Origin of the sequence: Mucilaginibacter xinganensis, from assembly GCF_002257585.1 — a bacterium.
In the GTDB taxonomy this organism is placed as follows: domain Bacteria; phylum Bacteroidota; class Bacteroidia; order Sphingobacteriales; family Sphingobacteriaceae; genus Mucilaginibacter; species Mucilaginibacter xinganensis.
The window spans coordinates 3,626,234-4,548,979 of the sequence record NZ_CP022743.1 but is presented as its reverse complement, the minus strand read 5'-3'; the positions used below and the strand labels follow the sequence as shown (position 1 = coordinate 4,548,979).

At 42.5% G+C, this 922,746-nt stretch carries 791 protein-coding genes, 6 tRNA genes, 3 rRNA genes, 1 pseudogene and 2 riboswitches (2 of these 803 only partly in view); of the genes and pseudogenes, 431 read left to right on the top strand and 370 right to left on the bottom strand.

Features of this window, described 5'->3' with window-relative positions; translation table 11 throughout:
- From MuYL_RS19910 to MuYL_RS19900, 3 genes are all read right to left on the bottom strand, one after another.
- Positions 1-494, bottom strand: the beginning of a protein-coding gene (locus tag MuYL_RS19910; RefSeq protein ID WP_094572229.1) for a hybrid sensor histidine kinase/response regulator. It extends 3,760 nt beyond the left edge of the window; 494 of the gene's 4,254 nt are visible here — the first part of the coding sequence; the start codon lies at positions 492-494; the stop codon falls past the left edge of the window.
- A 165-nt stretch (positions 495-659) separates the two neighbouring features.
- Positions 660-1,949, bottom strand: a complete 1,290-nt coding sequence (locus MuYL_RS19905; RefSeq protein ID WP_245845645.1) for an MFS transporter — start codon at positions 1,947-1,949, stop codon at positions 660-662.
- Positions 1,950-2,098: 149 nt separating this feature from the next.
- Positions 2,099-3,481, bottom strand: a complete 1,383-nt coding sequence (locus tag MuYL_RS19900; protein ID WP_094572228.1) for a M20/M25/M40 family metallo-hydrolase — start codon at positions 3,479-3,481, stop codon at positions 2,099-2,101.
- 233 nt (positions 3,482-3,714) lie between these two features.
- Here MuYL_RS19900 and MuYL_RS19895 point away from each other — a divergent pair, with 233 nt between their 5' ends.
- Positions 3,715-3,900 (top strand): bacteriocin, encoded by a 186-nt coding sequence (locus tag MuYL_RS19895; protein WP_094572227.1) that lies wholly within the window; start codon positions 3,715-3,717, stop codon positions 3,898-3,900.
- Between the two features lie 141 nt (positions 3,901-4,041).
- On the opposite strand, the gene recG is transcribed toward MuYL_RS19895, so the two are convergent.
- The 4 genes from recG to MuYL_RS19880 all read right to left on the bottom strand — a co-directional run bounded on the left by recG (position 4,042) and on the right by MuYL_RS19880 (position 8,352).
- Positions 4,042-6,150 (bottom strand): ATP-dependent DNA helicase RecG, encoded by a 2,109-nt coding sequence (gene recG, locus MuYL_RS19890; RefSeq protein ID WP_094572226.1) that lies wholly within the window; start codon positions 6,148-6,150, stop codon positions 4,042-4,044.
- A 97-nt stretch (positions 6,151-6,247) separates the two neighbouring features.
- Entirely contained in the window at positions 6,248-6,625 is a 378-nt protein-coding gene (locus MuYL_RS19885; protein ID WP_094572225.1) for a RidA family protein, read from the bottom strand.
- A 56-nt stretch (positions 6,626-6,681) separates the two neighbouring features.
- Complete coding sequence (locus MuYL_RS23815; RefSeq protein ID WP_317043857.1) at positions 6,682-6,825, bottom strand: DUF6728 family protein; 144 nt, start codon at positions 6,823-6,825, stop codon at positions 6,682-6,684.
- A 168-nt stretch (positions 6,826-6,993) separates the two neighbouring features.
- Positions 6,994-8,352 carry an OmpA family protein gene (locus MuYL_RS19880; protein WP_094572224.1) on the bottom strand — a complete coding sequence of 453 codons (1,359 nt, stop codon included), beginning with the start codon at positions 8,350-8,352 and terminating at the stop codon, positions 6,994-6,996.
- 148 nt (positions 8,353-8,500) lie between these two features.
- Between MuYL_RS19880 and MuYL_RS19875 the strand changes: the two genes are divergently transcribed.
- Positions 8,501-9,787 (top strand): aminopeptidase P N-terminal domain-containing protein, encoded by a 1,287-nt coding sequence (locus MuYL_RS19875; RefSeq protein ID WP_094572223.1) that lies wholly within the window; start codon positions 8,501-8,503, stop codon positions 9,785-9,787.
- A 28-nt stretch (positions 9,788-9,815) separates the two neighbouring features.
- On the opposite strand, the gene meaB is transcribed toward MuYL_RS19875, so the two are convergent.
- Positions 9,816-10,715, bottom strand: a complete 900-nt coding sequence (gene meaB, locus MuYL_RS19870) for a methylmalonyl Co-A mutase-associated GTPase MeaB (protein ID WP_094572222.1) — start codon at positions 10,713-10,715, stop codon at positions 9,816-9,818.
- A 264-nt stretch (positions 10,716-10,979) separates the two neighbouring features.
- On the opposite strand from meaB, the gene MuYL_RS19865 reads away from it, so the two are divergent.
- Positions 10,980-12,032: a glycosyltransferase family 4 protein gene (locus MuYL_RS19865; RefSeq protein ID WP_094572221.1), complete on the top strand. Its 1,053-nt coding sequence runs from the start codon at positions 10,980-10,982 to the stop codon at positions 12,030-12,032.
- Positions 12,033-12,064: 32 nt separating this feature from the next.
- On the top strand, positions 12,065-13,018 hold the full coding sequence (locus MuYL_RS19860) for a hypothetical protein (protein WP_094572220.1): 954 nt from the start codon (positions 12,065-12,067) through the stop codon (positions 13,016-13,018).
- Here the strand turns inward: MuYL_RS19860 and MuYL_RS19855 are convergent.
- Entirely contained in the window at positions 13,015-13,758 is a 744-nt protein-coding gene (locus MuYL_RS19855) for a glycosyltransferase family 2 protein (protein WP_245845642.1), read from the bottom strand. The genes MuYL_RS19860 and MuYL_RS19855 overlap by 4 nt on opposite strands.
- A gap of 180 nt (positions 13,759-13,938) precedes the next feature.
- Between MuYL_RS19855 and MuYL_RS19850 the strand changes: the two genes are divergently transcribed.
- The 5 genes from MuYL_RS19850 (at position 13,939) to MuYL_RS19830 (ending at position 19,890) form a co-directional block, all read left to right on the top strand.
- On the top strand, positions 13,939-14,982 hold the full coding sequence (locus MuYL_RS19850; RefSeq protein WP_157740992.1) for a glycosyltransferase family 9 protein: 1,044 nt from the start codon (positions 13,939-13,941) through the stop codon (positions 14,980-14,982).
- 44 nt (positions 14,983-15,026) lie between these two features.
- Positions 15,027-16,856, top strand: a complete 1,830-nt coding sequence (locus MuYL_RS19845; RefSeq protein ID WP_094572218.1) for an ABC transporter ATP-binding protein — start codon at positions 15,027-15,029, stop codon at positions 16,854-16,856.
- A gap of 219 nt (positions 16,857-17,075) precedes the next feature.
- On the top strand, positions 17,076-17,672 hold the full coding sequence (locus MuYL_RS19840; RefSeq protein ID WP_157740990.1) for a hypothetical protein: 597 nt from the start codon (positions 17,076-17,078) through the stop codon (positions 17,670-17,672).
- Positions 17,673-17,794: 122 nt separating this feature from the next.
- A complete protein-coding gene (locus tag MuYL_RS19835; protein WP_094572216.1) occupies positions 17,795-18,760 on the top strand; it encodes a nucleotide-diphospho-sugar transferase in 966 nt (321 codons plus the stop codon).
- Between the two features lie 170 nt (positions 18,761-18,930).
- A complete protein-coding gene (locus MuYL_RS19830; protein ID WP_094572215.1) occupies positions 18,931-19,890 on the top strand; it encodes a nucleotide-diphospho-sugar transferase in 960 nt (319 codons plus the stop codon).
- Between the two features lie 79 nt (positions 19,891-19,969).
- On the opposite strand, the gene MuYL_RS19825 is transcribed toward MuYL_RS19830, so the two are convergent.
- Positions 19,970-20,632, bottom strand: coding sequence for a porin family protein (locus tag MuYL_RS19825; RefSeq protein ID WP_094572214.1), 663 nt, complete (start codon positions 20,630-20,632; stop codon positions 19,970-19,972).
- 115 nt (positions 20,633-20,747) lie between these two features.
- On the opposite strand from MuYL_RS19825, the gene MuYL_RS19820 reads away from it, so the two are divergent.
- The 14 genes from MuYL_RS19820 (at position 20,748) to MuYL_RS19755 (ending at position 35,062) form a co-directional block, all read left to right on the top strand.
- The gene (locus tag MuYL_RS19820; RefSeq protein ID WP_094572213.1) at positions 20,748-22,472 is read left to right on the top strand and encodes a glycoside hydrolase family 3 protein; all 1,725 of its coding nucleotides are present in this window, start codon (positions 20,748-20,750) and stop codon (positions 22,470-22,472) included.
- Between the two features lie 40 nt (positions 22,473-22,512).
- A complete protein-coding gene (locus tag MuYL_RS19815; RefSeq protein WP_094572212.1) occupies positions 22,513-23,043 on the top strand; it encodes a DinB family protein in 531 nt (176 codons plus the stop codon).
- 255 nt (positions 23,044-23,298) lie between these two features.
- Positions 23,299-24,153: a UDP-2,3-diacylglucosamine diphosphatase gene (locus MuYL_RS19810; RefSeq protein ID WP_094572211.1), complete on the top strand. Its 855-nt coding sequence runs from the start codon at positions 23,299-23,301 to the stop codon at positions 24,151-24,153.
- Positions 24,154-24,275: 122 nt separating this feature from the next.
- Positions 24,276-25,259, top strand: a complete 984-nt coding sequence (locus MuYL_RS19805) for a glycosyltransferase family protein (RefSeq protein WP_094572210.1) — start codon at positions 24,276-24,278, stop codon at positions 25,257-25,259.
- Positions 25,260-25,362: 103 nt separating this feature from the next.
- Entirely contained in the window at positions 25,363-26,352 is a 990-nt protein-coding gene (locus MuYL_RS19800) for a DUF6427 family protein (protein ID WP_094572209.1), read from the top strand.
- An 88-nt stretch (positions 26,353-26,440) separates the two neighbouring features.
- Positions 26,441-27,133: a phosphoribosylformylglycinamidine synthase subunit PurQ gene (gene purQ / locus MuYL_RS19795; RefSeq protein ID WP_094572208.1), complete on the top strand. Its 693-nt coding sequence runs from the start codon at positions 26,441-26,443 to the stop codon at positions 27,131-27,133.
- A gap of 77 nt (positions 27,134-27,210) precedes the next feature.
- Entirely contained in the window at positions 27,211-27,957 is a 747-nt protein-coding gene (locus MuYL_RS19790) for a type III pantothenate kinase (RefSeq protein WP_094572207.1), read from the top strand.
- Positions 27,950-29,278 carry a hypothetical protein gene (locus tag MuYL_RS19785; RefSeq protein WP_094572206.1) on the top strand — a complete coding sequence of 443 codons (1,329 nt, stop codon included), beginning with the start codon at positions 27,950-27,952 and terminating at the stop codon, positions 29,276-29,278. Before MuYL_RS19790 ends, MuYL_RS19785 begins: the two co-directional genes overlap by 8 nt.
- A gap of 176 nt (positions 29,279-29,454) precedes the next feature.
- Positions 29,455-30,036 (top strand): LPS export ABC transporter periplasmic protein LptC, encoded by a 582-nt coding sequence (gene lptC / locus MuYL_RS19780; RefSeq protein ID WP_094572205.1) that lies wholly within the window; start codon positions 29,455-29,457, stop codon positions 30,034-30,036.
- A 229-nt stretch (positions 30,037-30,265) separates the two neighbouring features.
- Positions 30,266-32,374: a peptidylprolyl isomerase gene (locus tag MuYL_RS19775; RefSeq protein ID WP_094572204.1), complete on the top strand. Its 2,109-nt coding sequence runs from the start codon at positions 30,266-30,268 to the stop codon at positions 32,372-32,374.
- Positions 32,375-32,441: 67 nt separating this feature from the next.
- Positions 32,442-32,957, top strand: coding sequence for a DUF2480 family protein (locus MuYL_RS19770; protein WP_094572203.1), 516 nt, complete (start codon positions 32,442-32,444; stop codon positions 32,955-32,957).
- Positions 32,958-33,092: 135 nt separating this feature from the next.
- Positions 33,093-33,869 (top strand): DUF3108 domain-containing protein, encoded by a 777-nt coding sequence (locus MuYL_RS19765; protein WP_094572202.1) that lies wholly within the window; start codon positions 33,093-33,095, stop codon positions 33,867-33,869.
- Between the two features lie 2 nt (positions 33,870-33,871).
- On the top strand, positions 33,872-34,435 hold the full coding sequence (locus MuYL_RS19760; RefSeq protein WP_094572201.1) for a DUF3109 family protein: 564 nt from the start codon (positions 33,872-33,874) through the stop codon (positions 34,433-34,435).
- Between the two features lie 87 nt (positions 34,436-34,522).
- Entirely contained in the window at positions 34,523-35,062 is a 540-nt protein-coding gene (locus MuYL_RS19755; protein WP_094572200.1) for a hypothetical protein, read from the top strand.
- Positions 35,063-35,071: 9 nt separating this feature from the next.
- Here MuYL_RS19755 and MuYL_RS19750 read toward each other — a convergent pair whose 3' ends face one another.
- The 3 genes from MuYL_RS19750 to upp all read right to left on the bottom strand — a co-directional run bounded on the left by MuYL_RS19750 (position 35,072) and on the right by upp (position 37,235).
- On the bottom strand, positions 35,072-35,740 hold the full coding sequence (locus MuYL_RS19750; protein WP_094572199.1) for an NAD-dependent epimerase/dehydratase family protein: 669 nt from the start codon (positions 35,738-35,740) through the stop codon (positions 35,072-35,074).
- Positions 35,741-35,744: 4 nt separating this feature from the next.
- On the bottom strand, positions 35,745-36,461 hold the full coding sequence (locus MuYL_RS19745) for a YjjG family noncanonical pyrimidine nucleotidase (protein ID WP_094572198.1): 717 nt from the start codon (positions 36,459-36,461) through the stop codon (positions 35,745-35,747).
- A gap of 129 nt (positions 36,462-36,590) precedes the next feature.
- Positions 36,591-37,235 (bottom strand): uracil phosphoribosyltransferase, encoded by a 645-nt coding sequence (upp, locus tag MuYL_RS19740; protein WP_094572197.1) that lies wholly within the window; start codon positions 37,233-37,235, stop codon positions 36,591-36,593.
- 223 nt (positions 37,236-37,458) lie between these two features.
- On the opposite strand from upp, the gene uvrB reads away from it, so the two are divergent.
- The 4 genes from uvrB to MuYL_RS19720 all read left to right on the top strand — a co-directional run bounded on the left by uvrB (position 37,459) and on the right by MuYL_RS19720 (position 42,858).
- Positions 37,459-39,483, top strand: a complete 2,025-nt coding sequence (gene uvrB / locus MuYL_RS19735) for an excinuclease ABC subunit UvrB (RefSeq protein WP_094572196.1) — start codon at positions 37,459-37,461, stop codon at positions 39,481-39,483.
- Positions 39,484-39,671: 188 nt separating this feature from the next.
- Complete coding sequence (locus tag MuYL_RS19730) at positions 39,672-39,929, top strand: DUF4834 domain-containing protein (RefSeq protein WP_157740988.1); 258 nt, start codon at positions 39,672-39,674, stop codon at positions 39,927-39,929.
- A 3-nt stretch (positions 39,930-39,932) separates the two neighbouring features.
- Positions 39,933-40,211 (top strand): hypothetical protein, encoded by a 279-nt coding sequence (locus MuYL_RS19725; protein WP_094572194.1) that lies wholly within the window; start codon positions 39,933-39,935, stop codon positions 40,209-40,211.
- A gap of 94 nt (positions 40,212-40,305) precedes the next feature.
- A complete protein-coding gene (locus tag MuYL_RS19720; protein ID WP_245845636.1) occupies positions 40,306-42,858 on the top strand; it encodes a YfhO family protein in 2,553 nt (850 codons plus the stop codon).
- Between the two features lie 75 nt (positions 42,859-42,933).
- Here the strand turns inward: MuYL_RS19720 and MuYL_RS19715 are convergent, their stop codons facing one another.
- The gene (locus tag MuYL_RS19715) at positions 42,934-43,689 is read right to left on the bottom strand and encodes a glycosyltransferase family 2 protein (protein ID WP_094572193.1); all 756 of its coding nucleotides are present in this window, start codon (positions 43,687-43,689) and stop codon (positions 42,934-42,936) included.
- Entirely contained in the window at positions 43,689-44,957 is a 1,269-nt protein-coding gene (locus MuYL_RS19710) for a glycosyltransferase (RefSeq protein ID WP_094572192.1), read from the bottom strand. Before MuYL_RS19710 ends, MuYL_RS19715 begins: the two co-directional genes overlap by 1 nt.
- A 183-nt stretch (positions 44,958-45,140) precedes the next feature.
- Between MuYL_RS19710 and MuYL_RS23775 the strand changes: the two genes are divergently transcribed.
- Together MuYL_RS23775 and MuYL_RS19700 are read left to right on the top strand one after the other, a co-directional pair.
- On the top strand, positions 45,141-45,644 hold the full coding sequence (locus tag MuYL_RS23775; RefSeq protein ID WP_094572191.1) for a serine acetyltransferase: 504 nt from the start codon (positions 45,141-45,143) through the stop codon (positions 45,642-45,644).
- Between the two features lie 38 nt (positions 45,645-45,682).
- Positions 45,683-46,429 (top strand): class I SAM-dependent methyltransferase, encoded by a 747-nt coding sequence (locus MuYL_RS19700; protein ID WP_094572190.1) that lies wholly within the window; start codon positions 45,683-45,685, stop codon positions 46,427-46,429.
- A 118-nt stretch (positions 46,430-46,547) separates the two neighbouring features.
- Here the strand turns inward: MuYL_RS19700 and metK are convergent, their stop codons facing one another.
- Positions 46,548-47,798, bottom strand: coding sequence for a methionine adenosyltransferase (metK, locus tag MuYL_RS19695; RefSeq protein ID WP_094572189.1), 1,251 nt, complete (start codon positions 47,796-47,798; stop codon positions 46,548-46,550).
- A gap of 269 nt (positions 47,799-48,067) precedes the next feature.
- Between metK and MuYL_RS19690 the strand changes: the two genes are divergently transcribed.
- The 10 genes from MuYL_RS19690 (at position 48,068) to MuYL_RS19645 (ending at position 57,927) form a co-directional block, all read left to right on the top strand.
- Positions 48,068-48,952, top strand: coding sequence for a diacylglycerol/lipid kinase family protein (locus MuYL_RS19690; RefSeq protein WP_094572188.1), 885 nt, complete (start codon positions 48,068-48,070; stop codon positions 48,950-48,952).
- 41 nt (positions 48,953-48,993) lie between these two features.
- Entirely contained in the window at positions 48,994-49,329 is a 336-nt protein-coding gene (locus MuYL_RS19685) for a translation initiation factor (protein WP_094572187.1), read from the top strand.
- 363 nt (positions 49,330-49,692) lie between these two features.
- Positions 49,693-51,306 (top strand): phosphoenolpyruvate carboxykinase (ATP), encoded by a 1,614-nt coding sequence (gene pckA, locus MuYL_RS19680; RefSeq protein WP_094572186.1) that lies wholly within the window; start codon positions 49,693-49,695, stop codon positions 51,304-51,306.
- A 579-nt stretch (positions 51,307-51,885) separates the two neighbouring features.
- Positions 51,886-52,719: a MotA/TolQ/ExbB proton channel family protein gene (locus MuYL_RS19675; protein ID WP_094572185.1), complete on the top strand. Its 834-nt coding sequence runs from the start codon at positions 51,886-51,888 to the stop codon at positions 52,717-52,719.
- Between the two features lie 95 nt (positions 52,720-52,814).
- The gene (locus MuYL_RS19670; RefSeq protein ID WP_094572184.1) at positions 52,815-53,435 is read left to right on the top strand and encodes an ExbD/TolR family protein; all 621 of its coding nucleotides are present in this window, start codon (positions 52,815-52,817) and stop codon (positions 53,433-53,435) included.
- A gap of 6 nt (positions 53,436-53,441) precedes the next feature.
- Positions 53,442-53,981: an ExbD/TolR family protein gene (locus tag MuYL_RS19665; protein ID WP_094572183.1), complete on the top strand. Its 540-nt coding sequence runs from the start codon at positions 53,442-53,444 to the stop codon at positions 53,979-53,981.
- A gap of 47 nt (positions 53,982-54,028) precedes the next feature.
- Positions 54,029-54,844 (top strand): energy transducer TonB, encoded by an 816-nt coding sequence (locus tag MuYL_RS19660; protein ID WP_094572182.1) that lies wholly within the window; start codon positions 54,029-54,031, stop codon positions 54,842-54,844.
- A gap of 7 nt (positions 54,845-54,851) precedes the next feature.
- On the top strand, positions 54,852-55,079 hold the full coding sequence (locus MuYL_RS19655) for a hypothetical protein (RefSeq protein WP_094572181.1): 228 nt from the start codon (positions 54,852-54,854) through the stop codon (positions 55,077-55,079).
- The gene (locus MuYL_RS19650) at positions 55,069-55,977 is read left to right on the top strand and encodes a PstS family phosphate ABC transporter substrate-binding protein (protein WP_094572180.1); all 909 of its coding nucleotides are present in this window, start codon (positions 55,069-55,071) and stop codon (positions 55,975-55,977) included. Before MuYL_RS19655 ends, MuYL_RS19650 begins: the two co-directional genes overlap by 11 nt.
- Before the next feature lie 213 nt (positions 55,978-56,190).
- Positions 56,191-57,927, top strand: a complete 1,737-nt coding sequence (locus tag MuYL_RS19645; RefSeq protein ID WP_094572179.1) for a tetratricopeptide repeat protein — start codon at positions 56,191-56,193, stop codon at positions 57,925-57,927.
- A gap of 119 nt (positions 57,928-58,046) precedes the next feature.
- On the opposite strand, the gene MuYL_RS23330 is transcribed toward MuYL_RS19645, so the two are convergent.
- Complete coding sequence (locus MuYL_RS23330) at positions 58,047-58,223, bottom strand: bacteriocin-like protein (protein WP_157740982.1); 177 nt, start codon at positions 58,221-58,223, stop codon at positions 58,047-58,049.
- A gap of 456 nt (positions 58,224-58,679) precedes the next feature.
- Between MuYL_RS23330 and MuYL_RS19640 the strand changes: the two genes are divergently transcribed.
- From MuYL_RS19640 to MuYL_RS19540, 20 genes are all read left to right on the top strand, one after another.
- A complete protein-coding gene (locus MuYL_RS19640) occupies positions 58,680-59,051 on the top strand; it encodes an NADH-quinone oxidoreductase subunit A (protein WP_094572178.1) in 372 nt (123 codons plus the stop codon).
- 318 nt (positions 59,052-59,369) lie between these two features.
- Complete coding sequence (locus MuYL_RS19635) at positions 59,370-59,912, top strand: NADH-quinone oxidoreductase subunit B (RefSeq protein WP_094572177.1); 543 nt, start codon at positions 59,370-59,372, stop codon at positions 59,910-59,912.
- Positions 59,912-60,415: an NADH-quinone oxidoreductase subunit C gene (locus tag MuYL_RS19630; protein WP_094572176.1), complete on the top strand. Its 504-nt coding sequence runs from the start codon at positions 59,912-59,914 to the stop codon at positions 60,413-60,415. Before MuYL_RS19635 ends, MuYL_RS19630 begins: the two co-directional genes overlap by 1 nt.
- 5 nt (positions 60,416-60,420) lie before the next feature.
- A complete protein-coding gene (locus MuYL_RS19625) occupies positions 60,421-61,632 on the top strand; it encodes an NADH-quinone oxidoreductase subunit D (RefSeq protein WP_094572175.1) in 1,212 nt (403 codons plus the stop codon).
- Complete coding sequence (locus MuYL_RS19620) at positions 61,625-62,149, top strand: NADH-quinone oxidoreductase subunit NuoE family protein (RefSeq protein ID WP_094572174.1); 525 nt, start codon at positions 61,625-61,627, stop codon at positions 62,147-62,149. Before MuYL_RS19625 ends, MuYL_RS19620 begins: the two co-directional genes overlap by 8 nt.
- A gap of 190 nt (positions 62,150-62,339) precedes the next feature.
- Positions 62,340-63,704: an NADH-quinone oxidoreductase subunit NuoF gene (gene nuoF / locus MuYL_RS19610; RefSeq protein WP_094572172.1), complete on the top strand. Its 1,365-nt coding sequence runs from the start codon at positions 62,340-62,342 to the stop codon at positions 63,702-63,704.
- 105 nt (positions 63,705-63,809) lie between these two features.
- Entirely contained in the window at positions 63,810-64,811 is a 1,002-nt protein-coding gene (locus MuYL_RS19605; protein ID WP_094572171.1) for a 2Fe-2S iron-sulfur cluster-binding protein, read from the top strand.
- On the top strand, positions 64,811-65,842 hold the full coding sequence (gene nuoH / locus MuYL_RS19600) for an NADH-quinone oxidoreductase subunit NuoH (protein WP_094572170.1): 1,032 nt from the start codon (positions 64,811-64,813) through the stop codon (positions 65,840-65,842). The genes MuYL_RS19605 and nuoH overlap by 1 nt, the downstream gene beginning before the upstream one ends.
- Positions 65,843-65,852: 10 nt before the next feature.
- Positions 65,853-66,350, top strand: coding sequence for a NuoI/complex I 23 kDa subunit family protein (locus MuYL_RS19595; protein WP_094572169.1), 498 nt, complete (start codon positions 65,853-65,855; stop codon positions 66,348-66,350).
- A gap of 62 nt (positions 66,351-66,412) precedes the next feature.
- Positions 66,413-66,910, top strand: coding sequence for an NADH-quinone oxidoreductase subunit J family protein (locus MuYL_RS19590; RefSeq protein WP_094572168.1), 498 nt, complete (start codon positions 66,413-66,415; stop codon positions 66,908-66,910).
- On the top strand, positions 66,910-67,239 hold the full coding sequence (nuoK, locus tag MuYL_RS19585) for an NADH-quinone oxidoreductase subunit NuoK (protein WP_094572167.1): 330 nt from the start codon (positions 66,910-66,912) through the stop codon (positions 67,237-67,239). The genes MuYL_RS19590 and nuoK overlap by 1 nt, the downstream gene beginning before the upstream one ends.
- Positions 67,240-67,342: 103 nt before the next feature.
- On the top strand, positions 67,343-69,247 hold the full coding sequence (nuoL, locus tag MuYL_RS19580) for an NADH-quinone oxidoreductase subunit L (protein WP_094572166.1): 1,905 nt from the start codon (positions 67,343-67,345) through the stop codon (positions 69,245-69,247).
- 26 nt (positions 69,248-69,273) lie between these two features.
- Entirely contained in the window at positions 69,274-70,737 is a 1,464-nt protein-coding gene (locus MuYL_RS19575; RefSeq protein WP_094572165.1) for a complex I subunit 4 family protein, read from the top strand.
- Positions 70,737-72,122: an NADH-quinone oxidoreductase subunit N gene (locus tag MuYL_RS19570; protein ID WP_094572164.1), complete on the top strand. Its 1,386-nt coding sequence runs from the start codon at positions 70,737-70,739 to the stop codon at positions 72,120-72,122. The genes MuYL_RS19575 and MuYL_RS19570 overlap by 1 nt, the downstream gene beginning before the upstream one ends.
- 225 nt (positions 72,123-72,347) lie before the next feature.
- Complete coding sequence (locus MuYL_RS19565; protein WP_094572163.1) at positions 72,348-72,995, top strand: DedA family protein; 648 nt, start codon at positions 72,348-72,350, stop codon at positions 72,993-72,995.
- A gap of 9 nt (positions 72,996-73,004) precedes the next feature.
- Complete coding sequence (locus tag MuYL_RS19560) at positions 73,005-73,550, top strand: inorganic diphosphatase (RefSeq protein WP_094572162.1); 546 nt, start codon at positions 73,005-73,007, stop codon at positions 73,548-73,550.
- Between the two features lie 7 nt (positions 73,551-73,557).
- A complete protein-coding gene (locus tag MuYL_RS19555; protein ID WP_094572161.1) occupies positions 73,558-74,895 on the top strand; it encodes a hemolysin family protein in 1,338 nt (445 codons plus the stop codon).
- A gap of 74 nt (positions 74,896-74,969) precedes the next feature.
- A complete protein-coding gene (locus MuYL_RS19550; protein ID WP_094572160.1) occupies positions 74,970-75,683 on the top strand; it encodes a 16S rRNA (uracil(1498)-N(3))-methyltransferase in 714 nt (237 codons plus the stop codon).
- 35 nt (positions 75,684-75,718) lie between these two features.
- Positions 75,719-76,381 (top strand): DUF4159 domain-containing protein, encoded by a 663-nt coding sequence (locus tag MuYL_RS19545; RefSeq protein ID WP_094572159.1) that lies wholly within the window; start codon positions 75,719-75,721, stop codon positions 76,379-76,381.
- 84 nt (positions 76,382-76,465) lie between these two features.
- Positions 76,466-76,963, top strand: a complete 498-nt coding sequence (locus MuYL_RS19540; RefSeq protein ID WP_094572158.1) for a biotin/lipoyl-containing protein — start codon at positions 76,466-76,468, stop codon at positions 76,961-76,963.
- Between the two features lie 76 nt (positions 76,964-77,039).
- Here MuYL_RS19540 and MuYL_RS19535 read toward each other — a convergent pair whose 3' ends face one another.
- Positions 77,040-78,731, bottom strand: a complete 1,692-nt coding sequence (locus MuYL_RS19535) for an SUMF1/EgtB/PvdO family nonheme iron enzyme (RefSeq protein ID WP_094572157.1) — start codon at positions 78,729-78,731, stop codon at positions 77,040-77,042.
- Positions 78,732-78,963: 232 nt separating this feature from the next.
- Here MuYL_RS19535 and porV point away from each other — a divergent pair, with 232 nt between their 5' ends.
- Both porV and ispF read left to right on the top strand, forming a co-directional pair.
- Positions 78,964-80,154 (top strand): type IX secretion system outer membrane channel protein PorV, encoded by a 1,191-nt coding sequence (gene porV, locus MuYL_RS19530; protein ID WP_094572156.1) that lies wholly within the window; start codon positions 78,964-78,966, stop codon positions 80,152-80,154.
- Complete coding sequence (ispF, locus tag MuYL_RS19525; RefSeq protein ID WP_094572155.1) at positions 80,154-80,636, top strand: 2-C-methyl-D-erythritol 2,4-cyclodiphosphate synthase; 483 nt, start codon at positions 80,154-80,156, stop codon at positions 80,634-80,636. Before porV ends, ispF begins: the two co-directional genes overlap by 1 nt.
- Positions 80,637-80,844: 208 nt before the next feature.
- Here ispF and MuYL_RS19520 read toward each other — a convergent pair whose 3' ends face one another.
- The 7 genes from MuYL_RS19520 to MuYL_RS19490 form a co-directional block, all read right to left on the bottom strand.
- Positions 80,845-84,219: a glycosyltransferase gene (locus MuYL_RS19520; protein ID WP_094572154.1), complete on the bottom strand. Its 3,375-nt coding sequence runs from the start codon at positions 84,217-84,219 to the stop codon at positions 80,845-80,847.
- A 54-nt stretch (positions 84,220-84,273) separates the two neighbouring features.
- A complete protein-coding gene (locus MuYL_RS19515; RefSeq protein WP_094572153.1) occupies positions 84,274-84,435 on the bottom strand; it encodes a FeoB-associated Cys-rich membrane protein in 162 nt (53 codons plus the stop codon).
- A 181-nt stretch (positions 84,436-84,616) separates the two neighbouring features.
- Positions 84,617-85,810: a hypothetical protein gene (locus tag MuYL_RS19510; protein WP_094572152.1), complete on the bottom strand. Its 1,194-nt coding sequence runs from the start codon at positions 85,808-85,810 to the stop codon at positions 84,617-84,619.
- A 60-nt stretch (positions 85,811-85,870) separates the two neighbouring features.
- Positions 85,871-86,707, bottom strand: coding sequence for a glutamine amidotransferase-related protein (locus MuYL_RS19505; RefSeq protein ID WP_094572151.1), 837 nt, complete (start codon positions 86,705-86,707; stop codon positions 85,871-85,873).
- A 5-nt stretch (positions 86,708-86,712) separates the two neighbouring features.
- Positions 86,713-87,810 carry a carboxylate-amine ligase gene (locus MuYL_RS19500; protein WP_094572150.1) on the bottom strand — a complete coding sequence of 366 codons (1,098 nt, stop codon included), beginning with the start codon at positions 87,808-87,810 and terminating at the stop codon, positions 86,713-86,715.
- Positions 87,811-87,838: 28 nt separating this feature from the next.
- The gene (locus MuYL_RS19495) at positions 87,839-88,912 is read right to left on the bottom strand and encodes an ATP-grasp domain-containing protein (protein ID WP_094572149.1); all 1,074 of its coding nucleotides are present in this window, start codon (positions 88,910-88,912) and stop codon (positions 87,839-87,841) included.
- Positions 88,913-88,987: 75 nt separating this feature from the next.
- The gene (locus tag MuYL_RS19490; protein WP_094573036.1) at positions 88,988-89,695 is read right to left on the bottom strand and encodes an esterase family protein; all 708 of its coding nucleotides are present in this window, start codon (positions 89,693-89,695) and stop codon (positions 88,988-88,990) included.
- Between the two features lie 268 nt (positions 89,696-89,963).
- Here MuYL_RS19490 and MuYL_RS19485 point away from each other — a divergent pair, with 268 nt between their 5' ends.
- From MuYL_RS19485 to MuYL_RS19475, 3 genes are all read left to right on the top strand, one after another.
- Complete coding sequence (locus tag MuYL_RS19485; RefSeq protein WP_094572148.1) at positions 89,964-90,779, top strand: alpha/beta hydrolase; 816 nt, start codon at positions 89,964-89,966, stop codon at positions 90,777-90,779.
- A gap of 42 nt (positions 90,780-90,821) precedes the next feature.
- A complete protein-coding gene (locus MuYL_RS19480; RefSeq protein ID WP_094572147.1) occupies positions 90,822-91,382 on the top strand; it encodes an NUDIX domain-containing protein in 561 nt (186 codons plus the stop codon).
- 89 nt (positions 91,383-91,471) lie between these two features.
- Positions 91,472-92,221, top strand: a complete 750-nt coding sequence (locus MuYL_RS19475) for a lysophospholipid acyltransferase family protein (RefSeq protein WP_094572146.1) — start codon at positions 91,472-91,474, stop codon at positions 92,219-92,221.
- Between the two features lie 50 nt (positions 92,222-92,271).
- On the opposite strand, the gene MuYL_RS19470 is transcribed toward MuYL_RS19475, so the two are convergent.
- Together MuYL_RS19470 and MuYL_RS19465 are read right to left on the bottom strand one after the other, a co-directional pair.
- Entirely contained in the window at positions 92,272-93,003 is a 732-nt protein-coding gene (locus MuYL_RS19470; protein ID WP_094572145.1) for a LytR/AlgR family response regulator transcription factor, read from the bottom strand.
- A 1-nt stretch (position 93,004) separates the two neighbouring features.
- Positions 93,005-94,018, bottom strand: a complete 1,014-nt coding sequence (locus tag MuYL_RS19465; RefSeq protein WP_094572144.1) for a sensor histidine kinase — start codon at positions 94,016-94,018, stop codon at positions 93,005-93,007.
- Between the two features lie 201 nt (positions 94,019-94,219).
- On the opposite strand from MuYL_RS19465, the gene MuYL_RS19460 reads away from it, so the two are divergent.
- Genes MuYL_RS19460 through MuYL_RS19450 form a run of 3 tightly spaced genes read left to right on the top strand, consistent with a single transcriptional unit; the run spans position 94,220 to position 96,141 of the window.
- On the top strand, positions 94,220-94,423 hold the full coding sequence (locus MuYL_RS19460) for a hypothetical protein (RefSeq protein ID WP_094572143.1): 204 nt from the start codon (positions 94,220-94,222) through the stop codon (positions 94,421-94,423).
- Positions 94,417-95,316: an ABC transporter ATP-binding protein gene (locus MuYL_RS19455; RefSeq protein WP_094572142.1), complete on the top strand. Its 900-nt coding sequence runs from the start codon at positions 94,417-94,419 to the stop codon at positions 95,314-95,316. Before MuYL_RS19460 ends, MuYL_RS19455 begins: the two co-directional genes overlap by 7 nt.
- 6 nt (positions 95,317-95,322) lie before the next feature.
- The gene (locus MuYL_RS19450) at positions 95,323-96,141 is read left to right on the top strand and encodes an ABC transporter permease (protein WP_245845633.1); all 819 of its coding nucleotides are present in this window, start codon (positions 95,323-95,325) and stop codon (positions 96,139-96,141) included.
- A gap of 104 nt (positions 96,142-96,245) precedes the next feature.
- On the opposite strand, the gene MuYL_RS19445 is transcribed toward MuYL_RS19450, so the two are convergent.
- Complete coding sequence (locus MuYL_RS19445; RefSeq protein ID WP_094572140.1) at positions 96,246-97,598, bottom strand: M28 family metallopeptidase; 1,353 nt, start codon at positions 97,596-97,598, stop codon at positions 96,246-96,248.
- Between the two features lie 35 nt (positions 97,599-97,633).
- Entirely contained in the window at positions 97,634-100,798 is a 3,165-nt protein-coding gene (locus MuYL_RS19440; protein ID WP_094572139.1) for an ATP-dependent helicase, read from the bottom strand.
- Positions 100,799-101,029: 231 nt separating this feature from the next.
- Here MuYL_RS19440 and gmd point away from each other — a divergent pair, with 231 nt between their 5' ends.
- Complete coding sequence (gene gmd, locus MuYL_RS19435; RefSeq protein ID WP_094572138.1) at positions 101,030-102,166, top strand: GDP-mannose 4,6-dehydratase; 1,137 nt, start codon at positions 101,030-101,032, stop codon at positions 102,164-102,166.
- A 6-nt stretch (positions 102,167-102,172) separates the two neighbouring features.
- Positions 102,173-103,783: a gliding motility protein RemB gene (locus MuYL_RS19430; RefSeq protein ID WP_245845631.1), complete on the top strand. Its 1,611-nt coding sequence runs from the start codon at positions 102,173-102,175 to the stop codon at positions 103,781-103,783.
- An 84-nt stretch (positions 103,784-103,867) separates the two neighbouring features.
- Here the strand turns inward: MuYL_RS19430 and dxs are convergent, their stop codons facing one another.
- Both dxs and MuYL_RS19420 read right to left on the bottom strand, forming a co-directional pair.
- Positions 103,868-105,796, bottom strand: coding sequence for a 1-deoxy-D-xylulose-5-phosphate synthase (gene dxs, locus MuYL_RS19425; RefSeq protein WP_094572137.1), 1,929 nt, complete (start codon positions 105,794-105,796; stop codon positions 103,868-103,870).
- A 164-nt stretch (positions 105,797-105,960) separates the two neighbouring features.
- A complete protein-coding gene (locus MuYL_RS19420; RefSeq protein ID WP_094572136.1) occupies positions 105,961-106,773 on the bottom strand; it encodes a hypothetical protein in 813 nt (270 codons plus the stop codon).
- A gap of 181 nt (positions 106,774-106,954) precedes the next feature.
- Here MuYL_RS19420 and MuYL_RS19415 point away from each other — a divergent pair, with 181 nt between their 5' ends.
- The 3 genes from MuYL_RS19415 (at position 106,955) to MuYL_RS19405 (ending at position 109,666) form a co-directional block, all read left to right on the top strand.
- Entirely contained in the window at positions 106,955-107,713 is a 759-nt protein-coding gene (locus MuYL_RS19415; RefSeq protein ID WP_094572135.1) for a segregation and condensation protein A, read from the top strand.
- Positions 107,714-107,830: 117 nt separating this feature from the next.
- Positions 107,831-109,123 carry a serine hydroxymethyltransferase gene (gene glyA, locus MuYL_RS19410; protein WP_094572134.1) on the top strand — a complete coding sequence of 431 codons (1,293 nt, stop codon included), beginning with the start codon at positions 107,831-107,833 and terminating at the stop codon, positions 109,121-109,123.
- Between the two features lie 150 nt (positions 109,124-109,273).
- A complete protein-coding gene (locus tag MuYL_RS19405; RefSeq protein ID WP_157740980.1) occupies positions 109,274-109,666 on the top strand; it encodes a response regulator in 393 nt (130 codons plus the stop codon).
- Between the two features lie 37 nt (positions 109,667-109,703).
- Here the strand turns inward: MuYL_RS19405 and MuYL_RS19400 are convergent, their stop codons facing one another.
- From MuYL_RS19400 to MuYL_RS19345, 12 genes are all read right to left on the bottom strand, one after another.
- Complete coding sequence (locus tag MuYL_RS19400; RefSeq protein ID WP_094572132.1) at positions 109,704-110,402, bottom strand: ComF family protein; 699 nt, start codon at positions 110,400-110,402, stop codon at positions 109,704-109,706.
- A gap of 86 nt (positions 110,403-110,488) precedes the next feature.
- Positions 110,489-111,889 (bottom strand): lytic transglycosylase domain-containing protein, encoded by a 1,401-nt coding sequence (locus MuYL_RS19395; protein WP_094572131.1) that lies wholly within the window; start codon positions 111,887-111,889, stop codon positions 110,489-110,491.
- Between the two features lie 56 nt (positions 111,890-111,945).
- Entirely contained in the window at positions 111,946-113,370 is a 1,425-nt protein-coding gene (gene gatA, locus MuYL_RS19390) for an Asp-tRNA(Asn)/Glu-tRNA(Gln) amidotransferase subunit GatA (protein WP_094572130.1), read from the bottom strand.
- A 111-nt stretch (positions 113,371-113,481) separates the two neighbouring features.
- Positions 113,482-113,676, bottom strand: coding sequence for a twin-arginine translocase TatA/TatE family subunit (tatA, locus tag MuYL_RS19385; protein WP_094572129.1), 195 nt, complete (start codon positions 113,674-113,676; stop codon positions 113,482-113,484).
- A gap of 35 nt (positions 113,677-113,711) precedes the next feature.
- Positions 113,712-114,194: a Sec-independent protein translocase subunit TatA/TatB gene (locus MuYL_RS19380; RefSeq protein ID WP_094572128.1), complete on the bottom strand. Its 483-nt coding sequence runs from the start codon at positions 114,192-114,194 to the stop codon at positions 113,712-113,714.
- Positions 114,195-114,248: 54 nt separating this feature from the next.
- Complete coding sequence (locus MuYL_RS19375; protein ID WP_094572127.1) at positions 114,249-115,553, bottom strand: murein hydrolase activator EnvC family protein; 1,305 nt, start codon at positions 115,551-115,553, stop codon at positions 114,249-114,251.
- Between the two features lie 14 nt (positions 115,554-115,567).
- Positions 115,568-116,407: a DUF4292 domain-containing protein gene (locus MuYL_RS19370; protein WP_094572126.1), complete on the bottom strand. Its 840-nt coding sequence runs from the start codon at positions 116,405-116,407 to the stop codon at positions 115,568-115,570.
- Complete coding sequence (locus tag MuYL_RS19365; protein WP_094572125.1) at positions 116,385-118,166, bottom strand: tetratricopeptide repeat protein; 1,782 nt, start codon at positions 118,164-118,166, stop codon at positions 116,385-116,387. The genes MuYL_RS19370 and MuYL_RS19365 overlap by 23 nt, the downstream gene beginning before the upstream one ends.
- A 50-nt stretch (positions 118,167-118,216) precedes the next feature.
- On the bottom strand, positions 118,217-118,648 hold the full coding sequence (gene dut, locus MuYL_RS19360) for a dUTP diphosphatase (RefSeq protein WP_094572124.1): 432 nt from the start codon (positions 118,646-118,648) through the stop codon (positions 118,217-118,219).
- Positions 118,645-120,150, bottom strand: a complete 1,506-nt coding sequence (locus tag MuYL_RS19355) for a lipopolysaccharide biosynthesis protein (protein ID WP_170309771.1) — start codon at positions 120,148-120,150, stop codon at positions 118,645-118,647. Before MuYL_RS19355 ends, dut begins: the two co-directional genes overlap by 4 nt.
- Positions 120,151-120,183: 33 nt before the next feature.
- The gene (locus tag MuYL_RS19350) at positions 120,184-120,462 is read right to left on the bottom strand and encodes an acylphosphatase (RefSeq protein WP_094572123.1); all 279 of its coding nucleotides are present in this window, start codon (positions 120,460-120,462) and stop codon (positions 120,184-120,186) included.
- A 119-nt stretch (positions 120,463-120,581) separates the two neighbouring features.
- Positions 120,582-121,757: an amidohydrolase family protein gene (locus tag MuYL_RS19345; protein ID WP_094572122.1), complete on the bottom strand. Its 1,176-nt coding sequence runs from the start codon at positions 121,755-121,757 to the stop codon at positions 120,582-120,584.
- Positions 121,758-121,895: 138 nt separating this feature from the next.
- Here MuYL_RS19345 and rlmN point away from each other — a divergent pair, with 138 nt between their 5' ends.
- The 5 genes from rlmN to MuYL_RS19320 all read left to right on the top strand — a co-directional run bounded on the left by rlmN (position 121,896) and on the right by MuYL_RS19320 (position 133,815).
- Positions 121,896-122,954 (top strand): 23S rRNA (adenine(2503)-C(2))-methyltransferase RlmN, encoded by a 1,059-nt coding sequence (gene rlmN / locus MuYL_RS19340; protein WP_394338971.1) that lies wholly within the window; start codon positions 121,896-121,898, stop codon positions 122,952-122,954.
- A gap of 225 nt (positions 122,955-123,179) precedes the next feature.
- Entirely contained in the window at positions 123,180-125,474 is a 2,295-nt protein-coding gene (locus tag MuYL_RS19335) for an NADP-dependent malic enzyme (RefSeq protein ID WP_094572121.1), read from the top strand.
- Between the two features lie 215 nt (positions 125,475-125,689).
- Complete coding sequence (gene ruvA, locus MuYL_RS19330) at positions 125,690-126,271, top strand: Holliday junction branch migration protein RuvA (RefSeq protein WP_094572120.1); 582 nt, start codon at positions 125,690-125,692, stop codon at positions 126,269-126,271.
- Between the two features lie 24 nt (positions 126,272-126,295).
- Entirely contained in the window at positions 126,296-133,345 is a 7,050-nt protein-coding gene (gene sov, locus MuYL_RS19325; RefSeq protein ID WP_094572119.1) for a T9SS outer membrane translocon Sov/SprA, read from the top strand.
- Positions 133,346-133,410: 65 nt separating this feature from the next.
- Positions 133,411-133,815, top strand: a complete 405-nt coding sequence (locus tag MuYL_RS19320) for a hypothetical protein (RefSeq protein ID WP_094572118.1) — start codon at positions 133,411-133,413, stop codon at positions 133,813-133,815.
- 85 nt (positions 133,816-133,900) lie between these two features.
- Here the strand turns inward: MuYL_RS19320 and MuYL_RS19315 are convergent, their stop codons facing one another.
- From MuYL_RS19315 to MuYL_RS19305, 3 genes are all read right to left on the bottom strand, one after another.
- Entirely contained in the window at positions 133,901-134,605 is a 705-nt protein-coding gene (locus MuYL_RS19315; protein ID WP_094572117.1) for a head GIN domain-containing protein, read from the bottom strand.
- Positions 134,606-134,795: 190 nt separating this feature from the next.
- Positions 134,796-136,613 carry a hypothetical protein gene (locus MuYL_RS19310; RefSeq protein WP_094572116.1) on the bottom strand — a complete coding sequence of 606 codons (1,818 nt, stop codon included), beginning with the start codon at positions 136,611-136,613 and terminating at the stop codon, positions 134,796-134,798.
- Positions 136,613-138,475 (bottom strand): hypothetical protein, encoded by a 1,863-nt coding sequence (locus tag MuYL_RS19305; protein ID WP_094572115.1) that lies wholly within the window; start codon positions 138,473-138,475, stop codon positions 136,613-136,615. Before MuYL_RS19305 ends, MuYL_RS19310 begins: the two co-directional genes overlap by 1 nt.
- Positions 138,476-138,726: 251 nt before the next feature.
- On the opposite strand from MuYL_RS19305, the gene MuYL_RS19300 reads away from it, so the two are divergent.
- The 8 genes from MuYL_RS19300 (at position 138,727) to MuYL_RS19265 (ending at position 147,975) form a co-directional block, all read left to right on the top strand.
- Entirely contained in the window at positions 138,727-140,256 is a 1,530-nt protein-coding gene (locus MuYL_RS19300) for a MiaB/RimO family radical SAM methylthiotransferase (RefSeq protein ID WP_094572114.1), read from the top strand.
- A gap of 94 nt (positions 140,257-140,350) precedes the next feature.
- Positions 140,351-141,595 (top strand): sigma-54 interaction domain-containing protein, encoded by a 1,245-nt coding sequence (locus MuYL_RS19295; RefSeq protein ID WP_094572113.1) that lies wholly within the window; start codon positions 140,351-140,353, stop codon positions 141,593-141,595.
- 4 nt (positions 141,596-141,599) lie between these two features.
- Positions 141,600-142,127, top strand: a complete 528-nt coding sequence (locus MuYL_RS19290) for an LptE family protein (protein WP_094572112.1) — start codon at positions 141,600-141,602, stop codon at positions 142,125-142,127.
- 19 nt (positions 142,128-142,146) lie between these two features.
- Positions 142,147-144,153, top strand: coding sequence for a hypothetical protein (locus MuYL_RS19285; protein WP_094572111.1), 2,007 nt, complete (start codon positions 142,147-142,149; stop codon positions 144,151-144,153).
- An 11-nt stretch (positions 144,154-144,164) separates the two neighbouring features.
- Positions 144,165-144,509: a preprotein translocase subunit SecG gene (gene secG / locus MuYL_RS19280; protein ID WP_094572110.1), complete on the top strand. Its 345-nt coding sequence runs from the start codon at positions 144,165-144,167 to the stop codon at positions 144,507-144,509.
- A gap of 253 nt (positions 144,510-144,762) precedes the next feature.
- Entirely contained in the window at positions 144,763-145,038 is a 276-nt protein-coding gene (locus tag MuYL_RS19275) for a co-chaperone GroES (RefSeq protein WP_094572109.1), read from the top strand.
- 101 nt (positions 145,039-145,139) lie between these two features.
- Positions 145,140-146,774, top strand: coding sequence for a chaperonin GroEL (gene groL, locus MuYL_RS19270; protein ID WP_094572108.1), 1,635 nt, complete (start codon positions 145,140-145,142; stop codon positions 146,772-146,774).
- 547 nt (positions 146,775-147,321) lie between these two features.
- Positions 147,322-147,975, top strand: coding sequence for a mechanosensitive ion channel family protein (locus MuYL_RS19265; RefSeq protein ID WP_245845626.1), 654 nt, complete (start codon positions 147,322-147,324; stop codon positions 147,973-147,975).
- A gap of 2 nt (positions 147,976-147,977) precedes the next feature.
- Here MuYL_RS19265 and MuYL_RS19260 read toward each other — a convergent pair whose 3' ends face one another.
- The 6 genes from MuYL_RS19260 to MuYL_RS19235 form a co-directional block, all read right to left on the bottom strand.
- The gene (locus MuYL_RS19260; protein ID WP_094572106.1) at positions 147,978-149,324 is read right to left on the bottom strand and encodes a DUF58 domain-containing protein; all 1,347 of its coding nucleotides are present in this window, start codon (positions 149,322-149,324) and stop codon (positions 147,978-147,980) included.
- A gap of 72 nt (positions 149,325-149,396) precedes the next feature.
- Positions 149,397-150,374 (bottom strand): AAA family ATPase, encoded by a 978-nt coding sequence (locus tag MuYL_RS19255; RefSeq protein ID WP_094572105.1) that lies wholly within the window; start codon positions 150,372-150,374, stop codon positions 149,397-149,399.
- Between the two features lie 2 nt (positions 150,375-150,376).
- Positions 150,377-151,555, bottom strand: a complete 1,179-nt coding sequence (locus tag MuYL_RS19250; RefSeq protein WP_094572104.1) for a DUF4350 domain-containing protein — start codon at positions 151,553-151,555, stop codon at positions 150,377-150,379.
- Entirely contained in the window at positions 151,552-152,280 is a 729-nt protein-coding gene (locus tag MuYL_RS19245) for a DUF4129 domain-containing protein (protein WP_094572103.1), read from the bottom strand. Before MuYL_RS19245 ends, MuYL_RS19250 begins: the two co-directional genes overlap by 4 nt.
- A 3-nt stretch (positions 152,281-152,283) precedes the next feature.
- Positions 152,284-153,156 carry a hypothetical protein gene (locus MuYL_RS19240; RefSeq protein WP_094572102.1) on the bottom strand — a complete coding sequence of 291 codons (873 nt, stop codon included), beginning with the start codon at positions 153,154-153,156 and terminating at the stop codon, positions 152,284-152,286.
- Positions 153,140-154,117 (bottom strand): stage II sporulation protein M, encoded by a 978-nt coding sequence (locus MuYL_RS19235; protein WP_094572101.1) that lies wholly within the window; start codon positions 154,115-154,117, stop codon positions 153,140-153,142. The genes MuYL_RS19240 and MuYL_RS19235 overlap by 17 nt, the downstream gene beginning before the upstream one ends.
- An 86-nt stretch (positions 154,118-154,203) precedes the next feature.
- Here MuYL_RS19235 and MuYL_RS19230 point away from each other — a divergent pair, with 86 nt between their 5' ends.
- The gene (locus MuYL_RS19230; protein ID WP_094572100.1) at positions 154,204-154,926 is read left to right on the top strand and encodes an RDD family protein; all 723 of its coding nucleotides are present in this window, start codon (positions 154,204-154,206) and stop codon (positions 154,924-154,926) included.
- On the opposite strand, the gene MuYL_RS19225 is transcribed toward MuYL_RS19230, so the two are convergent.
- Positions 154,908-155,273, bottom strand: coding sequence for a DUF2752 domain-containing protein (locus MuYL_RS19225; RefSeq protein ID WP_094572099.1), 366 nt, complete (start codon positions 155,271-155,273; stop codon positions 154,908-154,910). The genes MuYL_RS19230 and MuYL_RS19225 overlap by 19 nt on opposite strands.
- Positions 155,273-155,749: a DUF5684 domain-containing protein gene (locus MuYL_RS19220; protein ID WP_094572098.1), complete on the bottom strand. Its 477-nt coding sequence runs from the start codon at positions 155,747-155,749 to the stop codon at positions 155,273-155,275. Before MuYL_RS19220 ends, MuYL_RS19225 begins: the two co-directional genes overlap by 1 nt.
- Positions 155,750-155,868: 119 nt before the next feature.
- Between MuYL_RS19220 and MuYL_RS19215 the strand changes: the two genes are divergently transcribed.
- The 3 genes from MuYL_RS19215 (at position 155,869) to MuYL_RS19205 (ending at position 159,167) form a co-directional block, all read left to right on the top strand.
- Positions 155,869-157,296 (top strand): L-serine ammonia-lyase, encoded by a 1,428-nt coding sequence (locus MuYL_RS19215; protein WP_094572097.1) that lies wholly within the window; start codon positions 155,869-155,871, stop codon positions 157,294-157,296.
- A gap of 115 nt (positions 157,297-157,411) precedes the next feature.
- Positions 157,412-158,725: an aminotransferase class V-fold PLP-dependent enzyme gene (locus MuYL_RS19210; RefSeq protein WP_094572096.1), complete on the top strand. Its 1,314-nt coding sequence runs from the start codon at positions 157,412-157,414 to the stop codon at positions 158,723-158,725.
- A complete protein-coding gene (locus tag MuYL_RS19205; protein ID WP_094573032.1) occupies positions 158,712-159,167 on the top strand; it encodes a VOC family protein in 456 nt (151 codons plus the stop codon). The genes MuYL_RS19210 and MuYL_RS19205 overlap by 14 nt, the downstream gene beginning before the upstream one ends.
- A 13-nt stretch (positions 159,168-159,180) precedes the next feature.
- Here MuYL_RS19205 and MuYL_RS19200 read toward each other — a convergent pair whose 3' ends face one another.
- Genes MuYL_RS19200 through MuYL_RS19190 form a run of 3 tightly spaced genes read right to left on the bottom strand, consistent with a single transcriptional unit; the run spans position 159,181 to position 161,280 of the window.
- Entirely contained in the window at positions 159,181-159,909 is a 729-nt protein-coding gene (locus tag MuYL_RS19200) for an SGNH/GDSL hydrolase family protein (protein ID WP_094572095.1), read from the bottom strand.
- The gene (gene lipB / locus MuYL_RS19195) at positions 159,906-160,631 is read right to left on the bottom strand and encodes a lipoyl(octanoyl) transferase LipB (protein WP_094572094.1); all 726 of its coding nucleotides are present in this window, start codon (positions 160,629-160,631) and stop codon (positions 159,906-159,908) included. The genes MuYL_RS19200 and lipB overlap by 4 nt, the downstream gene beginning before the upstream one ends.
- Positions 160,632-160,644: 13 nt before the next feature.
- Positions 160,645-161,280 carry a 4'-phosphopantetheinyl transferase family protein gene (locus MuYL_RS19190; RefSeq protein WP_094572093.1) on the bottom strand — a complete coding sequence of 212 codons (636 nt, stop codon included), beginning with the start codon at positions 161,278-161,280 and terminating at the stop codon, positions 160,645-160,647.
- A 99-nt stretch (positions 161,281-161,379) separates the two neighbouring features.
- Here MuYL_RS19190 and MuYL_RS19185 point away from each other — a divergent pair, with 99 nt between their 5' ends.
- From MuYL_RS19185 to MuYL_RS19160, 5 genes are all read left to right on the top strand, one after another.
- Positions 161,380-162,225, top strand: a complete 846-nt coding sequence (locus tag MuYL_RS19185) for a phytanoyl-CoA dioxygenase family protein (RefSeq protein WP_094572092.1) — start codon at positions 161,380-161,382, stop codon at positions 162,223-162,225.
- A gap of 122 nt (positions 162,226-162,347) precedes the next feature.
- Entirely contained in the window at positions 162,348-163,541 is a 1,194-nt protein-coding gene (locus tag MuYL_RS19180; RefSeq protein ID WP_094572091.1) for a Gfo/Idh/MocA family protein, read from the top strand.
- A gap of 176 nt (positions 163,542-163,717) precedes the next feature.
- The gene (dcd, locus tag MuYL_RS19175) at positions 163,718-164,254 is read left to right on the top strand and encodes a dCTP deaminase (RefSeq protein WP_094572090.1); all 537 of its coding nucleotides are present in this window, start codon (positions 163,718-163,720) and stop codon (positions 164,252-164,254) included.
- A gap of 797 nt (positions 164,255-165,051) precedes the next feature.
- Complete coding sequence (locus tag MuYL_RS19165) at positions 165,052-168,693, top strand: carboxypeptidase regulatory-like domain-containing protein (protein WP_094572088.1); 3,642 nt, start codon at positions 165,052-165,054, stop codon at positions 168,691-168,693.
- A 62-nt stretch (positions 168,694-168,755) separates the two neighbouring features.
- Positions 168,756-172,331, top strand: coding sequence for a carboxypeptidase regulatory-like domain-containing protein (locus MuYL_RS19160; protein ID WP_094572087.1), 3,576 nt, complete (start codon positions 168,756-168,758; stop codon positions 172,329-172,331).
- Between the two features lie 56 nt (positions 172,332-172,387).
- Here MuYL_RS19160 and MuYL_RS19155 read toward each other — a convergent pair whose 3' ends face one another.
- A complete protein-coding gene (locus tag MuYL_RS19155; protein ID WP_094572086.1) occupies positions 172,388-173,512 on the bottom strand; it encodes a carboxypeptidase-like regulatory domain-containing protein in 1,125 nt (374 codons plus the stop codon).
- A gap of 203 nt (positions 173,513-173,715) precedes the next feature.
- Between MuYL_RS19155 and MuYL_RS19150 the strand changes: the two genes are divergently transcribed.
- Positions 173,716-174,108, top strand: a complete 393-nt coding sequence (locus MuYL_RS19150; protein WP_094572085.1) for a hypothetical protein — start codon at positions 173,716-173,718, stop codon at positions 174,106-174,108.
- Positions 174,109-174,237: 129 nt separating this feature from the next.
- On the opposite strand, the gene MuYL_RS19145 is transcribed toward MuYL_RS19150, so the two are convergent.
- The gene (locus tag MuYL_RS19145) at positions 174,238-175,050 is read right to left on the bottom strand and encodes an enoyl-ACP reductase FabI (RefSeq protein ID WP_094572084.1); all 813 of its coding nucleotides are present in this window, start codon (positions 175,048-175,050) and stop codon (positions 174,238-174,240) included.
- Between the two features lie 397 nt (positions 175,051-175,447).
- On the opposite strand from MuYL_RS19145, the gene MuYL_RS19140 reads away from it, so the two are divergent.
- Both MuYL_RS19140 and MuYL_RS19135 read left to right on the top strand, forming a co-directional pair.
- The gene (locus MuYL_RS19140; RefSeq protein WP_094572083.1) at positions 175,448-175,918 is read left to right on the top strand and encodes an RNA polymerase sigma factor; all 471 of its coding nucleotides are present in this window, start codon (positions 175,448-175,450) and stop codon (positions 175,916-175,918) included.
- Entirely contained in the window at positions 175,908-176,498 is a 591-nt protein-coding gene (locus tag MuYL_RS19135) for a hypothetical protein (protein WP_094572082.1), read from the top strand. The genes MuYL_RS19140 and MuYL_RS19135 overlap by 11 nt, the downstream gene beginning before the upstream one ends.
- A 330-nt stretch (positions 176,499-176,828) precedes the next feature.
- Here MuYL_RS19135 and recN read toward each other — a convergent pair whose 3' ends face one another.
- The 10 genes from recN to MuYL_RS19085 all read right to left on the bottom strand — a co-directional run bounded on the left by recN (position 176,829) and on the right by MuYL_RS19085 (position 187,741).
- A complete protein-coding gene (recN, locus tag MuYL_RS19130; RefSeq protein ID WP_094572081.1) occupies positions 176,829-178,505 on the bottom strand; it encodes a DNA repair protein RecN in 1,677 nt (558 codons plus the stop codon).
- 221 nt (positions 178,506-178,726) lie between these two features.
- Entirely contained in the window at positions 178,727-180,373 is a 1,647-nt protein-coding gene (locus MuYL_RS19125) for a M56 family metallopeptidase (protein ID WP_262493690.1), read from the bottom strand.
- 33 nt (positions 180,374-180,406) lie between these two features.
- Positions 180,407-180,802, bottom strand: a complete 396-nt coding sequence (locus tag MuYL_RS19120) for a hypothetical protein (protein ID WP_094572079.1) — start codon at positions 180,800-180,802, stop codon at positions 180,407-180,409.
- A 32-nt stretch (positions 180,803-180,834) separates the two neighbouring features.
- Positions 180,835-182,844: a M56 family metallopeptidase gene (locus tag MuYL_RS19115; protein WP_094572078.1), complete on the bottom strand. Its 2,010-nt coding sequence runs from the start codon at positions 182,842-182,844 to the stop codon at positions 180,835-180,837.
- A 103-nt stretch (positions 182,845-182,947) separates the two neighbouring features.
- Positions 182,948-183,319, bottom strand: a complete 372-nt coding sequence (locus MuYL_RS19110) for a BlaI/MecI/CopY family transcriptional regulator (protein WP_094572077.1) — start codon at positions 183,317-183,319, stop codon at positions 182,948-182,950.
- Between the two features lie 203 nt (positions 183,320-183,522).
- On the bottom strand, positions 183,523-184,416 hold the full coding sequence (porD, locus tag MuYL_RS19105) for a type IX secretion system protein PorD (RefSeq protein ID WP_094572076.1): 894 nt from the start codon (positions 184,414-184,416) through the stop codon (positions 183,523-183,525).
- Positions 184,413-185,612: a bifunctional phosphopantothenoylcysteine decarboxylase/phosphopantothenate--cysteine ligase CoaBC gene (gene coaBC / locus MuYL_RS19100; protein ID WP_094572075.1), complete on the bottom strand. Its 1,200-nt coding sequence runs from the start codon at positions 185,610-185,612 to the stop codon at positions 184,413-184,415. Before coaBC ends, porD begins: the two co-directional genes overlap by 4 nt.
- Positions 185,613-185,719: 107 nt before the next feature.
- Entirely contained in the window at positions 185,720-186,058 is a 339-nt protein-coding gene (locus tag MuYL_RS19095; protein ID WP_094572074.1) for a DNA-directed RNA polymerase subunit omega, read from the bottom strand.
- Positions 186,059-186,064: 6 nt separating this feature from the next.
- The gene (locus MuYL_RS19090) at positions 186,065-186,994 is read right to left on the bottom strand and encodes an outer membrane protein assembly factor BamD (protein ID WP_094572073.1); all 930 of its coding nucleotides are present in this window, start codon (positions 186,992-186,994) and stop codon (positions 186,065-186,067) included.
- Positions 186,995-187,204: 210 nt separating this feature from the next.
- On the bottom strand, positions 187,205-187,741 hold the full coding sequence (locus MuYL_RS19085) for a DUF1572 family protein (RefSeq protein WP_094572072.1): 537 nt from the start codon (positions 187,739-187,741) through the stop codon (positions 187,205-187,207).
- Between the two features lie 741 nt (positions 187,742-188,482).
- Between MuYL_RS19085 and MuYL_RS19075 the strand changes: the two genes are divergently transcribed.
- The 6 genes from MuYL_RS19075 (at position 188,483) to MuYL_RS23325 (ending at position 194,391) form a co-directional block, all read left to right on the top strand.
- Positions 188,483-190,004, top strand: a 16S ribosomal RNA gene (locus MuYL_RS19075).
- Positions 190,005-190,313: 309 nt separating this feature from the next.
- Positions 190,314-190,388, top strand: a tRNA-Ile gene (locus tag MuYL_RS19070).
- A 100-nt stretch (positions 190,389-190,488) separates the two neighbouring features.
- Positions 190,489-190,562: transfer RNA gene (locus MuYL_RS19065), tRNA-Ala, on the top strand.
- 260 nt (positions 190,563-190,822) lie between these two features.
- A 23S ribosomal RNA gene (locus MuYL_RS19060) occupies positions 190,823-193,701 on the top strand.
- A gap of 213 nt (positions 193,702-193,914) precedes the next feature.
- A 5S ribosomal RNA gene (gene rrf, locus MuYL_RS19055) occupies positions 193,915-194,026 on the top strand.
- The 16S, 23S and 5S rRNA genes sit together here with 2 tRNA genes alongside, the layout of an rRNA operon.
- A gap of 188 nt (positions 194,027-194,214) precedes the next feature.
- Positions 194,215-194,391, top strand: coding sequence for a lmo0937 family membrane protein (locus tag MuYL_RS23325; RefSeq protein WP_157740978.1), 177 nt, complete (start codon positions 194,215-194,217; stop codon positions 194,389-194,391).
- Between the two features lie 248 nt (positions 194,392-194,639).
- Here the strand turns inward: MuYL_RS23325 and MuYL_RS19050 are convergent, their stop codons facing one another.
- The 5 genes from MuYL_RS19050 to MuYL_RS19030 form a co-directional block, all read right to left on the bottom strand.
- On the bottom strand, positions 194,640-195,023 hold the full coding sequence (locus tag MuYL_RS19050) for a hypothetical protein (protein ID WP_094572070.1): 384 nt from the start codon (positions 195,021-195,023) through the stop codon (positions 194,640-194,642).
- A gap of 282 nt (positions 195,024-195,305) precedes the next feature.
- Positions 195,306-196,871: a hypothetical protein gene (locus MuYL_RS19045; RefSeq protein WP_094572069.1), complete on the bottom strand. Its 1,566-nt coding sequence runs from the start codon at positions 196,869-196,871 to the stop codon at positions 195,306-195,308.
- Positions 196,868-198,706, bottom strand: coding sequence for a glycosyltransferase family 2 protein (locus tag MuYL_RS19040; RefSeq protein WP_094572068.1), 1,839 nt, complete (start codon positions 198,704-198,706; stop codon positions 196,868-196,870). Before MuYL_RS19040 ends, MuYL_RS19045 begins: the two co-directional genes overlap by 4 nt.
- A 100-nt stretch (positions 198,707-198,806) precedes the next feature.
- Positions 198,807-200,888, bottom strand: coding sequence for a cellulose biosynthesis cyclic di-GMP-binding regulatory protein BcsB (locus tag MuYL_RS19035; RefSeq protein ID WP_094572067.1), 2,082 nt, complete (start codon positions 200,886-200,888; stop codon positions 198,807-198,809).
- Between the two features lie 11 nt (positions 200,889-200,899).
- The gene (locus MuYL_RS19030; protein ID WP_094572066.1) at positions 200,900-202,246 is read right to left on the bottom strand and encodes a sensor histidine kinase; all 1,347 of its coding nucleotides are present in this window, start codon (positions 202,244-202,246) and stop codon (positions 200,900-200,902) included.
- A 153-nt stretch (positions 202,247-202,399) separates the two neighbouring features.
- Between MuYL_RS19030 and MuYL_RS19025 the strand changes: the two genes are divergently transcribed.
- Both MuYL_RS19025 and MuYL_RS19020 read left to right on the top strand, forming a co-directional pair.
- Positions 202,400-203,485 (top strand): glycoside hydrolase family 5 protein, encoded by a 1,086-nt coding sequence (locus tag MuYL_RS19025; RefSeq protein WP_157740976.1) that lies wholly within the window; start codon positions 202,400-202,402, stop codon positions 203,483-203,485.
- Between the two features lie 50 nt (positions 203,486-203,535).
- Positions 203,536-204,516 (top strand): acyl-ACP desaturase, encoded by a 981-nt coding sequence (locus MuYL_RS19020; RefSeq protein ID WP_094572064.1) that lies wholly within the window; start codon positions 203,536-203,538, stop codon positions 204,514-204,516.
- Positions 204,517-204,626: 110 nt separating this feature from the next.
- Here the strand turns inward: MuYL_RS19020 and MuYL_RS19015 are convergent, their stop codons facing one another.
- Complete coding sequence (locus MuYL_RS19015) at positions 204,627-204,878, bottom strand: hypothetical protein (RefSeq protein WP_094572063.1); 252 nt, start codon at positions 204,876-204,878, stop codon at positions 204,627-204,629.
- A 201-nt stretch (positions 204,879-205,079) separates the two neighbouring features.
- On the opposite strand from MuYL_RS19015, the gene MuYL_RS19010 reads away from it, so the two are divergent.
- Positions 205,080-206,102 (top strand): aldo/keto reductase, encoded by a 1,023-nt coding sequence (locus MuYL_RS19010; RefSeq protein WP_094572062.1) that lies wholly within the window; start codon positions 205,080-205,082, stop codon positions 206,100-206,102.
- A gap of 348 nt (positions 206,103-206,450) precedes the next feature.
- On the opposite strand, the gene MuYL_RS19005 is transcribed toward MuYL_RS19010, so the two are convergent.
- Positions 206,451-208,991, bottom strand: coding sequence for an ATP-dependent Clp protease ATP-binding subunit (locus tag MuYL_RS19005; RefSeq protein WP_094572061.1), 2,541 nt, complete (start codon positions 208,989-208,991; stop codon positions 206,451-206,453).
- Positions 208,992-209,364: 373 nt separating this feature from the next.
- Positions 209,365-210,933: a carboxylesterase/lipase family protein gene (locus MuYL_RS19000; RefSeq protein ID WP_094572060.1), complete on the bottom strand. Its 1,569-nt coding sequence runs from the start codon at positions 210,931-210,933 to the stop codon at positions 209,365-209,367.
- A 248-nt stretch (positions 210,934-211,181) separates the two neighbouring features.
- Here MuYL_RS19000 and MuYL_RS18990 point away from each other — a divergent pair, with 248 nt between their 5' ends.
- Complete coding sequence (locus MuYL_RS18990) at positions 211,182-213,098, top strand: beta-N-acetylhexosaminidase (RefSeq protein WP_094572058.1); 1,917 nt, start codon at positions 211,182-211,184, stop codon at positions 213,096-213,098.
- Between the two features lie 115 nt (positions 213,099-213,213).
- Entirely contained in the window at positions 213,214-214,515 is a 1,302-nt protein-coding gene (locus tag MuYL_RS18985; RefSeq protein ID WP_094572057.1) for a hypothetical protein, read from the top strand.
- A gap of 62 nt (positions 214,516-214,577) precedes the next feature.
- Here MuYL_RS18985 and MuYL_RS18980 read toward each other — a convergent pair whose 3' ends face one another.
- The 3 genes from MuYL_RS18980 to MuYL_RS18970 all read right to left on the bottom strand — a co-directional run bounded on the left by MuYL_RS18980 (position 214,578) and on the right by MuYL_RS18970 (position 216,146).
- Positions 214,578-215,327, bottom strand: coding sequence for a hypothetical protein (locus tag MuYL_RS18980; RefSeq protein ID WP_157740974.1), 750 nt, complete (start codon positions 215,325-215,327; stop codon positions 214,578-214,580).
- A 269-nt stretch (positions 215,328-215,596) separates the two neighbouring features.
- Entirely contained in the window at positions 215,597-215,872 is a 276-nt protein-coding gene (locus MuYL_RS18975; protein ID WP_094572055.1) for a hypothetical protein, read from the bottom strand.
- A 64-nt stretch (positions 215,873-215,936) separates the two neighbouring features.
- Positions 215,937-216,146 carry a hypothetical protein gene (locus MuYL_RS18970; protein WP_094572054.1) on the bottom strand — a complete coding sequence of 70 codons (210 nt, stop codon included), beginning with the start codon at positions 216,144-216,146 and terminating at the stop codon, positions 215,937-215,939.
- Positions 216,147-216,356: 210 nt separating this feature from the next.
- On the opposite strand from MuYL_RS18970, the gene MuYL_RS18965 reads away from it, so the two are divergent.
- From MuYL_RS18965 to MuYL_RS18925, 9 genes are all read left to right on the top strand, one after another.
- On the top strand, positions 216,357-217,235 hold the full coding sequence (locus MuYL_RS18965; protein ID WP_094572053.1) for a hypothetical protein: 879 nt from the start codon (positions 216,357-216,359) through the stop codon (positions 217,233-217,235).
- A 253-nt stretch (positions 217,236-217,488) separates the two neighbouring features.
- Positions 217,489-217,932, top strand: a complete 444-nt coding sequence (locus MuYL_RS18960) for a hypothetical protein (protein WP_157740972.1) — start codon at positions 217,489-217,491, stop codon at positions 217,930-217,932.
- Positions 217,905-218,690 (top strand): sensor histidine kinase, encoded by a 786-nt coding sequence (locus tag MuYL_RS18955; protein ID WP_094572051.1) that lies wholly within the window; start codon positions 217,905-217,907, stop codon positions 218,688-218,690. The genes MuYL_RS18960 and MuYL_RS18955 overlap by 28 nt, the downstream gene beginning before the upstream one ends.
- A gap of 1 nt (position 218,691) precedes the next feature.
- Positions 218,692-219,330 (top strand): response regulator transcription factor, encoded by a 639-nt coding sequence (locus tag MuYL_RS18950; protein ID WP_094572050.1) that lies wholly within the window; start codon positions 218,692-218,694, stop codon positions 219,328-219,330.
- A 135-nt stretch (positions 219,331-219,465) separates the two neighbouring features.
- Positions 219,466-220,686, top strand: coding sequence for an acyltransferase family protein (locus tag MuYL_RS18945; protein WP_094572049.1), 1,221 nt, complete (start codon positions 219,466-219,468; stop codon positions 220,684-220,686).
- Between the two features lie 31 nt (positions 220,687-220,717).
- Entirely contained in the window at positions 220,718-221,560 is an 843-nt protein-coding gene (locus MuYL_RS18940; protein ID WP_094572048.1) for a hypothetical protein, read from the top strand.
- 2 nt (positions 221,561-221,562) lie between these two features.
- Positions 221,563-222,894 (top strand): acetylxylan esterase, encoded by a 1,332-nt coding sequence (locus tag MuYL_RS18935; RefSeq protein WP_094572047.1) that lies wholly within the window; start codon positions 221,563-221,565, stop codon positions 222,892-222,894.
- A gap of 243 nt (positions 222,895-223,137) precedes the next feature.
- On the top strand, positions 223,138-224,448 hold the full coding sequence (locus tag MuYL_RS18930; protein ID WP_157740970.1) for an acetylxylan esterase: 1,311 nt from the start codon (positions 223,138-223,140) through the stop codon (positions 224,446-224,448).
- 15 nt (positions 224,449-224,463) lie between these two features.
- A complete protein-coding gene (locus MuYL_RS18925) occupies positions 224,464-225,324 on the top strand; it encodes a hypothetical protein (protein ID WP_094572045.1) in 861 nt (286 codons plus the stop codon).
- Between the two features lie 79 nt (positions 225,325-225,403).
- On the opposite strand, the gene MuYL_RS18920 is transcribed toward MuYL_RS18925, so the two are convergent.
- The 4 genes from MuYL_RS18920 to MuYL_RS18905 form a co-directional block, all read right to left on the bottom strand.
- Positions 225,404-225,874 carry an SRPBCC family protein gene (locus MuYL_RS18920; protein WP_094572044.1) on the bottom strand — a complete coding sequence of 157 codons (471 nt, stop codon included), beginning with the start codon at positions 225,872-225,874 and terminating at the stop codon, positions 225,404-225,406.
- 110 nt (positions 225,875-225,984) lie between these two features.
- The gene (locus MuYL_RS18915; protein ID WP_094572043.1) at positions 225,985-226,449 is read right to left on the bottom strand and encodes a GNAT family N-acetyltransferase; all 465 of its coding nucleotides are present in this window, start codon (positions 226,447-226,449) and stop codon (positions 225,985-225,987) included.
- Positions 226,450-226,463: 14 nt separating this feature from the next.
- Complete coding sequence (locus MuYL_RS18910; RefSeq protein WP_094572042.1) at positions 226,464-227,303, bottom strand: sulfurtransferase; 840 nt, start codon at positions 227,301-227,303, stop codon at positions 226,464-226,466.
- 56 nt (positions 227,304-227,359) lie between these two features.
- The gene (locus tag MuYL_RS18905; RefSeq protein WP_094572041.1) at positions 227,360-227,833 is read right to left on the bottom strand and encodes a ribonuclease H-like YkuK family protein; all 474 of its coding nucleotides are present in this window, start codon (positions 227,831-227,833) and stop codon (positions 227,360-227,362) included.
- Between the two features lie 335 nt (positions 227,834-228,168).
- Between MuYL_RS18905 and MuYL_RS18900 the strand changes: the two genes are divergently transcribed.
- On the top strand, positions 228,169-230,217 hold the full coding sequence (locus tag MuYL_RS18900; protein ID WP_094572040.1) for a M13 family metallopeptidase: 2,049 nt from the start codon (positions 228,169-228,171) through the stop codon (positions 230,215-230,217).
- Positions 230,218-230,365: 148 nt separating this feature from the next.
- Positions 230,366-232,342 carry a glycoside hydrolase family 97 protein gene (locus tag MuYL_RS18895; RefSeq protein ID WP_094572039.1) on the top strand — a complete coding sequence of 659 codons (1,977 nt, stop codon included), beginning with the start codon at positions 230,366-230,368 and terminating at the stop codon, positions 232,340-232,342.
- Positions 232,343-232,401: 59 nt separating this feature from the next.
- On the opposite strand, the gene MuYL_RS18890 is transcribed toward MuYL_RS18895, so the two are convergent.
- Both MuYL_RS18890 and ettA read right to left on the bottom strand, forming a co-directional pair.
- Complete coding sequence (locus MuYL_RS18890; protein ID WP_094572038.1) at positions 232,402-232,965, bottom strand: hypothetical protein; 564 nt, start codon at positions 232,963-232,965, stop codon at positions 232,402-232,404.
- Positions 232,966-233,093: 128 nt separating this feature from the next.
- Positions 233,094-234,776: an energy-dependent translational throttle protein EttA gene (gene ettA, locus MuYL_RS18885; RefSeq protein ID WP_094572037.1), complete on the bottom strand. Its 1,683-nt coding sequence runs from the start codon at positions 234,774-234,776 to the stop codon at positions 233,094-233,096.
- A 244-nt stretch (positions 234,777-235,020) separates the two neighbouring features.
- On the opposite strand from ettA, the gene MuYL_RS18880 reads away from it, so the two are divergent.
- Positions 235,021-236,412, top strand: coding sequence for a Gfo/Idh/MocA family protein (locus MuYL_RS18880; protein WP_094572036.1), 1,392 nt, complete (start codon positions 235,021-235,023; stop codon positions 236,410-236,412).
- Between the two features lie 513 nt (positions 236,413-236,925).
- Complete coding sequence (locus tag MuYL_RS18875; RefSeq protein WP_094572035.1) at positions 236,926-240,663, top strand: S8 family serine peptidase; 3,738 nt, start codon at positions 236,926-236,928, stop codon at positions 240,661-240,663.
- Positions 240,664-240,751: 88 nt separating this feature from the next.
- Here the strand turns inward: MuYL_RS18875 and MuYL_RS18870 are convergent, their stop codons facing one another.
- Positions 240,752-241,246, bottom strand: coding sequence for a hypothetical protein (locus MuYL_RS18870; protein WP_094572034.1), 495 nt, complete (start codon positions 241,244-241,246; stop codon positions 240,752-240,754).
- A 303-nt stretch (positions 241,247-241,549) separates the two neighbouring features.
- Between MuYL_RS18870 and ggt the strand changes: the two genes are divergently transcribed.
- The 5 genes from ggt (at position 241,550) to MuYL_RS18845 (ending at position 247,797) form a co-directional block, all read left to right on the top strand.
- Entirely contained in the window at positions 241,550-243,256 is a 1,707-nt protein-coding gene (ggt, locus tag MuYL_RS18865; RefSeq protein ID WP_094572033.1) for a gamma-glutamyltransferase, read from the top strand.
- 132 nt (positions 243,257-243,388) lie between these two features.
- Positions 243,389-243,826, top strand: coding sequence for a MarR family winged helix-turn-helix transcriptional regulator (locus MuYL_RS18860; RefSeq protein ID WP_170309792.1), 438 nt, complete (start codon positions 243,389-243,391; stop codon positions 243,824-243,826).
- A 13-nt stretch (positions 243,827-243,839) separates the two neighbouring features.
- Entirely contained in the window at positions 243,840-245,996 is a 2,157-nt protein-coding gene (locus tag MuYL_RS18855) for a glycoside hydrolase family 31 protein (RefSeq protein ID WP_094572031.1), read from the top strand.
- Positions 245,997-246,253: 257 nt separating this feature from the next.
- On the top strand, positions 246,254-246,760 hold the full coding sequence (locus tag MuYL_RS18850; protein WP_157740968.1) for an FKBP-type peptidyl-prolyl cis-trans isomerase: 507 nt from the start codon (positions 246,254-246,256) through the stop codon (positions 246,758-246,760).
- A gap of 83 nt (positions 246,761-246,843) precedes the next feature.
- Entirely contained in the window at positions 246,844-247,797 is a 954-nt protein-coding gene (locus MuYL_RS18845) for an FKBP-type peptidyl-prolyl cis-trans isomerase (protein WP_094572029.1), read from the top strand.
- Here MuYL_RS18845 and MuYL_RS18840 read toward each other — a convergent pair whose 3' ends face one another.
- The 9 genes from MuYL_RS18840 to MuYL_RS18800 form a co-directional block, all read right to left on the bottom strand.
- The gene (locus MuYL_RS18840) at positions 247,798-249,111 is read right to left on the bottom strand and encodes a cryptochrome/photolyase family protein (protein ID WP_094572028.1); all 1,314 of its coding nucleotides are present in this window, start codon (positions 249,109-249,111) and stop codon (positions 247,798-247,800) included.
- The gene (locus tag MuYL_RS18835; protein WP_094572027.1) at positions 249,104-250,009 is read right to left on the bottom strand and encodes a TIGR01777 family oxidoreductase; all 906 of its coding nucleotides are present in this window, start codon (positions 250,007-250,009) and stop codon (positions 249,104-249,106) included. Before MuYL_RS18835 ends, MuYL_RS18840 begins: the two co-directional genes overlap by 8 nt.
- Positions 250,010-250,138: 129 nt before the next feature.
- Positions 250,139-250,450 (bottom strand): Dabb family protein, encoded by a 312-nt coding sequence (locus tag MuYL_RS18830; protein WP_094572026.1) that lies wholly within the window; start codon positions 250,448-250,450, stop codon positions 250,139-250,141.
- Between the two features lie 14 nt (positions 250,451-250,464).
- The gene (locus MuYL_RS18825) at positions 250,465-251,370 is read right to left on the bottom strand and encodes a leucine-rich repeat domain-containing protein (protein ID WP_094572025.1); all 906 of its coding nucleotides are present in this window, start codon (positions 251,368-251,370) and stop codon (positions 250,465-250,467) included.
- A 69-nt stretch (positions 251,371-251,439) separates the two neighbouring features.
- A complete protein-coding gene (locus MuYL_RS18820) occupies positions 251,440-252,891 on the bottom strand; it encodes an SDR family oxidoreductase (protein ID WP_094572024.1) in 1,452 nt (483 codons plus the stop codon).
- 40 nt (positions 252,892-252,931) lie between these two features.
- Positions 252,932-253,339: a DUF6855 family protein gene (locus MuYL_RS18815; protein WP_094572023.1), complete on the bottom strand. Its 408-nt coding sequence runs from the start codon at positions 253,337-253,339 to the stop codon at positions 252,932-252,934.
- Between the two features lie 100 nt (positions 253,340-253,439).
- Entirely contained in the window at positions 253,440-254,768 is a 1,329-nt protein-coding gene (locus MuYL_RS18810) for an ABC1 kinase family protein (RefSeq protein ID WP_094572022.1), read from the bottom strand.
- The gene (locus tag MuYL_RS18805; RefSeq protein ID WP_094572021.1) at positions 254,761-255,444 is read right to left on the bottom strand and encodes an HAD family hydrolase; all 684 of its coding nucleotides are present in this window, start codon (positions 255,442-255,444) and stop codon (positions 254,761-254,763) included. Before MuYL_RS18805 ends, MuYL_RS18810 begins: the two co-directional genes overlap by 8 nt.
- Positions 255,431-256,093, bottom strand: a complete 663-nt coding sequence (locus tag MuYL_RS18800; RefSeq protein ID WP_094572020.1) for a TetR family transcriptional regulator C-terminal domain-containing protein — start codon at positions 256,091-256,093, stop codon at positions 255,431-255,433. The genes MuYL_RS18805 and MuYL_RS18800 overlap by 14 nt, the downstream gene beginning before the upstream one ends.
- A gap of 264 nt (positions 256,094-256,357) precedes the next feature.
- Here MuYL_RS18800 and MuYL_RS18795 point away from each other — a divergent pair, with 264 nt between their 5' ends.
- From MuYL_RS18795 to MuYL_RS23900, 5 genes are all read left to right on the top strand, one after another.
- Positions 256,358-257,668, top strand: coding sequence for a DASH family cryptochrome (locus MuYL_RS18795; RefSeq protein ID WP_094572019.1), 1,311 nt, complete (start codon positions 256,358-256,360; stop codon positions 257,666-257,668).
- 297 nt (positions 257,669-257,965) lie between these two features.
- Complete coding sequence (locus tag MuYL_RS18790; RefSeq protein WP_094572018.1) at positions 257,966-260,773, top strand: 2-oxoglutarate dehydrogenase E1 component; 2,808 nt, start codon at positions 257,966-257,968, stop codon at positions 260,771-260,773.
- Between the two features lie 178 nt (positions 260,774-260,951).
- Complete coding sequence (odhB, locus tag MuYL_RS18785; protein ID WP_094572017.1) at positions 260,952-262,553, top strand: 2-oxoglutarate dehydrogenase complex dihydrolipoyllysine-residue succinyltransferase; 1,602 nt, start codon at positions 260,952-260,954, stop codon at positions 262,551-262,553.
- Positions 262,554-262,626: 73 nt separating this feature from the next.
- Positions 262,627-262,800 carry a hypothetical protein gene (locus tag MuYL_RS18780; protein WP_157740966.1) on the top strand — a complete coding sequence of 58 codons (174 nt, stop codon included), beginning with the start codon at positions 262,627-262,629 and terminating at the stop codon, positions 262,798-262,800.
- Positions 262,801-262,978: 178 nt separating this feature from the next.
- Positions 262,979-263,158, top strand: coding sequence for a PIN domain-containing protein (locus MuYL_RS23900; protein WP_094572015.1), 180 nt, complete (start codon positions 262,979-262,981; stop codon positions 263,156-263,158).
- 63 nt (positions 263,159-263,221) lie between these two features.
- On the opposite strand, the gene MuYL_RS18770 is transcribed toward MuYL_RS23900, so the two are convergent.
- Positions 263,222-263,677 carry a DinB family protein gene (locus MuYL_RS18770; protein ID WP_094572014.1) on the bottom strand — a complete coding sequence of 152 codons (456 nt, stop codon included), beginning with the start codon at positions 263,675-263,677 and terminating at the stop codon, positions 263,222-263,224.
- Between the two features lie 114 nt (positions 263,678-263,791).
- Here MuYL_RS18770 and MuYL_RS18765 point away from each other — a divergent pair, with 114 nt between their 5' ends.
- Both MuYL_RS18765 and MuYL_RS18760 read left to right on the top strand, forming a co-directional pair.
- Positions 263,792-265,510: an ArnT family glycosyltransferase gene (locus MuYL_RS18765; protein WP_094572013.1), complete on the top strand. Its 1,719-nt coding sequence runs from the start codon at positions 263,792-263,794 to the stop codon at positions 265,508-265,510.
- 11 nt (positions 265,511-265,521) lie between these two features.
- Positions 265,522-266,547, top strand: a complete 1,026-nt coding sequence (locus MuYL_RS18760) for a hypothetical protein (protein ID WP_094572012.1) — start codon at positions 265,522-265,524, stop codon at positions 266,545-266,547.
- Positions 266,548-266,658: 111 nt separating this feature from the next.
- Here MuYL_RS18760 and MuYL_RS18755 read toward each other — a convergent pair whose 3' ends face one another.
- Positions 266,659-267,603: a TIGR01212 family radical SAM protein gene (locus MuYL_RS18755; RefSeq protein ID WP_094572011.1), complete on the bottom strand. Its 945-nt coding sequence runs from the start codon at positions 267,601-267,603 to the stop codon at positions 266,659-266,661.
- A 230-nt stretch (positions 267,604-267,833) separates the two neighbouring features.
- Between MuYL_RS18755 and MuYL_RS18750 the strand changes: the two genes are divergently transcribed.
- The 4 genes from MuYL_RS18750 to MuYL_RS23470 all read left to right on the top strand — a co-directional run bounded on the left by MuYL_RS18750 (position 267,834) and on the right by MuYL_RS23470 (position 273,260).
- Positions 267,834-268,328 (top strand): VOC family protein, encoded by a 495-nt coding sequence (locus MuYL_RS18750; protein ID WP_245845619.1) that lies wholly within the window; start codon positions 267,834-267,836, stop codon positions 268,326-268,328.
- 161 nt (positions 268,329-268,489) lie between these two features.
- On the top strand, positions 268,490-272,455 hold the full coding sequence (locus MuYL_RS23660) for a methylmalonyl-CoA mutase family protein (protein WP_094572010.1): 3,966 nt from the start codon (positions 268,490-268,492) through the stop codon (positions 272,453-272,455).
- Between the two features lie 60 nt (positions 272,456-272,515).
- A complete protein-coding gene (locus MuYL_RS18740) occupies positions 272,516-273,103 on the top strand; it encodes a zeta toxin family protein (protein ID WP_094572009.1) in 588 nt (195 codons plus the stop codon).
- Positions 273,084-273,260 (top strand): hypothetical protein, encoded by a 177-nt coding sequence (locus MuYL_RS23470; protein WP_170309770.1) that lies wholly within the window; start codon positions 273,084-273,086, stop codon positions 273,258-273,260. Before MuYL_RS18740 ends, MuYL_RS23470 begins: the two co-directional genes overlap by 20 nt.
- A gap of 48 nt (positions 273,261-273,308) precedes the next feature.
- Here MuYL_RS23470 and MuYL_RS18735 read toward each other — a convergent pair whose 3' ends face one another.
- The 3 genes from MuYL_RS18735 to MuYL_RS18725 all read right to left on the bottom strand — a co-directional run bounded on the left by MuYL_RS18735 (position 273,309) and on the right by MuYL_RS18725 (position 276,284).
- Positions 273,309-275,081 (bottom strand): DUF885 domain-containing protein, encoded by a 1,773-nt coding sequence (locus MuYL_RS18735; protein ID WP_094572008.1) that lies wholly within the window; start codon positions 275,079-275,081, stop codon positions 273,309-273,311.
- A 320-nt stretch (positions 275,082-275,401) separates the two neighbouring features.
- On the bottom strand, positions 275,402-275,980 hold the full coding sequence (locus tag MuYL_RS18730; RefSeq protein WP_094572007.1) for a thioredoxin family protein: 579 nt from the start codon (positions 275,978-275,980) through the stop codon (positions 275,402-275,404).
- Positions 275,981-276,005: 25 nt separating this feature from the next.
- Positions 276,006-276,284, bottom strand: coding sequence for a hypothetical protein (locus MuYL_RS18725; RefSeq protein ID WP_094572006.1), 279 nt, complete (start codon positions 276,282-276,284; stop codon positions 276,006-276,008).
- Between the two features lie 201 nt (positions 276,285-276,485).
- Between MuYL_RS18725 and mraZ the strand changes: the two genes are divergently transcribed.
- The 17 genes from mraZ (at position 276,486) to MuYL_RS18645 (ending at position 296,195) form a co-directional block, all read left to right on the top strand.
- Positions 276,486-276,950, top strand: a complete 465-nt coding sequence (gene mraZ, locus MuYL_RS18720; protein ID WP_094572005.1) for a division/cell wall cluster transcriptional repressor MraZ — start codon at positions 276,486-276,488, stop codon at positions 276,948-276,950.
- Positions 276,947-277,849 (top strand): 16S rRNA (cytosine(1402)-N(4))-methyltransferase RsmH, encoded by a 903-nt coding sequence (gene rsmH, locus MuYL_RS18715; RefSeq protein WP_094572004.1) that lies wholly within the window; start codon positions 276,947-276,949, stop codon positions 277,847-277,849. Before mraZ ends, rsmH begins: the two co-directional genes overlap by 4 nt.
- Positions 277,846-278,259 carry an FtsL-like putative cell division protein gene (locus MuYL_RS18710; RefSeq protein WP_094572003.1) on the top strand — a complete coding sequence of 138 codons (414 nt, stop codon included), beginning with the start codon at positions 277,846-277,848 and terminating at the stop codon, positions 278,257-278,259. The genes rsmH and MuYL_RS18710 overlap by 4 nt, the downstream gene beginning before the upstream one ends.
- The gene (locus tag MuYL_RS18705) at positions 278,249-280,363 is read left to right on the top strand and encodes a penicillin-binding protein (RefSeq protein WP_094572002.1); all 2,115 of its coding nucleotides are present in this window, start codon (positions 278,249-278,251) and stop codon (positions 280,361-280,363) included. The genes MuYL_RS18710 and MuYL_RS18705 overlap by 11 nt, the downstream gene beginning before the upstream one ends.
- Positions 280,360-281,820 (top strand): UDP-N-acetylmuramoyl-L-alanyl-D-glutamate--2,6-diaminopimelate ligase, encoded by a 1,461-nt coding sequence (locus MuYL_RS18700; RefSeq protein ID WP_094572001.1) that lies wholly within the window; start codon positions 280,360-280,362, stop codon positions 281,818-281,820. Before MuYL_RS18705 ends, MuYL_RS18700 begins: the two co-directional genes overlap by 4 nt.
- A gap of 78 nt (positions 281,821-281,898) precedes the next feature.
- Positions 281,899-283,140, top strand: coding sequence for a phospho-N-acetylmuramoyl-pentapeptide-transferase (gene mraY, locus MuYL_RS18695; protein ID WP_094572000.1), 1,242 nt, complete (start codon positions 281,899-281,901; stop codon positions 283,138-283,140).
- Positions 283,141-283,198: 58 nt separating this feature from the next.
- The gene (murD, locus tag MuYL_RS18690) at positions 283,199-284,560 is read left to right on the top strand and encodes a UDP-N-acetylmuramoyl-L-alanine--D-glutamate ligase (protein ID WP_394338970.1); all 1,362 of its coding nucleotides are present in this window, start codon (positions 283,199-283,201) and stop codon (positions 284,558-284,560) included.
- A 73-nt stretch (positions 284,561-284,633) separates the two neighbouring features.
- Complete coding sequence (locus MuYL_RS18685; RefSeq protein ID WP_094571999.1) at positions 284,634-285,788, top strand: FtsW/RodA/SpoVE family cell cycle protein; 1,155 nt, start codon at positions 284,634-284,636, stop codon at positions 285,786-285,788.
- A gap of 90 nt (positions 285,789-285,878) precedes the next feature.
- Positions 285,879-286,982 (top strand): undecaprenyldiphospho-muramoylpentapeptide beta-N-acetylglucosaminyltransferase, encoded by a 1,104-nt coding sequence (gene murG / locus MuYL_RS18680; protein ID WP_094571998.1) that lies wholly within the window; start codon positions 285,879-285,881, stop codon positions 286,980-286,982.
- An 86-nt stretch (positions 286,983-287,068) separates the two neighbouring features.
- On the top strand, positions 287,069-288,424 hold the full coding sequence (gene murC, locus MuYL_RS18675) for a UDP-N-acetylmuramate--L-alanine ligase (protein ID WP_094571997.1): 1,356 nt from the start codon (positions 287,069-287,071) through the stop codon (positions 288,422-288,424).
- Positions 288,417-289,274, top strand: coding sequence for a cell division protein FtsQ/DivIB (locus MuYL_RS18670; protein WP_094571996.1), 858 nt, complete (start codon positions 288,417-288,419; stop codon positions 289,272-289,274). Before murC ends, MuYL_RS18670 begins: the two co-directional genes overlap by 8 nt.
- 1 nt (position 289,275) lies before the next feature.
- Complete coding sequence (gene ftsA / locus MuYL_RS18665; RefSeq protein ID WP_094571995.1) at positions 289,276-290,619, top strand: cell division protein FtsA; 1,344 nt, start codon at positions 289,276-289,278, stop codon at positions 290,617-290,619.
- Between the two features lie 222 nt (positions 290,620-290,841).
- Positions 290,842-292,437: a cell division protein FtsZ gene (gene ftsZ / locus MuYL_RS18660; RefSeq protein WP_094571994.1), complete on the top strand. Its 1,596-nt coding sequence runs from the start codon at positions 290,842-290,844 to the stop codon at positions 292,435-292,437.
- A gap of 310 nt (positions 292,438-292,747) precedes the next feature.
- Entirely contained in the window at positions 292,748-293,992 is a 1,245-nt protein-coding gene (locus tag MuYL_RS18655; protein ID WP_094573029.1) for an aminotransferase class I/II-fold pyridoxal phosphate-dependent enzyme, read from the top strand.
- A gap of 28 nt (positions 293,993-294,020) precedes the next feature.
- Entirely contained in the window at positions 294,021-294,152 is a 132-nt protein-coding gene (locus MuYL_RS23770) for a hypothetical protein (protein ID WP_262493646.1), read from the top strand.
- A 113-nt stretch (positions 294,153-294,265) separates the two neighbouring features.
- On the top strand, positions 294,266-295,681 hold the full coding sequence (locus MuYL_RS18650; RefSeq protein WP_094571993.1) for a glycoside hydrolase family 125 protein: 1,416 nt from the start codon (positions 294,266-294,268) through the stop codon (positions 295,679-295,681).
- A gap of 337 nt (positions 295,682-296,018) precedes the next feature.
- Positions 296,019-296,195: a histone H1 gene (locus MuYL_RS18645; RefSeq protein WP_094571992.1), complete on the top strand. Its 177-nt coding sequence runs from the start codon at positions 296,019-296,021 to the stop codon at positions 296,193-296,195.
- A gap of 92 nt (positions 296,196-296,287) precedes the next feature.
- Here the strand turns inward: MuYL_RS18645 and dapA are convergent, their stop codons facing one another.
- From dapA to MuYL_RS18610, 6 genes are all read right to left on the bottom strand, one after another.
- A complete protein-coding gene (dapA, locus tag MuYL_RS18640; RefSeq protein ID WP_094571991.1) occupies positions 296,288-297,172 on the bottom strand; it encodes a 4-hydroxy-tetrahydrodipicolinate synthase in 885 nt (294 codons plus the stop codon).
- Positions 297,173-297,282: 110 nt separating this feature from the next.
- Positions 297,283-298,404, bottom strand: coding sequence for a chromate efflux transporter (chrA, locus tag MuYL_RS18635; RefSeq protein WP_094571990.1), 1,122 nt, complete (start codon positions 298,402-298,404; stop codon positions 297,283-297,285).
- A gap of 168 nt (positions 298,405-298,572) precedes the next feature.
- Positions 298,573-299,079, bottom strand: coding sequence for a hypothetical protein (locus MuYL_RS18630; protein WP_094571989.1), 507 nt, complete (start codon positions 299,077-299,079; stop codon positions 298,573-298,575).
- A 242-nt stretch (positions 299,080-299,321) separates the two neighbouring features.
- Positions 299,322-301,775, bottom strand: a complete 2,454-nt coding sequence (locus MuYL_RS18620) for a DUF5686 and carboxypeptidase regulatory-like domain-containing protein (RefSeq protein ID WP_094571987.1) — start codon at positions 301,773-301,775, stop codon at positions 299,322-299,324.
- A gap of 738 nt (positions 301,776-302,513) precedes the next feature.
- Entirely contained in the window at positions 302,514-303,299 is a 786-nt protein-coding gene (locus MuYL_RS18615) for a class I SAM-dependent methyltransferase (RefSeq protein ID WP_094571986.1), read from the bottom strand.
- A 164-nt stretch (positions 303,300-303,463) separates the two neighbouring features.
- Positions 303,464-304,234 carry an alpha/beta fold hydrolase gene (locus MuYL_RS18610; RefSeq protein ID WP_094571985.1) on the bottom strand — a complete coding sequence of 257 codons (771 nt, stop codon included), beginning with the start codon at positions 304,232-304,234 and terminating at the stop codon, positions 303,464-303,466.
- 136 nt (positions 304,235-304,370) lie between these two features.
- Between MuYL_RS18610 and MuYL_RS18605 the strand changes: the two genes are divergently transcribed.
- The 3 genes from MuYL_RS18605 (at position 304,371) to MuYL_RS18595 (ending at position 307,475) form a co-directional block, all read left to right on the top strand.
- The gene (locus MuYL_RS18605) at positions 304,371-305,258 is read left to right on the top strand and encodes a helix-turn-helix domain-containing protein (protein WP_094571984.1); all 888 of its coding nucleotides are present in this window, start codon (positions 304,371-304,373) and stop codon (positions 305,256-305,258) included.
- A 66-nt stretch (positions 305,259-305,324) separates the two neighbouring features.
- Entirely contained in the window at positions 305,325-306,062 is a 738-nt protein-coding gene (locus MuYL_RS18600; protein WP_094571983.1) for an SDR family oxidoreductase, read from the top strand.
- Between the two features lie 117 nt (positions 306,063-306,179).
- Positions 306,180-307,475, top strand: coding sequence for an Ig-like domain-containing protein (locus MuYL_RS18595; RefSeq protein ID WP_094571982.1), 1,296 nt, complete (start codon positions 306,180-306,182; stop codon positions 307,473-307,475).
- 52 nt (positions 307,476-307,527) lie between these two features.
- Here the strand turns inward: MuYL_RS18595 and ligA are convergent, their stop codons facing one another.
- On the bottom strand, positions 307,528-309,549 hold the full coding sequence (ligA, locus tag MuYL_RS18590; protein ID WP_094571981.1) for an NAD-dependent DNA ligase LigA: 2,022 nt from the start codon (positions 309,547-309,549) through the stop codon (positions 307,528-307,530).
- A 133-nt stretch (positions 309,550-309,682) separates the two neighbouring features.
- Between ligA and MuYL_RS18585 the strand changes: the two genes are divergently transcribed.
- Positions 309,683-309,988: a YXWGXW repeat-containing protein gene (locus MuYL_RS18585; protein WP_157740964.1), complete on the top strand. Its 306-nt coding sequence runs from the start codon at positions 309,683-309,685 to the stop codon at positions 309,986-309,988.
- 78 nt (positions 309,989-310,066) lie between these two features.
- Here MuYL_RS18585 and MuYL_RS18580 read toward each other — a convergent pair whose 3' ends face one another.
- Positions 310,067-310,987, bottom strand: coding sequence for a DUF6263 family protein (locus MuYL_RS18580; RefSeq protein WP_094571980.1), 921 nt, complete (start codon positions 310,985-310,987; stop codon positions 310,067-310,069).
- Positions 310,988-311,127: 140 nt separating this feature from the next.
- On the opposite strand from MuYL_RS18580, the gene MuYL_RS18575 reads away from it, so the two are divergent.
- The gene (locus MuYL_RS18575) at positions 311,128-311,319 is read left to right on the top strand and encodes a hypothetical protein (protein ID WP_094571979.1); all 192 of its coding nucleotides are present in this window, start codon (positions 311,128-311,130) and stop codon (positions 311,317-311,319) included.
- A 438-nt stretch (positions 311,320-311,757) separates the two neighbouring features.
- Here MuYL_RS18575 and MuYL_RS18570 read toward each other — a convergent pair whose 3' ends face one another.
- The gene (locus MuYL_RS18570) at positions 311,758-313,539 is read right to left on the bottom strand and encodes a DUF885 domain-containing protein (protein ID WP_245845616.1); all 1,782 of its coding nucleotides are present in this window, start codon (positions 313,537-313,539) and stop codon (positions 311,758-311,760) included.
- Between the two features lie 197 nt (positions 313,540-313,736).
- On the opposite strand from MuYL_RS18570, the gene MuYL_RS18565 reads away from it, so the two are divergent.
- Positions 313,737-314,213 carry a DinB family protein gene (locus MuYL_RS18565; protein WP_094571977.1) on the top strand — a complete coding sequence of 159 codons (477 nt, stop codon included), beginning with the start codon at positions 313,737-313,739 and terminating at the stop codon, positions 314,211-314,213.
- Positions 314,214-314,231: 18 nt separating this feature from the next.
- Here the strand turns inward: MuYL_RS18565 and MuYL_RS18560 are convergent, their stop codons facing one another.
- Positions 314,232-315,521: a serine aminopeptidase domain-containing protein gene (locus MuYL_RS18560; protein WP_094571976.1), complete on the bottom strand. Its 1,290-nt coding sequence runs from the start codon at positions 315,519-315,521 to the stop codon at positions 314,232-314,234.
- 193 nt (positions 315,522-315,714) lie between these two features.
- A complete protein-coding gene (locus tag MuYL_RS18555; protein WP_094571975.1) occupies positions 315,715-317,952 on the bottom strand; it encodes an alpha-N-acetylglucosaminidase in 2,238 nt (745 codons plus the stop codon).
- A gap of 200 nt (positions 317,953-318,152) precedes the next feature.
- On the opposite strand from MuYL_RS18555, the gene MuYL_RS18550 reads away from it, so the two are divergent.
- Positions 318,153-318,530 carry a hypothetical protein gene (locus tag MuYL_RS18550; protein ID WP_094573027.1) on the top strand — a complete coding sequence of 126 codons (378 nt, stop codon included), beginning with the start codon at positions 318,153-318,155 and terminating at the stop codon, positions 318,528-318,530.
- 50 nt (positions 318,531-318,580) lie between these two features.
- Here MuYL_RS18550 and MuYL_RS18545 read toward each other — a convergent pair whose 3' ends face one another.
- On the bottom strand, positions 318,581-318,964 hold the full coding sequence (locus MuYL_RS18545) for a DUF3037 domain-containing protein (RefSeq protein ID WP_094571974.1): 384 nt from the start codon (positions 318,962-318,964) through the stop codon (positions 318,581-318,583).
- On the bottom strand, positions 318,942-319,739 hold the full coding sequence (locus MuYL_RS18540) for a HipA family kinase (RefSeq protein WP_094571973.1): 798 nt from the start codon (positions 319,737-319,739) through the stop codon (positions 318,942-318,944). Before MuYL_RS18540 ends, MuYL_RS18545 begins: the two co-directional genes overlap by 23 nt.
- A gap of 331 nt (positions 319,740-320,070) precedes the next feature.
- Here MuYL_RS18540 and MuYL_RS18535 point away from each other — a divergent pair, with 331 nt between their 5' ends.
- Positions 320,071-322,515, top strand: a complete 2,445-nt coding sequence (locus MuYL_RS18535; protein ID WP_094571972.1) for an outer membrane beta-barrel protein — start codon at positions 320,071-320,073, stop codon at positions 322,513-322,515.
- Between the two features lie 14 nt (positions 322,516-322,529).
- On the opposite strand, the gene MuYL_RS18530 is transcribed toward MuYL_RS18535, so the two are convergent.
- The gene (locus tag MuYL_RS18530) at positions 322,530-322,907 is read right to left on the bottom strand and encodes a DUF1634 domain-containing protein (protein WP_094571971.1); all 378 of its coding nucleotides are present in this window, start codon (positions 322,905-322,907) and stop codon (positions 322,530-322,532) included.
- A 98-nt stretch (positions 322,908-323,005) separates the two neighbouring features.
- Positions 323,006-323,842, bottom strand: coding sequence for a sulfite exporter TauE/SafE family protein (locus MuYL_RS18525; RefSeq protein WP_094571970.1), 837 nt, complete (start codon positions 323,840-323,842; stop codon positions 323,006-323,008).
- Positions 323,843-324,033: 191 nt separating this feature from the next.
- On the opposite strand from MuYL_RS18525, the gene MuYL_RS18520 reads away from it, so the two are divergent.
- Positions 324,034-325,875: a UbiD family decarboxylase gene (locus tag MuYL_RS18520; protein WP_094571969.1), complete on the top strand. Its 1,842-nt coding sequence runs from the start codon at positions 324,034-324,036 to the stop codon at positions 325,873-325,875.
- Between the two features lie 27 nt (positions 325,876-325,902).
- The gene (locus tag MuYL_RS18515) at positions 325,903-326,610 is read left to right on the top strand and encodes a hypothetical protein (RefSeq protein WP_094571968.1); all 708 of its coding nucleotides are present in this window, start codon (positions 325,903-325,905) and stop codon (positions 326,608-326,610) included.
- A 57-nt stretch (positions 326,611-326,667) separates the two neighbouring features.
- On the opposite strand, the gene MuYL_RS18510 is transcribed toward MuYL_RS18515, so the two are convergent.
- Complete coding sequence (locus tag MuYL_RS18510; RefSeq protein ID WP_094571967.1) at positions 326,668-327,417, bottom strand: hypothetical protein; 750 nt, start codon at positions 327,415-327,417, stop codon at positions 326,668-326,670.
- A gap of 311 nt (positions 327,418-327,728) precedes the next feature.
- On the opposite strand from MuYL_RS18510, the gene MuYL_RS18505 reads away from it, so the two are divergent.
- The 4 genes from MuYL_RS18505 (at position 327,729) to MuYL_RS18490 (ending at position 333,138) form a co-directional block, all read left to right on the top strand.
- Positions 327,729-328,763, top strand: coding sequence for a sensor histidine kinase (locus tag MuYL_RS18505; RefSeq protein WP_157740962.1), 1,035 nt, complete (start codon positions 327,729-327,731; stop codon positions 328,761-328,763).
- Positions 328,760-329,476 carry a LytR/AlgR family response regulator transcription factor gene (locus tag MuYL_RS18500; RefSeq protein ID WP_245845613.1) on the top strand — a complete coding sequence of 239 codons (717 nt, stop codon included), beginning with the start codon at positions 328,760-328,762 and terminating at the stop codon, positions 329,474-329,476. The genes MuYL_RS18505 and MuYL_RS18500 overlap by 4 nt, the downstream gene beginning before the upstream one ends.
- A 102-nt stretch (positions 329,477-329,578) precedes the next feature.
- Positions 329,579-332,344, top strand: a complete 2,766-nt coding sequence (locus MuYL_RS18495; RefSeq protein WP_094571964.1) for a TonB-dependent receptor — start codon at positions 329,579-329,581, stop codon at positions 332,342-332,344.
- On the top strand, positions 332,335-333,138 hold the full coding sequence (locus MuYL_RS18490; protein WP_094571963.1) for a DUF4249 family protein: 804 nt from the start codon (positions 332,335-332,337) through the stop codon (positions 333,136-333,138). The genes MuYL_RS18495 and MuYL_RS18490 overlap by 10 nt, the downstream gene beginning before the upstream one ends.
- 8 nt (positions 333,139-333,146) lie before the next feature.
- On the opposite strand, the gene MuYL_RS18485 is transcribed toward MuYL_RS18490, so the two are convergent.
- A complete protein-coding gene (locus MuYL_RS18485) occupies positions 333,147-333,518 on the bottom strand; it encodes an iron chaperone (protein WP_094571962.1) in 372 nt (123 codons plus the stop codon).
- 67 nt (positions 333,519-333,585) lie between these two features.
- Positions 333,586-334,455, bottom strand: coding sequence for a PfkB family carbohydrate kinase (locus tag MuYL_RS18480; RefSeq protein WP_094571961.1), 870 nt, complete (start codon positions 334,453-334,455; stop codon positions 333,586-333,588).
- A 216-nt stretch (positions 334,456-334,671) separates the two neighbouring features.
- Between MuYL_RS18480 and MuYL_RS18475 the strand changes: the two genes are divergently transcribed.
- The 3 genes from MuYL_RS18475 to MuYL_RS18465 all read left to right on the top strand — a co-directional run bounded on the left by MuYL_RS18475 (position 334,672) and on the right by MuYL_RS18465 (position 336,519).
- On the top strand, positions 334,672-335,193 hold the full coding sequence (locus tag MuYL_RS18475; protein ID WP_094573026.1) for an REP-associated tyrosine transposase: 522 nt from the start codon (positions 334,672-334,674) through the stop codon (positions 335,191-335,193).
- Between the two features lie 128 nt (positions 335,194-335,321).
- Entirely contained in the window at positions 335,322-335,864 is a 543-nt protein-coding gene (locus MuYL_RS18470) for a hypothetical protein (protein ID WP_094571960.1), read from the top strand.
- Positions 335,865-335,997: 133 nt separating this feature from the next.
- A complete protein-coding gene (locus MuYL_RS18465) occupies positions 335,998-336,519 on the top strand; it encodes an REP-associated tyrosine transposase (protein ID WP_094571959.1) in 522 nt (173 codons plus the stop codon).
- 90 nt (positions 336,520-336,609) lie between these two features.
- Here MuYL_RS18465 and MuYL_RS18460 read toward each other — a convergent pair whose 3' ends face one another.
- The 4 genes from MuYL_RS18460 to MuYL_RS18445 all read right to left on the bottom strand — a co-directional run bounded on the left by MuYL_RS18460 (position 336,610) and on the right by MuYL_RS18445 (position 340,801).
- Positions 336,610-337,062, bottom strand: a complete 453-nt coding sequence (locus MuYL_RS18460) for a hypothetical protein (protein ID WP_094571958.1) — start codon at positions 337,060-337,062, stop codon at positions 336,610-336,612.
- A gap of 151 nt (positions 337,063-337,213) precedes the next feature.
- Positions 337,214-338,182 carry a transglutaminase family protein gene (locus MuYL_RS18455; RefSeq protein WP_094571957.1) on the bottom strand — a complete coding sequence of 323 codons (969 nt, stop codon included), beginning with the start codon at positions 338,180-338,182 and terminating at the stop codon, positions 337,214-337,216.
- A 94-nt stretch (positions 338,183-338,276) separates the two neighbouring features.
- The gene (locus MuYL_RS18450) at positions 338,277-339,212 is read right to left on the bottom strand and encodes an alpha-E domain-containing protein (protein ID WP_094571956.1); all 936 of its coding nucleotides are present in this window, start codon (positions 339,210-339,212) and stop codon (positions 338,277-338,279) included.
- Positions 339,213-339,352: 140 nt separating this feature from the next.
- Positions 339,353-340,801, bottom strand: coding sequence for a circularly permuted type 2 ATP-grasp protein (locus tag MuYL_RS18445; RefSeq protein ID WP_094573025.1), 1,449 nt, complete (start codon positions 340,799-340,801; stop codon positions 339,353-339,355).
- Between the two features lie 392 nt (positions 340,802-341,193).
- Between MuYL_RS18445 and MuYL_RS18440 the strand changes: the two genes are divergently transcribed.
- Positions 341,194-341,742 carry a hypothetical protein gene (locus MuYL_RS18440; protein WP_094571955.1) on the top strand — a complete coding sequence of 183 codons (549 nt, stop codon included), beginning with the start codon at positions 341,194-341,196 and terminating at the stop codon, positions 341,740-341,742.
- Between the two features lie 81 nt (positions 341,743-341,823).
- On the opposite strand, the gene MuYL_RS18435 is transcribed toward MuYL_RS18440, so the two are convergent.
- The 11 genes from MuYL_RS18435 to MuYL_RS18385 form a co-directional block, all read right to left on the bottom strand.
- Positions 341,824-342,240: a hypothetical protein gene (locus tag MuYL_RS18435; RefSeq protein WP_157740960.1), complete on the bottom strand. Its 417-nt coding sequence runs from the start codon at positions 342,238-342,240 to the stop codon at positions 341,824-341,826.
- Between the two features lie 754 nt (positions 342,241-342,994).
- On the bottom strand, positions 342,995-344,077 hold the full coding sequence (locus MuYL_RS18430) for a hypothetical protein (protein WP_094571953.1): 1,083 nt from the start codon (positions 344,075-344,077) through the stop codon (positions 342,995-342,997).
- 311 nt (positions 344,078-344,388) lie between these two features.
- Positions 344,389-345,132, bottom strand: a complete 744-nt coding sequence (locus MuYL_RS18425; RefSeq protein WP_094571952.1) for a hypothetical protein — start codon at positions 345,130-345,132, stop codon at positions 344,389-344,391.
- A complete protein-coding gene (locus MuYL_RS18420) occupies positions 345,125-345,847 on the bottom strand; it encodes a hypothetical protein (RefSeq protein WP_094571951.1) in 723 nt (240 codons plus the stop codon). Before MuYL_RS18420 ends, MuYL_RS18425 begins: the two co-directional genes overlap by 8 nt.
- Entirely contained in the window at positions 345,828-347,180 is a 1,353-nt protein-coding gene (gene dgt, locus MuYL_RS18415; protein WP_094571950.1) for a dGTP triphosphohydrolase, read from the bottom strand. Before dgt ends, MuYL_RS18420 begins: the two co-directional genes overlap by 20 nt.
- A gap of 147 nt (positions 347,181-347,327) precedes the next feature.
- Positions 347,328-348,542 (bottom strand): hypothetical protein, encoded by a 1,215-nt coding sequence (locus MuYL_RS18410; protein WP_094571949.1) that lies wholly within the window; start codon positions 348,540-348,542, stop codon positions 347,328-347,330.
- A 192-nt stretch (positions 348,543-348,734) separates the two neighbouring features.
- The gene (locus tag MuYL_RS18405) at positions 348,735-350,714 is read right to left on the bottom strand and encodes an AAA family ATPase (RefSeq protein ID WP_094571948.1); all 1,980 of its coding nucleotides are present in this window, start codon (positions 350,712-350,714) and stop codon (positions 348,735-348,737) included.
- 414 nt (positions 350,715-351,128) lie between these two features.
- Positions 351,129-353,678: an outer membrane beta-barrel family protein gene (locus tag MuYL_RS18400; protein ID WP_157740958.1), complete on the bottom strand. Its 2,550-nt coding sequence runs from the start codon at positions 353,676-353,678 to the stop codon at positions 351,129-351,131.
- Between the two features lie 164 nt (positions 353,679-353,842).
- A complete protein-coding gene (locus MuYL_RS18395; protein ID WP_157740956.1) occupies positions 353,843-354,331 on the bottom strand; it encodes a TlpA family protein disulfide reductase in 489 nt (162 codons plus the stop codon).
- Positions 354,332-354,374: 43 nt separating this feature from the next.
- On the bottom strand, positions 354,375-355,391 hold the full coding sequence (locus MuYL_RS18390) for a Gfo/Idh/MocA family oxidoreductase (RefSeq protein WP_094571945.1): 1,017 nt from the start codon (positions 355,389-355,391) through the stop codon (positions 354,375-354,377).
- Between the two features lie 33 nt (positions 355,392-355,424).
- Positions 355,425-357,860, bottom strand: a complete 2,436-nt coding sequence (locus MuYL_RS18385) for a zinc-dependent metalloprotease (RefSeq protein WP_094571944.1) — start codon at positions 357,858-357,860, stop codon at positions 355,425-355,427.
- A gap of 187 nt (positions 357,861-358,047) precedes the next feature.
- Here MuYL_RS18385 and MuYL_RS18380 point away from each other — a divergent pair, with 187 nt between their 5' ends.
- Positions 358,048-358,467 (top strand): response regulator, encoded by a 420-nt coding sequence (locus tag MuYL_RS18380; RefSeq protein WP_094571943.1) that lies wholly within the window; start codon positions 358,048-358,050, stop codon positions 358,465-358,467.
- Here the strand turns inward: MuYL_RS18380 and MuYL_RS18375 are convergent.
- Positions 358,464-359,234, bottom strand: coding sequence for an MBL fold metallo-hydrolase (locus MuYL_RS18375; protein ID WP_094571942.1), 771 nt, complete (start codon positions 359,232-359,234; stop codon positions 358,464-358,466). The two genes, MuYL_RS18380 and MuYL_RS18375, sit on opposite strands and share 4 nt — an antisense overlap.
- Before the next feature lie 226 nt (positions 359,235-359,460).
- Here MuYL_RS18375 and recJ point away from each other — a divergent pair, with 226 nt between their 5' ends.
- From recJ to MuYL_RS18355, 4 genes are all read left to right on the top strand, one after another.
- Positions 359,461-361,164 carry a single-stranded-DNA-specific exonuclease RecJ gene (gene recJ / locus MuYL_RS18370; protein ID WP_094571941.1) on the top strand — a complete coding sequence of 568 codons (1,704 nt, stop codon included), beginning with the start codon at positions 359,461-359,463 and terminating at the stop codon, positions 361,162-361,164.
- Between the two features lie 118 nt (positions 361,165-361,282).
- Complete coding sequence (gene lptB, locus MuYL_RS18365; protein WP_094571940.1) at positions 361,283-362,059, top strand: LPS export ABC transporter ATP-binding protein; 777 nt, start codon at positions 361,283-361,285, stop codon at positions 362,057-362,059.
- A gap of 134 nt (positions 362,060-362,193) precedes the next feature.
- Complete coding sequence (locus MuYL_RS18360; protein ID WP_094571939.1) at positions 362,194-363,714, top strand: GH3 auxin-responsive promoter family protein; 1,521 nt, start codon at positions 362,194-362,196, stop codon at positions 363,712-363,714.
- Between the two features lie 126 nt (positions 363,715-363,840).
- Positions 363,841-364,266 carry a transposase gene (locus tag MuYL_RS18355; protein ID WP_211710311.1) on the top strand — a complete coding sequence of 142 codons (426 nt, stop codon included), beginning with the start codon at positions 363,841-363,843 and terminating at the stop codon, positions 364,264-364,266.
- Between the two features lie 198 nt (positions 364,267-364,464).
- Here MuYL_RS18355 and MuYL_RS18350 read toward each other — a convergent pair whose 3' ends face one another.
- On the bottom strand, positions 364,465-364,950 hold the full coding sequence (locus MuYL_RS18350) for a hypothetical protein (RefSeq protein WP_094571938.1): 486 nt from the start codon (positions 364,948-364,950) through the stop codon (positions 364,465-364,467).
- Between the two features lie 157 nt (positions 364,951-365,107).
- Between MuYL_RS18350 and MuYL_RS18345 the strand changes: the two genes are divergently transcribed.
- Together MuYL_RS18345 and MuYL_RS18340 are read left to right on the top strand one after the other, a co-directional pair.
- A complete protein-coding gene (locus tag MuYL_RS18345) occupies positions 365,108-365,509 on the top strand; it encodes a hypothetical protein (RefSeq protein ID WP_094571937.1) in 402 nt (133 codons plus the stop codon).
- 15 nt (positions 365,510-365,524) lie between these two features.
- Complete coding sequence (locus tag MuYL_RS18340; protein ID WP_094571936.1) at positions 365,525-365,932, top strand: hypothetical protein; 408 nt, start codon at positions 365,525-365,527, stop codon at positions 365,930-365,932.
- Positions 365,933-365,944: 12 nt separating this feature from the next.
- Here MuYL_RS18340 and folP read toward each other — a convergent pair whose 3' ends face one another.
- The gene (folP, locus tag MuYL_RS18335) at positions 365,945-366,796 is read right to left on the bottom strand and encodes a dihydropteroate synthase (RefSeq protein ID WP_094571935.1); all 852 of its coding nucleotides are present in this window, start codon (positions 366,794-366,796) and stop codon (positions 365,945-365,947) included.
- Positions 366,797-366,877: 81 nt separating this feature from the next.
- Between folP and MuYL_RS18330 the strand changes: the two genes are divergently transcribed.
- From MuYL_RS18330 to MuYL_RS18320, 3 genes are read left to right on the top strand one after another with little or no spacing between them, the layout of a single operon-like run.
- A complete protein-coding gene (locus tag MuYL_RS18330; protein ID WP_094573024.1) occupies positions 366,878-368,041 on the top strand; it encodes a BT_3928 family protein in 1,164 nt (387 codons plus the stop codon).
- 5 nt (positions 368,042-368,046) lie between these two features.
- The gene (locus tag MuYL_RS18325; protein WP_094571934.1) at positions 368,047-369,105 is read left to right on the top strand and encodes an ABC transporter permease; all 1,059 of its coding nucleotides are present in this window, start codon (positions 368,047-368,049) and stop codon (positions 369,103-369,105) included.
- 38 nt (positions 369,106-369,143) lie between these two features.
- A complete protein-coding gene (locus MuYL_RS18320) occupies positions 369,144-369,695 on the top strand; it encodes a shikimate kinase (protein ID WP_094573023.1) in 552 nt (183 codons plus the stop codon).
- Between the two features lie 281 nt (positions 369,696-369,976).
- Here the strand turns inward: MuYL_RS18320 and MuYL_RS18310 are convergent, their stop codons facing one another.
- From MuYL_RS18310 to MuYL_RS18270, 9 genes are all read right to left on the bottom strand, one after another.
- The gene (locus MuYL_RS18310; RefSeq protein ID WP_094571932.1) at positions 369,977-370,213 is read right to left on the bottom strand and encodes a hypothetical protein; all 237 of its coding nucleotides are present in this window, start codon (positions 370,211-370,213) and stop codon (positions 369,977-369,979) included.
- Positions 370,214-370,240: 27 nt separating this feature from the next.
- A complete protein-coding gene (locus MuYL_RS18305) occupies positions 370,241-370,750 on the bottom strand; it encodes a phosphoribosyltransferase family protein (protein ID WP_094571931.1) in 510 nt (169 codons plus the stop codon).
- Between the two features lie 117 nt (positions 370,751-370,867).
- A complete protein-coding gene (locus MuYL_RS18300; protein WP_094573022.1) occupies positions 370,868-371,266 on the bottom strand; it encodes a hypothetical protein in 399 nt (132 codons plus the stop codon).
- 135 nt (positions 371,267-371,401) lie between these two features.
- Positions 371,402-372,805 (bottom strand): 23S rRNA (uracil(1939)-C(5))-methyltransferase RlmD, encoded by a 1,404-nt coding sequence (gene rlmD, locus MuYL_RS18295; protein ID WP_094571930.1) that lies wholly within the window; start codon positions 372,803-372,805, stop codon positions 371,402-371,404.
- A gap of 661 nt (positions 372,806-373,466) precedes the next feature.
- The gene (locus MuYL_RS18290) at positions 373,467-373,916 is read right to left on the bottom strand and encodes a hypothetical protein (protein ID WP_094571929.1); all 450 of its coding nucleotides are present in this window, start codon (positions 373,914-373,916) and stop codon (positions 373,467-373,469) included.
- Positions 373,917-373,982: 66 nt separating this feature from the next.
- On the bottom strand, positions 373,983-375,332 hold the full coding sequence (gene creD, locus MuYL_RS18285; protein WP_094571928.1) for a cell envelope integrity protein CreD: 1,350 nt from the start codon (positions 375,330-375,332) through the stop codon (positions 373,983-373,985).
- 56 nt (positions 375,333-375,388) lie between these two features.
- The gene (locus MuYL_RS18280; RefSeq protein ID WP_094571927.1) at positions 375,389-375,601 is read right to left on the bottom strand and encodes a hypothetical protein; all 213 of its coding nucleotides are present in this window, start codon (positions 375,599-375,601) and stop codon (positions 375,389-375,391) included.
- Positions 375,602-375,626: 25 nt separating this feature from the next.
- On the bottom strand, positions 375,627-375,932 hold the full coding sequence (locus tag MuYL_RS18275; protein WP_211710185.1) for a winged helix-turn-helix domain-containing protein: 306 nt from the start codon (positions 375,930-375,932) through the stop codon (positions 375,627-375,629).
- On the bottom strand, positions 375,929-376,576 hold the full coding sequence (locus tag MuYL_RS18270; protein WP_094571926.1) for a hypothetical protein: 648 nt from the start codon (positions 376,574-376,576) through the stop codon (positions 375,929-375,931). The genes MuYL_RS18275 and MuYL_RS18270 overlap by 4 nt, the downstream gene beginning before the upstream one ends.
- Positions 376,577-377,061: 485 nt before the next feature.
- Here MuYL_RS18270 and MuYL_RS18265 point away from each other — a divergent pair, with 485 nt between their 5' ends.
- Positions 377,062-379,134, top strand: a complete 2,073-nt coding sequence (locus MuYL_RS18265; protein WP_170309768.1) for an NHL domain-containing protein — start codon at positions 377,062-377,064, stop codon at positions 379,132-379,134.
- 88 nt (positions 379,135-379,222) lie between these two features.
- On the opposite strand, the gene MuYL_RS18260 is transcribed toward MuYL_RS18265, so the two are convergent.
- The 6 genes from MuYL_RS18260 to kbl all read right to left on the bottom strand — a co-directional run bounded on the left by MuYL_RS18260 (position 379,223) and on the right by kbl (position 383,272).
- Positions 379,223-379,804 (bottom strand): TetR/AcrR family transcriptional regulator, encoded by a 582-nt coding sequence (locus tag MuYL_RS18260; protein WP_094571924.1) that lies wholly within the window; start codon positions 379,802-379,804, stop codon positions 379,223-379,225.
- Positions 379,805-379,896: 92 nt separating this feature from the next.
- Positions 379,897-380,310, bottom strand: a complete 414-nt coding sequence (locus MuYL_RS18255) for a Rieske (2Fe-2S) protein (RefSeq protein WP_094571923.1) — start codon at positions 380,308-380,310, stop codon at positions 379,897-379,899.
- Between the two features lies 1 nt (position 380,311).
- Positions 380,312-381,346 (bottom strand): phenylalanine--tRNA ligase subunit alpha, encoded by a 1,035-nt coding sequence (pheS, locus tag MuYL_RS18250; protein ID WP_170309767.1) that lies wholly within the window; start codon positions 381,344-381,346, stop codon positions 380,312-380,314.
- A complete protein-coding gene (locus tag MuYL_RS18245) occupies positions 381,346-381,765 on the bottom strand; it encodes a type II toxin-antitoxin system VapC family toxin (protein WP_094571921.1) in 420 nt (139 codons plus the stop codon). Before MuYL_RS18245 ends, pheS begins: the two co-directional genes overlap by 1 nt.
- Positions 381,755-382,039, bottom strand: coding sequence for a DUF6364 family protein (locus MuYL_RS18240; protein WP_094571920.1), 285 nt, complete (start codon positions 382,037-382,039; stop codon positions 381,755-381,757). The genes MuYL_RS18245 and MuYL_RS18240 overlap by 11 nt, the downstream gene beginning before the upstream one ends.
- Before the next feature lie 42 nt (positions 382,040-382,081).
- Positions 382,082-383,272 (bottom strand): glycine C-acetyltransferase, encoded by a 1,191-nt coding sequence (kbl, locus tag MuYL_RS18235; RefSeq protein WP_094571919.1) that lies wholly within the window; start codon positions 383,270-383,272, stop codon positions 382,082-382,084.
- Between the two features lie 209 nt (positions 383,273-383,481).
- On the opposite strand from kbl, the gene trhO reads away from it, so the two are divergent.
- The 9 genes from trhO to MuYL_RS18190 all read left to right on the top strand — a co-directional run bounded on the left by trhO (position 383,482) and on the right by MuYL_RS18190 (position 399,151).
- Positions 383,482-384,441, top strand: coding sequence for an oxygen-dependent tRNA uridine(34) hydroxylase TrhO (trhO, locus tag MuYL_RS18230; protein WP_094571918.1), 960 nt, complete (start codon positions 383,482-383,484; stop codon positions 384,439-384,441).
- A gap of 82 nt (positions 384,442-384,523) precedes the next feature.
- On the top strand, positions 384,524-387,412 hold the full coding sequence (locus MuYL_RS18225) for a triple tyrosine motif-containing protein (RefSeq protein ID WP_094571917.1): 2,889 nt from the start codon (positions 384,524-384,526) through the stop codon (positions 387,410-387,412).
- Positions 387,413-387,678: 266 nt separating this feature from the next.
- Positions 387,679-390,723 (top strand): SusC/RagA family TonB-linked outer membrane protein, encoded by a 3,045-nt coding sequence (locus MuYL_RS18220; RefSeq protein WP_094571916.1) that lies wholly within the window; start codon positions 387,679-387,681, stop codon positions 390,721-390,723.
- A gap of 11 nt (positions 390,724-390,734) precedes the next feature.
- Positions 390,735-392,216 (top strand): RagB/SusD family nutrient uptake outer membrane protein, encoded by a 1,482-nt coding sequence (locus tag MuYL_RS18215; RefSeq protein ID WP_094571915.1) that lies wholly within the window; start codon positions 390,735-390,737, stop codon positions 392,214-392,216.
- 21 nt (positions 392,217-392,237) lie between these two features.
- Positions 392,238-393,110, top strand: a complete 873-nt coding sequence (locus tag MuYL_RS18210; RefSeq protein ID WP_094571914.1) for a LamG domain-containing protein — start codon at positions 392,238-392,240, stop codon at positions 393,108-393,110.
- Between the two features lie 80 nt (positions 393,111-393,190).
- Positions 393,191-394,864 carry a glucoamylase family protein gene (locus tag MuYL_RS18205; protein ID WP_094571913.1) on the top strand — a complete coding sequence of 558 codons (1,674 nt, stop codon included), beginning with the start codon at positions 393,191-393,193 and terminating at the stop codon, positions 394,862-394,864.
- A 114-nt stretch (positions 394,865-394,978) separates the two neighbouring features.
- A complete protein-coding gene (locus tag MuYL_RS18200) occupies positions 394,979-396,319 on the top strand; it encodes a glucoamylase family protein (RefSeq protein ID WP_094571912.1) in 1,341 nt (446 codons plus the stop codon).
- A gap of 140 nt (positions 396,320-396,459) precedes the next feature.
- The gene (locus MuYL_RS18195) at positions 396,460-398,208 is read left to right on the top strand and encodes a family 43 glycosylhydrolase (RefSeq protein WP_094571911.1); all 1,749 of its coding nucleotides are present in this window, start codon (positions 396,460-396,462) and stop codon (positions 398,206-398,208) included.
- A 145-nt stretch (positions 398,209-398,353) separates the two neighbouring features.
- Positions 398,354-399,151, top strand: a complete 798-nt coding sequence (locus MuYL_RS18190; RefSeq protein ID WP_094571910.1) for a carboxylesterase family protein — start codon at positions 398,354-398,356, stop codon at positions 399,149-399,151.
- 61 nt (positions 399,152-399,212) lie between these two features.
- On the opposite strand, the gene MuYL_RS18185 is transcribed toward MuYL_RS18190, so the two are convergent.
- From MuYL_RS18185 to MuYL_RS18170, 4 genes are all read right to left on the bottom strand, one after another.
- Entirely contained in the window at positions 399,213-399,977 is a 765-nt protein-coding gene (locus tag MuYL_RS18185; protein ID WP_094571909.1) for a hypothetical protein, read from the bottom strand.
- 12 nt (positions 399,978-399,989) lie between these two features.
- Positions 399,990-400,205 (bottom strand): DUF2442 domain-containing protein, encoded by a 216-nt coding sequence (locus MuYL_RS18180; protein WP_094571908.1) that lies wholly within the window; start codon positions 400,203-400,205, stop codon positions 399,990-399,992.
- Positions 400,206-400,345: 140 nt separating this feature from the next.
- Positions 400,346-401,071 carry a YebC/PmpR family DNA-binding transcriptional regulator gene (locus tag MuYL_RS18175; protein WP_094571907.1) on the bottom strand — a complete coding sequence of 242 codons (726 nt, stop codon included), beginning with the start codon at positions 401,069-401,071 and terminating at the stop codon, positions 400,346-400,348.
- Between the two features lie 135 nt (positions 401,072-401,206).
- On the bottom strand, positions 401,207-402,157 hold the full coding sequence (locus tag MuYL_RS18170; protein ID WP_094571906.1) for an NAD-dependent epimerase/dehydratase family protein: 951 nt from the start codon (positions 402,155-402,157) through the stop codon (positions 401,207-401,209).
- Positions 402,158-402,407: 250 nt separating this feature from the next.
- Between MuYL_RS18170 and MuYL_RS18165 the strand changes: the two genes are divergently transcribed.
- The 3 genes from MuYL_RS18165 (at position 402,408) to MuYL_RS18155 (ending at position 405,238) form a co-directional block, all read left to right on the top strand.
- On the top strand, positions 402,408-403,418 hold the full coding sequence (locus MuYL_RS18165; RefSeq protein WP_094571905.1) for an aspartate-semialdehyde dehydrogenase: 1,011 nt from the start codon (positions 402,408-402,410) through the stop codon (positions 403,416-403,418).
- Between the two features lie 169 nt (positions 403,419-403,587).
- A complete protein-coding gene (locus MuYL_RS18160; protein WP_094571904.1) occupies positions 403,588-404,487 on the top strand; it encodes a LysR substrate-binding domain-containing protein in 900 nt (299 codons plus the stop codon).
- 229 nt (positions 404,488-404,716) lie between these two features.
- The gene (locus MuYL_RS18155; protein WP_170309766.1) at positions 404,717-405,238 is read left to right on the top strand and encodes a type 1 glutamine amidotransferase domain-containing protein; all 522 of its coding nucleotides are present in this window, start codon (positions 404,717-404,719) and stop codon (positions 405,236-405,238) included.
- 78 nt (positions 405,239-405,316) lie between these two features.
- Here the strand turns inward: MuYL_RS18155 and MuYL_RS18150 are convergent, their stop codons facing one another.
- The 4 genes from MuYL_RS18150 to pyrR all read right to left on the bottom strand — a co-directional run bounded on the left by MuYL_RS18150 (position 405,317) and on the right by pyrR (position 408,994).
- Complete coding sequence (locus tag MuYL_RS18150; RefSeq protein ID WP_094571903.1) at positions 405,317-406,738, bottom strand: serine hydrolase domain-containing protein; 1,422 nt, start codon at positions 406,736-406,738, stop codon at positions 405,317-405,319.
- A 38-nt stretch (positions 406,739-406,776) separates the two neighbouring features.
- On the bottom strand, positions 406,777-407,292 hold the full coding sequence (locus MuYL_RS18145; RefSeq protein WP_094571902.1) for a hypothetical protein: 516 nt from the start codon (positions 407,290-407,292) through the stop codon (positions 406,777-406,779).
- An 18-nt stretch (positions 407,293-407,310) separates the two neighbouring features.
- Positions 407,311-408,237 carry an aspartate carbamoyltransferase catalytic subunit gene (locus MuYL_RS18140; RefSeq protein WP_094571901.1) on the bottom strand — a complete coding sequence of 309 codons (927 nt, stop codon included), beginning with the start codon at positions 408,235-408,237 and terminating at the stop codon, positions 407,311-407,313.
- A gap of 214 nt (positions 408,238-408,451) precedes the next feature.
- On the bottom strand, positions 408,452-408,994 hold the full coding sequence (gene pyrR, locus MuYL_RS18135) for a bifunctional pyr operon transcriptional regulator/uracil phosphoribosyltransferase PyrR (RefSeq protein ID WP_094571900.1): 543 nt from the start codon (positions 408,992-408,994) through the stop codon (positions 408,452-408,454).
- A 176-nt stretch (positions 408,995-409,170) separates the two neighbouring features.
- On the opposite strand from pyrR, the gene MuYL_RS18130 reads away from it, so the two are divergent.
- On the top strand, positions 409,171-410,787 hold the full coding sequence (locus MuYL_RS18130) for an aminopeptidase P family protein (protein ID WP_211710184.1): 1,617 nt from the start codon (positions 409,171-409,173) through the stop codon (positions 410,785-410,787).
- Between the two features lie 102 nt (positions 410,788-410,889).
- Here MuYL_RS18130 and dacB read toward each other — a convergent pair whose 3' ends face one another.
- The gene (dacB, locus tag MuYL_RS18125) at positions 410,890-412,302 is read right to left on the bottom strand and encodes a D-alanyl-D-alanine carboxypeptidase/D-alanyl-D-alanine endopeptidase (RefSeq protein WP_094571899.1); all 1,413 of its coding nucleotides are present in this window, start codon (positions 412,300-412,302) and stop codon (positions 410,890-410,892) included.
- Complete coding sequence (locus tag MuYL_RS18120) at positions 412,274-413,722, bottom strand: APC family permease (RefSeq protein ID WP_094571898.1); 1,449 nt, start codon at positions 413,720-413,722, stop codon at positions 412,274-412,276. The genes dacB and MuYL_RS18120 overlap by 29 nt, the downstream gene beginning before the upstream one ends.
- Positions 413,723-413,866: 144 nt before the next feature.
- On the opposite strand from MuYL_RS18120, the gene MuYL_RS18115 reads away from it, so the two are divergent.
- Positions 413,867-416,107, top strand: coding sequence for a sodium-translocating pyrophosphatase (locus tag MuYL_RS18115; RefSeq protein WP_094571897.1), 2,241 nt, complete (start codon positions 413,867-413,869; stop codon positions 416,105-416,107).
- A gap of 194 nt (positions 416,108-416,301) precedes the next feature.
- On the opposite strand, the gene MuYL_RS18110 is transcribed toward MuYL_RS18115, so the two are convergent.
- Positions 416,302-417,585, bottom strand: a complete 1,284-nt coding sequence (locus MuYL_RS18110; RefSeq protein WP_094571896.1) for an amidohydrolase family protein — start codon at positions 417,583-417,585, stop codon at positions 416,302-416,304.
- 218 nt (positions 417,586-417,803) lie between these two features.
- Here MuYL_RS18110 and MuYL_RS18105 point away from each other — a divergent pair, with 218 nt between their 5' ends.
- From MuYL_RS18105 to MuYL_RS18095, 3 genes are all read left to right on the top strand, one after another.
- On the top strand, positions 417,804-419,327 hold the full coding sequence (locus MuYL_RS18105) for an amino acid permease (protein ID WP_094571895.1): 1,524 nt from the start codon (positions 417,804-417,806) through the stop codon (positions 419,325-419,327).
- Positions 419,328-419,562: 235 nt separating this feature from the next.
- Positions 419,563-420,726 carry an MFS transporter gene (locus MuYL_RS18100; protein WP_094571894.1) on the top strand — a complete coding sequence of 388 codons (1,164 nt, stop codon included), beginning with the start codon at positions 419,563-419,565 and terminating at the stop codon, positions 420,724-420,726.
- A gap of 12 nt (positions 420,727-420,738) precedes the next feature.
- Entirely contained in the window at positions 420,739-421,308 is a 570-nt protein-coding gene (locus tag MuYL_RS18095) for a MarC family protein (protein ID WP_094571893.1), read from the top strand.
- Positions 421,309-421,353: 45 nt separating this feature from the next.
- On the opposite strand, the gene MuYL_RS18090 is transcribed toward MuYL_RS18095, so the two are convergent.
- The 4 genes from MuYL_RS18090 to guaA form a co-directional block, all read right to left on the bottom strand.
- Positions 421,354-421,578: a hypothetical protein gene (locus tag MuYL_RS18090; protein ID WP_094571892.1), complete on the bottom strand. Its 225-nt coding sequence runs from the start codon at positions 421,576-421,578 to the stop codon at positions 421,354-421,356.
- Between the two features lie 92 nt (positions 421,579-421,670).
- Complete coding sequence (locus MuYL_RS18085; RefSeq protein ID WP_094571891.1) at positions 421,671-422,834, bottom strand: RsmB/NOP family class I SAM-dependent RNA methyltransferase; 1,164 nt, start codon at positions 422,832-422,834, stop codon at positions 421,671-421,673.
- Positions 422,831-424,081 (bottom strand): ABC transporter substrate-binding protein, encoded by a 1,251-nt coding sequence (locus MuYL_RS18080; RefSeq protein WP_157740954.1) that lies wholly within the window; start codon positions 424,079-424,081, stop codon positions 422,831-422,833. The genes MuYL_RS18085 and MuYL_RS18080 overlap by 4 nt, the downstream gene beginning before the upstream one ends.
- Positions 424,038-425,567 carry a glutamine-hydrolyzing GMP synthase gene (guaA, locus tag MuYL_RS18075; protein WP_094571889.1) on the bottom strand — a complete coding sequence of 510 codons (1,530 nt, stop codon included), beginning with the start codon at positions 425,565-425,567 and terminating at the stop codon, positions 424,038-424,040. The genes MuYL_RS18080 and guaA overlap by 44 nt, the downstream gene beginning before the upstream one ends.
- A 550-nt stretch (positions 425,568-426,117) precedes the next feature.
- On the opposite strand from guaA, the gene MuYL_RS18070 reads away from it, so the two are divergent.
- From MuYL_RS18070 to MuYL_RS18065, 3 genes are all read left to right on the top strand, one after another.
- Positions 426,118-426,903: an Abi-alpha family protein gene (locus tag MuYL_RS18070; RefSeq protein ID WP_094571888.1), complete on the top strand. Its 786-nt coding sequence runs from the start codon at positions 426,118-426,120 to the stop codon at positions 426,901-426,903.
- A gap of 265 nt (positions 426,904-427,168) precedes the next feature.
- A complete protein-coding gene (locus MuYL_RS23320; RefSeq protein ID WP_157740952.1) occupies positions 427,169-427,330 on the top strand; it encodes a VOC family protein in 162 nt (53 codons plus the stop codon).
- Positions 427,331-427,341: 11 nt separating this feature from the next.
- Positions 427,342-427,872: a GNAT family N-acetyltransferase gene (locus tag MuYL_RS18065; protein ID WP_094571887.1), complete on the top strand. Its 531-nt coding sequence runs from the start codon at positions 427,342-427,344 to the stop codon at positions 427,870-427,872.
- Between the two features lie 50 nt (positions 427,873-427,922).
- Here the strand turns inward: MuYL_RS18065 and MuYL_RS18060 are convergent, their stop codons facing one another.
- Positions 427,923-428,537, bottom strand: a complete 615-nt coding sequence (locus MuYL_RS18060) for a porin family protein (RefSeq protein ID WP_094571886.1) — start codon at positions 428,535-428,537, stop codon at positions 427,923-427,925.
- A gap of 172 nt (positions 428,538-428,709) precedes the next feature.
- Between MuYL_RS18060 and MuYL_RS18055 the strand changes: the two genes are divergently transcribed.
- Positions 428,710-429,303 (top strand): tetratricopeptide repeat protein, encoded by a 594-nt coding sequence (locus tag MuYL_RS18055; RefSeq protein ID WP_094571885.1) that lies wholly within the window; start codon positions 428,710-428,712, stop codon positions 429,301-429,303.
- A gap of 10 nt (positions 429,304-429,313) precedes the next feature.
- Here MuYL_RS18055 and MuYL_RS18050 read toward each other — a convergent pair whose 3' ends face one another.
- A complete protein-coding gene (locus MuYL_RS18050; RefSeq protein WP_094571884.1) occupies positions 429,314-430,423 on the bottom strand; it encodes an AI-2E family transporter in 1,110 nt (369 codons plus the stop codon).
- 107 nt (positions 430,424-430,530) lie between these two features.
- Here MuYL_RS18050 and MuYL_RS23895 point away from each other — a divergent pair.
- Positions 430,531-430,596: pseudogene (locus MuYL_RS23895) on the top strand (hypothetical protein); the annotation flags it as partial.
- A gap of 132 nt (positions 430,597-430,728) precedes the next feature.
- Here the strand turns inward: MuYL_RS23895 and MuYL_RS18045 are convergent.
- The 3 genes from MuYL_RS18045 to MuYL_RS18035 all read right to left on the bottom strand — a co-directional run bounded on the left by MuYL_RS18045 (position 430,729) and on the right by MuYL_RS18035 (position 438,117).
- Positions 430,729-433,146, bottom strand: coding sequence for an ABC transporter permease (locus tag MuYL_RS18045; protein ID WP_094573019.1), 2,418 nt, complete (start codon positions 433,144-433,146; stop codon positions 430,729-430,731).
- An 86-nt stretch (positions 433,147-433,232) separates the two neighbouring features.
- Positions 433,233-435,602 (bottom strand): ABC transporter permease, encoded by a 2,370-nt coding sequence (locus tag MuYL_RS18040; protein ID WP_094571883.1) that lies wholly within the window; start codon positions 435,600-435,602, stop codon positions 433,233-433,235.
- Positions 435,603-435,687: 85 nt separating this feature from the next.
- Positions 435,688-438,117 (bottom strand): ABC transporter permease, encoded by a 2,430-nt coding sequence (locus MuYL_RS18035; protein WP_094571882.1) that lies wholly within the window; start codon positions 438,115-438,117, stop codon positions 435,688-435,690.
- A 278-nt stretch (positions 438,118-438,395) separates the two neighbouring features.
- Here MuYL_RS18035 and MuYL_RS18030 point away from each other — a divergent pair, with 278 nt between their 5' ends.
- The 6 genes from MuYL_RS18030 to MuYL_RS18005 all read left to right on the top strand — a co-directional run bounded on the left by MuYL_RS18030 (position 438,396) and on the right by MuYL_RS18005 (position 444,214).
- Entirely contained in the window at positions 438,396-439,304 is a 909-nt protein-coding gene (locus MuYL_RS18030) for a serine hydrolase (RefSeq protein ID WP_094571881.1), read from the top strand.
- Positions 439,305-439,445: 141 nt separating this feature from the next.
- Positions 439,446-440,258: an alpha/beta fold hydrolase gene (locus tag MuYL_RS18025; protein ID WP_094571880.1), complete on the top strand. Its 813-nt coding sequence runs from the start codon at positions 439,446-439,448 to the stop codon at positions 440,256-440,258.
- Positions 440,259-440,344: 86 nt separating this feature from the next.
- Positions 440,345-441,556, top strand: a complete 1,212-nt coding sequence (locus MuYL_RS18020) for a BamA/TamA family outer membrane protein (protein WP_094571879.1) — start codon at positions 440,345-440,347, stop codon at positions 441,554-441,556.
- A gap of 84 nt (positions 441,557-441,640) precedes the next feature.
- Positions 441,641-442,855: a BamA/TamA family outer membrane protein gene (locus MuYL_RS18015; protein WP_094571878.1), complete on the top strand. Its 1,215-nt coding sequence runs from the start codon at positions 441,641-441,643 to the stop codon at positions 442,853-442,855.
- A 129-nt stretch (positions 442,856-442,984) separates the two neighbouring features.
- Complete coding sequence (locus MuYL_RS18010) at positions 442,985-443,341, top strand: response regulator (RefSeq protein WP_094571877.1); 357 nt, start codon at positions 442,985-442,987, stop codon at positions 443,339-443,341.
- A gap of 507 nt (positions 443,342-443,848) precedes the next feature.
- Positions 443,849-444,214: a response regulator gene (locus MuYL_RS18005; protein WP_094571876.1), complete on the top strand. Its 366-nt coding sequence runs from the start codon at positions 443,849-443,851 to the stop codon at positions 444,212-444,214.
- Between the two features lie 29 nt (positions 444,215-444,243).
- Here MuYL_RS18005 and MuYL_RS18000 read toward each other — a convergent pair whose 3' ends face one another.
- Positions 444,244-445,335 carry a hypothetical protein gene (locus tag MuYL_RS18000; protein WP_094571875.1) on the bottom strand — a complete coding sequence of 364 codons (1,092 nt, stop codon included), beginning with the start codon at positions 445,333-445,335 and terminating at the stop codon, positions 444,244-444,246.
- A 250-nt stretch (positions 445,336-445,585) separates the two neighbouring features.
- Here MuYL_RS18000 and MuYL_RS17995 point away from each other — a divergent pair, with 250 nt between their 5' ends.
- From MuYL_RS17995 to MuYL_RS17955, 9 genes are all read left to right on the top strand, one after another.
- Positions 445,586-448,669 (top strand): tetratricopeptide repeat protein, encoded by a 3,084-nt coding sequence (locus MuYL_RS17995; RefSeq protein ID WP_094571874.1) that lies wholly within the window; start codon positions 445,586-445,588, stop codon positions 448,667-448,669.
- Between the two features lie 2 nt (positions 448,670-448,671).
- A complete protein-coding gene (locus tag MuYL_RS17990; RefSeq protein WP_211710183.1) occupies positions 448,672-450,519 on the top strand; it encodes a porin family protein in 1,848 nt (615 codons plus the stop codon).
- Between the two features lie 60 nt (positions 450,520-450,579).
- On the top strand, positions 450,580-451,665 hold the full coding sequence (locus MuYL_RS17985; protein WP_094571872.1) for an HU domain-containing protein: 1,086 nt from the start codon (positions 450,580-450,582) through the stop codon (positions 451,663-451,665).
- Position 451,666: 1 nt separating this feature from the next.
- Positions 451,667-452,380: a MotA/TolQ/ExbB proton channel family protein gene (locus MuYL_RS17980; protein ID WP_094571871.1), complete on the top strand. Its 714-nt coding sequence runs from the start codon at positions 451,667-451,669 to the stop codon at positions 452,378-452,380.
- On the top strand, positions 452,377-452,775 hold the full coding sequence (locus MuYL_RS17975) for an ExbD/TolR family protein (RefSeq protein ID WP_094571870.1): 399 nt from the start codon (positions 452,377-452,379) through the stop codon (positions 452,773-452,775). Before MuYL_RS17980 ends, MuYL_RS17975 begins: the two co-directional genes overlap by 4 nt.
- Before the next feature lie 91 nt (positions 452,776-452,866).
- Positions 452,867-453,670: a TonB family protein gene (locus tag MuYL_RS17970; RefSeq protein ID WP_094571869.1), complete on the top strand. Its 804-nt coding sequence runs from the start codon at positions 452,867-452,869 to the stop codon at positions 453,668-453,670.
- Positions 453,671-453,755: 85 nt separating this feature from the next.
- On the top strand, positions 453,756-455,111 hold the full coding sequence (locus MuYL_RS17965) for a bifunctional folylpolyglutamate synthase/dihydrofolate synthase (protein WP_245845610.1): 1,356 nt from the start codon (positions 453,756-453,758) through the stop codon (positions 455,109-455,111).
- Between the two features lie 108 nt (positions 455,112-455,219).
- Positions 455,220-456,209 (top strand): L-glyceraldehyde 3-phosphate reductase, encoded by a 990-nt coding sequence (mgrA, locus tag MuYL_RS17960; protein WP_094571868.1) that lies wholly within the window; start codon positions 455,220-455,222, stop codon positions 456,207-456,209.
- A gap of 86 nt (positions 456,210-456,295) precedes the next feature.
- Positions 456,296-457,276, top strand: coding sequence for a Gfo/Idh/MocA family protein (locus tag MuYL_RS17955; protein WP_094571867.1), 981 nt, complete (start codon positions 456,296-456,298; stop codon positions 457,274-457,276).
- 317 nt (positions 457,277-457,593) lie between these two features.
- Here MuYL_RS17955 and MuYL_RS17945 read toward each other — a convergent pair whose 3' ends face one another.
- Positions 457,594-458,367: a hypothetical protein gene (locus MuYL_RS17945; protein ID WP_094571865.1), complete on the bottom strand. Its 774-nt coding sequence runs from the start codon at positions 458,365-458,367 to the stop codon at positions 457,594-457,596.
- Positions 458,368-458,424: 57 nt separating this feature from the next.
- Entirely contained in the window at positions 458,425-459,156 is a 732-nt protein-coding gene (locus MuYL_RS17940) for a hypothetical protein (RefSeq protein ID WP_094571864.1), read from the bottom strand.
- Positions 459,157-459,416: 260 nt separating this feature from the next.
- On the opposite strand from MuYL_RS17940, the gene MuYL_RS17935 reads away from it, so the two are divergent.
- The 4 genes from MuYL_RS17935 to MuYL_RS17920 all read left to right on the top strand — a co-directional run bounded on the left by MuYL_RS17935 (position 459,417) and on the right by MuYL_RS17920 (position 464,373).
- Entirely contained in the window at positions 459,417-460,187 is a 771-nt protein-coding gene (locus MuYL_RS17935) for a Type 1 glutamine amidotransferase-like domain-containing protein (protein ID WP_211710182.1), read from the top strand.
- Between the two features lie 184 nt (positions 460,188-460,371).
- Entirely contained in the window at positions 460,372-461,493 is a 1,122-nt protein-coding gene (gene lpxK, locus MuYL_RS17930) for a tetraacyldisaccharide 4'-kinase (protein WP_094571863.1), read from the top strand.
- Positions 461,456-462,271: a purine-nucleoside phosphorylase gene (locus MuYL_RS17925; protein ID WP_094571862.1), complete on the top strand. Its 816-nt coding sequence runs from the start codon at positions 461,456-461,458 to the stop codon at positions 462,269-462,271. The genes lpxK and MuYL_RS17925 overlap by 38 nt, the downstream gene beginning before the upstream one ends.
- Positions 462,271-464,373 carry a putative porin gene (locus MuYL_RS17920; RefSeq protein WP_094571861.1) on the top strand — a complete coding sequence of 701 codons (2,103 nt, stop codon included), beginning with the start codon at positions 462,271-462,273 and terminating at the stop codon, positions 464,371-464,373. Before MuYL_RS17925 ends, MuYL_RS17920 begins: the two co-directional genes overlap by 1 nt.
- Positions 464,374-464,586: 213 nt before the next feature.
- Here the strand turns inward: MuYL_RS17920 and MuYL_RS17915 are convergent, their stop codons facing one another.
- Complete coding sequence (locus tag MuYL_RS17915; RefSeq protein ID WP_094571860.1) at positions 464,587-465,768, bottom strand: asparagine synthetase B; 1,182 nt, start codon at positions 465,766-465,768, stop codon at positions 464,587-464,589.
- A 295-nt stretch (positions 465,769-466,063) separates the two neighbouring features.
- On the opposite strand from MuYL_RS17915, the gene MuYL_RS17910 reads away from it, so the two are divergent.
- The gene (locus MuYL_RS17910) at positions 466,064-466,501 is read left to right on the top strand and encodes a peptidylprolyl isomerase (protein WP_094573016.1); all 438 of its coding nucleotides are present in this window, start codon (positions 466,064-466,066) and stop codon (positions 466,499-466,501) included.
- A 71-nt stretch (positions 466,502-466,572) separates the two neighbouring features.
- Entirely contained in the window at positions 466,573-467,082 is a 510-nt protein-coding gene (locus MuYL_RS17905; protein WP_094571859.1) for a DUF5606 family protein, read from the top strand.
- Between the two features lie 94 nt (positions 467,083-467,176).
- Here MuYL_RS17905 and MuYL_RS17900 read toward each other — a convergent pair whose 3' ends face one another.
- The 3 genes from MuYL_RS17900 to rlmH all read right to left on the bottom strand — a co-directional run bounded on the left by MuYL_RS17900 (position 467,177) and on the right by rlmH (position 469,703).
- Positions 467,177-468,097 (bottom strand): cation diffusion facilitator family transporter, encoded by a 921-nt coding sequence (locus tag MuYL_RS17900; RefSeq protein ID WP_094571858.1) that lies wholly within the window; start codon positions 468,095-468,097, stop codon positions 467,177-467,179.
- Positions 468,098-468,185: 88 nt separating this feature from the next.
- Complete coding sequence (locus MuYL_RS17895) at positions 468,186-469,112, bottom strand: aspartyl/asparaginyl beta-hydroxylase domain-containing protein (RefSeq protein WP_094571857.1); 927 nt, start codon at positions 469,110-469,112, stop codon at positions 468,186-468,188.
- A gap of 117 nt (positions 469,113-469,229) precedes the next feature.
- Positions 469,230-469,703 carry a 23S rRNA (pseudouridine(1915)-N(3))-methyltransferase RlmH gene (rlmH, locus tag MuYL_RS17890; protein WP_094571856.1) on the bottom strand — a complete coding sequence of 158 codons (474 nt, stop codon included), beginning with the start codon at positions 469,701-469,703 and terminating at the stop codon, positions 469,230-469,232.
- A 158-nt stretch (positions 469,704-469,861) separates the two neighbouring features.
- Here rlmH and MuYL_RS17885 point away from each other — a divergent pair, with 158 nt between their 5' ends.
- A complete protein-coding gene (locus MuYL_RS17885; RefSeq protein ID WP_094571855.1) occupies positions 469,862-471,670 on the top strand; it encodes a MutS-related protein in 1,809 nt (602 codons plus the stop codon).
- 411 nt (positions 471,671-472,081) lie between these two features.
- Here the strand turns inward: MuYL_RS17885 and MuYL_RS17880 are convergent, their stop codons facing one another.
- From MuYL_RS17880 to fabG, 3 genes are all read right to left on the bottom strand, one after another.
- The gene (locus tag MuYL_RS17880) at positions 472,082-474,574 is read right to left on the bottom strand and encodes a TonB-dependent receptor domain-containing protein (protein ID WP_094571854.1); all 2,493 of its coding nucleotides are present in this window, start codon (positions 474,572-474,574) and stop codon (positions 472,082-472,084) included.
- A 161-nt stretch (positions 474,575-474,735) separates the two neighbouring features.
- Positions 474,736-476,865 carry a hypothetical protein gene (locus tag MuYL_RS17875; RefSeq protein ID WP_094571853.1) on the bottom strand — a complete coding sequence of 710 codons (2,130 nt, stop codon included), beginning with the start codon at positions 476,863-476,865 and terminating at the stop codon, positions 474,736-474,738.
- A gap of 101 nt (positions 476,866-476,966) precedes the next feature.
- Positions 476,967-477,710 carry a 3-oxoacyl-[acyl-carrier-protein] reductase gene (gene fabG / locus MuYL_RS17870; protein WP_094571852.1) on the bottom strand — a complete coding sequence of 248 codons (744 nt, stop codon included), beginning with the start codon at positions 477,708-477,710 and terminating at the stop codon, positions 476,967-476,969.
- Between the two features lie 1,118 nt (positions 477,711-478,828).
- Positions 478,829-479,029, top strand: a riboswitch (cobalamin riboswitch).
- 162 nt (positions 479,030-479,191) lie between these two features.
- Here fabG and metE point away from each other — a divergent pair.
- Positions 479,192-481,498 carry a 5-methyltetrahydropteroyltriglutamate--homocysteine S-methyltransferase gene (metE, locus tag MuYL_RS17860; RefSeq protein WP_094573015.1) on the top strand — a complete coding sequence of 769 codons (2,307 nt, stop codon included), beginning with the start codon at positions 479,192-479,194 and terminating at the stop codon, positions 481,496-481,498.
- Between the two features lie 51 nt (positions 481,499-481,549).
- Positions 481,550-481,936: an acyl-CoA thioesterase gene (locus MuYL_RS17855; protein ID WP_094573014.1), complete on the top strand. Its 387-nt coding sequence runs from the start codon at positions 481,550-481,552 to the stop codon at positions 481,934-481,936.
- Positions 481,937-481,938: 2 nt separating this feature from the next.
- Here MuYL_RS17855 and MuYL_RS17850 read toward each other — a convergent pair whose 3' ends face one another.
- The 5 genes from MuYL_RS17850 to sucD form a co-directional block, all read right to left on the bottom strand.
- A complete protein-coding gene (locus MuYL_RS17850; protein ID WP_094571850.1) occupies positions 481,939-482,151 on the bottom strand; it encodes a cysteine-rich CWC family protein in 213 nt (70 codons plus the stop codon).
- 164 nt (positions 482,152-482,315) lie between these two features.
- Positions 482,316-484,688, bottom strand: a complete 2,373-nt coding sequence (locus tag MuYL_RS17845) for a ribonucleoside-diphosphate reductase subunit alpha (protein ID WP_094571849.1) — start codon at positions 484,686-484,688, stop codon at positions 482,316-482,318.
- Positions 484,689-484,818: 130 nt separating this feature from the next.
- A complete protein-coding gene (locus MuYL_RS17840) occupies positions 484,819-485,790 on the bottom strand; it encodes a ribonucleoside-diphosphate reductase small subunit (RefSeq protein ID WP_094571848.1) in 972 nt (323 codons plus the stop codon).
- Positions 485,791-486,232: 442 nt separating this feature from the next.
- Positions 486,233-486,598, bottom strand: coding sequence for a methionine-R-sulfoxide reductase (locus MuYL_RS17835; RefSeq protein WP_094571847.1), 366 nt, complete (start codon positions 486,596-486,598; stop codon positions 486,233-486,235).
- A 320-nt stretch (positions 486,599-486,918) separates the two neighbouring features.
- Positions 486,919-487,797, bottom strand: coding sequence for a succinate--CoA ligase subunit alpha (sucD, locus tag MuYL_RS17830; RefSeq protein WP_094571846.1), 879 nt, complete (start codon positions 487,795-487,797; stop codon positions 486,919-486,921).
- A gap of 189 nt (positions 487,798-487,986) precedes the next feature.
- Here sucD and MuYL_RS17825 point away from each other — a divergent pair, with 189 nt between their 5' ends.
- The gene (locus tag MuYL_RS17825) at positions 487,987-488,991 is read left to right on the top strand and encodes a hypothetical protein (RefSeq protein ID WP_094571845.1); all 1,005 of its coding nucleotides are present in this window, start codon (positions 487,987-487,989) and stop codon (positions 488,989-488,991) included.
- Positions 488,992-489,136: 145 nt separating this feature from the next.
- On the opposite strand, the gene dctA is transcribed toward MuYL_RS17825, so the two are convergent.
- The 4 genes from dctA to MuYL_RS17805 all read right to left on the bottom strand — a co-directional run bounded on the left by dctA (position 489,137) and on the right by MuYL_RS17805 (position 493,248).
- The gene (gene dctA / locus MuYL_RS17820) at positions 489,137-490,387 is read right to left on the bottom strand and encodes a C4-dicarboxylate transporter DctA (protein WP_094571844.1); all 1,251 of its coding nucleotides are present in this window, start codon (positions 490,385-490,387) and stop codon (positions 489,137-489,139) included.
- A 113-nt stretch (positions 490,388-490,500) separates the two neighbouring features.
- Positions 490,501-491,283, bottom strand: coding sequence for a hypothetical protein (locus tag MuYL_RS17815; protein ID WP_094571843.1), 783 nt, complete (start codon positions 491,281-491,283; stop codon positions 490,501-490,503).
- A gap of 318 nt (positions 491,284-491,601) precedes the next feature.
- Positions 491,602-492,378: a hypothetical protein gene (locus MuYL_RS17810; protein WP_157740950.1), complete on the bottom strand. Its 777-nt coding sequence runs from the start codon at positions 492,376-492,378 to the stop codon at positions 491,602-491,604.
- Between the two features lie 81 nt (positions 492,379-492,459).
- Positions 492,460-493,248, bottom strand: a complete 789-nt coding sequence (locus tag MuYL_RS17805) for a hypothetical protein (RefSeq protein WP_094571841.1) — start codon at positions 493,246-493,248, stop codon at positions 492,460-492,462.
- A gap of 289 nt (positions 493,249-493,537) precedes the next feature.
- Between MuYL_RS17805 and leuS the strand changes: the two genes are divergently transcribed.
- Positions 493,538-496,342 carry a leucine--tRNA ligase gene (gene leuS, locus MuYL_RS17800; RefSeq protein WP_094571840.1) on the top strand — a complete coding sequence of 935 codons (2,805 nt, stop codon included), beginning with the start codon at positions 493,538-493,540 and terminating at the stop codon, positions 496,340-496,342.
- 154 nt (positions 496,343-496,496) lie between these two features.
- Complete coding sequence (locus MuYL_RS17795; protein WP_170309765.1) at positions 496,497-497,654, top strand: acyltransferase family protein; 1,158 nt, start codon at positions 496,497-496,499, stop codon at positions 497,652-497,654.
- Positions 497,655-497,700: 46 nt separating this feature from the next.
- Here the strand turns inward: MuYL_RS17795 and MuYL_RS17790 are convergent, their stop codons facing one another.
- The 3 genes from MuYL_RS17790 to lspA all read right to left on the bottom strand — a co-directional run bounded on the left by MuYL_RS17790 (position 497,701) and on the right by lspA (position 500,203).
- A complete protein-coding gene (locus MuYL_RS17790) occupies positions 497,701-498,003 on the bottom strand; it encodes an FtsB family cell division protein (RefSeq protein ID WP_094573013.1) in 303 nt (100 codons plus the stop codon).
- A 174-nt stretch (positions 498,004-498,177) separates the two neighbouring features.
- Positions 498,178-499,494, bottom strand: coding sequence for a DEAD/DEAH box helicase (locus MuYL_RS17785; protein ID WP_094571838.1), 1,317 nt, complete (start codon positions 499,492-499,494; stop codon positions 498,178-498,180).
- Between the two features lie 181 nt (positions 499,495-499,675).
- Entirely contained in the window at positions 499,676-500,203 is a 528-nt protein-coding gene (gene lspA / locus MuYL_RS17780) for a signal peptidase II (RefSeq protein ID WP_094571837.1), read from the bottom strand.
- Between the two features lie 184 nt (positions 500,204-500,387).
- On the opposite strand from lspA, the gene MuYL_RS17775 reads away from it, so the two are divergent.
- Positions 500,388-502,538 carry a S9 family peptidase gene (locus tag MuYL_RS17775; protein WP_094571836.1) on the top strand — a complete coding sequence of 717 codons (2,151 nt, stop codon included), beginning with the start codon at positions 500,388-500,390 and terminating at the stop codon, positions 502,536-502,538.
- A gap of 94 nt (positions 502,539-502,632) precedes the next feature.
- On the opposite strand, the gene eno is transcribed toward MuYL_RS17775, so the two are convergent.
- A complete protein-coding gene (gene eno, locus MuYL_RS17770) occupies positions 502,633-503,931 on the bottom strand; it encodes a phosphopyruvate hydratase (RefSeq protein ID WP_094571835.1) in 1,299 nt (432 codons plus the stop codon).
- Positions 503,932-504,220: 289 nt separating this feature from the next.
- Here eno and MuYL_RS17765 point away from each other — a divergent pair, with 289 nt between their 5' ends.
- On the top strand, positions 504,221-505,396 hold the full coding sequence (locus tag MuYL_RS17765; RefSeq protein WP_094571834.1) for a peroxiredoxin family protein: 1,176 nt from the start codon (positions 504,221-504,223) through the stop codon (positions 505,394-505,396).
- Positions 505,397-505,458: 62 nt separating this feature from the next.
- Here MuYL_RS17765 and MuYL_RS17760 read toward each other — a convergent pair whose 3' ends face one another.
- Positions 505,459-506,559 carry an ABC transporter permease gene (locus tag MuYL_RS17760; RefSeq protein ID WP_094571833.1) on the bottom strand — a complete coding sequence of 367 codons (1,101 nt, stop codon included), beginning with the start codon at positions 506,557-506,559 and terminating at the stop codon, positions 505,459-505,461.
- A 123-nt stretch (positions 506,560-506,682) separates the two neighbouring features.
- Positions 506,683-507,447: an ABC transporter ATP-binding protein gene (locus MuYL_RS17755; protein ID WP_094571832.1), complete on the bottom strand. Its 765-nt coding sequence runs from the start codon at positions 507,445-507,447 to the stop codon at positions 506,683-506,685.
- Between the two features lie 438 nt (positions 507,448-507,885).
- On the opposite strand from MuYL_RS17755, the gene MuYL_RS17750 reads away from it, so the two are divergent.
- Positions 507,886-508,431, top strand: coding sequence for a hypothetical protein (locus MuYL_RS17750; RefSeq protein WP_157740948.1), 546 nt, complete (start codon positions 507,886-507,888; stop codon positions 508,429-508,431).
- A gap of 64 nt (positions 508,432-508,495) precedes the next feature.
- Here the strand turns inward: MuYL_RS17750 and MuYL_RS17745 are convergent, their stop codons facing one another.
- The 3 genes from MuYL_RS17745 to carA form a co-directional block, all read right to left on the bottom strand.
- Positions 508,496-508,867 carry a DUF6686 family protein gene (locus MuYL_RS17745; RefSeq protein ID WP_094571830.1) on the bottom strand — a complete coding sequence of 124 codons (372 nt, stop codon included), beginning with the start codon at positions 508,865-508,867 and terminating at the stop codon, positions 508,496-508,498.
- 34 nt (positions 508,868-508,901) lie between these two features.
- Entirely contained in the window at positions 508,902-509,822 is a 921-nt protein-coding gene (locus MuYL_RS17740) for a DUF6607 family protein (RefSeq protein ID WP_094571829.1), read from the bottom strand.
- A 233-nt stretch (positions 509,823-510,055) separates the two neighbouring features.
- Complete coding sequence (gene carA / locus MuYL_RS17735) at positions 510,056-511,156, bottom strand: glutamine-hydrolyzing carbamoyl-phosphate synthase small subunit (protein ID WP_094571828.1); 1,101 nt, start codon at positions 511,154-511,156, stop codon at positions 510,056-510,058.
- A gap of 320 nt (positions 511,157-511,476) precedes the next feature.
- Between carA and panB the strand changes: the two genes are divergently transcribed.
- Positions 511,477-512,292, top strand: a complete 816-nt coding sequence (gene panB / locus MuYL_RS17730; protein ID WP_094571827.1) for a 3-methyl-2-oxobutanoate hydroxymethyltransferase — start codon at positions 511,477-511,479, stop codon at positions 512,290-512,292.
- 216 nt (positions 512,293-512,508) lie between these two features.
- Positions 512,509-513,237: an RluA family pseudouridine synthase gene (locus MuYL_RS17725; protein WP_094571826.1), complete on the top strand. Its 729-nt coding sequence runs from the start codon at positions 512,509-512,511 to the stop codon at positions 513,235-513,237.
- Positions 513,238-513,260: 23 nt separating this feature from the next.
- On the opposite strand, the gene yiaK is transcribed toward MuYL_RS17725, so the two are convergent.
- On the bottom strand, positions 513,261-514,250 hold the full coding sequence (gene yiaK / locus MuYL_RS17720; RefSeq protein WP_094571825.1) for a 3-dehydro-L-gulonate 2-dehydrogenase: 990 nt from the start codon (positions 514,248-514,250) through the stop codon (positions 513,261-513,263).
- A 180-nt stretch (positions 514,251-514,430) separates the two neighbouring features.
- On the opposite strand from yiaK, the gene MuYL_RS17715 reads away from it, so the two are divergent.
- The 8 genes from MuYL_RS17715 to rodA all read left to right on the top strand — a co-directional run bounded on the left by MuYL_RS17715 (position 514,431) and on the right by rodA (position 523,293).
- Positions 514,431-514,925 (top strand): hypothetical protein, encoded by a 495-nt coding sequence (locus tag MuYL_RS17715; RefSeq protein ID WP_094571824.1) that lies wholly within the window; start codon positions 514,431-514,433, stop codon positions 514,923-514,925.
- A 202-nt stretch (positions 514,926-515,127) separates the two neighbouring features.
- Positions 515,128-515,706 carry a phosphoribosylglycinamide formyltransferase gene (purN, locus tag MuYL_RS17710; protein WP_094571823.1) on the top strand — a complete coding sequence of 193 codons (579 nt, stop codon included), beginning with the start codon at positions 515,128-515,130 and terminating at the stop codon, positions 515,704-515,706.
- A gap of 225 nt (positions 515,707-515,931) precedes the next feature.
- Positions 515,932-517,458, top strand: a complete 1,527-nt coding sequence (gene purH, locus MuYL_RS17705) for a bifunctional phosphoribosylaminoimidazolecarboxamide formyltransferase/IMP cyclohydrolase (protein WP_094571822.1) — start codon at positions 515,932-515,934, stop codon at positions 517,456-517,458.
- A 103-nt stretch (positions 517,459-517,561) separates the two neighbouring features.
- Positions 517,562-518,584 carry a rod shape-determining protein gene (locus tag MuYL_RS17700; protein ID WP_094571821.1) on the top strand — a complete coding sequence of 341 codons (1,023 nt, stop codon included), beginning with the start codon at positions 517,562-517,564 and terminating at the stop codon, positions 518,582-518,584.
- A 106-nt stretch (positions 518,585-518,690) separates the two neighbouring features.
- Positions 518,691-519,524 (top strand): rod shape-determining protein MreC, encoded by an 834-nt coding sequence (mreC, locus tag MuYL_RS17695; RefSeq protein ID WP_094571820.1) that lies wholly within the window; start codon positions 518,691-518,693, stop codon positions 519,522-519,524.
- A complete protein-coding gene (locus MuYL_RS17690; RefSeq protein WP_094571819.1) occupies positions 519,517-520,035 on the top strand; it encodes a rod shape-determining protein MreD in 519 nt (172 codons plus the stop codon). Before mreC ends, MuYL_RS17690 begins: the two co-directional genes overlap by 8 nt.
- The gene (mrdA, locus tag MuYL_RS17685) at positions 520,032-522,038 is read left to right on the top strand and encodes a penicillin-binding protein 2 (protein ID WP_094571818.1); all 2,007 of its coding nucleotides are present in this window, start codon (positions 520,032-520,034) and stop codon (positions 522,036-522,038) included. The genes MuYL_RS17690 and mrdA overlap by 4 nt, the downstream gene beginning before the upstream one ends.
- Positions 522,031-523,293 (top strand): rod shape-determining protein RodA, encoded by a 1,263-nt coding sequence (rodA, locus tag MuYL_RS17680; RefSeq protein WP_094573012.1) that lies wholly within the window; start codon positions 522,031-522,033, stop codon positions 523,291-523,293. The genes mrdA and rodA overlap by 8 nt, the downstream gene beginning before the upstream one ends.
- Positions 523,294-523,339: 46 nt before the next feature.
- Here the strand turns inward: rodA and MuYL_RS17675 are convergent, their stop codons facing one another.
- Positions 523,340-524,413, bottom strand: a complete 1,074-nt coding sequence (locus MuYL_RS17675; protein ID WP_094571817.1) for a hypothetical protein — start codon at positions 524,411-524,413, stop codon at positions 523,340-523,342.
- A 195-nt stretch (positions 524,414-524,608) separates the two neighbouring features.
- Between MuYL_RS17675 and MuYL_RS17670 the strand changes: the two genes are divergently transcribed.
- Complete coding sequence (locus MuYL_RS17670; RefSeq protein ID WP_394338969.1) at positions 524,609-525,187, top strand: thymidine kinase; 579 nt, start codon at positions 524,609-524,611, stop codon at positions 525,185-525,187.
- Between the two features lie 73 nt (positions 525,188-525,260).
- On the opposite strand, the gene MuYL_RS17665 is transcribed toward MuYL_RS17670, so the two are convergent.
- Entirely contained in the window at positions 525,261-525,560 is a 300-nt protein-coding gene (locus MuYL_RS17665; RefSeq protein ID WP_094571815.1) for a hypothetical protein, read from the bottom strand.
- Complete coding sequence (locus tag MuYL_RS23315; protein ID WP_157740946.1) at positions 525,542-525,712, bottom strand: hypothetical protein; 171 nt, start codon at positions 525,710-525,712, stop codon at positions 525,542-525,544. The genes MuYL_RS17665 and MuYL_RS23315 overlap by 19 nt, the downstream gene beginning before the upstream one ends.
- 188 nt (positions 525,713-525,900) lie before the next feature.
- Here MuYL_RS23315 and MuYL_RS17660 point away from each other — a divergent pair, with 188 nt between their 5' ends.
- The 3 genes from MuYL_RS17660 (at position 525,901) to MuYL_RS17650 (ending at position 530,837) form a co-directional block, all read left to right on the top strand.
- Positions 525,901-526,269: a response regulator gene (locus tag MuYL_RS17660; RefSeq protein WP_094571814.1), complete on the top strand. Its 369-nt coding sequence runs from the start codon at positions 525,901-525,903 to the stop codon at positions 526,267-526,269.
- An 82-nt stretch (positions 526,270-526,351) separates the two neighbouring features.
- A complete protein-coding gene (locus MuYL_RS17655) occupies positions 526,352-528,265 on the top strand; it encodes an alpha-amylase family glycosyl hydrolase (protein WP_094571813.1) in 1,914 nt (637 codons plus the stop codon).
- Between the two features lie 778 nt (positions 528,266-529,043).
- The gene (locus MuYL_RS17650) at positions 529,044-530,837 is read left to right on the top strand and encodes a DUF885 family protein (RefSeq protein WP_094571812.1); all 1,794 of its coding nucleotides are present in this window, start codon (positions 529,044-529,046) and stop codon (positions 530,835-530,837) included.
- A 243-nt stretch (positions 530,838-531,080) separates the two neighbouring features.
- On the opposite strand, the gene MuYL_RS17645 is transcribed toward MuYL_RS17650, so the two are convergent.
- Entirely contained in the window at positions 531,081-531,779 is a 699-nt protein-coding gene (locus MuYL_RS17645; protein WP_094571811.1) for a hypothetical protein, read from the bottom strand.
- A 104-nt stretch (positions 531,780-531,883) separates the two neighbouring features.
- Between MuYL_RS17645 and MuYL_RS23310 the strand changes: the two genes are divergently transcribed.
- Positions 531,884-532,054, top strand: a complete 171-nt coding sequence (locus MuYL_RS23310; protein WP_157740944.1) for a hypothetical protein — start codon at positions 531,884-531,886, stop codon at positions 532,052-532,054.
- A gap of 105 nt (positions 532,055-532,159) precedes the next feature.
- On the opposite strand, the gene MuYL_RS17640 is transcribed toward MuYL_RS23310, so the two are convergent.
- Positions 532,160-534,025: an ATP-binding protein gene (locus MuYL_RS17640; protein ID WP_094571810.1), complete on the bottom strand. Its 1,866-nt coding sequence runs from the start codon at positions 534,023-534,025 to the stop codon at positions 532,160-532,162.
- A gap of 432 nt (positions 534,026-534,457) precedes the next feature.
- Between MuYL_RS17640 and MuYL_RS17635 the strand changes: the two genes are divergently transcribed.
- Both MuYL_RS17635 and MuYL_RS17625 read left to right on the top strand, forming a co-directional pair.
- Positions 534,458-535,528: an AAA family ATPase gene (locus MuYL_RS17635; protein WP_094571809.1), complete on the top strand. Its 1,071-nt coding sequence runs from the start codon at positions 534,458-534,460 to the stop codon at positions 535,526-535,528.
- A gap of 131 nt (positions 535,529-535,659) precedes the next feature.
- Positions 535,660-536,604: a DUF6371 domain-containing protein gene (locus MuYL_RS17625; protein WP_157740942.1), complete on the top strand. Its 945-nt coding sequence runs from the start codon at positions 535,660-535,662 to the stop codon at positions 536,602-536,604.
- 226 nt (positions 536,605-536,830) lie between these two features.
- Here MuYL_RS17625 and MuYL_RS17620 read toward each other — a convergent pair whose 3' ends face one another.
- From MuYL_RS17620 to MuYL_RS17580, 9 genes are all read right to left on the bottom strand, one after another.
- Positions 536,831-537,343 (bottom strand): hypothetical protein, encoded by a 513-nt coding sequence (locus tag MuYL_RS17620; RefSeq protein ID WP_094571806.1) that lies wholly within the window; start codon positions 537,341-537,343, stop codon positions 536,831-536,833.
- Positions 537,344-537,595: 252 nt separating this feature from the next.
- Positions 537,596-540,007: a glycoside hydrolase family 127 protein gene (locus MuYL_RS17615; protein WP_094571805.1), complete on the bottom strand. Its 2,412-nt coding sequence runs from the start codon at positions 540,005-540,007 to the stop codon at positions 537,596-537,598.
- A 153-nt stretch (positions 540,008-540,160) separates the two neighbouring features.
- On the bottom strand, positions 540,161-540,490 hold the full coding sequence (locus tag MuYL_RS17610; RefSeq protein WP_157740940.1) for a hypothetical protein: 330 nt from the start codon (positions 540,488-540,490) through the stop codon (positions 540,161-540,163).
- A gap of 181 nt (positions 540,491-540,671) precedes the next feature.
- The gene (locus tag MuYL_RS17605) at positions 540,672-541,079 is read right to left on the bottom strand and encodes a DUF983 domain-containing protein (protein ID WP_094571803.1); all 408 of its coding nucleotides are present in this window, start codon (positions 541,077-541,079) and stop codon (positions 540,672-540,674) included.
- The gene (locus MuYL_RS17600) at positions 541,072-541,956 is read right to left on the bottom strand and encodes a helix-turn-helix domain-containing protein (protein WP_094571802.1); all 885 of its coding nucleotides are present in this window, start codon (positions 541,954-541,956) and stop codon (positions 541,072-541,074) included. The genes MuYL_RS17605 and MuYL_RS17600 overlap by 8 nt, the downstream gene beginning before the upstream one ends.
- A gap of 106 nt (positions 541,957-542,062) precedes the next feature.
- Entirely contained in the window at positions 542,063-543,883 is a 1,821-nt protein-coding gene (locus MuYL_RS17595) for an ATP-binding protein (protein ID WP_094571801.1), read from the bottom strand.
- A 26-nt stretch (positions 543,884-543,909) separates the two neighbouring features.
- Positions 543,910-544,338, bottom strand: a complete 429-nt coding sequence (locus tag MuYL_RS17590; RefSeq protein WP_157740938.1) for a VOC family protein — start codon at positions 544,336-544,338, stop codon at positions 543,910-543,912.
- 158 nt (positions 544,339-544,496) lie between these two features.
- A complete protein-coding gene (locus MuYL_RS17585) occupies positions 544,497-544,730 on the bottom strand; it encodes a hypothetical protein (protein WP_094571799.1) in 234 nt (77 codons plus the stop codon).
- 119 nt (positions 544,731-544,849) lie between these two features.
- On the bottom strand, positions 544,850-548,494 hold the full coding sequence (locus tag MuYL_RS17580) for a T9SS type B sorting domain-containing protein (protein WP_094571798.1): 3,645 nt from the start codon (positions 548,492-548,494) through the stop codon (positions 544,850-544,852).
- A 145-nt stretch (positions 548,495-548,639) separates the two neighbouring features.
- Here MuYL_RS17580 and MuYL_RS17575 point away from each other — a divergent pair, with 145 nt between their 5' ends.
- Positions 548,640-549,302: a Pr6Pr family membrane protein gene (locus MuYL_RS17575; protein WP_094571797.1), complete on the top strand. Its 663-nt coding sequence runs from the start codon at positions 548,640-548,642 to the stop codon at positions 549,300-549,302.
- Positions 549,303-549,648: 346 nt separating this feature from the next.
- Here the strand turns inward: MuYL_RS17575 and MuYL_RS17570 are convergent, their stop codons facing one another.
- The 3 genes from MuYL_RS17570 to MuYL_RS17560 all read right to left on the bottom strand — a co-directional run bounded on the left by MuYL_RS17570 (position 549,649) and on the right by MuYL_RS17560 (position 553,170).
- Positions 549,649-550,506, bottom strand: coding sequence for a glycoside hydrolase family 16 protein (locus MuYL_RS17570; RefSeq protein ID WP_094571796.1), 858 nt, complete (start codon positions 550,504-550,506; stop codon positions 549,649-549,651).
- Positions 550,507-550,598: 92 nt separating this feature from the next.
- Positions 550,599-552,791 (bottom strand): alpha-galactosidase, encoded by a 2,193-nt coding sequence (locus MuYL_RS17565; RefSeq protein WP_094573011.1) that lies wholly within the window; start codon positions 552,789-552,791, stop codon positions 550,599-550,601.
- A 7-nt stretch (positions 552,792-552,798) separates the two neighbouring features.
- A complete protein-coding gene (locus MuYL_RS17560; protein ID WP_094571795.1) occupies positions 552,799-553,170 on the bottom strand; it encodes a chorismate mutase in 372 nt (123 codons plus the stop codon).
- A gap of 295 nt (positions 553,171-553,465) precedes the next feature.
- Between MuYL_RS17560 and MuYL_RS23305 the strand changes: the two genes are divergently transcribed.
- Positions 553,466-553,618, top strand: coding sequence for a hypothetical protein (locus tag MuYL_RS23305; RefSeq protein ID WP_157740936.1), 153 nt, complete (start codon positions 553,466-553,468; stop codon positions 553,616-553,618).
- A gap of 565 nt (positions 553,619-554,183) precedes the next feature.
- On the opposite strand, the gene MuYL_RS17550 is transcribed toward MuYL_RS23305, so the two are convergent.
- Entirely contained in the window at positions 554,184-556,019 is a 1,836-nt protein-coding gene (locus tag MuYL_RS17550) for an ABC transporter ATP-binding protein (protein ID WP_245845608.1), read from the bottom strand.
- 238 nt (positions 556,020-556,257) lie between these two features.
- On the opposite strand from MuYL_RS17550, the gene MuYL_RS17545 reads away from it, so the two are divergent.
- The 6 genes from MuYL_RS17545 (at position 556,258) to MuYL_RS17520 (ending at position 561,847) form a co-directional block, all read left to right on the top strand.
- Entirely contained in the window at positions 556,258-556,581 is a 324-nt protein-coding gene (locus MuYL_RS17545) for a DUF3784 domain-containing protein (RefSeq protein WP_094571793.1), read from the top strand.
- A 122-nt stretch (positions 556,582-556,703) separates the two neighbouring features.
- Complete coding sequence (locus tag MuYL_RS17540) at positions 556,704-557,348, top strand: HAD family hydrolase (protein ID WP_094571792.1); 645 nt, start codon at positions 556,704-556,706, stop codon at positions 557,346-557,348.
- 103 nt (positions 557,349-557,451) lie between these two features.
- Complete coding sequence (locus tag MuYL_RS17535; protein WP_094571791.1) at positions 557,452-558,564, top strand: Gfo/Idh/MocA family protein; 1,113 nt, start codon at positions 557,452-557,454, stop codon at positions 558,562-558,564.
- 142 nt (positions 558,565-558,706) lie between these two features.
- Entirely contained in the window at positions 558,707-559,993 is a 1,287-nt protein-coding gene (locus MuYL_RS17530; protein ID WP_094571790.1) for a DUF2851 family protein, read from the top strand.
- Between the two features lies 1 nt (position 559,994).
- Positions 559,995-560,216, top strand: a complete 222-nt coding sequence (locus MuYL_RS17525; protein WP_094571789.1) for a PspC domain-containing protein — start codon at positions 559,995-559,997, stop codon at positions 560,214-560,216.
- 341 nt (positions 560,217-560,557) lie between these two features.
- Positions 560,558-561,847 carry a BamA/TamA family outer membrane protein gene (locus MuYL_RS17520; protein WP_157740934.1) on the top strand — a complete coding sequence of 430 codons (1,290 nt, stop codon included), beginning with the start codon at positions 560,558-560,560 and terminating at the stop codon, positions 561,845-561,847.
- 3 nt (positions 561,848-561,850) lie between these two features.
- On the opposite strand, the gene MuYL_RS17515 is transcribed toward MuYL_RS17520, so the two are convergent.
- From MuYL_RS17515 to MuYL_RS17495, 5 genes are all read right to left on the bottom strand, one after another.
- Positions 561,851-563,839, bottom strand: coding sequence for a glycoside hydrolase family 97 protein (locus MuYL_RS17515; protein ID WP_094573009.1), 1,989 nt, complete (start codon positions 563,837-563,839; stop codon positions 561,851-561,853).
- A gap of 189 nt (positions 563,840-564,028) precedes the next feature.
- Positions 564,029-564,388: a DUF1493 family protein gene (locus tag MuYL_RS17510; protein WP_094571787.1), complete on the bottom strand. Its 360-nt coding sequence runs from the start codon at positions 564,386-564,388 to the stop codon at positions 564,029-564,031.
- A gap of 268 nt (positions 564,389-564,656) precedes the next feature.
- Complete coding sequence (locus tag MuYL_RS17505; protein WP_094571786.1) at positions 564,657-565,166, bottom strand: GNAT family N-acetyltransferase; 510 nt, start codon at positions 565,164-565,166, stop codon at positions 564,657-564,659.
- A 128-nt stretch (positions 565,167-565,294) separates the two neighbouring features.
- Complete coding sequence (locus MuYL_RS17500) at positions 565,295-565,630, bottom strand: cupin domain-containing protein (protein WP_094571785.1); 336 nt, start codon at positions 565,628-565,630, stop codon at positions 565,295-565,297.
- 6 nt (positions 565,631-565,636) lie between these two features.
- Complete coding sequence (locus tag MuYL_RS17495; RefSeq protein WP_094571784.1) at positions 565,637-566,809, bottom strand: GAF domain-containing sensor histidine kinase; 1,173 nt, start codon at positions 566,807-566,809, stop codon at positions 565,637-565,639.
- 245 nt (positions 566,810-567,054) lie between these two features.
- Here MuYL_RS17495 and MuYL_RS17490 point away from each other — a divergent pair, with 245 nt between their 5' ends.
- The 8 genes from MuYL_RS17490 to MuYL_RS17455 all read left to right on the top strand — a co-directional run bounded on the left by MuYL_RS17490 (position 567,055) and on the right by MuYL_RS17455 (position 575,694).
- Positions 567,055-567,963: a DnaJ C-terminal domain-containing protein gene (locus MuYL_RS17490; RefSeq protein WP_094571783.1), complete on the top strand. Its 909-nt coding sequence runs from the start codon at positions 567,055-567,057 to the stop codon at positions 567,961-567,963.
- 68 nt (positions 567,964-568,031) lie between these two features.
- Complete coding sequence (locus MuYL_RS17485) at positions 568,032-568,307, top strand: chaperone modulator CbpM (RefSeq protein ID WP_094571782.1); 276 nt, start codon at positions 568,032-568,034, stop codon at positions 568,305-568,307.
- A gap of 150 nt (positions 568,308-568,457) precedes the next feature.
- A complete protein-coding gene (locus MuYL_RS17480) occupies positions 568,458-569,690 on the top strand; it encodes an acyltransferase family protein (RefSeq protein ID WP_211710181.1) in 1,233 nt (410 codons plus the stop codon).
- 17 nt (positions 569,691-569,707) lie between these two features.
- Positions 569,708-570,757 (top strand): sensor histidine kinase, encoded by a 1,050-nt coding sequence (locus MuYL_RS17475; protein WP_094571781.1) that lies wholly within the window; start codon positions 569,708-569,710, stop codon positions 570,755-570,757.
- A complete protein-coding gene (locus tag MuYL_RS17470; protein ID WP_094571780.1) occupies positions 570,750-571,442 on the top strand; it encodes a LytR/AlgR family response regulator transcription factor in 693 nt (230 codons plus the stop codon). The genes MuYL_RS17475 and MuYL_RS17470 overlap by 8 nt, the downstream gene beginning before the upstream one ends.
- 98 nt (positions 571,443-571,540) lie before the next feature.
- Complete coding sequence (locus tag MuYL_RS17465) at positions 571,541-572,875, top strand: MutS-related protein (protein ID WP_094571779.1); 1,335 nt, start codon at positions 571,541-571,543, stop codon at positions 572,873-572,875.
- 151 nt (positions 572,876-573,026) lie between these two features.
- Positions 573,027-573,797 carry an enoyl-CoA hydratase/isomerase family protein gene (locus tag MuYL_RS17460; protein WP_094571778.1) on the top strand — a complete coding sequence of 257 codons (771 nt, stop codon included), beginning with the start codon at positions 573,027-573,029 and terminating at the stop codon, positions 573,795-573,797.
- 214 nt (positions 573,798-574,011) lie between these two features.
- Positions 574,012-575,694 carry a MutS-related protein gene (locus tag MuYL_RS17455; protein WP_094571777.1) on the top strand — a complete coding sequence of 561 codons (1,683 nt, stop codon included), beginning with the start codon at positions 574,012-574,014 and terminating at the stop codon, positions 575,692-575,694.
- Positions 575,695-575,789: 95 nt separating this feature from the next.
- Here MuYL_RS17455 and MuYL_RS17450 read toward each other — a convergent pair whose 3' ends face one another.
- The 5 genes from MuYL_RS17450 to MuYL_RS17430 all read right to left on the bottom strand — a co-directional run bounded on the left by MuYL_RS17450 (position 575,790) and on the right by MuYL_RS17430 (position 580,998).
- Positions 575,790-577,460, bottom strand: coding sequence for a PAS domain-containing sensor histidine kinase (locus tag MuYL_RS17450; RefSeq protein WP_094571776.1), 1,671 nt, complete (start codon positions 577,458-577,460; stop codon positions 575,790-575,792).
- A gap of 1 nt (position 577,461) precedes the next feature.
- The gene (locus MuYL_RS17445) at positions 577,462-577,788 is read right to left on the bottom strand and encodes a circadian clock KaiB family protein (RefSeq protein WP_094571775.1); all 327 of its coding nucleotides are present in this window, start codon (positions 577,786-577,788) and stop codon (positions 577,462-577,464) included.
- The gene (locus tag MuYL_RS17440; RefSeq protein WP_094571774.1) at positions 577,788-578,087 is read right to left on the bottom strand and encodes a circadian clock KaiB family protein; all 300 of its coding nucleotides are present in this window, start codon (positions 578,085-578,087) and stop codon (positions 577,788-577,790) included. The genes MuYL_RS17445 and MuYL_RS17440 overlap by 1 nt, the downstream gene beginning before the upstream one ends.
- Positions 578,087-579,832 carry a circadian clock protein KaiC gene (kaiC, locus tag MuYL_RS17435; protein WP_094571773.1) on the bottom strand — a complete coding sequence of 582 codons (1,746 nt, stop codon included), beginning with the start codon at positions 579,830-579,832 and terminating at the stop codon, positions 578,087-578,089. The genes MuYL_RS17440 and kaiC overlap by 1 nt, the downstream gene beginning before the upstream one ends.
- Before the next feature lie 272 nt (positions 579,833-580,104).
- Complete coding sequence (locus MuYL_RS17430) at positions 580,105-580,998, bottom strand: DUF3078 domain-containing protein (RefSeq protein WP_094571772.1); 894 nt, start codon at positions 580,996-580,998, stop codon at positions 580,105-580,107.
- Positions 580,999-581,282: 284 nt separating this feature from the next.
- Between MuYL_RS17430 and MuYL_RS17425 the strand changes: the two genes are divergently transcribed.
- From MuYL_RS17425 to MuYL_RS17410, 4 genes are all read left to right on the top strand, one after another.
- Positions 581,283-582,656 carry a ferritin-like domain-containing protein gene (locus tag MuYL_RS17425; RefSeq protein ID WP_094571771.1) on the top strand — a complete coding sequence of 458 codons (1,374 nt, stop codon included), beginning with the start codon at positions 581,283-581,285 and terminating at the stop codon, positions 582,654-582,656.
- Positions 582,657-582,706: 50 nt separating this feature from the next.
- Positions 582,707-583,306 carry a hypothetical protein gene (locus tag MuYL_RS17420; RefSeq protein ID WP_094571770.1) on the top strand — a complete coding sequence of 200 codons (600 nt, stop codon included), beginning with the start codon at positions 582,707-582,709 and terminating at the stop codon, positions 583,304-583,306.
- Positions 583,307-583,427: 121 nt separating this feature from the next.
- Positions 583,428-584,372: an MNIO family bufferin maturase gene (bufB, locus tag MuYL_RS17415; protein ID WP_094571769.1), complete on the top strand. Its 945-nt coding sequence runs from the start codon at positions 583,428-583,430 to the stop codon at positions 584,370-584,372.
- Between the two features lie 28 nt (positions 584,373-584,400).
- On the top strand, positions 584,401-585,225 hold the full coding sequence (locus MuYL_RS17410) for an HvfC/BufC N-terminal domain-containing protein (protein WP_094571768.1): 825 nt from the start codon (positions 584,401-584,403) through the stop codon (positions 585,223-585,225).
- Positions 585,226-585,230: 5 nt separating this feature from the next.
- On the opposite strand, the gene MuYL_RS17405 is transcribed toward MuYL_RS17410, so the two are convergent.
- The 6 genes from MuYL_RS17405 to MuYL_RS17380 form a co-directional block, all read right to left on the bottom strand.
- Entirely contained in the window at positions 585,231-586,580 is a 1,350-nt protein-coding gene (locus tag MuYL_RS17405; RefSeq protein ID WP_094571767.1) for an NRAMP family divalent metal transporter, read from the bottom strand.
- 31 nt (positions 586,581-586,611) lie between these two features.
- Positions 586,612-587,244: an HAD family hydrolase gene (locus MuYL_RS17400; protein ID WP_094571766.1), complete on the bottom strand. Its 633-nt coding sequence runs from the start codon at positions 587,242-587,244 to the stop codon at positions 586,612-586,614.
- A gap of 17 nt (positions 587,245-587,261) precedes the next feature.
- Positions 587,262-587,723 (bottom strand): GNAT family N-acetyltransferase, encoded by a 462-nt coding sequence (locus tag MuYL_RS17395; RefSeq protein WP_094571765.1) that lies wholly within the window; start codon positions 587,721-587,723, stop codon positions 587,262-587,264.
- A gap of 9 nt (positions 587,724-587,732) precedes the next feature.
- Positions 587,733-588,083 (bottom strand): DUF1801 domain-containing protein, encoded by a 351-nt coding sequence (locus MuYL_RS17390; RefSeq protein ID WP_094571764.1) that lies wholly within the window; start codon positions 588,081-588,083, stop codon positions 587,733-587,735.
- Between the two features lies 1 nt (position 588,084).
- Positions 588,085-589,299, bottom strand: coding sequence for an ROK family transcriptional regulator (locus MuYL_RS17385; RefSeq protein ID WP_245845606.1), 1,215 nt, complete (start codon positions 589,297-589,299; stop codon positions 588,085-588,087).
- Positions 589,300-589,767: 468 nt separating this feature from the next.
- Positions 589,768-592,164 (bottom strand): glycoside hydrolase family 3 N-terminal domain-containing protein, encoded by a 2,397-nt coding sequence (locus MuYL_RS17380; RefSeq protein ID WP_094571763.1) that lies wholly within the window; start codon positions 592,162-592,164, stop codon positions 589,768-589,770.
- Positions 592,165-592,194: 30 nt separating this feature from the next.
- Between MuYL_RS17380 and MuYL_RS17375 the strand changes: the two genes are divergently transcribed.
- Entirely contained in the window at positions 592,195-592,827 is a 633-nt protein-coding gene (locus MuYL_RS17375) for a DUF2147 domain-containing protein (protein WP_245845605.1), read from the top strand.
- A 65-nt stretch (positions 592,828-592,892) separates the two neighbouring features.
- Here MuYL_RS17375 and MuYL_RS17370 read toward each other — a convergent pair whose 3' ends face one another.
- On the bottom strand, positions 592,893-593,471 hold the full coding sequence (locus tag MuYL_RS17370) for a YceI family protein (RefSeq protein WP_094573005.1): 579 nt from the start codon (positions 593,469-593,471) through the stop codon (positions 592,893-592,895).
- Between the two features lie 226 nt (positions 593,472-593,697).
- On the opposite strand from MuYL_RS17370, the gene MuYL_RS17365 reads away from it, so the two are divergent.
- Together MuYL_RS17365 and MuYL_RS17360 are read left to right on the top strand one after the other, a co-directional pair.
- A complete protein-coding gene (locus MuYL_RS17365; protein ID WP_094573004.1) occupies positions 593,698-594,699 on the top strand; it encodes an aldo/keto reductase in 1,002 nt (333 codons plus the stop codon).
- Positions 594,700-594,830: 131 nt separating this feature from the next.
- Complete coding sequence (locus MuYL_RS17360) at positions 594,831-595,094, top strand: hypothetical protein (RefSeq protein WP_094571762.1); 264 nt, start codon at positions 594,831-594,833, stop codon at positions 595,092-595,094.
- Between the two features lie 202 nt (positions 595,095-595,296).
- On the opposite strand, the gene MuYL_RS17355 is transcribed toward MuYL_RS17360, so the two are convergent.
- Together MuYL_RS17355 and MuYL_RS17350 are read right to left on the bottom strand one after the other, a co-directional pair.
- Positions 595,297-596,112: an alpha/beta fold hydrolase gene (locus MuYL_RS17355; RefSeq protein WP_094571761.1), complete on the bottom strand. Its 816-nt coding sequence runs from the start codon at positions 596,110-596,112 to the stop codon at positions 595,297-595,299.
- Positions 596,109-596,741, bottom strand: coding sequence for a hypothetical protein (locus MuYL_RS17350; protein ID WP_094571760.1), 633 nt, complete (start codon positions 596,739-596,741; stop codon positions 596,109-596,111). The genes MuYL_RS17355 and MuYL_RS17350 overlap by 4 nt, the downstream gene beginning before the upstream one ends.
- Positions 596,742-596,925: 184 nt before the next feature.
- Here MuYL_RS17350 and MuYL_RS17345 point away from each other — a divergent pair, with 184 nt between their 5' ends.
- Positions 596,926-598,227, top strand: a complete 1,302-nt coding sequence (locus tag MuYL_RS17345) for an MFS transporter (protein WP_094571759.1) — start codon at positions 596,926-596,928, stop codon at positions 598,225-598,227.
- Here MuYL_RS17345 and MuYL_RS17340 read toward each other — a convergent pair.
- The gene (locus MuYL_RS17340; RefSeq protein ID WP_094571758.1) at positions 598,224-598,895 is read right to left on the bottom strand and encodes a basic secretory protein-like protein; all 672 of its coding nucleotides are present in this window, start codon (positions 598,893-598,895) and stop codon (positions 598,224-598,226) included. The genes MuYL_RS17345 and MuYL_RS17340 overlap by 4 nt on opposite strands.
- 176 nt (positions 598,896-599,071) lie before the next feature.
- Between MuYL_RS17340 and MuYL_RS17335 the strand changes: the two genes are divergently transcribed.
- The 4 genes from MuYL_RS17335 to MuYL_RS17320 all read left to right on the top strand — a co-directional run bounded on the left by MuYL_RS17335 (position 599,072) and on the right by MuYL_RS17320 (position 602,562).
- A complete protein-coding gene (locus tag MuYL_RS17335; protein ID WP_094571757.1) occupies positions 599,072-600,136 on the top strand; it encodes a M20 family metallo-hydrolase in 1,065 nt (354 codons plus the stop codon).
- Between the two features lie 67 nt (positions 600,137-600,203).
- Positions 600,204-601,538, top strand: a complete 1,335-nt coding sequence (gene argH / locus MuYL_RS17330; RefSeq protein WP_094573003.1) for an argininosuccinate lyase — start codon at positions 600,204-600,206, stop codon at positions 601,536-601,538.
- Positions 601,539-601,593: 55 nt separating this feature from the next.
- Entirely contained in the window at positions 601,594-601,791 is a 198-nt protein-coding gene (locus tag MuYL_RS17325; RefSeq protein ID WP_094571756.1) for a YwbE family protein, read from the top strand.
- An 81-nt stretch (positions 601,792-601,872) separates the two neighbouring features.
- Positions 601,873-602,562 (top strand): DUF1345 domain-containing protein, encoded by a 690-nt coding sequence (locus MuYL_RS17320; protein WP_094571755.1) that lies wholly within the window; start codon positions 601,873-601,875, stop codon positions 602,560-602,562.
- Between the two features lie 21 nt (positions 602,563-602,583).
- Here MuYL_RS17320 and MuYL_RS17315 read toward each other — a convergent pair whose 3' ends face one another.
- Positions 602,584-603,507: a DUF72 domain-containing protein gene (locus tag MuYL_RS17315; RefSeq protein ID WP_094571754.1), complete on the bottom strand. Its 924-nt coding sequence runs from the start codon at positions 603,505-603,507 to the stop codon at positions 602,584-602,586.
- A gap of 170 nt (positions 603,508-603,677) precedes the next feature.
- Positions 603,678-605,300, bottom strand: a complete 1,623-nt coding sequence (locus MuYL_RS17310; RefSeq protein WP_094571753.1) for an amidase — start codon at positions 605,298-605,300, stop codon at positions 603,678-603,680.
- A 178-nt stretch (positions 605,301-605,478) separates the two neighbouring features.
- Here MuYL_RS17310 and MuYL_RS17305 point away from each other — a divergent pair, with 178 nt between their 5' ends.
- From MuYL_RS17305 to MuYL_RS17265, 8 genes are all read left to right on the top strand, one after another.
- Positions 605,479-605,742: an autorepressor SdpR family transcription factor gene (locus MuYL_RS17305; RefSeq protein WP_094571752.1), complete on the top strand. Its 264-nt coding sequence runs from the start codon at positions 605,479-605,481 to the stop codon at positions 605,740-605,742.
- 6 nt (positions 605,743-605,748) lie between these two features.
- Positions 605,749-606,414, top strand: a complete 666-nt coding sequence (locus tag MuYL_RS17300; protein WP_094571751.1) for an SdpI family protein — start codon at positions 605,749-605,751, stop codon at positions 606,412-606,414.
- Complete coding sequence (locus tag MuYL_RS17295) at positions 606,411-607,847, top strand: alpha/beta hydrolase family protein (protein ID WP_094571750.1); 1,437 nt, start codon at positions 606,411-606,413, stop codon at positions 607,845-607,847. Before MuYL_RS17300 ends, MuYL_RS17295 begins: the two co-directional genes overlap by 4 nt.
- A 165-nt stretch (positions 607,848-608,012) precedes the next feature.
- Positions 608,013-608,903 carry a class A beta-lactamase, subclass A2 gene (gene bla, locus MuYL_RS17290; RefSeq protein WP_094571749.1) on the top strand — a complete coding sequence of 297 codons (891 nt, stop codon included), beginning with the start codon at positions 608,013-608,015 and terminating at the stop codon, positions 608,901-608,903.
- Positions 608,904-609,179: 276 nt separating this feature from the next.
- Positions 609,180-611,024 (top strand): CocE/NonD family hydrolase, encoded by a 1,845-nt coding sequence (locus MuYL_RS17280; protein WP_094571747.1) that lies wholly within the window; start codon positions 609,180-609,182, stop codon positions 611,022-611,024.
- Positions 611,025-611,058: 34 nt separating this feature from the next.
- The gene (locus tag MuYL_RS17275; protein ID WP_094571746.1) at positions 611,059-612,939 is read left to right on the top strand and encodes a CocE/NonD family hydrolase; all 1,881 of its coding nucleotides are present in this window, start codon (positions 611,059-611,061) and stop codon (positions 612,937-612,939) included.
- 569 nt (positions 612,940-613,508) lie between these two features.
- A complete protein-coding gene (locus MuYL_RS17270) occupies positions 613,509-615,983 on the top strand; it encodes a TonB-dependent receptor (RefSeq protein WP_094571745.1) in 2,475 nt (824 codons plus the stop codon).
- A 2-nt stretch (positions 615,984-615,985) separates the two neighbouring features.
- Positions 615,986-617,149, top strand: a complete 1,164-nt coding sequence (locus tag MuYL_RS17265; protein ID WP_094571744.1) for a PepSY-associated TM helix domain-containing protein — start codon at positions 615,986-615,988, stop codon at positions 617,147-617,149.
- A gap of 8 nt (positions 617,150-617,157) precedes the next feature.
- Here the strand turns inward: MuYL_RS17265 and MuYL_RS17260 are convergent, their stop codons facing one another.
- The 3 genes from MuYL_RS17260 to MuYL_RS17250 all read right to left on the bottom strand — a co-directional run bounded on the left by MuYL_RS17260 (position 617,158) and on the right by MuYL_RS17250 (position 619,253).
- The gene (locus tag MuYL_RS17260) at positions 617,158-618,408 is read right to left on the bottom strand and encodes a DUF2130 domain-containing protein (protein ID WP_170309763.1); all 1,251 of its coding nucleotides are present in this window, start codon (positions 618,406-618,408) and stop codon (positions 617,158-617,160) included.
- Positions 618,409-618,586: 178 nt separating this feature from the next.
- A complete protein-coding gene (locus tag MuYL_RS17255) occupies positions 618,587-618,940 on the bottom strand; it encodes a VOC family protein (protein WP_094571743.1) in 354 nt (117 codons plus the stop codon).
- Complete coding sequence (locus MuYL_RS17250; protein WP_094571742.1) at positions 618,927-619,253, bottom strand: ArsR/SmtB family transcription factor; 327 nt, start codon at positions 619,251-619,253, stop codon at positions 618,927-618,929. The genes MuYL_RS17255 and MuYL_RS17250 overlap by 14 nt, the downstream gene beginning before the upstream one ends.
- Before the next feature lie 202 nt (positions 619,254-619,455).
- Between MuYL_RS17250 and MuYL_RS17245 the strand changes: the two genes are divergently transcribed.
- The 10 genes from MuYL_RS17245 (at position 619,456) to MuYL_RS17200 (ending at position 634,247) form a co-directional block, all read left to right on the top strand.
- Entirely contained in the window at positions 619,456-620,046 is a 591-nt protein-coding gene (locus MuYL_RS17245; RefSeq protein WP_094571741.1) for a DUF6624 domain-containing protein, read from the top strand.
- Positions 620,047-620,254: 208 nt separating this feature from the next.
- A complete protein-coding gene (locus tag MuYL_RS17240; protein ID WP_094571740.1) occupies positions 620,255-622,111 on the top strand; it encodes a glycoside hydrolase family 13 protein in 1,857 nt (618 codons plus the stop codon).
- Between the two features lie 124 nt (positions 622,112-622,235).
- Positions 622,236-622,886 (top strand): beta-phosphoglucomutase, encoded by a 651-nt coding sequence (gene pgmB, locus MuYL_RS17235; RefSeq protein WP_094571739.1) that lies wholly within the window; start codon positions 622,236-622,238, stop codon positions 622,884-622,886.
- A 136-nt stretch (positions 622,887-623,022) separates the two neighbouring features.
- Positions 623,023-625,332: a glycoside hydrolase family 65 protein gene (locus MuYL_RS17230; RefSeq protein ID WP_094571738.1), complete on the top strand. Its 2,310-nt coding sequence runs from the start codon at positions 623,023-623,025 to the stop codon at positions 625,330-625,332.
- Between the two features lie 113 nt (positions 625,333-625,445).
- Entirely contained in the window at positions 625,446-627,167 is a 1,722-nt protein-coding gene (locus MuYL_RS17225) for an alpha-amylase family protein (RefSeq protein WP_245845597.1), read from the top strand.
- A 120-nt stretch (positions 627,168-627,287) separates the two neighbouring features.
- Positions 627,288-628,655 (top strand): MFS transporter, encoded by a 1,368-nt coding sequence (locus tag MuYL_RS17220; protein WP_211710179.1) that lies wholly within the window; start codon positions 627,288-627,290, stop codon positions 628,653-628,655.
- 164 nt (positions 628,656-628,819) lie between these two features.
- On the top strand, positions 628,820-631,276 hold the full coding sequence (locus MuYL_RS17215) for a glycoside hydrolase family 31 protein (RefSeq protein ID WP_094571736.1): 2,457 nt from the start codon (positions 628,820-628,822) through the stop codon (positions 631,274-631,276).
- Positions 631,277-631,454: 178 nt separating this feature from the next.
- Positions 631,455-633,584, top strand: a complete 2,130-nt coding sequence (gene glgB, locus MuYL_RS17210; protein ID WP_094573000.1) for a 1,4-alpha-glucan branching protein GlgB — start codon at positions 631,455-631,457, stop codon at positions 633,582-633,584.
- Positions 633,585-633,677: 93 nt separating this feature from the next.
- Positions 633,678-633,896 (top strand): hypothetical protein, encoded by a 219-nt coding sequence (locus MuYL_RS17205; protein WP_094571735.1) that lies wholly within the window; start codon positions 633,678-633,680, stop codon positions 633,894-633,896.
- A 159-nt stretch (positions 633,897-634,055) separates the two neighbouring features.
- A complete protein-coding gene (locus MuYL_RS17200; RefSeq protein ID WP_094571734.1) occupies positions 634,056-634,247 on the top strand; it encodes a hypothetical protein in 192 nt (63 codons plus the stop codon).
- A gap of 3 nt (positions 634,248-634,250) precedes the next feature.
- Here the strand turns inward: MuYL_RS17200 and MuYL_RS17195 are convergent, their stop codons facing one another.
- The 5 genes from MuYL_RS17195 to pfkA form a co-directional block, all read right to left on the bottom strand.
- Positions 634,251-636,722, bottom strand: coding sequence for a glycoside hydrolase family 95 protein (locus tag MuYL_RS17195; RefSeq protein WP_094571733.1), 2,472 nt, complete (start codon positions 636,720-636,722; stop codon positions 634,251-634,253).
- Positions 636,723-636,887: 165 nt separating this feature from the next.
- Entirely contained in the window at positions 636,888-637,382 is a 495-nt protein-coding gene (locus MuYL_RS17190; RefSeq protein WP_094571732.1) for a gamma-glutamylcyclotransferase family protein, read from the bottom strand.
- 210 nt (positions 637,383-637,592) lie between these two features.
- Positions 637,593-638,588: a type I glyceraldehyde-3-phosphate dehydrogenase gene (gene gap / locus MuYL_RS17185; RefSeq protein WP_094571731.1), complete on the bottom strand. Its 996-nt coding sequence runs from the start codon at positions 638,586-638,588 to the stop codon at positions 637,593-637,595.
- Between the two features lie 5 nt (positions 638,589-638,593).
- Positions 638,594-639,442 (bottom strand): hypothetical protein, encoded by an 849-nt coding sequence (locus MuYL_RS17180; protein WP_094571730.1) that lies wholly within the window; start codon positions 639,440-639,442, stop codon positions 638,594-638,596.
- Positions 639,443-639,446: 4 nt separating this feature from the next.
- Complete coding sequence (gene pfkA, locus MuYL_RS17175) at positions 639,447-640,433, bottom strand: 6-phosphofructokinase (RefSeq protein ID WP_094571729.1); 987 nt, start codon at positions 640,431-640,433, stop codon at positions 639,447-639,449.
- A gap of 122 nt (positions 640,434-640,555) precedes the next feature.
- Here pfkA and MuYL_RS17170 point away from each other — a divergent pair, with 122 nt between their 5' ends.
- Positions 640,556-641,257 carry an NUDIX hydrolase gene (locus MuYL_RS17170; protein WP_094571728.1) on the top strand — a complete coding sequence of 234 codons (702 nt, stop codon included), beginning with the start codon at positions 640,556-640,558 and terminating at the stop codon, positions 641,255-641,257.
- Positions 641,258-641,407: 150 nt separating this feature from the next.
- Here MuYL_RS17170 and MuYL_RS17165 read toward each other — a convergent pair whose 3' ends face one another.
- Positions 641,408-642,265: an N-acetylglucosamine kinase gene (locus MuYL_RS17165; protein WP_094571727.1), complete on the bottom strand. Its 858-nt coding sequence runs from the start codon at positions 642,263-642,265 to the stop codon at positions 641,408-641,410.
- A 501-nt stretch (positions 642,266-642,766) separates the two neighbouring features.
- Here MuYL_RS17165 and MuYL_RS17160 point away from each other — a divergent pair.
- Together MuYL_RS17160 and MuYL_RS17155 are read left to right on the top strand one after the other, a co-directional pair.
- A tRNA-Arg gene (locus tag MuYL_RS17160) sits at positions 642,767-642,840 on the top strand.
- A gap of 637 nt (positions 642,841-643,477) precedes the next feature.
- A complete protein-coding gene (locus tag MuYL_RS17155; protein WP_157740932.1) occupies positions 643,478-645,400 on the top strand; it encodes a gliding motility-associated C-terminal domain-containing protein in 1,923 nt (640 codons plus the stop codon).
- A gap of 9 nt (positions 645,401-645,409) precedes the next feature.
- Here MuYL_RS17155 and MuYL_RS17150 read toward each other — a convergent pair whose 3' ends face one another.
- Complete coding sequence (locus MuYL_RS17150) at positions 645,410-645,754, bottom strand: hypothetical protein (RefSeq protein WP_157740929.1); 345 nt, start codon at positions 645,752-645,754, stop codon at positions 645,410-645,412.
- A 393-nt stretch (positions 645,755-646,147) separates the two neighbouring features.
- Here MuYL_RS17150 and MuYL_RS17145 point away from each other — a divergent pair, with 393 nt between their 5' ends.
- A complete protein-coding gene (locus tag MuYL_RS17145) occupies positions 646,148-647,188 on the top strand; it encodes an AI-2E family transporter (RefSeq protein WP_094571724.1) in 1,041 nt (346 codons plus the stop codon).
- Positions 647,189-647,200: 12 nt separating this feature from the next.
- Here MuYL_RS17145 and MuYL_RS17140 read toward each other — a convergent pair whose 3' ends face one another.
- The 4 genes from MuYL_RS17140 to MuYL_RS17125 all read right to left on the bottom strand — a co-directional run bounded on the left by MuYL_RS17140 (position 647,201) and on the right by MuYL_RS17125 (position 650,528).
- Positions 647,201-647,434, bottom strand: a complete 234-nt coding sequence (locus MuYL_RS17140) for a hypothetical protein (RefSeq protein ID WP_094571723.1) — start codon at positions 647,432-647,434, stop codon at positions 647,201-647,203.
- A gap of 109 nt (positions 647,435-647,543) precedes the next feature.
- A complete protein-coding gene (gene glgP / locus MuYL_RS17135; RefSeq protein ID WP_094571722.1) occupies positions 647,544-649,196 on the bottom strand; it encodes an alpha-glucan family phosphorylase in 1,653 nt (550 codons plus the stop codon).
- A 113-nt stretch (positions 649,197-649,309) separates the two neighbouring features.
- Positions 649,310-650,092, bottom strand: coding sequence for an FkbM family methyltransferase (locus MuYL_RS17130; RefSeq protein WP_094571721.1), 783 nt, complete (start codon positions 650,090-650,092; stop codon positions 649,310-649,312).
- Positions 650,093-650,309: 217 nt separating this feature from the next.
- Positions 650,310-650,528, bottom strand: a complete 219-nt coding sequence (locus tag MuYL_RS17125; protein ID WP_094571720.1) for a hypothetical protein — start codon at positions 650,526-650,528, stop codon at positions 650,310-650,312.
- Between the two features lie 159 nt (positions 650,529-650,687).
- On the opposite strand from MuYL_RS17125, the gene MuYL_RS17120 reads away from it, so the two are divergent.
- Entirely contained in the window at positions 650,688-651,020 is a 333-nt protein-coding gene (locus MuYL_RS17120) for a hypothetical protein (protein WP_094571719.1), read from the top strand.
- A gap of 22 nt (positions 651,021-651,042) precedes the next feature.
- Here MuYL_RS17120 and MuYL_RS17115 read toward each other — a convergent pair whose 3' ends face one another.
- The 6 genes from MuYL_RS17115 to MuYL_RS17090 form a co-directional block, all read right to left on the bottom strand.
- Complete coding sequence (locus tag MuYL_RS17115; RefSeq protein ID WP_094571718.1) at positions 651,043-651,789, bottom strand: ABC transporter permease; 747 nt, start codon at positions 651,787-651,789, stop codon at positions 651,043-651,045.
- A 22-nt stretch (positions 651,790-651,811) separates the two neighbouring features.
- The gene (locus tag MuYL_RS17110) at positions 651,812-652,591 is read right to left on the bottom strand and encodes an ABC transporter ATP-binding protein (protein ID WP_094571717.1); all 780 of its coding nucleotides are present in this window, start codon (positions 652,589-652,591) and stop codon (positions 651,812-651,814) included.
- Between the two features lie 29 nt (positions 652,592-652,620).
- Positions 652,621-652,899, bottom strand: coding sequence for a DUF4342 domain-containing protein (locus MuYL_RS17105; RefSeq protein ID WP_094571716.1), 279 nt, complete (start codon positions 652,897-652,899; stop codon positions 652,621-652,623).
- 153 nt (positions 652,900-653,052) lie between these two features.
- Positions 653,053-653,991, bottom strand: a complete 939-nt coding sequence (locus MuYL_RS17100) for a D-2-hydroxyacid dehydrogenase family protein (RefSeq protein ID WP_094571715.1) — start codon at positions 653,989-653,991, stop codon at positions 653,053-653,055.
- A gap of 57 nt (positions 653,992-654,048) precedes the next feature.
- Entirely contained in the window at positions 654,049-654,966 is a 918-nt protein-coding gene (gene fmt / locus MuYL_RS17095) for a methionyl-tRNA formyltransferase (protein ID WP_211710177.1), read from the bottom strand.
- 175 nt (positions 654,967-655,141) lie between these two features.
- Positions 655,142-656,371, bottom strand: coding sequence for an exo-beta-N-acetylmuramidase NamZ family protein (locus MuYL_RS17090; protein WP_211710175.1), 1,230 nt, complete (start codon positions 656,369-656,371; stop codon positions 655,142-655,144).
- A gap of 86 nt (positions 656,372-656,457) precedes the next feature.
- Between MuYL_RS17090 and MuYL_RS17085 the strand changes: the two genes are divergently transcribed.
- On the top strand, positions 656,458-657,678 hold the full coding sequence (locus tag MuYL_RS17085) for an ABC transporter permease (RefSeq protein ID WP_094571714.1): 1,221 nt from the start codon (positions 656,458-656,460) through the stop codon (positions 657,676-657,678).
- A gap of 43 nt (positions 657,679-657,721) precedes the next feature.
- Here the strand turns inward: MuYL_RS17085 and MuYL_RS17080 are convergent, their stop codons facing one another.
- The 5 genes from MuYL_RS17080 to mazG form a co-directional block, all read right to left on the bottom strand.
- Positions 657,722-658,441 carry an outer membrane beta-barrel protein gene (locus MuYL_RS17080; protein ID WP_094571713.1) on the bottom strand — a complete coding sequence of 240 codons (720 nt, stop codon included), beginning with the start codon at positions 658,439-658,441 and terminating at the stop codon, positions 657,722-657,724.
- Positions 658,438-659,778 (bottom strand): hypothetical protein, encoded by a 1,341-nt coding sequence (locus MuYL_RS17075; protein ID WP_094571712.1) that lies wholly within the window; start codon positions 659,776-659,778, stop codon positions 658,438-658,440. The genes MuYL_RS17080 and MuYL_RS17075 overlap by 4 nt, the downstream gene beginning before the upstream one ends.
- On the bottom strand, positions 659,759-660,325 hold the full coding sequence (locus MuYL_RS17070) for an RNA polymerase sigma factor (RefSeq protein ID WP_094571711.1): 567 nt from the start codon (positions 660,323-660,325) through the stop codon (positions 659,759-659,761). Before MuYL_RS17070 ends, MuYL_RS17075 begins: the two co-directional genes overlap by 20 nt.
- Before the next feature lie 138 nt (positions 660,326-660,463).
- Complete coding sequence (locus MuYL_RS17065; protein ID WP_157740927.1) at positions 660,464-660,907, bottom strand: hypothetical protein; 444 nt, start codon at positions 660,905-660,907, stop codon at positions 660,464-660,466.
- Between the two features lie 60 nt (positions 660,908-660,967).
- Positions 660,968-661,771 carry a nucleoside triphosphate pyrophosphohydrolase gene (mazG, locus tag MuYL_RS17060; protein WP_094571709.1) on the bottom strand — a complete coding sequence of 268 codons (804 nt, stop codon included), beginning with the start codon at positions 661,769-661,771 and terminating at the stop codon, positions 660,968-660,970.
- Positions 661,772-661,917: 146 nt separating this feature from the next.
- Here mazG and MuYL_RS17055 point away from each other — a divergent pair, with 146 nt between their 5' ends.
- Together MuYL_RS17055 and MuYL_RS17050 are read left to right on the top strand one after the other, a co-directional pair.
- A complete protein-coding gene (locus MuYL_RS17055; RefSeq protein ID WP_245845594.1) occupies positions 661,918-662,676 on the top strand; it encodes an ankyrin repeat domain-containing protein in 759 nt (252 codons plus the stop codon).
- A 125-nt stretch (positions 662,677-662,801) separates the two neighbouring features.
- Positions 662,802-663,626, top strand: a complete 825-nt coding sequence (locus MuYL_RS17050) for a hypothetical protein (protein ID WP_094571708.1) — start codon at positions 662,802-662,804, stop codon at positions 663,624-663,626.
- Positions 663,627-663,649: 23 nt separating this feature from the next.
- On the opposite strand, the gene mnmD is transcribed toward MuYL_RS17050, so the two are convergent.
- From mnmD to MuYL_RS17035, 3 genes are all read right to left on the bottom strand, one after another.
- Positions 663,650-664,348, bottom strand: a complete 699-nt coding sequence (mnmD, locus tag MuYL_RS17045; RefSeq protein ID WP_094571707.1) for a tRNA (5-methylaminomethyl-2-thiouridine)(34)-methyltransferase MnmD — start codon at positions 664,346-664,348, stop codon at positions 663,650-663,652.
- A gap of 16 nt (positions 664,349-664,364) precedes the next feature.
- Positions 664,365-665,708, bottom strand: a complete 1,344-nt coding sequence (locus tag MuYL_RS17040; RefSeq protein ID WP_094571706.1) for an MBL fold metallo-hydrolase — start codon at positions 665,706-665,708, stop codon at positions 664,365-664,367.
- Positions 665,709-665,904: 196 nt separating this feature from the next.
- Positions 665,905-666,264, bottom strand: a complete 360-nt coding sequence (locus MuYL_RS17035; RefSeq protein ID WP_094571705.1) for a hypothetical protein — start codon at positions 666,262-666,264, stop codon at positions 665,905-665,907.
- 139 nt (positions 666,265-666,403) lie between these two features.
- Between MuYL_RS17035 and MuYL_RS17030 the strand changes: the two genes are divergently transcribed.
- Positions 666,404-666,736 (top strand): single-stranded DNA-binding protein, encoded by a 333-nt coding sequence (locus tag MuYL_RS17030; RefSeq protein ID WP_094571704.1) that lies wholly within the window; start codon positions 666,404-666,406, stop codon positions 666,734-666,736.
- Positions 666,737-666,873: 137 nt separating this feature from the next.
- Here the strand turns inward: MuYL_RS17030 and MuYL_RS17025 are convergent, their stop codons facing one another.
- The 5 genes from MuYL_RS17025 to MuYL_RS17005 form a co-directional block, all read right to left on the bottom strand.
- A complete protein-coding gene (locus MuYL_RS17025; protein ID WP_094571703.1) occupies positions 666,874-668,310 on the bottom strand; it encodes a PAS domain S-box protein in 1,437 nt (478 codons plus the stop codon).
- 93 nt (positions 668,311-668,403) lie between these two features.
- The gene (locus MuYL_RS17020; protein ID WP_094571702.1) at positions 668,404-669,108 is read right to left on the bottom strand and encodes an SDR family NAD(P)-dependent oxidoreductase; all 705 of its coding nucleotides are present in this window, start codon (positions 669,106-669,108) and stop codon (positions 668,404-668,406) included.
- 38 nt (positions 669,109-669,146) lie between these two features.
- Positions 669,147-670,922 (bottom strand): aromatic amino acid hydroxylase, encoded by a 1,776-nt coding sequence (locus MuYL_RS17015; RefSeq protein WP_094571701.1) that lies wholly within the window; start codon positions 670,920-670,922, stop codon positions 669,147-669,149.
- Positions 670,923-671,075: 153 nt separating this feature from the next.
- Positions 671,076-672,077, bottom strand: coding sequence for a lysylphosphatidylglycerol synthase transmembrane domain-containing protein (locus MuYL_RS17010; RefSeq protein ID WP_094571700.1), 1,002 nt, complete (start codon positions 672,075-672,077; stop codon positions 671,076-671,078).
- A gap of 78 nt (positions 672,078-672,155) precedes the next feature.
- Positions 672,156-672,578 carry a DUF1003 domain-containing protein gene (locus MuYL_RS17005; RefSeq protein ID WP_094571699.1) on the bottom strand — a complete coding sequence of 141 codons (423 nt, stop codon included), beginning with the start codon at positions 672,576-672,578 and terminating at the stop codon, positions 672,156-672,158.
- A gap of 203 nt (positions 672,579-672,781) precedes the next feature.
- Between MuYL_RS17005 and MuYL_RS17000 the strand changes: the two genes are divergently transcribed.
- Positions 672,782-673,825: an ABC transporter ATP-binding protein gene (locus MuYL_RS17000; protein ID WP_157740925.1), complete on the top strand. Its 1,044-nt coding sequence runs from the start codon at positions 672,782-672,784 to the stop codon at positions 673,823-673,825.
- 110 nt (positions 673,826-673,935) lie between these two features.
- Here the strand turns inward: MuYL_RS17000 and MuYL_RS16995 are convergent, their stop codons facing one another.
- The 3 genes from MuYL_RS16995 to MuYL_RS23300 all read right to left on the bottom strand — a co-directional run bounded on the left by MuYL_RS16995 (position 673,936) and on the right by MuYL_RS23300 (position 675,732).
- A complete protein-coding gene (locus tag MuYL_RS16995) occupies positions 673,936-674,889 on the bottom strand; it encodes an EamA family transporter (RefSeq protein WP_094571697.1) in 954 nt (317 codons plus the stop codon).
- A gap of 4 nt (positions 674,890-674,893) precedes the next feature.
- Positions 674,894-675,376, bottom strand: coding sequence for an Lrp/AsnC family transcriptional regulator (locus MuYL_RS16990; RefSeq protein ID WP_094571696.1), 483 nt, complete (start codon positions 675,374-675,376; stop codon positions 674,894-674,896).
- A 131-nt stretch (positions 675,377-675,507) separates the two neighbouring features.
- Positions 675,508-675,732: a hypothetical protein gene (locus MuYL_RS23300; RefSeq protein ID WP_157740923.1), complete on the bottom strand. Its 225-nt coding sequence runs from the start codon at positions 675,730-675,732 to the stop codon at positions 675,508-675,510.
- A 118-nt stretch (positions 675,733-675,850) separates the two neighbouring features.
- Between MuYL_RS23300 and MuYL_RS16985 the strand changes: the two genes are divergently transcribed.
- The gene (locus MuYL_RS16985; protein ID WP_094571695.1) at positions 675,851-677,380 is read left to right on the top strand and encodes a carboxylesterase/lipase family protein; all 1,530 of its coding nucleotides are present in this window, start codon (positions 675,851-675,853) and stop codon (positions 677,378-677,380) included.
- A gap of 21 nt (positions 677,381-677,401) precedes the next feature.
- On the opposite strand, the gene MuYL_RS16980 is transcribed toward MuYL_RS16985, so the two are convergent.
- The 5 genes from MuYL_RS16980 to MuYL_RS16960 form a co-directional block, all read right to left on the bottom strand.
- Entirely contained in the window at positions 677,402-678,673 is a 1,272-nt protein-coding gene (locus MuYL_RS16980; RefSeq protein WP_094571694.1) for a metallophosphoesterase, read from the bottom strand.
- 163 nt (positions 678,674-678,836) lie between these two features.
- Positions 678,837-679,469, bottom strand: coding sequence for a Crp/Fnr family transcriptional regulator (locus MuYL_RS16975; protein ID WP_094571693.1), 633 nt, complete (start codon positions 679,467-679,469; stop codon positions 678,837-678,839).
- A gap of 159 nt (positions 679,470-679,628) precedes the next feature.
- Positions 679,629-679,958 carry a hypothetical protein gene (locus MuYL_RS16970; RefSeq protein WP_094571692.1) on the bottom strand — a complete coding sequence of 110 codons (330 nt, stop codon included), beginning with the start codon at positions 679,956-679,958 and terminating at the stop codon, positions 679,629-679,631.
- A gap of 159 nt (positions 679,959-680,117) precedes the next feature.
- Complete coding sequence (locus MuYL_RS16965) at positions 680,118-681,245, bottom strand: acyltransferase family protein (RefSeq protein WP_094571691.1); 1,128 nt, start codon at positions 681,243-681,245, stop codon at positions 680,118-680,120.
- Positions 681,246-681,443: 198 nt separating this feature from the next.
- Positions 681,444-681,725 (bottom strand): DUF6958 family protein, encoded by a 282-nt coding sequence (locus MuYL_RS16960; RefSeq protein ID WP_094571690.1) that lies wholly within the window; start codon positions 681,723-681,725, stop codon positions 681,444-681,446.
- Positions 681,726-681,859: 134 nt separating this feature from the next.
- On the opposite strand from MuYL_RS16960, the gene MuYL_RS16955 reads away from it, so the two are divergent.
- From MuYL_RS16955 to MuYL_RS16945, 3 genes are all read left to right on the top strand, one after another.
- Positions 681,860-682,159, top strand: a complete 300-nt coding sequence (locus MuYL_RS16955; RefSeq protein ID WP_094571689.1) for an ArsR/SmtB family transcription factor — start codon at positions 681,860-681,862, stop codon at positions 682,157-682,159.
- A 15-nt stretch (positions 682,160-682,174) separates the two neighbouring features.
- On the top strand, positions 682,175-683,281 hold the full coding sequence (locus tag MuYL_RS16950; protein ID WP_094571688.1) for an NADH:flavin oxidoreductase: 1,107 nt from the start codon (positions 682,175-682,177) through the stop codon (positions 683,279-683,281).
- 235 nt (positions 683,282-683,516) lie between these two features.
- Positions 683,517-684,083: a cupin domain-containing protein gene (locus tag MuYL_RS16945; RefSeq protein WP_094571687.1), complete on the top strand. Its 567-nt coding sequence runs from the start codon at positions 683,517-683,519 to the stop codon at positions 684,081-684,083.
- A 305-nt stretch (positions 684,084-684,388) separates the two neighbouring features.
- On the opposite strand, the gene MuYL_RS16940 is transcribed toward MuYL_RS16945, so the two are convergent.
- From MuYL_RS16940 to MuYL_RS16905, 8 genes are all read right to left on the bottom strand, one after another.
- Positions 684,389-685,666 (bottom strand): YdcF family protein, encoded by a 1,278-nt coding sequence (locus MuYL_RS16940; protein ID WP_094571686.1) that lies wholly within the window; start codon positions 685,664-685,666, stop codon positions 684,389-684,391.
- 66 nt (positions 685,667-685,732) lie between these two features.
- Positions 685,733-687,265 carry a RagB/SusD family nutrient uptake outer membrane protein gene (locus MuYL_RS16935; RefSeq protein WP_094571685.1) on the bottom strand — a complete coding sequence of 511 codons (1,533 nt, stop codon included), beginning with the start codon at positions 687,263-687,265 and terminating at the stop codon, positions 685,733-685,735.
- A 23-nt stretch (positions 687,266-687,288) separates the two neighbouring features.
- Entirely contained in the window at positions 687,289-690,954 is a 3,666-nt protein-coding gene (locus MuYL_RS16930) for a SusC/RagA family TonB-linked outer membrane protein (protein WP_094572996.1), read from the bottom strand.
- Positions 690,955-691,062: 108 nt separating this feature from the next.
- Positions 691,063-692,037, bottom strand: coding sequence for a FecR family protein (locus MuYL_RS16925; RefSeq protein WP_170309762.1), 975 nt, complete (start codon positions 692,035-692,037; stop codon positions 691,063-691,065).
- An 87-nt stretch (positions 692,038-692,124) separates the two neighbouring features.
- Complete coding sequence (locus MuYL_RS16920) at positions 692,125-692,730, bottom strand: RNA polymerase sigma factor (protein WP_094571683.1); 606 nt, start codon at positions 692,728-692,730, stop codon at positions 692,125-692,127.
- A 95-nt stretch (positions 692,731-692,825) separates the two neighbouring features.
- On the bottom strand, positions 692,826-693,695 hold the full coding sequence (locus MuYL_RS16915) for a hypothetical protein (protein ID WP_094571682.1): 870 nt from the start codon (positions 693,693-693,695) through the stop codon (positions 692,826-692,828).
- Between the two features lie 514 nt (positions 693,696-694,209).
- Positions 694,210-694,282: transfer RNA gene (locus MuYL_RS16910), tRNA-Met, on the bottom strand.
- 97 nt (positions 694,283-694,379) lie between these two features.
- Positions 694,380-694,452, bottom strand: a tRNA-Met gene (locus MuYL_RS16905).
- A 144-nt stretch (positions 694,453-694,596) separates the two neighbouring features.
- On the opposite strand from MuYL_RS16905, the gene era reads away from it, so the two are divergent.
- Positions 694,597-695,472 carry a GTPase Era gene (gene era, locus MuYL_RS16900; protein WP_094571681.1) on the top strand — a complete coding sequence of 292 codons (876 nt, stop codon included), beginning with the start codon at positions 694,597-694,599 and terminating at the stop codon, positions 695,470-695,472.
- A 142-nt stretch (positions 695,473-695,614) separates the two neighbouring features.
- Positions 695,615-696,916, top strand: coding sequence for a ribosome biogenesis GTPase Der (gene der / locus MuYL_RS16895; protein ID WP_094571680.1), 1,302 nt, complete (start codon positions 695,615-695,617; stop codon positions 696,914-696,916).
- A 56-nt stretch (positions 696,917-696,972) separates the two neighbouring features.
- On the opposite strand, the gene MuYL_RS16890 is transcribed toward der, so the two are convergent.
- The gene (locus MuYL_RS16890) at positions 696,973-698,535 is read right to left on the bottom strand and encodes a S41 family peptidase (RefSeq protein ID WP_157740921.1); all 1,563 of its coding nucleotides are present in this window, start codon (positions 698,533-698,535) and stop codon (positions 696,973-696,975) included.
- A 174-nt stretch (positions 698,536-698,709) separates the two neighbouring features.
- Between MuYL_RS16890 and murQ the strand changes: the two genes are divergently transcribed.
- The 3 genes from murQ (at position 698,710) to MuYL_RS16875 (ending at position 701,041) form a co-directional block, all read left to right on the top strand.
- Positions 698,710-699,516 (top strand): N-acetylmuramic acid 6-phosphate etherase, encoded by an 807-nt coding sequence (gene murQ, locus MuYL_RS16885; RefSeq protein ID WP_094571678.1) that lies wholly within the window; start codon positions 698,710-698,712, stop codon positions 699,514-699,516.
- A gap of 82 nt (positions 699,517-699,598) precedes the next feature.
- A complete protein-coding gene (locus MuYL_RS16880; RefSeq protein WP_094571677.1) occupies positions 699,599-700,165 on the top strand; it encodes a hypothetical protein in 567 nt (188 codons plus the stop codon).
- 144 nt (positions 700,166-700,309) lie between these two features.
- Complete coding sequence (locus MuYL_RS16875; protein ID WP_094571676.1) at positions 700,310-701,041, top strand: Bax inhibitor-1/YccA family protein; 732 nt, start codon at positions 700,310-700,312, stop codon at positions 701,039-701,041.
- 219 nt (positions 701,042-701,260) lie between these two features.
- Here the strand turns inward: MuYL_RS16875 and MuYL_RS16870 are convergent, their stop codons facing one another.
- The gene (locus MuYL_RS16870) at positions 701,261-701,968 is read right to left on the bottom strand and encodes a LytR/AlgR family response regulator transcription factor (protein ID WP_094571675.1); all 708 of its coding nucleotides are present in this window, start codon (positions 701,966-701,968) and stop codon (positions 701,261-701,263) included.
- Positions 701,947-703,047 carry a sensor histidine kinase gene (locus tag MuYL_RS16865; RefSeq protein ID WP_094571674.1) on the bottom strand — a complete coding sequence of 367 codons (1,101 nt, stop codon included), beginning with the start codon at positions 703,045-703,047 and terminating at the stop codon, positions 701,947-701,949. Before MuYL_RS16865 ends, MuYL_RS16870 begins: the two co-directional genes overlap by 22 nt.
- Before the next feature lie 220 nt (positions 703,048-703,267).
- Between MuYL_RS16865 and MuYL_RS16860 the strand changes: the two genes are divergently transcribed.
- From MuYL_RS16860 to metF, 3 genes are all read left to right on the top strand, one after another.
- A complete protein-coding gene (locus MuYL_RS16860; RefSeq protein WP_094571673.1) occupies positions 703,268-705,079 on the top strand; it encodes a TlpA family protein disulfide reductase in 1,812 nt (603 codons plus the stop codon).
- Positions 705,080-705,200: 121 nt separating this feature from the next.
- Positions 705,201-705,308: riboswitch (SAM riboswitch) on the top strand.
- Positions 705,309-705,461: 153 nt separating this feature from the next.
- Complete coding sequence (gene metH, locus MuYL_RS16855; protein WP_094572995.1) at positions 705,462-709,151, top strand: methionine synthase; 3,690 nt, start codon at positions 705,462-705,464, stop codon at positions 709,149-709,151.
- A gap of 130 nt (positions 709,152-709,281) precedes the next feature.
- A complete protein-coding gene (gene metF, locus MuYL_RS16850; protein WP_094571672.1) occupies positions 709,282-710,238 on the top strand; it encodes a methylenetetrahydrofolate reductase [NAD(P)H] in 957 nt (318 codons plus the stop codon).
- A gap of 102 nt (positions 710,239-710,340) precedes the next feature.
- On the opposite strand, the gene MuYL_RS16845 is transcribed toward metF, so the two are convergent.
- Positions 710,341-712,419, bottom strand: a complete 2,079-nt coding sequence (locus tag MuYL_RS16845; RefSeq protein ID WP_094571671.1) for a M13 family metallopeptidase — start codon at positions 712,417-712,419, stop codon at positions 710,341-710,343.
- 319 nt (positions 712,420-712,738) lie between these two features.
- On the opposite strand from MuYL_RS16845, the gene MuYL_RS16840 reads away from it, so the two are divergent.
- Together MuYL_RS16840 and MuYL_RS16835 are read left to right on the top strand one after the other, a co-directional pair.
- Positions 712,739-715,408 (top strand): valine--tRNA ligase, encoded by a 2,670-nt coding sequence (locus MuYL_RS16840; protein ID WP_094571670.1) that lies wholly within the window; start codon positions 712,739-712,741, stop codon positions 715,406-715,408.
- A gap of 110 nt (positions 715,409-715,518) precedes the next feature.
- Positions 715,519-717,336 carry an ATP-binding protein gene (locus MuYL_RS16835; RefSeq protein WP_094571669.1) on the top strand — a complete coding sequence of 606 codons (1,818 nt, stop codon included), beginning with the start codon at positions 715,519-715,521 and terminating at the stop codon, positions 717,334-717,336.
- Here MuYL_RS16835 and MuYL_RS16830 read toward each other — a convergent pair.
- Positions 717,321-717,779: a type I restriction enzyme HsdR N-terminal domain-containing protein gene (locus MuYL_RS16830; RefSeq protein WP_094571668.1), complete on the bottom strand. Its 459-nt coding sequence runs from the start codon at positions 717,777-717,779 to the stop codon at positions 717,321-717,323. The two genes, MuYL_RS16835 and MuYL_RS16830, sit on opposite strands and share 16 nt — an antisense overlap.
- A gap of 163 nt (positions 717,780-717,942) precedes the next feature.
- Here MuYL_RS16830 and holA point away from each other — a divergent pair, with 163 nt between their 5' ends.
- Positions 717,943-718,965 (top strand): DNA polymerase III subunit delta, encoded by a 1,023-nt coding sequence (holA, locus tag MuYL_RS16825; protein ID WP_094571667.1) that lies wholly within the window; start codon positions 717,943-717,945, stop codon positions 718,963-718,965.
- A 143-nt stretch (positions 718,966-719,108) separates the two neighbouring features.
- Positions 719,109-719,573, top strand: a complete 465-nt coding sequence (locus MuYL_RS16820) for a DUF6252 family protein (protein WP_094571666.1) — start codon at positions 719,109-719,111, stop codon at positions 719,571-719,573.
- Between the two features lie 107 nt (positions 719,574-719,680).
- Here the strand turns inward: MuYL_RS16820 and MuYL_RS16815 are convergent, their stop codons facing one another.
- Genes MuYL_RS16815 through MuYL_RS16805 form a run of 3 tightly spaced genes read right to left on the bottom strand, consistent with a single transcriptional unit; the run spans position 719,681 to position 721,000 of the window.
- The gene (locus tag MuYL_RS16815; protein ID WP_094571665.1) at positions 719,681-720,103 is read right to left on the bottom strand and encodes a hypothetical protein; all 423 of its coding nucleotides are present in this window, start codon (positions 720,101-720,103) and stop codon (positions 719,681-719,683) included.
- Between the two features lie 27 nt (positions 720,104-720,130).
- The gene (locus tag MuYL_RS16810; protein WP_094571664.1) at positions 720,131-720,556 is read right to left on the bottom strand and encodes a hypothetical protein; all 426 of its coding nucleotides are present in this window, start codon (positions 720,554-720,556) and stop codon (positions 720,131-720,133) included.
- Positions 720,557-720,610: 54 nt separating this feature from the next.
- Positions 720,611-721,000 carry a hypothetical protein gene (locus MuYL_RS16805; protein WP_094571663.1) on the bottom strand — a complete coding sequence of 130 codons (390 nt, stop codon included), beginning with the start codon at positions 720,998-721,000 and terminating at the stop codon, positions 720,611-720,613.
- 403 nt (positions 721,001-721,403) lie between these two features.
- On the opposite strand from MuYL_RS16805, the gene MuYL_RS16800 reads away from it, so the two are divergent.
- Positions 721,404-722,546: a GAF domain-containing protein gene (locus tag MuYL_RS16800; RefSeq protein ID WP_094571662.1), complete on the top strand. Its 1,143-nt coding sequence runs from the start codon at positions 721,404-721,406 to the stop codon at positions 722,544-722,546.
- Between the two features lie 147 nt (positions 722,547-722,693).
- On the opposite strand, the gene MuYL_RS16795 is transcribed toward MuYL_RS16800, so the two are convergent.
- A complete protein-coding gene (locus MuYL_RS16795; protein ID WP_094571661.1) occupies positions 722,694-723,107 on the bottom strand; it encodes a helix-turn-helix domain-containing protein in 414 nt (137 codons plus the stop codon).
- Positions 723,108-723,478: 371 nt separating this feature from the next.
- Between MuYL_RS16795 and MuYL_RS16790 the strand changes: the two genes are divergently transcribed.
- From MuYL_RS16790 to MuYL_RS16775, 4 genes are read left to right on the top strand one after another with little or no spacing between them, the layout of a single operon-like run.
- Positions 723,479-725,185 carry an FAD/NAD(P)-binding protein gene (locus tag MuYL_RS16790; RefSeq protein ID WP_094572994.1) on the top strand — a complete coding sequence of 569 codons (1,707 nt, stop codon included), beginning with the start codon at positions 723,479-723,481 and terminating at the stop codon, positions 725,183-725,185.
- Entirely contained in the window at positions 725,182-725,739 is a 558-nt protein-coding gene (locus tag MuYL_RS16785; RefSeq protein WP_094571660.1) for a DUF1543 domain-containing protein, read from the top strand. The genes MuYL_RS16790 and MuYL_RS16785 overlap by 4 nt, the downstream gene beginning before the upstream one ends.
- Complete coding sequence (locus MuYL_RS16780) at positions 725,736-726,278, top strand: hypothetical protein (protein WP_094571659.1); 543 nt, start codon at positions 725,736-725,738, stop codon at positions 726,276-726,278. The genes MuYL_RS16785 and MuYL_RS16780 overlap by 4 nt, the downstream gene beginning before the upstream one ends.
- Before the next feature lie 30 nt (positions 726,279-726,308).
- Positions 726,309-727,376: a hypothetical protein gene (locus MuYL_RS16775; protein ID WP_094571658.1), complete on the top strand. Its 1,068-nt coding sequence runs from the start codon at positions 726,309-726,311 to the stop codon at positions 727,374-727,376.
- A 93-nt stretch (positions 727,377-727,469) separates the two neighbouring features.
- Here the strand turns inward: MuYL_RS16775 and MuYL_RS16770 are convergent, their stop codons facing one another.
- Positions 727,470-728,486, bottom strand: coding sequence for a 2-hydroxyacid dehydrogenase (locus tag MuYL_RS16770; protein WP_094571657.1), 1,017 nt, complete (start codon positions 728,484-728,486; stop codon positions 727,470-727,472).
- 280 nt (positions 728,487-728,766) lie between these two features.
- Positions 728,767-729,651: an ice-binding family protein gene (locus tag MuYL_RS16765; RefSeq protein ID WP_094571656.1), complete on the bottom strand. Its 885-nt coding sequence runs from the start codon at positions 729,649-729,651 to the stop codon at positions 728,767-728,769.
- A gap of 402 nt (positions 729,652-730,053) precedes the next feature.
- On the opposite strand from MuYL_RS16765, the gene MuYL_RS16755 reads away from it, so the two are divergent.
- Positions 730,054-731,706 carry an alpha-L-rhamnosidase-related protein gene (locus MuYL_RS16755; protein ID WP_094571654.1) on the top strand — a complete coding sequence of 551 codons (1,653 nt, stop codon included), beginning with the start codon at positions 730,054-730,056 and terminating at the stop codon, positions 731,704-731,706.
- A gap of 55 nt (positions 731,707-731,761) precedes the next feature.
- Here MuYL_RS16755 and MuYL_RS16750 read toward each other — a convergent pair whose 3' ends face one another.
- Positions 731,762-733,594, bottom strand: coding sequence for a PAS domain-containing protein (locus MuYL_RS16750; RefSeq protein ID WP_094571653.1), 1,833 nt, complete (start codon positions 733,592-733,594; stop codon positions 731,762-731,764).
- A 365-nt stretch (positions 733,595-733,959) separates the two neighbouring features.
- On the opposite strand from MuYL_RS16750, the gene MuYL_RS16740 reads away from it, so the two are divergent.
- Positions 733,960-734,403 carry a DoxX family protein gene (locus MuYL_RS16740; RefSeq protein ID WP_094571651.1) on the top strand — a complete coding sequence of 148 codons (444 nt, stop codon included), beginning with the start codon at positions 733,960-733,962 and terminating at the stop codon, positions 734,401-734,403.
- 104 nt (positions 734,404-734,507) lie between these two features.
- Here the strand turns inward: MuYL_RS16740 and MuYL_RS16735 are convergent, their stop codons facing one another.
- Positions 734,508-735,032 carry a hypothetical protein gene (locus MuYL_RS16735; RefSeq protein ID WP_094571650.1) on the bottom strand — a complete coding sequence of 175 codons (525 nt, stop codon included), beginning with the start codon at positions 735,030-735,032 and terminating at the stop codon, positions 734,508-734,510.
- Between the two features lie 249 nt (positions 735,033-735,281).
- On the opposite strand from MuYL_RS16735, the gene MuYL_RS16725 reads away from it, so the two are divergent.
- The gene (locus tag MuYL_RS16725) at positions 735,282-736,529 is read left to right on the top strand and encodes a helix-turn-helix domain-containing protein (protein ID WP_094571648.1); all 1,248 of its coding nucleotides are present in this window, start codon (positions 735,282-735,284) and stop codon (positions 736,527-736,529) included.
- A 62-nt stretch (positions 736,530-736,591) separates the two neighbouring features.
- Here MuYL_RS16725 and MuYL_RS16720 read toward each other — a convergent pair whose 3' ends face one another.
- Both MuYL_RS16720 and MuYL_RS16715 read right to left on the bottom strand, forming a co-directional pair.
- Positions 736,592-736,954, bottom strand: a complete 363-nt coding sequence (locus MuYL_RS16720) for a hypothetical protein (RefSeq protein ID WP_094571647.1) — start codon at positions 736,952-736,954, stop codon at positions 736,592-736,594.
- Complete coding sequence (locus MuYL_RS16715; protein WP_094571646.1) at positions 736,951-737,457, bottom strand: DoxX family protein; 507 nt, start codon at positions 737,455-737,457, stop codon at positions 736,951-736,953. The genes MuYL_RS16720 and MuYL_RS16715 overlap by 4 nt, the downstream gene beginning before the upstream one ends.
- Before the next feature lie 538 nt (positions 737,458-737,995).
- Between MuYL_RS16715 and MuYL_RS16710 the strand changes: the two genes are divergently transcribed.
- The 4 genes from MuYL_RS16710 (at position 737,996) to MuYL_RS16695 (ending at position 742,961) form a co-directional block, all read left to right on the top strand.
- Positions 737,996-738,868, top strand: a complete 873-nt coding sequence (locus tag MuYL_RS16710; RefSeq protein WP_094571645.1) for an SDR family NAD(P)-dependent oxidoreductase — start codon at positions 737,996-737,998, stop codon at positions 738,866-738,868.
- A gap of 72 nt (positions 738,869-738,940) precedes the next feature.
- Positions 738,941-739,864: a helix-turn-helix domain-containing protein gene (locus MuYL_RS16705; protein ID WP_094571644.1), complete on the top strand. Its 924-nt coding sequence runs from the start codon at positions 738,941-738,943 to the stop codon at positions 739,862-739,864.
- A 1-nt stretch (position 739,865) separates the two neighbouring features.
- Positions 739,866-740,429: a dihydrofolate reductase family protein gene (locus MuYL_RS16700; protein ID WP_211710173.1), complete on the top strand. Its 564-nt coding sequence runs from the start codon at positions 739,866-739,868 to the stop codon at positions 740,427-740,429.
- Between the two features lie 111 nt (positions 740,430-740,540).
- Positions 740,541-742,961: a M1 family metallopeptidase gene (locus MuYL_RS16695; protein ID WP_094571643.1), complete on the top strand. Its 2,421-nt coding sequence runs from the start codon at positions 740,541-740,543 to the stop codon at positions 742,959-742,961.
- A 26-nt stretch (positions 742,962-742,987) separates the two neighbouring features.
- Here the strand turns inward: MuYL_RS16695 and MuYL_RS16690 are convergent, their stop codons facing one another.
- Positions 742,988-744,979: an HRDC domain-containing protein gene (locus MuYL_RS16690; RefSeq protein ID WP_094571642.1), complete on the bottom strand. Its 1,992-nt coding sequence runs from the start codon at positions 744,977-744,979 to the stop codon at positions 742,988-742,990.
- Positions 744,980-745,130: 151 nt separating this feature from the next.
- Here MuYL_RS16690 and MuYL_RS23295 point away from each other — a divergent pair, with 151 nt between their 5' ends.
- Both MuYL_RS23295 and MuYL_RS16685 read left to right on the top strand, forming a co-directional pair.
- A complete protein-coding gene (locus tag MuYL_RS23295) occupies positions 745,131-745,301 on the top strand; it encodes a hypothetical protein (protein WP_157740919.1) in 171 nt (56 codons plus the stop codon).
- A 42-nt stretch (positions 745,302-745,343) separates the two neighbouring features.
- Complete coding sequence (locus tag MuYL_RS16685; protein ID WP_094571641.1) at positions 745,344-746,162, top strand: universal stress protein; 819 nt, start codon at positions 745,344-745,346, stop codon at positions 746,160-746,162.
- A gap of 232 nt (positions 746,163-746,394) precedes the next feature.
- On the opposite strand, the gene MuYL_RS23290 is transcribed toward MuYL_RS16685, so the two are convergent.
- From MuYL_RS23290 to MuYL_RS16675, 3 genes are read right to left on the bottom strand one after another with little or no spacing between them, the layout of a single operon-like run.
- Positions 746,395-746,553: a hypothetical protein gene (locus MuYL_RS23290; protein WP_157740917.1), complete on the bottom strand. Its 159-nt coding sequence runs from the start codon at positions 746,551-746,553 to the stop codon at positions 746,395-746,397.
- A gap of 19 nt (positions 746,554-746,572) precedes the next feature.
- Positions 746,573-747,613 (bottom strand): helix-turn-helix transcriptional regulator, encoded by a 1,041-nt coding sequence (locus MuYL_RS16680; protein ID WP_094571640.1) that lies wholly within the window; start codon positions 747,611-747,613, stop codon positions 746,573-746,575.
- A 45-nt stretch (positions 747,614-747,658) separates the two neighbouring features.
- Positions 747,659-747,979 (bottom strand): hypothetical protein, encoded by a 321-nt coding sequence (locus tag MuYL_RS16675; protein WP_094571639.1) that lies wholly within the window; start codon positions 747,977-747,979, stop codon positions 747,659-747,661.
- Positions 747,980-748,184: 205 nt separating this feature from the next.
- Between MuYL_RS16675 and MuYL_RS16670 the strand changes: the two genes are divergently transcribed.
- Complete coding sequence (locus MuYL_RS16670; protein ID WP_094571638.1) at positions 748,185-749,639, top strand: RtcB family protein; 1,455 nt, start codon at positions 748,185-748,187, stop codon at positions 749,637-749,639.
- A gap of 439 nt (positions 749,640-750,078) precedes the next feature.
- On the opposite strand, the gene MuYL_RS16665 is transcribed toward MuYL_RS16670, so the two are convergent.
- Positions 750,079-752,841, bottom strand: a complete 2,763-nt coding sequence (locus tag MuYL_RS16665; RefSeq protein WP_094571637.1) for a P-loop NTPase fold protein — start codon at positions 752,839-752,841, stop codon at positions 750,079-750,081.
- Positions 752,842-753,126: 285 nt separating this feature from the next.
- On the opposite strand from MuYL_RS16665, the gene MuYL_RS16660 reads away from it, so the two are divergent.
- From MuYL_RS16660 to MuYL_RS16650, 3 genes are all read left to right on the top strand, one after another.
- On the top strand, positions 753,127-754,710 hold the full coding sequence (locus MuYL_RS16660) for a TROVE domain-containing protein (protein ID WP_094571636.1): 1,584 nt from the start codon (positions 753,127-753,129) through the stop codon (positions 754,708-754,710).
- Positions 754,711-755,485: 775 nt separating this feature from the next.
- Positions 755,486-756,055: a Crp/Fnr family transcriptional regulator gene (locus tag MuYL_RS16655; protein WP_094571635.1), complete on the top strand. Its 570-nt coding sequence runs from the start codon at positions 755,486-755,488 to the stop codon at positions 756,053-756,055.
- Positions 756,056-756,132: 77 nt separating this feature from the next.
- Positions 756,133-756,996, top strand: coding sequence for an SDR family oxidoreductase (locus tag MuYL_RS16650; RefSeq protein ID WP_094571634.1), 864 nt, complete (start codon positions 756,133-756,135; stop codon positions 756,994-756,996).
- Between the two features lie 670 nt (positions 756,997-757,666).
- Here the strand turns inward: MuYL_RS16650 and MuYL_RS16640 are convergent.
- The 7 genes from MuYL_RS16640 to MuYL_RS16610 all read right to left on the bottom strand — a co-directional run bounded on the left by MuYL_RS16640 (position 757,667) and on the right by MuYL_RS16610 (position 769,565).
- Positions 757,667-758,827 (bottom strand): hypothetical protein, encoded by a 1,161-nt coding sequence (locus MuYL_RS16640; protein ID WP_094571632.1) that lies wholly within the window; start codon positions 758,825-758,827, stop codon positions 757,667-757,669.
- Between the two features lie 476 nt (positions 758,828-759,303).
- On the bottom strand, positions 759,304-760,509 hold the full coding sequence (locus tag MuYL_RS16635) for a glycosyltransferase WbsX family protein (RefSeq protein WP_211710171.1): 1,206 nt from the start codon (positions 760,507-760,509) through the stop codon (positions 759,304-759,306).
- A 184-nt stretch (positions 760,510-760,693) separates the two neighbouring features.
- Positions 760,694-762,490 carry a RagB/SusD family nutrient uptake outer membrane protein gene (locus MuYL_RS16630; RefSeq protein WP_094571631.1) on the bottom strand — a complete coding sequence of 599 codons (1,797 nt, stop codon included), beginning with the start codon at positions 762,488-762,490 and terminating at the stop codon, positions 760,694-760,696.
- 11 nt (positions 762,491-762,501) lie between these two features.
- A complete protein-coding gene (locus tag MuYL_RS16625) occupies positions 762,502-765,807 on the bottom strand; it encodes a TonB-dependent receptor (RefSeq protein ID WP_157740915.1) in 3,306 nt (1,101 codons plus the stop codon).
- A gap of 197 nt (positions 765,808-766,004) precedes the next feature.
- Positions 766,005-767,153 carry a FecR family protein gene (locus MuYL_RS16620; RefSeq protein ID WP_157740913.1) on the bottom strand — a complete coding sequence of 383 codons (1,149 nt, stop codon included), beginning with the start codon at positions 767,151-767,153 and terminating at the stop codon, positions 766,005-766,007.
- Between the two features lie 216 nt (positions 767,154-767,369).
- Complete coding sequence (locus MuYL_RS16615; RefSeq protein WP_094571628.1) at positions 767,370-767,960, bottom strand: RNA polymerase sigma factor; 591 nt, start codon at positions 767,958-767,960, stop codon at positions 767,370-767,372.
- 513 nt (positions 767,961-768,473) lie between these two features.
- Positions 768,474-769,565: an MBL fold metallo-hydrolase gene (locus MuYL_RS16610; protein ID WP_094571627.1), complete on the bottom strand. Its 1,092-nt coding sequence runs from the start codon at positions 769,563-769,565 to the stop codon at positions 768,474-768,476.
- 336 nt (positions 769,566-769,901) lie between these two features.
- Between MuYL_RS16610 and MuYL_RS16605 the strand changes: the two genes are divergently transcribed.
- On the top strand, positions 769,902-771,410 hold the full coding sequence (locus tag MuYL_RS16605) for an alkaline phosphatase family protein (protein ID WP_094571626.1): 1,509 nt from the start codon (positions 769,902-769,904) through the stop codon (positions 771,408-771,410).
- 456 nt (positions 771,411-771,866) lie between these two features.
- Here the strand turns inward: MuYL_RS16605 and MuYL_RS16600 are convergent, their stop codons facing one another.
- A complete protein-coding gene (locus tag MuYL_RS16600; protein ID WP_170309761.1) occupies positions 771,867-774,284 on the bottom strand; it encodes a TonB dependent receptor in 2,418 nt (805 codons plus the stop codon).
- Between the two features lie 290 nt (positions 774,285-774,574).
- Between MuYL_RS16600 and MuYL_RS16595 the strand changes: the two genes are divergently transcribed.
- Positions 774,575-775,645, top strand: a complete 1,071-nt coding sequence (locus MuYL_RS16595; protein WP_211710169.1) for a sensor histidine kinase — start codon at positions 774,575-774,577, stop codon at positions 775,643-775,645.
- On the top strand, positions 775,642-776,355 hold the full coding sequence (locus tag MuYL_RS16590) for a LytR/AlgR family response regulator transcription factor (RefSeq protein WP_094571623.1): 714 nt from the start codon (positions 775,642-775,644) through the stop codon (positions 776,353-776,355). The genes MuYL_RS16595 and MuYL_RS16590 overlap by 4 nt, the downstream gene beginning before the upstream one ends.
- A gap of 241 nt (positions 776,356-776,596) precedes the next feature.
- On the opposite strand, the gene MuYL_RS16585 is transcribed toward MuYL_RS16590, so the two are convergent.
- From MuYL_RS16585 to MuYL_RS16570, 3 genes are all read right to left on the bottom strand, one after another.
- Positions 776,597-777,670: a hypothetical protein gene (locus tag MuYL_RS16585; protein ID WP_094571622.1), complete on the bottom strand. Its 1,074-nt coding sequence runs from the start codon at positions 777,668-777,670 to the stop codon at positions 776,597-776,599.
- A 686-nt stretch (positions 777,671-778,356) separates the two neighbouring features.
- Positions 778,357-778,434 (bottom strand) — tRNA-Val (locus MuYL_RS16575).
- A 236-nt stretch (positions 778,435-778,670) separates the two neighbouring features.
- Positions 778,671-778,982: a hypothetical protein gene (locus tag MuYL_RS16570; RefSeq protein WP_094571621.1), complete on the bottom strand. Its 312-nt coding sequence runs from the start codon at positions 778,980-778,982 to the stop codon at positions 778,671-778,673.
- A 605-nt stretch (positions 778,983-779,587) separates the two neighbouring features.
- Between MuYL_RS16570 and MuYL_RS16565 the strand changes: the two genes are divergently transcribed.
- Together MuYL_RS16565 and MuYL_RS16560 are read left to right on the top strand one after the other, a co-directional pair.
- Positions 779,588-780,274: a ferritin-like domain-containing protein gene (locus MuYL_RS16565; RefSeq protein ID WP_094571620.1), complete on the top strand. Its 687-nt coding sequence runs from the start codon at positions 779,588-779,590 to the stop codon at positions 780,272-780,274.
- A gap of 11 nt (positions 780,275-780,285) precedes the next feature.
- Positions 780,286-781,119 carry a ferritin-like domain-containing protein gene (locus MuYL_RS16560; RefSeq protein WP_094571619.1) on the top strand — a complete coding sequence of 278 codons (834 nt, stop codon included), beginning with the start codon at positions 780,286-780,288 and terminating at the stop codon, positions 781,117-781,119.
- A gap of 50 nt (positions 781,120-781,169) precedes the next feature.
- Here the strand turns inward: MuYL_RS16560 and MuYL_RS16555 are convergent, their stop codons facing one another.
- Together MuYL_RS16555 and MuYL_RS23285 are read right to left on the bottom strand one after the other, a co-directional pair.
- The gene (locus MuYL_RS16555; protein ID WP_094571618.1) at positions 781,170-781,637 is read right to left on the bottom strand and encodes a thioredoxin family protein; all 468 of its coding nucleotides are present in this window, start codon (positions 781,635-781,637) and stop codon (positions 781,170-781,172) included.
- A gap of 87 nt (positions 781,638-781,724) precedes the next feature.
- Entirely contained in the window at positions 781,725-783,239 is a 1,515-nt protein-coding gene (locus MuYL_RS23285; RefSeq protein ID WP_157740911.1) for a DUF6600 domain-containing protein, read from the bottom strand.
- A 188-nt stretch (positions 783,240-783,427) separates the two neighbouring features.
- Between MuYL_RS23285 and MuYL_RS16540 the strand changes: the two genes are divergently transcribed.
- From MuYL_RS16540 to MuYL_RS16525, 4 genes are all read left to right on the top strand, one after another.
- Complete coding sequence (locus MuYL_RS16540; protein ID WP_094571616.1) at positions 783,428-784,384, top strand: isopenicillin N synthase family dioxygenase; 957 nt, start codon at positions 783,428-783,430, stop codon at positions 784,382-784,384.
- 159 nt (positions 784,385-784,543) lie between these two features.
- Positions 784,544-786,007: a cysteine--tRNA ligase gene (cysS, locus tag MuYL_RS16535; protein ID WP_094571615.1), complete on the top strand. Its 1,464-nt coding sequence runs from the start codon at positions 784,544-784,546 to the stop codon at positions 786,005-786,007.
- A 107-nt stretch (positions 786,008-786,114) separates the two neighbouring features.
- A complete protein-coding gene (locus MuYL_RS16530; RefSeq protein WP_094571614.1) occupies positions 786,115-786,987 on the top strand; it encodes a hypothetical protein in 873 nt (290 codons plus the stop codon).
- A 179-nt stretch (positions 786,988-787,166) separates the two neighbouring features.
- Positions 787,167-787,361, top strand: coding sequence for a hypothetical protein (locus MuYL_RS16525; RefSeq protein WP_157740909.1), 195 nt, complete (start codon positions 787,167-787,169; stop codon positions 787,359-787,361).
- Here MuYL_RS16525 and MuYL_RS16520 read toward each other — a convergent pair.
- Complete coding sequence (locus tag MuYL_RS16520; protein WP_094571612.1) at positions 787,346-788,035, bottom strand: TapB family protein; 690 nt, start codon at positions 788,033-788,035, stop codon at positions 787,346-787,348. The genes MuYL_RS16525 and MuYL_RS16520 overlap by 16 nt on opposite strands.
- A gap of 260 nt (positions 788,036-788,295) precedes the next feature.
- Here MuYL_RS16520 and MuYL_RS16515 point away from each other — a divergent pair, with 260 nt between their 5' ends.
- The 4 genes from MuYL_RS16515 (at position 788,296) to MuYL_RS16500 (ending at position 793,739) form a co-directional block, all read left to right on the top strand.
- Positions 788,296-791,346 (top strand): glycosyltransferase family 117 protein, encoded by a 3,051-nt coding sequence (locus tag MuYL_RS16515; RefSeq protein ID WP_245845592.1) that lies wholly within the window; start codon positions 788,296-788,298, stop codon positions 791,344-791,346.
- A 100-nt stretch (positions 791,347-791,446) separates the two neighbouring features.
- Positions 791,447-791,983 (top strand): hypothetical protein, encoded by a 537-nt coding sequence (locus MuYL_RS16510; protein WP_094571611.1) that lies wholly within the window; start codon positions 791,447-791,449, stop codon positions 791,981-791,983.
- 109 nt (positions 791,984-792,092) lie between these two features.
- Entirely contained in the window at positions 792,093-793,145 is a 1,053-nt protein-coding gene (locus tag MuYL_RS16505) for a type III polyketide synthase (protein ID WP_094571610.1), read from the top strand.
- 99 nt (positions 793,146-793,244) lie between these two features.
- Positions 793,245-793,739, top strand: a complete 495-nt coding sequence (locus tag MuYL_RS16500; RefSeq protein WP_094571609.1) for an isoprenylcysteine carboxyl methyltransferase family protein — start codon at positions 793,245-793,247, stop codon at positions 793,737-793,739.
- Between the two features lie 64 nt (positions 793,740-793,803).
- Here the strand turns inward: MuYL_RS16500 and MuYL_RS16495 are convergent, their stop codons facing one another.
- Positions 793,804-795,213 carry an alpha-L-fucosidase gene (locus MuYL_RS16495; RefSeq protein ID WP_094571608.1) on the bottom strand — a complete coding sequence of 470 codons (1,410 nt, stop codon included), beginning with the start codon at positions 795,211-795,213 and terminating at the stop codon, positions 793,804-793,806.
- 105 nt (positions 795,214-795,318) lie between these two features.
- Here MuYL_RS16495 and MuYL_RS16490 point away from each other — a divergent pair, with 105 nt between their 5' ends.
- From MuYL_RS16490 to MuYL_RS16475, 4 genes are all read left to right on the top strand, one after another.
- Positions 795,319-795,846 carry a hypothetical protein gene (locus tag MuYL_RS16490; RefSeq protein WP_094571607.1) on the top strand — a complete coding sequence of 176 codons (528 nt, stop codon included), beginning with the start codon at positions 795,319-795,321 and terminating at the stop codon, positions 795,844-795,846.
- A gap of 192 nt (positions 795,847-796,038) precedes the next feature.
- On the top strand, positions 796,039-797,349 hold the full coding sequence (locus MuYL_RS16485) for an aspartate kinase (protein ID WP_094571606.1): 1,311 nt from the start codon (positions 796,039-796,041) through the stop codon (positions 797,347-797,349).
- A 103-nt stretch (positions 797,350-797,452) separates the two neighbouring features.
- Complete coding sequence (lysA, locus tag MuYL_RS16480) at positions 797,453-798,619, top strand: diaminopimelate decarboxylase (protein ID WP_094571605.1); 1,167 nt, start codon at positions 797,453-797,455, stop codon at positions 798,617-798,619.
- Between the two features lie 28 nt (positions 798,620-798,647).
- Positions 798,648-799,364, top strand: coding sequence for an SDR family NAD(P)-dependent oxidoreductase (locus tag MuYL_RS16475; protein WP_094571604.1), 717 nt, complete (start codon positions 798,648-798,650; stop codon positions 799,362-799,364).
- A 72-nt stretch (positions 799,365-799,436) separates the two neighbouring features.
- Here the strand turns inward: MuYL_RS16475 and MuYL_RS16470 are convergent, their stop codons facing one another.
- A complete protein-coding gene (locus MuYL_RS16470; protein WP_094571603.1) occupies positions 799,437-800,204 on the bottom strand; it encodes a hypothetical protein in 768 nt (255 codons plus the stop codon).
- Positions 800,205-800,319: 115 nt separating this feature from the next.
- Positions 800,320-800,973 (bottom strand): HAD family hydrolase, encoded by a 654-nt coding sequence (locus MuYL_RS16465; RefSeq protein WP_094571602.1) that lies wholly within the window; start codon positions 800,971-800,973, stop codon positions 800,320-800,322.
- Positions 800,974-801,341: 368 nt separating this feature from the next.
- Between MuYL_RS16465 and MuYL_RS16460 the strand changes: the two genes are divergently transcribed.
- A complete protein-coding gene (locus MuYL_RS16460) occupies positions 801,342-801,536 on the top strand; it encodes a cold-shock protein (protein ID WP_073404972.1) in 195 nt (64 codons plus the stop codon).
- Positions 801,537-801,755: 219 nt separating this feature from the next.
- Complete coding sequence (locus MuYL_RS16455) at positions 801,756-802,142, top strand: YtxH domain-containing protein (RefSeq protein WP_094571601.1); 387 nt, start codon at positions 801,756-801,758, stop codon at positions 802,140-802,142.
- 94 nt (positions 802,143-802,236) lie between these two features.
- Here MuYL_RS16455 and MuYL_RS16450 read toward each other — a convergent pair whose 3' ends face one another.
- Complete coding sequence (locus tag MuYL_RS16450) at positions 802,237-804,114, bottom strand: M1 family metallopeptidase (protein WP_094571600.1); 1,878 nt, start codon at positions 804,112-804,114, stop codon at positions 802,237-802,239.
- Positions 804,115-804,471: 357 nt separating this feature from the next.
- On the opposite strand from MuYL_RS16450, the gene MuYL_RS16440 reads away from it, so the two are divergent.
- Positions 804,472-805,419: a Smr/MutS family protein gene (locus tag MuYL_RS16440; protein ID WP_094571598.1), complete on the top strand. Its 948-nt coding sequence runs from the start codon at positions 804,472-804,474 to the stop codon at positions 805,417-805,419.
- Positions 805,420-805,556: 137 nt separating this feature from the next.
- Positions 805,557-808,556, top strand: coding sequence for a glycoside hydrolase domain-containing protein (locus MuYL_RS16435; RefSeq protein WP_094571597.1), 3,000 nt, complete (start codon positions 805,557-805,559; stop codon positions 808,554-808,556).
- A gap of 218 nt (positions 808,557-808,774) precedes the next feature.
- On the opposite strand, the gene MuYL_RS16430 is transcribed toward MuYL_RS16435, so the two are convergent.
- Together MuYL_RS16430 and MuYL_RS16425 are read right to left on the bottom strand one after the other, a co-directional pair.
- Positions 808,775-810,106 (bottom strand): DUF3472 domain-containing protein, encoded by a 1,332-nt coding sequence (locus tag MuYL_RS16430; protein ID WP_170309760.1) that lies wholly within the window; start codon positions 810,104-810,106, stop codon positions 808,775-808,777.
- Positions 810,107-810,229: 123 nt separating this feature from the next.
- A complete protein-coding gene (locus MuYL_RS16425; RefSeq protein WP_094571595.1) occupies positions 810,230-810,412 on the bottom strand; it encodes a hypothetical protein in 183 nt (60 codons plus the stop codon).
- A gap of 201 nt (positions 810,413-810,613) precedes the next feature.
- Between MuYL_RS16425 and MuYL_RS16420 the strand changes: the two genes are divergently transcribed.
- From MuYL_RS16420 to MuYL_RS16405, 4 genes are all read left to right on the top strand, one after another.
- The gene (locus MuYL_RS16420) at positions 810,614-811,162 is read left to right on the top strand and encodes a carboxymuconolactone decarboxylase family protein (protein WP_094571594.1); all 549 of its coding nucleotides are present in this window, start codon (positions 810,614-810,616) and stop codon (positions 811,160-811,162) included.
- Between the two features lie 86 nt (positions 811,163-811,248).
- Positions 811,249-811,662 carry a nuclear transport factor 2 family protein gene (locus MuYL_RS16415; protein ID WP_094571593.1) on the top strand — a complete coding sequence of 138 codons (414 nt, stop codon included), beginning with the start codon at positions 811,249-811,251 and terminating at the stop codon, positions 811,660-811,662.
- 98 nt (positions 811,663-811,760) lie between these two features.
- Positions 811,761-812,378: a pyridoxamine 5'-phosphate oxidase family protein gene (locus MuYL_RS16410; RefSeq protein WP_094571592.1), complete on the top strand. Its 618-nt coding sequence runs from the start codon at positions 811,761-811,763 to the stop codon at positions 812,376-812,378.
- A 62-nt stretch (positions 812,379-812,440) separates the two neighbouring features.
- A complete protein-coding gene (locus MuYL_RS16405) occupies positions 812,441-813,328 on the top strand; it encodes a helix-turn-helix domain-containing protein (RefSeq protein ID WP_094571591.1) in 888 nt (295 codons plus the stop codon).
- Between the two features lie 4 nt (positions 813,329-813,332).
- Here MuYL_RS16405 and MuYL_RS16400 read toward each other — a convergent pair whose 3' ends face one another.
- Positions 813,333-814,667 carry a sensor histidine kinase gene (locus MuYL_RS16400; protein WP_094571590.1) on the bottom strand — a complete coding sequence of 445 codons (1,335 nt, stop codon included), beginning with the start codon at positions 814,665-814,667 and terminating at the stop codon, positions 813,333-813,335.
- Between the two features lie 318 nt (positions 814,668-814,985).
- Here MuYL_RS16400 and MuYL_RS16395 point away from each other — a divergent pair, with 318 nt between their 5' ends.
- The 6 genes from MuYL_RS16395 (at position 814,986) to MuYL_RS16370 (ending at position 823,188) form a co-directional block, all read left to right on the top strand.
- Positions 814,986-815,777, top strand: a complete 792-nt coding sequence (locus tag MuYL_RS16395; RefSeq protein WP_094571589.1) for a polysaccharide deacetylase family protein — start codon at positions 814,986-814,988, stop codon at positions 815,775-815,777.
- A gap of 20 nt (positions 815,778-815,797) precedes the next feature.
- Positions 815,798-816,331, top strand: coding sequence for a dual specificity protein phosphatase family protein (locus MuYL_RS16390; RefSeq protein WP_094571588.1), 534 nt, complete (start codon positions 815,798-815,800; stop codon positions 816,329-816,331).
- A 137-nt stretch (positions 816,332-816,468) separates the two neighbouring features.
- Entirely contained in the window at positions 816,469-817,518 is a 1,050-nt protein-coding gene (locus MuYL_RS16385; RefSeq protein WP_157740907.1) for an acyltransferase, read from the top strand.
- Positions 817,519-817,603: 85 nt separating this feature from the next.
- Positions 817,604-819,232: an ArnT family glycosyltransferase gene (locus MuYL_RS16380; protein ID WP_094571586.1), complete on the top strand. Its 1,629-nt coding sequence runs from the start codon at positions 817,604-817,606 to the stop codon at positions 819,230-819,232.
- Positions 819,233-819,305: 73 nt separating this feature from the next.
- Positions 819,306-821,090: a beta-N-acetylhexosaminidase gene (locus MuYL_RS16375; RefSeq protein ID WP_211710166.1), complete on the top strand. Its 1,785-nt coding sequence runs from the start codon at positions 819,306-819,308 to the stop codon at positions 821,088-821,090.
- 187 nt (positions 821,091-821,277) lie between these two features.
- The gene (locus tag MuYL_RS16370; protein WP_094571584.1) at positions 821,278-823,188 is read left to right on the top strand and encodes a glycoside hydrolase; all 1,911 of its coding nucleotides are present in this window, start codon (positions 821,278-821,280) and stop codon (positions 823,186-823,188) included.
- Positions 823,189-823,265: 77 nt separating this feature from the next.
- Here the strand turns inward: MuYL_RS16370 and MuYL_RS16365 are convergent, their stop codons facing one another.
- A complete protein-coding gene (locus MuYL_RS16365; protein WP_094571583.1) occupies positions 823,266-823,817 on the bottom strand; it encodes a ferritin in 552 nt (183 codons plus the stop codon).
- 109 nt (positions 823,818-823,926) lie between these two features.
- Entirely contained in the window at positions 823,927-824,268 is a 342-nt protein-coding gene (locus MuYL_RS16360) for a hypothetical protein (RefSeq protein ID WP_094571582.1), read from the bottom strand.
- A gap of 511 nt (positions 824,269-824,779) precedes the next feature.
- Between MuYL_RS16360 and MuYL_RS16350 the strand changes: the two genes are divergently transcribed.
- Positions 824,780-825,166, top strand: coding sequence for a VOC family protein (locus tag MuYL_RS16350; RefSeq protein WP_094571581.1), 387 nt, complete (start codon positions 824,780-824,782; stop codon positions 825,164-825,166).
- Positions 825,167-825,368: 202 nt separating this feature from the next.
- Here MuYL_RS16350 and MuYL_RS16345 read toward each other — a convergent pair whose 3' ends face one another.
- The 4 genes from MuYL_RS16345 to MuYL_RS16330 form a co-directional block, all read right to left on the bottom strand.
- Positions 825,369-826,844 (bottom strand): SusD/RagB family nutrient-binding outer membrane lipoprotein, encoded by a 1,476-nt coding sequence (locus MuYL_RS16345; protein ID WP_094571580.1) that lies wholly within the window; start codon positions 826,842-826,844, stop codon positions 825,369-825,371.
- A 21-nt stretch (positions 826,845-826,865) separates the two neighbouring features.
- A complete protein-coding gene (locus MuYL_RS16340) occupies positions 826,866-830,354 on the bottom strand; it encodes a SusC/RagA family TonB-linked outer membrane protein (protein WP_094571579.1) in 3,489 nt (1,162 codons plus the stop codon).
- 166 nt (positions 830,355-830,520) lie between these two features.
- Positions 830,521-831,630 carry a FecR family protein gene (locus tag MuYL_RS16335; protein WP_094571578.1) on the bottom strand — a complete coding sequence of 370 codons (1,110 nt, stop codon included), beginning with the start codon at positions 831,628-831,630 and terminating at the stop codon, positions 830,521-830,523.
- A gap of 51 nt (positions 831,631-831,681) precedes the next feature.
- The gene (locus MuYL_RS16330; protein ID WP_157740905.1) at positions 831,682-832,326 is read right to left on the bottom strand and encodes an RNA polymerase sigma-70 factor; all 645 of its coding nucleotides are present in this window, start codon (positions 832,324-832,326) and stop codon (positions 831,682-831,684) included.
- A gap of 237 nt (positions 832,327-832,563) precedes the next feature.
- Here MuYL_RS16330 and MuYL_RS16325 point away from each other — a divergent pair, with 237 nt between their 5' ends.
- Positions 832,564-834,006 (top strand): alpha-L-fucosidase, encoded by a 1,443-nt coding sequence (locus MuYL_RS16325; protein ID WP_094572990.1) that lies wholly within the window; start codon positions 832,564-832,566, stop codon positions 834,004-834,006.
- Positions 834,007-834,157: 151 nt separating this feature from the next.
- Here MuYL_RS16325 and MuYL_RS16320 read toward each other — a convergent pair whose 3' ends face one another.
- The 3 genes from MuYL_RS16320 to MuYL_RS16310 all read right to left on the bottom strand — a co-directional run bounded on the left by MuYL_RS16320 (position 834,158) and on the right by MuYL_RS16310 (position 836,624).
- Complete coding sequence (locus tag MuYL_RS16320; RefSeq protein ID WP_245845590.1) at positions 834,158-834,940, bottom strand: copper homeostasis protein CutC; 783 nt, start codon at positions 834,938-834,940, stop codon at positions 834,158-834,160.
- 149 nt (positions 834,941-835,089) lie between these two features.
- Positions 835,090-836,097 carry a N(4)-(beta-N-acetylglucosaminyl)-L-asparaginase gene (locus MuYL_RS16315; RefSeq protein WP_094571576.1) on the bottom strand — a complete coding sequence of 336 codons (1,008 nt, stop codon included), beginning with the start codon at positions 836,095-836,097 and terminating at the stop codon, positions 835,090-835,092.
- 101 nt (positions 836,098-836,198) lie between these two features.
- Positions 836,199-836,624: a putative signal transducing protein gene (locus tag MuYL_RS16310; protein WP_094571575.1), complete on the bottom strand. Its 426-nt coding sequence runs from the start codon at positions 836,622-836,624 to the stop codon at positions 836,199-836,201.
- Positions 836,625-836,682: 58 nt separating this feature from the next.
- Here MuYL_RS16310 and MuYL_RS16305 point away from each other — a divergent pair, with 58 nt between their 5' ends.
- From MuYL_RS16305 to MuYL_RS16265, 10 genes are all read left to right on the top strand, one after another.
- Entirely contained in the window at positions 836,683-837,645 is a 963-nt protein-coding gene (locus tag MuYL_RS16305) for a helix-turn-helix transcriptional regulator (RefSeq protein ID WP_094571574.1), read from the top strand.
- A 49-nt stretch (positions 837,646-837,694) separates the two neighbouring features.
- Positions 837,695-838,042 (top strand): DoxX family protein, encoded by a 348-nt coding sequence (locus tag MuYL_RS16300; RefSeq protein ID WP_094571573.1) that lies wholly within the window; start codon positions 837,695-837,697, stop codon positions 838,040-838,042.
- 1 nt (position 838,043) lies between these two features.
- Positions 838,044-838,490 (top strand): EVE domain-containing protein, encoded by a 447-nt coding sequence (locus tag MuYL_RS16295; protein WP_094571572.1) that lies wholly within the window; start codon positions 838,044-838,046, stop codon positions 838,488-838,490.
- Between the two features lie 27 nt (positions 838,491-838,517).
- Entirely contained in the window at positions 838,518-838,943 is a 426-nt protein-coding gene (locus MuYL_RS16290) for an SRPBCC family protein (protein ID WP_094571571.1), read from the top strand.
- A 147-nt stretch (positions 838,944-839,090) separates the two neighbouring features.
- Complete coding sequence (locus tag MuYL_RS16285) at positions 839,091-839,309, top strand: hypothetical protein (protein WP_094571570.1); 219 nt, start codon at positions 839,091-839,093, stop codon at positions 839,307-839,309.
- 141 nt (positions 839,310-839,450) lie between these two features.
- On the top strand, positions 839,451-839,912 hold the full coding sequence (locus tag MuYL_RS16280; protein WP_094571569.1) for a hypothetical protein: 462 nt from the start codon (positions 839,451-839,453) through the stop codon (positions 839,910-839,912).
- Positions 839,913-840,211: 299 nt separating this feature from the next.
- On the top strand, positions 840,212-841,105 hold the full coding sequence (locus tag MuYL_RS16275; protein WP_094571568.1) for a DDE-type integrase/transposase/recombinase: 894 nt from the start codon (positions 840,212-840,214) through the stop codon (positions 841,103-841,105).
- Between the two features lie 18 nt (positions 841,106-841,123).
- Positions 841,124-841,321: a hypothetical protein gene (locus MuYL_RS23280; RefSeq protein ID WP_157740903.1), complete on the top strand. Its 198-nt coding sequence runs from the start codon at positions 841,124-841,126 to the stop codon at positions 841,319-841,321.
- Between the two features lie 38 nt (positions 841,322-841,359).
- Complete coding sequence (locus MuYL_RS16270) at positions 841,360-841,893, top strand: hypothetical protein (RefSeq protein ID WP_094571567.1); 534 nt, start codon at positions 841,360-841,362, stop codon at positions 841,891-841,893.
- Between the two features lie 46 nt (positions 841,894-841,939).
- On the top strand, positions 841,940-842,404 hold the full coding sequence (locus tag MuYL_RS16265) for a GyrI-like domain-containing protein (protein WP_094571566.1): 465 nt from the start codon (positions 841,940-841,942) through the stop codon (positions 842,402-842,404).
- Positions 842,405-842,542: 138 nt separating this feature from the next.
- On the opposite strand, the gene MuYL_RS16260 is transcribed toward MuYL_RS16265, so the two are convergent.
- Both MuYL_RS16260 and MuYL_RS16255 read right to left on the bottom strand, forming a co-directional pair.
- A complete protein-coding gene (locus tag MuYL_RS16260) occupies positions 842,543-843,877 on the bottom strand; it encodes a dihydroorotase (RefSeq protein WP_094571565.1) in 1,335 nt (444 codons plus the stop codon).
- 153 nt (positions 843,878-844,030) lie between these two features.
- Entirely contained in the window at positions 844,031-844,672 is a 642-nt protein-coding gene (locus MuYL_RS16255; RefSeq protein ID WP_094571564.1) for an outer membrane beta-barrel protein, read from the bottom strand.
- A 238-nt stretch (positions 844,673-844,910) separates the two neighbouring features.
- Here MuYL_RS16255 and MuYL_RS16250 point away from each other — a divergent pair, with 238 nt between their 5' ends.
- The 8 genes from MuYL_RS16250 to MuYL_RS16215 all read left to right on the top strand — a co-directional run bounded on the left by MuYL_RS16250 (position 844,911) and on the right by MuYL_RS16215 (position 854,347).
- Complete coding sequence (locus MuYL_RS16250) at positions 844,911-846,257, top strand: DEAD/DEAH box helicase (protein ID WP_094571563.1); 1,347 nt, start codon at positions 844,911-844,913, stop codon at positions 846,255-846,257.
- A gap of 7 nt (positions 846,258-846,264) precedes the next feature.
- A complete protein-coding gene (locus MuYL_RS16245; protein ID WP_094571562.1) occupies positions 846,265-846,531 on the top strand; it encodes a hypothetical protein in 267 nt (88 codons plus the stop codon).
- A gap of 9 nt (positions 846,532-846,540) precedes the next feature.
- On the top strand, positions 846,541-846,873 hold the full coding sequence (gldC, locus tag MuYL_RS16240; protein WP_094571561.1) for a gliding motility protein GldC: 333 nt from the start codon (positions 846,541-846,543) through the stop codon (positions 846,871-846,873).
- Between the two features lie 3 nt (positions 846,874-846,876).
- Entirely contained in the window at positions 846,877-847,311 is a 435-nt protein-coding gene (locus tag MuYL_RS16235; RefSeq protein ID WP_094571560.1) for a hypothetical protein, read from the top strand.
- Between the two features lie 199 nt (positions 847,312-847,510).
- The gene (locus tag MuYL_RS16230; RefSeq protein ID WP_094571559.1) at positions 847,511-850,957 is read left to right on the top strand and encodes a response regulator; all 3,447 of its coding nucleotides are present in this window, start codon (positions 847,511-847,513) and stop codon (positions 850,955-850,957) included.
- 2 nt (positions 850,958-850,959) lie between these two features.
- Entirely contained in the window at positions 850,960-851,790 is an 831-nt protein-coding gene (locus tag MuYL_RS16225; protein WP_094571558.1) for a CheR family methyltransferase, read from the top strand.
- Positions 851,780-852,367, top strand: a complete 588-nt coding sequence (locus MuYL_RS16220) for a chemotaxis protein CheB (RefSeq protein ID WP_317043853.1) — start codon at positions 851,780-851,782, stop codon at positions 852,365-852,367. The genes MuYL_RS16225 and MuYL_RS16220 overlap by 11 nt, the downstream gene beginning before the upstream one ends.
- Before the next feature lie 18 nt (positions 852,368-852,385).
- Complete coding sequence (locus MuYL_RS16215) at positions 852,386-854,347, top strand: response regulator (RefSeq protein ID WP_094571556.1); 1,962 nt, start codon at positions 852,386-852,388, stop codon at positions 854,345-854,347.
- Here the strand turns inward: MuYL_RS16215 and MuYL_RS16210 are convergent.
- Positions 854,315-854,800, bottom strand: a complete 486-nt coding sequence (locus MuYL_RS16210) for a methylated-DNA--[protein]-cysteine S-methyltransferase (protein WP_094571555.1) — start codon at positions 854,798-854,800, stop codon at positions 854,315-854,317. The genes MuYL_RS16215 and MuYL_RS16210 overlap by 33 nt on opposite strands.
- A 111-nt stretch (positions 854,801-854,911) precedes the next feature.
- Between MuYL_RS16210 and MuYL_RS16205 the strand changes: the two genes are divergently transcribed.
- The 9 genes from MuYL_RS16205 (at position 854,912) to MuYL_RS16165 (ending at position 865,096) form a co-directional block, all read left to right on the top strand.
- On the top strand, positions 854,912-855,595 hold the full coding sequence (locus MuYL_RS16205; RefSeq protein WP_094572988.1) for a heme exporter protein CcmB: 684 nt from the start codon (positions 854,912-854,914) through the stop codon (positions 855,593-855,595).
- A 175-nt stretch (positions 855,596-855,770) separates the two neighbouring features.
- Positions 855,771-856,919 carry a carboxypeptidase-like regulatory domain-containing protein gene (locus tag MuYL_RS16200; protein WP_157740899.1) on the top strand — a complete coding sequence of 383 codons (1,149 nt, stop codon included), beginning with the start codon at positions 855,771-855,773 and terminating at the stop codon, positions 856,917-856,919.
- A gap of 152 nt (positions 856,920-857,071) precedes the next feature.
- Positions 857,072-857,746 (top strand): cytochrome c biogenesis protein, encoded by a 675-nt coding sequence (gene ccsA, locus MuYL_RS16195; protein WP_394338968.1) that lies wholly within the window; start codon positions 857,072-857,074, stop codon positions 857,744-857,746.
- Between the two features lies 1 nt (position 857,747).
- Positions 857,748-857,954, top strand: a complete 207-nt coding sequence (locus MuYL_RS16190) for a CcmD family protein (protein WP_094571553.1) — start codon at positions 857,748-857,750, stop codon at positions 857,952-857,954.
- A 152-nt stretch (positions 857,955-858,106) separates the two neighbouring features.
- Positions 858,107-859,543 carry a Glu/Leu/Phe/Val family dehydrogenase gene (locus MuYL_RS16185; RefSeq protein WP_094571552.1) on the top strand — a complete coding sequence of 479 codons (1,437 nt, stop codon included), beginning with the start codon at positions 858,107-858,109 and terminating at the stop codon, positions 859,541-859,543.
- 138 nt (positions 859,544-859,681) lie between these two features.
- Positions 859,682-861,358: a gliding motility-associated C-terminal domain-containing protein gene (locus MuYL_RS16180; RefSeq protein ID WP_094571551.1), complete on the top strand. Its 1,677-nt coding sequence runs from the start codon at positions 859,682-859,684 to the stop codon at positions 861,356-861,358.
- A 101-nt stretch (positions 861,359-861,459) separates the two neighbouring features.
- The gene (locus MuYL_RS16175; protein ID WP_094571550.1) at positions 861,460-861,870 is read left to right on the top strand and encodes a cytochrome c maturation protein CcmE domain-containing protein; all 411 of its coding nucleotides are present in this window, start codon (positions 861,460-861,462) and stop codon (positions 861,868-861,870) included.
- A gap of 9 nt (positions 861,871-861,879) precedes the next feature.
- Positions 861,880-864,360 carry a cytochrome c biogenesis protein CcsA gene (ccsA, locus tag MuYL_RS16170; protein ID WP_094571549.1) on the top strand — a complete coding sequence of 827 codons (2,481 nt, stop codon included), beginning with the start codon at positions 861,880-861,882 and terminating at the stop codon, positions 864,358-864,360.
- Between the two features lie 10 nt (positions 864,361-864,370).
- Positions 864,371-865,096 (top strand): phytanoyl-CoA dioxygenase family protein, encoded by a 726-nt coding sequence (locus MuYL_RS16165; protein WP_094571548.1) that lies wholly within the window; start codon positions 864,371-864,373, stop codon positions 865,094-865,096.
- A gap of 74 nt (positions 865,097-865,170) precedes the next feature.
- On the opposite strand, the gene MuYL_RS16160 is transcribed toward MuYL_RS16165, so the two are convergent.
- Positions 865,171-866,094 carry an alpha/beta fold hydrolase gene (locus MuYL_RS16160; RefSeq protein WP_157740897.1) on the bottom strand — a complete coding sequence of 308 codons (924 nt, stop codon included), beginning with the start codon at positions 866,092-866,094 and terminating at the stop codon, positions 865,171-865,173.
- A gap of 70 nt (positions 866,095-866,164) precedes the next feature.
- Between MuYL_RS16160 and MuYL_RS16155 the strand changes: the two genes are divergently transcribed.
- The 5 genes from MuYL_RS16155 to MuYL_RS16135 all read left to right on the top strand — a co-directional run bounded on the left by MuYL_RS16155 (position 866,165) and on the right by MuYL_RS16135 (position 868,892).
- On the top strand, positions 866,165-866,965 hold the full coding sequence (locus tag MuYL_RS16155) for a Rossmann-like and DUF2520 domain-containing protein (protein WP_157740895.1): 801 nt from the start codon (positions 866,165-866,167) through the stop codon (positions 866,963-866,965).
- A 19-nt stretch (positions 866,966-866,984) separates the two neighbouring features.
- Positions 866,985-867,317: a 2Fe-2S iron-sulfur cluster-binding protein gene (locus tag MuYL_RS16150; RefSeq protein ID WP_094572986.1), complete on the top strand. Its 333-nt coding sequence runs from the start codon at positions 866,985-866,987 to the stop codon at positions 867,315-867,317.
- 61 nt (positions 867,318-867,378) lie between these two features.
- Positions 867,379-867,621, top strand: coding sequence for a Fe-S cluster assembly protein IscX (gene iscX / locus MuYL_RS16145; protein WP_094571545.1), 243 nt, complete (start codon positions 867,379-867,381; stop codon positions 867,619-867,621).
- Positions 867,622-867,706: 85 nt separating this feature from the next.
- Positions 867,707-868,228 (top strand): KdsC family phosphatase, encoded by a 522-nt coding sequence (locus MuYL_RS16140; protein ID WP_094571544.1) that lies wholly within the window; start codon positions 867,707-867,709, stop codon positions 868,226-868,228.
- 100 nt (positions 868,229-868,328) lie between these two features.
- Positions 868,329-868,892, top strand: coding sequence for a Maf family protein (locus MuYL_RS16135; protein WP_094571543.1), 564 nt, complete (start codon positions 868,329-868,331; stop codon positions 868,890-868,892).
- Between the two features lie 31 nt (positions 868,893-868,923).
- On the opposite strand, the gene MuYL_RS16130 is transcribed toward MuYL_RS16135, so the two are convergent.
- From MuYL_RS16130 to MuYL_RS16115, 4 genes are all read right to left on the bottom strand, one after another.
- On the bottom strand, positions 868,924-870,924 hold the full coding sequence (locus tag MuYL_RS16130) for a M1 family metallopeptidase (protein ID WP_094571542.1): 2,001 nt from the start codon (positions 870,922-870,924) through the stop codon (positions 868,924-868,926).
- A gap of 75 nt (positions 870,925-870,999) precedes the next feature.
- The gene (locus MuYL_RS16125; RefSeq protein WP_094571541.1) at positions 871,000-871,926 is read right to left on the bottom strand and encodes a Ppx/GppA phosphatase family protein; all 927 of its coding nucleotides are present in this window, start codon (positions 871,924-871,926) and stop codon (positions 871,000-871,002) included.
- Positions 871,927-872,036: 110 nt separating this feature from the next.
- The gene (locus MuYL_RS16120) at positions 872,037-873,287 is read right to left on the bottom strand and encodes an ABC transporter permease (RefSeq protein WP_094571540.1); all 1,251 of its coding nucleotides are present in this window, start codon (positions 873,285-873,287) and stop codon (positions 872,037-872,039) included.
- Positions 873,288-873,290: 3 nt separating this feature from the next.
- Positions 873,291-874,199, bottom strand: coding sequence for an ABC transporter ATP-binding protein (locus MuYL_RS16115; RefSeq protein WP_094571539.1), 909 nt, complete (start codon positions 874,197-874,199; stop codon positions 873,291-873,293).
- A 746-nt stretch (positions 874,200-874,945) separates the two neighbouring features.
- On the opposite strand from MuYL_RS16115, the gene MuYL_RS16110 reads away from it, so the two are divergent.
- Positions 874,946-878,179, top strand: a complete 3,234-nt coding sequence (locus MuYL_RS16110) for a SusC/RagA family TonB-linked outer membrane protein (protein WP_094571538.1) — start codon at positions 874,946-874,948, stop codon at positions 878,177-878,179.
- A gap of 21 nt (positions 878,180-878,200) precedes the next feature.
- Positions 878,201-879,835 (top strand): RagB/SusD family nutrient uptake outer membrane protein, encoded by a 1,635-nt coding sequence (locus MuYL_RS16105; RefSeq protein ID WP_094571537.1) that lies wholly within the window; start codon positions 878,201-878,203, stop codon positions 879,833-879,835.
- Positions 879,836-880,122: 287 nt separating this feature from the next.
- On the opposite strand, the gene MuYL_RS16100 is transcribed toward MuYL_RS16105, so the two are convergent.
- From MuYL_RS16100 to MuYL_RS16090, 3 genes are all read right to left on the bottom strand, one after another.
- On the bottom strand, positions 880,123-881,019 hold the full coding sequence (locus MuYL_RS16100; RefSeq protein ID WP_094571536.1) for a sterol desaturase family protein: 897 nt from the start codon (positions 881,017-881,019) through the stop codon (positions 880,123-880,125).
- 85 nt (positions 881,020-881,104) lie between these two features.
- Positions 881,105-882,163, bottom strand: coding sequence for a 3-dehydroquinate synthase (gene aroB, locus MuYL_RS16095; protein ID WP_094571535.1), 1,059 nt, complete (start codon positions 882,161-882,163; stop codon positions 881,105-881,107).
- Between the two features lie 2 nt (positions 882,164-882,165).
- Positions 882,166-882,372, bottom strand: coding sequence for an RNA-binding S4 domain-containing protein (locus tag MuYL_RS16090; RefSeq protein ID WP_094571534.1), 207 nt, complete (start codon positions 882,370-882,372; stop codon positions 882,166-882,168).
- A gap of 151 nt (positions 882,373-882,523) precedes the next feature.
- On the opposite strand from MuYL_RS16090, the gene MuYL_RS16085 reads away from it, so the two are divergent.
- On the top strand, positions 882,524-883,708 hold the full coding sequence (locus tag MuYL_RS16085; protein ID WP_094571533.1) for a proline dehydrogenase family protein: 1,185 nt from the start codon (positions 882,524-882,526) through the stop codon (positions 883,706-883,708).
- 33 nt (positions 883,709-883,741) lie between these two features.
- Here the strand turns inward: MuYL_RS16085 and MuYL_RS16080 are convergent, their stop codons facing one another.
- Positions 883,742-884,986, bottom strand: a complete 1,245-nt coding sequence (locus MuYL_RS16080) for an arsenic transporter (RefSeq protein WP_094571532.1) — start codon at positions 884,984-884,986, stop codon at positions 883,742-883,744.
- Between the two features lie 187 nt (positions 884,987-885,173).
- On the opposite strand from MuYL_RS16080, the gene MuYL_RS16075 reads away from it, so the two are divergent.
- Positions 885,174-885,416, top strand: a complete 243-nt coding sequence (locus tag MuYL_RS16075) for a hypothetical protein (RefSeq protein WP_094571531.1) — start codon at positions 885,174-885,176, stop codon at positions 885,414-885,416.
- 92 nt (positions 885,417-885,508) lie between these two features.
- Complete coding sequence (locus MuYL_RS16070; protein ID WP_094571530.1) at positions 885,509-887,332, top strand: DNA topoisomerase 3; 1,824 nt, start codon at positions 885,509-885,511, stop codon at positions 887,330-887,332.
- A gap of 7 nt (positions 887,333-887,339) precedes the next feature.
- On the opposite strand, the gene MuYL_RS16065 is transcribed toward MuYL_RS16070, so the two are convergent.
- Together MuYL_RS16065 and MuYL_RS16060 are read right to left on the bottom strand one after the other, a co-directional pair.
- Positions 887,340-888,203, bottom strand: a complete 864-nt coding sequence (locus MuYL_RS16065) for a universal stress protein (protein WP_094571529.1) — start codon at positions 888,201-888,203, stop codon at positions 887,340-887,342.
- Positions 888,204-888,326: 123 nt separating this feature from the next.
- A complete protein-coding gene (locus MuYL_RS16060) occupies positions 888,327-889,091 on the bottom strand; it encodes a patatin-like phospholipase family protein (RefSeq protein ID WP_094571528.1) in 765 nt (254 codons plus the stop codon).
- A 142-nt stretch (positions 889,092-889,233) separates the two neighbouring features.
- Between MuYL_RS16060 and MuYL_RS16055 the strand changes: the two genes are divergently transcribed.
- The 5 genes from MuYL_RS16055 (at position 889,234) to MuYL_RS16035 (ending at position 897,662) form a co-directional block, all read left to right on the top strand.
- Entirely contained in the window at positions 889,234-890,874 is a 1,641-nt protein-coding gene (locus MuYL_RS16055; protein ID WP_094572985.1) for a L,D-transpeptidase family protein, read from the top strand.
- 195 nt (positions 890,875-891,069) lie between these two features.
- Positions 891,070-891,624 (top strand): HdeD family acid-resistance protein, encoded by a 555-nt coding sequence (locus MuYL_RS16050; RefSeq protein WP_094571527.1) that lies wholly within the window; start codon positions 891,070-891,072, stop codon positions 891,622-891,624.
- A 52-nt stretch (positions 891,625-891,676) separates the two neighbouring features.
- Positions 891,677-892,063, top strand: coding sequence for a hypothetical protein (locus tag MuYL_RS16045; protein WP_094571526.1), 387 nt, complete (start codon positions 891,677-891,679; stop codon positions 892,061-892,063).
- Positions 892,064-892,165: 102 nt separating this feature from the next.
- On the top strand, positions 892,166-896,524 hold the full coding sequence (locus tag MuYL_RS16040) for a CusA/CzcA family heavy metal efflux RND transporter (protein WP_094571525.1): 4,359 nt from the start codon (positions 892,166-892,168) through the stop codon (positions 896,522-896,524).
- 4 nt (positions 896,525-896,528) lie between these two features.
- Positions 896,529-897,662 carry an efflux RND transporter periplasmic adaptor subunit gene (locus MuYL_RS16035; RefSeq protein ID WP_094572984.1) on the top strand — a complete coding sequence of 378 codons (1,134 nt, stop codon included), beginning with the start codon at positions 896,529-896,531 and terminating at the stop codon, positions 897,660-897,662.
- A gap of 95 nt (positions 897,663-897,757) precedes the next feature.
- Here MuYL_RS16035 and smpB read toward each other — a convergent pair whose 3' ends face one another.
- From smpB to MuYL_RS16020, 3 genes are all read right to left on the bottom strand, one after another.
- A complete protein-coding gene (gene smpB / locus MuYL_RS16030; RefSeq protein WP_094571524.1) occupies positions 897,758-898,207 on the bottom strand; it encodes an SsrA-binding protein SmpB in 450 nt (149 codons plus the stop codon).
- Between the two features lie 91 nt (positions 898,208-898,298).
- The gene (locus MuYL_RS16025) at positions 898,299-900,188 is read right to left on the bottom strand and encodes an Nramp family divalent metal transporter (RefSeq protein WP_094571523.1); all 1,890 of its coding nucleotides are present in this window, start codon (positions 900,186-900,188) and stop codon (positions 898,299-898,301) included.
- On the bottom strand, positions 900,185-900,835 hold the full coding sequence (locus MuYL_RS16020; protein ID WP_094571522.1) for a metal-dependent transcriptional regulator: 651 nt from the start codon (positions 900,833-900,835) through the stop codon (positions 900,185-900,187). Before MuYL_RS16020 ends, MuYL_RS16025 begins: the two co-directional genes overlap by 4 nt.
- A gap of 127 nt (positions 900,836-900,962) precedes the next feature.
- On the opposite strand from MuYL_RS16020, the gene MuYL_RS16015 reads away from it, so the two are divergent.
- Positions 900,963-901,433 (top strand): Lrp/AsnC family transcriptional regulator, encoded by a 471-nt coding sequence (locus MuYL_RS16015; protein ID WP_067059219.1) that lies wholly within the window; start codon positions 900,963-900,965, stop codon positions 901,431-901,433.
- A 79-nt stretch (positions 901,434-901,512) separates the two neighbouring features.
- Here MuYL_RS16015 and ung read toward each other — a convergent pair whose 3' ends face one another.
- The gene (gene ung, locus MuYL_RS16010) at positions 901,513-902,190 is read right to left on the bottom strand and encodes a uracil-DNA glycosylase (protein ID WP_094571521.1); all 678 of its coding nucleotides are present in this window, start codon (positions 902,188-902,190) and stop codon (positions 901,513-901,515) included.
- 74 nt (positions 902,191-902,264) lie between these two features.
- Here ung and MuYL_RS16005 point away from each other — a divergent pair, with 74 nt between their 5' ends.
- The gene (locus MuYL_RS16005; protein WP_094571520.1) at positions 902,265-902,813 is read left to right on the top strand and encodes a hypothetical protein; all 549 of its coding nucleotides are present in this window, start codon (positions 902,265-902,267) and stop codon (positions 902,811-902,813) included.
- 48 nt (positions 902,814-902,861) lie between these two features.
- Here the strand turns inward: MuYL_RS16005 and MuYL_RS16000 are convergent, their stop codons facing one another.
- Positions 902,862-903,074, bottom strand: coding sequence for a hypothetical protein (locus MuYL_RS16000; protein WP_094571519.1), 213 nt, complete (start codon positions 903,072-903,074; stop codon positions 902,862-902,864).
- A 198-nt stretch (positions 903,075-903,272) separates the two neighbouring features.
- Here MuYL_RS16000 and MuYL_RS15995 point away from each other — a divergent pair, with 198 nt between their 5' ends.
- Positions 903,273-905,240 carry a sialate O-acetylesterase gene (locus MuYL_RS15995; protein WP_094571518.1) on the top strand — a complete coding sequence of 656 codons (1,968 nt, stop codon included), beginning with the start codon at positions 903,273-903,275 and terminating at the stop codon, positions 905,238-905,240.
- 84 nt (positions 905,241-905,324) lie between these two features.
- On the opposite strand, the gene MuYL_RS15990 is transcribed toward MuYL_RS15995, so the two are convergent.
- The 3 genes from MuYL_RS15990 to MuYL_RS15980 form a co-directional block, all read right to left on the bottom strand.
- A complete protein-coding gene (locus tag MuYL_RS15990) occupies positions 905,325-905,651 on the bottom strand; it encodes a HesB/IscA family protein (RefSeq protein WP_094571517.1) in 327 nt (108 codons plus the stop codon).
- A gap of 87 nt (positions 905,652-905,738) precedes the next feature.
- Complete coding sequence (gene iscU, locus MuYL_RS15985; protein WP_073401315.1) at positions 905,739-906,152, bottom strand: Fe-S cluster assembly scaffold IscU; 414 nt, start codon at positions 906,150-906,152, stop codon at positions 905,739-905,741.
- Between the two features lie 116 nt (positions 906,153-906,268).
- A complete protein-coding gene (locus MuYL_RS15980; protein ID WP_094571516.1) occupies positions 906,269-907,480 on the bottom strand; it encodes an IscS subfamily cysteine desulfurase in 1,212 nt (403 codons plus the stop codon).
- A 104-nt stretch (positions 907,481-907,584) separates the two neighbouring features.
- Here MuYL_RS15980 and mce point away from each other — a divergent pair, with 104 nt between their 5' ends.
- The 9 genes from mce to MuYL_RS15935 all read left to right on the top strand — a co-directional run bounded on the left by mce (position 907,585) and on the right by MuYL_RS15935 (position 915,537).
- Complete coding sequence (mce, locus tag MuYL_RS15975) at positions 907,585-907,986, top strand: methylmalonyl-CoA epimerase (RefSeq protein WP_094571515.1); 402 nt, start codon at positions 907,585-907,587, stop codon at positions 907,984-907,986.
- 460 nt (positions 907,987-908,446) lie between these two features.
- Complete coding sequence (locus MuYL_RS15970; RefSeq protein ID WP_094571514.1) at positions 908,447-909,874, top strand: right-handed parallel beta-helix repeat-containing protein; 1,428 nt, start codon at positions 908,447-908,449, stop codon at positions 909,872-909,874.
- 103 nt (positions 909,875-909,977) lie between these two features.
- Positions 909,978-910,226, top strand: a complete 249-nt coding sequence (locus tag MuYL_RS15965; protein WP_073401307.1) for a type B 50S ribosomal protein L31 — start codon at positions 909,978-909,980, stop codon at positions 910,224-910,226.
- 68 nt (positions 910,227-910,294) lie between these two features.
- Positions 910,295-911,479 carry a putative sugar nucleotidyl transferase gene (locus MuYL_RS15960; RefSeq protein ID WP_094571513.1) on the top strand — a complete coding sequence of 395 codons (1,185 nt, stop codon included), beginning with the start codon at positions 910,295-910,297 and terminating at the stop codon, positions 911,477-911,479.
- 116 nt (positions 911,480-911,595) lie between these two features.
- On the top strand, positions 911,596-912,360 hold the full coding sequence (tpiA, locus tag MuYL_RS15955) for a triose-phosphate isomerase (RefSeq protein ID WP_094571512.1): 765 nt from the start codon (positions 911,596-911,598) through the stop codon (positions 912,358-912,360).
- Between the two features lie 95 nt (positions 912,361-912,455).
- Positions 912,456-912,923 (top strand): hypothetical protein, encoded by a 468-nt coding sequence (locus tag MuYL_RS15950; RefSeq protein ID WP_094571511.1) that lies wholly within the window; start codon positions 912,456-912,458, stop codon positions 912,921-912,923.
- Between the two features lie 49 nt (positions 912,924-912,972).
- Positions 912,973-913,809, top strand: a complete 837-nt coding sequence (prmA, locus tag MuYL_RS15945; protein ID WP_094571510.1) for a 50S ribosomal protein L11 methyltransferase — start codon at positions 912,973-912,975, stop codon at positions 913,807-913,809.
- Between the two features lie 344 nt (positions 913,810-914,153).
- Entirely contained in the window at positions 914,154-914,996 is an 843-nt protein-coding gene (locus MuYL_RS15940; RefSeq protein ID WP_094571509.1) for a universal stress protein, read from the top strand.
- A 199-nt stretch (positions 914,997-915,195) separates the two neighbouring features.
- Entirely contained in the window at positions 915,196-915,537 is a 342-nt protein-coding gene (locus tag MuYL_RS15935; RefSeq protein ID WP_094571508.1) for a helix-turn-helix domain-containing protein, read from the top strand.
- A 120-nt stretch (positions 915,538-915,657) separates the two neighbouring features.
- On the opposite strand, the gene MuYL_RS15930 is transcribed toward MuYL_RS15935, so the two are convergent.
- The 8 genes from MuYL_RS15930 to MuYL_RS23275 all read right to left on the bottom strand — a co-directional run bounded on the left by MuYL_RS15930 (position 915,658) and on the right by MuYL_RS23275 (position 921,685).
- The gene (locus MuYL_RS15930) at positions 915,658-916,779 is read right to left on the bottom strand and encodes an N-acetyltransferase (RefSeq protein ID WP_094572983.1); all 1,122 of its coding nucleotides are present in this window, start codon (positions 916,777-916,779) and stop codon (positions 915,658-915,660) included.
- Positions 916,780-916,869: 90 nt separating this feature from the next.
- Entirely contained in the window at positions 916,870-917,058 is a 189-nt protein-coding gene (locus MuYL_RS15925) for a hypothetical protein (protein WP_094572982.1), read from the bottom strand.
- 168 nt (positions 917,059-917,226) lie between these two features.
- Complete coding sequence (scpB, locus tag MuYL_RS15920) at positions 917,227-917,787, bottom strand: SMC-Scp complex subunit ScpB (protein WP_094571507.1); 561 nt, start codon at positions 917,785-917,787, stop codon at positions 917,227-917,229.
- A gap of 178 nt (positions 917,788-917,965) precedes the next feature.
- On the bottom strand, positions 917,966-919,090 hold the full coding sequence (locus MuYL_RS15915; RefSeq protein WP_094571506.1) for a CofH family radical SAM protein: 1,125 nt from the start codon (positions 919,088-919,090) through the stop codon (positions 917,966-917,968).
- Between the two features lie 125 nt (positions 919,091-919,215).
- A complete protein-coding gene (locus MuYL_RS15910) occupies positions 919,216-920,718 on the bottom strand; it encodes an ATP-binding cassette domain-containing protein (protein ID WP_094571505.1) in 1,503 nt (500 codons plus the stop codon).
- A gap of 141 nt (positions 920,719-920,859) precedes the next feature.
- Positions 920,860-921,084 (bottom strand): hypothetical protein, encoded by a 225-nt coding sequence (locus tag MuYL_RS15905; protein ID WP_094571504.1) that lies wholly within the window; start codon positions 921,082-921,084, stop codon positions 920,860-920,862.
- A gap of 140 nt (positions 921,085-921,224) precedes the next feature.
- Positions 921,225-921,422 carry a hypothetical protein gene (locus tag MuYL_RS15900; protein ID WP_094571503.1) on the bottom strand — a complete coding sequence of 66 codons (198 nt, stop codon included), beginning with the start codon at positions 921,420-921,422 and terminating at the stop codon, positions 921,225-921,227.
- A 95-nt stretch (positions 921,423-921,517) separates the two neighbouring features.
- Positions 921,518-921,685: a hypothetical protein gene (locus MuYL_RS23275; protein ID WP_157740893.1), complete on the bottom strand. Its 168-nt coding sequence runs from the start codon at positions 921,683-921,685 to the stop codon at positions 921,518-921,520.
- Positions 921,686-921,891: 206 nt separating this feature from the next.
- Here MuYL_RS23275 and MuYL_RS15895 point away from each other — a divergent pair, with 206 nt between their 5' ends.
- On the top strand, positions 921,892-922,461 hold the full coding sequence (locus MuYL_RS15895; RefSeq protein WP_094571502.1) for an RNA polymerase sigma factor: 570 nt from the start codon (positions 921,892-921,894) through the stop codon (positions 922,459-922,461).
- 13 nt (positions 922,462-922,474) lie between these two features.
- Positions 922,475-922,746 carry the start of a S1C family serine protease gene (locus MuYL_RS15890; RefSeq protein ID WP_094571501.1) on the top strand. It continues 829 nt past the right edge of the window, so only the first 272 of its 1,101 coding nucleotides appear in the window; the start codon lies at positions 922,475-922,477; its stop codon lies beyond the right edge, outside the window.

Sequence of the window (922,746 nt, the reverse complement as noted above, 5' to 3'; positions counted from 1 at the left end):
TCAAAGAGATTTAGACCCGAGTATGTACCAATCCAAATGTTGCCTTTACTATCCTGGTATATGGCGTTTATGTCGGGATTTGAAAGGGTAGTGTCGTCCTCTTTATTGGGAACAAAATTAGTGAATGTGTTTAGGCTGCGGTTGTAAATACTTAACCCTTCACTGCTCCCTACCAATATATTGCCTATTTTATCCTCGAAGATTTTACTGATATTACTTGAAGGCAGCGAACCGGGGGTGTTTTTATCATGCCGGTAAATAGTAAAGCTGTAGCCATCGAAACGATTTAGCCCATCGTCTGTGGCGAACCACATAAAGCCCAAACGATCCTTTAATATGCATTTCACATTGCTTTGTGATAGTCCGTCTCCAATAGATAAAGTAGAAAATTTTACAATTTTATTTTGAGAAAATGATATACCAGTGAATGCTACTAATATTCCCGACAGTAATGCCAGTCGTAAAAAACAAGACTTTAGGTAAGAATACAACATTTACGGTTTTGCTTAAAGGAGATGGTCGTGAGAAACGCCACTTATAGGTATGATGCGCTAACCTGATATTTCCTGATTGTAACTTTAACGTTAATTTCTAAGAAAGGTTTTGGAATCAAAAGAAAACGGAAATGTTAAAGCGCTATAAATATGCATTTAAGCTATTTAATCGGTGGTGTGTACTTCGGGCGTTTGGATCTCGCTTAACGATAACGGGATCAGTTTTTTTGTTTTGAGAAAAGTAATAGAGACAATAGCCAGCGTCATCGTTCCACCAAAAATAACGGAAGTAACGGTGCCTAATAATTTTGCTGCAGTGCCCGATTCAAAGGCACCAATCTCATTAGAGGAGCCAATGAACATTGAGTTAACTGCGGATACTCTGCCACGCATATGATCGGGCGTTAACAATTGCATAATGGTACCCCTGATGATAACGCTAATACTATCAAAAGCTCCCTCTGTAAACAGGAATATCAGTGATAAATAAAAACTGCGCGAAAGCCCGAAACATATAATGGATAAACCAAACCCTGTAACCGCAATCAGCAGGTTACGCCATGGCTTTCCCATTGGAGAGAATCGTGCCATTGCCAGCATCGTTAACACTGCACCTAACGATGATGTAGCGCGCATTATTCCCAATCCCTGAGAACCTACCTTTAAAATGTCATTTGCGAAAACAGGCAGTAGGGCGACAGCACCCCCGAAAAATACGGAAAACAAGTCGAGGCTCATGGCCCAAATCAGCATTTTACTGTTAAAAACAAAATTCAGGCCTTCTTTAAGGCTTGTCCAGATATCTTCTTTTGGGATAAATACCGGTGGATACGATCGCAAAAGGTAAATAAGAATAATTGAAAGCAGCAGAAATGCAATTATAACGCCGAAAGCTATCGTTATACCGTAAAATCCGTAAATCAAACCGCCTGCCGCTGGCCCCAGTATGGAAGCAATCTGCCAGCTGGAGCTGCTCCAAGTGCTTCCGTTTGGGTAAAGTTCTTTGGGAATACTTTGCGCATATATGGTAAAGGTTGCCGGACCATAAAAAGCACGGGCCAAACCATTTAAAAATATCATGAAATATATAATAGGGATTATCCAACCTTTATGCAGGTAGGGGCTCATGCTTTTCATGGTAACAACAAATATTACTATCGAAGCAAAAAATACCAGGGAGGATATAGTAAGCAGCATTTTCCGTTTTTCAGATTTATCTGCAACGTAGCCGCCATACATAGCAATGCCAATAGCCGGCACCGCTTCGCAAAGGCCAACCAAACCTAATGCAAAGGCACTTTTTGTAAGCTGATAAATGTAAAAGCCAATAATTACAGCCTGCATCTGGTACGCGAATGTGAAGAAAAAACGCATGCCAAGGTAGGAGCGGAAGTCTTTATAGCGTAATGCTGCAAATGAATCGGGTTTGTGGATACTATCGCCTTCTTCTGACACTAATGATTTTTTTTGTGATGCGGTAAAATTACTATTTACGGGCTAAAAACAAAGCAGCCGCACTAAATTTAAAAAACCTGGTGCGGCTACGCCGTTTAAAATTACCTTGAGTTAACAAACTAAGGTGTATTATTACTCTTTTGACCTGATTAAATACCCTGCGTATCTATAAGGTAAATCAGTGAAGCCATTGACGCTGCCCCTAATTCAAGCTCACGTTTATTTACGTTTTCAAAAACATCATTTGGGGTGTGATGCACATCAAAGTAGCGTTGTGAATCGGGCAGGTAACCAATTAGTACTACGCCTTTTTGTTTTTCATTTAATGGGCCAATATCACTGCCGCCGCCACCTGCCGCAAGTGTACCCGAGCCGTAAGGCGCCAGTAATTTACCCCATTTGGCGTTGATGTTCTGAAGCCGGCCGGCAGATACGCCCTGGAAAGTAAATCCCCTGGGTGTAAAACCACCAAGGTCTGATTCTATCGCCGCAATGTGTTCTTCTTTATTCTCTGTGGCAAGTTCAGCATATTTAATGCCGCCCCTGTCACCGTTCTCTTCATTTATAAAAAACACCGCCCGGATGGAGTTTTTGGGTTTATATCCCAAAACTTTAAGCAGGCGCAATGCTTCAACAGACTGCACAATTCCGGTACCATCGTCATGTGCTCCTTCTGCCAGGTCCCATGAGTCAAGGTGGCCACCAACAGTAATAAACTTATTAGGGTTTTCAGACCCCTTCATTTCACCTACCACATTAAAGGAAGGTGCATCAGGCAACGTTTGGCAGTTTTGCTTAAAATAGAATTTAACCGCAGGCAGCGAACGCATCTTCAGCATGGTACTTAATTTGTTAGCATCAACGGTAGAAATAGCGGCCGCCGGGATATTGGCGCCATCTTTTACAACAGCTGTTGCACCCGTATGGGGAAAGTTATCGAGGCTTTCCGTTAATGAGCGCACAATTACACCCACCGCTCCGTATTTTGCTGCCGCCGCCGGCCCTGCATTACGTTGATCGCCTGCTGTTCCATAGGCCCAAAGTGTTTCAATAAATTTGGGATCAAAAGGGCGGTTAAAGAATACGATCTTTCCTTTTATTGCATCTTTCCCAAGGGTTTCCAGTTCTTTTAAGCTGTGGACCTCAATTACAGGCGCTGTTATGCCATTTTTGGGTGTAGCTACTGACATACCGAGGGCAGCAATATGTACGCTGATCTTTTTGTCGCCTTTAATAATTATTCCTTCTTCTTTAGCGCCACGCACCCAGTGCGGAACCATTACGGGCTGTAAAAAAACCCGGTCGAAGCCGTAGCTTTCCATTAACTTTTTACCCCACTCAACTGCTTTTTGCGCATTTGCCGAGCCGCTCAGGCGCTGTCCGATGTTTTTGCATAGGTAATGCAGGTTGCTGTAGGATTGTCCGTTAACCAACTCCTCATCATAGATTTTTCGGATCATGAGGGAATCCTGGGCTTTTAATACACTGCCGGTAAAAATAAGAGCAGTAAGAAGGGTAAATTTTATTTTCATTGTTGATCAGTTATGCAGTAAAGATAAAAAATATGAGGGTATAGTCGGAATGGATTTTAAGTACTTAAAAATACATTCTCTACTGTTGGGGGTTGTTGTATTATCGATACAGTTAATAACTAAAATGAAAGACTTTTTTCAATGGCTTGATACAAAAGGATTTATTTATTAAATAATATTTGCAATTAATAAATATATACCTAAATTTAACTATAAACTAAACCAATAAAATTATGAAAAAGGAAGAAAAATCATTAGGCAAACTCAGCCTGAAAAAGGAACTAACCAAAAATGAATTAAAGCAAATTGTAGGCGGTTTAAGCGGATATACCAGCTGTACAGGCGGAATTTACCAAATTGGTTGTGCCCCAGCCTATTGTAGCGCTGCCGGACATGGGTCTTTCCTTGGATGCTCTTAGTTTTTTACGCAACAACCAAACGGGCTGATTGCGAATTTTGAATTGAAAAACCCTCCTGTTGCAGCGAGGGTTTTTCAATATTATAACACTTTGTTTTTGTTTAACCTCTTGCCCTTGTTAAAAATTGTGAGCGCGTACTCCTTATGAGATTTTATCCCAGGTTAGCCCGTCCTGCTTTGTCTTAAACGAGCTATGGAGAATCAGGTTTTCTGGTGATGCCAGTTGCGGATCTTTCTCAAAAATACTTTCAACGCATTTACGCACTTTTATCAATAACTCCTGATCGGTAACCAGGTTGGCTACTTTTAAATCAAGTACCCCGCTTTGCTGGGTACCTTCTATATTCCCCGGGCCGCGTAATTGAAGGTCGGTTTCAGCTATTTCAAAACCATTGTTTGTTTTAACCATGGTATTAAGCCTTATTTTTCCGTCGTGGCTCAACTTATGGCTGCTCATTAAGATACAGAACGATTGCTCCGCACCCCTGCCTACACGCCCTCTTAACTGGTGTAATTGTGAAAGGCCGAAGCGCTCTGCATTTTCTATGATCATTACTGAAGCGTTAGGGATATTAACGCCAACCTCAATTACGGTGGTAGCAACCATTATTTGCGTTTCGCCCTTTATAAAGCGGTTCATCTCAAATTGCTTTTCGGCAGCTTTCAATTTTCCGTGTACTATACTGATACGGTATTGGGGTAGCGGAAATTCATGTGCCATTACCTCAATACCATCCATCAAGTTTTTAAGGTCAAGTTTTTCACTTTCCTGTATCAGGGGGTAAACTATGTAAACCTGCCTGCCTTTTGCAATTTCGCGTTTCATAAACCCAAACATCGCAAGTCGTTGATTTTCATAGTAATGCACTGTTTGTATCGGCTTTCTGCCGGCCGGTAGTTCATCGATTACAGAAATATCAAGGTCTCCATACAAGGTCATAGCCAGCGTACGCGGAATTGGTGTGGCAGTCATAACCAAAATATGAGGGGGGATAGTATTTTTACGCCACAATTTTGCCCTTTGTTCTACACCAAAACGGTGTTGTTCATCAATTACTACAAAGCCAAGATTTTTGTATTGTACCTTATCTTCAATAAGCGCATGGGTACCTATCAATATTTTAAGCTGTCCGCTCTCCAGCTTTTGATGCAAAACATTTCTGTCTTTTTGTTTGGTTGATCCTGTTAGTAAACCCACTTCAATAAAATCATCGCCAACAAGTTCCTTAATAGTTTGGTAATGCTGGTTGGCCAAAATTTCGGTGGGGGCCATAATACAGGTTTGAAAGCCATTGTCAATGGCAATCAGCATACTCATTAAAGCAACAACGGTTTTACCGCTGCCCACATCGCCCTGCAAAAGGCGATTCATTTGTACACCTCGCTGTGTATCCAGCCTTATCTCCTTTAAAACGCGTTTTTGTGCATTTGTTAAAGGGAAAGGGAGCTTATGGTGATAAAACGCATTAAAAATCTCGCCAATAGTATCAAATATATTGCCTTTGAATTTTTGGGTATGCAATAACTTGTTCTTTAAAAGTTTGAGCTGTAAAAAAAATAATTCTTCAAACTTTAATCTGTACTGAGCTTCGTTAAGCTTTGTGGAATTATCGGGAAAATGAATGTTTTTATAAGCCTCTGCCCGCCCGGTAAGTTTAAACTGGTTGATGATATATAGCGGGAGGTTTTCGTGAATATCATGCAGTTGCTGCTCTAATAGTGCGGCAACCAGCTTCATTATCCCTTTACTGTCCAGCGAAAATTGTTTTAGTTTTTCAGTTGAATTGTATGCAGGTTGAAGCGTTAAATTTCCTTTACGCTGCTGTACTTCAGTGCTGTACAATTCCATTTCGGGGTGCGCCATCTGGACCTTTCCGTTAAAGAACGTAGGTTTGCCAAAAAGCACATACACTTTTCCGGGAATCAGGGTTTTTTCTATCCATTTAACTCCCTGGAACCATACCAGCTCAATTAAGCCGGTATCATCCTGTGCCTGTGCGACCAACCGGCTGCTGCGTTTCTCTCCTATTATTTCTTTGTGCGTTAAACGCGCAAGCACCTGCACGTAGGGAAGATCGGGTTGGATATCCCTGATTTTATAGAACCGCGTGCGGTCAATATACTTATAAGGGAAATAATTTAAAAGGTCACTAAAATTGAATACCTGCAGTTCTTTTTTCAAGATCTCTGCACGATGAAGGCCCACGCCTTTTAAATATTCAATAGGAGTTTCAAATACCTTGGTATTCAATTAGTGATGGATTAAATAAATTCAATGATATGCTAATCTGGAGGTTTGAAAATTGAAAAATAGCAGCAGGGCCTTTATTTTTAAATTTTCAATTCAGTTACTTTAACGCCGTAACCGTTATTTCAACGTTAACGCCTTTAGGTAGCCCTGATACCTGTACCGTTTCGCGCGCTGGAAACGCTTCTTTAAAATAGGTTCCGTACACTTCATTAACCTGGGCAAAGTTTTGCATATCTGTTAAAAATATACTTGTTTTAACAACATGGCCAAAATCAATCCCGGCTTCTGCCAAAATGGTTTTGATGTTTTCCATTACCTGTTTAGTTTCAGCTTTAATATCTCCGGTTATCAACTGGCCGGTGGCTGGGTCCAGAGGGATCTGGCCTGAAAGAAATACAAAACCTCCGGCAGCAACGGCCTGGCTGTAAGGGCCTATAGGAGCGGGGGCATTATCAGTGTTAATTACAGTTTTCATGAGAGCGGGTTATTTATTAAAGCAGATGATTTTGCGAGTTTTAAAGTTTAAAATATCTATTTTTTTAAGATGAATATTTTAATCAGCGTCCAGATTATGCCAAGTAAAAACATAATTATAGCAATGGCATTAATGGTATGCATTACCTTAAGGTTAAAGCTTGTAGGCCTGGTGGGATCTTTTTTTCTAAAGAAATACATAAAACAAATATAGCGAAGCTTCAGGCTGAAATCAAAAAGCAGAAACTAAAAAAAGCGAAATGGGGGAAGGATTAGCCCCTGAGGCGAAGAAATTAGTTTCAGAAAGGGTTAAATGTAAAAAGGCTTCCCGAATCCGGGAAGCCTTTTAGTATAATTTTGTTATTAAAATTATTTGTGGAATTCAACACGACGGTTTGCAACACGTCCTTCTTCTGTTGAGTTGTCAGCTATTGGATGAGTTTCACCAAATCCTTTAACTTTAATGCGTTTTGCATCAACACCTGAGTTAACTAAGTAAGTTTTTACAGAGTTAGCACGGTCTTTAGATAAACGCAGGTTGTGAGCTGCAGTACCTTCAGATGAAGCGTAACCAGCTAAAGTAAGTGTGCTTGAGTTAGTCCTCATGTCAGCAGATGTAGCATCTAATACTGGGTATGAAGAAGTTTTCAATACTGAGCTGTCAAATTCAAACTGAATGTTTGAGTAAGCAACAGCAGTTGCAGCAGCAGCCTTAGCGCTATCTGGTTTAGGGAATACAATTGGGCAACCAGCACCATCAACAACGCTTCCGGCAGGAGTGTTAGGGCATTTGTCAAATTGATCAGCAACACCATCACCGTCAGAATCTTTCTTCAGGTCATTAACTGCAGTTTCAACATTTGTAACACGGCCTTTTAAAGCTTCAACTTCCTGACGTAATGCTGCATCATATAATTCATCATACATCATAGCAACAGGGTTTACCCACTCTAAGTTTTGTTTTGATTTTGGACCGAAAGTGTACTCTAAACCACCGTAAGTGTAAGCGTAGTGGTTAAAGGTATCGTAAGTGTTGAAACCAGAGAAGTTATAACCTTTAACAAAAGTTACAGTGTAACCTAAGTTTAAAGCTAACGCATCAGTAAGTTTGAATTTAACACCTACGCCAACCGGAGCTGCTAATTCTTTAATAGTGTTAGTTTGGATAAATCCTGCTTCAGGAGCTGTAGCACCTGGAGTTACAGCGTAAGCTGGTTTGTAGAAATCTAAACCAAGACCAGCAGAACCGTAAAAGTTTACAGCATTTGCACGGTGTAAAAAGCTAACGCTTCCGAAATTAACAACACCGCTTAATGAAACCTGGTTGAATTTGGTTTCGAAATAAGAAGCACCAAATTTGGTAGCAGTTGATCCTGAGTTACCTTGACCAGCAACGTCATCACCTTTAACTTTACCGCCGTAGTAATCTAACTGCAAGCTGAAAGCATGTGATAATTGTTGCCTTAAAGTTGCTCCGTAACCTAAAGCCGCTTTAAAGTGGTTGGTTGAGTTGTTAAGGAAAGGAACAAGGCCTGATGTTACACCAGCGTTAATTCCGATACTGAATGTGTTGTACTGACCAATACCACCAAATACTTTGGCAGTAGAAGCAGTGTCAGACATTTTCATAGTTTTCATTTTAGCGGTGTCCTGAGCCGAAGCTAAGCCAACTGCCATCAAGGAAACAAATGATAAGACGACTGTTTTCTTTAATGTAGAATAGTTCATAGTTTTAAGATTAAACGATTTTAATTGTGATTTTTTTCAAAAATAGTAATTATGTTTGATTTTGTATCCAAACACCGTTCCAAATTTTATAATTATTATACAAATAAAGGAAAAAAAATGTTTTTTTTAAATTCATAAATATTTTAAGATGAAATATCTTCCTATTAATAATGAGGTGTTTGTACATAATAGAAAAAATTTCGTTTCGCGATTAAAGCCCTGTTCTATAGCTATTTTCAATTCTAATGATGAATTTCCAAGAAGCGGGGACCAAAGTTTTCTTTTTAAACAAAATCCTGATTTTTTTTACCTGACCGGTATAGACCAGGAGCAGAGTGTCCTGGTTTTATTCCCAGAGTGTCCTAATCCACTATACAAAGAAGTACTATTTTTAAGACAAACTAACGAACATATCGCAATTTGGGAGGGCCATAAATATACTAAAGAAGAAGGTAAAATTACTTCCGGTATTAAAAGCATTTACTGGTTAAGTGAATTTGACGCGGTATTGCAGGCAATAATTAATTATGCTGAGTATATTTATATAAATACAAATGAAAACGACAGGTATAGCCATGCGGTGCCTTACCGGGATATCAGGTTCCTTGACTCATTGCGTGCAAAATACCCGCTGCACAAGTATGAACGCTCAGCACTGATCCTGCGTGATCTTCGGGCTGTTAAATCGGCCACAGAAATAGAACTGACAAAAAAAGCTTGTAATATTACCCGGGATGCGTTCATACGTGTACTTGAATTTACAAAACCAGGCGTTACTGAGTATGAAATTGAAGCTGAAATAACTCATGAGTTTTTAAGGCAACGTGCTACGGGCAACGCTTACAATCCTATCATTGCCTCAGGCAAAAATGCCATTGTGCTTCATTACGTGGATAATAACCAGGTTTGCAAAGACGGGGATGTAATCCTTTTTGATTTTGGTGCCGAATATGCCAACTATAATGCAGACATGAGCCGGTCTGTACCCGTAAACGGTCGCTTTACCAAACGCCAGCGCGACGTTTATAATGCCGTTTTACGGGTTATGCGTTCCGCCACAAAAATGATTGTTGCCGGCACTGTTTTAAACGAATACCATGAAGAGGTGGGAAAAATAATGACAGATGAACTGATCGGCCTGGGATTGTTAACCAAACATGATATTGCGAAGCAAAATCCTGATGTTCCCGTTTATAAAAGGTACTTTATGCATGGTACGTCGCATCACCTGGGTTTGGATGTACATGATTTTGCCAGCCGTTATAAGCCTTTTGAAGTGGGAAATATTTTAACCTGCGAGCCGGGCATTTATATAGCAGAAGAAGGACTGGGTATAAGGATAGAGAATAATATATTAATAACTGCCGAGGGTAATGTTGATTTAATGGCTGATATACCTGTTGAAGCGGCTCATATTGAGGATATAATGAACTAGCGTACCTTGCCGCAAACAGGGGATGGCATTATTCAGTATTATGGGTCAGCGGACCTATAAACTCATACAAATTAAATTTCGGATCTTTCAAAGCTTTGGCAATTGCTTGCTGAAGCTTTTTTTTATCTACATCAGCCATGCGCTTTTGCTGAATTAGCTGGTAAGCTTTTTCGGCAAGCAAAAGTTCTTTGCGGGCGTTCTTTATTTCAGATCTTGATTGGATAAATTGGATCACCTGGTCAATTCCCTCGTTTTTTGATGCAACGGTTTTAAACACCGGGAGTTGGGTTTCTTTATTGCTTTGGATCTTTTTTAAATTATTTACAAAAAAATCAGCATCCGGCCGGTCGCTTTTATTCACTATAAAAGCATCTGCAATTTCCATTAGTCCTGATTTTATGTTTTGGATCTCATCACCGCTTTCGGGCACTAAAACCAATAAAGTGATATCTGCAAGCCCTGCGATCTCAATTTCTGACTGCCCGACACCAACCGTCTCTACGAGTATATAATCAAACCCGGATGCCCTCAAAACATCTGTCATTTCAATCGTTTTGGCAGAGAGGCCGCCAAGGGATCCGCGCGTGGCCAGCGAACGGATAAATACATCGGGATGGTTAAAGTGGGGAGCCATCCGGATCCTGTCGCCAAGCAGCGAACCAAAATTAAAAGGTGAAGTTGGATCAATAGCCAATACCGCTATTTTTTTACTATCAGCAATTAACCCGCTGATGAGTGCGTTTACCAATGTGCTTTTACCTGCTCCCGGGGGGCCGGTAATGCCAATAACAGGCGCGTTTTTTGTAAATGACAAACTTTTTAAAAGTTCGCCGGTACCCTGCAAATCGTTTTCAACAATAGTTAAGGCTCGGGCAACCGAACGGAAATCAGTAAAATGCGGTTTAATATTAGTTGTAGCGCTCTGCATTTTATAATCGTTATAAAGGAACAAAAATATAATGTATTTAGCGTAATACAGTTTGATTAGGTTGATTAAGTGAATAGTTGATTAGGTTTTTAATAATTAATAGCTAAATGGTCTGGTCAATCAAGTTAATTATATGAAATTAGTAGATTGGATGGATTAAGTTTGAAATAGACTTTGAAGTTATTCCAGGCAACTTAATCTAACTAATGAGCCTAATCGATTAACCAGAAAGTTATATTTGTGGCTTTTGGTAACTTTTAAAGCATGAAGAAATCTGTTTTAGTCACTTTTGATTCTATGAAGTACCCTAACTCGGGTTTCTTTTCATTTGGTAAAAGTTTAGGCGAGGCGTTATTAAGTGAAAATAACGATCGTTTCGATTTTACATTTTATGTTCATAAAAGATCTACGTATGTTTTTATGGGTAAAGTAGCCCTGGTTTATTTATCCAAGCTGCACAAGTTAATTTTTCCGGGGAAAAGCAACTATCAACTGGTTCACTTTACTGATCAGTATTGCAGGTTGAGGCCGCAAAAGGCAAGCGGCAAAAAAATACTGACTATACACGATATTAACCCCATCCACGAAAAGAGAAAATCGGAAAGAAAGATTGCAAAACATATAGAGAAACTAAGACGCTATATTGCCGCGTGCGATAAAGTGGTGACCATATCAAACTTTGTGGCTGATGATATTTTAAATTATTTCCCGGAAGCAAAAGATAAGTTAAGTGTTATTTATAATGGCGCGGATAAACTTTATGTTCCGGAGGATCATGTTCCCGCCTATCTGCCCCAAAAGGTTTTTTTATTCACCATCGGCTTTATATCTGCCAAAAAGAACTTTCACGTACTGCCCGCGTTGCTGCGGGGTAATGATTACGAATTGGTGATATCGGGGGTAGAAACACCTTATAAAGATAAAATAATGGAAGAGGCACAAAAGCATGGCGTTGCTGATAGGGTTAAAATTACAGGTACCATAAGCGAGTTTGACAAAGCATGGTATTATAAAAATTGCGAGGCCTTTGTTTTTCCTTCGCTTGCGGAAGGTTTTGGGTTGCCGGTTATTGAGGCCATGCATTTTGGCAAACCGGTATTTTTATCGACACATACCTCATTACCTGAAATTGGTGGCGACGCTGCATTTTACTTCGAAAACTTTGAGCCCAACCACATGCAGCAGGTTTTAAGGCATGGGTTAAAGGAATTTCATAAAAAAAATTTGGCTGAACGCTCAATAAGACATGCGGAGCAATTCGACTGGGAGAGTACAGCGCGACAATACCTGCAATTATATGGTGAATGCTTAAGTTAATATTGAAGTTTCCGGCCAACCAATAGAAAATTATGTTTAAAAAAAGAAATAAGTTAAGTAAGTTGTGGTTAAAATATACTGACAAGCCAGCATATACAACCTATAAATGGGATTTAGCAAATTACAACGATGTACAGCAGACCAATTTTTTATTAGGAAGCAAAAAGTTAAACAGCATTGATAAAATAAAGGCTGTTGCTGATAATACAGGTAAATTAAATTTAATGCATAGCGGGAACGCCGGGGATATCATATACGCGTTACCATCAATAAAGAAAATATACGAAATAACCGGCGTACCGATTAATCTGTACCTGAAGTTAAATCAGTTGTCAAAGATCGAAGCTTTTAGATCACATCCCCTGGGCAACGTTATGTTAAACCAAAAAATGGCAGAAATGCTCTTCCCTTTAATTCGTAGCCAGGAATATATTGCCGGTGTGGAAGTATATACAAACCAGGTTATTGACATTGATCTTGATTATTTCAGGTCGGGGTTTATTCCCATGAATACCGGAAACATAGCTCGCTGGTGCGGATACATTACAGGGGTAAGTCCGGATTTGTGGAAAAAATGGCTTAATGTGCAAGCAGATCAAAGCTATTCAGAGAGTATTGTTATAGCCCGCAGCGGCCGCTATCATAACGAAACTATTGATTATTCATTTATCAATCAATATAACAACCTGAAATTTATAGGGGTTAAAAGTGAGTACGATGATATTAAACGATGTTTACCTAAAATAGAGTGGATTGAAATTGAAAACTTTATGCAAATGGCCCAAACAATAGCAGGCTGTAAATTTTTTATAGGCAACCAGTCTTTTCCGTACGCAATAGCCGAAGCTTTAAAGGTACCGCGAATACTGGAGGTTGCTTTTGATGTAATAAATGTCGTTCCAGAAGGAGAAAACGGGCATGATTTCTTTTTACAGGATCATTTTGAATGGCTTGTAAAAAGCTTAAATGGCAGTAATGTTAATTAAGCCCTTGGATTATGCCTGTGTTTAAATTTGTATACTTTATAACGGAGCCAGATTTTTAAACCAAAATACTTTAATATCATCGCTGACTTGTCTTTTTGAAAAGGTTTATCTACTTGTGTGCCTGATAAGCCCGTATGGTTAAAGTTTGCAAGCGTATAATCTTTGTAAAGAAAATGGAAATTTTTATCAGCATATAGCTCAAGAGTAAGCGCAAAATCAGCCGAAATTTTGTACAGTATGTTATACTTGTATTTATCAAATACTTGTTTGGGATAAATCATAGCCTGGTGATAGGCTCCAAATTTTGCAAATCTGTATTTATTTAAATAGCCGGCCCGTTTTTTACCTTCAGCAAATACGTTGGCGTAATAAATAGCCGATGGATCATCAAGTTCAGCAACCATCTGCGAAAATTCAGGTAAGAGTTCATCATCGGCACCTATAAAATATACCCATTCGCCTTTAATGTATTTTAAAGCTTTGTTCATAGCGTCGTACACGCCGTTATCTTTTTCACTTATCCAAGTGTTTATGCGGTTTGCATTTTCCTCCAATATTCTTATAGTGCCATCGGTACTTTTCCCGTCAATTACAATAATGTCTATAGCGGGGTATGGCTGTGCGTAAATGCTATTGAGGCAGTTTTGCAAAAATTTAGCTGCATTATAGGTAACAATAACTACAGATATGCGCCGCATGCCAATGCCTGCTGTTAAACTTTTGCCTTCGTGGTTAATCATTTTATGATACTTATATTTGCCGCTTAAAAGTATTGATAAATCAAGTTATCGATATCTCCTGCAAAGGAATGAATAATGGATATTAAGAACCGAAATTTATTTAGGATAAATCGCATTTTTTTTCTCAGGCTGCCATGGTTATTCAGATTTTTTTCAAAATTTCGAAAACCTCAAAAGCGGTTGCTCATTATTAAAACCGACGCCATAGGTGATTACGTACTATTCAGGAATTTTATTGAGGCTGTTAAAACATCTGCTTTATACAATAATCACAAGGTTGATTTATTGGGGAATGTTTTATGGCAGGACCTGGCTGTTAATTACGATGCTGCTTTTGTGGACGAATTTATCTTCTTAAAAGCCAACGACTATTACAATTCTCCCCTGGAAACTTTGAAACTAGCGTGGCGGTTATTTAAAAAGAATTATTCGGTTGTGTTACAGCCAACTTATTCCCGCACCTTGATAAATGATTCATTTGCTGCGCTCACCGGTTCGCGCCAAATCATAGGGTTTGAGGGCGATAGTGTCAGCATTCCGACGCGGTACAAAAACAAAACGGATAAATTTTACAAAGAGCGTTTGATATTGCCCCAAAGCATCCGCTTTGAGTTTGATCGGTCGAAATTCTTCTTTGAAAGCGTTTTAGGTGAAGTGATCAGCATAAAAATACTATCGATTCCCACTGAAAAGAACGCTAACAACGGGATTGTTATTTTTCCGGGAGCAGGGATCTTTAAACGGAGCTGGCAAAAGGAGCGTTTCCTGGCCCTGATTAAACGGATAAAACAGCATACTGATGCGCAAATTTATTTAGCAGGCGGCCATGGCGATGTGGGGACAGGAAATTTCATTGAAGAAAACCTCCCTGAACAAGGAATCAATAATTTAATCGGTAAAACTTCGTTACCTCAACTGATTGATCTTATTGGCGGGGCGGCGTTAGTTATTGCTAATGAAACCAGCGCTGTCCATATTGCTGTTGCTACAAAAACGCCATCGGTTTGTATCCTTGGCGGCGGGCATTTTGAACGCTTTGCACCTTACCCGGCCTATTTTGAAACCGGGCCCGTTTGTGTTTATCAGAAAATGGAATGTTTTTATTGTAACTGGAATTGTATCTACTTAACAACGGAAACGGAGCCTTACCCGTGTATTGAAAAAGTGAGTTTTGAAAATGTTTGGCAGGCCATACTGCCATTAATACAGCAATATGGTAATTAATTAATTACTGTTAGATTTGCACCTTTATATATTATAATCCTTTAATGAAGACATATTTCCGGCTGCTGTCATTTGCCAAACCAATTGAAAAGTTTGCCATTCCATACATCCTGTTCACTTTATTGTATGTTCTTTTCAGTTCAATGGTTTACCCGTTGCTGATCCCGCTTATGAATACGCTGTTTATAACAGATACCTGTAAAACAGCGGCGACTGAAGTAGTTCAACAACCTGGGTTTCTTGACATCACAGGGTGGTTTAAGTACTACATGAGCTCTTTTATTCAGAGTCAGGGCCCTTGGGGGGCATTGAAGTTTATTTGTACAGTTATTATTATTACCATGGTTTTGGGTAACCTGTTCCGTTACCTTGGTGCCCGCACGATGGAAAACCTGCGCTTACATACTCTATTGAACCTGCGCCGCTCGGTTTTTAACAACGTAATGGATATGCATCTGGGTTATTTTAATAACCAGCGTAAGGGCGATATTATTTCAAAAATAGCCTCTGATGTTCAGGTGGTACAGTTTTCAGTGACTGCTACGTTACAGGTTATTTTCAAAGACCCATTTCAAATGATCGTGTTCCTGGTTTTGCTTTTTAAAATTTCCGTCAGTCTCACGCTCGGTTCACTTTTAGTGGTGCCTGTTTCTGCATTTATCATTTCAAAAATCGTAAAAAAGCTAAAAGCCCAGGCAGTAGCTGCCCAGCAAACTTACGGTAATATGATCAGTTATCTTGATGAATCATTACAGGGCATCCGGATAATTAAGGCTTTTAACGCCACTGATTTCATTAAAAAGCGTTTTAACGATGAGAATACAAAATATTCCAGGATCTTGAGGTCTATGGCTAAACGCCAGCAATCGGCATCCCCGGTTTCTGAAACGCTTGCCATCATCATGATATCGTGCATTGTGCTTTATGGCGGCTTTTTAATTTTGAACAAACGATCAGATTTAAGCGGCGGCCAGTTCATTGCCTATATAGCTATTTTTTCGCAGCTGATGCGCCCGGCAAAATCTATTTCAGATTCATTCAGCAACATCCATTCGGGTATTGCGGCAGGTGAGCGGGTGCTTGCGTTAATTGACGAAAAACCTGCTATTAAAGATGCTCCAAATGCGGCAACACTTACAGGGTTTAACAAAAGTATTGAGTTTAAAAATGTGTCGTTCGCTTATGGCGACAGGCAGATCCTTAATAATATTAACCTGACTATCCCTAAAGGGAAGACCGTCGCGCTGGTTGGGCCATCTGGCGGCGGAAAATCGACCCTGATGGACCTGGTGCCGCATTTTATAGAGCCTCAATCGGGCGAAATCTTAATTGATGGACAAAATATAAATAATTTTACGGCCCAGTCGTTGCGGAACTTGCTTGGGGTAGTTAATCAGGAATCAATTTTATTTAACGATTCTATTTTTAACAACATAGCCTTTGGCAAAACCAATGTTACCCTTGAGCAGGTTAAAGAAGCTGCTAAAATAGCCAATGCACACAATTTTATTATTGAAACCGAAAATGGTTATGAAACCAACATCGGCGACCGCGGTACCAAGCTATCAGGCGGACAGCGGCAACGCATTTGCATAGCGCGTGCGGTTTTAAATAACCCTCCGGTTTTGCTGCTTGATGAGGCTACCTCAGCACTTGACACCGAATCGGAAAAATTGGTCCAGGATGCTTTAAACAACCTGATGAAGAACAGGACTTCATTAATTATTGCGCATCGGTTAAGCACTATACAGAATGCCGATATTATTATTGTGCTTGAAAATGGCTTTATTGTGGAACAGGGTAATCACTTGCAACTCATTGAAAACAATGGATTGTACCGTAAGTTGATTGATATGCAAACTTTTGCAGGGTAACCACATTAAAGCTATAACCTAAATATTGTTTCAGGAAGCAATTAATTGCCGTATTTAACGTTACTAGTTAGGTACTTTGCTTTTTAGTAAAATAGCTGGCCTGTTGTTATTTATTTAACATACGGAAGAGCGAAGTCTTACGCATCAATTAAAAACTACGAATTATGGGAAAAGAAAATAAAACCAGGAAGGTTACATCATGGGTTGTTATAGACTTTTATGCCACACTTAATAATTACTACTGCTAATATTCAGGATTCATACGAAAGCAGGAAAGAACAGTACATCGAATCAATCGAAGCTTGTTTAAAATATCGTCACTTTTTCCATTCCTATACCATTTTGGAGTGCGTATCAGAAAAGGAAGACTATCTTAATAAATACAATACAGTTTACAGCACCGAGGGAAATGTACATGCCAACAAAGGCTTAAATGAAATGAAACATTTACGGTCTTTTTTAAACCAAGCGGGTTTCGACGATCATCAGCCAATTATAAAGCTATCCGGGAAATACCTTGTTGAAGACGACTACTTCTTTAAAAGTGTACAAGCCCTTTGGAAGAAATATGATAGTATTTTCAAAAATGATAATGACGTTTTTGAAGGAAAAGGTTACCATACTTTTTTTTACTATATGAAGAAGGGGTTGTTTATAAATACGATTGACAGTATCGACTTTTCGGCCGGTAACGACCGCCCAATTGAATGGGACTTAAAGGATTATTTACTGGTAAATGAAAAACATATTGAGATCGACAGGTTAGGTGTGCTTGCCCGTCAGGGAACAAATTCCGAGAAAATATTTCGCTGTTAGCTGTTGTAGCGTAAAATGATTTATTGTAACAATTTTCTTTCAAACTGCTATGCATTCAGATTGTTACGTTATCAATAAAATATTCTTGTGATGTTTGAGTTTTAAGCAGTAAACGCGATAATATGGGTCAATTTGATACTTTTCCTTACCAAACAAACTCAGCCGTTTTATTTGTTATTTTTAACCGGCCGGATACCACTAAGCTGGTATTTGATCAGATAAGGGCGGCGAGGCCTAAACGTTTATATATAGCCGCTGATGGTCCGCGTTCAGATAATCCAAATGATGGGTTGCTATGCAAAAAGGCAAGGGATATTGTTAAAAATGTAGATTGGGACTGCGAGGTACAAACCCGTTACAGTGAAACTAATATAGGTTGTAAGAAAGGGGTTTCGGCAGCGGTAACCTGGTTTTTTAATAACGAGGAAGAAGGGATCATATTAGAAGATGATTGCTTGCCGGCAAACAGTTTTTTTAAATTTTGCGATACGCTTTTAAATAAATACAGAAACGATACACGCGTTAGGCATATTACGGGCTGTAATTTACAGCAAGGAAAAAAATGGGGCGATGCAAGCTATTATTTTTCAAACAGGACCCACGTTTGGGGTTGGGCCAGCTGGAGGAGGGTTTGGAATGATTACGATTTGAATTTAGAGAAATATGATCAAAGTGAGATAACCGAACTTTTTCAAAATATTTATGAAGACCCGCTTGTAGCGGAAAGCTGGGCGCAAATTTTTGAGGATGTGAAAGCTGACAAAATTAATTCATGGGCGTATCCGCTTGATTTTGCCAATTTTTTCAATAATGGCCTTGTAATTATTCCAAATCAAAACCTGATCTCCAATATTGGTTTTAGCGCCGGCGCTACTAATACCACTGAAGAAGGCAATATATACGCAAACCTCCCACTATCGGAAATTGATGAAATTATAGATCCTGTTTTAATGCTACCTGAAAAAAGAGCCGACCTTTGTATTATAAACAGGGATTTTAACATAGATCAAAGACGTCGGAAGCAGAATTCAGTAAACCGAAAAGTTAAGAAATGGCTGGGCGCGGTGTTTCGTAATGCAGCTTTATAACGGAGTAATAAAAAAGAAAATCCTAATTTTTTCGGCAATACAAGTAGCATATTTGCGTTTTACAACGTAATGCTATTAACTATTGGGCAATTGATGTGGATATCTGTTTAAAAATATAACAAACTTATTGGCATAAAAAAGCTCATGAAATAGTTTTAACAACTTATAACATGACAGCTACCTCTGATTTCATTCAAACAAGATCACCTGTATTATTTATAATATTTAACAGACCGGATACTACGGCGCAAGTTTTTAATCAAATAAAAAAAGCTAAACCAAAGCGGCTGTACATAGCAGGGGATGGTGCGCGAAATGAAAGGCCCGGAGAAACCCAATTATGTGAGGCGGCCAGGAATGTGGTAAACGAAATTGATTGGGAATGTGATGTTAAAACGCGTTTTCAGGATGTAAACCTTGGTTGTAAGGATGGAGTTTCTACCGCCATAAGCTGGTTTTTTGAGCATGAAGAAGAGGGCATAATATTAGAAGATGATTGCCTGCCCGCTGATAGTTTTTTTAGCTTTTGCGACAACCTGCTGGAAAAATATCGATATGATACCAGGGTAAGGCACATAACTGGCTGTAATTTACAGCAAGGAAAAAAATGGGGCGATGCAAGTTACTATTTTTCAAATATTACGCATGTTTGGGGCTGGGCTGGCTGGAGGCGCGTTTGGAAGGATTATGATAAAGATCTTAAGCGGTTTGACGAAAGTAGCCTGCGTTATGAAATTGGTAAAATATTTCAGGATAGTTTTATCCTGGATAGCCTGGAACAAATTTTTAAGGAGTTAAAAGCTGGGAAAATTGATACTTGGGATTATCAGCTGGGTTTTTTGAATTACCTTAACAATGGGCTGTGTATAATACCTAATGTCAACCTGATTTCTAATTTAGGTTTCGGGACCGGTTCAACGCACACAGTTAATACCGATAGCCCGTATGCGAATTTACCGGTGGGGAGCCTCACAAAAATTGTTCATCCGCGATATTTTTTACCGGAAAAACAAGCCGATCTTTTCACACTGTCGCATGATTTTAATATTGAAGAACGGGAAAGAAGACATAACCTGTTAAGAAGAAAAGTTAAAAGATGGGTAAAAGAAAAATTGATGACCAATGAGTGAAACCGGTGACAGGTGCACCTTTAAATAAAAAATCCCGACACCGGGATTTTTTATTTAAACACAACTTTTATTGATTATCTTATTGAAACTTAAACCCTATGCCCAACTGGAAAACCTCATTGCGGTAGCCGGGAAGAAAGTAGGCATTGTCATCAGTTTGCTGAAAATCAATGGTGTACCTGGCGCGTAATTCAACACTTGGGTTTATGTCAAAACCAACGCCTATTACGCCATCCAAAACCGTTCTGTCATTAGTGGTGCTATAATGATCGCGGGCGGTAACGTCAAAGCCATTGTCATAAGTGTTTGTGGTTGATATAGGAAATGAAACCTGTGGGCCAACTACAAAGTTAAAGTTTGGCGAAAGCCTGAATTTTGCCAACAAGGGTACGTCAATAAAGTTAGCGCGCTGGGTAAAATTGCCGTCGTTGGTTTGTGCTGAATAGCCTTTTTGCGAAAATAAAACCTCCGGTGCAAAAGACACAGGGTAAATAATAGGCACATCTAAAGTCAAGCCCACATGAAAAGCAGTAATTCCTGCGGTTGAATAATCGGTATTATAAGAGTCAACTGCATCAGCAAAATTGAAACCACCGGCAATGCCCACCCTAACCCGGTAAAAATCGTTCGACTGGCTGCGCGGAGCTGAACGCCTTACCGCACGGCGATGACCGTAATAGCCCTGAGCACTTACTGAACCTGCCACCAGCAGGAGTATAGCAAAAGAGAGAATTTTTTTCATAGCGTGTTTTGTTTAATTATACCTGATAGATTGAAAAACAATACAAAGGTTTATTCATTGTTGTTTTTTTTATGGCGCAGGTTAATAAAAAAACATATTTCAACTACATTTGGTAATGATACTTTGTCCACTTCGCTTAAAATGCGCATTGATAACTTTGGTTTGTTTTATTTCGATAAATGCATTCGCGCAAAAGGAAAGCTATATCCAATCGTTACAGCACCAAAATCAATGGGTTGATTCTGTATATAAAAAACTAAGCAAGAAGAAGAAGATAGCGCAGTTGTTTTTTGTACGTGCGCATACCAACCTGGGCCAGGCTTATGAGGACTCTGTTGCAAAAGTGGTTAAAAAAGAGCAGGTGGGTGGCCTTGTCTTTTTCCAGGGTGGCCCTGTACGGCAGGCCAGTTTGATAAATCGTTACCAGAAAATTGCGAAAGTGCCTTTACTGATAGCTATGGACGGCGAATGGGGTGCCGGCATGAGGCTCGATTCAACCATATCATATCCCTACCAGATGACACTGGGAGCTATTCAGGATAATACGCTGATTTATAAAATGGGGCAGCAGATAGCTTATGATTTTAAACGCCTGGGGATGCAAATGAATTTTGGCCCTGATATGGATGTTAACAATAACCCCAATAACCCGGTTATCAACTACCGTTCATTTGGGGATAACAAATACAACGTTGCGACAAAGGGTATTGCTTATTTTAAAGGGATGCAGGATGCCGGCCTTTTAACAACCGCCAAACATTTTCCGGGTCACGGCGACACCAATACTGATTCACACCTTGACCTGCCGTTGTTGCCTTTTACCCGGCTTCGGCTCGATTCGCTGGAAGGATACCCTTTTCGCGAGGCAATAAATGCTGGCATCAGCGGCGTTATGATTGCCCACATGGACATCCCGGCTTTAGATACAACCAAAAATTTACCGTCCACTTTGTCCAGGCCAATTGTGACAGGTGTTTTAAAAGACTCATTGAGATTTAAGGGTCTTGTAGTTTCAGACGCGATGGAAATGAAAGCAGTACAAAAATATTTTCCGGACGGCGAAGCGGACGTGAGGGCTTTTTTGGCTGGCAATGACATTATTGAGCTGTCAGAAAACTCGAAAAGAGCTATAAAAAAAATAAAAAAGGCGATCAGGAAAGGCGAAATTTCTAAAGAAGAGTTTAAGGAACGCGTAAAAAAAGTTTTGGCTGCCAAATATTGGGCCGGGCTAAACAATTACACGGAAACCAGCCTGGGTACCTTAACTGATGATTTAAACCGGCCGGAAGCAACCAGTCTGGTTCAGCAGTTAAGTGATGCTGCAATAACCCTTGTTAAAGGTAGTGCCTCACTATTAAAAATGGACCCGCTATTAAAAACAGCTGTAGTAGGTGTGGGGGTAACGCAAATAACTGTTTTTCAGAAAGAATTGGCGAAAAAATACGAGAATAATAGCTTGTTTACCATCAATAAAAATGCTTCACCTGCCGAATTAAATGCGCTTTTGATCACGCTTAAGGGATATGATCAGGTTTATTTAAGTGTAAATGACACCCGGCTGCGCCCCGCGAGTAAATTGGATTACACGGCTGATGTTAAACAGTTCATAAGTAATGTGGCGGCGCATAACAATTCGGTAATTACTGTTTTTGCCAATGCCTACACCATTGCAGATTTGCCTGGTATTGAAAATTGCAGCGCATTAATTGCCTGTTACCAATTGACAGATGCCCTGCAGCAGTCGGCAGCGAAAGCCATCACCGGGCAGTTGGTGCCGACCGGCAGGTTGCCCGTAAGCATAAATAAAGATTTTTTAACAGGGATGCGGGGAAGCTTGTAAGCATATCCGGTGCACATAAAAAAATTATACCTTTATTACCATGAATATTGCCAAAGAGCGCAGCGCGATTGACAAAGCATTAGATGATTACCGCGCTAAGCTGGATACCATCTCTGATGAGCTTTTTACCAAAAATCCGGAGGACGGAGGATGGTCATATGCGGAGGTGTATTCACATATACTGAAGGCTACCCTCGGTTCATCAATTGCATTGGAGCGCTGCACGCACAGTAACTGCGAGCCAACTAAAAAAGGATTAACATTACTTGGGTGTTATATGATGTTGATGGGCAGCTTTCCGCCCGTTAGGGTGAAAATGTCTGAAGCGTTAGCTGCTAAGATGCCAGCCGAAAAGATCAGTAAGGAAGATGCCAGGAATTTAATTGTGAAGTGCCGTAAGCGTATTGATGATACAGCGCCTTTGATAAAAGATTCATCACCAAATTTTCGGAGTAAACACCCGCGGCTTGGCATGCTCACGGCCGGACAATGGTTTAAATTTATTCGTATTCACCTGTACCATCATTTAAAACAATTGGGGCGTATTGAAAATAAATTTCCTGCAATGTGAAACCTTTTACATTTAACGCAGTCTTAACAATTAAATAATCTGTTTTGCCGTTATTTGTAAAAATTGTAGAAGATGCATTTTGAGTTAGCTTATATGGTTGTGGGAAGCTTACTATTTTTAGTAGTAGTATTTTACCTGAGCCCTTTTGAACTAAAAGTTAATGACGACGACGAAGAAGAGTAATTGTTGTCAGTACAACGCTCTTATATTTTGCCGGTATAACATACCGGATGGAAAAACAGCCCCCCAATTTTAATGGCAAAACGCGAAGTTGATATTGTTGTTATATCTGACGTGCACTTAGGCACGTATGGATGCCACGCCAAAGAATTGCTCAAATACCTGAAGAGCATAAAGCCGAAGATGCTTATTTTGAACGGCGATATTATTGATATATGGCAGTTCAGTAAATCATACTGGCCAGAAACCCACATGAAGGTGGTTCGCCGCATCCTAAAGTTTGTAACCGAAGGCATCCCTGTTTATTATTTAACCGGCAACCATGATGAAATGCTGCGCAAGTTTGCTGATTTCAACATGGGGTCGTTCCAATTGCTGAATAAAGTGGTGTTAAATATAGATGGCGAAAAAGCATGGATCTTTCATGGTGATGTTTTTGATGTGACTATGCAGCATTCCAAATGGCTGGCAAAGTTAGGCGCGGTAGGATATGACACACTAATATTGATCAATAGCTTTACCAACTGGCTGCTTACTGCAATAGGCAGGCCGAAAATGAGCTTTTCGCAAAAAATTAAGGCCCGGTTTAAAGAGGCTGTGAAATTTATTAACCAGTTTGAACAAACTGCTGCCGATCTGGCTGTCGAAAAAGGCTACCAGTATGTAATTTGCGGCCACATCCATCATGCCGAAATAAGGAAAATGGAAGCGACAGAAAAAACGGGCTCTGTGCTTTATCTCAACTCGGGCGATTGGGTTGAGAGCCTCACCGCACTGGAATACAACAATAAGAACTGGACCATATTTAAATATGAGCCCGCCGATTTTAACGGCGATGCTGACGAAGAAGATAAAACGGATGCGGAAGACCTGGACGCCCGCCTTGACGTGAGGATTTTATTGGAAAGATTTAAAATGGAACAGGATTGATTATTTAGTTGCAAAGTTGTAACGTTGTAAAGTTGCAATGTTGTTAGCTGCTACAATATAGGGATGATCATTTTCGCCATAAGCCTCACAACATTTCAACCTCATAACGCTTCACCATCTACATGAAAATACTTTTCGGAATACAGGGAACGGGGAACGGCCACATAAGCCGTGCACGTGAAATTGTGCCTTTGTTGCAACACTATGGCGAAGTTGATCTGCTGGTGAGTGGCACCGAGGCCGAGGTGACGCTGGCCCAACCCCTTAAATATAAATTTCACGGTTTTAGCTTTGTGTTTGGAACCAATGGCGGTGTTGACAACTGGGCCACATTTAAGCTGATGAATTTACCCCGCCTTTGGCGCGACATCCGTAGCCTGCCTTTAAAACAGTACGACCTTATAATAAATGATTTTGAACCAGTGAGTGCCTGGGCCTGCAAACTGCAAAAAATACCATCGGTATCATTAAGCCACCAATGCTCATTTGTTTCGCCTAAAACACCGAGGCCTGCCAAACGGAGTTATGCGGAATGGTTGCTTAAATACTATTCCCCAACTACCCACCATATTGGGTTTCACTTTGAGCGGTATGATGACTTTATACATACGCCTGTTATCCGCAGTGAGATCCGCAATCTGAAAACCTCAAATTTAGGGCATTACACTGTTTATCTGCCTGCCTATGATGATAAACTGCTAACCCGGGAACTGGGTAAGACCAATAAAAACTGGCAAATTTTTTCCAAACGACAGAAGACACATTATAAAAAAGGCAATGTGGAGATCTTCCCGGTAAACAACCAGGATTTTAATAATAGCCTGGCCAGTTGCGAAGGCTTATTAACAGGTGGCGGCTTTGAAGGACCTGCCGAAGCACTGTTTTTGCAGAAAAAGGTGCTGATGATTCCTATGAAAGGGCAGTATGAACAGCAATGCAATGCCATTGCGGCAGCAAGGCTTGGTGTGCCGGTAATTCATGAAATTGACGACCAGTTTGTTTACCGGGTAAATAACTGGATAAATGATGATAAAAAGGTAGTTGTTGATTTTCCTGACGAAACTGCTCAGATAGTGGAAAATATGGTAAAAAAATACGCAAGATAATCCCCTCCTGCAGCCTTTACGGCGTCATTTATAATAAAAGTGACCTTTTTGAAACTTTTGTTGGCACATTTGTGCTAATTTCGCAGCGCAAACAAAGGCTTTAATGATCAGTTTTTTTAAAGCGCTCAATCCGCTTAATATTTTATGGCTTGCAGTTATCCTGTTCATTTCACGGATAGGTTTTATACTTGTATCTCAGGATAAAACAACGTTTGCCTTTGCCGAACCCGTTGCCAGGCTGCTGATCTCGCCGGGAAATTTTCTTAACCCCGGCTCAACAGGCACCAACATATTACTTGCAGGCATAGTGGTATTTGCCCAGGCATTGTTGCTGAACCATTTGGTTAATCATCATAATTTACTTGGGAAGCCTACCTTTTTACCGGCTTTAATGTATATTACTTTATCAGGTTTATTTACACCTTTTTTGGTGCTGAGCCCACCGTTGCTATGTAATTTTTTGATTATATGGATGCTGTTTAAGTTATTCAGCTTTTATAAAAGCAACGATGCCAAGTCTGCTGCGTTCGATTTGGGAATGATGATAGCTATCGGCACAATTATATATCTGCCTTTTATATACTTTTTTTTGGCGTTGTGTGTGGCCCTCATCATTTTCAGGCCACTGAACTGGCGCGAAATTTTAGCTGGTGTTGTTGGATATGTAACCATATTCTTTTTTCTTGCGGTGTATTATTATATGAACGAAAGTCTGGGGCAGTTTTACAGCATCTGGCTTCCGCTCGGAACAAAGTTTCCTGATAGCATAAATATTCATTATTACAGCTTCCTCGTGCTGGTGCCAGTGGTAGTAATACTTTCGCTTTGTTTTGTTAAGCTGCAGCAAAATTTTTTTAAAAGTTATGTGCAGATCCGGAAGTCGTTTCAGTTGTTGTTTGTTGTTTTTTTAATTGCATCCTTGTCGTTTTATGTAAAAACACCTTTTAATTTGAATCACTTTTTATTGTGTGCAGTGCCTTGCTCGGTATTTTTTTCGTATTATTTTCTGTATGCTAAAAACAAATGGTTTTATGAATCACTGTATTTATTGCTGCTAATCAGCATTATCTATTTTCAGTTTAACAAATTTTAACTTTTATATTCGTTCAAATCACGGCTGTTATCTTAGTTTTGTATCATAATTATCATGAATTGATGATAGCCATTTAAATATCAGATTAATGAAGTTTGGAGTAGTTGTATTTCCGGGGTCTAATTGTGATGAAGATATCATCTACGTATTAGAGAAAATTATGGGCCAGCAAGTGGTTCGTTTATGGCACAAAGATCACGACCTGCAGGGCGCTGAGTTTATTGTGTTGCCAGGTGGGTTTTCTTTTGGCGATTACCTTCGTTCAGGAGCAATAGCGCGCTTTTCGCCTATTATGAACGAAGTAATTCAGTTTGCCGCAAAAGGCGGATACGTATTAGGGATTTGCAATGGCTTCCAGGTTTTAACCGAAGCGGGCTTGTTACATGGTGCATTGCTACATAATGAGAACCGTAAGTTTATTTGCCGTAACATTTATATGAAGGCGCAAACCAACAACTCATTAGTTACCTCACAGATAGATCTGGAAAGGGCGTTAAAAATACCTATCGCACATGGGGAAGGCAATTACTTTGCTGAAGAAGATGTTTTAAAATCACTATACGATAATGACCTGGTGATTTTTAAATATTGCGATGAATCAGGCCTGATCACTCCTGAAGCTAATCCTAATGGTTCATTGGATAACATAGCCGGTATTACAAATATAAACCGCAACGTGTTTGGCTTTATGCCGCACCCTGAGCGGGCAGCGGATGCTTTGGTGGCCAATGAGGACGGACTTGCCATTTTTGAATCAATATTATCACTCGTTAAAGCTTAATTGGTCTGGCGTTGTAAACTCATTGTTTTTAGTCGTGTTGACTGGAACTTAGAAGTTAAAGCTAAAGACTTAGGATAATGGAAGCAGCACTTGTTATTGATATCGGCAATACATACACAAAGATTGCGGTTTTTAAGCATAACCAAATGCTCCTTAATGAGCAATACCTGCAGCTGGTACCTGCTATCATAAATAATATCCTGGATAATTATCCCGTTGCCAGGGCTATAATTTCATCGGTAAAAAAAGATAGCCAGGAGTGGCAAGGGCTATTAGCGGCAAAAGTGCCGTTAATATATTTTAATGCAGGGATGACGAGCGGAATAACCAACCATTATTTAACCCCGCAAACGCTGGGGCTCGACAGGTTGGCAGCGGTGATAGGCGCTTATTACTTATACCCCGGTAAAAGCAATATAGTAATTGATGGTGGCACCTGTATAACTTATGATTGGGTTGACGACGGAGGGAATTATTTTGGCGGCAGTATATCACCGGGGTTAAATATGCGTTATAAGGCATTAAATAATTATACAGCCGGTTTACCGTTAATTAGCGCCGATGAAAATTTTGCCGCCGCAAGCGGAAACAATACCACATCGGCCATATTATCTGGGGTGCAAAACGGAATAAAATATGAATTGGAAGGCTTTATTGAAAGCTACAAAAATAACGGGAAAGAGATGAATGTTATACTTAGCGGGGGCGATAGTATTTTTTTTGATACCCTGTTAAAAAATAGCATCTTTGCCCCCTATATAAAAATCGAGCCTTACTTGGTTCTAAAAGGATTAAACGCAGCCATACAAACTAATAATGATTAAATATACCAGGTTTTTTATAATAATTTTACTTGCTGTTTCTGCAGTCGGAGCAAAGGCTCAATCAACGGCCACTACCAGTTCACCTTACTCCAGATATGGATTAGGGGATATCGATCCTTCGTTGTTACCTCAAAGCAGGGGGATGGGCGGTATTGCTACTGCAATTAATAAAATTAACAACTATAATACTATAAACGTACAAAACCCGGCATCATACGGCTTTATAAATTATACCACTTTTGATGTAGGTTTATACGGAAATATAGTTAGCCTGGGCCAAACCGGGCAAACAAGTGTGAGCAATGCCAACTTCAGGCTCAGCCATATTAACTTTGCTGTTCCGGTGAGCAGACGTTCTGCTTTAAGTTTTGGTTTAATGCCTTATAGCGAAATGGGGTACAACTACAAGCAATCCGAAAGCAGTCTTCATTCTGGCCTGCCAACAGACACCAACACTGTGAATTATTTGTATAAAGGCGATGGCGGTTTATCAAAAGCTTACTTTGGCTACGGTATTGGCCTTACCAAACATTTTTACGTGGGCGGTAACATATCTTACATATTCGGTAATTTAGTACAAACCAGTTCAACTGAAATTCCGAAACTATATGGCGTTTTAAACTCAAGGATAGAGCAAAGCAACAGTATAGGCGGTTTAAATTATGATTTAGGTTTGCAATACTCGTTTGATTTTGAGAATGATACCAAACACCTTACCTTAGGCTACTCAACCTCAACAGGTAACAGCATAAACAGTACAGCTTCATACATCGTAAGCCAGTATACTTATGATAGCAGCGGAAATCAAAATACCCCTGCCGACTCCGTAGTGAACCGGCAGAGTGCTAAGAGCAAAATAAAATTACCGCAAATTAATCACTTCGGGATATCATACCAATACGATAACCATTACCTGGTTGGTGCAGATTTTACCATGGGCAACTGGAGCAACCTTACCATTGGTGGTACCAATGCCGGTTTTCAAAACAGCAAAACTTTTAACATAGGTGGCCAGTACACACCAAATAATAATGCGTTACGTAATTATTTTGCAAGGGTTGATTATCGCTTAGGCTTTATTTATGATCAAACCTATCTTAACCTAAACAATACCAATATTAACAGGTATGCTGTAACTTTTGGTTTAGGCTTGCCGCTGGCACCATCGCAAACGCTTACAACTTTTTACAAGATCAACCTCTCGGCCGAAGTGGGTAAACGCGGTACGGTTGATAACGGCCTTGTTAAAGAAAACTACGTTAACATTCACTTAGGCTTTACGCTTAACGATAAGTGGTTCCAGAAATATAAGTTCCAATAAGTCGTTATTCTATCAGATTCCGGAAACCAGGAATCAGCACCATGAAAATTGGTTGATCAGGGGAAAAGAAATGAAAAACATCTATTCTAATAAAGAATTAACCGGTTTGCATTTCTTTTATCCTGATTTTTACGTTTTTGCGCACCACTTTTCCCCTGCACCTGATTTACATAGCTATGAATAATTGGCCGGTTAAGTTATCACACCTGTTTTTGCCCGCACTGTTTATATGCATGCTGATGGTAAGCGCTTGCGAAAATTCGTTGAACGATATCCAGAAAATAGCATCCAAAGAAGAAAATAGACCTATATCCCGATCCACCGGAGTTGACGTAATTTATAGCGACTCGGCAAAGGTAAAAGCGCACATGACGGCTCCTTTAATGATAGAGTTTAACGATACTCCAAAACCCTATAAGGAAATGCCAAAGGGTGTTAAAATTATTTTTTATGATGCAGATTTAAAAGAATCGGGTAATATTGTTTCGGATTATGCCGTTCAGCGCGACAAAGAAAATATAATAGAATTCCGTAAAAATGTGGTAGCCACCAATGCGCAGGGCCAGATCTTTAAATCAGAAGAACTGATCTATGACATGAATACAAAAAAAATGTATTCAACAAAAGCGGTTGAAATCTTATCGCCCGGGGGCGATGTGGTGGATGGGGTTGGTTTTGACAGTAATGAATCTTTTTATCCATGGCATATTAAACAAACAACAGCAGTGTGGCATGTTAACGAGAAAGAAGTGCAGTAAGCAGAACTTTTGATTTTTCACCAACAGTGTTTTTTAACAGATGCAAGAACGGTTTGCCGTTCGGGAATTTCGGGTTTGATTTAAAATCGGAAATTTAAAAGCGGGTTATTTGGGGATATACTTTAAGGTTTTTTTTATAATTAAATACACAAAAAATTGTGTTATAGAATTTTACTAAAAATTGTATCTTGCGCCCTCTTTTGAGAATATAAAATAATTTTACAGGTATATGGGTATTATGGGTTTTTTGCGGGAACGAATGGGGAAGATTCTCGCATTTTTTATTGGATTGGCACTGCTTGCGTTTATTGTAGGCGAGGTTGTGAGGTCGGGTGGTTCATTTTTTAGAGATGACCGGAACCTGCTGGGCGAAGTGGGCGGCGAAAAAGTTGCTTATGACGAGTACAACAAAAGGTATGAACAAAATACCGCGCAGTTTAAACAGCAGTCTGGCCAGGCTAACTTAACACCGCAAATAGTTGCATACGTACAGGAAAATACCTGGAATACTGTAATAAGCCAGATGATCCTGAACAAGGAAGTTGATAAGCTGGGTTTAGTTGTAGGCGATGATGAAACAAAATCAATGATCAGTGGAAATAATCCGGATCAGCAGATAGTGCAGGCATTTGGCAACCCGCAAACAGGCAAGGTTGACATGAATAAGCTTAATACTTTCTTAACTAATCTAAATGCTTCAAAAGCAGATGATCCGTTAAGGCAGCAATGGCGTGATTTTACCACGCAGCTAATTGAAAGCAAGTTAAGCCAAAAGTATGTTGCTATTGTAACAAATGGCTTATACGTTAATTCGCTTGATGCCAAGGATGACTACACGGCTAAAAACAAGTTGGCAAACTTTAAATATGTATCACTGGATTACGCTTCAGTACCTGATAATAAAATAACAGTTACTGATGCTGATTACCAAAGCTACTATGACGAACACAAAACTGAGTTTAAAGCGGCACAGGAATTAAGAACATTTAATTATGTAAGCTTTAACGCATCGCCGTCAAAAGCTGATTCAGCTGCAATTAAACAACAGGCTGAGAAAGTAGCGACAGAGTTCAAAGCATCTTCAAACGATTCACTTTTTGTTCAGATCAATTCTGAAACAAAAATGCCGTTGGTTTATTTACACAAAGGACGCCTTGAACCAAAGCTGGACTCAGTAATGTTTAACGCATCTAAAGGATTTATGTATGGTCCGTACCTTTCAGGTTCGAGCTATAAAATTGCAAAGCTGGTTGATACCCGTGTAGAACCGGATTCAGTAAAAGCGCGTCACATTCTTATTGACGACAAATCAATAGGCCTGGATAAAGCAATGGCTAAAGCCGATTCACTTAAAAAACTGATTGAAGGCGGCAAATCATTTGCTGATCTTGCAAACTTGTATTCGGTTGATAAAAACTCTGCTGTAAAAGGCGGTGATTTGGGAACTTTTGGCCGCGGCGCTATGATCCCTGTTTTTGATGACGCTGTGTTTGAAGCTAAAAAAGGCGACCTGAAAATTGTAGCATCACAGTTTGGCGTTCACCTCTTCCAGGTTGAAGATCAAAAAGGATCATCAAAAGTAGTGAAGGTTGCGCTAGTTGACGTGCCATTGAAGTCAAGCAGTGCTACACAAACTGCAGCTTACAGCAAAGCCCAGGCCTTTTTAGGCACCTTAACAAAAGAGAATTTTGACGCGACAGCCAAAAAAGAAGGTTTGCAATTAAAAACCGCAAGCGACGTAACAGGCATAGCAGCGTCTTTCCCAGGTGTTGAAAGTGGACGTGACATTGTTAAATGGGCATTCGGAGCAGAAAAGGGTGATTTTTCTGACAAGGTTTACATAACCGGCGACCAGTACATTGTTGCGCATTTAACTGAAGTTAAACCTAAAGGCCAGCTATCGCTTGATGCTGTAAAAAAACAGATAGAGTCGCTTGTTAAGAATAAAGTTAAGGGAAAACAGCTGGTTGATAAACTACAGGGAGCATTAAACGGCTCATCAACAATTGACCAGGTTGCGCAAAAAGCAGGCAGTAAAGTTGTTCCGTTACAGAATATTGTTTTTGCCAACCCTGTAATTCCAGGTTCATCGGCTGAGTATAAAGTTATAGGCACGGTATTCGGTTCACAGCCAAATAAACTATCAAAACCAGTTGAAGGTCAGCAGGGTGTATTTGTATTTAGTGTTGATAGTTTCATCAATCCGGCAGCGCTTACCAACGCAGTAAGAGAGAAGGATCAGCTGGGTCAGGCGCTGTTACAGCGTGCAGAGCCGCAATTATTTGATGCCCTGAAAGATAAGGCGAATGTAAAAGATTACAGAGCTAAGTTTTTATAGTAACTTTTAAAGTAATTTTGTATCCGGGATAGCGTTATGCTATTCCCGGATTTTTTGTTTTAACACCATGGAAATACAAGAGAACATAATAAATAAGGTTGCCCAAAGCGGTTTGGTTACTTTGGATCCTGCTGCGTTTTATCCCGAAGGGGAAAGGGTTGTGTACGATATAAAGGATAACCTTTTTATGGAGCTTATATTGAAGGAAAAGGATTTCAGGGAGTTTGTAAAAGGGCACGATTGGACGCAGTATGAAGGCAAATATGTTGCAGTAACCTGTACCGCCGATGCCATTGTACCAGCCTGGGCCTATATGCTGCTGGCCAACCGACTTGCCCCGTACGCCAAAGAGGTTGTATTTGGCGATGCCGACGTGCTTGAAACCGTTTTATTTGTTAAAAGCATAGCTGGTATGGATGTGGAATTATACCGCGACCAGCGGATTGTTATAAAGGGATGCGGCGATACGCCGGTACCCGTTTCGGCTTATGTGGAACTAACAAAGAAGCTTACCCCGGTAGTAAAAAGCCTGATGTTCGGTGAGCCGTGTTCCACCGTTCCTATCTATAAAAAAAGAGATTAAATGATATTTATAAGAGGAATTATTACCCGTCAATTGACATTTTGCATTATTTAGAGTCAGAGTCGTAATTGATAATTAAAACAAAACAAAATTTTGGACTTTAGACTTAAAGATTTCAACCTGCAAAAAGCAAAAATGAAGAAATATTTCCTGATCATTATTCTTATTGCTATTAGCTGCTCAAAATCCTTTAGCCAGGATATGAATTACCTTGGTGAGCCATCATTTAAGGTTGGTGAGGAACTGAGCTACAAACTTAAATATGGTTTCTTTACTGCCGCCGAAGCCCATATCAAGGTTATGGAAAGCGATAAGAAGTTTGGTGATTCAGCTTTTCACATCGTAGCGGACGCTAAAACGGCCGGCACTTTCGATATTTTTTACAAGGTACGGAACAGGTACGAAACCTATGTTGACAAAAAAACACTGCAGCCTTATTTTTATACCGAGAACCGGAAGGAAGCCAGCTACCGGCATTCGGATAACGTGACCTATGATCATAACACTGATAAGATAACAGCAGACAAAGGCGTATTCCCGATGAAAGGAAAAGTTTTTGACTTTTTATCGGCGTATTATTTTGCACGTAGTGTTGATATATCAAAACTTAAAATAGGAGATAAGTTTACTTTACAATATTTTTTGGAGGACGGGATTCATTCAATGGAGATAACCTATGCCGGTAAGGAAAAGATGGATTGTTCGGTGGGGACCTTTAATTGTTTAAAATTTAATCCCACAATTATTCCCGGGCGCGTATTTAGAAAAAGCAGTAAGCTATATTTGTGGATCACTGATGATAAGAACAGGATCCCGGTTAAGGCGCATGTTGAATTGGTGGTAGGTAGTATAACAATGGATTTAACAGGCGTTAAGAGTTTAAAATACCCGTTAAATCCTCTAAAGCAATAATAATGATAGAGGTTGGCCATGTTTTAGTGCATGAAGATGTAGTAAAAGAGAATTTTGTTTGTAATTTAAATAAGTGTAAGGGCGCATGTTGCCTTGAAGGCGATAGTGGTGCGCCGCTCAATGCTGATGAGTTGGATATTTTGGATGAGATTTATCCGAAAGTTAAACCGTTTATGAATGCCAAAGGGATTGCTACGGTTGAAAAGGTTGGCACGTATGTTACAGACTTTGAAGGCGATTACACCACACCCTGTGTTGATGTAAATAAGGAGTGTGCTTATGTGATATTTGAAAACGGGATCACCAAGTGCGCCATTGAAAAAGCTTACGAGCAGGGTGCTATTGAATGGAAAAAACCCATCAGTTGTCATTTATATCCCATTCGTATTACCAGGTACCCGGAGTTTGACGCTTTAAATTACGACAGGTGGAGCATTTGCAGCCCTGCATGCGCCTTTGGCAATGAATTGAAGGTAAGGGTTCATGAGTTTTTAAAAGCCCCGCTCATCCGTAAATACGGAGCGGAGTGGTACCAGGAGCTGGAAGACCAGGTTGCCGGGATGTAACAGCTTTCTGATGTTATTTTTTGAATCTTCTGTTGAAATTTCTAAGTATTTCTCTTGAAAAGTATGATATTTAGAAAAACTTAAAAATTGGAAATTCCTTATAACGGTCGCGCAATAATTGTTGAAAATTTTGACGGAATAGAAATAGTTGTACCCTCAAAGAAAAACACCTTCCTTATCGTATTCCTGGGGTTTTGGCTTTGCGGATGGGTTTTGGGAGAGATATTTGGCTTGCGTAGCGTCAGTTCAGACCTGTTTTCATTAGTGTGGATTTGCGGATGGACACTTGGCGGAGCAATGGCGCTAAGGGCATATTACTGGATGATGTTTGGTAAAGAGATTATAACTGTGGGGCAGGGAACCCTCACTATTGATAAACGTGGTGCATTATTAAGCAAGCCCAAAGTCTATGATTTAAGGGAATCAAAAAACTTTCGGGTTTACGAGGAATTTGAACCAGTCGGGCCGTTTGGCAACAGGAACTCCAGGGGGTTATTAAACCTCGGCGACAGTGGTACAATTAAATTCGACTACGGTTTAGAAACTGTAAAATTTGCTGATTCGATGTATGAAGCAGAGGCCAATTTTATATTAAAGAAATTACGTGATAAAAAGTATATCAGTTAGTAACTCATCTCACCGGTGTGCAGCAGTTTTAATATCCTTAACTTCTAAAATGGCTCTCGGATAGCCTAATAGCGTAACGTTTATCATTGCCTGTCCCAGTTCGGCAAGGGTGCTTACCATATTCGGCAGGATCACACGGAAAAGGGGATATAGCCAGGTGATATATTTATAATATGGCAATACGTTTTTTAACCCTTTTGTAGGGTGCATATAACCGGGGCGGAAATTAAATACCTGCTTAAATGGCAGCTTCATTAAATCATTTTCGGTTTTTCCTTTTACCCTTGCCCACATTATGCTGCCTTTCCCGGTGCTGTCGGTGCCGATGCCCGACACGTAACAGAACACCACCTCCGGGTTTAACCTGCTTAACGTCTCGGCAACGTGCATGGTTAGCGTATAGGTCATTTTATAATATTCCGGCTCTTTCATCCCAACTGACGAAACCCCAAGGCAAAAGTAACAGGCGTTGTACCCCTTAAGCTGCGCTTCAATTGCAGAAAGATCAAAAAAGTCAGCATGGATGATCTCCTTAAGTTTAGGGTGCACTACACCGCAGGGCTTCCGGTTGATCACCAAAACTTCAGTTACCCGCGGATGCAGCAGGCACTCGTGTAATACGCCCTCGCCCACCATGCCGGTAGCGCCGGTAACTATTACTTTTATGTTTTGATCCATAATTTTATAACAATAAAGTTAACTCTTTTAAATGAGTAACCTGTAAAGGCACATCATTGGGTTTCGGCGCACTAAACGGGTTAAAATAAATGGCATCCATTCCGAAATTTAAAGCGCCGTAAATATCGGCTTCCAGGCTGTCGCCAATCATTATACTTTCATGCTTTTCAGCTCCGGCTAAATCAAGCGCATGCCGGAAAATTGCGGGGTCAGGCTTATTAACACCGATAATTTCAGAGATAATTATATTGTTAAAATAGGGACCGATATTGGTATTGCCAATCTTTAACTCAGACGCTTCTTTAAAACCGTTGGAGATCAGGTGGAGTGTGTATTTATTCTGCAGGTATTGCAGTGTTTCGTGCGCGTGCGGGAAAAGGTTGGTTTTTGTAGGGCATAGCTTTACGTAATCGTCCTCAAACGCTACAGGCAAAGCATCGGGCGGCACGCCCAACTCAATAAATGTTCTTTTGAAGCGGGTTTCACGCAGTTCTGTTTTGGTGATCTTTCCGGTATGGTACTCCGCCCAAAGCTCATGGTTATTGCGGGTATAAGTTTCAATAAACAACGTTGCATCCGGCAGGCCTATCTCGTGAAGCCGATAGATCTCATACAATTCATGAAGGGTTTCTTCGGCATTTTTATCGAAATCCCAAATAGTATGATCAAGATCGAAAAAGATGTGTTTATATATTTTGACTTCGAAAATTGAATTTTGCATTGCTGATTGATTTGTAGTGCATCCAAAGTTAGGTATAAATCAATTGGCACTTTAATAGCATAGCTGTACTTGCACAATTATGACGTAGCGAAAACCAGAAATCGAAATTTCGACAGCCGAAATTATTTATTACACTTTCTCTCCGAACGCCAGATCGCCCGCATCTCCCAACCCGGGTACGATGTACGCTTTGCTGGTCATCTCCTCATCAATGGCACACACCCAGAGTTTCGCCTTTGGTAAATTAGCGCGTACATGCACAATGCCTTCGGTGCTGGCAATAACGGCAGCAATATGAAGCTCTTTAATGTTATACTGTGCCATTAATTCTTTGCAAACCTGCACGGTGGTTTGCCCGGTAGCCAGCATGGTATCACACAAAATGAGCGTTTTTCCATCCAGGTCGGGGGTGGAGATATGATCAACGTTTATAACAAAATTGCCGTTCTTTTTTACCTTGCGATAAGCGGTTACAAATGCAGAAGGTGCATCATCAAAATAATTGACAAAGCCCTGGTGAAATGGCAGCCCCGCGCGTAAAATGCCACACAGCACCGGCTGTTCGGTTATTGTATTTATTTCCGCTATGCCAAGTGGTGTTTGTACTTCGCCGGCGGCATAGGTTAGTGTTTTGCTGATCTCGTAAGCTAGGATGCTGCCGAGTTTTTCGAGGTTCCGCCTGAAACGGGCCTTGTCCTGCTGGATAATGACGTCGCGCAGCTCGGCCAGGAACTGGTTGCCGATGGTGTTGGTTTTGTTCAGGATAAAGATCATGGGCGGGAGCAATTAGTTAGTTAATCACTGTATAAAATTAAGGAAAATTAATTCTACAATCGCTGTTGACATAACGTTGTCACTATACAGTGGTTACTTTGTTTTTCAGGATAACAAAACACAGTGAATACTTGTTAAACCAATTGTGAAAGAATTATCCTGTGTCAATAAATAACTAATCTGTAATCAACCAGCTGCTAATTAACTAACTTTGTATAACACTATGGATTTCAAGATAACTTCTCAATATAAACCTACCGGCGACCAGCCCGAAGCCATAAGGCAGCTGGTTGAAGGTGTTAATAATGGTGACCCTTTTCAAACGCTGCTTGGTGTTACCGGCTCGGGCAAAACATTTACGGTAGCTAATGTTATTGCGCAAACGCAAAAGCCGACTTTGATACTGAGCCATAATAAAACGCTTGCCGCACAGCTTTATGGTGAATTTAAGCAGTTTTTTCCGGAGAATGCGGTAAATTATTTTGTATCTTATTACGACTATTACCAGCCGGAGGCATTTATCCCCACCACCAATACTTATATCGAAAAAGACCTGCAAATTAACGAGGAGATAGAGAAGTTGCGTTTGCGAACCACGTCGGCACTCATGTCGGGCCGGAGGGATGTAATAGTGGTTTCTTCTATATCGTGCATTTACGGTATGGGTAACCCGGAAGATTTTAAGGAATCGGTTTTTAAGTTTGCTGTAGGCACCCGCATTAGCAGGAACGCTTTTTTACACCGTTTAGTAGAGATCCTGTATTCACGTACCACGGCCGATTTTAAGCGCGGGACGTTCAGGGTTAAGGGCGATACCGTGGATATTTTCCCCGCTTACCTTGACTATGCCTACCGGATCTCTTTTTTTGGAGATGATATTGAAGAGTTAACCAGCTTTGACGTAAGCACGGGAAAGACAGTTGAAAAAATGACCCATATGGTTGTGTACCCGGCAAATCTTTATGTTGCCCCGCGTGAGCGCTTTACACAATCCATCTGGGCGATACAGGAAGAACTGGAAACGCGCAAAAAGCAGTTTATAGGTGATGGTCGTTTTTTAGAGGCCAAGCGCCTGGAAGAAAGGGTTAACTATGATTTGGAGATGATCCGTGAGTTGGGCTATTGCTCGGGCATTGAAAATTATTCCCGCTTTTTTGATGGCCGGCAGCCGGGTGCAAGACCTTTCTGTTTACTGGATTATTTCCCAGATGATTACCTGATGGTAATTGACGAAAGCCATGTTACTGTGCCGCAGATCAGAGCCATGTATGGCGGTGACAGATCGCGGAAGATCTCGCTGGTTGATTATGGGTTCCGCCTGCCCGCAGCGCTGGATAACCGCCCGCTGAATTTCCAGGAATTTGAAAAGCTGGCTCCACAAACATTGTATGTAAGTGCCACTCCGGCAGATTTTGAGCTGGAGAAATCTGGCGGAGTGGTAGTTGAACAGGTTATTCGTCCAACAGGGTTGCTTGACCCGGTAATTGATGTGCGCCCGGTAATTAACCAGGTTGATGATTTGCTGGAAGAGGTAGATAAGACTATAAAAATGGGCGACCGCGTGCTGGTGACTACGCTCACCAAACGCATGAGCGAGGAGCTGGCAAAATATATGGACAGGCTCGGCATTAAATGCCGCTACATCCATTCTGAAGTTAAAACGCTGGAGCGGGTTGAAATACTTCGCGGGTTGCGCCTGGGCGAGTTTGACGTATTGATTGGAATTAACCTGTTAAGGGAAGGGCTCGACTTGCCCGAAGTATCACTGGTGGCCATTTTGGATGCTGACAAAGAGGGCTTTTTGCGATCGGAGAAATCGTTGATCCAAACCATAGGCCGCGCCGCGCGTAATGACAGGGGACGGGTGATTATGTATGCCGATAAAATCACAGATTCGATGCAGATCACAATGGATGAAACGAGCCGTCGGCGCGACATCCAGATAGCCTACAACACCAAACATGGCATAACGCCTACTACCATCGGTAAATCCCGCGAGGAGATAATGGAACAAACGTCGGTAATGGACTTTAAGGGTGGTGTTCAAAAAGCTTACGTGGAAGCTGACATGGTTTCACTCGCCGCCGATCCTATTGTTGCCTATATGACCAAACCAGATCTGAAGAAGTCGATAGAAAATACCAAGAAGGAAATGCTTGCCGCTGCAAAAAATATGGATTTTTTACTGGCGGCAAAATTACGCGACGAAATGTTTGCTCTGGAAAAAATGATGGACGAGAAGTTTTAATTTGAAGAATTTTGATTTGGTGATTTGGAAATTTGAAAAATGCCAGGTGAATATACGGGTGTTTGAAATAATTGAGGATTGAGATTTGTAATCTTCAAATCATCAAATCAAAATCATATCAAATCAAAATCATATCAAAACAATTTTGCCGTTATAATATTATATTTGTAGGCTTAATTTTAATAATTATGTTATTTAGGTTATTAGATTTTCTGTTAATTGCTATAGTTGTTCTGTACGTTATAAAAATGATTGCACGTTTTATACTGCCAATGCTGTTTCAAAGTGTTATAAGCAAAGCGCAGCAGCAACAAAACCATCGGCAAAATTACCAGGACATACCCAAACCTGACGCAAAAGTTACGGTGGATTATATTCCTGGGGGTCAAAAAAATAAGGTGCCCGACACGGAAGGTGAGTTTATTGATTACGAAGAAATTAAATAATTAATGATAACCGACGAAGTATTTAAACGCAGGCGGCAGCATAATAATACCCCTGAATCTATCCTGCTGATCATCGCTAACTTTATTGTTGTTGCGGCGGCTGATACTTTGTTTTCCAATCATCACCATTTACATTGGTTTTTTTGGGTTATTATAGCGGGGTTAGTGCTTTATAACATTCTTACAATCCGTAAAAATTACGAGGCATTTGATAAGACCGATAAAATAGCCTACGCCATAAGCATCCCCGTGCTCATTCTACTTGTAATTGTTTTGCAGTAATAACGCCTCCCAATAAATCAGCAACATATAATTTACTTTCTCATACTAATTTCTATTTTTGAGGAATTAATATTATTCCTTTTAAAAAATTTAGATGAACAATTGGTTTAAGCGCAACGGTATTCACTTTTTAGTAGGTGCAATTTTCTTCGTAATATGCTTTATTTATTTTACGCCGGCATTCCAGGGTAAAACATTAGGACAGGTTGATGTAACCGGCGCCCAATCCACCCAAAAAGAAATTAATGATTACCGCGATAAAGGGATCACTATTTTGTGGACCAACCAGATTTTCGGCGGGATGCCGGTTTTCCAGATCTGGGCACCTTATCCGGATAACATCACCACGCATGTTGTATCGGCCTTAAAAACAATTTTCCCTAACCCAATTGACACCGTACTGCTGCTGTTATTTGGCACGTATTTTTTGTTTATAGTTTTAAAACTGAACCCCTGGCTTGCTGCTGCGGGCGCTTTTGCTTTTTCATTTTCATCTTACAATATTATCCTGCTGGTAGCGGGGCACTCCAACCAGGCCTTTGCCATAGCTTTTTTTGCGCCTTTAATAGCAAGTATTTTATTAACGCTGCGGGGTAAATATTTTACCGGCGGTGCGTTAACAGCTCTTTTTATGGCCATGGAAATAAGGGCCAACCATATTCAAATGACGTATTACCTGTTGTTTGCATTGGTGATACTTATAGGTATTGAACTTTACCATGCTGTAAAAGCAAAAAATACCCAGCCGTTTTTTAAAGCATTGGCTTACCTGGCAGGTGCCGGGTTAATTGCAGTAGCTATAAACGCTTCTTTGCTTTGGAGTACTGCTGAGTATGCCAAAGACAGCTACCGCGGTAAATCAAACTTAACCCAAAACACTAAAGAGCCAAGTAACGGCCTTGATAAAACTTATGCTTACCAGTACAGTCAGGGTGTTGCTGAATGCTTTACATTTTTAATACCCAATGCTTACGGCGGTGCAACTTACAATGATCTGCTGGATCAAAATTCAGCAACTGCCAAAGTATTTATTGATAAAGGACTTCCTGCGGACCAGGCAGGAACCTATGCACAACAAATTTCAAACAGTTTCCCGGGATTGTTTACCTATTGGGGCGAAAAATCATCAACCAGCGGACCTTTCTATTTTGGCGCCGTAATTTGCTTCCTCTTCATCTTCGGGTTGCTGATTGTGAAAAGCAGGCTGAAATGGTGGATTCTTGGAACAGTTATCTTAACCTTGTTGCTTTCATTCGGTGGTAATTGGCCGTATGTTTCCGATATTTTCTTTAACTATTTCCCGCTTTATAATAAGTTCCGTACGGTTGAGTCAATAATAGCTGTAACCAGCATTTGTTTCCCGATACTGGCTTTTTTAGCGGTGCAGGAGATAATCAACAGTACAGACAAACAGGCTGTATTGAAAAAGTTGATGCTCACGCTATATATTGTGGGTGGTATTATTGTTGTACTAATCGCGTTGCCAACAGTTATTTTTAGCTTTAAGCCTGCTAATTTTCAGCAGGGGATCACTTACCTTACCCAGGCACTTAAAGGCGATACCGCAATGGCGAATACCGTAGCAAATGCAATTGTTGCCGACAGGATAAGTCTTGAACGTGCCGACGCTATCCGGTCGTTGATATTTATTGTATTAACATTTGGAATTGTATGGGCATTCATTAAACAGAAATTGAGCGTTACTTTATTGTCATTGGCTTTATTTGGCCTGATAGTAGTTGACATGTGGCAGGTTGATAAACGCTACTTAAAAGAGGCTAATTTTACCGACAAACAAGATAACCAGGTGAAACCGCGGGAAGTGGATAATTTTATATCCAGGGATACCGACCCTGATTTCAGGGTGTTTGACGCTACACAGCTTCAGAATTTAAAACAGGATACTTTTAATCCTTTTTTCCATAAGTCGATAGGTGGCTATTCGGCCGCACGCTTAAAAAGGTATGACGAATTAATGGATGGCCAGATCATGCAAAATCCACCAAATCATGATGTGCTGGATATGCTGAATACCAAATACGTTATTACTGCTGATAAATCACAAAATGTGACAATGGTGTCCAATGCATCTGCCTGCGGACATGCCTGGTTTGTGAAGAGCGTGAAATATGCAAAAAATGCCGACCAGGAAATGCAGGCCATCAGCAGCTTCTCTCCAAAGGATGAAGCCATTGTTGATCAGCGTTATAAATCATCTATTGATGAAAAACAATTAAATGCGGATACCAGTGGAAGTATTAAACTGGTGAGTTATAACCCGGACCATTTAGTGTATCAAAGCGGTGCTACAAGTTCAAAAATTGCGGTATTTTCCGAAATATACTACGAAAAAGGCTGGAAAATGCTAATAGACGGTGTTGAAAAGCCATACTTTCGCGCTGACTATGTTTTACGTGCCGCGCAAATCCCGGTAGGGAACCACAAAGTAGAGTTTGTTTTCCACCCGGCATCATATTATACCGGCGAGAAGATCTCGCTTGCAGGTTCGTTGTTCCTGATACTGGCATTAGGCGGTGCGGCTTATGCCGGCGTTAAAAAAATGAAGGAAGAGGAGCCGGGAAAAGAAACACATCAGCCAAAAAAAACAGAGCCGGTGACTAAAAAATCGCCTGCAAAGAAAGCCTAAAACATTTTTATATAAATAAAAGATAGCGGTGAGTTTTAGGATTCGCCGCTATTTTTGTTTTATCTCCAACCACCATCAATCGTTCGTCCGCTTGTTCTTTAACCAATACCAGCCAAGGTTAAAAGAAATCACAAAGTGGTTTAATATGGTAGGGATGAAGCCATAATATTCCTTCATGATGCTGAACCGTTCCTGCAGGCTTTGACGGTGTTTGGTTTTTGACATGCCCCCCACCAGGTATTTGGCAACGTAACTGTTTACATTTATTATAGTTTTAGCTTTTTTCGCTGTGCGGATGATCCAATCAATGTCGGCGCTGAGCTCGTATTTATGGTTGTAGGGTTCCGTTAATGACCGCCGGATGTAAATAGCCTGGTGACTTATGCTCATGCCGTATTTAAAATCGCGCCAGGTAAATTGTTTCGGCACTTTATGCCGGCGCTGACCCAGGCTTTCACCGCTGTTGCTGATCATTTCAGTTTCACCGTAATAAATGTCGGCATCTGGATACGCAGCAAATACTTTTTCAACGGTACTGCTTTCGTAAAACTCATCGCCCGAGTTCATGAAAATCACGTAATCGCCGGTAGCAATTGCAAGTCCTTTGTTCATTGCATCGTAAATACCCTCATCCTTTTCACTGATTAGTTTTGCAACCCGGCTGCCGTATTGCTCAATAAGTTCAAGTGTTCCGTCAGTTGATTTGCCGTCAATAAGGATGTATTCAATATTCGGGTAAGTTTGATTAAGGACCGATAGCATAGTACGCTCAATATGGCTCACATTATTGTAAACAATGGTAATTACAGATAATGAGGGTTCAAAAGCCATTATTTATTTAATATATTTTGGTAAACAGCCATGTATTGTTCCGCAACTATTTCATTGGTAAAAGTAGTCAGTACCTTATTACGCGCGTTTTCGGCAAGGGCGTTGTGATTTCCGGTACCAAACACGTAATGAATTCCCGCGGCAAAGTCATCTGCTGATTTAAATTCAGCGAGATAACCGTTTTGTAAATGCTCCACCATGTCTGGAATGCCGCCCGTATTAAAGGCCACAACAGGCGTTGCGCAGGCCATGGCTTCCATAACGGTATTTGGTAGATTATCTTCTATCGCTGGCGAAACAAACACGTCAGCAAGGCTGTAGAGCTCTGCAAGGTCGGCTTGTGAACTGATTGTCCCCACCTCATAGACTTTAAAGGGGAACAGACTGGTGTCAAAAGCCTTATTCTTGCCAAAAATTACAATTTCAATATCGTCGGTACCGGTGTAATTATCTTTAAAGTTGCTGAGAGCATCAACAAGGTAAGAGATGCCTTTACGCCGGTCCATAATATTGGCTGCGCCAAACAGGATTATTTTTGCCTTTTGACTAATGTTCCATTTAGCCCTTGCCGCTGTTTTGTTCATCGGGTAAAACAGCGAAGTATCTATAGGATTTGGAATAGCCAGGATGCGAAAGCCATTTAGCAGGTTACTTGTTCGTGCAACACCAGCCAGCCAGTTGCTGCAGGTTACGAAAGTAATATTGTTAGCAGCTTTAAGCATTTCATTTTTACGCAGCCACCCGGCGTGCGAAAGGTCATCATCGCCGGCATCACGAAGCATCCAGCAGTTGCCGCACTGGCTGATAAAATTTTCACACTCGCCCGCGTAATGGCAACCGCCGGTGAAGGCCCACATATCATGCAGCGTCCAAACAACGGGCTTGCCTGTTTTTAAAATTTGTTGCAGGTTTTTTATAGAAAGATAGCCGGAGTTTGTCCAGTGCAGGTGCAAGATATCGGCGTTTGCAATGTCGGTTTCGTTGCTAATATCCGTTCCGGTGTCGGCGATTGAAAAAGCAAATCTTACTGATTTGTCTTTAGCCCTGAACCAGATGAAAGGCAGCCGTTCGTAAAAAAAATTAAATTTCGCCTTAAGCCTGGTAGTAAAACTATGGGCAATAGTGTCCACTAGCGGCTCGCTGGTCTTTTTTTCCGTTACCAATAATTTCACGTCAACCTGCTGTAATTGCAGCGCCTTTAATAACCGCATGCAGGCCGCAGGTGCACCACCCCCGGCATCAGCTGTATTTATTAAAGTTACTTTCATGTGGTGGCGCTATTTATCGCAGCAATTATAACAATTCTAAAATGAAAACTTTACTTTTGAAAGGCTCAAATACACAGCCCGGCCTAAATCCTCTGCAAAGGGGAGGACTTTAAATACATTTGGTTAAGTTTGGGCTTAATTTAGGTATCGGCCTCAATCAAATAAAAAACGAAAGCTGCACGAATGATTTTTTTTGCTTATTTATTCCAGGATTGGAGTGCCAACAGGCAAAATTTTAAAGCGCAATTGGTTTTGTTTATGTTCCGTTTGGTGCAGGCCTTTAACCGCTATACCATCACAAAAATTATCTTCTTTCCCTACTTTATGCTTTACCGCTTTATTGTGGAATGGAATTTGGGAATTGAACTGCCTCGCAAATTAACCATAGGCAAAGGCTTGTCGCTTTACCACGGGCAGGCTTTGGTAGTTAATAAGGACACTGTAATAGGTGAAAACTGTGTTTTGCGGAACAGCACCACCATTGGGCACAAGAAACTTGCAGATGGTACGCATAGCCGCTGCCCCAGGATTGGTAATAATGTGGATATTGGCGCTAATGTTTGTATTATTGGCGATGTTACAATTGGTGATAATGTGATAATAGGCGCCGGCGCAGTGGTAATAAAAGATGTGCCTGCTAATAGTGTGGCTGTTGGTAACCCAGCGAGAATATTGGAGAAGAAATAGATAAAAGGGATAAAAGCCGTTTAAGGAATATTTTATTAATGGAACAAAATTTAACCGACCGTTCGTTCTGGAAAGCCTTTTGGGAATCACGCAACGGGCTGATATTTTATATAAAACCTAACTATGTTTTTGGTAACATACTGGCCGGGCTTATTAAACAAAAAGGTGTAAAAAATGCTATTGAGCTGGGAGGCTTTCCCGGGTACTATGCTACTTATCTTAAAAAGTATGAGCACCTTGACACTACTTTATTTGATTACTACATTCACCAGGATCTTATTAACCAATTGCTGGAGAAGAACGGTCTTAAACCCGGCGATATCAATATCATCGAAGCTGATCTTTTTAAATACAAGACCGAAAAGCTGTATGATTTGGTACTTAGCTTTGGATTGATAGAGCACTTCAACAACACCAAAGCCATTATTGAAACCCACCTGCAGTTTTTAAAACCGGGTGGCGTATTGTTTATAACGCTGCCAAATTTTAAAGCAATTAACGGTTGGGTGCAGCGCAAGTTTGATAAGGAGAATTACGATAAGCACAACATCAATAGCATGGATTTGCAGCTTTTGAAAGACAGTTGCGGTAAGTTGGGCCTGAAAGAAATTGAAGTTTATTATCATGGACGCTTTACTGTATGGCTTGAAAATAAAGCAGAACGTACATTGCTCACAAAAGCATTGGTTAAAGCTATTTGGGTAGCAGGTAAGGCCTTTACCAGGATTATTCCTGTTGAAAGCAAAGCCCTTTCACCATATATCGTAGTAAAAGCGGTAAAATAGAAGTTCTGCATTTGGTTTAAACTCCTTAGCCGTGATAATCCTACTGCCTGGATTTAAACAAAAACAGCGCCCGGGTTTCCGAACGCTGTTAACGTATTTGTTTCAAAACACACCGGTTTTATAAACCGAAGGCTGCTTTTACTTTATCAACGTAATCTAATTTTTCCCAGGTAAACAATTCAACTTCGCGTTTTATTTCTTTACCATCGTGGCCTATAAATGATTTGGTTACCACTTCATTAGGGCGGCCAAAGTGACCATAGGCAGCAGTTTCGCTATAGATAGGGTTGCGCAGTTTAAAGCGGGTTTCAATAGCATAAGGGGTCATGTTAAATATGCTTTCTACTTTTTTAGCGATCTCGCCGTCGTGCAGCCCAACTTTGCCAGTTCCGTAAGTGTTTACGTAAATCCCCATTGGCTGTGCAACGCCGATAGCGTATGATACCTGCACCAATACCTCATCGGCCACGCCGGCAGCAACCAGGTTTTTTGCGATGTGACGGGTAGCGTAAGCTGCAGAGCGGTCAACCTTTGAAGGATCTTTGCCAGAGAAGGCACCACCACCGTGTGCGCCTTTGCCGCCGTAGGTGTCAACAATAATTTTACGGCCTGTTAAGCCGGTATCGCCATGCGGGCCACCAATAACAAACTTGCCGGTAGGGTTAATGTGATATTTAATAGCATCACCAAAAAAGTGAGCATATTTTGGATATTTTGCCTTTACGCGAGGGATCAGCGTACTGATGATATCGCTGCTGATTTTTTCAAGCATTGCTTTTTCTTCATCAAAATCATCGTGCTGGGTTGAAATTACAATAGCATCAATCCTAACGGGCTGGTTATTGTCATCATACTCTAGCGTAACCTGCGATTTTGCATCAGGGCGAAGATATTTAATGTCGGTATTTTCGCGGCGGATGGCAGCCAATTCTATTAACAAAGCATGGGCAATATCCAATGCAAGTGGCATGTAATTGTCGGTTTCTTTAGTTGCATAGCCAAACATCATCCCCTGGTCGCCGGCACCTTGTTCTTCCTTGGCGGTGCGGTCAACACCCTGGTTAATGTCCGGTGATTGTTCATGGATGGCTGAAAGCACACCACATGAACTGCCATCAAACATATATTCGCCTTTGGTATAGCCTATTTTATTGATCACCTCGCGCGCAATTTTTTGCACATCGAGATATGCTTTTGATTTTACTTCGCCGGCTAAAAAAACCTGGCCGGTTGTTACAAGGGTTTCGCAGGCAACCTTCGACTCAGGGTCGAAAGCTAAAAAATGATCTATCAAAGCGTCCGAGATCTGGTCGGCAACTTTATCCGGGTGTCCTTCTGATACGGATTCTGAAGTGAATAAATATGACATAAATCTTTTAAATGGTATTTTAAATTAAAACCGTCCGGTGCGCAAAATATTGGTGTTTAGCCATATTTTTTCCGGTAACAATGTAAATACGAAAGAGTAGCTTTAAAGGATTGAAGTAAAAAGAAGCAGGGTTTTAGCACTTTTTTACGTGGTTGCAATCCGGCCTGGTTAAATGAGGCATTAAATCAGTCCACTTTCAGGCAGCTAAATTAAAACAATTTTTACAAAGCCGAAAATAGATTTACTTTTGCCGGAGAAATCATATTTAGTTGGAACGGAAAGCGTTATTTATCATAAACCCCATATCTGGCGGCAAAAAAAAGGACGGCGTTCCGGAACTCATCGAGAAACACCTTGATACTAATTTATTTAGGCCGGTAATTGTTTTTAGCGACGGCGTATCTCACGCCCGGCAAATAGCTAAAGAAGCGGTAGATAAATTTGACCTTATTGTGGCTGTTGGCGGTGATGGTACGGTGAACGAAGTGGCATCTGCAATTGTAGGAAGTAATACCACGCTTGGTATAGTTCCGTTCGGGTCAGGTAATGGCTTATCTCGGTTCCTGGGTATCCCCATGGATGCTCAAAAAGCTATTGAAACGCTGGGTACAGGCAACGCAATTACCATTGATTCCGGCAAACTTAACGGCCAGCCATTTTTTAATATGGCCGGGATGGGTTTTGACGCCCACATCAGCGAAGTTTTTTCACATACCAAAAAACGCGGTTTCTTTTCCTATATAAAAACATCTATACAGGAAGTAGCTAAATATAAGCCGCAGACCTATCATATCGAAATAGACGGTAAAACCTATGAGCGGGAAGCTTTTATGCTCAGCTTTGCCAACTCATCGCAATATGGTAACGACGCGCACATTTCGCCCAATGCGTCAGTGCAGGACGGTTTGCTGGATGTATGTGTGATCAAAAGGTTTCCCTTGTGGCGCTTTGTGGAGCTAAGCATCAGGATGATGACCAAAACAACCGATAGCTCCAGGTATGTAGAAATCATTAAAGGCAAGCACATTAACGTTAAACGCAATAGCCCGGGCCCATTACACCTTGACGGCGAACCGCAAATGGGTGGTGCTGATGCCGAAATTGTGCTGGTGCCGAACTCATTAAAGGTTATTGCGGGAAGTACTTTTAAATAAGTTCGCAGGAAGCGACAACTCTCTGCGGTAAAATAAAAATCATGGCAAAAAAGAATTTTACAGGCGTAGTGTATTCAACCGACCCGGATTTTCAATACCAGGAGGATGGGAGCGGGCCCGGCGAAACATTACCGCCGCAACAGCAAAATCTGAAAATTTACCTTGAGCGTAAGGGCGGCAGCAAATTGGTTACCCGTATAACAGGTTTTGTTGGCCCCGATACTGAGCTTGAAAGTATAGGCAAAAAGTTAAAATCAAAATGTGGTGTTGGAGGCTCGGTAAAAGAGGGCGAGATCCTGATCCAGGGTGATTTTAGGGATAAGGTTTTAACGCTATTAACTACCGATGGTTATAAAGCAAAAAAGGCTGGGGGATAGGTACAGGAATTAGTATTTTATTGATTAGAGATTAGATAATATCGTTGCAAATTTTCTGTATAAGCGCAAGAAAGGCCTTGATCATAAGGCAGCGCTACCCAATCAATCTTAAAACCGCGAATCTACTTGTTACGCGAATAGCGTGTATGTGATATTTTCCTACAATGGCCGAAAAATTCAATATTTACGCCCTGTAAATCTTACACTTAGTGTATTGAATTATAAAAGATTATTTTGTTTAACTAATTGATAATAAAATATTTATATATTGTGTAAAAGGTACATTATGTAAATAAGTATCTTTATTTTCTTGTTTCTGCCGTAGTAAAAGCAGTAATTTTGCTGCAACCAATTTTACTATTAATGAGAAAAAATACTACCAATGTACCTGACCTGAGCTATTTACAGCTTGATGGGGCTATGACTGTTTTTTACCAGTTAAATACTGCTGAACTTGTTGGTGCAGCGTTAAAAAGAAACGAGGGCGTCTTGGCCGATACGGGCGCGCTTGCTATTGACACCGGTGAATTTACAGGCAGGTCGCCAAAGGATCGTTTTATAGTGGAGGACGATATTACCCGTGATACCGTTTGGTGGGGAAAGGTGAATTTTAAATTTGATGCGGAAAAATTTGATGCACTATTGCAAAAGGTTACGGGTTATCTTTCGCAAGGTGAAATCTTTGTTCGCGACTGTTGCGCATGTGCCAATGAGAAGTATTACATCGATATCCGGGTGGTGACGGAAACTGCCTATCAAAATTTGTTTGCTCACCATTTATTTTTGCGGCCTGAAGTGCCCGACGCCACTTTGGTGCCCGGTTGGACCATTATTGCCGCACCCGGTTTTAAGGCCGACCCGGAAGTTGATGGCACGCTGAGGCACAATTTTTCGATCATCAACTTTACGAAAAAGATTATTCTTATCGGGGGTACCGCCTATACAGGCGAGATTAAGAAGGGCATCTTTTCGGTTTTGAACTTTATATTACCTCATGAAAAAAAGGTACTCTCCATGCATTGTTCTGCTAATATAGGTGCAAAAGGCGATACCGCTATATTTTTCGGTTTATCAGGCACCGGTAAAACTACACTTTCTGCTGATCCGGAGCGTAACCTGATTGGCGATGATGAACACGGCTGGTGCGATGATACGATATTTAACTTTGAAGGCGGCTGTTACGCTAAATGTATTGATCTTACCGCTGAAAAGGAACCCCAGATATTTAATGCCATTAAATTTGGTGCATTGTTAGAGAATATTAATTTTATAAAACGTACCCGTACCGTTGATTTTTCAAACATCGGTAAAACGGAAAATACCCGTGTTGCATATCCTTTATATTACATTAGCAATGCAGTGATTCCGTCTACGGGGCATCTGCCAAAAAATATTTTCTTCTTAACCGCAGACGCTTTTGGTATCCTGCCTCCAGTATCAAAGTTAACGGTCGAACAAGCTATGTATCACTTCATTTCGGGCTACACCGCAAAGGTTGCAGGTACAGAAGCAGGTATAACTGAGCCTAAAGCCACCTTTTCGGCATGTTTCGGGGAAGCATTTCTGCCGCTAAATCCCGTAAATTATGCTGAACTACTGGGCAATAAAATAAAAAAGCATAACGTTAAAGTATGGTTAATAAATACGGGCTGGACAGGGGGTGCTTACGGAACGGGGAAAAGAATGCAGCTAAAATACACAAGGGCCATGATCTCGGCTGCGTTAAGTGGCGAACTGGATAATGTTAAATATACAGTTCACCCTGTATTTAACCTGCAAATGCCGCAGAGCTGCCCAAATGTGCCGGACAACCTGCTAAACCCAAGTAATACTTGGGCCGATGCCGAAATTTACAATGAAAAGGCAAATGACCTGGCGATAGCATTCATTAAAAATTTTAGACGTTATGCCCCTTTTTGCAAATCTGAGATTATTAATGCTGCTCCAAAAGTTACCGAATCTACCCTGGTAACATGAATTTTATAAACAGCGTAATTACTTAGGGTTTGAGAATAAAATACGGTATAAATGCTTCGCGCATTAAGCTGTCTTTTGCAGAAATGTGCGGTGAGATATTAACAATGACCGATTTGAGAAATCAGGGATTAATACTATCAATTACAGATGGTTATATGATTAAAAAGACCGATGGATAAAGTCACCATGTGATTTAATACAGACATTTAAACCTCCGGATAGGCTAATCAAATAAATTTGTTTTTAACCTAAGGTTTTAGTTATATTTACGCTCACAAAGCAAAATAACCGGCTTCATTAGTGCGGGTAACATAATTTTTATAAATTATTGTTTGCTATTATTAAAAAAAATGGGTTTTATTGCAAAATATTATTTGTACAAAACACAATTTTTAGTTTTCACCGTTATGTATAGCACCAATTGTGCATAACAGATGAAGCGTAGATTAAAATTTTGTAAAGAATACCTAAAAATATTTTTTTAATTCATTTAAATTCTATTTTTGTTATTCACTTTTTATATTGCATTTAACAAACTTATATTCATAAACTAAAAACTAAAACTAAAAACAAAAAGTAATGGCAAACGCACCAACAAAACCAACTAGCCCTGTTAAAAAAGAAAGCTCATCCTCAGGCATGTTTGCAACTTTAACTATTCCGGTATGTATCGGGGTTGCAATTTTAATTTACATATTTATACTGGGTGCTCCGAGTAATTATGCTGACGGCGATGTTGAAAAAGGTATTCCGACCGGTTTATTTGGAACCATACACAGAGGCGGTAATTTAGTACCTGTTATCATGTCGTATTTATTAATGGTAATTGTATTTTCTATCGAGCGTTTAGTTGTTATTGGAAAAGCTTCCGGAACAGGTAACGTTGACGTATTTGTAAGAAAAGTACAGACTGCCCTTAACGCAGGTAATATTTCAGGTGCAGAAAGCGAGTGTGACAAACAAAAAGGTTCTGTTGCTAACGTAATTAAATCCGGTTTAAAAAAATACCGCGAGATGGAGTCTGATGACAACCTAACAGTTGAGCAGAAATCATTAGCTATCCAAAAAGATATTGAAGAAGCAACCGCTTTGGAAATGCCTATGCTGGAGCAAAACTTAACTATCATTGCTACTTTGGTATCTATCGGTACATTAACAGGTCTGTTAGGTACAGTATTCGGTATGATCAAAGCCTTCGGCGAATTAGCTGCTGCAGGTGCAACTAACCAAACTGCCTTATCTGCATCTATCTCTGAAGCGTTGGTAAACACTGCGTTGGGTATCAGTACATCAGCACTTTCAATTGTAATGTACAACGTATTTACGTCTAAAATTGATAAATTGACTTACGCAATTGACGAAACTGGTTTCAGCATCGTTCAAACATTTGCGGCATCACACAAAAATAAGTAATCAACACGCTGTTGCTTAGTTTTTACCCCGGTTATCAACGATAGCCGGGGATAGTATAATCAATTTATACATTTTACATTAAAAAATAAAAAATTATGCCCAGAGTAAAAGTTGCCAGGAAAAGCACTGCAATTGATATGACAGCCATGTGTGATGTGGCGTTCCTGTTGCTTACCTTTTTCATATTAACGGCAAAACCAAAAGTTGAAGACCCATCAAAGGCAGAAGTGCCTGCTTCTTCAAAGGAAGTAACCATACCGGAGGATAACGTTTTGATGATCTCTATCGGTCAGCAAAATAAGATCTTCTTATCATTCAGTGGTAACGACGTGCGTACAGAAACCTTAAAAGCAATGGGAGAAAAGTACAATGTACCTTTTACACCTGCTGAAATAAATAAGTTTGCTAACACGGAGATATTTGGTGTTCCGATGAACCAGATGAAGCAATTTTTAAGCTTGCCAAGCGGTGAACTTAAATCTTTTGATCAAAAAGGTATTCCTGCCGACACTACTAATAACAGCGAGTTATCAAACTGGATCCTTAATGCCCGTAAGGCTGACAGGGGCCTTCATGGTAAGGATTACAACATTGCTATAAAAGGTGACAGGAACGAAAAGTATCCGGCTGTTAGTACGGTTATTAACATATTAGGACAGCAAAAACTTTTTAAGTTTGATTTAATTACGACGCTTAGAGCGGCACCTAAAAAATAAAATAAAATGGCAGAATTAGATACCTCCGGCGGGGGTAAACATAAAGGTGGCAAGGTAAGGAGCAAAAAGGCATCTACACGGGTCGATTTAACGGCTATGGTGGATCTTGCGTTTTTATTGATCACTTTCTTTATGCTTACTACTACGCTTAATAAGCCAAAGGCAATGAATTTGGCCATGCCTGACAATAGTATAAAGACAAGTCAGTTGCCTGTACCTGAATCACGTACAATGACTATTTTACTGGGTAGCCATAATAAAGTAGCATGGTTTATGGGTGAGCCGGGAAAAACGGCCCCTACAGTTGATAGCTACGGGCCAAATGGTTTACGCAAAGCTTTGATTGAAAATGGTAAGGCAGTGGCTGCTTCGCATCCCGGGCCCGATGGTTACATGATAGTTGTTATTAAACCCAGCGAATCATCAACATACGAAAACCTGGTTTCGGCGCTTGATGAGATGAGTATTACCGCTATCAAATCGTATGCTATTGTGAAAATTCTACCCGTTGAATTGGATGCTTTGAAATCACAGAATTTACTGTAGCAATATTGAAATTGCTAAGACGTTAATTAATATTAAAGCCAAAAAAAATGTTTGGATCAAAATTAGACATATTAAACCAGGAATGGATTGATGTTGTTTTTTCAGGTCGTAATAAGGCATACGGCGCTTATGAATTAAGGAAGGGTAACGGTAAAAATACCGGTAAGGCTCTTTTAATAGGCGTAGTAGTGTTTGTTGTAGCGATATCTGCAAATACCATCATTGACATGATCTCTGGATTTATCCCTAAGGGAAAAGAGAAAATAAAGATCACCAACGTGGTGCTTTCGCCGCCGCCGCCGGATTTGAAGAAACCACCTCCGCCACCTCCGCCTGAACCACCGAAACCAAAAGTGGATCAGGTTAAGTTTCCACCTATGGTAGTGAAACCGGATATCGAGGTGAAGGAAAAACCACCAACCATTGAAGAATTGAAAGTGGCCGATCCCGGACAGAAAAACCTTAAGGGGGATAAAAACGCTGCCGTAGTTATTGATGAACCGGTGGGTACTTCTGATCAGAAAGTGACGGAAGAAGATCCTAATAAGATCTTTACCTCGGTTGAGAAAGTTCCGGAATTTCCGGGCGGTATGGCGGGATTTGGTAAATATCTTGGTAAAAATATCCATTATCCTGCTGTAGCAAGAGAGAACGGAACCCAGGGTAGGGTTATAGTGAGCTTTGTTTGCGAGCGCGACGGTTCATTAACCGATATACATGTTGTACGTGGCATTGGTGATGGTTGCGATGAGGAAGCAATTCGCGTAATTAAAGCCTCACCAAAATGGTCTCCTGGTATTCAGAACGGGCGCCCTGTTCGTGTTGCATACAGTGTGCCTATTTCATTCGCACTTTCAGAATAAGGATTCAATGTTATTCAATAATAACGAGCAAAAATCGCCCGCAAGGCGGTTTTTGCTTATTTTAGGAGCAGTGGGCTTTGTTTGCGTGACCGCTTTAGGTCTCATGGTTATTTTTTGGGATGCCATGCTGCCGAATATCTCAAAAGGACAGCGGATAACATTCGGGCTTATTTTACTCGCTTATGCGGTGCTGCGGTTTTCCAGATTGTTAAAAAAGAAGCCTGATGAAGTATAGTTTAAATGTAATATGTATCAGCACTGCTTTGCTTGTTCTTTTTGGAAGCTGTAAGCAAAGTCCCAAAAAGGTTGCGGGTGTTGACCGTTCAACCATTTTTGTGGTAGATGAATCGTTTAAACCTATTGTTGATCAGGAACTTTATGTTTTTGGCGCGTTATACAAAGACGGCCATCCCAAAGTTATTTACGCCCCGGAGAATAACGCTGTAAATCTTTTATTTTCCGACAGTGTGCGGGTTTTGATAATAGCACGCGAAATGAACGCCGAAGAGAATAGGGCGCTTGCGGCAAAAAATATAAAGCCGATTGTAAACCGTTTTGCTATTGATGCTGTAACGCTGATTGTAAACCAGTCCTCCACTGATACTACTATTACCATGAGCGATATAAAAAAAATGCTTAATGGTAATACTAAAACCGACAAAGACATCGTTTTTGATAACCCTAACTCCGGTTTGGTACGTTACCTGAAAGAGCTTTCGGGCAATAAGGATTTTAAACAGAAAAATATTTATTCGCTTAAATCAAATAAGGAAGTCATAAAATATGTTAGCGAACATCCAAATGCCATCGGCATTACCGGGTTTAGCTGGCTTAACGACCCGGAGGCTGATTACGCGGAGGCTGTTAAAAAAGTTAAAATAGTATCGGTGAAAGACGACAGCAAAAAAACTTCATCCTACTATGTGCCATCTCAGCAAACTATTGCGTTAAAACAATACCCGCTTACAAGAAACCTGTACATATTGAATTTTTCGGGTAAAATGGGTTTAGGTATGGAATTTGCTGCGTTTATTGCCGGTGACAGGGGACAAAGGATAATTTTAAAATCCGGCCTGTTGCCAGATGAAATACCCGGAAGGGAAGTAAATATTGTATCAAAAATTGCGCATTAATATAAAGTTGTTTAAACTTATACATGTAGTTTTAGTCAAAAAATTATATTATTGCAATCGCTATTTGTAACAAACTAACAAAATGATACACTTTAGGTGCAGCATTTAAATAACTAAATAAATTATTAATCCGGTGGGATGTTTTAAGGGCGATTTTTTTAACCAACTAATCAAGCTTTAACCTCACTGTCTTTAAAAAACAATTTACTAAAGATGAAAATGATCAGTAAAATAGCCGGCGCAGGGCTGGGTTTGATGTTTTTAGGATCGTCGGTTTTTGCACAGAGTTTAGCCGATGCCAAAAAGGCTATTGATGCGGAGCAGTATCAGAAAGCAAAGGCGATGCTTAAAAACCTGACTACCACACAGGCCGATAAGGATGAGAACTATTTTTACCTGGGTTGGGTATATTTAAAACAGGACTATGCCGATTCGGCAAAAGCTGTATTCAACAAGGGCCTTGCGGTAAATGCAAAATCGCCGTTAAATATGGTTGGAATAGGTGCCGTCGCGCATGTTGAAAAAGACAACGCCACTGCAACTTCCAATTTTAACCAGGCAATAACCCTGGCAGGAAAAAACAGCAAGCCTTATTTATATGCAGGCTTAGCTTACTTATTACCGGTGAACGGGAGCAGCATGGGGCCAAATGGTTCGAAAATTTCTGCAGCTGATGCAGATGCTGCGATAACTGTTTTAACAAAAGGTAAGGCAGTAAATCCTAAAGATGCTGAAGTATTAATTGCCTTGGGTGATGCTTATCGCTCACAATTAAAAAGCACCGACGCTTATACACAATATAGTACTGCGCTTGCAATTGATCCGAAATCAGCTGCGGCGAACGTAGCGGAAGGCGTTTTATGGAAATATGCTGAAAACTACGAAGATTCGCAAAAGCAATTCCAGGCAGCATTAGCCATCGACCCTAACTATGGTCCGGCCTATCGCGAGATGGCCGAATTAGATGTACGCTGGGCAACAAAAGATGCTGCCAGTTACGACGCAAAAAACAAAGAAGCTGTCGAGAATTATAAAAAGTATGTAAGCTTAACCGACTATTCGGTAGAATCGCAAATGCGTTACGCTGACTTTTTGCTAAAGGCAAAAGATTATGTTACGTTGCAAAAAGTAGCTTCAGATCTTACCGCTTCTGCTAAAAGCAACCTAAGGGTTTACCGCTATTTGGGTTATGCGGCATTTGAAAATAAAGATTATCCGGCTGCAGAGGGTGCATTAACCAAATGGATCAACGAAGCTGATAAAAAGCGCTTGCTTCCTAACGATTATTTGTACCTGGGAAAAACCCAGCTGCAGGAGAAAAAGGATTCGTTAGGGGTACAAAATTTACGTAAAGCTTTAACACTTGATACCTCTCAAGTTGATATATATGGGGACATAGCCAAATCTTTATATGCATCAGGTAAATATATTGAAGCAGCTGAGGCTTATGGGGTGTTTGTTAATAAATCAAGGCAGGCCAAACTTCTTGATCACTTTAATGAAGGGTTTAGCTATTTCCAGGCCTACAAAAGCCAGTTAATTAAACAACAAACAGATAAGACTTTAAAGCCTGATTCAACGCTTCTGGCTAAAGCTGACACTGCTATGTCCTATGTTGAACGTAAATTGGGAAGTAGTCCAAATGCCCAAATTTTATATTATCATGCCACCGTTAAAAATTTCGAAGATGGTGACAGGAATAATATTAAAGGGTACGCAAAACCACTGTTTGAGCAATATATTCAATTGGTAACATCAAAAGGTGCACCTGATGATAAAACGAAGCCATTGTTAGCTGAAGCTTATGTATATTTAGGGAGCTACGCTGAATATAAAGAAAAGGATGCAACGAAGGCACTAGATCTTTATACCAAGGCAAAGGAAATGGATCCTACTAACGCCCAGGTGGTATATTACTTCCAGAAAAAAGCTGGCGGTAAGAGCAAGTAAATAATTAAAAAAAAGAAATAAAGCCTCCTGATTTATCAGGAGGCTTTATTATTGTTCACTGGGTCAACCTATTTTAGGACGATTCAACGGGAACACCATTAAGAAGTATATGCTCTTATTTAAGCTTCTAAGCAATAGCTTTGTGCAGGGCTATCTCCAAAGTCAAGCGTAACACAACTGCATACTGTGCCACATTCAGAATCTGAACTACAAGATTTCCCTGAACACACTGGATGTTTATCACCCCCTAAAACATTTTTCATTTCAGCTCTACTGAGTTTTTTTAAATTTTCCATAAATTTTAATTTGTTTGTTTTTTGCCTGGTAACGTCCAGGTATTGTGGCATGTATCACCAAAGTGCATGCTCCTTTTTTGAAAGTACCAGTATCTATTTATTCAATCAGTTATTTGTAATATGAAATGGAGGTAGAATAAGGACAAATAGCTATTAAAAGCAGTTAAAATATTACACATGCCTTTTTAAAAAATTGGCTGTCCTAACTGGTGAAAATCGTTTATTATTAATATTTGCCGGATGAAAGTCTTGATAGTAGAGGATGGGTGCATAGGATTAGGCTTTAATTACATAAAGATATTAATTTTAAGCTAATAGCATTTAATAATAAATTGTATTAATTATGTAACCATTAAAATGCTCTTGTTTTCGTATGGTTAATATACTTGAACTGGTTATTTAACTAATGGTTGTCAGGAGGCTTTTTTATTATAATCCCATTTGTATATTTGCAGCATGGAAGTACAAAGTTTGCCCGTTAATTATTTGCCCATCATTTTTCAAATGCTGGTAGCTTTAGGTTTTGTGGTTACCACTATGTTTGTAACCCATAAAATTGGCCCTAAGCGGGCTACCAAAGACAAGCTTACGCCGTTTGAATCGGGTATTGAGGTTATTGGTAATGCCCGTACCCCAATCTCCATTAAATACTTCCTGGTGGCCATCCTTTTTGTGCTGTTTGATGTGGAAGTTATTTTTATGTATCCGTGGGCAGTTAACTTCAGAGAGCTCGGCAAAGATGGTATGATAGAGATGTTTATTTTTATGGGTACCCTGTTACTTGGCTTTTTTTATGTGATAAAAAAAGGCGCATTAGACTGGGATTAGACCTCTCACCCGTTCTCTCCAAAGGAGACGGTTGTGAATAGTAAAGATGTTAGACCAACAAAAGCAAAAGTCTCCTCCTTTAGAAAGATTTAGATGAAGATTTGACAAGTTGTGTTTAGAACGATTCTAAATATAATCCGCTTATTGCATAGTGTATCTCTTACATTATAAATTGTTGTAAATTTGTAATGTTTATAGTTTAACTGTAAGTGTCTTTAATTCTTAAGTCGGCTTAAACGTTGCATAAGTAGCTTGGAGCCGGCTGATCTGCTAAAGACTTTTCAACTCATTAAGGATGGGTTTTGTATCAAATAGATCATGAGTGATATTCAAATAGTTGATGCCCCCGCAGGCGTAGAAGGAGCAGGTTTTTTTGCTACCTCGCTTGACAAAGCCATAGGTTTAGCGCGCGCAAATTCATTATGGCCGTTGCCATTTGCTACCTCATGCTGCGGTATAGAGTTTATGGCCACTATGGCTTCCCACTATGATCTTTCAAGATTTGGGGCCGAGCGCTTAAGTTTTTCGCCACGCCAGGCCGATCTTTTGATGGTTATGGGAACCATAGCAAAAAAAATGGGACCAGTTTTAAGGCAGGTTTATTTACAAATGGCCGAGCCCCGCTGGGTTATTGCAGTAGGTGCCTGTGCATCAAGCGGAGGTATTTTTGATACTTATTCTGTTTTACAGGGTATCGACGAGATTATCCCGGTTGACGTTTATGTACCAGGCTGCCCGCCGCGCCCTGAAGCTATCATCGATGGCTTTATAAATATTCAAAAACTGGTAAAAACCGAGACCCTGCGCCGCAGAAATGAGCCGCAATACCAAAAACTATTAGCTTCATACGGAATACAATAATGGGTAAATTTTCAAACGAAGAGCTTTTAAAAAAGATCAGCGATCAGTTTAGCGACCAGGTCTCCGTTATAGGCGAGCCTTTCGGTTTACTAACCCTTGAAACCGGCAGAGAGCAGATTATTGATGTGTTGGCTTTCTTAAAAAATGATCCTACCCTGCAGTTTATATTTTTAACAGATATTACCGCTATACATTACCCTGAACAGGAAAAGCAAATTGGTGTTATTTATCATTTGCATAGCCTTGTTAACAATGTGCGCGTACGCATTAAGGTGTTTTTGGCTGATGGTGACGTGCACATCCCTACTGCCACCACTTTATGGAATGGCGCTAACTGGATGGAACGTGAGACCTATGATTTTTTCGGTGTGCTGTTTGACGGCCACCCTGACTTGCGCAGGATATTAAATGTTGACGATATGACGGCTTTCCCGATGCGAAAAGAATTCCCGCTGGAAGACCCCAACCGCGTTGATAAGAAAGATTACTTTTTTGGAAGATAACAGAGATGCAGAACCATCCGGTATATACAGATAACGATCCGCAAAATGAGCTGTCGACCCTTAACTTGGGGCCAACACACCCGGCAACACATGGTGTGTTCCAGAATGTGCTGCAGCTTGACGGCGAAAGAATTGTAAGCGGAGTTTCAACTATAGGCTACATACATCGCGCCTTCGAGAAAATTGCCGAACACAGGCCGTTTTACCAGATAACCCCGCTCACAGACAGGCTGAATTACTGCTCATCGCCTATTAACAATATGGGCTGGCACATGACGGTAGAAAAGCTTTTAGGTATTGAAACCCCTAAACGTGTGGATTACCTTCGGGTAATAGTAATGGAACTTGCCCGCATCAGCGACCACATCATCTGCAATGGTGTACTTGGTGTTGATACAGGTGCATTCACCGGTTTTCTTTATATGATGGAACACCGGGAGGCGATCTATGAAATTTATGAAGAGGTTTGCGGTTCGCGCCTTACCACAAATATTGGCCGCATAGGTGGCTTTGAACGTAACTTTAATGCCATAGCTTTTGGCAAACTGCGTAAATTTTTAAAAGATTTCCCGGTTACCCTGAAAGAATTTGAATCATTATTTAACCGTAACCGCATATTTGTTGACCGTACAAAAGATGTTGCAGCTGTTACTGCCGAAGAGGCGTTAAGCTACAGCTGGACCGGCCCTTTACTGCGTGCTGCAGGGGTTGATTACGATGTAAGGGCGATGAACCCATACTCATCATACGAAGAGTTTGATTTTGAAGTACCTGTTGGCACCAACGGCGACGTTTACAACCGCTTTTTGGTTCGTAACGAAGAAATGTGGCAAAGCCTGCGCATAATTGAACAGGCTTTGGTGAAACTGGAAAAAGAACCAGCAGATATTTTCCATGCCGATGTTCCTGAATTTTATCTGCCTCCGAAAGAGGAAGTTTATAATAACATGGAAGCTTTGATCTATCACTTTAAAATAGTGATGGGCGAGGTTCCTACCCCAACAACCGAGGTATATCATTCTGTTGAGGGTGCAAACGGCGAATTAGGCTTTTACCTGGTAAATGATGGCGGACGATCGCCTTACCGCCTGCATTTCCGCCGGCCAAGTTTTATCAATTACCAGATGTATGCGCCGATGAGCCGGGGTATGTTATTATCTGATGCGATTATTAACATGAGTAGTTTAAACGTTATAGCCGGAGAGTTAGATGCTTAGAGTTGAAGAAACACAAACGACGGTTGAATTTTCGCCGGAGCTTATAGCTAAGTTTGATGATATAGTGAGCCGTTATCCCGCGGGAAAACAAAAGTCTGCCTTGCTGCCTATTTTACATTTAGTGCAGGCGGAGTTTGGCTGGTTAAGTTCCAAAGCAATGGATAAAGTAGCTGATTACCTGAAGATACAGGATATCGAAGTGTATGAGGTGGCCACATTTTACAGCATGTACTTTATGCGCCCCTTGGGCAAATATGTACTGGAGGTTTGCCGTACAGGCCCGTGCGAAATTGTTGGCGCGGGTAAAATAATGGATTACATTGAGCAAAAGCTGGGTGTTAAGGAAGGTGAAGTTACTGCCGACGGCCTGTTTAGCTGGCGTGGTGTTGAATGCCTTGCTGCATGCGGTTACGGTCCTGTTTTACAGATAGGCCCTGAATATACTTTTTATGAGAACCTAACCAACGAGTCGGTTGACAAGTTGATTGCAGATTTAAAAGTAAAAGGCAATAATTAAAATGCACGGGAAATCTTTAATCATATCAGATTCATTGTTTGCCATCACTGTTACAACAATAAGCTACAGTAACGATGGTTTCAATAAAAATCCGGTGTTTTTAAATCTCCTGGTGGTTGTAGCTTTTGCAAGCTGCATTATTAGACACATTAACTATTATAAGCTGACCAAAAAGATATATTAAGCAGCAATGGCACGTAAATTACTCTTAACACATATAAATGTACCGGGCATCAATACTTTTGATGTTTACCGTTCAAAAGGTGGTTATGCTTCGGTTGAAAAGGCTTTGAAAACCATGTCGCCAGACGAGATTGTTGAAGAAGTTAAGAAATCGGGCTTGCGCGGCCGTGGTGGCGCAGGTTTTCCTACCGGGATGAAGTGGAGTTTTCTTGCAAAACCCGAAGGTGTTGCCCGCTACCTTGTTTGCAACGCTGACGAATCGGAACCCGGAACATTTAAAGACCGTTACCTGATGACTAACATCCCTCACTTATTAATAGAGGGGATGATTGTTGCAAGCTTTGCTTTAGGCGCTAAAACTTCATACATCTATGTTCGGGGCGAAATGATGCCGCAGATCAGGATTCTGGAACGTGCTATTGCAGAAGCAAAAAACGCAGGCTTTTTAGGAAAAAATATTTTAGGCACAGGATACGACCTGGAGCTTTACGTGCAACCAGGTGGTGGTGCTTATATCTGCGGTGAAGAAACAGCCCTGCTTGAATCATTGGAAGGTAAACGCGGTAACCCCCGCATTAAACCTCCATTCCCGGCCATCGCTGGTTTGTATGGCTGCCCGACGGTTGTAAATAACGTTGAATCAATCGCTGCTGTAGTGCCCATTATTAATGAAGGTGGCGAAGAGTATGCAAAAATAGGGCTCGGTCGCAGTACCGGCACCAAGCTTATCTCTGCTGGTGGTAATGTGAAAAACCCCGGTGTTTATGAAATTGACCTTGGTTTGCCTGTTGAAGAGTTTTTATATTCTGACGAGTTTTGCGGTGGTATTGCCAACGGCAAAAGATTAAAGGCTGTAGTGGCTGGCGGTTCATCAGTCCCTATTCTTCCGGCTAACCTTTTCCTTAAAACTATTAATAACGAGCCGCGCCTGATGAGCTATGAATCATTATCTGACGGTGGTTTTGTTAGCGGAACCATGTTAGGCTCTGGCGGATTCATCGCTTATGATGAGGACCAGTGCATCGTGCGTAATACCTGGAATTTTACCCGTTTTTATCACCACGAAAGCTGTGGACAATGTTCTCCTTGCCGTGAGGGTACCGGTTGGATGGAAAAAGTATTGCACCGCCTGGAACATGGCCATGGTAAAATGAGCGACATGGACCTGCTGGTTGATGTATCTAAAAAAATTGAGGGTAATACAATTTGCCCGCTTGGTGACGCGGCTGCATGGCCGGTTGCCAGTGCGATCCGCCATTTTAGGGACGAGTTTGAATGGCATGTTACCAATGGTGCTGAAGCGGTAACCAGAAATTTTGGACTGGCACATTACGCTGATCCGTTACCGAAGAAGGAAGAGACAGTAGCTTAAACTCCTGTTTGCTGTTGAGGGAAAGAAAGCAGTCAAAAACTGAACAGATAAATTTCTGTAGTTAAAGATTGAAAAGAGAATTAGATAATATTTGACTAATATAGAATGTCAGTTAAAGTAACCATAGACGGAATCCCCGTTGAAGTAGAACCGGGAACAACTATCCTGAATGCCGCAAGGCAGATAGGGGGCGATATTGTTCCGCCTGCTATGTGCTATTATTCAAAACTGGAAGGTAGTGGCGGTAAATGCCGTACTTGTTTGGTTAAGGTAAGCAAAGGGTCTGAAAAAGATCCGCGCCCTATGCCAAAGCTGGTAGCATCATGCCGTACTACAGTAATGGATGGCATGGAGGTGCAAAATATAACCTCGCCCGAAGTTATTGAGGCACGTAAAGGTATTGTAGAGATCCTGTTACTTAACCACCCGCTTGATTGCCCTGTTTGCGACCAGGCTGGCGAATGCGATCTGCAAAATCTTGGCTATGAGCACGGCGCAGCCAAAACCCGTTATGAATTTGACCGCCGTACATTCGAAAAAATAGATATTGGCGATAAGATCCAGCTGCACATGACCCGCTGTATCCTGTGTTATCGCTGTGTTTTTACAGCAGATCAGATCACAGATCATCGCATTCATGGCATCCTGAACAGGGGAGATCACTCAGAGATATCCACATACATAACCGCTGCTGTTGATAATGATTTTTCAGGGAATGTAATTGATGTATGCCCGGTAGGGGCATTAACTGATAAAACTTTCCGTTTTAAAAATCGCGTTTGGTTTACCAAGCCTGTTGATGCACACCGTGATTGCGACCACGAAAAATGTAATGGCAAGGTAACGCTATGGTACAAAGGCGAGGAAGTGTTACGTGTTACGGCACGTAAGGACAAATATGGCGAGGTAGAGGAATTTATATGTAATACCTGCCGTTTTGATAAAAAACAAACTTCTGATTGGGTAATTGAAGGGCCGCGTAAAATTTCGCATCATTCAGTAATCAGCTCCAATCATTACGAATTTAAGCCATTGCCCGTGGTTAAAACCAACCCGGTACTAATGGAAGCCAATAAAGAACAATTTGAACGAGATACACGCTTATAATGGGACTAGCAGACATAGCAATTAAATTTGCACTGATAATAATTATATTTTTGATCAGCCTGGTTATTGCCATGTATTCCACCTATGCTGAACGCAAAATTGCGGCTTTTTTCCAGGACAGGATAGGCCCTAACCGCGCCGGGCCGTGGGGTATTTTACAACCACTTGCAGATGGTGGCAAAATGTTTTTAAAAGAAGAGATTATCCCAACCAATGCCAGTCCTTTCTTATTCATAGCGGGGCCATCGCTGGCTATTCTTACCGCCTGTATAGGCTCGGCAGTTATCCCTTGGGGTCAAACCATTATTATCGGTACGCACGTTGTGCCATTGCAGGTTACTGATATTAATGTGGGGATACTTTATATTTTTGGCGTAGTGTCCTTAGGTGTGTATGGCGTAATGATAGGCGGCTGGGCATCAAACAACAAATATTCACTGTTGGGCGCTATCCGCGCAGCATCACAGAATATCAGTTATGAAATTTCAATGGGCCTTTCTATCATCGCTTTATTGATGGTAACCGGCACGTTAAGCCTGAAAGAAATTGCAGAACAGCAGCACGGGTGGCACTGGAATGTGCTCTACCAGCCGGTAGGCTTCCTGTTATTCATCATATGCGCCTTTGCCGAAACTAACCGTACGCCTTTTGATTTGCCTGAGTGCGAAACGGAACTGGTGGGAGGGTATCATACCGAGTACTCTTCTATGAAATTGGGTTTTTACCTTTTTGCGGAGTACATCAACATGTTTATTTCGTCGGCAGTGATGGCTACCCTGTATTGGGGTGGTTATAACTACCCGGGTATGGATTGGGTGCTTGCACACACAGGGCCAACCATCGCTCCGTTGCTAGGGGTAGTGGTAATGTTTGCCAAGGTGTTTTTATTTATCTTCTTCTTTATGTGGGTGCGCTGGACTATTCCGCGTTTCCGTTATGATCAGTTGATGGACCTCGGCTGGAAGATTTTGATACCACTGGCTATAGCCAATATAATTGTTACAGGAGTTTGGATTACATTTATCAAATAAAGGGATACCGATGGAATCGTTAAGTAATAGACGTAAAGTAATTGAATCAAAGCCGCTCAATTTTTTGGAGCGTGCCTACCTGCCTGCCATTGCACAGGGCCTTGCAATTACCATGAAACACTTTTTCAGAAAGCCCGTAACAATTAGCTATCCTGAAGAAAAACGGGAGTTTTCTGAAAATTTCCGCGGGATGCACTCGCTTAAACGCGACGAAAACGGTAAAGAACGCTGCACCGCATGTGGCCTTTGCGCGTTATCATGCCCTGCGGAAGCGATCACCATGATTGCTGCTGAACGCCAGAAAGGTGAGGAGCACTTATATCGCGAAGAAAAATATGCTGCCGTTTATGAAATAAATATGCTGCGTTGCATTTTTTGTGGCCTTTGTGAAGAAGCCTGCCCTAAGGAAGCCATATATTTAGATGGCGATATTGTGCCGGCTGATTATTTAAGGAAAGATTTTATTTACGGTAAAGACAAATTAGTAGAAGCTCCCTTAAATCAATAAAGAAGTTTTATACCTTTGCCCAGCTCTTTTAAAATGGGTAAAGGTATTTTGAAATATAAACCATGAGTACATTTTACTTCATCGCATTTCTGTCTGTATTTTTTTCAATACTGGTAATTACTGCAAAAAATCCTGTACATAGTATTTTATACCTTATACTCACATTTTTTACTTTTACCATTCACTACATTTTAATGAATGCCCAGTTTTTGGCTATAGTTAATTTTATAGTGTATATGGGTGCTATCCTGGTGTTGTTTCTATATACGCTAATGCTCATCAACCTGAATAAAGAGTCAGAACCGCGCAAGTCAAACCTGGTTAAAATAGCAGGATTTATTGGAGGCGCCTGTTTTTTAATTACTATCGTTGCTGCTTTAAAAGCATGGGGCGGTTCGCACCCCGTAGTATTAACTAACTCTAACTTGGGTTTAGTAAAGAACTTAGGAAAAATACTGTTTAACGAATATTTGCTGCCATTTGAAGTTTCGTCGATATTGCTGTTGTCAGCAATGGTGGGCGCGGTTTTACTGGCAACTAAAGACCCCAAAACTGCCTGATGGAAACACTAACAAATACTATACAGGGCGTGCCGCTTAATCACTACATTTTGCTATGTTCTGTCATTTTTTCGATAGGGGTTATCGGTGTATTGATCCGCCGCAATGCTATCGTGATCTTCATGTCGGTTGAGCTGATGCTGAATTCCGTAAACCTGCTTTTAACTGCTTTTTCTGTTTACAGAGGCGATGCAACAGGACAGGTTTTCGTGTTTTTTATTATGGCGCTGGCTGCAGCTGAAGTAGCGGTCGGTTTGGCCATTATTGTAATGATCTATCGTAATACAAACTCGGTGGATATTAACGTACTGAACAGGTTAAAGTGGTAAGAGAATCTCTGAAGTCGGATTTTCGATTTCGGGTTTAAATAAAACTAAAAAATAAAAACACCCCATTCTTCCTTTAGGGAGTTAGGGGGCTGAGCATTATACTATGGACAAATACATCTGGCTTATTCCTGTTTTACCGTTAGCCGGTTTTATTATTAACGGCATTGGCCGTAATACATTGCCAAAAGCTGTTATCGGCTTTATTGGCAGTTTAATGGTATTGCTTTCTTTCGGTTTAAGCGTAGGTTTGTTTTTACAGGTTAATGCAACCGGCAAACCCATCAATGCAGATATCTTCAACTGGTTCTCAGCAGGCAACGTGAAAATCTCATTTTCATTCCTGGTTGATCAGCTAAGCTCATTAATGCTGTTGATTATAACTGGCGTTGGCTTTCTAATTCACGTTTATTCAGCAGGTTATATGAAAGAGGATGCCGGATACGGTAAATTCTTTGCTTATCTTAACCTGTTTATTTTCTTTATGCTTTTGCTGGTAATGGGGTCAAATTACCTTATTATGTTCATTGGCTGGGAAGGTGTAGGGCTTTGCTCATACTTACTGATCGGTTTCTGGTACACCAACCCTGATTATGCCGATGCAGCAAAAAAAGCATTCATTATGAACCGTATCGGCGATCTTGGTTTCATCATTGCCATATTTATTATCATGATCATATTTGGAAGCGCCAACTTTGCCGACATTTTTAAGCTTGCCGGAACTAAGGAATATGCTGCTGCTCCATATACAATAATCACCATCCTGTTGTTTGTGGGTGCGGTAGGTAAATCGGCACAGTTGCCGTTATTTACCTGGTTGCCGGATGCGATGGCAGGCCCCACACCGGTATCCGCGCTTATTCATGCTGCAACAATGGTTACCGCCGGCGTTTACATGATAGCCCGTTCTAACATCTTGTTTACCCTTGCGCCGGTTACCATGCACATTATAGCGGTTGTTGGCTTAACAACAGCAGTTATAGCAGCACTTATCGCGTTAACACAAACAGATATAAAAAAGGTACTTGCGTACTCAACCGTATCACAGTTGGGATATATGTTTTTAGGTTTAGGCGTTGGTGCTTACACCGGGGCGTTCTTCCACGTTTTAACGCACGCATTTTTTAAAGCTTTGTTATTCCTGGGTGCAGGTTCTGTAATTCACGCGGTAAGCGGTGAACAGGATATGCGTAACATGGGTGGTTTAAGCGGTAAGCTTAAAATTACTTTCATCACAATGATGATTGGTACGCTGGCTATTTCAGGAATCCCGCCTTTTGCAGGTTTCTTTTCAAAAGACGAAATTTTAGCTCATACTTTTATGCACAGCACTCCTATGTATATTATAGGTGTTATCACTGCCATGTTCACTGCTTTTTATATGTTCCGGATGATGTACCTTACCTTTTTTGGTAAGTTTCGCGGTACGCATGAACAGGAACATCATTTACATGAGTCTCCATCATCAATGACAATCCCGCTGGTAATATTGGCGATACTTTCGATCGTTGGGGGCTTTATCGGCGTTCCTGAAGTATTGGGCGGACATCACTGGCTGGAACATTTCCTGGCACCGGTTTTCCAAAAATCGACCTTACTGCTGGTAACGCCTGAATTATCAAAAAGTACAGAAATTACCTTAATGTGCATATCTGTTGGTGCAGCATTGCTGGCTATATTGTATGCATACGTTAAATATATCAAAAATGCGCACGTGCCTGTTAAGGATACCGAGGAACGCCCGGCGCTGGTTGATATCTCTTACCACAAGTTTTATATAGATGAGTTATATGATGCTATCATTCGCAAGCCGCTTGATGCATTATCAGTGTTCTTCTATAAAGTGGTTGACAAGATGGGGATTGACGGTTTTGTTAATGGCTTAGGTAAAGGATCAATTGAAGCCAGCAAAGGCTTGCGTTTGCTGCAAACTGGTAATGTTGGGTTCTACATATTTATGATGGTAGCAGGTATCATCTCTATATTAATGTATATTTTAATTAAAGCATAAAGAACGATTAGCGTTTACAACATAAAATGACGGTTAGTATTTTAATTTTTTTACCGGTAATTGCGGCCCTTGCTGTTTTATTGTTTAAAAACGGTGCAGCTAAACATGCGGCGTTAACTTTTGCTGTTGCCGAGCTGGCGATAGCGCTGTTTTTCTTGTCAGGTTTCGTACCTAACGCCAATGTTCAGTTTGGTGTTGATTTACCCTGGATCCCTAAATTAGGTATTTACTTTACGGCAGGTATTGATGGTATCAGCATGATGATGGTGTTATTGACAACCGTACTAGTGCCCCTGATTATTTTATCAACCTATAAACATGAGTATAAAAATGCCGGTGCATTTTATGCTTTGATCTTATTTATGCAGGCCGGCTTGCTGGTAGTATTCACTGCGTTAGACGGGTTTTTATTTTATGTAGGGTGGGAAGCTGCGCTAATCCCTATTTACTTTATCTGTTCATTATGGGGCGGCGAAAACCGCATTCGGATCACACTGAAATTTTTCATCTACACTTTTTCAGGTTCTTTGTTTATGCTGCTGGGTATCATTTACCTTTACCTGCATACACCTGCAAAAACCTACGATATTTTTGAGTTTTATAAATTAGGGCTCGATGCACATCAGCAGGTGTATGTGTTCTGGGCATTCTTCCTTGCCTTCGCTATTAAAATGCCTTTGTTTCCATTGCATACCTGGCAACCCGATACTTATACCGAGGCGCCATCAGCTGGTAGCATGCTGCTGTCAGGGATTATGCTTAAAATGGGTATTTACGGCGTTATCCGCTGGATGATCCCAAATGCGCCCCTTGGCTTTTTTGAGTGGCAAAGCATGTGTATTATGTTAGCTGTTATAGGTATTGGTTATGCCTCTATAATTGCATTTAAACAAAACGATGGTAAGCGATTGGTTGCTTACTCATCAATAGCGCACGTTGGCCTTATAGCGGCAGGTATCTTTGTATGGACGATAGAAGGCTTACAGGGCGCTATGATCCAGATGCTGAGTCACGGTATCAACGTTATCGGGATGTTTTTTATCTGGGATATCATCAGCAGGCGTTTAGGAACCAGGACCATCAGCGATTTAGGCGGTATTGCAAAAAATGCACCAAAATTTTCAATCGCGTTTTTAATTATAGTGCTTGGTACAGTGGCCCTGCCATTAACCAACGGGTTTGTAGGCGAGTTTTTATTACTCAGCAGCGTTTTCCAATGGAACATCTGGATGGTTAGCGCCGCCGGCTTAACTATGATATTTGGCGCCGTTTATATGCTGCGCATGTACAAAAAGGTGATGTACGGCCCAACCAATGAGCTTACTGCTAGGTTTACGGACATAAGCGGTTCAGAAACGCTGGTGCTTTCTATCATTTGCGCTTTAATTATAATTATGGGGGTTTATCCGCAGCCGCTTCTTCATATCTCCGAGGCATCGGTAACCCACTTGTTTAATGTAGTGAACCCTAAATTTCCGCAACTAAAATAATGAGTACTTTAATTATCATATCAGTTTTACCGTTAGTGCTTTTGTATTTAGGCCTGTACAAAGCTCAGAAAGCTCTGTTGCCGGTTGCTATAGCAGGTTTGCTGGCTGCTTTGGGGTTTGCGTTTTCACAATGGAACAGCAGCGCTGTGCCCATTTATCACAACATGATGTTGTTTGATAATTTTTCCATAGCATTTTCAGCTCTTACCATTATATCAACTATCCTGATTATATTTTTATCAAGGGGTTATTTTGAGCGGATCAGCAGCCATGTTGCCGAATACTATGCTATTATTCTTTTCTCGCTTGCAGGTATCATCGTTATGGTTTCTTTCTATAACTTAACTATGTTGTTTATCGGGATCGAAATCATGTCGGTAAGCTTATACATCCTGGCAGGTATCAAAAAGAGTGATTTCGCATCAAACGAAGCTGCTTTAAAATATTTCCTGATGGGCGCCTTTTCAACAGGCATTCTCTTGTTCGGGATAGCCCTTATTTATGGAGCGTCAGGCTCATTTAGTCTTGAGGTTATCCGTAACTGGGTGTTAGATCATCCACATGCTAACGATATAACACCAATGTTTTATACCGGCGTGCTGCTTATCATCTGCGGGCTTTGCTTTAAAGTTGGCGCAGCGCCTTTTCATTTCTGGACACCAGACGTTTACGAAGGCTCGCCAACGTTGATTACCGCATTTATGTCAACCGTAGTAAAAACAGCAGGCTTCGCTGCATTTTTGCGGCTGTTCTCCTCATGCTTTGCACCGCTGTCAGACTTTTGGGTGCCGGTACTACTCGTAATCACCATTGTAACATTGTTTATAGGCAATATAACGGCGCTTTATCAGCAAAGCTTTAAACGTATGTTAGCCTTCTCCAGTATTTCACATGCAGGTTACCTTTTGTTCGCTATAGTAGGTTTAGGCGCTAGCTCTGCAAGCTCTGTGTTGGTTTATGCGACAGCTTATTCAATTGCATCAATTATCGCATTTGGGGCGTTGATATTGGTGCGGCAACAATCGGGCAGCGATAACTTTGAGAGCTTTAATGGCCTTGCAAAAAAGAATCCATTTCTTGCTCTGGTATTAACGATAGCTATGCTTTCATTAGCGGGAATCCCGTTGACCGCAGGGTTTATCGGTAAGTTCTATATGTTCTCATCTGCGTTAAGTCAATACCATGTTTGGCTGGTTGTGTTAGCAGTTGTAAATGCTATCATCAGTATTTTCTACTACTTCAGGGTAATTGTGGCTATGTATTTTCGTGATGCCGAACGTACTGAGCTTAATATCCCTGTTTACTATAAATTGGTGCTTGGTTTTTCTGCTATAGTAACCATCGTTATCGGTATTTATCCTGCCTTTGTTTCACAGTTAATTTAAGCCGTTAAAAGGGAGTTTATAATCCGTTTTAAATAGTTCGAAAGAAAATTGTATCCATTGTGAAATCATTATTTCGCAATGGATATCTTTTTTTTGATCAACTTGTGTCTTCCGGAACAGTTCATCAGCAACTGCTGATCTGAAATACAATCTGTATTCAGAAGGAGCTTTGTAACATGCGAATTACAAATGTCGTTTAATATTCGTAACTTTACGATATAGTAAATGGACAATTTTTGGGATCATCTTCAAACTTTAACGGATGCTCAATCCATCATAAGCTTAGGTTTTTACTTTTTGCTTATTGTTGTATTTGCAGAAACCGGCCTGTTTTTTGGTTTTTTTTTACCGGGCGACTATCTCCTGTTCATGTCTGGCCTGTTATGCTCTGCCGGAAAGCTCAATGTATCCATCTATACACTTGTTTTATCGCTTATAGCAGCCGGTGTTTTAGGTAATTATACAGGTTACTGGTTTGGTTACCGGGCTGGGCCCAAACTGTTCAGTAAAAGCAATTCTATCTTTTTTAAACAACGTTATGTTAAGCTTGCCGAAGACTTTTACCTAAAATATGGAGGTATGGCATTGGTTTTAGGTAGATTTTTCCCAATAATTAGAACTTTTGCACCTATCTTTGCAGGTGTTGTTAAAGTTGACCTGCGAAAATTTACTTTTTATAACATTATCGGCAGCTTTGGCTGGGTATGTACCTTTACTTTAGCAGGGTATTTCCTGGGAAGAAAGTATCCGCAGATAAAGGATTATATGGAGTATATTATTATTGGTTTGATAATAATTACAACAATTCCGCTTGTTATTACTTTTATAAGACAAGTTGTAACCAACAAGCGACGTGTTAAAGAGTTAAAATAAAATAAATAAATGAGTACACTACATCCATGGCACCAGCTCTCACCTGGTGATAATGTTCCTGAAATTGTTAACGCTATTATTGAAATTCCAAAAGGTTCAAAGGCTAAATATGAAATTGATAAAGAGTCTGGACTATTAAAGCTCGACCGTGTTTTGTTTTCGTCGGTTATGTATCCTGCAAATTATGGTTTCATCCCTCAAACCTATTGTGATGACCATGATCCGCTTGATATTCTTGTCCTTTGCTCTATTGATGTTTTCCCAATGTCAATAATAGAAGCTAAGGTAGTTGGCGTTATGCACATGGTTGACAATGGCGAGCAGGATGATAAAATCATAGCGGTAGCTAAGAATGATATGTCGGTAAATTACATCAATGACCTTGCTGAATTGCCGCCACATGCAATGACTGAGATCGTCCGCTTTTTTAAAGACTACAAAAAGCTTGAAGATAAAAATGTAACCATTGAACATTTACTTGGTGTGCGGTATGCGCATAAAGTTATAAATGAGAGTTTGGAATTGTATAAGTCTACTTTTCCAGTGTACCAATAATTAATATATGGGCCCCGAGTCTGACATAAACGGTTTATATATATTACTTACCTTTTTCCTGGTGTTGCTTAACGGCTTTTTTGTAGCTGCTGAATTTGCTATGGTAAGAGTTCGCGGTTCGCAGATTGAGCTTAAAGCTAAATCCGGCAGCAAAATAGCAAAGCTTACGCGCAGTATTATGGGAAACCTTGATGGTTACCTTGCTGCAACACAATTGGGGATCACCATAGCCTCTTTAGCGCTGGGTGTAATAGGCGAAGGCGTATTTACCAATGTTGTTTTATACTTATTTAAGCTTTGCGGCTTCGAAATAACGTCGCACCTCATTATCAATCTAAGCCATGTGCTTGCATTTGTATTTATAACTTTTATAAGTATAATTTTCGGTGAACTTGCTCCTAAAACTTTAGCAATACAACGGTCGATGCGTACAGCATTGGCTGTTTCGGCACCTTTACGGGTGTTCTTTATTATATTCAGGCCAATTATTTCGGTTTTAAATTATTTATCCAATTTAATTCTAAGGGCTATTGGTATAAACCCCGTACAGGGAGAAGCACACCACAGTTCAGAAGAGCTGCAATATTTGCTGGAACAGGGCAAGGAAACCGGGGCTTTGGATTCAAACGAGCACGAACTGATCCAAAACGTATTTGATTTTAACGAACGCGTAGTTAAAAATATAATGGTGCCCCGTACAAAGATCTCGGGTGTTGACATTAATACCGAGCAGCATGAGCTGGTTCAGATAATCATTACTGAAGGTTATTCGCGCATGCCTGTTTATGATGACGTTATTGATAAGATAGTAGGTATTGTGCACGCCAAGGATATTTTGCCTTTGCTTGCTCGTAATGAGGAAATTGTTTTAAAGAACATTATTCGGAAGCCATACTTTATTCCCGAAACTAAAAAGATCAACGATTTGATGGCGGAGCTGCAGCAAAAGCGCATCCAGATAGCCATTGTATCTGATGAGTTTGGCGGTACGGCAGGAATGGTTACTCTGGAAGATATCGTTGAAGAATTGGTGGGTGAGATCCAGGATGAGTACGATGAAGAAAAGCCAATTGTTGAAAAGGTAAACGATAGAGAGTTTATTGTGAATGCACTTGCGCCCATATATGATGTAAACGAGTATCTGCCGCATGATTTGCCCGAAGATGGCGACTTTGATACTGTATCCGGCTGGTTGGGAGATATCTTTGGAAAGATCCCCGACGTGGGCGAACAAAAGGAATCAAACGGGTATAACATCACGGTACTTAAAAAGTCTGACCAATATATTGAGGCTGTTAAGCTTGAATTGTTGATAAATGAAGAAGATACTGTAGATTTACATTAAAGGGGCCTTTGAAATATAACAATCATTGTTGATTATTGCTTTCAGCTTTATACGTTCGGCTTTAGCTTTCACCCATGCAGCTTTTTTACACACCAGATATCAATCCCACGCATCCGCAATATTTTCTTAACGAGGAGGAAAGCAAGCATGCCATTAGGGTGATGCGGCTTGAGAAAGGCGATGTGGTAAAATTGGTTGACGGAAGGGGCGGCCTTTACGCTGCCAGTATTTTAGATGCCCATCCCAAAAGAACCATTCTTCAAATAAACTCGGTTATCCCGGAATTTAATAAGCGTAATCATTATTTGCATATAGCCATTGCCCCCACCAAAAATATAGAGCGTACCGAGTGGTTTTTAGAAAAGGCTACCGAGATAGGAATAGATGAGGTTTCGCTATTTATCTGCCAGCGTTCGGAACGTAAGGAGGCGAAGGTGGAGCGGCTTAACAAAATAATCACATCAGCAATAAAACAATCTATAAAAGCATACCACCCGATCTTGAACGAACCGGTTACCTTTAACCAGTTGTTAGCAAAGCCATTTAACGGACAGAAGTTTATTGCCCATTGTGATAAAGGCGAAAAAATGAGTCTCAAAAGCGGGTTATCAGCTAACGGCAGTTATTTGATATTAATAGGCCCGGAAGGAGATTTTACGCCTGCTGAAATTAACGAAGCTTTAAATAATAATTTTAAAGCCATAACATTAGGTGAAAGTAGGTTAAGAACAGAGACGGCCGCGTTGGAAGCTTGTTTTGAGGTTAATTTTTTAAATAGGCTGGGGTGATCGAAAGGAGTTGCAAATTAGTATTAAAAGTAAATATGAAAAAGGTTGTTAAACTGGCCGTTTCACTTATGTTGCTGGTAACCATCAGCAGTTTTAACGTGCCTACCTACAAAATGGCGAAGCTTAAATACAATGGCGGCGGCGATTGGTATGGCGATCGCACAGCCTTACCCAACCTCATCAAATTCTGCAATGATAATTTAAAAACCAATTTTCAGCAGGAAGACGAAGTGGTTGAAGCCGGCAGCGCGGAAATCTTTAATTACCCTTTTATTTTTATGACCGGCCATGGGAATATTATTTTTTCAGACCAGGATGTGCGCAACCTAAGGAAGTACTTAACCGGTGGTGGCTTTTTACATATCGATGATAACTACGGGCTCGATCAATTTATCCGCCCGCAAATGAAAAAGGTTTTCCCCGAGCTTGATTTTGTAGAGTTGCCGCTTAATCACCCCATATATCATCAAAAGTTCCCTTTCCCTAATGGCTTGCCAAAAATACACGAACACGATGGAAAAAGAGCCCAGGGTTTCGGGTTGATTTACAAAGGCAGGCTGGTTTGCTTTTATACCTATGAATGCGATTTAGGCAACGGATGGGAAGATTATGGCACCTACGCTAATGACACACAGGAAAATCGCGTAAAGGCTCTTAAAATGGGCGCCAACATGATCCAGTATGTATTAACCCAATAGCTCCCTTCTCATTGGGCAAAGTGTCGCTCACTTATGGTTTTTTATAAATAATCTCCTATCTTATCCTCCCAAATAAAAAGCAATATGCTCAAGGTAAAAGCTAACCGTAAATACAACTACGATATAGAAAAGAAAGGGGATGAGGTATTTATAAATGGCGGAAAGATTGTGGCTGATATCCGGCAACTGAATCCTTTGTCATTTCATGTCATCAATGAACTTAAATCCTACAATGTTGAAGTGGTAAGCTTTAGTGAAGCTGAGAAGACTGCGGAAATTAAAGTAAATAATAACACTTATATCCTTGCTTCAAAAGATCAGTTCGATATACTGCTTGACCAATTGGGATTAAGCAACCTAAACGCCGCCCAAATTAGCGAGGTGAAAGCCCCTATGCCCGGGATGGTATTAAAAGTATTTGTTAACGAAGGCACGGAAATTAAAAAGGGAGATAATTTGTTTGTGCTTGAGGCGATGAAAATGGAGAACATCATCAAAGCAGGTGCCGATGCGGTAGTTAAAACTGTTAAAATAAAACCAGGAGATAAAGTAGAAAAAGGACAGGTGTTATTACTTTTCTGATTGGTATTCAAATTACTATATAAAAAAAATGCGCTCCGTTTAGAAGCGCATTTTTTTTATATAGTTCCTTCTTAAATTACCTTGTTGCCTTATACGGCTTTGGCTTTTTAATGCTGTAGTGTGGTTTGCCTTCCGGATGGATCTCAGGTGCGCCAACCAAAGTCATAGCGCAACGGAAGCCAACCTCGGCGCTTGCATCATCCTCGTTCATAAAACGGCGTGTTGCCGGGTTTAACCAAAAAGCCATATCATTCCATGATCCGCCTTTATATACTTTGGAATGGTCGTTCACCAGCGTGGTTTTTCCATATAATACAGTGTTCACGGTGTCGTTATAACCCCTGTAATCTGCGTTATAAGGTTTGCCTGCCAGGTCATTCTTTGCGCCAGGTGCGGCAGAAGCTGTGGTAGAAGGAGCAGCTCCGGGAACTGTTGCACCAGGTGCTGCATTCGGATCTGTTCCTCCTGTACCTTGTGCCTGCTGCATTGCAACCAACTCACTATATTTCATCTTTTTGTTTGACTTTGACGGGTCCTTGATAGGGCGGCCATATTTATCTTTAGCATAAAGCCCTTTTGTAGCATCGGCAAGACGCTTATTAGTAAACTCATTACCGCGGAAAGGGTTAAAATCATCAAACTCTTCAAATGAAGTTTGGCGATAGGTGTCCTGTACCCACTCATTCACGTTTCCGGCCATATTATATAAGCCAAAATCATTTGGCGGAAATCCTCTAACCGGTGCGGTAATATCAGCCTTATCATTCAGGTATCCGCCAACACCGGCATTATCACCGGCGCCGCGTTTAAAGTTGGCCAGTATCATACCACGGGTTGATCTTTTTGCAGACCTAACGCCTAAGCCGTTCCATGGATATACTTTACCATCGTCAATGTTTTCAAACTGGGTATTGCCTATCAAAGCTAAAGCGGCATATTCCCATTCAGCTTCAGATGGTAAACGGTAGCCTTGTTTCAAAATACCATCTTCCAAACGCACGGGCCTTACAGATTTGCCGCCGCCTTTTCCGTTTGCGCCCGCTGCAGGTTTTGCATTAGGGCTAAGGTCGGGCAGCATTTTTTTACCATCAACTCCGGCACCTCTTATCTGGCCGTTCAAATATACATCAGTATTAAATGGTTCTTTATTGGCAGGTGCAGGGGTTGCATTTTTACCTTTTCCTGTGCCTCCAAGATCTTTCCATGCTACCAGGTTTCCGCGCTCACGTAAAATATTTTCGTTGGTTCGGTCAGTTCTCCACTGGCAATAATCCTGTGCCTGGTCCCAGGTAACACCTACCACAGGGTAGTCCTGGAAGGCAGGGTGTCTTAAATAGTTATCAACATAGGGCTCATTATAGGATAGGGGTTTGCGCCAAACCAATGTGTCGGGAAGTGCATTGTAATACAATTCACGATCCTGCGGATAGGTAATGCTTATCCAGTGAAGGTAGTCCAGCCAGTCCTGGTTGGCAACTTCAGTCTCATCCATGTAAAAAGAAGGAATAGTTACCCGGCGCCGTACATTATTATAATCATAAGTAACATCCTGATCTGCACTTCCACCCACCACAAAAGTACCGCCTTCAATTGGGATAAGCCCGGGGCCTGGCGAGGGGTGTGTTTGCCTGAATCGCTCATAACCACCATTTGTTTTGTCGTTATAGGCCATTCCGGTTTTTTCAGATTGCTGATGTTTACTGCAGCTGCTCAACATCGCGCCTGCGCCCAACAGTATAATTGCAGTTTTAGTAAAGAGTACTTTCATGTTCTTACAGTTAATATAAAGGGTAAATTTAAAACATTTTGCCTGAAATGCTAATTAATTGCCCCTATTCTTTAAAAGAAATTAAAACTTTATAAGCTGTTAAACGAAGAACCTGCGTTACTGGTTACAATATCAATAAATATTTCGGTGGAAAACTAATTTAGATACTTATACGTAATAGGCATCATTTAGCATATATTTATTACCTTAAATAAAAGGGTGAATTTAGCAGATGAAGTTTTTATACAGCAAAGCCATTATTATTTGTACTTCGGTTTTACTCCCGGGGGTTGCGCTATCGCAAAGCTCGGGAACCAGCACCAATGGTTCAAACTACTCAACCGCCATTCCAACTGCGGTGCCTTTTTTAAATATTACGCCTGATTCGCGTTCCGGTGCAATGGGTGACGCCGGCGTAGCCTTAACGCCCGATGTGAATGCCAATTACTGGAACCCGGCTAAACTGGCTTATTTGGAAAATAATGATAATGTTTCTTTATCGTATAGCCCCTGGCTGCGGCAACTTGTGCCGGATATCAGCTTATCCTATTTAAGTTACGCTCATAAAATAGATGACCGTAATACAATTGGTGCTTCGCTTCGCTACTTTAACTACGGCACCATTCAGCTTACGGATAATAACCAGAATAACCAGGGCACCTATACGCCTAACGAATTTTTTGTAAGTACATCCTTCGCCCGCAAGTTTGGTGAAACACTTTCATTAGGTTTAACTGCCGGATTTGTGCACTCCAATTTATCAAACGCCTACTTTGCAACGGGTGCTGGCCAGCAGGCTAAAGCAGGTAATGCATTGTCTGCCGGGGTATCATTATATTATAATCAACCGATGCAGGAATTTGGTACCGATGGTGTTTTTGCCTTCGGTGCAAACATATCAAACATAGGCACCAAGATCAGTTATAGCGATGCAGGGCCCAAATATTTTTTGCCGGCTAACTTGAAATTGGGAGTAGCCAATACCATCAATCTCGATGATTATAATCAAATAACAATTACTGTTGATTTAAATAAACTTTTGGTGCCAACCCCACCAATAAGGGATGCCGATGGCAATATTATTAAGGGTAAAGACGACAATGTATCTGTGCCCGCAGGAATCTTTGGCTCGTTTGCTGACGCGCCCGGAGGTTTTCATGAAGAATTACAGGAAATTACCATATCTCCTGGTTTTGAATATTGGTATAACCAGCTGTTTGCGGTAAGAGCAGGATATTTTTATCAAAATGCCAACAAAGGTGGGGCACATTACTTAACCGCCGGGATTGGTTTAAAATACGAAAGCTACACTTTTGATTTTTCATACCTTGCCGCAAGCCAGCAAAACAGCCCTTTAGCCAACACTTTACGTTTTACCCTGTCGGCAAGCTTTGGCGGCGATAAAAATGCGCGCAAAAGATAATGGGGAAGATTAGGGTAGGATTTGGTTTTGATGTGCATCAGTTAAAAGAACAGCATCCATTTGTTTTAGGCGGCGTTAACCTCGATCACCATGCCGGGGCCTTTGGCCATTCAGATGCAGATGTTTTATTACACGCTATTTGTGATGCATTGCTGGGGGCTGCAAACCTCCGCGATATCGGTTATCATTTTTCAAATAAGGATGACAGGTGGAAGGGGATAAGCAGCCTGATACTGCTGCAGCATGTGATGAAACTATTAAGGGAAAAGGGTTGGGAAGTAAACAATATTGATGCAATGGTATGCCTCGAAGCTCCAAAAATAAACCCGCATATCCCTGTTATGCAGGCTAATATTGCCGAAACGGCCGGGATTGATGCTGATGATATCTCAATTAAAGCCACCACCAATGAGCAGTTAGGCTTTATTGGCCGCGAAGAAGGTATTGTTGCTTATGCGGTATGTCTTATAGAGAAACATTAACCGTAGGCCTATTTCTGCTATTAGGCGGAATAACAGTTATTTGTACTTTTTTTTCGCGTAAGTAATTGCGACAAAAAAATAGTAGTGGCGTTTGCCAAATCAACAAACTAGGATAAAACGTACTTGTCTTTGCCAGAACTTCAAATTTACAATGCCTGCTCAGGCCTGTGATTAAAATGGGGATATTTTTACTTTTGATGTACAGCCTTTAATGCTCCACGGGAACGTCCTTCTTAATAATTACACTCCCGGTACGTTTTAATGCACCCCACCCGCTAAGTTCGCCTTTTAGTGCTTTACGGATAGATTTGAAAAGGACGTAGTACATCAACTGGCGCCATATAAACCGTTGGGGAATAATGTAAACCAGCTTTTTGTAATCTTCTTTTTCCATCCGGAAAGCAATAATGGCTACTAAGAAATCTATCACTACAAAAGCAACATAAAAGATCAGGATCTTGCCTGGCTTATCACTAAATAATCCAAAGATCATCATCAGGTCGGCCAATGGCGAAAACAGCGGTAAAACTATCTGGAAAAGGAGTATGTTAGGCATCCCCACCATCCCGAAATATTTGTATTTTTTATTAAAGAGTGCGTCTTTGTTTTTCCAAAAACTTTGTATTACGCCAAAGCTCCAGCGGAAACGCTGCTTTAGCAAGCCATTAAGCGTTTCAGGCGCCTCTGTGTAGGCAATTGCTTCCGCGCAGTTTTTAACGATGTATCCCTGCTTTAAAATGCGCATAGTAAGGTCGCAGTCTTCAGCGAGGGTATCATACGTAAATCCGCCCGCCGTAGATATGGCCGACTTGCGAAACGCGCCTATAGCACCCGGCACCACAGTGATACTGTTGATAAGGTCAAAGGCACGGCGGTCCATATTCTGGGATGTAATATACTCTATCGACTGCCAGCGGGTAATCATGTTATTTTCGTTGCCGACCTTTACTGTACCGGCAACTGCACCAATTTCGTCATCAGTAAAATAGGTCATTAAATGATATATGGCGTCATTTTTTAGCTGGGTATCTGCATCAATACACACTACAAATTCATATTGCGCATGGCTTATGCCAAAGTTTAACGCTGAGGCCTTGCCGCCATTGGGCTTTGTTAATACTTTTACTAAAGGGTGCCCGCCATAAGTCTCATTAACCATTTCAAAGGTTTTATCCTTAGACCCATCATCAACAAAAATTATTTCAAATATATTATAGTTTGTTTTCAGCAGGCTTTGGATAGTTGTTATCGCAGTAACTTCCTCATTATAGCCCGGAACAATTATGCTTACCGGTGGCAGGGTTGTTATATCAGCAACAGCCCGATTTATTTTTTTATCCTCGGTATATTGCCTTACCGCCAATATACCGATCAGTACTACCCGGCCCACGGCAAGGAAAATAGCTGAAAGAAACAGGTACAGCAAGAACCAGTTACCATAAAAATAAAATTGGATAAGCAGGTTGTACAATGAACCCAATACACCCGAATTTGCATCATCTTTTATGGGCGGCATCAGGTCATCCTTGGTTTTACCCAAAACATCCGCTATAGTAGTAAACTTATAGCCGTGACTTTTGAAAAAATGAATGATCTCCGGTAAAGCCTTAACAGTTTCTTCGCGGGTATCGCCGCCTGCATCGTGCAGCAGCAGCATGGATCCATTATCTTTCTGCCTTATGGTACGCGCAATAATACTGTCGGCTGTTACACCCGGCTGCCAGTCCCAGGGATCAATTGATTCGCCAATATTAATATAGCTTTGCTTGCGGCTTTCCGCTACCGGAATAACTTCAGCCAATGTTTGCGGCTCGGCATCTGCATTAAAAGGAGGCCTGAATAGTATGGTACTTCTGCCCGTTACTGATTCAATCAACTTACGTGTAGCATTCAGCTCAAGGTTTACTCTTGATATGCTAACAGTAGAGATATCCGGATGAAAAAAAGTATGATTCCCAATTTCGTAACCTTCTTCAAATTCCCGGCGAAGAATAGGGATATTCTTTTCAGCCATTGATCCTACAACAAAAAAAGCTGCAGGTACATGTTCGCGCCTTAAAATATCCAGTATGCGGGGGGTAAAATCAGGGTCGGGGCCATCATCAAATGTTAAAACAATTTTACCGGGCGCGTAACCATATTTTTTTATTACATATTTGGTTGGCAACTTAATATAGTTTTGGTTGGTTATAACAAAATTTGTTGTATCCATCCGCACATCAATTTGTCCGGGTGTTGGCGTAGTTATCAAGTCAAGCACTTCCCCGTCGCCGTCATAATTTATCTTGTTATTTAAACCTACGGAGGTTAAACGCTTAACGTCTATCCCTGTTTTTTTCAGGGAGTCGGTCGATAGGTTCTTTTGAAAGAATGTCCATAACCGGGGGTCTTCAGATCCTAATCGCCATAAGGCAACCCCACCGGTAGCCCAGTCATCAGCCTGGCGGATAATGTTGAAGTTGGTAGCGGCATCAGTAAAATACACAGTGTGATCCAGGCTATCGGCGTCAAGATAGGTGTAATGCAGGTTTGCCGACATCGGATCGAAGATGATCTTGCTGCTGTTCTCCTGCGCAATGCTTATCGCCTGTTGGTATCCCATCGCTTTTCCTACACTGCTCTCCGGCCAGTCATAAGCCCCGCCTGCCACCGTCAATATTACTTTTTCACTCGGAATGCGGGAACAAACATCGTCCAGTATTTTTTCAACCCAATGCTGGTTTGAAAGATCGCCCGCGTTGCTGTTTTCATTATGCTGATCAATAGCCATCACGAACAAAAAGTCATTTACATGCTGAAGGCGTTCCAGGTTAAATTGTTCATCATCCGGAATCACGTTTTGCGTTACTAAAAGGCCGGCAGGATGTAAGATTGCGTAAAGATCATTTTCAAATGCAATATAATTTTTGCTGTTGCGGTCTTTTATCTCGTCAAAATCAAGGTTAACACCCTGGAATTTATATTTTTGTAATTGCCGTACAATACTTTGTATAAAGCCAACCCTAAGTTTTTTGTCTTTTATAATTCTTTCAACGTCTTTACTGTCATACCCGCCACTCGCATTATTAATGTTGACGTAGTTAGACAACGTCATTAAAACAGGCTTTTTATATTTTTTATTAAGATTGATGAGCCCCGTGTCAATATTGGCAACAATGGTATCGGTTTTAGGCTTTATGAAAAAGCCTTCACTCACAATCATATCCAGTTTGCCAATGTGTTCAACTAAAGAATTATAAGCCTGGGCTTCCCAAGGTCTGTAAAATGCTGCGTTTATTCGGTCTTTATTATTGGGGCGCTTTAACTGGTGTAAATGACGAGCTATGGCCAGCTTTTGGATCTGGCTTTTATCAATTTTAAAATCCTTGAATTTTTTTGACCTTTTTAACTGGTCAAGCTCTTCCTTTGTTAGTTTTTTAGGAGCCGGGTTTAAGTTTGGTAAACTTGGATATTGTTTTGATGTTATCGTTATTGCTGCTGCTACTACGCTGGCCACCAAAACAATTATGATAACACGGCTGAGCCATTTAAAACGGATCCATCTACTCGGGGTATCAGTTTGGAAAACCTGTTTATTGGACATTGAAGTTTTTTAAATAAAATAGAATTTTACTCTTTAAGTATATAAATGGTATATTTATTTGCCTGATTTGCCTGGCTCAATAGCCGAAAAATCGACACCGCATTTGCAGTTGCCGCCACAGCTCTTTTTAGTGAACAGGTTTTTATAAATAAGTCTGCCAACGTAAAAAACTGCCGCTGCAAATAGTATCGCTATTATTACTATCTGGATATTCATGTCACAAATTTACTACAATTTATATATATACGAACAGACAACTTTAATAGTATTTGGTTTAATGTTAGGGATCAGAGACCGGAGGGTTAGAAATTAGTTAGGAATATAATAACGGAACGCTGTAGGAATTTGATTTTTTTAGACAGTAATTGAAAGCAACTGATCTCCGGTCTCTAATAAGCTAACGTCCCATAAAGGCTACTGTGCCACCTACCCAGTCAAAATCCTTGTTATAACGTACACCGATCATTTTTCCCCGGCTCAGGCGGGCAAGGTTAATGGCAAGTGTCGGTTTTTTATCGCCATTTGGCCAAAGGTAAAGCAATCTTACCTCAACCTTTACGCCGCCATCCGGCGCCTGTACTACGGGTTCATAATTTACCTTTTGCTGCAGTACCCAGTTCTCCGGATCTTTTATATTTCGAATGTCATTTTGTGACACATCAATAATTACTCCCTGCCCCGCAAATGAAAACAAAGGTTTTAGCACGTAATTTTCCAGGTCGGCGGGAATCTCATTTATCTGATTAAGGAACTGTGTTTTTGGAATATAATCGCCTTTTAAAAAAGGCATGGTAAATTTGCTTACGCGATAAAACCAGTTGGGATGCGTTATCCACTCAATGTCAAGCGGCTGCCTGATATCTACAACTTTATCAAAGATATGCGGATCGGCTGCTATTTCATCAAATATTAACCGGTTATAAATCCGTTTAATGAGTGTTTTTTTATCGTTAGCCCTGTAAAAAAGCTGGTCGCCGTCCCGCTCCAGGTCGGCTAGCGATACCACCGGAGTCCCGATAAGCTTTTGCGTAAGATAAAAATCGACTGAAGTTTTTTGTTCGGGGGCGTTTACGTCCATCAGCACAACCTCTTCCGGATGTTGGTCACCTATTATGGTTTTTTTCAGCAGATTTATATAAGAATGCTTGTCAAGCCCGCTGAAAAAAACGGTTTGATCATCGGCTATCTCAAAGTTATCCCTGTATTTATCAGCCAGGGTTACCTGAAAACCATATAAAGAAGGGAAGCCCTGTAACTCTATCAATTTTGGAATAATATTTCCTGCCTCATCCTTACAAACCCCAAAATCCAGCGCAATAAAATGAGGGTGATCGTTTTCATTGGCGACTCTCCATTTTTCCGGAATAGATCTTTCCGTCAGTTCCTTAAAGTTGGGCTGCAGAATGGTATCTACGATAGCGTTGCCTGCAGCAATCAGTTTATCACGAAAGTCATCTGTTAAAAAAACAGGGGTTTCTGCTACTCTAAAAGCGATGGACCCGCGCAATCCAGCATCCAGGTCCTTCAAAAACTTTTCGTACCTTTCTTGGGTGAAATTGGCGTTGTAGGGTTGTCTTTGAGATGAATTCATATTAGAATAATATTGTCAGACCACCCCATCTGCTTGCACTGATGACCTGTAGTATATGGTTTATGCCTCCTGTAAACTCAGTATGGCCTGGTCTAAAAAATTCGGGATCATCGTGTTTTGTGTATGTGTTATTTTGTCCGGATCTTCCAGCCGCTCCAACATTTCATTATACTTATCAATGCCGTGCTCACTCACCACCTCATTCTTCTTTTCTTCTTTCAGCAATAATGATTTTACACCTTTGGCATCTGCTTCGGGGTGAAACTGTGTTGAAAAAAAGTATTCGCTAAAGCGGATCGCCATCATGGCCCTTGGCAGGTCAACATAGGGCCTTTCCTTTTCTATAGCCTGCAGTTGCATACCCAGTTCTATAAAACGTTTTTCATCCGGGTTAATCACCTGCCAAAGCCTGGAATCCACCGAGTAAAAGGGATCGGCCAGATTTTCAAAAACCAGCTCATCCAAGGCCGCCCCGGTTTTATGAATGGGCAGCACACCAAATGACGGAGATTTCCGCATATTAATGTCGCCCAGCTGGTACTTGCGGCACAAGAGCTGAAATGAATGGCAAACAAAGAATCCGTATTTTTTTTGAGCGGTGTTTGAAAGGTTATGATCTTCCAATTTATCAAGTAATTGAAAGTATTTCTTCTCCCATTCGGTGCCTTCGCTGTCTATCGGGCTGCCCGGGCCGCCGCTTGAAATATAAATGTCAAAATTTGTTGATGGCATTTCTACTTTCTTGCGAACGTCAAATACCTCGTAGCTGAGGTTAAGCTCGTTTTTTACCTTGTATCTGTCTAATATCTCTCGGAAACCTCGCATGCCCTCATTAGCTATCCCGTCATACAGGTCAAGAATGGCAACTTTAATTTCCGGTTTTTGTGCTTGTATCATCTTTCCTAAATTCCTTTTAACGTTTGTGATGTAATATAGTCAACCACATCCACAAAGTTATTATTTTGCTGATAAACGGCCAATTGCCTGTCGGCACCCGTGCCGTGCTCCAGTATTTTGTGTACATATTGAAGGTCTTCGCGGCAGCCAAGATCATCTACCACATCGTCCACAAAATCCAGCAGTTCCAGTATTAAGCTTCGGGTATTTACTTCCATCTCTTTACCAAAATCGATCATTTTGCCGTCAATACCGTAACGGGCTGCGCGCCATTTATTTTCATTAATAAGCGCCCGGTTATAATTGATAAACGACATGTTTTGCTGGCGCAGCTTATACAATTTGGCACACAATGCCTGAAAAAGCGCCACAAAGGTCATTGTTTCATCAATCAGCATCGGGCAATCGCAAATTCGGAACTCAATGGTTTCAAAAAATGGGTGCACGCGAATATCCCACCAGATTTTCTTGGCATTATCAATGCAGTTGGTTTTTACCAGCAGCTTAATATAGCTATCATATTCCTCAATACTGCTGAAATAGTCAGGAATTCCCGTTCGTGGAAACTTATCAAATACTTTGGTGCGGAACGATTTAAAACCAGTATTGCGCCCTTCCCAAAAAGGTGAGTTGGTTGACAAGGCATACACATGCGGCAAAAAGTACCGCACCTGGTTGGCGATATGAATAGCCATGTTGCGCGACTGGATGCCTACATGCACATGTAACCCGAAAATAAGGTTCGAGCGCGCGGCCTCCTGCATCTCATCGACAATTTCAAAATACCTCGGGTGATCCGTGATCAGCTGGTGCTGCCAATGCGAAAACGGATGTGTGCCGGCTGCTCCTATGCGTAAGCCAATGTCACCGGCAAGCTGTGCAACGGTGCCGCGCAGCTTGCCAACTTCCTTGCGTGCCTCGTCGGTGTTGTGGCAAATGTGTGTGCCCACCTCCACTACAGCCTGGTGCATTTCGGCCTTTACCTGGTCTTCATGGATCTTTTGGGCACTATCGACAATTTTTTGCTCGTGCGATTTTAGCTCCCTGCTTACAGGGTCAATCACCATGAATTCTTCTTCAACACCTAAGGTAAATTCGTTCATTTTATTTAGCCTTTATAATTGGTTGGTTTTACTTTTTTACAGCCTTTTTAGGCTTTGCAACATTTTTATCCGCCGCAATATCATGGTCAATAGTACCGGCGCTTGCTTCTTTTTTATCCGCTTTTCTTTCTACTTTCTTCTCTGATGATAAAAGGTGTTCTTTAGCTGCCCCGGTTCTCACAAACTCGCCCCAGGTTAGGTTATCCTGGTCGTCTTTTTGTTTTTTTGCGCGTTCAATAGCGTAGTCGGCGGCGGTTTCAACTACCCAGTCAAAATTGTCCTGCCCAACGCTGGTTACTTCGGCGTCCGGTGCCGGGTTACAAAAGTCAATAGCGTAAGGCACCCCATCACGAATGGCAAACTCAACGGTGTTAAAATCATACCCCAGGTATTTGTTGAGTTTGATCACATAGTTTTTAACGGTATCCAAAAGTTTTTTGGCTGCAGGTGCCTTGCCATGCTCGTACCTTAAATGGTGCGGGTTACGCGGTTCATATTGCATAATGCGTACATGTTTGCCTCCAATGCAATAACAGCGAAAATAATCCTCAAAAATAATTTCCTCCTGCAGCATCATCACATACTGTTTGGTTTTATTATAGTTATCCCAGAGCTCATCAAGGTTGTTAATCTGGTAAACTTCTTTCCAGCCGCCACCGTCAAAAGGTTTCATATAAGCAGGGAACCCTACGTATTTAAAGATGCCTTCCCAGTCAAGCGGGTAAGCCAGGTTCCTAAATGATTGATCTGTGGTGTCGTCAGGCAGTTCTTTGGATGGCAATATTACAGTTTTTGGTACCGGCACGCCAATTTTAACTGCAAGCGCGTTGTTAAAGAATTTTTCATCAGCGCTCCACCAAAACGGGTTGTTAATTACGGCAGCGCCGCAAATAGCAGCATTTTTTAGCATGGCCCGGTAAAAAGGCACGTCCTGCGAAATGCGGTCAACAATTACTGCATAATCTAATGGTTCGGCCTGCATTACCTTATCAATGCGTACAAATTCAGCACTTATATTTTTTTCGCCTTTTTCATTTATGCGGTCAACAAATGCCTGCGGAAATGATCGTTCCTGTCCGAATAAGATTCCTATTTTTTTCATGGTAGTATGTTTATCTGATTCTTAATCCTAATTTCTTGTATTCTTATATCGTCGCTGCACAACCTCTAATCTCTATTATCTTATCGTAGATAAATAATGCGGAAACATTTCCTTCCACACCGGCCAGTCATGACTGGCATTTGGCCGTACATCCAACCAATGGTTAATATGTTTTTGGCTCATAATGTTTGACAGCCATTCATTATCTCCTTTACAAATGTCATTATCGGCTGTTCCTAAAATAATATTCATGTGCCAAAGTTCGGCACGGTTGCTTCCAGGTAAAAAATCTACCGGGTTATTGTAAAATACATTGTCGTCATAGTATCCACCGGTAAACTGCCGCATATCAAAAGCGCCGCTCATACTAAACAGGTTGCCTACCTTTTCGGGATGTTTTAAAGCGAAATTCGCGGCATGGTATCCACCGAAACTGCAACCAGCCGTTGCTACTTTATTTACACCGGTTTCGTACATAGCCCAGGGGGCTAGTTCATCATAAAGCATTTTATCGTACCATGCATAATTTTTTGCCCTTTCTGCCGGATGCACCCCTTTGTTGTACCAGGTAAGCCAGTCCAAACTATCGGGGCAGTATATTTTTACAAGGCCCTCATCAATAAACCAGCGCACGCTTTCAATCAACCCCTCGTCTTTGTTTTGATAATATTTTCCCTGCGACGTCGGGAACAGGATAACAGGATAGCCGCGGTCGCCAAATACCAGCATTTCAAGTTCGGTGTTTAAGTTTGGCGAATACCAGCGGTGATATTTTTCTATCAAAGCGTTAGGTTTTATTTGTGATTGTAAGATAACTTGTTTGTTTGAAAACAACAAGAGTTTAATTGGAAGCTTTTAAAAATGAGGTAATCTGGCCTCGGATAATTCCTTCCAAAAGAGAGAGAACGTAAAGAAGATTTTTGGGGACGCTCCCCATTTGGAGACGGCAGGGCAAGATGCTTTTTATCAAATCAATCTCATCAAATCGGCAAATTTTGAGATTATTAAATGATAAGCGTATTTTTGCGGCCTTAATTAATTTTACATAAAGATGTACGCGAGCTGGCACGAGATGGAGATAACTATCATTGAAAATAATATAACTATAAAATCTGATGTGCTGAAGCGCGATGTGGCATGTACACTGCTGATTCCGGAGGATAATGATATAACGGAACCCCTTAACCTACTGTTACTGAACGACGGACAGGAGGCTGAGAGCCTTCAGCTGAGAGATGCCCTTGAAGATTTAATGAGCACCAACAGGATAAAACCCGTTTTGGTAGTGGCTATCCACGCGGGTATTGATCGGTTGCAGGAATACGGTACAGCCGGCAGACCCGATTTTAAAAAACGCGGCGCCAAAGCAGCTTTATATACCGAATTTATTAAAACAGAGTTGCTGCCTGCTATTGCAAAATTAACAGGTATCGAAAAATTCAATTCAACTGCTTATGCAGGTTTTTCTTTAGGGGGATTGTCTGCCCTTGATATTGCCTGGAACAATCCCGAACTGTTCGATAAAGCGGGAGTTTTTTCCGGTTCATTTTGGTGGAGAAGTAAGGATATTACCAAAGGTTACACCGAAAGTGATCGTATTATGCACAGCATCATCAGGGATACTATTATAAAGCCCAACTTAAAGATCTGGCTGCAAACTGGCACCAAAGATGAAACCAGCGACCGCAATAAAAATGGCATTATCGACTCAATTGACGATACCGTTGACCTGATAAAAGAACTGGAATATAAGGGGTTTAACCGCCCGGCAGATGTTCAGTATCTGGAAATGGTTGGTGGCAGCCACAACACTGATACCTGGGCCAAAGCCATGCCTAAATTTTTAATCTGGGCGTTTGGAAGATAACAGCAGACTGTGCTATTTAATATGATTTAACCCCTTAAACTAATGCAATACCCCGAAGATAACCCCTGGCAAATAACTGCCGATAAACCTGTTTATGATAATCCGTGGATAAAGGTAACCGAATACGACGTTATCAACCCTTCGGGTAATGTAGGTATTTACGGTAAGGTACATTTTAAAAATGTTGCCATTGGTATATTACCGCTGGATGAAGAAGGTAATACTTATCTTGTTGGACAATTTCGTTTTACATTAGGTCAATATAGCTGGGAAATGCCCGAAGGCGGTGGCCCTAAAGGTTCTGACCCTTTAGATTCAGCAAAACGGGAATTGCTGGAAGAAACAGGGCTTAAAGCAGGAAAATGGACTGAGCTTCAGCGGCTGCATTTATCAAATTCAGTAAGCGATGAATTTGGCATTATTTATCTTGCCCAAAATCTGGAACAGTTTGATGCAGACCCGGAAGATACCGAACAACTTGTTGTCAAGAAGGTACCTTTCAGCGAAGTATATCAAATGGTATGTAATGGCACCATAACGGATTCACTTACCGTAGCAGCAGTTTTAAAAGTGCAGCTGCTGATAGCGGAAGGCGGCTTATAAAGCCGGAGTTATTGTGAAGGTAATTGTAGTTAAAAACAAGGTAAGACCTAATCAACCATTCAACCGAAAATTATAACTTTGCTGCCTGTATGAGAAAGCTTTTCGGATATATTTTATCGCCGCTTACAGTTATCGGTTTTTTCCTGGCATTGCTTATTTTTCACCCTTTGCAATGGATCGCTTATCGCTTTTTTGGCTATTCAGCTCATAAAAAGGTGGTTGATTTTTTAAACCTATGCCTCTTTAGCACATTTTACTTAACAGGTAACAGGGTAGTATTTATAAATAAGCAAAACCTGCCAATTGGCCGGCCAATTATATTTATTGCCAACCACCAAAGCCTGGCCGATATTCCCCCACTTATTTATTACCTCCGGAAATACCATGCTAAATTCATCTCAAAAATTGAACTGACAAAGGGCATTCCGTCCATTTCCTATAATTTAAAATACGGCGGCGGTGCAAACATTGATCGTAATGATTCGCGCCAATCCATTGCTGAAATAGTTAAACTGGCTAACCGGATGAAAGAGAATAAATGGTCAACCGTTATTTTTCCTGAAGGTACGCGTTCAAAAAACGGAATGGTGAAGCCGTTCCAGGTGGGCGGCATAGCAACGATCCTTAAAAAATGCCCCGAAGCATTGTTAGTTCCCATAGCAATTAACAATTCATGGAAATTAACGCAGTATGGCTTTTATCCGCTAAATACCTTTACGAAAGCAACGTGGGAGGTACTTGAACCGATAGAACCGGCAGGTAAGCTTCCTGAAGATGTGGTTAAAGAAGCGGAGAATAGGATAAAGGAAGCGCTCGGCCAGAATCACCTAACCTCCTAAAGGGGAAAGTCTGGCGCAGATTGTTAAAAAGTTCCCCTTAAGGGCGGGGCCTAGATATTCTTCCCGTCAACTATTTTAAAAAATTCTTCTCTGTAAGTATCCCCAACCGGGATCACCTTGTCGCCTATAAAGATGCGGCTGCGCTCAATACTGTCTATCTTGTTAATGGATACGATGTATGATTTATGCACCCTTATAAAGTGTTTTTCAGGCAGCGCATCTTCCATTTTCTTCATATTTTGAAGCGTAATAATCCGTTCCGCAGGAGTGAAAATAGAGATATAGTCTTTCAAACCTTCAATAAAAAGAATGTCATTAAGATAAACCTTCTGAATTTTATGTTCGGTTTTAACAAATATGAAGTCGCTTAGCAAATCCTGTTGTTTTTGCTGCGTAGCCTGGTCTGGCTGCGCCGGTGCCGCTGCGGGCTGCAATACGCCCTGTGCTTTTTGAACTGATTTAAAAAAGCGGTCGAATGCTATTGGTTTAAGCAGGTAATCAATTACATCCAGCTCATAACCTTCAAGTGCATATTGCGGGTAGGCGGTAGTTAAAATAACTTTTGCCTTACCATTGGCTATACGTAAAAACTGGATCCCTGTAAGCTCAGGCATTTGCACGTCTAAAAAAACCAGGTCAACCAGTTTTTCCTGTACTAAAGTGAGTGCTTCAATAGGGTTTGTTGTGGCCTTAACCAATTGCAAAAATGGAATCTTTGAAATATAGTCTTCCAGTATATGCAAAGCCAAAGGCTCGTCATCAACAATAAGGCATCTGATCATTTTATAAAACTAAAGATAATTCAACTGTATAGGTATCGGTTTCGTCTTTTATATCCAAATTATATTTATTTGGATAAAGCAAATTTAGCCGTCGTTTAACATTATTCAAACCAATTCCGCCTGAGGCATCGCGGTTATTATGATGTTTTTTATTTTGAATATAAAAATGCAAATGCTCCTCGTCAACATCAATCAGCAGGCGAATGGGGGTTAACGGATCATTTGCTACCCCATGCTTAAACGCATTTTCAATAAACGCAATCAATAACAACGGTACTATTTGCTGGTTCCCGATAACGCCTTCAACTTTATAATCAATATAAGCTTTGTTGCTGAAACGAATTTTTTGAAGGTCGATATAGTTTTGCAGGTATTGAAGTTCTTTAGCCAGGTCAACCTTATTGTCATTACACTCGTAAAGCATATAACGCATAATTTCTGATAGCTTCAGAATAGCCTCCGGTGTGGTTGCCGACCGTTGATAGGCCAGCGAATAAATACTGTTTAATGAATTAAATAAAAAGTGAGGGTTGATCTGCGATTTAAGGAAAGACAGCTCAGCACTGAGGCGCTGATTTTCCAGATCGCGCTGGATGCGCTCATTTAAAAACCAGTCGATCGCAAATTTTAATGCGGTACTGAGGAATAAGAAGAAAACGCTGGTAAACAATGTTCCTAAAAAATACTGAACAAAGCTTATCATATGCCCCTTACTATGCACTAATATGAAAGGTTTGAAAATAAGCCCTACTCCATATTTTCCAAGCCCGAATAATATGACAAGGATAACAACTGTTATAATGTAAATGCCGTACTGCTTTTTATGGAAAAACCTGGGCAGAAGTATAAGGTAGTTGATATAAAACAGGCTGATATTAATTGCTGAATACAATATAAATACCACCAGGATCTCCTTCATAGAGATCTTTTGGTCAAGCTGGGCTACAAAGATCAAAAACGAGATCATGATCACCCAAAAAAATAAGTGCCAAAAAACTTGCCAGCGGCTTTTCATCTCAACTAAATTAATATTTACAGCGGGCTAAAGTACTTATATTATATATAGTAAATGCTTTTGTCGATCAACGGGGCAAAATATCCGACCAACAGTTAGTTTGGCTAATAGGGCGTTCATCTATAATTCCTGTGTGTTGGTCTAAATGTTTTTAGCGGGTCAAATATTTGACATTTCTTTGTATCATCAAAAGCAATCACAATGAAAACGCTCATCAAAAATTCCAATCCGTTTATATTATTACTGGTTCCGGTATTTTTTGCCCTAATAATGGGTGTAAGTTACCAGTTTCAACAGAAAAGAGAATCTATTGTTGGCACTACTGTTCATGCTACTTCCCTTTTTTATAAAAGTGTTGGTTTAGTTAAAACTGTATGCGCAGTAGTTAAAGAAAAAGTATGGTAATTAATACCAATAACCTAACCTTTACGTTTGGCGATCAAACGGTTGTCAAATCATTATCCTTACAAGTTCCTGAAGGAAGCATTTATGGTTTCCTTGGCCCAAACGGCGCCGGAAAAACCACGACAATAAAATTGTTGCTCAACCTGCTTAAAACGCAGGAAGGCAGCATTCATGTTTTTGATCTCGAACTGGAGAGTAACCGCATAAAAATTCTTTCCCAGATCGGTTCCCTAATAGAGCAACCTGCAATTTACCTTCATTTAAGCGGCAAAGAAAACCTGCTCAACAGGGCATTGTTATTACAGATCCCTGAAAAGCGGGTTGATGAAATGCTGGCATTGGTACATCTGCAGGATGCCGCCCATAAAAAAGCCGGCCAGTACTCATTGGGTATGAAACAGCGCCTGGGCATTGCGCTGGCCTTACTTTCTGATCCTAAATTGCTGATACTCGACGAACCCACCAACGGGCTCGACCCCAACGGGATCATCGAGATTCGTGAGCTTTTAATGAAACTTACCGGCGAGTATAAAAAAACCGTATTTATATCAAGCCATTTATTAGCCGAAATTCAACGCATGGCTACCCATGTTGGCATAATTAACCACGGCGAACTGATGTTCCAGGGTAGTATTCATGAGTTGGAAGCGCTTAGTAAGCCTTCGGTTCAAATAGAAACTGACCGCACGGTTGATGCCGCTAACTTTTTAAAGAAAAACAACATCGACGTGGCAGAGGTTAACGATCACTACTTGTATGTTCCATATACATCGAAAGAAAATATGGGTGGGATCAATACGCTGCTCAACCAAAACGGCTACACCGTTTATAGCATCAACAAGCAACAACAGGACCTGGAGAAATTATTTTTAGCCATTACCCAAAACGCTTAAGCCATTATGAAAGGATTTATACTCTCGTTCAGGTCTGAATTTTATAAAACGCGTAAAACAATGGGCTTTTGGAGCGCTGTTTTACTGCCGCTGCTGCTTTGTCTGCTGCTTTTCGTAGGCTTTTTTGTAAAAGCCGATCATATGGTAAATACGCCTCCCATGATCTTGTGGTTTCAGTTTGCCGGCGCCATATTAGGTATCATGGGCTTATTGCTATTACCCATGCTTATTATTTTTATTGCCTACTCTGTAAATAATGTTGAGCATAAGGCAGATACCTGGAAAACATTATTCAGCCTTCCTATTCCCAAACTGTCGGTTTATGCGGCCAAATACTTTTATGCTTTTTTCCTTATATTCTTTTGTTTGTCTTTATTTGTGCTGTTCACCCTTGGTTTTGGTAACTTATTGAGCTTGCTAAAGCCCCAGCTGAAATTTAATGAATACAATATCGCGGATATCCTGACACAGATTTACTTTAAGTTTTTCCTGGCTTCATTAGGCATTCTTTCCATACAGTTTTTATTGAGCCTTTTATTCAGCGATTTTTTAAAGCCGATGGGGATTGGCTTTGTGTGCACCATAACAGGCAGCATCTTAGCAACAAATAACTGGGAGTATGCTTACTTATTTCCCTACTCACACCCCATGATGGCCATGCGCGCTTTATCGCAGGGGCAAGGCAAAGGCGGCAACCATCCGTCGCCAATAAACCCACACCTCACGATAGACCTGTTCACGAAAGATACCGGTGTAAGTCTTATTATAGCAGTGGTGGTTTTTATTGCCGGATATTTTATTGTGCTAAAAAAGAGTGTGAAATAAGGGTTAATTGATTAGAGATTAGAGGCTGGAGATTATGGGAGAATGCAGAATTTGCCAATCTCCTTCATCTTTTTTACTAATCTCTAACCTCTGGTCTCTAATCACTATCTAATTGGCTTCGGATACACCGGCAAACTCTCATGCCCTTTTTCATCAACAGATTGCACGGCGAAAAAGTAATTGTCTTTTGAGTAGTTGAGTGTTAAGCCTGTACCTTCCACATAAAATTTCTTTTCCCAGAAAGGGCTGGTGGTTTCACGCATCAGCACGTAATAGCCTGTGGGTTTTTTGCTTGCTTTCGGCGCTTCCCATTTTAACGTCGTTTCGTTGGTCAGGTCGCTGGTGACTACGCCAACATTTTGCGGCTCTGCAGCGGCAAAGGCCAGGTTAGCCAGCACGGATAAATTCATGCGGGCCACTTTTTGCACATAGTTAAAATCCACAAAGTCGGGCAGATCACCGTAATCAACACCTTTTTCGGTGCGGATATCCTGGTGCTGGCGGTGAAAGTCTTCATTCATTTCCGTAAACCTTACCGCGGTAAAACCCTGCTGTAAAAAAGGAACATGGTCGCCGCCGCGCAAAAAGCGGTCACGGCGATAAATCAGTTTCACATCAAGCTGGTCAACGTAACGCTCTGCTGTTTCCTTTACATACCGGGCCAGCTCGCGCGATGGGCTGTCATTCTCACCCCCCAAAGCTATTAAACTTCTTATTGCCCGTTCATCACCGGCTGCGGTTGACGGTACACCTTCACTAAACACCCGTACGCTGCGGTTATCTTTTAAATCATTTTCCATACCATGGGTATTGCCAACAATATCGTTATTCAGCATGGCGTCAACATTCCATTTTTCGGCTTTTGCGCGTTTGGCAACATTGGTTGACCCATATAAACCCTGCTCTTCACCCACCACACACATAAATATAATGGTTGACGGGAACGACCACCTGCTCATCACCCTTGCCAGTTCCATAGATACTGCTGATCCTGATGCATCGTCATTCGCGCCTGGCTCAACCGAGTTGGCATTCATCACGTCGTTTATCCTCGAATCGTAATGGCCGGAAACAATATAAACCCGGGTATCATTTGGGTCAGTGCCTTTTAATGTTGCTAGTATATTTTTAAGGTGGACAGGTTTGTCAACCCGCTCACCCTTAGGCTGAGTAAAAGTATCAAACTGTACGGTCATCCTCCCTTGCGATTCGGCGGCATATTTTTCCATTTCCGCCTTTATCCAATTGCGCGCTGCACCACTGCCTTCGGTTTTGCTGGTAGTATCGCTCAGCGTATGGCGGCTTTTAAAACTTACCAGTTTGCGAATATTCGCTTCAATATTTTTGGCTGACACCTCATCAACCATTTGTTTTATTGCCGCATCCTGCTTGATAATAGTTTGTGCCGATGCCTGAAAAATGAAAAATACAGGAATAATAAGTAATAGTTTTTTCATAAATGATCGTTATATCTTGCCTTAATATGTGTGTTTTAATCTGCGTTTTCTTCCTGCATAATGTTCCCGACCTGTTTAAAGTTGCTTTTCACAAAATGGCACCAGTCACATTCTTTTTTACCGCAGCCGGTATTAAAATCATGGGCCATTATTTTTTGATAAACCGTGGTGATTTGTTCCGTCACCGTATCAGTATCTGCCGGAGCAATTACAATTTTCTCCTTATGGTATTCCCCTTCACTAACGGGTTCAACAAATTCAAATAAGGTGCTAACCACTTCCCAGTCAAGCGAATGCTCGTTGTCTATCAGTATTTTATAAAAAACAGCCTGGCGCCAATAATCGCCACCATTGGGTGCCTCGTCGTCCGGACGCGAGAATTTATCCTTGGCATATTTTAATTTACCTGTTTTATAGTCAACCACCGTTACTTGTTTGCCGTTAAACTCTACCTTATCCAGGTTACCTTTTATGGGTACGCCTCCAACTTCAACATTTTTAATGCTTCGCTCGGTAACCGCATTTTTGTTCCAGATGGTTATATTTTGATTGTAGTACGGGGGGAGGATCTTTTCGCCGTAATCCAGCCGAAGCTTAAACTCTTCTTTGGTGAATGAGTCGCGGTTGCGGTACATATACCAGCGAAACTCCTTCATGAAGTCATCAGTAAGGGGGAATTCATTCCCATCATTCTTCAGGTTCCGGAATACTTTGTTAAGCGCCCAGTGCACCGCCTGCCCAAAAGTGGCTGACGGGCTTTTGCCCGAGGGCACCCGGATTAAACACTGAAAATAAAATTTCAGCGGGCAGTCCAGATAATTGCTCAAATGCGTTACTGAAAGTGTGTAATCCTGTAATAACTGGTTGATATAATTTCTGTCCAGCAATTCAACCTTTGGCTTGTCGGCCTCGCTAAATTGCAGTGCTGTAAACGCAATCATATCGTCAGCACTTACATTCGGGTAGTGTACCGGCAGATCGGTATCTGCCAGGATTTCCCCTACAAATTGCGACGCCTCCTGGTCCTTGCCGTTTTTATCTTTATTGGCAAAGGAAATAAAAAGGTGCTGTTTTGCACGGGTAAGGGCCACATAAAACAACCGGCGTGATTCTTCTTTTTGGGCAATATCGTCGTCGGTGGCCTGTGTTAAAGTATCCGGGTAACTAAATCCGTAATTTCGCCCCTTTCCATCCCAGATCTTTTTGGTACAGCCTATTAAAAAAACATGTTCAAATTCAAGTCCTTTTGACCCGTGCGCGGTTAAAAAATTGATGCCGTTTTCCGAAAATATAACCTGGTTTAGCGCCAGCCTGATCTTGTTTTCCTTCATAAGGTCAATGATGGCTACCAGGTCAGCAAGTTTTATTTCGGGATTTTTGCGGCTTTCATCCTTTAAAAAGTCAAAGAAATTGGTAAGCACCTGCATATACCAGCCCTTGTCAGGCTGCTGCATAATGTATTTAAGAATCCCCATTTTGGCTATCAGTTGTTGAAAAAGCTGTTGCAGCGTATTGCTGGCCGAGTAGGTTAACAGGTAGTCGATATCGCTTACCAGGAATTTCATCCGGTGATTTTTGGCTTCATCAAACAAGCCGGTTTGTACTGGTACCTTGATCTCGCTGATGTATCGCCTGAGTGAAGTTTTGGGCTCGTTGTTTTTTGAAGTCGTAAAATTTTCTTTTGAAACGGCCACGCTGGCCTTTGCAATTTCTATAGGCGGAATGTCGAAAAAATCATAATGCATTATTTCAAACAACAGTTCATCCCCGCTGTAGGGCGAGTCCAGCTCCATGGCCAGATAGCGCAAAATATTGATGATCTTTTCGCCAAACGGCAAAGTGAAAATATCAATTTTACGTTTGGTGTTTACGGCGATATTTTGCGTATCCAGGTATTGTATCAGTTCTTCAACCTGGCTGTGGTTGCGGTAAATAACGGCAATTTCACCTGGTTCGGTGCCATTGTCAAGCAACTGTTTGATTTTTGCCGCAATATCAACCAGTTCCTTGCCAGGGTTTTCATATTCGTTTATAAAAGGCGTTACGGCCAGTTCATTAAACCGGGGGTGCGCAGCTTTAAGATTTTTATCTAATGCAAGCTGGGCGGTTAAACGTTCACGGTTGTTGTTGATCAGTGCTTTCGAGATATCCAGGATCTGCTGGTTAGAGCGGTAGTTGTGTTTTAAAACTACGGTTTGCAGCGTGTTTACATAATCATTGGCAAAATCAAGAATGTTCTTCATGTTTGCCCCCTGGAACTTAAAGATCGATTGGTCATCGTCGCCCACCACAAATACGTTTGGCGTATCCCAATAATTCAAAATATACTTTAAAAGTTCGTTTTGTGAGCCGCTGGTATCCTGGAACTCATCCACAAGGATGTACTGGTAACGTTCCTGGTAGCGGCGCAACAGTTCTTCATTTTCGCGGAAGGCTTTAAGTACCCAAATGATCATGTCATCATAATCATAACGGCCCTTATCTTTCATTTTTTTATCAAAGTTGCGGTACTCGCTTACGCCAGCCAGCAACTTCTTCATCAGGTCGTGTGCCTTGTCAATATCCTTTTGTTTGGGATCGCCTATTTTTATGCCGGCTTTTGCATTTGCCCGTTTATAAATAAATTCCTCGCGGTTGGGTAGGTCTTCAAGGTATTTATTAACTGCCTTCTCAATAGTGGCCTCGTCCCAGCCTTCGCTTTTCATGGTCGAGAAAAGGTTTTTTAACCGCGGCGCTTCAAAATAGATTTCTCCTGTAAAGCGCTTTAATAAATGATCGTTTGAAAATTCATCAACCAGTTCCCTGAAAAGCATAGCCGACTCAAGGTCAGACAGGGCCTCCATATTTAGTTTGCCAAAATAGTCCAGGTTCTCCTGGATGATCTCGTTACAAAAAGCGTGAAATGTATAAATATTTACCCTGTAGGCGTCGGGTCCTATAAAATCAAAAAGCCTTTTACGCATGGCAACAGCACCGGCGTCGGTATAAGTAAGGCACAAAATTTCGTGGGCATTGGCGTCCGTTTCGGTAAGTATTTTACCTATGCGGGCAGCCAGGATCTGCGTTTTACCGGTACCCGGCCCGGCAATTACCAAAACAGGCCCGTCCATTTTATTAACGGCAGCCAATTGTTCAGGGTTAAGCTGGGCCAACGCCTGCTGGAATTTTTCGTTGTATTTATTGGGGGTAGATGGAACCATTGTAAAAGTAAAGATAACAAAAGGTTAGGCGAGATGGAAAGGATGAGTGCGATTGTATCAACCTTGTTGTGCGAATATAACCCTGAACGGGATTAATTTAATGAGCTGGGCTCTAAATCTGGATAAGTCCTTATTAACAAAAAAAGTCAGTCCTCATCAGTTCCAAATACCCACATTTACAATTAAATTGGATAATATTGTAACTATTAATATATCACAAAGTATTTTTCAATGAAAGTTGCTTTAATTACCGGCGTTACCGGGCAGGATGGTGCTTATTTAGCAGAGTTTTTGCTGAAAAAAGGCTACGAGGTACATGGCGTTAAAAGAAGGGCGTCATTATTTAACACAGACCGGATTGATCACTTATACCACGATCCACATGAGCCTAATGTGAAATTTACCCTTCATTATGGCGACCTTACCGATTCAACTAACCTGATCAGGCTGATACAGGAAACACAGCCCGACGAGATTTACAACCTGGCCGCGCAAAGCCATGTTAAGGTAAGTTTCGATACCCCGGAATACACCGCCAATGCCGATGGTATCGGCACTTTAAGGATTTTGGAAGCCGTAAGGTTATTAGGGCTCGAAAAAAAGACCCGTATTTACCAGGCTTCAACTTCTGAACTGTATGGCCTGGTACAAGCTGTGCCGCAAAGTGAAACTACACCCTTTTACCCGCGGTCGCCTTATGCCGTTGCAAAATTATATGGCTACTGGATAATTGTAAACTATCGTGAGGCTTATAAAATGTTTGCTTGTAACGGCATCCTTTTCAACCACGAAAGTCCTGTACGCGGCGAAACATTTGTTACCCGAAAAATTACCCGTGCAGCATCTAAAATAGCTATGGGTCTGCAGGATTGCCTGTATGTAGGCAACCTTTCTGCCCAGCGTGACTGGGGCCATGCCAAAGACTACATTGAAGCCATGTGGCTGATGTTACAGCAGGATGTGCCCGAAGATTTTGTTATTGCTACCGGTGTTACCACAACAGTTAGGGAGTTTATAAAAATGGCTTTCAACGAGCTGGGAATAGAAATTGAATTTAGCGGGAAGGACGAAAACGAGCGTGGCGTGATCATTGATTATGATCAGCAAAAAGTACAGGAACTAGGCCTTAATGCCGATGCTTTAAAATTTGGTCAAACGGTAGTTAAGGTCGATTCAAAATATTTCAGGCCTACAGAAGTGGATCTTTTGATTGGCGATGCAAGTAAAGCAAGGGAAAAATTAGGATGGATTCCTAAATATGATCTGCAGGCGCTGGTGAGTGATATGGTGCAATCTGACTTGCACCTTGTAAAAAAAGATGATTATTTAAAAAAAGGTGGATTTAAAACTCTCAATTATTTCGAGTAAAGCTCTATGATAAAAAAAATATTTGCAGCTGTGTTATTGCTGTCATCTGTAGTTGTAGTTCGGGCACAGTCGGTTTACCTTCCTTATTCATACCAGTTTTACCAAAAGCTTGATGCTGATGTTTACTCAACAAAAACACGGCAGCACAGTGCACTCCGGCCTTTTTTTGCTGATGATTCTTTATTAAAGCGGCACTTTGATTCATTAATGAATTATGGATCAGATGGTAAACAGCATAGTCTGCTTTACAAAAAGCTTTTTAATGAACATTTAATAGATTTTAAGGGGCAGAACTCAACCTTTTACGCCGATCTTTTGCCTGATTTTAGTATTGGCAGGGATTTTTCAGGCAAGTTAACTACAAATACTACGTCGCTCGGTTTACAGATTGGAGGTACGGTTGGCAATAAATTTTATTACAACATATCCGGGTATCAAAACAGTGCGGTAGTGCCCGAATATCTCTCAACTTATATCAACCAAACAGGTATTGTGCCGGGCCAGGCTTATGCTAAAACCTATCGCAACAACGGCTATGACTGGGAGTATATTACTGCAACAGCATCCTACACACCCATAAAATTCTTAAATATTTCTGCCGGGCGCGATAAAACATTTATAGGCGACGGCTACCGGTCATTATTATTGTCAGACGCTGCTTCACCATACCCGTTTTTTAAATTAACAGCAACATTGGGTAATGTACGGTATATGGCTATGTGGGCGGGCTTTAACGATCCGGTTGACCTGGATGCGGTTGGAAAGGACCGGAAAAAGGGAGGGGTTTTTCATTATTTGGATTGGAACGTAAGCAACCGGTTTTCTATCGGATTTTTTGATGCTGTAATTTGGTACAGCAAAGATGAAGCAGGCAACTCACGTCCATTTGACGTTACTTACATAAACCCCATAATATTTTTAAGGCCCGTAGAAGCATTAAACGGATCACCGGATAATGCATTAATTGGCCTTACCAGTAAGTACAAGATAACGGATGGTATAACTGCCTATGGGCAATTTGCATTGGACGAGTTTGAATCGTCGAGCTTTTTTTCAAACGGCGGCAGTTACCGAAATAAATACAGCTGGCAACTTGGATTCAGAGGGGCTGATCTTTTTAACGTAAAAGGACTTAACTGGCTGCTTGAGAACAATAATTCAAAACCGTACACTTATTCAGAAACCAGCCCGATCATAAGCTACACGGAAAACGGGGAAATGCTGGCGCATCCGTGGGGAGCTAATTTCAGGGAAGTGGTTGGCTTGTTGAATTACTCGTTTAAAAGATTCGATTTTTCCGGCGAGTTTGATTATGGGCACTATGGGCTGGATGTTAACGGATTAAATTATGGGAAAGATGCTTTTCAAAACTATAACAACAAGGCTAAAGCTAACGGTAACTACATAGGGCAGGGGCTTACTACCAATATGGTTTACGTTGAGGCAAAAGCGGGCTACCTGCTTAATCCTAAATATAATTTACGTATTGAACTTGGCGGCATTTTACGGAATGAAAAAAATAGCCAGTTTACAGATAAAACCTCAATGGTAACGTTAGGCCTCCGCAGCTCGTTCCGCAGTTTGTATAACGATCTGGCAAGTTATAAATCACGCTAAGCATTTAAAAAATAGTTAGCGGGCTATAGTCGATTGATTGTAGCCGTATTCAGCAGGTGATGCCTTTTAGTCCTGCTGCTCCTTTTATGAAGCTATAATATGTTTGTTCTGCTTCATACCCATGTTTTTCACCTGCATGGTTATGCTTTGCGCGTCGTAACCACATTCAGCCCACAGTTCCGGTTGTTCGCCATGTTCTATGATCTGGTCCGGGATGCCTAAACGCACTACTTCACAGTTATATTTATTATCAGCCATAAATTCAAGCACAGCGCTGCCCATCCCGCCTTCAAGGCATCCATCTTCAACAGTAATGACTTTATTGAATTTTTGGAACACTTCATGTAATAAAGCCTGATCCAAAGGTTTTACAAAGCGCAGATCGTAGTGTGCCGGGTAATAGCCTTCATCATTTAATTCGGCAGTTGCTTTTACAGCTTCATTACCAATGGTACCTATAGACAGGATGGCAATTTCTTCACCATCACATATTTTACGCCCTTTACCAACTTTAATAGCTTTTAACGGGCGTTGCCAGTCAACCATAACACCGTTACCGCGTGGGTATCGTATCACAAACGGCCCCATGTCATCATGCTGGGCAGTAAACATCAGGTTACGTAACTCTTCTTCGTTCATCGGTGCCGACACCGTCATGTTTGGTATGCAGCGCATAAAAGCAATATCATAAGCACCATGATGTGTTGGGCCGTCTGCACCGGCTAAACCTGCCCTGTCAAGGCAAAATACTACGTTAAGGTTTTGTATAGCTACATCATGTATCACCTGGTCATAAGCCCTTTGCATAAAGCTGGAGTAGATGTTGCAAAAAGGGATCAACCCCTGCGAAGCCAGGCCTGCCGAAAATGTTACCGCATGCTGTTCAGCAATGCCCACGTCAAAGGCGCGGTTAGGCATAGCTTTCATCATGAGGTTTAACGAACAACCAGAAGGCATAGCAGGTGTTATACCCATTATCTTAGGGTTTTGCTCGGCAAGCTCAATAATGGTGTGCCCAAACACATCCTGGTATTTTGGCGGCTGTGGTTTATCTGATTTTGATTTTTTTATTTCGCCTGTGATTTTATCAAACAAGCCGGGAGCGTGCCATTTGGTTTGGTCTTTTTCTGCCAAAGCATATCCCTTGCCTTTCACGGTAACGCAATGTAAAAGTTTGGGGCCGGGAATATCCCGCAGGTCACGTAACACTTTAACCAGGTGTTCTACATCATGCCCGTCAATAGGGCCAAAATACCTGAATTTAAGTGCTTCAAAAAAGTTGCTCTTTTTAAGGAGCGTGCCTTTGATGCTCTTTTCAAGTTTCTGGGCTATTTTAAAAGCATCGGGTCCAATGGCTGAGATCTTTGCAAGCACACTTGCTATATCATCCCTGAAACGATTATAAGGTTTTGATGTAGTAATATCAGTTAAATATTCCTTCAAAGCCCCAACGTTCGGGTCTATGGACATGTTGTTATCATTCAATATTACCAGCAGGTTGGAGTTTTCTATCCCCGCGTGGTTCAATGCTTCAAATGCCATCCCCGCTGTCATTGAACCATCGCCTATTACGGCCACGTGTTGCCGGTCCGTCTCGCCTTTATATTGCGACGCTACTGCCATGCCCAGGGCGGCAGATATTGATGTTGACGAATGGCCAACGCCAAAGGTGTCAAAAATACTTTCTGAACGTTTTGGGAAACCGCTTATGCCTCCATGTACCCTGTTGGTATGGAAGCTATCTCTGCGGCCGGTTAATATTTTATGGCCATAAGCCTGGTGGCCAACATCCCACACCAACTGGTCGTACGGTGTGTTTAACACATATTGGAGTGCAACGGTTAACTCAACCACCCCTAAGCTGGCTGCAAAGTGGCCGCCATTTACCGAAACAACGTCAATAATATATTGGCGCAACTCCTGGCAAACCTGCTTCAGTTCGTCCTCTTTAAGCTGTTTTAAATCTGCTGGGGTATTTATTTTTTGAAGTAAATTGCCTGCTGGTACCTGCATTTAAGTCCTTAGATATTTAACATACAAAGTACGGCAATTTATTGTAAATTAAATGATAAAGTTTTTGAATAATTAATAAATATTATCCGGGCGACCTTCACAAAACACATAACCTGTATTCCTATACCATAATTAACGAGCCAATATTAAGCAGGCCTTTTCAATTAGAGAACAGTAACAGACCGTGTTAGCAGGTCAACGAGGTAGGTCTTGCTTTGCCCGTTTATATTCAGGCTCGCTTTGTGATTTCCTAAAAATGTGATTGTGCCTGATGTGTTTACTTCGGTTACAACTGTTTCGCCGAAATGCATATAACTGGTTGTACTTGTAAATTCGGCTGCGCCGGTAATAATATCGGCTTTGCCATCTGAAAAGTCAACCTTAAGCCCGTTTAATTTATAACTATTGAAATTATAATCATATCCTACAGAAAAACCATCGCGGTAAATAAGGTTGTTTGTGGCAGATGTTATGCTGCCGTTTGTTGAAACTACCTTATAGGTAGTATCCAAAGCCTGCACCGCATAATCCTGAGTTGATATGAAACTGTTTTTAAATAACCCGGATGTTGCTAATGTAACCAAACTATCGCGTACCATATAGCCATCGGGCCTGCCGGTAGTGCAAGTGTTAACAAATTTAAAATTACCGATAAACGTTTTAGCAGTATCGCCGGCTTTTATTTTATTGTTGTAGCTGGTATCAATTGTGAAGCCACATAGCGGAACTTTCCTGAATAGAACCTGCCCTTTATGGTTTGTGGTTATGTTTGACTGGGTTTTTAACCCGTCGTTTATGTTGGTACCGCCGTACTCGCCTGTTAATCCCTGCATCAGGTTTAAAGCTATCTGTTTGCTAACGGCACTGTAATCCGTTGCCGGTACTGGAGCAGGGTTGTTTACGGATTTTTTACAGGATAAAAAATAGAAAGCGATAGCAGTAGTAAAGAGTAAAAAGCGGGTACAGCTTAATTTCATGTTAGTATTATCGTAAATTGGATAAGTGGTTGCTGCCGGGGATAACCCTTCGCCACAGCCAGCACTTATACTCCGCCGGGAATTTTTTTGTTGCTCTTTTTAGATTTATTTTTATCGATGACGCTGCATTACAACAATTTCAAGCTTTACAACTCTTAAAAATTAGTCTATTTTTGATGCAATGACGGCCGAAGAAAATTTTGAAATAAAATTGCCCCAGTTTGAGGGCCCCTTCGACCTGTTACTGTTTTTTATTGAACGGGACGAGCTGGAGATTCATGATATTCCCATTGCCAGGATCACCGATGATTTTTTAAACTACATTCACCAAATGACCAGCCTTAACATGGAGCTGGCCAGCGAGTTTATTATTGTAGCTGCTTCACTAATGCGTATTAAAGCTAAAATGCTGCTGCCCCGATACGACGCAGATGCAGAAGGCAACGAGGCTGACACCAAAGAGGATCTGATACGCAAGCTGATAGAATATAAAAAGTTTAAAGAGATTTGCGAGACGCTTCATCCGCTGGAAAACGAGCGGTTTATGCAGGAAAAGCGCGGAAATATAAAATTCGATATTGAGCAAACCGAGGCTATAGTGCAGCCCGGCGAGGAGCTATCCGAACTTAACCTTTACAAACTGATGCTGGTTTACGGCCGGCTGGTAAAAAGATACCAAACTCGCAGCGAAGAAGTTACACATACAGTAGTGCAATATCCCTATACTATAGAACAACAGAAAAAAGCCATCGGCGATTTGCTGCGGATCAACAAGATGATGGATTTTAAAGCCATTGCGGGCAACTCTGAAAATAAGGTGCATTTTGTATATAATTTTTTAGCTGTGCTGGAGATGCTGCAGCAGGAATTGATTGATATTAAGGTAGGGCTGGGGTATAATAATTTCTGGATCTCGGCAAAGCCGGAGATTGAAGGTTAGTGACTCAGATTAAGTTTCAGCGCAGTATTGGCCTTTGATATTGAGTGTTAAAAACCTGATCTCTAACCCCCAATCTCTAATCTCTTTTTCCTAACTTAGCGGCGTTTAATAATCACAATGAAAAGAGATAAATTAATTTTTAAACTGTTAGATGAGGAGCAAGAGCGCCAGGAAGAAGGCATCGAGCTAATTGCATCTGAAAATTTTGTAAGCAGGCAGGTTATGGAAGCTGCCGGATCTGTAGCTACCAATAAATACGCAGAGGGCTTACCCGGTAAGCGTTATTATGGTGGTTGCCAGGTGGTTGATGAAATTGAAACAATAGCTATTGAACGGGCTAAACAATTGTTTAACGCCGAATGGGCAAACGTACAACCGCACTCTGGTGCACAGGCAAATGCAGCAGTTATGCTGGCAGTTTTACAGCCGGGCGATAAAATTTTAGGCTTTGATTTGTCTCATGGTGGTCACTTAACCCATGGTTCGCCGGTAAATTTTTCAGGTAAATTATATGAGCCTCATTTTTATGGGGTTAAAAAAGAAACGGGTTTAGTTGATTACGATCTGCTAAAAAAGGTTGCGTTAGAACAAAAACCAAAATTGATCATTTGTGGAGCTTCGGCTTACTCACGTGATTGGGATTATGAATTCATTCGTAAAGTGGCTGATGAAGTTGGTGCCCTGGTATTGGCTGATATCTCTCACCCGGCAGGCCTTATAGCACGTGGTTTATTGAACGATCCGCTTCCGCATTGCCATATTGTTACTACAACAACTCACAAAACGCTACGTGGCCCGCGTGGCGGTATGATCCTTTTAGGGAAGGATTTTGAAAACCCATGGGGACTTAAAACACCAAAAGGGGAGATCAGGATGATGTCTTCTTTATTGGATATGGCAGTTTTCCCAGGTACCCAGGGTGGTCCGCTGGAACACATCATTGCTGCTAAGGCTATAGCCTTTGGCGAAGCTTTGAGCGACGATTATATGAGGTACATTGTACAGGTAAAGAAAAATGGCGCAGCAATGGCAAAGGCGCTTACCCAAAGGGGATACGAAATTGTGTCGGGCGGTACTGATAACCACCTGATCTTAATAGACCTGCGTAATAAAAATATTACCGGGAAAGCTGCGGAAAATGCTCTGGTCGCCGCTGATATTACCGTGAATAAAAACATGGTGCCTTATGATGATAAGTCGCCGTTTGTTACTTCTGGTATCCGTGTTGGAACAGCTGCAATTTCGACCCGCGGGATGAAAGAAAAGCAAATGGAAGATATTGTTGAATTGATAGACAATGTCATCAGCGATCCTGAAAATGAGGAAAACTTAAAAAAGGTTCGTAAAAAAGTGCACAAGCTGATGCATGATTATCCGCTTTATCGTACAAAACACACTGAAATAGACTAAGTTACTTCCTCATGCCTAAGTGCTGCCCCGGTGCTTAGGTATGCAATGTTAACTAATAGAGAATTTTGCTGTATTTATGATAATAATCATAACCTTTTACGTGTTGTAACGTATAAAGCACATGATTCACAAATACTAAATTTGAAAAAATTGGAAAATGAATTAAATGTAAATGTGCTGGTTGTAGATGATAACAATATCAACAGGCTTTTATTAAATAAGGTGTTAACCAAATGGGGTGCCCATGCTGATTTTGCGGAAAATGGTCTGCAGGCCGTTGAGAAAATCACAAATAACCATAACTATGATGTTGTTTTGATGGATGTTTATATGCCTGAAATGGGGGGCATTGAAGCTACACAGTTGATCCGCTCAAAACAGGAAGCATATTTTCAGCAACTTCCTATCATCGCCCTCACCGCATCAATGCTAAGCAGCGAAAGAAATGAAATAGAGGATGCCGGAATGAATGACTTCATCCTGAAACCATTTGAGCCCAAAAGCCTGTTCGAAAAGTTAAGCGCTTACCAGAAAGTTAAATAGGGGTAACTGAACCGCGCCAACCACCGAGTTTAAATTTCTACTCCGCATAAGCAATTGTTGCAATACTAAGCTTTAATCCTTCAATTTTAAGAAGTTGTTGGCCGCAGGCCTCCAGTGTTGATCCGGTAGTGATGACATCATCAACCAGCAAAATATGTTTGTTTTTTAGCTTTTCGGGATTTTTTATCTCGAAAACATCCTGCATATTCTCAAACCTGGCAAAACGCGATTTGTGGGTTTGCGTTAATGTTGCTTTTGCCCTTATCAAATTATTTTCTTCAACAACGGCGTTTAGTTTTGGTGCCAGGCCGTAGGCGAAGCACGCGCTTTGGTTATAGCCACGCTGTTTTAAGCGTTTTGTATGCAGTGGAACGGGAATTATAAAATCGACTGTATTAAAAACTTCTGTTTTTGCTAATTGCCCCGCAGCTATGCTTCCAAGCAGGTTGCCTATTTGCTGCATCCCGTTATATTTAAACTGGTGCATCAGATTTTGGATCTTGCCGCCTTTGGTGAAATAAAAAAGTGCGAAGGCTGCAGTTGTATTTATTTTCCCCCAAAACTGGCGGGCAACTATATTGTCGGACTGTAAGTGGAAATTTGTATAAGGTAGATTATAATGACAATCGGTGCAGATCAAATACTCGTTAGCAACCAGGCTTTCACGGCAGGCAGCACAAAGTTCCGGAAAAAGCAGTGATACAAAATCGGCCAGGTAACTGCGTTGCAATTTCATACCTCAATCTACAAAAACAGGATATAACCACCAAGTATCAGAAAAAAATAAATCAGATCCCTGTATTTTATCTTGCTTTTTTTGCTTTACCCTTTGTTGATCTTAATCATCATTCCCGGTTGTAAACTTCCCTTTTTTAGACCGTTCAATTCTCTGATCTTTTCAACGGATGCGTCGAATTTTGAAGCTATTCCACTAAGCGTGTCTCCGCTTTTTACTTTGTAGGTAACATAATTACGGCTGCTTTTTGTTACTTGCTTTTCTTCTGGTTCATCGGCAGATTCTTTTACTTTAAGCCTTTGCCCAACTTGGGCCTTGTTGCTGTGTAAATGGTTCCAAACTTTAAGGTCCTGTATTTCTACCCCGAAATTATCAGCAATATCTCTTAGTGTTTCGCCCCTTCGTACCTTATGGTATGAGGGTGTATGTTCAACTTTAACTTCGTGGTATGTAGCATATACTGGCTGTGGTGCCGGTCCTTGAAGGGCTGAATTGTTCAACGTTTCATACAGTGCAGCATATTGCGCTTTGTCTATCTGCGGAATGATCATCCGGCGGGGCGCTTTAGCTGTGCCGTTTATAATCTGCCTTTTATACGAAGGATTTAAAATGGTTAGCTGGGCAAGATCAAGCTTCAGCGATTGCGCAACGGCGCTTAAAGGCAGGTATTTGTTGACTAAAATGGTATCAGTTTTTAAAGCGAAACTGCATGCTTGCGGCACAATATTATGTTTATTAGCATAATTCATTAAATACGCCACTGCTATGAATGCAGGCACGTAGCCACGCGTTTCATTGGGGAGGTACTGGCGAACAGACCAGAAATCAGTAGCGCCACCTGCTTTTTCAATAGCGCGCTCCACATTGCTTTTACCGCAATTATAGGACGCGATGGCCAAAAGCCAGTCGCCAAACTCCTGGTAAGCATCTTTTAAGTAGGCTGCCGCTGCGTAACTTGCCTGTATAGGGTCGCGGCGTTCATCTACATAGTCATCCATGTTTAAACCATAAAGCTTTGCAGTGGTAAACATAAACTGCCATGGCCCGGTAGCACCCACCCTTGATACCGCGTAAGGGTCAAGCTTTGATTCAACAATAGATAAATATTTTATTTCATCAGGAATCCCTGCATCATGAAAAGCCTTTTCATAAATAGGGAAGTAATATTTTGTTAAACCCAACACACGGCCCATTTCATCGCGGTTTCGCATGTAAATGTCAATATAACTTGCTACGTATTCGTTGTAATCAAGCGGAATGTCTTTTTTGATTGAATCTAACCGGCGCTTGTAAATGTTGCTTTGGCTGGTTAAAGGTGCAGGCTGGTTGACTACCGGAACAATGATGGTGTCTGCTGGTATTTTCTTATAGTCATGAATCAGTCTTGAATTTTGCGGTAAAGCAGTTGAAGCAAAGAAAGAGCGAGATGTCGCCTTAACTAATTGTAATGACAGTAAACAGAAGATCAGCGTAAGTGTTCTCTTCATTCTTTAGGATTTAACTTAGCGAAATAATCAGGATATTTTACTAATATATAAACTTTCTATAGTTCAAGGAAATATTTAGAAAAATTTAATAACTCCTGTTCATCAAAATGTTTGGTCAGCAGTTGTAATCCTAACGGTAATCCTCTGCTATTATTGCCCGCAGGTAATGAAATAGCAGGTGCTCCTGTTAATGAGGCCTGCACAGTAAAAATATCTGAAAGGTACGTTACAACCGGATCTTTTTCCTGCTTACCTATGGCAAAAGCCGGTTCGGGAGCTGTAGGTACCAAAATAAAATCATACTCCTGCAAAATTGCATCCGTTTTCTCCCTTATCAGGCGGCGAACTTTTTGCGCTTTTGCGAAATAGGCGTCATAATAGCCTGCACTAAGTACAAAAGTGCCCAGCATTATACGGCGTTTAACCTCTTTGCCGAACCCTTCGGAGCGTGATTTTTTATAGGTTGACGACAGATCGGTGGCTGCGGGACTACGATAGCCGTAATGTACGCCATCATAGCGGGAAAGATTTGAAGATGCTTCGGCCATAGCCAGCACATAATAGGTCGGCACCATGTAATCCAGATGATCAAAGGCTATGGGTTTCACTGTATGGCCTTCGGCGCGCAACTTTTCGATATAAGTTACCAGCGTGTTCTTAACGTCAGCATCAACGCCGGGGCTCGACAAGGCTTCCTGCAAATAGGCTATCTTTTTTTTACCGGGAGCCTTGATGTTTTTGCTGAATTCCGCAACTTCATTATTCGCCAAAGTGCCGTCATACTCATCAGGTCCTGCCATAACTTCAAGTAAAAGCGCCGCGTCCTCTACTGATCGTGTGATTGGGCCAACCTGATCAAACGAGGAAGCGTAAGCAATTATACCATGCCTTGAAATACGTCCGTATGTTGGCTTTAAGCCAACCAGTCCGCAAAAAGCGGCCGGCTGCCTAACGGAGCCGCCGGTATCTGTACCAATTGCAGCGTGACACATATTTGCCTGCACAGCAACCGCCGAGCCACCTGATGAACCGCCGGAAACCCTGGTTTCGTCGGCAAAGTTTTTTACGTGGCCAAAATATGAATTTTCATTAGCGGCACCCATCGCAAATTCATCGCAATTGCAGCGGCCAATTATAACCGCGTCTTCTGCCAGTAAGCGCTCAACAATGGTTGACGTATAAACCGAAGTAAAATCTTTTAAAATTTTAGAGGAGGCACTCACTTTGTGCCCTTTGTAGCAAATGTTATCTTTTATTGCAATAACCATACCGGCCAGTTTGCCGGCGATTCCTTGCTTAATTCGGGCGTCTATCTTTTTTGCTTCTTCAAGGGCTTCAGCCGCAAATACTTCGTTGAAAGCATTTAAGCGCGCGTTTTCTGTAATGTTGCCGATATAACCTTCTACCAGTTTTAGGACCGTAATTTTTCCAATTGCAATCTCATTCTTTATCTCGTTTAACGAGGTATAAGACTTAGTCATGGGGCTAAAATAAAAAACTTATCCGTTGAATGTATAAATAATCAACAGATAAGTTTATAAATATAAAACATTAAAAGAGCCACTGCCGGATTTGCCGGCCTGGTTTACAACTTAAACTTTTGGTTTTTCTTCAGTATTGGTTGTTGACCCTGAAGTTGTTGTGCTGCTTTCGCCGTTTTGTGCATCCTTGAATTCTTTCATGCCTTTACCTAAACCTTTCATTAGTTCAGGAATTTTTTTACCGCCAAACAGTATTAAAATTGCAATGATGATCAGAATAATTTCTGGTGCGCCTAATCCACCCATGATTTTGTTTGTTTAATTATGATTTAATATTCTTATTATGTGTTTTTTGTTGTTCCGGATGATTCGTGTTGCGGTTCAGCCGGATGTTGTATTGCATCTTCGTGGCTCACTGTAGCATCAATTTCGCCAGCAGCCGGTCTCTTGTGCAAATCAATAGGCGTTTCGGAAACAGGATGTTCTACAGCCGAAAAATAACTGTCGCTCACCGGTATTGTATTTTCAACCGGGGCAAAACCTTCAGGATGCGCGGGGAGTTCACCCTTTGCTGTTTCTTCCTGAATTTTTGTAGCTTCTTCGGTTAAACGGGTCTCTTCCCTTTTTTCTTCGTAGCTATTTATCTGGTTGTTTATCTCGCGTTTAACGCCCTCTGAAGCATCTTTAAAATCACGGATGCCTTTCCCTAGTCCACGTGCAATTTCAGGTAGTTTCTCACCGCCAAAAAGTAACAGCGCAGCAAATACAATAAGTATCATTTCGGATGAACCGATATTCAAAAATCCCAATACTAAATTATGCATACGGATTATAATTAGCCTGCAAATATAGGCAATTTAAAATTTATAAAATTAAAACTAATTTGGCGCCAGCCATATTTTCGGATTAACAGGGTTTGTTCCCTTATATAACGAAAAACTTACAATAGCGTCACCAGTTGATGAATCAGTAGCTACCGTTCCTATAACCTGTTTGGTTGTTACCTTTTGCCCTGCTCTAACCGTTACAGATTTAAGGTTGGAGTATGCGGTAAAATATTCACCATGTTTAATTACCACCAGGTATGTGCCACTTACATCTTTAACATTTGAAACTTCACCCTGGAATACCGCCCTAACCGAAGCCCCTGCGTTTGTCTTAATATCCCATCCCAGGCTTTCATTTTTTATCCGGGTTTCATCATAGTAAATTCCAAAGCCCTGCTTAACACTTCCGTTAGCAACCGGCCATGGCAATGATCCACGATTGTCCAAAAAGTCGCTTGATAACTTGGCGGCTTCCGGTGTTGCATTTAAAACCTCGCTGTTTGACGAGTTTTTGTTGATCGTTCTCACTTTAGGGGTAGCTACTTCCCTGTTTTCGGCTTTAGCTTTTGCGGCAGCCGCAGCAGCGGCCCTGGCGGCAGCTCTGGCTTCTTCTTCGGCCTTGCGCCTTGCTTCTTCAATTTCCCGGCGAATGGTAGCTGCAATTTCTTTGTTTTTCTTTGCTATTTTTTTCTGAATGTCCTGTTGCTGTTGTTTCAGTAACCCCTCGTGCTTTGAAAGATCAGCAACAACCTGCACCTGTGCGTTTTTTTCGTCTCCCAGCGTCTTTTTTTCTTTTTCCTGATCTACAAGCAGGTTGTTTTTCTCCTTTTTGTTTTTATCCAGTTCGTTTATTTTAACATGCAGTTCAGTTTGTGTTTCCTGGATATAGTTGGCTTGCCGTTCACGGTAAGTACCTATCTGCTGTAAGTATTTTAAACGTTTATAAGCCTGGTTAAAGTCTTTGGAAGCAAAAATAAACATCAGCTTATTATAAGCGCTCTGGTTACGGTAAGTGAACAAAACCATCGCTGCGTACTCCTTCTTTAACTGGTCTAGCTGACTTTGCAGGTTACGAACAGAATGATTGCTTTCCGAGATCTGGTTATCCAGGTTGCGAACCTCAGAATTGATATTACTGATCTTTTGTTCCCGGATGTTAATTTGCTGTTTTAATAAATTAAGCTGTTTTAAAGTAGTCTTTTTATTGCTGGCAGTCTCTTGGTATTCGCGGTTAAGCTGTTCCAGTTGCTGTGTCAATGCTTCACGCTGGCGTTTTAAATCGGCACTGGTTTGTGCATGTACGCTAAACGCAGCAAAAACTAAAACTAAAAAAAATACTGCTTTAAAAATTCTCATTCTTTATAATATTATTACTCCGCTTGTTGATACCTGGAAGGGATGCTAAACGGATATTCAAGCGGCTGATCATAGTCTGCTTTTGTATAATGCAAATTAAGCTGTATTTTTTTATCTTTTACTACCGATGCCATATCTATTTGCGATGGCATTATCCTGTTTGTAGCCTGTATAAAAGCACTGTTAGTTACCAGTAAGGTTTGTGCCGCAGCCGGATTACCCAAATTGGTTTGGGTAGCTTTCATATCCGGGCCTAAAATTAGTTTATAAACAACGTCGTTTAAGTTACCTGTCAAAGTAGTGCTTCCCGCCGCCGAAACTAAATTGGAATTTTCCGTTAGCAATTCAGGTATGGCGTTACCGATTAGTAATGATTCAAGTGTTTTATAATTAACCTGCTTGCCTGCAAATTTATTAATGTAGCTAAAAGGTTTGCGCACATACAAGCTTTGAAGCCGGTTTACCAGCAGTATACTGTCAGGCGTAATCAACGCCCTTGCAACTTCAATACCCGCAATGGCAGTAACCGACACCCATATCTTATGATCGCGCTGGATCCGGATATTAAGCGTAACGTCATTGCTGCTGCCGCTAATATCAAGTTTGGTTTTAGCCTTGCCCGAAAATGTGTTGAAATTGGTTTGTTTAGTTTTAATAATAGCCAATGTAGCTCCCTTGGTATTAACTGGCTTTGCAACCACGGCACTATCAACCGCTACCCTTTTTACCAAAACCTGTTTACGGCTTTTACAGCTAAAAACAAGCAGCAAGCCGCAAATTGCTATCAATTTTATATAAACCGCCAGTCTATGGCTTTTCGTATATAAAATATTATTCAATGTATTTCTTTCCATTTATTTTTTGTTCCAATAGCGGCGACTTATCGCCTTTTTCCTTAGCTTTTTTCCAGTTCTCTACTGCCTCGTCCACATTACCCAGGTAAAACAATATATCTCCGTAATGTTCTATTTTTCCGCCGCTTTTATTGGCATCATCAGCTAATGCTTTGTCTATCCATACTTTAGCGCCCTTGAAATCTTTTTGTTTAAACAAGATCCAGGCATAAGTATCTTCAAACGAAGCATTTTTTGCCTGCAATTCGTTTGAATGTTTTGACATTTTTTCTGCCTTGTCAAGGTACTCACCTCTTAATGACAAATAATAGGCATAGTTATTTAGTGTAAAAGCGTTGTCTGGATTATAGGTTAAAGCTTTGTCATAAGCTTCATCCGAGCTTTTGTTATCTTTCAGATCGTGATAACAATCGCCAATTGCCGAATAACTTTGTGAAAGTAGGTCCTTATCCTGAAGTTCTAATGAAGTTGCATTTTTTAGGTAATCCAGCGCCTTTTTATACTCCTTCTTCTGCATCCGGGCCACGCCAACCAGGTAATTCATCCATGCCTGGTTTGGAAACAGCGAAAGTGAGTTTTCCCCATCTTTTATGGCGGCATCAATATCATTATCACCCAAATCAATGCGTACCAACTGTTCCTGTACATCATAAACCTGGCTGTTTAGGGTTACAGATTTTTGATACATTGTCTTTGCGTCTTTAAGTTTTTCGTTTTGCAGCAGCATATCGCCATATATTGCAAAAGCTTTGGCATCGGCAGGGTGAGCAATAGTAAGTATGCGGCTCAACTCAAGCGCGCTGGCCCTGGCATTAGGGTCAGGAAACCGGGGCAGATAACCCAAAACAATTTTTATTTTTTGTTCAATATCCAGTTCGGGAATAGCGAATGCAAGCGTAAGCTGTTTATAGCTAGCTTCAATATCTTTTTTATCACGGTAACTATCGGCAAGGGCCAAATGCACCAGGCCGCTGTTCGGCTTTATCTTTTCAGCAGTTTGTAAAACTTTAAGGGCCTTATCTGAAAAATTATTTGAACTGTATAACTGCGCCAGGAACAGATAATATTTTATTTGGTTAGGATCCGTGGCAATCATTTGCTCCAACTGTTTTGCCGCCAGTTCAACTTTGCCTTGTTTAAGGTATATTTTTTGCCTGTTAGCCAACAGATCATCCGTGGGCCCGCTTAACTCTTCAATTTTATCATAAACTTTTAAAGCATCGTCGTAGCGGTTTTGATAATAAAATGCGTTCGCTTTATCGTAGTAATAATCAGTTTTGTCCGGGTTGATCCTTATGAGCTCATTAAACACATTTTCAAGCTTATCAATGCTATTGTTCTTTTCGTAGCATTCGGCCAAAGCATTCCAGTACCATTCGTTATCAGGGTTAACCGTTACCGCCTTTTCAAGTAGCATCTGGGCTTCGGCATAATTGCTTTTTGATTTTTTTATGAGAGCCAGTTCGTACAACGAGGCATCATTTGCAGGGTCTATCCGGGTAACCTTTTCGAAAAGCTCGGAAGCAAGTGTGTTGTTTTCAATAGTTTTTGCAGACAGGGCCGAGAAGAAGATCTGCTTTACCATTGCGCTGTCGGTATAGGTCATCGGTTTTGCGGCAACAATCACTATTTTTTTATCCTGACCACATGCTTTTTGAGTGAGAAATAAGCAGCAGGACACAAGTATCAAGCTAGCGCAGGTAAGCTGCAACTTATTGCTATTACCGGTATTTTTTTCGCTTGCTTGTATGTTGCTCATTTCCAATCTTATTCTTTTTTGGTTGCTGACTATAAAAACCTTGATCTTAATTAAACGCCTGTATGTCCGTAGCCGCCTGCTCCCCTCGCGGTTTCGTTTAAAACTTCAACGGTGTCCCAGCTCACTTTCTCGTGGCGGGCAACCACCATTTGTGCTATCCTGTCGCCGGTGTTTATCTCAAACGGTTGATCGGAAAAATTAATAAGCAGCACTTTAATTTCGCCCCGATAATCAGCATCAATGGTACCCGGTGAGTTAACTATTCCTATTCCATGCTTAAACGCAAGCCCGCTGCGCGGACGGATCTGCGCCTCAAATCCTTCTGGTAATTCAATAGATAACCCTGTTGGGACTAATTTACGCTCCATTGGTTTAAGCGTAATAATTTCCTCCAGGTCGGCACGCAGGTCCATACCGGCGGCATGAAGCGTCTCGTACGCCGGTAAACTGTTCTTTGATCTGTTTATTATTTTGATGTTCATCGCTTGCTAAAAATAGCTTTTAATTCTTTTCCTTCTGCAATGTAAGCGCCGGTTACAAACAATAATAACAGGGCGTTACCTGCAAATATATTACGTTTAAATACACAGAAAGATAAATAAACGAATACAACTGAAATAATAATATAACTTATGTTCTTTTTTAAGTTATATGGAATAGGGTAATTTTTCTGGCCCCATAAGTAAGATAATATCATCATGGTTGCGTAGGCTGTTAATGAGATCCAGGCTGACGCCATATAACCATAGTCGGGGATGAATATTAAGTTTAATACAATGGTAAGGATAGCCCCCACGCCGGATATATAAAGACCGTATTTAGTTTGGTCAGATAGTTTATACCATACGGAAAGATTCATATAAATACCCAAACTTACATATCCAAAAAGCAATATGGGCACTACCCGTAACCCTGACCAATACAAAGCTGTTTGGGTAGTATCCTTTCCTTTTATAAAATATTTAAGCAAATCAATATTAGCTACCAGCGCCACAAATATTAAGCAAACTGCTATAACAAAGTAGTTCATTATACGGGCATATGTCTGGCTGGCATTCTTATTATTGGCGTGACTAAAGAAGAATGGCTCTGCGCCTAGTCTAAAGGCATTAACAAATATGCTAAGGAATATAGATATTTTGGCGCAAGCTACATAAATGCCTACCTGGGTAGCACTTTCTTTTACAGGGAGCAATTTGCCTAACAATATTTTATCCAGGTTTTCATTAATAAGGAATGAAAAATTAGCGATGAGAACAGGCCAGCTGTAAAGTAACATCTCGGCGAATAAGGCCCGGCTAAACTTAGGCCTCAGTTGTGCCAACTCAGGCAGTAACATCAATAATGTTGCTATGCTGGCAATAAGGTTTGACAAAAATACATAGCCAAGCCAGCCCTTTTTAAACCATGGCGTAATTAAGGCAGTGCCGGGCAAATTATGGCTGACTACATAAGGTAACACATAAATAAACGCGAGGTTAAGCCCGACAAAAATTATGATGTTTAATAATTTGATTTTACCATAATGGCCCGGGCGTCCATCTGCCCTTATTTTAGCAAAAGGAATTACACAGAGCGCATCAATTACCAAAATCCCAATAAAATACCTGGTGTATTGCACATATTCGGTAAAAGGTGTGTTAGGATCAATCTGAATCCAGCCGGTAATTAAACCACTTAACGGAAAAGTAATTAAAAGGAAAACTACTGATACCGCAAGTATAGCACCGAAAGCGTTGTTATATACAACATCTTTATCGCCAGATTTTTTATTAAGGTACCTGAAAAAAGTGGTTTCCATCCCAAACGCGAGCAATGCGTTAAGCATAGAAGCATAGCTGTACATGTTGCCGAATATGCCATACACTTTGGTAGAATATGCGCGGGTGTAAACCGGCGTAAGGAAAAAGTTAAGTACCCTGCCGGCTATGGTACTTAAACCATATAAGGCTGTTTGACCGGCAAATTTTTTAGCTGTTGACAATACTTAAAGGATATTAATTTTAAAAAGCAATTGTTAGCGGCTCTTTTTTACAATCTCAAAATTACGATAGTTTTTCAGTTCACCTTCATTGGTTTCAATGGAGGTTATTGTTGCATGCTCAGAGCCTTCATTGCACCACTCCAGAAACATTTCGAGCGAAAGGCTATCACCTTCAGCTTCTATAGTAACATCGCCGTTAAGTTCATTTTTTACAAAGCCTTTTACGCTAAGCTGGTCGGCAACGGCTTTTGCCGCCGCCCGCAACGAAACGCCTTGTACAGTGCCTTTTATAATTATATCGAGGTGTTTCATTTTGGTTGTGCTGAGTTGTAAGGGATAAATTAGTTTAAGATTGCAAAGTTAATAAGATTTGCTTTGCCCCTATGGATAAGTTTCGGGAACTATCAAACGTTACAACAATTACGGGTTCGCTAAGCTAATTTCTTTACCTTGGTTTCCGGTGTTATTTTCTGCCCGTCGAGGCCGGTTATCAGATTTAAGCCAGGAGTTTTGCCGGGCTCAATGGTGCCTTTTTCGTCATCAATGCCTAAATATTTTGCACCGTTAAGGGTTCCCCATTCTATTAATTGTTTTGTTGTTATGGATGGGAATTTTTCTTGTATGGTACGCATTTCACTTAAAATACACAACTTATTGTTTGACGCAAGGCTATCAGTACCAAGTGTAATATCATATCCCTGCCCTATAAACAGTTCTATTTTAGGTAAAACACCCTCAATATAAAGATTTGCATTAGGGCAAAAACAGAAATGAACTTTTTGGTCGAACCGTTTTAGGAAATAGATATCTTTTAAGTTGGTGCAGGTGTTGTGTACCAGCAAAATGTCCTGCCTGGTAGTAAGCAAAGGCAATATAGACTGTAGCGAATTACGGGCCTGCGGCTTAAAATAGGAAATGTCTATGCCGAAACGTGCGTACAGTTCATTAAAACTACCCAGTTTATACCTGTAAAACTTGTTTTCGTCTTCGCACTCCTGGTTATGAATACTGATTAGATTATGGCCGTTATCGCAATGCTTTTGGATCAGCCTAAATAGCTCCTTTGATACCGAGTAGGGAGCATGTGGTGTTATGGAGCAGGGCTGTGGTTTAAATTCATTAAGCAGTGAAAGAGCATTGTTAAATACTTCGGTGGCCCTGTCAGGCAAAAAGCCAAATGTTTCAATAAAACTATGATAGTATAATTTGCTATTTGCCTTAACGGGGATTGTGCTATTGGTATTTGAAATATCGCCCACGGCTACAATACCGTTCTCATGCATCTCTAAATCGGCTTGTTCAGCCGCTTCCAGCACCCTGGCATGATCAGCCCCCCGGCTTTTTTGAATATCAATAATAAAATTAACCAGCCCTGTACGGCGGTCAATTTTTCCCTTTAAATGGGAGAGTTCTACATGGCAATGTGTGTTAACAAACCCGGGACATATGATACCACTAACCTGTTCAACAGGGGCATTAAATGTTTCCGGTAATAAATTAGGATCAATAACGGATATTATTTTCCCAAAGTCATCAACAGTCACTATTCCATTTTTAATTGGATCGGCACAAACAGGATAAACGTAATCGGCTTTAAAACTTTTCATTCAAGTATTGCTAACACTTCTCGCATTTATTAAACTAATCCAACCACAATTAATTACATTAACTTTTAGTTATTGTTTTTTAAATATAAAGGAAGTTAATAAAAAAAAGATATTTTTTTTATTTTGTACCTTTGCACCGTGATTGATACAAAAGAAAAAATAGATATCCGAAGCCTTGATCTGCAAGCTTTACAGGAACATTTTGTCCAAATGGACGAAAAAGGGTTCAGAGCAAAGCAGGTTTATGAATGGCTTTGGAAAAAATCTTGCTTTTCTTTCGACGAGATGAGTAATATTTCAAAAGAACTTCGCGCCAAACTTAATGAGAATTTTATTATCAACAACGTTAAAATTCATAATTCACAGTTTAGCGCAGATAAAACTATAAAAAATTCTTTTATTTTACACGATACTCATTTAATTGAAGGTGTTCTGATCCCTACTCTCGGGCGAATGACTGCATGTGTATCATCACAGGTAGGGTGCAGTTTAACCTGTAAATTTTGTGCGACGGGTTACATGGAGCGTAAACGCAACCTAAATCCGGATGAAATTTATGACCAGGTTGTTTTAATTGATAAGCAGGCAAGAGAAAACTATGGCATCCCGCTATCGAATATTGTGTACATGGGCATGGGCGAACCCCTGCTGAATTACAAGAATGTACTGGAGTCGGTTGAAAAGATAACTTCGGAAGAAGGGCTTAACATGGCGGCAAAAAGAATAACCGTTTCAACAGCAGGAATCGCTAAGATGATCAAGAAGCTGGGCGACGATCAGGTGAAATTTAACCTTGCCCTGTCATTACACGCAGCCAATGATGCCAAGCGGAACACGATAATGCCTATTAATGAGCAAAATTCGCTAAAAGCATTGGCCGAGGCTTTGAAGTATTATTATGCTAAAACCAAAAACCCGGTTACTTACGAATATATTATTTTTGATGGTTTTAATGACAATATTGAAGATGCTGCCGAATTGGCGCAATTTTGCAGGCACCTCCCATGTAAGGTAAATATTATTGAATATAACCCCATTTCGATGGCTGCATTTATTAATGCCGGCGAAGATAAGGTTGAGGCTTTTGCCGACTACCTGAAAAAACAAGGTGTTAATACACATTTACGCCGTAGCCGGGGTAAAGATATTGATGCTGCTTGCGGACAGTTGGCTATAAAGGAAGAGGCGAAGGCTTAAGACACCAGGAATTTTTAAGAAAGATATAATGTGAGGTGTTTTGCGAAAGTGGAGCACCTTTTTTGATTCCGAGAACCGGGACAATTGATTGTAAAACGATTTAGGATACAATTATTTTTTTTTTATTTAACTAATCGCCAATCTCCTTAAATAGCCTCAAAATCGAACTTTCGAAACCCTAAATCAAAATAATCCTTACTTTTGCACTCCAGTAACTGAGAGAAGATGAACAAACCCACCCGTAACCAGGATGCGTTAAACTACCATTCAAAAGGCCGTCCCGGAAAAATACAGGTAATACCTACCAAGCCCACCAATTCACAACGCGATTTAAGTATGGCTTACTCGCCGGGCGTTGCAGAACCATGTTTACGTATCGCAGATAACGTTGATGACGTTTATAAATACACCGCAAAGGGTAACCTGGTTGGTGTAATTACAAACGGGACAGCAGTGCTCGGGTTGGGCAATATTGGCCCTGAAGCAAGCAAGCCGGTTATGGAAGGTAAGGGTTTATTGTTTAAAATTTATGCCGATATTGATGTTTTTGACCTTGAAGTTAACGCCAAAACTGTTGATGAATTTGTAAGCATTGTAAAAGCCCTTGAGCCTACTTTTGGCGGGATAAACCTGGAAGATATTTCTGCCCCCACCTGTTTTGAAATTGAACGCCGGTTAAAAGCGGAAATGAAGATCCCGGTGATGCACGATGACCAGCATGGCACGGCAATCATATCCGGTGCGGCATTGATCAACGCCTGCGAGATTCAGGGCAAAAAGCTCGACAAAATAAAAATGGTGGTGAATGGCGCCGGTGCCGCGGCTGTTTCCTGCTCAAAAATGTACCTGGCACTTGGGGTCAAAAAAGAAAACCTGGTGATGTTTGATGTGAACGGTTTAATTACCCCCGTCCGAACTGATCTGGATGATATAAGGCTTGAATTTGCCACCACCCGTAAAGATGCTAAGACACTCGCAGAGGCAATGAAAGATGCTGATGTATTTGTTGGATTGTCTGCAGGGAATGTGGTTACACCGGATATGCTGAAGTCAATGGCGAAAAATCCTGTTGTTTTTGCAATGGCTAATCCTACTCCGGAAATAGCTTATGACCTTGCCGTAAACGCGCGCAAGGATATAATAATGGCTACCGGCCGGTCTGATTTTCCGAACCAGGTAAACAATGTTTTAGGGTTCCCGTATATTTTCAGGGGGGCGCTGGATGTGCGCGCTACTGCCATTAACGAGGAGATGAAGATAGCTGCGGTTAAGGCGATAGCTGACATGGCAAAAAAGCCAATTCCCGAGGCTGTTAACCTGGCCTATAACACAACTAACCTTAAATTCGGTAGGGATTATATTATCCCAAAACCGATGGACCCGCGGTTAATTACCGAGGTGTCTTCAGCCGTTGCAAGGGCTGCTATGGAGTCGGGTGTTGCCCGTAAAGCCATCACAGATTGGGATGCCTATACGGAAGAACTAAGGTCGCGGATAGGGATCAATGATAAGCTGTTGCGTAACCTTACCAATAAAGCCAAGTCAAACCCTAAACGCATAGTTTTCGCTGAAGCGGATACCTATAAAATTTTAAGGGCTGCCCAAATAGTAAAAGAAGAAGGTATAGCCACGCCTATCCTGCTTGGTAATGTCAGCAAGATTAGGCAGATAATGAAAGAGTACGATATAGAGTTGGGCGATGTTCAAATTATCGATCCGTTAGAGAACTGTGAGCGGATGGATGAATATGCTGAATATCTGTACAACAAAAGGCGGCGCAAAGGGGTATCGGTTTATGAGTCGAAGAAGCTAATGCACGACCGTAATTATTACGGTGCGTGTATGGTGCAGTTTGGCGAGGCCGATGCTTTAATCTCGGGGCTGACTAAGGATTATGTTACCACCATTAAACCTGCCCTGCAAGTGATAGGTACCGGCGATGGCGTTAGCCGTGTAGCGGGTATGTACATGATGATTACAAAAAAGGGGCCCGTATTTTTTGGTGATACTACCGTAAACGTAAACCCGTCAACACAGGACCTGGTAGACATTACTGTGCTGATTGAAAGATCAGTGAGGAAATTTAATATCGACCCGAGGGTGGCTATTCTTTCCTACTCGAATTTTGGGTCCAATCACGGGCCGATTCCGGAGAAAACTATGGATGCTGTTCGCATTTTACATGAAAAATACCCCAATATGATAGTTGATGGGGATATGCAGGCTAATTTTGCTTTAAATGCTGAACTGCTTGCCGATAACTTTCCTTTTTCAACCCTGAATGGCAAGCCTGCGAATACGCTGATATTTCCAAACCTCGAGTCGGGTAACATTGCGTACAAATTATTGCAGGAAATTGGCGGTGCCGAAGCTGTTGGTCCTATATTACTCGGACTGAAAAAGCCAGTGCACGTATTGCAGTTGGGAAGCTCGGTTCGGGAAATCGTGAACATGATTACCATTGCGGTGGTTGATGCCCAGGAAAAAGGAGATGAAGAGGTGAAAAGCAAAAAAAAATAACCGCCGGAAAATAAAGTATTGCAAAAGGTATTAAATGAGCGCTTTAAGCCGCCCTTTTGATATCGGTTGTTCCTTGCTCGATTTTTTTAAAACTTAAGCCTTTTACTTTTTACCTTTACGATAAATTGTTTAAAGAAATAAACCTTATTCTGTCAAAAACCTGTTACCTTTCACCTTTCATTTTTTAATTGAAAAATGGAACTATCTGATAAATTATGTACGCCTATATTGACGGTAAATTAGTTTTTAAAAGCGCTGCTTTTGTGGTGATTGATGCAGGTGGGGTAGGCTATCACATCAATATTTCACTGAATACTTATTCAAAAATTGGAAGCGGCGAGCGCTGCAAGCTTTTTACCTGGTTGCATGTAAAGGAAGATAGCCATACTTTGTATGGTTTTGTTGATGAAGGTGAGCGGCGTTTGTTCCTGCATCTTATCTCTATTTCAGGCATCGGGCCCAATACGGGCCGGATGATGTTGTCATCAATTACGCCGGAGGAAATCCGGGATGCGATCATATCCGGTAATGTTGCATTGATCCAGCGCATAAAAGGGATCGGCCCGAAATCAGCGCAGCGGGTTATCCTTGAACTACAGGATAAGTTGCGTAAAGAGGGTTCAGATACGTTAAGTACAGTGCCTTTAAATAAAACAGTACGCGAAGAAGCGTTGTCTGCGCTGGTTATGCTGGGTTTTGTCCGAAATTCAGTTGAAAAGGTACTAGATAATGAAATAAGCAAAAATAATGATTTAACTGTCGAACAGTTGATTAAATCTGCCCTAAAAGCTTTATAATTACGTTAATTTTTTACTTGAGCCTTGATTAGAACCTTTACTCGCAAAGCTGCTGTATTTATATCATTTATTTCTGCATTTTGCGGGGCTGGAAATGCGTTTGCCCAGACATCTCCCGGCACAAAAAAGGATTCTGTAAAGGTTCAGATCCCCGGTAAGATCACCGAGTCGAAAAATTACCGCTTGCGTGAGGGTGCGCTCATCAACGACCCCATAAATCTTGTACGTACTTTTGAGTATGACGCCGTAACCAACAGGTACATAATGTATGAGCGCGTAGGCAACTTATTATACCGTCCGCCGCAGTACCTTACTTTTAATGAGTATTTACGGTATAAGGAAAAGGAGAACAGGCGTGATTATTTTAAAAAGCTTTCAGATAATTACGCTTATGAATCGCAGCAGCCCGGTTTTATCCCTCCGATAAAACTCAGGAGCCAGACGTTTAACCAGATCTTCGGCGGATCGACCATTGATATAAGGCCGCAGGGATCTGCCGAGGCTATTATGTCAGGCCAGATCAATAAAAACGAAAATCCACTTTATAACACCAAGCAGCGCACCCAATTTAATTTTAATTTCGACCAAAAGATCCAGCTAAACGTAACCGGGAGCATTGGCGATAAATTAAAAATCACTACCAATTACAATACCGATGCACAGTTTCAGTTTGAGAACCAGATAAAGCTTGATTATACAGGCAAGCCTGACGAGATCATTCAAAAAATTGAAGCAGGTACCGTAAGCATGCCATTAAATACTACGCTTATTACCGGGAGCCAGGCACTTTTTGGGGTGAAAACAAAGCTGAAATTCGGCAGGCTCGATATAACGACCATCTTGTCGCAGCAGCGGTCGCAGTCAAAAACAATCACCATCACCAATGGTGCACAGCAAGGACAGTTTAAATTTACCCCTGCTGACTACGAAGCAAACAGGCACTTCTTTTTATCGCAGTTCTTTAGAAATAACTACAATAAGGCGCTTTCAAATATTCCAATCATCTCATCAAATGTAAATATTACCAAAATTGAGGTTTGGACCACCAATCGTACCAACAATACCACCGACTCACGCGACGTACTGGCCCTGATGGACCTCGGCGAAAACAAGCCATATAACACAACATTGATACATGGAGGTCCTGCGTATTCGGGCTTACCGGCGGGTTTCAAAGGCCCCGGCTTTCCGCAGCAGTCAAATAACCTTTTGGCTAATTTACCGGCGTCGACACGATTAACAAATGATCCGCAGAATACCATAGGCAGCTATTTCAAAACAACAGGAGGATCAGACAACTACACCAAACTTACCTATGCCCGTAAATTAACAGCTAAGGAATTTACGCTTCATCCGCAGCTGGGTTACATTTCGCTGAATTATCCTTTAAATAATGATGAGGTGCTGGCGGTTGCTTATCAATATACTTATAACGGGGTACAATACCAGGTAGGGGAGTTTTCGAGCGATGTGCCTGTCGATCCGAATAATCCCAAGGTGTTATATGTAAAACTGCTGAAAAATCAGCTGTTGAAAACCAGTTTGCCTACGTGGAAGCTGATGATGAAAAATATTTATTCATTAAACTCTTTCCAGGTTAGCCCTAAGGATTTTAAGCTTACGGTAACGCGGCTGGATGATAAGTCAGGTATCGAAAAAACCATTATGGAAGAGGGGCAGAATACCAAAAGTAAACTTTGGCTGCAGCTTACGGATCTTGATAACCTCGATCAGCAACAAAATAAACAGCCCGACGGCTACTTTGACTTTTTAGAGGGTATAACGATTGATTCGCAAAACGGAAAGATCATTTTCCCGGAACTGGAACCGTTTGGGTCAGATCTGGCTAAACAGTTCACTGCGTCAGAATCGGACCTGGCCAAGCGCTATGTTTACCAACAATTATATGACTCAACAAAAACCATAGCGCAGCAGTTTTTTCCGCAGCTTAACCGCTATTTGATAAAGGGTACCTATACGGCAACCGGTGGATCAGAATACCAGTTAAACGCCGTAAATATTCCCCAGGGATCAGTAGTAGTTAATGCAGGCACGTTAAAACTTGCCGAAGGAACGGATTATACCATTGACTATGGTGCAGGAAGGATCCGCATTCTGAACACCGCACTACTTTCATCCGGGCAGCCAATTACGGTTAAGGTTGAAAATAATGAGTTGTTTGGCGTGCAACAGAAATCGCTGTTTGGATCCCGGTTTGATTACAAGGTAAATGATAACCTGGCAATAGGGGCAACCATAATGCACCTTACCGAACAACCAATCACTCAAAACGAGATTATTGGTGAGGAGTCTATATCAAATACCATTTACGGGTTTGACGTAAATTATAATGCCAATTCAAGGTTGTTGACCAGGCTGGTTGATAAAATTCCTTTTATACATACTAAAGCCCCATCGTCCATAAGTTTCAACGGTGAGTTTGCGCAATTGTTACCAGGCAGTCCTTCTGTACTGAACTTTGCCGGATCAAAGAACGGGACATCATACCTGGATGATTTTGAAAATAGTCAATCGGTAATTGACGTAAAAAGTGCAAATAGCTGGCAGATTTCGGGCACGCCGCAGTTGTTCCCCGAGTCGCAGTCATTTAACGACCTTAGATATGGTTATAACCGGGCAAGGCTGGCGTTTTATAATATTGACCCCATTTTTTATACTGGCAGCAACATCCCGGTTAGCCGCAATGAACTGTCAAACCATTATGTAAGGCAGGTGCTTCAAAACGAAGTGTATCCATTTAAGCAAACGCCAAGCGGGCAGCCATTAAATATAGCCACTCTTGATTTAGCTTTCTATCCAACGGTAAGGGGGCCGTACAATTTTACAACAACCGGTCTTAATGCTGATGGTACGCTGCTTAATCCAAAATCGCGCTGGGGTGGTATTGTCCGCGGGATAAACGCAAATGATTTTGAGTCATTAAACGTGCAGTATATTGAGTTTTGGGTGATGGACCCTTATATTTATAAACCAAACTCAGCGGGTGGAGATCTTTATTTTAACCTTGGTAATATCTCCGAAGATATATTAAAAGACGGCCGTAAAGGGCTTGAAAATAGTTTACCTGTTGACGGTAACTACAGCAATACTGATGAAACCACCTGGGGCCGGGTATCAAAGTTGCAGCCGGTTGTAAATGCGTTCGACAATGATCCAGCCTCCCGTAAATCGCAGGATGTGGGTTTGGATGGATTAAATGACGCTGACGAGCAGAAAAAATTCTCATCGGTAGTCCAGCAGGTTAAAGGCGCGCTGAATGCGCAGGCCGCCAATACATTTGCGGCGGATCCATCATCTGACGATTATCAATATTACCAGGGCCCCGACCTTGATAAAACGGGCGCAGGCATCCTGAAACGTTACAGCAGGTATAACGGTACAGACGGCAACTCGCCAACGGCAGAGCAATCACAGGCCCTACTTGGTCTGCAAACATCGGCTTCAACATCATTGCCCGACGGTGAGGACATCAACCATGATAATAACATGGACCAGGATGATGAATACTTTCAGTACAAGGTATCCTTGCGCCCTGCAGATTTGGTGGTAGGCAAAAACTTTGTCAGCGATAAGGTTACTTCTGCAGTTAAGCTGGCAAACGGCACGACGCAGGATGTTACCTGGTACCAGTTTAGAGTGCCTATTACCGCTTACCAGCAGGCTATTGGCGGCATCCAGGATTTTAAATCTATTCGCTACATGCGCATGTTCATGACCAACTTTGCAGACACCGCTGTGCTTCGTTTTGCATCAATGCAACTGGTGCGCGGCGAGTGGCGCGCTTTTAATACCGAGAATAACCCTAATAATGTAATTGCAGACCCATCGTTGATTAACCCGCCGCTTGATAATTCAGTACTTGATGTTGAAACTGTAAATATTGAAGCAAACGGTAACCGCCAGCCAATCCCATATGTTGTTCCTCCGGGTATTACCCGCCAGCTTGATTATAATAACATCCAGGCAAATACCAGGCTTAATGAGCAGTCGCTTTCATTAAAGGTTACAGACCTGCGCGATGGTTACTCGCGTGCTGCTTTTCGTTTGTTTAATAACGACCTCAGAAAATACAAGAACTTACAAATGTTTATCCATGCGGAAGGCACCCAGTTAAGGGACGATGATCTTAGCGCATTTGTACGCCTTGGGGTTGATTATGTTGATAACTACTACGAGTATGAGATCCCTTTAAAAATAACCCAGCCCGGTACCTCCGCGCCAACTTCTATTTGGCCAGATGTAAACGAGCTTAATCTGCAGCTTTCATTATTAACCACGGCAAAACTTGCCCGTAACAACGCACGGTACCAGGGCAAACCATGGCCGCTTACTATGCCTTTCACGGTAACTGACGGGCGGAATAAAATTACCATTGTAGGGCAGCCCGACTTGAGCCGGCTAACTGCGGTGATGCTGGGCGTGCGGAACCCGTTAAAACCGGCATCGAACTCCAGTAATGACGATGGCCTTAATAAGGATGGCACGGTTTGGTTTGATGAATTGCGATTGACTAATTTTGATCAGAAAGGTGGGTGGGCCGCCACTGCCAGGGTGAATGCCAAGCTTGCCGATTTTGCCGATGTAACGGTTTCGGGCAGTAAAACTACCGTTGGCTTCGGCTCGCTTGATTCGCGGTTGGCCGACCGCAGCCTGTATGATAACCAGGTTTATGATGTTGCCGCTAATGTTGAGCTCGGTAAATTCTTCCCTGATAAAAGCGGGGTACATATCCCGGCCTATGTTAATGTATCATCACAAGTCAGCACTCCGCAATATGACCCTGCGTCGCCGGACATTACTTTAAAACAAACACTTGCAGCAACGAATGATTCGAAGAAACGCGATTCAATAAAGACCGCCGCCGAAGATTATACACTGCGAAAGAGCATCAGCTTTACCAATGTGCATATCGCTAAAACAGATCCGAAGGCAAAAAATCATGTTTGGGATGTTTCTAACCTCAACGCAACCTATTCCTATTCTGAATACCAGCATCATGATTTTACAACACAGAACGACCTGGAGAAAACCTACAAGGCTGAACTGGACTATAACTATACCAACCAGCCTAAGTTTTACAGCCCTTTTAGTAAGGTAATTAAGAACAACCTGCTTGCGCTGCTGCGCGATTTTAACTATAGTCTGTTGCCGTCGCGTTTAAACTTTAGCATCAGTTTTGACCGTTTTTATTCAGAGAATACTTTAAGGAACAACAACCCAAACAACTTTATTCCTATCCCAACCACATTTAATAAAACCTTTAACATTACCAGGGTATATGGCATCGGCTGGAATTTATCAAAGTCGCTTACCATGGATATTGATGCCACCAACCTCTCGGTGGTGGACGAGCCTGCCAGCCGCGGAACGGATGGCTTAAAAGTGGATACGCTTTGGGAAAACTTAAAACGGCTTGGGCGTACCACAAACTACAACCATACCATCAACTTTAATTATACGGTGCCGTTAGCTAAAATCCCGGGGCTTGATTGGACCAGCATGGTTGCCCGTTACAGCACGCACTTTAACTGGCAGTCGCAGCCGCTGTTTGCTATTAACGACCCTCAATACAGCATAGGCAACAGTATCAATAACTCACGTACCATTCAGCTGAACCCATCACTGAATTTTGACCAGTTTTATAAAAAATTAAAGTTTATAAAACGTGCAACGGGACCGGATAATGCAAGCGGCATCAATAAACTGTTGGTAGGCCTGTTAACAAGCATAAAGAACATAAGTGGAACTTATACCCGTACAGAAGGTACGTTTATCCCTGGTTACCTGCCCGAGTCTAACTTTTTTGGACAGGACTTTAACTATGGTGCACCGGGTTTGGGATTCCTGCTGGGCAGTCAGGCCGATTTGCGCCAAAAAGCCATCGCCAATGGCTGGATCAGTACAGATACGCTTCAAAATCAACTGTACGTAAAAACACTTAACGAGGACCTGCATTTAAAAGGAACTTTTGAACCGTTGCCTTACCTGCGGATAGAGCTGCAGGCCTTTAAAACGCAGGATCATACTTATCAAACTACTTTTAAATCAATTGACGGGTCAAATAATATTCAAAACCTTAGCCCCATAACTTCGGGCGATTACAGTGTTTCTTATTTAACTATTGCTACCGCATTTTCAAAATCAAAGGGTGTTGACAATACATCGCCAACATTCCAGAAGTTTCTTGACAACCGGGCGGTTATTTCGCAACGGCTGGGCAGCCAAAACCCTAACTCCACCGGAACACCTGTGGGCGGGTTTAGCGACGGTTACAGCGCCAACTCGCAAAATGTATTAGTGCCGGCATTCCTGGCAGCCTATGCAGGTAAAGATGCCGGTAAATCAGGGTTGGGCCAGTTCCCCAATATTCCAATCCCCAACTGGCAGATCACCTATAACGGGCTAAGTCACGTTCCGATGTTTATGGAGTGGTTCGATTCTTTTGACGTAACGCACGGTTATCGCTCAACATACAGCGTTTCGGGCTTTACCACCCTTTTACAGTACCAGGCAGCCAACGGCGCGGTAAGCTCGCGCGATGCCAATAACGACTTTTTGCCTTTTTACCAGTTCTCGCAGGTTACTATTTTTGAACAGTTTGTACCCCTGATAGGTATGGCAGCACGCTTTAAAAACAACATGACCGCCAATTTTGAGTACCGAAAAAGTCGTTCCTTGAGCCTTAGTTTATTAAACAGTCAGTTAGCGCAACAAAATCAAAGTGCGCTGGTTTTCGGCTGGGGTTATCATGCAAAAAACTTCAGGTTCCCTTTTGGGCTGATGGGCGGCAAACAGGATAATGACGTAAACTTTAAGATTGATTTCTCTTTACAGGATAATAAAACACTCATCTACCGGGCCGACGTGCAGGCAGCCGAAATTTCGTCCGGTGCGCAAAATATCACGGTCCGCCCGTCAATCGACTATGTAATAAACCAGCGTTTTAACTTAAATGTATTTTACGATTCGAACATTACAAGGCCATATACCTCACAAACTTTCAACACCGCATTTACCAATTTTGGCATCAATTTAAAGTTACTGCTGCAATAGTTGGATAAAACAGTAGGTGTGGATTACACGATCAATATTTATATTTAGCTTAAAAATAAAAAGGCATGTCAATAAGCGACTATTTCCTGAAGCAGGATGAGCAGCGCAGATCTTTGATGCACGCTATGCATGAGCTCATTATAAAGAATGATCCAACTGTAACAGCTGCCATTGGCAGTATGATGGGGAAGGAAATGATAATTTATAACGATAGGGGCGCTTTTAAATATGCGCTTGCAGCGGTAAAAGATTATATGTCTTTACATCTGATGCCCATTTATGTTGATAGTAAGCTTCGCATAAGGTACATGGAACTATTGCCCGGTGCCCGTTTTCAAAAAGGGTGTATAAACTTTAAAGATGAAACGGCTATGCCGCTCCAAATTGTAGCAAACTTAATCAGCGATTGTTCAAAAATTGACATGGTAGCCATTAGAGAGGATTATCTGAAAAATAAAAAAAAGAAATAATAGGGTAATACAAAAACCGCCATTACAGCGGTTTTTGTAAGAAATATATAGAAGTTAATTAAGTGTAATTTTGCGAAGAGGATACTTAATTCTGCCTGCTTAACCTGCCTGAACCAACAGTGCGGGTATCACTGATGGTCGCATTGCCATTGTAAACCACATTGCCCGAACCTACAATGCTAGCCGAAATGCTTTTGTCAGCACCCAGGTGCGCATTGCCCGATCCGGCAATTGCGACACTTGCGGTATTGGTTTTAAATTCTTTACCGTTCACATCGCCCGATCCGCTGATGGAGATCTTTGTTTCGTCAGCGCTTCCGGTAAGGTTAATTGAACCTGAACCACTAAGCACAACGTGGAAATCGCCAGCTTTTACGGCCGATGAAATACTTCCGGAGCCGCTTAATACGACATTGACCTTGTCCCCGCTAACGGTGCCTTCAACCTTAATTGAGCCGGAACCCGCATTTGCCAGGCCTGACAATGATTTTGCAGTAATATAAATATGAATCGGCCCATAGTTTTCATGGTTCCAATTATCATGGTGCCTGAATTTTACCTGCAGGTGGCCGTCCTCAACTTTCGTTTCAATTTCTTTAACCGCATCCGCATCTCCCTGGATCTTTAGACTTTCGGTTCCGTTGATTTTCACATGAACATCGAATGCGCCGCCGGATGCAATTGAATTAAATCCCGAAACCTGTCGCGACTCTTCGGATTGTGCTGACGCTTTGAGTGTAGCTGAACTAAGCAATACAGCCGCAAATAAGGTATATGCTATTCTTTTCATAATGTTTATTGGTTACTTTAATCATAAGATGCAATTGGATTAGGAAATGTTGCACGGAGAGGAGATAAAACTCAGGAATTTAAATAAGATTTTGGAATAGGCTGATATTCAATTAAACAACAACAGGTATTCGGCTAATGTGGTTAATGAACTTCGGTGTAACTTGAAATTAAATTTATCAGCTTAATCATTACAACTCCGCTTTTGCATTCTTTCTTATTTCCTTTTGCAGCTCACGCTCCGCCCGTCGTTGTTTCCGCAATTCTTTCCTCAGTTTCCGGTCTTTTTTATTTTGCTTTTGTTGGTCCTGCATGGTGGTAACTGCTTGCTGGGTTTTTTTATCCAGACCTATCGAGGGCTTTATCCCGCTTAATAATGTTTGCCATAACGTTTTAAAAAAAGCTGTTTCCGGGGTGCGTGAATAGTTTACCCATGCAATTCGCGGCTGGGCACCTTCGTTATCAGGATTGTTATGTTTTAGGATAAAGATGTTAGCGAACAAAGAAGCGAACATTTTCTTTTTCAGCTTATCATTACTGGTATCGGCTTTTAATAATGATACTTTGACATCGTTGTACAACATCACAACCTTTCCCCTTGATGCCTTTTTATCTGCCTGGATATCAAAGCTGAACTCTTTAAGCTTACCCGAGTTAACCTTAACCATTGCAAGGGGCATAACTGCCGGATTTAACGCCTGAAGATTCATGGGGCCCAGGTGCCCCTTATAATTGAATGAATGGTTTTTATCAGTTAAATTGAAATTAAAGGTGGTGTTAAGTTCTCCCCGGTTCATGAAATACGTAGTAAGCCGGACGGTGCTGATGTTGTTTTTTTTAAGGGCAGCCTTATTATTAGTAATATTAAAAGCATGCCCGCTTGTTTTGTTAAATTCAAGCGATCCGGTTTGTTTTGATTTGGCGTTATACTCGTTATAAATAACATTCATCCTGCGGATCAAAACAGTATCAATCCTGATATCGGCACTGATGCTATCAATGGCTGCGTTAGGGAAGCTTTTGATCTTGTCTTTTATAGTTTTTGATTGATTAGGATTGGCGAATATCTGGAAAGTACCGTTACTTATCGTAAGGCCAGCGGCGGATAAGATCCTGTATTTATGATAACTCAAAAAATCGAAATGGTTTAACTGCGCCGAATCAAGATTAAGTGTGAAACGATCTTTGTGGCTTTTTGAAAAAAACACGCTGGTATCTGCCGGTTTTATAATCAATCCATTAATATTCAGCTGTGACCTGGAGGTAGATAGCTTAACAGATTTTATGCTGTAGGAATACAGCCCGCTTGCCGTTTTGCCCTTGTAGTTATTCAACTCGGCGGTTATATCCTTGCAATAAAGCAGGCGTGACCGGTCGGTTTGTGTGGCGGAGTCAATCAGGAGGTCGTGTGCGCTGAAGTTCATTTCCTTAAGCTGCGATATAGCCAGCTTATGACCTGAGTAATCTTTATAAGTGAATTTTACATCGCCCATTAATATATCACGGATATGAATATAATGCAGGCTTTTTGATATTTTTTGCCATGCCGTCCGGTTATCTTTTACAACGGTATCGCGGGTATGATTAAGCTGGTAACTAACATTAAGCTCGGGGTTGTATAACATTACCTGCCCTATATTAAGCCTGTGCCTGAAATAAAGTCCGATAGGGTGAATGTGTGAAAGGACCAGTTTTTTTATGTGTAGCTCAACAAGGTTATTGGGGGCCAGCCCGGCTTTCTTTTTTATGTTATAAACGGCTGTGTCAGGTTTTAGGGTGATATTGAAAATTACGATGGTGCCCCGGAGTACATGCAAATCGGCCGATGAAAAATCAATTTTATAAAGACCGTCGGAACTGGTTGCAACAATGTCTTTGACCTTTGCCTCCAGTATTGGCGACCAATAGCTATTGATAACTAAAGCAAGAACCAGGACAAGCGCGGTAACACCCAGTAATATGGCAATGCTTATTTTTTGCCACCTATGCTTTAAATATTCTAATACCATTAATTACCATTGTTTTGCTTAGCTTTTTCAAGGGAATCTTTCTTTACCTGTTTGGCTTGCTTTCTTGCTTCCCGCTTTGCTTTGCGATCAGCCTTAAACTTATTAAATTTATCCAGTAAATTACTAACTTTTGTAACAGCAGTATTAACTTTATTCTCTGTTTTTTTATCAAAGCCAACACTTGGTTTTAACCCATCAAGCAAACCCTTATACAAAAAGCTAAAAAAAGAGACGGTAGGCTCTCTTTTTAAATCAATCGGGCCCGGCCTGAAAACGCCTTTTTTATCGGGGTTATTGCTTTCAAGCACAAGGTTATTAGCAAGCATGGATATTAGGCCTTGTTTTTGAAGTCCGGCCTTTCCGTCCACTTTCTTCAACAATTGAATATTGAGGTTTTTATAGTAAAACTCAAGGTTTCCCTTGCCGCTGTAATTACTGGCATCCACGTTGAATTTCAATTTCTCTATATCGGCCGACTCAACATGTACCAGTGCCAGCGGCTTTACCAGTTTATCCAGTTTCCTGCCGTCGAAGCTTCCTAGCTCGCCGGAGTAATTAAATGCACCATCTTTAGCAAGCAGGTTAAATTTAAAGTTTACTTGTAAAGGCGCCGCATCCATAAAACGGGTACTAATGTAGGCCCGCATGTATGGGTTTACTTTTTTCTGGTCGTCGTCATTGGTTACATTTAAAATATAGCCATTGGTGTTTTTAAAAATTATCTGTCCGGTGTAGCCGGATGTTGCATCTGTTTCAGAATAGTTGATGTTACCGTTGCTGATATTTATCCTTTTTAGCTTCATGTCCAGCGAAACGTCTTGCAGTGCCTGGTGCGGGTCCTTACCAATTTTACTTGTCTTTTTGCCTTTATAAGCATTATTGGTATAGATCAGCACATCCGGGGTATTGATATTCATTACCCCCGCCCACAATACCTGGTCGCGTAAAAAGGTCTGAAGATCGATATCGTCAATAGTTATCTGCTTAAATTTTAAAGTATAAATATCGCCCGGCTGGCCACTCACTTTGTAAAAATCAGATCTGTTGTACCTGGGCTTAAATGAAATGTTATCCATCACTATTTTTCGCTGTGCGGTAGAAAAATAGATTTTTTTAAGACTGGCCGAATACATACTGTCCGGAGTTAAAATATCGTAGTCGTGTATGGTAACTTCCACTCCTTTGGTGTAGTAAAAACGGTCTGGTGCCTTATCAGATAATGAATCAATGGCAATATCAGAAATATGGATGTCCAGGTGCTTTAACGCTGTGTGTTTGGTTACCGGGTGGCTTTTATTAATGTAATTAAGGCTGATATTATTCAACGAAATAGAGTCAATATGTAATTGCTTAAACGTTGTTTTAAGAATTTGGTAGGGGGTTTTAGGTTTGCCCACTTTTACTGTATCGTTAAATTTATAGCGCTTATTGATGATGGTAAGCTCGGGCTTATCAATTGAAATATTATCAATGTTCAGGATCTTTTCCTGGTAAGCCCTACGTGCGCCAACGTTTTTGATCGATAGTTTTTTAACACTTAATATAAACAGGTTATCGGGTGCTTTTTGCAGGGCCACCAGCTTATTATACACATTGGTATCAGGCACCAGCTTAAAATTATAAACCGATGCATCTCCCGATGTAAGATTAAGGTCAAAATCCGAGTATTCAATATGGTATAAGCTGTCTGTTGATTTTAATACCAGTTCTTTAAGCTGTGCCTGCAACAATGGTTTCCAGCGGTTTGATGCGATGTATTTATTATAAAAGTAATAACCTGTTCCGGCAAGCAATACTACTATCGCCAATAGATAAAAAGGCCATTTTTTGATTTTTTTAGGTTCTATATACTGTTGTTCCACTGGTGTTTATGCTGTTTTTTTTATGAACAACAGAAATTTAATTTTGTTAGATGGTAACCTGATGGTTACAAAGAGTATGCAAGATTATTAGCGGCGCGGGCCGATCTCAAATCCTTTATAAAGCCTGGTAAAGGAACGCGTTCACAACGTTTTTTAATAATTCAAATAAATATTCCGGCTAACTAAATATCTGCCAATCTGTCACACTGTAATTAATTTTTATGTATTTTTGCAGACTAATTTTTACAATGATGATGGATTTGCTTGTTCCGGATAAAGCGCACGATGAAAGCAGACAAGGTGAGGCTTTGTTGTTGGAACCTATTAACGCCAATAATAACGGTCGTAAATTATACATTGAAAGCTATGGCTGTGCCATGAATTTCTCTGATAGTGAGATAGTAGCCTCAATTTTATCTGAAAAAGGGTTTGAAACCACATCAGACTATAAGGTAGCTGATGTTATATTTATAAATACCTGCTCCATCCGTGAGAACGCCGAACAGCGCGTGCGTGCCCGCCTGAGGGATTTTGCGATTGCCAAGGTGAAAAATCCCGGGCTGGTAGTAGGAGTACTTGGCTGTATGGCCGAACGGCTAAAATCAAAATTTTTGGAAGAAGAGAAGCTGGTTGATGTGGTTGTTGGACCTGATGCCTACCGTGACCTCCCTAACCTGATTGAGCAGGTGGACGGCGGCCAGAAAGCGGTGAATGTGCTTTTATCGCGCGAGGAGACTTATGCCGACATCAGTCCCGTGCGTTTAAACAGCAACGGGATTAATGCTTTTGTATCGATAATGCGGGGCTGTGACAATATGTGTTCGTTCTGTGTGGTGCCGTTTACGCGCGGCCGAGAGCGTAGTCGCGATCCGCAATCAATTGTTGCCGAATGCCATGATCTGTTTAACCGGGGTTACCGCGAGGTTACCCTGCTTGGGCAAAACGTTGATTCCTATAAATGGAAGGCCGAAGGCCAGCAAACAGGGGCAGAAAGCGAAAAACCGGTTTTAGGAATGGATCTGCTGGACAGGGTGCTTGCTTCGGGCGAGGATTTTATAGAATTACAAAACCAGGTATCGCATTCAGGCGAAGGTGTAACATTTGCTAACCTGTTAGAGAGGGTTGCATTAATAAGCCCTGAATTGCGCGTTCGCTTCTCGACTTCCCACCCTAAGGATATAACTGATGATGTGTTACATACCATTGCTAAGTATGATAACATTTGCAATTACATCCATCTGCCTATTCAATCAGGTAATAGCCGGGTGTTAAAATTAATGAATCGTACCTACAACCGCGAGTGGTATATGGAAAGGGTAGCGGCAATAAACCGTATTATTCCTGAGTGCGCCATATCAACTGATATCATTACCGGTTTCTGTACCGAAACAGAGGAGGAGCACCAGGAAACCCTGAGTATAATGGATCATGTGCAGTTTTATTTTGCCTACATGTTTATGTATTCGGAAAGGCCGGGAACCTTAGCCGCCAAGCGTTATGCCGATGATATTCCTGAAGCAGTGAAAAAGCGCCGCCTGCAGGAAGTAGTGGCCAAGCAGCAGCAGCACTCACATGAAAGGCTCAAAAAGTTGGTTGGCACAACCCAAAAAGTATTGATTGAGGGATTTTCAAGAAAATCAGAAAAAGATTATTCAGGCAGAAGCGATCAGAATACGGTAGTTGTTTTCCCGGTAGCGGAAGGTTATAAACCTGGAGAATATGTTAACGTATTGGTTGAAAAATGCACAACAGCAACGCTAATAGGTAGCGTAGTTGAATAAGTTGGATTGCGTTGAAGAAGCCGACAAGTACAATTAGTTTACAAATGGTAAGCCAAGCGAACTGACCGTCCGATTCAACTACTCACTAACCATTATGGAAGTACAAGAAATTAAACAACGTTTCGGAATCATCGGCAGTTCGCCTTTGCTTAACCGGGCTATAAATATAGCTAACCAGGTAGCACCCACTGATATATCCGTTTTAATAACCGGGGAAAGTGGCAGTGGTAAGGAAGTGTTTTCGCATATTATCCACCAAATGAGCCCGCGTAAGCACGGGCCTTTTATTGCGGTAAACTGCGGAGCCATACCCGAGGGGACTATTGATTCGGAATTATTTGGGCACGAAAAAGGTGCCTATACCGGTGCAGTTGGCGAACGTAAGGGTTATTTTGAAACCGTAAACGGCGGTACCATTTTTTTAGATGAAATTGCTGAAATGCCGCTGGGCACACAGGCCCGACTGCTAAGGGTGCTTGAGTCGGGACAATATATAAAGGTAGGCTCATCAAAGGTTGAGAAAACCAATGTACGCGTAATAGCGGCTACCAACGTTGATGTTTACGATGCCGTAAAAAATGGCAAATTCAGGGAAGATCTTTACTATCGCTTAAACACGGTGCCGCTTCGTATTCCGCCGCTGCGGGACAGAAAGGAAGATATTTATTTGCTGTTCAGGAAATTTACTTCTGACTTTACCGATAAATACCGCACACCGCCTATTCAGCTGGATGAGGAGGCACAACAGGTACTCATTAATTACTCGTGGCCGGGCAACGTAAGGCAGCTTAAAAATATGGCTGAGCAATTGGCTGTGCTGGAGCGCGACAGGATTATCACCGCGCAAACACTGCTCACTTATATTCCGCTTGAAATGGGTGGTCGTAATTTGCCCATGCGTGTTGAGAACCAGCCCAAAGAGGATTTCTCTGAACGCGATATATTATACAAAGTGCTGTTTGATATGAAGCGCGATATGGTTGAACTGAAAAAACTGGTGGCCGATATTATCGAACACGGAGGTATTTCTATTAATCACGCCAACCACTCGCAGGCCATAAATCAGCTTTACCGGGATATTGAATTACCTAACGCGCCTGAAGCGCAATTTACTTTGCAGCAGCCCGTTATTAGCAATAATAACAGTAATAACGCCAATCCCTATAATATAACGCACGATGCCGAGGAGGTGGAAGAATCACTTTCACTGATAGATAAGGAATCAGACCTGATAAGGAAAGCATTAAAAAAACATAAGGGAAAGCGTAAGCTGGCGGCTAATGAGCTGGGTATTTCAGAAAGAACTTTGTACAGAAAAATAAAAGAATTAAATTTATAATTAAATGAGGAGAGTAAAGGGGTTAGCAATTACGCTTATCGGTTTTATTTGGGTTTTACAGGCATGTACATATAAGCTAAGTTTAAACGGAGCTTCAATTCCGCCAAATATGAAAACCATAAGGGTTGACTTTTTTGAAAATACTGCTCCATTGGTTGTAAATAATTTAAGTCAGCTGTTTACTGAGGCGCTAAAAAGCCGGATAAGGAATACTACCCGCTTAAGTATTGTAACCGGCGAAGGGGCTGATGCAGTATTATCCGGCACAATTAGTGATTATAATATAGCGCCGGTATCGGTACAGGCCACAAATAATAACACAGCGCCCACTGCCGATCAAACCCGTTTAACTATAACTGTAAACGTAAAATATGTATATGATGCCGATAAAAAGCTTAGTTTTGAACAACAGTTTTCAAAATATAAAGATTTTAAGGGCGCTATTGCCCCGGTTGAGCAAGCGTTGATAGCAGATATTAACAAGCAGCTAACCGAGGATATATTTAACAGGGCTTTTGCAAATTGGGATTAATTCGTAGCTTTCAATAACAGTGGATCAAAATTATAATAACAGTCAGAACGAATTTTTATGGACTTTGTTAGCTAACCCAGCAGGTGATGCGCAGTCATATAATTATAATTTACAGCGGCTGGTTAATGATTTTCCGCAAAGCGGGATCTTACAGGCTTTGCTCGCACACTCAAGCGATGAAAAGAACCTGAAAAAAGCAGCAGCCTATTTTAATCCTAAAGCGCTTTATAAACTTATCAATGCTCCTGCATCGTTAATGGGAGTGTCTGATGAAAATATTATTTTTCCGAATGGCAAAAGGTATGCAAGCATATCCCATACCGAACCTTCGGATGTAAACCCTGCTGAAAATTATTTCAGCGACCATACCGCCACAGTAACAGAGACTGAAACAGCAGCGCCCGCTACAGATGTGCAGTTCGGTATAGCGCATGAATTTGCCCAACCCGAACCTGAAGCGCATTTGGAAACAACGGGGCATGAAATTTTAAGCAATGGGCAGATTGATTATTTGGATCAAACCAAGGTAGCCGAACAAGATTTAACGGCGTCAACTGAGAACGGGGCTCTAAATGAAAGTCTGCTTAAAGAACCATTTCCAGCAAATGCTGTAGAAACAATATACGAGGATGTAAACGGCATTGCGGGCGAAAACACCGCTGCTATACCGGGTGGACATTCTGATGTAGTAAGTGAGCATCAGCAGCCTGATGAAACACCGGCTGAAGTGTCGCTTGCTGATACGGCAGTACCTGAAACAGTGATCCCGGAAATGGAAGTTCCGCATATGGAAGATTCTCTGGCTGCACATACCACTGAAACAAAGGAAAGTGCGGCAAATGAAGTAAAGGATGACGTTGAAAATGCGGCCGCCTATACAGAGCCGATTATAAATTATGCTTTTGGAATGGGGTACAGGATGCCGCCTGACGGGGAAGCGATAGCTGGTGTTGCTGGCGAAGGTGCACCTGAAAACGTGACCGCTGAGCCTGCCGCGACTGACGAGATTCCTGAAGTTTCCTATGACTCAAATACTGAAAACCAGGTTGAAAGCAATGTTATTGAAACGCTTTCCCCGGAATCGCCAAGCCAACAGCAACGCGTATTTGCCGATCCCGTTACTGCTGAATATATTGGTTTCACGGCAGCGGCAGCTGAAGCCCGCCGGGCTGAGCAGGAAGCACCGGTATCAAAACCTGATGGGGCGGAACATTCACCGGAGGTTGCACAGGTTAGCGCTGACGAGCCAAATGATCACAGTGATAAAATCGATACAGTTGACCGTAAACATGAGTTAACAGCTGAAGCTGTTGATGAGGTAAATGGTAACTTAAGTATTGAGCCGGACATCATTAGCAATATAGCTGCCACTGATTATTTCAGGTTCGACCAGGCATTTGGCGGGCACGAGGAACAAGCGGCGGTAAATGAAACAGAGCCGGTTGTTCAGCAAATCCAGGAAGCGGTAAACTCGGAGGCGGACGACGCTGATCAGCAGGATGTAACGAAATATAACGACGAAAAACTGCCTTACAGCTTTTTGTGGTGGCTGGATAAAACGCGTAAGGAGCATGCCGGCGTGTACCAGCCCTATGTCCCTGCGGTCGACGAAAAGAAGCGTAAAGCAAAAGTAAAACCGGGTACAGACGAATTGCAGCAGCAGTATTATGAGAATATTTTTCATATAACTTCGGTTGAGGAACTGGACAAAATAACGCCGCCACCGCCACATGAAACTTCCGGATTTACCCCTAAGCTTAAAGAGCAGGTGATTATTGAACGTTTTATACAGGAAGAACCGCAAATACGGCCCCAAAGCAGTGATAAGCTTGATAATGAAAATAAAGCCAAAAAGAGTTCGGAAGACAGGGACGAACTGGTATCCGAAACATTAGCGGCTATTTATTCCGACCAGATGCTTTATCATAAGGCTATTGCCTCTTACAAAAAATTGATGTTGAGATTTCCGGAAAAAAGCCGTTACTTTGCGGAAAAGATTGAACAGTTAGAAAAGAAAACCAATTAATATAAAAAGAAATGTATTCATTATTGTTGATCATAGCGATCATTGTGTGTGTCCTTTTAGTGCTAATCGTATTAATACAGAATCCTAAAGGCGGCGGTTTATCCTCAAATTTCTCAAGTTCATCTCAGTTAATGGGCGTACAGAAAACAGGCGACTTTTTAGAAAAAGGTACCTGGATCCTGGCTATCTCTTTAATGGTTTTATCAATGGCTATTAATGTTGCCGTAAAAGGCGGCACTGAAAAGAGCGATAACCCACAATTGAAAGAGCAGATTGACAAGGCTTCAAAACCGGTAGCTGCACCATCTACAACACCAGTAACCCTGCCATCGGCACCGGCTACACAAAAAAAATAACAACAAATAACTCAACGCATATAAAAGGCTTTACTCCGGTAACTTACCGGGGTGAAGCCTTTTTAGTTTGAATGCTTACTGACATCATGGCATTAGGGTGTTAAACTATCATTAATTATAAAAATCTAGCCAGCCTTTAAAGTGACAATTGAACAGATAATATGCCAATTTTGAAGTTTGAGCTTGCTTGGCATAATTGATGATAAACACTAGCAGAACTTAAATTAATATAAAAATTAATAATTGTACAACTATGTCATTAAACATTAAACCTATCGGAGACAGGGTAGTAGTGGAAGCTGCTCCGGCCGAAGAGAAAACTGCTTCGGGAATTATAATCCCGGATACTGCAAAAGAAAAACCTCAACGCGGAACCATAGTTGCTGTAGGCGACGGTAAAGTTGATGAGCCTTTAACTGTTAAGGTTGGTGACCAGGTTTTATATGGTAAATATGCCGGTACTGAAATTACCTACGAAGGCAAAGAGTATTTAATTATGCGCGAAACTGATATTTACGCGGTATTATAAGGTTGAAAATGTTATACACGTTGTAATGGTTGGAAATTTAACAACCGCTGCAGCAAATACAACTTTTACAACTATTTAAACACTATTCAAAACAAACAAACATGTCAAAACAAGTTAAATACAATGTTGAAGCACGCGATGCTCTTAAACGCGGTGTTGATATTTTAGCTAACGCAGTTAAAGTAACATTAGGCCCCAAAGGTCGTCACGTAATTATTGATAAAAAATTCGGTTCACCTGCAATTACTAAAGATGGTGTTACCGTAGCAAAAGAAATTGAGCTTAAAGATCCTATCGAAAACATGGGTGCTCAAATGGTAAAAGAAGTTGCATCAAAAACTGCTGATATTGCAGGTGATGGTACTACTACTGCTACTGTATTAGCCCAGGCTATTGTTACTGCAGGTATTAAAAACGTTGCTGCTGGTGCAAACCCAATGGATTTGAAACGCGGTATTGATAAAGCGGTTGCCAAAGTTGTTGAAAACTTAAAAGCGCAGTCGCAAACAATTGGCGAAGACAATAACAAAATCAAACAGGTAGCTTCTATTTCGGCTAACAATGATGAAGTTATCGGTTCGTTAATTGCTGAGGCAATGGAAAAAGTTGGTAAAGACGGAGTAATTACTGTTGAAGAAGCCAAAGGAACTGAAACTGAAGTTAAAACTGTTGAAGGTATGCAGTTTGACCGCGGTTACCTTTCCCCATACTTTGTAACCAACGCTGATAAAATGGAAGTTGAGTTGGAAAACCCATACATCCTGATCTACGACAAAAAAATATCTTCAATGAAAGAGTTATTGCCGATTCTTGAAAAACAAGTTCAAACCGGCAAACCGCTTTTAATTATTGCTGAAGATTTAGATGGTGAAGCATTAGCTACATTAGTAGTTAACAAGATTCGCGGCTCACTGAAAGTTGCTGCTGTTAAAGCACCAGGCTTTGGTGATCGTCGTAAAGCAATGTTGGAAGACATCGCTATCCTTACCGGTGGTACTGTAATTTCTGAAGAAAGAGGTTACAAACTTGAAAATGCTGATCTTACTTACTTAGGTACAGCAGAAAAGATCATTGTTGATAAAGATAATACTACTGTTATCAATGGTGCAGGTAAATCAGAAGAGATCCAGTCTCGCGTAAGCCAGATCAAATCTCAGATTGAATCTACCACATCTGATTACGATAAAGAAAAACTACAGGAGCGTTTAGCTAAATTATCAGGCGGTGTTGCTGTGTTATACATAGGTGCAGCTTCTGAAGTTGAAATGAAAGAGAAGAAAGACCGAGTTGACGATGCTTTACATGCAACCCGCGCGGCTGTTGAGGAAGGTATTGTTGCAGGTGGTGGTGTTGCTTTCATCCGTGCCGTTGAATCATTGAAAGACCTTAAAGGTGCTAACGAAGACGAAAATACTGGTATCCAGATCATTCGTCGTGCTATTGAAGAGCCGTTACGCCAGATCTGCGAAAACGCAGGTATCGAAGGTTCTATCGTGGTACAGAAAGTAAAAGAAGGTACAGCAGATTTCGGTTACAATGCACGTACTGATAAATACGAAAACCTGATTGGTGCGGGTGTTATTGATCCTACTAAAGTAGGTCGTGTAGCTTTAGAGAATGCAGCTTCAATTGCAGCAATGTTGTTAACAACAGAATGTGTATTGGCTGATGATCCTGAAGATGCTCCTGCTGGTGGTCCACCGATGGGTGGCGGCGGCATGGGCGGCATGATGTAATCAATCCGTAAGCCAAAATCATGGGTAGCAGCGCAGGACGTTGAAAAACTCTCCGAAAACTGAAGACCTATGATTACATATTAAAAGAAAACCCCTGTCTGTTTTATCAGACAGGGGTTTTCTTTTATAGCACACCCGTTTGGTCACAGCAAGGTAAACGGACTGTCATTTGTTAATCAAATGATTGATTAAGTAAAAATAGGGTTACAATAAGCAGTATTTTTGTACAGAAAATCAGCGGCACAGCAAAAAGGCACAACATTTGAATGTACACTTATACCATGAAAAATTTAACAGAAAAAGCAAAGCATATTCAAATCCAAATAGTGGATTGGGTGTTTTTTAAAGGTCCGGAGCTCTTTATCACTATCTACGGTAAATAATAATTATTAATTTCGCCTTTTGTATGAGTAAGAGGCTTCAAAATTTTTACGATCAGGGATATGATTGGTTATTGATCAACGGAACGAGATTAATAATTGGGGTTATAATATTAATAATTGGTCTTAGGATCATCAGATTTCTCAGGACGCGGCTCCGCGACCGAATGAGTAGGCAGCAAGTACATTCTTCATTACAGCCATTTTTTTTAAGTCTTGTAATTACCGGTCTTTATATAGCACTTATAATCCTGGTATTTTATACTATCGGTTTTCCGCTAAGTGTTTTCAGCACTATTATCGGCTCCTTTGTTGTTGCAGCGGGTTTAGCGCTATCTGGCACGTTCCAGAATTTTGCGGGAGGAATTTTAATATTACTATTGAAACCTTTTGACCTGGACGATAGCATAGTTGCCCAGGGCCAGGAAGGGAAAGTAATATCTATACAGATCTTTTACACCGTATTGCTTACTGCTGATAATAAAACCGTTATTATCCCCAACGGTAAGCTGTTTAACGAGGTAATAGTTAACGTTACCCGGGAGGGCAAGCGCCGCCTTGATTTTGACGTGAAACTTGCCTACGCAGCTGATATTGATAAGGCCAAACAGGTAATGCTGGACGCTATTAAATCAACAAAAAACGTTTTAACAACCCCTGCAGTAAGGGTAGGCCTCATCGGGCTGGATAGCGACAGCATCAGGATCACCGTAAATGTGTGGGTAGAGCCTGCTTACTTCTTAGATGTTAAAATTGCACTGATGGAAAAAATAATTAAAGACCTGGGTGCTGCCGGCATCAATTTTCCAAAACCGGGTTAATATCAAATCTTTTGCCTTGCTTTAAGTTCCAGGTAGCGATTGATGGTATTAATGGTAAGATTTTGAGGTGTGGTTAAAATAGACTGGATGTTATACTTGGCCAGTTCCTTTACAATCAGTTTTTTGTCGTATTCAAACTTTTTGGCAATCGTTTGGATGTAGATGCCTTCAACGTCGGCCGCAGGCTGTTCACTAACCTTTTTTAACTCCGTATTTTCGAAAAAGACCACCAGCAGCAGGTGGAACTTCGCAATGCGTTTTAAGAAAGGTAGCTGCCGCTCCAGGGCCGACAAACTTTCATAATTCGTAAAAAATACCACCAAACTGCGTTGCTTGATCACATTGCGGATGGTGGCATACAGCAGTTCCATATTTGTTTCAAGGTAGCGTGTTTTTTCTTTGTATAATACCTCCAGGATCTTATTGATTTGGGTAGGGCGCCTGTCGGCAGCAACTACGGCCCCTATTTTTTCAGCTACTGTAATCAGGCCTGCTTTATCTTCTTTCAGCAATGCGATGTTTGATAAAACAAGGCTGGCGTTAATGGCATAGTCCAATAGGGTGAGTCCTTCAAAAGGCATTTTCATGGCCCTTGATTTATCAATTACACAATACACGTGCTGCGATTTCTCGTCGGTATATGAATTGGTCATCAGGTTGCCCTGGCGCGCTGTAGCTTTCCAGTTTATAGTGCGGTAATCATCGCCGGGGACATAGTTTTTTACCTGCTCAAATTCAAGGCTGTGTCCGAGCCGGCGGATCTTTTTTATCCCGATTTCTGATAAATTATTTGATATCGCCATCAGCTCATATTTGCGCATCTGCAAAAACGAAGGGTATACGGCTAATGTTTCGCCCTGGCTAAAATTATACCTGCGCCTGATGAGCCCCAATGCCGACATCACATATACCCTGATGGCCCCAAACTCGTATTCTCCGCGCCTGGTGGGCCGTAAAATGTAATTAATCAGCTTTCGTTGCTGTGGTTTTAACGTGGTTTTGAACCAGATATCTCTTTTTTGAAACTGGAATGGAATTTCGTCAATTATCCCCACGTTAATGTTAAACGGGTACCAGTTCTCCAGGTAGATACCCAGCTCATTGTCATCACTGTTACTTAAACGCTCTGGCGCGTGGCGTTTTGCAAAAATACCCTTCGAAACCTGGTACAGCATTACAACATCAGCAATAACGAGCAACAGCAACGTGAAAAACGCCAATTGGGGAATTATGCCCAGCCATGGAAAAAAGAAAGCAAACAAAAACAGCACGACGCAGCTGCCAAGCCCGGTAAAAAGGCGGTTGGTAAAAAACAGGTCTGTATAAAATAATTTAAAAACTTTTTTCACTTATAATTCTCTTAACATCAGGCAAAAGGGTCTTGAATTTCCCTTTATCTCTAACCCCTGGTTACTAATCTCTTACCTTGGAACTTCAATCTTCTGGATTATTTGTGCAATAACATCATCGGGCGTAACGCCTTCCATTTCCTTATCAGGCGTTAGCATAATCCGGTGCCTTAAAACCGGGATGGCAGCTAAAGTAATATCATCAGGCGTAACAAAATCGCGGCCTTTAATAGCTGCTAAAGCTTTGGCTGCATTTACAATTGCCAGTGACGCCCGCGGCGAACCGCCAAGGTATAACGACTTATTATTACGGCTTTCGTGAATTATCCGGGCCACATACACCAGCAGCTTTTCATCAACATGTAATCCTTTAACCTTGTTGCGAAGTTCAATAATATCCTTTGCAGATATTACCGCACTGATATGACTCAGCTGATCGGCGGTTTTTTGCTGATGTTGTTGTGTTAGTATAGCAATCTCTTCATCAAGTGACGGGTATTGAATCTCTATCTTAAATAGAAAACGGTCAAGCTGCGCTTCCGGTAAGCGATAAGTACCTTCATGCTCAACCGGGTTTTGGGTGGCCAGTACGATAAAGGGCTCATCCATTTGGTAAGCTTTACCATCAATAGTGAGCTGGCGTTCCTCCATCACTTCGAAGAGGGCCGATTGTGTTTTTGCCGGGGCACGGTTAATTTCATCTATAAGGATGATGTTGCCGAAAATAGGACCGTGCTTAAACTCAAATTCGGTAGTTTTGGGATTAAAAACAGATGTACCTAAAATATCTGAAGGCATCAGGTCCGGCGTAAACTGAATCCTTGAATATTTGGCATCAATTGATTTTGCAATAAGTTTGGCAGTTAATGTTTTGGCCACGCCCGGTACACCTTCAATCAATATATGTCCGTCAGCAAGAATGCCGGCAATTATAAGGTCGATACTTGCTTGCTGGCCCACAATTATTTTAGAGAGCGTGGCTTTTATTTGCTCAACGGCGGTGCTCAGCTTGCTAAGGTCAGTTCTTTGTTCAAATATTTCGTCTTCCATAATTACCTGGCTTGTTTATAAAATTTCTCTATTAGTTTATTTAATTCAATCAGTTCGCGGTCGTTCACTTTTTCCTGTACGGTTATATATTTCAAATAATTTACCAGTTCGTTAGCAAACATAGGCTCGAGGCCGAGTTTATTGGTGATCTTTTCTTTAAATTTTTCATGGGCTATAGCGGTCTTTATTTGGTGTTCATCACGCAGCCATGTTAAAAGGTACAGGATTTTTTTCTGTGCAATGTCGGCATTGTCGCGTTGCTCGTAATACACGTGGCCCACAACCGTCACAAAATCTAATGTAGCATTACTGAGCGGTTCAATTACAGGAATAATGCGCTGCCTGCGTTTAATTTCATAAAGCACAAATACCAAAAGGCTGAACAATGCTATATAATAAGCCCATTGTAAAGTCGGGATGCTTAAAAACAGGCGCATAGGCGTGTCGTCGCCTCTGTCGCCCTGTGTATAATATTCGTCCAAAATTATTTGCCTGGTGCCTTTTATAAAGGATAAAGCAGTTGCAGCATAAAGGGCACCGTCGGGCTTTAGCAGGCTATAATTGCTGAACAATTTGGGGTTGGCACACAGATATAAATTACCCTTACCAAATACATATTTAATAAAATTGGCTTTATGGTCTGCATTTTCGCTTAAAACAACTGCATGCAGGGTGTCAAACTTTGAAAAGTAGGAAGTAGCTACATCTTTATCAATGCTCAATGGTTTATGCGCCTCCAGGTTGGGGCTGAGGTACCTGACCTGCTGCCTTTTTGAAACCAGGTTATAAAAGGTTTTAGTTTCGATGCTCAGTTTTTTTTCAAATAGTTTGCCAAAATATTCAGCCGATATAAAAACGTCATTACCTTCTTTTAAATATTTTATCAGCTGTGAATAGTCGGGCTGCGAAAAGTCAACGCCGGGACAGATAATCAGGTAGCTCGCTTGTTTAATTGAATCTTCGGCAATTACGTTGTAAACAGGCTGCCGGTAAGTACTGATGCGCGCCCCCGGAAAAATATCGTTCAGCCTGTTGGCCAATATATAGGTTCCGTAGGGGATCTTATCCTTGCTGCTTAGCGTTTCCGTCCAGTCAACTGCCTTGGGCTGATTAACTTTGGCAACTAGGTAAATGATCAATAAAATAGTACCAATAATCAGGTAAATTTTCAGGCTTCTCATGGCAGTTGTTTTTTAAAGTTCTGAAAAAGTAGGTCGATGCTGGCAAATGCCTGTTTGTTGATTGCAAAGTTGCCGTACCAAACATATTCAAACTGCCGGGTAAGTAAGCCAAATACCTGTTTTTGCTGAGGATCAGTTAACTCGTAAAGATAAGTCGTGTTGGTTTTGTCAATTTGCCATTGTATTAATTTTTTATCATTGAGCTGTTTTAAGCATCTTAAATAAAGCAACCTTACAGCAAGCCTGTAATTATTTTGTGCAATGGCTTTTTCAATATCAGCGTCAAAATTTATTTCGTGAATATTTTCAAGCGATTCGCTATAAGATAAATTAGCCTTTGCCGCGTCGCCCCGCCAACCGCGCGAAAGATCAATTCCCAGGGATTTAAATATTACATACACCAAAAAGGCCGCCGAAATACCTAATACCAGGTACTCAAGGAACTGGCCGCCAAACGGAATACGGTTAAACAGCCGGGTTATTGCATCCCAAAGCCACCGCCAAAACAGGGCCCATAACGAAGGTTTGCCTACGCCTTCTCCTTTATAGTCAAAGTCTTTGTCTGCGCTTAATTTATCTAAAGCTTTAGTATCAAATTTCTTAACTGTAACTTTTGAACTATCAGGCAGTATTTTTAACGGGATTTTTTTAGGCGCCGCAAAAGAGATGCCCCATAAGGACAGCACAAAAAACAGGGTGCAAAAAACAACGGGTAACCTTAACATACATTAATACTCCTCAATGGGTAAATTCAGGTTATTGTCAACGCTTTTACCAAAGTTTTCAATACGTTCAATCAAACTCATACCATCCTTTTCTTCGGCAAGACTAAAATAGCAAAGGCATACAGCAATTGAAGGAATAGTATAGGCCAGCATTAATATATTACGTAATGCACTGAAAAATATAATCAGCGGGATAGTAAAACTCTTAAGCGACAGAAATTTGCCCCCCGCTGAAATAATAGTTATAGGCACGCTTGCGAATGAACCTGCAACCCCCACTATTAGTGACGTTATGAAAATAACACCAAATACCTGCCACCAATTTTCTTTAATAAGCCTGAAACTTTGGTTAAAAGCATAACGGAACGATGTGTTTTCGATAACGATAATTGGAACAATAAGCGAGAGTACAGGCATAAGGTAAAATCCGGGTATCAGACACAGGATAAAACCAACCATAAACAGTAAAATTATCAATATACTGCTTCCCAGCACTCTCCAAAAATAAAATCTGAAGTATCCCCATACTTCGGCAATGGTTGGTTGCACTTTGTTTTTCTGAAGATAAACAGAAATGTAACAAACGGTAACCAAGTGGATGCCGGCCTGGGCTAACAATAAAGATAGTGCACTTAAAAATGCACTGAGCAGGTAAGCTATGTTAGTGCTTTGAAAATCATCAGGTTTACTACTGTACATGCTGGTCATTTTCAAATAGGTAAAGGCAGTTGTAATGGTCCCCAGCACTAAGAAAAAGCCGCATATTAAAAAAAGCGATGAAAATAACGGTTTATAGTTTTGTTTTAAAAAGGTAAAGCTATCGTTTATACTTTGGCCAAAATCCCGCGAGCGTCTTAATTCAATAGGTTGTTTCATTAACAAGTAAGTTATTGTGATTTAGTTTCCGGTTAAGGTTTGCTGGATATAAAATTACATACCAGATAATAAAGGTAAGGGAGCAAGTAAGAATTAAAAGGCTTTGCCAAACCGGCATTTCCGTATGGCGTGTTACAAACCCTTCAAAAAATGCTGCCGTAATAAATATAGGGATTATGCCAATGGCTATTTTTAACCCGTCTTTCGCACCGTTCTTTAACGATATTATCCTTTTATAAGTTTTAGGAAAAAGCAGGCTGTTGCCTAATATCAAGCCCGCGCCACCGGCAATTATGATGGCGGATATTTCGAGCGTGCCGTGCAGCCATATTACCAATATGGATTGCCACCCTAATCCTTTGCTAAAGAAATAATATTGGAATGATCCCATCATAACCCCGTTTTGCATCAACTGGTAAACGCTGCCTACTGACAAAAAAATACCCATTACAAAAGTGTAAAGCTCCACCTTAATATTGTTGAGGGCTATCATTACGAACATCAAAAATGATCCGCCTTGCTTATAAACCCCAAACGGATCGCCTTTTGCAATATTTTGGTTCGTCATGTTCACATAATCATCACCCATTATAAGCCGCACAAAAGTATTATCATACCGGGCAGACAATGCCCCCATAAGGCTGAAAACGGTAAAAAATAAAAAAGAATAGAGGAGCGGCTTGCGGTGTTTATAAAACACCAGGGGTAACTCATATTTCCAGAAGGTTATAAATCGACTGGTTTTTTCTTTTTTATTTTTATAAATGGACTGATGAAAAGCAGCTGCAAGACCGTTCAAATATTTTGTGGTATTTGATTTAGGATAAAAGGTTTTGGCGTAAGCCAGGTCGTCGGTTATGCTGATAAACGATGCTGCAAGCTCGTCAGGGCTTATCGACTTCGCGTTTTCGTAATCTTTCCACTTTTGCGTGTTTTGTTTTATAAACAAGGCTTCGCGCATTTCTATGCTGTAATTTTTGTTTAAAGTAATTACAAATTTTTAAACTACAGCCAATTTATAAATAACAAATTTATATTTGTTACAAGATGGAAACAATTACAGTACATACCGCTCAGAATATTGACATAGACTATGAAGTTGGCGGCTTAGGCGAACGGATTTTAGGTTTGCTGATAGACTATGCGATTTTTATTCCCTTTACAATTTTGGGCGCTATTTCTTCATCGTACATTGGTAGCGGTGCCGGAGTTTACTTTATTGTTTTAGGAGTGATATTTGTGTTTTACGACCTGCTTTGTGAAACTTTTTTTAACGGGCAAAGCTTTGGCAAACGGGTAATGAAGATAAGGGTGATCAGCCTGGACGGTGCCAGGCCCAAATTTAGCCAGTATTTACTGCGCTGGTTGTTCAGGTTAGTGGATTTTGGTATCACCGGTGGCCTGGCCGCACTTATTACAGCAGCATTGAGCGAAAACGGGCAGCGCATAGGCGATATGGTTGCCGGAACGGTACTGGTACGGACCGTGCCCCGTACAAAAATGGACAACCTGGTTTTTAAAAATGTTGACAGTGGCTATGAACCCGTGTTTGCCCAGGCAGGCCAGCTAAGTGATAATGACATTAGCTTAATTCATGAGGTGATCCAGAATTTCTTCAAAACCGGTAATAGCACCATTGTTTATACACTTGCCGAAAAAGTGAAGGCGCATTTGGCGGTAACTGTTCCGGCTCAAATGAATAACCTGTTGTTTTTGCAAACGGTCGTAAAAGACTATAGCCACCTCACCGCTCAGGCAGATGCGCTATAATGACCGTACAAATTCCAGATTTTGATTCCATAGCTTACCAGTATTATGCTGCCGACGAGTATAAAAAGAGTTTTTTTTACAATGTTCTTTGAGTTGTCCAGTCCGCAGAATTTGTCGGCTATGCCGTAAAGAAAAAATAGTAACAAGGGTATAGCGGCTGGATATAACATGATGCTTTTTTGAAAGTTACCCTGCATCAGCGCAATTAATGAACGCTGGAAGCCGCAGCCGGGACAATCAATCCCTGTTAGATATTTAAATGGACAGGGCAGTAAATGATTTTGCAGCCACTTAGTAAAAACTAACCGGCTGCAAAATATTTGTATAGCAGTTAAGTTTTGCAACATTAAGCCTGCGGCGATGGAGGATTGCCAAAGGGATCTTTATAATCTGATGTGTTAAACGGATTTGTTGGTGACATCAAACCACCGGCTTCCTTTGCAGATGGCCCCAAATACTTATAACTTCCAAATCCAAGTACAGGAATAAAAACATACGGGAGCAATACCAATCCGACGGTAAATCCCTCACTCTGTCCAAAACTTTTACTCAATAAGTTTAGCGCCCAAATTGCAAAGATAAAGCTGGTACAGGGGAATAATATTAAGAAGATCCACCATATTGGTTTTCCAACTATTTCAAGAATAATAATAGTGTTATAAATCGGTATCAGCGCTGCCCACCCGGGTTTACCAGCTTTTTCAAAGGTCTTCCACATACCTATGGCTGTAATTACATAGACAATTAAAATAGGAATTAAAAAAGCAAGAAAGAATGCTGCAAACATAGCGGATGGACCCGCGTCAGAACCATAATTTTCCATTGTGTTTTTTGGTTTAAAGTTTAAGAATGATTTAGTTACCTAAATATGAAAAAAAATAATTGAAAACCAATTAAATTGAAAATTTATAATGACCTTCTGTTGTTGTAAGTTTGCAGGTAATGGTAAGGGAGCAAATTTCAGTATTCGATATTTTTAAAATAGGGATAGGGCCCTCAAGTTCACATACACTTGGCCCGTGGCGGGCAGCACAGCAGTTTGTGCAGTCGCTTGAGCAAAAGGATGTATTGCAGCTGGTTGAGCAGGTGAAGATTTTACTTTACGGATCATTGGCTAAAACAGGCCATGGCCACGGCACCGATATAGCCATTTTGTTAGGTTTAAGCGGCGATGACCCCGTTACTTTTGAGGTTGATCAGGTTGGGCCTAAAACAGAGCATATCAAAAATTCGCGATTGCTTAGTCTCGCAGGAAAAAAAATCATTGAGTTTGACTTTAATGGAGATCTGCTGTTTTTGTATAATGAAAGCTTGCCTTTTCACCCCAATGCCGTAACGTTTCAGGCGTTTTTAAGTAATGGAAATGCTATATCTGAAACCTATTATTCTATAGGTGGGGGGTTTGTGGTTAAGGATGGGGCCGAAGGGCTGCAAAAAGCAGAGGTTGATTTGCCTTTTCCAATTGATACTGCCAATAATTTGCTGCACTGGTGCATGAAAACCGGGCTTAAGATCTCTGAAGTAGTGATGGAGAATGAGCTGGCCTGGCGCAGCGAACAGGAAACCTTGCAGGGTTTATACCTTATTTTTAAGGAATTGAAGGAGTGTATTTACCGGGGATGCCATACTCGGGGCACCCTGCCGGGCGGGCTAAATGTTGCCCGGCGTGCGGCCAGCCTTAATAAGCGGCTTATTGGCAATCATACCTATAATAATTTTGATGAATGGATACTGGCCATCAGGGCTACGGGCAATAGCTTTCAAAATACGCTGGATTGGGTGAGCTGCTTTGCGTTGGCGGTTAACGAAGAGAATGCCTCTTTCGGGCGGGTTGTTACAGCGCCTACCAACGGAGCAGCAGGTGTTATACCTGCGGTTTTGGCATACTATATTGTTTTTTGTGATGGCTATAAAAATGAACGCATAGTTCAGTTTTTACTTACGGCGTCTGAGGTAGGCAGTATATTTAAAAAAGGGGCCACCATATCGGCGGCTATGGGCGGCTGCCAGGCTGAGATCGGCGTTTCATCGGCAATGGCTGCCGCGGCGCTTACAGAATGTTTGGGCGGTACGCAACGGCAGGTATTAATGGCTGCGGAGATAGCGATGGAACATCATCTGGGCCTAACCTGCGACCCAATTGGCGGACTGGTGCAGGTTCCCTGCATTGAGCGTAATACAATGGGCGCTATTAAGGCCATCACGGCATCGCAACTGGCACTGCAAACCAACCCGGACAACGCGAAGGTAAGCCTTGATGCCGTGGTTAGAACCATGTGGCAAACTGCGCTGGATATGAATTCAAAATACAAGGAAACCTCAGATGGCGGACTGGCTATCAATATCCCCATTAGTTTGCCGGAGTGTTAATTGGGGGGAACCCTCCCTAAATTCAGGTGTTATACTTACGAATACTGATTTTATATGCGAAAATAGGCTTAGCGTCTTGTTATCCTAAATCTAATGTGCTAAATTAGTGGTCATTATGACAAACGACCGCCGCGTATTCCTCAAACAAGCAGCAACCCTTGCCGGTGCTTTTTCTGTAAATAGTCTTTTTAACCAGGCGCATGCCGCCGAATGGCAAAAGGCTTCACAAAAAATCAACCACCTTACCCCGGCGCAAGCCGCGCAGGATGAGGATTACTGGAGTGTTATTCAACGGTCGTTTACCGTAAATCCAAGTATTATCAACCTTAATAACGGAGGTGTTTCGCCTTCGCCGCTGGTTGTACAGCAGGCCGTGGAGCGCTATAACCAGCTGGCCAACGAAGGGCCTTCGTATTTTATGTGGCGCATTCTTGACCAGGGGCGCGAGCCGCTCCGCGAGAAACTTGCCGGCTTAGCCGGCGTAAACCCCGAAGAAATTGCTATCAACCGTAACGCCACTGAGGCATTAAATACCATTATATTAGGTTTAGACTTGAAGAAGGGTGATGAAGTTGTGGGCACCAAGTTTGATTACCCTCACATGGTACAGGCGTATAAGCAGCGGGCTATGCGTGATGGCATAGTTTACACCCAGGTGAGCCTTAATTTACCTTCTGAAAATGATGACGAGCTGGTTAAGGCTTATGAAAGTGCCATTACCTCAAAAACTAAACTACTGCACATTACTCACGTAATAAATTGGGTTGGGCAAATAATGCCTGTGAGAAAAATCTGCGATATGGCGCACGCCAAAGGTATTGAGGTTATAGTTGACGGGGCACATTCCTTCGGTCTGCTTGATTTTAAGATCCCGGACCTTGGCTGTGATTATTTTGGTACCAGCCTGCATAAGTTTCTTTCGGCACCCATAGGCAGCGGGATGATGTGGATTAAAAAGGAAAAGATAGAGAAAGTATGGCCGTTGCCCAGCAGCGGCGAACCGCATAGTAAGGACATCAGAAAGTTTGAAGAACTGGGTACCCGCAGTTTCCCGATAGAGCAGGGGATAGGAGAGGCTATCAATTTTCATGAGGGAATTGGCAGCAAAAGAAAAGAAGAGCGCATCCGCTATCTTAAAAACTACTGGGCCTCAAAGGTACAGCAGATCCCTAAAGTTAAACTGTACACCTCATTAAACCCGAAATACTCCTGCGCCATTTGTGGGGTCGGTATTGATGGTATGACACCTGCTGAATTAGATACGGCGCTGTTCAATAATTATAAAATCCATATCGTGGGGATAAATATTGAAAACATCAGTTGCGTACGCGTTACGCCGCATGTTTATACCTCCCTGCACGATCTTGACAAATTTGTGAAGGCAATTGAAGAGATTGCAGCAAAAGGTAAAACCAGTGGAAGTAAATGAATGTAATGTACAGCAAGCTGTTCCATTTTTTTGGGTAAAGAACATAGACGCCTCGCTGAATTTCTATATCGGCGGGCTTGGCTTTGAACTTAAAAACAAATGGGAGCCAAGCGGACGTATTGAATGGTGCTGGCTGCAGTTGGGCAAAGCTTCAATAATGCTGCAGCAACATTTGAATGAAGGCCCCAATGCAGTTATTTTTCTTGATAATAAAAAGGGTGTCGGCATTTCCATTAATTTTACTTGTAAGGATGCTATCAAATTGTATCACAAATTTCAGGAAAATGGTGTTGAAGTAAGCGAACCCATGGTGGGTAATGGCTTATGGGAGATATTGGTTACCGACCCGGATGGATACCGCTTGTTTTTTGAAAGTGAAACAAATGTGCCCGAAGAAACCAAATATTCTGATTGGTTAAATAGTGAAGCTTCAAAAAAATAGAAGAGTGCGCTGTTTATTTCTCCCCCAGCCTTGCTTTTACGGAAGGTTCCAGCGCTTGTACCCATTGCAAATACATTTTACCTGAAGGGTGCAGGCCGTCCGGTGCAATCAACGAAAGGTCCGCAGCTGCCAGCCTTGAGATGGCTGTTATATCTATATAATTCTTTACGTGTGCTTTAGCAGTTTCTTCGCGGTTAATGGCATTAAACTGGTCAATATCCGGGCCTATTATACTGTCTCTGCCGCCGGCAAAAGGCGTAACACCCCAATCGGGTATAGAAAGCACAAAAACCCTGCTGCTATCTCCTTTTGCAAACTTGATTGCTGTTTGCAAAACCTGTGCAAATTTTGTGCGGTAATTGTCTTTACTCTGATTCTGGTACTGATCATTAACCCCAATAAGCAGCGTAACAAAGTCGTACTGTTTATCTTTAAAGGTGCTGCGGGAAATTGCGTTTATCAAGTCATCGGTGGTCCAGCCCGTAATAGCAATAATGTCGGGCGGCTGCACATCAAGCATAAATGAATTTAACAAGTTGACAAGCTGGTAGGGGAATGATTCTGCCTGTGGCACAGACTGGCCAATGGTATATGAATCGCCCAGGGCAAGATAGGTGGCAGGAGTTGTCATAGGTTTTGTTGTTGTGGTATCAATTGCAGCAACCGGGGCTGAAACTGCTGCTTTTTTGGTGCAGCCCGCCAGTGTGGTTATCGCAATCAAAATTATTTGTAATACTTTCATAACATCATCTCCATATTGAACAATACGGAAATATGATGTGTTAAGATTTCTTTTACTTCATTAATATCTACCTCACGCCCCAATTCGCGCTGCATACTGGTAACGTCTTTATCATCTATGCCGCAGGGTACTATGTTTTTAAAATAATCGAGGTTGGGATTTACATTAAAAGCCAGGCCATGCATGGTTACCCAGCGGCTGCAACGAACGCCCAAAGCGCAGATTTTTCGTGCGCGCTCATTGTCAGCATCAAACCAAACACCGGTGTAACCCGGGTGCCGGCCCGCGGTTAAGCTATAATCAGCAAGGGTTAATATAACGGCCTCTTCAAGGGTGCGCAGGTATAAATGGATGTCGGTAAAAAAGTTATCCAGGTCAAGAATAGGGTATGATACTATTTGTCCAGGTCCGTGATAGGTGATGTCGCCGCCGCGGTTAATAGGATAATAAACCGCGTTTTTATCTTTTAATCCCTGTTCGTCCAACAGCAAATGTTCGGGTTTCCCACTTTTACCTAAGGTGTAAACGTGCGGATGTTCGCAAAAAACCAGGTAGTTCGGCGTAATTATTTCTTCCTCGTCATCAACGCCTGCTGCTACTTCACGGTTGCGGATCTGAATTTTAAGATTAACCGTTTCAGCAAACAGGGATTCCTGTTTATCCCAGGCTTCTTTATAGTCAATCAGCCCCCAGTCCTTAAAAATTACCTGTTTGTTTTTCATTAAAGTAATTGTTTTATCCCTTTACGTAGCCAACCATATAATCCTGGTATTGCAGGTAGCCTACCGTGTAGTTAATATCAGTTTCGCCCTTCAGCAGGCGGGCATCCACCCAGCCATGGCCTTCAAAATTAAATGGCTCCAGCAGAATATTATCAGCAAATGATACTTCTTTTTGGCCAAAGCACTTGTAAACGGCTTCCTTTGCGCACCAGCAAACATATAGCTGGTTAATCTTGTCGGCGTTATTAATAAATTCAAGCTCTTCCTTTCGCATAAACTTGTGGGCTATGCGCTCAACTTTCTGCTTAATCTGTTCTATATCAATCCCAACGGGCGCTTTGCTGATCATTACTGCTGCATAATCAAAGGAGTGGCTTAAAGAGATATGGTATGGAAGGTTTACGAGGTAAGGTTTTCCATGTGCGTCAACCTTGCAGTCAATATACTCTTCAGTGCGCAGCATTTTACGCAGCAGTACACGTGTACCTAACCAATGCAGGTTACGTTTGCCAACTTTGAGGCCTTCATAGTGGGCCTGTTCCTGTTCGTCTAAACGCAGCTGGCTATACAGTTCATCAGCTTCCTCCTCAATCTTCCAGAGTGCAAATTCCGTATCGTCATCAACCTGCTGTTGGTATGCTATAGCCATAAAAGTAAAATTGCAAAAAGCATGGCAAACTTATATCAAATAACACTAAATTGTGTTTCTTTTTGTTAATAATACAACCAATTTAAATAAAATTACGTGATGCTAACCGAAAAACTTACACCTGCACAGGTTGAGCAATATAACCGTGACGGCTATGTGGTGATCAAAAATTTTTGCACCGCCGCCGAAATTGAAAAATTGTACCACACCGCACTGGATGACAATGCGATGCGTAACAACGCGCTTGACCTTAATGACCAAACCGGCAAAAAGACCCGCCTGTCTTTATGGTTCACGCCCGGTAATGACGTTTTTGGCTATTTAACGCGGAGCGCAAGAATGGTAAGTATGGTAAAGCAGCTGCTTGGCGATAAAGCGCCGGTATGCCACTTTCATTCAAAACTTATGCAAAAGGAGCCAAAAATAGGCGGTGCATGGGAGTGGCACCAGGACTATGGCTACTGGTATAAAAACCAGTTTATGTTTCCTGATGAACTGATCAGCATAATGGTTGCATTAACAGAAGCCAATAAACAAAACGGCTGCCTGCAGGTTATCAAAGGCTCGCACAAATTAGGACGGGTTAATCATGGTTTTGCTGGTGAGCAGGTAGGTGCCGATATGGAAATGGTAAATAACGCCCTGAAAACAATGGAGCTGGTATATGTTGAACTTGAACCCGGCGATGCGCTGGTTTTTCACAGCAATTTGCTTCACCGGTCAGAAGCTAACCTGTCTGACAGGCCGCGCTGGTCAGTTATTTCCTGTTATAACCTGCAATCGAACCTGGCTTATAACGAAACGTCAACTTCTTATAAAGTTCCGGTTAATGTAGTGCCTGACGAGGCCATATTGCAATGGGAACCGGAATCATTATCAAACGCCGATTTTTTAAAAAAAGAGAACGATCCTGCTTTGAAAGAAACAGGATGGGAAAGTGTTTGATTTGAAGATGCATTGATTTGAAAATTTGAAAATGCCTTGATAGTTTGCGAATAAAGCATGAATTTAGGGCTTTTAACCATTATAACAACTACAACCTTTACAACCATAACTAACCAAAAATTATGAACATAGCCATGCTCGGTTCGGGTTTTATTGCCCGTTTTTATGCAGACTCATTAGTAGCACAACGCGGAAAAGATACTTTGATAAGTGTTTACTCCCGCAATATTGATAAGGCAAAAAAATTTGCTGACGATTATAAACTCTCGTTTTTTAGCGATGATATGGACGAAGTTTGCGGTCGGGCCGATGTGGACGTGGTGATCATTTCACTGCCAAACAACCTGCATGAAGCTGCCGTGGCTGCCTGTGCCAAAGCTAAAAAACATGTGCTTTGCACAAAGCCGCTTGGCCGCACCGCTGCCGAGGCTAAACGAATGCTTGACCTGGTGGAAGAAGCCGGTATTATGGGCGGTTACCTTGAAGACCTTTGTTATACACCTAAGTTTTTAAAGTCGATGAAGTCGGTTAAGGATGGCAGTATAGGTAAGGTGTTATGGGCAAAATCGCGCGAGGCGCACCCCGGCCCGCATAGCGATTGGTTTTGGGATAACGAACAATCAGGCGGCGGTGCAATGGTGGATCTGGGATGCCATTGTATTGAAATAGCGCGTAATTTTATTGGTAAAGAGATCAGGCCGGTTGAGGTAATGTGCTGGACGGCAACGCAGGTACATCCCATAAAAGCGGAAGACAGTGCCATTGGCCTGATAAAATATGCCAATGGATCAATGGGGCAATTTGAAGTAAGCTGGTGTTTTAGGGGCGGCATGGACCTGCGCGATGAGGTGATGGGCACAGAGGGCACCATTTGGCTCAATAGTTTTTTGCGCACCGGTTTCGAGATGTTTAGTACCGGCAAAGGCGGATATGTTGCTGAAAAGGCCGAAAGTAACAGCGGCTGGTTGTTCCCCGTGGGCGATGAGGTGCATGAGCTGGGTTACACCAACATGTTTACTGATATGTTTAACGCCATTGAAAACAAAACGGAACCTCTTGAGACATTTTATGATGGTTATATAGTGAACGCCATAATTGATGCTGCATACCAATCAGCAAAAACCGGCCGCTGGGAAGCTGTGCAAATTGAAGGCTGGCGTGGCAGTACCGATGCAGACAGCGGCCCGGCAACAACATCGTACGATGAAAATTATTTCCTGATCAAGAAAGAGATCCTGCCCTCAGGCGAGCATAAACTGATATTAAAGCATAAGGTAACCGGCGAAGTATTGGTGAGGGAAATTACTGCCGGTTGAGGGTGCCACTCCCCGCATTAAAGGCTCCCGGATTTTTTGTCCGGGAGCCTTTGCATATTTAAAAATAGCGTAAAAACCGAATTTACTTTCCACATCTCTCCAAAACAATTGTTGGTAACATAACATTGCCATGCCCGGCAATTAGTTATAATTTAGCCCCTCTTTTACAGGGTATCATGATATTATCGGACAAACGGATTTTAGAGGAAATAGAACAGGGGCAAATTATTATTGAGCCCTTCAGGCGCGAATGCCTGGGAACAAACTCTTATGATGTGCACCTCGGTAAATACCTGGCTACCTACCGCGACCGGGTGTTGGATGCAAAGCTCCATAACGAGATCACCTACTTTGAGATCCCGAAGGATGGCTTTGTTTTACAACCCAATACCTTATACTTGGGTGTAACGGTTGAATATACCGAAACCCATAGCCACGTGCCTTTTCTGGAAGGCAAATCAAGCACCGGCCGTTTAGGGATTGATATCCACGCCACGGCGGGCAAAGGTGATGTTGGCTTTTGCAATACCTGGACGCTGGAGATCTCCTGTACCCAGCCGGTAAAGGTTTATCCCGGTATGCCTATTGGCCAACTGATCTATTTTGTTGTAGAGGGCGAGATCGAAATTCTTTATAATACCAAAGGGAATGCCAAATACAACACGCCATCCACCAGGCCGGTAGAGAGCATGATGTGGAAGAACCAGTTTTAAGCAACTGTGAGTGACCAGGCCGCAATAAAATCAAAAAGTAAGATTCTGAATGCTTTTATTGTAACATAATTAATACTGTTGATTATGGAGTTGTTTTTTGCGCTAAGAGATATATCTTTAAGGCAATAAAAACATATTCAACCTGGCCTTATGTTAACACACAGCAGATCTCACATCTCTGATCTTACGTTCAAAAAATCAACACCATATTTATTGGGTTACCCGGGCTTTGCAGGCAGCAATAATAAGCCGGAATTTAACCTGTTGATGATCAAATCATCCGGTACGAAAAGGACAGTGGTACCCGCTGATCCAATATGGCTGCATAACGGTTCCCGCTGCCTTAATTATACCCGCTCCCCGGTTTAAAATGCATGCTTTAATAAGTACATAGAAGATACTTCTCGCGAAAGTAAAGGAGCATGCCCTTTAAAAATACATGCAAGCCTAACGCCGGGGGCGCAGATCCGGTAAAATTAATCAATTCTTAATCATTTTATTTTATGTCAAAATTTAACAAGCTCAGCAGAACTGAGATGAGAAATGTAACAGGTGGGGACCAGAATCCAAATTGCCATATAGTTTGTTGGGGGGTGGGAGGTATCATTGATCAGTTTTATACAGCAAGCTGTATTCCCGACCCTGTGGAGCAATGTCATGCAATTTACAAGGATTATGCTACTACCAGTGCGACATGTAGCTGCAATCCCCCTGCATAAGTAGATGGCTGTCAAACCCAACTAGTACCAGGTTGGGTTTGATTAATTAATAAATATAAAACTAACTTAGATTTTCTTATGTTAAAAGCTGTTTTAACTGTAATTATTTTGTTGCCCTTAGCTGTAATTGGCCAGATAACTATAAAAGGGCGTATAGTTGGTTCACTGACTACCAGGCCGATAGCGGATGCAAGCGTATTTTTAAGTAATGCGACCAATGGTGATAAAACCGGAAATGATGGCGTTTTTACATTAAAAAATGTTAAGCCAGGCAAGTATGAACTGGTAATTTCTCACGTCAGTTTTGACACCTACAAACAAACGATAACTGTAGAAAATAGCGATATAAATTTGCCGGATATTACGCTATATCCAAGAGCAATATCTTTAAATGAAGTAAAAATAAAGCCCAATACAGATCCGGACTGGAAAAGAAACTACGAATGGTTTAAGGATGAATTTTTAGGAAAATCAACCCTTGCTAAGAATTGTAAGATACTGAACCCCGAAATGCTTGAACTGGCCTATGATGAGAAGAATGGTATTCTGACGGCTTCGTCGGCAGATTTCCTGATAATTGATAATAAAGCACTTGGTTACCGTTTAAAATATCTGTTATCAAACTTTGTGCTAAACAATTATGACGAGGCCAATAAAAGCTTTTCTTATGCCGGGTCTGTATTTTTTGAACGGCTTAAAGGAACAGCTTATGACGAAAAAGAATGGGCAGCAACACGCCAGGACATTTACGAAGGTTCACAGATGCAATTTTTACGCGCGGCTTTAAATAACAGGATAGAACAAGACGGTTTCAGGGTGTATCGGTTGGCTGTTACAAAAAATCCGCAGCGTCCGTCGGACAGTGTGCTCAATGAAAATATAAGGGTTTATACTTTGTTGAAAAACGATAAGGGCGCCAACAATTATAAGGATTCGCTTAATTACTGGATAAAAAAAAGGCGCCTGCCGGCCGTTATTTCACAAAAGCTTTTAACAACTCCGTTAACAAAAGCGGAGCTTTTCAAACAAAGCAGGCAACACGGCCTGTTTGAATTTACCTCAGGCGGTACCGACGAGTTATTTATAAGCTATAATAAATATCATCACTTCAGTACCGCGGCAATTAGCCATCTTTCAGATAACGACAATACATACGCAACACTTGTAAGCTTTAATGAGCCCGTGGCATTCTTTGATAGTAACGGTTCGGTTACTAATCCGCGTGGTTTAACTTACGAAGGTGTGTGGAGCAGGAACCGGGTTGCAGCGCTGCTGCCCGTGGATTATGAGCCGACGGAAACAACTGCACCCGAAGCAGACAGCACGCTTATTAAAAACATCAATACTAAATTAGATAACTACACGGCGAGCCATATAACCGAAAAAGCCTACCTGCATTTTGATAAGCCGTATTATGCTGCCGGTGATACCATTTATTTTAAGGCCTACGTGACAAGTGGCAATAAACACGAACCATCAACCCAAAGTGGAGTATTGTACGCAGATCTGGTTGGTCCGGATAATAAAATCAGCAATTCCATACAGCTGCAATTGAAGCAGGGCAGTGCGTCGGGCGACTTTGCCCTGGCTGACACTTTGACTAATGGCAGCTACAGGGTAAGAGCTTACACCAAACTAATGCGGAATGAAGCGGTATATTATGATCAGAGTGTGGCAATAGGCTCAATTAACCGATTGCCTGAAAGCGGCAGCATAAAAAAGGACCTGAAAAACACCAACCCCGATACCCGGTTTCTTCCCGAGGGTGGCAGTTTGGTAACGGGAGTGAAATCAAAAATAGCATTTAAAGCAATTGCAACCAACGGGTCAGGAATTGAAGTAAAAGGAACAGTACTAGATAATGACGACAAGGAAATAGTTGATTTTACATCCACTCATTTGGGAATGGGATATTTTTACCTGACCCCGGCAACAGGTAAAACGTACAGGGCCAGGTTAACTTATACAAATGGAAAACAAGATATTGCTGAACTTCCGCGCTCTACCGATAATGGGATCTGTATGGAGATAACCGGCGAAAACAGGTCGCTCAATATGAAGGTAAGCTGTAGTAAGTTATATTATCAAAACAACAAAGATAAATTATTTACACTAATCACCTATTCGGGCGGCTCGCCATTTAGCCTTAGTTTTAAACTGGATAAACAGGAAATTGTACAAACCCTTTCAAAAAAGGACCTGCGTATGGGAATTGCAAGAAGTACCTTGTTTTCGGCCAATGGAGAACCCCTTTGCGAACGCCTGCTCTTTGTTCAAAACGATGACCTATTGAAAATTAATATTAACAGCGACAGAACAGTTTATAACAAAAGGCAAAAAGCGAGTATTCAGCTTAAGATAAATAATGGTGGCGAACCTGCTGCGGGAAGTTATTCTGTTTCTGTAACCGATGAGGATAAGGTAAAAACTGATGAAGCAGCAGAACCAACAATCATAAATTATCTTTTGTTAACCGCTGAACTAAAAGGATACATAGAGCAACCCAACTACTATTTTACTAATATCAGTGATAAAACAGTGGAAGACCTTGACCTGGTAATGCTAACGCATGGCTACCGCAGCTTTGAATGGAAAAAGATATTAGAAAGTAGCGCTGGTAATGTAAAACAATTGACTTACCTGCCGGAAAAAGGGTTGGAGATAGCGGGATACGTCAAATCAAAAGGAAAAGCTGTGCCAAACGCCAGTGTAAAGCTGTTTACAAAAGGGAACAACGGAATTATACTGGATACTACCGCTAATGAGAATGGCAGGTTTGTATTTGATAAACTGAGCTTTGGTGATACCACAAAATTCGTTCTGCAGGCAAGGGCCGCGAAAGGTGGAAAAGAAGTAGATATAGAGGTGGACAAACAAGTTGAAGTACCAAAAGTAGAAGCTATGGTTACATTTGGTGGGCAAAAAGAGGAAAATAACATTGTTGCTTATGTGCAAAGTAGCAAGCAATTTTACGAAGAACAAAAGAAGTACGGTATCAACCAGCAGCCATTAATACTAAAAGAAGTACTAATAAAAGATAGAAAAAAGATAGAAAAACATGTTGCTCATTCTGATAATTTAAACGGTAATGGGGCTGCTGACCAAATTATAACTGCAAAGGAGTTAGAAGATTTGCCATGCAGCAGATTAATAGATTGTTTGCAGGCTAAACTTTTAGGAATTGTATTTTCAGATGGGATGCTTTTTGTGAAGCGTCTGCAAAATACTGACCCTACAAAAACCAGCCTATATAATATACCAATGTTAATTATAGTAGATGGGACAGTAGTTGATTACAATATTTTTAATTCTCTTAATTCAAATGATATTGAGGGTATTGAGGTGTTAATGGGACCGCATTTTGCCGCAATTTATGGCAGTCAGGCCGCAGGTGGAGCTTTAATCATCACCACAAAGCGAGGCAGAAAAACCAATAACTATTACCGCTACGCGCCCGGTGTAGTAACCTTTATGCCCAAAGGCTTTTATAAAGCGCGCGAGTTTTACTCGCCGCAATATGATAACCCCAAAACCAACCAAAAAATAACCGACCTGCGCAGCACCATTTACTGGAACCCTAATATAATAACAGACAAAGATGGCAAAGCCTCCTTCAGCTATTTTAATGCGGATGGTAAAGGAACTTACCGTGTAGTTATTGAAGGGATTGACGCTGATGGTAATTTGGGCAGGCAGGTGTACAGATATAAGGTAGAGTAGGCGTTAGAGAAAATATACCGCTAATTGTCGTTAATGCAGCTTTTTTAATACTTTTATAGGGGATGAAATACCTGGCCTTAACCCTTTTATTCTTTTTAATTTCGATATGCTGTTTTGCCCAAATAACAATTAAAGGCCGGATCGTTAGCAATACTGATAACAAACCGGTAAGTAACGCAAGCGTGTTTTTAAGTAATGCGACAATAGGGGATCATACGGCTGCTGACGGCAGCTTTACGCTGACGAATGTAAAACCCGGACAGTATAATTTAATTGTATCAATAGTTGGGTTTGATACCTATAAACAAAGCGTAACTATTGGTGAAACCGCTGTTGCTTTGCCTGATATTACCATTATTCCCAAAACAACAACCCTAAATGAGGTTATTGTAAAGGTAAAAAGAAGCGACCCCGAGCGGGAAAAATATTTCGAAAAATTCAAAGAGGAATTTGTAGGCAGAACGGCGCTTGCTGCAGATTGCAAAATCTTAAATCCTGAACTGCTCGATTTTAATTTTAAGGCCGATAGTGATATACTTACTGCTTCATCAGTGGATTTTTTAGAGATTCAAAACGATGCACTTGGTTACAAAGTAAAATACATGGTGAATGATTTCACGCTGAGGGTTAATACTGACGGTATAAAAACTTTGAAATATACCGGGTCAAACATGTTTGAAGAACTAAAAGGAACTCCATCACAGCAAAGGGTATGGCAAAGACAAAGAGCGGATGCGTATGAAGGTTCTGATATGCATTTCTTTCGAGCTGCTATTGCTGACAGGCTGGAAGAGGAAGGATTTCTTGTGATGCGCATGAAACTGAATTCACAAAAACCCGCTGATAGTATTATAAAAGCCCGGATGGATTTTTTCAAAAATTTAAAAACCAGTCCCCAATATAAAGATTCATTAACACGATGGACCAGGCTATCAAAGTTACCCAGGTACACTGGTGAATTGGTACCAATGAACAGAAAAGATATCATTCGGGGGCCCGACCGCTACGGTTTTTATTCGCTGAGCGGTAATTATGGAATGCTTTACATCAACTACAATAAATATCATCGTTTCGATAAAAGCTACATCAGGCTGGGAGGGACCTCGGCAAGTGGTAATACTTTGATAGCTTTTAACCAGGGCGATGTTTTATTTGACAGCAACGGCGTAGTTGCTGACCCTCGTAGCCTTATCTATGAGGGGGCATGGGCCCGTAAGGGGGTTGCAAACCTGCTGCCTGTTGATTACGAAGATGTGAAACATGCTGGCTACGCTGCAGGAGCGCCAATAAATGCCTTGATTAGTAAATTAAGAGTTTTTGCCGATAGCCTGAAGATTGAGAAGTCTTACCTGCAGTTTGATAAACCTTTTTACGTGTCAGGAGACACCATTTACTTTAAAGCCTATGTAGTGCAGAGCGCTCAACATATACCAACGCAATTAAGTGGCGTATTAAATATTGATCTTATAAATCCGGCCAACAAAGTAATCCAATCGCTGAAACTAAAGCTAAATGACGGGGTAACGTGGGGAGATTTTACGCTGGCTGATACGTTGAAAGGGGGCAGCTACCGGGTGAGGGCTTATACCAACTGGATGCGCAATGAAGGAGAAAGCGCTTTTTTTGAGCAGGTAATTCCCGTAGGTAATATGGCAGCGAAAAGTGTAGCCGGAAGCAGCGAAGCAAAAACTGTAAAACCAATTGAAAAAAACGTGGCGGTTAAAACAGACCTCCAGTTTTTCCCGGAAGGCGGCAGCCTGGTAGCAGGTAATTACTCCAAAATAGCCTTTAAGTCCATTGGTCCGGATGGACTGGGAAAAGAGTTAAAAGGCACCGTTACCGACGACAGCGGAGCAGCGGTTTGCACATTTGCATCAACACATTTGGGAATGGGGGTATTTAATATGGTACCACAGGCCAACAAAATCTACAAAGCCAGCATTACCTATGCAGACGGCTCGACCAATAGCCTTGACTTACCCAAAGCGGTAACCAATGGCTATACCATTAATTTGAACAATAGCAATCCTGATACCATCAGGATAAGGATAACCGGGGGCAGCGAAAGTTCCCTGGATAAATTAAGCCTTGTTGCACAGTCGGGTGGCACCGTGTATTACGCTGCCGAAAATAACTCTTCAGCAAAATTCTTCTCGGCAGTGATCCCAAAAAGCAAGTTTCCAACCGGTATTGTGCAGTTTACCCTTTTTAGCCCCAATGGTGAGCCCTTGAATGAACGGCTGGTGTTTATTGAAAACCATGATGAATTGAAGCTTGATTTAAGCAACATTAAAACAAGCTATGCACCAAGGCAAAAAGTAAAGGTAGAACTGGAGGGCAGGGACAGGGATAACAAGCTGGTAACCGGGAGCTTTTCGGTTGCCGTAACGGACGAAACAACGGTACCCGCAGATACCCTGAATGAAAACACCCTATTGTCAAACCTGCTGCTTACGTCTGAATTAAAGGGATCGGTTGAACAACCCAATTATTATTTTACAGGTAGCAGCGCAAAAACACAGGCAGACCTGGACGTATTAATGTTAACACAAGGCTACCGGCGGTTTAGCTGGAAACAGGTTTTAAGGGATAACCCCGAACCCATAACCTATCAGCCGGAAAAGGCCATACAGATTTCAGGTACCGTAAAGAAGAATGGAAAACCGGCAGCAAATGCTAAGGTAACTTTATTTAGCAAAGCAGGTGGGATGTTTATGCTTGATACGCTGACGGATGCGAATGGAAAGTTTGCCTTTAAAAACCTTTTGTTTGCGGACAGCACAAAGTTTGTAGTTCAGTCAAAAGTACCTAAGGGCCAGGATGCGGTAACGTTGGAAGTTGATACGGTTTTATCCCCGCAGTTAATCATCAAAAATATGAGTGACAATGCAATCAAAACAACTGCGACGGCGGATATGTCTGCTTATCTCATTAATCAAAAGCAATTTTACGAGGAACAGCAAAAATATGGCATCAATAAACACGCTGTTGTGCTACAGGAAGTAAAAGTAGAAGCCAAGTATCAGCCTAAAATTCCTCACTCCCAGAATTTAAATGGCTCTGGAAACGCCGACTACGTTTTAACGGCTAAAGACATTGAAAGATTTATATGTGGGAGACTTTCAGATTGTTTGGAAGGTGTGTATTGGCTGCATTTTATCAATGGTGTACCTAGTGGAGGGGCCGTAGTCATCGATGGTACTTTTGTAGATCCTGAAGTTTTTGCCGATTTAAGACCTGATGACATAGAGGGGATTGAGGTTGTCCGTGGACCGCACTACGGTGCTATTTATGGATCAAGGATGGCAGGCGGAGGATTAATTATCACCACAAAAACAGGCAGAAAGACGAACAACTATTACCGCTACGCACCGGGTGTAGTAACCTATATGCCCAAAGGCTTTTACAAAGCGCGGGAGTTTTACTCACCGCAATATGATAACCCCAAAACCAACCAAAAAATAACCGGCCTGCGGAGCACCATTTACTGGAACCCTAATATAATAACAGACAAAGATGGCAAAGCCTCCTTCAGCTATTTTAATGCGGATGGTAAAGGAACTTACCGTGTAGTTATTGAAGGGATTGACGCTGATGGTAATTTGGGCAGGCAGGTGTATAGGTATAAGGTTGAGTAAGTGTTAGAGATTGGAGGTTAGTGATTGGAGATTAGTTCGAATACAATCTCTAACCTCTAATCACCGCTTTCCGGCACATAATCAACGGGTAACAGTTCGGCTATTAACCTGTGCCCCCAGTTTCCGTCAAAAAGAACGCTTAGTGGATTGATGATAATGCCATTATTGTCAAAAAAGGCATTCTTCTCGTTAAAAATTACCGTTGTTGTTAAGGGATCATCCAGAAACTGCGGTGTATTTATTATCGCATTGGATTCATTTTGTTTTAAATGGGCTCGTTTTTTATCATACATTACGTACAGGCAATCGCTAAAGGTAAGGGCGTATTCTCCCTGCACATCGGTAAGCTTCACAAAATCATTAACATCAAGCGGGATATTAACCAGGGTGCTTTTGAAGGTCGCACCCGGGCCTTTGTATTCAGGGTCAGGTTTCCTGATCAGGCGAAGTACTTTGAACCCTTCTGCGGGAAATCTGTTGGCAATTACTGACCGGAGAAAGTGCATGCTTGAACCCTGGTAGGCACTTAGCCGGTTTTTTTGCCATTTTCGTGTTTGCGATTTTGAACCGGCAAGTTCCCCGAACGAAGCCGTTCCCGCATAGTAGTTAATATTGCTCACCCCGTCACTTTTAAGCTCCTGTAACTGGTATTTGATGGTGTACCCCAGCGCTTTATTTTCTATCTCTAAAAAATCATCCGAATGGGCGGTGAATACCCTTGTTTTACTGTCATAATCAAGATCAAGAATAGCTTCTATATTTTTATTCACTATTTTACATTGCCTGGCATACTCCGAGTTACCGAAGAAATATTGCTTAAATTTTTCATAGTTTTTTGACCAGTTGCCTTTGGGTTTGATGCGGACTTCCTGCAACATCATTACTTTGGGCTGAAAGTTGATATCCGGCAGTTTAATATCGGCGCTAACCATAATTTGCTGGTGCGAGGTTTCATAGCCCAGGCTTGATACCACCAGGTCATACTGCCCCGGCCTTACGCCATTTATGGTAAAAATGCCCTTGTCATCTGTTTTACTGCCCGCAACTGCATTGTTTAAAAAAACGCTGGCGTTTGCTACGGGTGTTTTATCAGTACTGTTTAAAACCTTCCCACTAATTACATATTGCGCGAAACCGGCAAGCGGGAGTAAAAACAAAATAAAAAGAAGCGATTTTATCATATAAATTAACTAAGTAATTAGTTTAAGCAAAAATAGAAATATTTTTAACTTTCTTCGTCTTTGATTTTTGCACCTTAATTTGCTGCTTATTAAATAATTGTGGTTTGTTAACCAGGATTTTTGACGGGTGACAAAAAAAATTATTATTTATATTAAACCTTTTTTAATAACGTTGTTCTTATATATAAATTAACAACATACTTATGAAAAGAATCTTATCAATCATTGGCTGCGTTATAGTATTGGCGGCATCTTCATGTACTAAAAAGTATATTACTCCCAATCCTAATCAAACCATTTTGCTGACTGTTAAATCAGCTGCATGGACTACTACTGACGGCGGGAAAACATATTCTGCAATCATAGATGCGCCTGAAATTGACAGCTATTTTAATGACCATGGCGGTGTACTGGTTTATTTTTCATTTACCGACGGTGTGTATGAGCAGGTTCCTGAAGTTTACCAGGGGATATCGTACAGCTACACCCATAACCAGGGTAGTATTGCGCTGTATGCTCAATCGTCAGATGGTATTACACCCATTACAAGACCCGATGATACGACTGTAAAACTATTACTGATCGAATCCAATTAGAAATTAGCGTAGTCCGGCAGCCTTAAAATTCCGGAAGACCAAAAAAAATCCTGTGAGCATACGCTTTCACAGGATTTTTTCTTTTTGAAGACCTGCAGGAAAACCAGGCTCCGTAATAAAAAATGATCTTTATTTCTCCATTTGCTCAATCACTTCCTGGGTTACGCCTGTAAAGGAGAAACCACCATCGTGAAAAAGATTTTGCATAGTTACCATTTTGGTAAGGTCAGAGAACATGCTAACGCAGTAATCGGCACATTGATCAGCGCTGGCGTTGCCCAGCGGGCTCATTTTTTCTGCATAGCTTATAAAGCCATCAAAACCTTTAACGCCTGATCCTGCTGTAGTGCGGGTAGGCGATTGCGAAATGGTATTAATGCGTACATGTTTCTTTTTGCCGTAGTAGTAGCCAAAGCTGCGGGCAATGCTTTCCAGGTAAGCTTTGTTGTCGGCCATATCGTTATAATCGGGGAACACACGCTGTGCAGCAATGTAAGTAAGGGCCAGTACAGATCCCCACTCGTTTATAGCATCCATTTTCATGGCGGTTTGCAATACACGGTGTAAGCTAAGTGCTGATATATCTAAACCTTTATGGGTAAAATCGTAGTTGTTTTCAGGGTAAGGTAAACCTTTGCGCACGTTAATGCTCATCCCTATGGAGTGCAATACAAAATCCACGCCGCCGCCAAAATGTTCCTGCGATTTGGTGAACAGGTTTACCAGGTCGTCATTACTGGTAACATCGGCACCAATAATAGGGGCATTACATTCTTCACCCAGTTTGTTTAATTCGCCCATGCGAAGTGCAATAGGGGCGTTGCTTAAAATAATTTCTGCACCTTCCTGTACAGCGCGCTGTGCCACTTTCCAGGCTATTGATTGCTCATTCAGAGCGCCAAAAATTATTCCTTTTTTACCTTTTAATAAGTTGTAAGCCATTTTAATTATTTTGTTTAGCGCGCTAAAATTAAAATTAATTATTGGTATTGAGAATTTTCGCCCTCAAAGGCAAAATAAAACATAAGGCGCTTGCGAACTGATTAAGCATTGCCATACACAAAGCACGTAAGAATGTAAATTTATAGAAGCGATAAAAATCTCAATCAATAATGAAAATTAAATTAATTTTTAGAACGCGGGCGTGGCTGCCTGCGGCGGCTCTATTTGCAACGGGTAAAATAAATCAATAATAATGTAGCATTCTACATATTCCTGTATCTAACTTTCAAAAACAAACACAGTAAGGGTGAAAGGAATAAAGGATATTAGCGCCATTGGCTATCAAAATAAGTTTTTATGTGATAGACAACTTAAGCAATTTGCAAAATAGCTCATTATGTTGTTTGAAGATATATACCGCGACTATTGGAACAAGGTATTCAGGATCTGCATGGGTTATGTTAATGATGCCGATTGGGCAAAAGATGTTGCACAGGAAACTTTTATCATCATATGGAAGCAGCTGCCAAAATTCAGGAACGAATCGGCCGTTGGTACCTGGATCTTCCGGATAGCATCAAACAACTGCCTGCGGCAAATAGAAAGGCAAAGCCGGATGCCCAAAACTGAGTTGCCGGAACAGATTGAAGATAAAGCAGATCCGGATAGGGAATGGCAAAGCAAACTTTTGTATAAATGTATTGCGGAGCTGCCCGAAACCGACCGTATTATTATTTCACTGGAACTGGAAGATGTTAAGCAAGCAGAGATCGCCAAAATAACCGGACTATCTGAAAGTAACGTGCGGGTTAAAATATTCCGGATAAAAGAAAAGCTGACTCAAAAATTTAAACAATATGAGCGATAACATAGATTTTAAACAGCTGTGGAGCAGCGGAAAAGCCACCGTACCCGATGTAAGTGAGATTTTTGCAAAGGCTGACCAACTCAATCGAAAAATACGGAATAAGATTTGGCGGGGTAATATCATATTATCATTAACCATCATATTTATGATATTCATCTGGTGGCATTACCATCCGCAACTAATCACTACCAAAATTGGACTTACCCTGGTTATTCTTGCGATCATATCCTTTTTGATCTCAACCAACCAGATGTTCCCGCTATTGGCCAGGACGGATGAAGAAACAGACAGCCAGCATTTTTTAGAACAGATGATCCGTATTAAACAAAAGCAGGAGTTTTTAAATAAAACGATGCTCACAGGTTATTTCATCTTTTTATCAATTGGCCTTTTTCTTTATATGATTGAGTATGCCGGTCGGGGAAGCTTAATATTTCAACTATCAGCCTACGGAATAACGTTTGCCTGGATAGCCTTTAACTGGTTTTATATCCGTACCAAAACCATTGAAAAGCAGCAAAACGCTATTAATGATATTATTAACAGGTTGGAAGCTGTGAATAAACAACTGTTAGACTAGAATTCCAATAAAGGCATTTTCGTTTCTGATTACAGTGTTCATTATCAGTAATTTACAAAGCGACTAAAATGTAAATACCTAATAATCAATATGTTTCACTTTGTTCCGGGTGTTCCGCTTGTAAAAATGGAACGCTTTGCCGGCGTGGATTCAAAAACTTGTGCTACATCTCAACGCTGTTGTAGAAGGGGGTAGGTGACCTGACCGTTTGCTTATGTCGAACTCACGTTAAATTAAATGAACGGCGAAGCCCTCTTGAACACCTTAAAAAACAAACATTCTGTGAAAAATTATGGTTTTAAAAGATAATGACAGTGATTTCGAAAGAAACTACTGCCCCAAAAGTTCCTTTGCATTTTGCAACGCACTTTCGCCGGGTTTATCACCGCTCAGCATTTTGGCAATCTCTAAAATCCGTTCTTCTTTATTTAACTGTTTAATGCGGGTATAAGTGGTTGCGGCCTCATCATCCTTATAAACAAAGTAATGGCTCTGGCCCTTGCTGGCAATTTGCGGCAGGTGTGTTATGGTTATTACCTGTAAATTATTAGCCAGTTTTTCCATTATCTGGCCAACCTGGTTAGCTACCTCACCGGATACGCCGGTGTCTATCTCGTCGAATATTATCGTTGGAAGCGCAGTGTTTTGCGCGATCAGTGATTTAATGCTCAGCATCAGCCTCGAAAGCTCGCCGCCTGATGCTACTTTACTCATTTCCGACAAAGCATGCCCTTTATTTGCACTAAACAAAAAACGAACCCTGTCAAGTCCGTCAGCACTTAAACCGCCAAACTGGGCATTGTCAGCGGCAAGCGTCGTGATCTCTATCTTGATACTGGAATTATTCATTCCCATTTCGGATAGCGTTTTTAAAACCCGTTCCTCAATGGATGGAATCACTTTTGTACGGTTTGCGGATAACTGTGCAGCCAGTTTTTCAAGCGCTGTTTTATCCCTATCAAGCGCTGATTTTAATTTCTCAATGGCTTCATCGCCAAACACAGCCTGCTGTATTTTACCCGACAGGTCTTCCTGCAGCTGCAAAAGCTCGGCGTTGGTGTTAACACGGTGTTTCTTTTGCAGGTTATAAATCAGGCTGAGGCGGGTATTTACTTCTTCGGCTCTGGCCTCATCAGTATGTGTGCGCTGTTCAATGTTCTCTATTTCGGCAGCTATATCCTTTAACTCTATCGTGGCGCTATCCAGCCTTTGGTGCAGTTCAGCAATTTGCCGATTGAATTTTTCGAGGGATAAAAGCTGGTGTGCAGCCTCGCGTAACTGTATAATGGCTGATGCTTCACCGTCCTCCATTAAAAAAAAGGCACCCTGCAGGTTTCGTTTAATCTCGCCGGCGTTATTGAGCGAATAAAGTTCCTGTTCCAGCAATTCCTGCTCGTCTGCCGAAAGCCCGGCCTTTTCCAGTTCCTCAAATTGAAACTGGTAATAATCAAGGTCTGCCTTTGCTTTGTCGCTTTCGGCTATTAATTGCTGTAATTTTGAAGTGTCTTTTTTATACGTCCTGAATTTGGCCCGGTAATCGGTCAGCAGTTCTTCATGTTTTGCAACGGCATCAACAACCAGCAGCTGGAACCCGGGATCGTTAATTTCAAGGGTAGCATGTTGCGAATGAATATCTATGAGTTTTTCGCCCAGTGCTTTAAGCGAATTTAAATTAACCGGGGTGTCATTTACAAACGCCCGTGACTTTCCATCAGCCGAGATCTCGCGCCGTAAAACCGTTTCGACCTCATAATCGAGATCGTTATCCTCGAAAAAGTTTTTTAAATGAAATGCGCCTATTTTGAATGTACCTTCAATAACGCACTTTTTTTGCTGGTTAAAAAAATAGCGGCTCTCAGCCCGCTGGCCTAAAATAAGCGAAAGCGCACCTAAGATGATCGATTTACCTGCGCCGGTTTCCCCTGTAAGGATATTTAAACCACCATCGAAACTGATCTCAAGGTTGTCAATTAAAGCGTAATTACTAATACTGAGCTTCTGAAGCATAAAAAAGTACCCCTGTTTTTGAAGGTACTAAATTAAGGGTTTTGTTTGATTAAGTGAGATGGAGGTGGCCACCTGACGACTTGTTTTTTTAACATTTTGTTTGTTTAACAGGTTGCGGTTGCTGAATGCGTTTTAAATAAGGAAACCCCTTCCATCTTTAAACGAAAGGGGTTGGCAGGCTTTTCAATTGTTACTTATGGACAAACAAGAGATTGAACTTATTAAAGATCATCTGACGATTCTGATTTATCTGCCTTTTCTTTTCTTTCAGCTTTATCGGCTTTTTGAATTTTTTCGTGCCGGTCCTGTTTATCAGCTTTTTCTAACTTTTCCGATCTGTTATCGCCGTCATTATAGTTAAAATCAAAACTAAAGTTCATTTTTGATTTAAGATATTTGCGGTATTCAGGGCCGTTAATGTAAGCAGTCATCTTTTTTATTGCCTGTTCCAGTAGCCGTTGTTCATTCTTAATCTCGGGATTATTTTGCAGCTGGTCCATTTGGCGGCCCAATCGTTCCATTTCCTTTTGTTTTTCTTTTACTTCGGGGTTGTTGTAAGCGTTTCTTAAACTATCGCCCAACATTTGGATCCGTAGGTTTTGCGCCTTAAATTCCGGTGACTCATAGTGAGCGCTTACTTGTTCTCCCATTTTTTTAAGCTCGTCCTGTGTTGTTTTAACACTGGCAGGAATATGCGTTTCCAGTTCAGTCTGGTATTTTTTATAATTAGAACTTTCGCGGTCACGGTCGTCGTAATTATAGTTGTCCGGGATCCCGTACTTCTTTTTCAAATCATTGTTCAGTTTTTTAAACTCCGGTGTGCTGTAATAAGCGCTAATCTGGCGGCCTTTTTCACTCATTTGGTTGGTTATGGCTTTCATCTTGTCGTTCTCTCCAAAGTTTTTCGAATAATTTCTGCTGGCCGCTGACAACTCATCCTGAAGTTTTTTCAGCTCAGGACGGCTATAAAAATCCTGTACCTGTTTACCATCCTGTTCCAGATCGTGTTGGGTTTGCTTGAAAGCATCGCTCTGATAATATTGGGTAACTGCCTTTGAATGTTTTTGTATTTCTGCGTTTAAGGCATCAAGCTTTTTGTCGCCATTTTCATCAGCGTAACTATCCGTGCCGATAACATTCCCATTGGTGTTAATGGTGTGGGTTGATTTTTTTACAGCGTATGTTTGCCTTAAATGCGCTGATTTTTTCACCGCGGCCTTCCGGCCGGTATCCGCCAGTATATTGTTAATTATTGGAGTTACTGCTTTTATAGATATTTTCCCTTGCGCTATTTCGGGGTTAAGCAGCGCCATGGCGCCTATGCCAATGGTTAATATAAGCACGACCAACAATGTTGGACGCAGGCTTGGTGGTTGTTTTTTAGTTTTCATGATTCTTTCAATTCTGTTTAATAATTGGTACTTGTTGCCTGTTGCGGCCAGCGCTAGCTGCCAGTCGTTTTGGCGGGTTTGCTCCAGCTTTAATAAAGCCTTTGCGTAGGTGATCGGGTCTGCGGTGGCCTTTACAACCAGGTCGTCGCAGCAATTCTCACGTTCTTCGTTTATTATCTTATTGATAAGCAGGGCACATGGATTAAAGAATAGCAGCACTGAAATAACCTGCTGCAGCGTATTTATGAGGTAGTCATTACGTTTAATATGGGCCAGCTCATGTAATAGTATGGCCTCAATTTCATCTGTTGACAGATAGGTTGTTAAAGCAAATGGTAACAGGATGACGGGTTTAAAATAGCCAACCATACAGGGCACATCAACCAGTTTACTTAAACCTACCTTTACATTTTTTGGGATATTAAACACCTTCGTAAACTTATTTACAGTATGCTGGAGGGCAGCATCACTGCCTATATTTTGCTTTATAGCGTTTGTTTTTTTATGGGCTCAAATAAGCCTGCCGGTGTTGAACAACAAACCGATAACATATGCAGTTGCTATGTAGGGAAGATATTCTTCAATACTATAAAAATAGCGTACGCTTTGATCGCTAAACTGGCCGATGCCCGACGGCAACTCAGCAAGCAGCGGCAATATGGGTAGCTTTGAAGGCGCTATAGCCAACCAGTTGTAAATATTTATCTGGTTTATAAACGTGTAGCAAAACCAACCGGTTATAGCTAACAGGCTTACTGCTGCGAACAGATACTTTTTTGAAGCAGACAATTTTCCCGAAAACATTAACGCTAGCCTAAGCACAAAATATATCAGCAAGCCTTGCCATAATGAATGGATTATCGTGATCCCCAAAACCTGGCTGATGTTGTACAAAATATTTTGCATTGTATTAAAGCTCAGCGTAAATGTTATCCTGGTTATTTCTGGTCTTCTTTAACAGTCTGATCATTCTTTTCATCGGTATCCTTTGGCTCATAGGTTTTTATTCCGCCAACCGAATCTTTTAAGATCCATTTTTTGCCTTTCATGTTCTTTCTCCATTCAGGGCTGTTAAACTGTTTTTTCATCAGCTCGGCTTGTTTCTTCATTTGTTCCATTTGGCTTTTCCACTCGGGGCTGTCAAACTGTTTTTTCATCAGCTCGCCTTGCTTCTTTACCTGCTCCATCTGGTTTTTCCATTCAGGGCTGTCGAACTGTTTTTTCATCAGGTCGCTCTGTTTTTTTATTTGCTCCATCTGGTTTTTCCATTCGGGGCTATCGAACTGTTTTTTCATCAGTTCGCTCTGTTTTTTTATTTGCTCCATCTGGTTTTTCCATTCGGGGCTATCGAACTGTTTTTTCATCAGTTCGCTCTGTTTTTTTATTTGCTCCATCTGGTTTTTCCATTCGGGGCTATCGAACTGTCTTTTCATCAGTTCGCTCTGTTTTTTTATTTGCTCCATCTGGTTTTTCCATTCAGGGCTGTCAAAATGTTTTCTCATTTCTTCACCCTGTTTCTTCATTGCAAGCATTTGGGTTTTCCATTCGGGGCTGTCGAATTGCTTTTTCATCAACTCTCCCTGCTTTTTCATCTGCTGTACCTGGGCCTTCCATTCAGGGCTATTGAAATGTTTCTTCATTTCATCACTTTGTTTGCGGATGGCTTCCATTTGATTTTTCCATTGCGGGCTGTTGAAAAATCTTTTTACCGAATCAGGAGCATCACTATCACCATCATAATTTTCTCCAAAAAACTCATCTTCGTTGGTTTTTGCAGTTTTTTCGGCTTTTGTTTTTTTGCTCTTGGCAGCAAGTTTTCTGTTGTGTTTATTTTTTATAGTATCAACAAGCAATAAATGCTGGGTAGAATCAAATGAAGAAGAAAGTGCTATAAATTTGATATCACTTGTTAAAGATGATTTTACAGCTGCGATTGTGGTTTTACCACTAGTGGTTTTCGGATTAAACCAGGCAATACAGCTAACCGTACCGGCCAGTAAAAACAATGCTATAATTAAATGACGGATGCTGCCAATGTGTTTTTGAGTTTTCATAATTCTTTCAATTCTGTTTAAAAGGTGGAATTTTTGCCCGGTAGCTGCCAGCGCCAGTTGCAGGTTTGAGCCCCTGGTTTCCTCAAGCTTTATTAAAGCCTGTGCATATATTAAAGGTTCGCCGGTTTTTTCGACAACGAGGTCGTCGCAGCTGTTTTCTCTTTCCTGATTTATAATTCTGTTAATTAATTGGGTAAAAGGGTTAAAGAAAAGTAGTACCGTAATAAACTGCTGCAGCAGATTTACGAGGTAGTCGTTGCGTTTTATATGCGAAAGCTCGTGTAATAAAATAGCTTCAACTTCATCGGCCGATAAATTGACGCATATGGTAACAGGTAAAAGTATCAGGGGTTTAATATAGCCAAATACACAGGGTACATCCACCAGTCCACTGAATTTTACTTGGACGTGTTTACTGATATTAAGCTTTTTTGCATAGATAGTTGTTAACTGCTGTAGCTGTCCGGCCGGTAGTACAGATAGCTTTATTTGCCTTATTTTATTCCATTCTGTAGCGAGCCGGGCGATATTTATAGTTAGGCCTGTAAAGTATATGGCTGATATAAAAGGCAGGTACCGCGAAATAGCATAGTACCAGTTTTGTTGGTAATATGAATTAGCAGGCAAATTTAAATAAGGAAGCAATGGTAACGCATTACCGGGTTTTATGGTAACCCAGTTGTACGCCCTGAACTCGGTAAATAAAGTATAAACAAAGCATACCAATATGGTGAGCATGGCAGCAATAGCCAGGTTGTATTTTTTTACGGCTGTTAAAGAGTTGATGCCGGCAAAAGCTATCCTTAAAATAAAGTACACCAGCAACCCCTGCCACAGCGAGTGGATAATGGTGATGCCTAAAATCTGGCTTATGTTGTACAATATAGTTTGCATTGTTTTAGTTAATTAGAGACTAGAGGTTAGAGATTGGTTGCTATCCCGTGGCTCGAGTCGTTTACTTTTTATGATTTATTACCTGTTTTTTTCTAATCTCTAATCACTTCCCCTCAAACTGTTTCAAATAGTCCTTTATAGCATCAATTTCGTCTTTTGATGCCCGGTGATGGCCAAGCGCCTGGATCACCAGGTCGGACGTTGACCCCTTAAATACAGTTGATATAATTTTATCAATGGCGGTTTGCTGGGCCTGTTCGCGGGTGATCAGTGCTTTATACAAATGCGTTTTTGCAGATGTATCGCGCTCTACCAAACCCTTGTCATGCATTATCTGCATCAATTTTAAAGTGGTAGTATAGCCGGCATCTTTATTTTTTGCTAATTCCTCATGCACATCGCGCACGGTACACTGGCCTTTTTTCCAAATCACCTGTAATATTTCAAGCTCGCTTTCCGTTGGTTTTATTTCCATTTTAAATAGTTGTACGAATATCTTCGTACAAAGATGTACGATAGATTTCGTATTTGCAAATTATTCGTGAACTTTTTTTGAAAAGACGCGTGGGGAGAAGAGAATGTTGCAGAAAAATTTAAAAAATGACAGACTTTTAAGCGATACAGCTTTTCGGCTATCAACGATAAAATCGTTAAATATGAAGTTGCTTATAACTGCTATTACTTCTGTAGGGCCCGGTATTTAAGCCCGTTTGCAGGGTCTGCCTGGCTGAGGATATTCATGGCTTTTACGCGGTCTTGCGGATCGGCTTTGGAAAAAATGGAGACAAATTCATCGCTTTTTGCTGTGAAAAATACCAGCGGGAACATGCTGCCAAGGCGCTGCCGGTCAACTTGTGCCAGAGTGGGTAACAGGTCTGAAATAGCTTTTCGGCCATTATTCACGTTGTCTGACATCTGGTCGAGCCCATTTCTGTGGTAGTCGTACACAAATTCGCGTAACGGCTGGTAAAGTTTGCTATTCAGGTTTTCGGCCAGCCAATAGCGGTTGTTGTTTCCGTCAAATGCTTTCCAACCTTTATTTGAAGACGTTTGCGCGTTAGTTACTACCGTTTGTGCTGCCGCAAAGTAAGGCGTGCCACCCAATTTTGAGAACGAATCATAATCCATACCTACTATAACATAAGCATAAAAGGCCATTATCGAACTTAAATTACCCTGGAAATTTTGGTCGGTGTAGTCAATGCTTTGCCCTTCGGTATAAGTAAAATCAACATCCTTATCATTAACGTTTAACAAGGTTGATGTGTAGGTGGCTCCAAATACGGGCCTTGACGATTGAACCTGCAGCTCGCCGCTGAAAGCGCTGCTACCGTCCCATGATGTTATATTTAAAATAAAAGTACAATCAATCCGCTCTGCCGGTAAAATCACATCGGCACTCCACTTACGGCCATTCAAAAAATCTTTCATGGCTGTTTCAAGCTGCTGAAAAATTCTTTTATTAGTTGATTGTATTTTAGGTGAAACCACCTGAATGCGTGCATTTAAATCTTGTGCAATGGCTTTAAAGCCTAAACAAGCTAACAGGATGTAAATGCTAAGTGCTTTCATTTTTTTATAAGTTCAACAATTTTGGTACAAATATCATGGGCAACATCTTCTTTGCTTTTAAGGCCGTATGCTGTTGTTTGCAGGTTGCTATCTATTATGGTTATTTTATTGGTATCTTTTTTAAAACCCGCACCTTCATCGTTTAGCGAATTTAATACAATAAAATCAAGGTTTTTCTTTTGCAGCTTGCCAACCGCATTTTTTTCTTCGTCATTGGTTTCCAGGGCAAAGCCTACCAACAGTTGGCCGGGTTGTTTTATTTTACCCAGCTCGCCTAAAATGTCGGTTGTTTTTTTAACATTGATAGTAAAACCTTTCTCCTGCTTTTTGATTTTCTGATTGAGCGGGTTAACCGGGGTATAATCGGCTACCGCGGCGCTCATTACACAGGCGGTTGAGTTTTTGAAGTTTTGCAGGCAGGCTTCCAGCATTTCGGCCGCCGAAACAACATCTATTCGCGTGATGTTTTTTTGTTTACTTGTTTGTGCCGATGGCCCTGCTATCAAAGTAACGTCGGCCCCCAGCTTAGCCAGTTCATCAGCAATAGCGAAGCCCATTTTACCTGATGAGTGATTACCAATAAACCGAACCGGGTCAATAGCCTCGTAGGTTGGGCCGGCGGTAACCATTATTTTTTGATCAATTAAGGGAAGTTTTTTTTTGAGATCTGTATTGATAAAGGCAGCTATCTCTTCAGGCTCAGCCATTCGTCCCTCCCCATGCAGGCCGCTGGCCAGTTCTCCTGTGCCTGGCGGCACAAGGATGTTTCCGAACAATTGTAGTTTGCTGATATTATCCTGTGTCGCGCTATGCTTCCACATGTCAAGGTCCATCGCCGGTGCAAAATATACCGGGCACTTTGCCGACAGATAAACCGCCATCAATAAATTATCGCAAAGGCCGGTGGCCATTTTGGCAAGGGTATTGGCACTGGCCGGCGCAATTATTAAAATATCAGCCCATAGGCCTAATTCAACGTGGTTATTCCACTCGCCTGTTTCGGGGACAAAATAATCAACCAGTACAGGGTTCTTTGATAATGTGGATAGCGTTAGTGGCGTAATAAAATTAGTGGCATCGGGCGTCATGACCACCTTTACGTTTGCTCCGTTTTTAACCAGTAGCCGTACCAGCGTTGCCGATTTATATGCTGCTATACTACCACAAATGCCTAAAACAATGTTTTTACCTTGCATGCCCCGGGCCCTAAAAAGGGTTATAAAACTTAAAATTAAACAAAAAAACTCCCTGATAGGAGTTTTTTATACTTTGCCTTAATTATTCCCCTTTGGGAGAACCAGGACTATTGTTCTTTAGCCGGGTTGCGGTAATAAACTTTATCCTCTAAAAATTCCTGGATAGCTACCAAAGAAGGTTTTGGAAGTTTTTCGTAATATTTAGAGATCTCAATTTGCTCGCGGTTTTCAAAAACTTCTTCCAGGTTATCGTTTGATGACGCAAATTCAGAAAGCTTTTGGTGCAATTCTTCTTTTACATTGTTCGAGATCTGGTTAGCTCTTTTTGACATAATTACAAGCGACTCATAAATATTGTCGGTTTTTACATCTAACTCACGTAAATCGCGGGTTACTGTGCTGCTTGCAACAGCAGGCTTTGTAACTGTATTGTTATTAGCGTTCATATCTTTTTAATTTGGGATCTTTTTATCGTCGTTTCCTTTTTCAGAAGGGGGCTGCGTTTTTACAGAATCTTTTTTGGAGATTTTTCTAAACAACTTCTCGTTGTTTTGCGCTTCAGCAAGTACCCTTTTGGTATTAGCTATGCCGTCCTGGCTGTATTTTTTATACCTGTTTGCGTCAGGTACAAACTTGCTTTTTGGATATTTCTCAGCAAACTGGTCTGCGTAGGTCATCGTTAGTCCAAAACGGTCTTCCTGGTAAAACTCGCTGCTGTGCTTTGCATACTGGTATTGTGCTTCAATGGTTAAATATTCAAGCTCTTCAGCAAATTTCGTATCAGGGTAATCACGTAAGGTGTTGTTAAAAGCAATAACTGCAGCCTGGTAATCACCAATGGTTAAATAAAGCTTGGCGTTTGAATATGATTTCGTTTCAAGTTTATCGCGCAGGGTCTGTATCAGTTTGCTGGCTTCAGCAACACGGTCACTTTTAGGGTACAGGTTTATAAATAGCTGTAAACCATCAATAGCTTTGCTGGTATTTGCCTGGTCAAGCGAAAATATCGGTGAATCAAGGTATAAACAGTAAGCGTACATAAACCGGCACTCCTCAGCCCTTGGGCTTGAAGGATAAGTATCGGCAAATGATTTAAAGTGATAGCCTGCTGCGGTATAGTCTTTTAGTTTATAATTTGCATAAGCATTATAATAAAACAGGTCCTCGGCACCTTCATGACCGCGGTAACGTACCGTTAGGTCATCAAATAAACCTAACGCTTTAGTGTACTCTCTTTTATTATATAATTTAATAGCTTCCGAGTATTTTTTGGCATTATCGTTACTGGCCTTCAGTTTTTCATATTTACTTTTACAACTGCCCAGTATAATCATTAATACAGCAAATACACCGGCTAATAACGTTAGTTGTTTTTTAAACATTTTGCAAAGATAGTTGAATATTATAAATCAGTCAATTATTTATTTATATAGCCCCTGCCCCCGGCAATATTGCCCCTTGAGGCAGGTAACGGGCGGGGCACGGGTAATTACCGGCTAATATATGACGCTTGTTTTGCCTGCACTATATATATGGGTATGATTTAACATCTTTTAACAGTGAGCGCGGGATACTTTAAGGCATTCAACAAACTAGGGTTGCTTTTTACTGATTTTTGCGTTAAATGCATTTGATTCTCCTTTCGGGATAGTAAGCGAAGTCCAATTTTCTGCGGAAATCATTTTAGCGATATATACCATCTGTCCTACATGGTAGGGGAGGTGTGCCAGCTGGCGATTGATAGCTTCAATTACGGTATGCGCTTCCCCCCGTATATATATAGTATGCATAAGATCCTCGCTGGTAAGTTCGTCTATACTATTATATATACATTGCCATCCTTTTTGCCATAAAGCCAACAGTTTCTCTTTTGAGGTAAGGTTATCTTCAAATTCCATATCACGATTGCGCGATTGTTTTTCACCGTCGGTGGTTAAAAAATCAGTCCACCGCGAGATAGAGTTGCCCGCGACATGTTTCATTATAATAGCGATACTATTCGATTCTGTGTTGTATTGCCAGTGTATTTGTTCGTCGGATAGCTTTTCAATAGCGCGGTCAGCCAAATTGTGATAATAATGAAACTGTTTTTTAACACTTGATAAGTAATTATTACCTCCGCTTTCCATAAGATGCTTTTAATTTTGGTGCTTTTTTAATTTCTGAAGATACCTGGCCTGGTAAACAGGATGTAATTTCAGTTTTTTTTAATTCGTTTCACGATTATATAACACAAAATTTAAAAGAAGAATGCACTTATCCTTAAAAATAAGGCATGCAAGCTGTATTTTATTCATGACGAAATTAATAATATATAAGTATTAAGGTTTAACTGCTTATTCTTTCAATTGATTTACAAAGTGTTATGTTTTTAATGTGTTAAGGGATGCTGAAGGAGGGATAAAAGTTTAGATTTTTTTCAAGAAATCTCTTGACAAGTAATAAAAAAAGTCACATCTTTGCAGCCCGCAAACGAGGAAGGAAAAAGGGGGAGAGCGGGGAAAGAAAAGGGCGACAAAATAAAAACGAAATAAAGTTTGCCAGAATAAAAAAGGTTTATACCTTTGCAGTCCCAAAAGAAAGGGGCGAAAGAGCCGAAAAAAGAAGGAAGTGATTCCGGGAGTGGAAGGCAGGGAAGGAAGCGATTTCCGGACCGATAAAAAGTGAAAAGTTAAGCAGCGGAAGCTGCGAAAGCATATAGCCTGACTGAGACAGAAAGGCGGCAAGTTCTTATAAGATACTGGATAATCATGTAGCGTAACGGTAACACACTGTTATGAGACGAAGAGAGAAAGAGGGATACTGTATAAAGATAATTATATACAGATTCTATTATTAATAATAGGGTCAGTGAACAAACAAAACATTTTACAATGGAGAGTTTGATCCTGGCTCAGGATGAACGCTAGCGGCAGGCCTAATACATGCAAGTCGGACGGGATTGGAGAGCTTGCTTTCCATGAGAGTGGCGCACGGGTGCGTAACACGTATGTAACCTACCCTTATCAGGGGGATAGCCTCTCGAAAGAGAGATTAAGCCCGCATAACATTTTACCCTGGCATCAGGGAATAATCAAATATTTATAGGATAAGGATGGGCATGCGGAACATTAGCTAGTTGGTAAGGTAATGGCTTACCAAGGCTACGATGTTTAGGGGATCTGAGAGGATGACCCCCCACACTGGTACTGAGACACGGACCAGACTCCTACGGGAGGCAGCAGTAAGGAATATTGGTCAATGGGCGGAAGCCTGAACCAGCCATGCCGCGTGCAGGAAGACGGCCCTACGGGTTGTAAACTGCTTTTGTACCGGAATAAACCTCATTATGTATAATGAGCTGAATGTACGGTAAGAATAAGGATCGGCTAACTCCGTGCCAGCAGCCGCGGTAATACGGAGGATCCAAGCGTTATCCGGATTTATTGGGTTTAAAGGGTGCGTAGGCGGCCTGTTAAGTCAGGGGTGAAAGACGGTAGCTCAACTATCGCAGTGCCCTTGATACTGATGGGCTTGAATGTACTAGAGGTAGGCGGAATGTGACAAGTAGCGGTGAAATGCATAGATATGTCACAGAACACCAATTGCGAAGGCAGCTTACTATGGTATGATTGACGCTGAGGCACGAAAGCGTGGGGATCAAACAGGATTAGATACCCTGGTAGTCCACGCCCTAAACGATGAATACTCGATGTTAGCGATATACAGTTAGCGTCAAAGCGAAAGCGTTAAGTATTCCACCTGGGGAGTACGCCCGCAAGGGTGAAACTCAAAGGAATTGACGGGGGCCCGCACAAGCGGAGGAGCATGTGGTTTAATTCGATGATACGCGAGGAACCTTACCCGGGCTTGAAAGTTAGTGAATTGAGCAGAGACGCTCAAGTCCTTCGGGACACGAAACTAGGTGCTGCATGGCTGTCGTCAGCTCGTGCCGTGAGGTGTTGGGTTAAGTCCCGCAACGAGCGCAACCCCTGTGTTTAGTTGCCAGCACGTAATGGTGGGGACTCTAAACAGACTGCCTATGCAAATAGAGAGGAAGGAGGGGACGACGTCAAGTCATCATGGCCCTTACGTCCGGGGCTACACACGTGCTACAATGGGCAGTACAGAGGGCAGCTACCTGGCAACAGGATGCCAATCTCAAAAAGCTGTTCACAGTTCGGATCGGGGTCTGCAACTCGACCCCGTGAAGTTGGATTCGCTAGTAATCGCAGATCAGCAATGCTGCGGTGAATACGTTCCCGGGCCTTGTACACACCGCCCGTCAAGCCATGGAAGCTGGAAGTACCTGAAGTGCGTAACCGCAAGGAGCGTCCTAGGGTAAAGTCGGTAACTGGGGCTAAGTCGTAACAAGGTAGCCGTACCGGAAGGTGTGGCTGGAATACCTCCTTTCTGGAGCAGTATCCACAAACTCTCTCTAAAAAGTTAAGTATCAGCGGAAGCTGTTTAGCTACATGACCAGGTTCTTATATATTAGTTGATTAGAGACTAGAGATCAGCGATTAGTTGAAAGACAAATCAAGGTCGAAGTCATTAATCAAATACTAATTAAAACGAAACAAAAGGAAAACCCAAAAGATGAAGCCATCGGGGTATGTGACCTTAAAAGGGAAAGCATAGGACCAGTGGCAGTAAGCAGTGGCAGCAGCAGTAGGCAGACAAGTCCTGCAACTGCAACTGAATAACTGCAACTAAATAGACAGTCCTGTAGCTCAGCTTGGTTAGAGCACTACACTGATAATGTAGGGGTCAGCAGTTCAAATCTGCTCGGGACTACACTGCAGCGCAGCTGCAGAGGCGATTAGAGGTTAGAGAACAGAGATTAGGAGGAAACAACAAATCGCTAATTAACTAATCACTAATTAACTCATCCAAAGGGGGATTAGCTCAGCTGGCTAGAGCACCTGCCTTGCACGCAGGGGGTCAACGGTTCGAATCCGTTATTCTCCACGATACCCACCAGTTGCCTGACAAGGCATGGATAATGACAAAGGCGATCCGCAAAGGAAGACCGGGGTAAAAGTTCTTTGACATATTGGAAGAAGTAAATTGAAAGAGAAGACAACAGTATAGAGGACTGTTGAGGCTTCGGAAGTTTACGAAAATGGAAGCAGGATTGTAGTAATACGATTTTGCGGAACAGGGAGTAAATGGAAGAACGCAACAAGAATCAAAAAAGCATACATACCGAGCAAAAGGCGGTATAGTAGAAGAAAGTAAGAAAGGGTACACGGGGGATGCCTTGGCTCTCAGAGGCGATGAAGGACGTGATAAGCTGCGATAAGCTGCGGGGATTAGCAAATATGAATTGATCCGCAGATTTCCGAATGGGGAAACCTAACTATTTGAAGAATAGTTGCATAAATGCGCGAACCTGCTGAACTGAAACATCTAAGTAAGCAGAGGAAGAGAAAACAACAGTGATTTCCTGAGTAGTGGCGAGCGAAAGGGAAGAAGCCCAAACCGGCTATGTTACGGCATAACCGGGGTTATAGGACCACAACATGAAACTTAAATAAAACCGGAACGGGGTGGGAAACCCGGCCATAGAGCATGAGAGCTGCGTACGGGTAATAGATAAGTGGATAGTGGTATCCTGAGTACCGCGAGGTCGGAGACGCCTTGTGGGAATTTGCCGGCACCATCCGGTAAGGCTAAATACTCCTGAGAGACCGATAGTGAACCAGTACCGTGAGGGAAAGGTGAAAAGAACCCCGAACAGGGGAGTGAAATAGAACCTGAAACCGTGTACTTACAAGCGGTCGGAGCGGACAAGTTCCGTGACGGCGTGCCTTTTGCATAATGAGCCTACGAGTTACTCTTTCCTGGCAAGGTTAAGTGTTTAAGACACGGATCCGAAGCGAAAGCGAGTCTGAATAGGGCGTATAGTCAGGGGAGGTAGACGCGAAACCTTGTGATCTACCCATGGACAGGTTGAAGGTGCCGTAACAGGTACTGGAGGACCGAACCGATAAACGTTGAAAAGTTTCCGGATGATCTGTGGGTAGGGGTGAAAGGCTAATCAAACTGGGAAATAGCTCGTACTCCCCGAAATGTTTTTAGGAACAGCCTGGCGGTGAAGTTATTAAGAGGTAGAGCTACTAATTGGGTGCGGGGGAGTCAAATCCTACCAAATCCAGATAAACTCCGAATGCTTAATAATATACGCTGGAGTGAGGCTCTGGGTGCTAAGGTCCAGGGCCGAGAGGGAAAGAACCCAGACCATCAGCTAAGGTCCCCAAATTACCACTAAGTTGAACTAACGAGGTCCGATTGCACAGACAGCTAGGATGTTGGCTTGGAAGCAGCCATTCATTTAAAGAGTGCGTAACAGCTCACTAGTCGAGCGATCGGGCATGGATAATAAACGGGCATCAAGTGGTATACCGAAGCTATGGATTTGCAGCAATGCATCTGGTAGGGGAGCATTCTATTATCCGGTGAAGCAGGAGGGACAACCGACTGTGGAGGGAATAGAAAAGCAAATGTAGGCATAAGTAACGATAAGGCGGGAGAGAAACCTGCCCACCGAAAGACTAAGGTTTCCTGATCAACGCTAATCGGATCAGGGTTAGTCGGGGCCTAAGGTGAAGCCGAAGGGCGTAGCCGATGGACAACTGGTTAATATTCCAGTACTTTTTATAACTGCGATGCGGTGACGGAGTAGTGACACTGACGCGAACTGACGGAATAGTTCGTTAAATGCTGTAGGTATATGGACTGTAGTTAAGTACGCAGACCATGCTGAAAGCAGATAGTACGCAGAACCTTCGGGGGATGTGATAGTTCAGGTAATCAGACTTCCAAGAAAACCCGCTAAGCTTCAGGTTATAAAAACCCGTACCGTAAACCGACACAGGTAGTCGAGGAGAGAATCCTAAGGTGCTCGAGTGAATCATGGCTAAGGAACTCGGCAAAATGGCCCTGTAACTTCGGGAGAAGGGGCGCTGGTAGCAATATCAGCCGCAGTGAAAAGGCCCAGGCGACTGTTTAACAAAAACACATGGCTATGCAAAATCGAAAGATGACGTATATGGCCTGACACCTGCCCGGTGCCGGAAGGTTAAGAGGGGATGTTAGGGTTAAACCGAAGCATTGAATCGAAGCCCCGGTAAACGGCGGCCGTAACTATAACGGTCCTAAGGTAGCGAAATTCCTTGTCGGGTAAGTTCCGACCTGCACGAATGGTGTAACGATCTGGGCGCTGTCTCAGCCATGAGCTCGGTGAAATTGTGGTATCGGTGAAGACGCCGGTTACCCGCAACGGGACGGAAAGACCCCATGCACCTTCACTACAACTTAACATTGAAATCGGCTACAGGATGTGTAGGATAGGTGGGAGACTGTGATCTGGCTTCGCTAGGAGTCAGTTAGTCAACGTTGAAATACCACCCTTTCTGTATCTGGTGTCTAACTCCCTAACGGGAGGACATTGTTTGGCGGGTAGTTTGACTGGGGTGGTCGCCTCCAAAAAGGTAACGGAGGCTTTCAAAGGTAAGCTCAGTACGCTTGGTAACCGTACGCGGAGTGCAATAGCATAAGCTTGCTTGACTGTGAGGCAGACAAGCCGAGCAGGGTCGAAAGACGGATATAGTGATCCGGTGGTTCTGCATGGAAGGGCCATCGCTCAAAGGATAAAAGGTACGCTGGGGATAACAGGCTGATCTCCCCCAAGAGCTCATATCGACGGGGAGGTTTGGCACCTCGATGTCGGCTCGTCACATCCTGGGGCTGGAGAAGGTCCCAAGGGTTGAGCTGTTCGCTCATTAAAGTGGCACGCGAGCTGGGTTCAGAACGTCGCGAGACAGTTCGGTCCCTATCTGTTGTGGGCGCAGGAAGTTTGAGTGGGGCTGACCTTAGTACGAGAGGACCGGGTTGGACGAACCACTGGTGAATCTGTTATGGCGCCAGCTGTATTGCAGAGTAGCTACGTTCGGAATAGATAAGCGCTGAAAGCATCTAAGTGCGAAACTAGCCACAAGATGAGACTTCCATTGAGGGTCGTAGCAGACTACTACGTTGATAGGTTACAGGTATAAAGGTGGTGACATCATAGCCAAGTAATACTAATCGCCCGAAGCTTTCTCATAGCAGGTAATTATGGAGATCAGAGACTAAAGATCAGAGATTAGGACTTGTCCTTGGAACTGACCGACTACCCTTTGATCTCTGAACGCTAAATATTGTTGTTTTCTCAATCTACTTACTTCTTTCAATAATATGTCATTGTTTATTAGTAGACAGTTAACGGCGTTTAGGCAACTAATCTCTAATTAACTAATCTCTAATCAACTAAAAATGTTCAGGTGCCTATATCGGCGGTGTCCACCTCTTCCCATTCCGAACAGAGAAGTTAAGCCCGCCAGAGCCGATGGTACTGCAGTAAAATGTGGGAGAGTAGGTCGGTGCCAAATCTTATCAAGACCCTTTCATCTTTCGATGAAGGGGTTTCTTGCTTTATAAGCCCTTGGCTTGATCTCGGACTAGCCGCAAGTAACTCCTCGTTTTACCTTAGCCTCCTTTCAACTAATCTCAGGCCTCTAACCACCAATCTTTAATTTTAATACATGAAACAAATACAACCAATTGAGGTTCAGTTAATATGAGAAGTTTAATTTATATTATCGTTGTTATCCTGGTAATCAGCTGGCTGCTTGGCGGCTTTGCCTTTCACGTTGGAGGAGATGCTATTCATTTGATCATTGTTATAGCAGTAATCCTGTTACTGTTAAATGTATTTAACGGTGGTGGCAGATCAGAAAGAGGCCGCTGGTATTAAAATCAAACACTGCAAGCAGTAATAGCCTTAGTTCTCGCGGACAAGGCTTTTTGTATTTTAGGAAATGAGCTGCGGCTGCCGAATATTGCGTTTGCTTTATAAGAATGACGGGATTGGATAGTTTATTTGTCTTCCGATGTAGCATGAGGCTGAAATTCTACTGATAGTACTTTAGGCTTAATAATTGGAGGGGTAAAAGGTTTGCCGATTATTGTGATAAACGACAAACCTTTGATAATATTGAGATTTTACCCTTGGCCAACCGTTGTCTCTGCTTTCTTTTCCTTGTGGTTTTCCCTTTTTATTTTTTCCCAGGTAGCATACTGTTGTTTCTGCGTATCGTTTAATATTGCAAATACACGTTTTTTGGTTTCAAGCTTTATGCTGCGGGCCATGAGCTGTTTTTGTTTTTTGTCGGTCGTAACGACACTTTTTAAGCTGTCCATCCGGGTAGCCATGGTTAAGAAAGCGGTTTGTACCTGCGCAGCCTGTGCCTGACTTAAATTAAGGTGTTTCTGCAACGCTTTGGTGTGCTGTGCTGCACGTTGTTCAGGTGATTTCGCGGCTATCTGGGCCCCTGCCACATAACTTAATCCTATGATAAAGGATAATACTAAAACTAACTTCTTCATTTTTTGGTTCTTAATAAATTACTAAAGCTTTGACTTTGCATGGGCCGGAAAGTTTAATGGCGATTTAGGTGGTTAGTTTTTACAAGTTTTTCGCTAAACATTGCTGTAACCTTCCAGGCTTAAATACATTGTTTCCACCTTAATAAATGACAAGAGCGGGATTTCAATAGTCAGCAGGTTTGTTTCTCAAAAAAAATCCCGGCGCTCTTAACGCCGGGATACACAAGTTATCAAATCGTGATATTTTTATATGATACTGTAGTTTATTAGCTTCAGGTAACCTCAATCATAAACTTTATATAATATCCAGTCGTGGGTTTCATAAACACGATGGAGTTTAAGTGCGCTGTTTGACTTCTTAATCACAGGCACATACCTGTTATTCAGCTGTGTAAAGCCGCTAACTTCGTTCTTTTCAGTCGCCAGTAATATATAGTCGTCGTACTTGTCAGGTGCTTCAATAGCACTCAAGAACTGGCTTTGGTAAGGTAGTGTTAATTTTTGAAGGCCATCTTTATCTTTAGTTAAAGCTACAATTGGAAAAGCAATCGCATCGTCAGCTAAAACGCGCGTGCCATCAGGCAATTTGCTGATATAATCGGCAAGGTCCTTATTTTCATCTTGGTGGGTATCAGCAGCCCGATTAAATAAAACCGTGATAAAGTTTTGTTCTTCAGCTATCGATGAGTTCTTCATGAAAATGTAGCCGGTATAAACTTGTACCAATGCTAACAAAGCCACAAGAGCTTTTAAAACTGTTTGATTTTTTATAGTTTGCGCTTTATATAAAATGCAAAGCAAGGCAAGCACAACAAATATCAGGTAGTACTCCTGCACCAAAAATACCTTGTCGTATTTAATGTGCAAAAATTCAATAAATGCAAACGGAGTTAATATAGTAAGCACTTGATACATGCTGTTTTTAAATAAGAATATGGCGACCAGGATCAATGGGCAAAATAACAGGACTCGCGCTGAGATTAAAATTGAGGTTTCCGGGATCTGGTAAACTGTACCGGTTGACAACTGGGCAAAACTGAGTTTATCAGACAACACCGTCCAGGTGGCATAGGGGCTTTCGCTAAAATAGTTCAGATCCTGCGCATGGGTTAGGTTTAGCAGCTTATAACATATGATGCAGGCCAGCGGCAGCACAAATAAAATAATGTAAAGGGCAAATGTTTTATTAACGAGTTTACGGCGAAGCGATGGATTATTGAAGCTGATAAAGAGCCTGAAGATAGATTCCTGCTCGCCCAGATTTAAACTTTTTACGGTGATTGATAACACCAACGGGATAAAGAATAAGGTAAGCCAGATGAACTTATAATCGCAAAAAATAAGCAACACCAAACTAATACTAGCTAAAGACACGTGGAAAGTGGTATTGGAGCGGTAAAACTTTAACAGGTTAAAAAAGAACATGAAGAAGAATACCAGCACCAGTGCAATTGACTTGCCTGAACAGGCCGCATATAGTATACCAGGGTGCAATATAAATATGATCAATAAGACAAACAGGTAAACGTCGTCTTTTGCCCTGTTTAGTACAGCGCGGCCGATTAAAAAAAACAATATCGCAGTGCATAGCGCAGATGCTATTACCGGGGCCAGTATAGTGCTGATAGATGAAAATATGAAAGACATATAGAAAGGCAGCATAGGAGCCGTTAACCCCATCACCTTCAATCTGTTGCCTGAACCATGCAGCACTATCATTGTTTTCTCTACATAAAACATGGCTTCCTGGCTAAAATAGCCAAGCCCGTTTAAGTAAATACCTAATACCAGGTAATAGACCGCCAGCAGTATGGTGATAAGTAACAGATATTTGGATTGATTTCTCATTTAACAACGTTTGTTGGACTGTTAACTTTACTAAGTCCGTGTTCAGTTTTCTCCCAGTAAAAGGGTTTCACTATTAGCTGATATAGACCTTTAAAGGCCGCAATGGAGTGCATTAACCAATACACCGGGTTGGCGATTGAAAATAGGATCAGTTCGTAATAGCGCCGTTTAAATACGGCCATCATGTTAATATATATCATTAATATGTTACCTACCATTAGGTTAAATATCGACATAAACAGGATCCAGTCCGGGAAAAATGTACGGATAGTGGAAAGGTCAAATACCAGGTAGCAAATGAAAATAGCCAGCAGAAACGGATATACCAAAAAGGTTAGAGGGGTAGCTCCAATAAAGAAGTTAAAGCCAAGGAAACCTTTCCAGCCCAGTTTTTTCCATAACGCCACAGGGTTGCGCATGTGCACCAGGTAAGTTTGCATATAACCTTTGATCCAACGCGAGCGCTGGCGGATCCAGTTAAACGGTTCGTTATTTGCTTCTTCGTAGGTAGTTGAGTTTACCACAGCAATTTTATAGCCTTTGGCATAGGCCCTCAGACCCAGATCGGCATCCTCGGTTACGTTAAACGGATCCCAGGCACCAAGTTCAACCAGCCTGTCCAGCTTAAAGTGGTTACTGGTTCCACCCAATGGAATTGGAATATCCAGTGTGTCCAAACCTGGCAGCATGTAATCAAACCAGTAAGAATACTCCAGCGTAAACATCCGCGTAAGGAAATTCTCATTACGGTTAAAGTAGTTCAGTGCGCTTTGGATACAGATGTAGTTTGACGGCAGCTTACTAAACATGGATACCACTTTCTTTAACTGGTCGGTATCCGGGATGTCTTCCGCATCATAAATGGTCAAATATTTACCGCGCGAGAAGTGGAGCCCATAATTACAAGCTTTTGGTTTTGTTTTTGGCATGTGGAACGGTACCACAACTACCTCAAAGATAGCCGGGAAGTCAAGGTTCCGCACAGCGTTAAGTGTTTTGTCGTCATCCTCTTCAATCAGCAATTTTATGTCGAGCTTTTCGCGGGGATAATCAAGTGCCTGTAAGTTCCAGATCAGTTTTTTTATTAGTTTATCCTCCTTGTAAACCGGCAGCAAAATAGTATAAATAGGTAACTCATCATCAACAATTTGCCGCAAGTCATCACGCGTTACTGCCTGGTGCAGCTCAAATCGCGATCCGGTGAGTGCCAAGAACAACTTAAACAAGATCGCCACCAAAAAGAACGTGCTGATGATCATGTTGATGATGATAGAGGTGTTTTTGAAACTAACCACCAGCCCGATGGTAACCAAACCCAACATGATAAAAAGGAAGGCCAGCTGGCCAGAAGAAAATGTTATAAATGCTGAGCTGTCCGGATCACGGTTTAAAAGCTCAAATACAGCCGATTTAACATATTTATCGCCGATGAGCTTGTGACTCAGCCAGGTGATATCCAGATCAGATGCTAGAATGATCTCCACCTCACAATCGTAAGTAAACCTGATGAAATCAAGGAATAGTTGGTTTGAGGGATCAGCCATTATAGTTACAACCCTGCCGTTCTCTATGCGTAAAGGCAGTGCAGCATGCTGATCGGCAAACTTTAATTCAATTTTACTTAATACTTCGGGGTCAAAAGGCAGATCCCTTATCTGCTGAAATACATAACCTGCATTTGTTAAGGAGCGGTCGTAATTTTTTCGGGAGATGTATCCGTAATTGAGGGCTATTTTTACAAATGACAACCCGGTTTTAGCGGATAAATCATTAATCTTTTCCCGATCTTGCCAAGATATAAAACCATCATTAACCAAAAGTTCAGGAATTGACATGTTATTTTTTTCAGTAAAATGTTAAAATAATTTTTTTAAGTAACCTTAGCCCTGTAAGGACCAAGGTTACTTATGTGATCAATTGAAAAGTGACCAAAAATTAGTCGTTATATAATTCCTGTGATCTTTGAACTCTTGAACGAACAAATAGGAATGACAGCAGGATCAACACCAATATACCAAGTAAGATATACAGATTATAAGTTTCCCAAAATTTGGTGATAGCGCTCTTGGTATCAATATATTCAAGGTTTTCGCTCGTTTTGTTAATGTTGAACAGGTATTTATTTGAGTTAACATCGGTTACGCAAACATTACTTGACAGCGTTGAAAGCTGTTCGGTAATGGAGCGTGACGCTGCCAAAAATGCTTCCGAAATATGTGTGCCGGTTGCGGTAAGCACCAGTGTTGCATTATTGCTGCGCCCGTAAAATATCTGGGCAAGGCCGTTTGATGTGGTGTCAGATAATGAATAAACTACCTTGTTATTTTCGGTGTTATATAACCGGAAGTTTTGATTAAACTGAATAGGTGCATCAGGAAATTGTTTCAATAAAGCATCATCCTTGCTTAATAAGGCTATGATGTTGTATTTCTTAAGGTCACCTGCCGGAATGTCTGTTGAATATGAAAATTCAGGGAAGTTATTTGAGTTAATGTTGTTATTCAGTTCGTAAATAATTTCACCAATGGCACCTGCAGCATATTTTGCGTAGTCTTTTGATACAACTATGCGGGTAGTACCTGTGTTAAATGCCTCAGGATATTGATAAAAGCTGAGTTCGCTTGATATAAAAGGATTTTTTGACTCAAGGTATGATTTATCCACATCAATCTCGCCAAAGAAATTAAGGAAGCTGTTTTTACACAACCCGTTAGTTGGGAAAAAACGGAATTCAGTTTCAAGCGTATTGTATTTGTGGTGCTGATACCGGTTAATAGTTACCGAGGTGTTTAATTTACCAGATGCGTCAAGTTTTTCACTGCTGATTAGCAAGCCATTAAGGTAAATGTTAAAGTACCCCCTGTCACCAGGGTTTAATCCGCTATAGTTACCTATAAACCTGATCTCAACTTCTTTAGGTGTAAAGTTAAAATCGCTGTTTTTAAAGGAAAAAGCGCTTTTTAACGAGCCGATACCTGAAAGGAAATCGCTGGTACCGCCAATTTGTTTGAGCGAAAGTTTTGAACGGTTTTCGTCAATATTTTTAAAGTAATCGTTCTGAGCGTGATCAATCAGCAGGTAGTCACCGAAAGTTGAATTCAGGATATTGATATTACCCAAAGCGGTAATCGCTTTTTCGTAACCTGCATCATCACCACCGCTTACAAATAATATTTCAGATGGAACAGCTGTTGTAGCAACAGTTTTATGTGCTACCATAGTACCTCGTTCATTAACCATCTGGGTTATGGTGTCTGTTGCAGTGGACATTGACTTCGCCAGGTAAAATATGCCCTCGTTTGATTGAGGCGATACTTTGATCAGCGAACGTTTGTCGTCAGGGAGCCGTTGCATGGTACCAACCTGTACATAGTTTTTAATACTGTCAGGCAACTGGCCGGCTTCAAAAACACTTATTTTTTTATTGGAGGTTCTTTTAAGCCTTGCATAAGCCCACGCCACAGCTTTTAAATCTTTTAAACTTGGATCTGAAGGGTAAACAATAGCTCTTTTTGAATCAAAACAATTACTGATATTAACATCATTTAAACCAGTTTTTGTGTTTTTAATTAATGACAGGTATGAATAATCTTTTACCTTAAGCCACATGCCCGGGTTGTCAAGGTCCTTACAAATGTCGTCGCTAATAGTTAGCAGCGTTTTGATTTGTATCTTCAGAAACTTATCAGGCGAAATGTCTTCACGGCTTAAATTAAGTGAAACTTTCTGAACACTGTCTTTTGTGAGATGGGCACTGTAAGCGGGTTTATTATTGATAATTATATTTATAAAGGAATGTTCCTTTAACAAGGCCTGCGAGGGCTCAAAATACAATACCAGCTTGCTGCCGTTTATTTCTACGGCGGGCGAAATCTTAACATAAATAGAACTGGCGCCGCTCATTCCGTAAATGGCGTCGTCACTGTGCCCTAATGATTTAAAGGACACAATACTCTGCGCCAATGATGCCTTACTTAAAAGAAATACAAGGGCTAATAAGGTAAAAAACTTCTTCATTGGTGTCAATATTAATTTATAACGTAAAATTCAACTTTAAAATAATTTCCGTGGTCATCACTACGGTAAGATAGTTCGCCGCCCATTTCCTGGGTCATTAGTTTCGCTATAGAAAGCCCCAGCCCTAAACGGTTTTCTGCATGTTCAGATGCCTCGCTTAAGGCAGTTAACTTATTAAACATTGCGGATAGTTCTTCTTCGCCAATTGGAATGCCTTCATCAATTATTTCAAAAACAAACTTTTGGCGCTGTAAGCTGGTTACAACCCTTATATTGTTGTTGGTTTGTGAAAATTTAATGGCATTTGATAACAGGTTTTGGAATACTTGCCCGGCGAAAACGCGGTCAAGATTAACATTTATCGGCGATTTTTGAATGTTGTCTATCAAATGAATGTTCTTCATCTGTGCAGTTTCTGTTAATCCCTTAAATACATGCTGAACTTCTGCATTGATGTTAAATACCTCCAGTTTAAATCGCATCTCCGGCGACTCAATCTCCTTCACATCCATTAGTTTGTTCAACAGGTATTGCATTTTATCTGCTGATTCTGAAATATAACCTATTAGCTCTACCTGGTCGGCACTCAGACGGTATTCTTCATCTTTAAGCATATTATTACTCATAATGATGGAGCCTGTTAAGTTCTTCAGATCGTGCCCTGCAATATTTATAAAGTTGTTTTTCTGATTGTCAAGCTTGCGCAGCTGCTCGTATTGCGCATCAATAATGTTGTTTTTTTCGGCGATGTCGCGGTTTTGGCCTTTAAGTTGTTCGTTTGATTTATTGATGAGTAATTGCGAACGTACATCCCGCTGAATTATCTTGTAACGGGCACCCGGCACGAAGCAGGAGATCAATGCAATAACAAAAAAGAATTGGCCGCCGTTACTAATGACAAGATCAAGCGTGTACTGGCTGAACAGTTCAAAAAATACAGCCAGCAACAGCATCGCTATCAATGCTTGTAAAACCGAATTAAACGGCTCCCAAAATACCATCAGGTTAAAGAACAGGAATATGGCGCCGTATAATAAATAATAGACGTTTAACTGTTGGATATCAACTATATTACACAATAGTGCTGATGTTATAGATATAATAAATAGCGAAATATGTAATAAATACCTGAAATTGTAGTTTTTACGTTGAAATAGGCTGTAAAGTGCCAGTATAATAAGGTCTGTAATTATACGAACAATGAAGAACTGCAACCAGACACTGCTGGCAAAAATAAAATCAACAATACTAAAAAGGGGATAAATGAATAATATCATCCAAATGATATTATTCGTCTGATACCAAGCCTTTTTTGAGATTTCTTTTAAAAGTTCTTCTTTTGTTAATTGAACAAGCATTCTTTGTTTCTTAAATTATGATAAGAATTTACTATCGATAAATTTAATCTTATAAAGTAAATCAAAATATTTAAATCGTTTGTAAACATGTTTTGCACATATAAACATATTGTACCTATTCAAAGACGTTTTATAAAAAACATATTTATACTTATGTTAATTACTAACTTCAGTGTCTTTATAGCAAAAAGTAATCCAACCCCTCCAATTTCCCGGTTATTGGCTTTTAAACGGGCTAAAAGCCTGGATAACGGAATCTCTATATCCTGGTATGAACAAACTTGGAATAAAGAGGTTTTAGCTAAAACGCCCTTAAAACCTGCCGATTTTGTTCTTTTAAAACAACTCGGTTTTAAAAGTCTCAGGCTCCCGGTTGCTTTTTCCCACTTTGAAGCGCAACAGATACCGGTTGAGCAATTATTTACCCACATTGATAAATTTGTTAAACAGTGCAGCTTTTACGGCTTCAAGGTAATAATTGATAACCACGGCGGTAGTTTGAACGACTCAAATTTCAGTGCAGAAACCCAAAAGCTTATCAATTTGTGGACTAAACTCACCAAACGATACCTGCACGTCAATCATGATGTCCTGTTTTTTGAGCTTTATAACGAACCCCCGCACATGAATCCCCAGATTTGGAAGGACGCTGCCTACAACATTGTTACCGCAATCAGAAAGGTTGATAAAGAACGTACACTCATCATAGGCGCTTCAAATTATAACAGCATTTATGAATTGAGCCGTTTTGTACGGCTTGCCGATGAAAATGTTGTGTACACCTTTCATTTTTATGAGCCTTTTTTATTTACACACCAGGGCGCGGAATGGGTTGGGGACCAGGAATCAACCGTAGAAGTGCCTTTTCCTTATAATACGGAAACGTTTCCCCCAATCAATCCAAAAGCAAAAAACACCGATGGTGAGAAAAATTACAACAAATATAAGTTTGATGGCAACGAACAGTCGGTGCGGGATAAACTGCAAATTGTTAAGGCCTGGTCTAACAAATATTACGTGCCCATCCTTTGCGGCGAGTATGGTGTGTACAATAAATATGCAGACCAGCATAGCAGGTGCCTTTATATAAAAACAGTACGGCTTACGTTAAATGCGCTGGATATACCCGGTATGATTTGGGATTATAATAGCAACTTTTCTATTTTTAACGGGCGGCCGTCACTTAACACGCTGCCCGACTGCATGAAAGATGCGATAGGGTACAACATGAAAAAATGATGAATTTATTGTGGTTATAAATAGCTAACTTTGAACCATAATAAGTTGTTATGAAATTTTTTGAAGAAAAGCGGCGCGAAGTGATGATGCATATTGAAAGGTTCATGCTTGAAAAAAAGGATGAATACTTAAAGCCCGTTGATACGATTTGGCAACCTTCTGATTTTTTGCCTGATTCGTCGCGCGATACTTTTTTCAGTGAAATTAAAGAACTCCAGGAAAGTGCCGCAGGCTTATCATACGATCTGATAGCCGTTTTAATAGGTGATACTATTACTGAAGAGGCATTGCCAACTTATGAGTCATGGTTAACCATGGTTGAAGGGGTATCTCGCGATGAAGCTGGTGGCTGGATGCAGTGGACCCGTCATTGGACCGGCGAAGAAAACCGCCACGGCGATTTGCTGAACAAATACCTTTATCTTTCTGGCCGCGTAAATATGCGGATGATGGAAGTATCAACCCAATACTTAATTTCTGATGGCTTTGATATCGGTACAGGGCACGATCCTTACCGCAACTTTATATACACATCATTCCAGGAACTGGCTACCAACGTTTCGCACCGTCGGGTTGCATCGCAGGCTAAGAAGCATGGCGATACGCTGCTGTCAAAAATGTGCGGTGTAATAGCCAGTGATGAGGCACGCCATGCCCGCGCTTATAAATACTTTATTGAAAAGATTTTTGAAGTTGATCCGAACGAAGCTATGCTGGCGTTTGAGGATATGATGCGCAAAAAGATTGTAATGCCGGCTCATTTTTTACGGGAGGTTGGTTTAAAAATCGGGCAAACCTTTGGTCACTTCACCGATGCTGCTCAACGCCTTGGCATTTATACCGCTGTTGACTACGTTGATATATTAAAAGAACTGATTGAAGACTGGCATATTGAAAGCCGGGTTGACTTAAATGAGTCAGGCGAAAAAGCCCGCGATTATATCATGAACCTGCCTGTACGTTTATTGCGTGTTGCCGAAAGGATGAAAAACCCGGGGCTTGAATATAAGTTCAGCTGGATAAACGGTTGAGTTCATTTAGGGAGCAGGTATAAATTAAAATTAATAGGTCCCTGGGGTAAAGCCTCCGGGATTTTTTATTTTGTTATAATTCTTTGCTGAATAAACAACCCCAACATTTGTTATCCCTCCAACGTTAGCGAAATACCCCCTTCGCCGGATAATTCTTCGAAGAGTAAATTGAGTATTGACTCTAACGTTATGGAGTTTACGTCATCAACGTAATGCTCCGAACGTGTAATATGCAGTTCGGTTCCGCTTATTTCAATCCGAAACAAAGTACCCTCATAAATTTCGGGCTGTGAAATTTCTACCGCATTATTACTGTTTTTAATAATAAAGCTAATGTCGCTTTGTTTTTGCCCGTGAAACAAAGGGTTTAATTTTTGCTGCAGCAGGTTAAGCAGTTGATCACTTGTTATAGTTTTATGGAGATCTAAAATTTTCCTGGCTGGTTTATTACTTTAATAATTACAAGTACCCGCTTATATTGTTTCGATATGGTAAATATCGCCAGGCAGCCACTTCCGTATCCGGCATAAATACCGGATATTTACTCATCAAACATCAACTATATGAAATATAAATTATTGGGCCGTTCAGGCCTTAAAGTTTCGGAACTGTGCCTTGGAACTATGGGTTTTGGCACCGAGGCAGGATGGGGCGCTGATAAGGATACCAGCTTTAAAATTATGGATACATTTGCAGAAGCTGGTGGTAATTTTATAGATACGGCCAATATATACAAGCTGGGCACCAGCGAAAAGATAATTGGCGAATATATCAGCAACCACGACCGTGATTACTTTGTGCTGGCTACCAAATATACTTTAAAAGATAACATCACCAATCCCAACGCATCAGGTAACAACCGCAAAAACATGATGCGCAGCGTTGAGGAAAGCCTGAAGCGCCTTAAAATGGATTTTATTGACTTGTTGTACCTGCACATATGGGATGATATTACCCCTATAGATGAAGTGTTGCGCGCGATGGATGACCTGGTTAAACAAGGGAAAGTAAATTATGTGGCTATCAGCGACACGCCGGCATGGGTTGTTGCGCAGGGAAACACGCTTGCCGAACTGATGGGCTGGAGCCGGTTTGTAGCCCTGCAGGTTGAATATAGCCTGCTTGCCCGCACACCTGAGCGTGAACTTATCCCGATGGCCAAACACTTTGGCATTACCGTTACTCCATGGGCGCCTTTGGCGGGCGGTGCCTTAACCGGCAAATACCTGCGCGGCGAACAGGGTCGCATCAAGCCTGAAAGTGTAAGGCTAAACGATCACAGTGCTGAAATTACCAGGGCTGTAGTAACCATTGCTGACGAGATCGGTATTTCGGCCAGTAATGTGGCTTTAAAATGGACTACTCAACAGGGATTTTCATCTATCCCGATTGTTGGGGCTACTAAAGTTGAACAACTGGCAGATAACCTTAAAACCGTGGATGTTGAATTAACCGCTGAACATTTAAAAAGACTGGACGAAGTAAGCGCCATTAAACTCGGCTTTCCGGGAGATTTTTTCAGAGAAGATGCTGTGCGGATAAATTCCTTTGGAGGTTTTTTTGAGAAGGTGGAAAAAAGGGCCTGATAGATAAATAGCCTTAGAAACGATTAAACCCCTGTTTTGAAGTTTTAAACTTTTAAACAGGGGTTTTTACTTTAGTGACGAGGTTTAGGGGCGCAATAAAATTAGTACTAAAATGATGATAACGCTAACCGTATTTTAACCCAATTTATGCGGGTGTTTTCCGCATCGATTTTGCGTAAAACCCGCAATTGTTAACCCGTGATATCTGTTTGTTGTCCAATAATTAAATATTGAATATTGGTTATGGGTTGGGGTGTCAGGGAATAAATAGGCTTAATAACCTCTTAAAATTAAAAACCCCGGAATGACACTGCACAACGGGGTTCTTAATTTTAATCAGGTTTTATTTTACTTCTGCTCTTCTTCTTCAGGCTTTTTATTCTCGCCTTCGGCTTTGCGGGCAACAATAGTTATTTCACCAGATTCTTTATCATAATCAACTTCCATGGTATCGCCTTCTGCAAGTTCGCCTTTAAGGATCTCTTCTGCAATCGGGTCTTCCAGGTATTTCTGGATGGCACGTTTTAATGGACGTGCACCAAATTGTGAATCATAGCCCTTATCAGCAATAAACTCTTTAGCACCTAAAGTAAGCTCAATTTTGTAACCTAAAATATTAACCCTGTTGAATAGGAAGCCCAGCTCAATATCAATGATTTTGAAGATTTCGTCTTTACCCAATGAGTTAAATACGATCACATCATCAATACGGTTCAGGAACTCGGGAGCGAAAGCGCGTTTCAGTGCGTTTTCAATTACACCCCTTGAGTGTGAATCGGCCTGGATAGTTTTAGCGCTGGTAGTAAACCCAACACCCTGTCCAAAGTCTTTCAGCTGACGGGCACCAATGTTCGAGGTCATGATGATGATAGTGTTCCTGAAATCAACCTTGCGGCCTAATGAATCGGTTAACTGTCCTTCATCTAATACCTGTAACAGGATGTTAAATACATCAGGGTGTGCTTTCTCAATTTCGTCTAATAATACCACTGCATAAGGTTTGCGGCGTACCTTTTCGGTTAATTGTCCTCCTTCTTCATATCCAACATAGCCCGGAGGCGCTCCCACTAAACGTGATACAGCGAATTTTTCCATGTATTCGCTCATGTCAATCTGGATCAATGCATCCTCGGTATCAAACATAAAACGGGCAAGCTCTTTGGCAAGCTCGGTTTTACCAACACCGGTAGGGCCCAGGAATATAAACGAGCCAATAGGCTTTTTAGGGTCCTTTAACCCGGCGCGGGTACGTTGTATAGCCCGGGTTAATTTTTTAATCGCGTCATCCTGTCCAATAATTTTGCTGCCTACGGTAGCCGCCATGTTCAGCAACTTAAGGCTATCGGCCTGGCCAACACGCTGAACCGGGATCCCGGTCATCATGGAAACCACTTCAGCCACATTATCTTCGGTTACTGTGTAACGTTTTGATTTTGTTTCAGCTTCCCAAATTGCTTTAGCCTGTTCCAATTCTTCCAGCAAATGCTTTTCAGTATCGCGTAATTTGGCAGCTTCTTCGTATTTCTGACTGCGAACAACCTTGTTCTTTTCTACTTTTATCAGCTCAATCTTTTGCTCAATATCCAAAATGTTTTGAGGCACGTGAATGTTGGTTAAGTGAACGCGTGAGCCCGACTCGTCCAAAGCGTCAATAGCCTTGTCCGGTAAAAAGCGATCGGTAATATAACGGGTAGTTAAATTCACACAAGCATTGATAGCTTCGGGTGTGTAGGTAACGCCGTGGTGTTCTTCGTATTTCTCTTTTATCCGGTTCAGGATCTCAATGGTTTCATCAGGGGTAGCCGGTTCAACCATCACTTTTTGGAAACGACGGTCTAACGCACCATCCTTCTCAATATATTGACGGTATTCGTCCAGGGTGGTAGCCCCAATGCATTGAATCTCACCGCGTGCCAAAGCAGGCTTGAACATATTTGAGGCGTCAAGCGAGCCGGAAGCACCGCCCGCACCAACAATAGTATGGATCTCGTCAATAAAAAGGATCACATCCGGTGATTTTTCCAGTTCGTTCATCACAGCCTTCATCCGCTCCTCAAACTGGCCGCGGTATTTGGTACCGGCAACAAGCGAAGCAAGATCTAAAGTAACTACGCGTTTGTTGAACAATACACGTGATACTTTACGCTGAACAATCCGCAATGCTAAACCTTCGGCAATGGCAGATTTACCAACACCGGGTTCACCTATCAATATCGGGTTGTTCTTTTTTCTGCGCGAAAGAATCTGTGATACCCTTTCAATCTCTTTTTCTCTGCCAACAATAGGGTCTAACCTGCCATCTTCAGCAGCTTTGGTCAAATCGCGGCCAAAATTGTCAAGTACGGGGGTTTTTGATTTAATGTCTGACACCTTTTTAGGCTGGCTGAATGATTCTTCTTCTTTAAAGTCATCATCCCCCCCGGTTGGTGAGCCGGGCATTTCGTCGGTTACATCGTTTTTATGCGACTCTACCTCGCTTTTAAAAATTTCGTAATTCACGTTAAACTGCATTAAAATTTGTGATGCGATATTATCTTCATCGCGAAGTATGGAAAGCAATAAATGCTCGGTTCCAATTACATCGCTTTTAAAAATTTTAGCTTCCAGGTAAGTGATCTTTAATACTTTTTCTGCCTGTTTTGTCAGCGGGATGCTGCCAATATGTACGTTTGTTCCTATAGTTCCTTTTACGGCATCCTCTACAGAGCGCCTTAATTTAGCTGTATCAACAGTTAATTCTTTCAATAATTTTATTGCAACACCATCCCCATCCCTTATCAATCCCAGCAAAAGGTGCTCAGTTCCAATATAATCATGCCCCAGGCGCAAGGCCTCCTCTCTGCTATATTGTATAACGTCTTTAACCCGTGGCGAAAATTTAGCTTCCATATATATCCTTCCGATTTATGAACGTCCTAATGTATTAAATTGTTTTAATAATCCGGACGTGTTGTTTTACACATATCAACAATATTATTGCCAAGTTTTTTGGTTGCACCTAAAGCAGACATTGCCGTGATAAACCTATTACTAAACTCAAATTTTGTTTAGCAATTTTATAAATAAAACCAACAATCGCAACAGATTCCTAAAAAAAAACGTGGATTTATAGCTTTTTGATATAATTATGATCAATTGGTTTAATTATAGATACGTTTATGACAACAACAAGGTACCAATGGCAGTTAAATAATTATTAATATGACATTAAGGCATAACTACGTTGCCGGGTGCGATAGTTAATTAATTTCTGTCACCCCGCTTACTTTTCTGCCCGCTTCAGCATAAACGCCAATTCCTCCTTGTCCGGTAATCTTTTATGCATCGCCCTATTGTCAAATACCATAACCTGGCTCTTGCTGTTGTTATATTTGGGCCATGCCGGCAGGTTAGCGCTGTTTGGATTTCCGTTTTTAATAAAATTAACCCAATAACCTGATACCTGGCTGGCCAATAGCCGGTCTTCAACTTTCCAGGGGCGGTGCAGAAATTTTAAGTTATCCATTACATAAGCAACCTCCCCGGTGTGGAAAGCGCCATATTTTTCAAAATCGGGCGTGGCGGGCAGCTTATGCTGAAAGTAATAAACATAAACGGGTTCTTTTGCTTTTTGTGCCTGCAACGTTGCCCATTTATAACCCGACATTGCAAATATCATATCCCTGCTTAACTTGGTTTGTGAGCGGGCGGCCTCTTCATCAGTACCGGCGGTAAAGTATTTAAAAAATTCGTCCGCATCACTGCCATATTGGTTTTTAGCTTCTTTTATAAAATCTTCTTTAGTTTTAAAAGCGCTTACAAATCCTTCGTCGGCATTCCAGCCTATAAGTAAGGGTACCTTGTTTTCCTTTCCTTCTGCAAAAATTTGCGAAACAGGCTCCGGCAAAACGTAACCGTCAACAATTGGGGCGTATCCACCGGGGATTTTCATCAAATCTGCCGTAGGAACTTTCCGTAATTCATCTAATGAATTTACATGCAGGGCTGCCGCAAGTTTGATTCCCTGTTGTTCCGCATCGTGCAGGTTGGTTGATTTGATCATAGGGTTTGATACCATTAACGAGCCGCTTTCGGCAATAGCTTTGTTGAACAGGCCTTTTGCCGCAGGGGATGCAACCAGGCAATTTACGCTCATGGAGCCAGCCGACTGTCCGGCTATGGTTACGTTGCCAGGGTCGCCGCCAAAGCTGGCGATGTTTTTTTTAACCCATTTCAACGCCGCGATCTGGTCGAGCAGGGCATAATTCCCGGACGCCTTGTCCGAAGATTCCTTAGTAAGTTCAGGATGGGCCAGAAAACCAAAAACACCTACACGATAGTTGATGGATACAAAAATTACTCCCTTTTTTGCCAGAGCCTCACCATCATAAATCGGCACAGCAGCGCCACCACTGCCAAATCCGCCGCCGTAGATCCAGACAAAAACCGGCTTTTTTACACCTATGGTATTTTTGGCCCAAACGTTAAGGTAAAGGCAATCTTCGTCAATAGGTTGTTCGGGAATAAGGAACTCGTTGGTGTAAACGCCGAAAGGTACCGGTTTTGGCTGCATGGGGCTGGGACCAAACGCGTCACATTTTTTTACGCCGGCCCAGGGTAAAACAGGTTGGGGTGCTTTCCAGCGCAGCCCGGCAACAGGAGGAGCCGCAAAAGGGATCCCTTTAAATGACATTACATCGCCCGATGCACTTTTTACGCCGGAGATTTCGCCGCCATCAACGTGGATAGTACCTGGTAAAACTATGATTACTGTTTTAAATTTAAAAGAATAAAACAGAATAGCAGCTGCGACCAGTAATGCGCACCCTGCAAAGGCGGATATTTTTTTCATTAAAAAAGGTTATAATGTGTCTTGGTGACGCAATATACTATTTTTAGTTAAGTCCGAATGCCGCGTAAACTGAAAAAAAACTCAAGGGTGGAATTAAGTATAGCACTTAAATTTGAAAATCTCTTTTTGATTTGCTGGTTTTTTGGCCTGGCGGATAAAACTTTATGTTTAAATCACTTTTTAATATTATTTAAAAAGTATAATTTGCAGCCAGATATCCCAGCCAATAAACCCTTTATAGAATAAATATGAAAAAACTATCCTTAGCGTTGTGCTGTTGTTTTGTTTCTTTTTTATCGTTTAGCCAAACTACAAAAAATGCACTGGCTATAATACCCGAACCGGTAAAAACAATAACTAAGCCCGGTCAATTTATTTTACCCAAAAATGTAACCATACAGGCTCCTTCAGGTGCCGGAACAACACAAGTAACTGATTACCTTAAAAAGAAGCTGACTGGTGCAACAGGCGCAATTGTTACGGTGAGAAGTAAATTTGCTGCTGCGGCAACAATTAAGCTGGTGCTGGCAACATCCGCCGATGCTGAACTTGGTAAAGAGGGCTATCACCTTTGGGTGGGTACCAAGGGTATTGTGATAAGGGCTACCGATCCGGCAGGTTTATTTTATGGCGTACAAACGCTGATGCAACTGTTGCCAAAAGAGATTGAAAGTACCGAAGTACACCACATTAAATGGACCGCACCTTGTGTTGATATTACAGATTATCCGAGGTTTGCCTGGAGAGGGTTAATGCTTGATGTGTCGCGCCATTTTTTTACTAAGGAAGAGGTAAAACAATACATCGACCAGTTGGTGCGCTACAAATTTAACTTGTTACACATGCACCTTACTGATGATGAAGGCTGGCGTATTGAAATTAAAAGCCTGCCACGTTTAACCACGGTTGGTGCTTACAACGTTAAAAAAGTGGGTGAGTTCGGCAACTTCTCGGCCCCAACACCTGATGAACCGCGCACTTACGGCGGGTTTTATACCCAGGATGATATTAGGGAACTTGTACAATATGGAAGAGATCGTTTTCTGAATATTATGCCCGAAGTTGATGTGCCGGGCCATAGCCTTGCAGCTGTAGTGTCATACCCTGAACTGTCATGCACCCCGGGCGCTGATAAATACCAGGTACGCTCCGGCGAGCACATGATGGATTTTGGACCAACAGGCATCAAGGCGCTGGTTGACAACACGCTTAACCCGGCCAGTGAAAAAACCTATGAGTTTTTAGATAAGGTTATGACAGAGGTTGCACAGCTTTTTCCGTTTGGTTATATCCATTTGGGCGGCGATGAGTGCGCAAAGAATTTCTGGGAGCAAAGCGCCGATGTTAAAGCGCTGATGCAAAAGGAAAATTTAAAGACTATGGAAGAAGTGCAGAGCTACTTTGAGAAACGGCTGGAAACAATAGTTGAATCAAAAGGCAAGAAATTTATGGGCTGGGACGAGATCATAGAAGGGGGCCTTGGCCCTAAAGCTGCTGTAATGAGCTGGCGGGGGATAAAAGGCGGTATCACGGCATCTAAGCTTGGCCATGAAGTGGTGATGAGCCCAACCACGTTTGCCTACCTGGACTATATGCAAAGCGACCGTGTAATGGAGCCACATGTATATGCTAGCCTGCGCCTCAATAAATCGTACCAGTTTGACCCGGTTCCTGACAGTGCAGACGCCAAACTTATACTAGGCGGGCAAGCCAATTTATGGACCGAACAAGTATTTAATTTCAGGCAGGCCGAATATATGACTTGGCCGCGCGGTCTTGCTATTTCAGAATCTGTATGGTCGCCAAAGGACAAGAAAAACTGGAATAACTTTTATCCGAAGGTTGAAAAACATTTTGCCCGGCTTGATGAGGCAGAGGTAAAATATGCGCCAAGCATGTACGATCCCGACTTTAAGCCAGGCATCAGCGCAGATAAGAAAATAAGCGTTGAGTTAACTAACGAAATTCCGGGTCTTGATATTTATTACAGCTTTGATAATTCATATCCCGACAGGTTTTATCCCAAATACACTGCGCCAATTGAAGTGCCAAAAGATGCCACGCAATTAAAGGTAATTACCTATCGCGGTAAAGAGCCGGTTGGGCGTATGATCAGCATGCCGGTTGCTGAACTCAAAAGAAGGTTGGGGAAAGCAGCGGAATAGTTATTAGCTTGATTATTTATAATCAAGCACTTAGTCCCGGGTGATAAGTTGTAAAAGTTTTTACCGACTTTTGGCTTACAGTCCGGGACTTTTTAGTTTTACAAAATATACAGCTATGAAAAAGATAGGATATGTTGTTGCTTTATTAGTTATTGCAACCTGCATTTATGCTTTTACTTTAAAACTTGCACCCTTCCGCCCGCAGATTAAACTCACCCATATAAAGAAATTTGTTTTTAAGTCGTTTGTAGACTGCAATATGTCGGAAGTTTGGGTGGGTGATAAATTTATGATCTTTCCCGGTAAATACGGGGAGGACCCATTGTGGGGCCCGTCACACAATCTTAAATACGCAGCCGGGAACACTATTGACGAGGCTTTCAGTACCAAAGAAAAGCATTTTATTGAACCTAAGTTACCGCCAAATGCCGCACCGGGAAATCCGGGTCTGCACGGTGCCGTTTGGTTTGAGTCAGTCTACCAGGACGTAAAAGACACATCGGGCCGAACCTTATTTGCGCTTTACCACAATGAAAATTATCCTGAAACACTCCCTTATGACGCGGTTACCGGTAAGGGATATAAAAATGTGAAATGGCCGCAAGGCTTAAAGGGACCTTCATCACCTTCGGCAGTGTGCCGCATCGGTATTATGAAATCCACAGACGGCGGCCGAAGCTGGGAGAACCGCGGCATCTTTATCGAAGACGAGCAGCCGCGCCTCATCCTTCGTCCTAACAATACAGCGGCAAATTTTGCCGGCGGCACGGGCGACCCGTCGGCTGTCGCAAACGGCGAATACCTGTACCTGTTTTACGGTGAATACGGCTATCCCGGCGTATATAACGAGAAGACCTACCATCCTGATGAGGAGTGGAAAGGCCAGTGCATCAGTGTAGCGCGGATTGCCCTGGCTGACCTGTACAACCCTGTTGCGAAAGCGAAACGATGGGGAGGCAAGGCATTTACCGTACCTTACAATGGAGTTGGGAAACCAGTAACCGCTATTCAGATTCCATTGGCAGCAGGTGGCGGCCCCGCATCATCGCCAAAGGGTAAATACTACTGGGGGCCATCTGTAAGCTGGAATACCTATCTTAACTGCTGGGTAATGCTGATGGCCAAAGCGGAAGGTCCGTCATGGAAGGGCAGCAGCATTTATGTGTCATTCAATAGAAATCACGACCTCGGCCGCGGCAGCAATTCGCAGCAATGGACCAAACCCGTGCTGCTGCTTAATAAGCCGGGGCATACGCTTTGGTACCCGTCGCTGCAGCCTCTAAACGAAGAAGCAAACGCAAAAAATAAATACTCTTCCTTAAAAATGGGGCAAAAAGCCAGGTTGTTTTTTAAGGATAATGACGGGGATAAGAATGATTATGTTTCTGAATATACGGTGGAGTTCGGAAAGTATTAAAGGCAATTCAAATGAATTGACTTCAAAGAACTGCCTTTTCCCTAACACCAAAGCCATGTCTATTATCCAGCCTTAGGAGCCTTTTTATTAGCCAAAGAAAAAATTAATTTAAATGACCAGCCACTTATAGTTTTATTATAAAAAAGGTTTGTGTCTTTAATGTCCAGTGCGTTGTAATTTGTTCCTTCGCCTTTGGGGATAGGTTTGTTTTCGTAAGAATCAACAATATAGTCACGCAGCTGGCTAATTCTGCTCACGTCATAAAATGCTGCTACCTGGAGGTTTTCGGTAATAAAATACCCGAGACCTATGCCGCCATTTATATTTTTATTAAAAGAAACATCCGGCGCAACATTTACCAGGTCCAATGCTAAATTAATGGATAGATGCTCCCAAAAGCTGACACCAGTGAGACCCTGAACGCTTTCATCCAGCTTTTTTGATTTTAAAAAATTAGCTTTACCTTGATTTTCTAATGAGTCATTTTGCCTGTCAAAATGATATTTCTGTTGGATAAGTGAATTATAAACTGAAGTTTTTGATTGCTTTACAAAAGTGTTAGCATTCTGATCCACTGCTATCTTACCCAGTTTAACCATAATAACTGATGATATTACAAAAGCCTGTTTACTTAATGGCTGTAATTTTAAATTATGATCTTTGTCCGTTGTGAGTGAATAGTCGTAGGTTCTGTCATGTGTATGGCTGTATCCGGCTCCAAAGCCAAAGGTTACGCCGTTTAAATCAGCTGTTTGTCCAAAAGCTAATCTTATAGAACTTAGCAATATCAATGTAAATATTATTTTTTTCAATGTGATAAGGTTTTTTGCCTACTCTGAATCCGTTTTCGGCGTTCCCGGTTTAAATACATCCCTAACTATCGGGATTGTAACTGTTTAAATTACAATACCGATGCAAATGCTTTTACTGAATCTATTTCCCTCGTTCTAAGCATCACTTCTCCACCATTACTGTCTTTCCCGAAAGAAGTGTTTCCTTCATAGCTTTTAAAGGTTTGCCCTTCTACGATCCATTCGAAAAAGATGCCGGTATGGTCGCAATGATCGTCATTGTCCCAATCTTATAGCACTATATCTCCCATTTGCGGGTTCTCGGTCAAAAGTTCCAGTTTTTTCCGGTGCTCGTAACCTGCCTGGTAGCCCGCATACCCTTTGGGCATGTCAATGTAACCGAGCTGGTGCAGCGCTTTAGTGTAAACCCAGCTAACGAATATGGCGCACCACTTTTGTCCGTTTAGGCCGAACCAATCACCATACTTTGTGCAATTTGAGCCCGCGGGACTCTCTTTTGTTTCGACTTGTGAAGCCTCAACATCAATAATTGTTTGACGTGACATTTTTAAAATTTTAGAATAATTGTGAAAAGCCCCGCACGTTAACACAACGACGCAGGGCAAACGGTCAATTGCAGATCTTACCGATTATAGCGTCACCCGCTGAAATTACCGTGCTGATAATAACTTTTACTACAGGGTTGCTGATAAAAGTGGCAAGTAGTTGCAGGCCTTCTTTAACAGTTGGCCATAAATTGCAAAGCTTGTTGTGATCGGCCGCTGCGGCTGCAGTTAAGGTGATGTTGTTCACGTTGGCTGAAATTTCGCTCGTTTCCATGAGTTTAAGATTTTAAATAAGTTTTAATACCTCAAATTTCAGCAGGAAAACAAAATGATAATACCGTAAAAAAGCCCCTTTTTACAAGGTGATTTTACGGTAGCAAAAAGGGTTTAAACCCGTTGTAGATGTGATAGTTAGTGCGGAATTTTGGATTATTAAATCTCAAATTAAATCACTAAATTTATCACAACTTAAACCTTAACAACAATGAAAAAATTAGTATCTGTAATATTTGCTGTTTTAATGACGTCTTTGTTTTTTCAAGGCTGTAAAAACTCTTCAAAGACAGCACTATTGCAAATTTCAAAACAGACTGTGTTTACGACATTAAATGGTATTGACGCTGTAAAAGCGGGTATGATGATCCAACATTTTAAAGATTTTAAAGGTAGAGATCGAAGCCCGATGCCCACGTCTGTATGGTTTAGCATAGAAACGATTAACAATATCGATACCCTATTGCATGCAGAACGTAAAACACAAACAGAAACGGATACTACAGATGGGGTACGTATTTATTTTGTCAGTGACCCTTCTATTAGTACCACGCAACTTAAAACTTCAGTCCTTTTAGTCTCAACGAAAAATGATGATTCATTTAAACAGCCACAAAGTCGGCATCGCGATTATTACAATCATCAGGCACTTTTTTTAAATTCCGGCGCAACTGGTACTATAAGTTATGGCAAAACACCCGGAGCGTTGCTATATGAAACATCTTCACCTTGCTCTTTATCAGACAACACCTGTATTAATTATTCGAAGCATTATGTAAATTGTGCTGACTCTTATGTTTGGGTGAGTAAACAGGGAAAAGACACTGTCAATACAATCAGTGAATGGTTCGATTTAGATTTCATATCTTTTTTAAATAACGGACTTCATAAGAACAAATTAGATGGAGTAAGAATTTATTTTGCAAAAGGATATAAAGACCCCCTTTATACAAATGAAAAGGACGTTTTTGTTTTAGTGCCAACTATAAATGACAATGGAACTCATAAAGACTATTATAAATGTTTAGAGGACTCAAAAAAATGGTTTGATTATGACAAAGGCGAACTTTGCCCTTTCAATTGTAATTAATTTTTAATTTAGTACTTAAACGCCAATGTTAATTTATCTCACCCTAAACACAACTATTGAGATTTTTTGCCTTGTAACTGCGTTCATATGTTTAAAAAACGATAAAAGCTTCGCATGGAAAGGAATGATAATATATCTTTTTATCACATGTGTAACTGAATTAGTCGCCATTTATTTAAGAAAGCAATTACATCACAATAATCAATGGCCTTATAATATTTCTATAATTTTTGAGGCAACATTTATCAGCGTGATGTTTAATGAATTATTCAGCGAATATTTTAACAGCAAGCCGGTCATTATTGGCGGGCTTGCTTTACTCGCAATTGTGTACGGCTATGATGTATGGGCACACCATTTCTTGTTATTCAGAAATCTAACAAATGATACACTTAACAATGCGACTAATAATGCCATGTCAGTTATTTTTTCGCTCTACTCGTTTTATTATTTCTACCTGCTGCTAAAGGACTATAAGCCGGTAAGTTTAAAAACATCCGCAAGCTTTTGGTGGGTAGCAGGAGTATTTTGCTACTATTTTGGTTCAACGGCAGTCAACTTATTAAGAGATAAATTACAATCACCATACTTTGATTTTTTGCCCTATATGCTGCTTGTTTCAATTTGGATTATTTACGGCTGCTGGAGCTATTCATTTATTTGCAGAAGATGGGCAACAACGAGATCAAACAGTTAGTAATAACAGCCACGCTTATTTTTTTGATGGCGCCTGCTTTTGTATTGGCTTACATATTTGTTTACAATAAGCGCAAAAAAATGCATATAAAAGAAAAAGCCCTCATGCAGCTAACTTTCGATGCAGAGATTACCAAATCCCAGCTGGAAGTGCAGGAGCAAACCATGCAAACCATTGGTGCCGATCTGCATGATAATATTGGCCAGCTGCTGAGCCTTACCTCGTTAACGCTCAATTCAATTGAGCTGGAAAACGCGCCGAAAGCCAGGCAAAAAATTGATGCGGCTATTGATTTGACGGTCCGTTCTATTAAGGAAATGCGCCTGCTGGGAAAATTACTACAGGGCGATCAGCTGATAGTGCTGGGTTTATCCGAAGCCATCCGGCATGAAATTAACTGGATAGAGAAATCCGGAAAGTACCAGGTTAACTACATCATTGAAGGAGAAATGCCTGCTGCTAATAGCGGTGACAAGGACCTGATTCTGTTCCGGATCTTACAGGAAGTACTCAATAATATTATAAAGCACGCACAGGCCACGCAGCTGACTATCAAGTTGGATTACAGGGAGCCATCACTGCAATTAGTAGTGATGGACGATGGGATTGGTTTTAATCCTGATACCTTGACTGCCGGACAAATAGGTATGGGTCTGCAGAACATTCAAAAAAGGGCCGGGATTATTGGAGGGTACGCTGATATTAGCTCACACCCGGATAAAGGAACTACGATCACTGTTTTTATACCATATCCATAATATGCAAACAGACCGGATACTAATAGCCATTGTTGACGACCATACGCTTTTCAGGGATGGCGTGGCTTCGCTTATGAGGGAATTTAAGGAGCTGCAAGTTGTTTTCGAAGCCGAAAATGGCGAACAAATGCAGCAAATGCTGACCAAGCATCCGCTGCCGCAGGTTATTTTAATGGATATAAACATGCCAGTGATGGATGGCTATGACGCCACGAAATGGCTTAGGGAGCATTACCCGCAAATAAGGGTTTTAGCGCTTAGCATGTTTGAAGAGGATAAGGCGGTGATCAGGATGATAAGGAGCGGAGCCGGGGGATATGTGTTAAAGGAATCAAAACCCAGGGAACTGTTGGAAGCTATAAAAGCCATTAATGAAAAAGGCGTGTTTGTTAACGAGATGGTTTCGGGGAAGTTGCTGCGCAGGGTAGTGGGCGACAGTACGCCTGATTTTTCGAGAAAGGAATTTGAATTTTTAAGGTTGTGTTGTTCCGAATTAACCTACAAAGAAATTGCCGAACAAATGTTTGTGAGTCCCCGCACAGTTGACAACTATCGAGAGGCCCTCTTTCTGAAATTAAATGTGAAAACCCGCACAGGCCTTGTGCTGTATGCTATCCAAAATGAAATATTTAAATTTTGACGCATTGTGCGATTATTCCACCCGAAATTGTTTTGCCTGCACCTAAATAAACTTTTCCACACCCTTTGATTAACTTTTTGCGTAAAACAGCACAAATTAGGTTTACTTTAGAAAATTAAACAATATTTAAGCGGTTTGTCACAAAAGTCAGTACAAAATTATATTCCGGCCTTAACAGGAGTACGCGCAATGGCGGCTTACCTTGTTTTTATCTCCCATTTTGCTTACGTTTTTGACGGTGGTTTTCCGCAGATTATCCGGCGTTTTTTAGGGGAGTTCCATATTGGGGTGAGTATTTTTTTCGTGCTTTCCGGCTTTCTGATCACCTTCAGGTATTACCACAGCTTTCATTTAACTACTGACTGGTTTAAACAATATTTAAAAAATAGGGTGGCCCGTATTTACCCTATGTACTTCCTGCTTACAGTAGCAGCCTTTGTTTATTATTTTATCACCAAAGATCAAAGCATCACCAAGGGTTCCTCAAACCCTATAGGGCTGTTGATTATGAATGTGACGTTTGTGAGGGGCTTTTTTTACCAGTATTGGGATACCGGGATTGCGCAGGGCTGGAGTTTAACAGTAGAGGAATGCTTTTACTTTTCGGCACCCATTATTTTCTTAATCGCAAAAAAATACCACAAGTTTTATATCCAGCCGGTAATTATTACGCTGTTCGCCATTGTAATGGTATTCATTTTTCGCAACCTTAACTGGCATGGCTTTTTTGGCAACTTTACCTTTGTAATGCTATTCACCTTCTTTGGCAGGTGTTTTGAATTTTTTGTGGGTGTACAATTGGCGCGATACGTATTAAAAAATGGGTTTGTACGTGCTAATAAAATTAGTTTTACCTATGGCGGTTTTGTACTGATATTTGTTTGTGTGTTTGTAATGGCGCTTCAGCCTGTAGTTAAGCCATGGGTGGCAGGTTTGGAAACGCCGGTGGGCATTATTACCAATAATTACTTTTTATGTGTAATGGTGGCCTTGTTTTTTTACGGGATCCTTACGGAGGATACAATATTTAAAAAATTGCTGGCCAGGCCATTTGTAGAACTGCTGGGCAAAAGCTCATACATCTTTTACCTTATTCATTTGGGGTGGATGTATAACCTTATTCACGACAATATTAATAAACTAAATGATTACATATTTACGCTGTACGACAAGTGGGGTAAAGACTGGCATTCGCCGTTTGAGTACGATAGTTTAAACCTTCTGCTCATTTTTATCGTATTAAACGCCGTTTCGATATGTTTATTTAAACTAATTGAGGAACCGCTAAATCACTACATCCGTAAATCTGACTTTTTAATAAAGTATAAACCACGGCCCAAAGGCATTGAAGATTAAGGATGAAATTGGCAAACGGATATAAGATATAATGAAAAAAACCTTTACGTTTTTCTTTTTAGCAAGTTTGTTTGCATTTTTCATGCTCCCGTTAAAAACATTTGCAGGCTTTCCTATCGGTAAATACCGCAATGTGGTTGTACCTACATTTTCTTACTACCACCAAAAAGACAGGTTTGATGATAAAGACCACGTTATCAAAGGGGCTCCGGGTACGGGCTTTACTTCGTACTCATCAAGCCTTTATATAGGATACGGAATCTCGCGCCGGCTTGACCTTATTGCAACCATCCCTTATTTATACCAGCAAAATGTTATAGCACCCGGTAATAAACTGGTTGATGCAGGTCTTGGCGATATGACGGTTGGCGTAAGTTATAACCTGGTTAATTTTAACTATGTCCGGTTTCTTTCGGTTGGGGTATCGGCTATTGTTCCGCTTTATAAAAGCTATGATGGTGTTTCGCCGCTGGGGCTGGGTAACTATGGTACCGAAGTTAAGCTGATGTATTGTGGCAACCTGCCTAAAGATGTGGCTAGCAAAGGCTATTTCAACATGGAATTTGCCTATCGCAGATACTATGACACCCAGGGCCCGGACCAGATCAGCTTTACCGGAACAGTAGGTTATCCCATAACCAAGCACAACCAGTTAAGTCTTGATATTTTGCTTTTCAGGTCATTCAGTTCAAACAAAGCATTTAACAATAACATTTTTGCGGCGAGGGACTATTCATTTTTTAAACCGCAGCTAAACTTTGGGCACACGTTTACCCGCAGGTTTTCCATGTTTGTTGGGGGCTTTTATATTCCTTTTGGCGTAAATACCGGCGTGGGTTATGGTGGTTCTGTTTTAGGGGTTATAAAAATATAGTTATGAAAAGGATCAGCTATTTAATTATATTGTTGTTTACAGGCCTGCTGGCATTTTCATTAAATGTTGCGGCGCAGCCTGCCGAAACGGAAGAAACAGGGGATGTCGTGCTGAAGGCGATCCCTAAAAATAAGAATGCTATCTTCAAAAGCACTGAAGATATCAGCTATAAATTAAACGTCACCAATAACACCAACCAGTTTCAAAAAGGGCAGATTTCGTACATCATTACAACGGATGAAGGTAAAAAGGTGTCGGTGGATTCAGTTAAACTGGCTCTTAACGGTAACGCCGGTAAAAATATCCAGATCAGCATACCCCGGAAGAATTCCGGCTTTTATCATATTGACTTTATTGTTACCCTGCCTGATTATGACGATACTATACGCCGTGTGTTTGGGGTAAACCCGGAGCAGATCAGGTCGCAGTTGCATAAGCCTGCAGATTTTGATACCTTTTGGAGGCAGACCCGCGAGCAGCTGGCTAAAGTGTCGCCAAATTACAGGGTACTGGAGCGTAAAGATCTTTCGACCGTTGATAAGAAGGTTTACGCCGTTGAAATGCATTCTTACGGAGATTTATTGATCAGGGGTTGGCTGGTGATTCCGCGCGATGGAAAGAAATTTCCGGTGCATTACCGGGTGCCCGGCTATGTGGTTACCTTAAAGCCCAACATGGATAATGACGACTTTATTGCTTTTGATATCAACGTTCGCGGAAACGGGAACAGCAAAGATGTGATCAACCTGGGTACCGATACCTATTCAGTAGTAAATATTGATAACAAAGACAGGTACATTTACCGGGGTGTTTATATGGATTGCCTGCGCGGACTCGAATTTTTATATGCACACGCCAACCTTGGCATTGACACCAGCAAGATTTTTGTAGAAGGCGGCAGCCAGGGGGGCTCATTGGCATTGATAACGGCAGCATTGGACAAACGTGTAAAGTTGCTAACCATGCAGGTGCCGCTGTATGCCGATATTCATGACAACTACGCCATCTCGGCATCTTACCGTGAGCAGGTGTTCCCCTTTAAAGTGTTCAGGAAATACCAGGCTACGCATACCGGTTTTTCGTGGGATAAGTTTTTCAGTGTTTTTGATTATTACGATCCGCAAAATTTTGCGCCCATGGTAAAGTGCCCGGTACTGATGGGAATAGGGCTGCTGGACAAGTTTTGTCCGCCGCGCTGCAGCATGGCGCTGTACAACCATATTGGGAGCGGTAATAAAGAATTTGTGTGTGTACCAAACTCCACACATGAGGTTAATTTTAATTATTTTATGTTTCAAAACCTGTGGTTACGCGAACAATTAAGGATCCCTTAGGCAGGGATAAGTGTTGAATTGTTTACCCACTTATACTAAAGCAGGTGCGTTATTAAGGGGTTGAGCAGTCATTTTTCAATCCAAAAGGGTATTTAATAAGTATATTAGCTTAGCCGGTGGCTAAAAAAAATGGTTTCGGCACGGTAATAGTAATACGTAGCAGTTAAAAAGTGTTCACCGGCGGCTGCCGGTTATAAGCCAAAGGCGGGCGTTAAGCGCTTTTGCTAATTAATGAGTTTAATTATGATGTTAAGATTTACAAATAAATTACTGGCTATTGCCTGTTTCCTGCTTATGCTGGCAGGGACTCAGCAGGTATTTGCGCAAAGCGACGACAGCGGTACTGTGAATACCATTGTTACTACCAACAGTAATGACGGCATTTTCAGTTCAACGGCATCTTATACATTTGAAGTTAAAAGTACTTACAATACCATTCAGCAGGGCCATATCAAATACGTGGTAACGACTGAAGCCGGTAAGAAAATGAAGGCCGATTCTATCCGTGTAAAATTAGCCAAGCAAGGCTCTGCAACTTATAATTTTAGCATTCCTGGCTTAAAATCGGGTTTTTATAAAATAAACTTCATGATCAATGTAACTGATTATGATGATACTACCCGGAAAGCTTTTGGCATAAGGCCGGAGGAGCTGCGGTCGCAATATGGAAAGCCAGCTGACTTTGAAGCGTTTTGGACAAAAACGCGCCAGGAACTGGATAATGTTAAACCCGAATTTAAAGTTACCGAAATGCCCGACTCCAGCAGAGACGGCCGTAAGGTGTTTTTGGTAGAAATGAAATCGCTTGGCGGTATAACCATCAGGGGCTGGCTGACCGAACCATCTTCGAAAAATAAGAATAAAAAATTCGCTGTGATGCTGGGGCTGCCCGGTTATCAGGTTGATTTAAAGCCTTTATATGGGAAAGATCCTGACATTGCTATACTTTCTTTAAATATCCGGGGGCAGGGAAATAGCCGCGATGTGATCAACGTGCGCAGGGAAACCTATATCACCCTGGGGATTGAGGATAAAAATAAATATGTGCTGCGAGGTGCCATTATGGATTGCATCCGCGCTGTTGATTTTATTTGCACTAGGCCCGAGCTCAGGCACGATAACATCCTGGCGGTTGGCGGCAGTTTGGGCGGATACCTTTCTATTGCAACTTCCGGGCTTGACAAACGTATAAGCTTTTGTTCGGCCGCTAATCCTATACTTAGCGATATCCGTAATTTGGTGCCCGAAGTTGACTGGCCGTTTAACGATATCAAACGATATGTTAACACAAGGCCTGGTTTAACTTTTGAAAAAGTGTTAGATAATATGGACTATTTTGATGCTAAAAACTTTGCATCTGATATAAAATGCCCAACGCTTGTTGGCTTGGGTATGGTTGATAATATTGCACCTCCAAATACGGTATATACACTTTACAACGGTATCCCGTCGCAAAAACACCTGATCATATTCAGGGATTTAGGGCACGAGATAGGCAAAAAGTACGTTGTATATGAGGGGCGCTGGATGCGGGATACTTTTGCATTGTTTTAACATTACCCATAAATCATGAGCCTTTTGAAGACAATTACTAAATTTTTATTTTCTACCTTAATAATTTTTGCTGGTGCCTGTGAAGTAAGTTTCGCCGATGGCGGGTTTCCTACCCGGCCGGGCAGATTGCTGATAGCACCGTCTGTAAGCTATTTTTTCGCTAATTCGCAATGGGATTCAACGGGCGTGAAAAAAAGGTTTGACAATAACGGCAGGTTTTCATCAGTAGGAGTAACCTTATACGCTGAATATGGCATAAGCCGTAAGTTTACCGCAGTTGCTTCTGTTCCATTTGTATATAATATGTACAGCCAGAACATAGCGCCAACAAATACCAACAGCTCAGGCCTCACCGACCTTGAAACAGGTTTAAGATACTACCTCGCTAATATTGATTTTATTTACTATTTCTCTGTACAGGGTACAGCTATCACCCCGCTTTATTCCAATAACCAAAGTTTGGGTTATGGCCAGGAAGGAGCTGAATTAAAGCTGGCATTTTCAGGCACCGGGCATCTTGGCGGCTTGAGTACTTATTTTAACGCGGCAGATGGGGTTCGCCAATATTTTGGCACCAACGGGCCTATTCAAAACAGGTACAACGCCACATTTGGATTAACGCTTGACAGCGACTACAAAAACCAGGTATCGGCAACCTTGAGCGGGATTTACTCGCAAAGTAACGACAAAAGGTTTTCGCCAATTCCGCAAACCAATAAGGATTTTTCTTTTTTACAGGCCTCAATAGGTTTCGGCCATTCATTTACGCCTGAAACATCTTTGTTTTTAAGCGGGGGCCGGTTCTTGACCGGCCGTAATACAGGTGTGGGGACATCGGTATCACTTGCATTTATTTACAGGCTGGATTACCGGTAAATAAAGATTTTCAGCCGGCATTTTTGAGGGAATAATTATCCATTTAAAAATGCCGGCTGAAAAACTGTCAATTGCAGGCTTACTTCATTTGCCCAAACAATTCCTTGATCGCTTTTTCACGGTATTCAAAAATCTGGTCAATTTGTTTGCGAACTAAAATTGCGTTACCAAGCCGCCCGATGATACCAAAAGGGAGAGCATAATTCAAAATGTCGGTCATTATTACGCCGCCTTCAACATCTTTAAAGTGATGCTGATGGTGCCATAAGGCATAGGGGCCAAAACGCTGTTCGTCAACAAAGTATTGTCCTTCTTTTACATGGGTGATCTCGGTCATCCAGTTCATCTTTATCCCCAGTAACGGCGAAATTATGTAAGTGATAATCATCCCAGGGTACATTTTGGTATCGGCAGAATAGTCTGACGTTACTACAAAACTCATTTCTTTTGGGGTTATTTTTGCCAGGTTTAATGGCGATGAGAAGAAATCCCAGGCCTTATCCAGGCTGATGGGGATTGCAAGTTCGGTTTTTAAAACGTATGTTTTCACGTTGTAAGGTACGGTAATATAACCGCAATGGTTTTATATAAACAGCGTAAATTAATGTAAGCAACGGAAAACCAAAGAAGTCCTGCAACAAGGCTTGCGGCACGTGTCAGCTACGTTAATCCAATACGCATTTCCAATAAATTGGGTGTGAAACCGGCTTTTTCGTAAGCTTTTCTGGCAGGCAGGTTCTCGTTATAAACTTCCAGCCTTAATTCCGTAATGTTATGCGACACCGCCCATTGTTTAAGGGCTGCTAATATTTTATGATTTACACCCTTACCGCGATGCTCCGGCTTTACGTACATAAAACCAAGGTGGCAGTATTTAGGGTGTTTAAGATACACCTTTGAATCCTCCATCCGGGCATAGCCAGAACCAATTATTTCATTATCGAGTTCAGCTACTACAATCTCCACGTGGGGTGCAGTTATCATCCATGCTATATCATAGTAATGGATCTCGCCTTCTTTTAAAGTAGGGTCAAAGGGGCGCTCTGCAGCTATGATTCCCTGCTCAAAGGTTAATAATACATCAAGGTCACCGGGCCGTGCCTTCCTGGTAATAATTTGTTCCATATTTAAATTACCGGTTAGTAGCGCTCGCTTGTTGACATTGGCAGATCTCTCCTGGACCATTCGCTCCACGAGCCTACATATAATTTAGGTTCGGTAATACCGGCATAGGCCATGCCCAAAAGTGTATGGCAGGCGGTAACGCCCGATCCGCAGTGTACAATCACCTCATCCTGTGCCACGTCCCCAATCGCGTCCAGGTACATGCTGCGCAATATTTCGGCCGGTAGGTATTTGCCATTGCCGTCCAAATTTAAAACATAAGGCAAATTTACAGCACCGGGGATGTGTCCCGCAATCTGGTCAATAGGTTCAGTTTGGCCTAGGTAGCGCGGCGTTTCCCTTACATCAATAACCAGCCTGTTTTCATCTTGTGCCGCAGCACCCGCTTCCTCAATATCAACGGTGCCTGCATAATAACCATGGGTATGGTATGCTTTAACCGGCACCGGGGTGTGCGCGCCTGTGCTCAAAACAACATTGGCTTTAATGGCAGCCTGTAATCCGCCGTTTAGTACCTGCACCTGCTGGTGTCCAATGGCTCTCAGCATCCACCATAAGCGTGCTGCACTAAAGGCGCCTGATTTATCGTCATAAATAATTATCCGGCTTTCGGGGGTGATACCCCAGGCAGCAAGTAAAGCTGCAAAGGCCTCAACATCGGGCAAGGGGTGCCTCCCACCTATGGAAGCATTGGTAACTTTGGCTGCAAGGTGTTGATCAAGATCTGCGTAAATAGCATTTTTTAAATGCCCTGCCAGGTAGCGCTGGTAGGAATCCTGACCTCCGCGGGAGTCGATAAGAATGGTGTTAGCGCCGGCAAAAGCCGGATCGTTGATTTCAATGAGTGGCGACATAGCTATTTCGATATCTAAATATCAAATATAGGCACACCGCAATGGTTTTCGCAATTTTACTGAACCATTTTATTGGCGCAGTACGAACTGGCAAAAGCTTCGGGCTTGGCTTTAAACACAAAGCCCATGCTTAAAATATACCCCATAGCTTCGTGCAAAGCCTGGTTTGATTTAAACATCGGATTGGTGTTAATGTCGGCATGTACTTCCAGGTCAACATCATACAGGTCAAGCAGGTCGCAAAGTTTGTAGGCAATGTCAATTGATTTTTGAACTTCAGAGAGCATTCTTTCCTTAATGCTCATTTTTTGCCCCGTACGTTCCTGGTGGATGAACATGAATCCGCCGCGTTGCTCACGCAAAAAAACAATTACCGTTGCAAAATCGGTTACTGTTCCTTTTACCTGCGAATCGGTACCAATACATACTTTGAGCTTGTTGCCAAGGGCGGCTTCCCGCTCAATGGCCTTTTCTACTTCTTCTAAGATGGGCGAATTAATGATTTCGCCGCTAAATTTTCTCCAGGTCATAAATTTATTTTTAGGTTAAATTTTAGCTGACCTTTTTACGGTCTATAAAAATAAGCGATAACGTTCCATATAAACGTGAATACAATGTGATTTATTTGTTAACATTTAGCTGAATATTAACAGGTTGCGTTTTTTTACAGGCTTTTAGCTATAAGTGAATCCTCCGCCACCTAAAAAAAATGATTTAAAAGCCAGTTGTAACAATTTAAAATAAATGCCGTCAAAAAATCATGCTGCCTTAAAAATCTCATAGCCACAAGCTCTTTGCGTTATCATTATTATAAAAATTGAATATTTACTAATACTTTTATTGATAAAATAATAAAACTGACCACATGAAATTTGTAAAGTACGTTTTGTTTGCAGTGCCGGCTGTTATTGCTTTCGGTTGCAAGCAGCATGAAAAGGATACGTCGGCTGAAGCGCCAAAGCGTACCGTTTTTTTTGATAAAACAGGGATGGACACCACCGTTAAGCCCGGCGATAACTTTTTTTTATATGCCAGCGGCAGCTGGATGAAAAATACCAAAATTCCGCCATCAGAAACGGGATGGGGTTCGTTTTATGTTTTATTTGATGACAATGAAAAAAACCTGCACACCATTTTGCAAGATGCGGCTAAGCAGGATAACAAGGCCGGCAGCAATGAACAAAAGGTAGCCGACCTTTATACCAGCGGAATGGATACCGTAGCGATTGAAAAGCTGGGATATGAACCCGTTAAGCCATTGCTTGAAAAAATCAATGCCGTTAAAGATTACAAGGACCTTTTGAAACTTTCGGCTGACAGCTATCGCGATGGCGACGGTTACTTATTAGGTTTTTACGTATCTCCTGATGACAGGATCAGTACTAAAAATATAGCACATTTTGACCAGGCTGGTTTAAACCTTCCAAACAGGGATTATTATTTTAATACCGACGCTGCGTCGGTTAAAATAAGAGCGGAGTATGTTAAATACATTTCAAGGTTGTTTGTGCTTACCGGCACGGATACGGCAACGGCCAATAAAAAGGCTGCGGCTATTTTAAAGCTGGAAACAGAGATTGCCAAATCGCATCTTACCCCTACCGAACTGCGCGACCCGGTTAAAAACTACAATAAATTTGTGGTAGCCGACCTGCAGAAGCAAATGCCGGATATTGATTTGAAAGAAGTATTTAGCCATTTAGGCCTGAAAGCAGATACCGTATTAGTGGGGCAGCCCGGCTATTTTAAGTCATTGGATAATTTGCTAAAAACGCAGCCCATTGCCGTTTGGAAAGATAAACTGGCATTTACAGCTTTAAGTAATGCGGCGTCCTATTTAAGCAAGAGCTTCAGAACTGCAAGTTTTGATTTTAACGGCAAAATCCTGAACGGCCAGAAACAACCGCGCGACAGGTGGAAAACAGTTACCGACAACGTGGACGGCGGATTGGGTGAACTGTTGGGCCAACTGTATGTTGAGAAGTATTTTACCCCAGAGGCCAAAAGCAGGATGCTGGGCTTGGTGAACAATCTGATAGCAGTTTATAAAGACAGGATTGAGAAGCTGGACTGGATGAGCGCGGAAACAAAAAAACATGCGCTTGAAAAACTGGCGGCCTTTACCAAGAAAATAGGATACCCTGATAAATGGAAAAAATACGATGATGTTGAGATCAGCAAGGATGCTTACTACGCAAACATGGTATCGGTAGGGAAACATAATTATAAGGAGATGATTGAGAAAGTTGGCAAGCCGGTTGATAAAACCAGGTGGGGAATGACGCCACCAACGGTAAATGCTTATTATAACCCAACCTTTAATGAAATTGTATTCCCGGCGGGCATTCTCCAGTTCCCGTTTTTTGATAAAGATGCTGATGATGCCATTAATTATGGTGCCATTGGCGCAGTAATAGGCCACGAAATGACCCACGGCTTTGACGACCAGGGCAGGCAATATGATAAAGATGGCAACCTTAAAGACTGGTGGACAAAGGAGGATGCTTCCAAATTTAAGGCCAAAGCGCAGGTAATGATCAATCAGTATAACCAGTTTACTGTTTTAAATACCCTGCATGTGAACGGCAGCCTTACACAGGGCGAAAACCTGGCGGATATTGGCGGTGTTGCTATTGCTTACCAGGCATTTAAAAACACCCCTGAAGGTAAAAGCGACAAAAAAATTGATGGCTTTACCCCAGATCAGCGCTTCTTTTTATCGTACGCACAGGTATGGCGCGTTAAAAGCACAGACGAAACCATGCGGATGCGGATCAGTGTTGACCCACACTCGCCGGAGATGTACCGCGTAAACGGACCGCTCTCCAATACACCTGCATTTTACCAGGCATTTGGCATTAAGCAGGGCGATAAAATGTACCGCGAAGAAAAAGACCGCGTGAAGGTTTGGTAATAAGGTTTATTAAAAGAGCAAATGCCATCCGGTTTCGGGTGGCATTTTTTGGTTAAAGTAGTTATTGATTCAAAATCCCAGGGTGTTGTTTTTCTGGTAACATTCACTACTTTTAGCTATTCCAATTCATAAGCTATCGCTAAATTATATGAGAAAGTATTTACTGGCAGTAATTCTTTTAGGTTTTGCTTTTAATGCAACCTGTGCAGATACGTTGTCTGTTTGTTCCCCTTCAGGAAAAACATGCGTCAGGATATGGATGAACAAAAGTTTGAATTACTGTATTTATGTAAACGGTATTAAAGTGTTGAACCCTTCGGAGGCTGATATGCTATTAAGTAATGATCAAAGTTTTTCATTTAATAACAGGATTAAATCGCATGCCATAAAATCGGTGAATAATGAAATTATCTCCCCGGTGCCCGAAAAAAGGAAAAAGATCAAAGATGTTTACAACCTGTTGCAAATATCATTCACTAAGCCTTATAAAGTAGAATTTCGCGTGTATGATGATGGGGTGGCTTACCGCTTTGCTGCTTCATTTAAAGATTCTATAACGGTAAAAAATGAAGTAGCTTCATTCCATTTTTTAGCAGGTTCCTCGGCCTATTTCCCGGCGATCCATAAAAGGGATGATGCCGATGTTTTTCATACCAGCTTTGAAGAACAGTATCCTTTAAGAAAACTTGATTCACTTGAAAATACAGCGCTTGCCTACACACCTGTTCTGGTAGCCCTGCCCACCAATCCGAAAATTGGCATTATTGAATCGGACCTTGAAGATTACCCCGGGATGTTTTTAAGCGGAACCGGCTCGCCTGTTTTAGTAGCAAAATTTGCAGCCTATCCCCTGGAAGAAAAAATGACGGGTGGTGAATATCCGCAATTGTTAGTGACAAAACGGGCCGACTATATCGCCAGAACAAAAGGTACCAGAACTTTCCCCTGGCGCGTGTTGATGCTTGCTGATGAAGACCGGCAATTACCTTCGAACGATATTGTTTACCGGCTTGCTGCTCCTTCCAGGATTGGTGACGCCTCGTGGGTAAGGCCAGGCAAGGGGACCGATGAATGGACCATTAACGTTAACCTTTTTAACGTTTCTTTCAGATCTGGTGTTAACACGGCGTCGTATAAATATTATATTGATTTTGCAAAGAGATTTGGCTTTGACAGGATAATGATGGATGCGGGCTGGAGTGATAACCTGGACCTCTTTAAAATTAATCCTGAAATTAATATGGATACGATAGTAGCTTATGCAAAAGAGAAAGGGATTAAAATAAGTATGTGGACTTTGGCCCATACATTAAACCGGCAGCTGGAACCCGCCCTAAACCAGTTTAACAAATGGGGCGTAGATTTTATAATGACGGATTTTATAGACAGAGACGACCAAAAGACCGTGAATTTTTATTACCGTATTGCCAAAGCCTGTGCCGACCATCATATGATGATTATGTATCACGGGGCTTATCCGCCGAAGGGCTTTAACCGCACTTATCCCAATAATGTTACCAGGGAAGGCGTACTTGGCTCTGAGAATAATATTGGCAGTGACCGGGCATCTCCGGGGCACGACGTTACGCTGCCTTTTACCCGGATGCTGGCCGGGTCATTTGACTACGAGCCGGGTATGTTAAATAATGCCACCAAAAAAGGCTTCAGGCCGATTGAAGGAATGGTGATGAGCCAGGGCACGCGCTGCCACCAGCTGGCCATGTTTGTAGTATATGATAACCCGATGGAAATATTTTCAGGCAACCCGTCACAGGCCTGGCTCGAACCTAAATTTACCGAACTGCTGGGCAGCCTTCCAACTACATGGGACCAAACAAATGTGCTGGACGGCAAAGTGGGGGAATATATAGTTACGGCAAGGCAAAATGGCGACAACTGGTTTATTGCCGGTATGAGCAACTGGACGCCGAGAGATATAACTGTTAAATTTGATTTTATAGATGCGTCAGTTAAATATAAAGCAACAATTTGCAAAGATGGCGTAAACGCTGACCGCTACGCCGCCGATTATATCTTAAATGATATTAGCATAAAACAAAATGATATAATTAAAATACACCTGGCGCCGGGCGGCGGTTTTTTAATAAAACTGGTAAAAGAATAGAATTTCGATATTATTCAATTTATCTTATTGATCACACCGGACCAAGCATTTATTTTCCTCTAATCTATGCCTCGAAAATTAAAAATATAAGCAATCTTCAACCCTGCAACAGGAGTAATCCCATTACCCGTAGATTCTATATTGATTACCGTGGTAAACAATGATGCTTCTATGGTGCTGTGCCTGTCGAGAATTAAATTTACGCCACCCGCCGCGGTGCCGCCAATGCCTAACGCCGCTATGTCTTCATTTCCGCCACCTGCATAAAGTATGGGGCCGGCTTTTGCAAAAACGTATTTGTTAAAGCAATATTTACCCATTGCGCCAAGGTAAAACAAGTCGATATTTGATATTCTGCTATTATTGAAATTGGCGGGATCGTAATAGATCCTGTTCTTAGAATTCAGCCTGTCATATCCAAAATTTGGAACTATGGCCCATTTATCACTTATGGCTATATTGCCAAGCACCTGGAAACCGCTGCCCCAGTTATAATCATCGGAAAATGGCTTATTGGGGCCATAGGCTAAGCCAATTCCGCTTCGGGCCTGGCTGTAGGATTTTACACTCAAAAATATTAGGGGGATAATCAGAAGTGTGCTTAGGTTATAGTTATACTTCATTGCCAGTAATAACGCCGTAGTAAAAGGTTTAGTTTTTCAATTCCTTTTTAAAAAGGATGTTGCTTTAAATACCCCATAAGATTTAGATTTGACAACCTTCAAAAAAGTTGTCAAATCTAAAGTCGGCGTTATACCGTTAGCTTCTTATACTTGATTCTTTTCGGCGCTACATCACCTAAACGCTTCTTCCGGTTTTCTTCGTAATCAGAATAGTTGCCTTCAAAAAAGTAAACCTGGCTGTTGCCTTCAAAAGCGAGGATGTGCGTACAGATCCTGTCTAAAAACCAGCGATCGTGGCTGATCACTACTGCGCAGCCGCCAAAGTTTTCAAGGGCTTCCTCCAGTGCACGTAAAGTATTTACGTCGATATCGTTGGTGGGCTCATCCAGCAATAAAACGTTTGAGCCTTTTTTAAGGGTGATGGAAAGATGCACGCGGTTGCGCTCTCCACCTGATAAAACGCCTACCTTTTTTTGCTGATCTGCACCGTTAAAGTTAAAACGCGATACATAAGCCCTAGAGTTAATGGCCTTGTTACCTACCATTATGGTTTCCAGGCCGCCGGTTACGTTTTCCCAAACCGATTTGGTGGGGTCAAGGTCGTCATGCAGCTGGTCAACATAACCTAAAGCTACGGTTTCGCCAACACGGAAAGTACCGGCATCAGGCTGGTCCTGCCCGGTGATTAGGCGGAAGAGCGTTGTTTTCCCCGCACCGTTGGGTCCTATAATGCCAACAATACCAGCAGGAGGAAGAGAGAAGCTCAAATTATCGAACAATAATTTATCTCCGTATGATTTGCTTACGCCATTGGCTTCAATCACCACGTTACCCAGGCGCGGGCCGGGCGGGATAAACAGCTCCAGTTTTTCTTCCCTGTCTTTCGTTTCTTCCGACGCTAACTTGTCGTAATTGGACAAACGCGCCTTTGATTTGGTGTGACGGCCTTTTGGCCCCATGCGCACCCATTCCAGCTCGCGCTCCAAAGCTTTCTGGCGCTTGCTTTCGGTCTTATCCTCCTGGGCTAATCGTTTGGCCTTTTGGTCCAGCCATGAAGAATAATTGCCTTTCCATGGAATGCCTTCGCCGCGGTCAAGCTCCAGGATCCATCCGGCAACATTATCAAGGAAGTAACGATCGTGTGTTACTGCAATAACAGTCCCTTTATATTGTTTAAGGTGCTGCTCCAGCCAGTCGATAGATTCAGCATCCAAGTGATTGGTAGGCTCATCCAGCAACAAAACATCCGGTTCCTGTAATAACAGCCGGCACAATGCCACACGGCGGCGCTCACCACCCGAGAGTACAGAAATTTTTGCATCCGGGTCAGGACAACGCAGCGCATCCATGGCGCGTTCAAGCTTTACGTCAAGCTCCCATGCGTTTACTGCATCAATTTTATCCTGAAGTTCGCCTTGCCTGGCCATCAGCTTATCCATTTTATCAGCGTCGCTGTAGTATTCTTCCAGGCCGAATTTTTCGTTGATGTCTTCGTATTCCTTTAGCAAAGCAGTGGTTTCGGCTACGCCTTCTTCAACAACTTCCTTTACGGTTTTATTGGGGTCCAGCTCAGGTTCCTGGCTAAGGTAGCCCACGGTATAGCCTGGCGAAAAAACCACCTCGCCAATATTTGTTTTATCTATGCCGGCAATAATTTTTAATAAGGATGACTTACCGGAGCCATTTAATCCTATAACGCCAATTTTAGCGCCATAAAAAAACGATAGATAGATGTTTTTTAAAACTGTTTTTTGCGGAGGATAGACTTTACTAACCCCTGCCATTGAAAAAATGATTTTTTCGTCTGCCATAAATATTTCTTTTATTCCGGTTTGAAGGGCTAAATTAGTTATTTGTTAATTAAATTGACGGAATTGAATGGATTGAAAATTACAAACCGCTATGAGCCGGCCCTCTTTCCATATTTGCTGATTTTTCCTGTTGCCGGATTAATAATCAATCGACTATTTTCCTATCTTGCAATTCAATTATACCGGTCTTGATTCTTCATCACCGGAAACCAGTTAACCAATTGTTATCCTTAACCTAAAGAATATGTCGTCTGATCGCAGAAAATTTATAAAACAGCTTGGCAGTACCATAGTGCTTACTTCTGCCTCTCTTTCCGGTTTTGCAGCTATTGAAGATCACGAAAGAAGGCTGCTGCAGGCCCAAAAACGATACAGCTCAAATGATAAGATAAGGATAGCCACGATAGGGATGGGGATAATGGGGTTTAATGATACCAATGCTGCCCTAACCTGCCCCGGCGTAGAGTTAGTTGGCGTATGCGACCTTTACCAGGGCCGTTTACAACGCGCTAAAGAACTTTATGGTAAAGATATTTTTACCACCAATGATTACCACCAGGTGCTTGACCGAAAGGATGTTGATGCGGTGATTATTGCAGCCAGCGATAATTGGCACAGCACCATAGCTATTGATGCCATGCACAAAGGAAAGGCTGTTTACAGTGAAAAGCCGATGGTGCATTATTTAAGCGAAGGCCTGGGCGAGATAAAAGCCCAGCAGGAAACCAAAGCCGTTTTCCAGGTGGGAAGCCAGCGCGTGAGCAGTATTGCTTTTCAAAAAGCGAAAGAATTATACCAGGCCGGTGCCATAGGGCAGATCAACTCTATCGAGGCTTCGTTTAACAGGCAGAGTGCGCTTGGCGCATGGCAATACACTATTCCGCTTGATGCCGGCCCGCAAACTGTTGACTGGAGCAGGTTCCAGGCAAATGAAAAAACAAAGTTACCCTATGACAGCAACCGGTTTTTCAGGTGGCGCAATTACCGCGAATATGGTACGGGCGTTGCAGGTGATCTTTTTGTGCATTTGTTAACGGGAATCCACTTTATAACAAATTCCAAAGGGCCTGATAAGATATACGCCATTGGCGGCACCTACTTTTGGAAAGACGGCAGAAATGTGCCTGATGTAATGACAGCTATTATAGAATATCCCGAAACAAAAGAGCATCCTGCTTTCCAGGCCAACCTGCGGGTAAACTTTATCAGCGGCGAAGGTGATCGTTCTTCTACCAAGATCATCGGGTCTGAAGGGGTGATCAACCTGGAAGACGACCAGGGTTTTACCATCCATAAAAATAAAATGCCGGTTGCGCCCGGGATAGGCGGCTGGGATTCGCTTTCAACTTTTCCTGAAGCCATGCAAAAAACGCTGATGGATAATTATAACTCAAAGTATTCGGCGGCTGACCAGAAAACGCCTGTTATCCCGGGTGTAACCTATAACTCTCCGCAAGGTTATAATTCTTCGAACGATCATTTCGCCAATTTTATGGATGCTATTCGTACCGGCAAACCCGTTGTGGAAGACGCTGTATTTGGTTTCCGGGCAGCTGCACCTGCGCTGGCCTGCAACGAAAGCTATTTCCAGAATAAAGTGATTCACTGGGATGCCGAAAATATGAAACTGGTTTAAAGGGAAAGAATAACGGTTGAAGATTTGGGTCAATAATCATTTCCCGGATCTTCAATTTTTTCTGTAACTAAGGCCGTCCTCCTATTTTATTGATGATGAATTTTCTGCCGAACAGGCCGGCGGCTATAAATAGCTTTTGGTAGCTATGTTATCAGGATCAAAAAATCAATAATTTATCAAATCGCTATAGCATTAGCAATAACGATGCTAAGGGGCATCCCGCAGCAATAATTTATTAAATAATTATGGTCGTTAGATTCGGTACAATCAAAATTGCTCATTAATTATATTAACTAAATAATAGTTACAAACTATTGCCTGAAAACGGCCTGTGGAAATCTGCTTAAAAAAAGCACATGAAAAATATTCCACAAAGCGCTGCCGGCCAATTCCCGGTTTGAGTAATTTGGGGATTTTATCATGAGGTTGGTTAAAAACAAATTAATGTTGGCGTTTAAACTCAGCTACCGCTTTTACGTGTATATTTAGTGCTTAAAATTGCACCTAATAAATATGAATAAACTTTACGCAGCAATAGCCTGTTCTTTCTTGTTGCTGTGCTTCGCTCCTAAAGCTTCCGGGCAGCAAATTCCTGTTAATGACACTAAAAAAAAGGATCTTGCCAATCTTTCAGCCCGGTCAAACAGTTCGTTTATTATTAACCATACCAGCGCATTGGCGCTTGCTAAAAAAAATGGCTGGCTTATAAAAAGGAAGACTAAAAACGGTGGAATTATTTCACTGCAGGGGGTTAACAGCCTCGGCTTCCCGGTTTACCTGAAGACTGACAACAATACCACCGCTGCCGCAACAACAAATACCAATACCGTTCAGCCCGGTGGCATCACAGGTTTAAACCTTTCGGGATCGGGAACGGCTGTCAATAATAAACTGGCCATTTGGGATGGCGGCTCAGTTTATAAGGGGCATCAGGAATTTGCCGGTAAAACCATAACATTGCACGATTCTTCAAGCGGAGTAATTGACCATGCCACCCACGTATCCGGTACCATGATAGCCAAAGGGGTATATGCGCCGGCAAAAGGTATGGCCTTTAACGCCGCGACCTTACAATCGTATGATTTTGATAACGACGTAGCAGAAATGAGTGCCGCGGCATCAGGATTATTGCTTTCAAACCATTCTTACGGCGATGCCGCGGGGTGGTATTTTAACGACTTTGCAAACCATTGGGAATGGTACGGACTACCCGGCGATAGTGTGGATTATAACTTTGGTTTTTACGGACAGCGCACACAGGACTGGGATAAAATAGCATTTAACGCACCTTATTACTTAATAGTGGAGTCGGCCGGTAATAGCCGGGCAGATAACGGCCCCGCCGTAGGGCAGGATTATTACGGGTATCAGAGTAAAGCCAACCAAACCCTGGTTGACAAGGGCCCGCGGCCAGCCGGTATAAGCAGCAATAACGGGTACGACATTATTTCTACCACGGGTAATGCAAAAAATATTTTAACCGTAGGCGCTATAAACCCTCTGCCAAACGGCCCGGCAAATGCAAGCGATATCTCCATTTCATACTTCAGCAGCTACGGCCCAACTGATGACGGGCGCATTAAGCCTGATATAGTGGGCGATGGTGTGGATGTATTATCAACGGGCAGCAGCAGCAGTACATCCTATTTAACACTGTCCGGAACCTCCATGTCGGCACCCAATATAACAGGTTCGTTATATTTATTGCAGGAATATTATGCGCAGCAAAATGGCGGCAAATTTATGCGGGCAGCAACCCTTAAGGGGTTAGCCTGCCACACCGCTTTTGATGCGGGGAACGCCGGACCAGATTATATTTATGGATGGGGTTTGCTCAACATGAGCAAAGCAGCGCAGGCTATAACTGATAACAATGGCAAAAGCCTGGTAAAAGAAAGTACGCTGCAGCAGGGGCAAAAGCAAACATTTAACGTAATAGCTTCAGGCAATGGCACACTGGCCGTAACCATATCATGGACGGACCCTGCAGGGACTCCTACTGCCGAGGGTACTATTAATAGCCGGATACCGAAACTGGTAAATGACCTGGACTTAAGAGTGGGCGATGGCACAACCACTTTCAACCCCTGGACGCTCGATCCTTTGCACCCATCGGCATTAGCAAAAACAGGTGATAATATATTAGATAATATTGAACAGGTTTATATTCCGGGTGCAGTGCCGGGTATGGCTTATACCATAACGGTGTCGCACAAAGGAACTTTGCAGGGCGGCTCGCAGGATTTTTCACTGATAGCAACTGGTGTAGGCGGAAGCGCCTACTGTGTGTCGAACCCTTTATCAACCGCCGACTCGAAAATTAACAAACTAGCCCTGGCCAATTTGAACTATACCGCGCCTGTAGGCTGTACCGGCTATTCCAACCATACTGACATTACCGTTAGCCTTGAGCAAGGCAAAACTTATCCGTTAACTATTACCCTGGGTACCTGCGGCTCAAATTTCAATAAGGCGGCAAAGGTTTACATTGACTGGAATGGCAATGGCGTTTTTGATGCGAATGAACTGGCAGCAACTACCGGTATTATTAATGCCACTGGCACTTATACAGCAAATATAAGTGTGCCTGTAACCGTAGTGCCGGATAACTACAGCCTGATGCGCGTAGTGCTTGGCGAAACGAACGATACCGCGGCCATTAAGCCCTGCGGCACATATGCCAAAGGCGAAACCCAGGATTATAAGGTGCAGTTTTTGCAAACAGGTACAGATGCCGGGGTAACAGCAATTGTTAGTCCGGCCGCCACAGGTGCATGCCCGGCAGCTACCCAAATTACCGTAAGTTTAAAAAACTTTGGGCGGCTGGCTATCAGCAATATCCCGGTTTTGGTAACAGTTACTGCTCCTGATAATACTATAACAACCTTAAATGAAACTTACGCCGGTACCCTGCAACCGCTGGAGCAGGAAGATTTTATCCTTAACAGCCCGTTTAATGCAATAGCGGGATCGACGTATAAAATTACAGCAGCCACCAACCTGGCGAACGATGCAGTAAGCGCCAATAACCAGGTGACCGAAACGGTAACCATCAGCGTGCCACCGGTACCATCGACACTAACGGCATACTATTGTGCAGACAGCAAGCAATACCAGGTTGCCGGCACAGGCGATGGGGAGTTGCTTTGGTACCGGAATATTAATGATGCTGTCCCGGTTGCTTACGGCACACCTGCATCCATTGCGCAGGCGCCTGTTAACAGTACTTATTATGCCGGCCTTAATGATTTTACAGGGAGCATTGGCCCTGTTACAAAAAATGTATTTACAGGTGGCGGCTACAACCAGTTTACGCCATACGTTAGTGTAAGTACAAAAATCCCTGTGATTATTGAAAGTGCGCGTTTGTATATTGGCAATGCAGGTAAAATTACTTTTACCGTTGCCGATGCCAGTGGCCGTGCGATATCATCAACCACTATAAATGCTGCAGCCACCCGCACCACGCCATTGGCGGGTCCCCAGCCTGATGATCCTAACGACCAGGGTGCGGTTTACAACCTTAACCTGTTGCTGCCTGCCGCGGGAAATTATACCATAAACGTAACTTATGATAACACGGCAACTATCTACCGCAACAATGCCGGCGTAGCCGGTTATCCTTTTACTATTGGCAATATCTTCAGTATTACTGGGAATAACGCTACGTCAGGCACTGACACGGCGGCTTATAAAGGGTACTACTATTATTTGTACGATATTAAAGTAAAAAGTGCAGGCTGTACTTCGGCGGTAAGGGTGCCCGTGGTGGTTAGTAAACCTGTCATCAGCCAAAACGGAACCACCTTAAACTCAAGTATAGGGGCAAATAACCAGTGGTACTTAAATGGAAAAGCAATAGCCGGGGCAACGGGCGCAAACTATACCCCTGTGCAAAGTGGCAATTACCAGGTAGCACTGATTTTTGACGGGTGTACGGTATTTTCTGATAACTATGTTTATATCATTACTTCAGACAACACAGGCAACAAAACCGATATAGGTTTGATAACCTTCCCTGTGCCCGCCAGTACGCAGTTAAATGTTTTGTTTGCAGCTAAAAACAACGCCGACCTTACTCTTTCAATTATAAATGCTGCCGGGCAGGTAGTTTACAAAAGACTGCAGGCTATTGTTGCAGGTAACTTTAGCACGATAGCCGATGTTACCAACCTTCCGCCGGGAAACTATATCTTAAAAGTGCAGTTGGGGCAAAAGGTTTACAATACTAAAATTATTATTTTGAGGTAAGGGAGAGACTCCTTGAGTATGTAAGTTAAAAAAGTCCGAAAAGAAAAGCAAAATGCTGATTACCTTCCGGACTTTTTTTAATTTACTATTAAAAAGTGTACTTGATTCCAAGACCGGGGGCGATATCAAAAAACGGCCCGGTTGCCAGTTCTGCCCTTGGGTTAAGATCAAGACTTACTGCTATTGGTGATTGCGGGATCACGTATTCTAACCCTAATACGCCGTCGACACCAAGCAAAATGTGGCTGTTGTTGTAATATTGATCATCGCCGTTAAACCGGCGGTAAAGTCCGCTGCCGATAGCGCCTATATGCGCACCGGCACCATAGTAAAATTTCAGTTCCTTTACGCCGAAAGCCTCCTGGTGAATTTCGTATAAACCGGTTATCACTACACCATGCGACCGGAAGCCTAACAGCCCTTCGAGCGCAACATCATTCGTGGTAAAATATTTGGCAGAGATGCCGTTTTCATAGCCGCCAAATTTTAACCCTACGGCAGTTTTATATTCCTGGGCATTTGAGCGGCTGCTTATAAGTAAAAATGAAGCGAGGATAAATGAACATACAAGTAATTTTTTCATTTCGATAAATAATTTTCAAGGGTTTACGCAATTATTATCCGGATAATAACCGGATAATATTACAGATATGTAAAAGCAGATAACGGCAAAACGAGTATTTTATTGGTATTACATGGAAGTGTTGGTATAAACACTATAACAAGGAGCTGATTTTCAAGTGAAAATAAATCACATATATTTTACCGGGTTTATATAAATAATATTTGCAAGCCTGAATCAACGCTGCTGCTGTTTAAATAAAGCGGCATCTTCACTTTTTAAATCTAAATATGATAAATTAGTCCGATTAATTTTTTGAATGATATGACCTTCCCCTACAACTTGAAGAAAGTTACTTTACTGGCGCTTAACACAGTTTTATTACAGTATGCATTTGCGCAGGAGCAGTCACCAAAAAAAGCTGACGGTCCTTACCGTAATGGAATGGTGGTATGTGCAACCCCGGAGGGTTCAAAGGCAGGGCTGGATATCCTGAAAAAAGGAGGTAACGCTGTTGATGCTGCTGTTGCCGTGCAGTTTGCACTGGCCGTAACCCACCCTGAAGCCGGGAATATAGGTGGTGGCGGTTTCATGGTGTACCGGTCATCAAAAGGTAAAACCAAAACACTTGATTTTAGAGAGAAGGCACCGAATGCAGCCAGCGAGAATATGTATTTGGATAGTGCGGGGAACGTAATCCCGGACATGAGCCTTTATACTCACCAGGCTTCAGGGGTACCCGGATCTGTTGACGGGATGGTTTCTGCATACAAAAAATATGGTACGCTTAAGTGGGAGGATCTTGTACAGCCGGCAATTGACCTTGCACATAACGGATTTAAAATAACAGCCCGACTTGCCCGCTCCCTTAACCGCGAGGCAACCCAGTTTAAGAAGTTAAATCCCGGTAAAACCTATCTGCTTAAAGACAGTGAATGGAAAGAAGGCGACGTGCTGGTGCAGGAGGACCTTGCAAAAACGCTTGAGCTGATCCGCGATAAAGGGCGGAAGGGGTTTTATGACGGTAAAGTTGCGGATGAGTTGGTAAAGGAAATGAATAACGGAAAGGGCATTATTTCGAAGGCTGATCTGAAGAAATATCATTCTGTATGGCGCAAGGCTATCACGGGAAGCTATAAAGGCTATAAAATTATTACTATGCCGCCGCCATCGAGCGGGGGAATAGCGCTGCTGCAATTACTGCACGCAGTTGAGAATTATCCCTTACATCGCTGGGGATATAACCGGGACTCGACTGTGCAGCTGATTGTTGAGGCCGAACGCCGCGTGTATGCCGACCGTTCAAAGTATTTGGGCGACCCTGATTTTTATAAGGTACCGGTTGACAGCTTACTAAAACCAGCGTACATAAAATTGCGAATGAGTAATTTTAGCTGGGACGCCGCCACACCCAGCAGCGCTATCCAGCCAGGATCATTTGTGGGTTACGAGAGCGATCAAACCACCCACTTTTCTATTGTTGACCGAGAAGGTAATTCAGTAGCCATTACTACCACGCTGAACGACTCCTTCGGATCAAAGATATTTGTTGCCGGGGCCGGCTTTTTACTGAATAACGAAATGGATGATTTTAGCTCAAAGCCCGGCGTTCCCAATATGTTCGGGCTTGTTGGCGGTAAGGCTAACAGCATACAGCCCGGCAAAAGGATGCTGTCGTCAATGACGCCTACCATCATCGAAAAAAACGGGAAGTTGTTTATGGTGGTGGGTACGCCCGGTGGGTCAACCATTATCACTTCGGTATTTCAAACTATTTTAAATGTAATTGAGTTTGACCAGGATATGCAGACCGCTGTTACCTCGAAACGTTTTCATCACCAATGGTTACCTGACCAGATGAATATTGAGCGAAATGCTTTCGATGCTGCAACTGTGGAAAAGCTCCAGAAAAAGGGATATAAAATAATAAACGGCGGTGTCGGCGGCAGGGTAGATGCTATCTTAATAAAAGATGGCTATTACGAGGGTGGTGCTGATCCTCGCGGGGATGATGCCAAATTAGGATGGTAGGTGAATTTTAGTTGATAGTCCGGCACAAACGATTGACAAACAAAGCGTAAGCCTGCGAATTGTTAAGCATATAAAAGATACAAACCATGGTGTGTGTACCATGGCTTAATGACACAAACTATGAGCAACCAGATAAAACACCAGGAAACTATTGATTATTTTTTGAAGATAGTTTGGCAAACTGTAGCCAACCGGTATAACCAGGTGGTTACAGAGTTTGGTATCACGCAATCTATCGGTTATTTGCTCATCAATATTGATGAAAAAGAGGGGACTACAGTTTCGCAGGTTGCGGCGTTGCTGGGCTTAAAATCAACCAGCCTTTCCAGGATGCTGGCCCAGCTGGAAAAATCGGGCTTGATCTACCGCGAATCAAATGAGGGCGACAAGCGCTCGGTTAAGATCTACCTGACACCGCTCGGCAAAGAAAAGCGCCACCAGGCCCGGGTGATCGGAAAAAAATTCAATAACTACCTTAACGACCACATTAGCGAAAATGACAGGGAATACCTGATTAAAATGTTGAAAAAGGTAAATCAGCTTACGTTGAACTTTAAACCCGACGAATAACCCATTTATCAAGATGAAAAAAAATATCCTTTATGGCATTATTGGCAGTCTTTTAATGATGATGACCGCTGCGGGTGCAATGGGGCAGGATAAATTAGTAGCAGCAGAAGTGGCGCTCGGCGTTAAAAAGATCAGCCTTGGCAAGCCGGATCAATTTACGCCGTACGGGTTTTGTGATGAAGCACCGATGAAGGGTGCAATGGAACAGTTGCCCGCTGCAAAGCTTCCTTTTAACATTAATGATATTAATATCAGCATTACAGGCAGGGGAGTAGTTGTTGAAGTCCCCCTGTCAGACACGGAACAGCTGTATGGATTCGGATTGCAGATAGGTTCATTTAACCAAAACAGGTTAAGGAAAAAACCTATCGTTAATGATAATCCATTAAATGACCTGGGATATACCCACGCCCCCATGGCGTTTTATATTTCAAACAAAGGGTATGGAATATTGATCAATACGGCCAGGTATACCACCTTTTATTGCGGCACAACTGATAAACTCACCAATAGGCAACCAATGGTAAGCAAAGACAAAAATGGCAACTCGGTTGAGGAACTTTATAAAAACGACGGTAAAGCCGGCAGCAGCGTTACGGTAGACATTCCAGGGGCCAAAGGGATAGAGATATATGTTTTTGAAGGCCCTGAATTACTGAACGTTTTGCAGCGCTATAACTTATTTTCAGGCGGCGGCGCGTTGCCTGCTATATGGGGGCTGGGCGTTAAATACCGGGTTAAGGCTGATTTTAACCAGCAACGGGTTACACAAATGGCGTCGTATTTCAGAACCAGCCAAATTCCCTGTGATGTGCTTGGGCTTGAGCCTAAATGGCAAACAGCTGCTTATTCCTGCTCCTACGTATGGAATAATACGCTATTTCCTTCTCCCAATTTGTTAATTAACAGTATGCGTCAACTCGGGTTCCACATCAATTTATGGGAGCATGCCTTTGTATCGCCTAAATCGCCTTTATATGAGCCGCTAAAAACCAAAGCCGGTGACTATTTGGTATGGAACGGCCTGGTACCTGATTTTGCAGATCCGGCTGCATCAAAAATGTTTGGTGATTACCATAAAGAAACTTTTATTAAGCAGGGCATAGCCGGGTTTAAAATGGATGAATGCGATAACTCCAACCTGGCAACGGGAACCTCCAATTGGAGCTTTCCGGAACATAGCAGCTTCCCATCGGGGATAGATGGTGAGCAGATGCACCAGGTTTTTGGAATTGTTTACCAAAAGGCCATTTATAAAGTTTATAAAGAACTCAACATGCGTACCTTTCTTGATGTAAGGGCTTCTAACGCATTTGCTTCCTCGTACCCTGCGGCATTATACAGCGATACTTATGTTCACCAGGAATATATTCGGATGATTGTTAATTCCGGGTTCTCGGGGTTGATCTGGTCGCCCGAAGTGAGGGAATCAAATTCTGTTAAAGATTTGATGCGCCGAACTCAAACGGCTGTTCTGTCAGCTCAAACATTATTCAACTCCTGGTACCTGGAACACCCGCCCTGGCTGCAAATTAACAGGGACAAAAACAATAAGAATGAGCTGATGCCCGATGCTAACAAGGTGGAAGCAAATATCCGCACCTTGCTGAATTTCAGGATGAGCCTGGTACCGTATCTTTATAATGCTTTTGCTGATTACCGGTTAAAAGGGATTCCGCCGTTCAGAGCGCTTGTTGTTGATTATCCAAACGACAAAAAAACCTACAATATTTCTGACGAATACCTTATTGGCCAGGGAATTCTTGCTGCGCCATTAACGGAAGATGCCGACGAACGAAAGGTTTACCTTCCGGCAGGCGACTGGTATGATTTTAATAATAATAAAAAGTACGAGGGCGGCAGGGAATACACCATAAAAACCGGGTTAACAGAATTACCCATTTTTATTAAATCCGGTACTATTTTGCCATTGGCTAAACCTGTTGACCATATAGCGCAGGATACCCAATTTCAAATCACTTGCGTGGTATATGGCGCCAACCCGGTAAACACTACGCTTTTTGAGGATGATGGCATTACTTTCAATTATCAAAAAGGTGGTTTTAATGTTGTGAATTTATCCTGGGTAAACAACAAGGGAAAGGTAAAAAGAACGGGAGATTTTAAACAGGTAAGGTACCGGGTAACTGACTGGAAGTTTGTTTTATAGGCGGTACTGTTATTCAATTTATTCTGAACACATAATCACAAGGCCGCCACACGTTTATTACAAAAACCGCGTTATTCAGTAGCAAAAACGTATCTGGTAACGTAGGGATTTAGCAGCACTTTGCTAATTAATTGTTAAAAAGTGTTAAGCTGCCGTTTTTGAATTATAAAAGAATAAATTTGCCGATTGAAACACAAGATGCCGGTTTGCGGCGATGCGCGTAAGGATAATGGCAAATGAACTGAATGAATGATAGGATGAACAGAATACTGTTATTTTTTTTGTTTTTATGTGTTTGTTTTGCCGGTTGTTCAAAAACGAACGATGTGCCTGCGCAAATTAGGGCCCAGCTTGCAATTGATGATAAGCTGATAGCCGATTACTTGCAAACTAACGGACTTAGTTCAAAGGCAACGGTTATTGATTCGGCAGGGGTTTCAACGGGGATCCGTTATATAATTGATACGCTTGGCTCAGGTAACGACCTTTACACAAGCTCAACACAAATTACGGTGGGATATAACGCAATATTGTTAACCACGGGTAAAGTGGTTGTATCAACAGATCAGTTTCATCCCTCGTATATATTGGGGCAAACCATAAGGGGATGGCAGTTTGGGGTGCCCAAGGTAAAAAAAGGTGGTACCATTACCCTCTATTTGCCGTCGCACTATGCCTACGGGCCGTTTGCGCAGCCAACATTAGGGTTGCCGGCAAATGCATTGCTTATTTTTAAAATAAAAGTTTACGATATAACCAACTAACAAAAAAGGATCAGCACATTATATTATAAAGGTATAAAAGGTGCAACGAGGGCTGAATTAGCCTCACAAACAACAAATAACAAATGAGACAAAAAATTTTTACCCTTCTTTTAATTTCTGCAATAGGTTTAGTATCATGCCGGAAAGATAAAATTGAGCAGAATATTAAACAATATGATGACAGCCAGATCCAGAGTTACATTAGCGCAAACGGGTTAACCGGGATGAAAAGGGATACTTCGGGCGGCGATACCACAGGGACCTACTATAAAATAATATTACCGGGCAATATTCAGCCTAACGAAACCAAGCTTACCCCGGTTGATTATCCTGACCAGGTAGCGCTTGTGTTCACCCTGCGTTCAATGGATGGCAAATACGTATCAAGCGATACCATTTCAAACCATATTGACGACTACCTTGGGCACCTTACATCTGACGGGTTGCCATACGGATTAGAACTGGCCATTAAGAATATTGTGAAATATAAAGGTGCAAGTGCGCGCCTTCTTATTCCATCGCACCTGGCTTATGGTGTTAACGGTTACGGTTCAGGAAGTTCTTCAAATGCAAATACTAAAATTGCCGGTAACCAGAGCCTTGATTACTATGTGCACATTATTGACAATTTTAAAACTTATGATGATCAGGTAATTAAAAATAATTGGGACATCTCAACCTACACCAGGAAAGAAAGTGTATTATTACCGGGTAATTTTTATTACTACAAGATATTAACCCCAGGAACAGGCACCAGTGTAATTACATCAGCGAGTTCTTTTACATCTACCTACACAGGGGCATTACTTAATGGAACTGTATTTGATGGCTCTAATAATGGAGATAATGTAGCAACATTAACTGTATCATCATTGGTACAGGGGGTTCAGGAAGCATTGGAACAAAATATTGTAGCAGGTACAAAAATTTCGATGATCATACCGTCAACCTTAGGTTATGGCAACGGTTCGGCCGGTACAATACCTATTAATAGTGTGCTGAGGTTTACCTTTGTAATTGGTACCGTAACGCCATAACTATTTTGCGAGGGCTTCTTTAAAAGCCGCTAAACAACGGTCGCGGGCAAAAGCGTGGTCAATAATGGGTTTTGGATACTTGCTGAAGTCAGCATATTCCGGAACCCATTTTTTTACGTATTCAAGTTTTGCATCAAATTTTTTAAGCTGCGATTCAGGGTTGAAGATCCTAAAGTATGGCGCTGCGTCGGTGCCGGATCCGGCAGACCATTGCCAGCCGCCTACATTGCTTGCCATTTCATAATCCAGCAGTTTGCGCGCAAAATAACGCTCGCCCCAGCGCCAGTCGATCAGCAGGTGTTTGCTTAAAAAACTGGCCACCACCATGCGTACGCGGTTATGCATATATCCGGTTGTATTCAATTCGCGCATTCCGGCGTCCACCAGCGGGTACCCTGTTTCGCCTTTGCACCAGGCTTCAAATTGCTTTTCGTTATTTTCCCATTTTATCCGGTCATACTCCGGTCTGAAAGCATGATCGGCGGTGTGCGGAAAATGATATAAGATCATCATGTAAAACTCGCGCCATACCAGTTCGTTCAGCCATGTTTTTTCAGTAAATGAGTTTACGGCAGCTGCCAGTTCGCGGATGCTTACTGTACCAAATCTTAAATGCAGGCCTATATGCGTGGTGCCTTTTATGGCCGGGAAGTCCCTTTTTTCGGCGTAATGCGCAATCAGTTCTTTGTAGTGTATTTTTGGAAACTCCAGTCCGCTTATTTCAAAGCCCATCTGTTTTAACGACGGGAGATAAAGCGCTTTGGTTTGGTAAAAGTTTTTTAGGTACTTTTTATTTGGATACGCTTTTAAGTAAAACGGGGTGAGTTTTTGATACCACTTGCGCATATAAGGGGTGTAAACGGTATAAGGCTTACCATCGTCCTTAATTACCTCATCCCGCTCAAAAATTACCTGGTCCTTATAGGTGTTGAAGGCGATGCCATGTTTTTCCAGCTGTGCTGCTATGGCTTCATCCCTTACTTTAGCATAAGGCTCATAGTCGTGATTGGTATAAACGGCGGCAATTTTGTATTCTTCAACCAGCTTTTTCCATGCGTTTTCAGGTTTATCAAATAATACCAGCAAGCCGCTGCCTTGTTCTCTCAGTTCTGCGTCAATAGCCGTAACGGTTTCGTGGATAAAGGTTACCCGGGCATCATCTTTATCTTTCAATTGGTCCAGGATCGCGGGGTCAAAAATAAAAACAGGTAAGACCGGGTCGCCGCTTTTGAGGGCGTAATATAAGCCAGCATTATCATCAAGGCGAAGATCGCGCCTGAACCAGAATATTGAAACCGGGGTTTGTTTATCCATAAATTTCTTTCAAAGCGAGGCCAATTTCAGGGTATTTAAATTTAAAGCCCGCATCCTCAATTTTTTGTGCCGATACTTTAGTGCTGCCTAACACAATAGTGCTCATTTCGCCCATCAGTAGTTTTAAAACAAATGCAGGCACATTTGGCGCCCATAAGGGTTTATGCAACTGTTTTGCAATGGCCTGTGTAAGTTGTTTATTGGTAACAGGGTTAGGGGCTACCATGTTATATATTCCTTCAAATTTTTCATTTTCAATGGCAAGCAGGTATATGTCCACAACATCCTGCCAATGGATCCAGGGCACCCATTGCCTGCCGCTGCCCAGCGGCGAACCAACGTAAAGCTTAACAGGCACCTCCATTTGTTTTAAGGCACCACCGTTGTCCAGCACCACGCCGGTTCTGAATTTTACTATTCGCAGGCCCAATTGCAGGCCTTCATCAACGGCATCTTCCCACTCAATGCAGCATTTACCCATAAAATCGGTATTGGGGGCACTCTCCTCCGTCATTAATTCATCGCCGCGATCACTATAATAACCAATGGCAGAGGCCGACACCACTGCGTTAACATGGTGTTTTTTGGTTTTAAGTAATTGATATACCAGGCCGATGGACTTGGTCCGGCTGTCGATGATCTGTTTTTTTCGCTCGTCTGTCCACCGCCCGTCGGCAATGCCAGCCCCGGCCAAATGAACTACCAGATCGGCATCAGCGACACAACGTTCGTCTATTTCGCTCTTGTCAACATTCCATAAATAGGTTGTTACCTGCGGATCGTTACCCGGTTTACGGCTTAAATGGCTTACGCGGTAACCCTTTGCCAGTAATTGTTTAGTAAGGTTGTGACCGATAAGCCCTGTGCCGCCGGTAAGGAGAATGCTTTTTGAGTTCATTGTTGCTGGTTCATAAGTCATAGCGAAAAATAGTAAATAGAACAGCCGTTATTTGTTATCATAGAAAAGTGAAATGCAAGCTGAATGGAGCATGGACTAAAATAGCTGCCGTGAACCATCAACTACCAACTAGATATTCACACTATCCGAAACAACAACTTTGCTGCAAAGTGGTTTTGCCCAATTGTCGGCAAATAGGACGTGGGTTGGGTCCACCTGGTAGGCTTCCTGCGCTTCGGGGCTGTCAAATAAAAGCAGCAGCGAAACGTCGTAAGAGCGGTCAACTACCGAACGAAAAGTCTCCGCAGGCACACCGATATGGATCTCGCGGATATGGGGTATAGGCAGCAACGTGTTTAACCCGTCAATTAATAGTTGTTTATCGGCTTTGTCTTTAAGCCAGAAATGTACGTGGTGAACAAAGGTGTTTTTGAGAAGCATGAGAAATGATATAATTAAAAATAGATGACGCAATTTGGCAATAATTTTCTTATCCGGTATTTTTCTGTCTCGTCAATAGGATTGTTTTCTAAATGTAATTCCTGCAGTTGATAAAGATTTTTAATTTCATCAGGGACCGAGGTGATTTTATTACTGCTCAGATCAAGATAAAGCAGATTATGAAGTGCGCCTATTTCTTTCGGAAGTTTAGTTAGTTTATTAAAATCTACATATAATAAGCGAAGGTTTTGCAACCGACTAATCTTAGAGGTAATTTCATTTACCTGATTAGATGCCAGGGATATTTCCTCAACGTTCCGCAGCCTGGTCAAGGCCACCGGAAAATTGTTGAACTTGTCTGCCATTAGACAAACGGATATGACATTATTAAACTTTGAAAACCCTGATGGCAATGATTTTATCCCTTTATCATAAATATATAGTTTTTCAACTTTTGACGGGTCTTTAATGGCGGATTTAAAATCTTTGAAATCTAGTAGCTTTTCAAATCTTCGGATATAGCCCCAATAGGAGTGGTTAGCCTTGTGTTTAGCAATAAAAGGGTAAGTTTTGTTATCAGTAGAAGTCCAGTTTCCTGAAATTATATCCTTGTCAGCGGCAATCCAACCTGCAAAATTTCCGGTAATTTTGCCAGTATTCGTTTTTTCGGCAAGGGTAATAGTGTTATCTGAATTGATTGTCCCGCTCAAACTTAATGATCCATTCTCTGCTTTGTAATAATATAATCCATTAACCGACAAATTTTTAGCTATAAGGAGGTTTAGGTAGATGGGCACTTTATGGCCGGGATTAATTTCGATATAGCCTTCATAAACGTAAGTGGGGTAAAAATATTTATCCCGCGAGTAAACGGCGTTGGTAACCAGAATGAGAAATGAAAAAAAAGTTAAAATTTTCATATTGCGGAGGCGTTCACCAATTTAACAATATTTGACAATACACTAAAATTTATTAGAAGTTCAAAAATATTACACTGCTTCCTCAAATTTTGTGATCTGCTCGGCCATCCCCTTAAAAATAAAAATATGGAAAGGGAACATTAGCGCCCAATACAACCTGCCCCATAAGCCTTTGGGTCTGAAGGTGGCTATCTGGCTCAAAAAAGTTTCGCCGTGGCGCTCAATTATTTTAAATTCAAGCCAGGCTTCGCCGGGTAATTTCATTTCAGCATACAGCAGGAGGCGCTTGTTCAGTTTATCTGCCAGTAAAACCCGCCAAAAATCAATGGCATCGCCGGGCGAAATATTAATGTTGCTGGTTCGGCCCCTCCTGGAGCCTACACCGCCAGCCACCTTATCCAGGAAACCACGCAGGTTCCAGATCCAGTTCCAATAATACCAGCCACGCTTGCCGCCAATAGCCCACAAATTATTTAAAACCTCCTGCACGTCGCGCTTAAAGGGTGTTTTTACTTTGTATTCAAGTGTGCCGTTTTGAGGGACTTTAAACTGATCCATAAAGCCCGGTTTGAGGTAACCCCGGTTTAGTGCATCTTTCCAGCTGGAGGCAATGGAGTTTTGCTCGATTTTTACAAAAGCAAGTTCAAGTGCTTCTTTATAGGTGAGGCATTTACGCGGTGCTATTTCATCAATAGCGTGGTCTTTAACAATGGTTTCGTTCTTCATGCTGTCCACAAGGCTTTGCGCCAGGGTATAGCTGGTTGAAGTAACAAAATAAAGCCAATAAGATGATATTTTGGGCGACAGGAACGGAAGTGTTATGATATACCTTTTCAGATTTCTTACTTCGGCGTAGGTGAGCATAAGCTGCCTGAACGTTAGGATATCGGGCCCGCCAATGTCGAACGTGCGGTTAAAAGCTTTTTCGTTCAGCAGCACACTTTGCAGGTAAGCCAGTACATCGCGAATGGCAATGGGCTGGCATTTGGTGTTTACCCAGCGTGGTACTGTCATAACCGGTAATTTTTCGGTAAGATCCCTGATAATTTCGAAAGACGAACTGCCTGAGCCTATAATAATTGAAGCCCTCAGCACAGTTAAAGCAGCGTTGCCTTCCAGCAGAATAAATTCAACGTTTCTGCGCGATTTTAAATGTTTCGAAAGGTTATCGTCATTGGTGATACCGCTTAAGTATATTATTTGCCTGCAGTTGGTTTTGTTGAGCGACTTGATGAAGTTACCTGCTGAAGCGGCTTCCAATTCCGGAAACTCTTTGTCCCTGGTGCCTGTCATGGAATGCACCAGGTAATAGGTTGCATCAATATCATCCGGAAACGGCTCGATGCTTTCAGGTTCCAGCAAATCGCCGGTAAGTAGGGTAACGTGATCGCTGTAATCACTATTTTCATGAAAACGGCGCTTGTCGCGTACCAGGCAAACCACGTTATGGCCCTGTTCCAGTAATACCGGGATCAGCCTTGTTCCAATATAACCGTTAGCACCTGCGAGCAATATCTTCATAGTTATTTAACAAGAATTTCGGCACGCTGTTTTTAAAAAGCTATAGCGCCCTCATTTTATTCCCTTTGGCTTCATGGGTAACTTCTGCAAGGCCAAGTTTTTCCATCAATGGCGGGATATATACGCCAAAGCGGCCACGCAGCCCCTTCTTTAATCCGTACCAGCCCCCAATAGGGTTGTTTTCTGATCGTCCCCATGCTTCAACGGTTCCTGCTTTTGCAGGTTTCTGTTCATCAGCGCCGCCAAGGTCCATCCAGTCGCCGTGTTGTTTAAGCATCTGGTGAAGATCGCTAAGGCAGCGGATGTCATAATGCAGTATTGTTTTACCTACAGTGCAAACTAAAACTTCCCGGCCATCCTTTTCATCAACGTGCATGGTATAATCAGAAGACAGTGGCGGGGTTTTAAGCGGCGTGGGGCTTGTCTTGTTTCCTATTTTATCTTTCATAGCGGTTAAATTGGTTTAATAAAGATAAAGAATAAGACCTGAAGGTTTACGCAAAAAAACTAGCTACCACAAATTGCACATTAAAAATCCCTAACCGTGTTTAAGCAAACTGCTCCACAACGTGCGGTTTATAAGTATCCGTTTTAACTTCGGCTTTCAGCTCATGCAATATGTTGTATAACCCAAAATTGGTTCGGTTTACATAAATAAAATGCTTAACGCCGCGTGCCTGTTTAAACTCGGGCATCTTTGAAATCTTTTCGCCAAAGCCATATAGTTCATCAAAAAAATCCGTTTGACTAAAGTCAAAATGATCTGTTATATAGGGCTTGGCAAACAAACCGATCATATGCCTGTACATTTTGTAATAGAATTCAATTTGAGCAGGGGTGTCATTGGCGTGGATCATCTCCAGCTGTCTGAATGCTTTAATGGTTTCTTCCCGGTTATCCATCAAACTGGTGGAGGTGAGTGAAAAGAAGGGATAATAAAAGTCTTCGGGCATTTCTTTAATGCAGCCAAAGTCAATAACACCAAGTTTGTTTTCGGGAGTGATCATGAAGTTGCCGGGGTGCGGGTCGGCATGTACTGCGCGAAGCTCGTGTTGCTGAAAATTATAAAAATCCCAAAGGGCCTGGCCAATGGTATTGCGTAACTCCTGCGATGGATTGGTTTGCAGGAACTCGCGGAGGTGCTTACCCTCCAGCCAATCCATAGTAATGATGCGCTTGCTGGAAAGCTCTGGATAATATTGGGGGAAAACTACATTTGCAAGGCCGGCGCATGCAGTTGAAAATTCGATGGAGCGGCGTACTTCCAACTCGTAATCCGTTTCTTCCAGCAGCCGTTCTTCAACTTCGCGCATATAAATATCCAGTTCCTTTTCACTCATGCCCAGCATCCGGAATGCAAAAGGTTTTACCAGTTTAAGGTCAGATGAAATGGAATCGCCCACGCCGGGATACTGGATCTTAACTGCCAGTGTTTTGCCGTTCAGTTCAGCCTGGTGAACCTGGCCTATTGATGCCGCATTTGATGATCGCACGTTGAACTTATCATAGATCTTATCCGGCGTTTTGCCGAAATATTTCCTGAAGGTTTGCACAATAAGCGGGCCCGAAAGGGGGGGCGCGTTGTACTGCGATTGTGAAAATTTATCGGTGTAAGCCTGGGGTAACAGGTTTTTGTCCATGCTGAGCATTTGGGCCACCTTTAGGGCGCTGCCTTTCAGCTCGCTTAATGATTCGTAAATATCAGATGCATTATCTTCGTTCAGTTCACTCTTATCCATTTCGGGATTAAACAGTTTTTTTGAATAATGCTTGATATAGTTACCACCAATTTTAAAGCCGGTTTTTACAAACTTGGCCGAACGCTGTACTTTGCTGGTGGGGATACTGTTTTGTTCTTTCGGTGTGTTGTCAGTCATTTTGATCTTTCTTAAATAGCAGGGCAAGCTTTTGTACGGTTAGTTCTGAGTAATCATTAATTACCAGGTCAACCGGATGTAGTTCATCTGCCGCAAGTCCTGTAGTAATCGCGACAACTTTCATGCCTGCCGCGTTTGCGGCTTTAATGCCGGCTAATGAATCTTCAAAAACTACGCAATTAACCGGCTCACGGTTTAGTTTTTCAGCGGCTTTTAAAAATATTTGAGGGTCAGGCTTTGGTTTGTCAACCATTGATGAATTTACGATCTCATCAAAATCATCCCGGATGGGTACTGCATTTAGTATAAAGTCGATATCCTCAACCGTTGCTGATGTCGCCATGGCTATTTTTATACCGCTGTTTTTCAGCGCCGTTAAAAAATTCTCCAGGCCATTTACGGGTACTAAATATGGCGCATATAACTCGCGGTAAAGGGACTCTTTTTCTTTTAGTAAACTTTTTAAACCTGCTTCGTCCTTATCAGGGAACAGTACCTTTAAGGTTTCCATAATGGGGACGCCGCTTATTTCGGTGTAATAAGTATGCCTGCTTAATTCGCCTTTACCGTGTTTTTTAAAAAGCGCCTGCCACGATTTAAAATGGTAAGGCGTATTGTCAACAAGAGTGCCGTCCATATCAAATATGGCAGCAAAGGTGTTATTAGTTGCTGCCAAAACCCATCCGCTCTTTTAGTCCGCCGTTTTTGGCCAAAAACTTGCCATACTCAAACAGGTTATCAATAGGTGACCGCTGGAAAAGGTCGAAGGTAACGTTGATGCCTTTTTCAATAGCTTCATCGGTTTTTTCAAAACCTGTTGAATTATCGTTGATCCAGAAGTTTAGCACAAATACCAGCTGTACCCATAAGGCATCTTTATAACGATTGCTGAAAAATTTACGTTCAGAAAGCTCATTAGATTCAAGCCCTTCCAAAATAAGGTCGTTACAGAAATTTTCAAAAACATCTTTCATTCCTGTAAATATTTGTGGGGTGCCGAATGTTTTAGGCTGTTTTTTTACGCTGTAAACAACAAAGCTGCGGCTGCCTTTTAGTAATTCAAAAAAGCTGTAAAAGAATGATAAAGCTTTTTCTCTGGCCGAATACTGGCTCCAAACGTCCTGGCCTTTAATTTCGGAAATTGTTTTCACAGCGAGGCCGGTCCAGATGCTTTGTTCAATGGCATCAAACGATCCGAAGAAACGATAAAATTCCTCTTCGGCCATTTTGTTTTTTTTGGCGAAAACATAAACCGATTTGGGCTGCTGTCCTTCTGTTAATACAAAATCTATATATGCTTTTTGGATGCTCTCAATAGTAGCCATGGTTGATAGGATTAAATATTATGATATAAAAGTATGACAATGCTTTCACTCAAGTGTCATACGTACGTATATAAATAAACGGTTAGATGTAAGGGTTATTACAAATATTCCCAAATGATGCCGCGGATGCCGTTTTATTATAATATATTGACAATGCATTAATTGAAAATGTTTACGTGATGTCAAATATTGGTTACGGCTTTTTGTAACTGGTAAATAAATTGCAAATTTGTAAACTACAAATCAGTTAACCCCTGCTTAACTATGAGTGAAAAAACGATATTGGTGTGGTTTAGAAATGATTTACGGATCCATGATAATGAGATATTATTAGAGGCGGTACGTAAAGCTGATAAAGTGCTCCCGGTATATTGTTTTGACCCTTTTTACTTTAAGCACAATCCTTCGGGCAACCCCAAAACCGGCAATATAAGGACCCGCTTTCTTTTAGAATCCGTGGCTAACCTGCGAAAGAATCTGAAAAGTATTGGGGGCGAACTTATAGTCCGCATAGGCAATCCTGCTGAAATAATACCGGGACTTGCCGAAGAATACCAGGTGAGTGAAGTATATCACCACCGGGAAGTTGCCCACGAAGAAACCGAAATATCTGAGCAGGTAGAAACCGCCCTTTGGAAAATAAAGCTCAATTTAAAGCATTTTATAGGCCATACACTCTATCATAAAGAGGATTTGCCCTTTCCTATTAAAGATATTCCTGATAGCTTTGCCGTATTTAAAAAGAAGGTGGAACGCGATAGCAATGTACGCCAATGTGTGGCTACGCCCGAAAAGGTGGCAGTGCCGGTAATTACAGATGCCGGCGTATTACCCACGTTACAAAAACTGGGCTTAGAACAATTGGTTGACGATATTCGCGCAACTATGAAGTTTAAAGGAGGCGAAGATGAAGCTTTAGCACAACTGCATGATTTCTTCCTAAACAACTGCCATGTTGTTATCGGCAAAAAAGGCAATACGATCAACCTTTCCAAATTGTCGCCCTGGATAGCTTTAGGTTGTATCTCGCTCAGACAGGTATATTGGGAAATTATTAAAAATCAGCAATTAAATAATACGCATTACCCGGGTATGTTGCTTGATCTTTTATGGCGCGACTATTTTAGGTTTATGTTTAAAAAACATGGCCAAAAGTTTATTGCGGTTAAAAACCCTGAGGATGAATCTGCCGATGTTATTGACGGCAACCTGCTTTTTGAAAGCTGGGCACATGGTGAAACCGGTGTTTCACTGGTTGATGCTATTATGCACGAACTGAATGCCACAGGCTATATCAGCAATTACAGCAGGCAAATTGTTGCGGGATTTTTGGTAAATGAGCTTAAGGTTGACTGGAAACTGGGCGCTGCCTACTTTGAAGAAAAACTGATTGATTATTCGCCGGCCAGCAATTGGGGAAACTGGGCATTTATTGCAGGCGTTAATGATGCCCGCGAAAGCCGCTATACCATTGCCGCCCTGCCCACAGCAGAACAAGCTGGGAAAAATGATTATATAGAAACCTGGCTGCCAGCTGTTAACCGGGATGATTACCGGGCGTATGCGGTTAAATAAGCTGGCGTTTGTGTAATAAATAAACTAATTTTTCGTCCAATAGTTATCATGAACTCATTTGAGCAGTTTACGCTTTTTATTGGTGCGCTTGCAATTCTTTTCGAAGGATTTTCATACCTCCGCGGGTTTATTGAGAAGCTGCTACACTGAGTTGGTTACCTTTCTGCTTAATCATCAATTAATTCTCCACATTGTTTATTACCGAATTTGCGGGTATGGTGAAAGATTTTAACAATTAAATTAAAAGTTTATAAGCCGATATGCTTACTTTTGTACCGTTTTAAAGAATGGTTTCTCATGGATCGCCTCAATTATATAAACAGCGGGAACGCTGCATACATTAATTCCCTTTACGAAGCATATAAACAAGACCCGGAATCTGTTGACTTTGGCTGGCAGAAGTTTTTTGAAGGATTTGACTTTGGTAAGGAAACACCAACACCTGCTGCTGCTGTAACCCCCGAAACTCCCGAACATTTCCTAAAGGAAATTAATGTGCTTAACATGATAGATGGTTACCGTACACGCGGCCATTTATTTACAAAAACTAACCCGGTACGCGAAAGGCGCAAGTACTTTCCCGGTAAAGAATTGGAAACTTTCGGGCTTAGCGATGCTGACCTGGATACCGTTTTTACTTCAGGTGTTGAAGTTGGCCTTGGTGCAGCTACCCTGCGCGATATCCGCCAGTTACTGGAAGATACCTACTGCCAGTCTATAGGTGCCGAGTACCGTTACATCCGTAATCCTATAAAACTGAAATGGTTTGAGGACAGGATGGAAAGCAAACGTAATACGCCGTCGTTTACAGTAGACGAAAAAAAGCTGATGCTGGATAAGCTGAACGAGGCGGTTGTTTTTGAAAACTTTTTAGGAACAAAATTTCTGGGGCAGAAACGATTTTCGCTTGAAGGTGCTGAATCATTGATCCCGGCATTGGATATGGTGATCCAGAACGGATCAGAGCTTGGTATCCAGGAATTCATTGTAGGCATGGCTCACCGCGGTAGGCTTAACGTACTTACCAACATAATGGAGAAGCCTTACAAAGAGGTTTTCTCGGAATTTGAAGGGAAGAACTTTGACGAGGATACCCCTTTTGGCGGCGACGTTAAATATCACCTGGGCTACTCAACGGATGTGGTAACCAAAGGTGGTAAAAAGGTGCATTTGAGCCTTTGCCCCAACCCGTCGCACCTGGAAGCGGTTGATCCGGTTGTTGAAGGCCTAACCCGCTCAAAAATTGACTTTAAGTACAATGGCGACCATTCAAAAATAGCGCCGATATTGATTCATGGCGATGCTTCGGTTGCCGGACAGGGCATTGTTTACGAAGTACTACAAATGGAAAAACTGGATGGCTACCGCACCGGCGGAACTATCCATATAGTGATCAATAACCAGATTGGTTTTACCACCAATTTTAAAGATGCCCGCTCAAGTACTTATTGTACCGACGTGGCTAAAACAGTGCTTTCGCCGGTGTTTCACGTAAATGGTGATGATGTTGAAGCACTGGCATATGTTGTAAACCTGGCTATGGAGTACCGCCAGGTATTCCACGAAGACGTGTTTATTGATATTTTATGCTACCGCAGATACGGGCATAACGAGGCTGATGAGCCAAAATTCACCCAGCCTTTATTATACAAGGCTATTGAAGCACATCCAAACCCGCTGGAGATCTACAAACAAAAATTGCAGAAAGAAGGCAGCATTGATGCCAGCCTGGCTTTGGAAATGGAAAAGAAATTCCGTGCCGAGCTGCAGGTTAAGCTGGATGAATCAAAGGCCGAAGATAAGTTTACCGAAACTGTACATATGTTTGAAGGTGCCTGGCAGGGTATGCACTTAGCTACCACCAGGGAGTTCTTTACACCTATAGATACTGCGGTTCCTGAAAATGAATTGCTGGAAATAGGAAAGAAAATCACTGACCTGCCAAAAGGAAAAGAGTTCTTTAAAAAGATAGAAAAGCTTTTTGACGAGCGCCGCAAAATGGTGGACAGTACCCATGTTTTTGACTGGGCCATGGGCGAGTTGCTGGCTTATGGTAGTTTATTAAAAGACGGACATCCGGTTAGGTTAAGCGGAGAGGACGTGAAAAGGGGAACTTTTTCACACCGCCACGCAGTATTAACGCTGGTTGATTCGGAAGATGAATTTATACCGCTTGAAACCATCAACAGCGAAGCAAAACTTAGTATTTTCAACTCACTGCTTTCGGAATATGGGGTATTGGGTTTTGAATACGGGTATGCTTTGGCTAACCCTAATGCTTTAACAATATGGGAAGCACAGTTTGGCGACTTTTTCAATGGCGCGCAAATTATTGTTGACCAGTATATAGCCAGCGCCGAAACAAAATGGCAGCGTGGTAACGGCCTGGTAATGTTATTGCCGCACGGTTACGAAGGGCAGGGCCCGGAACATTCATCGGCACGTGTTGAACGTTTTCTTGAGCTTTGTGCCGATAGCAACATCCAGGTAGCTAACTGTACTACGCCTGCAAATTTCTTCCATATCCTGAGAAGGCAAATGCTGAGGGATTTCCGCAAGCCGCTGATCATATTTACGCCAAAAAGTTTGTTACGCAGCCCTAAGTGCGTGTCAAAACTGGAAGAGTTTACCGGTGGTAAGTTCCATGAATTGATTGACGATACTTATGCTGATCCTAAAAAAGTAAAGCGTGTACTGCTTTGTACCGGTAAAATATATTACGATCTGCTTGAAAAGCAACAGGTGGACAAACGCAAGGACGTAGCTATTGTGAGGGTGGAGCAATTGTATCCAACCCCGGTTGTTCAGATCCTTAAGGTAAAGGCTAAATATGCCAGGGCCACTGAGTTTATATGGGTACAGGAAGAACCGGAGAATATGGGCGCATGGCCATATATTTGCCGCAAGTTCCATAACGATAACGTGATTAACCTTAATGTAATTTCGAGGCATGAGGGTAGCAGTACTGCAACCGGTTTTGCCAAACAACATGCTGCGCAGCAGTTACATATTGTTTCAAAGGCATTTGAAGCGCCAGCAGGCAAGCAAGTAAAGGCAGCAGTAAAAGCAACGGCCGAAAAAATGGCCAATGTTGGAGTAGATTAATTTAATTTGAAAATTTGATGATGTGCCAATTTGAAGAGGACTAATCTTCAGGCTACGTACTCGAATTTTCAAAATCAAAAAAATATTAATTTGAAAATTTGGATGTGCTGATTTAACGGTAAATAAACACCAGTGGCATTTTCAAGTTTTCAAATCAACAAATTTTCAAATTGAAAAAATGAGTTTAACTATCAAAGTTCCGCCGGTTGGCGAATCAATTACCGAAGTAACTTTATCAAGCTGGCTGAAAAAAGATGGCGACGCTGTAAAGATGGACGAAGTAATTGCCGAATTAGAATCAGACAAGGCCACTTTTGAGCTTACCGCCGAAAAGGCCGGCGTATTGAAAACCGTAGCCAAAGAAGGCGATACTTTAGCGATTGGAGCTGTTGTTGGCACTATTGAAGAAGGCGGTGCTGCTGAAGAAAGTAAGCCGGTAGCCGTTGAAAGCAGCAGTAAAGAAGCTGCAATAGCAGCACCAGCTCAGCCTGAAGCAGCACAACCTTCAGCTGCCGTTACTACTGCTGAAACCTCTCTGCAGGTAAAAGTACCAACTGTTGGTGAATCTATTACTGAAGTAACGCTTTCTAGATGGATCAAAAAGGATGGTGACGCTGTTGCCATGGACGAGGCCATTGCCGAACTTGAATCAGATAAAGCTACATTTGAACTAACTGCCGAAAAAGCAGGTACATTAAAAATTATAGCCAAAGAAGGCGACGTATTGCCGATTGGCACGGTTGTTTGCACCATTGAAGGTGCAGGCGCGTTAGTACCCGCAGCTACTGCTGCCGGAGCATCGGCACCTGCCCCTGCAACAGCTGCTACCAATGGCAAAGCAACTACCTATGCATCGGGCACACCGTCTCCTGCTGCTGCAAAGATCCTTGCTGAAAAAGGCGTTAATACTGCTTCTGTAACGGGAAGCGGCGTAGCAGGCAGGATAACCAAGGAGGATGCGCTATTAGCCGAAAAAGTTTCGGAAAACCCGCAAGCCCCTAAAGAAATGCTGGGCACAGCAGCCCCGGCTGCCAAACCGGCGGTGGCTGCACCGAAGGCTGAGCCTGTTGCCGCAGGATCGAGGTCCGACCGTCGCGAAAAGATGTCCTCATTACGTAAAACGGTTGCCAAGCGTTTGGTAGCAGTTAAGAACGAAACTGCGATGCTGACCACGTTTAACGAGGTTGACATGGCGCCAATCATGGAGATCCGCAGCAAATACAAAGATAAATTTAAAGAAAAACATGGCGTAGGCTTAGGCTTTATGTCATTCTTCACCAAAGCAGTTTGCGAGGCATTGAAAGACTGGCCGGCTGTTGGTGCACGGATTGAAGGCGAGGAAGTGGTTTATAGCAACTTTGCTGATATTTCAATCGCCGTATCTGCTCCTAAAGGTTTGGTGGTTCCGGTGATCCGCAATGCGGAAAGTATGAGCCTTGCCGAAATTGAAAAGGCTGTTGCTGCACTTGCTGTAAAAGCCCGCGAAAACAAGCTCACCTTAGAGGAAATGACAGGTGGCACGTTCACCATTACCAATGGCGGTGTGTTTGGCTCTATGATGTCAACACCGATCATCAACTCGCCGCAATCAGCCATATTGGGTATGCACAACATTATTGAGCGCCCGGTTGCCGTAAACGGACAGGTAGTTATCCGCCCGATGATGTACCTGGCGTTATCCTACGATCACCGGATAATTGACGGCCGCGAATCGGTAAGCTTCCTGGTAAGGGTAAAACAATTATTGGAAGACCCAGCAAGGTTGTTGCTGGGAGTATAGTCAAACTAGTTTAAAATATATGAAACCCGGTTTAGGCCGGGTTTTTTGTTTTGATAAAATAGTATATTTGTGTATGGCAAAAATAATTAAAGTTAATAAGTTAACGGGCCGGAACAAACTCGATGAGGAGTTAACAAAACTCCCTAAGAAAAAAGCACCCATGGATTTGAGTAAATATTTTGGTAAAATAAACTTTGGTATTGATGGTTTAGCCTATCAATTGAAAACCAGGGATGAGTGGAGATAGAATTGTTGTTGATACTTCATTAATTATCAATCTATTTAACGGAGTTAATGAAGTCAGGGAATTAATTACAGGTCGTAATTTATTTGTATCAATAATTTCTGAAATAGAAGTTTTAAGTTTTCCTAATATAACTCTCGGAGACTCTGAATTACTAAAATTTTTTTTATAAGAGTGTTATATCGTTGGCATTGAGCCTGCTATTAAGGATATTACAATAGATTTAAGATTGAAGTTTAAAACAAAATTGCCTGATGCGGTTATTGCAGCAACTGCAATTTATTTTGACTTGCCTTTGTTCACGATGGATAAAGGATTCAAAAAAATAACCGACCTTCAAGCAGTAATATTATCTATGTAATTTATAACCTATTCTGCCATAGAAATAGTAACTTAAGCAATACTCGAATCCTTTAATCTTAGTTTATATCGCCCGTTTCAACGCCATAATATAGCCCATGTGTAACCCATCATGAAATGGCAGAAAGTTAATGGCATCTTCAACGCTCGCCAATTCAACGCCATAACGGGTAGTAAAAGCGGGATATTCTTTAAACAGGCTTTCTTTGAAATCTGTTTCTAATTGATCAATAGTAGAAACCAGAAGGGCTTTTATTTCTTCAACTTCGGCTTCATTTATATGCCCTTCCGGTTTTGTGCCTGGTTTGTATCTTTCAAAAAAACTGTCGTCAATCCTGGCTTCAATGCCCGATCTTTTATAGCAGATCCCCTGCTGTGCGGCAACCATGTGCCCAAGGTTCCAAATAATGTTATTTATAAAACCTTCGGGTACCTTGTTTAATTGTTCGTTGCTTAATCCTTCTACCAATTTAACGGTACTGGCCCGAATCGTTTTTATTGTTTCAATTGCTTTGCTCATGATGTTTTTATGTTAAGCTAATTTGAGAAAATAATTTTAATGTAAGCCCTACTTACACTTTTTGCCTTAAACCGTTTTATTATACCTTTACGGCGTTAATACTTGTTATATAAAATGCCGGCAGCCACTTTAAATAAGTCACTTCATTCTAATAAGCTTATCTGGTATTTTCTGTTGGGCTGGACGGTGCTGAACATTATCCAGGCGTGTACATTAGAACTTCAGGGCGACGAGGCTTATTACTGGATGTACTCGCGCTATTTAGATTGGGGCTATTTTGATCATCCACCTATGGTAGCGCTTTTTATCCGCATAGGTGACACCATCGTGCATAACGAGTTTGGATTGCGGCTGATTACCGTGCTGACAAGCTCACTCTCTATCTACCTGCTGTGGCTTACCTTAAAACAATACGCGGTTGATGCTTTGGCCTTTATACTGGTTACATCCGGCTTATTCATTTTTCATATTTACGGGTTCACCACCACGCCTGATTCGCCGCTCTTCTTTTTTACTGTATTGTTTTATTATCTGTATCAGCAATATCTTCAAAATGATAAATGGGGGCTTGCCGTTTTACTGGCCATAACCGTTGCCTGTCTGTTATACAGCAAATACAATGGTATTTTGGTTGTTGGCTTTACGTTACTGGCAAATGTAAAAATGTTAAAACGTGGTACGTTTTGGGGGATAGTTGTTTTGGCTGTGGCCTTATATATTCCGCATATTATCTGGCAGGCCAACCATGGTTACCCTTCAATTAACTACCACCTTTATGAGCGGTCGGCAGATAAGTACAGTTTTTTAAATACCTTTTCATACCTGCCGGGGCAACTGCTCATGGCTGGTCCGCTAATTGGGTGGTTTTTGTTTTATAAGGCCTATACTGTAAAAATAAAAGATGCTTTTATCCGCTGCCTGCTGGTAAACTGTTTAGGTACCTTACTTTTCTTTTTTATAAGCAGCGTAAAAGGTGAGGTACAGCCCCAGTGGACGTTTATCCTGTTTGCGCCGCTGGTTATGCTGGTACTCATTCATTTTAAGCAGCAGGGGGGCTGGCCCAAATGGCTGCTGCCTTTGGCGTTAGTTAATGTAAGTATTATAATTATTGTGCGGGTAATTGTGATCAGCGGTGTTGGTTTTGCCAAAACTTACGGGCATTTAAAAAGCTATTACGGCTTTAAGAACTGGGCGCATATAGTTAAAGAAAAGGCAGGCGACAACTATTTGGTGATGAGCGAGGGCTTTCAAAATCCCTCGAAATATAATTATTATACCAACAGCCTTAAATGCTTTGCCTATGACGATCGTTTTTATCGTGTTACGCAGTTTGATATCTGGCCAATGGAAGACAGTATTCAGCATAAACGCGTGTATTACCTATCGGGCGCACCTATAAAAGACCTTACAAAAGATACTATAAAAATTGAAGCCGGTAAATGGTATGGCAATTGGGTAGATGATGTGCGTACCTATCAGAAGGTGATTATTGCCACCGATTCGCTGAAAATTACCACAGCGCCGGGGGCAACTACAAATTTTGATCTGACGATAACGAATCCATACCACCACGCCATTAGTTTCAGCGATAGCGGCTATACGCATCCCGTTAAATTGGAATACTGTTTTTTTAAAGAAAATGAGCTGATTGATGCTAAAGAGGCCAAAGACACCTATAAAAAAATAAGTTTACAACCGGGTGAAAGTGTTCATTATACTTTTCCTGTAACTTCGCCGTTGGAAAAAGGGAATTTCAGCCTACTTTTTTCCTTACGGACCGAACCATTCATCGGAAGTAAAAATAGCCGTGTAATAAAATTAAGCGTTAAATAACATCCCCCTGCATGATAAAGAAGTTTTACCTCATAGCCTTTCTTTCACTATTAACCAGCACCGCAGCCCTGGCGCAAAGCCTCGACATCCATTTTAACGGGCTGGGCTTTTTGGACAACCGCGAGTATAAAGACTTTGTCGCCCGGTCGCGTACCTACTCGGGAACCCGTATAGCGCTGGACCTGGGCCTGAACCTTGATAGCCTGAATCATTTTATTGTCGGGATTGACGGGATCCACGAATTTGGTGCCAAACCATACTTTTTAAAGGTAAACCCGGTTGCGTATTACAAGTACGAAAGTTCAAAATGGCTGTTTGATGCGGGCGAATTTCCGCGCGAAGGGGTAATCAGCAATTACCCACGGGCATTATTGAATGATACCCTGCGCTATTACCGCCCTAATGTGGAGGGCTTGCTGGCGCGATACCACAATGAACACTTTACGGAAACCGGCTGGATAGACTGGGTAAGCCGCCAAACCGTTACCGACCGCGAGCAATTTTTATTTGGCTTTGAGGGTAAATGGAAACCGTCGTTATTTGGTCCGTTCTATATCTCCCATTATGTGCTGATGATGCACGATGCGGGAGCGGAAGTGCTTTTACCTAATGATCATATTGGGGATGACGGTGGGGCCCAGGTTAGACTTGGACTTGATTTTAGCCGCAAGCAAACAACATTTGATTCGTTGTCGTTTGAAGCAGGCGCAATGGCATCCTTCCAGCGGAAGCGGGGCCTTGGCGGGGCCAAAACACCGGTAGGATTTGTTTCCAGCGCTTATTTAAGCTATCACCGGTTTGCAGCTTTTGATGAATTTTATGCAGGCCAGGGCTCGGAGATTACTTATGGGGATGCTTTTTATGAGAAGAAATTTTATAACAGGCTCGACCTGATCTTCACACCATTCCTGTTTAACCATATCAAGGGACAGTTTATCTTTAGCATTCACCGTACACCGGGCTTTACCAGCAACCAGGAAGCCTTTAGGGTAACCTATGATTTGGGTAGGAAGGTGATAGCAAGGTTTAAGGACTAAACCCGGATTAAGGGGATTTATCGCGATCTGAACCAGATTAAGGGATTTGTTACGATTGCCGATATACGTCAGGATCAGAAAATCATTTAGTCCCCTTAAATCCGGTTCAGACTATAGCGCCGATCCCTGCACAACTCCTCTTGAGAGGATCTTTTGATCGATATAATATTGGATCTCTGATTTTTTGAGTCCCCAGTTTGGCGCTATTAATAGTTCACGGTCGCTTAAACCAAAAAGGCGCTGAATCACAATGTCCGGGCGCACCCGGGGTAACAGTTCGCACAAAAAGTCGGCATATTCATCAATGCTGAAAACTTTAAACGGTTCGCGTTTATATTTTACGCCCATCACGGAGCCCTCAACAATATGCAGGTGGTGAAATTTCACAAATTTTATCTGCGGAAAGCGGTTGATCTCATCCGCATAGCGCAGCATCATTTCTTGCGTTTCCCATGGAAAACCGAATATGGTATGTACGCAAACATCAAGCTTGCTGTTCTCTACCAACTTTAACGCTTTAACCAGTTCCTGGTGATTACATCCCCGGTTTATTTGCGCAAGGGTTTCATCATAAATAGACTCCATACCCATTTCAAGGTCAACATCAAAGCGGTCGGTGTAGCTTTCCAGCAGGGCTATTTTCTCTGCATCAATACAATCAGGGCGGGTACCTATTGAAAGGCCCACAATATCTTCGGTTCCATAGCTCAGCGCCTCGTCGTACATCATTTTTAAATAATGTGCCGGGGCATAGGTGTTGGTGTTTGGCTGAAAATAGATAATGAACTTATCGGCCTTGTTGCCAGTGCGGGCGCGCTCCATACCCTGGATCACCTGCTCGCGTACGGTAGGCGCATTGCGGCTTACCGATGGCGTAAACGAATCAACATTGCAATAGGTGCAGCCGCCATAACCTTTTGAGCCATCGCGGTTGGGGCAGGTAAAGCCACCGTCAACAATTACCTTAAATACCCGGTGACCTTTATACTTTTCTTTTAGCCATGGGCCGTAATTGTTATAGCCTTTTTCCCAAATTGCTGTTTCTGTTGCCTGCATTGCGGCAAAGATACAGATTTTTGAGGTTTGATTTAAGTTGACGGTTTGCAGCGCAGTGAAGCCAATTGAGTGTGGTCAGATATTATTTGAATAATATCGCAATGCGTTTTTGACTTTATCCTTCCCAGGCGTTTGATAGTTGTCACAATTGCCCCGTTTAATTGTCGTTATGTCCCATTGTGGTTAAAATGCCAATAGGTACCTTTATTCTAAACCAAAAAAGCAAAATTATGTCAACTACTATGGGAACAACGGGGCAAGCGATTACACCATTTTTATGGTTCAACGGCAATGTTGAAGAGGCGGTTACTTTTTACACAACTATATTTAAAGACAGCAGGGTAGGGCACCTGCATCGCTTGCCGGCAGAGGCGCCCGGAAAAAGCGGGAAGATTATAACCGGTAATTTTTTCTTAAACGGCATGGAGTTTATGATTTTGGATGGCGGACCGCAGTTCACGTTGACCCCGGCCATTTCATTTTTTGTGAAATGCGAAACGCAGGAGGAAGTGGATCATTACTGGGAGAAACTTTCAGAGGGTGGAAAAAAAGACCGTTGCGGCTGGCTTACAGATCAGTTTGGAGTATCGTGGCAAATTGTACCCAACGCGCTGGGGCGGTTAATGGGTGGTCCCAATCCTGAAAAATCTGGCAGGGTGATGAACGCAATGATGAAAATGAATAAACTTATTATAGCAGACCTGGAGCAGGCTTATAACGGATAAGTTAACGGCCTCACTCTGCCCCAGTCAAAGGGAGCGCTTTTGAGTAGTATGGCATTTATATTTACTTAGAAAAGGGGTAGGTGACGCTTTGTTTTATTATGCAAGCATAGCTTTTGATGTATTATTTATGCTAATTTTGCAGTTTACTAATTATAGCCTGCATGGAAAGCATTGCTCCTTACAAATCCAGGTACAAGATCCGTTTTGTAACTGCCGCCTCGTTGTTCGACGGGCATGATGCTACTATTAATATTATGCGCCGGATCCTGCAATCATCAGGAGCGGAAGTGATTCACCTGGGGCATAACCGCTCGGTTGATGAGGTGGTTAATTGTGCTATCCAGGAGGATGTGCAGGGCATTGCCCTAACCAGCTACCAGGGCGGGCATGTGGAGTATTTTAAATACATGCATGATTTGCTGAAGGAACGCGGTGCCGGCCATATCAAGATTTTTGGTGGTGGCGGCGGGGTGTTTTTGCCTGCCGAAATTGCAGAGCTGCAGGCCTACGGCATAACGAAGATCTATTCGCCGGACGACGGCCGCACGATGGGCTTGCAGGGGATGATAAATGATATGCTGGAGAAATGCGATTTCCAGAACAAAATAAAGCTGAACGGCGAACTTAAGCACCTGCCCGAAAAAGATATAAAATCAATTGCTACCGCGATAAGTATAGTAGAGAATTACCCCAAGGAGGCAGACGCCTTTTTGAGCGAGGTTCATAAAATAATCAGCACCGTAAAAACGCCAGTTTTGGGTATTACAGGTACCGGCGGTTCGGGTAAATCATCGCTGGTTGATGAAATAGTGCGCCGGTTTTTGATGGAGACGGATAAAACCATGGCTATTATTTCTGTCGATCCGTCTAAACGCAAAACAGGCGGTGCCCTGCTTGGCGACAGGATCAGGATGAATGCCATTAACAATCCGCGTATCTATATGCGCTCGCTGGCTACCCGGCAGGCCAACCTGGCCCTCTCCAAACACGCGCAGGAAAGCATTGACATTTGCAAAGCTGCGGGTTACGATTTGATCATCGTTGAAACATCAGGGATCGGGCAATCGGATACGATGATCACGGATTATTGTGACTTGTCACTGTATGTAATGACCCCTGAGTTTGGGGCAGCCACCCAACTGGAAAAAATAGATATGCTTGATTTTGCCGACCTGGTGGCCCTTAATAAATTTGATAAACGCGGCGCTTTGGATGCCATAAGAGATGTACGCAAGCAGTATAAACGCAACCACATGTTGTTCCAGGCTAAGGACGAGGAGATTCCGGTTTACGGTACCATGGCATCGCAGTTTAATGATCCGGGTATGAATACCCTGTTTGTTGCGCTGATGAAAGCCATTAAAGCAAAAACAGGAGTTGATCTTATTGGCGCACATGCGGCTGCAGAACACCAGGGCGAATCAGAAAAGATCTATATCATTCCGCCAGACCGGAACCGCTACCTTGCCGAAATTGCTGAAAGCAGCCAGGCCTACAAGGAATGGGTAAACACCCAGTGCAAAATAGCGCAGCAATTGTTCCAGTTGGATGGCGTAATAAAATTATTGGATGCAGAGAAACAGAATATTGCATCCTTACACGATGTGAAAAACCACCTGGAAGAACAATTGCATGGTGACTGTAAACGCCTTTTAAGGGAATGGCCCGGAACAGTAGCAAAATACAAGGCTGAAAACTTTATTTATAAGGTTAGGGATAAAGAGATTAAACAACCACTTTATTACACCTCGCTGTCGCAACTGCAGATCCCCAAGATCTCATTACCTAAATATGAAGCATGGGGGGATATTTTACGCTGGCTGCTTACCGAAAACGTGCCGGGCGAGTTTCCATACGCTGCGGGCGTGTTCCCTTTGAAAAGGGAAGGCGAGGACCCTACGAGGATGTTTGCAGGCGAGGGCGGTCCGGAACGGACGAACAAGCGTTTTCATTATGTTTCGCTTGGTCAGCCGGCACACCGCTTATCTACTGCATTTGACTCGGTTACTTTATATGGCGAAGACCCCCACACCCGCCCGGACATTTACGGTAAGATAGGCAACTCGGGCGTGAGCATTGCTACGCTTGATGATGCTAAAAAATTATACTCTGGCTTTGACCTTGGCAGTCCGTCAACTTCCGTATCCATGACTATAAACGGCCCCGCGCCAATGCTGCTCGGCTTTTTTATGAATGCGGCTATTGATCAGCAATGCGAAAAATATATTAAAGAGCATAAACTGGAGCATTTGGTTGAGGCAAAGTATAAAGAACTTTATGACGACAGGGGGCTTACAAGGCCGGTGTACCAGGGCCTTACGCCGGCGGCCCACTCCAAAATAGAGGGGGTGAAGGAGTTTGGTTATGAGACAGGAGATTCACGTATTTGGGAGGTGCTAAAAGAAAATTCGAGATCAAATAGAAAAAATCAAACTGAAAGTGAGAATATCTTATGGCAGCAATTGAGAAATAACCAAACTGGTTATAAGATCAGGAGACAACATGCTGTAGATGGCTACATTGCTGATTTTGTTTGCATATCTAAAGGACTGGTTATTGAAGTTGACGGTGGTTATCATGAACTATTAAAAGAGGAAGATGAAGTGAGAACGTCAGTTTTAAACAGTGAGGGTTTTGACGTTATAAGATTTACAAACCAGGAAGTAATTAACAATATAGATCAGGTAATTCTGCGCATAAAAGAAGTGCTGGCTAAACAACCTGAACGGAAAATTTACTCTTCTGAAAATGGTGGAGCGCCTCACCCTGCCCTCTCCAAAGGAGAGGGTTCTGAAGAGGAAAGGTCCGAAAATGATAGGAAAGTCCTCTCCAAAGGAGAGGGTTCTGATGAAGAAAGGTCTGAAAATGATAGGAAAGTCCTCTCCTTTGGAGAGGATTTAGGTGAGGCTGGTATGCTGCCAAAGGGTAATAACGGACTTGGTCTTATGTTGCTTGGCCTTACTGGCGACCAGGTCTTACCACCGGATGTTTACGCAAAAATAAAAGCTTATGCTATTGCTACCGTTCGTGGCACCGTACAGGCGGATATATTAAAAGAAGACCAGGCACAGAACACCTGTATCTTTTCTACAGAGTTTGCGTTGCGGATGATGGGTGATATCCAGCAGTATTTTATAAACGAAAAGGTTAGAAACTTTTATTCAGTTTCAATTTCTGGCTATCACATTGCAGAGGCCGGGGCAAACCCGGTAACCCAACTGGCTTTTACATTATCAAATGGTTTTACCTACGTGGAATATTACCTGAGCCGCGGAATGCATATTGATGATTTTGCACCCAACCTGTCTTTCTTTTTCAGTAACGGTATCGATCCGGAATATTCGGTGATTGGGCGTGTTGCAAGAAGGATCTGGGCCAAGGCCATCAAAAATAAATATAAGGGGAACGACCGTTCGCAAAAATTGAAATATCATATTCAAACCAGCGGCAGGTCGCTCCATGCGCAGGAGATTGATTTTAACGACATCCGTACCACACTGCAGGCTTTGTATGCCATTTATGATAATTGTAACTCGCTGCACACCAATGCATACGACGAAGCGATCACCACGCCTACTGAAGAGTCGGTGCGGCGCGCAATGGCTATCCAGCTGATCATTAACCGTGAGCTCGGCCTCGCTAAAAATGAGAACCCGATCCAGGGTGCATTCATTATCGAAGAATTAACCGACCTGGTAGAAGAAGCTGTATTGGCCGAGTTTAAAGCCATTAACGAACGGGGCGGAGTGCTGGGTGCCATGGAAACCATGTACCAGCGCAGCAAGATCCAGGAAGAATCGCTTTATTACGAAACCCTTAAACATACCGGTGAATATCCTATTGTAGGGGTAAATACCTTCCTTAATAAAAAGGGATCGCCAACTATTGTACCCTCAGAAGTGATCCGTGCCACTGAAGCGGAAAAGCAATACCAGATTGAAGCGTTGCATGATTTTCAACACCGGAACGAAGCAGTTATCCCGCAGTTATTAAAAAACCTGCAACATAAAGCCATAGCTGGCGAAAATATTTTTGAAAGCCTGATGGAAGCCTGTAAATATTGCTCGTTGGGACAGATCTCGCATGCTTTGTATGAGGTAGGAGGGCAATACAGAAGGAATATGTAGGTTGATAGTGATTAGGGATTAGAATGGGAAGTTTGTATCTTGCTTTATAAATTTTTTCAAATGCCCAATCTATACATTATAGCAGGCTGTAATGGTGCCGGGAAAACAACGGCAAGCTATACCATATTGCCGGAAATGCTTAATTGTAAAGAGTTTGTAAATGCTGACGGTATAGCTGCAGGGTTATCTCCTTTCAATCCTGAAAAAGTTGCTATAGAGGCAGGAAGAATAATGCTAAGCAGGATTGATTCGTTACTGGATGACGGCGTAGATTTCGCGATTGAAACTACATTAGCTTCAAAAAGCTATGTATCCTTAATTAAAGAGGCCAGCGCTATTGGTTATAAAATAACACTGGTCTATTTTTGGTTGAGTTCTCCGCAAGAAGCAAAGCAGCGGGTTGCAACACGGGTGAGTAAAGGAGGTCATCACATTCCGGATGATGTTATTGAACGGAGATATATTAAAGGAATTTATAATTTAATACATCTTTATTTAAATATTTGCGACTATTGGGCAGTTTTTAATAACGAAGCCGGTAGGCCTGAAATAGTTGTTTCCGGCGAGTTTAATAACCCCCAAATGATTTTTAATTCAGATATTTGGAAGAGAATAAAAAAACAAAGCGATGAAACCGGAAAATATTGAATTGCAAAATAAGATTATTGAAGGTGCAAATAAAGCCTATGTAAAGCTGCTGATATCCAGCGCCGAAAAAAAACAAAGCCTGGTAATAGCGGATAAAGATGGTTACATCCAACATGTTCCTGCCAGGGAATTATTGAAAAAGCTTTCAGAAAAATAAATCTCTGAAAGCTTTTAGGGTTTATTTCGGCTCTTAATTTAAACTATCCTACTTCTTCCTAACAAACTCATCCATTACCGCCTGGCGGATTAACGCCGGTGGCAAAATGCCCTGCGATAAAATAAAATCGTGGAAAGCCTGTGCGTTAAATTTATTGCCCAGGGCTTTTTCTGTGTCTTTTCTTAGTGCTATCATCTTGGTAAAGCCATAAAAGTAACTGTTGGCCTGGCCGGGGGCATTCAGGCTGTAGCGTTCAACTTCCTGTTTGGCAAAGGCGTGTGATTGTACCACATCGGTCATCAACAGGTTCAGTGCTTTTTCCTGTGTTATGGCGCCGGCCTGCAGTTCGGGATCTAAAAATGCACGGGCGGCGCGCAGCAAGCGGTAGTCCAGTGATACCAGCTGGCCTTCCACCGGCATAAACGGACGGGTAATATATTCTGAATATAAACCCCAGCCTTCTACATTGGTGGAGTTAAATGCGTAAAGGGCACGTGCCTGTGAAACGCCTTCTTCCACCATTTTGTCAAATTGCAATTCGTGACCCGGGCGGGCTTCATGTGCTATAATGGTCCATGAGGCGGCATCAAAGGTAAAATCGTCGTATTTGTCAACTTTTTCACCGGGTGCCGGCGGCATGTTCAATGGCAGTACAAAAACGCCGCGCTGGCCTGTATTATTTAAAAACGCCGGCGGCACCATGTGCGGCGCAGGCGACTGTGCAGTTTCTGCCTCACTTGCCAGCCTGATAATTGCAGGGCGGTTTGGTAGGGTAACCAAATGCTGTTCGCGGATGATCCCTTCAATGTCGGCCAAATGCCTTTTATAAAGCGGCATAATCGAGTCGCCAATGATCTGATTCTTTTTAAGGTATTTTATTACTTCCCGGTAATCGGCTGATGGCAGGTTGTATTTTTTTGCGATCTGCACGGCCAGCGGCTTCATTTGGTTCTGGATATCAGTAAAGGCAGCATGCGCCAGTTTAGCAAGGTCGGCAGGCGGGATATCAATTCCATAACCTTCTAAAGCAAGTTTATATTCTTCGGCAGGCAAGCGGAAATCGGTGCGGGCTTTCGGCAATACGGTGGCTTTCACCCATACGTCATAATCTTCCAGTTGTTTTTTTATGGCGGCGTACGCTTTTTCGTAGCCGGTTACATTATACTTTTTAAACAACTCTTCAATGCCGCTCACCATGCTGGCATTGCGTGAAAGTTCAACCTCCATAGCCTGTTTTGAAGGGTAGATCATTCCGGGCTTGCTCAATTGCTGCAGGGTACGTTCTTTATAGATGTCGCTTGTTGGTGCATATCCTTTTTGCAATCCTGCATATTTTACCAGGCGGATAACGGCAGCGGGGCGGCGCTCTGCCGGGGTTTGATCATCAAGCAAGGCCTGCAGGCCACCGAAAACTGTGGCCGTAGGGTTAAGGTATGACACCTCCTTAGCCCGGCTGAAATCCTGGCCCCTGAAACCCAGTTCCGATTGATTGATCAGGATATCAAGGTCCTGTTTTATTTTTAGGTCTGTTTCCTGTTGTTTAGCAGCCTTGAGCTGTGCAACGGCTTTTTCCCGTTCCCTGCGCTGCGCTAAATCATTTGCTAAAGTAGGTACCGCTATAAGTGTGTCATAAAAAGCCAGGCCCTGCGATGAGCCAAACTCCGGTGAATATTTTTCGTCGAGATCAATAAGGATCTTGGTGTAGCTGTTTGATTTGGCTATCCATGTTTTGTCGCCTGTTTGGGCTTTGGTGGTAAAAGGCTGTAAGGCAAAAGCGCCTATTGCTACAGCATAAATGGCTTTGTTTTTCAATGTGGTCATTTTTTAAGTTTCCCGACTATAAAAATATATTTAAGAACGGTATGAAACGAAAAATTTCAATAAAAGGCACGGTTTTTTCAATTACTGTGCTGCTTTGAATAGTTAGGGGGGGTAAAGAAAAATTATTTTATAGTAATTGATCAGGAGAACGATCAGCATCAAAAACAATTCCTGCTGGCCCAAAGCTTTATGCTGGCTCAAAATATCCAGGTGCTGCAATACCATTCACCATGGTTTAGTATGGATAAACCAAGCGATATTTTATATGGTGAGCTAATTGCTAAGCGTTATCTAAGAAGATTTGAGTAGAGTCCCAGTTGTTAATTCGTTCCTTTTACCGGTGTGGGCGGCGGCTGATTTAAAAGGAACCGCTTGTGAATAACTGCAATTTCTTCTGCTTTTAAATTTGATGTTTTCTTTAAAATGCCGTCGAAAAATGCAACCTCTTTATCGCTGGCCGGGCAACCTACGTTGTCTTCAGGAGTGGCTATAGTCGCACCATCTTTTGGCATTAATGAATTGGCAAGTACGTTGCCTTTTGCATCAAGAACTAACCAGAATGGCAATCCCGATTTTTCGCCACCAAATTTTTTCATTGCATCCATGCCGCCGGGATTTTCAAGATTGGCTTTTGCCGGCTGCTCCATCACGTCCAAATGAGCAATTACATAATTTGCGTTGATCATTTTGCTGATAGACGGATCATTTAACGAGGCATCCATTTTTTTGCACCAGCCGCACCAGGAGGCATGAAACATTAACAGTACTTTTTTATTTTCTTTAGCAGCCTGCGTATAGACGTCTTTCAATACCGTTTCAGCGGTTGGAAGTGCAGTTTGCGCTATTGCAGCCGAACCGGTTAGCATAAAAAGAGCGGTGATAAGGTGTGATATTTTCATAATGACTAAATATAGGCATTTTTTATTATTGAGCAATTTGCAGGTAATTCAGTAAATCTGCTGTACTTATTTCTCCCTCATTTTTGCCCTTAACCCAAATGCTGATTCCCACTTCATCCTTAATTAATTGCAGGCGGCCTTTAAATAATTGATCCTCATTTGATTGGATAAAACTGCTGAGTTCTTTTTTTGTGGATTTTCGGCAAACGTTTTCCACTCCGTTGATATAAACTATTAACCGCAGCTTTTTAGTATCATTTTCAATACTCAGCGTATGGCCGTTTTTAAGTTTTATAATATGCATTTAAATTATTGTAACTATCTGAAATACAAATGCAAATGAAGTAAATAATTATCTTTTTTAAAAGTGCCTGAAGGAGAATTCAGGTGCAAATAGTAATCCACAAACGGATTACACAAGTGTTAATAACTTTCGTGGGAGAAAGTGGAGTAAAGTGGTAAAAGAACTCTAATTTTACACTACAATTAATGCCATAGTTACAACATGTCCTATTTAACCGGCGAGTTTGAGTGTAAATTAGATAACAAAGGGCGAATGATGATCCCTGCGGGCCTCAAGAAAAAGCTTCCAGAAGCTGAGAAAGAGGGGCTTGTGATCAATCGTGGCTTTGAGAAATATCTGGTGATATACACTAAACAAGAATGGGATAAGAAACTTGATGAACTGAACAAACTTAATCAATACGAAAAGAAAAACATAGAATTTATAAGATATTTTACCCGGGGCGCGACGGAATTGAGCGTAGATGCTGCCGGAAGGGTGAATTTACCGCAAGGTTTACTGGATTATGCAGGTATTGGAACAGATGTAGTGTTAAACTGCCAAATGACGAAAATTGAAATGTGGGATAAAGCGGCATATAATACGATGATTGAAAACGAGCCGGAGAATTTTGCAGCGCTGGCCGAAGAGGTGATGGGCGACAAAAGAAGGGAGGGCGGCTTATGAGCGAATACCATACCCCGGTAATGCTGAATGAGTGTATTGAAGGCCTGGATATTAAACCTGCCGGAACTTATGTTGACGTAACCTTTGGCGGCGGCGGACACTCCCGCGAGATCCTGAAGCATTTAAATAAAGACGGGAAGTTGCTGGCGTTTGACCAGGACGCCGATGCAAAACAAAACCTGTTGGCAGATGACCGGTTTGTTTTTATTGATCAGAATTTCCGGTACATGAAAAATTTTTTGCGCCTGCATGACGCCGTGCCCGTTGACGGGATCCTGGCTGATCTTGGCGTTTCCTCATACCAGTTTGACCAGGCAGAACGCGGGTTTTCTATCCGTTTTGATGCGGAACTGGATATGCGGATGAACCAGCAATCAACGCTGAACGCTAAAGAAGTTTTAAATACTTACCCGGAAGCCGAGCTGCACCGGATCTTTGGCATTTATGGTGAAATACAAAACGCCAAATCGCTGGCGAACACTATTGTAACGGCACGCCTAAATGCGCCCATTGTAACCGTGGCTGATCTGAAGAACGCGATAGTGAACCGAATTCCGCGGGGGAAAGAAAATAAGTACCTGGCGCAGGTGTTTCAGGCTTTGCGCATTGAGGTAAACCAGGAACTGGAAGCATTGAAAGAATTTTTGACCCAGTCAGCATCGGTGCTGGCTCCGGGCGGGCGGCTGGTGGTGATGTCATATCACTCGCTGGAAGACAGGCTGGTGAAAAATTTTATAGCCAAAGGAAAATTCAGCGGCGAGGTAGAAAAAGATTTTTACGGAAATGACAACAAGCCTTTTGATTCGGTAAGCCGCGGGGCTGTCACTGCATCAGAAGAGGAAATAAAAGATAATAACCGGGCACGGAGCGCTAAGTTAAGAATAGCGGTAAAGAAATGACAAACAGGCTGCGTACACAAATTGAGGAAGAAGAAGCTGAACAGAAAAAGCTTATTGTTGAGGAAAAACGCAATGACGAGTTTCCGGACAACTTTCTTACGCAATTTTTTACAAAAGGCTTTTGGAGTGCCGAATCGGCTACAAGGGCACTGCCATTTGTTTTGTTCATCGCTTTTTTGGGGATGTTATATATCGCCAATATGCACGTAGCCGAACGTAGTATCCGAGATATTAATAAAATAAGCAAAGAAGTAAAGGAGCTTAGCTGGGACTATAAAACTACAAAGGCTGATCTTGCTTATAGAAGTACACTTACCGAGGTTGCTAAACGTGTTGACACGCTGGGCATAAAAGAATCGTTGCAGCCACCACAAAAAATAACAGATGCGGAGGTGAAGAATGAGCATTAGAAGAAACATACTGTTACGGGTTTACCTGGCTTTCGGGTTGATATTGCTTTTTGCAGGAGCTGTAGTGATCCAGCTTTTTCGCGTTCAGTTTGTGCAGGGCGATAAATGGAAAAAAATGGCTTCCACGCTTTCTACACGTTACCAAACAGTTGAAGCCGCCCGCGGCAATATTTTTGCAAACGATATGAGTTTGCTGGCAACATCGGTGCCCGAGTATGAATTGCATATGGACATGTTTGCCCCCGGTATTGCGGACGATCAGGATTTTAATGAAAATGTGGATTCGCTGGCGATTAAGTTTTCGCAGCTGTATAGCGATAAGCCGGCCAGGGAATATTCCAGGATGCTGCGCGACGCCCGGAAAGATGGTTCGCGCTATCAATTGATCCGCCGTAAAGTAACGCACCGTGAGCTGACACAAATTCGCAAGTTCCCTATTTTCAGAATGGGTAAATATAAAGGTGGGCTGATAGTGCTTGAACAAAACCGGCGCGTGTTGCCTTTTAGGTCGCTGGCGGCACGTACCATTGGTTATAAAAACGAAAATGTTAAGAATGCGGTAGGTCTTGAAGGTGCTTATGCCAGCTATATTAATGGTGAAAGCGGAAAGCGCCTAATGCAGCGGATGGCAGGCGGCACATGGATGCCTGTTAATAACGGCGAAGACGAAGTAGAGCCTAAAGAAGGCGCAGACATCATTTCAACCATTGATGTTAACTTCCAGGATGTTGCACAGGATGCGCTGAAAGCGCAGCTGGAAAAAACGGAGGCCGATCATGGTTGCGTGGTTTTAATGGAGGTTGCTACCGGCGAGATAAGGGCCATCGCAAATTTTACCCGTACAAAGGATGGTAATTATGAAGAGAAGCTGAACTATGCCATAAGTAATGCCGCTGATCCGGGTTCAACGTTTAAACTGGCCACTTACATGGCCCTGTTTGATCAGCATAAAATAGATACAAATACCATTGTAAACGCTGAAAATGGCAGGTACAAGTTTCCGAAAGGGCCAACAATTACTGACGCGGAAGCAGGGAATTATGAAATGACCGCAAAAAAAGCATTTGAGGAATCATCAAATGTGGCGGCGGCAAAATTCGCAGTGAGGTATTATAACGATAATCCAAAGGAATTTACCGACAAGCTGTACAGTTATCATTTAAACGAAAAACTGGGCCTGCAGATCCAGGGAGAAGGTGCGCCGGTGGTAAAAAATCCAAAAAGCCGCAGCTGGAACAAATATTACACCCTGCCTGAAATGGCTTATGGTTACGAGATGAAGATTACCCCGCTGCAAATGCTCACTCTTTATAATGCTGTAGCAAACAACGGTAAAATGATAGCGCCGTTGCTGGTAAAAGAGATCCGCAGGCTGGGCAATACGGTTGAGCAGTTCCAGGCAAGAGTAATTAACGAAAAAGTGTGCAGTGATGCCACGCTGGGAAAAGTAAAAAGTTTGCTTGAAGGCGTGGTGAGCGAAGGTACAGGGAAAAACGTGATCAAAAATCCGTTGTATAAGGTGGCCGGTAAAACCGGTACGGCACAAATTGCTAACGGCTCGGCGGGTTATGGTGTTAAAAAGACATACCAGGCTTCTTTTTGCGGATATTTCCCGGCTGACAAGCCTAAGTATTCAATGATTGTGGTTATTAACCACCCAACAAAAGGCGATTACCTGGCAGCAAAGGTGGCGGGCCCGGTATTCAGGCAAATTGCCGACAGGGTATATGCCAGTGACCTGAACATGAGCCCGGCTGGCCCTGTGCATTACGTGGGTAATTCCAATTTGCCGCAGATAAAAAAAGGAAATGTAAAAGCCCTGAAACAGGTATATACCAAACTGGGCGTGAAGCCGCTATATGCGGCAAATAATGCAGCCGCCAATGGTGTTGACACCAGTAACGGTATTGCTTTTGAGGATGTAAGTTATAAAAGCGGCGTAGTGCCTGAGGTAAAGGGAATGGGCTTGAGCGATGCTTTATATGCCCTGGGAAATGCGGGTTATAAAGTGGTAGCACGGGGAAGTGGTGTGGTGGCAAACCAATCGGTAACCGCAGGCAGCATTACTCCAAAAGGATCAAAAATAATAATTGAATTGCGATGAGATATTTGAGCGACATAATAGAAGGACTTGCATTTACTGAACTACAGGGCAGTGCTGATATTGAAATTACGGCCATAGTTTTTGATTCGCGGAAAGTTATTCCCGGGTGTATGTTCGTTGCGGTAAAAGGTACGGTGGTTGACGGGCACGATTATATTTTACAAGCCATTAATGATGGCGCCGTGGCGGTAATTTGCCAGGAACTGCCCGCGCGCGTTACCGGCGAGGTTGATTTTTTAATGGTAGCCGATTCATCTGTTGCACTGGGCATTGTGTCAGCTAATTTTTATGATAACCCGTCCTTAAAACTAAAACTGGTTGGGGTAACAGGTACCAATGGTAAAACCACTATTGCTACGTTGCTTTATAAATTGTTTCGCGATTTGGGTTATAAATGCGGCTTATTATCAACCGTTGAAAACCAGGTAAATGGCGAGGTGATCCAGGCTACGCATACCACTCCTGATCCGGTTGAACTGAATAAGTTACTGCATGAAATGGTGGAGAAGGGGTGTGATTACTGCTTTATGGAAGTTAGCTCGCATGCTATTGCACAGCATCGCATTAGTGCTTTGAAATTTACCGGGGCGATTTTTTCAAACCTGACCCACGACCACTTAGATTATCATAAAACATTTGAGAAATACCTGAAAGCCAAGAAGGCCTTTTTCGATGGGCTGCCGTCTAATGCATTTGCATTAACCAATATTGACGATAAAAACGGCAATGTAATGCTGCAAAATACAAGCGCCCATAAAAAAACCTACGGACTGAAGAGTATGGCAGACTACAAGGCCCGCATATTGGAAAACCAGTTTGAAGGCCTGCTGCTGCAAATTGATAACGAGGAGGTTTGGTTTAAAATGGTGGGGACGTTTAACGCATATAACCTGCTGGCAGTTTATGCCGCAACTATGTTGCTAGAACAGGATAAAACCAAAATATTGACCAGCCTGAGCAAGCTAACCGGTGCCAAAGGCCGCTTTGATTATATCGTGGCCCCAAACAAGGTGATAGGGATTGTTGATTACGCGCACTCGCCTGATGCTATCCAGAACATATTGAGCACCGTTCACGATATCCGCAAGAATAATGAAAAGGTGATAACAGTGATTGGCTGTGGTGGCGACAGGGATAAAACCAAGCGCCCGGTGATGGCTAAAGCTGCCTGCGAATGGAGCGATAAAGTAATACTAACCTCTGATAATCCCCGCTCGGAAGACCCGGCGCAGATTATACGGGATATGGAAGAAGGCGTTGATCCGGCTTTTAAAAGGCATACACTAAGTATTGTTGATAGGCGGGAGGCAATAAAAACTGCCTGTATGCTGGCAAACCCGGGTGACATAGTGGTGGTAGCCGGAAAGGGGCATGAGAAGTACCAGGAAATACATGGAGTGAAAAATCACTTTGATGATATGGAAGAGTTGAGTGCAATTTTTAAAGACTTAAATTAATAGCAGACCATGAACCAACGACCATGGACAAAAATATCAGGGGAATTATTTTCAAAATCAGTGAAATCATAAAACAGAATGCTTTATTACCTATTTACCTGGCTTAATAAAAATTACACTATTCCTGGTTCGGGGGTGTTTCAATACATCACTTTCCGTACGGCAATGGCTGTAATTACGTCGCTGGTAGTAACCACGGTGTTTGGCCGCAGGCTGATTGACTATTTGCGGTTTAAGCAGGTTGGTGAAACGGTGCGTAACCTGGGTTTGGAAGGGCAGATGCAAAAGGCCGGTACCCCAACTATGGGCGGGCTCATTATCATATTAGGAATTCTTGTCCCTACGCTATTGTTTGCAAAGCTTGGCAATATCTATATCATTATGATGCTGGTTACCACGGTTTGGCTTGGGGGAATCGGCTTTTTGGATGATTATATTAAAGTATTTAAAAAGAATAAAGAAGGCTTAGCCGGCAAGTTTAAGATTATCGGCCAGGTTGGGCTAGCACTGTTTATTGGCTTTACCATGTATTCTAACCAGGATATTGTGATCCGCCAGGAAGTGAAGTTACCGGTAAAGTATGATGCCCCTGTTGATTTTCACATGCGTGGCAATACGCCCGTTTATACACAGGACATCAGGTCGACAAAAACAACCATGCCGTTTTATAAAAACAATGAGTTTGATTATGGCAAGGTATTAAAGTTCATCGGTGCCGATTCTGACCACTATTCGCTGCTGGTATTTATGTTCTCGGTGATCCTTATCATCACCTTTATATCAAATGGTGCAAATATAACCGACGGCATAGATGGCCTTGCAACGGGTACATCTGCCATTATTGGCATCACCCTGGCTATCCTGGCCTATGTATCGGGTAACACGGTGATTGCGGATTATCTGAACATTATGTACATCCCCAATTCGGGCGAACTGGTAATTTTTGCCGGTGCTTTTGTTGGAGCATGCGTTGGCTTTCTGTGGTACAATTCATACCCGGCCCAGGTTTTTATGGGCGATACGGGCAGTTTGGCAATAGGGGGAATAATAGCAGTATTTGCCATTATGATCCGTAAGGAACTATTGGTACCCCTGTTGTGCGGCGTTTTTGTGATTGAAAATTTATCGGTAATTATCCAGGTATCCTGGTTTAAATATACCAGGTTAAGGTTTGGAGAAGGACGCAGGGTGTTTTTAATGTCGCCCTTACATCACCACTACCAAAAAAAGGGGTTTCATGAAGCCAAGATCGTAACCCGGTTCTGGATCATCGGCATCCTGCTGGCAATAGTTACAATTATAACGTTGAAGCTGAGGTAGGGATCGGAGATTAGTTAAGAAGGAAGTAAAAAAGACCATAGATCATTGACTTTGGGTCATGGACAAAAGAATAAAAATGGAATCAAAAAAACTCATAGCAATTCTTGGGGCCGGCGAAAGCGGGGTGGGCGCGGCTTACCTGGCACAGCAGCAGGGGTATGATGTTTTTGTATCTGATTTTGGCGGTATTGCTGATAACTATAAACAGCAGCTGCAGGACTGGAATATTCGTTTTGAAGAAAAGCAGCACACTGAAGATGAGATCCTGAAAGCTGTTGAGGTAATTAAGAGCCCGGGTATTCCTGAAAAAGCGCCTGTTGTAAAGAAAATTAAGGAAAAGGGAATTCCTGTGATCTCGGAAATTGAATTTGCAGGGAGATATACCCAGGCAAAAATAATTGGGATAACCGGCTCAAACGGAAAAACGACAACAGCCAGCTTAACCTATCACATATTGAAAAATGCAGGGTTAAATGTTGGCCTTGCGGGTAACATAGGTAAAAGCTTTGCCTACCAGGTTGCAACGGAAAAGTTTGACCTGTACGTTCTTGAGTTAAGCAGCTTTATGCTTGATGATATGTTCAGCTTTAAAGTTGACATAGCTGTGCTATTAAATATAACACCCGATCATTTAGACCGGTATGATTACAAACTGGAAAACTATGCAGCGTCAAAGTTTCGCATCTCTCAAAATCAAACAGCCGTCGACTATTTTATTTATTGTGCCGATGATCCGGAAACAATTAAGGGAATGGAAGGCAGGAGCTTTGCAGCGCAGCAGTTACCATTCTCTATCGAAAAAAAGATCGAACAGGGAGCATATCTCGAACAGGACAATATTGTCATTAACACTCACCAACAACATTTTCAGATGTCAATAAACGAATTAGCGCTACAGGGTAAACATAACATTTACAACACAATGGCATCAGGTATAGTAGCAAAAGTGCTCGAACTGCGCAATCCTTCTATGAGGGAAAGTATGGGCAACTTTAAAAGCATTGAGCACAGGCTGGAGTCGGTTGGCAAAATATCAGGCATCAGCTTCATTAATGATTCAAAAGCTACAAACGTTAACTCAACCTGGTATGCCCTTGAAAGCATGACCAGCGACGTGATACTGATACTGGGTGGTGTTGATAAAGGCAATGACTACAGTATGCTGAAAGACCTGGTTAAGCAAAAGGTAAAGGCGATAGTTTGCCTTGGTAAGGATAACAGGCGCATTCATGAAGCTTTTGAAGACGTGGTGGATGTGATAGTCAATACGCATTCGGCGCAGGAAGCGGCACAGGTATCATACCACCTGGCAACCAAAGGCGATACTGTATTGCTGTCGCCGGCATGTGCCAGTTTTGATCTGTTTAAAAATTACGAAGACAGGGGCAGGCAGTTTAAGCAGGCGGTGAGAGAATTGTAGGTAAGGAAATAGTTGATGGCTCATAGCTCACAGACTAAGTAATAGTTGAAATAACAATAAGAGAAATAGTACGATGCACAGAATACTCAGTAATACAAAAGGAGACCGGTGGATATGGCTGATAGTCATATTACTTTCAATGATCTCGTTGCTGGCCGTGTACAGTTCCATTGGTACGTTGGCCTATTCGCGAGGGGTTGGGGCCGAGTCTATTTTGATGAAACACCTGGCCATGATTATTGGTGGCCTTGCGCTGATGTATATTTCGCACAAGCTTGATTATCGTTATTATGCAGGGATCTCGAAACTATTAATGATCATCACTATTCCATTGTTGCTATATACGTTGTTCTTTGGGTCGCATATTAACAATGCAAGCCGCTGGATCGCCATCCCCGGAACAGGGTTAAGCTTTCAAACATCGGATTTGGCCAAGCTGGCGCTCATTACTTACCTGGCACGTACCCTGTCGCGTAAGCAGGAGAATATAAAGGACGTTAAGCAATCATTTATCCCGATAATGGGTTCTGTTTGCGTGGTGTTTGCACTGATAGGCCCTGCAAATTTATCAACGGGTTTAATGTTATTCGGGGTGAGTGTGCTGTTGCTGATAATGGGCAGGATAAGCGTTAAACAAATAGCGGTAGTATGTATTGCGGGGGCCATATTATTAGCCGGAATTTTGATGCTGGGTAAAAGGAGTGCTACGCATATGTCCAGGCTAAAAACCTTCTTTCACCCGGAACAGGTTGACGAGAGTAAACTATTCCAGGGAAACCATGCTAAAATAGCCATAGCTACCGGCGGTATTTTTGGTAAAGGCCCGGGAAAAAGCGACGAACGGTATTTTTTACCCGAGGCATTTTCTGATGAGATTTTTGCCATAATAATTGAAGAATACGGGCTATTTGGCGGTTTGGTGCTGATGGGTTTGTACCTGTTTTTGTTATTCCGCTGTATAAAAATAGCCACCAAGGCACCAAAAGCGTTTGGTACGCTGCTGGCGGCCGGCCTTAGTTTCAGCTTAACCATACAGGCATTTGCCAATATGGCGGTTGCCGTTGGTTTAGGCCCGGTAACGGGGATTCCGCTGCCGCTGGTGAGCATGGGCGGAACCTCTATATTATTTACCAGCATAGCGTTTGGTATTATACTATCGGTTAGCCGGGACATTGACGAGCCCAAGAAAGTTATAGTGGGCGAAATAAAGGAAGTGGCGATAGCGTAGTGTTAGAGAGTAGTGAGGTAATTGACATATAAAGTTACGAAAACAAGCCGTCAGGCAACAATAAGAGCATTAAAAGTAAAATAAGAAGAGGTGAAGTCAGGTAAAAAAATAATCATTAGCGGGGGCGGTACCGGGGGACATATTTTCCCGGCTATCGCAATTGCCAATGCTTTAAAAAGTTTGGATCCTAAAACCGAGATCTTATTTGTTGGTGCAAGCGGCCGGATGGAAATGGAGAAGGTGCCGGCGGCTGGTTATAAAATAATTGGACTGGAGATTCAGGGCATACAGCGTAAATCTATCTTAAAGAACCTGATGTTCCCTGTAAAACTGCTGTTGAGCGTCAGGAAGTCGCTGGAGATTATAAAGGAGTTTAAACCGGATGCAGTTGTAGGCGTGGGCGGTTATGCGTCGGGGCCGCTGTTATATGCGGCATCATTAAAGGGAATACCTTATTTGATACAGGAACAAAACTCGTATGCTGGTATCACCAATAAATGGTTGGGCAAAAAAGCAAGAAAGATCTGTGTTGCCTTTGACGGCATGGAGAAATTTTTCCCTTTTGACAGGATCATAAAAACAGGTAATCCTATCCGTAAGGAATCGGTTAATATTGCCGGGAAGCAAATGCAGGCACTGGAACTTTTTAAGCTTTCGGCCTTTAAAAAAACAATATTGATAACCGGCGGCAGCTTGGGCGCGCGTACTTTAAATAATAGCATAATGGCCGGGCTTGATAAGCTGATAGCCGCTGATGTGCAGGTAATATGGCAAACCGGGAAATTCTATTATAAAGGGATAATTGAAAAACTTGGCGAAGACTACAACCCCAATGTGCGGATCATGGAGTTTTTGAACCGGATGGATTTGGCCTATGCAGCGGCCGACGTGATTATATCAAGGGCCGGTGCCGGGACAATTGCCGAGTTGTATATGGTAAAAAAGCCGGTAATACTGGTTCCTTCGCCAAACGTGGCCGAGGATCACCAAACAAAAAATGCGCTGGCGCTGGTAGAAGCCCATGCCGCGTTTTTTATAGCAGACAGGGATGCTGAAGTTAACCTGGTTGATAAGACTATTGCGCTTTTAAATGATAAAGAACTGCAGCGAAAAATGAGCGACAATATTGGCAAAATGGCGATGCCAAATGCCGATGATGTGATTGCAAAAGAAGTGTTTAAAATGATAAAGTAGTTCAAAGCAGAAGAAACGACTAATAAATAATAATACAATCAGTGAAGTCATCAGGTAACGGGTGGCGTCACATCATAAATAATAAAATGGAACTAAGCAGCATAAAACGGGTTTATTTGGTGGGGATCGGCGGAATCGGCATGAGCGGGTTGGCCCGGTACTTTCATCATTTGGGTTGTGTTGTTTGCGGCTATGATAAAACAGCCACTGATTTAACCGGCGATCTGCATAACGAAGGCATCCGCATAATTTTTGAAGATCGTACAGACTGGATCCCTTACAGCTTTCAACAGCCTGATGAGGGTACGCTGATTATTTATACACCGGCTATTCCTAAGGACTCGGCAATTTTAAACTTTTTCCGTGATAATAATTTCGGGCTCTTTAAAAGGTCGCAGGTGCTGGGTATCATCAGCCAGGGGATGTTTACAGTGGCGGTAGCCGGTACCCATGGCAAAACTACCACATCAACCATGGTTGCCCATATTTTAAAAGATTCTGGTAAAGACTGCTCCGCATTTTTGGGCGGACTTTCAACCAATTACCACAGCAATGTGCTGTATGGTAAAAATAACATAGTGGTGGTTGAAGCTGATGAGTACGACCGTTCATTCCTTACCCTGCATCCTGACGTTGCTATTGTAACCTCAATGGACGCTGACCATTTGGATATTTATGGCGACCATGCGCATTTAACGGAATCTTTTCAGCTATTTGCATCGCAAATAAAGCCCGGTGGTACACTGATTCATAAAAAAGGATTGGATTTAAATGCCGGTTTTACTTATGCCGTGGAGGCTGAAGCAGATGCCACAGCATCAAACATAAAAATAGAGAACGGCGATTTTTACTTCGATTTTAATAATAGCAACACCAGCATACCCGATATCAGAATGGGGATAGCCGGAACGCATAATATTGAAAATGCAGTTGCTGCAATTGAAGCCTGCCTGATTCTTGAAGTGCCTGCTGCCGCCATAAAAAGTGCGTTGGGCTCATTTAAGGGTGTACACCGCAGGTTTGAATATGTAATAAAAAATGATCGTCAAATATTTATTGATGATTATGCGCATCATCCCGAAGAATTAAAGGCGGCAATCAGGTCGGTTAAAAAGTTATACCCTGGTAAAAAGCTTACCACTATTTTTCAGCCGCATTTATTTACCCGCACACGGGATTTTGCCGATGGCTTTGCAGCGGCGCTTGACCTGTCGGACGAGTTGATTATCCTGGATATTTACCCGGCGCGCGAGTTACCGATTGAAGGCGTTAACGCCGGGATGATACTGGAGCGGATGCAGCTGCAAAACAAGCGGCTGGTAAGCAAGCAGGAAGTTTTAAATGTTATAAGAGATGAAAAGCCGGAACTGCTGCTTACAGTGGGTGCCGGCGATATTGATACCCTGGTTCAACCCTTAAAACAAATTTTGCAGGATGTTTAAGAAGCCAATCTGGAAGCGATTGCTGATAAGCCTGGCCTGGATAATAAGTTTCGGGGGGCTCATTGTATTGATGAGTTTTATCGAAAGAAAAAAAGGCGAAGTTTTATGTAAGGATGTGAAGATTTACATTCCCGGGAACCAGTATTTTATTGACCGCGAAGAGGTGGACAACATTTTACAGGTAAACAGCAACGCACTTATTGGCCGCCGGATGGAACTGATAAATATTAACCTGCTGGAAAAGAAATTGAAGGCGAACCCATTTATTGAGTTTGCAAAGGTTTACACCGATATGGATGGGATTATTAACGTGGAGATTAGCCAGCGACAACCCATTTTAAGGTTAATGAACCGCTTTGACCAGGATTTTTACGTGGATCAGCATGGGTTAAAAATTCCCTTGTCAGCAAATTTCACAGCCAGGGTAATAGTAGCCAACGGTTACATTGATGAACTGTTTGCCAACCATGTGGACAGCCTGCACACCGCAATGGCCAGGCAGCTGTTTAAAACGGCAGATTATATAAGAAGAGACTCGCTTTGGGATGCGCAAATAGCGCAAATATATGTAAACAAAGACCATGAAATTGAGTTGATACCGCGGGTAGGCAACAACCGCATCCTGTTGGGTGACGCCGACTCGCTCGACAATAAGTTTCATAACCTGCGTGTGTTTTATAAAAAAGCCCTGCCGCTGGTGGGTTGGGATGCCTACAAGGTGATAAATATTAAATATGCCAACCAGGTGGTTGGTGTAAAAAACATAATGCTAAAAGCAGACTCTTTAAAAGCGAAGCTGGCTGCTAAGGACTCAACAAAATTGATTAGGGATACTATAAAAAAGAATTAATATGGACAAAACTTCAACTCTGGAAAAAAGCTCACCAATAGTAGTAGGATTGGATATAGGGACCACCAAGATCTGTGCCATTGTTGGGCGCAGAAGTAAAAATGGCAAAATAGAGGTGTTGGGTATTGGTAAAGCTGAATCTGCCGGTGTAACGCGCGGCATGGTTTCAAATATTGATAAAACAGTACAGGGGATAGCCATTGCTGTGGATGTTGCGGGTACGCAGTCAAACGTAGAGATTAAAGTGGTGAATGTGGGGATTGCAGGCCAGCACATCAAAAGTTTACAGCACCGCGGGCTCATCACCCGTCGTGATATGTCAAACGAGATCTCTCGGAAAGATATTGATAAGCTGGTTGAAGATATGTACAACCTGGTGATGCCTCCGGGCGAGGAGATTATCCATGTATTACCGCAGGAGTTTACTGTGGATAATGAGCCGGGAATAAAAGACCCGATCGGTATGGCAGGGGTAAGGCTTGAGGCTAACTTCCATATTATTTCGGGTCAGGTTACCGCCATAAAAAATATAGTTAAGTGTGTAAACAAAGCCGGTTTGCAAAGTGAGGAACTTACGCTGGAGCCTTTGGCGTCGTCAGAATCTGTATTGAGCGATGAAGAGAAAGAAGCGGGAGTGGTGCTGGTGGATATTGGCGGCGGCACAACCGATGTGGCCATTTTTCACGAAGGCATTATACGCCATACCGCAGTTATCCCGTTTGGAGGTAACAGCGTAACAGAAGATATCCGCGAGGGTTGTTCAGTAATGCGCAACATTGCCGAGCAATTAAAGGTGAGGTTTGGATCGGCCCTGGCAGACGAAAACAAGGAGAACGAGATTGTTTGTGTGCCCGGCTTGCGTGGCCGCGAACCCAAAGAGATCTCTGTTAAAAACCTGGCGTTTGTGATCCAGGCGCGCATGGAAGAAATTGTAGAGCATGTGTATTACGAAATAAAATCATCAGGTTACGAGAAAAAACTAATAGCCGGTATTGTGATAACCGGTGGCGGCGCGCAATTAAAACACCTGGCTCAGCTGGTTGAGTTTGTAACCGGTTTGGATTGCCGCGTTGGATACCCTAATGAGCATTTGGCAAAAAATGAGGCATTGCCTAAAAATATTTACGAGGAGTTGCAGAGCCCGACTTTTGCTACAGGGATAGGCCTGCTGATAAAAGGTATCCAGAAGATGGAGTACAATGATTACGTACCGGCCAATGAGGATATAAAGGTTGAAAAAACAAGATACACCGAAGATAAAAAATTTGGTTTACTGGGCAAATTATTAGAGAGCGGTAAACGTTTTATTAAGGATGATATTAAGGACGAGGATTTTTTAAAGTAAGCGAATTGTAATCTTTCCACATTGGCCCGATCTTTCCACATATTGACAAATGTGGAAAAGTCTTGTTGAAAAAGCCTTAATATTACGATAGAAAAATCTGCTTCTTATTCAATTACATATAATTGAATAAGTGAGTATTAGCTCAAATACAAAATAAATAACATGCTCTTGATAGTTTCATCAACTATATTGGGCCAATTGTACAAATGAAAAAACAGGATTATGCATTTTGAGATGTTAAAAGAAAAGTCGTCAATTATTAAGGTAATTGGTGTTGGCGGCGGCGGGGGTAATGCGGTAAACCACATGTACAGACAAGGGATTACCGGCGTTGACTTCATTATTTGCAATACCGATGCACAGGCGTTGGAACTAAGCCCAATCCCTAATAAAGTACAATTAGGAGCAAGCCTTACCGAAGGGATGGGCGCAGGCTCAATACCCGAAGTTGGTAAAAATTCGGCGATAGAAAATATCGATGATATAAAGCAAATGCTTGGCTCAAATACCAAAATGCTGTTTATAACAGCGGGCATGGGTGGCGGTACAGGTACAGGCGCAAGCCCTATTATAGCCAAAGCGGCCCGTGAGCTTGATATATTAACCGTGGGTATTATAACCACACCTTTTGCATTTGAAGGCAAGCGCCGTAAGCTGCAGGCCGACGCCGGAATGGAAGAGTTGAAAAAACACGTGGATTCGTTCCTGGTGATCTCCAATGACCGGCTGCGCCAGATCTTTGGTAACCTTACCCTGGGTTCTGCATTTGCACAGGCTGATAATATTTTAACTACGGCTGCAAAAGGTATTGCCGAAATTATAACGCTGCCCGGTTACATCAACGTGGATTTTAAAGATGTACGCACCGTGATGAAAGACAGCGGCGTATCAATAATGGGAAGCTCATCTGCCGAAGGCGAAAATCGCGCTTTAAAGGCCGTTGAAGGTGCTTTGTCATCGCCATTGCTAAAAGATAACGAAATTGAAGGTGCAAGATATATCCTGCTGAACATCAGCTCGGGCAGTAAAGAGGTAACGATGGATGAAGTTAGTGTTATTACCGACTACATACAGGAAGAGGCCGGTTTAGCTGCCGACCTGATCTGGGGTAATTGCATCGACGAAAATTTAGGAGATAAATTATCTGTTACTATAATTGCTACCGGTTTCCAAACCAAGGATGAGCGCGAAAAAGAGCAAAGCAGCAAGAAAATTGTTTCAATGCTGGTGCCTGAGGTGGAACAAAAGCCAAAGCCGGTAAACGAATTTATTACCGCTGTTAAACCTGATGCGGTTGCTGAGCCTTACATGAAAACTGCTAAGGAAGAGCCAAAACAAACGGGCCTTTTTGACCTGTTTGCAACCCGTAACGAAGAACCTGCGGTGGTAAGGTTTGATTTGAATGTTGAAGAAAAGCAAATGTCAGAGCCTGACGCTGCCGATGCTTCAGAAATGACTTTTAAGATTGCTGAGCCCGTAACAAGCTTTATGCAGACCAGGGAAGAAAAACTTCCGGAGCCTGAAAAGGAGCCTGAAGTAATTGGCGCGGATGATCATAAAACAAATGAATCAATAGAAGAGCAGTTGCGTAAATCGCGCGAGCGGATTATGCGGCTTAAAGACCTGAGCATGAAATTGCGCAGCGGCAATATCCAGGAAATGGAAAATATCCCGGCTTACAAACGTAAGGAAATTGCACTTCAGCAAACCCCTGCTTCAGACGAAAGCCATGTTTCAAGATTTTCATTATTGCCTGATAACGAAGGAAATACAGAAATAAGGAATAATAATTCATTCCTGCATGATAATGTGGATTGAGGTTAGATAATAGTTAATGAGAGGCAAGAGATTAGTTGCCTGGTGTCCGGGTTTAAAAGTTTATGAAACAAATCCCTAATTTTATTTAAATAAAAGGCCCTGCAAATTTGCTGGGCCTTTGTTTGTTTAGGGAGAGATTGGCTTCAATGTACTATTGCGGATTTTCGTTATCCTTCGGCGGTAAAAAAACAATCTTTAATCAATCAGTCACTAACCGTTACTTTATAGCCTATTATAAAAAGTAATAATGGTTGTTTCTGCGCGTTTTAAGGGCTATATTTGTATTTTAAACACATTAAAAAATATCAGTTTGGATATATTTAATAAAATATCGAAAAACATGGGCGGCCCGCTTGGGCAGCACCAAAAATGGTCGCATGGTTATTTTTCCTATCCAAAGCTGGAAGGCGAAATTGGCCCTTATATGATGTTCAACGGCAAAGAACATTTGGTTTGGAGCTTGAACAACTACTTGGGACTAGCTAACCACCCGGAAGTTAGGGCTGCCGACGCACAGGCTGCAGCTGATTATGGAATGGCTTACCCGATGGGTGCCCGCATGATGTCAGGCAACTCAATCCACCACGAGGAACTGGAGCAGGCCCTTGGCGCATTTGTTGGTAAAGAAGATGCTTTTTTGCTGAACTATGGCTACCAGGGAATGGTGTCAATAATTGATACACTGGTTGACCGTAATGATGTAATAGTTTACGATGCCGAATCACATGCCTGTATTATTGACGGGTTAAGGATGCACATGGGTAAGCGCTACGTTTACCAGCACAATGACATTGAAAGCTGCGAAAAACAACTGGAACGTGCAACTAAGCTTGCAGAGCAAACCGGTGGCGGCATATTGCTGATAACCGAAGGTGTTTTCGGCATGTCGGGCGCGCAGGGTAAACTGAAAGAGATTATAGCACTGAAAAAGAAATTTGATTTCCGCCTGTTGGTTGATGATGCGCATGGCTTTGGTACCATGGGCAAAACCGGCGCCGGCACGCATGAAGAACAGGATTGTGTTGACGGGGTAGATGTTTACTTTGGTACTTTTGCCAAATCAATGGCGGGAATAGGTGCCTTTGTGGCTGCTGATAAAGAGATTGTTGATTACCTGCGTTATAACATGCGTTCGCAGATCTTTGCCAAGGCGCTGCCGATGCCAATGGTAATAGGATTAAAGAAACGCTTTGAGCTATTAAAATCGCAGCCGCAATTGCGTGAAAAACTTTGGGAGGTTTCCAACACGCTGCAGAAAGGCTTGCGCGAGCGCGGCTTTAACCTGGGGGTTACCAATACCATGGTTACCCCGGTGATACTGGAAGGTGACTTATATGAGGCAACCGCGTTAACCCGCGATCTGCGCGAAAATTATGGCATCTTTTGCTCGATAGTGATTTACCCGGTTATTCCTAAAGGACTAATCCTGTTAAGGCTGATTCCAACTGCGGCGCATAGCCTGGAAGATGTTCAGCGCACGCTGGATGCCTACAGCGAAATGGCTGAGAAATTAAAAGCCGGTTTTTATAAAGAGAATAAATTGGTGGTGGCGTAGAGAATTAACTGGTCTTGTTATTATATTTATGAGCCTTTCGGATTTCCGGAGGGCTTTTTTGTTTTCTGTATCTGACGGGGCTCTCGCAGAGGGCCCTGCGTTGGATGAAGTTTTAAAGAGAGCTATAGCTGCAATACCACTGGACGAACGGGTGCCTTAACACGCCTGCTGAACCATTATCCTCCCTCAGACTCACTTTTGAAATTAATTTAAAAACTCCTTCAATTATCCGGCCTGCTTTTTTATTTTTACCGTTTACCAATTAAAAACAAAATGCTATCCCGAAGGAATTTTATCAAAATAAACGGTGTAACCACCGCAGGTCTTGGTCTTGGGCTTAGGCCCGGCTGGTTTGCAGCAACTGCTTTTGAAAGCAAGCGCCCAAAGCTAAGCGAACGCAAGTTTACCAGCAAAGCGGTTGAGGCGACTATTAAAAACGTAAAGGCGGCCATAAAAGATCCTGAACTGGCGTGGCTGTTTGAAAATTGTTACCCCAATACTTTAGATACGACAGTAAATTATTCTGAGAAGGGCGGCCGTCCTGATACTTTTGTTATCACCGGTGATATCAATGCCATGTGGATGCGCGATTCATCGGCACAGGTTTGGCCGTATTTACCGCTGATAAAGAACGACCCGGAGCTGAAAAACCTTATTAAAGGTGTCCTTAACCGCCAGGCGGGCTATATTCTTGTTGATCCTTACGCCAACGCTTTTAACGAGGGCGCTACCGGCAGCGAATGGGATAGTGACCGTACCGATATGAAGCCGGAACTGCACGAACGTAAATGGGAGATCGACTCGCTGTGCTACCCGGTAAGGCTTGCCTTTAACTACTGGAAAATTAGCGGAGACAGCAGCTTTTTTGACGATACCTGGAAAAAAGCAGGCAAGACCATTGTAGCTACTTTTAAAGAGCAGCAGCGTAAAAACGGAAAAGGGCCTTACCATTTTCAAAGAAAGACCGAAGTGTCAACTGACACCGCCCCGTTGAGCGGCTACGGCAATCCTGTAAAGCCTGTTGGCTTAATCTGTTCTATCTTCCGCCCCAGCGACGATGCCACCATTTATCCGTTCCTGGTTCCGTCTAACTACTTCGCGGTGGTAAGTTTGTATCAAATGGCGGAGATGTACCAGAAAATTGCGAACGATTCGGCTATGGCAATTGAGTGTAAGGCTTTGGCGGCCGAGGTTGCGCATGCCCTACAGAAGTACGCCACGGCACAGCACCCCATTTATGGAAAAGTGCTGGCTTACGAGGTGGATGGTTACGGCAACCAGTTATTTATGGACGACAGCAATGTGCCAAGTTTACTGGCGCTACCTTATTTAAACGCGCTATCGGAGCATGACCCGCTTTACCAAAATACCCGTAAAATGGTGTTAAGTACGGCTAACCCTTACTTTTTTAAAGGCAAGGTTGCCGAAGGGATCGGCGGGCCGCACGTAGGCCTCAATTACATCTGGCCGATGAGTATAATTATGCGCGCTTTAACTTCGAACGATAAAGCCGAGATAGCCCAGTGTATTAAATGGCTTAAAAATACCCATGCGGGCACAGGTTTTATGCATGAGTCGTTTAACAAAGATAATGCGACTGATTTTACCCGGAAATGGTTTGCCTGGGCAAATACTTTATTTGGCGAGTTAATAATTAAGGTGCATAAATATCACCCGGATTTGCTGTAAAAATGACGCAATGAGCATGCGTTGATAATATTTATGCCGCGCATAAATGAAATATTGAAAGAAATTTAAACGAAATTTTTTCTTGTTTTCAATAAATATGAACTTTATATTAAAAAACTGTAAAATAATTTAAGTATAAAAATATATGTTTTTTTATTATTAAATTATTAAGTATTATTTAATATGTATATAATAGGCTTTTTTAGCTGAAAATGTTGAAAAAAACCACTTTAAAGGCATTATTTTTCTTTCGTAAAAATTTTTAATTAAGAAAAAACATTTTAGATTAGCTTCATAAAACAATAAACCTCAATATTAACAAAAAGGAGTAACTGAAATGAAAAAATTTACTGAAGTAAAGGAGCTGATTGCCTCTTTGGAAGCAGATGCAGACAAGTTTTACAACAAGGGTAACAGCGCAGCTGGTACACGTGTAAGAAAAGGTATGCAAGACCTGAAAAATTTAGCGCAAGCAATTCGTCTTGAAGTGCAGGATGCTAAAAACAAAGAATAAGTAAAAGGCGTTTTACTTTAATGTTAAAAGGCCCGTTTGGAAATTTCCGAACGGGCCTTTTAAATTTGATGGATATCTTAATAAAGCAACGTTTATTTGCCGGTAATGCTGTTGGTTTGGCTGATGATTTTCTCAGCGGTGCCGCTGCTTACCTGTACCAATGGTAAACGTACGGTATCGCCGCAAATGCCTAAATGCTTAAGCGCAGTTTTTACGCCTGCCGGGCTGCCTTCAACAAACATTAAGCGTGTAAAGTCAATTAATTGCGAGTGGCCTTTTTGTGCCGCTTTGAAATCGCCGGTGAGGCAGGTCCTGATCATGTCAGACATTTGCCTGGGCAGGGCATTGCCCACAACAGATATTACGCCTACACCGCCTAAAGCTATCATTGGCAAGCTGATAGGGTCATCGCCAGAGATCAATAAAAAGCTTTCAGGCTTGTCGCGCATGATCTGGTTCAACTGGTCAAAATTGCCCGATGCTTCTTTAATACCGATAATATTCTTAAAGTCATGTGCCAGCCTTACCGTAGTTTCCGCACTGATGTTGCTGCCGGTGCGGCTTGGTACGTTATATAAAATAATTGGCAACGGCGCTACTTCAGCAATAGCCTTATAGTGCTGGTAAATGCCTTCCTGGGTTGGCTTATTGTAATGCGGGCTTGCCGAAAGGATGGCATCGTACCCTGCAATATTAAAGTCCTTTATTTGTTCAACAACTTCGTGGGTGTTATTGCCGCCAATGCCGGCAACCAGGTTAATACGCCCGTTAACAGCCTTTGCAGTGAATTCCCAAACTTGCTTTCGCTCATCATTGCTCAGGGTGGCGCTCTCACCGGTGGTTCCCAGTGAAACGATGTATTCCAGCCCTCCGTCAATCAAATAGTTGATGAGCTTTCCTAAAGCTTCGTAATCAACCTGTCCGTCTGCCTGAAAAGGAGTAACTATGGCAACTCCAGTTCCGTGAAATTTGTTCATGTTAGTTATTAAAGGGCGCTAATATAACAATAGTTCATAGTTGATGGTTCATGGTGCCCGGTTTTTTTGTGGCGAAGAGGCTGGGTTTTGAGTTATTACAATGGGCGGCCTTATACCAGCAACAAAAGATAGCCGGCAACTGATCCGCCTAAAACAATAAAAGCGCTGTTGACCTGCCTGAATTTTAGCAGTATAATAATACTGGCTCCCGCTATCAGGATTCCCCGCCAGTTGTTAAGATTATCCTTACCCAGCTGGTAACATACGGCAATGATCAGGGCAATAGCGGCCACATTTACGGCATTTAAAAATATGGCGAACATTTTTGAACCGCGCATTTTGCGTACCAGCGGGTTAAGCAGGGCAACAAATACAAACGATGGAAGAAAGATGCCGATGGTGGAAATAATGGCCCCGTTTAGCCCGTTAACCTGAAACCCTATGAAGGTAACCGACGAGAAAACTGGCCCGGGCGTAAACTGGCCCACGGCAATAGCATCAGCAAGTTGCTGGCGGGTTATAATGCCTTTTGCAACCAGCTCTGAATCAAGAAACGCAAAAAGTACATATCCGCTGCCGTATAATATAGCGCCGATCTTTAAAAATGATAAGAACAAACTGACGTTAGCCGGGCTGAAAAAGCCAGAGCCTGCTGGAGCAGCTAATGGTATAAAACTTAATAATGTGTTCTGCCTTTTTAACCTGATTGCGGCCAGCGCCATCGCTACAAACCCGGCCCCAAACAATAGCAGTACCTCTGAGTAGCCGAGCAGGCTTAATACCAGGGTGGCAATGCCGATGATCCCCAGTTCAACGGTTTGTAATGATTTTTTTGCAAGCGGGTAGATGGCAGCCAGGATAACCGCTATGATTGCCGGTTTAATGCCATAGATAAAAGGCTGAACCCGGGGAAGCTGGCCATAGCTTTTGTAAAGCCATGCCAAACAACCGGTTATTAAAACTGCTGGCATAATAAAACAAAGCCCGGCAACTATCAGTCCTCTCCAGCCGCCGCGTTCATGCCCTATGTGGATTGCCATTTCGGTGCTGTTGGGGCCGGGGATGAGGTTGGTGGCGCCAATAAGGTCAAGAAAATGCTGGTCGGTAAGCCATTGTTTTTTCACAACTACTTCCTGGTGCATCATAGCAATATGTGCCGCCGGGCCGCCAAAAGCGGTGGTGCCCAGTTTCAAAAACAATAATGCTATCTCCTTAAGTGACGTTGCTTTCATGCCGGGCTAAGATACCACTTACCACATAAATTTGCCCTTAGGGCCGCCGCCAAAAGGTTAAATTTATGTGATGTGCAAATTAAATTTTAGTCAGGAATTCTGTTTGCTTTAGCCCGGCGCATCAGTTGAACCGCGCACCAGGCTGTAAATATTTTATGATTTCGTGCGTCAATCTAAAAGGGCAAGGCTTTCCTCGGCTATGAGGCCGCTTTTGCAAAACCCAAGCAAGTGCGGGCCCTCCAGCTTCTCGTAAAATTCGCGCAGGTCGCGGTCGCTGCCGGTTTTGCGGATAATGATGCACCCGTTACCCATGCTGCTGATTACTGCCCCATACTTTTGCAGCACCGACCAAAACGGCGGACCCGCAATCTGCGGCGCAAGGCGAAAAAATCCCACCTTGTCAAGGTTAACTTCTCCAGGCAGGTAGCCGCTGGCCCGGTAAACTTCAACTATCTTTTCCAGCCTCCGCAGCAGCAGCGGCAATTCATTCAGCGGTACAATGGCCTCCACGGTAATCATTACCAGGTTATTAACGTCGGTGCGGGAAACGTTGACGGTGTTTACCAGGTAGTTTTTTTTGTTAAACAAAATCAGGATCTGGCCCAGCAAGCCTTTTTTGTCTTCTGAATAAATGGCGATGATGCAATGGTCCGTGGTGGTGTCTGTTGTTTTCATGATTAAAAAGCGGGTAAAAAAAAAGCCCTCCGGTTTGGGAGGGCTTGATGTTATGATTTGTGAAATTACATACGATCAGGTGACCCTCAGGCGGCTTACAAGGAGAAGAATAATCACAATAATGCTGATAGCTGCTAAAGAAGCAGCTGCCAGTGTATTAATGACTATTGATTTTGTATTACCCATGGGATGCAGGCAAGGTATGATTTTAAATTAAATACTGCAAATGCGGTTTTCCGTCTTTAAAAACTAAAACCGATCCTGATGGCCGAGTTGGTATTACTGCCGCTGTTGAACGATTTGCCGTACATCAGCCTGAAACCCAGGTACTGCACGCCTACGCCCAGCTCGGTATAATTTTTAAGTTCGGGGGTTGACAGGTAGTTGATGTCCAAAATCTCCTGCAGCTTCAGTTTCCTGATGAGCGGGATCTTATTCAGGATAAAGCCGGAGAAGTTTTGTTCAACATGGCCCTCAATATATTTGGTGAAGGTGCTGTAGGTGTAATAATTCAGTAGCAAAAAGTTGTTGATGCCGGTACCTGTAAACAATACCTGGCTGCCAGAAAATTGCTTATAGTCAGGAAAGAACACCCGATTGTTATTTAAAAACTTGCCCGCACCAATAAAGAAAGAGGTTTGCCCAAAGGGGCCCGCATTGATATTTGATTTTGAAATATCAGCTGTAAGCAGGTCGTAATCAACATCGGAACCAAGCACATTTTTTATGCCCTTTGTATAAGTTAAGCCAATGGTGGGATATTTTGAGGACAGGTATCGCCTCCCGGTAGGATAGGTTTCATATTTGTCGCTAAAATCATAAGTAGTTCTTACAGCCACCTTGAACGACTGGTTATCTGCAAAAAGCGGGCTGTCATAAGCAGGAGTGAAGGGGTTATTTGAGGTGTAATCCCTGTTGCCCGGGTTGAAAAAACTGTAGTTTGAAGCGTTGCTGAGCGATTTGCGGTCGGCCCATTCCACGTACCCGCTTGCCATCCAGCCGCCCGTTATGCGCTTGCCGGCCGACAGCGAAAGATATTGCTTTTGATAAAGTTTCAGATAGTTCTGGCGCTCAAACAAACTATAAAACGTATTAACCAGCGGCGAAACAGGTGTGCGGTTGTTAATGTCCACTATCTCGGAGCCTGCATTGATGGCCAGGTTATAAGAGCCTGCCGGGACGGCTGCATAAACGGCCCCGGTTAATTTTTTATTGGAAAAGCCATATCCGGCCCTGGCGCCAACCAGCAGGTATTTGTTGGTAGTGCTGTCGATTTGCTTGCTGAACGACGCGCCGTAGTTGAGATTAAAGCCTTGTACGGTGTTGTATCTTATGGATGGTAAAATAGCATCAAGGTTATAATATTCATGCGCATACCGGTTAACGTGCCGGTAATTTTTGTACATCAGGTCAACCGCGCTGAACTTATTGTTCACTTTATCAAGGGAGTCCAGGTATGGTTTGGATTCGCGCTTTTTGGCAAGTATGGCCTTTTTGGTATAATCTGTTTTTTCTTCGTCGGTTAGCGGTACCGGGCGTTCATTTGCCCAGTAAGCTGAATCTTTTTTATTGCTTTCTTTGGTAACCAGCATTACTTCAGAAAAATCCTTCTTGTTAAATTTAGGGTTCAGGTCATAGTCCTTATAAACCGAAATAAAATAGCCGCCAATTTTAAAGCTGAGCAGGCCTCCGGTAAACTCAAACTTAACGGAAGATGGCATCCATGCCTGCTTGTTAACCGGGAAGAACTGTTCACTAACTTTAAGGGTATCAACAAAATTGATATTCTGTTTTTTGGTGATAAAAAAGTCGAGCCCGTAGATGCGCCAGCTATCCTCTAAAATATAAATGTATCCCTGGAAACATGCATCATAACTGCGTTTTGGCGTAACCTTTATCTTGTTCACAGTTTCACCATTTTCGGTGGTAGCGCCTATGTATTTATAGTTGTAGTAAAACATGGCGTTGTCCGCAATGGGCGATACCAGCGGGCGAAGGCTCAGGCCGTCCCAGCGTTGCGTGTTCTCATAAAAATTAACCTGGATATCAGAGGCGCGGTTGTAACTGAAAGCCTGGTTACTGCCCGATACCTTTGACGAAATGAGTTCCTCGTGCACCTTATCTGGTCGCATAAAGCTGTACTTTGATTCAGATTCAGAAAGATAAACAATGCCGCGGCGATTGGAATCGAGGCCCATTTCGCGGGTAGCCTTCTGCACATCAAACCCCAGAAATTTTTTAGGGGCGGCCAATAGTTTTTGCAGTCCCTTTATATAAACTTCGCAGGTGTAGGCGTCAACCTCGTTAAGGTGGTTTTTGCGTTTTTTTATCGCATTTCTAATAATTGCATAGGCGGGGTCCTCGCCGCCTGCTTTAACCACCACCTCATTAAGCTGGTACGTTTCAGTTTGTAAAATAATGTCCACGGTCTGGCTTTTGGCCAGCTCAATTTTGCGGCTTAGCTGTTGGTAGCCTACCGCTTTATACTGAACATCATAAGTGCCGGGTTTTAATTGCAGCCCGTATTCGCCTTCGCTGTTTGCAGATGTGCCTTTGGTGGTATTTTTTATGTAGATGCTTGCAAAGGGGATGGCCTTGTTATGATCGTCAGTAACCCTGCCGCTTATGGTAACTGTTTGTGCAAATGCGCTAAAGTATAAGGCAATAAAAAAAGTGAAAGGTATCGTGAATTTCATCCGGTAGGTTTTTTTGCTAAGGTCAAATAATTTTATTGAACCCGGGCAGCCGCTTTTGTTAATGTTTGTTAAAACTGTTTGATGAGCAAAAGCCGCATGTGTTACATTTTAACTAACAAAAAGGTAATATGTAATTGATGTTGGGGGAATAGGGGGGGGGAAATAACTATCTCTCATAATATTACAGATATAAAATATCTGTAAAAAAACAAAGCCTCCGCACACTCGCTGTTTGGAGGCTTTAACCTAAACCTTATCACAATAGGCAGGCAGGAAGCCCGCCATATGAAGTAACAAATATATAGGATTAAATATTGTAATTGAAATTTTTGTGTTAAAATGACACAATAAATTTAAAAGTATATTTATATATGAAAATGTATAACTTAAAGTTAAAATTACAGTAATTATATATTGCCTTAACGGATGATTTGGAACAACTTTCAGTATGTTATAACCATTTATATGATGGATTAACCAAAGTAGTATTTATCCGGCGCAGTAATAAAAATACACTCTGTGATTGCGGAAAAATTGATGTGAAGTTAATAGGAATAGCGTAATTAATCCCACCCCCCAAAAAAAAGTTTGATCGCCTCACCCTGCCCTCTCCAAAGGAGAGCGTTCTAAAAAAGCGCGAAGTTCACGCCCCCTCCTGTTCGGTGACACCGCCGCGGAAACTTATTTTTTAATGATAGGATGGCCAAATGCTTTTTAAGTGAGTAATTTAAATCTAATTTATCCTGGCTTGCATATTTTAAGAAATAAATAATCGCCTTTTTCATCATCAAAGGACTTTTTTACCGCGTCAAATTTTCCATTTGTAATGTCGGCGGAGAGCATATTTGCCCCAAAGGCAACTTCCTCATTCGATGAAAGGCTTGCGAATGAAGAGATGTTTTGTCTTGCATTATTGTTTAGATAAAAAGAAGGGTTGCTTTTACCAGAATAAAGAAATAAATCTTGCAAATCATCCTGAACAAAATAAGGTAGTTCCAAAGAAAGTTCAAATCCGGCTGTATTCGCAGCCTGTGTTATATCAGCTAACGAGGGCATCTGTTGTATAGCGTTCTTCATCATTAGCGGAAAGTAATGCATAAGCCAGTAATTTTGCATCTGTTCAGCAGTAGCTGTAAAAATAATTAAGTGGCCTCCGGGCTTTATGACACGGTATATTTCTTTGAAGCTTTTATTCAAATCCTGCCAATGATGTATGGTAAGTGTCGCTATTGCTCCTGAGAAATAGTTGTCTTTAAAGGGCAGATTCTCGGCAACGCCAATAGTCCAGTTAATTTCATCATTTTTAGAATAAGCGACAGCCAGCATTTTTTCAGATGGTTCCAATCCCTGTATTGTTATTCCGGATTCAAACAAGGCGATCGTATAATTGCCCGTCCCGCATCCAATATCTATGTATTTCAAGTCTTTCTTTGGCGCTAATAAGTGCAAAAGTTGCTGAACAATAAATGGATCCGCTTTTCGCGTTACATTGTAACTGCTTCCGATAATGTTATAGTTGGCCACTTAATTAAAGAGATATCAGGCTAATTTAATCAGGTTAAAGTAATTATAACTTCGATTTTATTTTTAGAAGAATCTTATCACAATAGTCATGCATTAAGCCCGCGATATAAAGTAATAAGTTATGATTGATATATAATATATTTTGCGTTAAAATGATGAATTAGTTACTTCAACAAAAAGTGCTCAATGATATTTACGTAAGTGCCGGGTTCCTCAAACATAGGCGCATGGCCGGAATATTCCATCTCTACAAATATTGCATTTTTAATTAGCGAGGCTACTTCCCTGCCATCTGCCGGAGGGTTCAATCCGTCATATTTCCCACTGATGACCAGTGTTTTTGCCGTTATTTTTGAGAGGTCGTTTCTGAAATCAAAAGCACCGATAGCTTTATTGGCAGCATTAAATTGTTCGGGGCTTAGCGTGGTTTCAAAGATCTCCAAATGGTTTTTCATCAGCTCAGCATCATACACCATATATTTTAATAGCTTCAAAATAGTGAAGTGCATATCCAAGCCTTTAATCGCTGCTTCATTTTCCTTGAATAACCGCTGTATAGACGAGGTAAGCCCGTTTGATTTGGTAACGGTCAATATCAGTTTATCAATACGTTCGGGAGCCGTGATCGCAACCAGCTGCGCAATATAACTGCCCATAGAAACACCGAGCAAGTGCGCTTTTTTTATGCCAAAATGATCCATGATCGCCAGAATGTCATTCGCATGATCGGTAATGGTAAATTGTGATGGTTTGTCTGACTGCCCGTGACCACGGCAATCCAGCGCAATGGTTTTAAAGTTTTTTGATAGCGGTTCAATCACCGTTCTTAAATGGGCGTGGTGATCTCCCCCTACGCCATGTATCAAAATAACAGGGAAACCAGCCCCTTTAACTTCGACAAAAAGCCGGATACCATTTATTGTTATAAGTGCCATATAGTTAACGATAGATTATATTTGTGCCGCAAAGATACCCCAACTGAAAATTAAAAAATTAAACTACTTTAATTTTGACACCCGGTTTTCAATTGATCCGGTTAATTGCATATTGGTAAAAAACATATTTTAGTGAATGCCTGTAGTTAGTTATAATCAGCAAGTGCCCGTTTACCCTTTGGAGCCGGATGAAACCGGGAACAAATACTTTAGGGTGTATAATTTTGAAGGTAGCTTACCCAACCACTCCGACCTTTTGATACCGCACCGGAAAGATCACTACCTGGTAGTTTTTATGCGGCAAACCGGCCGCCGCCAGTGGATAGACATGAAACCTTACGCCCTGAAGGAAAATACGATTTACTTTACCGGACCCAATAATATTATTGTAAAAGAGGAATTTGAACGGCTCTGGAGTACCGGCATCGCCTTTACAAATGAATTTCTCTCGTTGCAGGAAAATGCGGCATTAAGCAAACTGCCGCTGATCCAAAATCCCCAAAACATTCATGAACTGCTGCTTACGCCGCCCGATATAGATTTTGTAGAGGACCTGCTGGCAAAGATCAGCGCGGAGTACAGGCGCCCAAGTGAATGGCAGCAGCGCATGCTTACCGCACACCTCACGGTGCTGCTCACCTATTTAAGCCGGCTTTATACAGAACAGTATAAAGACAGCGAACCTTCTGCGGATAAGTTGCTGCTGACGGGTTTCCAGGAGCGGATCAATGCCTGTTTCCGCGAATTACGTGAAGTTGGTGACTATGCTGCATTGCTGAATATTTCGCCGGGGCATTTGAGCGAAGTGGTAAAAATACAAAGCGGTAAGCCGGCCATTAAGCATATTCATGACAGGCAGGTACTGGAGGCACGTAGGCTGCTGTTTCATACGGCTAATTCTTTAAAAGAGATCGCCTTTGATCTCGGATTTTCGGATGCCTCGTACTTTAACCGCTTTTTTAAGCGCGAAACGGGCCTAACCCCTGCTGAATATCGCGCCAACATCCGTAAAATGTACCATTAATACCATTGGATGTGTTTCAGCCAGCAAAAGTTTGCGGAGTACCTTTGTACCGTAAAATAAATATTTATGAAAACAGTACTGATAACAGGAGCAAACAAAAGCATTGGCTTTGAAACAGCCAGGCAATTATTACAACAAGGCTATTACGTTTACCTGGGTTGCCGCAACCTGGCGAAAGGAGAGGAAGCCGTTAGCCGTTTAAAGGCCGACGGTTTGGACCACGCAGAAGCCATAGCGATAGATGTGGATAATGTTGAATCGATAAAAGCAGCCCGCGAAATACTTGGCCATAAAATTCAGGCGCTGGATGTGCTGATCAATAACGCAGGGATTGCGGGGAGTTTCCCGCAGCCGCCCTTAGAAACACCGGTGACCGAATTTAAGCAGGTGTTTGAAACTAATTTTTTTGGCGTCGTATCCGTAACACATGCGTTTATTGACCTGCTGCGGATGTCGCCGGAGCCAAGGATCATTAACGTTACTTCGGGCCTGGGTTCGCTGACATTACATAACGACACCAACTGGAAATATTATAAAATTAAGCCTGCCGTGTATATTGCATCAAAAGCTGCGCTTAATGCCTATACCATTTCATTGGCTTATGAATTGCGCGATACCAGCTTTAAAGTGAATGCCGTTGATCCGGGGTTTACCGCTACAGATTTTAATCACCATACCGGCCCGGGAACTGTGCCTGATGCCGCTGCAAGAGTGGTAAAGGCTGCCGTTTTAGGCCAGGACGGGCCGACAGGTCAATTCTACAGCGATGATAATGCGCCCGAAACAGGGATTAGTCCGTGGTAATTATTCAATAGCTTATGATAAGTAAAGTACCTGAGGAATGATCCCCGGTATTTTACTTATAGCAAATTACCGATAGGGTGCAACATAATTGCATGAAGAGGCGTCTAATAACCAGATATGAAATACATATACTTTATCGCATTCGCTTTTTGTTTCCCTTTGTTCGTTAATGCACAGCAGCGCAGTTTTACCACTGTTTACACTGCTGACATAGACCGGTTTTGGATAGCCTTTGACAGTGTAGCCACCACCAGCGACACCGCAAAGCAATTAAACTTTATTCAAAAGCTTTATGTTGATAAAGGTACTGAAGGCCTGAAGGCTTTTATGAAGGCGCGCGATTACAATGCTAAATTATGGGTGGCGCTTATTCATAAATATCCTGCATTCTGGAAAAGCATAAGAAGCAACACGCTGCTGGTTAAAGGCCAGGTACCTGCTATCAATAAAAGCATCCAAAATTTTAAGAAGTTATATCCCGAAATGAAGCCCGCTAAAATGTATTTTACTGTGGGCGGCCTGCGTTCAGGCGGTACTACGACTAACGATATGGTTTTGGTAGGTACAGAAATAGCCACAGCAGATAAAAATACCGATGCTTCGGAGTTAAACGATTGGTTGAAAAATGTTTTTAAAAACCAGGAAAGTTCAAATCTTGTTGCCCTAAATGTTCACGAATATGTTCATACGCAGCAAAAGCCCGGTGAAGGTAATTTGTTACTGGCTCAAACTATAACAGAGGGTGCCGCAGATTTTATTGCCGAATTGGTTACTCAAAGGAAAAACAATAGTGCTTATATGCTTTATGGCCGTGCACACGAAAAGGAGCTGAAGGAAAAATTCCGCATCGAAATGTTTAGTACGGCCACCGGCAATTGGTTATACAACGGTTCCAGTAGCGCTCATGCAGACCTGGGCTACTTTATGGGATATGTGATTTGCCAGGCTTACTATCAAAGTCAACATGATAAGAAGCAGGCAATTAAAAAAATTATAGAGCTGGATTATACCAATGAGCAGCAGATAGCCGACTTTCTCAGGCAGTCGGGATATTACACGGAGCCGATTGATAAGCAGGAGCTTTTGAAGCAGTTTGAAAGCTTACAGCCCGAGGTTGTTAGCCTGTACCCCAATGTGAACTTGATGGAAGATGTTTTGCCAACGCTGACGGAGCTAACCCTGAATTTTTCGGAACCAATGGATAAAGGTTATTCCATCGCTTTTGGTGAAGGCGGGAAAGACCACTTTCCCATTTCTGGAATAGCGGGATTTTCGGATGATCGCAAGTCGTTCAAGCTGAAGCTTAACTTACAACCAGGTAAAACATACGATTTCGTAATTAACGGAAACGGATTTAAATCTAAAACGGGGTATCCGCTTAAATCCTATACTGTTCATTTCAAAGTGAAGTAGGCGGGGCTTAATTTAGTACAACAGGCAGGTTGGTCAGATATATAGATTAAGTTTAAATTATCTCAATCATTTTAAACAACTCCGCATCGCTGATGATAGGAATGTTTAGCTTTTGGGCTTTCTCTAACTTAGCCGGGCCCATGTTATCGCCTGCTACCAGGTAATTGAGTTTAGCCGAGATGCTGCTCAATATTTTTCCGCCGTTTTGTTCTATAATGTCTTTAAGCTCATCGCGCGAATACTTTTCAAAAACACCGGAGATGATGAAAGACATGCCGCTCAGTTTTTCACTCGCCAGGTTTACTTCTTTTTCAACGGTAATAAACTGCAGGCCATAATCTTTTAGCTTTTGAATTTCGGCTTTATGGCCCTCATCGCTAAAATATTCAAGAATGCTCAGGGCAATACGTTCACCAATTTCTTCGGCTGTGATCAACTCATCGAAGGATGCCGCAGCAAGGTTGTCGATATTTTTAAAGTGGGCGGCAAGCTTCCTGGCTACGGTTTCGCCAACATATCGGATGCCGAGGCCGAACAATACTTTTTCAAAAGGCATTGTCTTTGATTTTTCAATGCCCTCCAGCATGTTGTTAATGGACTTTTCGCCAAAGCGCCCCATCTTTTTCAGTTCTTCACTGTGTGCGTTAAGGCCGTAAATATCACTGATATGGCTGATGAATTTATTTTGATACAGGGTTTCAATGGTTTCGTCGCCCAGTCCGTCAATATTCATGGCTTTGCGGCTGATGAAATGCTGCATTTTTCCAACTATCTGCGGCTGGCAGCCTTCTTCGTTAGGGCAGTAGGAGGCCGCTTCGCCTTCTTTGCGGATGAGCGCCGTGCCGCAAACCGGGCAATGGGCAATGTAACGGATCGGCTTTGCCGACGGGTCGCGCTTGTCAAGGTTTACGCTGATGATCTTGGGGATGATCTCGCCGCCTTTTTCTACGAACACCCAATCATGCTCATGCAGTTTAAGGCGTTTTTCAATTTCATCGGCATTGTGCAGGGTGGCGCGCTTAACGGTAGTGCCGGCAAGCTGTACCGGTTTTAAATTGGCAACGGGCGTAACCGCGCCGGTACGGCCAACCTGGTAGGTTACCGCCAGCAGCTCGGTCTGCACCTGCTCGGCCTTGTATTTGTATGCAATGGCCCACCGCGGGGATTTGGCTGTAAAGCCAAGCTCCTGTTGTTGGGCGTAACTGTTTACCTTTATTACTATGCCGTCAATATCGTAGCTTAAACCAAAGCGGTTTTTGTCCCAATAGGTAATGAATTTAAAAACGTCTTCAATGGTTCCGCAAAGCCTGCTGTTTTCGTTGGTATGAAAGCCCCAGCTTTTTACGGCCTGCAGGCTTTCCCAATGGGTTTTAAACAAAAGTTTTTCGGTGTACAGGAAATACATGAAGCAATCCAGCGGACGGCGCGCCACCTCGGCCGAATCCTGCATTTTTATAGTGCCAGATGCAAAGTTGCGCGGGTTGGCATACTGCAATTCGCCGTTTTCAAGCCGCTCGTTATTTAAGCGTTCAAAAGCTTTCAGGTGCATAAATACCTCGCCCCTGATCTCGAACTGGTCGGGATACCCGCTATGTTTGAGTCGTTTGGGAACGGTGTTGATGGTGCGGACGTTGGTAGTTACATCATCGCCCTGGATGCCGTCGCCGCGGGTAACGGCCCTAACCAGGCTGCCGTTTTCGTAAGTAAGGCTCATGGACAGGCCGTCGAACTTTAATTCGCACACATACTCAAAATTATCACCTATGGCCTTGCGGATCCGCTGGTCAAAATCAAGCAGTTCCTGCTCATTATACGTGTTGCCTAATGACAGCATTGGCCACCGGTGCCTAACGGTTTCAAATTCTTTGGTAATATCGCCGCCTACCTTTTGGGTAGGTGAATCGGGGTCAAGAAATTCAGGAAACTCCTTTTCCAGTGCGTTCAGTTCTTCCAGTTTTTTATCAAAATCAAAATCGGCAATAGTAGGCATTGCCAGCACATAATAATTGTAATTGTGCTGTTTTAATTCTGATGAAAGAGATGCTATTCGGGTTTTTGCTTCGGCCGGTGACATATAAGCGAAGATAAGTTTTAATTTGAAAATTTGAAGATGCGATGATTTGAAAATAGCATAACTGAATTTTTAAAGGTTTTTAAACCCTCGCTGTTCTGTATCGTCATAATGAAAAAACAAAATATATTCTACTATGAAAAAGTACGGAAAAATATTAATGCTGGCATCCGCCATCACCTTATTTGCAGCTGCAAGCAGTAGCGCGCAGATTATTGTAAGGGCGCGCCTGGGTCGTCCGCGTACGGCAGTTGTGGTTCGCCCGCTGCGGCCTTCGCCGCGCCACGTTTGGGTATCAGAAGAATGGGCACCTGCCGGCGGAACCTATGTATATCATCAAGGATACTGGGCAGAGCCGCCACGCCCGCGTGCCGTTTGGGTGCCCGGCCGCTGGAGGCATCACCACCGGGGTTATGTATGGGTAGGCGGTTATTGGAGATAAGAGGCTCCCGATAATAAACGGGAGAAAAAAAGCAGCCCGGACTTTTAAGGTTCGGGCTGCTTTTTTTCTCGTTATAAGTTACTTACCGGCAGTGTTTACATCGGTATTAAAGGTCATCGGGATGGTCATTCCACCCGGCACCTGTGGGTTATCAAGAATCTGCATATCGCCCATCATGGCCTGTTTCATTTTTACTTCGCTGATCCAGCCGGTGGCTTTATCCACCCGTATATCCGAAATAATGGTTCCGTTCAGGTTGTATTTGATGGGCATGCTGTTAATCTTTACAGAACCTGCATTTTTATCGGTGGTAATGGTGCCGTCGCCGTGGATAACATACATCCCCCCAACTACATCTGCAAGGGTATAAGTAATAGCAACCTCCGCTTTTGCGGGGCTTTCCAGGCTGGTTTTTATGGTCCATTTATCATCTTTGGCAACGGGTCTGTCCGGAAAAATGGCAGTGCCCATTTCTATGCTTCCCTTAAAGGCATTTGGCCCGAACGACTGCATAAATTGGGCTTTAACCTGTTCTTTTTTGGCTGCATCAATCTGCGGAAAGCTTTCCATTGCAGCAGATACCATTTTATCAATATTTTGAACAGACCTGATCCTGCCGGTTTTAGTCATCTCCAGGTTAAACGACTTGTTCATCATTGCGGCAATAATGGTGGAGGGGATATCCTGCGGATCGCTCTTTTTTGAATCCATGTCGACGCTGTTGCCAGCCATATCCATTTTCATACCCAGCGACTGGTAACTTACTTCCATGCTATAAACAGAATCGGCAATGCCGGTTACCTTAAATGCCATTTTGAACGTGAAGGTTAAGTTTATGGCGTTTTGCTGGCCGCTTATTGTTTGTTTAACTGCCGAGCCGGCTGTGGTGGTAAGATAGTAGGTGCTGCCTTTGGTAAGGTTTAATGCGGGTTTAAATTTTTGCGCAAAACAAAGCTGTGCCGCAATGCAGCAAAACAGGGTGTAGGTAAAATACTTCATGAGTTAATTTTGATTTGGCTAATATAGTTAAGCTGCGTGAAAAAGAGGGGGAAGGAGGTTTAAAATAAGAATAGCCAGGCTCTCATCCCCGGCTATTCTCAATTATCATTAATTTTCACTCTGCCACTTATACGGCAGGAATGAAACAGGGTTTCAAAAAAAACACAAAAAAACTCCGGCCGGATGGCAGGAGTTTTAAATATGGTATTTTACCAATAAAAATAAAGAATAATGGACTGTTAATGCAGTCTTCTTTCCCTTATCATGTTGATGCTTGTTCTGATAATGAAGAACACCGGTACCGCTTGTATGGCTATCCCGATAATGGCTAATGTGCTCATGATATTATGCTATTGAGAGTGAACAGATAGTGATAATAATTTACGCATAAATAGCGGCAAAAATCATACCTGTAAACATAAAAGTGCCATGGCGCAATTGTGAGCGATGTTTATTGCTTTTAGCGAAAATAGCAGATGGGAATAATGCGAATTTTGGGTATTTTATTTCTCGTTATGGGGAAAATTATACCCATTTTATTTGAAAATAAAATCGTGCCATTGTTGATTGTTGAACTTATTTGTAATGTTAAAGTTACAAATAAGTTCATTTATGCTGCAATATAACTATAAATTAATTATTTATCAAAAATTAAATAGGTTGCCGGCATTTTAATTATTGCTTTATAGGATATTATTATTGCAATACCTATACCAGTAAGCAGCAAGCTGCTTATTAACAACCTGCTGCTTCAGATATTTGGTGGCTGGTTACTTTCCGCTGATGTTGCCAACAACAGGGCCCTTTGCCAGCATTGACTCTTTAATGTATCGTACCGGGGCGTTGCCAAAACTCAGAAACTTTTCATTAAACTCTTTTAATTTATACTTATCCCCAAGTTTCTTTTTGTAGGCTTCCCGCAGGTCCATTATTTCTTTATAGCCTGTAAAATAGCTGTCCAATTGTACGCTGCTCACGCTTACCCTTTTCCATTTGCCTTCGGCTTCGGCCTGTTGCTGAAATGCTTCGCGGGTTAGCAGTTTTAAGGCATCGGGCCTTGTCATGCTCAGGGCGTGAACGCTGTAGTCTAAAATAGTGTTACACACTGAGCGCAGGTGAAATTTATACCACATTAGCCGCATCTCGGGGTCATCGCCGCCAAAGCCCGCGTCCAGCATCATCTCCTCGCTGTACACGGCCCAGCCCTCCACCATGGCCCCATTACCAAATATCGACTTAATTAAGCTCGGTGTTTTATTGGCATATATCAGCTGTACATAATGGCCCGGAATAGCTTCGTGAATACACAGGATCTGCAGGGTATAGTTATTGTATTCGCGCAGGTAGCTTTCGGCCTTGTCTGCCGGCCATGCGGCCAGGCTGCCTACATTAAAATAAGAGTTTCCTTCTTTATCGTATGGCCCGGGCGAACTCATGGATGCGCCCGCTACCCCCGCCATATAGCCAGGCTCTTTACGAACAACCAGTGGTTTTGAAGGGTCTAACGTTAAAAGGTCCTTTGCTTTTACAAAGGCAGTAAGTTTCGGGATCTGCTTTTCAATAGCAGACTGGAATTCGCCCTGTTCAGCATGTTTTGACGACAGCGTATCAATTACCTGTGCAATAAGTGTTAAGGAGTCGGCAGGCATGGCTTTGGTGCCAAAATATTTAGGCCATAGCTTTTTGCTGATCTTCGTCATTTCGCGGTGCAGGTATTTCTTGCGCTCTACCGCTGCATTAAAAATCTGCTGTGCGGTTGATTCCGACTGGATCTGGTATTTGAATTTGGCGTCGTACAGGTCTTTCCCCAACCTGAAGCTGCGTGGTTTATCATTCTTCAAATCTTTTAGCCAGGCCGCATAAGCTTTAATAGCGTCGGCCGAGAGGCGGGCACGGTCGAGCATTAATTTTTGCTCCGCCTGTGGTACGGATGATTTTTTTAAAGAATCGGCAAAGTCTTTTTCAAATACGCCAACGCCGCCCAGGTGCTGATCGGCAGCCAAGCTGGTGAGTTCGGCAACAGGGTTTCTTATTTGTTTTTCGGCAGCCTTATAATAAGCCGGGATATTGATCATTTTTTGATAAAAACTGCGTAACCGCTTATTGAGCGGCGCATAATGCTCGTTCAGGATGGTGGCAAATGTGCCAATAACATTGTATTGCGACGGGTCCCACTGATAGGCCTTTAACTGTTGCAGGTTCCATTCAATTTCCTCCATCTGGTTTTGCATGATGTGGTAATCCATTCGGTTCGCGTCCGACAAGGTGTTTACCTCAAACCTGCTCAGGGAATCTATCTGTACTTTGGCAAATGTGATCATCTTCTCCCTGTTTTTATCATCGGGAACAAACAGCAGGCTGTCGTATTTATGATAGCCAATAGAAGTGGCCCAGTCGGGGTTAAGTTTCCAAAAACCTTCTAAAAAGGAGTTTTCATAAATATCAAATGCAGCGTCATCCTTGCCCTGCAGCGGCCCCTGGGAAGCGTCTTTTTTACAGCCGGTAAGCGCGAAGTAACAAAGACAGGCCATGAATAGTAGTTTTTTTATCACTGGGGTATCTGTTTAAAGTTTAATGGATAAACTTAAAACTTTTAAGCGAAATAAATCAAAAAGAATATGGCTGCGGGCACATCAATTTTGCAGCACCGTTAAATCCGGTGGTAAACTTGTTTTTAAATAGCCGAACTTATTTTTATGATATTTGTTAAACAATTATACCAGGTGTAAAAACAGTAAATACGAAGCTCATGGATAACCAGCATAAAACACTCATAAACGAACTGTCGAAATTGTTACTGGGCGGTAGCGCACACGCCTCCTTTAGCGATGCGGTAAAAGGATTAACCCCCCAACTGCGTGGCATAAAGCCCGAAAATATGCCTTACAGTATCTGGCAGCTGGTTGATCATATCAGGATAGCCCAATGGGATATGCTGCAATTTAGCAAGGATGCTGATCATCAATCGCCAAAATGGCCTGATGATTATTGGCCAAAAGAAAGCGAACCTGCTGACGAAGACGCATGGAAAGGGTCAATTGAACAAATTGAAAGCGACCTGGATGAATTTATTGAGTTATTGGAGCATAGCGATATTTACCAGCCATTGGAACATGGCGACGGGCAAAATATTTTGCGCGAAGCCCTGCAAATGGCAGATCATAACGCTTACCATATCGGCGAAATTGTAGCCATAAGGCGCTTTTTGGGCAACTGGAAAAGTTAGTTAACGCAGGGTTTACGCTTACCTTAGCTTGTTGATAAACTCCACAAGAGCCGGGATCAATTCGGGTTTTAGCGGCAGGTCGGGTTTGCTGTACGTCGCCATGTTTTGTTCTTCATCTGCGGGAGCTTCTTTTAAAATATGGTTCATGTTTTTTATCTCGAGCAGGGTAGCTTCTGATTTTGCTTTTTTTAGGCGCTGCCCGTTTTCAGCAGGAACGGTTTTGTCAGTTGTTCCCTGGATGATCAATATTGGCAGCTTAATTCGTTTTATCCCCCGGATAGGATCGTAACGGCACCATGACATAATAAAGTTCTGGATACTGGGCCGTGCAATGTAATAAAGCGCAGGATCGATATTAGGGGTCATTTTTCCTTTTCGCAGACTGTCAAGAAAGGTTTTTAACTCATCCTGTAAAAACTGCGGCTTTGATTTCATTTGTTCTTTAAGGATCTTATCGCCATTGTCAGCGTTCCATTCCGCGCTGATAAAACCTTTAACCGGGGAATCGTTTACGGCAAGTGCCGCTACCAGGGCGCCTTCGCCATGGCCGAACAATACCACCTTTGAAAAGCGCTGATCATCGTTCAGCATATTTGCAAGACCCATAGCATCATCGCTGTAGTCCTCTATCCTTAATTCTGATTCTTTGCTTTTGGTCATACTTGCACCAACAAGGCGCTTATCATAGCGTACGGTCGCTATGCCATTTTTACCTAAATCATTAGCCAATATTTTATAGGTATTTGCTGATATGCCCGTTTTTTCATTGTTACCGTCCCTGTCGGTAGCGCCTGCATCGGCAATAATTATAACAACGGGGATTTTGCCCGATGGGTTTTTAGGCATCACCAGGGCTCCGGAAACAGTACCTGTCAATGTTTTTAATAAAATAGGGGTTTCATCAAGCGATGGATCAAATGCAAAACCTGCTGCAATCTTATCTTCGGTGTAGGGGCTTAACAATAATCCAGTTAGTTTATTTTGAGCGTTTAACGCCAGGTTTAACAAAAATGTACTGTTTTGAAAGGTGGCCTTATAAATGGCAAGTGTTTGTGTGATCTTTACAAATTCGGTTTTGAGCAGGCTGCCGTATTGTGATTTTAACTGGATGGTTGTGGGTTTAAAATTACCGATAGGCAGGCTGGCCTTCATCTCGGGGCTAAACATGCTGAAAATACTGTCGGGCTGGTCGTGATTGTAATATTGGGTAAATTTGGTGACCGCCGTAACATAATTGGCCGGTTCGGCCTGTGCAATAGCTTTTCCGGTTAAAAGCAATGTAGCAACAACAAATAATATTTTCTTCATTTAAGTATAATCAGACAAGGAAATTTGCAATCCCGAAATTAGTAAAATTAAGCTGTTTTTTGCTAAATGTAAACAAATTAGCATATACAGTTCCTAATCCTGCTCCTTGAAAACAAGCGTCATAGCTATAACTGCGAATGGCCCGTAAAACGTACAGGCCATCGGCTATTTAAATACTTTATTTTGTTACGGACTATAAATACAATGCCCATTTTTTATAAAGATCGCTACAGATCTTCATTACATCGCCCTGTGGCTGCGTCGCAAAGGGTTGGTCTGCAGCAGTTTTATCCGTCCACTGCCATTCAAACTTAACGCGCAGCTTGTCAAATTCTTTCATATCCGGCGGTGTTCCGGCATTCAAGGTTTTTCGCAGGTAGTTAAAAAATAACTCCCAGCGCGGTTTGTAATAGGTTTTTATCAACCCGGCCCAATCCTTTGCTGCATAATCGGTATTTACGTTGGCCTCGCCGCCCCAGGTGGTGATCAATACGCGGGCGTCCTTTTCGTAAAAGTTCTTTTCAGCAGTTGTGTTGCCAAAGGCGCGGGCTTGCCCTATCCAGTTTCCTAATAACAGATCCTGCTGGGTTGAGGCAACCAGGTCCACATCATCGCACAGCGAAGTGAATAGTTTGGTGAATTTTTCAAATGACCGGGTATCCTTTGCATAGTAGGCTTTGCCGATACTGTCGCGAATTGCGGATGCAAGGTTAACAAGTACCTGTTTTTCAACCAATGCCAAATCTCTGCGGTAATTGGGCGATGCTTTTGAAGCGGAGTCAGCAACAAAAAATGATGGCAGGATATTGCTCAATGCGCTGTAATCGTAATTGCTTAATGAGGAGTAATCACCGTGCCCTTTCAGCATCGGCTCGGACTGAACGATATTTCCTAATCCAACGCCTGATACCTGTGCGTTATATACTACGGGCAAAAGCTTTAACCAGGCCGATTGCGCAACCACGTCATGACGGCCGCTGCGGCTGTCGGCATATTGTTTCATCCAATCGTTTACGTTTGCAGCATTGGCATTCCAGGCGTAATCAAACAGCCATTCAAACATAAACTGGTTAACCCCGAAACCTTCAAGCGTGGTACCAATGCCATCCATTTGCCGGTGGTTAGGATCTTTTTCGGCAGCGGGCAACAGTTTGGCCACCTTTAACAGCGGGGCCGCCAGTTGGGTATTGCCACCAAAATTGCCCAGGTAACACCAAATATAGGGGGCATTAAAAAAGGCATCGGTTGCGCGCCAAACTTCGGTTTGCTCGCAAAAATAGTCCAGCAACAGCATTTTATTCGGCGGCACGGCCTTTATCATGGCTTCCAGGCGCGGGTTGGTCCAGTGTTTACGGTCGTAATAAAAAGTCCAGCCCATTTGTACCCAAACGGCATTCGGGTCAATGGCTTTCATGCCGCTGTATATGGTTTTTGCCACACTGGCCAGGTAGGCGGGTTCCCAGCTGGGCGGGTTCATCTCGTTGAATGGATCGGCACCGTAATAGTGATTAGTGCCCAGTAATTTTTCCTGTTCGCCGAGGTAAAGTTTCTGAATTTTAACAAACAGGGGATCCATCGGATCGAGGAAAAAAGCATCGTTCTCCGTCCCGGTGTCATATGAGCCAAGGTCGGTAACTTTCATTTTTGGGAACTTTTTTACCAGGTCTTTGGGTACATGGCCGGCAAATGCGGGCAAAATAGGTTTCATGCCCAGGCTTCTTTCCCTTTGCAGGATTTGCTTTTGCAGGGTAAACTGGCCATCAATAAAACTTTGCGGCAGGGGGCCGAGCCACCTGTCCAGGTTGCCCATGCGCTGCCACGGCAAATGCGCCGGGCCGGTAAAAAACGCGCGGCTCTGCTCGTCGGTCATTCCGAATTTTTTCCATACCCGCTGCCAGATGTATTCCTGCCCGGTAATAGCCAGCGGCATGTTGATGCCGTTAAGTGCCATCCAGTCAATTAAATGTTCCCAATCACGCCATTGCCACCAAAGGGTAGTATAGCCAAATGTGCAATAGTTTAGAAAAAAACGTTTATCAAAACGGCAGGCCTGCCCGGCAGGCTGGTCAATTACCGGTAACTGCGCCGGTACGTTAATTACGTCATTGGCATACCAGCTTACCGAGATGTGGCAATAGGTTTTAAGGTAATAGTTAAGCCCTTTGGCCATTGACAGTGCGTTGGTGCCTTCAATAACTATTTTATCTCCCTGGCTTTGCACATAAAAGCTATCGCGGCTGGCTTTAACAGGAATAGTTTTTAATATAAAATAAGATGATTTACCGGGAAGAATGCGGCTGATGATTCCTTTAACTTCAGTATTATTGACGCTGTCGGCCACTGGGGCTGATTTTGCTTTGAGCAGATTTAAGCTTGTTAATGAAAGTAGTGTGATTAAAAAGAGTTTTGCTGCTTGTGTGACGTGGCTCATTATTTAAATTAATTTCTGTAAACATAATGAACAATATTTCAGCACAAAAAAAAATGGTGACTGCTGCTAAAAGCAGGCAAAAAGTGGGCATAAAAGGATAAAATCCGGTTAAATACAGGATGCCCCGGCAGGAATTTTATTTATTGCTGATACACAACGTTAAGCTAAAACTTTTTAATGTGTTATGTACTTATAACACTATGGAATTAAGCACACAAATTGCCTGGTTGTTTTTACTGGCTATTCCCATTGCATGCATAGCATGGACGGTTACCCACGAGGAGGTTTTCCGCGAGCCGCGGGATTATTGTGTAAGCCGTTGCCACACAGGCAAAACCATTGCCGAACGAAAGTTTTTTTACCTTTTTACCTGCGAGTATTGTTTTAGCCATTACGTTACCCTTGCTATGCTGCTGCTTACCAATTACAAATTATTAATGACCGATTGGCGCGGCTATCTTATTGCCGGCTTTGCGCTGGTATTTGTGGCTAATATTTATATGAGCCTTTTTGCGCTGGTTCGCATCGATTTGAAAAAAGTGCGTTTGGAAACTGAGATTGAGGAAAAAAAGAAATAGGGCGACGTTAAACACTCCGCCCTATTTTGATTCTTATTTTAGCTGATCAATTACATTACCAGCTGCTCAAACAACCTGTTCAGCGTGGCTAAAGCGTCTTCGCTTATGCCGGGGTGTACTTTTGAGGTTTGCAAAACAGTGCTGCGGGTGGCGGTGAGCCAGCGAAAGCGCGATGCCTGATCCAATTGGCCAATTGGCCCTGCATCTTTGCCGCCATGGCAAATGCGTTCAAATGAGCACAAGTGTTTTTTTAATTCTTCAAGATCCAAACCGGGATGGCAAGCCTTCAGGCGCGCCTCATCCAGCAGGTATTTTGTTTGCAGGAATTTTTGTTTGGCGCAAAATAAGATCACCCCGATATTTAAAAATTCTTCCCGTTCTACCCTTGGTACCACGCGGATAACGGCATATTCAAATAACTGCTTCTGCTGCATTTTGGGCTCCTTTTACAAAAAAATCTGAATGTGCTATACGGGTTATTAAAAAATGGGCGTACGCATCGCGGTAATGCTGCGGTGTTTCAAAAGCCAGTTCGCCGGTGAGCCATTCGTCAGGTACCAGGTTAACTATATCACGGATCACTTCGTCTGTTAATATGGTGCGGAATTCGGCGTCAACCTCATCCAGCAGAGTTGCGCGCTGTAACAATACATGGTCTTTGATCTGTAAAAAAGGTTTTTTTGCAGCTTCTTCCCAGTTTTGCCAGGAATGGTGAAAATATAGTGCGGCGCCGTGGTCAATTAGCCAGAGCTCTTTATGCCACATCAGCATATTGGTATTGCGCGGGGTACGGTCAACGTTGGTTAGCAGGCAATCCAGCCAAACTATTTTTGAGGCAAGTTTATGATCAATGTTAACTACCGAAGCATCAAAAGTTATAGCGCCCGACAGGTAATGCAGCGCCAGGTTAAGGCCAACACTGGCTTTTAACAAGTCCTGGATCTCTTCGTCAGGTTCGGTACGGCCAAAAGCCTCGTCAAGGTTGGCAAAAACAATTTCAGGTACTTTTAATCCGCAGGCACGTGCAATTTCGCCGCCAATCAGCTCAGCTATCAGTGCCCTGGCGCCTTGCCCGGCGCCCCTAAACTTTAGTACATATAAAAAGCCGTCGTCAGCCTCGGCTATTGCGGGTAACGAACCTCCTTCGCGCAGGGGTGTAACGTAGCGCTGCACATTTACTGTACGCAACCGGGGTTTACTGTAATTCATAAAATAATGGTTTCATTAATGCCCTTATGGCCGGCGGTAAATTTACAGGAATAAAGAACGTAATCAAACTGCGGGGTTTGTGCAGAACTATAAATATTAATTAAAATTAAAGTATTGATTAACATTTGGTAAGTTTACCGGAAAGAAAATAAACACTGCTGTGTGACACGGTTGTACGTAATACAGGTATGAAAAGGATTATGATACCAGCTGTCGTACAACTTTTATGTTTATTTTTCGTAAAATCGACTTTAAAAAAAAAGTGATTTTTGCTGTGATGTTGCGGCAGATTTAAAATTACGTTTATAGTACATTTCTACACTATCTATTAATGAAGATTATTTTTGGATGCTTATTGGCAGCGTTCCTGGCCGTACTGTTTAATAATGTGCACGCGCAGGCAGTACTTTCAACCATACATGGGAAGGTGCTGAATGAACAGCATACCCCCGCCGAAGCCTCCACTGTGATTTTGTTAAAAGCCCGTGATTCGTCTATTGTAAGTTCAACCGTTACCGGCAAAAACGGAAAGTTCAGGTTTGAAGATGTGGTTGCTGATGATTACCTGCTGCTGGCAACTGCTGTTGGTTACGTTAAAACATATTCAGGCCCTTACCGGATTGACAATAACGAAAACCACGGCATAGGTGAAATAAACTTACAACAGGCAACCAACCAGCTAAAAGAGGTAACCATTTTAAGCAGCAGGCCCCAAATTGAAGTAAGACCGGGAAAAATAACGTTAAATATCCCCAATAGTTTAACAGCCGAGGGCAATTCTGCCTTTGAGATATTGCGGCAAGCGCCCGGGGTACGGGTTGATAACAGCAACAACATCAGCATAATTGGGCGGCAAAGCGCTTTGATTACGATTGATGGCAAAACAACCAACCTTACAGGTGAAGACCTGGTTGCTTACCTGCGCAGCATCCAGTCGAACATGATTGAAAAAATTGAACTGATAACCAGCGGGTCGGCCAAATACGATGCATCGAGCGGGGGTATAGTGAACATTGTCTTAAAAAAGGGTAATAATATAGGCTCCAATGGTACTATTTCTGCCACTGCCGGTTATGGAAAATACTACAAAAGCAATATAGGCGTCAGGTTTAACGACCGTATGGATAAGTTGAACCTGTTTGGGAGCTATAATTTTACGACCGATAAGACCTTTCATAATTTTGTAACCGACCGGATCATTGATTTCAATAATTTGATCAGTAATTATCATGTGGATTATAAGGGCATTCAAACCAGTGAGAATAATACGTTTAGCGCAGGCGCTGATTACACGGTTGCCCCAAACCATACTATTGGTTTTTTAATTAACGGGTTTGCCCGGCAGGATGATTTTGCAAAAGATAATAAGCTGAACATCAGCAACGGAGGGGTGCTGGATTCCATCATCACCGCTGAATCAAAGCTTGGGCGGCATATTAAGAAGATAAATTATAACCTAAATTATAACGGCAAGCTTAACAAGGCAGGCAGCACGCTGTCGGCCGATATCAATTACACCACTTTTAACCGCAGTTCGTCTGAGTATATTACCAATGATTTTTACAGGGCCGACTGGAGCCCTTACCGGGATGCCGTTTTGCTTGAAAACCTTTCGCCATCAGCAATCAGGATCTGGCTTTCGAAGATTGATTTTAGCACCCCGCTTTCAAAAAACTCAACTTTTGAGGCCGGTATTAAATACAGCCATGCTTCCAGCAATAATGATTTGATTTTTGGGCCGCAGGTAAACGGGCAATATGTGCCTGACGCTGATTTGAGCAATCATTTTTTTTATACCGAAGTTGTGGATGCAGGTTATGTGAACTATCAAAATAAGTTTAACAAGTTTTATATTACCATGGGCTTACGCGGCGAACAAACCGTTGCTAACGGCAACTCGGTAACTATGGATACCAAAATAGACCGCAGTTATTTCGATTTATTCCCGCAGGCGCAGTTTACTTATAAAAGGGACAGCAAAAACGAGTTTTCGTTGAGTTATAACCGCGGTATTACCAGGCCGGCCTACGAAGAAATTAACCCCTTTTTATACTATGTTGATCCGTACGATTACAGGGCGGGCAATCCAAACTTAATGCCGCAGTATTCCAATTTAATTGAGCTGTCGCACACGTACAACAAAACCATTATAACAAGTTTATATACGTCTATAATAAGTAACGCATACGACTTTGGGTTTTACGAACAAAACGATGCCACCAAGGTTAACGTAAAAACACAAATCAATTTTGGAAAAATCTACAATTATGGCATCAAGTTTTCGGCGCCGTTAACAGTTAATAACTGGTGGGAAGCTTATTTTCACGCTGATGCATCCTATCAGCGGTATGTGGCTTACCCGCAAAACGGCAACCTGAATAAGGGTACGCAGGATATTATTTTGAACACCATTCAAAGCTTTAAAATAAGCAAAACCCTATCGGCCGTGGTTTCGGGCGAATATGAATCGGCAAACTTTTACGGGATCAATCAAAACAAGCCACGTTACCGTGTTGATGCCGGTTTGGGTGAGCAAATGTTTAATAATCGCGGTAGTTTAAGGTTAAATGTGTCTGATATATTTAATACCCTGCGCGACAGGAGCAGCGTGAACTATCAAAATCTTAACTTAACGGTAACCGATAAACTGGAGAGCCGGATTGCGCGGCTTACCTTTACTTACCGGTTCGGAAAAACTTCGGTAAAAACCATTACCACGCACCGTACAGGTAACGAAGAAGAGCAAAAAAGGATAAGCCTTGGCGGCGGTAACTAAACAGAAACGCATCATTACCCCGCGTGCCCGCTTAGCATGCTGGTAAAAATAATAGCCAGCACAACCATGCTGATGCCCACATACAGGTAGTCTTTTTCCAGTACAAAGCCCAGGGTTGAAAATACTACCCTTAGTATAGGCGTGGCAATTAATAAAATTATTCCCAATTGAATGATGGCCTGTCCCTTTAGCTGAAAGGAGGCATGCAGCAAACTCCCGGTATTTTGAAGAAAAGGAGGGATGCCCTTAAAAACCTTATAGTTTGGGATAGAATGCCCGTGACGGTACAAAAACAAGATTCCGCCAAAAAAAACGATCCCCATAGATATGATCATACCGGTACGCAGCACCTTACCTATAAGCGATTGTATGTCTGTGTCTTTAAATTTCATTAGTTTGTAGTTAGCCGTTCATAGTTGATGGCAGCTGCATTTGTTTATTTATCCAGGCTGATGTTTGCCTTTTGTTTTTCTATTTACTATCAACCCAATTAAATATTCCCTGTAATTCCGTTATAAATCATTTGTCCCGCTAAAAAGGATACCACAATGGCAAATACCCACCTGAGCCAGCCTGATGATTTGGTATGTACCAGTATTTTTGAGCCGGTAAAAGCGCCAAACAATACCCCTATAACAACCGGCATAACCAGGCCCGGGCTAATATAGCCGCGTTGCAAATACACTACCGCACTTGCCGATGCGGTAACGCCTATCATAAAATTGCTGGTAGTGGTTGACACCTTAAAAGGGATGCGCATAATGGTATCCATTGCGATAACTTTTAATGCACCCGAGCCAATGCCCAGCAGCCCCGAAATAACGCCTGCAAATGCCATCATAACAAAACCGCCGCCCACGTTACGTACACTATATTCAACCGGGCCGGCAGCAGTGGGGTAACTGCTGTTAAGTTTTAGTTTAGCAGCCAGGTAGCTTTTTTCAGTGATAATTTGCTCCGCCTTTTTGCGCAGAGAAAGTATTGCGGAAAAAAGTAAGATAACGCCAAATAATATAGCAATATATTGAGTTGGGATATAAACCGCCAGCATGGCACCGCACATGGCACCGGCAGTAGTGGCTATCTCTAAAAACATGCCGAGCCGCATATTGGTGATGCCTTCCTTTACATAGGCAGCCGCCGAACCTGACGAAGTTGCAATAACCGATACCAGCGACGCACCAATGGCATAATGGATATCAACCTTGAGCAATAAAGTAAGTAGCGGGATAATTACCACACCGCCCCCCAGGCCGGTTAACGATCCCAGCAAGCCTGCAAAATAGGAGCCAATAAGTATAATAACAGTAAAAATAATTACCGACATAGGCACAAAAAATAGGATGCTGCTAAAGTAATAATAACTTTTTTTAAGCGCTTACTTTAATGTTTGTCTATAGATTTAGTGGAGGTGTAAGTAGCATGCTGTGCCCTGCTCACCACCAAATAAAATTACAATATAGTAGCACGCCGCAGCCCTGCAACTATTGCGCATTGTGTACATTTGCTGCTGAATATATGAGTTACCCAAGTTTAAAAGCCTGTGTTGCCGATCTTGAAAAACATGGTCGGTTGATCCGTATTAAAGAAGAGGTTGACCCTTACCTGCAAATGGCCGCCATTCATTTGCGTGTATTTGAAAATGAAGGCCCGGCTATCCTTTTTGAAAACATAAAAGGCAGCAAGTTCCCGGCGGTATCCAACCTTTTCGGGACGCTTGAAAGATCTGAATTTATTTTCAGGGATACCCTGGATAAGATCAAAACTTTGGTCGATCTGAAATCTGATCCGCTGAAGGCCATAAAAAATCCTTTTAAATACGCTAATGTAGCGCTTACGGCATTATCGGCGCTGCCCATGAAAACCGGCAGCCGCGCGCCTGTAAACTTTGCCAAATGCAAAATAAGTGACATCCCGCAGATAGTAAACTGGCCGAATGACGGCGGCCCGTTTGTAACCATGCCGCAGGTTTACACTGAAGACGCCGATAAGCCGGGCATTATGAATGCCAACCTGGGCATGTACCGCATCCAGCTGGCCGGTAATGATTATATATTGAATGAAGAAATTGGGCTGCACTACCAGTTGCACAGGGGGATAGGTGTACATCAAACCAAAGCAAACGCGAAAGGCCAGCCATTAAAGGTGAGCATATTTGTGGGCGGCCCGCCATCGCACCCGGTTGCGGCGGTAATGCCATTACCCGAAGGTTTGTCAGAAATGACTTTTGCCGGTGCGCTTGGCAACCGCCGTTTTCGCTATTTTTACGATGAAGAAGGTTTCTGTATTTCGGCGGATGCTGATTTTGTGATAACCGGAACCGTGATGCCTCACGATAATAAACCCGAGGGCCCATTTGGCGATCATTTGGGATATTACAGTTTAAAGCACCCTTTCCCGCTGTTAAAAGTACATAACGTTTATCACCGCAAGGATGCCATTTGGTCGTTTACGGTTGTTGGGCGTCCGCCGCAGGAAGATACCAGTTTTGGTGCCCTGATCCATGAGATCACCGGCTCGGCTATCCCGAAGGAAATTCCGGGTTTGCATGCGGTAAACGCAGTTGATGCTGCGGGTGTGCATCCTTTACTGTTTGCCATTGGCAGCGAGCGTTACACCCCTTACAGCGATAACGAAAGGCGTCCGCAGGAGATCCTCACCATTGCTAACCACATCTTAGGCAAGGGGCAGCTGAGCCTGGCTAAATACCTGTTTATTGCCGCCCGGGAAGATGATCCTCAATTAAATGTTAATGATATCGGCGGCTTCTTAAAACACATCCTGCAAAGGATAGACCTTACCCGCGACCTTCACTTTTATACCAACACCACCATTGATACCCTTGATTACAGCGGCAGCGGACTAAACTCAGGCAGTAAGGTGGCCATTGCCGCAGCAGGGCCGGTAAAAAGAGAACTTTGGAACGAACTGCCTGCGAACTTTGATTTGCCGCGGCCTTTTGAAAAATACAAAATGGTAATGCCCGGCGTGCTGGCTGTTGAGGTGCCTAAAAATATCCGCACCAGCGATATGCCTTTGATGCTGGAGATACTGGATGAACATTTGCAGGATGCCGAACTAAGCGGCCTGCCGCTGATGGTATTTTGTGACGATGCCGGGTTTACGGCACAAAGCATCAATAATTTTGTATGGGTAACCTTTACACGCAGCAACCCATCGCACGATATTTATGGCATTAAAAGCTTTACCGAACATAAGCATTGGGGCTGCAACGGCCCGCTGATTATTGATGCCCGCATTAAGCCACACCATGCCCCCGTGCTGGAAAAAGACCCGGCGGCTGAAAAGCTGGTGGATAAGATGGGCGAAAAGGGCGGCGCACTGCACGGAATTATTTAAAGACCAGTGATTTGTTTAATAACGGGAATGAAAAATTTTATAAAGAATACAGTTATAGTTTGTTTGTTAATGAGTGTTTTCGCCTGCAAAAAGCCGCAGGATATTCCTCATTATACCGTATCAAAAGTTTTTAAAACAGATACGGCCACTACGGTAAATGTGCACATTGCCAACCGTTTTACCAGCGCCCAGCTGCTGCTGATTGCCGGTAAGGTGAAAAAGGACAGTGCGCAGATCCAGAACTTAAACATCAGTTTCCTGCTGCCCGGCAATACCGAGACCAGCGCCGGCGAAAATAGCTATTACGCAGCAGCCAAATTTATAAATGCAAACCAGGTAGCCAGCTACGATACCTTGAAGGATGATAACGGCAACACCGTGCGCCTTAAAATATTTGGCATGAACCAGCAACAGGCTAAACACCTGTTATCGCTGCAAAGCAAAGAGATTGCTAACAAAAACATATTGGGGCGTTTTATTGACGATTACAACCATACGGTTATTATCCCCTTTAACGATCCGCTTGATCAAAAAAAAGAGATCTATATTATTGAGCTTGATTCAGCAGCGAGAGTAGTATCGGCCACGGTACCTGTAATAGTTAAAGAAGGAAACCTTGAAAAATGGCTGGTTACCCAGCACGGTGATTATATGACGGTGAAGGATAGTGTGCTTACCCAATATGCCGCAGATGGGTTGGGTGTGCCCTTTAACAGCATAAAAGCGGGGATTTGATCTGACTCTTTTCCATAAGCGGTAAAGAGCAGGGGATATTTTTTTACAACCATTACCTTAAATGCCCCCGGATGCTTTATTGAGGAACTTTACAAAATTGGCCAGTTCGTTTTTTGTTTTTGTTCCGGGGTTTAGCGCGGCAATCCGTGCGGCAACTTCGCGGCCCTGGTCTATTTGCTGCCTGCTCCATACTTTGGCGGTGGTGCGGTTTAAATAATACAGCCCATTGATAACGCCGTTTGATGACATGGTTTTTATGTTGTCGGGATTGTAAAGGTTTAACACCAGCGTTATGGCAACAGGTGAGGATGCATAGTTTTTCTCCAGTTCGCCCACGGCGCTGGTTCTGTCGGGTACGCTCAGGGTATCTATTTTTGAAACCAGCGCTACGATGGTACCATTGCCAATAGTAGTCAATCCATTTTTACCCAGGTTTTGCAGCACCTTATCGGTTGAGGTTTGCAGGCCCGCAAACAGCTTTGTTGATTCGGCATCCGTTAGGGCGAGGGTAATTAAGCTGCCGGCAAATTTGCTTTTTCTTTTATCCGTGTCGGTGAGGTCCTGGTAAAGGCTGAAAACCCACTTGTAACGCTCTACTTTCTCGCGCGATTCCTCAATGGTGGTCGACCGCTCTTTAAGCTTATCTTCCAGCCCGTCAATTTTAGCTTTGTTGTAGGCCGTGTAAATGGTTAATGCCACTGTAATTATAGAGGTGATAATGCCGAGCCATACCGAGATATTGCCCGTAAGTGGTGGCTTATTGCTTTGCTGGGTGGCCGTTGCGGGAGCTTCGTTTTCTGCCGGCATAATTGAATTTAAGGTAACAGGTTGTAAATAAGTAGCTTATTTATCGTAAATTTAATAGTTTACTTTAAGGTTTACAAACATTAAATAAAAATCAACCCGGCACCGGCAGTGCAAACATTGGAGCTTACCAGCATCAAAAGAACTGCTTCTCACTAATTCGCCAAAAGTTAAATTGTGTTAAAGAAAGGCCTTAAAATGAGCCCTGAGGCAGGTTTAGATTATATTTATCACGGCTATTGCGGCAATGGTCGGCACTGTTGGTGTGGTTGCAGCTGTTTGCTTACCCTTTTTTAATTGACGTTTTTTTAACTATGCTGAAACGATTAAAGCCGGCGGTGATAATTGAGTTTTTTATACACCTGCTTTTTTGGGCTTTTATTACCATTACGCCCATCATTTCAAGGCCTTACCCGGCCAGTGCGCGGCACCCTTTTTTTGAGCCACAGCATTTTGTGGTGCTCAACCTGGTGCTGGCCATCCAGTTTTATTTAAATGCCTTTGTGCTCATCCCGGTGGTGCTCAATAAAAATAAAAATATAGGCTTGTACTTTGGTTTGTTGCTGCTGTCGTTCACGCTGCTCGACCTGGTGATCATTTATACCCGCCCGCATTTCCCTTTGCCACCGCAATTTGCCGGTGCCCCGCACCGGCCACCCTTTGATTTTAACCTTTTTCCGCTGGCTGCCATTACCGCTGCCAGTTTCGCTTACCGGTACCTGGCCGATCAGTTTAAAATCATTAACAACAAACGCGATATTACCAACGCTGCGCTGGTGTCTGAACTGGCTTTTTTACGGTCGCAGATCAGCCCGCATTTTATATTTAACGTAATAAACGGGGTGGTGGCCTTGTCGCGTTTAAACCCTTCGGCGGTAGAGCCTACGCTGATTCAGCTTTCAAAGCTAATGCGGTATATGCTGTATATAACTGATGAAGAAAAAGTTACCCTGCTGCAAAAGGAAGACTACCTGCGCAGCTATATTGAGCTGCAGCAATTTCGCTTCCGAGATGTGGTAAGGCTCAATGCTGAATTTGCTATTGCCGATCCGCAGCAAACCATTGAACCCATGCTGCTGATCCCTTTTGTGGAGAACGCTTTTAAACACGGCACCGGCGATGTTCAGCAGCCCGTGATAGACCTGACACTGCGGACAACTAAAGAAAGCTTAAGCTTTATGGTTAGTAACAGCTATAACCCCGCCGAAGAAAATAAAGATGAAAGCCATGGAATTGGCCTGAACAATGTTAAAAGAAGGCTGGAGCTGCTGTATCCCGGCAAGCATAGCCTTATTATCGATAAAACTACAAATACGTATAAAGTAACCTTAAAACTTCAATTTAAATGATGCGATGCCTGCTGATAGATGATGAACCCCTCGCGCTTGACCTGCTTGAAGATAACCTGAAGTATGTAAACTACATACAGGTGGTGGGCCGCTGCCGCACAGCCGGCGAGGCGATGATTATGCTGCAGGAAGAAGAGATAGACCTGTTGTTTTGCGACATCCATATGCCGGGCCTTAACGGCTTGCAGCTGGTGAAAAGCCTGGTTCAAAAACCCATGATTGTGTTTGTTACCGCGTATGAAAAGTTTGCCATTGAAGGCTTTGAGCTGGATGTGATAGATTACCTGGTGAAGCCGGTGCCGCTGGAGCGCTTTTTAAAAGCATGCAACAAGGTAAATATGCTGTTTGAACTGCGTAAACGGTCGGCAGATGATGCACAGCTGCGCAAGGACCATTTCTTTTTATATGCCGATTATAACCTGGTAAAGATCAGCTTTAAGGATATTGAATACGTGGAGGGGCTGAAGGATTATGTAAAGATTAACCTGGCTAACCAGCCCAAGCCGCTGATATCACGCACCAGCATCAAAACGCTGGAACTGCAGCTGCCGGCAAGCCATTTTTACCGCATCCACCGGTCGTACCTTATCAATGTGGACTATGTAATGCACATCAGGCGGGGCAAAATTAAAACCGCCAATGCCGAGCTGCCTTTAAGCGATAAATACCGCGACATGATCCACAAAATGACGAGCCGGGAGCTGGAACAATAAAGGCACATCTGCGGGTTTCATCTGCACTTTATAACAGCTCATCTCATTTATTTTCGGGAGCGGGCGGTATGCTGCACTTTCGGTTGACTGAAATCAATCCGAATGAAGAAACTGATACTGCTATTGATGATCCTGGGGTTTAGTTCATTGGTTTATGCCCAGCAAACGCAAAAGATCCTTAAGAAAAACCGCATTAGTAAATTTTTTACCTGCCCGCTGGATATGTTCCTGGATACGCTGGCTGCGGACTACCATTTAAATATTGTTTTTGAACGCGACTCGCTGCACAAGATGGATATAGTGGAGCACTTTTTTGATGAGTCGCTGCAGGACGCCATATCCCAGGTGTGCAGCAAAAATTCGCTGCATTACTGGATAGAAGCAGGCGGTGCCATTTACATCCTTCAAAATACGGACGACCTGGACCGGCTGCGGAAATTAAACAGGCTGAACAATATGGCATCGGGCGCTATCCAGGCGGTACAGCTGCCTGCGCCCAAGGCCCCGCCGGCGCACTTTATGTTCAGCATCAGCGGCCGCGTGATCAACCAGGAAACGGGCGAGCCCCTGCCATCGGCCACGGTGAGGGTAAGAAATACCGACATTACTGCAACCAGCCGGAACGACGGTAACTTCATCCTGTTCAATGTGCCTTCAGACACCTGCGTGGTAGAAGCCTCCTATTCGGGGTTTCAGCCAGACCGGGTGCGGCTGGATGCCAAAAAGATAAAGGAAGAGGTATTGTTGGGCCTGCTACCGGCATTGAACACGCTTAACGAGGTTACCATTACCGGCAAAAAAAGTGGTGTTATGAACACCGACGTTAAAAAAGTAGGAGTGCTGCAACTCTCGCCGGCAAACCTTGATAAGCTGCCGAGCCTGGGCGAAAAAGATGTGCTGCGCGCCTTCCAGCTGATGCCGGGGGTAAGCGGTACCAATGAATCCTCATCAGGCGCTTACGTAAGGGGCGGCACACCCGACCAGAACCTGGTGGTTTTTGATGGCTTTACCATTTACCAGGTTGACCACCTGTATGGCTTTTTCAGCGCCTTTAACAGCAATGCAGTTAAGGATGTGCAGTTGTATAAGGGCGGCTTTTCATCGCGTTATGGCGGGCGGCTCTCCAGCGTTACCGAGATCAATGGCAAGGACGGCAACAAGAATGAAAGCAGCTTTGGGGTTGATTTGAGCCTGTTAAGCTTAAATGCCTTTGCCGAAATACCTGTTAACGACAAATCAACGTTAGTACTTGCCATCAGGCGGTCATACCAGGGCCCTTTATATGATAAGATCTTTAATCAGTTTAATACCTCGGCTGTTAGCAGCGGCGGCCCCCCCGGTGGTGGTGGTGGCGGGCCTGGCCGGGGCGGCTTCGGAGCGGAACAAACTACCCCCGCATCGCACTTTTATGATGCCGACATCCGCTATACGTATCATATAGACAAAGAGAACGTATTAACCTGGAGCTTTTACAATGGCAACGATAAAACCGATAACAGCAGGGCGCTGCAAATTCCATCATCACTGAGTTCCAGCACCGGCGGTATCAACATTACCGATTACACCAAATACGGCAATACCGGCACCAGCGTTAAATGGTTCCATAAGCTTAATAAAAAGGTTTACTCAAACACCTACCTTACTTATTCATCGTACTTTAACGACCGCAACCGTACCACCTCGGGCACCACTACCGACAGTAACGGCGATTCCCAAAGCTTCAGCAACGGAACGGTAGAGCAAAATAATTTAAAGGACGCGGGCGTAAAATCTGAATGGGCCTGGGAAATGAGCGACAGGCTGAAGCTTGAATTTGGCGGCTTTGCCACGCATCAGCAAACACAATACAACTACACGCAAAACGATACCGACAAGCTGGTAAACCAGCACAACAATGCCTTTTTGGGCGGCGGCTATGCCGAACTTGGGTATGACCCCACCAGCAAACTGCATTTACAGCCCGGTTTGCGTACCACTTACTATGGCCCAACCGGTAAAGTGTACCTGGAACCCCGCCTTTCGGCCAGTTACGTGCTTAGTGAAAATTATACACTTAAGGCGGCTACCGGACAGTTTAACCAGTTTATAAACCAGGTAACCCGCGAGGATATTTTAAACGGGAACCGCAATTTTTGGGTGCTGTCAAACAATACCAGCATCCCCGTGGGCAGTGCCAGGCATTACATGGCCGGGGTAAGCTATGAAAACGATTTGTTTTTGATAGATGTGGAGGGGTACTACAAAACTTTATCGGGCCTTACCCAATATACGGTTAGGCAAACCGGGTTTTCGCCGGGGTCATCGGCAACAATGGTGCAGGATTTTTATAACGGCACCGGGCGGGCAAAGGGCGTTGAACTGCTGATCCAGAAAAAAATGGGCCGCTACACCGGCTGGCTGAGCTATACACTGGGCAGCGCCGAAAACAAGTACGCCGTATTTGGCAACAACTATTATGCAGCCGACCAGGATGTGCGGCATGAATTTAAGATCATTAACATGTACCACTACTACCGCTGGAATTTCTCGGCAGTATGGCTCTTCAGCACCGGGCACCCTTATACGGCACCGCTCTCGTCGTATACCATATCATCGCTTGACGGCGGTACCACCACCGCCTTCAATGTGGGGGCAAAAAATGCCAGCCGCCTGCCCGATTACCACCGGCTTGACCTTTCGGCAACGTACGACCTGATCAAGATCAGCGGGAACAAGATCGGCAGCATAGGCCTTTCACTTTTTAACGTTTACAATCATACCAATATCTGGTACAAAGAATACCAGCTGCAAAACTACCAGGCAATTACCACTGATGTAAGTTACCTGGGCTTTACCCCAAACATTACGCTAAGCTTAAGATGGAAATAAAGAGATACAAACTAAAAGCCATGCTGCTGGGCAGCCTGCTGGCCGTTACCCTGTATGCCTGCAAAAAGGAAAACGTAACCACCGCGAGCGTTAATTTACCGGTAGTGGAAGCTTACCTGATGGCCGGCAAACCCATTACCATAAAGGTTTATCAGCAAAAAGATATATCCGATACCGCCAAATACGGGGCGGGCATAAAGGGACTTCAGCTTTCAATAGCCGATGGCAGTAAAACGGTGGTGCTTACCGAAACTAAAGCCGGTACCTACGTTTATGCCGATTCGACCTTTTTAACTGCGGGCAAAACTTACAGCTTAAAGTTTAGCTATTTAACTTACGCGGTATCGGCAACAACGGTTATGCCTGCAAAGCCGCAAAACTTTGCCACACGGGTTTCCACCATTACCATTGACGGCCTTACGGGCAGAAACAGCGCCACTGATACCCTAAACCGGTTTACGTGGACCAACCCCGACTCGTTAAACCACGTGCTGCTGTTTAATAACCTGGATGGTATTGACTTCCCCACGGGCAGCTTTGGCAACCGGTCGGCTAATTTTATAATGAATACGGAAAGGGCCGCAGCCTTTGAGGTTACCCAGCGGCCATTTAGCTATTATGGCCATTACGACGTGGTATTGCTGCGGGTAAATAAGGAATATATTGACCTGCTTACCAGTAACAGCGCTAATTCCACATCGCAAAGCCTGGCCAGCCAGCCTACCAACGTACTTAACGGGTTCGGTATATTTACCGCCATGCAGGCAGATACACTGAAATTTAACGTGTTTTAAAACGGCGGCTACTTTTTGCGGGTGGCGGCAAGCAATTCATTTTGGCGGATGCGCTCCAAAATAATTTTGGTGATGAGCGGCTCCGGAAGCGCATCAGCGGGGCTAAAGTGAATAGTGGTACCTGATACCTTACAGCCTTTAAGCTCGTCTTTCATGCTTTTTACCAGCTTGGGGCTCATGGTGTACAGGCTGCAAAAATCTTTGGTAACGCCAATGCCCACCAGCATATAATGGTGCTTAAAGCAGTGCACCTGGTAACTAAAGGTTTCTTCGGCATAGGGGGCGATGGAGAGCACCAGGTTGCGCAGGGCGATGAGGCAGGGTTTAAAACTGTCTTGCTGCTTGTTGAGGTACGAATTAAATAGCGCCAGCCCATCCATATTTTTAATATTAAGCCCGGGATATTATCAAATTTAACCTATTGCCATTGTTAAAACCAATAGCAATTTATTTTTTTTTCAGCAGCTGCCTTACGTCGGCTTCGGTGCCGGTAAAGGGGCCCGGATGTTCCATTTTAAGGCTGGCCATTGCGGCTGCAAATTCGCCCGCCGCCTGGATGCCTTCCCCTTTAATGCGGCTGTACAGGTATCCAGCCATGTAAGTATCGCCGCAACCGGTAGCGTCAACAATTACCTTAGGGCGATAGGCCGGGATGGTATAAATCTCGCCGCCGCTTAAAATGAACGATCCGCCGCTGCCATTGGTAACCACCACTTCAGCCACGCCCCATTCTGCCAGCAGCCGGGCACCATTTTTAGGGTCGTTAAGGCCGGTGAGGGCCTGCAATTCGGCAACGTCGGCTTTTACGGTATGGGCATATTGCAGGGCTTCCTTTTTTTGGGGCCAGTCAACCGCGCGCACTTTCTGGTTCACCACTTCGCGCAGATAGCCCTGCACGTCAATGCTCACCCTGCTTTTTGAAGCCAGGGTTTTGATCAGGTTTAAATCAATATCATCGGCCAGCAGCGGCCCCAGGTGAAATACCTTTGCGGCTACGTTTTCAAGCTGTTCCACCCCGAACGGGTCGGCTTTTTCCAACACATTCTGGGTGCGCTCGTCCTGGTTTTCGGCATAAATATTTTCAAAATACACGGTATGGGCACTGGGCTGCACCTTAACTTCGATGCCTTTGGCACGCAGATCGGCCACGTAATGGATCTCGGCAGGGGCCAGGGCGGTAACCAGCAGGTAATTGATTGGCAGCTGGCTTACCGCGCACGAAAAATAAAAAGCGGTGCCGCCGGGCATGTGCATGGTGGAAGTGGTGGTTACCACCTTGTCGGAAGTGATGTGGCCTATACAGCAAAGATCAATCATAGGGCGTGTTTGTAATTTGGCAAGATAATAATTTTTGCCAGATGTGCATAGGGGAGGTGATAAGGTCAGTGATGCGGGACGCCGATATACCTGTCCTGCGTTTATACCCCATTCCGCCCGCCTGTCCAAGCATTTTGCTTGGATACCAAAAATTTAAGCGTCCCGCTTAAATTAAAAACCATTGCTATTTTTAAAATAAAAGCCCATATTTATTTCATGTCACGCAATGCCTCAACCGACGAGCTTTATTTTGCAACCTTTACCGTAGTAGACTGGATAGACGTTTTAACGAGGCGGGAGTACAGCGATTTTATTATTGAAAATCTTCAGTATTGTCAGCAACATAAAAACCTGAACGTCTATGCCTATGTGATCATTACAAACCACATACACCTTGTGGCAAATGTCAGGGATGGCTCGTTAGGAGAAGTTTTAGGACGTTTTAAATCATATACTTCTAAAAAGCTTTTTGAACTGATCGCCAATAATGCAGGTGAAAGCAGGCGGGAATGGATGATTAAAGCGTTTGAACACGCCGGCAAGTATAATCCGCTAAATGAAAATCATCAATTTTGGCAGAATGGGAATTACCCGGTATTACTCTATTCGCCGGCGGTTATCGATCAGAAGATCGATTACATTCATGAGAATCCGGTAAAAGCGGGATTTGTAGGTGCAGCACATGACTACTGGTATAGCAGTTCTAATCCGGAAAGCCCGTTGAAGATTATTTATTAATTTGAATTTAAGCGGGACGCTTAAATTATTGTCATTCAAGCAAAATGCTTGAACGGGCGGAATAACGGCGGAATATTACAGTCTATGCATTCTTTCTTTTTGTGGCGATTAATAATTAATTTAAGCCGATGAAAGTTTTGCACCTATTAACCTATTTTATCAATAGCATTTTTATAAAAAGTCTGTTTATAAGCATTCTATCGATAATGCTTGTTGGTAATGTTTTAAAAACAGATAATACCAATGCTTTTAAAATTATAAAAGGGCTCATTTTGGTTTATGCCGGATTGAATATTAGTTATTACTTTATAGCCTACTTTTCGCCTGCCACAAACGTTAGTTTTTTGGGAAGAGCTACGGACTACTACGGTTTCGTCTATTATATAATGCTTGTGCCCAACACGCTCTTTCCTTTATTGTTGTTGTTCAAAAAGCTGGGGCGTAATAAGTACGTGTTGTTGACCCTCTCGTTTTTAATGAATCTTGGTTGGGTAATTGAGTTTTTTATTATTGATATTACAGCCTTGCAAAGAGATTATATGGCTACCCAACTTTCGTTAAACTTTTTGTGGTTAATTTTACTACAGGGTTTGTTCATAGGCTCCGTTATATATGCTATTGGACGTGCCGTTAAACCTAAAATGCTTAAAACAGATACTCCTACATCTTGATATAGACCAAACCTGGCAGGTATTGCAGGCCACCCGCCTGTCCAAGCATTTTGCTTGGATACCAAAAAATTTAAGCGTCCCGCTTAAATTAAAAACCATTGCTATTTTTTAAATAAAAGCCCATATTTATTTCATGTCACGCAATGCCTCAACCGACGAGCTTTATTCTGCAACCTTTACCGTAGTAGACTGGATAGACGTATTCACGAGGCGGGAGTACAGCGATTTTATTATTGAAAACCTTCAATATTCTCAGCAACATAAAAATATGAACATCTATGCCTATGTAATCATGACAAACCACATACACCTTGTAGCCAATGTGACGGATGGCTCGTTAGGAGAAGTTTTGGGACGTTTTAAATCATATACTTCTAAAAAGCTTTTTGAACTGATCGCCAATAATGCAGGTGAAAGCAGGCGGGAATGGATGATTAAAGCGTTTGAACACGCCGGCAAGTATAACCCGCTAAATGAAAATCATCAATTTTGGCAGAATGGGAATTACCCGGTATTACTCTATTCGCCGGCGGTTATTGATCAGAAGATCGATTACATTCATGAGAATCCGGTAAGGGCAGGATTTGTAGGTGCAGCACATGACTACTGGTATAGCAGTGCTAATCCGGAAAGCCCGTTGAAGATTATTTATTAATTTGAATTTAAGCGGGACGCTTAAATTATTGGCATTCAAGCAAAATGCTTGAACGGGCGGATGCGGCAAGATAAATCCAACCGCGGCAGTTTACTCACCCTGATGAATCCAAATGTATTTCTTGCCGTTCCAGCAGATCACAGCTACCGGATCTGGCGCTATATTCTCCAGCATCAGTAACTCTATACCTGGTCTTTTTAACTTTACGGTTCGGCTTCCAGTGATATTGTCATCTTTATCGAAAGTTGTTTCGTAAACAACTTTATCCCGGTAAAGCTTCCACTTCTTTAGCCAATTTAAAAAGTTGTCAGATCCATTACCGAAATTGGTTCCCGCTCCAAAAACGAACCATTCACCCGTGTTGCCATGAATGAGCAGGATGCCGCCTTTATGGGTTTTGTTTTCTGTTACAGGTACAGCTATGTCAATTACACCGTCTCCGTTAAAGTCAGCTTGCAGAAAGCCTGGTTTAAGGTAAGGTTTGATTTCATACCGATCATTCAGGTGATGCTTTTTAAATGATTCCAGAAACCATTGAGGCATCGTGCTTGCTTGTGCGTGCGAAAAAACAGACGTAATTAGCAGTACTGTTGTGACAATGTATTTCAAATCTGCTGAAATTTAGATCGTCCAAATATAACACTTGGATTGAACTATATATGTAGCTACTTTCACTGGTAACTGCCACTACCTACTACTGCTGCTGCTGTTGTTGCTGCTGAATGATCTCCATATACTGCTGGTAGCTGTTTTTTGGGGCAGAGGATACGATGGTTACTGCGGGGTTAAGTTCGGTCTGATCGTTATTGTTTAAAACGTTTTCGTCATCAACCGATACGGCCACTTCCAGCCGGTGGTTGGATGATCCTTTATAAACCCCTTTTACCGGCGAGCAATCCGAAAAATTACGGCCCACGGCCAGGCGTACATGGGTTTCGTTGGCAATACAGTTATTGGTAGGGTCGATGCCGAGCCAGCCATAATCGGGGATGTAGGCTTCGGCCCAGGCATGGGTGGCACCTTCGCCGCGCATGTTGTTGCGGCTGGTGCAAATATAACCGCTCACATACCGGGCGGGGATCTGCACCATGCGCAGCATTTCGGTAAGAATATGTGCAAAGTCCTGGCAAACGCCGGCCTTCAGCTTCCAGATCTCGTCGAGCGTGGTATCAACGCCGGTAACGCCTTTTATGTAGGTAAAGTTGTCAAACACATACTGGCAAAAGCGCAGGGCAACATGGTAAGGGGTATCGTCCTTTGTTTTTTCCTGGTCCACAATCAGTTTCAGTTCATTAAGGCCCTCAAAATATTCCTGCTTTAAAAAGTCAATGTAAGGCACTACAAACTGCAGGCGGCGAAGGTCCTCCCACTGCTGCGAGGGGAAAATGTCGCTTACGGGCAATGCGCGGTGCCGGGTAGTTACCCATATTTTTGAGTTAATGGTAAGCATGGTATGCTGCTGACTGTAGGTAAAGCTGCCTACCTCGTTGCCGTAATAATCAATGTATGTATCCACCTGCGGGTTGCCGGTAATGTTAAGCTCCTGCTTAATAATGTCCTGGTACTCATCTTTTATGGGGTACAGGATAATCTGGTTGGCACTGTCGCGCACGGGGCCCTCATAAATGTAACGGGTAATATGTTGAATTTCAAAATCTGGCATGGCAGTGGTATTATCGTATTGTTTTTAATTATGCGGAGAGGTTTCTTTATTAATCTCCCCTAATCACTAATCTCCGTTCTCTGGTCACTAATTCCTAACTATTCGCGAAATAATGGGCATTCAGTGCGTTTCCTATTCCGTATAGCTCCTTGCGGATCTGTGTTAAATACTGGTGCAGCCCATCCTGCTCAATACTTCTTACCGAGCTGTATTTGATGCGGCTCTGCAAGCGGCCAATCTGGAAAGAAAGCTCCCTGAAATCGTCGGCGTTGCTGTTGTTTTTTAGCCTGTCGAAATACCGCTGGATGTTGTTCACCGAGTAGATCACCGACCGCGGGAAATCATTGTTCAGCACCACCTGCTCCAGGATGTTGCTGGCCTCAAAGCCCTCGCGGTAGGTTTTTAAATAAAGCTCGTATCCGCCCAGCGACAACAGCAAATGCTTCCAGTAGCTGGTATCGGTAAGCAGGTCGGGGTTATCACTTACGGAGCCGAATTTGGTATCCAGGATATCCACGCTCTGGATGGCGCGTTCCAGGTACTTGCCAATGTTCATAAAGCTGCGGCCCTCGCCGCGCTCCATGGTGATCTCGGCGGTGCCGTAATACAGCATCACTTGTTTAATCAGGATGTCGAGCACGCCGATCGGGTCCTCCCGTTGCAGGGCCTTCTCTATTTTAGGGTCCTTAACGGTATGGTAATATTCGTTAAGACATTGCCAAAGGTCCTTGGGGATGTGTTCCTGCACCCCGCGGGCATTCTCGCGCGAGAGGGTGATGATGTTTAAAATAGAGTTGGGGTTATCCTTGCCGGTAACCATATATTTTAATACCGCCCGGGTGTTGTTGTCCAGGCGCTCGGTCTCTTCCTCGCCCTGCCCGGCAAAAATCCTGATCACCGGTGCCCAGGTAAATTCCTGGATGGTGTCCTGGCTCGATGCGTAGTTGATCTTCAGCATGCGCAACATACCGTCGCTGCGCTCAATGTATCTGCTTAACCAATAAAAACTTGCTGCTACCCTGCTTAACATGTATTTGATTTATTTAGTCCATCGCCAATGGACGACAGACCATAGTAATGATATTTATAAGTTTTTATCCGCTGCCATGGACCATCGGCCATGGACTATCGACTTTCTTTTAACTGTATTCCCCGCTGATTACTACTTCTTCACGCCAACACCCACGTGTCCTTACTGCCGCCGCCCTGCGAGCTGTTCACCACCAGCGAACCTTCTTTAAGGGCCACCCGTGTAAGCCCGCCCGGTACAATCTCAATACCATCGGGGCCGTACAGCGCATACGGCCGCAGGTCTATCCGGCGGGGCTGTAATTCGCCCTGCATATAGCACGGTGCCGACGACAGGCTGATGGTGGGCTGCCCTATAAAGTTACGCGGATCTTTCATAATCTCCAGCTTATATTCTTCAATCTCCTGTTCAGTTGCCGCATGGCCCATCAGCATGCCGTAACCGCCGCTGCCATTGGTTTTTTTGATCACCATTTTATTGATGTTTTGAAACACATGGTCGCGCTCATCGGCGTTGCCCAGCTGGTGGGTAGGTACATTCTTCAGGATCGGTTCTTCATTTAAATAATAGCGGATCATCTCGGGCACGTAAACGTACACCGCCTTATCGTCGGCCACGCCGGTACCAATGGCATTTACAATGGCTACGTTGCCCTTGCGGTAGGCACCCATAATGCCGGCAACGCCCAGCATGCTGCCCGGGTTAAACACCAGCGGATCAAGGTACTCATCGTCTACACGGCGGTAAATTACATCCACCTGCTGCAAGCCGGTGGTGGTTTTCATATATACCTTATGGTTGTTCACCACCAGGTCGCGGCCCTCTACCAGCTCAACGCCCATCAGGCGGGCCAGCGTGGTATGCTCAAAATAGGCCGAGTTATAAATGCCCGGGCTCAGCAGCACAATGGTAGGGTTGCTGATTTGCCGCGGCGACAGGGCCAGTAAATTTTTGTATAAGATGGTAGGATATTCCGTAACGCTCCGCACGCCGCATTGCGGCAGCAGATCGGGGAAGAGGCGCTTGGTGATCTCGCGGTTCTCCAGCATGTAGCTTACGCCGCTGGGGGTGCGCAGGTTATCTTCCAGCACATAAAAGGTGCCGTCATAATCCCTGATGATATCTATCCCGCTGATGTGCACATAAATGTCATACGGCACCTGCAACTGGTACATCTCCCGTAAAAAATGCGGGCACGAGTAAATGATATCTATCGGCACAATGCCGTCTTTTATAATAAACTGGTTATGGTAAACATCTTTCAGGAACAGGTTAAGGGCCGTTAGCCGCTGTTTAATGCCGCGTTCAACAAAGGCCCATTCATCGGCGGTAATTATGCGTGGGATAATATCAAACGGGAAGATCTTTTCGATGCCTTCGCCGCTGTTATACACCGTAAAGGTAATGCCCTGGCTCATGAACAGGCGCTTGGCCAGCTCTTCTTTCTTATTCAAATCATCTGCCGACTCTCCCGAAATATATTCTATTACCTTGCGGTAATGGTCGCGCACGTTGGTGTCCGCGCCATACATTTCGTCCCAAACGCCGCTTATGGGGCTGTATTTATCAAAATAACCAGATTCCTGCATACCTAAAAACACTAAAAATTATAATATAACAACAAGTTATTTTAAAAACCGTAATTTATGAAGTGTTTTTGTATAAAAGCGAATTATTTGACATTTATTTTAAGATATTTTTAATATAAATTGATAATAATACTAAAGTTGGCAATGTAAACAAGGTAAAATCGCGATTTTAGTATCAAAAAAGCAATTTTTAACTTTAAGTTTACTATAGGGGAGCGTGAACCCGCCATGGATTGGCGTTAACATCGCGTGCAGATTTACCCACCCGGCCGACGCTGCGTCAGCCAATAATAAGCCTCCGTAACGCCATTTGTTTGCAGCAATTTTAAAATCCCCATGCAACCATTTTTTACGGGTTGTCGTCTTGCAGGTATATTAAACATCAAAACATTATGAAACCTGTATTTTCACAATTAAAACGCATTACCTTAATGGCTGCCCTGCTTATGGTTGCCGCATTTGGCACACAGGCCCAAAAAGGCACCAAACTTATCGGCAACAAACCGCGGTCGGGTTCGGCAAGGAGCAGCTTTGATTTGGCTAAGGGCAACCAGATCGGCATTAAGATGAACGCCGGCAGCAAACCTGTGCAGCTGCTAAAGTTTAATTTCGACATGGATAACGTCAGTAACGACAGCCTGCAATTTAAAGTAAACATTTACGAATTTAACAACGTGGCACCCGGCAAAAACCTGGCAACCACACCCATTTACGGCGCGGTACCCAAAGGCAAGAACCGCGTAACCGTAGATCTTGAACCGTATAACATCACCGCAAAAAACGACATCCTGGTAGCTGTTGAATGGCTGCAGACTTATCATGGCGACAATCATTTTGCCATTGGCCTGTTTAATGGCGGCACTTACCACTTTGAAAATGGCGAATGGAAAAAAATGTCAGTAGCGGGCGTTGATTTTAACGTGCTGGTGCGGAAGAAGTAGTTGGCCGTTGGCGTTGAAGTGACCTGTTAAAACTACCGGACACCGGAGGTTGGTTAATTTCCGGTGTTCGATAATTGCTGATTAGTTTATCTTTTTTAGTTTGTAGGTATAGGTGTTTTGTCCGGCGGTTTTGATCATCACCAGGCTGTCGGATTTTGTGCTGTAACTGTAGGTGCCTGATAATACCAGGCCGAAGTCGAAGTTGGCAGGGTGCGCCAGGCTGTCAACCAGCTGAATGGTATTACCGCTGATTTTAAAAGATCCCCTTGCATCTGCGGCGAAAGGCGAACCTTCGGCGGCAGAACTGTAACGGCTGCCGTTAAAGGTTACTGTAATTGCATTGGTGATGGGGCCGGTACTAAACGGGTCGGATTTTTCGTCGGCGATGAAACGGCCGCTGTATTTGGTGGCAGGCAGCGTTGGGCCGGTGCTGTTGTTTTTATTACAGCCAAACAGTATAATTGCCGCTGCCATCAGGAGGGGGTATTTTAGCTTCATAACCTTGGTTTTTAATACATTACGCAAGCGGTTTGCACTTTGCTACAATAGCGCTAAATAATTTGTGCAGGCAGGTAGGGTTATTCCCAAAGGCTTTTTGGCCACCTTTGAATCTCCACCCAAAGGGAGACTTTAGCTGCTGTTGGCCGGGCAGGTTCGCATCGTTACAAGGGCGGGCTTACGATCCTAACCGGCACGTTCATTTAAACTATTTTGATGATGCCCGGATGCCTCACCCTGCCCTCTCCAAAGGAGAGGGTTCTAAAAAAGTGGCGATCCTAACCGGCACGCATACTTAAACTATTTTGATGATGCCCGGATGCCTCACCCTGCCCTCTCCAAAGGAGAGGGTTTTAAAAAGTTGCGACCTTAACCGGCACGCATACTTAAACTATTTTGATGATGCCCGGATGCCTCACCCTGCCCTCTCCAAAGGAGAGGGTTTTAAAAAAGTGGCGATCCTAATCGGCACGCATACTTAAACTATTTTGATGATGCCCGGATGCCTCACCCTGCCCTCTCCAAAGGAGAGGGTGCTAAAAAAGTGGCGATCCTAACCGGCACGCATATTTAAACTATTTTGATGATGCCCGAATGCCTCACCCTGCCCTCTCCAAAGGAGAGGGTTTTAAAAAAGTGGCGACCCTAACCGGCACGTATACTTAAGTTATTTTAAGGATTCCCGGATGCCTCACCCTGCCCTCTCCAAAGGAGAGGGTGCTGAAAAAGTGGTGATCCTAACCGGCACGCATCCTTAAACTATTTTGATGATGCCCGGCAGTAGCGCGCTCACTACGGGGGCGAGAATGGATAAGGCAACTTTAAAGCTTTCCAGCGGCGTTTCGGCGATCAGGAATTTTGCTGAAAGCTTTTTTCCTTCATCTGTATCCGGCACATTCCTTACCATAAATGCCCCTTTGCTGCGCAGGCGGTAATAAATGGGCAAATACAGCAAGGCCAGGTACAGGGTAAACACCATGCCGTACATATAGGCAAATTCCTGCGGGAAAATGCCATTTTTGTTGGTGCCGGTTACCTGCACCTCTTGTATAATGGCGCGCCGGAGTGCATCCGTGGTTAAAATAGACAGTACAATTATTGCCGCATCAACCGACAATAAAAACTTAAGCCGCCCCCTTAGCAGCGAAAAATTGCTCGCCGCTACCGCTAATTTCCCGGTTTCCATACCCGCTACGTCATCCGGCAATGCGCCAATTGCGTCGTTAATGAGCAATTGCCCGCACATGGCTGCCAGGCCGGTAAGCAGGCCGATACAAATAAATAGGTTAAGCACACAGGGGTGGTTCAGCAGCACATGGCTGTCTTTTAAAAAGGTAAATAACATCAGCACATAGTGGTTTTGGTTAGTGACCGACATAAAAATGCCGAGCAGCAAAACAACCAGCATGGCATTGCCTATATTGGTCCATTTTTGTCCGAACATGCTGTAAATATCCCGGATGGTTTTTAATACCACCGGGGCCAGGGCCATTGCACAGGCAACGGTTACCGAAAAAAGTACCATCCAGATTAAAAACGGGGTATTATAAGTCAGGTACAGTTCGGCATAGTTGATTGTAACATCCGGTTTTGGCAGTTTGGCCGGGGCGGGAAGCTTCATGCTGTTGGGATGAATTACCACCCGCAGCGTGTCTATAAGAGCAGCTTGTCCGCTGATAACCGTTCCGGATTCATCTTTCACCGCCCAGTGCTGAACGCTGTGGGCGCTCATCTTCAGGTCCCAGGTCAGGTAGCTAATGGTGCCCATTAATCCGGCTGCGCCAAGTAAAATAATCCATATAATGTGCCTGGCACGCGGCAGCTGTTGTGCTTCCATGTTTTAAGGTTAAGGTGACAAAAGGTTGTTAGCTAAAGATAATAAATATTTACAAATATTATCCGGTGCTTACAATTTCCCCGCTGTCGCAGGCGTGTCGCTTGTCGCCCGTTGCTTAGTAATCTGCTGACACGTAGTCCGCTAATTTAGTAATTCAAGTCCGGCAGTTATATACAAATCAAACAATTTGGTAATAATAGGCATTGTCCTGCTTTGCCTGATGGCTACCTGAACGCGGGCCAAAAGCCGAGGACGGTTGCGGCAGCGGGGGCAGAAAGCCATTTTTTATTCCGCTACTTAACAGTCGAAGCTTATATATTGGAACTAAAACGTAGTATAAGTTCGCTTTTATTGAATAGTTGCATTTGACCATAATTTTTGACACACCAACAAAATGGTAAAGTATTTTCATTGTGTCTTAAAGTCACAGGAATATGTGATAATTTATTACTGCTTAATTCGGAAACGATTTTACTTAGAGCTAAAGTTCCCAGACTTCTAATATTGTCTTTCAATAGTATGTGTGGATTATCCACAATAATTTCTCTGCAAAATTTATTTAATTTTATTTTATCACTGCAATTTTTAAATGTAAACATGATTTGTCCATCCCTAACTCTTCCACTGTTTCTATAATCCTTTGCAAACTCTTCAATATTTTTATAATATCTATCATCCCAATTAGGTTTTGAACGCCAATTTGTAGGATTATCTTTGGTTATATAAACATTCTGGAAATCGGGAAGTGTTAAAATTTTTAAATCAATCTTAAACATGATAGGCCCATAAGGACTATTTCTATTAAAGTGCTGGTGTAGGTCTAACCCATCTAAAAAAATATCATCCCAGAGCCCATATTCCTTATCAATAGGATCAGAGTTTTGAACAGTTTGTGGTAAATTATTATCCTCTACAAACTTTCGAGTTAGCAATGCATTATTACGAATAAACGTAATGGATGTTGCCATAGTATTTACATGATGAAATGATTGTATACCTTTTTTTATCAAGATTTGATAGATACTTTTAGAACTAAGAGCGTATTCTTCAATCATGTCTATTGATTTTTTTTGCACCTAATAATTTTGTGTTTATTTCTTCAGAAGAGTACATTATCTCTCCAAAATGCTTTAATTGAATATCATCATAATTATAAAAATTATTGAGATGCAACTCTTTAATAAAAGAAAATAGTTTAACTGAAATAGAAAGATTGTATTTTTCTGAATAATATAAAGTATTAATTACACATAATGGGTAATTCGGGTTTGATTTATATACATAATCTAATTCTTTGTATTTCAGAAATCTCGGAAAATGTTCTGAGTAATGGAACTCCTTTTTGCTTAGAGAGAAAATAATGGTAGAAAAGTTAAAAAAGGCTGTTTCAGGGATTTTTTTTTCTAAACTAAAATTTAACGTCTTTTGACGATGTTGGAAAGCCCATGTGTCTTTAATAAACCATAAATCTAAAGGTCCAGAAGGAAATAGTATTTTAAAGCCGCCAAAACTATTTTTAGTGATAGGTAATCCTTTAAATTCTTCATAAATATTTATTTCACCACCAATCACAACATCAATATCTCTTTTAAGATAAATATTTAAAAAATAGTTCCGAATAATCCCGCTAAATAAAAACACATCAGTTTTTAGACATAAAAGATCCAATTTTTCCATAATATCTTCATGAATTAGATCGTGTAGATATTTGTAAAAACGTGGACCAGAAGAATCTATATTCCTTTTTATGTCAATTAATTTTTTGGCCACTCAATTTTTGATAATGATCTAAAGCATATTGATCCGTCATCCCGGATATAAAATCGACAATAACTCTTAATTTATAATAATCAGTTAATTCCTCGAAATTGGAACATTTTGTTTCGAGCATAGCTACTTTGACAGTACTTTTAGAAATTAAACCCACGGCTCTATTCCTATAATCTGATTTTTGATGAAAACAAAATTCGATATAATAATCCAATAATCCTGTTAATACAGAGTGCCCCGTCAATTCCAGTGACATAATGTCCTTGTGAGAAAAAATATGTTCATAGCAAAACAATGCCAATTTTTTTGCCAAGTTATGTGTGTCATCTTTAATTAATTCTAAGTTATATTCTCCCTTGCAGATTTCTTCCAAATTGTCAACGAAATTTTTATCGGCTAAAATCACGAGACGCTTTATTAATGCTAATCTGAGATTTACCATTTTGGATATTTCGCTTTTAAATTTACTATCAATATATTCAAAGGTTTCCAGCATCCCTGGAATATCGCTTAATTTTTCTTTAACAAACTTATAGTCGTACCATTTTTTTTTGTAGCCATCTTCGATATCCATAACTAAATAACAAATTGAATCTGCTGCTTCCATTATAAATGACAAGGGATGACGTATAATTTTATTTTTAATTAAAAGACCGCTACCCTTAGCAATAGTATTCAAATAGTTTTTTTCAGACTGAAAAACCCCACGTTTTTTTTGCGATATTATATTGTTATTTTTTTCTCCTGTGTTTGGGTATTTTAAATAAGCAGCCAGAGTACCAAAAGTTAAGTTTAAACCATATGCATCATCTAAAATCTGTAATTTAGTTAGTAGTCGAAAGCCTTGTGCATTTCCATCGAAAAATATAAAATCTTCTTTTTCTTCTTTTGTCAAAGTGAATTTTTGGAGCGGCTTATTTTCATTTGATCCAAAAAGTTTTTCAAAATAAGTTTGGATAACAGTTTCTCCGAAGTGTCCAAATGGAGGATTGCCAATGTCGTGAACCAAACATGCATTTTTTACTATTACAGGTATTTGCCTTAATAAAGTAGATTTTTCCTTTTTTACTTTATTTATAAATAAATCATTTTCACATAAGTTCAAAGATAATGAGTGCCCAACTGACATTACTTCCATTGAATGGGTTAAACGTGAATGAATATTATCATCGGTAGTCAAGGGGAAAACTTGTGTTTTGTCATGCATTCTTCTTGTCGCAGGGCTAAAAATAACCCTTCCAAAATCACTTTCAAATTCGTTCCTGAAATCTGAGGTCTTATCTCTTTTGGATACACGAAGCCTTTTTGTATTTAAATATTTTTTCCAGTCCATCTGATTAAGTTTAGGATTGTCGAAAGTAGATTAAATTTATAACTAAATGTACCTACTTAAACTATAAGACTTAATATTTAGCATATGCCTTACTTAAGAACAAAATATAAACACTATTTGCCGGGAGTGTTTTGATGTTTTCCTATTTTACTTTTTTCCTTTTAAAACATCATAAAACATGTAACGCAAATACTCTTTTGTCTCAAGGTTCGAAACAATCAAGTCCACTTTGTTCATTAGCACAATTAACTCAGATAATGAATTGATTTTATTTTGGAGAAGTTTGGTGATAGTTACTTTGTTTTTTTTAACATCAATATTTTTAGCTGCTTCCACTTTTCGAAGAAGCAAATGCCTCAACTCATCGGGTTTATTTATATTTCCAAGTTCGCCTATATCGTTCATTACCTCTGTTTCTGCCTGTTCTATAAAATCATTTAGGCTGCCTAAATATTTAAAAACCGTATCAGTTTTAAAATTATGTTGAATTGAAACTAATTCCGTTTTTAGTTTTTCAGGTTTAACATAAACTTCATGTCCATTTGCAATTATTGAAAATACAGCTGCAAATTTCATTGCTCCTCGCTTTATTTCATCATTAGACATTTCAACAATAAATTTTACCTGACCAACACCTTTAATATTTTTTACTCCTGTTTTTTCGAAAAATACATTTATGACAGATTCATCGTATTCCGCTCTATTAATTTTAAAGCTCAATCCTTTTGAAGTCATTAAATTCTTTAGTGATATTATAGCTACAAATAAAGAAAACCTATTCCCGTAATTGTTATAGTGGCTTGTTGAAGTTATAGCACGAACATAAGTGCCCTCTTGATCTTTTAGTAACCTGAAGTTTTTATTAAAATCATTTGAATTATGGTAATGCTCATTAAGATGATCAATATTATCTTTTAGCAGTCTAAGATGGCCTTCCTTTTGGCAAAATTTGGCAAATGTATCTAACTTATAGGCACTCTCGAAGTAGTCGCTTTTTGAATTGTAAACTGTTTCGGCAATGACAACCTTTTCCTTATCTTCTGATGTTTGATCTTTACTTAATAAAATATTAAGAATAGCTGAACCAGATTCAGTAAATCTATTTAATGAAACATCAGACAAATTTACCTGGTAGTCGAACTTTTTAAACTGTTGATCTTTTGCTAATATTGAATTGATAAGCGTATTCAAGCCCTTTAGCGGGATTATTTCACTTGACTCTACATCAATTTTAAATAAATCGATTAACTGATTGTAGTATTCTGTGCCTTCAATTAGCTTCAACGATTTCTTGATAGTCACTAAAGTGTTGTCCTCATCAAGCAATTGATGTTCCAGGAGTTGTTTATAAAATTTTGACATTGTAATAAGTAATTAGGTTAATGGTTTTATTAAAGATTTTAAAACCTGTTAATAATTTATCTGCCCTAAGCTACTGTTTTTAAGGAGAATATCAAATTTCGAATAAATACATCAAATATTTTTGTACTATTGGTTTTGTCGCCAAATCCCAAATGGATAAGAAGAATTAACGAATCGTTGTCCTCAGTAACATTAAAATTTTAAACTGACTTTAGAACTCCGTTGAGTCCCCTCCGCCTCCCCAGCGTATTTACCGCGCCGCTCATTAGCACGTTCATCGGCTTTCAGCATAGCCATTTCTTTTTGGTATTGTTTGTAGAGGGCAAAGTTTTTGCCGGTTACATGCATGGGAGTGCCGGGGAGTGGTGGATGGTTATTTTGCTCCGTAAAGACAACATCGGGGCCTTTGCGCCCATCGTGGTTCGACAGGCTCACCATGACATTCCTTTCGCGCTCATTGGGGCCTTTGCGCACATCGTGGTTCGGCAGGCTCACCATGACATTCCTTTCGCGCTCATCATGGCCTTTGTGCACATCGTGGTTTGGTGGGGTTAACGTGAAATTTCTTTCGTGCTCATCCGTTTGTTGTGTCGGGTGGGTCAGCGGGTTATTGGGCGCAGACTTATCGGCGGGTTCGCGCGGAGAAGATCCTTCACTGTCGTTCAGGATGACAAGAGAGGCGTGCGGAGAAGATCCTTCACTGTCGTTCAGGATGACAAGAGAGGCGTGCGGAGAAGATCCTTCACTGTCGTTCAGGATGACAGGGGGGACGTTATTAATTGTTCGCATTTCAGCAGCTTCGGGGCTTTTGCGCACATCGTGGTTCGGCGGGGTTAACATTACATTTCCGGCGCTTTTGCTGCGCTCTGTAGGGGCATCGTCAGGGCCTATGCGCATGTCGTGGTTCGACAGGCTCACCATGACATTTCTTTCGCGCTCATCCGTTTCTTCGTTTTTCGTCTGCACATCCGCAAATTCCTCACCTTCCTCACATCTTTCCAGCCGTTTCAGGGTGCGGAATACGGTGGTGGTGGCCAAGCCCAGCCGGGCGGCGATCTGGCGGATGGTTTGGCCCTGCTTTTTCAATTGCCCGATGCGGTTTTGGGTGTTTTTGCGGTATAGTTCGGTATAAGGGGTAAGGTGGTCGGTTTCGTGGCCGTGCCCGCCGAAGCGGAAATGCAGGAAGTTGCTTTCCTTTACTATTTGGCCAAGACAAATATTTTCGGCACCGTGGGTTTCGCTGCTGCTGCGCTGCTTGATCTGCTTAAGGTAACGCAGCCCGGGCGACTGCTGGCTCTCGCCGATGGCGAAGGCGCTGTCGGCAAAGTTGATGAGCATTTTGCTGCCCTGCAGGTCGTTGCGCGACAGCGGTTTGGCGGTGTTGCGCTTGGGGGTATGGGCCAGCACCAGGATAGAGACATTGTATTTGCGCTTAATGTTTTGCAGGTACTGCATCAGGTTTTGCGCCCCGGCGGCCGACTGGGTGCCATAGCGCAGGCAGGTGATGTTATCAATGATGAGCACCTTTGCCTGGTAGGCCAGCAGGGCGTTCTCGATCTCGTTATTAATAAATTCTTCATAGCTGCTGAACTTGTTTTGCTTGGCAGAGCAGGGGTTGAGCTGCGCGCGGCAAAAGTTTTTGGTGAAGGGGTATTTGCCGTCGGCGGGGGTGCTGTAGCGGTGCTGAAACTGCGCGTCGCTCAGCTCAAAGTCGAAATACAGCACGGGTACGGCGGGGGCGTCCATTTGCAGGGGCGCTATGGGGCGACCGCGGCTGATGCTGTCGGCAATTTGTACGGCCAGCACGGATTTGCCCACGTTGGTATCAGCAAACAGGATGCATAGCTCGTCCCGGTGCCAGAACTTGCCGAACAGCATGGTAGGTTCGGGGATGGGGGTATGGTCCAGCAGCCAGTCTTCGCCGGTGCGGATAATGAAGGCGCCGTTATTGTCGTACCGGTAGCTGTTACCGGCTGCGGTGTCTTCTTCTTCGTCTTCTTCCTCTGCGGGAAAGTCGTGAGGTTCGGGTTCGGGCAGGGGCAGTTCATCGCCGGGCAGGAGGTCGGGGTCCATGCCGGCGGGCAGGGGCGGCCGGGCGGCGTCGCGGATGCTTTCGATTGCCGCGGGGCGTACGAAAGGGATGTAAAGGGGTTCTTTGTTTTGCTGCTTCATGGTGTGGGTGCGCGGGATGCGGTGAGGGATAGCGCTAAGATCGGGGTTATTTTGGAGAGAAGTGCTGACAGTGTTTTGTCAGTAGTGGGGGAAGGGTGGGGCGGGGGGCTGGCAGCAATGGCGTAAATGCATTGGCGTTTTGACTCACCCCGCCTGGTCTTCGCCGGGCGACCCTCTCTGCTGCGCAAAGAGGGTTGGGGAAGGGTTGGGGATTGTATCCGTTGCCGCCGGTTTATTCTTGTTCCGTTTGTTCCACTTGTTCCGCCTGATCACACTTGTTCCGCGGGACAGGCTTGCTGCTGGTGTTCGGTCTTTGCTGTCCTTTCTGATTTTTGAGCTACATACAGGGTCAAAAAAAGACCCGCTGTTGTGGCGGGCCTTTCGTTTTGTAGGTAGATTTGAAGTATTTTGTGCTTATCCTTTAGGCTTCAGCTGCTGCGGACCGCCGCCGGTGGCTGCTCCGCCTTGCGGGGTGCCGCTGTCGTCAGGGGCGTTGTCCTGGTCCTGCTGCTGGTTGTCCTTTTTGCGTTTTTGCGGGATGCCGTTGTTACCAAAGCGGTATGCGAGGGTAAAGATGGCTGTTCGGGTTGAAAACCTGCGCTCCGATACCTGGTTCGATGCAAAGTATGGGGTATTGATGTTGATGTCTGACCGAAACTTGCGCGTGTTAAAGATGTCGCGCACGTTGCCGCTAAAGCTCAGTTGTTTGGTAATGTCGTACTTCACACCGCCGTCTAAACCGTACATGGCCTTCATCTTACCCTGCGGGATCACCTGTGGCCCCTGGTAGTCGCCGCGCAGCTGGATGCCCAGCTTTTTGAACGGTTTGTAGTTGCCGGTAAGGTTGCCGTTCCATGCATAACCCGATGTGGTGGTTAAGCCAAGTGCGGGGTCGCCGTCAATGTGACGGTAGTACACGTTCAGGTTCGCGGTAAAGTCCAGCGCTGCGCTCGGGCTCACCTTTGCTATCAGCTCGTATCCGGCGTTTGATGCGCTCTTGATGTTCTCGAAGGTAGTTAGCGTGGTATCCAGGTTGGTTGGGCTCAGCGGGGTTGTAATACGCTGGATGTTGCCGTTGGTAAGCCTGTAGTACAGGGACGAGGTAAGCGTAAGTGTCTTCCAGTAGTTGATATAGCTCAGCTCGAACGAGTGGGTGTCCTCGGGTCGTAAGTCGGGGTTACCCTGCTGGTAGTTGAGGCGGTCGCTCTGGTCCAGGAACGGCGAAAGCTGCCTGTCGCGCGGGCGTGACACCCTGCGGCTGTAGCTCAGCTGCAGCGTTTGGTCCTCAGATAGTTTCTCGCTCAAAAACACGCTCGGATACACGCGGAAATAGTCCTGCTTGTGCGGCACGGTCACGCTGTCAACCAGCGAGGTGCGGATATGGGCATCTTCCAGGCGCAGGCCAACCTGTAACCCAAAGTTGCCGAACTGGTGCTGGTAATTGGTATAGGCCGCGTTGATATTCTCTTTATAGATAAAGCGGTTGCTCAGGAATGGGTTATAGTCGAACCCGCCGCTGGTATTGTTCAGGGTATCCACTACATAGTTGTCGTCGCTGTTGTTGATGGTGCTGCGAACGCCCGCTTCCAGCTTGCCATTGGTAAGCGGCAGGGTGTAGTCGGCCTGGATGTTCCAGTTCTTACCCTTGCCCACAGTGGTGTTGTTCTGCTGGGTAAGCAGGTACGATGGGGTGATGTAGTCGTTATACTCGCTTATCAGGTTGTCAAAGTTGTTGTTCTTATCGGTGCCATAGTTCACATTAGCGGTAAGTTCCTCGCCCTTTTTCTTGTACTTATGGCTAAAGTCCATGTTGAAGTCGAGGTTGGTGCCGCTGCCGTTAGAGGCGTTGTTCTGGCCAATGCGCTGCTGCAGGATGCCGTTCTGGGTAATCAGCGTGCTGCCGGTTTGAAGGCGGTCGCGGTCGCGGATGTTCACGTTTGTCGAGAAGCCCAGGGTGGTTTTAGGGTCGAGGTTAATATCGATGCCGCCGCGGATGTTCTGCCCCGTGAATGTAAACTGCTGGTTCTGCACCTGGTTTTGTGTTTGGTTGATAGAATCGGCAATGGTGGTCTTATTGCTGAAGCCATCGCCAACGCGGGTGCCCTTGCGGTAGCTGTAGTTGGCATAAACGTTCACCTTGCTGTTCTGATAAGCAATACTGGCGTTGCCGTTATAGGTGTTTTGGGTACCTGCTGATAAGGATGCAGAGCCGGTAAAGCCTTTTTGCACGTTCTTTTTCAGCACAATATTGATGATGCCCGACTGGCCCTCCGCGTCGTACTTGGACGATGGGTTGGTGATCACTTCGATGGTCTCAATAGAGCTGGCCGGGATAGACTGCAGGATATCCGCAATGTTGCCGCCGGTAAGCGCCGACGGTTTACCGTTGATAAGTACCCGCACATTGCTGGATCCGCGCAGGCTGAGGTTACCATCTACATCCACCTGCACCGACGGTACATTGGCCAGCAGGTCGGTAGCTGATCCGCCCTGGCTTACCAAGCTCTGCTCCACGTTGAACGACTTCTTGTCAATCCCCAGCTGGATCTGGCTTTTCTGGGCGGTTACTACCACTTCCTTCAGCAGGCCCTTGCCCTGGCGCAGCTTGATATTGCCCAGGCTAATGGTGCGGTTTGCCGGGGTGATGCTGATACTATCCTTCAAAAACGACAGGTAGCTTACGTATGTTGCCCGCAAAAGATAACGGCCGTCCGGGATGCCGGTGAGCGAGAAGCTGCCGTTCAGGTCAGTCTGCATGCTCTTTACAGGATGATTGTCTGATTTGTTAACCAGCGAAACGGTAGCCAGTTCAAGCGGCTGGTTAGTAGCTGCATCAACCAGTTTGCCGGATATAGTTCCGCCATCCGTGGTTTGCTGTGCTTTCAGGTTTATAAATGAAAATATACAAAGCGTAAAAAAGATGGATTTTATCAAATTCATGCCGCAAAAATGACCTTTTTCCATTTTGTACAGGAACAATGCTTGTAACTTTGTTGATATTTTAAGGTAATTTTTTGGTGACGCTAGTTTAGCAATAGCGCTGGAAGTCACCGTAATGGCAACGGTATCAACAAAAAGGAACCCTGGTCTTTCAGCAGGATTCCTTTGTTATGTTTTGGAAATGGAGGTTACAGTTTCTTAACAGTAGCCAGTATGTCTTCAACTTTTGGGTCCTTTTCAATGTATTTTACCGGTTTGCCAATTTTGTCATAAAAGGCAATGTACGGGGTAGTAGCAACATGGTAATATTGCTGAACCTTGTAGGTATATCCTTCGGTGCCTACTGTCCAGTTAGGGTACTTTTTAAGGTCAAAATCGCGGGCAAATACCTGTATGGCTTTAATCTGCTGCACAAATGTGATCATTACCACCTGCACATTTTTAAACTCTTTCATGTGCGTTTTTAGCTCATACATCATGTGCTGGCAATGGCTGCAATCCGGCGCGAAGTAGATGATCATGGTAGCCATATTCTTCCTGAGATTTGCAGGGGTTATGGTAACGCTGTCTGTAGTGAGTATCTTGTAAGGAGGTATAGCAGCCGGAGGGGTAAAGCTTTGTGCATTGGTGCAGCTAACGGCTGCTATAAGGCATAAAAAGAACACTAATTTCTTCATTGTTTTTAATTGTAAGTTCACAAGGGGCATATATACGACATTTTTACTTTTCAAGCAATTCTAATTGCCAGGCAACATGCTCTTCCGTCACAGGGAACAACGCGTTATTACGGATTGTATGATAAACGGCATCAAATAAACCATTATAGTTGCCTTTTGGGGCCGGCAGGTATTCAACATTCCTTTTATTATCAGGGCCCATAATTACCAGTTTACCGTTGCTGCCTTCAGGTTCAATGCCGAAACCGGGGTCAGTTGGCATCATGCCGTGGTCAAGCTGGGCCTCTTGGGTATCACAGCGTTCTTTTACGAAGCTGCCAAGTGTTCCGTAAACTGCAAAGCCCGGCAGCACTTCGGCCATTAGCAGGCCCGAGGTTAAATACACATTTAACTGATTTGGATATTTAAGGTGATAGTTGAAATAATCCGGTACTTCTGATCCTTCCCGGTAGATGCCGGTGGTTTTTTGGAAGCTTAACGGTTTGCCAAACAAGGCTATAATGTTGTCAATAAGGTGGGGCCCCAGGTCATAAACAAGGCCATTGGCTTCGTTCTCCTTTTTCTCTTTGAATGCTTTCGGGCTAAGGGCAGTCTTGTACCTGTCGAACCGCATGTGTACCTCTATCAGTTCGCCCAGCCTGCCGCTTTCAATCACCTCTTTTACCAGCATAAAGCCGCTGTCGTAACGGCGGTTTTGGTAAAGCATCAGGTGCAGGTTCTTTTCTCGCGCTAAATCAAACATGATCTTAACTTCAGCGCCGGTTGCTGCCGCCGGTTTTTCCAGTAAAACATGTTTGCCGGCGTTCAGCGCTTTTATCGTAAAGTCGAAATGAGTGTTATTTGGGGTGTTTACTACAATGAGTTCAATTTCATCATCGGCCAGCAGCTCATCGATAGTGCTATAACTCATCACATCAGGGTAACGCGCTGCTGCTTTTTTCTCATGCCGCTCCACTATGGCTTTTAAGGTAAAGCCTGGATTAGTAGTTAAAAATGGCGTATGAAAAATGCGGCCTGACATTCCGTAGGCCATCAGGCCGGTTATAATAGGTTTTGACATCGTGCTAAATTAGTATAAATTTGAAACTGAACATCAGAAATCGCCTTCCCCAATCGGGCTGCCATCCGGCATAGCGACGGGCTGGGCCGGTTTAAATTGGGCCGGTTCTTTTTCAAACGCACTGATCTGCGAAAGTCCGAATATCAAATTTGCTTTATTGTTGGTATTGTCGCCCGCCGAACGGAGGCTGATGTACATCCACCGTTTTAAATCGTCAATAGCCATCAGTGCAATTCCCCGAACGCTTTCAGGAGCACGGGTATTGGCGGCAAGCGTTAATAACTGTTTTAAGGTTAAATTGTTCACCATTCGCTGTAATTCGCCTTTGTAGCCGCCTTGTTGCGGTGTTTTCCATGTAGCAGCAATTAGCTTGTCAATTACAGCAATTAAGCCGGGCTGATTAACATCCCTTGAATTGTATTCAACTAACCGTGCGGCCCGTTCCGGCTGTAGCATGAACGATAAAGTGGTTGCTGCCGCAGATTCAGCAGCAGCCATCGGGTCGAACGTAAGCCCGGTGCGAGATTTAAACAGCTCCCTTGTTCTGGGATAACCATCCGGTCGTGGTGGAATCTTTTCCAGTAGTTTTTCGGGGAGCGCCAATGCATTGGGGCTTATGGTAAGCATCAGTGCATTAAAGGCTTTCCACTGCTCGGCCGGCGGAACGAAACGGGTAGTTGGCTGCCCGTCGTTTTTCACGGCATACGTATAGTACAGGCCTCCCAGCATTTTGGAGGCAGCCTCAACCTGGTAGCGGTGGATAAGATATATCGGTACTAACGGCTCCTCTATTGTTGCCATTGGCGCGTTCTGCCTGATAGCTTTCTCTGAAAAATTATCAAGCAGTTTCCTGCGAATATCCATTAACCGGTTCAATTCGTCGGCGGCGTTTTTGCCATTGTCCCATAAGTGGGCAAGGGGGTGCGCGCCGCCTTCGGGCCTTGCGTCCTCATCGGTTATAAACAGTTGTCCCTGTTTCAGTGTTTCGGTTAAAATGCTATTCAGTGCATCATCCTCATTTGTTCCCGCAGGGAAATCCTGGTATCCATATAAAATGGCCCGTTTATCCCAGGTGCCAATTTCGGTGGTATAAGCATTCGAAAGGTCAATAGCGCCATCGGTACCCATGGTGAATGCCGGCGGCGGGTAGTCCATTACTGATGCCCTGTTATTGGTACTTGCCGCAAAATTGTGCTGCAGGCCAAGTGTATGCCCAACTTCATGTGCGGCCAGCTGGTGCAGACGGTCAATAGCCATTTTTAACATTTTACCGCTTACAGGTTTCCCGTCCTCGTATGGTTGCAGCAGGCCCTCGGCAATTAAGAAATCCTGCCTGTCGCGTAGGGAGCCTAACGATACCTGCCCTTTTATGATCTCACCGGTGCGCGGGTCATCAATAGAGGCTCCGTATGACCAACCTCTGGTTGATCTGTGAATCCACTGAATAATATTGTACCTGATGTCCATCGGGTCGGCATCTTCCGGCAACAGCTTTACCTGGAATGCATTTTTGTACCCGGCAGCTTCGAAGGCCTGATTCCACCAGGCTGCACCCTCCATCAATGCGGTGCGCACAGGTTCGGGCGCGCCACGGTCAACGTAATAAACAATAGGTTTTACCGCTTCGCTCATCGCCGCCGAAGGGTCCTTTTTTTGAAGGCGATGCCGCGTAAGCATATGTTTAACAATGGGTTGGTCTATAGGCGTGGCATAATCCATGTAGCTCATGTCATAGAACCCCGAACGCGGATCAAACTTGCGTACTTTGTAATTGTCATCCGGGAGCTTAATGAAGGAGTGGTGCATCCTTACCGTAACTGAATTAGGGTCGGGCGTAACGGAGCTTATTTCGCTGCCTTTGGCCTTACCGTCTAACGTTATAGTGGCTTCAAATTCCGAGTTTTCAGGAAAGCCTTTGGTATTTGGCAGGTAAATAGCCGAACGCGATTCATCTAAATTAAAATTTCCCTGGTCGCTGCTGCCCAGGCGGTCGGCCAGGTGGTGGCTGTCGCGCAGCAAAAAAGGGGTAAAATCTATCAAAACTTTATCCCCATCAATCGCTTCGGCTTTAAAGCCCCAAATTACCGATTGTGCAAATGCTTCTTCAACCGACTTTCGTTCATCCGCATTATTGCTCACTGCCCTGTAAGCGTAATTTGGCTGTATCAGCAGGATCTTTGGCCCGCTTTTTACAAATTTAACAATGCGGCTGTCGCCAATTTGGCCTCTGTCCAGCCCCAGGTCGTTCGAGCCAACGCCTGAAGGTAAAGAGTTTACGTATAAAAATTCGGTATTCAGTTTATCTACCTCCAGCAAAACGCGGCCGGTATTTTCGTCCCAGTAAAAATTGAAATAACCGGTGTATTTGGTTAGTCCTTTCACTTTTGATTCAATGTCGGCAGGTTTTTGTGCATTTACCGCTGTGGCCAAAGTAATTGCCAGTAAAATAAGGAAGTATATTTTTTTCATTGTACACTATAGGATTGTTCAATCTAAAGTATTAATTTTAATCAATATAACCCAATTGACAGGTATATTAGCATAACCGGACTGATAACCAGCTTTACTTTTTTTAACAAAACCTATACAATTATTCACAAAAGGAATATAACCTTTGGAGTTTTGATGCGTATAAGGTTTATCATAATTTATTTATATGGAGTTTAATAGCAGATCCGTTAGTATATTGCTTGTTGATGATGATGAAATAAACAACTTCATTTCTATCAAGTTAATTAAAAAAGCGCTGATGAATACAGAGATAATGGCGTGCCTTAACGGTAAATATGCTATTGATCAACTGGTAGAGATTCAGAAAGGTGGCCCCGAGAAATTTCCCGATTATATTTTACTTGACATTAATATGCCAATTATGAATGGATGGGAATTTTTGGACGAATTTAAACGGCTGAATCTTGATCCCGCGGGCAAATGTAAAATTTACATTATTTCGTCATCGGTATTCAGTAACGATATTAATAAAGCACGCTCATACCCGCTGGTTAAAGATTTTATCTCAAAGCCTTTGAACGTTGAAAAAATAGTTGAGCTTTTCAGAGTTGAAGATCCGGCTTAAGCAGGAGTAACTATAAAATGATCATCACTGTAAGTAACTTTACCAACGCATAACGATTTTGCGTGATAAAATAAACAAGTCCATCCTTCTGCCGCTGCTATTTTTCCGTACTCTTCCCTAAGCTGCATCGCTTTTCGCCCGTCGTAGTCATACTTCGCTATAAATTTCCTTATCAATTGCTCAGGTTCAGGTAATTCATCGCCACCAAAAAAACACTTATCACCTTCACTTTCAATCCATATTACCATGTGGAACGGTGCATGCCCCCCGGAATGCTCATACCTTATACCCGGTTTAAACTCACCGCTTCCCTCAACCAGTGTCAATTCAATATTTCCCTGCAACGCCTCAAAAATTTCCTTGTGATAGGATGAGGAACTCCCCGAAAGTCCTTTTTCCCATTCTTGTTTTTGAATTACGTGGTGCGCTTTCGGAAAGCTGGGAACCAGTTTGCCGCCGCGCTCAACCACAAGGCCGCCCGAATGGTCAAAATGCAGGTGCGACATAATTACAAGGCTCACTTCGTCAGGATCAAAACCTGCGTTGCGAATGTGCTGATGGATAAAAAGTTCATCGCGCGTGTCTTTATAACCAAGGCCGGTATCTAAAAGAATAAGATCGGTATCCGTTTGAACCAAAAAAGGGTTTACATGAATAAATAATGACGCGGGCCTGTCTTTCGCACTATCCGTCTCTGGGTTAAAAGGAATAAACTTTTTAGTAGCATCAACAGAGTATGAGCCTTCGCCCAGGGTGAATATTTTCATTAAAATATTATTTAATTACAAATTGAATAACCAATATCCAACGGTGAATATCAAATGATGAGGTGAAATTGTATGTGTCGCCAACTCAGAATGCCCGCTCCACTCAGGGGTTCATTGTTCAAAGGTCGTTGTTCATTATTAAATAATGAATTTTCCTAATCTCTAATCGCTGGCTTCTAATCTCTAAACCTAATCTCTATCTTTACCGTTTTTAAGCTACAAAGATATGAATAAACGGTGGGCTGTAAGAGCTAAGGCTGACGAAGATGAAGTGAAGAGTTTGGCTGCCGCGTTAAATATTGATCCCGTTTTAAGTACCCTGCTGATAAACAGGGGGGTTAAAAGCTATGATGAGGCCCGGTTGTTTTTCAGGCCCGACAGCCGCCACCTGCACGATCCCTTTTTAATGGCAGGTATGGAGCAGGCCGTGTTGCGGATAGAGGATGCAATAGCCGCCGGAGAAAAGATACTGGTGTACGGTGATTATGATGTTGATGGTACCACCGCAGTATCACTGGTTTACAGCTTTTTTAAAAAGTATTGTCATAATCTTGAATATTACATCCCTGACCGTTACCTGGAAGGATATGGAATCTCGACCAAAGGAATTGACTATGCATATGAACATGGCTTTTCTCTCATTATAGCGCTCGACTGCGGCATCAAGTCGGTTGATAAAATAGCTTACGCCAACACAAAGGGTGTTGATTTTATCATCTGCGATCATCACCTGCCTGGCGATGAGTTACCTGCTGCCGTAGCTATTCTCGATCCTAAACAAGCCCATTGCCAATATCCTTTCAAAGAATTGTCAGGCTGCGGCATTGGCTTTAAGCTGATCCAGGCGTATGCCGAAAAAAATAATATCCCCTTTAGCGAGGTGGATTGCTACCTGGACCTGGTAGCTATTAGCATAGCCTGCGATATTGTACATATAACAGGAGAAAACCGTGTGCTTGCGCATCTTGGCCTGCAAAAGATAAACAGCAATCCATGTATGGGTGTAAAAACGCTGATGGAGGTTGCGGGCAGGGGTACTTTTTATACCATATCGGATGTTGTTTTTCTATTGGGCCCCCGTATTAATGCCGCCGGGCGCATTGACGATGCCAAACACGCGGTTGAACTGCTGATTGCCAGTGAAGAAATTGAGGCCAAAGAAAAAAGCGAGTTGATTAATATAAGGAACACCGAGCGCAAGGGGCATGACCTTTCTATAACCGACGAGGCTTTGGGAATGATAGACAGCGATGAGGTACTAATTGGCCGTAAATCAACTGTTTTATTTAATGAAAACTGGCATAAAGGTGTTATCGGCATTGTTGCATCGCGGCTTACCGAAAAATATTACCGCCCAACTATTGTGCTTACCCGCTCCAACGGCCATGTGGCAGGTTCGGCGCGTTCTGTTTTGGGATACGACCTTTACGAAGCGCTTTGCGGCTGCAGCGACCTGCTGATTCAGTTTGGCGGGCATAAATACGCCGCCGGGCTTACCATGCACCCCGAAAATGTGGAGGCATTTGCAGCAAGGTTTGAGGAGGTGGTAAGCGCTACCATAAAACCGGAACAATTGATCCAGCAGATACAGATTGACGCAGAAATACGTTTAAACCAGGTGGAACCAAAGTTTTTCAGGATCCTGAACCAGTTTGCGCCTTTCGGGCCCGAAAATATGGCGCCGGTATTCATAAGTAAAAATGTGTATGTTAGCGGTTATGCGGCCATGGTGGGTACTAACCACGTAAAAATGACGGTGATGCAGGATGATTCCGCCATGTTTGATTGCATTGCGTTTAATCAGGGCGAACATTTGCCGCAACTGAAAAAAAATATGCCTTTTGATATGTGTTATACCATTGAAGAAAACGTTTGGAAGGAAAAAAGGACCATACAATTGAATGTAAAGGGAATCAGGTTTAGTGAGTAGAGATTAATGGGAAGGTTCATAGTTAATGGTTCATAGCAGGGAAACCAGTATAATAAAAAACTCCGGTGAAATTCTAATAGAAATCAGCGGTAAAATCATAAATAAATCAGTATAACCGGTGAATTTAAGAGCAGAGAACATATTAAAAAGATACAAGCAGCGTACCGTTGTAAACGATGTGAGCTTCAATGTTTCGCAGGGCGAAATAGTAGGATTGCTTGGGCCTAACGGTGCCGGTAAAACTACCTCGTTTTATATGATAGTTGGGCTGATAAAGCCAAACGAAGGAAAGATTTATCTGGATGATGAAGATATAACCGGCGACCCGATGTACCGCCGCGCACAAAAAGGAATTGGCTACCTGGCGCAGGAGGCTTCGGTATTCAGGAAGCTTTCGGTAGAAGATAATATAAAGGCCGTTTTAGAAATGGGTACCATGCCCAAAGACCGCCAGAAAGATAAGCTGGAAGAGCTGATAGATGAGTTTAGCCTGCACAAAGTGCGCAGAAACCGCGGCGACCTGCTGTCGGGAGGCGAGCGCAGGCGTACAGAAATTGCACGTGCACTGGCTGCCGAACCTAATTTTATTTTGCTTGACGAACCTTTTGCCGGGGTTGATCCTATTGCCGTAGAGGAGATCCAGGCAATGGTTGCCAAGTTGAAAACCCGTAACATCGGCATCCTGATCACTGACCACAATGTGCAGGAAACACTTTCCATTACTGACAGGGCTTACCTGCTTTTTGAAGGGAAACTGTTGGAATCAGGCGTGCCTGAAGTGCTGGCCGCTAACGAGATGGTGCGTAAGGTTTACCTTGGGGCAAATTTTGTGTTAAAAAGAAAAGTATTCAATTTTGAGGCTAAGAAGGTGGTGAGCGGAGAGAATGGAGAGTAGTGAATGGTTGGGCCTTTTTTTGAAGTCAAAAAAAATAATCTGATATTAAAATATTATTAATCAATAATTCACAAAATCGATAATTCAATAATTCAATAACCACTCACAACTCACTATTCACCACTCATCACCACATGACCATTTTTAACTCTGTTTTTACCTGGTTTATGAAAAAGCGGATCCACCAGATCGAGCTTTTTATGAAATACCCCAATGAAGTACAGGAAGAATGGTTTGAGCAATTGATCTCCGGCGCAGAAAGCACCGAGTGGGGGCGTAAATATGATTATAAGTCAATCGTTCACCTGGCGCAGTTTAAAGAGCGGGTGCCCATTCAAACCTATGATACACTAAAACCTTATATTGAGCGGATGCTGCGCGGCGAGCAGAATGTGCTTTGGCCGTCAGAGATCCGCTGGTTCGCCAAATCGTCAGGCACTACCAGCGACCGCAGTAAGTTTATCCCCGTAAGCGAGGAGTCGCTGGAAGAATGTCATTTTAAAGGCGGAAAGGACCTGCTTACTATCTACTTTAACAATAACCCCAATGCCCGCATGTTTACCGGGAAGATCCTTACCCTCGGCGGCAGCTACAAGGTAAGCCAGCTGAGCGCTGATACCTCTTTTGGCGATCTCTCGGCAGTTTTAATGAAAAATTTGCCGCTTTGGGCCGAATTGCACCGCACGCCGCACATGGATATTGCCCTGCTGGAAGATTTTGAAGAGAAGATTGAAAAGATGGCCTATGCCACCAAGGATGTGAACGTAACCACCCTGAGTGGTGTACCCACCTGGAACCTCCTGTTGTTTAAGCGCATCCTGGAAATAACCGGGAAAAATAACCTGCTGGAAGTGTGGCCCAACCTGGAACTATATTTCCACGGCGCGGTAAATTTTACGCCCTATCGCGAACAGTTTAAGAAACTGATCCCCAAGGACGATATGTACTACCTGGAAAATTACAATGCGTCCGAAGGTTTCTTTGGTATCCAGGACACCCGCGAGCCCGGCGAAATGCTCCTGATGCTGGATTACGGGATCTTTTACGAGTTTTTACCCCTGGAGAATTTACACGACGAACACCCCAAAACCCTTACCCTGGATGAAGTGGAGCTTGATAAAAACTATGCCCTCATCATCAGCACCAATGCCGGCCTTTGGCGGTATATGATAGGGGATACCATCAAGTTTACTTCTTTGGCGCCTTTCCGGATCCAGATAACCGGGCGTACCAAGCACTTTATTAATGCTTTTGGCGAAGAACTGATCATAGATAATGCCGAACGCGCGCTGGAAGAAGCCTGCCTGCAAACCGGCGCGGTTATTCGCGAATACACGGCTGCCCCAGTTTATTTTAATGGGGATGAATGTGGCGCTCATGAGTGGGTGATTGAATTTGAAAAGAAACCTGCCGAGTTTGAGCGCTTTGTGGATATTTTGGATGAAACCCTGCGGCGCGTTAATTCCGACTACGACGCCAAGCGCTTCAAAGATCTGGCGCTGCGACGTCCACTGGTACGCAAAGCTGCGGAAGGTACTTTCTTTAACTGGATGAAGGAAAAAGGAAAACTGGGCGGTCAGCATAAAGTACCACGCCTGGCCAACAACCGGGAATATATTGATGAGATCCTGAAAGTGATGGAGTTGGTGGGGTAGGTAAACTTCGCGCCGAAATAAAAAAACGTCAGAGCTACGCAAAGCAATTACATACTATCCGGTTTTTATTACGCTGACGGTGGTCGGCTGGATTGATGTACCAGGAACGATTATTGCGAAGAGTTTATAAATAACCTGGAGTATTGCAGAAAAAACAAAGGAATAAAAGTATATGCTTATTGCATAATGAGCAGCCATATCCACTTGGTAGTTGCCAATGATGAGTCAAATTTGCCTGCAATTATTCGTGATTTAAAAAGCTACACAGCAAAACGTATCATCCAAATGATAACTGACAATCCAACCGAAAGCAGACGCGAGTGGATGTTGCATTTATTTAAATACTTCGCAAAGTTTCATAATCAAAATAGCGAATACCAGTTTTGGCAGAAAACTAATCACCCTATTGAATTGTACAGTAACGGCGTTTTTGATCAAAAGGTAGACTATATTTATAGAAACCCGGTGGAATCAATGACTGTTAATGATGAAAGTGCATATGTTTATAGCAGCGCAAATCCGGATTCGCCATTTAAAGTTGATGAAAGTTAATTTTTATGGCAGGCCTGAGGCCTGCTGATATTGGTCACCCGACTGGAGCCGGGCGACTGCGGATTGGTAGATAATAAAAAAAAGAAGCGCCGTCGCCCGGCTCCAGTCGGGTGACCGATATAAATCGGCGTCCCGCCGAATCAATGAAATGGCAGGTGAATTGAACTGCTCAGTAGCTAAATTAGGTGCGCTGCATCATCATGCACCCTTAATCCTCACAATAGCAGTTTTCCATTTATCCCTGTCGTGAATTACAAATTTTTCTTTGCCCCCGGCAGTTGTTCTAATTTCCAGGCCGGCGGGGATAATGCCATAAATATTATAAAACCGAACCTCTTCCACATCAGCTATGCCAATTTCAAATTCGTGATTTTGGATATTGAACCTGTGCGACTTAAATTGAACCCTGTCATTTAAAAGGTATAATTTGCCGCCAACCCCTTCACCATTTAAAAAATGATTTGCACCATCTGAAAGTACTATCGACTCATCAGCATTAACCACAATTTGGGTTTGCTTATCAATCATTTTTGAGGTAATGAAGAAATAGATGCCCGTACCAAAAAGCAGGCCTGTAACCAGACCGTTTATTGCGCCGGATGCTAAACCGTATTGCAGGGCAAAAAAGCCGCCCATAAAGCCGCCAAATAAACAACCGGAAATTACAGCTCTTATCGTTCTCATTATAGCATCGGTAATGCTTGTTAATACAGCAGATAAAACTATTTAATATTTTAATTGAAAAGCAATTAAATTGGCTTTATTTAAGTTATGGAAAATGTTTTGTAATGTGCTGTAGCGTTGCGTTTTATAGCTTCGTATTAGTGTTAATTAAACGGGTATGAAAATATTTTTATTTATTATTTGCATTGCTGCCGCTGTTGCAGGATGTAAAAAAGGAACACTCAATCCGTCGGCATCATCCGGCTTGATGGGTACCTGGGAGTTAAGGCATTATTCAGGCACCCTTGCAGGGGTATCAATTGAATATCCAAAGGGAAATGGTAAGCTGGTACAGTTTAGTGCCGACAGTACCTACAAAAGGTTCACCAACTTTAAACTGGACAACCAGGGCACTTTTAAAATAGTAAAAAATGGTGTTACCTGGGGCGATATAAAGTATGATGCTTTGTACTTAGGGCCTGATCAGGGTCCGGATTTCATGATTTTAAAACCCGATTCGCTCATTATCGGCAATACTTTTGCAGATGGGGTAACCTCCCTGTACCTGCGTCAGAAATAAATTATACAATAACCTATGAAAGTTTTTTTAGGTGTTTTTTTCGCCGCCCTGATAGCGGTTGCCTGTAAAAAGGAATCAACAGGCGCTAAAATGAAAAATAGCGCAAACAACAGCTTGTTTGCACGCTGGGAACTCAGGGTGCTTAGGGGCGGTTTGCAGCCCGACAGGAATTTTGCACCGGGTAATGGCAATATGCTGCAGTTTAATGCCGACAGTACTTATGCCTTCTATCAAAACAATAATATAACCAGCCAGGGTACATTTCACATTGTACCCAATGCCTTTGTACAGGGCCCCGAACCCCCCGACCTTATTTATTACGATCACAACACCAGCGGCGAGGTGCTTTTTCTCAAAAATGACACATTAACTATAGGCAGCAGTGCGGCAGACGGACCATCGTACGTGTATGTAAAAAAATAACCCGGCATTAGCTTATTGACACAGCTGCCAGATCTTTACCGCTTCAACTGCTTCTTTAACATCGTGCACGCGCAATATATTTGCGCCACGGGTTAAAGCAATGGTATTTAATGCCGTTGTCCCATTCAATGCTTCGGCGGCTGTGATGCCAAGCTCGCCGTAGATCATTTTTTTGCGCGAGATGCCAACCAGTATGGGCAGCTGCAGCAGGTTAAACTCCGCTAACCTGCTCATCAGGGCATAGCTGTGCTCCGCTTTTTTGGCAAATCCAAAACCGGGATCAATAATTACATCGTTTACCCCCAGCTGTCGCAATTGTTGATACTTTTCTGTAAAATAATCATACACTTCGGCGAACACGTCGTCGTAGCCTGCCAGCTGCTGCATGATTTTTGGATTGCCTTTCATGTGCATTAAAATGTAAGGCACCTGCAAATGGGCAACAGTTGCAAACATATTGGCATCCAGTTGGCCGCCGCTAATGTCATTAATAATGTGTGCCCCGGCTTTAATAGCGGCCTCGGCAACGCCTGCCCTGAAAGTGTCTATTGATAGTATGGCTTCCGGTAGCCGGCGCGCAATGGCTTCAACAACCGGCAGCAGGCGGTCGGTTTCCTCGTGCTCGGTAATATCATCAGCGCCGGGCCGCGAGGAGTAAGCGCCAAGGTCCAGGAAATCGGCTCCCTCATTTATCATTTTATCAGCCTGTTGCAGGGCCGCTTCCGTACCAGGCTTGCGGCTGCCGGAATAAAAGGAATCGGGTGTAAGGTTAATTATGCCCATCACTTTAGGTTCGCTTAAATCAATAAGTTTACCCCCTGCATTTACAGTTGCCTTTTTACGAAAAAATGTATCTTTAGCCATTCCAAAAGTTGAAAACGTTGTGAAAGTTTTGAACGGTTAAAATTGGTTAACCTTTTCAACAACCACAACATTTATAACAAAATGAAAAACGACAAATCTGCATCACAAATAGTATGGGTTGCCCGCATTTTGGTAGGCCTGCTTTTTATCTTTTCGGGCCTGGTAAAAATTAACGATCCGCTTGGTTTTTCGTACAAGCTGGAGGAGTATTTCGAGGTTTTTCATATTACCTTTTTAAACGGATTTGCACTTACCCTGTCAATAGTGCTGTGCGCACTCGAAATTATCCTGGGGTTTGCCTTGCTGATAGGGGTACGGTCGGTGTCGGTGGCCTGGGGATTGCTGCTGCTCATCGTCTTTTTTGCGTTTTTAACTTTTTACTCCGCCTATTTCCAGGTGGTGCAAACCTGCGGCTGTTTTGGCGACGCTATACCGCTTACACCGTGGCAGTCGTTCAGTAAAGACCTGGTATTGTTGCTGCTGATCATCCTGATCTTTGTTAACCGTAAAAATATTCAGCCGCTGTTTGCCGCAAAAACCGGCGATAATTTATTAATTGCCGCTACCGTAATTTCATTGTGCTGTGGCTTATATACCTATAATTTTTCGCCGGTTGTTGATTTTCTGCCGTATAAAGTTGGTGCAAACATCCCGGCCGAAATGGCAACCCCTCCCGGTGCCAAACCGGATGAGTACGAGCTTACCTACAACCTGAAAAACAAAAAGACGGGCGAAAAAAAGGTAATGACCAATACCGAGTACCTGAATACCAATATCTGGAAAGATAATAACTGGGAGGTAATAGGCCAGCCGGAAAGCCGCCTGGTAAAAAAAGGTTTTACGCCTAAGATCCGCGACCTTGCTATCCAGGATGCCGAGGGGAATGACTACACAAAAGAGATTTTAACAAACCCATATAATAACCTGGTTATAGTGGCCTATGACCTGAAGAAAACAGATGATGATGCCATTGGTCGCTTAAATGCGATGGCTGTGAACCTGGTACAAAACTTTAACACGCGCACGGTTTTACTTACTTCAAATTCACACCAGTTTGCACAGGCATACAGTAAGCAGCACCATTTAATGTTCGAGATCTTTTACGCCGATGAGGTGCCCTTGAAAACCATGATGCGCGCTAACCCGGGTGTCCTGCTGTTAAAAAACGGCACTATACTGAATAAATGGCATTACCATTCCATGCCCAAATATGACGACCTGGTAAAAAAATATTTCCGGGAATAAAACAGATGATCAGCTACTTAATCAGAAAGCTATTGTACGGACTTGCTGTGATGCTTGGCGTTGTGGTGGTGGTGTTTTTCCTGTTTAATATTTTACCGGTTGACCCCGCCCGCATGACCCAGGGTCAGCGCGCTGATGTTCAATCACTGCAGGCTATCCGCAAGGAGTTTGGGCTGGATAAGTCGGTGCCTATGCAGTTCGTTTATTACATTAATGACCTGTCGCCCATAGGCGTTCACCTGGATAATAAGGAAGAGCAGCAGCGCTATCATTATGCAAGGCTGTTTAGCGTGCCCGGGGATAAAGTTTTAGCCCTTAAATGGCCCTACCTGCGCCGGTCTTATCAAACGCATAAAGAAGTGGCGGTGCTGCTGATGGAGGTGATCCCAAATACCCTGGTGCTGGCCACCACCGCAATGATCTTCGCTATTATTATTGGTGTTTTTTTGGGTGTGATCAGCGCTGTAAATCAAAATACCTGGATAGATAAGCTGGCTGTTGGCCTGTCCACTTTGGGGGTGTCGGCCCCGTCATTTTTCGCAGGCATCATCATCGCCTGGATCTTCGGCTTTGAACTGAGCAAATATACCGGCTTAAATATGTCAGGCAGCCTGTACAGTTACGATCCGTTTAAAGGCGAAGTGATCAGTTGGAAAAATTTAATACTGCCAATGGTCACGCTGGGTCTGCGTCCGCTGGCAATTATCGTACAGCTTACCCGTAATGCCATGCTGGATGTGCTGGGGCAGGATTATATCCGTACGGCAAAAGCCAAGGGACTAAGTAATAACGCCATTATTTACCGCCATGCTTTAAAAAATGCGCTCAACCCGGTTATCACCGCCATCGCTAATTGGTTTGCCTCGTTGCTGGCAGGTTCTTTTTTTGTGGAGTATGTATTCGGTTATAACGGCCTGGGGAAAACCACTGTCGATGCGCTCGAAATGTCGGATTTTCCGGTAGTAATGGGCTCCATCTTATTTATTGCTTTTATTTTTGTGGTGATAAATATCCTGGTGGATCTGCTGTATGTTTGGGTTGATCCGAGGGTGAAGCTGAGTTAAAGTCCATGGTCTATGGACTATGGTCAAAAAAAGTAAAAATGAATAGTTTAGAAGATAATAGTACAGTTAATAACGGCTTGGGCTTAATATTCCTGATCGGCTTTATGGGTTGCGGTAAAACTACTTTGGGGCGCAAGCTGGCAGCCAGGCTGGGATATGAGTTCATGGATCTTGATCATATCATGGAAGCACAGGCCGGGATGACCATCGCCGAATATTTCAGCACGCATGGCGAAGACGCCTTCCGCAAGCTGGAATCTGAAGTCTTAAAACAAACCGAATACCCTGAACATGCCGTGGTCTCAACGGGTGGTGGCTTACCCTGCTTTTTTGATAATATGCAGTGGGTAAATGCACACGGCAGATCGGTGTATATTCAACTCTCCCCAAAAACTTTGGCCGACAGGCTGGAGCATGAAAAAAATAAACGCCCCCTGCTGCGCGAGAAACATGGCGAGGCACTGATTGCTTTTATCAGCGAAAAACTGATTGAAAGGGAACCGTTTTATAAGCAGGCAACTTTTGTTGCCAACGGGTTGAGTTTAACGGCAGAGAAGGTTGCGGAAATCTTGAGCACTACGGCCATTTAGTAATATCCATTCTATTATCTAAAATGGCAATAACCGTAATCGTTTTTTTTGAAACGCGTTAAAAAACCGAGAGTTGCTTACTTAAAACTGCCCGATGTATATTTTTGCCTTTTATACTTTTTGGGTATAACTTTGGGAATGCGCAAACTATATTTTCAAAAATTATTAATATCTCATAAAAGTTATCAACTTCTCTTTGGGTGAACTTATGTAGAAGATAATTTTTTATGGTAATGGCATCGCTTTCTGCACGATTGGTGTAAAGGATTTTTAACGAATTTTCATCCATTCTTCAAATTATGCCAAAATTTTTCAGATGTAACCACGCGTCCATTCTCCGCGTCATCAATCCCTTCACTTATGTGCTGTTTTTGTGACGCAGATAAATTATCAAACCAATCGTTTTCAGATTTTGTATTTCTGATACTATCTAAAACTGTGAGCATATTTGAATCAGAAAGCTGTTCTATCCAGGCTATCAGATTTGATTTAGTCTCTTTTATTTCAGCTACAGACATAAAACTTTTTAAGTAAATTTAATAATTCTATTTCAAATAAACCCCATCCTCTTCGCCGGTTTCATCCAAAACAACTTCAACATGTTCTTTCAGTACGGTTGAAAGGGCAATGCCCGCGTAATCAGTGGTCATGGGGAACTTTTTGTGGTTGCGGTCTATCAACACAGCGGTACGCAGTTTTTTTAGGGGCACATCCCGAAAAACACCAAAACCGTAGGCGAGGGTTTTGCCGCTGTTCAATACATCATCCACTAAAATAACTACCTTATTGCTGCAGTCCTGCACATCAAAATCAATAATAGCTTTAAGGCTGGTGCTTTGTTTGTCCAGCTCAATACCTATCATTTTGCTTTTAAACGGTGCAATATCATCCAGTACGCTTTTTATCCTTTTGGCAATTTTATCGCCGCTGGGCAAAATACCTGCAATCAGGATCTCTTCTTCATCAAAATTATCTTCCAGGATCTGGTAAGCAATCCGGTCTATCTTCTGCTGGATCTGCTGCTGGTTCAATATAAGGAGGTGTTTATCTGGCATTGCTTTATGGTTGTATAGCTGTAGTGCTGTATTGTCGATTTCTAATATTTTTCGGTCCGATTTATAGAAGTAAAATTAACCATTTAACAATACAACCCTATAACAATTCATCTATTATTACTTAATATAGGGCACATAAACAAAATTTGCCCCTTCCGGCACCACCACAAATACGCACATGTAATCGTGCGGGTTTTTGTAGCTGCTAATAAAGCGCTCCTTCAGGATCTCTTTGATCACGCCTTTTTCTACAAACTCTTCAAGGGTAGATGCATGGATACTCCACTCGGTGTTCAGGTCAAAACGATCCAGGATCAGTTCGCCTAAACTTATCTCGTGCTGGTGTGCTACAAATATAGGGTAGCTGGAAAGCCCCTCCACCATAATTTCAACAGCTACCTCGCGGATAGACTCATTGAAAAATTTCAAATCTTTCTCCAAACTCAGCAGCGGACTCTCCTTTTTAGGTCCGTCCGGGTTATTTCTATCTTCATTTAAAAGTTCTTCCGGTTCCATATTATTTGTCTGAACCATGATTTACATGATTCGTGGATTTCTTGATTAAATAATTTACCTATTGAAATTTTTCCTGCCATGGTCTATTGTCTATGGTCCATGGACTAACGAATAGCTATGAACCATCACCATGAACTACCTCAACACCAGCAACACCACGTTCTCCACATGCTGCGTATGCGGGAACATATCAACCGGCTGGATTTTTACCGTGTCGTATTTCTCCTTCAATACCAGCAAGTCGCGGGCCTGGGTAGCTGCATTGCAGCTTACATAAACAATTTTTGGCGCTTCAATTTCCATCAGTCGGGCAACCACATCGGGATGCATCCCCGCGCGCGGCGGATCGGTAATGATCACATCCGGTTTACCATGTTCGGCCACGAAATCAGCTACCAGTACATCTTTCATATCCCCGGCAAAAAATTTGGTGTTGGTGATATTATTTATGGCCGAATTGATTTTTGCGTCTTCTATAGCCGACGGTACATATTCAACGCCTATCACTTCACGTACGCTTCCCGCAATAAAATTGGCAATGGTGCCGGCGCCGGTATAAAGGTCATATACCAGTTCATCACCTGTAAAGCCGGCAAAGTCGCGGGTTATTTCATAAAGCTTTAAAGCCTGGATAGAGTTGGTTTGGTAAAATGATTTCGGCCCGATGCGGAATTTTATGCCGTTCATCTCCTCGTGAATATATTCCGGCCCCTTAAAGGCAATAACATCCTGGTCAAAAATAGTATCATTCTTTTTTTGGTTGATGATGTACAGCAGGGAAGTGATCTCCGGAAAATTGCTGTCGATATAGCTCATCAGCTTCTTTACCTGCTCTTCATCTGTATAGGCAAAAACTACGATCACCATCACCTCGCCGGTTGATGAGGTGCGTACGATCAAATTGCGTAATTCGCCTTCATGGCCTTTCAGATCGTAAAATGTATAACCTTCACGGATCACAAACTCACGGATACTGTTGCGCAGCGTGTTTGATGGCTCGGCCTGCAGCCAGCAATGGTTTACATCCAGGATCTTATCAAACCTGCCCGGGATATGAAAGCCCAGGGCATTCATATTTAGTTCTTCGTTGTCGCGGCTCTCACCGTCATACAGCCAGCGTTTGTTGCTGAAGGTATATTCCAGCTTGTTTCGGTAATATTTATCAGCAGGCGAGGGCACAATGGCGTCCATGCCGGTTACATCAATTTTAGCCAGCCGGGTAAGCGCATCCGCTACCGATTTCTGCTTGAACTTTAGCTGCGCTTCGTACGTCATGTGCTGCCATTTACAGCCGCCGCAGGTGCCAAAATGTTCGCAAAAAGGTTGGGTGCGATATGCCGATGCTTGTTTTAATTCGGTTATTTTACCTTCGCCAAAGCTCTTTTTACTTTTATAAACCTGTACGTCAACAATATCGCCGGGTACGGCTTTGTCAACAAAAAGCACGAAATCATCGGCTTTGCCTACACCCTTGCCTTCTTCGGCAATGTCAATAATGGTAACGTCTTCAAAAAACTTCTTTTTAGCAACTTGATTCATGAGGCTGCAAAGGTAGGAAATGTTGACAGAAGTTGTAAATGTTGTAGTTTTTGAAAGGTTGTAAAGTTGAAATGTTGGTACGGAATGCGTTTTTAGCCCTCTTTACGACTTGCCGAAGAGAGGGCAGGTTGAGCGAAGCAATGACCGGGTGAGTAAATCTGCGCGCGATATTCACGCCAATTCATTCACGCGAATTCATTCACGTCAATGCATGGCGCATAATTTACTCACCCGGCGACACTTCGTTGGCCGACCTCTCTTCGCCTGCGGCGGAAAGAGGTGGGGGAACTTTCTCACCTGAAAAGGTCCAATGCACCGACGTAGTTATCGCCCTGCGATAACATCACCCAGAAGTCCGTGTGCTCACAGACTTCTTTAGAACAGGTCTGCATAAATATCCAATTAATTTGAGCAAAATGAATTATGGTTGACGGTAGATCCACCGTCAACAGGGAAGAGAAAAAGAGCGCAATCAAATAAACATATTCAATATTATCTGCCAAAAATCATCTGGCTCAACAGTGGTTATGTCAAATTGCGCATCAATCATGTCTGAAAATTCAATAAGCTCCCGACTCATGGTAAAAATGCTTTAATATTACAAATTACGATAATTATATACCAAAAACCAAATTGGTATTATGTAAAATATGTTAAATAATTATAAATTTTCAGTGGCTGATTTGCCGTCAACCGGTATGATTGATTTTAGCTTGTAAAACAAGGTCCCTGCACCTATGCAAACACAGTTGCACAGCATTAGGTAAAAAAGTTCATCTGCGTTAGAAAATATATCTGAAAACACAGCCCTGAATGAACCTGCCGTTAATAAAATTCCGGTTATAAATATCAAGGGTTTCCATAACCGTTCATAATCACAGAGGTTTACAATAGCTTTTATTATTAACATAAATAGCAGCCAGGTTAATAATGAGAATATTAGTTGAACCAGCATCAACAGGCAACAGATCGAAATGGACTCGGGCACATCAACCGCATTTATTAAATGCGAACCTTTCATTGTTGAGGTAACAATTAAAAATAATACAGGAGCAACAACTACGCTGGTGAGCCAAATGTTTAAACTGTAAGTCAGGGAATTGCATTTCATAAATTAATTGATTTTTTTAAAGTGACAAGGTTTAGGGCGGGCAGAACGCTCTCTGCCCTGGATTTTTTACTGCCTGTCCCAATTAATCTTGCGCGAGAAATACATCAGCATCCCCACAATTATAAATAAGGCCACGCTGCCAATTATCAATGCAAAATCTTCCAGCTGAATGATCACAAAAATGAAAACATAAAACACCGATAAAATAAAACCGAACAGCAGGGCCGCGTTCAGGTTTTTAAGCAGGGAGCCAATAAACGTGGTAATTAGCCCTACGGTCGCGACGGAGGCCACCAGGTAAGCCGGGTTAAAACCAATCTGCTCAGAAAACGAGAGCAAAAGCGAATAATAAATGATCATAGCCGCGCCTATCAGCAGGTAATTAAATACATGAACCTTTTGCTTGCGAATGATCTCAGTAAGAAAAAGGGAAATGAACGTCAGCATTATGATCAGTAAGGCATACTTGCTGGTGCGCGTGGTTTTTTGATACTGATCAACCGGTAAGCGCAGCTTTACGCCAAATGATGCATCGGCTTCTTTTTTATCATCGCTTAATAAAGTATCGTTGCCCACCCATTGCTGGGGGTAGGGCCGGTTGTAGTAGAGCATGCGCCATTTTGCCGAGAAGCCACCGCTACCTACCACGCGGGTGTCGGGCAAATACCGGCCGTCAAAACTTGGACTACTCCAGTTTCCTTTTGCTTCCACATCGGTTGTTTTGCCAAGATGTAAAAAGCTTAATTCCTGGCTGCCTTTTAAATCCAGCGTAAAATCAAAAGGGATTTCGCCCGTTTTGGCTGTTAAATTAACATTTGCCTGCAAGCCGCTGCTGAATGGCGAGTGGCTGTCAAAAATAGGCTCTGCCTGTGGTGATTGCCCCGCAGCACTTATTACAGGATTGGTTTTCAACCCTTTCAAATCAGAAATGCTAAATGCAATGCGGGCTTTTTCAGGGAGCAGCTGATCCGGGAGCAAATTTAGCGCGGTCAGATCGGCCGGTGCAAAGTTCCCCGATACCTTTACAATGGTATTGTAAACCACTACGTCAAATATTCCGCGATGAAGGACTGCTGTCTTTAACTCCGCTTTAATATGCAGGTTGTCAGGCAGTACATATAAATTCTCCATCACATCTTTCTCCGCCTCTTTCTGCGAGTTGTCCATGTATTTAACATGTTTTTTGTACGGGATAGTTAATACCGGCCCGCGGATCAGCTGACTGGCCGACCATTTGTCCGACACATCCCGCATCATTTCGTCCTGGCGCGTTGCCCGCTCTCTGATCAGGTTCTCTACCAGCGAGGATGGGATCAGGAGTACCAGCACAAGTATGCCGATAAAGGCCAGTTTCACTGTTATTGATTCCTTTAACCAGTGCATAAAGCCACGTTTTTCTTCAGGTTGTTCTGTCATGATCTTTTGTTTTAAAGTACTTTGTATTTCAAAGTAAATAGATAAAAAAATAGTTCTTATTGCTCAATAATTTGTTTTTGCTTTGCCCCGGCCACAATAAGGTAAAGGTTTAAAGCCAAAAGCCCCATCAGCCCCAGGTAAGAGATCTTTTCAGGTAAGGTGCCCCTAAATCCTTCATTGATCCCGTTGTAGGTTACCCACAAAATGAACAGGATATTGCCACTGATGGCGGCAAAACGCATCAAAAAAGTTAAACTTTTGTTTTTCATACGGCCTGGTTTTTGTAATAGAAATTTATTTAGTTTTCTGCTGTTTAATTAATTGCTCCAACGCGTCCAGGTGCATCCGGAATGCTTTTTTTCCTTTCTCTGTAGATTCATAAGTGGTGTTAGGCTTACGTCCTAAAAATGATTTATGCACCAAAATATATTCCTCTTTCTCCAGCGCTTTCAGGTGCGAGGCCAGGTTGCCGTCAGTAGTGTCCAGTAGTTCTTTAAGCGAGTTAAAGTCATACCGGTCATTCACCATCAGCACACTCATGATTTGTAACCTTAGGCGGTTCTCAAATGCTTTATCAAGTTTATCAAAGGGGACTTTCACCTGTCGTATTTAAAGTACATCATGCTGCCGTAAACAATATGCAGCACACCAAAACCAATGGCCCAAAATAGCAAACCGTACCCGGGTAAGCAAGCAGCGATAAGGCCTAAAATTATTTCACAAAGGCCAAGGTATTTAACCATGGTGAAAGTGAAATTGCTGGCGCTTACTAAGGCTAAACCGTAAAAGATTAATGATGAGGGTGAAACGATTCCGTAGTAACCGCGAAAAAGGAATATTAGAATTAGTATCCCCCCCGATACTAAAGGAGTTGCCATATGAAAAAGCAGCGAACGACTTGTACTGCTCCAAACACGCTGACCTTTTTGTCTTGCTTTTTTACGTGTTAACATTATGCCACTAATTAGCGATGCTATTAGTACAAATAAGCCGATCGAGGATAGTGTTAGTAAAAGTGAATTAATATCACCATCCCAAAATTCTGTAGTTGATGGGTCACGATGAATGTAGGGGTCAATAGGGATTGAATTATCGTAAAGAATGAAATAAGCGAGTGATGCACCAATCAGCGCATAAACACCTGCCAGGATCCCCGAGAGGCCGCTAAGGGAGATGAATTTGGAGGATCGCTCCATCAGGTTACGGATGGAGGCCAGCTCATCCTGAATTTCGTTTTCTTTCACTTAAAAGTACTTTGTTATTCAAAGTAAACGATAATAGTTGGATTGTGCAAATATTATTTCGGATTTATAGGATCGAAAAATCGAATTTCTGATTTTACCGCCATTGTTGGTGTTGTCACTATTGGTGTCCGTAAGAATCAAAACATGATAAATTAACCCTTTGTCATCCTGAACGCAGTGAAGGATCTTATCCAACTGATAAGTCGTCGCCATACTTGTCCTGCGCTCATGTCCCGCATAGAAGATCCTTCGCTTTCGCTCAGGATGACAAATTCATTCTTCCGAACACCCCGGGTGTTGACACCAACACCAGGTTGATGATCAGTTGGCCATGAAGCCTTGAAATGATAGCCTCACTATTAAAGTCTCTGATTTCACCACTTACTCAACTTTCACTATTTCAACTAAATTTTTTTTACAATTCAGCAAAATATTATACTTTTATAATACTAACAACGCCTTGTCCGATAGCTATCGCCCCCAAAATGAATTTGAACACAAAACCTGCTTTATCAGTTAATATAATTGCAACCTGCCTGCTGGCGCTAACCGTGCTGGTGTCATGCGGCAAAAAACCACAAATTAAGCCGGATAAGCCGGGAAAAACAGACACGACCACGCATGTAGATCCGCCGGCAACATTAACTGCCCAGGTATCTACCCTTACCGGTGCTAACGTAAGTTTTACACCTCCTTTTAAGGCGATAACAAACATTGTGATTGATAAAGCAGGAAATGCTTATGTTTCTGATTTTATTACCAATACAATAGATAAGATCACCCCGGATGGAACGGTATCTGTTTTTGCAGGCGGCGGCGATCTGTACAAGCCCGACGGAACCGGTACCAAAGCGTCTTTCCTTAATCCTGCGGGTATGGCCTTTGATTCAAAGGGCAACCTGATTGTTGCCGACAGGAACAATTATACCATTCGTAAAATTACCCCTGACGGAGTGGTTACCACCATTGCGGGGCAGCAATTGGTGCACGGCCAGGCAGACGGGCCTGCAGCACAGGCTACTTTTTATTTTCCATATTATGTTGCTGTTGATGTAGCTGACAATATTTACATTACGGACAACAACCGCCTCATTCGCAAGCTGTCAAATAAGGGTATCGTAAGCACCATAGCCGGGGGTGATTCAGAGGGTTATGCGGATGGTGTGGGCACTAAAGCCCTGTTCAATTATCCGCTTGGTATTGTGCTTGACCCGGCAGGGAATATTTTTGTAGCCGATGCAGGGAATGGGCGGGTAAGAAAAATTACACCATCCGGAACGGTAACAACCTTTGCAGGCGGCAAAACAGGATCAAAAAACGGCGTTGGCTCAGCGGCGGAGCTAACCGGTGCGTGTGGTATTACCATTGATAAAGCAAATAATTTATTCGTTGCCACGGGATGGTACAACCAAATCAGGAAAATTACGCCGGCAGCAGTTGTTACTACGGTAGCGGGTACCGGCCAAAAAGGTACAGACAACGGCCCGGGGGCAGTGGCGACATTCGCGTATGCGATGGATCTTGCCTTTGATCAGTCGGGAACCTTATATGTAGTTGATGCCGACGGATATGATGTGCGGAAGGTAACGCCTGCCGGCATAACCAGCACCTTTACCGGCAATTCACCCGTGCCGGTAAACGGGTTGCCAGGCGTGGCAACGTTTTACAAGCCAACCGGTGTTGTTATAGGTGCCGATGGCTATATTTACGTAGCCGACGCTGGTAATAACATCATCCGTAAAGTTTCGGCAGATGGCGTGGTAAGCACCTATGCCGGTAGTGGCGCGGCTGCTTTACGCGATGGAACACTTGCAGCGGCTGCATTTAATAATCCAACCGGCATAGCCGCCGACCAGGCGGGCAATTTATTTGTAGCCGACTCTGCCAACAACGTTATTCGCACCATCAGCAACAGTGGCAGTGTGGGCAGTATTACACTTTTTGTTAGTTCAAACGGAGCTTCCGGTCCGTTAAATTATCCTGTTGGGGTAGCAGTTGATGCAAAAGGAAGTGTTTTTTACAGCAATACTGCCTATAACACCATCTGCAAAATCGCTGGAACAGACATAAGCACATTTTCGGTAGGCAATAACCCCGGGGTTACTAACGGGATGTTTTTTTACAAACCATTTGGCGTTGCCGCCGATGTTAAAGGAAATATCTATGTAGCAGATGCGGGTAACCACCGCATTTGTAAGCTAAATGCGGATGGCCTGGAAACTACGCTTGCCGGCGTGGCTACGGCAGGAAACAGCCCTGTTGCCGGTACTGCAGACGGAACGGGCATTACTGCTTATTTCAACAACCCTAAAGGCCTGGCCGCCGACACCGCCGGGAATATTTATGTAGCTGATACCCGGAATAATAAGATCAGGAAAATTACACCCAAAGGCGTAGTTACTACTATAGCCGGCACAGGTGCCGCAGGAATAAACAACGGAACAGGAAGTAATGCTACATTTAATTCGCCGTCGGGCATTGCGGTTAACGCAAGCGGTACAATAATTTATGTTGCGGATACCGGTAATAATTTAATCAGGAAGATCACATTTAAGTAACAAAAGACAAAGCATCGGTAAATCTGCTGATCCCAAAAATTGCGGGTCAGAACAATTCCGAAATCGAAATTCGGGCTTCCGAAATCCTTTAAATAGTAATTGCTGCCTTAACCAAATAGGGGAGGATCTCTTTTTGAAAAGAAACAAAGTTTTTGCGCACATCGCTGTCACTTACCGAGGTAAAGGCAAAACTGAATACGATGCTTTTGCTGCACTTTATTAAAAAACGCAGGCGTTGCAGGTAATTCTCCTGTTTGCGCAGATCGGGCAGCTGTGAAAAAACGCTCACCAGCATTTCTTCCAGTTCGTTTGAAAGGTTTTTCAGGAAATCCTGTGAGTTGGTTGATTCCCGAATAAAATCCCAGCCGATAAACTCATTACACACGGTGTAGCTAAGGCGGCAGGTTTTCATGATCAGGATATTTAAATGAGCTTCCTCGTCCATCCCGGGGGTATCATGATGGATCAGGTCGTCAACGCTCAGCTTTATATAATCCATCAGCAGGGAGTGCAGAACGTCCTCTTTGCTGTTAAAGTACTTATAGATAGTGGCTTTGGCAATTTTTGCCTTTTTAGCAATTTCGTTTACACTGGTCTTATGGTAACCGAACTTTCGGAACAACTCCTGCGCGGCGCGCTTAATGCTTTCTTTTATTTTATCGGGTTCCATGTCAGTTACCTGCAAATATCTCAAAATAACCGGCATTTACTGCATACCGGTTGCGGAATGTGGCTACAAAGGCTCCTGAAATTGCTATATCACTAATTTGATACATATATTTCAAAAGAATTGGTAGTAACATAGTAGGATCGCAGCGACTTGGTTGCGGGCGCTTTTACCGGCAGCCCGTCCGATAACGAAAATTTCGATCCGCTGCAGGGGTCGGTAGCGGTAAAGCCCGATTCATCGACGGTTACAGCACACTTTTTTTGCGGCTGATAGCTACTGCACCGGTCGTAAGCAACATATCGCCTGTCGGGCGTACGGTACAGGATCAGCCCTGCAACACCATAACCCGTTATTACCACGTAGCCTCCGCTGGCATTTAACGCAGCTAAACGCGGATCTGTTAATGATGCCTGAAAGTTTACCGGAACGCTTGGTACAACGTCGCCGCTTTTACCGCAGGAAAGAAACGCTAACGGGATAATTAATAACAGTAATAATTTCTTCATACTATATGATATCTGACTGGAATTGCTTCAAAAAACGGACATCGTTTTCAGAGAATAAACGCAGATCACGGATAACATATTTTAAGTTGGCAATTCTTTCTATCCCCATACCAAATGCAAAGCCGGTAAATTTCGCGCTGTCAATACCGCAGTTTTCCAGAACGTTCGGATCAACCATGCCGCAGCCCAGGATCTCCACCCAGCCGGTGTATTTGCACATGTTGCAGCCGCTTCCGCCGCAAATGGTGCAGGAGATATCCATTTCGGCGGATGGCTCGGTGAACGGGAAATAGGAAGGGCGGAAACGCACCTTTGTACCATCGCCGTAAAGTTCCTGTACAAAATGATAAAGGGTTTGTTTAAGGTCAGAGAAAGAAACATTCTCATCAATATACAAACCTTCCACCTGGTGAAAAAAGCAATGCGCACGCGCCGAAATGGCTTCGTTCCGGTAAACCCGGCCCGGCATAATGGCGCGGAAAGGCGGCTTGCCATTCTCCATCATCCTAACCTGTACTGACGAGGTGTGGGTGCGCAGGGCAATATCATCCTTGCCATGGTTCTTTTTAATAAAGAAGGTATCCTGCATATCCCTTGCCGGGTGTTCTTCCGGAAAGTTCAGTGCCGAGAAGTTATGCCAGTCGTCCTCAATTTCCGGGCCTTCAGCAACCACAAACCCCAATCGTTTAAATATATCAATGATCTCGGTGCGGATGAGCGACAGCGGATGGCGTGAGCCCACAGCAAAACCATCGCCGGGAAGCGTTAGGTCAATGTCGGATTTTGTATTTACAACATCAGATTTAAGGCTTTCCTGCAGGCCGGTGTATTTGGCTTCGGCCAGTTGTTTAAACTGGTTAAGCACTTTACCAAACGTGCGCTTTTCCTCGGCCCCTACAGTTTTAAACTGTTCAAAAAGGTCTTTAATAATTCCTTTGGTGCCTAAAAATTTGATACGGAATGTTTCCAGTTCCTCCGCATTGGCAGGTAAAAAAGCGTTAATCTCGGCGGTATATTGATCTATTTGGGCTTGCATTATAGTATTTTTCTTAAAAATTCCTCGGCGTTAAGCACTGGGATGTCAAACTTTTTGTAATGTTTTATATTTCGGCTAACAATCAAATCGCATTTGTTTTCTTTTGCAATGTGATATTGGATGCTATCTTCAAAATCTGCCTGATTGGCAATAATTGCTGAATTGATATGGCTTGCTTCAAAAGGAACAACGTTAATCAAATCCATTATATATTTAATTGAGGTTATAGCAACGCTTTTGTTCAAATTTTTTGAAATAATATAATGAACGTTTGCTAAAATCAATGTAGATGTATTTAACTCAATTATTTTTTTTATGTCATCTGTAAGCAGCGTCCTGCTGTAAATGAAAAAAGGTTCTCTGTTAAGTAATAAATCTAAAAGTATGTCACTGTCAACAAAAGCTTTTTTATAAATCATACTTTTCTTTTAAATACTCATATTTGGCATCCCAAACATTAATATCATCTGGCACTTTCCCTTTTAATATTCCACTGAGTGCTTTTATTTTGTCTGAGACTTCTATCTGTCTTAGTTTTTTAACAAAAGGGTCTTCCTCATCAATTTCGTCTTTTTTTGTTATATCGGCCAAAAAGTCTGAAACAATTTTTGAAATACTCGTTTGATGTTTATAAGCATATCTCTTTGCTTTTGCAATTCTATCAGGTTCGATACTCAATGTTAACTTTGCCATAATAATAACTCTATACGTACAAATATAACAAACTCATACGTGTTATTTTATCACCCCCAACTCTTTTCCAACTTTGGTGAATGCTGCAATAGCTTTATCCAGGTGCTTGGGTTCATGCGCTGCGGAAATCTGCACCCTGATCCGCGCCTTACCTTGCGGAACTACCGGGTAGTAAAAACCAATCACATAAATACCTTCGTCTAGCATTTTAGCGGCAAATTCCTGTGCCAGCTTGGCCTCGTACAACATCACCGGCACAATAGGATGTACACCCGGTTTAATATCAAAACCAGCTTCGGTCATTTTTTGGCGGAAGTATTGGGTATTGGTTTCCAATTTATCGCGCAGGTCGGTAGTTTCGCTCAGCATATCCAGCACGGCTATTGATGCGCCGGTAATTGATGGTGCTAATGTATTTGAAAACAAATACGGCCTCGAACGCTGGCGAAGCATGTCAATAATCTCTTTACGGCCTGATGTAAACCCGCCTGATGCACCGCCCAAAGCTTTTCCAAGCGTGCCGGTAATAATGTCTATCTTACCCATTACACCCTTATGCTCATGGGTACCTCTTCCGGTTTTACCCATAAAACCCGAGCAGTGGCTCTCGTCAATCATCACCAAAGCATTATATTGTTCGGCTAAGGCACAAATTTTATCCAGCTGCGCAATGGTCCCGTCCATGCTGAAAGCGCCATCGGTAACAATAATACGGTGGCGGCAGCCGGCGGTAATTTTAAGCTTTTCTTCCAGGTCGGCCATATCGTCGTGCTTGTAGCGCTGGCGCTGGGCCTTGCACAAACGTACCCCGTCTATAATGGAGGCATGGTTCAGTTCGTCAGATATGATAGCGTCCTGCTCATTAAACAGGGGTTCAAAAACACCGCCGTTGGCATCAAATGCAGCGGCATATAAAATGGTATCCTCAGTTCCTAAAAACTCAGCTATCTTTTTCTCCAATGTTTTATGGATATCCTGGGTGCCGCAAATAAACCGCACGGACGAAAGGCCATAGCCATGGGTATCCATAGCCGCTTTTGCAGCCTCAATAACTTTAGCGTTATTTGAAAGGCCCAGGTAGTTGTTGGCGCAAAAATTTATTACTTCTTTACCGCCCTGTACGGTGATATCGGCACCCTGCGGCGATGTGATGATGCGTTCCCGTTTATATAAACCGGCATTTTCAATATCGGCAAGTTCCTGTTGTAAAACCGGCTGTAGTGTGTTGTACATAATGTGTCAGTTATTATTGGGTGCAAAATTACAATTTTGATTTCGGATGTCAGATGTTCGTTTTGGGATTTTTAACCCCTCATATTAGTTAATTATTTGGATGGTGCTGATTTTGATTGCCTGTGCTATGATTCACCTTTCGGACTTCCCGAAAAATTCTTATTTTTGCAGCTCATTTCACACCGTTTGCAGCGGTATTGATGAATTTTATGGAAAAATATAATACACTCCTGTACTATTGTTATTCAACAATAGCAGATGCGGAGCAATTTGCTGCCGATCATTTAAAATTTTGTAAAAGTTTAGGCTTAGCCGGGCGCATTATTGTGGCGGAAGAGGGCTTGAATGGTACTGTTTCAGGCACGCCCGAAGCCTGTAAAACGTATATGGATACTCTGCATGCCGATCCGCGGTTTGCAGATATCGATTTTAAGGGTGATGAGGTGGATACGCCGTCGTTCGTGAAGATGCATGTACGGTACAAATCAGAGATCGTACACTCAGGCCTGCGCGATCCGAACATTATTAACCCGCAACAAAAAACAGGCAAATACCTGGAGCCAAATGAGTTTTTGGCGATGAAGAATGCCGAAGACGTAGTGATCCTGGATGTGCGCTCAAACTACGAGCATAACCTGGGCAAATTTAAAAATGCCATTACGCTTGATATTGAAAATTTCAGGGATTTCCCGGCAATGATCAATGAACTGGCGCAATACAAAGATAAAAAAGTGGTAACCTACTGTACCGGTGGTATCAAATGTGAAAAAGCATCGGCACTATTGTTGCATGAAGGTTTTACGGATGTTTATCAGCTGCATGGCGGTATTATAAAATACGGTAAAGAGGCTGGCGGCGAAGACTTTGAAGGTAAGTGTTATGTTTTTGATAACCGCCTTTCGGTTGATGTGAACAGCATTAACCCGGTAGTGATCTCAACCTGTTATAACTGTGGGAAAACCACACCAAAAATGATCAATTGCGCCAACCCCGAGTGCAATGAGCATTTTACCCAGTGCGATGAGTGCGGCGAAAAGATGGATGGCTGCTGCAGTGATGCCTGCAAGGAACATCCGCGCAAAAGGGTTTACGATGGTACAGGGTATTACGTAAAAATTCCGCAGCCGGTAAATGTTGCGAAGAAAGCTAAAGTTCAATTGGCAGAATAAACTGTGTTAATTTCCTATCTTCACATCGTCATTGCTTTGTTCCCCGTAATGACGCATGGCTAATTTACCTTCATGTAATTCTATGCGTAAAGCACTGCTGGTTTTTATTTCAATATTTATAAATGTCGTAAGTGTTACTGCTGCCGATATTAAAAGTATTGGCGTTCCTTACGTACAAAATTATACCAAGGCACTTTATCAGTCGGGCAATCAAAACTGGTCAATTACCCGCGACGAGCACGGCATTATGTATTTTGGCAATTCCGAGGGCCTTTTAACCTTCGATGGTAAATACTGGCAGTCGTACCCTATGCCTAACGGTCTTATCGTGCGCTCGGTAGCTGCTGATGGAAAAGGCAAGGTGTACTCGGGCGGCTTCGGCGAATTTGGCTATTGGGAAACCACCAGGAACGGATCGCTCAAATATTATTCCCTCACCAAGCTGGTCCCACAAAAATACCGGCCCGTTAACGAAGAGATCTGGAAGATCTATGTTGATAACGGGCAGGTGATCTTTCAGTCATTCGGCTCCATTTATGTTTACAGTCAGGGCAGGATCACAGTGATAAAAGGCTTAAACCCTTTCCTCTTTTTATATAAAACCGGCGGCAGGTATTTTGTGGAAGAGGTGAATAAGGGCCTGTTTGAACTAAAGAACAACAAGCTTGAATATATTGAGGGCAGCGATAAAATGGGTAACAGCGGCGTATTGTCTATGTTGTCCCTGCCCGGTAATAAATTTTTGATCGGGACGGCGCGCAACGGCTTATTCATGTACGCCAATAAACAAATAAAGGAATGGAACAGCCAGGCCGGCGATTTTTTGAAAACTTATCAGCTTAACAACGGCGTATTGCTTTTAGGTAAGTATATTGCCTATGGCACTATTTTAAATGGCGTAATTATAATTGATACGGCAGGCAATGTGGTGCAGCACATCAATAAATCAAGCGGGTTGCAAAACAACACCGTGTTGAGTTTATTTGTTGATAAGGAACACAACCTGTGGACCGGTCTTGACAATGGGATTGATCGCGTTGAAATCAACTCGCCGCTTTATTTTTATTTTGATAAAAGCGGCCGTTTCGGTACCGTTTACTCCAGCATCATTTTTAACAACAAGATCTACTTAGGAACCAACCAGGGGCTTTTTTACAGCGATTGGGTTTCAAACGGTAATAAAAGGCTGTTCCAGTCATTTGATTTTAAGCTGATTCCCGGGTCGCAGGGGCAGGTTTGGGAGCTCTCCCTGCAGGATGGCCGCCTGCTGTGCGGGCATAATACGGGTACTTTCCAGGTTAATAGCAGCACTATCTCAAAAATAACGGGTATAAGTGGCGGCTGGACAATAAAAAAACTCAACGCAAACCAACTGATTCAGGGCACTTACACGGGGCTGGTGGTTTATAAGAAGGATAATGCCGGCAATTGGGTGTTCGATTATAAAGTGGATGGCTTCGGCGAACCCTCACGTTACGTGGAGCAGGACAATAAAGGGCAGATTTGGGTGAGCCATGCATACAAAGGTATTTACAAGGTGGCGCTAACAGCCGACCTGAAAAAGGCCGCTTCCATTAAATATTACGATAAAAGATCAGGGTTGCCGGGTAGCTACAATATCAACGTTTTCAACCTGGATAACCGCATGGTGTTCTCGTCCGATTCCGGCTTTTATGTTTACGATGATATTAGCGACCGGTTTTCAAAGTACCAGCAGTTGAATAAAATGCTGGGTACCTTTGCATCATCAAACAAAATAATTCCGGCGCTGGGCAAAAGATATTGGTTTATTAACCATGGCAGGGTAGCCCTGGCCGATTTGTCCACCCCGGGTAGGCTGAGTATTGATTCGAACCGTTTTAACATCCTCGATGGCCGGATGGTTAAGGATTATGAGAACATCAGCCGCATCAACAGCTCTATCTCCCTTATAAGTGTTGACGACGGCTTTGTGATTTTGAATGATGAAGATGCCTTACAGCAAACGCACACCAAACTGCCAAACGTGCTGGTGCGCCGCATTGAGAATATAACCGACCGCATTACCCCAATTACGGATCATGGCGACCAGGGTGATATTGAGATCCCTTACGCGCAAAACAATATCCGCATCTCTTACTCGCTGCCATTTTACAGGCAGGAGAAAGTTAAATTCCAGTATTACTTGGAAGGATATTCAAAGCAATGGAGTGATTGGAGCACACAAACCCAAAAGGAGTTTACCAATCTTAACCAGGGAACCTACACTTTTAAAGTAAGGGCTAAAATAAACGAAGAGAACATTTCGCCGGTTACCACACTCGTCTTCACCATTCTTTCGCCATGGTACACCAGCAAAATAGCTGTATTTTTTTACTTGCTGCTGGTGCTTTTAGCTTACTTTTTAGCTGTTAAATATTACCGGCTCAAGTTAAAACGACATCAGAACCATATTCACGAAAAACTGCAGCGGGAAAAAGAAGAGTTTTTGAAGCAGGAAGCACTGGTTAACGAGCAGGAAATAGTAAAGATAAAAAACGAACAGCTGCAGGCCGACCTGGCTGGCAAAAGCCGCGAACTGGCCAACTCAGCCATGAACATTGTTTATAAGAATGAGTTGCTGCAAAAAATAAGCGATGAGATAGCGCACCTTAAAGACAATTCAGGCAAGCCACTGGCAGATGAGCAGCTGCGCCGCATCCAAAAGGTTATTGACGAAGGTATGAACGATGAGCGCGACTGGAACATATTTGAAAGCAGCTTTAACGAAGCGCACGAAAACTTCTTTAAAAAATTAAAGTCGGGACATCCGGATCTTGTACCAAATGATCTGAAACTTTGCGCTTACCTGCGTATGAATATGAGCAGTAAAGAAATGGCATCTTTATTAAATATTTCCTTACGCGGTGTCGAAATCCGGCGATATCGCCTGCGTAAAAAGCTCAATTTGGAGCATGATAAGAATCTTGTCGAGTTTCTCATTGAGCTGTAACACTACATCATTACCTCTCATACCTTATTTAAAACGAAGTAGCAACTTACTTTACAGTGTAGTATGTATTTATTACACTAAGTAAAATATAAACAACTGATTTGTAAATAGTTGTAACTTTTGTAAAAATTAATTGAGCAAGTATATGTGGCAGTGATGTAATAATGTAGAGTTATATTTTTTGTTAAAATAGTATTATCTCATCAACTTCGACCTACAAAAAAAACCAATTTTTATCCTACTTTCTTAAATTTTAATTAACCACTATGAAGAGAATTTTTACAATCTCAGGGTTAGTATTGTTATGTTTCCTATTTATGAATGCTGCAATTGCACAAAGCATTACCGTAAAGGGTAAGGTTACAGATGCAAAAACAGGCGAAACACTTATTGGTGTCAGCGTTGCAGTAACCGGAACATCTACAGGTACTCAAACCGACGTTAATGGCGCGTTTGCGATTAACGCTCCATCGAACGCAACTTTAAAGGTATCCTACATCGGTTATGCCACATTACAAGTTGCTATAAACGGACAGTCAGCAATTGACATCAAACTACAACCGAGCACTAACGAACTGCAACAGGTTGTGGTGATTGGATACGGTACTCAGCGAAAGCTTGATAATACAGGTTCAGTTTCGTCTGTTAAAGGTGTTGAAATTTCCAAACAGGCCTCAACAAACGCATTGAGTTCATTGCAAGGCAAAGTGTCTGGAGTTAACATCACAAATAATGGTTCGCCGGGTTCATCTCCTCAAATCAGCATCCGTGGTTTGGGAACCATTTTTGGTAATGTAAGCCCGCTATTTGTTGTTGATGGCACCTGGTATAGTGATATTAGTTTTTTAAATAACAATGATATTGAAAACATTACTATACTAAAAGATGCTTCAAGTACGGCTATTTATGGTGTACGTGCAGCGAATGGTGTTGTACTTGTTACCACAAAACATGGGGTAAAAGGAAAGCCGGTAATCACTTATAACGGATATGTAGGCTTTCAGGCAGCTACAAACCAGGTGAAAATGGCCAATGCTACCGAATATGCTACGGCTGTTAACGAGTTAATAAATTATAGTAATAAAGGCGTTGCTGCTGCCGATGCTAAACCGCCATTATTTGATAATCCGGCAAGTTTTGGAAAAGGAACTGACTGGTATGGACAGATCCTTAGGAACGCTTTGGTAACCAATCACCAGGTTTCATTAAGCGGCGGTAGTGATAAAGTTACCTATAATTACTCTTTTGGCTATTTAGATCAGGACGGGCTTGTTCGCAATAATAACTACCAGCGTTACACCCTGCATTTTTCCAACGATTTTACACCGATTAAGGCACTAAAAGTGGGCTATAGTGCAAACGGTGTATTTAGTACATCTAAAGATATTCCGGGTGGTATTTTTCACCAGTTATATTCGGCTGCGCCAACATTACCGGTATTTTACAAGGACGGTGCTTACGGCGATCCAGCTGATTATGGCACAGGTAACGGTAACAACTTTAACCCGGAAGCTACATTAGACTTTAATAATGCCAAAACAATCACTCACCGTTTAACAGGAGACGTGCATGCCGAATTAGCAATATTAAAAAATTTAAAATTCAGAACCAGTTTCGGTGGTGATTTAGGCCAGGTTGAATCAAGGATCTACTCACCGGTTTATAAAGCAACGATAGCGCAGACCAGGACTATTTCAAACCTGGATATTACCCATAATGAAACCCGTAACTGGATTTGGGAAAATACGCTTACTTATGACTACAAGGTAAAAGATCACAAGTTAACCGCTTTGGTGGGCTATAGCGCTCAAAATAACCGGGTTTACCAAAATGAAGCAAAGGCAGATAACGTGCCGTACAGCTCAAGCGGTAATCTGCACACCTCATTTCCTGACGGTGCAAACGTTACTTTTATTCCTACAGCTGCTGATCAGTTGCACACCCGCACCTTATCGCAATTTGGGCGTGTTAACTATTCATTCAAGGATAAATATTTATTGAATGCTTCAATTCGTCGTGACGGAGCCTCTCAATTTTATCCAAATCCTTATGGTTGGTTCCCATCAATAGGTGGTGGTTGGGTAATTACCAATGAGGAATTTATGAAAGGGCAGCACATTTTTGATAATTTAAAACTGCGTGGAAGCTGGGGTAAAGTAGGTAACTCTGTAGTTCCTATCAATCCATCGATACAAACTGTTTCTGCCGATCCTTACCTTACAGCTATTTTTGGTAATCCACAGGTTCCAACCCAGGGCGGAAGCATAAACACCGTTGTTCCTCCATTTATAGTTTGGGAAAAAGGGGTATCAAGCGATTTTGGTATCGAGGGAGCGTTTTTAAACAACAGGTTATCGTTCGAAGCTGATTACTACAACAGGAGAACTGAAGATGCAATATTTGCAATTCCTATTCTTGCATCAGTAGGTACAAACAGCGGTTCAATTATAGGAAATCAGGCTACTATTCAAAACAGAGGTTTTGAGTTTGTGTTGAGCTGGAAAGACCAGCCTACCAAAGAGTTTTCATATTCATTTAGCGGTAATATAGGTGTAAACACTAACAAAGTGCTTGATGTGCAAAGTGGTAAAAATCCAATTTACAGTGGCGGAAATGGCATTGCTAATGGCAATTTAGCTACGCGTACTGTTGTTGGCGAGCCAATTGGCGAGTTTTACGGCTATAAAGTTACCGGTGTTTTTCAAACCGTTGCTGAGGTTGCAGCGTCTAACCAAAAGAATGCGCAGCCCGGGGATTTTATTTACCAGGATATGAATGGAGATCATTCAATTGATAGCCGTGACAGAACTGTACTTGGCAACCCTAATCCAAAGATTAGCTATGGTTTTAACACTGCATTTACTTACAAACAGTTTGATTTGGCAATAGACCTTCAGGGCGTTGCTGATGTAAGTGTTTATAATGCAAACATTGGTTTCCGTTTTGGTAATGAAAACTTCACCCAGGATTTTTATGATCATCGCTGGCATGGGGCGGGTACTTCTACAACATATCCGTCAACAAATGTAGGTTCTAATGACAATTCAAAACCAAACTCATTCTTTGTTGAAAGCGGAGCATATTTTCGTGTAAGAAATGCACAGTTAGGCTATACTTTACCGGGCAATTCACTTAGAAAATATGGCGTGCAAAGAATAAGGTTTTATGCCAATGCCCAAAACGCAATAAACATATTTGGGTATAAAGGTTTTACACCTGAAATTGGCGGTGGGGTAGGTAATTTGGGTATCGATTCAGAGGTTTACCCTTTGTTTGCTACTTACAATTTTGGTGTTAACGTTACTTTTTAATTTGAATAACGATGAAGAATAGTAAAAAAATATTGCAGAAGGCGCTTGGAATAAGCTTTCTTGTATCAATTACAATATTCCAGGGCTGTAAAAAGAGCTTTTTGGATGTAAACCCCGCGGGTAATCAGGCAGCTTCACAATTTTGGAAAACTCAGGATGATGCTACAAAGGCTGTTAGCGCTATGTATGCCAACCTGCACGAGTGGACAAATATTGCATTTGCACCTATTGCTGTCGAAAGCATGGGGTCTGACGATGTAGAAAAAGGAAGTACTGCCGTGGACGCAGCGTTTATGAACGACTTTCACAATTTTACAGCAAACTCAGGCGAAGGTCAGATCGCTGATTTTTGGGGTGGCGAATATAAAACCATCAACTTTGCCAACCAGGTTTTAGACAATGTACCCGGTATTAGCATGGATGCAACATTAAAAAACAGGTACTTGGCTGAAGCTAAATTTGTAAGGGCTTGGGCGTATTTTAGACTGGTAAGAGCTTTTGGCGATGTGCCGTTACGTTTGCACGTACCAAAGGGGGCTTCTGAATATAATATTCCGCGCACACCAAAGGCGCAGGTTTGGGCTGCAATTGAAACAGATTTAACCGATGCCGCTGCTGTATTGCCGCAATCATACGGAGCTGCTGATATAGGCCGTATTACTAAGGGAGCTGCGTTAACCTTGCACGCTAAAGTTGCTATGTATCAAAAGAAATGGAGTGATGTGCTTAACTTCACTAACCAGGTAATGGGCTTGGGTTACACACTGTTTCCTAACTATGAGCAGATGTTCAGAACCAGCAATAAAAACAATTCCGAATCAATTTTTGAAATTCAATGCGCGCTTGTTCCAAATAATCCTGATGCTTCAAACTCGCAGTATTCACAAGTACAGGGGGTTGATGGCTCCACAGGTGGCGGATGGGGCTTTAATGTACCCAGCGCGAGCCTTGTTGCTGCCTACGAAGCTGGCGATCCGCGAAAAGATGCGACCATAATTTTCAGGGGCGAAACAACTCCCGAGGGGGATGTTATCCCATCAAACGGAAATAGTAGTATGTACAACCAAAAATCATACGTGCCGTTTAGCCAGTATGTATCAGGCTACAATGAGGGCTGTCAACAAAACAAAATTGCATTACGCTACGCCGATGTATTGCTGATGAACGCTGAAGCTAATAATGAACTGGGCAGTTCGGCCGCTGCTTTGGTTCCATTGGAATTGGTTAGGGCGCGTGCAAGGTCAGGTAATGGTGCGGTTTTACCTAAAATAACTACTACCGACCAGGCAGCGTTGCGTACAGCAATTTATAACGAAAGAAGGGTAGAGTTGGCTTTAGAATTTGACCGTTACTTTGATGTAATCCGTCAGGGAAGAGGTGTGGAAGTTTTTGGTTCAAGAGGATTTACAGCAGGTAAGAACGAAGTTTGGCCTTTGCCGCAAAACGAAATTGATTTAAGTGCGGGAACTTTAGTTCAAAACCCTAACTATTAATTATCATAAAAATATAAAGAGATGAGAACAACAAAAAATATACTTATAGCAGGAGCCACGGCTGCTGCTGTAATTTTCACTATATCCTCATGTCAGAAAAGTTTTGATGCAAAAACATACGCGCCATCAAAACCACTGCCTAAAATTGAAGGGTTTTCAAACTCAAAGGATGTGGCTGCAGCGAATTTAGTTGCATACTGGCCATTTAACGGTTCGCTTACCGATAGTGTTTCGGCAACAAATGGTGTTGCAACTGGTACCAGCTTTACCACAGGTGTTATTGGCAAGGGCTTGCAGGGAGCAGATAATGGTTACGTGGTGAGCGATGTACCCGCAGCTGTTAAAAGCCTGCATGACTTTACGGTAAGTCTTTGGGTAAAGACGCCTCAAAACACAAATGCGCTGGGCGTTTTTGATATCGATAACGACCAGGCAGGCGGTGCAGGTTTTTGGGGGAGCCTCGCTATATTCTTTGATAACGGTGGTTCGGCTACAACCGGGATATTGAAAGTACACGCATTTAGCATTACAGGTAGCGAAGCCGGCAAAGACGCCTGGGAAGGTGGTTATACTGTTGACAATCCGTGGAACACTTGGATTAATATTATGGTAAGTTATAGCGACGCCAGTTCAACAGTTAGTGTATATTACAATGGCGCAGTTGCGGGGATTAATACAGTAAATGGTTTTGCTCCCCTTGATTGGTCAAAAGCCAAAAAAATGGTTTTTGGAACCTTACAGTTCCAAACTACGCCGTCACTTACCGCTAATACAGGCGCTCAACCATGGGCAGGTTATTTAACAGGGTCAATGGACCAGGTGCGAATTTATAATAAAGCGTTATCCACTTCAGAAATAAGGGGATTATACGGTTTAGAGAAAGCCGGAAGGTAAACAGTTGATTGATTGTGAGGTTGCCTGGGTAATCCGGGCAGCCTCTTTTTTTAAAACGGGCAGGTATAGCTGATAAAAGGATGAAGTATTTTAAAGTTTATAGCGGGTTATGGCTATTGGTGATATTGATGGCGTGCAGCAAGGGAAAAACAGTTACCCCGACACCACCGGCTCCCCCGGTGCCTGCCTCTTTCAGTTTTAATGCGTTAAAAGTAAATGGTGTGTATAACGGTTTTACTTATGTTAATGTAAATACTAAACCGGTTATTAAAATATCATTCAACGCGCCGGTAAATCATACCTCTGTAACCGGCAGTGTGAGTTTGAAAACTAAAACAGGCACGGCAGCAACGTTTAGCACCACTTATGAAAATAATGATAGCACCATTGTTATCAACCCTGCAGCCTTGCAGCCCATAACCCAGTATGCGCTGGAAGTATCAACCGGACTGCTGTCATCAGCAAATGGTTCGCTGCAATCCAGCCTTGCTATAAAGCTGACTACCGCTATTGATTCAATAAATAAATTCCCTGTTATTTCTGATGATCAGCTACTGGATCTGGTGGAGAAACAAACCCTAAAATATTTCTGGGAATTCGGGCATCCCACCAGCGGCCTGGCGCGCGAGCGCAATACCTCGGGCGACGTTGTAACCACCGGCGGATCAGGCTTTGGCATAATGGCTATTGTTGCCGGCGTAAACCGCAGCTTTATTACACGCGCCGATGGTTTGGCCAGGATGCAAAAGATCGTATCTTTCTTAAAAAATACCGCTCAAAAGTTTCATGGTGCTTTCCCGCACTGGATGAATGGTGCCACCGGCGCAGTAGTTCCCTTTAGTGCGCAGGATGACGGTGCTGATTTGGTAGAGACCAGCTACCTAATGCAGGGGCTTTTAACTGCCCGTCAGTATTTTAACGGGGCCGGCGTTGCCGAAACCGGATTAAGAACAGATATCAATGCCATCTGGAATAATGTGGAATGGGACTGGTTCAGGCAAAACAACCAGAATACCTTGTTCTGGCACTGGAGCTCCAATTATGCATGGTCATCCAATATGCAGGTTAATGGCTGGGACGAAGCATTAATAACTTATGTTATGGCCGCGTCATCCACCACGCATACCATTCCTAAGGTTGTTTATGATAATGGCTGGGCGCTAAATGGTGCTATAAAAAACGGGAACACTTTTTACGGGGTTAAATTACCACTTGGCCCCGACGCTGGCGGCCCTTTGTTTTTTGCACAGTATTCATTTTTGGGCATCAATCCAAATGGTTTAGCTGACGCCTATGCCAGTTACGATGTGCAGAACAAGGCACACACGCAAATAAATTATAACTATTGTGTAACCAACCCTAAAGCTTACAATGGCTACAGTGCGGATTGCTGGGGATTAACCGCGAGCGATATTGAAAATGGCTATACGGCGAGTTCGCCCACTAATGATGTTGGCGTTATAGCACCCACAGCGGCAATAGCTTCGTTGCCTTACACACCAACACAATCTATGCAGGCTTTAAAATTCTTTTACTATAAACTGGGCGACAAAACCTGGGGCCAGTATGGGTTTTATGATGCATTTAATTTAAATACCACCTGGTTTGCCGACTCATACCTGGCCATTGACCAGGGGCCAATAATTGTAATGACCGAAAACTACCGGAGCGGCCTGTTGTGGAATTTATTTATGAGCTGCCCCGAAGTTAAAACGGGCATGAAGAAACTGGGCTTTACCAGCCCTAACTTATAGACGCTGAGCCGTGCGCTAAACAGGAGCGGTTTAAAAACAGCGAAGTTAAAGTGCTGCCCTTCGGCTAATGAGGCGCGATGTTATTACTGAACAAAAAACAATGAACCAAAACTAATGAAGAAACTAATACTGCCCATATTAATATTATTAACTGGTTTTGCAATGGCGCAACCGCCCGCTGCAAAAGAGGATGCGATTAAGCCCGTAGGGATCATTAAAAATCTTACCGACAGCGCCTTGCTTGATGTTGTGCAGCGGCAAACTTTCCGGTATTTCTGGGACTTTGGGCACCCCGTTAGCGGCCTTGCCCGCGAGCGGAGCAATGTGGCTTACGACTACGGAAACGAAGTGGTTACCACCGGGGGATCGGGCTTTGGAATTATGGCTATGATTGTGGCCGATCACCGTAAATGGATCACGCACGAACAGGCTGTGAACCGGATGCTGAAGATGCTGTTGTTTTTAAGCAAGGCTGATTCTTTTCACGGTGCATTTCCACATTGGCTTAACGGAACTACTGGTAAGGTAGTACCTTTTGGCCGTAAAGATGACGGTGCCGATATTGTTGAAACTTCGTACCTTTTTGAGGGGCTGCTTTGCGCCCGGCAATATTTTAACGCCGATAACCAAAAAGAGGATCGTATTCGGGGGATGATAAACGGTTTGTGGAACGACATGGAATGGAACTGGTTTACCCGTGAGGGCAGACCAAACTTATACTGGCATTGGTCGCCCAACAATGGCTGGGCCATGAACTTTGCTATCCGCGGCTTTAATGAGTGTATGATCACCTACGTGTTGGCCGAATCTGCAACCCGGTACCCGGTAAGCGCAGACATTTATCGCGATGGATGGGCGCAAAGCGATTTTTTTAAAAACGGCAATACTTATTACGGGCATAAACTGCCCCTGGGCTTTCCTTACGGCGGCCCGCTTTTCTTTTCGCAATACACTTTCCAGGCGCTTAACCCAAAAGGTTTAAAGGATGATTATGCCGACTATTGGGAGCAGAATTTAAATCACACCCTGATTAACCATGATTATTGCGTTGATAACCCTAAAAAATTTAAAGGTTATGGCGAAAACTGCTGGGGATTAACCGCAAGTGATAATTTTGAAGGTTATAATGCCCATGCCCCAAATAACGACCTCGGCGTGATCACACCTACAGCAGCCTTATCGGCGTTTCCTTATACACCGGAATATTCGATGAAGGCACTGCGTCATTTTTATTATGATTTGGGCGATAAGATCTGGGGTGAATATGGTTTTACAGATGCATTCAGCGAATCGCATAATTGGTATGCAAAATCGTATCTTGCCATTGACCAGGGGCCGATTGTGGTAATGATTGAAAATCACCGCAGCGGCTTAATCTGGAACTTATTTATGAGCTGTCCGGAGGTGAAGAACGGTTTGAAAAAACTTAACTTCCAAAGCCCGGCGCTGAACTAATTATAAAAAGAATTTTTGTTATCCTGCGCGTGAGCGAAGGATCTTATGCTATGGACAGGTATGCTCTTTACCTGTCCATAGTTAAGGTACGATGTATAAGATTCTTCGAGCGTTCAGCATTACAAAATATTTGAACCAAAATGAAAAAGTATCTCATTTGCTTTACCATTTGCCTGTTACTGGCAGCTACGTCATCAATCGCGCAGCAAAAACAAAAAACCTACTGTAACCCGATAAACATTGATTACGGTTATACCCCCATTCCCAACTTCGCGACACAAGGAAAACACCGCGCCACAGCCGACCCGGTTATAACCATGTATAAAGGTGATTATTACCTGTTCTCCACCAACCAATGGGGTTACTGGTGGAGCCACGATATGTACCACTGGAATTTTATCTTCCGGCATTTTTTAAGGCCTGAACACAAGGTTTATGATGATTTGTGTGCGCCTGCAGTTTTTGTACGTGGCGATACGCTGATGGTATTTGGTTCCACTTATTCGGCAAATTTCCCTATCTGGATGAGTACCAACCCGAAAGCTAACGAATGGAAAGAAGCTATCCACGAGTTTGAGCCGGGTGGATGGGACCCCGATTTTTTCAGCGACGATGATGGTAAACTGTATATGTACAATGGCAGCAGCAACACTTATCCATTGTATGGTGCCGAGATAGATCCTAAAACTTTTCATTTAAAAGCCTATCGCAAAGAAATGTATTTCCTGCAGCCGTTCCGTTATGGCTGGCAGCGTTTCGGTGAATACCTGGACGATACCTTCCTCGACCCCTTTATTGAAGGTGCCTGGATGACCAAAAACAATGGCAAATATTATTTGCAATATGGCGCCCCCGGCACCGAGTTTAGCGGCTATGCCGATGGGGTAGTGGTGGGCGATAGTCCGTTGGGGCCCTTTACGCCGCAAAGTATGCCGTTTAGCTATAAACCCGGCGGTTTTGCCCGGGGTGCGGGCCATGGCAGCACCTATACTGATGCATGGGGTAATTACTGGCACATAGCTACTATTGTTATTGGCGTTAAGAATAGTTTTGAACGCAGACTTGGGATCTGGCCTACCGGGTTTGATAACGATGGGGTAATGTACAGCAATACCGCGTTTGGCGATTACCCTACCTATTTGCCCGATGGAAAAGAAGACCATTTAAAAAGCCGCTTTACCGGCTGGATGCTGCTGAACTATAACAAACCGGTTTGGGTTTCTTCAACGCTGGGTGGTTACATGCCAAATAATGCTGTTGATGAAAGCATAAAAACCTACTGGAGTGCCAAAACTGGGAATGCCGGCGAGTGGATAACCAGCGACCTTGGTAACGAAAGCACCGTAAACGCCATCCAGATAAACTATGCTGATCAGGATGCAACCATCCTGGGTAAATCAACCGACACTTATACCCAATACAAGCTGTTTTACTCTTCTGACAATAAAAAATGGAAGATGCTTACAGATAAGAGCCGGAATAAAACAGATGTACCGCATGATTATATTGAATTGCCTCAACCTATAAAGGCACGTTACATTAAACTGGAAAATGTGCACATGCCAACCGGCAAATTTGCCATTAGCGGTTTACGGGTATTTGGAAACGGGGGAGGGGCCAGGCCGGATACCGTGCAGGGCTTTATAGTATTACGTACTGAAAAAGATAAACGCAGCGCCTGGATAAAATGGCAAACTGTTGATAACGCTTTTGCCTACAATATATACACCGGAACAGCGCCCGATAAGCTTTATAACTGCATCATGATCCACACCGCTAACGAGTATTACTTTAAAGCGATGGATAAAGAAAAGCCCTATTATTTTCAGATAGAAGCCATTAATGAAAACGGCGTATCAGAACGGACTAAGGTTATGAAAGTAGAGTAATGTATTGATAAATACGTGTGGCATTGTAGATAGTAACGAAGCCACACGGCTCATTTTCAGGATAAAAGTAATTATTTACCGAAACCTATTATTAAATTTGGGATATTAGGCCACAACTATTTGCTGGTTTTAATGTTTGATACGTATGAAAAAAGCTTTTTCCCTGTCTCTGCTGCTGTTTATCTGCCTGATATTTCCGATTTTTTCAAAAGCTCAAAGCCACTCTTCATTTGATCGTGGCTCATTTATTGCAAAGGGCGATACACTGCCTTACCGCATCCTGTTCCCTCAAAACTTCGATCCGGCAAAAAAATATCCTTTAATCCTGGTGCTGCATGGCGCTGGTGAGCGCGGGAATAATAATGAATCGCAGCTGCTGTATGGCACGGGGCTGTTTTTGAAAGATACCATCCGCCAAAAATATCCTGCTATTGTGATTTATCCGCAATGCCCTGCCAACGGCTGGTGGGCCAATAATAAATTTGAGGAAGATTCCCTGACACATAAAACCAGGTTTGTTTTTACTGTTGGTGATCCGCCGATCCCCGCCATGAAGAGCCTGTTGGGGCTGATAGATCAATTTTTAGATAAGCCTTACGTTAACAAGCACCAGGTTTATATCGGTGGCCTGTCAATGGGCGGAATGGGTACCTACGAAATCATCGGGCGCCGGCCTAAATTATTTGCGGCAGCATTTGCCGTTTGCGGCGGCGATAATACCAATAACGTAAAAAAATACGCAAAAAAAGTACCGCTATGGATCTTTCATGGGCAAAAGGACAGCGTAGTTCCCTACGCACATTCTGAAGCTATTGTAGCAGCTATAAAGGAAGCTGGCGGCGAGCCGTTATATACCCTTTACCCCAACGATGACCATAACAGCTGGGATGATGCCTTCAGGGAACCATTGCTGATCCCATGGCTGTTTTCGCACAGGAAGTAAATATAAGCTAAGCGTAGTTGCTAACGAATTAACCGTGCTGCAGCTAATTACCAGTGGCATATTATTGCTCCTTAGGTTTGGGCGGAATAAACCTCGGCTTGTAAGCAGGTTTCTTTTCGGTGTTTTCCGTTGCAGCAGGGGTGTCATCCGCAGCAGGGGTTTCCTCTTTAATTTCAGCTTTCGGTTTTGGCGGTACAAACCGGGGTTTGTAGGCCGGTTTTACTGGTACGCTTTCAGCGGACTGTGGGGCAGCAGCATTTTCAGCAGGTGTACTTTCTTCGGCTCCTGCTTTTGGCTTCATTTTAAACCTTGGTACAAAGCCGGCAGGTTTTGCGGCTGCGTTCTCGGCAGCGGGTAATGTAGCTTCAACTGAAGAAGGCAATTCTTCCTTTTTGTCGTCTGTAACTGGTTTTGGCGGTGAAGATGCCCTGAATTTTGGCGTAAAACCGATTTTAGGCGATGTAGCAGCTGCGGGTGTTTCTTCGCTCTTTTTATCTTCAACCGCTGGCAAGGGTGCCGCGGCAGCTTTGAACCTCGGCGTAAAACCCACTTTGGGAGTGGCTGCTAATGCGGGTGTTTCCGTTAAACTATCTGTAATGGTTTGTTCGGCCAGCGGATTGGCAATCTGCGGCTTTTCGGTTTTAACTTCAGGCGCCAGCGGGAATTGCCGCCTTGTTTTATTGAACCAGTATTTTTTGGTGTGATCAAAGCTTTTTTCGCCCATTTGCCCGAAATGATTTTTAAATTCATTAAACAAACCCGGCTCTGCCTTTTCCAGCGCAACAAGGTCTATTCTCTTCTTTTTAAAAAACTCATCAAAAGTCATAATTGGAACAGGCTAAAAAGAAACATCAATATCAAGCTGATTAAAATGGATGCCGTTGTCAATTTGAGTCCAGTCTTCGCGCTCCTCGTCGGTAGCGTTTAGCAGCCTGGGGAAAAAATCCAACGGAAAAACCTGCTGTTTCCCGTTGTTCTTTTCAACCAGCAGCAAGCCATTGGCAAAAGTTACCTTTACCTTTTTTTCCTGTTTACGTGAGGTGAATAGTGGCATAGTTTTAATTTGAAAATTTGGTGATGTGTTGATGATGGACTTTATCTATCAATAATGCGGCCATATTTCCAATTTGAAAACTTGATGATGTGTTGATTTGAAGATTTAAATTTCCAAACTGGCACATCTTCAAATCAAACTTACTCCGCCATGTTATGATACACCGCCTGCACGTCGTCGTCTTCTTCCAGGCGGTCAATCAGTTTCATTATATCAACAACCTGTTCTTCGGTAACTTCGTGGAATGACTGCGGTACACGCTCCAGTTTGGCCGATTTTACTTCGATGCCAATTTCTTCCAGCATCTTTTGCATCTTGCCGAAATCTTCAAAAGCGGTATGAATCACGGCAATATCGTTGCCGTTTTCATCAGCCTCAACAAAAAGATCCTCTAAACCGGCATCTATTAGTTCAAACTCAAGTTCTTCCAGGTCGCGTTCGCCGGGTTCAAACGTAAAAACAGATTTACGGCTGAAAATAAAATCAAGCGAGCCGGTTTTACCCAAAGCTCCGCCATATTTGGTAAAGTAGCTGCGCACGTTGGCAACAGTACGATTGGTATTGTCAGTAGCTGTTTCAACCAATACGGCAACGCCATAAGGCGCATAGCCTTCGTAAACCAGCTCTTCGTAATCTTTTTCATCACGACTGATTGCGCGTTTAATAGCCGCTTCAACCCGGTCCTTCGGCATGTTAACGGCCTTGGAGTTTTGAACAGCCGTTCTTAAGCGCGAGTTGGTGTTGATATCGCCACCACCGGCTTTCACCGCCATTACAATTTCTTTTCCCAAACGGGTAAACTGCACCGCCATTTTGGCCCAGCGCTTAAATTTTCTTTCTTTACGGAATTCGAATGCTCTTCCCATTGTTTTAGTTGTCCATGGTCCATGGTTGATAGACCATAGCAAAAATTTCTTTCGACTATGGTCTATCGACTATGGACACTGCGAATATAATATTTGTTTTTAAAACCTTTTGTCTTTCAGCTTTAACCTTTCACCTCAAATAATAGTCTTCAAATTCACCAGCATATCCGCTGTCATCTTTGCCAGGTCAAATTCCAGCTGCCAGCCCCAATCTTTTTGGGCATAGCTGTCATCTATTGATTTTGGCCAGCTGTCAGCAATTGCCTGGCGCGGGTCGCTGTCAACATAACTCATCTCAAAATTGGGGATATGCTTTTTAATTTCATCAGCCAGTTGCTCAGGGTTAAAGCTGATGCCGCCCAGGTTATAGGACGAGCGGATGCTCAATGTATCTGCCGGGGCATCCATAAGGGTAATAGTTGCCCTTATCGCATCGTCCATATACATCATAGGCAAAGCAGTGCCTGCCGATAGAAAGCTTTCGTATTTGCCTGTTTTTAATGCTTCGTGAAAAATATGCACTGCATAATCAGTAGTGCCGCCGCCCGGGTTTGCGCGCCAGCCTATCAGCCCCGGATAGCGGATACTCCGTACATCCAGCCCGTATTTTTCAAAGTAGTATTCGCACCAGCGCTCGCCGGCAAGCTTGCTGAAACCGTAAACGGTATTAGGGTCCATTACGCAATACTGCGGCGTGTCATGCTGCGGCGAATGCGGCCCGAAAACCGCAATGCTGCTTGGCCAAAAAACTTTGGCCACTTTAAATTCTACCGCAAAATCAAGTACTGACAGTAAGCCGGTCATGTTAAGGTCCCAGGCCACTTTAGGTTTTTGTTCGCCTACGGCAGATAATATAGCGGCAAGTAAATACACCTGCGTTGGGCGGTGTTTCTCAAAAATATGGTGAAGGTTGTCCCTGTCCAGCACGTTGGCTATTTCATAAGGCCCGCTGTTGCGGATGGCGTATGCCGGGCTTTTAATATCCGAAGCTATAACCGCTTCTGCACCGTGAATATTTCTTAATGCTTTTACCAGTTCGGTGCCTATTTGCCCGTTTGCCCCAATGATCAGGATCTTTTCACTCATACAATTGCCAGTTAAACGGCAAAGGTAAAAATTTGTATGAATTTAGAAGTTGATTAGGTTGGATTAAGTTGATTAAGTAAATGGTTAATGAGGTAAAATAGCTGTTGCAAAACAAACTTAATCCGGGTAAGTCAACTTAACCTGGTTCAGCCAATCATCCCCAGTAAAAAGGTAGGCAAACAGGATTATCAAGTCAAAAAAAAATCACATCTTTGTCTAATTTTTAATTATTTAATAACAAATAAAACAAATGAAAGTCGCAGTAGTAGGTGCTACCGGTTTGGTAGGCACTAAAATGTTGCAGGTTCTTGAAGAACGCAACTTCCCCGTTACAGAATTAATCCCCGTAGCTTCAGAAAAAAGTGTTGGTAAGGAAATCACTTTTAAGGGTAAGCAATATAAGGTGGTTTCTGTTGAGGATGCGATAAAACAGAAGCCCGACGTTGCCATATTTTCGGCAGGCGGGAGCACTTCTTTAAGCCAGGCGCCGCTATTTGCAGCTGCCGGAACAACCGTTATCGATAATTCATCAGCGTGGCGCATGGACCCTACCAAGAAACTGGTAGTGCCCGAAGTTAATGCCGATGTATTAACTGCTGAAGATAAGATCATAGCAAACCCAAATTGCTCAACCATCCAAATGGTAGTGGCCTTAAAGCCATTGCACGATAAATATAAAATAAAAAGGGTAGTGGTATCAACCTACCAGAGCGTTACCGGCACCGGTGTAAAGGCCGTGGATCAGTTGTTTAATGAGCGTAACGGTATTGACGGCCCTAAGGTATATCCTTACACCATCGACCTGAACGTTATCCCGCAGATTGATGTATTTACAGAAAATGGTTACACCAAAGAGGAAATGAAAATGATCCTGGAGACCAAAAAGATCATGGGCGACGACAGCATCCAGGTAACTGCTACTACGGTACGCATCCCGGTGATGGGTGGTCACTCAGAATCTGTAAATATTGAGTTTTTGCATGATTTTGATTTGAGCGAAGTCCGTGAGCTGCTGGCGAATTCGCCGGGCATTGTTGTAGTTGACGATATAGCCAACCTGAAATACCCGATGCCGCTGGATGCGCACGACAAAGACGATGTTTTTGTAGGCCGTTTGCGCCGCGACGAAAGCCAGGAAAAAACCCTAAACTGCTGGATAGTATCAGATAACCTGCGTAAAGGTGCTGCTACCAATGCTGTGCAGATAGCAGAGTATCTGGCGGCGAAGCATTTGATTGGCGCGGTAGCAGAGGTTAGTTAATTGGAGACTGGAGATTAGTTTTCTATTCTTTGAGATATAAATGATAGGGATGATCGGGAGATTATCCCTATTTTTATTTAGGGACTTTTCTAAACTGAAGCCCTTGAATCGTACAAGAATCGAAATACATTATAACTTTCTTTTATACTGTTTCCTTATCTTTGAAGCCATGATCTCCTTTGCTCACCGTGTTTTTATGGAAGTTGCTGCCAATTTGAGTTTCTCAAAGGCGGCGCAGGTGCTGTTTGTAACGCAACCTGCCATCAGCAAGCACATCAAGGCGCTGGAAGATCAGTATAAAGTACCGCTTTTTGAGCGCAAGGGAAACAGTATTTCGCTCACCGGGGCCGGCCAAAAGCTCAACGAATACTTGCAGCAGGCCACCGAAATTGAGCGTAAAATTGAATATGACCTCTCGGTATTGAGCAGTCTTTCACAGGCTGCCGGGCATTTGCGGCTTGGGGCCAGCACTACTATTGCCCTGTATATTTTACCCTCTATCCTGTCCGGCTTTCAGCGGGAGTATGCCAATGTAGATGTACAGCTGGTAAACCGCAATTCGGAATATATTTTAAATGCCCTGCTGAACCACGAGGTGGACATTGGCATCATAGAGGTGGATAACAAACTGACCACAGTATCTTATACACCATTTATGAGCGATGAGGTGATCCCGGTATGTTCGGCTAAGAGTTCGCTGGCGGGGAAATCGTTAACATTAAAGCAGTTTATTAAAACCCCGCTTGCGCTGCGCGAACGCGGATCGGGAACTTTAAACGCCTTACTCAAATCCTTATCGCTGGTGCACATCAAGCCTGCGGACCTGTCTGTTAAGATCCGTTTGGGCGGTACCGAAGCATTGAAGAACTTCCTGCTGGCCGATCAGTGTCTCGGCTTTATGCCCCGCCCGTCCATCATTCGCGAACTTAAAGAAGGCGACCTGGTTGAAGTGCCCGTTGATGGTTTAAAAATAACCCGCGATTTCTTTTTCATCCGCCGCAAAGGCACCGAAGATTATGGATTGACAGGTAATTTTATCAATTATGCGCTGCAGCAAATCAGGGGGTAATTTGGACCGGAATTTAGAGATTTTAAGGATTAGCCCGACGCCAGCCGAGCGATAAGGAATCACTAAAATCCTTTAATCCCATAAATCATGGTTCAGACAACCTCGCCATGGCAATTCTGACTTTCCTAAAACCATTTCCGCTACCACTTGTAATTATATATAGATTAATTTACATAATTAAAAATCAATAAATATATATACTATGTAAACTTTAAGTGGGAAAAAAGTTGTGATTCTTACCGAAGAAGGATTTGAACAGGTAGAACTTACCAGCCCCAAAGCAGCGCTGGAGGCAGCGGGCGCTACGGTACACGTAGTATCACCAAAGAGCGGCAAAGTTAAAGCATGGGACCAAACCAATTGGGGGATAGAAGTTAACGTTGACCGGCAATTAAGCGATGTTAGTCCGGATGATTACGATGCACTGGTATTACCCGGCGGCGTTTTAAACCCTGACAAACTGCGTCAAAATAAAGAAGCGGTGGCTTTTGTATCGGCATTTTTAGATGAGGGTAAGCCGGTTGCAGCTATTTGCCACGGGCCGCAAATGCTCATAGAAACCGGTATGATAGGTGGCAGGACATTAACCTCGTTCCCATCCCTTAAAACCGACCTTAAAAATGCAGGGGCGCACTGGATAGATGAGGAAGTGGTTTCAGATCATGGTCTTGTTATCAGCCGTACGCCAGCCGATCTTGAAGCTTTCAACAAAAAAATGATAGAAGAGATTGCCGAAGGCGTTCATGCATGATGATAACCTCGTAAATAGTTGAAAGGGTTTGTTGGGGAGGGTTATTTTCCAACCGCTAACAAACCTTTCAACTACTACTTACTTAACTAATTTCCCCAATATCCCGGCAGCAACCGGGTCCGTAGGTTCGTAGGCGTTTGACAGCACTACGATGGCTATATTTTTTTCTGCGTTGAAAGCCAAAAAGCTGTTGCTGCCATAGGTACCACCGTTGTGAAAATAATAATTTATTCCATTTACCACCATGGTATGCCAGCCCAGGCCAATTTTTACATCCCTGTTGAACGTAATTTGGTGGGTTAGCTCAATGGCTTTTGAAAGCGAATCTTTACCGGGATGCATGTTAGCGCTGGCATATTTTAGCAAATCATTTAAAGTGGACCGCAGCGCACCGCAAGGGGCTAAAACGTCAAAATCCCATGCAAGGGTGGGTTGCCCGTTTGAATTGTAAACCGATACAAAACGCGGCGACAGTAAAGGATTTAAATATTGCGAAGTACTGAGCATTCCCAGCGGTCGCGTTATTATTTCGCCAACCATCTGCTCAAACGTTTTTCCGCTTACATATTGCAAAATACTACCCAGCAGGCCTACGCCCAAATTTGAATAAGCATACTTTTCGCCTGGCTTGCTGTTAAGCCTGCAGGTTTTTAAATAACTGTACATTAACTGCTTGGTATAATCCTTATACGGATTAAACTGATCGGTCATGTAGTCTTTTAAATTATCCGGAACGCTGACTAACCCGGAGGTATGGTTGATGAGGTTAAGCAGTGTAATACCTTTAAGCGACTGGTTAACCGCTACCGAGTCGGGTAGGTATAGCGTTATCGGGTCGCTTAGTTTAACTTTTCCCTCGTTTACATACCAGGCCAGCAGGGTTGCCGTAAAGGTTTTGGTAATGGAGCCAATCTCGAAAAAGCTATCCGGGTTTGGTAATTTACCGGTACCCTTTTTTGATTCGCCATATTGATAGATCTTTGTTTGCCCGTCCTTAATAATGCCGATGCACAAGCCAACCGTATTCGCTTTTTGAATGTAGGTGCGGGCAACGGTATCCACTTTTCGGTCCGTTTCGCTAAACATGGGGTTAGTGGTGGCTACCAGCGCAGTTTTGTTGCTTACAGGTTCGGTGTAAGGTTTAAAAATAAAAGTCTCTAATTTATTTTTCTGATCAACGCTGATAAAAATCTGTAGTTTGGTACTGGCGAAATTAACTTTGTAGGTAGCCAGGCTGTTGTTCACAAAGCTCACCAGCGATGTTTCCTTCATTTCACCAAGCGGAAATAGCTGTTTTACCGCAATGTCGCTAAACGCAGTTATGCTGATCTCCTCCTGAAAGGCATTACCCGACAGATTGTAAATGGCATCAGCATTTTTTTCGTTAAAGTACTTTTTTACCAGCGTAAATACCGAATCAACCTTTTTTTGTTGCAGGCTTTGTGCTGATACGGTTAATGACATGGCGGAAAATAAAAGAATGATAATTGCAGACCTCATAAAATATTGATTCCTAATATAACGGTCTTATATTGAATTTAATGCAGGGGATTAGTTAAGCGGATAAATTTTCGTTCGTTATAGATCCATAAAAGCCGGTAAAATACAGTTCCGCCTATTGTGCCGGCTATATAGGTGTAGCCAATAAAATTAAGCATATGGGAGGGCTCGTCTGAAACATATTTGATCATGTTTTTAATAATGAACATAGCAGCAATGCTTATAATCCCACATAACACAAATCCAAAGAACACGCCCCCGTAAACCAGGGAGAATTTTATCAGCCCTTTTTTTCGGGTTTCCTCCCAGCTTTTAACAAAAGCTATATTTCTAATATCTACTTTTGTTAATCCTCTTAGCCTTAGCTTTTTCCGTTCTTCAATATTGGTTTTGCTTTTCTCGTTATCAGCCGCGTAGCCAAGCAAGTACAACGCAACAATAGTTAATGAAAATGTATGCTTACTGAAATAAACATCGTATAAAAATGCAAATACAGAGCAGGTAACAATTAAATCGAAACGATGTTTTTTTATAAAGCTTAATACCGTTTCCATTGCAAATTAATGTTGTTATTACGGTGTTTGCCCTGCCAGCAAAAACAATACGGCCATACGGATAGCCACGCCATTTTCTACCTGGTCCAGTATAATAGATTGCTTGCTGTCGGCCACATCGCTGGTGATCTCTACGCCGCGGTTAATAGGGCCGGGGTGCATCACAATAATCTCTTTATCCAGTGAGTCGAGGATCTGTTTATTTAAGCCGTAAAGCATGGTATATTCCCGTAGCGACGGAAAATATTTAATATCCTGGCGTTCCAGCTGGATGCGCAGCATATTGGCTACATCGCACCAGTTTAATGCCTTCATTAAATTATGCTCTACCTTCACCCCCAGGGAGCCAATATATTTCGGGATCAGGGTGGTGGGGCCGCATACCATCACTTCGGCCCCAAGGTGTTTAAGGCACAATATGTTTGACAAGGCCACGCGTGAGTGTAGTATATCGCCTACTATAACTACTTTTTTACCAGCCACATCGCCCAGTTTTTCGCGGATAGAAAAGGCATCCAGCAAGGCTTGGGTAGGGTGCTCATGCGCACCGTCTCCGGCATTTACTATCTGTGCTTTTACATGTTTGGAAAGGAAGATGCCTGCCCCGGCGTAAGGATGGCGCATTACCACCATATCAACCTTCATTGCCAGGATGTTGTTTACCGTATCTATCAGTGTTTCGCCTTTACTAACAGATGACGACGAGGCGGCAAAGTTTACCACATCGGCAGATAAGCGTTTCTCCGCCAGCTCGAACGAAAGGCGTGTACGGGTTGAATTCTCAAAAAATATGTTAGCAATAGTAACATCACGCAGGGACGGGACTTTCTTTATCGGCCTGTTCAAAACCGTTTTAAAGTTATCCGCAGTTTCAAATATCAGTTGAATATCTGCCGGGTTCAGATCCTTAATTCCTAAAAGATGTCGTGTGCTTAGTCCTGCCATGGGTTGTTAAATATCGGATTTCGGATGTTCGATTTTTCGTTATTGTTTCGCTCCTTAACGGCACTCAAGAAGGCTAAGCCGTTTCGGATCTGTTATATTTTGTTCTATACTTTGTCATTGCGGGGAACGAAGCCATAGCGAACTGTGCAGGTCCGGCTTGTAAACCGGGGTTTGTTTCGTGCCTCGTAATGACGAGTGTTTATTGATTTAAATTTTATTTTGTATCAGATATCAGCGTTATCCTGTCTTCGCCGTCGGTTTCAATCCAGCTTACCACAACTTTTTGCGATGCAATGGAATCTACTTCAATACCCACGTAATCTGCTTCAACAGGGATGTGCCTTGAATAACGCCTGTCAACCAATGCCAGCAGCTCAATCTTCTCCGGGCGGCCAAATGCCTGCAGGGCATCCATTGCTGCGCGGATGGTGCGGCCCGTCCAAAGTACATCATCCATCATGATCACCTTTTTGCCCTCTATAATAAAATCTATTTTAGTTTGATTAGGCACCAGCTGGTCGCGGCGGCGAAAATCGTCGCGGTAAAAAGTAATGTCAAGATCGCCCTGTAAAATGGTTTTACCGGGTAAAATTTTGCGGAGTTCTTCGGCTATGCGTTTGGCCAGGTAAATGCCTCGCGGCTGGATTCCAATGAGCACCGATTCAGAAAAATCATTGTGATTTTCTATTAATTGGCGACATAAACGTTGTAATGTTATTTGAAATTTTTGACCGTCGAGCAGCGTAAGATTTTGCATCGTAAGGGTGGATTTGGGCAAAGGTAATAATTTTAAGGATTAGTTGGAAATAGAGATTAGTTAATTGGAGAATCGGGATAGGTGCGTATGGTTACCGGCCTGTGATATTATTTTTTGGTTAGTGATATTTATGTAACTTAACCTCGTTTAACTGACTTATCAATTATACTTATTAAATGAACTTTTTAAACAGGAGCCTTATTGTTGCAGCTTTGGTTTGCAGCACCGGGATGCAGGCCTTTTCGCAGGCTGAAAACGCGGCACAGAATTTACCAACCGATTACCTTACCAAAGAATTTCATGCCGGGCGCAGGCAGGCTTTGCGCGATATGATGCCGGCAAATTCTGTTACAGCCATTTTCGCTTACCCTGAACGGGTTTTCTCGAAGGATGTAAACTATGTTTATCACGCCAATCCTGACCTGTATTATTTCTCGGGCTATAAAGAGCCTGATGCTGTTTTGCTGGTATTTAAGGAAATGCAGACGGACGGCGAAGGTAGTTATAATGAAATGATCTTTGTGCGGCATCGTGATCCTGCACAGGAGCAGTGGACCGGCAGGCGGCTGGGTGTTGCAGGTGTAAAAGCACAGCTGGGCTTTAAAAGGGTTTATAACAGTGATGAATTCGAAAAATTCCCTATCGACCTTAAAAAATTCAAAACCATATTATATGACGACCTACCTGATGATGCAAGCGGCAGCTTAAAGGAATTAGTGGCCACATTTAAATCCAAAGGCGATATAAAAGATGTGGATAAGCGTTTATTGAGTGACCTGAACCTCATTAGCCAGCGCGGAACCCCTAAAAATATTGACCGGATAATGGCCTACATAAGACCGCGTTTGGATGGCGAGGCCTACAAGAACAACCCTTTGATCCAGGAACTGGTGGCCAAACCGGATTCGGCCACGTTAATGGATGTTAAAGCGAAAATTGACGCCAACCCTTCGGGCCTGGCACTTTTTGAAAAAGCAACGGTTGAGCTGCGGGGCGTTAAAACGCCTGAAGAACTGGCGCTGCTAAAGAAATCTGTCGAGATCTCAAGCATTGCCCATGCCGAAGCCATGCGGGCAGTTAAGCCGCAAATGTCTGAAACAGAGCTGGAGGGCATTATGCTGTATGTACATAAACATTACGGTGCCGAAGATGAGGGCTATCCGCCAATTGTTGGTGCCGGTGGCAACGGCTGTATTTTACATTATGAAGAAAATAGCGCTACAAAAGTAGATAACCAGCTGGTGCTGATGGATGTAGGTGCCGAATACCACGGCTACAGTGCCGATGTTACCCGTACCTTCCCGGCAAATGGTAAGTTTACCGATGAGCAACGGGTAATATACCAGGCGGTTTATGATGCGCAGGAGGAAGTATTTAAACTTTGTAAAGAGGGAGTTAATTACAGCAGCCTTGAAACTAAAACCCGCGAAGTGCTGTCAGCGCGGCTCATCGGGTTGGGGATTATTAAAGACGCTAAAGAGGTGGGTAAGTATTACCCGCACGGCGTATCGCACCACCTGGGCCTTGATGTACATGATAAAGGTGATTACAGCGGCGACCTGAAAGCAGGCATGGTAATTACTGTTGAGCCTGGCATTTATATTCCTGCCGGCAGTCCCTGCGATAAAAAATGGTGGAATATTGGTGTGCGGATTGAGGATGATGTTTTGATAGGGAAATCCCAGGGCACACTGCTCTCCATTGATGCACCGCGTAAATGGCAGGATGTGGAAAAAACTATAGCCGAAAAAAGTATTTTCGACGGCGGCCGGCTTTTCCCGGCATTGAAATAGCTTTCAGAAAAGCCGTTATAGGATGCCTTGAAAAGTATATTGAAAATAAGATTACCCGGTTGAAAGATCTGGTAATCTTATTTGCTCCGCAAAACGCAACCGCTACTTCAGCTCATCCAGTACCCTGAATATCTTTTCTTTTATGGCCCTGCTGCTGCCGTTGTAGTTATTCACCATAATAGAGAAGCAGAGTTCGCGCCCTTTATAGTTATGGTACCCCGCGTAGGTAAGCACGTTCAAAATGCTGCCACTCTTCATTCGCATATCGTTGTAGGTAGGCAGGCTGTCGTAAAAATCAGCAAACCAGGTTTCTTTTTTTGCAGATTGCAGGATGGTAGCCAGCGTTAAGGTGGTCACCCTGTCGCCGGGCGAAAGACCGCTGCCGTCAACAATATTTAAGGAGTTGGGATCTATCCCCCTGGCTTTCCAAAAGGCCTGTTCCACCTCAACGCCATTCATGGTTGATGGTTGTTTTCCAGCTTTCCAGGCAATAGTTTTGAGCAATTGCTCTGCATACAGGTTAATACTTTTGTGGTTTAGCCAGTAAATGATCTGGCTTAAACGCGGCGATAGCAGGGTAGTTAACTTGGTGGCTAACTGCGGCGCGGTTAATCCTTTTGCGGTTAAAGTATTGGATGATTCCGGCTCGTTGCTTACGCCGATCCCCAGTTTTTTCAAGGTATCCATCAACCTGAAGGCAGCATCATAAGCCGGGTCGGGGAGGGCTGCGGAAATGCTTTTTTTGGTTTGATCCCGGGCATAGGTGCCGCGCAGGTACATGGTTTTGCCGTTAACGGGTAAAAAGGCATAGGCATTATCACCCGTGCCCGATGGCGCATTAACTAGCTCGCTTTTGAAACCGAGGTAAGGCATTTCGGGCACTTCGCGCAAAATACTTACCGGGCTGTCAATTGCGCCGGTCTTTAATTTTATATCAAACTGGTTTTCGCGCCAGCAAAGGCCCGATGTGCCCGCACCGTAATAATTGCCCACGTCCATCCAGATCCAGCCCTCGGGGATAGCCTGTGAACCGAAGATGGAATCATCGCCGATAACCCGCCCGTTAATTTTTTTGATCCCTGCTTTTTTCAGCGCGTCAACCATCAAGGCAAGTACATGGCCCTCATGGGTGTTTTCATATCGCCAGCTGCCTAGGGTAGGGTCGCCGGCACCTTTTATGATAACATCCCCGTTCAGCGTGCCATCGCTGCCGATGGAACCGCTATAACCGAATCGGGTTTGGTATTGAAAATCCTTCCCCAGCAAATTAAAGGCTGTAATTGTGGTTATGGTTTTTAAAGTTGACGCCGTGGCCAGCCCCATATTAGGGTTAGCGGTAAAAACCTTTTCGCCTGTTTTGGCATCCAGCACGGTAAGCGATACCGATGCATACCTGCACTGGCTATCGGCCTGCAGCCTGCCAAATGCTGATTGCAGCTTTTGATCCAAAGGCTGGGCAAAGCTGTGCCCTGTAACAAAAATTAAACTAATCAGCCAGCCCTGGTGTATCCTCATTTGTAGAATTTCGTTGTGCGATATAATAAATAGGAATGCCGATTAATACAATGATCAGTCCCGGCCAGGTAAAGGCAGGTTTGTAAATGATCAGCAAAATACAAAATGCAATCCCCATTAAAATATAAATGGCAGGTAATACAGGGTAGCCAAATGCTTTGTATGGTCTTTCTGCATCGGGCCGGGTGATCCTTAATTTGTAAATGCCGATAATGGTAAGCACGTAGAAGATTACCACTACAAAAGAGATCATATCCAGCAGATCGCCGTATTTGCCGCTCATGCAAAGTACTGACGCAACAATTGCCTGGATCCATAAACCAAACTCAGGTACGGCTGCTTTGTTTAGTGTTCCTGTTTTCTTAAAAAATAACCCGTCTTTAGCCATGGTATAATACACCCTGGCACCTGCCATAATCAAACCGTTGTTGCAGCCAAAGGTCGAGATCATGATCATCACAGCGATAACGTAGGTTCCCACGTTCCCGAAAATGACATGCGACGCTGCAACGGCAACACGGTCCTTATCGGCTGTTGCAATATCATGCAGCGACAATACGCCCGTGTACATCACATTGGCTGAAACATAAATAATGGTAACTATCAAGGTGCCTAAAAACAAGCTTAGCCCAATATTACGTTTGGGGTTGCTCATTTCGCCGGCAATAAAAGTTACGTTGTTCCAGCTGTCGCTACTAAAAATAGAACCTACCATTGAAGCAGCAATGGCGCCTAAGGCGGCTGCAATTGTTAAAGTACCGATGCTGCCATCTGCGTTAAGCTTGTGCATATCCCAGGCGTGGCTCCAGTTGGCATGCCATACATCGCCCTTAAAGGCTAAAAAACCAAAACCAATCAGGCCGAACAAACTCAGCAGTTTGGTAATGGTGAATATGTTTTGAATGATCTTGCCGCTTTGAACGCCTTTGGTGTTGATAAAGGTAAGCAGCACAATAACTACGATAGAAACACACTGCGCAGCACTGATGGTAAAGTGCCAGCTGCCTATCATGGTGCCGAATAATATATTATCTTCACTTACCGCAGGTATTAAATAAGCTGTAAATTTTGAGAATGCAACACCCACCGCAGCAATAGTGCCGGTTTGGATCACCGCAAAAAAGCTCCAGCCGTATAAAAAGGCAATCAGCTTATTATATGACTCTTTCAGATAAACATATTGCCCGCCTGCTTTTGGAAACATGGCGCTCAGCTCGCCATAACTAACGGCAGCTGTTAAGGTCATAAATCCGGTAATTAGCCAAACCGCTATAAGCCAGCCTGCTGAACCTACGTTTCGGGTAATATCGGCACTTACTATAAAAATTCCTGAGCCTATCATTGAGCCTGCTACCAGCATTGTGCCGTCAAGCAAGCCCAGTTCATGTTTTAATTTTGGTTGTGTTGATTTTGTCGTCATCAATAGTTTATGTTGAAAGTTCTAAACTATTCAAAAAACTTTAATATTGACACGCTATTGTAAAGAAATTAATTTGCTATTTTGCGCTACCAATTATAATTTAAGCCAATTATAAAACCGCAATACTTATAACAAAATTTAAATATGGATCTATTAAACAATTACTTAATTTATTTAATTCCTGTCTTCGGGCTCATCGGGATTATAGCGATGGCAATTAAAGCCGCATGGGTTACTAAACAAGATGCCGGCGATGGCGATATGGTAACCCTTGCAGGTTACATTGCAGACGGTGCCATGGCGTTTTTACGTGCAGAATGGAAAGTGCTGAGCTACTTTGTGGTGGTTGCAGGTTTATTACTGGCATGGTCTGGCACCACAGTAGTAACATCAAGCCCCGTTATTGCTATCTCATTTGTCTGCGGGGCATTTCTTTCAGCATTTGCAGGTTTTCTGGGGATGCGGATTGCTACCAAAGCCAACGTACGTACCACGCAGGCCGCACGTACCAGCCTGGCAAAAGCTTTGAAAGTATCATTTACGGGTGGTACCGTTATGGGTTTAGGTGTTGCCGGACTTGCAATTGTAGGTTTGGGATCTTTGTTCATCGTGTTTTATCAATATTATGTTGTGCATGTTACAGGCAGCAGCGTTAATGGCGAGGCCATGGCAAAAGCACTTGATGTTTTAGCAGGGTTTTCATTAGGCGCTGAATCCATAGCCCTGTTTGCCCGCGTAGGCGGAGGTATTTATACCAAAGCGGCCGACGTTGGTGCCGACCTTGTAGGTAAAGTTGAAGCCGGCATCCCTGAGGATGATGTGCGCAACCCCGCAACCATTGCCGATAACGTAGGTGATAACGTAGGCGACGTGGCCGGTATGGGTGCCGATTTGTTCGGATCGTATGTGGCTACCATGCTTGCTACAATGGTGCTGGGCCGCGAAATTGTATCACATGACGCTTTTGGCGGTATTGCACCTATATTGTTGCCAATGGTGATAGCTGGCTTAGGCTTAATTTTCTCCATTGTAGGCGCTGCCTTTGTTAAAATAAAAAATGAAACCGACAGCGTACAAAAAGCACTAAACCTGGGTAACTGGATGTCGATCGTATTAACAGCGGTTGCCACTTATTTTGTAGTGCAATGGATGCTGCCAAATGACGCGTTCCACATGGTACGTGATGAAGACGCCGGGGGCGCTATAAAAGCGGGCTCGCTGGTGTTTACCAAAAACGGTGTTTTTATGTCGATAGTGGTAGGGTTGGTAGTAGGTACCTTAATGTCGATAATTACGGAGTATTATACTGCAATGGGTAAACGCCCGGTACTAAGCATTATCCGCCAGTCGTCAACAGGGCATGCCACCAATATCATTGGCGGTTTAGCGGTTGGAATGGAATCAACCGTGCTGCCGATTTTAGTTTTAGCATCAGGCATTTATGGCTCATACCATTTTGCAGGCTTGTATGGCGTTGCTATCGCTGCAGCCGGTATGATGGCGACCACCGCCATGCAACTGGCTATTGACGCATTTGGCCCGATAGCTGATAATGCAGGCGGTATTGCCGAAATGAGCCGTTTACCCGAAGAGGTTCGTCACCGTACAGATAACCTTGACGCCGTAGGTAACACTACCGCAGCAACAGGTAAGGGGTTCGCTATCGCATCGGCAGCATTAACCTCCCTGGCCTTATTTGCAGCCTTTGTGGGTGTGGCCGGTATTGAACATATAGATATTTATAAGGCAGATGTACTTGCAGGTTTGTTCGTGGGCGGCATGATCCCTTTTATCTTCTCGGCATTGTGTATCTCGGCGGTGGGCCGTGCAGCTATGGCGATGGTAGAGGAAGTAAGGCGCCAGTTTCGCGAGATCCCCGGCATTATGGAATATAAGGCTAAACCCGAGTATGAAAAATGCGTGGCCATCTCAACCAAAGCATCTATTCGCGAAATGGTTGCACCGGGACTTATTGCTTTAATTACGCCGATCATCATCGGTTTTGCATTTGGTCCGGAGGTTTTGGGCGGATTGCTGGCGGGCGTAACCGTATCCGGCGTATTGATGGGTATTTTCCAGAGCAACGCGGGCGGTGCATGGGATAATGCTAAAAAATCGTTTGAAAAAGGCTGTTTGATCAATGGCGAAATGTATTACAAAAAATCAGAGCCGCATAAGGCATCTGTAACAGGTGATACCGTTGGCGATCCGTTTAAGGATACTTCAGGCCCGTCAATGAACATCCTTATCAAACTCATGTCTATCGTGTCGCTGGTGATCGCACCGCATCTGCACAAGGATGTGAGCCCAACTGAGCGCGTTCAAAACGAACTGCAGCAAAAATCACATATAACGCATGTGATTAAGGCTGATAAAAAAGCTTAAGATAAAGGGACACTGAGATGTGTCCCTTTTTAGTTGAATCTTATTGGGCTGATTTAAAGTGACAGCATTAAAATCGGTTATTAACCTGAAGTAGCTGCTGAGCTTGTTTAAACTAGTTCCCTTCCCGGCAGCCAATCAGGCTGTTTTGGTGTAGTAGAAAACTTTTATTCCAACTAAGCCCAATATCATGCATTTTATTGCTTTTTATACATCCTTCCGCCTTTGAACACCATAAAAACAGCTTTAATATTATCGGGGTTGTCCAGCGGGTTTTTATCAAGGATCAGCAGGTTGGCATCTTTACCCTGTTCTATTGTACCTATTTGATTTTCAAGACCGAGTGCTTTGGCCCCGTTTAGCGTTGCGGCGATGAGTGCATCTATAGGTTTGAATTGGGCTTCGGTAACCAAAAGCTTTATTTCCTCCTGTACAAATTGTTCCTGGTCGTCATCTGTTCCGGCAGATATGATGACACCGGCCTTATATGCTTGCCTGGTAAGGCGTTTGCCGATCTGATAGTCGTACTGCATCGTTTTATCACTTTCGCCCCACTTTTTGTAGGTAAGCAGTGTGGCGTCAAGAATAGTGTGTTTGGTTACCATAAGGCGGAACAATACAGATAGATCGGGGGTAACTTTATCCCAATAGGCTGCATCATGGGTTTGGCTTTTCCATTCCTTAGGAACAATGCTAATAGTTTCATGCAGTAACAGGGGCGCATGAGAAATGGAGCTTACCCCGGCGTCGGCCAGGTTTGAGGGAATGGCATCCTGTAGCCAGGCATGCCCCCAAACAGTAAGATGTTGTTTGGCTGCTTCGCTGGTAATCTTTTGAACCAGGCCCGCACTAAGGTTAGCATAAAGTTTGATACCGGTTGCGCCGGTGCCTTTTGCCTCAGCAACGGCGCGAATAAGGTCGGAAGAATCGGTGACTGCGCGCATGTAAGGCATTTTGCCTGGCACTCCACCGGTGGTGGCAGTAGCGGTACGCGGATCGGTAAAGAATTCGGGGCCGGCCATTAGGGAAGAATAGTAAATATCCGGCGAATTAATGTCGCCTGTTCTGGCGTCGCGCGACAAGCCGGCGAGCGTGCGGGCATCCCCGGCCATATCTCTAACCGTGGTAATTCCGCTGTAAAGCATATCATTTAGTGTTGCAAGCGCGTGTACCCGGTTGTCGATACCGGACGGGTCGGTAGCCATGTGAACGTGGGTATCAATCAGGCCGGGAATAATGTATTTGCCTTTAAGCGGTATTATAGTGAAATTGTACGCAATCGGTTGGCTATTATCAGGAAAGATAAAGCTGATGATTTTGCCTTTCAAAAGAATGGTTTGACCTGTTAGTGTTGCCTGATGATTGGCATCGATAATTGTAACCCCGGTTAGCGCGACATCGCCGAAGGCTGTTTGGCTATAAGCCGGCGTACACGCTATAGATACCAATGTTATGCACAGTGCCATGATTGATTTTTTCATCGTAAAAGATATTTAGGATAAATATACAACTGCTGGTGGCTTTACCAATGATGCACAAGCGGTGCTTTTATTTAGCAATTCAATAATCCTGCAAAAATATTTTAACAATTGATCCTCACTTTTATTCCGAAAAATACCCCAATCCCATTGTTACATTCGGTGCTTTATGTTTTAAATAAATTTAAGTATGTTTGGAAAACTGATCTTATAATTAAAACATGAAGGTATTTGTAAAAAAATCTCTTGAACAATTGATGGCCACTCCGGAAGAAGGGGCCTCAACGCTTAAACGAACGCTTGGAGCGGGCAATCTGATTGCCCTTGGTATTGGAGCTATTATTGGTGCTGGTCTTTTTGTAAGAACAGCCGCAGCAGCAGGTGCCCACGCAGGTTCTGCCGTAACCATATCATTTATTATTGCAGCAGTAGGTTGTGCTTTCGCCGGCTTATGCTATGCGGAATTTGCGTCTATTATCCCGATTGCAGGTAGTGCTTATACGTACGCGTATGCCACTATGGGCGAAATAGTTGCCTGGATAATTGGATGGGCCCTTATACTGGAATATGCCCTCGGTGCAGCCACCGTATCAATAAGCTGGAGCGAGTATCTGAATAATCTCCTCGGGCATCGAATACCGTTCGAATGGTGCCACTCGCCCATGGAGTCCGCCATTATCAACAATGTTACACATACCGGCATTATTAACCTGCCAGCATTGCTGATCTTATTTTTACTGTCTGCGCTGTTAATCAAAGGCACACAGGAATCAGCAACAGTTAACGCTGTTATCGTATTTATAAAAGTGGCAATCGTATTGGTATTTATTGCTATCGGATGGCAGTTTATCAATCCTGCAAACCACACACCGTACCTTATCCCTGCAAACGCGCCACCGGCAATTTTGCCAGATGGTACAACTTACTCTTATTTGCCATTCTTTAACCATGGCTGGGGTGGGGTACTTACCGGTGCAGGTATCGTGTTCTTTGCATTCATCGGGTTTGATGCAGTTTCAACTGCTGCTCAGGAAGCAAAAAATCCCAAAAGGGATATGCCTATAGGCATTCTGGGGTCGTTGGTTGTGTGTACTATCCTGTATATCCTGTTCTCATGGGTATTAACAGGCGTAGCGCCATACCAGGATTTTATGCGTGCAGGTAAAGAAGCTTCGGTAGCTTATGCTATCAGCCACTACATGCAGCATTATGCATGGTTGTCAACACTGGTAACCGTTGCTATATTAGCAGGCTTTTCTTCAGTTATCCTGGTAATGTTGTTGGGCCAGTCAAGGGTATTCTATACTATGTCAACAGATGGTTTATTGCCAAAAGTATTTTCTGACCTGCATCCAAAATTCAGTACACCTTACAAAAGCAACATGATCCTGTTTGTTTTTGTAGGTCTGTTCGCTGCATTTTTACCTGCAAGCATTGCCGGCGATTTAACCTCTATTGGTACCTTATTTGCATTCGTACTGGTGTGTATCGGTGTAATGCTGCTTAGAAAAACTGATCCTGATCTGGTGCGCCCATTCAAAACGCCGCTTGTACCGCTGGTACCCATACTTGGTATCCTGATATGTGCAGCTATGATATTGAGCTTGCCACTTGAAACGCAAATCAGCGCGCTGGTTTGGATGTTAATAGGTCTGATTATTTATTTTGGCTACAGCAGGAAGCATAGCAAACTGGGCAATGTGGCCGATATATTGCCTACAGCTTCAGATTTTGAAAAGAAATAATTTGCTAAACCGGGTCTTTAAATGTAGCGTTTAAAGTTCCGTTCATTAAATAATTTAACCATAATATTGAAAAGGTTCCGATTTATCGGAGCCTTTTTTGTTACATTGCTTTTTTAAAAAGTAACCCACCATTCGCCTCAGTTTGCCCTCGCTGAAGGAGAGGGCTCTGAAAAAGGCGAAGTTTAAGTTCTTTCCCCTGGAGAGGATTAGGTGAGGCTAAACGATACACTGCTTAATGAAATCGGATAAAAACCTTTGGATCTTAGTGCTCGTCTGCGTTATTAACTCCCTGGGTTTTGGCATCATAGTGCCGGTGCTGTACCAATACGGCAAAACCTTCGGGCTTACCGGCACAACCCTTGGTATCCTTACGGCTTCGTTTTCTATTGCACAGTTTTTTGCTACGCCCATCCTGGGTTCTCTTTCCGATAAATGGGGGCGAAAGCCATTGCTGGTCATCAGCCTGGCGGGTACCTGTATTTCGTTCTTGATGTTTGCCGGGGCCCGCACATTACTGGTGCTTTTTGCTGCGCGCATCCTTGATGGGTTAACGGGTGGCAACGTATCCGTTGCGCAGGCCATGGTGGCTGATACAGCTACCCCACAAAACAGGGCAAAGCGGTTTGGGATCTTAGGGTCGTCGCTGGCCTTTGGTTTTGTAATAGGGCCTTTTGTTGGCGGGGTGTTTACCAACCTTAGCCCGCAGGCTCCTTTCTTTTTTGCTGCGGCCATCTCGTTTGTTGGCACCTTGCTGGCGCTGCTTTTATTAAAGGAAACCAACCCAACCAGTAAAAAGACAAGAGCTGGAAAACGCGATAAATTTAAGTTCATAATGCTTGTAACCACACTTAAACGGTGTACCATAGGTACCGCAGTGTTTATAGGGTTCCTGCTTACCATGGCGCAGTTTACCATGATCATTGGTTTTCAAACGTTAAGCGTCGATGTTTTAAAGATCACGGCTACGCAAATAGGTTTATTTTTAGCCGCGTTTGGGGTTTGCGGCATCATTATGCAACTGTGTGTTCCATTGTTTACCAAACTCATTTCGTCCAAATCACTTATTCTTATCCTGTCAACCATTTTATGCCTGGTTGCCATGTTTTGTTCGGGTTTAACCTCGGCTTTTGTGCCTTATGCCGTTTGTACGCTGGTTTATGCGCTTTTCAATGGCTTGCGGAACCCTATGCTGAACGCAATAATTGCCGATAATATCGACCAAAAAGAGCAGGGCCAGGTGTTGGGCATCAACCAGTCGTACGCCTCAATAGGGCAAACACTGGGCCCAATAACAGCCGGATTAGTTACCGTTATTTCCATTCATAGTGTTTTCTTCTTATCTTCATTGTATATTTTAATAGCGCTTATATTAAGTTTCAGGTTAAAGAAAAAAGAATAACACCCTAACGCCATGCATCCACTGATTTTAAGAGAGATCATATCCGTAACGATGATCCTGTTTGCGATAATTGATATCCTGGGCGCCATTCCGGTAATTATTGAGCTGCGCCAGCGGGTGGGGCATATCGAATCGGAGAAAGCGAGTATCGCAGTGCTGGTATTAATGGTTGGCTTTTTATTTGGTGGCGATGAGTTACTTACCATAATCGGCCTTGATGTTTCATCTTTTGCCATCGCCGGTTCATTAGTGATCTTCATTATAGCGATGGAAATGATACTGGGGATAAAATTGTTTAAAGAGGAGATGTCAACCACGGCATCGATTGTGCCGCTTGCCTTTCCGCTGATAGCAGGCGCCGGAACCATGACCACCCTTTTATCGCTTAAATCTCAATACCAAACCCAAAATATTTTGGTAGGCATAGTGCTCAATACCCTTTTTGTTTACCTGGTTTTAAAAAATGTAAAACTGCTGGAGAGGCTGCTGGGCGAAACAGGCGTGAATATCCTCCGTAAAGCGTTTGGCGTAATATTATTAGCTATCGCGATAAAGCTGTTCAGAAGTAATACACATTTGTAATTTCAAGATGTGTTGATTTGAAGATTTGAAAATGAATTTATATTTTCATTTAAATATAAATGATGAAAGATAAGAATCTACATCATTTTTTATGAGCAAATAAGCGGGATGGTTTTGATCTCGTAAGAACTTTAAATAACCTCCGACTAAAGAACCAATCTCACCTCCTGTGGATGCGCTGCTGATTTTTAGTTTAATTTCATCAATTACATATTCATAGTGAGTATGCAGTTTGCTTTCAGCAATTGCTAAAATTTTAGTATAATCCATCTTTCATTGTTCTATTAATATTCGGAATTTAACGTAAAATGTCTAAAACCGGCTGATGCTAATAAATTTCGATGGGTGTAGAGAATTAATATTTAAGCCCCAATCAGCCTCGCCACAAACATCGTATCGGCCTTGCCCTCATAGCCCTTCAAAACCTTACTCTCCGCTAATTTCAATCCAAGTTCCCTTACAATAAAATTAACCACATCCTCATTCTCTGCTTTAAAGGCCGAGCAGGTAATATAAATAAGCGGTTTGCCGGGTTTTAGATATTTAACCACGTTACGAACAATATTTTGCTGTAGCTTTTGAAAGAATTCTATGCTGTGGGTTTCAAACTGGCTGATCATCTCCGGCGTGCGCCCCCAGGTGCCTGAGCCGCTGCATGGAGCGTCAAGGATAATGCCGTCAAATTCATAATCATGCATTAACAGGTCGTTGTTTTGGGTTAGGTCCAGCAGTTTTTTCTGGTATTTGGTAAGCCCTGCCTGTTGAAAACGCTCATCCAGATTGGAGAGGATAGATTCTCGGATATCTGATACCACCAGCTTAATATTTGGCTCCAGGTCGTGCAATAAGAGCGATTTTCCGCCGGAGGCCGCACAGGCATCCCACCAGGCATCCCATTTATTAGGCTTAAAGAATTGTGCCGTTTGCTGCGACGATTGGTCCTGCACTTCATACCAGTGCTGGTTGGGGAATATGGTTTCCAGCCGGGTGCCGTTTGGCAGCGAGATGCAATTGTTGCCCTCATCCTTAAATATAATCCCCGATGCCGCCAGCGCTGCCTTCACCTGTGGTTCGTAACCTTTATGCACGCGGATAAAAAGATCTGGCTGATTAAAAAATGAGCGTAAAAAAGCTTCCTTATCTATCCCGGCAGAAAGCCGGTCTGCCCATGGGAAAACATCATTCAAATTAAACTCGGGGTGGGTAGTTTTTACCATCGCCAGTTTTTCGGTAATGCCAAAGCCTACACATGCTGCCCAGTCGGGCTTAAAGTGCTGTAAAAAAGAATTAAGTTGTGTGTTGCACAAAAACTCGGCAACAAAAAGGCGTTCATCCGGGGATACGTTCGGCAGCGCCCTGCCCAGGCGGAAGTAATTATACATCAGCCGGCTGGCAATGCGCCTGTCGGTTGAGCCCATTTGTTTGTTTTGACGGTAAAAGCCCGGTAAAAACTTACTTAGAGGCGTTTCTGCCGGATACTCATCCAAAATACGCTGAAACGTTTTAAGCTGATTTATTGCCTTCATTCTACCTTTTTCAATTCAAAGTTACTGTATTTATAAATGCTGATGTGCGTGTTAACCCAGCCCAGGCCCGGTTTTTTCTGAAAATGAAAGTTGTTGTGCAAACCTTCAAAGTCTTTACCTGCCAAATTCTTCACCTCACCGCTGCCAAGTAGCTGTCCCCAATAAAGGCCTTCATCAAAGCCCTTAAACGCATAAGTTGTAGGTTCGGCATTATACTCGCCCCGGTAATCTTTTATGAAGGTTACGGCATTGGCCGATTTATAATCGATATGGTCGGTAACGGTAACATGGGTATTTAGGCGCTGCAGCAGGTCGGCCTTTAAGAAGGAAAGATTTACCCAGCTTGGGTGGCCAAATACAGCCAGCTGGTAGCTTCTGCTTAAAGTGTCGAGGGCACGCAGCGTAACATTCAAAAAATGCTGGTCAGTAGCCGGGATTATAAAAACGTTTTCGCTGTTTGCTGACAGTTGCGGAATGAGCGAATTTAACTGACCGTGAATAACTGTTAAATAAACCAGCTGCACATGTTTTTTGCTTAAACTGTCAGTTGCTTTTTTAAAAGGGATCAAATAATCATTTTCCTCGCTGTAGCCCGATTTTAGAATGAAGATCTTCTTTGGTTTTATTCTGTCATTAACATATTTTGCAGCACCCCAGGCATGGTATTCAAGCGGGGGCATCATGGTAACCAATTGCTGATTTTTTATACCGGCAGGCGATGCAGCTGACAGGGGGGATACCACCGGCTGGCTGCTATTTGGATAAGTACTGGTAAAGGTTTTGATGTCATCAGGAAAAACAGGGCCGACAATCAGGTCGCTGCTGCGCACGGCGGGGTTAAGTGCCAGGCTGTGCGCCTGTGATTTTTCGCCTTTTGAGTCAAATACCTGCAGTTTAAAATTATAACCCTGCCCGGTAAGCGAGTCAAGGGCAAGTTTAAAGCCCCTGTAATAATCAAGGGCTATATCTGCTTCTTTTAAAGTAACGGATGTGTAAGGTGATCCTGGTCGTAAATGATCCAAACCAAAAGGCAGGAGCAAAGCAATGTTTGATACCTTGGGTGCTGCCGGGTTAGCTGCTTTTTCAACCGGGGTTTTAACCGAAGGCTTACCGGCTTCGTTTTTTTTTGGCTGTACAGCTACGGACCGCACTTTTGGGGAACATGCCGCAGCTATAAGCGCTATAATTAAAAACGTTAACCACTTATTCCCACTCAATAGTGGCCGGTGGTTTTGAACTGATATCATATACTACCCGGTTTATACCCTTTACATTATTTATGATCTCGTTACTGATCTTTGCCAGCAGGTCATAAGGCAGGTGACACCAATCGGCAGTCATTCCGTCTAATGATTCCACAGCGCGGAGGCAAATAACGTTCTCGTAAGTACGTTCATCGCCCATAACACCTACCGATTGTACCGGTAAAAATATGGAGCCCGCCTGCCAAACTTTATCATAAACACCGCCTGCCCTTAAATTGTTGATATAAATCGCATCGGCTTCCTGTAAAATCGCAACTTTCTCGGATGTAACCTCACCTAAGATCCTGATAGCCAGTCCCGGACCCGGAAAAGGGTGACGGCCTAAAATATTCGGATCAATGCCTAACGCCGCGCCTACACGCCTCACCTCGTCCTTAAACAGGGTATTAAGTGGTTCAACAACCTTCAGCTTCATAAAATCAGGCAAACCGCCAACGTTGTGGTGCGATTTGATGGTAGCAGAAGGCCCTTTTACCGAAACCGACTCAATAACGTCGGGATAAATGGTTCCCTGGCCAAGCCATTTTACGTCCTGAACTTCATGCGCAGCATCATCAAAAACTTCAATGAAAACGCGCCCAATAGCTTTACGCTTTTTCTCCGGATCGGTTAATCCTGCCAGCGCATCATAAAAACGCTGTTTGGCATCAACGCCTTTTATATTTAAACCCATGTGCTGGTAGGAGTCCAGCACACTCTGGTATTCATCCTTACGCAAGAGGCCGTTATCAACAAATATACAATGCAGGTTTTTGCCGATGGCATGGTGCAGCAATACCGCCGCAACCGATGAATCAACGCCGCCTGAAAGGCCAAGCACTACTTTATCATCGCCCAGCTTTTCTTTAAGGGCCGCTATAGTGGTTTCTACAAATGAATCTGCTGTCCAGTCTTGTTTGCAACCGCAAATATCAACCAGGAAATTATGTAGCAATTGTTTGCCGTCTGTACTGTGGGTAACTTCAGGGTGAAACTGGATGCCGTAGGTTTGTGTACCCGTAACCTGGTAAGCTGCAACCTTTACGGTATCTGTACTGGCAATTACCTCGAAGTTAGCGCCGATGGTAGCAATGGTGTCCGCGTGCGACATCCAAACCTGTGAATCAGGCTGAATCATCCGGAACAACGGGTTCTGTGCATTAATATATTGCAGGTTGGCCCGTCCGTATTCGCGGGTGCTTGATGGCAATACCTCGCCACCATGAAAATGCGCCATATACTGCGCCCCATAACAAACGCCCAAAATAGGCAGGGTGCCATGAAATTTTTCAAAATCAAAAGTAGGCGGGTTTTCCTGGCGAACCGAATAAGGGCTGCCTGAAAGGATGATACCTTTTACACTGCTGTCAACTTCTGGAAAATGATTGAAGGGGTGGATCTCGCAGTAAATGTTGAGCTCCCTGACACGGCGCGCAATAAGTTGGGTGAACTGCGAGCCAAAGTCAAGAATGAGGATTTTTTCTTGCATGGGCAAAGATAGAAATTTGGTTGGTGATTTGAGGCAGGAGATTTGAGAAATTTAGGAATTTGGATTTCGGATTTCGGATTTTTGACACGATGCAATGCCAGCAGTCAGTAATCTCGCGTCTCAAGATATACGGGATTATAGAAAAAACGATGATTATTTTCTCGAAACTAGGAATTATAAAGATATGAAAAAGCCTCTAACGATAAATCTACCGATTGTCTCGATAGCCCATTACCATTCCTATTTAGAATTAATATTACCCCATTTCCGTATCTCTCAAAACTTACAATATCTGAGTGATTTACTTCTATCGAGCGACCGTTTTTATTTCTTAATATATAACTCATATCTGATACATTTCAGTTATTGATAAAGATATAAAATAAATCATTAATCCTATAAAACTTCAATAGAATTGATTGATTTCACCTAGGTTAGGCTCCCAGACGGGTCGAAGAAATTGACAAATTGATTTAGATTTAATCGGCAAGTTATCAATATAAAACGCCATTGATTCTAAAATTAACTTTCAATATATGTATCTTTATATATGGCAGATATTGAAAAAATCCTTGATAATTTAAACATCCCTAAACAGATTATTGATAAGAGTGAACAGCTTTTAAAAGCTTTGTTTGGCCAGTCATTTGATGAAATGGGCGGGATAATAGCTGACCAAGTAAAACTCCGAAGGTTTAAAAATCAAATCAAAATTTTTAGTAAAGCACAGGAGATTTTGAAAGAACATAAAATTGACCCTAAAAAAGTTTCCTTGAAAGTATTAGCCCCTTTAATTGAAATGAGTTCTTATGAAGAAGAGGAAACTTTACAAGAAAAATGGTCAAAGTTGGTTGCACATGTCTTAAGTGGAAATTCAGATATTATATTTCAGCAAAATTGTATCTCAATTTTAAGTAAACTTTCGTCGGACGAGGCAATACTATTAGAAGGGCTTTTTAAGAAATTGCAACGCCGAAGAATTGAAAGACATAATACGCAATTGAAACGATATCATCAAAACGAAGCGCATTATCCAAATAGTAAAGGGAATGTCTATCCTAAAAAGCCTGATGAATATTCGATTACAAGTTTCGAATTCAATATTGCGAGTTATGCGAAAGAAAATAATATCAGCGAGAAAGAATTGTATTTCAAAATTTCAAATCTAATAACATTAGGTTTATTGAAGTGGGAAACCGATGTCCAAGTGGAAGCTACCAAAGATAATGACGATCCTGATAGTGATATCGATGTCGAGGTCTATGTCTATAACGATGAAGCATTTGTTTTTACATCAATTGGCGACAGATTCATAAGATTAACAACTAACATCTGATTATTTGTTTAAAAGAATGTAACGATGATTAATAAATAATTTTCTGTAATAACTCACAACAAATTTATCTTAAAAACCATTACAAATACTGCGAATAGATCCGTTAAAAACAATTAATGACCTATTACTCCTACCAAGTTCAATATCTCCAAAAAAAGCTTTATCCAAAAGATTACCTGGTTACGCAAATTATCATGTCCAAGAAATTTATTGATGATAATTTTGCAAGCAACACATACAACAGCAGGAATAGTTTAATGCAGGCATGCCTGCTACGGCTTTTAATGTGGACGATATTAATATGGAATATGAAAGGCTTAGCAGTTTAGGGGTTGCATTCAGTATGGAGCCAACTCAAATGGAGCCTGTAACACTTGCTGTATTTGATGACACCTGCGGAAATAATTTGCAGATTTACCAGCTGTAAATTTTAACCGCATGCCAGTAACTACCCGTCTCGCCACGTTAGCGGACATCTCACAACTCAATGAATTGATAGCCCTTTCCGTTCGCGGATTGAGTAGGGGATACTATACCCCAACGCAAATTGAAAGCGCTATTAAATATATATTTGGTGTAGATACACAGCTGATAATTGATGGCACTTATTACATTGCCGAAGCAGAGAACGTAATAGTTGGCTGCGGCGGATGGAGCAAACGCAACACTCTTTATGGCGGCGATCAGCATAAAGAAATTGAAGATCCATTGTTAGATCCTGAATATGATGCCGCGCGGATCAGGGCCTTTTTCGTACACCCGGATTATGCCAGGCAGGGGATAGGCAGGCAGATTATTAACGTTTGTGAGGCCGCAGCAGTAAGTGCCGGTTTTAGCAGTTTTGAACTTGGCGCTACTTTGCCGGGTGTTCCGTTATATAAGGTTATGGGTTATACGGCTGTTGAAAGGATTGATGCCCCTTTGCCGGATGGCGAGGTGCTGGAGATTGTAAAAATGAAGAAAGGCTAATTTTAACACTTATGAAGTTTTAAAACTTCATAAGTGTTAGGTTAATGATCTTAAAAGTTAATCCCGATATTGATGTTTGATACACTGCTTCTCAGCGCCGAACCGGTGTTGTCTTTTACCAGGTCTGTTACTCCGCCTTGTCCGTTAAGCTCAATAAAGAATTTGGCTTTTTCAGCAATCGGGAATTTAATGCCAATACCAACGTCCAGGCCTGCGTCAGCTTTATTAAAAGCATCTTTTAAATCAGTGTTTGTTGCTGATTCCTTTGCATTCAGCAAGATGCCAAGGTAAGGGCCAAAGTTTAAATACCAGTTTCTTGTTCTCCCAAAATGCCAGTTTGCCATTACGGGGATGGTGATGTAATCTAATTTGTAATCGGTGGTTACGGCGCCATTGCTCCCGCCAAAGTCTATATAGCCGTCGTTCCAGCCTTTCTGATCATAAACAGCTTTGATTTTGATGCTCCACCGGTCAGAAAAATAATGATCCATAGAAACGCCGACATTGAACCCACTGCGGTAAGCCGAGTTAGTGTACTGGCTGGTGGTAACGGTGGCCGCATTATAGCCAATGTTTACACCAAATTCGTTAGTGCCGGTTGTTTGTGCAGATGCGGTTGTGTAGATACCCAATACAACCAAAAGTGTAGTGAAGATTTTTTGCATAATTGTGATTTTTAAGTGCCGCAAATGTAAGCAGTTCTTCGTGATATGCAGCTTTAAATAAAATATGGCACAAATACACCTGGAAGGGAAAATTTTAAAAATGATTACAAGCAGATAGAATAGCAGCGGATAAGTTACGTTTGGGTATTATATTTGGATCGGAACATCAATTATGTTAAAAAATATATTGTTACTGGTATTTATTGTTTTGGGGAACAGTGCCGTGCGTGCGCAATCTGCTGATTCTGTTTATAATCAATACCTCGATTTTAACCTTGCGCGTTTCCAGGGCGAGAACGAAAAATTGGTGAGCCTTGGCGAAAACCTGTTACCCGCTGCCGGTAAGTTACCTGAAAAAGCCAGGACAAATTTTTATTTTGCCATAGGTAAGGTTTACGAGGATAATAACCAACCTGAAAAAGCCCTGATTTATTATGAAAAGGTAGCCGCAGCGGTTCCTTATTATTACGTAGTTCACCGGGGAATAGGATATATTTTTTTGGAGCAGGCCAAAGACATTAAAAATAAACTGAATGCGGCGAGTGAGCCGGCAGCAATAAAAAAACTAACAGCCGATTATAATGCAATAGCCCTGAAAGCACTGCCCCATCTTGAAAAAGCCCAGGCCTGTGATCCAAGCGATGAAACCCTCGACGAAATTAAATCGCTTTACAAAAACATGAAAAATACCGAAGGGCTTAATACGCTCAATAGCCGGTTGAAAGAACTGGGCACCCATTGTATTGATATTTTAGAGGACAAATAAGGGGGGGGGCTTAGGCCTTATCTGCTGCGGCAGGTTTCATCTTTTTCATAGCCGATTTTTTGTCTTCCTGGCCGCCGCCTAAAAGGTATCCCCAGGGTTTAAGGCTTTCAACCCTGTCAAAGATTATTTTAAAGATCGCCATGATCGGGATAGACAGAAACATGCCCGACAGTCCCCAGATCATTTCACCCAAAATGATGCCTAAAAAGGTGATGAGGGCATTCAGTTTTACTTTTGAACCAACAATGGTTGGCAGTAAGAAATTTGAATCAACTATATGTATGCCCAATACAGAACCGGCAACCAAAGCGGCCTGGTTTACGCCGCCGGTGGCAAATGTTATTAATGTACCTAACAGTAACGCGGTAAAAATACCCAGGTAAGGGATCAGGTTAAATAAAGCCACTATGATACCCAGCAAGACGGCATATTTTGCCCCTATCAACCAAAATGCCGTACAGGCAAGGCAGGCAACTACAAACATTTCGAGCAATAGACCCAGTATGTATTGCCTTAAGATGCTCTGAATGTTTTCAACTATATCACGCACGATTGATTCATAGTTGTCCGTAAAAACCCATATGATAAAATTTATCAGGATGCGCCGGTAAAGCAAAATAAAGAAGGAGAATATAAAGATAAACGTATAAAAAAGCATCAGCGACGACACCGCGCCGAACGTGGTCCCAAGCACATCTGTGCCTGACGCAATGATCTTTTGCGTGGTACTGTTCACATAGCTCATCTGCTTTTTAGCGGTAATATGAAAAGCGCCGTGGATCCAGTCTTTAAGATCATCGAGCGATTGGCTTACCTGGCTCTTTAGCTGCGGCCAGTCACTTGCCAGATTGGAGATTTGTGCACCTACCAGATAAATAATAATGCTGATAAAAGCCAGCAATAAAATGATGGAAACGATTGAAGCAATTGCACGTGGCAGCCGAAGTTTTTTTTCCAGGAAATGAGCAATAGGGAAGAGCAGGATGGCAAATAAAAATCCAAATATTAAGGGGTCAAGCACCTCCTTTCCCTGTACAATGATATATCCAAGCGATAATATGCCGATGAGCACCAGCGAGAGTCGTTCATAAAAAGGGTGTGCAGGGGTTTTTACGGCCATAAAGGGGATTTATTTTGTGATATGAACACAATTTTAATTTATTAGTTTGAATATAAGGATAAATGAATGATAATATTTTTTCATCAAGAAAATAACGGCAGAAAGGTTGCTCCGTTACCAGCAGAAAACAAGCAATAGCAATAGGTTATCAGAAACTCGAAAAGAAGGGGTGAAGGTGGCTAAAAAGAAATAGTAATTACCTTTTAAGAGAGTTGCGCAATGTCGCATCTCTCTTAAAAGGCAGATGTCCTGCAGATAAGATCCTTCGACGCTCAGTACGATAAAAGGAACGGCAGATTTTTCAATTACTCGCTCTTAAGCGCTTTTATCGGGTTGGCAATGGCAGCTTTTATTGATTGAAAACTTACCGTTGCTAAAGCTATTACTATCGCCACCAAGCCGGCCGCAGCAAAAATCCACCAGGTTATTGTGGTGCGGTAGGTGAAATCCTGAAGCCATTTGTTCATGGCCCACCAGGCAATTGGCGATGCAATTACGATAGATAAGGCCACCAGCTTTATAAAATCAACAGAAAGTAAGCGGGTTATGCTCTCTACACTTGCACCCAGCACTTTACGAATGCCTATTTCCTTGCTCCGCTGCTCGGCCATAAAGGCGGCTAATGCAAATAAGCCAAGGCAGGCTATGATAATTGCAAGTATGGCAAAGCTTGTGAATATATGCCCCATTCGTTGTACATCGGCATACATAATGATGAAGCGCTCATCTAAAAAAGTATAGCGGACAGGCTCTGATGGCGAGAATTTCTTCCACGTGGCCGATATTGAGGCCATTGTGCTTTGCATTTTAGCCGCATTTACCTTTACGGTTACGATAGAAGGACTGATGCCCCAATGCAAAACAAGCCCGCCTATCGGGTCACGCAATGATTCAAAATTAAAATCTTTAACAACCCCTATTATAGTACCTGTATTGGTAATTTTTGTCCCTAAGGGGTGTTTAATGTTGAGTTTTTTTGCCAGTGTTTCGTTGATAATTATCGCAGTTGAATCTGTTGTCACGGCGGGATCGAAATTCCTGCCCTCAGCTAGTTTTAAACCCATGGTTTTCAGGTAATCATTATCAACCACCCATGATTGGCCGCCCACACCCGCATCAATTTTTTCCCGGCCCTCAACAGTAAATGTGTTCCCGTTGCGCTTGGTTCCTTCAACCGGCAGGTAATCGCTGATAGATGCACTTTTTACGGATGATATTTTCAGCAATTCGTTCTTGAAATTCTTTACGTCATTGCCAAGTATATTTGCACCCTGTATTACAACCACCTGGTTTTTATCATAACCAAGGTCCTTGTTGAGAATAAACTGCATCTGGTTATAAACTACTATGGTGCAAATAATCAGGATTACCGATGTAGTAAACTGAAATACCACCAGCCCGTTTCTCAAAACTGAATTTTTGCTGCCTGAGCTTATTGAACCTTTTAAAACGCTTGCCGGTTTAAACGCCGACAAGTAGAATGCGGGATAAACCCCTGCAATTATCCCTATAATAAATGCCGCTATCACTATTATCGGGATAAGCCAGGGTGAACCCCAGGGTATAGTTAAAGATTTCCCGGCAAGTATATTAAAATACGGTAACAAGCCCAGTGCTAATATTGTTCCCAACGCAAACGACAAAAAACTAAACAGCATTGACTCTGTAAGAAATTGTTTGATCAGGCTCACCCTTGTTGAACCAACAACTTTTCTCAATCCTACTTCCTTCGCCCGGTTTGCAGATTTGGCAGTGGAAAGGTTTACAAAATTGATACAGGCAATAACCAATATAAAGCCAGCTACAGCCCCAAACAACCAGATAAACCTGATATCACCATGAGAGCCGGGTATATCGTATGATTTAAGATGAATGTCTGAAATAGGCTGCAAATCAATAGTGGCGTGAGCAAATAACGTTCTGGCCGCTTTAAACCCAACGTTTAGCAAGCCGGGGATTATATAGTTGTTCAGCGTTACATTGGTTAGCTTTTTCTGAAACATAGCTATATTTGTTCCTGGTTTAAGCAATATATAGGTATCGTAATTGAACGCCGCCCAGTCGGTTTGTTCCCCACGCCATAATTCCTTGCCCGTCATGGTAAGGAAGAAATCAAATTGCAGATGAGACGTGGATGGGAAATCCTGAATCACTCCACCTATTTTGTAAGGCTGTTTAGTATCGTTATTCAAATACATGATTTTCCCAACAGGGTTTATACCGGGAAAATATTTATCAGCTTTCTTTTTAGTAATCACCATCGTAAATGGTTCTGCAAGCGCGTTGCTTCGGTCACCATAAACCATAGGGAGTTTAAGCATATCAAGCAGAGCCTGATCGGTATAAGCAAACCCTTCCTCATGGTTGTTTTCAGCCCGGTCAGCACGCCTTAATTCATTACTGCCTGCACCATCAAATAAAGCGCTCGCCATGATCCTTGCGCTCTTTTCTACCTCCGGAAAATTTGACTTTACGGCAGCAGAAAACGGAGCGGGAAACGAGGGGCCCCGCTGAACCTTACCGTCAATTGGCACCGTGCTTAATATACGGTAAATCCGTGCGGTATCCGGATAGCTCTTATCATAATTAAGCTCCTCCATTATATAAAGCCCAATTAATAAACACGCCGTAATACCTAACGCAAAACCACCGACCTTAATGGCGGCATACATTTTTTGCTTTCGTAGTTGACGAATAGCTATTTTTAAGTAATTCTTTATCATTGTATTGGTCATTAGTCATTGTGTCATTAGGGGCTGTGGGCAGGCATTAGAAGAGGCTTACTGCCCACCCGCAAATAGCCCGCTGCCTACTCATTCTTCAAGCTCTTCACCGGGTTTGCAAGCGCAGCCTTAATTGCCTGCGTACTTATAGTTAACAATGTAATTACTATTGCCGCCACTGCCGATATAATAAATACCCCCGGGCCAACAGTAACATGATAATCATACTTCATCAACCATTTTTGTAAAAAGTAAAACGCTATCGGCGACGCGATCACACAGCTAATGATTACCAGCAGTAAAAAATCTTTTGACAACAACATCCACACCTGGGTTACAGTTGCGCCTAATACTTTTCGCACGCCTATTTCTTTGGTACGCTGCTCGGCAACAAATGCCGCAAGGCCAAACAAACCAAGGCATGATATAAATATAGCCAGGCCTGCAAACACGCCTGCAAGTTTTCCAACAAGCACTTCTTCGCTGAATTTGCGGCTATACTCCGCATCAACAAAACGGTATTCATAGGCGTAAGCGGGATTATATTTATTGAAAATTTTTGCAAGTTTCGCTATTGCCTCATGCGTTTTTACCCCTGCCGATAACCGGTAATTGAGGCTCCATCCGCCGCCATAAGCAAATAAAGTTGGATCGGCGGAGGCATAAGGTGAATTCATCAGGGCATCTTTTACTACACCAATTACTTTATATTGCCTGCCGGATTTGGTGATTATTTGCCCAACTGGATTTTTTAGGCGAAGGCGTTTAACCGCAGCCTGGTTAAATATGATGTTGGCTGTGTCGGTTTTTGAGTTTTCAATAAAGTCCCTTCCCGACTCCATTTGCATTCCCAGCGTTTTAAAATAGTCGCCCGAAACAAAAACATACCCCATTTCAACAGTTTCACCAGCGTATTTACCCGGCCATTGGTCAATGTCGCCATGCGAATCAACCCCGGTTGCGGGGCTTGAAGCTGTAGTTACAGATTGTACCACTCCGCTTTGTAACAATTCGTTTTTAAGTGCACGGTAGTTATGGTCCAATTCATCGTTCATATTCGAAGTCATTAACCTGTTAACGTTATAACCTGTGGGGCGATCTTTACCGAATTGTATTTGACGGTAAATTACTACCGTGCTAATGATGAGCGCAATAGAACAACTAAACTGTGTTATTACCAGCATCTTTCGGGAGATAGAGGCTGACCGGCCAACTTTTACAGTCCCTTTTAAAACCTTAACCACGTTAAATGATGAAAGATAAAATGCAGGCCTGCTGCCAGCTAACATCGCAGTAGTTAATACGCACCCGAGCATTATCAGCCAAAAAACAAAATTATTGAACGGGATACTGATTATGGTGCCCGTAAGCGAGTTAAATGCAGGTAACGCTAACTGCACAAGCAGTATTGAAAATAAAAATGAGATAAAAGTAATTACTGCCGATTCAATTAAAAACTGGAAGATCAGGTCTTTCCGTTGTGAGCCAATAGCTTTCCGTACGCCCACCTCCCGCGCTCTTTTTTCGGAACGGGCGGTTGACAGGTTGATAAAATTGATGCAGGCTATGAGCAATACAAGTGCGCCGATGATGCTAAAAATGCGTACATATTGAATAAAGCCATCAAGAGCCTTCCCATTTTTATAATCAGCGTAAAGGTGCCAGTCGGCAAGCGGCTGCATAATTACATTGGAATGCATTGCATTTACGCTGTTGGTTTCTGTTTTTTCTATATTTTTTATTTTAGTTGCCACCTGCGCATACGTAACACCGGGCTTGAGTTGAGCGAAGATCTGAAACGAATTATATGAATAGCCCCCAACGCGTGCCTCCTTTATATAAGCCTGTGTCAGTTCGGCATAGCTGAATGGGACAATATAGCTAAACTGCAGGCTTGAGTTGGCCGGCAGATCTTTTAAAATAGCCGTAACTTTTAAATTATCCTTATTGTCAATTCTAACCATTTTATTCAAGGGATCGGCGTTGCCAAACAACGCTTTAGCGGTTGATTCAGACAGCACAATGGAATATGGTTCCTTTAACGCAGCTTCTACGTTACCGCTTATTAATGGAAACCTAAACATCTTTAAAAAATTACCCGCCACCTGCAACCCCACCGGAAATAATTTTTTATCACCAACCAGCAATCCATGAGGGGCCGTCCAGTCAGCTTCAGCAACTTGCTCAAATTCAGGAAGGTTACGGAGGGCGCCGGCCAGCTTTAACGAAGTAGAGCTAAAGGTTAAAGTATCACCATTACTGTTAAAATTTCGTCGTACCTGGTACAGCCGTTCACCATCCGGTAAAAATTTATCAAAGGAATACTGGTAATTAACCCATAGCGCAATAAGCAACGCAACGGCCATACCGGCGCCTAAACCTACAATATTGAGTGCGCTGTAAACCTTATTGTTAAGAATATTGCGCCAGGCGATCTTTATATAGTTCTTTATCATTTAGTTCATCGTTAATGGTTTATAGTTCATAGGCAGACCTTTAATTTCTGCCTGCTGCCAGCTCGTTACTGCCAACTTCTTCCCCTTACTCCGTCTTAAGGCTCTTTACCGGGTTCATCAATGCCGCCTTTATGGCCTGGAAACTCACGGTAAACAGTGCAATAAACATGGCAATTACGCCTGCCAGGGCAAACATCCACCAGCTTAGCGGTATGCGGTAGGCGAACGCCTGCAGCCATTTGCTCATTCCATACCAGGCTATTGGTGTTGCAATAATAAATGATACGATCACCAGCAATAAAAAGTCTCTTGACAATAACTGAACAATGCCGCTTACGCTCGAACCCAATACTTTGCGGATGCCTATTTCCTTGCTGCGTTGCTCGGCGCTGAATGCGGCCAAACCAAATAATCCCAAACAAGAAATAAAGATAGCAACCAACGTAAACGAATTGATGATCTGCGATAAAACGATCTCGGTTTCATACTGCTTTTGTACTTCACTGTCAAGAAACGAATAGGTGAAAGGCACTGCCGGCAAATCCTTTTTCCATATAGCCCCCATTTGGCTTAATAACATTTTATAATCTTTACTGCTGGTTGATACTACCATACAGGAGAAGTTACCCGGGTTTTTATCATAAACCAGCATAAACGGGCGCACGTCGCTGTGCAGCGAATTATAGTTAAAATCTTTCATTACTCCGGCAACAGTTACGTAAGACGCCGGGGTATTGCCATATTGTGTGTAAAGCCTTTTGCCAGCAGCATTTTGTTCGTTTAAATTGAGCCTTTTGGCCAGCGTTTGGTTAATTAGTACTTTCCCCGAGTCGCCGGGCATAAAATCCCTGCCGCTGATCAGTTTTATACCATTTGTTTTCATAAAGAACTGGTCGCAAGCTATATTTTGGGCATCAATTGCTGTCGCCATATTGCCACCTTCGGGATAAACCCCATGATCATGCATTACAAACTGGCTGAGATAATTATCGGCACTTGAAACTGCTTTAACGCCGGAAAGTTGTTTCAGATCATTGGCCAGCACAGGCATTTGCGTTTGCGCATCATTGGTATAAAAGTTGAAAACCAGTTTCTGATCCTTGTCAAACCCGAGATCTTTTGATTTGATATAATTTAGCTGACTGTAGATGATAATAATACCTGTAATAAGCACAATGGAAAGTACAAACTGGAATACCACGAGTGAGCGCCTGATGCCCGCTGCCGATACTTTACTACTAAAATTGCCTTTTATAACTTTAATAGCCTCAAAAGCCGACAGATAAAAGGCCGGGTAACTACCCGCAACCAAACCTGTAACCGCCACAAGCGAAGCCAGCATTAGCCAAAGGCGATAATCGGCAAAAAATGATAAGCGAATGTCAGTGTGCGTTATACCATTAAGGTATGGTAGTGCCACCCATAATAATGGTAAAGCTATAATCACACCAATAAATGCAAGCAGGAATGATTCGCCGAGGAACTGTTTGATCAGATCAAACTTGCCTGCGCCAATAACCTTGCGTACGCCCACTTCTTTTGCCCTTTTTGATGCCCTTGCTGTCGACAGGTTCATGAAGTTGATACAGGCTATCACCTGGATCATAACTGCTATCAAAACCAGGATCAGCAGGAACGAAGGATCGGCAGTTTTGCTGGGCTCAACGTCATAACCCGCTGTGGTGTGGATAGCTGAAACAGGTTGCAAATGCAATTCCTTTTGCATGCCTAATTGTTTCATTTTTGATCCGGCATACTTATTTAAAAAAGCAGGTAGCTTTTTCTCCAGCGCAGCGGCATCGGCGCCCGGGCGCAATTTTATGTATGAAAAAAGAAAGTTATTACCGGCCCATTCGTCATCATTGGCAATTGACGCGCCAACAGCACCACTTTTCATACTGATGAACATATTGCCCTCCAGGTGCGAGCGGCCCAGGCTCTGATCAATTACCCCGGTTACTTTAAAATCATGTTTTCCATACGCGTCGTTGATATTTATTATTTTACCAACAGCCGCGTCCCGGCCAAAAAGTTTTTCGGCAGTTGACTTCACTAATACGATGTCGTAAGGTTCGTCCAGCGCATGCTGTACATGGCCTTCTACAAAATTATAGCTCAAAACGTCAAAAAAAGTAGAATCGACATAAAAGGCCCCCGTTTCATAAAACGACTGTTCTTTATAACGCAACAAATGCTGCTTTGCTCCCAGCATATCGGTTTTAACCGCCCTGGTATATGCGGCTACTTCGGGGAAATTGCTTTTCATGGCAGGTGCAATTGGCGGCGACGATGCCGCACCGTGGTGCTTATCGCCCGTTAATACCAGGTCGGTAGTTAGGCGATATACGCTTTTAACATCTTTATGCTGCTTATCATAACTGTACTGATTTTGCACATATAGCAATATATATAAGCAGCAAAGAGTACCTGTGGCCAGGCCAAAAATATTGATAAAGCTGAAGGTCTTATTTTTCAGCAAAAAGCGAAGTGCGGTTTTTAAATAGCTCTTTAACATACTATTGGGTTCATTAGTTCACTTATTATGGATGCCGGCAGGTTGAAACCGGCAACCGGTAAATAAACAGTCTAAGAAAATGCCAAATACTTATATTATTAATTATCAATTACTTATACTCGATTTGTAAATTTAAGTTGTTCGATTTTGATACAGTGAATGTTCGATAATAATAAGCTTTGACCGCCCGGGAATAGCATGAAACCGATTTGTGATGATGAATAAGATTTCGATGATTGAAGCCGGTTTTATACTTTAGAGAAATAATCCTCTCTGATATGAAATACAGGCTTTTATTATTACTGATTATCACCGCCACGGCCACATTTGCCCAAACAGATCCGAGGCTCACCATCAAACTGCAGGAGGCTGTTAAAGGTTTTAATGGGCAGATTGGCGTTTACGTGCATAATTTAAAAACAGGTAAAACGGCGGCGATAAATGCCGATACGCTTTTCCCTACTGCCAGCATGATTAAAGTAAGCATTCAGTGCGGATTGATGGACAAGATAGAAAAGGGTGAAATGCAGTATAACCAAAAACTGGTTTACCACGATTCGCTGTTGTACCCGGGCGAGGATATTTTAGGATCATTCAAAGATAAGGATACCATTGAAGTAAGTAAAGTGGCCATGTTAATGATTACTATGAGCGATAATACAGCCAGCGTTTGGCTGCAAAAACTGGTAGGCGGTGAGTACATCAATAACTGGCTCGAAAAAAACGGGTTTAAGGTAATGAGGGTTAATTCAAGAGTGCCGGGGCGCGAAGCAATTCGTGCAAAATATGGCTGGGGAGTTACCACGCCTTATGAGATGTGCCGCTTGTTCACGCTCATCAGAAAGGGCGAGGCGGTGAGTGCGGGGGCCAGTGAGCGCATGTACCGCAACATGGGCCGTATTTATTGGGATGACAAAGCAATATCACAAATTCCACCATTTATAGAAACAGCCTCCAAACAAGGTGCGCTGGATGAATCAAAATCAGAAACCGTGTTGGTAAATGCCCCGCATGGCGATTATGTATTTTCTATTATCACAAATCATAACAAAGACCAGCGGTGGAAGCCCGATAATGAAGCATCAGTGCTGATAAAGAAAATATCTGCGTTGTTATGGCATTATTTTGAACCTGAAAGCAAATGGAAACCAGCCGATGGCGTTGAAAAATACATGTTGAACGAGTAGATGGATTGACGGGATTATATTAAGTTAACCAGGCTAACAATCTGTTGATTTTTTTGGCGTTAATCGTTAAATATTTACAACTCTAATACCGTACAGCCCGTTTACAACTTAATCAACAAAAAAACATAAATAACCGCAATAATGAAGAAAAATCTATCCGCAGCCGCCACAATTTTCTTCCTGTTGCTTTTTAGCGTGCAACTGCATGCACAACCGGCTGTCGAAGGTGATTATTTCACCTCGTTTGACGGTGCAAAGATTTATTATGAGGTGAAGGGTGCAGGGTATCCGGTGGTATTGATCCACGGTTTCTCTGGCACGGGGCAGGGATGGAAAAACTGCGCTGTTTATAATGATCTGCTTAATGCAGGTTATAAGGTTATTCTTATAGATCAGCGGGGGAACGGGCGGTCAGACAAACCTCATACAGATGCTGGTTACGAAAATGATGCCGAAGCAAAAGACATTATGGGCCTCGCTACCTCTCTTAAACTAAGTAATTATGATGTTGTAGGATACTCCCGGGGTTCTATTATTACTTCACGGTTACTGGTTTTAGATAAACGCCTGCATAAGGCTGTTATGGGCGGCATGGGCGATGCCTTTACCAATCCAGACTGGCCACGCAGGGTGCATGCCTATAAAGCTTTAATGGGCGATACGTCGCTGCACGATGTTGATGATATGGTGAAATATATCCGCGCACAACATTTTGATGAACTTGCGCTGGCTTACCAGCAAAAGTGGCAGCCCTCAACCAGCAAAAAGGAACTGGCGGCTGTACACAAGCCTGTTTTAATTATCCGCGGCACAGCCGACCTGGAAAACGGTTCAGAAACAGGCTTAAATAAACTCATTCCGCGTTCAGGTTTAAGTTATGTGCCCGGAAACCACAACACGGCCATTAGAAATCCTGAATTTTCTGAAGCCGTAACAAGTTTTTTAAAAGATTAATTACCTGCTGTATATAAAGTAATAAGTTTTGCCGTTATCTGGTTGTTAATCAGTATGCAAAAAAGCCCCCGTCAGTTTAAATATCAATGAGAAGATTTTATGTATTCCTGATTTTTGGCTTATTACCGTCTTTATTGATAGCTCAAAACCCGATTGACAAAAGCCATTTAAATATTGATACTACCGGGCAAAAGGACCTGATAGATATAGTAGGGACACTTTTTAAATCACAGTCGCGGCCTATTTCGTTAGATGAAAAAAAGAAGATCTATTTTTCTTTTTTACCCTTGTCAACATCCATACCGGGCGGCGGTACGGCCCTGGTAACTTCAACTACCGCAGGCATTTATCTGGGCGATAGAAAAACCACCTACCTATCTACCATTAGTTTTACGCCATATTTTAATTTAAAGGGCAGGTATGGTTTACCTGTGCGATCAAGCATTTGGTTAAGCAACAACAGCTGGAACATACAGGGCGACACCCGCTTGTTGGTTTATCCTCAGTACACATGGAGTTTGGGCGGCGGCCAGCCCGAAAGTTATAAATTGCTGGTTAACTATAATTATGTACGTTTTTACCAAAGTGCGCTTAAACGGATCACACCTTACTTTTTTGTTGGAGCAGGCTTTGATCTGGATTATTACCTGGATGTTGAAACCAGTACCACTAACCCGCTAATTAATTTCAGCAAATACAAATTCGGCACATTAAATGACAAAAGCTTCAGTTCATCAGGCCCAACCGTTAATTTACTATATGATACCCGTAAAAATTCGTTAAACCCTTTTCCCGGATTGTACGCGAATGCCATTTACAGGTACAATACTACTGTAACGGGAAGTAACAATAACTGGCAATCGTTATATGTTGATTTCCGGAAATATGTTGCCCTTACTGACAAAGGGCCGAAAAACATCCTGGCATTTTGGAGTTACTATTGGTCGACCTTAAATTCGGGGGCTCCGTATCTTAATTTACCGGCCATAGGGATGGACCCCTACCAACGGTCGGGCAGGGGAATTGAACAAAACAGGTTCCGGGGGAAAAGGCTGGTGTATTTTGAAAGTGAATACCGCCGTGACCTTACTGAAAACGGTTTGCTGGGCTTTGTGCTTTTTGCAAACATAAATTCTGCAAGTCAGCCGAGAAGTAACCGGTTTGTTTATTGGAACCCGGCCGGTGGTACCGGGCTTAGGCTAAAGTTCAATAAAAAATCCGACACCAATATCTGTATGGATTATGGCGTAAGCAGGGGTTATTCTTCCTGTACATTGAGTTTGGGAGAAGCTTTTTAACCTCTTTTTGAAATATACATAAAAATTTATAACTATTTATTTACCAAAACCAAACAAAATTCCTTTTTTTTCTTTTAAATAGGCATGAATAAATTCTGGGGAGTAATTATATTTTGTTTGTTGCCTTTTTGCCTGCTGGCGCAAACACCCACTGATACGGCAAATGTTGTAGTGGATACCACAGGTCAGAGAGACCTTATTGACATAGGAACCAAGTTGTTTAAATTGAAAACCAGGCCTTATCACCCTGAAAAAAAGCAGGTGTACTTTTCAATTTTACCTATCTCGACGTCCGTACCCGGTGGCAGTAAGGCCCTGGTTACTTCAACCACTGCCGGCTTTTATTTGGGTAACCGCAAAACAACTTATCTTTCAAGTGTGACTTTTGCACCCTACTTCAATTTAAAAGGCAGGTATGGCCTGCCTATCCATTCAAGTATCTGGACACCAGACAATGCCTATAATGTGCAGGGCGATACCCGTTTTTTGGTATATCCGCAATACACCTGGGGGTTGGGTGGTAAACGCGCCGAAGATGAGAAGCTTTTAGTTAACTTTAATTACGTGCGCTTTTACCAAAGCGTGTTAAAACGGATTAAGCCTTATTTTTACGTTGGGTTTGGCTACAACCTGGATTATTATTTCAGTATTAATACAAAAAACAATACCAATACCACTTCATTAAAAGATTTTACCGGCTATCAATATGGCACTTCAGGTGACAATTCATTTTCATCGGGACTTACGTTGAATGCGGTATATGATACAAGGCAAAACTCAATTAATCCTATTCCGGGTATTTATGGCAGTTTTATTTACAGGCACAATGCCGGTTTTATGGGCAGCGATAATAACTCCCAATCTGTGTACATCGATTTTCGCAAGTACATATCGTTAACAAATTCAGGGCCTAAAAATGTTTTGGCTATGTGGAGTTACTATTGGACTACGATATCAAGTGGCACTCCATTTTTAAATTTACCGGGTATTGGGAATGATCCTTATCAAAGGTCGGGCCGCGGGATTGAGCAAAACCGTTACAGGGGCGAAAGCTTGCTTTATTTTGAGGCAGAATACCGCAGGGATATTACAGCCAACGGATTGTTCGGCTTTGTAATTTTTACCAACTTTAACACCGCCAGCGAACCAAATACCCGACGTTTTGCGTATATTAACCCAGCGGCAGGTGGAGGCCTCCGGATAAAATTCAATAAAAGGTCTGACACTAATATTGCCTTGGACTACGGATTTAGCAAGGGATATAATGGACTTATTATTGGCCTTGGAGAAGCCTTCTAAGTAACTTTTTTACTAATTTGGCAATTATTTAATTATTAATACAATAATTGCGCTATATTTATCCGGAGTAACATTTAACACTTAAAGGTTTTATTTACATCCATACTTTTTTTAATTTGATAATTGTGCATGGCAAAGCGTATTTTAGTGTTGGATGATAACCAGGATATACTGGATATAGTACACGAAACATTAACCTACGAAAACTTTGAGGTACAGAGCACTTCAAGAAGCGACGCTGTTATTTCGTTGGCAGAAACTTTTATCCCTGACCTTGTTATTTTAGATTATCGAGTTTCAGGTTTAAATGGTGGCGAACTTTGTATGCAATTTAAATCTCACCCCCGTTTTAAGAATATTCCGGTAATTATATACTCAGCCTACGTGAATAACAACAGTGAACTTTTTGCTTATGGCTGCGATGCCATTATCAACAAACCATTTGACTTAACAGAACTGGTGGAAAAGGTCAACAACCTGTTGTAGCACCTTTGCAACATTACAAAATGAGTTGAAATATAAATTTCCGGAAGCACGTTAATGAAACAAATCTCCTGTTTATTGCCCTTCAAAAGCTTTTTTGTGCCAAATGTAAAAGGCCTTGTTACGTAGGTTTTACAAAAGTAAATTATTTGCAGTCGGCTTGATTTGAGCTTATTCACCGCTTTCAAAAACAGTCATTTAATTCATTTTTTTGAACAATAGTTTAGTAATCTGAACACTGTTTTCAAACAAACGTATTTACAAATGCCTATTTAGCACTGGCCGGCAATTTTGATAAATAGTATTTATAAACAATTGTTTTACGATAATTAAAGGGAAGTTTACCTTTAGTAATTGTAAACTTACCCGTTGTTAATAAAGTTCAACTGCCTAATTAACAGAACTGGTACAGTAATTGTTAATTTATGGATAAGATATTGCTGATGCAGATAACGGGCAGTGTAGATATTATGTTGCTATTATAAAATAAACTATGCTTAATAATACAAAATGAGAAGGATATTAGCGGTGGATGACGATAAGGACATACTGGAGATTTTGCAATTTATACTCGAAGACTCTGGTTACGAGGTAGAAACACTTTCAGACGGGCATTTTTTGTTTGAAAAAATAAAGGAGCACACCCCTGATTTAATTTTACTTGATATAATGCTCGGTAATATGGATGGGCGGGATCTTTGTAAAGCTGTAAAAACTGCTGATGAAACCCATGATATCCCCGTTATATTAATTTCTGCGAGTCACAATGTGTCTGACTCGATGAATCAGAAAGGCGCTCCGAACGCTTTTATAGCCAAACCATTTGATATCGACGATTTGCTCTCAACCATAGAAATGCAGTTGGCAGCTGCTTAATCGTTCAATATTTAAACATTAGTATTGCGCTATTTAATTCCCAGCACTTTCAATTCCTTATCAATCCTGTCATTCCATTGCTGCTGTATTAACGTATGGGTACCATGAACGGTTTCTTCATCGTATTGCTTTTGGAGATTAGTCATTTCGCGATAAGCATCCAGGTATTCTTCATTGATAGGGCCGTCGTAATTTGCCGTGGTTAAATGCCGCCCTTTTATGGTTTGCTTAAAATGTTCAGATGCTATTTTAGCAATATCAAAATGCCTTTGTTCATGGTTTAAGCTGTAATCATTTTTGCTATACGCTTTAACCCAGCTTGCGCTTTTGGGTAAGCAGGTTTTAACAGCAATATGCAGGTTTATTATTCCATTAATAATTTCTGTGTGCTCGTCATATCCCAATGTCGGAAAAACCTCAGCTTCGTAATTGCTGGCAGGTACCTTTGATTGAAAATCAGCCCAGGTCAACGGTCGTTTAACACTGTAATAGATACTGTCGCCTTCCGGTGTTTCCGCATAATCTGCAAAGTTAACCTTAACGCCGCGGGCGAGTTTGATATTAGCCCCGGACTGTGTATTCATCCAGTTGTTTATATATAGTAATCCATTGATCATTAGGCGCCGCAGGGTTGGTTCTATATCACCGGCACGTACAGCATCCCTGTTATAAACTGCGTTGCCGTTATATTTTGCCAGATATATCATATCGTCTTCACCCTTGTCAAGGTTAAACGAAAACGACACTTCTATCCGCCCTTCTACCATTCCGCCCTCTTTTGCCTGTTCTTTTACACTTATCTTTTTTAGTTTGATAATCAGCGGAAGCAATTCAGCATTGCGGGGCACACAGTTATTGATGAATTTTTTAACAGCGGCCAAGGTGCCTCCTTTCAAATCAACAGCGCGGGTTTTAAATGGTAAGCCTTTTGTGCCCGTCGCTAACGATGCAACTGGGCTGCTGTCGGTCCTCGCATCTAATACGTTAGCAACATAAAACTCGCCGGGGGTAACCGGCAGGCGCTCATCAATTAAAGTAATAACATCATTTTGGTTGGAGCTGGATTGGGCGGAGCAAACCACCACAGCCAAACAGAAAAATATAGCAACGGGTTTAATCATTACTAAATATAAACGTTTTATACCTTAGGCTATTATGTGTTTCAAGCCGGCTAACCACTAAATAATTTCAATAAATTCAAACATTAGCTGCTGTCTGGTAATTATTTCTAATATCTGATAAAGTTTTCCACACCTATACCACGTAACATTTTAAGTCCGTTAAAGAAAATGTTCTCCACACTATGTGAATTACTATTGTGGAATACCTTTTCAGGTTTCGCTATTTTCGCAAATCGTTAGTTTGCTCCTTATGATAAAACTTAAATACACATTTTTTCTTGTACCTCTGTTTTTTGTTTTAACAATACATGCCCAGCAAAACCAGGCTTTTGACGTTTATCGCACTTACCATGCCGCTATGGAGTTGTTTGGTAAAAACAAGTACGTTGCTGCGGCCGAACAATTTCGCTTGGTTGAAACTTCAAGGATTAAAACCAGTACGCAGCCAAAGTTTGAATCTGAGTTATCGGTAATTAAAGAGAACTCGCAATATTACGAAGCGCTTTGCGCACTTGAATTGGGAAATGACGATGCCGAAAGCATGTTTCTCCGCTTTATCAAGGAACATCCTGAAAATCCATTAACAAAACTGGCCTATTTCCAGATTGGTCGTTCCTATTCACGACAGGAAAAATACACCGATGCGTTGCACTGGTTTGATAAGGTGGAGGCAAGTGAACTAAGCGGAAGGCAAAATACGGAGTATAAATTCCGCAAGGGCTACGCCTATTTTGCTACTAACGATTATAAAAGCGCCCAGGCCCTGTTTAGCGAAGTGAAAAACACCCGCTCGCCGTTTACCGATGACGCTGTTTACTACTTTGCTTACATCGCTTACCTGAATAAAGATTACCATTTGGCGCTGGTGAATTTTGAGCGTTTAAAGAACTCCAAAAAATACGAAGATAGTTACCCTTACTATATAACAGCGGTATATTTTTTAGATAAGCGTTATGACGACGTACTTAATTACGCTGTTCCTATTTTAAAAAACACACACCAGCAGCACGAAACTGAAATGCTGCGCATCATTGCAGCATCGTACTTTGCAAAGGCTGATTATGACAATTCCGCCAAGTACTATGGCCTGTTTGAAGACAGGGACCAGGGTAAAACGCAAAACACGCAGGATAGCTACCAAATGGGCTATACCTATTTTAAGGTTGGCAATTTCGGCAAAGCAGCCTCCGAACTTGAAAAACTGCAGCAGCAAAATGACGTTTTTAGCCAGAATGGTAATTACACGCTTGGTAACGTTTTTCTGAAAATGAACAATAAACAAAGCGCACGCAGTGCTTTTTTTGCGGCATCGCGGTTAGACTTTGACAAGCAACTGCAGGAAGACGCATTATATGAATATGCCAAATTATCATACGAGCTTGATTTTAACACCCAGGCGCTTGAAGCTACCCGGACTTACCTTAGAAACTACCCGCGATCAGGCCGCACCGATGAAGTGAAAACTTTATTAGGCGAGGAACTACTTAACTCACATAACTATAAAGAGGCTGTTGAGATCCTGGAGCCAATCCCCAACAAATCTGCCAGCGCGCAGGCGGCTTATCAAAAAGTTACTTACTACCGCGGTCTTGAATTTTATAATGAACGCGCTTTTGAAAATGCGATAGGTATTTTTCTGCGTTCGTTAAAAAACCCGGTTGATAACAAAATTGAAGTGATGACTACTTACTGGATGGCTGAAGCTATGTATGAAGTACGGAAATACGGTGAGTCTGTTCAGAACTTTGAAAAGTTCCTTGATTTTGAAGGAGCGCGCGAAACCAATGTCTACAACTACGCAAATTACGCATTAGCTTATGCTGCGTTTGGCGATGAGCAATACAAAAAAGCCGCTGTTTATTTCCAGAAGTTTTTACAGGGCGAGCAAAAAGACGCCAGTACGACAAATGATGCAATGACCCGCCTGGGTGACAGCTACTTTGTGATGAAAAACTACAGTCGTGCGCTTGAATATTACAACCAGATAATTGAAAAACACGCTCCGGGTCAGGATTACGCTTTGTTTCAGCGCGGGATGATCCAGGGCCTGCAAAACGCCCCTGATACTAAGATCGCCACGCTTACAGATCTGCTCGGTACTTACCCAAACTCAGATTATGCGGATGATGCATCATTTGAGATAGCCTATACTTACTATTTAAAAAACGACGGCGACAGGGCAAAAACAGGTTTGCAGGATATGATAAAGAAATACCCAAGCAGCAGCTATGTGCCGCGGGCATTGGCAACCCTTGGTGTTATTGACTACAACGCAGGCAATGATGATCAGGCGGTTGAATCATTCAAGACGGTGATCAAAGATTATTCATCATCTGAAGAAGCTAAAATGGCGCTGAAAGAGATTGAAAAGATCTATACTGACAAGGGCGATGCGCAAACCTTTATTAATTATGCTTCCACAACGCCTATTGCTAACTATACCGCTGCCGACCAGGAAAGCATTATGATAACAGCTGCTAATAACCTTTATGTAAAAGGCGACTGGCAGGGTACCGTTGGAGCAGTAAATGCTTATTACGATAAATTCCCGAATAAGCCGATCTATGAGAAACAGGCAAGATTTATCCGCGCGCAAAGCTTTGTCAACCTGAACAGGCTTACCGAAGCCGTTAACGATTATAACGTGATCTTGAACGACTGGACCAGCCCATACACAGAGCAATCGCTGATCAGCATGGCGAAACTGTATATCAATCAAAAGAAATATAATGAGGCGGTGCCTTTTCTTAAAAAACTGGAAACCAACTCCGAGTATAAAGCTGACTATACGTTTGCAATAAACAACCTGTTGTTTTGCTACGCGCAAATGGAAATGCCTGACGATGCTTTAAACTACGTAAAATTGGTGCGGGGAAATGAAAAAACGGCCCAGGAAGATAAGTTTAAAACAGGCCTTTATGCCGGGCAAGCTTATCTGCAAAGGGGCGATACCACCAGCGCTGTGAAAGAATTCGATTATACCCTTACCAACACCAAAACCGTGGCAGCGGCCGAGGCAAAATATAACATTGCCGAAATTGAATTTGAAAGGGGTAAATATAAGGCATCACAAAAAACCTGCTTTGAGCTGATAAAGGACCTGCCCAACTATGATTACTGGGTTACGAAGACTTTTATTTTGCTTGCGGACAATTACGAGGCATTAAAAGACAATTTCCAGGCTAAAGCAACGCTGCAAAGTGTTATTGATAACTACAAGGGAGATGATGATATTTTGCCAACAGCCAAACAAAAGCTGGATCAGCTATCTGGTGGAAAAACTGATCAGAAACCAGCAGGAACAGATGAAAAGAAAAAGGATAACAAAGAATAAAAATGAGACAAGCAATGAACTTTAAATATATATACACGCTGCTTACCTTAATTACAGTTTTATACTTTGTTCCTGCAAACGCGCAAACAAAGCATAAAACCAAAAAGCCGGCGCAAAAGGTTGCGGCAAAAAAGCCGGCAGCAAAACCTGCGGAAAAAAAGCCGGCTAAAACAAAAGTAGCTCCGCAAAAAAACAATGCTAAAAGTTTAGGTGATGCAGCTACCAGGATTGATACGTTAAAAAAAGGTGGTAATGATGGTTTACAGGGTAACCTGTCTGAAGAGATCGTAGTTACCACTGCATATAAACCGGTATTGGCTGATGCGGTGAAAATCAGGCGTAACCCTGACCTGGAAGATAAAACGCCATTTAAAGCCCCATTGGTTTATGTTCCCGTTGATAAAAGATTGGAGCTTAACACCAGTATAAAACAGCTGGATGCTATGAAAAGGCCTGCCGAGCAAGATTCTTTACCCACCAATAACTATGTAAAAGCCGGGCTGGGCAGTTTAAAAACAACTTATGGCGAGGCGTATTTTGCCAATGGCCGTGACGAAGCATTGCAGGTAGGTGGTTACCTGAAACACTTTGCCCAAAACGGGACCATGTACAAACAAAACTCGGCTAAAGAAGAGGTTGGTGTATTTGGTAAAAGTGTTGGCGACGAAAATAACATTAGCGGAAGGATCACTTATAATTACAACAGCAACTATTTTTATGGCTTTGATAAGTACAATGCCCCCGCTGTTTTACAGGTAGATAAACAACATTTCAGCACCATAGGTGCCGAGGGTGAACTTGCCAAAAACTATAAGGATGTTGAAAATGATTTCACCTATGCAGTGAAGTTAAAAGGATATGCATTCAGCGATGCTTACCAGGCCAGGGAAAACAACCTGGTGCTATCGGGCTTTTTTAATCAAACTATCAACCAGTTTTATACCGGCTTAGCGGCGTCGCTTGACCTGAGCACACAGAAGGATAGCTTATACGATCACAACAATAGCTTGATAAGGCTTAACCCTTACATTAAATTCCAGGGAGATAATTATAAAATTGATGCGGGTGTAAACATTGTTGACCAGTTTGGTTACAAATCTGCTTTCTATATTTTCCCGGCCGCCAGGGCCGAGTTACAGGTGATCCCTAAATATGTTCGTATTTTTGTGGAAGCCAAAGGCGATGTAAATAAATCATCTATTCATGATTTTGCAATGCTTAATCCCTACCTGGGGCAAAATATCGATCTCACCAATTCAATAGATCAGCTTGATATTGCTGCCGGTGTAAAAGGCACGATAGCACCGGGGCTTGGATTTAAGGCTACCATATACCGTAATGAAATTAAAAATATGCCGCTATTTGTGAGCGACTTTAATTTTGCGACCGGCTACAACAGGTTTAAAGTGATATATGACGGCGGTCGTTCACGTGTGAGCGGGCTCACCGGCGAACTGGACTATAAGGTTTCGGATGATGTTGATATTTTTGGCAGAATTGAATTTAAAGACTACCAGATGGCAACCGTTAGCGAGCCCTGGAACCTTCCAAAATTTTTGTTTAAAGGTGGTACCGTTTTTAACATAAATAACAAGATAACGGTGTCAGGAACGCTGCTGATCCGCGGTTCAATAACGGATCCATACCAGTTTCCCGCTACTGCAACAACAACTGCCAATGCTAACATCAACTCGTTTGCTGATTTGAGCGGCGCTGTTGATTATAAGGCTACCAATAGGTTTTCGGTATTCATTCATGTAAATAATATATTGAATGCCAGCGGCCAACGCTATTTATTTTATCCTGATTATGGATTTAATATATTTGGCGGTGTAGGGTATAGTTTTTAAGATTTGCCTGTCCGGCACACCGGGTTTTGATATTTTATAATAAAGCGTACTTTTAGCGAAATGAATTTAGCCGATTATTTAAGAGAATTATTGGGGCAGTACGAGGAAGTAAGCGTACCCGGCCTCGGCTATTTTGTGCGCGAACGGGTGAGCGGATATTATGACGACAACGAAGCCAGGTTTTACCCTCCTTATCATAAGGTGAAGTTTGTGCCCGAGCCTAAAGAGGATGATACTTTTGCGCAATATGTTGCAGATAAAAAAAATATTTCGCTGGCATCTTCCAAATACTTTACAGAGAAATTTGTTGGTAAACTTCGTGAGCAGGCTTCAACAGGCAAGTACCTTTTTGCCGATCTTGGCCTGTTTTATGCCGACCAGGATCAGCTTATTTTTAAAGCTAACGACAGAATAGCCGATGACCCGGAGTTCTACGGCTATCCGATTGTTAACATTTACAAGTTAAGCCCATCAGCAAGCCAGCAGCCCGCAAAGCCAGCTGTCACAGAAGCTTCACCGGCGCCGGTGTTTATTTCAAAACCTGTGGCTGCCCAACCGCACGAACACGACAGTTATTTTGAAGATGAACCTGTACAAAAGAAAAGGAAAAATATCTGGCTGATTCTTTTAATTGCATTAACAGTTATAGTACTTGCCGTTTTTGGTATTTACAAATTTTACCCGGAAGCATTTGATAAACTAGGCGCTACTTACCAGCGGATGACCGGTAAGGCAGATACCGTTGTGCCGGTTTACAGGCACGAAGAGAATACTGACTCTATTAAGAAAGCACAGCCTGTACCCGTTAAAAAAGATACAGATATAAAAAAAGCACCAGTTGTAACTTCGCCGCCGGTAGTTGCATCAACAAATAACGCTGCAAAAACTGACACGGTTGTACATGTACGTTACGAAATAGTTGTGGGCAGCATAAAGCGGAAACGGATTGGAGCTGCTAACGCGGAAGTAAAACGTTTAAAGGACAAGGGCCTTGACGCCAAAATATTAACAGACGCACCCGGTCCGCTGTTAAAAATATCTGTGGGTACTTTTGCAACACAAGATGATGCGGACACCAAAATGGCTGAACTAAAAAAAGCAGCAAAAATCGATCAAAAATCATACATAATACCAATAAATTTTTAAGATGACATTACTATTTATACAGGCTACCGACACTGCAAATAAGCTTATAGACACCGCCAAACAGGCGGGCCAACAACTGGCAGCCCTGCCCCAGCAAGAATTGCGTTTTGGCGATTTGCTGATAAAAGGCGGTTGGGTAATGGTCCCGATAGGTATTTTGGCGGTTCTGGGCCTGGTGATATTTTTTGAAAGATATTTTACCATTCGTAAAGCCTCCAAAAACGAATCGAACCTGATGATGCAGGTACGTTCAAGCATTATTTCAGGAAACCTTGAGTCGGCTGTGGCCATTTGCCGCAACAGCAATACGCCATTGGGCAGGATGCTGCAAAAAGGCCTTTTAAGAATTGGCCGCCCCATTAAGGATATTGAAGGCGCAATTGAAAACATCGGCAAGCTGGAAGTATCAAAACTGGAAAAGAATATTGGTATTTTGGGTATAGTTGCAGGTATTGCACCCATGTTTGGTTTCCTGGGAACCATTGCCGGGGTTATCAAAATTTTTTATGATATCTCAAAGACGGATAACATCAGTATGGGCGTTATATCCGGTGGATTATATGTTAAAATGGTTACCTCGGCAGCCGGTTTATTTGTAGGTATTGTGGCTTATGTGTGTTATCATATTTTAAATATGATGGTTGATAAAGTGATACTGAAGCTTGAAACCGATGCCATTGAATTTATTGACCTGTTAGAAGAACCGAGCAAATGAATTTAAGAAAAAAACAAAGAGGGGTATCGGCCGAGGTGCATACATCGGCAATGAATGACATTATGTTTTTCCTGCTCCTTTTTTTCCTGATCGCATCAACGGTGACCAATCCGAACGTGGTAAAGTTACTACTGCCTAAATCATCATCGGGCCAGTCGGTTTCTAAAAAAACCATTAATGTATCCATCAGTAAAGATCTTCAATATACCGTTGATAAAAAGGTTGTTGCTGTTGCTGACCTGCCAACCGTTTTAGCCGGCTACAAAAAAATGGCTACAGAACTTACTATAGTTTTGTATGTTGACAAAACTGTGGCTATACAGGATGTGGTGGCGGTAATGGATGTATCGCAAAAATTAAATATTAAAATGGTTTTGGCAACAGAACCGAAATAAGAAGTTTTAAGCGGGTAGCTAGTAGTTGGCAGTTAAACATATTGCTGCCAAATAATAACTGCAAACTGCGAACCAAAACTGCTAACTGAACATGTACCAGGAAGAAGAAAATAATTATCCCAAAGCATTTTTAGCAACGGGCGTTATACTTGCCGTTGTAATTGCATTGTGCTATTTTATTGTTTTCATAAATCCGCCGGTTCAGCAGGATGGTACCGGTGGCATACTGGTAAACTATGGTACGGTTGACGAAGGTATGGGTACCAATCAATCAAGCACCGAAGAGCCATCCGTTGCGGAAAAGGCAAATAAAACTCAGCCAACAAAGGTAAATACAGCCCCGCCTACCGAACAAAAAACGCAGGAGGATAACAGCGACAAAAAAGTAGTAACCCAGGGCGCAGAAGATGCGCCTACAGTGGCTGTTAATTCAAAAAAGCAAAGTCAAACGGTAGCTACCCAGCCGGTTAAACCGGCAGCTAAAGCAGTTGTGAACCAAAACGCGCTATATAAAGGGGCTACCAATAAAGGCGCAGGCGAGGGCGATGGCACTGCGGCAACCCCCGGTAACCAGGGGAGCAAAAATGGATCGACCCTGAGTGATAATTATGGGAAAGGTGGATCGGGCAATGGTTTAAATATGCCTAACTGGAGCTTTGTGAGCGCACCCGACCCCCAAAATATTCACCGGATTCCGGGTGTGGTTGTGGTTGATTTCGTAGTTGATCAAAACGGCAACGTCATTTCGGCAACCTCAAACAGAGCCAAAACCCGTGCAGACCTGAGTTTAATAGAAGCCTGTATCAATTCAATAAAAAATACAAAATTTACGGCATCCACTCCAGCATCGGGCACCCAAAAAGGGCAATATACTTTCAGGTTTAAGGTGGATTGAGAATTAGTCCGTTGACGATAGTCAATAGAAAATGGTTTTTTATGAAGATTGAATTAAATTTGCCGATGTCTTGGGACTATCGACCATGGACAACTATCCAACCATGAACTACGCGGAAACCATTCAATATCTTTATAGTCAACTACCTCTTTTTACCCGCGATGGCGCATCAGCCTATAAAGCGGACCTAACCAATACCATTGCGTTATTGAATAACCTAGACAATCCGCAGCACAAGTTTAAATGTGTGCATGTTGGCGGTACAAATGGCAAAGGATCAACATCGCACATGCTGGCAGCGATATTACAGATCGCAGGTTATAAAACCGGGCTATATACTTCACCCCATTTAAAAGATTTCAGGGAACGTATCCGCATAAACGGGCAAATGATCAGCGAGCAACAGGTTATTGATTTTGTTGCGACCCAGCAGCACCATTTCAACGAAATTCGCCCCTCTTTTTTTGAAATGACGGTTGCCCTGGCATTTGATGTTTTTGCTAAAGAGCAGGTTGATGTCGCCGTTATTGAAGTTGGCCTTGGCGGTAGGCTGGACTCAACCAATGTGATAACCCCGCTGCTTTCTGTGATCACCAACATAGGATGGGACCACATGAATATTTTGGGCGATACGCTTCAGCTGATAGCAGCCGAAAAAGCAGGGATTATTAAGCAGGGAATCCCGGTAATTGTTGGTGAGTACCAGGAGGAGGTTGCCGACGTGTTTATATCCAAAGCCAAAGCTTGCAAATCAAAAATTACTTTTGCTTCGGAGGTGATGACGTCGAAAATAAGCGGTCAGCCATCTGGAGCTATAGATCAGGGGGTAGAAGGTAATGCGAATGAGTTTTTAAATATAGAACTTAAAAGCAATCAACTAACTGCTAATCGCCAGCAGCTAATTTCTAATATCCAACTCGACTTAACAGGCACCTACCAGCTTAAAAATATAAAAGCAGTACTATGCGCTGTTGATGAACTGCACACACAGGGCTTTATAATTACTGATGAGCACATAAAAACTGCGTTGTGGCAGGTAAAAACCTTAACAGGCTTACACGGCCGCTGGGAAGTTTTAAGCACCAACCCACTAACTATTTGCGATACCGGCCACAACCCGGAGGGCATGCAGGAAGTGCTGCAAAATATTGCAGGTGTAACATATAACAAGCTGCATTTTGTTTTAGGTGTGGTAAATGATAAAGATATCAGCAAAATTTTAACCATACTCCCAACAAATGCCCTTTACTATTTTTGCAGGCCCGATATTCCGCGTGGCCTTGATGAAAAAAGCTTATGGCTTAAAGCTGAAGGATTTGGTTTGCATGGCGACACCTACCCATCGGTAAAAGCAGCACTAGCAGCGGCACGGCAAAATGCCGGCCATGGCGACCTGGTTTTTGCAGGCGGGAGCACTTTTGTTGTGGCAGAGGTGGTCTGACCTATCCCTTCCGCAAATCGCGGGATAAGCCATGAAAAAAATAATTTACTTCGGTTATTTATTTAAAAGTCTATTTTTACTTTAGTTAAAACCAACTCAACCAAATTTATGACTTACGTACCTGCAGAAAACCGATACGAAAAAATGCAATACCGCCGCTGCGGAAAAAGCGGCATCAAGCTTCCGGCGGTTTCACTGGGTCTGTGGCACAATTTCGGGCATGTAGATGTTACCGAAACCTACCGCAAAATATTACACCTCGCTTTTGATAGCGGCATCACCCATTTCGATCTCGCCAATAATTACGGCCCTCCTCCGGGGTCAGCAGAAGAAAACTTCGGTCGCATTTTGAAAGAAGATTTTCGCGGCTACCGCGACGAAATGATCATCAGCAGCAAAGCAGGCTATACCATGTGGGATGGCCCCTATGGCGACTGGGGATCGAAAAAGTACCTTGTATCCAGCCTTGATCAAAGCTTACAGCGAATGGGGCTGGAATATGTTGATATATTTTACCATCACCGCCCGGACCCGGAAACACCGCTTGAAGAAACGATGGGTGCACTTGATTTAATAGTAAGGCAGGGAAAAGCACTGTATGCAGGCATTTCTAACTACCCGGCCAGGGAAGCTGATGAAGCAATTGCCATTTTAAAACGGCTGGGCACGCCATGCCTCATCCATCAGCCCAAATACTCCATGTTTGAACGTTGGGTTGAAGGGGGATTACTTGATGTTTTAGAAAAAGATGGTGTGGGCTGCATCCCGTTTTCGCCGCTGGCACAGGGGTTATTAACCAATAAATACCTGCACGGCATCCCGGCAGATTCAAGGGCGGCCAAATCAACAGGTTTTTTACAGGAAAGCCAGGTAACCGAAGAACGTATAAGCCAGATAACGCGACTGAATGAGATAGCCCTGCAACGCGGACAAACATTGGCGCAAATGGCATTAGCCTGGTTGCTAAAAGATCATAGGATAACCTCTGTACTTATAGGTGCAAGCAGGGCTGAGCAATTAGCTGATTCATTAAAATGCCTCGACAATATTGAATTTTCGAAAGAAGAATTGGCAAAAATTGAAGAAATATTAAACTAAGATTTAAGGATAAAAACAGTGGGCGTTAGTAGAAGCATCAATTAAAAGTTTCTAACCCGACTGTTTCGTTGCTCTCTATAAAAAATATGTCAGAAGTAAACTGGGGAATAATAGGTTGCGGCAATGTAACGGAAAAAAAAAGCGGCCCGGCATTTAGCAAAATTGCAAATAGTAAGCTCATAGCGGTAATGCGACGCGATGCGGAAAAAGCTGCTGACTACGCCCTGCGCCACGGCGTTGGCACCTGGTACAGTGATGCTGATAAACTGCTGGACGACCCCAATATTAATGCTGTTTATATTGCTACCCCACCGGCATCGCACATGCCGTATGCCATAGCTGCCCTTAAAAAAGGTTTCAACGTTTATGTAGAAAAGCCCGTTACGCGTAACGCAGCTGAAGCCCGAATGATTGCTGAAGCGGTTAAACAGCATCCGAATCAAAAGCTAACCGTGGCCCATTACCGCCGGGGTGTACCAATGTTTTTAAAAGTGAAACAATTACTTGAAAGTGGGCTTGTTGGCGAGATCCGTACCGTACAAATCAGGATGTGGCAAAGCCGGAAAGCTGAGACGGCAGCCGATGTAGCCGATAACTGGCGCGTTCATCCCGAACTATCGGGCGGTGGCTATTTTCATGACCTTGCGCCGCACCAGCTTGACCTGATGCTGTTCTTTTTTGGGGAGCCTGAAAAATACCAGGGATTCTCTTTAAACCAGGCCGGCGATACCCCTGCGGACGATAATGTTAGCGGGCAAATATTATTTAAAAACAAAGTGGTGGTTAATGGCTCCTGGTGCTTTAATGTTGCTCAAAACCAAAGAATAGACTCATGTGAGATTGTTGGTACCAAAGGGAAAATAACTTTCCCTTTCTTTGGTAACTTCATCAGCTGGAAAACCGATGAGGACGAACAAACGCTAACTTTCATTCATCCTGAACATATCCAACAACCCATGATAACCAAGATTGTAGCCTATTTTAACGATGAGGGGCCAAACCCATGTTCAATAGATGAAGCAATAACATTGATGGATATTATGGATGCGTTTACTAAAAATAAATAATGAAACCGTTTAATCCTGCCTTATCCGCCTGTACCAAATGGTGCCGAAAAATCATCAGGGGCGCTGTTTACAGGCAAAGCTAATTTATTATCACGAACCAACTTATGATAACAAGTCCATTGGCGAATTTAATAAAGCAATTGACGCTTATATCTCATCGATACTTAAGCGGAATTTTGAAATTAAAAAGGACTTGTTGACCTTTCAGATCGGCATGAAATAATAGGAACGCGGGACAGGTACATTAACGCCCCGTCCCAAGTAAACCATTATTTACTGAAAGTCCTTCACTTCATTCAGAACGGCAAAGGCGCGTTCTACCATAAAAATAGTGGTACTAACCAAATCGGCGAAATGTAATATGGATCGTAATAAGGCTGGTAATATTCTACAGTTTCTTCTTCAACAACGGTAGTAGTGCCGCCACTGTTATTTGAGTTGTTATTATTTTGTTTCTGCTCTTCCTCCATCAGCCTGATCATCAGCTCCGATCCCTGGTTTATCATGTCAACCATCGCATCTTCGCCAACTTCATCGGGCTTTATGGCGGTGTTGCAAATCTCCTCTATCTCATTCCATGCGCTATCTGACATCAGGTTGTTTTGCCAGCCGCTCACGTTGGTATCAAACCGGTTTTCGTTAATGAACGACATAAAGACAATCTCAGCGGGATCAACTTTTTTAAACAGGGCCACTGCAATGCGCAGGTCGTCAAAACGTTCGTCATTTGTGTAGTCAAACCAGGCGTCATCCGTATCAAAATCAAAATACCTGTCAAAAGCAAACTCTCCTTTTTCGAGATCAACAAACGAGAAAACGTCATAAACTTTCAGGTATTCGGTATAGCGCTTCATAAAGGTGTCAAATATGCCGCGGCCTTTTGAGCTCACCTGGTAGATTGAATCCCGGGAGATTACATACCCTTTTGCAACCATTTCGGCAAACAAAGGTTGCAGCACACTATCATCGCCATAAGCGTTGCTGCTAAACTGGTGGGTGCCGTTTATCATTTCATTTAAAACAATGATGGCTTTAAATGTCTTTTTATTATCGCTTGATAAAGAAGTGTTTTTTCTGAGTTGAATAGTCATGTCTATAGTTTAGAAGGATCACAATGATCCTGTGACTTTAAAAAAGCATTAAATTAATTACCTCCTGCGGCCAAATCCGCCGCGGCTGCGGCCAAAGCCCGACCTGCTGCTGGAACTCCGGCTGCCAAAACCGCCGCTTCTTACGGGGCTTGAGCTGCGGCTGCCGAATGAACGTTGGGATCTTACAGGCTGGCTCAAACTGCTTCTATTACTGGCTCTTGATGACATAGCAGGCGAAGTAGTAGGCCTGAAAGTAGTATAAGTGCGTGTACGGGTGTAATATGAAGGATAATACCCGTAATGATACATCGGCATATAATAACTATGCGGGCGCATCAGGTAGCTTAACAATAAAAAATCGGTGAAGGTGAATGACGAGTGATAGTAATTGTTATAACCCACATAATTGGGGTTACCCTGTATGTTCAAATCGGCTGTGCTGTTATTGGCCGCGGGGGTAACATTAATGCTTGCCACGGTTACGGATTCGCTGTTACTCACATCGTCAATTACTTTCAGCTTGTTATTATCACCTTCCTGCACCTTTAGGTAATCAATGTTTCCATCTTTATCCAGGTCCAGGTTGTTGATTTGGTTAGCAGGGTTATTTATTGCTTTTTCAAGCGTCTGCGGGTCAGTGCTGGTTTTTACAAACTGGGCAAGTTTATTTACATCAAAGCCTGCCGTAGTATTACTCTCAATGGTAACATTGTTTTGCTGCGGTTGATTTTGATTACAGGCAGATGCAAGTAATACTAAACCGGTTAGTGCTATGAATATTTTTTTCATAATGTTTTGATGATATGTTATATGCCGGTTATCGCAGTTAGTTTTGGCGCCGGCCTGCTGTTTTGTTTTTATTTATGTTGTTTAGATACCGGTGTTGGCACTGATGTTACAAACAAATTTAAGAATTATTGAAGGAAAGTCAGTAAAGTCCGAAAAGTCCGAAAGTTAGCGTGTTCAATATTTTAAAATCAACCATGGTTTTACTATAATTGTTGCCCGGTAATACCAGCCCGGTAATTATAAACTATAAATTATTAAAATTGAGAAAGATATACCTGGCTATCCTATTGTTTTCCTGCTGTTTTTCGGGCATGGCCCAGCAGTCCGGAACAACAGCTGTAACCCGTACCATATTTGCATACGGCGGCAATTATAACAAGCAGTTTATGCGGTACGTTATTGCTTTAACCAAAAAGAAGGATCCCAAAATTTGCTTCCTGCCGACAGCCACCGGCGATAACGCCAACTATATTATAGCCTGGTATGCCGCCTGTGAAGAATTGCCGATGCGGCCTTATGTTCAACGGGTTTATGTAGCATCCTATACGGATAAAAAGACTTTTGAAGAAAACCTGCTGAGCATGGATGCTATAGTGGTTGGCGGGGGCAACACCCTTAATATGATGGCGATATGGAAAGCCCAGGGAATTGATACCGTATTACGAAAGGCCTACAACAAAGGGATAGTTCTTGCAGGCGGCAGCGCCGGCTCGTTATGCTGGTTCCAGGGCGGCACTACAGATTCACGGCCTAAGGATCTTTCTATTGTGCAGGGTTTAGGTTTTATCCAAACCAGCCATTGCCCGCATTACCACAGCGAACCGCTTCGTAAGCCCCTTTATTTCGAAAATATTTTAAAAGGCAGGTTAAGCCCCGGCTATGCTATTGATGACCTTGCAGGGATAGTATTTGAAAATGAAAAATATGTAAGATCAGTAGCCGTTGATGAAAAGAGCAATACTTATTTTGTTTCTGTAATTGATGGGAAAGTTGATGAAAAATTGCTAACTGTGAGGGAGATTTTGAAGTAGAGGTTAGCGGACCAGTGATCAAAGATTAGTAAGGAAAAGCGATAGTAAACGGAGGTTGGCAGTGGTTTTTACTTGTCATCTAATGCTGCTGATCCTAATATCCTGCCGATAGATTGAAATTCTTAGTTTTCAATTCTTCCAAATCCCTAAAATCCATTAATCCCGGTTATCTTTGCAACAGACTATGAAATACCTGCGCTGGCTTTTGTTGCCTTTTTCGTTAATCTATGGGTTGGTTGTTATTATACGGAACTGGCTTTATGATGCCGGGCTGTTTAAAAGCTACCGGTTCACCAAGCCGGTAATATCTGTGGGCAACCTTGAAGTTGGCGGCGCAGGCAAAAGCCCCATGACGGAGTACCTCATTCGCCTGCTGAAATCAGATTATAAGCTGGCCACATTGAGCAGAGGGTACGGAAGGGAAACAAAGGGATATATCGTAGCTGATAGGGAAAACCGGGAATCAGGGTTCAACAATCAAGGACCTGCTACTACTAAGGCTCCACTCTCCAGGCAAATAGGAGATGAACCCGCCCAGTTTAAACAGAAATTCCCGGATATAACAGTTGCTGTTTGCGAGGCAAGGGTAGAAGGATTAAAGCAGTTGCTGCCCAATCACGATATAATATTAATGGACGATGCTTACCAGCACCGGGCCGTTGAGCCGGGGTTAAGCTTTTTGCTGTTTGATTATAACCGGGTTAATGCGCCGCACTTTTTATTGCCGGCGGGCAACATGCGCGAGCCCATGAGCGGGCGGTGGCGCGCACAGGTGATCATTGTATCCAAATGCCCGGCATCACTAACCGACGCTGAAAAAACGGATATCGCGCACAAAATTGAACCTTTGCCTTACCAGCAATTATTTTTTACATCAATTGCCTACCAGGGCCTGCAAACGTTAAGCGGAAAGCAGTCGGCTTTAACTATAGACAATGATACCACTGTGTTTTTATTAACAGGGATAGCTAATGCACAGCCGCTGCTGCAATACCTAAGCAACAGCACACCGCATATAATTCATCACAATTATCCCGACCACCACCCGTTTACCTTAAAAAATATCGCTAAACTTGTGGCTGAGTTTGCTGCCCATCCGGCACAAAAAAAAATAATTGTTACAACAGAAAAGGATGCGCAGCGTTTAGATGAATCCTGGTTAAACCAGGTACGGTCAACTGATGGGCAGCTCCCGGTTTTTGTGATCCCGATAAAGGTGGAATTTTTAAACGGTACAGGCCCGCAGTTTGACAAAATTGTTATTGAATATGTTAGAGAACATACAGAAAACCACAGCATACATTAAAAGCCGCATTGGCGATTTTGAGCCTGAAGTAGGCATTATATTGGGAACGGGCCTTGGCGCACTGGTGAACGAAATTGAAGTTGAAAAACAGCTGATGTACTCCAATATTCCTGATTTTCCAATTTCGACACTTGAATTCCATTCAGGTAAGTTAATCTTCGGTACGCTAAATGGGGTAAAGGTGGTGGCTATGCAGGGCCGTTTGCATTATTATGAAGGCTACAGCATGCAGCAAATTACCTTCCCGGTGCGGGTGATGAAAATGCTGGGCATTAAGACACTTTTTGTTTCAAATGCCAGCGGTTCACTTAATCCTGATTTTAAAAAGGGCGACCTGATGGTAATTGCCGACCACATTAATTTACAGCCGCATAACCCGCTTACCGGGCGTAACGAAGAGGAGCTTGGCCCGCGTTTTCCGGATATGAGCGAACCCTATAAACGCGACCTGATTGACAAAGCACTAACTATTGCAAAGGCAAACAATATTAGGTGCCACAAGGGAGTTTATGTTGGGGTTACGGGCCCTAACCTGGAAACAAAGGCGGAGTACAAATACCTGAGGATAATAGGAGGGGACGTGGTAGGGATGAGTACCGTTCCTGAGGTAATTGTCGCACGGCACATGGGGCTTACCGTTTTTGCCATTTCAGTGTTAACGGACGAAGGTTTTTCAGAACAATTACAGCCTGTAGCGCTTGAAGAAATACTGGCGGTGGCACATGAAGCTGAACCAAAAATGACATTGATACTTAAAGAGTTGATAGCCGGTTTTTAATGCTATATAAATTAAAATATATTCTTTTGCTGTTGATCTGTGTTTGTACGCAGGCTGCCTTTGCGCAAATTCAACGCGGTAATGATAACTATCCACGGCAGTCACAGCAGCGCATCAACCTGCGCGATACCGGGAGAACATCAGGCAAAAAACTTACGGACGACCAGATGCTTGATTCATTACGGAAAAAGCAGGACAGGAAGAAAGACAGCGTTGTTTTTAATTCGAAATTTATCAGGGTAACAAACGAAAGGTTATTGAGAGATAGCACTGTACTGTTACCGCTGGATACCGGGATTTATAACTTTGAAAACTACAGCCCGCTTTTACAACCCCGCAGCCCTAAAATAAGCCTTGGCAATACGGGTTTACCTGCCCGCAGCCTGTTGTTTGAGCCATCGCGCACCATTGGGTTTGAGCCGGGCCTGCATGAGCTTGATCCATATATGCTAAAGCCCGAAAATATAAATTACTACCGCGCCCGTGTAGCCTATACACAGCTATACCTGGTAGGCTATACTGGGGTTAAAGAACAGATCTTTAAAATAACCCATGCACAAAATGTTAACCCGCAGCTCAACTTTGGCTTTAATCTAAATTTCATAGGCTCAAGGGGATATTACAGCAATTCGGGGGTTTTATCACAAAACGTAAGTGATGTTAACGCCGCCGTTTTTACCTGGTACGAGTCGAAAAGTAAGCGGTATAACCTGCTCACCAACCTTATTTATAACAATGTAAAAGCGCCCGTTACCGGGTCTATCCTAAACGATTCTATTTTCGTTACAGGTTCGCTTTCCAAGCCCTCGGAACAAGTGCGCCTGCCCGCATCTTATGAAAACTGGAAGGGCGGCTCTTTTTACCTGAAACAATCTTACTACCTGGGGCATATTGACAGTGCAAGCAACGGAACTGGAAAAGCAACTATATTGCCTACGCAGCGCCTGTCATACACATTGAAATACGAGGCAACAAAATATGAATACCTCCAAAATGGTTATGATACTTACAACGTGTTTCCCGATTATTACTATAGCGCAAACAGATCGCGCGATTCACTTTCGGTAACGCACCTGCAAAACGATTTTTCGTATAGCTTTTACCTGCGAAGTAAATCTGAAAAAGCCGTCAAAAATGAATTGAAGCTTGATGTTGGGCTTACACAGGATATTTACACCTATGGGCAATTTGTGAGTGACACCACCCTTGATCAATACGGCAGCAGGGTTGTGCGGCCGCTGAAGGTACAGCATAACTCGTTTCAGGATTTAACGGTGAAGGGCAGAATAAGCTATAAATTGAGCGATAGGGCCGCGCTGGAAGGCAATGTTCAACAAATAGTGCAGGGACGCGATTTTGGCGATTTCCTGTACGATGCGAAACTTACCCTTGCGGGAAATGATAAGGCCGGAAAGATAATTTTAGGCGGTTACACCCAAAGCAGTACGCCACCGCTGGTTTACACCAGCTGGAACTCCAACCACTTTATTTTTAACAACAAGTTCAGCAACCAAAAAACCAACAGCGTATCTTTTAACTATGTTAACATGCCGCTAAAGCTTGATTTGAAAGCGGAATACTTTTTAATAACAGATTACCTGTATTTTACCGCGCAGGACAACGGGATTGATGCCCATCCGGCGCAGATCAACGGTTCAATAAACATGATCAAACTAAGCGTTGGTAAAAGCATTGCCTGGCGCAGGTGGCATTTTGATGATTACTTTGTTTATCAAAAAACAGATTACCAGAGCACATTGCGTACCCCGCAGTTTTATAACTATGCCAGCGTTTATTATAAAGCATTGCTGTTTAATGTGCTTTACTCAAACATAGGCATGGATGTTCGGTACAACAGTTCATACGTAGCGCCTTCATACGCACCCGGTTTAGGCCAATTTTATAACGGGGCTAATGTGAGTTTCTCATCATACCCGGTGGCAACTATATTTATAAAAGCAACGCTGCAGCGTACTAATCTTTTTATAATGTATGATTATGCCAACCAGGGCCTTTTCAGCAAGGGTTACTATACAGTAAACCGTTACCCCCAACAGGATGCAGCACTTAAAATAGGTATCTCATGGGCGTTTTATAATTAGCGATTAGCTAATTATAGGTTAGAGATTAGTTAATCGACAATGTAGGCATGTTAAAACTAACAAACTACCGATGCATATTTGGTGTTAGGTTGCAAGGATATCAGACAATATCCTGAGACAATTTCTACTAAGGTTGCACAGCGCAAATCAGAAGTTTGAAATACCGCACCCTGGATTTTCTAATTCCGAATCTCTGACCTCTAATCAACTAACTCACGTTTTCTGCTTCTTCTTTTTTGCTGCCGGAAACAGCACATTATTTAAAATAAGGCGGTATCCGGGAGAATTGGGATGCAGCTTCAGATCAGTTGGGGGGTCACCTACAATGTGCTGGTAATCTTCAGGGTCGTGGCCACTGTAAAAAGTCCATTGACCTTTGCCGTATTCGCCGTGGATGTAGCGGGCCTCGTTACTGCTTTTCGTCTCGCCCATTATGGTGACGCCTGGTTTAAGCAGGGTTTTATTGTAAGCCGTGGTAAGGCCCATAAATCCTTTTATCACCTTGTCGTGGTTTTGCGTTAACATGCTGGGCACTACATCCCATTTTGCCGAAAAGTCGAACAGGGTAAAAAAGTCCCGGCTGCGCTCCACCTGGCGGGTAGTAGTTACATCAATATTGCTAAACTGGTGCGACATGGGGTTCATATCCAGCGTAAAGTTCTTAAATGCAAACGTTTGGCTAAAGTCAAGTTTTGATTGCGCTGCAGGATCAGCCGCATCGCCGTCGAACATCTGTTCACAAATGTCGGTGTTGGCAGCAGCCAGTGCAATATCAAATGTATCGGTACCCGAGCACATAGCGAACAGGAACCCGCCACCGGCGCAAAAGTCACGGATATGTTCGGCAACTGCCAATTTCATTTGCGATACTTTTTTAAAGCCTAGTTTGTGCGCTGTAGCCTCCTGGATTCTGATGTCGTCGTTATACCACTGTTCGTACCTGAAAGCGCCGTAAAACTTACTGTACTGGCCTGTAAAATCCTCGTGATGCAGGTGCAGCCAGTCATATTTGGGCAGATCGCCCTTTATCACTTCTTCATCGTAAACCACATCATACGGAATTTCGGCATATTTTAAAACCAGTGTAACGGCGTCATCCCACGGCAGTTTGTTTTTGGGCGAATAAACGGCCATTTTTGGGGCTTTTTCTAATTTAACCACATCCATGTTTACTGAAGGATCACTCACTTCGGCTAATACCTGGTTCACCTTTGCATCTGCCCAAACCTCGTAGCTAACGCCACGGATCTTACACTCATCCTCAATCTTTTTATCATATTTCATCATAAAGCTGCCACCCCGGTAATTGAGCAGCCAGTCAATCTCTTCACCGTTCTTTAACGTCCAGAAGGCAATACCGTATGATTTAAGGTGATCTTTTTGCGCGTCATCCATTGGGATTAGTATGGAGGCGGCCCTTGTTAGGGCAGGTAAAAGGGTAAAAGCTAAAAACAGGATAGTGAAAGCAGAAAGGCGGCGTGTAAAAAAAAAAGGTGAGCGGTGTTGTTTTTGCATTTTGCTAATCACTTTTAGTATGGTTATTAAGGATACTAATATCAAATGTAACGAATATTCAAATACAGTATTGTTAATGGTGATTTTTACCTTACGCTTTACTTTATACCCTCTTTTAAAAACCTTTTGCCTTTCCCCTCAAATTATTACCTTTGCCTACTATTTTAGAGAAAAAATGAGCAAAGCAATAATCAAAACCGAAAAAGGCGACATGACCGTTGAGTTTTATGACAAGGATGCACCTAACACAGTAGCAAACTTTCTTGGCCTGGCAAAGTCGGGATTTTATGACAACGTAACGTTTCACAGGGTGATCCCTAATTTCGTGATCCAGGGCGGCGATCCAACCGGTACAGGTGCAGGCGGCTCAGGAACGAGGATTGATTGTGAATTAACCGGCGATAACCAGTACCATGATCGTGGTGTGCTTTCAATGGCTCATGCAGGCCGTAATACCGGCAGCTCACAGTTTTTTATCTGCCATAGCCGCGATAATACCGCGCACTTAGACAGGAACCATACTGTATTTGGTAAAGTGGTTGAAAACGTTGAGGTAGTTGACGCTATTCGTCAGGGTGATAAAATTTTAGGAATTGATGTTATTGAGGGATAGTGATTAGGGGTCTGAAACTATAGATTAGATAAAATAGTTTCTGCATCAATCATTACATTATAAAAATAGAAATGAATTTACAGGGAATTGTAGCCGTATCAGGTAAGCCGGGCCTATGGAGAGCATTGGCTCAAAATAAAACAGGCTATATTTTAGAAAGCCTTGATGCGCAAAGAACCAAGCTGATTGCCAATTTATCAACAGCTAAGCTGGCAGCGCTTCACGAGATTACCATTTTTGGCCTGGATGACGATATTAAGCTAACAGACGTTTTTGAGCGGATGAAAGCCTCATCAAGCGTTCCGGATACTAAAGCTGATGGAAAAAAGCTAAGGGAATTTTTCAGGGAAGTATCGCCTGATCATGATGAAGAAAAAGTTTATGCTTCGGATATGAAAAAGATCATTAGCTGGTACCAGATATTAAAGGATATGCCGTTGTTTAACGAAACCGATCCTGCAGTTGCTCCCGCTGAAGAAGCAGCCCCGGTTGCTGAAGAACCTGCAAAGGTTGAAGCAGCAGAAACTGAAGTAGCGCCGGCAAAGCCAAAAGCAAAAAAAGCAGCAGCAAAAAAAGCATAATTTCAATGTAGATGCACAAGGTATTTGTGTATCAGAAACAAGAAAGCCAGAAGATCTATTCCTCTGGCTTTTTTACGTTGTATAATATCTTTAATTAGCAATCTACGTGCTTACATTCCTCTTCTTCAATTTCGGGTTCAAATGTAGCATGGTTAATATCCAAATGTTCAAGGCGGTGCCGCAGGTCCTTTTTTATGTTGTTAAAGTTTGCCAGTAATTCCTGTTTGATCACCAGGTGAGCGGTCAGTGCATTTTCAGTTGTACTAAGTGCCCATACGTGCATGTGGTGCACATCAATAACTCCTTTGCATTTCATCAGTTCAGCCTTGATCTTTTCCAGGTCCATTTCCTTTGGAACACCATCCATCTCCAGCCTCAGGCTATCCTTAAGCAAGCTCCAGGTGCCTTTTAATATCACAATAGCAATAACCAGGGACACTACACTATCTATCCAATACAGGTTTGTAAAATAGATGATCACACCTGACACCACCACGCCGAAAGATACGATAGCGTCAACTGCCATGTGCAGGTAGGCGCCTTTAACATTCAGGTCGGTATCCTTATCTTTTACAAAAAGCCATGCTGTAAACGCATTAACGCCTATGCCTATTAAAGCTACCCACGCCATAGTGCCACCCGAAACTACTTCGGTGTGCATAAAGCGCGTTATAGCTTCATAAATAATAAAGCCCACCGCCACAAACAAAATTACTGCGTTAAAGAACGACACAATTATAGTTGACCTTTTGTAACCGTAAGTATATTGACTGGTTGAGCTTACTTTGGTAAGTTTAAAAGCTAATAACGCCAGGGCAAGGCTGGCAACATCACTCAGGTTGTGGCCGGCATCGGTAAGCAACGATAGCGAATGCGTGCTTAAACCAGCAATTACTTCAATAACTACAAATGCCGAATTTAAGATGATACCCCATACAAAGGCGGCGTTAAGGTGATCAAGCTTGGGGGCATGATCATGGTGATGATGATGTGAATGATCGTGACCTGCTGACATGCCGTAAAAGTAAGAAATTAGTCCGGAAGTCGGAAAGCCCGGAAGTCGGAATATAAATAGACTCAATATCTTGCGTCGCCGGTTATCCTTAAAAAAATATAAGGTATAATATGCCCAGCATCAGTGCGTATTTTACACAATAGTATAAATTAATGTTATAAGCTTTTATCCGCTTGCCCACCAGCCTGATGGAATATACATACCTGAAAGCTTTGTTAATATTTCCGGTTTTGTCTTCGCCCATATTTGGAGATACGGCCGCCGCCATAATAAACCAGCCGAAGAACTTATTCCAGCCGCGTGCAAACATGGTTTTTACAGGGCGCTGGATGTCGCAAAAAAGAATGATGCGATCAATATCCGTTTTGTTTTCTGCATAATGAATATAAGTTTCGTCAAAAATTACATCTTCACCATCTTTCCAGGCATAGCTCTGTCCGTCAACCACAATATGGCATTGATCGGAATTTGGGGTGATCAAACCCAGGTGATAGCGTAACGAACCGGCATACGGGTCGCGGTGCATCAGCAATTCGCTGCCCGCCGGCAATACCGCAAACATGGCGGCTTTTACTTCGGGGATGCCCTTGATCAGTTCAATAGTTTGCGGACAATACTTTTTTGCGGAAGGATGAAAGTCATCGTACCATTTTAAATAAAAACGTTTCCATCCCCGCCGAAAAAACGAGTTAAAGCCCATGTCGTTATACTTGTCCGAGCCCTTGATCAGCTCCTCGCGCTCCAGCTGCAAGGCTTCATCCCTGATGGTTTGCCAGTTGTCTTTTAATAAACGTAGTTGGGGAAAGTTTGCTGATTTGATGTAGGGTTGGTTTTCCACTCCTGAAAATGCATACATCGGCATATTAATCGGGGCCATAAATGTTGAATGGTCTGTTAACTGCCTGAAAAATTTAAACCTCACCTTACCCCTGTAATGAACAATGATGGTGGATATGATTAAGATGTAGAATAATACAAACTTAAGGGATATAAGTTCGGTAATTACTGTATGCATGCGTAACGCTTTTTTTACAAAAATAGGGCACTGGGGTACACAGAGGGCATAGTTCACAACCAATAACGGAATTTTTACAGTTTGCTGACTATTTTTTTAATTTGGTCAGGCAAACAGTTATTGGTGGTGATAAGGTTCACCTTTAATTATGGTAAAGGCGCGGTAAAGTTGCTCCGTGAAAAACAGGCGCACCATTTGATGGGAAAAGGTCATAGCGGAAAGCGAAAGTTTATCATTGGCGCGCGCGTAGACCGAAGCGTCAAACCCGTAGGGCCCCCCAACAACAAAAACAATATTAGCGACCGAACCAATCGCTTTTTTATCAATATACGCTGCAAATTGCTGCGAGCTTAACTCCATTCCTTTTTCATCAAGCAGCACTACATGATCAACAGGGCTGATCTTTTTAAGAATGAGCTCAGCTTCTTTGGTTTTTTGCTGGTCCTGGGTTAAGGCTTTGGTGTTTTTTAACTCGTCTAATTCAATAATGAGCAGTTTGGTATAATGCTTTAACCGCTTTACATATTTTTCAATCCCTTCCTTTAAATAAGCGTCTTCGGTTTTGCCAACGGTTAGGAATGTTATCTTCATTTCAGCTAAAAGAGGTTTTAAATGCTATAAGGCCTGCAAAGTTAGGTATAGTTTTAAATGTTTATAAAGCTAAAAGGCTGAATTGTTGTAATATTGCCCGTGTTTAGGTTAATAGTTAAATTAGGCCCACTCAAACCCGTACCACTCTCATAATTTCGATGGATATAATAACAGATTACCAGCAAAAATCGGACTTTGCGCAAAACGAAGCCGATAAATATAAACAACTTGCTAATAACTACTCTTTGTACAGGTTAGGGGTGTTTGGGCTGTTCATACTTGCCGTATGCATAGCTGTTAGCCTTGATCAAATTGTTATTGTAGCCATTTCATTAATACTTTTGATATTTTGGTTTAGCTGGCTTATAAAAAAACAAAACAAATACGAGACGCTAAAAAACTACTTCATTGATCTTAAAAAGGTTACAGATAATGAAATAGATTCGATAAAAAGCTGTGCTAATATGTATGATAATGGTGCCATGTTTAATAACGATGCGCACTATTATACATCAGATATTGATATATACGGTAATTACTCCCTTTTTAAGCTGATCAATCGGTCAGCAACTTTCCCTGGTATGGTTAAATTGGCTGCCTGGCTGCATAAACCGGCAACTAAGGAAGTGATTTTGTTGCGTCAGCAGGCAGTAGCCGAGATTGCCGGTAAAAACGATTGGAAGCTTGATATCCAGGCGCACCTCCTGTTTTCATTAAAGCAACAAAAAGAGCAGATTAAAAACCTGTTGGCATATTTAAAAATTCCGGTTAAAATTAATGGTGAAAAATGGTTGATTGTTTATTGCACGCTAGCCCCGTTTATTTTGCTGGCTACAGTAATAACGGGTGTGTTTTACACAAAGGCGTTTTACTTTTTGCCTGTTTTAGGCTTGTTCAATTACCGGCAGTCGTCTTCACGATCGGATATTGTCGATAAAACCGACCTGATAGCCGGTAGGATAGGGGCAACGCTTAAGCATTTTGTTCAAGCTTTTAAGAGCATTGAAAATGAAAAATGGGAATCGGTTTATTTAAGCGGAGTATCTAGCCAAATAAAAAATATAAATGGAGATGCAATCTCATTCCGGATTTCACAACTTTCAACGCTGATCAACAAGCTTAACTCCCGGCTAAACCTGGTAGTGGATATCATAATGAATGTACTGTTTGTTTGGAACATCCGCCAGATCATCGCTATAGAAAAGTGGAAACTTAACAACCAGGAAAGTTTAGAGACGGCATTTGATGTATTGGCCGAATTTGAAGCTGTAATAAGTCTTGCATCCCTGCATATTAATTATCCTGAATGGACGTTCCCACAAATTGTCGATGGTGCCGGTTATACTTTGTCAGGAAAAAACCTTGCACACCCGCTTATTAATGCCGGCAAGCGCGTGGCTAATGATTATGAACTGAATGATACTTTTAAAATAGATATTATTACCGGCTCAAATATGGCGGGTAAAAGCACATTTTTACGTACCATCGGCATTAACACGGTGTTGGCGCTTTGCGGTGCGCCTGTTTGCGCATCAGAAATGCAGGTATCGGTTATCACTATCATAACTTACATGCGCATTAAGGATTCGCTTAATGAAAGTACATCAACCTTTAAGGCGGAGCTTGACCGGCTGCAAATGCTGCTTAAAGCTGTTGAAACTGAGAACAAGGTTTTCTTTTTGATAGATGAAATGCTGCGCGGCACCAACTCGGTTGATAAATACCTGGGCTCAAAAGCGGTAATAGAGCAGTTGATCAAGAAAAAAGGGGTAGGCATGGTGGCTACGCACGATCTGCAGATAGCAGAGCTTGAGCAGTCGCATCCGGATTATGTGCGCAATTTTTATTTCGACATCCAGATAGTAAACGGCGAAATGCTGTTCGACTACAAGATAAAAGATGGCGAATGCAAAACCTTTAATGCGTCGTTACTGCTGAAGCAGATAGGGATTGATGTGGAAGCTTAGGATAGGGTGCGAAGCAAGAAACCAGGAGCCAGGAATTAAGACAGGAAGATAAAAACTATAGGACTTAACACAATTTGCAGAGACGAAGTTTGTGTATCCTGGCCGGCAAAGTGTTCCATTTTTTCACACGGAACGGGTGGAACAAAGCGAAATATTCTGATTATCAATAACTTAATTATTTATTAAAGAATAAGTAGAAGCAAGTATCTGATAATCAATGTGTTTCACTAATTGGTATGTCGAACGTTCACTTAATGACATTTCGCTTAGGGGGAGAGAAGCAGGCTTATACTAGTCAGGAATCAAGACAGAAACAAACCCACCATCAAACAAAAAGAGCCAGGATTTATTCCCGGCTCTTTCTGTTTGATGGAATCATGACCTATAATAGTCTTGAATCTTTTTGAAGGCTTATCTGCCGCCGCCGCCGCCCATGCCGCCGCCCTGATCACCTTGTTTCATGTCATCATTGTTAACGCCTTTTTTAGGCGCGTTAGGGTTGCTGAAGCTAAGCTTTCCAAAGGTATAACTAAACGTTAAGCCAAATGAACGGAAGGGCATCTGGAAGCTGCTGGATTGTTTAAAGCCGGGGCTCTTTAAGTCTGAATTAAAGCTTTTGTATTCGCTGAAAGGCTCAATAGCATTCACCCCAATTGCAAGTTTCTTTTGCATAAATTGCTTTTTAGCCCCTATGCCAAAAATACTGAATGTTGGTGTTGTACCCTGTATGGTATGACGTGGCGAGTTGCCAAATACGAATGCTTCTGCAATATAATCTTTTGGCAGCGTTAAACTTGCGCGTGCAAAACCGCCATACTGAATATAGGTGCCATTTTGCGTTTGTTCAAGATGGAATACCCCCGAAGGGTCTGGCTTGTAGGTAAACGCATTAACACTCATAATAATTGTTAAAGCTTTAATCGGATTGATAGTTCCAAAAATGCTGCCGCCAAGAGAATTATTTGCGCCAATGTTTTGATAAGTTGTTAATGTACCGCCCTGTGCTATGCCATCAACAACAACTGATATTGGCCGTGCAATGTTTTCAATCAGGTTAGTAGTGTGCTTATAGTAGCCTGAAATGTTCAATATTGAAGTCCCGATGAAGGAATTATAATCCAATTCAACAGTCTGCGAAACTTCCGGGTCCAGTGTTGGATTACCTTGAGTTTGGCTTTGGATATTAACCTGGCTCACAAACGGATTCAGGAACTGTAAGCTTGGCCGGGTTATGCGTTTGCTGTAAGCCAGTTTTATAGTTTGCTTGGCATTAAGTTGCTTTTGAATTGTTAAGCTTGGCACAAGTGTGTTATAGTTTTGATTAAACGGAGACAAATTCTGTGTTGCATTAATGGGTTCGCCTTTAATATCCGTATTCTCATCCCTTACACCTGCCATAACCGACCACTGTTTCGGCAGCGTCACGGTAAACACTGTATAACCCGCGAATACGTTTTGGTTGTATTTGTAAATATTTGATAACGAAGGGTCAAATGTAAAATCTCCGGATTTATTGGTGTCATCATAGTAATTTGACGTACTGTTTATCCTCCTGAAAATACTCTTGCCACCGGCTTCCAGCTTAAGCGTTTTGCTTATAGGCAGGGTGTAGTCTGCCTGTATGGTATATTCGTTATTTTTACCGTTAAGATTGTTTTGTATATTATTAAAAACCGCAGAATAAGTGTTGGTATAATCAGTTATCCCGCTGCCATGGCTCCATTGGGTTGACAGGTCAAGTTCTTCACCTTCTTTTTTGTATTTGTGCGTGTAGTCAAGGTTCCAGTCGAAGTTGCTGAACTCGTTATGTTGTTGCAGGTGATTGTCATAAGGTGTTGCAGATTGGGTTGAAGTATTGCCGTTTGTATTAAAATTAAAATCCAGCAATTTAAACGATGAGGTAATGCTGTTAAAAGCGTTAAATTCATAACCGGCACTCACAGAGCTATTGGTGGCATGCCTGGTAACCCGGCTGGTACCATGGCTGGTGGTGTGCGTATGAACCGTATCCAGATCAATCTGCTGATCAAAATTAGTTATAGAAGTTTGCGGCCATGTTAAGTTACCGCCAAGGTTGGCCGAAAAATTAAAACGGTTTTTGTTGTAATTCAAATTGAAGTTACCATTGTTTTGACGGGTGCCCACAGCGGTATTTACCGATCCGCTTATGCCTGAAACATTTTTGGATTTTGTAATGATATTGATGATACCGGCCGAACCCTCAGCGTCGTATTTTGCAGACGGCGAGGTAATAACTTCAATGCTTTTGATCTGGCTTGCAGGAATGGCTTTTAATACGTCAGAAAGGCTGGTTGAAGTAGCACCGGATGGTTTGCCATTGATCAGCACACGCACGTTCTGATCACCGCGGACAGATACGTTACCGTTAATATCAACTGCAACCAGCGGCACTTTGCCCAATATATCCGTTGCGTTGCCGCCTGCTGCGGTTATGTCCTTCTCCGCATTGTAAACAATCTTATCAATTTTGTTTTCAATTAATGCTGTTTGTCCGGTAATTGTAACCTCTTTTAACAATTTTGCGCCCGGTGACACAATAATGATACCCATATTATTATCGGGCTTTGAAGCCGTTGTTACAACGGGGTCAATAGTTTTACTGGGGTAACCGATAAAAGAAATCACTAACTTGTAATTTCCAGGTTTAACATTATCCAGCTTAAAGTTTCCTTTTTCATCAGTGATACCACCGGTGATAGGCGCTTTGCCGCCGCTTCTGTAAAGGCCCACAGAGGCATAGTCAAGCGGTTTTTTGGTGAGGGAGTCAATAACATTGCCGGAAATTTTCCCCACTATTGTTGAGCCACCACCGCCTAAACCCACCTGGGCGTTTGCGGTAATAAAAGAGCATAGTATTGCTATAATTATGTAAAAACGTTTCATTTATTGATGATTTTTGTAATTGGAGGCGAAAATAGATTAAATGTTACAAGCAAAGTGTGATTATTTAACAATCAGGCCTAACTGTAACAAATTAGTTGCAATTGGCTGCTAACATACTGTGTATTAGCTACACTGTAAACGGGCGGATAAGGGTTTCAATATTATATTTCGCCTTCTCTTTTCCTCAAAAACCATTCTAGCGATAACAGCAGCACAATTACCACAAAAATCCATTTTACGTCAATAACATCACTGTAGTGTTTGTCCTCATAAACCACAGTTTTTATATTGTCGTTTTTTTGGATGAGGCCTGCCAGCTGGCCAACTTGTGCAGGTTGCAGCATTTGGCCGCCGCTTTGTTTTGAAATGGTATTTAGTAACTGGTGGTTAGCCGCACTCTGCCGCGATTCGAGGTTTAAAGGTTTTACGGTTAGCTGCCCTGCGGCGGTAAATGATTTGGTGCCGTTTTTTGTGTTAGCTGCATAGGTGTATTCGCCTACAGGCAAAGTGCCGGCATCCAGCTGATAGCTTTTATCATTGCGGCTAAAAAGAAAGCTGTAGGTTTTCCCGGCAGCGTTTTTTAATTCAATCCTCACATCAGGCGTATTTACCAGTTCAAGCGCATCGTTGTAAAGCTCGGCGTTGATCAATATGTTTTCGCCTTCATCAAAAACATGTTTAGGGGTGTAAACAATAAATCGCTGGCGGTTTGCATTGGCAGTAAGGTATTGTACAGCCTGGCTAAACAGTTCTTCCAGTGCATGGTGACTGCCATAAGCCTGGTATTCGGCAAGTTGCCAGCGCCATAAACCTTCGCCGGTAAGTATACCTGTCCGTTTGCCCGCCTCATCCCCAAAACATAACAGGGGATAGGTAGTCTCTACTGCGCCTATCCGCTGCTTTAGCAGGGTGCCGCCGGCAGGAGTCGACCCGTAACTTCCATACGGTGCCAGTAATGGGGGCAGCGCGCTTATTTTTCTTCTGGATGAATCGGACAAGGTAAAAGCCGCAAAATCTGTTGCAGGCTGGGCAAATACCTCCTGCATTTCCATCCTGCCGGCGCTTATCTTTACTACTTTTTGATTGTTATTGAAATTACCGAGGTCTGTTTGCGCACCTACCACGTACCAAAGCGGGACTTTACTTTTCAACAGGTTCTGTATAGCGCTATTACTGGCTGCAGATAACTGGTATAGGATCACCAGGTTATAATCTGCCGGCTTAATAGCTGCCATTTCAGAAACGACGGTTGCTTTTACCTCGTAATTCTTATTGTTTTCTATGCTTTGGCGGATTACGCTGATGTCGGGGTGAGGGGCTTCAAACAGCAGTAAAACCTTTTGCCGGGCATCAAGCACATCTACATAAATTGTTTCTGAATTGTTGGCGGCTGATACCTCATTTTTTACAGGGGCAATACTGATATTAAACCTGCGCAGTCCCTTTTTCCTGGCATTAAGTTTTAGTGTTACCTGTTTTTGGAAACTGTTAGAGGTTACCGGGATGTCCTGTGAGCTTACCTGCCTTCCATCTTCTGTAATAGTCAAGTGGATATTCTCGCCTTTGCTTTGATAAGCTTCTGCTAATACCTCCACCTCAAAATCATTGCCTAGGAGGGCCGTTTTATTGTAATTGACATTGCCGATGAGCAAATCACGTTTGGCGACTGTATCGCCAAGCGCAATGGTATAAATGCTGTTCTTAAAGTTCCTGGCTTCGTATTGCGGGTCGCTGCCCTGGTTATACAAACCGTCGGTAGCTATTACCAGTGCCCCAATGTTTTGATTTACAAAGCGGTCATTTAGCTGGTGTAATGCATTCGAGAGATTAGTTTGTTTACCGGTAAAGCTTTTGGACAGGCCGTTGCCCAGGTCTCTGTCGAAATGAAATTCCTGTACATCGTATCGGTCGCCGAGTTGTTCCTTTAATGCGGAGAGTTGGTCAACTACAACATTTTCCGTTTGAGCCCCCGCTAAATCTCCCCCGGTTGGGGAGACTTTAGCTTCGCCCGGTGTTCTAAACATTTTGATTGATTGCGAATTATCCTGCAAAACCAGCACCAATGGTTTTTGAGGGTTATAGCTTACCGATTTCACCAGCGGCGAAACCAACAGCAAGGCTATAATAGTTACCGCTATAGCGCGTATTGCAAATAACCCATACCTGAATTTATTGGACAGATTTACCGGCTGCCGGTAAAATAACCAGGCATATAATAAACCGGCCACCGCGCAGGCAGGTACCCACCATCCCGAAACCGTTCCCCAAGTGATTGAAAATAAAAACAGCATATCTGTAAGCCAAATATGCTGTTTTTAATTTGAAGAATTTAATTTGAGGATTTGAAAATGTGTTGATTTGAAAATTTAAAATTTCTCAAATTCCGAAATCCCTACAACATTCCACCATCAACAGGAATTACCTGCCCGGTGATGTATGAAGCCATGTCTGATGCCAGGAAAACGCAGCAATTGGCCACATCTTCTGTTTCGCCGCCGCGTTTAAGTGGAATAGCCTGCGCCCAGCCTTCAACAACTTTAGGATCCAGCACTTCGGTCATTTCGGTTTTTATAAAGCCTGGGGCTACCACGTTGGTACGGATGTTGCGTGAGCCTAATTCCTTGGCTATTGATTTTGAAAAGCCGATGATGCCAGCTTTTGAAGCCGCGTAGTTAGCCTGGCCTGCATTACCCTGTACACCTACAACAGAACTCATGTTAATGAATACACCGTTGCGGTTTTTCATCATGATTTTTGATGCAGCCTTGGTAACGTTAAATATTGATTTTAAGTTAACATCCATTACCTCATCCCATTGGGCTTCCGTCATGCGCATCAGCAAACCGTCTTTGGTTATGCCGGCGTTATTAACCACTATATGCAGGGTGCCGAAATCGGCGATAATATCATTGATCAGTTTTTCGGCCTCATCAAATTTTGATGCGTCAGAGCGATAGCCTTTTACCTGTGTGCCAAAGCTTTGCAGTTCCTGTTCAAGGGCTTGTCCTTTTTCAACAGATGATAAATAAGTGAAAGCTACATTAGCGCCATGCGCTGCAAACTTTTCTGCAATTTTACGCCCTATCCCTTTTGATGCTCCCGTGATAAGTGCGGTTTTTCCTTCTAATAATTTCATGAAGTTTAGAAAATGATTTACGAGGGGCGAAGATACTTATTTAGTCCGAAAGTCGGAAAAGTCCGGAAAGTAGGGAAGATAAAAAAGTTTCGGGTTTGTATGGACGTTTAATTTCTCCGGTATGCTTAAGTCTCGACACAGAGTCCCATTTAGGAGTGATCGCAAGGACCTGAAATAGCTCCTTGTAATATTATTTAGTGTTTGGGATTTTAAGACACAAATGCTACCTTCGGATAAATGAAACCTGTTATAATTATAATCACAAAATATGGCGTGATATTATTTTTATGGGTACTCTTGTTATGGTGGGCATTATTTTTATCTCCATTTGACGTGCCGGAATATGTTCCATACACACCAATCAAGATTTATGGATTAGCTTTTACTGCTTTTACTCTTACTATTTTAATTCTTTCACAAAAGGAAACTTTGAGAAAACTCCCGAATTTAAGTATTGTGGAATTAGTATTTATTGGAACCGCTATTTGCTTTATTATGGAGATATTATTCCAATTTATACAGTCGTTTACATTAACTTCTGACAAATTACGCTACTTCATATCAGGGGTAACATTCACTACTATCTTGGGGGCTATATTGTCTTTCTTCATAGCTTTCCAATTAAAAACAAAACGGACGAATCGGCTTTTGCTTTTTATAGCTATATTTTTTCTTCTATTTAAAGGATTGAGTATGATATTCCCATCAATGATAGCGAAGTGATTAAATAAATATAGGTAATACAATAGGTGCGACAATCTGCATCGGTTACAAAACCGTGATAAGTCAATTAACTTTACTATACTAAAAAACTAGCATAAAAATAAGACTGCTGATATATGGTTATTTCCTATCCGCAATATAACCCGAATACGAAGATACTGGTATTTAGAGAGTGGATAGAAAATCACGACGAATGCGGAACTGGGTGGCAAAGAGAGTTTTGGTTTACGAGAATACCAGGTGGTTGGAAGGTTTGCGATGATATTACTTCTTTAAGGCTCTGAGTTTAATTTTCCAGTATTAGCACTCATACTGGCGTTATAACTTTTTTTCTTCCCAACTTTTCGGACTTCCGGACTTTCCCGACTCTATTCCCTATATTTGCCCAAGTTCTTTACTTTATTTCAACAGTGAGGTTCCCCGATTTTTAATCCGGGATGAAAAAGGAACCGTGTGTAAATCACGGGCTGTCGCGCAACTGTAAGTAACACAAAAGGTTGTTGCCTTTACCAATGTCCATTGCCCTGCCAAAACGGGGCGAGAAGGACGGCAACAATGTTACAAGCCAGGATACTTGCCCCCTGTTTAAGACAATGCTTTCGCGTTTTGAAGCAGTAGTCAGAGTATAAAGCATTTTTACGGGTATTTGTATTCCTGTTGCTTGCTTTTGTCTTTTATTACAATTCCTCCGAAAGCATACCGAAAACCGTAAGGAGCATTAAGTCAAATTAATGTTTAACCAAAAAAGTTTTATGCGTATGCTCAAAAACAATCCCGGGTACCCGCGTATGGGTGCCCATCGTGAACTTAAAAAGGCCAGTGAACAATACTGGGCCGGCAAAACAACCCGCGACGAATTATTCGCCGTTGCCAAAACAATCCGCCAACAAAACTGGAAATTGCAGCAGGATGCAGGTATTGACCTGGTACCCTGTAACGATTTCAGCTTTTACGACCAGGTGCTTGACACCTCGCTGATGCTTGGCGTTATCCCGCAACGGTACAATGCTGTTTTAACCCAAAATGTAAAGAATAAAGAGATCGACCTTTACTTTGCAATGGCGCGGGGCTATCAAAAAGACGGACTGGACATTACCGCCATGGAAATGACCAAATGGTTTGACACCAATTACCATTACATTGTGCCTGAATTTACGGCAAATCAGCAGTTCAGGCTTTTTTCTGAAAAAGTATTTGATGAGTTTAACCTGGCTAAACAGGTAACCGGCATTATTCCAAAACCGGTTTTAATTGGCCCGGTGTCGTACTTGTTATTGGGTAAGGAGAAAGAAGGCGGTTTTGATAAGATAGATCTTATCAAAAAGATAGTTCCCGTTTACGCAGAGGTGTTGAAACGATTAAAGGCTCATGGCGCTATTTGGGTACAGCTGGACGAGCCTTTCCTGGCACTTGACCTTTCACAGAAAGAAAAAGATGCATTTGTTTATGCTTATACGGAGCTGAAGAAACAGTGCCCCGAAATTAAGACCCTGCTTACTACCTATTTTGAAGGGCTTGGAAAAAATACCGGGCTTGCTGTTAATTTACCGGTAAGCGCCCTGCACATTGACCTGGTAAGAGCGCCGAAGCAACTGGACGCAGTACTCACCATTATCCCCGAAACATTAAGCTTGTCGCTGGGTGTGGTTGACGGGCGTAACATCTGGAAAAATGATTACATCCGCTCACTGGCGCACATTAAAAAAGCAATTGCCGTTGTTGGTAACGAGCGGCTGATGATAGCGCCGGCCTGCTCCCTGCTGCATACCCCATTCGACCTTGACCTGGAGACTGGCATCAACCCCGAAATAAAAAAATGGATGGCCTTTGCCAAACAAAAATTAAACGAGGTAAATGAATTAAGCAAGATTATTGACGGCGACAATGAACTGCTGAAAGCCAATATTGAGGCTGTCTCTACCCGTAATATATCTAAACTGATCCACAAGCAGGAAATAAAGAACAGAACGGCTGCTATTACAGTGGCGGATGCTGAACGAGCGAGCCGGTTTACCTTACGGCAGAAAATACAACAGGGTAATTTCAGGTTGCCGCTGTTCCCCACTACTACCATAGGCTCTTTCCCGCAAACTGACGAGATCCGCCAGTTAAGGGCGAGGTTAAAAAAAGGTGAACTGAGCACAGCGCAGTATGACGCAGAAATTGAAAAAGCTACTATTGATGCCATCCGCTGGCAGGAGGAGATCGGGATAGATGTTTTGGTGCACGGCGAGTTTGAACGCAATGATATGGTTGAATATTTTGGCGAACAGCTGGATGGCTTTCTATTTACAAAAAACGGCTGGGTGCAAAGTTACGGCAGCCGCTGTGTAAAGCCGCCGGTTATTTACGGCGATGTCAGCAGGCCGAAGGATATAACGGTGCGCTGGAGCAGCTTTGCACAGGCCAACACGCACAAATTGATGAAAGGTATGCTGACCGGCCCGGTAACTATCCTGCAATGGTCGTTTGTGCGGGACGATCAGCCGCGGTACGTTACGGCTAACCAAATAGCGCTGGCTATCCGCGACGAAGTGGTTGCGCTGGAAAAAGCCGGTATAAAAGTTATCCAGATTGATGAGCCTGCTATCCGCGAAGGCCTCCCGCTGCGCAAAGCAGACCATGCCGCTTACCTGGATTGGGCTGTAAACGCTTTCCGGATCTCGGCAAGCGGCGTCCGGGATGAAACACAGATCCACACACACATGTGCTATAGTGACTTTAACGACATTATTGAACACATTGCCCTGATGGACGCGGATGTAATCACCATTGAAACCTCGCGTTCGCAAATGGAATTGCTGGAAGCGTTTTCAGATTTTAAATATCCGGCAGAAATAGGTCCCGGCGTTTATGACATCCATTCGCCGCGCATTCCCGCTGTTGCCGAGATGGTGAGCCTGCTTGAAAAAGCCGCTGCTTTATTGCCCGTTGAGAATATTTGGGTAAACCCTGATTGCGGTTTAAAAACCCGCAAATGGCCCGAAACACAGGCCGCGCTGGTAAATATGGTGGAGGCGGCAAAGGCGGCCCGCGAAATATTCAGCAAACAAACTGTTAACTAACATTTACACAAAGCCGTTCGGGTAATGCTGAACGGCTTTAATATAATTATGATGGACCTGGAACAAAGAACTAAATCAGCCGAAACAAGAATTTTTAAAGCGGTATTCCCCAATACCACCAATCATTATGATACCCTGTTTGGCGGCACGGCCATGCACCTGATGGATGAGGTAGCATTTATTACTGCTACACGCTTTACCCGCAAAACCATGGTAACCGTATCATCCGACAGGATAGACTTTAACCGCGCCATTCCCGCAGGTACCATAATTGAACTGGTAGGCAAAATACAGCACGTTGGGAACACCAGCTTAAAGGTATTGGTAGAAATTTATGTGGAAGAAATGTACTCTTTTGAGCGGGAGAAAGCCATAACCGGCACCTTTACTTTTGTGGCTATAGGCAAGGATAAAAAGCCGGTAAAGGTAATTGACTGATTTTAAATATTAATGTCGGTAATCATCATCCGGTATTCTTCCTTTAACTCCAGCAAACACTTTGCACACATACAGCCTTCATAGTTTTCGGCGATATATTGCACCTCGTTTAAATTAAGCTGTACCGCGCTGCACTGGCATTTGGTGTAAGCGTTTGCCTTACATTCTATGCCGGTTCCGCAACGTTCGCATGGGATGATCTCGTGTTTAATCATGTTTTTAGATCATAGTCGATGGACCATGGACGATGGTATTATCAGGCTTCAAATTTACAGATTATAGTATCACTATTAAGTAAAAAGACCATAGCTAAATTCAAAGATTGCTCTCCCGAATTTAACTATGGTCTATCATCCATGGGCTATGGACTAATTTTTATTTATGCAGAGCAGGTAACACAGCCTTCTTCCATAGAGCATGAAGGGCCTGCAGGTACGTCGTTAGTTACATCAGCAACTACATCTGGTATAACAGCGTCCATGTTTTTGCCGCCCTGGTTTTCAACTGTAAATTTAACCGCTTGTGATGCTGCCTGTGTACGCAGGTAATACATACCTGTTTTAAGGCCTTTCTTCCATGCGTAAAAGTGCATTGAAGTAAGTTTGGATGCATTTGGCGAGTTAATGAACAGGTTTAACGATTGCGACTGGCAGATATAAGCGCCACGGTCGGCAGCCATATCAATAATGGTACGCATCTTTATTTCCCAAACTGTTTTGTACAGTTCTTTAACCTCAGCCGGGATCTCGGCAATGTCCTGGATAGATCCGTTTGCAGTGATGATCTTATCTTTCATCGCACCGGTCCATAAACCAAGGTTTACCAGGTCGCGCAGTAGGTGTTTGTTTACGATAACAAATTCTCCGCTTAATACACGGCGGGTGTAAATGTTTGAAGTATATGGTTCAAAGCACTCGTTGTTACCCAGGATCTGTGATGTTGAAGCAGTAGGCATCGGCGCAACCAATAACGAATTGCGTACACCATGGTTCATTACATCCAAACGAAGGTTTTCCCAATCCCAGCGGCCGCTTTCAGGTTTTACATCCCAAAGGTCAAACTGGAACTTGCCTTTTGACAGAGGTGAGCCTTTAAACGTTTCGTAAGGGCCATCTTTAATTGCCAGGTCTTTTGAGGCCGTCATGGCAGCAAAGTAGATAGTTTCAAAGATCTCTTTGTTCAGTTTTTTAGCACCTTCGCTTTCAAATGGCAAGCGCAGCATAATAAATGCGTCTGCTAAACCCTGTACACCCAGGCCAATAGGGCGGTGGCGTAAGTTTGAATATTCAGCTTCTTTAACCGGGTAGTAGTTACCGTCAATAATCTTATTAAGGTTTAACGTAGCCTGGTAGGTTACTTCATATAACTTATCGTGATCAAACATGCCATCTCTTACAAAGCGGGGTAATGCTAACGAAGCAAGGTTACAAACCGCTATTTCGTCCGGAGATGTATATTCAATAATTTCGGTACATAAGTTTGAACTCTTTATGGTACCAAGGTTTTGCTGGTTTGATTTACCGTTTGCAGCGTCCTTGTATAACAGGTACGGGGTACCAGTTTCTACCTGGGCGTCTAACACCGCAAACCAAAGTTCCTGTGCTTTTACCACCTTGCGGGCACGGCCTTCTTTTTCGTATTTAGTGTAAAGGGCCTCAAATTCTTTTCCCCAGCAATCTGCCAGTCCTGGTGCTTCGTGCGGGCAGAATAAGCTCCACTCTTCATTTGCTTCAACTCGCTGCATAAACAAGTCAGATACCCAAAGGGCATAAAAGAGGTCGCGGGCACGCATTTCTTCTTTACCATGGTTTTTGCGCAGGTCAAGGAATTCAAATATGTCCGCATGCCATGGCTCAAGGTAAATGGCAAATGCACCTTTGCGTTTGCCGCCGCCCTGGTCAACATAACGGGCGGTGTCATTAAACACGCGCAACATTGGGATAATACCGTTGCTGGTACCGTTGGTGCCGCTGATGTAGGAGCCTGTGGCCCTTACATTGTGGATGCTTAAACCTATACCACCGGCGCTTTGTGAGATCTTTGCAGTTTGTTTTAATGTATCGTAAATACCATCTATGCTGTCGTCTTTCATGGTTAACAAAAAGCATGATGACATTTGAGGCTTTGGTGTACCGGCATTAAACAGCGTAGGGGTTGCGTGTGTAAACCAGCGCTCGCTCATCAGGTGATATGTTTTGATCGCACTTTCCACGTCCTCTTTGTGGATCCCCACTGAAACACGCATAAACAGGTGCTGCGGGCGCTCGGCTATTTTACCGTCTATCTTTAAAAGGTATGATTTTTCAAGGGTTTTAAAACCGAAGTAGTCAAATCCAAAATCACGGTCATAGATAATGCTGCTGTCTAAAAGCTCAGCATTTTTTTCAATTACTTCCCAAACATCATCAGCCAGTAATGATGCGTCTTTCCCTGTTTTAGGATCTACATAGGTATGCAGCAAACGCATGGTTTCTGAAAACGATTTGATGGTATTTTTGTGCAGGTTTGATACCGCGATACGCGAAGCCAGCAAAGCATAATCAGGATGCTTGGTAGTTAACGAAGCGGCGGTTTCTGCAGCCAGGTTATCCAGCTCAGAGGTGGTTACACCATCAAAAAGACCTTCGATAACTTTTTTAGCTACATCAATCGGGTCAACCAATTGAAATCCATAACACAGCTTCTCAATACGCGCTGTAATTTTGTCAAATTTTACCGTTTCTTTTTTTCCGTCTCTTTTAATTACGAACATTCTGGGCCTCCTGATTCTCCGCCCCTGTGGCGGAAATTATTGTTAATTATTATTTATTGATCACTGACTTGTTTTGTTTAGGGATAGAGCGGGTTATAAAAACAACCCCCATATCCGCTAATCATTTTGACTAAAAATCCTCGTCTAATGAGAACGCTTTGCTTTCCTGTGAATTTAACACACCGCTTTTTTGGTAGTCGCCCACTCTTTTTTCAAAGAAATTTGTTTTTCCCTGCAACGAGATCATCTCCATAAAATCAAACGGGTTTGATGCACCGTAAACTTTATCGTATCCCAGTTCGCCCAGCCACCTGTCGGCTACAAATTCAATATATTGGCTCATCATTTTAGCATTCATACCAATCAGGTTAACCGGCAGTGCCTCGGTGATAAACTCTTTTTCTATTTCAACAGCATCGGTAATAATGGCCGTAGCTGCTTCTTTTGATAGTTTGTTATCCAGCATTTTGTACAACAGGCAGGCAAACTCGCAATGCATACCTTCATCTCTCGAAATCAGCTCGTTGCTAAAGGTTAAGCCCGGCATTAAACCGCGTTTCTTAAGCCAGAAGATAGAACAGAAGCTCCCGGAGAAGAAAATGCCTTCAACCGCTGCAAAAGCTACCAGGCGCTCGGCAAATGTTCCGTTGTTGATCCAGCGCAAAGCCCATTCAGCTTTTTTACCTACACATGGGATGGTGTCAATGGCATGAAATAAGCGGTCTTTTTCAGAAGGATCCTTAATATAAGTGTCTATCAGCAACGCATAAGTTTCAGAGTGGATATTTTCCATCATGATCTGGAAACCATAAAAACAGCGCGCCTCAGGCAGTTGTACCTCGCTCATAAAATTCACAGCAAGGTTCTCATTCACTATACCATCACTTGCGGCAAAGAATGCCAGTACGTGCGAAACAAAAAAACGTTCACCGTCATTCATGTTCTCCCAGTGCTTCATATCGTCACTAAGATCTATCTCCTCTGCGGTCCAAAAGCTGGCCTCGCATTTTTTATACATTTCCCAAATTGCGGGATACTTAATAGGGAGAATAACAAAGCGGTCCTTGTTCTCTTTTAGTAATAATTCTGTTTCCTGTTCCATGCACTTCTTTGTTTTATTTCAGCTTGTTTTATTATCCCTTTTAAGTTTTTCATTGACGACCCGCTGGCAGACAACAATACCATAGCGTTAGTTTGCTGTTTTGTGGGTAATGATATTTACCCACCCTAACTACTTGTATCTCAACCTCACTAATCGCTGCCAAAACTACTTTAACATTTGTTCGTCAACCATGCCTGAACATGGTTTCCTTTTTTTATTACCGCTTAGAAATTCCGGTAATAACAGACAGTGTTGAATAACTTATTATCAAATATAGGTTAAGCGTTTTAACGGTGATAATCTAAGTTTTTAACATCACCTATAAGTTATACACAAAACATATCCTTACATTAACAATGCGCCTTTTTGGGTGCATAAAACCTGTTAAAACCGGGTGTTAAAAACTATTTTCGGCGGCGTTAAAAAACTTTTCCGGAAAGGCTCAATGGGCGTTCGGAACAAATTTCATCGATACCGAATTTACGCAATGACGAACGTTTTTTGGGGTTAAGTATTCCCCTTCGAAAACATGGCCAAGGTGTGCACCGCAATTGGCACATACAATTTCAACCCGGCGTCCGTCGGCGTCCGGAACGCGTTTTACAGCACCGGGGATCTCATTATCAAAACTTGGCCAGCCGCAGTGCGATTCGAACTTTGATTCGGAAGTATATAGCGGCGTATCGCACCTTTTGCATACGTATAAGCCTTGTGCTTTATTGTCTAACAATGCGCCGGTAAACGGGCGTTCAGTTCCTTTATGTAATATGATATATTCTTCTTCGGGCGTTAATTTATTGTATTCCATTGTGTTATTGGTGAATTAGCGATTTAATGAATTAGTGATTGCGGAATTTGATGACTTTGATCTTAACACATCTTTCTTTCGGCCTTTACTGACTCCCGGACTTTCCCGGCTTCTTATATAAATATACGACAAATTGCCGGCTTAATTGGTTTGGCGGGAGGAATTGACATGGGGCTGACAGGTGATAAATTTATGGCCAGACAACAATAAAAAAGGGTTGAGATCCCACAAAAAAAATCCCGGCCAAACTGACCGGGATCTTATAACATACTTGCAGCTAAAACCTTTATGCTTTCGCCATTTAGCTTTAACCGCTCTTTTTAAGCTTTCTTCGCTAATTCTTGTGCCAATGCCGCTCCAATTTCAGCTGGTGATTCCACCACGCGGATACCGCACTCGCGCATAATTTTCATTTTTGCTGCTGCGGTATCATCGGCACCGCCAACAATTGCACCGGCATGACCCATTCTGCGGCCCGGAGGCGCTGTTTGGCCTGCAATAAAGCCTACCACAGGTTTAGTGCCATTTGCTTTGATCCATAGCGCTGCTTCAGCTTCCATGCCACCGCCAATCTCGCCTATCATAATAATGCCGTGGGTTTCAGGGTCATTCATTAACAGCTCAACCGCTTCTTTGGTGGTTGTGCCAATGATGGGGTCGCCACCAATGCCTATAGCTGTAGTGATGCCTAAACCTGCTTTCACAACCTGGTCAACCGCTTCGTAAGTTAAGGTACCTGATTTTGAAACCACACCAACATGGCCTTTTTTGAAAATAAAGCCGGGCATGATGCCAATTTTTGCTTCATCAGCGGTGATAATACCGGGACAGTTAGGGCCAATAAGGCGGGTATCGCGGTCTTTAATATATTCTTTCACCATAATCATATCCTTTGTTGGGATACCTTCGGTGATACAAACAATAACTTTAATGCCGGCTTCAGCCGCTTCCATAATTGAATCGGCTGCAAATGCAGGCGGCACAAATATGATAGATACGTTGGCTCCTGTTTCTGCAACAGCATCAGCTACGGTGTTAAACACCGGCCTGTCAAGGTGTTGCTGACCGCCTTTGCCCGGGGTTACACCACCAACAACCTGCGTTCCGTACTCAATCATTTGCGAAGCGTGGAAACTGCCTTCTTTACCTGTAAAACCCTGAACTATTACTTTTGAATCTTTATTTACGAGTACACTCATTGGATTTTTTTATTTGTAGCGCAAAGCTAAAGTTTTTGCGCGAATGTCAAACCCTGTAATTATCTAAACAGGAACTTTTTTACATGAAGATTAAAGTGACGGAAACCCGGCAAAACCAAAGTTTTGAACAGTTGTCATAGTATTTACATCATTTTATTATTTTAGCGCTGCACTACATACCTTATACCTATGAAAAATATCAACAGAATCATTGCATTGCTTACCGCCTTTTTATTATTCAATATAGGCGCCTATGCGCAGTTGGGCGGCCTTGGGAAAAAACTGCTGGAAAAAGGCAGCGATATGGCATCGGGAGGCGGATTAAATAAGATTTTAAAGCAACCCCAGGCCATAACCACCAGTTTTAAAGATGTAGATAAAACCGGTTCAAAACCGCCTACATTTATGGAAGGGCAGGAGGCACAGCCGCTGTACCTGTTACCTAAAACACCCGCCGGTGGTTTTAAGCTTTGTGCCGGATTTTATGAAATGACCAACAAAAGTTACTGTTTGCATGCCGGCACAAGGGGGCCAAGCAGCGGAGATGGTTATATGCTTGCACCCGTACTGGGGCCCAAACGCGATGTTGTTATTTTGATCTTAAAACATGGTGAAACCCATCCTGAAGTAAATCAGCACAGTATCCAGATTCTGTTATGGGCCATTATTGCGCGCACAAAGTTTGCTGATTTTGGTAACGATATTAAACTGACTGCCACCAGGCTCTTATCGCCGCAGGAATTGCTGATGCTGGAAGGCGGCGCCCTTGGCGTATTGCCGGCAAGTGTAATGGATAAAGCAAAAGATCAGCTGCCACCTGCTGTTCAAAGTATTTTTGAGGCCGAAAATAATATCAGGCGACTGGCCGCTTCGGGCAATTCATCGTACGAAGAAATGGAGAAATATGCGGTGATTGCAGGTTTGGCACCGCAACCGGATCCTGAGGTTCCGTCGGGCATCTGGTCGCTGCACCCGGACGGGTATTACATTCGTTTTTACCCGCATGGCTACCAGCGAACAACCGTACAGATCTATGTACCGCAGGAACTGATCAGCAGCAAGCCCGACCTGGTGTATGACGCACCCAACGGCATTGCCTGCCCGGCAAACGTAGGTGCCCAGCGATTAGCGCAAACCAATGAGCCGCTTAACCCGGATTTCACAAAGAAATTAAAAACACCTTGTAACCTGTAAATATTCATCCTGATAAAAAAAACTTTTTGTCAGGATGAACATAGTGAAGAATCTTATACGATAGATAAGTCGCAGCCAAGTTTATCCGCATTAAATCGCACGCAGAAGATTCTTCGCTCTCGCTCATAATGACAAAATATACTTTTTACCCATCCGCCTTTAATGCGGCAACATGCTCTGCTGGGCTAAACTCCCCCTCGCTCTTCGCAATTACAATAGTTGCAATGCCATTGCCAATCATATTGGTGATGGCCCGGGCTTCTGACATAAACCTGTCTACCCCCAATAATATGGCGACACCCTCTACAGGGATGATCTTTATAGCGGCCAGCGTTGATGTCAATACGATGAAGCCCCCGCCGGTAACGGCTGCCGCGCCTTTTGAGGTGATCATTAGTATGCCGATGAGCGCTGCTTCCTGTTCCCAGGTGATCGGGATCCGGAATACCTGTGCCAAAAATATAGTAGCCATTGACAAATAGATGGTGGTACCATCGAGGTTAAACGAATAGCCGGTTGGAATTACCAGCCCCACAACCGATTTGGAGCAGCCAAACTTTTCCATTTTTTCCATCATCAGCGGCAAGGCCGACTCAGACGATGAGGTGCCCAGCACAATAAGGATTTCCTCCCTTATAAATTTAAGGTACTGCCAAAGGCTGAATTTATACAGCCTGCAAATGATGTTTAATACCACAAAAATAAACAGGAACATAGTAACATAAACCGAACCCATCAGCAGGGCCAGCGGCTGCAAAGTTTTAATACCGTAAGTACTGATGGTATAGGCCATGCCGCCAAACGCGCCAATTGGAGCCACCCGCATTACCATGTGCATAATGTTAAAAAAAACCTTTGATAGCTTGTCGAAAAGGTCGATCACCGGCTGCCCTGTTTTCCCCATGCGGCTTAATCCAAAGCCAAACAATATGGCAAAGAACAGGATCTGCAGAATGTCCCCTTTTGAAAAAGCTTCAAACACGTTACCCGGGATAATATGGGCTATAAAATCGCCCCAATGCATCTCGGCGGCGGCTTTTTGGTAAACTTCCAGTTTTGATTTATCGGTGGCAATATGGCTTACAAAACCTTCGCCCGGTTTTACAATGTTGGCTACTATAACCCCTATAATTAATGCGAAAGTGCTTACTATTTCAAAATATAACAGCGCCTTGCCGCCAACCCGGCCCACTTTTTTCATATCGCTCATGCCGGCAATGCCCAGCACAATGGTGAAAAATATAATGGGTGCTATCAGCATGGTTATTAAGCTGATGAACATCTTGCTGATAATTTGCGCGGTTGGCCCGAATGATTTAAAATACAGGCCCACAATAACGCCCAGTAAAATACCGGTAATTACCTGGAAATTTAGGTTGAGTAGGACTTTCTTCATTTAATAACAATTATACGATTTACCATTTACAATAAGTAGCTGGTATTTTTTAAATAGAAAAAGCTCCCTTCAAATGCTGAAGAGAGCTTTCCTTTTTCTTTAAAATATTGTTTTTAGCCTACAACACCTGTTTGCAGGTTAACGTTATAGGTTTTACCGCTTATGGTTATGGTTACCTTATGGCCAGGCAGGAATGTGATAGTTCCGGCGTAGGCCCAGCTGCCTTTAGGGCCGGAGCCTTTTGTAGTAAAGGATGCAGTGCCGCTGATAATATCGCCGTTTGAATCAATAACCAGGTTACTGAGCACATAACTAAAGCTTCGGGTTCCTGCTCTTTTTGTGCCTGTTTTAAAGACATAAGCACCTGTTTCGCTCAGCGAACCGCTCAGTGAAAAATTAGCGGTGTCAACTTTCGGATCTAATGATGCCAGTGTAATGTTTTCCAGGATCGTTGCTGATAAGCCAATTTGAGGTGTTGATACCTTAATGGTCAGGTTGTCATCTGTCGAGAAACCGGTTAAGTTATCGCCGGTACAGTTAAAGCTGAATTTAATATGGCCTGCAACTGAAATGGAGCTGTCAGCACCTGCTGTAACAGTTTCATTTAAAGTGGTATCAATTACCAAACCGCAAAAAGGGTTATTTAAGCTTTGCATTACACGGCTGTTGATGTGTTTTTTGGTAGCAAAGCCTGAAGGTGCATTAAGGCCCCCTCCAAAGTTTATCCCGGTGTAATCACCAAATAAATTTTGCGAAAGATCAAGCGCCACCTGGCTGCTCACCTCGCTGGCTGAAAGCGCCGGGCCGGAAGCGTCAGTACCTGATTTTTTACAGGCTGTGTAAAAAGTAGCTACGCCTGCAAGCAATATAATTGAAAGTATTACTTTAAATTTCATGATAATAGTTTAGTTTACGAGATAATAGTTTTGGTGATTAATTATTAAATGTTGTACGTAGCTGTTAATACTTTTGTTACGCTTAAAGATAATTTAAATTGTGCAGTGTTTTCGTGTTGGTAAATAAATATTTTTTTTTTGATCAAAATAAATGGCTTGAGAAAAAGGGGGCACTTGCGACGTATTGATTGTGGAATTAATTTCCGGTTTTTATTCCCCGTTCCCCAACTTTATATCACGTTATTGCTGCGGCTATTCAGTGAAAAAGCTCCTTCCGGTTATCCGAAAGGAGCTTTTTGAGTTTTTTAGCCGGGTAAATTAAGCCGGTGTTACCGCTCCGGTGGTCAAATCAACCCAATATACTTTGCTCAAGAAAGTTAATTTAGCTTTATGATTGCCTAAGAAAACGATAGAGCCGCTGTAATCCCATGCACCACTATGTGTTTTGCCAATTGATTGAAAAGTAGCTGTGCCGCTTGTGATGTCAAAATTGTCATCAGCATGTACATACAGATCACTGAATGTGTAGATGTTGTGAACTGATGCCGAGCTGTTTACATAAACAGTGTATTCGTTATCAGCGTAAGATTTAAGTGTGCCGTTTAATGAGAAGTTTGAGTTGTTGCTGTTTAAGCCACGTACATGATAATTTTGCGCAAGGGCATAGGCAAATGTGTAACCGGGGCCTTTTCCTACAGTAGAAATTGAATCCAAAAGGTCGTAGCCTATTGTTTTACCTTCATTACATACAAAAAAGTAGTTGATATTACCGGTAGTATGTGACCTTACCGTATCACCCTGGCGATAATCTAAATTTAAGCTGCTATCTCTGTAAAAGCCGCATTGTACATCTGTACTCTGTAATTTAATTTTTGAGGTTGACATCAGGTTCGGAGATATTTTGATGCCATCTTTTAAAGCTGCGCCACCAAGGGAACCGTTTAGCGACTGAACAAGGTTTTTTGCTATTGCAAGGCTTGCTTCGTCAGTATTTTTGCTTGAAGCGGGTGTACTATTATCTACTTTTTTACAAGCTGAGTAAAAAAATGCCACGCCCATTAATAACGGAAGTGTGCTGCGTAAGTTTAATTTCATAGTATTATTGTTTGGTTTTGATTAGTACAGTAACCAACGCAATAAGCATACCATTAAACGACAGTGATGCAACAACGTGCCTTAGACTTTTGTTAGGGAGCCGGTGAACAGGTTGATGAGATATACCTTATTTAACAAAGTTAATTTAGCTTTATTATTGCCGATGAACCGGATGTATCCGCTGAAATTCCATGCTCCGCCTGCAGTAACCCCTTTCGATTCAAAGGTGGCTTCACCGCTTACTATTTCAAAGTTACCGGCAACTTGTATTTTCATGTTGGTGAAATGGAAAATATTATGCACTGCGGATGATTTATCGGGTTTAAGGTTATAATCAAAATCGACCCATGATTTTAATGCACCGTTCAAGGTATAGCCAGAGTTTCCTTCTTTTGAAGTACTTACGCTGTAATGCTGAGAAACCAGGAAATTAAAGTCGTACCCGTGGCCTTTACCTGCTGATGTTAATGAATCTGAAAGATTGTACCCTGTTGGTTTTTCCGCTGTGCTGTCACAATTAAAAAAATAATTCACGCTGCCTGTTGTATGCGTTTTAATTGAGTCGCCCTGGTTAAAATTAACGTTTAAGCTGGTATCAATAAAAAAGCCGCACTGTAATATACTTTGTAGTTTAATTTGGGGGGAGGCGGCAGCAATGAACGCTGATTTACCAATACCATCCCTGATGCTGGCCCCGCCGTACATGCCTGATAGTGATTGAACCATATTTGAAGCAATTGCGGCACCTATCGCGTCGGTCTCGGGAGTAGCCGCTGCCGGTTTGATCACGGTGTTTTTACAGGCAGAATAAAAATAAAACACCAGGATCATCGATAATAACGTCCATAATTTAATAAGGTTCAGTTTCATTTTGTTTGGGTCCGGGCTGGCAACAAGTACCGGTTTAAATGTAATGAATTAACGAATTGATTTATTAAGATTTGAAAAAAAGATAGCCCACTTCTCAAATTTAAAAGCCCCAGGATAAAGCAATTAGCGCTTACAATGGTTGCGGCTGAAATTAAAACTGCTTAACCGCTGTAACCTTCCGGCTGTTAAAATAACTGGAATAACGGCACCCGGCATAACAATTACAACTTGTAACCACCCTTACAACTAATTTTATTAATTTCGTAGCCTCATACGCGTAATTAATAAAATGGACTACCAATTTAAAGATATAGAGAAAAAGTGGCAAAAGTTTTGGGCTGATAATCAGACCTTCAAGGCCGACGATGCAACCACAAAACCCAAATATTATGTGCTGGATATGTTCCCTTATCCGTCAGGTGCGGGGCTTCATGTTGGCCACCCGCTGGGCTATATTGCTTCTGATATTTTTGCGCGTTATAAAAGGCTTAAAGGCTTTAATGTATTGCACCCTATGGGGTATGACAGCTTTGGTCTGCCGGCCGAGCAATATGCTATACAAACCGGGCAGCATCCTGCCATTACTACCGAAGCTAATATTGCGACCTACCGCCGCCAGCTGGACCAGATAGGTTTTTCTTTTGACTGGAGCCGTGAAGTGCGCACCAGCTCGCCCGATTATTATAAATGGACGCAGTGGATCTTTATGCAGTTGTTTAACAGCTGGTACAATAAGGATGCTGATAAAGCAGAATCTATATCCAAACTGGTGAGCCATTTTGACCAAAACGGATCAGCGGGTATAAATGCCGTTTGTGATGATGAAATAACAAGCTTTACCGCTGCCGGATGGAAAGCCATGAGCAACCGGGAGCAGCAGGCCGAACTGTTAAAATACCGCCTTACCTACCTGCGCGAAAGCACCGTAAACTGGTGTGCCGCCCTGGGTACCGTACTAGCTAACGACGAGGTAAAAGATGGCTTTAGCGAGCGCGGCGGATACCCTGTTGAACAGAAGAAGATGATGCAGTGGAGCATGCGCATTACCGCCTATGCCGACCGGCTGTTGAAAGGCCTGGATACCATTGACTGGCCGGAGCCTTTAAAAGAAATGCAAAGAAACTGGATAGGGAAAAGTGTAGGCGCTTTGGTTAAATTTCAGCTTGAGAAAGAAACCAATCTGCAATCGTTAACCTCCGGTAAGTATATTGAGGTTTTTACCACCAGAGCAGATACCATTTTCGGAACCACATTTTTAGTGCTGGCTCCAGAACATGAGCTGGTAGCATCGTTAACAACTCCTGAGCAAAAGGGTGATATTGAAGCCTACATAGCGCAGGCGAAAAAGAAATCGGAACTGGAACGGATGGCTGATGCCAAAACCGTATCAGGTGCGTTTACCGGCAGTTTTGCCATAAACCCGGTTAACGGCGAGAAAGTACAGATTTGGATTGCTGATTACGTTTTAGCTGGCTACGGTACCGGAGCAGTTATGGCCGTACCATCAGGCGATCAGCGCGATTATTTGTTTGCAAAGCATTACAATTTGCCAATAATCCAGATTATCGATCAACAAAAAATAGAAACCGAAGCAGACCCTACCAAGGAAGGGTATTACGTTAATTCAGGCTTTATTAATGGTTTAACTTATAAAGAAGCAACCGCTGCCGTTATTGCAAAACTGGAGGAAATTGGCGCAGGCAAGGCAAAAGTAAACTTCAGGATGCGTGATGCCATATTTGGCCGCCAGCGCTATTGGGGAGAACCCGTGCCGGTTTATTTTAAGGATGACCTTCCCCACCTGATTGAAGAAAAGGACCTGCCTTTGGTATTGCCCGAGGTGGATAAATACCTGCCTACTGAAGATGGTGAACCACCATTAGCCAGGGCTAAAGAATGGAATTACAATGGTTCTGAATATGAACTAAGCACCATGCCGGGCTGGGCAGGATCAAGCTGGTACTGGTACCGCTATATGGATGCCCGTAACGATAATGCATTTGCATCGAAGGAGGCTATAGCCTACTGGAAAGATGTAGATCTTTATATTGGCGGCAGCGAACATGCTACCGGGCATTTGCTTTACAGTCGTTTCTGGAACAAGTTTTTGAAGGATCTTGACCTTGTAGTTGAGGAGGAACCTTTCAAAAAGCTGATTAACCAGGGGATGATCCAGGGAAGATCAAACTTTGTGTACCGTTTAATTGATGAGGAAGGCCGCGGCACCAATACCTTTGTTTCGCACGGATTAAAAAATCAATACAAGACATCTGACATTCACGTGGATGTGAATATTGTTGAGAATGAAATATTGGATATAGACAAGTTTAAGACATGGCGACCGGAATTTGAGGATGCCGAATTTATACTTGAAAATGGCAAATATATCTGCGGTGTTGAAGTCGAAAAGATGTCAAAACGGTACTACAACGTAGTTAATCCCGATGATATTGCAACGCGTTACGGCGCCGATACTCTGCGGATGTACGAAATGTTTTTAGGCCCGCTGGAGCAAAGCAAGCCATGGAATACCAATGGCATTGAAGGTGTGTTTAAATTTCTGCGGAAGTTTTGGAGGCTGTTCCACAATGATGCATGGGAGTTCAGCGTATCAGCCGGCGAACCTTCAAAAGCGGAACTTAAAGCCTTGCACAAGATCATTCGCAAGGTGGAGGAAGACGTGGAGCGCTTTTCGTTCAATACTTCTGTTTCCAGCTTTATGATAGCCGTCAATGAACTCACCGACTTAAAGAGTAATAACAAAGCCATTTTGCAGGATATGGTTGTTATCCTCTCGCCCTATGCACCGCACATCTGCGAAGAGTTGTGGACCTTGCTGGGTAACGAAGCCGGGACGCTTTCTTACACCGTATTCCCTAAGTTTAACAGCGCTTATTTAGTGGAGGATGAGTACGCTTATCCGATCTCTATTAACGGAAAAACTAAAATGAACCTCAATATTTCACTAAGCCTGGAGCCGAAGGATATAGAGCCGTTTGTTTTAGCCAACGCCGATGTGCAAAAATACCTGGATAACAAAACTCCTAAAAAGGTAATTGTTGTTAAGGGACGTATTGTAAATATTGTGTTATAGCTATATCCAAAAATGCCTGGTTTATTTTGACACCCGCTATAAATGTGAGGCGTCAAAATAAATTGGTGTATGGCGGATTGGGGCGGGGGTACTTGTGAATGATCTAAACGAATTGCAACCGTAATAATACCCCGTATAAATGCCCAAATCTTTAATGTCAGCTGAACCCCATGAGAAAAGCAAACTATTCGGTTTAGATCACCTCAGGGCGTTTGCCATTACCTTCGTCGTATTTTTCCACTACCAGTTTTTCGGTCACCCCGGCTGGGTTAACATCATAGCCAGCTTTGGGTGGACGGGGGTTGACCTGTTTTTTGTATTGAGCGGTTTTTTAATTGCAGGGCAGCTTTTTGCCACGGTTGCTAAGGGAGAAGCCATTCCCATGCGGGCGTTTTTTATCAAACGGTTTTTCAGGATAATTCCCCCGTATTTATTGGTGCTTGTTCTTTATTTTTCATTCCCGCTTTTAAGGGAATGGGGGCATCCATCACCTCTATGGCGCTACCTTACCTTCACCTTAAACTTCGGACTTGATCTGAAGCAATACGGCACATTCAGTCATGCATGGTCGCTATGTGTGGAGGAACAGTTTTACCTGGTGCTGCCATTGTGTTTTTGGTGGTGTGTGCGCTTCAAAACCGGGAACAAGATAATCTGGGTTTTCCCTGCCTTATTTGTGGCCGGCTTTGTGATCCGCCTTTTTTGCTGGTACTATTTAATGGTACCAAAGCTTGGTACCGACGCTTTCGGGGCGGCCTGGAACAAGTTTATCTATTATCCAACCTATAACAGGCTCGATGGATTACTTACAGGGGTAGCCATAGCCGGCTTATTTACCTTTTATCCCCGTGTTAAAACTCACGTCAACCAGTTCAGCAATGTTTATATGCTTGGAGGACTGGTGTTGTTAGTGCCGGCTTATTTTGCAGGTACCCCTTTTCAAAGCTTTAGCAACTCCATATTCGGATTTCCGATGGTTGCTATAGCATACGGTATAATAGTGGCAGCCATGATATGTCCTGCCAACATACTTTATAAAGCCAAATCGGTTGTTACGTCACAACTGGCAACCTTATCGTACGGTATCTATCTCTCGCACAAAATAGTGATCCACGTTACGCAAGCGCAATTGACAAAAGTTGGGGTGGACAGGGATAGTAATTTGATGATGATCTGTAGTATGGCTGCGGTGGTAACAGGAGCGCTGCTGATGAGATATTTGGTTGAAAAACCGGCGCTAAGGTTAAGGGACAAGGTATTATTAGGGCGGTTGGCAAAAAAAGACGTTGTCAGGCCAATTGTATCCAGTTAAAAAAAACCGGCAAAGGCAATTAATGTAAGTTTGCCGATGGATGCTTTTACTCTTCTTCCTTCTTTTCTTTTACTATCACAAACACATCCTCGTTATCCTTTTTCATCAGGTACTTTTCGCGGGCGAATTTCTCCAGTTTTTGCGGATTTGAGGTAAGTTCGTCCAGGTCTTTCGCTACCTTTTCAGTTTCTTTCTGGTAAAAATCGCGTTCCTGCTCCAGTTTGTTCACTTCCTGGTGATATTGGTATTGAGAGAAAAGGTCATTCTTATCAAAGAAGATCATCCATACCAAAAAAGCCATAGAGATTAAAAAGTATTTGTTTTTAACCAGGTTGATCAGGCGTCTCATTTGCAGTAAAGTTAAAAATTTCATCTAAAGCTATTTAAAAAGCACCGGGAATGCAAATATGGTTATCAACTTGTTAACATGGGGTATTTTAGTTATAAAAATTGTAAATGTTTTAGGCAACCTGCAGCAGCAGATACTATAACCTAAAACATTTACAACGCTATATAATTAAAATTAATCTCTTCGTGCGCTCCGATTGCCGCCGCGGCTTGCACCACTCATGCCGCTGCCGCCCGAGGTTTTACCGCTTGCACCACGACCACGATCGGCCCTGCCGAAACTGCGCCCGCGTTGCTGGCCGCCACCGCCGCCTTTCTTTTGGCCTTCAGCATGTTTTGCAACTATGCTTTGCGGGCTCATAGGGTAGGGGTGTCCTTCCTCAACCGGGATCTCTTTTGCAATCAGCTTGTGGATATCTTTTAAGAATTCAATTTCTTCCTGGTCGCAAAACGTTAATGCTATGCCACTGGCTCCGGCACGGCCGGTACGGCCAATACGGTGAACATACGTTTCAGGAATGTTTGGGATCTCGTAATTAATAACGTGCGTAAGCTCGTCAATATCAATACCCCGCGCTGCAATATCCGTTGCAATTAACACCCGGGTAGTGCGATTTTTAAAGTTTGTTAATGCACGCTGCCGGGCATTCTGTGATTTGTTACCGTGAATAGCCTCGGCAGTAATGCCTATGCGTACCAGGTCTTTCACCACCTTATCGGCTCCGTGTTTGGTGCGGGTAAATACCAGTGCGGTTTTTATCTCTTTATCTTTCAATATATGAGCAAGCAACGCTCTTTTGTCGTTCTTTTCAACATAGTAAAGCGCCTGCTGTATGGTATCTGCAGTTGATGAAACCGGGGTAACTTCAACTTTTTCAGGCTTATTCAGTATGGTATCTGCAAGCTGCTGGATTTCTTTTGGCATGGTGGCCGAAAAGAATAACGTTTGCCTTTTGGCAGGCACTTTAGCAATAATCTTTTTAACATCATGTACAAAACCCATGTCAAGCATGCGGTCGGCTTCATCCAGTACCAGCATTTTAATATGGTCCAGGTGAACATACTTCTGGTTCATCAGGTCCAGCAAACGGCCGGGGGTAGCTACTAAAATATCAACGCCTCTTCTTAAGGCTTCGGTTTGCGGGTTTTGATTAACACCGCCAAATATTACCAGGTGTTTTAAGCCGGTGTGTTTGCCGTACGCGGCAAAGCTTTCGTTAATCTGGATAGCCAGCTCGCGGGTTGGGGTTAATATAAGGGCCTTTATTGTTTTTTGTTCTTTGTGCTGCAGCCTGTCCTGGTATAATAACTGTAAAATAGGAATAGCAAAGGCAGCTGTTTTGCCGGTACCGGTTTGTGCGCAACCCAGCAGGTCGCGGTTTTGTAATACAATAGGTATGGCTTGTTCCTGTATGGGGGTGGGGGTTGTATAACCCTCGGTTTTTAGAGCCCGTAAAATCGGCTCAATTAATTTTAAATCTTGAAATAACATGTAATATTTTTAATATATGTGCTAACGCGGTTGCATAAGCGGATCTGAAGAGTCGTCTGATAAATCAAAACCGTAAGCTAACGGGTAATTAAGCGCAAAGATACGCTTTTAAACTAAGATTTGTACAAATAGCCGATTATAGGAGTTTGGAGTGACGGAAATTAGTCGCACAAGTACCTCGCTAAGCTTGCCGTTCCTCCACCGTGGGTTCCGTAATAAGCGCATCGGGCTTCTTAAAAATGGCATGAAACACAAGGATGATCATCCCCAGCATAATAGATACATCGGCCACATTGAAGATGCCCGTTTGGAAGTAACCAAAGTTAATGTGCATAAAATCGGTAACGGAGCCATATCTTATCCGGTCATAAATATTCCCGAAACCGCCGCCAACAATCAGGATGACGCTGAATAAGGTGGTGCGCGTAAGCTCCGTCGTTAAGACAAAAACAAGTCCGCCAATTACCGCCAGCAGCGGCAACAGGTTAAGCAGTACCATTTTTACCGGGGAAGACAGGTTATTGCCCACACTTAAAAATGCGCCTGTATTTTCAACCTTTAATAAGGTGAAATGATGGTCAAGAAAAGTAACCTGGTCATAATATTGCAGCTTTTGCCGTGCAATGGATTTGGAAACCTGGTCGCAGCCTATGGTAACGCTTAGCAACAGCAGGATAACAAGAATTTTTAAAAGACTCTGAGCTTTCATGAATTGGTTTGCTTCCGTTATTGTAACAAATAACTTACAGAAAGTAAATTTAGTGTATAAAAACTATAATCGCCAAAAATAACTTACCGGGCTTGTTTAAAAAAGAGTAAAGCCGACCAGCATTTATTAAGCGATGCCTTAGAATTGCCCGATTTTATTATCTTTAAGCAGCAAACTGATCAGCATGAAAAAAACTTTACTCTTTCTGTTATTCATCTTTAATATTTTCCTTTTGCGTGCACAAAACGGCACGCAGCCCATAACGGTTACGGATCTCACTAAGATCGTTCAGCTTGGCACGGCATCCTTTTCACACAATGGGAAATGGGTGGCATTTGTAACCAAATCAATAGTTGCAGATGATGATAAGAAAAACGAATATGCCTATCACACAAGGGTTTGGCTGGTTCCTGCTGATGGCAGCGAGGCTCCGCGGCCGTTAACTGCAGAAGCCACCAACGGCAGCCAGCCGGTATGGTCTGCCAATGATGATCAGATTGCCTTTGTGCGGACAGTGAAAAGCAAATCGCAAATTTTCCTGCTCTCCCTGAAAGGAGGCGAGCCGGTCCAGGTCACGGCTGATAAATATGGAGCAAGCTCCCCGCAATTTTCGCCTGATGGCAAAAAGATCTTATACTCGGTTGGCTTATCTTATACCGAATTACTGAAAGATTCTGTGCTGAACCCCAACCGCGGCGTTCCGGCCTGGCCTGTGGAGAAGCCTGGTTTCAAAGCTAACCTACCCCAGTCAAAAGCCAAACAAAATGCCGATGGCAGCCTTGATGAGATCCGCGCCTTTTTAGCGCAGGATGAAGCAGACAACAAGGTAAAAACCTTTAACAAACTTAATTTTGAAGGCGAGGCTACTACCGAGCCTGAATTCAGCTTTAACCATTATTTTATTACCGATGCCAAACCGGGTTCAAAGGGGATGGCATTAACGCACGGTTTTCAAAATTATAACGGGGCAGTGTTTACACCGGATGGTAAGACCATTATTTTATCTGCGGGCGCTGATAGCCTGACTAACCCTGACCGCACCAGGGTAACAGCTATTTACAGCATGCCGGCTGCCGGTGGCGCACTAACACCTTTAATAAAAGAAGCAGGAATGTCATTGAGTAATGGTGAGGTTTCGCCGGACGGAAGGTACCTGGTTTACCAGGCCGGTAAAGAGATGACCATCAGTATTTCACAATTACTGATCTACGACTTTAAGGACCCGGCTAAAAGGATTAGTATTCCTGTGGACAGGGTTATAACCGGTACAGTATGGTCGGCAGACAGCAAGTATTTGTATTTCACCGCACAATCCAACGGTAGTGCACCGGTTTACAAAGCAAGCGTAAGTAACCCTAAACCGGTTATGCTTGGAACTTTTGATGAAGGATTGGGCAATTTGGATGTAAGCAAAAAACAGCTGGTGTATGTTAAAACCGAAGTTGCCAACCCATTTGAATTGTATGTAAGCGATTTAAACGGTAAAGAAGAGAAGCGGTTGACCTCATTTAACGCCGACTGGATAAAAGATAAAAAACTAAGCTTCCCGGAGAAGAAATATTATACTAATAGCAAGGGCTTGAAGGTGGAATATTGGGTAATGAAACCCACAAACTTTGATCCTAATAAAAAATACCCGGTAATGCTGCAGATCCACGGTGGGCCAACTGCCATGTGGGGGCCGGGCGAGAATACCATGTGGCACGAGTTTCAATATTTTTGTGCTAAAGGATATGGTGTGGTTTACGCAAACCCGCGTGGTTCCGGCGGCTACGGGATTGATTTTACCAAAGCAAATTACCAGGACTGGGGCGATGGACCCACCGAAGACGTGCTGGCCGCCCTTGACGGCGCCTTAGCCGAAGGCTGGGGAGACAGCAAGCAAACAGTGGCTACAGGTGGTTCTTATGCAGGTTATTTAACCGGCTGGCTTGCGGGGCATACCAAGCGCTTTGCAGCTATATCATCACAGCGCGGCGTGTACGATCTGACTACATTTTTTGGTGAGGCCAATGCCTGGACACTGGTGCCGGTATATTTTGGCGGCTACCCCTGGGAAGAGCATACACGGGCAGTTTTAGCTAAGGAGTCGCCTTTTACTTATGTAAATAATATAACCACTCCATACCTGATCATCCACGGTGAAACTGATTTGCGGACAGGGATTGTGCAGGGCGAGATGATGTATAAGGCTTTAAAAGTATTAAACCGCCCTGTGGAATATGTACAGCACCCGGGCGGGACCCATGAGCTGGTACGATCAGGCAATGTAAGGCAGCGGATAGACCAGATGCTGCGCATCTATGAGTTTTTTGAACGGTATATAACACATTGATCTCCAATAAAACAGGCTGCCCTTTTGAGACAGCCTGTTTTTATTATTGTTAAAGTTGAACTCAATCAACCACTCACTTAATCAACCCAATCAACTATTTCTTTTTAAAATACTTGAAGTTTTTACCGATAAACTTAGCGCTTTCGCCTAATTCTTCTTCAATACGTAATAACTGGTTGTATTTAGCGATCCTGTCTGAACGTGATAATGAACCGGTTTTTATCTGGCCGCAATTTAAGGCAACTGCAAGATCAGCAATGGTTGAATCTTCAGTTTCGCCTGAACGGTGGCTCATTACCGAAGTATAGCCATTAGTTTGGGCCAAAGTTACCGCGTTGATAGTTTCGGTTAAAGTACCTATCTGGTTAACTTTTACCAGGATAGAGTTAGCCGTGTCTTCATCAATACCTCTTTGTAAACGTTTTACATTGGTAACAAACAAATCATCACCCACTAACTGTACTTTACTGCCAATTTTGTCGGTTAATAATTTCCAGCCTTCCCAATCATCCTCAGCCATACCATCTTCAATAGAGATAACAGGGTATTTTTCAGTTAATTGAGCAAGGTATTCAGCTTGTTCGGCACTGGTGCGGATAGCACCTTTTTCGCCTTCAAACTTTGTATAGTCGTATTTACCGTCTTTGTAAAATTCAGATGCCGCGCAATCAAATGCAAGGCAAATATCTTCACCTGGTTTAAATCCGGCTTTTTCAATCGCTTTTAAAATGGTTTCAACACCATCTTCGGTACCTTCAAAAGTTGGTGCAAAACCGCCTTCATCACCAACGGTGGTTGTAAGGCCGCGGTCATGTAAAATCTTTTTAAGGTTATGGAAAACTTCAGTACCCCATTGTAACGCTTCAGAAAAAGAAGAAGCACCAACCGGCATGATCATGAATTCCTGGAATGCGATAGGGGCATCAGAGTGTGAACCGCCGTTAACGATGTTCATCATCGGGATAGGCAGCGTGTTAGCATTTACACCACCAATGTAGCGGTATAAAGGCTGGCGGCTTTCCTGTGCGGCAGCTTTGGCAACAGCTAATGAAATACCTAAAATGGCATTTGCACCTAATTTGCCTTTGTTTTCTGTACCGTCAAGTTCGATCATTAAGGCATCGATACCATTTTGGTCAAAAACATCAACGCCCTGTAATTCCTTGGCAATAACATCATTTACGTTAGCAACGGCCTTAAGTACGCCTTTACCCATGTAAACAGATTTATCATTGTCGCGAAGTTCAACAGCTTCGTGTACCCCTGTTGATGCACCTGAAGGTACAGCAGCACGGCCTAAAGCACCATTTTCTGTTAAAACATCTACTTCAATAGTAGGATTACCACGCGAATCAAGGATCTGGCGGGCATGGACATCAATTATTAAGCTCATTTGATTGGTAATTAGTAAATAAAAACAACTTAGTGTTAAATGTACACTAATTTAATATAGTTTTCAAATATACAACTTCAATCAAATAAGTGTAAAGATTATTAAATGATTTAACCAATTATTGAATGATTTCACCGATTGGTAACAGGAAATTAACACAAATTTGGGTTGTACGCCAGGTTGAGGGAGATGTTTTCGTCAAGCAGTAATATCCATTTTTTAAGTTATTTTAGCCTTTGGTGAAATTGAAATCATGGAAACCTATTTTCACATAGTTTAAAACTTATTTATGATTTACGTTAACGGGAGGCTTAAGCTGATAACTATTATTATATTATTCCTTTTTAGTAATGCGGTAAAAGCGCAGGTCCCTTTAATTGAAAATGCTATTGATAAACTGGATAGCTATAAAAGTTTTAGCTATCAATATGTTTATAAGCAAAAAGAGGTGTTCAGCGATCCTTTAATAATAAACGAGAAATTTGTTTTATTAAAAGTTCCTGAAGATAAGGAAACAGGCTATTTTTTTAAACATGAAAACATGTTCGGTGATATGAAACTTCCGGCGATAGACCTGTATAAAGGGAAAAGCTTGATATTATTAAACCTAACAGATAGCACTTACGATATATCAAAAGGACAGGTACAGGTTTTTTCAGGATCATTACCTGGTGAATTAAATTGGATAAAAACGTTCTTAAAGAAAAAGCCCTCTGCAATTATACACTTAAGTGATACTGTATATAACGCTATTAACAGTTATCATTTAATTATTAATACCAAAGACACCACTATCAACAAGGAGCATCTGTTTGTACGGATACATTTGTTTATCAATAAATTAACGGGTTTGCCTGTTGGTAAAGTTACCAGGGCGAGGACAGCTGATTTTGGAAAGGAAGCCACCAACTACTATACCGAAGAAAGTTATTTTAATTATAAGATTAACCAGGATGATATTAATCCGGATTCTTTTGCAATACCTGCAGGTTTTCATCCGCCTAAAGAAAAAACAAAAGCAGAAATAATTTTATCGACACCATTAGTTGCAGGTACGATGGCACCCGATTTTACCTTACACGATACTGATGGTAAAAAGATGTCATTAGCACAAATGAAAGGAAAAATTGTATTAATGGATTTTTTCTTTATTGGCTGCGGTGCTTGTATGCGCGCCCTGGCACCATTGGATAGGCTCCACGAAAAATATAAAAATAAGAACTTTATAATGCTAAGTATTAGCGACAGAGACGGCAAAAAATCACTCGCGGCATTCAAAAAAATTCAGCGCATAAAAAACCAAATGTATCCTAATGGCGGCGATGTGACTAAATTATATCATGTTACAGCCGGCCCTACTTTTTATGTTATCGATCCGAATGGAAAGATAGCAAGTGTTATAATTGGGTATCCTGACGATTTTGAAAATAAAATGTCAGCTATAATTAACAAATTATTACATTAAACTATCAATAAATGTAATACCAGGATAATTTTGAAATAGGAAGTTCGACTATTGACCTCATTTTATTCCCACCTAAACGTTTTAACAGCCACCGCATAGATCACAATAAACCAGATGCCCAATATCATTAGCTGATGGGTTACATCGCCAAGGCCGGCCCCTTCAAATGCTACTTCGCGCATGGCATCGTTAAGGTAGGTTAGCGGGAGCATTTTACTGATGGTTTGCAGCCATGCCGGGAATGCGGTTACCGAGAAAAATGTACCCGACAATAAAAACTGCGGCATGGTGATGATGTTGGAAATAGGGGGTACGCTGCTTTCGTTTTTGGCAATGCCCGATATAACGAAGCCGAAGCCCATAAAAATAATAAGCCCTATGGATGCCAGTACTAGCATATTCAGTACCGTTACAACACCGTGGATGAGCGTAAAGCCAAACCAATAATGCCCAACCAAAATAATAAACACAGCTCCAAGTAGTGAAAATACCAGCCTTGCCAAAGCCTCGCCCAAAACAATGCTGGATTTTTTTACAGGAGTAGCAAAGAAACGTTTAATAACCAGCGTTAGCCGCAGGCTTAAAAACACAAAGGCCGTACCAAATACCCCGCTGCTTAGCAGCGAGAAGCCCAGCATGCCCGGCAGCAGAAAATCGATATATTTATACTCCCTGCCTTTAATAGTGGTTGAACGTACTTCAGCAACCGCAGGCGGGGCGTTATTTCCATAACTGTTAATTTGATAGGTTAGCGTGGTTAAAAGGGTTTTAAATACACTGCCCTTTTGCGCCGATGCATTTGAATATTGTACGTTAAGCGTATAAGGCGGGCGGGTGTTGTTTTTTTGGATATCAATTATCGCCGCAATATCGCCCCGTGAAAGGCTGGTAGCCATTTCGGTGGTTGTTTTGCTGGTTATTAAATGTACCAGCGGATTTTTTTTCAATGCGCTGTACACTGGCCCAGTTGTATCGCAGGTTTTTGCTACAGCTACATCAACCGAGATCCCGCTACCACCAATGTTGGCAAATACCACGATGAATATTAGCGGGAAAGCCAAACTAAACACCACTGCCGAGGGGCTACGGGTGATGGAGCGGAAACTGGCTTTGGCAATAGCCATGGTTGCTTTAAAATTGCTGTATTTTTTTTGTTGGTTCATTAGTTTACTGGTTCAACAGGTTGTTCATAGTTAATGGTGCATAGTTCATAGCAGAAAGTCGGTTGTTTTGTTAGTGCCGGTGAGCTTACTGCCAACTGCACACTCAAAACTGTCAACTTTTTCCTACCCTTCCCGCCATTCCTTGCCGGTCATGTTTATAAAAACGTCTTCGAGGTTGGCCAGCTTAACTTGTTTTTTTCGCTCGAAGCCCGATGCTACAAGCTCATCAATAAAATGGTTGGGGGTATCAATACCTATAATGTGCCCGCCATCAACAAAGGCTACACGGTCGCAAAGCTCTTCGGCTTCATCCATGTAGTGGGTGGTAATTACCACGGTAGTGCCAGCATCGCGTATCTCGCGGATCAAATCCCACAAGTTGCGGCGTGCCTGCGGATCAAGCCCGGTAGTGGGCTCATCCAAAAATATGATGCGCGGGTTGTTGATCAGGGTAGTGGCTATTGAAAAACGTTGTTTTTGGCCGCCTGAAAGGTCTTTATATTTTGCTTTCGCTTTATCTGTGAGCGCTACTTTTTCCAGCATCTCCAGCGGTGTTTTTTCAATGCCGTATAAACCGCAAAAAAGGCTGATGAGCTCAGACAGGTTTAGGTTTGGGTAATAACCTGCGGCCTGCAGCTGCACGCCTATGATCTGTTTGATACTATCGGCATCTGTCTCAATGTTAAAACCATCAACAGTGATCTCGCCGCTTGTTTTGTCACGCAGGGTTTCAATTACCTCCAGGGTGGTGGTTTTACCGGCACCGTTAGGGCCCAGCAAACCAAAGATCTCGCCCTCGTAAACTTCAAAGCTAATTCCCTTTACGGCGTTAAAGTCGCCGTAGTTTTTAACCAGGTTTTTTACTGTAATTATAGGTTTTTCTGCCATGCTGTAAAAATGCAACGGATTAATGAATTATCAATGAGTTTTTAAAGTAAAATATAAACCCCTCCTGTTTAAAGAGGGGTTTGAATACCAGTTATCCGGCGCTTTTTGCAACATTTTATCATAATTTTATTAACTGATCAAATGACCGATGGAATGCATGATGGATACTAAATTTTCGGCAGCTTTTACAGCCAGGTGGATAAGTTGTATTGCAAGTATTGTTTTCATAACAAGGATTGATTTATGGCTCAAAATTGCTATCAGAATGGCCTTTTGCATAGCAATATTAGGCGAACTGCGGTAAAATGTCGGTGAATTGTTGGGGCATGGCGATGAATATCGTCGAAATTTAGGCGGGCACTAAAACTATCGGCAGAATATCCATACCTTTAGGGAACGAGATTTTTCAACCTGTAAACACCTTAAAATAAGCCCATCATGAAAATTACGCTACTTTTTTTTGCTTGCGCAATTGCGTTATCGTCCTGCCAGATGTCTGTTAAAAAAACGATAGGGGATGATTCAGCAACCAACAAAACCTATACCGTGCCCGAGGACAGTGCCATTACAAAAGCTGTGCACGATGCCTATGCCGCCATTAGTTTTAAAGAAGGGGAAAAGCCGCGGTACAGCGAAGTCCCCAATTATTTCGTTCCCCATGTACAGTTCATAAATTTCCGTACGGATACTGCACAGATTTTCAACATGAAACAGTTTGAAGACCTGTTTAAAAGCTTTTTGGCTGAAACCAATACACACATGTTTTATGAAGAGGAAATATTTGGCCGCACCGAACAATTTGGCAAGGTAGCGCAACGGATTAGTACCTATGTTACCTACCTTAACACAAGAGATAAGCCAGCGGAACGCGGCGTAAACAGCTTCCAGCTTATAAAAACGCCAAAAGGGTGGAAAGTATCGAGCATTATTTGGGATGTGGAGAAACCCACGCTGAAGGTGCCGGAATATTATTTGAAGAAATAACAATAATTACAATATTTGGGATTTGAACAAACAGGAGACGCAAAATGTTGCGTTTCTACGTTTTTTATTCCCGCTCCATTAAACTATAAACTTCCTGCATGTAAACGGCCTGGTCCATTGCGGCGTGAAAGTTTTCCCATTGTTCGGTGGTAAAGGTAAGCTGTAGATCGTTAACGGGGGTGCGCATTACAATCCGCTCCTGGCCATCGGGAAAGGGAAACGAATGTGAGGTAAATTCCAGCTCCTCTGCAAAGTTTTTAAACTCAATAAATTGCCCGGTTGAAAAACTCATGATGAAATTGTTGTGCCAAATAAAAATGCAACGGCATTCTGCACACCTGCTGATCACGGATTCTCCTACCTGGCTTAATACTTTGGTGTCGCACATAGTGATGTAAATTAATTTGTGCCTGCCCTGTACAATGTCTTTTTTCACAGGAGCATTTTAAACAGGGCAGGACTTTGGATCTTTAACTCCTTATTAAGTAGTCTGCTATTACTTTGCGGGTTTCTTTTTTGTTTTTCTCTGTATCCCATTTTTCTTTTGCCGACTGGTCGGCAAGGGCAAATAACTTTTCGTACAACGGTTTGCCATTTATTTTGCCCTGCAGTTTCAGTACAGTCTGCCCGCTGTAAATTTCATCCCATACCTGCCGCACGGCGGTCCAGTACGGTTGCTGCTTTTTCCACCAGCTTTGTGCAAAGGCAAATTTGGCGGTATCAACGTGGGTAAACTCTTCATAGCCTTTCTCTCTTACCAAAACCCTGTCGCTATTATCTGTTCTTACAACTTTTTTATTGTCCTGTTCAAACATCCAACCGGTAGGAGTAAGGTAAATCCGGTTTCCGCGTTGCAATACATTATAATCGCCACGTTTGGTAAACTCCCTTCGTGGCAGCGGCGAATCGCAATCACTTTGCCATTGGTGTTTCCCGTCAACATGCACCCAGGTGCCAATACTTTCGTAACGCGGCCCATCATCCACCTGGAAAACCTTTTGCACCCAGCGCCCTTTTACATCGGCATCATTTAGCCTAACGTTTGCCCAGGTATTATCTTTATTAAATTTTAATAACTGCGCTTCTTCGTAAACCCAATCTTCGCGCCAGTGTTTAATAACAGCACTATCGCCGGTTAACAGCAAATGCTGGATCACTATCTTGTTTTTGGAATCCTGTTCAATAACTGCCATTTCGTAACCGCTTGCATGGTAACGGGGATAAAATTTGTAACCCGTATCGGCCGTAAACGTTTCGGCATAGTCAAAAGTTACTTTGTAAAAACCGCCAAGGGAAAGGATGGCTTTCCTGTCTTCATCAAACTTAGTTTGCGCTTTTAGCGTTTGCTGAAATGTGATTAGCAGGATAATAAGATAAGTGGCTTTTTTCATTATATCGTTTTAGAGTTGCTGCAAATAGTTGAACAGGAGCAAAGTAAAACCTTATTTAGAATAAATCCAAATAAAAATAAAAAAGATTTATGATCAGGCACTTAAAAGCATGTAACATAAAAAAGCCTTACAAATTTGGTTTGTAAGGCTTTTTTATATCGTAAAGACTCAATATTTGTGTCTCCTTTATAATTAATTATCTCCAGACGCAAAGTATTGCGTCTCTACAGGGGTTATTTCATCAACTCAATAAAGTCATCAAACAAATACCTGCTATCATGCGGGCCGGGAGATGATTCAGGGTGATATTGTACCGAGAAAGCTTTTTTACCCTTTACGCGGATACCTTCTATTGATTGATCGTTAAGGTTAACGTGGGTAATCTCTACCTTGTTCGAAGCTCTCACCGCTTCAGGCACTACACCAAAGCCATGGTTTTGCGAAGTTACTTCACAATGATTGATGATGATATTTTTTACGGGGTGGTTTAAGCCGCGATGGCCGTTAAACATTTTTATGGTTGGGATGTCATTTGCCAGCGCCAGTAACTGGTGACCAAGACAAATACCGAACATAGGCTTTTCAGATGCCAATACTTTTTTAACTGTTTCAACAGCATAAGGCATGGCCGACGGGTCGCCTGGGCCATTGGAGATAAAATAACCGGCAGGGTTAAAATCTTTCTCCATTTCCTCGAACGTTGTTTTTGCGGGGAATACTTTTGCGTAAATATCGCGGTCGTCAAAGTTGCGCAGGATGTTTTTCTTTACACCCAAATCAAGCACGGCTACCCGGTAAGTTGCATTTTCATCGCCAAAGGTGTATGATTCAGTAGTTGAAACCTTTGAGGAAAGCTCCAGCCCGTCCATTGAGGGTACTTCGGCCAGTTTTGCTTTCAGTTCTTCAAGATCCAGCACCTCTGAAGAGATAACGGCATTCATTGCACCTTTATCGCGGATGTGCCTTACCAGCTGGCGGGTATCAATATCAGAAATGCCAACAATATTTTGTTCCTGGAAATAGTCCTGGATAGATTCATCCGCCTGTTTGCGGCTGTATGCGATGTTGTAGTTTTTACAAACAAGGCCGGCAATCTGGATCTGGTTTGATTCAACTTCCTTGTCGGCAATACCATAATTACCGATGTGTGCATTGGTGGTAACCATGATCTGCCCGAAATAAGAGGGATCAGTAAAAATTTCCTGGTAGCCGGTCATGCCGGTATTAAAGCAGATCTCGCCGGTGGTGGTTCCCATTTTGCCGGCAGCTTTACCATAAAAAACAGTTCCGTCAGCCAGTAATAATACCGCAGGTAATTTGGTGAAATAAGTCATTGATCAAAAAAATTGAATGGTTAAAAAGCCGGTTTGCCTGGTGCGGCGCTCCGTGAAAACAGACCGAAATATTGAAGTGGGTTACTTCCTGATTCACGCTGCAAAGATAGGAAATGATTTCGGAAGTCGGAAGTTCGATTTTGGATTTTTTTGAATGAAAGCTATTGAACTGTTTACAGTAAAAATAAAAATTTACCTGCTCAATAATCCTGAACCTGGACATTGTAAAAGGAAGGGCCTTACCGCATGCCTTTGAAAAGCAAAACAATCATGAAAAATTCGAAATATCTCTTATACATTTGCACATCAAACCATAACCCATGTCAATTCATAAAGAGGTTAAAAGAATTACAACGCATATTCTGCAGGAAATGAAAAGCCGCGGCGAAAAGATCGCTATGCTTACGGCCTATGATTATTCAATGGCGGCCATAGTGGATGAAGCCGGGGTAGATATTATATTGGTAGGCGATTCGGCATCAAATGTAATGGCCGGTCATGAAACCACGCTGCCGATCACGCTCGACCAGATGATCTATCACGCGTCATCCGTTGTTCGTGCGGCTAAAAGAGCATTGGTTATTGTCGATCTGCCTTTCGGGTCGTACCAGGGCAACTCAAAAGAGGCACTTAATTCGGCTATCCGCATCATGAAAGAATCTGGCGCGCATGGCGTAAAAATGGAAGGCGGCGTTGAAATTGCTGAGTCGATAAGCCGCATTCTTACCGCCGGCATCCCGGTGATGGGGCATTTGGGTTTAACACCACAGTCTATTTATAAATTCGGAACATACACCGTGCGGGCAAAAGAAGAGGCCGAAGCACAGAAGTTACGCGAAGACGCTTTGAAACTGCAGGAACTGGGTTGTTTTGGCGTAGTGCTTGAAAAAATTCCGGCCCTGTTAGCCAGACAGGTAAGCGAAAGCCTGAACATCCCAACGGTGGGTATTGGCGCCGGCCAGCATTGCGACGGGCAGGTACTGGTGATCCACGATATGCTGGGCATTAACAAAGGCTTTTCACCACGATTTTTGCGTAAATATGCTGATTTGCACCAGGTGATGAACAGCGCCATAAAAAGTTACGTTAACGATGTAAGGGCTAAAAACTTCCCGAACGAGAAAGAGGAGTATTAGGGGAAAAGTCCATGGTCGATAGTCCATAGACCATGGCGGGAAAGGAAGTCCATGGTCGATAGTCCATAGACCATGGTAGGAAGGAAAGTCCATGGTCGAAAGTCCATAGACCATGGTGGGAAGGAAAGCTCATGGTCGATAGTCTATAGGTGGAAAAGCTCAGGAATTGATACCATGGTCTTTCGTCTATGGTTCATCGGCTAAAAACAAATTACAATGTCCAAAGTCAATATTAAATATATCAACCACGAAATAACTGATGCCGATATCCTTTATGAGGATAATCATTTAATTGCGGTTAATAAGCGCGCAGGCGATATTGTGCAGGTGGATGATACGGGCGACGAATCGCTGGATGAAAAGGTAAAAAAATACATTGCCAAAAAGTATAATAAACCCAATGGTGCGTTTTTGGGTGTGGTGCACCGGCTGGACAGGCCCGTTAGCGGCGTTATTCTTTTCGCAAAAACCAGCAAGGCGCTCGAGCGGATAAACGCCATGTTTAAAGGCCGCGAAATGCATAAAACTTATTATGCCGTGGTGCGCAACAGGCCGCAGCCCGAAGCAGGTAACCTGGTGCATTGGCTGGTGAAAAACCCGCAAAAAAACGTGACCAAAGCACATGACCGCGAGGTTGCCGGCAGCCAGCGTGCGGAATTGAATTATAAATTAGTAGGCGAGCTTAATGGTTATTATTTGCTGGAAGTTGACCCGATAACCGGCCGCCCGCACCAGATCAGGGTGCAGCTGTCAACCCTGGGCTGTCCTATAGTGGGTGATAATAAATATGGTTACCCCCGTGGCAGCCTGCGTAAAAGCATTTGCCTGCATGCCCGCAAACTGGAATTTACCCATCCCATAAAAAAAGAACCTATCCGGATTATTGCGCCCGTGCCGCATGATGGTTTTTGGGAACGGTTTGAAGATATGATGGTGGGGGAGTAGTTACAAAGTTTATTTTAAATCCCTTACAACCCCAGCACCTGCCGCCAGATCCTTTCATCTACAAAAACGCCTTCTTTTAAACTCTTTTCCCTGGTTTTCAAAGTGTTTTCGCCTGGATAGGCTATAGCGCCGCCTTCATGTTCAGGCCTGCTGGTTTTAGTATAGTTAATGATCTCTTCAATAACCTGTTCGGTATAAGCATTGCTTTCGGGTTTTATACAGATGAACACCTGCGAAACGCCCGATTCCTGTTCGCTTTGGGTAATTTTTGCCGTTGAATTGCCCTCGCTCAATACCGCGGCCAGCAGATCGAGCACTAACGATAGCCCGGAGCCTTTCCAAAAGCCAACCGGCAATAGTCTTTTTGATTCCAGTATTTCGGCGGCGTTGGTACTCAAATTACCTGCTTTGTCATATCCGCCCGGCAGCGGCAGCGCTTCACTATTGTTTTTATATTGATTTAGCTTACCCACGGAATATTGGGAAACAGCCATATCCAGCACCACATGCCCACCTCTTCGCGGGACTGCGATAACCAGCGGGTTGTTGCCCAAACGCGGGTCTATACCACCCCATGGGGGCAGGTTGGCTATGGTGTTGGTAAAGCAGATCCCTATAAGGCCGGCATTGGCAGCCTGCCAGCCATATGTTCCGGCCCGCATCCAGTGGTTGGTGTTTTTAAGGGCGATGCAGCTTATCCCGTTCGCTTTGGCCAATGTAATGGCCCTGTCCATACAAAAGCGGGCGTTTAATATCCCAGGCCCTAAATTGCCGTTCCAGCGTTCCAAAGCTCCAAACGCAGCTTCTGCTGTTGGCCCGGCACCCGGTTTTACAAGTCCCTGTTTTACAAACTCAACAAAAACAGGGAAACGGTTTAAGCCATGCGTATAAACCCCGTCGCGGCTGTTCTCCGCAAAAATAGTAGCACAAAGGTTTGCTTTTTCCCCGCTGAAATTTAACGAAAGCAACACCCGCTCAAATTCTGATTGTAGTTTATTAAATGTAACGCGCATAGGGTAAAGTTAGAAAGTAAAAATGGAACCTTACTGATTTATACTTAAAGAACCATTTCAGTACTTCGCGTGTTCCATACTTTCGGGCTGCCTGCATAATAATTTGAGCTTAAAAGCAGTTATACTAACTCCCGTGCTGTTAATACAGCCGGAATTTTTATTTTTGCGGATATATTCCTGATGAAAAAAAAATACTTGTTGCTGTTATTGGTTGTGGTTGCGGGCTTTATAGTTAACTCCTGTAAAAAAACCGGTCAAAACCCTATAGAAACGCTTTTTACCGGCGGTACCTGGCAACTGGCATCTATCGAGATCACCCAATACACAGGCAACACCCAGATTTCCGATACGACCATAAACGATACCTGTTCACAATTTTTTACGTTTAAAACCGACTTTACGTGTACGTATGCAAATTTTAACTGCTTCTCGCAGCCGGTTTCATCAGGTAAATGGTCACTTACGCCTAATAAGCTTTTTTTAATGGCCGATATGACCTGCGATAGTACTTCCACGTTATCGGTTAAGCCGTTTATCAACGCGCAGATCATCAATCTTGGCCAGTATTCAATGGTACTTAACACCGGCGATATAGCACCCAATTACTCCCTTACCCGGCCCCGTAAAATTGTGAAGTACGGGTTTATCCGGCAAAAAATCTCAGGCGCTAACTAACGCGTTATTGTAATTTATTTAACAGGCAAATCAGGTAATTAAAGATTTAAAAATGGCTTAATTGCTGTACCGGCAAACAATTGTTGTGGTTAAAATCTTATATTTGGGCAGTTGTAAGGGTTGTTTTCCTGACGATAAATTATTTTAGGCGATAGGTTAACGGATAAGATTATTTCATCACCACAAAAAGTACCGGATTTTAATGAAAAAAAGAATTGCCATTTTTGCTTCAGGTTCAGGATCAAATGCTCAAAAAATTATGGAGTATTTTAAACGCAATGCCGAGGCCGAAGTTGTATTAGTGCTGACCAATAACCCACAGGCTTACGTTTTACAAAGGGCCGATAATTTTGAGGTGCCTTCACATATTTTTACCCGGAAAGAGTTTTATGAAACCGACGATGTGATCAGGCTGCTTAAAAACCTGCAGGTTGACCTGATTGTGCTGGCTGGTTTTTTATGGCTGGTGCCGGTATCATTATTAACGGCATTTCCTAACCGCATTATAAACCTGCACCCTGCATTGCTGCCGAAATACGGCGGTAAAGGTATGTACGGCGATCATGTACACAAAGCGGTGCTTGCCGCTAAAGAAGAAGAATCGGGCATTACCATTCATTTTGCAAGCGACCAGTTTGACGAAGGCGAGATCATACACCAGTCGAAATTTAAAATTGAACCCGACGATAACCTGGAAGTTGTGAAATTTAAAGGCCAGCAGTTGGAACACCAGCACTTCCCAAAAGTGATTGAAAGTTTGCTGAAGAAAATGAAGAGTTAATTTTTAGTGATCGGCGGTTAATTAATTGGAGATTAAATGCCAGATGGGAATAGGAAGATTTGTTGCTGATCTTGAAAAAGCTCATTTCTGAATATAAAAGTTTTACATCCTATAAGTTTTTTAGGTATAAAATGGGAATGATAAAAAAGTTAAAAAAAACTAAGTTCCAATCCTTAATCTCTAATCACTAATTCCTACCTTTGCGGCTCAAAAAACTTCCTGTAAATGAGCGAGTCAGTGCAAATAAAGAATGCTTTAATTTCTGTTTACTACAAAGACAATTTAGAGCCGATAATCAATGAGTTAAACCGCCTTGGCGTTAATATATATTCAACCGGTGGAACGGAAACTTTTATCCGTAACCTGGGTGTTAATGTGATCCCGGTTGAGGATCTTACTTCTTACCCGTCCATATTGGGCGGTCGTGTTAAAACACTGCATCCCAAAGTGTTTGGCGGTATTTTGGCTCGAAGAAACTTCGAAGGAGATGAGCAGCAGCTGGCACAATTTGAAATCCCTGAAATTGATTTGGTGATAGTTGATCTTTACCCGTTTGAAGAAACGGTAAAATCAAATGCCGAAGAAGATGAGATCATTGAAAAAATTGATATTGGTGGTATTTCGCTGATCCGCGCAGCAGCAAAAAACTTTAAAGATGTAGTGATAGTTGCTTCAAAAGCCGACTACCCGGTGCTGGAAGACCTGCTGAAAACGCAGGGTGGCACAACCACTATTGATCAGCGCCGTGCATTTGCGCACAAGGCCTTCAATATTTCATCAAACTACGATACCGCTATCTTTAAATACTTTAACCAGGAAGAGCCGTTGCCGGTTTTTAAAGAAAGTATTCAAACCAGCCAGGTTTTACGTTACGGCGAAAACCCGCATCAAAAAGGTACTTTCTATGGCGATCTTGATGCCATGTTCACCAAGCTGAACGGCAAAGAGCTGTCATACAATAATCTGGTTGACGTTGATGCTGCCGTGGCTTTGATTGATGAATTTACCGAGCCTACCATTGCTATTTTAAAGCACACCAACGCCTGCGGTATTGCATCGCGCAATAACATTAAAGATGCATGGGTTGATGCTTTGGCCTGCGATCCGGTTTCGGCATTTGGCGGCGTTATAATTGCCAATGGCGAGGTTGACGCAGCAACGGCTGCCGAAATAGATAAAATATTTTACGAGGTTTTGATAGCTCCGGCATTTACCGATGAAGCCGTTGAAATACTAAAAGGCAAAAAGAACCGTATTATACTCATCCGCCAGGCGGTTCCATTACCTACCAAGCTGTTTAAAACGCTGCTGAATGGTGTAATTGAACAAGATAAAGACGCGGTTATTGAGGGGCCAGAGCAAATGACATCAGTTACAAAGAAACAACCTACCGAACAAGAAAAACACGACCTGTTTTTTGCCAACAAGGTAGTTAAACATACCAAATCAAACACCATTGTTTTTGCAAAGAACGGCCAACTGATGGCCAGTGGTGTAGGACAAACTTCGCGTGTTGATTCGCTGAAACAAGCAGTTATAAAAGCCGAAAGCTTTGGTTTTGATTTAAGGGGAGCGGTTATGGCATCTGATGCTTTTTTCCCTTTTCCTGATTGTGTTGAACTGGCTGCTGATGCCGGAATTGTGGCTGTTTTACAACCCGGCGGCTCAATAAATGACAAGCTTTCTGTTGAAATGTGCGATCAGAAAAACATTTCAATGGTAACTACCGGCGTACGCCATTTTAAACATTAATTAATTGAATAACTGTGCGGATTTATTCGCTTTAAATAGCTTACATTCGTAAAATTCGTGCCGTTATTACTAATTTTGAAGCTTATTTTTGAAATAACACCAAATGGGTCTATTTAACTTTTTTACACAAGAAATCGCCATTGATTTAGGTACCGCAAATACCCTCATAATACATAATGATAAAGTTGTTGTTGATGAACCGTCAATAGTAGCTTTTGACCGCACTACCAATAAAGTAATTGCCATAGGCCGCCAGGCAATGCAGATGGAAGGCAAAACACACGATAATATTCGTACCGTAAGGCCGCTTAAGGATGGGGTAATAGCCGACTTTAACGCTGCTGAGCACATGATCCGCGGGATGATCAAAATGATTAACCACGGTAAGGGCTGGTTCTTCCCGTCATTGCGGATGGTGATCTGTATTCCTTCGGGCATTACCGAAGTTGAAAAACGTGCCGTACGTGACTCGGCCGAGATTGCCGGGGCAAAAGAAGTCTACCTTATTCATGAGCCAATGGCTGCTGCCGTAGGTATTGGAATTGATGTTGAAGAGCCTATGGGTAACATGATTATTGATATTGGTGGTGGTACCACTGAAATTGCCGTTATCGCGCTGTCAGGGATCGTTTGCGATCAGTCTATCCGTGTGGCAGGTGATAACTTCGACTCTGATATAGTTCAGTACATCCGCCGCCAGCATAACATTATGATTGGTGACCGTACAGCTGAAAAAATTAAAATCGAGGTTGGTGCCGCATTGCCTGAACTTGCAGACCCGCCAACAGATTTTGCTGTACAGGGCCGCGATTTAATGACAGGCGTACCCAAGCAGATAATGGTATCTTATTCAGAAATTGCACACTGCCTTGATAAATCGATCTCGAAAATTGAAGAAGCGATTCTTAAAGCATTGGAGATCACCCCGCCGGAGCTTTCGGCAGATATTTATCAAACCGGTATTTATTTAACAGGTGGCGGCGCCTTGCTGCGCGGCCTTGATAAGCGTATTGCCGCAAAAACCAAATTGCCGGTTCACGTAGCCGAAGATCCGTTGCGCGCCGTAGTACGCGGAACAGGCACAGCCCTTAAAAATATTGGTAACTTTAAATTTTTAATGCAATAGTCTGGTGAGTGGGGAGTAGTGAATAGTGAGTGGTCTTTAATTTAAATCTTACTCAACTCATTCACCATTCACCGCTTACCACTCACCACTCACAATTCTCTAACAAATGCGCAATCTCCTGATATTTATCACTAAGTATAACGCATTCTTTTTGTTTATTATTTTCGAGGTTTCGGCGCTGCTGGTATATATCAAATACAACTCTTTTCAAAAGGCCACTTTTATAAATTCATCAAACTCAGTTACCGGAAATTTATATGCCCGCATCAGCGAGTTTAAAAGCTATCTGTCACTAAAAGATAACAACGATAGCCTGGCACGTGAAAATGCAAGGTTGCGTAACCAGCTTAAATCGTCGTTATATGCCGATACACTTAATAAGCACAAGGTTAATGATACCGTTTATAAGCAGCAGTATGAATACATTGTAGCGCGGGTAATCAATAATTCAACCAACAGGGCAAATAACTATATCACTATAGATAAAGGGAGTAAACAAGGAATTACTAAAGGGCTCGGGGTAATCTGCAACGCAGGTTTGGTGGGCAAAGTGGTATTTGTTTCCGATCATTTTTCGGTGATCCAGTCGCTGCTTCATAAAGACTCTCAATTCAGCGCCATGTTAGCTAATAATAAAGAGATAGGGTATATTCAATGGGGCGAGGAGTTTAATCCGCACAAAGGTTTACTGCGGGATGTATCAAATAATGCGGTGCCGAAGGTTGGGGAAAAGGTTGTGACATCAGGCTATTCGTTATTCCCCGAAGGGATCCCGATAGGTACCATCAGCAGCCTTAAGAGTAAAGGTGGCGGTGTTTCATTAAATATGGATGTGGCCCTGGCCGTTGATTTTACCAAGCTGCAATATGTTTACGTAGTTGATAATAAATTTGCCGCAGAGCAAACGGGACTGGAGGCTCAGCAAAAAAAGGATGAGTAAGCGCATTATAATTAATTTTCTGAGGTTTATTGTACTGGTATTTATCCAGGTTTTTTTGTTGAAGAACATTAATTTATATGATCTTTCAACCCCTTACCTGTATATCCTTTTTATCCTGCTGCTGCCTTTCGAGGTGCCTAACGTTTTGCTTTTTGCACTGTCGTTTATCCTGGGGCTTACCATTGATGCTTTTTACGATACCCCGGGCCTGCATGCGGCTGCCTGCGTGGTACTTGCCTTTGTCAGGATTTTATTCATCAGCATAACTGTTCAAAAAGATGGGTTTGATAACGAGCCCGAACCTACCTTAAGCATAATGGGTTTGCGGTGGTTTTTAGCCTATGCCGTTGTGCTAACCTTTGTTCACCACTTTTTTCTCCTCAACCTCGAAGCTTTTAGCCTTTCGCAAATTGAATTTACAATAAGCCGCATTTTATTGAGTTCTGTATTTACCGTGTTTTTAATACTAATTTCGGGTTTGTTATTTTTCAAGAGAAAAGAGCGTAAATGAACAGTTTTTTTGAGCGACGCTACATTATAGCCGGAATTTTTATAGCCATAATTGTTGTACTGCTGGCCCGGCTGTTCTATATCCAGATAGTTGATCCTAAATATGCCATATACGCCGGTAAAAATGTGTTAAGGCAAACCATCGTATATCCTGCACGCGGCCCTATATTAGATCGTAACGGAAAGATCCTGGTGCAAAACGAGCCATTTTATGATATCATGATAACCCCGCGTGAGGTTAAGCCATTTGATACCGTAGAGTTTTGCAAGCTTTTGGGGATTGACCGGGATGGCTTTAACAAGCGCTGGGTAAAAGCCTGGAAGTACTCACCGGTGTTAAAGTCGGTATTTGAAAAACAACTTACCGCGCAAACTTATGCCTCGGTGTCTGAACGGCTTTCAGAATTTCCCGGCTTTTCGGCAATCACCAGGTACCTGCGTAACTATCCCGATTCTGTTGCCGCACAATTCCTGGGTTATATTGGCGAGGTGCAGGATAAGGATATCAAACACTCCAATGGCTACTACCATCCCGGAGACTTTATTGGTGTAACCGGTGTTGAAAAATCATACGAAACTGTGTTGCGCGGCCAGCGTGGCGTTAGTAACCAAATGGTTGACTCGCGCGGTACGCTGAAAGGAAAGTTTGCCAACGGGCTATATGACACTGCGGCTGTGCCCGGCCAGCGTTTAACCTCATCGCTTGAACTGAGCATCCAAAAGCTGGGCGAAAAGCTGATGCATGATAAGGTGGGGAGTATTGTTGCCATTGAGCCCTCAACCGGCGAGATTCTTTGCTACGTGAGCAGCCCAACTTACGACCCTAACCTGATGGTTGGCCGCGAACGCGGAAACAATGCCGCAAAAATGTACGCCGATGTTTACAACCCGTTTTTTATAAGGCCGGTGCAGGCAAAATATCCCCCGGGTTCATCTTTTAAGCCGTTAAGTGCACTTATTGGGTTAGAGGAGGGGATCATTACTCCGCAAACCAGTTATTACTGCCCCGGATATTACCAGGCGGGTAACCGCAGGGTTAAATGTAATAATGGCGAAGCACACGGTTTGGTTAACTTAAGCAGCGCCGTTGCCGAATCGTGCAATGGTTATTTTTCTATGGTGTTTCAAAAGATAATTGATCACAACGGCACACACCAAACAGAAGCAAGCTATAAAACATGGCGCGATAACGTGAAGAAATTTGGTTTAGGCACCCGCCTTGATCTGGATGTGCCGGGCGAAAGCCGTGGTAATGTGCCAACACCTTTGTATTATGATAACCTTTATCATAAAGGTGGCTGGCGTTCAAGCACTATTATTCCGCTTGCTATCGGGCAGGGGGAGTTGCTGGCTACGCCTTTGCAAATGGCTAATCTTGAATGTACCATAGCCAACCATGGTTATTATTATAAGCCCCACCTGGTAAAAGCAATAGGCACTCAAAATGTTATTAAACATGAATATACTGTAAGGAACTACGTTGGGATAGACTCCCAATACTTTGAGCCCGTAATAAACGGGATGCAGGCGGTTATTGACAGAGGTACAGGTATCCGGTCAAAAATTCCCGGCATCATCATGTGCGGTAAAACAGGAACCGCTCAAAACCCCGGCGGCGAAGCGCACTCTGTATTTGTTGCCTTTGCCCCGCGTGAAAACCCCCGGATAGCTATTGCAGTAGTGGTTGAAAACTCTGGCGAAGGGGCGCACTGGGCAGCTCCAATAGCCAGCTTTATAGTTGAAAAATATTTAAAGGGAAGCATTTCCCCGCGTGAATCTGGGATAACGGTTGAGCATTTTGCCAACGCTAACCGCCTGCCCGATTCTGCCCTTTATTACAGCCGATTCCGGAAGAAGATATCGCCAAAAGATACCGCCAAAAAGCAGAAGGCAGATACTTTGAAAAAGCCTTTGAAAGGCCTGAAAGGCGCATCCCGTCAAAACAAAAAAGATTCATCAACCAGGCTTTTAGCCGTATTACCGGGGAGGAAAGATGATAAATAACCAGCGCAGCTTTTTTTTTAATGTTGATTGGATAACGGTATTCATTTTCCTGGCGCTGTGTACCATTGGCTGGTTCAATATCCATGCGGCGGTGTATGACGAGCGTTACCCAAGCATTATCGACTCACATACCAACTATGGCAAGCAGTTTACTTTTATCATTGTTGCGGTGTTGGTAGGCGGAGTTATCCTTTTGCTCGAGAGCAGATTTATTACTGCCCTGGCACCTGCCTTTTACATTATAACCTTATTATTGCTGGGTATTGTTTTGGTGGTTGGGCGCAACGTGGGCGGTAACCAGGCATGGATTAGCCTTGGCGGCGGTTTCAGGCTGCAGCCCTCGGAGTTTGCCAAGTTCTCTACCTGTTTATTACTGGCGCGTTATTTAAGCGGGCCCAATATCAGGGTAAGCGAACCTAAGTCGTTTGCTATTGCCGCTACCATCATAGGGGTGCCCATGTTCCTGATTATGATGCAGCCGGATATGGGCTCAACGCTGGTATTTTTATCGCTGGTGTTTGTGCTGTACCGCGAGGGGCTTTCTCCTTATTTCTTAATCATAGGTGCGTTGTTCATTGCGCTGTTTGTTACCTCGGTTTTGTATCCGCCGCTGGCTGTTATCGGGGTTATAGTGGTTATCACCCTTGCGGTTATCTTGTTGTTCAGGCGCAGTAAAAAGGTTGTTTATACCATGCTTGCCGGTTTGGCAATTTGCATTGTGTTTGTGTTTAGCGTAAAGGTTATTTACAACAGCGTTTTAAAGCCGCACCAAAAGGTAAGGATTGATATTATATTGGGGATTAAGAGCGATTTAAAGGGAAAGGGCTACAACCTTAACCAGTCAAAGATTGCCATTGGTTCCGGTAAGATGTGGGGCAAGGGCTATTTAAAGGGCACACAAACCAAATATTCATTTGTGCCTGAGCAAAGCACCGATTTTATTTTTTGTACCGTAGGCGAGGAGTGGGGCTTTGCAGGATCGTTAACCGTATTGGGGCTGTACCTGTTTTTGGTGCTAAGGCTAATCCTGATCGCTGAACGGCAGCGATCGCCATTTTCCAGGGTTTACGGCTATGGCGTGGCTTCTGTGATCTTTTTCCACGTGATGATCAATATAGGTATGACGATTGGTTTGGTACCCGTAATAGGGATTCCGCTGCCGTTTATCAGCTATGGCGGGTCATCCTTATTGAGCTTCACCATCCTGCTGTTTGTGTTGCTTAAGCTGGATTCTAACCGTATGGGGATTGTTTAAGTAAGTTTACAGTTGACAGTGGAATATCCTGTTAACCGCTAACTAACTAAGCGTACCTTCTTTTCAGCAGCGCGTATAACTTTTCGGCGGTAGCTGGTTTGCTTTCCCAGTTGTTTTTGGTTACGTAATTGGTGTTTAAAAAACGCTGGGCTTCTTCAAACGTGTTAAATCGGTTCAGGATCTCTATAGCTTCGCTGTAAGCAAGGTTGTACCCGTTAAACAGGTCTTTTACATACAGCAATTTATCATTAAGCGTAATGGCCAGCTTAATATCGCTGATGGGCTTAATGCTTAACTGGTCGCTTTTTGAGGCTGTTTTATCGCCCTGTTGCGATGATATTTGCTGATTGCGGGTTATTACTTCTGCTTCTCCGGCATCTTCCTTTGCAGGTGCTGCACTAATCACTTCGGCTTCACTGGTTTGGGCAAATGATTCTTCTGCCTTTACTTCCTCAATAACGGGTTCAATAGTTTCGATAGTGTGCGGTAACGTAACCGCTTCTTCAGTAATCACCGGCGTTTCTGTTGCTGCGGCTGCCGGTGTCTCTTCAGTTTTTTCCTCTTCTTTTTGTTTAACGGCAACTGCACCGTCTTCTTCATCTTCCCATGTTTCAGCCTCGTCTAAGATCAGTTCATGACGGATGGTTTCCGGCTCTTCGCGGATGAACGAATAACTATCTTCAGGTGCCTGCGAGGTGAAGTCGAACTGCGGAGTAATGTGTTCTTCCGGCTGTTTGGCAGCAGGCAATTGTATCACCGGTTTTTCTTCGGGCGGCTCCGGCAGGTTGTTGATCACTTCAACTTCAACCGGTTTAGCCTGCGGTTTTGGCATCCTTAATCCTCTCAAATCAGCTCCCGGTTTCATTTGCTGAACAACGGGTTCAAAAAACTTTTGCTGGTAACTGGTTTCGGGTTTTTCAATAACAGCGCGTTTAGGTTTATTTTGCAGGTTAAGTTTGCACAATATTTCAATATGGTCTGTTAAGAAATGAGCGTTAGCAACAAAAAGTTCAAGTTCCAGGTCATTTAAATTATCAACCGTGGTTTGCAGGTATTCATATTGTTCACTTAGCTCCTGTATAATGCCACCTATCTTTTTAAATACTTCCTTTTGCTTCATGGATCAATGTTGGGAAAATGCCAATCAAAAATAAGATTAAATTCTGATATTTGTGGTTTGAGATTAGTGATTAGAGGTTAGGGGTTAGTCAAAGACGCATTATTGCGCAAAGCTATCTCTCTGTTTTTCTTTCGTATTTTGGGGGATTCCCGATTTTTGGACTAGCTCATTCAACTATTAATAATCAGCGATTTGGTGTTTGTAGAAGATATATTTAAGCGGAGAAATGAACTGGGGGGCAGTATAGAAGTGGTTTGCGGATCGATGTTTTCAGGCAAAACAGAGGAGCTGATCCGCCGGCTTAACAGGGCGAAGATAGCCCGATTAAAAGTAGAGATCTTTAGTCCGAAGGCCGATACCCGGTATGATGAAAATGCTTTGGTTTCGCACAATGCAACCTCTATTCCTTCAACCCCTGTTGAGAACGCGTCATCCATATTATTGCTGGCCAGTGATGTGCACGTGATAGGGATTGATGAAGCGCAGTTTTTTGATGAAGAGCTGCCTGATGTGTGTAATATCCTCGCCAATAAAGGTATCCGTGTAATTGTTGCCGGGTTGGATATGGATTTCAAGGGCCGTCCGTTTGGCCCGATGCCCGCCATTATGGCTATGGCCGAATCAGTAACCAAACTGCATGCTGTATGCGTGCGCTGCGGGAACCCTGCCTTATACTCGTACCGCCTGCTGCCCGATGAAAACCAGGTAATGCTGGGCGAAAAGGAAAGCTACGAACCCCGCTGCCGGAGCTGCTACACTAATTTGGAGGTGTAATTTTTCGGGTCACCATAGCCGTGTATGATAATGTAAAAGCTTGGTTTTTTTATGTTGTTAAACTGTAATTGGTTTACCAATAGATTCCTTTTGAAAGAATAAATTCACATACTATAATTTCTGTATCCAGTTCAACAAATACAATTGTGTATTTTTTCTTGTACGGAATGCACTTATACCCCAACGAGCCTCTTTCAGGATCTCTGCATATTCTATAGCCTTTTCTATTATCACCCAGATGAGTTATGAAATCGTAAGCATCATCAGTGAACTTTTCAGCAGTAGCTAAAAGACTTTCTGATTCAAGAAAAAATGAAATCGCTGCAATGCTTTCGGCCGCAGATTCGCGGATAATTATTTTTCTGAAGCCCATTCATTAATAAGCTTTTTACTGTAAGCCCTAGCCTCTTCAACAGAAAAGGTTTTTTCCGGCTTCCATTTTAATGCCGCCTTCTTTTGCAGTTCCTGGTAATTCTCTTCAGACAAAAGCACATATTTTTTTTTATTGATTGTCAGATGTGTCATAGCTTGATGTTTATATACGAAAATAATAAAAATCAAAATCAAATCCAATGGCTACTTTCTATAAGCTCGCATTTCGCCATTTTGGAGATGGTTAATTGTAACAGTATTTTTTACAAAAAAAACACATCAGCCTAAAACAAAACCAGCACCCTTGGTTGTTATTAAACAATAAAGGAGCTTGTAAGGTTATGGCCAAAAAGATATTGGTTATTGAGGATGATAAAGACATTAGGGACACTATTGTTTACATATTGGAAGAGCAGGGGTATGAAGTGCTTTCATCGGGCGACTCAAAGATCCTGGGAAAAGTAACGGAGCACAACCCCGGCCTTATCCTGATGGACAACTGGCTCACCGAATGGAAAAGCGACGCCAATGGCCAGCAGCTGAGTAAGGAGCTGAAGACAAACCCGAAAACACAGCACATCCCTATAATTATCATATCAGCAGTAAGCAACGTGAAAGAAATTGCCGAAGAAGGTCTCGCTAACTCCTACCTGAAAAAACCTTTCGACATGGACGAACTGATTGCGCTGGTGAAACAGCATGTGATTTAAGCAGCCTGAAAATTATTGAAGAAATTGGAGTTGTCAAAACAAATTACCTACCTTTAGGCACCAATTTTAACGAAGAAAATAAATGAAAATCAGGAATTTGTACTTATTGTTTGCCTGGATCTTGCTGGCAGGTGTTATTTCATGCTCAAAAACCCCCTCTGTTGACAAGGGTTCCGGGAACGTTCCCGATCCTAACCCGACAGCTAAAGATGTACCGGCAGGCGCTAATGATGGCGTTACTTTTATAAACGGCGGTAAATCGGCCATTTTTAATTTGTATGCACCCAATAAAAAAACCGTTACCCTTACCGGCGATTTTAACGGCTGGTCGACCGATGCCAAATATAACATGACCAACTCTACCGATGGCAGCCGCTGGTGGATCCAGATAGATAACCTTGACCCCAATACCGAATATGCTTACCAGTATTATGTGGATCAGTCGTTTAAAATAGGTGACCCTTATTGCGAAAAGGTACTTGACCCGGATAACGACAAATATATTGATGCCTCCATATACCCCAACTTAAAAAGCTATCCCACCGGTAAAACAACCGGCATAGTGAGCGTAATGGAAGCTAACCAGCCCGCCTACAGCTGGACTACCAGCACATTTACCCGCCCTGAGCCTAAAAACCTTGTAGTTTACGAATTGCTGGTGCGCGATTTTGTGGCCACCCACAGCTATAAAACCGTAAAAGATACCTTAAACTATATTGCCCGCCTGGGCGTTAATGCCATTGAGCTGATGCCGGTAAACGAGTTTGAGGGTAACGACTCATGGGGCTACAACCCCAACTATTACTTTGCCCCTGATAAATATTATGGCACCAAAAACGACCTGAAAGCGCTTATTGACGCCTGCCATGCCAAAGGAATTGCCGTAATACAGGATATAGTGCTTAACCACTCCTTCGGTTCATCGCCTATGGTACAGTTGTACTCAAGCGGTGGGGTGCCCGCTAATAACCCCTGGTATAATACCGTGGCTACGCACCCTTTTAACGTGGGGTACCAGTTTAACCATGAGAGCCCCGCTACCAGATACTTTGTTAAAAACGTAGTGAAGTTTTGGATGCAGGAGTATAAGATTGACGGCTTCCGTTTTGATTTGGCGAAAGGTTTTACACAAACCAACAGCGGTAGCGATGTTGCCGCCTGGGGTAATTATGATGCCAGCCGGGTTGCCATCTGGAAGGATTACAACAGCTATATTAAAAGCATTGACCCTAAATTATACGTGATACTGGAAGACTTTGCCGGCAACCAGGAAGAAAGCGAACTGGCCGACCAAGGCATGATGACCTGGAACAATCAAAGTTTTCAGGCAGAGCAGGGTTTAATGAGCTATAACGATGCAGGCGGCTCGTGGGATATTTCGGGCTTGTTTTATGACAGGTTTAACTTTAAAAACCCTTATGCGCTGGTAAGCTATTTTGAAAGCCACGATGAGGAACGCCTGCAATTTAAAAACGCCGCCTATGGTAACGCCAGCGGCAGCTACAGTGTAAAGGACCTGGCAACCGGCCTTAAGCGCGACGAACTGGGTGCAGCCTTTATGTTTTCATCGCCGGGACCTAAAATGCTTTGGCAGTTTGGTGAACGCGGTTACGACGTAAGTATTGATAACGGCGGAAGGCTGGGGGATAAGCCCGCCCATTGGGAATACATGAACGATGCCAACCGCAGGCACCTGTTTAAAGTGTATTCGCAGATGATCAAGTGGAAGATCAACAACCCGGTGTTTACCAGCACTACATTTAATTACAGTTTAGACGGTGCAGTGAAAACCATCCAGCTAACCGATCCGTCAAACAGTATTGAGGTGGTGGGTAACTTTGGTGTGGTGGCAAACACCGCCACCATAACTTTCCCGGCAACAGGTACGTGGACAGACAACTTTACGGGTTCAACCATCAATGTAACATCATTGGCTTATACGATGACCCTTGCCCCGGGCGAGTATCATTTATACAGCAAAACAGCGCTGCATTAATAAAAAACTAAACTAGGGGAGTTTACAGCCGGGTGCTTATTCAATTGAGTAACATCCGGTTTTTTTGTGTTAATACCCCTTGTCATTCTGAGCGTGAGCGAAGAATCTTATCCAATTGATAAGTCGCCTTCATACCTGTCCCGCGTTGAGGATTCTTCGCTCACGCTCAGAATGACAAAAAGACTTATTTAAATACGAAGGATAATTATGCCAATTCCGGGCAGGCAATTATTTGGCTTTCCATTTGGCCAATTCAGTTTTAACCTTATTGATTTTTTCTGACTTGACCTTACCCATATTCAAATTTACATCTTTTTTCAGCGTGTAATAATTAGCAATAGTTAATAGGTAAGGAATTCAATACAAGCTTCGTGCGATCTTATTTCGTCAGCAATTTTGAACCATAGGGTCTACCTCTTTGTAGAAAAAACAATTCCGCGGTTCTTTGCCTCGTAGAGGCTACCCATTATGCGCTGTTCAATACCTGCCTAACGGTTAAGGGTAACCTCTACGAGGTAATAAAAGAGGGGGGCGATTTCTACAACGGGATAGACCCTACGGGTCATGCCTAAAACAACACCCTTCCATTATACAATCCACCATCGACCATCGACCATGGACTATCGACTATCGACCATGGACCTTCCCCAACCCTCACGGCTAAAATCCCGCTACAACCTGTCAAATTATAGTTACTAAACCTGCCTTGCCGCGCCTATTTTTATCATGCATTAAATTAACTTATATTTCGCCTGGTAATAATTAATCCTGTAGCCGCATGTATCGCAAAAAAACCTCGTCAAATTTTATCCTTCCTGTTATTTTATGTTTTGTATTTTTTAGTTCCACCGGCAGGCTGTCGGCACAAACAGCGCCTAAGGCCATGTATGAGCAGGCCAGCGAAGTATCCGGACTAATTATCCAATACGGGCAGGATATGAATGCCATCCGCGATTTTTATTCGCCCTACACGGCTATTGACGGCTACTCCAATCAATCGGTACAAACCTCGCCCGAAGAGCGTAAACGCCTGATAGAAACAGGTAACGAATATCTTGAAAAGTTGAAGCAAAGCGATTTTGAAAGCATGAGCATTTATGGCAAGGTGGATTATACCCTGCTTAAAAAACAGATTGTGTTTGACCTTGGCGCACTAAAGCTTGATGAAGACGAATACAATAAGATAACCGCCTACATCCCCTTTGCCGAAGAGATTTACCAGCTGGAAAAGAAACGTCGCCGCGGCATTTCGGTAAACGGGCAGGAAATTGCCCTGCAGCTTAATAATATTATAAAGGCGGTAAAGACGTCGCAGGCATCGTTTGAAGCCGTAAAATCGCTGGATATGCCGCTGGCACGCAAGGGCAAGGCCGCTGTGCTGGGGCTTAAGAGCCGCCTTAAAAGCTTTTACGATTTTTATAACGGCTATGATCCCGACTTTACCTGGTGGATGCCAAAACCCTACCTGAAGCTGGATACCGCTTTAAATAACTACGCCACCTTAATAATGGGCAAGGGCAAAATAAACACCACCCAAAAGCCCGATAGCAGTGGCATTAAAGGCGTTCCTGTTGGGCACGATGAACTGGTGCGCCAGCTAAAGGCCGAGATGATCCCTTACTCGCCCGAAGAACTGATAAAACTGGCCAACAAGGAATTCGCCTTTTGCGACCGTGAGATGCTGAAAGCCAGCAACGAAATGGGTTTTGGTAACGACTGGCACAAGGCCCTGGAGAAAGTGAAGAATAGCTACGTACCCGCCGGCAAACAGCCCGAAGCCATCCTGAAATTATACAACGATGCGCTGAGCTTTATTAAAGCGCGCGACCTGATCACTATACCGCCGCTGGCCGAAGAAACCTGGGGCATGACCATGATGACGCCGCAGCAGCAACTGGTGAACCCTTTCTTTTTGGGTGGCAGCGAGATCATTATCAGCTACCCCACCAACACCATGGATGAGGCCGACAAGCTGATGAGCATGCGGGGCAACAACCCTTATTTTAGCAGGGGTACCGTGCAGCACGAGCTTTTGCCCGGCCACAACATGCAGTACTTTATGAACAGCCGCTACAAGCCATACCGCAACATGTTTTATACCCCGTTTTGGATAGAGGGATGGAGCCTGTATTGGGAATTGTTATTATACGATCAGGGCTTTGCCAAAACACCAGAAGAACGCATCGGGATGTTATTTTGGAGGATGCACCGTTGCGCCCGCATCATCTTCTCGTTAAACTATCACCTGGGCAACTGGACACCACAGCAATGTATAGACTTTTTGGTGGATAGGGTAGGGCATGAACGCGCCAATGCCGAGGGCGAAGTAAGGCGCTCGTTCCAGGGCGGGTATAGTCCGCTTTACCAGGTGGCCTACTTAACCGGTGGCCTGCAGTTGATGAGCCTTAAACGCGAACTGGTTGACGGCGGTAAAATGACCTACAAACAATTTCACGACGCCGTAATAAAGGAAAACACCATGCCTATTGAAATGGTACGCGCCACCCTCACCAACCAGGCATTGACAAGGGATTTTACCACGCAATGGAAGTTTTATGATTTTGGGAAGTAGAGATTAGAGACTGGAGATTAGAGATTAGGTGGGGATAGAGGTTAGTTGCCTGGAGATTAGAGATTAGGTGGGGGATAGAGATTGGTTAATTAGAGATCAGAGATTAGGTAGGGGATAGAGATTAGTTAATTAGAGATTAGATGGTGTTGGTGGTTAATTCTCTCCGCACGACCCGCCTAATCTCTAATTAACTGATCTCTAGTTAACTAGTCTCTAATTAACTAACCTCTAATCAACTAACCATCACTCCTTCACCTTATCCCAGCTATCCCGGTTAAAGGCCAGCACTTTGATGGCGTTACCGCTTGCATCCATGGTGAATTTTAACGGAAACAGGGCCTCTTTATTTATAAACTCGTTATCGGCTACTGCTATAAACGGGATCTCTTTATCGTCCCAAAGCTCCTTGAGTACCAGTCCGTCGGCGGTGGCGGTTATGGTTAAAAAAGTACCTTTTCGTTGATCAAACTCATACTTGCCTTCGTAAGTCTTTAGCTTGGCGGCGGTAAGTTTAATGGCTGTTACGGGCACATAGTTTTTTACCCTGGTAAGTTGGTCTTTATCCCCCACGGCAGCCCCGGTAACTTCGCCGGCAGCGCTTTTGGCGAAGGTAACAGGGATCTTTTCATCGCCGTCATCGTCCAGTGTTTCAAAGGCAAGATCGCCTTTGCGGGTTAATACAAATTGCTTATTTGCGTCAATAACTTTGGCAAGCAGGGTTTTATTGGAAACAGTAATTTGTACGTAACCATGTTCGTTGCTTTTAAGCTGGTAAATGCCTTCAAAGGCTTTCATGGGGGTAGTATCGGCAACTGTTGTTGTTTTAACCGCCATGGTGCGGGCCTTAACAGGATTGATAAAACACAGGCTTAATACAATAAAGGGCAATAGCAATACATACCTGTACAGCCGGGTTGAGGGGTTTTTTTGCAGATGGATCATGTTGGATAGGTTTATTTAGCTGATAACGTGCGGATTGACAATTAAGTATTTAATGGGGTGAATTGTTGCGATGAACCATTTAAGGGGCGGGGAGGGTATCGGTTATGCGCTGTATCGCCTGTATCGCTGTATCGTTTCACCGCAACAATACACGCGATACAGTAAACCTGTGGTGTGTAAATAAACCTGTCCTCCTGAGCATAGCGAAGGATCTTCAGCAAGCGCTATTCCCGGCGGAAAGGTATGTGGGCGACTTATCGGGCGAATACCTTTAGCGCGCAGAAGATCCTTCGCTATGCTCAGAATGACAAAAAACTGTATCGTGTGTATCGTCTGTATTGTTAGTTGGTGGCGATACAGACGATACAGTTTATTAGTTTTTAATTAAATAAATCGCCCAATGACTTATAATTGACGTTAATCATGTATTCAGGTTTATTGTTATTTCTAAGTATGAAAGAGCTTTTTTCAAGCTTATTAACAATATTACGAACCTTTCTTTTATAGACTTCGTAGCCCTCAAGTATAGCTGCGTTACCTTTCTTTATCCAAATTTTGCTTCCGATTTCATTCGCACTGGGATACTTGTCAAGGCTGTAAGTGTTTCTTTCATAAATAAATGACAAAACATCCTTGTAATCTTGATGTAACGCGACGAAATTATGTCCATATTGCCCTTCCAATTCCCTGTAAAAACTCTTTTTAAATAAATTACGATCAATAATGAAAACGGAGTAAATCTCATCGCTAATTGAATGCCTAATAATTAGGCCAGCTTCTTGAAGCGATTGAATTGCTTGTAGATGATTATTATCTTTAGTAAGCAATATAGTGTATCTGTCTTGTTTATTTAAATTCTCTGATTTGTAAAGATATGTTAACACACGTTTTTGATCCAATGTGATATCATATCCTTCTAATTTTCTGGTCAAATAGCCACTGTATGATTCAAACAATGTGTCCATTGTTTCGTCAACTAATTTCCCTTTCGGGATATACAGTGACAATTCATCCCAAGAATGAAAAATGTAATAAGGAACATCTATCCTATCCTCTAAGCATGCGCCAATTACTGAAGCCATTCCCCAACCTTTACCTTCATATTTATTATAAACACTTAAAACTTTAGCTAATTTAGGATTATTAGCTTTTGGATTTCCAGATATAATTCTTCGGACAGGAACGACATTTTCTAAATCAATTAAGAGAAGCTGTTTTTTAAATCTTCCAGGATTTCTAATTTGAATATGTTTGCCTGGAAGTATATTTATATTTACGTAATGATCTATCGCATAGTCCCTATGGGCTAACGAATTGTTAATGCACTCTCTTATTAGTCGTTCGGGATATTCAAAAAGTTTCGTGCCGCCTCTTTCGTTTGAAATACCAGTTTGTATATTTCTATAAACAAAAGCTAAGCTTTGTTCCATTAATTGAATAACGGTATTGTTGATTATTTTTTTATTTTGAGCTATATCAATAGTTACAGGGCTGTCAACGTAAGCGTCGACTTGTGAGCGCCAATGTAATTTTTCACCAGGTTCCGAACCGCAAACTAAAACCCCTAAAATTGTAGGAATATCTTCCCTGGTCATTCCATTTCTTTTAAGAAATGATTTCGCCTCATCAATTGATGATTTTATATTTTCAATTTTTACTTCACTATTTAATAGATGGATGTAGTCATTCAGTCGATTTACATCTAAATCTTCAATTGTTGAATTGGCAACTACTCTTAATTCCCTTGTGTCAATTAGTTCAGCCTTGTATTCTCTTTGAGACTGAATTTTAATATCACTAAGCTTGTGATCACCAGATATTAATCTTTCATAAGCACTTCCGCCATAGTAAATGTACTTTTCATCATCCGGCAATCCATCAATATAAATGACTAATAGTTGTCCATCTAAAAACTGTCTTGTTTCATAGTGTAAGTATTCACTGATATCTTTTTTTGCCCCATAATCATCTATGTAAGCATCTTTAATTGTCTTTAATTTGTCCTCGTTATTAAAATCGAATCCTTTGAAAATATATCGTTTATTCTTTTTGTCCTCAAGTATTCCGACAATAATTATCCCTCCATTCGTGTTAAGATAAGCATTGGCAGTTTTAAAAACCTCAGTCCATTCAGAATTATTATGACTGTTGTCCTTTATTTCAACCTTTTCATTTTCAATTATTAAAAACTCATTATTATGTATACAGTATTCTATTTGCTGTAGTATGTCATCAACTACTTTCATAAGCGTCCTTAATTAAAAAACTGAATTCAAACCCAAAGTAAAAAGAGTAATCAATTCTTCAGAAGAAAATCTACAGGGTATTCAATTTACATAAAAGTATTACTTTTTTTCATTTCTACTGCTTTAAGAATAATATAGATCATAATTTTAATTTACCAATCCATTTTTTCTTTAAAATTTCTTTACTAATACAGAAATATTCCCTACCTTTACCAGCGTTGCTTTTCTGCAATAGTTAAGCCGGGTTTTACCGCCTGCTTATCATCAGCATTAAAATAATATAGCCGTTTTTGTATCACTGTATCGCTGTATCGTTTCCATGTAGCAATACAGACAATACACGCGATACAGTACAAGCCGTAAACTACTTAATAAAATATGCCAAACAGCATACTAAACACAATTATATATTTCTTTAAAACCTCTTTATTTATGTCACATCCGCAAAACGTACCGCCAGCCGGCGGGCAACAGGGCATCAATCCCGATGTTATCCGCCAGGAGATAGCCCGCCTGCTGCAACCTGACGCAGACCAGCCCGACCAGGGCAACCAATTATTCCGCCTCCGCAGCGCCGCCGACTGGATGGAGCGCGCCAGTAAACGCCCGATCCCCAAAATGCTTTTCGGCGAGTTTTGGTTCCAGGGCGAGCTGTGTATCCTGTTTGCCGACAGTAACCTGGGCAAGTCCATCCTTGCGGTGCAGGTAGGCGATAGCATCAGCCGGAACGAGCAAATAGGCCCTTTCAGGCTGGAGGCCGGGCGGCAGCGCATCCTTTACTTTGATTTTGAGCTGGCCGACAAGCAGTTCGAGGCGCGTTACTCGTCCAATTACAATTATCATTACAGCTTCACCAACCATTTCCTGCGTGCCGAGCTTGACCCTATGGCCGATGTGCCCAAAACGTTTGCCAACTTCGAAGATTTTCTGAACCATCAGCTGGAGAACCTGGTGGTAAGCACCGGGGCAACCGTGCTCATCATCGACAACCTAACCTATTTGCGCAGCGAAACAGAACGTGCCAAAGATGCCCTGCCGCTGATGAAGCACCTGAAATCGCTCAAAAGCAAGCATAACCTGAGCATCCTGGCGCTGGCGCATACCCCCAAACGCGATGCCGCGCATCCCATTACCCGCAACGACCTGCAAGGCAGCAAAATGCTGATGAACTTTTGCGACAGCGCATTTGCCATTGGCGAGAGTGCAAAAGACAAGAGCATCCGCTATGTTAAGCAGGTAAAGCAGCGCAACACCGAGGAGGTTTACGGCTCGGGCAACATCTGCCTGTTTACCATCAGCAAGCCGTACAACTTTTTGCAATACGAATTTATGGGCTATGGCCGCGAATGGGAACACCTGCGCCAACCCGAAAAGGAGGACCGCGAAGCTTTAAGAACCCAGGCCGCCGAACTTAAGCTACAGGGCAAAAGCTTCAGGGAAATTGCTGCCGAAATGGGGATAACGCATACAAAAGCGGAAAGGTTGCTGAAGGAGGGGCAATAGTCGATAGTCCATAGTCGATGGACCATAGTCCATGGCAGAAAGACGATAGGCCATAGACGATAGCAAATTTACTGTAAAATTCTTCTATGGACCATCGACCATGGACCATGGACAGCTAACCCAATAACCCAATGACACCACCACCCCGTTATACCTTGCAACCTTACAAAGGCATGTGGAGCCGGTACACCTGTCCGCAATGTCTCCGGCACAAAGTATTCAGCCGGTATATTGATATCGCTACAGACGAACCCATTGCCGATGATGTGGGCCGGTGCAGCCGCGAGGTAAACTGCGGTTATCATTATAAGCCTTCGGAATATTTTAGCAAACATGGAAAGTCCATAGACGATAGACCATCGACTATGGACTACCGACCCCTCACGTACCGGGATTTTGAACCATCGTACCTGCCCAAACGTGTGATCGGGCAAACGGTGAAGCATTATGAGCAGAATAATTTTGTGCGATACCTTGTCGCAAAGTTTGGCCGGGAGGTAGCTTACGCACAGGCACAGCTTTACCTGGTAGGTACCTCGAAACACTGGCCCGGTGCGTGTATCTTCTGGCAGGTTGACAAAGCAAACAGGGTACGAACGGGCAAAATAATGCTCTACAACCCCGAAACCGGCAAGCGGGTAAAGCAGCCGTTTAACCATATTGCCTGGGCGCACTCCTTAGTTGGCAGTAAAAATAAGGAAGCGGGGCAGCGTCATTCGGACTTCAATCTTAAACAATGTCTGTTTGGTGAGCATTTATTACAATACCAGCCTGCAAAAGCGGTGGCAATATGTGAAAGCGAAAAGACGGCGATTATAGCATCCGTTCATTATCCCGAACTGTTGTGGCTGGCGGCGGGCAGCTTGCAGGGCCTTAATGCGGGCAAGTGTAAGTGCCTTGAGGGGCGCACTGTTATTTTAATGCCCGATGTTAATGCGTATGATTTGTGGGTGAACAAGGCAGCGCAGCTGTCGGCAGGCTTGCCATCAGTAACGTTTAAGGTGATGCGCCTGCTGGAAAACATAGCCACCCCGCAACAAAAAACCGAAGGCTGGGATCTCGCCGATTATTTATAACGATCTGCTGTATCGCGTGTATCGCCTGTATTGTTGTATCGGTGGGATTGGCGATACAGTACACGTAAAATAATAATTTCACCACCAACGGCTGCACCACAACTTGCGTAAGAGCAACCTCACCAACCCATTCCCAGCAATAACGCGCGCAGAAATAAGTAAGCCACCAAACAAGCCTAATCTCAAATTAACCAATCTCTAATCAACTAATCGCTAATTAACTAACCTACATCCTCGTCAAGCTAAACTCGCCGCTGAGGGAGTAATCAAACTTTTGGCCGGCATTGTCAACAGTGAAGCCCGAGCCGGTGAAGGTGCCCCGCACCAGGCCGCCCTTAAGTGGCATAGCCGTTATGGTTATATTACCGCCCTTTAGCTCAAAAGCAGGCACTTCCGGGTAGTTTGAGATCATGAGAGACAAGTGGGCAGAATTATCATCAAACGGAAAAACTTTCTTTTCGGCAGCGGTGATCACCCCGCTTACTGAAAGTCGGTCGTCATTTTTCTCGTTACCTGCGGCATAAAAAATAGTGAGCTTTCCATTTTTGTCAACCGGGTACAGCATCCCGTCGTGGTTTTCATATTGGGTGGAGAAAAACTCTTTGCGGCCCTTATATTCTACCACAACATGAAAGGTAGCGCCAGATACAATAGGGGCAGGTTTCTTGCCGGGTCTTCTTTGAGCAACAGCAGCAACCGCGAATAACAGCAACAGGAGGGTGATAACTTTAGTCTTCATAACGCAGGCAGGTGATTTAAGTGTTAATGCACAGACAATATTATATCTTTTGCATCCACTATTTACCTCCCTTTTAGGGTAGCTTTTTCCCGCGGTAACGCGCTGCAAGAGCAATCCAACCCTTACAGTAATGACTTGGCGGTGTAGTTTAACCGGCTAACTAATCAACTAATCTCCAGCCCCAACTGATCTCTAACCTCTAATCAACTAATCAACTAACCTCCAATTAACTAATCCCCAATCAACCAACCTCTACTTCACACTCCACTCATGGATGCCTGCTGAGTTATCAACGGGTAGCTGTACCTCCATTTTAAGGGCGGTGGTTTCAACAGTCTCAAAGTTTAAAACGTTGTAGGCGTCTTTACTGATCACATACGGCGAAGTGGTTTTTACGGGCACCCATTGGTCGCCTTTTTTGTAATAGACTTTGTATGATACCGGGATGCGGCACCCGCCCCAGGGACCGTCGTCAAACCAGTAAACCTTTGATTCGGATACGGTATGCGGCTTATCAAAATCATACTGCACAAACTCGGCGGTATTTTGCTTTGGCCACCAGTGCAGGTAAGGCATATTGGCATCTTTTGAGTCCTGCGGATCGTACTGATCGTTTAGCGCCTTCAGCATCCGCTTGTTGGTTATAGAGCCCGATACCTTGCTGGTGCTGGCAATAGTGGGCGCAGGTTTGGGCATAGAGGCCGATGCTTCGTAAGGGATCCAAACGGTCATCTCGCTCGGTCCGCGGTTAGCCCAGGCGTAGTAGGGTATGGCGGTTACCTTTTGGTCGGTTTCTAAAAGTGTGCTGCTGTTAAGCTGGCGCTTGGTGCTTTTACCTTCGGCGGTAATTACTTCAATGCCGTTCAGCATTTCGGGTTTGTAAACGGCATTGCTTACGGCCATTTTATTTACGGTGATGTTTTGTACAGTACTGTCGCGGTTGTCAGGGCCTTCCAGGCAATAAACAATGGGGCCGCGCTGAAAGGCAAAGCGGTTAACATCGGCCTTAACCAGGTTGTTGGCTACTACCTTTTCGGTTTCCATAGGCAGGTTCATGGTAACTACGTCGCCTTTTTTCCATTTACGGTTAATAACGGCGTACCCTTTTTCGGTGGTGTAGTTAAACACTTTACCGTTTATACTGATGACCACGGGGTCGGGGTGCTGATCCATAAAGGTGTACAGCCCACCCGGAACAGGTTTAGCCAGCGCCCAGCCCGGAATGCGCACCCTAAGGGTAAAGTTGCTGCTTTTGGCGGGGTTAAGGGTTAGGTCAACCTTGCCTTTCCAGGGGTAATCGGTGCTTTGTATAGTGTTCACTTTGCCGGCAGTAAGCATAATATCGCTGCTGTTGCTCATAAACAGGTTTACGTAAAGGTCGTTTTTATCGTGCGCATAAACGTAACCCGGTACTGATGGTAAAAAGCGGGTCATGTTACTGATGCAGCAGGCACAGCTAAACCAGGCGCTGCGCTGGTGCTGCCCCATTGAAGCCAGTACGTTTGGATAAAAAAAGCGGTTGCCGGTGAGCGATACGCCCGACAGCAGGCCGTTATATAAGGTACGTTCTAAAATATCAATATACTTGGCGTCGCCATGCAGCAAAAACATGCGGCTGTTCCAGTAAACATTGGCAATAGCCGCGCAGGTCTCCGCATAGGCCGACATGTTGGGCAGCTGGTAAGCATCGCCAAAAGCCTCGCCGTTATTGGTTGAGCCTATGCCGCCGGTAATGTAAAGCTTCTTGTCAACCGCATCGTCCCAAATATCGTCAATGGCATGCAGGTATTGCTGGTTGCCGGTTAGGGCGGCTACGTCGGCCATCCCGGTGTACATATAGGCTGCACGTACGGCATGGCCCTCGGCCTCGTGCTGGTCAACCACTTTTTTGTCAGCCTGGTTGTACGATTCGCCCTTAGGGCCGCGAACGTCTAAAAAGAACTTAGCCAGGTCCAGGTATTTTTTATTGCCGGTAACGCGGTACAGCTTGGTAAGGCCCGTTTCCACAATCTGGTGACCGGGATATTCTTCTATTTTACCATAGCCAAAGGTGCGGGTAAGCAGGTCGGCATTTTTTATGGCGATGTTCAGCAGCGTGCGTTTGCCGGTAGCCTGGTAATGGGCAACAGCGGCTTCGTACAGGTGCCCGGCGTTGTATAGCTCATGGCTCAGTACCTCTTCGTTCTGCCAGCGTTTTTCGCCAATCCACTCATGCGGTTTTTTAGCGTTCACCGTGCGGAAGGTGTACAGGTAGCCGTCGGGTTCCTGCGCTTTGGCCATAATGCCAATCAGGGTATCAATATAGCGGTCAAGCTTTGGGTTGCTTTTAACCTGCATGGCGTACGATGCGCCTTCAATTACTTTATAAATATCGGTATCATCAAAAGGGAACTCGCTCAGCTTATCGCCGGGCTCCATTTTAGCTGCGCGCAAAAAGTTATCAACCCTGCCATTGGCCTTGCATTGCGCCAACACGTAGGGAATGGTAACATTGGCATTAACTTCCATTTTAGGTTGCCAAAAACCATCGTTAACATGCACCTGGGTAAAGGGCACAGGCTGAATAGGGTAATCCCTTTGTTGTGCCGATGCAGGGGCAATGAAGCCTGTCGAACCTAAAAAGATAAAAAAACAAGAGCGCACAAAATTGATTTTACCGGGCATAGCAGCATTTTATTATTGTAAGCTAAAATTAAGAAAGCTGCTTAAGCTTTACTAACTATAATTTGGCTAATTGTAGCGGTATTTTACCGATGGTTGGCGCTATATCGGTGCGGATGGGGTAAGATTTTATTGCAACCTTTATGGGCAGGTTAATTACGATAAAACAAAAAGCTGCTCGGCGGCTAAAGATTTACAGGCAACAAAACACTCGTTACGGATTATAGCAGGCAGGGTATCTTCATTCTTAAACTTAAATGCCGCTATTCCGCCTTCAAAATGGTAGTGGATATGGTGCTGCAGCTTATCGTGCCGGGTAAGTAAACCGTCGGCGCTGCGGTTGGTAAACCAGGCGGCATAGGCGCGCTCTATATCCGCAAGTTTGTTGTTGAATGCCTCAATAATGCGGATGCAAGCCTGCGCTTCATCACCAATATAAAGGATGTTATTATAATTGATCAGGTTCATTAGGGGAGCTCTGTTCATTATTAATAGTTTAATCGGGGGCAAGGTAGGCACCTATTATGAAATTGCAATGAAAGTGGTAATAACCTGATATTAAAATGACGGTTTAGAAGATATGGTGTTAGGGGAGGCAGTAACAATCAATCATTATTTGTTTTTCTGCCTCCGGTATGTCTGTATTATAGTGCTGTTTTACAAGCTTTTATTCAACTCTATCTGCGCTTGTTTCCGGTTGATAATGCAGCCCGGGTGTAAGCCAGTGCAGCAGCATGATCCTTGAATACCTGAAATTAAAAGGCGACAGCAAAACGCCTACAGATAAAATAATGCTTACATACAGCCAGGGGTTGCTGCTGCCGGTTAACACATGTATGGCCACGGCCATGGTTACCATTTCGGCTACAAACATAGCGTAGCTTACCAGCATGGCCACATAAAAGTACCCCGGCTCGCGCTCAAAAAGTAAGCCGCAATGCGGGCATGTTTTGTTCATTACCTGGGCTTTAAAGCCGTACATAGGTGTGGCAAACATATCGCCCCGGCGGCAGCGCGGGCATTTTCCGTGTACTATAGCCGGCCATGCAGGCAGGCTTTTTTGCTGGTTAGTCATGATGGTTGTGCGTTAAAATATTTTTTCTGAATTCTTCGGGCGTTATACCTTCGGTTTTTTTAAAAAACTTGGTGAAGTAGGAGTTATCGCCAAAGTTAAGCTCCATAGCAATTTCGGTAATGGTTAGTTCGGGATTGGTCAGCAGTCGTTTGGCTTCCAGTAAAGCCCTGTTCCTGATCAGTTCGCCGGCCTGCTTGCCCAACAGATCTTTACAAACCGCATTTAAATGATTTGGGGTGATGTAAAGCAGGGCAGCATAATCCTTTGGCAGTCTTAATTTTTTGTATTGCTGCTCAATAAGTTTCCTAAAGTTTTTAAGCAAGGTTTGGTTGTATGATGCAGGGCCCTTGGGGTTTGCACCTTTAAACCGGTTTACCAATATAAATACCTGCAGCATCAGCACCCGCATCAAATCGGTGGTTTGTTTTGGCGAGCTTTCCCATTCCTTAATGATCTCTTCAAACAGGTTTCCTATTTTTTCACCAGCGCCTGCAGGCAGGTTAATTACCGCTTCGCTTACATCGCCGCTAAAAAAGGCAAACCGCTCCAGGTAGGCCGTATCCAGCAACAACGACTGGAAAAACGTATCGGAAAAATTAATGATATAGCCATCGGTAAAGCCTTCAAAGCTCCATGAATGTACCTGCCCCGGCACCATAAAATAAATTTGGCCGGGCTTTACCTCAAAATCTTCAAAATCTATGTTATGTGTTCCTGCGCCACCGGTAAAAAATACCACATGGTAAAAAGTGTGCCGGTGGGCGGCATACAGGTTTTTATGATGTTCCAAATAGGGTGCAAAACGGCTAACCATGATGTCATCCTGCCTGAAATCAGACAAGGTGCAAATATCATAAACCGGTGTGCCTTGTAACATGATACAAAACTAAATACAATATCACCATTACTAATGGTATTATTTATAAGTTTTGTGGTACTAATCGGGGAATGTTGGTCAACTTGAGCGCAAATACAGGTGTAGCTTAAATCGGTGCTAATTCCTGGCCCTCAATTGCCTGGTTTTTTTGGCTGTTTTCAAATACCCATTTATAAATAACATCTTCCAGCCGTTCAATAGTAAAGGGTTTGCTTACAAAATCATTCATGCCAGCTTTCTTACAGCTGTCTTCGTCTTCGCTAAGCACATTGGCCGTCATTGCAATAATAGGCGGGCAGTCTTCACCGTATTTATTAATAAGGTAAGCTGCCGCCTGCAGGCCATCCATCTCCGGCATCTGGATATCCATAAAAATAAGGTCGTACTTTTTTTGCCCGGCCATTTCAATAGCTATGCGCCCATTGTCGGCAATGTCAATATCATGCCCTATCTTTTTAAACGTTTTGCCGGCAATCAGCTGGTTCATCTTATTGTCTTCGGCAAGCAAAATATTTAGCGGGCGGTATTGGTATGCAGCCTGTTTATGGGTATGTTCAACAACCGGCATATCAACCGAAACTATTTGCAAAGGAAGTGAAAAACTAAAAACCGAGCCTGCGTTTTCCCTGCTTTCGGCCCAAATCCGGCCGTTCATCATTTCAACCAGTTTTTTACAGATGGATAAACCCAGCCCGGTGCCGCCGTATTTGCGCAGCGCAGTAGTATTTACCTGGGTAAATGGCTTAAATAATTGTGACAAAGCTTCTTCACTGATCCCGATCCCGGTGTCCTTTACACTAAAGGTAACTTCCTGCAAATCAGGGGTGAGGTTAACTGCCGTTACGTTAAGCGATACCGAACCTTCGTCCGTAAATTTTATAGCATTGCCAATAAGGTTAACCAATATTTGCTGTACCCGGCTTTCGTCCATTTTTAAATAGCCGGCCAGGTTTTTGTCAATGTTGCAATTTAAAGTGATGTTTTTACCCGGGGCAGATAAGCCTGGTTTACTGATTTCGAGTGCTGTTTTTATACAATTTTTTATGTTTACCGGCTTTGGCTGCAGGGTAAGCTTATCAGCTTCAATTTTTGAAAGGTCAAGAATATCACTAATGATGTTGATGAGCAAATTACTGCTCGATTGCAGGGTTTGCAGCAGCTCGCGCTGGTCAGCGCTCAAGTCAGATAATGAGAGCAATTGTGCCGTGCCTATGATGCCGTTCAGCGGGGTGCGGATCTCGTGGCTCATATTTGCCAAAAAGTTCGATTTGGCTACTGTTGCATCTTCGGCCCTGTTTTTAGCTGTTGATAAGGCAACCTGTGATGATTGCAGTTCGTTGCTTTTTTTTATCAACGCGTTTTTGTCCTTTTCATGGCTCCTTTTTAAAAAGCTTACCAGCAAACCTGCCATTAAAATGTTTAGTATAGCTGATGAGATCAGGTCGGCCTCTTTTTGCGCTGTATTTTGAGGCTGTGTTACCCATTGCGGAAACTGTCTTTCCAAGAGGTAGCAGCCATAAAAAACCATCATTAAAAAACCGATATAGTAAAAATGATACTTGCGTTTGAGCAGCATCATTATTAAAACAATCATAAAAACACCTACCATGGTAGTTGAGCCTTCTATCCCGCCGTTAAAAAACCATCCCGGTATCAAAAGCAATATGCCGGCGGTAACATAGCCAAGTGCCATATTTTCTGTATAACCAACATACTTGCTGCGGTAAAAAGCAAGTGCACACATGGCACAAATAAACAACTCAATGAGCATTAAATACAATGGAAAGCCAAGCAGGAAATTATTCGCAAGGCCAACTGTCATGCTGAATGCCAGGAAAAGGCATATAAAATTAAATAGCTTATTCTCCAGTGTTAAACGCGGGTTATCAAACCCAATAAATTGCCTTAGTTTTATTATAGCCCTCATCAATTATCACTCATGCTGTAAAAAAATTATTTGGAGTCGTTCACCTCTACCCAAAAACCATCCGGGTCCTGCAGGTAGATCTGTTTTACGCCGTCGGCCCTTAGTTGTATTTTTTTGGGCTGGCCGGTCCAGTTGCTGTAAGATACCTTCATTTCATCCAGGTGGTGTATAAATGCATCTAAATTGGGCACACTGAAACACAGGTGGATGCCGATATCATGTACGGTTGTTGGGCATTCGCCCTGTATAATGTGTAAGGCAAGGCCTTCGCCTATTTTAAGCCAAACATGCACCGTATCTTTAAACGGATGATGAATTTCTTTTAGTTGGATAACATTGCGGTAAAAATCTGCTGTTTTCTTTAGGTTTTTAGCGCATAAAGCGGCATGGTTAAATACCGGCTGGTTAACGTTTTGTGCGTTGCTTTGCTGTGGTAAAACAAATGCAATCAGCATTATGAAGAATATTATACGGGTTAATTTCTGAAGATTTTTTTTAAAAAGCGGGCTCATTTTTAGGTTGTTTAGTCAATAAACATAAAAAATAAATGTCACTAACCGGCAAAAAGGGGATAATTTATCAAAAAGGGCAAATATAGCCCCATAAATTGTAATTACCAGGCTAACCGCGATTTGATGTTAAAATCAATAGGGGCTGCTGTAATGGTATTGTGGTTATTCCAGTCTTCAATATCAATCAGGCCGGGCATAGTTTGGTAATGATTATCATTATTTGAGCATTTAACAACATACCCGATGTCTGACACCCGCGCTATGATGGGGCGTGCACCGCACTCCCTGCATAACCTGCAATAAATTGACCCCGGTATGTTCACATATCCTTTCATACCTTCTTATTACGGTATTGATGAACAAGAAGTTGCTGAAAGAGTGCCTTTTAAGATAAAATTGCTAAAATATTAACTATAAAGCACTTGAAAGGGCCTACAGGCATGAGTTAATTTACTTACCTGATAATGGTTACCGCTCCTGCCAATGGTTTTTTTCCATCTTTAAGGTCAATGATATAATAGTAAGTGCCAACAGGCAGTGCGCTGTTATTATAGGTGCCGTCCCACGCTTTAGCGTATCCCGTAGATTTATAAATTAGTGATCCGTAGCGGGAAAAGACGGTGATGGTGCAATAAGGATAGCCCTGCAATGCCGAAATATTCCAAAGGTCATTTATCCCGTCGTTATTTGGCGTAAATGTATTTGGGATTACTATAACACATTGACTGAAGGGATTAAGGCTAACCATTATGGCGTTTGAAGTTACGCTGGGGTTAGTTAAACATTTGCCGCTGCTGTTTACAACGCAGGTAACCATATCGCCGTTTGCCAGGGAAGCACTGCTGAACAAAGGACTATTGGTGCCGGCAGCATTGCCATTAACCAGCCATTGATAAGTGATATTGGCACCGGGACCTGCCGGGGTAGCGGTAAACTTAATTTCGGTGCCGGCGCAAACCGGATCGGTTACTGATGAGGTAATGGTAACCGCTTCGGAAACCGGCGGGTCAAGCGTGAACACCGCCTGGTTTGAAACTGCTGTAGGGCTGCTGGCGCAGGTTATGCTGCTGGTAAGCACGCAGGTTATTTTGTCGTTATTGTTTAAATTACTGCTGATGAACTGTGAATTATCTGGTCCGCTGTTTTGCCCGTTTACCTTCCATTGGTAATGCGGGGTGGTTCCGCCATTTATTGGGGTGGCAGTGTAAGTTACCGCAATGCCGGAGCATTCATCAAAAGTTGCAGGCGATATGGTTACCGAAGGGGTATCTCCGGTTATAACTGTTAAAGGCTGCGGATAGGTTGACGTACCATCCGCCGCTGTAATAGTTGTGGTTCCGGCACCGGTAATATGCACTTTACCTGCTACTATGGTTGCAACAGCAATATTGCTGCTGGTATAAGTTATAGCCGAGCTGCTGGTTGCGCCGGGGTCAAAATCAACGTCGCATACCGTTTTATCGGGGATAGGTGGAAAGGTAATGGTTTGCGAATCTGTCACCTTAATATCAACGGTAGTAACACTGCTGCCATAGATATTATAGGCAGTAACGGTGTAGGTGGTTAGCGGCGATAATACATTAGGCGTGCCGCTGATGACACCTGTAGCATCATCAAAAACCAATCCTGACGGCAGCGGTTTGTCAATTCGGTAGCCGGTGGTGTAAACGGTCCTGATCACATTGTTTTTTGAATCGGCTACGTAAAGTTTTCTTGCCGCGTCAAGTGCGAGCCCCTTTGGCCCGAAAAAGCTGGCTACATTTCCCGTATTGTTTAAAGCACCCGGACTTCCGCTGCCAGCCAGTGTAATTACATTGCCATACGGATCAATCATCCTCATCTGGTTGCCGCCAAAATCAGAAATAAACAGGTCGCCAATATCATCAGCCACTATGCCCCAGGGTTTATTAAAGCTTGCCGATAACAAAGCACCGTTCGTTCCGCCTGCCGAACCGGTACCTGCGTAAGTACTTACAGCACCTGCGGGCGCGATCTTTCGGATCAGGTTATTACCCGAATCAGTTACATAGACATTTCCTGCTGCATCAACCGTTAGGTTTTGCGGCGCATTAAATGACGCAGATGTGCCGGTATTGCTGTTGATACTCCCTGTGCTGCCGTTGCCTGCCAGGGTGATCACATCACCGGCCGGGTTTATTTTTCTTATTAAATTATTAAAAGTATCGGCAACATATAAATTTCCGCCACCATCAATGGTTATACCGGTGGGGTTATTAAAGCTTGCCGATGTGCCGTTGCCGTCTGCAGAACCCACAAACTTTCCGGCAACGGTTGTTACCAGGCCACCCGGCGTTATTTTACGGATGCGATTGTTTTTTGAATCGGCAACATATAAGTTACCTGCTGCATCAATTACAATACCGCCCGGGCCGTTAAATTCGGCTCCAGCCCCTGCGCCGTCTGAAAAGCCGGGGCTGCCGCTGCCGGCAAATGTAACCGATAAACCGGTCGGGCTCACCTTGCGGATAAGGTTGTTGTTAAAATCGGCCACATAAACATTCCCTGCAGCATCAACCGCAACCGCCGAGGGCTGGCTGAATGAAGATGTTAACGCATCGCCATTATTATTGCCATTTCCCCCTGACCCCGTTAACGTAAGTGTTTGCCCGAATTCCCTGGCAGGTACGGCGCTGCCCGTGTTTACCGGCACCAGCGGCGTTATAGATTGGTTGATATTGTAAATATTGGGGGTATTGTAACTGATGGCGGGCGGCACATTGGCAGCCTGGTTAATTTTAACGGTGATGGTAACCATAGCACTGCTGCTGCCTGCTGCATTGATACCTGTTATGGTATAAATAGTTGTAGGCCAAACGGTTGTTGGTGTTCCGCTAATTTTTCCTGTTCTTGCATCAAATGTTAACCCGGGCGGCAGCTTTTTATCAATGGTGTAGCCGGTTGTTATAATTTTCCTGATCACACTGTTGGCAACATCGGCACATAGCATATTACCGTCGCCGTCAATAGTTAGGCCATGGGGCGTGTTAAAACTTGTCCCAAGGTCAAAGCCGTCCTGTAATCCGGCCACCCCGTTACCCGCAAGCGTGGTTACTATGCCCGCAGGTGATATTTTCCTGATGATATTATTTCCTGAATCTGAAACATAAAGGCTGCCGTCAGTGCCAATAGCCAAGCCTTCTGGGCCATTAAAACTGGCTGCCGCACCTATTCCGTTAGCATAACCTTTCTGGCCATTGCCGGTAAATGTGCTTACCATACCCGAAGGGGTTATCATCCTGATGAGGTTGTTATTATAATCGGCTATATATATGTTTCCCGCAGCGTCCATTATCATATAGTTGGGGCCATTAAACAGGGCGGTGGCACCCGGGCCATCTACCCAGCCTGCAGTACCTGATGCCCCGGCGACAATACTTACAACACCGGTTGTACTTACTTTTTTTATCGTGTTATCTGCATAGTCTGAAATAAACAGGTTTCCAGCCGCATCAATCAAAATACCGTTAGGCTGTTTGAAAATTACACCCGGTAACGTACTTACTGCACCACCGGGCGTAACTATCCTGATGCATTTATTATTTGAATCAACTACATAAATGTTACCATCGGCAGCTATAGCCATTCCTGCGGGTGCATTAAATAGGGCTATGCTTCCCTGGCCATCTGCAAAACCAAGGGTACTGCCTGCAAGTGTTGTTACTGTGCCGCCGGGGGTAATTTGCCTGATGAGTTTATTGCCATCGGTAACATAAATTAGTCCCGACGCATTTCTTACCAGGTAATTTGGAAAAGCAAAGCCCGCAGTATTACCCGTACCGTCCACCGATCCTCTGACTGCGTTACCAGCAAATGTTGTAACCTGGCCATAAATGTTTGGCGGAACCGGGCCACCTGTATTGGCTGGCGTTAACGTAGTAATTGGTGTGTTCGGGATATAGGTATTTACAGCCGGGTTGTAACTGATGTTCGGAGGCAGTAGTATTGCCGCATTAACATTGATCCGGTTGATGTGACGTGGCTGACTACTTATTTTAGGTGACTGCCCAAAACCCTCACCGATCAATAACCAACTTACGATCAGTACAAAAAAAACATTAATCGGTTTATTGCGGCGCATACTCACTATTTTGTCTAAATACCGCAAGCCTGGGAAAGAGCCATTAGGGAAAAGTTATTTTTTGGATGTCAGTACTAAATTATGTTTTTTGAATAGATCAATAAATATAATGTTTTTATATAATTTTAGTAGCTAAATATTTGCAATGCAACCTATTACCAATCAAAGCCAGTTTTTAAAAATAAAATGGGCATTTACAGCACTAGCCGTAATTGTTGCGTGGTTTGCTCTTGTGTTGCAGTTTACTGTTTCAATCCCTGCTTACCTGGCCGCCGGGCGCTCTCTTTGCAGTACACTTGTGCAATTATTTAGTTACTACACTATATTAAGTAACCTGCTGATGGTGATTTGTTTAACATTTATTTTAACAGCCCCAAAATCAGCAGTGGGGAGGTTCTTCTCCAGGCAAACGGTTTTAACAAGTATTGCGCTTTATATAACTATTGTGGCGCTTATTTATAATGTGGCCTTACGCAATATATTACACCTTGACGGCCTTTTTAAACTGGCCAACGAATTGCTGCACGTAGTAAACCCCTTATTGTTTATTATATACTGGTTTGCATTTGCGCCCAAGCAGGGGTTAAAATACCGGCATGTTTGGGCCTGGCTGCTGTTTCCTTTTATTTATTTTATCTACGCGCTTTTCCGGGGGGAAATTACCGGCGATTATCCATACCCGTTCCTTAATGTTTTAGAATCAGGATATCAACAGGTATTTATAAATGCACTCATACTTTTACCTGTAATGTGGGGGCTGGGCGCGTTGTATGTTTTAATAGCCCGCCGCATAAGCAAAGCTAGATAACAGTTGTTTTATTAAAGGTTACGAAAGGAGTTAATATCGCCCTGGTATTGTTTTCGTATTAATCCTTTTGGCATTGTAATTGTCATATTGGTACATCTACGTATAAAGTAAATTTATGAAAAAGTATATTTTAAGGGTTATTGCGTTGCTGTTACTGGTATCTGCCACCCTTCCAAGCTGTTCAGTAGAATATCGTGAAAGACACGGTCGTCATCATGATAATGACGATCATCGTGATCGTGACCATGAAGATCATGATCACCATTACCGGAACTACTAATAAAACAACAAAGCCTCCCGCAATTACAGGAGGCTTTGTTGTTTTATACTGGCTATGTGCTTACTTTTATTTTGTTACTAATACCCAATCCACCAAAACCTTCGCCTGTCCTGCTTTAATTTTGCTTACCGTTGCCGCTGAGATGCCGTAATAAGGCGCTTTAACTTTATTCACCCCACCAGGGTAGCCGCCGCCAAGTGCAAAGTTCAGGATAAGAAATTTAGGGTTATCAAAGGCCCAGCGACCGTATTTTTCAACCATCGCCCGGGTTACAGTGTAGGTTACCTTGTCGTCAACTTTAAAAATCAAACTATCGTGTGTCCAGTCTACTGAATATACATGCCATTGGGTAACGTCGGTGCCTGCCGGGAAAAAGGCCCTGTAAGCTAAAGGGGTATTACCAAAATAACCCGGCCCATGTAAAGCATTGCTGGTCCAACTGCTGTCGCCAACAGTTTCCATCACATCAATTTCGCCGCAATCCGGCCAGTTGCCATTGCCCAGCGCCCAAAATGCAGGCCACAAACCAGCCCCCGCCGCCATCTTCATTCGTGCCGATGCGGTACCGTAGGTAAATTCCATTTTATGCATGGTATTGATCCTGCCCGAAAGGAAATCATATTTTTTATTTTCTTTACTGGTATAACCCGGTTGATATTTGGCTTTGAGCACCAGGGCAGTCTTAGCGCCCTCGGTACTTGCATCATTTAACAAATAAACGGTTGACGCCGAATCAACATAAGCCTGCTGCTCATCATTAACGGTGTTACCCGTTACCTCAACGTTCCACCTGGTACGGTCGAGTGTTTTCTGGCTAAAATCTTCAAAGAAAATAGTATCAGTTTTTTTAGATTGATGCTGTTGGGCTGTTGCGGATGCTACCGTAAGCACCGCCGCTATGGCTGTTAGATGAAGTGGTTTCATTTGGTTTTAATTGGTTTATAAAAATAGCATAATAATGCCAAAATTACCCGCATAGTTATGTTATCGTATTCTATTGGATTATACTTCCCTACCTATTCAAAGGTAAACCAGGTGTAATCTTCGGGTGCAATGGTAAACTTAATATCAATTGTATAATCACGGTTTAGCCTGTAAGTTGTAACGGCGCCATCTTTTTGCTGCACTTTAGCCAAGCTTGTTAAGCTGGTGTAATACAAAGGGATTTTTACCGTCCGTGTTATTGTTTCTTTAGTTGGGTTGTAAAGCATCATTAACCCTTTGGTTGTTAAAGCCGGGTTTACGTGGAGTATGCCGTCCCAGTCCCTGCCATCGGCACGGCGTAAATGGATTATATCTGAATTAAGGATCTTCCGGTGTTTTTTATACCAGTTTATGGTTTTGATTACCAACTGCTTAGTTATTTCGGTATCATATAACCTCGGCCCGCGGTAACAAGCCTGGATACCCGCTCCATAATATTGCATCATTAGCTGTTCATAATCTTTAAGGTGATCAGCTAATGGCTCTAACGTTGCCGCAGCACCGCCGCCCTGGTATTGAGTAAGCGGCACAAAGCCCCAACCCATTGAGGGTGATTTATCCCAGGTGCCGTCAAAAATATTCTGCCGGTTTATGATCTTTTGCTGTGCCCTTGGCAGCGAAAAATTTACTTCCCGATAGCCTAAAGCTATTTTATTGCTGCCATCTAAAAAATACCAGTCGGGGGCGTTTATGTAAACACCATGTTGTTTCAACCAGTGGTAAAGCCCTTTCTGGATCTCCATTTGCCGCCATTGCGAATCATCCGCTCCTTTATGGCCGGGGTGGGTTGTTGAAGCGCAAACATCACCGGGGTAGGGGCCGTCGTTTTCAAAAATATCAAAACTGGTAACTTCAAAAAAGTGTTCAATATTATCCCTGTACCATAGGCCCCATTTGCTGCCAAAGCAGGGCGCGTTGCCAAAATAGGCGCCGCCGGGTTTGTTTGTTTTTGGGTCAATAACATCCGTTTCCGGGTTAATTGAACGGGAACTGAATAAACTGTAACATCCAATTTTAATATGCCTGCTGTGTGCATATGCTGCAATTTCCTTCCATCGTTTCACATTGGCGGCGGTGGTGTCTTCTATATTTAAATGGCTGCCAAAACTCAGAATCAGTGCTTCATAGCCAGTTGCCGCGCATTGGTCAATTGCGGTGCGCACTTCTGTATCAGTTTTGCTTACCAGGTGCATAAATATGGGGTTCTCCAACGTCCACGGTGCTACTGCGCTGTACATCCGCCTTACCGCCATTCCTCTTGCTTCACGGTCATAACTGCTCATCAACAATTCATGGGTGCGTATAGATTTGAAATTTTCGCCTGGTGCCAGGATTATTCCCGGTGCTTTTTCTTCATAGTTCTCAAATAGTACGGGTGTTTTAAAGCTGTAATGCACCTGCGATGTATAACTTGAGTCTGTTTTCCAATGCGATGTTTGGTCGCTCTGCGGATAACGCATGGCGTTGTTAAATGCGTAGTTGGTTTCAAAATAAATGCCCTGCGGCTTTTTCATCGACTCAAAGCTGCCATCAACGGCACTATCCTCTTCTACCATGCCAAGCACTTCGTTAACTACCTGGTTAAGTTTAATTGAGGTGCCGCCTTTATTTTCAACTTGCAATGATTTCACAATAAGTGGAATCCCGTCGTAGATCTCGTAGGTCACCTTTACTTCAATACCGGCCAGTTCTGGTGCGGCTGCCTTAAATAAAAATGAAATGGTTTTTCCGCTGCCGTATCTGGACCCTAAAGTCCAATTGGTGCTTTTATATGCAAGCTGCGGTTTTATGGGCGCTATTTCAAATGACACATATCTGAAATCCTGTGGTCCTGCGGTAAAGTTGTCCACCCATTCCGGTAATAAGTAGGCTTTTTCCAGTTGTCCTTTTAATCCGCCGATATTATATTTTTTGCCGTTTATAGTGAGCCGTGCTTCTTCGCTTACCGCTCTTAACAATTGTCTGCCCGTGGTGAGGTTGGTATAATCGGTGCAGGCAAGATTAGGCGTCGTCCTGAAAATTCGTTTTACAAGGCCATTGTATAGTACGATATCTTTGCCGTTGGCACTTTTATAAATCCCTGCTTTTGTAGTAATGGGGTTTACCAGCCAATCTTGCCTTGCTGCCGGATGTGTAGCCTCGTTCCATACCGGCAGTTCCTGTGCGCGGGCGGTACTGGTTACCAGTAAGGTAACGGTTAATAGTATTGCTTTAAGTTTCCTCATCCCGGGTTTATTCATTGTGTACAGCTGCCGGGTCGCCTTCCAGTTTCAGGCTTTCAGTATGTATGGCATTCATCAGCTCTTCAATAAACTCCGGCGACAAGCCTTCTTTTTTACCGGCCTCCTTTGCTTTGTCAACCACCTGCTTAAACCGGGCAGCCTGTAACGGCGCAATATGATTTTTTGCTTTGTAAGTGCCTATTTCCCGCACAATTCTTTCACGTTCGCCCAGTGTTTTTATTATCTGGTTATCAAGCGAATCAATTTTTACTCTTGCCGCATTAAATTCTGCGCTGGTATTTATAGGTTTTAATTGCGCATGTGCCATGCAGGCCAGCAGGCTAACAGCTATTGTTAATAAAACACTTTTAAGGTTTTTCATAATATATAATTCCGGTATGGCTAAAATCAGGATAAAAAATTGAATTTTAAGTAAGTCTAAATGGTTTGAGAACGGTTGCTATAGCGGGTTTTTGCTAATACAATACAAGTTTACAATAGGGATTACAGCTTTTACACTGCATTGCCCGTTTTTTTTTGTTTTTTTAATCCTTTTCCCACTTTTTCAATCAAACATGTAACCTTATGAAATTACGCGCCGTAGAAGAGGACATAATTTGATAAATTATATTTTACTGATAAATTAATTGAGTACTGAATTTTATTCAACCCAAATCATGGAACACAAATTGAACACCCTGAAAAATGATGTTAAAAACGTTTTTGTAGAAGGAAACGCTAATCCGATACAAATGGCACGTGTATTTGTTATTATGGCAATCCCGCTCATCTCTGTGTTTTTAATAGGAGCACGCCATATCATCTACTAAATCAATAAAAACTTATAAGCTGCCAGCTTAGGGATAGCGAAGAATTTAATAAAAGGTTTATATGTGTGGAAATGCCGGGTGTATAATAAAAAGCCCTGTAACGTATGCAACCAATTGTTAAAAGCTTTGAAAGAAACTACCTGCCTGCGGCCCCGGTTATACTGAAGTTTATTGGGGATAGGGTATAAAAGCAAAACAGTCGTCACCTCGCGTAACAACTGTCTGCTCCCTAACTAAACTAACTAACCGTTTGTTTATAACTATTTTGCCTTTTTTACCGGGCAAATTGTAATTCTTTGCATGTAAAGAATTATAAAATTCGCTTTACTTACCCTCGTTATACCGGGCAAGGGCTGATTGAACCAACGGTGCGTTTAAAACCTGTTTGCTTTTCAGCAATTTTTATATGAACCGGTTACAGGTTGAAAGCCCCTTGCTGTGTTTCAATGATTCAAAATTAAGTGATGGAGAATGAATTGCAGGGAGTGATTATACGGTATTTGCATACGTAGTTTTACGTAATTTTCACCAATCTGCTTTTACTAAATAATTGATAAGAAGAATGTTACCGGTATCCCATTGCCTGCAGGTTAAATAATTCGGCATAGCGACCATCCTTAACCAGCAGTTCGGCATGGCTGCCAATCTCAATAAGTTCCCCTTTTTCAAGCACCAATATCCGGTCAGCCATTCGTACTGTACTAAAGCGGTGAGAAATAAGCACTGCCGATTTGCCCTTGGTAAGTTCGGCAAAGCGTTCAAAAACGGCATATTCAGCCCTGGCATCCAGTGCGGATGTGGGCTCGTCCAATATTAATAATTGTGCATTACGCATGTAAGCGCGCGCAAGTGCTACCTTTTGCCATTCGCCGCCTGAAAGTTCAACACCTTCGGCAAAGCGTTTACCCAGTTGCTGGTCATAAGCGCCGGGCAGTTTTGCAGCGAGCATATCAGCCAGGCTTTGTTTGGCTGCCGCTTCAATTAACGGGCGGTTTTCCTTTTCGTTGATGTTGCCAACGGCTATGTTTTGAGCAAATGTCATCTGGTAGCGTAAATAGTCCTGGAAAATTATGCCCACATTCATCCGCAGATCGGTAAGATCATAATCACGCAAATCATGGCCATCCAATAAAATTCTTCCCTCGGTCGGGTCGTAAAGCCTGGCAAGCAGTTTTACAAGCGTTGTTTTGCCGGCGCCATTTTCGCCAACCAATGCAAGTTTTTCGCCGGGGTGTAAGGTAAAGCTTAAATGACGGTTTGCCCATCGGTCAGAGTTGGCATACCTGAAGCCCACGTTTTCAAAAACAAATCCTTGCTGAATAGCTTCCGGAAAAGGCAGCGGATTTACAGCGGCTTTTATTTTAGGCCTGATCTCAAAGAACTCAAAAAAATCACGCAGGTAAATAGCGCCCTGCGATACGGCGGTAAACCGGCTCAGGATTCCTTCGAGCAGGCTTCTTAACTGCCGGAACGATCCTGCGAGGAAAGCCAGCATACCTATAGTGACGCTGCCTTCAACTGCTTTTATAATAATAACCACATAAGCAGCATAGTACCCGATGCTGCCCATCATGGCGAAAAAGGTACCCCATAATGATCGTTTTATCGATAGTCGCTTGTTGTCGAGATAAAACTTACCCGAAAGCTGTTTGAACCGATCAATTATAAAACCCGAAAGATCGAAGATCTTTACTTCTTTAGCTGTTTCATCACTGGCGCCGAGGTAGCGTACGTAGTCAAGCTCGCGGCGTTCGGGTGTTTGGCCCCGGGTAAGCGCATAGCTTTGATCATTAAAGTACGATTCGCCTAAAAAAGCTGGGATAATAGCGATCAGCAGTAAAATAATTAGCCACGGATTAAAGGCCATTAATCCCGCGGCCAGGAAACCCATGGTAATCAGGTCCTGCACCTGAGTCATTACCTGCGATAAGAGCAAGGTGCGCCCTATGGTTTGCTGGCGGGCCCGTTCAAGTTTGTCATAAAATACAGAATCTTCAAATTGATCAAGGTCCAGCGTGGCGGCATGCGCCATTATTTTTACTGAAGTATGGTTGCTGAACAGATCGCCAAGCAGGGCATCAACCAGGGTAATGGCCCGGCTTAGTCCGTCGGTTAAAATGGCAAGCCCAAATTCAAGCCCCACCAATTGCCACAAATGCCCCGTATCGGCATGGTGCTGGTGGCTTAATACAATAACATTGTCAATAATAAGCTTTCCGACATACAGCAGCGCCACAGGCATTGCCGAGCGGATTATACGCAACAGCGAATTGGTGATAGTAAATGTTGGGCTGGTTTGCCACACTAATTTAAAAAATGCGGGCAGGTTGTTAAGTGCTGCCAGTCTGTCTTTTAAAGTTAATGGCTCTGTACGTATATTTTTTGGCGGGCGGGTAGTCAAATTTTATCCTTATTTATTAATCTAAGTAAAATTACAAAATAAACGGACAGCGAACGGATTGACGCCTTTATTGTGAAGCAGCAGTGACAAAGCGGTTATAAAATACCTGCGTACTGTTAATCATGAATTGATGCTTAGTCTTAAGTTCTAAGTCGGAAAAAAGATAAAATTTGAATTAAGACTGTTGAATTGGCACTATAGATTTATTACCTTGCCTTACCTTACCAAAACAATCATAATGGGCGAGTTTACAGTATTCAGCATTGTAGGGCTTATCATCATATTTTTAAGCTACCTTATTAAATATAAAAAACAGGCACACCTTATATCAGGCTATAATGAAGATGAAGTTATTGATAAAGATGGCTTTTGCAATTGGATTGGCGGGGTTTTGATGTGGCCCGGCATATCTGCAATTGTTGCAGGTGCTCTGCTGTGGAAGTTTCCAACTATGGAAATGACTATTGTACTTGCTTTTGCTTTAATTACAATTGTAACAACAATATTTGCAGTAACTGGCGGAAAAAAGTATAAAAAAAAGGCTGAGGTTTTTGAACCATGATTAAAGGGCTAAAAGGTAGCCATGATCCTCAGAGAAATCCGCAGTAATCCTTAAATTCCTAAATCAGGTAAATCATGGTTCAGACAAAAAAATCTTCTATTTTTGCCGCTCAATAACAAAGCATGAGCGCATCATTAAAAAACCAATTCGACAGTATAATATTTGATCTTGATGGTACCCTTTGGGATAGCACCGGGAATGTTGCCCTTGCCTGGCAGGCGGCAATAAATGAAGTTGATTATATTGATGAGCTGATGACGGTAGAAAGGGTGCGTTCCATAACCGGGATGACGTACGATTCGATATTTGACAAGTTGTTTCCCAACTTAACGCCTTCACAGCGGGCAGAAGTACAGACACTATGCGGCAAACACGAACTTGAAATTTTACATCAAAAGGGTGGTGAGCTGTATCAAGGCCTGGATGAAACTTTAAACCAGCTGTCAAAAAAATACAAGCTGTTTATAGTAAGCAATTGCCAAAGCGGTTACATTGAGGTGTTTTTTAAGATAAGCCAAATGGAGCATTATTTTATAGGGCACCAGTGCTTTGGCACAAAAGGAAACCCCAAGGCCGAAAATATTAAAGATATTGTGACAGACCACAACCTTAAAGCACCTGTTTATGTTGGGGATACGATGGGCGACTATGACTCGGCTACAAAAGCAGGTGTGCCGTTTATTTTTGCTGATTATGGTTTTGGCAAGGTTGAAAATGGTCAGGTAGCAACGATTAGTAATTTTACCGGCTTACTGGAAATGTTGTAGCACAGCGTTACTTCGGGTGGGCTGTCAACCCTATCCTATAAAAAAACTGCTATAGGTGATTCAAAAATCACTATTTTTATGGTGACTTAAATATTAACCGGCTATGGCATCATCAAATAAATTTTCGCGGCGCAGTTTTATCCGTACAGGTTCGTTGGGCATTGGGGCATTAGCACTGGGGCCCGCCTTATCTGCATTTGCTTTATCCCCGCTTAAAGCAAAAAAGAAACTTGGGATTGCTTTGGTTGGTTTAGGTTCCTATAGCAGCGGACAGCTTGGTCCGGCGCTGCAGCATACTAAAGATTGTTACCTGGCCGGGATCGTAACGGGCACACCGTCAAAGGCAGTTGATTGGGCCAAAAAGTATAACATCCCTAAAAAAAATATCTATAACTATCAAAACTTCCACGAGATAGCCAATAATCCTGATATTGATATTGTGTACATAGTGCTGCCGGTGTTTATGCACAAAGAATACACTATAAAAGCGGCGCAGGCAGGAAAGCACGTAATTTGTGAAAAGCCAATGGCCCTCAATGCTAAAGACTGCGACGAGATGATTTCAGCCTGCAAAAAAGCTGACAGGTTGCTTTCCATTGGTTACCGTCTGCACTTTGAACCTCATAATATGGAGATCATGCGGCTCGGACAGCAAAAAGTGATGGGGGAAGTTAAGCATATTGATACCGGGAACGGTTTTACCTACAATGGCGACCCTAACGCCTGGCGATTGAAAAAAGCACTTGCAGGCGGCGGCGGCTTAATGGATATGGGCATTTATAGCATCCAGGGATCGCGCTATACGCTGGGGCAGGAGCCGGTGGCAGTGAAGGCAACCCAGCAAAAGTTACGCCCCGATTTTTTTAAGGAAGTGGATGAAACTGTGTTTTGGGAGCTGGAATTTCCGGGTGGCTTGAGAACTACAGGGAAATCAAGTTATAATAATGATTGGAGCTATCTGAAGGTTGAGGCTGACATGGGGAATTTTGGACTTGGTCCCGCTTATGGTTATGGCAGTATTGAAGGCAGTGTGAACGGAGCACCCATGAAATATCCGCAAATTGTACAGCAGGCAGCCCAGATGGACGACTTTGCCCAATGTGTACAACTTAACAAACCGAGTCGCGTACCGGGCGAAGAAGGCCTGAAAGATATGAAAGTAGTTGATGCCATTTATAAGAGTTTGGACTCGGGGAAATGGGAGAAGATTGGCTGATGAATTTGTAGTTGTTGTAAGAGTTGTTTAGTTTGAAGAAAAATAATTATAATTACTCAGTACCAATCAATAGCAGAAAGCACCAGTCAAAATCGTTCAGTTTTTAACTAATCTTTAACCTCTAGCCTCTAATCACTAAAATATGCTTTTTCCCGAGGATTTTTTGCACTACGTATGGAAGTTCAGACTTTTTGAACGGATGGAATTGCAAACTACCGGTGGGGAACAATTAGAGATCTTTTCGGCGGGTATGCATAATTCAGATTCGGGGCCCGATTTTCAAAATGCAAGGATCAGGATAGGGGAGACCGTTTGGGCCGGCAATGTGGAAGTGCATATTTCATCGTCCGACTGGCAAAAACACGGCCATACTACTGATGATTCTTACAGTAACGTAATATTGCATGTAGTTTATAAAGACGATAAGCCGCTGGTGCTCGCCAACGGTCGCAGGGTGCCCACGCTCGAGCTGCAAAACCGCATCCCTGATGAGCTGCATAGCAAATACCACAACCTGGTTTTTGGTAATCAGGTAATCATTCCCTGCGAAGCAAACATTGGCGGTGTTGACGTGCTTACCATGCACAACTGGCTTACCCGTGTACTGGTTGAGCGGCTGGAGAAACGTTCGGCAGCGGTGATTGATGCACTTAATATTAATCGTGGCGACTGGGAGGAAACATTTTACCAGTTTTTAGCTGCAAATTTCGGCTTTAAAACCAATGCGCTGCCATTTGAACTCCTGGCAAAATCATTACCTCAAATTACACTGGCAAAAAATAGGAACAGCTCGCTTCAAATTGAGGCGCTAATATATGGGCAGGCAGGCTTTCTGGACGGTGATTTTAAAGACGAGTATCCTTCAAAACTTAAAAGTGAATATGAGTTTTTGCAAAAAAAATATAAGCTGGTGCCCATTGAAAAGCATTTGTGGAAGTTTATGCGGCTTCGGCCGCAAAACTTTCCAACAATAAGGCTGGCCCAGTTTGCTGCGTTGGTGGTGCAGGCCAATCATTTATTTTCAAAGGTGCTTGAGGTAAAGGATGTAAAAGCATTGCGGGATTTGTTTTCAGAAATAAAAGTTAACCCTTACTGGGAAACACATTACAAGTTTGATACCGAATCAGCCCCATCTTCAAAAAATATGGGTGCTTCATCAATTGATATATTGCTGTTAAATACATTGGCGTTATTTTTGTTTAGCTATGGTAAACACAATCAAAGTCAGCATTATATTAATCGCAGTTTGAAGTTGTTGGAGCATTTACCAAACGAAAACAATAATATTATAACAGATTTTGCTAACTTAGGAGTGAAAATAACCACTGCGTTTGAATCGCAAGCGTTGCTTGAACTAAAAAATAATTACTGTAATTATAAGAAATGCCTGCAATGCGGCGTTGGTAATAGGATATTAAAATCAGGTTGATATGTTGCAAAAGATCCTTACTTTTTTTGAACGGTACTCTTTCGGGGTATGTACTTACCTTGGCGAAAAGTTCAATGTTTCTATTGGTAAGATCAGGTTATTCTTCATCTACTCATCTTTCCTTGCGGTAGGTTTTCCACTCATCTTCTACATATTTGCCGGTATAGTGCTCGATATCCGCAAGTTTGTAAAAAGAGTACATACCCGGGTTACAGACCTTTAGTAACTTTTAAAAAATAAAATCCCTGCTGTTATTTTAAGGTCAAAATGATCACCGTTATTATTCTCTCCTTTAATGCTTGTGCGGCTATCGCGTTGCTATGCTGTTTATTTCACGTCACTTTTTTGTTCGTTTTCGGAGTAACAGCAATAAATTACTCAGTCAAAAACAGGTCATGATTTCCCGGTTATCGAATTTTTAAGTATTAGTACCAAACATTTATAATGTTTTCCGGTTAAAAAAGTTGCCCTTAAGTTATTTAACAAAGTATAATTTAATCAACTATCAAATTGACGCTAAAAAATGGCCAAGGTCTTAAACATATTTTATTCGTACCCTGCTTATTGCTATTCGTTTTATTTTCGGGTATCAGCGCGGCAGCTTATGGACAAGTTTCTGCCCCGGCTGATTCATTGAAAGCGGATTCGTTACGTATTGCCCGGAAAAATATAAAACCAGCAGATAATCTCAATAAGCAGTATGACATCGGCGATCTCTACGGCGACTTATTCCATCCCCATAAAGTTCCTGATTCTCTTCATAAAAAATCAGGGATCACCATTATACCTAATATTGCTTCAAACCCTACTATTGGTTCGCAAATAGGAATAAAGGCAGTTGCAGGGATTAAATTGGGGAGCGATCCCAATACCCTGCTGTCAGTTGCTTCAACCTCAGCTTCCATCACCACCAAGGGGATCATTTATTTTTATATTAACCATAACGTTTTTACGCCCGGTAATAAATGGAACTTTCAGGGCAGCCTGGTAGCAGCAAAAACAGTTTCGCCCGATTTTGGGTTGGGTATTGGGCGCGGAAATTACGATAGCGAGGAAAATCATGTGTTGAGCGACCCTGAACGTAAGGGGCATGCCTTACATTCTTATTATTTTAACCTCAGGGAGAAGGCATACAAGCAGGTGGTTAAAAACCTGTTTTTAGGTGCCGGTCTCTCTTTCGATGTACGGCGAAGTATCACAGAGAAAGGTGATACGGCAGGCAAATTAACGCCTTCGAAAGTTTACAATAGCAGGTATGGCTTTCCGCAGGATCATTACTCAGCAAATGGCTTTCTGTTTAACGCTGAATATACTACCCGAGATAACCAAAACCGTGCTTATAAGGGGATTTACGCTGATGCCGGGTTCCGGATTAATCAAACATGGATAGGGAGTACCAAAAGTTCGGTACAGTTTACTACAGATTTCAGGAAATATTTTAGCCTGTCTGAACGTAACCCCGAACATGTTATCGCTATTTGGAACTGGGGATCATATCTCATCAGCGGCGCTGTACCTTATCTTGAATTGCCCGGATCAGGCCGCGATGTTAACTTCCGAAGCGGACGGGGATACACCGTAACTTATTTTAAAGGTACCCAGTACAATTACTCCGAAATAGAATATCGCTTCCCGATATTAAGGAACAAGTTCATCAGCGGGGTTACCTTCTTTAATATGCAAACTGCCAACGATGAGATGGGTACCAAATTATTCCAGGTTTGGCAGCCCGGGGGCGGTGGTGGTTTGCGCGTGCTGTTTAATAAAGCTACGCGTACCAACTTATGCCTTGACTATGCTTTTGGCAAATATGGTTCAAAAGGATTCTTTTTGGGCTTGAATGAAGCTTTTTAAAAGCTATTTAATCGGTTTAATATGTATCACCTGACCTCCGCCTGCCGCTAATATCATATTTATAACAGTGTGTTTATCCAATTGCTTTGTACCCTTAGTCAAGTGATTTAAATCTGGGTCGGTTGCCGGTGCATCGCTGTAAAACTCAGCTGTGTATTTGCCATCCGGTAAAAAATCTAAAGTATGCGTTATGGTACGAACTTCGTGATTGGTAATTGCGCCAACATACCATTCATTACCCTTTCTCCGGGCAATCGCCAGCCATTTGCCGGGTTTGGCATCAATCACCCGTGTTTCGTCCCATGTAGTAGGTACCTGTTGTATAAAATCAAATCCCGGCTGATTAATGTATGCTTGCGGATCGTCACAAACCATCCCCAAATTGTTTTCTAATACCACATACATTGCAAGCATATGACAGCGTGTACCCTGAACAAAGGGTCTGGTATAATGTACCTTAAATTGACGCGCTGACGCTGCGTGGAACCCGCCTAAATGATAATCTGTTGATCCGGCCAGCATTCGGGTAAAGGGAATATCGATATCAGCATCAGGTGTCACCACATCACTCCACTTGTCGTTCTCGTAGTTCAGTGTACCCTCACGTGTAAATTCGTTAGGATAAGTTCTGCTGGTGCCTGTCGGTTTATAGGCCCCGTGAAACTGGATGTGCAAATGGTGTAGTGCTGCCTTTTGTAATATTTCCTCCTGCATGTTCACCATTTCCTGATCATCGCGATCCATAAAATCACACATCAACCCTTTTATACCCCATTTTTCATATTGTGCAAATGTTTCGTCCAGTTTTGGATAAAGCGCATAAAAATGTACCCAAACCCTGATTCCAACCCCTTTTTTTGCTGCCGAATCACAAAGCTGCTGCATGTCCAAACCAGGCACAGCTTTAGAAGGATCAGAATTCGGGCCGGGCTGAAACCCCGCACCATCATTTACGTACCACTCGTGCAAGCCGTATTCAACCACCGAATGATACTCAATTCCATATTTGGCACAAAAATCAACATAATACATATTGGTTACGTAATTATTTCCCGGGGCATTAATGGAATCCGGCACCACGTCGCCATTCCACCAGGGGAAGGTTGTTTTGCCGGGTTTTAGCCACGAAAGATCTTTTATTTTGCAGGGCTCATTCAAGTTGGTTAGGATATTCGATTCAATAAACGCGCCTGGCTTATCGCTGATCATCATCACCCGCCAGGGGCTGTTATGTGGTAAAGTCGCTTTTACTTTTAGTTCTGTTTGACGGGGTAACGGCGAAAGGCGGGTTTGTAAAGCGCCGTTATGCTTCATCAGGTACATGCCTGCGTAATCTCTAAGCGCGGCTTCAGTAATGGCCATGTACAATCCTTTTGGATATTCAAACAAAGCGGGCAGGTCAATTAATGTATCTTCCTTTAGGTCATTGAGCTTTGTTTTGGTATAAATGCCCTCGTGCGATGTGGTATAGTTTTCGCGTAAAAGAGCCGTTACTTTTGGATTTTGGGTAAGATTAAAGCTGTTTACTTCGTCAGTAATATTTACCGCGGCAGGCCACCCCTTTTGTTTTGGGATTACATACCTGAAAGCAGCACCGTCATTAAATATGCGTACCTCAACATTTAATGTTCTCTTGGCCCCCCCTTGCTCAGTTACCGGAATAATTACCCGGTTACATTCGCTGTGCACTTTGCTTGCCTTGCCTGTTACCAATTCGTAATCTTCCGTCAGTTTTTCAATCTTTGTTGCACCGATAAAAAGCGTGTGGTTAAACATTCCTCCTTCCTTAAAAGTGATCCTGAGCGGAGATTCATCAACCATCAGTACGCCCTTATAAAATACTTTATAGTATAATCCTTTAGCGTTGGTGCTTAGCGAGAATTTTATTTTCGCGTCAGGCGATGTTATGGTAACTGGCTTTTTTGCCAATGCATTTAGCTGTCCAAAGGCAAGCAAAAAAATAAGAAGGGCAGATTTTTTTAAGGTCAGCATGGTTAAATGGTTTGATACGGAGAGGTATAACCAAATGTAAGCTGAAATAAAGGAGATTTCAAAAAAATAAAAACCATAACGGGGTACGCAGCAAACTCCCTGAATAAAGATCGCTGCAAGCTGACCATTACCCATTGGCCCAATGGAGTTTGCCTTGTACCCCGTAATGATTTATCCCGGTTAAGGTTTTTATAATAGCTTTCCTGTAGTAACGGCTTCCTGTAAATTACTTACCCTGAAGCGTGGTTTATAAATGTGGTTTGATAAACGTTTCACCCATTTTGCTTCGTATCCAAACACTGTCCGGATCACTTTAACACTTGCAGAGCCGGTTGGATAACCATACTTATACCAACTGAATTTAGATTGATCAACCCTAAATTTTTCGGCAAATTCAGCTAAAAATAGGTCTATCTCTATATCAACAATGTCAAGGTCAAGATCAATGCTGGTATCAAGGCTCAAAGCACCTGCATCTATTTTCCTGATCTTGTACTTTGTGCAATAATCAACTATAAATTCTTTTAACTGAGGGTGTATCTCTTCCATTTTGAATTAATAGCGTTGGCATTATTTGAGTTATAAGACGATGATATTTCAGGAAGGTTGCATCAAACCGATATTTTTTAAATAAGTTGATACCGATAAATTAACTTTAAACAGGATATGATAACGGCTTCCGGAATACTTTAAATAAATATACGAATAATTTCGTATATTATTGTGGGCTATGATAAATTTTTTTTGGTGACATTATTTTAACTTACATTCAATAAAAATATGACCGTAATTTACAGCTTGCGGGACAAGCTGTGGGCTACACGTACTTCTCCAGCACTAACAATTCAATAGGCTGGCGGGCAACTCCAAATTTTTTATCAACGTGAAAGGGAAGAACTTCGCCGGTTGCCTTGTATCCGCGGCGCTCGTACCAGCTGATCAGCTCATGCCTTATGCTGATAACAGTCATAGTTAACGTGTGGCAGTTAACCTGTTTGGCATAAGCTTCAGCAGCCAGCAACAAATCGCGGCCAATCCCCTTACCCTGCAATAGCGGCGAAACACTGAACATGCCAACATATAACTTATCCCCGCGAACTTCCAGGTAAACACAACCGTTTATAAGGTCGTTTTCATCTGTGTTTTTTAATATGGTAACAACCGGGTCGTTAAAATAACCGGTTAATGTTTCTTCATCAATCCGCATACCGTCAAGTAAATTGGCTTCGGTGGTCCATCCCAGTTTCGAGGTTTCACCACGATAGGCACTGTTCACCAATAGGTTAAGTGCAGGTACGTCGGTTTGAAGGGCTTTGGTTACAGGCATAAATTATTTACAAGGTCACAAACCTAAAGTTTTTGATTCCTACTGCAAAAAATTGTGAAAAATCAGCTTAATAAAAATGTTATGATATAGCATTTGAATCTGCAATATACCCTTAAAGTATCTCTGGGTTACAAGTTTCGGTAGTCTTCCCTTACCGGACTAAAAATATCAATTAACCTGCAGTCGGTAATCGCAGTGCCGCCATGCCACACATTTGAAGGGATTACGGCAAATAAACTGGAATCAAGTTTTTGCGGGATGTCATTAACCGTTAGCTCAAATTCGCCTTCAATAACAAATGAACATTGTTGGTGCACATGCTTATGCCGCGGTACGGAACAACCAGCCTTAACCTCAATAAAGTTTATGGTATTTGTTTCAGTATGAATTAATTTTGAGAAAAAGCCGGGGGCTATTTCTTTGGTCTCAATGTCTTTAAAGTAACGAAAGATAGATGTGTCCATTGGTTCTTAAATTTCAATGGTAAAGGTACTACCTTTATTTATTTCGCTCTCTACATTTATTGTTCCGTTAAGGCGTTCAATAAATTCTTTAACCAGCATCAGGCCCAGCCCGCTGCCTTTTTCTTTATTTGTACCTAAAGTTGAGGTTGCATCACCTTCAAATAAGGTCCGGGCTTTTTCCGGGGGCATCCCAACGCCGGTATCCTTTACCCACAAAGTTGTTTTTAAGCCGGTTTGAGTTACATCAATGATTATATGGCCATTTTCGGTGAATTTGTTGGAGTTGCTTATGAGGTTGCGTAACACAAACTCCAGTGCCCTTTCATCAGCATGAACTATAGTTGCATCAGGCACATTATTAACCAATTTATTTCCCTTCGCCTTGCTGCTTAATCCCTCCGAACCAAAAATACCCTCAACAACAGCATGCAGGTTAAAATCTGTTAACTGAAGTTGCCCGAATTTTAAGTGCATTTTCCCCCAGTTCACTACATTTTCAACCATTTCTATGGTATTATTCAGCTGGCCGGCAACCATTTTCATCATTTCGGCGGCCTCTTGCGCATCTAAAATGTCTGACTGCTTTAGCTCCATAATATTTTTTATAGATGCCAGTGGATTGCGCACATCATGTGCCAAAATCGAAATTATTCTTTTTTGAGTTTCTGTAAGGTAATAAAGCTCTTTGTTTTTAATCCTTAGTTCGGCAATTTTTATAACATTATTGGCAAGCACCTTAAGCCCAAAGCGTTGTTTTTCAGAAAGCTCACCCGGGGTCCGGTCAATTACGCATAAGGTACCAAGTCGGCTGCCATTGCTGGTAACCAGGGGCATGCCCGCATAAAAACGGATAGAAGGATCAGTTGTTACCAGCGGGTTATCATTAAAACGGTCATCCAGTATGGCATCCCTAACTTCAAATAGCTGGTCCTGTAATATGGCGTGGCTGCAAAACGACACATCGCGGTGTGTTTCGTTCACATCAAGCCCAATCCTGGCTTTAAACCACTGCCGGTCGGTATCTACCAGGCTGATCAGCGAAATAGGGGTGTTACAAAGCAGCGACGCAAGTTTTACTATTTCGTCAAATTCAGCTTCCTGCGGCGTATCCAGCAAACAGCTGTTGTGGAGCGTTGAAATACGGGTGCCTTCGTTTTCGGGGATAGGGGCAGAGATCATTACCTTGTTATTTAAATGTGTTTTATCTCATTTAATTCAAAGATAATAATTATGGTGTACACAAGTTTCGGGCTGGGTAGATACATGCCTTTTACAACTCTAAAGAATTTGATTTTACTGGTGACGTTGCATTTCATTCCTTGTTTTGATTGGAAAGACGCAATAGGAAAATATTTTTTTTGATAAATAAAAACAGGAAGGCATAAATTAAGGTTAAATTTATATCGGTTTTACAACCATTAATTATGGCATTTATTGATTATTACCAGGTATTAGGTGTCGATAAAAAGGCATCAGATAAAGATATAAAAGGCGCCTATCGTAAGCTTGCCCGCAAGTACCATCCCGACCTTAACCCGAATGATGCGGAAGCCCATAAAAAGTTTCAGCAGTTGAACGAAGCGAATGAAGTATTAAGCGACCCCGACAAGCGCAAAAAATACGATCAGTACGGCGAAAATTGGCAACACGGCGCTGAGTATGAACAGGCAAGGCAGCAGCAAAGCCGGCAGCAACAAAGCGGGGGGCAGTATGCAGGATTTGAAGGGTTCGGCGGCGATGATTTCTCAGATTTCTTTCAATCCATGTTCGGCGGTGCACAGAGCGGCGGCGGCCGCGGGGGGCAGACTAAATATCGCGGTCAGGACTATAATGCTGAACTTCGGCTTGGCTTAAAAGAAGCGGCCGCAACACATAAGCAAACCTTAACGGTAAATGGTAAAAATATCCGGATAACCATTCCGGCGGGAGTAGAGAACGGGCAAAATATTAAAATTGCGGGTCATGGTGCTGCGGGTGTAAATGGCGGACCTGCCGGCGATCTGTACATTACATTTCTGGTAGCTGATGATCCCGGCTTCAAGAGGAAGGGAAGCGACCTGTTTGCTAATGCTAAGCTGGATATATACACAGCGGTACTTGGCGGCGAGATAACAGTTGACACGCTTGACAGTAAAGTAAAGATTAAAGTGAAACCCGAAACGCAAAATGGAACAAAGGTGAAACTTAAAGGCAAAGGGATGCCGGTTTACAAAAAGGAAGGCCAGTTTGGCGATCTGTATGTAACCTATGAGATTCAGGTGCCCGCTAATCTGACCGAAAAGCAGCGCAAGTTATTTGAGGAACTTAAGGAGTTAAATGCTCCGGCAGCCTAAGTGAAGCTGGCAGCTGGCAATAAAGGTTAATAAATGATCCATCAGTGAACCATTAAACTAATAAACCAATGGTAAATTTAATAGCAACCACAGAGATCTGCACCTATCATGATGTGGAATATACTTTTATAAATTCGCTGGGCGAGGCGGGGTTGTTAAAGTTAAAAATGGTTAAAAAGAATACTTACATCCCCGAAACAGAGTTACAGAAGCTGGAAAAGATGATCAGGATGCACCGCGAGCTTGATATAAACGTAGCTGGCATAGAAGCCATAGTCCACTTGCTGGACAGGGTAGAACGGATGCAGGAAGAGTTGCGGGTATTGCGCAACATGTTGGGGTAATCATAATTGCAGGCAAATACGCTTTTATATTTCTTATGTCGCCTACTCCGTTCGCGGCATATCGGAAACCATTGATTTTTATCTCCTGGTCAAAGAAAAGCTTACGTTGGTCAAAATAGTTTTATTGTTTGTGAGCGGGGTGTTTTCTTTATGAAAAAAAAGAAAACAATGGAAACCACACAACGCCAAACCTATCTCGACTGGTTAAGAATCATATCCATACTGGGTGTATTATTTTTTCATTCGGCCATGCCTTATGTAGCCGAAGACGGCTGGCATATCAAGAACCACGAAACCAGCAACCTCATGATGGAATCAAATCATTTTTTGCACCTTTTTCGCATGCCGCTGCTTTTTTTTATTTCAGGTACAGTAAGCTATTACATGATGCAGCGGCGATCTGCTTTAAGCTTCATCGGCTTACGTTTTCGCAGGCTTTTTATCCCATTGCTGGTGGGTATGTTCATTGTAGTGCCGCCGCAAATTTATATGGAACGGTTGGCGCATGGCTACAAAGGCAGCTTTTGGGACTGGTATCCGAGTGTATTTAATTTTGTGCCTTATCCTAAAGGCAGCTTTAGCTGGCACCACCTTTGGTTTATTGCTTATTTGTTTATTTATGATCTGCTTTTTGCACCGCTGTTTTCATGGATGATCTCGCCCAAAAGCAATGGGTTTAAACAAAAGCTGGCTGCGCTGGCGAACGGCAAATGGGTTTATTTACTAATGTTGCCCGGTATTATATGGTTTATATTGCTGAGCGGGAAATTACCCGAAACCAATGACCTGGCACATGATGGCTGCTACTTTGTTTACTGGTTATTGTTCCTGCTGGCGGGCTTTGTCTGCATCCTGCAACCTAAACTTATGGACAGCCTGGAGCGCAACCGTCGCTTTGCTTTGAGTACGGGGTTTTTGACGCTGATGATATGGGAATGCATGAGGTGGAATAAAGTTGAGCCCGGGTATTCGAACTGGCCATTTCAAAGCAACTTATTCAATTATTTGTTTGTAGCTTTAAGGCCAACTATTGCCTGGGGATGGGTACTGGCATTGGTGGGTTACGGCAAGCATTACCTCAATCGCAAGCATGCCATACTTAATTACATGAACCAGGCAGTGTATCCATTCTACATCCTGCATCAAACGGTGATCGTGCTGGTGGTTTATTATATCGTGCAAACTCAAAATGAAAGTATCCTGTCGAAATATATCTATACGGTTGGGATCACTTTCTTTGTAAGTGTGCTGATTTACCACCTGTTTATCCGTCCATATGCTTTAACAAGGCTTTTGTTTGGTATGAAGCCTAAGGACATACCTAAGCCGGTGATGCAGGTGGAAAAGGAAGATGCTAAACCTGTGGTAGTGTTATCTGCATGAATTTGTAATTTAACAATATGAATTTTTTGAAAAAATATATATTCCCTGCCTTGTACGGCTTGCTGGTATATTTCACCGTCAGGCTGCTACATGATACCGATATTAACCAGCGGTTTTGGGAAAGGCGGTTTTATATCAATGCCGTGGAGATGACCTGCTCGGCCATTGTAGGATATTTATCCATTTATATTTTCCGAAGATTATTTAAGTATTATGACAAGCGCTGGCCGTTACAGCTATCCTACTGGGGAGTGGTGAGGGAACTTGTGATATTGGTGGGCGCCAGCCTGGTATTGGTCAATGTGATATTTGTTCCGATGGATATGGCCCTGCACCGGGGCGACTGGAAAGCCTGGTGGATACCTTGGGCTGATGTGGCAGACATCAACATGATCCCAACCTTGTATGCTATTATTTATTATGGCATAGCGCGTAGCAGCACCTGGTTAAAGGCCTATGTCAATAATAAGGTGCAGTTAGAAAAGTTAGCTAATGACCATCTGGAAACCGAACTTAAATTTCTGAAAGCACAGTATCACCCACATTTTTTATTCAACGCAATTAATACCATTTATTTCCAGATGGATGAGGATATCTGCGGGGCAAAAAACAGCATCGAGAAGTTTTCTGAGTTGTTAAGGTACCAACTGTATGATCAGCAACAGCAGGTGCCGGTAATAAATGAGCTGGAATACCTGCAAAGCTTTATCGACCTGCAGAAAACAAGGAGCAGCGATAAGCTAAAAATGAAAGTTGCGTTTGATGAAGGTTTAAACGGACAGCAGGTTTACCCTTTATTGTTTTTGCCGCTGGTTGAAAATGCTTTTAAATTTATTGGTGGAGATTATGAGATGGCTATTACTGCTCAATTGTCTGGAAATGAGATTGTTTTCCGCGTTGAAAATTCGGTTCACCCGATTAAGCAACCGATGAACACAAACGGCAGCGGTATTGGCCTTGATAACTTAAAGCGCAGGCTTGATCTTTTATATCCCAATAAACATAACTTGCTCATCGTTAACAACTATAATAATTTTTTTGGCGAAATAAAGCTGCAATATGAATAACATAACCTGCATTATAACTGACGATGAGCCTTTTGCACGCAAAGGATTGCAGGGTTATGTAGAAAAAATTGGGTTCCTGGAGTTAAAAGGGGTTTGCGAAGATGCATTGCAGTTGAGCGATCTGTTGCAAAAACAACCGGTTGACCTGCTTTTTTTAGATATCCAAATGCCGCATATTTCGGGCGTTGAGTTTTTAAAAGCACTGGCCAGGCCACCCAAAGTTATCTTTACAACCGCATTTGAAAATTATGCCATCCAGGGGTTCGATCTGGATATTATGGATTATTTATTGAAGCCAATAAGCTACGAGCGTTTTTTAAAGGCTGCCTGGAAAGCCAGGGATTATTTTTCTTCAAAGGAGCAGGCTCCCGCCACTGTGCCTTATATTTTTTTGAAAGTAAACGGGAAGCTGGAAAAGATAAATTTCGACGAGATCCTGTTTATAGAGGGGATGGAAAATTACGTAGCTGTTCAGTTGCAAAACAAGAAACTGATTACGCACAGCACCATCAAAAACCTGCTTGAAAAACTACCTAAGGGGCAATTTATACAAACGCACAAATCGTACATTGCAGCAATAAATCAGGTTGATACCATTGCAGGCAATACCCTTCACATTAAACAATACCAGGTGCCGGTTAGTAAGTTTTTAAAAGAGGTAGTGCTTGGGCAAATAATAAAGTAACTTGTAGTGGACAACAATGTTAATCGTATCATTACTGATATTATTAAAAGATAATCTGACAGAAACCTTAGCTTTAAACACCTCTTACAAGTATTATTATGAATTTTGATATAGACAGGCAAACATTAAATGATTTGGCAATATTTCCAAATAACAACGCCCGCCAATCTATATTTAATCTTTTTAATCAAACAAGTACAATTGGTGGTAACGAAGTGTTACAGGATATGTTCAACAATCCGCTTATTGATCCTGTTCAAATAAAGGAAAGGCTTGAAGTATTTTGGTATCTTCAGAAACACAATATCAAAATTAGCTTTAATAGAAACGATTATGATTTCGCGGAATTTTATTTGAAAAAGCATTATCATGCTCAACCATTTTCAGCTATAACCAGGTTCTTAGAAAAAATAATTTATGCGTTTAAGTTTAATAATAACGACTATTACGTAATCCAAACCGGCATAGAAAATATGCTCTCAATACTTAATGGTTTAATAAAATTCGCGGTTGACCTGCAAGGCAATCTGCCTAAAAAAATCCAGGAATTCCGGTCAATTATTTTAAATACCTTCCAGTCAAAAGAATTTGAATGGCTAAAACAACTTATCAACAAGCCTAATCGCAACGCTACGGACATAGCGAAAGCAGACCACTTTTTCAGGCAGTTAGCCTTTGATCGGGTTAAGATTTTGTTAAATGTCGCTTACCAGTTGGATGTTTACCAATCGGTTAATCAAAGTGGGAAGGCCCTGGGTTTTACATTTCCGGTGATTAGTGAAACCGGCGCAACTGGAGTAATTATTAAGGGCCTGTTCCACCCGTTTATTGCGGACGCTAAAAGTAATGATATTGAGTTTAGTCCGGGCAAAAATGTTTGTTTTATTACAGGGACTAATATGGCTGGAAAATCCTCTTTGCTTAAATCGATCGGAATTGCTGTCTATTTATCGCAACTGGGCCTTCCGGTGCCGGCAAGCAGTATGGTAACATCTGCATTTAACGGTCTGATTACAACCATTAACCTTGCGGACGACCTGGAACAGGGACATAGCCACTTTTATAAAGAAGTATTGAGGGTTAAACATGTTGCCGAAAAACTAAATCAGTCAAAAAGTATTTTCGTGATTTTTGACGAACTGTTCAGAGGGACGAATGTTAAAGATGCTTATGATGCCTCTCTTGCTATAATCGCTGCCTTCGCAGAAGTAAAAACCTGTTTCTTTGTAGTTTCTACACACATTGTTGAGGTTGCTCATGAATTGTCATCTATTGAAAATATTAATTTCCGGTATATGGAAACTATTTTCGAAGATACAAACCCGGTAAACAGTTATAAACTTAAAGAGGGGATTACAGAAGAGCGCTTAGGAATGTGGATTGTGAAAAACGAACGTATTTTGGAAATTATAAAGGACGCTTTAAAATCTTAGTATGCATTGGCTGAAACAGCATCGTCATTAAACGAGTCAAGGTTTTTCGGAATTTAAGAGTTTTTGATACTAAAATATGGGGTATTATTAATTATTGGTTCGCCTGCCGCAGTTTTAGTTTAAATTTGATTAATCATATATATCAGTTAATATGCCTGAAACCGACAACGGAAGTGTAAGCCTTAGTACCAGTGTTAGTGGTATTGCAACCATAACCTTTTATCACCCGGCTCAAAATTCATTGCCTGCCGCTTTGCTTGATGACCTTACTGAAAAAATTAACCAGGCGGGGAACGATACCACAACCCGTATAATTATATTAAAAAGCGGCGGCGACCGTACCTTTTGTGCCGGCGCCAGCTTTGACGAATTATTGCAGATAAAGGATAAAGAAGCAGGGGCGGCTTTTTTTTCGGGCTTTGCGCGGGTTATTAATGCCTGCCGCAAATCACCCAAAATTATTATTGCACGTGTACAGGGAAAGGCCGTTGGTGGTGGGGTAGGCCTTGCAGCAGCAGCAGACTATTGCCTGGCTACCACGTTTGCATCAATAAAGCTAAGTGAACTGGCCATTGGTATAGGCCCGTTTGTAATATCGCCCGCCGTTATACGCAAAGTAGGTTTGCCCGCATTTTCACAATTAACCATTAGGGCCATTGATTTTCAGACCGCGCAATGGGCTATGGAAAAAGGCCTGTATAATGAGGTATATCCGGATGTTATTTCATTGGATGCAGCGCTTGATACCCTTACCGGTAAACTCGCATCCTATCATCCGGAAGCATTAAAAGGCCTGAAGGAAATTTTATGGGAGGGTACTGAAGATTGGGACGCTTTATTGCACGAACGTGCTGCTATAAGCGGTGAACTTGTACTGTCTGAATTTACGCAAAATGCCCTAAATAGCTTTTTGAAATCGTAAAACCATCCTAAAGCATTACCGTACAGTACGTAACTAAGTACCTGAAAAACGTTGCTTTTAACAACTTTTGCCCGTTTAAGCCGTATAAAAGGTACGTTACGTAATTATTATGTTACTTTTATTTGTAGCATTTGGTATTGCTTATTATCCAAGGTTTAATAGCTTTACGTAGTTAATAAGAGTTTATTTTAGCACATTCTGTTATTTTTATTATATGTTTTATTGGTTATTTACTGCGGTTGTATTCGCTGCCATCCTGATTGGTTTTTACATATATAATTATTTTGATAACCTTAATACCACCCGGAGAAATTTGGAAAGGATTCAAAACAAATGGGGCAGGCCGGTAAATGCCAGGCGAAACTTTAAGTTGATTGCAACCTTGTTAAACGCGTATGAAGGCCCCTGTAAAATAACCGGTACCATAGCTGACGACCTTGACCTCAACAATATCTTCAACTATATTGACCGGACAAACTCCAAACCCGGAAAGCAATATTTCTATAAAAGACTTTTTACTCCCGACACTGATTTTGAAGCACTATTAAAATTCGATAAAAAAATTGACGCCCTGAACATGCCCAGGCCTGACCAGGAACGTATTGAGCTTGAACTGGCAAAGCTTAACAGCCCTGATGCCTACTTTTTAGCTGAGCTATTTTTAAAAGAGCATGAATTTTTGCTGGTACCGCTTATGAGCCTTTACATCCGCATTTCGGGTTTAGCTATAATCGGGCTGGTAATATCGTTGTTTATAGCGCCTAACCTGGTATGTTTTATGGTTTTAATAGCGTTGCTTATTGGTAATGTTGCGTTGCATTATGGTACCCGTAATAAAATATCCTCTTATACCCGGTCATTACCGCAGTTAATGATCTTGCACAACGTGGCAAAACGTCTTACCAAAAAGCTTGCCATGGAAAATGATGAACAGGTAAGGATCAGCTTAAATTTATTAGCCGGATTAAACCGCACACTAAACCTGGTTAGTTTTGAGAGTAAGCTTGCGGGTAACCCCGATAATTTGAGTTATGCGGTTTACAAACTGATAAAGCTGCTTTTTCTGTTAGAACCTTTAATGTTTATTACTTCTGTTAAAAGGATAAACAAATATCGCGGCGATATTGAGGTGCTTTACAACTATGTAGCCGAAATTGATATGCTTATCGCTATCCAGTCAGTTAGGATTGGGCTGCCACACTACAGCAAGCCTGTTTTTTATACTGAAAATATGCAGATGGATCTCAACGATATGTTTCACCCGCTTATTTATAATTGCGTGCCTAATTCTATTCATACCCGTACAGATGAGGGGGTGCTGATAACAGGTTCAAATATGTCGGGCAAAACTACTTTTATCAGGTCAATTGCTATCAACACGCTTCTGGCGCAAACTATTTATACTACCTGCACCAGTGGTTATAAAGCTCCATTATTAAGGCTTCAAACCAGTATCAGGACTACCGATGATTTGGGTGAGCATAAGAGTTATTTCCAGGCCGAGGCGCTATCTATACTTGATATTATTAATCAAAGCGGCGGCGATGAGCCTGTAAAGAGTCTTATCATCATTGACGAAATATTCAGGGGTACAAACACTATTGAGCGGATTGCCGCAGCAAAATCAGTGCTTACCTATTTAACTGATAACAAGAATTTTGTTTTTGTGTCAACCCACGATCTGGAACTGGCCGAATTATTGGATAACGATTACGCTGTTTATTCTTTCGAAGAAACCGTTAATGACACCCGCCTTGTATTTGATTACAAGATGAAAACTGGCGTGCTTAAAAATAGAAACGGTATTGCTATATTAGAAACCATTGGCTACCCCGAAACCGTTGTTGAAGACGCTTATATCGTGAGCGAGGAGCTAAAACGGAAGTATGTTTTATAGCAAGCGGTAAAGCAGCAAATGACAAAGGGCTTATCGGGAGAGGGAATCTTTCAATAAGCCCTTTTTGTTTAAATGCACTGAAGTTGCAGGGCGATTTAAACTTTCCACAAAGGTAACTCAAAGTAAAAGGTTGAACCTTTGCCTTGTTCGCTTTGTACGCCAATTTGGCCATTATGGTAATCAATGATCTCAGCAGAAATGTAAAGGCCCATACCCAAGCCGCTGGTCATGTACTTTTTGTCTTCAACGCGGTAAAAACGCTCAAATATCCTGTCTATCTGCGCAGCAGATAACCCAATACCAAAATCGGTAATGGTCACCCTAACATTGTCATTATCGGTTGATGTTTGAATGATAACATCTTTGTTTTGCGGCGAGTATTTTACCGCGTTATTGATAAGGTTCATCAATACCTGTTCCAGCCGCTCAGAATTTCCCTGTACTGTATAGTTATGTCCATCGCGGACAATGAAATTGCTTTCCGGGTGTATATGTGCAGCGTTTTCAACGCATGCCTGTATCAATTCAGTCAAATTAACTTTCGAAAAAGCATATTCCAGTTTTCCAGCCTGGATTTTGCTTACATCCAGCAGGTCGTTAATAAGGCGCTGCAGCTTATTTATTGATATGTTAGCTTTTTCAATATACTGTTTTACAGCCGCCGGTAATTCATCGCGTTTGTATGAGGAAATAAGTTGTAAATAGCCCTTCAAGCTTGTTAAGGGCGTTTTAAGTTCATGGCTGGCTATCCCGATGAATTCATCTTTGCGGTCCATTTCCCTTTTTTGATCCTCAATATCTGTAGCCGTACCTACCCAAAACACAATTTCATTCTTTTCATTTCGCATTGGCACTGCCCTGTTTAAATGCCAGCGGTATGCACCGTCAAAACCTCTTTTATAACGGTTTTCAACTTCAAATACTTCGCCTGATTGTAGAGATGATGAAAACCGGTCCATGGTAGTTTGGAAATCGTCAGGATATAACACACTTTCCCATCCGGACTTTTTTGATTCTTCCTGGCTAAGGCCTGTGTAATTATACCATTGTTCGTTATAATAGTCAACTTCCCCGTTGGGGAGGTTGGTCCACGTCATTTGCGGAATGTTGTTAGCGAGATACTTAAAACGTTCACGGCTTAACAAAAGCTCGTTTGTGCGTTCCTTTACTGTATCTTCCAGCTGGTTGTTTAACCTTTCGGTTGCCAGGTGGGCAGCTGCCAGCTGCAGGTTTTTTATCTTTAGTTGTTTTTCAGTTTCTTTAAGTATTGAAAGATCTGTTAATATCAGGCTTAAAGAAAGGCCCTCATCCAACTCAAGCGTATTACAGGATAGGAGGCAGGGAATGCGGTTTTTATCCGTGTTAATAAGCAAAATCTCTTCTTTGCAGTCTTCCTCCCAGGCATTTGCTATTACTTCGTCGTAAATATCACGCGACTCTGGCGCTATGAATATATCGAACGTAAGGCCAATAGTCTTTTCCAGCGGCATACCAACCATAGTTGCAAACCTCGAATTGCTGTATAATATAAGCCCTTCGCGATTTACGGTTACAGCACCTTCGTTCATTTTTTGTATAAATACCCGGTAGGTTTGGTCGGCTGTTTTTAATGTGTAAAGCTGGTGTCCGTCCCCGTCATTAACTACTAACGCGTCTATCTGCCCGGTGCGAATTGCTTCAATGGTGTCATTGGCTTCTTCCAATTGCAGCTGAAGTTCTTCGTTATCGTTTAATAACTGCTCATATGTTATTTTTGGCTGTTCCATATTATTGCCTTGATGGTAAATTTAGTGCCCGCAGTATCTTGTCAGTATTTGACATGTCGCCTATTAGTTTTTTTTGTGGCGAAGGGGAACTTTTTATAAGCATAGGTATAGCTATCAGCTGTTCGCTTTCTGCAATTAGCGGTTGCTGGTACACATCCACTATTTCAAGCTCATACCTGTTTTTAAGGTAAGTTTCACAAAACTCCTTAATGTTTGAAATTGCCCGTGTTGAATTTGGTGTAGCGCCGGTTACAAATAAGCGCAGACGAAAAATGTCATCATCGGGAAAATTATTGACAACTGGTGGCACTTTTGGTAGTTCCGTCATTATAAGTTTATGTTAGCTGGGCGGATATTTAGGCCTACCAATACTTTTTCTTCGTTTGATAAATCACCGATAATTTTACGTATCGGCTCGGGCACTTTGCGTACCAGTGTAGGTACTGCAAAAATCTGGTCGCCCTCTGCAAGCTGTGGTTGAACCAGCAGGTCAATAACTTCAATTTTGTATTCACCTTCTAAATACTCTTCGCAATATTTGTTAAGGTTAGCCAATGCGGTTTGCGATTTTGCAGTTTTGCCGGCTATGTAGAGCCTCAACTCATACTTATATCCTTTGGTTTTCATTAATTCTTTCCTTTCCCGCCGTTCTGCTCATTATCGTCGCGGCGTCTTTGCAATATTTGCTGGCGGTTACTTTCAGTTACCTTTTTAACCAGTTCTTCTTCTATATATATTTTATTTAATTCTTCTTCAGCCGATTCAAACTCGCTTTGCAGGCTCGCTATCTTGGCTTCCAGTACTTTCTTTTTGCGTAACACCTCGCGGTCTTTCATGCCCATAGCGTTGTTACGCAAAATTTCTCCGGTCCGTTCCTGTAATTTCTGTGCTTCACGCGCCGAGCCTGTAAGTACGCCGTCAGGGCCCAGGTAAACTTCAACCAAATCAATACCTTTATCAGTTATGATAAATTCCCGCACCTGGTTAGAGTGTTTCATCCCGCGCGACTTCATGATGTACATACCCCGGTTGCGCTCACCATTAAATTCAATATCCCTAACCAACAGCCATGCATCAACCAGTGATGATACCCCTTCGTCGGTTTGTTCAGTTACTACGGTATTTAAAGTAAGTGCCGTAAATAGAACCGTAATTTGTTCTTCCTGTAAAAAGTCAATCAGCCTTATCAGCATTGCTTTTACCTCGCTAACGGACCCCACAGTTATTAAATTCGTGATCGGATCCAGTATAACAGCCTGTGGTTTAAAAACTTTAATTAGCTTATGCATGGCTACTAAATGCTGTTCTAACCCGTGCAGGGTTGGGCGCGACGCCATGAATTGCAGCAAGCCTTTATCGACATGCTTTTGCAAGTCCATATTGATGGAGCGCATGTTGCGGATAATCTGTTTTGGCGATTCTTCGAAAGCAAAATACAGGCAACGATTTTTTTTGTTACAAATTTCGTTGGCAAAACAGGCAGCTATACTGGTTTTACCTGTGCCTGCTGTTCCCGAAACCAGTACACTTCCTCCTTTGAAAAAACCTTTACCGCCAAGCATCTTATCCAGCGCCGGGATTCCAGATGATACCCTTTCTGTTGACACTTCTTTTTCGAGCTTCAGTGAGGTAACCGGTAGGACCGAGATACCGTCCTGGTCAATTAAAAAAGGGTATTCATTTGTTCCGTGTTCTGATCCACGGTATTTCACTATCCGTAACCTGCGGGTCGAGATTTGGTTAATCACCCTGTGATCAAGCAGGATCACGCAGTCAGAAACATATTCTTCCAGCCCCTGGCGGGTAAGGGAACGTCCATCCCCGCGCTCACCGGTAATAATTGCAGTAACCCCTTTTTCCTTTAACCAATGGAAAAGTCTGCGTAATTCAGCACGCAGTATTGCTTCGTTGGTTAAACTTGAAAATAGATTTTCAATGGTATCCAGCACAACTCGTTTTGCGCCTATGCTGTCAATAGCGTAGCCCAAACGAATAAATAAGCCGTCGAGGTCAAATTCACCGGTTTCCTGGATCTCGCTGCGATCAATGTGAACGTAATCTATTTTTAATTTTTTTTCTTTCTGTAACTGCTCCAGGTCAAAGCCCAGGGAACCCGCGTTCATGGTAAGTTCAGCCGCTTTTTCTTCAAAGGCCATGAAAACGCCCGGTTCATCAAATTCCATCGCGCCTCTCACAATAAATTCCAGCGACAGCAACGTTTTTCCGCATCCTGCCTCACCACATATTAACGTTGGACGACTTGTAGGGATACCTCCGCCGGTTATTTCGTCCAGCCCGTTAATACCAGTCGGTGTTTTACTAATCTGTGGGTGAAAGGATATCTTTCTATTTTTTTTATTCTCTTTAGTCATTTATATAAAGTTGTATAACTGTATAAAAACATCTCAAATATTAATCCAAAGAATAGTTTTTATATTACAATTCAATTATGTCCTTATTTTCAAATAATAAGAAGTATAATAAAAACTACGCAAAATTGTTTTTGGTAGTTTTGAAATTTATAAACGGGTTATATGCTGATTTATAATTTTAACTATAGAAATAATATATATCCTGATAGTAAATAAAAAAGCAACACTTGGTGTGTTGCTTTCATTAAAAGTGACTAATATTTTACTTTATTTTAAAATTTATAGGTAACTCCGGCACCAAATATTTGTTTGGTTTGCAGAAGGGAGTGGTATTCGTTGACACCATTTTTCATCACGGGGATCTGAGCGTTCGGGTCATTTATCAATTCAACGCCTGCGTTTACCGTTACCAGTTTATTCACCTTCATGAAAATATTGGCAGTGTAGTCCATATAGATATCTCCGGGCTTTTTCAAATAATTGGAGTATAGTTTCAATATGTTTTCAAAAGCAATGTTTTCAAACAGGTTTACTTTGTAATAAGCATCCAGCGAGGCTCCAAATTGAAAAAGGCTCTTTTTGCCAGGGGTAACCCCATATGACCCTATGGAAGAAAGGGAGTCTTTTTGCACTACGGTAAAACGGCCCGCAGCCGGCGACAGGTTGATTCTGAAGTTGTCAGACCTTTTATAAGCAAAGCCGGGCCCGAATGTTAAATAGGCAGGCGCAAATGGTGCAGACAGCAATGTCCTGTTGCCGTCAGCATCGTAATTATAACCTTTTGTAAACTGGGTTTGAAAGTTGGCATAAAAAGTATAAAGCCAGTATTTTGATGCCTGGCGGCCCAGTAGGCTGTTTAAGATGATTCGGTCGTCATTTTTACGCCAACCGGTTCCGTTTTGCTTGCTGATGCCGTACCCGGCTATGGCCTTATTGTCCCAGCTCCATACACCTTTTTTATAATTAAAATCATAATCAAGCACAATGTTGGCTGCAACTGAGTTTACCCCGCCAGCTGCCCAGTTTGAAAATGAGCTTTGGTTTATAAGCAATGTGTTTTGGCCGTGTATGGTCCAGAATTTTGTGGTGTCTTTGGGCGGTGTCGTTTGCGAATAGCCTGTAAGGCAAGTAAATAAAAATGCGGAAATAAGAAGAAAATGTTTCATAGGCAGGTTGTTATTAATAATTTATCTAGTGGCAAATTTATAAAATTGTCTTAAAAGTCTAATGCGAAATTATGATGCGGTGATTCACCGTGCAAAAAAGCGACAATAGAAAGGGGATATAAGGTGCGTGAGCACAGTAATTGATACCGTGCTGTATTTACAGGGGTACATGCAAGGCGTGGGTTAAATGCTAACTGATTATCCATCAAATAGCATTTTTTAAGGAGTAATTTAGTTTTTTTAATTAATAAATATGCTTACTTTTAAAGCATAAACCTAAAACAATGTCACAAACTAAATTTTTCTCCAAAGATGGAGACAAAGTAACTCCCGAAAATATTGGCGAGGCTATTCAACAAGCTATTGAGATAGAAATTGCAACAATCCCCGTTTACCTATATACTTATTATTCTATAAACCGCTCGCCGGATCAGGATACTATAAGCGGATCGCTGGTACAAAAGTTGGTGGCGAAAGGAAAAACTGTTAAAGAAGCAAGTGCAATAGCCTTAGATTTGTCGGCCGCGATCATGGTGTTCTCTAACAAAGCCGGAGCGCTGATTATGAGTGTAGCTATAGAGGAGATGCTGCACATGGCGCTGTCGTCAAACCTTAAACAAGCACTCGCCGGCTTACCGGAACTGGCGGGTAAATCTCCTTCAAAATGGCCGGCTTGTTTGCCGGGTCATATTCCCGCATTTGATATTAACAGAGCAAAGCTTTCACAGGATCAGTTGATGACTTTCCTGAAAATTGAGAGTCCTGATCCGCTGCCTGATCCAAAACTGCTCCAGGTGATACAATACCGCACCATCGGAGAGTTTTATGATATGATATTGGCCTGTGTTGAAGATAACGACCTTCAATTCAGAACATTTTTGCCGCAGCTGGTAGAAGGAAAAGGCTATTATAACCAAAATAATATAGATACAATTTATTACGACAAGGAACATAAACCTCACTTTACTAACCAGGATGACAGCGGCGACCTGGTTTATATCCGTGACAAAGCTTCAGCCTCGAAAGCAATAAAATGTATTGTTGAGCAAGGTGAAGGAGCTAAAGCAAAAGGATTAAATCCTGACGGTTCTGTTGATTGCAGTGCTGTGGTGCCAGGCGATTTTGATGATCCGTCGAAAAAGGAAATGTCGCATTTTGAGAAGTTTGTGCAAATTTATTGCACCTATAAAAGCTTAAATAGCAAGTTTGCGGCGCTTGATATCGGCATCAATGATATAAACGAGTATTTTGTTGTTAACGTGGCCGAGAACCCGTTGACCAGTCACTATCCCGCTAATATTTCACCGGTATCTGATTTACTTAATGCTGTATATACCTACTTGTTTGTAATGGTCGAAGACTGTTACGTACAATCGGGTAATACGCAATGGGAGATTTTTATGTTTGGCATTCATAAATCAATGATCTTTATTTTGAATTCAATTTGCGGTGATATTATGAAGCTGAGTTATACCTCACCTGTTGACGGCAAGGTTTACGCAGCGGCGCCAACATTTGAGGATTACCCGTTCGGCTTGTTATCAAGTCCGAAGGCGCAATTGATAGACCTGTTTAATACAGCGGTAGCAGTTTACCCGGCAATTAGTTACCTAGGGCAGCGCATCCAGGATCTTCCTGACGTTCCATTGCATAATTAATAGTAAACCTTAATTAACAGATTAAACCATCACTAAAAATATAGCATATCATGGCTACTATAAAATACTCACCAAACCTATCATTATGCGGCGGCCCGGCACCTGCCCCCGCGCCGGCTCCAACGCCTTCAGTTACAGCAAGCACTGCAGCCCCGTCAGTTGAACTACATGTTTGTATGGGCTTAAATGCATGCAAAGGGCATGACCGTTATGCAACCAATAATTGCGCAGGTACCGGTTATTGCGCCACCGCGCAGCAACACAATTGCCAAACCCTTAATAATTGCCGCGGACAAGGCGGCTGCGGGCTTTATGGCGATATTGAAGCGCAGGAAAATCCGGGTAATAATGAATGCGCATGGCAGGGAAGCTGTGCTGTACCCATTCAGGCTGAACGTTTCAGAACAATGGGCCCGGAAAGAGGTAAAAGCGTATGGCTGCAGGCCCGTAAACTATTTGAACAAAGAATGTTAAAGGCTAAAAGAAATTATGGTGATGCTCCATTTAAATGCGGCCCGCCTCAAAATTGGCTGGTATCGGTGTTAGGGTCTTATGATTCATGCGGTAACAGTGGCGATAAAGTTTGCTCTTTTGGTTTTAATGATCCTGCCGGTCATGGAAAGAAACTTTGTGAAGGCGAAAAAGAGTAACTCACAACATGCCCACTCATCTCTAGCAGAGGAGTGGCTAAAAAGTTATTGAAATTCTAAAGGCGTGAAGCTAAAATCACCTTTCCCGGCGAGGTTTTAGCTGTGGCAATGGATTAACAGGATGATTGAAAAAAAGGAAAAATATAGTGATTTGATAAATAGCTTGCCTAACCCCGGGCTTGGCCTGGGGTTACGGAGCAAGCATTTTAATTACATCCTTGATCATAGCCCGGCGGTTGACTGGTTTGAAGTGATCTCGGAAAATTTTATGGATTCCGGCGGCAGGCCACGCGATGTTTTGAAACAAATAGCAGCGCGATACCCGGTTGTAATGCATGGGGTATCACTGTCCATAGGCAGCACAGACCCGCTAAATAAAGAATATCTTACCAAACTAAAACAGCTTGCCGCCGAAGTAAAACCGCTCTGGGTCAGCGACCACTTATGCTGGACAGGTATTAACAGCCTGAATACGCATGATCTTTTACCGGTTGTTTTAAATGAGGAATCATTAAAAAACGTATGCTTGCGAATAAACGAGGTTCAGGACTTTTTACAGCGCCCCTTAGTTTTTGAAAACCCCAGTACGTACTTAACCTTTAAACATTCAACCATTCCCGAATACGATTTTTTACGCTACATGGCCGAAGAAACCGGCTGCGGCTTACTGCTTGATGTAAACAATGTATACGTATCCGCCTTTAATAATGATTTTGATCCTGTGCACTATATTCATCAATTACCCCATCACCGTATTGTACAGATGCACATAGCCGGTCACCAGCATTGCGGCACCCATATTATTGATACACATGACAGGCAGGTGGTACAGGATGTATGGAGGCTGTTTGCTTTGGCGTGGCGGCTTACCGGCGGTGTGGCTACCTTATTGGAATGGGATAGCAATATCCCGGATTTTGAAGCTTATCATACAGAGTTGTTAAAAGCAAAGCAGCACATGAGCGGTATTTTGAATCAAGAATCCGGCCCCGAAAAATTAGAGTATAATAATGATGCTATATCAAATCCGGTTAATTTTTTAGTGAATGATATCGTGGTTAATTAGTTATAAATGCGGCAAAGCAAAGTAAATAATGAATTCAAATAACGCATTTTCTTTAACTGAATTGCAAAATTGGATGCAGGGTATGCTGGTGCACCATATACCTGTAGATAACAGTAATACAGAACAAGTTGTTGCAATTGAAAATGTGGTTAACGCATCCCAAAGGCTAAGTGCAGTAAGGCATCTTGATATTTACCGGTATAGCTATATCGCCAGGCTAAGAGCCTGTATGCACAGTCAGTTTAGCGCTCTTGCGTTTGCTTTGGGTAATGAGTTGTTCGAACTGTTTGCCGATCAATACCTGGATACCTACCCTTCCCACAGTTATACACTGAATACCCTTGGCGAAAATTTTGCTACTTTTTTACAGGAGACGCGACCTGACGCCGGCCTTGAACAAAAGGAAAACTGGCCCGATTTTATGATAGAACTTGCCGGGTTTGAATATGCCCTTTCAGTTATATTTGATGAGCCATCGGCCAACAACAATACAATTGCTACCATTGATACTGCCGACGATTTACTAACGCTTACACCTGTACTGCACCTCTTTCAACATCAGTTCCCCATTTGCAGTTATTACCTGCAGTTTAGCCAGGGAGCACTGCCTGAACTGCCTTTCCCTGAAGAAAGCTATTGTGCGGTTACCCGCCATAATTTTAAGCTTGGGCTGTTTACTATAAGAGGGGCGCAATACTGTTTTTTAAAAAGCATGCAGGGCGGCAATACGGTTGATGGGGCCATGAATTACCTGGTAAAAACTTTTAACTTTCAGCGGGCCGGTATTGATAGCATCTGGCCGGAATGGAAGCGTAGTTTTATTGAGGCTGGTTTTTTTGAACAAAGGCAATAAGATCCTTAAAGAATGGTATAAAACATAGCAATAGCTGCTGCGCCCATAGCGGCAAAAGTTGCCCAAAGAATGGTTTTAGAGAGCCAGCCGCTTTTAAACTCACCCATTATTGTGTCGTCGCTTGAAATTTTAATAATCAAAAACAAAAGCGGAACTGCCGCAACACCGTTTAATACAGCGGCATAAACCAATGCCTTAACCGGGTTAATCCCGATAAAATTTAACAGCAGCCCTACAACGGTAGCGGCAATAATTATACTGTAAAATCCTTTGGCCTTGTTTAGTTTTAAGTTAAGGCTTGCTTTCCAGTTAAATGCTTCGGCTACCGAATATGCGGCTGAACCCGAAAGTACCGGGATTGCCAGCATCCCTAGGCCCATAATGCCAATAGAAAATATCAGCTTTGATAAAAAGCCTGCATGTGGAAAGCTATGCACCAAAGGCTCTATCGCCTTAGCAGCGTCAGCAGCTGTTTTAACATCGTGCACACCGCTGTTATGTAAAACCGTAGCCCCAACTACTATAATGCACCAGGTAGCAAATTCAGAAAATATCATCCCGAAAGTATTATCAAGCCGCATCCGGTGTACGCTCATCCAACTGATCCTCGGCTTCCCTTTGGTCAACAGGTGTTTTTCTTTATCCTCTTCCACCTCCTGAGATGCTTCCCAAAAAAACATATAAGGCGAAATAGTGGTGCCTAAAACACCGGTTATAATAAACAGAAAAGCAAAGGAGAATTCAAAATGAGGGGTTATCGTTGCTTTTAAAACGGTAACCCAGGGCTGCTGTACTATAAATACGGTAATTGGATAAGCAAGGAGTGTAATTGCCAGCCACTTCAGGATTTTTGAATAAACCTTATAATTTGTATATACCTCCAGCAGCAATATGATTGAAGTAAATACCAGGGTGAGTACAACAAAAGGTATTGGTACAAGCAACTGAGCGGCGGCGGCCATTGCCCCCAGGTCGGCACCTATATTTATCACATTGGCAATAACTACTAACGAAACTACGGCATACAAAACACCGCTGCTGTAGCGCTCCTTAACTATTGTGGTAATGCCCTTGCCGGTTACTAAACCTATTCGGGCGCAGGCTTCCTGTACGGCGGTCATTAAAGGGAGCATATAGAGTGCGGTCCACAACTGGCCGTAACCAAACTGGGCCCCTGTTTGTGAATAGGTAGCTATACCTGATGGATCATCATCAGCCGCCCCGGTTACAAGGCCGGGACCAAGAATACGCCAAAAACCTTTAATTTTAGCTGCAACCCCCGTTCGTTTTTTCATATAGGATAATGACAGGTTGAAGTTAAGGTGTTTATTTGGCTTATCACTATTTGTGATCATCAATATGATGATTACTTAGCAGGTAATAGCCTTATAGCTCCATAAAATAATCCGTCAGCGATTTAAAATCATCAAACTTTAAATCATAATCTGCTGTATCCCCGAAGCCGTAACTCACAAACACAAACGGAACACCTGCCTTACGGCTTTCGTCGCCGTCGCCGGCAGTATCGCCAATGTACACGGGGCTTTTGAGGCCGTGTTGATCCATCAATAATTTTATGTTATGATTTTTAGGCATAAAGTTTACTCCATGGGCAAGTTCATCCGTAATATGTTTATCAATACCCGCCCAGTCAATAAACAGTCTGATGATGCCTTTGGCACAGTTACTCAATATAAAAACCGGGTATTTTTCAGCCAGTTGCTGCAATCCTTCTTTAACACCATCATACAAAATGCCGCCCATCTGTGGCAGCAGGCTGCGCCGCCTCTCGTTAACCGTAGCGTAGATAAACTGGCGTTTCTCGTCGTCAAAGTCAGGCATAATATGGGCAATAACTTTTCGGCCCTCCATGCCAACCATTTTTGCCAGCTCATCACGGGTAACAATAATGTCTATCTCCATTTCCCTGAATATCACATTCCACGATTCGGCGTAGGTATCAACGGCATCCCAAAGGGTCCCGTCCATGTCAAATATCAGGCTATCGGGTTTTTGCATAGCTTTTGTTTATGTATTTAAAGTTGAATTTGGTAAACCAAAAAAGATCCTGCTGCCTGCTTTTTTACAAAGCCAATAGCTTCGTAAAGGCTTTGGGCCGTGTAGTTATCTGCTGCGGTTTCCAGCTTCAGGTAAGTTGCGCCATTATTGCCTGCAAATTCCATGGCCATTTTTATCAGGGCTTCGCCAATGCCCTGTTTACGAAAAGCAGCATCAACAAACAGGTCATTAAGTAACCAGTTTCTTGTTGCCTTAACTGACGAGAGCAGCGGGTATAGCTGTGTAAATCCTGCCGGCGTCTGTTCGCCGTTATCATTAGTTAACGCTGCAAAAATTACTGATTCATTATTTTGCAGACGTGATTTTATAAAATGCCCGGCCAAATCCAGGTCTGAAGGCTGTTTATAAAATACCCGGTAACTATTGAAAAGAGGGATAACCAGATGATAATCAGAAATCGTTATTCTTTTAATTTGCATAGCAGTTTATCAGTTAGGGTACAAGTCGATCGCCATTTGCAAAATGCTGTCGATCATATCAATTGGAGCATCCTGCTTTGCATCTATTTGCATCGTTTTCATCCGGGCGCGTTTTTCTATGATCAATAACGGGTGATCGATCTTCCTGCCTTCAACAATACCGAGGTAGGGATTATGAGTTTTTCTATTGATCCATAAGTAGCAGAACATTTTTCCTTTGTAGCAGTAAAACGGCATGCCATACTTCCATGATTCGGTGATGTTCGTATCGAAATTCAGGATGTGTTCCCTCAAAAACAGGAGGCAGCCTTTTGCAGGTTCATCCTGGTTTAAAAAGAAGTTATCAATAGCGCGGAGCATGTTAAATACTTACCACCTGGCTCTTAACTTCTTTATCGAAATTTTCCATTACCAGTATAGCTGCACCTATCAGTTCGGCATCAAAGCCCAGTTCTGACACCAATAGTTCAGTACCGCCCGAAAGACGGGGGATACAATATTTATGCAAAGCCTGCTGTATGGGTGCTAAAAGTATTTTCCCAACTTTTGCACCGCGCCCGCTTAACACAATAGCCTGCGGGTTCATAATATGGATCAGTATAGCCAGCGCCTTTCCTATCTTATAGCCCGAATCTGCAAATAGTTCAATTGCAAACTGGTCGCCCTTGTTGGCCGCGGCCATTATTGCATCGCCCATTTGCTTGCTTTGCGCATCGCCGGCTATTTTAAGGCTGGTAACCCGTCCATGTTTAATTCCTTCAATGGCCCTGGTTGATACTACCAGCATAGACGCTTCGGCTTCCAGGCATCCCCTTTTTCCGCATTCACACAGCGCGCCATCCTCTGATAGCGGGATATGGCTAAATTCGCCTGCAAACCCGTTTCGTCCTCTGAAAAGTTCACCATTTACAATCATACCCAGGCCAATACCCCAGCTCAGGTTTATTACCATCACTTCTTTTTGCCATTTGGCTATGCCGAATTTTTGTTCGGCAAGTGCTATCAGGCTCGAGTCGTTGTCAATGTATGTAGGTAAACCGGTTTCATCGGCTATATATTGCGACAGGCTGCTGTCGCCGGTTTTAAGGTAAGTGTAATTGTTGCCTTTAACCGGATCAATAAAGCCGGGCATCCCTATCCCTATCCCGGTGATCTTTTCTTTAAGTATTCCGCAATTGTCGAGATATTGGTTAATATGATCAACAAGAGTATGCACGGCATAATCGTTGCCGGCAAGCTTCAGTTCAAACATCATCATATCAGCAACCGGCTGGTTGCGCAGGTCAACCAGCTGAATGCGGGTATTCATCTGGTCCATAGCTACAGCCAGTATATACATGGCATCGGCATTAATGGCATACATCAGCGGCCGGCGTCCACCGCTGGATGGGGCGTAGCCCTGTTCAACCACGAAACCTTTCTCAATTAATTCATTAAGTGCCTTGGCTATTGAAGGGATACTTTTATCAAATAATTCACTTAGTTCAGCACATGACATCGCCTTGTCAAAATAAAGGCATTTGGTTATCATGTGCTTAAGCTGCATGCCCTTTACACTTTTAGTTTTAAGTTCCATTCAATAATATAGTGTTAATAAGCTCATCGCTGCGTGGCAGCAGGTTTATTTTCTTCTAAAATTAGGAAAAATGCAGAAATATCCAAGCAGCAATAAACTATAAGTAAGCATTAAAATTAATTTTTTTACGGCAAATGAGGTGTTTCTGCTTACTAAAAAGTGTTATCAGAAGCTCGGAATCCGGTCTTTATATTCGTGGCATGTTTTTAAATATCTAATAAAACCTTTTGAATCAATTATTTATCAATTAGTTTATCTCCGGCTATCATAACTTTAAAAAGGCAGGAATTATTAACCTGACTTTTCTGCAAATGGAATAATTAAATACTTTCTTTATGAGATATATAATTAACTATTTTGAGTTGTGATGGTACTGTTAAAGTTGGTTGTATCCTGTTAAATCTATTTATCGGTTGCATGGAGTGTTTTATTGGGAAGACAGCAATTAAATCCAGCCTCCGAAATCCTTTACTTCTCCACCTCAAACTCTTTCTTCAGCTTAATATCCTCGGATGACTGCCCGATCATTACCATAAATTTGCCGGGTTCTACCGTCCAGTTCATGTTTTTATCCAAAATAGCCAGGTCATCAGGATGCAGGGTGAAGGTTACCGTTCTTTTTTCACCGGGATTGAGGCTGATTCGCTCAAAGCCGCGCAGGTCATATTCATAAACGGTAACGCTACTGATCTCCTGTTTAAGGTAAAGCTGTACCACGTCGTCGCCTTTGCGCTGCCCGGTATTAGTTACATCAACGGTTACGGTTACATCGCCCTGCTGATTTTCTTTTTCGGGCGATACCTGTAGGTTCTCATAAGTAAATGTGGTGTAACTTAAGCCGTAGCCAAAAGGATACAATGCGCCGTTTACGCTGGTCTTGCCCCAGCTATTTGAACCGTTCTGCCCGGCCTGTGAGCCTGGTTTAAAAGGGAAGTTAAATTCAATCTGGCCAACCGTTTTCGGAAAGGTAATAGAAAGCTTGCCACCGGGGTTGTTGTCACCAAATAAAGTTTCGGCAATAACCTTACCACTTTCAGGGCCGGGGAACCATGCTTCCAAAATAGCAGGCACATATTTGTTTTCCCAGTTTATGGTAAGCGGCTGTCCGTTTATCATTACCATTACTACCGGCTTACCTGTGGCCTGTAATGCCTGGATCAGTTTTAGTTGACGTCCCGGTAAATTTAACCCTGTGCGCGACAGGCTTTCGCCCACGCGTTCCACATCTTCGCCCACTACAGCAATTACCACATCGGCATTTTTAGCTGCGGAAACGGCTGAATCTATGCCTGCCTGTTCGTTAGCGGTAAGCGGGGTTTCAATAATTTCGCTCTCCGGCCAGGTAGCGTCAACTATATTACAGCCTTTAACATAAGCAACAGTGGCGGAACCCCTTACGTAGTTTTTTATCCCGTCAAGCACATTGGTAACCGGGTTATGTGATGGGCCGTAACGACTGATGGCGTAGTTTTTTTCGGCAGCCAGTGGACCGGTTACCAGTATATTTTTAATTTTTACTTTATTCAACGGTAGCAGGTTACCCTGGTTTTTTAACAGAACCATGGCCTCGCGGTTCATTTGCAGGCCCATGCCAGCTGATGCTTCGCTGTGCACAATTTTATCAGCCGCATTTGGATCTTTTACGTAGGGAGAATCAAACAAACCCAGCTTGAACTTTACCCGCAGCACATCGCCTACCCGCGAATCAAGCGTTTTCATACTGATCCTGCCTTCTTTATAAAGTTGCCGCAAGGGCATAATGTAAGTTTGCGGCATACTAAAGTTAGTGCGCACATTTAAACCAGCTTCAAATGCCTGGCGCACAGCTTCCTTAATATCGCCTGCTACATGGTGTTTGCTATACAGGTATTCAACGGCTTCGCTGTCAGAAACCACATAGCCATTAAAGCCGAATTTTTGCCGGAGCAGTTCCGTTAAAAAATAGTAGCTTCCTGTTATTGGTTCACCGTTCCAATCATTGTAGCTGCTCATTACACCCAGCGGGTGTGCTTCCTGGATCACCCTGCGAAATGGATATAAGTAAAGTTGGTACATTTCGCGCGGTGCCACATGCGGATCGGTCCGTGCGGCGCCGTCGCGGCCGCCCTTGGGCACGCTGTAAACCGCGTAATGCTTTAAAGTTGATGCTACGCCTTCTTCCTGGATCCCCAGCGTCATCTGTTTACCCAGTTCGGCTATTAAAAACGGATTTTCGCCATAGGTTTCCACCACGCGGCCCCAGCGCTGGTCGCGGGAAACATCCAGTATTGGCGCATAAACATTGGTATAGCCCAGCGCCTTTGCTTCCTTGCCTACGGTTTGCCCTGCGCGGCGTACGAGTTCCTTATCCCAGGTACTGCCAATGGCAATAGGGGCGGGGAGTGGCGTTGCCCGGTCGTGGTTGAGCCCGTGGATACCTTCGTTGGTGAAATCAACCGGAATGCCCATTCGGGTTTCTTCAACAAACCATTTTTGGATAGTATTTATAGCTGATGCATGTTTGCTGTACGGATAGGAATATTGTGTGGGGGCATCATCCGTTTTTGAGGTTAAGTTATTCAGTTCTTCATCAATATTAGCAATGCCATCTTTCCAAACCTCGTTTTTCCATGATGGTGCGGGCATTTCTTCTTTCAAAACCCTCTTGTACCCATACAAAGTAGCCAGCTGGCATGTTTTTTCTTCAATCGTCATCTGGCTCAGCAGATCCGTAATTCGCTTATCAATGGTTTGCGACGGGTCCTCAAATACATCCATCTTACCATTCTTATTAAAGTCAACCCAGCCTTTGTGATAAATATTTTTCGATTGAGCAAAGGTGAAGAAGCAGTATGGAAGGAGCAACAGCACTAGCAGTTTTTTCATGAGGACAGGACAATTGGTTAATTCAAATATATGAGTTGTGTAGCAGATACACCATTAGTGCCTGTAAAAAAAACGATGGGGAAAGGCCGCGAAAGGGCAGAATTTGATAAGGGAAGTTTGAATTGGCAGAAGTTAATCAGGGCCAAACCAGCTATCTATAATATTGGCATCACTATTGTTTTAATATTAAACATATATATATGTTGGATGCTCACTAAACAACTGCTCGGCTTTTTTATGCTGTTTTTAAGTACAACCGTCGCCCTAAAAGGACAGGCTTTTAAGCCTTCTGAAAGGATTTGCGGGAAGTGGGAGTCTAAAGACAAAGATTTAAGAATCAATGTTTACATGGAGCAAGGTCAGTTTGTGGTGAAAATAGCATGGTTTAGCGACACTGATGGAAAACCTATGGATTACTGGACAGACAGGCGTAATCCTAACCCGGCATTGCGCGGCAGGAAAATACTTGGCATGAGCATTTTGCGTAACCTTGAATATCACCCCAACACGGATAGCTGGGAAAATGGGATGATTTACGACTCGAAACACGGCCGGGAATGGAATTCATCGGCCTATATTGATAAAAAAGGAGAACTAAAGGTAAAAGGCTACTGGCACTTTAAATGGATAGGTAAAACCATGACATTTACCCGGATTAAGTAAAAAAAAAGCTCAAAGCATTAAGGGTTAACCTTTCGCTTTGAGCTTTTTTTTTTAATTGGGGTTAATTAGTTTGCTTTTGCGAATTCGCCGTTAGCTTTAACAGTAACTTCATCACTTAGCATTGGCGAACCATATTTGCTGCCGAAGCCAAAGTCAGAACGTTTGATGGTTCCTGTAACCTGGAAACCTGCGTCATCAGCTTTGCTCATTGGGTTGGTAATAGTACCACGGTACCAAAGTTCAAAACTAACTGCCCTGGTTACACCGTGTAAGGTTAAATTACCGTTTAATTTATAACGGTTAGCAGCAGAACCTTTGCTGATACCTGTACTAACAAAAGTAAGGGTTGGGAAATTTGCAACGTCGAAGAAATCGCCTGATTTAAGGTGGCCATCGCGTTGGTCGTTTGCGGTATTTACAGAAGAAGCAGTAGCGGTCATGGTAAATTTAGCATCGCTAAAATCTGGTTTTGTAGCAACTACAGTAGCAGAAAAATCTTTGAACTCACCATCAACATCAGAAACGGCTAAGTGAGTAATGGTAAATTGTAAGCGTGAGTGTGCTTTGTCAGAATTCCAGGTAGTTTGTGCAAACGCAGCCGTGTTTAATAAAGCTGCTGCTGCTAAAATAAATAATTTTTTCATGATTGTTTTTTTGTCTTTTTTGAGATTTAATTTCTTTGTCACAAATGTAATACAAAGATTTATCTGTGCAATCAAAAAAAGATGTTTAAACATCTTTTTTACAATTTGGTGATTGGGGGGATGGATTTTACAGCGAAAACAACTGATATCAATTGGCTTTACTTAAACGGCAGATAAAACAATGCAGTTCAATTTCGCGTTTTATATATTTGTAAAAACATCTATTATGAAATTCAGGGAACTTGGAAAAACCGGCGAAAAACTGTCAGCAATAGGATTAGGCTGCATGGGAATGAACCATGGTTACGGAACATTCAATGATGAAGAATCAATAGCAACCTTAAACCTTGCGCTTGACCTCGGAATCAATTTTTGGGATACTGCTGATGTTTATGCCAACGGCAAAAATGAGGAGCTGGTATCCAAGGTTCTTTCCGCCAACCGTGATAAGGTATTTATAGCGACAAAATTTGGCTTCAGACAAAAAGAAGGCGACGCCGCTTTCCCGGGAACTGCGGGATCTTATTTTGACGGATCGCCGGCTTACCTGAAAACAGCTGTTGAAAAAAGCCTAAAAAGGTTAAATATTGAAACTATTGATCTTTACTACGCTCACCGAATTGATCCTAACGTGCCGGTTGAGGAAATGGTTGGTGCAATGGCGGGGCTGGTAAAGGAAGGGAAAGTAAGATACCTGGGTTTGTCAGAAGCATCTGCGGCATCACTGCGCAAAGCCAATGCGGTGCACCCCATAGCTGCGTTGCAGAGTGAATATTCTGTCCTTACCCGCGATGTGGAGGCTGAGATATTGCCCGTATGCCGCGAACTCGGAATTTCGCTGGTGCCGTTTAGCCCTTTATCACGGGGGTTAATTACCAATACATTAAATATTGACGAGCTTGGCAGTAACGATTTTAGAAAGACTTTGCCCCGTTTCAGCGACGATTATAAAGACAATAACCAGCAGCTTGCGGCTGCCTTTTCCGAACTGGCCGCACAAAAAGAATGTACACCTGCGCAATTAGCCCTGGCGTGGGTACTTGCACAGGGTAACGATATTATCCCGATTCCTGGCACTAAAAAAACAAAATACCTGCGTGAAAACGCGGCCTCGGTTAATATTGAGTTATCGGCTGCAGATTTAACGGATATTCAGCATACGCTTGACAAATACCCTAACACGGGGATGCGCTATGGTGAAGGTGCATTTAAGTTGGTTAACAATTAACCGTTAAAAAAAAGAATGTGTTTTAACGGGTCGGTTACCCCGTTAAAACACCCCCTAAAATCTGGGTTATAATACCCTCCTTAATTATTTGTATCCCATGGCATTAGCGATTAGCTTTGTTTTACTAAACCATGGGAGCGATAGAAGTAATTATAAGAGATCAGGCCTACCGGATTATCCGCAATGATGCAGATAACTATACCTTTAGCGTATTTAACTATGCTACCTGCCATATTATTGCCAAAAACGATTTTGGAATATGGAAACGTGTGCAACACCTGTTTGGTACCGAGATCATCCCGATAGACGAAATTGGTGACATAATTGACAAAGATTATACGCCATGGCCTGCGGCGGATGGGGAGTCGCCCGAAAGAAGAAAGACGGGAAGCTGATAGGTATTGAACCCTTTTCCTGGTTGAACTTAGCAGCATAGCAAATAATACTGCTTATAAATAATTGCCTATAGACATCCTTTCCGGTGAGAGGGCAAGGATCTATATATGTTGAGTGCCGGCCCCTTTTCGCACAGAGAAGGGGCTTGTTTTATAAAGCAAAATTAGATTCAGAATAATTAACGTTTATTTTTTTGAGTCGTCAAAATGATTTTAGGGAGAAAAAGTCAGCTACTTTTTTATTGAATTCAGCGGCGTGTTCAATCAACGTTCCATGCCCCGAATTTGGTACTACCCATAAGTATCCGTTTTTGATGTTCTGGAAAATTAAATTGGTGTGTTCAACCGGTATCAGGTCGTGATCGCCGCAAATAATCAGCGAAGGGCATTGAATGGCTTTTAATGCTGTAAGCGGTATATTTGGCTGTACCCAATCCAGCATAAATATCTTCCAGTCGTTTTTTTCTTTGGCGGTATTACGCGGCTTATCTTTGTCCTTATTGTATTGATTGCGCATATCTTTCCATAGTGAGGGAATAAGCGCAGTTGAATCAGGCCATAAATTGGCTCCTGTTGATGCGAATTTGATCACTTTATTCGGGTAACGCATAGCGAGCAGGATGGCGTTTATGCCGCCATCGCTCCAGCCAATTACGTAGCTTTTTTTGATGTGCAGGGTATCGAGCAGGGCCGAAAAATCATCAGCCATCATTTCAAAGCTTAATGAATCCCTGCCGTCGGTTGATTTGCCATGGGCGCGGCTATCTACCGCAATAACCTTATATTTTTTGGCAAAGTAAGGAATGGTTTTACTAAATGCCGAAATGCTGCCGCCATTGCCATGGATCAATAACAGCGGTTTGCCTTTACCATAGATCTCGCAATACATTTTAATGCCTCGGATATTGTAATATTTACCTGCCTTCGGGTTATTGCCGTATGAAACAGGCTTTTGCTGGCAATTGCAAAATGAAATTGCAAATTGAAACGCACAAGTTAGGATCAATAATTTTTTCATAGCGTGCCGTATTTAAATATAAAAATAAGTATCGGAATTAAAATGGCAAGTGCCACACCTAAAGGTACCCAAACAGGCTTTAACCTGTAAAGTGTTTCCTTGCCAATAAAATTATTCCAAAAAAAAGCGTTCATAGTGTAGCCGCCAATCATCCCTAAAAATATTCCTGCCCCGGTTGGCAAATTTAAGGTTTGCGCAAGCACTATGGTAAATGCAGTATAACCAAGTCCAAACAATACCACAAGTAACGCTTTGCCCGTTTTTTCAACCTTGGCAACATTAATAGCCAGCATTACAGACGCAAAAAAAACGCTGAAAAGAATGGCGAAAACGTAAACAGCGCGTTTAGAATAAAAGGCCGGGGCAGCAGGGTCCTCCACTTGGTTGTTGCCGTCGCTGTATTTAAATAAGTTAATGTTTTCCTGTCCGCCTGCAGCAAGTTCTCTGCGCGCCTGCATATCTTCAGCTATTACTTTCAGCTCTTCATCTGAAAATTCAACGCCTCTTATTTTTAATTCATCAACGGCAGCTTCTACTGTTTCCGGTAAATATTTTTCGCGATTATCAATACAGTAATGAAGTTCTTCGTCTGATTTTATGGCAGCACGCAACTTGAAATTATCATCCATTGTTTAAATTTTCAACAGGGGTTTACATGGCTAAAGTAATTATAATTTTAAGGGCGCAATATTAATTTTGAAGGTATTTACAACCGGGTACTCCTAATAAGATTTTGCTCCCGGTTATAGTTATCCTGTTAAAAAATTATAGCTTTAGCAGTAAATAGTTAACCTGTACAACAATACAAAACTTATGCAATCTAAAGTCATCGCCATACCCCAAACTGCCGGCGAAAGAATAAAATCAATTATTGGCGGCTCATTAGGTAACCTGGTGGAGTGGTACGACTGGTACGTTTACACTGCTTTTTCCTTATATTTTTCAGGTGCGTTTTTTCCAAAGGAAAACGAAACCGTTCAGTTATTAAATACAGCCGGGATCTTTGCCATCGGTTTTTTGATGCGGCCCATAGGTGGCTGGGTTATGGGTACCTTTGCCGACAGAAGAGGCCGGAAAACGGCACTTACTTTTTCGGTGTTGCTGATGAGCGTTGGCTCGCTGATAATTGCCGTTACACCAGGGTATAAGCAAATAGGCGTGGCGGCGCCTTTGTTGCTGGTTTTGGCCCGAATTATCCAGGGGTTAAGCGTTGGTGGAGAGTACGGCACCAGTGCCACCTATCTTAGTGAGATGGCTACCAAAAAGCATCGCGGCTTTTATTCAAGCTTTCAGTATGTAACGCTTATTATGGGGCAACTTTTAGCACTGGGGGTGTTGGTTTTATTGCAGCGGGCTTTTTTAACTGATAAAGAATTGCATCAGTGGGGCTGGCGCATTCCCTTCGCTATAGGTGCTGTTTTGGCTATAACCGTAATGTATTTAAGACGCAGCCTGCATGAATCAGTTAATATTGACGAAAAAGATACCAAAGCACGATCAAATCGCGGTACTATAAAAGCGCTGGCGAAACACCCAAAAGCAGTCTTAACGGTTATTGGTTTAACTATAGGGGGGACTGTTGCATTCTACACGTTTACCACTTACATGCAAAAGTTTTTGGTGAACACATCGGGTTTTTCTAAAAACAGCGCTACGTTAATCTCCACACTTACCCTTGTTGGCTTTATGCTGCTGCAGCCGTTGTTCGGATTATTGTCAGACAAGATAGGACGTAAACCACTGCTTATCGGCTTTGGTTTACTTGGCGCCTTAACTACGGTGCCTATATTAACGGCGTTAAGCCATACCAAAGATGTTTGGATAGCTTTTGCCCTTATTATGTGCGCACTTATTATAGTAAGCGGTTACACCGCTATCAATGCAGTGGTGAAGGCTGAGCTTTTTCCTGCCGATGTGCGTGCGCTGGGTGTTGGTTTTCCTTATGCTATAGCGGTATCGCTATTCGGCGGAACAGCTGAATACATTGCCCTTTGGTTTAAAAATGACCAGCACCAGGATTGGTTTTACTGGTACGTCACCATTTGTATTGCGTTGTCGCTCATCCTGTATATCACGATGAACGACACACACAAGCATTCAAAAATTGAGGATTAAACAGCCGGATTTGCCGCATAAGCTTTCCAAAGCTCGTCAACCGTTTTGCCGGTTAGCGTCTTCCATGAAGCGTCGGTATAGGTATGCTTCCGCATCTGGCTGTCCATTTCTTTTACCAAACCTGGTTTAACTTTTTTCTCTATCCAAACTAAAAAACGGGCAGTAATGCGGTAAGCGTTATCATAGTTTTGGGTTGGTTTATAATCTGGCAAGGTCCATTTTGCGGCTGCGTTGTTTACTCCGAATTGGTTGCGGGCATAATCGGCAATACCTTCTGTTAACCATCCTGGGCCAGTACTTTCGCCGTAATCCTGCACAATGTGCATTACTTCATGTGTAACCACATCAATATCTTCCGGGCGTTTGTGTAACCAGGTAGAAGCTATGGTAACCTTGCCATCGGCAGTTGCGGCCACACCTTTGTAGCTGGTATCTACAACCATTTTAACATCTTTAAGCGTAGCGGGGTTATACTCTTTAGCCAACTCGGGGTAAACTATATAAAAGGTTTTTACCAGCCTTGTCAATTCTGCTGTATCCAGCGTAGCGTCGTAATTGGTCAAGGTTAGCTTGTAGCCGTTCTTGTTATAAACCCTGGTACTTATTTGAGCATTAGCTGCTGTTATAAAGCAAAGTAAAAGGCCCGCCGGGAAGAATATTTTTTTCATTTATTACGTTATTCGTTTAAGCCGCAATAATAGGGATTTATGCAGCCGAATTTGTATTACCGACATGTAAAAATATAATGACGATGTGTTTTATCGGTAACAATAAACGTTTACTACATTCAAAATAACATTTCAATATTATATTCCCAAAAACATTAATTTTGCCCCTGCATTTTATGACAGATATAAAAATATTATATGAACAGGCTGTTGGTTTATTACAGCAACTGATAGCTATTCCATCATTCAGCAGAGAAGAAGATCTTACTGCCGGTCTGATAGAAAATTTTTTAAAGGATAAAGGTGTTGAAACCCACCGCAAGCTGAACAATATTTGGGCTTATAACAAATATTTTGATGCAGCTAAACCAACCATACTGCTCAATTCACACCACGATACGGTAAAACCAAACTCGGGTTATACCCGCGACCCGTACGATGCTGCTATTATAGAGGGAAAGCTTTATGGGCTAGGTAGCAATGATGCCGGCGGGTGCCTGGTATCGTTGATCAATGTGTTCTTGTATTTTCACGAAAAACAAAACCTTAAATATAATTTCTGTTTGGCTACCACTGCTGAAGAGGAGATTTCGGGCGTAAACGGTCTTGAACTTATTATCCCTGATCTTGGTCCGCTTGATTTCGGGATAGTTGGCGAGCCTACGCTGATGCAGCTGGCAATAGCCGAGCGGGGCCTGATGGTACTGGATTGTGTCGCTCATGGCAAGGCTGGCCACGCCGCCCGCGAAGAAGGTGAAAACGCCATTTATAAAGCGCTTGCTGATATTGAATGGTTCCGCACGTTTCGGTTTCCAAATGAATCAGAAGTTTTTGGGCCGATAAAAATGTCGGTTACCATTATTAATGCAGGGTCGCAGCACAACGTTGTGCCGGCAAGCTGCACTTTTACTGTGGATGTAAGGGTTACTGATGCTTACCGGAACGAGGAAGTGCTGGAGATTATCCGACAGCATGTAAGTTGCGAAGTAACGCCGCGTTCCATCCGACTTAAGCCATCAAAAATAGACCGGGAACACCCTATAGTGCGGGCCGGAATAGCTTTAGGCAGAACAACCTACGGATCGCCTACAACCTCCGATCAGTCTTTGCTTGATATTCCTTCGTTAAAAGTTGGGCCCGGCGATTCGGCGCGGTCGCATACTGCAGACGAGTTTGTTTACGTGCATGAGATAAGAGAGGGGATTGAATTGTACATTAAAATGCTGGAGAGCATTAATTAAGTAATATTTATTACAAAAGCAGTAAGTTTGAATGCTCCGCAACGGCAGCAGGACTAAATATATCAGCATGGCTAAGATCTGGCAAAAATCAGTTACAGTTAACGAATTAGTAGAGAGTTTTACCGTAGGTCGCGACCGCGAGTTTGACCTGCAAATGGCTGCTTTTGATGTGCTCGGGTCGCTTGCACATACGCAAATGCTGGAAAGCATAGGTCTGATGAGCGCTGATGACCTGGGACTGGTGCAAAAGGAACTGAAGCATATTTATAAAGATATTGAAAAGGGTGATTTTATTATCCAGGACGAAGTGGAGGATGTGCACTCACAGGTAGAGATGCTGCTTACACAACGGATTGGCGAGGCGGGTAAAAAGATACACAGTGGCCGCTCACGCAATGACCAGGTACTGGTTGACCTCAAACTGTTTTTCAGGCACGAACTGCAGCAGGTTGTTAAGGAAACCACCACGCTGTTTCGGCAGCTGATTGAGCTTAGCGAGGCGCATAAAAATATTTTATTGCCCGGCTATACACACCTGCAGGTAGCTATGCCTTCCTCATTTGGGTTATGGTTTGGCGCTTATGCCGAGAGTTTGGCCGACGACCTTGAAATGGTACTGGCAGCCTATAAGATCACCAATAAAAATCCTTTGGGTTCGGCTGCGGGGTACGGTTCTTCGTTTCCGCTGAACCGGACGCTGACCACAAAGTTACTGGGGTTTGACAGCCTGAACTACAACGTGGTTTATGCGCAGATGGGGCGTGGTAAAACAGAAAGGGTAATTGCGCAGGCATTGTCGTCAATAGCTGCAACGCTGGCGAAAATGGCAATGGACCAGGCTTTATATTTAAGCCAGAATTTTGCTTTTGTAAGCTATCCGGATACGCTGACCACCGGCAGCAGTATTATGCCCCACAAAAAGAATCCCGACGTTTGGGAAATTATGCGTGGTAAATGCAACCGGCTGCAGGCCCTGCCAAACGATGTGGCTATGATGACCACTAACCTCCCATCGGGCTATCATCGTGAACTGCAATTGTTAAAGGAATTACTGTTCCCGGCTTTTACAGATCTGCGGAACTGCCTGCATATGGCAACCTTTATGCTTCAAAATATTACGGTTAATCAGAATATATTAGACGATCCTAAATATGCCTACCTCTTTAGCGTTGAAGAGGTGAACCGAATGGTGTTGAACGGGACCCCTTTCCGCGATGCCTACAAACAAGTTGGCCTTGCTATTGAAAAAGGCGATTTTAATCCGGATAAACAGGTAAATCATACCCATGAAGGCAGTATTGGAAATTTGATGAACGGTGAGATAACCGCAGCGTTTGATCAACTGGTGAGCAACTTTGATTTTGGAAAGGTGGAGCAGGCTATTAAAAATTTGGTTTCGTAGGGAGCTCTTTTCAAGCCCATGTAAACACCTCAATTAGATTAATCAATAAAGAACCATGAACGGACAAAACAGAAACGATATTTATCCCGGCCTTGAGGTGGAGATCATCCTGAAAAAAGATCAGCGCTCGGGTAAAAGAACAAGGGGTTTTGTTAAAGACCTGCTCACCAGTTCGGCGTTTCATTCGCGCGGAATAAAAGTGCGTTTGGAAGACGGGCAGGTGGGGCGCGTGATAGAAATTGTAGAAGACTAATTCTTTGCCGAAACTTTATATCTTAGCGTTTTATCACTTCCGGCGTTGGGGTATTTCTCAGCATCCGGACTAATTTACAGTATGGCTACTCCCCTTAAACCCAGCAGGAATTTATTTTTTCGCTTAGATGCACACTATCGCCTGATGATCTCGCTGGCGATTTCTATCATCACATTTTTCGTGATCCACAGCAGGTTTGAATTACCAACTTTGATCTTATTTACCTGGATAAGTTTCGCGCTGTCTGTAATAATAATGGATTGGATAATTATTGCAACGTGTCATCCGCGCGAAGTGCGTAAAATAGCTAAACTGCAGGATTCCAGCCGTACCGTTATATTTCTTTTTGTTTTAGCAGCCGCAGTTGCCAGTATGGGCGCTATCGTCTTTTTATTAAAATCAGCTAAAGGACATTCAGCCAGCGCACAGGGGCATATTATTTTGGCTATTGGTGCCGTAGGTATTTCCTGGTGGTTGGTGCACACTATATTTACTTTATTGTACGCGCATTTGTATTATGACTCAGATACAGATGACGGCAAGAAAAGAAAAACTGGCGGTCTGGATTTTCCCGGAGGGGAAGAGCCAGACTACCTGGACTTTGTTTATTTTTCTTTTGTTATCGGTATGACTTTCCAGGTTTCGGACGTTGTTATCAATTCACGTAAAATACGCCGTTTTGCCTTAATGCATGCATTACTTGCCTTCGCCTTTAATACAGCGATTGTAGCATTAAGTATTAATGTGATCTCGGGGATGGTATCTCAGTAATCACGGCAATATTTAACATTACTAAATCGTGTCAAATAAACCTTTGTCCCTGTCTAAAAAGTGCGGACGCGTCAAATTTAGTCCAAGTTCTTTATTGAATTTTTCAACCACGTAATCGGCCAGTTCCGGCGAGTAGCGTTCATCGTGCTGGTGCATAAAAAACCAAACAGATTGCAGCCCCATTTGCCGCCATTGTTTTATGCGTTCAACCCATTCATCACAGCGCGCATAATCAGTAGGATGGAGGCTGTTGCCAACAAAACGGATAAAGGCGTGGGGGGTGGGCAGTTCCATGTGCACCACATCCCTGCGGCCGGAAGCATCTGTTATTACGGCGCCAATTTGCAATTCATGCAGCAGGTTGAATATAGCTGTCCTGTTTTCGGAATTGGCAAACCATTCTTTATGCCGCAGTTCAAGGAAAACGGGCACATCTTTTGGTAATTGCTCCAGGTAAGCCTTTAAATCGGGCAGGCTTTTTGGGGTGAAGTTATCGCCAACCTGCAAAAAAAGAGGCCCCAGTTTATCGCCGAAGGCCATAATACCTTCGTAATATTTGGTGGTTATTTCATCCGCATTTTTTAACCTGCGGATATGGCTGATGCTCTGCGAAAACTTAGGGCAGAATTTAAAATCCGGGTTAGCATCCGCTTTTTGCTTCCATTTGGCAATGGTTTCGGGCGGGTAAACGTTATAAAATGTAGCATTAAGTTCAATACAATCAAAATGCTTTACATACTCATCCAGGAAAACGGCATCTTTTGTTTTGGGCGGATATATTTTACCCAGCCATTCTTTACGTCCCCATTTGGCGCAACCTACATGTACCTGCAGGGGCTGATCGCTTTTGGCCGACTGCAGCGTTTTAATCGTAAATTCAGAATCAGGTGGAAGCGTAAAATCTACTTCAATTAATTCCTGCGGGCTTACTCGGCCAAATTCCATTTAGTTTATAGTTAATGGTTGATAGTTTATAGCCGGAAGCAATTGTTTTATCTTCGGGCTTTTAGTAGGGCTAAATTAATAATTAGTTGATTAGGCTGAACTGTTAAATATTTATTATCAGCTTCCCGGTAACTCAATCAGCTCAATTTAATCCCCTGCAACTTAATTAACTATCCCACAACGGCCTTAAAAAGCGGAGCTTTCCTTTTTTTCGATGCCTGCTCATAAGCATAGCCTATTTTAATCAAATCTCCTTCTTTATAAGCCGTGCTGATAAACGAAATTCCTACCGGCAAATCATAAGCAAAGCCCATGGGTACAGTGATATGCGGATATCCCGCCATGGCAGCCGGCCCTGAAAACGAGAAGCCGTTGTCATAATCGCCATTTACAAGGTCAATACAAACTGCAAAGCCGTTTGTGGGCGCGGCAATTGCGTCAAGTTTATTTTCCTTTAATAAGGTATCAATGGCATTGCGGGTAATCCCGTTTGTTTTTTGAACAGCATCGAGGTATTCTTTTTCATACAGCCCGCCTTTTTTATCCGCCAGCTCCAGGGTCTCCTGCTTAAAGTATGGCATGGCTTTGGCCTCGTTTTTTTTGTTAAAAGCAATCACATCAGCCAGCGATTTTATTTTGGAGTTAGCGTCTGCTAAATATTTATTCAACCCGTCTTTAAACTCATACAGTAATACCGTAAAACTATTTTTCCCCGCTTCCTTTAATTGTTTATACAGTTCCACTTCAACAATAGTAGCGCCTTTGCTTTTTAAAGTGTCAATAGCCTGCTGGAATATGGCGTCCATTGCCGGGCTAACCTTCACGCCATCTTTTTCAACCCCTATGCGTTTACCCTTTAAGCCATCGGCATCTAAAAATTTTGTATAGTCCGGTGCGATTTTTCCCTTGCTGGCAAGGGTGTAAATGTCCTGCGGGTCTTCCCCGGCCAGTGCACCCAATAAAATGGCGGCATCCCGAACGGTGCGCGCCATGGGGCCGGCTGTATCCTGCGTTTTTGAAATAGGGATAATGCCCGACCTGCTCCATAAACCTACCGTAGGTTTAATGCCTACCAGCCCGTTTACTGAGGATGGCGAAACAATAGAACCATCGGTTTCGGTACCGATAGCTACGGCACATAAGTTTGCTGATGCGGCTGATCCTGATCCCGCGCTTGATCCGCTTGGATTGCGATCAAGGATATACGGGTTTTTAGTCTGTCCGCCTCGGCTGCTCCATGCGCTGGTAGAATGCGTGCTTCTGAAGTTGGCCCACTCGCTTAAGTTGGTTTTGCCAAGCAGCACTGCTCCTGCCTGCCGTAATTTATGGATAATAAACGCATCTTGTTTGGCGTAGTTGTCAGCAATGGCTAATGCCCCGGCGGTGGTGTGCATATTGTCGCCGGTGTTAATGTTATCTTTTATTAAAACGGGGATGCCATGCAAAGGCCCGCGTACTTTGCCTGAAGCGCGTTCTTTATCCATTGCATCGGCCATGTTAAGTGCATCCTTATTTACTTCAATAACCGCATTAAGTTTAGGGCCGCTCTTATCAATTTCATCTATTCGCTTTAAGTACATTTCGGTGATGGAACGCGAGGTATATTCCTTACTTTTCATCTTTTTCTGCAAAGTATCAATAGTGACCTCATTTAGTGCAAAGTCATCGGGTTTGTCAGCAACAGCGCTATCCGGCTCTTTTTTTGATGATACCAGGTTACATGAAGTTGCGGCCAGTGTTGTTAAAGTTAAACCCGCCAGTGAGCCGGTTTTCAGGAAATTTCTTCTTTGCATGATAGTGTTTGATTGACAGCTACAATTAACGAAAATTTGAAGAATTAATAAGCAGGTAACAAAAAAATCATTTACTCCCTAAAGTGTTAAGGTTAAGTTTAAATGAAACTGAAATATCCGCAAAAATTTTATAATGTCAGAAAGTATTTAGATATTTGACTAAATATATAAATAGAATTTGAACGCGTTATTTAAGGCACTTAATGACTCAACAAGAAGGGAGATCCTGGAACTGTTAAAGGAGAAGGATTTGACTGCCGGCGAGATAGCAGAGCAATTTAATATCTCAAAACCCAGCATCTCGCACCACCTCGATCTGTTGAGGCAGGCGGGGCTGGTGGTATCGGTTAAAGAGGGGCAGTTTATTTATTACTCTTTAAATACTACGGTAATGGATGAGCTGCTTAAATGGATAATGGGATTGCAATCACCTAAAAATTAAATCACGATGAAAAAATTTACGCTTATAGACCTGTTGGCGTTGCTTATTTGCCTGTTGCCGCTTGGTTACCTTTTATATGTTTATCCCACGTTACCGGCAATTGTGCCTTTACACTTTGGGGCGGATGGCAAGCCAAATGGTTTTGGTACAAAGGGCCAGTTGTTTATGGTACAGGGTGTTTTAGTTGGGGTAGCCTTTTTATTATACCTGCTTATGAAATTCCTGCCATCAATTGATCCTAAAAAGCAAGTGAAGAACGGGGAGAAAACATTTCAAAAGCTCGGTTTGGGCCTCACTATATTTTTAGCGGCATTAAGTATAATTATTACGTTTGCCACAATTGATAAGCAATTCAGGATAGATAAGTTTATGTTCCCGTTAATGGGGTTGTTATTTGTTTTTTTGGGCAACCTGATGTACAGCATTAAGCCAAACTATTTTGCAGGAGTACGTACCCCCTGGACGCTGGAAAATGAAGATAACTGGCGTGCTACCCACCGTTTAGCAGGGAAAGTATGGGTTGCCGGAGGGTTAATAGTAACCGTAGCTACGCTGGTTTTTCCGGCGCCTGTAAGCACCTTTATATTTATACCAGCGATATTAATAATGTCATTCATCCCTGTTATTTACTCTTACATTTATTTTAAACAACATCAACCCAAAAACTTATGAAGAAGCTATTGATCTGTGTTTTTACACTACTTGCAGTTAACCGGGTACATGCGCAGGATATAACCGGCAGTTGGCAGGGCTCAATAGCCGTAGCCGGTATCAACCTTCGCGTGGTTTTTAATATTGATAAAACAGCTAATGGCGGTTATAAATCAACATTTGACAGCCCGGACCAAAAAGCTTTCGGCATAGCGTGCAGTAAAACAATACTGGTTAAGGACAGCCTTTATATAGAAATAGCAGTAATTGGCGGCGGTTATAAAGGTTTGTGGGATGGAAAGAAAAGCATTACTGGTATTTATACACAAGGCAGCGGGAAAATGGCCTTAAATTTAAAGCACATTTCGGCCGACGAGAAAGCGGCATTGAGCAAAGATCCGGTTATGCCCCAAACGCCAAGGCCACCCTTCAATTATGTGAGTGAGGATGTTGAATATGACAATAGTGACAAAACCCTTCATTATGGCGCCACATTTACACGACCCGTGAGAAGCGGCAAATATCCTGCGGTGATTATTATCAGTGGTAGCGGTACGCAAGACAGGGATGGGAGTATTTTTGGACATAAATTATATTGGGTTCTGGCCGACTACCTCACCAATAATGGTATAGCCGTTTTAAGGGTTGATGACAGGGGAGCGGGCAAAAGTTCATTGGGCAGCAATATAAAAGATGTAACCAGTCTTGATTTTTCGTACGATGTGGAGGCCAGTTTAAACTACCTGGAAACAAGGCCCGATATTGATAAAAAACATCTGGGGCTCATAGGCCACAGTGAAGGTGGCATGATAGCGCCCATGGTAGCCGCCCGACGAAAGGATGTTAGCTTTATTGTGATGTGGGGCGCATCAGAAGTGGGTGGGGCCAAAATAAACACCGAACAAAATGCATACCAGCTAAGGAAGATTGGCGTTGACAGTGCCGCAATTAATGCATTTGTAAGCCTCAATACCGATGTGCTAAAGCTATTTGCAGTATCGCCCAGTGTGGAAGCCCTGGATACGCAGATCATACCGGTATTTGATGCCTGGAAAAAAGTGCAGACCCCCGAAGCGCTTAAGGCCTTACATGCTACCGATCTAACGGCGCAGGATATTTTTAAGCAATACAATACCCTATATAACATGCCATGGATGCGCTACTTTATAAGCTACGATGCTGAAAAAGACCTGGCTAAAGTGAAATGCCCGGTGTTGGCCATAAATGGAACAAAGGATACCCAGGTTGACGCCGAAAGTAATTTAAGTTTGATAAAAGATGTGCTCACTAAAAATGGCAATAAAAATATAGAGGTAAAAGCTTTGCCGGGACTTAATCATTTACTGCAAACAGCGCAAACAGGTGATCTGTCGGAGTATGAAAAAATAGACGAAACCATGTCGCCAGCGGCAATGAAGATAATTTCTGACTGGATTAAAATTCACGTAAAATAAATGCGTTAATATTAAACCGGGTTTAGGAGCAGGAGTATAAAACAGAAAAAATGGTGATCAATATAGTTTCATATTGAGATTGTCTTTTTAGTTTTGTTTTTGAAGTTCCTGTTCAAAAAATCGCTTTTAAGCGGTCCACGGTCTTTAATTTGATTTTAAATCCTTATGAAAAAAAGTTTTCTGTCAGTACTTTTAACGCTGATATTCTTAATTCCTTTAGGTGCAAGCGCGCAGCAAAACGGGTTGCGTCAGCAAATTAGTGACATCATTAAGCCTGCAAAAGGTATTGTGGGCGTATCAATTTTGAACCTGGAAAGCCGGGATACGCTGTCAGTTAACGGCGATGCCCGGTTGGTGCTGCACAGTGTTATGAAGTTTCCGATAGCGCTTACCATGTTGCATTGGGTTGATTCGGGCAAACTCACGCTCGACAAAATGATCCATATAAAGAAGAAGGATCTGCCAAAGAATTACAGTCCGCTGCGCGATAAATATCCCAATGGCAATGTGGATGTATCTGTGAGTGATTTGTTAAGCTACATGGTATCATTGAGTGATAATGATGCCTGTGATATTTTACTAAAGTTGATTGATGGCCCAAAAACCGTGCAGGATTATATGCTTAGGCTCGGTATCAGGGGCATAGCCGTAAGGGCTACTGAGGCCGATATGGCGTCGTCATGGGAGCTACAATACACCAATTGGTGCAAGCCTAAGGAAGCAACCCTGTTGCTTGATAAGTTTTATAAGGGCGAAATACTTGCAAAAAATACAACTGCGTTCCTGTATAAAATACTAACTGAAACCAGCACCGGCCCGCACCGTATCAAAGGCCTGTTGCCGGCCGCAACGGTTGTTGCCCATAAAACAGGTACATCACCAACTAATGCCGAAGGTTTATCACCTGCTACAAATGATGTTGGCATAATAGAACTGCCTAACGGAAAGCACCTGGCTATATCAGTTTTTGTATGCAACTCAACTGATAATGAGGCCACCCGCGAAGCCGTGATTGCAAAAATTGCTAAAGCCGCCTTTGATTATTATTCCAAATAATTAATGCTCCTTTCCTTTTTCGTAGAGATGTGCTTTATAGGATCTCTACGGAAATATTTACCATTTTTTGATTCATTTTTTGCATTATGGCCGGGATATGAAAGCATCCCGCTAAATTGTTCATCAATAAAATAAATTGATGAAAACCAGCGCCAGGAACTTAATAAAATCAAGTAAATACGCTTTCGGTATTGGGCGTCCCCAGGGCTAATTCGTGCCATTCTTTTTCTGCGTTTTTTTTATCATATTTACTGTCTGACCTCATAATTTATTACTATGAAGAAATTATACATTCTTGTATTTCTTTTTTTTCCGTTTATAACTTTTGCCCAAAATGCCGATTCGGTGTGGTTTGTTAATAATTACATCAAAAAGGAAGTCACCATTCCGGCCCGTGACGGTGTGAAGTTATTTACCTCCATATACGAACCAAAGGATCGATCAGAAAAGCACCCCATATTGATTACACGTACGCCATATTCCTGCGCGCCGTACGGAAAAGGCTATCGCCAGTATTGGTACAGCTATATGATGAAATATTGCCGCGAAGGTTATGTTCTGGTGATCCAGGATATCCGTGGCAGGTGGATGAGCGAGGGAAAGTTTGAAGTAGTGAGGCCCTTTAATCCCAATAAAAAAACAAACAAAGATATTGATGAAGCGAGTGACACCTATGATACCATAGACTGGCTGGTAAAAAACGTTGAAAATAACAATGGTAACGCTGGCGTAACCGGAATTTCGTTCCCGGGTTTTTTTGCCACCGAGGCGGCTTTGAGCGGGCATCCGGCACTAAAGGCTGTTTGTCCGCAGGCACCCGTAACTGACAGGTTTTTTGGCGATGACGACCATCACAATGGCGTATTATTTTTAATGGATGCATTTGACTTTCATGTAGGCTACGGCTTTAGTCAGCCACACCCGCAACCCAGCACAAAGCCTGCAAAAACTTTTCATATTCCAGGAGATGACAACTATGCTTATTACCTGAAGATGGGGGCACTACCCAACTTTACCAAAATAACCGGCGACAGCCTGGAGTTTTGGGATAATATGATGAAACATCCAAACCTGGATGCCTGGTGGAAGGCACGTGATACAAGGTCGGGCATAAAAAATGTAAAACCAGCGATGCTGGTGGTTGGCGGTTTGTTTGATGCGGAAGACGGCTATGGTGCATGGCATACTTACGATGCATTGATTAAACAAAGCCCCGCAACAACCAGTAAATTGGTTATGGGCCCGTGGTATCACGGTCAATGGGCCAGTAAAGACGGTACCCATCTCGGCAATATCATGTTTTACAGCAATACTTCAGAATGGTACCAGAATAACATAGAGGTGCCCTGGTTTAACTATTATCTAAAGGGCAAGGGATCGCTTGATAGCATCAGCATGGCTACGATCTTCTTTTCCGGCGAAAATAAATGGCATAAATTTAAGCAATGGCCGCCTGCTGATGTAACGCCAACACCGCTTTACCTGGAAGCTGATGGGAAGCTCTCATTTACCAAAACAGGCGCATCAACTTTTGATACCTACGTAAGCGACCCGGCCAAACCGGTACCTTATGCCGAAAAGGTGCACTTTGACCGCACGCGGGAATACATGACCGACGACCAGCGTTTTGCTGCACGGCGTACCGATGTGCTGGTTTTTGAAACAGATACCCTGCAGAATGACATTACGCTTGCCGGCCCGCTGGTTGCTGATCTGTTGGTGAGTATTTCAAAAACCGATGCTGATTTCGTAGTCAAGCTGATAGATGTTTTGCCGGACGATGCCGCAAAGAACCCGGTTACCCGGTACCCAATGGGCGGCTACCAAATGTTGGTGCGGGGCGATATTATGCGCGGCAGGTTCCGCAACAGTTTTTCTAAACCGGAAGTTTTCGTGCCGGGGAAGCCCGCACAGGTGAAGTTTACGCTGCCTGATGTTGCACATACTTTTAAAAAGGGACACCGCATTATGGTGCAGGTGCAAAGCAGCTGGTTCCCTTTAGCCGACAGGAACCCACAGCAATTTGTTGACATCTACCACGCAAAAGATTCAGATTTCGTGAAAGAGACCATCAATATTTATCATGACCAGTCAAAGCTGATTTTACCGGTTTTGAAATAGAAGCAGTTTATAACAACTCTAATCATTTATAGCAATGAAAAAATTATACTTTCTGTTCACATTAATTTTCCCGGTTATGGCATTTGCGCAAAATGCCGATTCTGTGTGGTTTGTTAACAACTATACCAAAAAAGAAGTAACTATTCCGATGCGCGACGGTGTGAAGCTGTTTATTTCGGCGTACCTGCCGAAGGATAATGCTGAAAAACATCCGATCCTGATGGAGCGCACACCATACTCCTGTGCTCCCTATGGTAAGGACAAGTATCGCCCGTTTTGGGTGAATCACCTTATTCAATACTGCAAAAAAGGGTATATTATGGTGATTGCTGATGTGAGGGGCAGGTGGATGAGCGAGGGGCAGTTTATGGATGTTCGCCCGTTTAACTTCAATAAGAAAACCAAAAACGACATTGACGAAGCCAGCGATACTTATGATACCATAGATTGGATGGTGAAGAACCTTGATAACAATAACGGCAAAGTTGGCGTGTTTGGAATTTCGTACCCCGGCTTTTACTCAACCATGGCATCTTTAAGTGGCCACCCCGCATTAAAGGCAGTTAGCCCGGAGGCACCTGTAACAGATTGGTTTGTTGGCGATGATTTTCACCATAACGGTGCTTTTTTCCAGATGGATGCATTTGCCTTTTATGCAGGCTCCGGCTTTGGCGCGCCACACCCTAAACCCACCTCGGTTGCCGCTAAAACATTTGACTATCCTGACCATGACGGCTATTCGTTTTACCTGAACGCCGGGGCATTGCCAAACCTTACCAAACTGGCCGGTGACAGCCTTGTTTTCTGGAACCAGATGATGAACCACCCTAATCGCGATGATTGGTGGATGGCGCGTAACGCACGTGTTGGGATAAAAAGTGTAAAACCTGCTATGCTGGTAGTAGGAGGGATATTTGATGCCGAGGATTGTTTTGGTGCCTGGAACACCTACCAGGCTATTGAGAAGCAGAGCCCGGAAACCAATAACCGCCTTGTAATGGGGCCGTGGTACCATGAGCAATGGCGCAATAATGATGGTACGCATTTGGGTAATGTGCAATGGGGAAGCAATACCAGTACTTATTACGCAGATAATATCGAAATTCCCTTTTTTGAGTATTACCTGAGAGGGCGGGGCTCCGTAGATAATATCAGCAAAGCAACCGTATTTTTTACCGGTGAAAACCAATGGCACCAGCTTAAGCAATGGCCGCCGGCTGATGTACAGCCAACCAACCTTTACCTGGAACAAAAGGGAAAGCTTTCATTTGATGCGGTAAATACCTTTGCACCCTCATTTGACAGTTATGTAAGTGATCCCTCAAGGCCGGTACCCTATACCGAAGATGTGCACTTTAACCGCACCCGTAATTATATGACCGATGATCAGCGCTTTGCTTCACGCCGCCCTGATGTACTGGTATATGAAACCGGCGCGCTTGATAAGGATCTTACCTTGGGCGGCCCGGTAGTTGCCGACCTGATGGTAGGCATTTCAAATACAGATGCTGATTTTGTGGTAAAGCTGATAGATGTATTTCCTGACAGCGCCGGCTACAACGACGTAGATATTTATGCCGAAGCTGATGCCACCGCAAAAGTGCCAATGGGAGGGTATCAAATGCTGGTCCGCGCTGAAATTATGCGTGGCAGGTATCGCAACAGTTATTCAAAACCCGAGGCTTTTACACCCGGCAAGCCCACCCAGGTAAAATATACACTGCCCGATGTTGCGCACACTTTTAAAAAGGGCCACAAAATTATGGTACAGGTACAAAGCAGCTGGTTCCCGCTGGTTGACCGTAACCCGCAGCAATTTATTGATATATACCACGCAAAAGACGAGGACTTTTTGAAAGAGACCATCAATATTTATCACAACCAATCAAAAATTATTTTGCCGGTGGTAAAATAATCACAACTTTTTAAGGGCTTACCCAATGTTTGGGTGAGCCTTTTCTTTTTAAAATGCCGATGAGTTATATTAACTATTATTTTGCCGGTGGTAAAATAATCACAACTTTTTAAGGGCTTACCCAATGTTTGGGTGAGCCTTTTCTTTTTAAAATGCCGATGAGTTATATTAACTATCTGTTAATCAGTAATATAAATAATGCGAGTTCGGCAAAGCCAAACTGTTGCCTAACATCTGCATTTCTCTACAACCGCGTGCAACTGTAGTTTTGGATGAGGCAAGTTGTGTATCCACGCCGCCGGAGCGTTCCATTTTTGCACACGGAACACCCGGAACATAATGAAACATACTGATTATCAGTGAGTTTTATTTTTATCAAGGAATAAATTGGTATAAGTGACTGATAATAAACATGTTTCATTATTATTTATACCGAATTTACGTTTATGATTTTACAGTTGTGGTAAGTAATAAGAATCATTCTAAATAAATATCTTAAAAAGCTTTGTTTTTAGCGTTGTCAGGTATACATTTGCGACATTATTTATAATTAGTCTAAATAAAAGCAAATGAAAAAAACTCAACCCAATCCTTTTTTAGTATTCACGCTATTCTTAATACTGTTTACAATTATTATTACACCCGATCTTTTTGCACAACAACCGTATGGAACGGTTAAAGGTAAGGTTGTTACCGCCGATAAAAACGCTGCAGATAACATTGCAATTGGATTGATGGGTACCCGGTATGGCACCAGCACCAATGGAAATGGCGATTTCGTTTTCAAAGCGCCAGCCGGTGCCTACACATTGATTATTTCCTATATAGGTGTTGAAACCGTTGAAGTTCCGGTAACAGTTCTGCCGGATCAAACCGTTGATGTTCCCTTAATAACGGTAAAGGCCAGTATGGCGCAGTTGAGCGAAGTGAACATTATAGCGAGCCGGGCTAACCGGTTTACCCGGAAGATAAGCACTGATGTTGGTAAAATACCGTTAAGCAATCTCGAGAATGCTCAAAGTTACGCCACAATAACCAATGAACTGCTGAAAGAACAACAGCTATACACCGTTGATGATGCACTCAGAAACGCACCGGGGGTACAGAAAATGTGGGATGCAACCGGGCGCGCAGGAGACGGCGGTGGTTATTTTACGCTCCGTGGTTTCCCAACGCAGACGCGCTTGCGCGATGGTGTAGCCGGGTTGGTTACCAGCAGTATTGATGCGGTAAATATTGATAAGATAGAGGTTATAAAAGGCCCTTCTGCTACCTTGTTTGGCAGTGCTTTAACTTCTTTTGGCGGGCTGGTAAACAGGGTAACAAAAAAGCCTTATGACACCCTCGGTATTGAAATTGGGCAGGCTGCGGGTAATTACGATTTAAGCCGTACCAGCCTTGATTTAAACACACCGCTTAGCAAAGACAAGAATGTTTTGTTCAGGTTAAATTCAGCTTATAATTATGAGGGTAGTTTTCAAAACTATGGTAAGAGCCGCAGTTTTGCAGCAGCGCCAAGTTTATCTGTTAAGGTAAGCGAAAAGCTTTCATTTTTGGCCCAGGCCGAGTTGTTTTACGGGCGCAGTTCCGCCAAACCTTTCTTTTTCTTTTACTCCACGCCCAGCCAAATGGGGATCAGCAAAGTAAGCCAGCTTAATATTAATTACAACCAGGCCTACTCCAACGATAATGTAACCCAATATTCAAGGAGTGCTAACTATTTTGCACAGGCTAATTATAAATTTTCAGACAAGCTTACCTCGCAAACACTTTTCACTTCGTCAAATAGTTTTTCAAATGGCGCCAGCCCATACTATTACCTGGTTACAGATGCAGTAGCCAATAGCTTTGGCGCACCGGATATTGCCGGCGATAATAATTATATCCTTCGGTATGATCAGTCCACCCGTAACAGCAAACTCAATACCACCGAAATACAGGAAAACCTGAACGGTGATTTTAACATAGGCGCTTTACGTAACCGCTTTGTGCTGGGGCTTGATCTGCAGCATGTAAATTCAAACCAGGTTTTTTTCGGCAACTTTTACGGTGTTGCTCCTATCAACAGCTCAACTTTTGATTATGGCGCATTTAACAAGCAACTGGTTGACGCAACCAATGCAGCTAACCCTTTAACTGCGGCCAACACTTACACCTATATCTATAAAACGGATACTTACAGCGCTTACGTATCTGACGTGCTTAACATTACTGATCAGCTAATCGCGTCGGCAGGGGGCAGGCTGGATCATTACGAAAATAAAGGAACTTATAATTTTGACCATGTACAACAGACCAGGCCGTTCAACCAAACAGCGTTTTCACCAAAATTTGGGTTGATCTACCAGCCTGTAAAAGATCAGCTTTCGTTTTTCGCCAATTATCAGAATGGTTTTGTAAATCCGGGCGTATTTACCAACGGTAATAATGAGCCTGTGGTAGCCAAATTACAAAATGCAAACCAGGTTGAGGGTGGCTTTAAATTAGCGTTGTTTAATGGCAAGCTTAACGGAACTATCAGCTACTACCGTATCAACCTGACAAATACCTTACGTGCAATTCCGAACTCGCCGGTATATGGGCAGGTACAGGATGGTACGCAAACCAGCAAAGGATTTGAAACCGAAATTATTGCCAATCCTTTTTCAGGTATTAATATCGTGGCCGGGTTTTCTTACAACGATTCGAAATATACCAGGGCAGATTCAGACGTTATTGGCCGCCGTCCAAACACTGCCGGCTCGCCATATTTGGCTAACCTGTACATAAGCTACCGCTTGCCGCAGAACGTGGTTAAAGGGTTGGGTGTAGGTATTGGTGGCAATTACGCCAGTGATAACAAAATAATAAACAGTAACAGCCAGGGTACTTTCTCACTGCCATCATACACACTTTTTAACGGATCGCTGTTTTTTGACCGGTCAAAATATCGCCTGGGTTTAAGCGCCAATAATATAACCAATAAGCATTATTACACGGGCTACACCACGGTTAATCCTCAAAAACTACGTCAGTTTGTTTTAAGCGCATCTTATAAACTTTAGGGATGACCTCTTTTAAAAAGACTATACTTTTTATGCACCGCTGGCTTGGTTTTATAACCGGGCTGGTGGTGTTTATTGTAAGCGTTACGGGTTGTATCTTCTGTTTCCAGGACGAGATCCAGGATGCTGTTCATAGCTACAGGAAAGTTGAATTTAAAAACGGCCCTTATTTGGCACCATCGGTTTTAAAGCAGACTGCCCTTAAGAGCTATCCCGGCGGTACGGCAAACTATATTTATTATTATGGTAAAGACCGCCCTGCAGCCGTACTCGTAAATGAGCCAAAGCTTGGTTTACAGTATGTATTTATGAACCCGTACACAGGCTTGATTACGCATACTGAAAACCCACAGACTAACTTTTTTATTATTGTTGAATACATTCACCTCTACCTGTTATTGCCACCAAAAATTGGCAGTTTAATAGTGGGCATTTCTGTTATCCTATTTGTTTTGATCATGATAACGGGTATTGTGCTGTGGTGGCCAAAGCGTAAAACCGATCGGAAACGCAGCTTTACAATAAAATGGAATGGCCGCTGGCGACGGGTAAACTACGATTTGCATAACGTGCTTGGCTTTTACGCCACTGGTGTAGCTATTATTTTAGCTGTAACAGGGCTATCCATAACGTTTAACTGGATGCGCGACGGGATTTACAACACGGCTAATCAGGGCAAAATCTATACTGCAGAAAAGACAGCCCCAAAATCAGACTCACTATTAAAAGTTATAACGAAAGGTAAACCGGTAATAGACCGCGCATTTGCAGAAGTGCAAAATAGGTCGCCGGCGGCCCAAATGTTCTTAATTTATGAAGACAATGCTATGTCAGGTGCAGTAGGAGTAACAGCTTATGCCAAAACCCTGCATTATTACAAAAGCGACAGCTACACTTTTGATAAATACAGTGGAAGACAGCTGCAGTACTTACCTCATACCAGCAAAAGCCCCGGAATGAAAATGAACGACATGAATTATGATATTCATGTGGGGCAGATTCTTGGAATAACAGGTAAGATCATTGCTTTTTCAGCCAGCCTGATTTGCGCCGGATTACCGGCAACCGGTTTTATTATATGGTTTGGAAAACGGAAAAAATCAAATAAACGCAAGCATGGGGCCGTAATAAGCCACCCGCCTAAAAACAAATTTGCCGGTAAATGAGGGTTTAGTTATTCCAGCAGCAGTGCATCTTCATCGTCGGTTAGGCTCAGTTGAATCACGTCGCTTCCGGCGATCCCTTCTATTGATCCCTGGATGTGAGCGGCATTCAGCAACACTTTTTCCAGCTGCTTTTCGCGGGCCTTCCAGAGTTTTTCCATCGCATCTCGTTCTTTTTGAATACTCATCCGCATACTCAAAAACCCCTCGCGGATGGCTTTCCATTGTTCGCTGAACTCACTGCTAATCAGGTAATCGTATAACAGGTGCATTTTATCACCTTTATTATCCTGGGATTTTGCAAGGTTACTCAGCTTCAGGATACCATCCCGAAGTATATATGCTACGGCCCTCACTTCATCAAATGAGCAGATCCATACGCCATCTTTCTCACCAAAGCAATCCATCCCTTTAGGGTAACATTGGCTCACTATTACTGCTACATCAACGCCAATGCTGCGCATGTCTTTCTTTAATTTTTCTATCCAGTCGGCTCCGAAATCTTTGGTACGCTTGCTTTCATAAATAATCCGCCCGCATTCCTGGCCAAACTGGTTACGCACGGTTTGCACACAATCAGCTCCCCGTACGCCCTTACCAACCTCGCTGATTACATCAAATGGAAAATTTACGCGAAGCAAATCCTCGAGGATCAGTTCCTGTGCTTCACCCTGTAACTGCATTGAACCTTGTTCAGCTTTGCGTTTCATCTCTTCGGCCAGTTTTTTCTGGTCGTCAAGCTGCTTTTCCAGCTCTTTAACTTTCAGTTGGTAGTCGGTATCTTTGAGGTTGAATTTCTCTGATTCCTGTTTTCTTATTTGCTCGGTAAGCTCATTCCGCTGTTCCTGTAGTTTCCGCTGCAGCGCCAGTTCAAGTTCCGCCTCCCTGTCAACCAAAGCTTTTTCCTTTTGTAAAAACTCCAGTTCTTTTTGCCTGCTTAATTTTAATTTCTCCTCTTTTTCATTGTTGCTGTTTTGCAGCATCAGCATTTGATTCTCAAAATCAGTGGCTATAGATTTACGCAGATTTTGCTCAACAGTAAGCTGCAATTGCTTTTTTTCTTCGGCAAAGCGCTGTTCAAACATTTGTGCCTGCTGCTTTTCCCTCGTTACAAAATCATTTTCCTTTTTACGGTATTCCTCTTCTTTTTGCTGGGTATATTCCTGCATTTTAACCCGAAGTTCCTTTTTGTACTCTTCGGCCATCACTTCTTCTATAGGGAACCCAAATCCACAGCTTGGGCATTTAACTTCTGTTGCCATATTTTAAAATAGAGTTTAAAGGTAAGATGTTTGTGCAGGGATTGGAAATGATATTTTAGTTCACGGTTGGGAAAGGTAATAGCTCATGGGGCATTATACACAGTTCATGGCAAAAAAACAGAACTGCAGCTACCATGAACTATCAACCATTTTACAAGCACAACTAACAGTAATCTCCTTAACTCTCGTGGAAACTCCACGTGTTGCCATCAGGATCTTTAACCGGCAGAAATCTACCCCAGGGCGTACTGTCGATTTTACCCACGCTTATACCTTTTTCCGTTAGCTCCTTAACGTCGTCTTCAATATTTTCGGTTTTAATAATAAAACCCTGCACACAGCCGGCTGGCATTTCCGGGAACCAGTTTACAAGGGTAATAGAGGTGTCCTGGCCGGGGAAACCCATTTGTACCCATTGCTGCCCGTTGCCAAAAGGTGCTTCTACAATAACTTCGAATCCAAGCTTTTTATAAAAAGCCTTTGCCCGCGCCTGGTCGGTAACCGGGATGGAAATAATTTCAATTGCTTTCATTTTTATGGTGGTTTAATAAATTCTCTAAATTTTGCAGCTTATTTCTCCAGAATTTGTTAAAGAAGTTAAGCCATTCATTTATTCCGTCAAAACCATCAGGTTTTAATTCACAATACCGTTCGCGACCCCGGTCTGTTATTAATATCAGCCCGGCATCATACAAAACCTTAATATGTTTGGATACTGCCGGCCTGCTCAGATCAAAGTTACGGGCAAGCGTATTAATGCTTAGCTTTTCTTTGGTAAGCAGCATCAAAATTTGGCGCCTGCTGGGGTCGGCAATTGCCTGAAAGAGGTCTAATACAGCTCTCATCTAATTTTATCTAATATTTTACCCAGGCGGCGCGAAATATCCTTTTTCCACCCGGCTTCCATAAACATCAAAGTATCTCTGTGCATTACGTTAAATTTTGGGGTTACTTAAATATATAGGTAACTTTTAGGTTACGCTAATAAATTCTTTTTTTTTTGGTAAGTTGGTTTAATAACTATATATTTAGTTTTAAATTCTAGGTATGAAAACTTTAGCTATAATCATTCTCACCTGGGCGGTTTTCAACATCCAGTCGTCTGCCCAAACAGCAAAACATGATACCTTGCTGATCCAAAAGATAGATTCCATGTTTAAGGCGGACCAGTTTTGGCGCAAGGAATACGCTAAAGCCGTAAAAAAAGTACCGACACAATACGACCAGGAAACCATTGAAAGCAAATGGGCCGAGAGCGATAGCATAAACGAGGTAAAGGCAAAGGCCATCATCAATAAATATGGCTATCCTGGCTATAATTTGGCAGGGGGGAAGTCCGACACTTTCTTTTGGATCATCCAGCATTGCGATGATGATATCCCGTTCCAGGAAAAGGTATTACGGCTGTTAAAAATTGAGGTCGCGAAAAATAACGCCAGCAAAGAGAATTATGCCTATTTGACTGACCGCATTTTAGCGAATAAAAAACAAAAGCAGATTTACGGTACACAGGTGCGCACTGATCCTAAAACCCATAAATCGACGCCATTGCCTTTAAAATACCCCAAATCTGTAAATGCTTTAAGAAAAAAGATGGGGATGGGAACGGAAGAGGAATACCTGAAAAGCTTTCAATAACAGTAACCAGCGCCCGTAACGCTATTAATATTATGCAGGTGCTATTGACTGTTGAAACTTTTAATTAATAGTGAAATCCGCCCCCAATAACCCCGTACAAACTAAATTTCAGTTTTTGATACAACCAATCAATTTTATTTTAAATTTGAAACGCGGTTGATCGGAAATACCATCAAAGCCGCCCAATTATATACCGGTTAAACCAGATATGAAAAAATTACTTTTTTTTACAGCCTGCTGCCTGGCTATGGCACTGGGCTCGTCTGCACAAATTCCTGCTTTGGATCGTGTAGAACCTATGTTTTGGTGGGTAGGGATGCATAATCCTAACCTGCAATTGATCGTACACGGCAACAATATTGCAGCCCGCAAAGTAGAGCTGAACTACCCCGGCGTAAAGCTTGTTGCGGTGCACAAAGTTGAAAATCCGAATTACTTGTTCCTTGATCTGCGCATTTTTTCAGGGGCAACACCGGGAACGTTCCCGATAAAATTTATTAAAGCGGGTGAAAAGCCATTAACTTATAGTTATGCATTGAAAGCCCGCAACCATTCGGCAGACCGGATTCAAGGCGTAACCGATAAGGACCTCATGTACCTGATTATGCCTGACCGTTTTGCTAACGGCGATAAAAATAACGACTCGTTTGCAAACATGCGTGAGCAGGGAATCCACCGCGATTCTATGTTTAGCCGGCACGGGGGCGACCTGCAAGGGATAATGAACCACCTGGATTATTTGAAAGACCTGGGTGTTACCGCCATTTGGTTAACCCCGGCTGTTGAAAATGATGAACCTGCCGCGTCCTACCATGGTTATGCGGTAACAGATCATTATAAAATTGATGCACGATATGGTACCAACGAGCTGTATAAGAAGTTTGTGGACAAATGCCATAGCATGGGTATGAAGGTAGTGATGGACCTGGTGCATAATCACGCCGGTACCGAAGGTTATACCATACAGGATATGCCGATGAAAAGTTGGGTGCATCAATGGCCAAAATACACCCGGTCGAACTTTAAGTATGAGGCGGTAATGGATCCGCATGCATCGGCTGCGGACCGCAAACAAATGCTTGATGGATGGTTTGACCGCCGCATGGCCGACATGAACCAAAATAATCCATACCTGCAGAATTTTTTAACGCAAAACCATATCTGGTGGATAGAGTACGCTGGTGTTGACGGTTTAAGGCTGGATACTTATCCATATAACGACCCGGCTTATATGGCAAAATGGGCAGTAGATGTTAAAGCCGAGTTTCCGCGGATGACTATTTTTGGTGAAGTGCTTACGCCATTGCCGTTTACGCAGGCTTACTTTACCCAGGGCAACACTGTAAACCGTGGCTTTGATACCCATTTACCCGCGGTAACTGATGCTGCTGTAAAAGACGCGATTTATGAAGCCCTGAACGGCAACGATGGCTGGGACAGCGGTGTTACCCACCTGTATGATATACTGGCACAGGACTTTATGTACCAGGATGTTACCCGTAATACCATATTTTTGGATAACCATGATATGAGCCGTGTGCTGTCAGTTGTTGGGGAGGATGTAAATAAATATAAGTCGGCTATGGCTATGCTGATGACCCTGCGCGGTGTGCCGCAAATGTATTATGGGGATGAGATCCTGATGAAAAACCTAAGCAATCCTGATGGTTTGGTGCGGGAAGATTTTCCCGGCGGATGGGATGGTGACAAGAAGAATAAATTTACTGCCGAAGGGCGCAATGAAAAGGAAAATGACGCATTTAACTACGTGCGTAAATTGGCTAACTACCGGAAAAATACGCCTGTTTTGCAAACCGGAAAAATGATACAGTATCTCCCTGAAAATGGAATATATGTTTACTTTAGATATGATGATAAAAAAACAGTGATGGTAGTTTATAACAGCACTGATAAAGAGCAAACTACAGGCACCGCCCGTTATAACGAACGGATAAAGGGCGTTAAAAGCGCTAAAAACGTAGTTACAGGCGAAAATGTGGACCTTGATAAGCTGACTTTGGGTGCAAAATCAACATTGGTTTTAGATTTGGCTAATAGCAGGTAATTTAGGATTTAATAATTGAACGATGATTTTTTGACAATTAATTAGGGAATTTGTAAAAATGGATACCTTGGGGTAATCTGTAATTAACTAAGCGCTAATTAATTAAATTTGCGAACTAAATAAAATGAGTAATATTAAAGCCTGTATTTTTGATTTGGATGGGGTTATTGTTGATACCGCCGTTTATCACTTTAAAGCCTGGAAAAGATTAGCTGATGAACTCGGGATTAATTTTACAGAACATGATAACGAAAGACTGAAAGGCGTAAGCCGTGTACGCTCTTTGGAAATAATATTGGAACTGGGCGATGTAACTAAAACCGAAGCGGAGCAGCAGGAACTGGCGACCCGCAAAAACGCCTGGTATGTGGAAATGATAAACCGCATGACGCCTGCCGAAATATTGCCTGGGGCGAAAGAATTTTTAGAAGCTTGCAGAGCAGCCGGAATCAAAACGGCATTGGGCTCGGCCAGTAAAAATTCGGACACCATACTGGCAAAAATTAATATGGCCCACCTGTTTGATGCCATTGTTGACGGTAACCATGTAAGTAAAGCCAAACCTGATCCGGAAGTGTTTTTAAAAGGCGCCGAAGCCCTTGGGGTTACGCCTGCGGAATGCGTGGTTTTTGAAGACGCTATTGCAGGTGTTGACGCAGCCATAAACGGCGGAATGAAGGTAGTGGGCATAGGTTCGCCGGATGTGCTTAATAAAGCTGACCTGGTAGTGAGCGGGTTGGATAAAATGAGTTTGGAGAAATTAGATAAATTATAAAGTTAAAACCCTTGTCGTTGCAATAAGAACTAATAAATTCCTTTTGTCATTCTTCGCTCTGCTCAGAATGACAAGCGCTTGCAACGCTCGCAATAACAAATATTTAAAAGATACAAAGACACAATTATAATAAAGAATGAAGGACTACATTGAAGTTGATGAGTGGAAGATCATTGAAGAAGGTTTTAACCCGCATCATAATAAAGTATCCGAAAGTATTTTTAGCCTTGGAAATGGCAGAATGGGACAGCGGGCTAATTTTGAGGAAGCATACAGTGGTGAAACCCTGCAGGGTAATTATATTGCGGGGGTTTACTACCCTGATAAAACCCGTGTAGGCTGGTGGAAAAATGGTTATCCTGAATACTTCGCAAAAGTACTTAACGCTGCCAATTGGGTAGGTATTGATATTCATATTGAAAACGAACAGCTTGATCTGGCCAAATGCGAAGTAATAACCTTCAGGCGCGAGCTTAATATGCAGGCGGGTTATCTCAAAAGAAATTTTACTGCAAAAACGGCATCCGGCAAAATTGTTGAAGTAGAAGCTATCCGTTTTTGCAGCATGGTTGATGATGAAGCCGGTGCTATAAAATATACCATCACCCCTTTGAATTTTTCGGAATCATTAACTATCACCCCGTTTATTGACGGCGATGTAGTGAATAAAGACTCCAACTACGATGAGAAATTTTGGGACGAAATAAAAAAAGAAAGCTGGAATGACGGTGGTTTCCTTCAAATGCGCACCAAAAAAACAGGCTTTGAAGTCGCAACCGGGATGTTGATCAGCGTGTTACAAAATAACGCCCCCGTAAAGCTGAACACCCAGGCCGTAACCAAGGAAAAATATATAGCTGCGAAATTTAAATTGCAGACAACTGAAGGCCAAAGCATCACCATCATAAAATATGCCGCTAACCTTTCGTCGCAAAATTACGCGGCTGCAGACCTGCTTATAAAATTAAAAGAAACCTTAGTGCGCATTAGCAAAAAAGGTTTTGAAGCGATGCTGCAGGAACAGGCTGCCGCCTGGGCCGAAAAGTGGAAAATGAATGATATCATTATTGAAGGGGATGTTTCTGCACAGCAGGCTATCCGGTTTAATATTTTCCAGCTTAATCAAACTTATACGGGTGAGGACGACCGGCTAAATATTGGCCCCAAAGGGTTTACCGGCGAAAAGTACGGTGGTTCAACCTACTGGGATACCGAAGCTTATTGCGTACCTTTTTACCTTTCAACTGCTGATCAAAAGGTTACAAAAAATTTGCTGCTTTATCGGTATAAGCAGCTTGGCAAAGCTATTGAAAATGCAAAGTTGCTTGGCTTTAATAATGGTGCTGCCCTGTACCCTATGGTAACCATGGATGGTACCGAATGCCATAACGAGTGGGAGATAACTTTTGAGGAGATCCACCGCAACGGCGCTATTGCTTACGCGATATTCAATTATGTGCGTTATACAGCTGATGAAGCTTACCTGGCCGATTATGGTTTGGAAGTGCTGATAGCTATTGCGCGTTTTTGGTCGCAAAGGGTCAATTGGTCTGCCGATAAGCAGCAATATGTAATGCTGGGCGTAACCGGGCCAAACGAGTACGAAAACAACGTTAACAACAACTGGTACACCAGCACGCTTGCTACCTGGTGTATGAAATATACCATGGAAGTGGTTGCAATGGTGAAAACAGCTGACTCTGCAAAATATGCCGCCCTGGTAGCTAAGATCAGCTTTAAAGAAGCGGAAGAAACTGCCCGTTTTAAGGATATTGTTGCAAAAATGTACTATCCGTATGACGGGAAGCAACAGGTATTTTTGCAACAGGATGGCTACCTTGATAAAGAGCAGATCCTGGTTAAGGACCTGCCTGCAGTTGATCGCCCTATTAATCAAAAATGGAGCTGGGACAGGATCCTGCGTTCATGTTATATCAAACAAGCCGATGTTTTACAGGGGATCTATTTTTTTGAAGATCAGTACGACCTGGAAACCATTCGCCGTAATTTTGATTTTTACGAGCCGCGCACGGTGCATGAATCATCACTATCCCCATGTGTGCATGCAATCTTAGCCGCAAAATTGGGTGATGAGGCTAGGGCCTACGAATTTTACCTGCGCACAGCACGGTTAGATCTGGACGACTATAATAACGATACAGAAGATGGTTGCCATATCACCTCGATGGCAGGTACCTGGATGTCGGTAATTGAAGGCTTTGGCGGAATGCGGGTGATTGACGGCAAGTTGTCGTTCCAGCCTTTTCTTCCGGCTAAATGGCAGTCGTTCTCTTTCCATATCGGTTTCCGCGGTACTATACTTAATATAAAAGTAAGCAAGAACGGTGTGCAGATAAAAAACCTGTCGGGTACTGAAACCAGTGTTTTGGTTTATGATAAGGAGCAAACGGTAAAAGCAAATGATGAGTTATTGGTTGAGGCATAAATGATAATGAAATGCTGAGTGATAAGACAGGAAAATTTGTAATGTTAGTTTGGGCAATGCTTATGCCCTGCCTTACATTTTCGCAATCAGCCCATCCGGCAAAAAAAAGAAAAATGGAACAACCATCAACTGATCATAAATTAATTATATACCAGTTAGTACCCCGTTTATTCGGGAATACTAAAACGGTTAACAAGCAATACGGCACTATTGAAGAAAATGGTTCCGGCAAGTTTAACGACATCAGCGACAAAGCTTTACAGGCCATCAAAAGCATGGGCTTTAGCCATGTTTGGTTTACCGGCGTAATTGAGCATGCCACCATGACGGATTATTCCGCTTTTGGAATTAAAGCTGATGATCCTGATATTGTAAAGGGGCGTGCAGGATCTCCTTACGCTATAAAAGATTATTACGATGTTGATCCCGACCTGGCGGTTGATGTAAAAAATCGGATGGCTGAATACGAAGCTTTGATTAAACGGACACATGTAAATGGCCTTAAGGTTATTATGGATTGCGTACCAAACCATGTGGCCCGTACTTATTCATCAGATGTAAAACCAGCCGGCGTTAGGGATTTTGGCCAGGATGATGATACCACGCAGGCATTCAGCGCTAAAAATGATTTCTATTATATTCCTGCGCAGCGCTTTGTGGTACCCTCAGGATATAATCCCGGTGGCGATGAATTTAAAAGCCCGCTAAAGGATGGTAAATTTGATGAGCATCCAGCAAAAGCAACGGGTAACGATGTTTTCAGCGCATCGCCTTCAATCAACGATTGGTTTGAAACCATGAAATTAAATTATGGAGTGGATTATCAGAACAACCATGCACAGCATTTTACACCAACGCCACCGCTATGGAATAAAATGTATGATATCCTGGATTTTTGGGCTGCCAAAGGTGTGGACGCTTTCAGATGCGATATGGTGGAAATGGTGCCATTTGAGTTTTGGGGATGGGTAATCCCTAAATTAAAAACTAAATACCCCGACCTTGTTTTTATCGGGGAAGCCTATAACAGCTCACTTTATAAAAAATATATTGAAACAGGCAAATTCGATTACCTGTATGATAAAGTTGGCCTTTACGATGCGATAAAAAGGTTAACGCGTAACGAAGCAAATGCAACAACATGGGATATTAACCATGTTTGGCATAACGATAGCAATGGGATAGACCAGCATATGCTCCGCTTTATGGAAAACCATGACGAGCAGCGCATAGCCTCTGCTGATTTTGCAGGCAACCCGTGGCTTGCGGTACCGGGTATGATTGTTTCTGCAACATTATCAACGGGCCCCGTGATGGTATATTTTGGCCAGGAGGTAGGTGAACCGGCCAAAGGCGCCGAGGGCTTTAGCGGGAATGATGGCCGGAGCAGTATATTTGACTATTGGGGAGTACCCGAACATCAAAAATGGCTTAACAATGCAAAATTTGATGGTGGGCAGTTATCTGCGGATCAAAAAAAACTCCGCGATTTTTACGGTCGCCTTTTAAACGCTGTGCATAGTAACGACGCGTTAAGAACCGGGAACTTTTATGAGCTGATGGTAAATAATGAGCGTCAGCCGGGCTTTAATACGCGGCTGTATATTTTCCTTCGTTACACAGGCAAACAACGTATATTAGTAATAACCAATTTTAACCGGAACGAACAAACCCTGACCGTTAAACTGCCCGATGATTTGCTTAAGCAATTGAATTTGAGCGGTGCCAAAGAGTTTAAGGATTTGTTAAGCGGAACCAATTACAATACAACTAATATAAATAATGGAATTGAGCTAACATTACCGGCATCTAGCGGAATGTTGCTGGAATTCTAACCGGGATTTAGGGATTTGATCGATTTAAGGGATTTGGAAATTGTAACTGAATCCTGAAAATTCGGGCAATGCCTTAATCGTGTCACTAATGACTTAATGACCAATTATAACTAAATAATTATGGCAACACACGGCATTTTGCAAAAGCCCAAAATGAGTTTTTGGCAGATCTTTCACATGAGTTTTGGCTTCCTGGGGATTCAGTTTGGCTTCGCTCTGCAAACCGGAAATGCCAGCCGCATCCTGCAAACATTTGGTGCCGATGTGGAACATTTGTCGTGGTTCTGGCTGGCAGCACCGATAACAGGGATGATCGTTCAGCCTATTATCGGGCACTACAGCGACCGGACCTGGAACAGCCTTGGCCGCCGCAGGCCATATTTTTTAACCGGCGCCATATTATCAGGCCTGGCCTTATTTTTTATGCCTAACTCATCTATGCTGGCCGCTATTATTCCACCTATAGTAGTTGGTGCGGGTATGCTGATGATCATGGACGCATCCTTTAACGTAGCGATGGAACCTTTCAGGGCGCTGGTTGCCGATAATCTGCCGGATAGCCAGCATGATGCTGGTTTTTCGATGCAGACCTGCCTGATAGGGGTAGGCGCGGTAATTGGTTCGTGGTTGCCTTATGTATTTGCCAACTGGCTGGGGATTGCCAAAACGGCTGCACCCGGCCATGTGCCCAATAACCTGCTATTTTCGTTTTACGCCGGTGGCATTGTGTTAATAGCCAGTATTTTATGGACAGTTTTTAAAACAAAAGAATATCCGCCGGAAGAATATGCCAAATTCCATGAAGCGGAACCAAAAGGCAAAGAAAAGAAAAGCGGGATAGCAGAGATTATTTCGGACCTTGCCAATATGCCAAAGGCGATGAAACAGTTAGGCTTAGTGCAGTTCTTTTCGTGGTTCGCGCTATTTTCTATGTGGGTATTTACCACCCCTGCCATTGCAGACCATGTTTATCATATCCCGGCAAATGATACGTCGTCTGTAACTTATAACAATGCGGGTAACTGGGTAGGAGTGTTGTTCGGGATCTATAACGCAGTTTCGGCAATTTATGCGTTGCTGCTCCCCAAAATAGTAAGGTACAGCAGCCGTAAAAAAACACATGCTTTCTCGCTTACAATGGGTGGCCTGGGATTGATCTCTATCTTTTTTATCCAAAACGATTATTTGCTTATATTACCTATGGTTGGAATAGGTTTAGCCTGGGGCAGTATCCTGGCTATGCCTTATGCCATACTTTCAAGCACCATCCCGGCAAAAAAGATTGGCGTTTATATGGGCATCTTTAATTTTTTTATAACCTTTCCGCAAATTGTTAATGGCATTATAGGAGGCCCTATTGTAAAGTATTTTTATAACGGACATGCTATTTACGCATTGGTAGTGGCGGGTGTATTTATGTTTTTGGCGGCTTTATCTGTTTTAAGAGTTGAGGACGGTAAAGAGATCCAAATAATAGAAACCGCCTGAAATAATGCTATAATCTGATTTTTGTAAAACCGCAAGCATACTTCGTATTTAACTAAACACCTGGCCTAACACCAAAAAAAGGTTTTATTTAAAAACGTATTATTGTATCTTGCGTATAAGATACACATTGTACATATTTGAGGGATAGAGACTAAAATTTTTTAATGGAAGAGAATATAGTAAATCAGGAACTGCTGGCTAATAGATTAATTGAAGAAGAGGAAGAAGAGTTTCATCACCTTAATAATCCCGCTGATGGGATAAAACCGATCATCAAAAAATACCTTGGCGTACCCAACAGGGCTGATCAGCTGGAGAATAAGTTTTATTTTACAGATGGTGATGCAAAAGTTGAGGTTACTGTAGTTACGGATGAGATTATAAGGGTGAGATTGGCACCCCACGGCGTTTTTTTAGAGGAATTTTCATACGCCGTACCTAAACTAGAGCAAAAGGCTATAGTTTTTGCCTTGCATGAAGATGAAAGCGAGTTTCGCGTTTCAACAAATGTAGTAAACTGCCATATCCGTAAGGATGATTTTTTTATATCCTTTTCCGATAGCCAAAACCACATTACAAGTACCGACGCTGTGCCTATGCATTGGGAAGAGAACGTTAAGTTTGGCGGCTACTACGTTTACTGTACTAAAACCTGCCATAAGGAAGAAAGCTTTTTCGGGCTTGGCGATAAACCTACCGAGCTTAATTTGCGCGGTAAACGATTGAAAAACTGGAACACGGACGCCTACTCATTTGCCTGGAACCAGGATCCGCTGTATCGCAGCATTCCTTTCTATATTAGCTTAAATGAGGGAATAGCGCATGGTATATTCTTCGATAATACTTTTAAGGCACATTTTGATTTTGGTGCCGAGGACACCACCAAAACAAGTTTTTGGGCTGATGGCGGCGAACTGCAATATTATTATATCCACGGTCCGCATATGATGGATGTGGTAAAAAGCTATCATTTACTAACAGGTACGCACCCTATGCCGCCGCTTTGGGCGCTGGGCTATCACCAGTGCAGGTGGAGCTATTACCCCGAAGCAAAAGTGAGGAAAATAGCCAATGGCTTCCGCGAAAACAAAATCCCCTGCGACGGGATCTACCTCGATATTGATTATATGGATGGGTACCGTTGTTTTACCTGGAACCGCAAATATTTCCCTGATCCTAAAAAAATGATCAAAGAGTTAGCGGCAGATGGCTTTAAAACGGTGGTTATTATTGATCCGGGGATTCGTGTGGATGATAATTATGCGGTATTTAAGGAGGGGAAGGAGAAAAAGTATTTCTGTCGCCGTTGCGATGATTACTTTATGGAGGGGCATGTTTGGCCGGGTAGATGCCAGTTTCCTGATTACACCAATCCCGAGGTGAGGGAATGGTGGGGAGGTTTATTTGATGAACTTGTACAATTAGGCGTAGCCGGGGTGTGGAACGACATGAATGAACCTGCCGTTTTTGGTGCAGGTACTTTTCCTGATGATGTCCGTCATCAGTATGATGGTTTCCGCGGATCGCATCGCAAAGCACACAATGTTTACGGCATGCAGATGGTACGCGCAACTTATGAAGGTTTGCGTAAGCTGATGAAGAACAAGCGCCCCTTTACCATAACAAGGGCAGGTTATTCAGGCGTGCAACGGTACTCTTCCGTGTGGACGGGTGACAACGTAGCATCATGGGAGCATTTGAAGCTGGGTAACATCCAGATGCAGCGCTTATCAACATCAGGTATCTCGTTTTGCGGAACAGATATAGGCGGTTTTAGCGGTGAGCCCGACGGCGAACTGTTTACCCGATGGATTCAGATGGGTACTTTTTCACCCTTTATGCGGGCGCATTCTGCCGGCGATACCAAGGAGCGGGAGCCATGGAGCTTTGGCGCGCCCTTTACTAATATTAACCGTAAATTTATTGAGCTGCGTTATCGCATGTTACCTTATTTATACTCTACTTTTTGGGAACATCATCGCTATGGTTTCCCTATCTTAAGGTCGGTAGTGATGCAGGAGCAGGATGAGATCAGCAATCATTTCCGACAGGATGAATTTACTTACGGGGATAAAATCCTGATCTGTCCTGTTTTGGAGCCGGGTCAGCAAAGTCGTAAGGTATATCTGCCAAAAGGCAAATGGTTCAATTTCTGGACTTATGAGATGGTTGACGGAGGGCAGGAAGTGACCGTGCCTACGCCATTGGAAACTATTCCTGTTTTTGTTAAAGCAGGATCTGTTATTCCAGAATACCCTGTAATGCAATATGTGGGCGAAAAGGAAATAGAAGAAGTTAAGCTTAATATATACTATAGCAATTACGAGGTGAACTCATTTTTGTTTGAAGATTACGGCGAAACATTTGCTTATGAGCAGGATATTTACCTGGAGAAAAAGTTTGTAGTTAGCGGTAAAAGTACTGTTTTAACGGTTCAGCAAACGATGGAAGGGCTTTATACCCCACGCTATGAAAGCTATCATTTTAATATTATAGGATTACCATTTGCGCCAACTAAAATATTGGCCGACGGCAAAGATGTTCCATACAGCATTGACGAAAATAAATGCGTTGAATTTAAATTTACCAAAAACTTTAAGCAGATTGAGATAGTTAAATAGAGACGGGTGATGAGCGATTAGTTGAATGCGAAATAATGATAAACTTACAAAGTATTTAAAACTTTGTAAGTTTATCATTTTATAAAAAGAAATCCTCAACCTCTTATTGCTATATTTGTTTATAACCAATTATACACGCTTACTTGACATCTCACAGCCGTTACGGCTGCTCTATACTATGGCAAAAAAACACGATCAAACGGAACCTGCACAGCCTGCGGCTAAGTCTGCGGCAGCAAAAAAAACAGTTAAGCCAAAGGCAGATGTTCCGAAAGAAACAGTTGCTAACGCTAAAATTGCAGGTAAAAAAGTAGCAGCAGCCGGGCCAAAAGCCGTGGCAAAAAAAGAGGTAGAAGCTAAAGCAATTTTAAATGCGGTTGAGCCCTACAGTCGTTTTACTGATTTTGATATTGCATTATTTAAATCGGGTAAGCACTACAAGCTATACGAAAAGTTTGGTTCACACGTAGTTGAATTTGAAGGTGTAATTGGAACTTATTTTGCCGTTTGGGCGCCTAATGCGCAGCATGTTAGCCTTATAGCAAATTTTAACGGCTGGAATCGCGAGTCGCACCCCTTGTTTGTACGATGGGATGGATCAGGAATTTGGGAAGGATTTATCCCAAATGTTGGCGTAGGCGAAACCTATAAATATTACATCAGATCATCAACCGGCGAAGACCTTGAAAAAAGTGATCCTTTTGCATTACGCTGGGAAGTTGCCCCCAAAACAGCATCCATTGTTGCCGATACTTATTATGAATGGAAAGATGTTGAATGGATGGCTGGCCGTGAAGGTCACAACGGACTTAACAGGCCCTATTCAGTTTACGAGATGCATATCGGCTCCTGGGCCAGGAATCATGAAAGCCCGGATGAATTTTTAACATACGATCAGCTGGCTGATAAATTGGTGCCGTATATAACGGAAATGGGCTTTACACATGTAGAGTTTATGCCGATTATGGAGCATCCCTATTATCCAAGCTGGGGTTACCAGATCACCGGTTTTTTTGCTGCTTCATCACGCTATGGCACCCCACAGCAATTGATGTACCTTATTGAGCAATTACACAAGGCGGGGATAGGGGTGATACTGGACTGGGTACCTTCGCATTTTCCCGGCGATATCCATGCGCTTTATAATTTTGACGGAACACATCTGTATGAACACGCTGATGTACGCAAAGGCTTCCATCCCGACTGGAAGTCATATATTTTTAATTACGGACGTAACGAAGTTCGTGCGTTTTTGATAAGTAACGCTATTTTTTGGTTAGATAGGTATCATGCCGACGGCTTGCGTGTTGACGCAGTCGCGTCCATGCTATACCTTGATTATTCGCGTAACCATGGTGAGTGGGAAACAAATATCTACGGAGGTAATGAGAACCTGGAAGCGATCTCGTTTTTGAAAGAATTTAACGAGGCTGTTTACAGCATGTTTCCGGATACACAAACCATTGCCGAAGAGTCAACTTCGTTTACAGGGGTAAGCCGCCCTGTTTATACAGGCGGGCTGGGCTTCGGAATGAAATGGATGATGGGCTGGATGCACGATTCGATCAAGTATTTTTCAACTGATCCCTTATATCGTAAATATCATCACAATCAGATAACCTTTAGCCTGATCTATGCGTTTACCGAAAACTTTATGCTCCCTTTCTCGCATGATGAGGTAGTATATGGTAAAGGATCAATGTTGCGCAAAATGCCAGGCGATGAGTGGCAGCAATTTGCCAACCTGCGCTTGCTTTATAGCTATATGTTTACCCATCCCGGTACCAAGCTGCTGTTTATGGGGGCTGAGTTTGGGCAGGGAACGGAGTGGAACTACCAAAATTCGCTGGACTGGTATTTACTTGAATATCCAAATCATCAGGGGATAAAGGCCACTGTTAAAGCGTTAAATCATTTATACAGGGATGAGCCTGCATTATATGAAAAAGGTTTTGAATGGAGTAGCTTTGAATGGGTTGACGGCGGTAACTCAAACGATTCTATCCTGATCTATAACCGTAAAGGGCACGATGCCGAAAATGACCTTGTTGTCGTGCTCAATATGACCCCGATAACCCACCATGGATACAGGATTGGCATGCCGTCTAAAGGTAAATGGAGTGAAATCTTTAATTCAGATGCGAAAGCTTTCTGGGGAAGCGGTGTCGAAAATACTAATCCGTTAGCTACCGAGCCAGTTAGCTGGCATGGTAGGGATAACTCCATTATGATAACGGTGCCGCCTTTAGGAGCCACAATATTCAAAAAAACAGCTGTGGCACCTGCTAAGTACGAATTGAAAAAATAAACGGAAAAACTTAATTGTACAGCGACGGAACTTTTCTTAGGTGATTAACGTAATAGTTATAATCGATTCTTTAAGACGTTTCGGTTCAGCATTATGAGTAATCCAAAATACCGTTCATTGTACCTGATGATAGCCTTCGCCGGATTTATTTTCCTGGCGTATGACGTACTTATCGCGTTTCCGGATATTAATCCGCTCAGGGTGTTATTAATAGCATTCCCGGATATGGTTTTCTTTTATCTGGCTTATAAAACTTACCCTGTTGAAGAGTACGCAGCTGCCAATAGCGGTCGTAAAATTAAATCGTACTAATAGTATTTGTTTTAATAACTATATTTGAATTCGGCAGCTTTAAACCGGCTATAAAATGTGCCCGGTTTAAAGCTTTTTTTTTAAAAATTTGCTTTAAGAAAGGCTGCTTTTTAAAAACAAATCAATAAAGGGCTGGGTTGTAAGTAAAAACTAAATAGTATGAATCCTAAATATCTTGTCCTTTATTTAATAGCCGCCACGCTTGCCTTAGCTTTAACTATTTACCAGGCGGTAACTACCTACCCCGTGTTAAATTATCCACGATTGGTGCTTAACATTATTATCTCTATTTTCTTTTATTACCTCGCTTATAAAACCTACCACGAAAAAAAGGACCAGGAATTGATGTAAGCGTTATCCGTTTCGAATAGCTGTCAGCTCGTAAACGGAACCTTTTGTTGTCGGAAATTGTACGGATCCATCCTTCAGTTTTTCCATTTTTATCTTTTTTCCATTTTGCGTTATCTGGAATTTTTCTGCTGCAAATAAATGACACGTTTGTCCCTGTCCTGATAATATTTTTACAGATAATAATTTATTATGCTGCCACTTTATATCAAGCTCAAATGCAGCCGTAGTGCGTACCCCTTTAAATTCACCTGTGTCCCACTCGGTTGGGAGGGCAGGCAGCAGGTCAATTACACCATGGTTTGATTGCACAAGCATTTCGGTGATAGCGGCTGTTATCCCCATAGTGCCATCAATTTGCATGGCTCCGCTGCATTTGGCGAAAAGCTGAACGAATGTTTCGTCTTTAAAATATCCTTTCATTATCGAATTTGCCCTGTCTCCATCGCGTAACCTGGCCCATAAGGCGGTTTTCCACACCCGCGACCAGCCGCTGGTGCCATCGCCACGTTTATTCAGTGTCGTTTTTATGGCGTCAATAAAGCCCGGCGTCTGTTTTACCGAAAATACGTTTCCGGGATATAATCCGTACAACGGAGATACATGCCTATGCTCTTTTTCAAGCTGCCCCCAGTCTTCTGTCCATTCCTGTAATGTGCCATCTTTACCAATTAACTGGGGGCGCAACCTGTTTTTTGTGGCATTTACCTTCGTTATATAATCGCCATCCAGGCCCAATACGGCTGCAGCCTTTGAATAATTAGCAAACAGGTCGGTAATTATCTGCATGTCAATTGATGATCCAGCGCAAATGGTTGTGCCAGGAACTATACTGCCGGTAGTTTCATCAAAGTAGGGCTCGTTGCCGGGACTTCCGGTAAAGTTTTCCGGGGAAGATGAAGGGTTGGTGACGAGCCATTTTTTCTCAGGGTCTGTAACCAAGAAGTCCATAAAGAAATCAACCGATCCCTTTATTACCGGGTAAATATCCCGCAGGTATTTTTTATCGCCAGTGTATAAATAATGGTCCCACAGGGCATTGCACAACCATGCACCACCAGTGGTGAAAGTGCCCCATGTTGGCCCGTCCATAGGGGCTGCTACCATCCACAAGTCGGTGTTTTGGTGTGAAACCCAGCCCCGGCAATTATAATTTTCTTTAGCCACCTGCGAGCCCTGATCCGTAATGTTTTTCATTAGCCCGATCAGTGGCGCTGCACATTCCGAAAGGTTTGCTGATTCAACCGGCCAGTAATTCATTTGCAGGTTAATGTTTGTGGTATATTTTGAATCCCAGGATGGGTTCATATCATTATTCCAGATTCCCTGCAAATTTGCTGCCTGCGTACCCGGGCGCGAAGATGAGATCAATACATAGCGGCCAAACTGGTAAGCCAGCGCAGCCAGCTCCGGGTCGGGCGTTATGGTATTGCTTGCAAGCCTTTCGTCCGTAGGCGCCCATGAATTTGCGGTAACCGGTAATTTAAGGTTAACCCTGTTAAACAGGTTCCTGTAATCTGCCAGGTAACTTGCTTTAATACTTTCATAAGATTTCGCTGCTATGCCTTCCAAATAATCGTTCACCCTTGTATGTTCGTCGGCGCTTATATCTTTATAGTTCACAAAATTTGTTGCGGCGGCAAAGTACAGGGTTATGGCATCTGCATTTTCAACAACCAGGTCGGTGCCGTTTACAAATACCCTTCCGCCTTCGGGTATGGCTTTTAAACGCGCCTCGTACCTTAACTTACCGGCAACACCTAAATAATCGGCAGACTTTCCGGTAAGCACCAGGCCGTTGTTGCCAAGGCCATCCATTTTAAAGTAATCTGTTGCGTAGTCTGAGTGCTGCTGGTTGCGCACCCCTCTTAAATTGGCGGTAAAGGAAATACTTCCCGGTTTGCTGGCTGTAAGCCTTACGGCAATAATTTGATCCGGATAGGATGAAAAAACTTCTCTTTTATAGGTAACGCCTCCGCTGTTATAGCTTACTCCGGCAATGCCGGTTTCCAGGTCAAGCCAGCGCTTGTAACCGGTAACACTTTTTGTTGATTCGAAATGGAACACGAGATTGGCAAGCGACTGGTATTTTTGCTGTTCTACAGGATATCCCATTAGCTTCCGGCCAAAAAGTGTTTGCGCTTCTTTAAATCTCCCACGGAAAACCAGGTCTCTAACCATTGGCAAATACTTGTAACCACCTTTAACTACAGTGGAGTAGGGTCCACCCGTCCAATAAGTATCCTCGTTCAATTGGATGGTTTCATCAGCAGCATCGCCATATACCATGGCGCCCAGGCGCCCGTTACCAACAGGGATTGCATCGCTCCATTTAGCGGCGGGTTTATTAAGCCAAATAAGGGCCGCAGGGTCAAAGCTGTGCGAATCTATTTTTGCCGGAATATCAACATTCTGTGCCAGGATTACACCCCCTGAAAAAAGTAAGAGAAATATGCAGTAAACGGTTTTAAATTTCATACGCAGTCGGGTTTTAGGGTGTTCCCTTTTTGATGTACTAAATTTAAAAAAAAGAACCCTAAAACAGAACTTGTATTACTGAAAACAAACTTGTTGTGTTTACCAAAATTTTAGAATGTCACCAATAAATTTGAAGGGGTGCAGGCAATTCAAAGTAGTTAAAAGTTATGTCCTTTTAAGTTTTTTTTGCCGTCTTTCATCATCCGGATCAATTTTAAAAGGCATTTGGGCCATTTGCTTTACATATTCCTTGGGCAAGCCGGCATTTGTGGCAAGTTGCACCAATCGGGCGTGATACCAATCAAATGGTAACAAATGTGTATTTAATGCGTGGGGTTGCGCTACAAAAGCTTCCGCCATGTGGATTTTATCATCTTCGTCCAGGCAGCTAACATGTTCCAGCTTAAAATCAATCTGCCAGGCCCCGCCGTTATAAAAATTAGAGCGCTCGTTGTCATTCAGCTCAATTAATAAGCCCCAAACAACTGCCAGCGGATCAGCAGACGGGGCTATATTAGCCTTTGACGATTGGTCGTCAGCGGTTTTATTAAATACGAAATTATAACCGGGCAGCCTGGCTACACCGATCTTTTTGGCAGATGGAACCGTCTTCGCAAATTCGTTTACATCCATATAGGCCGCAAAAGCAAATAATACCATAATTAATAAATGAGGATAGTTGCGTTTTGTTTTAACGTTATGCGCGAATAGTATATTATCAATGAAGAAATCCTTATTGATGACGAATGGCTAACATGTATGCGTATGAGGTAATCCGGACGGGGCATGATAAGCGACTGCCCCCAATAAAGCCTGTAAAGAAAAGCCCCGGTTTTGCCGGGGCTCTGATATAATAAATGTGGTTTTGTATTAAACTTTACCTAATTCCTGTACCAGGTCAATTAGTTTGTTTGAATAACCCCACTCGTTGTCATACCATGAAACAACTTTTACAAAGTTATCATTCAAAGCAATACCGGCTTTAGCATCAAAAATTGATGTGCGTGAATCACCTTTAAAATCTTCTGAAACTACATCATCTTCAGTATATCCTAAAATACCTTTCAGGTCACCTTCTGAAGCTGTTTTCATTGCAGCTTTAATTTCTTCGTAAGTTGCACCTTTTTTAAGGCGAACGGTTAAGTCAACAACAGAAACGTCAGCAACCGGAACACGGAATGACATACCTGTTAATTTACCCTTTAATTCAGGAATAACCAATGTTACCGCTTTAGCTGCACCTGTTGATGAAGGGATGATATTTTGGTATGCGCCACGGCCGCCTCTCCAGTCTTTAGCCGATGGGCTGTCAACTGTTTTTTGAGTAGCTGTAACGGCGTGTACTGTGCTCATTAAGCCTTCTTCAATACCAAAGCTATCGTTCAATACTTTAGCGATAGGAGCAAGGCAATTGGTTGTACATGATGCGTTTGATACGATAGTATGCGCAGCAGTTAATTTTTTATTGTTAACACCCATTACAAAAGTAGGGGTATCATCCTTTGCAGGAGCACTCATTACAACTTTTTTAGCGCCGGCATCGATATGTTTTTGTGCGGTTTCCTGTGTTAAGAACAAACCTGTTGATTCAATGATGATTTCTGCACCAACCTCGTTCCATTTAAGGTTTGCAGGGTCTTTTTCAGCAGTTACACGGATAGTTTTTCCGTTTACTACTAAATGACCACCTTCAACAGCAATGGTGCCCTTGAACTGACCATGGGTTGAATCGTATTTTAACATGTAAGCCATGTAATCAGGCTCAACAAGGTCATTAATACCAACAACTTCAATGTCTGGTCTTTCAATTGCAGCTCTGAATGCCAGGCGGCCAATACGGCCGAAACCGTTAATTCCTATTTTCATGATTTTTAATTTTTACTTGAATAGTACGTTAATAAATTATTTATGGGTTCTTTAATGATTGTCGCAATTTTAAGATTTGCATCGGCAGCGGCTTCTTTTAACTGGTTTTGAAAGCCTGCTGCAACGGAGCCTGCAAAATACAAAAAAGCTTCCGGATGTTCATCATGCAAGGGTAATAAATAGGTTTGCATCAACTTGTCGAAGCCGTTTTTTATAATACCTTTTATGTAGCTATCTTCCTGGTTTTCAATAAAAAAATCGGTAAATGAGCTTAAGTAAATAGCGGGCTGCTTTTGCCTGTAAATCTTTTCGAGCAATGTTTTACGTTCAGGATCATATCGCTGAACGAACTTTTTTCGAATGTTTTCAGGCAGCGTTTCATTCATATATCCTTTCACCAATTCCCTGCCAAGCCAGTTTCCCGAGCCTTCGTCGGCCAGGATATAGCCAAGGCCATAGTTGTTTGGGGTTACTTTTTTGCCGTCATACCAGGCCGCGTTAGTTCCGCTGCCTACTATGCTGATTATTCCCGGCGAGTTTTTGCAACAAGCGATAGCAGCGGCAGTAATATCATGCTCAACTGTTATTTTGCCGAATTTAAAGAATGCTGAAAAAGCGTTGTGAACTATGTTTTTAAGCTCGGGCGAGAAGGAACCTGCACCAAAAAAATAAATGCGCTTAATTTCTTCTGCGTGATGAATGAGGTTGATGTTTTTGTTAAGCAGTTGTATAATGTGCTTTTCGTCATTAAAATACGGATTTATGCCGCTTGTTTTAAATGAAGCAATTGTCCGCTCCTTGTCGAATAATCGCCATTCAGCATAATTAGATCCGCTATATACAACTGCAGTCATTAATTTATATCGAAAGTATTTCAGCCATCTGCATCAAATCTTCCTCGAGTTTAAATTCATGTTGGTTAAGGGCTTCTTCAAGTCCTGTAATTTTAATGTGGTTAGCTTCAAGTCCCACCATCATTTGCGATTTTCCGCTAAGTAACGCATTTACAGCGGCAAAACCCAAACGGCTGCCCAATATCCTGTCAAATGCCGAGGGGCTGCCGCCGCGTTGCAGGTGACCTAATATGGTAACTTTAACGTCGTACGATTTTACTTCTTTTTGTACTTTTTTGGCAATATCATAAGCGCCGCCATTTTTATCGCCTTCGGCAACAATAACAATGCTGGACGATTTTTTATTTGACGATCCTGTTTTAAGATTTTTTATCAGGTCTTCAATAGCCGTCGCTTTTTCAGGCAGTAAGATGGCCTCAGCGCCGCAGGATATACCGGCCCTTAAAGCAATAGCACCCGAATCGCGGCCCATAACTTCAACAAAGAATAACCGGTCATGTGCATCGGCAGTATCGCGGATCTTATCTATCGCTTCAATTACTGTATTGGTGGCGGTATCAAAACCCAGGGTGTAAGTTGAGCCGTAAAGGTCATTATCTATAGTTCCGGGTACGCCCATAACGGCGATATCGGGAAACTTTTTCGAAAACCGCAAAGCGCCGGTGAAAGTTCCGTCGCCGCCAATCACTACCAATGCATCAATACCATGCTTTTTAAGGTTCTGGTAGGCTATTTCCATTCCTTCGTCAGAGCGGAATGGCAAACAACGTGCAGTTTTTAGAATGGTGCCGCCAAGGTTAAGTATATTACTAACCGAACGTGCTTCCATGTCATACATATCATCTTCAATAAGCCCCTGGTAGCCACGGCGTATGCCAACAACCTGTAATTTATTGTAGATAGCTGTTCTAACTACCGATCTGATACAGGGGTTCATACCCGGAGCATCACCACCCGATGTTAAAACTGCAAGTTTCGATATTTTATGCATCTTTAGGATTATTTGTAGGCACGAAGATACTGTGTAAAATTTACACCATTAAATTTAATTTTTTTTTTTACATTAGCGCTTAACCAATTATCTTTAAAATTAATACCCTAAAAATACGCGGTTTGGAAGTTACGCTACCTACATTTAATTCAGTATTTTCAATTGATTGTGTAATATTTGGTTTTGAGGCAGGAGAGCTCAAAATATTACTGATTGAAAGAAACCAGGAGCCTTTTAAAGATTGGCTTGCTTTACCAGGCTACATAGTTGAGCAGGATGAAAGTATTGACGATGCTGCTGAGCGCATCTTATATGAGCTTACCGGTCTGCGCGACCTGCACATGCAGCAGTTTCACACGTTTGGCGAAGTAAACCGTCACCCGCAGGGTCGGGTAATAACCGTGGCGTACTACGCCCTGATTCGTATAAACGGGCAAAAGGAATTACGGCCGGTTACGCAGTATGCCCGAAAGGCTTTCTGGCACCCCGTTAATGAACTGCCTAAGCTGGCATTTGACCACACAGAGATATTTGAGACAGGTTTCAATAAAATCCGCCGCCGCTTAAACTACCAGCCCATTGCCTTTGAATTGCTGCCTGAAAAATTTACGCTTACGCAACTGCAGTCGCTTTACGAAGCTGTGCTGAACAAAAAGCTTGATAAAAGAAATTTCAGGAAGAAAATGCTGAGCTACGGGTTTTTAAAGGAACTAGATGAAAAGCAGAAAGGTGTATCCTACCGTGCAGCAAAACTTTACAAGTTTGATCGCCGGAAATATGCCAAGATCTTTAATAATGAATTAAACCTGGATAAGGTTAGTTAATTAAAGACTGGAGATTAGTTGTTTTTAGTCCGAAAGTCGGTAAAGTTTGAAATGAAAAAGAAAGGCCCTTGCAATTTAATTGCAAGGGCCTTGTATATTATTGCCTATCTGAAACCTCTAATCTCCGGTCTCTAGTCTCTAATCAACTAACTATAACTGATGCGCCATTTCCAAATGGAACTTCACCAGGTTGTCTATAGGTGAGCGGATGATATTACCTACAACCATTCCGTTTTCAACTACCAGTTCTTCCAGTACGTTGCGGAAATTGTAGCCTACCGAACCAATGCAGTTGAAGGAATATTTTTGATAATCAGGATAGTGGGTTACCAGATTCCGGAAAAAGTCTTCGAACGAGGTACGCACTAAGTTTCTTGAGTATTCAATATGTACGTTGTTGTCATAAACAAATTTGCTGAAACTTGCGCAAAAGCGATTGGCACGCGGCTGGGTATAAACCTGCTCATTTACATCATCAGGTGTAAGTTTGTATGTTTCCCAAAAAAGGTTACGTACCGGTTCCGGCATATAGCCGCGCAGGTAATCAGTAAGTAATTTTTTACCGATGTAGCATCCGCTGCCTTCATCACCCAGGATGTAGGCACCAGAATCAATATTCATTACTACGTTTTTGCCATCATAGATACAAGTATTGGTACCTGTTCCCAATATGGCTGCAAAACCTTCGTTGTTGCCTAATAATGCCCTGGCCGCAGCAAGCAGATCATGGCCTATGTTGACCTTTGCTTTGGTAAACACCGCTTCCATCGCTACTTTAACAATATCACGCATTTCGTCGGTTGAACAACCTGCGCCATAATAGTTTACTTCGGTGATCGCATCTTTTTCCAGATCGGTCGGCAGGCTTTCTCCTAACGACTGAATAATGTAATCAGTACTTGAAAAATAAGGATTGTAACCTTCGGTATTGAAGTAAACTTTTTTTCCTTCTTCGGTAACCAGACACCAGTTTGTTTTAGTAGAGCCACCGTCAGCAATTATGATCATAAAATAAGTTTATTAAAAAAATCGGTTAAAAGTATGATTTACTTATTGTAAATAAAACACTTTATCTTTTTAAAAAGTAAATTTCTTCATTTTAAATTAATGCAGTATTCTTTCTTGAAATTTAAGGCATATTCAACACCACCAAATCAATACTATTAATATTTAAGTTTGTAAAATCACCCGCTAATTAAAAATATAAATGTATTGCTTTATGAGGCAATTGGTTTATAATTGTTTGCAATTATATATATAATTTAACAAATATTACTAAGCAATAGTTTGAATAATGAAGTTAATTAAAATTTAATGTTTATACACTATGTTAAATGTGAATTTATTGTTGTTTAAGAAGTTTTCACGTGTAACCTTTACCCGGCCGATGAAATTAAGAAACGATACACTTGATTTTTCAGGCAGATTTTTGCATATTTGCACCGCGAAATCTTAATAAGGACACTGGAGAGGTTCGAAACTCCCCGATGCACTTGTGAAATTTCAGATGGTCCTATAGCTCAGCTGGATAGAGCAACAGATTTCTAATCTGTAGGTCTCTGGTTCGAATCCAGATGGGATCACAATTCTTAAAGGCTTCTTGGTTACTCCAGGGAGCCTATGTTATTTTATATGGGGTTCTAGGCATGTTCTGTGCTGTTTTTACTGACCTGTTAGTTAATTCATGTGTTGTATGCTTGTTATCGACTTTGTTGCTTTTTTGTTCGTGGTTGATGATTTTAATCTTAGTTTGGCGCATATTGATCAGCAGTGTAACACAAGCAAATATGTAGGTTAGAATAGTATTGAGATATTTAACTATCAGGTTGCTTTATATATTTCAGCTCTTAACTAAAGGTATACGCCCAACCTCGCAAGTATATCAAATAATCTTAACCTTACAACACAGGTATTGCGTTAGTATTACCTACTTTGATACTTGTCAAGGCGAAAGTCCTTTCAATTATTGTAAAATATAAATGAAAGTAAACTAAAAGAAAGCCGTGATTCTCGTGAGGTCAAACGCCCGAAATTGTTTATTTTGGGCAACTCATAATGAAAGCAAGTCACGTAAAATTAAGGCCCTCAATTCTAATTTGCTTGTTAATTCCATTTTTTTTGTGGGGGCATTCTAATAAAAATGCTCATGGCTTTAAAATCTACGAAAAAATAAAGCAAAAAACAAAGATCCAAGCAAACCATCCGGATCATGTTAATACTATGATCTCCCAAATCCAGGCAAATTGTAACGATATCAATTGGGCATCCTGGGGTGCTTTTACCGGCTCAAGTGCAACCGGCACAGTAACTGACGCAGACGGAAGCCTCGTTAATGTAACGATGACATCTAATTTTACTTTTGGCGCGTCTTCCGGGATCTATAATTTCTCAAAATTCAATGGCTATCCTTCCCCGATACCTAATGCACAAGTTCCGCAAACAACATGGTCAAAAGGCGCTGGCGGAACTACCACAATGTGTTTTTCAAAAACTGTTACAAATCCGGTATTATTAATAGCATCATTAGGGAATTCCGCAGGCCTGAGCAGCAAACTTGACTTCTCGCTTCCGTACGTCGTTTTATATGATGGAGGGGGAATGGTTTACAATAGTAGTACGTCTTTAACGGGTACCGAGGGCTATGCGATCATCATGTTTCCCGGTGATTTTACCTGTGTAACCATAAATTCAACCACCGAAGAGTATTATACCAATATTACCTGGGGATTAAGGCCGCCACCTTTCCCTATCAATATACAGGAAAACACCACTGCCTGTGGCGATGTTACACTTACTGCAAGTGGCGGGGCTTCTTATTTATGGGACGGTGGAGACAGCCCCAATAGCGCAACAAATACATTTCACCAAAGCGGTACCTATATTGTAACGGTTATCAATGCCGCCGGGTGCACCACCTCAGCTTCAAAAGCTATTACAGTTACCCCTGCTAATATTCCACCGCCGGTAATTTCGGGTAACGCAAGCAACTGCGGCAGTGTTACACTTACAGCATCAGGAGGTGTATCTTATATGTGGGATGGGGGCGATACACCCAATAGTGCAACAAACACCTTTCGCCAAAGCGGCACCTATACTGTAACAGCTACCACTGCTTCCGGTTGCACCGCTACAGCTTCAAAAGTTGTTACCGTTAATAGTCCTCCGGTTCCGGTAATTTCAGGCAGCACAAGCGGTTGCGGCACCGTTACACTTACCGCCAGCGGCGGCGTATCTTATTCGTGGGATGGAGGCGACAGCCCCAATTATGCAGTCAATACTTTTAGCAGCAGCGGTATCTACAATGTTACTGTTACCGATGCAAATAACTGTACGGCAACTGCAATGGCAACTGTAACTGTAAGCCGTGGAGTATCCCCATCCGTTAATATTATGGCAAGTCCGTCAAATACTATTTGTCCGGGTACGCAGGTAAATTTTACTGCAAACGCGGTAAACGGAGGGACTTCTCCTGTATTGGAATGGTATAAGAATAACGTTGCTGTGGCATCCGGCCCCATTTATTCGGCAACCGATCTGGTAAATAATGATGTTATTAAATGTGGCTTAACCAGCAACGCCGCATGTGTTGCACCTTTAACAATAAGCAGCAATGCAATTGCCATGACCGTAAATGAAATACCAACTATTTCCATTGATCAAAATGCGGTAGTCAACGGTTCAGACCCGGTTAGGTTAAGTCCGGTAATTAATGGCGATATTAAAACATATTTATGGACACCCGCAACAGGACTAAGCAACGCAGCCATACCAAACCCATTGGCTGCGCCATCATATACCACTACTTATAAGTTAACGGTTATATCGACAGCCGGTTGCGAGGCTGAGGCCAGTGTAACAGTTAAGGTTCTGAAAAATGATATTATTATCCCTAACACCTTTACGCCAAACGATGATGGTATTAACGATACCTGGAATATTACTTATCTTTCAGATTACCAGGACGCCACAATTGACATTTATAATAGGTGGGGTCAACATTTATTTCATTCAATCGGCTATATCAAACCCTGGGACGGTACCTATAATGGCAAACGTTTACAGGTTGGTACTTACTATTATGTTATTGATCTTAAATATAATAACTATAAGCGCAGGAGTGGCTGGGTAGCTATTTTGAGGTAAGCTTGTGTTTTATAAGCTATCCATCAGCTCAACTGCAATAGTAATAACGTAGTGTTCGTCGTGCTTGTGCGGGTTGTAAGGAATACTCAGGACGTGGGCCCACATAGTTTTTGGCGATAGGGGCAAAGTGTTGGCTATATCTAAAATAAATTTGCCTTCGTTACTGTCCAGTGAAAGGCGTAATGCCTGTTTATCATTTAACCAGGTCAGATGCCGATTTCCAAAAGAGGTATCCCCATCATTTTGATGCCGGATCGCATACCCTTGTTGCTTTAACTTCAAATTCAAAGCGGCTTCGATCTGCTCAAAAGCATGAATGATGGTTTTTGTGGTGGAACTATCACTGGTATTCATGAAACCGAAGGTAAGGTATTCCAACAAAAAGAAAAATCCTGATTTTTCAAAATTACGTTGAATTAAGATTTTTTGGGTACAATAACCCCAATTTTTCGCCAATATTTACCATGAACATAGTTTTTAAATTGCTAAATTTGGAGCTTCATAGCACACTTCCTGTGTGCATTGTGATAAGGTTTAGGTTAAAATCCCCGAGCAGCGAGTGTAAGGGGATTTTTATTTAAAACTGGTCTCTGTTTATTACTCAAACTTTAAGATTAGATTATTTTACCCTAGTACTTTAAGTTGAGCTATATTGATAGCGGACAAAGATTAAACATTTGCTTAACATACCTTTAAGTATGTAATTAAATCTGTAAGTTTAAATTTAAAATATAGGTTACTGTTATTATGCCCGAAAAGAAACCAATACCTCCTGAAACCACTAAAGAATTAACTTATACCGAAAAGGTTTGGTACACCGTAGGCATAGTTGCCATAGTTGCTGTGCTTATATTAATAGCTCGTGTGGCTTTTGGCGTATTGCTGATGGCACTTGCAGGTTGCCTGATCTCAATTTACTTTCATGGGCTGGGCGATGTTATTGAGCGAAAAACAAAATGGAAGCGGCTTCCCTGCATGATTATCTCAATTGCCGGGTCGTTTATTATTTTGGGGTTTTTGCTTTGGTTTATGGGTAGCAAAATTCAAATTCAAATTTCACAGTTGAGTGATACCCTGCCGCTCTCGATTGGAAAATTAAAACTCAGTCTTGACGAAACGCCTTTAGGCCGCAAAGTACTTGAGGCAACATCCGGCGGTAGCTCCGAAAAGCTTTTTGCAACAGCCAGCCAGTTTTTTAGCACCAGTTTTGGCGTTTTAGGCAATATGTACATCATTTTGTTTTTGGGGATATTTTTCACGGCCAGTCCATCCCTTTATAAAGACGGGCTGGTACTGCTGGTCCCTCCTGACCATAAAGAATTAGCCAGACGCATTATTAACCGCACCAGCCTTACAATTAAAGGATGGTTAAAAGGAACGATGTTCTCTATGATATTGTTGATTGTTTTGATGCCCATCGGCTTAAGCATAATGGGCGTTCCGCTTGCACTTGTGTTAGGACTGTTGGCTGGTATTCTTGTTATTGTGCCCAATTTTGGCTCGCTTATAGCTATGATCCCCGGGGTATTGCTGGCCTTTACTATCAGTACCAATACTGCAATTATAGTAGCGCTGATTTACATCGGCGTCCAAACATTGGTGCAAAATATTATAGCACCAATAATTCAGAAAAAAATGATAAACATGCCGCCGGCATTAACAATTGTAGGGCAGTTGATTATGGGGGTACTTGGTGGCGCAATGGGCATCATAATGGCAGTGCCTGCGCTGGCTATAATGATGATATTGGTTGATGAGATCTACGTTAAAAAAATCAACCCCAAATAATCATCACTGCTATTACATCCTCATTCTTAGTGATACCGACCTTCCAAGGGCCTGAACCAATTCAGGATCTAATGATTTTAGTTCGTCTTTTTGTATCCAAACACGCTTGTCGTTTTTTATCAGTTGTATTTTTTCACCGTTTACAAGTAACTGCAATTCAGTAGTGTATTGGTTAATAATCTTGCTGTCAATAATCTGGTAAATATAATCCTGATCATTAAAAGTTATTCGCAGTGGCAATCCCATGTTCTAATCCTCGGTTGTAAAGATAGCCTTTAATGGCAAATGAGTGCAAGCCCATTTTAAATATTTCGGTTAGCATAACTCCAGAACCAGGCAGGAGCGATTGTATTTTTTATATCCTGTACATTTTTTCGTAATACTCATCAGCCATTCTGCCGGCTTCAAATGCCGGAACAACATCCGTAGCTGCACTTTTAATAACAGTTATCCATTTTGCATGGTTGTGATAATACATGGGAAGAACCGTATTTTCAAGTGTATCCATCAGGTTGCGGGCCTCCAATGTGTCTTTTTCTTCCACAGGCAGTTTGTCATCAGCAGGTTTTATTACAAAGCTATTCTCCTTATCTTTTGCAAACTCGGGCACCCAGCCATCCGGCAGGGATACATTAACGGCGCCATTCATAGCGGCGGTCATTCCGCTTGTTCCGGAGGCCTCGCGGTACATCCTGGGGTTATTAAGCCATACATCAGCACCTTTTTTTAATAAGGCTGAAAGCGCCAGTTCATAACCGGTAAGCACGGCACAATTGGCAAAAGGTTTTACCTTGCTTATTATTTGGTTAAACAGGTCGATAGATGAGTAATCTTCAGGATAAGGTTTTCCAGCCCATATTACTTGTACCGGGTAATTTTTGTTTTCAATAAGAGTAATAAACCGGTCCCAATCGCGCATCATTAAATCTGCACGCTTATAGCCGGCAAAGCGTCTTGCCCACACAATGGTTATAATATCAGCACTAAATAACTTACCGCATTGGTCAGCTACGGCTTTAAACAGTAAGCGCTTCATTTCCTTTTTTCTGGTGGTAATACCCTGGTCATCATCCGTAGTTATGGCCTGCTCCAGTTTGTCATCTTTCCAATAGCTTTTATTTTGCGCGTTGGTTATAGCAGTTATTTCGCAGATACCGGGATTACTTCCCCACATCTTCCGGGCCACATCTCCGTGAAGTTTTGAAACACCATTGGCTTTGCGTGCAAATTTTAAAGCAGCAAGTGTATAATTAAGCCTGTCGCCATCCAAACCCAATATTGATTTTACTTCATGTTCCTGCATGTGGTAAAAAAACGACATTTCCTTTAACAGGGCGTAGTCATGTTCTTCATTTCCGGCCATTTCGGGTGTATGTGTAGTAAATACAACCCTTTTTTTCACTTCGTTTAGATTATTGTATTTGGCATAAAGGTAAAAATTGAGCGGGAGGGAATGCCCTTCATTCATGTGATAAACAGCGGGTTCAATTTTTAAAATATCAAGCAGCATGGCTCCGCCAATTCCCAACACTATACTTTGTGCAATGCGGGTGGTTTCGTTAGGATCATATAACTGGCGCGTAATGGTACGCGATTGCTCATCGTTCTCCGGAATGTCCGTACTCAGTAAAAATAGTGGTGCCGAGCCAAATGTTTCGGGTTTTAGAAGGTATGCTTTTACCAGCACAGGGGCATCATGTATGGGTACGGCGAAAATGATGCCTGTATCCTGCAAAAAGGAATACTGTTTTTCAATAAACTCGGGTTTCATTAATGCATTACCATCACGACCCTGGTCGTAATAACCATATTTCCAGAGCATGCCAATTGCCAGCAGGTTTTGCTTTAGCTCATAGGCGCTGCGCAAGTGCGATCCTGCTAAAAAGCCAAGGCCGCCACTGTAGAGTTTAAGGGCTTGGTCAATAGCAAATTCCATCGAAAAATAAGCAACAAGCGTATCGTATTTTTTGTCAGGCGCGTAGCCGAAAATTTCATTCTTTGTCATCATACAAAAATTCAACCGTAATATAGCTGCTTAGTTTGATATAATTAAAAAATGACAATTGAAGAAGATGATTGAGTGTCAAAACGGGGGATTAGCACTTCTGGGGGGGCGGGTTTCTATTGAATATCCTTAAAGTCAACAGATTTTCTGATTTTTGATGATTCCTTAACAAAGATCATATCAGTTTGATAAAGTACCTCGTCTTTCGTTCTTCTTTCGTCGCAGATATCAAATAACACAAAACCTATGTTTTTGAGGAAGATAATTACATCAGTAAACTGCGGCGCTTTGTAATTATAGTTTAAAACGCTTATTTCCAATAAAACAAACTCTGTTCTTTTTAATAGTTCGGCAGCACCCTTTAAAACATCAATCTCGGCCCCCTGTACATCCAGCTTTAGAAAACAGTTGGCAGGCATTTTGTATTTCTTTTCAACTATTGCATCGATGGTTTCCATTTTTAACAAGACTTTTTCCCGGGAATGATCTGAATTTTCCTGGTAAATGCTTGATCCGGTCCCCATTTGATAAAACTCAACACCATTTTTTTCAACATCCCCCAACAATGAAAGCTCCATGCTGACATTATCAAATTTGCTGATAACTGCCTCCAAAAATGTTTTTTGAGCTACTTGCGGCTCAATCATAATAAACTTTGCTCCGGGAAATATATTTCTGACGTTCTCAGTCCATTGGCCAAATAAAGCCCCGGCATCGATTACAAGGTCGGGATTAAACCCGAGTTTTTTCAGGTTAGCGATATGATGATACATATCGTAAAAGGGTAGTGAATTCAAACTTTGCAAGCCGAAAACAATTGCAGATGCCTTGTATGCTTTGTTCCTCAGTTTTGCCGGTAAGATATTTATAATTTTTTTGAGAAGTTTCCTTGCAGCCATAAATGTGGTATTTTTCTCTACCCTGTGCTGGTAAAGATATAAAAATAAATAGCTAACGGTTAGCCTCTAAAAAACGTAAAAGCCTTATCAATAAGATAAGGCGCATAGCCGCAAAAAAATAAATTCAAACTAAGATGCTAGCAGAAAATGCAAACCTAAACGCCACCCAAATGCAAATCCAAAAGTTATAGAACAAAAATTAGCGGGCACTGACTTATTAAGCCTTTTTTTCGGTGTGGCTTACGTAGTAAAATACGATACCAACAAAAGTAAGAATGATGCCTATAAATAAAGGCCATTCCGAAACCTGGTTTCCGCTGCGATCAATTGTCATTGAATCAGAGTCAACCGGGTTAACTACACCCCTGTAGTAAATAATTAAGCCAATGGTTACGATTATACCAACTATAATAAGGAGTATGCTTACTTTTTTCATTCGTCAATTTATTAAACAAAACTGTTTATCAGTCGGGTGTAAAGGTATGATTATTTTGAAATTTTCAGATCATCAAAGAGAGAAAATTTACCATTAGTTAGCGAAACTATTGACTAAGGGGCACGTATAAGTAAACGTAATTAATTAACTGTTACTGCCATGTTCAAACATCCGGAAATTGAAGCAATTTTAATTGGAGTTGGTGCAGATCTATTTAAGCCGAATTCGGTGATGCTGCAAAATGCCGAGTTGTTATTAAATTATATAGATGACATTAACCTGGAGCGGCCAGGGAAATTTGAACTCACTGCGGCCGATAGCCTTTATCTTTTATGGAACGCGGAAGGCTTGGAGTTTCACCTGGAGTGCCTGAAAAATGGAAGAATTTTTTACACCTTTCGTAAAGGTGGTTATGGTAATGCCACCGGCAGTGCCACAATTGATGAATTTATCCCCATGCTCGAAAGCTACCTGTTAATAGGTATCAGTTAGCGCTTATCCAGTTTTTTGTTTGCTACTTTGTAGTCCACTTAAACCATTTGATTCCGAGTACAGTAAACACTATGGTGTAACCAAGCGTTGCCAGAAGCGCCATTGAGGCATTTTTGTTCCATTGCTGCGGTTCCATGCCTGCTGCCAAAATGGTTTTAACCGTGCCGTATGGCGACCATTGTACCACGTTGTGAAATTGTGTATCTGTACTGAACTGGCCGTACATCCCCCCCATAATAAATACAAAATAAACCAGGCGCACGGTAGAGTTAACAGTTTCCGGGTTTTGAATGCGCCCAACTATCATTTGGCCGAGGCTAAGGTATAAAGCCCCGCAAACTATAGCGGTAAAATAGGTTACAATATATCCCGGTGCCGTAAGGGTAACCTGGTCATATGAACTGCCTGCAATAAAAATAGCGGTTGTCACCATCAAAATCATGGTCATTTGAACCAGCAGGCGGCTGGTCATTATTGACCATGACGAAATAGGCGCCACGCGTAAACGCTGAAAAATCCCTTTATCACGATCACGCGCAATACTGGTGGAATAGCCCATAAGGCCGATAGCTATAAGGCCAATGGTAATGCTGTTTGAAAGTACAAAGGGGCCACCAAACCGTGCTACAAACGGCTTCCAGGTGGTCAGGATAATTACGGGTACTATAAGCGTTAAAATAACTGCACGCCTGTTGCGCCATTGAGTAGTAAAGTCGGCCCGTAAAAGTGTTTTAAAAACGGTGGATATTTTAGGTATCAAAGTCTCCATAAAGGAATAGTTTTTTTGATATTTATGAACGGATTGCCTTGCCGGTTAGGGCGATAAAAACATCTTCGAGAGTGATCCTTCCCCTGCGCGAAACCGCAACAACTTCGGGGTCGTCTTTATATTTATCAATCATGCCTTGCGGGGTATCAACCGCTATAACTTTGCCATGATCAATAATGGCAATCCTGTCACAAACCGACTCTGCTTCTTCCATCGAGTGGGTGGTCAGCAAAACTGCATGGCCGCGCTCACGAATAGCCTCAATCCGTTCCCAAAGCTGCCTGCGCGATTGCGGGTCGAGCCCGCTCGTAGGTTCATCGAGTAAAACCAGCCTGGGATTATGAATAGTAGCGATAACAAGCGATACACGTTGCTGCTGTCCGCCGGAAAGTTCACCGAATTTTTTATTTGCCGAGCCTTCCAGGTTAATTTCTTTTAAAATATTCATCAATTCGGCTTTACCCGCAGGTACGCCGTAAATGCCGGCGTACAGCTGCAATACTTCAATTACAAAAAGCTCGGCCTGAAAACTTGTTGACTGTAACTGCACACCCAGGGATGCCCGGGCGTGCAGCTGTTTTGAAACGGTATTGTTGCCGTTAACTATGATAGTGCCCGCCTGCGGTTTTAAAAGCCCCTCTATTGCACTTAGGGTACTGGTTTTGCCGGCGCCATTTGGGCCCAACAGGCCAAAGATTTCGCCCTTTCGGACGTTGAATGAAACGTTTTGAACCGCGTTGAAATTGCCATAGCTAACGCTTAGGCCGTCAACGGTTAAAGTATACGCTGCCTGTTTATCCATTATTTAGTTTTTGTTACCAGCGTACAGTACTACTCCGGCTTAACTTCGGCTGTGGGGTCTTCCTTATCATTAACCTCCCTTTCAACCGTTATTGTACATTCTGTAGCTAAAGCAGCAATTGCACCAATCGCAGCAAATATAGGTGCCAGTAGTACACCCACCAAGCCTATCGCCAGCGGAAAGTTCATAATCTCTTTACCCGATTTATCAGTGATGGTGATCCTGGTAACGTTACCTTCATGTATTAGTTCTTTTATTTTTCCAAGCAGGGCCTCGCCGTTAACGGAAAATGTTTCTTTAGTTGTCATTTTGTTTATTGGTTAAATGTGTGAAGTTTTAACTTAATATGCTTTTGAGACATATAAGCAACAAAATGTTACAGTGGAATTAAAATAATACTTCTTTGGCTATTTGATAGCGTTAGGCAGTTGTTCGAAAGCACTATCGGCCCTTTTTAAGGATCAACCATTGAGCCAATTGAGGATCTCGGTTACTGTGTCCTCATAAAAAAGTTTATAGGTTTTCTCGGTAACATATCCTATGTGCGGCGTTGCCAGCACATTATCCAGTTTACGGAAGGGGTGGTTTGCCGGAAGAGGCTCGGTGTCGTAAACATCAACAGCGGCGCCGGCTATTTTCTTTTGCTGTAAGGTGCTAATGAGCGCTGCCTCGTCAATCAGTGGCCCGCGTGAAGTATTTATTAAGTAGGCAGACGGCTTCATAAGATCCAGGTCAGTTTGTTGAATAATCCCTCTTGAGCGGTCACTTAATACCAGGTGGATGGTTACAAAGTCAGCTTCTTTCAATAAGGTTTCTTTACTCACCAACTTTACGCCTGCAGCCGCGGCTTTTTCTTCGGTTAAATTTTCGCTCCAGGCTATAACATTCATATCGAATACCCTGGCGTATGCCGCTATTTTGGCGCCGATATTACCCAGTCCGATTATCCCGATAGTTTTTCCGATCAGGTCTGTTGCGATGGTGGTTTGCCATAAACCTTTGCGAAGGTTTTCGTTTTCAAGCGGAATGTTGCGCGCAATTGCCATTAGCATCGCCCATGTAAACTCTGGTGCGCCGCTGCCAATGTAGCCGGTAGTTTTTAGGGTAATGCCCAATTCAGCAACAGCTTTCTCATCTATTGATGCATTGCGCCGCCCGGTTGAAATGATTAGTTTTAGATTAGGCAGTTTTGAGAGGATCTGCCTGGTTAACGGTGTGCGCTCGCGCATTACGCAAACCACCTGAAATGGCAATAACCGTGTTATAACGTCATTTTCATCAGCCAGGTGATCGTTAAACACCGTCACATTGGCGCGCTGCCTGACAACCGACCAGTCGGCCAGGGTAAAGGCTACATCCTGGTAATCATCCAGCACTGCAATTTCTATTCTTTCGCTCATGGTTCTATTGAATAAATCAGGAGTCAAACTTATGAAGTTTTTAAAATATCGTGCGCTTTATAACTTCACGCCCCTTAAAAATTGCTCAATGTCCATTTGCTTTTTGCCCTCTAATTGTACATCAGTTAGGTAAACATGTCCGTCACCCGCTGCAAATTTTAAAAAAGTTTTATTGTCGGATAAAAAACCACCGGGCTGGATACCCGGTTCAGCATTTTCAAATTTGGCGTGGAATATTTTCAAAATTTTACCATTGAGCATGGTATAGGCAGTAGGCGAGGGGCTTAAACCGCGAATTTTGTTGTAGATACTTTCAGCAGGTTGCTGCCAGTCAATCAAACAATCTTCTTTAAAAATTTTAGGGGCGTGTTTTAACTCAACGCCATCAAGCAAGGCAGATTGGGGGTGCTCGTTATACCGGCCGCTTTCAACGCCTTTAACTGTTTTTACCAACAAACCAGCGCCTTTGTTCATCAGGCGGTCGTGCAGGTCACCAGCGGTTTCGTGGCCGGTTAAAGTAACTTTTTCGGTGAATAAGATATCGCCTGTATCTATTTCATGTTTCAGGAAAAAAGTGGTAACGCCACTCTCTTTTTCGCCATTTATCAATACCCAGTTTATAGGGGCTGCACCACGGTATTGCGGCAATAAGGATGCATGGAGGTTTATGGTGCCGCGCGGCGGCATATTCCAAACCACTTCGGGCAGCATTCTAAAAGCCACCACTACCTGCAGGTCGGCACGCAGCGATCTTAATTCTTCTAAAAATTCCGGGTTCTTTAATTTTTCTGGCTGCAAAACTTTTATGCCATTTGCCACTGCATATTGTTTAACAGCCGATTCATTTAGCTTCTGTCCGCGGCCGGCAGGTTTATCCGGAGCGGTTACAACGGCAATTATATTACATCCTGCTTTTACCAGGGCATCTAATGATGCTACCGCAAACTGGGGGGTACCCATAAAAATAATCTTCATATATAGATAAAAACGCTAACTCCTAAAGATAACAAAAAATAAGCATCGGGGCAAGAAACTATTCCCGCCTTAACCCGGCCCAATTTAAAGGAAAGGTGCATTAAAGAATAGTTTTTATTGCTGTTTTTGGAGGTGGACCATTTAGCAGATCAGTATTCAAATATTTCGTAATTGCTTACTGGTAAAGTAAATACTTTAGCCGCATGGTTTTGTAATTGCTTAATGCTGGCTCCCAGCCGGACCTTATTTCGGCTTCGCTTTTACCGGCTTCAATTTGCTTACGTAGTTCCGTTGTGCCTGTCAGCTTCGTAAAGTAGGCGTTAAAAAAGTGCTCCTTATCGGGGAATGCTTTATATAGTTCAATCAGCCATGCCAGGTTAAGTTTACCATCAGCGTAAATGGTATTTGTATCATAATTTTTCAGGTCGAGCCCATAACATGTTTTGTTTTTTTGAGGCGGATCTTCACTCATGCCTTTGATACTTACCGGCGTGAATGCGTATGTATATTTGCCTGTAAGTGCCGGATGCCCGATCTGTAAAAAAGGTTGCATAGTACCCCTGCCGAGGCTTAAGGTTGTACCTTCAAACAAACATACTGACGGGTATAACAAAATTGACTTATCTGTATTTAAATTGGGCGATGGGTTTACCGGGAGTACATAATGCGAACTATGCTTGTAATTAGCCACCTTGATTATTTTTAGTTTGCATTTTTCATGGTTTGTTAACCATCCCTCGCCGTTTAGCATTTGGGCATATTCCGCAGTGGTAAGCCCGTGCACAACAGGGATAGGGTTCATGCCTACAAATGAACGGTAAGCGGTATCCAAAACAGGCCCGTCTACATAAAAGCCGTTAGGGTTTGGCCTGTCAAGTATCATCAGCTCAATATTATTTTCGGCACAGGCTTCCATTACATATTGCAGGGTTGAAAGGTAGGTGTAAAACCTGGCCCCCACATCCTGAATGTCATAAATCAATATATCTATTCCCTTTAAATCTTCGGCAGTGGGTTTAAAGTGTTTGTTGCCGTAAATAGAAATTACGGGCACCCCTGTTTTAGTATCCACGCTGTTATTTACGTCGGTACCATTACTGGCATCGCCTCTAAAACCGTGTTCCGGTCCGTAAATTTTCTTAACAGCTATGCCAAGTTTTACCAGGCTATCCAGGCTAAGCGTTTTGTTTTTACCTATAATTGAGGTTTGGTTAATAACCATTCCTACGTTTTTTCCCTTAAGGTAATTTATATAAAGATTGGTTTGGTCGGCAGCTGTTATAACCGGTAATTTATTTGCGGTAGCGCCGGCTAAAGGGCTATAATTGCTTTTTTGGCCCGATACGGCACATGATAGTAAACATGCAATTATTGAAAATTGTAGAAAAAGCTTTATCCTCATCATAAATAAACCGCTGGTGTTATTTAAAGTTTGCAGGTTTTTAACAGCAAAACCGCATATTTGCGAAGGTACTAAAAATCCATGTCGCATTGAGTTTCGCCTATTTTATAGCTAACCGCATAACTTTTAAATCTAAACGCACATTTTCAAAACTGATTGTGCGCATAGCTATTCTTGGCATTATGCTGGGTTTAGGTGTTATGATATTAACGCTTATTATAGTACGGGGGTTTAAGCAGGAGATAAGGGAAAAGATTAGAGGTTTTTCCGGAGATATCCAGGTGGTGAAGTTCGATCTTAATAATTCATTCGAAAACTCCCCGTTTAAAGCTGATAACAGCTTTGTAAAAAAGGCGCAGCATATTGACAACGTTGGTGGCGTAACGGCCTTTGCCACAAAGCCCGGTATTATTAAAACCAGCACCGAAATTGAAGGCGTGGTATTAAAGGGGGTAGAGAGAACCTATAACCGCGCGTTTTTTCAAAAGAACCTGGTTAGTGGTAAAGTGCTTGATTTTACCGATACTGTTGAGGCTAAAAAGCAGTTGCTCATTTCTCAAATAACGGCCAACCGTTTAAAGCTTAAGGTAGGCGATAAGATTTTGATGTATTTTGCACAGGAACCGCTGAGGTGGCGCCCGTTTACCATTACAGGAATTTACAGTACAGGAATTGAAGAGATCGATAAGCAGTACGTTGTAGGTGATCTGTCGATCATTAACCGGCTTAATAACTGGAAACCTGATGATATTGGAGGTTACGAGATCAGGTTGAATGATTTTGATGAGATCAATTATTCCGCAAATAAAATTGATGATATATTGCCGGCCAAACTTAAATCTTACACGGTAATGGAAAGCTTTGGTGTAATCTTCGGCTGGCTTGATCTGCTTGATGGCAATACCAAGGTGGTTTTGGTGTTAATGATACTGGTTGCGGTTATTAATATGATCTCCGCCCTGTTAATCATGATTGTGGAACGTACCACCATGATTGGCATGTTAAAAGCCATGGGCGCCAATAACTGGGCCATTCGAAAAGTATTTCTTTACAACGCATTTTACCTCATAGGCCTGGGGATGCTATTTGGTAACGTTTTTGGCTTGGGGATAGGTATGTTCCAGGCACAAACCCATTTCTTTAAACTCGACCAGGCATCTTATTACATGAGTTTTGTGCCTATTAAGTTCAACTGGATAGAAATATCAATTTTAAACATAGGCACGCTTATTATTTGTTTACTGGTGATGATCATCCCGTCTATGCTGGTAACCCGGATTGAGCCGGTAAAAGCTATACAGTTTAAGTAGCATTGCAGGTAATAGCGACTAAGCTTTACAGTTCTGATTATGATTAATTTATCCGGTAGCTAACGCCGAATCTAAATAATTCGCTGTGGGCCTGGTATGAATTGTCGCCAATGATATTCGACTCATAATTGGTTACGCCATGTGCGTATGATGCCGTTACTCCAAAACGATTATACATTGCAGCTAAGCTAAGCTTAAGCCTTACATCGGTTGGGGCGTTAGGTTCTCTATAATTTGTTTTGTAAGTAGTTTGGTCTCCGGTGGTTTTTGCACTCCCCCTGTCGTATAAACTTAAGTTAAAGCCCAGGTCAAGTCCCGGCATCAGGTCTAATTTTACTCTTTTAATTATAAACCTATAGCCCAGGTAAGGGCTTAAGTTAATATCCTGGGTTGTTAAATAAGTTTCTCCTTTGGCAGGAAACGGAGCGTAATTAAAGTTGTAATCAAGATAATACTGCGGCGTCACACCAGTAATATCAACCTTGCTTCGCAGCCTGTCAAAACCAGTTTGTACACCCGCTATAAAACCGCCCTTTGCAATATATTGCGCCTGCAGGCCCAAACTATAGCCCAAACCGGCTTCTTTACCGTACGGGTTGTTAGTGTAAGGTGTTGCACCGGTATTAATAATTGTTTGGGACGTGGTTGAGGTGCCAGCAAAATGGAGCAGCGCAGCGCTGGTTTGCACCGACAATTCGATTTTCTGAGCAAAAACGTTGGTTAAAAGAAAAAAAAGTGATAAGGTTAAGGTAAGTTTTTTCATTTGTGTGGCGATTGGAAATTCAGTTTCAGGTTTAAGCCGCCGGCACCAAATTTGAGGTTTTGCGAGCCCATACCGTCAAGCGGGTATTTTAAAAAAGGCTCAATAATAAGCCGGTTTTTACCAAAGGGGTAGCCAATACCAAACGCCACATTTAATGTTTTTGCAAAGTAAAAGCTGCCGAAGTTTTTTCCGGTAGTTTCATCCTGTGTTTGCTGCAGCTTTTCAGAAAGGAACGATGGGTAGTTATACTTGTAGGTATATGACTCGTCAATAAAAGTACCTGAACTTAAACCCATAGAGAAGTAAGCATCGCTTTTTTGAGGGTTAAACTCATATTTTATATTTATAGGGATGTCAAGCCCGATAAGGCTGGCATTATAATTCCTTATTTTAGGTGTCGATGATGCCGTAAAAGCCATGGACGCATTGGTAACAGCCGACGGTACGTACAGGTTACTTTTTGCAGAAGCTACGGCGGATGGAAAATCGGTATAACTCAACGAGTTTTGGGCAATGGAAATGCCCGTTACCAGCTTCAGGTTTGTACTGATCCTGATGTCAGACGTGAAGCCCGCCCCGGCATTCACCTGGTTATCGCTCCCTTTGGCGTAATTAAAATAAGTGGCTGCATATACCGCAAACCTAACTTTTTGGTTTTGGCTTGCGTCTTCCGTCTTTTTAGCTTTTTCCCCTTTATCTTCATTAAACATGGCAATAATTGATTTTATGGGTTTTTTCTCCTGCATTGGAACCGGCTGCTGCTTTTCGCCGTTTGGCTCATTATTTACCGCCATTTGCGGTGCCATTTTATTTTTATTAATAAATATATTTGAGCTGTCAGCTGTTGCTTTAGCAAGTCGCAGCGATTTGCTGATACTATCATCATATGCAGGCGCCCGGTTTGTTTTAACACGCGACTCACCGGACTGCATTGGAGCACCTGGAAGGGTAACAGGGCTTAACAGCAGGGCCTGATAGCTGACTGTCGCTTGTGTTTTACCGGGGTGCTTTTTAACCGGTGCTGTATGTTCACCAGTGGTGTCTTCCTGAATTTTTTTGACGGTTAAGTTTTCGCGTTCCGGATATTTTAACATTTTAACCACATTGTTTTTCGGTGCAACGGGCCTGTTTATCATCCATAAACCAATGCCTAAAAACGCCAGCAAAATTGCAGCCGACGAACCCCACCAGATCCAGGCAAGCCCACGGCGCTTTGACTGCTGCTCCGGAAATTTTTCCCGCAGCAGCAACCAGCCCTCATTGGCAGAAGGGTCTTCGAAATTGTGGAACACCTCCTTTATGTGGTCCCTTAAGTCGTTATCCAACTGATCGTCCATGGTTATGCGCTTCTGATCGTAATATATTTCTTAATTTCTCTTTAGCCCTGCTCAGGTAAACCCTGGACGAGCTTTCAGGTATTGCCAATATTTTAGCTATTTCATCATGCTTATAGCCATCAATTTCATATAAATTAAAAATGGTGAGTTGAACAGCCGGTAGTTGCTGCATCAGCTTTAATATATCCTTTGCGTTTAAATTTTCAATGGTATTGCCTCCGTTGCTAACCGGCATTGCATTGTCAATCTCAACATGCAGTTGAAATTTCAGCTCTTTGCGCCGGCGGTCAATAGCTGTATTAACTATAATAGTGCGCAGCCATGCTTTAAAAGGCCTGTCGGCATTATAGCTTTTTATGCTGTTGAATACCTTAATAAAAGCATCGTTAACTACCTCCAAAGCGTCATCGCGGTTAATGCTGTAACGCAGGGCAATACCCATGGCATAGCCATAGAACTGCTTATAAAGCAGTTCCTGGTATTTTAAGCTGCCTGTTTTGCACTTGCTAATTATTTCATCTTCAGCAATGCCCCGCGGTTGATGCATCAAATGTGTTTAATTCAGCTCAAATTTACTGTCCTTTTACATCCCTTACGAAACCAGGAAAAAAATCGCTACAATAAATTTAAATTTAGTTTGCCGGAATAGTTGAATGGATTTGCCTGGTTGATAAACAAGCAACAATTAGTTCTTTTTCTTTAAATCATATTGGAGCACCAGTGTATCCCTGGCGCCATAGGCTACCATCTGGAAAATTGTGCCGTCATATAAATAAGTATATACCCCGGTGAGGTGTGTTTTTGTTACCGGTGCTAAACTGGAATAAGTGTTGTCGGTAAAAATTGCGGTACCGTTGTCATTAAAAACATAAGTGCCTTTGCTGCCTGCGTGCACGGTAGCTGTGTCGCCGGTTACCGCATAGGTAGCCGTAGAAACCGGCGATATGTAAAGGTTAATGTTTGTTTTAACGGTATCTATAGTATTGTCTTTATGAATATGTAAAAGCCTGAATTCGCCTGTGTAATTACCATCGGGTATTGGCTTGGGTGCTGATTTGGTGCTTCCTGCAAGGCAGCCGCTCATAAATATTGCCACAAAAGGTAACAGGTATAGTAATCTTAGCTTCATAATTTTGGTTTTAACTGGTTACGTTAATTTTTTATTCAACGCTACAACTATCGGCATATTTTAATTTTTTTTGGCTTCTTCCCAAAATATATCCATTTCGGCAAGGCTCATGTCCTGTAACTGTTGTCCGTTTTCGGCGGCTTTTTGCTCAAGGTATTGAAAGCGTTTTATAAATTTACGATTTGTTTTTTCTAAAGCATCTTCCGGGTTAATATTTATAAACCGGGCGTAGTTAATTAACGAAAAAAGCAGGTCACCAAATTCTCCTTCGGCTTTTTCATGATCAATGGTGCTTTCGTCTTCGGCATTAAACTCGTTTTTAAATTCCTGCAGCTCTTCTTCAACCTTGGCCCATACCTGCTTTTTTTCTTCCCAGTCAAACCCAATTCCGCGTGCCTTTTCCTGAATGCGCGATGCTTTTACCAATGCCGGTAATGATGCCGGCACGCCTCCCAATACCGATTTATTACCCTCTTTAAGTTTGATTTGTTCCCAGTTACGCTTTACATCCTCTTCATTCTGTACTTCAACATCGCTGTAAATATGCGGGTGCCTGTTAACCAGTTTGTCGCAAATGCTGTTCAGCACGTCTGTGATATTGAAATCATTGGTTTCTGATGCTATTCGGGCATAAAACACCAGATGTAGCATAATATCACCCAGTTCCTTTTTAATTTCAGGCATATCGGCACTTAATATGGCGTCAGAAAGTTCATAGGTTTCTTCAATAGTTAAATGACGCAGGCTTTCAAGCGTTTGCTTTTTATCCCATGGGCAGTTAAGACGCAAGTCGTCCATAATAGTAAGCAGCCGGGTAAAGGCGGTTTCGGGTGTTGATGCAGTTGATGGCGGTGTTAGTGGCATAAGTTATTAGATCACGAATTGCACGATTTTTTGTAAAAATAAGGTTTAAGTGTGAAAGATAGGAAAGCCTGTTGCGCTAAAGGTGAAAAGTTTGCCGGCAGGCGATCAAGCATTTAAAAATAAGTAACTTTAATTATAAAACTAATATGTCGGTTATGCCTGGGTATGATCAAATTCTTTACGCAATTGAAGTCCATTCCGTTGAGGGCATCCGTTCGTATTTTCAGGAGGGTGGTAGTCCTAATGAAATCCATTATGGGATCCCTCTTTTTACAAGAATGGTTGAGATGTACACCCGTACCCCCCGTTTTAAAGATTGTGTAAAAGCATTTATTGATGCAGGGCTGGAGTTTGACGATGGTGCCCTGCTTGCTGTTTTTGTTGATGATGCCGAAAAGTTAAAAGAATTGATTGATAATGATACAAGCCTTATAGATAAAACCTGGTCGCTCTTCAATAATACTTATACTCCTTTAACAGGCGGCACGCTGCTGCATTTCTGTGCAGAATATAACTGCATTAACTGCGCAAAAGTATTGGTTGAAAATGGCGCAGATATAAATGCCAGAGCGGCGCTTGATGAATTTGGTTTTGGCGGGCACACGCCAATTTTCCATACGGTTAACCAAAATAACAATAACTCTGGGGCAATCCTGAATTTTTTGCTTCAAAACAAGGCGGATGTACTGATTACCCTTGATGGACTGATATGGGGTAAAGGTTATGAATGGGAAACGTTTATCCCTGCCGTAAACCCCATCAGCTATGCCATGATGGGATCATTACCCCAAATGCACCGTGACGAAAAAACCGTTGCGACCGTGGTATCGTTACTGGTTAAAGCCGGGTTTGGAATTCATTACACCCCGGTGAATGTACCTAATGCTTATTTAAAAAGGGGATAGGCTGCCAGATTTGAAATTTGATTGATTCAATTAAAATGTTGTACAACTTTAAATTATTGCCTTATTAATGCACAGTTAATTTTAATATTTTTACTTAGCAAAGTATTCCGTTAAGTGTTATAATTATGATAAAAAAGCTACTTTTTTTAAACCTGTGTTTACTGCCGGTACTGGCCTTACGAGCACAAACCATAAATCCGCAATTTTCGGGTACATCAATAGCTCAGCCGCAGCCATTTTTGTTTACGCTGAATACCCTTAACCCGGCTGCGCGCGGCTGGAGCCTGAACTATTCGGGCGGGTACGGGCAGCGTACCGTTACACCCCTGGGTTATGACGGGGTAGATCAAAACCTCTCTGTTAAGGGATACCTTGGTAACCAGTTTACCCTGGTGGCATCAATGGGCGTGGGGTTTGGCAATAACGGTAGGATTAATAGTTTACAGCAAGCCGAGGTGCTGCGCGATTTTATAGGCGGCAATTCTGTTGAAGGCGTAAGGGTTGGGGCAAGCCTTGGTTTCAGGCGCGAGTTTAACAGCGATAAAGTTGCTTTAAGCCGTATAGCCGCAGCTTTTGAGAACTTGAAATGGAAGCTTGGTGCTAATGTAAGGTTTGAAAAAGCGTTTGATAAGAACCGGGATAATTTAGATGTGATCAGCAGCATAGGGATTCACAGGCAAATTAGCGGACAGCTTTTTGGTGGCCTTGAAGCTATAGGGCAGGACATTGAAGGTTTTTGGCAAACAGATGAAGCAGAGGGCGGCGCAAGGGTACTTATTGGCCCTTCATTAAATTATACGCCTCCGGCATCCCGGTTTTCATTTACATTGTGCGGCGGACCTATCATTTATGCAACCCGCAGCGTAACCACGTTAAATGAATTTGCGGTGCGTGATCTGCCTTCAAATAATGGCTTCACCATGAAATTTAATGTCGGGTTCAGGTTGTAAGTATAGCCTGATATTTTCTCATCTTAATCCTTAAGTTTTACTGCCCGCAGCATTTCCCGCTTCCCGGGCGCGCCGGGGGCTTTTTCTACTTTGCAGTTTAATGCTCTCAACGCCCGTTTTAAACTACCGGTAATGGCGTAAGTAACAAACACACCACCCGGTTTTAAGTATTTTACGGTATGGGCAATAGCTGTTTCGTCCCACATTTCGGGCTGATAGGCGGAAGCAAACGCATCAAAGTAAATAATGTCATACAGTTGTGCTGATTGGAATGCTAACAGCGGCAGATGCACAATTTCCAACTGGCACAATGGGTTTAACTGAACTTTATTTACTAAAGCAGTGGTATAATTGTCTATAAATTGTTGCCACAAATCTGCCGGAATATAGGTATCATATCCTGTTTGGTTGATCATCCCTTTTGTTAATGGATAGGCTTCTATTCCTGTGTAAGCGAGGGGAACGCCTGCCTTAATGCCGGCATCAGCTGTTAGTAAAAAATTCAGCCCGGTGCCAAAGCCAACTTCCAATATAGATACAGACTCCTTCGGAGTGTCAGCTCCACCCATGAAATATTGAAAGCCTGCATTTATAAAAACATGCCGGCTTTCCTGCAAAGCACCATGCGTTGAGTGGTAATTTTCGCCAACCTGCGGATTAAAAATGGTGTTTGATCCGTCGGCAGTACGTACTATTGTGAGCTGGTCATTAATTACAATCATCAACTAAAAAACTACATTAACTATTTACAGCGAAATTCGTTACTGCTTCACCCAAATCATAAACCGGTACTGTATCTATATCACCTTTTATAATACTAACCCCTGCTGCCGAACGGTAGCCCGCAGCACAATGTACAACAATAGGTTTATCGGTTGGGATCTCATTGATCCTTTCACGAAGCTGCGGAAGCGGAATGGTAATGGCGTTTTTGAAAATAAGGCCTTCTGCCGTTTCTGTATCGTTGCGCACATCAATCACTGTATAGCTGTCTGTATGGTTCGTGAAATCGGAAAGGTCCAGATCGGACATGGTTTCAGTGGCTGAAGCAGGAATAAGAAGGGCGCCTTTAATGTTTTTTTCGTAACCGATTTTTGCAGCCTTTTTTATCATCATATCTAACTCGGCTTCATCAGCGGCAACAAGGTAAAAAGGCTCACCAGGGTTAACTATTGATCCAAGCCAGGTTTCAAACTTCTCACCGTTTTGCAGGTTGATTGCGCCTTTCAGATAGCCTTTACGAAAATCAAGCTTTGGGCGGGTATCAATAATTAGCACACCTTTTTCCAGCACTGCATTTTCATTAAGCTTTAAGACGCTTTCCACACTATTTTTAAATGAAGGAGCCCCTTTTTTGTTAAGCTCCACATCGTGCCCAAAATATTTGGGTACAAAAGGCTGGTCGGCAATAAGCGTTTTAACAAACTGTAATTCGTCCATCAGCTGCAGGGCATAGTTTTCACGCAATTCGCGCCCGATGGTACTTTGCAGATCGGGGCTCATATTTTTACCACATAATGAGCCTGGACCGTGTGCGGGATAAACTATTACATTATGCGGAAGGTTCATTAATTTACTGCGTGTAGAGGCGTACATCTGCCTGGCCAGTTCCTCCTTTTTTGCGGTAATATTTCCAACGTTTTCACGCAAATCAGGGCGGCCAACGTCGCCAACAAACAAAGTGTCGCCGGTAAAAATTGCGCTTTCTGTTCCTTCTTCATCTTCAACCAAAATACAGATCGAATCGGGCGAATGGCCGGGGGTATTTATCGCTTTAAGTTTAATATCATTAAGCTGAATCACATCGCCGTCATCAAAGCTTTCGTGCGGATATTCAGCACCTGTAAGCTTGCTTGAGTAGATAACAGCCCCGGTAGTTTGGTGAATTTCCAGGTGCGAGCTTACAAAGTCGGCATGTGGATGCGTTTCTATCACGCCCACAATATCGGCATCGTGCTGTGCTGCAAAATCGTAATATGGTTGTGGATCGCGGGCCGGATCAATTACAATCATTTTGCCGGTCCTTATAAGGGCGTAAGAGCCATGTGCTAATCCTTTGTCGTAAAATTGCTGGATGATCATTTGCGTGCAAAGATAATGTTATTTCGGATTTCGCGATTTAGTTTTGGGCCACGGTTGTTTAATATGACGCTCGTTTAATCATTTGCATTTCCGAATCTAAATGGCAGGAAAATATTTATTTAAATTTCACTGCCGGTGTAATTAAACCTATACTCAAAATAAATCTAAAATCGAACATCAGATTTCTGGAACTATCTCAAATTTCTTCCCGTTTTACCAACAAAAACTCGTCGCCATCTAGAGGAAGGTAACCGTACTCATAACAAAAATGATAGGTTTTACCGTTGCCTGTCAGATAACTACGGGTGTGGTAGTCAAAATCAAAGCCTTTGGCAGACAGCTTTTTGCGGGTGGTCTTTGTTTTGCCGCCGGGATTTAATTCTTCAAGAATCCGCCGGTTGCGCTTAAGGATATTATTGACATTGCGTACCAGGTTGTAACTGCTGCTGTTAAGCTGGTTGTTGTAATTGTTGCGGCACAGATCGTTACAGAATTTTTTATCAGCCCTGCCATGTAATGGAAGGCTGCAATCAAGGCATAATCTTTCCTCATTCATCAGCTAAAGATAAATAAAATATTATCCGTTTGCAAACGCTTACAAACGGAAATTGTCGGTTATAAACGGTTAATAACCGGGTAGGGTTGATGACGATGCTCACCTTCGTATTGTCAATTAAAACAAAAAAAGTAAAAACATGAACTCATTAAGAAACAGCGTACGCCTGGTAGGTAACCTGGGTATGGATCCCGAAGTAAAGAACTTTGACAACAACAAGCAACTGGTTAAATTTTCATTGGCAACCAATGAAACGTACAAGAATGATAAAGGTGAGCGGGTAACAGAAACACAGTGGCATAACCTGATAGCATGGGGCAGCCAGGCAAAATTTATTGGCGACTATCTGAAAAAGGGCGATGAAGTAGCCATCGAAGGCAAGTTAACCAACAAAAACTGGGTTGATAAGGATGGCAATAAAAGATATATGACCGAGGTTGTGGTTAATGATTTTATTAAACTAAAAGGTTGAGACCGACCCAAAATGTAACATAAAATTGCATTGTTTGCGCATGGCGAACAATGCAATTTATAATGAGTGAGTAGCATGTTTAATCTATGCAGACGGCGCAGGGTTTAAATGAAACATAAAGCCTCCTTTCAGCCTGGTTAATCTTCTCCTTTTAAATAAATGGTTTTTTCAACAATGGTGTGGATTACCTCATCAAGTTCCTTTGCTGTAATATCGAGGTGGTTAATTATCTCCCTGTTAAGGGGGGTGTCTAAATGTCGGAGATCAAATAAGTTTACCAGGCCTAAAATCGTAGCGACGGGCCTCCTTATGTCGTGCGAACTGATAGCAGCGATTTCCTGGAGCCGCCTGGTTTGCTCTTTAACATGGTCCTGGGTCCTTTTATTTTCGATTAAAACACGGAGAATATTTGAGGTACGCTCAATCATCCGTAATTCTTCGTTCCTGGGCTCGCGTTTCTGGCTATAATAAACCGCAAAGGTGGCCAGTACCTGTGAACTGTTGGAACTTATAATTGGAGTTGACCAGCAAGCCTTAATCCCGTGCGGCAAAATGAGTTGCCTGTAATCATCCCATAAAGGGTTTGTTTCAATATCTCTGACTATTACCTGGCTGCGATGGTACGCTGCGGTGCCGCAAGAGCCTGCTTTGGGCCCTATTACAATACCATCTATTGCCTGGCAATATGCAGCGGGCAGGGTTGGCGCAGCCAGGTGCGACAGCTTTTGCCGGGGTTCGTCCACTTCCAGGACAGAGCAGATCATATCGGGAAATATTTCCTCGATACCTTTAAGCAACTCATTAACGGTTTGGGATAAGGAATATAAAGACGAAGCGTTTAATTCAAGTACCTTTTTTTCAAGTGCCAGTATCAGTTGCTGGGTTTTTATATTGGTAATATCCCTAATAAACAGGGCTATTTCATCTTTGTACGGATATATATTTACCCGTAACCACCTGTTAAAATGAGTATTGAAATACTGAAGCTGGGTAGATAAGCTGCCTTTAAACGCAGTTTCAAATTCAGCAAGGATTTTTTCCGTTATCCCCATGTTTTCCAGCTGCCTGAAATTTAAGCCTTTAAGTTCTTCGCCACTTATTCCCGTTATAGCCTGGAAGGCGGGATTAAAGGATGTAATTTGCCAGTTATTATCAATAATAAGAAAGCCTTCGTTAAAACTTTGAATAATATGCTGGATATTATCCGTGGTGCCTTCATACTCGGAATTATTAAAGCCGCTTGTTAAATTTACACCTATTGCATATACCAGGTTATCAACTGCATTCAACATCAACGACCAGCGAACGTTATAATAGCGGCCGTTTTTTGCCCTGGTGCGGGTTTCGAGCCCTGTAGTTTTGTTGTTAACCGATACGTTTTTAAAAAGTTCTTCGCGTCTGTTTCTGTCAGCAGGATGAGAAAACTCGTAAGCTTTTTTCCCATGCAGCTCTTCCTCTGTATAACCGAGTACTTCTCTTAAAGCAGGATTAGTTTTTACAATTGTACCCTCCCTTGTAAAAAGACAAAAAAAGTCACTGGATTGATCGAAAAGAAAAGTAAGATTTGATCCCATTTCTTACAGCTTAAAGTGTAAATACGCTCGGTGCTTCATAAAATTAGGGATATTTGCTGACAATACGCAATCCGTAAATATTAATTTTGCCCGTTAAGGGGTGCTAACCGCAACCGGAAGTACTTTGCCGTTGTAAAATTTATGCCCGGTAACCGAAAAATCTGCAATGTATTTGCCCATTTCGAAAGCCATTACCGGCGACTCATAACCGGGAAAAGCTGTTTCCAGCATTTCGGTTTGTGCAGAGCCTAATGCCAGACAATTAACTTTTATTTCCTGTTCAGCAAGTTCAAGCGCCAGGCACTCGGTTAAGGTATGCAAAGCAGCTTTACTGGCCGAATATGCGGCAAGACCTGCGAACTTGAGGCTACCCTGGAAACCTCCCATGCTGCCAATATTTAAGATGTGTGCACCTTTGGGCATTAGCTGAATCAGCGCTTGTATAATACGCACGTGACCTATGAAATTGCTTTGCAGCATTTCTACAAAGTCTGATTCAAGCGTTTGGGCAAATGGTTTTTTAATTAGTACGCCCGCGTTGTTAATGAGTATATCAACACGGTTATCAAAGTTGCTGCTTATAAATTGTTGCAAACCCTGGTAATCATCATGTACAATATCAAATGCCAGGGCAAATATTTCCGCATCAGGATTTAAACCATGCGCTATTTCAAGTAAGCGCTCCAGCTTTTCCTGCGATCGGGATAGCGCGATCACTTTATGCTTACCTGATAGTATCAACTCCAGGACTGCTTCAAATCCCACACCGCTGCTGGCGCCAGTTATAATTATATTCATAGATTTCGTAGTTGTCAGGCAATTTTACAAACAAATCGCTAAACAACCAATTTTTGCTCAACAGGGTTCTTAATTAAATAAAAGCCGTCGGTAATCAGTTTTTTGCAATCAGGCTCGGTATTAGCCTTTTCCTCTAAAAAGGACCTGATCTCTGCTGCCACGGCAGGTTCCGCTTCTTCATGCTCCAGGATCTCCAATATTTCCATAGCGCAAAGCCAATCGTCATGATGATATTTTTGAAGCATTAGCCAAACGTTACCCAAAAAGCCAAAATCGCCGCCGTTGTGCCTGCGGTTGCGTACCTGCTCATAAAGTTTGTGCAGTTCGAGCGTGTTTTGGTCATAGGAAGCATGATGCGTTGCCATGTTAGATTTGTAAACTATTTCCAAAAACTCCTCCTTATCGGCCGCGCCACAAAAAACTGAAACTATTTTTTCGCCAACGGCCATATCATAAACGCCCCATTCAGGATCAAATAATAATTCTCCATTTTTGCCGGTTACCGTGCAGTTTATAAAAGTAATCAGTTGCGTTTTTCCGTTTGACGAAAGGATCTCTTTTACTTCTCCGGCAACTGTAATTCCACTCTCAAACCATAACTCCGCGCTTTTGCCCCGTTCAATCCCAAAATAACCAAGTTCATAAGCGTTCAGGTCTTCTAACGGCATGGCATGGCCCTTAAGCTTACCAACAGGCGAGCTAAAGCCATCTTTATGGTGTTTTTTGCCGTGGCCTTTCAGCTGTTTGTTATCAATTGATAATGCCGATGCGCCGTGCGTTTTTACAAATACTGGCTCATTATTCTGGTGTTCAAATTCAGTGAACGTACCTGATACCTGCAAGCCAGAGCTGTACACTGCAGTGCAGGTGTTTTTACTTTCGATAGCTTTTTGTAAACCAAAGGCTCCGCCTTTTCTGAATGACATGGTATCAGCGAAGGTTTCCAGTACATCAATCAGGTTTTGAAACGTAGGCGTTACAAATAGTTGCGGCTGTGTTTTTGTGATGTCGTAGGTGTAATTTATAGCATCAATGGTGTAGGGAATCTTTTTAATGTCGCAAGTCATGCAACTTACACTTTCCCCAATGGACGATAATAAACCGGCACCATAAATTTTAGGATTTTCCAGGCTCCCGATCAGGCCGTATTCTACTGTCCACCAGTGAAGGCGGCTTAGCAGGGCCATTTCAGATGGCTCGCCCATATTTTCCTGGCGGTGCAAAAGTACTTCTTCGGCTTTTTTAATTTCATGCTCATCTGCATCCGGCATTTCCTTTAATATGGATAATGCCCTTATGGCTTCGTACAGTTCAAAATCCTGGGCCGAGAACATGGCTTTGGCACCTATCGAACCAAAATAACTCAGGTATTCATGGTAATCTTTATCTGCTATGATAGGCGCGTGGCCTGCTGATTCATGGATAATATCGGGAGCGGGGGTATATTCAATATGCTTTAACTGGCGAATGTCGGCAGCAATTACCAATACACGGTACGCCTGGTATTCCATAAAGGCAGCAGGCGGGATAAAACCATCAACAGTAACGGCACCCCAGCCTATTTTGGCAAGCGCATCATTCATCTCCTGTAAACTTGGGATCTTTTCGATAGACAAACCTGCTTTTTCAAGCCCTGGGATGTATGGATAATAGGCTACATCTTTAAGGTAACTGTAGTTTTGCCGCATAACGTAGCGCCATACTGCGTGGTCAACAGGGGTGTAATGTTCATAGTGCTGATCAACTATAAATTGTTTTAAATGCGCGGGTAAAGCAGCTACCTGCTGGTTACTAAAATCATTAAAACTGGCCATCAATCTTGGTTTATTAGAAAAAACAAAATTATGGAATTAAGTTGAATGGTTGATTAGCCCCTTTGATTGACCGGCGGTATTTTTACAAAATAATTGAGAACTATCTGGTTAACTGGAAGGTTAAATTTATTTTGCCATAATAAAAAGCGCAAATTAAATTTTGTTAGCGGCAGGATTGGATGGCTTATCAATAGTCAGATCTGCTGCCGGGGGTAAACCCTCCTGGAGCCTGCCCGGCCGTATCACATAATAAACACCAAATAATGCTACCACAAGCGACAATAAATAAAACGAAGTAGCCAGGAAGATAGCCAGGTCGGGAATCATTGGGAACACAGTTGAAAGCTTGGTGAAAATAGCCTCCCGTGCGCCGGCACCACCTGCCGTTATAGGAATAATAGATGCCAGTGCAGAAATTAAAAAGGATAATAAATAAGGAGAAAATTTACCATTAAAACCTGCCTGGTGAAATTCAGGCTGGCCTAAAATTACACAAATTATGGTAAGCAGTTGTAACGATTGCAGCAGCAACGCTTTAGCGTGAGCCTCAAAGAACCTGTGGGTATAATCCCTGAAAAACTTGTAGGCTACAAAATAGTAAACTATAGAGCCGGCTACAAATATTCCCAGCGGGATTCCGATGTGAATATCTATTTGAGGGATGAGGAAGATTAACGCCACGGTGATTAAGCCTATGGCCCAAAGTCCGCTCAGTCTGTCGAACATTACCGACCAAAACAGCTTTTTAACCGGTGTTTTGTAGGTTTTATTGATCAGGTACATCTTATACCCATCGCCACCGATACCACCGGGCAGAAGAAAATTATAAAACAGGCCCAGGAAGTATAGCCGTAAATTATACTTAGGGTTTAGGTTTAATCCTATTGATTTAAAAAAGCTGAGCAATCGCCATGCAGATACGATCATTGACGAAGCAAGGCATACAAATGCAGCCAGCATCCACCAGTAATTTGCCTCAAACAGCCTGATCTTAACTTTATTAACATCAACCTTGCTGAATACCCAGATCAGTAAAGCTACGGTTACTGCTATCTTTAAAATAGTTTTAACAACGTTCCAAAAGCGTTGCTTAGGCGTTTTGGGTTTTATCTCCTCTTCCGCTTCGTTTACTATTGCTTGTTCAATGCTGGTCATGGGCCGCAAAGGTAATAAAAAGACAACACTTGTGAATTTTAAGGAATCTTATAGCCGTCGATAAGACGCTTATAAGGCTTAATTGGCTTTTTTATCCAATTTCTCTAACAGGGAAAGGATCTTATCCAGTTTGTCAATTTCAATGGAGTTGAGTTTTTCAAGTAACTCTTCAATCTCCACTTTAGCCTCGCAATTTGTTTTATAATCAGCATCAGCCTGGGCGCGGTCACGCTCGCTTTGGCGGTTTTGAGCCATCATAATAATGGGAGCCGCATAAGCTGCCTGGGTTGAAAACAAAAGGTTCAGTAATATAAAGGGATAAAGGTCCCATTTATATTTAAATCCGATAACATTTAAGGTCATCCACACTGCAACAATCAGCGTTTGGATAATAATAAAACGCCATGAACCCATGCCGTTTGCTACAGAATCGGCAAGGCGCTGGCCAAATCCTAACGACTCCTTGTGTGTTTGATGCCAGGTTTTAGAGTGATGCTCCATAAGGGGGGTTAAATTTTAATTTCTGTTGCTAATATAAATAAATATTAGAAACAGGATGCCCCGCAGTTTGAGTTGATGAAGTATTGAAAACCAAATACTACGGGTATTGAATTACATATTTCATTTTTATGATAAACTTTTATAGTTTAGACTTGGGAATATTTACCCGATACATTTGTTTTAAAGAGCTAACTAAAGCGACTATGCAAGATGATATGATCCTGGAAACCATATCGGTAACCAAAAATTACTTTGGCGATAAGTCTTCAGGTGTTAATAATGTAACCATATTTATTCCCAAAGGAAAGATAACTGCCATAGTGGGCGAGAGCGGAAGCGGCAAAACTACACTGTTGAATTTACTGTTTGGTTTAATGCAGCCCGATAGCGGTGAGGTTTTTTTTAAGGAAGAACGCATTTTAAAACGCGAGGAAAAGTTGCAGCCCGCACACGAAGCTATGAGGCTGGTTACCCAAAATAACCAGGATATGGATATGAACGCTACGGTATGGGATAGTGTACGGTCCGGGTTGAGAATAGGCGAGATAGGTGTTGATACTGAGGGAAAAAAGATTACCGACTCGCTGCATATGCTTGATATATTTCCGCTGAAAGACCAGCCGTTTGGAAAATTAAGCGGCGGCGAAAAGCAGCGGGTTACTATAGCTAAAGCGTTGATCAGTAAACCCGAAGTTATCTTGCTTGATGAGCCTTTTAATCAGGTAGACGCCACTTACCGCGAAGGACTTCAGCACGACATAAGGCATATTGTAAAAGAGTGGGGGGTAACCATTGTGCTGGTTTCGCATGATCCGGCGGAGATCTTATCAATGGCCGATGAGCTGATTGTGCTGAAAGAAGGTGAAATTGTTGAAAACGGCAGTCCCGAAGAGCTTTATAATTCGCCCAAACTTTTATATACCGCTCAAATATTGGCCAGCAGCAGCCAGCTAACAGCAGACGAAGCCCTGAAATGCGGGATCAAAAGTAAACGCGGCACTGTGGTAGTGTACGCCGAGCACGTTAAAATAGGCAAGGGCTTCGGTAATAAATGGACCGTTAAACAGATCCTGTTCAAAGGTTTTTTTGAGGAATTGATTATTGAGCGTGATCGGGTTGTATTAAGAGCCAACAATTACACCAAAGGTAAATATACGATAGGCAGTAAAATCAGCATCACTGTTGATGATTACTTTGAATTTGGAAAATGGGAAACGCCCGCCCGCTCCCTGCCAAAGGGCCTTTAAGTTGCCTGTTGTGGTGTAAACGCCAGTAATTAGTTTATGACTGTTTTTGCAGCGGCACGTTATTACGCAGTTTTTTAGCGTACCGGTTTTACGTTGTTTAGTTATAATAATCATTCTGCCGCCCTTAGCTGTAGTTTTTCTTTTCTGTACTTTGCCAGGTTGATGAGCAGCACACTGCCAAGAATAATGAATAAGCCTGCCAGTTGTGTAAATGAAATGTGTTCCATGGCGAACACTACTCCTAAAATTACTGCTATGACCGGATTGACATACGCATAAGTGCTTACCTGTGTTGCCGGGCGAACCTGCAGTAACCAAACATAAGCGCTATATGCCGCTATTGAGCCGAAAATGATGAGGTACAATACAGACAGCCAGCCGCTGGTTTGAATGCTGTGAAAATTAAAACCGGCATATTCGTTGTGGATGAAGCTTACCGGGATATACACAAGGCCCGCGCTTAACATTTGCCAGGCAGTGCTTACAGTCGAAGAGCCAGAGGTTGGCCTGTGTTTTGAAAATAACGATCCGCCGGCCCATGAAATGGTTCCCAACAACAGTAAGAGCATCCACGGTAATTTTGAAGCACCGCCGCCCGCAAATATCTTTTCAATCTGCTCGCTGAATAATATAATAACGCCGGCAAACCCAATTACCAGCCCAACTATGGTAGCCTTGTTTTTAAAGTTGACGCCCCAGTTTGGCTGATCGAGCAATACAAACCAGATGGGGGCGGATGAAACCAGGATAGCTACCATGGCGCTGGGTAAAGTTTGTTCGGCCCATATTACAATGCCATTGGCCACGAATAATAAGAGTATTCCTGTTACCGCAGCATTCATGATATCCCGTTTCACAAAAATCTTTTCGCCTTTAATCAAGCACCAGCCCATCATCAGGAGCCCGGCGATTGTAAAACGGAAAGCTCCCAAAAAAAACGGGGGCATTCCACCCTGTTCGGCCAACCGGATAAAAAAATAGGTAGAGCCCCAAACAATATAAACGGTTGCAAAAGCAATAATGACCAACAGCGGCGGGGCTGATTTTTTGGAAGATAAAGGCATGGGTTTATAATTTTTCGGGTATAACCAATTGTTGCTGTTCCTTAACCGTTTCGAGCACTATGGTGGTGCGGGTGCTTAAAAGGTTGGGTATTTTACTGAACTCGTTCCGCATTAAATGCATCAGGGAGGCAGAATCATAAGTACGAACTTTTACCAGGTAACAATCGTCACCGGCAACATGGTGCACTTCCTGAACTTCGGGGATTGTAGCCAATTGTTTGGCAGTATCATTGCAGCCCGGGCCATCAGCCGCTTTCATAAAAATAAAGGCTAACATTTTTTGCTGCAACGCCTCGGGATTGATGCGCGCTGTGTACTGCCGGATCACATTTTTTTGTTCCAGCTTTTTTACACGTTCCAGGATACCCGAAGGCGCCATGCCCAGCTCGCGTGCAAGGTCGGCATTGCTGATACGGGCATTCTCCTGCATCAATCGTAAAATATGCAGGTCTGTTTTATCCAGTATGATTTCTGTTTCGTTAATCATACGGTAATATTACGTTATTTTAGAATAATATTCAAAATAGTATTTTAAAAAATGAATTTAATTCGACAAAATTATATTTAACGCGTTTGGATGTCTAAATTCTGCGTGTTGAAAGCGTTAGGCGTAGCGCTTCATATCTTAATTACTTTGTTGTTTTTGTCTTTAGCTTTATGCTCCCCGGGCTTCGGGATATGCTTCACTATAAATATTAAAGCGTGGGCAATAACTTTCAAAGCTTTATATGAGAAATGAACAAATGGTTTCATCACCGTCCAGGTGTCATTTAAAGTATCCATTTTAGTTACCGGTTTTTGTGTTGGGTTTTGCCCTATTCTCCTGTTGTTTTGCTGTGTCATGGTAGTTTGTTTTGTATGCTCCCTTTATAAAGCTTAAACCGTGCCAGTCTTTTTTCGCGCCCAAAATTGTTACACCTTTAATGGTGTACATTGTTTATTTTTAACCTAACCAAAAGTTATGAAATCTACCTTCCAAAAAATAATGGCTATTACTTTGTTGTTTGCGTTTATTGCGTTAACTAAAGTATTGGCTCAAAATCAGCCGGTTGTAAAAACCAACAAAGGTTACATCCGTGGCGAATTTGAAAACGGAACAGCTGTTTTTAAAGGCGTGCCTTATGCTGCGCCACCGGTAGGCGCTGCAAGATATTTACCACCGGCCGAACATGTTGCCTGGAAAGACACTTTGCAGACGCAAAAATTTGGGCCGATAGCAACACAACCCGACAGACGACAGGTGCTGGGAACAGAAGACTGTCTTTCGTTAAATATCTACACGCCCAAAACCGATAACAAAAAACGGGCGGTATTGGTGTGGGTGCACGGCGGAAGTATGACTGCCGGCGCCGGAAAAGGTGAAGACGGACATGCCTTTGCCGATAATGACGATATTGTAACGGTAACTATAAACTACAGGCTTGGCGCTTTAGGCTTTTTGTACTTGGGCGATTTGGATAACCGTTATGCCCAATCTGGCAATAACGGCTTGCTGGATTGTGTGATGGCGCTTAAATGGATAAAACAAAACATTGCCCTATTTGGCGGTGACGCCAACCGGGTAACTATAATGGGTGAATCGGCAGGGGCAAAGTTGATCAGTGCTGTACTTGTTTCGCCAAAATCAAAAGGACTGTTTCAGCAATATATTGCTGAAAGCGGATCTGTTCAATGCATCAGAGATACGCTAACTGCAAAAAATGAACGCCTGAAAATCTTAAAACAATTGGGCCTGGGTAAAAATGATGCCCGTAAGTTGCTCTTGCTCCCGGCTGATTCTATAATTAAAGCCCAGGCAATAGTATGCGCCGGTATTGGTGGCAATTCGTTCTTTGGCCCTGTTTACGATGGTGTTACCATTACAGGCGATGCTTACAAATATGTGGCAGATAAGGATATACCGCATATAAAAGCGTTAATAGGTACCAATAAATATGAGGCCGCCTTGTTTATTAATGGCGATGAAAAGTTAAAACACCCGGATACGGTAATTTTAAGGGCGCTGTTTGGTGATGATTATCCCATGGTTTACAAAACTTTTAAAGAAGAGCTTAATACAAATACACCTTATGATGCTGCTGTAAAAGTAATAACCCAATACATGTACCAAATGCATAGTTATCGCTTTGCCAAAGCGCTTTCACAAAATGAAATTCCTGTTTGGGTGTACAGGTTTGATTATGATAACGGCAAAAAATATGGCGCAAATCACGGGGCTGAGCTTCAGTATGTATGGAACGACCCCAAATTAAAAGCTGCGGAAGCAGAAAGGCAGCAACTGGCTGCGGCGATGCACCGTACCTGGGTTTCATTTATAAAAAATGGCAATCCCAATAGCGCAGCATTACCCGCCTGGCCGCGTTATAAAAATGAAACCCGGCAGATAATGACCTTTGATAAAGTGAATAAAGTTATTACTGTAAAAGAAGTTTTCGATGATAAGTCTTTCCCCTCGCAGGTGTTTATGCTAAAGGGGAAAAACTCCGATTAGCTTTAACACCAGTTCCCTGACCTAAGCTTCTGCTTTTTTTCGCTTTAAAGTTATTACAGTAATCTCGGGCCAGATGCCCAGGCGGCCGGAAAATGCGAGGAAACCGAAACCGCGGTTTACGTACAGGTAACGGTTCTTTTCGTTTACCAGTCCGGCCCAGTCAAGGTAGCGGTATTTTACCGGGCTCCATTTTAAACCGCCGGCTTCAACCCCGAACTGTGCGCCATGGGTGTGCCCTGAAAGCGTTAAATGGATGTTGGCCGGGTTGTAGCGTACCTTTTCCTCCCAATGAGTAGGGTCGTGCGAGAGCAGGATCTTAAAGGCATCTTTATCTACACCCTCCAATGCTTTATCCAGGTCGCCCAACTGGATGAATCCTTTGCCCCAGTTTTCTACACCTATCAGCGCAATTTTCTGGCCGTCTTTCTCAATCGCTATGTTTTCATTCAGCATTAAACGATAACCCATTGTTTGGTGGTGTTCTTTCAATTTGTCAAGGTTTGCTGATTTGTGCGCCGGGCTGTCCCATTGAATATAATCCCCATAGTCATGATTTCCCAGTATGGAGAACTGCCCATAGGGCGCTTTAAGCTGGCTGAAATTGGGGATGTAAGGTTCAACCTCCCAGGCGGCATTGTTTACCAGGTCGCCTGTAAAAACAAACATATCGCTTTTTTGCGCTTTAGCCAGGTCAATACCCCGCTGCACAGCAGTGGTATTATCAAAACTGCCGGAGTGAATATCTGATAGCTGGGTAATGGTAAATCCGTCAAAAGCCTCGGGCAAATCATCAAAATAAAGCGTGGTGCGGTGTACTTTGTAATCGTATTTTCCTTTCACCATGGCGTACAAAAAGCCAGTAAAGGGGAATGCTGCAGCCAATACGGCAATCTCGCTTATAAATTTACGCCTTGCCGGAAAATAAGGTTCAATTGCCTTGCCTTCGGGCCTGGTAATATTATTTACTACCCCATAAAACAGGCGGCCGGTATCGCCTAACAGCAATATCACCACAAAAAATATCTTGGTTACAAAAAAGGTGAGGAAAAGACTCAGCATCCACTCGTGAAAAGGTATCATCCCCCGGGCGGTGCTAAAGCTGCCGAAACCGCCAATAAAAAGTACAGTTACACCTACAGAAATTAGCAGGAAACCCCATTTAACCACCCGCCGGAAACGTTCTGATTGCCAGTCGAGGGTTAGGGTTTTGAGGCCGTTAAAAACATACCAGTCTAACAAAAGGCTTATAAATGCAATAATTAAAAATATCTTCAAAAAACCACCGTTGTGCATAATAATCAATTAAAAGCCTGCAATTTATAAAAGGAAAGATAATTGAAGGGTAAAATAAGATTCGCTTCCTGCCAATACAGACGATTGTACCAGGCGTAAATTTTAATTTTTGTTAAAATTTATAACAATTACTTTCCGGAGGGATCTGCAATGCCACAGGCATTTAGTTAAAATCGCTTAAAAGCTTTATTTCATTTCGGTACAAGAGGATCTTGCCGTCGTTTTCCAGCTGTTTCAACAGGCGCGATACCACTACCCTTGAGGTGGCCAGTTCATCCGCAATTAAGTAATGAGATACTTTTATAAGGTTAGAACCTGATAAACGCTTTTTTTCTTTGAGGTAAGCAATTAAACGATCATCGAGTTTATGAAAAGCAATACTTTCGATTGATTTTAGCAGCTCCAGGAAACGCTCGTTAAAGCTGCGCATAATGTAGTTTTTCCAGCCAGGGTATTTGCAGAGCCATTCATCCAGCTTGGTGTGAGGGATTGCTACGAGTTCAACATCTTCTTCGGCTATAGCCTTTACTTCACTTTTTTTGGCTTCAAGGCAGCAGCTATAAGCCATGGAGCAGCTTTCACTGCTGGAAAGGTAATATAAAAGTAGCTCCTTCCCGTTTTCATCTTTTTTGAGCACTTTCAAAGTTCCCTTGATCACTATGGGCATCATGCGGATGTATTTACCGTAATCCATAATTATATCACCTTCTTTAAAGGTCATTAATTCTCCAAACTGCCTGATCTCCGCGATAAGGGCGGGCTCAAACGAAGAATCAAAAATGTTTACTTTATCCATACTGCTAAGTTAACAGGATAATTACGCGCCGCTATATTTCACGATTAAATTTTAAGCAAGGGACATAAACAGGAATAATTTGAAAAATTAAACAGCCAATAAAAAAGGCCATTCCGCCTGATAAACGGGATGGCCTTTTTTTGATGCGTACTGGTTGAATTAAGATTTTTCTTCGGTTACCTTGGTAACTTCAATGGTATCGCCGGTTATTTTACCGTCAACACTAACATTTTTTCCGGCGTATTTTAAAACAGATTTTTGGTTTGATACTTTATAAACTTTATCGCCTACAACCAAAACCGCTGCAGCACCGCTTTTCAGGCATTTTTTTGCACATGCAACACGAGTTTCCGGTGTACACATAGGCGTTTTACTTGAGGCGCACATGGAATCGTCAATATATCCCTTAAGATGCCCCGTATCAATTTTAAATGCGAAAGAGGCGCTCATGGATAAAGCTACCGCCAATACTAATAAATACTTTTTCATGATTTAATTTGGTTTAATAATTTGATAATCAAATATAACTAAAATTAAAAAAGATTACCATTTGTTAATTAATGTTTGTTGCGGAGGTTATTGCTTAAACTGATCGATATTCCTTTCTGGTTTGATTTATTAATTAGCTTAAAATATTAATTTACGATGTTAAGCCCGTTTTACCAGGAAGCGTTTGCGCAGCCATTCGCGAACCGGCTCATCGTATAATTTAAGCGATGCATATGCGATGGCAATGCTGGTAACAAACAACAACAGTCCAAACCAAATTCCGTAGCCGAAAGGCACTTTGTTTTTTACCACCCAGCCGGTGTAAAGATAAATTAACGGGTAATGGGTGATGTAAAGCGGATATGAAATACTGCCAAAAAAAGTGCACACTTTGGTTGCAAACCTGCTGGTTATTTTACCGCCGGCGCCAATGGCAACTATAAGCGGAAACACAACTATAATAGCGAATGATTCATATACGCCATTCATCCAAAGGTGTTCGCTGCCTCCGATCCTTGGAATGGCCAGGACAATGGCAATCAGCAAGCTGCACACTGCAAAAGCACCTTTAATATGGATCAGTTTACCCATGCGGCACAGCAACACGCCAGCAAAAAACGGATAAAGCAAGCGGGCAAAACCGATATGAAGTTGGGGTGCGTTAAGGCTCCATCCGCCAATAACATCACCTTGCGGCCCCATCACTAAATATTGGATAAGCAGCAATGCAGACAGGATTACAAAAATGGCAAGCACCTTCTGCGAAAACTTACGAATAAAAAGTGCGTAAAGAATATTAGCTATATATTCAAAAAACAACGACCAGGCAGGGCCATCCAGCGGATGCATTTCCTGCCAGCCGCGGATATCCATTGAAACAGGCAGCGGAAGCATGGTAAAACCTACCAGCATAACCAGCAGCAGTTGCCAAAGGGGTGTAGTACCAATTATAGGGAACACGGGGGAGGCCTGGAAATAAAACAGCGCCGCGCCAATAATGGTACCTACAATAACCATAGGCTGTAAACGGATGAGCCTGCGTTTATAAAAGTCCCACTGGGTCATTTTTCCCCATCGGTCATCATACGCATAGGCAACCACAAAACCCGATAAAAGGAAAAAGAAATCGACCGCTAAATAGCCGTGATTGATAATTTGATTAAAGCGGTTGCCTGAATAAGTTTCGAGTACATGAAAGGCAACTACGATCAGGGCAGCTACCCCGCGCAATCCGTCGAGGATTTCATAATGGCTTTTTGATTCAAGATACGCAGGAGTTTTAGTCATAAAACAGTTTAAATTGGATACAGGGATGGTTTTATTGGTTTATAATTAGTTCGCTATAACAAACTCATTTTGAACCCACAATATGCTTTTATTTTATTGAAATTACAACCATTGGGAATTCGAAATAAAAAATACCGGGGGGGGGTATGAACCGCTGTTTGCAATGAATAAGTTAAAGGCTCCTTTTTAAACTAATGCTTAGGCATACAGGCTATAAACCGGTGGTTTTGTAGTGCTCCTTTTAATCAATTTCCGGGCTTCGAGATCTAATTTAACCGTTTCGCCATACCATTGTGCATTGCCTGTGAAATAGGTGTGGATGCGCGCATGAAGCGCTTCCATTAATTCGGTATGGGTAAGGCTGTCAGTTTGCAAAATTTCCAGGATCGCCGACCTTATCGTTTCGTATTTCTCCAACGAAATCGTTTTATTCTGCTTGCCAATTTCAGGATGCAGTGTTTGAATTTTGGGCTCTTTCATTTTGTAGTTACTTACCGAAATTGAAGCGATTACCCTGCTAATTTACAAAATTAGGGTGTAAACAGAAAAATCACAAAAAGGTCATTTAATAAATCAGATTGGTATATCGGGAAAAGTCGATATACCTTTGTGGCATGGACCAGGTAGAAATTTTTAAGGCGCTTTCAAACAAAACCAGGCTGCAGATATTGAACTGGCTTAAAGAGCCGGAGCTCAGCTTTCCTGCCCAGGAAGTTTATGGTTTTGCCGATGGCGTTTGCGTTGGCCAGATCCAGCTAAAAACAGGCCTTACGCAATCTACCGTATCAGAATATTTGTCTACTTTACAACGGGCCGGGCTGGTGACAGCTACCCGTAAAGGACAGTGGACCTACTACAAAAGGAATGATGAGGCGTTTGCTGCCCTCAGTAAAATTATCGAAACAGAAATTTAAATAAACATAAAATACATGAATACAGAAGGCTTATTCAGGCCGTTCAGCCTGAAATCATTAAATATAAAAAACCGGATAGTAATGGCGCCTATGACGCGCTCATTTTCGCCAAATGGCATCCCAACAGCTAATGTTGCAGCCTACTATCGTAAAAGAGCAGAGGGAGAAGCGGGCCTGATCCTTTCTGAAGGTACCGTAATTAATCGGGTGTCGTCATCAAACGATGCCAATATTCCCCATTTTTATGGAACGGAAGCACTTGCCGGCTGGAAAAACGTAATTGATGAGGTGCACCAGGCCGGTGGGTCAATGGGCCCGCAGATCTGGCACATGGGTGTTATGGACAACCACCGTTCAGGCTGGCTGCCTGCAGAGCCTTTTGAAGGGCCATCGGGGTTAAACCGCCCGGGATTTAACAATGGCAAAACCATGACTGAAAGTGATATTGCCGATACCATTGCTGCCTTTGGACAAGCCGCTGCAGATGCAAAAAGCCTCGGTTTTGATTGTGTTGAAATACATGGCGCCCATGGTTATTTGATAGACCAGTTTTTTTGGGAAGGTACCAATGAACGCACGGATTTATATGGTGGCAAAACTTTGCCCGAACGCAGCCGCTTTGCGATAGAAGTGATTAAGGAAGTAAGAAAAAGGGTAGGAGACGACTTTGCGGTAATTATACGCCTGTCGCAATGGAAACCGGCCGCTTATACTTATCAGCTTGCTAAAACGCCGCAGGAGATGGAAGCCTGGCTTAACCCGCTGGCCGACGCAGGTGTTGATATTTTCCATTGTTCGCAGCGCAGGTTCTGGGAGCCTGAATTTGAAGGTTCGGACTTGAATTTTGCGGGGTGGGCTAAAAAGATAAGCGGCAAGGCAACCATTACGGTTGGCTCGGTAGGGTTAAACGGCGAATTTTTGGCTGCATTTGCAGGCGAAAGTTCACAGCCAAGTTCGCTTGACGAATTGATGAGAAGAATGGATCGCGGCGATTTTGACCTGGTAGCAGTGGGACGCCCGCTATTGTCTGATCCTTTTTGGCCCAAAAAAATCCATGAAGGGCGCACAGATGAGCTAAAAGGTTTTACCAAAGAAGCGCTTGCCGAATTGGTCTTGAGGTAAAAAAAGGTTTTTATTCATTATTAAAAAAGCGGGGTATATTTAGCATCCCGCTTTTTTGCTTCAGGTGAACGGGCACTACCTTTGGTAGGATTTGTAACCGGACAAATAGAGGGGAACGTTACCCAAGCCGTTAGTAAACAAATTTTTACCCTTAAAATGGGAAGCAATCATTTAATTTCCAGTACTTTATAAGTATATTTGAGTATTACTCTCTGTGTTTTAAAACCTTAAAATCATGAAAAGAGAAAAATTTATTGCGGCAGCACTGGCAACCGCTGCGTTCCCTTTAGTTGCTAAGTCTTTCGGTATGCTGGGTCAAACGGGCCCGGGCAAAGGGTTTAAAACGGATAAGGGTGCGGGAAGGCTGCATGGTCATATTAAATTGAAAGGTGTAAATTCCAATATTATGGATGTTAAAGTATCCGGGACCGACACCAACGGGAATATGGTTATTTTTGAACAAACAAGTCTTTCGCAGGGAAGAGGAACCCCCTTACATATCCATCATGCGCAGGATGAGGTTTTTTACGTTTTGGAGGGGGACTATTTTTTTAGAGTGGGGGATGATAAATACCACCTGTCTGCCGGCGACAGCATTTTCCTGCCGATGAAAGTTCCGCATGCCTGGACCCAGGTTTCAGCGAAAGGAAAAATGACGGTTATTTTTCAACCGGCAGGTAAGATGGAAAACTTTTTTGTTACCCTGGCAGGGTTAGATCATGAACCAGACCATGATGAACTCGTTACGCTTTTTGCAGATAACGGAATGCAGATTGCCGGTCCGCCGTTAAAAATTGAATAAAGGTTAAGCGAGACCGATAGCGCTTTTTTTTACCAGTCAAAAATAACTGGAGCTATAAATGCCCCGCGTGGTTAACACCAGGGTGAGAAACAAAAAAGCCTCAAATCTTTCGACTTGAGGCTTTTTAACTGAAGGTAGCCCCAACAGGACTAAAATCGAACCAATTTGAAGAAGACTTGCTGCGATTGCCGATAATTAGTTTATTATCAAAACCATGCAACTTTTATCCAAAGAAAAATGCGAAAGCTTCTTTCTGTCGAAAAAAGGATCTCTCGCTTTTTGCTGGTATCCCCTTATGTGAGTAGCTATGGATCTAACGGATCTAAAGGGTCCATGTGCAAACTTTCATAAACCGGGTAAAAAACAACATCATGATTCGAAATACTTTTTTTATCCCGGTAAGGTAAATATCCCAGCTCATGCATGTTTCTTTTATCAAAAGTATCCTTCATTACACTGTCGTGCTGGCTTTTACTGGTAATAAACAGGGACGGCTTATCGGTCGGCATGCCGTAACGGATAATTAAGCGATCGGCATTCCTGAAATTGGTTGTGGTATGGCGCGCGTGAGGATCAATAATAATTGCATCGCCGGGGATGCCAAATTTTTTCATCAGGTATTTCTTCATCTCGATGGCTTCGCAATACGGGCCGCGGAACGGATAGCAATACCCACCGCTGGTAATAATAAAGGGGGCCATTCCTTTGAGGTAACGCGCGGCGGCAGCATCGCAATGGATTTTGTTATCCGGGCTTACGGGGGTGGTATATAACTCGGGGCCGTTACCCGGTATCACGATTGCCGCGTATGGGTACTTATTCCATTGGGTCGTCTTAATTTTAGCAACAGCTGCCTTATTATCGTTTTGCTCCATCGGCTCAAACCGGGCCGGCTCATCACGGTCATTGGCATCCATCAAATGCATGGCGACAACCAGCGATGGCTGATAAAAGAGCTTTATTCCGTTTGCTTGTTCATCAAGCAACGAAAACATATCCTTCATCACTGTTCGATAATAACGGCTGGAAACTACGTAGCTGGCAGTATCGATGCGGGGGTAACGCATTTTTTTGCCGAGGCCAAACTGGTTGATAATATAGTTTATGCCATAAACGTATTGTCCCCAGGCTTTTAAAAGCAGGTCGGCATTGCTTAGGTCGGCAAAGCGCTGGTAGTATCCTGACGGGCGCAAATGGTTGTTAATCATTTGATCAAATATCGCCTGGTGGCTTTTATATAAGGAGCTAATATTTTCGGCCAATTGCACAGAATCTTCCTTACTGTATTTAAACCCGCCAACTAACGATAACGGGTGCGTACAGGTATCTGTTGCATGGCTTTTTAGCAAAGCCAACCGGTCGGCAAATAATTGCTTAAAATAAGCATCGCCTTCAATAACTGATTTAACGGCAGGTGAATGGTCTAATACGGTGAGCAGGTAAAAATCTTTATCGGCCACCAAATTATCCGAACGCAGGAAGTGGTAGTTTTTATTAAAACCGGCCTGCGCCATGCTGTTAACAACACAAAAAATCAGCAGTATTGCCAGGGATAACCGGCAATAATTTTTTATTTTCTTCATAACTATTGTCTGTTTATTAAGGAGGAAACTGAAATTAGCTTCCTCCTTATATTCTGAAAAAGAGTGTTAATAACCCGGGTTCTGGTACATTTTTACCGGGTCTAACTTGGTTTCATTGAATGGGATAGGATAATACCTGTCTTTGGTGGTAAAGTTTGACAACAGCGCTGAGCCAAAGTTTGCCTGGCTTTTGTTCCGGAAATAAGTCACCAGTTCGTCGGTGGTGAAAGTCCTTAGTAAATCAAACCAGCGATGATGCTCAAAGGCCAGTTCGACACGGCGTTCATGCAATATGGCCAGCTTCAGTGTTGGATAACTGGCGCTGTAAACCGGGTCGACTGATGAAACCTCATAGGTTGGCATACCTGCCCGTGCACGTACCATATCCAAATACTGAGTGGCAACGGCATTGTTCCCTAGGTACATGTTGGTTTCGGCCAGCATCAGTATAACATCTGCATACCGCATCAATATCCAGTCATTTCCGCCATAACCATTCTTACCGGCACCCGAACTTACGTCCCTGAATTTGGTTACATACCAATCCTTTACGGTTGATGCGGCAGCATATTTAATTGAAAATACCATACGGGGATCACCATTTTCATATTCATTTACCAAGTCGTGCGTTACATTATCCCCAACACCAGTTGATGGCTTTTGCGAATTAATAGTTTCGCCTATAGCCTGGCTGTTGGCGGCTATGCTTGAGCTGTAAACAGGATCACCCTGGATATTTACAATCTGCCAGATAAGTTCAGGGCAGGTAGATTTCTTAGTTACATCAAACACATCACTGTAAGGTATATCACTCAATCGTCCAAAGGTTTTTGCATTGTAAGCGTTTGTAAGATATGTTAAGGCGTTGTTCAGGTTGTCGGTTTTAGTTGCAGCATCCAATGTAGTTGCCATGGTTAAATATACCTGTCCAAGCAAAGTGTTTACCGCAGCCAGCGATATACGGCCTATTGTCCCTGCAGACTGGGTAGCCGGCAACGGGCTATTAGCGGCATCTTTTAAATCAGTTACTATCTGGGCATACACCGTTGCTTGTTTGGTCCGGGCGGTATTGGCGGCAATGTCTTCAGTTGTGGTAAGTTGTTTGGTTACCAGCGGAACATCCCCCCATTCGCGCACCAGGTGAAAATAAATCAGCGCCCTTATAAACTCGGCCTCTGCCTTATATTTCTGTTTGGTGGCAGGGTTAGCAAATGAAACCTTATCAATATTTGACAACACAATGTTACAGTTTGAAATAACGGCATACATGGCGAGCCAGTGCGTATATAAATAACTGTTAGTTGGTATCAGCGAGAAATTATTGAATCCAAAAGGCTCACCTGCGTTTGATTGGTTATCATTGGTTCCGGTATCATCAGAACGCTGGTCGGTCCATAAATCGCTGCTTTCGCCTATTGTGTTACCGCTTCTTAATAAAGAGTAACAGCCATTAACCGCCAGTAAAACATCGTTTTCAGTTTTAAAGGAATTGCCAATTGCATTGGCGTCAGGATCATTTTGCTGTAAAAAATCCTTTTTGCATGAGCCCAGGACAAATAACGCTGCCAGGCACAATAACTTAAATTTTATATTCTTCATTTGCTTTCAGAATTGTTTTTTAATTAAAAAGTTGCTTTAACCCCCATGTTATACGAACGCACCAATGGATATACACCGTAATCAATACCGGGGGCAAGGTTGGCACCTTGCGAACCGGCGTAGGTATAGTCATAATTAACTTCAGGATTATAGCCTTTGTATTTGGTAATGGTGAAGGCATTATTAACCGCCCCGTATATTTTAAGCCCTGTTAAACCCAAATTACGTGTTATAAATGCCGATTTGATGTTATAGCCTAAAGTCATGTTGGTATTCCGTAAAAACGAGCCATCCTGTAAATAAAAGGTTGACAGCCTTGTGCTGTTACTTTGTGTGCTGCCGCGTGAGGCCCGGTAAACAGAGCCGTTGCCGGGATTGGCGGCATTACGGTAGTGTTCCGCAACATCGGCATACTGGTTGCCCGAGCCCTCCATGTTGTACAGATAGTAATCCTGCCCGTCAAGCACCTGGTTGCCGTATGAGCCTGCAAAAGCCGAGCTGAAATAAAAATTCTTATACGTTGCACTGATGGCAAAGCCATAAGTAAACTTCGGATACGGGTTACCGATGATGCCGGCGTCTTTGCTGTTAATTACGCCATCGCCGTTAACATCTTTAAAATAAAGATCGCCTGCCTGTAAAGGGGTGGTTGAAAAGGTAGAAATAGGCGGGCCAACAATTTTATAACCGGCAGGGTACGAATGGGTGGTTGAGTTGTAGTTGGCCCGGTCAGCAGCAATGTTGCCGAGATCAGCTGCAGTTACCATGCCTGCTACCTGGTAGCCATAGAACATACCTATTGGCTGGCCTGTTTCTGTTATGCTGGTTAAATAGGAGCGTTCGGCACCGTTGGTGATCACTGTATTATTACCGCTGAGACCTAACACCTTATTGCGGTTTATTGAGATGTTGCCGCTGATATTCAAGCTGAAATCATTAGTGGCTATTGCTTTCCCATCAACCTGGATGTCAAACCCTTTGTTACTTACTTTTGACCCCGACCCTAAATTTGTAAGGATAGTTGAGCTGCCTGAAACTGCCGATATAGGCTCATTAAATAATAAATTGTAAGACTTGCTGAGATAATAATTGGCGATAATAAACAACCTTCCCTTTAGCAGCCCCAGGTCGGCGCCAAAATTAAACTGGGAGGTGGATTCCCAACCCAGGTTGGCATCCTTGATATTGCCGGCGGTTAGTGCGGACGATAATGAGCCGGTGCCGAACACAACGTTTTGCGGCGAGCCATAAACGCGCTGGGTATTGTAATTGCCTATATTGTTATTACCACTCAGGCCCCAGCTTGCACGTAGCTTAACAGTTGATTGATCACCAAGCCAGCCATGGTAAAACTTCTCGTCTGACAGGTTCCAGCCGGCCGACACGGAAGGAAAAGAAGCATAACGGTTTGTTGCACCAAAGCGTGATGAACCATCGGTACGGAAGGAAGCCGAAAGGAAATACCTGCTGTCGTAATTATAGTTTACTCTTGCCAGGTATGATAGCAGGGTATAAGTTTGGTCACCGGTTGCCTGCACGCCTTCGGGCGGGCTGCTGGTTATTAATGTGATCTGGCTTGGGGCGGCACCGGTGATATTTGGAACATTATCATTCTGAAAGCCTGTTCCCTGTACGGTGAGTACATTATTAACCGTTTTTTGTGCGGTATAACCTACCACACCGTCAAAATGGTTCTTCCCCAATTGCTTTGTATAATTCAGCGTAAACTCACCTAGTTGGTCCCTGTAATCAATTGTTTGGCGGATGGCTTTTGCTGCGGCTATCGATTGGGATGAGTAAGGCGGGTTTGCACCGTTACTGATACTGGTGGGCAGGTAGTAGTTATAATTTTCGGCATAGGTTTGCATGCCTAGGCTGGCATTAAAGGTAAGTCCAGTTGTAATGGTATAGTTGGCGTGCGCGTTATAAGTGGCCCTGTCGCCCACGCGATTTATTTTTATCAGCGTAGCGGTGGCAATGGGGTTTTCAATTGATTGATAACCATATGCCGTGGATTGCGCGGCCGCTACGTTTGTGGCTATGCTGCCATCAGCATTATACGCAGGTAAAAACGGCATATAAATCAGTGCCCCAAAAGCGGGGCTGTGGTCCCACCGCCCATCCTGGGTTTCCTGGTTGGTGTTTTGTGTAAACGATATATTTGCCCCTGCTTTAAGCTTTGTGCCGATGGTACCATCGACATTAGCCCGCAGGTTAATTTTTTGCTGACCGGTACCCAGCATAATGCCCGGCTGGTCCTGGTAGCCGGCGCTCAAATAATAGGCCGTACCATTTGAATTGCCTGTGAACGACAGGTTGTGGCTTTGCGCCAGCGCGTTACGGTACAATTCTTTTTGCCAGTCGGTATTAATGGTTTGATGAATGGGCGTTTGTGAAGTAAAATTATACAATGTCGCGGGGATGCTTACCGAAGCCGCATTACCTACGTTTGCAATACGGGTGGCGTTAGGATCGGAATACATGGCATCGTTCCAGGTATGGCCTGTGGTTACCCAAAGGTCATGGTATGAATTATTGCGACCGTCAATTACCAATTGAGCAAATTGATCTGCATTTAAAAGATCAACCTTTTTTGCCAGCTGGTTAATACCCGCCTGGTAGTCATATTCAAACTTGCCTTTTGAATTTTGTTTAGCGCCATGCTTTGTGGTAATCAGTACCACGCCACCTGCCGCCCTAGAACCGTAAATAGCCGCCGACGCCGCATCTTTTAATATATCAATCGATTCAATATCTTCCGGATTGATGAACAAATCGTTACCTGCGGCATATCCGTCAATTACATAAAGCGGGTCGGAACTGGCATTGATTGAGCCCACGCCGCGTACGCTGATTTTGGTGCTTTGATAAGGCGCACCGGTTATTTGAGAAATCTGTACGCCCGCCACTTTACCAACAAGCGCTTGCCCTACGGTAGGCGCCGACAAGTTCAGTTCATTGGCCTTCACACTGGCAACTGCCCCGGTAAAATCGCTTTTACGCACAGTTTGATAACCAATTGCCACTACTTCGTTAAGAATATTGGCGGCAGGCTTCAACCTGATATTAATCTCAGTTTGGTTACCCACAACTACTTCCTGGCTGGCATACCCAACAAATGAGAACACCAAGGTTGCGCCCTGTTCAGCAGTCACGGTGTATTTCCCATTTGCATCCGTAGCTGTTCCTTTGCGCGACGTTTTTTCATAAACACTTACCCCTGGGAGCGGGAGGTCTTTCTCATCAACAACGGTACCTGTAATCTTGACCTGGATCGGCTGAACCGTTACGGGCATCTTTGGCGCTGCAGGCGCTTTTTCAACTCTTATCAGCACATGGTATTCATCTACCTGGCTAATCGTTCCCCGGTAGTCTTTTAATATCTGCTGCAAAACCTGGCTTACGGTTTTGTTAATAACGTGTAGTGACGCACGTTTCGTAACGTCCACGGTATTGTCATACCCAATAATAAATGTTGTCTTGCTTTCGATGATATTAAAAATCGCCTTTATTGACAAATCCTCGGCCATGATGGAGATCCGGGTATTATTAATGGTTTGACCTTCTGTTGCGGAGGCCGGGATCACAAAAGTGAATATTAACAGGGTGGTTAAAATTAAGGGCAATATTCCTGTGGTTATCCCCTTTAATAGCGAATTTGAATGCCTGATTCGATAAAAATTTTGCATTTTTGATTTAATTTTAATGATTGCGTAATCGTTTAAATTGATGGCGCCGAATTCTGCGCAGCCATGCAGGGGATGCTGAAACATTCCCTGCGTTTGGTGATGGTTGTTTTACTTCATGCTTTTATTGGGCTTTAAATTAATTTGTATGGATTTGTTGATTACCTGGTAACTCATGCCTGACAGCTTTCCAAGGACTTTTAACACATTTGAAACGGGCTCATTATTAAAGCTCACAGTATAGCGGCGGTTATCTGTATGGCCATGCACGTTAACGGTTACCCCGTACCATCTTTCAAGGGTGGTAGCGATTTCACCGAACGAAGCATTGTCAAAGCGGAGCTGGTTTTTCCTCCAGGCAGATACTTCGATGGTTTGTGTATCATTTAAAATAGCCCGCCGGCTATCCTTGCTATAAATAAGTTGCTGGTTACGGATAATTGATTTTGGAAATATGGGTGCTTCTTTACCTGCATTCTCTTCTTTTACGTTAACCTCGCCGCTTTCAACAGCCACTTTAACCAGGCTTTCTTCAGCATAAGCTTTAACGTTAAAGGAGGTACCTATGTCGGTTATGATAAGCCTGCCCGATTGAATTGTGAAAGGATTGGTTTGATTGTGCTTTACGATAAAAAATCCTTCGCCAGTTAGCGATATTCGCCTGTTGGTAACGCCAAAACCGGGCGAAATACGAAGTGTTGAACCTGAATTAAGATAAACCGTTGAACCGTCAGGCAACGAAAGTTGCTTTTTAACACCCTTTGGTACCGAAATCAGCGTGTAGCCAGCCGGAACTTTGGGAGCTCTGCTGAATGTTTTGTAAAATACCAGGCCAGCCCCAATAAGAAAGACTGCAGCAACCTGCAACCAACGTGCGGACATTCTATTCCTGGCTGGGTGGCTCTCCAACATGCTGCCAATTTTCCGGTCCATCTGCACAAATAGTTCAGCGCTATGTTCTTTGCTAAAATCTTTTTGTTGTTGGCTATCGAAAGCCGCGAACCAATCTTCAACCAGTCGCCGTTCTTCAATACTGGCGTCGCCCGATTGATATCGTTCAAATAATTCCTTAATTCTGCTGTCCACTAATGGTATTTTGGTATAGCACGTGCAGCGGGGCATAATGTCCTTTAAGACAACGTTAACAATAGGTTACTTTTAATGCAGGTGGTTTTAAAATTGAAGAAACAACCAGTGAAAACAAAGAAAAGACAGCACCAACAATTCGGGATGGGTGCTGCGGAGGTTTGATTTTAAACGTTTTAATGCTTCAGATACGTTATTGCGAACCGTTTTTTCGGAAATATTCAAGATCCCGGCAATTTCGGCATTTCGCCTCCCCTCGTTCCTGCTTAAGTTATAGCAGTTGCGCATAGTTTCGGGCAAGTGCTCAACAACGTTTACAATGGTGACGTTGAGTTCGCGCGCGAGCCGGTGATCTTCGGCCGAATGTTCCAATTCCGAAAGCTGTTGTAGCAGGTACCCTTCGCCTTTTATGCGAATGCTTTGTTTTCTATAGGCCGAGATTACATGGTTACGGCTTAAAACATATAACCAGGGTCTAAAATCTCTTAATTCAACAAGGCGCTCCCGTGTGGTCCATAAATTTATGAAGATATCCTGTGTTATGTCCTTTGCGTCGTCCCGGTCCTCAAGCCTTGCGACAACTATGGCGTAAACAAATGTTTTATATCTGCTATAAATCTCATGAAAGGCCGCCGAATCACCATCACTGCATTTCCTCAACAGCAATTGTTCTGATAAATTTTGATATACCATATTGCCCGGATGATTAACGCAGCAAATCTATCAGGCTAATGCTTATCGGTTATTAAGCTTATATTAACAAAAGAATACTTTTGCTGTTTATTTATTCACCAGCCTATATATATACAATTGACATTGTTTTTGCGGGAAGATGTAACAGCAATTCCCTTATTGCGCTGACCGGTAAATGCAAATCCCTCCAGTTCATCCGCCCTCGTATCAATATCGACTTCTTTGATAACCTGTTGCTGTCCTGTTTGAATTGATTTTTCAAGGTCCAGAAAGCTAAAACGCCACTTACGGCCCTCGATTTGATTTTGTATCAGTACAATGATACCCTCGTTATCAAGCCAGTACAGGTTTTGTACCCACGGTGTACACGTGAATTTCTTATATAGTACGCCGGGTTCGCTCGTTTTTGAACAATGGCTTAGCCGTTCTGGATCATACAACCTTACCTCGTTCCCATGATTACCATAGTCTGCGGTTGCCACGTACCATTTATTATGATATTTAACATATTCCGGCCTGGTGCCCTGGATACAAGCGTCGTCTTCAATCGTTTTTAGGAGGTTGCCGTCCAATGTTCCAGTTTTCCACAAACCTTTCCAGTTGATACAATAGATCAGGGCCTTCCATGTCGTCTCGCCTTTTTGCGGCTTTACAGAATTCCCCATAAACACAGGCAAATCACCGTGCCGGGCAAGTCCTGTGGGGTGATTAATTACATTTTTTCCGTCAACGGTAAGCTTACACTCTTTGTGATCATAAACCAGCGTATCTTTATTAAAAGAAAACTGCCTCATCATTCCGACCTCGCGATCACCATACAAAAACGCCTTTCCCTGCTGGATGGATACTCCCTGGCAGGCGCCCAAGGAATCAATGGTAGATACCTTTGATATGCTCATGTGGATAACCGGCTTAAACAACAACGACACTATAATGGCAAATAGTAAAATGGCGGCAGCTTTCATTTAATTCTTTTTCTGTCAGCTATAAATAGCCGGTTAGCGGGGATTTATAGAAATTCCACTTTGCAAATTGAATTGTTAATTATTGTATTAATGTTAAGCGATTATTATCTCAATCCATTTTTGAGGCTGATTAAAGATTAGGTATTGGATAGACTGCGTCACAATGCCCGTTCAGGAACGCTGGAAACTTACGAGGGGTAATTAACAAGGTTAGCGGTGTGCTAAAAAGGAGAACGGGAAACATTCTTACCTTTTAATATCAGTTAATTTGAATTGTATCCGCATCGTGGGCACAATTCAAAATAAAAAAAAATCCAATTGTGGATTCAACGCGTGAACAAAACGCTAAAATTTCGATTTGTGCTACCCTTTAGGCGCAAAACAAACTGTCTAAAAAAAACAGTATAAATTAATCAACAATTTTCAATCGCTTTTTTAACTGTGTCGTAAAGTTTTGCTTATGAGTTTGTTAAGGGATTAAAAAGAAACACGCTTAAAAGCGTGTTTCTTTAGGTAGCGGGAGCAGGACTCGAACCTACGACCTTCGGGTTATGAGCCCGACGAGCTACCAACTGCTCCATCCCGCACTGTTCTTATTGCAACTTTTTCATAACTTACCCTTGTCAATTCATCCGGATAAAAAAGCCTTTAGTCAGGAAGACTAAAGGCTTTATTTACCTAAGGTAGCGGGAGCAGGACTCGAACCTACGACCTTCGGGTTATGAGCCCGACGAGCTACCAACTGCTCCATCCCGCACTGAATTTGATATGTTGCGATCCGATCATAACTTCGGAAAGTTGCTTCCAATTAGCTAAAATGCAATTTGCACTCCGTTTTAATTGGACTGCAAAGATATAATTCGTTTCTTTGCAGTCCAAATATTATTTTAATTATTTTTTTATGGCCCATAAGGCAGGTTTCGTAAGTATAATTGGCAAGCCCAATGCAGGTAAATCAACATTGATGAATGCACTTGTGGGTGAAAAAATGTCGATAATAACTCCTAAAGCGCAAACAACAAGGCACAGGATACTGGGCATTGTTAACGAAGAGGACTACCAGATAGTTTTTTCAGACACCCCCGGTGTTATTAAACCACACTATGCTTTGCATGAAAGCATGATGCACCAGGTTGATGGCTCCATAGTTGATGCCGACCTGATTTTGCTGGTTACCGATATTTATGAAGAGTACGATGAAACGGATGTGTTGAAAAAGCTGGAAGGCTCATCGGCACCTGTAGCGGTGCTCATTAACAAGGTTGACCAAAGCGATGAGGAAACTGTAAAGGCAAAGGTTGATTTTTGGGAAGAGAAGCTGAAGCCGAAAGCGGTTTTCGCGATATCGGCCCTGAAGGATTACAATGTGCTGGCGGTAATGAACTTTGTGATTGAGAACCTGCCGGAGCATCCTGCCTATTACGAAAAGGACGCGCTGACCGACAGGAACGACCGCTTTTTTGCGTCGGAAATGATCCGTGCGCAGATCCTGAAACAATACAAAAAAGAGATTCCTTACAGCACCGAGGTTATTGTAACTGCTTTTGTGGAAGGCGAAAAGCTGCACCGCATCAGCGCTGAAATTATTGTTGAGCGCGATTCGCAGAAAAACATAATTATTGGCAAGGGCGGCGAAATGCTTAAAATTGTAGGTACCTACGCCCGCCGGGATATGGAAGAGTTTTTTCAGAAAAAAGTGTTTCTGGAGATGTTTGTAAAGGTTATTCCTGATTGGCGCAGCAAGAAAAATTACCTGAAGAAATTTGGGTACGAATAAACGGGAGCCAGGGGGCAGACAAGCATAAACCGGGATTTAATACAAAATTTAATAAATACTTATTAGGGTTAGGTAAGGTGAAGGAAAGCTAATTGCAGCTATCTTTATTCTTGTTTTCCTGATCCTTGAATTTAATAATAAAATGAGCAATATAGTAGCCATAGTGGGCAGGCCCAACGTAGGCAAATCAACTTTATACAACCGTTTAACTGAAACCCGCAAGGCCATAGTCGACGATTTTAGCGGGGTAACCCGCGACAGGCATTACGGTGTTTCTGAATGGGTTGGCCGTTCATTTACCGTTATTGATACCGGGGGCTATGTAGCTAACTCGGTTGACGTATTTGAAGCCGCCATTCGTGAGCAGGTAATTATTGCCATTGAAGAAGCAACTGTAATTTTATTTATGGTTGATGTTACTACCGGTATTACCGACCTTGACGATGAAATTGCTACCCTGTTGCGCAAAGGCAAAAAGCCTGTGTTTGTAGTGGTGAATAAGTTGGACAACACCAACCTGCTGGCCGATTCGATGGTGTTTTACAGCCTCGGACTTGGTGAGCTTTACAACATCTCTTCTATGACAGGTTCAGGCACCGGCGAACTGCTGGACGAAGTTGTTAAGCATTTTGACGATGAGCCTACTGAAGAAAACCAATTGCCAAAGTATGCAATTGTCGGACGGCCTAACGTAGGTAAATCATCTATCATCAATTCATTAATAGGCAAGGAACGAAACATTGTAACCCCGATTGCCGGCACCACCCGCGATTCCATTCACATTCATTACAACCAGTACGGGCACGATTTTATGCTGATAGATACTGCCGGTTTGCGTAAGAAAACAAAAGTTAAGGAGAATATAGAGTTTTATTCGGTTATGCGTACCATTAAAGCGCTGGAAGAAGCCGATGTAGTGATCCTGATGATTGATGCTGTTGAAGGAATTGAGTCGCAGGATATCAATATCTTCCACCTTGCCGAAAAAAATAAAAAAGGTGTGGTGATTGTGGTGAACAAGTGGGACCTTATTGAAAAGAACAACAAAACCATAAAAGTTTTTGAAGAGCAGATCCGCGATAAAATAGCGCCGTTTACGGACGTGCCTATTGTATTTACCTCGGTTACTGAAAAGCAAAGGGTTTTAAAGGTGATTGAAACTGCGAACCTGGTTTACCAAAACAAGATCAGAAAGATCCCAACCTCGAAGCTGAACGAAATTATGCTGCCGATAATTGAAGCTTATCCGCCGCCATCCATCAAAGGGAAATACGTTAAAATAAAATACATTACGCAGATTGCAGGAACATCGCCCATGTTCGCATTTTTCTGCAACCTGCCGCAATACGTTAAAGAACCCTATTACCGCTTTATTGAAAACAAAATAAGGGAGAACTTTAACTTTAACGGAGCACCGGTACAGGTTTGGTTTAGACAAAAATAAGTTGATTTCGGATTTCGGATGTATGATTTCGGATGTCGCACATCCGAAATCTGAAATTAATGGATAGCTTCCACGGCTTTAGCCAGCGTGTTATCGTTGCTGTTTATGGCCTCATAGTAAGCATTTTCACCCCATTTAAAGCGTGCGGCAGCGGCCTTTAGCATCGTTTTTATCATCGGTTTGGAGATCAGCAATTCGTGCGAGTCGATACTTTTTATGCTTTGCGAAGCGTATAGGATAAAGTTATCCAGCTCATCATTACTCACTGAATAATCTTTCATAAAAGTATCCGCAGTACCAAACTTATTGAGTTGCGGCTGCAGCTTATCAATGGTGTAGGCCGTAAATTGCTGCTGATCGCTCAATTGCTGTAGCAGGTATGTATTTTGGGTGGTATCAGCAGGAACAAAAATATCGGGCATAATACCACCGCCGCTAAAGACCTTTCGCCCGCTCAAGGTACGGTAGGGGGAAGGCTTTTTAAAAATACTGTCGTTTAAATTACTTTGGGCGGAGAACAATTCGCCTTTGCGCATCCGTTCAGCAATTTCGTTGTGATAGCTGTCAATACCTGCTTTATATGATTTTTGGATAGACCTGCCTGATGGGGTATAATACCTGGCGATAGTAAGGTTTACGGCTGAACCGTCGTTAAAGGCAAACTGTTGCTGTACCAGCCCCTTGCCGAACGAGCGGCGGCCAACTATCACGGCGCGGTCAAGGTCTTGCAGCGCCCCGGCAAGGATCTCACTGGCTGAGGCAGAATATTCATCAATTAAAACAGCAAGCTTACCTTCCTGGAAAGTTCCTGAATCCGTAGCGAAATAGTCGCGGCGTTCTTCATGCACCCCTTTGGTGTAAACAATCAGTTTATCTTTTTTTAGAAACTCGTCGGCAAGCGCGGTTGCAGTGTTGAGGTACCCGCCGCCATTTTCGCGGAGATCAAGCACCAATTTTTGCATGCCTTTTGCCTTCAGCTTGCCCAACGCCTCGCGGAAGTCGGCATCGGTGGTTAAGGCAAATTTACTGATCTTGATATAACCAACATCAGCAGTGGCCATATAGGCAGCATCAAGACTGCTGGCATTTACATAGCCGCGTTTTAGCGTATAGTTTTTTTTTATGGCAGAGTTAGGCGGCACAACCGAAACCAGCAAAGCTGAATTTTTTTCGCCCCTTAATGTTTTATTAACCAATTGAACCGTAAGGTGTGTGCCTGAGAATTTTTTATTATCTACATCAATAATGCGGTCACCGGTGGTAAGCCCTGCTTTTGCAGCGGGTCCGTTGGCATACACCTGGGTGATAACCAGGGTATCGCGCAGCAGCTGGTATTCCAGGCCAATGCCTGTAAAGCCGCCGGCAAGTCCTTCGTTTATGGAGGTAGCTTTTTGTTCGGGCAGATAAAGGGAATGTGGATCAAGGTTTTGCAGCAGGCCGTTAACGGTAGCGCCTTCAATACTATCTACATTTACCGAATCAACGTAGTTTTGCCTAACCAGGTTCAGTACTTTCGAGATCTTGTCGTTTTCATCCAGCGACAAGCCGAGGCTTTGATGTAACAGGGTGCGATTACTGATAAATATGCCGATAGTGACACCCAGTAAAACCAATATCATTGTCCTGAAAATTATTCCCGCGGCCCTTTTCATATTATCGTTGTGCCACAAAGTTAAGGATTTGTTTTAACACATTTAAGCTGCCGGCGCCGGGATATGACATTGAAAAATATTATTATACAAAGTGGTAAGTACCGCATCTCATTTCTAAAAGATTTTCCTCAATTTTGTTAAATGGAAACCACAACGGAAAAGGAGTCGCTTTATAATCACCTGGAGCAAATGCAGGTGTCCGAGATCCTGGAGCATATCAACAAAGAAGATCAAACAGTACCGCTTGCCGTAGCAAAGGCGCTGCCGCAAATAGAAAAGCTGGCCACCGCTACAGCTGAGAAAATGAAGGAAGGCGGCCGGTTGTTCTATATTGGCGCCGGTACCAGCGGCCGTTTAGGCGTGGTTGATGCGTCGGAATGTCCTCCAACCTTCGGCGTTTCGTTTGATACCGTTGTGGGAATTATTGCCGGGGGTGACGGCGCCATCAGAAAGGCGGTAGAATTTGCAGAAGATGATGCCGAACAGGCCTGGAACGACCTGTTGCGATACCAAATAAATGATAAAGATGTGCTGGTGGGAATAGCCGCGTCAGGCACTACGCCATACGTTATTGGCGGCTTAAGGAAAGCAAATACGCACAATATTACAACGGGGTGCATTGTTTGTAATAGTGGCAGCCCGGTTGCAGCCGAAGCCAAATACCCGGTTGAGGTGGTAACGGGTCCCGAGTTTTTAACAGGATCGACCCGGATGAAAGCAGGAACCGCCCAAAAGCTGGTGTTAAACATGCTGAGCACCTGTGTGATGATCAGGATTGGCAAAACAAAAGGTAATAAAATGGTGGATATGCAGTTAACCAACAATAAACTGGTTGACCGCGGAACCCGCATGGTGATGAACGAGACCGGGCTTGATGAAGAAACGGCTGCTGCATTGCTGCTAAAATATGGCAGTGTGCGCAAGGCGGTGGAGAACGTAGGGAATTGATTAATGTGCAGCCTGATTGCTGTGCAGAAATGCAGCCGTGCGAAGTGGAACTGATGCGCGGATTAAAAATTGAAATTAGAACATGCACGAGATAGAACCATATTATAAATGGCGCGATGATTATGTTGCTTCGGAGGATGAATATTCTCCTTTTTATGCAACGCAGTACAATGAGTTTGAGTTTGACAAGCAGATCTATAATTACCTGCTGCACCCGCAATGGGATTCGTTTGGCTCAAACACACTGTACATGAAGGTGCTTTTTGCCGATTACGAAAAAGGCTATTCAATTATTGAATTTATTGGGGAATGGAATGATGCCATTAACAATGATATTATGCTGATGAAGCGCGAGATCATAGAGCTGATGATAGATAACGGCATTAACCATTTTATTTTGATAGGGGAGAATGTGCTGAACTTTCACTCGTCTGACGATTGTTACTACGAAGAATGGTTCCAGGACGTGGAGGACGGCTGGATAGCGGGAATCAACTTCCGCGATCATGTAATTGAGGAGTTCAAACGCAACAACATTGATTACTATATCAATTTCGGGGGAGCATTGGACGACCTCGGCTGGCGTTCATTAAAACCGATCCAGGTATTTAAGCAAGTTGAAGAGCAACTGACAAAAAGGCTGAATTGAGCATTTGGGTACGGGTTTTGAGTTACAATAGCCAGTTAAACTATTGGTGATTTTTCAAGTCTATAATGGAAGTAAAAAATGTTTTACAACTTATCTAAATCTCACAGCAATAATTAACTTTGACTAATAAATCATAAATAAAAAATGGAAAATAATAATCCTGACTACATTTATAAAAATGTAATACAAATTAACGAAACCGACAGTACCCGCAAATTTCTTGCGAATGTATTTATCTGGATGTTTGTGGCTTTGGGAGTATCAGCTGCATGCGCGTTTTTGTTTGCAAATTCACCGGTGCTTTTTCAAATGCTGGTTGATACAACTACTGGCAAAATGACTACACTGGGCTATTTGGCCATGTTTTCACCACTTGCGTTTGTGCTTTTAATGAGTTTTGGTCTTAACCGGCTCTCATACCCTGTGCTTTCAGTATTGTTTTTAGCTTATTCTGCTGTAACAGGTATTAGTTTGAGCTTTATCCTGTTGGCTTTCACAGCGTCTTCCGTATTGGGTGTATTTATTACCTCGTCGGTAGTTTTCGGGATAATGGCTATTGCAGGTTACACCACCAAAACAGATCTTACCAAGTTCGGCTCTATCCTGATCATGTTTTTAATTGGTATAGTAGTGGCTTCACTGGTAAATATGTTTCTGCACAGCTCAGGCCTCGATATGATCATCAGCTACATAGGGGTTGCAGTATTTGTAGGCTTAACAGCTTATGATGTACAGAAGCTGAAAAATATAGGTGCCGGTTTACAGTACGGCGATGCAACTGCTTCAAAAATGGCATTGATGGGTGGACTGACCTTATATCTTGATTTTATCAACCTGTTTATTATGCTGCTGCGTATTTTCGGCAGAAGAAGATAATCAGCTTATAGCTTTAATATCATGCCGGTAAAAAGCTAGCTTTTTACCGGCATTTTTATGGAATATAATGTTGCCGTGGCAATTCCTCATGTTGATACTGTCCTCACCCGGCTAAAAGTTAAAGAAGTTGCAGTTTTGCAGGCAAAGCTGGTTTGATACAAAAAGACCCGGTTAATATGCATAAAAAAATGTGAGAGCTGCCTAATAATTGAAGAGGCGCTAACGATTCACATTTTTAATATAATTCATCACAGCATCTTTAAAGCTTAAACCGATAGGTATATTTTGAAAGCCGGTTTCGATAGTATTGCCGTTTACGGCAGTAATGATTGTTACAGGAACTATAAATGATCGGTGCACTCTTAAAAAATTATTTCCAGGCAGCATATTTTCCATTACTTTCATGGTGTAAGGGGCTACTATTACTTTGTCTTTAAAATGCAGTTTTACATAATTCTGCATGCTTTCTATTAATAGCAAATCGTCAAGAATTATCTTAACCAGTTTATTTTCAACCTTGATAAACAAATAATTTGCCCGATGACCCGCATCTGAAGCAAGAGGCTTTTGCATTTTGTCATTCACCTTTTCAAGCGCCTGCATTAACCTTGGTAGTGATATTGGTTTTAAAAGGTAATCAATCACGTTTAAATCATAGCCTTCCATAGCGTATTTATTATAGGCGGTGGTGAAAATAACCATGGGCGGTTTTTTTAGCGAACGCAGAAAATCGGTACCTGATACCATAGGCATTCTTATATCCAAAAACATGAGATCAATTTTTGAAGTATGAAGGGCTTCATAAGCTTCCATTGCGTTTGCGCAAAGTTTTACCAGGTTGTAATTACTTATGCCCGCCATATAGGCCTGTAGTAGCTTACGGGCCTGGGGTTCATCATCGGCAATCAGGAAATTAACTGTTTGCATATTTCAAGTTTAACGCTGTAAAAGTCACTGTTTTTGTCTACAGCCAAAGTGTAATTGTCCGGGAAATAATAATTCAGTCGTTTTCTGACATTCTGAAGCCCGATTCCAGGCTTTCCAGGCAGGTTATGAAAGCGGTTTTTGGTTTTTAAGGTTACCTTTTCGGGGCTATTATCTAACACAATCTCAATAAACACCTGTTCGGTTGCTAATGAGCCACCGTGCTTAAATGCGTTTTCAATAAACGGTAAAAAAATAAAAGGCGGAGCCAGGTAAGAAGGATCAGTGTTTGTAAGTTGTATAGCGATATCTGCCTGCTGATCAAATCTAATCCGTTCAATGGCTATATAATTATTCAGGAGGTCAATTTCCTGAGTCATGCTGATGTATTCGGCCTCGCAGTCGTAAAGCGAAGAGCGCATAAAATCTGCCAATTGGTTAAGCAGGCCCACAGATTTTTCTTTTTCGTTTTGAACGATGTACGATTGCAGGTTATTTAACGTATTGAAAAAAAAATGCGGGTTTATTTGGGCCTTTAATGTTGATAACTGCAATTGCGCGTTTTCTTTTGCCAACCAGGATTGCTTTAGGTTAGATTGGTATGCATATCTTATAAATTTAATAACCAGGGGAATGTATATCACTTCAAGGAAGCTGGGAATGCTGCTGAAAAAAACCTTTGCCACAGCTAGCGGATTAAAATGAGCGCCATACAAACGTTTCCAAAAATCGTTACCTACAACCCAGGTTTGTTTAAGGTTATACCAGTTTACAATAAGGCTTACCTCATAAGTGCGGAGCGCAATAGCGATAACATAATACACTGAAAACAGCAATGCGGCGTACAGCCATTTATGCTTTTGCAATAAAGGGACTATGCCATACACAAGCGGATAAAATAAAAATAGGCAATAGCCTATACCTACAAGGTTTACAGAGTAATGCTGCTGTAGAGTAATTCGAAGTGTTATGCTTTCCTCCATCCAAAAAAACAGGAGAAAAAACCAAAAGCCTGCATGCAGGAATATTCTATACCGCCAGTCGGTAAATGATTTATCCCAAAATATTTTAGCACGGTTCATTTTTTGAAGCTATATAATTCCTGCTGGATTTAATAATTTTAATTACCAATACGTATTTCGGGCTGATTAACCTGGGTTTTATCCTGACGAATTCAATCCTACATTCTAAAAAAACGGTTTATACTTCTGCAAGCCTGTTTAACTTCTAATATGCAATAGCCGGTCAACAATATTTTAGTTTAAAAGCCTGGTGCATTTTCTTTAACCAAAATTTAAAGAAATGAAAAAGTATTTGTTTATTACTGTCGCGCTGTTTGGATTCAGAATGGCAGTTATTGCCCAGGTTAGTACCATCAGCCCGGAAAAACCATCAGTTACTGACGAAATCGCCATTGGCTATAATTGTACCGACGCCAACGCATCACTTAACGGCAGGGAGCCTGTTTATGCCCGCATAACTACCTGTTTGCGTGATGGGGCCACTAATAACTTTCATGTTTTAATGGCCGGCACCAACGGAAGGTTGGCTGCGCAATTTAAACTGCCTGTTAGCGCTGCCTCATTTAAAGTGGAATTTTATACTTTAAATAAAGATGATGATAAAGCCGGATTTAACAAACTGGTGTATAAACCAAATCATCAAACCGAAGTTGAGGGTGCCTACATGGCCGCTTTGTTTGATGATAATCCGGATAGCATATTTCGGAAAGAATTAGTGCACTACCCGGATAATTATTTAGCCTGGGCCAAATTTATCAATGTAGTAGCAATGATTAAAGACCATGCCGCAGGTAAGGCCCAGGTTGAGGGGCTGATAAAAAAACTGACTTTATCAATTAAAGCCAGTAACCACCCGGATGCGGGTCTTTTAGCTGCGCTATGCATTGGTAATGCCAAAACCGGCAACCTGGCCGAAGGAAAAAAATATTTGTATCAGCTTTTTAGCAAATTTCCCGAAAATGAGGAAACGGCCTTTGCTTTTAGTATTTACAACTACGAATATTATAAAAGCAGCCGAAAGGATGTGGAAGAGGATATCAGGACGAAGCTGAAAGAAATATTTATTGCACACCCCGAAGCCGGAATTTCCCGTGATATAAACGTTTTCTATTATATTAAAGATGACAGAAAGATCCCGGTTGCAACATTTGAAAAAGTTTTGCTGCCACAATATGAAAACGATAAAGTAAGTTATTATGCTCTTACCAGCATGCCGGAACTCTATATTGACCGGAACGAGAAGCTTGACTCTGCCGGGCGCATGCTCAAAAAAGCTATTGCGCTTTTCCAGAGCGGAGGCATCAATCACCGGTACAGATTAAACTATAGCCACTACCAGCAAGATGTGCCACTAATGTATATGGATTTAGCTAAGATTGATTTGGCGCGCAAAAACTATCAGGATGCAGTTACCAATAGCTCCGCCGGCATAGCGCTGTTAACAGGTGGCAGTGCTGAAGGGAATTTTATGCCTTTATTATTACAATTGCGGGCAAACGCTTATAAACAAGCCGGAAATGCCAATCTTGCTATGGAAGATTATAGAAAGCTGTACAAATATGGGGTTTTGGCGGCCCTTGATTCTATGAAAATGTTATTCCCGTTTTGCAGTTTGAAGCAAAAAACATTTGCCGAATTCGTTACTTCGTTGAAACCCAGCGGTGCGCAATCAACTACTGCCGAAGAACGGGTTCCTGATTTTACTGCAAGCGATTTAGCAGGAAAGCCGGTGCATTTATCAGATTTTAAAGGCAAATTGGTTGTTTTAAATATATGGAGTATAGGTTGCGGGCCGTGTATTGCCGAAATGCCGGAGCTGAATAAGCTTGTTAAGCAATTTAGTAGTCAGCCAAACGTGGTTTTTATTGCTTTATCCGGCGATAAAACAGAGAACCTGGTGAAGTTTCTTAAAAGCCGGGAGTTTAATTACAGGGTGCTAAATAATGCCCCGAAACTGGCGGATAGCTTTCAAACTAATGCATTACCTGTGCATATGGTAATTGGTAAAAATGGTGAAGTCATCAGTCAGTCAATAGGGGCCAGGGACAATATAAGAGATTTTTTGCAGCAGGTGATAAATGCGAATCTTTGATGGCAGAAACTAGTAAAGTCGGCCTGTCCAACGATTGAGATCAGATTTTAGCGCTGTTTTTTCTTATCCTATGACAACTAAAACCTATTGCAAATTGGCTGTTTATTGCGCATCTTTGTGCTGCTTATGGAGAAAGACGGAGGGATTAGACCCTGCGATGTCTTAGCAACCTGTACTTACAAGGTGCTACATTCTACTCGGCAGCCAAACGGCCCGGGAAAGATAAGCGAAAGTCAAATTAACACCCGACTTTTCGAGATAAGCTTTTTACAGTTTGCAGTTTTAAGTAAGCAGTTGGCAGTTATCATTGTCCCTGTTCTACTTTAGGCAATTGCAGATTGTTGACAGCAAACCGGCAACTAAAAACTGCCAACTGAACGATATGGATATTAGAAAAGAATTAGAGAAACGCATCCTGGTAATTGACGGTGCGATGGGTACGATGATCCAGCGGTACCAATTAACGGAAGCTGATTTTCGTGGCGAGCGTTTCCGTGATCATAATACAGACCTGCAGGGGAATAACGACCTGCTGAATATTACCCGTCCTGATATTATCAAAGCTATTCATGCCGAATACCTTGATGCCGGAGCAGATATTATTGAAACAAATACCTTTAGTACACAACGGATCTCGCTGGCAGACTACAACCTTGAAGAACTGGCATACGAGCTAAGCTATGAAGGCGCACGGATTGCCCGTGAGGTTGCCGATGAATATAATACTAAAAATCCGGCTAAGCCCCGTTTTGTTGCAGGTGCTGTTGGCCCCACAAACCGTACAGCCTCGTTATCGCCGGATGTAAATGATCCGGGGTACCGTGCCGTTACTTTTGATGACCTTGCCGGAGCCTATTATGACCAGGTTAGGGGATTGGTTGACGGCGGATCGGACATGCTGCTGGTGGAAACCATATTTGATACGTTGAATGCAAAAGCCGCCTTATTTGCCATAAACCGTTATGCAAATGAATCGGGTAGGCATTTGCCGGTGATGATTTCCGGCACCATTACGGATGCGTCAGGACGTACCTTATCCGGCCAAACGGTTGAAGCGTTTTGGGATTCGGTAAGCCATGCCAACCTGCTTTCGGTAGGTTTAAATTGTGCGCTGGGTGCTAAAGAAATGCGCCCGCACATCCAGGAACTATCCCAAAAAGCCAATGTATATATCTCGGCTTATCCAAACGCGGGCTTGCCCAATGAGTTTGGCCAGTATGATGAAACCGCGCACGAAACCGCGCACCAGGTGGATGATTTTATAAAAAACGGGCTGGTTAACATAGTAGGCGGCTGCTGTGGCACAACACCGGAGCACATTAAATGTATTGCGGAAAAGGCTGCCAAATATCCGCCCCGCCGCATTCCGGAAATTGAGCCGTACATGCGCCTTAGCGGTTTGGAAGCAGTAACCATAACCCCTGAAAGTATTTTTGTGAACGTAGGCGAGCGTACCAATATTACCGGTTCGCCCAAGTTTTCCAAACTGATCCTGGCTGAAGATTATGAAGCAGCCTTAACCGTTGCCCGCCAGCAGGTGGAAGGCGGTGCCCAGGTTATTGACATTAACATGGACGAGGGCATGATTGACTCGGAAGCGGTAATGGTTAAGTTTTTAAACCTGGTGGCCTCAGAACCGGATATCGCCAAATTGCCGATCATGATCGATTCATCAAAATGGACGGTTATTGAAGCCGGTTTGAAGTGCATCCAGGGGAAGGGTATAGTTAACTCTATCTCGTTAAAAGAAGGAGAGGATAAATTTAAGGAACAGGCCCGCAAGATCCTGAGCTATGGTGCCGCCACGGTGGTAATGGCGTTTGATGAAACCGGCCAGGCCGACTCGTTACAGCGCCGGATAGAGATCTGCAAACGATCATACGACATTTTAGTGAACGAAGTGGGTTTCCCGCCGCAGGACATTATTTTTGACCCCAATATTTTAACCGTCGCCACCGGGCTTGAAGAGCATAACAACTACGCGGTTGACTTTATAGAGGCTACCCGCTGGATAAAACAAAACCTGCCGCATGCCAAGGTTAGCGGGGGGGTAAGTAATATTTCGTTCTCGTTCCGCGGCAACAATACCGTGCGCGAGGCAATGCACTCTGCATTTCTTTACCATGCTATAAAAGCCGGTATGGACATGGGCATTGTAAACGCGGGGATGCTGGAGGTTTACCAGGAGATTCCGAAAGACCTGCTGGAACTGGTGGAGGATGTATTGCTGAACCGCCGCCCGGATGCTACTGAACGCCTGGTTGAATTTGCCGATACCATAAAAAGTAAAGGCAAAGTAATTGAACGCGACGAAGAATGGCGCAAGGGTACCGTGCAGGAGCGTTTATCGCATGCGCTGGTTAAAGGGATTATTGAATACCTTGACGACGACGTGGAAGAAGCCAGGCAGGCATACGCCAAACCGCTGGAAGTAATTGAAGGGCCGTTAATGGACGGTATGAATATAGTTGGCGACTTATTTGGTGCCGGTAAAATGTTTTTGCCGCAGGTGGTAAAATCTGCACGGGTAATGAAAAAGGCGGTGGCCTACCTGCTGCCATTCATAGAGCTTGAAAAGCAAAGGGTTATTGATGCCGGTGAAGACAGCAGCGGAAGCAGGGCTAACGCAGGCAAAATTTTGATGGCTACCGTTAAGGGTGATGTGCACGATATTGGTAAAAATATTGTAGGTGTGGTATTGGCCTGTAATAATTTTGAGGTGATTGACCTTGGGGTAATGGTTCCCGCACAACGAATAATTGAAGAAGCTAAAAAACAAAATGTAGATATCATCGGCCTCAGCGGTTTAATAACGCCATCGCTGGATGAAATGGTGCATTTTGCAAAAGAGATGGAACGTGAAGGCTTTACCATCCCGTTGATTATTGGCGGGGCCACCACCTCGCGCATTCATGCGGCCGTAAAGGTTGCCCCCAACTACTCGGGCGCGGCTATCCACGTGCTGGACGCGTCAAGAAGCGTTACCGTTTGCAGCAGCCTGATGAGCAAGGATAACCGGGATGCCTACATCCGGGGGATAAAAGAGGAGTATGAAAAAGCCCGCGAAGCACATTTAAATAAAAAGTCTGACAAGCGTTTTGTTAGTATTGAAGAGGCCCGGAAAGGAAAGTTCCAGATCAGCCTGGATGGTGATGTTGCTCCAAAGCCAACATTTACAGGTACCAAAGTATTTGAAAACTATCCGCTGGAAGAATTGCTGCCATATATTGACTGGACACCATTTTTTCATACCTGGGAATTGCGCGGCAGCTTCCCCAAGATTTTTGCCGATAAGTTTGTGGGGGATGAAGCTAAAAAGTTATATGACGATGCACAGGTATTGTTAAAACAGATTGTAGCCGAAAAGCTTTTACAGGCGAATGGGGTAATTGGTTTTTGGCCGGCAAACAGCGTTGGTGATGATATTGAGCTATACACTGACGACAGCCGTAAAACATTACTAACCCGCATTTATACTTTACGCCAGCAGGCCGAAAAGGTAAAGGGTGATCCGTATTATGCACTTTCGGATTTTATTGCCACAAAAGACAGTGGCGTGCCGGATTATTTTGGCGGATTTGCCGTTACCACAGGCCTGGGCTGTGATGAACTGGTTGCCAAATTTGAAAAGGATTACGACGATTACAACAGCATAATGGCCAAAGCCCTTGCCGACAGGCTGGCAGAAGCCTTTGCCGAAAAAATGCATGAACTGGTACGTAAGGAATACTGGGGTTACTCAAAAGGGGAACAGTTAAGCACTGATGACCTGATAAAGGAAGAATACCAGGGGATTCGCCCGGCACCGGGTTATCCCGCCTGCCCGGATCATACGGAAAAAACTACGCTGTTTGAAATATTGAAGGCTGAAGATAATGCCCACATGCACCTTACCGAAAGCCTGGCCATGACACCGGCTGCTTCTGTAAGCGGGTTTTACTTTGCGCATCCGCAGGCCAGGTATTTTGGTTTAGGGAAGATTAGTAAAGACCAGGTAGAAGATTACGCAGTGAGGAAAAATATGCCACTGGAAGATGTTGAACGGTGGTTAGGACCGAACATAAATTATTAAAGAGTTCGATGCTAGGGACGAAGCAACCCCGTAGCTATGCATAACCGCCTTGTATAGTTCGCGATTGGTTCGTTCCTCGAAATGACAAGATTATAAACGCTATTAAATATTTGACCCGAACAGGATCACGATGAAGATAACCGAACATATTGCTAATGCAAAAGGCAAAACGCTTTTTTCTTTCGAATTGATACCGCCTTTAAAGGGCCACAGCATTCAGGGGCTGTATGATGCAATTGACCCGTTAATGGAGTTTAAGCCGCCATTTATTGACGTAACATCGCTGCGCGAGGATTTTATATACAAACAGCATGAAAGCGGTTTGCTGGAGAAATTGAGCTACCGCAAGCGCCCGGGCACTATTGCTATTTGTGCAGCTATAATGAACAAGTATAAGGTTGATACCGTGCCCCACCTGTTATGCGGCGGTTTCACAAAAGACGAAACCGAAAACGGCCTTATCGACCTGGAGTTTTTAGGGATAGAAAATGTGCTGGTACTGCGCGGTGACGCGCGGATGGGGGATGCGTCGTTTGTGCCTAATCCCAACGGCCACAGCTACGCCACCGACTTGTTGGGCCAGGTGGTGAATATGAACAATGGCATCTACCTGCATGATAACAGCGGAGAAAATTTGAAAACAAATTTCTGCATCGGTGTTGCCGGTTATCCCGAAAAGCATTTTGAGGCGCCGAACCTGAAATCAGACTTTAAATACCTTAAACAAAAGGTAGATATGGGTGCCGGGTTTATTGTTACCCAAATGTTTTTTGATAACCAGAAATACTTTGACTTTGTGAACAACTGCCGGGCTAACGGTATTAACGTACCTATTATCCCCGGTTTAAAACCCATCACCACCTCGAAGCAATTAGTCAACCTTTCAAAAACCTTCCATATTGATATGCCTGATGACCTGTGCGACCTGATCCACGACTGCAAATCAGAAAAGGATGTAAAAGATGCCGGTATTGAGTGGATGATCAACCAGTGCAAGGAGTTGATGGCTTTTGGCGTTCCTGTATTGCACTTTTATACCATGAGCAACGCCGGACCTACCAGGAGAATTGCGGAAGCGATTTTTTAGAAAAGCTTTAAAATAAACTCGGGCAAATGCACCGTGGGTATTGTTATAAACATAAAGGCCCGCTGAACAGCGGGCCTTTATGTTTATGCATGAATTTAAAACCTACCAAACCCTAGTCCTGTCTTCCGGCTTTTTATACAACTTATCGCCCGGTTTAACCTTAAAGGCCTTGTACCATGCATCTATGTTTGTTAGCGGCGCTATGGTGCGGTACTGCTCCGGTGAGTGCGGGTCTGTCAGGATGCGTTGTGCAGCGGCTTCGGGGCGTTGCGAGCTCCTCCAAACCTGTGCCCAGGAAAGGAAAAAGCGCTGATCAGGTGTAAAGCCGTCAATTTTTTTATCTGACTTACCTTCTTTAGTTTTCTTAAAAGCTGCATAAGCCACGTTTAATCCGCCAAGGTCGGCCAGGTTTTCACCAAGGGTGAGTTTGCCATTCACGTGGATGGTATCAACCACCGTAAATCCTTTATATTGTGCCACTACCTGGTCGGCACGGGATTTAAACTTGTCAGCATCATCTTTTGTCCACCAATCGCGTAATGTACCATCTGCATCATACTGGCGGCCCTGGTCGTCAAAACCATGGGTCATTTCGTGGCCGATCACCGCGCCGATACCGCCGTAATTTACAGCGTCATCTGCACCAAAATCAAAAAATGGGAACTGCAGGATCCCCGCAGGGAAAACAATTTCGTTATTTGTCGGGCTGTAGTAAGCATTAACCGTTGGCGGGCTCATTCCCCAGCGGGTTTTGTCAACAGGTTTACCTAATTGGCTAACGTTATAATTATACCTCCATTGGGCTATCCTGCGCAGGTTGCCGGCATAATCGCCCCTTTCAATCACTAAGCCATCATAAGCCTGCCATTTATCGGGGTAGCCTATTTTAACAGTGAATGCTGCCAGTTTTTTTAAGGCGCGGGCCTTTGTTTCGGCACTCATCCAGGTTAGGTTTTGAATGCGTTCGCCAAGCGTTACTTTAAGGTTATTCACCAGGTTTGCCATATATTGTTTGGCTGCTGGCGTAAAATATTTTTCTACATACAATTGTCCCAGTAACTCACCGAGGCTGCCGTCAACCAGGCCCGAAATGCGTTCATCGCGTGGTGCCTGTACTTTTTGCCCGCTTAAGGCGCTGCTAAAATTAAAACTTGCATTAACAAATGGAGAGCTGAGCGCTGACGCGGAACCTTTTAAAACGTTCCATTGCAGGTAAACCTTCCAATCGGTAACCGGGGTTGCAGCCAACTGGGCGTCCAAAGCTTTATAATAATCGGGTGCCGAGACGATAACAGTATCCTGTCCGTTAATTTTCATCAGTGGCATCAGTTGTGCCCAGTTAAGATGCGGGGTGATCTTGCCGAAATCATTTACGGACAATTTGTTATACGTTTTATTAGGATCGCGCATGGCAACCCGGCTTAGCTGTGCTTTGGCAATGGCGGTTTCAATAGTAAATATCGTTTCTGCATTTTTTGCCGCCTCTGCATCGCTTGTGCCGGTCAGCTTAAATAAAGTTATAATATACCGCTTATAGGCAGCCTGGATCTTTTTTGTGCGCTCATCCGATTTTAAATAATTGTCGCGGTCAGGTAAGCTGGTGCCGCCCTGCCCAAAGCTCAGGATATTTACGTTTGGATGTTTGGAATCCTGGCCTACGCCAAAACCAAACAAGGGGCTACCCACGCCATTGCTACGTTCATAAACGGCTTCTTTAATTACGCCGTCAAGGTCAGTTATTTTTGTAACGCGCTCCAGGTCGGGTTTTATAGGGTCGTAGCCGCGCTGTTCAATGGCCAGGCTGTCCATCCCGCTTGCATACAAGTCGCCAACACGTTGTTTAAGGCTGCCCTTTGGCTGTCCCCCCGTTTTACTTACATTGTTTAATATTCCCAGCAGCCTGTCAGTGTTTTCCTGGTGAAGAATACTGAAACTTCCCCACCGTGTTTCTTTGGCCGGGATAGCGTTGTTTTTTACCCAGTTGCCATCGGCATATTCAAAAAAATCATCACCGGGTTTAACAGCGAGATCCATATTGGCCGGGTCGATATATTTTTTGAGGTTTAAGGAAAGGTCGGGAGCTTTTGGTTTATCCTTTGTTTTTATGCCAACCTGCGCAAAAGCGGCTGATGACAGGCATAACATCCCCATCAGCATAAAATTCTTTATGTTTTGTTTCATATCAGTTACTAAAAACTAAAGTTAACAAATTCAGGATGAAGCCTGCAAGCACAGGCAGCACAGGATGTTAGCGGTTAAACCACTTAACAAGGAAAGAAGACTTCGCTCTTTTAAGCATTTCAAGCAAAAAGCGGGGTAATGCCACTGTTTTCATACCAATTGAGGAGGCTTTATGATATAACTTTTTAATTGTAAAAATATTGTGGCAGGAAAAATTGTCGATAGTGCATGGGTATAGTTTATTTTTTTTTCACTACGGTCCCTGGACTATCGACTATCGACTGAAAAAACCATGAACTATTATTAAATTTGCACCCTTATGAATATTGCTAAAACATACCTGCCCCAGGAAGCCGAAGAAAAATGGTACAGTTACTGGTTAAAACACGACTTTTTTAAATCGGTACCTGATGAACGCGAGCCATACACAATAGTAATCCCGCCGCCAAATGTTACCGGCGTGCTGCACATGGGGCATATGTTGAACAATACCATACAGGATGTACTGATCCGCCGTGCAAGAATGAGCGGAAAAAACGCCTGCTGGGTACCCGGTACTGACCACGCCAGTATTGCTACCGAAGCAAAAGTAGTGGCCATGCTGAAGGAGCGCGGCATCAGCAAAAAGGACCTTACCCGTACCGAATTTTTGGCCTACGCCTGGGAGTGGAAAGAGAAATATGGCGGTATTATACTGGAGCAGCTAAAAAAATTGGGCGCATCCTGTGATTGGGACCGTACGCGGTTTACCATGGAAGATGATCTTTCAGATGCGGTTATTGAAACCTTTATTCATTTTTATAAAAAGGGCCTTATTTACCGCGGCGTTAGAATGGTGAACTGGGACCCGCAGGGGAAAACTGCGGTAAGCGATGAAGAAGTTATCAGAAAAGAGGTTAATCAGAAGCTATATTATATAAGGTATCCGTTATTAGGAACGCAAACGGCTAAATCAGCAAATCATAAAGGAGAAGATTTAGACTATGTTGTTGTTGCTACAACCCGCCCGGAAACAATAATGGCTGACGCAGCAATTTGCGTTAATCCAAATGATCCAAGATATCTTAATTTACATGGCCGTCAAGTTCGCATTCCGTTAATTGATAAGGCAATTAATATCATTACCGATGAGTACGTAACCATGGATTTTGGTACCGGCTGTTTAAAAGTAACGCCTGCGCATGATTTGAATGATTATGAGCTGGGCCAGAAACATAACCTGCCGGTTATTGATATCTTAAATGATGACGGAACGCTTAACGAAAAGGCACAGATCCTGGTAGGCGAAGACCGTTTTATAGCACGTAAAAAAATAGCCGCTTTGCTGGAAGCTGATGGCTGCCTGGATAAAATTGAAGAGTACAAGTCGCAGGTAGGGTTTTCAGAACGAACCGACGCTGTAATTGAACCTAAGCTTTCCATGCAGTGGTTTTGCAAAATGGAAGAGATGGCGAAACCAGCGCTTGATTATGTATTAAAAGGCGAGATAAAACTGATTCCCGATAAATTTGTAAACACCTACCGCCATTGGATGGAGAATGTAAGGGACTGGAACATCAGCCGGCAGCTTTGGTGGGGGCAGCAGATCCCCGCGTGGTATTTACCAAACGGGCAGTTTGTGATTGCAAAAACCCGTGAAGAGGCTTTTGAAGAAGCCAAACTACTCACCAATAACGGCTTACCGCTCACTCCTGAAGACTTAAAACAGGACGAGGACGTACTTGATACCTGGTTCTCCTCATGGTTGTGGCCTATTTCGGTATTTGACGGGTTTAAGGATCCGAATAATGCAGATATCAACTATTATTACCCAACCAATGATTTGGTTACCGCGCCTGAGATCCTCTTCTTCTGGGTAGCCAGGATGATAATGGCGGGACATGAATTCAGAGGCCAGGCGCCGTTTAAAAACGTGTACCTTACCGGGATAGTTAGGGACAAGCTTGGGCGTAAGATGTCAAAGTCATTGGGTAACTCACCTGATCCACTCAGTCTGATTGAAAAATTTGGAGCAGATGGCGTTAGGGTAGGCATGCTGCTGTGTTCACCAGCCGGTAACGATTTAATGTTTGACGAAAGCTATTGCGAGCAGGGACGTAATTTTGCCAACAAGATCTGGAACGCATTTAAACTGATCAAAGGATGGGAGGTTGATGAGAACCTAAAGAACGAAAACCAGGTTGCTATTGATTGGTTTGACAGCAGATTTAACCAGGCTTTAACGGAAATTGAAAGCAATTTTGAGCAGTTCCGCCTTTCAGAGGCATTAATGGCTACCTATAAACTGGTATGGGACGACTTTTGTGCCTGGTACCTTGAAATGATAAAGCCGGTTTACCAGCATCCCATTGACAGGGAAACTTATACCAGCACCGTTGCTTTTTTTGAAAATATTTTAAGGATTCTGCACCCGTTTATGCCCTTTATTACCGAGGAGCTATGGCATGATGAACTGTTTGGCGCAAGGGCTGAACTGGATTGCTGCATTGTTGCCCAATTACCAAAATATGGGCAATATAATACACGCCTTTTGGATGATATTGAAATTGTAAAGCAGATTATTACACAGGTTAGGAATATTCGTAACTCAAAACAAATATCACCGAAAGAAAAGCTGGAACTTTCTGTAAAAGCAAACTCGGGGGTCGATTACAAGCAGTACGAATTAATTATTACGAAACTTGGCAATATCGGTACATTTGACCTGGTTACTGACAAAGTGCCCCAGGCTGCAGGCTTTATGATCTCAACTGATGAGTTTTACGTTCCATTGAGTGAAACAATTGATCCTGTTGAGGAGTGTGCAAAACTGCAAAAAGAAAAGGATTATCTGCTTGGATTTTTAAAGGCAGTTAACTCAAAGTTAGGAAATGAGCGCTTTATGGCCAATGCGAAACCGGAGGTTATTGAAGTAGAACTGAAGAAGAAAGCCGATTCGGAGGCTAAATTAAAGATCATTGAAGAAGGGCTTTCGGCTTTGGCTTGTTAGTTGTATTGGTACTTGCGATAAATTTATGATGAGCAGGGGGTATAAATTTTTACCGCCCCCTTTTATAACTTATTATTAAATTAACTTTAACAAGTAAGTGCCGATATTCAATGAGTAAGAACGCAGGTTTTTTTAACTTTTCTATCCGGAACATAATTTCGGAAGATCAGTCAATTCTTATACAGGCGAGGATCCGTTTACTTTACTTTGGTTTTTTTATAGTATTTGCCGCAGTTGCCGGTTTATTTTTCAGCGTTTATCTTCAACACCTTCGTCTGCTTACCGCTACTTCGGGCTTTACGCTGTTGGGTGTGGTAGTTTTATTTAAATACCTTACCTATAAGCCGCAATGGCGTCAAATCTCCCATATCTTATTGTTTATAGCCACTTTCATTAATTTGAGCAACGTATTTGTTGTGATACAAAAGGTTGATATTATAACCATACAAATGATATTGCTGGTGGTTATATTCAGCTATTATATGCTGGGGCATGGCTGGGGATTGTTTTATTCGCTGCTGAATATTATCCCGGTAATGGTGTTTTATGTTTTGGACTATAACGAAAGTTACTTTATTGCCTTCAGACCTGAAAATATTGATCAGGCAACTATTATCATTAGCATGTTTGCTAATTTTATAATTATTGTTTTTATCCACAGCCACTTTTACACCGCATTTTTTAAAAATATAAGACAACTGGAGCAAACCAGCCAACGCCAAACCATACTGAACAGTGAATTAGAACTGGCAATTGATAAAGCCGAAAAATCGTCGCAAATCAAATCAGAGTTTTTGGCAACCATGTCGCACGAGATCCGCACGCCACTGAACGCCATTGTGGGGATGAGTAACCTGATGATTATGGCCCATCCGAGAGATGATCAAAAGGAGAATCTTAAGGTACTTAAATCATCTGCAAATAACCTGCAGTCTATAGTAAACGATGTGCTGGATTTTAATAAAATAGAAGCCGGTAAAGTAATATTTGAGCAGGTGAAATTTAACCTTGTTGACCTGTTGCAAAATATTTGCGGGGCACAACAGCGAAAGGCAGAGGATAAAGGAATTACGTTTGAGCTAAAAATAGATCCGATACTGAATGACAGGGTGCTGCTGGGCGACCCCACACGCTTAACACAGATATTATTGAACCTGGTGAGTAACGCTATAAAATTTACCAGGCAGGGTAATGTATATGTTAAAGCTTTTTGCAATGAGGATCGCGACAATAAAATGAGTATATCCTTTATAGTAAGGGATACTGGTATTGGGATTGATAAAAACAACCTTCAATTTATTTTTGAGCCATTTACGCAGGAGTCTATAACCAATACCCGTCAATATGGGGGAACAGGGATGGGGCTGGCCATTGTAAAGCGCTTGCTCGAATTACAGGGTGCACATATTGCGGTATCGAGCAAGATAGGCGAGGGGTCGGAGTTTTCATTCAGAATGGATTTTGGCAAATCATCGGCAAGTATTGCTGAGATTGGTGAAAAACATCCGTTGTTGCAAAATACAGAGGCTTTAAATACGCTTAAGGTGCTGATTGCCGAAGATAACCCTGTAAATGTATTGCTGATGAAAAAATTGCTCTCGAAATGGAAAATATTGCCGGTGATAGCTGAAAACGGGGAATCGGTGGTGGCTGTTTATGAGAAGGGCAGCTTCGACATTATTTTGATGGATCTGCAGATGCCGGTGATGAACGGATTTGATGCCGCTATGGCGATAAGGAAACTGCCGAATGCTGAAAAAGCAAAAGTACCCATTATAGCACTTTCAGCGACTACGTTACCGGATATTGAGGAGCAGATTTTTAAGGCGGGAATGAACGATTATGTTTCAAAGCCGTTTAAGCCCGAAGAGTTAATGGAAAAGGTACAAAACCTTGTTTTTTCTTTTGCTGCTCACAGCTCATTATAAAAGGGTAATTCGTTAATAAATTGATAATTGCGGGTGTTAAAATCAATGCGGCAAAAGTAGTGTTGCAGCCCGTTGCTGACAGCAAGCAGGTTTACTTTGTGAACCATATTGTACCGGGCAACCTGATCGAACGTTTTTTGATCAATTGTTACTGACGGTGCCTTACACTCTACCAATAATATTTTCTCGCCGGCTGAATTGTAAACCACAACGTCTGTACGTTTGGCCATGCCATGCAGTTTATGGCCGCCTTCGAGCTTTATAAGTGATTTTGGGTATTTTTTTTGGTTGATGAGGTATTGTACAAAATGCTGACGCACCCATTCTTCGGGGGTGATGACGATTTCCCTTTTCCTGATTATATCGAACAACGTTAACTGGCCGTTCAGGTTGGTTATTTTAAAAGGATAGGGTGGGAGGTTAAGCGACAGCAACAGATCCATGATGCGAAAATGAAGAATTTATGGGTGTTAACCTAATGTTTAATTGTGATTAGTGAGTGGCTGATGAGGTGAGTGGTTGAACGCGGGAAGGACTGGTTAACTATAGTATTTCAACTATTCAGCACTCACCACTCACCAAAAATACTTAATTTGCGCACTGAAAATGACGGCGACCGATATTATAAAAGATCTTAAGAATAAAAAGTTTAAACCGCTGTACCTGCTGCACGGCGAAGAGCCTTATTTTATTGACCTTGTGGGTGAGTATGTGGAGCGTAAACTCCTTTCGGAAGCGGAAAAGGGCTTTAATCAAACAGTTTTATACGGGAAAGATACCGACATTATGACCGTGCTTAATGCTTCAAAACGGTACCCCATGATGGCCGATTACCAGGTTGTGCTGGTAAAAGAGGCGCAGGATATGAAGTGGGGTAGTGACGATACTGATAAAAAGGGAATGAACCCTTTATTAAGCTACCTGGAAAACCCGCTGCCAAGCACCATCCTGGTTTTTTGTTATAAGTATGGTAAGTTTGATAAGCGCAAAAAAACCTATAAAGCCATTGAAAAAAACGGGCTTATCTTTGAATCGGCAGCGTTGTATGACAGTAAGATCCCTGCATGGATTGAAGGTTTTATAGCTGATAAAGGGTACAAGATCAACCAGCAGGCATCGCTGATGCTTTCTGAATATTTAGGTAACGACCTGTCGAAGATCTCGAACGAACTGGAGAAGCTTATGCTGAACGTACAGGCAGGGCAGGAGATCACCCTAAAACATATTCACGATAATATTGGCATTAGTAAAGAATACAATGTATTTGAGCTGCAGGCAGCGCTGGGCCGCAAGGATGCTTTAAAGGCCAACCAGATCATTAATTATTTTGAGGCAAATCCAAAGGCCAATCCGATAGTACTGGTTTTAGGCAATTTGAACAATTATTTCAGCAAGGTGCTTACTTACCATTATGTTAAGGATAAATCGCCCCAGAATTTGGCGCGCGAACTGGGCATCAGCCCATATTTTATAAAAGACTATGAGCAGGCTGCACGCAGTTACAACTACGCCAAAACCATGCAGATCATCAGCTACCTGCGCGAGTACGACCTGAAAAGCAAGGGGGTGGATTCAAACACCGGCCACGGCGGTTTGATGAAAGAGCTGGTGTTTAAGATTTTGCATTAATAAATTTCCTTTCCTTATAATCCGCTCGCGTGCTAAAGTTTAAGGGTTGTGCAAAATATCTGTTTATTTCGTAGCGGGAATTTTTATTTCAGATTTGAAGATGGGTTTTAATAATAAATTAAATTCTATTTATATATTGCAGCATGTATCACAAATTAAATAACCTTAAATCAATACTGCTGTTAACAGTATTTTTGGCTTTGGTTGCAGCCTCATGCAAAAAAAGCAATACCAACCCGCAAAATTCCGTGGGAATCTCGCTGAAGCTTAACGGTGTGGCCAAAACATCAAGTGTTGTATTGGCCGATTATATCAAAAGCGAAAGCACGCTGCAGGTTATGGGCAAATTCGGTAATTCAGGAGTGTCATTAATGATTAACAATATCAAAACAGGAACTTTTGACGTTGCGAATGGTGATGTAATTGCTACCTATTCAAACACAACTAATTTTGATGATACTTACATTGGGTTAAGCGGCAAGGTTGTGATAACATCGTTCACCAGCGATATGGTGTCCGGAACCTTTGATTTTACAGGAAATACGCCCGACAGCAGAACAGGAACTATTACTGAAGGGAAATTTACAGCTAAGTTGCTGGTTCAATAAAAACCGTAAAAACTTGAGTGAGTTATACTAAAATATACTAAAATAGAAATGTCGTGCTGGTTACAGCCCGACATTTCTATTTTTAGGGAGTTGCTGGTTGCCGGCCATCAGGCCTTGGCTACAAACTTATCTATCCCTACTCTTACTTTATCATTTGGCTCGCCTTCCATTTCAAAGTAAAGGGTTACTTTTCCGTCTTTGCCTTCAATCGTCATGGTGAAGGTTTTTTCCTGTCCGTCGCGGTCTGTCGAGGCTTTGATAACGGTTTTCCCTTCTTTAAAGGGCACTTTCCAGTCGCAGGTGGTTGATTTAATAATGCCGGCAATTTTATGCTCGCCGTTAATAGATACGTCAACGGTTGTTTTACTGATCTCGATCATTGCGCTTTCATCTTCGCTGCGGGTAAGTTTGCCGTCAGCATCCAGGTGATCCGTTTTTGATGAGTTGAGCACAACACTTTTGTCGCATTGTGCAAAGGTTGCTGTGCCTATGGCTACCAGCAGCCCAAGGGTTAAAATTATCTTTTTCATTGTGCTTTATACATTAATTACAGTGGTTTATGCCTTTTCCTCAAACTTATCAATGTAAACGCGCACCCTGTCGCCGGGTTCGCCTTCCATTTCAAACAGAAGGGTAATCTTGCCACCCTTGCCCTCAATGGTAATAGTTACTTTTTTCTCTTCGCCATTTTCATTGCTCATTTTTAAATGCATAACACTTTTGCCTTCTTTAAAAGGGGCGATCCAGTTACATGTATTTTCTACAATTGTGCCGGTCATTTTATGGCCTTCATTTACGTTGATATCAACCGTGGTTTTGGTTATATTAATTTGTGCTGTTTCGTCAACCGTGCGGGTAACTGCGCCGGCTTCATCTAAGTGATCTGTTTTTGATGAATTAAGCACAACACTTTTGTCGCATTGTGCAAAGCTTGCTGTGCCTATGGCTGCCAGGAGCCCAAGTGTTAAAATTATCTTTTTCATGATTTATGGTTAGTTGTTGGTTTAAGTTTTTAGCTGATTTTTCTGTTGTGTTAGTTACTTCCCTTTTAAGACATTGCTGATGCCATTGCACATATTTTTAATGCGCAGGTAGGATGCAGTGGAGTTTTTGTGCTTATTTATTCTTATGCGCAATTCGCCCGGCGACTCCTTTACATAAAAATTGGTTTGATCGGCCAGGGTAGTGTTCACATCAAAGTAGTCATGCGATGAACGGAAGAGGGAGTTGGGCCTGATGCTGTGGTTAATGTAATCCTGTACCCTGCCGGTAGCAGCTTCGCTAAATGAAGCTGTGTAGGTGTAGGCATCATCTGTTTCGGCCACTGCGATAGTGATGTCATCGTTGTTTCGGGTAAATTTTGCCCAGCCTATAAAAAGGCTGAGTGTAACCAGGCAGGCCGCGGCTATAAAAAAGCTTGTTTTCATTTTGTTGAGTTTAGGATTAATGATGTTATTGACAGTTTTAAGTTAATGGTGTTATTCCTGTTCGGAGTGCTTTTTTAATAATATGTAACAAAGATATATGTTTAGTACAGTAATATGCAATACATAGTTCTGTTTATTTTTCATTTTTCTTTTAAATACTTGTAAATGAGGTTTATAAATTTATCTTGTTACTTTTTTATTAGTGGTAAACTTATCAATAAGGCGGTCAGTGTAGTTGATTTAGGAAAACCTGAATGTACTTGCAGCTAGCTTTCTATAATTATTGTCATTTTGTTGGATTACTTTATTAAACACTAAACCAAATTATGTGTTGTAACGTATACCCATTAAATGGCAATTTGACATTTAATATGCTGTTGTCACGGAAAACTACCCTAACTAGATGATTGTTGAAGAAAAAGCTTTACCTGAGGTTGCCCGTTTTATAGAGTCTGATCTTGAAAGTGATCCCGAATTATCGGAAATTGTTGAGCTTGCTTCTGCTGTAACTTACTCGCCTTACGCATTGATTATACTACAGTATAACGAAACTTTACATTTAAAAGTTAGAAAAGGTATCGATCTGCTCCAGATTTCGGCTGAAAACAGCTTATGTGCCAGTTTACTGGCGCAGGATGGATTAATGATGGTTAGTGATACCCTGGCCGATGAGCGTTTTGTAAATAATGCCAACGTATCGGATGGGCTGGGGATCCGTTTTTTTGCCGGCGTACCTCTGGTTATGCGGGACGGGCAAAGTTTTGGGGTGCTTGCAGTTTATGATGTGGCACCCAAGGCGCTTGATGATCACCAGCAACTGGTTTTAAAGATACTCGCCAGTCAGACCATGAAGGTACTCGAGCTTAAGTCGCGCGTTTATGAACTGCAAAAAAAGCAGCTGGAGCTGGAAGAACAAAAACAATTTAACAACGATGCGTCTATCCGCCTCCGCTCTTTTTTTGAAAGCTCCAACAACTTTCATGTATTACTTGGGAAAAGCGGCGAAGTGATTGATTTTAATAAAACCGCGGTGGCTTTTATCAGCCGGGTTCATAACGCTGTGCTGCAACGGGACGACCAGTTTGTTAAATACCTGCACCCTGCCTTTGTAAGCACCTTTTTAACCCGTTACAATGAAGCGCTGGAGGGAAGCAAATCGTTTGAAGAAGGATCGACAGATTACGACGATATTGGCACCATCTGGTGGGAAGCTGCTTTTGAAGCTGCGAGGAATGATGATGATGAAATTATCGGGGTATCGTACCTGATCCGTAATGTAACCGAACGAAAGCTTAAAGAGCAGAAAATAGTTGAGCAGAATAAATCGTTGTTAAAAATAGCCCATATCCAGGCACATGAGTTCAGGGCACCGCTCACCTCTATTATGGGCTTGATGGGCCTGATAAAAGGAGAAAATTATGAGGCTCCGCGCGAGTACCTGGAATTGCTGGATGACGCGGTGAATGCGCTTGATGATAAGATAAAGTCAATTGTTGCTGATATAGACAATACCATCATCAATCCTTACATCGCTCATTATCAATAGTTAGTATTTATATTGATCAGAAGATCGATTGTGTTATGGGAATCCGGTAAGCGCAGCACTTGGGGGGCTGCTCATTAATCTAAGTTCCAATTTGGAAGGTGCAGTGAAGGAGATTTATTAATTTTTATTTAAGCGGGATTTAGGGGGCTACACGGATCCGTATTTATCATTGTCAACGTAATCTTTCATTGCAAGTTCCCTGTATTTATCAAGTAGTGCTAAATATTTATCCATCCAGTAGTAAACTGAATCTTCATCGGTTTTGTCCGGAGCGTGGGCTCGTTTTTTTTCGGGTTGTTTGGGTTTCATTTCCTTTATCCCGGGTATTTCTTTGGAGAAATCATACCCTATTATCTTACCTGTTTTTATAAGATTTTCATAATCCATCGTCTCCGATTCAAACCAATTATACAACGTACGGCGGCTTATCTTAAGTGTTCGTGCTATACTGCTGATACTTTTATGCTCATCACGGATAACTTTTTCTAAAAGTTGCCCATGGTGTATAAAATGAACTTCGCTATTCCCGGCAGGGGTGCTTTTATTGGACAAGGTTCTCATATTCAACAGGCTAATTTTAAACCATCAATGCTATTAACCAGAAAACAAAATTTTACCGTAATAGTTTTTAATTGTGAGTTTTTGTAAAATTCCGGGTGTAAAATTTAGGTTAGTCATATCCGCAATTTTATCTAAATATATAAAAAATGCTTCAATAGATGCGATCATGTAAAATTTATTTTAGCTGAACTTTTGCTATTTATTGCCAGCACTTTATATTGGCATCCAGGTAAAATGCCTGGAACGGACGGCATGTTTGAACAGGCGGACGTGCGACGCCTGCGCTGAAGCTCAAATTTATCCCCTCCCAAAACACTTACCCGCAATCTTTGTTGAATTACAATCCTCATAAAAATAAGCCTGAATATAACTTGGAAAATAAGAAACACATAGCAATCATTGGCGGAGGGCCCAGCGGCCTGTTCATGTTTAAGCGGCTGGTGGAATCTGGCAGAACAGACCTTGCCATCACGATATTTGAGCGTAAAAAGAAGTTGGGCGCTGGCATGCCCTACAGTGCTGAAGGCGCAAATGACGAGCATATTACCAATGTATCCGGCAATGAGATCCCGCTGCTGGTTACGCCGCTTGCCCGGTGGATAAAAAACGTACCGAAAGACACGCTGGACAAATTCCACATCGACCCAAAACGTTTTAACGAATATAAAGTATTGCCGCGCCTGCTGTTCGGCCAATACCTTACCGCCCAGTTCGACCTGCTGCAAAAGCTGGCCCGGGAAAAAGGCATAGATTATGAGATCCGTTACGACAGCAACGTAACGGACCTGATCGATCACCCGGAGAAGGAAATAGTCACGGTTGAAATAGCTGGCAACGAACGTTTTGAGTTTGACCAACTGATCATTTGTACCGGGCACAACTGGCCGCACAAGTACGAGGGCATAGTGCCCAATTATTTTGATTCGCCTTACCCGCCAATAAAACTGGCGCTGCAGCTGGACCACCCGGTAGCTATTAAAGGCTCCTCGCTTACCGCTGTAGATGCCATCCGTACGCTCTCGCGGCATAACGGGACCTATGAAAAAAAAGAAAATGGTATCCTGTCCTATAAGCTTTCAGAGCAGAGCCCAAACTTTAAAATGGTGTTGCATACCCGTAACGGGATGCTGCCAGCGGTACGGTTTCATTTGGACGATTCCCATTTATCGAACAACTCGCTGCTGAGCAAAGAAGAGATAGCGGCGCACATTGCTGCCAACCAGGGCTTTTTATCGCTGGATTATATTTTTGAAAGAGATTTTAAGGCCCCGATCCGCGAAAAGCAACCTGAATTTTACGAACGCATTAAACACCTAAAGCTGGAAGAATTTGTTGCCGCCATGATGGAGCTGCGGGAGCGCCTGGATCCATTTCAGTTGCTCAAAGCAGAATATGCCGAAGCAGAAAAATCCATCAGGCGCAGGGAATCGGTTTACTGGAAAGAAATGCTGGGCGTATTGAGCTTCGCGCTGAACTATCCTGCCAAGCATCTGTCTGCCGAGGATATGCAAAGGCTGCAAAAATCACTGTCGCCGCTCATTTCTATTGTAATCGCCTATATTCCGCAAAGTTCGAGCGAAGAATTACTGGCACTGCACCAGGCGGGCGTGTTGGACCTGGTGCCGGTTGGAGATGACAGCCGGGTTGAACCATCGCCCGAAGGTGGCGCCGTTTACCATTATACCGATGAAGGCGGAACCGAGCAAGCTGTGCATTTCAATACTTTTATAGATTGTGTAGGTCAGCCGCATTTAGCCTTCGAGGAATTTCCGTTTAAAAGCTTACTTACCGCGAGGACCATTACCCCCGCGCGGCTTAAATTTCGCTCGGCCGAAGAAGGGGAAAAGGCAATGGCCGAAGGAAAAGACGTGACCCGCGATCAACACGGGGACTACTATTTAAAGGTTTCGGGTATCACCATTAACGACCATTTCCAGGTGGTTGACGCGTACGGCGCTTTTAATAACCGGATCTATATCATGGCGGTTCCGTATATTGGCGGCTATAATCCCGATTACTCCGGGTTGGATTTTAGCGAGGAAGCTTCATCCACCATTATTAAGCGACTGTCAGCATGAAATTGTATTTGTTATTATTAGGTGCCGAAGCGCCGGGACGAAATATTGAGCAGCATGATTATTTCTTCGGAATTGCGAATGAGCTGAAGGACCTGGTACCCGACCTGAGAGCCTTTTGGCCCGAAGCAGGTACCACCCTGCATGTGGACGGCTGGCGCGAAGTGGCTAAAGTTGACAATTTTTCGGTGAAGGTAGTTTTGCAGGACGATGAGATCCCGCCATCGGCAAACAAATTATTTTTCCTGAACCTTGGCGGCTACACCACCGACAAACTGGAAGAGCAACACTATATCGTACTTACCGTGCAGCAAACCCGTGCACTGGCCGTACAGGAATCCAAAAAAAGCTTGTTCTTTAAAACCAATTCGCTAAAAGGTATTGCTACAGCGCACATTGATGAAAAATATGGTGTGGATGTAGATAATATCCATCAAATAGAAGACCTGCTTTCACCAACTTTCAAAGAAAAATATCGGATTGTTATTGGCGACGGCACAGCGCTACCGGATGACGAGGTTCATTTAGGTTATTTTAAGCTGGACAAACTTAAATGACGCCTGCCGAACAATTAACCCATTGGGTGAAGAAGAAATATGAGGGCAGGTTACTAAAAAGCACATACAAACCCTATTTCATCCATTTACAGTTCGTGGCTGAACAAGCCGGAAAGGCTACTAACCTGGGCTACGAGATCGGCCTTTGTCATGATATTTTTGAAGATCTCGCTATTACGCCGGGGGAATTAATTGCAACGCTGATTGGCTTTGGATACGCGGATAGCGAAGCCGGCCATATTGCCGCCTGCGTACAGGAACTCACAGATTTTTTTACAGCCGCTGCCTATCCAGGTTTGGGCAAAAAGGAACGCAAAGAACGCGAAGCTGCACGGCTGGCGACGATCAGCCCGGCCGCGCAAACCGTTAAATATTGCGACCTGATATACAATATTGACTGGGTAATGCAATATGACCGCGAACACGCAAAGAAATACCTGAAGCGGAAACAACAGCTGGTAATTGATATGGTAAAAGGCGATGAGAGCTTACGTCAGAAGGCACTGCAGCTGATTTGGAATTCGTTGGGGGAAATATAATATGTATGATAAAGGTTATAAATTAGCACAATGAACTTGAAAACCCTCCTTATCACCATATTATTATTGCCTACACTTGCAAAAGCACAAATCCCGGATACGCTGGCAAAAAAAATAACCATTAACGGTTTCTGCCTTTGTAAAACTACACTGTCAGATCTAAAACAGGCAAACACCGATTTAAAACAAGTTGACGTGGAGGAAATGGACCTTGCCAAAGGTTGCTATGGGCAGGATTCACGATATGTAGCCGGCACTGGTTATAGTTCTGGCAAACAACCCGGCCTTATCTTTCAAAAAGACCAGGAATCAAACTACGTGAGCAAGATCAGGTTAACCAGGCAATTTAAAGGGCGTTTGCCCGATGGGCAAGTTATTGATTTAAGCAACCTGCTTTTAAAAGATTTAATAAAATTATATCCTCAACTTAAAGATAAATGGGGATCAAGGGGTTGTTCCGGGTACTGGAATTTCTCAAATGATACCATTTCTTTTTATGTTAAAATCGATCCAAATAAAAAGCCACAATTCCCAATTGATGAGGCTTATTATATGAACAAGCCTGTTCAGGCGGTTGATTTAATGATGTCGTGCTACAGCCTTAAAAAAGACATGCCGGAAATTGTTTTTGAAGAGAGTGCTACCGACCCGGTTTTTTTTATTGATAGCGTAAGAGTTAATAAACACGTATTACAGAATTACAGGCCTGAGGAAATTGCTTCGGTTACCGTATATAAAGATTCAAGTGCGATAAAAAGAATGGGACCAGCAGCAAAAAACGGGCTCATCTATATCGAAACCAAAGACTTCGCCAAAAATAAGTACTGGAATTATTTTAAGTCGAAATCAGATCAATATGGCAAACTTGTACCTACCGTTGAAAGTGATGTACATATCCAGTACATACTTAACAAAAGGGTACTGAAAGAAAACTATGAAGGCGACCTTGCAGCAATTAACAATACAATTTTTAAAGGGTTACAGATAATAACAAAGCAGCAGTTAATAAAAGATTATGGTGTTACCGATAAGGAGTTTGGCGTTATTATAACATCTGAAATTCCCGCTAATTTGCATAACGGTAAAAATAAGTTCTGATAAAATCAATCATCCGCATATCCTAAAACACAACAACCATTCTGCTTGTCTCTAAATAAAAAACTGCTCTGCTTTGCCGGGCGGCATCGCCAATTAAATTTGTACAATCAGCGCGTCGTCAGGTGTTAGCCCTTTGCTTAATTTATGAATGCTGGCCAGTGTTGTTTCGGCAATCTGCGACAGCGCATCTTCGGTAAAAAAGGCCTGGTGGCCGGTAACCAGCACATTTGGGAAACTCAGCAGCCGCTGTATGGTGTCGTCTTCAATGATACTTCCTGAAAGGTCTTTAAAAAACAAGCGTTCCTCCTGCTCGTAAACATCGATGCCAAGGTTAGCCAGTCGGCCCGTTTTTAAAGCTCCGATAACAGCGTGAGTATCAATCAGCGCTCCCCGGCTGGTGTTAATCAAAGTGGCTCCCTGTTTCATTTTGCCGAGGCTGTCCTGGTTAATCAAATAACGGTTATCGGGTGTAAGCGGGCAATGCAGCGATAGGATATCTGCCTGCCGCAGCACATCGTCAAAGGTGGTATATTGTACACCGGCAGCAACCATTTCCTCATCCTTAAACAGGTCGAATGCCAGTACTTTGCACCCAAAGCCCAGCATAATTTTACAGAAGGCCTTCCCGATTCGCCCGGTACCTATAACCCCCACTGTTTTTCCATGCAGGTTAAAACCTAAAAGTCCGTTGAGCGAAAAGTTTTGTTCCCTTACCCGGTTATAGGCTTTGTGGGTTTTGCGGACGAGCGTTAACAGCATAGCTACCGCATGTTCTGCCACCGCTTCGGGCGAATACGCCGGCACGCGGCACACCGTTATCCCGTACTTTTTTGCCGCTTCCAGCTGTACATTATTAAACCCGGCACAGCGCAATGCAATTACCTTTGCACCTTTGGCTGCCAATATTGCTATTACTTCGGTTGTCAGCTTGTCGTTTACAAACACACAAACTGCAAAGGTACCCTGGTCAACCGCATTAACAATGTGCGGGCCGAGGTGTGTTTCCAAGTACTCCAGCTCAAAGCCATAACTGGCATTATGCTGGTTAAACGAGGCGATATCATAAGGCTTTGCCGAAAAGAAAAGGACTTTTACAGGTGATGCTGACATGCGGGTAAAGGTAAGGGAAAATGCCGCAATATGGGCTGGATATGCGCAATGATTGGGTGTTTGGCACATTCCGAGTCGTTATGTTAAGCCGGTTGCGTGAACATCGCGCGCAGATTTACTCACCCGGTCGACGCTTCGCTGGACCTGCCGTCCCTTTGCTGCGCACAAGGAGGGCTAAAAAGCTTAACATTATATACACATAAACAAAAAACGCCGCGAAATAATATTTCACGGCGTTTTTTGTTTAAGATCCTTCCTGGTATAATACCCCGAAATATGATTAAGGGTGAACAGTATTAGCAATTAATGTAACTGCTGTTTGCGCCAATAATTTGCCGGTAACTTTAGCGCCCGTATTGAGCGAGATCAGCGTTTTACTCAGGATATTGCCGCTGAAATTAACAGTTGTTCCGAGCGTAGCTTTACCTGACACTACCCAAAAGATATTTTTAGCTTGTGCACCGCCCTTTAAGGTAATAGTAGCACCGTTATTAACCGTAAGGTTTTGCGCAATCTGGAACACCCACACATCATTTGGTCCGCCGCTTAATACAACGCCTACGTTGGTTATTAAAACGCCTGTGCTCCATTTATACAACCCCGGATGTAAAGTCTGGCCGCTGATGTTTCCTGCATACTTTTGAACAATAGGTGCAGGGAAGATCAAACCATTTGCTGTAGTAAATGCGGTTTTCATATCACTAACAGCTGTGGTCATTTTTGAAGGGGTAGGTGGCGCGTAGTTGGGCCCGTAAACTTTCCCGGTTACAATAGGTGTTGCAGAGAACTGGTTAGTGGCATCCATTACCAGTCCAAATCCGGTTATGGCCGTTGAGGATATGGGGCTCACGCCAATATCGCCTTTAATGGCCGTAACCCCGGTAGTGGAGATCCCCGTTTCACTTAATATGGTAAAATTACCGGCAGTTCTGAGGTTTAACGGTGCCGGACTAATGGAGCTGCTTGCATTAACTGCGGTTGCGCTTAATGCCTGGTTTGCCGATAACGACACATCGGGCGAAGGGTTTGAACTTTCTTTATTACACGCTGTTGTAAGCACAAAAAGCAGCAATACGATAGAACAAACGGGAACCAGTACTTTAAAATTGCTCCGGGCATGAAATCCCTGGATGCTGTTTTCAATTAAATGGCGATTTTTACTCATGATTTAATGATTTAAAGAACGGTGAATTTTTGAAGGTTTAGCCTCCTGGTGAATCCTATCCATTACAAAGCGGGTGCCTTCATTGAATTTACAGTTGTTGCCAATCCTATTTACATCTGGGTTTACACGTCCCCTTTTGCTGTCACAACGCCTGCTGGTTGATATCAGGACGTATTCTTTAAGGGAATAATTTAATTTAAACAAAATATAATTTATAATTGGGTGAAAAATGTAAGCTATATTTAAAAATGACTATGCTTAGTTTAATGGACTAAACTGTAGTCGTTTAACTAAAATTGTACGTTTGACACTAATAAATGAAGTTTGGCGCTGCAAAAACAACCTGCCTCAACCCCAAATCTTCGTATATTGCCTTGCCAGCCACCAATACACATCAACCTCATGACATTAACCAGATCCCGCATTTACACATCCCTGCTATTAACCGGCTTTATCGCCCTTGCCACGCAAACAAATGCCCAGGACATTTACGCAGCTCAACGGCAATCCTGGCTCAAAAAGGCAGCGCGATATAAGCCGGTATTAACGGAAACCATCAAACATCCCGCCGGCATGGTTAAGCTGGAAAAGGATGCCGCAGCATTCCAAGGCTGGAAAATGGTGCCTGCGGGAGGTGTTGAACAATTTTACAACACGCCCATTAGTCAAAAAAACACCGGCATGATAGTCGATTTTGGCGAGCACCTGACGGGCTACTGTACTTTTACCCTAAAAACCCTGCAGGGCGATATGGATGCGCCGCTGCGCTTAAAGCTCACATTCGGCGAGGTGCCTGCTGAACTGGCGACTCCTTTCGACCCGTATCCCGGTGGCTTAAGCCGCGCCTGGCTGCAGGATGAAACGGTTACTGTTTCAGTTTTGCCGGCAACCATCACTATTCAACGGAGGGTAGCGTTCAGGTATGTAAAGATCGAATGGCTGGGCTCGGGCGGTTACGGGTTGGGGTTTACAGATCTGCAATTTAAGGCATATACCTCGGCTACGGCAACGCCGCCGGAGCTGTCAGCAACAACCTCGCCCATCATAAAAGATATTGACCGCGTTGGCCTGGCCACACTTAAAGAGTGCATGCAAACCGTTTATGAGGACGGCCCCAAGCGCGACCGCCGCTTATGGATTGGCGACACGTATTTGGAGTCGCTGGCTAACTTGTATTCCTTTAAAAACGATGGGCTGACAAAGCGCTGTTTGTATTTATTGGCCGGCCTGTCCAACGAAGACGGCATCCTTAACGCCGATGTATTTGAACTGCCCGAACCGCATCCGCAAAAAACTCACTTATTGGATTATTGCTTCCTGTTCAATGTGGCCCTTAAGGAATATGTTGCCGCAACCGGCGACAAACAGACCGGGCTCGACCTGTGGCCAGTCGCTAAAAAACAGCTCGACATTGCCAAAATGTACGCCGGTGCCGATGGCATGATGGACTATGTAAAAGCCGGAAAGGAGTGGTGGGTGTTTTTTGACTGGAAGGACGGGCTGGATAAACAGGCGCCGTTACAGGGCATCACTATTTACACCCTTAACCAAACTTATGCGTTGGCCAAATTATTGGGTAAGGAAAATGAGGTGGCAGAGATTCCTGCGATGGCAAAAAAATTAAAGGAAGCTGCCCATAAAAACCTGTACGACAAAGCAACCGGGCTGTTTGTGAGTGGCCCAAACAGGCAAGTATCCTACGGCGGACAAGCGTGGATGATCCTGAGCGGCGTAGCATCGAAAGCTGAGGCGCAAAAGGCTTTAAAAGTATTACCAACCTTTATAGACGCGGTGCGTCCCGGAGCGCCCTATATGTACCATTATTATATTGCGGCGCTGATTGAAAGCGGTTTAAAAGCCGAAGCAAAAGCAGCGCTAATTGACTATTGGGGTGGCATGGTAAAAAAAGGTGCGGATGCGTTTTGGGAAGTGTATGATCCAGCCGACGAGTTTAAATCCCCCTATAACTTTTTCCCGGTTAACAGTTATTGCCACGCCTGGAGTTGTACACCGGTGTACTTCATCAGGAAATATCCGGAGATTTTTCAGCAGTAAGCGGCTGAACTGTAAGAACGTGTAAATTTATACGGCTTTGCTGACTATCATTTCATCATAACTGCTTAGGCTTTATTTCCTCAGCATTTTCAACGATCTCTAATATTATGGCATCTAACTTAATAGCCGCAGTTAGCAAATAATTTAACAGCTCATCTTTTTCCGACTCGGTTAATACTTCATTTTTTAAAACATTCATTAACCCCAATATATTAGCAACATGAGGCCGCGCTAGGTGCGATTGCTTCCATGCTACTGCCCTTAATTTTTCATTTTGCTCCTCTATAGCTTTGGAATGAATCAGCCGCTCGGTAATGTCCTTAAAATATACCGACAAGCCGTTTTTAGATGGGTAAACCGTTACATCAAACCATCTGTTTACAGCCGGGCTTAACGTTTCAAATGATTGTACAGTTTTTTCTCTAAACGCCCTTTTGTAATACACATAAGTAGCCCGTCCTGGTAAATCGGGATATATTTCTCTCAGGTCCCGGCCAATAATTTCTTCGCGGGGCTTATTCAGAATAATTTCCGCCTTTTTATTCCAATAGTTTACTACCCAATTTTTGTCTATCGCAAAAAAACCATCGCCAATGCTTTCCAGTATGTCATTTCTTTCTTTGTAAGAGCTGGTTAATTTTTGTTCTGCTAATTTTTGTTCTGTAACATCCCGCTCAATAGCAATCCACTGGGTAAACCACCCGTTTTCGTTTGCTATGGGTGTAACAGAAATATTTATCCAAAATTCCTCACCACTCTTTTTATAATTGATAATTGTGATCTCGCACGATTGCCATTTACGCATCGCCTCGCCAAGCCGGGCCAGCTCAGCCCGATCACTTTTTGGCCCCTGCAGAATTCTTGGCGATTTACCCACAACCTCGGTGGCTGTATATCCTGTCATTTTAGTAAATGCGTTATTCACGTATATGATACGTGGCCCCGGCTCATCAACTGGCTCAGCTTCGGTTATCAAAACCGAATCGTTGGTATTGGTAATTACCGATTCCAACAATTTTAGCTGCCGTTCTTCATTTTTCAATTCGGTAATATCATGAACCGACCCTATCAACTGTACACAATTATCATATTGGTTTAAAATGGGTGTAACAGTTACTTCCCCAATTTTAGTGCCTGTAGGGTATGATGTAGTTTCGGTCCATGTAACCTTTTCTTTACTACTTATTGCTTGTTTATACTTAGACACCGCTAGGGTTAACGATGGTTCGGGAATAATATATTCAATATATTTTCCTGTAACTTCGCTTTCCTGAATACCTGTGATATCAGTAAACGCTTTATTGACAGACATAAATTTAAAACGATCGTCTGCTTCGACGCTAATCACAAAAATTACATCTTTAACATTGTTATAGATAAGAGACAACTGCTGTTGGCTATGTAACAGCTTTTGTTCGTTATCTTTTATCTTCTGTAAACCAGCTTCCTTTTCGGTAACATCGTTACACACAACCATCATGCAGTCCTTGCCGGCATAATTGATTGCGTAGCCCGAAACCTCGGCTTTAATAATCGTGTTATCTTTTTTCAAATGCTCATACACCCCAAACTGGTATGCCCTATCTTTATCAACAAGCTCTTTAAGTATCTTATTAATCTCTTCAATATCTTTTTTTGGCCTATAATCATGTATGGTCATGCTTAAAAATTCGGCCCTGCTATATCCATAATGTAAAATGGCTATTTCATTTACGTCAAGTATTTTATAGCTGGATAACTCATATATAAGCATTGGCAACGGGCTCTTGTCAAACAGCACACGGTATTGCAAGTCGTATTTCTTAGCTTTTCCACGCTCATTGGTTGGTTCTGAGCCGCCCACCCCATCCTTATTTTTTTGTAAAGAAGTATCAATTCTTTTTGACATAATGTTATACTAACCTTAGGAAAGGCGAATAAATTTACGAATGAGCGTTTTAAAAATGACAAAAAATGAATTTTATTTTGAAATTGAACTTTGTTATTTCTTTTATGATTGTTCAGAAACGCACAAGACTTTTGACCATGGCGTTAGCTTCATTTTTTGTAAACATTACCGGTGGAACCTGCGCCGTTTACCAGGGATGCGACAGAAATTTATAACATGCCAAGAAATTCCGCAAACCACAATTAAATACCCGGAGATCTTTCAACAGTAAGCAGTTGAAAATTATCCACCTTATGAATTATATTTGAGGGTGCTTTTGCAGATATGGCCCGCAAATTTACCTTAACTTAAAAAGAATTGATAGTATGAAAAACGCCTCTGGGATTGCCCAATTGGTTTTAAGATTAGCCCTGGGTATCGGATTTATACTTCCGGTGATGGACAGGTTAGGTATGATGGGGCCCAACGGTTCGCCCGGCGTATCATGGGGCGACTGGAAGCACTTTATTGATTATACAAACACATTGCTCCCGTTTGCCGGCCGGCCAATTGCAAACATCATGGGACTGGTTGCTACGCTGTCAGAGGCAGTGTTTGGCGTCTGCCTGGTAGCAGGTTTTAAGATCAAACAAATCGCATTAGGCGCAGCTATTCTTACCCTGTGTTTTGGCTTGTGTATGGCGATATTTTTGGGAATCGGGGCGCCGTTTAACTACCCTGTATTTGTATTTACAGGCGCAGGATTAGTGCTTTCCGGCATTGGTAGTTATCGCTGGAGCCTTGACGCATATTTGCCAAATAATAAATGACCAAGCCTCAGCGGGAATTAAATCTGGTTTAAGTTACGATGCGCTAAACTTATACCGGGGGTGGCTGTTGTGTTTTTTTGATTTAGTCGATAGTCTTTCACAATCTATTTTTTTGCTCCTGCTGCCAGCTGCCCCGTCTTTAAAATATCGCTTAGGGACATTACATAAAAGATATTGCCATTTGCTGCGGCTTTCTTTTGTATTATGAAACGCATGTTGCCTTTTGCATAAATGGTTTTGCCTGATTCGGGGGCAGCGGCTTCGCCGGGCACATAATCCATGTCTTTTACGGTTTTCACCGCTAGCTGGAATTCGTCTTCGCTGTAGGTGATCCGGCCTGCGCTTGCAACCTGGCCACCAATTGCGCTCAATATATAGCTGTCGGTTTGATCCTTAGTTTTGTATTTATACAGATCCATGGAATAGGTAGGCTGCTGAATGGTCTGCTTGCTGAATTGGGAATAATTGTGGTCGGTAAAGTATTTTCCGGCGTCGGCAATAGTTAGCGAATTGAGCCCGGAAAGGCGCGTTATTAAATTAGTTTCATCAATAATAACCTGCGCCGATGCACCCGTTTTTATAACAAGCATAAGCAGCACGATAAGGCCGGTGCGTAAAATTGTCTTCATGCTCAAATATAAAAAAATCAGCAGTATAATTGGGTTGGTTTCGCAGGCAGAATGCTTGCTGTATTTTTTGCCCCGCAGGTCTCCTAAAAGGGATCGTGTGCCGCCTGCCCGGTATGCGACAGAAATTTATCCCGTGACAAAAAAATCTGCAAACCATAACGAGGATCCTCTTCGACATACCCTGCTGAGACAGGGGAATTAAACCATTGAACTATCTCCGGATTATAGTTTTTTGTATATTTTTAACTCATGATTCTTTTCGAATTCAGCTTTTACAGTTCGCTGCTGCTAATTTTTTTTGTGCATGGTTTGGTCTATGCAATATTACTACTTCGAAAAGGCGTCAACAACGAAAGCACAGCGGATAAATGGTTAGGAATATTTTTGCTGCTTTGCGTTTTGAACATCACCCCCTGGATGGTGGGATTTGCCGGCTGGTACGATAACCAGCCCTACAGGGACTTTCTGTTTTATTTCCCATTTCAGCATCTATTTTTCATTGGCCCGGTTATATTTTTTTATGTACAGAGCCTTCTTAATCCCGCTTTCCAATTTGGCCGGAAAGAATGGCTCCAACTGCTACCGGGGATATTATATCTATTGTTCACCCTCATCATGTTTGTTACAGACAAGCTGATACTGAAGAAATATTTTTTCCTCGCCGGTGGAACCGACCCTGATTTCGACAGTTGGTACCAATATACCGGGTTTATATCTATGTCAGTTTATTTTCTGCTTAGTCTCCGTTACTATATGATCTATAAGAAAATAATTGTGCAGGTGATAAGTTATGCTGAAGTGGTTTTGTTTAGTTGGGTACAAAAGTTTTTAATTGCTTTTTTATGCATGCTTTTATTAAAGCTATTATTTTTTGCCGGCATGCAAATTCCGGTATTCAGAAAACTTTATTATGTAGGTCCATGGTGGCAATATTTTTCATTCGCCATCGTGTTTTATTACATAGCTATAACCGGCTATTCCAATTCAATTGACGCAAAAATATCTTTTAAAATTAACCTGTTGGAATATCGAAAAGCAACTTTATTGCTGGCTCCCGTTTTATCGTTGCAAAATGATCAGATCATTGAAGATGCGCAATTGATTGAAATTGATTTAGGGGAAACGGAAAGGCAGGATGAGGAGGAAAATATATTTCTGATGGAATGGCGGTTAAAAATTATTCAATTAGTTGAAAATGAAAAAATTTATGAAGATCCGGAATTATCGCTAAATCAAATGGCAAAGCAGTTGCAAACCAATGCCAGTGTACTCTCCAAAGCCATAAACCAGGGTTTTGGCTTTAATTTCAATGATTTTATAAATCAGTACCGCATTGAAAAAGTGAAACAAATGCTGTATGCCGGTGAACAAAAAACAAAAACACTTTTAGGAATTGCATACGACTGCGGCTTTAATTCAAAAGCAACTTTTAACAGGGCCTTTAAAAAGGCCACCGGTTTAAGTCCTAAAGACTGGGTAACAAAGGAAAATAGCTAACCGTCACGTATAAATGCGCATCTTTATTAGGGAGATTCCCTAAAAGATAGTTTAATCCTTGCTTATTTTGCTAAGTCGAAAACCGCATTGTAATAAGTAGTGTCCTTGTCACTAAAAACTAATCTGCGGTTTGGCCGTTCCTTAAATTCAAATTCGCCATTTACGGTAAATTTTATTTCGGCGAATTTATAGCCGGTTAGGACGGTTGTAGTTAAAGTATATAAAGAATCCTTAACCAGGGGCTTTAATAAAAGATCTTTATCCCAGCTCAATGGATTGCCATTCCCCCGTATGCCAACTGTTTTAATGTCTTTAATATGGTGTACCTTTAGTTTAATTACTATGGTTTTTTGATATGATTTTTGCACGCAGCTGCTTGCCAACCATACCAACAAGGTGATTGAGATAAGGTGATGTTTTTTCATGCTTTTATTTTTTTTGAGATAAGGTGATCTAATCCAAAGCGCCCGCTGCCCAATACCATCGTAAACAAGCTTACCCAACCAAAGCCGAGTGCAGGCAGGGTATTCCAGGTGCCGTTACTCCACTGCTGCAAAAAGATTGCTACCATCATGGTGCAAAAAATCAGAAAAGAGAAAACCCTTGTTTGCAAACCCAGCAGTAAAAAAATACCCCCTACAGCTTCGCTAAAGGCACCCATCCATGCAAAGAATATGGGAAACAGCTTAAAAATGCCACCATATTGGGCTACATCGTGCGGAAACCAAAATGCAACCTCAAAAAAGCCAAGGTTATTGTCGGCAGGGCTCCACGGTAATCCAAATTTTGCCGCGCCAAAATTTGAAGTCAACAGGAAACCGCAAACCAATCTTGGGATCATCAAAAGGGCATCCTGCCACCAGTAGGGTAATAAAATAGGGGAGGTTAAGCGTTGCAGCAATTTCAATAGTTTTTTTTTTAATGGCATATAAAAAGTATTTGTTTTTGGGTTTTGAAAGCTCTTTGATATTTATAGATAATTCCTGTTTTGGCTTATTTTTTTTTCCAACTATCAAATTATCTTACACAAAGATTGGAGGATACTGAACATCAGTCGCCGCAAATGATAATTTGAGACCTATTAAAGAGATTAAATGAAATATGGAAGGTATTCGATAGCGATCTATCCCATTCCAAATAAATGCTGCAAACCATGACGCAGGCTCCTCTGCGAGAGCCCCTGCTGAGGCAGGAAATTGCCGCCAAACTCTTTTGCTTTGATTTAGTGATTGGTGAAACATATTGATTATCAATAATTTACATCGATATAGTTCTCAATAAATGGTTAAGTATTTGATAGTCAATATGTTTCACTTTGTTCCGGGTGTTCCGTGTTTAAAAGTGGAACGCTCCACAGCCATATTTTGCTGCCTTTCTCATTTTGCCTACAAAAATCCCCGGTTAGGCTACGTACGCCCATTGTCGGTTGCCCACCTTTGCGGTGTTAATAATTTTTAATATTAAATATGGAAAATCAACATGGAATTTCAGGCACCGGCGCTGCTGCACCGGCTCATAAAGTCTGGTTTATCACGGGCACGTCCCGTGGGTTTGGACGGGTTTGGGCCGATGCTGCCCTGAAGCGCGGCGATAAAGTGGCCGCAACAGCCCGCAGGCTGGAAAGCATAGCCAACCTTAAGGAAAAGTACGGCGACAATGTGCTTACCCTGGAGCTGGACGTAACCCGGCCCGAGCAGGTAAAAGCCGCAGTGGCGCAGGCGCATGCCCATTTCGGGCGGCTGGACATTGTGCTCAACAATGCAGGCTATTCGCTGGTGGGCACCATTGAGGAGGCCAGCGCGGATGATGTAAAGGCGATGTATGCAACCAACATCTTTGGCGCAATGGCGGTAATCCAGGCAGCACTGCCCTTGCTGCGCAAGCAGGGCGGCGGCCATATTTTGGGTACGTCAAGCAACCTTGGCCATGTAACGCTGCCGGTTATCGGCTATTACTGTTCGTCAAAATGGGCATTCGAGGCCATTCACGAAAGCTTAGCCCTGGAAGTTAAACAGTTTGGAATTAACGTAACCATTATTGAGCCGGGCGCTTATGCCACCGAGTTCGGGAGCCAGGAGTCGTTAAAGTTCGCACCAGGCATGGACATTTACGAAAACTTTAAAACGCAGTTTTTCGGCAATTTAAGAAGCATGGAAAGGGGGGACCCAAATGCAACCGCTGAAGCGATCTTTAAAGTAGTGGATGCTGAAAACCCGCCTTTGCGGATTAATTTGGGCAGCAATAATTTGCCATGGGTGCGCACCGCCTATGCCGAAAGGATGGCAAGCTGGGAAGAATGGGATGCTGTTTCTGCAGCGGCGCAGGGTACTCCAAAGTAATCTTTAGGTAAACAATTAATCATACCCGGTAATGAGATGCATTGCCGGGTATAATTGCTTTAACTTTAATAAATGAAAAAGGAAGAGAACAGCCATGTTAATATGGAATCGTTAACAGATATGCACCGGGCCTTTGGTTTGCCTGCGCCCGCACATCCGTTGATCAGCCTTGTAGATGGGGCAACCAACCGCCTCATTTTATCAAATATGCCCCAATCTAATGTATTGCATTTTTACAAGATCTCCTACAAGCCAAGCCTGGGCGGCAAGTTAAAGTATGGCCAGGATTATTATGATTTTGATGAAGGCGGCCTGTTATTTGCCGCACCTAACCAGGTTATTGGCAACCACGGCAATAATGATGGAGAGATCTGCTCGCAATATACCTTATTGATCCACCCGGACTTTTTGTGGAATTATCCATTGGCAAAAAAGGTCAAACAATATGGTTTCTTCTCTTATGCGGCTAATGAGGCCCTGCACCTGTCGGATAAGGAAAAGGCAACTATTTTTTCCATTTTCAAAATTATTGAAGAGGAGTTGAACAGCCGGATTGATGATTTTAGCCAGGATGTGATCATTTCCCAAATTGAGTTGCTGTTAAATTATGCTAACCGCTTTTACAAGCGCCAGTTTATTACCCGCAAAGCAGTAAGCAATGACCTGTTACAGAAGCTGGAAGATGTTTTAGACGGATACTTTGAGAACGAAAAATCCTTAAACCAGGGAATCCCCACGGTTCAATACCTTTCGGAAAATTTAAATATCTCGCCAAGTTATTTAAGTGATATGCTGCGTTCCATGACCGGGCAAAATGCACAGCAGCACATTCACCATAAACTGATAGAAAAAGCAAAAGAGAAATTATCAGCTACCAGCCTGTCGGTAAGTGAGGTTGCATACAAGCTGGGCTTTGAACATCCGCAATCTTTTAGTAAATTGTTCAAGACAAAAACAAACCTTTCCCCATTGGAATTCAGACGATCATTTAACTAATATGGCGGCAGATCTATCCAAAATAACGATCCACATGGTTTCGAGTCTTGACGGCTATATCGCCAAAAAAGACAACAGCGTTTCATGGTTTGAAACAGCCGACCACTATGAGCAAGGCGTTAATGTTACGGAACAGGATGCAGCCGCATTTCTGCAAACAATAGACTGCTACGTAATGGGTTCCCGCACCTATGAACTCGCGCTGGAACTTTCAAAATCGTACGGGTGGCCTTACGGGGAGGTGCCGGTTATTGTACTCACCCACCGAAAGCTCCCGGTTGACAGGCAGAATGTTGAAATGTATTCGGGCGACCTGCACCAACTGGTGTACGACCGCCTGAAACCAAAGTATAAAAATGTTTGGCTGGTTGGCGGCGCTGAACTTGCCATGGATTTTATCCGCTTAAACCTGGCCGATGAAATACGGCTGTCAGTTTTACCCATTATTTTGGGCGATGGATTACGCTTTTTCGACCAAATGATACCGGAACAGGCACTACACCTTAAAAACGTAACCGCCTATAAAAGCGGGATGGTGGAACTTCATTATGAAATAAGGAAATAACACAGGAATTACAGCGGGATTTCCGTCTCCATAAAATTACAGACTGATAGCTGCACGGCTGAAAAAATAGTAATACCTTCAGCGCCTGATAACGCTATTAACTGATCGATAATGAAGAAAATGTTTCTCCTGGCATTGCTATGCGCTTTCGCCGGCCGCTCGCTGGCACAAATCCCCACAAAAAGTTACGCCGACGATGAAGGGTTTGCCCCCAGGGACCATAATGTTAATTTCACGCGGCTGCGCTTACAGCTTGCATTACAACCCGCTGCCTCGCACATCAGCGGCACGGTAACACACTATTTTACGCCGCTGCGCCCCACGGTAGATTCCATCTACCTTGACGGTATAAAAATGACCTATCAAAAGGTACTGCTTAATGGCAAACCGGTTAAATACCATGCCGACAGCGCGGGCATTACTATTCTTCCCGAAAAACCCTTACACTGGAACCAAACAGACAGTTTAACCATAACTTACGAAGCCAATCCGCGCCGCGGGCTTTATTTTATCGGCTGGAACGATAAAAACAACCTGAGCCGGAAACAGGTATGGAGCCAGGGCGAAGCTACCGATAACAGGTACTGGATCCCGATGTACGATGACCGCAACGATAAGATAGTTTCTGAAATGCTGGTTACGTTTGATAAAGGATATAAGGTGTTATCTAACGGAAAGCTTTTAAACGTTAAAAACAATACAGATGGCACCAATACCTGGCACTACCTGATCAGTCACCCGCAGGCGCCTTACCTGATTATGCTGGGCATTGGTCAGTATAATATCAAGGAAACACATTCGGCGTCAGGCGTGCCGATGCACCTCTATTATTATCCTGATTGGGCAAACCGGGTTGAGCCAACCTATAAATATGCTGCCGCAATGGTTGATTTTTACGAGAAGGAGATCGGCTTAAAGTACCCCTGGGAAAGCTACTCGCAAATACCCGTTCAGGATTACATGTTCGGGGCCATGGAAAATACCACTGCTACTATATTCGGTGATTTTTATGTGTCTGACGCACGACAAGCCCTGGACCGCACTTATGTTGCAGTTGATGCGCACGAACTTGCACACCAATGGTTTGGCGACTATGTTACGGCCAAGAGCGATGCCCACCAATGGCTGCAGGAAAGCTTTGCCACTTATTATGACCAATTGTTTGAGCGCGAGGTATTTGGTGAAGATTACTTTGCATGGTCGCGCAGGGGCAATGGAAACGCGGCAATTGACGAGGCACAGCGCAATAAGTTTGGGATAGCCCACAGCAATGCCGGCGGCACTTTTATCTACGGGAAAGGCGCTTACGTACTGAATATGCTTAAATATGTGGTAGGGGGCCGCGAAGCTTATAACAAAGCGATTAAACACTACCTGGATCAGCATCCCTACCAGAATGTGGATTCGCACGACCTGTTGAATGCTTTTGAGGAGAGTACCGGCATGCAGCTGGAATGGTTTTGGGATGAGTGGCTGTACCGCGGCGGTGAACCACATTACCATGTTACTTTAGACGAGCAGACATCACAAACCGAACTTGTGGTAGCTCAAACACAGGAACCAACCTCTTTAACCGGATATAGTAAAGGGCTGTTTAAGATGCCCGTTTGGATAGAACTGCACTATGAGGATCACGCTGTAGTACGTAAACAGTATTGGATCCAGCAGCAAACAGAGGTGATCAGAATTCCTTCATCCGGCCATGGTAAACTGGCGTTCGTATTGTTCGACCCGGGAAGCGAAGTGCTTAAAACCGTAAGCTTTGCAAAGCCATTTTCCATGTTACAGGCTCAGGCAAACGGTGCTGATCAATTCATGGATCGGTATGATGCTGTTTCCGCCATGCGAAATACAACTCCCGACAAAAAACGGGAAGCGCTTTTAGCTATTTACCATCACGAGAAGTTTTACCCGATTAAAAACGAAGTGCTTTCGCAACTGGCCGCTGATACTTCAGCCGGGAGCATTTCGCTGTTTAAAGCAGCATTTGCTGATGCGGATGTTAATGTAAGAAAGGCTGCGCTTGCACGCGCGAACCTGCATACCGCCGCATTATTACCCGGTGTTGAAGCCATGCTGTCCGATTCGTCATACAGCATTATAGAAACGGCACTGCAAAAGCTTTCCGTTGCACAACCGGCAAAGATGGAAACCTACCTGAAAACGACCCGGGGAATTGAAGGCAACCAGGATAAGAATGTACTGATCAAATGGCTTGAACTGAGTTTCTTAGCGGAGAACAAAACTCAATATGCTACCGACCTGGTGAAGCTTACCAGCGGATCTTACGAGTTCAGGACCCGCACCGGGGCCATGATGGCATTGAAGCGCCTGAACTGGTTTGATAATGAACTTACAGAAAACCTGGTTGATGCGATATTGAACCCGAATGACCGTTTAAGCGGCCCGGCAACAGATATACTGAAGTACATTTACGCGCAGGATAAATACAAAAAGCCCATTAGCGACTACGTAAAAGCGGGGCATTGGGAAAACTGGCAGAAAGACCTGCTGGCCGGCTTTACCAAATAACCGGCGGATTTGAACCGGGAACTCGCTTAAAACAAGCTGCTTTGTTCCGTCCCGCCGCCCGATAACTCATTTTGATAAACGCGGATCAGGCCGATAAGGTCTGATCCGTATTGTGCGGCCTTTTGCGTGCCTACCCCTTTGATACCGCTTAATGCTTTTAGTGTGGCGGGTAGTTTCTCTGAGATTACAGCCGCTGTCTTTTCTGATAGCACCATGCCGGGCATGATCTTTTCTTTTACGGCTGTATCTTCCCGCCAGCTCAGGATCTGCTCATAGAGCTTTTCATTAGGAATGGCGTTCAGCGCTTTCAGGTAAGACTTATCGTACGATTTGATCTTATTTTCAGCGAGCGACAGGTAGCCGGCTGTAGTAAAAGGGTTTTGCGAAAAGTGTCCCAGCAAACGCAGCCGGTTCATCAGCCAGATCATCAGCTGGTCAGCTTTGCCGGCCTTATCTTTTGAATCGCCAATCAAAACCGGGAATTGCCGATGCAGCGTTTCTGTCGCGGTGCGCAACTTTTCCAGGAAATAGGCGGCGGCCGGCATACTCCGGTCGGGCTGTAACTGCCGCAGGTATTTGTCTGCCACGTCCAAAACCTGGGTTTGCAGTTCAGGCAGCAAGTCGTCAAAACTCCGTGCCCTGGTTTGCAAGGGCCTGAAGTTGAACAACTCCTGCAGCAGGTACAGGCGGTACAGCTCCCGGTCGCGCTCCAGTCTTTGCCGATCCGGCTGCAAGGCTTTAGCCTGTTCATTAAAGCGGCCAACCGCCGGGTCGCCGATCATATTGGCGGCGGTGATAGGGTTGCGCAGTACCATTCCGGCCAGGCTGCGGCAGCGGCTCAGGGCTACGTAAGCCTGCCCGTGCGCAAAGGCCTCACTTACATCAATAATGGCTTTGTCAAAGCTTAATCCCTGGCTTTTATGGATGGTGATGGCCCAGGCCAGTTTCAAAGGCACCTGCGCAAAGCTGCCGGCATTAGCTTCATTAATAGCTTCCCCTTCCAGTTGGTACTTTACATTTGTCCATTCCACAGCCTCTACTGCTATCTCTCTTGCTTCGCGGCCGCATTGCACAAATACAGTATTTCCAGAGATAGCAGTCACGGTACCGATCTTCCCGTTATAAAACAGCTTTTCGGCCGAACCGTCATTTTTCACAAACATTACCTGCGCCCCGATCTTGAGCTTCAGGTTTGTTTCCGTTGGATAGGCATCCCTCGGGAACTCACCGCGAATGGTGGCTTTAAATTCAACTTCTTCGCCGGGCAGCGTTTCCAGCAATTGCTGGTTCAGGTGCTGGGCAATGCCGTTGTGCGTAGTTAAGGTGATATAGGGATCATCAGCAGATGGCCTGAAGTCTGCCACATACCGTTCATTCAGCAAGGCCAAACTGGTGGCGCTTATTTCCTGGTTGCGCACCTCGTTCAGGATATCCACAAAAGCCTGGTCCTTTTGGCGGTACACATGATCCAGCTCAATCCGCACGTAGGGAGCTTTCTGCATCACCAAACTGCTGAAAAAATAAGGCGTGGAATAGTAAGGCCTCAGGATGCCCCATTCCTCTTCACGGATGATCGGGCTTAGCTGCGACAGATCACCGATGAGCAGCAGCTGGACGCCGCCGAAAGGATGGGCCGAACCCTTTACATTGCGCAGGATCAGGTCTATCTGGTCCAGCACATCGGGCCGTACCATACTCACCTCATCAATCACCAGCAATTCCAGGTTCAGCAGCAGCTCCTTTTTTTCCGGACTGTAATGCACCTCCGGGCGCTCGGTGCCCCCTGGAAGCATTGGCCCGAAAGGTAGCTGGAACATGGAATGGATGGTCATGCCGCCTGCATTAATTGCTGCCACACCGGTAGGCGCAACCACAGCCAGTTTCTTTTTAAGTTCCTGTCTTATCCGCTGTAAAAAAGTGGTTTTGCCCGTGCCTGCTTTACCCGTAAGGAACACCACCGTATTGGTCATTTCCAGGTAATCATAGGCGAGCTGCATCACCGGGTTCATGTCTGCCATCTTGTTTGCAATGTTACTATAATCATCCTTAAATATAATGGATTGTGGAAAACGCCTTTTTCTGTTTTAAAAGCGCGAAGAAACAAGTCCGTAAGCCGCCGCCCCGCTTGTTCCGCGGAACAAGTGTGATCAGGTGAAACAAACGGAACAAATGGAACAGGATTTGGCCGGTGGAACAAGTGGAACAGGTGTGGACATCAACCCGAAACCAATGCCCGGCTCCTTAAAATATGATATGCATCAGCAAACCCGGTGCCTGCCGTCATTTCTCCCGGCCATGCAGTTGATTATTCTTGTAGTACGAAACGGACTTGTGTTGTAAAACAATAGTATGCCGCTCATCAACTACAAATAAACTACTGATATGAACACCATAATTGTCACCACAGATTATTCGCCCATTGCTGAAAACGCCGTGGCTTATGCCGCGGCAATGGCTAAATATTACAACGCCAGGCTGCTGCTTTTTAATGCTTTTAAACTTTCTGTGCCTGCCTCAAACACCCTGCTGCCCTCATCGAGCATTACGGCGCTTGAAAAGGAGAACAATGACCGGTTGAGGGCTGCTGCCGAACGTGTTGCTGCTGAATATGGCATCATAGCCGGCCATGAAACCGCTTATGCTTTTGTGGAAGATAACATCAAAGCACTGGTAGAAAAACACAACGCAGCACTGGTAATTATGGGAATGGCGCCCGAAAGCCGCGAACAGGACATTTTTGGAAACACCACAACAGCCGCTATCGGCAAACTGGATTTTCCGGTACTGGCGGTTCCCGCCGGCGCTGTATTTCGCGGCCTTGATAAAGTGCTGCTGGCGTGTGACGTATTGCATGATTCCCCTTTGCAGGTACTTTCAGGCATTAAAGAAAAAATTGGCGATCTGTGCCCGGTAGTGGAGGTTTTTTATGTACACCAGGATATCGGGAAAACGGACACTGAAATCCGTCGGGAAAAGACCGGCGACATAACTTACCTTTATAAAGATGTGCAGTCCGACAACATTGTTAAAGCGATAAAAAACGAGGTTATTGCCTCATCAGCCGATTTGCTGATCATGGTGCCCGGCAAATACGGTTTCTGGAGTTCGCTGGTGCATCGCAGCAAAACCAGGAAGATGGCTTCAGGCTTAACTATTCCTTTACTCGCTGTTCCCCATCCGGTTTGCGTAGCTGCCGGGTAATCCTTTATTTTTTATTTTTTTAAGCGAGGGATTATTACACCGATCAGAAAGGTTTAGTGCCGGTTGTTTTATTAAGGTGAAAGCACTTTAGGTCTAAGTTACGCGATGCTAAACTTTGACCAGGGGAGCATTTTACCTGGCAGATAAGAATTAAATAATGATCTTCAACGCGCTTCGCCATCAGCGGCGATTTGTTGATTGAGGAGTTTATTAGCAGGGCTGATCTGTGAAGTTATTTCAAGTTCCTGCGCTTAAAGCCAGCTTTTGCTACAGTATTTTTACGGTTATAAAAGGTGCGCACAATACACGATGCTTCAACGGCTGAATTTTTATCCTGCTTATCCCTGTATCCCGAAGGTACCCATTCCGGCCTGATCTGATTGCGCTTCATTTCATTATATCATTCGAAGTTAGGGTAATTGCGGTGTTGTTATGCTGTCCCGGTTATAATTCTCCAAAGTCTTAGTTAATTGCTGCTTAAGCTGTTTTACCAAAATGCGCGGCCCTAAAACCCTCATTTTCGAGCCGAAGCCCAACAACTCCCGTTCCAGCTCAAAATTCAGGATCACCCTAATGCTGAATATCTTTCCCGTTTCATCTTCGCTCAATAGTTTTTGGGTATGGTGCAATGGCTTGGTTATCACGTAAGGCGCATTCGCAGCATCTATCCAAAAAATCACCTCGCAATCGCGCTGACCGGGAGATTTGGTTACCCCAATACAATCATTATAATAGGTTGCCAGGTCGAGTGTCCTGTTCTCCCGGTATTTTTCATCGTGTTCTTCTATCGCCTGGATCCTGTCTAAAGCCAAATTCATGATATGGGCATTGCGCTTGTGTTGCATGCCCAAAACAAACCAGCGATTGCGGTATTCTTTTAACAGGTACCCGCTAAAGCAAAAAGTACTTGCTTCCCTTGCTTTGAACGACTGGTAGGTAATGCAGATGGTTTTCCTGGCTACAATGGCCTTACGGATCACCTCTATCCATTCCAAACCTTTCAGGTTATCGTTCTTTTCAAAGTCAATTACGGGTGTGCTTTGCGTTTTTTGCGAATAGATCTTGTCTTCCAGTTTACTCACCATCTCGTTCAGGTCGGTAAAATGGTTAAAGCCTTTAAACTGCTTTAACAGGCTTGATACTTCGCTCAGCACCTGCATGTCCTGTTGGTTAAGCGGACTGTTGGTAATGCTGTAATTCTTATCGCTGTACGTATAATACTTTTTGTCAACCACCACAATGGGTGCCTCGTAACCCAATTTGTTGCTGCGCATCATTTCCAGGTCTGCCTGTATGGTGCGGCGGCTAACACCCGTATCAATGCCCTGGTATTCATAAATGGCATCGCCGCAGGCTTCTATCAAATCATCCAGCGTCCATTTTTTGAAATGGTTTTGCAGGCATTGGTCAATGGTGCGGTAGCGGATCAGGGCGTTGCGGTTAACAGGCATATTTTGATATAGGATTTCGGATGTTCTATTTCGGATTTATTTTTTTTATGTATTTATCAGCCAAATAAGTCCGATCAGACCAATAAGTATCCCCCAATACCTTACTTCTATCCACATGAAAGTATTTTTTCTTTTTTCGCGAGGCAATTTGACCGTGCGTACTACTATTATGCCTTCCGTTACTTTTTTACGATTACTATCTATAAAGAATAAGATTACACCCGATAGTAAAAATGTAATTGCACCTATATATTTATCATTCCATGCAAAACCATCTGCAACTGTAAATAGAATTAAACCCACGAACATCGGTGCAGCCAACACCCATATGCCTTTCCCTTTATAATGTATTAAATGTGCAATCATATTTAAATATACCCCAACTGTGATATTTTTTTTGATGAATTTATTAAATTATTTTTTACTACGCAAATACGCTGCGCACTTGGTGTTTCTCTTTGTAGTGTCGAAAGGCTGAACGCGTTCACGAACGCCCCCTCTCCTGATCCGGGGAGAGGGGTTTTAGCCCGGAGAATTTAAATTGTTAAATGATACCTTTAGTATTGATATAATGGAAAAGGAAAAAATAGGCAACAACGAGTTAAAGGCATTAGGCATTAATGATGTGGAAGTTTTGGTAAACTTTAGTCGCGTGGCTAATGGTTTGCTAAAGCACAATGTGATGGCCAAGCCAGAGATGCTGGCCAATTTGGAAGCCCTGATTGACGACCCGATGCCCTACGCCTTAAAGAAGGGCGGCAAGTTTAAAAACCTGGCCGAAGATGTGATTGCCATGCGTAAAGAGGGCAAGTTTGTGAAGCAGGAGCGGAGCAACTTTAAACTGAAAGAAGAGATAGCTGAGTTCCCGGTATGGGGTTTGGAAAACATTGAGGTAGGTGCTTTAGCGCAGATGCGTACAGCAGTTCAGTTACCCATTGCCGTTGCAGGCGCTTTAATGCCCGATGCGCACCAGGGTTATGGTTTGCCCATTGGTGGCGTGCTGGCTACCACGGCCAATACCATTATTCCGTTTGCGGTAGGGGTGGACATAGCCTGCCGGATGTGTTTAAGCATTTTTGATCTGCCTGCCGAAGCTATTGATACCGAAACCGACAAGTTGAAAACCATTTTGGTGGATAACACCTATTTCGGGATGGGTTGCACTACCAAATCGTACTTTGACAGTTCACTGTTTGACAGTAAGACCTGGGGCGAAACAAAGCTGATCCGTACACTTAAAGATAAAGCCTATGCGCAATTAGGTACCAGCGGTACCGGTAACCACTTTGTGGAATGGGGCGAATTGGATATTGCCGAAGGCGCTTTGGCCGAGATCCCGGCCGGTAAGTATTTGGCTTTACTTTCACACTCCGGCTCCCGTGGTTTTGGCGGTAGCGTGGCCGACTATTACAGCCGTATCGCCATGACCAAAACCAAGCTCCCTGCCGAAGCCAAGCATTTAGCCTGGTTAGATCTGGATAAAGACGAAGGGCAGGAATACTGGATTGCCATGAACCTGGCCGGCGAATATGCCAGCGCCAACCACCACGAGATCCATAACAAAATTGCCCGGGCCCTTGGTGTTAAGCCCATCAGCATGATTGAAAATCACCACAATTTTGCCTGGAAAGAGCAACTGGCCGATGGTACCGAGGTAATGGCACACCGTAAAGGCGCAACCCCGGCAGGCGAAGGTGTGTTAGGCATTATCCCTGGCAGCATGAGTACACCCGGCTTTCTGGTCCGCGGTAAAGGTGATGCAGCCAGCATCAACTCCGCTAGCCACGGTGCGGGCAGGGCAATGAGCCGGAGTGCGGCTTTTAAAACGTTAGATAAAGCCGTTATTGCCGCCAACCTGATTGATAAGCGCATCACCCTGATGGGTAGCGATATGGACGAAGCGCCGATGGCTTATAAGGACATACACACCGTAATGGCAGCGCAGAATGATCTGGTAGAAGTATTAGCCATGTTTGAGCCGAGGATTGTGAGAATGGCGGATGCGAGGGAGAGGCCGGAGGATTGAGTTTTTAAGTCTTAAGTTCTGAGTCTCGAGTTTTAAATCCTTATTTGACTTTGAACTTAAGGCTTCGGACTTTGAAAAAAAGCAAGTGTCACCCTGAGTTTAGAGCCTGCTCTGAGCTTGTCGAAGAGAAGGGCGACACGGTGCAGGTCCGTTATGGTTGTTTAATTGCGATAGTCTGAAGACTATATGCATAGGGGGTCGAAGTCTCCGACTTCGAACAGCAAGGGTCGTTCGTGAGATTTGTGGTCAAACGCTTTGAAATTTAGGTGGAATGTTTCAGATCTAATGTACTGGACATTCTTTGGACAACTACTTGCTCTGAAATATTCTGCCGGTCGGCTCTTTAATTAGAAAATTTTGCCATTAATAGTAGCGGCGTAAACCGAGTCAGATTATACAATTATCATCAAATTAATATTTTGATAAGATCCAAGCTTGCTTAATAAGCGATTACGATAGACAATACTTTCAGCAATTGTTGGTAATCAAAACCATTAATAACGGTTTCCTTCATTAACGCAACACTTTGCATTTGTTGCTGATTGTCTAAACTAGACATTAGGTGGCCCTCTAAAATGCCAGCTTCTTCGTGAACCGTATAACTAACAATAAGCGTAGCCAGCACACGGCAATTAAAATGTATTTGCCATACACTGGTCCTACCCATTTTCTCGTAACGCCTGATCAATAAATTCTTTGCAATCAGATAACGATAATAAAACACCCTGATCTGCCGAGGCGTTACACCCTTGTATTTAGCGATACTGACGCGCAAAATATCAACCTCATCATTGCTCAACTTATTCAAAGGTGCGTTATTTGCCGTATCTTCAATAGGCGCGCTCTCGGTCAAAGGTTCAGACCCCTCAAGAACATCCATAGCAAAATCCGGTTCCTCATAAGACCAATCTTCTTGGTTTGCCAATTCTGAGTCAATAACCATCTGATCAAAATCATGATCCCGGATTTGCTGAGAATATCTGCCATATTCGCGATTGTTGTCACTGGTAAGAATAGCGGTCAGCTCATTCGCCTTTTCTTCTATACGGTCAGGTTTCGTAAGCGCCAAGAAAAACTCATCCGATTCACTCAGAGATAGATTCCCTAGCTTAAGCCCGGCAATAAATAGCTTGTCAATATATTCATTGACCATCGCATTTAAAGCTTTACGCAGTTCATTTTCCTTGCCAGCTTCTGCTTTATCCAATGAAACCAAAGCATAGTATTTCATTTTGATTGCTAGTTTCAATATCCGCTCATCCACTGCGGTTACGACAACTATCCTTTCAGCTATTTTCGGATCTTCCAAAAGCACCCGTAGTGAATCAATGATCTGTATGGTTTTGACCTCATTACAGCGATCAATATCCTCAACGAATAAAATGATCTTGCGGTCTTTCAACTTCCGTTTAGGTATCCAGGTTTTCAATAAAGTCAACGTTTCCTTTTGTATCTCCGCCTGAATACCGAGATGTTCCTTGAACGAGTGTTTCGTCGAATACTTTAGGAATAGATCTTTAGCCTTAGCGCTATACTCTTTTTTAGCAGAAACAAATAAGGCATAAGCAGTAGTACAAATGGCAAGCGATAATCCAAGCCGGTTAAGCAATGTCTCCAGATCCTTATTCAACTGGCTGAATAACTCCTTTGACAATAGCCAGGCAATACCACCAGCTGAGATAATTCCGATAAACTTGAATAAAGGCCAAAGCCCTTTGCGCCTTATATTTAGCCAGAAGACGCGCCCAATGCCGATGAGCCATTTAATAACTTTATAAGATACGTCTGGTTTAAAATAAGCCTCGGCAAGACACTCATATAAATAGGCCCAAGTGGCAGGCGTGTCCTGGTATTTCCAAGCATGATAGTCTACTTTGATAAATTTCTTTCCAGCCTTGAGCTTCTTCCAGGTCTGGTCGATCAAAAAAGTTTTACCCCGTCCCCATTTACCAAAAATACCGATCATCGAACCTTGCTCGGCCGGCATCATTGTAATAATTTCAGCCAATTCATCAGCTAACTCGCCAACACCCAATACGCCATCAATTTCCTTTTTATCGCGAAATTGAATATCTGCCTTTTTAAAATAGCGTTTATCAGGTCCTGGCTTTTTACCTTCAGATTCAATCACAACATTACTCTCAACACTATCTTCAAATTCCTCTTTACCATTGATCCCTAATGAGCCAAGCAAGCCTTTCAGCCCCACAAAATCCAAAACAATACCTTGTTCCTTATCAGCGAAAGGCAATAAGCCCGGAACCAGCATGTTCTGTAATTCTATCTGACTACTGGTATTCCGTAAAATCGCGATAGTCTTCGTTAAAGCCAACTCTCTGAAATCTCCCAGTACCGACGCGGAACAAAGCACCACAGGGTTGGGGTTGCGCTGATATTCGCTAATCAAACGACGTCGTTCGCCCATATGGAGCCCTGCATGGATAACCACTGCTAGTCCTTTATTTGTTTGATTAAGCTCTTCTGCAAAACGTTTGGCAAAAACCACCGAGGGACAATAAACAATAGCTTTTTGATCTTTATTCTCAGTCAAAAATATACGGGCGGCTTGTATTAAATGCGGCTGATCATCAGGAAATTGATCATTCTCCGCAGTTTTTTGAAAATCCGTAAAAGAAATTTGTTTAATAAACAAAGGCAGTAGTATCTGATCATTAATAGCGTCTGATACGCTATAAGCCCAGATAGGATCGCCGAACCAGTTACTTTTTCCAGGATGGTTAACAAAAGCGATCTGAATAGCCTCTGAATAGCTGGCTAAGAATGATTTGAGCGAAGGCTGATCCGGACCAATGTCCAACGAAATAATGACATCAGGCTTTCTTTTCATTTCTCGCAACCTCATCCGCTTATTATCATGCAAAGACTGTAAGGTGCAAACACTGATGCTGGGCTCGTCCGAATTTAAAATACTAAAATCATCTATAACGAGATAATCGCTCTGATCTGCCCTGAATTGGGCTAGTAACTGCTGCTGCAAAGCGCTGCTACCAGTAATCACGAGTACTTTGCGACTGTATGGTTGGAATATTTCTTGCAACTCGGCGATGACCCCGGCGATGACCTGGTATTTACCTGTTCCGGGTGCCATAGCGATTTGCAAACGCCTAACATCCTTCTTTATATTTTCGGTAATAACGTTTACGGCGCTTTGCTGATGAGGAAACTGATCGGGTGATTTCATGAAGGCTTAGAAAGAATTCTCTAAGATAATAATTTAACAAACATTAATAAGCCCTTGCTGAGGCGAGTATCAATTCCGATCATTGCGCTGAGGGTACTTGTGACCTTATGCCCTCCTCACCCCTGCTGTCCGAAGTTTACAACTTCGTACGATTATGCTTGTAGACTCTAACTACACTGACGTTTTCATTTTTTATTAAAATCTAAAATAATCCCATCTGCGCAAATACACTGCGCAGTACCTCTATTTCTTTGTATCAACATTAAGAAATAAAGGAGGTTCACAATGAAATTCAACCTGTTAAGCAAATTCAGAAACCAGACCGTTAACCATGCGGGCGAGAAAGCCTTTGTGCTGTCGCCGGAGATGGAACTGTACACCGCCGTAGTTACCTGGAACTTGAACGACTCGTTTTATGAAAAAGACCAGGAGCGTTTAGTACGCCTGCAAAAACTGATACCCGCGTGTAACCCTGTGTTTGTGGGTAAACTGGCTGTATACGCCCGCACTAAAATGTATATGCGTTCAGTACCACTGGTGCTGGTTACGGAATTGGCTAAGCTACACTCGGGCGACAATTTGGTCGCCCGGGTTACCGATGGCGTGATAGGCCGTGCGGACGAGATCACCGAGCTATTGGCCTGCTATGAATTGCTGAACGAGCGCAAAGGCACTAAAAAACTGAACCGCCTGAGTAAGCAGTTGCAAAAAGGTTTAAGCACCTCTTTTAACCGTTTTGACGAATACCAGTTTGGTAAATATAACCGCGATGGCGCCATTAAACTGCGCGATGCCTTGTTTTTGGTTCACCCAAAAGCAAAGGACGAATTGCAACAAGTGCTGTTCAACAAAATAGTGAACGGCGACCTGCAAACGCCTTACACCTGGGAAACAGAGCTGTCGGCCTTAGGTCAGCTGAATTTCGACAGTGCGGAGGCGAGGGCAGAGGCGTTCCGCGCTAAGTGGGAAGAACTGATAGACAGCGGGAAGCTGGGCTATATGGCCCTGCTGCGGAACCTGCGCAACATACAGGAAGCCGGCGTAAGCTATGCGCACTTTGAAAAAGTATGCGCTCGTTTAGCCAATGCCGATGAAGTTGCCAGGGCAAAACAGTTTCCGTTCCGTTATTTGGCCGCTTACCGCGAGCTGATTAACCCGGTTATTACCAAAGTGCCTGCGCAAAACCTGGTTAATAAGCTGACCACTTTAATGCAGGGCCAAAACAAAGGTTACACTGGCGAGTTGCTGGATGCTTTGGAAAAAGCGGTACAGGCAAGCGCTGCCAATATAAAAGGCTTCGGTTACGAAACCTGTGTGCTGTTAGCGTGCGATGTTTCGGGGTCAATGCAGACACCGGTATCGGCTAAAAGCAAGATATTGTTGTATGATGTGGGCTTAATGCTGGCCATGCTGTTACAATCGCGTTGTAAAAACGTGGAGGTAGGTATGTTTGGTGATACATGGAAAACCATTGTGGTACCGCGTAACAACATCTTAGGTAACGTACAGGAGTTTTATCGCCGCGAGGGCGAGGTGGGTTACAGCACCAATGGCTACCTGGTTATCCAGGATCTATTACAACGCAGGGAACAAATGGACAAGGTGTTTCTGTTTACCGATGCACAGTTATGGAACAGCAATAACACTGCCGACCATATCCAAAACCTATGGTTGCGCTACAAGGCAGAGGTATCGCCAAACGCGAAACTCTACCTGTTCGACCTGAAAGGTTACGGACAAGCGCCATTGCAAATATTGCGCAATGACGTTTACCTGGTAGCCGGCTGGAGCGACAAAGTTTTTGAGGTGTTAGCTGCTTTGGAAAACGGAGGCTCGGCATTAGATGCTATCAATAACATAGAACTGTAAACCAGTATGGGGAAGCTAACGCCCCATAATTTTAAAAGAAATTAAAAAATAAGGATGCCGTAGAAACGGGTTACTTCGCTACCATTTGTGGGGGCTGGTCAGTATAGTGTAAGCTAAACTGTGGGTTCGAGTCCCAAAGGCGTGCCCCCGTCCCGCGTTCGCCTGTTGCTCCTTATAAAAAATAAAAGAAGGTGTCGTAAATAAGTCTTACTTCGACCAGGGAACCGTTGCCGGGCTATATGCTACCGGCGGGATGAATGGCTTATTGTTTTTTGCCCTTCTTTTTAGAGAAATTGAAAATAAAAAAGGTGTCGTAAATGAGTGTTACTTCAATCATAACGTCCAGGTCGCCGGTTCAAGTCCGGCCTTCGGCGTCACGCTATTGCGAACGCCGCTGTAGCTCAGATTGGTTAGAGCAGGAACACCGCAAGGTGTATTTCACTTGTTGTTTTTTACCCTTTTTAAGAAATTAAAATATTAAGGTGCCGTAAATATGCGCTACTTCGTGTCGCCGGTTCGATCCCGGCCTTTGGAGCAAAGACCATCGATTGAAAAATTGGTGGTGTTTTTTATTAGAAAGATATTTCGATTTGGCAAAAGCAATAAATATTTGTCAGATCGTTAAAATATTGAGTAGAATTGGTTCGAGCCCATCAATCAAAATATGGAAAAATGGAATTTTGCAAGTTTAAAGACCTAAACATCGTTAAAAGACCGACCGTATTATTTACCAAATGGTAAATAAACTGCCCGCAATAAATTCGATATTTAACTTATGGAAGAGTTTATCAATTACATATTGAAGTTTGGCAATCTGAATAAGCAGCAAACAGATTTCCTTATGAGCAAAGCAAAAACGCTGGAACTTCATAAAGATGAATATTTTTCGGAAGCCGGAAAGATCCCCCGGCAAGTTGGATTTCTTCTGGAAGGGGTAATTCGTTTCTGCTATTACAACAACAAAGGCGAAGAGATCACTCATTCATTCAGTGAAGAGAATCATTTTGTTTCGGACCAGCAAAAGTTTGAGGCACAAGTGGTAGCTTCTGAGTATATACAGGCTGTTACCAATTGTAGATTGCTTGTTTTTTCAAAGAAAGACTGGGACGAGATCGGAAATACAATTATTTGCTGGGAAGCTATAAAAGGTCTGATAGAAAAAAATTGTTTGTTAAAAACGATTGAAAGAAGGAGCCCATTAGTTTCAGAAGATGCAACCACCCGTTATTTATCTTTTATTGAACAATTCCCTGGCCTTGTCAATCGTATTCCTCTTTCTCATATCGCCTCTTACCTCGGGATCACTCAACAGTCATTGAGCAGGATAAGAAAAAATATCCGTTGAAATTGCTTTTTACCAAATGGTAAATGGTTCCAATTTTTAGATACCAACCTTTGCATCATTATTTTAAATAACAAAAAATGAGCAAAAAAGTTGTTTTAATTACAGGAACGAATAGCGGTTTCGGATGGCTTGCCGCCAAGTCCGTTGCGGCCTTAGGGCATAAAGTTTATGCTACCATTAGGGATACCGAAGGTAAAAATGCTGACAAAGCAAAAGCCTTGGCACAGGTAGAAAATGTTATTGTTTTGGATGTGTCACTAACTGATGAAACAAGTATAAAAAACGCTATTGACGCGATCATCGCAAAAGAAGGAACGATTGACGTTTTGGTAAACAATGCCGGTGCCGCGATGTTCGGTGTAGCCGAAAGTTCTACCACTGAAGATGTGCAGCGGATGTTTGATATCAATGTCTTCGCGCCATGGAGATTGGTAAAGTTAGCATTACCGTTTATGCGTAAACAATCAGAAGGCTTAATTATTAACGTTTCAAGCGGATATGGCAGATTTTCCTCTCCTTTTTCTGTAGTATACAGTGCTTCAAAGTTTGCTTTGGAAGGTTTAAGCGAAGGCTTGCATTATGAATTAAGACCTTTAGGGGTTGATGTAGCTATTATTCAACCAGGTGCTTTCCCTACGGAAATGTCGCAAAAGATGCAGGTTGGTTCTGACGCATCAGTTGCCGACGATTATAAAGTGATTGCTGATGTTCCCAATAAAATGTTCGCAGCCATTGGACAAATGTTTGAAACTGCTAAGCCAGACCCCCAGGAAGTTGCGGATGCGATAGTAAACCTGATCAGTTTACCGAAAGGTCAACGGCCATTAAGGACGGTTGTTGATTCTTCAACAGGAGATATCACTAAAAGGGCCAACGATGCCGTTAAAGTTGAATTCGAAAAAGTATTGACGGCATTCGGGATGGAAGATCTGTTGGTGTAAAAGATTGTTATTATAAATGGCGATTTCAAATGCCTCCAGTCAAACACTTATTAGGTTGGTAAAGTGGTTTTGGTTGTGCTCATTTAGGGCCAACTAAAACCGCTTCAATTCATTTAAAACAGCGATTTGATCCATAAATGGGTTCGAATTATGCCCAGTGTGGGGAGCAATCCATTGTAGCTCAGTTGGTAGAGCAGTTAGCCTTTGGCTCTGCGCATATTGCCCATCGCCCTTAAGAAATAAAGAAGATGCCGTAGATCAGCGTTACTTCGCCTGTCACGCAAAAACCAAACGCTGGTTAATTTTAGCTCTTCTTTTAAAACCTAAAAAAGGTGCCGTAAACTGGTGATACTTCGGTATGACGTTTCCTTCGGGAAAAGGTGCAGATTAAAATTCTGCCTGCGGGTAATTGCAGTAGTCTAATTATAAAAAATCTCACTGGTTGCTTTTTGCCCTTTTTTTTAAGCATAATGAAAGATGCCGTAGGCGGTTGATACTTCGCTGGTGAAACCGCATAGGCGGTAGGGTTCGACTCCCATAAGACACCTGCCGGTTGTTGCTCTTTCATTTATATTTTTGCCTTTGTCTTATTAAATTATTAATGAGACTATCCACCGGCCATATTTAAAAACTTCTGCCGCCTTATTTTATAGCAAACGGCTGCAATAATTTAAGCACCGCTTTTTTTCTGATCAGCATAGTCGGTTCCATATAATTGATTCGGCTTCAGGTAGAGTACGTTTTGCTGAAAGTCAAACACGGTATTGAATCTTTTTAATACATCACTGCCCAAATAATGAACATTTACGCCTGGCATGGGTTTACCCTGCGTCATGATTTGCGCCGGAATATTTTTGAGTTCAAATTTGCCAATTTTCAAACTTTCCAGGTTAGCCGTGATCACGGGTATTTCATTTCCTCTCGTCCCGTGCATAATGATCTTTTTAATGATCTTCATTTTTCCGGTCGGAAATAGCGACGCTGTCAGCGCGTCGTTATCCAGCATCACCGTTCTTTGGTAACCCAGGTCAAAAAAGAACAGACTTTTGCTGGTGGTGCCGTTCTGTGAGATCTTACTTTCAATAAAGGGTTTGTTCTTAATAAACGTAATGTTGAATTTGGAATAACCGGAATGCAGGAGCTGGCGGGGCATTTTAGAGTGGACGATCATTCTATGGTGGTCGTAGTCTAACTCAACAATCATTCCATCAAACAGGTTCCATCCCAACAGGCCGTCAACTTCGTTGCCGGCTACTGCTATATCGTAGATCTTGCTTTTGAAGATCTGGGTGCCTACCTGTATATCATAGGCAGTATGATAAAGCTTAGGCATCGATCTGACCTTTTGCTTTAAGCCATCAATTGTAATACATACTTCAGTGGCACCACTATCAAAATTCAGCAATAAGGAGTCAGTGCCGTTAAGCACCACAGGCAGGTAGTTAGTGTTGAATTTATTAATAAAAAAGGGGATGGTGTCATGAAACTCTGCCGTTAGTTTGCTGAGGTCTTTCGTCTGGGGACTTTGAATCCTGGTGAGGCAGGAATCTTTGCCATTGAGCAGGACAATGAAATCTTTGTGCTGCCCGGGCCTTAGCTGAAAGCTGAGGGAATCCACATCTGTCCTGAACTTTATAATTTCAGGCCCGGTCAATTTCCCGGTTAAAAAAATATCAGGCTTTATTTTGGGGTTGATATGCCAATCTGTTACCGCATTATGCTGCTCATAAATTTGGGCCTGGTTTGAGCTGGCGCGAATAACGGGGATTTTGTTTTGGGAGAAGCCGGAAATTGAGATCAGCATTAACAAAAATGCAAGTTTGATTTTCATGAGCAAGTGTTTTAGGGTAGAGGTATTAAACCGCGCGATGCCTTGTTTTTGGTTCGCCCTTAGAAACTTACGCCTAAAATACAGCAAGTATGCTGCTTGCGAAACCAACCCGGTTAATTTATTTTAGCTTAATGGGTAAAACAGCAGCATGTATAAACTCATTGCAGGACTAAACAGTAATTTTTATCCCGCTAAAAAAGTGAAACACACTGATTATAAGATATTTACTAAAAGGAACGCGAAGGGGCTAAATTTTTTAATGCTTGATTATCAGTTAGTTATATTATGCTAAAAATGTAAAATATTGATAATCAACGTGTTTCATGGTGTTCCACTTTGTTCCGCGTGAAAAATGGAACGCTTTGCCGGGAAGCTTAGTGCTTTGGTGTAAACCCATAGAACCAACTTTTAAAAAACAAGCGACCGTCCTTTTGAGACAGCCGCTTGTTTTTTTACTATAAATCCGCTAATACAAATTATTTTTTCGCAACCCCAAATACTTGTTTTACCGCATCAAGGTAGGCATAACCATGTTGCTTGTCCGGCTCAAGGTAACTGCCTTCTGCCCATTCGTTCCAGGCATTTATGGTGATGAGCTTTGGTTGATTTGGATGATCGTCTGCATACTTTTTAGCTGCAATTAAAAAGCGCTTAAAGTCTGCCGGGTTGGCATTGGTAACCATACCCTGTAATTTGCCCGGATATCGGGGATTAGGGTCCCAGCTAATGGAAACATGGGGAAAGAACGGCACGGTAAAATCCTTGCTGAATTTAAACCAGCCCTCCATTGCTTTATCGCCCCAGCGGTCATACCGGTCCATCGGCACATAATGGCACCACTGGTAGTTGGTAAGGCTTTTAAGGCCCAGATCCAAAACGGTATTGTTTTGCGTGCTGCTGGTATCACCGGGCGTGGCGGACAGGCCGCTTGGGATGGCCGCCCACAAAACACCCTGCAAATGCAAACCGGGGAAACCGGCTTCCTTTGTTTTTTGGGTGAAATAATCCAGTGCCTCTTTAGCCTCCTTAATACCGCCCAGTCCTTTTATAAATGTAGATAATTCGTAAATGCTGAACACGGGTTCGCCGTTAATTTTATAGTAATTAGGCTGGCTGAAAAAGTCTTTTATCACATGGGCTATCATGGTATTAAAAGTAGCCCTGTCAACCCCGCCGCGCCAGTAGATCTTACTTTTATCAACAGCTGTATAATCAAGATAGCTGTTATGGTCGTGGTTGGCCCACATTAAATAAAATTTCATTTTATTCCTGTTGCGCGCCCCCAAAAAACCTTTGCTCACACCATTTTCCAGGAAAGGCTTTCCGTCATACCAGTACCAGTCATATATAAACACATTTATGCCGTGTGATGCGGCTGCATCAATTTTTTTCTCCATCACCTTCGGATCTGCCTCGTTGGTGTACCCCCATAAAGGGACATGAGGCTGATTGTGGCCCGAAAATTTTGGTTTGGCATTGTAAATGGCTTCCCATTCGCCTTTGCCGTCCTTAAATACGCCGATATCTTTAAACCGCGTATCTGGCTGATAGGCCGGCCATACGTAAGCTGCAACGTCATAATGCCGCTGCTTTGCTGGCTGGGCCTGCAGGGCCATCATGCTTACGGTATAAAAAAGGGTTGCAAATAACAATCTTAAAATCCGTCCGTTCATTTTTGCCATCTTATTTGTTATGAATAAATTTTTATGCTCAATTGTTCTCTAAAATATTCTTTACCGATATCCTATCCGTAAAGATTGCCGGGCTTATGGTAAAATTAAAGCGTGGGTTGCCGTTTAAACCGCAGCCCGGCGCTTTAATTTTAAGATATTCCATTAACGTGTATCCGCGGTTGGCCCATTGTTGTTAATACCCGGGGTTTTCAACCAGATTTTTATTATTGGATGTTCTGCCAACAGTTAATGGTAAATAATAATTTTCTGCCCTGAACTGCGGGATGTTTGATGTACCATCCACGTTCTTAATAATTTGTATTTGATATTTTCCTGTGGCGCCGTCAAGAATGTAACGGATCCCCGACCAGCGAACGGATAAATCATTAACAGCTGTACGCCACCTGCGCACGTCCCAGTAGCGTTGGCCCTCAAAAGCAAGTTCAACCTTGCGTTCATGATGGATTTGATCCCGTGTTACGCTTCCTAAGAGCGCTATCCCTGCCCGGCTCCTGATTTGGTTAATAGAACCGAGGGCGTCAGTTGTATTTCCCAATTCGAACGCAGCCTCTGCATTGTTTAGCAGAATTTCGGCATACCTGAAAATCAGCCAGTCCTGGGCTGAAGTTGCCCAGCCGCTGTTGGCCCCGGCCATATTATCGTGGCTTTCGTCTAAATACTTCAAAACGCCAATCCCGGTTCCCTGGTAATCCTGGTCGCCGGTGGCAGCTATACCATTATACGCGCCGCTTGTTATAATTGACCCGTCAGGGCGGCGGATACCCGCATGAAAATCGAGCTTGTTTCCTTTCCAGCTTGTATTCTGTGTGTAAAAGGTAGCATAAAAGCGGGGGTCCCTGTTGGCCCACAGCTCTTCTGTCGACATTATTTTACTTTCCACAGCTGTTCGGTCTAAGGCCCCAGGGGTGCCGTCTGTATGCTCAAAGGACTCGGCCAGTTCAAGGTAAGCCTGCTCATACAGGCCACGGCCCCAGGCTTGCGGCCTTGGACAATTGAAAAAGTCAACGCCCCAGCCGTTGCCGCCGGTAGCTTCATTCACATTGTCGTGGCGTTTGGCAAAAATTACTTCGCTATTGTTTTTAACCAAAAAGATATTTCTAAAATTAGTCGATTTATTGGCGTCGAGATTGTAAAGTGCATATTTGCCGCTTTTAATGATGGCCTGCGACGCATCGTATGACGCCTGATAATAGGTTTTAGCTGCTGATGCGGGTATGCCTACCACTCCATTTAACTGAACTGTACCAAACTGGGCGATACTTCCCGCATACAATGCTGCGCGGCTTTTTAAAGCAAGGGCAGCATATTTTGAAGGCCTTCCTAAATTATCGCCGGCAGCCACTTCGGGTAAATCACTGGCACATGCATCAATTTCTGAAATGATAAAATCATAAACTTTTTGCTCGGTATCCCTTGCCGGAAAAAGTGCTGATTGCGGCTCGCTGATATCCTGAACAGCGGTGATCAATGGAATGCCACCATACCTTTTAACCATAGAAAAGTAACAGAATGCCCTCAGGAACCGGGCCTCGGCCAGTTTTGATTTTACCTGGTCTGCCGGAAGGGGAGAAGCCGGTAATTTTGCCAGGAATTGGTTGATTTCACGTATGGTATTGTATCCCCACCAATCCAGTAAACCGCCGTTAATATTTAAATTGCCGTATTTATAGGTAAATGCGTTACTTGGGTTCCAATCTCTGAATTGTGGGAAGCTTTCGTCAGAAACGTCGTTGATATCAAAGGCATGCCAGCTTCCGTCGCCATCAAAAGAACCACTCGCGTTACAATCATTTCCCAAAACAGGCATGTCGTAATAAACCTGGGTTAGATAAGCATTAATCAATGCAGGATCTTTGAAAACGTCAGCATCTGATATGATATTAAGGGGTTGTTTGTTTAAAACTTCCTTATTACAGGAATAACATGCAGCAAAGCTGATCAGTATGATCAGTGAAATAACTTTTTTCATAATATTTTAATTTATAAAGTAATGTTTAATCCTAATGAAATTGTCCGCTGTTGCGGGTAATAATATCCTGCCTGGCCATTCGGGGCTTCAGGATCAATTTCATATTTTGAAAGCGGATTAATGGTCAATAAATTAGTACCTGCAAGGTAAACTCTCGCGTTGCGGATATTTGCTTTGTTTAACATGCCTTTTGGCAGGTTATAACCTATGGCCAGGCTCTTTAAGCGCATATAGCTTGCCTTTTTAAAGTAAAGGTTATTAAACAGGCTATTGGTGCTGGCGCCTGAAATTCTTGGGCTAGCATCGGCCGAATTGTTACTTTCCGTCCACATATTTTTATAAAAGGCCTGCGAATAATTTAGGCCCCCATGGTATAAATTAACCGTGGTGTAGTAATTAAAGGCACCTTGAAAAAGAGATTGCAGGTCGAAGTTCTTAAATTTAAGATTTATGGTGGCACCGGTCATCCATTCCGGCACAGTACCGGTTCCTATTTGCTTTTGATCACGATAATCCAACTTTCCATCGCCATTTACATCCACAAATTGAATATCACCCGGTCGTAAGGCCGCATTTCCACCGGGATAAGTGAATTTCAGGTTATCTATTTCCTGCTGGTTGGTAAACAGCCCGGTAGCTACGTAGCCAAAAGTGCGGTCTGTCCATTGTCCGGACAGTTGATAAAGTCTCCGCTGGTCCGGATCGGTAAAATCCTGCTGCTCATAATGCTTCCATTTTGCGCGCGTCCATGAAATATTTGCACTTACCTGGTAGCTTAATTCTCCCGCACTTCCGCTGGTACCCAAACTGAAGTCGAAACCGCGATTGTTTTGGCTATTCAGGTTTTCTGCCGGCAGTACGGCACCGAATGTATTTGGTAGCGATAATACTCTTGTGGCTGGAATTCCCGAAAGGGTTCGGTAAAACACTTCAGCGGTACCGAACAATTTTCTATTGAAAAATGAAAAGTCGGTAGCCAGGTTGTAAATATTTATTCGTTCCCAGGTAAGGTTTGGATTGGCAAGTCCGGTAGATGCGATGCCAGCCTGTGTGCTATTGCCAATAAGCCATTGGCCGCTAAACTGATAGCCGGTAAGGTATTGAAAATCACCTACGTTATCAATTCCTGAACTGCCATAGCTTGCCCTAAACTTCAGTTCGTCAATGTTTTTTAGGTTCTTGATAAAATTTTCCTGGTCAAGCCTCCAGCCCAATGAAATACTTGGAAAGTATCCCCATCTTTTATCGGATTGGAATTTCGCAGATGCATCCGCCCTGATCGTTGTTTCAAGGAGGTACTTGCTTTTGTAAGAATAATTGAAGCGGCCTACATAACTCGCGCGCCCCATTTCAGAGGCTGAACTGTTGGCCAGACTTGTGGTAACCGCGCCTGCGTATAACTCCTCAATAGCGGGCGTTAAAAAATTGTCCCGTCCGGCTAACAGATAGTTAGTATTGTAATCAATCACTTCGTAAAGCGCAAGTGCCGAAATATGGTGGTCACTATGAAACACATGGTCATAGTTCAATGAGAATTGCCCGGTGATGTTGCGGGATTGCGATTCCTGGTAAGTTAGTTTAGCCTGTGAACCAAGTGAGCCGGCCAGGGTGTAGGCCTGTGTTGCATAGTCGTAGGTGTAAAAACTATAAGGCTTTGAAAAGTTTTTGTCGGTGGAGTACGTCTTATCATAATTTACAAAAGCCTTAGCACTTAGGCCGCTAATGGCAGGTATCTTATAAACAGCAATAAAAGTACCCTTCATGTTTTGTGTGTTCACTTTGTCGTAACCGGCTATATCTTCGTTTGAAACAAGCGCGATACTGCCCACTCCCTGCCCGTTGGCGTAAGAATATTTGCTGGGATCAGGTAACGTTTCAGGATAGATAGGTAAGGAGTTCCACAAATCCTGCCACAGCGTGTTAACGCCTATGCCCTGGCCACGTACCGGCTGCGAATTAGCCTCGCTTACTGCTGAAAGCAATAGTTGAACAGATAGATTCTCATTAACTTTCGCATCTAAATTTGATTGCAGATTGTACCTGTTGTAGTCGCCGCCATTTTTCTTCCACATGGGAGATTGGTTAAGATAGCCGAAAAACCCAAAATATTTGATTTGCTCACTGCCGCCTCTAACAGACAAATTTTGCTGCGTTTGCGGTGCCAGGGCCCGGGTTGCAACTTTTTGCCAGTTGGTGTTTGGATAAGCGGGATCGCCACCTGCATTGTATTTCTGAATTTGTTCAGGCGTGTACGGCGCGGGCTTTCCCTGGTTGGTGTAAAACAGATTGGTTATCTCTGCATACTGAGCGGAATTCACCGGCTTTGACATCAGCGTATTACCTTGTAAGGAATAAGATGAATTAAACGTAATATCCGGTTTACCTTCTTTACCGTGTTTGGTTGTTACCAATATCACACCGTTACCGGCACGCGCGCCGTATATGGAGGCGGCTCCGTCTTTAAGGATACTTAAAGATTCTATCTGGTTTGGGTCAATGTTATTAAAGTTTGATTCAACGCCATCTACAATCCATAACGCCTGGCCAAAACCACGGATACTGATTACTGCCTGATCTGCACCCGGCTGCCCTGTTGACTGCAGTGAGACTAAGCCGGGGAGGCGTCCGGCGAGTGTATTAATCGTACTGGCAACGGGTGCCTGGGTCAAATCTTCGCCTTTAACGGCAGATACTGAACCGGTAAGGGTGGCTTTCTTTTGCGTTCCGTAACCAACTACTACTACATCGTTAAGTGTGCCGGTCTGCGGGGCGAGCGCCACATCTAGTGAGGTTTGCCCGGCAACCGGTATTTCTTTACTTGAATAGCCGATAAAGCTAAAAACCAGTACTGCATCGGTTTTTACTCCCGAAATAGTGTATTTGCCATCGGTTCCTGTTACGGTACCCAGTGTAGTCCCCTTAACCTTGATGCTTACACCTGGTAATGGCTGGGCCTTTTCATCATTAACCTGTCCGGTAACGGTAATGGTAGCCGGCACGGATAATGTACTTGGGTTTATCTTGTTTTTAATGGTAATAATTACATTTTGGTTTTTGATGACGTAGGTAAAAGGCTGGTCCGCAAAAGATTCAACCAGCACTTTGTCCAGTGGCTTGTTTTTTACGTCAATAGTAACCCGGCTTCCCTGGTTTATCAGTTGTTCATCATAAAGAAAATGATAGCCGCTTTGGTGGCTTAAGTCTTCGAGCAACTGCTCAAATGAAACGTTTTTAACTTTCAACGTTATATTTTGTCCGTAAGTAGCTGCTGTAACGTGCAATAAAGCGCACATACAAAAAACAAACGTTAGTTTCATTTTTAAGATTATGTTAGGGTAATTGCAGGGAAATGCCCTGCAAAAAAAAATTGCAAAATTTTTATACATTTGGATGTTAGGTTGATTGGTAATTGATTGTTTAAAGTGATCTCTCCATTCACCTGATACAGCAGTTATGCTGTTAAACCAGGGGCGGTGCAACGTTCCTGGTTTTTATCAGATAGTATTAGGTAATTTTATTTACATATTACTGTTATCCTCCTTCCGTCTATTTTAAATTTTGCGATACCTGTTAATTCCAGGTAATTCAATAGTTCAGAGATATTTTCAGAACGCGATACAGAGCCTCCCAAAAATTTATTATTTACGTTTCCGCTGTATTCCACGTCTGCATTATACCATCTTGCGATCTTATTCATAGCTGTTTTGATATTCTGTTTTCTGAATGAGAAGTATCCGTTCTTCCAGGCCACCGCGTCCTCAACGTTAACATTGTGAATGGCGATATTCTCGGCATTGGGATCAGCAACAGCCTGCTGACCAGGGACTAAAAAGACGTTATTGCGCCCGGAAGTTAGCGTAACCGAGCCCTCAAGTAACGTGGTATTCACCGCTGGCTCATTTTTGTAAGCCATCACGTTAAAATGAGTACCCAGTACCCTGATGTTTACATTCTCTGCGCTAACAGTAAACGGAGAATTTTTATTCTTAAAGATTTCAAAATAAGCTTCACCGTGTAATTCAACATGTCGTTCGCTGCCTTCAAACCTGCTTGGGTATTTCAGCGACGAAGCGGCATTGAGCCAAACATTGCTGCCATCGGGCAAAGTAACCCTAAACTGCCCGCCTATCGGGGTGGTTATGGTGTTAAAGGTTACTTCGTTGTTTTCGGCGTCAGCTTTATTGGCGGCAACGGTGTAGGAGATCTGTCCTGCTGCATTCTTTGTTATAGTTGTATTTCCCTGAACAGCCAGCTTTCCGGTAGTTGTACCATTCAGTAATATTTTCTTACCGTTACCAAGTGTCAATACGGCCAAATTGGTCCCGGGAACCATCACCTCTTTTTTTTCAGCCGCTTTCCTGGTCAATAGCTTAGAATCACTGACCTGGCGGCTAACAATATATCCGCCTAAAATAATTAGTGTAGCTGCTGCTGCTGATTTAAATGTCCATGATTTGAAAAAGCTTGTTTTTGTTTTTTTCTGCTGAATCTCGTTATTCAGCCGCAAAAGCATGCGTTTGCTTACACTGTCCCGGTCATCAGGATACTCGGCATCATCCAGATTTGTTTTTTTATACAAATCCAAAAGCTCCTGCTTATCACTGGCGGTAATGGAACCATCTATATATTTTTGGAGTAAATAGTTAATTCTTGGCTTATCCACGATGTAGTTAACAATTGGTTTATAACTACATGTTGTTACCAAAAGGCATTTACCCTATATGGGATCTTAAATTTATTTAAAATAGCTGGTTTCTATAGTCATGCTTTAAATTTTCACCATAAATCAATTAAGGATTAAACTCAAACTAAAAAGTATTGGGATAACTTGATTAGGTTGGTAAGGAAGTAAATGGTTAAATAAGATGATTTAACCGGGTTACAATTTAAGAAGATTTAAAAGCTCACGCGAAATCACCAATAATATACCGGTAGTTTCCAGGTTACCCCTGATGATTTTTAAAGCCCGGGTTAGATTTGCTTCAACACCTTTCTCCGAGATATTCATTTGAGATGCGATCTCAGCGTTTTTCATTCCTGAATTACGACTATATTTGAACACCAGCCTGCATTTTTCCGGCAACTCCTCCACTAAACCGTTAATATATTCCTGTAAAAAAAGCGCGTCCCATTTCTCCTCCTCCAAACTTATTTCAGAGTAATTGAAATTTATTTCAGCCAGTTTATTTCTGCGCTGTTGCTTTTTATAATTTTCAAATACCGCAAACTTAATTTTTGTGGCCAGGAACCCTCCTAAATTTGAGATCGGAATGTGCGATTTCAGATCCCAAAGCGAAATAAAAACTTCATGCACAATATCTTCAGCCAGGAACCTGTCTTTCGTATGGTTCCAGGCTATTGTTAACATTTTCTCCCAATATCTGTTATAAATTTCTGCAAAAGCCGCCTGGTCCGTTTGATGTAGGCGGTTAATCAAATCCTGATCGGAAAAAACAATACAATCGGTCATGCTCGTCGGGGGTAAAAATTAATTCATATTCGATTTTATAGCCAATCAACAGTTTGCTTTTTCAAACAGCCCTAAAGGCTTTACTGTATTTTTTTTAACACGGACATATTGGTTTATAGACTGATACTTAAAATAATATAGCGTAAACGCCGGAAAAATAAATTTCAGATCTGTGCGCCTGCTGTTTTACGGTAATAATAATTGGTTATAACGAAAGTATTTTTTCCCGGTCGCATAACTATCCTGTACTGTCTGAACAACAATACGCTAAATCTTCTTTTCTGATTAAATGAAACAGACGGAATATTGATAAAAAGTGATCGTAATAAAACCTGTACGTTCTCAAAGGTCTATAATCCTGTACTGTCTGGCCAACAATACACTAAATCTTCTTTTCTGATTAAATGAAACAGACGGAATATTAATAAAAAGTTATCGTAATAAAACCTGTACGTTCTCAAAGGTTTATATTAATTTGGGTGGGAGTACCGCACTCAAATCTTTTATTGATTATTAAAAATTCCACCAAACCGCTTTCTTGGGTGGGTTACCCAATGTATAAGGCTCCCCAATGCGCGGAACGTTTAGCTGTATTCCCAACTTTTCGGCAGCGGGCAGGAGTTTTTCTATAGGTTCATTCCATGGCTGATCAGCTTCTTCAAACTTGGCCCAGTGAATAGGCTGCAGCAAACGGGCCTGCAGGTCAACGGCCGCCTGGGCGGTCTGTCCAAGCCAAAGATGGGTCCATGGCCAATTCGGGCTGTACTGTCCGCATTCCAGCAGTGCCAGGTCAAATGGGCCATATTGCTGACCTATTTGTTTAAAGAGCGGGCCATAACCGCTATCGCCGCCATAAAAAAGCCGGTAGTGACCTGTTTGTATCACGTAAGATGCCCAAAGTGTTTTATTTTCCTTTGCATACGTACGGTTGCTGCGGTGCTGCGCAGGCGTAGCGGTTATCCTGAGGCCCCCAGGCAACGTGGCTGATTGGTTCCAATTCAGTTCGATGATCTTTTTAGGATCAAACCCCCAGTACACCAAATCTGAACCTACACCCATCGGTACTACGGCTATTTTGATCTGGTCTTTCAGTTTTTTTAGCGTACGGTAATCCAGGTGATCGTAGTGGTCGTGGGAGATGATTAGCACATCTATCGTCGGCATATCCTTAGCGTGGTAATGCTTTGTGCCCTTAAAGGCTGTTATCAATCCGGGTACCGGCCCGGCATGGTTGCTGAAAATAGGATCGATAAGTATATTTCCCTGCCCGGTTTTGATCAGCAAAGACGAATGGCCAAACCAAACGATGGTTGGTGCAGTAGCAGGGAGTGTCTTTAAATCGGTTTTAACCCATGGCAGGCTGTGAGAAGGCTTGATACTTTCAGGGCGGCTTTGTAGCATAAACTGCAACCAGCTGCGCTTGATGGTCGAGTCAGCACGTTCAGCCAGATTTTCGAAACTTCCATTTTTGTAATTAGGCAAAACCTCCAAACGGGCAAGTTCCCCGCCCTCCGGGTTTTTCCCCAGCGACTTTACCATCCCGCACCCTGCCGCAACTGTAAGTAACAGCGCAGCTATCCCCATCCTCAAATACGCGTATTTCATAACCTAACAATGCAAACGCTTAAACTTATCTTATTATTATTGACTAAAACATAGCCGATAACGGCCTTTTATATGCTAAGATATCTCCGGTTGTTTTCATGTGGATTCAAACCAGGCACTTAAAGAATAGAAATCTGTTGCGCTATCCAGCTGAGCTGTTTTTTAATGATGCTCCAACGGGTGAGGCTAACTGTATGGACAATGAACTTAAAAAAACACTTTTGACTTAAAGCCTCAGGCTGCATTATTTTAAATATATTTGTTTGAAAAAGAATTAATTATTCCTTTGTTTTTTGCTGAAACCGAACACCTTAACCCACCTAAATACAAAACACAATGCCTGAAAAAATAAAGAATGTATTTATCCTGATGCTCGAGAATCATTCCTTCGATAATATCTTTGGGCGCTCGGGCATACCCGGAATAAACGGGCTTACCGGAAACGAGACTAATTCATATAATGGCAACTCCTATCCAGTTACTCAATTTACGTGGGACAGAATGCCATCTGATCCCGGCCACGAGTTTTTGGATACGCTGGAACAACTCTGCGGACAGGATAATTGGTGCCGGGCCTGGCAACCCGGGGATACTTATCCTCCTCCTGGGCATACCATTGATAATTCCGGATTTGTCGCGAACTATGCAACATCCATTACCGAGCAAACAAAAATAGTGCACACCTCGCCGCCGCCTCTTATTGATATCGGCGATGTGATGTCGTACTTTGATACGGCTACACAATTACCGGCCATTTACGAGCTTGCAACGCAGTTTGCTGTGTGCGATAATTGGTTTTCATCGTTACCCGGACCCACATGGCCAAATCGCTTTTTTGCTTACGCGGCCTCTTCCGGCAGTATGGACGACAGCCCCTCAGGCTTTGAACAAATAATGCACGAACGGTTTAAGGGCTACAGCTTTCCGCACGGATCGATATTCGACCTGCTAAAAAAGGGTAATTACCGCTTATATCAGGATAAATATTCCAAACTAAGCTTCCCGATTGTACAGGCGCTTAAAAACATCCATTGGAGCGAGCTGAACGACGTTAGCAGTTTTGCTGAGGATCTTAAGAAGGATTATCATTATCCTTTAACCCTGATAGAGCCAAATTATGGCGATATTTTTTTCGACACATATAGGGGAGGGTCATCCCAGCACCCGATGGACGGTATGCACAACGGCGAAGCACTGATAAAGACCGTTTATGAGGCTATATACAACTCTCCGGTTTGGGAAAACAGCTTGCTCATAATTACCTACGATGAGCATGGCGGCTTTTACGACCATGTTGCGCCACCGCAGGCACCAAAGCCCGAGGATGGCGCAACCGGTTTAAGTAAACACGGCTTTGATTTTTCGCGCTACGGCGTAAGGGTGCCTGCAGTAATTGTGTCTCCTTATATCCCCGCAAATACGGTAAGCAATGTTCTTTATGATCATAGCTCCATGATTAAAACCGTTACTGAAAACTGGGGACTGCCTTCCTTAACCAACCGGGATAAGCTTGCCAATAGCTTAAGCCCATTGCTGACATTAGATAAGCCACGCGATAAGTCCGACTGCCCATCATCGTTAAAATTAGCGCCTGATGCGGAAACTTCAAACTTTGTTATAACACAGGAAAAGCTTGCCTTGCTTGATAATATGCCGCTGCCCGATAGCGGTAATACTTTAGGTTTTTTGCAGATAGCAATCAAAGTAGATTATGAACTTGGCCTGCAAACCGAAACCAACAGCTATACACAAAATACCGTTAAAAATCCTTCGACTATGGGCAACGCTGGTAGATATATCAACTCAGTACTTGAAAAATTGCAGTCGGCAATCAAGGCTAAATAAATTGAAGCGGGGTTAAAAAAAGGCTTAAAAACCTGTTTGGGTATTTGAGATTTGCATGCATTTGCAAACAATTTGCACGCACTTTGAAAGGACAGGAAAGTTAGGGGCAACAAAAAATGCCTTACATATCTCTAAGAGGCTTTTGTTATGTGGGAGTTACTGGATTCGGACCTTGTATGTCAATCAGAGCCGGAGCAGGACTAATCTCGAACCGCTTTGCAGAAGAAATCCAGTTTTTGTCTAATAGTATCTGATTGATTCGAATCCCGTTGGGATTTGTGGTCACAATAGCACTATAGTAGCTTAAGCAGTCCTTTTTAACTAAACTTCTACTTTTATTGTGAAATAATTAAGGTTTAAAAAATTGGAATGAACTCCCTGCATCACAGGGAGCTACTTAGTAAAACTAACTATATTCAGTTTTTGGATTCCGTTCAGGATATTATCATTCGCTTTTTAAAGCCGGTTTTGTTCTGCTTTTGTGCCACTATTATTGTGTTGGGCTTTTTTGGTGTTTGAACCAAATGAACGGCTATATGATAGTTTGATAATGGGAAAATTGTGTGATTCAGCCTGGTAATTGGTTTCAACGTTGCTGTTAAAATTATCGGTAACCAATTGGCCAATATGGTTTTGATAACTGGCCCCTCGAAACAGATCGGATATGCTCAGTTTGAAGCTGCCGTTTTGATTGGAGAGTTCTTTTTTTACGTCTAAATTGAAAATAGCAATCCCATTCGAACGGGAATCACCGCTATAAGACGGCGAATTATAATAGCCGGAAAGTTCAATGGCGTAATGAGCAGTCGGCTTAAAGCTTTCTGTAAAGTTGAAGCTATAGCTATAATAGCTTTTTTGCAGCAATTCAGAATAATAGCTGATCTTATATTGGTGATAGCCGCCGATAAAACCATAATTCATTCGCCACCAATTAGTGGCCTTAACTGGAATCGTAGTCTGCAAAACCAGGTTGTTTTGCCAATCCGCATTTTCAGGGGTCAGATAAATTAGCCCGCTGGTAGGTCCGGGCATCACCTGCGTGCCTAAAATTGGGTTGGTATCGCGGCTATACAGCAAAGAAAACAAAAAATCATGCGTATTATAAGCTAGTTTAAGGTTATCGGTAATGGTTGGTTTTAAGGCCGGGTTGCCCGTAAACACGGAAACCGGATCATTGTATGCGACATATGAAGCGAGGTCAGCAAAGGACGGGCGACTGATGCGTTCAGTATAAGACAATTGCAGTTCATCCGTAGGGTTCAGTTTTCGCGTGATAAAAACACTTGGAAACAGCTTACCCAAACTACGGTCCACAAAATATTGCGCGTTGAGCGAATGGGCTGTCGTATTGCGGGAATATTCAAACCGGGCGCCGCCGAAAACGGTGGTAAGGCTATCCAGTTGCCAATTCAGGTCTACGTATGCCGCGCCGATTGCTTCCCGTGTAGCGAGATCGTTCGATGTACCTGCGCCAACGGGTACCCATTCGGCACCTACCAAATTTTCAATGCCCGCCACACTTTGGGTATAAGTATAGGTACCCTTGAGCCCGCTTTCTAATTTTAGCTGCTTGCTAAACGAATTGCTGTAATCCAATGCGGCTACGCCTACCTTTATGTTGGAATTAGCCAGGTTGCGTTGTGTCGGTTTAAAAAGGCTGTCGCTGAAATTGCTTTGCACCTGGGTAGGACTATTACTGGTATGATCGAAGTAATCCAAATCGAGGTTGAGCTTTTGATATTTACTGATAGCATGTTCTAAATAAACACTTGGATGAAAATAGTAGGTATGGCTAGTGCCGGTGATAAACGAACTGTAGTTTAGGCTGGAATCGGTCAGCGCATAACTCCCAAAGTTGTGGCTATTATTTTGATAGGTGCCGATGCTATAATCGATATTGCCGCCTATCATTGTCCTATCACTAGCCCGATAGCCGAAACCTCCGCTAAAACTGTTATAATTACTTAAAGGTTTGGATTGGCTATGATAATCAAGGGTTGTCTGGCCTCCGATAATAGGTGCGTTTTCTGTGCCCTTTGCCAGCAATAGTCCGTAACTACGGTCGCGGTTGTAGCTGTAGGAGGCATGCAGACTCAGCTTACCGCTATTATGGTTGAGGCTAATATTGGCAGATGCCTTTTCGCCTCTACCATAACCCGCTGAGGCCGTCAACGATCCGCTGGTACCGGGTTGCTTGCTTTTTTGGGTTATAATATTGATTAGCCCTGCATTGCCGTCTGCATCGTATTTGGCCGGCGGAGTTGTGAGCAATTCTATTTTGTCAATATCGTCAGCTCTCATGTCTTGCAACAGTGTTGCCACGTGGTCTGCGGGAAGGCGCAGTAATTTACCATCCAGCATCACCATTACCCCGCTTTTGCCGTTCAGGCTGATTGCATTATTTTGCGCGTTAATGACCACCCCGGGAGAACGTGACAGTACTTGTAAAACAGAACTACCCCTGGTCATCAGGCTGTTTTGTGGATTAACAACTAAGCCGCCCAACTGCTGCGCTATCAGCGGTTTGGTTGACCGGATGACTACCTCGCTCAATTGATGGTTGGCAACTTTCAGCATGATTGTACCTGCATCATAAAACCGTTGTGCTGAATCAATAACGATAGTGGGTGATGTGTAAGGGATATAGCCCATGCTAATAATTTTAATAAGATAAGTACCGTACGGTGCGGCGGCCATGGAAAAGTTGCCTTTTTTATCCGACAGGGCAGAGCGCACCAACATACTGTCCGTGCTTTTTACCAATAATACGGAGGCATATGGAACTGCGCTGCTGTCGGCAATAACAAGCCTGCCGCCTACCTGGCCTTGTGCAAACGTGCTTAATAATAATGCGCAAAGAATAAGTCTTAACATTTTCATACCCAAAGAAGGCATGCGCCTGCAGTGTAAAGAAATCCGATTGCTGAACAGTAGTTATTGATTGACGAGCTGCAATAAACAGTAGCATTTGACAATTGAAACAACATAAACAAGCCCATAAACCGGTCATCCTTTGCACGGTGCATTTCGTCAATTAAAACTAACCACTCGAATATGCACTCAGAGAGTTAATTATTTTAGTGCTAACTTTATGGATTATGGTATCCATGATTTCACGGCAAAGCTGGTTTATAAAATATAAGCTATACCATCTTCTTTTTTGGATGTTGTATGACTACGCGCTTTGGGCACTGGCCATCGACAGCCCATACAGCGTGCTGCATACGATATTTTTCTCGGTCTATGCGATCAAGTTTTTAGCTTATGTTATACCGCCAGCGTTAGGGGCATATTTCAATTTGTATTTTTTAATTCCCCGCTACCTCGAAAAGCAGCGCTACAGTTTGTACCTGTTCTACCTGGCGCTTACAATTATTTTTACCTCGGGATTGATTACCACTGGTTATTATATTACCGCCTGGCTAAGTGGCAGCACTGCCGAAAAAGTCTTTGGTATTGCACCGACGCTCGATGGTTATTACCATTTAATCAAGGAGGAACCTTTCCGGTTTACCTTAGGTGCGATAACGCTTGCGATGAGCATTAAGCTCACCAAAAACTGGATCGAAACAAAGGCAAGGCAACAGGCACTGGAAAATGAGAAACTGGAAACAGAATTGAAATTCCTGAAGTACCAGTTTAACCCTCATTTCTTATTTAATAGTATCAACTCCATCTTCTTCCTGATCCACAAGAACCCGGATATGGCCTCCGCTTCGTTAGCCAAATTCTCCGAACTGCTACGGCACCAACTATATGAGTGTAACGACCAGCAAATTGCATTGGATAAAGAAATTTCCTACCTGAAGAATTTTATCGAACTGGAAAAGCTGCGTCAAAACCAAAGTTTGTCTGTTAATTTGAATATGGAGCCTTTGGCCGTAGCTTATATGGGAATTGCACCCTTTATCCTGATGACTTTTGTAGAAAATGCTTTTAAGCATGTATCCAAAGATAAAGATCGCAACAACTGGATAAATATCGATTTGGCGGTGACCGGGACACTACTTTATTTTAGCGTTATCAATAGTACCTCAGAAATTCTGGCAACTGACCTGATCAATTACGGAGGTATAGGTTTAAAAAATGTAAAACGCAGACTTGACCTTATTTATCCCGGCAAATACCAATTGGATATCGAACAAACAATTGAAAGTTTCGGCGTAAAGCTGGAGCTGCAATTAAAACAATTGGAATTAACACCTTTTATACAATCGATAGCCGAACTAACATGATCAATTGCGTAATTATAGATGATGAGCCGTTAGCGCGGGAGGGGTTGGCCAGCTATGTAAGGACGGTAGATTTCCTTAACCTCAGCGGTGTGTGCGAAAACCCGCTTGAACTACTGCCGCTAATTGATCGCGGAGCGGCTGATCTGATCTTTCTCGATATCCAGATGCCCAAAATGAATGGTATCGAGTTCCTGAAAATCCTGCAAAAACCGCCGATGGTGATTGTCACTACCGCTTATCCATCATTTGCCCTCGAGGGCTTTCAGTTAAACGTACTGGATTATTTACTAAAACCTATCACCTTCGAACGTTTTTTTAAAGCAGCGGCCAAAGCCAAAGACTATCATAAGTTATTAACCGGTAATCCGGCAAAACAAGCTGAAGATTACTTCTTCATCAAGTGTGCCAGCAAGTATGAAAAGATATTTTTCGACGATATCCTATATATTGAGGGAATGCAAAACTACGTGATGATCTACTCCACTAAAGGTAAATATATGACCATGCTTTCGCTGAAAAGCCTGGAGGAAAAATTGCCGGAAGGAAACTTTATCCGTGCGCATAAATCCTTCCTGGCTGCCATTGTCAAAATTGATGGCATTGAAGGCGGAGAATTATTTATTGGTAATAGCCGCATTCCAATTAGTAGAAGCTATCGCGAAAAAGTAATAGAACGTGTTGTTTCTAAAAGGCTTTGGGATAACAGGTAAGGTGTACTATATGGCCGCTATTAATTTTACTAATTAAAAGTTGATGGTTCGAAAAAAGTCCAATGAGGAGAACTTATCGTATCCAGATACAATGTATTTGGCTGTTTTTTTGATAAATTGGAAAAGAAAGCCTTATTTGCAACTCGAAGATTGATATCCGCAAACGTAATTCAGGTTCTGTAGATGAAGAGCGGAGAAGCCAATAAGAATAATCGCAGCTTGCCCATAACAGTAAGTGCGATCAATGCACCAGTTTTTCCAATTGCACATTGAAGTTTGCACGGGTGATGCCAGTTATTTTCTCCAACGCCTTGAAATAGTTGGCGTTCCCAGCCTCTTTTTTACCACAGCTTAGAAAGGTGATCACGTTTGCAAAACCTTGTTCCTTTTCAATCTTTTGACAGATCAGCGCGTCAAGTACATAATCAGCATAAAGTGGGGTTCTCACCCCACCAAACTTGCGGTGCTCGTCAAAAGCTTTGAGCCAGTTATGATCAGCCCCCATGTATTGTTTAAAATTTTGCAAAATATCATCCCAGGTATAGATACCCCAACTACCGCCGTATAAATAGGCACAGGCCTCATCTATCGGACGATTGATAATTTCAACGTTTACTATATGGTGTAGACGGTCATGCCAAAGATCATGTAAGTCGAAGGCCACCACGTCATTGGTTCGCGCCCCTATCAGTATTATGCAGGCCCCTTCATGGTACCAGGATTTATTCAAACTGCCAATGCCGTTATAAGCAATTTTATATTCCTCGCCGAGCAAACCCATCAGGTCAGTGAAATTATCATGGTAATAGACCTTCGTCACGTACACTGGAGCTTTCAATTTACGGTCAAAGGACTGGGCTGTTCTAATATACCTGTACAGTAGTGGTGTTTTTTCCTTGCTATTTCTGTAAAGAACAAAATCACCTGTTTTTTTTATTTTCCAGTTTAATGTGTTACGCCGAAGTGGGGAGCTGAAAAAATACGCTTTGCCTTGTGTTTTAGCGATAAGCTTGAAGCTTGATCGGAACGTGCCATCTTCAAAACTGGAAAGCTGTATCAAGAAGTCCAGACTGTCAATTGGCGATATATTGACTAGTTTAAATTTCATACCCTCCATCTCGTCAAGCAAAGCTGAAGTCTCAATTTGAAAATCAGGATCTATACCCGATCTTTTTTCAATTAGATTATTCAATGATTTGATTAGTATCACACTGTCTTCAGGGAGTTTGATATTTCTACCTGCAACTACTGATTGACTGAAAGATAGCGTAACAAATGCGAGTTGAATGATCAACAATAAGGATATTCGATTCATGAACGGAGCTTTGTTAAAGCTAATGAATATTGTTGCAAATTATGGTGAGGAATTCTGCCATTTTGAATTAGACTAACTATGCCTTTTTTTATTTTTACAAAATTACGACTGGTTGTAAACTACAAAAACCACTTTTATATTATTACCAATATTAAACAACTTTTAATAAATACCTAGCATGGTTGACATTCCGGGGATATTGACCACCTGATTCCGTGGCAAAGTGACAGGTAAGCGAGTAGCTCATCAGCGGTGTAATCATTTGTTTTACCTGTTTCCAGGCTTCTTTGAAAAGCATGGTACATGCCGAAGAACTTAAACTTCCGCATTTTGTTCAATATGTTGCATTCAATTTATGGGTTGTTTAAAAGGTTATTTGTAATAGTCTCCTCCTCTGATATTATCACGGCTGGGTGTACCATCCCATTGATTGCAGTTAACTGTTATTCCAGTTGTAAGCGTGTTGTTACGATTGTAAGTTACGCTAACCACAATAGGGTAGAGGTTGTCCGACTTTGGCCTCTTGTCGTTAAGAAGCAACTTGAAGATAACCATAAATTGGAGTCTATTGTTACCTGAATGTACTAACGGCGTACTAACACTGTACTATCAGATATTGCCTGTATGATTGCTCCGTAATAGTGCAAACAACAAAAACCCCTTAGATTATCTGTAAGAGGCTTTTTTGGTGGGAGTTACTGGGTTCGAACCAGTGACCCTCTGCTTGTAAGGCAGATGCTCTGAACCAGCTGAGCTAAACTCCCTTTTTGTTGTGATCCTTTTAACGTTTTGAGCAGTGATGTTCCGTCCGTTTTGGGAATGCAAATATAGGATGTATCTGCTATTTTTCAAAAAATATTTTACTTTTTTTATTGATTTATTTTTGAGCAATAAAACCTGCGCTGTAAGTATATTATTAACAGTTACTTATAATTTAAATAAAAATTGGTTATGCCGACTTTTTTAGGTTTCAAGAGGTAAATAAATAATTTGTCGCAAATTACATGGCAATATGCTGGTCGGCACGCGGGTCATCCGGGAGAATTTCCATTTCGGGGAAATCAATATATTCGGCGTACCACTGGATGGCTCCAACTACATCAAGCGCGTCTTCAGCTACAATATTTATGGTTTCAAAGGCATATAGTTTCTTTTTGGCGTAACCATAAAGCTGTATTTCGTTGCTATCGGGGTGAAAAGTCTCCTCATTAAGGCAAAATACCCGTATTTTTAAATGGGTGTCCCTGGAGTGAATAACATCCCTGCAAGGATTATTCGGATCGGTTGCTAATAAATATACATTGTAATCCATATAAGCTTAACAACATTATTAGGTTATGGTTTACAAATTATTAGCGATGTTGTGATGTGAAAAAGAAAGGCAATTGTGCGGGAATTACACGGTTAATCTATTTGTGTAAAATTATTCCATTGGGGCGAGTAAATAATTCCTCGTTTTGTTTTCTCTATAGGAAAAGCAAAGGCTGTTTATAGGCTTTTAAATAATGTTTGTTTAATGGCATTGCTTTTGAGTTAATTAAGATGCCCCCCTAAAGGGTTGTTTTTCATAGGTAGATGTAGGGCCGGAACACTGCGAGAGTTTTCCGGTCTTTTTTTCTCATTTTCAAAACTCCGTACAGTCCAATAATTTACAGTCGTTATTTTTCGTCGACGCTAAATTTTTTATTTCCTCAGTTACTCCTGATCATAAGTTTAAAACCCTTAAGAATAGTCCCTTACGTTGTGTTAATTAGGTTTCAAATAACGAAACAATTTGTCGAATGAGTGAGTTTTCTATGTATTATTTCACTAAATATTAAACTCCTGTTCTTTTAATTAAAAAGCCGAAACCGCCCTCAGTGAAATCTACGTAAGTACAACAAATACCAATTTTTTGATAATTAAACATTCACATCTATGAAAACAGAAGAACTAAAAAACGTAGATAGCGCAAACATGCCCAGGCGGTCATTTTTACGCTATGCCGGTGTAGGCGCTGCTTCCGTTGGCCTTTTGGCTACGGCAGGCTGCCAAAAAGACCACATCAAAACTTATAATGGTGTTGATATTGGTTCGGGTGATACCGGGATCCTTAATTACGCTTACGCGCTGGAACAACTGGAAGCTGCATTTTACTCTGCTGTGGTGGCAAATCCCTACACAGGAATGTCTGATCACGAAAAAAAATTACTGACGTCAATCCGCGATCATGAAATTTTACACAGGGAATTTTTTAAAGCAGCCTTAGGATCGAGTGCGATAATAGGGTTAACTGTTGACTTTAGTTCCCTTGATTTTAAAAACCGCATCCAGATTCTGGCTACAGCTAAGGCATTCGAGGATTTGGGCGTTAGTGCTTATGGTGGTGCAGGCTACCTGATCACTAACCCGGATTATTTAACAATAGCCGGTAAAATTGTATCGGTAGAAGCAAGGCACGCCGCCCTGATCCGTGAAATGATCAGCCCGGGAAGTTTTGCCGGCAGCGATGTGGTTGACAGTAATGGACTAAACCAATCTAACGAGATTAAGGTTGTTTTACCTATTGCCAACACCTTCCTGAAAACTAAAGTGAGTGCGTCTAATTTTGGATATAAAGCCTAATCAACATCGCCATGAATTTAATTAATATTATAGAACAATTAGAAACCGTTGATCCCGAAATAGCCGAACGCATGAGTCCGCGTCGCGCTGCGATCAAAAATATAACAAGCTTTGGTTCAAAAGTAGCTATTGCTGCGTTGCCAATGGCATTTGCAACCGTGTTTAAAAAGGCTTATGGCGCAGCTGCTCCGGCAGCAGTGAGCGATGTTTTAAACTTTGCTTTAACGCTTGAATACCTCGAGTCTTATTTCTACAACCAGGGGGCTGCGGCTTCAGGGTTAATCCCCAATAATAATTCAGGTTATGTGGCAGAGATCCAAAGTGATGAGAACCAGCACGTGGCGTTTTTGAAATCTGTTTTGGGAACGGCCGCAGTTTCCATGCCTGCTTTTGATTTAACTGCGGGCGGGGCGTTCCCAACCGTATTGTCAAATTACGATACATTTTTGGCAGTTGCCAATGTGTTTGAAGATACTGGTGTACGCGCCTACAAGGGGCAGGCACCAAATTTACTCGGTAATCAGGTGGTTTTGGGTGCCGCGCTTTCTATTCATGCAGTTGAGGCCCGCCACGCATCGGTTATCCGCCAGATACGCGCATCCCGCGGAGTTGACATCGCTCCCTGGATAACCGGAAACGCAGGCCTGTCAAACGATACCGGTATCGGCGCTGCAGTTGATGCAAGCTATGCAGGTGAAAACAATGTAATGCAGGGCGGTGTTGATGTAACCAAGTTACCTTCAATATATGGTAATTCTACCGCATATGGCGTTGCGGTTGAAGCATTTGATGAGCCATTAAGCATGGCTGCTGTTTTGGCTATTGTAAAACCGTTCTTTAAATAATAATAAAAGGAATGATATTTAAACCGGGTGCTGCTTTGGCCCCGGTTTTTTTATTTGCGCAGCGCTTCATGGCCGAATCTTAGCAGCTCGCTTGCACTTATAAAACCTACCGTTCCTAAAACCGGCTTTCCTTTTTTATCAAATATAATAAGGGTAGGGTAGGCGCGCAATTGCCAGGCCCTGGCCAGCTCTGGCCCCCTGCCTTTCTCCATATCAATAGAAACATTTACAAAATTGCTGTTGTAAAACTCAGCAACTTTATCATCTGTGAAAGTTCGCGCCTTAAGCATTTTACAGGGTCCGCACCAGGTAGCGTAGGCATCAACAAAAATATATTTGTTTTGCTTTGCAGCTTGTTTTAACGCCTCATCCCATGAGTCTTCAATAAAAACAATATGCGACGGGTTTTTATCTGCTATAATAGCAGGATGATGGTAAGTGCCTGTAAAAGCTAATCCGGCTACCAGCACCAGCTGCAATGCATTTTTAAAAAGTGCCGATTTAAAAAGATATTTCATGTTTACAATTAGGTCATAAAAATAGCACCTGTAACATAAAGATCACTACAGGTGCTGTTTTTTTTGCATTTAATTTATAACAGCCCCTTATTCGTGATTAGGGCGATGCTGTTGCTGCTGCTGGTGCTGTTGTGCTTGCTGCTGCTGGCGTTGCTGTACCTGTTGAGCTTGTTGCTGCTGGCGCTGTTGCGCTTGCTGCTGCTGACGTTGTTGAACCTGTTGTTCCTGCTGCTGGCGCTGTTGTGCTTGCTGCTGCTGACGTTGTTGAACCTGTTGTTCCTGCTGCTGCTGGCGCTGTTGTGCTTGCTGCTGCTGACGTTGTTGAACCTGTTGAGCTTGTTGCTGCTGGCGCTGTTGTGCTTGCTGCTGCTGACGTTGTTGAACCTGTTGAGCTTGTTGCTGCTGGCGCTGTTGTGCTTGCTGCTGCTGACGCTGTTGCTCCTGCTGCTGGCGTTGTTGTATCGGCTGCTGACGCTGTTGCTCCTGCTGCTGGCGTTGTTGTACCGGCTGCTGACGCTGTTGCTCCTGCTGCTGGCGTTGTTGTATCGGCTGCTGACGCTGTTGCTCCTGCTGCTGGCGTTGTTGTACCGGCTGCTGACGTTGTTGAACCTGTTGCTCCTGGCGTTGCTGTCCGGGGTTAACAGCCGGTCTGCCAGCAGGCGGTGCCTGTCGGTTAGGTACCGGGTTAACGCGCACAACTTTATTATCAGGTCTTGGGTCTCTAGCAGCTTGCGCCAGGCGTCCTGCGTTAACTCGATTGTAGGCTGGTGCGCCATTACCCCTGTGTGCTATTGCCTGGTTAGGGTTTTGCTGCCTGTAAGCATTGGCATCAACAACCCTTGCAGGCTGGGCGTTTGGCGTCCTGTTTACTGCAGGCCTGTATATATTCAATGTGTTGTTTTCAACCCGTACAGCGCCGGGCCTTCTGTCATTGTTTATTTTGTACACAGGTACTTCCTGGCGGGTATAGCGCCTTACATCGTCTCTGCGTGGGCCGGCAATATAAGTTACATTATTGTTAACGTATGTGTTGTTAATAATGGTAGTGTTGCGTATTATGGTAACTGATCTCTGTGGCGCTACATAATAATTATAAATATTTGGCCTGTTTATGTATTCCTGCGGTGCGCAAACCCAGTAATTATCGGGCACGTGGTATCCGCCACCAAGAGATATATTTATGCTGATGCCCGGTTGCAAAGGTGCCCATCCATAATAGCCGCCACCATGTCTCCAGCTAACCCAGGCTGGAGCCCAGGTATGACCCGGGATCCATTCCCATCCATAATAATCGTCATAGCGCCAGCGGCCATAATGGAAAGTGGCCCATCCCCAACGGTAATCAGATACCCATGTGTTCCCATAGTCGGTCATAACCCAATGGCCGCGGGTTGCATAAGGCCTGAAGCCTTCTTCGGCATTAGGAACCCATACATTGCCATATTGCGGATCGCTGATCCAGGTACCATCGGGCTCCAGGTCATCATAAAATTCCTGGTCTGAAATATATTCGTCTCCCTGCGCCTTGCTTTGTTTTGGGGACACTGCTAAAAGTAACAAGGCTAATAAGCCTGTTCCCCACAATTTATTTAATGTTCTCATAGTTATTCATATTTACCGGGTGTCTTCACCTAAATTGATTCGCCTTTTTTAAATATTTTATTGGTATGACTTTAAAAATCATAAAAGGTAAAGTCCGCAATATTGTTTTATGGAAGTCCTATTTGTATATTTTTTTTACAACTATTTTTAATTTAAATAGTTTTACAAAATAAATAGACCCAAAAAATATGATAAACATTCCGAGACTTGATCTGAATTTATATACGGAAGGAACCAGTGGGGAACGAAAACAATTTTCGGACGAAATAGGTAAGGCATTTAACGAAACAGGCTTTGTAACTATCACTAACCATGGTTTGGATAAACAGCTGATAGATAAATTATATGAAGATATAACGGCACTTTTTGCATTACCTGACGAGGTAAAGTTAAAGTACGAGATCCCGGGCCTTGCAGGCCAGCGCGGCTATACCGGTAAACAAAAGGAAACCGCTAAAGGCTTCACGGCACCTGATTTAAAGGAGTTTTGGCAGATTGGACAAACAGTAACCGATGATGAAAGCCTTAAGGCAGAATACCCTGATAATTTAACTGTTGGAGAGTTGCCGTCATTTAATGAAACCACTTTGCAGGTCTATAAAAAGCTGGAATGGATCGGTCAGCATTTATTACAGGCAATAGCCGTATATTTAAACCTGCCGGAAAGTTACTTCGATGGTAAAGTGCATAACGGGAATTCCATACTACGTACGCTGCATTATTTCCCTATTACCAACCCTGATGCTTTGCCTGATGATGCGGTACGTGCCGGTGCACACGAGGATATTAACCTGATCACCCTGTTAATTGGTGCCAGCGCTGATGGGCTGGAGGTGCTTACCCGTGATAATGACTGGTTTCCGGTAAAGGCTCATGGCGAAGATTTGGTTGTTAACGTTGGCGATATGCTGCAACGGTTAACTAACAATCAACTTAAATCAACTACGCACCGCGTAGTAAACCCGCCGCGCGAGCTGATGAAAAATTCGCGTTATTCGGTACCTTTCTTCCTGCATCCCAAAGCGGATATGAGCTTGGCCTGCCTTCCACAATGCATAGATGCAACCCACCCCAAACAATATGAAGATATTACGGCCGGAGCCTATTTAGATGAACGACTGAGGGAAATTGGCTTGAAGAAATAAGTTTTAGAGATTGGAGGCTTAAGGTTAAACATTAAGGATCAGGAAGTAGATGTTTCACCGGCTGGCAATCTCTAATCTCTAACAATTACCTCCAACTAACTGGCTTCCATTTTTCAACTAACCGCTATTCACTAATCTCCAATCACTATATTTGCGCTCATGGAACAAAATTTGTTTGTTTACAACACCTTAACACGCAAAAAAGAAAAATTCGAACCGCTGCACGCGCCCCATGTAGGCATGTATGTTTGCGGGCCTACCGTTTATAGCGATGTACACCTGGGCAATTGCCGTACCTATATCTCTTTCGACCTGATATTTCGTTACCTTACTCACCTGGGTTATAAAGTGCGTTATGTGCGCAATGTTACCGACGCTGGGCATTTGGAAGGCGATGGCGGCGATCAGGGCGAAGATAAGATCTCGAAAAAAGCAAAACTTGCCCATTTGGAGCCCATGGAAATTGTACAAAAGTACACAGTAGGTTTTCACGACGTAATGAACGTGTTTAACATTCTTCCGCCCAGTATAGAGCCCACTGCAACCGGCCATATTATTGAGCAAATAGAGATGGTAAAGGCCATTATGGATAAGGGCTACGCCTATGAAGTTAACGGTTCAATATATTTTGACGTTGAAAAATATAATAAAACCCAGGATTATGGCATTTTGAATGGCCGTAACCTGGAAGATTTGTTAAATAATACCCGCACACTTGGCGGACAGGAAGAAAAGCACGGTAAGCTTGATTTTGCCCTGTGGATAAAAGCAAAACCTGAACACCTGATGAAATGGCCTTCGCCATGGGGTGTTGGCTTTCCGGGCTGGCACCTGGAGTGCTCTGCAATGAGCAATAAATACCTGGGCGAGCAATTTGACATTCATGGCGGCGGTATTGACCTGGCGCCAACACACCACACCAACGAGATTGCGCAAAACGTAGCAGCTTGTGGTAAAAACCCTGCAAATTATTGGCTGCACACCAATATGCTCACGGTAAATGGCCAAAAGATGTCAAAATCTTTAGGCAACAGCTTTTTACCTCATGAACTTTTTTCGGGCGAAAATTCAATCTTAAAAAAAGGTTACAGCCCTATGACGGTGCGGTTTTTTATGTTACAGGCTAATTATCGCAGCACGCTCGATTTTGGAAACGATGCTATGGAAGCTTCTGAAAAGGGATTTAAGCGCTTAATGAATGCTTTTAGCCTGGTTGACGGATTAAAAGTTTCTGCCATTACCGAAGTTGAAATACAGCCATTGCTTGAGCGTTGCTATGCTGCTATGAACGATGATTTTAATAGCCCGGTATTAATTGCCGAGCTTTTTGAAGCCAGCCGGATCATTAACTCTGTACATGACGGTAAACTGAAAATTGACGCAGCTAACCTGCAAATGTTAAAAAATTTGATGAATACTTTTGTGCTTGATATATTGGGCCTTAAAAGCGAACAGGCAGCAAATGACGACCTGCCGAAAGTACTAAACCTGGTTGTTACCTTACGGAACGAAGCCAAAGCAAACCATGATTACGCAACATCAGATAAGATAAGGAATGGCTTACAGCAGATAGGCTTTCAGTTAAATGATAGCAAAGAAGGTACCAACTGGAGTAAAATTTAATTCGATAAATTACGTTACAGCTTGGTTGCGCGGCCTCAAAATTTAATATCATTTTGTGAATCGCTTACAAATAATTATAATTTTACCCTGTATATCTATAAAAAACAATGAAGAAAATATTATTAGCCGCTGTTATATTAATTGGCGTAAATAGCGTATCAATTGCACAAAGTACTGAACCAGTTGATGTAAATAAAGTTATTGAAGCTGAAAAAAACTTCAACAAACTGGTTGAGCGCAAAGGAATAAAAAATGCATTTTTAACTGTTGCCGACCCTGAAGGGATCGTTTTTAAACCGGATGCTGTTAACATAACTGAATTTTACAACAATATTGACAAGCAGTCTGGTTCATTGAGCTGGAAGCCTGATTTTGCCCGAATCTCCGGCAATGGCGATCTTGGGTTTTCTGCAGGCCCATATATTTATCAAAACGGCAAAACCGACGATGATAAGGTATATGGCGACTATGTTTCTATTTGGCGCAGGGACGCTGAAGGTAAATTGAGATTATTAATTGACCTTGGCATACAACATCCAGAGCCTGAAAAAGAAGCTTTGACTGATTTCAGGAGTCCGGGTGCAGATAAAAAAGTAGCGCCAAGTAAAGATCCTTTCAACGGAAAGAAAATCATTCTTGCCACTGACGAATTGTTTAACCATTCATTGACCATTTCTGCACTGGCAACTTATAAAGAATTTTTGAGCCTTGAAGGTCATTTTTATTTCCCTGGTTTCGATCCTCTAACAGGCCGCGAACAGGTAATGAAATTTCTTAGCAACGAAGGTATTTCTATTAGTGCCGAAACGGTAAACGCAGGTCGCTCAACCAGCAACGATCTTGCTTACACCTATGGAAAAGCCCGTATAAAAAAAGGGAATATATTAAGTAACTTCAATTACGTTCGTGTTTGGGAACTTGATAAAAATCACAAATGGAATGTTTTGCTGGAAGCGTTTTCAGCCATAGAAAATGAGTAATTAAACCAGGATTCAGCTAAAATTAAGAGGCCGGTATTTTACCGGCCTTTTTGTTTTTTAATCAATTGAGTATAATAATGTAACATTCAGGTAATATTGTTGATAAACCGATGGTTGTTGATAACCTTTTACAACTGTTGCGGCACGTTGCGCGTAATAGTGTTAATTAAATAATGATTATGGCCGATTTAAACAAATTCCAGCGATCAAAAGAGCGAATTACCGAAGTCCTTAAGTATTTAACAGCTACCACCGGCACTGATCATCAAACAAACCCTTACGTTTATACGCTTCAGCAGTCCATTGTGCTAATTGATAATAAAATAGAAGAACTTATAGCCAGTGAGCCATCGGGAAATCAGTTTACTGATTGAAGCACCATACTGCCTGCAAGTTTCTCTTTTCTGTACGTTTCTGATTTTACAAAGCGCCCCAGCTTTGGCGCAAACCATTCTATTACTTTCATATTGATTGGGATACCTATCCCCATAATTTTAGCTTTAAAATACGAATCGTAGGTTATCTTAAAACAATCAAAGGTGCCCGCATCGGTTTTTACCGTTTCGCTGTTTTCAACCGTTCTTTTGGTCATATTGATTTGCATTTCGGAAAATTTACTTCCATTGTTCATTACCGAAATTACTGCCGATCCGTCTTCCAACTTATCGCCAACCTTCAAATTAAGCGGATAGGTCAGGTATTTACCGTCGCCTTCAAACTGCATATTACTGAATTGTTTTGATGAGGATGCCGGGATAAATGACTTCATATCTATTTTGATGGCCGTGCCGCTGCAGGTCATGTCAAAATCGCCGGTGCCTATTGTCTTCCCGTTTTTATCAGCCACCTCGTTGTGATAAGTAAGGGTTGACGCGTCTTTTTTTACTGAGGAATAGCTGACAGAGCCCTGGTTATTACCTTTAGCATCTAAGTTGGCATAAACAAATTTCTTACCGTTACCGGAATTGATAAACTGATCGCAGGTTTGGGCATAGCCAATAGTTAGTACCGTAACCAGGCTTACCATTGTGATAATTAACTTTTTCATAAGGCAGATTGATAATTGGTGAAATATGACAAAGTAAATTTAATATTTTTTCATGAAATAAATACTAATCGTTTGAATTCCAGTGTGTCAGCTTAAATATTAAAACATATTGGCTAAATGTTAAATCATTTACAGCTTTTGTTAAAGTATGTTAACAGGTGTTAAATTTTAGCGCAGAATGAAAAATTACACGGAAATTGGTGTTGTGATCGGGCATTTACATTACTCCGGTCTTTAAAACAAATACTAAACAAAACCTAATGACAAAACTTTACACATCATCCCTTGTGCAGTATAAAAATATAAACAACATGCTAGGTTGGCTGTGCTTTGCAATTGCTTCAACCACTTATGTCCTTACGTTAGAGCCATCCGTTAGCTTTTGGGATTGCGGCGAATTTATATCATGCGCCTATCGCTTACAGGTTTCGCACCAGCCGGGGTATCCTTTATTTGCCATGCTGGGTAAAGCGTTCTCCTTACTGTCGTTCGGCAACAATGCCAAAGTTCCGTATTTCACCAATTTAATGTCGGCGCTCGCAAGCGGCGCAACTATTATGTTTTTGTTTTGGACGATAACTGCACTGGCCAAAAAGCTGCTTAACAGCAAAGACGGGTCGGCCGAAGGTCAGCAGCTATACCTCATTATGGGGGCGGGGTTGGTTGGGGCGCTGGCCTTTACTTACACCGATACATTTTGGTTCTCCGCTGTTGAAACCATCGTATTTGCTTTATCATCATTGTGCACCGCAGTTGTTTTTTGGGCGATATTAAAGTGGGATGCGCATGCAGATGAAGCTGGTGCCGATAAATGGATTGTGCTGATTGCTTACATTGTGGGCCTTTCTATTGGTATCCACTTACTTAACTTGTTAACTATCCCAGCTGTTGCCATGGTGTATTATTTCCGCAGGTATAACAACATCACCCTTAAAAGCGGACTAATGGCTTTTTTAATAAGTATTGTTATACTTGGCCTGGTCCAGTTCGGTATAAGGGGATACACTATTTATTTTGCAGCCTGGGCCGACCTCTTTTTTGTAAATACTCTTGGCCTCGGCTTTGGTAGCGGCGCGGCCGTATTTTGTTTGTTATTAGCTGGTGCTATTGCAGCGGGGATCTGGTACAGCATTCGCAGTAAAAAGCCAATGCTAAACATGGTGCTTTTATGCCTGGCCTTCATTTATTTCGGCTATAGTTCATTTGTTTATATACCCATAAGAGCTACCGCCAATACCGATCTGAATAATTCCCATCCTGACAATGCCTTTACCCTGTACAGCTACCTGAACCGCATTCAATACGGAGAAACCCCTTTGTTGACAGGGCCTTATTTTGATGCTAAGATTATTGATCAGAAGGATGGCGGCGTCATTTATCAAAAGGGCAAAACCAGGTATGAAAGTGCCGGCCGAAAATCAGATTATGTGTATGATCATAATACCTTTTTGCCGCGTATGTGGAGTACGGAGTCAGACCCGTATTATGCACAAAATGTACAATTCTATAAGCAATGGCTGCAACTGGCCGATGGGCAATCGCCCACGTTTGCAGACAATATGAAATGGATGTTCAGCTGGCAGATGTACCAGATGTATTTCCGGTACTTTTTGTGGAATTTTGTTGGTCGTTACAATGAAATGGGAGGGCAGCAAAGCACCGAAGATTTAAACGGTAACTGGACAAGCGGTATTTTTGATGGTAGCAAACATCTCCCCAAATCAATAAAGCAGGGAACAAACTATGCACCTTTGTATGCGCTGCCATTTGTATTGGGTTTGTTGGGTGCAGCCTATCATTTTAAACGTAAAAAACGAGATGCCCTGGTCATTGCCTTACTTTTCTTTTTTACGGGAATAGCAATAGTATTATATGTCAATCAAAATTCGCTGCAACCCCGGGAACGGGATTATTCTTACGTGGGTTCATTTTATGCCTTTGCGATCTGGATAGGGTTGGGGGTAATTGCCCTGGCCGAAATTGCCCGTTTAAAGCTGAATGCAAAGTTTGCTGCAATCGGCTCCTTTGCCATATGTATGCTCGCTGTACCTGTTTTGCTGGCTTTTAAAGAGTGGAAGGGGCATGACAGGTCGACAAAAATGATCGCGCATGACATGGCATATAACTTTTTAATCTCATGTCCCAAAAATGCTATCCTGTTTACTTATGGCGATAATGATACTTACTCGCTATGGTACGACCAGGAAGTTGAAGGCATCAGGCCGGATGTGCGCATTGTATGTTTGAGTTTGTTTAGCGGCGACTGGTACATTCACCAGATGCAGAAAAAAATGAACCAATCTGCGCCGCTGCCCATCACGCTTAACTTTGACAAGTATAAAGCAGGAACCCGCGATGTCATCTACTTTAACGATGCCAAAATACCCGGATCTGTAGAGGTGAAGGATGTATTCGATTTTATAACATCTGATGATAGTCGCACCAAAATAAGTTACCAAAGCGGCGATGTGTTAAACTATTTGCCAACCAAAAACTTTAAGCTCACCATTAATCCGGATGAGGTGGTAAAAAAAGGGGTGGTTACCCCGCAGCAAAAGGATAAACTTGCCGGCGCTATGGAATGGAAATTTGCGGGCAACTACGTTACAAAAGATAACCTGGCCATGATTGATATAATGGCACACAACAATTGGGACAGGCCAATATGTTTTACCACAACTATGGGACCCGATAACATGTTTGGCTTGCAACCTTACCTTTACAAAGAAGGCTTTGTGTATCACCTCATCCCATTTAAAAACGATACGGCGTCGGCAGGGTTCACTAAAACCAATAGCCTGGTGATGTACGATAATGTTGTGAATAAATTCAAATTCGGTAATTATAAAAAGGCTAAATATTTGGACGACGTATCATTAACCCAATTCTATTTAACCATGGAATTTACTTTTAGCGACCTGGCCCAGGGGCTGATCAAAGACGGGCACCGTGACCTGGCTTTAAATGCCATCCATAAATTTGATGAGCAAATGCCGGATATTAATCCAGACATTGATACTGCTACCCATAAATTCTTCCTTGCGGAAACTGCATATAATCTTGGGGATAAAACGCTGGCTACAAAATATGTAAAAGGCGTTGCAGGCTTTATTTCAGATCAGCTGGATTATAATTATAATCTTCTGAAAGACAATAAGCCGAATATCGACCATCGTACCGTTCAGCTTGGTATTCAGCTGTTAAATAGTATGGCCGATACCACACGTGATAACAATGAAATGGAATTGAGCAAACAATTGCAGGCCCAACTTAAGGATTACGGCAAGAAATTTGCTGTATTAATGCGGTAATACCTTTTATAGAAAACTTACGAAGATTATTCCGGAAAATCCCAAAACAGCTCAATTATCCGGTTAAACTTCGTAAGTTTATCTTACTTATAAGCCTTTCATGAAAGTATTATTCCTGCTCTTTACGCTATTGTGTTTTGCCTTTTATACCAGTGCGCAAACCAACGAAGGGACATTTAAAGCAGATCTGGGTGCCGGTTATGCTATTCCCTCCCAAGGGTTTGGCGTAAAACCAGGAGTGACATTTGTTGCTGAACCCCATTATTATCTATCGCAAAATTTTGCGCTGGGGTTAAGATTTGAAGGCGCGTTGCTTGGATACGAAGCACAGTATAACGATGAGCTTTTTTCGTTCTTCGGATCATCGGCCATAACTAGCGACTATTATTTTACAAAAGGACGCACCCGCACGTTTTTAGGCATAGGTACCGGCCTTTTTACAAGGCATTATATATTTAATGAATACGATTATGAAAATGATCAATTTTATACCTCGGGCTATGGCGCAATAAAATTAGGTTTTTTAGGGCGGATAGGATTAGAAGCCGGCCACATCAGGATTGCGGCTTCATACAATGTAATTGGCGCAAACTTCAGCTATTCCGCATTCACCATTGGCTATATTATAGGCGAATGAGTTTTTTTAAAGAGTTGCTCATCGGTGAATTTTTTTCCTTGTTTATTTTATTTTTTTACTATTCAGACAACTGGCATGTTAATAGCTACGTATTTATAAATAAATATTTATGCCCTTTATATCAGCAACCGCAAAAATAGACTTACCCTATAAAACTGATCAATTAAAAGTTAAACAGCAGGCCCTGGAGTTATTTTCTGAAAACTTTCCCGAAGCTAACCGCCTGATCTTCGCCTTTGATAACACGGAGATCAAATACCGGAACTTTTGTAAACCGCTTAGTTATTACGCCAAACCGAATACTTTTGAGGAGAGAAATAAGGAATACATAAATATTGCTTTGGATTATTCTGTACAGGCTGCAGAAGATTGTATAAAAAAGGCAGGCATTAATAAGGAGGACATTACAGATATTCTTTTTGTTTCTACTACCGGCCTTGCTACTCCCAGCCTTGATGGGATGATCATTAATCGTATGCGGCTCAACCCCCATGTTAACCGGTCGCCGTTATGGGGGCTAGGCTGTGGTGGAGGCGTTTCAGGTATGGCAAAGGCAAATACAGTAGCCAAAGCAAACCCGAACGCTGTTGTTTTGCTGGTTGCAGTGGAGTTGTGTTCGTTAACCCTGATAAAAAGTGATTACAGCAAAAGTAATTTTATAGGTTCAAGTCTTTTCTCAGACGGGATTGCGGCCTGTATCGTAAAAGGCGACAATCACAAAAATGATAGCGCAGTTAGCTACGTTGACGCATCGAGTAAATTATATTATGATTCATTGGAAGTAATGGGCTGGGATTTCCAGGACACAGGCTTTAAGGTGCTGTTTTCAAAAGATATTCCCTCATTTATCCATGAGCACATCAAAGGTGATATTGACGAGTTTTTGGCGAAGCATCAGTTACGGATGAGTGATATCAAGAACTTTATTTTTCATCCGGGGGGGAAAAAGGTGCTGGATGCTTACCAGGATACGCTGGGTGTAGAGGGCGATTTTTTGAAAACAACCCGCGAGGTAATGAACAATTATGGTAATATGTCAAGTGCTACCGTGTTATATGTGCTCGAAAAATTTATGCGCGAGGGCTTTCAGAAAGGCTACGCCTTGATGCTTTCAATGGGTCCCGGTTTTTCGAGCGAAATGGTGCTGTTGCGGATTAGTTGATTATGTTAGATTGGGTTGGATTGAGTTGATTATGTTTGAGCTCAAGTTAAGACCCGACAAAAAGTAACTTAATCAACCACTCACACAATTAACTTAAAAATGTACTTCATCATATTCATATCGTTACTGATCATCCAACGCCTTTCGGAACTGGTTATAGCGCGCCGTAATGAGAAATGGTTATTAAGCCAGGGAGCTGTGCAATATGGGCAAAATCATTACCCTTTTATGATTGCCATGCATACCCTGTTCATAATTTCAATAATTGCCGAGTATAATTTAAAGAGAGGGACGGAGATCAGTTGGCTTTTCCTTGGCGTTTTCCTCGCAGTCCTGCTATTTAAATTTTGGGCACTGTCGTCATTGGGGAAATACTGGAATACAAAGATCTACCGTGTTCCCGGAGTTTACCCGGTAAAGCGCGGTCCGTATAGGTTTTTAAAGCACCCCAATTACATAGAGGTGGTGTGTGAAATAGCCTTTATCCCGTTAGTTTTCCATTTGTACTACACAGCTATAATTTTCACCATTTTAAATGCCGCTATGCTGAGTGTAAGAATTACGGTAGAAAATAAGGTTTGGGCAGATGTCTGAGACTAGAGGCTGAAGATCAGTAGGAGAAAAGTTTAACTGATCTTCAGTCTCTGATCGCTAATCACTACCTCCGCTCATCATACACGCCAAATTCAGCTATGGAAGGCTGGTGGTCTGATTTTTCAATCCACATCCTCACCTTGCTACCCCAAACACGTTCAAAACGGTTAACTTTTACGCTTTTGTTATTTTCACCATCAAAAAGGGTTTTCCATTGGCCGTTTGAAAAATATTCTAAACGGTATTTGCTGATGTTGGCCTTTTCCTCGGCTATACTGATGGCATTAAAGGCCTTATCTTTATCAAAATCAATTTCGTACCAGGGTTTATCAACGGTAGGATTGGAAACCCACGACGATGTAAAATCGTCATCGTTAGCCTGGTCCATAATGTTGCTGTCATCACTCCAGCTTGAGCTTGCCGGTTGTTTTTTAGCGATATTTGATGAAATGATTGGGGCATCAAGTTCAGGTAGTTTTTTAACGGAGCCTTCATTGTGCCATAATTTACCTATTTCTTTTAACGCAGCCAACGCATTGTCATCAAACAAACCGTCGCGGTTAGGGGCAACATTTAATATGAAATTGCAATCAACATTGTTTAAAGGAATAATGGTTTCATTAACCAGTTTTGCCGCATCTTTAACAGGCTCATTCGGGAAATTGGTTTTCCAGAACCATGCTTTTTGAAGCGGAAGGCAGGCCAAAGCAGGCATGTGGTTGCTTTCTTTAGACACACGCTGACCAGCACCCATTTCGTAAGTTTTTATATCAGTGTAGTACAAACCCTCGGCAGGGTACTTGGCGCCGTTAAGGTCCATTATTACGCAGTTGGGCTGTAACGATTTTACCAGGTGATAAATATCATCAAACGGTATATCGTCATAAGTAATACGCGACCAGGGGGCATCCCAGCCGTCAATGATCAAAGCAGAAATCTCTCCGTAATTACTGAGCAGTTCAGTTATCTGTGCTTTTACCATAGCGATATGTTTAGGCGTGATCATGTTGGGGCGCAGGCGGTGATGCGTATCCAGTATAGAATAATATAACATCACCTTTAATCCGTTCTTTCTAAAGGCATCTGTAAACTCTTTAACCACATCCTTTTTTAAGGGACTGTTCATTACGTTATAGTCGGTTGTTTTGGTATCCCAAATACAAAAACCGCTATGGTGTTTGGTAGTTAAACAGCCGTAGGTCATATTGGCTGATTTTGCAGCCTTTGCCCACTGGTCGCAATTCAACTTTGTAGGATTAAATATCGCCGGTGATGCGTCCGGGTCAGGCCAATCCTGGTTCATATAAGTCGGAATATTGAAATGGATAAACATTCCGAACCGCAGATCAACAAACTGCTGCTGGAGTTGTGACAATGGAGCAGTTGCTTTTGAGGCGGAATTTTGAGCGGTACCAATATTTGACAGATGCAAAAAGGACAAAAAAAGGAGGCAGGAGATCAGTTTTTTATTCATTCCCAAATCTATAAAATTTACGAAAGCTGTTTGTAGCAGATAAATATTTTTTTAACCAGTAAAGTCCATCCAAAATCTTATAATTGCATAAACCTAATTTGTACAATGGCAAGCTTTTTCTCGAAATTTAATATCAAGCTACTGGTAATTCATTTTATTGCGTTATGGTTTTTCATCTACGCTTTTCAAACGCTGGCCTACTTATACGATTTTAATTTCCTGATCTTTTTGCCGGTTGAAGCCCGGATAAACGATGTGCCGAGGGTGAATTTCGACATGAAATTAGTTGCGCAAGCCGGGTTAGTTGGCGCAATTGCCGGGTATATCATTTCGTGGCGCATTTCGTTAAAACGCAATTGGTTTTGGTTAAACTCCGTACTAATATTTGTTTTAATTTATGTGTTAAAGCTTTATGACCTTTTAGGCTGGAGCAAACTGCAAAAAGTTTTCCTTTTACCAGGGCAGATCTTCAGGTTAAATACCCGTACATTTTATGTTACCAATGGCCTTATAATGCTTGCTATTGGTTGCTGCCTGCTATTTTCGGAAAGGATAAAAGATTTTATTGATGGGAAGCGAAATGTAACCGGTAAAGGAAAAAATATAGGAAAAATAAAATCAGCCAAACGTTAAATAATACGTCAGGCCATTCAGCCTGCTTTTTGGCTTGTAAAGAGCATATTCTTTCGCCGTCCCAATTTTTAGCTTGGTTATTCCAAATTTTATTTCGCTTATAGCTAGCTATAAGCAGTTTAAAATCTTATTTTTAGCGCCTCAAAATTGGCACAATAGTTCAGTTGGTTTTGAGTTAACAGGAACAGGAAAATGAAGGTTTTAAAATTTGGCGGAACATCAGTTGGCAGTCCTGAAAGGATGAGGAAACTCCTTGATATTATTGATCCGTCCCAGCGGCAGATAGTGGTACTGTCGGCAGTGTCCGGTACCACAAATTGTTTGGTTGAAATAGGGCAGGCATATTTGGAAGGTGATAAAAATAAAGCAACAGGCCTTATCAGTGCATTAAAAAACAAATATGAAGTCTTTATAAAGGAACTGTTTGTCACACCCGAATACCTTCAGCAGGGTAAAGAAGTAATTAACTATCATTTTGAACTGCTCAGTAATCTTGCTAATGACCTGTTTACCTCCATTGAACAAAAAGTAATACTGGCGCAGGGCGAACTGCTCTCCACAACATTATATCATGTTTATTTAAAGGAAATTGGTGTTCCATCGGTATTGTTACCCGCGCTGGATTTTATGAAGACCGACGAGGATAACGAACCGGTTGTTGAATACATAACCACGCACCTGTTGCCTCTGCTGGATAAACATCCCGATAATAAATTATTTATAACCCAGGGTTATATTTGCCGTAATAGCTTTGGCGAAATTGATAACCTGCGCCGCGGTGGCAGTGATTATACCGCGTCGTTGATAGGAGCGGGTATCGGCAGCGAGGAAGTTCAGATCTGGACGGATATCGACGGGATGCACAACAACGATCCGCGGATTGTTAAGGGGACCAGGCCTATAGCGCAGCTTTCGTTTGATGAGGCGGCTGAGCTGGCTTATTTCGGTGCAAAGATCCTGCATCCGCAAAGCGTATTCCCCGCTCAAAAATATAAGATTCCGGTACGCCTTTTAAATACTATGGAGCCCGCCGCTCCGGGAACGCTGATTTCGGCAGCGAGCGAGAAGGATGGGATCAAATCAATAGCTGCCAAAGATGATATCACGGCCATAAAGATCCAGTCAAGCAGGATGCTTTTGGCGCATGGCTTTTTGCGCCGTGTTTTTGAAGTTTTTGAACGGTATAAAACATCAATTGATATGATAACCACCTCTGAAGTTGCCGTATCGCTAACCATTGATGACACCACCTACCTGGAAGATATTAAAAAAGAGCTTTTGGCGTTTGGGACAGTTGATATAGATACCTGTCAAACCATTATTTGCGTGGTGGGCGATTTTGGTGCCGAGAAACATGGTTATGCTGCCCGCGTGCTGGAAGCCATAAAACATATCCCGGTGCGAATGATCTCTTACGGGGGCAGCGACCATAACATGTCCTTGTTGGTAGGTACCCCAGACAAAGTTGAGGCCTTAAGAAGTTTACATAACAGGCTTTTTTAGCCCCACCGGGTTCTTTCCAAAAGAGAAGATTGTAAAATGTGCGGAGCTATGATCTCTCCTTTCGGAGGGGATTTAGGGGAGGCACTAATTAATAAGATAGAAAATGTTCGATAAAAATACCATAGCCCGTTTACAAAGTTTAGAAACGCCGTTTTACTACTATCACCTGGATGTTTTGCGTAAAACGTTAGAAGCCTGCAAAGCGGCATCATCAAAACATGGTTTTCATGTGCATTATGCAATGAAAGCTAATTTTAATCCGCTTGTGCTTGATATTATAAGAGAGTACGGCTTTGGGGCGGATTGTGTTAGCGGTAACGAGGTAAAGGCTGCCATAGCCCATGGCTTTGGCAAAGAAAATATCGTTTTTGCAGGTGTCGGCAAATCTGACAAAGAAATAAACCTGGCGCTTGACGAGGATATTTTTTGCTTTAATGCCGAATCTGTCCAGGAGCTGCATGTTATAGACGAGCTGGCAAAAGCCAAAAACAAGGTAGCTAAAATTGCTATCCGTATTAACCCTAACGTTGATGCGCACACCCATCATTTTATAACAACCGGGCTTGACGAAAATAAGTTCGGCATTAATACCTGGCAGTTGCCTGAAGTAGCCACAGCATTACGCAATTGCGCTAACCTGCAGTTTCTGGGTATTCATTTCCATATTGGCTCACAAATTACCGATATGGAAGTTTACAAGAACTTATGCACGCGGATAAACGAGATCCAGGATTGGTTTGAAGACCGCGGCTTTACCATAAAAGTGCTGAATACAGGCGGCGGACTGGGTATTGATTATCAAAATCCGGATACCAATAGCATCAGCGATTTTGAAAGCTATTTTAAGGTTTTTAAACAGTTTTTAAATGTAAAACCCGGTCAGGAGGTTCATTTTGAACTGGGGCGCGCACTGGTTGGGCAAAGTGCTTCTTTAATTTCAAGGGTGCTATATGTTAAAAACGGTCAAAAGAAAAATTTCCTGGTTTTAGATGCCGGTATGACAGAACTTATCCGCCCTATGCTTTACCAGGCTTATCATTTGATAGAGAATTTGAGTAGGAAGTCCGAAAGCAAGGATTCACAAAGTTACAAATACGATGTGGTTGGGCCCATTTGCGAGAGCACGGATTGTTTTCAAAAGGACGTTGACCTGCCAGAATCGTTCCGGGGCGACCTGATTGCTGTGCGCACGGCAGGTGCTTATGGTGAGGTAATGGCTTCGTCATATAATTTGAGGGATAGGGTGGCAAGCATTTATTCGGAAGAATAATAAGTAACAACTTAAAGGTTTAGTAAGCATGAAAAAAGCAATTGTTGTAGGCGCATCATCAGGCATAGGCCGGCAGCTTGCTGTTTTATTGGCTGCCAATGGCTACAAAGTTGGTATAACCGGCAGGCGTGACCAACTGCTGCTAAACCTTCAATCAACAAACCCCCAACAATTTATTGTATCCATTTTTGATGTAACCGATGTTGACGCAGTTCCGCAGCAACTTAAGCAGCTTACTAATGAACTTGGCGGGCTTGATCTGCTGGTGGTAAGCTCCGGAACAGGTAAAATTAATCCGGCGCTTGATACAGGTATTGAACAAAGTATTAACACGTTAAATGTTGCAGGTTTTACAGCCGTAATAAACTGGGCATTTAACTTTTTTCAAAAGCAGAGTTTCGGTCATTTAGTAGCAATTACGTCAATTGCCGGCGTTAGGGGCAGCAGGCAGGCACCGGCTTATTTTGCATCAAAAGCTTACCAAATAAACTACCTGGAAGGCTTAAGGCAAAAAGCAAAGCAAACCAAATTGCCAATTTATGTTACAGATGTGCGCCCCGGTTTTGTGGATACAGCTATGGCAGCAGGCGAGAACCTGTTTTGGGTTGCACCGGTTGAAAAGGCGGCATTACAGATCAATAAAGCCATTGAAAATAAAAGAGATGTGGTTTACGTTACCAAACGCTGGCGGATAGTGGGTTTCTTATTTTGGATCTTACCTAAAGCTATTCATAAAAATCTTTAATAGAAAACACCGGGATACATACTTATTAAAAACTTGCTTCCATCTTTTGGTCCCTTATCTCTATCCGCTAACTCAAAACTTATACCCAAATCGTACAAAAATATTACTGCCCACTTCAAAAGTGCCGAAGTAATTTTTAAAAGTGATAAAATAGCTTGCCTTGGGATAGATCTTCCGAAACATTCTTGAGGTTGAAGTCTCATCACTATAATAGGTGTCATCCAAATTGTTATGCCCAACAGTAGTGCCTAAAAAGCCCCTGATGCCATGCTGGAAAGTATTGTCATTTCGATTGTGAAAGATCACTTCAGTTGTTAGGCCGATAGAAAAAAGATCTGTTCGCGGGTCAACATAGTAGCCACCCTGTGCATTTAATGATTTTCTGAAGTCAGCATAACTACCAAATTCATGGCTGTAAGCAGCTTCCATCCCGATAAACCTAAAATCCACATTGCCCGAGGTTACAAACGCATTAGCCGAAAACCTGCCGCCCACAGCACTAAAAAATTTATCGCTAAAGTATTCGGGCTGAGTTTTGTCGCCCGAGCCATTCTGGTAATCACCAAAAACAGCAAAGCCGCCGTAAGCGATATTAAAATTATTGAAAACGTGGCCGCGGCTCATGTTAACCTGGCCGCTGATCAACAGGTCATTCAGATTAGTATTGGAATAACCGCCAAGCCCCGCCGAAACATAAGTTAATGACTTAGCCGTATCAAAAGATGTAGGTTTTGGTTGATAGGCGATGTCCTGGTGATAAAGCGCGGGCGTATAAACATGAGAGCAAGAGGCAAATAGTATGACAACAGCCAGCAAAGGGAGTAAAAATTTCAATTTCATAATTCCGGGTTTACTACGCTAAAGATATAATATATTTTAGCGCAGGTACGCAATAAGGTTATGCAACGCTACAGCCTTTATCTTTATTGCATCCTCCCCGGACGCTAAACGGACGTTAACTGATGATGGATTTCACTGCAGCGTCTTCATAATCTTTAGCAAAACACAAGATATTGTTAAGATAATCAAACTCATCAATTTCGTGGGTGGTGGTTATAACCACGGTTTCCATGCCAGCATTAGCCGCCGCCTCTGCGCCTTTCGGTACATCTTCAAACACAATACAATCCATCGGGCTAACATTTAACAATTCAGCCGCTTTTAAATAGGTTTCGGGGTGGGGCTTGCTTAAAATAACATCATCGGCGCTTACTATTGCTTTAAAATAGTGCCTAAGGTTAAGATTGTCCAATACAAAATCAATATTAAAAGGGATGGCTGCGGAACCTATTGCCATTGGGATGCCCTGCTGGTACGCTTTCTCTAAAAACGTGTTAAGTCCGGGTAAAAGCTTTAGGTGTGGTAAAAATTCAGCCTGGTATTTCTTTTCTTTTTCCAGCGACAGGTGTACCATTTCATCCATGGTAAAACGGTCGGGCCCAAACATTCTCACCAGCACTTCGGGGTTTTTACCATACATCTGCGGTTTTACTTCATCCCACGTAAAGTTGCCCCCCAGCTCATCATTAAAAAGTGTTTGCCATGCTCGGGTATGATAGGTCATATCATCAATCATGGTGCCGTTAAGGTCGAAAATAAAGGCCTTCATGTATATAAATTAGCATACAGACTGTTTAAAATAACAGTCGTCATTTTCGGCAAAAATAATGTTTAATAAAATAATGGCGGAATAAATCTGAACAGTATTGTTAAACGTATTTAATTATAATTATTATAACCTGAATAACAGTACGTTAATAACCCGCTAACAGGGGATAGTTAAGATGTGGCTAAATAATTAAGGATAGCGCGCTGGGGCGATATGTGCGATTAATTGATTTTTAGCAAAGCCCGTTTAGCAGTAGCTGAAGGGCTTTTTTATTTTATGGCTTTTCACTTCTTTGCCTTTCGTGTCAAAACAAAATAGTTGATTTGCAAATAATAATGACTACCTTGCCGCCTTTAATAAATAAAATAATGCAAAAAGAAGGAACAGTAAAATTTTTCAATGAAACAAAAGGTTTTGGATTTATTACACCAAGTGCTGGTGGCCAGGACGTATTTGTTCATTCAACAGGTCTAATCGATGAAATTCGTGAAAATGATAAAGTGGAGTTTGAAGTTGAAAACGGAAGAAAAGGCTTAAATGCGGTAAATGTAAAGGTTATTTAATTATAATATAATCATTAAGCGTACAGGCATTCATTTTAAAATGGATGCCTTTTTTGTGCCTTTTACCTCCGTGCCGGACGGGACATAGTAACAATACTTCTGTTTAAAGCTCTGCTTTGCAAAGCGGTTAAGTAAAATACAAAAGAAGCATTTTTAAAAAATGAAAACAAAACACTGGCATTGTTCTTGTATTAAGGTAATCATCTAAATTCAGAAAATATGAAAGATCAGACAAGAGTTATAGCAGCACTATTAATAGGAGCAGCAGCGGGAGCAGCATTAGGATTATTGCTGGCACCGGAAAAAGGTGAGAAAACGCGCGAAGATATTGCCGATTATATTAATGACCTGGTTGAAGCAGCTAAAGACAAAGCGCAAAATACATCGAGCGGTATTAAAGAATATGGTAATACTATTTTTGACAAAGCGCGTTCAACATTCAGCGGTATAGCTGACACAGTGTCTGATTACAGAGACACTGCAGTTGAAACTGCAAAGGGAAAAGCCAGCGAACTTAAAGATCGGGCACAATCTAAATTTGACGAAGCTAAATCGACCGTTAAAAATGGAGCTAACGACCTGAATCATTCAGTTCAGAATTCCTAAATATTCGATTTGATATCATAAACAAAGAAACCCGGCTATAGGCCGGGTTTCTTTGTTTGGGGCAGACTTAATCCTTTTGCCGCCTTAGGGTGTATTATTTAGCAGTCCATTTATTATTGCTTTCATCAGCATCCATAAATATTCCACCATCAATTACTACAGAAGCAGCTGTTTTGGTGGTTTTAATATTTACAGCTATTTGCTTTTGATTATGCTCCCAAACGGCCGGAGTTTGGTGGAAAGTTGTAGTAGTGCCATCGGTATAAGTTATCTTCACATCAAAAGGAACTGCGAAACCGCCTATATTTTGAATCGCCAGCATGTAGCCGCCGGTTGCTTTGGTTACTTTTTGTAAATTAAGGTCGATGTAGCCGTTGCTGAAGAACCAGTTGTTAAAGAACCAGTTAAGGTTTCTACCCGATCCGCTGCTCATGGAGTTGAAATAATCCCATGGAATAGGATGTTTTCCGTTCCAGTTGTCCATATAAGTATGTAGCGCTTTTTTAAACAGGTCATCACCAAGCATATCTTTTAAAGCAAAATAGCTTAAAGATGGTTTTCCGTAAGAGTTGTTACCAAAACCGCCCCTTAATTCACTGGTAGGGGTAATAATCGGCAGATCTTCGGCAGTTGAACGATCATGGATCCATTGGTTTACCCGGAAACCTTTGTATAACTGTTCAGCCTTTTCTTTACCTACTTCTGAGGTGCCTATTAACAGCTCGAATGTTGTGGCCCACCCCTCATCCATAAATGAATAACGGCTTTCGTTTATCCCCATGTAAAATGGGAACCAGGTGTGTGCAATTTCATGGTCCTGTACAAATTGTGAAAACCCGATATCGTCCGTATGGCTGTCATTCACCATCATCGGGTATTCCATATCGGCAAAACCCTGGAAAGCGGTCATTTTTGGAAACGGGTACGGAACACCGGGCCAGTTTTGTGATAACCAGCTTAACGAGTGGCGCCCTGCCTGCACAGAGTGATGAAAGTCAGCTGCTGCATCTAAAAATGCTGCCTGCATGCTTGCTCTTCGGCCCGTTTTAGTATCCACGATGGCGCTGGCTGCGTCCCAGTCGTAATGATCACTTACACCTACGGCCATGTCGCTGATATTATTGGCGGTCCATGTCCAGGTATTCGTGCTATTTTGTGTCGTTATGTTTTTCTTTGCCAGGTCCTCTTTTGTGGCAATATGGATAGTTGAATCGCTGGTGAAGGATTTTTTCAGCCTTTCCGCATATTCAGGCTGGAGAACCTGGTTAGCATTTTGTAAGGTACCGGTGGCCCAAACCAAATAGTTTTTAGGAACGGTAACATTAAGGGTATAGTCGTTAAAATCGTTATAGAACTCCTGCGCATCTAAAAAGGGTAGGGTGTCCCAACCGTTATAGTCATCATATACTGATACACGCGGATAAAAATAAGCCATGTAATAGGTGGTTGAGTCTATCATGCCTTCGCGGCCACTTTCTTTGGAGATTTCGAAGTGCCAGGTAATGTCCAACTTTACAGAATCGTGGGGCATTAACGGTTTTGGCAGACCTATCATTTGGTTGGTATTGGCTGCCTGCTTGTTATTCCATGGCTTTTTTGTTCCGTTTATAAATATCGAGTCAACCTGGACACCGGGTGTAAGGTAATCATCACTGGCACTGCCAAAACGGGCAACTCCAGGGCGGTGAATGTTGAGAATCAGTTTCATATTCAACCTTTTCAGGGTATCAGGGCTGTTGTTGAAATAAAAGATCTGCTCAACGCCTTTTATGTTCCTTTCGGGCGGCAGTGCGGTGATAGATATGTTATAGCGGCCGTGATTTTGCCAATAATTTTTACCTGGTTTGCCATCCATTGCCCTTGTTCCTTTGTTAAAGGCGTGCTGAATATCGCGCGGCATGTACAGGTTTTGTGCCTGGGCCTGGAATAAAACCAGGCTGCAAACAGCACCTACAATAATTGATTTAAACATTTGATGTAAAATTTTATGAGCAAATAAACAGATTTAAGCCAATATTATATGGAGGAAATAAAATAAAAGACAATTTATATGGTATGAGACGCATGGAAATTGAAATAATTACATTTCCGTTAAAAAAATTAACACTTAACTATTTGCAGAGCGATAAATATTTTTTTAATTTGCACCAGTTATTTTAATAGGGGTATTAAATAACTAATTTCTAACCATCTGCCTTTGGGCAGGTGGTTTTTTGTTTTTGGGATTATACTGATTGAAAATGATTTGACCGGAATGATCCTTAGGGTTAAAACCCAATCAGTGTAATGCCAATATATTCGGTATAATCTCTTAATAATTAGTGTAATCATGAAATATAAATTAGGCGACTTTGTGCGTTTTGTGGACGAGAAAATGGAGGGCTTTGTAACCCGTATTATTGACGACCAAATGATAGGGGTAACCGGCGACGACGATTTCGAAATCCCGGTGCTGGCCAGTAAGGTTACCACGGTGCATGGCTACGTACCCGCAGGCAGTAAAAAAGAGGACGAGGCAGAAGAGCCGCAAACACCCGTTGGCGATTTTAAAGTCAAAGGTGTTTATATAGGTGTAATAAACGATCCGAAAGCTAATTCAGTGGTCCATTTTTATTTGGTTAACGACACCTCGTTTCAGCTGTTGGCATCATTGACAACAGAAAGGACAAATACTTTTAAAGGAGAATACAGCGGGCTGGCCGCGCCAAACACAGCAACAAAAATTTACTCGGCGCAACTGGCAGACCTGCAGCTTTGGCCGAAATTTGTTTTTCATATTGTTTATCATACTAAACATAACACCGAACCGCCAGCGCCCTTGGTTGTTAATGAGAAATTTAAGGCGAAGGATTTTTCAGGTTCAAAAAAACTGATCCCGATCCTTAAAACCCAGGGCTGGTTAATTCAGCTGGATGAGCCCGACCTGGTAATAGATGCCCAAAAACTGAAGGAAAGTTTTTTTCAATCTCCGGATGAGAAGGCCGTTGTTGACAAACCAGGTACCGAGGTTGACCTCCACATAGAAAAGCTGCGAAACGATTACCAGTTTTTAAACAGTGGCGAGATCCTTAAAATTCAACTTGATCATTTTCATAAAGCGCTTGATGCTGCCATTGTACACCAGCAGCCTGAAATTATTTTTATTCACGGCGCGGGCAACGGCACTTTAAGGCACGAGATTCATAAGCTATTAGGCAAGCACCAGAAGATCCAGACTTTTATGGATGCCAGGAAAGAGAAGTTTGGCTATGGCGCCACCAAGGTAGTATTGAAATAAGGTTATATAACAGCGCAGGTCATTGGCCTGCGCTATTTAATCAAAAAACAACAGCGGGCTGGCTCTGCGCAAACCTTTGCACAATCCGTTTTTAATAGGTAAGTATTTATTAATTTAGCATCCCTTACCATGCTATAATGAATAAATATTTTTACTTATCCGTTTTTCTCCTCGTCTGTCAGCTTTCTATCGCGCAGCAAATCAAATACACTACAAAAAATAATGATTGGGATGCTGATTCGCTCGGTAACCACAGGGTGGTGTTAACGCTTCAAAAAGCCAACACGCATTTAGCTAAAGCTATCATTAACTGGCGGCGCAATGATCATCACCCGGAAACGAAACAACTGTTTATCGTTGATTCCGCATCGGGTAAAAGGGTAATGAATGTGTCTGTAACCGGCATTAACCGCGAAAGTTGTGTGCTGTATTTTGAGCCTGATGCCGGTAATAAAAAATACTTTGTTTATTATTTGCCGTATAAGGTTGACAGGAAATCAAATTATCCCAACGTTAAATACATGAAGGCGCAACCTACCGCTGCCGATAACTGGTTAACTACTATTCCCAATAGCAGCGACATAGAAGGCGCAACAGTTGAATCCATCGAATCTGTAAACGCCATGAACAGCTTTTACCCTATGGAGGTGATAGCGACAGAAACTGAGGTAAACAACCTTATTTCGCAAAATTCAGGCAGAACCTATTTGGTTTTCCCGGAAGACAGGCAGTTTGTTATAAAAATGAAACATGACCTTCCTCAGCGATGGATCACGACCGGTGTAAGAAACGTTTTTAACGGCGAAGCAAAACGGGGTGAAAATTATACCTATCAATTAGGCATTTACCCAACAGCCAAAGATTTGAATGGGGTAAAAATTATTTTCTCTGACCTGAAAAACAAATCAGGGCAGGTGATTTCATCAAAAGTAATGTCTTGTATTAATAACGGGGGAACCGATTATAGGGGAAATTCGTTTACTAAAGAAGTTGATATAGCTAAAGGCGATGTTCAAGCCATGTGGTGCCTGGTAAATATCCCGGCAACAGCCGTTGCTGGTACCTATGAAGGTACGGTAACTATTTCGCCAAAAAATGCGGAGAATACCAAAATTGGTATCCGGATAAAAGTTGAAAAGGCTACAGCCGTTAAAGGCGGAATTAATGAACCACAAAGGGAAACCCGCCTGGCCTGGTTAAACTCAACCCTGGCGCAACAAAATGATGTAATAAAACCCTATATCCCGCTGGTGGTAAAAAACAACACCATTGCACTGTTGGGCCGTAAGGTAATACTGGATAAAACAGGCTTCCCGAAAAGTATCCAGACTTATTTTACGCCCGAAATGACCTCGTTTTCAAGCATAGCCAAAGAAGTTATTGCCGCGCCAATTAAGCTGGTAGCAGAAAATAATGTTGGTGCTGAAAAATGGCAATCAAAAGGGGTGAAATTTACCGAAACACGGGCCGGCACAGTTAAATGGGACGCTGTTAACACCGCTGCCAACCTGCAAATGGATGTATCAGGCACTATTGAGTTTGATGGTTTTGCTTCATACATGGTAAAGGTTACGGCTTTGCATGATGTGGATTTGAAGGATATCAGGATGGAAATTCCTTTTAATAAGGAGGCCTCCAAATACATGATGGGGCTCAATTTGAAGGGTGAAAAGCGACCTGATAGCTACGAATGGAAATGGGATGTGCCGCATAAAAACCAGGACGGCGCATGGATTGGGGATGTGAATGCAGGCCTGCAATATTCGCTGCGGGATGAAAATTATGTGCGCCCACTTAATACCAATTTCTATCTTCAAAAACCTTTATTGCTGCCAACTTCATGGGGCAATGATAACAAGGGCGGCATCAGGATCAACGAGAAGGATAACCATGTTTTGGTAAGTAACTATAGCGGTGCCCGCACAATGAAAAAGGGCGATGTACTATATTATAATTTTACCTTACTGATTACGCCTTTCCATCCGATAAATACAGATTTTCAGTGGGCAACCCGCTTTTACCATAAATACAGTGCCCTTGACAGCATTAAGCAAACCGGGGCAACCGTAGTTAACATCCACCACGGAACGCCGATAAATCCTTATATCAACTATCCGTTCATCAGGTGGCGCCAAATGAAAAGTTACATTGATTCGGCGCATCAGCTGGGTTTGAAGGTGAAGATCTATAACACCGTACGCGAATTGTCGAACAGTGCTTATGAAACCTTTCCGATGCGCAGCCTTGGGCACGAGATTTATTCGCCCGGCAAGGGGGGAGGTTATTCATGGTTGCAGGAGCATGTAGCCGACGATTATATTGCAGCCTGGTATGTGCCGGAATATAAAGATGCCGCGTTAATAAACAGCGGGATGAGCCGATGGCACAACTACTATGTGGAAGGCATGAACTGGCTGGTGCAAAACGTAGGCATTGATGGCATTTACCTGGACGATGTGGCATTTGACCGCATTACCATGAAACGGATTAAACGTGTGCTCACCAAAGATGGGCATCCAGGTATTATCGACCTGCACTCTGCCAATCAATACAACAAAAGCGATGGCTTTAACAACAGCGGGAACCTTTACCTGGAGCATTTTCCATATCTGAACAGGCTTTGGTTTGGCGAATATTTTGATTATGAAAAAAACTCACCTGATTTCTTTTTAACCGAAGTATCGGGCATTCCGTTTGGTTTAATGGGCGAAATGCTGCAGGGAGGCGGCAACCCGTGGCGTGGAATGATATACGGGATGACCAACCGCATGCCATGGAGTGATAACGCCGATCCCCGCCCCATCTGGAAGGTTTGGGATGATTTTGGCATGCAAGGCACTAAGATGATTGGCTACTGGGTCGAAAAAAATCCGGTAAAAACCAATAATCCGGAGGTGCTGGCAACCATCTACAAAAAAGAGCGTAGTGCGCTGGTATCTATAGCCAGCTGGGCAAAAGATGATACAACCATTAAATTACAAATAAACTGGAAAGCCTTAGGCATTGATCCGGCAAAAGCAACCATAACAGCCCCTGCAGTCAATAACTTTCAGCAGTCCGCAAGCTTTAAAGATGGTGACGAAATAAAGGTTGAAAAGGGCAAGGGCTGGTTGCTGGTGTTAAAAGAGGAAAAATAAAAAAATATCTGCGTTATTGAGCCTTGTTGCTTACAGCCGGGCTCGATAACGCACGGATATTACGAATCTGGTTGCTTGCAATTAAGGATCGAGGCAATTTCTGCGATTATAATGTTAACCTGCTAAATGTCTCTGGTCAACTAAACAGCTGTTTTACGGTCTCAGCTGTTCGTGCTTAGCTCATGTTGGTGGTTTGCATTAATTGGAACATAAAAATATCACGGTAACTTATCCAGCTCCACTTCCGGCATTTTACTGTTTGCAGGCCTTTCAAATAGCGTATTGCGGGCGGTATAATTATTAAAGAAACCGCAGTTTTTAAGGTAAAAAGCATCGCCCTCTGTACCGCCTGCAAAATCCATTCGGTAGCCTTTGGCACCGGTATTATCATTGGTAAACTTAGCTTTGGTCAATTGCATCCATTTACCGCTTTCGTCAGCAACCCATTGATTGCTAAAGAGTACTTTACGGGTCATAGTTCCCTGCTCCGGCTCAAAATTCTCTAAAAAGGAGTGCAGATGTTTCAAGTAAGTATTGGTTTGCGGGCGGCTAAAGCTGGCTATCAATTGCCATTTGCCCAGCTCCGGAGCAAAAAACCAGGTGGTATAAGTAGTATGGTTATTGCCATCGGGCTTAACCCGCACTAAAAACTTATAGGTATTACCGGCCTTCCAGTTATACAGCAGGTAGCTTTGTCCGCCCGAACCCTCGCTGCCAAATTCGCCGGTATGCACGTTGGCGCCTTTTTTAAGCATTACAATTTTTTTATCATCCGGAATGTCTTTTGGGTTATCGGTTACAAACGGGCTCCATACCGAAAACAGGATATGTCTTTCAGCAGGCGAGTTTACCTGCATCCCGAAATAGCCTTCGCCAAAACCATCAGCCATAAAATAGGAACCCATTACGTCATTGCCAACCGGTACGGTAACTTCATTATAAAACCATTCGGCATTCATTTTCTCTGGCACAGTATAGTTTAAGTGGACGGATGGCCCCCTGCGACCCCAATAAAAATAATTGCCCTCGTTGTTTTTTACATAAGCAGTTTTGCCTTTGGTTGCGGCGCCGGATAGTTTTATGCTGCTTACATCCGCAAAGCTTTTTCCCGTTTTACTAATGCCTTTTATCTCTATAACCAGGTAGCCGGTATCTTTAACGGCCCATTCGCCCACGTAATAATCCTTTGCCGTATTGCCGGTAACAGTTACTTCTTTCGTCTTTTTTAAGGCCGATACCGCAATTCGGCTTGTGCCATCCGCTACTTTAAGATTTAGCCATAGTTTAAGACTGCCCTTATCCGTTAAGCGAACATAAGTGTTAAATCTTACCTGCTGATCTGCCCAGTCTGCAATACCATCATTAGTTACGTTCCCGCCGATGGTGTCTTTGGCTATTCGCCATGAGTTACCACCTATGGGGACTGTAATCAAGCTGTCTGTACTTTTTATTGTGTTGGTGTTTGGCCGGGCTTTTCCTGCAAATGCCGTTAACGAAAACCCAATAAAGGCTAAAAGTGAGATTCGGGTACTTACTTTATTTAGTTTCATTGTTTGATAGTATAGGCCTTTTATAAAGCTGATTACCTGAATACAGGTACAGTTTAACATTTTTGACCTAAAATATATCCAGGTCATAGCTTATATAGTTCGGCGTTAATTTTTGGTGGTCGGCTATTTTTCCAGTATAAAAGTAATATTGGTCCAATTAGGTGCTGCGGGGCTGTGAATAGTCTCCTTAATTACCCAGCCTTCGTCAAGGTATTTATTTACAAAAGGGATCTCGTAAGCAGAATGACGGTTGGTAACCGCTTGTTCGTACACATTTATATTTACAGTTATTACTTTTTGTGCCATGTTGTTTTTTAGTTTTCAACCAAAGGTAAATATTTATAGTGCTATTACAGGTTTTTTGGATTTGATTAAAGAAACTTAATAAAGAGCCATTAACTGCAACGGAAAAATTGTCCATCAACATGCGTCTATCATCCATGTTATAAAACTCAGGGCTGTTGCACATTTGTATTGTCAATAACGACGAAACAAAAACAAAAAAAAATGACACGTTTAAAAGCAATTAGCCCCGATGAGGCCACAGGAAAAACAAAAGAATTATTTGATGCGATACACGGTAAATTAGGTATGGTGCCCAACATGATGCGTACCATGGGTAACTCACCTGCCTTGCTGGAAGGTTATCTTAATTTAAGCGGTGCATTAAGCCATGGCAAACTGGGTGCTAAAACAGGCGAGCTGCTTGCGCTGGCGGTATCTGAGCAAAATAACTGTGACTATTGTTTATCTGCCCACTCATTTATAGGCGAAAAGCTGGTGCATATAGATACCAATACCTTACAAAATGCCCGTAATGCCAACGCTGCTGATGCAAAAACAGACGCCATATTGAAATTTGCCACAGTATTGCTTAACAAACAGGGCCTGGTGAATGATGCAGATGTTGACACAGTAAAGGCAGCAGGTTTAACAGACGGCGAAATTGGTGAAATTGTTGGCCATGTAGCATTAAATGTTTTAACCAATTACTTTAACAATACTGCAAATACAAGTATTGATTTCCCGGTTGTGCACGCAGGGCAGGTTGCTTAAGCTATCCACAAATCTCATAATACGGTAAAAGTTAGGCTTTGGCGGCTTAACCTTTGCTGTATTAGCTAATTTTAAAAAATATCAAAATGGAAAATAAACGATACCCCTTGCCGCCCTTTACAATGGAAACTGCACTACAGAAGGTGCAAGCCGCCGAAGATGCCTGGAATACCAGGGATCCTGAAAAAATTTGCCTGGCTTACACGGTTGATACCGAATGGCGCAACCGTACTGATTTTGTAAACGGGCGCGAAGAAGTAAAGCAATTTTTAAAGGATAAATGGGAAAGGGAGCTTGACTATAAGCTTAAAAAAGAACTTTGGGGTTTTAAGGAAAACCGTATGGCGGTAAGATTTGAATATGAATGGCATAACGCCGAAGGGCAGTGGTACCGCAGCTATGGCAACGAATTATGGGAGTTTGATGAGAATGGCTTAATGAAAAAGCGTTATGCCAGTATCAACGACCTGGAAATAAATGAAAACGACAGATATTTATAATCTTCAGGGTTAAAAAACTGGCGGTTGTGGTTTTATGTTATTAAGTTTGATTTAAAAACAGCATACCTCCATTCCCTCACTAATTAAACCGCAACAAAATGAACTATCCGGAAATTGCTTTTTCAGATGCTTCCAAAAGTTTCCAGGAGCGCTATGGCAGCAGGGCAAGTTATGCCCGCATGGAGCCTTATAAAACTACTGATGGTTTAACAGAAAGTGAAACAGATTTTATTAGTCACCAGGATAATTTTTACCTGGCAACCATTGGCGAAAATGGGTTTCCTTATATCCAGTTCAGGGGTGGGCCTAAAGGGTTTTTAAAAGTTTTGGACGATCAAACGCTTGGGTTTATTGATTTTGGTGGCAATAAGCAATACATCTCCATAGGTAACCTGGTTACAAATAATAAAGTATCCTTGTTTTTATTGGATCAGGCGGCTAAAGCAAGATTAAAGATTTTTGCGGAAGCCGAGGTATTGGAACTTAAGGATTATCCGGAATTATTTGATCGGCTTAATCTTGAAAACTATAGCTTTAAGCCCGAGAGGATCATTCGTTTAAATGTGAAGGCCTATGACTGGAATTGCCCGCAGCACATTACGGAACGATATACACTTGAAGAGATCCGGGATGAATTTATGGCACAACATGAATATATTAACAAGTTACGCGAAGAAAACGCCATTTTAAAGCAGCGGTTAAAAATTTTAGATTAGTTAATCAGGCATAAAAAGGCTGTATCATAACCTGCCAATATTTAAATATAACCACAACCCACATGCTCAATATCCAAACTGCGTTTACCTTGGTTAATCCGCAAACAGGCAACCTGGCTTTCAGGCTATTTTCGTTTGATGATAATAGCCAGTTCGATCATTTGCAACGCCATAACTTTTACACTGTAATTTGGGTTACAAAGGGCAGGGGAAAGCTGAGGTTCAATTTCTCGGAATATGATTTTGAACCAGGCACCTTGCTGGCTTTTGCTATTTATCAGCCCTTTATGATAATGGCTGATGCTGCGTTTGAAGGTGTTGCCATAAATTTTCACCCCGACTTTTTTTGTATTCATAAACATGATAAAGAGGTATCCTGCAACGGAGTTTTATTTAACAATATTTACGAACCGCCTTTTGTGATGGTTGATGAACCTGCTGCCGCTATTTTTAAAATGGTGCTGGGGCAAATTAAAACGGAAATGCAGAACCCGGCGGTTGCGCAGTATGAATTACTGATGTCATACCTCAAAATATTTTTGATAACCGCCGTAAGGTTAAAAACAGAACAGCAGCCCGAAGCAAATGAAATTTTAATAGACCGTAAAGAGCCGTTTATACTTCAAAACCTGAAGGATGCCATAGAAACCCATTTTAAAGAGAAACATTCGGCCAGTGATTATGCCGATCTGCTTAATATTTCGGCAAAGGCATTGGCTAAAATAGCAAAGGCACATTTTAACCGTACTATTAGCGATATGATTGCCGATCGCATTATTATTGAGGCCAAACGCGAACTGTATCTTACCAATAAGCCTGTAAAAGAAATAGCTTACGCACTGGGTTATAATGATGAATATTACTTTAGCAGGTTCTTTAAAATCAATGCTGATGTTTCGCCGCAGGTTTACCGTGATACAGTTGGTGCAGGACGGGCGATGGTAGCCTGATCTTCTATTTAATGGGATGTTGTTTTCTTGTTGAGTTACCGGGATAAGACCCACTTTCAGTAAGGCTTGATCCCAATCTCAAGCTTACGTAAAATGTAGTACCGGAGCCGGGTGTACTTTCAAAAGTTATTTTTCCGCCTTGGATTTCGGTAAATTCTTTACACAGCAACAAGCCTAACCCAATGCCTTTTTCATTCTTTGTACCGAAAGTCGGTGCTGTTTTGAGTGAAAAAATCTCGCTTTGTTGTTCAAAAGATATCCCCAGTCCGTTATCTTTGATCACGATGCAGCAAACGTCATCAATGGTTTCTGCTGATACAGTGATACAACCACCCGGGTTGGTAAATTTAAGGGCGTTATTTATAAGGTTTCTGATTATTAATTGCAGCATATCTGCATCAGCCAAAACAAAAACCGCATCGTTCAATTGATTTATTACCTGGATGCCTTTTTCTGTACCTACAGTTTGATAAATATGAAATGTAGATTCCAGTGTTTTTTTTAGATCAAGGTTAGTTAAGTTTACAGTTACCCCCTGCATCTGCGATCTGCTCCATGACAATAGGTTTGCCAACATTTGTTGCGTATTCTGTGTAGACTTTAACAGTTCTTTTTGTATAGACAACCGTTCGCCCTCATTCAGTTTGAATTCTGAAAGAATCTCCAGGTAGTTTTGAATAGAAGCCAAGGGCGAGCGGAGGTCATGTGCAAGAATAGAAAACAGCTTGTTCATAGTTTCGTTCGCCGCTTCCAGTTCCGAAGCCTTTTCTTCAACCAGTTTCTTTTCACCATGGTAGTTTTTTCGTACGGCTACGGTAACCATGAAAATGAAAAATACGATGAAAATATACGTAAAGCCGAAATCTATAAAACGGTGTTTGTTGTCGGGATAGGTATCAATTATTATCCCATGATAATTGTAATCAACCACGAGTAGTGTTGAAACCAATAAAATATTCAGCGTTATCCAAAACCAGTACTGTTTAAGCGGGATGATGGATATGGCGAGGAAGTGGGAGAGTAAAAAAATCAAAAGAGAAGGACCGTTGATGCCGGAATTGTATTTGTAATTTATGATAAGCAGCACCTGGCTCGCGATCAAATAAACAACAATAGCGGTGTTCAAACGATCTTTGAAACGCGAGAAATAATAACAGAGCAATGAGATAGTAAAAAATATCGCCATCAATATAACAAGCTGTTGAATACCGAGCAGTAAGTTTAAGACGGCGGTAAAAAACAGGCAGGTAGCAGAGGCCAGGCATATTGCATTAAAAATCCGTGCCTCTAAGGAGAAAACAGGTGGTAAACCGAGACTTTTTTTCCAGAAAGATTGCATAACTTTTATAGCGGATTTTAAATTTAGGGTTTAATAATTACACTAATAGTTTTAATAGGCAATAGCACATCAATCCTTAAAAATAACACTAAAGGTTTGAATATCAATAATAATTGTAAGTTTTGGTAAGTATTATCTTTTTTAATTATGACTCATAGCGTCATGTTGGTTGAAATTGATTAATTGGTAATTAAAAAAAACAATATGGAGTTTATTTTCTTGAAAGGGCTGGTATTAGTTATCTTTATGTAGAAAATAACCTTATCCGAAAATGAAAAGTATTTAAATAATTTGCTTAATTGCAGTATAAACTCAATTATGAAAAGGCTTACCCTGTGCTTGCTATTATTCAGCTGTTTGGCCAATGCACAGCAAAAAATCAAATGGCCGCACCATAAAAAGGCGGTAATAATACTCACCTATGATGACGCGCTTGATTCGCAGTTAAAAATAGCCGTCCCTCAGCTGGATGCTCACCATTTCAAAGGCACATTTTTTTTAACAGGAGACATTAATCACACAAATATTTCAAAATGGCGGGCGGCAGCCGCCGAAGGGCATGAGTTGGCCAACCACACACTATACCACCCATGCAATAGTGAAAATATGCCGGAGAACCCTTTAAATGCCTCAGAAAAGTACTCCATCTATCAAATAATGCGCGAGATATATTCTATGAACAACCTGCTGTTTGCAGTAGATGGTAAAAGCGAACGCACTTATGCTTATCCATGTACCGAAACCCAGGTGGGCGGAAAAAGTTATGTTGATTCGCTTCGTAAATCGGGCCTTATAAAATATGCCCGTATCGGCGGAGATCATGATGCCATTATTACCGATTTCAAAAAGCTCGATCCCTTATTAGTTCCGTCATACGGACTTGAAGAAAAAACGCCTGGCGCTAAACTGATAGACTTTGTTAACAAAACTGAACAAAGTGGCGGTATGGGGGTTTTTATGTTTCACGGAGTAGGCGGCGATTATATTACCACAGCAGCGGATGCACATAAAGAATTGCTCAGCTATCTTGCAAAAAACAGGAAAGATATTTGGGTTGCTACTTTCCAGCAGGCAATGGATTATATTTCACAGGCAAATAAACAAGATTAAGCCATTTAGGCTTTAGCAATATGTTTAAAAAACTTAAAAGTATTTTAATTGGCACGGGGCTGGTGTTAGATTACATTTACGACAATATCCACCGCGTGATAGTAGGTGTACCGCGTTTAAAGCGATCGCAGATAACAGCGCATTTATTTTTAGGCAGCCAGTATAACCTGGTTGGGCTGGAAAAGTTAAAGGCCCTGGGTGTTACTGCTATTGTAAATATGCGGGTGCATAACGATTACAGCGATGCCCAGCATGCGGGGATAAAATACCTGCACCTGCCTACTACTGATAATACGCCACCGCCATTGGAGGTGCTGTTAAAAGGAGCCGATTTTATTGACCGCGAAATAAAAAATAAGGGCATAGTTTACGTACACTGCCGGCAGGGGCTTGGAAGGGGGCCAACAATGGCAATAGCCTACCTGATAAAAACAGGGCTTACTTACCAGGATGCCTACCTGATGATAAAAAGGGTGAGGAAATTTATAAATCCCAGGCCGGGGCAGGTAGCAAAACTGAAAGAGTTAGAGGCATATTACAATAATCTCCCCTGATTTTTTTAATTTTCAGAATTTGGTACCGTAGTCCTTATAGCCTGTGTAACCACGCATCCCCTGTTTATTCTCCATGGACAAGTCAATTTATGCAGGCTGATGAAAATATCTTATTTTTAAAAAATCTTTACCCGCTTATGCCCCCTGCCAAAACCGAGAACATTGACTGGATAGACAACCTGCGAATTGTAGCCCTTTATGCTGTAATTGTGCTTCACAGCACCTCGCTGCTGCTGATGCAATATGGAAAAGTTGCAATGTCCTACTGGTGGGTAGCCGACTTTTTAAACGCTGCGGTGCGGTTTGCGGTGCCGGTTTTTGTAATGGTTACCGGTGCTTTATCACTGCACAGGGAGTATGAAATTGGTGGGTTTCTTAAAAAACGACTGCTGAGGGTGGTGGTGCCCTTCCTGTTCTGGAGTTTGGTTTATGTATGGTATGCCCTGCACAACGAAGAGATTGCCTTTACCAGCGACATCTGGGCAAATATCAAACTGGTATTGCACCAGTTAAAATATGGCAGTTCCTACCATTTATGGTATGTGTACATGCTGATAGGCCTCTACTTTTTTATGCCGGTTATCGGTAAATTTGTGCGGCATGCGTCAGAAAAAGAGATCCTTTATTTTCTGGTGGTTTGGTTTGCGGTGATGCTCATCACACAACCTTACCTCGTGCGTTATAATCCATCGGTTGATATGCATTACTTTGCCGGCTTTGCGGGTTACCTGGTGTTGGGACATTATTTAGCTTTTAAGGATTTTAAAGTAAAACATTTACGATTGTGGATGACCCTTCTTTTCCTGTTCAGTATCGTGCTCATAGCAATAGGGTCAAGGCTGGTGCTTTTGGGGCACCGGTGGCCGTCAACCATGTTTTTTGAACCGGTTAGTCCGCCCATTGTACTGCTGGCGGCAAGCGTATTCCTCATTTTTAAATTGTCAGCACCTAATTTATCACCAATTGTTCTGCGCATCCGTGACTTTGCCGGCAGCTACAACTATGGCATCTATCTCGCCCACGCACTGGTGCTGTATTTTTTGGAAGGTCCGTTTGGCATTAGCTACAAGCTTTGCACACCCATTATTGCTATCCCGGTCACTGCGCTGGTCTGTCTGGTAATCACATTGCCTTTGGTATGGGCTATAAATAAGATTCCTTTTATAGGAAAATGGATTTCAGGCTGATGTTAACCAGCGGGATAAAAACCCCGGATAATTCGTAATTTTTTAAGAGATTTGTGCCCTTGCGAATTCTGCTCATTTTATTTGAATGAATAAACTAACTGAAAGTAATGCGGCCCGTTCTGCGGCCATAATAATTCTTATAACTTTTGTGGCCCGTTGCTTTATCGCCGCTTACACAGGGCTGGGTATTGGCGAGTCTTACTATTTTAGGGGAGCGCTTAATTTTGATTTGAGCTACTTTGACCAGCCGCCTTTATTTTTTTGGCTGAGCGGCATCAGTGTAAAAATATTTGGATTAAATAATTTCGGGCTCCGGTTTCCGGCGGTATTGCTGTTTGCCGGTACCAGCTGGCTGATGTTTTTGGTTACTAAAAAAATATTCACAGCCAAAGCTGGTTTTTGGGCAGTGGTAACCATGAATTTAAGCGCGGTTTTCACCGTGGCTATTGCCTGCTGGTTTCAGCCCGATGCGCCGCTGATGTTCTTCTGGATGCTTGCTACCTACTATATTGTTCAGTTGATGGTGAGCCCAGGTGCCGAAAAATCGGAAGCTACCCGCTACAGCCGCAAAACCTGGTTGTTATGGCTGGGAGTTGGAGTAAGCATGGGTTTTGCCACCTTGAGTAAATACCACGTGCTGTTTTTATTTGCAGGGGTATTTCTGTTTGTGGTAACCAATAAAAGTCAGCGCCATTGGCTTCGTCATCCCGGGCCGTATCTGGCGGTGTTAATCACTATTATTATGGCGTTCCCCGTTTTGTGGTGGAATGCCCATAACGGTTGGGTGTCGTTCATTTTCCAGGGCTCAAGAGCAGGCGCTAATACGGAGCATTTTAAGCTGCATTTTGATTGGTTTTTTCGCAGCATAGGCGGGCAGGCTGCATTCTTGTTACCATGGATCTGGTTCCCAATAGTAAGGCAGCTGTATATTTCGTATAAGTTGCGTAAACAGCTGCTGGCCTATAGCTTTACGTTTTGGATGGCCATATTGCCCATTGTGTTTTTTACAATGGTTACGCTATGGTCAAACCTGCAATTCCATTTTCATTGGCAGGCGCCCGGCTATATGATGATGTTTATACCGCTTGGTTTTGCTATTGATAAAAGCTTAAGCAGTGGCGACAAAAGGGCCAGGCTTAATTGCCGGTGGGTTAGCTTTTCTGTGTATTTTACTATTATTACCATTGGGGTGCTTGGCACACACATGGTTACCGGTTTTTGGCAATGGTATGGCCCCAAATGGATTGTTTACCAACTGCACAAGGATAATAACGACCCTACTATACAAGGAGTTGATTATACCGATATAAAAACCCGTTTTGATAAAGAGGGCTGGACAAACAACCCCAATGTTTTTATAGGTACACCGCGCTGGTGGCTTACCGGCAAGGTTGACTGGGCGCTAAAAGGGACGAAAGATATAATGGTGTTTAACAGCGATCCGCGTAACCTGGCCTTTATGGTTGAGCCTAAAAAGTTGTTAGGGAAAGATGCCATTATAATAAGTGACCAGGAACAACAGGATGTTAATGCAGATGCCAAACCATTTTTTGATAGTGTTACCCAACTACCGGATATCAATATAGTCCGGAGCGGAAGGGTAGAATACAGGCTGCAGGTTTTTTACGGAAAAAACTTTCATGTGCCAGCTGACAAGCGTATGGACTTGCCATTGTACAGGCAATTAATAGGTTTACCGCCGTTTGGAAAATAAAGAAGCATTTAATTGCCACGAAGTAGGAATCACAATTTCACTAATAATAGCCCTAATTATACGAATGTTTTTTTTGAGTTTAAGAGACCAACAAACCGATATCCCCGCTATCCAAAATTCTTTTAATTTAAATCAATTTGCGAAATTGGTGTCCGTTCTTTTTCTTTTATTCCCTTTTTGTCTATCGGCACAAAATATCAGCATCATTCCTCAGCCAAGGTCAATAGTAAAAACCAATGGCCGGTTTGAGCTTAATAACCGTACTATTATCGGCATGAACAACGCTTCACTGTTGAAGCAGGCCTACTACCTTAAATCGGAACTCGAGAAAGCAAATGGGATAGCCGTTACTGTTGATAAGGACGAGGTTAAAGCATTGATAGATTTACAGCTGGTTAGCGCTGATGAATTACCCGGTTCATACCATTTAACTATCGAATCAAATAAAATCACAATTACCTCAGCGGGGAACGAGGGAGTTTTTAATGGCGTGGTTTCATTGCTCCAATTGATCAGGACACAGCCGGTAGGGCAAGTGGTGAATTTGCCAACATGCGAAATAAACGATGTGCCGAGGTTTCAGTGGCGTGGTTTTATGCTGGATGAATCCCGCCATTTTTTTGGAAAGAAAAAAGTGGAGCAGCTGCTGGATTGGATGGCTTTTTACAAGCTAAATAAATTTCACTGGCACCTTACGGACGTTGATGGCTGGCGCCTGGAGATAAAGAAATACCCCAAATTAGCCACGGCAGGAGGGATAGGCAATAAAACGGACACGCTGGCTGATGCGCAATATTACACCCAGTCAGAAATTAAAGAAGTGGTTGCCTACGCGGCCGATAGATTTATAACCGTTGTTCCTGAAATTGATATGCCGGGCCATGCAACGGCGGCAAACAAAGCTTACCCTGAATATAGTGGCGGGAGTATCAACAAATACCCCAACTTTACCTTCGATCCGGCTAATGAAAAAACATACCAGTTTTTAGGAGACATCCTTAAAGAAACCAATTCAATGTTCCCCTCAGGAATGATTCACCTGGGCGGTGATGAAGTGTCACTGGGGATGCAGGCATGGGCCGGCCGGCCGGCCATTATGGACCTGATGGCCAAAAACAGGTTCACATCTCTGGCTGATCTTGAACATTACTTTTTCCGCCGGATGGCTGATTCGGTTATTAGCATGAATGATAAAGTGCTGTGCTGGGATGAAGCTGCCGATGCTGACCTGCCCGCTGATAAAACCATAGTTTTCTGGTGGCGGCAAAACGTACCCTCTCAGTTACAACTGGCACTTCAAAAAAAATACCAGGTAGTACTATGCCCAAGGCTGCCCATGTATTTTGATTTTGTACAGGATAAAAGCCAGGTATCCGGCCGCAGGTGGAATGGTACTTTGAATAGCGTTAGCAGCGTGTATAATTTCCCGTATAAAGAGTTCCCTGCTGATCAGTTAAAGTCCGGGCAAATATTGGGAATCCAGGCAAACCTGTGGACGGAGCTGGTTGGTTCTGAAAAACGTTTGGATTACATGGTTTTTCCAAGGATGGCCGCATTGGCAGAAGCGGCGTGGACTGATTCAGCTGGAAAGGACGAAAACTCATTTAATGAACGCCTGCGGGCTGATTTTGTACTGTATGATAAAGCCGGGATCTATTATTTTAACCCCTTTGATGTTTCAATACATCCAGAGGCTATTGATTTTGCTCCCAAAATTATAAAACCACAGGTAAGAGCAAAGATGCACAGACATGAGCGAAAAACAAAAGTGCGTGGGCACCACAATAAAAGCACTCATACTAAAAACGGTTCGAAAAGACATCATTCCAAAGCTGCTAAAAAGCGAAAACACCGTTAAAGTCCTGTAAACCGCACTGCAAAAATTGGCTTAGTATTTTCGTTATTTTCATTAAGTATTAAAGTTTAATAGCATTACTTTTAACTGTATATACCAAAGTAATAATTATTAAAGAAATACTGTTTTGAAAAGCCACTCCTGTAATCCTAAAAGATCTGTTTTTATAATCTTAACTGCAGTTATACTAATGCTAACAACAGCGGTTAATAATGCCTTTTGCCAGGCTCAGCTTGAGCCCTGGGGTAACATTACCGGCATTCGTAACCACGGCCAGCTTTTTGACTTTGAATCGGGAATTAAAGTGGTAAGTACCGATCCTAAACATGTAAGTACAACAGCTAAAGAAAAACAACAACCCCACTATAGGCGTATTGCTGACGATGAGCAGGAGGTTACTACCTGGATAGATAATTTGCTTTTTAAAGAGAATGTTAAAGATGATGGTACCGGAAAAATTAAGGTAACTATCCAAATGACAGCGCACAAGGATACGGTTTTGCAGGGGGTGTATTTCTTTGTGACATTGCCTGAATCTTTTTTAAACAGCAACCTTAGATATGATGATGGCAATAAGCCCGAATTGAATCATTTGGTAAAAGCAGCCGGGGTTGAGTACGATGATAATGCGAGGCAAATTGAGTTTGAATTAGACGACCGTAAGCTAAGTGTTCAGCCGGATGAGAAGTCGTTGATAATGGTACGAACCATGTTGGTTAATAATCGAAAACAGATATTCCTATACATACCCTTAAAACTTGGAGGGATAACAAACGGAGAGGTGGTTGAAAAGCAATTTTCCATTAAAACCTCGGCAGATATTGATAAAACCCCCGTTTTGCTAACCTTAAATACTTCGCAGCAGGGTCGCGCATTTGACGGGCTTGGCGGTAATTTCAGGCTTCAAAACCCTAAAACAGACCCGCAGGTTATAGATTATTGCCTGCAAAACCTGCGGGTGGCCCAGGGACGGGTTGAGATGCCCTGGAGCTTTTGGCAACCTGAATTAAATACTGATCCAACTGTTGCTGCCACGTCGGGTGGAATTCATCCTGCCGTAAAAAAGGCGATGGAAATGGCACATCATTTGGATAGTATAGGCATCCCTGTTATTCTTTCAGCATGGTTTCCACCGGATTGGGCGGCTGAAGGCAAGCTTAACTTTCGGCCGGTGAATGGAGTTTGGGGAAATAAGCTGAATAAAAATAATATGGATGCGATATATAAATCCATCGCTGATTATATTATTTATTTGAAAAACAAATATGGTACCGAGGTAAAGCTGTTTTCGTTTAATGAGTCTGACCTGGGCATTAATATCAAGGTAACTGCACAGGAACATGACGACTTTATTAAAGGATGCGGGGCTTACTTCGCTGCACATGGCCTTAAAACAAAAATGCTGCTGGGCGATAATTCTGATGCGACAACTTATCAATTCATCTATCCCGCTTTAAATGATCCGGATGCCCGGCAATACATCGGCGGGGTGTCATTCCATTCCTGGCGGGGATGGGACAATGTAACGCTGAAAAAATGGGCTGATGCTGCTAACCAGCTTGGCGTACCCCTGCTCGTAGGTGAAGGAAGTATAGATGCGGCGGCATATAGTTACCCGGACATTTTCCAGGAGCAAAACTATGCGCTGCAGGAGATCAATTTATACACACGGTTATTGGCAATTTGCCAACCGGCCTCCATACTGCAGTGGCAATTAACAGCAGATTACTCTCCATTGATAGGCGGAGGGATTTTTGGCAACACTGAACCACTACACCCCGGTCAGCGGTTTTGGAACCTCAAACAGTTGTCAATTACACCCAAAGGTTTATTTGCTATGCCAATAACCGGTAACAAACCTGTTGTTTCATGTGCGGCTTTGGGCGATAACACCAAAGGTGTTTATGCTGTTCACCTGGTAAATAATGGCGCCACTGGAAAGGTGATATTAACAGGATTGCCTGTACGCCTAAAACGTTTTGATATTTATATCACCAGTAAGGAATTGAATATGAAAAAAGGTCACCTGCTGCGGGTAAATAACGGCAGTGTGACTTTTGAATTACCTGCCACCAGCTATGTAACGCTAATAAGCGGGTAACGACTGCAACAAGTTAAAACACCCTGTCAGATGATAGGCAGGATGTTTTAACTTAAATAAAATTACTGAAAATGGTTTTATGGATTAGTTACACTGGTGTCCTGTGCTAAAACTGCATCATCAGGCGTGCTTGCAAGATCATTATCAAGATTGTATAACGCATCATCGTTAGCGTTTGCTCCACCAGCTTTCCTGATCTTGGCAAGCAGGTCAAGCGCCATGGTTTCTTCTTCGGTTTGCTCTTTTACAAACCATTGCATAAAATTCCACGTAGCCCAGTCTTTTTCCTGCAGGCTCATATCAACTATGCTGTAGATATTTGATGTATTCTCTACTTCAGAGGTAAATACTTTCTCAAAGCAGTCGTTCACACTTAACGGATCAGGCCCAGGCGCAGGTATTGCAGTTACAGCAACCTTACCGCCCCGTTTTAAAATGTATTCAAGAAATTTCATCATGTGGTTGCGTTCCTCGCTGGAGTGACGGAAGAGGAAATTTGCAATACCGTCGTATCCTTTATCGCTGGCCCATGCTGCATAGCTTAAGTAAATCTGTGCATTATGGGCTTCGTTGGTCATCTGATCGTTCAGCGCTTTCGCAAGCTGATCCGAAAGTCGGTTAGTGTTCATAATATTTTATTTAAACACTAAACTGACAATGAACTAAAATGTTTATGATAATTAAATAAGGCCCGGCAAAATAATTGCGGGCGCTACAATCCTATAAAAACAGGTATGCTTATTTAAAAGCGGAAATATGATTGTTTTTGATGCTAAGAATAAATGATTTACCTACGCTTATTTTTATGCTCCTGTTTAGCAGCATTGCTTTAATAGCCTCGTCATCCTTTAAAGCTTCGTACAGGTCACGTGCAACTGCCGACCCGCTGATGTTGTTGGTTACTTTGCCGTTCTCTAACGCTATATTGAAAGTATAACCTGATTTTCCGCGGTCGCCTGCAGATTCAAAATCTGTAATGTTCAGTTTAAACTGCTGTTCTTCGTTAAGGCTTCTTTTTAAGTGCAAACGAATTACCGGGATATACCTTTTCCAGGTAGTTAAGTATTTTCTTTCTTCCATGTAATGCTGTAAAGGTATCATAATTTACATAGGTATCAGCCAAAACAGGCATATTATTCGCTCCGCGGCTTCTTTTTGAGAAGTGTAGAACAAGTTGGCGGCGCAATTTGTATAGTAAATTGGCACAATAGCACCCCTTAGGGCTGGCTAAAGACTGTTAAATTTGGGTAAGGTCAAATTAATACCGGATGCCATAATGAACTTAAGCACCTGTAATAAAGGGCATAGCTATTACAAAAGCAGTGAATGCCCTACTTGCCCGGTTTGTGAACGGCAGCTTAAACCTGAAGTTGGTTTTATCACTGATCTCCGCGTGTGAAAGACGGGCGCTAATGGGTAAAGGGACAAGCACATTGAAGCAACTGGCGGAATTTAGGAACTAAAATTTTAAAGTGGCATGGAATTGGTCCTGCCTCAATGCTTAAACTACAAAATACTTTATCCGTAGCTGGACTATCTTTAAAAATCATAAATAAGCATTCACATACATCTACCAATAAACAATCAAATTATGTTCAAAAACACAAAGGCATTTAGTGGTTTCTCAGTAAACGACATGCAAAAAGCTAAAGATTTTTACAACGGGAAGCTTGGTATTTCCATTACAGAAAACCAGATGGGAATAATGACCCTGAAATTGGCCGGAGGAACTGATGTAGTAGTTTATCCCAAACCTAATCATGAGCCTGCAACATTCACTATCCTTAACTTCGCAGTAGCCGATGTTGATAATGCCGTTGATGGCCTTACCCAACTCGGAATTAAATTTGAACAGTACGATTTTGGCGACATTAAGACCGATGAAAAGGGCATTATGCGCGGTAATGGGTATGGACCCGACATCGCCTGGTTTAAGGACCCTGCGGGGAATATTTTATCGGTGTTGAAGGAGGGTTAATATGCTTTAATATAACCCATAAGAATAGACTACACAGCTGCATATTAGTATTCACAATAAATGAAAAAATATATACAATACCCAGGTGTGGGCTATAACGCAACAGAAAAGGCTGATTATATTAACCACAATAAATGAGAATGGCATAACCGGGGCTCCCCCCGGTTATGCCATTCTCAACTAAACTTAAACAAATAAAAATTTATTTGTCCCACCAAACCCTTGCTTTAGGGTTAAAGGTATTTGAGCCGCCATAGTTAGCTATTGCAGCATTAACATTAGCACCGTTCAAAGAAAATTCACTTTGAGGATACGGCATTTTACGTGGTATTGTTTGCGATACGCTGGCCGGATTTGGCACTAAAGCCGGGTAACCCGTGCGACGCCAGTTTGCCCACACTTCATCAGCATCAAAAACAAATCCCGAAACCCAGAATTCTGTATTAACCTGCTCAATTTGTTGTTCAGCCGTACCTGTTAGCGGGTTTTGAGCTAAATAGCCAGTAATTTGATCAGTAGTAATGGTTGGGCTGGTAGGTAGCAAGCTTAAAGACTGCATGTGCGCTGTTACACCTGCTGCATAATGTGCAGCGGCATCGCCGCTGGTATAACCACGCAAAATAGCTTCTGCCTGTAAAAACTCTACCTCGGCATAAGGGAAATCAAAAAACGGTGTGGCCTCAGTACCGAAAATATCATACCTGATACGAACGGTTGCTGCCGGATCACTGGCGTTAAAGCTATAACCTGCAAAGTCATTAATATTATCTGAGGTTATAACTCCTCCGCCCGAAACCTGCTTGTCATAAATAGCGCCATAATATTTTAAGCGTGGGTCGCTGCTGTCCTTCATGTGGTCAACCAGTGTCTTAACCAGGAAAAAATGCTCCACACCATCATTGAGCAAAAAGTTAAAGCCATTTGGCAAAGCTACACTGTGCTTTAAAACCGGCATATCATCGTTGCTGGTCATTACACCATCGGCAATTGCTTCTTTAACCAAAGTCGCGGCCTGGGTGGGGTCAATTTTAATCATCCGCATCCCTACGCGCAAAAGCATAGAGGCTGCCAGCTTTTTCCATTTGGTTGCATCGCCGCCATAAAACTGGTCACCTCTTACAGCCTGAGTGCTATTGCTGCCTAATAATGTTATTGAAGCGCGGAGTTCGGTAACAAAGTCTGCATAAATGGTTTGCTGCGAATCATACTTTGGCGTAAATATGCTTTGGGTTAAAGCCTTACCTGCCTCGCTGTATGGAATATCACCATAAAAGTCTGTAAGCTTTTGATATACATAAACCCTCCAGATTCTTGCTGCTGCATAGGTTGATGCAAGGTTGGCCTGTGGCTTTAAAACCGGGATAACATATTCAAGATTATTTAACACTGGCCTGTAAAAGTTGTTCCAATAGCGTGATCCAATATCGTCACTCTGTACATAAGTTGTGCCTGACCAAAACGAACTATAACCATATTGCATAAATGAGTGGCAATAGTTTGTGCGCCCCTGCATATCCTGGTCAGTTGTTTTAACAAGTGCGTCGGATAATAACGCCCCCGGGTCAACAGCGGTTACGGCGTCGGGGTTTAAATTGTTTTTAGCAAAATCCTTTGTACAGCTCGTTAAAACGGCCGCTATAAAAAGGAAACTTAATATTTTATATGTTAAATTTTTCATGATTTTTCCTTTCAAATAAAATTAAAAGCTCAGGTTTAAATTAAAGCCATAGGTTCTGCTTGTCGGCAGGCCGCCGCTGTCATAACCAAAGCCCTGGTTAATACTGTCTGAAGCCTCAGGATCAAAAGTTGGCAGGTCTTTCCTGATAAAGAAAAGATTGCGGGCTATCAGCGAAAATGTAGCGCTCCTTATAAAGGTTTTGGTCAACAAATTCTTTGGTAAGCTGTAAGCAAGTGAAACCTGGCGAAACTTAATAAACGTTCTGCTGAATATATTTGACTGGTCAATGATCTTATCTGCATTACCATTATCATTGAATTGAATATATGAACTGTATGGTAATGTATTTTTAGTATAAACCGGTGCTGAAGCAGTACCTGTATTAATCACCCCGCTGGGGATATAATTACCATCACGACCGAGTAGCGATGCTTTTGAGTTACCGAAGTAATTGGTCCATGTAGCGCCGGCTTCATATACCTGTCCTCCAAACTGCCCGTCGATCAGGAAGCTGAAAGAAAAGTTTTTATAGGTAAAGGTGTTGGTTATACCGCCAGACCAATCAGGATTTGCGCTGCCCAGGTAAGTTTCGTTTGCGTTTTTTGCAATGATAACCGAATTAGGCGTACCTGCATCGCCAGTCTGGGAGTTTTCAGGCTGATAAACTATCTGGCCATCAGGTGACCGCTGATACGAAGAGCCGAATATTGAACCAATAGGGTATCCAACTTTTGCTTTAATGTTATAATAAAAATCAACACCGTTAGCCGATACAGATGGTGCCAATGCAGTAACCTTATTCTTATTCTGGGCTGCATTCAGACTTACATTCCACATAAAGTTTTTTGTTTTTATGGGTGAGCCCGAGATTAGCAATTCAATTCCCTTATTATACATTGAACCGGCATTAAAATATAAAGAATTAAATGTTGTGGCATTACTGATGGTTGACTGCAATAAAAAGTTTTCTGATTTTTTATAGTAGTACGCAAAGTCAAGCGAAATGCGGTCATTCAAAAACCTAAGCTCAGTACCAATTTCTGTTTCTGTTGTTGTTTCAGGTTTTAAGCTTGCCGGCGGAACTGTAGAGCCAGTTAACTCGGCATTGGTAATTCCATTTAAAGTTGGCTGCAAAGTAAAGGTTAGGTCAGTTAAATAGGGTATGGGGTTGCTGCCTGTTTGGCCTATTGATGCTCTTAACTTACCAAACGACAATATTTTAGGATCAATTTTGAACGCATCGGTAAATACGTAGCTTAAATTAGCTGATGGATAAAATAAATTTACTTTAAAACCGGGGCGGGTTGAGGCCAGGGCTGAATACCAGTCATTACGGCCGGTTATTTCTAAAAATAGGTAATTGTTATACCCAAACTGTGCTTCGCCAAAAACAGAATTCGTTTTAGAATTTGGCCCGTGGGTTTCTGTTGGTGCATTTATGTTTTTGCTGTTATTAAAATTAAGCAGGTTAGGATCAATAAAGTTATACGAGTAAAGATCCAGCGAGTACTGCTTTGAGTTTTGCAGCTCGGCACCCGCAAATGCACTAATAGTAAACTTTTTAAATTTGTTGTCATAACTTAACATACCACGTAAATCAGTACGCTGCTGCTGTATGTTTGTGGTTCTGTAAACCCCGCCTGTATTTATCACGTTATTAGGGAAAACCACAAATAATGCATCGGTATTCATGTAGTCAATACCACCGGTAACATTAGCATGTAAGTGGTCGGTAATATCATAAGTAATATTTCCCGATGATAAAACGCGGTTCTGTGTCTGGTCGTTTTTTACCTTTTCTAACTGCACATAAGGATTTGCATTGTAGGTTGATACAAAGTCGCCATTTGGCTTTTTGTCATCCAGCAAAGTTATATCAGTAGTGTTCGCAATACGCGGATAGCTTAAGCCTAAAGAACCACGACCATCACCACGTAAAAGTGGGGCATTTAAGCGCAGCGTTCTTGAAAGGTCAACCTTAAAGTCGGTATGTAGTTTTTTTCCAAAGTCCTGGTTAAGCCTAAAAACACCATTATATCTCTCATACCCCTCATTAGGCGTTGGCGAATTATCTCTCGTATCAGACAAAGAAACCCGGTATGAGCCGTTATCAGTTCCCTTTGTCAAAGCAACAGTATTGGTAGTTGTCAAGCCGGTTTTAAAAAACCTGTCAAACTGCGTCGCAGCTTTTTGTGCTACATAAGGCTTGGTTTTTCCGTCAATATCAATAAAAGGCTGCCCCTGTATCTTAGCACCCCATGACCACCCCGGTGCATCGCCTGAGTTATCTTCAAGTTGCCCGTAAAAAATAGGATTGCTGTAATCGTCAGCGGTATAAAGCCTTCCGTAAAAACCACGGCCATAATCATATTGCAGGTCATCGTAAGGAACCATTTTTTCGAATACAGTATTGCTGTTAAAAGTAATGCCTACACCCTGTCCTTTTTTTCCTTTCTTCGTAGTGATCAGTATAACACCGGCTTGCGCGCCGCCGCCATAGAGTGCAGCTGCCGAAGCTCCTTTTAACACACTAATGGTTTCAATATCGTCAGGATTGATGGATGATAAACCATCGCCCGGATCAGAACCACCGTATACTTTACCACCATCGTTTGTGTTTTCTCTGGTAGTGCTATTGATCGGGATCCCGTCAACCACATACAAGGGCTGATTTGATCCGGTAAAGGACGAGTTTCCCCGAAGAATAATCCTTGACGATCCGCCCGGGCCATTTGGCGGCGATTGAACCACTAAACCCGCAACTTTACCTGACAATGCGTTAACAAAGGTAGGCTCACGTGTTGTCGACACTTCTTCGCCGCCAACCTGGGTTATTGAATAGCCCAAACGCTTCTCTTCCTTTTTCACACCAAGAGCTGTTACCACTACTTCATTCAAAACACCTGATGGTGTTAATGAAATAGTTAATGGGGTATTATCAATTACGGTTACCTCTTTGGTCTGATAGCCGATGTAGCTAACAACTAATACACCGCCTTCAGGTATATCAATGCTAAAGTCACCTTTTACGTCAGTAACAGTACCTGCCTGGCTGCCTTTTACTTTTATCGATGCACCTGGAAGTGGCTGTCCGGCTTCATCAATAACTTTACCTGTTACATGAGCTGCATTTACATTTACGCCAACAGGAGTTATAACTACCAGGTGATTTTGTAACTCGTTATAGGTGAAACCTGAGTTTGCCAATACCTGGTCAAGCACAGCGGTTACTTCTGTATTTTCAACGTTAATGCTTATTTTTTTTTCGCCGGGGATTTTGCTTTCGCTGTACACAAAGTGATAGGAACTTTGCTTTTCGATACTTGATATTATTGTTTTAAAACGCGCCGATTTAAGGTTAAGCGTAACCTTTGTTTGCGAATAAGCATCCGCCACAACATTTAAATTAAATACTAATATTAGCAGTAGTGTTAATTTCATGATTAATATAGACTTAAGCAGCCAATACTTCTCCATTACACCCATTTTGGGGTGTTTAAAAATTTTCATATTTTTACTGAATTAAAGGTGAATAATTGCCGTAATCTGTACCAGAGATAAGCGGCATAATTAACTTTAGGAATCATCTTAAGCGGGGATTACCATCAAAGGAGGTTCCCGCTTTTGTTTAAGTAATTTTTTCTTTTGTCATAAGCATTATGGTTGTTTAGTTTAGTTAATATATAAATACAGTTGAGTTTTCTATTCTATAATTAAAGTGCTCTATCATTTTTAATGCGTCAAGCGCTTCAGGCAACGTTTCTTTTTCAAACATTCCGGTAAACCTGTATTGCTTTACCCAGGCGTTTCCAAATGTTATATGCATTCCATACCATCTTTCTAACTGGTCAGACAACTGGCTAAAATCTTCGTTGCTGAATACCAGCTTATTTTGAACCCAGGAGGTTTCAATTATTGTTTTATCATTGTTGGGATAATAGGTTAAATTGGTTAGGGTGTATCGGGTGCCCTTGCCAATACTTTCCGGGGAGGAGGAATCGGCGGTTAAGGTGGATTTTTTTCTTGTGGATATTTTGCTCTGAACTATAAGCTTTTCTTTAGGTTTCAGAATAATCCTGTCTGACGGGCGATCGTTAAGCGTTACTTCTATTGATCCCCTTATCAGCGTGGTTTCGCTTAGAATTTCATTTTGGTACGATTTTACATTGAATGCTGTACCCAATACCCGTACATTCATTTTATTTGTGTGGATGATAAACGGGTGCTCATGATCTTTGTGTACATCAAAATAAGCTTCGCCGTCCAGGTAAACCTCACGGGTTTTACCGCTGAAGCTATCCGGATATTTTAATGTGGTTGCTGAATTTAGGGTAACAATGGTGCCATCAGCCAGTGTTATAATTGATTTTGTTGTAGGCCTGGTGGTTTTTTGCAGCCATTTAATTGCAGCAAGGTCATTATCAAACTTCGGTACAATTACATATTGATAAGTAACAACGCTTATTATGGCTATCATAAAGGCAGCAGCGGCATACCATGCCCTAAGCCTGAATTTTCCCCGCGGTGATTTACCTTTAAATTCATCAATTCTTTCAACCTGAGCCACATTTTCCTCAGATTTGATCCTTTCCATTACCTTTTTAAACATGACAGCATTAGCGGCATATTCAATGCTGTTTGTTTTCCAGTAATCTTTTAAAATCTCCCGCTGATCACGATATTCCTTATTATCCTGCAAAAGCTGCTTTAACTCTACCTGTTCATCATAAGTGAGTTCGTCGCTTAGTTCTTTTGTAAGCAGCTTAATAAATCTATCGTTCACCATAAAGCGGAATATTCCTGATTACGGTAAAGACAATATTTTTCTACGAATTGCCTACAGGCCTAAAAAAAATAATTTAATTAAACTTAACAGCAGCACAATATTTAAAAGCGCTTCGTTGCTTTTCGAACTGTGGGCAGGGGTTAGATAATCAGACAAAGAAATACTGAGTTTTTTTACGGCCCTGAACAGCTGAGTTTGTACGGTGCGGGGAGAAATGTCAAGGATTTCGGCTACTTCTTTGTATTTGAGGCCATCTTCTTTAATAAGTCTGAAAATAATACGGCACTGTTGGGGCAAGGCTTCAATAGATTGCTCCATTTTAAATACCAGCTCCTTTTTTTCAAACGCTTCCTGCGGATTAAAGGTATTAACAAACTTTAGTTCATTAGTGTCTTCAATTTGAACCAGGTGTATATTTGAATATTTTTTTAGGTAATTTAACGATTGATTTTTTACCGCTACAAACAGGTAGGTATCCAGGTTTTGAATATCAGCCAGATTTTTCCGGTTTATCCAGCACTTAACAAACACGTCTGACACTATTTCTTCTGCCGCTTCATTTTGATGAATATACATCATGCAAAACTTGATAAGTGGTGTATTTAAAAGATAAAAAAGCGTTTCAAATGCTTTACAGTCATCAGTAGTGCTGATGCGTTTCCACAAATTTAAAATATCAACTTTTCTATCTTTCAAAATATTAAGAAATAAAACTGAGGCTGGACAAAAGTTAATAACAACGTAACAATTATAATATATTAAATTTAATATTATACTATTATAGCCTGAAAATTAAAATTTTAAACAATTATTACGATGTGTATGTAGGCAATTTCGCGTAAAAAAATGTCTATGTGGGTGAAGCAGTAATAGAGGTAAATGGTGGTAAAAATTAACAAGGTATCAACCAGTAAACAAAACTGTATAATTATTATGAAGAAATTTTTGTTTATACTGATGCTTGCATTGGTACAAGTATCGCATTTGGCAGCGCAAGCTCATGTAATGTCAAAAACCTACGTGGCTCCTTCAGATCCGCAGGTACAAAAAAAACTGGCAAGCTGGCAGGACTTAAAGTTTGGCTTATTTATGCATTGGGGCACTTACAGTCAATGGGGCATTGTTGAAAGCTGGAGCATTTGCCCGGAAGATGAAGGATGGACCCAAAGGAAGGGCCCTTACAGTGCCGATTACAATGCCTATTTAAAGGCCTACGAAAATTTGCAAACCACCTTTAACCCAACAAAGTTTAACCCTGATAAATGGGTTACTGCTGCCAAACAGGCAGGGATGAAATATGTAGTGTTTACTACAAAACATCACGATGGCTTTTGCATGTTTGATACGAAGCAAACCGATTATAAAATCACGAGCACAAAAACGCCATTTTCAACTAACCCGCGCAGTAATGTTGCCAAAGAAATTTTTAACGCCTTCAGGAGCCGGGATTTTATGATCGGGGCTTACTTCAGCAAACCCGACTGGCATTCAGAAAATTACTGGTGGCCCTATTTTCCGCCTAAGGACAGGAATGTAAACTATGATCCGGCCAAATATCCTGAGCGCTGGAAAAAATTTAAAGATTACACTTATAACCAGATTCAGGAGTTGATGACAGATTACGGTCGGGTAGATATCTTATGGCTGGATGGCGGATGGGTGCGTCCCCAAAAATCAGAAAGCAAGCCTGACGAGATGCTGCCGAGCGATAAGTACAATCAGGATATTGATATGCCGAAAATTGCGGCTATGGGTCGCGCTAAACAGCCGGGGCTGATTGTTGTTGACCGTACAGTAACCGGCGAATATGAAAACTACACAACACCCGAGCAAGAGGTGCCAAATAAGCCGCTTGATCACCCATGGGAAACTTGTATGACCATGGGGAATTCATGGAGCTATGTTCCGAATGATCATTATAAATCTGTTAACCAGATTGTGCAGTTGCTTGTAAAAATTGTATCGCGGGGTGGTAGCCTGCTTATGAACGTTGGGCCCGGTCCGGATGGCGACTGGGACCCTGTTGTTTATGACCGCCTGGCCGGCATAAGCAAATGGATACAGGTTAATGGCGAAGGTATTTATGGAAGCACTTCTATCGCGCCTTACTCGGCTGACAATATTTATTATACCAAAGCAAAGCATAGCAATACAATTTATGCTTTTCAATTATCGGCCACTGATAATGTTACTTTAAATCCCTCGGTTAAAATTCTATTAGATAGTGTCAGTAGGATTAAAAAAGTAACGCTTTTGGGTAGTAAGCAACACCTAAAATGGAAAATGAATGACGGACAGTTAATAGTAGCCATTCCGGCGTCACTTCAAAATATAAGTACTTTACAACATACAGCAACCTTTAAAATTGAGTATTAGCGGCTAACATATTATCAAAAACAGCACATCGTACTTCACATACGTTTTTGTAGACAAGGTAATATCTGTGAATGATGGTAAATTGCTTTCGCCGGGCGAAAGTATAACCGGCGGTATCTAGAAAATATTTTTCTTTTTGCAGCTATGAATATTATTCAAACGTATTGGCCATTTTTATAATTTCTTTAACCCGGCAGGCATCGGTTACATCAGTGCTATATTCATCACCAATGGTATCACCCATAATGATATGGTCGTTTTTGTATTTCATCTTACTTTGTATATGAACCCTTGCAGACGAATGTACTTCGGTAGCTCCGGTAAAACGTACAAGGTCGGCCACATTTGCCTCACTTACACCGCTGCCGGGCATTATCCTGATCCTGTTGGCCGCTTTACTTATTAAACGGGCAATATTATATGCGCCTTCCATTGCCGTGCTTTTGCCGCCTGATGTTAAAATACGCTCGCAGCCCAGTTCAATTATGTCCTCCATTGCCTGGAAAAGATCAGAGCACATATCAAAGGCGCGATGGAACGTAACGCCCAAACCCCATTGTTTTGCCAGGTTTATCATTTCGGCGCAGCGTTCTTTATCAATGGTGCCGTCCTCATTTAACATACCAATTACAATTCCGTCGCAGCCCGCCTCAATACAATAGCGGATATCAGCCATCATGATATTAAACTCCAGCTCGGTGTATAAAAAGTCACCGCCGCGCGGCCTTATTAATACATATAGTTTAATGTGAAGCAGCTTCCTTGCCATTAGTATTTGGCCGTAGGAGGGGGTAGTTCCGCCTTCAAATAAGTTTTCGCAAAGTTCAACACGCGTAGCTCCCCCGGCTTGTGCTGCCACAGCTGAGGTTACCGAATTAGCACAAACTTCAAGCGAAACAGGGTTGCCCATAGCTGACTGTATATTAACGTTCATAGTTTGTTGATGATAGTTCATAGTTAGGCTGACTATAAACTTTTAAATAGATAGTTCAATATGGTATAACGTAATTTGTACGGATGTTAGTCGGAAAGGTTTTAATTTTTTGCCGTTCTTTTTAAGTAAAAAAAGCATCCAATTTAGCATCAATAAAAACTTTTTCCGGGTATTAGCAAGTCCTGCTTTTCGGCGTTGCATACTGCAAACGAAAAACCTTTTTGAATGGCATAAGCGCCGTATTCTCCTTTTTTATTGATAGCCAAAAAGCCAACCTGGATATTCTTGGCAGTGTCGGGTTTCTTTTTTATAATGCGGTTAACAGCCTCTTTACAGGCAGCCTCGGGCGAATAACCCTGGCGCATCAGTTCCACAACCAAAAAGCTGCCCACGTTACGGATCACTTCTTCGCCAACGCCGGTTGATGTTGCTCCGCCCACTTCATTATCCACGTATAATCCAGCACCAATCAGGGGGCTGTCACCAACGCGGCCATGCATCTTAAATGCCATTCCACTTGTAGTGCACGCACCTGATATATTGCCTTTAACATCAATAGCAAGCATGCCGATTGTATCGTGATTGTATTGATTGCCGGGAGCATGCTGTTTATTCTCTATGTTCATAACAGGCGAGTATTTGGCTGTTTTAAGCCATTCTTTCCATGCTTTTTCAGATTCAGGTGTCAATAAATTTTCTTTTTTGAAGCCCTGCTCAACAGCAAACTGGGTAGCCCCCTCGCCAACTAACATTACATGAGGTGTTTTTTCCATTACCAGCCTTGCCACAGATATGGGGTGCGCGATATGCTCAATAGCTGCTACTGAACCGCAATTTCCGAATTCATCCATAATACAAGCATCAAGGCTAACATGCCCGTCGCGGTCTGGATAACCTGCCCGGCCAACGGTATGGTTGTTCATATCGGCTTCCGGAATTCTAACACCTGCTTCTACCGCATCTAAAGCCCTGCCGCCTTTTTCAAGCGTTTTCCAGGCTTCCTTATTGGCAACAATCCCAAAGTCCCAGGTGGAGATTACCACAGGTACGCCTGCAAAAGGGGCCATCGTTGCAGCCCTTGCAATTTTAGAGGTTGATAACGCTGCCAGCGAGGCGCCTGCAGCCGACATTTTTATAAACTTACGGCGGTTATACATAGCCGCTAATATAGAAAATTGTTTGCATAACCCCTTTTGTATCTTTTTTGGTATAAAAGAGAATTTATAGGGCGAAATTTAATTATAACGCTGTTTTAAGCCTATTCAAAATCCTGCGTGCAATTGTGGCAATGCCAGTTCTTCTGCGTGTAAAATGGGTTGGCAAGGTTCATCATTGTATTCAAAAAACCGTCCCCTTTATCTTCAGTAACACTACTCACATTGGTGGATGCACAAAATGGACAAGTTACGTATGTGTTGTTTTCATCATCAATTTCAATATGGTCGTTTTCATGCAGATCGCCTTCGTTTGCCAGTATTTCACGGCAGCGCGCAACATCTTTTTCAAAAACTTTTAGTTTTACGCCCCCAACTGCCTGGTTGTATATCGGGTTACCCATCACAATGTTTTCATCGGCAATAAAACAGGCAATTCCATTAGCCTCAAGCCTGCTGCGAATGATATGCGCAAGCATAGGATCATAGTACGACTCAAATGTTACTATTTTATCGTTTTCGAGGCTCATTTATGCAAAATAATAAATTTTGCACTAAGATACCGGGTTTTTATTTAATTTGGATGACATGAACCGCATTGACAGAGTTTCGGCCATATTAATTCAACTACAATCGCGCAGGGTAGTTAAAGCCAGTGATATTGCTGAGCGTTTTAATATCAGCCTTCGTACCGTTTACCGCGATGTGAAAACTTTGGAAGAAGCCGGCATCCCGATAATAGGGGAGGCAGGTGTGGGGTATTCTATTGTTGACGGGTACCGCTTACCACCCGTAATGTTCACAAAAGAAGAGGCTACAGCCTTTTTAACAGCCGAAAAATTTGTGGAAAAGCTAACAGATGCCTCAACAGCAGAGCACCACAATTCGGCCATGTATAAAATTAGGGCTATATTGAAAACTGCCGAGAAAAATTTGCTGGAAGATATTGACGGTAATATTGAAGTGCTTAGGAACCATAGTCAGCTGCAGGTTGAAAATAAGGATCATATCCAAACGCTGTTAAACAGTATCGCCAGAAAAAGTGTGCTGTGTATTAATTATTTTGCCGGCCACAGCCATGAACATACCAAAAGGGAAATTGAGCCTGTCGGCATTTTTTTTAAAGACGGTTATTGGCATCTTATTGCCTATTGTCTGTTAAGAGGCGCTTATCGCGATTTTAGGATTGACCGAATTAATCATATTGAACCTGCCGGAAGGGTTTTTACCAGCAAACACCCTACTTTAAAGGCTTATATAGCCCAAACTGTTAAAGAGCAGGATCTTGACCTGGTGATTATAAGGGTTGAAAAAGAAATATCCGGACATCTTGATTATCAAAAGTATTATAGCGGTTTTGTGTCTGAAAAAACAATTGGCAACCAAAAGGAAATGACTTTCCTCACCACATCGTTAGAAGGCTTTGCCCGATGGTTCATGATGTTTGGGGACCAGGCCGAAATTATCAGCCCTGACACACTGAAAGAGCGGGTGGGAAGTATAGCATCGGCAATAGCTCAAAAAAATCTTCAGCTAACAAACTCCTACTGACATAGGGCTGTCACTTGCCGTGGGTTAATTTGTATAAACAAACTAAGTCATGGAAGTAAAAATAATTATTTTTTGGGTGCTGATCATCGCATGTGCGATTCCCGGATTAGTATTCGGTTTTAAAAAATTCAGCGGAAATAAACAATCTGTTGCTCATTTTAAGCATTGGGGATACCCGCTGTGGTTTATGCATTTTTTGGGCCTTACCGAAATAATCTGTAGCTTAATGATGTTTTTTAATGCAACCCGGATGTATGGTATAGCCATATTCGCCATCCTTGTTATAGGTGCTACTTATACCCATCTAAAATACGACGCTAAAAAGGAAGCTGTGAAGCCGTTATTGGTGGGTTCACTAGTAATGATCATTTTTTTACTCACCTTTTGGATTAGATAATATGAAATATTGGATAGTTGTAGCCTCAAAGGATCACATCGTCCGGGGTGTTGCGGACGGCTTTATGCAGGCTAACCATGGTAAGCAGATGCCATTAAAACGAATGGCTGTTAATGATTGGGTGGTGTTTTATTCTCCCAAACAAAGCTATGCCGGTACCGAGCCCTGCCAGGCTTTTACTGCAATTGGTCAGGTGGCTGATGGGCAGATTTACCAGTATAAAATGGCAGACGACTTTATCCCCTTTCGCAGAAATATAAAATACAGCAACTGCAAAGAAACACCGATTGCACCGATGATAGACAAACTCGATTTTATAAAAAATAAAACCTCGTGGGCTTACCCGTTTCGTTTTGGTTTTTTTGAGATCGGGGCGGACGATTTTAAACTAATTTACGAGGTAATGGTTGATGATACACACCAGAAGCCGGAGGCCGTTAACACATAAACCACTTATAATTTAAACCATTAAAATATGAATACATTAACGTTAAAAACCACCATTAAATTTAAGGCGCCTATTGCCGAAGTTTGGAAAGGACTGACTGATCCCGCAATGGTTGAACAATACTTTTTTGGAACACGCCTGCACTCGGACTGGAAAGTTGGCGGTCCGATAACCTTTAGCGGGGAGTGGGAGGGTAACAAGTACGAGGATGGAGGGATTATTCTTGATATTGATGCGCCGAAATTTTTAAAATATACTTATTGGAGCAGCATGAGCGGTACAGAAAACAAGCCCGAAAATTACAATAACATCACCTATGAACTGGATGAAACAGCGGACGAAACCACGTTGGTAATAACCCAGGACGGCGTGAAAAACCAAGAGGCAGCCGACCACTCCGAGCAAAATTGGCAATCGGTTTTTGATGGACTTAAGAAAATTATAGAAAAATAATTATTTTATGTAATTATTTAATTGATCTTTATAAATAATTCATTAAAAGTTTTTTATACTTCAATATAACTTATAGTGGTAGTGTATCAGTTTGAAATATCAACGATTTGCTATTGTGCTTGACCGATTAAGTATATACCTTTGGTTATGGCAAAGAAAGATTTAAACCAAAACGCGTTTTTTATCCTTGAACAGATAACAAACGAAAACTCTGTAGAGCATACTAAAAACGAAGCGGCTGTTGCATTAGGCAGATTAGGCGGCTTAAAAGGCGGCAAAGCAAGAGCGGAAAGTATGACACCGGAAAGGCGCAAGGAGATAGCTAAAAAAGCAGCTGAAAAGAGGTGGGGTAAGAAAAGCGAATAACTTCATATTTTGTATTGACAATTGCCATAGCGTATATAAATTAAAGTTTATATACGCTTTTTTTTATTTATAAAAAACCAATAGAATAATTGATAATGCCAATTGGTATTTATATATTTACATTATTAATCGCAATACGATATGGATATAAAAGATTTATCACCAGAAGTAAGAGCAATCATGCTTAGCTCATTAGAGGCTACGATAGCTGATTATGAGCGTAAAATACTTGATGTTAAGATCGCTATAGCGCATCTTGCAGATGGATTAAAACAACCAATACAAGCAATTCGTAGTAACTTAGATAAACCAATAGTCAATAAAGCGACAAGAAAAAAGAGGGATGGTGGTTGGTTCGATAAAATACAGGCGGTTTTGGAAAAAGCAACAGCGCCATTAACAAGCCGCGAAATATTAAACGCTATAGCTATAGAATTTCCAGAGGTTGAAAACAATGCCACTTCTATGGGTTCTTTATCGCCTGCTTTAAATTCAAGTGCAGATAAAGGTGAGTTAATAAAAAATTATAAAAAAGGTTCATTTGCAACCTTTGAGTTACCTAATAAAAATGTAATAAACTTTAACAATGCAGTTAATCAATAAACAAGAAAGGCGACCGAAGTCGCCTTAATATGATACTGGGTGAACGCTACGGTGGTTATTATACCAAACCTGAAAGATTGAGCCCTTTCAGACCGTAGTTATAGCCCTATGAACGCCATTTGATGGGGGTTGTGTTTAGACGCGCGCCCCCTAATTGGCATTTTTGCTTACTCAAATATAAGTAATTCTTTCGGAACTTTCATCCGGGTAAGCCATTTTATTTAAAAAAAAGTTTAAAATATTTTGAATTAAAATGAACTTTATGCTTGACCGATCAAGAATAAGTATTATATTTGTATATGAATTCGTTAACAACACAACAGCGCGTACAGATTTTAGGATACCTTGTAGAGGGTATGAGTTTAAGAGCAGCTTCTCGTTTGAGTGGATGCTCTATAAATACTATTACAAAGCTACTGGTTGATACAGGCAAAGCATGTCAGCAATTCCATGACGAAAACGTACATAGCTTAAACACTACACGTGTTGAGGCTGATGAAATTTGGAGTTTTGTATATGCAAAAGATAGCCATGTTGATGAAATAACCAATACAAGCATAGATAAAGATAAAGCAGGTGATATTTGGACTTGGACTGCAATAGATGCCGATAGTAAATTAATTGTTTCTTACTATGTAGGAGATCGTAGCGGTGTATCTGCAACCGAATTTATCACAGACCTTAAAGGTAGGTTAAATAATAGAATTCAATTAACTACAGACGGTTTAAAGGCGTATGTTGATGCTGTATTATCTACATTTGGTCGTAAAAACATCGACTTTGCTCAAATAAGTAAATCATACGGTTCTGACAATCCAAGAGGTGATAAAAGAACAGAACGCCGTTATAGCCCTGCACCATTAACTAAAACAGAAATTAAATCTATAGCCGGATTTCCTGATACTCGTTATATAAGCACTTCTTATATTGAGCGTCAAAACTTAACTATGCGTATGCACATGCGTAGGTTTACACGTTTAACAAATGCCTTTTCAAAGAAATTAGAAAATCATTGCTATGCCATTGCATTACACTTTGTTTATTATAACTTCTGTAAAATACATAAAACATTACGCGTTACTCCTGCAATGCAAGCGGGTTTAATGAAAGATGTAATGACATTAGAAGATATTGTTAATCTTGCTAAAATAGAGGCACCTAAGAAACGCGGAGAGTATAAAAAGAATAAATAAAACTAAGCCACCTAAAAAGTGGCTTTTTTATTACCTTTAAAAATGCCTAATGAAAACCCTAAAACCGAATTGCAACTACTTCTCAATGATGAAAAATGTACCCTTGAAGATATAGAACAGTTCCACGAATTATTGGATGGCTCTATTAATGATTTGATAGATATAAGGCGAAGGATTGAAATTGAAAGAAATAAAAGTCCTTTAAGAATAATATAATATCTATTTTGAGAGGCTAAACCAAAGCCTCTTTTTTTATGGAAAAAAAATCGCATTTTGAAGAAGCAAAAGATAACCCTTTATTTAAATTGGATGTAGTTTTAATGTTTTTGTGGATACATGATAAATTTACATATACAATAGACGAAATACACAATGGCGTACTTACTGAAATAAATTCAGATGATAATGAAATTAGCCTTATATTAAAAAAATTAGATAAGGATGGATACGTAACTACATTTGCTGGAGATAAATTTAATCCTGATACAGAAACAACATCCTATATTAATCAGTTTTGCATTACTTTCGACGGGAAGATATTTTTGAAACAGGGCGGTTACAACCTGGAGGATATACGTTTTCGCGAACAAAATACGAAATTGGAAACCTTGAAATCCGACCAAATAAAACGGGACGAGTTTCTGAAAACTCTAACAATTTGGATTGCTGTTGGTTCTGTTCTTTCCGCCTTCTATTACTCAATTGAGATATATAAGGAATTTCATTTATTTTTACATCAACATGATTTATATTGGATTTGGGAAACAATCCCAAAAAGAACGAAATAAACTTTTTCATAATTTAATTTCAAACTGATACACTACCCTTATAGTAATGATAGCAAAAACCGAAATAGCGGACCAAAATCAATTTTTCATTGCCGGCATTTCGGTAAGAACAACCAACAAGAACGGGCAATCAGCAAAGGATATCGGCGAACTGTGGACGCGCTTTATGGATGAAAACCTGGTTGAGCAAATTACGGATAGATTATCCGATGATACGTACTGCGCCTATTTTGATTACGAAACGGATGACAGAGGCCCCTACACCGCGATATTTGGTTGCAAGGTGGAATCGCTCGGCAAAATTCCCGTTGGATTTACAGGCGCTGCAATTCCGGCAGGTACCTATAAAATCTACTATTTATCAGGTGAGTTTCCCGCCACCATCGGTGAAGGCTGGAAGGAGATTTGGGCAAGCGATGTGAAAAGAAAATTTACCGCAGACTACGACTTTTATGAAGCGAATCCTAAAAGCTTTGAAGAAACAGAAGCGAGGATTTACGTGGGGATTTAACAACTTACCGTGCCAATATCATTAAAAAGGCGTTACTGCAACCGGCAGCAGAAGATAGTTAGTAGTATAGTGGCAGTTGTTAATAGCAATAGCTTACTTTAGTGAGCTATTGCTATTGATTTTTTTAACTTAAACGAATTACCTGGTAAAACTCAGTCTTTTGCCAGGCCCATGTTCAATTAAGCTTCCGTTATCCCACACAATATTGCCGGATACAAGGGTATAAGCAATTTTTGATTGAAAGGTGGTGCCCTCAAACGGGCTCCACTTGCATTGGTATAAAATGTTGTCTTTGTTAACTTTCCACGGTGCATTTAAATCGGCCAGTACCAAATCTGCCCAGTACCCTTCGCGAACAAAACCACGTTTTTCTACCTGGAAACAGATGGCAACGTTGTGGGCCATTTTTTCGGCAATTTGTTCCAGACTTATCTTACCCTGGTGATATAATTCCAGCATAGCAGGCAGGGCATGCTGCACCAGCGGGCCGCCCGAAGGAGCCTGTAGGTAGGGTAATGATTTTTCTTCCAGTGTATGGGGCGCGTGGTCGGTAGCTATTACGTCTATCCTGCCGTTCAGTACTGCTTTTAAGATCCCGTCGCGGTCATGCTCTTTTTTTACGGCAGGGTTCCATTTTATCAGGTTGCCTTTTGTTTCGTAATCTTTATCGGTAAACCAAAGATGATGGATACAGGCTTCGGCAGTTATTCTTTTATCTTTAAGCGGGATAGAGTTATCAAAAAGATACGTTTCTTTTTCGGTGGAGATATGCAAAATATGCAGCCGCGTGTTGTGCTTCTTCGCCAGGTCAACCGCCATTGATGAAGAAATGTAACAGGCTTCGGCACTACGGATCTTCGGGTGAAGCCTAACCGGAATGTTCTCCCCAAGCAACTGCTTATAATGGTTCAGGTTACTTCTTATGGTAGCTTCATCTTCGCAATGGGTTGCAACCAGCATGGGCGAATGCGCAAAGATCCTTTCGAGCGTGGCTGGATCGTCAACCAGCATGTTCCCGGTTGATGATCCCATGAAAACTTTCACGCCGCAAACGTTTGCGGTATCAGTTCTTAATACCTCGTCAATATTATCATTAGAAGCGCCCATGAAAAAGGAGTAGTTGGCCAATGAAGTACGGGCGGCTATATCGTATTTATCTTGTAGTAATTCCTGTGTTAAGGTATTCGGTACGGTGTTAGGCATCTCCATAAACGAAGTTATGCCGCCGGCAACAGCCGCTCTTGATTCGGAATGGATAGTTGCTTTGTGGGTTAACCCTGGCTCACGGAAATGAACCTGGTCGTCAATGCATCCTGGAAACAGGTGCAGCCCTTCTGCATTGATCTCTTTATCGGAAGCTGCGTCAATTTTTTTGTCTATGCGTTCGATAAAACCATCTTTCACTAAAACATCAGCCACAAACTGCTGATTTTCATTAACTATAGTAGCCGATTTTATAAGGATTGAGCTCATAACGCAAAGATAGGTTTTTGGGTCCGAAAGTTGAGCAGGTCAGTAAAATCGGAAGCCGGAATGTCCGAAAGATGGAGTTGTATTGTACATCCCACAATCGCCATTCCGGCTTCTATTAAATTCGAAATCGAAAATTCGGCTTCCGAAATTCAATTATTTTCTTCCCCAAAAATAGTTGAGGCCGAAAGAGATATTATCATTAAGGCCTAAATGGAAGGTGCTGTCTTTAGTTTGATAATCAAGGTTATATGACACGCCGCCGAAGCCAAGGTTTACGCCTAGTTTAGGGGTAGGGAAAAATACAAAATTAGGGGTGCCACCCAGGCTAAACGTTCCATATTTAAAATAGGTGGTATTGTTGATCGTACTTATACCAAACTCGGGGAAAAAGCCAAATTTATCGCTAATCATAGCATAATAACGTGCATGCACGCCAATGCCTAATACGTCGTTGTGATATTTGTCACTTGAAGTATAGTTGTTGCTGGTGTTTGTGTATGAATGATAATCAGATGTTTCTGTTCCTGCCTGGCGTGAATAAACCGGCTGGATACCGATTGACCATTTATCGCTGATAAAAAATCCAAATTCAGGCCTGAAACTGAAACTGCTGATTTTACTGGTGGTGTAAATAGTGTAGCCTTCGGTAAAGCTGTAAGTAGTAGAGGAACCATAGCTGCTGTAATCATAACTTAAGCTGCCGCCAAGATAATATTCACCTTTATGGGTTTGTGCAGTGGCTGCACTTAAACCAGCGATAATAAAAATTGATAATGCGAGTAATTTTTGTTTCATGTAATTAAAATTTGATGCAAGATAAGTGCTAAAGTTAATTATTACGCTATGAATAGATGAATAGCTACAATGTGTCGATGAAATAGTTGTGAAAAGACTAAGAAAGAAAAAAGTTGAAACAAGCGCAATATGTCTACTATTTGAGAAATGTTCTTGATTTAACTTTCTTTTCGGCATACCGCCTTCCAGGCTTTACTGACTTTTCCGACTTTCGGACTATAAACCCTATCTTTGCCCGATGGGTGTATCGTTCGAAGATTTTAAATTTAACCGGCAAATATTAAATGCCATAGCTGATGCCGGTTATACCGAGGCTACGCCTATCCAGGAAAAAGCTATGCCGCCTATAATGAACGGGCAGGATGTAATGGGAATAGCGCAAACAGGCACAGGTAAAACTGCTGCTTATGTTTTGCCAATCGTTATGAAGCTTAAATATGCACAGGGTGACCATGCCCGGGCACTTATTGTGTCGCCAACGCGCGAACTTGCCATGCAGATTGAAGAAAATGTAAAAACCTTTGCGGCCAATACGGATCTGCGAGTGGTAGTTTTATATGGCGGACTGGGCCCTAAAACGCAAATTGAGCAAATTGGCAAGGGGGTTGATATTATTGTTACAACGCCCGGCCGCTTTATGGACCTTTACCTGGCTGGCCATATAGTTACTAAAACCTTGCAGGTGTTGGTGCTGGATGAAGCCGATAAAATGATGGATATGGGCTTTATGCCCCAAATTAACCGGATTCTTGAAGTTGTGCCGGTAAAAAGGCAGAACCTGCTTTTTTCGGCAACCATGTCTGATAAAATCCACGAGTTGTCCAATAATTTCCTGGAGTTTCCTACAATTATTGAAGTAACGCCGCAGGCTACCCCCGCGCAAACGGTTAATCAGCATTTGTATTTTGTGCCCAATGTTAAGACTAAAATCAACCTGCTAAAAAAATTGCTTGATGTAGAGGATGATATAAAGAAACTGATCATCTTTTGCAAAACAAGGTTGGCGGCAGAAGACGTTTATAAGTTTCTGATCCGCAAATTTGGTGAAAAAGAAGTTAAGGTTCTTCACGCCAATAAAGGACAGAATACCCGCATTAATGCCATTAACGCCTTTAAGGCGGATGAGGTAAAAATATTGGTAGCTACTGATGTCGCCTCGCGTGGGATTGATGTAAGCGATGTGAGCCATGTGATAAACTTTGATGTGCCGGTTGTAATTGAGGATTATGTGCACCGGATAGGTAGAACCGGAAGGGCTTATCAGTCGGGCGAGGCGATAACCTTTTGCAGCCCGCACGAGGAGTATTATATCCGGAAGATTGAAAAATTGATAAAGCAGCAAATCCCGGTAACCGATATTCCTGCAGATGTATTTATTGAGGTAACGCCTTACGAGGAAAAACAGGACCAGGCAAGAGAGGTGGATATGCAGAAGAAAAAGGAAGACCCCGACTTTAAAGGTGCCTTTCATGAAAAGAAGACATTAAGTCAGCATAAAAAGTTTGATGCCGCCAGGGCCAAAGCCACGGGCAGCCTGAATGTGAAAAGAACAAAATCGCCAAAATCATACAGAAAAAAACGTTAGCCCGAATATGAAGCTAAGACTTACCCCCCTGAATTTTGCAACCGCATTTTTAATGGTTGTTGCAGTTTACAGTTGGATCTATGGTGTGCAAATTTCAGGCACGCATTTTAAAACAATGAGCACTGCGGTAGGGTGGATTTTTATACTTTTTGCAGTTGTAGTGTCATTTATGGATATAATGTTCCGCAATTTCTTCCCGGCTACCAAAAAATTATGGATAGTAGAGCTAAGCTTTATAACTTTGGCGGCTATTATATTTTTACTTGTTAAATAACTTAAATAAATGAAGACTGCTGAAATAAAGCTTACTATAGAACTTGACGATAACAACGTTCCTGAAAATATTATGTGGGAATCAACAGATGCGCAGAACAAAGAGGCTTTGCCTGTAAAATCAATGATGCTGGCATTGTGGGATCAAAGCTACAAAAATACCCTTCGCATTGATCTTTGGACTAAGGATATGCCCGTTGACGAGATGAAACGCTTTTTTTACGAAACCTTACAAACCATGGGCGATAGCTTCTTACGCGCAACAGGCGAAACAAATATTGTTGAGGACCTGCGCGATTATTGCGCCCACTTTGCTGATAAAATGGAAATTAGCCAAAAATAAACAATGCGCCTGAATACCTTATTTTCCTTTGCCGGCTTTATCATTCTTATTGCCGGTACCTACTGCCCTGTACTGCATCCAATTATCGGTAACTGGGATGTTTACGATGGCAATAAGCCTTATGGCATAGTAATTTTACTGGTGGCGGTAATAGGCATACTGGGCACTGTATTTAACCAGTTAAAAATTACGCGCGCCGCAGCCTGGGCATCCCTGTTGCTGGTGATATTGTTTTACCTGGCGGCAGTATTAAAAGTTCATACTTCCTTCAACTTTATTCCTTTCAGATCGGTTGCTGCTTATTTAAGCAGCAAAATAAAATTTAAATGGGGCTGGTATTTATTATTTGGAGGCCCTGTTATGGCACTTGCCGGTGTGATCTTTTCAGGAAAACCTAATTTTAATTACGTTGAAGCGCAACAGGCAAAAACAAAATAGCCATAATTTGTTTTATAAGAATTAAATCAAATCGCACTGAAAAAGAAGGAGGGTAAATGACTGAAAACATTGTCAGTAAGTTTATTCTTTTCAAATCTGTTTTAAACCAATTTACAAAACTTCACTTGCCTGTTACTACAGTAAGGGTATTTAAAACATAAATTATTTAACATATTTGTATTAGCTTAAAAAAAACTAAATGTTAAAATTTTCTTTTCGCCAACAAGTGCTTGCCGGCTTTGCTGTGTCGGTAATAATGGTGTTTATGGTTGGTATCCTATCCTACAAAAGTATCAACCAGCTTGAAAGTGATTCAAAAATGGTTGAGCATACCCAAAAGGTAATAAAAACCACAACTAGCCTGCTGCAATTGTTAACTGACGCCGAAACAGGGATGCGCGGGTATGCGGCAACCAATAAGCCGGCCTTGCTTGAGCCTTACAACAAGGCTTTGCCAAATATTAAGAATGCTATAGAACAACTTAAGGACCTTATTGCTGACAATCCAATCCAGGTTAGAAGGGCTGACTCATTAGCAGCTCTTATAAATACCCAATTAAACATTCTGAAAACAAATATTGAGGTACGTCCAATACAGGGATTGGATTATATGGTTGCCAATAACATGTTTGTAAATGGCAAGCATAACATGGACGACATTCGTGCAGTTATTTCGCACATTCGGAATACCGAGGATAATTTGCTAGCAATCAGAAAGGCAAGCTCACAGTCGGCATCATCAAAAGCTATTGATATCATTATAGTGGGTTCTATTGTTTTTCTGGTGATTATAGTCGTTTTGTTCTTTTACATTCAAGGTACTTTTGAACGACAGAAAGAAATTGAGCAAAGGGTAACAGTTGCCAATGGTGAACTTGAAATAGTACTTAAAGAAAACCGGAATAAAAACTGGCTCTTAACAGGAACCGGGAATATTAATGAAAGGATGCAGGGGCAGCAAAGTGAAAGGGAACTTGCCGGGAATATCCTCACAGAAATTTGCAATTATACCAATGCTATTACCGGGACTTTTTACTTATTTAATGAAGAGGAACAACTGCTTGAATTGTATTCATCATATGCATTTAATAATCCCGATGCGTTAAAGAAGATCGTAAAGATCTCTGAAGGATGGTTGGGGCAGGTAGCAAAAGATGAAAAAGCGGCAATTGTAAAAGGTAAATTGAATGAGAAGCTTGAGTTAGGTTCTTCATTAATTTACCAGGAAATAATTGAAAGCTTTATTGTTCCATTCTTTTTTGACAAGAAATTAAAAGGGGTTATTGAGATTGCATTTGCCAATGAACTGGACGAGCGAAGCAGCGATTATATTTTAGCAGTTGCGGATGATATAGGCATTGCTTTTAATACAGCGCAGGCACGTACCATAATGCATGAGTTATTGTCGCAGGTGCAGCAGCAGGCCGAAGAGCTTGAGGCGCAGCAGGAAGAAATGCGTGTAACCAACGAAGAGTTGCTCACCAAAACCGAGATGCTGCAGGCGTCAGAAGAAGAAATGCGTGTGCAGCAGGAAGAGTTGCGCAATACTAACGCCGAGTTGGAAGAAAAAGCAAGTTTGCTTGAAGAAAAAAACCAGGCCATCGAAGAGGCCCGCAAAGCAATAGATGCAAAAGTGCTTGAACTGGAAACAACCGGCAAGTATAAATCGGAGTTTCTGGCAAATATGAGCCATGAGTTGCGCACCCCGTTAAATAGTATCCTGGTATTGGCCAGGATATTGAAGGATAATAAACCGGCGAATCTTACCGAAGACCAGGTGAAGTATGCCAGTGTGATATTTAATGCCGGTAATGACCTGCTTACCTTGATCAATGATATTCTTGATCTGTCAAAGATTGAGTCGGGTAAACTGGAGATGCAAAATGAAAATATAAAGATTGCAGATATTTTGCATGATATGGAAATGTTGTTTTCCGAAGTGGCACGCAACAAAAAAATTGATTACAACATTACTATAAGTAAAGAGCTGCCAAAAACCGTGTTTACGGATAAGGTTAGGGTTGAACAGGTATTGAAGAACCTGCTGTCAAACGCCTTTAAGTTTACATCTGAAAATGGTTCAATTACCGTCAGCGTGGTTCCTGGTAAGGATGGCAATACTGTGAATTTCTGCATAAAAGATTCAGGAATTGGTATCCCGCTGGAAAAACAAAAAATAATATTTGAAGCATTTCAGCAAGCAGACGGCTCAACCAGCCGCAGGTTTGGCGGTACTGGGCTTGGTCTGTCAATAAGCCGGGAACTGGTTACTTTGCTGAGTGGCAAAATTACCCTAACAAGTGAAGTAGGGGTAGGAAGCGAGTTTATACTCACTATACCTTTTAAGGCAATTATTGCTTTGGATCCGGTTGTAGAAAAGGTGCCCACTGTTGAAACATTTGTTCCGGATGCACAGTTTTTAAAACCGGCAAGCCAGCTTGTTAAAAAGAACAACAGGGAACCGCTGGTTGTAATTGTTGAGGACGATAAAAACTTTTCAGACATTCTTCATGATTACTCCCGCGACCACGGCTATAAATCAGTAATGGTTTATGAAGGTACTAACGCGGTTGAAATTATAAAAGAAAACCAACCCGATGCAGTGATCCTGGATATTATGCTGCCTGGTAAGGATGGCTGGCAAATATTGAAAGAGCTAAAACAGGATGAGCAAACTATGCATATTCCTGTTCACCTGATGTCGGCGGGCGAAGCAGCAGCCAATCGCGTACTTAAGGAAGGTGCAATAAGCTTTCTTAAAAAACCGATTGATACCAACTCGCTGGATAAGCTGTTCAACGATATAATGCATCAGACCGGCTCTGTGTTTACGCAAATATTGTTAGTTGAAGACAACAAAACACAGAGCCAGGCGCTGAATGATATGATGCAAAGCCAGGGTATTACCGTTGATCAGGCGTTTGATGGCGAATCGGCATTCAGAATGCTTCATGAAAAGGAGTACCAGTGCGTAATACTTGATCTTAATCTGCCTGATATTTCTGGACTCGACTTCCTGGATAAGATAAAGGCAATTGAGCGGTTTAGATCTTTGCCGGTAATTATTAATACGGCTATGGAGCTGGATAAAACTTCTGTTAGCAGGCTGATGCAGTATGCGAACGCGATGGTGGTGAAAACTACAAAATCTGCTGACAGACTCATTGACGAAGTTAATTTGTTTTTGAACAAGGTTCGCGAATCATCAGACCAACACACTGACAATATCGCCATATCAAAAAATAAAGTAGTATCGCAAGGTAAAGACGTTATAAGGGGTAAAAAGGTGTTGATAGTTGACGACGACATGCGTAATATTTTTGCACTAAGCAGCGCACTGCAGGGTTACGATATGATTGTTGAAATAGCCAATGACGGGCAGGAAGCTATAGACAAACTGGAAGCTGTTAAAGATATTGACCTGGTACTTATGGATATTATGATGCCCGTAATGGATGGTTATGAGGCAACAAGATATATTAGAAAGCAAAACAAATGGGCCCGGTTGCCTGTAATAGCCTTAACGGCGAAAGCAATGATGGACGACCGTGAAAAATGCATAGCAGCGGGTGCTAATGATTATATTACAAAGCCGGTTGATATGGACAGGTTGGTATCATTGATGCAACTTTGGCTGGGGAGCTGAATATGAATATTTCTTCAACAGGTTTAACAACAGAGCAAATTGCTGAACTTATTGATCTTGTAAAAAAGGTTCACGGGTTTGATTTTTCAGATTATTCAAAAGCATCCTTAAAAAGGAGGCTCAGCAGAATAATGATGATTAAAAAGCTGGAGTTTTATGATTTGAAGCACAAATTGGTAAACGTTCCTGAATTTTTCCAGGATTTTTTAGAAGAGATCACGGTAAACGTTACTGAAATGTTTCGGGACCCTTCATTTTACAAGGCGCTTAATAGTCAGGTTATTCCATATCTTTCAACTTACCAGCATATCAAGATATGGTCGGCGGGTTGCTCCTCCGGTGAAGAGGTTTATTCACTTGCGATTTTACTGGAGCAGGAAGGACTTAAGAATAAATCATTTATTTATGGTACCGATGTAAACACAGTAGTTTTAAAGGAAGCACGTTTGGGGATCTACAGTTACAGGAGCATAAAAACATACTCTGAAAACTATGTGTTATCAGGATTAAAAGGATCGCTTACTGATCATTTTACCACCCTGTATGATGCTGCAAGTATCCATAGCGAATTAAAAGCGAATACCCTATTCTCTGTTCATAATTTAATATCTGATAAGGTCTTTAACGAGTTTCAGCTAATTAGCTGCCGTAATGTTTTTATATATTTTGAAACGCAGCTGCAGGAACAAATACTGGAGTTGTTTTATAAGAGTTTGTGTCCGCATGGTTTCTTGTGCCTCGGCAGTAAAGAAACAATCAGATCAGATGCCTTTAAGAAAAAGTTTAAGGCAGTAAATCAAAAGGAAAATATTTACCAGAAAATTGGGTCTTGATAAAAATATAATTGACCGTTGGCACAACTCTGAAATATTGTTGTTAGGCGGTTCCGCGGGCTCTTTTAAATTGCTTTTCAGCTTAGTGAAATTATTTCCCTCCAATTTAAATAAGACGGTTATCATTATAATGCACCGAAAAAAAAATTTCGTGAGCGAAGTTGAAAAACTGTTTGCCAAAAATAGCCGTATGTTTCTCAAAGAAATTGGTGATAAAGACGAGATAAGTAGGAACGCCATTTATATAGCGCCTGCAAATTATCATGTACTGATAGAAAATCAGGATCAATTTAGTCTTGACGTATCAGAGGCCGTATGGTACTCAAAGCCATCCATTGATATTACATTTGAAAGTGCCGCTGAAGTTTTTAAAGATAGATGTACAGCGATATTATTGTCAGGCGCAAACCAGGATGGAGCGATGGGGCTGCTGAAGCTCAGAAATGTGGGCTCGCTAACCATTGCGCAAGATCCTGCTGATGCAGAAATGCGCGAAATGCCTGCGGAAGCTATTAATATTAATGCTGCTGATTACGTATTAACGGGCAGCCAGATTTTTGAACTTTTAAAAGAATAATATAATACCTCATTTTTGATGACCCCTGTTAATATCCTTGTTGTTGATGACCGAGAAGAGAATATCATTGCCCTAAGTGCTTTGCTTGACAGGGATGATATATGCTTGTTTTGTACAACTTCACCAAATGAAGGGCTGAAGATTGCCTGGGAAAATCAAATTTCAATAGCGTTGATAGATGTTCAAATGCCGGAAATGGATGGGTTTGAATTTGTAGAGATGCTAAAATCAAACCCGCGTACCAGAGATATAATGGTAATATTTGTTACTGCTATATCCAAAGATGCAAAATACGCTGTTAAAGGCTTTGGAGTAGGTGCCGTTGATTATCTTTATAAACCTCTTGAACCCTCAATAACCGTAGCGAAAGTTGATTCATTCATCCAACTGGCCCGGCATCATGCTGAAATAAGGATGAAAAATGAGGAACTTCAAAACATGGCCGTGGTGGTAAAAAATTCTGCTGATATTATCTGTACTGCAGATGCGCAGACTTTTCTGATCCAAAATATTAATCCCGCGGTTGAGAAAATAATGGGCTTTAAACCAGTTGACCTAATTGGTACCAGTATTTTGAATTTTACTATTGATGAGCAAAATGACTTATTTTCCGAAAAGCTGGCTGAAATAGTAAGGGAGAGCCTTCATTCATCTGTTTCTGAATTTAAGTTTAAAACGTTTGACAGTACCATTATTTGGGCTGAGTGCAGGGTGGCTTATCGAAATAAGAAGTTGTTTTTAAATATCAGTGATATTTCTATCCAGAAGAGTTACGAAGATCAGCTTATAAAATCAAAGGAAAGTGCTGAATACGGTAAAAAAGTGAAAGAAAACTTTTTTGCAAATATGAGTCATGAATTGCGTACGCCGCTAAATGGTATTATTGGCATCACTAATCTCTTACGCAATACCGGGCTCAATGAACAGCAGAGCGATATGATCGATTTGCTGGAGCTCTCGTCCCAATCACTGCTTGGTGTAATTAACGATGTGCTAGACATTTCAAAAATTGATGCCGGGAAGTTTAAAATTGTCCGGGCACCCATCAATCTTAATGAGCTGATAATGGCATTATATAGCCTGCTCAAGTTTAAAGCAGACGAAAATAATATAGAATTTTTATTGGATGTTGATCCGGCTACTCCGTTAAATTTGATGATTGATTCGTTGCGTTTGAACCAGATTTTAATGAACTTGTTAAGCAATGCCATTAAATTTACTGCGCAGGGTTATGTGAAATTAACCGTATCTGTTTTACAAAAAGAAGAAAGCAGGGCACAAATAAAATTCACGGTTGAAGATAGCGGCATTGGAATTCCGGCTAACAGGCTTACCAGCGTATTTGAATCATTTGAACAGGCTGAAGATGATACCGCAACAAAATATGGCGGTACGGGACTTGGCCTGGCTATCGTCAAAAAACTGGTTGAATTAAAAGGAGGCGAGCTTACACTCAGCAGCGAGGAAGGCAAAGGAAGCACTTTCAGTTTTGTTAATTGGTTCACCATTGTCCACAAGACAAATGAAAAGGCTGCCAACGCGGAGGAACCCATGCTTGAGCCATTTGAAAATGTGAATGTTTTGGTAGCGGAAGACAATCTGGTAAACCAATTTATGATGGCAAAAATGCTCAAGGACTGGGGCGTTGAGTTTGAAATAGTTGATGACGGGAGGAAAGTACTTGAAAGACTAACGGTGAAACATTATGACCTTGTTTTAATGGATACCCACATGCCTGAACTAAATGGCTACGAGACAACGAAGATTATCAGGGCCAGTTTTGCCGAACCCAAAAACAGCGTGCCTATATTGTCCTTATCAGCTTCTGCGTTTGATCATGAAAAGGAAGAGGCGCTTACAGTGGGAATGAATGACTCACTTTCAAAACCCTTTAAACCATTTGAACTACACGAGAAGATAAAGACTTTATTGGCGAAAGAAAATGAGTTAAAGATCAAGCACAGCTTGCCCCACGCCTGACACCCGGGCCTCATGCGCTAAAAGCCATTGTTTGCGCCAAACTCCGCACCCAAAACCAGTTAAACTGCCGTCAGAGCCGATAACCCGGTGGCACGGAACAATTATCAGTAAATGGTTTTTGCCATTTGCTGATGCAATTGCTCTTATACCCAAAGGGTTATTCATTAATTTTGATTGCTGCCCGTAGCTTATAGTCTTACCAAAACCTATTTTGGTTAATTGCGTCCAAACCTTTTGCTGAAAATCCGAACCTTGTTGCTTAACCGGCAAATCGAAGACTGTTCTTTTTCCTGCAAAATATTCATCCAGCTGTTGCACGGCTTTTTGCAGTAAAGCTGTGTCAGCCGGCGTTACTTGCTGTTCCTGGTCAAGCGCGTAAACTGAAGTTATAAAATCTTCGTCTTCGGTTATACGTAAAATACCAATCGGGCTGTTATAGTAAGCTGCAGGCATTTGTCAGTTTAAAATGTGTTGTGGTAAAGGTTGCAATTTTTTTGGAAATGTTATAGCTAAGTTATCAGCGGGTTATAAATGAACAATCAGCTAAAACATTATCTTTGCGGCATGCAGCTCATCAACCAAACCATTAATCTTTTAAAAAAGGAAATTTTATTGGAATGGCGTTCCAAATATGCTTTTAATGGGGTGCTGTTATATGTGGTGTCAACCGTATTTATCTGTTATATAGCATTTAACTTAAATCCAGGTTTTATGGGCAGTAATGGCTATCCAATAGTTTGGAATGTATTATTCTGGATAATTATACTTTTTGCCTCTGTAAACGCTATAGCCAAAAGCTTTATGCAGGAGAGTAAGAGCAGGTTGCTTTATTATTATTCAATAGCAAGCCCGCAGGCTATTATCCTGTCGAAAACTATTTACAATATCTTGCTGATGACGCTGCTAAGTGCTCTGGCGCTGCCGGTTTATATGTTGTTTTTTAATAACACTATTGGCGACCCACTTTTTTACTTTTTAGCGGTTCTGCTCGGCAGTATTAGCTTTTCTACCGTTTTTACCATGATCTCTGCCATTGCTTCAAAAGCGGGTAATAACGGAACGCTCATGGCCATATTAAGCTTCCCTGTAATTATACCGGTTATACTCATCCTGGTAAAGCTTAGCAAAAGCGCGATGGACGGGATTGAAAGAAGCTTAAGCTATGGCAATATTGGTGTGTTGCTGGCCATTAACGTAATCGTAATTACAACCTCCCTTATTTTATTCCCCTTTTTATGGCGTGATTAAGGTAGTGAATGTAACTTTTTTGCTGTTTAGCTTTTGCACATTGCCTGTTTGCGGACTTGCTGACTTTTTTTCATACTTAGTTCATAAATAATCCGTTTTTTAGCATCTTCAAAATATATTGTAATAGTAACAGATGCGATTTCCCTGGCTCAGCCTGATTTGTCTAATTTTTCCGGTGATAACCTTTGCTCAAAGCGGAATTATTACCGGTACAGTAACCAATGCCGAAAGTAAAAGCCCATTACCCCGTGCCAGTGTATTTTTAAGCAACTCATCAGTTGGGTCTGCAACCTCTGAAGATGGTAAATATGTTCTTAACGGCATCAGACCGGGTCAATACACTTTAACAGTAACCATATTGGGGTACGAGGATTATTCGAAAAGCATACTTGTTGGCCGCGAACCTATAAAAATGGATATAAGTTTAACGCCTAAGCCAATGATGCTGAAAGAGGTGACGATAATATCCGCAGCGGACTGGAAAAAAAACTATGAGGCATTCAGAAAGAGCTTTATAGGTACCGATGAAAACTCCAAAAATTGTGTCGTCGTAAACCCGCATGTACTCAACCTTCAATTCAATCGTACCAAGCAAACGCTGGAGGCAAGTGCAGATGAGTTTTTAGTTGTTGAGAATAAGGCATTAGGCTACCGCGTAAAATTCTTACTTAAGAACTTTATAGAAGACAGGGTAGCGAATATTGTGGCTTACGGCGGCGAGCGGTTATTTGAAGAGTTGCCAGGCAACGCCGCGCAGAAAAAGAAATGGCATCTAAAACGGGAAGAAGCTTATTATGGTTCGGCAATGCATTTTTTTCGGTCGTTATATACCAACAAATTAAATGAAGATGGCTTTGTGATGTATCATTTAAACCGGCAGCTTAACCCGAACAGGCCACCGGAAGATATTATCAGGAAAAAGGCCAAAATGTTTTATGAACGGCGAATGGCTGATTCATTAAATTATTGGAACAGCTTATCAACGCTTTCAAAATATTATAAAGAAACACTTAATAAGGTGGCTGTTTTGCCTTACGAAGTATTGAACAACACAGAACAGCAAGGCATTTACGCAATACATTTTCCAAACTACTTATATGTGGTTTATACAAAAAAGCGGGATGAAGTTTATAACAAAGACCTGTACCGGCCCCTGGATATGCCAAACTATGAAGCCACAGTGCTTACCTTATTTGAGCCTAACTATGCATTGTTTGACATGAATGGTATTATAGTTAGCCAGCCGCCGTTACTGGAAGGGGCATGGGCAAAGGCAAGGCTATCAGACCTGTTGCCGGTTGATTATGTGCCGGATGTGAAGTGATGAGGGGAGTTTACCAGGTTGATTAGGTTGGATTGAGTTGATTAGGTTAATACAAGCGTAAGTATGATCATGCCGCAAAAAACTTAGTTAGCTCAATCCAACTTAATCAACCCAATCAACCAAAAAACACTACATTTGTGCTCATAAGTAATATGAAATTTATATATCAAACCTGGTGGAAAGTATTGGCAGTAATGGTCATTCTTTACACCCTTATTGCCGGGTTTTTATTCGGTGTGCCGACGCTTCCTATTCTTCACGAAACTATAAGGAACACTTATTTCCACGTGCCTATGTGGATAGCTATGTTTACGGTTTTTACAATTTCGGTTGTCTATAGCATCAAATATTTAGGAACGGGTAAAGAAGAATACGACCTGATAGCCGTAGAATGTGTAAACACCGGTACGTTTTTTTATGTCCTGGGATTAATTACCGGTATGATTTGGGCAAAATACACCTGGGGAGCATTTTGGAGTAATGATCCTAAACAGAACAGCGCTGCTATTGCTTTTTTGTTATACTGCGCCTATGCGGTGCTCCGAAACTCAATTGATGAGGAGCAGAAGCGCGCTAAAATTTCAGCAATATATAACATCTTCGCCTTCCCTATAATGGTAGTGCTCATAATGGTATTGCCGCGAATGACAGATTCGCTGCATCCCGGTAATGGGGGTAACCCGGCATTCGGTAAACTGGATATGGATAACAGGATGCGTGTGGTGTTATATCCTGCATTTATAGCCTGGAGTTTTATAGCTATCTGGATCGCATCGTTACGCTATCGCATCCGGTTAATTGAATACAAAAAGAACGAAATAAGTTAACATGAAAAAAACATCTCTTTTAGCACTTTTGCTTTTGAGTTACATTGCTGTATTTGCGCAGGGGAACGGTGTGGAAATGGCGGATGAGTTACGCAGCTCGGGCAAAATATATGTAGTGGTAACTATAATAGTTATAATTTTTGTTGGCCTGGCCCTTTATCTGTTCTCGATAGACAGGCGATTAAAAAAAATTGAAAAGGAAAAATAGTTAGAAATAGCCCACGATTAATTTAAATATGCACGTTAATGTAATATTATGCATGCATAGTAAAATTGACAATAATTAATTTGCGATATTGATAAAAAATGTAGCAAATTTGTGCACTTTTTTAACGATTTAATAATTATCAAATAAAATTTATGGCTACCACTAATTCAGCCGCAGATCAGGATACCCACTTTTTTGGTGATGTATGTAAGAATTTTGATTATGCAGCGCAATTTACCAAACATGACTCTGGCTTGTTAGATCAGATAAAATCATGCAACAGCGTTTACCGTTTTCGTTTTCCCATCCGCAGAGGTAATGGATTTGAAGTAATTGATGCCTGGCGCGTTGAGCACTCACAGCACCAGTCGCCCACTAAAGGCGGTATTCGCTACAGCGAAATGGTTAATGAGGATGAAGTAATGGCGCTTGCCGCGTTAATGACCTATAAGTGTGCTATTGTGAATGTTCCTTTTGGCGGTGCAAAGGGTGGTATCAAGATCAATCCTAAAAACTATACTTTACAGGAGCTAGAAAACATTACCCGCCGCTATACCGTTGAATTAATTAAGAAAAATTTCATAGGCCCAAGCATTGATGTGCCTGCGCCAGACTACGGATCGGGTGAGCGCGAGATGAGCTGGATTGCTGATACTTATGCAACAATGAATCCGGGTCAGCTTGATGCTATGGGAGCCGTTACAGGTAAGCCAATTGCTTTACATGGCATAGCAGGGCGCAAGGAAGCAACAGGCAGGGGAGTGGCCATAGCCGCCCGTGAGTGTGTGAGCGTTGGTGAGGACATGCAGAAAATAGGCTTGCTACCCGGTATTTCAGGTAAAAAAGTTATTGTGCAGGGTTTAGGTAACGTGGGTTACCATTCGGCTAAATTTTTGGCGGAGTTTGGTGCCGTAATAGTTGGATTGTGTGAGTTTGAAGGTGCTATTTACAATGCCGACGGATTGGATGTTGATGCTGTTTTCCAGCACCGTAAAGCTACAGGTTCGATTTTAGGTTATGCTGGTGCCAAACAGGAATTTAAAAATTCATTGGAAGGTCTTGAGCAGCCTTGCGATATTTTAGTTCCGGCAGCGCTCGAAAATCAGATCACTGTAGCGAATGTTAAAAATATTAAAGCTAAAATAATTGTTGAAGGTGCTAACGGACCTACTTCTCCGGAAGCAGAAGCTATTTTTTACAGCAACGGCGGCCTGATTATTCCGGACATGTATGCCAACGCAGGCGGTGTAACGGTGTCATACTTTGAATGGCTTAAAAACCTTTCGCATGTTGCGTTTGGCCGGATCAACAGGCGGTTTGAGGAAAATTCAAATCTAAACCTGGTAAACATGGTTGAAGGTATTACTGGTATAGCCTTAACGCCGATGCAGCGTTCAACCATCATAAAAGGAGCATCGGAACTTGAACTGGTAAACTCAGGTCTGGAAGACACTATGATCCGCTCATACCACGAGATAAGAGAGATCTATAAGAACAACCCTAAAATTGATACGCTGCGCAGTGCCGCAATGGTGGGTGCTATTAACAAAATAGCAGTATCATACCAAAATTTAGGCGTTTGGCCATGATCAAATAATTTCTTATTGTTCTTTAAAATGGCCGGGTATGTAAATGTTCGGCCATTTTTAATTTGTTCTTTTCCAATTTGTTAGATTTCTCGTTTTCAATAAAATTCAATAATTTTAATTGATCATATCGATTTTGGGATGTTTAAAAATTTATGTGTTTTATTTTTACTCATAAGCTTTAAAGCGCTTGCCCAAACACCGAATATTGGTTTTGAAGACGGTACGTTCCGCAACTGGCAATGCTACACCGGGAAGATAGATTCCCTTGGGAGTATTTCGTTAAATCCCACTGCTGCTATTTACAACCGGCATACTATTATAAGCAAACAACCATCGGTATTGTTAGACCCCTACGGTAAATTTCCTGTTGTTTGCCCCAATGGTAGTAACTATTCCGTCAGGCTTGGTAATGATGCAGCCGGGGCTCAGGCCGAGCGGGTTTCATACACATTTACAGTTCCCGATAGAAAATATTACAGTATAGTTTTTAATTATGCGGTTGTTTTAGAGAACCCCGAACATCAGCCTTTTCAGCAACCTAAATTTACAGCGCAGGTTTATGATGTTACGGATGATGTTTTTTTGGAGTGCCCCTCGTTTAATTTTGCGGCATCTTCCAGTTTGCCGGGATTCAAATTGTCAACAGTACCGGGCGCAAAAGGTGAAAGCATCTATTATAAAGACTGGTCTACAGCTACTATTGATCTTAGTCATTATGCAGGTAAAGTTATCAGCCTGGTTTTTACTACCAACGATTGTACAAAAATCAGGCATTTTGGGTACGCGTATCTTGATATTGACGAAAATAACGGCAACTCAATAGCCGGCAATGCCTATTGTGCAGGTCAAACCTTTGCAACTTTGTATGCGCCCAATGGGTTTGCATCTTATGTGTGGTATAATGAAGATCTGTCCAAACAGGTGGGCACTGGCCAAAGTTTAAGGATTTCGCCGCCCCCACCGGATAATACAGTTTACGCAGTAAAAATATTTCCGTACCCCGGGCTTGGTTGCATCGATACGATGTTCACCACTGTAAAGAGAATTGACGAAGGGTTTAGGTTAAAAGTAGCTGATACGGTTTTTGGGTGCCCTGATGAAGGCGTAAACCTTGCAGATCCTAAAGTTACGGCAGGGAGCAGTCCGGGCACCATGCTAAGTTTTTTTAAAGATTCTTTGGGAACCAGTTATTTATATGACCCCGAAAGCGTCAAAATTACCGGTACCTATTACATCCAGGGGCTCAACAGCGAAGGCTGTATGAACATATTACCGGTACATGTGGTAGTTGGCCTGCCTGAACTTACTGTTGTTGATCCCCAGCCGGCCGACTTTCCCACAACAGTTGATTTGTCAAAAACATTTATACATAAGGCCGGGCTGACTTATAGCTACTATGCTGACGCCGGCGAAACCAAGCCGGTAAATGAGTACTATGCCGTAAAATACGGTGCGGTTTATTATATAAAAGCAACCAGCAGCCAGGGTTGTAGCCGAACGGTTGCTGTAAATGTGGTGATCCATCCACCCCCCCCTTATAGCATTACTGCTCCAAATACATTTACGCCGAATAATGATGGTATAAATGATAGCTTCAGCATCAAGCTCAGTGGCTTTGTTACTTTCGGAAATGTAAAAATATTTAACCGGGCAGGGCAGGTGGTGTTTACCGGGAAACATAATACGGACTTTTGGAATGGTACCTATAATGGACAAAATTTACCGCCTGGTGTTTATTATTGGTTATTTGAAGGCGTGGATGATTACCGGCAGCTCAAAATTCACCGGGCTGAATCCATTACCCTGTTGAGGTAGTTATAAAGAACGATTCTAAATAGCATTAATCTGCTGTAATAAACATTATTACATTAACGTTTCGTATTTTTGTATCTCTAAATGTAGGAGATAGACCGGTTATGAAAAAAAGTTCAATATTTGGGTTGATTGTAATTGCTATCGCGATAGCAACTATTATCACTACTTACTCCAGTTCAAGTACTTACGGATCATTTAGCGACGCTAAAAAAACAACAGATGAATTGCACATAGTTGGCCACCTGGATAAGAGCAAAGAACTTTACTACGATGCTACAAAGGACGCCAACTACTTCTCGTTTTTTATAAAAGATAATAAAGGGGAGGAATGTAAGGTGATCTTTACCGGTACCAAGCCACAGGACTTTGAGAAATCAGAACAAATAGTACTCACAGGGCGCATGAATGGCAAGGAATTTCATGCATCTACCATCCTTATGAAATGCCCTTCAAAGTACACTCAGGACAAAGTGGAAGTTACAGAGGCTAAAGCTAAAACAGCCCAATTATAAAATTATTTAATGGATACAGTTTATAAAGGTGAACACCTTTTACCCGGGCATTTAGGCCAAATATTTGTTATTCTTTCATTCGGTGCAGCGTTACTATCAACCATAAGCTATTATTTTGCTACCACCAATACCAATAAGCTCGATAATTCGTGGCTTCGGATGGGGCGTATTGCATTTTATTTAAATTCGCTTTCTATCCTGGGTGTTGGTGTAATGCTCTTCTATGTTATTTATAATCACTATTTTGAATACCATTATGCCTGGGCCTATACTTCGCGTTCATTGCCGGTTTATTACATTGTTTCGGGTTTCTGGAATGGGCAGGAGGGTGGCTTTTTGTTGTGGACATTCTGGCAGGCGGTTTTAGGCAATATCCTTATATGGCGATCAAAGTCATGGGAAAAGCCGGTAATGACAGTGGTTTCCTTTTCTCAGCTCTTCTTGGCTTCCATGCTTTTGGGTATTGAGGTTTTTGGTGCAAGAATAGGCAGTTCGCCGTTCCTGTTGCTCAGAAATGCTGTTGAAGGGCCAATATTTTCACGTGCGGATTATCTTTCTTTTATAAAAGACGGGCAGGGAATGAACCCTTTGCTGCAAAACTACTGGATGGTGATTCACCCGCCAACGCTGTTTTTAGGTTTGGCTTCGGTAGTAGTTCCGTTCGCCTACGCAGTTGCAGGCTTGTGGCAAAAACGTTATAAAGATTGGATAGTACCTGCGTTATCATACGGCCTGTTTGCCGCCATGATATTGGGAATAGGTGTTATTATGGGGTCGTTATGGGCTTATGAGTCACTTAATTTTGGTGGCTTTTGGGCTTGGGACGCAGTTGAAAATGCATCGATTTTTCCGTGGCTGACGCTTGTTGGCGGTCTGCACGTAATGATCGTGTATAAAAATACCGGGCATTCATACTTTACGGCTACGTTGCTGGTATTATTGAGCTTTATAATGGTGCTGTATTCGTCTTTCCTTGCACGAAGCGGCATCCTTGGCGATACGTCAGTACACTCGTTTACTGACCTTGGTATGTTCTGGCAATTGGTCTCCTATATCCTTGCTTTTCTGTTCATTTCCGCCTGGCTTTTAATAGTCCGCTGGAAAGAGCTGCCGATTACCAAAAAGGATGAAGAAACTTATTCGCGTGAATTCTGGATGTTTGTAGGGGCAGTATTTCTTGGCCTTTCCTGTTTTCATCTTGTGCTGGTAACATCCATACCGGTATGGAATGCCATGTTTGGTACCAAAGTTGCCCCCCCAACAGACTTGGTAGGCCATTATAACGTGATACAGTCGTCATTTGCTATGGTTATTGTTATTTTAATGGGCTTAAGCCAGTTTTTAAAGTACAAGAAAACCGATGCTACGCGATTTTTTATCAGTACCGCACTTTACATGTTGTGCGCAGCATTAATAACTACACTCGTAGCTTACGTTTCCGGATTATACAAACTGCACTTTGTATTTATTATGGTGATGTTTGGTTCCATCTATTCGGTTTTAGCCAATGGAAAAGTATTATCAGATGCATTGAAAGGTAAGTTTAAGCTGGCAGGATCGGCGGTAGCACATATAGGTTTTGCTTTAATGCTGATAGGCGCGCTGATAGCTGCCGGTACTAGGAAAGTGGTATCAAACAACGAATCGGGCACTATAGCGGTAAAAGGATTTGACAGGGGCACTGCAGACGCAAAAGTAGGCGGCGATGTACATGAAAATATAATGATGTACAAAAATGAGCCGGTTAAGATGGGTCCCTACACCGCTACTTACATTGGCGATTCTGTATCTGCTCCCAACTTCTATTATAAGGTGGATTATAAAAGGTATGATAAGAACGGAAAAATAGCGGAAGAGTTTATACTAAAGCCGAATGCACAGATCAATCCTCAAATGGGTTTAGTATCGTCGCCCGATACCAAGCATTATTTGTTTCATGATCTTTATACGCATATTACCGCTGTTCCTCAACCGGTAGCTAATTCAGCCAATGCTGACGGAGGCGCTGCACATGGAGAGGAAAATGATGATAAAAATTACGAAGAGCCCGTTCCGCATGAAGTGGCAGTGGGCGATACCATTCCGTACAGGGATGGATATATTATCCTTAAATCATTAAACAAAGAGGCGCAGGTACAAAATATTCCGCTTACCGGTAATGATATAGCTATAGGTGCCAAACTCGAAGTGGTAACGCACAACAAAACTTACCAGGCCGAGCCGGTTTACATGATTAAAAACAAAAGTGTACTTGACTTTTCAAGGAAGGTTGAAGATGCCGGTTTAAAACTGCGCCTGTCAAAGATCATTCCTGATAAAAACAAAGTTGAGATTATTGTTTACCAGCAACCGGTTAATAAAAAGCCTTACATCGTCATGCGTGCACTTGATTTCCCTTATATCAACTTCTTGTGGTCAGGAACAGTAATTATGATCATCGGGTTCTTAATGTCAATTTCAAGAAGGAGTAAGGAATATAAGGCTGTTTAATATTGGTTAAATGAAAGATCTATTCGATCACCGTGAAGATATTGCTTTGCGTGGGTTTGCCGTTATTGAGAATCTCTATAGTTCTGATGAAATAACTGAAATCATCAATCTTGTAAACCAAGCTGATCAATCCAACTTAACTTTCAGAAAAACTAAGGGTCTGTTCGCCATCCGTAGATTTTTAAAAGAAATTCCCAGAATTAAGAAATTAATACTTAACGGCAACTTACAATCGCTAATATTAGAAGTATTCGGCAATCAGTACTTTATTGTAAAATCTATATATTTTGATAAGCCTGAGCAATCAAACTGGTTTGTAGGCTGGCACCAGGATCTCACCATATCTGTAGATACCAAAGCCGAACTTCCTGGATTTGATTCCTGGACGGTGAAGATAGATCAATTTGCAGTACAACCCCCTCTCAGTATACTTCAGGATAATTTTACTATCAGGATTCATTTAGACGACACCGATGAGAACAATGGCGCATTAAAAGTTATTCCCGCTTCTCATCTTAAAGGTATTTGCCGGTTGGATGGGCTCGATTGGAAAAACGGAACCGAAACCACTTGCAATGTAAATGCCGGAGGAGTAATGGTAATGCGCCCTTTATTATTCCACGCGTCTAATAGAACTATATCCGATAAACAGCGAAGAATAATTCATATTGAATTTAGCAGGCAGGAGTTACCTTCTGAAATAACGTGGGCTGAAAAAGAGGAGAAAATAAAATAAAAGGTTGCATAGCTACTCCGATTCCAAAGTCCCGTATTTTACTCAACAAAAAATTACTTTAAAAGATCTGGTTTTTATTCCTTCTTCAAAAATTCAACAATTTTCGCATTCACTTTAGCGGGTTGTTCAAGATATGGCAAATGCCCCGCATCAGCTACGGGGAAGAAATCTACATTCAATACACTCCGGATGGAATCGCTATAGTTGAACGGAACGGTATGGTCCTCTTTTCCCCATATCAGCAAGACGGGTTTGTGTGCGCTGGCAAGGCAGGTATTAGCCGCCCTTCCATTGTAATCGTAGTTGTACATCGTAGAAACCAGCGCGTTCCTAAATCCTTTAAATTGCATCTGCGGTTTATATTTATTCACCCAGTCGGGGTGACGACCGGGGTATTTGAAATCGGCCAGCTGGCCGTTAGCGCGGTCATCACCATGGGTAGCTTCCTGGTAATCGGTGTATAGTTTGGGAACTGAGGGCGGGACAGATGGATAAGCGGGATCAATCAGTATTACCTTATTAACCATTTCGGGGTATTTACAGGTAAAACTGGTGACAACCTTTCCTCCGTGTGAAACTCCGGCTAAATTAACAGGGCCTTTTAAATGCAATTGCCTGATCAGTTCAAACAACTGATCCAGGTACAGGTCCTTACCATACACTACATCCGGCCGGTCTGAATATCCCCGGCCATACTGATCGTATCGCAAAACCCTGAAACCCTGCTTTACCAGGTACTCGTAAGTACCGTCCCAGATAAAGTAAGGCACACTGAACCCATGCACCAGTATAACTGCCTTGCCGGTATCGGGGCCATCAATTTGGTAATGTGTAACACCCTGCTTTAGTTTTATATAGCTGCCGCCAGTGCCTTTCCTGTCAGTATCTGTCAATTCCTTTTTTTCCATATCTCCCCGCTTGTACATAATTACAGCGTATATAGCGGTAACAACCAGTAAAAATAAAATTGTAGTAAAGATCAGTTTAAGTAATTTCATGCCCTGAATAAATGAGATAAGAATAAATAATTTACCAATTAAAATTAGCGGAAATATTTGTTTTAATATCATGCTTAATAACAATACCATGCGCATTACAATAATAGGGTCAGGAAATGTGGCCACTCATCTTGCAGCGGCGTTTAAAAATGCCGGTCATTACATTGTTCAGGTCTATAGCCGGGACATGCATAACGCTGCATTGCTGGCTTATCACGTGGGAGCAGAAGCAATTGACAGCCTGGAGCAGATAAGCAACGAAGCTGATATGTTTATAATAGCGGTAAAAGATGATGCAATAAAAGCTGTCGCAGCTGCATTAATTAAACATGAAAAATTAATTGTGCATACCTCCGGCGCTACAGATATGGTAGTGTTAGAAGCGTTAACAGCAAATGCCGGTGTTTTTTACCCGTTGCAAACGTTCAGTAAAACTAAAGAGGTAGATTTTTTAACCGTGCCCCTTTGTATTGAGGGCGCTGGCGAACCTATTACCAAACAACTGGTTGAACTTGCACAAACCGTAAGCAATAATGTTTACCGGGTAAATTCTTCTCAGCGTAAAGTGCTGCACCTATCAGCTGTGTTTGCGTGCAATTTTCCTAATTACCTTTATGGTGCTGCACAACAACTGCTTGCGGAGCAGGGGATGGATTTTGAGATGCTGCGCCCCCTGATTTTAGAAACAGCGCAAAAAGTGCAGATGCACCTCCCGGCTGAAGTGCAAACAGGGCCCGCAGTTCGTAACGATGAAATTACCATGGCCTCACATCTGCAAATGCTTGCTAATGAACCTGATCTGTTTGCAATATACAGTCTGTTAAGTCAGCAGATTATCAAAAACAACAATGCCGGTACCCAACACGGGTAATTTTGTTACTTTTGCTGAAATGAACATTTTTAAAGTTAAGATAAGCTTTGAGGAAAAGGGTTTGGAAGGTGTTGAATTGCCCATTGCCGAAGGTGAATCTGTATTAGACGTTTGCCTGGAAAATGGCATTGAACTGCAGCATAATTGCGGCGGCGTATGCGGATGCAGCACCTGCCACGTTTACGTAAATAAGGGAATGGATAATATTCAGGAGATCTCTGACAAGGAAGAGGATTTTATTGACCGGGCAGTAAATCCGCGGATTAATTCGCGGTTGGGTTGCCAGTGCGTTGTAATCGACGGCGATATTGAAATAACCCTGCCTGATCAGAACCAGTTCCTGGGTCACTAATACCGGTTTAGCCGATATTGGTTTTACCGTTTTAAATCGAATTAGTTTTAATATTCAAGAAATGACAGACGAAAAATTCAGCCTCCCCATCCACTGGAACGATCATGAAGACATTGCTATAGAGCTTTATGAAAAGTTTGGTGATGATTTTGGCGAATCAAAAATATACCGGATTCGTTTTACCGATCTTTTGGAGTGGGTGCTTTCGCTTCCTAATTTTGCAGGCACACGTGAGGAATCAAATGAAGGCCACCTGGAACAAATCCAGTCGGCTTGGGTTTATGAGTGGCGGGATAACCAATAAGGGCAGTTAAATTTCTGTTAATTAGTGAAGCTATGCTCAATCGGTGAAATTAATGATAATCGATTCAATCAAAAAAAATTAATTAGTGGAATCATTTTTATCCAAGCTTAAGGAAATAACTACGTTAGTTTTTGATGTTGACGGCGTATTGACCGACGGCTCTGTTTTTGTAACAGATGACGGACTGCAGAGTCGCGCTTTTAATATTAAAGACGGCTATGCATTACAGCTTGCTGTTAAATGCGGCTACAACGTTTGTTCGGTGTCCGGCAGCCGCTCAAAAAGTGCGCTGCATCGTTTAAATAGTTTAGGCATTCGGGATGTGTATATGGGTATTCACACCAAAGTGGAGAAGCTTAAGATCTACCTGGAGGAAAAAAGCATCAGTCCCGAGAATGTGTTGTATATGGGCGATGATATTCCCGACCTGGAAGTCATGAAATATGTTGGTCTTCCGGTTTGCCCGGCCGATGCTGTTGAAGAAATTAAAGCGGTGAGCAGATATGTTTCTCCTTTTGCTGGCGGCAAGGGCTGTGCCCGCGATGTTATTGAAAAAGTGCTGAAGATCCAGGATAAATGGATGACGGAAGAGGCGTATAGCTGGTAAAAGAATAAGTACAAATAGTTGATTGTCCATAGACCATAGCCAAACTAAATAAGCAAATAAACCAATAATTACCATGGTCGATGGACTATCGACCCAAATAATGAACTTTCCCCCAATAATACTCGCATCCAAATCTCCGCGCCGGCAGGAACTCTTAAGCCTGATGGGTGTTGAATTTCGTATTGTTTTGAAAGAGGTTGACGAGTCATTTCCCCCCGGTTTAACACCCGAAGAAGTGGCGGTTTACATCGCCACAAAAAAAGCTAAAGCATTTGACGAAACTGTGGGTGATGAAATAGTGCTTACGGCCGACACCATCGTTTGTATTGATGACATGATCCTTGGCAAACCCGAAGATACAGATCACGCCGTTGAAATGCTGAAATTACTTTCAGGACGGATGCATAGGGTAATAACCGGGGTATGCTTGCTGCACAAGCATACCTATCACAGCTTTTATGATGTTTCGGAAGTTTATTTTGGTAAGCTCACCGAAGAGGAGATCATTAGCTACGTAACCAAATGCCAGCCTTTTGATAAAGCCGGCTCATACGGCATCCAGGAACGAATTGGTTTGATCGGTATTGAGCGCATTAATGGTTCTTATACCAATGTGGTTGGGTTGCCCACCGAAAAATTATACAGAGAACTGGTAAAATTGTAGAGGCGCGGTCCATCGCGCCCCTACAAATAATCTATTTTATATTTAACGCATTATTCTTCCTGTTAACGTCCGGTAAGGCGTTGTCAGGATCAACCGTAACACTTTCAACTGCTGTAGTGGTTGGGATAGTGAAAGTTATAACCCGGTTTTGCAGCCAGGTTTCCACCGGGAAATAGGTGCGTTGTTTGGTGCCATCTTTTAGTTTAACTTCCACGGTGAAAGGCATTGCCATTTGTTCCTTATTGGCAACTGTTATACTAATGCCTTTTGTATGGTCTTTATCTGCGTATTTTGCATCTATCAGGGCTATATCAAGCGGCCAGTTATTATAGAACCAGCTTTTCCAAAACCAGGACAGATCTTCACCCGCGCCGTTTTCCATCGATCTGAAGAAATCGTCAGGCTGCGGGTGTTTGAAGGCCCATTTACTGATATAATTTTTAAAAGCATAGTCGAACCTGTTTTTGCCCAGGATTTGCTCCCGGAGCAGTACCAGTCCGAATGCAGGTTTGAAATAGGTAAGCGGATGACGGTATTTTTCGGAAATGGCATCTGCTGCAGTCATAATAGAAGGCGCATTTGGATCCTGAATTATCGGGATGATCTCATCAGCCGGGTTGCCGCCGCCAGGTGCATATTCGCCATCGCGTTTAGGTGCGTACTCGCCATGATTAAACTCATCCGAAGCATAGATATCAATGAAGGTGTTAAAGCCTTCATCCATCCAGCCAAAGCGACGCTCATCACTACCTACAATCATTGGGAACCAGTTGTGGCCTATCTCATGTGCGGTTACCCAATACAGTTCTTTGCCTTTATCAGTAATTCCGTCGAAAACAATTCCGGGGTATTCCATACCACCGGCTATTCCGGCTTCATTAACCGCGCAGGGGTAGGGGTAAACAAACCATTTTTCGGAGAAATACTCTATAGATTTTTTAAGATATTCAGTTGCCCGGCCCCATGCTTCGTTACCCGCGCTTTCAACAGGGTAAACAGACATAGCAAATGACTTTTTACCGCCAGGTAAATTAACACGTGCTGCATCCCACACATAAGCTTTTGATGCGCCAAAGGCCACGTCACGGGTGTTCAGCATTTTGAAGTGCCAGGTAAGGTTGGCTTTGCCTTTAGGCCGTGATGCCGGGTTAGTTACCTCGTTCACATCCCTTATCATAATTGTTTTATCGCTATTGCGGGCAGCCGTCAGCCTGCTTACCTGCTGCTGGGTAAGGACTTCCGTTGGGTTCATTAATTCGCCTGATCCGGCAACTATCATATCTGCAGGCACCGTAACTTTATAATCAATATCACCATATTCGAGATAGAATTCACCGCTGCCCAAAAATGGGAGGGTGTCCCAGCCGCGGGTGTCATCATAAACACACATGCGCGGAAACCATTGTGCTATTTCGTAGATCTTGCCGTTTTTGGTGTCAACATAATCTGTCCGGTTGCCGAAATTACCGGGAATAACGTATTTATATTTTATGGTGAAATTGATTATGCCGCCTTTTGGTGCAAGTGCCTTGGGGAGGCGGATCTGCATCCGGGTATCGTTAACAACAAAATCTGCCTTTGTGCTTATAGTTCCGTTGGTGATGGTGATCGATTCTACCTGGTATCCATCTGTATGCTGGTTAGGGCCGGGTGTAAACCCGGTTACAAAATTGGAGCGTGCCGTTTTTTTATAGGTATTCTGGTCCATTTGCAGCCACAAAAACTGCAAAGCATCAGGGCTGTTATTGATGTAACTGATGTTTTCGGTGGCGGTTAAGGTTTTGGCGGTGGTGTCAATCAGTGCATCAATGGTATAATTAACATGATTTTGCCAGTATTTAAGTCCCGGTTCGCCATCGGCAGCGTGAAATTCGTTACCTTTTTCGCTATAGAAAAGAGGTGAAAAAAGTTCGGCAGGCTGATAGTTTGAGGTGATGGTATCGTTAGTATTATTTGCCCGGCGTCTTCTTTGTGCCTGAGTGGAAATTACTAAAAGTAAAAGAACGGCGGTGCCGATAAATTTTAATTTCATGAGATGGGTCAGTTATTGAACTGCAATATACAAATGATGCCGCGGAAATATTATTTGATCTGAAATTTGTATTCTTCAGTCCATCATCTCCGCCAACACCCCTTCCTTTAATGAACTTGTTGACATAACAACCTTATCAATCCCCAATTTATTTATAATGAACCGGGTTAGTATGGATGCGGTTACAATCATATCAACCCTAACAGGGATAATGGCTTTATTGCTTAAGCGCTGCTGGTGCGATGAAAGAATGAGGCTTTCAATTACTGCTAAAAGTTCATCCTTCTCAAAATCATAGTGTTTTGTTTTTTTTAGGTCGAATGAATGCCCTTTGCCAATTTCAATAAGTCCGGCGTAGCTTTCAAATACCCCTGATGAACCTATTATGTTTTCAATTCGATGAGCAGCAGCAACTGTAAAAAGATCTTTTAAACTATGCTTTAAATAAAGGTTAAGCGCAGTAATTGATTCGGGAGAGATGGGATCTGTCCTGTGGAAGTTATCCATTAGCCGGGCCGCACCTATCTCAAAGCTTTGTTTCCATTTTACCTGCTCATTATCGCAAATAATAAATTCTACACTTCCGCCGCCTATATCTACCACCAGGCTGTTATGAGCAGATAAGCTCCCGGATGCTTTAACACCTTTATAAATATAAGCTGCTTCGGCATCGCCGTCAATAATTTCAATAGCTATGCCCGTTTGAGCTTTTACCTGGTTAATAAAATCCTGTCCGTTTGCCGCATTGCGCAGGGCTGATGTAGCAATAGCCCTAACCTGCGTTACATTGTTATCGAAAATAAGCTGATGGTACCGCTGCATGCTTTTAAGGCCACGCTCAAATGCCACAGGCTGGATAAAGCCTTTATTGATGCCGCCTTCACCAAGTTTTACAGGATCCTGCTCATGTACAATTTCTGTGTATGCAGAAACATTTCCTTCAACTATCAGCAAGTGAAACGTGTTGGTGCCCAAATCCATAATGGCTATGCGTTTGTTCATGCATCTAAAATAAATAATCCCTTAAATTGTTTAGCATTTAAGGGATTTTATAATCTTTCTGTTTTCAAAACTTTTCTTTCGAAATCGAACGCCCGATTGGGAAGGTAGCACTACTCTTTATAAAAGAACCATTTAACCAGCTCTTTATAACTCGCTTTTTTGCCGTACATTAAAATACCAACCCGGTAAATTCTTGCCGCAACATAAGTGGTAAATAAAAAACCGATCACCAAAAGGGACATTGAAAGGGCGAGCTGCCATGGCGGTACGCCGAATGGAAGCCGCAGCATCATAGCCACCGGCGAAGTGAACGGAATAATAGATAACCATACTGCCAGCGGGCTATCAGGCGCCCTGAATAAAATAGTTACAGACAACATATAAGTGAACAACAAAGGCAGGGTGATGGGAAACATAAACTGCTGGGTTTCTGTCTCGCTGTCAACGGCTGAACCTACTGCCGCAAAAAGTGCGCTGTAAAGCAGGTACCCTGCAAGAAAATAAAATATAAAACATGCCAGGACTTTTCCAAAAGGGATGGTTTGCAAAACGGCCAGGGCGCCCATTATACCGTTTGGCGAGGAGGATAATGAATGCCCTAAAATTTTGGTTGAGATAACTGAAAGGATGATCCATGCGCTAAACTGCGTAAGTCCCACCAGCCCAACCCCGATAATTTTGCCCAGCATTAATTGAAATGGTTTTACCGACGATATGATAACTTCTATTATCCTGCTGGTTTTCTCTTCAATAACGCCGCGCATAACTTGGGCACCATAAATAAACAGCGCTAAATAGATAAGGATGGCACAGGCTATCCCTACACCAATATTGGCGCCTAAGTTTGTTTTATTGTCGCCGGTTTCGGTTATTTCTACCGTATTAAGCGACAGGTTGCTTTTTATAGAATGCAACAGTGCTGTATCAATATGATTTTTGATCATGCCATTGTTCAAGGCAATGTCATTCATCTGGGTTTCTATTTTTTCAGTAAGCGTAATGCCAGGTTTCTTTTTTGAAAGGATATTGATTGCATCCTTTTTGGTATAGTTGGCAGGGATTTGTAATGCTGAAAGGTTTTCATCTTTTTTCAGCTCGGCCTTTAACGCTGTTATCGATTGTTTGGTAGTCTCAAATTTTAAGTTTTTCTGGTCCTTAAATTTGCCGGCAAAAACCCCGCTTTCATCAATAACTTTAACAACCTGCTGTTCATTTAGTTCTGTGCTGTTTTTAGCCACCAGTCCAATAACGGCCCCCATACCCAAAATCAAAAGCGGCACCACGAAGATCATGATGATGAACGATTTCTTTCGCACCCGGGTAAGGTATTCACGCTGTATTATCAGTAAAACTTTGTTCATGGCTTAACGGATTAAATTTACTTGTTCTATAAAAATTTCGTTCATACTTGGAATTACCTCCTGCAACATATTGATTCGTGTTTTTGGTATGAGGTATTGCAGCACATCGTTGGAGTTATTATTGCCATTTAGTTTTATTTTGATGGTTTGCTCGTCTTCACCGCCTGAGTGCTCTTCAATTACTTCAAATGGTTGTGTTCCGTTAAATGTTAATTGAGGCCCGTTATATTCAACCATGTAAGTGGCGCTGCGATACGAATTGCGGATACTTTTTACCGTGCCGTCAAGAATTTTGTGCGATTGATGAATCAGCGCTATAGAGTCGCAAAGTTCCTCTACTGATTCCATGCGGTGGGTTGAAAATAAAATAGTGGCGCCCTTGCGGTTGAGCTCAAGGATTTCATCTTTAATTATTTCGGCATTTACCGGGTCAAAACCACTGAAGGGTTCATCCAGTATGATCAGGTCCGGCTCGTGCAATACGGTTGCAACGAACTGCGCCTTTTGCTGCATTCCTTTTGAAAGCTCTTCAATTTTCTTTTTCCACCAGGTTTCCATTCCCAGTTTATCGAACCAGATTTTTAGCCTTCGCACAGCTTCATCGCGGCTTAGTCCTTTTAACCGGGCCAGGTAGATCATCTGCTCGCCTATTTCCATTTTTTTATACAGCCCACGTTCTTCGGGGAGATAACCGATCCGGTCTATGTGCGATTGGTTCAGCTTTTGGTCGTTAAAGTAAACTTCGCCGCTGTCCGGAGCAGTAATCTGATTAATGATGCGGATAAGGGAAGTTTTGCCGGCGCCGTTGGGCCCCAGCAGGCCAAAGATCTGCCCGCTTTTAACTTCAAGGCTTACATCGCTCAACGCCCGGTGACCGGCGTATTGCTTAACAATATTGCGGATGCTTAACATATGGAAAGGTTATAGTTTTGTAATTTGTGTTAAGATACGAAATGCTTAAGAATGTTACATTTTTTAAATAAATGCATGTAGGTGATGGTAACAATCCTTCGAATTGATGCTTTTTAGTTAAGCAAAACACAAATCTAAGTACGTTTTTTATATTTTAATCCAACCGGTTATTTCTGGCTTGCTAATCAACTGATGATTTGTGTTAAAGCTATTTGGAACGTGCTGCCAAAAATGAGATAGGTATCACGCGGCGACACTCTAAAATGCAATACCTGATACAAAATTCTAAGAAATTCATTTTATAGCGCAATAAATGAATAATATTCACAAATTATAAATGATAAAGAGGTTTGTTCTCTGCTGATCGTTTGCGTTGTAGTAATTTATTTAATTTTTGTTGCTTTTGATTGCTATTTATTTATAAAATGAATTAAGCTATAAAAATATTGCATTTATTAGTAAAAAAACCAGTGTAAAAAATATAATATGACGATTTTAAAATCAAAATGTGACAGGTTTTTAATTTTTTTATCAATAAAAGCAAAAAAAAATAATTTTTCAATACTTTGAAACGTGTATTTTTTTAAATTAAATAAAAAAATAATACTCTTAATTTAAGATAGTGTTAATTAAACACTAAATTTCTGTCATTATTTTTCCAAAATAGTAATTATTTTAAAACTATTGTAACATAATTTTTACACGACTATCTTGGGTTAACTATTAACTGACAAATTAATTAACACATGAAGAAACAATTACTTAACAGTATTTTTTTCCTTTTGCTGGTATTTGCATGTAACCATGCTTACTCACAAACCCGTACTGTAACAGGTACCGTGGTTGCAAAAGATGACGGTTTACCTATCCCCGGGGCAACTGTGGTAGCAAAAGGCTCCAACAACGGTACACAAACCAACGCCCAGGGAAAATTCAGTGTAGCTGTTCCCGCCGGGGCAACTACTTTAACATTTTCATTTATCAGCTACAAAACAGTTAGTTTACCTATCCCGGCAAGCGGTGTTTTGAATGTTACAATGGTTTCTGATTTTAAGGAACTCAACGAAGTTGTAGTAACAGGTTCTGGCGTGGCTACCAGTAAAACAAGATTAGGGATCTCAGTTGAGGCTGTTTCAGGCAAAGCGCTTACTTCATCACCACAGGCCTCAATTGATCAGGGCCTTGTTGGTCAAATTCCCGGTGCGCAGATTTCATCTGTTGATGGTACACCGGGTGCCAGAACCAATATTTTATTACGCGGTATAAACACTGTGCAGGGAAGTACTGCTCCAATGATCCTGGTTGATGGTATTGAATCAAGAACAACTGACTTAAGCCAGCTTGATCCTACTACTGTTGATCACCTTGAGATTGTTCAGGGTGCTGCCGCGTCATCAATTTATGGTGCACAAGGTGCAAATGGCGTTATCCAGATCTTTACCAAGAAAGGGAAAGTTGGAAAAACCCGCATTGATGTTATATCAAGCTACAGCGCAGGTAATTATATAAACCAGGGGAATGTGCACCAGGCAAAATTAAGCAGCTTTAAAGTTGATGCAAACGGAATTTTCATTGACGCAAGCGGAAATCCTATTGTTCGCGATGCGGATGGCAGGTACCAGGGCATCCAGTGGGCTTACGGAGCAGACCCCGGCAATGGTAACCCTACAGCTATGTCTAATCCGCTAAATATTGCCCACCAGCAATATGGTACCAATTTAAAGTACTACGACCACCTGGCTCAATTATTCAAAACAGCATATACCTCAAATAACAGTGTTGCTGTTTCAGGTGCGAACGATAAAACTGATTATAACTTAACGGTTTCAAATAATCACCAACAAAGTAATATCCGCAACAATGGTTATAACGACAGAACAAACCTTACCTTAAATTTAGGTACCGAACTATTTAAAGGATTTACACTTCGTTCGGTGACACAGCTTATCTACACCAAAAATACGCTTAACCCAAATTACGGGATAGGTAATGCAGGCGGTATATTTGACGTACTCAACGCCTCGCCATATTATGACTTTAACCAGAAAAATGCCGACGGAAGCTATCCGTTATCATTAAATTCAGGTACAGTGAGTGTGAACGGTTCAAACCCTAACTATTATACCCAGTGGGCAAACCGGGTGTCTAACCGCGAGGATCTGTTACAAAGCATAATGGCGGATTATAAGATCAATAAATTTATTACATTAAGTGCCAAATATGGCTTAAACTATCAGCATACCGATCAAAATATAATCTTCAAAAATCAATCGAACACGTTAACCGCGCAGGATTTGGGTTCATATTATGGTTTTTTTGCGGCTAATCCGAATGGGGAGCTTGATAAAAATACCAGCACCACTGTTTTTCAAAACTTTAACGGTTCTGCAAATATCAAGACTGATTTCCAGAAAGACTTCCATATCAACCTGCCGATCACAACCAGTACATTGCTGGCTTATGACTACCGCAAGAATGTTGACAAACAGTATAATACTTATGGTTTAGAGTTGCCTCAATATGCAATCTATAACTTTCAGCAAACTGCAACCCAGGCTGTATCGTACGATTATACAACGCCATTCATCACTTACGGGTTTATTGTAAACCAAAAAATTGATTTTGGTGATTATGGCGGTATTGGTGGTGGTTTCAGAAGCGATTATTCATCGGCTTTTGGTGGTGGTTCAAAACCGTTCACTTTTCCTAACGTAAACGGTTACATCAGGCCATCTTCGTTTGATTTCTGGAAAAACTCAAGTCTTGGAAACGCAATTCCTGAATTTAAGCTTAGAGGAGGTTTTGGTGAAGCGGGTACACAGCCAATGCCGTTTGACAGATATCCAACCATAAACCCACAAAATTTGGGTTCGGCGTTAACATTTAATTTACCGACTTCGCTTGCAAACCCTGATCTGAAGGTGGAGGTTTCAAAAGAATATGAAATTGGTACCGATATCGGTATTAAAGGAGCTTCCGGCAATTGGTTCAGCGAAATTAATGTTAGCGGCACCTATTGGAACCGAAAAGCCAATAATGTTATATACAGTATTAATACAGCGCCTTCAACCGGTGGTAACAAAATTTTAACAAATGCCATCGGACTGGCGTCACATGGTTTCCAGGCTTCGTTAAATATAGGAATTTTAAGGAGCAAGGATTTTAACTGGCATTTTACTACCAACTTTAGCAACGAAACTACCACTATTACCAGCACAAGCGGTGCCCCTATTATCCTGTCAACAGCTGCGGGAAGCACCCAGGAATCTCTGATCGCCGGACAGAAAATCGGCCAGATCTATGGTAATAAAGCTTTAACAAGCGTAACCGAAACAAACAGTGCAGGTGTACCGTACATTTTGCCTGCAGATTATTCAAAATACACCATTGTTGATGGCAGGGTAGTGAATATAGCTACCAAAGCAATTCAATTCGGAAGTGAGGCACTTCCTTTAGGCGATCCAAACCCTAAATTCAATGCGTCGTTTATTAATAACTTCACCTACAAGGCGCTATCTTTCGGTTTTCAGTTTGACTGGGTTTATGGCAGCCACCTTTATAACCAAACAAAAGAATGGCAATACAGAGATGGTATCAGCGGCGATTATGATAAAGCGGTTAACATTGGCGGTACAAGCGGTGCTTATACTGCTTATTACCGCAGTGCCTATGCTGATATTATTGGTGCAAGAAACGGTGCACGTAACGGAACTAAAGATTACTTTTATGAAGGGTCTTCTTTCCTTAGGTTAAGAAACATTTATCTGGGTTATGATTTCTCTAAATTAATTGGCGGAAAAGTGTTCAAAAGAGCGGTTTTAACTTTTACGGGACGTAACATCTTGACCTTTACCAAATACACAGGCTTTGATCCGGAAGTTAGTTCCGGTGCTTCTAACTCGCCTTTCGACAGGGGAGTGGATCATGATTCAACGCCTAACAGCAAATCATATCAGGTCGGTTTAAATCTTGGGTTTTAATTGAATTTTAATCGAAAAAAAATGAAAAAATATAAATATATAATAACATCGGCTATAATGGCCGGCATAGTTGTGTCCTCATCATGCAAGAAGCAATTGGATGTTAAAAACCCCAATTCACCAACACTTGAGCAGGCAAAAACGGAAAGCGGACTTACTTCTCTTGCATCCGGAAGTGTGTATATTAATGGATTTGTTAATGGTGATGGTTGGTTAGGCGACAGCTTTTTCTCGCTATGCTATGGTTACCATGAATTACTTGCCGATGACGTATCAGCACAGGCATCCAATCAAAACGTCAACCTGGTTAACGTGCCAGAATATGCTATATTGGATGACGGCACAAAACTGACTAATCCCCAGCCGCAAATTGCGAATTTGAGGCTTAATAATACCCGCGACAAGCAGGGTACCAACATGTTTTACTACGAGTGGCAAAGCATGTATGGCCTAAACAACGCCGCCAACCAGATTCTTGCACTTGCAGGCACTGTCCCATTGACAGGTGATGCCGCAACAAAACAGGCCACTTATAAAGCATGGGCATACTGGTGGAAAGGTTATGCTTATGCAAGGTTAGGTTCAGTTTATTACGCGGGAATTATCAATAACTCCATAAGCGCAACCAGCAATGTATATGTTCACAGCGCAGCTTTGATTGAGGAGTCAAATAAAAATCTGCAACAGGCCGCTTCTCTTTTAACTTCTATCAGCAATACTGCAACTTATACCACTTTAATGCAGTCTTTATTACCTACTTTTTTCCAGGTGGGTAATGCGCAGGCGCCAACGCCGGCAATGTTTGTGCGTAGTATAAATACTTTATTGGCGCGTAATCTGCTGGTTAATACCCGCACGTCTGCTATGACAGCCGCTAACTGGCAAGCTATACTTACGTTAGTAAATTCAGGTATCCAGTCTGGAGATAACGTATTTGCCGGATGGAGCACAACCAATAACTATGTGTTTTCTGCCGGTGGCGGTTCAGTTGCTGCCAATACTTCTGGTGATGAAACAGCAAGTAGCTTTACGATAAGTGAGCGGTTAGTGCAGGATATTAAACCTGACGACAAACGTTTAGCCAAGAACTTTTTACAGGTTACGCCATTTGTTAACCAGGTGGGCGGTTTTACTTTTAGCACCAGGTGGAAGCTATATGATGCCAAGCTTGACGCAACGCCAAACAATGGCGCGCTGCAGATTGCTGATAAAACACCAGGTAACCAGGAAGTTTATATGGCCGGCAGCTACGAAGAAAACGAATTGATGAAAGCCGAAGCGCTAATATACACCGGGCAAATTGACGCCGGCTTAACCAGTGTTGATAATGTAAGGACTTACCAGGGTGCAGGCCTTCCAAAAGTATCAGGTACTGGTTTAAATCAGGCTCAGGCATTGGAAGAGTTGCGTAAAGAAAGGCGCCTGGCTTTATTGTTCAGGGGTACTGCATTTTACGATGCACGCAGATGGGGAGTTATTTATGACATTTCCAAAGGCGGTGGCCGCACCAATTGTGTAGTTTACACCTCAGAAGGCAAATTAAATACTCACGTAACCATTAACTATAACTTCCTTGATTACTGGGATGTTCCGGCTGATGAGTTTGTATTGAACCCGCCTGCCTCAGGAAGTGCACCAATCAAAAATCCAAATTAATAAGGGAATCCGTTCCACATAAATAGTAGTTAATTAGCCGTTCCGGGTTTCCGGAGCGGCTTTTTTTATTACACGGCGATTGATGGAAAAAGGTGATTGACTATAAAAGTAATTCACGATATTTTGCTTCGCATACGAAACGTTGGGAGCGCATATTGGACCTTAATAAATTGTATAGCTGCTTACCAGGTTCAATAATTTAAGCAATGGCAAACGATACTTGCTTTTTTTTGGCAGTAGGATTTAGGTTAAACAGTATAAGTTACTTTGGCGTTAGCCGTAATAAATTAGCCAGAATGCTGATCTTTATACTCCCTTTGCAGCGTGCGCGCCGTTTGGCTGCTGCTATCATGGCTCCAGCCCGGAGGATTAAGAAAGTATTGCAGTTTAATTTTAAAGGTAGGCGCCTTTTTTACATCAGCGAGCAAAGCCTTCCATTCGTGAAAAAGAATGTTTACAGGGCCAAGGTCATCCGGTTGATGGGTTAGTCCATATTTAACCGGCTCAGGCAGGTTTTCTTCGCGGAAGGTACCAAACATCCGGTCCCAGATAATTAATACCATGCCCATGTTTTTATCAAGGTAGGGGATATTAGAGGCATGGTGCACCCTATGGTGCGATGGCGTTACAAATATAAGCCCGTACCATTTTGGTAAAGGTATTTTATACTGCGTGTGCACAAGGTTGCCATAAAGCTGGGTAATTAAGTAAGCGTAAAGGATATCGACCGCATTGAACCCCATAAGGGCCAGGGGCAGGTAAAAGAATACCCGGTAAAGCGGTTCAAAAACAGTAGAACGGAAACCGGTAGTGAAATTAAAATGCGTTGAGGAATGATGCGTTACATGTATGGCCCAAAAAAGGCGGCAATAGTGCCCGGTGTAATGCAATGCCCAATACAAAAAATCCTGTACCACCACCAGTACTATCCAGTAAATAGCGGTATTATGTATTTCAATCAGCCTGAATTGCCCGGCAAAATTAAGTATAAAAAAAGTGCTTCCGCCCACGGCAAGATTTAGCAGGAAAGCCAGCGTGGTTAAATAAATATTGGTAAGGGTGTCTCTTTTTTCGTAATAGTGGCGGTTTTCGCGATAGCTGAACCACATTTCAAGCACGGTCATTACTACTAATAGTCCTACCAATAGTATTGCTGTTTCTTGTCGTATGTCGGGGTGGAACATATTTATTCAGAATTTTAGACCTTCAAGTGCTCGATTTCGGATTTGCAAAATCTGCTTGCTCGAAAATAGAACACTTGACTATAAATTATAAAGCTGCATACCAGGCTAAGCTTTCGCAAAGTTCGGCATCTGTACATATATTATCAAGGCTGCATTGGCCTATGCTTGTCAATAATGTGCAATTTATTTTTCCGTTTTGGTTCTTTTTATCTTTCAGCATAATGGCACACAAGGTTTCATAATTAGCAGCCGCCAGGTTATACTTTGGGTACAGGCTGTTGATTACCGTTACGATTTCAGTTAAATGATCACTGCTTAGTCCGGTTTTTTTATGCGACAGATAGGCCTCACAGATCATCCCCAACGCTATGGCTTCACCATGGGTTAAAGGATCTTTGTCATTTATCAGTGAATTGGTTTCAACCGCGTGGCCAATGGTGTGCCCAAAGTTAAGGGCCTTACGAATTCCGTTTTCTTTAGGATCTTCAATAACAACTTCATTTTTGATCTCAACAGACCGGTAAATCAGTTCGGCCGAAGGTATGCTCAGGTCGCTGTTTTTTAATGCTGCCCAGTAAGCGGCATCTTTTATAAGACCATGTTTAAGCATTTCGGCAGTTCCTGACAGTATTTGCCTTGCGGGTAGTGTCTTTAAAAATTCATCTGCGATAAATACCGCCTTTGGCTGGGTAAAGGTGCCGATGATATTTTTAATATTATCCATATCTATCCCCGTTTTGCCGCCTACAGAGGCATCTACCTGTGACAAGAGGGTAGTTGGAACGTGCACAAAATCTATCCCACGTTTAAAGGTTGAGGCAGCAAATCCGCCCATGTCGGTTATCACGCCGCCACCGAGGTTGATCAGAAGGCTTTTACGATCCGCTTCGAAATCAATCAGCATTTTCCAGATCCCGATGCAAAAATCAATAGTCTTGCTTTCTTCACCAGAGTTAACTTCTATAATATCAAAGTTTTCATGCCCTGCAAACTGTGCCTGGATGAGTGGGAGGCAATCAATTGAAGTATGCTCATCTGTTAATATAAACGATCTTGAATAATTGCCGGCCTTAACAAACTTTTCGAGTTCCGCTATACTGTCCTCGAAGTATATGGGGTAATTATCGCTCTGAATGGTTTTCATAATTATATAACTCTGATAGTTTCACCCCTGAATTCAACTGTATCTCCTTTTTTTACCTTAAGACGTTTGCGGTAATCAATATGTCCATTATACATCACTTCGCCCTCTGTAACAACTATTTGCGCTTCGCCGCCGGTTTGCACCAGGTTCACAGCTTTTAACAATTGGATCATGGGGATGTAGTCGCCGGTAACTTTAAATTCTATCATCAGGCAACAAAAATAAACTATTCAACGAATAATGAGATATTTGGCTTGCAATTTATAATTTTGCAAACTGGTTTATATTTCACAGATCATAATTTAGGGTTATTTCCCATTTATTATCAACTGTTAAATATGAATCATGTACTAACTGACCATGATCGAAAAAAACAACTTATCCTTTGAAAATACGGAGATTGCTTTCCGTCATTCTTCAAATTCCGACCTTAAACGTGCGTACTGGTTATTCAGGGTGATCAACGTTAACTTTTTAGTTAAAATAGGGCCTCCAATTACTAATTGGGCTATAAAAATTGGCCTGCCAATTAAGGGACTTATTAAAGCAACTATATTTAAACATTTTTGCGGTGGCGAAACCATTGCTGAATGTGATAAAACCATAAAAAACTTAAATATTGGTGGTGTAGGTACCATCCTTGACTATTCGATAGAAGGTGAGGACGACGAACTTGTGTTTGATAATACCCGCGATGAAATTATCCGCACAATAGAAAGGGCCGCAGTGGATAAAGCGGTACCCATTACGGTTTTTAAGGTTACAGGCGTGGCCCGTTTCTCGTTATTGGAGAAGCTTGACGCAAAGGCACAACTGAGCATAGCCGAGCAGGAGGAATGGGAAAAAGTTCAGGCCCGGGTACTTGCTATTTGTGAAAAGGCACATTCGGTGGGCATACCAGTAATGATTGATGCCGAGGAAAGCTGGATTCAGCAGACAATTGATATGCTGGCTTTGGACATGATGCACCTGTATAATGCAGAAAAGGCGATAGTTTATAATACCTACCAGCTATACCGTCATGATAAACTGGCCTCCTTAAAAAACGACCATGCTATTGCCGTTAAAGGTGGATTTATATTAGGTGCCAAACTGGTTCGTGGTGCCTATATGGAAAAGGAGCGTAAACGCGCCGAAGAAATGGGATACTTATCGCCGATTCAGCCTGACAAACGATCATCAGATAAAGACTATGATGCCGCTCTTGATTATTGCACCGATCATATTGAAACGCTTGCTTTTGTTGCAGGGACACATAATGAAGAAAGTTGCCGCGTATTGGCCGAACTTTTGGATAGAAAAAAAATTGATCATAAAAACCCGCATGTGTATTTTTCGCAGTTGTTGGGTATGAGCGATAATTTGAGCTTTAACCTTGCCAACTCCAACTATAATGTTGCAAAATATGTTCCTTATGGGCCTATTAAAGCTGTTTTGCCGTACCTATTCAGGAGGGCACAGGAAAACACCGCTATTGCCGGGCAGATGAGCCGGGAATTAAGCTTGATTGTAAAGGAGGTTGAAAGGAGAAAGATAGCCCGGTAATTAATTTTGTTGGTCCGGGTTTCAATCAGTTTGTTATACCCAAAGTGCAGCTATCGCACATACAAGTGCCGTTGTCATAACTAAAACGCCGAGTTTTAAAAATACCCACGCACTAATGCTTATTCCTTCGCGGCGCAAGGCTACCAACCATAAAATGGTAGCAAGGGAGCCCGTAATAGAAAGATTTGGCCCCAGGTCTATACCTATCAGTACGGCACTTTTTATGATTTCGGGTATGTGGACGGCCTGTAATACGTTCCCTGCTATCAGACCGACAGGCAGGTTGTTCATCAGGTTACTGGCAACGGCTATAATCAATCCGCTGCTCCACGTTGTGTCGGTAACAGAATTGGCTGTACCCTGCTCAAGCAAAGCGGCAAGGGTATGCGTTATACCTGTTTTATCAAGCGCTTCAACTATCACAAACAGCCCCGCAACCAGCGGCAGTACCGACCATGAAATCCCCTTCACGACCGACCATGGATTTTTTTTAGCCCGTAAAATTACGATTGCCGATGTAAGTACGCCGGTAATAGCTGTGGGCAAGCCAAGCTGAACATCAAATGCCGAAGCAGCAAGCAAAATTAAGGCTGTAGCAATAATGCCAACTATTGCCGTTTTCCCGCCCTGTGAAAGCGCAGGGATTTCTATTTCTGTTGCTATGGGTTGCTTTAATTCATGTCGCTGGGTATAGCGTAACACAAAGTAAGTAACTGTAATGGCAGCAATGGATGGCAAAATATAGGTTGGGAGCCAATGTAACAACGATGGCATATGGCTGCCGTATATTACCAGGTTTGCAGGGTTGGATATAGGCAGAACAAACGATGCTGCATTGGCAATAAAAGCGCAGATCAGTAAAAAAGGAAGCGGCTTGTTTACCTTAGCTGCTTTAGCCGCAGCCGCTACGGCCGGGGTGAGCACAACTGCTGTTGCATCATTTGATAAAAATGCCGTAACAAGAATACCTACCAGGTAAATCAAAAGAAAAAGCCTGCCCGCTGATCCTTTAGCCTGCCTTGTGGCATGCGCAGCCAGCCAGTCGAATAGTTTCTCTTCTCTTGCTGTTTCAGCAAGCAGCATCATTCCGGTTAAAAACAGGTAAACATCGGTGCCGTTATTGATACCGCTTAGGCCTTCGGAGGGCGAGATAAGCTTTGTTGCTATTAGTAAAATGGCGCCGGCTAAAGCCCAAATAAATTCGGGCACCTTAAATGGCCGGATAATAACGCCTGCTATAGCTAAAAATGATATGATCCAGATAAACAGGTGTGCCATGTAATATTTGTCAAAGATGTAAATTCAGATGAAAAACAGAAATAACGACAGATGTTTTTTATTTATGAAGTTTTTCCATAACCTGTTGCGATATTTCAATGCTCAGCAGGAGCGGCTTAGAGGTAATTTTATGAAAACCAAACAAATGCGCCAATAAATCCTTATCTTACAAAAACTTATTTTATTTATGGCAGCAAAACTTCCGGCCACAGTACTTCAAAAAGAGAATTTTAAGACCAGGTTTTCTGAAATAGTAAAAGGCAATGACAATATAAAAGACAAGTACACTATCCAATTTTTTGATACTGCTGTAAAAAGTAACTATGTAATTAATGGATTGGACGGAAAATCAATGAATATTATTCCCCATTTATCATTTGATGAACTGGAGAGCTACCGTGATTTGAAAAATCATTGGCAAAGCAAATAGCTAAACGCTTTTATGGCTGGGTGATTTAAGCCGGGCCATTTTTCAACAACCGTTGCAGCGGCGTTCCTGATTGCCTACATTCGGCCCCATTCATGAAAGTAATCATCGCCGAAAAACCATCTGTTGCCAGAGAAATTGCCAAAGTTTTTGGCGCCACCACCAAAAAGGATGGCTATATGGAGGGCAAAGGTTATACTTTTACCTGGGCCTTTGGGCATTTATTGCAGCTTGCCCCACCGCAGGAGTATGGGTTTTACGGCTGGAATGTTCAAAACCTTCCGATGTTGCCCCCAAAGTTTAAGCTTTCTATAAGGAAGGTAAAAACCAAAGAAGGCATGGTTGATGATCCCTCTGTAAAAAAACAACTGGATATTATTAAAGGGCTTTTTGATGAAGCTACAGAAATTATAGTGGCTACGGATGCCGGGCGCGAGGGAGAACTTATTTTCCGCTATATCTACTACTATTTAAAATGTAAAAAGCCTTTTAAGCGTTTGTGGATCTCCTCGCAAACTGACGAAGCCATTAAGGAAGGATTCAGGAACCTTAAGCCGGGATCTGACTACGATACGCTCTTCAATTCGGCGCATTGCCGTTCACAGTCTGACTGGCTGGTTGGGATGAACGCCACGCAGGCGCTCAGCTTATCGTCAGGCACAAGAGCTGTGCTTTCGCTGGGGCGGGTGCAAACCCCAACGCTGGCAATGATCTGCTCCCGTTTTTTGGAAAATAAGAATTTTGTGCCGCAACTTTATTACCAGGCTGCTATACAGGTAGATAAAGAAGGGCAAACCTTTCGTGCAATGTCTGTTGAAAGCTATAAAACAAAGGAAGAGGCGCAAAAGATAATTGATGATGTTGAAGATGTTGCATCAGGATTTCCCACCGGCGGATACGTTATTAATGTGGAAGCCAAGCCCCGCAAAGAGCCGCCGCCGCTGCTGCATGATTTGAGTAGCTTGCAGCAGGAAGCTAATAAAAAGAAAGGGTTTACTGCCGACCAAACGCTTACCCTGTTACAAGGCCTTTATGAAAGCAAGCTGGTTACCTATCCACGTACAGGCAGCAGATATATAGGGGATGATGTATTTGCCGAAGTACCTGCATTGCTCGCCAAATTTACAAACCATCCTGATTTTGGTAAACAGGCAAACTTATTGCTGCAAAGCAAGCTGAACAAACGTAGTGTTAATGCCAAAAAGGTAACAGATCACCATGCCATATTGCCTACAGGGGAAACGGCACACCAGCTAACTCCGGACAAGCAGGCCATTTATGACTTGGTTGTTGGCAGGATGCTGGAGGCATTTAACCAGGATTGTATTAAGGAAGTAACTAAGATCACCGTAGAATCGGGCAGTAAATTTACGGCCAGCGGAACCGTGATCCATACTGCGGGGTGGCGCGCGATATTTAATGAAGCCGATGAAGAGAAAAAAGACGAAGAGAATGCATCCCTTCCAAAAGTTGTGCAGGGCGAACACCTGCCGGTAACCAATAAGGCCTTATTAGAAAAACAGACCAAACCCAAACCGTTATATAATGAAGCCAGCCTTTTAAAGGCCCTGGAAACAGCGGGGAAAGAAATAGATGACGAAGAACTACGCTATGCCATGAAAGAAAGCGGACTGGGCACACCCGCAACCCGCGCTGCAATAATTGAAACCCTGATAAAAAGAGATTACATCCTGCGCGAAAAGAAGAACCTGGTGCCAACAGCTACAGGTCTTTCCGTTTACAATGTGGTAAAAAGCCAAAAAATAGCACAGGCAGAACTGACGGGTACCTGGGAAAAACGGTTGGAAGAAATTAGGTCCGGTGCCTCTGTTGCGGACTTCCAGGAGGAGATAAAAACCTACACGCGTACCATTACCCGTGAGCTATTGCAAGCCGGCACTTTAATGAAGAATACCTAACTAAAATCTACGTTGTTTTTAAAGGAAATACCAGCAACGGGATTTTTTGTAGCGATAATGCTTCTTTTGTTGTGCTTTTTTGCAACAGCCGTCCGAAAAATGAATGTTGATGATGGGAGAGGGCCAGTATGCCGGCGTCGGTTTCTTCGCATAAACGGTTCAGTCTTTTAATCACGTTGTTTCCGCGCACGTTTTTGTAGACGATGTGTGAATAGGTTAGTTTTGACACTTCTGCTTTAAGAGAAAACTGCAAATCCTTTTTATATTCATTGTTTTTACCGGGCAGTGCTACGTGAACAATCTCCAGCTCAAAATCGAATAGCTTCGCCAGATTAACAAGGTATTGAATGGCTACTATATCTTCGGCCTCAAAATCAGTAGCAAAAACCACTTTAGTCAATTTTTGAAGATTGGACTCCATGGGGACAACTAAGACAGGGCAAGTGGCTTTTTGCATAACGGCGTTGGTGTCGCTGCCAAGTAATATGTGTTCAAGTGAACTGCCTGACCGGGCACCCATTACAATTATTTCAACGTTTTTAGTTTCAATAAGGCTTAAAACATTACCGCCGAGGCTGCCTTCACCAAGCTGGCAGCTGATCACCGGTTTATAGCCATACTTATCTAGCTTGTCAATAAAGGGTTGCAGGTATCCGGCAAGTTTATCTAAATGTGCTCTGCTCTCTGCCTCAAGTTCAATGGAAGCGTTGGAAGCCAGCGGCCCGCCTTCATAATTGGGAATCACTACAGCTCCAAGGAAGGTATGGTATAACAGCAGGTTGGCATTCAGCTTGCCGCCGAATATTACACTTAATTCTGCCGCATGGGCAGCATTTTCAGATAAATCAGTAAGTACCAGGATATTTTTCATGGTCTGGATTAATAAAGATTGTGTAATCCAAATATTCAAGTAATCTGCTTATTATTAAATGATTGCGGTCATTTATCGGTTTGATTAAAAGCACTATATTAAATTAGCCTGACTATCATATAGCTAAGATGATTGGTTCCATGATGCAATTGTCTCCCTTTTCTCCATAACAGCAAGGTAGCCTGCTTCAAATATTTTATCCGCATATTTTGTTTCAAACATAGTGTAACCGCCAAGGTAGGGTTCCACAAAAACATCACAAAGCAATGAATTTATTAACACAGTATGCCCAATGGCCAGGTGGAAACATTTTTCCATTACTTCCAGCCGTCCCCATTTTTTAGGTTTGTGGGGGTAAAGTTTGTTTACGTGTGAACCTATTAATTTATCGCACTTGTCCCTGATGCAGCTTGCCGGTAAATTATCCAGCACGCCGCCGTCAACATAGTACAGCCCGTTAATGTTAACCGGCTGAAATATTCCCGGAACGGCCGTTGAGCTAACTACCGTTTCAAATAGCGGGCCCTTTGAAAAAGTAGCGGATACGCCACTATCCAGGTCGGTGGCTGTTACGTACAAAGGGATTTGCAGTGCGCCGAAATCATCAACAGGGATGGCTGACCTTAATACCTCCCTGATGCCCGCAGATGAAAAAAGACCCACAGGAGATAACACGGTTTTTAACACACTGAAGGAGCTATGTTCCTTCACCATCTCAAGAATTTTTAACGCAGAGTTGCCGGCAGCGTACAGCGCGCCAATTAGCGCACCGGCACTGACACCTGAGATCACCCCCGGACGGATGTTCATTTCCTCCAAGCCATGTAACAAACCAAGATGTGCAATGCAGCGCGCGCCTCCGCCCGAAAGTACTAGTCCTGTTTTCATATAGATATTTACTATTAAACTTTTCCGGACTAAGTTAATACACTTATCTGATGTTGCTTTTGTCCGGCAACACAATATGTGAAATGAAAGCTGTAAATTAGCAATTGGTCAAAAAGGTTTATTTTACCTTTATATGCTGTTAATGTCCCTGAAAATCATGCAAAATAACTGGCTGAAAAGCATACTGTTCTTCGTTTTGGCCAGCGTATCGTTGAGCAGTTGCGGCCAGGGCGAAAAGAAAACTAATCCTGTTGATTCATTAAAAAAAAGCTGGAGTCAAACTATTCCCGGTAATTTCAGTGATCAGTCTAAAGCTATTTTTGATAGCACGGAACTTGTTAGCTTTATAAAAAATTACCCTGACTTTAAACCCTACACTGCTGATATTGGCGATTTTTATAAAAGGAGGAAGTATTCCTACGCGTGGTTTAATGACGGTGTGCTGATTGAGCAGGCAGGCAATTTGTTTAGCCGGGTAAGTAATCTGCAGGATGAGGGCGTTTATAAAAGCGCGCCTTATCAAAAAGTACTCGACTCGTTAGTATACAATAGTAAAAAGGAAGGTACTGACGTACAATTGGAACTAATGCTTACCGCACAATATTTTGTATTTTCGAAACTGGCCTGGAACGGTATGAGCAGTACTGTAAGCAAATCTTTAAACTGGTATCTACCCCGAAAGAAAGTAGCGTATAACGAATACCTTGACAGTATTCTAAAAATAAAGGGTAAGGCGGCGCCGGCAACTGAGCCAGTTTATCGCCAGTATGAATTGTTACGTAATTATTTAAGTAAATACAGGAAGCTGGATTCACTGGATAACTGGCTCCCTTTTACTATTAAAAAAGGGTCTGTTAAACCCGGGGATACTTCGTCAGTTATTCCGCTTGTGAAGGCTCGTTTATATAAACTTGGAGACTATCATGCAGATACCGTAAATAATAACTTTGATACTTTGCTGGCGACGGCTCTAAAACATTTTCAGGCACGGCATGGCCTTATTAACAACGGGTTGCTTAACACCGCTACTGTTGCTGAATTGAATGTGCCGTTGAAAAGCCGGATTAAGCAGCTGTTGGTGAATATGGAACGTTGCCGGTGGCTCCCCCTTAGCTTAAATTCTGATTACCTGGTGGTGAATATTCCGGAGTTTAAATTACATGTTTACCATGCTGATAGCTTATTGTGGAGCTGTAACGTGGTAGTGGGGCAAACAGTGCACCAAACTACCGTGTTTTATGGTGAGATACAATACATTGTATTTAGCCCTTACTGGAACGTGCCACCCTCCATAGTACAAAAAGAAGTGCTGCCGGCAATGAGGAAACGAGCCAATTACCTGGCTAAAGAGCATATGGAAATAACCGGTTACAGAGATGGGTTGCCGGTTGTGAGGCAAAAACCAGGTCCGGAGAATTCATTGGGACTGGTGAAATTCCTTTTCCCTAACAGTTATAATATCTACCTGCACGACACGCCGTCTAAATCGTTATTCAGTGAATCATCAAGAGGTTTTAGCCACGGGTGCATCCGCATACAGGAGCCTTTTAAATTGGCTACTTTCTTACTAAAAGATTACCCGGCCTGGAGTACAGCCAAAATAGACCAGGCAATGGACTCGGGCAAAGAGCAAACCGTAACGCTAACTAAAAAAGTGCCCGTATTTATTGCTTATTTCACTGCATTTATCGACCGCGACAACACTTTAAATTTCCGGAACGATATTTATAACCACGATGAAAAGCTTGCTTCAATGATCCTTTCAGGCAAAGGGGATTATTAACATAAAGCTGTTTTTTTAATTCAATTAGTTGTTGTGTTTTCTAATCGTTCCTTATTGTTTTATGATAAGGGTCATAATTCGCGGTGACCCGTGTCATTTAGTACCATTGCTTTATCGGGGATATTTGTAATGGTGTCAGTTTTGTTATTACTGTAGAAAACTACCGTAGGCAAATTTGATTTAAATAAAATAGTCATGAATAGTCCGGCTTTCAAGAATGCAAACGGAGTTGTAAATAACTGGTGGCTGATGCTGCTTGCAGGCATTGCCCTTATTGCCTTAGGGATAGGAACCATCGCATCGCCGCTACATGCTTATCTGTCATTGAGCCTGGTATTTGCCATAGGTATTTTAGCAGCGGGGATATTTGAAATTATATTTTCTCTTTCAAATACAGCAATGATTGGCTGGGGGTGGGCAATACTTGGCGGAATAGTGGATTTGTTAATAGGGGGATATTTGATCGCTTTTCCCGTAATTACAATGGTTTTGTTTCCTTTACTTGTCGGATTTTGGATTCTGATCCGCGGTTTTATGGCGGCCCGTAGTGCGTTTGAAATAAAAGCGTTTGGTTTGCCGGGCTGGGGCTGGTTGCTGCTAACCGGCCTGGTGATAATCCTGCTGGGTATTATGATTTTGTTAAATCCGGTATGGGGGATTGTTAATATTATTATCTGGACAGGGTTGGCTTTCATTGTCGGCGGCGCGTTCCGTATTTATCTTGCTGTTAAGCTAAGCAGATTAAAATGATAACCAATTCGATTCTGCTTGTTATGATATTTAAGTTTATATTTGCCACTAATTGAAAAAGCTTGTTGCCATATTATTTTTAACCCTTTACATGCTTTCTGCAACTGAGGCCCATCAGTTGCTTAAACTGCCTGCTGTTTTTAAACATTATGCAGAGCATCAAAAGGAAAATAAACACATCTCTTTTCTTAAGTTTTTAAACATGCATTATATGCATGGCAGCCCTAAAGACAAAGATTACAGGAAGGATATGGAACTTCCGTTCAAAAGCGCCGATAATTGCTCGGCCTCGCTTTCGCCCACTTTTATTAATGTAGTTACACAAGTTTTTATCAGCAAGGTAATAGATATCCCGGTAAGTACAACAAACACCCATCGGGAAGACTTCATTCCGTCTGCTTACATCTCCAATATCTGGCAGCCGCCAAAATCCTGTTAATTAATTCAAAATTTTAATTAATCACCGGTTGTACAAACTGTATTGCCGGGTGTGTTGCGCTTTATTCCGCAGCAGTTAAATCACTAATTTAATTTTATTATTATGCTTAACAGGATAATAGCTTTTTCCGTTCGGAACAAGCTCATCATCGGGCTATTTATATTTGCCCTTATTGGTTATGGCAGCTACCAGGTTACCCGGCTGCCTATTGATGCCGTACCTGATATTACCAATAATCAGGTACAGGTTATAACGATAGCACCCTCATTTGGAGCTACCGACATTGAACGGCTTGTTACATACCCCATTGAACAGGCCAATACTAATATTTCCGGAATGAAAGAGATCCGGAGTTTTTCAAGATTCGGGCTTTCGCTGGTAACCATTGTTTTTGACGATGCTACCGATATATACTGGGCCAGGCAACAGGTTGCCGAACGGTTGCAAAAGGTACAGTCGCAAATTCCTGCCGGAATAGGCTCGCCAGAATTGGGCCCGGTTAGTACTGGGCTTGGCGAAATTTACCAATATGTTGTGCGCCCGAGGCCGGGCTTTGAAAGTAAATACAATGAAACAGACCTGCGGACAATTCAGGATTGGATAGTTCGACGCCAGTTACTAGGCGTAAAAGGAATTGCCGAAGTAAGCAGTTTTGGCGGTAAGTTAAAACAATATTCAATTGAAGTTGACCCGAATAAACTGCTTGCCCACAATATTACGATAACCGATGTTTTTAAGGCGTTGGAAAATAACAACCAGAATACTGGTGGTGCTTATATCGAAAAGGGACCGACAGTGCTTTATATACGTACGCAGGGGCTTTTCGGCAGTACCGACGATATTAACAATACGGCTATTAAAACTACAACTGGTGGGGGCCCGCTGTTTATAAGGGATGTTGCCGATGTTAAAATTGGTTACGCCACCCGGTATGGAGCTATGTGTTATAACGACCAGGGCGAAGTGGCCGGTGCTGTAGTAATGATGCTAAAGGGCGCAAATAGCAGCCAGGTTATTAAAAATGTAAAAGAGCGTATTGCGCAAATTCAAAAAACGCTGCCTGAAGGTGTGGTGATTGAACCATTTCTTGACCGCACCAAAATGGTCAACAACGCAATTGGCACTGTAGCGAGAAACCTTTTTGAAGGCGCGCTGATTGTTGTTTTTGTTTTGGTGCTGTTCCTGGGGAATTTTAGGGCCGGTTTTTTGGTGGCTTCTGTTATTCCACTGGCTATGCTGTTTGCCATTATAATGATGAATTTATTTGGCGTCAGCGGAAACCTGATGAGCCTTGGCGCACTGGATTTTGGGCTTATTGTTGACGGGGCGGTAATTATTGTTGAAGCCGTTATGCACCGCTTAAGTCATAGCAAACATTTTGCAGGTACCAACAAAATTGACCAGACAACCATGGACGCAGAAGTAAACGGCTCTGCGAGTAAAATGATGAACAGCGCTGTTTTCGGGCAAATCATTATCCTGGTGGTGTACCTGCCCATTTTTACTTTACAGGGGATTGAAGGTAAAATGTTTAAACCCATGGCGCAAACAGTGGCCTTTGCGTTGCTGGGGGCTTTTATACTTTCTCTTACTTACATCCCTATGATGAGTTCGGTGTTTTTGAGCAAGACAATAAAGCACAAGCCAAATTTATCAGACAGGTTAATGGCCTGGGTTGAAAAAGGATATCAAAGCGCGTTAACCCGGGTGGTCAATTTTCCAAAATCAGTATTAGCCGGAGTGATCGGGCTGTTTATTATTGCGGCTTATGTTTTAACCACGCTGGGCGGTGAGTTTATACCGGCGCTTGAGGAAGGCGATTTTGCTGTAGATACCCGGGTATTAACAGGCAGTAGTTTAAATACTACTATAGTTAACACACAAAAAGCAGCACATATTTTAAAAACACAATTTCCGGAAGTAGAAAAAGTAGTTACCAAGATTGGCAGCGGGGAAGTGCCGACTGACCCTATGCCGATGGATGCCAGCGACATGATGGTGATTTTGAAACCCAAGAAAGAATGGACATCAGCCAAATCATTTAATGAACTGTCCGAAAAAATGGGTAAAGCTTTACAGTCCTTACCAGGTGTAACTGCTGGCTTCCAGTTCCCGGTGCAAATGCGTTTTAACGAACTGATGACCGGGGCAAGGCAAGACGTGGTGTTAAAAATATTTGGAGAGGACATGGATACCCTGGCCCGATATGCTGCCCGGTTGGGTAATATTATAAATACGGTGCAGGGTGCTAAAAACCTGTATGTGGAGGCCGTTGGCGGTATGCCGCAGGTAATTATAAGCTATAACCGAAACGCCATTGCTCAGTATAACCTGAATATTTCTGACATCAACAAAGTGGTGAACACTGCTTTGGCCGGCCAAAGCACCGGAACGTTATTTGAAGGTGAAAAACGCTTTGACGTTGTTGTACGCATCAGCGGTGAACAAAAAAAGGATTTAAAGGATATTCAGAACTTGTTAATACCCACATCGCAGGGAACACAAATTCCGCTTTACCAGCTGGCTGATGTTCAGATTAAAGACGGGCCTAATCAAATTCAGCGTGAAGATGCCAAACGAAGAATTGTGGTTGGTTTTAACGTTAGAGGCAGGGATGTGCAAAGTATTGTAAACGAACTGCAGGCCAAGGTTGATAAGCAACTGAAATTCCCGACCGGCTACTATGTGACCTACGGCGGAGCCTTTGAAAATCTTAACGCGGCTAAACAACGGTTAATGATTGCGGTGCCTGTTTCTTTACTGCTGATCTTCCTGCTGCTTTATTTCGCCTTTAACTCTATTAAGCAGGGCTTGCTGATCTATTCGGCAATTCCGTTATCTGCCATTGGCGGCATCCTGTTCCTCGCTCTGCGGGGCATGCCTTTCAGCATCAGTGCAGGGGTAGGGTTTATAGCGTTGTTTGGTGTAGCCGTACTAAATGGCATTGTATTAATTGCAGAGTTTAACCAGTTAAAAAAAGAAGGGTTGACCGATTTGAAAAGGATTGTACTAATGGGTACCAAGGTGCGGTTGAGGCCGGTGTTAATGACGGCTTTTGTTGCATCACTTGGTTTTTTCCCGATGGCCATTAGCAATGGTGCCGGTGCTGAGGTACAAAGGCCATTGGCTACGGTAGTAATTGGTGGATTGCTGATAGCTACTTTTTTAACCCTTTTTGTTTTGCCTGTTTTATATATGTTATTTGAAGGCGGTTTGAAAAAGAGGAAAAATAAAACCGGTAAAACAGCCGCCGTTGCAACCATACTTATGGTACTTGCAGCTTCCGGCACTGCATCTGCACAGCAAACTATTAAACTTAGTGCCGCAATTGACACCGCTTTAAAAAATAATCTGCAGGTGAAAAATGAGCAGTTAAAAGTACGGTATCAGCAAATTCTGATAAAAACAGGGGCCAATATTCCCCAGGCTGTGTTATTTGCGGAAGCCGGGCAGATCAATAGTGTTTATACCGACACCAGGTTTGGCATTTCGCAGTCCTTCAGCTTTCCATCGGTTTATACCAAACAAAAGGAACTGCTGCGGCAGGAATGGAAAAACAGCGTACTTACTGCTGCTGTTAAGGAGGCCGATTTAAAGAAACAGGTTTCGCAGGTATTTTATTCCTTTTTGTACATCAATCAAAAAAAGCAGTTATTGAAATATGCCGATAGTATTTATACTGAATTTTTTAAAAGGGCAGAATTACGGTTAGCAAAAGGCGAAAGTAACATACTGGAAAAAACAAGTGCCGAAACAATGCTCGGGCAAATCTACATGCAGTTAAACCAAACTAAACAAGATTCAGCCGTGTTACAATTGCAGTTTCAGTTGTTGTTAAATACCAGCACCCCTTTTGTTCCAGACGCAAAGGCATTCAAGATGGAATTGCTTGTTTTGCCTGACACCGGGGTATTGAAAGAGCATCCTGTCATGTTGTCTATCGGGCAGCAACAGCAAATAGCAGCTGCTGCCTTGCAGGTGGAAAAAAGCAAGCTTTTGCCTGATCTTTCTGTTGGGTACAACAACGTTAGTATGAAAGGCATGGGTGCCGATAATAAATTATACAATGGCGCTTATCGTTTTAGCGCTGTACAGGCAGGTATCGGAATCCCTATATTTTCAAAGGCGCAGCAGGCGAAAGTAAACAGTGCAAAGCTAAATAAACAAATAGCCGAAGCCAGCTTCGTTATAGGGCTTCAAAATATAACCACGGAGTATAGTTCGGCTTTATTCCGGTATCACAGGTACCTTGAATCAGTACGGTATTATGAAAGTAAAGCGCTAAAAAATGCTAACCTTATTACCAGCACCGTAAACATGCAACTGGCCGCAGGCACAATCAATTACCTGGAATGGGTGCAGTTGATTAACCAGGCCACAACCGTTAAAAACGACTATGTGGATGCTGTAAAAAGCCTTAATGACGCTATTATACAACTTAATTATTTCGCTAATAAATAAAATTATGAAATCTATCATATCTGTAATCGCCATAGTTTGCTTGTTATCAGCATGTGGCGGTAAAAAAAAGGCCGGGGACGAAACTGCGCAGCCGGTTAATCCAAATTTGGTTACGTTAACTAATGAGCAGTTTAAAAATGCTGCACTCCAAACCGGCAAAATGGAGCAAAAGGAAGTATCTACTATATTGAAGCTTAACGGTAAAATTGATGTGCCGCCACAAAACATGGTGTCTATCAGTGTTCCTCTCGGTGGCTATTTAAAATCAACCGCATTGTTACCGGGTATGCACGTGATTAAGGGCGATGTAATAGCCGTTATGGAAGACCAGCAATACATCCAATTACAGCAGGATTATCTCACCGCGAAAGCCAAAATTATCTTTCTGGAAAATGAATATAAACGGCAGAGGGATCTTAATCAAAGCAAAGCCAGCAGCGATAAAATTTACCAACAGGCCGAGGCTGACTACAGGAGCCAGCAGGTATTGGTAACTTCACTTTCTGAGAAATTAAAGCTGGCCGGGATAAATATTAAAAGCATTAATGATACACATATCAATAGAAGCGTTAATATTTATTCACCTATCAGCGGTTATGTTTCTAAGGTGAATGTAAATATTGGTAAGTATGTATCGCCTACTGAAGTGCTTTTTGAATTGGTTAACCCAACAGATATACATCTTGCATTAAAGGTATATGAGAAAGACCTGGACAAACTATTTATTGGACAAAAAGTAACAGCCTTCACCAATAATCAGCCCGGTAAAAAATATCCCTGTACAATTTTATTAATAGCTAAGGACTTATCGGCCGATAGGAACGCAGACGTACATTGCCATTTTGAACTGTTTGATAAAACACTTGTACCCGGAACTTATATGAATGCGGAGATAAGAGTGAAAAATCAAAAGGCCAATGTTTTACCTTCGGATGCATTGGTGCAATATGAAGGCAAGCAGTTCGTTTTTAAAGTAATGGGTAATCGTCAGTTCGAGATGACCGAAGTTACCGCCGGGGAAAGTGAAAATGGATATACTCAAATTTTGCAGGCAGATAAAGGGGATTTGATGAATGCGGGGTTTGTCACAAAAGGCGCTTATTCATTGTTAATGATGATGAAGAATAAATCTGAATAACTACCTTTTTTAAATTCTTTAATAAAACAAAACCACGATTTAGGATCCTAAATCGTGGTTTTGTTTTATTGCGCTGTCAAGGGACAAAATGATTCTTAGCGTTTCATCGCTCTATCCATCTCCACCTTTGTGTCGCGTTCTTTCAAAGTTTCGCGTTTATCAAAGGTTTTTTTACCCTGGGCAAGGCCTATTTCTAATTTGGCAAAACCACGTTCACTGATAAATAATGCAAGTGGCACAATGGTTAATCCTTTTTCTTCGCCGCGGGTTTGCAGCTTTTTCAATTCTTTTTTGGTGAGCAGTAATACACGGTCGCGTTTGGCTTCGTGGTTGTAGAACGATCCAAAGCTATATTCGGCTATATGCAAGTTTCTGACATATAACTGGTCATTTATAAATGTGCAAAAGGCATCATTAATATTGGCTTTACCATCCCGGATAGATTTGATTTCGGTGCCCAGTAATTTTATACCTGCAATGTATTTATCAAGTATATGGTACTCAAAATAGGCCTTTTTGTTCTTTATATAAATATCCTGGTTCATCAGTGCAAATATGCAAATTATTTTTGGCGGAGTAAGAAAGGCCGGCCTCGCCAAAATTTAGCAAGCTTTTGGGCAATCAGAACTTAACAGCTTATGAAATTATTCCCGGCTTAACAACCAGAACAGGTACATTTACAAGGTGTCGTACCGTATTAACTGTTGTGCCAAATATCAGGTCCTTTAAAGCGCGGTGCCCATGCGAGCCCATTACTATGAAATCGATATCGTCGCCGTTTACGATTTTGGCTATTGAGCTTGCTGCGCTGCCGTAACCTATTTGCGCTTTTGCTTTATACCCAAGTTTTATTAATGCATTAACGTAAATATCGAGGTTGTCCACATCGCTTTGCGTTTCATGGTCCATCACCTCGGTGCCATAATACCTTGCGCCTGCGGTTTCAACTATATGGATCAGCGTGTAATGTGCCCGTTTGCCGCCCTGCATTATAGCGTTCCTGATGCAATCGGTATCGTTTGTTGAAAAATCAATGGTTACGGCAATGTTATGGTAGGTAATAGGCTCTACGTTTTCGATAGTAGATGCCAGCCCGTGCGGTACCCTTGCCGGTTCATCATTATGTTTAAATAAAATGGGCCTTAAAAATACATACAACAACAATACACCAATTCCAACCACCAGGGGCGTTACAAGAATATAGATCCATGGTGCGGAAGATGGATACTGCGTTATCCAGTCGCCAATTTGCTGGTAAACCAATTTTGCATTTAAGCCTACAATTAAAACAGCACTTGCCCAGGCCAGTACCTTAACTTTTAAACTAATGGCAAATTTACCCATCCGTTTTTTGTTTGAGGTAAAGTGAATTAGCGGAATCACCGCAAAACCCAATTGCAGGCTCAATACTACTTGGCTTAATATAATGAGGCTGCCCAGTCCGCTTTCACCAAAGTAGATAATGGTAAAAACCGCAGGAACTATGGCCAATACCCGGGTTAAAAGGCGGCGCAGCCAGGGCTCAATACGCAGGTTAATATGCCCTTCCATAATTATCTGCCCGGCAAGTGTGCCGGTTATAGTTGAGCTTTGGCCAGAGGCTATTAATGCGATAGCGAACAGGGTAGGAGCTATGGCTCCGAAAATGTGTTCCAGTAGTTTATAGGCATCCTGAATTTCGGCAACCTTAAAGTACCCGTTTTTATAAAATGCCGCTGCTGCCAATATTAAAATGGCAGCATTTACAATAAATGCGAGATTTAAGGCAATTACCGTGTCAAAAAGGTTGAATTTAATGGATGATCTTATGCCTTCATCAGTCCTTGTGATCTGCCGGGTTTGTACCAGTGATGAATGCAGGTATAAGTTATGTGGCATTACCGTTGCGCCTATAATGCCGATGGCTATATATAAAGCGCTGCCACTCAGGTTGCCCGGGATAAATCCTTTTGCAACCCCGGCAAGATCCGGCCCTACTATAAACATCTCTATTAAAAAAGACACACCGATTATAAATATCATCGACATAATGAACGCTTCGAGCTTACGCATCCCTTTGTTCATTAAAAACAGCATCAATACCGTGTCTGTAATGGTAAGTGACACTCCCCATATAAGCGGCAGGTGAAACAAAAGTTGTAAGCCAATAGCCATGCCGATGATCTCGGCAAGGTCACAGGCAATAATTGCTATTTGAGCTAACAGGTAAAGGCAGAAATTTACAAAACGGGGATACGCGTTTTTTGAAGCTTGTGCAAGGTCCAATCCTCTAACAATGCCGAGGCGTGCACTTAACGATTGCAAGAGCAGCGCGATGAGGTTTGATGCGAACAAAACCCATATCAGCCGGTAGCCAAATGCACTGCCGCCTGCAATGTCCGTAGCCCAGTTTCCCGGGTCCATGTAACCAACACTTACCAGGTATGCCGGTCCCAAAAATGCAAGCACCCTTTTCCAGCCGGTTTTGCCTTCGGGATTTACGGAACTATGAACATTAGCTAAGGAATTGGCGGGTTTGTTACTCATAAGGTTATTAATAAATTATTCGCTACCTCGCGGCTTATTTGAACGGTTTGGTTTTCTAATTGCAACACCACTGAGCGATCAAACGCTATAATATCTTTAATAGTTATTTTCTTTCCAATGGTTAAACCCTGTTTTTCCAGGTATTGTAAAAAAGCTGATGAGTGCTCACGTACGCCGCAAATAACCCCGGTAACATCAACATCAATTGCGGAAACCGGTTTCAGGTCATGCAATTTAAATTTTCCGTCACAATCCGGAATCGGGTCGCCGTGCGGATCGTATTTTGGATAACCCATAAATTTATCCAGGCGATCAATCAACTCGGTGGAGGAGATATGTTCCATCTCTTCGGCCATTTCATGTACCTCGTCCCATTTAAAATCTAATTTTTCAACCAAAAAGAATTCCCAGAGGCGGTGCTTCCGGATAATATTCACAGCAATTTTCTCACCGGAAGCCGTAAGCGTAACACCTTGGTATGGGGTGTAATTAATGAGTTCCTTGTCGGCCAGCTTTTTAAGCATGTCCGTTACCGAGGAAGCCTTGGTATTCAGCAATGATGCGAGCTGGTTGGTGGCAACATTTTCTGCGTTCAGGGCCAGGTGATAGATAGATTTGAGGTAGTTTTCTTCGGCTAAAGTATTCATTTAAGCAAATCTAATTAAATATTTAGACAAATCTAAATTTTAATAAAAAAAGAATTTATTTCGGTTAAAGCTCTTTTTTGAGAAATTTTATTTCGCAGAATGATGAAAAGTATATATTTGCACTACTATGGCCGCTGAATTAGATAAAATAGACCTCCAGATATTAAAGATTTTACAAGAGAATGGAAGGATAACCAACCTTCAACTTTCGAATGAGATAGGGCTTTCACCTGCACCCACTTTAGAGCGGGTAAGAAAGCTTGAAAACGCAGAGTATATAAAGAGCTACCACGCCCTGGTTGATGAGGAGAAATTGGGACTTGGGATAAAAACATTCATCCAAATCTCACTTGATTTTCATCAAAAAAATACCATCCAGACATTTTTGGATGAGATTCAAAATATAAAGGAAGTTACCGAATGCCACCACGTAACGGGTCAGTGTGATTTTTTACTGAAAGTGTATGTACGCGACATTAAATCGTATGAGCAATTGATCATGGAAAAGATAAGTCGCATCACTGTGGTTAAAACTTTCCAAACCATGATGATCATGTCAACCAGCAAAAAAGAGCCGATTGTGCCGCTTGAATATTAATTGGATTTGAAGATTTGCCAATTTAACGATGAAATTAGTTTCCGTAATTTACAAATCTTCAAATCAACACATCTTCAAATCAATGTATCTGCCAGTCCACAGGCTTCTTCCCCTCTTTTATCAGTATTTCATTGGTTTTTGAAAAAGGCTTAGCGCCAAAAAAACCGCGATCAGCCGAAAATGGAGACGGGTGGGGCGATTTGATGATATGGTGTTTTTTCCCGTCTATCAGTTCGGCTTTAGCCTGTGCAAATGCGCCCCAAAGAATAAAGATAATACCTTCTTTTTCATCCGAGATTTTTTTTATCACTGTATCAGTAAATGTTTCCCAACCTCTTTTTTGGTGTGAGCCTGGTGTGCCCGACCGTACCGTAAGGCTTGCATTTAATAAAAGCACACCCTGTTTGGCCCATTCTGTTAAATCGCCGTGACTGGGTGTAATAAACCCAGGGATGTCAGTTGAAAGCTCTTTGTAAATATTTCTTAAAGAAGGCGGAATAGTGATCCCTTTTTGTACCGAAAACGACAGTCCGTGTGCCTGATTTTCACCGTGATAGGGATCCTGCCCTAATATTACTACCTTGATGTTGTCAAAAGGTGTTGTGTTAAAAGCATTAAAGATATCAGCGTTTTTAGGGAATATTTTGTGCCCTGCGTCCTTTTCTTCTTTCAGAAATTTACGCAGGCCGGTCATGTAAGGTTTATCAAATTCACCGCTTAACACTTGTAGCCATGATGGCTCTAATTCTACTGCCATAAATATTTATATTGATGTTGATTAAGCGTACAAATAAACGGATATTTGCATGCTAATTTATAGTATTACAAAAGATGTCAAATATAGTAAGGTTAATTATTGCCTGTGTAGTTTTAGGTGCAGCAGTTGCACTTTGTGGCTTTGGCTTTTGGGGCTGGGGCATACTGGTTTTGTTTTTAGGTGGTTTTGTGCTGTTGAGCTACTTTTTTAATGAGAACATGATCATTTCCCAATGGTTTTTGCGCAAGGAGAAATCCGAAAAAGCTGAGGAATGGTTATTGAAAATAACAGATTATGAAAAGCAGTTAAACAAAAGCCAGTGGGGCTATTATAACTTATTGATCGGCTTGGTTGAGTCACGCAAATCACCGTTAAAATCTGAAAAATATTTTAAGAAATCGCTTTCATTAGGCATGAAAATGTCGCATAATATTGCGCTGGCAAAATTAAGCCTTGCGGGTATTGCAATGGCCAAACGTAACAAGCCCGAAGCGCAAAGATATTTGCAGGAAGCATCTAAAGATGATAAGAACAAACTACTTACCGAGCAGATAAAAATGATGAAGGCCCAAATGGGCCAAATGGATAAGCAGGTGGTGAGAGGCGGTTATCGCCAGTTTTAAGTCGGATAAAAAAAATAGAATAAAAGGGACGCGCTCAACGCGTCCCTTTTATTTTTCTTCAATCGAGCTGTAGTAGTCGGGCTCAGTAGGGTGATATTGGTTAGGTGTTACATACCTGTCAGCAATAAATGAACTTTCATCAGTAGGATTAGCCACCTCTACCATTTTTAATAAGCTCCTGATAAACGACAAGTTAAAATTGCTTCTGTTTAGCTTTATCAGGTATTCGTTTTCTGTTATTTCTAATATTGAGTTTGTCATAAGTATTTTATTATGTGTTATTTACAATATTAAGCATCTGTAAATACACTAAAGTGTTATTGGTTTTATCATTTGGTTAACAAATTGTTATCAATTATGGCAAGAGAATGTTACGAATGCATTGAAATTCAGGCTGCTTAATTCTTTATATTTACCAGTCAATTTTTTAATAACCCGCCTTTTTTGAATTAACCTGTTATGAAATTCTTATTCCTGATTTTTGCGGCATTTTTTATTATTCCCGCAGCTAACGCCCAGCTATCGACCTCAAAATTATTCGGCGACCACATGGTGCTTCAACGAAATCACGATTTGCCGGTATGGGGTAAAAGCTCAAAAAAGGCGAAAATAAAAGTTAGTTTAAATGATCAGTCGGTTATTGTTAGGGCTGATGAACAGGGGCACTGGAAAGCTGTGCTGCATCCGATGGGGGAAGGAGGGCCCTATATCATGACGATTGCTTCAGGCAAGGAAATTATCACCTATTCGGATATTATGCTGGGTGAGGTTTGGATTTGCTCCGGACAATCAAATATGGAATTTCAGCTTAAAAATGCCTATGGCTATAAGGCTGAGCAAAAGGTTGCTGCCAACGTTGCCGTCAGGCAGTTTCATGTTCCGAATAGGGTAAGTCTGCTACCGTTAGCTGATCTTGCCGGAGGGCAATGGACTATTGCTGCTGCTAATACCATAGGCGATTTTACTGCTGTTGGCTATTTTTACGCCAAACAGTTGGCGCAAAACCTACATGTTACTGTGGGTTTGATTAATACCAGTTGGGGCGGCACAGAAGCTGAAGACTGGATCAGCCGGGAAGGAATGCTGACATCGCCTGAGTTGAAGGATCTTGTACCGTCGTTACCGCAAAGCGATTCGGAATTAACGGAAAGAACAGACAGGTTATTAAAAGCATGGGCCTACAATAAAAAACCGGTAGTTAATTATACCCCGGATGAACTGGCCGTCAAACCGGCTTATTTTTTTGAAAACTGGCAGCATGGAAATGTGCCCGGTTCGTGGGAATGGATGGGTAAGTTGTATTCTTACCGTGGGCAGGGATTTATGCAACGTACCATCAGCCTGGATAGCTCATACGCGGCAATGGCCTCAACTGTTGCGCTTGGGGTTACTGATGCAGATATGACCGTATATATTAATGGTAAGCGTATTAACAAAGATGTTTCAACAGCCGACGCCCGTTTCAGTGTGCCTCCCGGTACATGGAAAGGCGGTATGAACAGCCTGCTGGTTAATTTACAATCGGCACAGAAAAATCCTTCGTGGTTCGGACTAGGACTGAATGGCACCGGGGCCAATGATTTAAACGTGCGCTTTGCAGATACCTCGATTAACCTGGCCGACGGCAACTGGCGCGTAATGCCTGACTTTGGTAAACCTTATCATTTTGATTTTTTACCTAACAACAGTGCGTTTACTTTATATAACGGGATGGTTAACCCGCTGATACCTTTTGCAATTGCAGGGGTGATCTGGTACCAGGGTGAATCAAATGCAGACAGGGCTTATCAATACCGCACCGTATTCCCCTTACTGATTACTGACTGGCGTAATAAATGGAAGCAGCAATTCCCGTTTTTATTTGTACAGTTATCTTCCTTCGGGCCTTCCTATAGCAGTAATTTTGGCAGCAACTGGGCCGAACTGCGCGAAGCGCAGAACATGGCGCTGCAACTGCCAAATACGGGCATAGCGGTAACTACTGATATTGGTGATCCCTTCAATATCCACCCTAAAGACAAGGCAGATGTTGGTTATCGCCTTGCAACTTCATCATTAACAAATGTTTACCATTTACCCGGCTTTTTTCAAAGCCCGCTTTTTACAGCTGTTGATTTTGAAAATGGATATGCCATGGTGAATTTTTCGCATGCCGAAGGTGGACTAATGGCAAAGGATATTTATGGGTATGTGAAAGGATTTGAACTGGCGGGAGCCGATCGTAAATTTTATTATGCCCAGGCTATTATAACGAATGATAATAAAGTTAAAGTGTGGTGCAGCGCGGTACCTAACCCGGTGGCGGTACGTTACGGATGGACAAATTCACCCATTGATGCCAATCTTTTTAGCAAACAGGGCATGCCGGTAAGCCCTTTCAGATCAGATACCTGGGATGGCGTTACGGTAGGGCATAAGTTTGAATAGCCTGGAAATTGAAAAAGCGATTAGCAAAAAAGAAGCTGCTTTTTTGAAGCAGCTTCTTTTTTATATAATGTGTCCCGGTGTTATTTATACCGAAAAACTTTCTCCGCAGCCGCAGGTTCTGCTTGCGTTAGGGTTATGAAAATTAAATCCTTTGCCGTTTAATCCGTCAGAAAAATCAAGTTCAGTACCGGCAAGGTATAGGAATGATTTCATGTCGAGGGCAATACGAATATCGCGATCTTCAAAAAATTGATCTCCCTTTTTCATTTCGTTATCAAAATCAAGGTTGTATGATAAGCCTGAGCATCCACCCCCCTGAACAGATACCCTTAGAAAATACGAAGCATCCAGCCCCGAATCCTGCATCAGGTGATCTATTTTGCTTTTTGCTTTGTCAGTTATTGTTATCATTTTTTATTAAGATTCAAGAATCAGGAAAGCAGGAGTCAAGAAAAAATTAGTCTTGAATCCTGGCCATTTAATGCCTTGCTTCTGTTATTAGTGATGTACTTTTTCGCTTTCAATTGGTGCCATACCGTTTTTTACGCGGTAATCATTAATTGCTGCTTTAATAGCATCTTCCGCTAATACTGAGCAGTGAATTTTTACCGGTGGCAATGCTAATTCTTCAACAATGTCCATGTTGTCAATCTTCATGGCATCGTCAATGCTTTTGCCTTTAAGCCATTCTGTAGCTAATGATGATGATGCAATTGCCGAACCGCAGCCAAAAGTTTTAAATTTAGCATCGGTGATCATATTGTTGTCATCAACCTGGATCTGCAGGCGCATAACGTCGCCGCATTCAGGGGCACCAACCAAACCGGTACCTACTTTGTGGTTACTTTTGTCTAAAGTGCCCACATTGCGGGGGTTGGTGTAATGATCGATTACTTTTTCTGAATAAGCCATATCTTTAATTCGTTAATTTGAAAATTTGTCAATTTGAAGATATTACTCTTCGTTTATATTTTATTGTGATGGTGTATTAACTTTCAAATCTTAAAATCAATACATCATCAAATTATTTAGTGTTCAGCCCATTCAATTGAGTCAAGGTCAATTCCTTCTTTAAACATCTCCCAAAGCGGAGAAAGTTCGCGGAGGTGGGTAACTGCCTTTTTGGTTACTTCAACAGCATAATCCACTTCTTCGTCAGTAGTAAACCTGCCTAAGCCAAAGCGGATAGAGGAATGTGCCAGGTCATCTGATAGACCTAAGCTCTTTAGCACATAAGATGGTTCCAAAGAAGCTGAAGTACATGCTGATCCTGAAGATACAGCCAGATCTTTCATTGCCATCATTAAGCCTTCGCCTTCAACGTATTTGAATGAGATGTTGGCCACATGTGGCAGGCGGTGTTCTATATTACCGTTCACATAGCTTTCTTCCAGCTGGGTTAACTCTGCCTGTAACCTGTCCCGCATAATTGACAGGCGTTTTGCTTCGCTTTCCATTTCCAGTCCGCAAAGTTCACATGCTTTACCAAGACCAACTATGCCGGGTACATTTAATGTTCCTGAGCGCATGCCGCGTTCGTGGCCGCCACCGTCCATTTGGGCAGTAACTTTAACCCTTGGGCCTTTACGGCGCACATATAATGCACCCACGCCTTTAGGTCCGTATATTTTGTGTGCCGATAATGCCAACAGGTCAATTCCATCGCGGTTAACATCAACCGGGATTTTGCCAACTGCCTGTACTGCGTCTGTCATAAACAAAGCGCCGTATTTGTGGGCTATAGCTGAAATTTCTTTTATTGGCTGTATAACGCCAATTTCATTATTGCCATACATTACAGATACCAGGATGGTATCGTTGGTCATGGCTTGTTCAAGTACTTCAAGGTCTAATATGCCGTCTTCCTTAACAGGCAGATAGGTAACACGGCCACCCAGTTTTTCAACGTGTTTACAGGCGTCAAGCACGGCTTTATGCTCTGTAACCGTGGTTATAATGTGGTTGCCTTTTTCTTTGTACATCTCAAACACACCTTTAATAGCAAGGTTGTCTGACTCAGTAGCACCTGATGTAAAAATAATTTCCTTATCGCTGGCACCAATTAATTTAGCAACCTGCTCGCGGGCGTAATCAACACCTTCTTCAGCTACCCAGCCAAACGGATGGTTCCGGCTTGCAGCATTACCAAATTTTTCATTAAAATAAGGCAACATGGCTTCAAGTACCCGTGGGTCCATTGGAGTAGTAGCGTTATTATCCAAATATATCGGAAGATTCATAGTCTTAAATATTAACAATACAAATGTAGGCAACATTTATTTAAAATCATTAAAAATAAGGCTTAAAATACCCTAACACAACCAATAATTTACAATATTTGGACATGAACAAGATAGAGCATATTGGAATTGCTGTGAACAACCTGCAAAGTGCCGGCGACATTTATGAGAAATTGCTCAACTCACCTGTTTATAAAATAGAGGAGATACTCTCTGAAGGTGTAAAAACAGCTTTTTTAAAAGTTGGCACTAATAAAATTGAGTTACTGGAAGCTTCAAATACGGAGAGCCCTATAGCCAAATTTATAGCTAAAAAAGGGGAGGGGATCCATCATATTGCGTTTGAGGTTGACGATATCAGGGCCGAAATGATGCGTTTAAAGCAGGAAGGATTCGTGTTGTTGAATGAGGAGCCAAAGCAGGGGGCAGATAATAAATTGGTGTGTTTTGTACACCCAAAAAGTGCGAATGGGGTACTGGTAGAGTTGTGCCAGGAGGTGAAATAAGGAGTCTGCACAGAAGTGCCGGAACTCCTATCTTAGAAGATTTTTGCGACTGCCGGGATCGCAGATTATTAAATAACGTGAATTTGATATAAATGTTAATGAAACATGTTTATTATCAGATACTTACATGTTTTTATTCCTTGATAAAAAGCAAATGGACTGATAATCAGCATGTTTCACTGCGTTCCGGGTGTTCCGAATGAAAAAATGGAACGCGCATCGACTTGAACACACAATTTACCTCATCTAAAACTACGTCTGCATGCCGTTGTAGCGAGGTTTAGTTGTTACGCCTCCTTTTGCTTATGTCGAACTAACGTTAAATAATAAAAATAGAATCAGGCAAATCCCGATATCTGTTTAATCCCGGCTCCAGATACCCTTTTGAACAACAATCATCCAAAAATAACGTATATACAGGTGTAAGTCGTTTTGAACGAATTAAACAAATTAAATTATCATGGCTGTTGTCGGCCTTTCAGTTGAAACGGATAATTTGGGAATGAGGAAAAGGAATTATACGATGCGCGGAATAACAGCGATAATGGCCATGGCATTATTTACGATGTGTGCCAAAAAAACTGCTGGAGTTGAAACGGGAAAACCGGCCGGCGATACAACAATTGTCATCAATCCCACAAATCCCACCGATCCTATAATTGATTGTACTTACACGGTACCTGCATCGCAATGGCAGGTTGACGGCGCTAAAATAGCTGCCGGGTCTGTTTTATGTATTCCTGCCGGAAAAAGAGGTGCGTTACTGTTGAAAAATCTTAAAGGTACCGCCGACAAACCAATTATTATTATAAATAAAGGTGGGCAGGTGACTTTTACCGCTGCTGCCAGCGCCGGTTACACGTTTAAAACACAAAATTGCCAGTACTTTAAAATAATGGGTAATGGTGCTCCCGGCATAAAGTATGGGTTGGTGGTAAATGGCGGTAACATTGGCATGACGATGGATGACCTTAGTTCGGATTTCGAAATTCAAAATATTGAAGTACGAAATAGTGGGTTTGCAGGTATCATGGCAAAAACAGATCCTACCTGCGATGTTACAACACAACGCGGCCATTTCACTATGAAAAATGTTTTTCTGCACGACAATTATGTACATAAAACCGGTGGCGAAGGCTTTTACGTAGGGAATTCCTTCTATAAAGATGGGGTGTCCGTGGCTTGTGGCAACGTTTTGCCCCACGATGTGGTGAATGCCAGGATCTACAATAACATTACCGATTCTACCGGTTGCGAGGGCATCCAGGTTGGCAGCGCTGTTTCCGGATGCGAGATTTACGGCAACACCGTTAAATCACCGGGGAGGACGCCTTTTGCCAGTGGTCAGAACAATGGGATTCAAATAGGCGAGGGTACGGGCGGAAAATGCTACAACAATCTTATTAAGAACGCACCCGGCAACGGCATTATAGTGCTGGGGCTCGGCGATAACCTGGTGTTTAATAACTATATCCTCAATTCGGGGGATAACGGCATTTTTGCAGATTCAAGATATACGCCCGGTCCTGGTTTTAGGTTCATAAACAATACCATCGTTGCCCCGGCGTCAGACGGTATTAAATTAGATTCCGAAACCATCCCGATGAATACCGTTATTAATAATGTGATCATAAATCCGGGGTCAGGCACCGCGGTGTTTAAAAAGAGCAGCATCGTTAAGGTAACAGTATCATACAATTACACTAATAAGGACATTAATACCTGCAGATTTATCGACTATCCTAACGGCGACTTTCATTTACAATCCTCATCCCCGCTTATCAATGCCGGGGCTGATGTGTCATCGTATGGGGTAGTTTTTGACTTTTATAATAGTACACGCCCATCGGGTAATGGTTTTGATATTGGGGCGACGGAATTTAAATAAGCTGTTGATTTGGGTTGCCTCTGACCACTATTTTAAAATACCTTTTTCATATTAAATAATTATTACTACATTTGCACCTCTTTTATAAGGAAGTTATAACACAATGAAAAAAGATCTGCACCCATCAAACTATAGGTTAGTTGTATTTAAGGATATGTCGAACGAATATTCTTTTATAACCAAATCATGCATCGATAGCCGCGAAACCATAAAATGGGAAGATGGCAATGAGTATCCGCTGATTAAATTAGAAATTTCTCATACTTCACACCCTTTTTATACTGGTAAAATGAAACTGGTTGATACTGCAGGGCGTATTGATAAATTCCGTACCCGTTACAACAAAAAGTAATTTTGTTTTTTCTATAAAATATTTGCAAGTCTCCCGGTACATCGGGGGACTTTTTTTATTTTTGCACCATGGCAATTATCTTATTCGACGATAACGCACATCAAACGCTTCTACCCTTAACTTTTACCCGCCCTGTTGCCAACCTGCGCATCGGCATCCTTACTATTGCCGAAAAGTGGGCCAAATACTTAAAACAGGATACTTCTTATTTTACCCAACCCTGGCTGCAGGGCAAGTTTCCGGTAAAAATTGAGCAGAATAACATCTTTATTTTTGGTGGTGTTTGCCCGGATGAACAATTGCTCGAAGCCATTGACCGCCTGCAAAATGGTGAGGCTTTAAAATATGGAGATCAACTGCTTGCCGTTAAATTAAATGCTGTTGACGCAGCCGGTTTCGATCCGCGTAATGATTTTTCATCTGTCACTGTTTTAGATAATACCCCGGTGATTATCAGATTTCCGGAGGATATTTTCAGAAAGAACGATATAGAACTCCGCAAGGATTATAAATTACTTACCAACGGGCGCAGCAGCGCTTCAATTGGTGCTACTAATATTATAATAGGCGACGATTTTTTTGCTGAAGAAGGAGCCATTGCCGATTGCTCAACCTTTAATACCACAAATGGCCCCATTTACCTGGCCGCTAATACCGAGGTTTGGGAAGGTACCCATATTCGTGGAGCTTTTGCCATTTGCGAGCATTCGCAGGTTAAGATGGGGGCCAAGATCTACGGCGCAACAACCGTGGGCCCTTATTCAAGGGTTGGCGGCGAATTGAATAACGCGGTTATCTGGGGTTATTCATCAAAAGGCCACGAAGGGTATCTTGGGAATGCCGTAATGGGCGAGTGGTGCAATATCGGCGCCGATTCCAATAACTCCAACCTTAAAAATAACTATGATGATGTGAAGCTGTGGGATTATACCGCACAACGCTTTAGAAAAACAGGACTGCAGTTTTGCGGCCTCATCATGGCTGATCATGCCAAATGCGCCATCAACACCATGTTTAACACGGGTACGGTGGTAGGTGTAAGTGCCAATGTTTTTGGCGCAGGCTTCCCGCGGAATTTTGTTCCTGATTTTTCATGGGGCGGTGCGCAGGGTTATGAAGTTTATTCCATCAAAAAAATGTTTGATACCGCCGAAAAGGTTTTTGCCCGCCGGGATCACCGCGAATTTGATGATAATGAAAAGCACATATTAAAAACCGTATTTGAACTAACTGAAGAATTCAGAAGGTTTTAGGTAAGATTTGGAAGGTTTATAGTGGGTGTAAAATAATTTCAGCCACTGTACACCTAAAACCACATCAACCTTTACAACCACCACAACAAAAAACAAACCAACATAATAATACAATCATGAGAAAAAAAATTGTTGCCGGAAACTGGAAAATGAACCTCGACTATAACGAAGGTTTAAGCTTGTTTTCTGAAATAATAAACATGTTTAAAGACGAGGCTACCGGTAAACAACAGGCCGTTATTTGCAGCCCTTTTATTCACTTGCACAGCATAGCGCAACTGGCAAAAGGCTATAGCAACATAGCTGTGGGTGCGCAGAACGCACACCAGGCTGAATCAGGCGCATATACAGGCGAGATTTCGGCAAAAATGGTAAAGTCTGTTGGTGCTGCTTATGTTATTTTGGGGCACTCGGAGCGCCGCCAGTATTTTGGCGAAAGCAATGAACTGCTGGCAAAAAAGACGGATACCGCTTTAAAGAACGACCTAACCCCAATTTTCTGTATAGGCGAAACTTTACAGGAAAGAGAAGCTAACCAGCATTTCGATATCATCAAAAGCCAGTTAGTTGAAGGAGTATTTCACCTGGGCGAAACGGAGTTTTCTAAATTAGTAATTGCTTATGAGCCGGTTTGGGCCATAGGGACCGGCGTAACTGCATCATCAGCGCAGGCGCAGGAGATCCACGCATTTATTCGTAAAGAGATTGCGGCAAAATACAATCAGCAGGTGGCTGACAGCACAACCATTTTATACGGTGGCAGCTGCAACCCCAAAAACGCGCCTGAGCTTTTTGAACAGCCCGATATTGACGGCGGTTTAATTGGCGGTGCATCGCTTAAATCACGCGACTTTATTGATATTGTGAAAGTATTTAATTGAGTTAGAAAAATTAGAGGCGAAAGATCAGAGATTAGTAAGTATTGAATGTAAGCTAATCTCTGGTCTCTGCCACCCTCTAATCACCATCCCCAAGCATGAAAAAGCTACTAAAAGTAATCCTGCCGCCTTTTATCGGCTTTTTTATCTTTTTTACGGGGGTACGGTACAGCTCTGTTTACTTTCAGTTAAAAATTGACGAAATGGGGTTGGGTAACCTAAAAAGTTTCATGGCTTTTTATCGTTATACTTTACCGCTGCTTTTTGTGATAGCTCTGCTAACCCAGGTGTTAATAATTGTACCCGTGTGGCGGGGAATGTTGGCTAAAACGGTGGCCGACAAAATAAACATCATCCTTGATCTTTGTTTTATTTGCCTGTTATTTGCGCTGGGCATAGGTTATGCCATTTGGGACCCTCAGGCTGGTATACATAACCTGGCGAAACTGGTTGGTTTTATGCTGGCTGTACAATTAGCATACTGGTTAATTAACCTTGTGATTCTTTTGCTGCTTGAAGAAAAACCTGAAAAGCATGAAAGCCAGGAAGTCGCCGAAACAGAATAGCGCGCTCCAGTTGCCTTTTGGTAATTTCAAATCTTATATCTGATCAAAAATGAACTATTACGAATTGCTTTTTACTACCATAACTACCGAAGACTATCAACAGGACCTTTTGATAAACGCTTTGGGCGAAATTGGTTTTGATACTTTTGAAGAGCTTGATTTTGGTTTTAAGGCGTATATTCCTGTTGATGATTTTAACCGGGAACTGCTGGATGAGATGCTACTGTCTTACCGTGACTTGTTTGCTTTTAGTTATGAAGTAACGCTGATCCCGCAAAAGAACTGGAACGAGGTTTGGGAGAGCAATTTTGAACCGATAGAAATTGGCAATCAAATTTTTGTGCGGGCTACCTTTCATCAGCCAAAGTCCCAATTTCCTTATGAGATAGTTATCGACCCTAAAATGGCCTTCGGTACAGGGCACCATCAAACCACGGCTATGATGCTGGAACTTGTACTTGAAAATGAGTTTGCCGGCAAAAAAGTGCTGGACATGGGCTGCGGAACCGGTATTTTGGCTATCATGGCTTCAAAATTAGGTGCTGCGGAAATTACCGCTATTGACTACGACCCAATTTGCTATGCAAGCACCATTGAAAACGCCCAGCTAAATCATATAGAAAATATCACTGCACTTTGCGGCTCGAAAGAAGTTGTCCCGGAGGAAAGTTTTGATATTATTTTAGCCAATATTAACCGCAATATTCTTATTGACCAGATGGAGCGCTACAGCCAGGTGTTGAAAACCGATGGTGAAATATATTTCAGCGGATTCTATGAAGCCCCAGACCTTGACATCATTACCGAAGAGGCCCGCAAATATGGACTGAAGTACATCAGCCATAAAAAAAATAAAGACTGGGTAGCTGCGAAATTTGTAAAATAGATATTGAAATTTAACTGTAAGTATAAGTAATATTTAAATAGACTGCGGGATAGTAATCTGCAGGCTATTTTGCTTTTATAAAGCCTTAAATCGTAATATAAAACCGCTGGATGGTGCACCGATGCGTTTCCGATATTCATTAAATAGCTAATTCGCTGAAATACTTTTTGTTTAAATAATATCGCCGTTAAATTTATACCGTTTAACCTTAAATTCTGCTGTGATTTTTATATTTTTAGGAAGATAATATGTGATGTACCTGACGAAGTATTTAATTGCGGGCGGTAACTTTGTTTTAACTTTTAGACCCAAATGGTCAAAAGTATAATATTAAATTCTTAGTAATGAAAACATATCTTGTTCCAATTGATTTTTCGGAAACCGCGGCTCATGCCGCTGAATTTGCTGCTGCCTTAAGCCACCAAACTGAGGTTGAGCATATCGTTTTGCTTAATGCATATTATGTATCCGTTTATGAAACAATGCTGCCCAATCCGGATATGGTGTTGGTAACGGAAGAAGAAGTTGAACGTAACGCTGCTGAAAGACAAAAAAAACTGGAAGATTTTAAACAAGAACTGCAAAAGAAAGTAAGGCCTGGTGTGCAAATAAGCACCCGTTTAAATCGCACACATTTGGTACGTGCTGTTGTTGAGAATATTGCCAGTAAAAAAGCAGGCCTGGTGATTATAGGAAGCAGGGGAAATAGCAGTAACGATGACGCTAAGATAGGCAGCCACGTAGCAGATATTTCAAAAATAAGCAGTGTTCCGGTAATTGTAGTGCCTCCCGCCTGCGCCATTGAGCAAATAAAAAGAGTTGTTGTGGCTTGCGATTTTAATAAAGTTACGTACGTGGGGCCACTGGAGCCGTTGCTGGCACTACTTAAACGAAGAGCATTTGAGCCGCTCGTAGTTAATATTTCCAATAGGGGAGCTAACAAGGATGCGGAAAAAATAGCGAAGCAAACGGTACTATATGAGGCGCTTATGCCTTATTATCCTAAGTATTATTTCATTGAAAATTCAGATATTATTAATGGAATATTGCTTTTTGCCAAGAAAAGTGACGCTCAAATAGTGATAGCACTCCCACATAAATATAGTTTCCTGCAGTCGTTGTTACATACTAGTGTTTCAAAGCAATTGCTGGAGAGTTCAGCGGTTCCTGTTTTATTATTAAAATAAATTACGAAGCAATAAATTTAATAATTAAATGCGTATCTTAGGTATAATAATAATTGTCAATATATAAGATTTTTTAGTGCAATAATGTATCTTCACAGCGAAATAAAATATTATTTAAAATAGTTGATAATTAACAGGATATTGAATATAATTGTAATAAAAATTAACTATTGCGAAATCTTTTAACCTTTAAGACTAAATGAAGACACTCGGAAAAAAAATCAGGTTACTACGCCACCAGAAAGGATGGAGCCAGGAAGATGTAGCTAAAAGATTGGATATTTCTATTCCGGCTTTTTCGAAAATTGAAACAGGAATTACTGATATCAATTTATCAAGGTTAGAACAGATAGCTACGCTGTTTGAAATGACGGTAGTTCAGTTACTTACGTTTACCGATTCAGAGCAGGATCAAAAAGCGATTAATGAATTGGAGACCATTAACAAAAAATTAATGGATCGCGAAACAGAAGTTATCGATTTACAAAAAAAGGTCATTGAATTATTTGAAGAGTTAAGGCATAACCGGGTAACCGCCTGATATTAAATTATAGAAAATCAGCGGTGATTTACCTGAATTGACTGTAATGAATAGCTGCGTTAATTGTAAGGGAACATTACCTGATGTGTGCAATGCAACAATATCAGGTGCTTTGGGAGATTACTCAAATATATAACGCATCGTTAAATGTCGTTTGCCAAATTGTGCTCCCATAGCCTTGTGCATGGCAATCATTTTATCGTTAAAATCGCCAACCCAGGATAATTCAAGTTCGGTGTACTGATTTAAAGGTAAAACATATTCTCCCAGCGTTATGAATAGCGCAGACTCTACACCATGGTTCTGAAATTTTTGTTTGGTCCCCATCACAACTGCCCGCATCCGAGACACCCCTTTCCATTTATTATATAGAAATTTAAGTTTGCCAACCAGGTTGAGCTTGCCCTTTAAAGACTTTATCATTGGGTTTGCGTCAGGCAGGATGATCATAAACGCCGCGGGTTCATTATTAATATACGCAAACCAGATCAGGTTTTCGTCCATAATGGCTTTCATTTTTTTAAAGCTTTCGGCAATGGTTGCATGTGTGATCGGGACAAAATTTTCAAAATCTTTCCATGCATCGTTATAAATCTCCATAAAATCGGCTGCAAACTTTTCAATTTCACCTGCTTTTAAGTGTTTAAATTCATATCCCGGCTTTTGTGTAACCCATTTTGCTATTTTGTAAAATCGTTCAGGGAATGGCTTTAAAATATCTAAATGGTTAGTTATTTGCGCATAAAGTGTTTTAAAGCCATAGTTTTCAAAAAGTGCCTGGTAATAGGGCGGATTATAATTCATCCCGTAGGAGGGAGGGATAAATCCTTCAACCAACAGTCCCCAGAAATTATCATTTTCACCAAAGTTTATCGGCCCGTCCATGGCCTGCATTCCATTCTGCTTCAACCACGTCTTAGCGGTATCAAACAATAAAAATGCAGCCTCCTTATTGTTTATACATTCAAAGAAGCCCATACCGCCGGTTGGTTGGTCGTAATTATAGGCTTTTTTATTATTTATAAAAGCCGCCACGCGACCGATTAATTTCCCGTCAGCATCGGTAAGTACCCAGCGGGTGCATTTTCCATCTTTATGAAAATTGTTTTTAGCCGGATCAAAAACCGCCTCAATATCGTTATCAAGCGGGCAAACCCAGATTGGGTCGTTTTTATAAATTATCCTGGCGGTATCTAAAAATGTTTTTTTTGTGGCTTTATCCTTTACTTCAGTTATAATCATAGGTGTATTTTGCCTGAAAACGGCTAATATAAAAAAAAGCATCCGCAGGCATGGCCCGGATGCTTTAAAGTAGTTTTTATTTTTTAAAGATCAATAATCGTCGTCGTCATCGTCATCCCCATAACTTTCAAACCCTAAGTCGTCTAAAGGGCCATCAAAGTCATCGTCATCATCATCTACCTTTTTCTTGGGTTTCTGATCAAGCGTGCTATCATCATCTTCTTCTTCCTCGCCCGTGTTTTCAACTTTTTTAGTTACAGGTTTTTTTGGAGTTCCCATTGCCATGATTTTTTAGTAAAACTTTTTTCATTAATAATTGCGCCTAAGCACAAATAAACATATTCGGTTGGTTGTATTTCTTAGTAAAAATAATCAAAATCATTTTCATTAAAAACAGCAAATTCAAAAAAAATATTTTTGTTTTGTTTATAAGGGAATTGCGGATTTTTATTCCGATTGTTCGCCAATGGAAACGGTATTATCGGTAAAATCTTTCATTTGAGGCAATTCACTAATGCTATTTATGCCAAAATAATCCATGAAAAGACTGCTGGTACCATACAGTATGGGCTTGCCTAACGCTTCTGATTTGCCTACAATGGCAATCAATTCTTTCTCCAGTAACTTTTGAATGGAGTAGTCGCAGTTTACCCCACGAATTTGTTCAATATCGGGTTTGGTTACCGGTTGTTTGTAGGCGATAATAGCGAGTGTTTCCAGGGCGGCCTGGCTCAGTTTCTTTTTTGAGCGCTGCGCCTGAAGGAGGCTGATTACCTGGTGGTAGTCTTTTTTTGTTAAAAATTGATAGCCGTTGCTTATTTTAACTATCTCAATGGCAAATTGCTTATCGTTGTATTTATCAGTAATATTTTGGATGCACCTGTTTATTTCATCCTCACTAAAATCCTGGTTAAAAGCTGATTGCAGGCAGTAAAGGATCTCCTCGGTACGGATGCTTTGTTCAGATGCGAATATAAGTGCTTCTATATACTGTTCGATGTTGTCCATTTCAAGCCCGAAAGTAGTGAAAAGTCCGGATGTGCGGAAGCCGCTAAAGGCCGAAATACACGCTAAAGGTAAAAAATCATAGTATCTGCTTAGCAACGGACTAAAGTGCTTGTTAAAAAGTAAAGTCCGTAAGCAAAAGTGCTTTCTACTTTCGGACTTTACTACCTTTCGGGTTCCATTAATAATTTATCACCTGCTCTTCAATAGCGGTCGGAATTTCGCGCCAGTCGTACTTTTGGGTACGTAACTGCGGTTCAAAACCGGCTTCTTTTATTGATTCCTGGATGCCCTTTGCTGTAAAGCGGTGGGGGGCGCCAGCAGCAGAAACTACATTTTCTTCTATCATTATTGATCCAAAATCATTTGCACCGGCATGCAGACATAATTGTGCTACCTGTTTACCTACCGTTAACCATGACGCCTGGATGTTTTTGATATTTGGCAGCATGATGCGGCTTAGCGCTATCATACGGATATATTCGTCGCCCGTAACGTTATTGGTAATGCCTCTCACTTTACGCAGCAAAGTGCCGTCGTCCTGGAAAGGCCATGGGATAAAGGCAACAAAGCCATAAGCGCCTTCAGGTTTTTCCGACTGTACCTCGCGGATCCATACCAGGTGTTCAAAGCGTTCTTCAATGGTTTCAATATGGCCAAACATCATAGTTGCAGAGCTCGGCAGGTTAAGTTGGTGGGCTGCGCGCATCACGTCCAGCCATTCCCTACCACCGCATTTGCCTTTGCTGATCAGCCGGCGTACGCGGTCGTTCAATATTTCAGCACCAGCGCCCGGTAATGAATCTAAGCCTGCGGCCTGCAATTCTCTTAAAACATCAATGTGGCTCATGCCCTCCAGTTTGGCAACGTGGGCAATTTCCGGCGGACCTAACGAGTGCAGTTTTAGCGTTGGATATAGTTCTTTAAGCTGTCTGAAAGTATCGGCATAAAATTTTAGTCCCAGATCAGGGTGATGCCCGCCCTGTAACAACAACTGATCGCCACCATAGCGGAAGGTTTCTTCTATTTTTTGCTTGTAGGTTTCAATGTCAGTTATGTAGCTATCCTCGTGACCGGGGCGGCGGAAAAAGTTGCAAAACTTGCAATTGGCTATACAAACATTTGTGGTGTTCACATTCCGGTCTATCTGCCAGGTAACTTTGCCATGTGGCACCTGGATCTTGCGCAGCTCGTTGGCTGTGTACATCAAATCGGCGGTGGAGGCATTTTTATAAAGAAAAACCCCTTCTTCCTGGGTCAAAAAATCAAACCGCAAAGCGCGTTGCAACAGATCGGCTGTGTTCATACACAAATATACTAATAGACACGAACCTGCACGAATTTATGCGAATTTCACGAATTAATTAACACAGAGTTGACGAATCAGCGTTGCGCTTTTAAATTCATTGAATTTGGTTTAATTAGCGAAAATCAGCATTGTTTCCCTTTATCCAGCCTCAAAACCTTCGTTACACTATCCGGAATTTCATGCTGATAGTGAGTTACATAGATCAGTGTAACATTGCTGAGTCTGCAAATGGTATCAACCAGGGTTTTAAAGTGATGTTGCTGGTGTTCATCTAGACCCTGGCAGGGTTCGTCAAAAATAAGGAGGTCGGGGTTTTTTGTCAGTGCACGGGCCAGCAGGCATAGACGTTGAGCGCTAGCAGGGATGTTTTTTAAGAGTACGCGTGCATATTTCTCTATCTCCAGGGCTTTCATCCAGCGTAAAGCGGTATCGGCTTTCGCTTTTTGTGATGGACGGAATAAGCCCAGCGTATCATAATACCCGGATTCTATAACCTGCAAACAGCTGTTATCAGTAGGGAAATACTGGTGCAGTTCGGGCGATACGAAACCAATTTTGCTTTTTATATCCCAAATGCTCTCGCCGGTGCCGCGTTTTTTATCAAATAAAACTAGATCATTTGCATAAGCTTGCGGATTATCCGCATTTATTAAACTAAGCAGGGTTGACTTACCAGCCCCGTTTGGCCCGAGCAGTGCCCATCTTTCGCCGGGTACAATTTGCCAGTCTATTTGATTTAAAATAACTTTATCACCATACTTTATAAACACATTATCCATTTTAACAATATGCTTATAGGTTATTTTCGCCGTTTTTGGGTTTAATAAGGTTTTAAGCTCTTCGTTGTCAATTACATCGGTATCATCCTGCATAAACCAAGCAGGTTTAAACTCATCTTTATTAAGGCTTTTAATTATTGCACCCTCCTGCAAAATGGCAACATTGGTTATTGCATCCGGAATTTCATAAGGTGACGTGGCCATAATAACTGTTATTCCAGATTGAATGATCTCATCTATTATGGAGTTAAAATCCTTGCGCGTCTGCACATCCAGCCCGGTTAGCGGACTATCAAGCAATAACAAAACCGGCGATTTCAATAAAGCTGCTGCGAGCATCAGTCTTTTGGTTTCTCCGTTTGATAGCTTGATGATCTGTTTGCTCAATAACTCAGCAAGCTTTAACAGCCCGGTTGTTTTTTCAAATGTCCAATAGCCAGCCTGCCGCAAAACGGGCGTTACCGCGCGAAGATATTCTTCAACAGTAAGAGTGTCTTCTGAGTCTGACGAATTATAACGTTGCTGGTAGTAAAAGTCGGCTGTGTTCGAAAGGTTCTTAAAGTGGTGTTTGGGTTCAACAAGCGCCATCAGCTTATGATGGGTAAGTTGTGCGTCGGCATTTTCGGCATGGCTTTTAAACTCCTCAAAAAAATGCCACTCAATTTCTCCTGCGGTAATATTAAACCTGCCCGCTATGGTATGCAGCAGTGCACTTTTCCCTGATCCGCTTTTCCCTATTAGTGCACAGTTTTCGCCTTTGTTAACTGAAAAGTTTAAACCTGTAAAAAGTATATTATTTAAAAACCGTACGGTTGCGTTGTTTATTGAAATTAAAGATTGCTTCATTTGCCAGTTGTTGCCGGTAAAATTAAATATCTATCCGGATAAGCCGGAAATTAATTGGATAGGCGAGTGCGGAAAACTATGTAAAAACAAAAACGCCCGGCTATTGCTAACCAGGCGTTTCTGCTTTTAGAAAAAATGAGATTACATTTTTTTCTTAGTAGTATCAGTCATTTTTTTAGCTGAATCAACCATTTTCTTAGCTGTATCAACCATTTTCTTAGCTGTATCAGTCATTTTAGCTGAGTCCATTTTAGCTGAGTCCATTTTAGCTGAATCAGCAGCAGCTGAATCAGATTTACCTTTACAAGCTGCGAAAGAAACTGCAATAACTAAGGCTAAAGCGCCCATTTTGAATGAATTTTTCATGTTAATTTTCTTTTTAAGTGATTAAATAGTTTAACCTTAATACCAGTAAAAGCAAAAGGTAACCCATGAATTAAAAAAAAATCAAGGATTACCTTTTAACAGATAAAAAACTAAAAAATTAACAGAAAAATCAGTTAAGATTATTTCTTTTTAGTAGTATCTTTTTTAGTGGTGTCAACTTTAACAACTGTGTCTTTCTTTACAGTAGAATCAACTTTAACAGTAGAGTCAACTTTAACAGTTGTATCACCACCATCTTTTTTTGCACTACCACCACAAGCAGCAGCAGAAACAGCAATTACTAAAGCAACGAAACCTAATTTGAATGAATTTTTCATTTTTTTTATATTTAAATGTGAGTGTTTGTACTATTAATACTGCAACCTTGAAAAGGTAACCCAAAAAAATAAAATAAAAAATATAAAATCTATAGTTATTGTAGCTTTATCAAAATCAACGTTTCTTTTACGGGCTGATTAGCTAATGCAATCTTTGTTTTTGGCCTTTTTATGATGGTTTCTTCCGCTGTTTTGTTGGTGATCTTTTGGATTGCTGTACCGATCTTCCCGTCAGCTATGCGGTTGCAGGTTTTAATGCTCAATGTTCAGTTGGTTTTTTAAATGTGTGGGCCGTGACCGTGTAATACAGCGAATAGATTTAATGTTTTGTACTACAATTGTTTAGCCGGGTTACCCGGCAACTAAATCGCATAATGCGCGCCAATCAACTACCTTTAGAGAAAATTATTTAGTTTTATTTTTTTTTTATCAATAATGGGTTACAATTTCGCATAAATAGTATTAAGTAGTGAGTAAAGAGTTAAACGGCGGGGTACCAACAGATAGTGAAGTTATCCTTGGGATCCTTAATAATTCGGAAAGTGTATTGAAAAGGCTGTATTTGGCCTATTTTCCGATGATATTACAACTGGTGATTAATAACAACGGCAATGCTGATGATGCTAAAGACATTTATCAGGAAGCCATAATTGTTCTTTATAATAAAGTTAAGACGGGTGATTTTGAATTAAGCAGTAAGCTTAAAACTTATATCTATTCTATTTGCAGGCGGCTTTGGCTTAAAAGGCTTACGCAAATGAACAGGTATGGTGGCGATATTAAAGATTTCCAGGAGTATTTGTCAGTTGATGATGAAACGGAAAAAAATAATGAGCGCGATATCCAGTTTAATAAAATGGGTAATGCCCTGCAGTTATTGGGCGAACCCTGTAAAACTATTATAGAAGATTTTTATATCAATAACAGGTCGATGCAGGAGATCTGTGAAAATTTTGGTTACACTAACGCAGACAATGCAAAGACCCAAAAATATAAATGCCTGCAACGGCTGAAGAAATTATTTTTTCAGCAAAAATAAGGAGAGCAAAGCGATGAGCGAGAATAACCAGTTAACCGAGACAATTGAACGTTATCTTAATGGCGAGATGACCAAGGCTGAGCGTACCGCTTTCGAAAAAATCCGGAGCGAGGACCCTGCTGTAAATAATAAGGTAGCCGAGCATAAGCATTTCACTAACCTGATTAAGCAGTATGGCGAGCGCCTGGAACTTGAGAACCGTTTGAATGCCATTCATGACGAAATAGATGTTCATGCATTAGAAGAAGAGCTGATGATCCACCCTTCGTGGATTGTACAAATGTG

What these genes read in the sequence shown, in the direction of transcription:
- MuYL_RS19250 (WP_094572104.1), bottom strand. Translation starts at nt 151,555, where the DNA reads ATGAGAAGCCTGAAAATTTACCTGATTATTGGTACTATTTTATTGATC.
- MuYL_RS23325 (WP_157740978.1), top strand. Translation starts at nt 194,215, where the DNA reads ATGAGAAGTTTAATTTATATTATCGTTGTTATCCTGGTAATCAGCTGG.
- MuYL_RS17430 (WP_094571772.1), bottom strand. Translation starts at nt 580,998, where the DNA reads ATGAAACATTTTCTTCTTATTTCCGCATTTTTATTTACTTGCCTTACA.
- MuYL_RS19365 (WP_094572125.1), bottom strand. Translation starts at nt 118,166, where the DNA reads ATGAGCAACATACAAGCAAGCGAAAAAAATACCGGTAATAGCAATAAG.
- MuYL_RS16920 (WP_094571683.1), bottom strand. Translation starts at nt 692,730, where the DNA reads ATGGTATATCAAAATTTATCAGAACAATTGCTGTTGAGGAAATGCAGT.
- MuYL_RS19265 (WP_245845626.1), top strand. Translation starts at nt 147,322, where the DNA reads ATGAGTAGGCAGCAAGTACATTCTTCATTACAGCCATTTTTTTTAAGT.
- MuYL_RS17360 (WP_094571762.1), top strand. Translation starts at nt 594,831, where the DNA reads ATGGGAGCGATAGAAGTAATTATAAGAGATCAGGCCTACCGGATTATC.
- MuYL_RS17920 (WP_094571861.1), top strand. Translation starts at nt 462,271, where the DNA reads ATGCTATATAAATTAAAATATATTCTTTTGCTGTTGATCTGTGTTTGT.
- kaiC (WP_094571773.1), bottom strand. Translation starts at nt 579,832, where the DNA reads ATGACTAAAGAGAATAAAAAAAATAGAAAGATATCCTTTCACCCACAG.
- MuYL_RS17335 (WP_094571757.1), top strand. Translation starts at nt 599,072, where the DNA reads ATGACAGATATAAAAATATTATATGAACAGGCTGTTGGTTTATTACAG.
- mnmD (WP_094571707.1), bottom strand. Translation starts at nt 664,348, where the DNA reads ATGATTGTAATTAATGACCAGCTCACAATAGTACGTACTGCCGACGGA.
- MuYL_RS19670 (WP_094572184.1), top strand. Translation starts at nt 52,815, where the DNA reads ATGCCCAGAGTAAAAGTTGCCAGGAAAAGCACTGCAATTGATATGACA.
- MuYL_RS16055 (WP_094572985.1), top strand. Translation starts at nt 889,234, where the DNA reads ATGTCCCTGAAAATCATGCAAAATAACTGGCTGAAAAGCATACTGTTC.
- MuYL_RS16530 (WP_094571614.1), top strand. Translation starts at nt 786,115, where the DNA reads ATGAAGAAAATATTATTAGCCGCTGTTATATTAATTGGCGTAAATAGC.
- MuYL_RS17270 (WP_094571745.1), top strand. Translation starts at nt 613,509, where the DNA reads ATGAAAAAAACTCAACCCAATCCTTTTTTAGTATTCACGCTATTCTTA.
- MuYL_RS18160 (WP_094571904.1), top strand. Translation starts at nt 403,588, where the DNA reads ATGATCTCCTTTGCTCACCGTGTTTTTATGGAAGTTGCTGCCAATTTG.
- MuYL_RS17805 (WP_094571841.1), bottom strand. Translation starts at nt 493,248, where the DNA reads ATGAAACTGAACCTTATTAAATTATGGACGTTATTATCGATGATCCTG.
- MuYL_RS17490 (WP_094571783.1), top strand. Translation starts at nt 567,055, where the DNA reads ATGGCATTTATTGATTATTACCAGGTATTAGGTGTCGATAAAAAGGCA.
- MuYL_RS18300 (WP_094573022.1), bottom strand. Translation starts at nt 371,266, where the DNA reads ATGGAACCGGAAGAACTTTTAAATGAAGATAGAAATAACCCGGACGGA.
- ccsA (WP_394338968.1), top strand. Translation starts at nt 857,072, where the DNA reads ATGAAATTTATATATCAAACCTGGTGGAAAGTATTGGCAGTAATGGTC.
- MuYL_RS19730 (WP_157740988.1), top strand. Translation starts at nt 39,672, where the DNA reads ATGTTATTTAGGTTATTAGATTTTCTGTTAATTGCTATAGTTGTTCTG.
- MuYL_RS16585 (WP_094571622.1), bottom strand. Translation starts at nt 777,670, where the DNA reads ATGAATCGAATATCCTTATTGTTGATCATTCAACTCGCATTTGTTACG.
- MuYL_RS19135 (WP_094572082.1), top strand. Translation starts at nt 175,908, where the DNA reads ATGAGCGATAACATAGATTTTAAACAGCTGTGGAGCAGCGGAAAAGCC.
- MuYL_RS16370 (WP_094571584.1), top strand. Translation starts at nt 821,278, where the DNA reads ATGCTAACAACAGCGGTTAATAATGCCTTTTGCCAGGCTCAGCTTGAG.
- MuYL_RS17150 (WP_157740929.1), bottom strand. Translation starts at nt 645,754, where the DNA reads ATGAATACCAGTGATAGTTCCACCACAAAAACCATCATTCATGCTTTT.
- MuYL_RS16425 (WP_094571595.1), bottom strand. Translation starts at nt 810,412, where the DNA reads ATGGCACAAAAAGTAATAACTGTAAATATAAATGTGTACGAACAAGCG.
- MuYL_RS16105 (WP_094571537.1), top strand. Translation starts at nt 878,201, where the DNA reads ATGAAAAAATATAAATATATAATAACATCGGCTATAATGGCCGGCATA.
- MuYL_RS17485 (WP_094571782.1), top strand. Translation starts at nt 568,032, where the DNA reads ATGGTAAATTTAATAGCAACCACAGAGATCTGCACCTATCATGATGTG.
- MuYL_RS19020 (WP_094572064.1), top strand. Translation starts at nt 203,536, where the DNA reads ATGAAATTTTTTGAAGAAAAGCGGCGCGAAGTGATGATGCATATTGAA.
- MuYL_RS18585 (WP_157740964.1), top strand. Translation starts at nt 309,683, where the DNA reads ATGAAAAAGTACGGAAAAATATTAATGCTGGCATCCGCCATCACCTTA.
- MuYL_RS16875 (WP_094571676.1), top strand. Translation starts at nt 700,310, where the DNA reads ATGGAAAATAATAATCCTGACTACATTTATAAAAATGTAATACAAATT.
- glgP (WP_094571722.1), bottom strand. Translation starts at nt 649,196, where the DNA reads ATGATGACAAAGAATGAAATTTTCGGCTACGCGCCTGACAAAAAATAC.
- MuYL_RS17275 (WP_094571746.1), top strand. Translation starts at nt 611,059, where the DNA reads ATGAAAAAATTATACTTTCTGTTCACATTAATTTTCCCGGTTATGGCA.
- MuYL_RS16570 (WP_094571621.1), bottom strand. Translation starts at nt 778,982, where the DNA reads ATGGATTACAATGTATATTTATTAGCAACCGATCCGAATAATCCTTGC.
- MuYL_RS17245 (WP_094571741.1), top strand. Translation starts at nt 619,456, where the DNA reads ATGAAAACTTTAGCTATAATCATTCTCACCTGGGCGGTTTTCAACATC.
- MuYL_RS17585 (WP_094571799.1), bottom strand. Translation starts at nt 544,730, where the DNA reads ATGAAAGGATATGTGAACATACCGGGGTCAATTTATTGCAGGTTATGC.
- MuYL_RS17610 (WP_157740940.1), bottom strand. Translation starts at nt 540,490, where the DNA reads ATGAACAGAGCTCCCCTAATGAACCTGATCAATTATAATAACATCCTT.
- MuYL_RS16655 (WP_094571635.1), top strand. Translation starts at nt 755,486, where the DNA reads ATGGAAGAGTTTATCAATTACATATTGAAGTTTGGCAATCTGAATAAG.
- MuYL_RS18115 (WP_094571897.1), top strand. Translation starts at nt 413,867, where the DNA reads ATGGATCTATTAAACAATTACTTAATTTATTTAATTCCTGTCTTCGGG.
- MuYL_RS19595 (WP_094572169.1), top strand. Translation starts at nt 65,853, where the DNA reads ATGGAATCGTTAAGTAATAGACGTAAAGTAATTGAATCAAAGCCGCTC.
- dut (WP_094572124.1), bottom strand. Translation starts at nt 118,648, where the DNA reads ATGAACATCAAAATAATAAACAGATCAAAGAACAGTTTACCGGCGTAC.
- MuYL_RS18600 (WP_094571983.1), top strand. Translation starts at nt 305,325, where the DNA reads ATGAAAACAGTACTGATAACAGGAGCAAACAAAAGCATTGGCTTTGAA.
- gldC (WP_094571561.1), top strand. Translation starts at nt 846,541, where the DNA reads ATGAAGACTGCTGAAATAAAGCTTACTATAGAACTTGACGATAACAAC.
- MuYL_RS18845 (WP_094572029.1), top strand. Translation starts at nt 246,844, where the DNA reads ATGAGACAAAAAATTTTTACCCTTCTTTTAATTTCTGCAATAGGTTTA.
- MuYL_RS16050 (WP_094571527.1), top strand. Translation starts at nt 891,070, where the DNA reads ATGAATAGTCCGGCTTTCAAGAATGCAAACGGAGTTGTAAATAACTGG.
- MuYL_RS16965 (WP_094571691.1), bottom strand. Translation starts at nt 681,245, where the DNA reads ATGACTAAAACTCCTGCGTATCTTGAATCAAAAAGCCATTATGAAATC.
- MuYL_RS19095 (WP_094572074.1), bottom strand. Translation starts at nt 186,058, where the DNA reads ATGAACGCTAATAACAATACAGTTACAAAGCCTGCTGTTGCAAGCAGC.
- MuYL_RS17440 (WP_094571774.1), bottom strand. Translation starts at nt 578,087, where the DNA reads ATGAAAACCAAAGGATATAAGTATGAGTTGAGGCTCTACATAGCCGGC.
- MuYL_RS18205 (WP_094571913.1), top strand. Translation starts at nt 393,191, where the DNA reads ATGAAGTATTTTAAAGTTTATAGCGGGTTATGGCTATTGGTGATATTG.
- ggt (WP_094572033.1), top strand. Translation starts at nt 241,550, where the DNA reads ATGACCTTCCCCTACAACTTGAAGAAAGTTACTTTACTGGCGCTTAAC.
- MuYL_RS17580 (WP_094571798.1), bottom strand. Translation starts at nt 548,494, where the DNA reads ATGCGCCGCAATAAACCGATTAATGTTTTTTTTGTACTGATCGTAAGT.
- MuYL_RS18765 (WP_094572013.1), top strand. Translation starts at nt 263,792, where the DNA reads ATGCCGGCAGCCACTTTAAATAAGTCACTTCATTCTAATAAGCTTATC.
- odhB (WP_094572017.1), top strand. Translation starts at nt 260,952, where the DNA reads ATGAGTTTAACTATCAAAGTTCCGCCGGTTGGCGAATCAATTACCGAA.
- MuYL_RS18515 (WP_094571968.1), top strand. Translation starts at nt 325,903, where the DNA reads ATGAAAAATTTTATAAAGAATACAGTTATAGTTTGTTTGTTAATGAGT.
- MuYL_RS16805 (WP_094571663.1), bottom strand. Translation starts at nt 721,000, where the DNA reads ATGAAAACAAGCTTTTTTATAGCCGCGGCCTGCCTGGTTACACTCAGC.
- MuYL_RS17240 (WP_094571740.1), top strand. Translation starts at nt 620,255, where the DNA reads ATGAAAAAATTACTTTTTTTTACAGCCTGCTGCCTGGCTATGGCACTG.
- MuYL_RS17590 (WP_157740938.1), bottom strand. Translation starts at nt 544,338, where the DNA reads ATGCTGATTGCATTTGTTTTACCACAGCAAAGCAACGCACAAAACGTT.
- MuYL_RS18445 (WP_094573025.1), bottom strand. Translation starts at nt 340,801, where the DNA reads ATGCAGGAATCTGGTTATTTTGATAAATACAGCCCCATAAGCGGCGTT.
- MuYL_RS17255 (WP_094571743.1), bottom strand. Translation starts at nt 618,940, where the DNA reads ATGAAAGCAATTGAAATTATTTCCATCCCGGTTACCGACCAGGCGCGG.
- MuYL_RS19655 (WP_094572181.1), top strand. Translation starts at nt 54,852, where the DNA reads ATGTTATTCAATAATAACGAGCAAAAATCGCCCGCAAGGCGGTTTTTG.
- MuYL_RS18175 (WP_094571907.1), bottom strand. Translation starts at nt 401,071, where the DNA reads ATGGGAAGAGCATTCGAATTCCGTAAAGAAAGAAAATTTAAGCGCTGG.
- MuYL_RS19790 (WP_094572207.1), top strand. Translation starts at nt 27,211, where the DNA reads ATGGAAGCAGCACTTGTTATTGATATCGGCAATACATACACAAAGATT.
- MuYL_RS17375 (WP_245845605.1), top strand. Translation starts at nt 592,195, where the DNA reads ATGAGTTGTGTAGCAGATACACCATTAGTGCCTGTAAAAAAAACGATG.
- MuYL_RS16525 (WP_157740909.1), top strand. Translation starts at nt 787,167, where the DNA reads ATGGCCGATTTAAACAAATTCCAGCGATCAAAAGAGCGAATTACCGAA.
- MuYL_RS16665 (WP_094571637.1), bottom strand. Translation starts at nt 752,841, where the DNA reads ATGAAATCACCCGATCAGTTTCCTCATCAGCAAAGCGCCGTAAACGTT.
- MuYL_RS17850 (WP_094571850.1), bottom strand. Translation starts at nt 482,151, where the DNA reads ATGATTAAACACGAGATCATCCCATGCGAACGTTGCGGAACCGGCATA.
- MuYL_RS19800 (WP_094572209.1), top strand. Translation starts at nt 25,363, where the DNA reads ATGATCAGTTTTTTTAAAGCGCTCAATCCGCTTAATATTTTATGGCTT.
- MuYL_RS19645 (WP_094572179.1), top strand. Translation starts at nt 56,191, where the DNA reads ATGAAAATGATCAGTAAAATAGCCGGCGCAGGGCTGGGTTTGATGTTT.
- MuYL_RS17790 (WP_094573013.1), bottom strand. Translation starts at nt 498,003, where the DNA reads ATGAGACGCCTGATCAACCTGGTTAAAAACAAATACTTTTTAATCTCT.
- MuYL_RS16185 (WP_094571552.1), top strand. Translation starts at nt 858,107, where the DNA reads ATGGCTACCACTAATTCAGCCGCAGATCAGGATACCCACTTTTTTGGT.
- MuYL_RS16165 (WP_094571548.1), top strand. Translation starts at nt 864,371, where the DNA reads ATGAAAGATCTATTCGATCACCGTGAAGATATTGCTTTGCGTGGGTTT.
- MuYL_RS17625 (WP_157740942.1), top strand. Translation starts at nt 535,660, where the DNA reads ATGACACCACCACCCCGTTATACCTTGCAACCTTACAAAGGCATGTGG.
- MuYL_RS18475 (WP_094573026.1), top strand. Translation starts at nt 334,672, where the DNA reads ATGTCACGCAATGCCTCAACCGACGAGCTTTATTTTGCAACCTTTACC.
- folP (WP_094571935.1), bottom strand. Translation starts at nt 366,796, where the DNA reads ATGGCTAAAGATACATTTTTTCGTAAAAAGGCAACTGTAAATGCAGGG.
- MuYL_RS16780 (WP_094571659.1), top strand. Translation starts at nt 725,736, where the DNA reads ATGACGCCTGCCGAACAATTAACCCATTGGGTGAAGAAGAAATATGAG.
- MuYL_RS18450 (WP_094571956.1), bottom strand. Translation starts at nt 339,212, where the DNA reads ATGTTAAGCAGGGTAGCAGCAAGTTTTTATTGGTTAAGCAGATACATT.
- MuYL_RS16565 (WP_094571620.1), top strand. Translation starts at nt 779,588, where the DNA reads ATGAAAACAGAAGAACTAAAAAACGTAGATAGCGCAAACATGCCCAGG.
- MuYL_RS18750 (WP_245845619.1), top strand. Translation starts at nt 267,834, where the DNA reads ATGTCAACTACTATGGGAACAACGGGGCAAGCGATTACACCATTTTTA.
- MuYL_RS23775 (WP_094572191.1), top strand. Translation starts at nt 45,141, where the DNA reads ATGATTTTTTTTGCTTATTTATTCCAGGATTGGAGTGCCAACAGGCAA.
- creD (WP_094571928.1), bottom strand. Translation starts at nt 375,332, where the DNA reads ATGACAGAACAACCTGAAGAAAAACGTGGCTTTATGCACTGGTTAAAG.
- MuYL_RS19040 (WP_094572068.1), bottom strand. Translation starts at nt 198,706, where the DNA reads ATGTCAATTCCTGAACTTTTGGTTAATGATGGTTTTATATCTTGGCAA.
- MuYL_RS17655 (WP_094571813.1), top strand. Translation starts at nt 526,352, where the DNA reads ATGAAAATCAGGAATTTGTACTTATTGTTTGCCTGGATCTTGCTGGCA.
- MuYL_RS19875 (WP_094572223.1), top strand. Translation starts at nt 8,501, where the DNA reads ATGAAATATCTTCCTATTAATAATGAGGTGTTTGTACATAATAGAAAA.
- MuYL_RS18310 (WP_094571932.1), bottom strand. Translation starts at nt 370,213, where the DNA reads ATGTCTGTAGCTGAAATAAAAGAGACTAAATCAAATCTGATAGCCTGG.
- MuYL_RS18095 (WP_094571893.1), top strand. Translation starts at nt 420,739, where the DNA reads ATGCATCCACTGATTTTAAGAGAGATCATATCCGTAACGATGATCCTG.
- MuYL_RS17315 (WP_094571754.1), bottom strand. Translation starts at nt 603,507, where the DNA reads ATGGAATTTGGCCGAGTAAGCCCGCAGGAATTAATTGAAGTAGATTTT.
- MuYL_RS18090 (WP_094571892.1), bottom strand. Translation starts at nt 421,578, where the DNA reads ATGGATTATACTAAAATTTTAGCAATTGCTGAAAGCAAACTGCATACT.
- MuYL_RS19160 (WP_094572087.1), top strand. Translation starts at nt 168,756, where the DNA reads ATGAAATACCTGGCCTTAACCCTTTTATTCTTTTTAATTTCGATATGC.
- MuYL_RS17010 (WP_094571700.1), bottom strand. Translation starts at nt 672,077, where the DNA reads ATGACCAGCATTGAACAAGCAATAGTAAACGAAGCGGAAGAGGAGATA.
- MuYL_RS19855 (WP_245845642.1), bottom strand. Translation starts at nt 13,758, where the DNA reads ATGATTAACCACGAAGGCAAAAGTTTAACAGCAGGCATTGGCATGCGG.
- carA (WP_094571828.1), bottom strand. Translation starts at nt 511,156, where the DNA reads ATGACTTATTTCACCAAATTACCTGCGGTATTATTACTGGCTGACGGA.
- MuYL_RS17005 (WP_094571699.1), bottom strand. Translation starts at nt 672,578, where the DNA reads ATGGAGCATCACTCTAAAACCTGGCATCAAACACACAAGGAGTCGTTA.
- MuYL_RS18650 (WP_094571993.1), top strand. Translation starts at nt 294,266, where the DNA reads ATGCTATCCCGAAGGAATTTTATCAAAATAAACGGTGTAACCACCGCA.
- MuYL_RS17295 (WP_094571750.1), top strand. Translation starts at nt 606,411, where the DNA reads ATGAAGAAGCTATTGATCTGTGTTTTTACACTACTTGCAGTTAACCGG.
- MuYL_RS17420 (WP_094571770.1), top strand. Translation starts at nt 582,707, where the DNA reads ATGGCTACTATAAAATACTCACCAAACCTATCATTATGCGGCGGCCCG.
- MuYL_RS16175 (WP_094571550.1), top strand. Translation starts at nt 861,460, where the DNA reads ATGAAAAAAAGTTCAATATTTGGGTTGATTGTAATTGCTATCGCGATA.
- glyA (WP_094572134.1), top strand. Translation starts at nt 107,831, where the DNA reads ATGAAAAGAGATAAATTAATTTTTAAACTGTTAGATGAGGAGCAAGAG.
- MuYL_RS23660 (WP_094572010.1), top strand. Translation starts at nt 268,490, where the DNA reads ATGGAAAGCATTGCTCCTTACAAATCCAGGTACAAGATCCGTTTTGTA.
- MuYL_RS19520 (WP_094572154.1), bottom strand. Translation starts at nt 84,219, where the DNA reads ATGTCCAATAAACAGGTTTTCCAAACTGATACCCCGAGTAGATGGATC.
- MuYL_RS18935 (WP_094572047.1), top strand. Translation starts at nt 221,563, where the DNA reads ATGAAAAGGATCAGCTATTTAATTATATTGTTGTTTACAGGCCTGCTG.
- mrdA (WP_094571818.1), top strand. Translation starts at nt 520,032, where the DNA reads ATGAACAGTTTTTTTGAGCGACGCTACATTATAGCCGGAATTTTTATA.
- MuYL_RS16835 (WP_094571669.1), top strand. Translation starts at nt 715,519, where the DNA reads ATGAGTAAGAACGCAGGTTTTTTTAACTTTTCTATCCGGAACATAATT.
- MuYL_RS16005 (WP_094571520.1), top strand. Translation starts at nt 902,265, where the DNA reads ATGTCAAATATAGTAAGGTTAATTATTGCCTGTGTAGTTTTAGGTGCA.
- MuYL_RS16935 (WP_094571685.1), bottom strand. Translation starts at nt 687,265, where the DNA reads ATGAAGAATATAAAATTTAAGTTATTGTGCCTGGCAGCGTTATTTGTC.
- purQ (WP_094572208.1), top strand. Translation starts at nt 26,441, where the DNA reads ATGAAGTTTGGAGTAGTTGTATTTCCGGGGTCTAATTGTGATGAAGAT.
- MuYL_RS18340 (WP_094571936.1), top strand. Translation starts at nt 365,525, where the DNA reads ATGAAAGTTTTTTTAGGTGTTTTTTTCGCCGCCCTGATAGCGGTTGCC.
- MuYL_RS19550 (WP_094572160.1), top strand. Translation starts at nt 74,970, where the DNA reads ATGCAGCTTTTTTACACACCAGATATCAATCCCACGCATCCGCAATAT.
- MuYL_RS16680 (WP_094571640.1), bottom strand. Translation starts at nt 747,613, where the DNA reads ATGCCTGTTAACCGCAACGCCCTGATCCGCTACCGCACCATTGACCAA.
- bufB (WP_094571769.1), top strand. Translation starts at nt 583,428, where the DNA reads ATGATTGAAAAAAAGGAAAAATATAGTGATTTGATAAATAGCTTGCCT.
- MuYL_RS19415 (WP_094572135.1), top strand. Translation starts at nt 106,955, where the DNA reads ATGACGGCCGAAGAAAATTTTGAAATAAAATTGCCCCAGTTTGAGGGC.
- MuYL_RS15970 (WP_094571514.1), top strand. Translation starts at nt 908,447, where the DNA reads ATGGCTGTTGTCGGCCTTTCAGTTGAAACGGATAATTTGGGAATGAGG.
- MuYL_RS16410 (WP_094571592.1), top strand. Translation starts at nt 811,761, where the DNA reads ATGAACTATCCGGAAATTGCTTTTTCAGATGCTTCCAAAAGTTTCCAG.
- MuYL_RS16715 (WP_094571646.1), bottom strand. Translation starts at nt 737,457, where the DNA reads ATGCCATTAAAAAAAAAACTATTGAAATTGCTGCAACGCTTAACCTCC.
- MuYL_RS16460 (WP_073404972.1), top strand. Translation starts at nt 801,342, where the DNA reads ATGCAAAAAGAAGGAACAGTAAAATTTTTCAATGAAACAAAAGGTTTT.
- MuYL_RS18520 (WP_094571969.1), top strand. Translation starts at nt 324,034, where the DNA reads ATGAGTTACCCAAGTTTAAAAGCCTGTGTTGCCGATCTTGAAAAACAT.
- MuYL_RS17425 (WP_094571771.1), top strand. Translation starts at nt 581,283, where the DNA reads ATGTCACAAACTAAATTTTTCTCCAAAGATGGAGACAAAGTAACTCCC.
- gmd (WP_094572138.1), top strand. Translation starts at nt 101,030, where the DNA reads ATGAAAGTTGCTTTAATTACCGGCGTTACCGGGCAGGATGGTGCTTAT.
- ftsA (WP_094571995.1), top strand. Translation starts at nt 289,276, where the DNA reads ATGGACAAAACTTCAACTCTGGAAAAAAGCTCACCAATAGTAGTAGGA.
- ung (WP_094571521.1), bottom strand. Translation starts at nt 902,190, where the DNA reads ATGGCAGTAGAATTAGAGCCATCATGGCTACAAGTGTTAAGCGGTGAA.
- MuYL_RS18770 (WP_094572014.1), bottom strand. Translation starts at nt 263,677, where the DNA reads ATGAGCAAAGCAATTGAAACAATAAAAACGATTCGGGCCAGTACCGTT.
- yiaK (WP_094571825.1), bottom strand. Translation starts at nt 514,250, where the DNA reads ATGCGCGTTACATTTAATAAACTACAATCAGAATTTGAGCGGGTGTTG.
- MuYL_RS19820 (WP_094572213.1), top strand. Translation starts at nt 20,748, where the DNA reads ATGATACTTTGTCCACTTCGCTTAAAATGCGCATTGATAACTTTGGTT.
- MuYL_RS18060 (WP_094571886.1), bottom strand. Translation starts at nt 428,537, where the DNA reads ATGCAAAAAATCTTCACTACACTTTTGGTTGTATTGGGTATCTACACA.
- MuYL_RS18150 (WP_094571903.1), bottom strand. Translation starts at nt 406,738, where the DNA reads ATGAGGTCTGCAATTATCATTCTTTTATTTTCCGCCATGTCATTAACC.
- MuYL_RS17760 (WP_094571833.1), bottom strand. Translation starts at nt 506,559, where the DNA reads ATGAACCAACAAAAAAAATACAGCAATTTTAAAGCAACCATGGCTATT.
- MuYL_RS19480 (WP_094572147.1), top strand. Translation starts at nt 90,822, where the DNA reads ATGCAATACCCCGAAGATAACCCCTGGCAAATAACTGCCGATAAACCT.
- MuYL_RS23320 (WP_157740952.1), top strand. Translation starts at nt 427,169, where the DNA reads ATGCCTGCTACGGCTTTTAATGTGGACGATATTAATATGGAATATGAA.
- MuYL_RS19115 (WP_094572078.1), bottom strand. Translation starts at nt 182,844, where the DNA reads ATGCAAACTATATTGTACAACATAAGCCAGATTTTAGGCATCACCATT.
- MuYL_RS18050 (WP_094571884.1), bottom strand. Translation starts at nt 430,423, where the DNA reads ATGGCCGTAAAAACCCCTGCACACCCTTTTTATGAACGACTCTCGCTG.
- iscU (WP_073401315.1), bottom strand. Translation starts at nt 906,152, where the DNA reads ATGGCTTATTCAGAAAAAGTAATCGATCATTACACCAACCCCCGCAAT.
- MuYL_RS18080 (WP_157740954.1), bottom strand. Translation starts at nt 424,081, where the DNA reads ATGATATCAGTTCAAAACCACCGGCCACTATTGAGTGGGAATAAGTGG.
- MuYL_RS16945 (WP_094571687.1), top strand. Translation starts at nt 683,517, where the DNA reads ATGAAAAGAGAAAAATTTATTGCGGCAGCACTGGCAACCGCTGCGTTC.
- prmA (WP_094571510.1), top strand. Translation starts at nt 912,973, where the DNA reads ATGAACTATTACGAATTGCTTTTTACTACCATAACTACCGAAGACTAT.
- MuYL_RS16315 (WP_094571576.1), bottom strand. Translation starts at nt 836,097, where the DNA reads ATGTATAACCGCCGTAAGTTTATAAAAATGTCGGCTGCAGGCGCCTCG.
- MuYL_RS19830 (WP_094572215.1), top strand. Translation starts at nt 18,931, where the DNA reads ATGACAGCTACCTCTGATTTCATTCAAACAAGATCACCTGTATTATTT.
- MuYL_RS17765 (WP_094571834.1), top strand. Translation starts at nt 504,221, where the DNA reads ATGATTTACGTTAACGGGAGGCTTAAGCTGATAACTATTATTATATTA.
- eno (WP_094571835.1), bottom strand. Translation starts at nt 503,931, where the DNA reads ATGAGCTTAATAATTGATGTCCATGCCCGCCAGATCCTTGATTCGCGT.
- pckA (WP_094572186.1), top strand. Translation starts at nt 49,693, where the DNA reads ATGAGAAAAAATACTACCAATGTACCTGACCTGAGCTATTTACAGCTT.
- meaB (WP_094572222.1), bottom strand. Translation starts at nt 10,715, where the DNA reads ATGCAGAGCGCTACAACTAATATTAAACCGCATTTTACTGATTTCCGT.
- MuYL_RS17465 (WP_094571779.1), top strand. Translation starts at nt 571,541, where the DNA reads ATGAATTTTGATATAGACAGGCAAACATTAAATGATTTGGCAATATTT.
- MuYL_RS18535 (WP_094571972.1), top strand. Translation starts at nt 320,071, where the DNA reads ATGAAGATTATTTTTGGATGCTTATTGGCAGCGTTCCTGGCCGTACTG.
- MuYL_RS16990 (WP_094571696.1), bottom strand. Translation starts at nt 675,376, where the DNA reads ATGATTAACGAAACAGAAATCATACTGGATAAAACAGACCTGCATATT.
- MuYL_RS17080 (WP_094571713.1), bottom strand. Translation starts at nt 658,441, where the DNA reads ATGAAAAAACTTACCTTAACCTTATCACTTTTTTTTCTTTTAACCAAC.
- ispF (WP_094572155.1), top strand. Translation starts at nt 80,154, where the DNA reads ATGGGGAAGATTAGGGTAGGATTTGGTTTTGATGTGCATCAGTTAAAA.
- MuYL_RS18280 (WP_094571927.1), bottom strand. Translation starts at nt 375,601, where the DNA reads ATGAAAAACAAAAGTTTAACTTTTTTGATGCGTTTTGCCGCCATCAGT.
- MuYL_RS19535 (WP_094572157.1), bottom strand. Translation starts at nt 78,731, where the DNA reads ATGAAAGTACTCTTTACTAAAACTGCAATTATACTGTTGGGCGCAGGC.
- MuYL_RS17115 (WP_094571718.1), bottom strand. Translation starts at nt 651,789, where the DNA reads ATGGAGACTTTGATACCTAAAATATCCACCGTTTTTAAAACACTTTTA.
- MuYL_RS16235 (WP_094571560.1), top strand. Translation starts at nt 846,877, where the DNA reads ATGCGCCTGAATACCTTATTTTCCTTTGCCGGCTTTATCATTCTTATT.
- MuYL_RS18525 (WP_094571970.1), bottom strand. Translation starts at nt 323,842, where the DNA reads ATGTCGGTAATTATTTTTACTGTTATTATACTTATTGGCTCCTATTTT.
- MuYL_RS19720 (WP_245845636.1), top strand. Translation starts at nt 40,306, where the DNA reads ATGAACAATTGGTTTAAGCGCAACGGTATTCACTTTTTAGTAGGTGCA.
- MuYL_RS19240 (WP_094572102.1), bottom strand. Translation starts at nt 153,156, where the DNA reads ATGAAACAACCTATTGAATTAAGACGCTCGCGGGATTTTGGCCAAAGT.
- MuYL_RS19545 (WP_094572159.1), top strand. Translation starts at nt 75,719, where the DNA reads ATGAAAAAGGTTGTTAAACTGGCCGTTTCACTTATGTTGCTGGTAACC.
- fmt (WP_211710177.1), bottom strand. Translation starts at nt 654,966, where the DNA reads ATGAAGATTATTTTTATGGGTACCCCCCAGTTTGCGGTAGCATCATTA.
- lipB (WP_094572094.1), bottom strand. Translation starts at nt 160,631, where the DNA reads ATGAAAAACAAACAGGTAATTTTTAAGGACTGGGGGCTGATTGACTAT.
- MuYL_RS19190 (WP_094572093.1), bottom strand. Translation starts at nt 161,280, where the DNA reads ATGGCTATAGCATACCAACAGCAGGTTGATGACGATACGGAATTTGCA.
- MuYL_RS18345 (WP_094571937.1), top strand. Translation starts at nt 365,108, where the DNA reads ATGAAAATATTTTTATTTATTATTTGCATTGCTGCCGCTGTTGCAGGA.
- MuYL_RS16615 (WP_094571628.1), bottom strand. Translation starts at nt 767,960, where the DNA reads ATGACCGATTGTATTGTTTTTTCCGATCAGGATTTGATTAACCGCCTA.
- MuYL_RS18220 (WP_094571916.1), top strand. Translation starts at nt 387,679, where the DNA reads ATGAAGAGAATTTTTACAATCTCAGGGTTAGTATTGTTATGTTTCCTA.
- MuYL_RS19885 (WP_094572225.1), bottom strand. Translation starts at nt 6,625, where the DNA reads ATGAAAACTGTAATTAACACTGATAATGCCCCCGCTCCTATAGGCCCT.
- MuYL_RS19345 (WP_094572122.1), bottom strand. Translation starts at nt 121,757, where the DNA reads ATGAAAAGTTTTAAAGCCGATTACGTTTATCCTGTTTGTGCCGATCCA.
- MuYL_RS16985 (WP_094571695.1), top strand. Translation starts at nt 675,851, where the DNA reads ATGAAATCTACCTTCCAAAAAATAATGGCTATTACTTTGTTGTTTGCG.
- MuYL_RS16690 (WP_094571642.1), bottom strand. Translation starts at nt 744,979, where the DNA reads ATGGCAGACATGAACCCGGTGATGCAGCTCGCCTATGATTACCTGGAA.
- MuYL_RS19215 (WP_094572097.1), top strand. Translation starts at nt 155,869, where the DNA reads ATGGTAAGGGAGCAAATTTCAGTATTCGATATTTTTAAAATAGGGATA.
- MuYL_RS16125 (WP_094571541.1), bottom strand. Translation starts at nt 871,926, where the DNA reads ATGAACAAACGCATAGCCATTATGGATTTGGGCACCAACACGTTTCAC.
- MuYL_RS18790 (WP_094572018.1), top strand. Translation starts at nt 257,966, where the DNA reads ATGGATCGCCTCAATTATATAAACAGCGGGAACGCTGCATACATTAAT.
- MuYL_RS18855 (WP_094572031.1), top strand. Translation starts at nt 243,840, where the DNA reads ATGAAAAAAAATATCCTTTATGGCATTATTGGCAGTCTTTTAATGATG.
- MuYL_RS16325 (WP_094572990.1), top strand. Translation starts at nt 832,564, where the DNA reads ATGAAGAAATTTTTGTTTATACTGATGCTTGCATTGGTACAAGTATCG.
- MuYL_RS17955 (WP_094571867.1), top strand. Translation starts at nt 456,296, where the DNA reads ATGTCAGAAGTAAACTGGGGAATAATAGGTTGCGGCAATGTAACGGAA.
- MuYL_RS19465 (WP_094572144.1), bottom strand. Translation starts at nt 94,018, where the DNA reads ATGAAAAGCCGCTGGCAAGTTTTTTGGCACTTATTTTTTTGGGTGATC.
- MuYL_RS19050 (WP_094572070.1), bottom strand. Translation starts at nt 195,023, where the DNA reads ATGAAGAAGTTAGTTTTAGTATTATCCTTTATCATAGGATTAAGTTAT.
- MuYL_RS18645 (WP_094571992.1), top strand. Translation starts at nt 296,019, where the DNA reads ATGAAAAAATTTACTGAAGTAAAGGAGCTGATTGCCTCTTTGGAAGCA.
- MuYL_RS23305 (WP_157740936.1), top strand. Translation starts at nt 553,466, where the DNA reads ATGGAACACAAATTGAACACCCTGAAAAATGATGTTAAAAACGTTTTT.
- MuYL_RS19085 (WP_094572072.1), bottom strand. Translation starts at nt 187,741, where the DNA reads ATGGAAAGCGGAGGTAATAATTACTTATCAAGTGTTAAAAAACAGTTT.
- MuYL_RS17195 (WP_094571733.1), bottom strand. Translation starts at nt 636,722, where the DNA reads ATGAAATTTAAAACCGTTTACTGCATATTTCTCTTACTTTTTTCAGGG.
- MuYL_RS16640 (WP_094571632.1), bottom strand. Translation starts at nt 758,827, where the DNA reads ATGAAAATCAAACTTGCATTTTTGTTAATGCTGATCTCAATTTCCGGC.
- MuYL_RS16635 (WP_211710171.1), bottom strand. Translation starts at nt 760,509, where the DNA reads ATGGCAAAAATGAACGGACGGATTTTAAGATTGTTATTTGCAACCCTT.
- MuYL_RS17925 (WP_094571862.1), top strand. Translation starts at nt 461,456, where the DNA reads ATGTTAGAGAACATACAGAAAACCACAGCATACATTAAAAGCCGCATT.
- MuYL_RS16250 (WP_094571563.1), top strand. Translation starts at nt 844,911, where the DNA reads ATGGGTGTATCGTTCGAAGATTTTAAATTTAACCGGCAAATATTAAAT.
- MuYL_RS16980 (WP_094571694.1), bottom strand. Translation starts at nt 678,673, where the DNA reads ATGCACAACGGTGGTTTTTTGAAGATATTTTTAATTATTGCATTTATA.
- MuYL_RS19110 (WP_094572077.1), bottom strand. Translation starts at nt 183,319, where the DNA reads ATGGAAATAAAACCAACGGAAAGCGAGCTTGAAATATTACAGGTGATT.
- metK (WP_094572189.1), bottom strand. Translation starts at nt 47,798, where the DNA reads ATGTCATATTTATTCACTTCAGAATCCGTATCAGAAGGACACCCGGAT.
- pyrR (WP_094571900.1), bottom strand. Translation starts at nt 408,994, where the DNA reads ATGCAAAATCTTACGCTGCTCGACGGTCAAAAATTTCAAATAACATTA.
- MuYL_RS16350 (WP_094571581.1), top strand. Translation starts at nt 824,780, where the DNA reads ATGTTCAAAAACACAAAGGCATTTAGTGGTTTCTCAGTAAACGACATG.
- MuYL_RS19045 (WP_094572069.1), bottom strand. Translation starts at nt 196,871, where the DNA reads ATGAGAAATCAATCCAAATATCTGTTACTTATCACCATACTGCTGGCG.
- MuYL_RS17100 (WP_094571715.1), bottom strand. Translation starts at nt 653,991, where the DNA reads ATGAGCGAAAGAATAGAAATTGCAGTGCTGGATGATTACCAGGATGTA.
- MuYL_RS17995 (WP_094571874.1), top strand. Translation starts at nt 445,586, where the DNA reads ATGATAAAACTTAAATACACATTTTTTCTTGTACCTCTGTTTTTTGTT.
- MuYL_RS16630 (WP_094571631.1), bottom strand. Translation starts at nt 762,490, where the DNA reads ATGAAAAAAGTTATTTCACTGATCATACTGATCAGCTTTGCTGCATGT.
- guaA (WP_094571889.1), bottom strand. Translation starts at nt 425,567, where the DNA reads ATGCAAGAAAAAATCCTCATTCTTGACTTTGGCTCGCAGTTCACCCAA.
- MuYL_RS18985 (WP_094572057.1), top strand. Translation starts at nt 213,214, where the DNA reads ATGAAAAAGATAGGATATGTTGTTGCTTTATTAGTTATTGCAACCTGC.
- MuYL_RS17570 (WP_094571796.1), bottom strand. Translation starts at nt 550,506, where the DNA reads ATGAAACCACTTCATCTAACAGCCATAGCGGCGGTGCTTACGGTAGCA.
- MuYL_RS16915 (WP_094571682.1), bottom strand. Translation starts at nt 693,695, where the DNA reads ATGAAAGCTGCCGCCATTTTACTATTTGCCATTATAGTGTCGTTGTTG.
- MuYL_RS16955 (WP_094571689.1), top strand. Translation starts at nt 681,860, where the DNA reads ATGGACCAGGTAGAAATTTTTAAGGCGCTTTCAAACAAAACCAGGCTG.
- MuYL_RS19220 (WP_094572098.1), bottom strand. Translation starts at nt 155,749, where the DNA reads ATGGAAAATTATGGTTCTGACGCGGGTCCATCCGCTATGTTTGCAGCA.
- MuYL_RS16950 (WP_094571688.1), top strand. Translation starts at nt 682,175, where the DNA reads ATGAATACAGAAGGCTTATTCAGGCCGTTCAGCCTGAAATCATTAAAT.
- MuYL_RS18110 (WP_094571896.1), bottom strand. Translation starts at nt 417,585, where the DNA reads ATGAAAAAATCAATCATGGCACTGTGCATAACATTGGTATCTATAGCG.
- recJ (WP_094571941.1), top strand. Translation starts at nt 359,461, where the DNA reads ATGAATAAACGGTGGGCTGTAAGAGCTAAGGCTGACGAAGATGAAGTG.
- MuYL_RS18725 (WP_094572006.1), bottom strand. Translation starts at nt 276,284, where the DNA reads ATGCATATTATAAAACTTAAAAACGGCCATACGCTGAGTATTGAAAAT.
- MuYL_RS16385 (WP_157740907.1), top strand. Translation starts at nt 816,469, where the DNA reads ATGCCCCCTGCCAAAACCGAGAACATTGACTGGATAGACAACCTGCGA.
- MuYL_RS17320 (WP_094571755.1), top strand. Translation starts at nt 601,873, where the DNA reads ATGGCTACTCCCCTTAAACCCAGCAGGAATTTATTTTTTCGCTTAGAT.
- MuYL_RS16020 (WP_094571522.1), bottom strand. Translation starts at nt 900,835, where the DNA reads ATGAATACTTTAGCCGAAGAAAACTACCTCAAATCTATCTATCACCTG.
- MuYL_RS17825 (WP_094571845.1), top strand. Translation starts at nt 487,987, where the DNA reads ATGAAAAATATCAACAGAATCATTGCATTGCTTACCGCCTTTTTATTA.
- MuYL_RS17885 (WP_094571855.1), top strand. Translation starts at nt 469,862, where the DNA reads ATGGATATAATAACAGATTACCAGCAAAAATCGGACTTTGCGCAAAAC.
- MuYL_RS19620 (WP_094572174.1), top strand. Translation starts at nt 61,625, where the DNA reads ATGCTTAGAGTTGAAGAAACACAAACGACGGTTGAATTTTCGCCGGAG.
- MuYL_RS17460 (WP_094571778.1), top strand. Translation starts at nt 573,027, where the DNA reads ATGCCTGAAACCGACAACGGAAGTGTAAGCCTTAGTACCAGTGTTAGT.
- MuYL_RS16290 (WP_094571571.1), top strand. Translation starts at nt 838,518, where the DNA reads ATGAATACATTAACGTTAAAAACCACCATTAAATTTAAGGCGCCTATT.
- MuYL_RS16540 (WP_094571616.1), top strand. Translation starts at nt 783,428, where the DNA reads ATGATAAACATTCCGAGACTTGATCTGAATTTATATACGGAAGGAACC.
- MuYL_RS16685 (WP_094571641.1), top strand. Translation starts at nt 745,344, where the DNA reads ATGAACACCATAATTGTCACCACAGATTATTCGCCCATTGCTGAAAAC.
- MuYL_RS17050 (WP_094571708.1), top strand. Translation starts at nt 662,802, where the DNA reads ATGATAAAAAAGCTACTTTTTTTAAACCTGTGTTTACTGCCGGTACTG.
- MuYL_RS19315 (WP_094572117.1), bottom strand. Translation starts at nt 134,605, where the DNA reads ATGAAAAGAATAGCATATACCTTATTTGCGGCTGTATTGCTTAGTTCA.
- MuYL_RS19225 (WP_094572099.1), bottom strand. Translation starts at nt 155,273, where the DNA reads ATGTTGCAAAACTTAACTGCTATACAAATATTTTGCAGCCGGTTAGTT.
- MuYL_RS18385 (WP_094571944.1), bottom strand. Translation starts at nt 357,860, where the DNA reads ATGAAAAAAATATACTTCCTTATTTTACTGGCAATTACTTTGGCCACA.
- MuYL_RS19255 (WP_094572105.1), bottom strand. Translation starts at nt 150,374, where the DNA reads ATGGAAGACGAAATATTTGAACAAAGAACTGACCTTAGCAAGCTGAGC.
- MuYL_RS16380 (WP_094571586.1), top strand. Translation starts at nt 817,604, where the DNA reads ATGAATAAACTAACTGAAAGTAATGCGGCCCGTTCTGCGGCCATAATA.
- MuYL_RS18735 (WP_094572008.1), bottom strand. Translation starts at nt 275,081, where the DNA reads ATGACCACATTGAAAAACAAAGCCATTTATGCTGTAGCAATAGGCGCT.
- MuYL_RS16970 (WP_094571692.1), bottom strand. Translation starts at nt 679,958, where the DNA reads ATGAAAAAGTATTTATTAGTATTGGCGGTAGCTTTATCCATGAGCGCC.
- cysS (WP_094571615.1), top strand. Translation starts at nt 784,544, where the DNA reads ATGGAACAAAATTTGTTTGTTTACAACACCTTAACACGCAAAAAAGAA.
- MuYL_RS19630 (WP_094572176.1), top strand. Translation starts at nt 59,912, where the DNA reads ATGGGTAAATTTTCAAACGAAGAGCTTTTAAAAAAGATCAGCGATCAG.
- MuYL_RS18325 (WP_094571934.1), top strand. Translation starts at nt 368,047, where the DNA reads ATGATCAGCTACTTAATCAGAAAGCTATTGTACGGACTTGCTGTGATG.
- MuYL_RS16500 (WP_094571609.1), top strand. Translation starts at nt 793,245, where the DNA reads ATGTACTTCATCATATTCATATCGTTACTGATCATCCAACGCCTTTCG.
- murC (WP_094571997.1), top strand. Translation starts at nt 287,069, where the DNA reads ATGGAACTAAGCAGCATAAAACGGGTTTATTTGGTGGGGATCGGCGGA.
- MuYL_RS17970 (WP_094571869.1), top strand. Translation starts at nt 452,867, where the DNA reads ATGTACCAGGAAGAAGAAAATAATTATCCCAAAGCATTTTTAGCAACG.
- MuYL_RS16245 (WP_094571562.1), top strand. Translation starts at nt 846,265, where the DNA reads ATGAAGCTAAGACTTACCCCCCTGAATTTTGCAACCGCATTTTTAATG.
- MuYL_RS18210 (WP_094571914.1), top strand. Translation starts at nt 392,238, where the DNA reads ATGAGAACAACAAAAAATATACTTATAGCAGGAGCCACGGCTGCTGCT.
- MuYL_RS19560 (WP_094572162.1), top strand. Translation starts at nt 73,005, where the DNA reads ATGAGTACACTACATCCATGGCACCAGCTCTCACCTGGTGATAATGTT.
- MuYL_RS18170 (WP_094571906.1), bottom strand. Translation starts at nt 402,157, where the DNA reads ATGAGTGAAAAGATCCTGATCATTGGGGCAAACGGGCAAATAGGCACC.
- MuYL_RS16040 (WP_094571525.1), top strand. Translation starts at nt 892,166, where the DNA reads ATGCTTAACAGGATAATAGCTTTTTCCGTTCGGAACAAGCTCATCATC.
- MuYL_RS17525 (WP_094571789.1), top strand. Translation starts at nt 559,995, where the DNA reads ATGTTGCAAAAGATCCTTACTTTTTTTGAACGGTACTCTTTCGGGGTA.
- pgmB (WP_094571739.1), top strand. Translation starts at nt 622,236, where the DNA reads ATGAGTAATATTAAAGCCTGTATTTTTGATTTGGATGGGGTTATTGTT.
- MuYL_RS16995 (WP_094571697.1), bottom strand. Translation starts at nt 674,889, where the DNA reads ATGCCTTTATCTTCCAAAAAATCAGCCCCGCCGCTGTTGGTCATTATT.
- MuYL_RS18380 (WP_094571943.1), top strand. Translation starts at nt 358,048, where the DNA reads ATGGAGTTTAATAGCAGATCCGTTAGTATATTGCTTGTTGATGATGAT.
- MuYL_RS17565 (WP_094573011.1), bottom strand. Translation starts at nt 552,791, where the DNA reads ATGAGGAAACTTAAAGCAATACTATTAACCGTTACCTTACTGGTAACC.
- MuYL_RS17155 (WP_157740932.1), top strand. Translation starts at nt 643,478, where the DNA reads ATGATCTCCCAAATCCAGGCAAATTGTAACGATATCAATTGGGCATCC.
- MuYL_RS16770 (WP_094571657.1), bottom strand. Translation starts at nt 728,486, where the DNA reads ATGTCAGCATCACCTGTAAAAGTCCTTTTCTTTTCGGCAAAGCCTTAT.
- MuYL_RS17205 (WP_094571735.1), top strand. Translation starts at nt 633,678, where the DNA reads ATGAGTAATCCAAAATACCGTTCATTGTACCTGATGATAGCCTTCGCC.
- MuYL_RS17110 (WP_094571717.1), bottom strand. Translation starts at nt 652,591, where the DNA reads ATGGATAAACAGGCAGCGTATACTTTAACCGTTGACGGCCTAAGCGTT.
- MuYL_RS19295 (WP_094572113.1), top strand. Translation starts at nt 140,351, where the DNA reads ATGGAAGTACAAGAAATTAAACAACGTTTCGGAATCATCGGCAGTTCG.
- MuYL_RS17560 (WP_094571795.1), bottom strand. Translation starts at nt 553,170, where the DNA reads ATGAAAAACCTTAAAAGTGTTTTATTAACAATAGCTGTTAGCCTGCTG.
- MuYL_RS19440 (WP_094572139.1), bottom strand. Translation starts at nt 100,798, where the DNA reads ATGGTTCCATCTACCCCCAATAAATACAACGAAAAATTCCAGCAGGCG.
- gap (WP_094571731.1), bottom strand. Translation starts at nt 638,588, where the DNA reads ATGAAAATAGGAATTAACGGTTTCGGCCGTATTGGCCGCCTGGCATTC.
- MuYL_RS16740 (WP_094571651.1), top strand. Translation starts at nt 733,960, where the DNA reads ATGAAAAACGCCTCTGGGATTGCCCAATTGGTTTTAAGATTAGCCCTG.
- MuYL_RS19290 (WP_094572112.1), top strand. Translation starts at nt 141,600, where the DNA reads ATGAGGAGAGTAAAGGGGTTAGCAATTACGCTTATCGGTTTTATTTGG.
- MuYL_RS18145 (WP_094571902.1), bottom strand. Translation starts at nt 407,292, where the DNA reads ATGGAAACGGTATTAAGCTTTATAAAAAAACATCGTTTCGATTTAATT.
- MuYL_RS17140 (WP_094571723.1), bottom strand. Translation starts at nt 647,434, where the DNA reads ATGGGATTGCCACTGCGAATAACTTTTAATGATCAGGATTATATTTAC.
- MuYL_RS16870 (WP_094571675.1), bottom strand. Translation starts at nt 701,968, where the DNA reads ATGCAAACAGTTAATTTCCTGATTGCCGATGATGAACCCCAGGCCCGT.
- fabG (WP_094571852.1), bottom strand. Translation starts at nt 477,710, where the DNA reads ATGAAATTATTAGAAGGAAAAACCGCACTTATCACGGGAGCATCAAAA.
- sucD (WP_094571846.1), bottom strand. Translation starts at nt 487,797, where the DNA reads ATGAGTGTACTCGTAAATAAAGATTCAAAAGTAATAGTTCAGGGTTTT.
- glgB (WP_094573000.1), top strand. Translation starts at nt 631,455, where the DNA reads ATGGCAAAAAAACACGATCAAACGGAACCTGCACAGCCTGCGGCTAAG.
- nuoH (WP_094572170.1), top strand. Translation starts at nt 64,811, where the DNA reads ATGGGACTAGCAGACATAGCAATTAAATTTGCACTGATAATAATTATA.
- MuYL_RS17190 (WP_094571732.1), bottom strand. Translation starts at nt 637,382, where the DNA reads ATGGTATTATTTGCTTTTGCGGCCTATATGGATGTAAACGAATTTGCG.
- MuYL_RS18395 (WP_157740956.1), bottom strand. Translation starts at nt 354,331, where the DNA reads ATGAAGAAATTAGTGTTCTTTTTATGCCTTATAGCAGCCGTTAGCTGC.
- MuYL_RS19710 (WP_094572192.1), bottom strand. Translation starts at nt 44,957, where the DNA reads ATGAAAGTAACTTTAATAAATACAGCTGATGCCGGGGGTGGTGCACCT.
- uvrB (WP_094572196.1), top strand. Translation starts at nt 37,459, where the DNA reads ATGGATTTCAAGATAACTTCTCAATATAAACCTACCGGCGACCAGCCC.
- MuYL_RS18010 (WP_094571877.1), top strand. Translation starts at nt 442,985, where the DNA reads ATGGCAAAGCGTATTTTAGTGTTGGATGATAACCAGGATATACTGGAT.
- MuYL_RS19555 (WP_094572161.1), top strand. Translation starts at nt 73,558, where the DNA reads ATGGGCCCCGAGTCTGACATAAACGGTTTATATATATTACTTACCTTT.
- MuYL_RS16065 (WP_094571529.1), bottom strand. Translation starts at nt 888,203, where the DNA reads ATGAAAAATATCCTGGTACTTACTGATTTATCTGAAAATGCTGCCCAT.
- MuYL_RS15960 (WP_094571513.1), top strand. Translation starts at nt 910,295, where the DNA reads ATGGCAATTATCTTATTCGACGATAACGCACATCAAACGCTTCTACCC.
- MuYL_RS16000 (WP_094571519.1), bottom strand. Translation starts at nt 903,074, where the DNA reads ATGACAAACTCAATATTAGAAATAACAGAAAACGAATACCTGATAAAG.
- MuYL_RS16465 (WP_094571602.1), bottom strand. Translation starts at nt 800,973, where the DNA reads ATGAAGGCCTTTATTTTCGACCTTAACGGCACCATGATTGATGATATG.
- MuYL_RS17980 (WP_094571871.1), top strand. Translation starts at nt 451,667, where the DNA reads ATGACATTACTATTTATACAGGCTACCGACACTGCAAATAAGCTTATA.
- MuYL_RS18460 (WP_094571958.1), bottom strand. Translation starts at nt 337,062, where the DNA reads ATGCCTCAATGGTTTCTGGAATCATTTAAAAAGCATCACCTGAATGAT.
- MuYL_RS17775 (WP_094571836.1), top strand. Translation starts at nt 500,388, where the DNA reads ATGAAAAAAACTTTACTCTTTCTGTTATTCATCTTTAATATTTTCCTT.
- MuYL_RS16880 (WP_094571677.1), top strand. Translation starts at nt 699,599, where the DNA reads ATGCACGAGATAGAACCATATTATAAATGGCGCGATGATTATGTTGCT.
- MuYL_RS19500 (WP_094572150.1), bottom strand. Translation starts at nt 87,810, where the DNA reads ATGAACGAATTTACCTTAGGTGTTGAAGAAGAATTCATGGTGATTGAC.
- MuYL_RS18925 (WP_094572045.1), top strand. Translation starts at nt 224,464, where the DNA reads ATGAGCCTTTTGAAGACAATTACTAAATTTTTATTTTCTACCTTAATA.
- MuYL_RS18840 (WP_094572028.1), bottom strand. Translation starts at nt 249,111, where the DNA reads ATGGATAAACAAACCCCGGTTTCAATATTCTGGTTCAGGCGCGATCTT.
- MuYL_RS17855 (WP_094573014.1), top strand. Translation starts at nt 481,550, where the DNA reads ATGGACCTGGAACAAAGAACTAAATCAGCCGAAACAAGAATTTTTAAA.
- MuYL_RS17380 (WP_094571763.1), bottom strand. Translation starts at nt 592,164, where the DNA reads ATGAAAAAACTGCTAGTGCTGTTGCTCCTTCCATACTGCTTCTTCACC.
- MuYL_RS18755 (WP_094572011.1), bottom strand. Translation starts at nt 267,603, where the DNA reads ATGCAGGCAACAGAAACAGCAATTTGGGAAAAAGGCTATAACAATTAC.
- MuYL_RS17645 (WP_094571811.1), bottom strand. Translation starts at nt 531,779, where the DNA reads ATGATCCATCTGCAAAAAAACCCCTCAACCCGGCTGTACAGGTATGTA.
- MuYL_RS18400 (WP_157740958.1), bottom strand. Translation starts at nt 353,678, where the DNA reads ATGGAAAAAGGTCATTTTTGCGGCATGAATTTGATAAAATCCATCTTT.
- tatA (WP_094572129.1), bottom strand. Translation starts at nt 113,676, where the DNA reads ATGGGTGGATTAGGCGCACCAGAAATTATTCTGATCATCATTGCAATT.
- MuYL_RS17940 (WP_094571864.1), bottom strand. Translation starts at nt 459,156, where the DNA reads ATGAAAAAAATATTCATAGCACTAACCGGTTTAGTATTACTTGCATCT.
- MuYL_RS17215 (WP_094571736.1), top strand. Translation starts at nt 628,820, where the DNA reads ATGGAAGAGAATATAGTAAATCAGGAACTGCTGGCTAATAGATTAATT.
- MuYL_RS18070 (WP_094571888.1), top strand. Translation starts at nt 426,118, where the DNA reads ATGGCAGATATTGAAAAAATCCTTGATAATTTAAACATCCCTAAACAG.
- MuYL_RS16190 (WP_094571553.1), top strand. Translation starts at nt 857,748, where the DNA reads ATGAAAAAAACATCTCTTTTAGCACTTTTGCTTTTGAGTTACATTGCT.
- MuYL_RS16555 (WP_094571618.1), bottom strand. Translation starts at nt 781,637, where the DNA reads ATGAAATATCTTTTTAAATCGGCACTTTTTAAAAATGCATTGCAGCTG.
- MuYL_RS16860 (WP_094571673.1), top strand. Translation starts at nt 703,268, where the DNA reads ATGAAAAAGTATTTGTTTATTACTGTCGCGCTGTTTGGATTCAGAATG.
- MuYL_RS15930 (WP_094572983.1), bottom strand. Translation starts at nt 916,779, where the DNA reads ATGATTATAACTGAAGTAAAGGATAAAGCCACAAAAAAAACATTTTTA.
- MuYL_RS18685 (WP_094571999.1), top strand. Translation starts at nt 284,634, where the DNA reads ATGCACAGAATACTCAGTAATACAAAAGGAGACCGGTGGATATGGCTG.
- der (WP_094571680.1), top strand. Translation starts at nt 695,615, where the DNA reads ATGAGCAATATAGTAGCCATAGTGGGCAGGCCCAACGTAGGCAAATCA.
- MuYL_RS18555 (WP_094571975.1), bottom strand. Translation starts at nt 317,952, where the DNA reads ATGAGCCACGTCACACAAGCAGCAAAACTCTTTTTAATCACACTACTT.
- MuYL_RS16300 (WP_094571573.1), top strand. Translation starts at nt 837,695, where the DNA reads ATGGAAGTAAAAATAATTATTTTTTGGGTGCTGATCATCGCATGTGCG.
- MuYL_RS23295 (WP_157740919.1), top strand. Translation starts at nt 745,131, where the DNA reads ATGGAACAGGATTTGGCCGGTGGAACAAGTGGAACAGGTGTGGACATC.
- MuYL_RS19470 (WP_094572145.1), bottom strand. Translation starts at nt 93,003, where the DNA reads ATGATCAGATGCCTTATTGTTGATGACGAGCCTTTGGCTTTGCATATA.
- MuYL_RS18580 (WP_094571980.1), bottom strand. Translation starts at nt 310,987, where the DNA reads ATGAAGTATTTTACCTACACCCTGTTTTGCTGCATTGCGGCACAGCTT.
- MuYL_RS17910 (WP_094573016.1), top strand. Translation starts at nt 466,064, where the DNA reads ATGAGCAAAGCAATAATCAAAACCGAAAAAGGCGACATGACCGTTGAG.
- MuYL_RS16930 (WP_094572996.1), bottom strand. Translation starts at nt 690,954, where the DNA reads ATGCAAAATTTTTATCGAATCAGGCATTCAAATTCGCTATTAAAGGGG.
- MuYL_RS15980 (WP_094571516.1), bottom strand. Translation starts at nt 907,480, where the DNA reads ATGAATCTTCCGATATATTTGGATAATAACGCTACTACTCCAATGGAC.
- MuYL_RS16440 (WP_094571598.1), top strand. Translation starts at nt 804,472, where the DNA reads ATGAAATATAAATTAGGCGACTTTGTGCGTTTTGTGGACGAGAAAATG.
- MuYL_RS23770 (WP_262493646.1), top strand. Translation starts at nt 294,021, where the DNA reads ATGAGCCTTTCGGATTTCCGGAGGGCTTTTTTGTTTTCTGTATCTGAC.
- MuYL_RS17650 (WP_094571812.1), top strand. Translation starts at nt 529,044, where the DNA reads ATGTATCGCAAAAAAACCTCGTCAAATTTTATCCTTCCTGTTATTTTA.
- MuYL_RS17120 (WP_094571719.1), top strand. Translation starts at nt 650,688, where the DNA reads ATGTTCAAACATCCGGAAATTGAAGCAATTTTAATTGGAGTTGGTGCA.
- MuYL_RS17365 (WP_094573004.1), top strand. Translation starts at nt 593,698, where the DNA reads ATGAAATTCAGGGAACTTGGAAAAACCGGCGAAAAACTGTCAGCAATA.
- MuYL_RS18700 (WP_094572001.1), top strand. Translation starts at nt 280,360, where the DNA reads ATGAGATATTTGAGCGACATAATAGAAGGACTTGCATTTACTGAACTA.
- MuYL_RS19825 (WP_094572214.1), bottom strand. Translation starts at nt 20,632, where the DNA reads ATGAAAAAAATTCTCTCTTTTGCTATACTCCTGCTGGTGGCAGGTTCA.
- MuYL_RS18895 (WP_094572039.1), top strand. Translation starts at nt 230,366, where the DNA reads ATGAGAAAGTATTTACTGGCAGTAATTCTTTTAGGTTTTGCTTTTAAT.
- lysA (WP_094571605.1), top strand. Translation starts at nt 797,453, where the DNA reads ATGTTCGATAAAAATACCATAGCCCGTTTACAAAGTTTAGAAACGCCG.
- MuYL_RS23330 (WP_157740982.1), bottom strand. Translation starts at nt 58,223, where the DNA reads ATGGAAAATTTAAAAAAACTCAGTAGAGCTGAAATGAAAAATGTTTTA.
- MuYL_RS16230 (WP_094571559.1), top strand. Translation starts at nt 847,511, where the DNA reads ATGTTAAAATTTTCTTTTCGCCAACAAGTGCTTGCCGGCTTTGCTGTG.
- MuYL_RS17000 (WP_157740925.1), top strand. Translation starts at nt 672,782, where the DNA reads ATGCAAGATGATATGATCCTGGAAACCATATCGGTAACCAAAAATTAC.
- MuYL_RS17715 (WP_094571824.1), top strand. Translation starts at nt 514,431, where the DNA reads ATGAAAAAAAAATACTTGTTGCTGTTATTGGTTGTGGTTGCGGGCTTT.
- MuYL_RS18960 (WP_157740972.1), top strand. Translation starts at nt 217,489, where the DNA reads ATGTTTAATGAATTATTCAGCGAATATTTTAACAGCAAGCCGGTCATT.
- tpiA (WP_094571512.1), top strand. Translation starts at nt 911,596, where the DNA reads ATGAGAAAAAAAATTGTTGCCGGAAACTGGAAAATGAACCTCGACTAT.
- MuYL_RS15995 (WP_094571518.1), top strand. Translation starts at nt 903,273, where the DNA reads ATGAAATTCTTATTCCTGATTTTTGCGGCATTTTTTATTATTCCCGCA.
- MuYL_RS17250 (WP_094571742.1), bottom strand. Translation starts at nt 619,253, where the DNA reads ATGAGAGCTGTATTAGACCTCTTTCAGGCAATTGCCGACCCCAGCAGG.
- MuYL_RS16160 (WP_157740897.1), bottom strand. Translation starts at nt 866,094, where the DNA reads ATGAAATTACTTAAACTGATCTTTACTACAATTTTATTTTTACTGGTT.
- MuYL_RS23315 (WP_157740946.1), bottom strand. Translation starts at nt 525,712, where the DNA reads ATGACACATCTGACAATCAATAAAAAAAAATATGTGCTTTTGTCTGAA.
- aroB (WP_094571535.1), bottom strand. Translation starts at nt 882,163, where the DNA reads ATGAAAACCATTCAGAGCGATAATTACCCCATATACTTCGAGGACAGT.
- MuYL_RS19445 (WP_094572140.1), bottom strand. Translation starts at nt 97,598, where the DNA reads ATGAAAAAACTATTACTTATTATTCCTGTATTTTTCATTTTTCAGGCA.
- MuYL_RS17395 (WP_094571765.1), bottom strand. Translation starts at nt 587,723, where the DNA reads ATGCAAATTAAAAGAATAACGATTTCTGATTATCATCTGGTTATCCCT.
- MuYL_RS19210 (WP_094572096.1), top strand. Translation starts at nt 157,412, where the DNA reads ATGACAAACGACCGCCGCGTATTCCTCAAACAAGCAGCAACCCTTGCC.
- MuYL_RS17345 (WP_094571759.1), top strand. Translation starts at nt 596,926, where the DNA reads ATGCAATCTAAAGTCATCGCCATACCCCAAACTGCCGGCGAAAGAATA.
- pfkA (WP_094571729.1), bottom strand. Translation starts at nt 640,433, where the DNA reads ATGCATAAAATATCGAAACTTGCAGTTTTAACATCGGGTGGTGATGCT.
- MuYL_RS18730 (WP_094572007.1), bottom strand. Translation starts at nt 275,980, where the DNA reads ATGAAAATATCACACCTTATCACCGCTCTTTTTATGCTAACCGGTTCG.
- MuYL_RS17675 (WP_094571817.1), bottom strand. Translation starts at nt 524,413, where the DNA reads ATGAAGCAAAAGGAAGTATTTAAAAAGATAGGTGGCATTATACAGGAG.
- MuYL_RS16470 (WP_094571603.1), bottom strand. Translation starts at nt 800,204, where the DNA reads ATGAAATTGAAATTTTTACTCCCTTTGCTGGCTGTTGTCATACTATTT.
- metF (WP_094571672.1), top strand. Translation starts at nt 709,282, where the DNA reads ATGAAGATAACCGAACATATTGCTAATGCAAAAGGCAAAACGCTTTTT.
- MuYL_RS18550 (WP_094573027.1), top strand. Translation starts at nt 318,153, where the DNA reads ATGGAATTAAGCACACAAATTGCCTGGTTGTTTTTACTGGCTATTCCC.
- MuYL_RS16720 (WP_094571647.1), bottom strand. Translation starts at nt 736,954, where the DNA reads ATGAAAAAACATCACCTTATCTCAATCACCTTGTTGGTATGGTTGGCA.
- MuYL_RS18880 (WP_094572036.1), top strand. Translation starts at nt 235,021, where the DNA reads ATGTCGTCTGATCGCAGAAAATTTATAAAACAGCTTGGCAGTACCATA.
- MuYL_RS16520 (WP_094571612.1), bottom strand. Translation starts at nt 788,035, where the DNA reads ATGAAAAAGTTAATTATCACAATGGTAAGCCTGGTTACGGTACTAACT.
- MuYL_RS18130 (WP_211710184.1), top strand. Translation starts at nt 409,171, where the DNA reads ATGAACTTTTTAAACAGGAGCCTTATTGTTGCAGCTTTGGTTTGCAGC.
- MuYL_RS16310 (WP_094571575.1), bottom strand. Translation starts at nt 836,624, where the DNA reads ATGAGCCTCGAAAACGATAAAATAGTAACATTTGAGTCGTACTATGAT.
- MuYL_RS18500 (WP_245845613.1), top strand. Translation starts at nt 328,760, where the DNA reads ATGATGCGATGCCTGCTGATAGATGATGAACCCCTCGCGCTTGACCTG.
- MuYL_RS19420 (WP_094572136.1), bottom strand. Translation starts at nt 106,773, where the DNA reads ATGAAATTAAGCTGTACCCGCTTTTTACTCTTTACTACTGCTATCGCT.
- MuYL_RS18140 (WP_094571901.1), bottom strand. Translation starts at nt 408,237, where the DNA reads ATGGCAGGACTAAGCACACGACATCTTTTAGGAATTAAGGATCTGAAC.
- MuYL_RS17105 (WP_094571716.1), bottom strand. Translation starts at nt 652,899, where the DNA reads ATGACAACTAAAGAAACATTTTCCGTTAACGGCGAGGCCCTGCTTGGA.
- MuYL_RS16845 (WP_094571671.1), bottom strand. Translation starts at nt 712,419, where the DNA reads ATGAAACAAAACATAAAGAATTTTATGCTGATGGGGATGTTATGCCTG.
- MuYL_RS16695 (WP_094571643.1), top strand. Translation starts at nt 740,541, where the DNA reads ATGAAGAAAATGTTTCTCCTGGCATTGCTATGCGCTTTCGCCGGCCGC.
- MuYL_RS17690 (WP_094571819.1), top strand. Translation starts at nt 519,517, where the DNA reads ATGAGTAAGCGCATTATAATTAATTTTCTGAGGTTTATTGTACTGGTA.
- MuYL_RS19380 (WP_094572128.1), bottom strand. Translation starts at nt 114,194, where the DNA reads ATGCATAATTTAGTATTGGGATTTTTGAATATCGGTTCATCCGAAATG.
- MuYL_RS19120 (WP_094572079.1), bottom strand. Translation starts at nt 180,802, where the DNA reads ATGCAAAATATTTTGTACAACATCAGCCAGGTTTTGGGGATCACGATA.
- MuYL_RS19515 (WP_094572153.1), bottom strand. Translation starts at nt 84,435, where the DNA reads ATGAATATCCAGATAGTAATAATAGCGATACTATTTGCAGCGGCAGTT.
- ccsA (WP_094571549.1), top strand. Translation starts at nt 861,880, where the DNA reads ATGGATACAGTTTATAAAGGTGAACACCTTTTACCCGGGCATTTAGGC.
- MuYL_RS19245 (WP_094572103.1), bottom strand. Translation starts at nt 152,280, where the DNA reads ATGTTAAGGTTACCCGTTGTTTTTTGCACCCTGTTTTTTGTGCTGTCC.
- MuYL_RS19760 (WP_094572201.1), top strand. Translation starts at nt 33,872, where the DNA reads ATGATAGAGGTTGGCCATGTTTTAGTGCATGAAGATGTAGTAAAAGAG.
- ruvA (WP_094572120.1), top strand. Translation starts at nt 125,690, where the DNA reads ATGTACGCCTATATTGACGGTAAATTAGTTTTTAAAAGCGCTGCTTTT.
- MuYL_RS18965 (WP_094572053.1), top strand. Translation starts at nt 216,357, where the DNA reads ATGAAAAAATTAGTATCTGTAATATTTGCTGTTTTAATGACGTCTTTG.
- MuYL_RS17055 (WP_245845594.1), top strand. Translation starts at nt 661,918, where the DNA reads ATGTCGGTTATGCCTGGGTATGATCAAATTCTTTACGCAATTGAAGTC.
- MuYL_RS19590 (WP_094572168.1), top strand. Translation starts at nt 66,413, where the DNA reads ATGAGTACATTTTACTTCATCGCATTTCTGTCTGTATTTTTTTCAATA.
- dcd (WP_094572090.1), top strand. Translation starts at nt 163,718, where the DNA reads ATGATATTATCGGACAAACGGATTTTAGAGGAAATAGAACAGGGGCAA.
- MuYL_RS18290 (WP_094571929.1), bottom strand. Translation starts at nt 373,916, where the DNA reads ATGAAATGCAATTCCCTGACTTACAGTTTAAACATTTGGCTCACCAGC.
- porV (WP_094572156.1), top strand. Translation starts at nt 78,964, where the DNA reads ATGAAGTTTTTATACAGCAAAGCCATTATTATTTGTACTTCGGTTTTA.
- MuYL_RS18915 (WP_094572043.1), bottom strand. Translation starts at nt 226,449, where the DNA reads ATGGAACAAATTATTACCAGGAAGGCACGGCCCGGTGACCTTGATGTA.
- MuYL_RS17915 (WP_094571860.1), bottom strand. Translation starts at nt 465,768, where the DNA reads ATGGATGACGCGCAAAAAGATCACCTTAAATCATACGGTATTGCCTTC.
- MuYL_RS16815 (WP_094571665.1), bottom strand. Translation starts at nt 720,103, where the DNA reads ATGAAAAAGATAATTTTAACCCTTGGGCTGCTGGTAGCCATAGGCACA.
- MuYL_RS19675 (WP_094572185.1), top strand. Translation starts at nt 51,886, where the DNA reads ATGGCAAACGCACCAACAAAACCAACTAGCCCTGTTAAAAAAGAAAGC.
- MuYL_RS18710 (WP_094572003.1), top strand. Translation starts at nt 277,846, where the DNA reads ATGACAAACAGGCTGCGTACACAAATTGAGGAAGAAGAAGCTGAACAG.
- MuYL_RS18215 (WP_094571915.1), top strand. Translation starts at nt 390,735, where the DNA reads ATGAAGAATAGTAAAAAAATATTGCAGAAGGCGCTTGGAATAAGCTTT.
- MuYL_RS18575 (WP_094571979.1), top strand. Translation starts at nt 311,128, where the DNA reads ATGAAACAGGGTTTCAAAAAAAACACAAAAAAACTCCGGCCGGATGGC.
- MuYL_RS17810 (WP_157740950.1), bottom strand. Translation starts at nt 492,378, where the DNA reads ATGAAATTAAACTTACGCAGCACACTTCCGTTATTAATGGGCGTGGCA.
- MuYL_RS19835 (WP_094572216.1), top strand. Translation starts at nt 17,795, where the DNA reads ATGGGTCAATTTGATACTTTTCCTTACCAAACAAACTCAGCCGTTTTA.
- MuYL_RS18240 (WP_094571920.1), bottom strand. Translation starts at nt 382,039, where the DNA reads ATGGCAAAGTTAACATTGAGTATCGAACCTGATAGAATTGCAAAAGCA.
- ftsZ (WP_094571994.1), top strand. Translation starts at nt 290,842, where the DNA reads ATGCATTTTGAGATGTTAAAAGAAAAGTCGTCAATTATTAAGGTAATT.
- MuYL_RS18910 (WP_094572042.1), bottom strand. Translation starts at nt 227,303, where the DNA reads ATGTCGCCACTCATTGAAATCAACGATCCGGCTTTTGCCGGCGCTAAC.
- MuYL_RS16595 (WP_211710169.1), top strand. Translation starts at nt 774,575, where the DNA reads ATGTTGTATGACTACGCGCTTTGGGCACTGGCCATCGACAGCCCATAC.
- MuYL_RS18320 (WP_094573023.1), top strand. Translation starts at nt 369,144, where the DNA reads ATGAATAGTTTAGAAGATAATAGTACAGTTAATAACGGCTTGGGCTTA.
- iscX (WP_094571545.1), top strand. Translation starts at nt 867,379, where the DNA reads ATGACAGACGAAAAATTCAGCCTCCCCATCCACTGGAACGATCATGAA.
- MuYL_RS18705 (WP_094572002.1), top strand. Translation starts at nt 278,249, where the DNA reads ATGAGCATTAGAAGAAACATACTGTTACGGGTTTACCTGGCTTTCGGG.
- MuYL_RS16765 (WP_094571656.1), bottom strand. Translation starts at nt 729,651, where the DNA reads ATGAGTAAAAATCGCCATTTAATTGAAAACAGCATCCAGGGATTTCAT.
- MuYL_RS16940 (WP_094571686.1), bottom strand. Translation starts at nt 685,666, where the DNA reads ATGAAGAAAATAAAAAATTATTGCCGGTTATCCCTGGCAATACTGCTG.
- MuYL_RS17455 (WP_094571777.1), top strand. Translation starts at nt 574,012, where the DNA reads ATGTTTTATTGGTTATTTACTGCGGTTGTATTCGCTGCCATCCTGATT.
- MuYL_RS17035 (WP_094571705.1), bottom strand. Translation starts at nt 666,264, where the DNA reads ATGAATGAGGAAAGATTATGCCTTGATTGCAGCCTTCCATTACATGGC.
- MuYL_RS16070 (WP_094571530.1), top strand. Translation starts at nt 885,509, where the DNA reads ATGAAAGTAATCATCGCCGAAAAACCATCTGTTGCCAGAGAAATTGCC.
- lptC (WP_094572205.1), top strand. Translation starts at nt 29,455, where the DNA reads ATGAATAATTGGCCGGTTAAGTTATCACACCTGTTTTTGCCCGCACTG.
- MuYL_RS17985 (WP_094571872.1), top strand. Translation starts at nt 450,580, where the DNA reads ATGAATTTAGCCGATTATTTAAGAGAATTATTGGGGCAGTACGAGGAA.
- MuYL_RS17615 (WP_094571805.1), bottom strand. Translation starts at nt 540,007, where the DNA reads ATGCCCGGTAAAATCAATTTTGTGCGCTCTTGTTTTTTTATCTTTTTA.
- MuYL_RS17945 (WP_094571865.1), bottom strand. Translation starts at nt 458,367, where the DNA reads ATGACTATTCAACTCAGAAAAAACACTTCTTTATCAAGCGATAATAAA.
- pheS (WP_170309767.1), bottom strand. Translation starts at nt 381,346, where the DNA reads ATGCAAGCCCAAATAGATCAATATACCGCCGAGATTAACGCTTTTTTA.
- MuYL_RS18120 (WP_094571898.1), bottom strand. Translation starts at nt 413,722, where the DNA reads ATGACGACAAAATCAACACAACCAAAATTAAAACATGAACTGGGCTTG.
- MuYL_RS17475 (WP_094571781.1), top strand. Translation starts at nt 569,708, where the DNA reads ATGAATTTTTTGAAAAAATATATATTCCCTGCCTTGTACGGCTTGCTG.
- MuYL_RS17025 (WP_094571703.1), bottom strand. Translation starts at nt 668,310, where the DNA reads ATGGGATCAAATCTTACTTTTCTTTTCGATCAATCCAGTGACTTTTTT.
- MuYL_RS16560 (WP_094571619.1), top strand. Translation starts at nt 780,286, where the DNA reads ATGAATTTAATTAATATTATAGAACAATTAGAAACCGTTGATCCCGAA.
- MuYL_RS18015 (WP_094571878.1), top strand. Translation starts at nt 441,641, where the DNA reads ATGAATAAATTCTGGGGAGTAATTATATTTTGTTTGTTGCCTTTTTGC.
- MuYL_RS19090 (WP_094572073.1), bottom strand. Translation starts at nt 186,994, where the DNA reads ATGTTTAAAAAACAACTAACGTTATTAGCCGGTGTATTTGCTGTATTA.
- MuYL_RS19660 (WP_094572182.1), top strand. Translation starts at nt 54,029, where the DNA reads ATGTTTGGATCAAAATTAGACATATTAAACCAGGAATGGATTGATGTT.
- MuYL_RS17480 (WP_211710181.1), top strand. Translation starts at nt 568,458, where the DNA reads ATGAAAAAAAAGAAAACAATGGAAACCACACAACGCCAAACCTATCTC.
- MuYL_RS19455 (WP_094572142.1), top strand. Translation starts at nt 94,417, where the DNA reads ATGGTAATTAATACCAATAACCTAACCTTTACGTTTGGCGATCAAACG.
- MuYL_RS18670 (WP_094571996.1), top strand. Translation starts at nt 288,417, where the DNA reads ATGTTTAAGAAGCCAATCTGGAAGCGATTGCTGATAAGCCTGGCCTGG.
- MuYL_RS19650 (WP_094572180.1), top strand. Translation starts at nt 55,069, where the DNA reads ATGAAGTATAGTTTAAATGTAATATGTATCAGCACTGCTTTGCTTGTT.
- MuYL_RS23300 (WP_157740923.1), bottom strand. Translation starts at nt 675,732, where the DNA reads ATGACACAGCAAAACAACAGGAGAATAGGGCAAAACCCAACACAAAAA.
- MuYL_RS17535 (WP_094571791.1), top strand. Translation starts at nt 557,452, where the DNA reads ATGGCATCATCAAATAAATTTTCGCGGCGCAGTTTTATCCGTACAGGT.
- MuYL_RS18505 (WP_157740962.1), top strand. Translation starts at nt 327,729, where the DNA reads ATGCTGAAACGATTAAAGCCGGCGGTGATAATTGAGTTTTTTATACAC.
- MuYL_RS16735 (WP_094571650.1), bottom strand. Translation starts at nt 735,032, where the DNA reads ATGAAGACAATTTTACGCACCGGCCTTATCGTGCTGCTTATGCTTGTT.
- MuYL_RS19700 (WP_094572190.1), top strand. Translation starts at nt 45,683, where the DNA reads ATGGAACAAAATTTAACCGACCGTTCGTTCTGGAAAGCCTTTTGGGAA.
- MuYL_RS19485 (WP_094572148.1), top strand. Translation starts at nt 89,964, where the DNA reads ATGTACGCGAGCTGGCACGAGATGGAGATAACTATCATTGAAAATAAT.
- MuYL_RS19025 (WP_157740976.1), top strand. Translation starts at nt 202,400, where the DNA reads ATGTTAATTACTAACTTCAGTGTCTTTATAGCAAAAAGTAATCCAACC.
- MuYL_RS18000 (WP_094571875.1), bottom strand. Translation starts at nt 445,335, where the DNA reads ATGATTAAACCCGTTGCTATATTTTTCTGTTTGGCTGTGGTGGTTTGC.
- MuYL_RS17530 (WP_094571790.1), top strand. Translation starts at nt 558,707, where the DNA reads ATGCTTTTTCCCGAGGATTTTTTGCACTACGTATGGAAGTTCAGACTT.
- MuYL_RS18565 (WP_094571977.1), top strand. Translation starts at nt 313,737, where the DNA reads ATGGATAACCAGCATAAAACACTCATAAACGAACTGTCGAAATTGTTA.
- MuYL_RS19510 (WP_094572152.1), bottom strand. Translation starts at nt 85,810, where the DNA reads ATGAATTCATCTCAAAGACAACCCTACAACGCCAATTTCACCCAAGAA.
- MuYL_RS18490 (WP_094571963.1), top strand. Translation starts at nt 332,335, where the DNA reads ATGGAAATAAAGAGATACAAACTAAAAGCCATGCTGCTGGGCAGCCTG.
- MuYL_RS16180 (WP_094571551.1), top strand. Translation starts at nt 859,682, where the DNA reads ATGTTTAAAAATTTATGTGTTTTATTTTTACTCATAAGCTTTAAAGCG.
- MuYL_RS19865 (WP_094572221.1), top strand. Translation starts at nt 10,980, where the DNA reads ATGAAGAAATCTGTTTTAGTCACTTTTGATTCTATGAAGTACCCTAAC.
- MuYL_RS17595 (WP_094571801.1), bottom strand. Translation starts at nt 543,883, where the DNA reads ATGAGGGCTATAATAAAACTAAGGCAATTTATTGGGTTTGATAACCCG.
- MuYL_RS16700 (WP_211710173.1), top strand. Translation starts at nt 739,866, where the DNA reads ATGGCGGCAGATCTATCCAAAATAACGATCCACATGGTTTCGAGTCTT.
- MuYL_RS19005 (WP_094572061.1), bottom strand. Translation starts at nt 208,991, where the DNA reads ATGGAAGCTAAATTTTCGCCACGGGTTAAAGACGTTATACAATATAGC.
- MuYL_RS16090 (WP_094571534.1), bottom strand. Translation starts at nt 882,372, where the DNA reads ATGATAGAATTTAAAGTTACCGGCGACTACATCCCCATGATCCAATTG.
- ettA (WP_094572037.1), bottom strand. Translation starts at nt 234,776, where the DNA reads ATGGCAGACGAAAAAATCATTTTTTCAATGGCAGGGGTTAGTAAAGTC.
- MuYL_RS17350 (WP_094571760.1), bottom strand. Translation starts at nt 596,741, where the DNA reads ATGGATGATAATTTCAAGTTGCGTGCTGCCATAAAATCAGACGAAGAA.
- MuYL_RS19505 (WP_094572151.1), bottom strand. Translation starts at nt 86,707, where the DNA reads ATGATACAAGCACAAAAACCGGAAATTAAAGTTGCCATTCTTGACCTG.
- MuYL_RS16365 (WP_094571583.1), bottom strand. Translation starts at nt 823,817, where the DNA reads ATGAACACTAACCGACTTTCGGATCAGCTTGCGAAAGCGCTGAACGAT.
- MuYL_RS16085 (WP_094571533.1), top strand. Translation starts at nt 882,524, where the DNA reads ATGATCGAAAAAAACAACTTATCCTTTGAAAATACGGAGATTGCTTTC.
- MuYL_RS18195 (WP_094571911.1), top strand. Translation starts at nt 396,460, where the DNA reads ATGAAAAAGTATCTCATTTGCTTTACCATTTGCCTGTTACTGGCAGCT.
- MuYL_RS16675 (WP_094571639.1), bottom strand. Translation starts at nt 747,979, where the DNA reads ATGATTGCACATTTAATACATTATAAAGGGAAAGGCATATGGGTGTTG.
- MuYL_RS19450 (WP_245845633.1), top strand. Translation starts at nt 95,323, where the DNA reads ATGAAAGGATTTATACTCTCGTTCAGGTCTGAATTTTATAAAACGCGT.
- MuYL_RS19770 (WP_094572203.1), top strand. Translation starts at nt 32,442, where the DNA reads ATGGAAATACAAGAGAACATAATAAATAAGGTTGCCCAAAGCGGTTTG.
- MuYL_RS18830 (WP_094572026.1), bottom strand. Translation starts at nt 250,450, where the DNA reads ATGCTTCTCAAAAACACCTTTGTTCACCACGTACATTTCTGGCTTAAA.
- MuYL_RS17260 (WP_170309763.1), bottom strand. Translation starts at nt 618,408, where the DNA reads ATGGCAACAGAAGTTAAATGCCCAAGCTGTGGATTTGGGTTCCCTATA.
- MuYL_RS16265 (WP_094571566.1), top strand. Translation starts at nt 841,940, where the DNA reads ATGATAGCAAAAACCGAAATAGCGGACCAAAATCAATTTTTCATTGCC.
- MuYL_RS18470 (WP_094571960.1), top strand. Translation starts at nt 335,322, where the DNA reads ATGAAAGTTTTGCACCTATTAACCTATTTTATCAATAGCATTTTTATA.
- MuYL_RS18930 (WP_157740970.1), top strand. Translation starts at nt 223,138, where the DNA reads ATGATGTTAAGATTTACAAATAAATTACTGGCTATTGCCTGTTTCCTG.
- MuYL_RS16625 (WP_157740915.1), bottom strand. Translation starts at nt 765,807, where the DNA reads ATGAAACTAACGTTTGTTTTTTGTATGTGCGCTTTATTGCACGTTACA.
- MuYL_RS18480 (WP_094571961.1), bottom strand. Translation starts at nt 334,455, where the DNA reads ATGATTGATCTTTGCTGTATAGGCCACATCACTTCCGACAAGGTGGTA.
- MuYL_RS19495 (WP_094572149.1), bottom strand. Translation starts at nt 88,912, where the DNA reads ATGAAAAAAATAGGAATCTTATTCGGACAGGAACGATCATTTCCGCAG.
- MuYL_RS18465 (WP_094571959.1), top strand. Translation starts at nt 335,998, where the DNA reads ATGTCACGCAATGCCTCAACCGACGAGCTTTATTCTGCAACCTTTACC.
- chrA (WP_094571990.1), bottom strand. Translation starts at nt 298,404, where the DNA reads ATGAAAGCAACGTCACTTAAGGAGATAGCATTATTGTTTTTGAAACTG.
- MuYL_RS19725 (WP_094572194.1), top strand. Translation starts at nt 39,933, where the DNA reads ATGATAACCGACGAAGTATTTAAACGCAGGCGGCAGCATAATAATACC.
- MuYL_RS16725 (WP_094571648.1), top strand. Translation starts at nt 735,282, where the DNA reads ATGATTCTTTTCGAATTCAGCTTTTACAGTTCGCTGCTGCTAATTTTT.
- gatA (WP_094572130.1), bottom strand. Translation starts at nt 113,370, where the DNA reads ATGACTAAGTCTTATACCTCGTTAAACGAGATAAAGAATGAGATTGCA.
- MuYL_RS16100 (WP_094571536.1), bottom strand. Translation starts at nt 881,019, where the DNA reads ATGTTCCACCCCGACATACGACAAGAAACAGCAATACTATTGGTAGGA.
- MuYL_RS16270 (WP_094571567.1), top strand. Translation starts at nt 841,360, where the DNA reads ATGGAAAAAAAATCGCATTTTGAAGAAGCAAAAGATAACCCTTTATTT.
- MuYL_RS18850 (WP_157740968.1), top strand. Translation starts at nt 246,254, where the DNA reads ATGAACAGAATACTGTTATTTTTTTTGTTTTTATGTGTTTGTTTTGCC.
- MuYL_RS16225 (WP_094571558.1), top strand. Translation starts at nt 850,960, where the DNA reads ATGAATATTTCTTCAACAGGTTTAACAACAGAGCAAATTGCTGAACTT.
- MuYL_RS17445 (WP_094571775.1), bottom strand. Translation starts at nt 577,788, where the DNA reads ATGACGGAACTACCAAAAGTGCCACCAGTTGTCAATAATTTTCCCGAT.
- MuYL_RS17755 (WP_094571832.1), bottom strand. Translation starts at nt 507,447, where the DNA reads ATGGCAGAAAAACCTATAATTACAGTAAAAAACCTGGTTAAAAACTAC.
- MuYL_RS16130 (WP_094571542.1), bottom strand. Translation starts at nt 870,924, where the DNA reads ATGAAATTAAAATTTATCGGCACCGCCGTTCTTTTACTTTTAGTAATT.
- MuYL_RS19715 (WP_094572193.1), bottom strand. Translation starts at nt 43,689, where the DNA reads ATGGCTTTTGAACCCTCATTATCTGTAATTACCATTGTTTACAATAAT.
- MuYL_RS16295 (WP_094571572.1), top strand. Translation starts at nt 838,044, where the DNA reads ATGAAATATTGGATAGTTGTAGCCTCAAAGGATCACATCGTCCGGGGT.
- MuYL_RS18975 (WP_094572055.1), bottom strand. Translation starts at nt 215,872, where the DNA reads ATGTCACGTCAAACAATTATTGATGTTGAGGCTTCACAAGTCGAAACA.
- MuYL_RS18815 (WP_094572023.1), bottom strand. Translation starts at nt 253,339, where the DNA reads ATGAAAGATAAAATAGGAAACAAGACAAGCCCCACGCCGCTTAAAACC.
- MuYL_RS16210 (WP_094571555.1), bottom strand. Translation starts at nt 854,800, where the DNA reads ATGCCTGCAGCTTACTATAACAGCCCGATTGGTATTTTACGTATAACC.
- MuYL_RS18990 (WP_094572058.1), top strand. Translation starts at nt 211,182, where the DNA reads ATGAAAAAACTATCCTTAGCGTTGTGCTGTTGTTTTGTTTCTTTTTTA.
- MuYL_RS18260 (WP_094571924.1), bottom strand. Translation starts at nt 379,804, where the DNA reads ATGGAACCCGATAAAATAAAAGAAAGCATTAAGCGCGCCGCGCAGGAG.
- MuYL_RS17725 (WP_094571826.1), top strand. Translation starts at nt 512,509, where the DNA reads ATGTCCAAAGTCAATATTAAATATATCAACCACGAAATAACTGATGCC.
- MuYL_RS19845 (WP_094572218.1), top strand. Translation starts at nt 15,027, where the DNA reads ATGAAGACATATTTCCGGCTGCTGTCATTTGCCAAACCAATTGAAAAG.
- coaBC (WP_094572075.1), bottom strand. Translation starts at nt 185,612, where the DNA reads ATGCAAGGTAAAAACATTGTTTTAGGCATTTGTGGTAGTATAGCAGCA.
- mce (WP_094571515.1), top strand. Translation starts at nt 907,585, where the DNA reads ATGAACAAGATAGAGCATATTGGAATTGCTGTGAACAACCTGCAAAGT.
- MuYL_RS19860 (WP_094572220.1), top strand. Translation starts at nt 12,065, where the DNA reads ATGTTTAAAAAAAGAAATAAGTTAAGTAAGTTGTGGTTAAAATATACT.
- MuYL_RS19475 (WP_094572146.1), top strand. Translation starts at nt 91,472, where the DNA reads ATGAGAAAGCTTTTCGGATATATTTTATCGCCGCTTACAGTTATCGGT.
- MuYL_RS18875 (WP_094572035.1), top strand. Translation starts at nt 236,926, where the DNA reads ATGAATAAACTTTACGCAGCAATAGCCTGTTCTTTCTTGTTGCTGTGC.
- MuYL_RS16285 (WP_094571570.1), top strand. Translation starts at nt 839,091, where the DNA reads ATGGCAAAGAAAGATTTAAACCAAAACGCGTTTTTTATCCTTGAACAG.
- MuYL_RS15950 (WP_094571511.1), top strand. Translation starts at nt 912,456, where the DNA reads ATGAAAAAGCTACTAAAAGTAATCCTGCCGCCTTTTATCGGCTTTTTT.
- MuYL_RS16785 (WP_094571660.1), top strand. Translation starts at nt 725,182, where the DNA reads ATGAAATTGTATTTGTTATTATTAGGTGCCGAAGCGCCGGGACGAAAT.
- MuYL_RS16750 (WP_094571653.1), bottom strand. Translation starts at nt 733,594, where the DNA reads ATGTCAAAAAGAATTGATACTTCTTTACAAAAAAATAAGGATGGGGTG.
- MuYL_RS18595 (WP_094571982.1), top strand. Translation starts at nt 306,180, where the DNA reads ATGAAATACATATACTTTATCGCATTCGCTTTTTGTTTCCCTTTGTTC.
- MuYL_RS16705 (WP_094571644.1), top strand. Translation starts at nt 738,941, where the DNA reads ATGAAAAAGGAAGAGAACAGCCATGTTAATATGGAATCGTTAACAGAT.
- MuYL_RS17635 (WP_094571809.1), top strand. Translation starts at nt 534,458, where the DNA reads ATGTCACATCCGCAAAACGTACCGCCAGCCGGCGGGCAACAGGGCATC.
- mraY (WP_094572000.1), top strand. Translation starts at nt 281,899, where the DNA reads ATGCTTTATTACCTATTTACCTGGCTTAATAAAAATTACACTATTCCT.
- MuYL_RS17015 (WP_094571701.1), bottom strand. Translation starts at nt 670,922, where the DNA reads ATGGCCAGTTTTAATGATTTTAGTAACCAGCAGGTAGCTGCTTTACCC.
- MuYL_RS18305 (WP_094571931.1), bottom strand. Translation starts at nt 370,750, where the DNA reads ATGCCAGATAAACACCTCCTTATATTGAACCAGCAGCAGATCCAGCAG.
- MuYL_RS15910 (WP_094571505.1), bottom strand. Translation starts at nt 920,718, where the DNA reads ATGAAGCAATCTTTAATTTCAATAAACAACGCAACCGTACGGTTTTTA.
- leuS (WP_094571840.1), top strand. Translation starts at nt 493,538, where the DNA reads ATGGACTACCAATTTAAAGATATAGAGAAAAAGTGGCAAAAGTTTTGG.
- MuYL_RS16150 (WP_094572986.1), top strand. Translation starts at nt 866,985, where the DNA reads ATGAACATTTTTAAAGTTAAGATAAGCTTTGAGGAAAAGGGTTTGGAA.
- MuYL_RS18950 (WP_094572050.1), top strand. Translation starts at nt 218,692, where the DNA reads ATGCAAACAGACCGGATACTAATAGCCATTGTTGACGACCATACGCTT.
- MuYL_RS17300 (WP_094571751.1), top strand. Translation starts at nt 605,749, where the DNA reads ATGAAAAAATTTACGCTTATAGACCTGTTGGCGTTGCTTATTTGCCTG.
- MuYL_RS15905 (WP_094571504.1), bottom strand. Translation starts at nt 921,084, where the DNA reads ATGAAAAATTCATTCAAAATGGGCGCTTTAGCCTTAGTTATTGCAGTT.
- MuYL_RS17090 (WP_211710175.1), bottom strand. Translation starts at nt 656,371, where the DNA reads ATGATGAGGATAAAGCTTTTTCTACAATTTTCAATAATTGCATGTTTA.
- MuYL_RS16205 (WP_094572988.1), top strand. Translation starts at nt 854,912, where the DNA reads ATGCAGCTCATCAACCAAACCATTAATCTTTTAAAAAAGGAAATTTTA.
- MuYL_RS18065 (WP_094571887.1), top strand. Translation starts at nt 427,342, where the DNA reads ATGCCAGTAACTACCCGTCTCGCCACGTTAGCGGACATCTCACAACTC.
- MuYL_RS18040 (WP_094571883.1), bottom strand. Translation starts at nt 435,602, where the DNA reads ATGATAAAGAACTATATAAAGATCGCCTGGCGCAATATTCTTAACAAT.
- MuYL_RS17605 (WP_094571803.1), bottom strand. Translation starts at nt 541,079, where the DNA reads ATGACTAACCAGCAAAAAAGCCTGCCTGCATGGCCGGCTATAGTACAC.
- MuYL_RS16215 (WP_094571556.1), top strand. Translation starts at nt 852,386, where the DNA reads ATGACCCCTGTTAATATCCTTGTTGTTGATGACCGAGAAGAGAATATC.
- MuYL_RS18545 (WP_094571974.1), bottom strand. Translation starts at nt 318,964, where the DNA reads ATGCAGCAGAAGCAGTTATTTGAATATGCCGTTATCCGCGTGGTACCA.
- MuYL_RS17370 (WP_094573005.1), bottom strand. Translation starts at nt 593,471, where the DNA reads ATGAAAAAATTATTTATTTTAGCAGCAGCAGCTTTATTAAACACGGCT.
- MuYL_RS19805 (WP_094572210.1), top strand. Translation starts at nt 24,276, where the DNA reads ATGAAAATACTTTTCGGAATACAGGGAACGGGGAACGGCCACATAAGC.
- MuYL_RS16400 (WP_094571590.1), bottom strand. Translation starts at nt 814,667, where the DNA reads ATGCAATCTTTCTGGAAAAAAAGTCTCGGTTTACCACCTGTTTTCTCC.
- MuYL_RS17505 (WP_094571786.1), bottom strand. Translation starts at nt 565,166, where the DNA reads ATGCCTGTAACCAAAGCCCTTCAAACCGACGTACCTGCACTTAACCTA.
- MuYL_RS19635 (WP_094572177.1), top strand. Translation starts at nt 59,370, where the DNA reads ATGAGTGATATTCAAATAGTTGATGCCCCCGCAGGCGTAGAAGGAGCA.
- MuYL_RS19840 (WP_157740990.1), top strand. Translation starts at nt 17,076, where the DNA reads ATGCCACACTTAATAATTACTACTGCTAATATTCAGGATTCATACGAA.
- MuYL_RS17070 (WP_094571711.1), bottom strand. Translation starts at nt 660,325, where the DNA reads ATGCATCAACCGCGGGGCATTGCTGAAGATGAAATAATTAGCAAGTGC.
- MuYL_RS17845 (WP_094571849.1), bottom strand. Translation starts at nt 484,688, where the DNA reads ATGTTCGTAATTAAAAGAGACGGAAAAAAAGAAACGGTAAAATTTGAC.
- MuYL_RS16670 (WP_094571638.1), top strand. Translation starts at nt 748,185, where the DNA reads ATGGAAAAGGAAAAAATAGGCAACAACGAGTTAAAGGCATTAGGCATT.
- MuYL_RS16590 (WP_094571623.1), top strand. Translation starts at nt 775,642, where the DNA reads ATGATCAATTGCGTAATTATAGATGATGAGCCGTTAGCGCGGGAGGGG.
- MuYL_RS18105 (WP_094571895.1), top strand. Translation starts at nt 417,804, where the DNA reads ATGAAGGTATTTGTAAAAAAATCTCTTGAACAATTGATGGCCACTCCG.
- MuYL_RS16320 (WP_245845590.1), bottom strand. Translation starts at nt 834,940, where the DNA reads ATGAACGTTAATATACAGTCAGCTATGGGCAACCCTGTTTCGCTTGAA.
- MuYL_RS17510 (WP_094571787.1), bottom strand. Translation starts at nt 564,388, where the DNA reads ATGGAAGAGATACACCCTCAGTTAAAAGAATTTATAGTTGATTATTGC.
- MuYL_RS15965 (WP_073401307.1), top strand. Translation starts at nt 909,978, where the DNA reads ATGAAAAAAGATCTGCACCCATCAAACTATAGGTTAGTTGTATTTAAG.
- MuYL_RS16035 (WP_094572984.1), top strand. Translation starts at nt 896,529, where the DNA reads ATGAAATCTATCATATCTGTAATCGCCATAGTTTGCTTGTTATCAGCA.
- MuYL_RS16485 (WP_094571606.1), top strand. Translation starts at nt 796,039, where the DNA reads ATGAAGGTTTTAAAATTTGGCGGAACATCAGTTGGCAGTCCTGAAAGG.
- trhO (WP_094571918.1), top strand. Translation starts at nt 383,482, where the DNA reads ATGGAAAAATATAATACACTCCTGTACTATTGTTATTCAACAATAGCA.
- MuYL_RS17900 (WP_094571858.1), bottom strand. Translation starts at nt 468,097, where the DNA reads ATGTCAGCAGGTCACGATCATTCACATCATCATCACCATGATCATGCC.
- MuYL_RS17740 (WP_094571829.1), bottom strand. Translation starts at nt 509,822, where the DNA reads ATGAAAAAAGCCACTTATCTTATTATCCTGCTAATCACATTTCAGCAA.
- mazG (WP_094571709.1), bottom strand. Translation starts at nt 661,771, where the DNA reads ATGCCACTAACACCGCCATCAACTGCATCAACACCCGAAACCGCCTTT.
- MuYL_RS19540 (WP_094572158.1), top strand. Translation starts at nt 76,466, where the DNA reads ATGCTCAAGGTAAAAGCTAACCGTAAATACAACTACGATATAGAAAAG.
- MuYL_RS17220 (WP_211710179.1), top strand. Translation starts at nt 627,288, where the DNA reads ATGGCAACACACGGCATTTTGCAAAAGCCCAAAATGAGTTTTTGGCAG.
- MuYL_RS16960 (WP_094571690.1), bottom strand. Translation starts at nt 681,725, where the DNA reads ATGAAAGAGCCCAAAATTCAAACACTGCATCCTGAAATTGGCAAGCAG.
- MuYL_RS17700 (WP_094571821.1), top strand. Translation starts at nt 517,562, where the DNA reads ATGGGTCTATTTAACTTTTTTACACAAGAAATCGCCATTGATTTAGGT.
- MuYL_RS19765 (WP_094572202.1), top strand. Translation starts at nt 33,093, where the DNA reads ATGAAGAAATATTTCCTGATCATTATTCTTATTGCTATTAGCTGCTCA.
- MuYL_RS16135 (WP_094571543.1), top strand. Translation starts at nt 868,329, where the DNA reads ATGAACTTTCCCCCAATAATACTCGCATCCAAATCTCCGCGCCGGCAG.
- MuYL_RS19900 (WP_094572228.1), bottom strand. Translation starts at nt 3,481, where the DNA reads ATGAAAATAAAATTTACCCTTCTTACTGCTCTTATTTTTACCGGCAGT.
- MuYL_RS19575 (WP_094572165.1), top strand. Translation starts at nt 69,274, where the DNA reads ATGACGGTTAGTATTTTAATTTTTTTACCGGTAATTGCGGCCCTTGCT.
- MuYL_RS18190 (WP_094571910.1), top strand. Translation starts at nt 398,354, where the DNA reads ATGAAAAAAGCTTTTTCCCTGTCTCTGCTGCTGTTTATCTGCCTGATA.
- MuYL_RS19235 (WP_094572101.1), bottom strand. Translation starts at nt 154,117, where the DNA reads ATGCGCGAAGCCTTGTTTATAAAACAAAACACGCAAAAGTGGAAAGAT.
- nuoF (WP_094572172.1), top strand. Translation starts at nt 62,340, where the DNA reads ATGGCACGTAAATTACTCTTAACACATATAAATGTACCGGGCATCAAT.
- secG (WP_094572110.1), top strand. Translation starts at nt 144,165, where the DNA reads ATGTATTCATTATTGTTGATCATAGCGATCATTGTGTGTGTCCTTTTA.
- MuYL_RS19320 (WP_094572118.1), top strand. Translation starts at nt 133,411, where the DNA reads ATGTCAATAAGCGACTATTTCCTGAAGCAGGATGAGCAGCGCAGATCT.
- dacB (WP_094571899.1), bottom strand. Translation starts at nt 412,302, where the DNA reads ATGAGGATACACCAGGGCTGGCTGATTAGTTTAATTTTTGTTACAGGG.
- MuYL_RS23815 (WP_317043857.1), bottom strand. Translation starts at nt 6,825, where the DNA reads ATGTATTTCTTTAGAAAAAAAGATCCCACCAGGCCTACAAGCTTTAAC.
- MuYL_RS17230 (WP_094571738.1), top strand. Translation starts at nt 623,023, where the DNA reads ATGAAGGACTACATTGAAGTTGATGAGTGGAAGATCATTGAAGAAGGT.
- MuYL_RS17975 (WP_094571870.1), top strand. Translation starts at nt 452,377, where the DNA reads ATGAATTTAAGAAAAAAACAAAGAGGGGTATCGGCCGAGGTGCATACA.
- MuYL_RS16490 (WP_094571607.1), top strand. Translation starts at nt 795,319, where the DNA reads ATGGCAAGCTTTTTCTCGAAATTTAATATCAAGCTACTGGTAATTCAT.
- MuYL_RS16800 (WP_094571662.1), top strand. Translation starts at nt 721,404, where the DNA reads ATGATTGTTGAAGAAAAAGCTTTACCTGAGGTTGCCCGTTTTATAGAG.
- MuYL_RS16080 (WP_094571532.1), bottom strand. Translation starts at nt 884,986, where the DNA reads ATGGCACACCTGTTTATCTGGATCATATCATTTTTAGCTATAGCAGGC.
- MuYL_RS19145 (WP_094572084.1), bottom strand. Translation starts at nt 175,050, where the DNA reads ATGGCTTACAACTTATTAAAAGGTAAAAAAGGAATAATTTTTGGCGCT.
- MuYL_RS16340 (WP_094571579.1), bottom strand. Translation starts at nt 830,354, where the DNA reads ATGAAAATTTTTAAACACCCCAAAATGGGTGTAATGGAGAAGTATTGG.
- dctA (WP_094571844.1), bottom strand. Translation starts at nt 490,387, where the DNA reads ATGAAGAAAGTCCTACTCAACCTAAATTTCCAGGTAATTACCGGTATT.
- MuYL_RS18970 (WP_094572054.1), bottom strand. Translation starts at nt 216,146, where the DNA reads ATGGAAACGAGCGAAATTTCAGCCAACGTGAACAACATCACCTTAACT.
- MuYL_RS18810 (WP_094572022.1), bottom strand. Translation starts at nt 254,768, where the DNA reads ATGACTGACAACACACCGAAAGAACAAAACAGTATCCCCACCAGCAAA.
- MuYL_RS19030 (WP_094572066.1), bottom strand. Translation starts at nt 202,246, where the DNA reads ATGCTTGTTCAATTAACAAAAGAAGAACTTTTAAAAGAAATCTCAAAA.
- MuYL_RS18350 (WP_094571938.1), bottom strand. Translation starts at nt 364,950, where the DNA reads ATGAGAACGATAAGAGCTGTAATTTCCGGTTGTTTATTTGGCGGCTTT.
- MuYL_RS18265 (WP_170309768.1), top strand. Translation starts at nt 377,062, where the DNA reads ATGAATTTGAACACAAAACCTGCTTTATCAGTTAATATAATTGCAACC.
- MuYL_RS19395 (WP_094572131.1), bottom strand. Translation starts at nt 111,889, where the DNA reads ATGAAGAGAACACTTACGCTGATCTTCTGTTTACTGTCATTACAATTA.
- MuYL_RS17905 (WP_094571859.1), top strand. Translation starts at nt 466,573, where the DNA reads ATGAATTTACAGGGAATTGTAGCCGTATCAGGTAAGCCGGGCCTATGG.
- MuYL_RS16820 (WP_094571666.1), top strand. Translation starts at nt 719,109, where the DNA reads ATGTATCACAAATTAAATAACCTTAAATCAATACTGCTGTTAACAGTA.
- MuYL_RS16810 (WP_094571664.1), bottom strand. Translation starts at nt 720,556, where the DNA reads ATGAAAAAGATAATTTTAACACTTGGGCTCCTGGCAGCCATAGGCACA.
- purH (WP_094571822.1), top strand. Translation starts at nt 515,932, where the DNA reads ATGAGCGAGTCAGTGCAAATAAAGAATGCTTTAATTTCTGTTTACTAC.
- nuoL (WP_094572166.1), top strand. Translation starts at nt 67,343, where the DNA reads ATGGACAAATACATCTGGCTTATTCCTGTTTTACCGTTAGCCGGTTTT.
- MuYL_RS19375 (WP_094572127.1), bottom strand. Translation starts at nt 115,553, where the DNA reads ATGAGAATTTTTAAAGCAGTATTTTTTTTAGTTTTAGTTTTTGCTGCG.
- MuYL_RS23310 (WP_157740944.1), top strand. Translation starts at nt 531,884, where the DNA reads ATGCGCTGTATCGCCTGTATCGCTGTATCGTTTCACCGCAACAATACA.
- MuYL_RS17040 (WP_094571706.1), bottom strand. Translation starts at nt 665,708, where the DNA reads ATGATCATCCAGCAATTTTACGACAAAGGATTAGCACATGGCTCTTAC.
- MuYL_RS16260 (WP_094571565.1), bottom strand. Translation starts at nt 843,877, where the DNA reads ATGAGCTCAATCCTTATAAAATCGGCTACTATAGTTAATGAAAATCAG.
- MuYL_RS17815 (WP_094571843.1), bottom strand. Translation starts at nt 491,283, where the DNA reads ATGAAATTTAAAGTAATACTTTCAATTATATTGCTTGCAGGCGTAGCT.
- MuYL_RS16430 (WP_170309760.1), bottom strand. Translation starts at nt 810,106, where the DNA reads ATGAAACTAAATAAAGTAAGTACCCGAATCTCACTTTTAGCCTTTATT.
- MuYL_RS19570 (WP_094572164.1), top strand. Translation starts at nt 70,737, where the DNA reads ATGAGTACTTTAATTATCATATCAGTTTTACCGTTAGTGCTTTTGTAT.
- MuYL_RS17515 (WP_094573009.1), bottom strand. Translation starts at nt 563,839, where the DNA reads ATGCTGACCTTAAAAAAATCTGCCCTTCTTATTTTTTTGCTTGCCTTT.
- MuYL_RS18800 (WP_094572020.1), bottom strand. Translation starts at nt 256,093, where the DNA reads ATGGCTACTATTGAGAGCATCCAAAAAGCATATATAGATTTTGTATTA.
- MuYL_RS17125 (WP_094571720.1), bottom strand. Translation starts at nt 650,528, where the DNA reads ATGAAAAAAGTAAGCATACTCCTTATTATAGTTGGTATAATCGTAACC.
- MuYL_RS18330 (WP_094573024.1), top strand. Translation starts at nt 366,878, where the DNA reads ATGAAAAACGACAAATCTGCATCACAAATAGTATGGGTTGCCCGCATT.
- MuYL_RS18900 (WP_094572040.1), top strand. Translation starts at nt 228,169, where the DNA reads ATGAAATTTGTAAAGTACGTTTTGTTTGCAGTGCCGGCTGTTATTGCT.
- MuYL_RS19810 (WP_094572211.1), top strand. Translation starts at nt 23,299, where the DNA reads ATGGCAAAACGCGAAGTTGATATTGTTGTTATATCTGACGTGCACTTA.
- MuYL_RS18255 (WP_094571923.1), bottom strand. Translation starts at nt 380,310, where the DNA reads ATGAAGAAATTATTACTGTTATTAATTATCCCGTTAGCGTTTCTTTCC.
- MuYL_RS18820 (WP_094572024.1), bottom strand. Translation starts at nt 252,891, where the DNA reads ATGAAGATATTGCTCGCAGGTGCTAACGGTTATATTGGAACAAGGCTG.
- MuYL_RS17500 (WP_094571785.1), bottom strand. Translation starts at nt 565,630, where the DNA reads ATGGACACATCTATCTTTCGTTACTTTAAAGACATTGAGACCAAAGAA.
- MuYL_RS18485 (WP_094571962.1), bottom strand. Translation starts at nt 333,518, where the DNA reads ATGGATGGGCTGGCGCTATTTAATTCGTACCTCAACAAGCAGCAAGAC.
- MuYL_RS15935 (WP_094571508.1), top strand. Translation starts at nt 915,196, where the DNA reads ATGAAGACACTCGGAAAAAAAATCAGGTTACTACGCCACCAGAAAGGA.
- MuYL_RS19155 (WP_094572086.1), bottom strand. Translation starts at nt 173,512, where the DNA reads ATGATAAAATCGCTTCTTTTTATTTTGTTTTTACTCCCGCTTGCCGGT.
- MuYL_RS16390 (WP_094571588.1), top strand. Translation starts at nt 815,798, where the DNA reads ATGTTTAAAAAACTTAAAAGTATTTTAATTGGCACGGGGCTGGTGTTA.
- MuYL_RS17325 (WP_094571756.1), top strand. Translation starts at nt 601,594, where the DNA reads ATGAACGGACAAAACAGAAACGATATTTATCCCGGCCTTGAGGTGGAG.
- MuYL_RS17540 (WP_094571792.1), top strand. Translation starts at nt 556,704, where the DNA reads ATGAGCGCATCATTAAAAAACCAATTCGACAGTATAATATTTGATCTT.
- MuYL_RS18020 (WP_094571879.1), top strand. Translation starts at nt 440,345, where the DNA reads ATGAGAAGATTTTATGTATTCCTGATTTTTGGCTTATTACCGTCTTTA.
- MuYL_RS17895 (WP_094571857.1), bottom strand. Translation starts at nt 469,112, where the DNA reads ATGCATACAGTAATTACCGAACTTATATCCCTTAAGTTTGTATTATTC.
- MuYL_RS19565 (WP_094572163.1), top strand. Translation starts at nt 72,348, where the DNA reads ATGGACAATTTTTGGGATCATCTTCAAACTTTAACGGATGCTCAATCC.
- MuYL_RS16755 (WP_094571654.1), top strand. Translation starts at nt 730,054, where the DNA reads ATGACATTAACCAGATCCCGCATTTACACATCCCTGCTATTAACCGGC.
- MuYL_RS18360 (WP_094571939.1), top strand. Translation starts at nt 362,194, where the DNA reads ATGACCATTTTTAACTCTGTTTTTACCTGGTTTATGAAAAAGCGGATC.
- MuYL_RS17310 (WP_094571753.1), bottom strand. Translation starts at nt 605,300, where the DNA reads ATGCAAAGAAGAAATTTCCTGAAAACCGGCTCACTGGCGGGTTTAACT.
- MuYL_RS17355 (WP_094571761.1), bottom strand. Translation starts at nt 596,112, where the DNA reads ATGAAAAAATTATTGATCCTAACTTGTGCGTTTCAATTTGCAATTTCA.
- MuYL_RS17400 (WP_094571766.1), bottom strand. Translation starts at nt 587,244, where the DNA reads ATGCAAAAACCCGATAGCCTGATATTTGACATGGACGGGACCCTTTGG.
- MuYL_RS16345 (WP_094571580.1), bottom strand. Translation starts at nt 826,844, where the DNA reads ATGAAAAATTTAACATATAAAATATTAAGTTTCCTTTTTATAGCGGCC.
- MuYL_RS15900 (WP_094571503.1), bottom strand. Translation starts at nt 921,422, where the DNA reads ATGAAAAATTCATTCAAATTAGGTTTCGTTGCTTTAGTAATTGCTGTT.
- mgrA (WP_094571868.1), top strand. Translation starts at nt 455,220, where the DNA reads ATGACTTACGTACCTGCAGAAAACCGATACGAAAAAATGCAATACCGC.
- MuYL_RS19775 (WP_094572204.1), top strand. Translation starts at nt 30,266, where the DNA reads ATGGGTATTATGGGTTTTTTGCGGGAACGAATGGGGAAGATTCTCGCA.
- MuYL_RS17020 (WP_094571702.1), bottom strand. Translation starts at nt 669,108, where the DNA reads ATGAATATAATTATAACTGGCGCCAGCAGCGGTGTGGGATTTGAAGCA.
- MuYL_RS17545 (WP_094571793.1), top strand. Translation starts at nt 556,258, where the DNA reads ATGGGCGAGTTTACAGTATTCAGCATTGTAGGGCTTATCATCATATTT.
- MuYL_RS19880 (WP_094572224.1), bottom strand. Translation starts at nt 8,352, where the DNA reads ATGAACTATTCTACATTAAAGAAAACAGTCGTCTTATCATTTGTTTCC.
- MuYL_RS19140 (WP_094572083.1), top strand. Translation starts at nt 175,448, where the DNA reads ATGTTGTTTGAAGATATATACCGCGACTATTGGAACAAGGTATTCAGG.
- MuYL_RS17130 (WP_094571721.1), bottom strand. Translation starts at nt 650,092, where the DNA reads ATGGCTGCAAGGAAACTTCTCAAAAAAATTATAAATATCTTACCGGCA.
- MuYL_RS16110 (WP_094571538.1), top strand. Translation starts at nt 874,946, where the DNA reads ATGAAGAAACAATTACTTAACAGTATTTTTTTCCTTTTGCTGGTATTT.
- MuYL_RS18870 (WP_094572034.1), bottom strand. Translation starts at nt 241,246, where the DNA reads ATGAAAAAATTACTTGTATGTTCATTTATCCTCGCTTCATTTTTACTT.
- MuYL_RS18425 (WP_094571952.1), bottom strand. Translation starts at nt 345,132, where the DNA reads ATGATTGAAGAATACGCTCTTAGTTCTAAAAGTATCTATCAAATCTTG.
- MuYL_RS17265 (WP_094571744.1), top strand. Translation starts at nt 615,986, where the DNA reads ATGACCTCTTTTAAAAAGACTATACTTTTTATGCACCGCTGGCTTGGT.
- MuYL_RS18510 (WP_094571967.1), bottom strand. Translation starts at nt 327,417, where the DNA reads ATGCCGGCAGAAAACGAAGCTCCCGCAACGGCCACCCAGCAAAGCAAT.
- MuYL_RS19400 (WP_094572132.1), bottom strand. Translation starts at nt 110,402, where the DNA reads ATGAAATTGCAACGCAGTTACCTGGCCGATTTTGTATCACTGCTTTTT.
- MuYL_RS19895 (WP_094572227.1), top strand. Translation starts at nt 3,715, where the DNA reads ATGAAAAAGGAAGAAAAATCATTAGGCAAACTCAGCCTGAAAAAGGAA.
- MuYL_RS19745 (WP_094572198.1), bottom strand. Translation starts at nt 36,461, where the DNA reads ATGCAAAATTCAATTTTCGAAGTCAAAATATATAAACACATCTTTTTC.
- MuYL_RS18430 (WP_094571953.1), bottom strand. Translation starts at nt 344,077, where the DNA reads ATGGAAGCACAACAGCTGCCGCGTGCCAGGCACATTATATGGATTATT.
- MuYL_RS19275 (WP_094572109.1), top strand. Translation starts at nt 144,763, where the DNA reads ATGTCATTAAACATTAAACCTATCGGAGACAGGGTAGTAGTGGAAGCT.
- MuYL_RS17600 (WP_094571802.1), bottom strand. Translation starts at nt 541,956, where the DNA reads ATGTTACAAGGCACACCGGTTTATGATATTTGCACCTTGTCTGATTTC.
- MuYL_RS16600 (WP_170309761.1), bottom strand. Translation starts at nt 774,284, where the DNA reads ATGTTAAGACTTATTCTTTGCGCATTATTATTAAGCACGTTTGCACAA.
- MuYL_RS15915 (WP_094571506.1), bottom strand. Translation starts at nt 919,090, where the DNA reads ATGAACACAGCCGATCTGTTGCAACGCGCTTTGCGGTTTGATTTTTTG.
- MuYL_RS17065 (WP_157740927.1), bottom strand. Translation starts at nt 660,907, where the DNA reads ATGAAGCTAAGATTACTATACCTGTTACCTTTTGTGGCAATATTTATG.
- MuYL_RS17390 (WP_094571764.1), bottom strand. Translation starts at nt 588,083, where the DNA reads ATGCTCCGCGCTATTGATAACTTCTTTTTAAACCAGGATGAACCTGCA.
- MuYL_RS18390 (WP_094571945.1), bottom strand. Translation starts at nt 355,391, where the DNA reads ATGTCAAAACCTATTATAACCGGCCTGATGGCCTACGGAATGTCAGGC.
- MuYL_RS16360 (WP_094571582.1), bottom strand. Translation starts at nt 824,268, where the DNA reads ATGGAAGAAAGAAAATACTTAACTACCTGGAAAAGGTATATCCCGGTA.
- MuYL_RS17470 (WP_094571780.1), top strand. Translation starts at nt 570,750, where the DNA reads ATGAATAACATAACCTGCATTATAACTGACGATGAGCCTTTTGCACGC.
- MuYL_RS17385 (WP_245845606.1), bottom strand. Translation starts at nt 589,299, where the DNA reads ATGGAACTTAAAACTAAAAGTGTAAAGGGCATGCAGCTTAAGCACATG.
- dapA (WP_094571991.1), bottom strand. Translation starts at nt 297,172, where the DNA reads ATGAACAAATTTCACGGAACTGGAGTTGCCATAGTTACTCCTTTTCAG.
- MuYL_RS19640 (WP_094572178.1), top strand. Translation starts at nt 58,680, where the DNA reads ATGGAAGTACAAAGTTTGCCCGTTAATTATTTGCCCATCATTTTTCAA.
- ligA (WP_094571981.1), bottom strand. Translation starts at nt 309,549, where the DNA reads ATGTCACCGGCCGAAGCAAAAACCCGAATAGCATCTCTTTCATCAGAA.
- MuYL_RS19815 (WP_094572212.1), top strand. Translation starts at nt 22,513, where the DNA reads ATGAATATTGCCAAAGAGCGCAGCGCGATTGACAAAGCATTAGATGAT.
- MuYL_RS19665 (WP_094572183.1), top strand. Translation starts at nt 53,442, where the DNA reads ATGGCAGAATTAGATACCTCCGGCGGGGGTAAACATAAAGGTGGCAAG.
- MuYL_RS18740 (WP_094572009.1), top strand. Translation starts at nt 272,516, where the DNA reads ATGCCCAATCTATACATTATAGCAGGCTGTAATGGTGCCGGGAAAACA.
- MuYL_RS17990 (WP_211710183.1), top strand. Translation starts at nt 448,672, where the DNA reads ATGAGACAAGCAATGAACTTTAAATATATATACACGCTGCTTACCTTA.
- MuYL_RS17875 (WP_094571853.1), bottom strand. Translation starts at nt 476,865, where the DNA reads ATGCTGTTTTTATTTTCAATCACTTGGGGAACGGTTTCGGGATGGTGG.
- MuYL_RS17165 (WP_094571727.1), bottom strand. Translation starts at nt 642,265, where the DNA reads ATGATCATAATTGCTGACGGTGGCTCTACTAAAACAAACTGGTGTCTG.
- MuYL_RS18045 (WP_094573019.1), bottom strand. Translation starts at nt 433,146, where the DNA reads ATGATAAAGAATTACTTAAAAATAGCTATTCGTCAACTACGAAAGCAA.
- MuYL_RS16475 (WP_094571604.1), top strand. Translation starts at nt 798,648, where the DNA reads ATGAAAAAAGCAATTGTTGTAGGCGCATCATCAGGCATAGGCCGGCAG.
- MuYL_RS17795 (WP_170309765.1), top strand. Translation starts at nt 496,497, where the DNA reads ATGTCAGCTGAACCCCATGAGAAAAGCAAACTATTCGGTTTAGATCAC.
- MuYL_RS19310 (WP_094572116.1), bottom strand. Translation starts at nt 136,613, where the DNA reads ATGGTATTAGAATATTTAAAGCATAGGTGGCAAAAAATAAGCATTGCC.
- MuYL_RS19200 (WP_094572095.1), bottom strand. Translation starts at nt 159,909, where the DNA reads ATGAAAGTATTACAAATAATTTTGATTGCGATAACCACACTGGCGGGC.
- MuYL_RS18495 (WP_094571964.1), top strand. Translation starts at nt 329,579, where the DNA reads ATGAAGAAACTGATACTGCTATTGATGATCCTGGGGTTTAGTTCATTG.
- MuYL_RS17750 (WP_157740948.1), top strand. Translation starts at nt 507,886, where the DNA reads ATGAAAATTACGCTACTTTTTTTTGCTTGCGCAATTGCGTTATCGTCC.
- MuYL_RS19185 (WP_094572092.1), top strand. Translation starts at nt 161,380, where the DNA reads ATGCTAACCGAAAAACTTACACCTGCACAGGTTGAGCAATATAACCGT.
- MuYL_RS18825 (WP_094572025.1), bottom strand. Translation starts at nt 251,370, where the DNA reads ATGAAAATTTTAACTTTTTTTTCATTTCTCATTCTGGTTACCAACGCC.
- MuYL_RS18605 (WP_094571984.1), top strand. Translation starts at nt 304,371, where the DNA reads ATGCCTGTAGTTAGTTATAATCAGCAAGTGCCCGTTTACCCTTTGGAG.
- MuYL_RS15940 (WP_094571509.1), top strand. Translation starts at nt 914,154, where the DNA reads ATGAAAACATATCTTGTTCCAATTGATTTTTCGGAAACCGCGGCTCAT.
- scpB (WP_094571507.1), bottom strand. Translation starts at nt 917,787, where the DNA reads ATGGACAACATCGAACAGTATATAGAAGCACTTATATTCGCATCTGAA.
- MuYL_RS18410 (WP_094571949.1), bottom strand. Translation starts at nt 348,542, where the DNA reads ATGTCAAAATTTTATAAACAACTCCTGGAACATCAATTGCTTGATGAG.
- MuYL_RS18005 (WP_094571876.1), top strand. Translation starts at nt 443,849, where the DNA reads ATGAGAAGGATATTAGCGGTGGATGACGATAAGGACATACTGGAGATT.
- rsmH (WP_094572004.1), top strand. Translation starts at nt 276,947, where the DNA reads ATGAGCGAATACCATACCCCGGTAATGCTGAATGAGTGTATTGAAGGC.
- MuYL_RS17640 (WP_094571810.1), bottom strand. Translation starts at nt 534,025, where the DNA reads ATGAAAGTAGTTGATGACATACTACAGCAAATAGAATACTGTATACAT.
- MuYL_RS16420 (WP_094571594.1), top strand. Translation starts at nt 810,614, where the DNA reads ATGACACGTTTAAAAGCAATTAGCCCCGATGAGGCCACAGGAAAAACA.
- MuYL_RS18035 (WP_094571882.1), bottom strand. Translation starts at nt 438,117, where the DNA reads ATGTTAAAGAGCTATTTAAAAACCGCACTTCGCTTTTTGCTGAAAAAT.
- rlmD (WP_094571930.1), bottom strand. Translation starts at nt 372,805, where the DNA reads ATGAATCAAGTTGCTAAAAAGAAGTTTTTTGAAGACGTTACCATTATT.
- MuYL_RS19335 (WP_094572121.1), top strand. Translation starts at nt 123,180, where the DNA reads ATGAACAAACCCACCCGTAACCAGGATGCGTTAAACTACCATTCAAAA.
- MuYL_RS19150 (WP_094572085.1), top strand. Translation starts at nt 173,716, where the DNA reads ATGAAAAGAATCTTATCAATCATTGGCTGCGTTATAGTATTGGCGGCA.
- MuYL_RS19430 (WP_245845631.1), top strand. Translation starts at nt 102,173, where the DNA reads ATGATAAAAAAAATATTTGCAGCTGTGTTATTGCTGTCATCTGTAGTT.
- MuYL_RS19750 (WP_094572199.1), bottom strand. Translation starts at nt 35,740, where the DNA reads ATGGATCAAAACATAAAAGTAATAGTTACCGGCGCTACCGGCATGGTG.
- bla (WP_094571749.1), top strand. Translation starts at nt 608,013, where the DNA reads ATGAAAAAAAGTTTTCTGTCAGTACTTTTAACGCTGATATTCTTAATT.
- MuYL_RS18955 (WP_094572051.1), top strand. Translation starts at nt 217,905, where the DNA reads ATGGGCAACAACGAGATCAAACAGTTAGTAATAACAGCCACGCTTATT.
- MuYL_RS17620 (WP_094571806.1), bottom strand. Translation starts at nt 537,343, where the DNA reads ATGAAGACTAAAGTTATCACCCTCCTGTTGCTGTTATTCGCGGTTGCT.
- MuYL_RS18030 (WP_094571881.1), top strand. Translation starts at nt 438,396, where the DNA reads ATGAAATACAGGCTTTTATTATTACTGATTATCACCGCCACGGCCACA.
- mraZ (WP_094572005.1), top strand. Translation starts at nt 276,486, where the DNA reads ATGTCCTATTTAACCGGCGAGTTTGAGTGTAAATTAGATAACAAAGGG.
- MuYL_RS16830 (WP_094571668.1), bottom strand. Translation starts at nt 717,779, where the DNA reads ATGGATCTGTTGCTGTCGCTTAACCTCCCACCCTATCCTTTTAAAATA.
- MuYL_RS19370 (WP_094572126.1), bottom strand. Translation starts at nt 116,407, where the DNA reads ATGGAAAGAAATACATTGAATAATATTTTATATACGAAAAGCCATAGA.
- MuYL_RS18530 (WP_094571971.1), bottom strand. Translation starts at nt 322,907, where the DNA reads ATGAAATTTAAAGACACAGACATACAATCGCTTATAGGTAAGGTGCTG.
- MuYL_RS16335 (WP_094571578.1), bottom strand. Translation starts at nt 831,630, where the DNA reads ATGGTGAACGATAGATTTATTAAGCTGCTTACAAAAGAACTAAGCGAC.
- MuYL_RS17665 (WP_094571815.1), bottom strand. Translation starts at nt 525,560, where the DNA reads ATGGGCTTCAGAAAAATAATTATCCGCGAATCTGCGGCCGAAAGCATT.
- MuYL_RS16515 (WP_245845592.1), top strand. Translation starts at nt 788,296, where the DNA reads ATGACAAAACTTTACACATCATCCCTTGTGCAGTATAAAAATATAAAC.
- MuYL_RS17575 (WP_094571797.1), top strand. Translation starts at nt 548,640, where the DNA reads ATGCAACCTATTACCAATCAAAGCCAGTTTTTAAAAATAAAATGGGCA.
- MuYL_RS16890 (WP_157740921.1), bottom strand. Translation starts at nt 698,535, where the DNA reads ATGATATTGGTTTTACTGGGTGTCACTATCGGCATATTTATCAGTAAT.
- MuYL_RS18890 (WP_094572038.1), bottom strand. Translation starts at nt 232,965, where the DNA reads ATGAAGTATAACTATAACCTAAGCACACTTCTGATTATCCCCCTAATA.
- lspA (WP_094571837.1), bottom strand. Translation starts at nt 500,203, where the DNA reads ATGAAAGCTCAGAGTCTTTTAAAAATTCTTGTTATCCTGCTGTTGCTA.
- dxs (WP_094572137.1), bottom strand. Translation starts at nt 105,796, where the DNA reads ATGCAGGTACCAGCAGGCAATTTACTTCAAAAAATAAATACCCCAGCA.
- MuYL_RS18100 (WP_094571894.1), top strand. Translation starts at nt 419,563, where the DNA reads ATGAAATCGGATAAAAACCTTTGGATCTTAGTGCTCGTCTGCGTTATT.
- MuYL_RS16275 (WP_094571568.1), top strand. Translation starts at nt 840,212, where the DNA reads ATGAATTCGTTAACAACACAACAGCGCGTACAGATTTTAGGATACCTT.
- mreC (WP_094571820.1), top strand. Translation starts at nt 518,691, where the DNA reads ATGCGCAATCTCCTGATATTTATCACTAAGTATAACGCATTCTTTTTG.
- metH (WP_094572995.1), top strand. Translation starts at nt 705,462, where the DNA reads ATGGATATTAGAAAAGAATTAGAGAAACGCATCCTGGTAATTGACGGT.
- MuYL_RS17835 (WP_094571847.1), bottom strand. Translation starts at nt 486,598, where the DNA reads ATGGAATACAATAAATTAACGCCCGAAGAAGAATATATCATATTACAT.
- MuYL_RS19460 (WP_094572143.1), top strand. Translation starts at nt 94,220, where the DNA reads ATGAAAACGCTCATCAAAAATTCCAATCCGTTTATATTATTACTGGTT.
- MuYL_RS16415 (WP_094571593.1), top strand. Translation starts at nt 811,249, where the DNA reads ATGGAAAATAAACGATACCCCTTGCCGCCCTTTACAATGGAAACTGCA.
- MuYL_RS16865 (WP_094571674.1), bottom strand. Translation starts at nt 703,047, where the DNA reads ATGAACCGTGCTAAAATATTTTGGGATAAATCATTTACCGACTGGCGG.
- lpxK (WP_094571863.1), top strand. Translation starts at nt 460,372, where the DNA reads ATGAAATACCTGCGCTGGCTTTTGTTGCCTTTTTCGTTAATCTATGGG.
- metE (WP_094573015.1), top strand. Translation starts at nt 479,192, where the DNA reads ATGCTCAAAAACAATCCCGGGTACCCGCGTATGGGTGCCCATCGTGAA.
- holA (WP_094571667.1), top strand. Translation starts at nt 717,943, where the DNA reads ATGACGGCGACCGATATTATAAAAGATCTTAAGAATAAAAAGTTTAAA.
- MuYL_RS16435 (WP_094571597.1), top strand. Translation starts at nt 805,557, where the DNA reads ATGAATAAATATTTTTACTTATCCGTTTTTCTCCTCGTCTGTCAGCTT.
- dgt (WP_094571950.1), bottom strand. Translation starts at nt 347,180, where the DNA reads ATGGACTGGAAAAAATATTTAAATACAAAAAGGCTTCGTGTATCCAAA.
- MuYL_RS15990 (WP_094571517.1), bottom strand. Translation starts at nt 905,651, where the DNA reads ATGATAACAATAACTGACAAAGCAAAAAGCAAAATAGATCACCTGATG.
- MuYL_RS16775 (WP_094571658.1), top strand. Translation starts at nt 726,309, where the DNA reads ATGAACTTGAAAACCCTCCTTATCACCATATTATTATTGCCTACACTT.
- kbl (WP_094571919.1), bottom strand. Translation starts at nt 383,272, where the DNA reads ATGTACAACACACTACAGCCGGTTTTACAACAGGAACTTGCCGATATT.
- era (WP_094571681.1), top strand. Translation starts at nt 694,597, where the DNA reads ATGGCCCATAAGGCAGGTTTCGTAAGTATAATTGGCAAGCCCAATGCA.
- MuYL_RS23290 (WP_157740917.1), bottom strand. Translation starts at nt 746,553, where the DNA reads ATGAAGCGCAATCAGATCAGGCCGGAATGGGTACCTTCGGGATACAGG.
- MuYL_RS16495 (WP_094571608.1), bottom strand. Translation starts at nt 795,213, where the DNA reads ATGAATAAAAAACTGATCTCCTGCCTCCTTTTTTTGTCCTTTTTGCAT.
- MuYL_RS19350 (WP_094572123.1), bottom strand. Translation starts at nt 120,462, where the DNA reads ATGAAACACCTCGATATAATTATAAAAGGCACTGTACAAGGCGTTTCG.
- MuYL_RS19180 (WP_094572091.1), top strand. Translation starts at nt 162,348, where the DNA reads ATGAACATAGCCATGCTCGGTTCGGGTTTTATTGCCCGTTTTTATGCA.
- MuYL_RS18245 (WP_094571921.1), bottom strand. Translation starts at nt 381,765, where the DNA reads ATGATTTATAAAAAAGCTTTTGTTGACAGTGACATACTTTTAGATTTA.
- MuYL_RS19300 (WP_094572114.1), top strand. Translation starts at nt 138,727, where the DNA reads ATGATGGATTTGCTTGTTCCGGATAAAGCGCACGATGAAAGCAGACAA.
- MuYL_RS18940 (WP_094572048.1), top strand. Translation starts at nt 220,718, where the DNA reads ATGAAAAAAACCTTTACGTTTTTCTTTTTAGCAAGTTTGTTTGCATTT.
- MuYL_RS17075 (WP_094571712.1), bottom strand. Translation starts at nt 659,778, where the DNA reads ATGGACGATCAGTTGGATAACGACTTAAGGGACCACATAAAGGAGGTG.
- MuYL_RS17145 (WP_094571724.1), top strand. Translation starts at nt 646,148, where the DNA reads ATGCCCGAAAAGAAACCAATACCTCCTGAAACCACTAAAGAATTAACT.
- panB (WP_094571827.1), top strand. Translation starts at nt 511,477, where the DNA reads ATGTCAATTCATAAAGAGGTTAAAAGAATTACAACGCATATTCTGCAG.
- MuYL_RS17410 (WP_094571768.1), top strand. Translation starts at nt 584,401, where the DNA reads ATGAATTCAAATAACGCATTTTCTTTAACTGAATTGCAAAATTGGATG.
- MuYL_RS19785 (WP_094572206.1), top strand. Translation starts at nt 27,950, where the DNA reads ATGATTAAATATACCAGGTTTTTTATAATAATTTTACTTGCTGTTTCT.
- MuYL_RS16075 (WP_094571531.1), top strand. Translation starts at nt 885,174, where the DNA reads ATGGCAGCAAAACTTCCGGCCACAGTACTTCAAAAAGAGAATTTTAAG.
- MuYL_RS16450 (WP_094571600.1), bottom strand. Translation starts at nt 804,114, where the DNA reads ATGTTTAAATCAATTATTGTAGGTGCTGTTTGCAGCCTGGTTTTATTC.
- MuYL_RS17450 (WP_094571776.1), bottom strand. Translation starts at nt 577,460, where the DNA reads ATGGAACAGCCAAAAATAACATATGAGCAGTTATTAAACGATAACGAA.
- MuYL_RS17200 (WP_094571734.1), top strand. Translation starts at nt 634,056, where the DNA reads ATGAATCCTAAATATCTTGTCCTTTATTTAATAGCCGCCACGCTTGCC.
- MuYL_RS18165 (WP_094571905.1), top strand. Translation starts at nt 402,408, where the DNA reads ATGAAAGTCGCAGTAGTAGGTGCTACCGGTTTGGTAGGCACTAAAATG.
- MuYL_RS19685 (WP_094572187.1), top strand. Translation starts at nt 48,994, where the DNA reads ATGGCAAAAAAGAATTTTACAGGCGTAGTGTATTCAACCGACCCGGAT.
- MuYL_RS18540 (WP_094571973.1), bottom strand. Translation starts at nt 319,739, where the DNA reads ATGAATTACAGTAAACCCCGGTTGCGTACAGTAAATGTGCAGCGCTAC.
- MuYL_RS16115 (WP_094571539.1), bottom strand. Translation starts at nt 874,199, where the DNA reads ATGTTAAGCATCCGCAATATTGTTAAGCAATACGCCGGTCACCGGGCG.
- MuYL_RS18440 (WP_094571955.1), top strand. Translation starts at nt 341,194, where the DNA reads ATGAAACCTGTATTTTCACAATTAAAACGCATTACCTTAATGGCTGCC.
- MuYL_RS19625 (WP_094572175.1), top strand. Translation starts at nt 60,421, where the DNA reads ATGCAGAACCATCCGGTATATACAGATAACGATCCGCAAAATGAGCTG.
- MuYL_RS19010 (WP_094572062.1), top strand. Translation starts at nt 205,080, where the DNA reads ATGAAATATAAATTATTGGGCCGTTCAGGCCTTAAAGTTTCGGAACTG.
- MuYL_RS19165 (WP_094572088.1), top strand. Translation starts at nt 165,052, where the DNA reads ATGTTAAAAGCTGTTTTAACTGTAATTATTTTGTTGCCCTTAGCTGTA.
- MuYL_RS18180 (WP_094571908.1), bottom strand. Translation starts at nt 400,205, where the DNA reads ATGCCACTATTCACCTCACGTAAACAGGAAAAAAAGGTAAAGGTAACT.
- MuYL_RS16650 (WP_094571634.1), top strand. Translation starts at nt 756,133, where the DNA reads ATGAGCAAAAAAGTTGTTTTAATTACAGGAACGAATAGCGGTTTCGGA.
- MuYL_RS16605 (WP_094571626.1), top strand. Translation starts at nt 769,902, where the DNA reads ATGCCTGAAAAAATAAAGAATGTATTTATCCTGATGCTCGAGAATCAT.
- MuYL_RS19000 (WP_094572060.1), bottom strand. Translation starts at nt 210,933, where the DNA reads ATGAAAAAAATATCCGCCTTTGCAGGGTGCGCATTACTGGTCGCAGCT.
- rlmH (WP_094571856.1), bottom strand. Translation starts at nt 469,703, where the DNA reads ATGAAGATAACATTCCTAACCGTTGGCAAAACCGAAGACGCTTATTTA.
- MuYL_RS18795 (WP_094572019.1), top strand. Translation starts at nt 256,358, where the DNA reads ATGAGTGAAAAAACGATATTGGTGTGGTTTAGAAATGATTTACGGATC.
- MuYL_RS18780 (WP_157740966.1), top strand. Translation starts at nt 262,627, where the DNA reads ATGGCAAAAATAATTAAAGTTAATAAGTTAACGGGCCGGAACAAACTC.
- MuYL_RS17880 (WP_094571854.1), bottom strand. Translation starts at nt 474,574, where the DNA reads ATGAAACGTTTTTACATAATTATAGCAATACTATGCTCTTTTATTACC.
- MuYL_RS18025 (WP_094571880.1), top strand. Translation starts at nt 439,446, where the DNA reads ATGAAGAAAAATCTATCCGCAGCCGCCACAATTTTCTTCCTGTTGCTT.
- MuYL_RS16975 (WP_094571693.1), bottom strand. Translation starts at nt 679,469, where the DNA reads ATGGATAAAGTAAACATTTTTGATTCTTCGTTTGAGCCCGCCCTTATC.
- MuYL_RS16660 (WP_094571636.1), top strand. Translation starts at nt 753,127, where the DNA reads ATGAAATTCAACCTGTTAAGCAAATTCAGAAACCAGACCGTTAACCAT.
- MuYL_RS16155 (WP_157740895.1), top strand. Translation starts at nt 866,165, where the DNA reads ATGCTTAATAACAATACCATGCGCATTACAATAATAGGGTCAGGAAAT.
- argH (WP_094573003.1), top strand. Translation starts at nt 600,204, where the DNA reads ATGGCTAAGATCTGGCAAAAATCAGTTACAGTTAACGAATTAGTAGAG.
- recN (WP_094572081.1), bottom strand. Translation starts at nt 178,505, where the DNA reads ATGCTTCAGAAGCTCAGTATTAGTAATTACGCTTTAATTGACAACCTT.
- MuYL_RS18610 (WP_094571985.1), bottom strand. Translation starts at nt 304,234, where the DNA reads ATGGCACTTATAACAATAAATGGTATCCGGCTTTTTGTCGAAGTTAAA.
- MuYL_RS17660 (WP_094571814.1), top strand. Translation starts at nt 525,901, where the DNA reads ATGGCCAAAAAGATATTGGTTATTGAGGATGATAAAGACATTAGGGAC.
- MuYL_RS16120 (WP_094571540.1), bottom strand. Translation starts at nt 873,287, where the DNA reads ATGAACAAAGTTTTACTGATAATACAGCGTGAATACCTTACCCGGGTG.
- MuYL_RS16025 (WP_094571523.1), bottom strand. Translation starts at nt 900,188, where the DNA reads ATGAGTAACAAACCCGCCAATTCCTTAGCTAATGTTCATAGTTCCGTA.
- MuYL_RS16405 (WP_094571591.1), top strand. Translation starts at nt 812,441, where the DNA reads ATGCTCAATATCCAAACTGCGTTTACCTTGGTTAATCCGCAAACAGGC.
- MuYL_RS16455 (WP_094571601.1), top strand. Translation starts at nt 801,756, where the DNA reads ATGAAAGATCAGACAAGAGTTATAGCAGCACTATTAATAGGAGCAGCA.
- MuYL_RS17840 (WP_094571848.1), bottom strand. Translation starts at nt 485,790, where the DNA reads ATGGAACAGGAAACAGAATTATTACTAAAAGAGAACAAGGACCGCTTT.
- MuYL_RS16840 (WP_094571670.1), top strand. Translation starts at nt 712,739, where the DNA reads ATGAATATTGCTAAAACATACCTGCCCCAGGAAGCCGAAGAAAAATGG.
- MuYL_RS18560 (WP_094571976.1), bottom strand. Translation starts at nt 315,521, where the DNA reads ATGAAGAAAATATTATTTGTTGTTGCTACATTGCTTTTAACCGGAAAA.
- MuYL_RS19035 (WP_094572067.1), bottom strand. Translation starts at nt 200,888, where the DNA reads ATGAAGAAGTTTTTTACCTTATTAGCCCTTGTATTTCTTTTAAGTAAG.
- MuYL_RS18200 (WP_094571912.1), top strand. Translation starts at nt 394,979, where the DNA reads ATGAAGAAACTAATACTGCCCATATTAATATTATTAACTGGTTTTGCA.
- MuYL_RS18455 (WP_094571957.1), bottom strand. Translation starts at nt 338,182, where the DNA reads ATGCCAGATTTTGAAATTCAACATATTACCCGTTACATTTATGAGGGC.
- MuYL_RS17280 (WP_094571747.1), top strand. Translation starts at nt 609,180, where the DNA reads ATGAAGAAATTATACATTCTTGTATTTCTTTTTTTTCCGTTTATAACT.
- MuYL_RS18405 (WP_094571948.1), bottom strand. Translation starts at nt 350,714, where the DNA reads ATGAAGCAGCAAAACAAAGAACCCCTTTACATCCCTTTCGTACGCCCC.
- MuYL_RS18435 (WP_157740960.1), bottom strand. Translation starts at nt 342,240, where the DNA reads ATGAAGCTAAAATACCCCCTCCTGATGGCAGCGGCAATTATACTGTTT.
- MuYL_RS18185 (WP_094571909.1), bottom strand. Translation starts at nt 399,977, where the DNA reads ATGACTTTTGATGAGTTTTTTAAAAAGAAGAGAATAGACCTTGTTGCG.
- smpB (WP_094571524.1), bottom strand. Translation starts at nt 898,207, where the DNA reads ATGAACCAGGATATTTATATAAAGAACAAAAAGGCCTATTTTGAGTAC.
- MuYL_RS18630 (WP_094571989.1), bottom strand. Translation starts at nt 299,079, where the DNA reads ATGAAAACAACAGACACCACCACGGACCATTGCATCATCGCCATTTAT.
- MuYL_RS18905 (WP_094572041.1), bottom strand. Translation starts at nt 227,833, where the DNA reads ATGACCTGGAGAAAATTTAGCGGCGAAATCATTAATTCGCCCATCTTA.
- MuYL_RS17180 (WP_094571730.1), bottom strand. Translation starts at nt 639,442, where the DNA reads ATGACTGCAGTTGTATATAGCGGATCTAATTATGCTGAATGGCGATTA.
- groL (WP_094572108.1), top strand. Translation starts at nt 145,140, where the DNA reads ATGTCAAAACAAGTTAAATACAATGTTGAAGCACGCGATGCTCTTAAA.
- MuYL_RS16710 (WP_094571645.1), top strand. Translation starts at nt 737,996, where the DNA reads ATGGAAAATCAACATGGAATTTCAGGCACCGGCGCTGCTGCACCGGCT.
- MuYL_RS18835 (WP_094572027.1), bottom strand. Translation starts at nt 250,009, where the DNA reads ATGAACTCAAAAAGCATTCTCCTTACCGGCGGCACAGGGCTTATCGGT.
- MuYL_RS16505 (WP_094571610.1), top strand. Translation starts at nt 792,093, where the DNA reads ATGCCCTTTATATCAGCAACCGCAAAAATAGACTTACCCTATAAAACT.
- MuYL_RS16255 (WP_094571564.1), bottom strand. Translation starts at nt 844,672, where the DNA reads ATGAAACAAAAATTACTCGCATTATCAATTTTTATTATCGCTGGTTTA.
- MuYL_RS17405 (WP_094571767.1), bottom strand. Translation starts at nt 586,580, where the DNA reads ATGATCACAAATAGTGATAAGCCAAATAAACACCTTAACTTCAACCTG.
- MuYL_RS17340 (WP_094571758.1), bottom strand. Translation starts at nt 598,895, where the DNA reads ATGAAAAAAATATTCTTCCCGGCGGGCCTTTTACTTTGCTTTATAACA.
- MuYL_RS19605 (WP_094572171.1), top strand. Translation starts at nt 63,810, where the DNA reads ATGTCAGTTAAAGTAACCATAGACGGAATCCCCGTTGAAGTAGAACCG.
- MuYL_RS23285 (WP_157740911.1), bottom strand. Translation starts at nt 783,239, where the DNA reads ATGAGAACATTAAATAAATTGTGGGGAACAGGCTTATTAGCCTTGTTA.
- MuYL_RS17495 (WP_094571784.1), bottom strand. Translation starts at nt 566,809, where the DNA reads ATGATCTCTGCCCCTATCCCCGAAAACGAAGGCACCCGTATTTCAACG.
- MuYL_RS18620 (WP_094571987.1), bottom strand. Translation starts at nt 301,775, where the DNA reads ATGAAATTCACGATACCTTTCACTTTTTTTATTGCCTTATACTTTAGC.
- MuYL_RS16395 (WP_094571589.1), top strand. Translation starts at nt 814,986, where the DNA reads ATGAAAAGGCTTACCCTGTGCTTGCTATTATTCAGCTGTTTGGCCAAT.
- murD (WP_394338970.1), top strand. Translation starts at nt 283,199, where the DNA reads ATGGACAAAAGAATAAAAATGGAATCAAAAAAACTCATAGCAATTCTT.
- MuYL_RS17785 (WP_094571838.1), bottom strand. Translation starts at nt 499,494, where the DNA reads ATGTTATTTCAAGATTTAAAATTAATTGAGCCGATTTTACGGGCTCTA.
- MuYL_RS23470 (WP_170309770.1), top strand. Translation starts at nt 273,084, where the DNA reads ATGAAACCGGAAAATATTGAATTGCAAAATAAGATTATTGAAGGTGCA.
- MuYL_RS16280 (WP_094571569.1), top strand. Translation starts at nt 839,451, where the DNA reads ATGGATATAAAAGATTTATCACCAGAAGTAAGAGCAATCATGCTTAGC.
- MuYL_RS16015 (WP_067059219.1), top strand. Translation starts at nt 900,963, where the DNA reads ATGGCCGCTGAATTAGATAAAATAGACCTCCAGATATTAAAGATTTTA.
- MuYL_RS16610 (WP_094571627.1), bottom strand. Translation starts at nt 769,565, where the DNA reads ATGAAATACGCGTATTTGAGGATGGGGATAGCTGCGCTGTTACTTACA.
- MuYL_RS18055 (WP_094571885.1), top strand. Translation starts at nt 428,710, where the DNA reads ATGTTAAAAAATATATTGTTACTGGTATTTATTGTTTTGGGGAACAGT.
- MuYL_RS15925 (WP_094572982.1), bottom strand. Translation starts at nt 917,058, where the DNA reads ATGGGAACTCCAAAAAAACCTGTAACTAAAAAAGTTGAAAACACGGGC.
- MuYL_RS19230 (WP_094572100.1), top strand. Translation starts at nt 154,204, where the DNA reads ATGGAAACAATTACAGTACATACCGCTCAGAATATTGACATAGACTAT.
- MuYL_RS18225 (WP_094571917.1), top strand. Translation starts at nt 384,524, where the DNA reads ATGCGTAAAGCACTGCTGGTTTTTATTTCAATATTTATAAATGTCGTA.
- MuYL_RS16060 (WP_094571528.1), bottom strand. Translation starts at nt 889,091, where the DNA reads ATGAAAACAGGACTAGTACTTTCGGGCGGAGGCGCGCGCTGCATTGCA.
- murQ (WP_094571678.1), top strand. Translation starts at nt 698,710, where the DNA reads ATGGAAACCACAACGGAAAAGGAGTCGCTTTATAATCACCTGGAGCAA.
- MuYL_RS18760 (WP_094572012.1), top strand. Translation starts at nt 265,522, where the DNA reads ATGATAAAGAAGTTTTACCTCATAGCCTTTCTTTCACTATTAACCAGC.
- porD (WP_094572076.1), bottom strand. Translation starts at nt 184,416, where the DNA reads ATGAAAGCACTTAGCATTTACATCCTGTTAGCTTGTTTAGGCTTTAAA.
- MuYL_RS18085 (WP_094571891.1), bottom strand. Translation starts at nt 422,834, where the DNA reads ATGAAGGCAATAAATCAGCTTAAAACGTTTCAGCGTATTTTGGATGAG.
- MuYL_RS16795 (WP_094571661.1), bottom strand. Translation starts at nt 723,107, where the DNA reads ATGAGAACCTTGTCCAATAAAAGCACCCCTGCCGGGAATAGCGAAGTT.
- MuYL_RS17225 (WP_245845597.1), top strand. Translation starts at nt 625,446, where the DNA reads ATGGAACAACCATCAACTGATCATAAATTAATTATATACCAGTTAGTA.
- purN (WP_094571823.1), top strand. Translation starts at nt 515,128, where the DNA reads ATGAAAAAAAGAATTGCCATTTTTGCTTCAGGTTCAGGATCAAATGCT.
- MuYL_RS18375 (WP_094571942.1), bottom strand. Translation starts at nt 359,234, where the DNA reads ATGAAAATATTCACCCTGGGCGAAGGCTCATACTCTGTTGATGCTACT.
- upp (WP_094572197.1), bottom strand. Translation starts at nt 37,235, where the DNA reads ATGATCTTTATCCTGAACAAAACCAACACCATCGGCAACCAGTTCCTG.
- nuoK (WP_094572167.1), top strand. Translation starts at nt 66,910, where the DNA reads ATGGAAACACTAACAAATACTATACAGGGCGTGCCGCTTAATCACTAC.
- MuYL_RS17965 (WP_245845610.1), top strand. Translation starts at nt 453,756, where the DNA reads ATGGACAACTATCCAACCATGAACTACGCGGAAACCATTCAATATCTT.
- MuYL_RS16510 (WP_094571611.1), top strand. Translation starts at nt 791,447, where the DNA reads ATGAAAGTATTATTCCTGCTCTTTACGCTATTGTGTTTTGCCTTTTAT.
- MuYL_RS16305 (WP_094571574.1), top strand. Translation starts at nt 836,683, where the DNA reads ATGAACCGCATTGACAGAGTTTCGGCCATATTAATTCAACTACAATCG.
- MuYL_RS17030 (WP_094571704.1), top strand. Translation starts at nt 666,404, where the DNA reads ATGAACTCATTAAGAAACAGCGTACGCCTGGTAGGTAACCTGGGTATG.